The sequence below is a fragment of the Paenibacillus sp. FSL R7-0333 genome (assembly GCF_038000365.1).
Classification (GTDB): domain Bacteria; phylum Bacillota; class Bacilli; order Paenibacillales; family Paenibacillaceae; genus Paenibacillus_AQ; species Paenibacillus_AQ silagei.
Map to the genome: position 1 here is coordinate 5,881,043 of NZ_JBBOBZ010000001.1, position 922,746 is coordinate 6,803,788.

The 922,746-nt window shown below is 51.2% G+C and carries 827 protein-coding genes, 32 tRNA genes, 12 rRNA genes, 5 pseudogenes, 5 riboswitches and 2 other annotated features (2 of these 883 only partly in view); of the genes and pseudogenes, 149 read left to right on the forward strand and 727 right to left on the reverse strand.

Translation table 11 applies throughout. From position 1 onward, the window contains the following. From MKY86_RS24840 to MKY86_RS24880, 9 genes are all read right to left on the reverse strand, one after another. On the reverse strand, positions 1-385 hold the 5' portion of the coding sequence (locus MKY86_RS24840; protein WP_076082334.1) for a class I SAM-dependent methyltransferase. Its footprint begins 191 nt before the window's first position; 385 of the gene's 576 nt are visible here — the first part of the coding sequence; the start codon lies at positions 383-385; its stop codon lies beyond the left edge, outside the window. Positions 386-458: 73 nt separating this feature from the next. Beyond that, entirely contained in the window at positions 459-1,175 is a 717-nt protein-coding gene (locus tag MKY86_RS24845; protein WP_076082332.1) for a glycosyltransferase, read from the reverse strand. Beyond that, a complete protein-coding gene (locus tag MKY86_RS24850) occupies positions 1,172-2,167 on the reverse strand; it encodes an NAD-dependent epimerase/dehydratase family protein (protein ID WP_076082330.1) in 996 nt (331 codons plus the stop codon). Before MKY86_RS24850 ends, MKY86_RS24845 begins: the two co-directional genes overlap by 4 nt. Next, the gene (locus tag MKY86_RS24855) at positions 2,164-3,003 is read right to left on the reverse strand and encodes a dTDP-4-dehydrorhamnose reductase family protein (RefSeq protein WP_036727137.1); all 840 of its coding nucleotides are present in this window, start codon (positions 3,001-3,003) and stop codon (positions 2,164-2,166) included. Before MKY86_RS24855 ends, MKY86_RS24850 begins: the two co-directional genes overlap by 4 nt. Continuing rightward, entirely contained in the window at positions 3,000-3,986 is a 987-nt protein-coding gene (locus MKY86_RS24860) for a polysaccharide biosynthesis protein (RefSeq protein ID WP_076082328.1), read from the reverse strand. The genes MKY86_RS24855 and MKY86_RS24860 overlap by 4 nt, the downstream gene beginning before the upstream one ends. Next, positions 3,976-5,070: a non-hydrolyzing UDP-N-acetylglucosamine 2-epimerase gene (gene wecB / locus MKY86_RS24865; protein WP_076082326.1), complete on the reverse strand. Its 1,095-nt coding sequence runs from the start codon at positions 5,068-5,070 to the stop codon at positions 3,976-3,978. The genes MKY86_RS24860 and wecB (MKY86_RS24865) overlap by 11 nt, the downstream gene beginning before the upstream one ends. 51 nt (positions 5,071-5,121) lie before the next feature. Beyond that, a complete protein-coding gene (locus MKY86_RS24870; protein WP_083685552.1) occupies positions 5,122-6,645 on the reverse strand; it encodes a glycosyltransferase in 1,524 nt (507 codons plus the stop codon). Between the two features lie 178 nt (positions 6,646-6,823). Further along, on the reverse strand, positions 6,824-7,975 hold the full coding sequence (locus MKY86_RS24875; protein ID WP_083685550.1) for a glycosyltransferase family protein: 1,152 nt from the start codon (positions 7,973-7,975) through the stop codon (positions 6,824-6,826). Positions 7,976-8,007: 32 nt separating this feature from the next. Continuing rightward, positions 8,008-9,105, reverse strand: coding sequence for a CgeB family protein (locus MKY86_RS24880; RefSeq protein ID WP_076082324.1), 1,098 nt, complete (start codon positions 9,103-9,105; stop codon positions 8,008-8,010). 273 nt (positions 9,106-9,378) lie between these two features. Here MKY86_RS24880 and MKY86_RS24885 point away from each other — a divergent pair, with 273 nt between their 5' ends. Then, complete coding sequence (locus tag MKY86_RS24885; RefSeq protein ID WP_076082322.1) at positions 9,379-10,155, forward strand: AAA family ATPase; 777 nt, start codon at positions 9,379-9,381, stop codon at positions 10,153-10,155. A gap of 154 nt (positions 10,156-10,309) precedes the next feature. Here MKY86_RS24885 and MKY86_RS24890 read toward each other — a convergent pair whose 3' ends face one another. The 9 genes from MKY86_RS24890 to MKY86_RS24930 form a co-directional block, all read right to left on the reverse strand. Beyond that, positions 10,310-10,483, reverse strand: a complete 174-nt coding sequence (locus MKY86_RS24890) for an aspartyl-phosphate phosphatase Spo0E family protein (RefSeq protein ID WP_076082320.1) — start codon at positions 10,481-10,483, stop codon at positions 10,310-10,312. A 116-nt stretch (positions 10,484-10,599) separates the two neighbouring features. Beyond that, complete coding sequence (wsfD, locus tag MKY86_RS24895) at positions 10,600-12,012, reverse strand: glycan biosynthesis hexose transferase WsfD (RefSeq protein ID WP_076082317.1); 1,413 nt, start codon at positions 12,010-12,012, stop codon at positions 10,600-10,602. Positions 12,013-12,021: 9 nt separating this feature from the next. Next, positions 12,022-13,920 (reverse strand): LTA synthase family protein, encoded by a 1,899-nt coding sequence (locus tag MKY86_RS24900; protein ID WP_076082315.1) that lies wholly within the window; start codon positions 13,918-13,920, stop codon positions 12,022-12,024. Positions 13,921-14,273: 353 nt separating this feature from the next. Then, positions 14,274-15,611: a 5'-deoxyadenosine deaminase gene (locus tag MKY86_RS24905; RefSeq protein WP_076082313.1), complete on the reverse strand. Its 1,338-nt coding sequence runs from the start codon at positions 15,609-15,611 to the stop codon at positions 14,274-14,276. A 61-nt stretch (positions 15,612-15,672) separates the two neighbouring features. Continuing rightward, a riboswitch (purine riboswitch) is annotated at positions 15,673-15,771 on the reverse strand. Between the two features lie 157 nt (positions 15,772-15,928). Then, a complete protein-coding gene (locus MKY86_RS24910; RefSeq protein WP_076082311.1) occupies positions 15,929-16,453 on the reverse strand; it encodes a GNAT family N-acetyltransferase in 525 nt (174 codons plus the stop codon). Between the two features lie 192 nt (positions 16,454-16,645). Further along, complete coding sequence (locus MKY86_RS24915) at positions 16,646-17,038, reverse strand: hypothetical protein (RefSeq protein WP_340827556.1); 393 nt, start codon at positions 17,036-17,038, stop codon at positions 16,646-16,648. 16 nt (positions 17,039-17,054) lie between these two features. After that, complete coding sequence (locus tag MKY86_RS24920) at positions 17,055-17,342, reverse strand: hypothetical protein (RefSeq protein WP_036701531.1); 288 nt, start codon at positions 17,340-17,342, stop codon at positions 17,055-17,057. Then, the gene (locus tag MKY86_RS24925; protein WP_036727122.1) at positions 17,339-17,674 is read right to left on the reverse strand and encodes a hypothetical protein; all 336 of its coding nucleotides are present in this window, start codon (positions 17,672-17,674) and stop codon (positions 17,339-17,341) included. The genes MKY86_RS24920 and MKY86_RS24925 overlap by 4 nt, the downstream gene beginning before the upstream one ends. A 33-nt stretch (positions 17,675-17,707) precedes the next feature. Continuing rightward, on the reverse strand, positions 17,708-18,001 hold the full coding sequence (locus tag MKY86_RS24930) for a nucleoside-diphosphate sugar epimerase (protein WP_081751236.1): 294 nt from the start codon (positions 17,999-18,001) through the stop codon (positions 17,708-17,710). A gap of 275 nt (positions 18,002-18,276) precedes the next feature. On the opposite strand from MKY86_RS24930, the gene MKY86_RS24935 reads away from it, so the two are divergent. Then, positions 18,277-18,801: a GNAT family N-acetyltransferase gene (locus tag MKY86_RS24935; protein WP_076082306.1), complete on the forward strand. Its 525-nt coding sequence runs from the start codon at positions 18,277-18,279 to the stop codon at positions 18,799-18,801. 900 nt (positions 18,802-19,701) lie between these two features. On the opposite strand, the gene MKY86_RS24940 is transcribed toward MKY86_RS24935, so the two are convergent. From MKY86_RS24940 to MKY86_RS24960, 5 genes are all read right to left on the reverse strand, one after another. Continuing rightward, positions 19,702-20,433: a sugar phosphate nucleotidyltransferase gene (locus MKY86_RS24940; RefSeq protein WP_076082304.1), complete on the reverse strand. Its 732-nt coding sequence runs from the start codon at positions 20,431-20,433 to the stop codon at positions 19,702-19,704. Positions 20,434-20,480: 47 nt separating this feature from the next. Beyond that, positions 20,481-21,218: a glycosyltransferase family 2 protein gene (locus MKY86_RS24945; protein WP_076082302.1), complete on the reverse strand. Its 738-nt coding sequence runs from the start codon at positions 21,216-21,218 to the stop codon at positions 20,481-20,483. After that, on the reverse strand, positions 21,215-22,207 hold the full coding sequence (locus MKY86_RS24950) for a glycosyltransferase family 2 protein (protein WP_340827557.1): 993 nt from the start codon (positions 22,205-22,207) through the stop codon (positions 21,215-21,217). The genes MKY86_RS24945 and MKY86_RS24950 overlap by 4 nt, the downstream gene beginning before the upstream one ends. Continuing rightward, entirely contained in the window at positions 22,204-23,049 is an 846-nt protein-coding gene (locus MKY86_RS24955) for a glycosyltransferase family 2 protein (protein WP_076082300.1), read from the reverse strand. Before MKY86_RS24955 ends, MKY86_RS24950 begins: the two co-directional genes overlap by 4 nt. Positions 23,050-23,399: 350 nt before the next feature. Then, complete coding sequence (locus MKY86_RS24960) at positions 23,400-28,514, reverse strand: WIAG-tail domain (protein WP_340827558.1); 5,115 nt, start codon at positions 28,512-28,514, stop codon at positions 23,400-23,402. 220 nt (positions 28,515-28,734) lie between these two features. On the opposite strand from MKY86_RS24960, the gene MKY86_RS24965 reads away from it, so the two are divergent. Then, positions 28,735-29,832, forward strand: a complete 1,098-nt coding sequence (locus MKY86_RS24965; protein ID WP_076082296.1) for a YheC/YheD family endospore coat-associated protein — start codon at positions 28,735-28,737, stop codon at positions 29,830-29,832. 90 nt (positions 29,833-29,922) lie between these two features. Further along, on the forward strand, positions 29,923-30,714 hold the full coding sequence (gene asd / locus MKY86_RS24970) for an archaetidylserine decarboxylase (protein WP_036727108.1): 792 nt from the start codon (positions 29,923-29,925) through the stop codon (positions 30,712-30,714). A gap of 173 nt (positions 30,715-30,887) precedes the next feature. Here the strand turns inward: asd and MKY86_RS24975 are convergent, their stop codons facing one another. From MKY86_RS24975 to MKY86_RS24985, 3 genes are all read right to left on the reverse strand, one after another. Continuing rightward, positions 30,888-31,031, reverse strand: coding sequence for a DUF2569 family protein (locus MKY86_RS24975; RefSeq protein ID WP_083685548.1), 144 nt, complete (start codon positions 31,029-31,031; stop codon positions 30,888-30,890). 36 nt (positions 31,032-31,067) lie between these two features. Beyond that, the gene (gene gpmA, locus MKY86_RS24980; RefSeq protein WP_076082294.1) at positions 31,068-31,817 is read right to left on the reverse strand and encodes a 2,3-diphosphoglycerate-dependent phosphoglycerate mutase; all 750 of its coding nucleotides are present in this window, start codon (positions 31,815-31,817) and stop codon (positions 31,068-31,070) included. A gap of 387 nt (positions 31,818-32,204) precedes the next feature. Then, a complete protein-coding gene (locus MKY86_RS24985) occupies positions 32,205-32,990 on the reverse strand; it encodes a helix-turn-helix domain-containing protein (RefSeq protein WP_076082292.1) in 786 nt (261 codons plus the stop codon). A gap of 224 nt (positions 32,991-33,214) precedes the next feature. On the opposite strand from MKY86_RS24985, the gene MKY86_RS24990 reads away from it, so the two are divergent. Both MKY86_RS24990 and MKY86_RS24995 read left to right on the forward strand, forming a co-directional pair. Then, positions 33,215-34,516: an aminotransferase class I/II-fold pyridoxal phosphate-dependent enzyme gene (locus MKY86_RS24990; protein WP_076082363.1), complete on the forward strand. Its 1,302-nt coding sequence runs from the start codon at positions 33,215-33,217 to the stop codon at positions 34,514-34,516. A 153-nt stretch (positions 34,517-34,669) separates the two neighbouring features. Beyond that, positions 34,670-34,783: a YjcZ family sporulation protein gene (locus MKY86_RS24995; RefSeq protein WP_209875980.1), complete on the forward strand. Its 114-nt coding sequence runs from the start codon at positions 34,670-34,672 to the stop codon at positions 34,781-34,783. A gap of 211 nt (positions 34,784-34,994) precedes the next feature. On the opposite strand, the gene MKY86_RS25000 is transcribed toward MKY86_RS24995, so the two are convergent. The 5 genes from MKY86_RS25000 to MKY86_RS25020 all read right to left on the reverse strand — a co-directional run bounded on the left by MKY86_RS25000 (position 34,995) and on the right by MKY86_RS25020 (position 39,893). Then, positions 34,995-36,215, reverse strand: coding sequence for an ABC transporter permease (locus tag MKY86_RS25000; protein WP_076082290.1), 1,221 nt, complete (start codon positions 36,213-36,215; stop codon positions 34,995-34,997). A gap of 1 nt (position 36,216) precedes the next feature. Then, positions 36,217-36,963 (reverse strand): ABC transporter ATP-binding protein, encoded by a 747-nt coding sequence (locus MKY86_RS25005; protein WP_036701580.1) that lies wholly within the window; start codon positions 36,961-36,963, stop codon positions 36,217-36,219. Further along, positions 36,960-38,447: a DEAD/DEAH box helicase gene (locus tag MKY86_RS25010; RefSeq protein WP_076082288.1), complete on the reverse strand. Its 1,488-nt coding sequence runs from the start codon at positions 38,445-38,447 to the stop codon at positions 36,960-36,962. Before MKY86_RS25010 ends, MKY86_RS25005 begins: the two co-directional genes overlap by 4 nt. Before the next feature lie 185 nt (positions 38,448-38,632). After that, a complete protein-coding gene (locus MKY86_RS25015; protein ID WP_076082275.1) occupies positions 38,633-39,409 on the reverse strand; it encodes an SDR family NAD(P)-dependent oxidoreductase in 777 nt (258 codons plus the stop codon). A 28-nt stretch (positions 39,410-39,437) separates the two neighbouring features. Next, positions 39,438-39,893, reverse strand: a complete 456-nt coding sequence (locus tag MKY86_RS25020) for a chemotaxis protein CheX (RefSeq protein ID WP_036727095.1) — start codon at positions 39,891-39,893, stop codon at positions 39,438-39,440. Between the two features lie 386 nt (positions 39,894-40,279). On the opposite strand from MKY86_RS25020, the gene MKY86_RS25025 reads away from it, so the two are divergent. Continuing rightward, positions 40,280-41,182, forward strand: a complete 903-nt coding sequence (locus MKY86_RS25025) for a LysR family transcriptional regulator (RefSeq protein WP_036701586.1) — start codon at positions 40,280-40,282, stop codon at positions 41,180-41,182. A gap of 45 nt (positions 41,183-41,227) precedes the next feature. After that, the gene (locus MKY86_RS25030; RefSeq protein WP_076082273.1) at positions 41,228-42,037 is read left to right on the forward strand and encodes a histidinol-phosphatase; all 810 of its coding nucleotides are present in this window, start codon (positions 41,228-41,230) and stop codon (positions 42,035-42,037) included. A 190-nt stretch (positions 42,038-42,227) separates the two neighbouring features. On the opposite strand, the gene MKY86_RS25035 is transcribed toward MKY86_RS25030, so the two are convergent. The 8 genes from MKY86_RS25035 to MKY86_RS25070 all read right to left on the reverse strand — a co-directional run bounded on the left by MKY86_RS25035 (position 42,228) and on the right by MKY86_RS25070 (position 50,732). Next, on the reverse strand, positions 42,228-42,968 hold the full coding sequence (locus MKY86_RS25035; RefSeq protein WP_340827877.1) for an NADPH-dependent oxidoreductase: 741 nt from the start codon (positions 42,966-42,968) through the stop codon (positions 42,228-42,230). 953 nt (positions 42,969-43,921) lie between these two features. Continuing rightward, positions 43,922-44,464 carry a GNAT family N-acetyltransferase gene (locus MKY86_RS25040; protein ID WP_076082269.1) on the reverse strand — a complete coding sequence of 181 codons (543 nt, stop codon included), beginning with the start codon at positions 44,462-44,464 and terminating at the stop codon, positions 43,922-43,924. Positions 44,465-44,516: 52 nt separating this feature from the next. Then, positions 44,517-45,449, reverse strand: coding sequence for a metallophosphoesterase (locus MKY86_RS25045; protein WP_076082256.1), 933 nt, complete (start codon positions 45,447-45,449; stop codon positions 44,517-44,519). A 37-nt stretch (positions 45,450-45,486) separates the two neighbouring features. Beyond that, positions 45,487-46,173, reverse strand: a complete 687-nt coding sequence (locus MKY86_RS25050) for an ion channel (protein ID WP_076082254.1) — start codon at positions 46,171-46,173, stop codon at positions 45,487-45,489. 99 nt (positions 46,174-46,272) lie between these two features. Next, positions 46,273-47,106, reverse strand: coding sequence for a DUF3891 family protein (locus MKY86_RS25055; RefSeq protein ID WP_076082252.1), 834 nt, complete (start codon positions 47,104-47,106; stop codon positions 46,273-46,275). A gap of 373 nt (positions 47,107-47,479) precedes the next feature. Next, complete coding sequence (sdhB, locus tag MKY86_RS25060) at positions 47,480-48,244, reverse strand: succinate dehydrogenase iron-sulfur subunit (protein ID WP_036727090.1); 765 nt, start codon at positions 48,242-48,244, stop codon at positions 47,480-47,482. Between the two features lie 38 nt (positions 48,245-48,282). After that, positions 48,283-50,025, reverse strand: coding sequence for a succinate dehydrogenase flavoprotein subunit (sdhA, locus tag MKY86_RS25065; protein ID WP_076082250.1), 1,743 nt, complete (start codon positions 50,023-50,025; stop codon positions 48,283-48,285). Positions 50,026-50,066: 41 nt separating this feature from the next. After that, a complete protein-coding gene (locus MKY86_RS25070; protein ID WP_076082248.1) occupies positions 50,067-50,732 on the reverse strand; it encodes a succinate dehydrogenase cytochrome b558 subunit in 666 nt (221 codons plus the stop codon). Positions 50,733-51,147: 415 nt separating this feature from the next. Between MKY86_RS25070 and MKY86_RS25075 the strand changes: the two genes are divergently transcribed. Next, the gene (locus tag MKY86_RS25075; RefSeq protein ID WP_076082246.1) at positions 51,148-52,047 is read left to right on the forward strand and encodes a LysR family transcriptional regulator; all 900 of its coding nucleotides are present in this window, start codon (positions 51,148-51,150) and stop codon (positions 52,045-52,047) included. Between the two features lie 114 nt (positions 52,048-52,161). On the opposite strand, the gene MKY86_RS25080 is transcribed toward MKY86_RS25075, so the two are convergent. The 6 genes from MKY86_RS25080 to MKY86_RS25105 form a co-directional block, all read right to left on the reverse strand. Continuing rightward, entirely contained in the window at positions 52,162-53,811 is a 1,650-nt protein-coding gene (locus MKY86_RS25080; protein ID WP_076082244.1) for an ABC transporter substrate-binding protein, read from the reverse strand. A gap of 65 nt (positions 53,812-53,876) precedes the next feature. Further along, on the reverse strand, positions 53,877-54,776 hold the full coding sequence (locus tag MKY86_RS25085) for a carbohydrate ABC transporter permease (RefSeq protein WP_076082242.1): 900 nt from the start codon (positions 54,774-54,776) through the stop codon (positions 53,877-53,879). 14 nt (positions 54,777-54,790) lie between these two features. Beyond that, positions 54,791-55,750, reverse strand: coding sequence for an ABC transporter permease (locus MKY86_RS25090; RefSeq protein WP_076082240.1), 960 nt, complete (start codon positions 55,748-55,750; stop codon positions 54,791-54,793). A 1,017-nt stretch (positions 55,751-56,767) separates the two neighbouring features. Beyond that, positions 56,768-59,035, reverse strand: coding sequence for an AraC family transcriptional regulator (locus MKY86_RS25095; protein ID WP_076081659.1), 2,268 nt, complete (start codon positions 59,033-59,035; stop codon positions 56,768-56,770). A gap of 246 nt (positions 59,036-59,281) precedes the next feature. After that, positions 59,282-59,950, reverse strand: coding sequence for a potassium channel family protein (locus tag MKY86_RS25100; RefSeq protein WP_036721939.1), 669 nt, complete (start codon positions 59,948-59,950; stop codon positions 59,282-59,284). A gap of 12 nt (positions 59,951-59,962) precedes the next feature. After that, positions 59,963-61,324: a TrkH family potassium uptake protein gene (locus tag MKY86_RS25105; protein ID WP_340827561.1), complete on the reverse strand. Its 1,362-nt coding sequence runs from the start codon at positions 61,322-61,324 to the stop codon at positions 59,963-59,965. A 250-nt stretch (positions 61,325-61,574) separates the two neighbouring features. Between MKY86_RS25105 and MKY86_RS25110 the strand changes: the two genes are divergently transcribed. Continuing rightward, on the forward strand, positions 61,575-63,278 hold the full coding sequence (locus MKY86_RS25110; RefSeq protein ID WP_076081657.1) for a CPBP family intramembrane glutamic endopeptidase: 1,704 nt from the start codon (positions 61,575-61,577) through the stop codon (positions 63,276-63,278). A gap of 67 nt (positions 63,279-63,345) precedes the next feature. Here the strand turns inward: MKY86_RS25110 and MKY86_RS25115 are convergent, their stop codons facing one another. The 7 genes from MKY86_RS25115 to MKY86_RS25145 form a co-directional block, all read right to left on the reverse strand. Next, entirely contained in the window at positions 63,346-65,106 is a 1,761-nt protein-coding gene (locus MKY86_RS25115; protein ID WP_340827562.1) for a cache domain-containing sensor histidine kinase, read from the reverse strand. A gap of 6 nt (positions 65,107-65,112) precedes the next feature. Further along, the gene (locus MKY86_RS25120) at positions 65,113-66,669 is read right to left on the reverse strand and encodes a response regulator transcription factor (RefSeq protein WP_076081656.1); all 1,557 of its coding nucleotides are present in this window, start codon (positions 66,667-66,669) and stop codon (positions 65,113-65,115) included. A gap of 65 nt (positions 66,670-66,734) precedes the next feature. Continuing rightward, entirely contained in the window at positions 66,735-68,408 is a 1,674-nt protein-coding gene (locus tag MKY86_RS25125; RefSeq protein WP_076081655.1) for an extracellular solute-binding protein, read from the reverse strand. Further along, positions 68,408-72,982 carry a galactose-binding domain-containing protein gene (locus MKY86_RS25130; protein WP_083685455.1) on the reverse strand — a complete coding sequence of 1,525 codons (4,575 nt, stop codon included), beginning with the start codon at positions 72,980-72,982 and terminating at the stop codon, positions 68,408-68,410. Before MKY86_RS25130 ends, MKY86_RS25125 begins: the two co-directional genes overlap by 1 nt. 537 nt (positions 72,983-73,519) lie before the next feature. Continuing rightward, entirely contained in the window at positions 73,520-75,568 is a 2,049-nt protein-coding gene (gene uvrC, locus MKY86_RS25135; protein WP_076081653.1) for an excinuclease ABC subunit UvrC, read from the reverse strand. Positions 75,569-75,746: 178 nt separating this feature from the next. After that, complete coding sequence (gene trxA, locus MKY86_RS25140; protein WP_036701616.1) at positions 75,747-76,064, reverse strand: thioredoxin; 318 nt, start codon at positions 76,062-76,064, stop codon at positions 75,747-75,749. Positions 76,065-76,304: 240 nt separating this feature from the next. Beyond that, positions 76,305-76,751: a GNAT family N-acetyltransferase gene (locus tag MKY86_RS25145; protein ID WP_340827564.1), complete on the reverse strand. Its 447-nt coding sequence runs from the start codon at positions 76,749-76,751 to the stop codon at positions 76,305-76,307. Positions 76,752-76,935: 184 nt separating this feature from the next. On the opposite strand from MKY86_RS25145, the gene MKY86_RS25150 reads away from it, so the two are divergent. Continuing rightward, the gene (locus MKY86_RS25150; protein WP_143803803.1) at positions 76,936-77,097 is read left to right on the forward strand and encodes a YqzM family protein; all 162 of its coding nucleotides are present in this window, start codon (positions 76,936-76,938) and stop codon (positions 77,095-77,097) included. 207 nt (positions 77,098-77,304) lie between these two features. After that, complete coding sequence (locus MKY86_RS25155) at positions 77,305-78,678, forward strand: glycoside hydrolase family 43 protein (RefSeq protein WP_076081649.1); 1,374 nt, start codon at positions 77,305-77,307, stop codon at positions 78,676-78,678. 129 nt (positions 78,679-78,807) lie between these two features. Here MKY86_RS25155 and dnaI read toward each other — a convergent pair whose 3' ends face one another. The 3 genes from dnaI to MKY86_RS25170 all read right to left on the reverse strand — a co-directional run bounded on the left by dnaI (position 78,808) and on the right by MKY86_RS25170 (position 81,813). Further along, positions 78,808-79,767 carry a primosomal protein DnaI gene (gene dnaI, locus MKY86_RS25160; RefSeq protein WP_076081647.1) on the reverse strand — a complete coding sequence of 320 codons (960 nt, stop codon included), beginning with the start codon at positions 79,765-79,767 and terminating at the stop codon, positions 78,808-78,810. Positions 79,768-79,785: 18 nt separating this feature from the next. Further along, positions 79,786-81,336, reverse strand: coding sequence for a DnaD domain protein (locus MKY86_RS25165; RefSeq protein WP_076081645.1), 1,551 nt, complete (start codon positions 81,334-81,336; stop codon positions 79,786-79,788). Positions 81,337-81,516: 180 nt separating this feature from the next. Continuing rightward, on the reverse strand, positions 81,517-81,813 hold the full coding sequence (locus MKY86_RS25170) for a YuiB family protein (protein ID WP_036721959.1): 297 nt from the start codon (positions 81,811-81,813) through the stop codon (positions 81,517-81,519). 268 nt (positions 81,814-82,081) lie between these two features. Here MKY86_RS25170 and hemQ point away from each other — a divergent pair, with 268 nt between their 5' ends. Beyond that, positions 82,082-82,840: a hydrogen peroxide-dependent heme synthase gene (gene hemQ / locus MKY86_RS25175; protein WP_036721960.1), complete on the forward strand. Its 759-nt coding sequence runs from the start codon at positions 82,082-82,084 to the stop codon at positions 82,838-82,840. 157 nt (positions 82,841-82,997) lie between these two features. Here hemQ and MKY86_RS25180 read toward each other — a convergent pair whose 3' ends face one another. Both MKY86_RS25180 and MKY86_RS25185 read right to left on the reverse strand, forming a co-directional pair. Further along, positions 82,998-83,276, reverse strand: a complete 279-nt coding sequence (locus MKY86_RS25180; RefSeq protein ID WP_076081643.1) for a hypothetical protein — start codon at positions 83,274-83,276, stop codon at positions 82,998-83,000. Between the two features lies 1 nt (position 83,277). Further along, a complete protein-coding gene (locus MKY86_RS25185) occupies positions 83,278-84,471 on the reverse strand; it encodes an NAD(P)/FAD-dependent oxidoreductase (protein ID WP_036701637.1) in 1,194 nt (397 codons plus the stop codon). A 301-nt stretch (positions 84,472-84,772) separates the two neighbouring features. On the opposite strand from MKY86_RS25185, the gene MKY86_RS25190 reads away from it, so the two are divergent. Beyond that, positions 84,773-85,771, forward strand: coding sequence for an NAD(P)/FAD-dependent oxidoreductase (locus MKY86_RS25190; protein WP_076081641.1), 999 nt, complete (start codon positions 84,773-84,775; stop codon positions 85,769-85,771). A gap of 132 nt (positions 85,772-85,903) precedes the next feature. On the opposite strand, the gene MKY86_RS25195 is transcribed toward MKY86_RS25190, so the two are convergent. Both MKY86_RS25195 and MKY86_RS25200 read right to left on the reverse strand, forming a co-directional pair. After that, a complete protein-coding gene (locus MKY86_RS25195; RefSeq protein WP_036721967.1) occupies positions 85,904-86,047 on the reverse strand; it encodes a sporulation histidine kinase inhibitor Sda in 144 nt (47 codons plus the stop codon). Between the two features lie 327 nt (positions 86,048-86,374). After that, positions 86,375-87,037, reverse strand: a complete 663-nt coding sequence (locus MKY86_RS25200; protein ID WP_076081639.1) for a YheC/YheD family protein — start codon at positions 87,035-87,037, stop codon at positions 86,375-86,377. 199 nt (positions 87,038-87,236) lie between these two features. Between MKY86_RS25200 and MKY86_RS25205 the strand changes: the two genes are divergently transcribed. Further along, positions 87,237-87,446, forward strand: coding sequence for a hypothetical protein (locus tag MKY86_RS25205; protein ID WP_036701644.1), 210 nt, complete (start codon positions 87,237-87,239; stop codon positions 87,444-87,446). A gap of 341 nt (positions 87,447-87,787) precedes the next feature. Beyond that, positions 87,788-90,583 carry an O-antigen ligase family protein gene (locus tag MKY86_RS25210; RefSeq protein ID WP_076081637.1) on the forward strand — a complete coding sequence of 932 codons (2,796 nt, stop codon included), beginning with the start codon at positions 87,788-87,790 and terminating at the stop codon, positions 90,581-90,583. A 383-nt stretch (positions 90,584-90,966) separates the two neighbouring features. Here the strand turns inward: MKY86_RS25210 and MKY86_RS25215 are convergent, their stop codons facing one another. The 11 genes from MKY86_RS25215 to MKY86_RS25265 all read right to left on the reverse strand — a co-directional run bounded on the left by MKY86_RS25215 (position 90,967) and on the right by MKY86_RS25265 (position 100,207). After that, positions 90,967-91,506, reverse strand: coding sequence for a GNAT family N-acetyltransferase (locus tag MKY86_RS25215; RefSeq protein ID WP_076081635.1), 540 nt, complete (start codon positions 91,504-91,506; stop codon positions 90,967-90,969). Between the two features lie 23 nt (positions 91,507-91,529). Continuing rightward, complete coding sequence (locus tag MKY86_RS25220; protein ID WP_076081633.1) at positions 91,530-92,009, reverse strand: DinB family protein; 480 nt, start codon at positions 92,007-92,009, stop codon at positions 91,530-91,532. Between the two features lie 122 nt (positions 92,010-92,131). Further along, complete coding sequence (locus MKY86_RS25225; RefSeq protein ID WP_076081631.1) at positions 92,132-92,905, reverse strand: VOC family protein; 774 nt, start codon at positions 92,903-92,905, stop codon at positions 92,132-92,134. Continuing rightward, positions 92,905-93,714: a pyrroline-5-carboxylate reductase gene (gene proC, locus MKY86_RS25230; protein ID WP_076081629.1), complete on the reverse strand. Its 810-nt coding sequence runs from the start codon at positions 93,712-93,714 to the stop codon at positions 92,905-92,907. Before proC ends, MKY86_RS25225 begins: the two co-directional genes overlap by 1 nt. Positions 93,715-93,736: 22 nt before the next feature. Then, complete coding sequence (locus MKY86_RS25235; RefSeq protein ID WP_076081627.1) at positions 93,737-94,570, reverse strand: MetQ/NlpA family ABC transporter substrate-binding protein; 834 nt, start codon at positions 94,568-94,570, stop codon at positions 93,737-93,739. Between the two features lie 12 nt (positions 94,571-94,582). After that, on the reverse strand, positions 94,583-95,602 hold the full coding sequence (locus MKY86_RS25240) for a uroporphyrinogen decarboxylase family protein (RefSeq protein ID WP_076081624.1): 1,020 nt from the start codon (positions 95,600-95,602) through the stop codon (positions 94,583-94,585). A 27-nt stretch (positions 95,603-95,629) separates the two neighbouring features. Continuing rightward, positions 95,630-96,289 carry a methionine ABC transporter permease gene (locus MKY86_RS25245; RefSeq protein WP_076081622.1) on the reverse strand — a complete coding sequence of 220 codons (660 nt, stop codon included), beginning with the start codon at positions 96,287-96,289 and terminating at the stop codon, positions 95,630-95,632. Continuing rightward, positions 96,264-97,307 (reverse strand): methionine ABC transporter ATP-binding protein, encoded by a 1,044-nt coding sequence (locus tag MKY86_RS25250; RefSeq protein ID WP_076081620.1) that lies wholly within the window; start codon positions 97,305-97,307, stop codon positions 96,264-96,266. Before MKY86_RS25250 ends, MKY86_RS25245 begins: the two co-directional genes overlap by 26 nt. Before the next feature lie 42 nt (positions 97,308-97,349). Then, the gene (locus MKY86_RS25255) at positions 97,350-98,510 is read right to left on the reverse strand and encodes an amidohydrolase (RefSeq protein ID WP_076081617.1); all 1,161 of its coding nucleotides are present in this window, start codon (positions 98,508-98,510) and stop codon (positions 97,350-97,352) included. A gap of 23 nt (positions 98,511-98,533) precedes the next feature. Next, positions 98,534-99,196, reverse strand: coding sequence for a GntR family transcriptional regulator (locus tag MKY86_RS25260; protein WP_076081615.1), 663 nt, complete (start codon positions 99,194-99,196; stop codon positions 98,534-98,536). A gap of 273 nt (positions 99,197-99,469) precedes the next feature. Beyond that, positions 99,470-100,207 (reverse strand): hypothetical protein, encoded by a 738-nt coding sequence (locus tag MKY86_RS25265; RefSeq protein ID WP_340827569.1) that lies wholly within the window; start codon positions 100,205-100,207, stop codon positions 99,470-99,472. Between the two features lie 341 nt (positions 100,208-100,548). Between MKY86_RS25265 and MKY86_RS25270 the strand changes: the two genes are divergently transcribed. After that, positions 100,549-101,097: an RNA polymerase sigma factor gene (locus MKY86_RS25270; RefSeq protein WP_076081613.1), complete on the forward strand. Its 549-nt coding sequence runs from the start codon at positions 100,549-100,551 to the stop codon at positions 101,095-101,097. A gap of 277 nt (positions 101,098-101,374) precedes the next feature. Here the strand turns inward: MKY86_RS25270 and MKY86_RS25275 are convergent, their stop codons facing one another. Beyond that, a complete protein-coding gene (locus tag MKY86_RS25275; protein WP_076081611.1) occupies positions 101,375-101,860 on the reverse strand; it encodes a hypothetical protein in 486 nt (161 codons plus the stop codon). Between the two features lie 280 nt (positions 101,861-102,140). Between MKY86_RS25275 and MKY86_RS25280 the strand changes: the two genes are divergently transcribed. Next, complete coding sequence (locus MKY86_RS25280) at positions 102,141-103,556, forward strand: hypothetical protein (protein ID WP_076081609.1); 1,416 nt, start codon at positions 102,141-102,143, stop codon at positions 103,554-103,556. A gap of 167 nt (positions 103,557-103,723) precedes the next feature. Here MKY86_RS25280 and MKY86_RS25285 read toward each other — a convergent pair whose 3' ends face one another. Next, positions 103,724-104,083: a HesB/IscA family protein gene (locus MKY86_RS25285; RefSeq protein ID WP_076081607.1), complete on the reverse strand. Its 360-nt coding sequence runs from the start codon at positions 104,081-104,083 to the stop codon at positions 103,724-103,726. A gap of 381 nt (positions 104,084-104,464) precedes the next feature. Here MKY86_RS25285 and mqnE point away from each other — a divergent pair, with 381 nt between their 5' ends. Together mqnE and MKY86_RS25295 are read left to right on the forward strand one after the other, a co-directional pair. Continuing rightward, positions 104,465-105,571, forward strand: a complete 1,107-nt coding sequence (gene mqnE, locus MKY86_RS25290) for an aminofutalosine synthase MqnE (protein WP_036722008.1) — start codon at positions 104,465-104,467, stop codon at positions 105,569-105,571. Between the two features lie 78 nt (positions 105,572-105,649). After that, positions 105,650-106,711 carry an NAD(P)/FAD-dependent oxidoreductase gene (locus MKY86_RS25295; RefSeq protein ID WP_036722010.1) on the forward strand — a complete coding sequence of 354 codons (1,062 nt, stop codon included), beginning with the start codon at positions 105,650-105,652 and terminating at the stop codon, positions 106,709-106,711. A gap of 26 nt (positions 106,712-106,737) precedes the next feature. Here MKY86_RS25295 and MKY86_RS25300 read toward each other — a convergent pair whose 3' ends face one another. Then, complete coding sequence (locus tag MKY86_RS25300; RefSeq protein WP_063829082.1) at positions 106,738-106,992, reverse strand: YuzB family protein; 255 nt, start codon at positions 106,990-106,992, stop codon at positions 106,738-106,740. Between the two features lie 82 nt (positions 106,993-107,074). On the opposite strand from MKY86_RS25300, the gene MKY86_RS25305 reads away from it, so the two are divergent. Then, positions 107,075-107,323, forward strand: a complete 249-nt coding sequence (locus MKY86_RS25305) for a NifU family protein (protein WP_036701687.1) — start codon at positions 107,075-107,077, stop codon at positions 107,321-107,323. A gap of 183 nt (positions 107,324-107,506) precedes the next feature. Here the strand turns inward: MKY86_RS25305 and MKY86_RS25310 are convergent, their stop codons facing one another. The 14 genes from MKY86_RS25310 to MKY86_RS25375 all read right to left on the reverse strand — a co-directional run bounded on the left by MKY86_RS25310 (position 107,507) and on the right by MKY86_RS25375 (position 123,588). Then, positions 107,507-108,382 (reverse strand): MetQ/NlpA family ABC transporter substrate-binding protein, encoded by an 876-nt coding sequence (locus MKY86_RS25310; protein ID WP_036722014.1) that lies wholly within the window; start codon positions 108,380-108,382, stop codon positions 107,507-107,509. A gap of 58 nt (positions 108,383-108,440) precedes the next feature. After that, positions 108,441-109,100: a methionine ABC transporter permease gene (locus MKY86_RS25315; RefSeq protein ID WP_036722016.1), complete on the reverse strand. Its 660-nt coding sequence runs from the start codon at positions 109,098-109,100 to the stop codon at positions 108,441-108,443. Next, positions 109,100-110,116: a methionine ABC transporter ATP-binding protein gene (locus tag MKY86_RS25320; protein WP_076081603.1), complete on the reverse strand. Its 1,017-nt coding sequence runs from the start codon at positions 110,114-110,116 to the stop codon at positions 109,100-109,102. The genes MKY86_RS25315 and MKY86_RS25320 overlap by 1 nt, the downstream gene beginning before the upstream one ends. 100 nt (positions 110,117-110,216) lie before the next feature. Continuing rightward, positions 110,217-110,352, reverse strand: a riboswitch (SAM riboswitch). A 92-nt stretch (positions 110,353-110,444) separates the two neighbouring features. Further along, positions 110,445-111,191 carry a Cthe_2314 family HEPN domain-containing protein gene (locus MKY86_RS25325; protein WP_076081601.1) on the reverse strand — a complete coding sequence of 249 codons (747 nt, stop codon included), beginning with the start codon at positions 111,189-111,191 and terminating at the stop codon, positions 110,445-110,447. Positions 111,192-111,218: 27 nt separating this feature from the next. Beyond that, on the reverse strand, positions 111,219-112,991 hold the full coding sequence (locus MKY86_RS25330) for a UbiD family decarboxylase (protein ID WP_076081599.1): 1,773 nt from the start codon (positions 112,989-112,991) through the stop codon (positions 111,219-111,221). Between the two features lie 61 nt (positions 112,992-113,052). Then, positions 113,053-113,988 carry a COX15/CtaA family protein gene (locus MKY86_RS25335; RefSeq protein WP_143803801.1) on the reverse strand — a complete coding sequence of 312 codons (936 nt, stop codon included), beginning with the start codon at positions 113,986-113,988 and terminating at the stop codon, positions 113,053-113,055. A gap of 108 nt (positions 113,989-114,096) precedes the next feature. Continuing rightward, positions 114,097-114,441, reverse strand: coding sequence for a thioredoxin family protein (locus MKY86_RS25340; RefSeq protein ID WP_036722030.1), 345 nt, complete (start codon positions 114,439-114,441; stop codon positions 114,097-114,099). Between the two features lie 114 nt (positions 114,442-114,555). After that, the gene (locus tag MKY86_RS25345; RefSeq protein ID WP_076081595.1) at positions 114,556-116,184 is read right to left on the reverse strand and encodes a putative polysaccharide biosynthesis protein; all 1,629 of its coding nucleotides are present in this window, start codon (positions 116,182-116,184) and stop codon (positions 114,556-114,558) included. Between the two features lie 26 nt (positions 116,185-116,210). Next, a complete protein-coding gene (locus tag MKY86_RS25350; protein WP_076081593.1) occupies positions 116,211-116,696 on the reverse strand; it encodes a DUF456 domain-containing protein in 486 nt (161 codons plus the stop codon). 19 nt (positions 116,697-116,715) lie between these two features. After that, the gene (locus MKY86_RS25355; protein WP_076081591.1) at positions 116,716-117,495 is read right to left on the reverse strand and encodes a Cof-type HAD-IIB family hydrolase; all 780 of its coding nucleotides are present in this window, start codon (positions 117,493-117,495) and stop codon (positions 116,716-116,718) included. Between the two features lie 93 nt (positions 117,496-117,588). Further along, positions 117,589-119,703: a peptidoglycan D,D-transpeptidase FtsI family protein gene (locus MKY86_RS25360; protein ID WP_076081589.1), complete on the reverse strand. Its 2,115-nt coding sequence runs from the start codon at positions 119,701-119,703 to the stop codon at positions 117,589-117,591. 33 nt (positions 119,704-119,736) lie between these two features. Beyond that, positions 119,737-121,803 (reverse strand): peptidoglycan D,D-transpeptidase FtsI family protein, encoded by a 2,067-nt coding sequence (locus MKY86_RS25365; protein WP_076081587.1) that lies wholly within the window; start codon positions 121,801-121,803, stop codon positions 119,737-119,739. Positions 121,804-121,953: 150 nt separating this feature from the next. Then, positions 121,954-123,093 (reverse strand): transglutaminase domain-containing protein, encoded by a 1,140-nt coding sequence (locus tag MKY86_RS25370; protein ID WP_076081585.1) that lies wholly within the window; start codon positions 123,091-123,093, stop codon positions 121,954-121,956. A 51-nt stretch (positions 123,094-123,144) separates the two neighbouring features. Next, entirely contained in the window at positions 123,145-123,588 is a 444-nt protein-coding gene (locus MKY86_RS25375; protein ID WP_076081583.1) for a hypothetical protein, read from the reverse strand. 253 nt (positions 123,589-123,841) lie between these two features. Here MKY86_RS25375 and MKY86_RS25380 point away from each other — a divergent pair, with 253 nt between their 5' ends. Then, positions 123,842-125,020, forward strand: coding sequence for an MFS transporter (locus MKY86_RS25380; protein ID WP_076081581.1), 1,179 nt, complete (start codon positions 123,842-123,844; stop codon positions 125,018-125,020). Positions 125,021-125,130: 110 nt separating this feature from the next. After that, positions 125,131-125,490, forward strand: a complete 360-nt coding sequence (locus MKY86_RS25385; protein WP_076081579.1) for a DNA primase — start codon at positions 125,131-125,133, stop codon at positions 125,488-125,490. Between the two features lie 107 nt (positions 125,491-125,597). On the opposite strand, the gene MKY86_RS25390 is transcribed toward MKY86_RS25385, so the two are convergent. Next, positions 125,598-126,215 (reverse strand): SCO family protein, encoded by a 618-nt coding sequence (locus MKY86_RS25390; protein ID WP_143803800.1) that lies wholly within the window; start codon positions 126,213-126,215, stop codon positions 125,598-125,600. 31 nt (positions 126,216-126,246) lie between these two features. Then, positions 126,247-127,179: a heme o synthase gene (gene cyoE / locus MKY86_RS25395; protein ID WP_076081577.1), complete on the reverse strand. Its 933-nt coding sequence runs from the start codon at positions 127,177-127,179 to the stop codon at positions 126,247-126,249. Between the two features lie 206 nt (positions 127,180-127,385). Between cyoE and MKY86_RS25400 the strand changes: the two genes are divergently transcribed. Both MKY86_RS25400 and MKY86_RS25405 read left to right on the forward strand, forming a co-directional pair. Continuing rightward, positions 127,386-128,390 carry a metal-dependent hydrolase gene (locus tag MKY86_RS25400; protein WP_076081563.1) on the forward strand — a complete coding sequence of 335 codons (1,005 nt, stop codon included), beginning with the start codon at positions 127,386-127,388 and terminating at the stop codon, positions 128,388-128,390. A 233-nt stretch (positions 128,391-128,623) separates the two neighbouring features. Continuing rightward, the gene (locus MKY86_RS25405) at positions 128,624-128,815 is read left to right on the forward strand and encodes a hypothetical protein (protein ID WP_036701722.1); all 192 of its coding nucleotides are present in this window, start codon (positions 128,624-128,626) and stop codon (positions 128,813-128,815) included. Position 128,816: 1 nt separating this feature from the next. On the opposite strand, the gene trpS is transcribed toward MKY86_RS25405, so the two are convergent. Continuing rightward, positions 128,817-129,806, reverse strand: a complete 990-nt coding sequence (gene trpS / locus MKY86_RS25410) for a tryptophan--tRNA ligase (RefSeq protein ID WP_036722062.1) — start codon at positions 129,804-129,806, stop codon at positions 128,817-128,819. Between the two features lie 447 nt (positions 129,807-130,253). Here trpS and MKY86_RS25415 point away from each other — a divergent pair, with 447 nt between their 5' ends. Both MKY86_RS25415 and MKY86_RS25420 read left to right on the forward strand, forming a co-directional pair. Beyond that, positions 130,254-131,225 (forward strand): aldose 1-epimerase, encoded by a 972-nt coding sequence (locus MKY86_RS25415; RefSeq protein ID WP_076081561.1) that lies wholly within the window; start codon positions 130,254-130,256, stop codon positions 131,223-131,225. Positions 131,226-131,327: 102 nt separating this feature from the next. Further along, positions 131,328-131,561 carry an alpha/beta-type small acid-soluble spore protein gene (locus MKY86_RS25420; RefSeq protein ID WP_036701727.1) on the forward strand — a complete coding sequence of 78 codons (234 nt, stop codon included), beginning with the start codon at positions 131,328-131,330 and terminating at the stop codon, positions 131,559-131,561. Between the two features lie 114 nt (positions 131,562-131,675). Here MKY86_RS25420 and MKY86_RS25425 read toward each other — a convergent pair whose 3' ends face one another. Continuing rightward, complete coding sequence (locus tag MKY86_RS25425; RefSeq protein WP_340827879.1) at positions 131,676-132,050, reverse strand: O-methyltransferase; 375 nt, start codon at positions 132,048-132,050, stop codon at positions 131,676-131,678. 392 nt (positions 132,051-132,442) lie between these two features. Further along, complete coding sequence (locus MKY86_RS25430; RefSeq protein WP_076081557.1) at positions 132,443-134,242, reverse strand: M3 family oligoendopeptidase; 1,800 nt, start codon at positions 134,240-134,242, stop codon at positions 132,443-132,445. Between the two features lie 105 nt (positions 134,243-134,347). Between MKY86_RS25430 and MKY86_RS25435 the strand changes: the two genes are divergently transcribed. Both MKY86_RS25435 and MKY86_RS25440 read left to right on the forward strand, forming a co-directional pair. Continuing rightward, complete coding sequence (locus MKY86_RS25435; protein WP_036722071.1) at positions 134,348-134,539, forward strand: YycC family protein; 192 nt, start codon at positions 134,348-134,350, stop codon at positions 134,537-134,539. Continuing rightward, on the forward strand, positions 134,536-134,766 hold the full coding sequence (locus MKY86_RS25440) for a hypothetical protein (RefSeq protein WP_036722073.1): 231 nt from the start codon (positions 134,536-134,538) through the stop codon (positions 134,764-134,766). Before MKY86_RS25435 ends, MKY86_RS25440 begins: the two co-directional genes overlap by 4 nt. A gap of 119 nt (positions 134,767-134,885) precedes the next feature. On the opposite strand, the gene MKY86_RS25445 is transcribed toward MKY86_RS25440, so the two are convergent. Both MKY86_RS25445 and MKY86_RS25450 read right to left on the reverse strand, forming a co-directional pair. Then, positions 134,886-135,590: a DUF2225 domain-containing protein gene (locus MKY86_RS25445; RefSeq protein ID WP_235191738.1), complete on the reverse strand. Its 705-nt coding sequence runs from the start codon at positions 135,588-135,590 to the stop codon at positions 134,886-134,888. Positions 135,591-135,619: 29 nt separating this feature from the next. Beyond that, positions 135,620-136,003, reverse strand: a complete 384-nt coding sequence (locus MKY86_RS25450; protein WP_036722077.1) for a globin domain-containing protein — start codon at positions 136,001-136,003, stop codon at positions 135,620-135,622. Between the two features lie 439 nt (positions 136,004-136,442). On the opposite strand from MKY86_RS25450, the gene ylbJ reads away from it, so the two are divergent. From ylbJ to MKY86_RS25470, 4 genes are all read left to right on the forward strand, one after another. Further along, complete coding sequence (gene ylbJ, locus MKY86_RS25455) at positions 136,443-137,714, forward strand: sporulation integral membrane protein YlbJ (protein ID WP_076081554.1); 1,272 nt, start codon at positions 136,443-136,445, stop codon at positions 137,712-137,714. Positions 137,715-137,846: 132 nt separating this feature from the next. Continuing rightward, on the forward strand, positions 137,847-138,644 hold the full coding sequence (locus tag MKY86_RS25460; protein WP_076081552.1) for an NAD kinase: 798 nt from the start codon (positions 137,847-137,849) through the stop codon (positions 138,642-138,644). 172 nt (positions 138,645-138,816) lie between these two features. Further along, complete coding sequence (locus tag MKY86_RS25465; RefSeq protein WP_076081550.1) at positions 138,817-139,995, forward strand: stalk domain-containing protein; 1,179 nt, start codon at positions 138,817-138,819, stop codon at positions 139,993-139,995. A gap of 34 nt (positions 139,996-140,029) precedes the next feature. Beyond that, positions 140,030-141,481, forward strand: a complete 1,452-nt coding sequence (locus MKY86_RS25470; protein WP_076081547.1) for a S41 family peptidase — start codon at positions 140,030-140,032, stop codon at positions 141,479-141,481. Positions 141,482-141,627: 146 nt separating this feature from the next. On the opposite strand, the gene MKY86_RS25475 is transcribed toward MKY86_RS25470, so the two are convergent. Both MKY86_RS25475 and lipA read right to left on the reverse strand, forming a co-directional pair. Then, positions 141,628-142,305 carry a YutD-like domain-containing protein gene (locus MKY86_RS25475; RefSeq protein WP_083685449.1) on the reverse strand — a complete coding sequence of 226 codons (678 nt, stop codon included), beginning with the start codon at positions 142,303-142,305 and terminating at the stop codon, positions 141,628-141,630. A gap of 443 nt (positions 142,306-142,748) precedes the next feature. Continuing rightward, positions 142,749-143,654, reverse strand: coding sequence for a lipoyl synthase (gene lipA / locus MKY86_RS25480; RefSeq protein ID WP_076081545.1), 906 nt, complete (start codon positions 143,652-143,654; stop codon positions 142,749-142,751). Between the two features lie 233 nt (positions 143,655-143,887). Between lipA and MKY86_RS25485 the strand changes: the two genes are divergently transcribed. After that, a complete protein-coding gene (locus MKY86_RS25485; protein ID WP_076081543.1) occupies positions 143,888-145,015 on the forward strand; it encodes a M23 family metallopeptidase in 1,128 nt (375 codons plus the stop codon). 60 nt (positions 145,016-145,075) lie between these two features. Here MKY86_RS25485 and MKY86_RS25490 read toward each other — a convergent pair whose 3' ends face one another. Further along, positions 145,076-146,776, reverse strand: coding sequence for an alpha amylase N-terminal ig-like domain-containing protein (locus MKY86_RS25490; protein ID WP_076081541.1), 1,701 nt, complete (start codon positions 146,774-146,776; stop codon positions 145,076-145,078). 116 nt (positions 146,777-146,892) lie between these two features. Here MKY86_RS25490 and MKY86_RS25495 point away from each other — a divergent pair, with 116 nt between their 5' ends. After that, positions 146,893-147,921 carry a LacI family DNA-binding transcriptional regulator gene (locus tag MKY86_RS25495; RefSeq protein ID WP_076081539.1) on the forward strand — a complete coding sequence of 343 codons (1,029 nt, stop codon included), beginning with the start codon at positions 146,893-146,895 and terminating at the stop codon, positions 147,919-147,921. A gap of 179 nt (positions 147,922-148,100) precedes the next feature. Here the strand turns inward: MKY86_RS25495 and MKY86_RS25500 are convergent, their stop codons facing one another. The 3 genes from MKY86_RS25500 to MKY86_RS25510 all read right to left on the reverse strand — a co-directional run bounded on the left by MKY86_RS25500 (position 148,101) and on the right by MKY86_RS25510 (position 149,994). Next, entirely contained in the window at positions 148,101-148,772 is a 672-nt protein-coding gene (locus tag MKY86_RS25500) for an alpha/beta hydrolase (RefSeq protein ID WP_076081537.1), read from the reverse strand. Positions 148,773-148,855: 83 nt separating this feature from the next. Then, on the reverse strand, positions 148,856-149,434 hold the full coding sequence (locus tag MKY86_RS25505) for a hypothetical protein (RefSeq protein ID WP_036724879.1): 579 nt from the start codon (positions 149,432-149,434) through the stop codon (positions 148,856-148,858). A gap of 23 nt (positions 149,435-149,457) precedes the next feature. After that, positions 149,458-149,994 (reverse strand): hypothetical protein, encoded by a 537-nt coding sequence (locus tag MKY86_RS25510; RefSeq protein WP_076081535.1) that lies wholly within the window; start codon positions 149,992-149,994, stop codon positions 149,458-149,460. 189 nt (positions 149,995-150,183) lie between these two features. Here MKY86_RS25510 and MKY86_RS25515 point away from each other — a divergent pair, with 189 nt between their 5' ends. The 4 genes from MKY86_RS25515 (at position 150,184) to MKY86_RS25530 (ending at position 158,759) form a co-directional block, all read left to right on the forward strand. Beyond that, positions 150,184-152,013 (forward strand): DUF6385 domain-containing protein, encoded by a 1,830-nt coding sequence (locus MKY86_RS25515; protein WP_340827571.1) that lies wholly within the window; start codon positions 150,184-150,186, stop codon positions 152,011-152,013. Between the two features lie 162 nt (positions 152,014-152,175). Beyond that, positions 152,176-154,248, forward strand: coding sequence for a glycosyltransferase family 2 protein (locus MKY86_RS25520; protein WP_076084987.1), 2,073 nt, complete (start codon positions 152,176-152,178; stop codon positions 154,246-154,248). Then, a complete protein-coding gene (locus MKY86_RS25525; RefSeq protein WP_076084990.1) occupies positions 154,245-156,080 on the forward strand; it encodes a tetratricopeptide repeat-containing glycosyltransferase family 2 protein in 1,836 nt (611 codons plus the stop codon). Before MKY86_RS25520 ends, MKY86_RS25525 begins: the two co-directional genes overlap by 4 nt. A gap of 519 nt (positions 156,081-156,599) precedes the next feature. After that, complete coding sequence (locus MKY86_RS25530; protein WP_076084993.1) at positions 156,600-158,759, forward strand: glycosyltransferase; 2,160 nt, start codon at positions 156,600-156,602, stop codon at positions 158,757-158,759. A 116-nt stretch (positions 158,760-158,875) separates the two neighbouring features. Here MKY86_RS25530 and MKY86_RS25535 read toward each other — a convergent pair whose 3' ends face one another. The 14 genes from MKY86_RS25535 to MKY86_RS25600 form a co-directional block, all read right to left on the reverse strand. Next, positions 158,876-159,256, reverse strand: a complete 381-nt coding sequence (locus MKY86_RS25535) for a hypothetical protein (RefSeq protein ID WP_076084996.1) — start codon at positions 159,254-159,256, stop codon at positions 158,876-158,878. Positions 159,257-159,582: 326 nt separating this feature from the next. Beyond that, positions 159,583-160,473, reverse strand: coding sequence for a glycoside hydrolase family 43 protein (locus MKY86_RS25540; RefSeq protein ID WP_340827572.1), 891 nt, complete (start codon positions 160,471-160,473; stop codon positions 159,583-159,585). 33 nt (positions 160,474-160,506) lie between these two features. Further along, positions 160,507-162,348, reverse strand: a complete 1,842-nt coding sequence (locus MKY86_RS25545; protein WP_076084999.1) for a glycoside hydrolase family 127 protein — start codon at positions 162,346-162,348, stop codon at positions 160,507-160,509. 18 nt (positions 162,349-162,366) lie between these two features. Next, complete coding sequence (locus tag MKY86_RS25550; RefSeq protein WP_076085052.1) at positions 162,367-163,137, reverse strand: carbohydrate ABC transporter permease; 771 nt, start codon at positions 163,135-163,137, stop codon at positions 162,367-162,369. A gap of 56 nt (positions 163,138-163,193) precedes the next feature. Then, positions 163,194-164,081: a carbohydrate ABC transporter permease gene (locus MKY86_RS25555; protein WP_076085002.1), complete on the reverse strand. Its 888-nt coding sequence runs from the start codon at positions 164,079-164,081 to the stop codon at positions 163,194-163,196. Between the two features lie 21 nt (positions 164,082-164,102). Beyond that, positions 164,103-165,506: an ABC transporter substrate-binding protein gene (locus tag MKY86_RS25560; protein WP_076085005.1), complete on the reverse strand. Its 1,404-nt coding sequence runs from the start codon at positions 165,504-165,506 to the stop codon at positions 164,103-164,105. Between the two features lie 127 nt (positions 165,507-165,633). Beyond that, positions 165,634-167,400, reverse strand: a complete 1,767-nt coding sequence (locus MKY86_RS25565; protein ID WP_076085008.1) for a cache domain-containing sensor histidine kinase — start codon at positions 167,398-167,400, stop codon at positions 165,634-165,636. Then, the gene (locus MKY86_RS25570; RefSeq protein ID WP_076085011.1) at positions 167,397-168,992 is read right to left on the reverse strand and encodes a response regulator; all 1,596 of its coding nucleotides are present in this window, start codon (positions 168,990-168,992) and stop codon (positions 167,397-167,399) included. Before MKY86_RS25570 ends, MKY86_RS25565 begins: the two co-directional genes overlap by 4 nt. An 82-nt stretch (positions 168,993-169,074) precedes the next feature. After that, a complete protein-coding gene (locus MKY86_RS25575; protein WP_340827573.1) occupies positions 169,075-169,236 on the reverse strand; it encodes a hypothetical protein in 162 nt (53 codons plus the stop codon). 46 nt (positions 169,237-169,282) lie between these two features. Then, complete coding sequence (gene yunB, locus MKY86_RS25580; protein ID WP_076085055.1) at positions 169,283-170,119, reverse strand: sporulation protein YunB; 837 nt, start codon at positions 170,117-170,119, stop codon at positions 169,283-169,285. Between the two features lie 1,498 nt (positions 170,120-171,617). Continuing rightward, entirely contained in the window at positions 171,618-172,232 is a 615-nt protein-coding gene (locus tag MKY86_RS25585; RefSeq protein WP_076085014.1) for a TVP38/TMEM64 family protein, read from the reverse strand. Between the two features lie 208 nt (positions 172,233-172,440). After that, positions 172,441-173,325 (reverse strand): glycine betaine ABC transporter substrate-binding protein, encoded by an 885-nt coding sequence (locus MKY86_RS25590; RefSeq protein ID WP_076085017.1) that lies wholly within the window; start codon positions 173,323-173,325, stop codon positions 172,441-172,443. A 15-nt stretch (positions 173,326-173,340) separates the two neighbouring features. After that, complete coding sequence (locus MKY86_RS25595) at positions 173,341-174,177, reverse strand: ABC transporter permease (RefSeq protein ID WP_076085020.1); 837 nt, start codon at positions 174,175-174,177, stop codon at positions 173,341-173,343. Beyond that, on the reverse strand, positions 174,174-175,373 hold the full coding sequence (locus MKY86_RS25600) for a quaternary amine ABC transporter ATP-binding protein (RefSeq protein WP_076085023.1): 1,200 nt from the start codon (positions 175,371-175,373) through the stop codon (positions 174,174-174,176). Before MKY86_RS25600 ends, MKY86_RS25595 begins: the two co-directional genes overlap by 4 nt. 257 nt (positions 175,374-175,630) lie before the next feature. Between MKY86_RS25600 and MKY86_RS25605 the strand changes: the two genes are divergently transcribed. Next, positions 175,631-176,185, forward strand: coding sequence for a GbsR/MarR family transcriptional regulator (locus MKY86_RS25605; RefSeq protein WP_076085026.1), 555 nt, complete (start codon positions 175,631-175,633; stop codon positions 176,183-176,185). 680 nt (positions 176,186-176,865) lie between these two features. Here MKY86_RS25605 and MKY86_RS25610 read toward each other — a convergent pair. After that, the gene (locus MKY86_RS25610; RefSeq protein WP_143803885.1) at positions 176,866-181,977 is read right to left on the reverse strand and encodes a carbohydrate binding domain-containing protein; all 5,112 of its coding nucleotides are present in this window, start codon (positions 181,975-181,977) and stop codon (positions 176,866-176,868) included. A 315-nt stretch (positions 181,978-182,292) separates the two neighbouring features. Here MKY86_RS25610 and MKY86_RS25615 point away from each other — a divergent pair, with 315 nt between their 5' ends. After that, positions 182,293-183,318: a LacI family DNA-binding transcriptional regulator gene (locus tag MKY86_RS25615; RefSeq protein ID WP_076085058.1), complete on the forward strand. Its 1,026-nt coding sequence runs from the start codon at positions 182,293-182,295 to the stop codon at positions 183,316-183,318. A gap of 292 nt (positions 183,319-183,610) precedes the next feature. Here MKY86_RS25615 and MKY86_RS25620 read toward each other — a convergent pair whose 3' ends face one another. Continuing rightward, entirely contained in the window at positions 183,611-184,627 is a 1,017-nt protein-coding gene (locus MKY86_RS25620; protein WP_076085029.1) for a ketoacyl-ACP synthase III, read from the reverse strand. A gap of 204 nt (positions 184,628-184,831) precedes the next feature. Between MKY86_RS25620 and MKY86_RS25625 the strand changes: the two genes are divergently transcribed. From MKY86_RS25625 to MKY86_RS25635, 3 genes are read left to right on the forward strand one after another with little or no spacing between them, the layout of a single operon-like run. After that, the gene (locus MKY86_RS25625) at positions 184,832-185,401 is read left to right on the forward strand and encodes a WHG domain-containing protein (RefSeq protein ID WP_083685722.1); all 570 of its coding nucleotides are present in this window, start codon (positions 184,832-184,834) and stop codon (positions 185,399-185,401) included. 12 nt (positions 185,402-185,413) lie between these two features. Further along, a complete protein-coding gene (locus MKY86_RS25630; protein ID WP_076085035.1) occupies positions 185,414-185,923 on the forward strand; it encodes a flavoprotein in 510 nt (169 codons plus the stop codon). After that, entirely contained in the window at positions 185,920-186,558 is a 639-nt protein-coding gene (locus tag MKY86_RS25635; RefSeq protein ID WP_076085037.1) for a hypothetical protein, read from the forward strand. The genes MKY86_RS25630 and MKY86_RS25635 overlap by 4 nt, the downstream gene beginning before the upstream one ends. Positions 186,559-187,052: 494 nt before the next feature. Here MKY86_RS25635 and MKY86_RS25640 read toward each other — a convergent pair whose 3' ends face one another. The 6 genes from MKY86_RS25640 to MKY86_RS25665 all read right to left on the reverse strand — a co-directional run bounded on the left by MKY86_RS25640 (position 187,053) and on the right by MKY86_RS25665 (position 195,067). Beyond that, on the reverse strand, positions 187,053-188,396 hold the full coding sequence (locus MKY86_RS25640) for a glycoside hydrolase family 28 protein (protein WP_076085040.1): 1,344 nt from the start codon (positions 188,394-188,396) through the stop codon (positions 187,053-187,055). Between the two features lie 101 nt (positions 188,397-188,497). Next, on the reverse strand, positions 188,498-189,607 hold the full coding sequence (locus MKY86_RS25645; RefSeq protein ID WP_076085043.1) for a glycoside hydrolase family 88/105 protein: 1,110 nt from the start codon (positions 189,605-189,607) through the stop codon (positions 188,498-188,500). A gap of 67 nt (positions 189,608-189,674) precedes the next feature. Then, positions 189,675-190,550, reverse strand: coding sequence for a carbohydrate ABC transporter permease (locus tag MKY86_RS25650; RefSeq protein ID WP_036732546.1), 876 nt, complete (start codon positions 190,548-190,550; stop codon positions 189,675-189,677). A gap of 21 nt (positions 190,551-190,571) precedes the next feature. Then, the gene (locus MKY86_RS25655) at positions 190,572-191,540 is read right to left on the reverse strand and encodes an ABC transporter permease (RefSeq protein WP_083685724.1); all 969 of its coding nucleotides are present in this window, start codon (positions 191,538-191,540) and stop codon (positions 190,572-190,574) included. Between the two features lie 115 nt (positions 191,541-191,655). Then, positions 191,656-193,215, reverse strand: coding sequence for an extracellular solute-binding protein (locus MKY86_RS25660; protein ID WP_076085046.1), 1,560 nt, complete (start codon positions 193,213-193,215; stop codon positions 191,656-191,658). 658 nt (positions 193,216-193,873) lie between these two features. Then, positions 193,874-195,067, reverse strand: coding sequence for an IS256 family transposase (locus tag MKY86_RS25665; protein WP_076085316.1), 1,194 nt, complete (start codon positions 195,065-195,067; stop codon positions 193,874-193,876). Positions 195,068-195,529: 462 nt separating this feature from the next. Here MKY86_RS25665 and MKY86_RS25670 point away from each other — a divergent pair, with 462 nt between their 5' ends. Next, complete coding sequence (locus MKY86_RS25670; RefSeq protein ID WP_076085313.1) at positions 195,530-195,709, forward strand: ribbon-helix-helix protein, CopG family; 180 nt, start codon at positions 195,530-195,532, stop codon at positions 195,707-195,709. Positions 195,710-195,850: 141 nt separating this feature from the next. Then, a complete protein-coding gene (locus MKY86_RS25675; protein WP_076085310.1) occupies positions 195,851-196,135 on the forward strand; it encodes a DUF6809 family protein in 285 nt (94 codons plus the stop codon). 103 nt (positions 196,136-196,238) lie between these two features. Here MKY86_RS25675 and MKY86_RS25680 read toward each other — a convergent pair whose 3' ends face one another. Further along, positions 196,239-196,643 carry a GNAT family N-acetyltransferase gene (locus MKY86_RS25680; RefSeq protein WP_076085353.1) on the reverse strand — a complete coding sequence of 135 codons (405 nt, stop codon included), beginning with the start codon at positions 196,641-196,643 and terminating at the stop codon, positions 196,239-196,241. A 440-nt stretch (positions 196,644-197,083) separates the two neighbouring features. Here MKY86_RS25680 and MKY86_RS25685 point away from each other — a divergent pair, with 440 nt between their 5' ends. Beyond that, positions 197,084-197,245, forward strand: coding sequence for a hypothetical protein (locus MKY86_RS25685; protein ID WP_340827576.1), 162 nt, complete (start codon positions 197,084-197,086; stop codon positions 197,243-197,245). 237 nt (positions 197,246-197,482) lie between these two features. Here MKY86_RS25685 and MKY86_RS25690 read toward each other — a convergent pair whose 3' ends face one another. The 4 genes from MKY86_RS25690 to MKY86_RS25705 form a co-directional block, all read right to left on the reverse strand. Then, entirely contained in the window at positions 197,483-198,880 is a 1,398-nt protein-coding gene (locus MKY86_RS25690) for a helix-turn-helix domain-containing protein (protein ID WP_076085307.1), read from the reverse strand. 251 nt (positions 198,881-199,131) lie between these two features. Continuing rightward, positions 199,132-199,578, reverse strand: coding sequence for a GNAT family N-acetyltransferase (locus MKY86_RS25695; protein ID WP_076085350.1), 447 nt, complete (start codon positions 199,576-199,578; stop codon positions 199,132-199,134). Between the two features lie 31 nt (positions 199,579-199,609). After that, entirely contained in the window at positions 199,610-200,071 is a 462-nt protein-coding gene (locus tag MKY86_RS25700; protein ID WP_076085304.1) for a GNAT family N-acetyltransferase, read from the reverse strand. Positions 200,072-200,191: 120 nt separating this feature from the next. Further along, a complete protein-coding gene (locus MKY86_RS25705) occupies positions 200,192-201,715 on the reverse strand; it encodes an extracellular solute-binding protein (RefSeq protein ID WP_076085301.1) in 1,524 nt (507 codons plus the stop codon). 185 nt (positions 201,716-201,900) lie between these two features. On the opposite strand from MKY86_RS25705, the gene MKY86_RS25710 reads away from it, so the two are divergent. Further along, on the forward strand, positions 201,901-204,240 hold the full coding sequence (locus tag MKY86_RS25710) for an AraC family transcriptional regulator (RefSeq protein ID WP_076085298.1): 2,340 nt from the start codon (positions 201,901-201,903) through the stop codon (positions 204,238-204,240). Here the strand turns inward: MKY86_RS25710 and MKY86_RS25715 are convergent. The 3 genes from MKY86_RS25715 to MKY86_RS25725 all read right to left on the reverse strand — a co-directional run bounded on the left by MKY86_RS25715 (position 204,215) and on the right by MKY86_RS25725 (position 207,667). Then, entirely contained in the window at positions 204,215-204,979 is a 765-nt protein-coding gene (locus MKY86_RS25715) for a hypothetical protein (protein WP_143803891.1), read from the reverse strand. The genes MKY86_RS25710 and MKY86_RS25715 overlap by 26 nt on opposite strands. 161 nt (positions 204,980-205,140) lie before the next feature. After that, the gene (locus MKY86_RS25720; protein WP_076085347.1) at positions 205,141-206,970 is read right to left on the reverse strand and encodes an APC family permease; all 1,830 of its coding nucleotides are present in this window, start codon (positions 206,968-206,970) and stop codon (positions 205,141-205,143) included. Between the two features lie 280 nt (positions 206,971-207,250). Further along, the gene (locus MKY86_RS25725) at positions 207,251-207,667 is read right to left on the reverse strand and encodes a MarR family winged helix-turn-helix transcriptional regulator (RefSeq protein ID WP_076085292.1); all 417 of its coding nucleotides are present in this window, start codon (positions 207,665-207,667) and stop codon (positions 207,251-207,253) included. Between the two features lie 142 nt (positions 207,668-207,809). Between MKY86_RS25725 and MKY86_RS25730 the strand changes: the two genes are divergently transcribed. Further along, positions 207,810-208,283 (forward strand): DUF2798 domain-containing protein, encoded by a 474-nt coding sequence (locus MKY86_RS25730; RefSeq protein WP_076085289.1) that lies wholly within the window; start codon positions 207,810-207,812, stop codon positions 208,281-208,283. Positions 208,284-208,437: 154 nt separating this feature from the next. Here the strand turns inward: MKY86_RS25730 and MKY86_RS25735 are convergent, their stop codons facing one another. The 4 genes from MKY86_RS25735 to MKY86_RS25750 all read right to left on the reverse strand — a co-directional run bounded on the left by MKY86_RS25735 (position 208,438) and on the right by MKY86_RS25750 (position 213,420). Continuing rightward, positions 208,438-209,883 carry a glycoside hydrolase family 32 protein gene (locus MKY86_RS25735; protein WP_076085344.1) on the reverse strand — a complete coding sequence of 482 codons (1,446 nt, stop codon included), beginning with the start codon at positions 209,881-209,883 and terminating at the stop codon, positions 208,438-208,440. 66 nt (positions 209,884-209,949) lie between these two features. Further along, the gene (locus tag MKY86_RS25740) at positions 209,950-211,569 is read right to left on the reverse strand and encodes an extracellular solute-binding protein (protein ID WP_076085286.1); all 1,620 of its coding nucleotides are present in this window, start codon (positions 211,567-211,569) and stop codon (positions 209,950-209,952) included. Positions 211,570-211,587: 18 nt separating this feature from the next. Next, positions 211,588-212,469 carry a carbohydrate ABC transporter permease gene (locus MKY86_RS25745; protein WP_036732509.1) on the reverse strand — a complete coding sequence of 294 codons (882 nt, stop codon included), beginning with the start codon at positions 212,467-212,469 and terminating at the stop codon, positions 211,588-211,590. Positions 212,470-212,481: 12 nt separating this feature from the next. Beyond that, positions 212,482-213,420, reverse strand: a complete 939-nt coding sequence (locus MKY86_RS25750; RefSeq protein WP_076085341.1) for an ABC transporter permease — start codon at positions 213,418-213,420, stop codon at positions 212,482-212,484. A 453-nt stretch (positions 213,421-213,873) separates the two neighbouring features. Here MKY86_RS25750 and MKY86_RS25755 point away from each other — a divergent pair, with 453 nt between their 5' ends. The 3 genes from MKY86_RS25755 to MKY86_RS25765 all read left to right on the forward strand — a co-directional run bounded on the left by MKY86_RS25755 (position 213,874) and on the right by MKY86_RS25765 (position 216,728). Beyond that, entirely contained in the window at positions 213,874-214,914 is a 1,041-nt protein-coding gene (locus tag MKY86_RS25755) for a LacI family DNA-binding transcriptional regulator (RefSeq protein WP_076085283.1), read from the forward strand. A 33-nt stretch (positions 214,915-214,947) separates the two neighbouring features. Next, positions 214,948-215,916: a carbohydrate kinase family protein gene (locus MKY86_RS25760; protein ID WP_076085280.1), complete on the forward strand. Its 969-nt coding sequence runs from the start codon at positions 214,948-214,950 to the stop codon at positions 215,914-215,916. A gap of 113 nt (positions 215,917-216,029) precedes the next feature. Next, positions 216,030-216,728 (forward strand): DUF6710 family protein, encoded by a 699-nt coding sequence (locus tag MKY86_RS25765; RefSeq protein ID WP_051478692.1) that lies wholly within the window; start codon positions 216,030-216,032, stop codon positions 216,726-216,728. 74 nt (positions 216,729-216,802) lie between these two features. On the opposite strand, the gene MKY86_RS25770 is transcribed toward MKY86_RS25765, so the two are convergent. Continuing rightward, on the reverse strand, positions 216,803-217,774 hold the full coding sequence (locus MKY86_RS25770; RefSeq protein WP_076085277.1) for a LacI family DNA-binding transcriptional regulator: 972 nt from the start codon (positions 217,772-217,774) through the stop codon (positions 216,803-216,805). A 139-nt stretch (positions 217,775-217,913) separates the two neighbouring features. Here MKY86_RS25770 and MKY86_RS25775 point away from each other — a divergent pair, with 139 nt between their 5' ends. The 4 genes from MKY86_RS25775 (at position 217,914) to MKY86_RS25790 (ending at position 223,430) form a co-directional block, all read left to right on the forward strand. After that, positions 217,914-219,335: a glycoside hydrolase family 1 protein gene (locus MKY86_RS25775; protein WP_076085274.1), complete on the forward strand. Its 1,422-nt coding sequence runs from the start codon at positions 217,914-217,916 to the stop codon at positions 219,333-219,335. A gap of 493 nt (positions 219,336-219,828) precedes the next feature. After that, positions 219,829-221,301: a hypothetical protein gene (locus MKY86_RS25780; RefSeq protein ID WP_076085271.1), complete on the forward strand. Its 1,473-nt coding sequence runs from the start codon at positions 219,829-219,831 to the stop codon at positions 221,299-221,301. A gap of 15 nt (positions 221,302-221,316) precedes the next feature. Then, a complete protein-coding gene (locus tag MKY86_RS25785) occupies positions 221,317-222,003 on the forward strand; it encodes a response regulator transcription factor (RefSeq protein ID WP_076085268.1) in 687 nt (228 codons plus the stop codon). A gap of 2 nt (positions 222,004-222,005) precedes the next feature. Beyond that, entirely contained in the window at positions 222,006-223,430 is a 1,425-nt protein-coding gene (locus MKY86_RS25790; protein WP_340827577.1) for a sensor histidine kinase, read from the forward strand. 20 nt (positions 223,431-223,450) lie between these two features. Here the strand turns inward: MKY86_RS25790 and MKY86_RS25795 are convergent, their stop codons facing one another. From MKY86_RS25795 to MKY86_RS25860, 14 genes are all read right to left on the reverse strand, one after another. Further along, a complete protein-coding gene (locus MKY86_RS25795) occupies positions 223,451-223,924 on the reverse strand; it encodes an OsmC family protein (RefSeq protein WP_076085265.1) in 474 nt (157 codons plus the stop codon). A gap of 46 nt (positions 223,925-223,970) precedes the next feature. Beyond that, positions 223,971-224,171 (reverse strand): hypothetical protein, encoded by a 201-nt coding sequence (locus tag MKY86_RS25800; RefSeq protein ID WP_340827578.1) that lies wholly within the window; start codon positions 224,169-224,171, stop codon positions 223,971-223,973. Positions 224,172-224,235: 64 nt separating this feature from the next. Continuing rightward, entirely contained in the window at positions 224,236-225,033 is a 798-nt protein-coding gene (locus MKY86_RS25805) for a dihydrodipicolinate synthase family protein (protein WP_076085262.1), read from the reverse strand. 108 nt (positions 225,034-225,141) lie between these two features. Then, positions 225,142-226,233 (reverse strand): hypothetical protein, encoded by a 1,092-nt coding sequence (locus MKY86_RS25810; RefSeq protein WP_083685734.1) that lies wholly within the window; start codon positions 226,231-226,233, stop codon positions 225,142-225,144. A gap of 114 nt (positions 226,234-226,347) precedes the next feature. Beyond that, entirely contained in the window at positions 226,348-227,700 is a 1,353-nt protein-coding gene (locus MKY86_RS25815) for a sensor histidine kinase (protein WP_076085256.1), read from the reverse strand. Positions 227,701-227,702: 2 nt separating this feature from the next. Next, complete coding sequence (locus MKY86_RS25820) at positions 227,703-228,362, reverse strand: response regulator transcription factor (protein ID WP_076085253.1); 660 nt, start codon at positions 228,360-228,362, stop codon at positions 227,703-227,705. 198 nt (positions 228,363-228,560) lie between these two features. Beyond that, complete coding sequence (locus MKY86_RS25825; protein ID WP_076085250.1) at positions 228,561-228,890, reverse strand: hypothetical protein; 330 nt, start codon at positions 228,888-228,890, stop codon at positions 228,561-228,563. Continuing rightward, positions 228,887-229,345 (reverse strand): hypothetical protein, encoded by a 459-nt coding sequence (locus MKY86_RS25830; protein ID WP_076085247.1) that lies wholly within the window; start codon positions 229,343-229,345, stop codon positions 228,887-228,889. The genes MKY86_RS25825 and MKY86_RS25830 overlap by 4 nt, the downstream gene beginning before the upstream one ends. A gap of 156 nt (positions 229,346-229,501) precedes the next feature. Next, positions 229,502-229,618, reverse strand: a 5S ribosomal RNA gene (rrf, locus tag MKY86_RS25835). A gap of 76 nt (positions 229,619-229,694) precedes the next feature. Further along, positions 229,695-232,625: ribosomal RNA gene (locus MKY86_RS25840) — 23S ribosomal RNA — on the reverse strand. 251 nt (positions 232,626-232,876) lie between these two features. After that, positions 232,877-234,437, reverse strand: a 16S ribosomal RNA gene (locus MKY86_RS25845). Together the 16S, 23S and 5S rRNA genes form the textbook arrangement of a ribosomal RNA operon. Before the next feature lie 237 nt (positions 234,438-234,674). Further along, complete coding sequence (locus tag MKY86_RS25850) at positions 234,675-235,559, reverse strand: hypothetical protein (protein ID WP_076082056.1); 885 nt, start codon at positions 235,557-235,559, stop codon at positions 234,675-234,677. 156 nt (positions 235,560-235,715) lie between these two features. Then, on the reverse strand, positions 235,716-236,486 hold the full coding sequence (locus tag MKY86_RS25855) for a dioxygenase family protein (protein WP_076082054.1): 771 nt from the start codon (positions 236,484-236,486) through the stop codon (positions 235,716-235,718). Positions 236,487-236,492: 6 nt separating this feature from the next. After that, on the reverse strand, positions 236,493-237,152 hold the full coding sequence (locus MKY86_RS25860) for an alpha/beta hydrolase (RefSeq protein WP_076082052.1): 660 nt from the start codon (positions 237,150-237,152) through the stop codon (positions 236,493-236,495). A 159-nt stretch (positions 237,153-237,311) separates the two neighbouring features. Between MKY86_RS25860 and MKY86_RS25865 the strand changes: the two genes are divergently transcribed. After that, positions 237,312-237,863, forward strand: a complete 552-nt coding sequence (locus MKY86_RS25865) for a helix-turn-helix domain-containing protein (protein WP_036731166.1) — start codon at positions 237,312-237,314, stop codon at positions 237,861-237,863. Positions 237,864-237,913: 50 nt separating this feature from the next. Here the strand turns inward: MKY86_RS25865 and MKY86_RS25870 are convergent, their stop codons facing one another. The 16 genes from MKY86_RS25870 to MKY86_RS25940 form a co-directional block, all read right to left on the reverse strand. Beyond that, positions 237,914-238,111: a hypothetical protein gene (locus MKY86_RS25870; protein ID WP_340827579.1), complete on the reverse strand. Its 198-nt coding sequence runs from the start codon at positions 238,109-238,111 to the stop codon at positions 237,914-237,916. Beyond that, positions 238,075-238,335: a Type 1 glutamine amidotransferase-like domain-containing protein gene (locus MKY86_RS34220; protein WP_445669912.1), complete on the reverse strand. Its 261-nt coding sequence runs from the start codon at positions 238,333-238,335 to the stop codon at positions 238,075-238,077. Before MKY86_RS34220 ends, MKY86_RS25870 begins: the two co-directional genes overlap by 37 nt. Before the next feature lie 614 nt (positions 238,336-238,949). Beyond that, a complete protein-coding gene (locus tag MKY86_RS25875) occupies positions 238,950-239,435 on the reverse strand; it encodes a Mov34/MPN/PAD-1 family protein (RefSeq protein ID WP_076082041.1) in 486 nt (161 codons plus the stop codon). Then, the gene (locus MKY86_RS25880) at positions 239,428-241,239 is read right to left on the reverse strand and encodes a ThiF family adenylyltransferase (protein ID WP_076082039.1); all 1,812 of its coding nucleotides are present in this window, start codon (positions 241,237-241,239) and stop codon (positions 239,428-239,430) included. The genes MKY86_RS25875 and MKY86_RS25880 overlap by 8 nt, the downstream gene beginning before the upstream one ends. Next, positions 241,232-242,332: an SMODS domain-containing nucleotidyltransferase gene (locus MKY86_RS25885; protein ID WP_076082037.1), complete on the reverse strand. Its 1,101-nt coding sequence runs from the start codon at positions 242,330-242,332 to the stop codon at positions 241,232-241,234. Before MKY86_RS25885 ends, MKY86_RS25880 begins: the two co-directional genes overlap by 8 nt. A gap of 14 nt (positions 242,333-242,346) precedes the next feature. Further along, the gene (locus tag MKY86_RS25890; protein WP_076082035.1) at positions 242,347-243,885 is read right to left on the reverse strand and encodes an SAVED domain-containing protein; all 1,539 of its coding nucleotides are present in this window, start codon (positions 243,883-243,885) and stop codon (positions 242,347-242,349) included. Between the two features lie 1,197 nt (positions 243,886-245,082). After that, entirely contained in the window at positions 245,083-245,244 is a 162-nt protein-coding gene (locus MKY86_RS25895; RefSeq protein WP_340827884.1) for a metal-sensing transcriptional repressor, read from the reverse strand. A gap of 604 nt (positions 245,245-245,848) precedes the next feature. Continuing rightward, on the reverse strand, positions 245,849-246,886 hold the full coding sequence (locus MKY86_RS25900) for a hypothetical protein (RefSeq protein WP_076082033.1): 1,038 nt from the start codon (positions 246,884-246,886) through the stop codon (positions 245,849-245,851). Positions 246,887-247,850: 964 nt separating this feature from the next. Continuing rightward, the gene (locus MKY86_RS25905) at positions 247,851-248,990 is read right to left on the reverse strand and encodes a hypothetical protein (RefSeq protein ID WP_143803826.1); all 1,140 of its coding nucleotides are present in this window, start codon (positions 248,988-248,990) and stop codon (positions 247,851-247,853) included. 1,314 nt (positions 248,991-250,304) lie between these two features. Further along, complete coding sequence (locus MKY86_RS25910) at positions 250,305-250,763, reverse strand: Panacea domain-containing protein (protein ID WP_076082027.1); 459 nt, start codon at positions 250,761-250,763, stop codon at positions 250,305-250,307. Between the two features lie 6 nt (positions 250,764-250,769). Next, positions 250,770-252,653, reverse strand: coding sequence for a hypothetical protein (locus tag MKY86_RS25915; protein ID WP_076082025.1), 1,884 nt, complete (start codon positions 252,651-252,653; stop codon positions 250,770-250,772). Positions 252,654-252,864: 211 nt separating this feature from the next. Next, complete coding sequence (locus MKY86_RS25920) at positions 252,865-253,089, reverse strand: hypothetical protein (protein ID WP_143803825.1); 225 nt, start codon at positions 253,087-253,089, stop codon at positions 252,865-252,867. Between the two features lie 229 nt (positions 253,090-253,318). After that, on the reverse strand, positions 253,319-255,280 hold the full coding sequence (locus MKY86_RS25925; protein ID WP_076082018.1) for a TniQ family protein: 1,962 nt from the start codon (positions 255,278-255,280) through the stop codon (positions 253,319-253,321). Positions 255,281-255,395: 115 nt separating this feature from the next. After that, on the reverse strand, positions 255,396-256,343 hold the full coding sequence (locus tag MKY86_RS25930; protein ID WP_076082017.1) for a TniB family NTP-binding protein: 948 nt from the start codon (positions 256,341-256,343) through the stop codon (positions 255,396-255,398). Between the two features lie 4 nt (positions 256,344-256,347). Continuing rightward, a complete protein-coding gene (locus tag MKY86_RS25935) occupies positions 256,348-258,405 on the reverse strand; it encodes a DDE-type integrase/transposase/recombinase (RefSeq protein ID WP_076082016.1) in 2,058 nt (685 codons plus the stop codon). Beyond that, a complete protein-coding gene (locus MKY86_RS25940; RefSeq protein WP_076082015.1) occupies positions 258,386-259,153 on the reverse strand; it encodes a TnsA endonuclease N-terminal domain-containing protein in 768 nt (255 codons plus the stop codon). The genes MKY86_RS25935 and MKY86_RS25940 overlap by 20 nt, the downstream gene beginning before the upstream one ends. 356 nt (positions 259,154-259,509) lie before the next feature. Between MKY86_RS25940 and MKY86_RS25945 the strand changes: the two genes are divergently transcribed. Next, positions 259,510-260,031, forward strand: coding sequence for a helix-turn-helix domain-containing protein (locus MKY86_RS25945; RefSeq protein WP_076082013.1), 522 nt, complete (start codon positions 259,510-259,512; stop codon positions 260,029-260,031). A 298-nt stretch (positions 260,032-260,329) separates the two neighbouring features. On the opposite strand, the gene MKY86_RS25950 is transcribed toward MKY86_RS25945, so the two are convergent. The 11 genes and pseudogenes from MKY86_RS25950 to MKY86_RS26000 all read right to left on the reverse strand — a co-directional run bounded on the left by MKY86_RS25950 (position 260,330) and on the right by MKY86_RS26000 (position 270,916). Further along, positions 260,330-260,599, reverse strand: a complete 270-nt coding sequence (locus MKY86_RS25950; RefSeq protein ID WP_143803824.1) for a hypothetical protein — start codon at positions 260,597-260,599, stop codon at positions 260,330-260,332. A gap of 29 nt (positions 260,600-260,628) precedes the next feature. Further along, a complete protein-coding gene (locus MKY86_RS25955; protein ID WP_083685522.1) occupies positions 260,629-262,434 on the reverse strand; it encodes a TniQ family protein in 1,806 nt (601 codons plus the stop codon). A 249-nt stretch (positions 262,435-262,683) separates the two neighbouring features. Beyond that, complete coding sequence (locus MKY86_RS25960; protein WP_076082010.1) at positions 262,684-263,328, reverse strand: hypothetical protein; 645 nt, start codon at positions 263,326-263,328, stop codon at positions 262,684-262,686. 265 nt (positions 263,329-263,593) lie between these two features. Continuing rightward, the gene (locus MKY86_RS25965) at positions 263,594-265,498 is read right to left on the reverse strand and encodes an AAA family ATPase (RefSeq protein ID WP_076082009.1); all 1,905 of its coding nucleotides are present in this window, start codon (positions 265,496-265,498) and stop codon (positions 263,594-263,596) included. After that, on the reverse strand, positions 265,491-265,973 hold the full coding sequence (locus MKY86_RS25970; RefSeq protein ID WP_076082008.1) for an ABC-three component system middle component 2: 483 nt from the start codon (positions 265,971-265,973) through the stop codon (positions 265,491-265,493). Before MKY86_RS25970 ends, MKY86_RS25965 begins: the two co-directional genes overlap by 8 nt. Next, positions 265,970-267,046, reverse strand: a complete 1,077-nt coding sequence (locus tag MKY86_RS25975; RefSeq protein WP_083685520.1) for a hypothetical protein — start codon at positions 267,044-267,046, stop codon at positions 265,970-265,972. Before MKY86_RS25975 ends, MKY86_RS25970 begins: the two co-directional genes overlap by 4 nt. A 5-nt stretch (positions 267,047-267,051) precedes the next feature. After that, positions 267,052-268,287, reverse strand: a complete 1,236-nt coding sequence (gene avs1a / locus MKY86_RS25980; RefSeq protein ID WP_076082007.1) for an AVAST type 1 anti-phage system MBL fold metallo-hydrolase Avs1a — start codon at positions 268,285-268,287, stop codon at positions 267,052-267,054. A 270-nt stretch (positions 268,288-268,557) separates the two neighbouring features. Beyond that, positions 268,558-268,797: pseudogene (locus MKY86_RS25985) on the reverse strand (transposase); the annotation flags it as partial. Between the two features lie 61 nt (positions 268,798-268,858). After that, complete coding sequence (locus tag MKY86_RS25990; RefSeq protein ID WP_076082006.1) at positions 268,859-269,185, reverse strand: helix-turn-helix domain-containing protein; 327 nt, start codon at positions 269,183-269,185, stop codon at positions 268,859-268,861. Positions 269,186-269,418: 233 nt separating this feature from the next. Then, positions 269,419-270,225, reverse strand: a complete 807-nt coding sequence (locus tag MKY86_RS25995) for a TrmH family RNA methyltransferase (protein WP_076082005.1) — start codon at positions 270,223-270,225, stop codon at positions 269,419-269,421. A gap of 31 nt (positions 270,226-270,256) precedes the next feature. Beyond that, positions 270,257-270,916: a potassium channel family protein gene (locus tag MKY86_RS26000; protein WP_076082004.1), complete on the reverse strand. Its 660-nt coding sequence runs from the start codon at positions 270,914-270,916 to the stop codon at positions 270,257-270,259. A gap of 194 nt (positions 270,917-271,110) precedes the next feature. On the opposite strand from MKY86_RS26000, the gene MKY86_RS26005 reads away from it, so the two are divergent. Then, positions 271,111-271,347 carry a small acid-soluble spore protein SspI gene (locus tag MKY86_RS26005; protein WP_036700271.1) on the forward strand — a complete coding sequence of 79 codons (237 nt, stop codon included), beginning with the start codon at positions 271,111-271,113 and terminating at the stop codon, positions 271,345-271,347. A gap of 122 nt (positions 271,348-271,469) precedes the next feature. Here the strand turns inward: MKY86_RS26005 and MKY86_RS26010 are convergent, their stop codons facing one another. The 3 genes from MKY86_RS26010 to MKY86_RS26020 all read right to left on the reverse strand — a co-directional run bounded on the left by MKY86_RS26010 (position 271,470) and on the right by MKY86_RS26020 (position 276,043). Beyond that, complete coding sequence (locus MKY86_RS26010) at positions 271,470-273,056, reverse strand: peptide chain release factor 3 (protein ID WP_076082003.1); 1,587 nt, start codon at positions 273,054-273,056, stop codon at positions 271,470-271,472. A 334-nt stretch (positions 273,057-273,390) separates the two neighbouring features. After that, positions 273,391-274,941 carry a glucose-6-phosphate dehydrogenase gene (gene zwf, locus MKY86_RS26015; protein WP_076082002.1) on the reverse strand — a complete coding sequence of 517 codons (1,551 nt, stop codon included), beginning with the start codon at positions 274,939-274,941 and terminating at the stop codon, positions 273,391-273,393. Between the two features lie 274 nt (positions 274,942-275,215). Continuing rightward, entirely contained in the window at positions 275,216-276,043 is an 828-nt protein-coding gene (locus MKY86_RS26020) for a YwmB family TATA-box binding protein (protein ID WP_076082001.1), read from the reverse strand. 357 nt (positions 276,044-276,400) lie between these two features. Here MKY86_RS26020 and MKY86_RS26025 point away from each other — a divergent pair, with 357 nt between their 5' ends. Continuing rightward, positions 276,401-277,054, forward strand: a complete 654-nt coding sequence (locus tag MKY86_RS26025; RefSeq protein ID WP_076082000.1) for a DUF2812 domain-containing protein — start codon at positions 276,401-276,403, stop codon at positions 277,052-277,054. Positions 277,055-277,149: 95 nt separating this feature from the next. Here MKY86_RS26025 and MKY86_RS26030 read toward each other — a convergent pair whose 3' ends face one another. The 14 genes from MKY86_RS26030 to MKY86_RS26095 form a co-directional block, all read right to left on the reverse strand. Next, positions 277,150-277,809, reverse strand: coding sequence for a response regulator (locus tag MKY86_RS26030; RefSeq protein ID WP_036700278.1), 660 nt, complete (start codon positions 277,807-277,809; stop codon positions 277,150-277,152). Between the two features lie 15 nt (positions 277,810-277,824). Continuing rightward, on the reverse strand, positions 277,825-278,859 hold the full coding sequence (locus MKY86_RS26035; RefSeq protein ID WP_076081999.1) for a sensor histidine kinase: 1,035 nt from the start codon (positions 278,857-278,859) through the stop codon (positions 277,825-277,827). A 38-nt stretch (positions 278,860-278,897) separates the two neighbouring features. Then, the gene (gene liaF, locus MKY86_RS26040; RefSeq protein WP_076081998.1) at positions 278,898-279,545 is read right to left on the reverse strand and encodes a cell wall-active antibiotics response protein LiaF; all 648 of its coding nucleotides are present in this window, start codon (positions 279,543-279,545) and stop codon (positions 278,898-278,900) included. Between the two features lie 197 nt (positions 279,546-279,742). Continuing rightward, positions 279,743-280,450 carry a PspA/IM30 family protein gene (locus tag MKY86_RS26045; RefSeq protein ID WP_036700284.1) on the reverse strand — a complete coding sequence of 236 codons (708 nt, stop codon included), beginning with the start codon at positions 280,448-280,450 and terminating at the stop codon, positions 279,743-279,745. Between the two features lie 3 nt (positions 280,451-280,453). Next, complete coding sequence (locus MKY86_RS26050) at positions 280,454-280,933, reverse strand: PspC domain-containing protein (RefSeq protein ID WP_076082064.1); 480 nt, start codon at positions 280,931-280,933, stop codon at positions 280,454-280,456. Positions 280,934-280,937: 4 nt separating this feature from the next. Beyond that, entirely contained in the window at positions 280,938-281,615 is a 678-nt protein-coding gene (locus MKY86_RS26055) for a PspA/IM30 family protein (protein ID WP_036731140.1), read from the reverse strand. 47 nt (positions 281,616-281,662) lie between these two features. Continuing rightward, positions 281,663-281,965 (reverse strand): LiaF transmembrane domain-containing protein, encoded by a 303-nt coding sequence (locus MKY86_RS26060; RefSeq protein WP_036731138.1) that lies wholly within the window; start codon positions 281,963-281,965, stop codon positions 281,663-281,665. A 236-nt stretch (positions 281,966-282,201) separates the two neighbouring features. Next, positions 282,202-283,173: an EamA family transporter gene (locus MKY86_RS26065; RefSeq protein ID WP_076081997.1), complete on the reverse strand. Its 972-nt coding sequence runs from the start codon at positions 283,171-283,173 to the stop codon at positions 282,202-282,204. A 110-nt stretch (positions 283,174-283,283) separates the two neighbouring features. Beyond that, positions 283,284-283,739, reverse strand: a complete 456-nt coding sequence (locus MKY86_RS26070) for a hypothetical protein (protein ID WP_076081996.1) — start codon at positions 283,737-283,739, stop codon at positions 283,284-283,286. 48 nt (positions 283,740-283,787) lie between these two features. Further along, positions 283,788-286,217: an ABC transporter permease gene (locus MKY86_RS26075; RefSeq protein WP_076081995.1), complete on the reverse strand. Its 2,430-nt coding sequence runs from the start codon at positions 286,215-286,217 to the stop codon at positions 283,788-283,790. Then, positions 286,214-286,888, reverse strand: a complete 675-nt coding sequence (locus MKY86_RS26080) for an ABC transporter ATP-binding protein (protein ID WP_076081994.1) — start codon at positions 286,886-286,888, stop codon at positions 286,214-286,216. The genes MKY86_RS26075 and MKY86_RS26080 overlap by 4 nt, the downstream gene beginning before the upstream one ends. Before the next feature lie 89 nt (positions 286,889-286,977). Further along, the gene (locus MKY86_RS26085; protein ID WP_340827583.1) at positions 286,978-288,165 is read right to left on the reverse strand and encodes a HAMP domain-containing sensor histidine kinase; all 1,188 of its coding nucleotides are present in this window, start codon (positions 288,163-288,165) and stop codon (positions 286,978-286,980) included. Next, the gene (locus tag MKY86_RS26090) at positions 288,153-288,827 is read right to left on the reverse strand and encodes a response regulator transcription factor (RefSeq protein ID WP_076081992.1); all 675 of its coding nucleotides are present in this window, start codon (positions 288,825-288,827) and stop codon (positions 288,153-288,155) included. Before MKY86_RS26090 ends, MKY86_RS26085 begins: the two co-directional genes overlap by 13 nt. Positions 288,828-288,830: 3 nt before the next feature. Further along, complete coding sequence (locus MKY86_RS26095) at positions 288,831-289,409, reverse strand: GbsR/MarR family transcriptional regulator (protein ID WP_076081991.1); 579 nt, start codon at positions 289,407-289,409, stop codon at positions 288,831-288,833. A 223-nt stretch (positions 289,410-289,632) separates the two neighbouring features. On the opposite strand from MKY86_RS26095, the gene MKY86_RS26100 reads away from it, so the two are divergent. The 6 genes from MKY86_RS26100 to MKY86_RS26125 are packed head-to-tail and all read left to right on the forward strand — an operon-like array spanning position 289,633 to position 295,104. Further along, a complete protein-coding gene (locus tag MKY86_RS26100; RefSeq protein WP_076081990.1) occupies positions 289,633-290,514 on the forward strand; it encodes a carbohydrate ABC transporter permease in 882 nt (293 codons plus the stop codon). Between the two features lie 36 nt (positions 290,515-290,550). Beyond that, positions 290,551-291,393, forward strand: coding sequence for a carbohydrate ABC transporter permease (locus MKY86_RS26105; protein ID WP_076081989.1), 843 nt, complete (start codon positions 290,551-290,553; stop codon positions 291,391-291,393). 34 nt (positions 291,394-291,427) lie between these two features. Next, positions 291,428-292,843 (forward strand): extracellular solute-binding protein, encoded by a 1,416-nt coding sequence (locus MKY86_RS26110; protein WP_083685516.1) that lies wholly within the window; start codon positions 291,428-291,430, stop codon positions 292,841-292,843. A 40-nt stretch (positions 292,844-292,883) separates the two neighbouring features. Then, positions 292,884-293,843, forward strand: coding sequence for an HAD family hydrolase (locus tag MKY86_RS26115; RefSeq protein ID WP_076081988.1), 960 nt, complete (start codon positions 292,884-292,886; stop codon positions 293,841-293,843). Between the two features lie 23 nt (positions 293,844-293,866). Continuing rightward, positions 293,867-294,181 (forward strand): DMT family transporter, encoded by a 315-nt coding sequence (locus MKY86_RS26120; protein WP_445669913.1) that lies wholly within the window; start codon positions 293,867-293,869, stop codon positions 294,179-294,181. Positions 294,182-294,222: 41 nt separating this feature from the next. Further along, entirely contained in the window at positions 294,223-295,104 is an 882-nt protein-coding gene (locus tag MKY86_RS26125; protein ID WP_076081986.1) for a metallophosphoesterase family protein, read from the forward strand. 125 nt (positions 295,105-295,229) lie between these two features. On the opposite strand, the gene MKY86_RS26130 is transcribed toward MKY86_RS26125, so the two are convergent. The 16 genes from MKY86_RS26130 to MKY86_RS26205 form a co-directional block, all read right to left on the reverse strand. After that, positions 295,230-296,057 carry a MetQ/NlpA family ABC transporter substrate-binding protein gene (locus MKY86_RS26130; RefSeq protein WP_076081985.1) on the reverse strand — a complete coding sequence of 276 codons (828 nt, stop codon included), beginning with the start codon at positions 296,055-296,057 and terminating at the stop codon, positions 295,230-295,232. A gap of 55 nt (positions 296,058-296,112) precedes the next feature. Then, a complete protein-coding gene (locus tag MKY86_RS26135) occupies positions 296,113-296,775 on the reverse strand; it encodes a methionine ABC transporter permease (protein WP_036731110.1) in 663 nt (220 codons plus the stop codon). Next, the gene (locus tag MKY86_RS26140; protein WP_076081984.1) at positions 296,768-297,529 is read right to left on the reverse strand and encodes an ATP-binding cassette domain-containing protein; all 762 of its coding nucleotides are present in this window, start codon (positions 297,527-297,529) and stop codon (positions 296,768-296,770) included. The genes MKY86_RS26135 and MKY86_RS26140 overlap by 8 nt, the downstream gene beginning before the upstream one ends. A 305-nt stretch (positions 297,530-297,834) precedes the next feature. After that, positions 297,835-298,797, reverse strand: a complete 963-nt coding sequence (locus MKY86_RS26145; RefSeq protein WP_083685514.1) for an ABC transporter permease subunit — start codon at positions 298,795-298,797, stop codon at positions 297,835-297,837. After that, entirely contained in the window at positions 298,797-299,771 is a 975-nt protein-coding gene (locus tag MKY86_RS26150; protein WP_076081983.1) for an ABC transporter permease, read from the reverse strand. The genes MKY86_RS26145 and MKY86_RS26150 overlap by 1 nt, the downstream gene beginning before the upstream one ends. A gap of 90 nt (positions 299,772-299,861) precedes the next feature. Beyond that, positions 299,862-301,562: a sugar ABC transporter substrate-binding protein gene (locus MKY86_RS26155; RefSeq protein ID WP_076081982.1), complete on the reverse strand. Its 1,701-nt coding sequence runs from the start codon at positions 301,560-301,562 to the stop codon at positions 299,862-299,864. A 111-nt stretch (positions 301,563-301,673) separates the two neighbouring features. Then, a complete protein-coding gene (locus tag MKY86_RS26160) occupies positions 301,674-303,224 on the reverse strand; it encodes a response regulator (protein WP_083685512.1) in 1,551 nt (516 codons plus the stop codon). Further along, on the reverse strand, positions 303,225-305,048 hold the full coding sequence (locus tag MKY86_RS26165) for a sensor histidine kinase (protein ID WP_076081981.1): 1,824 nt from the start codon (positions 305,046-305,048) through the stop codon (positions 303,225-303,227). It lies immediately after the preceding gene. 110 nt (positions 305,049-305,158) lie between these two features. Next, positions 305,159-306,706, reverse strand: coding sequence for a response regulator transcription factor (locus MKY86_RS26170; RefSeq protein ID WP_076081980.1), 1,548 nt, complete (start codon positions 306,704-306,706; stop codon positions 305,159-305,161). Positions 306,707-306,912: 206 nt separating this feature from the next. Continuing rightward, positions 306,913-307,356, reverse strand: a complete 444-nt coding sequence (locus MKY86_RS26175; RefSeq protein ID WP_340827585.1) for a hypothetical protein — start codon at positions 307,354-307,356, stop codon at positions 306,913-306,915. Positions 307,357-307,534: 178 nt separating this feature from the next. Further along, entirely contained in the window at positions 307,535-308,938 is a 1,404-nt protein-coding gene (locus tag MKY86_RS26180) for an ADP-ribosylglycohydrolase family protein (protein ID WP_076085640.1), read from the reverse strand. A gap of 3 nt (positions 308,939-308,941) precedes the next feature. Continuing rightward, positions 308,942-309,898, reverse strand: coding sequence for a nucleoside hydrolase (locus MKY86_RS26185; RefSeq protein ID WP_076085637.1), 957 nt, complete (start codon positions 309,896-309,898; stop codon positions 308,942-308,944). Between the two features lie 255 nt (positions 309,899-310,153). Further along, a complete protein-coding gene (locus MKY86_RS26190) occupies positions 310,154-311,092 on the reverse strand; it encodes an ABC transporter permease (protein WP_076085634.1) in 939 nt (312 codons plus the stop codon). Beyond that, positions 311,089-312,135: an ABC transporter permease gene (locus MKY86_RS26195; RefSeq protein WP_036731087.1), complete on the reverse strand. Its 1,047-nt coding sequence runs from the start codon at positions 312,133-312,135 to the stop codon at positions 311,089-311,091. Before MKY86_RS26195 ends, MKY86_RS26190 begins: the two co-directional genes overlap by 4 nt. Further along, positions 312,128-313,690 (reverse strand): ABC transporter ATP-binding protein, encoded by a 1,563-nt coding sequence (locus tag MKY86_RS26200; RefSeq protein ID WP_076085631.1) that lies wholly within the window; start codon positions 313,688-313,690, stop codon positions 312,128-312,130. The genes MKY86_RS26195 and MKY86_RS26200 overlap by 8 nt, the downstream gene beginning before the upstream one ends. A gap of 41 nt (positions 313,691-313,731) precedes the next feature. Continuing rightward, positions 313,732-314,871: a BMP family ABC transporter substrate-binding protein gene (locus tag MKY86_RS26205; protein ID WP_076085628.1), complete on the reverse strand. Its 1,140-nt coding sequence runs from the start codon at positions 314,869-314,871 to the stop codon at positions 313,732-313,734. 326 nt (positions 314,872-315,197) lie between these two features. On the opposite strand from MKY86_RS26205, the gene MKY86_RS26210 reads away from it, so the two are divergent. The 3 genes from MKY86_RS26210 (at position 315,198) to MKY86_RS26220 (ending at position 318,969) form a co-directional block, all read left to right on the forward strand. Further along, positions 315,198-315,953, forward strand: coding sequence for an AraC family transcriptional regulator (locus MKY86_RS26210; RefSeq protein WP_076085625.1), 756 nt, complete (start codon positions 315,198-315,200; stop codon positions 315,951-315,953). 200 nt (positions 315,954-316,153) lie between these two features. Next, positions 316,154-318,394: a helix-turn-helix domain-containing protein gene (locus MKY86_RS26215; RefSeq protein WP_076085622.1), complete on the forward strand. Its 2,241-nt coding sequence runs from the start codon at positions 316,154-316,156 to the stop codon at positions 318,392-318,394. A gap of 185 nt (positions 318,395-318,579) precedes the next feature. Further along, positions 318,580-318,969, forward strand: a complete 390-nt coding sequence (locus MKY86_RS26220; protein ID WP_076085619.1) for a hypothetical protein — start codon at positions 318,580-318,582, stop codon at positions 318,967-318,969. Between the two features lie 266 nt (positions 318,970-319,235). Here the strand turns inward: MKY86_RS26220 and MKY86_RS26225 are convergent, their stop codons facing one another. The 4 genes from MKY86_RS26225 to MKY86_RS26240 all read right to left on the reverse strand — a co-directional run bounded on the left by MKY86_RS26225 (position 319,236) and on the right by MKY86_RS26240 (position 323,034). Further along, positions 319,236-319,424 carry a hypothetical protein gene (locus MKY86_RS26225; RefSeq protein ID WP_143803899.1) on the reverse strand — a complete coding sequence of 63 codons (189 nt, stop codon included), beginning with the start codon at positions 319,422-319,424 and terminating at the stop codon, positions 319,236-319,238. Positions 319,425-319,487: 63 nt separating this feature from the next. Further along, positions 319,488-321,089: an extracellular solute-binding protein gene (locus MKY86_RS26230; RefSeq protein ID WP_076085614.1), complete on the reverse strand. Its 1,602-nt coding sequence runs from the start codon at positions 321,087-321,089 to the stop codon at positions 319,488-319,490. Between the two features lie 148 nt (positions 321,090-321,237). Next, a complete protein-coding gene (locus MKY86_RS26235) occupies positions 321,238-322,131 on the reverse strand; it encodes a carbohydrate ABC transporter permease (RefSeq protein ID WP_036700398.1) in 894 nt (297 codons plus the stop codon). Between the two features lie 36 nt (positions 322,132-322,167). Further along, on the reverse strand, positions 322,168-323,034 hold the full coding sequence (locus MKY86_RS26240; RefSeq protein WP_339314977.1) for an ABC transporter permease: 867 nt from the start codon (positions 323,032-323,034) through the stop codon (positions 322,168-322,170). Positions 323,035-323,603: 569 nt separating this feature from the next. On the opposite strand from MKY86_RS26240, the gene MKY86_RS26245 reads away from it, so the two are divergent. Further along, positions 323,604-324,485: a helix-turn-helix transcriptional regulator gene (locus MKY86_RS26245; RefSeq protein ID WP_076085611.1), complete on the forward strand. Its 882-nt coding sequence runs from the start codon at positions 323,604-323,606 to the stop codon at positions 324,483-324,485. A gap of 50 nt (positions 324,486-324,535) precedes the next feature. Here MKY86_RS26245 and MKY86_RS26250 read toward each other — a convergent pair whose 3' ends face one another. Both MKY86_RS26250 and MKY86_RS26255 read right to left on the reverse strand, forming a co-directional pair. Continuing rightward, positions 324,536-327,601, reverse strand: coding sequence for a glycoside hydrolase family 2 TIM barrel-domain containing protein (locus tag MKY86_RS26250; RefSeq protein WP_076085608.1), 3,066 nt, complete (start codon positions 327,599-327,601; stop codon positions 324,536-324,538). A gap of 108 nt (positions 327,602-327,709) precedes the next feature. Then, positions 327,710-328,102, reverse strand: a complete 393-nt coding sequence (locus MKY86_RS26255; RefSeq protein ID WP_076085605.1) for a MerR family transcriptional regulator — start codon at positions 328,100-328,102, stop codon at positions 327,710-327,712. Between the two features lie 157 nt (positions 328,103-328,259). Here MKY86_RS26255 and MKY86_RS26260 point away from each other — a divergent pair, with 157 nt between their 5' ends. Together MKY86_RS26260 and MKY86_RS26265 are read left to right on the forward strand one after the other, a co-directional pair. Further along, positions 328,260-329,180 carry an aldo/keto reductase gene (locus tag MKY86_RS26260; RefSeq protein WP_076085602.1) on the forward strand — a complete coding sequence of 307 codons (921 nt, stop codon included), beginning with the start codon at positions 328,260-328,262 and terminating at the stop codon, positions 329,178-329,180. A 178-nt stretch (positions 329,181-329,358) separates the two neighbouring features. After that, positions 329,359-330,339: a serine hydrolase domain-containing protein gene (locus MKY86_RS26265; RefSeq protein WP_076085599.1), complete on the forward strand. Its 981-nt coding sequence runs from the start codon at positions 329,359-329,361 to the stop codon at positions 330,337-330,339. A 143-nt stretch (positions 330,340-330,482) separates the two neighbouring features. On the opposite strand, the gene MKY86_RS26270 is transcribed toward MKY86_RS26265, so the two are convergent. Then, complete coding sequence (locus MKY86_RS26270; protein ID WP_076085596.1) at positions 330,483-331,442, reverse strand: carotenoid biosynthesis protein; 960 nt, start codon at positions 331,440-331,442, stop codon at positions 330,483-330,485. Between the two features lie 164 nt (positions 331,443-331,606). Here MKY86_RS26270 and MKY86_RS26275 point away from each other — a divergent pair, with 164 nt between their 5' ends. Beyond that, positions 331,607-332,176 carry a TetR/AcrR family transcriptional regulator gene (locus MKY86_RS26275; protein WP_340827588.1) on the forward strand — a complete coding sequence of 190 codons (570 nt, stop codon included), beginning with the start codon at positions 331,607-331,609 and terminating at the stop codon, positions 332,174-332,176. A gap of 226 nt (positions 332,177-332,402) precedes the next feature. Here the strand turns inward: MKY86_RS26275 and MKY86_RS26280 are convergent. Together MKY86_RS26280 and MKY86_RS26285 are read right to left on the reverse strand one after the other, a co-directional pair. Next, a pseudogene (locus MKY86_RS26280) lies at positions 332,403-332,636 on the reverse strand (thiamine pyrophosphate-binding protein); the annotation flags it as partial. A gap of 191 nt (positions 332,637-332,827) precedes the next feature. Next, positions 332,828-333,304, reverse strand: coding sequence for a MarR family transcriptional regulator (locus MKY86_RS26285; RefSeq protein WP_076085593.1), 477 nt, complete (start codon positions 333,302-333,304; stop codon positions 332,828-332,830). A gap of 235 nt (positions 333,305-333,539) precedes the next feature. On the opposite strand from MKY86_RS26285, the gene MKY86_RS26290 reads away from it, so the two are divergent. After that, a complete protein-coding gene (locus MKY86_RS26290; protein ID WP_340827589.1) occupies positions 333,540-333,995 on the forward strand; it encodes a RidA family protein in 456 nt (151 codons plus the stop codon). Positions 333,996-334,019: 24 nt separating this feature from the next. After that, a complete protein-coding gene (locus MKY86_RS26295; protein WP_076085590.1) occupies positions 334,020-335,516 on the forward strand; it encodes a monooxygenase in 1,497 nt (498 codons plus the stop codon). 197 nt (positions 335,517-335,713) lie between these two features. Here MKY86_RS26295 and MKY86_RS26300 read toward each other — a convergent pair. From MKY86_RS26300 to MKY86_RS26390, 19 genes are all read right to left on the reverse strand, one after another. Beyond that, positions 335,714-335,792 (reverse strand) — tRNA-Leu (locus tag MKY86_RS26300). 32 nt (positions 335,793-335,824) lie between these two features. Beyond that, positions 335,825-335,898 (reverse strand) — tRNA-Cys (locus MKY86_RS26305). Between the two features lie 8 nt (positions 335,899-335,906). Further along, positions 335,907-335,981, reverse strand: a tRNA-Gly gene (locus MKY86_RS26310). Positions 335,982-335,987: 6 nt separating this feature from the next. Further along, positions 335,988-336,062: transfer RNA gene (locus tag MKY86_RS26315), tRNA-Gln, on the reverse strand. 20 nt (positions 336,063-336,082) lie between these two features. Further along, positions 336,083-336,158: transfer RNA gene (locus MKY86_RS26320), tRNA-His, on the reverse strand. 48 nt (positions 336,159-336,206) lie between these two features. Continuing rightward, positions 336,207-336,282: transfer RNA gene (locus tag MKY86_RS26325), tRNA-His, on the reverse strand. A 27-nt stretch (positions 336,283-336,309) separates the two neighbouring features. Beyond that, positions 336,310-336,383 (reverse strand) — tRNA-Trp (locus MKY86_RS26330). 6 nt (positions 336,384-336,389) lie between these two features. Continuing rightward, positions 336,390-336,475: transfer RNA gene (locus MKY86_RS26335), tRNA-Tyr, on the reverse strand. Positions 336,476-336,481: 6 nt separating this feature from the next. Next, a tRNA-Thr gene (locus MKY86_RS26340) sits at positions 336,482-336,557 on the reverse strand. Positions 336,558-336,572: 15 nt separating this feature from the next. After that, positions 336,573-336,648, reverse strand: a tRNA-Phe gene (locus MKY86_RS26345). 21 nt (positions 336,649-336,669) lie between these two features. Next, a tRNA-Asp gene (locus MKY86_RS26350) sits at positions 336,670-336,747 on the reverse strand. Positions 336,748-336,751: 4 nt separating this feature from the next. Beyond that, positions 336,752-336,828: transfer RNA gene (locus MKY86_RS26355), tRNA-Met, on the reverse strand. Between the two features lie 32 nt (positions 336,829-336,860). Next, a tRNA-Val gene (locus MKY86_RS26360) sits at positions 336,861-336,936 on the reverse strand. Between the two features lie 20 nt (positions 336,937-336,956). Further along, positions 336,957-337,031: transfer RNA gene (locus MKY86_RS26365), tRNA-Glu, on the reverse strand. A gap of 137 nt (positions 337,032-337,168) precedes the next feature. Further along, positions 337,169-337,258, reverse strand: a tRNA-Ser gene (locus MKY86_RS26370). Between the two features lie 3 nt (positions 337,259-337,261). Then, positions 337,262-337,337 (reverse strand) — tRNA-Asn (locus MKY86_RS26375). 61 nt (positions 337,338-337,398) lie between these two features. Then, positions 337,399-340,327: ribosomal RNA gene (locus MKY86_RS26380) — 23S ribosomal RNA — on the reverse strand. Positions 340,328-340,576: 249 nt separating this feature from the next. Then, positions 340,577-342,137 (reverse strand): 16S ribosomal RNA (locus tag MKY86_RS26385). 513 nt (positions 342,138-342,650) lie between these two features. Beyond that, entirely contained in the window at positions 342,651-343,526 is an 876-nt protein-coding gene (locus tag MKY86_RS26390) for a nucleotidyltransferase-like protein (protein WP_076080532.1), read from the reverse strand. Between the two features lie 128 nt (positions 343,527-343,654). Here MKY86_RS26390 and MKY86_RS26395 point away from each other — a divergent pair, with 128 nt between their 5' ends. Continuing rightward, positions 343,655-344,020, forward strand: coding sequence for a DUF2614 family zinc ribbon-containing protein (locus MKY86_RS26395; RefSeq protein ID WP_076080530.1), 366 nt, complete (start codon positions 343,655-343,657; stop codon positions 344,018-344,020). Positions 344,021-344,146: 126 nt separating this feature from the next. Here the strand turns inward: MKY86_RS26395 and MKY86_RS26400 are convergent, their stop codons facing one another. From MKY86_RS26400 to MKY86_RS26500, 21 genes are all read right to left on the reverse strand, one after another. Then, positions 344,147-345,868, reverse strand: a complete 1,722-nt coding sequence (locus MKY86_RS26400; RefSeq protein ID WP_076080528.1) for a glycosyl hydrolase family 18 protein — start codon at positions 345,866-345,868, stop codon at positions 344,147-344,149. 194 nt (positions 345,869-346,062) lie between these two features. After that, positions 346,063-346,494, reverse strand: coding sequence for a Fur family transcriptional regulator (locus MKY86_RS26405; protein ID WP_036696300.1), 432 nt, complete (start codon positions 346,492-346,494; stop codon positions 346,063-346,065). A gap of 125 nt (positions 346,495-346,619) precedes the next feature. Beyond that, positions 346,620-348,548: a DUF4097 family beta strand repeat-containing protein gene (locus MKY86_RS26410; RefSeq protein WP_340827591.1), complete on the reverse strand. Its 1,929-nt coding sequence runs from the start codon at positions 348,546-348,548 to the stop codon at positions 346,620-346,622. Positions 348,549-348,585: 37 nt separating this feature from the next. Further along, a complete protein-coding gene (locus tag MKY86_RS26415) occupies positions 348,586-349,059 on the reverse strand; it encodes a GNAT family N-acetyltransferase (RefSeq protein ID WP_076080526.1) in 474 nt (157 codons plus the stop codon). A gap of 84 nt (positions 349,060-349,143) precedes the next feature. Beyond that, positions 349,144-350,589, reverse strand: a complete 1,446-nt coding sequence (gatB, locus tag MKY86_RS26420) for an Asp-tRNA(Asn)/Glu-tRNA(Gln) amidotransferase subunit GatB (RefSeq protein WP_076080524.1) — start codon at positions 350,587-350,589, stop codon at positions 349,144-349,146. A 31-nt stretch (positions 350,590-350,620) separates the two neighbouring features. After that, positions 350,621-352,078 carry an Asp-tRNA(Asn)/Glu-tRNA(Gln) amidotransferase subunit GatA gene (gatA, locus tag MKY86_RS26425; RefSeq protein WP_076080522.1) on the reverse strand — a complete coding sequence of 486 codons (1,458 nt, stop codon included), beginning with the start codon at positions 352,076-352,078 and terminating at the stop codon, positions 350,621-350,623. A 25-nt stretch (positions 352,079-352,103) separates the two neighbouring features. Next, entirely contained in the window at positions 352,104-352,391 is a 288-nt protein-coding gene (gatC, locus tag MKY86_RS26430; RefSeq protein ID WP_076080520.1) for an Asp-tRNA(Asn)/Glu-tRNA(Gln) amidotransferase subunit GatC, read from the reverse strand. A gap of 174 nt (positions 352,392-352,565) precedes the next feature. Continuing rightward, positions 352,566-354,059 (reverse strand): L-arabinose isomerase, encoded by a 1,494-nt coding sequence (gene araA / locus MKY86_RS26435; RefSeq protein ID WP_076080518.1) that lies wholly within the window; start codon positions 354,057-354,059, stop codon positions 352,566-352,568. A gap of 19 nt (positions 354,060-354,078) precedes the next feature. Then, positions 354,079-355,128, reverse strand: coding sequence for an aldose 1-epimerase family protein (locus tag MKY86_RS26440; protein ID WP_076080516.1), 1,050 nt, complete (start codon positions 355,126-355,128; stop codon positions 354,079-354,081). Between the two features lie 34 nt (positions 355,129-355,162). Next, a complete protein-coding gene (locus MKY86_RS26445) occupies positions 355,163-356,041 on the reverse strand; it encodes a class II fructose-bisphosphate aldolase (RefSeq protein ID WP_076080514.1) in 879 nt (292 codons plus the stop codon). Positions 356,042-356,054: 13 nt separating this feature from the next. Next, positions 356,055-357,572, reverse strand: coding sequence for an FGGY-family carbohydrate kinase (locus MKY86_RS26450; RefSeq protein ID WP_076080512.1), 1,518 nt, complete (start codon positions 357,570-357,572; stop codon positions 356,055-356,057). 9 nt (positions 357,573-357,581) lie between these two features. Further along, on the reverse strand, positions 357,582-359,651 hold the full coding sequence (locus tag MKY86_RS26455; RefSeq protein ID WP_076080510.1) for a TIM-barrel domain-containing protein: 2,070 nt from the start codon (positions 359,649-359,651) through the stop codon (positions 357,582-357,584). 34 nt (positions 359,652-359,685) lie between these two features. Further along, a complete protein-coding gene (locus tag MKY86_RS26460) occupies positions 359,686-360,567 on the reverse strand; it encodes a carbohydrate ABC transporter permease (protein WP_076080508.1) in 882 nt (293 codons plus the stop codon). A gap of 14 nt (positions 360,568-360,581) precedes the next feature. Further along, positions 360,582-361,490 carry an ABC transporter permease gene (locus MKY86_RS26465; protein WP_340827593.1) on the reverse strand — a complete coding sequence of 303 codons (909 nt, stop codon included), beginning with the start codon at positions 361,488-361,490 and terminating at the stop codon, positions 360,582-360,584. Positions 361,491-361,508: 18 nt separating this feature from the next. Further along, positions 361,509-363,131: an extracellular solute-binding protein gene (locus MKY86_RS26470; RefSeq protein ID WP_076080506.1), complete on the reverse strand. Its 1,623-nt coding sequence runs from the start codon at positions 363,129-363,131 to the stop codon at positions 361,509-361,511. A gap of 41 nt (positions 363,132-363,172) precedes the next feature. Next, positions 363,173-366,415, reverse strand: coding sequence for a DUF6259 domain-containing protein (locus tag MKY86_RS26475; protein WP_076080504.1), 3,243 nt, complete (start codon positions 366,413-366,415; stop codon positions 363,173-363,175). Positions 366,416-366,451: 36 nt separating this feature from the next. Beyond that, positions 366,452-367,870 carry a family 43 glycosylhydrolase gene (locus MKY86_RS26480; protein ID WP_076080501.1) on the reverse strand — a complete coding sequence of 473 codons (1,419 nt, stop codon included), beginning with the start codon at positions 367,868-367,870 and terminating at the stop codon, positions 366,452-366,454. A gap of 9 nt (positions 367,871-367,879) precedes the next feature. After that, positions 367,880-369,523, reverse strand: a complete 1,644-nt coding sequence (locus MKY86_RS26485) for an extracellular solute-binding protein (protein ID WP_076080499.1) — start codon at positions 369,521-369,523, stop codon at positions 367,880-367,882. A 98-nt stretch (positions 369,524-369,621) separates the two neighbouring features. After that, positions 369,622-371,292 carry a response regulator gene (locus MKY86_RS26490; RefSeq protein ID WP_076080497.1) on the reverse strand — a complete coding sequence of 557 codons (1,671 nt, stop codon included), beginning with the start codon at positions 371,290-371,292 and terminating at the stop codon, positions 369,622-369,624. Further along, positions 371,289-372,950 (reverse strand): sensor histidine kinase, encoded by a 1,662-nt coding sequence (locus MKY86_RS26495; RefSeq protein WP_340827594.1) that lies wholly within the window; start codon positions 372,948-372,950, stop codon positions 371,289-371,291. The genes MKY86_RS26490 and MKY86_RS26495 overlap by 4 nt, the downstream gene beginning before the upstream one ends. Before the next feature lie 186 nt (positions 372,951-373,136). Further along, on the reverse strand, positions 373,137-374,096 hold the full coding sequence (locus MKY86_RS26500) for an acetylxylan esterase (protein ID WP_076080495.1): 960 nt from the start codon (positions 374,094-374,096) through the stop codon (positions 373,137-373,139). 100 nt (positions 374,097-374,196) lie between these two features. On the opposite strand from MKY86_RS26500, the gene MKY86_RS26505 reads away from it, so the two are divergent. Further along, positions 374,197-375,060 carry a PocR ligand-binding domain-containing protein gene (locus MKY86_RS26505; protein ID WP_076080493.1) on the forward strand — a complete coding sequence of 288 codons (864 nt, stop codon included), beginning with the start codon at positions 374,197-374,199 and terminating at the stop codon, positions 375,058-375,060. A gap of 247 nt (positions 375,061-375,307) precedes the next feature. Here the strand turns inward: MKY86_RS26505 and MKY86_RS26510 are convergent, their stop codons facing one another. The 11 genes from MKY86_RS26510 to MKY86_RS26560 form a co-directional block, all read right to left on the reverse strand. Further along, positions 375,308-375,691, reverse strand: a complete 384-nt coding sequence (locus MKY86_RS26510; RefSeq protein ID WP_036726210.1) for a hypothetical protein — start codon at positions 375,689-375,691, stop codon at positions 375,308-375,310. A gap of 158 nt (positions 375,692-375,849) precedes the next feature. Beyond that, positions 375,850-376,623, reverse strand: a complete 774-nt coding sequence (locus MKY86_RS26515; protein ID WP_076080491.1) for an ABC transporter permease subunit — start codon at positions 376,621-376,623, stop codon at positions 375,850-375,852. Further along, the gene (locus tag MKY86_RS26520; protein ID WP_076080489.1) at positions 376,620-377,534 is read right to left on the reverse strand and encodes an ABC transporter ATP-binding protein; all 915 of its coding nucleotides are present in this window, start codon (positions 377,532-377,534) and stop codon (positions 376,620-376,622) included. Before MKY86_RS26520 ends, MKY86_RS26515 begins: the two co-directional genes overlap by 4 nt. Then, entirely contained in the window at positions 377,534-377,731 is a 198-nt protein-coding gene (locus MKY86_RS26525) for a PLD nuclease N-terminal domain-containing protein (protein WP_076080487.1), read from the reverse strand. The genes MKY86_RS26520 and MKY86_RS26525 overlap by 1 nt, the downstream gene beginning before the upstream one ends. Before the next feature lie 50 nt (positions 377,732-377,781). Next, positions 377,782-378,009, reverse strand: a complete 228-nt coding sequence (locus MKY86_RS26530) for a hypothetical protein (RefSeq protein ID WP_076080485.1) — start codon at positions 378,007-378,009, stop codon at positions 377,782-377,784. Positions 378,010-378,011: 2 nt separating this feature from the next. After that, a complete protein-coding gene (locus tag MKY86_RS26535; protein WP_076080483.1) occupies positions 378,012-378,332 on the reverse strand; it encodes a DUF5345 family protein in 321 nt (106 codons plus the stop codon). Then, positions 378,322-378,864 (reverse strand): RNA polymerase sigma factor SigY, encoded by a 543-nt coding sequence (gene sigY, locus MKY86_RS26540; protein WP_076080481.1) that lies wholly within the window; start codon positions 378,862-378,864, stop codon positions 378,322-378,324. The genes MKY86_RS26535 and sigY overlap by 11 nt, the downstream gene beginning before the upstream one ends. A 58-nt stretch (positions 378,865-378,922) precedes the next feature. Continuing rightward, a complete protein-coding gene (locus tag MKY86_RS26545) occupies positions 378,923-379,129 on the reverse strand; it encodes a hypothetical protein (protein WP_076080479.1) in 207 nt (68 codons plus the stop codon). A gap of 217 nt (positions 379,130-379,346) precedes the next feature. Continuing rightward, positions 379,347-379,976, reverse strand: coding sequence for an MBL fold metallo-hydrolase (locus MKY86_RS26550; RefSeq protein ID WP_076080557.1), 630 nt, complete (start codon positions 379,974-379,976; stop codon positions 379,347-379,349). A gap of 5 nt (positions 379,977-379,981) precedes the next feature. Next, positions 379,982-380,548, reverse strand: a complete 567-nt coding sequence (locus MKY86_RS26555; protein WP_076080477.1) for a thioredoxin family protein — start codon at positions 380,546-380,548, stop codon at positions 379,982-379,984. Next, positions 380,545-381,159, reverse strand: coding sequence for a DedA family protein (locus MKY86_RS26560; RefSeq protein ID WP_076080476.1), 615 nt, complete (start codon positions 381,157-381,159; stop codon positions 380,545-380,547). Before MKY86_RS26560 ends, MKY86_RS26555 begins: the two co-directional genes overlap by 4 nt. 242 nt (positions 381,160-381,401) lie before the next feature. On the opposite strand from MKY86_RS26560, the gene MKY86_RS26565 reads away from it, so the two are divergent. After that, positions 381,402-381,737, forward strand: a complete 336-nt coding sequence (locus MKY86_RS26565) for an autorepressor SdpR family transcription factor (RefSeq protein ID WP_209879964.1) — start codon at positions 381,402-381,404, stop codon at positions 381,735-381,737. Positions 381,738-381,773: 36 nt separating this feature from the next. Further along, positions 381,774-382,427: an SdpI family protein gene (locus tag MKY86_RS26570; protein WP_076080473.1), complete on the forward strand. Its 654-nt coding sequence runs from the start codon at positions 381,774-381,776 to the stop codon at positions 382,425-382,427. A 143-nt stretch (positions 382,428-382,570) separates the two neighbouring features. On the opposite strand, the gene MKY86_RS26575 is transcribed toward MKY86_RS26570, so the two are convergent. From MKY86_RS26575 to MKY86_RS26585, 3 genes are all read right to left on the reverse strand, one after another. Continuing rightward, positions 382,571-385,078, reverse strand: a complete 2,508-nt coding sequence (locus MKY86_RS26575) for an O-antigen ligase family protein (protein WP_340827595.1) — start codon at positions 385,076-385,078, stop codon at positions 382,571-382,573. A 323-nt stretch (positions 385,079-385,401) separates the two neighbouring features. After that, positions 385,402-386,583, reverse strand: coding sequence for a class I SAM-dependent methyltransferase (locus MKY86_RS26580; protein ID WP_076080469.1), 1,182 nt, complete (start codon positions 386,581-386,583; stop codon positions 385,402-385,404). Between the two features lie 57 nt (positions 386,584-386,640). Beyond that, complete coding sequence (locus MKY86_RS26585; RefSeq protein WP_076080467.1) at positions 386,641-387,303, reverse strand: DUF6483 family protein; 663 nt, start codon at positions 387,301-387,303, stop codon at positions 386,641-386,643. 238 nt (positions 387,304-387,541) lie between these two features. Between MKY86_RS26585 and MKY86_RS26590 the strand changes: the two genes are divergently transcribed. Together MKY86_RS26590 and MKY86_RS26595 are read left to right on the forward strand one after the other, a co-directional pair. Further along, positions 387,542-388,099, forward strand: coding sequence for an ArsR/SmtB family transcription factor (locus tag MKY86_RS26590; protein ID WP_076080465.1), 558 nt, complete (start codon positions 387,542-387,544; stop codon positions 388,097-388,099). 3 nt (positions 388,100-388,102) lie between these two features. Beyond that, entirely contained in the window at positions 388,103-389,407 is a 1,305-nt protein-coding gene (locus MKY86_RS26595) for an MFS transporter (protein WP_076080463.1), read from the forward strand. 85 nt (positions 389,408-389,492) lie between these two features. Here MKY86_RS26595 and MKY86_RS26600 read toward each other — a convergent pair whose 3' ends face one another. Both MKY86_RS26600 and yyaC read right to left on the reverse strand, forming a co-directional pair. Next, entirely contained in the window at positions 389,493-390,278 is a 786-nt protein-coding gene (locus MKY86_RS26600) for an alpha/beta fold hydrolase (protein WP_076080461.1), read from the reverse strand. A gap of 68 nt (positions 390,279-390,346) precedes the next feature. Further along, entirely contained in the window at positions 390,347-390,835 is a 489-nt protein-coding gene (gene yyaC / locus MKY86_RS26605) for a spore protease YyaC (RefSeq protein WP_083685360.1), read from the reverse strand. Positions 390,836-391,035: 200 nt separating this feature from the next. Here yyaC and MKY86_RS26610 point away from each other — a divergent pair, with 200 nt between their 5' ends. Continuing rightward, positions 391,036-391,260 carry a DUF1128 domain-containing protein gene (locus MKY86_RS26610; protein ID WP_036694980.1) on the forward strand — a complete coding sequence of 75 codons (225 nt, stop codon included), beginning with the start codon at positions 391,036-391,038 and terminating at the stop codon, positions 391,258-391,260. Positions 391,261-391,377: 117 nt separating this feature from the next. Here the strand turns inward: MKY86_RS26610 and MKY86_RS26615 are convergent, their stop codons facing one another. Beyond that, entirely contained in the window at positions 391,378-392,097 is a 720-nt protein-coding gene (locus MKY86_RS26615) for a pirin family protein (RefSeq protein ID WP_076080457.1), read from the reverse strand. A 323-nt stretch (positions 392,098-392,420) separates the two neighbouring features. Here MKY86_RS26615 and MKY86_RS26620 point away from each other — a divergent pair, with 323 nt between their 5' ends. Next, on the forward strand, positions 392,421-392,945 hold the full coding sequence (locus MKY86_RS26620) for a YtxH domain-containing protein (RefSeq protein WP_083685349.1): 525 nt from the start codon (positions 392,421-392,423) through the stop codon (positions 392,943-392,945). Positions 392,946-393,074: 129 nt separating this feature from the next. Beyond that, positions 393,075-393,404 carry a DUF5665 domain-containing protein gene (locus MKY86_RS26625; RefSeq protein ID WP_036694977.1) on the forward strand — a complete coding sequence of 110 codons (330 nt, stop codon included), beginning with the start codon at positions 393,075-393,077 and terminating at the stop codon, positions 393,402-393,404. A 184-nt stretch (positions 393,405-393,588) separates the two neighbouring features. Here the strand turns inward: MKY86_RS26625 and MKY86_RS26630 are convergent, their stop codons facing one another. The 10 genes from MKY86_RS26630 to MKY86_RS26675 all read right to left on the reverse strand — a co-directional run bounded on the left by MKY86_RS26630 (position 393,589) and on the right by MKY86_RS26675 (position 404,491). Continuing rightward, the gene (locus MKY86_RS26630) at positions 393,589-394,359 is read right to left on the reverse strand and encodes a sigma-70 family RNA polymerase sigma factor (RefSeq protein WP_036730293.1); all 771 of its coding nucleotides are present in this window, start codon (positions 394,357-394,359) and stop codon (positions 393,589-393,591) included. After that, positions 394,356-394,808 carry an anti-sigma B factor RsbW gene (gene rsbW / locus MKY86_RS26635; protein ID WP_036730295.1) on the reverse strand — a complete coding sequence of 151 codons (453 nt, stop codon included), beginning with the start codon at positions 394,806-394,808 and terminating at the stop codon, positions 394,356-394,358. Before rsbW ends, MKY86_RS26630 begins: the two co-directional genes overlap by 4 nt. Positions 394,809-394,826: 18 nt before the next feature. Continuing rightward, positions 394,827-395,165 (reverse strand): STAS domain-containing protein, encoded by a 339-nt coding sequence (locus MKY86_RS26640; protein WP_076080455.1) that lies wholly within the window; start codon positions 395,163-395,165, stop codon positions 394,827-394,829. A gap of 96 nt (positions 395,166-395,261) precedes the next feature. Beyond that, positions 395,262-396,932, reverse strand: coding sequence for a response regulator (locus tag MKY86_RS26645; protein ID WP_076080453.1), 1,671 nt, complete (start codon positions 396,930-396,932; stop codon positions 395,262-395,264). Between the two features lie 17 nt (positions 396,933-396,949). Continuing rightward, the gene (locus MKY86_RS26650) at positions 396,950-397,819 is read right to left on the reverse strand and encodes a CheR family methyltransferase (protein WP_036730299.1); all 870 of its coding nucleotides are present in this window, start codon (positions 397,817-397,819) and stop codon (positions 396,950-396,952) included. A gap of 81 nt (positions 397,820-397,900) precedes the next feature. Further along, entirely contained in the window at positions 397,901-401,569 is a 3,669-nt protein-coding gene (locus tag MKY86_RS26655) for a response regulator (protein ID WP_076080451.1), read from the reverse strand. After that, a complete protein-coding gene (locus MKY86_RS26660) occupies positions 401,566-402,729 on the reverse strand; it encodes a SpoIIE family protein phosphatase (RefSeq protein ID WP_076080449.1) in 1,164 nt (387 codons plus the stop codon). The genes MKY86_RS26655 and MKY86_RS26660 overlap by 4 nt, the downstream gene beginning before the upstream one ends. A gap of 212 nt (positions 402,730-402,941) precedes the next feature. Next, on the reverse strand, positions 402,942-403,289 hold the full coding sequence (locus MKY86_RS26665) for a general stress protein (RefSeq protein WP_076080447.1): 348 nt from the start codon (positions 403,287-403,289) through the stop codon (positions 402,942-402,944). Between the two features lie 91 nt (positions 403,290-403,380). Then, positions 403,381-403,917 carry a hypothetical protein gene (locus MKY86_RS26670; RefSeq protein WP_076080445.1) on the reverse strand — a complete coding sequence of 179 codons (537 nt, stop codon included), beginning with the start codon at positions 403,915-403,917 and terminating at the stop codon, positions 403,381-403,383. A gap of 67 nt (positions 403,918-403,984) precedes the next feature. Further along, positions 403,985-404,491: a DUF948 domain-containing protein gene (locus MKY86_RS26675; RefSeq protein ID WP_076080443.1), complete on the reverse strand. Its 507-nt coding sequence runs from the start codon at positions 404,489-404,491 to the stop codon at positions 403,985-403,987. Positions 404,492-404,678: 187 nt separating this feature from the next. Between MKY86_RS26675 and MKY86_RS26680 the strand changes: the two genes are divergently transcribed. Both MKY86_RS26680 and MKY86_RS26685 read left to right on the forward strand, forming a co-directional pair. Then, positions 404,679-404,846: a DUF1328 domain-containing protein gene (locus MKY86_RS26680; RefSeq protein WP_036694965.1), complete on the forward strand. Its 168-nt coding sequence runs from the start codon at positions 404,679-404,681 to the stop codon at positions 404,844-404,846. Between the two features lie 322 nt (positions 404,847-405,168). Next, positions 405,169-405,573, forward strand: a complete 405-nt coding sequence (locus tag MKY86_RS26685; protein ID WP_076080441.1) for a hypothetical protein — start codon at positions 405,169-405,171, stop codon at positions 405,571-405,573. A 268-nt stretch (positions 405,574-405,841) separates the two neighbouring features. Here the strand turns inward: MKY86_RS26685 and MKY86_RS26690 are convergent, their stop codons facing one another. Both MKY86_RS26690 and MKY86_RS26695 read right to left on the reverse strand, forming a co-directional pair. Continuing rightward, positions 405,842-406,939 (reverse strand): C40 family peptidase, encoded by a 1,098-nt coding sequence (locus MKY86_RS26690; protein ID WP_076080439.1) that lies wholly within the window; start codon positions 406,937-406,939, stop codon positions 405,842-405,844. 212 nt (positions 406,940-407,151) lie between these two features. Further along, positions 407,152-408,021, reverse strand: a complete 870-nt coding sequence (locus tag MKY86_RS26695) for a cation diffusion facilitator family transporter (protein WP_076080437.1) — start codon at positions 408,019-408,021, stop codon at positions 407,152-407,154. Positions 408,022-408,152: 131 nt separating this feature from the next. Here MKY86_RS26695 and MKY86_RS26700 point away from each other — a divergent pair, with 131 nt between their 5' ends. After that, positions 408,153-408,338, forward strand: coding sequence for a hypothetical protein (locus tag MKY86_RS26700; protein ID WP_036694961.1), 186 nt, complete (start codon positions 408,153-408,155; stop codon positions 408,336-408,338). A gap of 111 nt (positions 408,339-408,449) precedes the next feature. Here the strand turns inward: MKY86_RS26700 and MKY86_RS26705 are convergent, their stop codons facing one another. After that, positions 408,450-410,075: an ABC-F family ATP-binding cassette domain-containing protein gene (locus tag MKY86_RS26705; RefSeq protein WP_076080434.1), complete on the reverse strand. Its 1,626-nt coding sequence runs from the start codon at positions 410,073-410,075 to the stop codon at positions 408,450-408,452. Between the two features lie 117 nt (positions 410,076-410,192). Continuing rightward, on the reverse strand, positions 410,193-411,191 hold the full coding sequence (locus tag MKY86_RS26710) for an MBL fold metallo-hydrolase (protein WP_076080431.1): 999 nt from the start codon (positions 411,189-411,191) through the stop codon (positions 410,193-410,195). Between the two features lie 250 nt (positions 411,192-411,441). Here MKY86_RS26710 and MKY86_RS26715 point away from each other — a divergent pair, with 250 nt between their 5' ends. Both MKY86_RS26715 and MKY86_RS26720 read left to right on the forward strand, forming a co-directional pair. Further along, positions 411,442-412,575, forward strand: coding sequence for a virulence factor (locus MKY86_RS26715; protein WP_076080429.1), 1,134 nt, complete (start codon positions 411,442-411,444; stop codon positions 412,573-412,575). 96 nt (positions 412,576-412,671) lie between these two features. Beyond that, positions 412,672-412,889: riboswitch (Lysine riboswitch) on the forward strand. Positions 412,890-413,041: 152 nt separating this feature from the next. Next, entirely contained in the window at positions 413,042-414,529 is a 1,488-nt protein-coding gene (locus MKY86_RS26720) for an amino acid permease (RefSeq protein WP_076080427.1), read from the forward strand. 170 nt (positions 414,530-414,699) lie between these two features. Here the strand turns inward: MKY86_RS26720 and MKY86_RS26725 are convergent, their stop codons facing one another. Continuing rightward, positions 414,700-415,350 (reverse strand): nitroreductase family protein, encoded by a 651-nt coding sequence (locus MKY86_RS26725; RefSeq protein ID WP_143803776.1) that lies wholly within the window; start codon positions 415,348-415,350, stop codon positions 414,700-414,702. A 118-nt stretch (positions 415,351-415,468) separates the two neighbouring features. Here MKY86_RS26725 and MKY86_RS26730 point away from each other — a divergent pair, with 118 nt between their 5' ends. Both MKY86_RS26730 and MKY86_RS26735 read left to right on the forward strand, forming a co-directional pair. Continuing rightward, entirely contained in the window at positions 415,469-415,834 is a 366-nt protein-coding gene (locus tag MKY86_RS26730; RefSeq protein WP_076080425.1) for a MerR family transcriptional regulator, read from the forward strand. A gap of 85 nt (positions 415,835-415,919) precedes the next feature. Beyond that, positions 415,920-416,237 carry a DUF3889 domain-containing protein gene (locus MKY86_RS26735; RefSeq protein WP_076080423.1) on the forward strand — a complete coding sequence of 106 codons (318 nt, stop codon included), beginning with the start codon at positions 415,920-415,922 and terminating at the stop codon, positions 416,235-416,237. Positions 416,238-416,277: 40 nt separating this feature from the next. Here MKY86_RS26735 and MKY86_RS26740 read toward each other — a convergent pair whose 3' ends face one another. The 11 genes from MKY86_RS26740 to xylA all read right to left on the reverse strand — a co-directional run bounded on the left by MKY86_RS26740 (position 416,278) and on the right by xylA (position 434,650). Beyond that, positions 416,278-417,417: a transglutaminase domain-containing protein gene (locus MKY86_RS26740; protein ID WP_076080421.1), complete on the reverse strand. Its 1,140-nt coding sequence runs from the start codon at positions 417,415-417,417 to the stop codon at positions 416,278-416,280. A 194-nt stretch (positions 417,418-417,611) separates the two neighbouring features. Further along, positions 417,612-418,049 carry an SMI1/KNR4 family protein gene (locus MKY86_RS26745; RefSeq protein WP_083685347.1) on the reverse strand — a complete coding sequence of 146 codons (438 nt, stop codon included), beginning with the start codon at positions 418,047-418,049 and terminating at the stop codon, positions 417,612-417,614. Between the two features lies 1 nt (position 418,050). Further along, positions 418,051-420,123, reverse strand: coding sequence for an HNH endonuclease (locus MKY86_RS26750; RefSeq protein WP_340827598.1), 2,073 nt, complete (start codon positions 420,121-420,123; stop codon positions 418,051-418,053). A 549-nt stretch (positions 420,124-420,672) separates the two neighbouring features. Continuing rightward, positions 420,673-423,054, reverse strand: coding sequence for a glycoside hydrolase family 95 protein (locus tag MKY86_RS26755; RefSeq protein ID WP_076080416.1), 2,382 nt, complete (start codon positions 423,052-423,054; stop codon positions 420,673-420,675). A 109-nt stretch (positions 423,055-423,163) separates the two neighbouring features. After that, positions 423,164-424,906 (reverse strand): ABC transporter substrate-binding protein, encoded by a 1,743-nt coding sequence (locus MKY86_RS26760; RefSeq protein WP_076080414.1) that lies wholly within the window; start codon positions 424,904-424,906, stop codon positions 423,164-423,166. Between the two features lie 190 nt (positions 424,907-425,096). Next, positions 425,097-425,996, reverse strand: coding sequence for a carbohydrate ABC transporter permease (locus MKY86_RS26765; RefSeq protein WP_076080400.1), 900 nt, complete (start codon positions 425,994-425,996; stop codon positions 425,097-425,099). Positions 425,997-426,010: 14 nt separating this feature from the next. Next, positions 426,011-426,997 carry an ABC transporter permease subunit gene (locus tag MKY86_RS26770; protein ID WP_083685345.1) on the reverse strand — a complete coding sequence of 329 codons (987 nt, stop codon included), beginning with the start codon at positions 426,995-426,997 and terminating at the stop codon, positions 426,011-426,013. Positions 426,998-427,111: 114 nt separating this feature from the next. After that, positions 427,112-428,902 (reverse strand): histidine kinase, encoded by a 1,791-nt coding sequence (locus MKY86_RS26775; protein WP_083685354.1) that lies wholly within the window; start codon positions 428,900-428,902, stop codon positions 427,112-427,114. Positions 428,903-429,252: 350 nt separating this feature from the next. After that, positions 429,253-430,806, reverse strand: a complete 1,554-nt coding sequence (locus MKY86_RS26780; protein ID WP_076080397.1) for a response regulator transcription factor — start codon at positions 430,804-430,806, stop codon at positions 429,253-429,255. A gap of 221 nt (positions 430,807-431,027) precedes the next feature. Continuing rightward, positions 431,028-432,524 carry a xylulokinase gene (xylB, locus tag MKY86_RS26785; RefSeq protein ID WP_076080394.1) on the reverse strand — a complete coding sequence of 499 codons (1,497 nt, stop codon included), beginning with the start codon at positions 432,522-432,524 and terminating at the stop codon, positions 431,028-431,030. An 806-nt stretch (positions 432,525-433,330) separates the two neighbouring features. Continuing rightward, positions 433,331-434,650 (reverse strand): xylose isomerase, encoded by a 1,320-nt coding sequence (xylA, locus tag MKY86_RS26790; protein WP_076080392.1) that lies wholly within the window; start codon positions 434,648-434,650, stop codon positions 433,331-433,333. Between the two features lie 366 nt (positions 434,651-435,016). Between xylA and MKY86_RS26795 the strand changes: the two genes are divergently transcribed. Together MKY86_RS26795 and MKY86_RS26800 are read left to right on the forward strand one after the other, a co-directional pair. Beyond that, entirely contained in the window at positions 435,017-436,177 is a 1,161-nt protein-coding gene (locus tag MKY86_RS26795) for an ROK family transcriptional regulator (protein WP_076080390.1), read from the forward strand. A 142-nt stretch (positions 436,178-436,319) separates the two neighbouring features. After that, a complete protein-coding gene (locus tag MKY86_RS26800; RefSeq protein WP_076080388.1) occupies positions 436,320-436,514 on the forward strand; it encodes a hypothetical protein in 195 nt (64 codons plus the stop codon). 173 nt (positions 436,515-436,687) lie between these two features. Here the strand turns inward: MKY86_RS26800 and MKY86_RS26805 are convergent, their stop codons facing one another. From MKY86_RS26805 to bglB, 14 genes are all read right to left on the reverse strand, one after another. Then, positions 436,688-436,924 (reverse strand): glutaredoxin family protein, encoded by a 237-nt coding sequence (locus MKY86_RS26805; RefSeq protein WP_036694922.1) that lies wholly within the window; start codon positions 436,922-436,924, stop codon positions 436,688-436,690. 83 nt (positions 436,925-437,007) lie between these two features. Then, entirely contained in the window at positions 437,008-437,949 is a 942-nt protein-coding gene (trxB, locus tag MKY86_RS26810) for a thioredoxin-disulfide reductase (protein ID WP_036730365.1), read from the reverse strand. 162 nt (positions 437,950-438,111) lie between these two features. Further along, the gene (locus MKY86_RS26815) at positions 438,112-440,079 is read right to left on the reverse strand and encodes a heavy metal translocating P-type ATPase (protein WP_076080385.1); all 1,968 of its coding nucleotides are present in this window, start codon (positions 440,077-440,079) and stop codon (positions 438,112-438,114) included. Positions 440,080-440,496: 417 nt separating this feature from the next. Next, positions 440,497-443,028 (reverse strand): GH36-type glycosyl hydrolase domain-containing protein, encoded by a 2,532-nt coding sequence (locus tag MKY86_RS26820; protein ID WP_076080383.1) that lies wholly within the window; start codon positions 443,026-443,028, stop codon positions 440,497-440,499. Beyond that, positions 443,025-447,407: a glycoside hydrolase family 2 gene (locus tag MKY86_RS26825; RefSeq protein ID WP_076080381.1), complete on the reverse strand. Its 4,383-nt coding sequence runs from the start codon at positions 447,405-447,407 to the stop codon at positions 443,025-443,027. The genes MKY86_RS26820 and MKY86_RS26825 overlap by 4 nt, the downstream gene beginning before the upstream one ends. A gap of 2 nt (positions 447,408-447,409) precedes the next feature. Continuing rightward, positions 447,410-448,075, reverse strand: coding sequence for a hypothetical protein (locus tag MKY86_RS26830; RefSeq protein ID WP_076080379.1), 666 nt, complete (start codon positions 448,073-448,075; stop codon positions 447,410-447,412). Between the two features lie 775 nt (positions 448,076-448,850). Continuing rightward, the gene (locus MKY86_RS26835; protein ID WP_076080377.1) at positions 448,851-451,139 is read right to left on the reverse strand and encodes a helix-turn-helix domain-containing protein; all 2,289 of its coding nucleotides are present in this window, start codon (positions 451,137-451,139) and stop codon (positions 448,851-448,853) included. 82 nt (positions 451,140-451,221) lie between these two features. Continuing rightward, positions 451,222-455,301 (reverse strand): Ig-like domain-containing protein, encoded by a 4,080-nt coding sequence (locus MKY86_RS26840; RefSeq protein ID WP_083685340.1) that lies wholly within the window; start codon positions 455,299-455,301, stop codon positions 451,222-451,224. Between the two features lie 342 nt (positions 455,302-455,643). Then, the gene (locus tag MKY86_RS26845) at positions 455,644-457,419 is read right to left on the reverse strand and encodes a hypothetical protein (RefSeq protein WP_076080372.1); all 1,776 of its coding nucleotides are present in this window, start codon (positions 457,417-457,419) and stop codon (positions 455,644-455,646) included. Between the two features lie 30 nt (positions 457,420-457,449). Continuing rightward, a complete protein-coding gene (locus MKY86_RS26850; RefSeq protein ID WP_076080369.1) occupies positions 457,450-459,114 on the reverse strand; it encodes an extracellular solute-binding protein in 1,665 nt (554 codons plus the stop codon). Between the two features lie 58 nt (positions 459,115-459,172). Beyond that, on the reverse strand, positions 459,173-460,048 hold the full coding sequence (locus tag MKY86_RS26855) for a carbohydrate ABC transporter permease (RefSeq protein WP_076080366.1): 876 nt from the start codon (positions 460,046-460,048) through the stop codon (positions 459,173-459,175). A gap of 16 nt (positions 460,049-460,064) precedes the next feature. Continuing rightward, complete coding sequence (locus MKY86_RS26860) at positions 460,065-461,036, reverse strand: ABC transporter permease (protein ID WP_076080364.1); 972 nt, start codon at positions 461,034-461,036, stop codon at positions 460,065-460,067. Between the two features lie 163 nt (positions 461,037-461,199). Beyond that, on the reverse strand, positions 461,200-462,255 hold the full coding sequence (locus MKY86_RS26865) for an SGNH/GDSL hydrolase family protein (RefSeq protein WP_083685338.1): 1,056 nt from the start codon (positions 462,253-462,255) through the stop codon (positions 461,200-461,202). Continuing rightward, the gene (bglB, locus tag MKY86_RS26870; RefSeq protein ID WP_340827892.1) at positions 462,248-463,408 is read right to left on the reverse strand and encodes a beta-galactosidase BglB; all 1,161 of its coding nucleotides are present in this window, start codon (positions 463,406-463,408) and stop codon (positions 462,248-462,250) included. The genes MKY86_RS26865 and bglB overlap by 8 nt, the downstream gene beginning before the upstream one ends. Before the next feature lie 124 nt (positions 463,409-463,532). Here bglB and MKY86_RS26875 point away from each other — a divergent pair, with 124 nt between their 5' ends. Together MKY86_RS26875 and MKY86_RS26880 are read left to right on the forward strand one after the other, a co-directional pair. Continuing rightward, positions 463,533-464,333 (forward strand): polysaccharide deacetylase family protein, encoded by an 801-nt coding sequence (locus MKY86_RS26875; protein WP_076080352.1) that lies wholly within the window; start codon positions 463,533-463,535, stop codon positions 464,331-464,333. 266 nt (positions 464,334-464,599) lie between these two features. Further along, on the forward strand, positions 464,600-465,730 hold the full coding sequence (locus MKY86_RS26880; protein ID WP_340827600.1) for an IS4 family transposase: 1,131 nt from the start codon (positions 464,600-464,602) through the stop codon (positions 465,728-465,730). A 378-nt stretch (positions 465,731-466,108) separates the two neighbouring features. Here the strand turns inward: MKY86_RS26880 and MKY86_RS26885 are convergent, their stop codons facing one another. The 8 genes from MKY86_RS26885 to MKY86_RS26920 all read right to left on the reverse strand — a co-directional run bounded on the left by MKY86_RS26885 (position 466,109) and on the right by MKY86_RS26920 (position 475,281). Further along, positions 466,109-467,173 (reverse strand): hypothetical protein, encoded by a 1,065-nt coding sequence (locus tag MKY86_RS26885; RefSeq protein ID WP_076084566.1) that lies wholly within the window; start codon positions 467,171-467,173, stop codon positions 466,109-466,111. Between the two features lie 711 nt (positions 467,174-467,884). Next, a complete protein-coding gene (locus MKY86_RS26890; RefSeq protein ID WP_076084569.1) occupies positions 467,885-469,180 on the reverse strand; it encodes a homocysteine synthase in 1,296 nt (431 codons plus the stop codon). Between the two features lie 145 nt (positions 469,181-469,325). Further along, a complete protein-coding gene (locus MKY86_RS26895) occupies positions 469,326-470,300 on the reverse strand; it encodes an alpha/beta hydrolase (protein WP_340827602.1) in 975 nt (324 codons plus the stop codon). A gap of 302 nt (positions 470,301-470,602) precedes the next feature. After that, positions 470,603-471,349, reverse strand: coding sequence for a GntR family transcriptional regulator (locus MKY86_RS26900; RefSeq protein WP_209876752.1), 747 nt, complete (start codon positions 471,347-471,349; stop codon positions 470,603-470,605). After that, positions 471,336-472,349 carry a sugar kinase gene (locus tag MKY86_RS26905; RefSeq protein ID WP_076084575.1) on the reverse strand — a complete coding sequence of 338 codons (1,014 nt, stop codon included), beginning with the start codon at positions 472,347-472,349 and terminating at the stop codon, positions 471,336-471,338. Before MKY86_RS26905 ends, MKY86_RS26900 begins: the two co-directional genes overlap by 14 nt. Continuing rightward, positions 472,342-473,097, reverse strand: a complete 756-nt coding sequence (dagF, locus tag MKY86_RS26910; protein ID WP_076084578.1) for a 2-dehydro-3-deoxy-phosphogluconate aldolase — start codon at positions 473,095-473,097, stop codon at positions 472,342-472,344. The genes MKY86_RS26905 and dagF overlap by 8 nt, the downstream gene beginning before the upstream one ends. Beyond that, the gene (locus MKY86_RS26915) at positions 473,097-474,203 is read right to left on the reverse strand and encodes a DgaE family pyridoxal phosphate-dependent ammonia lyase (RefSeq protein WP_076084581.1); all 1,107 of its coding nucleotides are present in this window, start codon (positions 474,201-474,203) and stop codon (positions 473,097-473,099) included. The genes dagF and MKY86_RS26915 overlap by 1 nt, the downstream gene beginning before the upstream one ends. Next, positions 474,181-475,281: an amidohydrolase/deacetylase family metallohydrolase gene (locus MKY86_RS26920; RefSeq protein ID WP_445669914.1), complete on the reverse strand. Its 1,101-nt coding sequence runs from the start codon at positions 475,279-475,281 to the stop codon at positions 474,181-474,183. The genes MKY86_RS26915 and MKY86_RS26920 overlap by 23 nt, the downstream gene beginning before the upstream one ends. A gap of 269 nt (positions 475,282-475,550) precedes the next feature. On the opposite strand from MKY86_RS26920, the gene MKY86_RS26925 reads away from it, so the two are divergent. Beyond that, complete coding sequence (locus tag MKY86_RS26925) at positions 475,551-477,887, forward strand: helix-turn-helix domain-containing protein (RefSeq protein WP_076084586.1); 2,337 nt, start codon at positions 475,551-475,553, stop codon at positions 477,885-477,887. A gap of 316 nt (positions 477,888-478,203) precedes the next feature. Here MKY86_RS26925 and MKY86_RS26930 read toward each other — a convergent pair whose 3' ends face one another. From MKY86_RS26930 to MKY86_RS26955, 6 genes are all read right to left on the reverse strand, one after another. After that, on the reverse strand, positions 478,204-479,220 hold the full coding sequence (locus tag MKY86_RS26930; RefSeq protein ID WP_076084589.1) for a glycoside hydrolase family 130 protein: 1,017 nt from the start codon (positions 479,218-479,220) through the stop codon (positions 478,204-478,206). 254 nt (positions 479,221-479,474) lie between these two features. Beyond that, positions 479,475-482,642, reverse strand: a complete 3,168-nt coding sequence (locus tag MKY86_RS26935) for an alpha-mannosidase (protein WP_076084592.1) — start codon at positions 482,640-482,642, stop codon at positions 479,475-479,477. Positions 482,643-482,645: 3 nt separating this feature from the next. Continuing rightward, the gene (locus tag MKY86_RS26940; protein ID WP_076084595.1) at positions 482,646-484,949 is read right to left on the reverse strand and encodes a glycoside hydrolase family 3 N-terminal domain-containing protein; all 2,304 of its coding nucleotides are present in this window, start codon (positions 484,947-484,949) and stop codon (positions 482,646-482,648) included. A gap of 95 nt (positions 484,950-485,044) precedes the next feature. Then, positions 485,045-486,655, reverse strand: coding sequence for an extracellular solute-binding protein (locus MKY86_RS26945; protein ID WP_076084598.1), 1,611 nt, complete (start codon positions 486,653-486,655; stop codon positions 485,045-485,047). 37 nt (positions 486,656-486,692) lie between these two features. Then, a complete protein-coding gene (locus MKY86_RS26950) occupies positions 486,693-487,604 on the reverse strand; it encodes a carbohydrate ABC transporter permease (protein ID WP_036694906.1) in 912 nt (303 codons plus the stop codon). A 17-nt stretch (positions 487,605-487,621) separates the two neighbouring features. Continuing rightward, positions 487,622-488,536, reverse strand: a complete 915-nt coding sequence (locus MKY86_RS26955) for an ABC transporter permease (RefSeq protein ID WP_235192024.1) — start codon at positions 488,534-488,536, stop codon at positions 487,622-487,624. Between the two features lie 357 nt (positions 488,537-488,893). Between MKY86_RS26955 and MKY86_RS26960 the strand changes: the two genes are divergently transcribed. Next, positions 488,894-491,650 carry an alpha-mannosidase gene (locus tag MKY86_RS26960; RefSeq protein WP_076084601.1) on the forward strand — a complete coding sequence of 919 codons (2,757 nt, stop codon included), beginning with the start codon at positions 488,894-488,896 and terminating at the stop codon, positions 491,648-491,650. Between the two features lie 27 nt (positions 491,651-491,677). Continuing rightward, positions 491,678-492,958, forward strand: coding sequence for a glycoside hydrolase family 125 protein (locus MKY86_RS26965; RefSeq protein WP_076084605.1), 1,281 nt, complete (start codon positions 491,678-491,680; stop codon positions 492,956-492,958). A gap of 266 nt (positions 492,959-493,224) precedes the next feature. Here MKY86_RS26965 and deoC read toward each other — a convergent pair whose 3' ends face one another. The 16 genes from deoC to MKY86_RS27045 all read right to left on the reverse strand — a co-directional run bounded on the left by deoC (position 493,225) and on the right by MKY86_RS27045 (position 511,640). Then, entirely contained in the window at positions 493,225-493,902 is a 678-nt protein-coding gene (gene deoC / locus MKY86_RS26970) for a deoxyribose-phosphate aldolase (RefSeq protein WP_076084608.1), read from the reverse strand. A gap of 149 nt (positions 493,903-494,051) precedes the next feature. After that, positions 494,052-495,809: a methyl-accepting chemotaxis protein gene (locus tag MKY86_RS26975; protein WP_076084611.1), complete on the reverse strand. Its 1,758-nt coding sequence runs from the start codon at positions 495,807-495,809 to the stop codon at positions 494,052-494,054. A 234-nt stretch (positions 495,810-496,043) separates the two neighbouring features. Next, positions 496,044-497,498, reverse strand: a complete 1,455-nt coding sequence (locus tag MKY86_RS26980) for a SulP family inorganic anion transporter (RefSeq protein ID WP_445669915.1) — start codon at positions 497,496-497,498, stop codon at positions 496,044-496,046. A gap of 41 nt (positions 497,499-497,539) precedes the next feature. Beyond that, a complete protein-coding gene (locus MKY86_RS26985; RefSeq protein ID WP_036730419.1) occupies positions 497,540-498,616 on the reverse strand; it encodes a bifunctional 3-deoxy-7-phosphoheptulonate synthase/chorismate mutase in 1,077 nt (358 codons plus the stop codon). A 488-nt stretch (positions 498,617-499,104) separates the two neighbouring features. Continuing rightward, positions 499,105-501,381 (reverse strand): PAS domain-containing sensor histidine kinase, encoded by a 2,277-nt coding sequence (locus tag MKY86_RS26990; RefSeq protein WP_076084637.1) that lies wholly within the window; start codon positions 501,379-501,381, stop codon positions 499,105-499,107. Positions 501,382-501,592: 211 nt separating this feature from the next. Beyond that, complete coding sequence (locus MKY86_RS26995) at positions 501,593-501,994, reverse strand: response regulator (protein WP_076084640.1); 402 nt, start codon at positions 501,992-501,994, stop codon at positions 501,593-501,595. 150 nt (positions 501,995-502,144) lie between these two features. Continuing rightward, positions 502,145-502,819, reverse strand: a complete 675-nt coding sequence (locus tag MKY86_RS27000) for a Na-translocating system protein MpsC family protein (RefSeq protein ID WP_076084642.1) — start codon at positions 502,817-502,819, stop codon at positions 502,145-502,147. Between the two features lie 329 nt (positions 502,820-503,148). Continuing rightward, positions 503,149-503,493 carry a 4Fe-4S dicluster domain-containing protein gene (locus MKY86_RS27005; protein WP_076084645.1) on the reverse strand — a complete coding sequence of 115 codons (345 nt, stop codon included), beginning with the start codon at positions 503,491-503,493 and terminating at the stop codon, positions 503,149-503,151. After that, complete coding sequence (locus tag MKY86_RS27010) at positions 503,490-505,097, reverse strand: FAD-binding protein (protein ID WP_076084648.1); 1,608 nt, start codon at positions 505,095-505,097, stop codon at positions 503,490-503,492. The genes MKY86_RS27005 and MKY86_RS27010 overlap by 4 nt, the downstream gene beginning before the upstream one ends. 44 nt (positions 505,098-505,141) lie before the next feature. Next, positions 505,142-505,942, reverse strand: a complete 801-nt coding sequence (locus MKY86_RS27015) for an alpha/beta hydrolase family protein (RefSeq protein ID WP_076084651.1) — start codon at positions 505,940-505,942, stop codon at positions 505,142-505,144. 29 nt (positions 505,943-505,971) lie between these two features. Continuing rightward, entirely contained in the window at positions 505,972-507,036 is a 1,065-nt protein-coding gene (locus MKY86_RS27020; RefSeq protein WP_076084654.1) for an ABC transporter substrate-binding protein, read from the reverse strand. A 53-nt stretch (positions 507,037-507,089) separates the two neighbouring features. Further along, positions 507,090-507,422, reverse strand: a complete 333-nt coding sequence (locus tag MKY86_RS27025; protein WP_076084657.1) for a 4Fe-4S dicluster domain-containing protein — start codon at positions 507,420-507,422, stop codon at positions 507,090-507,092. Beyond that, entirely contained in the window at positions 507,419-509,026 is a 1,608-nt protein-coding gene (locus tag MKY86_RS27030) for an FAD-dependent oxidoreductase (protein ID WP_076084660.1), read from the reverse strand. Before MKY86_RS27030 ends, MKY86_RS27025 begins: the two co-directional genes overlap by 4 nt. A gap of 49 nt (positions 509,027-509,075) precedes the next feature. Beyond that, complete coding sequence (locus MKY86_RS27035; protein ID WP_076084663.1) at positions 509,076-509,963, reverse strand: ABC transporter permease; 888 nt, start codon at positions 509,961-509,963, stop codon at positions 509,076-509,078. A 15-nt stretch (positions 509,964-509,978) separates the two neighbouring features. Beyond that, entirely contained in the window at positions 509,979-510,800 is an 822-nt protein-coding gene (locus tag MKY86_RS27040) for an ABC transporter permease (RefSeq protein ID WP_076084666.1), read from the reverse strand. Positions 510,801-510,863: 63 nt separating this feature from the next. Then, entirely contained in the window at positions 510,864-511,640 is a 777-nt protein-coding gene (locus MKY86_RS27045) for an ABC transporter ATP-binding protein (RefSeq protein WP_076084669.1), read from the reverse strand. A 393-nt stretch (positions 511,641-512,033) separates the two neighbouring features. Here MKY86_RS27045 and MKY86_RS27050 point away from each other — a divergent pair, with 393 nt between their 5' ends. After that, positions 512,034-513,182, forward strand: coding sequence for an LLM class flavin-dependent oxidoreductase (locus tag MKY86_RS27050; RefSeq protein ID WP_083685694.1), 1,149 nt, complete (start codon positions 512,034-512,036; stop codon positions 513,180-513,182). 615 nt (positions 513,183-513,797) lie between these two features. Here the strand turns inward: MKY86_RS27050 and MKY86_RS27055 are convergent. Together MKY86_RS27055 and MKY86_RS27060 are read right to left on the reverse strand one after the other, a co-directional pair. Then, on the reverse strand, positions 513,798-514,025 hold the full coding sequence (locus MKY86_RS27055; protein WP_036730425.1) for a hypothetical protein: 228 nt from the start codon (positions 514,023-514,025) through the stop codon (positions 513,798-513,800). 4 nt (positions 514,026-514,029) lie between these two features. After that, positions 514,030-515,031, reverse strand: coding sequence for a TIR domain-containing protein (locus tag MKY86_RS27060; protein WP_076081763.1), 1,002 nt, complete (start codon positions 515,029-515,031; stop codon positions 514,030-514,032). A gap of 239 nt (positions 515,032-515,270) precedes the next feature. On the opposite strand from MKY86_RS27060, the gene MKY86_RS27065 reads away from it, so the two are divergent. After that, entirely contained in the window at positions 515,271-516,446 is a 1,176-nt protein-coding gene (locus MKY86_RS27065; RefSeq protein ID WP_076081764.1) for an N-acetylmuramoyl-L-alanine amidase, read from the forward strand. Between the two features lie 7 nt (positions 516,447-516,453). Here MKY86_RS27065 and MKY86_RS27070 read toward each other — a convergent pair whose 3' ends face one another. The 3 genes from MKY86_RS27070 to MKY86_RS27080 form a co-directional block, all read right to left on the reverse strand. Next, entirely contained in the window at positions 516,454-517,458 is a 1,005-nt protein-coding gene (locus MKY86_RS27070; protein WP_076081765.1) for an HD-GYP domain-containing protein, read from the reverse strand. A gap of 107 nt (positions 517,459-517,565) precedes the next feature. Continuing rightward, on the reverse strand, positions 517,566-519,146 hold the full coding sequence (locus MKY86_RS27075; protein ID WP_076081766.1) for a response regulator: 1,581 nt from the start codon (positions 519,144-519,146) through the stop codon (positions 517,566-517,568). 49 nt (positions 519,147-519,195) lie between these two features. Then, entirely contained in the window at positions 519,196-521,022 is a 1,827-nt protein-coding gene (locus tag MKY86_RS27080; RefSeq protein ID WP_076081767.1) for a sensor histidine kinase, read from the reverse strand. Between the two features lie 154 nt (positions 521,023-521,176). Between MKY86_RS27080 and MKY86_RS27085 the strand changes: the two genes are divergently transcribed. The 4 genes from MKY86_RS27085 (at position 521,177) to MKY86_RS27100 (ending at position 525,042) form a co-directional block, all read left to right on the forward strand. Beyond that, positions 521,177-522,067 (forward strand): carbohydrate ABC transporter permease, encoded by an 891-nt coding sequence (locus MKY86_RS27085; RefSeq protein WP_076081768.1) that lies wholly within the window; start codon positions 521,177-521,179, stop codon positions 522,065-522,067. After that, entirely contained in the window at positions 522,067-522,903 is an 837-nt protein-coding gene (locus tag MKY86_RS27090; RefSeq protein ID WP_076081769.1) for a carbohydrate ABC transporter permease, read from the forward strand. Before MKY86_RS27085 ends, MKY86_RS27090 begins: the two co-directional genes overlap by 1 nt. A gap of 121 nt (positions 522,904-523,024) precedes the next feature. After that, entirely contained in the window at positions 523,025-524,341 is a 1,317-nt protein-coding gene (locus tag MKY86_RS27095; RefSeq protein ID WP_076081770.1) for an ABC transporter substrate-binding protein, read from the forward strand. A 176-nt stretch (positions 524,342-524,517) separates the two neighbouring features. Further along, positions 524,518-525,042 carry a putative immunity protein gene (locus tag MKY86_RS27100; protein ID WP_076081771.1) on the forward strand — a complete coding sequence of 175 codons (525 nt, stop codon included), beginning with the start codon at positions 524,518-524,520 and terminating at the stop codon, positions 525,040-525,042. Between the two features lie 76 nt (positions 525,043-525,118). Here the strand turns inward: MKY86_RS27100 and MKY86_RS27105 are convergent, their stop codons facing one another. From MKY86_RS27105 to MKY86_RS27115, 3 genes are all read right to left on the reverse strand, one after another. Further along, positions 525,119-526,414, reverse strand: coding sequence for an Nramp family divalent metal transporter (locus tag MKY86_RS27105; protein WP_076081829.1), 1,296 nt, complete (start codon positions 526,412-526,414; stop codon positions 525,119-525,121). 600 nt (positions 526,415-527,014) lie between these two features. Continuing rightward, positions 527,015-528,733, reverse strand: coding sequence for a glutamine--tRNA ligase/YqeY domain fusion protein (locus tag MKY86_RS27110; protein WP_076081773.1), 1,719 nt, complete (start codon positions 528,731-528,733; stop codon positions 527,015-527,017). A gap of 78 nt (positions 528,734-528,811) precedes the next feature. After that, positions 528,812-529,075: a binding site (T-box leader), on the reverse strand. 71 nt (positions 529,076-529,146) lie between these two features. Further along, on the reverse strand, positions 529,147-530,715 hold the full coding sequence (locus tag MKY86_RS27115) for a tetratricopeptide repeat protein (RefSeq protein ID WP_076081774.1): 1,569 nt from the start codon (positions 530,713-530,715) through the stop codon (positions 529,147-529,149). A gap of 116 nt (positions 530,716-530,831) precedes the next feature. Between MKY86_RS27115 and MKY86_RS27120 the strand changes: the two genes are divergently transcribed. Next, positions 530,832-532,040 carry an oxalate decarboxylase family bicupin gene (locus tag MKY86_RS27120; protein WP_076081775.1) on the forward strand — a complete coding sequence of 403 codons (1,209 nt, stop codon included), beginning with the start codon at positions 530,832-530,834 and terminating at the stop codon, positions 532,038-532,040. A 110-nt stretch (positions 532,041-532,150) separates the two neighbouring features. Here MKY86_RS27120 and MKY86_RS27125 read toward each other — a convergent pair whose 3' ends face one another. Further along, the gene (locus MKY86_RS27125) at positions 532,151-533,440 is read right to left on the reverse strand and encodes an arsenic transporter (RefSeq protein WP_076081776.1); all 1,290 of its coding nucleotides are present in this window, start codon (positions 533,438-533,440) and stop codon (positions 532,151-532,153) included. Positions 533,441-534,157: 717 nt separating this feature from the next. On the opposite strand from MKY86_RS27125, the gene MKY86_RS27130 reads away from it, so the two are divergent. Then, entirely contained in the window at positions 534,158-535,228 is a 1,071-nt protein-coding gene (locus MKY86_RS27130; RefSeq protein WP_076081777.1) for an LLM class flavin-dependent oxidoreductase, read from the forward strand. Between the two features lie 160 nt (positions 535,229-535,388). Here the strand turns inward: MKY86_RS27130 and MKY86_RS27135 are convergent, their stop codons facing one another. The 5 genes from MKY86_RS27135 to MKY86_RS27155 form a co-directional block, all read right to left on the reverse strand. Then, positions 535,389-535,877: a cysteine hydrolase family protein gene (locus MKY86_RS27135; protein ID WP_076081778.1), complete on the reverse strand. Its 489-nt coding sequence runs from the start codon at positions 535,875-535,877 to the stop codon at positions 535,389-535,391. Between the two features lie 149 nt (positions 535,878-536,026). Next, complete coding sequence (locus MKY86_RS27140; protein ID WP_076081779.1) at positions 536,027-536,881, reverse strand: carbohydrate ABC transporter permease; 855 nt, start codon at positions 536,879-536,881, stop codon at positions 536,027-536,029. Positions 536,882-536,884: 3 nt separating this feature from the next. Next, positions 536,885-537,856: a carbohydrate ABC transporter permease gene (locus MKY86_RS27145; protein ID WP_036730473.1), complete on the reverse strand. Its 972-nt coding sequence runs from the start codon at positions 537,854-537,856 to the stop codon at positions 536,885-536,887. A gap of 62 nt (positions 537,857-537,918) precedes the next feature. After that, positions 537,919-539,340: an ABC transporter substrate-binding protein gene (locus tag MKY86_RS27150; protein ID WP_083685474.1), complete on the reverse strand. Its 1,422-nt coding sequence runs from the start codon at positions 539,338-539,340 to the stop codon at positions 537,919-537,921. Between the two features lie 187 nt (positions 539,341-539,527). Then, on the reverse strand, positions 539,528-540,007 hold the full coding sequence (locus tag MKY86_RS27155; RefSeq protein ID WP_143803810.1) for a site-2 protease family protein: 480 nt from the start codon (positions 540,005-540,007) through the stop codon (positions 539,528-539,530). A gap of 269 nt (positions 540,008-540,276) precedes the next feature. Here MKY86_RS27155 and MKY86_RS27160 point away from each other — a divergent pair, with 269 nt between their 5' ends. Continuing rightward, positions 540,277-542,931 carry a cation-translocating P-type ATPase gene (locus MKY86_RS27160; RefSeq protein WP_076081781.1) on the forward strand — a complete coding sequence of 885 codons (2,655 nt, stop codon included), beginning with the start codon at positions 540,277-540,279 and terminating at the stop codon, positions 542,929-542,931. A gap of 79 nt (positions 542,932-543,010) precedes the next feature. On the opposite strand, the gene MKY86_RS27165 is transcribed toward MKY86_RS27160, so the two are convergent. The 6 genes from MKY86_RS27165 to MKY86_RS27190 all read right to left on the reverse strand — a co-directional run bounded on the left by MKY86_RS27165 (position 543,011) and on the right by MKY86_RS27190 (position 549,766). Beyond that, on the reverse strand, positions 543,011-544,837 hold the full coding sequence (locus MKY86_RS27165) for an APC family permease (RefSeq protein ID WP_076081782.1): 1,827 nt from the start codon (positions 544,835-544,837) through the stop codon (positions 543,011-543,013). 206 nt (positions 544,838-545,043) lie between these two features. Then, complete coding sequence (locus MKY86_RS27170) at positions 545,044-545,793, reverse strand: DUF5071 domain-containing protein (protein WP_076081783.1); 750 nt, start codon at positions 545,791-545,793, stop codon at positions 545,044-545,046. Between the two features lie 24 nt (positions 545,794-545,817). Then, positions 545,818-546,753, reverse strand: coding sequence for a metal-dependent hydrolase (locus MKY86_RS27175; RefSeq protein WP_076081784.1), 936 nt, complete (start codon positions 546,751-546,753; stop codon positions 545,818-545,820). Positions 546,754-546,867: 114 nt separating this feature from the next. Then, on the reverse strand, positions 546,868-547,938 hold the full coding sequence (locus MKY86_RS27180; RefSeq protein ID WP_076081785.1) for a hypothetical protein: 1,071 nt from the start codon (positions 547,936-547,938) through the stop codon (positions 546,868-546,870). A gap of 208 nt (positions 547,939-548,146) precedes the next feature. Continuing rightward, positions 548,147-548,893, reverse strand: coding sequence for an SAM-dependent methyltransferase (locus MKY86_RS27185; RefSeq protein ID WP_076081786.1), 747 nt, complete (start codon positions 548,891-548,893; stop codon positions 548,147-548,149). A gap of 207 nt (positions 548,894-549,100) precedes the next feature. After that, entirely contained in the window at positions 549,101-549,766 is a 666-nt protein-coding gene (locus tag MKY86_RS27190; protein ID WP_076081787.1) for a VOC family protein, read from the reverse strand. Between the two features lie 181 nt (positions 549,767-549,947). Between MKY86_RS27190 and MKY86_RS27195 the strand changes: the two genes are divergently transcribed. After that, positions 549,948-551,333, forward strand: coding sequence for a hypothetical protein (locus MKY86_RS27195; RefSeq protein WP_076081788.1), 1,386 nt, complete (start codon positions 549,948-549,950; stop codon positions 551,331-551,333). A 73-nt stretch (positions 551,334-551,406) separates the two neighbouring features. Here MKY86_RS27195 and MKY86_RS27200 read toward each other — a convergent pair whose 3' ends face one another. From MKY86_RS27200 to MKY86_RS27230, 7 genes are all read right to left on the reverse strand, one after another. After that, entirely contained in the window at positions 551,407-551,655 is a 249-nt protein-coding gene (locus MKY86_RS27200; protein WP_076081789.1) for a hypothetical protein, read from the reverse strand. Between the two features lie 37 nt (positions 551,656-551,692). Further along, positions 551,693-552,802: a WG repeat-containing protein gene (locus MKY86_RS27205; RefSeq protein ID WP_076081790.1), complete on the reverse strand. Its 1,110-nt coding sequence runs from the start codon at positions 552,800-552,802 to the stop codon at positions 551,693-551,695. Positions 552,803-552,981: 179 nt separating this feature from the next. Then, positions 552,982-553,305, reverse strand: a complete 324-nt coding sequence (locus MKY86_RS27210; RefSeq protein ID WP_076081791.1) for a hypothetical protein — start codon at positions 553,303-553,305, stop codon at positions 552,982-552,984. Between the two features lie 16 nt (positions 553,306-553,321). Further along, the gene (locus MKY86_RS27215) at positions 553,322-554,197 is read right to left on the reverse strand and encodes a copper amine oxidase N-terminal domain-containing protein (protein ID WP_076081792.1); all 876 of its coding nucleotides are present in this window, start codon (positions 554,195-554,197) and stop codon (positions 553,322-553,324) included. A gap of 171 nt (positions 554,198-554,368) precedes the next feature. After that, a complete protein-coding gene (locus MKY86_RS27220; protein ID WP_076081793.1) occupies positions 554,369-554,737 on the reverse strand; it encodes a VOC family protein in 369 nt (122 codons plus the stop codon). A gap of 68 nt (positions 554,738-554,805) precedes the next feature. Beyond that, positions 554,806-555,414 carry a chloramphenicol phosphotransferase CPT family protein gene (locus MKY86_RS27225; protein WP_076081794.1) on the reverse strand — a complete coding sequence of 203 codons (609 nt, stop codon included), beginning with the start codon at positions 555,412-555,414 and terminating at the stop codon, positions 554,806-554,808. Between the two features lie 63 nt (positions 555,415-555,477). After that, a complete protein-coding gene (locus MKY86_RS27230; RefSeq protein ID WP_076081795.1) occupies positions 555,478-556,215 on the reverse strand; it encodes an SDR family oxidoreductase in 738 nt (245 codons plus the stop codon). 180 nt (positions 556,216-556,395) lie between these two features. Between MKY86_RS27230 and MKY86_RS27235 the strand changes: the two genes are divergently transcribed. Beyond that, the gene (locus tag MKY86_RS27235; RefSeq protein WP_076081796.1) at positions 556,396-557,304 is read left to right on the forward strand and encodes an AraC family transcriptional regulator; all 909 of its coding nucleotides are present in this window, start codon (positions 556,396-556,398) and stop codon (positions 557,302-557,304) included. Positions 557,305-557,423: 119 nt separating this feature from the next. After that, positions 557,424-557,906, forward strand: coding sequence for a DUF4303 domain-containing protein (locus MKY86_RS27240; RefSeq protein WP_340827605.1), 483 nt, complete (start codon positions 557,424-557,426; stop codon positions 557,904-557,906). A 55-nt stretch (positions 557,907-557,961) separates the two neighbouring features. On the opposite strand, the gene MKY86_RS27245 is transcribed toward MKY86_RS27240, so the two are convergent. Both MKY86_RS27245 and MKY86_RS27250 read right to left on the reverse strand, forming a co-directional pair. Next, the gene (locus MKY86_RS27245; protein WP_076081798.1) at positions 557,962-558,342 is read right to left on the reverse strand and encodes a type II toxin-antitoxin system HicA family toxin; all 381 of its coding nucleotides are present in this window, start codon (positions 558,340-558,342) and stop codon (positions 557,962-557,964) included. A gap of 12 nt (positions 558,343-558,354) precedes the next feature. Then, on the reverse strand, positions 558,355-558,498 hold the full coding sequence (locus MKY86_RS27250; RefSeq protein WP_340827606.1) for a hypothetical protein: 144 nt from the start codon (positions 558,496-558,498) through the stop codon (positions 558,355-558,357). A gap of 1,016 nt (positions 558,499-559,514) precedes the next feature. On the opposite strand from MKY86_RS27250, the gene MKY86_RS27255 reads away from it, so the two are divergent. Beyond that, the gene (locus MKY86_RS27255; RefSeq protein WP_076081799.1) at positions 559,515-560,129 is read left to right on the forward strand and encodes a zinc dependent phospholipase C family protein; all 615 of its coding nucleotides are present in this window, start codon (positions 559,515-559,517) and stop codon (positions 560,127-560,129) included. A 589-nt stretch (positions 560,130-560,718) separates the two neighbouring features. Here MKY86_RS27255 and MKY86_RS27260 read toward each other — a convergent pair. After that, positions 560,719-561,237 (reverse strand): GNAT family N-acetyltransferase, encoded by a 519-nt coding sequence (locus MKY86_RS27260; RefSeq protein WP_083685478.1) that lies wholly within the window; start codon positions 561,235-561,237, stop codon positions 560,719-560,721. Between the two features lie 3 nt (positions 561,238-561,240). Beyond that, complete coding sequence (locus MKY86_RS27265; RefSeq protein WP_076081801.1) at positions 561,241-562,527, reverse strand: adenylosuccinate synthase; 1,287 nt, start codon at positions 562,525-562,527, stop codon at positions 561,241-561,243. A 110-nt stretch (positions 562,528-562,637) separates the two neighbouring features. Between MKY86_RS27265 and MKY86_RS27270 the strand changes: the two genes are divergently transcribed. Further along, positions 562,638-563,516, forward strand: a complete 879-nt coding sequence (locus MKY86_RS27270; protein ID WP_076081802.1) for a LysR family transcriptional regulator — start codon at positions 562,638-562,640, stop codon at positions 563,514-563,516. Positions 563,517-563,639: 123 nt separating this feature from the next. Here the strand turns inward: MKY86_RS27270 and glmS are convergent, their stop codons facing one another. The 31 genes from glmS to MKY86_RS27425 all read right to left on the reverse strand — a co-directional run bounded on the left by glmS (position 563,640) and on the right by MKY86_RS27425 (position 591,693). After that, positions 563,640-565,472 (reverse strand): glutamine--fructose-6-phosphate transaminase (isomerizing), encoded by a 1,833-nt coding sequence (gene glmS / locus MKY86_RS27275; protein WP_076081803.1) that lies wholly within the window; start codon positions 565,470-565,472, stop codon positions 563,640-563,642. A gap of 658 nt (positions 565,473-566,130) precedes the next feature. Further along, positions 566,131-567,471 carry a phosphoglucosamine mutase gene (gene glmM, locus MKY86_RS27280; RefSeq protein ID WP_036724506.1) on the reverse strand — a complete coding sequence of 447 codons (1,341 nt, stop codon included), beginning with the start codon at positions 567,469-567,471 and terminating at the stop codon, positions 566,131-566,133. Positions 567,472-567,583: 112 nt separating this feature from the next. Further along, the gene (locus MKY86_RS27285; RefSeq protein WP_076081804.1) at positions 567,584-569,038 is read right to left on the reverse strand and encodes a CdaR family protein; all 1,455 of its coding nucleotides are present in this window, start codon (positions 569,036-569,038) and stop codon (positions 567,584-567,586) included. Further along, a complete protein-coding gene (gene cdaA / locus MKY86_RS27290; protein WP_076081805.1) occupies positions 569,031-569,864 on the reverse strand; it encodes a diadenylate cyclase CdaA in 834 nt (277 codons plus the stop codon). The genes MKY86_RS27285 and cdaA overlap by 8 nt, the downstream gene beginning before the upstream one ends. Before the next feature lie 211 nt (positions 569,865-570,075). After that, on the reverse strand, positions 570,076-570,690 hold the full coding sequence (locus tag MKY86_RS27295) for an anti-sigma factor family protein (protein ID WP_036724508.1): 615 nt from the start codon (positions 570,688-570,690) through the stop codon (positions 570,076-570,078). A 99-nt stretch (positions 570,691-570,789) separates the two neighbouring features. Next, the gene (gene sigW / locus MKY86_RS27300) at positions 570,790-571,356 is read right to left on the reverse strand and encodes an RNA polymerase sigma factor SigW (protein ID WP_036696241.1); all 567 of its coding nucleotides are present in this window, start codon (positions 571,354-571,356) and stop codon (positions 570,790-570,792) included. A gap of 1,056 nt (positions 571,357-572,412) precedes the next feature. Continuing rightward, a complete protein-coding gene (gene ppc / locus MKY86_RS27305) occupies positions 572,413-575,205 on the reverse strand; it encodes a phosphoenolpyruvate carboxylase (protein ID WP_076081807.1) in 2,793 nt (930 codons plus the stop codon). Positions 575,206-575,504: 299 nt separating this feature from the next. Further along, positions 575,505-575,783, reverse strand: coding sequence for a holin (locus tag MKY86_RS27310; protein ID WP_340827894.1), 279 nt, complete (start codon positions 575,781-575,783; stop codon positions 575,505-575,507). Further along, complete coding sequence (locus MKY86_RS27315; protein WP_076081808.1) at positions 575,783-576,493, reverse strand: M15 family metallopeptidase; 711 nt, start codon at positions 576,491-576,493, stop codon at positions 575,783-575,785. Before MKY86_RS27315 ends, MKY86_RS27310 begins: the two co-directional genes overlap by 1 nt. After that, positions 576,465-576,857, reverse strand: a complete 393-nt coding sequence (locus MKY86_RS27320) for a hypothetical protein (protein WP_076081809.1) — start codon at positions 576,855-576,857, stop codon at positions 576,465-576,467. The genes MKY86_RS27315 and MKY86_RS27320 overlap by 29 nt, the downstream gene beginning before the upstream one ends. After that, positions 576,844-577,041, reverse strand: coding sequence for a hypothetical protein (locus tag MKY86_RS27325; RefSeq protein WP_076081810.1), 198 nt, complete (start codon positions 577,039-577,041; stop codon positions 576,844-576,846). The genes MKY86_RS27320 and MKY86_RS27325 overlap by 14 nt, the downstream gene beginning before the upstream one ends. 1 nt (position 577,042) lies before the next feature. Further along, on the reverse strand, positions 577,043-577,354 hold the full coding sequence (locus MKY86_RS27330) for a hypothetical protein (protein ID WP_076081811.1): 312 nt from the start codon (positions 577,352-577,354) through the stop codon (positions 577,043-577,045). A 158-nt stretch (positions 577,355-577,512) separates the two neighbouring features. After that, positions 577,513-577,644, reverse strand: a complete 132-nt coding sequence (locus tag MKY86_RS27335; protein ID WP_340827608.1) for a hypothetical protein — start codon at positions 577,642-577,644, stop codon at positions 577,513-577,515. Positions 577,645-577,700: 56 nt separating this feature from the next. Then, on the reverse strand, positions 577,701-578,174 hold the full coding sequence (locus MKY86_RS27340; protein ID WP_076081812.1) for an XkdW family protein: 474 nt from the start codon (positions 578,172-578,174) through the stop codon (positions 577,701-577,703). A gap of 14 nt (positions 578,175-578,188) precedes the next feature. Then, the gene (locus tag MKY86_RS27345) at positions 578,189-579,625 is read right to left on the reverse strand and encodes a hypothetical protein (RefSeq protein ID WP_076081813.1); all 1,437 of its coding nucleotides are present in this window, start codon (positions 579,623-579,625) and stop codon (positions 578,189-578,191) included. 11 nt (positions 579,626-579,636) lie between these two features. Then, the gene (locus MKY86_RS27350; protein WP_076081814.1) at positions 579,637-580,248 is read right to left on the reverse strand and encodes a putative phage tail protein; all 612 of its coding nucleotides are present in this window, start codon (positions 580,246-580,248) and stop codon (positions 579,637-579,639) included. 2 nt (positions 580,249-580,250) lie between these two features. Continuing rightward, positions 580,251-580,586 carry a hyaluronate lyase N-terminal domain-containing protein gene (locus MKY86_RS27355; protein WP_076081815.1) on the reverse strand — a complete coding sequence of 112 codons (336 nt, stop codon included), beginning with the start codon at positions 580,584-580,586 and terminating at the stop codon, positions 580,251-580,253. A gap of 12 nt (positions 580,587-580,598) precedes the next feature. Then, complete coding sequence (locus tag MKY86_RS27360; RefSeq protein ID WP_076081816.1) at positions 580,599-581,621, reverse strand: DUF2793 domain-containing protein; 1,023 nt, start codon at positions 581,619-581,621, stop codon at positions 580,599-580,601. Between the two features lies 1 nt (position 581,622). After that, positions 581,623-582,036 (reverse strand): phosphoglucomutase, encoded by a 414-nt coding sequence (locus MKY86_RS27365; RefSeq protein WP_076081817.1) that lies wholly within the window; start codon positions 582,034-582,036, stop codon positions 581,623-581,625. Between the two features lie 2 nt (positions 582,037-582,038). Further along, the gene (locus MKY86_RS27370) at positions 582,039-583,097 is read right to left on the reverse strand and encodes a baseplate J/gp47 family protein (protein ID WP_076081818.1); all 1,059 of its coding nucleotides are present in this window, start codon (positions 583,095-583,097) and stop codon (positions 582,039-582,041) included. Next, a complete protein-coding gene (locus MKY86_RS27375) occupies positions 583,090-583,518 on the reverse strand; it encodes a DUF2634 domain-containing protein (RefSeq protein ID WP_076081819.1) in 429 nt (142 codons plus the stop codon). The genes MKY86_RS27370 and MKY86_RS27375 overlap by 8 nt, the downstream gene beginning before the upstream one ends. Further along, a complete protein-coding gene (locus tag MKY86_RS27380; protein ID WP_076081820.1) occupies positions 583,515-583,808 on the reverse strand; it encodes a DUF2577 domain-containing protein in 294 nt (97 codons plus the stop codon). The genes MKY86_RS27375 and MKY86_RS27380 overlap by 4 nt, the downstream gene beginning before the upstream one ends. 5 nt (positions 583,809-583,813) lie before the next feature. Next, the gene (locus tag MKY86_RS27385) at positions 583,814-584,776 is read right to left on the reverse strand and encodes an XkdQ/YqbQ family protein (protein ID WP_076081821.1); all 963 of its coding nucleotides are present in this window, start codon (positions 584,774-584,776) and stop codon (positions 583,814-583,816) included. Positions 584,777-584,788: 12 nt separating this feature from the next. Beyond that, complete coding sequence (locus tag MKY86_RS27390) at positions 584,789-585,535, reverse strand: LysM peptidoglycan-binding domain-containing protein (protein WP_076081822.1); 747 nt, start codon at positions 585,533-585,535, stop codon at positions 584,789-584,791. Position 585,536: 1 nt separating this feature from the next. After that, positions 585,537-587,519 carry a hypothetical protein gene (locus MKY86_RS27395; RefSeq protein WP_076081823.1) on the reverse strand — a complete coding sequence of 661 codons (1,983 nt, stop codon included), beginning with the start codon at positions 587,517-587,519 and terminating at the stop codon, positions 585,537-585,539. 192 nt (positions 587,520-587,711) lie between these two features. Continuing rightward, complete coding sequence (locus MKY86_RS27400; RefSeq protein WP_036696211.1) at positions 587,712-588,134, reverse strand: phage tail assembly chaperone; 423 nt, start codon at positions 588,132-588,134, stop codon at positions 587,712-587,714. Between the two features lie 182 nt (positions 588,135-588,316). Beyond that, positions 588,317-588,787 (reverse strand): phage tail tube protein, encoded by a 471-nt coding sequence (locus MKY86_RS27405; protein ID WP_036724540.1) that lies wholly within the window; start codon positions 588,785-588,787, stop codon positions 588,317-588,319. Position 588,788: 1 nt separating this feature from the next. Then, positions 588,789-590,111 (reverse strand): phage tail sheath family protein, encoded by a 1,323-nt coding sequence (locus tag MKY86_RS27410; protein ID WP_076081825.1) that lies wholly within the window; start codon positions 590,109-590,111, stop codon positions 588,789-588,791. Then, positions 590,111-590,317 (reverse strand): hypothetical protein, encoded by a 207-nt coding sequence (locus MKY86_RS27415; protein WP_076081826.1) that lies wholly within the window; start codon positions 590,315-590,317, stop codon positions 590,111-590,113. The genes MKY86_RS27410 and MKY86_RS27415 overlap by 1 nt, the downstream gene beginning before the upstream one ends. Further along, positions 590,314-590,859, reverse strand: coding sequence for a phage tail terminator family protein (locus tag MKY86_RS27420; protein ID WP_143803812.1), 546 nt, complete (start codon positions 590,857-590,859; stop codon positions 590,314-590,316). The genes MKY86_RS27415 and MKY86_RS27420 overlap by 4 nt, the downstream gene beginning before the upstream one ends. Before the next feature lie 345 nt (positions 590,860-591,204). Next, on the reverse strand, positions 591,205-591,693 hold the full coding sequence (locus MKY86_RS27425) for an ArpU family phage packaging/lysis transcriptional regulator (RefSeq protein ID WP_076081832.1): 489 nt from the start codon (positions 591,691-591,693) through the stop codon (positions 591,205-591,207). Between the two features lie 299 nt (positions 591,694-591,992). Between MKY86_RS27425 and MKY86_RS27430 the strand changes: the two genes are divergently transcribed. Continuing rightward, positions 591,993-592,433, forward strand: a complete 441-nt coding sequence (locus tag MKY86_RS27430; RefSeq protein WP_076081828.1) for a helix-turn-helix domain-containing protein — start codon at positions 591,993-591,995, stop codon at positions 592,431-592,433. Between the two features lie 45 nt (positions 592,434-592,478). Next, positions 592,479-592,892, forward strand: a complete 414-nt coding sequence (locus MKY86_RS27435) for an ImmA/IrrE family metallo-endopeptidase (RefSeq protein ID WP_036696270.1) — start codon at positions 592,479-592,481, stop codon at positions 592,890-592,892. Between the two features lie 80 nt (positions 592,893-592,972). Here the strand turns inward: MKY86_RS27435 and MKY86_RS27440 are convergent. From MKY86_RS27440 to MKY86_RS27535, 20 genes are all read right to left on the reverse strand, one after another. Then, a tRNA-Pro gene (locus MKY86_RS27440) sits at positions 592,973-593,046 on the reverse strand. Between the two features lie 17 nt (positions 593,047-593,063). Beyond that, positions 593,064-593,137: transfer RNA gene (locus MKY86_RS27445), tRNA-Gly, on the reverse strand. Between the two features lie 12 nt (positions 593,138-593,149). Beyond that, positions 593,150-593,223, reverse strand: a tRNA-Pro gene (locus MKY86_RS27450). 135 nt (positions 593,224-593,358) lie between these two features. After that, positions 593,359-593,435: transfer RNA gene (locus MKY86_RS27455), tRNA-Arg, on the reverse strand. Positions 593,436-593,443: 8 nt separating this feature from the next. Further along, a tRNA-Gly gene (locus MKY86_RS27460) sits at positions 593,444-593,518 on the reverse strand. A 7-nt stretch (positions 593,519-593,525) separates the two neighbouring features. Continuing rightward, a tRNA-Leu gene (locus tag MKY86_RS27465) sits at positions 593,526-593,609 on the reverse strand. A gap of 15 nt (positions 593,610-593,624) precedes the next feature. Further along, positions 593,625-593,697, reverse strand: a tRNA-Lys gene (locus tag MKY86_RS27470). A gap of 5 nt (positions 593,698-593,702) precedes the next feature. Continuing rightward, positions 593,703-593,776, reverse strand: a tRNA-Gln gene (locus tag MKY86_RS27475). A gap of 53 nt (positions 593,777-593,829) precedes the next feature. Then, positions 593,830-593,905, reverse strand: a tRNA-Val gene (locus MKY86_RS27480). 36 nt (positions 593,906-593,941) lie between these two features. Further along, a tRNA-Glu gene (locus MKY86_RS27485) sits at positions 593,942-594,016 on the reverse strand. Positions 594,017-594,028: 12 nt separating this feature from the next. Then, positions 594,029-594,104: transfer RNA gene (locus MKY86_RS27490), tRNA-Thr, on the reverse strand. 1 nt (position 594,105) lies between these two features. Then, a tRNA-Asn gene (locus MKY86_RS27495) sits at positions 594,106-594,181 on the reverse strand. Positions 594,182-594,190: 9 nt separating this feature from the next. Further along, positions 594,191-594,307, reverse strand: a 5S ribosomal RNA gene (rrf, locus tag MKY86_RS27500). 76 nt (positions 594,308-594,383) lie between these two features. Further along, positions 594,384-597,310, reverse strand: a 23S ribosomal RNA gene (locus MKY86_RS27505). Positions 597,311-597,465: 155 nt separating this feature from the next. Then, positions 597,466-597,541 (reverse strand) — tRNA-Ala (locus MKY86_RS27510). A gap of 28 nt (positions 597,542-597,569) precedes the next feature. Further along, a tRNA-Ile gene (locus MKY86_RS27515) sits at positions 597,570-597,646 on the reverse strand. A gap of 47 nt (positions 597,647-597,693) precedes the next feature. Further along, a 5S ribosomal RNA gene (gene rrf, locus MKY86_RS27520) occupies positions 597,694-597,810 on the reverse strand. A 124-nt stretch (positions 597,811-597,934) separates the two neighbouring features. Then, positions 597,935-599,495 (reverse strand): 16S ribosomal RNA (locus MKY86_RS27525). Between the two features lie 347 nt (positions 599,496-599,842). After that, positions 599,843-600,073 carry a hypothetical protein gene (locus MKY86_RS27530; protein ID WP_036692450.1) on the reverse strand — a complete coding sequence of 77 codons (231 nt, stop codon included), beginning with the start codon at positions 600,071-600,073 and terminating at the stop codon, positions 599,843-599,845. A gap of 236 nt (positions 600,074-600,309) precedes the next feature. Next, positions 600,310-600,921 carry a stage II sporulation protein M gene (locus MKY86_RS27535; protein WP_036721766.1) on the reverse strand — a complete coding sequence of 204 codons (612 nt, stop codon included), beginning with the start codon at positions 600,919-600,921 and terminating at the stop codon, positions 600,310-600,312. 133 nt (positions 600,922-601,054) lie between these two features. Between MKY86_RS27535 and pdaB the strand changes: the two genes are divergently transcribed. Continuing rightward, on the forward strand, positions 601,055-601,858 hold the full coding sequence (gene pdaB / locus MKY86_RS27540) for a polysaccharide deacetylase family sporulation protein PdaB (protein ID WP_036721768.1): 804 nt from the start codon (positions 601,055-601,057) through the stop codon (positions 601,856-601,858). A gap of 21 nt (positions 601,859-601,879) precedes the next feature. On the opposite strand, the gene MKY86_RS27545 is transcribed toward pdaB, so the two are convergent. Both MKY86_RS27545 and MKY86_RS27550 read right to left on the reverse strand, forming a co-directional pair. Continuing rightward, positions 601,880-602,701 carry a PPK2 family polyphosphate kinase gene (locus MKY86_RS27545; protein WP_036721770.1) on the reverse strand — a complete coding sequence of 274 codons (822 nt, stop codon included), beginning with the start codon at positions 602,699-602,701 and terminating at the stop codon, positions 601,880-601,882. A gap of 134 nt (positions 602,702-602,835) precedes the next feature. Then, positions 602,836-603,426, reverse strand: a complete 591-nt coding sequence (locus MKY86_RS27550; RefSeq protein ID WP_076081762.1) for a KinB-signaling pathway activation protein — start codon at positions 603,424-603,426, stop codon at positions 602,836-602,838. 127 nt (positions 603,427-603,553) lie between these two features. Between MKY86_RS27550 and gerD the strand changes: the two genes are divergently transcribed. Beyond that, positions 603,554-604,261 (forward strand): spore germination lipoprotein GerD, encoded by a 708-nt coding sequence (gene gerD, locus MKY86_RS27555; protein WP_076081758.1) that lies wholly within the window; start codon positions 603,554-603,556, stop codon positions 604,259-604,261. 71 nt (positions 604,262-604,332) lie between these two features. Here gerD and MKY86_RS27560 read toward each other — a convergent pair whose 3' ends face one another. From MKY86_RS27560 to MKY86_RS27655, 21 genes are all read right to left on the reverse strand, one after another. Next, on the reverse strand, positions 604,333-605,442 hold the full coding sequence (locus MKY86_RS27560) for an Mrp/NBP35 family ATP-binding protein (protein WP_076081757.1): 1,110 nt from the start codon (positions 605,440-605,442) through the stop codon (positions 604,333-604,335). 95 nt (positions 605,443-605,537) lie between these two features. Next, positions 605,538-606,284, reverse strand: a complete 747-nt coding sequence (gene cwlD, locus MKY86_RS27565; RefSeq protein ID WP_076081756.1) for an N-acetylmuramoyl-L-alanine amidase CwlD — start codon at positions 606,282-606,284, stop codon at positions 605,538-605,540. Between the two features lie 85 nt (positions 606,285-606,369). Beyond that, positions 606,370-607,545, reverse strand: coding sequence for a sulfate adenylyltransferase (gene sat, locus MKY86_RS27570; protein WP_076081755.1), 1,176 nt, complete (start codon positions 607,543-607,545; stop codon positions 606,370-606,372). Positions 607,546-607,672: 127 nt separating this feature from the next. Further along, positions 607,673-608,365 carry a phosphoadenylyl-sulfate reductase gene (locus MKY86_RS27575; protein WP_076081754.1) on the reverse strand — a complete coding sequence of 231 codons (693 nt, stop codon included), beginning with the start codon at positions 608,363-608,365 and terminating at the stop codon, positions 607,673-607,675. A 335-nt stretch (positions 608,366-608,700) separates the two neighbouring features. Next, positions 608,701-608,844 carry an XkdX family protein gene (locus tag MKY86_RS34225; RefSeq protein WP_083685469.1) on the reverse strand — a complete coding sequence of 48 codons (144 nt, stop codon included), beginning with the start codon at positions 608,842-608,844 and terminating at the stop codon, positions 608,701-608,703. Further along, entirely contained in the window at positions 608,841-609,200 is a 360-nt protein-coding gene (locus MKY86_RS27580; RefSeq protein WP_076081753.1) for a hypothetical protein, read from the reverse strand. The genes MKY86_RS34225 and MKY86_RS27580 overlap by 4 nt, the downstream gene beginning before the upstream one ends. 4 nt (positions 609,201-609,204) lie before the next feature. Continuing rightward, complete coding sequence (locus MKY86_RS27585; RefSeq protein ID WP_076081752.1) at positions 609,205-611,499, reverse strand: phage tail-collar fiber domain-containing protein; 2,295 nt, start codon at positions 611,497-611,499, stop codon at positions 609,205-609,207. Positions 611,500-611,511: 12 nt separating this feature from the next. Then, a complete protein-coding gene (locus MKY86_RS27590) occupies positions 611,512-612,063 on the reverse strand; it encodes a phage tail protein I (protein ID WP_076081751.1) in 552 nt (183 codons plus the stop codon). Beyond that, positions 612,056-613,183, reverse strand: a complete 1,128-nt coding sequence (locus tag MKY86_RS27595; RefSeq protein WP_076081750.1) for a baseplate assembly protein — start codon at positions 613,181-613,183, stop codon at positions 612,056-612,058. The genes MKY86_RS27590 and MKY86_RS27595 overlap by 8 nt, the downstream gene beginning before the upstream one ends. Before the next feature lie 3 nt (positions 613,184-613,186). Then, entirely contained in the window at positions 613,187-613,516 is a 330-nt protein-coding gene (locus MKY86_RS27600; protein WP_076081749.1) for a GPW/gp25 family protein, read from the reverse strand. Further along, a complete protein-coding gene (locus MKY86_RS27605; protein WP_340827611.1) occupies positions 613,513-613,953 on the reverse strand; it encodes a phage tail protein in 441 nt (146 codons plus the stop codon). Before MKY86_RS27605 ends, MKY86_RS27600 begins: the two co-directional genes overlap by 4 nt. Then, entirely contained in the window at positions 613,950-614,363 is a 414-nt protein-coding gene (locus MKY86_RS27610; RefSeq protein WP_076081748.1) for a phage baseplate assembly protein V, read from the reverse strand. Before MKY86_RS27610 ends, MKY86_RS27605 begins: the two co-directional genes overlap by 4 nt. A gap of 3 nt (positions 614,364-614,366) precedes the next feature. Further along, positions 614,367-615,389: a phage late control D family protein gene (locus MKY86_RS27615; protein WP_076081761.1), complete on the reverse strand. Its 1,023-nt coding sequence runs from the start codon at positions 615,387-615,389 to the stop codon at positions 614,367-614,369. A gap of 14 nt (positions 615,390-615,403) precedes the next feature. Beyond that, positions 615,404-615,604, reverse strand: coding sequence for a tail protein X (locus MKY86_RS27620; RefSeq protein ID WP_076081747.1), 201 nt, complete (start codon positions 615,602-615,604; stop codon positions 615,404-615,406). Beyond that, complete coding sequence (locus MKY86_RS27625; protein WP_076081746.1) at positions 615,601-618,582, reverse strand: phage tail tape measure protein; 2,982 nt, start codon at positions 618,580-618,582, stop codon at positions 615,601-615,603. Before MKY86_RS27625 ends, MKY86_RS27620 begins: the two co-directional genes overlap by 4 nt. A 149-nt stretch (positions 618,583-618,731) precedes the next feature. Then, positions 618,732-619,052: a phage tail assembly protein gene (locus MKY86_RS27630; RefSeq protein ID WP_051477757.1), complete on the reverse strand. Its 321-nt coding sequence runs from the start codon at positions 619,050-619,052 to the stop codon at positions 618,732-618,734. A 12-nt stretch (positions 619,053-619,064) separates the two neighbouring features. Further along, positions 619,065-619,583, reverse strand: a complete 519-nt coding sequence (locus MKY86_RS27635; RefSeq protein ID WP_076081745.1) for a phage major tail tube protein — start codon at positions 619,581-619,583, stop codon at positions 619,065-619,067. 14 nt (positions 619,584-619,597) lie between these two features. After that, positions 619,598-621,043 (reverse strand): phage tail sheath family protein, encoded by a 1,446-nt coding sequence (locus MKY86_RS27640; RefSeq protein WP_076081744.1) that lies wholly within the window; start codon positions 621,041-621,043, stop codon positions 619,598-619,600. A 3-nt stretch (positions 621,044-621,046) separates the two neighbouring features. Beyond that, the gene (locus MKY86_RS27645) at positions 621,047-621,319 is read right to left on the reverse strand and encodes a hypothetical protein (RefSeq protein ID WP_076081743.1); all 273 of its coding nucleotides are present in this window, start codon (positions 621,317-621,319) and stop codon (positions 621,047-621,049) included. Beyond that, the gene (locus MKY86_RS27650; protein ID WP_076081742.1) at positions 621,316-621,738 is read right to left on the reverse strand and encodes a hypothetical protein; all 423 of its coding nucleotides are present in this window, start codon (positions 621,736-621,738) and stop codon (positions 621,316-621,318) included. The genes MKY86_RS27645 and MKY86_RS27650 overlap by 4 nt, the downstream gene beginning before the upstream one ends. A gap of 98 nt (positions 621,739-621,836) precedes the next feature. Beyond that, positions 621,837-622,358, reverse strand: coding sequence for a sigma factor-like helix-turn-helix DNA-binding protein (locus MKY86_RS27655; protein ID WP_340827612.1), 522 nt, complete (start codon positions 622,356-622,358; stop codon positions 621,837-621,839). A gap of 205 nt (positions 622,359-622,563) precedes the next feature. Here MKY86_RS27655 and MKY86_RS27660 point away from each other — a divergent pair, with 205 nt between their 5' ends. Both MKY86_RS27660 and MKY86_RS27665 read left to right on the forward strand, forming a co-directional pair. Beyond that, positions 622,564-622,962, forward strand: coding sequence for a helix-turn-helix domain-containing protein (locus MKY86_RS27660; RefSeq protein WP_076081741.1), 399 nt, complete (start codon positions 622,564-622,566; stop codon positions 622,960-622,962). A gap of 86 nt (positions 622,963-623,048) precedes the next feature. After that, on the forward strand, positions 623,049-623,942 hold the full coding sequence (locus tag MKY86_RS27665; protein ID WP_076081740.1) for an ImmA/IrrE family metallo-endopeptidase: 894 nt from the start codon (positions 623,049-623,051) through the stop codon (positions 623,940-623,942). A 408-nt stretch (positions 623,943-624,350) separates the two neighbouring features. On the opposite strand, the gene rpsI is transcribed toward MKY86_RS27665, so the two are convergent. From rpsI to MKY86_RS27840, 35 genes are all read right to left on the reverse strand, one after another. After that, positions 624,351-624,743 (reverse strand): 30S ribosomal protein S9, encoded by a 393-nt coding sequence (rpsI, locus tag MKY86_RS27670; protein WP_036692433.1) that lies wholly within the window; start codon positions 624,741-624,743, stop codon positions 624,351-624,353. Positions 624,744-624,763: 20 nt separating this feature from the next. Further along, entirely contained in the window at positions 624,764-625,201 is a 438-nt protein-coding gene (gene rplM / locus MKY86_RS27675) for a 50S ribosomal protein L13 (RefSeq protein WP_036721811.1), read from the reverse strand. 231 nt (positions 625,202-625,432) lie between these two features. Then, positions 625,433-626,212: a tRNA pseudouridine(38-40) synthase TruA gene (gene truA / locus MKY86_RS27680; protein WP_036721814.1), complete on the reverse strand. Its 780-nt coding sequence runs from the start codon at positions 626,210-626,212 to the stop codon at positions 625,433-625,435. Positions 626,213-626,391: 179 nt separating this feature from the next. Further along, the gene (rplQ, locus tag MKY86_RS27685; protein WP_019908254.1) at positions 626,392-626,757 is read right to left on the reverse strand and encodes a 50S ribosomal protein L17; all 366 of its coding nucleotides are present in this window, start codon (positions 626,755-626,757) and stop codon (positions 626,392-626,394) included. Between the two features lie 42 nt (positions 626,758-626,799). Then, positions 626,800-627,744, reverse strand: a complete 945-nt coding sequence (locus tag MKY86_RS27690) for a DNA-directed RNA polymerase subunit alpha (RefSeq protein ID WP_036692422.1) — start codon at positions 627,742-627,744, stop codon at positions 626,800-626,802. A gap of 131 nt (positions 627,745-627,875) precedes the next feature. After that, on the reverse strand, positions 627,876-628,271 hold the full coding sequence (gene rpsK, locus MKY86_RS27695; RefSeq protein ID WP_020427052.1) for a 30S ribosomal protein S11: 396 nt from the start codon (positions 628,269-628,271) through the stop codon (positions 627,876-627,878). 19 nt (positions 628,272-628,290) lie between these two features. Continuing rightward, complete coding sequence (gene rpsM / locus MKY86_RS27700; RefSeq protein ID WP_036721817.1) at positions 628,291-628,659, reverse strand: 30S ribosomal protein S13; 369 nt, start codon at positions 628,657-628,659, stop codon at positions 628,291-628,293. A 19-nt stretch (positions 628,660-628,678) separates the two neighbouring features. Continuing rightward, positions 628,679-628,792, reverse strand: a complete 114-nt coding sequence (gene rpmJ / locus MKY86_RS27705; protein WP_003322638.1) for a 50S ribosomal protein L36 — start codon at positions 628,790-628,792, stop codon at positions 628,679-628,681. Positions 628,793-628,845: 53 nt separating this feature from the next. Next, positions 628,846-629,061 (reverse strand): translation initiation factor IF-1, encoded by a 216-nt coding sequence (infA, locus tag MKY86_RS27710; RefSeq protein ID WP_018753971.1) that lies wholly within the window; start codon positions 629,059-629,061, stop codon positions 628,846-628,848. A 2-nt stretch (positions 629,062-629,063) separates the two neighbouring features. Continuing rightward, the gene (locus MKY86_RS27715) at positions 629,064-629,372 is read right to left on the reverse strand and encodes a KOW domain-containing RNA-binding protein (protein WP_036721819.1); all 309 of its coding nucleotides are present in this window, start codon (positions 629,370-629,372) and stop codon (positions 629,064-629,066) included. Between the two features lie 11 nt (positions 629,373-629,383). Beyond that, on the reverse strand, positions 629,384-630,136 hold the full coding sequence (gene map, locus MKY86_RS27720; RefSeq protein ID WP_036721822.1) for a type I methionyl aminopeptidase: 753 nt from the start codon (positions 630,134-630,136) through the stop codon (positions 629,384-629,386). Between the two features lie 4 nt (positions 630,137-630,140). Next, complete coding sequence (locus tag MKY86_RS27725; protein WP_076081739.1) at positions 630,141-630,785, reverse strand: adenylate kinase; 645 nt, start codon at positions 630,783-630,785, stop codon at positions 630,141-630,143. A 98-nt stretch (positions 630,786-630,883) separates the two neighbouring features. Next, on the reverse strand, positions 630,884-632,182 hold the full coding sequence (secY, locus tag MKY86_RS27730; RefSeq protein WP_036721825.1) for a preprotein translocase subunit SecY: 1,299 nt from the start codon (positions 632,180-632,182) through the stop codon (positions 630,884-630,886). Next, positions 632,182-632,622, reverse strand: coding sequence for a 50S ribosomal protein L15 (rplO, locus tag MKY86_RS27735; protein WP_036692409.1), 441 nt, complete (start codon positions 632,620-632,622; stop codon positions 632,182-632,184). The genes secY and rplO overlap by 1 nt, the downstream gene beginning before the upstream one ends. Positions 632,623-632,663: 41 nt before the next feature. Next, positions 632,664-632,849 carry a 50S ribosomal protein L30 gene (gene rpmD / locus MKY86_RS27740; RefSeq protein WP_019908243.1) on the reverse strand — a complete coding sequence of 62 codons (186 nt, stop codon included), beginning with the start codon at positions 632,847-632,849 and terminating at the stop codon, positions 632,664-632,666. Positions 632,850-632,863: 14 nt separating this feature from the next. Continuing rightward, positions 632,864-633,361, reverse strand: coding sequence for a 30S ribosomal protein S5 (gene rpsE, locus MKY86_RS27745; protein ID WP_036652980.1), 498 nt, complete (start codon positions 633,359-633,361; stop codon positions 632,864-632,866). Between the two features lie 26 nt (positions 633,362-633,387). Next, positions 633,388-633,756, reverse strand: coding sequence for a 50S ribosomal protein L18 (rplR, locus tag MKY86_RS27750; protein ID WP_036692407.1), 369 nt, complete (start codon positions 633,754-633,756; stop codon positions 633,388-633,390). A gap of 84 nt (positions 633,757-633,840) precedes the next feature. Further along, complete coding sequence (gene rplF / locus MKY86_RS27755) at positions 633,841-634,383, reverse strand: 50S ribosomal protein L6 (RefSeq protein WP_036721827.1); 543 nt, start codon at positions 634,381-634,383, stop codon at positions 633,841-633,843. 30 nt (positions 634,384-634,413) lie between these two features. After that, positions 634,414-634,812 carry a 30S ribosomal protein S8 gene (gene rpsH, locus MKY86_RS27760; protein ID WP_036692403.1) on the reverse strand — a complete coding sequence of 133 codons (399 nt, stop codon included), beginning with the start codon at positions 634,810-634,812 and terminating at the stop codon, positions 634,414-634,416. 32 nt (positions 634,813-634,844) lie between these two features. Further along, a complete protein-coding gene (locus MKY86_RS27765; RefSeq protein ID WP_036589425.1) occupies positions 634,845-635,030 on the reverse strand; it encodes a type Z 30S ribosomal protein S14 in 186 nt (61 codons plus the stop codon). 44 nt (positions 635,031-635,074) lie between these two features. Next, the gene (gene rplE, locus MKY86_RS27770; protein WP_036721829.1) at positions 635,075-635,617 is read right to left on the reverse strand and encodes a 50S ribosomal protein L5; all 543 of its coding nucleotides are present in this window, start codon (positions 635,615-635,617) and stop codon (positions 635,075-635,077) included. 30 nt (positions 635,618-635,647) lie between these two features. Continuing rightward, positions 635,648-636,001 carry a 50S ribosomal protein L24 gene (gene rplX / locus MKY86_RS27775; RefSeq protein ID WP_019908235.1) on the reverse strand — a complete coding sequence of 118 codons (354 nt, stop codon included), beginning with the start codon at positions 635,999-636,001 and terminating at the stop codon, positions 635,648-635,650. Positions 636,002-636,057: 56 nt separating this feature from the next. Next, the gene (gene rplN / locus MKY86_RS27780; RefSeq protein ID WP_036680556.1) at positions 636,058-636,426 is read right to left on the reverse strand and encodes a 50S ribosomal protein L14; all 369 of its coding nucleotides are present in this window, start codon (positions 636,424-636,426) and stop codon (positions 636,058-636,060) included. Between the two features lie 40 nt (positions 636,427-636,466). Continuing rightward, positions 636,467-636,733, reverse strand: coding sequence for a 30S ribosomal protein S17 (gene rpsQ / locus MKY86_RS27785; RefSeq protein WP_036692400.1), 267 nt, complete (start codon positions 636,731-636,733; stop codon positions 636,467-636,469). A 43-nt stretch (positions 636,734-636,776) separates the two neighbouring features. Further along, the gene (gene rpmC / locus MKY86_RS27790) at positions 636,777-636,974 is read right to left on the reverse strand and encodes a 50S ribosomal protein L29 (protein ID WP_019908232.1); all 198 of its coding nucleotides are present in this window, start codon (positions 636,972-636,974) and stop codon (positions 636,777-636,779) included. After that, positions 636,964-637,398 (reverse strand): 50S ribosomal protein L16, encoded by a 435-nt coding sequence (gene rplP / locus MKY86_RS27795; protein ID WP_020427064.1) that lies wholly within the window; start codon positions 637,396-637,398, stop codon positions 636,964-636,966. Before rplP ends, rpmC begins: the two co-directional genes overlap by 11 nt. A gap of 2 nt (positions 637,399-637,400) precedes the next feature. Continuing rightward, on the reverse strand, positions 637,401-638,066 hold the full coding sequence (gene rpsC, locus MKY86_RS27800; RefSeq protein ID WP_036721832.1) for a 30S ribosomal protein S3: 666 nt from the start codon (positions 638,064-638,066) through the stop codon (positions 637,401-637,403). Positions 638,067-638,079: 13 nt separating this feature from the next. Further along, entirely contained in the window at positions 638,080-638,412 is a 333-nt protein-coding gene (gene rplV / locus MKY86_RS27805; RefSeq protein ID WP_019908228.1) for a 50S ribosomal protein L22, read from the reverse strand. A gap of 31 nt (positions 638,413-638,443) precedes the next feature. Next, positions 638,444-638,722 (reverse strand): 30S ribosomal protein S19, encoded by a 279-nt coding sequence (gene rpsS / locus MKY86_RS27810; protein ID WP_036692395.1) that lies wholly within the window; start codon positions 638,720-638,722, stop codon positions 638,444-638,446. Positions 638,723-638,799: 77 nt separating this feature from the next. Next, a complete protein-coding gene (rplB, locus tag MKY86_RS27815; protein WP_036692392.1) occupies positions 638,800-639,630 on the reverse strand; it encodes a 50S ribosomal protein L2 in 831 nt (276 codons plus the stop codon). Positions 639,631-639,657: 27 nt separating this feature from the next. Continuing rightward, a complete protein-coding gene (gene rplW, locus MKY86_RS27820) occupies positions 639,658-639,951 on the reverse strand; it encodes a 50S ribosomal protein L23 (protein ID WP_019908225.1) in 294 nt (97 codons plus the stop codon). Beyond that, positions 639,951-640,574, reverse strand: a complete 624-nt coding sequence (gene rplD / locus MKY86_RS27825; RefSeq protein WP_036721837.1) for a 50S ribosomal protein L4 — start codon at positions 640,572-640,574, stop codon at positions 639,951-639,953. The genes rplW and rplD overlap by 1 nt, the downstream gene beginning before the upstream one ends. 25 nt (positions 640,575-640,599) lie before the next feature. Then, on the reverse strand, positions 640,600-641,223 hold the full coding sequence (rplC, locus tag MKY86_RS27830; RefSeq protein ID WP_036721840.1) for a 50S ribosomal protein L3: 624 nt from the start codon (positions 641,221-641,223) through the stop codon (positions 640,600-640,602). A gap of 38 nt (positions 641,224-641,261) precedes the next feature. Next, positions 641,262-641,570 carry a 30S ribosomal protein S10 gene (gene rpsJ, locus MKY86_RS27835; RefSeq protein ID WP_017692074.1) on the reverse strand — a complete coding sequence of 103 codons (309 nt, stop codon included), beginning with the start codon at positions 641,568-641,570 and terminating at the stop codon, positions 641,262-641,264. Between the two features lie 236 nt (positions 641,571-641,806). Further along, a complete protein-coding gene (locus MKY86_RS27840; protein ID WP_076081738.1) occupies positions 641,807-642,526 on the reverse strand; it encodes a Crp/Fnr family transcriptional regulator in 720 nt (239 codons plus the stop codon). A 194-nt stretch (positions 642,527-642,720) separates the two neighbouring features. On the opposite strand from MKY86_RS27840, the gene MKY86_RS27845 reads away from it, so the two are divergent. Together MKY86_RS27845 and MKY86_RS27850 are read left to right on the forward strand one after the other, a co-directional pair. Further along, on the forward strand, positions 642,721-642,930 hold the full coding sequence (locus tag MKY86_RS27845) for a hypothetical protein (protein WP_143803808.1): 210 nt from the start codon (positions 642,721-642,723) through the stop codon (positions 642,928-642,930). 29 nt (positions 642,931-642,959) lie between these two features. Next, the gene (locus MKY86_RS27850; RefSeq protein ID WP_076081736.1) at positions 642,960-643,301 is read left to right on the forward strand and encodes a cupin domain-containing protein; all 342 of its coding nucleotides are present in this window, start codon (positions 642,960-642,962) and stop codon (positions 643,299-643,301) included. A 91-nt stretch (positions 643,302-643,392) separates the two neighbouring features. On the opposite strand, the gene tuf is transcribed toward MKY86_RS27850, so the two are convergent. From tuf to MKY86_RS27975, 25 genes are all read right to left on the reverse strand, one after another. Continuing rightward, on the reverse strand, positions 643,393-644,583 hold the full coding sequence (gene tuf / locus MKY86_RS27855; protein ID WP_076081735.1) for an elongation factor Tu: 1,191 nt from the start codon (positions 644,581-644,583) through the stop codon (positions 643,393-643,395). Positions 644,584-644,691: 108 nt separating this feature from the next. Continuing rightward, the gene (gene fusA / locus MKY86_RS27860) at positions 644,692-646,770 is read right to left on the reverse strand and encodes an elongation factor G (RefSeq protein ID WP_076081734.1); all 2,079 of its coding nucleotides are present in this window, start codon (positions 646,768-646,770) and stop codon (positions 644,692-644,694) included. A 47-nt stretch (positions 646,771-646,817) separates the two neighbouring features. After that, on the reverse strand, positions 646,818-647,288 hold the full coding sequence (gene rpsG / locus MKY86_RS27865) for a 30S ribosomal protein S7 (protein WP_020427074.1): 471 nt from the start codon (positions 647,286-647,288) through the stop codon (positions 646,818-646,820). A gap of 45 nt (positions 647,289-647,333) precedes the next feature. Then, a complete protein-coding gene (gene rpsL, locus MKY86_RS27870) occupies positions 647,334-647,753 on the reverse strand; it encodes a 30S ribosomal protein S12 (RefSeq protein ID WP_036721853.1) in 420 nt (139 codons plus the stop codon). A 134-nt stretch (positions 647,754-647,887) separates the two neighbouring features. After that, positions 647,888-648,139 (reverse strand): ribosomal L7Ae/L30e/S12e/Gadd45 family protein, encoded by a 252-nt coding sequence (locus MKY86_RS27875; RefSeq protein WP_036692367.1) that lies wholly within the window; start codon positions 648,137-648,139, stop codon positions 647,888-647,890. Between the two features lie 179 nt (positions 648,140-648,318). After that, the gene (gene rpoC / locus MKY86_RS27880) at positions 648,319-651,930 is read right to left on the reverse strand and encodes a DNA-directed RNA polymerase subunit beta' (RefSeq protein ID WP_076081733.1); all 3,612 of its coding nucleotides are present in this window, start codon (positions 651,928-651,930) and stop codon (positions 648,319-648,321) included. Positions 651,931-652,043: 113 nt separating this feature from the next. Continuing rightward, positions 652,044-655,589: a DNA-directed RNA polymerase subunit beta gene (gene rpoB, locus MKY86_RS27885; protein ID WP_036721858.1), complete on the reverse strand. Its 3,546-nt coding sequence runs from the start codon at positions 655,587-655,589 to the stop codon at positions 652,044-652,046. A 425-nt stretch (positions 655,590-656,014) separates the two neighbouring features. Continuing rightward, complete coding sequence (locus MKY86_RS27890; protein ID WP_076081732.1) at positions 656,015-656,611, reverse strand: class I SAM-dependent methyltransferase; 597 nt, start codon at positions 656,609-656,611, stop codon at positions 656,015-656,017. A gap of 136 nt (positions 656,612-656,747) precedes the next feature. After that, positions 656,748-657,107 carry a 50S ribosomal protein L7/L12 gene (gene rplL / locus MKY86_RS27895; protein WP_036692360.1) on the reverse strand — a complete coding sequence of 120 codons (360 nt, stop codon included), beginning with the start codon at positions 657,105-657,107 and terminating at the stop codon, positions 656,748-656,750. Positions 657,108-657,170: 63 nt separating this feature from the next. Further along, on the reverse strand, positions 657,171-657,674 hold the full coding sequence (gene rplJ, locus MKY86_RS27900; RefSeq protein WP_036721864.1) for a 50S ribosomal protein L10: 504 nt from the start codon (positions 657,672-657,674) through the stop codon (positions 657,171-657,173). A 64-nt stretch (positions 657,675-657,738) separates the two neighbouring features. Further along, positions 657,739-657,892, reverse strand: a sequence feature (ribosomal protein L10 leader region). A gap of 68 nt (positions 657,893-657,960) precedes the next feature. Beyond that, positions 657,961-658,653: a 50S ribosomal protein L1 gene (gene rplA, locus MKY86_RS27905; RefSeq protein WP_036692357.1), complete on the reverse strand. Its 693-nt coding sequence runs from the start codon at positions 658,651-658,653 to the stop codon at positions 657,961-657,963. A gap of 80 nt (positions 658,654-658,733) precedes the next feature. Next, positions 658,734-659,159, reverse strand: a complete 426-nt coding sequence (rplK, locus tag MKY86_RS27910) for a 50S ribosomal protein L11 (RefSeq protein WP_019908208.1) — start codon at positions 659,157-659,159, stop codon at positions 658,734-658,736. A gap of 75 nt (positions 659,160-659,234) precedes the next feature. Further along, positions 659,235-659,768: a transcription termination/antitermination protein NusG gene (gene nusG, locus MKY86_RS27915; protein ID WP_020427084.1), complete on the reverse strand. Its 534-nt coding sequence runs from the start codon at positions 659,766-659,768 to the stop codon at positions 659,235-659,237. 21 nt (positions 659,769-659,789) lie between these two features. Continuing rightward, positions 659,790-659,981, reverse strand: a complete 192-nt coding sequence (secE, locus tag MKY86_RS27920) for a preprotein translocase subunit SecE (protein ID WP_036692354.1) — start codon at positions 659,979-659,981, stop codon at positions 659,790-659,792. Positions 659,982-660,002: 21 nt separating this feature from the next. Continuing rightward, on the reverse strand, positions 660,003-660,152 hold the full coding sequence (gene rpmG, locus MKY86_RS27925; protein ID WP_074086515.1) for a 50S ribosomal protein L33: 150 nt from the start codon (positions 660,150-660,152) through the stop codon (positions 660,003-660,005). 362 nt (positions 660,153-660,514) lie between these two features. Beyond that, a complete protein-coding gene (gene sigH / locus MKY86_RS27930; protein ID WP_036692348.1) occupies positions 660,515-661,159 on the reverse strand; it encodes an RNA polymerase sporulation sigma factor SigH in 645 nt (214 codons plus the stop codon). Positions 661,160-661,320: 161 nt separating this feature from the next. Then, entirely contained in the window at positions 661,321-661,842 is a 522-nt protein-coding gene (locus MKY86_RS27935) for an NYN domain-containing protein (protein ID WP_036692346.1), read from the reverse strand. A gap of 2 nt (positions 661,843-661,844) precedes the next feature. After that, on the reverse strand, positions 661,845-662,606 hold the full coding sequence (gene rlmB, locus MKY86_RS27940) for a 23S rRNA (guanosine(2251)-2'-O)-methyltransferase RlmB (RefSeq protein WP_076081731.1): 762 nt from the start codon (positions 662,604-662,606) through the stop codon (positions 661,845-661,847). A 24-nt stretch (positions 662,607-662,630) separates the two neighbouring features. Further along, the gene (locus MKY86_RS27945) at positions 662,631-663,068 is read right to left on the reverse strand and encodes a Mini-ribonuclease 3 (protein ID WP_036721873.1); all 438 of its coding nucleotides are present in this window, start codon (positions 663,066-663,068) and stop codon (positions 662,631-662,633) included. After that, positions 663,065-664,471 carry a cysteine--tRNA ligase gene (gene cysS, locus MKY86_RS27950; RefSeq protein WP_076081730.1) on the reverse strand — a complete coding sequence of 469 codons (1,407 nt, stop codon included), beginning with the start codon at positions 664,469-664,471 and terminating at the stop codon, positions 663,065-663,067. The genes MKY86_RS27945 and cysS overlap by 4 nt, the downstream gene beginning before the upstream one ends. A gap of 51 nt (positions 664,472-664,522) precedes the next feature. Further along, positions 664,523-665,215 carry a serine O-acetyltransferase gene (gene cysE / locus MKY86_RS27955; RefSeq protein ID WP_076081729.1) on the reverse strand — a complete coding sequence of 231 codons (693 nt, stop codon included), beginning with the start codon at positions 665,213-665,215 and terminating at the stop codon, positions 664,523-664,525. Between the two features lie 435 nt (positions 665,216-665,650). Then, positions 665,651-667,114, reverse strand: a complete 1,464-nt coding sequence (gene gltX, locus MKY86_RS27960) for a glutamate--tRNA ligase (RefSeq protein WP_036721880.1) — start codon at positions 667,112-667,114, stop codon at positions 665,651-665,653. A 58-nt stretch (positions 667,115-667,172) separates the two neighbouring features. Next, positions 667,173-667,661, reverse strand: a complete 489-nt coding sequence (gene ispF, locus MKY86_RS27965; RefSeq protein ID WP_076081728.1) for a 2-C-methyl-D-erythritol 2,4-cyclodiphosphate synthase — start codon at positions 667,659-667,661, stop codon at positions 667,173-667,175. Beyond that, positions 667,658-668,356, reverse strand: a complete 699-nt coding sequence (gene ispD / locus MKY86_RS27970; RefSeq protein ID WP_076081727.1) for a 2-C-methyl-D-erythritol 4-phosphate cytidylyltransferase — start codon at positions 668,354-668,356, stop codon at positions 667,658-667,660. The genes ispF and ispD overlap by 4 nt, the downstream gene beginning before the upstream one ends. Before the next feature lie 100 nt (positions 668,357-668,456). Next, complete coding sequence (locus MKY86_RS27975) at positions 668,457-669,545, reverse strand: PIN/TRAM domain-containing protein (RefSeq protein ID WP_076081726.1); 1,089 nt, start codon at positions 669,543-669,545, stop codon at positions 668,457-668,459. A gap of 209 nt (positions 669,546-669,754) precedes the next feature. Here MKY86_RS27975 and MKY86_RS27980 point away from each other — a divergent pair, with 209 nt between their 5' ends. Continuing rightward, positions 669,755-670,150 carry a hypothetical protein gene (locus tag MKY86_RS27980; RefSeq protein WP_036692322.1) on the forward strand — a complete coding sequence of 132 codons (396 nt, stop codon included), beginning with the start codon at positions 669,755-669,757 and terminating at the stop codon, positions 670,148-670,150. A 170-nt stretch (positions 670,151-670,320) separates the two neighbouring features. Here MKY86_RS27980 and pssA read toward each other — a convergent pair whose 3' ends face one another. From pssA to MKY86_RS28040, 12 genes are all read right to left on the reverse strand, one after another. Beyond that, positions 670,321-671,058, reverse strand: coding sequence for a CDP-diacylglycerol--serine O-phosphatidyltransferase (gene pssA / locus MKY86_RS27985; RefSeq protein WP_076081725.1), 738 nt, complete (start codon positions 671,056-671,058; stop codon positions 670,321-670,323). Positions 671,059-671,122: 64 nt separating this feature from the next. Then, complete coding sequence (gene disA / locus MKY86_RS27990) at positions 671,123-672,199, reverse strand: DNA integrity scanning diadenylate cyclase DisA (RefSeq protein WP_036721893.1); 1,077 nt, start codon at positions 672,197-672,199, stop codon at positions 671,123-671,125. 13 nt (positions 672,200-672,212) lie between these two features. Then, positions 672,213-673,580 (reverse strand): DNA repair protein RadA, encoded by a 1,368-nt coding sequence (gene radA / locus MKY86_RS27995; RefSeq protein ID WP_036692317.1) that lies wholly within the window; start codon positions 673,578-673,580, stop codon positions 672,213-672,215. A gap of 204 nt (positions 673,581-673,784) precedes the next feature. Further along, positions 673,785-676,253 (reverse strand): ATP-dependent protease ATP-binding subunit ClpC, encoded by a 2,469-nt coding sequence (gene clpC, locus MKY86_RS28000; protein WP_076081724.1) that lies wholly within the window; start codon positions 676,251-676,253, stop codon positions 673,785-673,787. Positions 676,254-676,290: 37 nt separating this feature from the next. Next, entirely contained in the window at positions 676,291-677,355 is a 1,065-nt protein-coding gene (locus tag MKY86_RS28005; protein WP_036721897.1) for a protein arginine kinase, read from the reverse strand. Positions 677,356-677,384: 29 nt separating this feature from the next. Next, positions 677,385-677,906: a UvrB/UvrC motif-containing protein gene (locus tag MKY86_RS28010; protein WP_076081723.1), complete on the reverse strand. Its 522-nt coding sequence runs from the start codon at positions 677,904-677,906 to the stop codon at positions 677,385-677,387. A gap of 30 nt (positions 677,907-677,936) precedes the next feature. After that, on the reverse strand, positions 677,937-678,398 hold the full coding sequence (locus tag MKY86_RS28015; RefSeq protein ID WP_036721901.1) for a CtsR family transcriptional regulator: 462 nt from the start codon (positions 678,396-678,398) through the stop codon (positions 677,937-677,939). A gap of 362 nt (positions 678,399-678,760) precedes the next feature. Then, positions 678,761-679,933, reverse strand: a complete 1,173-nt coding sequence (locus MKY86_RS28020; protein WP_076081759.1) for a GNAT family N-acetyltransferase — start codon at positions 679,931-679,933, stop codon at positions 678,761-678,763. A gap of 434 nt (positions 679,934-680,367) precedes the next feature. After that, positions 680,368-680,484 (reverse strand): 5S ribosomal RNA (gene rrf / locus MKY86_RS28025). 145 nt (positions 680,485-680,629) lie between these two features. Beyond that, positions 680,630-683,555, reverse strand: a 23S ribosomal RNA gene (locus MKY86_RS28030). Between the two features lie 167 nt (positions 683,556-683,722). After that, positions 683,723-683,798, reverse strand: a tRNA-Ala gene (locus MKY86_RS28035). A gap of 127 nt (positions 683,799-683,925) precedes the next feature. Next, positions 683,926-685,486: ribosomal RNA gene (locus MKY86_RS28040) — 16S ribosomal RNA — on the reverse strand. A gap of 480 nt (positions 685,487-685,966) precedes the next feature. On the opposite strand from MKY86_RS28040, the gene MKY86_RS28045 reads away from it, so the two are divergent. Next, entirely contained in the window at positions 685,967-687,217 is a 1,251-nt protein-coding gene (locus MKY86_RS28045) for an MFS transporter (protein ID WP_076083515.1), read from the forward strand. Between the two features lie 10 nt (positions 687,218-687,227). Here the strand turns inward: MKY86_RS28045 and MKY86_RS28050 are convergent, their stop codons facing one another. From MKY86_RS28050 to MKY86_RS28065, 4 genes are all read right to left on the reverse strand, one after another. Continuing rightward, positions 687,228-688,973 carry a transglycosylase domain-containing protein gene (locus MKY86_RS28050; protein WP_340827614.1) on the reverse strand — a complete coding sequence of 582 codons (1,746 nt, stop codon included), beginning with the start codon at positions 688,971-688,973 and terminating at the stop codon, positions 687,228-687,230. A 92-nt stretch (positions 688,974-689,065) separates the two neighbouring features. After that, positions 689,066-689,593 carry a hypothetical protein gene (locus tag MKY86_RS28055; RefSeq protein ID WP_076083520.1) on the reverse strand — a complete coding sequence of 176 codons (528 nt, stop codon included), beginning with the start codon at positions 689,591-689,593 and terminating at the stop codon, positions 689,066-689,068. A 206-nt stretch (positions 689,594-689,799) separates the two neighbouring features. Beyond that, positions 689,800-690,906 (reverse strand): sensor histidine kinase, encoded by a 1,107-nt coding sequence (locus tag MKY86_RS28060; protein ID WP_076083525.1) that lies wholly within the window; start codon positions 690,904-690,906, stop codon positions 689,800-689,802. A gap of 18 nt (positions 690,907-690,924) precedes the next feature. Beyond that, complete coding sequence (locus MKY86_RS28065) at positions 690,925-691,632, reverse strand: response regulator transcription factor (protein ID WP_036694776.1); 708 nt, start codon at positions 691,630-691,632, stop codon at positions 690,925-690,927. Positions 691,633-691,814: 182 nt separating this feature from the next. On the opposite strand from MKY86_RS28065, the gene MKY86_RS28070 reads away from it, so the two are divergent. Further along, positions 691,815-693,089, forward strand: a complete 1,275-nt coding sequence (locus MKY86_RS28070; protein ID WP_076083529.1) for a molybdopterin-dependent oxidoreductase — start codon at positions 691,815-691,817, stop codon at positions 693,087-693,089. Positions 693,090-693,170: 81 nt separating this feature from the next. On the opposite strand, the gene MKY86_RS28075 is transcribed toward MKY86_RS28070, so the two are convergent. From MKY86_RS28075 to MKY86_RS28215, 29 genes and pseudogenes are all read right to left on the reverse strand, one after another. Next, positions 693,171-694,076, reverse strand: coding sequence for a hypothetical protein (locus MKY86_RS28075; protein ID WP_340827615.1), 906 nt, complete (start codon positions 694,074-694,076; stop codon positions 693,171-693,173). 13 nt (positions 694,077-694,089) lie between these two features. After that, on the reverse strand, positions 694,090-695,364 hold the full coding sequence (locus MKY86_RS28080) for an ABC transporter permease (RefSeq protein ID WP_076083536.1): 1,275 nt from the start codon (positions 695,362-695,364) through the stop codon (positions 694,090-694,092). Then, positions 695,361-696,086 carry an ABC transporter ATP-binding protein gene (locus tag MKY86_RS28085; RefSeq protein ID WP_076083540.1) on the reverse strand — a complete coding sequence of 242 codons (726 nt, stop codon included), beginning with the start codon at positions 696,084-696,086 and terminating at the stop codon, positions 695,361-695,363. Before MKY86_RS28085 ends, MKY86_RS28080 begins: the two co-directional genes overlap by 4 nt. A gap of 12 nt (positions 696,087-696,098) precedes the next feature. Then, positions 696,099-697,820 carry an alkaline phosphatase gene (locus MKY86_RS28090; RefSeq protein ID WP_445669940.1) on the reverse strand — a complete coding sequence of 574 codons (1,722 nt, stop codon included), beginning with the start codon at positions 697,818-697,820 and terminating at the stop codon, positions 696,099-696,101. 147 nt (positions 697,821-697,967) lie between these two features. Next, positions 697,968-698,186: a hypothetical protein gene (locus tag MKY86_RS28095; protein ID WP_143803854.1), complete on the reverse strand. Its 219-nt coding sequence runs from the start codon at positions 698,184-698,186 to the stop codon at positions 697,968-697,970. Between the two features lie 90 nt (positions 698,187-698,276). Then, a complete protein-coding gene (gene ligA / locus MKY86_RS28100; RefSeq protein ID WP_076083548.1) occupies positions 698,277-700,289 on the reverse strand; it encodes an NAD-dependent DNA ligase LigA in 2,013 nt (670 codons plus the stop codon). Positions 700,290-700,366: 77 nt separating this feature from the next. Next, positions 700,367-702,736 (reverse strand): DNA helicase PcrA, encoded by a 2,370-nt coding sequence (gene pcrA / locus MKY86_RS28105; RefSeq protein ID WP_076083552.1) that lies wholly within the window; start codon positions 702,734-702,736, stop codon positions 700,367-700,369. Positions 702,737-703,037: 301 nt separating this feature from the next. Then, the gene (locus MKY86_RS28110; protein WP_076083635.1) at positions 703,038-703,745 is read right to left on the reverse strand and encodes a heptaprenylglyceryl phosphate synthase; all 708 of its coding nucleotides are present in this window, start codon (positions 703,743-703,745) and stop codon (positions 703,038-703,040) included. Between the two features lie 166 nt (positions 703,746-703,911). Further along, positions 703,912-704,778, reverse strand: coding sequence for a phosphatidylinositol-specific phospholipase C/glycerophosphodiester phosphodiesterase family protein (locus MKY86_RS28115; RefSeq protein WP_076083556.1), 867 nt, complete (start codon positions 704,776-704,778; stop codon positions 703,912-703,914). A 120-nt stretch (positions 704,779-704,898) separates the two neighbouring features. Beyond that, positions 704,899-706,299, reverse strand: coding sequence for an undecaprenyl-phosphate glucose phosphotransferase (locus MKY86_RS28120; protein ID WP_036721088.1), 1,401 nt, complete (start codon positions 706,297-706,299; stop codon positions 704,899-704,901). Beyond that, positions 706,296-707,195, reverse strand: a complete 900-nt coding sequence (locus MKY86_RS28125; RefSeq protein ID WP_445669941.1) for a glycosyltransferase family 2 protein — start codon at positions 707,193-707,195, stop codon at positions 706,296-706,298. The genes MKY86_RS28120 and MKY86_RS28125 overlap by 4 nt, the downstream gene beginning before the upstream one ends. A gap of 205 nt (positions 707,196-707,400) precedes the next feature. Beyond that, the gene (locus tag MKY86_RS28130) at positions 707,401-708,465 is read right to left on the reverse strand and encodes an RNA-guided endonuclease TnpB family protein (protein WP_076083563.1); all 1,065 of its coding nucleotides are present in this window, start codon (positions 708,463-708,465) and stop codon (positions 707,401-707,403) included. Between the two features lie 140 nt (positions 708,466-708,605). After that, a complete protein-coding gene (locus MKY86_RS28135; RefSeq protein WP_076083568.1) occupies positions 708,606-709,664 on the reverse strand; it encodes a glycosyltransferase family 2 protein in 1,059 nt (352 codons plus the stop codon). A 175-nt stretch (positions 709,665-709,839) separates the two neighbouring features. Further along, positions 709,840-710,700, reverse strand: a complete 861-nt coding sequence (gene rfbD, locus MKY86_RS28140) for a dTDP-4-dehydrorhamnose reductase (protein WP_076083638.1) — start codon at positions 710,698-710,700, stop codon at positions 709,840-709,842. 8 nt (positions 710,701-710,708) lie between these two features. Then, entirely contained in the window at positions 710,709-711,731 is a 1,023-nt protein-coding gene (gene rfbB / locus MKY86_RS28145) for a dTDP-glucose 4,6-dehydratase (protein WP_076083572.1), read from the reverse strand. Between the two features lie 45 nt (positions 711,732-711,776). Continuing rightward, positions 711,777-712,028, reverse strand: a pseudogene (locus tag MKY86_RS28150) (dTDP-4-dehydrorhamnose 3,5-epimerase family protein); the annotation flags it as partial. Positions 712,029-712,140: 112 nt separating this feature from the next. Next, a complete protein-coding gene (locus tag MKY86_RS28155) occupies positions 712,141-712,725 on the reverse strand; it encodes a hypothetical protein (RefSeq protein ID WP_076083577.1) in 585 nt (194 codons plus the stop codon). Beyond that, on the reverse strand, positions 712,703-713,419 hold the full coding sequence (locus tag MKY86_RS28160; protein ID WP_340827617.1) for a glycosyltransferase family 2 protein: 717 nt from the start codon (positions 713,417-713,419) through the stop codon (positions 712,703-712,705). The genes MKY86_RS28155 and MKY86_RS28160 overlap by 23 nt, the downstream gene beginning before the upstream one ends. Further along, positions 713,391-713,792, reverse strand: a complete 402-nt coding sequence (locus tag MKY86_RS28165; RefSeq protein WP_076083582.1) for a GtrA family protein — start codon at positions 713,790-713,792, stop codon at positions 713,391-713,393. The genes MKY86_RS28160 and MKY86_RS28165 overlap by 29 nt, the downstream gene beginning before the upstream one ends. After that, entirely contained in the window at positions 713,792-715,441 is a 1,650-nt protein-coding gene (locus MKY86_RS28170) for an NTP transferase domain-containing protein (protein WP_340827618.1), read from the reverse strand. The genes MKY86_RS28165 and MKY86_RS28170 overlap by 1 nt, the downstream gene beginning before the upstream one ends. Positions 715,442-715,456: 15 nt before the next feature. Next, a complete protein-coding gene (locus tag MKY86_RS28175; protein WP_076083584.1) occupies positions 715,457-716,536 on the reverse strand; it encodes a class II aldolase/adducin family protein in 1,080 nt (359 codons plus the stop codon). Between the two features lie 4 nt (positions 716,537-716,540). Then, positions 716,541-717,221, reverse strand: a complete 681-nt coding sequence (locus MKY86_RS28180; RefSeq protein ID WP_076083587.1) for an HAD family hydrolase — start codon at positions 717,219-717,221, stop codon at positions 716,541-716,543. Further along, positions 717,221-719,272: a hypothetical protein gene (locus MKY86_RS28185; RefSeq protein WP_083685625.1), complete on the reverse strand. Its 2,052-nt coding sequence runs from the start codon at positions 719,270-719,272 to the stop codon at positions 717,221-717,223. The genes MKY86_RS28180 and MKY86_RS28185 overlap by 1 nt, the downstream gene beginning before the upstream one ends. Positions 719,273-719,291: 19 nt before the next feature. Next, positions 719,292-721,553, reverse strand: a complete 2,262-nt coding sequence (locus tag MKY86_RS28190) for a hypothetical protein (protein ID WP_076083593.1) — start codon at positions 721,551-721,553, stop codon at positions 719,292-719,294. 1 nt (position 721,554) lies between these two features. Further along, positions 721,555-723,147 carry a glycosyltransferase family 2 protein gene (locus MKY86_RS28195; protein ID WP_076083596.1) on the reverse strand — a complete coding sequence of 531 codons (1,593 nt, stop codon included), beginning with the start codon at positions 723,145-723,147 and terminating at the stop codon, positions 721,555-721,557. A 102-nt stretch (positions 723,148-723,249) separates the two neighbouring features. Beyond that, positions 723,250-723,873: a hypothetical protein gene (locus MKY86_RS28200; RefSeq protein ID WP_076083599.1), complete on the reverse strand. Its 624-nt coding sequence runs from the start codon at positions 723,871-723,873 to the stop codon at positions 723,250-723,252. Continuing rightward, entirely contained in the window at positions 723,870-727,139 is a 3,270-nt protein-coding gene (locus tag MKY86_RS28205; protein WP_076083602.1) for a glycosyltransferase, read from the reverse strand. The genes MKY86_RS28200 and MKY86_RS28205 overlap by 4 nt, the downstream gene beginning before the upstream one ends. A gap of 42 nt (positions 727,140-727,181) precedes the next feature. Then, positions 727,182-728,378 (reverse strand): ABC transporter ATP-binding protein, encoded by a 1,197-nt coding sequence (locus MKY86_RS28210; protein WP_076083605.1) that lies wholly within the window; start codon positions 728,376-728,378, stop codon positions 727,182-727,184. 16 nt (positions 728,379-728,394) lie between these two features. After that, positions 728,395-729,192, reverse strand: a complete 798-nt coding sequence (locus tag MKY86_RS28215; RefSeq protein WP_076083608.1) for an ABC transporter permease — start codon at positions 729,190-729,192, stop codon at positions 728,395-728,397. A gap of 127 nt (positions 729,193-729,319) precedes the next feature. On the opposite strand from MKY86_RS28215, the gene MKY86_RS28220 reads away from it, so the two are divergent. Further along, positions 729,320-732,088: an O-antigen ligase family protein gene (locus MKY86_RS28220; RefSeq protein ID WP_076083611.1), complete on the forward strand. Its 2,769-nt coding sequence runs from the start codon at positions 729,320-729,322 to the stop codon at positions 732,086-732,088. Between the two features lie 75 nt (positions 732,089-732,163). Here MKY86_RS28220 and galU read toward each other — a convergent pair whose 3' ends face one another. Then, entirely contained in the window at positions 732,164-733,051 is an 888-nt protein-coding gene (galU, locus tag MKY86_RS28225) for a UTP--glucose-1-phosphate uridylyltransferase GalU (RefSeq protein ID WP_076083614.1), read from the reverse strand. Between the two features lie 1,237 nt (positions 733,052-734,288). Next, positions 734,289-735,482: a WD40/YVTN/BNR-like repeat-containing protein gene (locus MKY86_RS28230; RefSeq protein ID WP_076083617.1), complete on the reverse strand. Its 1,194-nt coding sequence runs from the start codon at positions 735,480-735,482 to the stop codon at positions 734,289-734,291. A 143-nt stretch (positions 735,483-735,625) separates the two neighbouring features. Between MKY86_RS28230 and MKY86_RS34230 the strand changes: the two are divergent. After that, positions 735,626-735,956 (forward strand): annotated as a pseudogene (locus tag MKY86_RS34230) (IS4 family transposase); the annotation flags it as partial. A 98-nt stretch (positions 735,957-736,054) separates the two neighbouring features. On the opposite strand, the gene MKY86_RS28240 reads toward MKY86_RS34230, so the two are convergent. After that, positions 736,055-738,607: a DUF3656 domain-containing U32 family peptidase gene (locus MKY86_RS28240; RefSeq protein ID WP_076083623.1), complete on the reverse strand. Its 2,553-nt coding sequence runs from the start codon at positions 738,605-738,607 to the stop codon at positions 736,055-736,057. A 267-nt stretch (positions 738,608-738,874) separates the two neighbouring features. On the opposite strand from MKY86_RS28240, the gene rfbA reads away from it, so the two are divergent. Beyond that, the gene (rfbA, locus tag MKY86_RS28245) at positions 738,875-739,753 is read left to right on the forward strand and encodes a glucose-1-phosphate thymidylyltransferase RfbA (RefSeq protein ID WP_076083626.1); all 879 of its coding nucleotides are present in this window, start codon (positions 738,875-738,877) and stop codon (positions 739,751-739,753) included. 21 nt (positions 739,754-739,774) lie between these two features. After that, positions 739,775-740,329 carry a dTDP-4-dehydrorhamnose 3,5-epimerase gene (gene rfbC, locus MKY86_RS28250; protein ID WP_076083629.1) on the forward strand — a complete coding sequence of 185 codons (555 nt, stop codon included), beginning with the start codon at positions 739,775-739,777 and terminating at the stop codon, positions 740,327-740,329. A gap of 77 nt (positions 740,330-740,406) precedes the next feature. Here the strand turns inward: rfbC and MKY86_RS28255 are convergent, their stop codons facing one another. From MKY86_RS28255 to MKY86_RS28270, 4 genes are all read right to left on the reverse strand, one after another. Beyond that, positions 740,407-742,371 carry a stalk domain-containing protein gene (locus MKY86_RS28255; RefSeq protein ID WP_340827620.1) on the reverse strand — a complete coding sequence of 655 codons (1,965 nt, stop codon included), beginning with the start codon at positions 742,369-742,371 and terminating at the stop codon, positions 740,407-740,409. Beyond that, a complete protein-coding gene (locus MKY86_RS28260; RefSeq protein WP_083685857.1) occupies positions 742,352-743,533 on the reverse strand; it encodes a trypsin-like peptidase domain-containing protein in 1,182 nt (393 codons plus the stop codon). The genes MKY86_RS28255 and MKY86_RS28260 overlap by 20 nt, the downstream gene beginning before the upstream one ends. Before the next feature lie 137 nt (positions 743,534-743,670). Further along, positions 743,671-743,880, reverse strand: a complete 210-nt coding sequence (locus tag MKY86_RS28265) for a hypothetical protein (RefSeq protein ID WP_076086902.1) — start codon at positions 743,878-743,880, stop codon at positions 743,671-743,673. A 38-nt stretch (positions 743,881-743,918) separates the two neighbouring features. Continuing rightward, a complete protein-coding gene (locus tag MKY86_RS28270) occupies positions 743,919-744,077 on the reverse strand; it encodes a hypothetical protein (protein ID WP_340827621.1) in 159 nt (52 codons plus the stop codon). A gap of 198 nt (positions 744,078-744,275) precedes the next feature. Between MKY86_RS28270 and MKY86_RS28275 the strand changes: the two genes are divergently transcribed. Then, on the forward strand, positions 744,276-744,515 hold the full coding sequence (locus MKY86_RS28275; RefSeq protein ID WP_076086905.1) for a DUF3977 family protein: 240 nt from the start codon (positions 744,276-744,278) through the stop codon (positions 744,513-744,515). Between the two features lie 204 nt (positions 744,516-744,719). Here the strand turns inward: MKY86_RS28275 and ltrA are convergent, their stop codons facing one another. The 3 genes from ltrA to uvrB all read right to left on the reverse strand — a co-directional run bounded on the left by ltrA (position 744,720) and on the right by uvrB (position 752,243). Beyond that, the gene (gene ltrA / locus MKY86_RS28280) at positions 744,720-746,018 is read right to left on the reverse strand and encodes a group II intron reverse transcriptase/maturase (protein ID WP_076086932.1); all 1,299 of its coding nucleotides are present in this window, start codon (positions 746,016-746,018) and stop codon (positions 744,720-744,722) included. Positions 746,019-746,843: 825 nt separating this feature from the next. After that, complete coding sequence (gene uvrA, locus MKY86_RS28285; protein WP_076080119.1) at positions 746,844-749,720, reverse strand: excinuclease ABC subunit UvrA; 2,877 nt, start codon at positions 749,718-749,720, stop codon at positions 746,844-746,846. Between the two features lie 531 nt (positions 749,721-750,251). Continuing rightward, positions 750,252-752,243, reverse strand: coding sequence for an excinuclease ABC subunit UvrB (gene uvrB / locus MKY86_RS28290; protein WP_076080117.1), 1,992 nt, complete (start codon positions 752,241-752,243; stop codon positions 750,252-750,254). Positions 752,244-752,424: 181 nt separating this feature from the next. Here uvrB and MKY86_RS28295 point away from each other — a divergent pair, with 181 nt between their 5' ends. Both MKY86_RS28295 and MKY86_RS28300 read left to right on the forward strand, forming a co-directional pair. Continuing rightward, complete coding sequence (locus MKY86_RS28295; RefSeq protein WP_076080115.1) at positions 752,425-753,210, forward strand: flagellar motor protein; 786 nt, start codon at positions 752,425-752,427, stop codon at positions 753,208-753,210. After that, positions 753,207-754,103 carry a flagellar motor protein MotB gene (locus MKY86_RS28300; protein ID WP_076080112.1) on the forward strand — a complete coding sequence of 299 codons (897 nt, stop codon included), beginning with the start codon at positions 753,207-753,209 and terminating at the stop codon, positions 754,101-754,103. Before MKY86_RS28295 ends, MKY86_RS28300 begins: the two co-directional genes overlap by 4 nt. Positions 754,104-754,203: 100 nt before the next feature. On the opposite strand, the gene gcvH is transcribed toward MKY86_RS28300, so the two are convergent. Beyond that, complete coding sequence (gene gcvH, locus MKY86_RS28305) at positions 754,204-754,596, reverse strand: glycine cleavage system protein GcvH (RefSeq protein WP_036721148.1); 393 nt, start codon at positions 754,594-754,596, stop codon at positions 754,204-754,206. Positions 754,597-754,780: 184 nt separating this feature from the next. Beyond that, positions 754,781-754,878, forward strand: a riboswitch (glycine riboswitch). Between the two features lie 3 nt (positions 754,879-754,881). After that, positions 754,882-754,982: riboswitch (glycine riboswitch) on the forward strand. Positions 754,983-755,063: 81 nt separating this feature from the next. Here gcvH and gcvT point away from each other — a divergent pair. From gcvT to gcvPB, 3 genes are read left to right on the forward strand one after another with little or no spacing between them, the layout of a single operon-like run. Next, positions 755,064-756,188: a glycine cleavage system aminomethyltransferase GcvT gene (gcvT, locus tag MKY86_RS28310; protein WP_036721150.1), complete on the forward strand. Its 1,125-nt coding sequence runs from the start codon at positions 755,064-755,066 to the stop codon at positions 756,186-756,188. Next, positions 756,185-757,537 carry an aminomethyl-transferring glycine dehydrogenase subunit GcvPA gene (gene gcvPA / locus MKY86_RS28315; protein ID WP_076080110.1) on the forward strand — a complete coding sequence of 451 codons (1,353 nt, stop codon included), beginning with the start codon at positions 756,185-756,187 and terminating at the stop codon, positions 757,535-757,537. Before gcvT ends, gcvPA begins: the two co-directional genes overlap by 4 nt. Beyond that, positions 757,534-758,994 (forward strand): aminomethyl-transferring glycine dehydrogenase subunit GcvPB, encoded by a 1,461-nt coding sequence (gene gcvPB, locus MKY86_RS28320; protein ID WP_076080108.1) that lies wholly within the window; start codon positions 757,534-757,536, stop codon positions 758,992-758,994. The genes gcvPA and gcvPB overlap by 4 nt, the downstream gene beginning before the upstream one ends. Before the next feature lie 142 nt (positions 758,995-759,136). On the opposite strand, the gene MKY86_RS28325 is transcribed toward gcvPB, so the two are convergent. Continuing rightward, a complete protein-coding gene (locus MKY86_RS28325) occupies positions 759,137-759,910 on the reverse strand; it encodes a helix-turn-helix domain-containing protein (protein ID WP_076080106.1) in 774 nt (257 codons plus the stop codon). A gap of 210 nt (positions 759,911-760,120) precedes the next feature. On the opposite strand from MKY86_RS28325, the gene MKY86_RS28330 reads away from it, so the two are divergent. The 4 genes from MKY86_RS28330 to MKY86_RS28345 all read left to right on the forward strand — a co-directional run bounded on the left by MKY86_RS28330 (position 760,121) and on the right by MKY86_RS28345 (position 763,301). Then, the gene (locus MKY86_RS28330) at positions 760,121-760,471 is read left to right on the forward strand and encodes a hypothetical protein (RefSeq protein ID WP_076080104.1); all 351 of its coding nucleotides are present in this window, start codon (positions 760,121-760,123) and stop codon (positions 760,469-760,471) included. Between the two features lie 176 nt (positions 760,472-760,647). Continuing rightward, entirely contained in the window at positions 760,648-761,697 is a 1,050-nt protein-coding gene (locus MKY86_RS28335) for an ABC transporter ATP-binding protein (RefSeq protein ID WP_340827899.1), read from the forward strand. Continuing rightward, positions 761,675-762,484: an ABC transporter permease gene (locus MKY86_RS28340; protein ID WP_340827623.1), complete on the forward strand. Its 810-nt coding sequence runs from the start codon at positions 761,675-761,677 to the stop codon at positions 762,482-762,484. Before MKY86_RS28335 ends, MKY86_RS28340 begins: the two co-directional genes overlap by 23 nt. A gap of 19 nt (positions 762,485-762,503) precedes the next feature. Beyond that, complete coding sequence (locus MKY86_RS28345; protein WP_076080100.1) at positions 762,504-763,301, forward strand: ABC transporter permease; 798 nt, start codon at positions 762,504-762,506, stop codon at positions 763,299-763,301. Positions 763,302-763,897: 596 nt separating this feature from the next. Here MKY86_RS28345 and MKY86_RS28350 read toward each other — a convergent pair. The 5 genes from MKY86_RS28350 to MKY86_RS28370 form a co-directional block, all read right to left on the reverse strand. Further along, entirely contained in the window at positions 763,898-764,752 is an 855-nt protein-coding gene (locus MKY86_RS28350; protein WP_143803766.1) for a hypothetical protein, read from the reverse strand. Positions 764,753-764,863: 111 nt separating this feature from the next. Then, positions 764,864-765,187, reverse strand: coding sequence for an L-rhamnose mutarotase (locus tag MKY86_RS28355; RefSeq protein ID WP_076080087.1), 324 nt, complete (start codon positions 765,185-765,187; stop codon positions 764,864-764,866). Positions 765,188-765,296: 109 nt separating this feature from the next. After that, positions 765,297-766,457 (reverse strand): ABC transporter permease, encoded by a 1,161-nt coding sequence (locus MKY86_RS28360; RefSeq protein ID WP_340827624.1) that lies wholly within the window; start codon positions 766,455-766,457, stop codon positions 765,297-765,299. Next, entirely contained in the window at positions 766,450-767,616 is a 1,167-nt protein-coding gene (locus MKY86_RS28365; RefSeq protein WP_076080086.1) for an ABC transporter permease, read from the reverse strand. The genes MKY86_RS28360 and MKY86_RS28365 overlap by 8 nt, the downstream gene beginning before the upstream one ends. A 14-nt stretch (positions 767,617-767,630) precedes the next feature. Continuing rightward, complete coding sequence (locus tag MKY86_RS28370) at positions 767,631-768,566, reverse strand: ABC transporter ATP-binding protein (protein ID WP_076080085.1); 936 nt, start codon at positions 768,564-768,566, stop codon at positions 767,631-767,633. A 193-nt stretch (positions 768,567-768,759) separates the two neighbouring features. Here MKY86_RS28370 and MKY86_RS28375 point away from each other — a divergent pair, with 193 nt between their 5' ends. Together MKY86_RS28375 and MKY86_RS28380 are read left to right on the forward strand one after the other, a co-directional pair. After that, positions 768,760-769,923, forward strand: a complete 1,164-nt coding sequence (locus MKY86_RS28375; protein ID WP_083685295.1) for a histidine kinase — start codon at positions 768,760-768,762, stop codon at positions 769,921-769,923. Between the two features lie 616 nt (positions 769,924-770,539). Further along, the gene (locus MKY86_RS28380) at positions 770,540-771,202 is read left to right on the forward strand and encodes a response regulator transcription factor (protein WP_076080083.1); all 663 of its coding nucleotides are present in this window, start codon (positions 770,540-770,542) and stop codon (positions 771,200-771,202) included. 835 nt (positions 771,203-772,037) lie between these two features. On the opposite strand, the gene MKY86_RS28385 is transcribed toward MKY86_RS28380, so the two are convergent. The 5 genes from MKY86_RS28385 to ftsE all read right to left on the reverse strand — a co-directional run bounded on the left by MKY86_RS28385 (position 772,038) and on the right by ftsE (position 778,463). Continuing rightward, positions 772,038-773,384, reverse strand: a complete 1,347-nt coding sequence (locus tag MKY86_RS28385; protein WP_076080081.1) for a PDZ domain-containing protein — start codon at positions 773,382-773,384, stop codon at positions 772,038-772,040. Between the two features lie 419 nt (positions 773,385-773,803). After that, complete coding sequence (locus MKY86_RS28390; RefSeq protein ID WP_036721180.1) at positions 773,804-775,270, reverse strand: S41 family peptidase; 1,467 nt, start codon at positions 775,268-775,270, stop codon at positions 773,804-773,806. A gap of 242 nt (positions 775,271-775,512) precedes the next feature. Continuing rightward, positions 775,513-776,829: a murein hydrolase activator EnvC family protein gene (locus tag MKY86_RS28395; RefSeq protein WP_076080080.1), complete on the reverse strand. Its 1,317-nt coding sequence runs from the start codon at positions 776,827-776,829 to the stop codon at positions 775,513-775,515. A 43-nt stretch (positions 776,830-776,872) separates the two neighbouring features. After that, positions 776,873-777,787, reverse strand: coding sequence for a permease-like cell division protein FtsX (gene ftsX, locus MKY86_RS28400; protein WP_076080079.1), 915 nt, complete (start codon positions 777,785-777,787; stop codon positions 776,873-776,875). Beyond that, complete coding sequence (gene ftsE, locus MKY86_RS28405) at positions 777,777-778,463, reverse strand: cell division ATP-binding protein FtsE (RefSeq protein ID WP_036721184.1); 687 nt, start codon at positions 778,461-778,463, stop codon at positions 777,777-777,779. The genes ftsX and ftsE overlap by 11 nt, the downstream gene beginning before the upstream one ends. A 190-nt stretch (positions 778,464-778,653) precedes the next feature. Here ftsE and MKY86_RS28410 point away from each other — a divergent pair, with 190 nt between their 5' ends. Next, positions 778,654-780,081: a VanW family protein gene (locus MKY86_RS28410; protein ID WP_076080078.1), complete on the forward strand. Its 1,428-nt coding sequence runs from the start codon at positions 778,654-778,656 to the stop codon at positions 780,079-780,081. Positions 780,082-780,205: 124 nt separating this feature from the next. Here MKY86_RS28410 and MKY86_RS28415 read toward each other — a convergent pair whose 3' ends face one another. The 8 genes from MKY86_RS28415 to MKY86_RS28450 all read right to left on the reverse strand — a co-directional run bounded on the left by MKY86_RS28415 (position 780,206) and on the right by MKY86_RS28450 (position 788,590). After that, the gene (locus tag MKY86_RS28415; RefSeq protein WP_076080077.1) at positions 780,206-780,811 is read right to left on the reverse strand and encodes a DL-endopeptidase inhibitor IseA family protein; all 606 of its coding nucleotides are present in this window, start codon (positions 780,809-780,811) and stop codon (positions 780,206-780,208) included. Between the two features lie 218 nt (positions 780,812-781,029). After that, positions 781,030-781,638, reverse strand: coding sequence for a type 4a pilus biogenesis protein PilO (locus MKY86_RS28420; protein ID WP_076080076.1), 609 nt, complete (start codon positions 781,636-781,638; stop codon positions 781,030-781,032). After that, positions 781,625-783,223, reverse strand: coding sequence for a pilus assembly protein PilM (gene pilM, locus MKY86_RS28425; protein ID WP_076080075.1), 1,599 nt, complete (start codon positions 783,221-783,223; stop codon positions 781,625-781,627). Before pilM ends, MKY86_RS28420 begins: the two co-directional genes overlap by 14 nt. A 15-nt stretch (positions 783,224-783,238) precedes the next feature. Then, complete coding sequence (locus MKY86_RS28430) at positions 783,239-783,988, reverse strand: prepilin peptidase (RefSeq protein ID WP_076080074.1); 750 nt, start codon at positions 783,986-783,988, stop codon at positions 783,239-783,241. A gap of 70 nt (positions 783,989-784,058) precedes the next feature. After that, positions 784,059-784,556 carry a type II secretion system protein gene (locus MKY86_RS28435; protein WP_076080073.1) on the reverse strand — a complete coding sequence of 166 codons (498 nt, stop codon included), beginning with the start codon at positions 784,554-784,556 and terminating at the stop codon, positions 784,059-784,061. Positions 784,557-784,655: 99 nt separating this feature from the next. After that, the gene (locus MKY86_RS28440) at positions 784,656-785,861 is read right to left on the reverse strand and encodes a type II secretion system F family protein (protein ID WP_076080072.1); all 1,206 of its coding nucleotides are present in this window, start codon (positions 785,859-785,861) and stop codon (positions 784,656-784,658) included. Beyond that, on the reverse strand, positions 785,861-786,910 hold the full coding sequence (locus MKY86_RS28445) for a type IV pilus twitching motility protein PilT (RefSeq protein ID WP_076080071.1): 1,050 nt from the start codon (positions 786,908-786,910) through the stop codon (positions 785,861-785,863). Before MKY86_RS28445 ends, MKY86_RS28440 begins: the two co-directional genes overlap by 1 nt. Positions 786,911-786,925: 15 nt before the next feature. Then, positions 786,926-788,590 carry a GspE/PulE family protein gene (locus MKY86_RS28450; protein ID WP_076080070.1) on the reverse strand — a complete coding sequence of 555 codons (1,665 nt, stop codon included), beginning with the start codon at positions 788,588-788,590 and terminating at the stop codon, positions 786,926-786,928. A 306-nt stretch (positions 788,591-788,896) separates the two neighbouring features. On the opposite strand from MKY86_RS28450, the gene MKY86_RS28455 reads away from it, so the two are divergent. Further along, a complete protein-coding gene (locus tag MKY86_RS28455) occupies positions 788,897-793,708 on the forward strand; it encodes a DUF5057 domain-containing protein (protein WP_083685293.1) in 4,812 nt (1,603 codons plus the stop codon). Between the two features lie 83 nt (positions 793,709-793,791). Here the strand turns inward: MKY86_RS28455 and MKY86_RS28460 are convergent, their stop codons facing one another. From MKY86_RS28460 to MKY86_RS28470, 3 genes are all read right to left on the reverse strand, one after another. After that, positions 793,792-795,624 carry a hypothetical protein gene (locus MKY86_RS28460; protein WP_143803765.1) on the reverse strand — a complete coding sequence of 611 codons (1,833 nt, stop codon included), beginning with the start codon at positions 795,622-795,624 and terminating at the stop codon, positions 793,792-793,794. A 66-nt stretch (positions 795,625-795,690) separates the two neighbouring features. After that, positions 795,691-796,281, reverse strand: a complete 591-nt coding sequence (locus tag MKY86_RS28465; RefSeq protein ID WP_076080068.1) for a prepilin-type N-terminal cleavage/methylation domain-containing protein — start codon at positions 796,279-796,281, stop codon at positions 795,691-795,693. Further along, positions 796,265-796,870: a type IV pilus modification PilV family protein gene (locus MKY86_RS28470; RefSeq protein WP_076080067.1), complete on the reverse strand. Its 606-nt coding sequence runs from the start codon at positions 796,868-796,870 to the stop codon at positions 796,265-796,267. The genes MKY86_RS28465 and MKY86_RS28470 overlap by 17 nt, the downstream gene beginning before the upstream one ends. Positions 796,871-797,134: 264 nt before the next feature. Here MKY86_RS28470 and MKY86_RS28475 point away from each other — a divergent pair, with 264 nt between their 5' ends. Further along, positions 797,135-797,920, forward strand: a complete 786-nt coding sequence (locus MKY86_RS28475; RefSeq protein WP_076080066.1) for an alpha/beta hydrolase — start codon at positions 797,135-797,137, stop codon at positions 797,918-797,920. 108 nt (positions 797,921-798,028) lie between these two features. Here the strand turns inward: MKY86_RS28475 and MKY86_RS28480 are convergent, their stop codons facing one another. The 29 genes from MKY86_RS28480 to MKY86_RS28620 form a co-directional block, all read right to left on the reverse strand. Further along, positions 798,029-799,924, reverse strand: coding sequence for an AraC family transcriptional regulator (locus MKY86_RS28480; protein WP_076080065.1), 1,896 nt, complete (start codon positions 799,922-799,924; stop codon positions 798,029-798,031). A 125-nt stretch (positions 799,925-800,049) separates the two neighbouring features. Then, positions 800,050-801,462 carry an argininosuccinate lyase gene (gene argH, locus MKY86_RS28485; protein ID WP_076080064.1) on the reverse strand — a complete coding sequence of 471 codons (1,413 nt, stop codon included), beginning with the start codon at positions 801,460-801,462 and terminating at the stop codon, positions 800,050-800,052. A 90-nt stretch (positions 801,463-801,552) separates the two neighbouring features. Beyond that, positions 801,553-802,788, reverse strand: coding sequence for an argininosuccinate synthase (locus MKY86_RS28490; RefSeq protein ID WP_076080063.1), 1,236 nt, complete (start codon positions 802,786-802,788; stop codon positions 801,553-801,555). 382 nt (positions 802,789-803,170) lie between these two features. Beyond that, positions 803,171-804,139 (reverse strand): ornithine carbamoyltransferase, encoded by a 969-nt coding sequence (gene argF / locus MKY86_RS28495; protein WP_076080062.1) that lies wholly within the window; start codon positions 804,137-804,139, stop codon positions 803,171-803,173. Next, the gene (locus MKY86_RS28500; RefSeq protein WP_340827626.1) at positions 804,139-805,422 is read right to left on the reverse strand and encodes an aspartate aminotransferase family protein; all 1,284 of its coding nucleotides are present in this window, start codon (positions 805,420-805,422) and stop codon (positions 804,139-804,141) included. The genes argF and MKY86_RS28500 overlap by 1 nt, the downstream gene beginning before the upstream one ends. Positions 805,423-805,544: 122 nt before the next feature. Continuing rightward, positions 805,545-806,369, reverse strand: a complete 825-nt coding sequence (gene argB, locus MKY86_RS28505; RefSeq protein WP_076080061.1) for an acetylglutamate kinase — start codon at positions 806,367-806,369, stop codon at positions 805,545-805,547. Positions 806,370-806,440: 71 nt separating this feature from the next. Continuing rightward, positions 806,441-807,673: a bifunctional ornithine acetyltransferase/N-acetylglutamate synthase gene (gene argJ / locus MKY86_RS28510; protein WP_076080060.1), complete on the reverse strand. Its 1,233-nt coding sequence runs from the start codon at positions 807,671-807,673 to the stop codon at positions 806,441-806,443. Between the two features lie 22 nt (positions 807,674-807,695). Next, the gene (gene argC, locus MKY86_RS28515) at positions 807,696-808,751 is read right to left on the reverse strand and encodes an N-acetyl-gamma-glutamyl-phosphate reductase (RefSeq protein WP_076080146.1); all 1,056 of its coding nucleotides are present in this window, start codon (positions 808,749-808,751) and stop codon (positions 807,696-807,698) included. 196 nt (positions 808,752-808,947) lie between these two features. Further along, positions 808,948-809,832, reverse strand: a complete 885-nt coding sequence (locus MKY86_RS28520) for a YitT family protein (RefSeq protein ID WP_076080059.1) — start codon at positions 809,830-809,832, stop codon at positions 808,948-808,950. Between the two features lie 72 nt (positions 809,833-809,904). Further along, positions 809,905-811,018, reverse strand: a protein-coding gene (gene prfB / locus MKY86_RS28525) for a peptide chain release factor 2 (protein WP_143803768.1) whose coding sequence is annotated in 2 segments (ribosomal slippage) — positions 809,905-810,945 and positions 810,947-811,018 — 1,113 coding nt in all. Because the reading frame shifts where the segments join, the coding sequence is not laid out codon by codon here. Between the two features lie 564 nt (positions 811,019-811,582). Beyond that, positions 811,583-814,087, reverse strand: a complete 2,505-nt coding sequence (secA, locus tag MKY86_RS28530; protein ID WP_036721232.1) for a preprotein translocase subunit SecA — start codon at positions 814,085-814,087, stop codon at positions 811,583-811,585. Between the two features lie 308 nt (positions 814,088-814,395). After that, entirely contained in the window at positions 814,396-814,953 is a 558-nt protein-coding gene (gene hpf / locus MKY86_RS28535; RefSeq protein ID WP_036721235.1) for a ribosome hibernation-promoting factor, HPF/YfiA family, read from the reverse strand. A 228-nt stretch (positions 814,954-815,181) separates the two neighbouring features. Further along, complete coding sequence (locus tag MKY86_RS28540; protein ID WP_076080056.1) at positions 815,182-816,630, reverse strand: S-layer homology domain-containing protein; 1,449 nt, start codon at positions 816,628-816,630, stop codon at positions 815,182-815,184. A gap of 489 nt (positions 816,631-817,119) precedes the next feature. Then, positions 817,120-817,317 (reverse strand): cold shock domain-containing protein, encoded by a 198-nt coding sequence (locus tag MKY86_RS28545; RefSeq protein WP_036721237.1) that lies wholly within the window; start codon positions 817,315-817,317, stop codon positions 817,120-817,122. 240 nt (positions 817,318-817,557) lie between these two features. Then, entirely contained in the window at positions 817,558-817,893 is a 336-nt protein-coding gene (locus MKY86_RS28550) for a flagellar protein FliT (protein WP_076080055.1), read from the reverse strand. After that, complete coding sequence (gene fliS, locus MKY86_RS28555; protein ID WP_076080054.1) at positions 817,886-818,278, reverse strand: flagellar export chaperone FliS; 393 nt, start codon at positions 818,276-818,278, stop codon at positions 817,886-817,888. The genes MKY86_RS28550 and fliS overlap by 8 nt, the downstream gene beginning before the upstream one ends. A 29-nt stretch (positions 818,279-818,307) precedes the next feature. Further along, positions 818,308-820,194 carry a flagellar filament capping protein FliD gene (gene fliD, locus MKY86_RS28560; RefSeq protein ID WP_076080053.1) on the reverse strand — a complete coding sequence of 629 codons (1,887 nt, stop codon included), beginning with the start codon at positions 820,192-820,194 and terminating at the stop codon, positions 818,308-818,310. Between the two features lie 17 nt (positions 820,195-820,211). Continuing rightward, positions 820,212-820,604 (reverse strand): flagellar protein FlaG, encoded by a 393-nt coding sequence (locus MKY86_RS28565; RefSeq protein ID WP_083685287.1) that lies wholly within the window; start codon positions 820,602-820,604, stop codon positions 820,212-820,214. Between the two features lie 141 nt (positions 820,605-820,745). After that, positions 820,746-822,434, reverse strand: a complete 1,689-nt coding sequence (locus MKY86_RS28570; protein WP_076080052.1) for a flagellin N-terminal helical domain-containing protein — start codon at positions 822,432-822,434, stop codon at positions 820,746-820,748. 258 nt (positions 822,435-822,692) lie between these two features. Beyond that, complete coding sequence (gene csrA / locus MKY86_RS28575) at positions 822,693-822,929, reverse strand: carbon storage regulator CsrA (protein WP_076080051.1); 237 nt, start codon at positions 822,927-822,929, stop codon at positions 822,693-822,695. Between the two features lies 1 nt (position 822,930). After that, complete coding sequence (locus tag MKY86_RS28580) at positions 822,931-823,377, reverse strand: flagellar assembly protein FliW (RefSeq protein WP_076080050.1); 447 nt, start codon at positions 823,375-823,377, stop codon at positions 822,931-822,933. Positions 823,378-823,461: 84 nt separating this feature from the next. Next, entirely contained in the window at positions 823,462-824,025 is a 564-nt protein-coding gene (locus MKY86_RS28585) for a DUF6470 family protein (protein WP_076080049.1), read from the reverse strand. An 18-nt stretch (positions 824,026-824,043) separates the two neighbouring features. Further along, a complete protein-coding gene (gene flgL, locus MKY86_RS28590) occupies positions 824,044-824,961 on the reverse strand; it encodes a flagellar hook-associated protein FlgL (RefSeq protein ID WP_340827627.1) in 918 nt (305 codons plus the stop codon). A gap of 15 nt (positions 824,962-824,976) precedes the next feature. Then, positions 824,977-826,572, reverse strand: coding sequence for a flagellar hook-associated protein FlgK (gene flgK / locus MKY86_RS28595; RefSeq protein ID WP_076080048.1), 1,596 nt, complete (start codon positions 826,570-826,572; stop codon positions 824,977-824,979). A gap of 57 nt (positions 826,573-826,629) precedes the next feature. Then, a complete protein-coding gene (locus MKY86_RS28600; protein ID WP_076080047.1) occupies positions 826,630-827,130 on the reverse strand; it encodes a flagellar protein FlgN in 501 nt (166 codons plus the stop codon). A gap of 12 nt (positions 827,131-827,142) precedes the next feature. Next, positions 827,143-827,430, reverse strand: coding sequence for a flagellar biosynthesis anti-sigma factor FlgM (gene flgM, locus MKY86_RS28605; RefSeq protein WP_036694667.1), 288 nt, complete (start codon positions 827,428-827,430; stop codon positions 827,143-827,145). A 105-nt stretch (positions 827,431-827,535) separates the two neighbouring features. After that, complete coding sequence (locus MKY86_RS28610; RefSeq protein ID WP_076080046.1) at positions 827,536-827,943, reverse strand: TIGR03826 family flagellar region protein; 408 nt, start codon at positions 827,941-827,943, stop codon at positions 827,536-827,538. A gap of 141 nt (positions 827,944-828,084) precedes the next feature. Next, positions 828,085-828,966 carry a ComF family protein gene (locus tag MKY86_RS28615; RefSeq protein ID WP_340827628.1) on the reverse strand — a complete coding sequence of 294 codons (882 nt, stop codon included), beginning with the start codon at positions 828,964-828,966 and terminating at the stop codon, positions 828,085-828,087. 114 nt (positions 828,967-829,080) lie between these two features. Beyond that, a complete protein-coding gene (locus MKY86_RS28620; RefSeq protein WP_076080045.1) occupies positions 829,081-829,521 on the reverse strand; it encodes a helicase-related protein in 441 nt (146 codons plus the stop codon). Between the two features lie 27 nt (positions 829,522-829,548). Between MKY86_RS28620 and MKY86_RS28625 the strand changes: the two genes are divergently transcribed. Then, positions 829,549-829,698 (forward strand): hypothetical protein, encoded by a 150-nt coding sequence (locus MKY86_RS28625; RefSeq protein ID WP_340827629.1) that lies wholly within the window; start codon positions 829,549-829,551, stop codon positions 829,696-829,698. 158 nt (positions 829,699-829,856) lie between these two features. Here the strand turns inward: MKY86_RS28625 and MKY86_RS28630 are convergent, their stop codons facing one another. The 55 genes from MKY86_RS28630 to MKY86_RS28900 form a co-directional block, all read right to left on the reverse strand. Then, positions 829,857-830,138 (reverse strand): holin, encoded by a 282-nt coding sequence (locus MKY86_RS28630; RefSeq protein WP_076080044.1) that lies wholly within the window; start codon positions 830,136-830,138, stop codon positions 829,857-829,859. A gap of 3 nt (positions 830,139-830,141) precedes the next feature. Next, a complete protein-coding gene (locus MKY86_RS28635; protein WP_076080043.1) occupies positions 830,142-831,347 on the reverse strand; it encodes an N-acetylmuramoyl-L-alanine amidase family protein in 1,206 nt (401 codons plus the stop codon). 129 nt (positions 831,348-831,476) lie between these two features. After that, on the reverse strand, positions 831,477-835,712 hold the full coding sequence (locus tag MKY86_RS28640) for an LPD38 domain-containing protein (RefSeq protein ID WP_076080042.1): 4,236 nt from the start codon (positions 835,710-835,712) through the stop codon (positions 831,477-831,479). Further along, a complete protein-coding gene (locus MKY86_RS28645; RefSeq protein WP_076080041.1) occupies positions 835,713-836,084 on the reverse strand; it encodes a glucosaminidase domain-containing protein in 372 nt (123 codons plus the stop codon). Between the two features lie 44 nt (positions 836,085-836,128). After that, positions 836,129-837,652: a hypothetical protein gene (locus tag MKY86_RS28650; protein ID WP_076080040.1), complete on the reverse strand. Its 1,524-nt coding sequence runs from the start codon at positions 837,650-837,652 to the stop codon at positions 836,129-836,131. Between the two features lie 101 nt (positions 837,653-837,753). Continuing rightward, on the reverse strand, positions 837,754-838,266 hold the full coding sequence (locus tag MKY86_RS28655; protein ID WP_076080039.1) for a hypothetical protein: 513 nt from the start codon (positions 838,264-838,266) through the stop codon (positions 837,754-837,756). Positions 838,267-838,322: 56 nt separating this feature from the next. Further along, positions 838,323-838,952: a hypothetical protein gene (locus MKY86_RS28660; RefSeq protein WP_076080038.1), complete on the reverse strand. Its 630-nt coding sequence runs from the start codon at positions 838,950-838,952 to the stop codon at positions 838,323-838,325. 9 nt (positions 838,953-838,961) lie between these two features. Beyond that, positions 838,962-840,365, reverse strand: a complete 1,404-nt coding sequence (locus tag MKY86_RS28665) for a hypothetical protein (protein ID WP_076080037.1) — start codon at positions 840,363-840,365, stop codon at positions 838,962-838,964. Then, positions 840,358-840,921 (reverse strand): phage adaptor protein, encoded by a 564-nt coding sequence (locus tag MKY86_RS28670; RefSeq protein ID WP_076080036.1) that lies wholly within the window; start codon positions 840,919-840,921, stop codon positions 840,358-840,360. The genes MKY86_RS28665 and MKY86_RS28670 overlap by 8 nt, the downstream gene beginning before the upstream one ends. Continuing rightward, entirely contained in the window at positions 840,922-841,089 is a 168-nt protein-coding gene (locus tag MKY86_RS28675; protein ID WP_340827631.1) for a hypothetical protein, read from the reverse strand. Positions 841,090-841,103: 14 nt separating this feature from the next. Next, positions 841,104-842,729 (reverse strand): glycosyl hydrolase family 28-related protein, encoded by a 1,626-nt coding sequence (locus MKY86_RS28680; RefSeq protein WP_076080035.1) that lies wholly within the window; start codon positions 842,727-842,729, stop codon positions 841,104-841,106. Positions 842,730-842,795: 66 nt separating this feature from the next. After that, positions 842,796-843,080, reverse strand: coding sequence for a hypothetical protein (locus tag MKY86_RS28685; protein WP_076080034.1), 285 nt, complete (start codon positions 843,078-843,080; stop codon positions 842,796-842,798). 9 nt (positions 843,081-843,089) lie between these two features. Continuing rightward, complete coding sequence (locus MKY86_RS28690; protein WP_076080033.1) at positions 843,090-844,679, reverse strand: glycosyl hydrolase family 28-related protein; 1,590 nt, start codon at positions 844,677-844,679, stop codon at positions 843,090-843,092. 4 nt (positions 844,680-844,683) lie between these two features. Beyond that, entirely contained in the window at positions 844,684-845,295 is a 612-nt protein-coding gene (locus MKY86_RS28695; RefSeq protein WP_076080032.1) for a phage adaptor protein, read from the reverse strand. Between the two features lie 11 nt (positions 845,296-845,306). After that, a complete protein-coding gene (locus MKY86_RS28700) occupies positions 845,307-845,618 on the reverse strand; it encodes a hypothetical protein (protein ID WP_076080031.1) in 312 nt (103 codons plus the stop codon). Positions 845,619-845,756: 138 nt separating this feature from the next. Continuing rightward, positions 845,757-845,939, reverse strand: a complete 183-nt coding sequence (locus MKY86_RS28705; protein WP_076080030.1) for a hypothetical protein — start codon at positions 845,937-845,939, stop codon at positions 845,757-845,759. A gap of 2 nt (positions 845,940-845,941) precedes the next feature. Next, a complete protein-coding gene (locus MKY86_RS28710) occupies positions 845,942-846,295 on the reverse strand; it encodes a hypothetical protein (RefSeq protein WP_076080029.1) in 354 nt (117 codons plus the stop codon). Positions 846,296-846,306: 11 nt separating this feature from the next. Continuing rightward, positions 846,307-847,299 (reverse strand): hypothetical protein, encoded by a 993-nt coding sequence (locus tag MKY86_RS28715; protein ID WP_076080028.1) that lies wholly within the window; start codon positions 847,297-847,299, stop codon positions 846,307-846,309. 13 nt (positions 847,300-847,312) lie between these two features. Next, on the reverse strand, positions 847,313-847,741 hold the full coding sequence (locus MKY86_RS28720) for a hypothetical protein (protein ID WP_143803764.1): 429 nt from the start codon (positions 847,739-847,741) through the stop codon (positions 847,313-847,315). A gap of 11 nt (positions 847,742-847,752) precedes the next feature. After that, positions 847,753-848,688: a hypothetical protein gene (locus tag MKY86_RS28725; RefSeq protein ID WP_076080027.1), complete on the reverse strand. Its 936-nt coding sequence runs from the start codon at positions 848,686-848,688 to the stop codon at positions 847,753-847,755. An 85-nt stretch (positions 848,689-848,773) separates the two neighbouring features. Next, positions 848,774-850,849 (reverse strand): portal protein, encoded by a 2,076-nt coding sequence (locus MKY86_RS28730; protein WP_076080026.1) that lies wholly within the window; start codon positions 850,847-850,849, stop codon positions 848,774-848,776. A 12-nt stretch (positions 850,850-850,861) separates the two neighbouring features. After that, the gene (locus tag MKY86_RS28735; RefSeq protein WP_076080025.1) at positions 850,862-851,077 is read right to left on the reverse strand and encodes a hypothetical protein; all 216 of its coding nucleotides are present in this window, start codon (positions 851,075-851,077) and stop codon (positions 850,862-850,864) included. A gap of 1 nt (position 851,078) precedes the next feature. Further along, complete coding sequence (locus MKY86_RS28740) at positions 851,079-852,533, reverse strand: phage terminase large subunit (protein WP_076080024.1); 1,455 nt, start codon at positions 852,531-852,533, stop codon at positions 851,079-851,081. After that, a complete protein-coding gene (locus MKY86_RS28745; RefSeq protein ID WP_076080023.1) occupies positions 852,530-852,928 on the reverse strand; it encodes a terminase small subunit in 399 nt (132 codons plus the stop codon). Before MKY86_RS28745 ends, MKY86_RS28740 begins: the two co-directional genes overlap by 4 nt. A 68-nt stretch (positions 852,929-852,996) precedes the next feature. Then, positions 852,997-853,176, reverse strand: a complete 180-nt coding sequence (locus MKY86_RS28750) for a hypothetical protein (protein WP_076080022.1) — start codon at positions 853,174-853,176, stop codon at positions 852,997-852,999. Positions 853,177-853,609: 433 nt separating this feature from the next. Beyond that, positions 853,610-853,680: transfer RNA gene (locus MKY86_RS28755), tRNA-Trp, on the reverse strand. Positions 853,681-853,867: 187 nt separating this feature from the next. Beyond that, positions 853,868-854,305, reverse strand: coding sequence for a sigma factor-like helix-turn-helix DNA-binding protein (locus MKY86_RS28760; protein WP_076080021.1), 438 nt, complete (start codon positions 854,303-854,305; stop codon positions 853,868-853,870). Then, the gene (locus tag MKY86_RS28765; protein WP_076080020.1) at positions 854,265-854,522 is read right to left on the reverse strand and encodes a hypothetical protein; all 258 of its coding nucleotides are present in this window, start codon (positions 854,520-854,522) and stop codon (positions 854,265-854,267) included. The genes MKY86_RS28760 and MKY86_RS28765 overlap by 41 nt, the downstream gene beginning before the upstream one ends. Before the next feature lie 27 nt (positions 854,523-854,549). Continuing rightward, the gene (locus MKY86_RS28770; RefSeq protein WP_076080019.1) at positions 854,550-855,572 is read right to left on the reverse strand and encodes a hypothetical protein; all 1,023 of its coding nucleotides are present in this window, start codon (positions 855,570-855,572) and stop codon (positions 854,550-854,552) included. A 118-nt stretch (positions 855,573-855,690) separates the two neighbouring features. Further along, positions 855,691-855,888, reverse strand: a complete 198-nt coding sequence (locus MKY86_RS28775) for a hypothetical protein (protein ID WP_076080018.1) — start codon at positions 855,886-855,888, stop codon at positions 855,691-855,693. Beyond that, positions 855,885-856,229, reverse strand: a complete 345-nt coding sequence (locus MKY86_RS28780) for a DUF1064 domain-containing protein (RefSeq protein WP_076080017.1) — start codon at positions 856,227-856,229, stop codon at positions 855,885-855,887. The genes MKY86_RS28775 and MKY86_RS28780 overlap by 4 nt, the downstream gene beginning before the upstream one ends. Positions 856,230-856,438: 209 nt before the next feature. Then, a complete protein-coding gene (locus MKY86_RS28785) occupies positions 856,439-856,759 on the reverse strand; it encodes a hypothetical protein (protein WP_076080015.1) in 321 nt (106 codons plus the stop codon). Continuing rightward, positions 856,756-857,004, reverse strand: coding sequence for a hypothetical protein (locus MKY86_RS28790; protein ID WP_076080014.1), 249 nt, complete (start codon positions 857,002-857,004; stop codon positions 856,756-856,758). The genes MKY86_RS28785 and MKY86_RS28790 overlap by 4 nt, the downstream gene beginning before the upstream one ends. A 275-nt stretch (positions 857,005-857,279) precedes the next feature. Next, positions 857,280-857,564 carry a hypothetical protein gene (locus tag MKY86_RS28795; protein WP_076080012.1) on the reverse strand — a complete coding sequence of 95 codons (285 nt, stop codon included), beginning with the start codon at positions 857,562-857,564 and terminating at the stop codon, positions 857,280-857,282. Between the two features lie 20 nt (positions 857,565-857,584). Further along, positions 857,585-858,034 (reverse strand): hypothetical protein, encoded by a 450-nt coding sequence (locus MKY86_RS28800; protein WP_076080011.1) that lies wholly within the window; start codon positions 858,032-858,034, stop codon positions 857,585-857,587. Between the two features lie 15 nt (positions 858,035-858,049). After that, positions 858,050-858,229, reverse strand: a complete 180-nt coding sequence (locus MKY86_RS28805) for a hypothetical protein (RefSeq protein WP_076080010.1) — start codon at positions 858,227-858,229, stop codon at positions 858,050-858,052. Continuing rightward, positions 858,229-858,633, reverse strand: coding sequence for a YopX family protein (locus tag MKY86_RS28810; protein WP_076080009.1), 405 nt, complete (start codon positions 858,631-858,633; stop codon positions 858,229-858,231). Before MKY86_RS28810 ends, MKY86_RS28805 begins: the two co-directional genes overlap by 1 nt. A gap of 44 nt (positions 858,634-858,677) precedes the next feature. Continuing rightward, complete coding sequence (locus MKY86_RS28815) at positions 858,678-859,061, reverse strand: spore protein H (RefSeq protein WP_143803762.1); 384 nt, start codon at positions 859,059-859,061, stop codon at positions 858,678-858,680. A gap of 14 nt (positions 859,062-859,075) precedes the next feature. Next, positions 859,076-859,429 (reverse strand): hypothetical protein, encoded by a 354-nt coding sequence (locus MKY86_RS28820; protein WP_076080008.1) that lies wholly within the window; start codon positions 859,427-859,429, stop codon positions 859,076-859,078. Further along, on the reverse strand, positions 859,426-859,632 hold the full coding sequence (locus MKY86_RS28825; protein WP_076080007.1) for a hypothetical protein: 207 nt from the start codon (positions 859,630-859,632) through the stop codon (positions 859,426-859,428). The genes MKY86_RS28820 and MKY86_RS28825 overlap by 4 nt, the downstream gene beginning before the upstream one ends. Next, the gene (locus MKY86_RS28830) at positions 859,629-859,805 is read right to left on the reverse strand and encodes a DUF3797 domain-containing protein (protein ID WP_076080006.1); all 177 of its coding nucleotides are present in this window, start codon (positions 859,803-859,805) and stop codon (positions 859,629-859,631) included. The genes MKY86_RS28825 and MKY86_RS28830 overlap by 4 nt, the downstream gene beginning before the upstream one ends. Beyond that, positions 859,805-860,437 carry a hypothetical protein gene (locus MKY86_RS28835; protein ID WP_340827632.1) on the reverse strand — a complete coding sequence of 211 codons (633 nt, stop codon included), beginning with the start codon at positions 860,435-860,437 and terminating at the stop codon, positions 859,805-859,807. The genes MKY86_RS28830 and MKY86_RS28835 overlap by 1 nt, the downstream gene beginning before the upstream one ends. Positions 860,438-860,450: 13 nt before the next feature. Further along, positions 860,451-860,759, reverse strand: coding sequence for a hypothetical protein (locus MKY86_RS28840; RefSeq protein ID WP_076080005.1), 309 nt, complete (start codon positions 860,757-860,759; stop codon positions 860,451-860,453). Positions 860,760-860,815: 56 nt separating this feature from the next. Further along, positions 860,816-860,974, reverse strand: a complete 159-nt coding sequence (locus tag MKY86_RS28845) for a hypothetical protein (RefSeq protein ID WP_340827633.1) — start codon at positions 860,972-860,974, stop codon at positions 860,816-860,818. A gap of 141 nt (positions 860,975-861,115) precedes the next feature. Beyond that, positions 861,116-861,556 (reverse strand): hypothetical protein, encoded by a 441-nt coding sequence (locus MKY86_RS28850; RefSeq protein WP_340827634.1) that lies wholly within the window; start codon positions 861,554-861,556, stop codon positions 861,116-861,118. A 38-nt stretch (positions 861,557-861,594) separates the two neighbouring features. Beyond that, positions 861,595-861,975, reverse strand: a complete 381-nt coding sequence (locus MKY86_RS28855) for a hypothetical protein (protein ID WP_076080004.1) — start codon at positions 861,973-861,975, stop codon at positions 861,595-861,597. Further along, positions 861,965-862,405, reverse strand: a complete 441-nt coding sequence (locus tag MKY86_RS28860; protein WP_076080003.1) for a hypothetical protein — start codon at positions 862,403-862,405, stop codon at positions 861,965-861,967. The genes MKY86_RS28855 and MKY86_RS28860 overlap by 11 nt, the downstream gene beginning before the upstream one ends. Then, on the reverse strand, positions 862,402-862,701 hold the full coding sequence (locus MKY86_RS28865; RefSeq protein WP_076080002.1) for a hypothetical protein: 300 nt from the start codon (positions 862,699-862,701) through the stop codon (positions 862,402-862,404). Before MKY86_RS28865 ends, MKY86_RS28860 begins: the two co-directional genes overlap by 4 nt. Beyond that, positions 862,698-862,985 carry a hypothetical protein gene (locus MKY86_RS28870; RefSeq protein ID WP_076080001.1) on the reverse strand — a complete coding sequence of 96 codons (288 nt, stop codon included), beginning with the start codon at positions 862,983-862,985 and terminating at the stop codon, positions 862,698-862,700. Before MKY86_RS28870 ends, MKY86_RS28865 begins: the two co-directional genes overlap by 4 nt. Continuing rightward, positions 862,978-863,253: a hypothetical protein gene (locus MKY86_RS28875; protein ID WP_143803760.1), complete on the reverse strand. Its 276-nt coding sequence runs from the start codon at positions 863,251-863,253 to the stop codon at positions 862,978-862,980. Before MKY86_RS28875 ends, MKY86_RS28870 begins: the two co-directional genes overlap by 8 nt. Positions 863,254-863,293: 40 nt before the next feature. After that, a complete protein-coding gene (locus MKY86_RS28880; RefSeq protein ID WP_076079999.1) occupies positions 863,294-863,566 on the reverse strand; it encodes a hypothetical protein in 273 nt (90 codons plus the stop codon). Positions 863,567-863,774: 208 nt separating this feature from the next. Beyond that, positions 863,775-863,945: a hypothetical protein gene (locus MKY86_RS28885; protein WP_340827636.1), complete on the reverse strand. Its 171-nt coding sequence runs from the start codon at positions 863,943-863,945 to the stop codon at positions 863,775-863,777. A gap of 12 nt (positions 863,946-863,957) precedes the next feature. Next, a complete protein-coding gene (locus tag MKY86_RS28890) occupies positions 863,958-865,262 on the reverse strand; it encodes a replicative DNA helicase (protein ID WP_076079998.1) in 1,305 nt (434 codons plus the stop codon). Further along, positions 865,228-866,043 carry a DUF4373 domain-containing protein gene (locus MKY86_RS28895; RefSeq protein WP_076079997.1) on the reverse strand — a complete coding sequence of 272 codons (816 nt, stop codon included), beginning with the start codon at positions 866,041-866,043 and terminating at the stop codon, positions 865,228-865,230. The genes MKY86_RS28890 and MKY86_RS28895 overlap by 35 nt, the downstream gene beginning before the upstream one ends. Before the next feature lie 2 nt (positions 866,044-866,045). After that, positions 866,046-866,216 carry a helix-turn-helix domain-containing protein gene (locus MKY86_RS28900; RefSeq protein ID WP_083685279.1) on the reverse strand — a complete coding sequence of 57 codons (171 nt, stop codon included), beginning with the start codon at positions 866,214-866,216 and terminating at the stop codon, positions 866,046-866,048. A 116-nt stretch (positions 866,217-866,332) separates the two neighbouring features. Here MKY86_RS28900 and MKY86_RS34235 point away from each other — a divergent pair, with 116 nt between their 5' ends. Then, positions 866,333-866,566 (forward strand): helix-turn-helix domain-containing protein, encoded by a 234-nt coding sequence (locus MKY86_RS34235; protein WP_083685277.1) that lies wholly within the window; start codon positions 866,333-866,335, stop codon positions 866,564-866,566. Here MKY86_RS34235 and MKY86_RS28905 read toward each other — a convergent pair. The 15 genes from MKY86_RS28905 to MKY86_RS28975 all read right to left on the reverse strand — a co-directional run bounded on the left by MKY86_RS28905 (position 866,563) and on the right by MKY86_RS28975 (position 872,089). After that, positions 866,563-866,745, reverse strand: a complete 183-nt coding sequence (locus tag MKY86_RS28905; RefSeq protein ID WP_076079996.1) for a hypothetical protein — start codon at positions 866,743-866,745, stop codon at positions 866,563-866,565. The two genes, MKY86_RS34235 and MKY86_RS28905, sit on opposite strands and share 4 nt — an antisense overlap. Next, on the reverse strand, positions 866,742-866,957 hold the full coding sequence (locus MKY86_RS28910; protein WP_076079995.1) for a hypothetical protein: 216 nt from the start codon (positions 866,955-866,957) through the stop codon (positions 866,742-866,744). Before MKY86_RS28910 ends, MKY86_RS28905 begins: the two co-directional genes overlap by 4 nt. Further along, positions 866,954-867,175, reverse strand: coding sequence for a zinc-finger domain-containing protein (locus MKY86_RS28915; RefSeq protein WP_076079994.1), 222 nt, complete (start codon positions 867,173-867,175; stop codon positions 866,954-866,956). The genes MKY86_RS28910 and MKY86_RS28915 overlap by 4 nt, the downstream gene beginning before the upstream one ends. 217 nt (positions 867,176-867,392) lie before the next feature. After that, positions 867,393-867,566, reverse strand: a complete 174-nt coding sequence (locus tag MKY86_RS28920) for a hypothetical protein (RefSeq protein WP_340827637.1) — start codon at positions 867,564-867,566, stop codon at positions 867,393-867,395. Beyond that, on the reverse strand, positions 867,567-867,983 hold the full coding sequence (locus tag MKY86_RS28925) for a hypothetical protein (RefSeq protein ID WP_076079992.1): 417 nt from the start codon (positions 867,981-867,983) through the stop codon (positions 867,567-867,569). Between the two features lie 11 nt (positions 867,984-867,994). Continuing rightward, positions 867,995-868,792 carry a PD-(D/E)XK nuclease-like domain-containing protein gene (locus MKY86_RS28930; protein WP_340827638.1) on the reverse strand — a complete coding sequence of 266 codons (798 nt, stop codon included), beginning with the start codon at positions 868,790-868,792 and terminating at the stop codon, positions 867,995-867,997. Beyond that, complete coding sequence (locus MKY86_RS28935) at positions 868,746-869,636, reverse strand: hypothetical protein (RefSeq protein WP_076079990.1); 891 nt, start codon at positions 869,634-869,636, stop codon at positions 868,746-868,748. Before MKY86_RS28935 ends, MKY86_RS28930 begins: the two co-directional genes overlap by 47 nt. Positions 869,637-869,673: 37 nt before the next feature. Continuing rightward, on the reverse strand, positions 869,674-869,838 hold the full coding sequence (locus tag MKY86_RS28940; protein ID WP_340827640.1) for a hypothetical protein: 165 nt from the start codon (positions 869,836-869,838) through the stop codon (positions 869,674-869,676). A 47-nt stretch (positions 869,839-869,885) separates the two neighbouring features. After that, on the reverse strand, positions 869,886-870,119 hold the full coding sequence (locus MKY86_RS28945; protein WP_076079989.1) for a hypothetical protein: 234 nt from the start codon (positions 870,117-870,119) through the stop codon (positions 869,886-869,888). Beyond that, positions 870,109-870,321: a hypothetical protein gene (locus tag MKY86_RS28950; RefSeq protein WP_076079988.1), complete on the reverse strand. Its 213-nt coding sequence runs from the start codon at positions 870,319-870,321 to the stop codon at positions 870,109-870,111. The genes MKY86_RS28945 and MKY86_RS28950 overlap by 11 nt, the downstream gene beginning before the upstream one ends. After that, positions 870,314-870,580, reverse strand: coding sequence for a DUF7667 family protein (locus tag MKY86_RS28955; protein WP_445669942.1), 267 nt, complete (start codon positions 870,578-870,580; stop codon positions 870,314-870,316). The genes MKY86_RS28950 and MKY86_RS28955 overlap by 8 nt, the downstream gene beginning before the upstream one ends. A gap of 1 nt (position 870,581) precedes the next feature. Further along, complete coding sequence (locus MKY86_RS28960; protein ID WP_340827641.1) at positions 870,582-870,725, reverse strand: hypothetical protein; 144 nt, start codon at positions 870,723-870,725, stop codon at positions 870,582-870,584. A gap of 68 nt (positions 870,726-870,793) precedes the next feature. Next, entirely contained in the window at positions 870,794-871,045 is a 252-nt protein-coding gene (locus tag MKY86_RS28965; RefSeq protein WP_076079987.1) for a hypothetical protein, read from the reverse strand. Then, positions 871,045-871,836, reverse strand: a complete 792-nt coding sequence (locus MKY86_RS28970) for a phage antirepressor KilAC domain-containing protein (RefSeq protein ID WP_076079986.1) — start codon at positions 871,834-871,836, stop codon at positions 871,045-871,047. Before MKY86_RS28970 ends, MKY86_RS28965 begins: the two co-directional genes overlap by 1 nt. A 13-nt stretch (positions 871,837-871,849) precedes the next feature. After that, entirely contained in the window at positions 871,850-872,089 is a 240-nt protein-coding gene (locus tag MKY86_RS28975; RefSeq protein WP_083685273.1) for a helix-turn-helix domain-containing protein, read from the reverse strand. A 158-nt stretch (positions 872,090-872,247) separates the two neighbouring features. On the opposite strand from MKY86_RS28975, the gene MKY86_RS28980 reads away from it, so the two are divergent. Next, positions 872,248-872,664: a helix-turn-helix domain-containing protein gene (locus MKY86_RS28980; RefSeq protein ID WP_076080121.1), complete on the forward strand. Its 417-nt coding sequence runs from the start codon at positions 872,248-872,250 to the stop codon at positions 872,662-872,664. A 231-nt stretch (positions 872,665-872,895) separates the two neighbouring features. Further along, positions 872,896-873,108 (forward strand): helix-turn-helix transcriptional regulator, encoded by a 213-nt coding sequence (locus MKY86_RS28985; protein ID WP_076079985.1) that lies wholly within the window; start codon positions 872,896-872,898, stop codon positions 873,106-873,108. Positions 873,109-873,320: 212 nt separating this feature from the next. On the opposite strand, the gene MKY86_RS28990 is transcribed toward MKY86_RS28985, so the two are convergent. Continuing rightward, positions 873,321-873,653, reverse strand: coding sequence for a hypothetical protein (locus MKY86_RS28990; RefSeq protein WP_076079984.1), 333 nt, complete (start codon positions 873,651-873,653; stop codon positions 873,321-873,323). A 126-nt stretch (positions 873,654-873,779) separates the two neighbouring features. Between MKY86_RS28990 and MKY86_RS28995 the strand changes: the two genes are divergently transcribed. Both MKY86_RS28995 and MKY86_RS29000 read left to right on the forward strand, forming a co-directional pair. Continuing rightward, on the forward strand, positions 873,780-874,424 hold the full coding sequence (locus MKY86_RS28995) for a hypothetical protein (protein WP_076079983.1): 645 nt from the start codon (positions 873,780-873,782) through the stop codon (positions 874,422-874,424). Positions 874,425-874,509: 85 nt separating this feature from the next. Next, entirely contained in the window at positions 874,510-876,000 is a 1,491-nt protein-coding gene (locus MKY86_RS29000; protein WP_076079982.1) for a recombinase family protein, read from the forward strand. A 21-nt stretch (positions 876,001-876,021) separates the two neighbouring features. Here the strand turns inward: MKY86_RS29000 and MKY86_RS34240 are convergent. The 25 genes and pseudogenes from MKY86_RS34240 to spoIID form a co-directional block, all read right to left on the reverse strand. Then, positions 876,022-876,570: pseudogene (locus tag MKY86_RS34240) on the reverse strand (DEAD/DEAH box helicase family protein); the annotation flags it as partial. Positions 876,571-877,566: 996 nt separating this feature from the next. Next, on the reverse strand, positions 877,567-878,010 hold the full coding sequence (locus tag MKY86_RS29010) for a hypothetical protein (protein ID WP_076084458.1): 444 nt from the start codon (positions 878,008-878,010) through the stop codon (positions 877,567-877,569). A 251-nt stretch (positions 878,011-878,261) separates the two neighbouring features. After that, the gene (locus MKY86_RS29015; RefSeq protein WP_036699238.1) at positions 878,262-878,984 is read right to left on the reverse strand and encodes a response regulator; all 723 of its coding nucleotides are present in this window, start codon (positions 878,982-878,984) and stop codon (positions 878,262-878,264) included. A 4-nt stretch (positions 878,985-878,988) separates the two neighbouring features. Continuing rightward, on the reverse strand, positions 878,989-880,146 hold the full coding sequence (locus MKY86_RS29020) for a sensor histidine kinase (RefSeq protein ID WP_036721752.1): 1,158 nt from the start codon (positions 880,144-880,146) through the stop codon (positions 878,989-878,991). A gap of 57 nt (positions 880,147-880,203) precedes the next feature. Continuing rightward, positions 880,204-882,918 carry a stalk domain-containing protein gene (locus tag MKY86_RS29025; protein ID WP_076084554.1) on the reverse strand — a complete coding sequence of 905 codons (2,715 nt, stop codon included), beginning with the start codon at positions 882,916-882,918 and terminating at the stop codon, positions 880,204-880,206. Between the two features lie 256 nt (positions 882,919-883,174). Further along, a complete protein-coding gene (locus MKY86_RS29030) occupies positions 883,175-887,212 on the reverse strand; it encodes an Ig-like domain-containing protein (protein ID WP_076084461.1) in 4,038 nt (1,345 codons plus the stop codon). A 222-nt stretch (positions 887,213-887,434) separates the two neighbouring features. After that, complete coding sequence (gene metK, locus MKY86_RS29035) at positions 887,435-888,637, reverse strand: methionine adenosyltransferase (protein WP_076084485.1); 1,203 nt, start codon at positions 888,635-888,637, stop codon at positions 887,435-887,437. A 207-nt stretch (positions 888,638-888,844) separates the two neighbouring features. Beyond that, the gene (locus MKY86_RS29040) at positions 888,845-889,117 is read right to left on the reverse strand and encodes an alpha/beta-type small acid-soluble spore protein (RefSeq protein WP_076084488.1); all 273 of its coding nucleotides are present in this window, start codon (positions 889,115-889,117) and stop codon (positions 888,845-888,847) included. A 192-nt stretch (positions 889,118-889,309) separates the two neighbouring features. Beyond that, entirely contained in the window at positions 889,310-889,879 is a 570-nt protein-coding gene (locus tag MKY86_RS29045) for a hypothetical protein (RefSeq protein WP_076084491.1), read from the reverse strand. 86 nt (positions 889,880-889,965) lie between these two features. Further along, complete coding sequence (locus tag MKY86_RS29050) at positions 889,966-892,734, reverse strand: Ig-like domain-containing protein (protein WP_076084494.1); 2,769 nt, start codon at positions 892,732-892,734, stop codon at positions 889,966-889,968. 589 nt (positions 892,735-893,323) lie between these two features. Beyond that, on the reverse strand, positions 893,324-893,665 hold the full coding sequence (locus MKY86_RS29055; RefSeq protein WP_076084497.1) for a hypothetical protein: 342 nt from the start codon (positions 893,663-893,665) through the stop codon (positions 893,324-893,326). Positions 893,666-893,835: 170 nt separating this feature from the next. Next, positions 893,836-897,471: an S-layer homology domain-containing protein gene (locus MKY86_RS29060; RefSeq protein WP_083685688.1), complete on the reverse strand. Its 3,636-nt coding sequence runs from the start codon at positions 897,469-897,471 to the stop codon at positions 893,836-893,838. Between the two features lie 187 nt (positions 897,472-897,658). Continuing rightward, positions 897,659-898,786: a glycosyltransferase family 4 protein gene (locus MKY86_RS29065; RefSeq protein WP_076084500.1), complete on the reverse strand. Its 1,128-nt coding sequence runs from the start codon at positions 898,784-898,786 to the stop codon at positions 897,659-897,661. Between the two features lie 113 nt (positions 898,787-898,899). Further along, positions 898,900-899,658: a WecB/TagA/CpsF family glycosyltransferase gene (locus tag MKY86_RS29070; RefSeq protein ID WP_076084503.1), complete on the reverse strand. Its 759-nt coding sequence runs from the start codon at positions 899,656-899,658 to the stop codon at positions 898,900-898,902. A gap of 7 nt (positions 899,659-899,665) precedes the next feature. Continuing rightward, the gene (gene csaB / locus MKY86_RS29075) at positions 899,666-900,829 is read right to left on the reverse strand and encodes a polysaccharide pyruvyl transferase CsaB (protein ID WP_076084506.1); all 1,164 of its coding nucleotides are present in this window, start codon (positions 900,827-900,829) and stop codon (positions 899,666-899,668) included. Beyond that, positions 900,802-902,841 carry a DUF5693 family protein gene (locus MKY86_RS29080; protein WP_076084509.1) on the reverse strand — a complete coding sequence of 680 codons (2,040 nt, stop codon included), beginning with the start codon at positions 902,839-902,841 and terminating at the stop codon, positions 900,802-900,804. The genes csaB and MKY86_RS29080 overlap by 28 nt, the downstream gene beginning before the upstream one ends. 147 nt (positions 902,842-902,988) lie before the next feature. Beyond that, on the reverse strand, positions 902,989-904,707 hold the full coding sequence (locus MKY86_RS29085) for a phospho-sugar mutase (RefSeq protein ID WP_076084512.1): 1,719 nt from the start codon (positions 904,705-904,707) through the stop codon (positions 902,989-902,991). Positions 904,708-904,754: 47 nt separating this feature from the next. Further along, positions 904,755-905,177 (reverse strand): 3-hydroxyacyl-ACP dehydratase FabZ, encoded by a 423-nt coding sequence (gene fabZ / locus MKY86_RS29090; protein ID WP_036721704.1) that lies wholly within the window; start codon positions 905,175-905,177, stop codon positions 904,755-904,757. Positions 905,178-905,481: 304 nt separating this feature from the next. Next, the gene (locus MKY86_RS29095) at positions 905,482-905,721 is read right to left on the reverse strand and encodes a DNA-directed RNA polymerase subunit beta (RefSeq protein ID WP_036699259.1); all 240 of its coding nucleotides are present in this window, start codon (positions 905,719-905,721) and stop codon (positions 905,482-905,484) included. A gap of 9 nt (positions 905,722-905,730) precedes the next feature. Next, positions 905,731-906,552: a flagellar hook-basal body protein gene (locus tag MKY86_RS29100; RefSeq protein WP_076084515.1), complete on the reverse strand. Its 822-nt coding sequence runs from the start codon at positions 906,550-906,552 to the stop codon at positions 905,731-905,733. Positions 906,553-906,623: 71 nt separating this feature from the next. Then, positions 906,624-907,502 carry a flagellar hook-basal body protein gene (locus tag MKY86_RS29105; protein WP_076084518.1) on the reverse strand — a complete coding sequence of 293 codons (879 nt, stop codon included), beginning with the start codon at positions 907,500-907,502 and terminating at the stop codon, positions 906,624-906,626. A gap of 49 nt (positions 907,503-907,551) precedes the next feature. Beyond that, positions 907,552-908,550, reverse strand: a complete 999-nt coding sequence (gene mreB, locus MKY86_RS29110) for a rod shape-determining protein MreB (RefSeq protein WP_076084521.1) — start codon at positions 908,548-908,550, stop codon at positions 907,552-907,554. Between the two features lie 127 nt (positions 908,551-908,677). Continuing rightward, positions 908,678-908,965 (reverse strand): sporulation transcriptional regulator SpoIIID, encoded by a 288-nt coding sequence (spoIIID, locus tag MKY86_RS29115; RefSeq protein WP_019915029.1) that lies wholly within the window; start codon positions 908,963-908,965, stop codon positions 908,678-908,680. A gap of 307 nt (positions 908,966-909,272) precedes the next feature. Then, positions 909,273-910,010, reverse strand: a complete 738-nt coding sequence (locus tag MKY86_RS29120; protein WP_076084524.1) for a M23 family metallopeptidase — start codon at positions 910,008-910,010, stop codon at positions 909,273-909,275. A gap of 61 nt (positions 910,011-910,071) precedes the next feature. Then, a complete protein-coding gene (gene spoIID / locus MKY86_RS29125; protein WP_340827643.1) occupies positions 910,072-911,043 on the reverse strand; it encodes a stage II sporulation protein D in 972 nt (323 codons plus the stop codon). A gap of 21 nt (positions 911,044-911,064) precedes the next feature. Here spoIID and MKY86_RS29130 point away from each other — a divergent pair, with 21 nt between their 5' ends. Further along, on the forward strand, positions 911,065-911,313 hold the full coding sequence (locus tag MKY86_RS29130) for a hypothetical protein (protein ID WP_339311857.1): 249 nt from the start codon (positions 911,065-911,067) through the stop codon (positions 911,311-911,313). 100 nt (positions 911,314-911,413) lie between these two features. On the opposite strand, the gene murA is transcribed toward MKY86_RS29130, so the two are convergent. The 14 genes from murA to upp form a co-directional block, all read right to left on the reverse strand. Then, positions 911,414-912,790 carry a UDP-N-acetylglucosamine 1-carboxyvinyltransferase gene (murA, locus tag MKY86_RS29135; protein WP_076084530.1) on the reverse strand — a complete coding sequence of 459 codons (1,377 nt, stop codon included), beginning with the start codon at positions 912,788-912,790 and terminating at the stop codon, positions 911,414-911,416. A gap of 197 nt (positions 912,791-912,987) precedes the next feature. Continuing rightward, positions 912,988-913,245: a DUF1146 family protein gene (locus MKY86_RS29140; protein WP_036699207.1), complete on the reverse strand. Its 258-nt coding sequence runs from the start codon at positions 913,243-913,245 to the stop codon at positions 912,988-912,990. A 271-nt stretch (positions 913,246-913,516) separates the two neighbouring features. Then, positions 913,517-913,933, reverse strand: coding sequence for a F0F1 ATP synthase subunit epsilon (locus MKY86_RS29145; RefSeq protein WP_036699230.1), 417 nt, complete (start codon positions 913,931-913,933; stop codon positions 913,517-913,519). A gap of 63 nt (positions 913,934-913,996) precedes the next feature. Continuing rightward, positions 913,997-915,394: a F0F1 ATP synthase subunit beta gene (gene atpD, locus MKY86_RS29150; protein ID WP_076084533.1), complete on the reverse strand. Its 1,398-nt coding sequence runs from the start codon at positions 915,392-915,394 to the stop codon at positions 913,997-913,999. A 52-nt stretch (positions 915,395-915,446) separates the two neighbouring features. After that, positions 915,447-916,316, reverse strand: coding sequence for an ATP synthase F1 subunit gamma (gene atpG, locus MKY86_RS29155; protein WP_076084536.1), 870 nt, complete (start codon positions 916,314-916,316; stop codon positions 915,447-915,449). Positions 916,317-916,387: 71 nt separating this feature from the next. Beyond that, positions 916,388-917,899 carry a F0F1 ATP synthase subunit alpha gene (gene atpA, locus MKY86_RS29160; RefSeq protein WP_036721723.1) on the reverse strand — a complete coding sequence of 504 codons (1,512 nt, stop codon included), beginning with the start codon at positions 917,897-917,899 and terminating at the stop codon, positions 916,388-916,390. An 11-nt stretch (positions 917,900-917,910) separates the two neighbouring features. After that, positions 917,911-918,462 (reverse strand): F0F1 ATP synthase subunit delta, encoded by a 552-nt coding sequence (locus tag MKY86_RS29165; RefSeq protein ID WP_076084539.1) that lies wholly within the window; start codon positions 918,460-918,462, stop codon positions 917,911-917,913. Beyond that, positions 918,459-918,947, reverse strand: coding sequence for a F0F1 ATP synthase subunit B (gene atpF / locus MKY86_RS29170; protein ID WP_076084542.1), 489 nt, complete (start codon positions 918,945-918,947; stop codon positions 918,459-918,461). The genes MKY86_RS29165 and atpF overlap by 4 nt, the downstream gene beginning before the upstream one ends. A gap of 97 nt (positions 918,948-919,044) precedes the next feature. After that, complete coding sequence (gene atpE, locus MKY86_RS29175; RefSeq protein ID WP_036699216.1) at positions 919,045-919,257, reverse strand: F0F1 ATP synthase subunit C; 213 nt, start codon at positions 919,255-919,257, stop codon at positions 919,045-919,047. A gap of 104 nt (positions 919,258-919,361) precedes the next feature. Continuing rightward, on the reverse strand, positions 919,362-920,129 hold the full coding sequence (gene atpB, locus MKY86_RS29180; RefSeq protein ID WP_036699217.1) for a F0F1 ATP synthase subunit A: 768 nt from the start codon (positions 920,127-920,129) through the stop codon (positions 919,362-919,364). 29 nt (positions 920,130-920,158) lie between these two features. Beyond that, positions 920,159-920,536 carry an ATP synthase subunit I gene (locus tag MKY86_RS29185; protein ID WP_036699219.1) on the reverse strand — a complete coding sequence of 126 codons (378 nt, stop codon included), beginning with the start codon at positions 920,534-920,536 and terminating at the stop codon, positions 920,159-920,161. After that, entirely contained in the window at positions 920,529-920,762 is a 234-nt protein-coding gene (locus MKY86_RS29190; protein WP_076084545.1) for an ATPase F0F1, read from the reverse strand. The genes MKY86_RS29185 and MKY86_RS29190 overlap by 8 nt, the downstream gene beginning before the upstream one ends. A gap of 164 nt (positions 920,763-920,926) precedes the next feature. After that, the gene (gene wecB, locus MKY86_RS29195; protein ID WP_036721732.1) at positions 920,927-922,102 is read right to left on the reverse strand and encodes a non-hydrolyzing UDP-N-acetylglucosamine 2-epimerase; all 1,176 of its coding nucleotides are present in this window, start codon (positions 922,100-922,102) and stop codon (positions 920,927-920,929) included. A 64-nt stretch (positions 922,103-922,166) separates the two neighbouring features. Next, on the reverse strand, positions 922,167-922,746 hold the 3' portion of the coding sequence (upp, locus tag MKY86_RS29200; protein WP_036721735.1) for a uracil phosphoribosyltransferase. It continues 50 nt past the right edge of the window; the window shows 580 of its 630 coding nt (coding positions 51-630); its start codon lies off the right edge, out of view — the gene reads right to left on this strand; it ends in the stop codon at positions 922,167-922,169.

The following is a 922,746-nucleotide window of genomic DNA, read 5'->3' on the forward strand; positions in this document are numbered from 1 at the left end:
CCTTCCCCTCCTGCGGGAAGAAGCCCCGTGGTGTAAATACGATGACACGGTTCGCAGCGATAAGCTCCGCCTTACGCAGCAGCTCTATGCCTTCACTCATCGAAAAATGCTCCAGAGAATCGATCAGAGTGACCGCAGAGAAGGTTCCCGGCAGGAACAGCTTATCGATATGGCCGGCATCGGCATGAACCGGAATGATATGAGGGGACTTGTATTTGCGGTGCAGCAGATAAGGCCTGTGGATATCCAGCCCCAGCACTACAGCGGCCTCATACCGCTCCAGCAGCGTACCGGTACCGCTGCCGATATCCAGAATACTCTCGGAGAATTTCAGCTGCTCCAGCAGGACCGGCAGGAAGTCTTTCACTTCAATTTCCCGGTACATATGCTCTCCCTCCTAAGCGTTAGTTGCTTGGTCTTGGGCTGTGCTGCCGTGCCGGCTATGCGCGCTCCGGCAGCTAGCCGCCCATGGAAGCAATCAGGGCGCTTAAGGGAGCGTGATAACGGGCACTGGTTGCTGCAGCCTCGGCCATAATGACATCGTAGTGTCTGAGCGTGCCCATTCCCTCATGCCGGCGGTAAGCCGTCAAGGACTGGTTCAGCATCACCGGTGCATAACCGTTCAGAATCGCCCGGTACCACAGATCATAATCATGGGTATACGGCAGTGCTTCATCGAACATCCCGATGGCTCCGAAGATCTCCCGCTTGAACATCACCGTACAGCCGTTGATGGGATTGCCGTACAGGAAGCAGCGCAGATATTCAAGCTGGTTCGGGAATACGGCCGCAGCATTCAGCTCCATAGCCTGCGAGTTTCCGTTAATGTAATTGAAGTTGGTGTACGAGATCAGCAAACGGTTCTGTTCCATGAACAGAACCTGATTATTGATCTTGTCACGATAGAACATATCATCCGAGCTGAGCCAGACTACATAATCTCCCGTGGCATGCGCAATACCGTGGTTAAGTGCCGAAGCGGTGCCGCCGTTGGCCTTGCCCAGATAGTGAATGTAGGGCAGATAAGGGGTAATCCGCTCTGCATGCAGAGTTGAACCGTCATCCACTACGATAATCTCATAAGGCTGCCAGGATTGGCTCATGGCGCTCTGCAGCGCCTGCTCAATATAAGGGCAATTGTAAAAAGGAATAACTACGGATACTCTGGGCTTCATAACAACCTTCCTTCCTTACCGGCCCTTGTATAGCCGATAATATCCGCCAGCGAACGGTCTAGCGCAATCTCCGGCATCCAGCCGGAAATAACAGCATAGTCCCCCGATTCTTCAGGCGGTACCTTACTATCAGCAGATTCAAATGGAGGCTTCGCCGGAACGGCAGGTGTCGGGGAAGGATTGCCCCGACTGTGCTCCTCCTGCGGGCCCCAGTCCATCGCAACCGGAGCTGCGGCATGGGCCAGCAGCTTCGCCGCAACCTCCCCCAGCTCCCGCTCTGTCCCGGAATCAATGCGGTAGATCCTTCCTGTCTCGCCCGAATCCAGAATGAAGCCATAGGCCCTGACCGCATCACGCACATCCAGAAAGTCACGCAGCGCATGGCGCGAGGAGAGCCGAAACGCAGCAGGTGCAGCCGATCCGGTTACAGCGGCTGCTTCACTGCGCACAATATGCTGTGCCAGCAGGGAACAGAAGCCGGTGGACGGACCCGGACCAATCAGGTTCGAGGGCTCCGCCATCAGCACCGGCTGTGCAAACAGCGTTGCCCAGGCCAGCGATACCAGCTCCTCCAGCGTCTTGCTAAGGCTATAGGGATGGGGCGGGTCTGCCGCACCCGGTCTATACTTAAGCCGGGAGCCGGCCACCAGAATACGGCTGGCCGGCTGGACACGCAGCGCCTCAAGCAAATATAGAGTAGCCATTACATTGGTTTCCATGTAGAGCAGCGGGTCCCTCCAGGACTCCGGGACCGAATTCTTGCCTGCCAGGTGCAGCACCTGATCCGGCTTCACCGCTCCAATCATTGCCGCCACAGCCCTGCGGTCCCCCAGGTCACAGACATACTGCTGAACGCCGTCCGGGAACAACTCCGCAGCTGGCTTGCGGCGGACTACAGCAGTCACCTCCGCTCCTCCGGCGGCAAAGTAGGCCACGGCATGCCTGCCGGTAAAGCCGGAAGCTCCGGTAATAAGGAGACGCCGCCCGCTCATGTCAGCAGCTCTGAGCTGCGCATAAAGTCGGCAAGCTCGCTAAGCATCCGGGGATAGGAAGGCAGCTCAATCGTGACATCGCTTCTCGTGCTGATCAGCGTCCGGTCCTGAACCGGTGTCTGCTGCGGGATGATCTCAACATCCTCTTTATGAAATGCGGTCTGCATCATCTGCAGCAGCTGATATTTGCTTACGGGCTGCGGGTGGGCCAGATGAATCAGCCCGGAGAGATCCGAGTCCAGCAGGGAATCGATGGCTTTGGCCAGCTCCAGGGTGGTGACTCCATTCCACATCACGCATTCATATCCGGTTACCCGGCCTTTCTGGGCCAGAAACCATTCCATGAGGCCGATTCCGCCGGAGCGGATCTCGGGCCCGATAATGGAGGTACGGATCGTGAGATGTCCGGGATCGCGCACTTCTCCAAGACTCTTGGTGAGGGCGTAGACCGAGGTTCCATCCGCGGCATCCTCCTCCGTATATCCGCCGCGTGTTCCTTCGAACACGCAGTCGGAGCTGATATGGATGAGCCGGGCATGGATCTGGTCCGCTGCCCGCCGCAGGCGGTGGGGCAGAAATCCGTTGACATGATACGCGCCGATCCGGTCCCGTTCGGCGAATTGATTGAGTACCCCCATCGCATTAATAATGCAATGGGGGGAGACGATTTCAACCAGCTTCTCTACACCGGCGATGTCGTCGGCGTCTACATACAACCCTCCAAGATCCTTCTTATCCCGGGTTGTATGGAAGATGTGGTGCTTGCCCTGGCGGCGAAAATACTCCGCCAGCATATGACCTGCCATACCATTTCCGCCGAGAATCAGGAGCTTCACTGGAGGAACCCTCCCCGGATCAGGATATCTTTGATTTCAGCCTGCTCCATCAGATGATTCTCCGAGCTGAAGCTGCTGAAGGACACATGGGGGAAATGACGGTAATGCTCCTTCAGCTCCGGCATATCGAGTGTGGGCAGAATAACCAAGTACTGCTCATCGTAGACCACCGTAGTCAGGCTCTCGAAATCGCTCATCAGGATCTCATGGATTTTCTCACCCGGGCGGATGCCGGTCTCGATCATACTGACATCCGTCCGGCCGGAAGCTTCGATCAGTACATCGGCCAAATCCACGATCCGGCAGGTCGGCATGGTCATGACAAAGATCTCGCCGCCGATACTGACATCGGAAGCCTTGAACAGCAGAGTAATGGCATCGCGCAGGGTGAAAAAGAACCGGGTCATGTTCATATCCGTAATCCTTACCTGTCCCTTGTCCTTGATCTGCTTCATGAACAGATGGACCACGCTGCCGTTCGTACCCAGCACATTGCCTCCGCGCACCGTAACAAACTTGGTGCCTGAGCCGATCAGATTGGCATAGACGAACAGCTTCTCACCGATGGCCTTGGTCATACCGTAGAAGTTCGACGGATTGGCCGCCTTGTCGGTAGAAATGTAGATCGCCTTCTCCACATTGTTGGCAATCGCGGCTTCGATGACATTTTGTGTGCCGACCACATTCGTCTTGAGCGCCTCGTACGGCTGGTCCTCGCAGACGGGTACATGCTTGAGCGCGGCCAGATGGAAGACATAATCCACACCGCGGCAGGCAGCCACCAGCGCATCCTTGTCACGGATATCGCCGATGATGAAGCTGAGATGCTTATCTTCAAATTCACGGCTCATGGCTACCTGTGCAGACTCACTGCGGGAGAATACGATGATTTCTTTGGGATGCTGCGGCAGCAGCTGCCGGATCAGCTCATGCCCCCAGGAACCGGTACCGCCTGTAACCAGAATCCGTTTATTATTGAACATGCAGGTTCCCTCCAAGCAGAAATTTAACTACCTTTACCGAGACACCTTGGGCAAGATACCCTTCCGGCGCCTCCCAATCGGGCTTAAGCGACGTCATCAGCACGGTGCAGCGCAGAATGCTGTTCTGTTCTACCCCGGACACTACATTACTTCCGCAATCGATAGTTTCCGGGCGTTCTGTCGTCCGGCGTATGGTCACCGTAGGCACTCCCATCAGGCAACATTCTTCTTGAACGGTGCCGCTGTCGGTAATGGCGCACAGGGCATAGCGTTCCAGATGAACAAAGTCAAAAAATCCGAAAGGTTCGTGAAACTCCACCAGCGGGTTCATACTCAGCGGGAACTGCTCCGTAAGCCTGGAGCGTGTACGGGGATGGATGCTGCAGATCAGGCGGAGTCCCAAATGCTCAGCCACCAGGTTCAGCCCGGACATGATCTGGAGCAGCGACTCCGGATCATCGACATTCTCGGCCCGGTGGGCTGTTACCAGCAGATACCGGCCGGCTTCAAGCTTCAGCCGGGACAGGATGTCACTGGCCGCGATCTGCTCTTCGTAATGCGTAATCACCTCATGGATAGGGTTGCCGGTTAACACAATACGCTGGCTGGGGAACCCTTCGCTGAGCAGATGTCTCTTACTCTGTTGGGTATAGGGCATATTTATGGTGGAGACGGCATCTATGACACGGCGGTTTTTCTCCTCCGGCACTTTCAGATCGTAACAGCGGTTGCCTGCTTCCATATGCACCACAGGGATGCCCATCCGCTCGGCCAGAATGGCACATAGCGCACTGTTGGTATCCCCCAGCAGCAGCACGCGGTCCGGCTGCTCTTGAAGCAGAATGCTCTCCAGACTGCCGAACATGGCGGCCAGCTGACCCCCGAGTCCGGCCTGCTTATCCTGCAGCACGTAGTCCGGTGCGCGGAGTCCCAGCTCAGCGAAGAATACCCCGCTGAGGCTGGCCGTGAAATTCTGTCCCGTATGCACCAGCACATGCCGCTCCGCATACCGGTCCAGCAGCGGAATGATGACACTAAGGCGGATGATCTCGGGCCGGGTGCCCAAAATCGTCATGATCTTCATGGGTTCACTCCCCTTTGATTATGGCCTGCCCTTAGGAACCGGGCAGGCTGCTCAGGATGCCTTACGCCGCCGCTTGCTCCGGCGGCTTCCGGCCTGACCCGCGCGGCGCTTCTTGCCGCCGCTGCTGGCCCGACGGCGCGCGGAGCCTGCCGCGCGCTTCTTGCGGCGCGGGCGCGTTCCCGCCGCGCCGCTCCGGGACTTGGCGCGGCGCAGCTTCGCGGCCCGCAGCCGTGCGGCGCGGCGCCCGGTCTTGCCCCGCGTCGGCTGTGCCGCGGGGGCGCTCTTCCCGCCCGCCGGCGCAGCTGCGGGCGGGGCTTCCGGGCCGCCGATGAGCTGCGGCGGCTGGAGGCAGTAGCGGAGATGCCACCTCTCCGCTAAGCCTTGCAGCCGGGCGCGGTAAGCCGCCGGGCCGTAGACGGCCTCGATGCGCTCCCGCGCCTGCCAGCCAATGCCGGCCGCCATCGCCTGGTCGGCCAGCAGCGCGTTCACCCGCCCGGCCAGCGCCTCCATGTCTCCCGCAGGCACTAGCAGCTCGCCGCAGCCTGCGGCGTCCAGAATCTCCCGCAGGCCGCCGGAATCATAAGCGACAACCGGCTTGCTGAAGGCATAGCCTTCCAGGGCGGTCATGCCGAAGCCTTCCCGGATCAGGCTGGGGACAACAAGCAGATCCATCGCGCAGTAAGCGGCCGGCAGACATTCTTCGTACCCGACAAACCGGAAGCGTGAGGTCAGACCCTCCAGCTTCACCTTGCGGACACAGCGCTCATAGTAGCTTTTATCCCCGGGAGTCCCCACTACGAGGTAGCGGGCAGCCGGATGCTGCTCATGCACCAGAACCGCCATCTTGACGAAATGCTCCAGCCCCTTCTCCTTATTAATGAAGGAAGAGACATAGCCGATCAGCGGGTCCCCCGGGGCGATCTTCAGCTCACTCCGCCGTTCCCCGCGCAGCTTGCTCCAGGCCTCGAACATCAAATCCGCGTCACTCCATGACGGAGGAAGCTGGGTCACCTTGCTATCGCGGATCCCCTCGGGGAAGCACGCTGCCGCTGTCTGTGAAATCGCCAGAATCTCATCGCTGTTGTTGTGGATCAGCTCTACGCTGATCGGGGTGAACTCGTTGTCTGTAATGGTCTCCGAGATCTTCCAGATCACTGGTATGCCCAGTGACTTCGCCGCGATGGGCGGCAGGGCATGCACACAGGTGCTGGTGATCACGAAGGACGGACGGAGCTCCGCAAGCCAGTGAGTCAGCTCATGATATTCCCGGCCCTCCTGCAGCTTGCGGATATCTGCCGGAAGACCGGCATAGGGAGTGTACACTCCATAGACCAGCGGAATAGACATCAGCCGGACTTGAAGGCCGTAGCTCCGGGCCAGCTGTGTCAGCTTCCCGTCCTGCGGGGCTACGAGGATACAATTGAAGTAAGGAGACAGCTCCCGGCTGAAGAATAACAGCAGCTTCTCCGCACCCGTAATACTGCGCGTGTTGGAGACATGGGAAAAGAGGACGATCGTCGCTTTGTCGGCCATGGTGTCTCGGCGCTCCCCTGCGAAGGGCTGTGGAGCAGCCATTCACCTCCTAAAATTTGAATGCACACAATCTACTATCACTCAGCAGTGCTCCTGCTTGGGACGGGTATATTAGCTGACAGGCTAACATCTCTGCCCGGTACTCCAGTATATTGAGGGGACACAGATGCCGGCACGACACCTGTCCCCTGTGATACGCACATTTTGCTGACAGCCTGTTCTACGATTGCCCTGCTGGCTTACCGTAAATAATAGTGAGCAGCTGACTAAGACGTCTGGTATACGTATGATCCCTGAGCGTCCGCTCGAAGGCACGGAGGGACATCTCCCGGCGCTCTTCCTCATGCGTCAGATAGTACTGGATTTTGTCCATCAACTCGCGTGGGCTGGAGAAGGTGTCGATCTCTTCGCCCACCTTGTAGAAGGAGCCGAGATCGTCACGGGCATCGCTGAGCTGCAGCGTGCCGCTGGCAGCAATCTCGAACGTACGCGGATTCGGCGATACGGCCGGAATATACAGTGCGTTGTTGTTGACTGCATCGTCAATGTGCGAGCGGTGAAGGTTAATCACAATCTTCGAGCCGCTGTAGGCTACAGCCGTCTCCTGGGGGGACATCCATTTGCCGATCTCAATCCGGTCGCCATAGAGCGGCGCTTCCGGCAACCGGTCCCACCAGATTCCGTTAATGACCGTGTTATAGCTCATCAGCTCCGGCATAATATCGCGGAAGAAATTAATCCGGTTCCAGTAGGCAGACCCAATGAAGCTGACCTCCCGGCTGACCGGCGAACGTCCGGTAGTCGGACGGTAATGCTCACGGTGTGCGGCAAAGGGCAGATAGTGGACCTCCGTGCAGCCAAGGCCGCGGTAGATCTCTACGCAATTACGCTCCAGTGTGAATACATAGTCATAGTGACTCACAATCTTCATTGTGAAATCGGTGTAATACGGATCATCGGTCAACCAGATCGCGGTCTTAATGCCCTGGCCCCGCAGAATAGCCACCTGCTCCAGCGGTAAATCCAGACCATCCAGCACCAGCACGAGGTCGGGACGCTGGGCAGAAGCCAGCTCCACCAGATTCTGCCGCACATCAGTAATCGTGACCTGAACCGTTAACCGCTGCAGTGCGAAGAGCACGGCATCATCCAGCGGTGAATACGGATAGCCTTTGCCTGAGGCCACGTACATCACATGGATATTCCTTACCGGCTGCGGCTCCTCCGGGCGTCCGTCCAGAACGGCCAGACGTCCCCGCAGATATCCTTCGTCATAGCCTCCCTTGAAGCCGGTCAGACGTCCCCGCAGCTTCTCTTCCTCCGCAGGGGTTCTCGGCAACGGCGGGGCAGGCATAATAAATTCGTTGTTCATGAGTATTCGCTCCTTTTGATCCATAATGAAATTCACCCTCTTGAAGTAAGAACACCCAATAAATGAGGCAGACGCGAAGTAAAGGTATGCCGGCGCAGCGTGGTCTGCAGTCCCCGCAGCGCATACTGCCGGCGCTCCTTGTCGTGCTTCAGGTAATAATCAATTTTGCGCTTCAGCTCATCGGCAGAAGCGAAGGTCTCCAGATCCCGGCCCGGCTTGTAGTGGATATCCAGATCCTGCCGGATATCGGTCAGCTGCATCGTCCCGCAGGCGCTGATCTCATAGGTCCGGGGATTAATGGAGAGGGACGGAAGCTGGAACGTATTCCGGTTGTCCATCCCTCCCTCCCAGGGCCGGTGGATATTAATGACCAGCTTCGCGCCGCTGTAATAATTGGCGGTCTCCTCCGGCGGGATGAAGCCCTCTCTGATGTACGGAGACAGCTCCTCGAAGTGGGCCAGCCGCTCCCAGAATCCGCCGGCGATGAGCACCTTCTTTCCCTGCAGGAAGGGGACCAGTTCATCGAACAGCTCCGTACGGTTGCGGAAGGCGTTGCCGATGAACACGACATCATAGTGATATTGCGGTCCGGTGTGGCGCGGGTAGAACATCTGGGGGTTGACGCACAGCGGAAGATAGTGCACAGACGCCGTCCCCAGCGAACGGTAGAATTCCACACAGCCCAGTTCATGCGTGAACACATAATCGTAATGCCGGCAGATGACGGATGTATCCTCGGTGAAATAAGGATCATCCACAAACCAGATCGCCGCCGGGATACCCAGCTGTCTTATTGCCATAATTTGTTCCAGATGATTCTCCGGAAATACATGCAGCCCGTTCATCACCAGCACCGCCTCAGGCAATTCGCGCGATGCCACCTCCAGCATAGTTTCCGGAGGACAGATGATCAGCTCGCTTACCAGCAGCCGCAGCGCTTCTGCGACTCCCGCATCGATGGCCTGAAACCCCTGGGGAACATACATCAGTTTTAACGGCTGACGTTCCCCCACTTCAGGAGTATTCAGGCGCTTCACGGCTTCGCACAGGCCGAGATGGTACCCTTGCAGATAGCCATCCCGGTAATCCTGTGGAAGTCCGCCTCTCTTTTTTGTTTTCACGGCCTTCACCCTGCCCCGTTATATTCTCAAGACAGTAGTACTATATGCGGAGTCAGCATCCGCCTCATGGACATCTGTCTGTATCACGCCGAAATTGGCATATGCCCCCCGGTCTTTCGCCCGCTTGGCCCGAACCTCTACAGAATCCGTCCACTCTTGTCCATGCAGAGGCAGGGTCTGCACTTCGAAGCCTACTCAAGTCCTTTGCGGGTAAGACGGGAATCATCTACAATTAGAGGCATCACCTTTCACAAGAAAAACTTACTGAGGAGGCACTAAGATATGAGTTCCATCTATGGCCCTATGCTGTATCTGCGCCATGTCGAGCTGCTGCGCGAGGCGGTCCCTTCCTTTGGAAGCTATCCTTTTAATCTGCCGGTGGTACGCACCCTGGACCGGCTTGCTTTTCAGAAGCAGGTTACTTTTCTGGTAGGAGAGAACGGTAGCGGGAAGTCTACCTTGTTAGAGGGCATTGCTGCTGCCTGGGGGTTCAATCCGGAAGGGGGGACGCTGAATTTCTCGTTTAATACCCGCGCCTCGCATTCCAGTCTCTACGAATATTTGCGGATTGCCAAAGGGGTGAAGCGTCCGAAGGACGGCTTTTTCCTGCGTGCGGAGAGCTACTACAATGTGGCTACTTACATCGATGAGCTGGATGAGGACCCCGAGGCGGGAAGACCCATTAAATCCTCCTATGGAGGGAGCTCGCTGCATGAGCAGTCGCATGGAGAATCCTTCTTCTCCACGTTCGTTCACCGCTTTGGCGGACAGGGCATCTATATTCTGGACGAGCCCGAAGCCGCTTTGTCTCCCCTGCGGCAGATGTCACTGCTGGCGCGGATGCATGAGCTGGCTGAGCAGAATTCCCAGTTCATCATCGCCACCCACTCCCCGATTCTGATGTCCTATCCGGGTGCAGAGATTCTTCTGCTGAAGGGAGAGAGCATCACGCCTGTTGCGCTGGAAGACACGGATCATTATACGGTCACCCGCGCCTTCATGACGAACCGGGAGAAGATGCTCCGCGAGCTGCTGGGCGATGAGCCTGATCCCTTATAAGCAGAAACGGCTCGGCCGTCCTGTTAAGAACGGCATTCGTTTCAGCGAGAACGTTAGGATTGAAACATATAAACGCTTAAATTTTAAAAAAAGACACTCCGCGGCGTTAACCGTCAAAGTGTCTCTTGTATTTGCATAGCTGCTCTGTATTTCTCTAATAAAGCTGGTCATCCTTCTCCGTATTACAATCACTGTATTCATTCAGGAGCGCATCCAGCTTCACCGATTGGCGGAGTACCCGGACATCCTGCATTCCGTACTCCAAGGCCAGTTTGTTCAGTTCCTGTCTTGCCTGTTCAATCTTGTCCTTGTATTCGTCATTCCCCATAGCGGCCCCCTTGTAGGATGAGGCTGTATCAAGCCATTTCCACTCTTTTACTAAAGTTCCAAACACATTGTATTCTATAATCCGCTAGGGGTCAATTAAGGGTTTGACATGATAAGTTATTTCAGCAGCTTCGTCAGCTTATGCAGCGTCCAGCCCAGCATCGCTACCGCCATCATATCGAAGCAGACATTGAACAGGAACAGATGCTTGCCGATATCCGCGCGGCCGTCACCGAGGATCGGAACCAGGAACGAGAACAGCCCGATCAGTCCCAGCAGCATCATCAGTTCTCCGGCAATCCGCCCTGCCGCCTCCCGCGTACGGAAGTATTGATAGAACACTCCGGCGTAATACACCAGGTAGAAAATAACCAGGAATCCGAGGGAATGGGGCAGATGCTTGTTCTTGAGCTCGCTCCACCCGCTGTACATTCCTGCTACCGCGCCCGCAGGCTTGCCTTCGCTTTTCTCATAGCTTCCGAGATAGTAGGGACGGATGGACATGCTGTTAGCAGCCGCATACTTCATATTCTCTATTAACCGGCCGGGATGCTTCATATAAAAGAAAAGCACATCCTTATGCGATACACGGTCATAGAAATCCGGACCCAGCGATGGATCATCCTGCTTGATCGCCGTATCCCCCTGGAAATAATTCGTACCCGCCAGGACTTCTAGGTGCTCCGGCAAACCCAGGTCGCGAAGATCCCCGCGCACATCCGGCGATTCATTCAGAATGCCGAAGAACACCGTCTGATACAGGTTGATATGCTTAAGCTCCTTCGGCGCTGTCACGTACATAATCACAGATACCAGCGCTGTAGCCACCCCAAGCCCAAGTGCCAGCTTGCGCCAGTTGCCTGTTCCATGCAGCGTCCGCAGGCGCAGGAAGATCAGCGCGAAGGCGAGGCCGACGGGGGCATTCTGGATTTTGGAGCAGATCAGGAACAGCACGGCCACGAAGAACAGCGTAAGTCCTTTGGAGGACGGCTGCTCCTGCCCGATAAGCCTCAGACCCAGCGCGAACGTAAGCAGCATGAAGACCATCGACACGGGTTCGCCGAACAGAGAGTTGAAATAAGCCAGATAGCCGATATCGTAGAACACAAACAGCATTCCCGCACCCAGCAGCAGGCCCGTGGCATAGGAGCTCTTCGCGCCCAGCTTGACGATCATCCACGTGGCAGCCAGCAGCAGCACTGCATATACCACTGCCAGAAGACGGATATCGAAGTAGCTGCCGTGAAATAAGCCCGCAAGCAGCCTTGGCACCAGCACCAGCAAAATTTGCGAGGACGGGTAGAAGCCCTTGAACAGATCATCATAAGCAAACTTAGAATGACTGTAGCTGAAAAAGCGGTCGGCATAGTCCTCCCCGGCATCAAAATAATTCAGTCCGACCGTATTCATCATCCGCAAAAAATCGCCGTTATCGGCAACCCCTGTGAAGGGCCGCACGAACAGCAGATAGAGGATCAGCACAGCGCCGGCCAGCGAGATGAGGTATTCGGGTTTCCATAGTCTTTTCATAACATTCTCCTAACGCTGCGGAAGCAGCTTCACATATTCATCAGATAAGCCCATCAGCTTCAGGATGTAGTCGTAATCGCTCTGATAGGCACTGAAATCCTTCACCGGCTCATGCGTATCCAGCGAGACCGCCTCACCGTCCGCGAAGCTCTTACCGGGCACAAACAACACTTCATCATTAAAAAACGAGCCTGTCGGCAAATAATAGCGCATGCCCACCACGTTGCGGTCCACATTCAGCAAATCATGCCCGAACGCCGTGAACCCTTCGTCCTTCAGCGATACCCCGAGCAGATTGGCTACCGTCGGCAGCACATCCAGCTGTCCGCCGGTCCGCTCCACAACCTGTCCCTGCTTCATACCGGGCACGTGGATCACGAGCGGAATGTTGAACCGGCTGATCCGGTCATCATACTTGATGCCCAGCGCGTCCTCCACCTGCTCCGCCGGGACGTCCTTCGGCTGCAGGCCGAAATGGTCACCGTACAGCACCAGCACGGTATCCTCCCACATCCCCTGCTGCTTCAATCTGTCAATCAGCGTGCCTATCGCATAATCCGTATAGTTCACCGCGCTCAGATAATCGCCCAGCATCGTGCCCTGAAGCTTATCCGGCACCTGAATACGACGGAAGTTGTCCGGCACCTTGAACGGATGATGGCTGGAGGCTGTCACCAGCTGGGCGTAGAAAGGCGTGCCCTTCTGATGCAGCACCGCCAGCTTCTCCACGGCAGTAGCATAGAGCTGCTCATCGGAAGCCCCGAACGAATTGAAATGGTCATTTTTGAAGGAGCCTTTGTCATAGTAGCCGTTGAAGCCAAGCGCCGGATACAGCTCATTCCGGTTCCAGAAGCCGACCTTATTCACATGGAACGTGTACGCCTCATACCCCTTATCCCGCAAAAGACGCGGCAGTCCCGGCAGCTCCCGGTCCCCGAAGCCTGTGGACATGGCCAGCGAAGCGATCGGATAAATCGAGGTGTTGCTCATAAATTCCGCATCCGAGGTATTGCCCGGACCTACCTGCTGATACACATGCGGGAAATAGAAGCCCTCTCCGGCCAGACCATTCAGCACCGGGGTCAGCTCCTGACCCTCCAGTGACTGATGCAGCGGGAAATTCTGGAACGCCTCCAGTTGGATGATGATGACGTTTTTCCCTTTTTGCGATCCGAAATGCTCTGGCAGTCCGCCTGTCACAGCCTTGTATGGATAGGTAGCCTCCAGTGACTTCACCTTGGCTATCGTCTCCTGAATATCACCGGTCCCGATAAGGCCGTTATCCTCCCGGGCCTTGATCGCTGCCACCACCTCATAATTCAGGAATCCGGCCGTCTCCGCCTGGACCAGCTCATTGGTAATTCCCCTGGCCGAATGAATCGAATACGCCGACAGCGAGCCGCCTCCAATGATTGCCACCAGCAGCACCACCAGATAGATGCTCCGGGTTCTGCTTGCAGGCTGGCTGCCCCGCTGCCAGCGCATAGGGCCTCTTTTCCATCTGCGGAAGAGCGAATAAATTATCACTATCAGCAGATCGGCAAAAAACAGATAATCGACCCACTCAATCGTAGATTCCACACTCTCTTTGACCTGAAACACCTGGTTCAGCTCATAGAGCGCCAGATAGGTAGGCACCGAGCCGAAGTGATTGAAGTACACACTGGCCGCGAAGAGCAGCAGCGACAATAGGCCATTGAAGCTCCAGAAGACCCCTCTTCTCATCCGCTGAGGCGCAATTGTAGCCAGCACACCGAGCAGCAGGAGCACCGGCGCCAGATCCGCAGCGATCCACTCCCAGGCAATCCGGTCAAAGAACAGGCCTCTCAGCAGCAGCAGCTTCAGCCACAGCAGTCCCGCCACGATATAGAAATGCGCCTGCGCAGACGCAGGTTTGCCCTCTCTCATTGCAATCCCCTCTTACTCTCTTCATTAATAGTGGTGTACAAACAATTCCTTATTTCTGTAAAAAGCTCACGTTGCTCTAGTATAGCAATACTTGTAGAGGGAATCAAAAGAGGGCCACCCTATTAAACAACTGAGCGGGAGAAAAGGTTCATTTTCAGAAAAAATAGTTACCCGCCCGCATACATCCGATCCGCGCCCCCGCGCGAGCACTCACAACAAAAAAGCAGAGGAGCAGAGTCCCCTGCAAAGCTATTGTCTGAAACTCAATGCTTCAATGAACAGGCAGCTACGATGCCTCTGATCCCCTTAATCGGGCATTTCCCAGGCAAGCTGGCGATGAAGCCTTCTCGCGCTCAGGCTAACCGGGTGTTCACCAACAATCTTTTAATGGAAAGGTTCGCTTCATGGAGCACAACTTCCTTGTCGATGGTCTTCAGCAGCCCTGTGTGCATAAGAATCTCACCGTCAACCATCGTTGTCTCCACATCGGCACGGGTGGCCGAGTAGACAATCCGCGAGATTGGGTCCACATCATAGGAGGGGAAGGTATGGAAATTATAGAGATTAAGGATAGCCAAATCTGCCTTCTTGCCGACCTCGATGCTGCCGATCTGATCCTCCATCCCGACCGCCTTCGCCCCCCCGATGGTCGCCATCCGAAAGACGCTCCGGGCATCCATCGTAGTCGGGCCATGCGCGGGCTTCTGGATGACTGCCGCCAGACGCATCTCGTTGAACATATCCAGGTTATTGTTGCAGGGCGCGCCGTCTGCACCCAGGCTGAGGTGAATATGGTCATGTAACATACCAGGCGTATCGGCGATGCCGGAGGCCAGCTTGAGGTTCGAGCCCGGGCAGTGGCTGACATGAACCCCGCGGTCCCGCAGAATCCGCTTTTCCTGCTCATCCAGCCAGACACAGTGGGCCAGAATCAGACGCTCGTTAGCCAGCCCCAGGTGATCCAGATAGACGACATTGCGCATACCGGTCATCGCCTGCACAAGCTCGATCTCGCCCAGATTCTCGGAAGCATGGGTATGCACCTTCACCCCGTAACGGGCCGAGAGGCTCTGCACCTCCCGCAGCAGCGGCTCCGTACAAGAAATGACAAACCGCGGGGAAAAAGCATACTGAATCCGGCCGTTCGCATATCCGTTCCATTTTTCCAGTAGATCCACACTCTCCTGCAGCGAAGCTGCCGTCTCTTCCTGCAAGGCCGCCGGTGCCTCGGGGTTCTTCCGGTCCATCATAACCTTCCCTGACAAGGCGCGGATACCGCTCTTCGCAATCGCCTGGAAGGCATAATCCGTATGATGTACCGTCTCCATATCCACGATGGTCGTTGTGCCGCTGGTGATTAATTCCCCAATGCCGAGCATGGCAGAATAGTACAGGGATTCCTCGTCATGCGCCGCCTCCAGCGGCCAGATCCGCTTGCGCAGCCAGTCCATCAGCTCCAGATCATCCCCTTTGCCGCGAAATAGCGTCTGGCACAGATGAATATGCGTCTGGATGAAGCCGGGGATGACCGTCCGGTTCTTGGCCTCTATGACAAGCTCTTCCCCCTTCACTTCAAGGCCGGTGCCGATCTCTACAATCAGATCGCCCTCGATGCGGATATCGCCGTATATAATGTCCTCCTGCTTGTTCATCGTAATAATCTCCGCATGCTTGATCAGGATATTCGCCATTGTCTTCTCCCCCTAGTCTTGTTGATATCCGGCTGCCTGTAACACAAAAAGGCCACAAAAATATGCCTTAGCATATTTTCGTAGCCAGAAATTTACGGTTCCCGGTAGAGACCCTTAAACCAATTATTAAGGATATACGAAAAGGACTATTCCATTGCTTATGAATAATCCCATCATAGTCTAAAGACAACTTACCTGTCAATAAGAGTTATTAAAGTTAACACAATTATCCGAATTAAGTCATATTAGAGCATAAATAAACATTTTAACACTAAAAAATCAGCCTTCAATGTAATGTTAACTCACTTAAGCAGAAATCATCTCTCCATATTATCTGGCAGCACCTTCTCAAACACCGGAAAAGCAGCGGTACGGCCGGGAAAACAAATCTCGCCTCTCTGCGAATATCCGAGCGAAGGATACAGCTTAAGCACCCTGTCATTCTTCGCATATGTATCAAGCCGGATGCTTCTATAGCCGCTGCTGCGGGCGAATTCCTCAGCAAAGGCGATCAGCCGCCGGGCAATCCCCCTGCCCTGAATCTCGGGATGTACCGCAAGCCGGTGCATGATCAGATGCGGCCCCTGCTGCTGTTCCCATTCAATGCCTGCATACTGCTCCGCCTGGTTCTCATCCAGCACAAGAATCCCGGCAATCGCCTCATTCTCCAGGCAGACAAATAAGGTTCCCTTACCGATATCTTCACTAATGACTTCCCGGTTAGGGTACCCTTCATCCCATTGATCGCTTCCGCCTGCCTGCATAACTTGTACACATTTGGCAATCAGATTCATGATCTCCTGGATTTCCTCACTCCGCGCTCTTCGTATCTCATTACCCATCAATTGTGTTCCCCGCTTTCCTGCCTGAATAGTGACCCCGGTAAAGATTCTGTTAAGAAGTCTACCATATCCGGCCGGAAATTCCGAGAGCCCGCCTTATCCCAAAGTTCCCCATGTGCTATAGGGGCGGCACAATATGCGCCAGCCCCTATATAACCGCAGCCCTGGTCCGCTGCTGTTCCTGCGGCTCTGTCAGCCAAGCTCCAGCTTATGCCCGTCCTCGAAGCCCTTGGCGAAACCGGCGTCGAACCCCACGTTGTATGCTTCGGTGTAGCCCTGCTGATAGGCGTCTCCCGGCGGCAGTTCCGGCGGGACGCCCAGATCCGGGGGGAGCGGAATCACCTGCGGCACCAATGGTGTTTCAATTGCCGGTATGACCTGCACAGCGCGCACCCTGCGCAACCGGCGGCGGAGCCTTCTTTTTTTGCGCAGCAGCAGGGATTTCTTCCCCGGCTTGCCGGGCAGACTCTTGCGCGATTTGCGTCCGGGACCTTTGCGTATCCGTGTCTTCCGCGACAGCAGCGGTCTACGTCTCTTGCCCTTGCCCTTGGAACCAAGCTTGCCCAGTCTCTTTCTCTTCATCATCTACGCCTCCTGTACTTCATCTACTCCTGGCGGTCCCCTCTGAGCAGACCTTGCTCAGCCAGGGGGCTGCAGGCACTCCTTCTTTGGGCTCATGCAGCGAAATACCGGATATCATCCGGCACATTGAACTCTGGTACCCGCTAAGAATCCTGATATTGTCGCTCAGCTTGCGGGCTGTCAGCTCCGATTGCCCCGTCACTTCAGCAATACTCTCGAGGATGGCTGCAAGCGCTGCCTGGCTGCGGGCGATCGAGCGGATCATCTCCAGCTTGACGGCGTGTTCGGAGAGCAGCCCGCCGCTCATTTGCTGTCGTCCCCGAAGCTGAAGCCCTCGCCATCCCCGCCGAAATCGCCGCCTTCGTCTTCCCCGCTGCCCAGCACCGCCTTCAGATTGCTGTACAGCCCGTTCTCCAGCTTCGTCAGCCCCTCTACCATTTCCACGATTACCTCGTGAATAGAGATGGATTCCTTCAACTGGTCTTCGTGGGAGTCGAACGCTCTAGCATGGATATGATGATGGGTCCACTGCTTCACTTTTTCCGCTTCCACCGCTTTGGCCTCGAGAATCATCGCGATGTTCCACTGGATGGCAGCGGTCGACTCCAGCATTTGCAGATATGCCTTTTCTCTGCTCATCCTCCGCCTCCTTGCTCAGGTTACACGTTACCCTTACTCTTCTTCCTGACCGTTTAATTCCTTGATGACCCTGCCTACTCCCTCAGCCATCGCCTCTTCGAGATCAGCAAGTGCATTGAGGTAAGCAATGATATTTTTGTTGACTTGGCCTGAGCTTTCCACCAGCCCACTGAATCCGCCGAAATCAGGGTCCGCATCCGGCAGATCGTGAACTATTTGCGACATACGGACGGCTACGTGGCGTTCGGCGTCGAGAATCCGTGCCATTTGTTCGTGCGTATGGGCCATGTGCTGCAGGACTTTTGTAATTTTACTCTGCACCTTCATGTCTCCTTTGCTCAAACGCCCTGCTACAGCATATGCGGCATCCGCCTTGACGGTGCCGGAGAAGCGCCGCAAGTTGGGCTGGGACATGTCGCAAGATGACCATTAATTTCAACGTTCGAATCCCCGTGTCCGCTTCCGCTTCAAGGTACGGAGAAGGCTGCAAACTGGAGCATATTATTGACAAGGAACAGGACGGCAGACTATGCTTGGCTGAAAATACTTCCTAATGGTGTATGTCCGCATCTATGTACCCACATTAGAACTGGAGGCAATCTATGAAACTTACAGGTGAACACCTGGACCTATCTCCTCTAAGCGCATCCGAGCTGGCGTTAGCCTTAGAGAATTACGCCGGGCTGGAGCAGGCGCTGGGCCTGAACGTGACGGCAACCGCAACCCTGCTGGACGATGAAGAGATGCGCTATGCGCTGCGGGTCAGGCATGCGAAGGTACTACAGGATGAAGAGAACTACTGCTGGCTGACCATGTGGGCCATCATCCACCGGGAGCAGCGGCAGCTCATCGGCTTCCTGATTCTCAAAGGCCGCCCGAACGAGCAAGGGGAGGTCATCGTTGGTTATGTCCTGGACGAGAGATACCGGGGCCAAGGCTATGCCACAGAAGCACTGCGGCAGATCACCGCCTGGATCTTCAGCCATCCCGGCGCACGCTGGGTCACTGCAGATACCGAGAAGGACAACATCGCCTCCCAGCGTGTCCTGCAGCACCTGGATGCAGAGCTATACCGCGAGACCGAGGATTTGTTCTGGTGGCGAATCGCCCGGCCAGCCAGTGACTGATGGTGATGAGCTGAAGACGTTTAGCTGAGGGCGTTGAGCTGAAGGTTGCTAGCTGGGGCGATATGCTGCGAACGATATGCTGGTGGCTGCATGCTTGGGCAATAAGTAGAGACGTTTAGCTGAGGCTGCTAGCTGGGGGCGATGAGTGAAGACGTTAAGCTGTGGCTGCATGCTGGCGGCGATGAGTTGAAGACGTTAAGCTGAGGCTGTAAGCTGGCGGCGATGAGCTGGCTGCTGCACTGCCCATCGGGGCAGCTCGAACGACTTTGGATCCCTGCGCCCGCTTGAGGCGGGTTTCAGGGGCATTTGTGCCTCATTTCCGCCCAACCCCGACTTTTGCCCGATTCAAGGGTATTAGTGCTCCTCATTTCCGGCCAGCGCCGACTTTCTCCGCATTCAGGGGCATTTGTGCTCTTCATTTCCGCCCAACCCCGACTTTTGCCGGATTCAGGGGCATTTGTGCTCTTCATTTCCGCCGAACGCCAACTTTCTCCGGATTCAAGTGTATTTGTGCTCTTCATTCCAGCTTCCAGCCCACTTCTAGCGAATTCAGAGGGATTTATCCCTTTCATTCCAGCCGCCAGCCCATTCCCGGCAAATTCAGAGGGATTTATCCCTTTTATTCCAGCCGCCAGCCCATTCTCGGCAAATTCAGAGGGATTTATCCCTTTAGTTACCTTTGACCATTCAAGTTTCCTACCATCCTCAATCTCTTCCTATGTAGACCAACTAATTACTATTCCCTTCCCCACCTCTCCGCCGCCCTACATTAATCGCCCCCACCAAGCGGAAACGGCTTTGCCGTCCTTTTAATGGACAGTACCGTTTCGGCGAGAAATAGAAGGATAAGTTATCGTGTGAAACATATAAATTCTTCTATTTCCAAAAAAACGCCGCCCCTCAGGGCAGCGTATCTCTCAGCTTATCTCCGGCTTCGCGCAGAGACTGGAAGGTTCCCGCGTCGCTCCACCAGCCCTTAAGCACATCGTAGCTCAGCTTGCGCTCGGCAGCATACAGGTTGTTCACGTCGGTAATCTCCAGCTCGCCCCTTCGGGAAGGCGAAATCCGGCGGATGATATCGAATACAGCTTCATCGTACATATATATGCCTGTAACACAGAATTTTGTTTTCGGCTGCTCCGGCTTCTCTTCAATGTAAGCTATCAGGGAGGCATCGGCGCTGTCAAACACCGGAACCCCGTATCTGCGCGCATCCTCCACAGGCTTCAGGAGCACCTTCGCGGTCCCCGCCGGCTGCTGCAGGTAGCTCTTCACGTAAGGCTCCAGACTATCCATGAACAGATTATCTCCCAGCAGCACGACAAACCGTTCTCCCGGCAGGATGAATCCTTCCGCCAGCTCCAGCGCTTCCGCGATGCCGCCTGCCGCCTCCTGGATTTTGTAAGTCAGCGATACGCCGAATTCCGCACCGCCGCCCAAAAAGTCAGTGTACTGTCCTGCGGACTGTTTGCTGATGACCAGGAGAATATCGGTGATCCCCCCCTGGCGCAGCCGCTCAATCCCGTAGCACACCATAGGGTATTTGCCGACCGGAAGCAAATGTTTGTTCATCAGCCGGGTGAGCGGGTATAGCCTTGTTCCTGTTCCGCCTGCCAGTATGACTCCTTTCACTTACGTTCCTCCTCTTTCTCTACGTCTTTTGCCTTCGGCCAGCGGCCTCAGATGAACTGCGCCGGGTCCACTTGCCATTTCTCTATAAAAAACCTGCGGTTACGCTCCACCAGCTCCTGCAATGAGGCGGAATAGACCTCCTTGAAGCTGGCGCTGCCTTCATGATGAACCAGGCAATCTCCGGCAATCAGCAGCCGGTATCCCTGCAGCCGGGCACGGTAGCAGTAATCGTCATCCTCATAATGGCCCGGCGAGAATCGTTCATCGAGCAGGCCGATCGCGTCCATAAGCTGTCTTTTGAATAAAAAGCACAGACCTATAAGCCTTCGGGTCTCCACCCACTTGTCTGCATCGGGAATATTGGCCCGGAGCGCCTCGGCATGGAAGCCTGCAATATCGGTATAGCCGGTCTGCACCTGCTGCCGTCCGCTGGCATAATTCGTCACCGGTCCGACAATTCCTATATCGGAGGCACTGTACAAGGCGCTCTTCAGATTATCCAGCCAGCCTTGCGACACAATGACGTCATTGTTCAGCAGCAGCAGCTCCTCCCCCGCAGCCAGCTGCAGCCCAATATTGCAGGCCAGCGGAAAACCGCGGTTCTCCGGGAGGGAAATGAATGTCAGCTTGCTGGCGCGGCAATAGGCTTCGGTACCATCATCCGAGGCATTGTCCACTACAATAATCTCATAGGCTGACCGGGTATGCGCTCTGATCGATTCGACGCAGGAACGCAGCAGCCCAAGCCTGTTATACGTAGGAATAATAATGCTCGTCATTGTCATAACGCGTTCCTCCAGGCGGCAATCTGCCGGCGGTGCTCCAGCAAATTATCGGCCGACAGCTGCCCGCTGCTCTGCTGGTGGGCAATCACACAGACCAGGGCTTCCGCGTGATCACCAGCAATCAGCTGCTCCATGGCATTCCCGGCTCCCGTGTTCCCCTGTCGCAGCCGATTTTGCTTGATCACATTCACCCCTCCGGCCTTCTCCACCCGCAGGCGGCCCAGAATGGAGAGCGCCAGCGCCCGAGGCGGCACCATCAGCTCGCGGTAGCCGATTCTCTCCAGCGCCCGGCGGGATAAGGCATGCGGAACCGCCGTCATGGAGCTTGCTCCAAGATCAGGGCGGCCCAGAACCTGATTCAGGTAGAGCTTGCAGCGGGTAACCGCATCACTTAGCCCGAAGGGCGGCAGCAGCGGATCAAGGTCATTGAGCGCCACATCCACCCCCCGGTCCACCGCAGCCACAAAAGAGGACAGCTGCCCGGCGGAGATCACCATATCGCCGTCCAGAAACAACAGGATATCTCCCCGGCTAAGCTTGGCGCCAAGAGAACGTCCCACATCATGTCCGGCAGATTCCGGAATGTACACTATACTCGCCTGAGCACATAGCCGGGTCCGCTGAAAGCTGCGGTCATTACATCCATTGAGCACAACAATAATTTCTTGCGGCTTCAGGCGTTCCACCTGCTCCAGCAGCTTCGGCAACGTCTGCTCCTCATTCCTGGCCGAGATAATTACCGACAGCGAACCCTGCGATGCCGGCAGGGACAGGCCCCTACGCCCGGAAGCGGGCTTCCGCTTGGACCGGGAGAGGCCAGGGCCCGCCGCCACAGGCTTGTTGCGGCGCTTCGCGGACCGCCGCTTAGCCGCGCCTCCACGCACTACTGCGCTGCGTCTGGCGGCGCGGCCTGTAGAGCCGCTGCTTCCAGGCGCAGTACGCCCCGCTGAAGACCGGCCGCTGACGGATACTTCCCGCGCTCCCATCATCTCACCATCTCCCTTCGCCGGATGCCGTCCCCGAAGCCTGCCCGGCCGCCCTTGCGTTCCAGCACCATTGCTACAGCATCCAGGTGGTCTCTGAGGATAGCCTCCTGCAGAAGATCACTGCCGCTGTGCTTCCGGCGGACCGCATTCATCCTGCCCACAGGCACGTTATGCACCGCCGTCACCACCAGGCCCTCCAGTACCGCCTGCGCATGTGCGAGCGGCGGCCTCGACAGCAGACCGCTGCCCAGAACATCCAGCGCCCTGCGGCTAATCGCATGAGGAACGGCGGTCAAGGAGCAGCCCTTCAGCTCAGACCTTCCGAGCAGAAGATTCAGCACATGCTTGGATAACACCACCGGATGCGGAAATCTGCTGCGGACCGGGCCGGAATAATCATTCAAGGCCAGATCCGCTCCGCCGCTGACCGCGGTCACGAAGGGACGCAGCTGCGAGGCGGGGATCACCAGATCCCCGTCTGTGAACAGCAGAACCGCTCCCTTCGCCGCCTCCGCGCCTACGCTTCGCCCGACATCGTGTCCGAGCGGCTGTTCATACACAATTACGTTAGCTCCGCAGGAGCGCGCAATATCTGCGGTCTGATCCGCAGAACCGTTAACAATCACAATAACCTCACAGCGGGGATGAACGCCTCTGGCTCCGGCAATCACTGCGGCAATCGTTGCCGCCTCATTCATGGCCGGAATAATAACCGACACCTCAGGCTGCGGATGATTCACCGCAGGCGGCAGTGCAGCAGGCCGTACCGGCCTTGCCACCGGCCGCCGTGCTGTCCGGGTTGCCCGCCGCCCCGTGCGGCGGGCAGATGCTCCTTTTCTTTTCATGCCATCCACCTTCCTTCACAGGGCTGCTCCCGGGCTGAGGGTTACACCATAGTCTATGTATCCCGCCACCCCCGGTAACGGCAAGTGTCTCCCTGAGCGCAGATAATTGGACAAATGCCGCTATGCGCCTCCACCCGGCAATAGGCCGCCAGGAGAGCGCTTACAGGAGGAGGAACACTTCCGATCATCAGCAACAGGAGTATATTAAAGCAGCTACAACACTTCTCCCGGCCTCCCTGCTTGTACAATTAGCAGAAATGAATAGCGTGAAGCCTATAAATGCTGGCGTAATCATGCACAAAAGGCGCAACCCGCGGCTGCGCCTCATGTACAATCTATTCTGCCCTGAATCAATCAAAAGCACGATGCTCCACAGCAGGTTTGACCAGCGGAGTACCGAGCGCAATCCACGACAGCACGCCATAGAAATGCTGGGTCTCGCGCAGCCGTACCACCTCAATCGTCGCTCCTCCGCCCGTTCTGTTCTTAAGCGAGGCATGGAAGTACGGCTGGTTAGCCATGGCAACCAGCACATAGCCGGTATGGCCGAAGCTCTCGTCAAAAGAAACCGTCACCTCCACACTCTCCGCCTCACCATTGAACATGAACGCCGTCATCCCGAACTGCTGCAAAACATCACGGTTCCCGACACTCTGCACCGGATGGAAGGACAGATGCTCCGCATTGACTGATCCGGGCGCCAGATGATCCCCGTTCACTGCACCCTGAGCAATATGATGGCTCTGGATGCTGTCTTCTTCCAGATGCCGGGACTGGACGGCAAAGGGAGCGATTTTGGCAGCCTTCACCGCCTCATCCTGCAGTTCAGAGCTTCCTACCGCACCTTCAGCCAGATGGCCGGTGCCGACGCTGTGAATCGCAAGCTTCGCTCCGTTCACACTATGGTCCGGGAGCAGCTCGGAGGTCAGCGCATCCCCGGCCAGATGCTCGAGGCCTATACTACCAGGACGGATATGGCGTCCGTCAACGATTCCGGGAGCCAGATGGCCTCCATAAATGCTGCCCGGAGCCAGATGATTAGGCCCCACCGCTCCTGGCGCCAGCTTGCTGCCGTCTATACTGCCCTCACCCAGCAGCTCGGAGGTCAGCGTGTTCTCGGCCAGATGCTCACGCCGGATGCTGCCCGTGCGGAGATGGCTGCTATCCACTGAATCAGGCGCCAGATGATCTCCGTTCACTACACCCTGAGCAATATGATGACTCTGGATGCTGTCTTCTTCCAGATGACGGGACTGGATGGCAAAGGAAGCGATTTTGGCAGCCTTCACCGCCTCGTCCTGCAGCTGAGTGCTGCCTACCGCACCTTCAGCCAGATGCCCGGTGCCGACGCTGTGAAGCGCAAGCTTCTCTCCGGTAACACTATGGTCCGGGAGCAGCTCGGAGGTCAGCGCATCCCCGGCCAGATGCTCGAGGCCTATACTACCAGGACGGATATGGCGTCCGTCAACGATTCCGGGAGCCAGATGGCCTCCGTAGATACTGCCCGGAGCCAGATGATTAGAGCCCACCGCTCCTGGCGCAAGCTTACTGCCGTCTATGCTGCCCTCACCCAGCAGCTCGGAGGTCAGCGTATTCTCGGCCAGATGCTCACGCTGGATGCTGCCCGCGCGGAGATGGCTGCTATCCACTGAATCAGGCGCCAGATGCTCCCCGCTTATCGCATTCTGAACAATGTGGTAGCTCTGCACGCTGTCTTCTTCCAGATGCCGGGACTGAATGGCAAAGGAAGAGATTTTGGAACCATCCACCGCCTCATCCTGAAGCTCTGAGCTTCCCACTGCCCCTTCCGCCAGATGCCTGGTTCCAATGCTGTGAGGAGCAACCTTCCCCCCTGTAATACTGTCATCCTGCAAAAGCTCGGAGGTCCGGGCATCCTGGGCCAGATGCTCCAGGCCGATGCTGCCGGGACGGATATGACAGCTATCCACGGCTTCAGGCGCCAGGTGACCTCCGTAGATGCTGCCGGAAGCCAAATGGATAGAGCCCACAGAACCTGCGGCCAGCTTGCTTCCACTAATACTGCCATCCGGCAGCAGCTCCGCACTTCTGGTTTCCTCCGCGAGATGCGCCAGCCGGATAATTCCCGGCCCCAAATGGCGATCCCGGATTACTCCGCCTGCAAGATGTTCTGCGTTCACGCTCTGCGGCTGGAGATGCTGCGAACCCACTGCGCCTTCAACCAGCTTGCTTCCACCTATACTGCCATCCGGCAGCAGCTCTGCACTTCTGGTTTCCTCCGCGAGATGCGCCAGCCGGATAATTCCTGAGCCCAAGTGATGCTCCTGGATGGCTCTACCGGCAAGATGCTCTGCGTCCACGCTCTGCGGCTGAAGATGCTGCGAATCCACTGCGCCTTCGGCCAGCTTGCTTCCACCTATACTGCCATCCGGCAGCAGCTCCGCACTTCTCGTTTCCTCTGACAGATGCGCTAGCCGGATAATTCCTGAGCCCAAATGACGCTCCTGAATTACTCTGTCTGCAAGATGCTCTGCGTCCACGCTCTGCGGCTGGAGATGCTGCGAATCCACTGCGCCTTCAGCCAGCTTGCTTCCACCTATACTGCCATCCGGCAGCAGCTCCGCACTCCTCGTTTCCTCAGCCAAATGCGTCAGCCGGATAATCCCAGCCCCGAGATGACGCTCCTGAATTACTCCGCCAGCAAGATGCTCTGCGTCCACACTCTGCGGCTGGAGATGCTGCGAATCCACTGCGCCTTCAGCCAGCTTGCTTCCGCCTATGCAGCCATCCGGCAGCAGGTCCGCTCCCCGCGTATCGGAAGCCAAATGACTGAGCTGAATGCTGCCGGCGCGGATATGCCGGCTGCTTACTGCATCCGCAGCCAGGTGGCCGCCATACACACTGCCTGCAGCCAAATGGAAGGCCCCTACCACTCCTGCTCCCAGCTTGCTGCCTGCGATGCTGCCATCCGGCAGAAGATCCGCGCTACGCGTCTCTTTGGCCAGATGGGCCAGCGTAATCTCTCCGGCACCGATATGCCGGGCTTCCACCGCTGCCTGCGCCAAATGAACGGCCTGCACACTCGCTTCAGCCAAGTGAACCGATTCTACAGCACCCGCTGCCAGCTTCTGCGCGCTAATGCTTCCGTCGGGCAGTAGCTCCGCACTGCGGACCTCCTCCGCCAGATGCGCCAGACTAATGCCGCCATCCGCGAGATGCCGCCCTTCCACGGAGGCCTCCGCCAGCTGGCTTCCGCCCACACTGCCGGGAGTAAGATGGCGGGATGCTACCGCTCCCTCAGCCAGCTTCGAGCCGCTGATGCTGTCATCCTGAATCTGGATGGAGGAGACAGAGCTTGGAGTAAGATGTCCGTTGCCGATCGACATCGGCCGGATATGCGCTCCGCCCACGCTGCCAGCCGCCAGATGTCTGCCTTGCACAGACGTATCCTTAAGCGAATCCGGGCCGACCGCGCCTGCCGACAGATGCTCAGTCTGCACTGCTGAGGCTGCCAGCTTCTCCGCGCTTACACTGCCGTCCGCCAGCTTAATTGAAGTGACGGCCAGATCACCGAGTTTATCCGTTGAGACACTCTCCGGCGATAGCTTCAGCGAAGTGACGGCATAGTCGGCCAAATGATGCGGCTGTACAATCGCAGCAGTGAGATGGGCCTCCTTGACGGCACCGGAGGACAGCTTATCTGCCGTTACCGAACCGGATTGCAGCGCGGATGAAGTCACACTGCTGTCTCCCAAATGCCGGCGTTCGATGGCGCCGGATGCCAGATGACTGGCGTCTACAGCCTCCTCCTGCAGCACCCGCCCGCTGATGCTGCCATCCGCCAGGTGCTTCTCCTCCACGGCACAGACCGCAATATGCTCTCCGCTGACCGCTTCTTTTGCCAGAATCGTCCCCCCAACCGCGCCCGTGGCCAGCTTGGCGGTAATGATGCTGCCGTCCGCCAGCTTGGCTGCAGTAATACTCTGGGGGCTAATATGTTCTCCTGTAACGGATTCATATCCCAGTTGTTCTTCCGTAACTGCTCCTTTGGCCAAATGGCCGGTCAGGACGGAATGCTCCTGCAACTGGACTGAGCCTACAGATTCTGCGGCCAGATGAGAATGATCCACGGCCTCGCGCTGTAAATGTGCCGAAGTGACCGCCTGCGCGGCAATCTGAGCACTGCGCACTGCGGATTTCGCAATATGACGCGTCATCACGGCTTCGTCAGCCAGCTTATGGGCCAGAATGCTCTGATCCGCGATTTTGGAAGAGGTAACCGCCTGCTCAATCAGCTGCGCAGTTCCTACCGCACCGTCCGCCAGCTTCACAAAAGAAATGCTGCGGTCTGCCAGATGACGGCTGCCAATTTCACCTTCGCCGATATGGTCCGCATGGATGCTCTCCGGGTTAATGTGCTGGCTGCGGATAGCCTTCGCCGCGATCTGCCGGGACCCGGTTGCCCCATCTGCGAGATGCCCGCTCTCAATAATACCGGGCTGCAGCTGCTCCTTGCCGATCAGGCGCGCCGCCAGCTGTTCCCGTCCAATGGCGCCCGGTGCCAGATGCTTGGCGGTAATGACGCCTTCCCCCACATGCCGGCTCTCGATCACTGCATCACCCAGCTTGACACCGCTGATCTCGCCATCGGCGATTTTGTCGGCGGATACCGCTTCGTCAGCCAGCTTAGAGCGGTCAATACTGCCGTTGCTGAGATGGCGGCTGTCAATACTGCTGCTGAGAATCTTCTCACCAGTCACTGCCCCATCATCCAGCAGCTCCGCTGTGATAATGAACTCACTGAGATGCCGGCTGCTGATGGCACCATCGGCAATATGTCCTCCGCTGATCATCCGGTCTGCCAGCTTCTCCGGACCGACGCTGCCATCCTTCAGCTTCTCGCCGCCGATGGAGTGATCCAGCAGCTTGCCCCCGCTGACACTGCTCTCCGCCAGATGCTCACCGGTAACGGACTCCGGCGCTATCTTCGAGGAGGTAACCGCCCGGTCCGCAAGGTTGATGCTCTGCACTGCATAGTCCTGCAGCCAGGGTGTGCCGATGATGCCATGCTTTAGCCTGGACCCGTCAATGGTCCGTGGAGCAATCTTGGCACCGGTGACGGCGCCATCGGACAGATCATCGGTGTATACGGGCTGCAGGCGTTCTTTTTCCGGTGGAGCTGTTACCTCCGCTTCTAGCAGGGCAGCAGGGCCTTCCTGCTGGCGTTCCTCTTCCGTCACCGTTCCCTGATTCCCCTCCGGTGCAAGCACAGTCTGCTGGAGCGGCGCGGTCACTTCCAGCATCTCCACCGCGCTCACCTGCAGGGCAAGGTCTTCTCCCTCTGCCACTTCCACCCATTCCAATTCCTGGTTTTTTTGTGTTTTGGGACTGCTGTCTAGCATGCTAAGTTCAGTCGTATCGGGATTATCCACGTAATAGAGCGGTCTTTTGGAACTGCGCTGCTGTTTTCGTTTGGGACTCTTCACAAGCAGTCTCCTCCTTCCATCTGTTGTATCTTCTAGGCATCATATGCAGCAGCATGGGCGGATGACACCCTTCCCCTTGCCGGTAATCCAATCTTCTCCTTTCAAAAAAGGGCATCTGCCGCCGCGCATCCGTCCAACCCTTACGGGCACGTACATACATACAATGACAGGAGACATAAAAACAGCCGGGAAGTACTTCAAGATAACAGGAGGAACGAACATGGGGCAAAAGCTCGTTGGGATACTGCTAAATGCCGCTATGCACGGGGGCGTTCCCCGGTTAAAAACCGGACAGGAATCTCTGGCCAACTACGAAGAGGCCGCCGCCGCATACGGATTAACCCCTTGCTTTGTGAAGCTGTCCGACATCGACGTGGCGTCCGGCTTCAGCAGTGTCTATATGAAGAAAGGTCCGCAAGGCTACCGCAGACAGATCGTCCCTACGCCGGAGGTCATCCACAACCGGGCAATCTATGATCCCCGCAGCACCGGCGTCGAGCGCCTGCTCCGGCAGGGAATTCAGGTCTATAACAGCTGCAACCGCTACGGCAAGGATCAGATTCACGGCCTGCTGGAGCGCAGCCGCGAACTGCAAGCTTATCTGCCGGTCACTGCAAGCGGACTCTCCAGCCTGAGGGAGATGATGGGCCGCTACCCGGATCTGATCCTCAAGCCTTGCCGGGGCAGCGTGGGTAACGGTGTGATGCGGCTCACCCGCAGCGGCGAAGGGCGCTGGCTCTGGAGCTACTCTCTATCTGGCTCAAGACGCAAGGTTAGCAGATCCGTTAACCCGGACGCCCTTCCCCGTGTCCTCCGCGCCCGGCTCTCTTCTGTGCCCTATCTGGTCCAGGAACGGATTCCGCTGGCCGAGATTAACGGACGCCCCTTTGACCTGCGTGTTACGGTACAGCGGGGCTGGGGCGGAGCGTGGCAGGTCACCGGCCTTTTCGCCAAGCTGGCTGCACCCGGCGGCTTTGTATCGAACATTGCCAGAGGGGGCGAAGCCCTGAAGTCCTCTTTTGCCCTGGAGCAGGCATTCCCTGGAGAAGAGGCAGCCAGAATCCGTATGTCCGTCCTCTCACTCAGTCTCGCCCTAGCTCGTGAGTTGGAGAAGAGTCTGCCGGGGCTGGCCGATATCGGTCTGGACATCGGTGTCACGAAGCACGGACATCTCTATTTCATTGAATGCAACGGGCGCGACCAGCGTTACGGCTTCCAGAAGGCCGGACTGCGCGGGGTATGGAAAGACAGCTACCGCCAGCCTATGGGCTATGCCAGATACCTGTACGAAGAAGCATTAAGAATGAACTCTTATTGATTTGTCTCCTATTCTATGTCAATATAATGCAGAGCGGGTGGAGTCCCTTGGCACAGGATAACACTGCTGCATGATGGAAGGGAGATGGGCATGGTTAAACAATTGCTGCGGCTGATGACCGAGCTATCCTCGCACAGATGGCTTTCCAGGTTGATGGGAGCTTTATCCCACAGCAGACTCAGCCGCCTTATGATTCCGGTATTTATTCGTTCCTATCAGATTCCTGCCGCCGAGGCGGAGAAGGCTGCCGGAGAATACCGTACACTGAATGAATTCTTCAGCCGCCGCCTGAAGCCGGGGATGCGCCCGGTGGCCAGCGGTGAGCATGCCGTAGCCAGTCCTGTAGACGCGATGATTACGGCAATGGGCGAAATCAACTGCGGCACGATAATGAATGTGAAGGGGCAGGATTATACGCTGGAGGATTTGCTTAATCACTCACCACACCTCGAACTGTACAAGAAAGGCTATTATTTCGTCCTCTACTTAAGCCCTACCGATTATCACCGGATTCACTCCCCGTTAACCGGACAGCTGAGGGAGAGCGATTATATCCGCGGACGGGCTTACCCCGTGAATGATTTCGGCATGCGCCATATGAAGAGTGTCCTGAGCCGTAACGAACGGCTGATTACTTATATAGCCGGCAGCTATGGCGAGACCGCCGTGGTCAAGGTAGGCGCAATGAATGTGAGCAGTATCCGCTACACCGATGAGGCAGCCAGAGAATGGCAGCGCGGCGACGACCTGGCATATTTCGAATTCGGTTCCACGGTAGTCCTGCTGATGGAGAGCGGCACCTTCACCCCGCGCCCCGGGCTGGCCCCGGATACGAAGGTGAAGATGGGCGAGCTGCTGGGAGAGATGCGGCGGCCGGTCTAGTTTTGCCGGACCTGATCCTGCACGAACGTCACAACTGATAATAGGACAGGATCACACTTTCCGCACAGCACAAAACCCGCCTAAGGACACGAATTTGTGTACCTTGGACGGGTTTTTTTGAACTCTAAATGAAGCTTCCGGGTTAGCACATAGGTTGCGTTCGCCGGGCTTTTTTACCGGATAAAGGTGTATCTTACACGCTCCGATTTCCGGAAGTAGGCTGTCCATATCACACAGGTGAATAACGCTCTAATCAGATCACGCATACTGCTTCCATCCTCCAGCTCACTGGCAGCAGGAATATTCATCACGAGCACATAATCAATGCTAAGCTGGGCGCAGCGCCGCTCCGGTTACTCTGTAACCTTACTCTGATTCGCCACCTCGCGGGCCTTCTGCTGTACCTCTTCCGGTTCGCCGAGGTAGAAGCGGCTGAGCGGCTTCACGTCGTCGTCGAGCTTGTAGACCAGCGGAACGCCGGTCGGGATATTGAGATCCAGCAGTGCGGTCTCGTCGATATCCTCCATATACTTGATCAGGGCCCGCAGCGTATTGCCATGTGCCGAGATCAGGACCCGCTCCTTCTTGCGGATCAGCGGCACAATCCGGTTGGTCCAGAAATCTCCAACCCGGTGCACGGTATCCTCCAGGCTCTCGCCGCGCGGGATGTCACCCGGACGCACTTCCTTGTAGCGGATATCATGTCTGGCATAACGCGGATCATCCGGCTCCAGCATCGGAGGGCGGACCGAGAGGCTGCGCCGCCAGATATGGAGCTGCTCCTCACCGTATTTAAGGGCCGTTTCACTTTTGCTGAGGCCCTGTAGTGCACCGTAATGGCGCTCATTCAGCTTCCACGACTTCTGCACAGGAATCCACAGCAGGTCCATCTCATCCAGCACATAGTTCAGCGTCTTGATCGAACGCTTCAGCACCGAGGCGAACGCCAGATCGAAGGTATATCCGGCATCCTTCAGCAGCTTGCCTGCCTTCTTCGCCTCTTCAACACCCTTCTCCGTCAGATCAGGATCACTCCAGCCCGTAAACAGATTCTGCCGGTTGTATTCACTCTCGCCATGCCGTATCAGGACTATTTCGTACATAAGTATTCTCCTTCTCCCGTGTATATTTTGCTGTGCTTTCCTTTATTTTGTCACAGCGCGGTGTCCGCTTCAACTTCTGGCCGGTCTTGCGGACTGGGAAGCCGCTATTTCAGCTATTCTGCCTGATTACGGAGGGCAAGCGGACTCCGATGCTCTTAAGTTTGCCTATACTCCTCTATTTCAGCTCCTATCAGTCAGATAACGGCCCCTGAGTCCGCGATGGGCGGAATAAGTAACTTTTTCGCAAAATAGGTCCACACGGTCCGCATAGCACACGTAGCACACGTAGTACATGGCACACATGGCACATCAAGCACCCTTAGCATCACAGCACATCTAGCACCCGAAGCACCTATAACACAATCAGCACGATGCTCCCCCGCCGCTTCAGCGGATCTCTGACGGGCTCTTCCCGGTATGCTGCTTGAACTGGCGGCTGAAAAAGAAGATGTCTCTGTAGCCGAGCGCATCCGCCACCTCCGTGACGTTCATGCCCGCATACAGCAGCAGATGCTGTGCCCGTTCGATCCGTGCGCGAATCACATAGGACTGGACCGAGGAGCCGGTGATCTCCTTGAACTTGATCGAGAAATAGCGAGGGGACAGCCCTGCACGGGCGGCCAGATCCTCTACCCGGTGCGCCGCCCCGGGATGCTGGCTGACATAGTTGGCGACCTCGTGGATCACCTCCGCCAGCTGGTTGCTGACATGGCGCTCGACCGGCCTCGCCTGATCCTGCCGCAGCAGATGAATCATGAGCTGCTTCAGAATCAGACGGCCCTCCTCCTCCGCCGCATAGGTCTGCACCAGGAACAGCCGGACATAACGGGCCAGCAGATGCTCGAATTCCACCGTCTCACTTAGCTCGTGGTAGAACGCCGGCACCTCGGTCACCTCTTCGGTAACATCGAAGTGAATATATGTAAGCACAAGCGGCTTTTGCGGATTATGTGTAGCGCTGGTATAATCCCCCGGGCGGAACAGGAAGCAGCTTCCCTTCCCTACCTGATAGGGCACTCCACCGCGCACAACAGTCCCCTCCCCGCTCCAGACGTAGAATAAATCGTAATTTTGCAGCGGCTTCTCTCTTTTTTGCCACTTCCAGCCCGGTTCACAGACAATCTTCGCCAGAGCCGGGAGGATTACAAAAGAGGATGGCGATGCATGCAGCATATGATTCCCTCCTATAGATATAGCGTAAGCTTACTTTTCATAATACCTTGTCCGGTTCCCATTTGTACATCTTCTGGGCTGCGCATGGGGACGGGACGCCGCTTCGTTTCCAAAACTATTTATGAAAACGCAGCATTCCTAAGTGACGGCGGCAATCCACGGTGTTATAATGTTAGGCAATGTTAGCGTATATATCCCAGAAGAATACCGGAAGGATGAAACTGATGAATCCACTGGCTGGACAATTGAATGACAGCATCAAGGCAGGCAATGAACATGTATACGATATGCTCTCGAGTCTCGGTAAAGCGATCTATTTTCCCAAAGAGGGGATTCTGAGCCAATCCGCAGAGGCAACGGCTCATGCTAAAAAGTATAACGCCACCATCGGGATTGCTACCGAGAACGGGTTGCCGATGCACCTTGGCGTAATCCAGGATAAGCTCTCCGCCTTCAGCCCCAAGGACCTGTACGGCTATGCACCTCCGGCAGGCAAGCCTGAGCTTCGCTCTGTCTGGCGGGAGAAGATGCTGCGGGAGAATCCGTCGCTTGAAGGCAAGTCCTTCAGTAATCCAATCGTCACGAATGCGCTGACCCACGGGCTTAGCATCGTTGCCGATCTGTTCGCAGAGCAAGGGGATGCCGTCATCTATCCGGACAAAAACTGGGAGAACTACGAGCTGACCTTCGGCATCCGCCGCCAGACTGAGACCGTTAATTATCCGCTCTTCACCGAGGATATGAACTTCAATAGTGAAGGTCTGCTGGATGCGCTGCTGTCCCAGAAGGACCGCGGCAAAGCCATCGTCCTGCTGAATTTCCCGAACAATCCGACCGGATATACACCGGGCATTAAGGAAGGCGAAGCCATCGTTGCCGCCATCCTGCGCGCCGCCGAAGAAGGTATTAATGTGGTAGTGGTCAGCGATGACGCCTATTTCGGACTCTTTTTCGAGGATTCGCTCAAGGAATCCCTGTTCGGCAAGCTGGCGAATCTGCATCCGCGCGTGCTGGCGGTCAAGATTGACGGAGCCACCAAGGAAGAATTCGTCTGGGGCTTCCGCGTCGGCTTCATCACCTACGCTTCGGAGAACAAGGAGCTGCTGGCAGCCCTGGAGCAAAAAACACTGGGTATTATCCGCGCCACCATCTCCAGCGGAGCACATCCATCGCAGACCTTCGTGCTCGACGCGCTGAAGGCGCCGGAATTCGCCGCACAAAAGGAAGAGAAGTTCCAGATCATGAAAGGCCGGGCCAACAAAGTGAAGGCGCTGCTGGACAGCGGTAAATACGGCAATGATGTATGGACGTATTATCCGTTCAACTCCGGGTACTTCATGTGCCTGAAGCTCTTTACCGTCTCTGCGGAAGATCTGCGGCTTCACCTGATCCACACCTACGGCCTAGGCACCATCGCCCTTGGCGAGAGCGACCTGCGCATTGCTTTCTCCTGTATCGAGGAGGATCAGCTGGAAGATCTGTTCGATCTGGTCTATGCCGGCATCCGTGATTTGGAAAAGGCCTGATCATCCGCCTTTGCATACCTGCGTCAGCCCCGGAAGGCCGGGGCTGATTTTTTTTGCCCGGTGCTACGGCATTGGCCTATACACGTTCTGCCCTCCGCACATACAATACGATGTACTCAAGTACAACAACTCACACGCGAAAGGGGAATGAACATGAGCGAAGAAGTTAGAGGCGGATACGGATACGGCGGCGGGTTCACAAGCACTGGAGCGATTCTGGTTCTCTTTATCCTGCTGGTCATCATCAGCCGTTCACTCTTTGTCTAACAGGGAGTGAGTCCCCTGGAGGGAGCTGCGTGCTCTCTCCGATCCACGTGTTATAGCATTCCCTGCTCCACCTGATATGAAGAGGGAATTCCCTTTTATACATTCTTATCTTCTGAAAATGGCCTCAGACTCCGCATCCGCGAGAGTCTGAGGCCATTTGTGATAAGCATACCCGCTTGCGGGTACGCCTTGTCGGCTGCGGCAATCTGTTCTACAGGTCATCTTCATCCACACGCGCTTCCTTGCGGGTGGAGTTGGCCTTGAACAGATACGCCAGCAGGAATCCGCAGGCGAAGGTGCCCAGCACTTCCAGCGGGCGCTGCCCTAACTGAAGCAGGAGCGGCAATCCGGTCAGCAGCGCCAGGACCAGATGGACCCGGAAGACAAACTGGATCGTTCCCTTGCCCTTGCTGCCCTCCGGCAGCGGGTAGACGGTCAGCCAGAACGATTCGCTGTGCAGCTTGCGCAGCGCCGTCAGCTGAATGCCCATCAGGAAGAGGAAGAATACATAGATGCCGCTGCCGAGATAGCTGTCCTTCATCATCCACACCAGGAACAGATCCAGCACAGCCATCCGCAGGACGATGCCGAAGACGTCACCCCGGGCGAAGCTTTTGGTCAGGAGGAACCGGTAGGCTGAATCCCGCTGCCAGCTCAGCCCGCTGCCCCAACGCGACAGATAACGGCGGGCATAGACCCGCTGCTCGCGTCCCGGAACATCGACGAACCAGCCGAGGACCATCAGCGCCCGGGTCCCCTGGTTCTTCTCCATGGTGATCAGGCGTTCCCACGGAACAGCATGCCGTCCGGGAACGGCCAGCGCGGCCGCATAGGCTGCGGCCAGAATCAGGATGAAGATCAGGGCGCGCATGGACGGCTGCCATAACCAGGCGCCAACCATCAGAGCGCCGACCGCCCAGCGTAGCAGGTTATAGCCAGCCGCAGCGGGGCGGGAGAGCATCGCCGTCTCCCACCATAACCCGTAGCTGGATAACAGCTTGACCAGAATGAGCACCAGCAGGGTAGCCAGCAGCCCCCGGGGTGACTCCTCGGTGCGTATGTACAGCGGCCATAATGTAATGAGGATAAAGGCCAGGCGCAGAATCTTCCACACATTGCCGCTGACCCAGGACGGGGCGAAATACTCTCTCATCCGGTGGCCCTGCGGCAGCAGGAAGATCGTATCCGGGGTCTGCAGATACGTCCGGAAGCTGCTGTGCACCGCCGCAGGCACCAGCAGGACGAACATAATCCAGCGGATCGGTATGCCAGGCGGAATATCGCGCAGCAGCGCTGTGTACCAGGCGGAGAAAATAATCAGCACCAGCAGGAACACCATGGCGACACCGCTCTGTATGATATATCCCATATAAGGGACAAGGCTTCCTGTGAACCGGCTGCGCCGCTGCCGGCGCAGCTCCTTCAAATCCATATCATTTCCCTCCCTGAACCAGCTCGTAGAACAGCTGCTCCAAATTCAAGCCCTGCCGCCCGGCCTTCGCTGTCATCTCGGCGAGGGTCCCCTCCGCAATCACCTTGCCGCCGTGCAGCACAATGAACCGGTCACAATAGTTCTCAATCGTAGAGAGAATATGCGAGCTGAGCAGAATCGACGCTCCCGACTTCTTCAGGTCCAGCATGAAATCCAGCAGGGAGCGGATACCCAGCGGGTCGAGGCCGAGAAACGGCTCGTCGATGACATACAGGGCCGGACGCGCTACGAATGCGCACATAATCATCACCTTCTGCTTCATGCCCTTGGACAGATGAGAGGACAAGGTATCCATCTTGTCCTCCATATTGAAGAGTGCAGCCAGCTGGCTGGTGCGTGATTCATAATCACTGCGCTCCACGCCATACGCTCTGGCAGTGAATTCTACATGCTCACGAACCGTCATTTCCTCATAGAGCAGAGGGGACTCCGGCACGAAGGACAGCGCACTGTGGTAGCTCTCAGGATCGCTGCTGCGCGTCTTCCCTTGTACCGTAATCTCACCCTTATGCGGGGACATCAGCCCTAGGATATGCTTCATGGTGGTGCTCTTGCCCGCACCGTTCAGTCCGATTAACCCAACCATCTCACCGGGCTGCACCTGCAGGCCAATGTCATGAAGCACCGGCTTGTTCAGGCTGTAGCCTCCGCTGAGGCCCGTAATTTCCAATACGGGAGCTGTATTCATTGACCGTCACCTCTCGGGGTTTTGTTCTTGAGCCATTTCGGGGCTCCCTTATTCTTGCGGTTCTGCTCCCGCTCAGCATTGCTGCGGGCCTTGCCCCCGGGCCCCGCCGCGCTGCGCGTGCCGGCGCTCACTCCCGGCCGGTGCTGCTCGCGCCGCGCCGTAACGCCACTGCCGCCAGCCGCTGCGCCCGGCTGGCCTGCCGGCGCGTCGCCGCCCGTCCCTCCGGCTGCTGTTCCAGCCGCCGAGGTCCGCACCTGCGGCTTGCCGGTGCGCGCTGCAATGCCGCCGCGCGGGGCAACGCTTTCGCGGCGGGCGTTCCCGCCCCCGCCGCCTAAATCACTGCGCTCGCCTTCCGCCAGCGCCTTCCCAAACGCCATCGCCCGCTCGTCCAGCTGGATATCCAGCTCGCGGGCGAATTTGCGCATGATGAACGTCTGCTGCTCCGTAACGATCGTTACGGATAAGCCGCGTTTGCCCATGCGCCCGGTACGTCCGGCACGGTGGACATAGTGCTCGGAGTCAAAGGCCGGATCGAAGCTGACGACAAGCGTCAGATTCTCAATATCCAGGCCCCGCGCCGCTACGTCACTGGCGACCAGCACCTTGAGCTTGCCGTCCCGGAAGCGGGTCAGCACGTTTGCGCGCGTCACCTTGTCCGCATCTCCATAGAGCGCAGCAGCCGGAAGCCCCAGATGGTTCAGCTTCGCGGTCACTTCAGCGATGTCGTCCGTAGCGTTCACGAACACAATGGCCCGGTCCGGCTTGTAGTGGCGGATGACCCGGCGCAGCATATCGATCTTGTTCCGCTCCTCGCACACCACATAGTGATGCTCCAGGCTCGCTGCGGTCATCATCTCCGGATCAATGCCCACCTCCGCCGGATTCTTCATTTCCCGGTTTGCCAGCAGACGGGTCTCCGGTCCAATGGTGGCTGACAGCATGACCAGCTGCCGCGTACGCAGCGCACTGCTGACGATCTTCGTCACTTCGCCTGCACCGCTAAGCTGGAACATCTGATCTGCCTCATCGAGAATAATCGTGCTCACCTCGTGCATCTTGAGCTTGCGCAGCCCGATCAGCTCACGTATGCGTCCCGGGGTGCCTACCACCAGATGCGGATGCTCCCGCAGCTTGTCAATCTGGCGCTTGATCGCCGCTCCGCCAATCAGCCCCATGGCCCGGATGCCCCGGTGTGCCCCGTAGCGCTCCGCTTCACGGAGAATTTGCATTGCCAGCTCCTGGGTTGGGGCCAGCACCAGCTTTTGCACCGATTTCGAGTCCGGGTTAATCCCTTGCAGCAGCGGCAGCAGATAAGCCAGTGTCTTGCCTGTTCCTGTCTGGGATGCGGCCAGAACATCTCTTCCTTCCAGCAGAAGCGGAATCGTCTGCTCCTGTACAGGGGATGGTTCGGTGATGCCGAATTCAGACAATCGGGCAGCAAGGTCTTCCTGGATGCCGATAGCCGCAAAAGAAGCTTTATTCATAATAGGGTTTCATCCTTTTCACTTAAGATAATATGTTCATTATATGCCAAAAAGGCCTCTCCACCAAATGGAAGGCCATAAAATCTAAGTTGGGGCCGTATTTAACACGGTCATACCAACCTGTATACCAAAGGGGGACAAGCCGTTCACGCCACAGACGGTAATTATGATCTATACTTCTCTGGTCATTTTCTGTTCATCAGGTTATAGGTCAGCTTGTCTGCCAGCCGCGGAAACAGGCCATAGAGCCGGATGCCGAAGCCTGCCAGACCGGGCAGATCCGCTTCCTCTTTGCCCTTGTCCATCAGCTTGACGATCTTCGCGGACACATGCTGCGGCGTCATCATGATCCGGCTTACGCTTCGTTCATAATTGCCTGAAGGGTCGGCGGTCTTGAAGAATTCGGTGGCGATAGGTCCAGGGTTCACAGCCGAGACAATAATACCGCTCTTGCGAAGCTCCTGGCGGAGCGCATTGGTGAAGCCGAGAACGGCATGCTTGGTGGCCGTGTAGGACACTGAGCGTGCGGTTCCGATTTTGCCGGCCATGGAAGCCACATTCACGATCTGACCGCTGCCGCGTGTAAGCATATGAGGAACGACAGCCTTGGTGCAGCGCACAATTCCCATATAGTTAACATCCATCATGTCGGCGAACTCTTCAGACTCCATCTCTGTAAAAGCCGCAAACTTGCCGTAACCGGCATTATTGAGCAGAATATCAATTCTGCCGTATTGCTCCAGGATCTCCGCAAAGGTATGCTTAACTGCCGTTTCATCGGTCACATCACAGACGAACAGCCCATGCTCCCCCTGAATGCCCGCCGCAACAGCCTGCAGCTTGTCCCTGGACCGGGCCAGCAGAACGGGAACCGCCCCACGCTCGCTGAGCATCTGTGCCGTAAGCGCTCCAATCCCGCTGGAAGCTCCTGTAATCACCACAATCTTGCCTTGTACTGCCATGGAATAGGTTCAACTCCCGATTATTTGCCTAAGAGATCATAACCTGAATATCAAGCTCCCCGATGCCTTCCATCAGAAGAGGAATACTCAATGCTTTGCGCGGCAGGATGGACATGCCCTCGGACTTCATCAGCTTCGGCGGGGTAATGTCTACCGACACCCCTTGATTGGAGAGAATAGTACTGGCATTGCCGCTGATCATATTGCCCAGCTCGGAAATGGCGCTCTGGCCCATCTCATCCATCTCTGTTATCACATAACCGCCCATCATGGCCGACACCATCTTAAGTGCTACCGGTTCGGCAATCCCGAAGATAATATTCCCGCTGAGCTGACCTGTCATTCCCACTTGAATCCATATATGATTATCGATCAGTTCAATATCCTTAATCCCCAGCATACCGGTGGACGGCGAGACTTGGATCACCTGTTCAATTACAATGCGCGCAGACTCTAAAAACGGATTGATTACTTCTGCTTTCATGAAAGTGCTGTCCCCCTCGACCAGTCTTTAGTCATATACCAAAAGTCCTAAGCAATAAAATTTATTATACTTCATATATCGGCATTATTCACCAAAAATTAATGGTCTTGTCGAATGATTTCTGAAGATAGTTTGGAGCGCAACATTGCCCTCCCGGGAGGAATCTCCTATAATTTAATCAATAAACGTAAGATCTGCGGCGTCACACCCTCCGAGTGCAGCACTCACAGCGACCCTTGTACCTATCTGCTTTGTCAGAATCCGCGGCTTGCAGACTCTAATTCTGGAAGCCGGCATGTGCGCATACGCCCTCCGGAAAGCTGCGGCTTTCCCTGTTTGTACAAATATACGGCGGCACCATCCGGTAGCCATAAGGGGGACAGTCCATGAATATCAGCCAGCTCGAAACATTGATCACCATCTCCAAAACCATGAGCTTCCGCAAGGCGGGCGAGCTGCTCAACCTGACGCAGCCGGCGGTCTCGGCCCAGATCAAAAGCCTGGAGGAAGAGTTCAAAACGCAGCTTGTTGACCGGAACCAGCCGGTGACGCTGACGGACAGGGGCAAGGTCTTCCTCGCCCACGCGGAACAGATTGTCGGAATCGTAGATGAGCTTAAGCAGCGCCTTGCCGATCTCGAAGAGAATCCCCAAGGGCATATTATTCTCGGTACGACCACCTCCATCGCCATCCAGATTCTCCCCCGGGTGCTCTCCTACTTCCAGGATCAGTTCCCTCATATCAAAACCTCGATCTCATCCATGTCCTCCTCCCAGATCTACCAGCAAGTCGAGAACGGGATTGTGGATGTCGGTATCGGCTATCTGATCGGCCGTAATCCGGGGATGACGACCTCGGTCCTGTATTATGATACTTTTGAACTGGTGGTTTCGCCCCGCCATCCGCTGGCCCAGGTCAAAACAGCCGGGATCGAGGCACTGGGCACCATCCCGCTCATCCTGCTCTCACCGGATACGGTCGGCCGGAAATTTGTCGATGAGGTACTGGCGAGGCACGGTATTCAGCCGCTGGTGATTATGGAACTGACCAGCAGTGAGGAAGTGAAGCGGATGGTCGAGCTTGATCTGGGAGCGGCGGTCATCTCCAAGCAGTCTGTCACTGCCGAGGTCAGAAGCGGAACCCTGCGGATCGTCCCGATCATCGAGCTTGAGGTTACCCATCCTGTAGGTGTCATTACCAAGTCGGGCAAGTATGTCAACTCTGCGATGAGACAGTTCCTGAGCGACCTTAAGGGAATGCCCGAGACCCAGTTCATCGGCTCAGAGTAACCTGCACCCTATTTCGCCATATTGGCCTAAGGAGATGTTCCGATTATGAAGTTCGACCTGCATACCCATCATTTCCGCTGCGGCCATGCTGACGGCACGATCCGGGATTATATTGAAGCCGCAATAGCGGCGGGGCTGGATGTCATCGGTATTTCCGATCATTCGCCTTACTTCGGAAGCCCGTCCGAGCAGGCTTTTCCGCGCATTGCCATGGCCAAGTCCGAGCTGGTCCACTATGTAGAGGAAGTATTGTCGCTGCAAAAAGAATACGAAGGCCGAATTGATGTTCTGCTCGGTATGGAATCCGACTTTTTCCCGGAGCATGCGGAGCTGTACCGCAAGACCTACGCCGCATACCCGTTCGATTATATAATCGGCTCCGTGCATCATGTGGAGGAGGTCAGTATCTTCAACCAGGGCCGCTGGAAGGGGCTTGACCCCGCGCAGAGGCTTGCCTCCAAAAGCGAGTACTACCGGCTGATTGCCGAATCCGCACGCAGCGGCATCTTCCAGATTCTCGGCCATATCGATGCCATGAAGGGGAACTATCCGCCGTTCTCCGAGATCGCTGCCCCCAAGGAGATTGACGAAGCCTTGCGTGTAATAGGCGAATGCGGCCCGGCCATCGAGATCAACACCTCCGGCGGCACCAAGCTGTGCGGCGGCTGGTACCCTTCCAATGAGATTCTGGAGCGGGCCCTGCACTTCGGCGTGGAGGTCAGCTTCGGCTCCGATGCCCATCTCCCTGCCCGCGTTGCCGACCAGCGCAATCAGGTGGCTGCGCGGCTGAAGGAGATTGGATTCGAATACTGGGTCTATTACAAGCGGCGCGAGAAGGTTAAGGTCGCGTTGTAGGCAGTGTAATGCAAAAACCTCGCTTTGCAAGAAATCTGGCAAGACGAGGTTTTTTATTGGCTTGAAGCGCTACCGTTAGAGCTCCTCCTCATACAACCAGCACCGCGCAAACAGGCAGCGTAACGGGACACTCCCCGTCACGCTGCCTGCTGCTGCGGTGCTTTTTTGCGCTGTACAGCTAATACTGTGCTTATTCCTTATTCAGATTCTCACAGGTGAAGCCCTGCTGCTTCAGCGTACGCTGCGAGTCCCCATACTGCGGATTCAGAGCGTAGAAGCGGGAAATTATGCTGGTCCAGCTTCGCTCCGTCAGCCCCTGGGACTTGAGCAGCTCCCGGTGCGTCTCATTATATTCTTCGATCAAGTGTTGCTGATCCGGGTTATAGACCTCTTCATGGTACACAGCTGCTATAGGCAGGCGTGAACCCTTCGGCTGTTCTCCCGCCGGATAGCCGATGCAGAGTCCGACCACCGGGAATACATACTCTGGCAGCTGCAAAAGTTCAATCACCCCTGCCGTGTTACGGCGTACGCCCCCAATCGGGATAATCCCCAGCCCCAGCGACTCGGCGGCAGCTACTGCGTTTGATAGTGCAATGCCGACATCCGTAGCCCCAACGAGCAGCGCGTCTATATCCGCAGCTGTTTCAAACGGCTGGCCTTCCAGCTCTGCCGCAAGCTTGGCCCGGTGAAAGTCCATGCAGAACACCAGGAATACCGGTGCTTCCGCTACATGCTTCTGGTTACCGCTCAGCGCCGACAGCTGCTGCCTGCGTTCCTCGCTGCGTACCGCAATTATCGATACTTGCTGGCCATTCACCCACGACGGTGCCGCCTGGGCTGCCTCAATAATCGTCTTCAGCTTCCAAGGCTCCACCGCCTGCCCGCTGTAGTTCCGGAATGAACGGTGGTTCATAAGTAATTTAATCACATCATTCAAAGGTTCATTTCCTCCCCCATCTATACTTGTCTTATCCATGTACCATTTACACTATCATAGCTCAATCCGCTTGGAGACTGCCAGTACAACAATGTTTGATACCGCAAGTATGGTCGCTACGAATTCAGGGGCACTTATGCTCCTCATTTGGCCTCTTAGCCAACTACTTACGAACTCAGGTGCACTAATGCTCCTCATTCGGCCACTTAGCCGACTATTTACGAACTCAGGTGCACTAATGCTCCTCATTCGGCCACTTAGCCGACTATTTACGAATTCAGGGGCACTTATGCTCCTCATTCGGCCACTTAGCCAACTATTTACGAATTCAAGTGCACTAATGCTCCTCATTCGGCCACTTAGCCAACTATTTACGAATTCAAGTGCACTTATGCTCCTCATTCGGCCACTTAGCCAACTATTTACGAATTCAAGGGCACTAATGCTCCTCATTCGGCCTCTTAGCTAACTATTTACGAACTCAGGGGCACTTATGCTCCTCATTCGGCCACTTAGCCAACTATTTACGAATTCAGGGGCACTAATGCTCCTCATTTGGCCTCTTAGCCAACTTCCAGCTGATTCAAAGGAATTTCTCCCTTTCATTTCCTCATCCAGCCCACTTTCCTGCCAATCCAAAGGGATTTATCCCTCTTATTTCCCCATCCAGCCGATTTCCGGCCCATCCAAAGGGATTTATCCCTCTCATTTCCCCATCCAGCCGATTTCCGGCCCATCCAAAGGGATTTATCCCTCTCATTTCCCCATTCAGCCCACTTCCAGCCAATCCAAAGGGATTTATCCCTTTCATCGGGAGCCCAGGCCCGCACATGGCCAAAAAAAATGGACCCGAATCATCGGGTCCCAACAGCAGTTATATTTTCAAAAGGGGGTCATGTACTTAGTTTAACCGCTGACTGTTAGAGTTTGATAACGGCATTATTTCAATTGTGTAACAATGTGAAGACTTTCATTACGTCGCCCGAGCCGTCCGCCATCGGCAGGGTCCGCTCCAGGGTCAGGCCGTTCCTCAGCATGACCTGAGCGGACCGGTAATTATCTCCCCGGCAGCGCCCCTCGACCTTCCTCAGGCCAAGTTCCCTGAAACCGTAGGCCAGCAGCAATCCCAGTGCCTCGGTCGCATACCCGCGACCCCACCATAACGGATTCAGCATATAGCCCAGCACCGCCTGGCCCTCCTGCCGGTTCCAGTTCTGCAGGGAGACTGAACCGATCAGCTCCGGCTGGCCTAACATATAGATTCCTGTATGCAGCGCGCCGGGATCATAGCCGTGCAGCATCCGGTTCACCAGCTTATCCAGCACACCCTGCCGGGAAGTCGATCCATGGCGCAGCTGAATATGCGGCTGCACCTCAGGGTGGGAGAGCAGCGACTTCAGCAGCGCTCCGTCGCCGGACGCCATATTCTTCAGTTCTACCTTAGAACCTTGCAGTGACATCCCCATGATCATCTCATAAGTGCTCATGAACTTCTCCCTCTTCTTCTCCCGCCTATGGCGTCCCTCTCTTCCAGTCCGGCTACCCCCGGCGCAGAGTCAGCACGGTAAGCTCCGGGCGGCACAGGAAGCGCAGCGGCATCAATGTCTCGCCGAAACCCCTGTTCACATACACTGGCATGGCCTTATTCTCTGTATAATACAAGCCGTCTATGTATTTCTGAGATCCGTAGGGCGTGAACGGCGCGCCGACCAGCGGCAGGCGAATCTGACCGCCGTGGCTATGCCCCGAGAGCTGAAGGTGAAACGGGTACGCTTCCGCCACATCGGCGTAATCCGGCTCATGCATCAGCAGCACCGTGAAGATGCCGTCTGGAATATCCCGGATGGCTGCCTCCGGGTCCGGCTTGCCGTGCAGCATGTCATCCAGTCCTGCTACGGCAATCGTCGCTCCGCCTTGCTTGATCAGATAAGACTCGTTCCGCAGGACTCGGAATCCGGCCTCCGTCAGCAGACGGGTCAGCAGCTCCGTATTCTTGTAATCATGATTCCCGAGGATGGCATACTTCCCAAGCGGAGCCTGTAGCTCTGCCAGCAGGGGGACTGAGTCGGTCAGATCCTCGGCATAGCTGTCTACGATATCCCCGGTGAAGCAGATCAGATCCGGCTGCTCTTCCTTGATATGCTTCGTCAGCCGGGCCAGATCCTTCGCATCCTTGTTGAAGCCCAGATGCACATCGCTGAAATGGACCAGCCGGGTCCCGGCGAACGCGGACGGCAGCTCCGCAAGCGGCAGCTCCCGGCGGGTCACCTCTAACCAGTTCGGCTCCCCCTGCCAGGCATAGCCGCCGGCGAGGAGACCCGCCCCTACCACCGCTCCTGCCCCCCGGGCCAGGAACTGGCGGCGGGTCATCTTGCGGCCGCTTCGGCCTTCCGGCTTCGGGGGGCCTGTTCCCGCGCCATCCGCAGCAGCAGGAACCGTACGCTCGGGAGAGCCTCCGAACGATTTTTTCATAGGGAGATTCTCCTCTCTGTCTTGAATTCTAATCGGGTTATTGTCGATCGGCTACGGCTTCATCCACCTTATCATCAATATCCACTTCAATGGCCGCCTCAATCTCTTCCTCCGTGGTATTTCCCCCAAGAATCTTGCGGAACAAGCCCAGCATGGACAGCGCATAGGCGACCGTAATGAAGCTGAAGCAGATCTGCATAACTACAACCAGCCTTGAGGTATTATCTATGGGAGCTATATCCCCGTAACCGACGGTCGTAAAAGTAGCCACGCTGAAATAGAGGAACGTAATCAACTGGCTAAGCAGATCCTGGCCCAAGCCTTCTCCCTGGAACGAGGACTGTCCAAACAGCTTATAGATCGATGTATATACGACTGTAAAAAAAAGAATGCAGGTGAACGCAGCGATGCTGATCCGGACCAGCGTCTGCTGCATTCTGACTTCCTTACTGTTGGAATCCCTGATTTCATGGAAAATAAACAGAATATAAAACAGGACTGAAGCCAGGACAAAAAACAGAATCAGTCCGCGCAGTCCCCGGTTGCCGGGCACAATCGTCCCCAGATCGATCAGGTTCAGCAGATCCTCCACCGAGATCAGCGCATAGATCAGAATAGGAGCAAGCAGCACGCCTCTGCCCATCCAGTTCAGCTTCAACCCGGCAAACCTCACTACCAGGAATACAATGACAATGATATTAAAAGCCCAGATCCACCATGCCATGGCTTTTACGCTCCTGTTCTAAGCTCCCGGCTTCCCGCCGGGAAGGTCCTCATCCGGTCCTGCCGGCACCCGCAAAGCAGCGGCTTGCCCGGACTTATACTACCCCTTAGTGTGCTGACCGGCTCCGGTCTTAGCCCGCGAGTCCTCCTCTGGTCCGCTAATGACCCTGATCCGGCATTCTTCCTCAGGAGCTTCGCGGTAGGCGCGGGCAATTCCCTTATCCTTAATGTCCGCCCGGCTGACCCGCCGCTGCTTGAAGCTTACTTCAACCTCCTGTGTGAACGGGAACGGAGTCAGGGTCAGCGTCGCACTGTCCTGCCACTCCGCCTCAATGGCACGGCCGGAGGTGAAGCTGAATTCCTCGCTGCCGGAGAAGCCGTCTACGAACCAGGGGTGCTTCTCGGATTCGGCGCTGCCCGGCCTACTAAGCGCCAGGAACAGCGACAGATCATCGCAGAATTGCAGCAGTCTGGCGTCATAATACAGCTCGCCTTCTTCAAGCGGCTTGCTCTGCTCCAGCGCCCGGTGGATACGGGCACGGCGGTCCGCTTCACCCTCCAGATATTGCGTCAGCTCCGGGCACTCCTCACCCGACACCTCAATCAGCCGTTCAAAATGCGAGCTGCACAGCAGCGCCCCATATGGCGTCTTCGCTTCCACCTCATCGATTCCCCGTCTATAAAAGGTCAGCTTCGGCACAACCGGGAAATCGAGGAAGCTGTAAGGCAGCCCCTCCGCATCATTCCAGAACGGTGTCTCATCCAGATCAATCCAGCCCCGGTCATGGTTGCTTACTGCCCACAGTACCTCAGCCCGGCGGCCTTCCGCGGGCGTATGCTCTTCCTTGAACCACTTAGCAAATTCTCCAGCCAGCAGCCCGTGCTCATGCTGCTTCGTCATTACAAGCGTTCCATCCTGTTCACGGCAAATCACAGTCATTCCTCCCCGTTATCCGCTGTCAGGCGGCAATCTCCAAAATATAAGAATTTATAGGTTTTACGCTATAAATTATCCTTCTATTTCTCGCTGAAACGATACCGTCCTTAAAAGGACGGCAAAGCCGTTTCCACTTGGCTATGTAGATTATAACATATTCACCTATATTTATTGGAACCTGCACACGTATGGCTATTCTATGCAGCTACAGGCTCTTCATTACAGGCTGTCTACACATGTACCCTTTTTCCAGCCGACCAGAAACATCCGTACCTGTTACTATGCCAGGCGCAGCCAAACAGGCCACTCAGGAATGACACCTGAATGGCCTGCTACGATTCTGCTTATAGACGAATGGTCTAAGATGCTGTCAGACACCCAGCCAGCGCTTGAACATATGCTTCGTTGTCTGCTTGTTGATCTCGGCAATGGAGGTCGTGAGGGGAATGCCCTTCGGGCAGGCCCGAACACAGTTCTGCGAGTTACCGCAGCCGTCGATCCCGCCGTCATCCATGAGCGCATCCAGGCGCTCTTCAGCGTTCATCTCTCCTGTAGGGTGAGCGTTGAACAGGCGCACCTGGGAGATGGCTGCCGGCCCGATGAAGTCAGTCTTCTCATTGACATTCGGGCAAGCCTCCAGACAGACGCCGCAAGTCATGCATTTAGACAGCTCATACGCCCACTGGCGCTTCTTCTCCGGCATACGCGGTCCCGGACCGAGATCATACGTGCCGTCAATCGGAATCCAGGCCTTGACCCGCTTCAGGGCATTGAACATCCGGCTGCGGTCAATCACCAGGTCGCGGACGACCGGGAAGGTCTTCATCGGCTCAATGCGCACCGGCTGCTCCAGATTGTCGATGAGCGCTGCGCAGGCCTGACGGGGCTTGCCGTTGATCACCATGGAGCAAGCACCGCAGACCTCCTCCAGACAGTTGGATTCCCAGCATACAGGAACTGTATTATCGCCTTTCGCGTTCACCGGATTACGCTGAATCTCCATCAGTGCGCTGATCACGTTCATCCCCGGGCGGTAGGCAAGCTCGAACTCCTCCGTATAGGGGCTGGTCTCCGGTTCATCCTGGCGGGTAATAATAAATTTCACATTTTTGGGAGCTGCTGCTGTTTCCGCCATGTCAGTTACCTCCTAGAAAATTTGGTTAGTCTAACCGGTCAGTCCTTCGAGTAATCCCGCACGCGCGGAGGAATCAGCGATACATCGACTTCCTCGTAGGAGATCTGCGGACCCTCGGCGGTCCAGGCCGCTTTGGTTGTCTTCAGGAATTCCTCATCATTACGTGTCGGGAACTCCGGCTTGTAATGTGCGCCCCGGCTCTCATTGCGCAGGAGGGCTCCAAGCGTCATCGCCTCCGACAGCTCCAGCATGTTCCACAGCTGGCGGGTGAAGGCCACGCCCTGGTTGCTCCAGCGCGAAGTGTCGCTCATATTGATATTTTTGTAGCGTTCCTTCAGCTCTTTGATTTTGCCGATCGTCGCTTCCAGCTTCTTGTTCTCACGCACCACGGTCATGTTCGCCGTCATCCATTCGCCAAGCTCCTTATGGATCACGTAAGCATTCTCTGTGCCAGTCATCCCCAGCAGCGACTCATATTTATCGGTCTGCGTCTTGTGGAAGCTGTCGAACACCGTGGAGGAGATATCCTGCACCGATTTCTTCAGGCCCTTGATGTATTCCACAGCCTTCGGACCGGAGACCATCCCGCCATAAATGGCAGAGACCAGGGAATTCGCTCCCAGACGGTTGGCCCCGTGGTATTGATATTCACATTCCCCTGCCGCGAATAAGCCGGGAATATTCGTCATTTGATTATAGTCGACCCACATGCCGCCCATCGAATAATGCACAGCCGGGAAGATTTTCATCGGAATCTTGCGGGGATCATCCCCCATGAACTTCTCGTAGATCTCAATAATGCCGCCCAGCTTGACGTCAAGCTCCTTCGGGTCCTTATGCGACAGATCCAGGTAGACCATGTTCTCGCCGTTAATGCCCAGTCCCTGATCCACACACACATTGAAAATCTCACGGGTAGCAATATCGCGCGGCACCAGGTTACCGTAAGAAGGATATTTCTCTTCGAGGAAGTACCACGGCTTACCGTCCTTATAGGTCCAGATTCGTCCGCCTTCACCGCGCGCCGATTCCGACATCAGCCGCAGCTTGTCATCGCCGGGAATCGCCGTCGGGTGAATCTGAATGAATTCCCCGTTCGCATAATGCACACCCTGTTGATACACGGCGCTTGCGGCGGTTCCTGTGTTGATGACCGAATTCGTGGTTTTGCCGAAAATAATCCCCGGACCGCCGCTGGCCAGAATGACCGCGTCCGCCGGGAAGGTCTGAATCTCCATCGTCTTGAGATTCTGGGCGCTGATGCCGCGGCAGACCCGCTCGTCATCCAGAATCACCGAGAGGAATTCCCAGTTCTCGCTCTTGGTAACCAGGCCTTCCGCTTCCCAGCGGCGCACCTGCTCATCCAGTGCATAGAGCAGCTGCTGACCGGTAGTCGCCCCGGCAAAGGCTGTGCGGTGGCGCTTCGTTCCGCCGAACCGGCGGAAGTCGAGCAGCCCCTCTGGGGTACGGTTGAACATTACGCCCATCCGGTCCATCAGGTGAATAATGCCCGGTGCCGCTTCGCACATGGCCTTCACCGGAGGCTGGTTGGCCAGGAAGTCGCCGCCGTAGACGGTATCGTCGAAATGCTCCCAGGGCGAGTCGCCCTCGCCCTTGGTATTCACGGCGCCATTGATGCCGCCTTGAGCGCAGACGGAATGTGATCTTTTGACAGGGACCAGTGAGAATAGATGTACATGCGCGCCGGATTCAGCGGCCTTAATGGTAGCCATCAGGCCGGCCAGACCGCCGCCCACGATGATGATATCGGCTGATGCCATGATTGTTCCCCTCCTAATTACAATAAAATGCGTTTATATTCTTAAATAAAACTGCGCACTGACTGCATCGCCGTAGCGGCAGTTTGGAATTCATCGTTACGGAAGGTAACCAGCGACAGGACGAACATGAAAGTAACGAGAACGAAAATACCTAGGCAAAGTACGGACGATACTCTCTGCGAACGCGGCCCCACCGTGATTCCCCAGCTGATCAGGAACGACCATAGACCGTTGGAGAAGTGGAAGCAGGCAGCCACGATTCCGACAATATAGAGAGTCATCAGCAGCGGCTGGGTCACAATGTTATGCATCACTCCGCCAAGCTGATCATGCTCCACCTTGCCGAGCGCTACCTGGACGCGGGTGTCCCACAGATGCCAGACAATGAAGATGAAGGTGACAACTCCGGTAATCCGCTGCAGCGTATAACGCCAGTTGCGCTCAAGATTGTAGCGGTTCAGGTTCGGCTTCGACTGGTACGCGATGTACAGGCCGTAGACTCCATGGTACAGCAGCGGCAGCCAAATGCCGAACAATTCCAGGAAGAAGACAAGCGGCAGGCTGTTCAGCCACAGCACACTGTCTGTGAAGCCAGAAGCGCCACCCTCTACTGCTGCGAAGTTCGTCAGCATGTGCTCAAGGAAAAATGCCCCGAGCGGGATAACGCCGAGCAAGGAATGAATCTTTCTGGAATAAAATCCTCTCATGCAAAGTGTCCCCTTTCCATATAAAACAGCGTTTTCACAAGTCTTTTTAAAGAGCATACACCGCCGGGAGTACAGTTGAAACAGGGCAGCGGCAGGCTTAATTTACCGGCTAATAGTCTGTTTGCACCACTATCCATTGTTTTCCCGGACTTTGCTGAATAATTCACAATATGTGAATATCCTGTGTCACTTTTTATGTTACTCTTTTTTCGCTTATAAGGGAATTGCAATCTAATTATTAATCGTTATACTATAATTGCATAAGAATATTTTTAATATGATAATAATTCTCATTTAGCTTCATTAATAACATACAATCCAGACTTGTCTTCCTGTGCATCAGGGGCAACCCTGCTCATCTGCTATACTTTTTATCACAGTTGGATGGGAATTTGGGAGAGAGGAGCACTTTGAAATGTATGATGATTTAGATGCTTTTGCTGCGGTGGTGGAGCACTCCAGCCTGAACCGGGCCTCGCGCCAGCTCAACCTGTCCCAACCGGCCCTCTCCCGCAAAATCTCCAAGCTGGAGGAACGGCTCGGCGTCGCCCTGTTCAACCGCTTCGGCAAGCGCCTGGAGCTTACAGAGGTTGGCCGCCTTACCTACACCTATGCGCTGGAGCAGCGGCAGCAGCGTTCCAAGTTCCTGGAAGCGTTATCGAAATTCAAGGAGGGCGAGCCGCAGCTCGTGACTCTAGGCGCCAGCCTGACCACATTGCAGACAACCCTGCCTCCTCTGGTAAAAGCGTACACAGAGAAATATCCGGCAGCCGAGCTGAAGCTCATCACCGGGAAGACCCATGAGATGGTTACCGCTGCCAGCGAAGGCAAATGCGATGTCGCCATCATCGCCTCCCAGGTCCAGGAGCCGGGGCTGCGCTGCATCCCGCTGTTCGAGGACCAGCTCCGGCTGGTCGTCTCCGAGCAGCATCCGCTGACCCTGACGCCGCGGCTCACCATGGAGCATCTCTCCCGGCTGCCGATGATCCTTTTCTCCAAGGGAACCTGGTACCGCCGGACGACAGATGATCTGTTCCAGCGCTGCGGGGTTGATCCCGATGTACGGATGGAGATCGATTCTTTCGAGGCCATCGTCCGCCTGCTGCCGACCATCAAAGCTGCGGCCCTGCTGCCGAATTCGTATCTGCGTCCGGAGCTGCTGAACGGCGGGGGGCTGGTCTCCCTGCACATCAAGGAGCTGGAGCAGACGCAGCGGACCACTTGCCTCATCTACCAGAGCAGCGGCGGACTCAGCACGGCAGCGCGCTGCCTGGTGCAGGTGACGGAGGATGTCTTCCTGAACAGCCGCGAGTAGCGGCGGGGAACACAGCAATCACCCGGCAAGCCTCCGTAATGCTACGGATCGGCCTGCCGGGTGAGGATACTGCCGGGTAATTTTTTTGCTATACTAAGCCAGGCTTACACAAGATTAACGGAACTTTCCTGCATCAATTGCCGCCTGCTTCTCATCGAGAATCTCCTGGTAGCCTGCCTCCAGATACGTCTTCTTGGCGGCTTCATACGTAGCATCGAATTCAGCCTCTGGAGCAAGCACCACCTTCACGTACAGCTCCTGGAACAGCGTATTCAGATCCGCCTTGTATTCGTTCACCTTCTCCAGCACCACATTGAACAGGGCATCCGGTGTACGGAATTCGGCAACCTCGTCATAATACTTCACCAGATCATCCGCCAGCGGCTCATAACCGGCCGGTGCCCAGTTGCGCAGGTTGGCCTTGCGGGTCTTGGCTTCATCCGGGTACTGGGCAATTTCCGTCACCAGACCCCAATAGTCCTTGTTATTGTTCTGTGCCAGCACCGCTTCGCCCTTATAATCCGGGTTCTTCAGCGCAATGCCGTCTGCGTCTAGCGTATAGTTCTCCCCTTCGATCCCGTTCTGGAACTTGAACAGGTTCTCCGGCTGGCTGAGCCATTCCAGATACATCCACACGGCTGCGCGTTCTTCCGGCGTGGATTCATAGTTAATTCCCATAATGAAGCCGAACGGCCAGTAAGCGCGTCCCTGAGGCTTGTTGCCTTCCGGAACTCCCGCATACGGAGGCACCACCGCAAATTCGGCATCCGGGTTATTCTGCAGCGTAGCCGCAAAGACATCAGTGTTGTTCGCCAGATAGAAGCCGAAGTTGCCGGTTTTGCCTGCCACGAATTCAGCCTTAATCTTCGGTTCATCGTTGCGCAGATAGAATTCCTTATCAATCAGGCCATTGTTATACTGATAATTGAGGTTACGCAGGTAAGCCTCAGTCTCCTCCGTAGTCAGATCGGCCACGCTGAGATCGGAATACAGCGCACGATATTTCGCATCCACCGGCCATTTACGGAACGGATAGTTGAAGTTGAAGAAATTCTGCTGCAGATTGCCGCCGCTTACCCCGAGTCCGGCTTCCTTCCATTTGGCCAGCATCTCGTTATACTTCTCCAGCGAGGTCAGATCCTCAACCTTCATGCCTACCTTTTCTACCCAGTCCTTGCGGATAATGTTGACGAAGTTGTCGGCTTCAGGGCGGGCAGCGAAGAAGAAGGTCTTCTGATCGTCCACGGTACCATACTGTTCAATTGTCTCACCCAAGTTCTTCCAGTAGGTCGGCGCATAATTCTGGATCTCTGCATAGTCGAGCGGCTGCATCACATCCTCACCATAATAAGTAAGCGCTTGCGGCATATCATAGTGGAAAATAATATCCGGAGCCTTGTGCGAAGCCAGCAGCTGCTCGAAATCCGTTACTTCTTTGGAGCGGGTGATCGGCACATAGTTAACCTCTATATTATATTTGTCGCCGAACTCCGCCTGCACCCAGCGGGTATAATAGTTATCGGACACGTTCCAGCCTTCATAGGCACGCTCATAGACCGGAATGTCGAGCGAGACTTTTTTCTCAAAGCCCTTGGAATAATCAGGATAGGCTCCTTCGGTCTGGTTCGTAGCAGCAGCTGTCTCGGCCGGCTTATTGCTGGATTCGGCTGTATCCTTGGTGTTATTTCCCCCGGAGCACCCGGCCAGCAGGCCGGCCGTCATGACGGATGCCATCATTAACGAATACACGCTTCTTTTACTCATCGCAATTCCCCCATTTTTTGAATTTTCGTAATTCCAAAGAATGACTATATACCAGGGACGCAGGATTACTCCTTGACGGCTCCGAGCATAACACCTTGAACGAAGTATTTCTGGACGAACGGATACACACAGAGGATAGGCAAGGTAGCGAATACAACGACTGACGCCTTCAGGACTTCGGGATTGCTGAGCTGCACCTGGCTGGCCTCCAGCTGGAAGCTTTCACTTGCCTGAATGACCAGATAATACAGCTTGAGCTGAAGCGGCCGGAGCGAGGTCTCATGCTTGATATAGAACAATGCGTCCTGATAAGCATTCCAGCGTCCCACCGCATAGAAGAGAGCGAGTGTCGCCATAATCGGCTTAGATAACGGCAGCACAATGCTGAACAGAATCCGGAAATGCCCAGCACCGTCGATCCGCGCAGATTCCTCCAGACTGACGGGAATGCCGCTGGTCAGCGAGGTTTTCATAATCAGCAGATTGAAGGCACTGAAGGAGAGCGGCAGCACCAGCGACCAGATGGTATCCATCAGCCCCAGATTATTGATGTTCATATAGTCGGGGATAATGCCCCCGCTGAAGTACATGGTGAATAGGAAGATGAAGGTGATCACCCTGCGCCCCTTGAACTGGGTTCTGGACAGCGGATAGGCGGCGCAGATGGTCAGGATCATGCCCAGAATGGTGAACAGCACAGTCACGATGACCGAGATGTACAGGGAACGGAGGATACTGGCATCCGCGAAGATTTTGTTATACGCTTCAATGGTGAAGCCCTGCGGCCACAGAAAGACCTTGTTGGCAATGACGAAGGAGTCAGAGCTCAGCGATTTCGATACAACATGAATGAACGGCAGCAGGCAGAATAGCGAGATGATAATAATGACGAGACGGATCAGCGTTTCCCAGATATCGATACGTGTTTTATGGGGTGCGGCAGTGCCTCCGGCTATTGCTTTCATGGTTCCTCTCCTTTCTACAAAATCCCATCCTCGCCAAGCTTCTTGGCTACGCGGTCCGCGGAAATGACCAGAATAATTCCGATGACGGACTGGAATAATCCGATGGCGGTCGCCCGGCTGAAATTACCGCTCTCAATCCCCCAGCGGTACACCAGGACCGGTATGGTGGTGGTGAACTCCGTGGTGGCCTTATTCTGCAGCGCATAGATACGCTCGAAGGAGCCGTCCATTACTTTGCCCAGCGCCATAATCAAGAGCGTCACAATCGTTGCCCGGATCGATGGAAGGGTGATATTCCATACCTTTCTCCAGCGGCCTGCCCCGTCCACCGTAGCCGCTTCATACATCTCAGGGTTGATCCCGCTCATCGCCGCCAGGTAGATAATCGTGCCCCAGCCCATGCTCTGCCAGACCCCGATCACGAGATAGCTAATGAGCCAATTCGTATCCTGCTGCAGGAACGGAATCCGGGTGCCTCCCATCAGCTCTATGAGGTTATTGACAACGCCGCCCCCCTCACTGAGGAGCTGATACGCGATGGCTCCGATAATGACCCAGGACAGGAAGTGGGGCAAATACAGCACCGTCTGATTGATTCTTTTGAACCGTACACTCTTGATCTCGTTCAGCAGCAGAGCCAGCACAATCGGCATCGTGAAGCTGAAGCACAGGTCAAGCACGTTCAGCAGCAGGGTGTTGCGGACGGCCCGGATGAAATCAGGCTTGGCGAACAGGTCCTGGAAGACCTGCAGTCCGGCCCATTCACTACCCCAGAAGCCTCTGGCGATCTTATAGTCCTTGAAGGCGATTACAAGTCCGGTCATGGGCAAATATTTGAATACGATGACAAAAGCCAGCGGAAGCATCACCAGCAGATAGAGCTGCCAATCCCGCTGTAAATAATAGCTAAACCCCTGTTTCCTTCTTAATAATGGACTGTGATCCGTTTGTGAAGCGCTTGCAGCTTTCAACATATTCACCTCCTGCCTTGAATTCTTCTTGCCGGCTTCCGGCTCGTGTTCTCCGGCCTGGCTCCTATGCTACCGCCTTTGCCGAGGCTTGAATATCATGAGTATTGATGATCACCTATCACAATTGATTACCAATGAATTGCCGCCCGGCCCTCCAGGCCTCAGCCGCAGGAGAATAATCAAAACTGATAGGCATTCCCAAAATTAATAAAGCGCTTTCATTTGAGGGGGAAGATACTAGTTGGATAGAAAGGCATGGGGAGGGATGGGGCCAGGGGGGATTGGAGTGATTGGAGTGATTGGGGCGATGAGGGAGCGATGAGGGAGCGATGAGGGAGCGATGAGGGAGTGATGAGGGAGTGATCAAGGAGCAATGATAGCTAACAGGGAGCAATTCGGGAGCTATGAGAGCTATCAGGAATGATTAGGGAACTACTGTTGCTCGCTCCGCCCGCTTTTGACTAATATAGATTTGAACACTCCTACTTTCCACGAACTCAGGGGCACTTATGCTCCTGAATTACTCGTTTAGCCAACTTTCCCGGGATTCAGAGGCACTTGTGCTCCTGAATTACTCGTTTAGCCAACTTTCCCGGGATTCAGGGGCACTTGTGCTCTTCATTTACTCGTTTAGCCAACTTTCCCGGAATTCAGGGGCACTTGTGCTCTTCATTTACTCGTTTAGCCAACTTTCCTGGAATTCAGGGGCACTTGTGCTCTTCATTTACTCGTTTAGCCAACTTTCCCGGGATTCAGGGGCACTTGTGCTCTTCATCCGCCCACTTTCGGCACCACCAGAGGGATTTATCCCTCTCATTTCCACCGCCTGCCCACTTTCCACCTACAAGCCGAAAAACCAAGATCCTTGAAACGAGATACCGGTCCGCCGGAGATGGGTTTATAATGGTTTCTACGGGTTTCCATGAGCTTTTATGAGCTTTTATGGGCTTTTATGGGCTTTTATGGGCTTTTATGGGCTTTTATAGGTTTCTATAGGTTTCTATGGCCACCTATGAGCCCCTAAGAACTCTTGCTCTTCGCTAACTTGTAGCCGCTTGGCGGCATGCCTTCATACTTGCGGAAAAAACGGTTGAAGCTCTGCACATTGGCGTAACCGACCTCTGCGGCAATCTGCTTGATCGTCAGCCCCGAATCCAGCAGCAGTTCCTTCGCCTGCTCGATCCTTAGCTGGTTGACGAAATCAATCATGCTGCTGCCGGTCTGCTCATAGACAAGCTTGCGCATATAAGAGTAGCTGATGCCAATCTGCTTAGCCATGTCCTCGAAGACAATCTCTTCGCGGTAGTGCTGCTTCAGGTACTCCATGATCCGCTGCGCATAATTGGTCTCATGGGTGCTGCGATCCAGGCTCTGTACAATCTCACAGTAAAAATCATACAGGTACTCCTCCAGCTCATCCAGCGTATCCATCGCGGCGAGAATCGAATACACGTTGCCCCGGCCCATAATCATCCTTCCGGTTCCGAGGTGGTTCTCCCGGAGATGCTTGATCGTCGCGCCCATCAGCTGATGATAGATGAACATAATATTATCGTAGGAGATATGTTCCTCTGCGGAGATCTGGCTGCGGATGCTCTGCAGCTCCTTGAAGATTCCCACCAGGTCGCCGGCATCCAGGAAATTCAGAATTCGCCGCTCGCTGCTCTCAGAGTCAACATACTTGCGGCTGTTATCCTCCCCGTCATGCCAGTACATGATGCTTCCGGCCCCCTTGATCATCCTGCGCTTAATCACCTCCATCGCTTCGAACAGCCGCAGCGCCACCCTCTCCGGAGCATCCGTCCGCTCACTCACCCCAATCGTGACCGAATGCTCCAGCAGCTCAAGAGACTGATCGCGGATCTCCTCCAGCGCCTGATGAATCAGAGTACTATGTGCCTCCCCCTCCTCCGGAGCAAAGTTCAGTACAATCACTGTACAGCCCTCATTATGGTAGACACAGCGGGCCACCAGCTCCTCAGGGAAAACATTCTCATACTTGGCACTCAGCAAATACCGGTGATAACTGCGCGTCTCCACATTGGTATGGCCCACGTATCTTCTATATTGGTCGATGGAGACCACCACCACTCTGTAACAGGCATGCGGAAAAACCTCCGTAATCCGCGGCGGAATCTCACCGCGCAGCAGACGGTGCACGGCCAGACTGCGGGTATCCTGTTCACGCTCCTGCAGCAGCTGGAACAGACTCTCTTCCTCCTCCTGCATCCGTTTGAAGGCCAGATCCAGGAAGGCCAGCTCATTCTTGTTCACTACGCCAAGATCCACCTTCGAGCGCATCGTCTGCACCAATTGCCTCAGGGGCCTGGATAACCAGGTGGCAAGGAAGATGGCCAGCAGCGTCCCGAGTACAATGATCGCCCCCGTCAGCAGAATAATATTTCCCTGCATCTCCCGGGACTTGGTCATTAGCTCATCCATGGAGCTCCAGCTGACATTCCACCACCCGGACAAGGAGGAGCGGCTCCAGGCATACACCGTCCGTTTGCCCTCCAGCTTGCGGAAGGTGTAGCCTTCACTGGCTTCCTGATTCAGAATCTCCTGTAAGAACGGCAGCTTACGGCTGTCGGAGAGCAGCATGGACCGGTCATTGAAGGAGATCACCGTACCCGCAGCGTCCAGCAGCAGGTAGTTGCTGTCACCCACCTCGGTAGCATGCAGATATTTGCCGATCTGGCTCTCCTTCATGTTGACGACAATCACTCCCCGGGTGGTGGTGGACAGGCGGTTGAGCGGGTACACATAAGACACCACATTCTCGCCCGACGCAAGCTTACGGGGCACCCATACCCCGCTGATCCCCCTGCGCCCCTTAAGCGCTTCTGTGATCCATCCGATAGGCTCATAGCGGGCAAGCGTCGTGATGCTGCTGTCGGTAGAGAAGACATAATCCGAATCCTCCAGGACAAAGAATGAAGAGTACACACCGTCCACCCGGCGGTTCAGGTTCAGCAGCTCCTTGGTCACGGACAGCGCCAGACTTACATTGTTATAGTTGGCGTTAATCTCATCGTAGGTCTCGAAGCTGCGGATGCGGTCAAAAATATTCGTCGCCGCCAGACGCGACGTATCCTGGGCCAGATTGGCCAGCGCGTTCTCGTTCAGCCTGCGGTTGGCATTAAGCCCGGCCAGCGTGGATTCCCCGATAGCCGCTTCAGAATTCTGTATAATCTGTGACCCGCTGTACCAGGTCAGGACTGCTGTAGGAATAGCCATTATGCAGAATAGAATCAACGCCAGCTGCAGGATCATCGGTGTTTTTTTCATCACATATCCCCCTAAGGATTTCTATGTTACCGCTTACAATATTTTTATTTTATCATTTCAGGATACATTTTACATATGTGTATAGGAAAATTTTTCGACCCCCGCGCGGCATGTTACAGGCTGATGTACGGGCGTTCTAATATGCGGCTGCAGGCTTACGCCGAAACAGCAAAAACGCCTGGATGCATTGCCATCCGGGCGTTTTTAGCTTTCTTTTATGAGGATAAGCTGGCTGGCAGAAAGTCCTTACTCCGCATTCACCGCTTCATCCTCGAACTCCTCGATGCTGTCGTTGGAGCCGATCACCACCATGATGTCTCCCTGATGCACATGATCATGCGCAGTCGGGGCAACGATGATGCCATCCTCGCGGTTCAGGGCAATGATGCTGCAGCCGTATTTGGCGCGGGTGTTCAGCTCAGAGAGGCTTTTGCCGTTCATGCAGGCGGGCACCGTCAGCTCAACGACCTTGTAATCCTTGGAGATCTCTATATAATCGAGCAGATTCGGCGTCACCAGCTGATGAGCCACGCGGATACCCATATCCCGCTCCGGGAAAATCACCCGGTCTACCCCCAGCTTCGACAGCGCGCGGCCATGCAGAATGGAGATGGCTTTGCCGACCACCTGCTTGACGCCCAGCTCCTTCAGCAGAATCGCGGCCAGAATACTCCGCTCCATATTATCGCCGATCGCCACAATGCCGCAGTCGAAGTTACGCACCCCGAGCGAGCGCATAATCCCTTCATCCGTAGCATCGGCCATGACTGCATGCGTCAGCCGTCCGGTCATCTCCTCCACCCGCTCCTCCTGGTGGTCAATGCCAAGCACCTCGTAGCCCATGGACATCAGCTCCAGCGCCAGACTTGAGCCGAAGCGGCCCAGGCCGATTACAACAAACTGCTGTGGTTTCATGACTTGATTCCCCTATCCAATTATCATTTTGCCTTCCGGATATTTATATAATGGTTTACCCTGTCTCGGACCGAGCGCATACGCCAGCGTCAGCAGTCCCAGCCGTCCGGCGAACATGGTCAGGCAGATCAGAATCTTGCCGACCTGCGTCAGCTCCGGGGTCAGTCCCAGACTCAGTCCGACATTGGCAAACGCTGAGATCGTCTCGAACAGAATCATCAGATACGGCAGCCCCTCGGTAGTCGAGAGCATCATCGAGACCGTAACGATCAGCAGCAGCGCCAGCAGCGTAATGGTCAGTGCCTTGAACACGCGTTCCTGAGCCAGCCGGTAACGGAAGAGCACGATGTCTTCGCGGCCGCGCAGCATGGAGATTACAGCTCCGATCATCAGCGTGAAGGTTGTGGTCTTAATGCCGCCGCCGGTAGAGCCCGGGGAAGCGCCGATGAACATCAGGATCACGATGAAGAACTGAGTGGCCTGACGCAGTCCCGTGATATCCAGTGTGTTGGCCCCTGCCGTACGCGGTGCCACCGATTGAAACAGGGAGGCCCATAGCTTGCTCCCGAGATTCAGCGGTCCCAGGGTCCGCGAATTGGTGAACTCGAAGATGAAGATGACCGCCATTCCGGTCACAATCAGTCCGGCTGTCATCGACAGCACCACCTTGCTGTGCAGCGACAGCCGCCGGGTGCGGCGGAAGTCGGCCAGATCGGAGATTACGATGAAGCCGATTCCCCCGGAGATGATCAGGAACATAACGACCAGGTTAATGACCGGGTCTCCGACATAGCTAATTAAGCTATGATCATGCCCGCCGAACAGATCGAATCCGGCGTTATTGAACATCGACACCGCGTGGAACACCCCGTAGTAGACCGCGCGGCCAAACGGCATATCCACCGCCCAGCGGATGGACAGGAGAAGCGCTCCCACAGCTTCAATGACCAGGGAATAGAGCAGCACCTTGCGGATCAGCCGCACAATCCCTTCCATCGAGCTCTGATTCATGGCTTCCTGAAGAATCAGCCGGTCACGCAGTGATATTCTGCGCCTGAACACCAGCGCAAACAGCGTGGCCATCGTCATGAACCCGAGTCCGCCAATCTGGATCAGCACCAGAATGACCGCTTGTCCGAAGCCCGTAAGATGGGTACCGGTATCCACTACAGCCAGTCCGGTCACACAGGCGGCAGAGGTGGCTGTGAACAGCGCGTCCATGAAGCGGAGCGGCTGACCGGGTACGCTGGATACCGGAAGCATAAGCAGCAACGTGCCGATGAGGATGACCGCAGCAAAGCTCAGCACCAGGATTTGCGGAGGAGCCAGCTTCAGGAATCGGAAGCCGGTGATCTTGGAAGACGGTGACGCCAAACTTCTCATCCTTTCAGGGTTCCATATTAGAAATTACGAATCGGTCAGTATCAGATAAGCATACAAAATTATATACGTTATTGCCTAACTTCACAAAGACTCATTTTGATAAGAAGACAAAAATAACAAGCCTTTAAGCATAAGCCGGGACTTCTTCACGTAAAAGGATAATAAGGCATTTCTTTGTACCTGCCCGGCATGTAATACTATAATGGATGGATGAGAGCATTTTATTTCAAGGAGGCGTTCCATGAATCCCGTCGGCCAGCCCCTGCATCAGCGGCCCCTTACTACCAAACTTATCCTAGCCGGAATTCTAGGACTCATTCTATTTGTCATGTTCCAGATCGCTCCACAGCTCCTCTCCAGTTCAGACGGGGATACAGCCATTCTCAGCAAAAGCGAAATCCGGGAGAAGGCCGCCGCATTCGCCGCTGGGCAGCTCGGCTATGAAGCCGCAGCCGGAGATGAATGGGTGATCCTGTACAAGACGGACTCTTCCTTCTACGGCTATATGTCCCGTGAGAAGCTGCTTCCGGACTATTCCAAGAATAAGCTGGACCAGCGTTATCCGTTCGATGTGTACCATGCGGTGCTCTATACGTCCGGAGAGGCGGCAGCCCGGCTGGCAGTCGATCTCAATATGTATACCGGCGAGCCTGTGGCTTTTGCTGTTGGCGCCGATGCCGACGCTGCGTCCGGGCTGAATTACGGGGAGCGGCCCACGGCGGCAACCAAACGTACCGATACTGCCAATCCTGTAAGCAGCATACCGGATCTGAGCCTGGAGGCAAAAGAGAAGCTCGCCCTTCCCTGGCTGAAGCTATGGGGGGCCAATCCTGCCAAGCTGAAGATTGAGGCTAACCTTGATGGATACGGGCTTGTCTATTCCGACAACTCCGTCACCATAGGTGAATTACCGCTTAAGTACCAATTCAATTATCTGAACGGCGAGGTCTCGTACTTCCGTGCCGGATTCTCGGCTCCCGCCTGGCATGATACTTATGTGGACGGGCAGACCTCGCTTGCCAAGAAGCTCACCTTGTTCGGCTACGGCCTGCCTACCCTGCTGCTCGGTATCCTGGCGATGATCTACGGCATTCTGCGCAGGAAGCATACTTCCTGGAAACGCGGAATTTTCCTGAGCTCCGTCCATTTCCTGATCATGATGGTCAGCAGCTACAATGTGGTGTCCGAATCCGGCAGCGGCAGCGCTGAGGCAAGAGTTACAGCCGTAGTCATGTTCATCATCTACGTTCTGTACAGTCTGCTGATGTCGCTCCTGCTCTACTTCTCCCTGGTCGGAGGGGACGGCTTGTGGCGCTCCGAGAAGAAGCTGAATCCTTGGCCCCGGGCCTCCGAGCCCGGCTACGGCCACTATGTACTGAAGAGTATTCAGGCTGGTTATATCTGGGCCTTCATCCTGCTTGGCGTACAGACCGTCATGTTCATTATTCTGTCCTATACGCTGGATAACTGGTCCACCACTGACGCCAGCCAGTCGCCTTACAATATGAAATATGCCTGGCTGCTGCCGATTGTAGCCTGGCTGGCCGGGCTCTCGGAAGAGGCGGTCTACCGTCTGTTCGGTATCCGAATGCTGAAGAAGCTGGTTAAGAATACGCTCATCGCTTCACTGATAACGACCTTGATCTGGGCACTCGGACATACGCTCTACCCGATCTATCCCGTCATCTCACGGCCGATTGAGCTGACGGTCATCGGCCTCCTGTTCAGTTATATTTTCCTGCGTTACGGGTTCATTGCGGTGATGTTCAGCCATGTGGTATTCGACAGCATCCTGATGGGCGCGACCCTGATCTTCATGCAGGATAAGGTGAACGTAGGGGCAGGCATCGTGACCATCATCCTGCCGTTCATCGTCGGTTATCTGGTATACCGCTTCAACCCTCCACGGGAGCCGAAGTCGGTAGAACCGATCTCTACTCCATAAGCACCAGCAGCGGCTGCGCCTCCTCTTCCGGGATAGCGCAGCCGCTGCTGCTGTATAGCTATAGCTGTCATGCCTCTTCCGGCACAGAATGATACGGACGGTAAGGAAAGCGGAGCCGGATCAGCGTTCCTTCGCCCAGAGAGCTGTGAATAGCTACGCCATACGGTCTGCCGTACTGCAGCTTGATCCGCTGGTCCACATTACGGATGCCATAGCCGATACCCTGGCCCGCAGGCTCAAGAATCTGTCCGATCAGCTCCTCCTTCATCCCCAGCCCGTTATCCTCCACTTCAAAGACCACATCCCCCTCTTCCATGTAAGCACGGATAACCAGGGAGATTTCATCGTCATACCAGGCATGCTCCAGCGCATTCTCCACAAACGGCTGCAGAATAAATTTCACGCTCTCGCTCTCCAGCACCTCCGGCGCTACAGCATAGGCGACATGAATCCGGTCCGCATTCTTGATCCGCTGAATGTCGAGATACGATTCCGCGATCTGCAGCTCCTGCTCCACGGGAATAATCATCTCCCCCCGGTGCAGCGTCAGCCGGTAGAACCGGGCCAGTGAACGGATGACCTCATGCAGCTTATCAATCTCCCCGAGCTTGGCCATCCGGCTGATGGAAGAGAAGGTGTTATACAGGAAATGCGGGTTCATCTGGGAATGCAACACCTGCAGCTCGGTCTCCTTTTTCTCCAGACTGACGACATAGACCTCATCGATTAACCGCTGAATGGTTGAAGCCATCTCGTTAAAAGCACTGCCGATCTCCGCAAACTCATCATTGCCCCGGACCGGCATCCGCTTGTGGAAGTCCCCTTCCTGAAAAGATTTCAGGGAAGACACCAGCTTCTGGAAGCTCCGCGAGAAATACTGGGACATCGCCAGACTGATCAAAAAGAGCAGCACCAGGGTAACCAGACAGATGCCGATGGTCACATTGCGGACCTGCTGTGAATTCTTCTGCAGCGAAGCATATGGAATCCAGGCCACTACACTGGCCGGCATATTGGTAACCGGCTGTTTGATCTGCATATAAGAACCGGGCTGCTTAATATAACCTGAAGCGGCTGAAGCCAGCGGCTCAGGGATAACCCCGTTCGGGGAGCTTGTGAACAGCAGGCGGTCTGCGTTATCCACGATGAACAGGATGCTGTCCTCGCCCAGCTGCCCCGAGACTGCATCAGAGAAGATGTATTTCATATTCGCCGTCATTTTGATCAGACCATTCAGCTGCAGGGTATCGTAGTTGATCAGGGGCCGCAGGTAGGAGATGCTGCCATCCGCCTTGTCATTGCCCGTCTGCCGCCATGCACTGGAGCCGTAATGCAGATCGAGCCTTCTGTACCACGCTTCATCCTCAATGCGGTCCATATGAAACAAAGAGTACTTCCGGACATCTTCTGCTGCACTATCGTTGTAATAGAATTCCCCGACGTCAGGATTGCTTACATATACGGAGAGCTCGACCTCCGGGTCCGGCAGATTCGCCGCATTCTTCAGCCTGGGGAGGATATACTGCGACATAATGTTGTATCTCTCCCAGCCGGAATGATAGCCTGCCAGATAACGCGCCAGGGTCTGGTCTGCATACAGCTCATCGGTGCTGCGGACCATATCCTTTAGCCGGAAATCCACGTTGCTGGCCATTTGCTTGACAGCCACCTCCAGATTGCTTCTGGTATGCTGCTCGGTGGAACGCACAGACGACAGGTAGGCATAGCTGCCGATCGCGATGATCGGTGTCAGCACCAGCAGCAGATAAGAAATAAGCAGCTTGTAGCTTATGGGAATGTATAAGGATTTCGCACGCTTCATCTGCATGCCGGATCAGCTCTGCTTTCTGTAATCGGCTGCGGTCATATTGAAAAACTCCCGGAATTGCCTGCTGAAATAAGCAATGTTCTTGTAGCCAACCTTATCAGCCACCTCGTAAATTTTGTATTGAGGCTGATCGAGCAGGAGAATCGCCTTCTCCATGCGGAGCCGCACAAGATACTCATTGAAGCTCTCCCCCGTGTGCTCTTTGAACAGAACCCCGAGATGATTCGGCGAATAGGCAAAATGGGCAGCTACCGCCCGCAAGGTAAGATTCTCTGTCAGCCTCTCCCGGATATAGGCTTCAATCCGCTCCATCAGCCGGCGGTTCTTGTGCTGCTTCTTCATGAACAGAAGCTCGGAAATCTCAAACAAGGTACACCGGAGCCAGCGTTTGATATCGTCAACGGTCTCCAGATGATGAATAACGTCCATCTGCTGCAGACTCTCGTAGGTCTCGTTGAGTGTCCCCAGGTAAGCCTCCAGCCGGGTAACGATATGAATAGAAAAATGATAGACCTTCACCGGATGCTCGAACAGCGCCGCCATCTCGAACAGCTCGTCGAGGCAGTCGCAAATATCAGCCAGCCTGTAGGCCGCCATGGCCCCGAACATCCCCTCCAGGACAACGCTCAGCTCCTTGATCTCCTGAACCATGCCCGGCTTGCTCATCACCGGCGGAATCACCCTGTTCTTGCCGATGAACATTTTGCCGTTCATATAAGCCTTCGCCTGGGAAAAGGAGGAGGCCAGTCCTTCCGGAGACCCCACCTCTGCTCCATAACTTACAGTGATCGTATACTCCGTGTGCTCACGGACCTTCTGCACCAGCTGCTGAAGCCGCTCTTCCAGCGTCAGGCGCTGCCCGGTATAGACGAAACCGAGCTGTGAACGGTTTAACCGGCACCATTTCCCGGCAGCGGCGGCGTCAATCTCTGTTCCGATGTATTGAAACAGCCTGTCCAGACCGGCATAGACATCCTCCGGCTGCTCCTGCACCCGCATCAGAACATCATCGGCCTCAATCAGCACCGCAGAAGCGCTGGAGAAGGCCAAATCGAGCGGATACCGGTCCAGGAAGGCGCCCAGCGTAGCCCCGTCAATGCTGCCCTCCAGCAGATGCTGCAGCACATCATTTTTGATGAAATCGAAGGAAGCGATCATCCCGCCGTCCTCCGGGCCCCTGCTCCGTTCCAGCTCCAGCTCGGCGGTAGCCGTGCGCAGTACACCGATCAGCTCCTCATCATCAACCGGCTTAAGAACGTAGGCATGGGCCTTCAAGTCGAGTGCCTGCTTCGCATAATGAAATTCCTGGTAGCCGCTGATGAACACGATTTTGAGCCCCGGGTTCAGCTCCAGCGCCAGGCGGGACAGCTCCATACCGGAAACCGCCGGCATCCGGATGTCTGTAATCAGCAGATCAATCTCATGATTCTCGATATATTGGAGAGCGGCAAGCGGGTTGCTCTCACTGCAGACCACTTCAATCCCAAGCTCACTCCAGGGAATCAGGCAGCGCAGCCCCTCCAGGTCATAATTCTCATCATCTACCAAGACAGCTCTGTACATCGCAACCAGCACTCCTTCATGCGGAAAAGAGGGTACATAACGTATCCCTCTTCTTCTCCAAACGTTTATTGTTCTGGTGTGTAATCCTTGATCTTCTTCAGATTGCTCTGCCACACTCCGGTCTTCCAGGCCAGCAGCCTGTCATAGCCCAGGTCCGATGCTTCCCTGTCTGCTGCCTTAAGCAGCTCCCGGAGCTCTTCATCACTTGCCGCAAAAATCATCCGGGGCACCACCTGCGCATATTGATCCCTCAGCCTTTGCAGAATAAGTCCCTCTTCCGAGGCAGGCGCCGGGTCAAGATTAGAGAATTCGGTGATGTTCATCGAAGTCTTGAACGTTATATTGGCTTGTCCAAGGGTCGTCCAGTCCCGGGCTCCGGCGGGCAGCAGCTTCTCACGCTGTGCTTTGGCAGCATCAATGTATGAAGTATTACCGTACCAGTTGAATTCTCCGATCTTCAGATCATCATACCATTTCAAGTCACGTCCAATATAGGAATCATTTGGGATGGGAACTCCATCCTCTACTTTATCATAAAACAATCCCTCCGGCCCGAAGAAAAGAATACGCTGCCCCTCAGGACTCGTCGCCCAGTTCATATAGGAGAAAATGGCCTCCGGGTCCCGGGCAGCGGTTGTAATGACATTGACATTCCAGCCCAGCGTATTGTACCCGGAGGGGTAGACCTTGCCTGGATCAACGCCTTCGCGGTGCAACGGCCAGATGAGCTCATAGCCGTCCAGCGGGTCCTTAGCCGAGAGCTGATTATTCGCTTCCCGGCCGATCCCTTCCACGACAGCGTCATAAGCGCCGAATACGGCGATCCGGCCGCTTTTCAGCTTCTCCAGCACCTGATCCCGTGTCTCGGTCAACAGATCCGGAGAGGTCAGTCCCTGACGGACCAGCCGGGCCGCCAGCTGCAGCGTCTCCAGGAATGCCGGGTCCCGGTACACAGAAGTCAGCCGGGTGCCGGAGGGCACACCGAAGATTTGGCCTGAACCGGGAGAGATGAAGCTTGGCGTCCGGTTATCCGCCGCACCGCTGTACAGCATGCCGATCATCTGTATTTCCAAGCCGTCCCGGGTCTCCCCGAAGTCGATCGGCACAATATCCGGGTATTTCCTCTGCACTTGCTGCAGATACGCTTCGAGATCATCCCATGTCGCAAGCTTAGGGGAGCCGAGCTCGCGGTATATTCTCTTCTCCACCAGGAAACCGGCGTTGCCGCTGCCGCCGCTGCCGTTAATATACCAGTTCGGAATCTGGTACAGCCTGCCGTCTTCACTGCGCAGCATGTTCAGCGTGTTCTCACCGACCGTCCGGGCGAATTCAGGATATTGCTCCAGATAAGAGTCCAGCGCCACCAGCTTGCCCGCCTTTTGCAGCCGTTCCACATCCTTGCCGCGATCCATAACCAGCACATCGGGAAGCTGATCCGAGACTATCATCGCATTCAGCTTCTGGGCGGCAGCACCGCTCGATGGTACCGGCAGAAGCTTCACCTTCAGATGATCGGTGATCCACCGGCTATGCGGCCCGGCCTCCCAGTCCGGCGCCGTATACCAGTCATAGTTCACAAAGACGGTGAACTGAACCGGCTTCACCTTGGAGGCCAGCTCCGAGAGGGGGACGGCTGAAGGATGGCCCGCAGGCAGCGTAATTTCGGAGCGGCCGCTGTCCGAGCAGGCACTAAGACTGCTTAGAACCAGCAAGAACAGGAGTGCCGCTGACCTGGGCATTAATAGATTGACAGTTCCCATAAAGAATAGCCGTACTGGGTGCCGCGCTTCGTCCCGTTCACTTTCACATACCGCGCACTGACCGGGGTGAAGCTGACATCGTCGAGTCCGCCGTCCCCGGTTGTTGTGGAATAGGCCGTGGTCCAGTTCGTACCGTCTGCCGACGTCTCGATCGTGTAGGCTTTGGCGTACGCCCCCTCCCAGTTCAGCAGGACACGGCTGAGCGTCTGGGCAGAGCCGAGATCCACCTGAATCCACTGCGGATCACTGATATCCGATTCCCAGCGGGTGCCCTCGTTTCCGTCCACAGCTCCGGCAGCGGGCTGCTTCGGATTCTCCGAGGCGGTAACCGCCTTGTTCAGCGCAAGGTTCACAAGCGGCGGTGTGCCGCCGGTAATCACCTGCTGCACCGAAGCATCGTTATATCCCGCTGCTGTTACTGCAATCGTATACGTCTTCCCTGTAGGGAACAGCGCGGTATTCAGTTTGATTTTACCGGCTTCCACGGTATAATTCGCTGCCGCTGCTGCCACTCCATCCACCCTCACCGCAGTGATTGCAGTTCTCCAGGCCGCATTCTCCGTGAACGTCAGCTCAATCGGCTGACCGACAGCATTCTGGGTGGTATCGGCTGTCAGAGCAGGCGGAGCCAGCGGTGTCACGGCGCTGCCGCTGCCGTACACCTCCAGTTCCCACAAGGAATACCCGTACGGCGTCCCGCGTTCAGTCCCGTTTACTTTTACATACCGCGCGTTGACCGGGGTGAAGCTGACATCGTCAATGTCCCCGTCTCCAGTGGTTGTCGAATAGACCGTTGCCCAGTTCGCGCCATCTGCCGATGTCTCGATCGTGTAGGCTTTGGCATACGCTCCCTCCCAGTTCAGCAGGACACGGCTGACCGTCTGGGCAGAGCCAAGATCCACCTGAATCCACTGCGGATCACTGAAGTCCGATTCCCAGCGGGTGCCCGCATTTCCGTCTACAGCACCGGCAGCAGGCTGCTTCGGATTCTCCGAAGCGGTAACCGCCTTATTGAGGGCAAGGTTCCCGGACGGCTGTGTTCCGCCGGTAATGACCTGCTGCACCGAAGTATCGGTATATCCGTCTGCTGTCACTGTAACCGTGTAAGTCTTCGCCGTGGGGAACAGCGCGGTGTTCAGGGTGATTTTACCGGCTTCTACAGTAAAATTCGCTGCCGTTGCTGTCACTCCATCCACCTTCACCGCAGTGATTGCATTTCTCCAGGCCGCATTGTCCGTGAACGTCAGCTCAATCGGTTGGCCGGCTGCGTTCTGGGTGGTATCGGCTCCTAGGACAGGAGGAGTAAGCAGTGTATCGGTGGTTACCTTGGTAGGGTCCACCTTCACCAGCTTCTTGGCTTCGACTACAGCCGAGCCTGTCACTCCTCCGCTGTTGCGGAACGTAACGGTAATTGCCGCATTCGTCGGATTCCAGACCAGCGCACGGTAGGCGGAACCTTTTTTATACACCGTTGCACTGTAGCCGTTCTCCGCCCAAATGTCCTTGGTGCGTGATCCAAGCGTGGCCATATTGTGCACGAACCAGTACGTGTTGAACAATTCGTTCTGCTGCGGCAGTGCCGGATTCCATTTATTCAGCACAGCCTGCGGATCGCTCAGCGCCTGAATCGGCCAGACAATATGGTACCAGTCCGGTTCCGGCCCGCCGTTATCGGCCACGAAGCCGCTGTATAATCCAGCCGCCTTAGCCGTATCGAACCCGTAGCTGGTTAAATATTCTGCTGTAGGCAGCCAGTGAATGCCATAGACATACACCGGATTCCCGTTGAAAAAGGTGCCGAAGAAATTCGAGCTTCCGTAAATCTGACCCACAGTTTTATGCGTATACCCCGGCAGCCAGTTATCCTGATCGTAGTTGAACCAGTACTGCTGTACTGCTCTAAGCTCCGTCGTGAAGCCCATAATGGACGCATCGCGGAAGGCCGTGTTGCCGGTCAGTGTGCTCCACATATACTGGCCGACCCAGCCGAACAGTGACTCTCCGGCCGCTTCTTGGTTATTTCCGCTGTCATTGTCGGCATAACCGCCGGCCCAGGAATGGCCTTCATACAGGTCGAAGTTGCGGAAGTAAGGATACTTCGGATCCGTCTTCGACGGATTAGCATAATCCCGGATCAGCTCATCGACCATTCCGCTGAATTTATTTCTGAAGTCGGTATCATAGGTGGCGAGCACGGCCGATGCAAAAACATAATAGCCATACGTGAAATGATGGTCCGTGATGCCGGAGTTCGCACCGAACTCACTGTTTTTATAGATCAATGTTCCCCAGTCAGAGTTGTAGTCGAAATAATAATCGGTTTCCCCCGAGGTGTACGTATACCAGTCTGTAAGCACCGTCTTCATCCGGGAGAGGAACAGATTCTTGTAGCTCTCATTGCCGATCTGATCAGCGATCAGCACACCCATGGCCAGCGGATGCAGCTTCTTGCCCTGCCAGTACGCATCGGCCTGCATCAGATTGGTGGCGGTGTCCGTATCCAGCAGTGCCAGGTAATTCAGCAGATCCTGACGGGAATAGGTAGAATCGCCCGGCTCGGTGAACTGCGGCACAATGCCGTGGAATTTATCCGTAGTGGCGAACGAATTGCCCTCTGTCACCTTCATCGTTCCACGGATGGACGGGAAGGAGACCGCGGTCAGCGGCGTTGTGGTCACCTTCCACTGGTGGGGAAGCTGGGCCATCAGCGTTGTATTCGGGAAGCCTGAACGCTTGAGCTCTGTTACCGCATTGAAGGTGGTCGTGACATCTGAGGTCGTCTCGTTGAAGGTATAGGCCACCTTCGTGTCCGTCACGAAGGCATAGCCATGCTGGTAGAAATAATTCAGATTGGACGGTGATGGAAGAGCAGACAGGGACAGGTAATTCCGACCTCCTCCCAGCTGAATTTTGAGCTTGGCGCCTACCCGCTTGAAGGTTGTACCGGCCGGAGCATACAGCCCATAGTGTCTGGTTACCATTTCAGGCGTTGGTGCCCCGTTGGAATTGGTAACCGCAATGCCGATATGGTCTGCAGTCACGGTGTCGCCGTCTGCAGCCAGAATCGTAGTATTGCTGTCATTAAAGAAGCGGGCCCCGGCGGGCAGATACACTTCAGGACTGGACGGATCACTGAACTGCGAGTAGAGGTAAGGCGAGCCTTTGACGAACGTTGTCTTCAGCTTCTCCGCAGCGCCATCGCTCAACACCGCAGTCGCCGACCAGTCGCCGTAACCGGTAATCCGGTTCGACATCCCCGAAGTATTAATGTTGCCGGCCATCAGGAACAGGTCCGGGCTTCCCGCCGCTTCCTGCGCCTTGCCGTCGGCGCTTAAGTAGCCTGCACCCGGGTTCAGAATACTTAGGCCCTGTTTGGTATATTTCGATTTGAGCGGAAGCGTAATAATGCCGTTGCCGAGCTGATTGATCATGATGGACTGCCACCAGTCATTGGAAGGCAGCGGTGCAGTCAGCGCATCCGATTTATACTGCGGATATTTGGGCTGGGGCACCGAGAGGTCATTCGCAGCATGACTGCCTTGACCCACGGCCACTGTAGTCAGCTCCGGCAGGGCCGGAATGTTATAGACCGGCTTGGGATCGCCTGCCACATAATCATAGGCTTGGAATTCAAAGATCGAGTACCCGAAGGAGGTGGCTCTGCTGATACCCTTCATCCGCAGATAGCGGCCGCTGGCATAGACCGGCAGATTAAGTGTGCCTCCGTCGCCGTGAAGCTCGCGGTATACCGTAGTCCATGAGCTGCCGTTATTCGAGACCTGAATATCATAGATCCGGCCGGCCGCTGCCTCCCAGTTAATGATGATCCGGCCCAGCGTGTGTACGCTGCCAAGGTCAACGCTCAGCCATTCATTATCGGTAGCGTTGGAAGACCAGCGTGTGCTCAGGTTACCGTCCACCGCTAGTTCCGGCAGGGTTGAGCCGGGAGGGAGATAGTCGGCCACCTGATAGGATGAAGCCGTTGCAGGCTTGTTCAAGGCCACATTCGGCCCCAGAACCACCGGAGGAGGATTAACGCCGCCGGTGCCATATACCTCGAACTCATAGAGGGAGATACCGTATTGCGTCAGGTTTCGCTCCGTGGCAAATACCCGGACATAACGGCCGGTGCCGCTTAGCGTAAGCTCATCCACACCGCCATCTCCTGTAGTTGTGGAATAGATATCACTCCAGTTCAATTCGTCAGCGGATACCTGGATTTTGTAGGCCTTGGCGTAAGCTCCTTCCCAGCGGAGCACCACTCGGTCTACGGCGGCAGTTGCCCCGAGGTCAACATAGATCCAGTTCGGGTCCGTCCCCCACGAGCTGCTCCACCTTGAACCCGTATTGCCGTCCACCGCCAGATCCGGGGTATTATTGCCCTCTGTGCCCGAGGCATACGCCGGCCGGTCTTTGGAGAGCAGATAAGAGTCCGCAGCATGCGCCGGTCCTGGCGGAAGCGCCAGCACGAGACTCAGCAGCATGATGATGCTCAGACAAAGAGCAGTCCCATTGATCCCCTTTTTGCGTCTTACTGTTTTTGAATATCCCATTTCTTTAATCCTCCTCTTATAAGCGTTTTCATAGATTCAAGATAAGCGTACCCTTTACCGAAACCGGTTGCAATTATACAAATCAACGATTTTATGCAGAAAGTAAAGATTAACCTAATTATGCAGCAGCTCATAGTGTTCAGTCTACTATGTACATTTGGCCCGCACAGCGCCACCCAACGCAATGTAGTCGGTTTTTCAACTACATTTGATCCACGTGCCTCCGTCACGCCCATTGTGGTCGGTTTTTCGACTACATTTACTCCACGTGCCTCCACCATGCCCACTGTGGTCGGTTTTTCGACTACATTTCGCCCACGTGCCTCTACCATGCCCACTGTGGTCGGTTTTTCGACTATATTCTACCCACGCGCCTCCACCACGCCCATTGTGTTCGGTTTTCCGACTACATTTCGCCCTCATTGACCTGCCATCCAGACGACTAGCGGGATGTCTGAAGATACCATCCATTCCTAACCAAACCCAAAGAAACCGGCCCCACAGGGCCGGCCTTCGTCTCATGCTGTTGCAGCCTATTTAGATTGACGGCTCCTCATCCTTCAGCGCCTCCAGAATCTGACCGGCCAGCTTCTCGCCGATGGACAGCACCTTGAAATCCTCGATGGAGGCTTCCTTGATCTTCTTGAGCGACCCGAAATGCTTCAGCAGCAGCTTCCGGCGTTTGTCCCCGATGCCCGGAATCGAATCCAGCTTCGAGGTGACCATCGACTTGCCGCGCTGCTCCCGGTGGAACGTAATGGCGAAGCGGTGAACCTCATCCTGGATACGCTGCAGCAGGTAGAACTCCTGGCTGTCCCTGGCGAGCGAGACCGGCTCGGCGGAGTCGCCGACCAGCAGCTGGGCGGTTCTGTGCTTGTCATCCTTGACCAGACCGCAGACGGGAATGAATAACCCCAGCTCATTCTGCAGAATATCGATCGCCGAAGAGATCTGGCCCTTCCCTCCATCGACTACGATCAGATCCGGCTGCGGCAGATTCTCCTTCAGCACCCGTTCATAACGCCTCCGGATCACCTCGCGCATCGTCTCATAATCATCCGGCCCCTGTACGGTGCGGACCTTATACTTACGGTACTCCTTGCGGGCAGGCTTGCCGTCGATGAAGACCACCATGGCCGAGACCGGATTCGCCCCCTGGATATTCGAGTTATCGAACGCCTCGATCCGGTTTAGCGAGTCCAGCCCCAGGCTCTGCCCCAGACTGCTGGCCGCCCCGGAGGTACGCTCCTCGTCCCGCTCGATCAGGCGGAACTTCTCATTCAGCGCGACCCGGCTGTTCTGGCAGGCCATGCCGATCATCTGCTTCTTCAGCCCGCGCTGCGGCACCAGCACCTTAATGCCCAGCCACTCCTGCAGAGCGGCTGCGCCTCCGGCCGCATCCACGGTTCCTTCGGCTGCCGCCTCCTGCTCCGCCTGTCCCTGCACAGCTTCGTCAGCCGCGGAGAAATCAGCCGCAAGCACCTGACCGGCGGCGTCCACCTCGCGCAACTCCTCTCCGGCCTCCGACTCATCCTCTGCGCCCAGTGCCGCCATCAGCGCCTGCCCGCTCGGCATTCCTACAGCCTCCGGTCCGCCGCTTCCCTGACCAGCGGCGCTGCCTGCTTCCGGCGGAAGCATTCCGGCGCTGGCCATATCCGGCAGCAGGATTTCCTGCGGCAGCGCGGGATTGTCGCTGTAATACTGCGTCACATAAGACATGAAGTCACTGTACGCCTCTCCGTAGAACGGAAAAGCCGACGAGTGGCGCTGAATCATTTTCCCCTGCCGCATGTACAGGATCTGCACACACATCCAGCCCTTGTCTACCGCATAGCCGAAGACGTCGCGGTCCTTGGTATCGGCTGTATTGATCTTCTGCTTCTCCATCACGGCATCGATGTGCTGAATCTGGTCGCGCAGCTCCTTGGCCCGCTCGAAATACAGCTCCTCGGCCGCCTCCTGCATCTTCTTCTGCAGATCCTTCTTCACCGCATCATGCCCTCCACCGAGGAAGGATGAGATATTCTGGATAATCTCCTCGTACGCAGACTTCGGCACTTCCTTCTCGCACGGAGCCAGGCATTGGCCCATGTGGTAGTACAGGCAGACTTCCTTCGGCATCACCCCGCACTTGCGCAGCGGATACATCCGGTCGAGCAGCTTCTTGGTCTGCTGGGCGGCGTAGCTGTTCGGATACGGACCGAAATATTTAGCTTTATCTTTCAGCACCCGGCGGGTAACCTCCAGGCGCGGATGGGCTTCGTTCGTGATTTTCAGATAAGGAAAGGTCTTGTCGTCCTTCAGCAGCACGTTGTAGCGCGGCATATGCTTCTTGATCAGATTGCACTCCAGAATGAGTGCTTCCATGTTGCTCGACGTCACGATATATTCGAAATCAACAATATTGGCGACCAGCCGCTGCGTCTTCCCGTTGTGGCTGCCTGTAAAATAAGAGCGCACGCGGTTCTTCAGTACCTTGGCCTTGCCGACATAGATGATCGTACCCTCTTGATTCTTCATCAGATAGCAGCCGGGCAGATCAGGCAGCAGCGCAAGCTTGTTGCGGATATTATCCATATAATCCATAAGTTCTCCCCCACCTGTTACTACACGGTTATAAGGTAAGTTTAGAATAGAATGTACTACACATTCAAGCCTTAATATAGAACATCCGTTTCTATAGGACAGACAAAGCGCCTTCGGTAATCCGAAGGCGCTTTGTCTGAAGGGCCACAAGGCCCAGGTCACAGCAGATTGTAACCCATTATTGATGCTTGGCTACGATATTCTTAAGGGAGTCCTTGGAGTTCAGTCCTACGACTTTGTCGACAGGCTGGCCGTCTTTGAAGAAGATCAGAGTAGGAATACTCATTACTCCAAAACGGGAAGCTGTCTCAGGATTCTCATCGACATTCAATTTAGCGATCTTCACATCGTCACCCAGCTCGGTGGACAATTCCTCGAGAATGGGGGCAAGCATTTTGCAAGGGCCGCACCAAGGTGCCCAGAAATCTACTACTACAGTACCTTGACCTTCCACTTCATTCACGAAGGATTGGTCAGACACGTTCACGATAGCCATGATATTGTTCCTCCTCAAAAAGTTTTGTTGAGCTTAAGCTGTACGAAATAACTTCCGCTTCTATAGCCTGAGCCAAGTCCGCAGAATTTACTCCGAGATCATAGCGGGATAAAATGCTTCATGTAATATGATAACCAGATTATCAATTACCGACACATCCACAGTATAACATAAATACAATGCATTTGTTATATATTTCGAGAAATTATATTGCATAAAATTAATTTGTCTTTTAACGGTTTAAACTTTGTCCCTGAGATTCAGCTTCATAGTCCACGAGGTACCGGCTGTCCCGACATACTCGAAGCCGAGCTTGTTATATAACCGGACGGCCGCCTGATTCTCCGGATCAACACTGAGCGAAAGTGACGGGTATCCATCGGACACGGCTTGCTGTATGATGCCCTCCATAAGCCTGATTCCCAATCCCTGCTGCCTGTAGTCAGACCGAATAGCAACGCCTAATTCCGGGGTTGTGGCATCCACAAATCCGTAGCCCTGGTTCGTCTCGTCAAACAGCCTGTACCAGGCAGCACCTGCGGGCTGATTGTCCACCAGTGCGATTACCGCCCTGTCGCCTTGTCTCCCCCAATGTTCGTTGTACTTCGCAATCCCCGGGGAATTCAGCAGTTCACTTCTGGGCGGCTTACCTTGTTCAATATGAATGGACTCATAATGCATATCCATAAGAAAATCATACTCCTGCGGTTCCATAGGTCTTATATGTATCATAAAATCACCCTTCTATCTTTACAACTTCCCTGCATCTTCGTATACTTGAAGAAAGCGCATTAATTGTCAATGACTTCGCTCACATGTATAACTGTAACCCACTTCATGCAGTCATGCAACAGCAAGGAGGAAGAAGCGAATGGACGTCAATGTCAACGCACAGGTCCGTGACCCGCGGGAGCATATCAATGAGGAGCCCCGCAATGATCTCGGTGATCTGATGGCCGGTTTCTTCGGAATGACCGGCTTCATGACCGTGGTCTTCTTCGGAATGGTGATTATCAAGTATCTGTCCGAATAGCTGCTTAGGTGCAGTGTCCGGTATTCTTTGCCCGCGTCAGGGCAGGATGCCGGATTTTTTTGCGTTCAGGTTGCGTTCTATCACGGATCATCAATAATAACATAAATTTACAATTTAATAAAAAGAAAACACATTTTTGTTTCACAGGAGCCGTGTTACTCTGTATGCGAAAGCGCTCTTATACCCTATTTTGAGGAGGAAGGAAGAATGAAAAAGCTTGTCAGCCTTGCTGTCGCAGGCTTGTTGGCATCGGCGCTATATTCCCCGATATCGTTCGCTGACAACCCTGTTGTACAGACCATCTACACGGCAGACCCGGCCCCGCTTGTATACAATGATACGGTCTACCTGTACACCGGACATGACGAAGACAACTCGACCTACTATACGATGAATGATTGGAGGGTCTATTCTTCCAAGGACATGGCGAACTGGACGGATCACGGGTCACCGCTATCCTACAAGGCATTCAGCTGGTCGAGCGGAGAAGCTTGGGCCAGCCAGGTCATTGAGCGCAACGGCAAATTCTACTTTTATGTCACGGCAAAAAGCACTTCGCTCGGACGGCCCGCCATCGGCGTCGCCGTCTCCAGCAGCCCGACCGGCCCGTTCGTGGACGCTATCGGCAAACCGCTCGTCTCCAGCAGCTGGGGCGACATCGATCCTACGGTATATGTAAACAGTGACGGCCAGGCCTATCTCTACTGGGGGAATCCGACACTGAAGTATGTGAAGCTGAACCCGGATATGATCTCCTACAACCAGAGCACAGGTATTGTCCAGGTACCTATGACCACAGACAGCTTCGGTGTGCGAAACGGCAATGCTGACAGACCAACCCTCTACGAAGAAGGACCCTGGTTCTACAAACGCGGCAGCTTATACTACATGGTCTACGCCGCAAGCGGTATTCCAGAAAATATCGCCTATTCCACCAGCTCTTCGCCTACCGGCCCGTGGAAGTACAGAGGGGTCATTATGCCCACTCAGGGCGGGAGTTTCACGAATCACCCGGGCATCATCGACTTCAAAGGTCGCTCCTATTTCTTTTACCATAATGGCGCCTTGCCTGGAGGGGGTGGCTTCACCCGGTCAGTGGGGGTAGAGCAATTCACCTACAACGCGGACGGAAGCTTCCCGGTCATCAACATGACAACCGCCGGGCCGCAGCCCATCGCCACCCTTAACCCCTATGTCAGAACACAAGCCGAGACCAGCGCATGGGCGGCCGGGGTAGAGACCGAGACCACCTCAGATACGGACGGGGGAATGAATGTCGGCTTCATAGATCACGGCGATTATCTCAAAATCAAAAATGTGAACTTCGGCGCCGGAGCCGCAGCCTTCGAGGCCCGGGTAGCGTCAGCAGGCAGCGGCGGTAATATTGAGCTGCGGCTGGACAGTCCGACAGGAACGCTGGTCGGCACCTGTGCAGTGCAGAATACAGGGGGCTGGCAGAGCTGGGTGACCAAGACCTGCACGGTCAGCGGAGCAAGCGGGACTCATGACCTTTACCTGAAATTCACAGGCGGCAGCGGATACTTGTTCAATATCAACTGGTGGAAATTCAGCGCCAGCTAAATCTAAGCGCAGGCAAACAGGGGACCCCGGCCAGATGCTGGCGTGGTCCCCTGTTTTAAAATATAGAATTTATATGTTTCACCCGATAACTTATCCGAAGCCGTTTCCGCTTGTATTAATTAATAAAATTCAGTCTCTGGCCCTGCCACGCTGGTTCTCCCCATGCAGCGGAATCACCTCAACGAACGGGGCAATCCGGTCCATCAGCCGCTGACCCTTGTAGAGCTCTTCCCCGTCCTTGCTGGTGATGCTCAGATGCTTCTCCAGCCCGTCCAGCGGATAATTCGAGGTATAGAAGGTCGGCTTACGGTTCATCCGGTAGTTCAGGATCGCTCCGAGCACATGGTCACGCGCCCAGGGATTGAGATTCTCGGCGCCGATGTCATCGAAGATGAGCAGATCACAATTCTTCATCGTATCGACCATTTCCTTCAGCTTCTGGTTGTCCATCATGATCAGCTTCAGTTCCTCGATGAAATCCGGCATATAGACAATCACGCCGCTGTAGCCCGAGATAGCCAGCTCATGGAGCAGATAGCACATCAGGAAGGTTTTGCCGGTCCCGAAGCTGCCCTGCAAATAGATCCCCCGCGAAGTCAGGCCCTCTGCCCGCACAGCTCCTATATAGTCAAATATCTTGTTCACGGCTGAGGCCCGCCGGGGGTCCTTGCCCATAATATCCATCTCATCATATCCGCCGTTCAGCACCCGCTCATCCACATAGAAGCTGCGAATCCGCTTGCGGACATTATCCTGATTATCCTGTGCAATCTTCAGCTTGCACGGTGTCTTGCGTTCGTACAGATCCGTTACACCATTAACCGTCTCTACAGTAAGCTTGCTGTAATGCCCCTGGAAATCATTCGGGCAATCCGCCAGGCCGGGGCAGTTCTTGCAATGCCGGTCCTCTTCGACATACTGGTATAGCCGGCTCAAGTGCAGCCGCAGCCGGGACTCGTCCAGCTCGGGATGCTCCGCCTGAAGCTCCTTGACCAGGGGATGGTTCAGCAGGGTCTGCTCCAGGTCACGGGAGCGCTGGCGCAGAGCGGGGTTGTTCATCGAACGCAGCACTTCGCCCATGGACTCCATCGCTGCACCTCACTTTCTTCAGGGCGTTCTCAGAACGCCTTTTTTCTTGCTGGCCTTGATCTCGGCCGCTTTCTTCATCATCGCCGCGAATTCCTCTTCCGATACGGTTCCGGCGCTGCCGTCATCAAGCACAATCGGAATCTCCTGCTTGCCGGACCGCCCGCCGCTCTTCGTATACGATCGCTGGCGGGCTCCCGCAGTGCCTGTGCCGGAGGAGGCGGAAGCCGCCCCCTTGCCCTTCACCTTCGACTGGTCACGGATATAGCGCACGGCCTTCTCGTAAGTATTCACCTGCTTCACCAGCATATTGGAGGCAATCGCCTCCACGAAGTTGCGGTTCATCCGCTGATCGCCGCCGGAGGCCACCATCGTCATCAGATAATGGATCAGTACATTGATCACTTCGCCGCTGAGCTTATAGTTCAGATCAATCTTCTCGAAAATATCCATCAGCTGGCCCGGAACTGCCCCCGGGAAGAACGTCTGTAGCAGCCGTGTATAAGGCTCGTTGCGCAGCATCATATTATATTGGTGAATGTCGCATTTGGACAGAAATTGCGGAGGCACTTCTACATAGAACTCCATTTCGACAGCCTGCTCCACCGGCACTGCGGAGGGATCACTCTCTTCCTCAGCGGCGGAGCGCAGCGACACTACCTTGGCGGCAGCAATCTCTCTTTTCTCCTGACGCTTCCTATCCTGACGGAAATGCTGGCTCGCCTTGTACTGCAGCGTATCCAGAATCACCTCTCCGTCCGGCGTGAAGACATCATCCTCATCCAGCAGACGGCATACATCCTGCGGGCCAAGCTCGTATTTGCGGGCCACATAATTAATGACACCCATCTGGTTATGGTCAAAACGCAGCTTCTCAACATGCGCACGGTTCACCGATTCACGCGGGAAGCGCAGGATAATATCGCTGTAGGCTATATTCGGCTCAACCGCCTGAGTGGTGCCGGGCTGACGCACGGAGGCTACCTCGGCCAGCGCCTGCTCCAGCTCATAGTCGATCACATGGGTATTCAGCTCAAAAATATCATAAAAGGGCAGTGATATATTCTCTTTCCCGAGCGACCGCCCGCTCCATTCCTCCGGTTCCCGGTGCCAGAACTGCTCACGCAGCGACAGCACAGCGAACTTGCCGATCTTATCCCGGAGCAGCAGTGTCAGATGCTGGGTTGCAAAGAAATCAGCCGGCGACAGCGGCGGCATTAACTCGTATTCGTACATATAATCATCATTCTCCGCGGCATACAGCCGGCAGGTCTGCAGCAGTCCCACCGCCTCCAGCCGGGAAGCCTGGTCTACCATATATTTACGGCCCTTCTCGTTGGGTTCAACGCCCAGGGTCATAAAGAGCCTGCGCTGCTGCTCCACACCGGAGTAACCGATAGATTCAGCCGGAATATGCTCGAACAGCAATCTGTACAGGCTGATGGCGAACGCGCCTACCATTGGCTGATAGACTGAGCCCAGCATACGTCCATCCAGCTGGCTTAGACCGAATTCGCGGGACACGCAGTACCGGTGATGTTCAGTGAAATGATGCAGGTTGCTCATACGCATCTGCGGATACCTCCCCCTCTTCTATACGAATTCATATAGATTTCTATTCTATCACAAAACACCCGGCCAAAAATGTAAAATAAAGATGAATCCTTGGCTCTTCTGGCGGAAAAGAAAAAAACGGCTCCCCCTATGACAGAAGATTAGCCGTTTCTTGTTGTACCGCCCTTCAGGCAGCGCTTAGAACATCTTGTATCCGCCCAGCCGCAGCTTCTGAATGGTCCAGCCGCTCAGCACCGCTCCGGCAAGACCGGCTACCCCGGTAAGATAATCCACAATGTGGAAGGTAGAGAGGTGCTCCCATAAGGACATCGCGCTCCGGTCCCAGATGGAGTAGACCACCACCGGAAGAATGACAATGACGAACAGATAGGCAGGGAACCAGGTAGTCTTCATCAGCATGTTAAGAATGAAGCCAATGCCGAACATCATCACAAAGAATAAAACGGCCAGAACAAACACCGGAATAAAGCCCATCGTACCGCCATCCCCTCTCTCTATAAAGAACCGCACACCCAAGCTTATATAATAGTAAGTTTACTAGAAAAAATGTAGCGAAGCAATGAACATTATCGCGCTCAATACCGGAATTCGCGTGAATGGGGGCCTTGGCGTTTGCTCTCTGCCGCCCGCTGCGCTACAATGCAAATAGCACCCGACCTATGTTCATACATATTTAAGGTATGCGGACCAAGAAGATTTTACGCGAGGATATTCCACCGATAACCTATAAGGAGTGAACAACTTGAACGAAGCCGCTTTGACACTGGAAGGCTGGTATGCGCTGCATGACTTCCGCTCACTGAACTGGACAGCCTGGACGGCAGCCGATGACGAGGAACGGGCAGTGGCCCTGGAGGAGCTGCATGCCTTCATGCAGGAGTGGGGACCTGTCGAGGAAGCCAAGGAGGGCAGCACTGCTGTCTATTCCATCGTGGGCCAGAAGGCTGATTTCGTGATGATGTTTCTGAGAGAGAGTCTGGAGGCGCTGAATGCGCTGGAGACCGCTTTTAACAAAATCGCCTTTGCCCAATATACTACGAAGGCTTATTCCTATGTAAGCATCGTTGAGCTCAGCAACTACGCCGCAGGAGGAAGTGCCGGTGACGGCAGCGATCCGATGCTGAACCCGCATGTCGCTGCCCGGCTGAAGCCTGTACTGCCGCAAATGAAGCATATCTGCTTCTACCCGATGAACAAGAAGCGTGAGCTTGCCGACAACTGGTACATGCTGGATATGGAGAAACGCCGGGAGCTGATGTATTCGCACGGCCTGATCGGACGCAGCTATGCCGGCAAGGTGAAGCAGATCATCACCGGCTCCGTCGGCTTCGATGACTGGGAGTGGGGCGTGACGCTGTTCGCCGAGGATGCCCTGCAGTTCAAGAAGCTCGTCTACGAGATGCGCTTCGATGAAGTCAGCGCCCGCTACGGAGAGTTCGGCCCCTTCTATGTCGGCAACCTGCTGAACGAAGAATCGTTCGAGGAGATGCTGAAGCTGTAACAGCATAAACGCAAATAGACCGCCACCTCAGCAGAGGTATGCGGTCTATTTCTTGACTACTTTTCCGAAAGCCGCCGCCCTTAAAAGCGGCTATTGCACCCGAGAGCCGCGCTTGCAGCACGGCTCTCTTTGCATTGTACGTCTTCTCTACTTCCACTTAGACCGAAGGTTCCTTATCGTCCTCTTCGTCTTCGTCCTCATCCCCGTCACGCAGGCTCTCCAGATATTCAGCCGTCGCCCGGTCACGCGCGCGGCCCTTATCCTTCAGGCGTTCGATAGCCGGGAGAATGAGAATGTCGATTTCCTTCTGGATATTGTAGGCCAGATCGTACCGCGTCTGATCCTCCAGATAAGAGCCTACCTCAATCAGAGCATTATAGCGGTCCAGCTCCTCACGCGTCAGCAGTCCGCGTACTTGCACGCTGCAGTGGCGCATCTTAGAGGAATCTTCCTTTTTTGAGCACGAGCGGGATGCCGCCGATGATGAGCAGGTAGCGCATATCGACAACCTTCTTCAGTTGCGCTGCCTTCCAGCCTTTGTAGGTCTTCTCGCCGACTACGGCAATTCCCTGGCCCTTACCAAGTGAAGCTACGGTCCCCTTGTTGCTGAAGGCGAATTTCTTCGGCTGCTGGCTGCGGATGGCCGCTACTAGATTATGCGCGCAGCATTCTCCCTGCTGCATGGCAATCTGTGCCGTCGGCGGGTAAGGACGCCCTTCCGGGTTAATCATGAGGGAGCCGTCACCTATGATGAAGATGTTCTCATGTCCCGGAGCCCGCAGATATTCGTCTACCTTCACCCGTCCGCGCATCGCTTCGAAGCCGGCCGCCTCGATCAGACGGTTCCCGCGGATACCGCCGGTCCATACAATGGTGGAAGCCTTGATCTCTTCACCCGTGGCCAGAATCACGCCGCCAGGCAGGCATTCCTTGATCGCTACGCCCATCTTGAAGGTTACCCCCTTCTTGGTGAGTACGGTCATGGCATGCTCAACCAGCTCAGGCGCGAACCCCGGCAGAGCCGTAGGCGCAGCTTCTATATTATAGATGTTGACCATACTTGGATCGACATCAAATTCTTTGCATAGTGCAGGAATCCGGTCAGCCAGCTCCGCAACAAATTCAATCCCGCTGAAGCCCGCGCCGCCAATGACGAAGTTGATATGCTCCTGTGCATTATTCTCATTCTTGTATTTGGCGAACTGGTACTGGATATGCTCCCGGATCAGCCGCACAGAGTTGATACTGCGGATGGTCAGCGCATATTTGTCGAGTCCCGGAATCCCGAACGTTTCAGGCTCACCGCCAAGGGCAATCACGAGGTAATCATACGAGAGCGTTCCGTCCTCCAGAATAACCTTCTTCTGCTGGGTGCGAATCTCCTGCACCGAGGATTTGACAAGATCGATCTTGAACTCATCGATTAATTTGGAGATAGACACGCGTGTATGCTCGATGCTGTCCGTGCCCGCTGCAGGCATATGCAGATGGGTCGTGAAATAGTGATATTCATGGCGGTTAACCAGGGTTACATCGGCTTCATTATAATTCAAAGCTTTCTGCAGCCGCTGGGCGGTCAAAATCCCTCCATACCCCGCGCCTAGAATAACGATTTTGGGAATACTGCTCATGTTCCGGCTCCTTCCAACAGGTGAATCTGTCTATGTGTTATTTTTTGTAAAAAAATCAGGTTTCTTTTGTGAATTTATACACTTAAATTCAGAAGAATTTCCAATAAAACTTAAAGGATTTCTAAAATAACCATATCCATTGTAAACCTTAGTATCGTTTTAATCAAATATAATCATACAACAAAATGTCACACTTTTTCTTTGAAATCAAGACCTTTGCAGGCAGGTGCGACTATGTTTATAATGAGTAGGTACGCAAGTATGGCATTTTGAAACTATCAACTCGGAGGTGTAGTTTTACATGACATTAGAGCAAACCGTTCCTATGAGCGATCTGCTGATTATAGGCGGAGGACCAGCCGGTATGTTTGCCGCTTTTTACGGCGGTATGCGCCAGGCTTCAGTAACTCTTATTGAGAGTATGCCCCAACTCGGTGGGCAGCTTGCTGCTCTGTATCCTGAGAAATATATTTACGATGTCGCCGGCTTCCCTAAGGTCACCGCACAAGAGCTGGTGGATAACCTTGCCCGTCAGATGGAGCTGTTCCAGTCTGATATCCGTCTGGAGGAGAAGGTCGTATCGGTTGTGAAGCAGGGTGAGCGCCATTTCACCGTCACCACCGACAAGGCTGAATATCACAGCAAAGCCATTATCATCACGGGAGGCGTAGGCGCATTTGAGCCGCGGCGTCTGGAGGTGCCGGATGCACAGCGCTTCGAGAAAGCCAACCTGCATTATTTCGTAAATGATCTGAATGCTTATAAGGATAAAAAGGTGCTGATCAGCGGAGGCGGCGATTCCGCTGTGGACTGGGCGCTGATGCTGGAGCCGATCGCTGAACAGGTAACCCTGATTCACCGCCGCGATAAATTCCGTGCGCATGAGCATAGTGTAGAGAATCTGATGGCCTCTAAGGTAAATGTGATTACGCCGTCCGAGATTACGGAGCTTCACGGTGAAGAATTCATTACCAAGGTCACCTTGTCCCATATCAAGACCAAGGAAACTCAAGAAATCGAAGTAGACAGCGTTATTGTCAATTTCGGCTTTGTCTCCTCTCTGGGCCCGATTGCCGAGTGGGGAATCGACATTGAGGGCAACTCTATTGTAGTTGACTCCCGCATGGAGACCAGCATTCCAGGAATCTTCGCCGCTGGCGATATCACGACTTATCCAGGCAAGCTGAAGCTGATCGCTGTAGGATTCGGAGAAGCGCCAACAGCAATCAATAACGCCAAGGTGTATATTGATCCGGATGCGAAGCTGTCTCCGGGACACAGCAGTAACCTTAAGCTCTAGGTTGTCTATAACCTTATAGCCATAATAAAAGGGTATCCTTTCAGGTTGATTCCACCTCAACTTGAAAAGATACCCTATTCCTTGATGCTTGCGGTTTAAAGAAGTCCAATGCTGCAGGATGTGCTCTGATCTTTAATGCAGAACCGCATGGTCTGGAGAGTGTAAGTTCCGTTTGCGAATTTCAGCGAGAAGCAGGGCGATGAAATCATGCTCCAAATGCAGCTCTATCGCTCTGTGATAAGAGTCAAGCAGCATCTCATCCGACAATTCAACCATAACGTTCACCTACCTTTCCTTTATTTGGATCTGAATCTATCATAGCAAACTATCATTTTTCGAACAAGCGTTCTCATTATCCACAAGCTGCTGTGGAAATCCTGTGTATAATATGTGAGTAAGGGTTATAATGTCAGCAATTGCGCAGTGGACTATGGGGATAACAGTTATACACAGGGCTGAAACCTGACATCTCCACACAAAAACTTTTTTAGAATGTTCATAATTGGCTGGGATATTTCTTGTTGTATTACCTCTGAATCTAAACAACTAAACGCAATATTATCCTATTACTGTATTTATCGTCAAATATAAAAATTTTATTAATCATTTTGGTCTTGTATTTACTTCCAGAATCCAAATCTTCCCCCGATGATCTACAGCATAGTCGAAGCCCAGTTCACCGATCCCCGGAAAATGACGCTCCAGCAGCTCGATGCAGACTAAAGTCAGCCTGCGCATCTCCGCCTTTTTGGATGAGGTCCCCACTCTTGGCAATGATCTTCGCAGTCCCTGGCGGCAGCTGAGCATCGTACCTCCTTTGCAGAGATTCGTAACGAACAATCCCGGCCGGGCTACTCTCCCTACCATAGATCGGAACTCCCAGTGCTCGCCGTTCTTCACTACTTTGACCCGGTAATCAATCGGACGCCCGGAGATCCGTGCAAGGGAAATGCCCTGCTGGATCAAATATTTCCGTTTCACCTTGAATCTGTCCAGTGCCTGGCGCATGGAAGTAAAGTCTCCATAGATACGTGTGCTCTGCATATACGTGAAGCCATACCCTCTATGATCCCGGAACACCTTGATGACACCATATCCTCCTCCGCCTACAACCGGCTTGATGACAACATTGCCGTATCTTCCAAGCATCGCGGACAATCCGGCAGCACTATATTCCCGCGTTCTCGGAATGTAACCGGCAACCCGTGAATCGCTAAGCAGCGCCGCCGTCTTCAGCAGCTTGCTTGCCAGTTCTCTCCCCGCCATTATTTGCCCTCTCCTTTCGCATTCCCAGCCTACCCTATAGATTACTCACGAAGGGCCGTGCCCTCCTGTATGATTGTCCGTGGTATAGCAGGCCACAGCAAAAAAGGGCATATGGCTGCGGGGCCTTATGTCCCTGATTCATTTGACTGGAAAATCATTAAAATTCGTTGTATTATTGCCTGAAAGGGAGGGTTTCCTAATGGCTGAGTTTTTTGAAATCCTGTATTGGTTTGCGATGATCGGCATGTCTGTTGTACTGGCAGGAACGACAATACTCGTCTGTGCGCTTGGCTTCAAATTCATCAAGGACCGGCGCAGAGTGCTCGGTGCCGGCTGCATCGCCTTTTCCCTGGGGGCCTCCGCCCTGATCGTGTTCATGATTAACCTGAAATTTATTATCCCCGCCTGAAGCTTGTTCCCGGCAGCAGTGGCCCAGGAAGCGGATTGCGCGTTCCCCTGCCGTCATTGCTGCCTTCGGGCGGAACTCTTAAGCGTCCATTCTTACATGAATCATAGATTCGCTCCGTTACCATATTCTATGAAAATTGCGTCAGGCTGGCCTGTGCGGACAGACTGCTTCATTCGCTGAGCAGGTTCCGGCCTATTCCCCACTTTTTCGCTCCTCCCTCTCCTGCAAGACACTCCAATCTTTGAAATTTCCGTTCAGACAACAACTTTTTCACTTTATATCCGTAATATGTATGTACAATAAATTGGAAGACCTACTATTTTGAAAAAGGAGATTCTATCGTGTCGAAACCTGTGTACGGAAAACAGGCGGCTTCTGTCAAAGCTACGGACAAGCTTTCAGGGGCAGCTTGGATGCTTTGCGCTGCGTTCCTGCTGTTTTTTGGCTGGGCCGCTTTTCAGATCGGATTGTTCAACGGAATGACGGCGGATTTCGAGAAGCCCATTTATGTTGCCGCCTTATTAAGCTGCCTGCTCCTGCTGGCCGCTGCCGTCCTGTATTTCAGATCCTTCCGGCTGGAGGGACAGCGTGATCTGCTTACCGTAGCGGCCCTCCTGCTTCCCTTAACCTATGCGCTGTCGCTATTCGGCGCTGCTTCCCGGTATATGGCGATGAACATGCTGTTCACCCAGTTCACCTATGCCGCAGTCTTCATCATCAGCATCCTTCTGCTCCGGCACAAGCGGCTCAATTCCGCCGTCCAGCATGGTGTGCTTACCCTCGCTTACCTGATCGTAGGCTTTGGACTGCTCAACTGGCTCGGAAGCTGGAAGCTGGCTGGCAGTCTGGTGGGCTGGTTCTCGAAGACTGTATATAGCGGCAGGTATAGCGAAGCGGTAATGACCGACTCGAACGGGCTCCGCCTGACCTCCATTTTCCAGTATGCCAATACATATGCAGCCTTCCTGATGGCGTTTCTGTTCGTGGCCGTCTTCGCGCTGATCCGCTCCCGCAAATGGGCCGGACAGCTGTTGCACGGCTTCATGCTGGTGCCAATCATCGTCTCGCTGCTGCTTACCTTATCCCGTGGCGGACTCGTGCTGCTGCCGGTAGTGTTCATCCTCCTGCTGCTCTTCTTGAAGCCGGTGCAGCAGATTTTGTGGATTGCCCATCTCGCCATTGCCGGCCTATGCTCCCTTCTGATCACAAGCCCGGTCACACGGCTCGGCCTGGAGCTGAATGCGGAGTTCAACTCGTCTGCTGCCCTTAAGGGCTGGGGATATCTGCTGGGAGCATCCGCTTGTGCGGCTGTGCTCTGCTTCTTGGTTCAGCGTTACCTGGCACCTTATCTGAGCCGCAAGCTTGACAGACTAGAATCACGCCGCATGAGCGGATTGTGGATTCCAGCCGTGTCTGTGGCTGGCGTCGCGATCATCGCCTTCCTGTTCATCGGCACCAGCGCGCGTAATATTCTCCCGGAGAATATCGGAACACGGCTGGAGAATATCAACTTCAGGCAGCACAGTGTCCTGGAGCGTTTTACCTTTTACGAGGATGCCATGAAGGTAGTCAAGGATTACCCGGTACTGGGCGCGGGCGGCGGCGGCTGGGCCACACTCTATGAGCATTATCAGAACAACCCTTACTTGAGCCGCCAGGTGCATAACTTCTTCCTGCAATATCTGATTGAGGTGGGCATTGTAGGCTTCCTGGTGTTCATGGGCTTCATCCTGTTTATCTTCTACAAATTCAGCAGACAGTACCTGAGACGGGAGACCGATGACTATAGCAACGGATTCTTCTATCTTATTATCGCCTTGTCGATTCTCGTTCACAGCCTGCTGGACTTCAACCTCAGTTTTGCCTTCATGGGTATGCTCGTATTCCTCGCTCTGGGGGGAATGGCCGTGGCCATGGAGAGCAAGCCGCTCCGTCTTCAGTGGAACAAGCTGTGGATCAGAGCGGGTTATTTCACAGTACTCGGAATCGGCACGGCCTATCTGCTCTTCCTGTCTCTGAGTTACATTCGTTCAAGCTCTGAAGCCAGTGCAGGCAAGAAGCTGATCCAAGTGAGCCAGTCCTATGAGGAGATCAAGGCCCCTTTCGTAAAAGCACTCAACATCCGCCCATACCACCCGGAATCCGCTGTGTACCTGTACCTGCTGGATCAGAAGGTGTATGAGCAGACCAAGAACGAGCAGTTCCTGGACGAGGCCTATGCGGTATTGACCCGTGCGCTGAAGGATGAGCCGTCCAACAAAGAGCTGCTGACCCAGCTCGCCAGCTACTATGATCTGAAGGGCGAGAGCGATGCGGCCTATCAGATCTATCTGGACAACGCGGACAAGTTCATGTGGGATATTAACTGGTATGCCGGTCTGATCAGCCGGTCCTCCCTCCTTGGACAGCAAGCTTACTCCAAGCAGGATGAAGCCGGGCAACAGACGTATTTCGCTTCCGCACTTGCTGCCTACAGACATGTAACGGACGGTATAGCGCATCTGAAAAGCCTCCCTCCTGAGCAGCTTCAGGGCCGTGAATTCTTCGTCACACCTACGATAGGTCTGAGCATTGCGAGAGTACAGCACCTGTCTGGAGACCAGGAGGACGCAGCCGCTGCACTGAAGCAGGGCTTTGCGGGCGGTTACGAGGATCTGACGGACAGCGGAAGCCTGTGGACGACCGCCTGGTACAGCGGAGTGATTGCCCGGTCCCAGGAGCTGGGAGCCGCAGCCCTGAAACGTTCGCAGGAAGCTGCGGCTGAGGGGAAGCTGGAGATCAGGGACCAGGAGACCCTTAACAAGCAACGGTATTTCAAAACTGGCTTGGATGCTTATACTTACGCTATTGCAGACCGGGAAGCACAGCAGCAGGATGTCACTGTCACACCGGAGCTGCTGCTGAATACTGGTAAGCTCCAGTATATGTCCCAGGATATGCAGGCCGCAGAAGCCACACTGAAGCAAGGCCTTAGTGAGGACTACAGCAGCCCTGTTAACCGCGAGCTTGCCCGGTGGTTGCTGGCAGTTCAGCAGCGGATGCAGAGCGCCCAGGATCAGGCGGTCTATCAGAAGCTGATCGCTGCTGACCCGGAAGAAGCGGCGAGAATTAATGAAGTGGCGGGAATGCAGCTGTAACCGCCAATCAAATAACAGTAAAGAGCGCCCAGCCGTTCAGGCAGGCGCTCTTTACTGTCTGCGGGGGCAGTGCTGCCATTTCATGGCTATTGCCCCCCTTTTTTGCTGGATTTTTTCTGTTTTTGGTTCTGTTGTATTTCCTACAATAGATACCTCTGAAATTCACCCAAAAAGACAATCTATTGCACTTTGTACAGTAGAATTTCAGTAATTAGGCATTCCCAAGCAAAAATCCAGAAATCAAATGTATCAAATACAGCAGATTGCATTTTAGTGTGAACTAAAGTGAAATCTATTGTATAAAATGCAATTAGAGTTGAAGATTTCCAGTCGCATTAGTCGCCATTAGCGAAAAACAATGAATGCAATATACTGCGACGCTGTCAACGGTGCAGCCCCTTATACTCCTCCTCCAGAATCGAATATTGATAGGAGTCCATCCACTTCTCTTTATGGTACATATGTCCCCGCAGATGACCCTCGTAGATCATCCCGATCTTCTGCATTACACGCGCGGAGCCGATATTCTCAGGACGGCAGGTGGCATAGATGCGGTGCAGTCTAAGTTCATCGAAGCCCAAGTCCAGCAGCACAGCAGCAGCCTCGCTCGCATAGCCCTGTCCCCAGTATAACCGGTTGAAGCAGTAGCCGATCTCCCCTTGGCCTGCTCCGGTAATGTGCAGGCCGCAGCCGCCGATCAGCCGCCCGTTCTCCTTCAGAACCACCGCGTACTCGAAGCCCTGGCGCGGCTCCTCCTGCTGCAATTCCAGCGTATGGCGGATATATTCGCGGGTATCCTCCAGTGAATTGGGACCCCATATTGAATGTGCCACTACAGCCGGATCGGACGCATACTCATGTACCTGCCCTATATCCTCTGGAGTGAACTCTCTGATGATCAGACGTCTGGTCTCAAATTCCATATCTCTGTGGCCTCCTTACGCTTCTATTTGTCGAACAACCCTCTGCCAATCAAATTAGCTGTCACCGGCGGCTTGCCGATCTCCCGCGCCCATACCGAGAGCTGGCCGATATGATGGATCTCATGGGCGATCACATGCCGCATCACTTCCCCGTAGGGGTGGGGCTCGCGTTCCCCTTCATCCGTAATATCAACCATAATCCGGTCTTCCAGCTCATCCGACCAGCGGTAGACAAACGGAGCCAGCTCCGCATGGCAGCGGGCGGAGAAATCCTGCACAAGCTCCAGGCTGGCGATTTCCCCGAATGCTGGAATTTCAATGACTCTCTCCTGAATGCCGCCGCAGATCCAGCCGTATTCAACCGCTACAATGTGATACAACGTGGGCAGGATATAGCCTAAGCCCCCGGTACGCGGCTTCATCAATTCGTCCCTGTCCACCCCGCTGCACCAGTTGAACCAATCCTGGCGCACTTGCCAGTTATACTCAAATAGCTTCTGCATCCGCTGCCTCCATTCTCCATATATTCCCTTACTCCATTCTTGTGTCACACTTTAACACAAAACAGGACAGGCCCGCTACCGCTAATTGCGGCAACAGCCTGTCCCCTAAGCTTGTCCTGCATTTATTCAAACACGTACTCGCCTTCGCCAACAGTCAGCATCTGTCCCTTCAGCTGAGGGGAGTCCGTGCGGAACACGATCCGGCTGAGCCGATTCTCCTCCCCTGGCGTGAATTCAAACGTCTGATCTCCGGCCTTAAGGCTGTAGCTGCCATCCGAACCATCCGCAGGTGCGCTCACCGGAAGACCAAACAGTTCACTCCAGTGGCTGGCGGCAGCGGCCGGATCGCTGACCCGGAAGCCTGCACTGACGACCTCCACCTGGCCTGCAGGGTGAGGACGGTTGATTCCCGCACTGTTCAGACTAGCCAGCCGCTGCTCATCCCTCTCGTTCCACTGAATAATGAACGGATAGGGCAGTCCCTGGAAGTCACCGTCAATGGTCATCATCCGCCATTCGATCAACCGGCCCTGATCATCCAGACGGCGGCCGTCAATGACCGGCGACAATAACAAACCCGCTTGCCTCAGCGTTGCCTCAACAGCTTCAATATCATCCGTGCGCAGCACCACCCGGCTAAGCACTTCATGCTCCGGCAAAAGCGTGACGGCATCTCTCACCACCACGTTATGCTTGGTCGCACGTGCCAGCTCCAGGTTCTCAATCCCGAGGAACTCCAGGTAGGTGAGCCCGAAATAGCTCAAGGCGTTATACGTTCCCCAATCCTTATGCGATCCGCCCCGAAAAGCTTTTAGTCCATGCTCCGTGAAGAGCTGAACCGGCTGGTCCAGATCATTCACATAATGTACAAGGTGATCCCATTTCAGTACGGCCATTACTTCTTCACTCCCAGCTCCGTGGTCCGCTTCACCGCGGCCAAGACACTCCGCTGTAATCCGGCAGCGAAATCACTGTTGTTCAGCTCATACAAGCCGTGCATACCGACGCCGCCAGGCGAGTTGTTGATGTCCAGCAGTTGTCTTGGGTGCAGTCCGGTCTGCTGCAGCATAGCCACCGCTCCCAGCATATTCTCCAGCGCCACCTTCCAGGCTTGCTCCCGCGGCAGTCCGGCAAGAACTCCGGCATCCGTGAACGACTCAATGAAATAATAGATATAGTTCGGTCCGGCTACCCCGAAGCCTGTGAAGATATCAATATAGGATTCCTCCAGAACCTGCACCTTGCCGAAGCCCATCAGGAATGCTTCCACCTGCTCCAGCGAAGCGGCTGCATTCAGGGCTACACCACTGTATCCGTAACCGGTATCGGTCAAGGTATTCGGAATCACCCGGACAATCGGGCGCTTCGCTCCGAAATAATCTCCGAGCTGAGCAATCGTCACCCCGGCCACAATCGATACAATGACCGCAGACGGTGCAGCATACTCGCGGACCTGTGCTCCAAGTGCAGCCAGATCATCCTGCGGGCGGACAGCGATGACGATCAGCTCTGCGCCGGAGAGGGCCTCTTGCTGCGCGCACTTCATGTCTACGTTATATTTGGTTTTTAGAAGCTCCAGCCGTCCCTCATTAATATCCGACACACTAATCTGCCCGGCTGCCAGCGTACCGCCTGCGAGGCAGGCCCGGATGATCGCTTCCGCCATCTGCCCGCCGCCAATGAAATGAATCTTGCCTTTTGACACTTCCACTCACTCCCTGATTAGGTTAGTTATTGGCCCAGGCCTCCGGCAGAATGAACCCGGCATATTTCTCCTGTCCCAGGATGTATTCTTCGAACTCCTTGGATTCATAGGCAGCCTTCAGGTCCTTGGCCCACTGGGTATCCTGGTCCTTCTTGTTCACCGATACGATGATTCTATGCTGCATAGGCGTATTCTCAATCTTCAGCGCATCTGTAATCTTGCGGTCGGGAGCGTTAGCGATATAATTCCCGTTCACCACACCATAGTCAACATCCTGCAGCGAGACCAGAATCTGCGCCGGGTCCAGCACCTTCAGGTCAATCTTGAACTTGTCCGGCTCCACGCTGTTCACATTGAAGTCCGCTACCCCGGCGCCCTCTTTGATCTTGACCCAACCCAGCTCCTCCAGAATCCGCAGCGCGCGCTCCTGATTCACCGGGTCGTTCGGAATCGCGACGGTAGTGTCGTCCTTCACATCGTCAAGCGTCGTGTGATTAACGGAATACAGCCCCTGCGGAGCGCCCGGAACATAGGCAATCCCCACCATATCGGCACCGATTTCCTTATTGATCGCATCCATATAGGCCGTACTCTGGAAGATACTCGCGTCAATCGAGCCTTCCTTCATGGCCGGGTTGACCTGCATATTCTGCGAGAAGGTTTTGATATCTACAGTATACCCTTTTCCTTCCAGGATCGGGAGAATGGATTGCCGGAACTGCTCCTCATACGTACCTACACCGAATCCGACTGTGATTTCCTTCTTGTCTCCGGAGCTTGCCGCTTCCTTATTGTTACCGCAAGCCGCCAGCACCGCCATCGAACTAATCAGTAGAACCGCCAGTAATTTTCTCATCACTCTCATCCCCTATCCTAATACTGTGTTTTTAAAATGCACTAATGCCTCGTCTGTAACCGTCAGCGGAATGGCGCAATTGGGCGACAGAATAAACGGCTGACCCTTCATCTTGGCCAAAGCTTCCTTAGCCTGCTGTTCAATCTGATCCAGATCATTTCCGGCAAACAGCCCGTGATCCACTCCGCCCACCTTCGTAGCCTTAAGATCGGCGTCCAGCCCGGGATTGCCTTCGGCTACCGTATCCCAGCTGATCCCGTCAATCCGGTAATCATTGAATTTCGCAGGCTGGGCATGAGCACCGCAGGTATGTAAAATATTCTTGCCATAGCCCGCCGCCTCCAGAACGATAGAATCATAGGGTCTGGACAGCTCATCGAACATCGCTTCATCGAATAATCCGGGGTGGGCTGTGCCTGTCACCGCATAGAACAGACCATCTGATCCCGCCTGCCGCAGCTCCTGCACATAATCGGCCAGGGTTAAGGCAATCGCATGCAGGGCATGATGCGCGGCAGCACGGTGTTCCTTGAAGAGCGAATCCAGCGTCACCGGCTGCTCGATCCCGAATACGGTCTCCGTAACATAAGCAGAACGTCCTACGATGAACAGCAATACCGTGAGCGGGGAGAAGACCGTCTGAATCAGCGGCGTATCCGGCAAGCCCTGGCGAATCTTCCTTACCGCCTCCAGATGCTCCAGCAGCGAAGGAGTTTGTGCGGCTTTTTTTACCTCAAGATCCCAGAGATTCTCGGCTGCCGGAACGGCCGTAGTCAGCTGTCTCGGAAATACCGTCCGGTAATCTGCGAAGTTATACTCATTTCCCCAGGCTTCCGCCAGATAGGTAGCTCTCGGGTTGATTTTCACCCAGTCCCAATCATATTTCTCTGTAAAAGAAATCGTAGACGACGCCAAGTCCTCCGCATTCTGCTCCTTGTCAATAAAGTGGCGCCATCCGCTGATCATCGGCCGGTCGGCAAGTTCCCCGGATAAGATAGCCTGAAAACGCTCCTGCTTGCTCCATACACTCATCTGCCTATCCCCTTTGTCTCGTAATCTCTAGTAACGGCGAATCTTGCGCGCCAATGTATTGCCCAGGGACTGAATACCCTGCACCAGAATGATCAGAATAATGACCGTCGCGAACATGACCACCTCGTCAAAACGCTGATAACCATACACGATTGCCAAGTCTCCTACCCCTCCGCCGCCTACTGCCCCGGCCATTGCCGTCGCCCCGATCAGCCCGATCGTCGCTGTGGTCAGGGAGAGAATTAACGAGCCCACCGCTTCCGGCAGCAGGAAGTACCATATGACTTGTAACGGCGTAGCTCCCATTGCTTCCGCAGCTTCGAGAATGCCCGGATTCACCTCCAGCAGCGAATTCTCCACCAGCCGTGCGATATAGGGGGCGATATAGATAATCAGCGGAACAATTGCGGCACTGGTCCCAATCGACGTGTGAACAATTGCTCTTGTTAGCGGAATAATGGCAAACAACAGAATGATAAACGGAACCGAACGAATGACATTAATTAAGGGATTCAGTAAGGTATACAGCCACTTGCTCTCCAGCACGCCGCCCGGACGGGTAATGACCAGCAGGATGCCCAGCGGAATACCCAGCAGCGAGCCGATGAACAGCGACACCCCCACCATCTGAATCGTTTCAATAATCGCCTTCAGGAATTGCTCACTTGTGATCGATGTCGAGAACATAGGACTTCACCTCCTCTATGCGGACCTCATGCTGCTTCATATAATTCAAGGCTGCTTCCATCTGTACCGGATCACCTTGCAGCTGTACGATAATCGTACCGAGCGTCGTCTCTTGAATCTCTGTCGTATTCGCAAACAGAATGTTGACCTTGACCCCGTAGGTACGGATAATCTCGTACAGCACAGGCTCAGAAGCGCTCTCCCCGGCAAAATTCAGCTTATACACCCGGCTCCCCTGCTCAGTCTTCAGAGTTCTGCGGACGCTTGTAGTCATGCTGTTCTGAATGACCGTCTTGACGAAATTCTGCGTTGTCAGATGCTTCGGTGCTCCGAACACATCCAGCACGCTGCCCTGCTCGATAATCCGTCCCTCTTCCATTACGGCTACCTTGTTGCAGATCTCCTGAATCACCGACATCTCATGCGTGATGATCATCACTGTGATGTTGTATTCCGCGTTGATCCGCTTGAGCAGCTGCAGGATGGACTGTGTCGTCTGCGGGTCCAGAGCGGAAGTGGCTTCATCGCACAATAGTATCGAAGGGTTCGAGGCAAGTGCCCGGGCAATCCCGACCCGCTGCTTCTGTCCGCCTGACAGCTCGCTCGGATAGCTTCCAGCCTTGTCGCTTAGCCCGACGAATTCGAGCAGCTCTTCCACCCGCTTGCGGATATCCGCCTTGCTCTTTTTCAGCAGGATGAGTGGAATCGCCACATTGTCGAACACCTTTTTGGACTCCAGCAGATTAAAATGCTGAAAAATCATGCCGATGTTTTTCTTGGCTGCCCGCAGCTCTTTGTCGCTGTACGCGCCCAGATCGTACCCGTCCACCAGCACCTGGCCCTCAGACGGACGTTCCAGGTAATTGACCAGTCGGATTAACGTGCTTTTTCCGGCTCCGCTGTAGCCGATGACTCCGAAGATATCGCCCTTTTCCACCTTCAGGCTGATCCCCTTGAGCGCTTCAATCTTCACCTCTTTGCGGGTGAACGTCTTGTACACATTCCGTAGTTCAATCATAGTTGTTCCCCTCAATCATCTGGTAAATTTAGGATTCAGGATTCAAGGCTGCTGCTTCAGCTTCGCCAGCGCCTCTTCTGCCAGGAGAGCGAAATACTTGGCTGCCGGCAGGATGGCCGCCTCATCGACATCGAAGCGGGGATGATGCAGCGCATGGTTCGGGCCGGTGCCGATATTCACAAAAGCACCCGGGATCTGCTGCAAATAATAGGCGAAATCCTCTCCGCCCATCTGCGGCGGAATATCGTGTACCTCATAGCCTGATTGTGCCGCGACCTCTTTGGTGAAGTCTGTCCATGCTCCGTGATTGACCGTAGCGGGCGGGCCGGGATACCAGTGCAGCTTCGCCTCTGCTCCGGCTGCGGCTGCAATCCCTTCTATGATCCGCGTCATTTGGGCCGGGATGCTGATGCGGATCTCTTCGTTATACGTACGTACTGTACCTTCCAGCTCCACCTTCTCCGGCAGCACATTCCAGGTGAAGCCCCCGTTGATCCGGGTCACACTGAGCACGACCGGCTCCTGCGTGTTATTCAGGCGGCTGACTACGGTTTGCAGCATCGTAATGATCTGAGCGGCGGTAACAATGGTGTCTACCCCTTTCTCCGGTGTAGCAGCATGAGCGCCGACCCCTTGCACCGTAATCTCAAAGCGGTCCACCCCAGCCGTTAAAGCTCCCGTTCTGGTACCGAACGCCCCGTTAGGCAGGTCCGGTGAATTATGTAATCCGAAGATGGCCTCTACCCCGCTTAGCCCGCCGGATGCCAGTACATCCTCCGCACCGTGCCCCGTCTCTTCAGCCGGCTGGAACAGGATTCTGACCTTGCCCGGCAGTTCATGCTCACGCTGCTTCAGCAGGCTGGCCGCGCCCAGGATCACAGCGGTGTGGAAGTCATGGCCGCAAGCGTGCATTTTTCCCGGAATGGTGGAGGCATAAGGCAGCCCTGTCTGCTCCTCAATCGGCAGGGCATCGATATCGCAACGGATCGCTACTATGCTGCCGTCACCCTGCCCCACCTCTGCGATCAGGCCGGTCTTCAGAGGAAGGTCCAGCACCCGTATCCCCGCTTCACTCAGCCACCCGCGTAGCTTCTCTGTCGTTCTGAACTCTTCATTGCTAAGCTCAGGTTCACGGTGCAGGTTCCTCCGCACTTCGGTCAGCCGGGCTGCCAGTGCTTCTTCCGTCTCATGCTGTGGTCTCATAGGCTTGTTCTTCCCCCTTCATTTTACGTATGTTCAATTCCTCTAATCCGCTCCAGCGCAGTCGCGAGGCTGCTTAAGATATGCTCCCGCATTGCCCGCTCCGCCCCCTCTTCATCCCTGGCTATGATCCTCTGCAGAATCACAAGATGCTCCTCATCCGCCTGCGTATTCCAGTCCCCGTGCAGAGAGACATAACGGCAATACCGGAGGGAACGGTCTCTTAGCTGGTTCAGCACCTTCTCAAAAGTCTTCAGCCCGCTGATCTCCCACAAGTAATCATGGAATTCGAAGCCATAGGATACCACATCCTGCTGATCCCCCATCTGGAAGGATTGCTTCAGCTTCTCCAGAATCAGCGTTAACCGCTGAATATCCTTGATGGTAGCGTTTCTGGCAGCGCTTCTGGCGATATGGCCTTCAAGCATGCTGCGGATCTGGAAGATCTCTTCGACCTCCTTGATCGTTAAGGGAGCTACCCGTAGCCTGCCGTTGGGCTGGCGCACCAGGAAATCCTCATTCTCCAGCCGCTGAATCGCTTCTCGTAACGGAGTCCGGCTGACCCCGAGCAGTGCCGCCAGGCTCTCTTCGTTAACCGCCTGATCCGGCTCCAGCTCGCTATCTATTATTTTTTGCTTAAGTGAATAGTAGGTATTATCCTTCGACAATCTTCGTGAACGCATTTCCATAGAATTTATGGCTCCTCGCTATCAGTTTGCGGGTCGCTTTAACGGTAATATTGTTAACTGTATAATTGTATACAATTATTAAAGATAAGAGAGATTCAAGATAAAATGAAAGTATCTGTTGAAAATCTCTCGGTGCAATCAAGCTTTTTTCATACTATAATCCTATTATACCCACTAGTCAAGTATGTTTTATAGGGGAATTAATAATCGGCACGAATTGGACAAATAAATAACCCTCCTACACCTAATAGGTGTGGAGGGCTATTCACCTTACTAAAGTTCAAATACTATCTCATCACTTGCCTCACCCATCTTGAACGGGTGACTGTATTCTTTGAACCTAAATTGAATTCCTGAAATCTCATCAGGTAAGGGTGGAGAGACTACATATTTATATGATGCATGATCTGATCTGCTTCCACCATTAATCATTCGGCAATCATATTGGTCATTAATATATAGTTCGTAATGGCTATGCTGATGAGAATTGGAGTCCATTTTCGGCTCATCGTCCCAATCTATATTTAGTGTTAATACACTTGCATTACTGTATTGTCGTAAGGACGTTAGAGTATAGAAACACTCCCCTTTCACGACTGATTTCAGAATTGCAATGTGTTGTCTAAATCCGGCTGGTTCGATCATTGGTTTAAATTGTTTTTCATTCATCATACTTCCAAATAACGACATCAAGAATCCTTCATAAAGCCCAAGTTCCTCTGACCATTTAGAAATATACTCAAACGGAGGAAATCCTGGATTATTATCCGAGACTTCCTTTCTCTTCTTGATCAAAGAGCAAATTTCTTGATCGATATCAATAATCCGTTCATCATAATGCTCTGTTGGGCGTTCAAATGGCATTCGTATCATTTTTACCCTCCTCATAGCTCCATTAATTATTCCATCACCATATTTTAACATATGATGGTTTAATTCAACACTAAACAACCTCCTGACCGAATTCCCCAATACCTTTCTTTTTGTGAAAAGAAGAGCCACAGGTGGCATTCACACCTACACCTCCTTATTTTTAGTATTACCTATACAGCATTGGAGGTGTGCGTTTTTTTATCTCCAAAAGACACTTTTTTATAAAAAAATACCAAATAAAAAAATATTAAATACCCAAAACCTACTTCAGAAGAAAATTCATTTCATCTATGCATTAAGCAAATAAAACCTCTTAAAGAAGCTCCTTTCTATATTACGATTAAAGTTTACAAATCTTTACCTTTTCTACCATATTTATTTGGTGTCAGGTATAATGGATATGTTAAAGTTGATAATATTTTCCACTAAATCCTGGCATGAAAAGAACCCTTCAACACAAAATTGGGAGGAGTGTACCAATGATGGAGAAGAATTGGTTTGATTTATTGTGCAGGCCGTATGAGGAATTGGAAAAAGACCAACAGGAGAGCATCTACAAAAGATATCGTATTTTTATTTATCCCTATCTATATGCCCTACTTCCCGATCACTCACTTACTGAAGATCTGATTCATGAAAGCTTTTTAAAAATTTCATCAAGAGCACCACAGCTACAATCCATGCGGAATATTCCTGCTTGGATCAAACGTGTTGCTTATACTACCGCAATTGATTTTATAAGGAAGGCAAATAAAGAAGCTGAAATTTTTAACGCCCTCATTCCTCTTTATGAAACTTCAAATGGCTTTTCTGTAGAAACGGTATTAGAAAAAAAATGGCTGCATGAGGAATTGTATGATGCCATCGGAGAATTACAAAATAACCACCGTACAATGGTAGAAATGTTTTATTTGGATGGGAAAAGTTGCAAGGAAATTGGCGCAATCGTGGACATAACGGAATCCGCTACCTTAAAGAGATTGCAAAGAGCTAGAAATCATCTTCGACAGCTTATATCACAGAATTAAATTCAGTTATTTTTAGAAGAAAGTACCCAATGTTACATTGGTGGATATATATTCGGCCAGGATAAACGGCAAACCCTTGGCCTAGACCTTGCGGTCTCCCTTAAGATCAACGATGAGCGCTTGAGTCTATTTTCATAAAATCAAGGTTCCCAAAAAAATCAGCTCATTTCCGTAGTTAAACGGATGTTTTGCACATAAAGAAAAGCGCCGATGCTCCCAAGGCGGGGCGGCGCTTTATTTACTGTGGAGAGGGCTATCGAGGACCATGAGCTTGCCTTTAGTCGCTTACCTGAATAGACTTTCGAGCCGTTTCTATTTTGTAGACCTCATTCTTTCCTCCGCCTTTAACCGAAAATTCTGCAATTGCGGAAATCTCGTAGGTGCCCGGTTTTTTAATCCGGTATTGAGATTTTTCTGAAATGACAGCCCCCTTCGGCATTGAAGTTGTAAGTCCAATATCTTTTCTTGCAATCGAATTAATCACCTTGCCGTTACTGTCCCGTACAACATAGTAAAATGCCGTGCTTCCCGTTGTAATCTCCAGATCCCGTCCAGTTTCATTTTTCAACTCAGCAGAAATAACAAATTCCTGATTTGCTTTCACCTGCTTCGGAATAGAGATCTGAACTGAAAAAGGTTCACTTTTCACGTTTTCTGAGGCAGATGGCGTGGGACTCGCCTTGGCAGCTATGGATTCATTCGGTTCCGAAGAATGATACAAAATTACGGCCATCAAAAGGAGAACAATCAGCTTGTTCAACATAAACACCTCCAACCTAATTGACGTCACGACAGATGGTTTTGTTTCGCTAAAATGGGTATGAATTTTAAAAAGAGATGTCAGGTTTCGCCTTAAACCATCGTTATATATTCAGTAGCCCCATATAGGAGAGTGAACTGCAACTTGATCTGCATCGGCTACAATCCGGGAGTTGTTGCAGAGCGCAAAATTAAAAGGAAGGGAGAATCGAGTCATTATCTACCGTCCGCTTTGCCACATTTCCCAATCACCCCATTTCAATACGAAGGGATGTTGATGAGGAATGTTTGTAAGAAAGTATATACTCCCTGTTTTCCTGGCAGCTTTACTCCTTTGCAGTTCAATCACTTCTGTACATGCAGAAGGAAGCTCTAATGCTGAAGCAAAGGCTTTTTTCGGAACAATCTCCGAAATCCAGGCTGCCACGCAAAAACAAAATGAATTGAACGAGATTCCGTATCCGATAGAATTGAGCACTCCTCCAGAACAATTAAAGAACAGCAAAGTTCTTGCCGATTATGTCGAGAAACAGCGGGTGAAAGCAGACTTACCGACCATTAAGAAACTAATTGAAAATGATCCCTCCCGTTTCTCGGGCCACTATTACGATGCGGATACCGGAATGGTAACCGTTCAGATCACGGAAGATTCGGAATCTTTGAAGGCATTAATAAGAAAAACCTCAAAAAACGGAGATAAAATAAAATTTGAAGTAACAAAATACTCGTGGTCGGATATTACTGAAGCGAAAGAAAAAATCAAAAAAACAGTCAAACCGGGAACAGTACTTGCGCTCATACCGGATACAATGAACAATAAGCTTATTATCGCCTTAGACGAAAAATCCAGCACTCAATCGAAGCAAGCCGTTTCATCACTGTTCCTTGAAAAATCAGAATCAGATATGCTTGTCTACTCAGCATTGCCCGCCTCCGCATTTAAAACGGAATCCGATGATACACATTGGGGCTCCACCATACCCATGGGCGCAAAAATCGGTGGCAATTACCGTCCACACCCAACGATACCAAACGCATTGGCCATGGGTAGCTGTACAAACGGATATTTTGGCGTAAATGCTGCTGATAAAGATGTAATGGTGACTTCTGGTCATTGCCAAACAGTAGGTACGGTTAGTGCATGGTATCAGCCGACATGGGACACGAATTCGATAGGGGATTTCACATTCAGGACTACATCTCCCGGTGACGGTTCGGCAGGGGCTTCCGATTCCGGATATATTACTTTAAATTCTGGATTTTCACCATGGGCACGGGTACCGTACCCTTCTTCAACCAATATGGCTATGATAACTGGTACCTACGTAACCGATACGGTTGGGGATACAATCTACATGAGGGGCGCAAATAGTGGAGCAACGACTTCTGGCACGATCAAATATTCAAATGTTGATATTTGGTGGGGCTCAGATGGTTATGGCTATAACACTAACGAAGTCCTTGCCTCTGGCTACACCTCAGTAGGAGGGGATAGCGGCGGGCCAGTATTAACTAATTATGCTTATAACAATAATCTTTCTGGCTGGACTTTCAAACTGGCAGGAACCCATACAGGATCGCTAACAATAGACCAGGACTTGGCGAGCGGTATTAAAGCAGGCACCTATAAAGTATACGAGGCGTTGTGGTCAACATTTTCTGATTTAGGTCTTACTGGACTTTATCTCATTTCTCCATAATCGACTCCCCGACAAAAAGCCGCAGAATCCTGTGTCTAGGATCTGCGGCTCTTTGTTGTGTATGGCCATGTGGGTTTCTAATAAGTACAGTTTGCACCATACACAATTAAGAGGTCTAGAAAGCCGCAATCCACGCTTACCTTATCAATAATTCAGCATTCACAAGCTTAGCAAGGCTCCGCCGCAGGATTCCCCGCTTCTTCCTTCGTACGGAACGAGGAGCCACAGCCACAGGTGGCGCTGGCGTTGGGATTATTGATGGTGAAGCCGCCGGTCATGCCGGATTCCTCGAAGTCGATCTCCAGGCCATTGAGGTAACGGATATCGTCTTTGCTGACGACCACCTTCAGACCTGCAACGTCCATGTAGATGTCCTGCTCAGTCTCGGTATCATCGAAGCCCATAGCGTAGGAGAATCCGCTGCAGCCCCCGGCGGTTACGCCCAGACGGAGAAACATATCCGGCACTTCCTGCTCTGCAAGCATAGCCTTAATTTGGCCTGCCGCTGTCTCACTTATGTTAATCATAATAACAACCTCCTTGAGTATCATTGTATTAGAATCAAGCAGCCTTCAGGCTGTACGTAATGAAATCAATGCCTTGCTTGAGAAAATAATGAGTATGATGTATATCATTTTCAACGGCTCTTTCAATCAGTATACTCCACTATTCTTCTGCCCTCAAGTCGTAAACCGGGCGAAGGTAAGCGATTTGTCCCGGAAGACCTGCCGCTTCTGGCGGTTGCTCACCCTACGGGAGAAGTTTATAATGAGAAAAGCGATAAATTTTCGAAAAATTGTCACGGGGGTTGCAGTTAACCTCTATTTATAATGCCGGCTGTTGCCGGATATTCTCAGGTACACGATTATGCGATGCAATTGCCTCGCCAACCTTCAGGAGGAACTTATATGTCTACCCTTATTACACCCCACACAGATGCCCGGATGGCGAACATCATTGAGAAGGTTCGCGGCGGAGAACGATTGAATTTGGAAGACGGCGTTTATTTATATGAGAGTAACGATCTCTTAACGATCGGACAGCTGGCTAATGAGGTCAATCTGCGAAAGAACGGGAATAAAGTCTATTTTATCGAGAACATGAGTCTATATTTCACCAATGTCTGCGAATCCCGCTGTGCCTTTTGCAATTTCCGCAAGGATGAAGGCGAAGAAGGGGCCTACACCCTCTCCGGCCAGGAGATGGTGGAGTATGTACAGCAGCATATTCATCCCGGCGTGCGCGAGTTCCATATTGTAGGCGGGCATAATGATAATGTGCCCTTCCAGTACTATGTTGATTCGCTGCAGGCTCTGAACGAGCATTTCCCCGAAGTGACTCTCAAGGCCTATACAGCGGCAGAAATCGACTTCTTCACCCGCATCAGCGGACTTAGTATCCGTGAAGTGCTGGAGCAGCTGCGCGCCGCCGGACTGAAGACCCTTACCGGAGGAGGGGCAGAGATTCTGTCTGACCAGTACCGCAAAAAAATGCGCGTCGACAAAGCCAATGTCGAGGAATATCTCGAGGTGCACCGCACCGCCCATCACCTTGGCATGAAGACCCATACCACGATGCTGTACGGGTCGATTGAGTCCCGCGAAGACCGCATCCGCCATATGCTGCAAATTCGTGACCTGCAGGACGAGACCGGCGGTTTCATGGTATTCATTCCGCTGTCCATGCAGCCTAAGAACAAGAATGCAGGCATTATGCGCCGCAACTCCGCAAATGAGGATCTGAAGACCATTGCCGTCAGCCGCCTGATGCTGGACAATTTCGATCATATCAAGGCCTACTTCATTAATATCGGGCCCCAGTTGACCCAGGTTGCCCTGAACTTCGGCGCTTCCGATGTGCACGGAACGATCCTGAAGGAACGGATCAGCCACGCTGCCGGCGCGCTGACACCGGAGGGCTTGACCCGGGATGAGCTGATCTGGCTCGTGAAGGGCGCAGGACGGATTCCTGTAGAACGGGATACCTTCTATAACGAGATCAAGGTATACGAATAAGAAAAGAACAAGCTTACCTCAGCCAGTGAACACAGAACTGCCTTGTCCATTATGTACCCGAAAGGAAGATCAGTTGGCATGAGAACCCTACTTGTCTTGGGCGGCGGCTACGGCGGTCTTGCCCTCATTCAGCAACTGCTGGATAATCATCTTCCTCCTGATGTGGAAATCATCCTGGTGGACCGGATGCCGTATCAGGGGATCAAGACCGAATATTATGCACTGGCCGCAGGCACCGCCACCGATTACCATCTGCGGATTCAATTCCCGGTACACCCCCGCCTGACCGTACGTTACGGGCAGGTGGGTTCCATTGATCTGGAGAGCAGGCTGGTCCTGCTCGATTCCGGGGAGCCGGTAGCCTATGATATCCTGGCGATTGCCCTCGGCTGTACGGATAATTACCATAACATTCCGGGTGCCGAGGAATACACCTGCAGTATTCAGAGCTTCGCCGGAACCCGGGAAACTTACCGCCGGCTGAACGATGTGAAGCCTTATGGAACCGTCAATATTGTCGGCGGGGGACTGAGCGGCGTAGAGATTGCCTCTGAGCTGCGGGAGAGCCGGCCGGATCTGAATATCTCTCTGATGGACCGGGGAGAACGTATTTTATCTTCTTTTCCGGCCAAGCTGTCCAGGTATGTCGAGGAATGGTTCAGTGAGCATCAAGTGGAGACGATTGGCGGGGTGTCGGTCTCTCATGTCGAGAAGGATGCCATCTTCAATGGCACCCAAGCTATTCCGGCGGATGTGACGGTATGGACTGCCGGTATTCAACCCGTGAAGGTCGTGCAGCAGCTGGAGCTTCCGAAGGACCGTGGAGGCAGGCTCATTGTGGGGGAATATTACAATATCGCTGAATATCCGGAGGTCTATGTGATCGGGGACTGTGCCAGCCTGCCCTTCGCGCCCAGTGCACAGGCGGCGGGTGCCCAGGGCGAGCAGGTGGGACAGATATTACAGGCGTTATGGCGGGGGGAAACCCCGAAGCTGAATAAGATTAAGCTGAAGGGAACCCTCGGTTCACTCGGTAAAAATGCCGGCTTCGGCCTGATGGGCCGCCGCTCCGTCATGGGCCGGGTTCCGCGCCTGCTGAAGAGCGGCGTCCTGTGGATGTCCAAACGCCATTTCGGCTAAAGAATCCCGGCTTGAATCCAGGCGGCTTAGTCTATCTCCAGGTTGTCCCAGGCCTCTGCCTCTCGTATAGCGGCTTCTATGGCCTCTTCCAGAGCAGCGGGGGAATCAGCCTCAATGATCTCCCCGTCAACCATGGCGAACGGCTGGAGATAACACTCTCCGCAGTTGTTCAGACAGCCGTACTCCACTACATCATATTCAGGGTTTTGCTCCAGCTTAAGCTTGAGCGGTTCAGTGCCGTGGCCGATGTTGCTGGCACAGAATTCAATAATTGGTCTCATGATGATCTCCCTATTCTGCCTTAACCATTTTATTTTTTAACTTTTTGTACTATAATAAACATACGAAAGGAGTGATTGAGAAATGAGTGAGAATGTACAAAGCGCAACCATGTACGATGAAGTACTGGAAGTCCTTGATAAACTTCGTCCGTTCCTGCAGCGCGATGGCGGTGACGTGGAACTGATTGATGTTGAAGACGGCATCGTTAAGCTGAAGCTTATGGGTGCATGCGGCAGTTGCCCAAGCTCCACGATCACGCTGAAAGCCGGGATCGAACGCGCCCTGATTGAAGAAGTAGAAGGCGTGGAAGAAGTCGTTCAGGTATTCTAATCCCGTTTCATAAACCATCCCGGCCTCCGCTAAGAGGCCGGGATTTTTTTTATTATAGAGGATTTCGTCTGCAGGATCAACCACCCGACTATTCAAAGAAGACCAGAAGCCGCTCCGCCAGCCATTTCTGACTACGGGCTTCTTCTGGTCTCATTAGATGATTCAGCTTCCATAGGTTTAAGCTTAGAATGCCGGAATAATTGCTCCGTCATATTGCTTTTCGATGAATTCCTTCGCTTCCGGGGAAGTCAGCGCTGCTGCCAGCTTCTGAATGGCATCGGAATCCTTATTGTCAGGACGGGCTACCAGCAGGTTAGCATACGGGGAATCTCCGCCTTCGATGAACAACGCATCCTTCGTAGGAGACAGCTTGGCATCCAGTGCGAAGTTGGTGTTGATCAGCGCCAGGTCCACTTCATCCAGCTGACGGGGCAGCATGGCTGCATCCAGCTCAATGATGTCAAGCTTCTTAGGGTTCTCGGTGATATCCGCTTTGGTGGAAGCAATATTGGTGTCATCCTTCAGCTTGATCAGACCGTTCTTCGCCAGCAGAATCAAGGCACGGCCTCCGTTCGTTGCATCATTCGGAATCGCAACCTTCGCACCTTCTGCCAATTCATCGATCGATTTGATCTTTTTGGAATAGGCGCCAAATGGCTCTACATGAACAGCAGTTACAGATACGAGATCTGTGCCGTTCTTGGTGTTCTGATCATCCAGGTAAGGCTTGTGCTGGAAGAAGTTCGCATCGAGCTGCTTCTCGGCAAGCTGTGTATTGGGAAGAATATAATCTGTGAATTCTTTGATCTCCAGCTTAATGCCTTGGGCTTCAAGCAGTGGGGCAATTGCTTTGAGGATCTCCGCATGCGGTACAGGAGAAGCACCAATCACCAGGGTTACCGGGTCCGCAGCAGGCTCTGTAGTCGGCTCTGCAGCAGCCGCTTCTGTAGGTGCCGTTGTCGCAGCAGAATTCGTGGTGTTATTCGCCTTGTTGTTTCCGCAAGCGGCAAGCACCAATATCAAGGTCAGGCTGAAGAATGTAAGCAGTACTTTTTTCATCTGTAAATCCCCCTCTAATCCATATGGTTTATTGAATAAGGCTATATGTGGACGTACCTTATTTCCGTGTAAAATGTCTTACCAGCCGGTCACCGGCCATTTGCAGCAGCTGCACCAGAATCACCATTAGCGCTACCGAGATAAGCATGACTTCCTTCTCATAGCGGTAATATCCGTAGCGGATCGCCAGGTCACCCAGTCCGCCGCCGCCGATCATTCCGGACATTGCGGTATACGAGACAAGGGTCACAACAGTAATGGTTACACCGGCAAGCAGACCCGGACGAGCCTCCGGCAGCAGCACGCGCATAACGATCTGCCCGGTGGACGCTCCCATGCCCTGCGCCGCTTCAATAATTCCCCGGTCAACCTCCCGCAGTGCCGTCTCCACCAGTCTGGCGAAGAATGGCGCCGCGCCGATCACCAGTGCCGGAATCGTTCCAAGCACACCAATCGAAGTGCCCATAATGGCCTTGCTGAACGGAATCAGGGCAACCATCAGAATGATAAAAGGAACCGAACGCAGGATATTCACAACGAAGGATAATACCGAGTAAACCACCCTGATAATAACGTTATTTGACTTGCCCCATAAATATAACACAATTCCTAGCGGTAAACCAAGGATTATTGTAAATATTCCTGAAATAGCGATCATTTTGAGTGTAGCAATCGTAGCTTCCAGCATTTCTTCCCAATTGATTGTGCTAAAGTCCATTACAAAATCACCTCCACATCAAGACCTTGCGCTATGAGCTCAGTGAGCGTGGCTTCAACCGCACCCTCAGGTCCTTCGAACCGGACGATCAGCTGGCCGTAAGGAACATCCTTGATTGTAGAGATGGTGCCATGGAGAATGGCGAAGTGAACCCCGGTTCCCTGAACCACCTGTGAGAGCGTCGACCCGTAAGTCTTTTGCCCCAGAAAAGTGATTTTGACCGACTTCGTGTAACCTGGCTGCACAGCATCAATCGCTTGCCGGAGCGGTCCGTCCGACTGGGTCTCACTGCGGATGAATTCTTTGGTCACCTCATGCTTCGGCTTCAGAAAGACCTCGGCCACTTCACCCTGCTCCACAATACCGCCGCCATGGATCACGGCAACACGGTCGCAGATGCTCTGAATCACATGCATTTCATGGGTAATCAGCACGATGGTCAGATGGAATCTGCTGTTGATATCCATCAGCAGACGCAGAATGGAGTCTGTGGTCTGCGGATCAAGCGCCGAGGTCGCCTCATCGCATAACAGAACATCCGGATCACTTGCCAGCGCCCGGGCGATTCCGACACGCTGCTTCTGTCCGCCGGATAGCTGAGCCGGGTACTTATTCCAATGCTCCTCCAATCCGACCAGGGCGAGCAGTTCCTTAACCTTTTGTTCAATCTCGTTCCTTCCGGCTCCGATCAGCCGCAGCGGAAACGCGATATTATCATAGACTGTAGCCGATGAGAGCAGATTGAAATGCTGAAAAATCATTCCGATCTTACGCCGCTGCTCCTGCAGCTGTCCCTGGCTGAGCGCTGTCAGCTCGACACCGTCCACCCACACCTCGCCCGCAGTCGGACGTTCCAGCAGATTAATGCAGCGGATCAGCGTGCTTTTGCCGGCCCCGGAGTGACCGATCACCCCGAAGATTTCCCCCTTCTTAATCGACAGGCTCAGCGCAGAGAGTGCAGTTGCCTGCTTATTGCCTTTGCCATACACCTTGGTTATATCCTTCAATTCTATCAACCGCTGCGTCCCCCTTCTGTTCTAGCTTCCATCATTGCAAAAAAGACCCCCTACGATCCATGCAGATCGCAAGAGGCCCTGTGTGTATAATGACAATGCCTTCTCATCTGCCAAAACCCCCGAATCCGGCGGCATTGTAGGAATTAGCACCATGACATTTGGATGCAGCGTAAGGCTGTATTCAAACCGGTTGCCGGGCTTCATCGGGCCTATCCCTCCGCCGCTCTCGATAAGATCATAGTATGAAGTTATAGATTCCGTATCCTGTCAGAAGTTAATGTATGCCTAAGTATAATTCAGTTTCGAGATTTTTGTCAAAGGTAAGTTTTTACGGACGGGCTTGTCCGGATTTCGGGCTTGGGGCCGCTTTGTTCTTGTGCCATTGTTCATTCCCGTAGCTGTATGCGGCGGCCAGTGATTGGCATACCATCTCCAGGCTCTGCTTCAAATCCTCCAGGTGGCTGTCGAGATCCTCCAGACGAATCTTGTCATGCAATCCCTGGTGACGCTGCCAGAGGTCGTCGGTCATCTCCGCGTTCATGTAATGGATCTCAGCGTTGCGCCGCTTGCGCAGATTCTCCACCGGCTCCCGGTAGGAATTCCTGATTCGCTCCAGCTTCTCCGCCAGCGGATGATGCGGGTGAAGCAGTTGAAATTGCCTCAGCACCGTGAAATAAGAGAAATGCGTCTTCACCTTGCCTGTATTGAGATTGTACAGATTATTCAGCACCGTGCCCAGCTTGTCCAGCAGCGAGAAGACACGGATGAAGCCATCCTTGTAGAAATACACATATCTGGCGTACTCCCCCTGCTCTGTGGACGACATGTCGTCCATATAACCGGCTATCACTGACTTCCGGAAAAAGGCTGCTGCGAACCAGCTCTGCTCCAGCTCATCCAGAGAGGAGATCAGGCCGCGTGTCCAAATTTCCAGCTTGCGGTATTCATGGTCATGGTCTTCATGTGCCGCCATCTCCTTGCGCAGCATGGAGGCTGCCTTCGCCATGGACTCCATAGCTTCAGCCAGCACACCGCTGTTCACACGTGGCGGCTCTCCAAGTAACGTCCGCAGCATATTTTGCCCCCCCCTTAAAATTCACTTCTACGCTAGAGGAAAATAACGGTTCCAGTTAAGGCCTACCCGCTTCGCAATGTCCTCGCTCGGAGCCAGCTCCTCCGGGTATCCCGGCTTCATCCGGGCATCTATAATGATTGGCAGCGTATAGCTGACACTGCCCCTGTGTACCCCAGCCGCTGAATAAATATCATCCGCCGGATTGAAGCGGGTAAATACGGTCCACAGGAAGGAGGTCTGCGTGCTTACCGCCTCTTCCGCCTGATCCACCAGCACAATCAGCGGCCAGGCGGTCTCCCTCTCCTTGAAGGCAGCCACCAGCCGCTCCGGCAGTTCCGGGTCCTCTTCATAGGATGCACCGGAAACGGCTAAACATCCTCCGCAATAAGGCACAGCGGCGGTGATTGATGGAAGCAGACCCTCTGTATAAGTCCTTGGCAACTGACGGACCGGGCTGCCGATGCCCGCCATCACCGCCTTACTGCCATGATTCAGCTTACGTCCGGTATAATCCAGTGTATCCATGGAGGTATTGGCAAAGATGGTCAGATCCGACTGGGGGTTGAAGCGCTCAAGCACCGTTTCCAGTAGCTTGGGGAAATCGGTAAGCTCCACCTGTACATTTGTCAGCAAGAGGAATTTGGTTAAGGAGAGCTGGCCTTCCCCCAGAATCCGAAACGCTGACACCATATACTCACGGGGATAGCTCTCCCTAACGACCGCTGAGGTCAATGAGTGCGAACCGGATTCGGAGTAGGACCAGAGCGCTTTGACCGAAGGAATCAGCATAGGATAGGCTGGAGCGAGCAGCCGCTGCAAATAATCCTTCAGATAATAATCCTCCTGGCGCGGCTTGCCGGTGATGGTCGCCGGGTAGATGGCGTCCTTGCGGTGCCACATGCGCTGAACATGCATGACCGGGAAATCATGCTGCATGGAATAGTAGCCGGACTGGCTGCCGTAAGGCCCTTCCGCTCTCCGCTCCAGCGGAGACACGCGTCCCCGGATGGAGAATTCCGCCTCAGCCGGAATCCAGTGCCCGCCCAAGGGGTCCTGCACCATGGGAAGCTTGCCGCCCAGCATCAGCGAAGCCAGCATCAGCTCCGGAATCCGTTCCGGCACCGGTGCCACTGCCGCTGCAATCAGGGCCGGCGGCCCGCCGATGAAGACAGACACCGGCAGGGTCTCGCCGAGAAGCTCTGCCTGCGAGTGATGGAAGCCGCCGCCCTTGTGAATCTGCCAGTGGATGCCTGTGGTGCTGTCGTCATACATCTGAATCCGGTACAGTCCGAGATTATGATCTTTGGGGTTGGTGATATTCTCCGTATAGACCAGAGGAAGCGTGATGAACGCCCCGCCGTCCTTAGGCCAGGCCGTAATCCGGGGCAGCTCCTTCAGCGGATCACTGCTGCTGCAGACGCCGAGTACCGGAGCCTCTCCTTGCGGTATATTCTTGGTTCCTGCCCTCAGCAGCTCCAGCAGCACCGTCTTCTCCCGCCATATGCCGGCGCCTGAAGGCGGAATCAGCTGATCGATCGCCGTTGTCAGCGACTTCAGCAGCTGCTCCGGTCTTGTCCCAAAGGCCTTGTTGACGCGCTGAACTGTACCGAACAGGTTCGTAGCGACCGGGAACGGTGTTCCTTGCACGTTCGTGAACAGCAGTGCCGGGCCTTCCTCCTCCACCACCCGGCGGTGAATTTCGGCAAGCTCCAGATAAGGATCAACAGGGGTATCTATCACTGCCAGATCCTTATCCCTGCGGAGCTGCTCAATCCATTGTCGTAAATTACCGTATCGCACTATAGTGTTCCTCCTCAAACAGGACCTTATGCTTATCCCGTCCACCGTTGCCGTTACCTTATCACTTGCTGCCCCTGCCGGCTCCGCTTAACTGCCAGACCCTTACACTCATGTAGCACAGAACCCCAAAGAGTCCGGAGATCAGCACGATATGAGACAACGCAGCAAATATGTACAATCTTTCATTATTTAATGTGTATACCACTGCGGCTCCGCTGAATACCTGCATCAGGCATAACAGAACTGCCGCTACTCCCAGAGCCCTCAGCTCCGGCAGCTCCTTATGCTTCCAGAAGGCCAGATGCCCAAGTATAGCCGTCAGCAGGAACAGAATTGCCGCCGCCATCCGGTGCATGAATACGATCCCTACTCCGCCGCTTATCTCCGGAATCCATTGCCCGTTACACAGCGGCCAGCCGGAGCACCCGCCCTGGGAGCTGGTATGGCTTACGTAGGCTCCAATGTAGACAACGATATAAGAATATACTGCAGTAACCCAGGTTAAGTTGCGGAAGGCTGGGTGGACTTTGGGACTTCCTGTGCTGAATTCCGCTCCTGGAGCGAATGTCCGTCTGGTCCCAAGCGCCAGCATCAGCGAACCGGCAAAGGCAATCAGTGAGAAGCCCATATGCAGGGCCATGACCGCAGCCGACTGCGACTTCACTACTGCAAGCGCTCCCATCCCGCCTTGAACGATGACGAAGATCAGGGTCAGCAGGGCATAGGCCAGCAGATCTCTGCGGTGCCTGGCATAACGCCAGAAGGCAACCATCGAAGCCAGGGACAGCAGGCCAGCCAGGCCGCTGAACAAGCGGTGGGTATATTCAATCAGAGAGCCGATGGTGTAAGCCGGAATCAGCTTCCCGTGGCACAGCGGCCACTGATTTCCGCATTCCAGTCCCGAGCCGGTCTTCGTCACCACAACCCCGCCAAACAGCGCCATGAACATAATGAGACAGGTCAGATAGCTGAGCCATTTTAATTGAAGTGTCGTCAATAGTATCACCCGTATTGTATAGGAATGAGTATGAAACATATAAATGCTTATATGATTAGAAAAAAAGCACCGCTTCTGCTCGGATAGGGCGAAAGCGGTGCTGCGGAATTACTTGTGAATGCTGAGATAAACGTCCAGCGCCGTATCAAGAAACTTCTCGATTTCCTCCCGGGACTTCCGGAGCTTGTTCACAAACCGGACCAGTTCCCGTCCATCGGTGTACGCGACAAAGCTTGGAATGCCCAGTATATTCTGTTCCTGGCTGACATCGCCTACGGCATCAACATCCACTTCGACCAGGGTAAGACGCTCTGCATATTTCTGTTCCACATCCGGCATGAACGGATCAATGAATTTGCAATCCACACACCAATCTGCCTTGAAGACTGCCACCGTCAGGCGCGGAGACTGAATTGCCACCTGGAACTGGGCAGGCGAGCTGATTTTGTCCATTTATTGACCATTCCCTTCTATCAGAAAATTACACAAGAAGCTTGCTCTTTAAGTGAAGCAAAATGTACGGAATAAGTCAAACAATAATGACAAATCAAGACAATAGTCATATCATTATTCACCGGAACGTACACGGGCCGGCTGCAATTTCATTAAAGGACCCAGCAGCTTGCGCAGCGGACGGGGATAACCGGCAATCTCCTGGCTGCTGAGTACACCCAGAATGATCAGGAGAACCAGATACACAATCACGACTGCCGCTCCAACCACCAGACAGGTGATCAGGAAGGCCAGACGGGCCGGCATCAGATCAGTCATCAACAGGCCTGCTTCATTCAGACCATAGCCGATGCCGGCCGAGGCCAGAACCGCAATGGAGAAGCCTCCCCAGCGTTTGCCGAGAATGGAGAAGGGTACGATTTTTTTGAGCATCCGCAGATTCAGCAGTGTAATGACAATGAAGCACAATGCCGTAGAGCCGATAATGCCGTAGATGCCGAACCACTGGCTGAACAAGAAGTTAGAACCAAACTTCACGAGGATACCAACAAGTACATAATACATCGATATGCGCGATTTGCCCATTCCAAGCAGGATCGAGTTGGTAGTCATCATCGTAATCTGGAAAATGGTACCCAGCGTCAGCATCGCCACAATGCCGCTTCCATCGAGTGTTTTGAACAAGAGGCCATTCACAGAATAAGCAGCCACGACCAGTGAGAGCACAACCGGTGTGCCGGTCAGAATGGATACCCGCATGGCGAGTGTGACCTGACGCTGCAGGTGCTGTTCATCTTTGCGGGCGAAGGCGGCAGATATAATCGGAATCAGCGATGCACTGAGAGCGATCGACAAGACCGGAGGAATCCCGGCCACACTCTGTGCCCGGCTGCCGAAGATCCCCAGCGTCCACGTAGCTTCCTTCAAGCCGATTTGTCCGCTAAGCAGCGGAACAATAAAGGTAGTATCAATGAAGTTCACTACAGGCACCGTAACGGAAGACAATACAATGGGTATGGACAGCTTAAAAATATCCTTGTAAATCTTCAGCAGCGGGATACGGGCCTCACTCGATTCATATAATGCAACCTTCTCCTCGCTGCGGCGCAGCTTCATGGCATAATACAGCATCACACCGAAGGCGCCGATACTGCCGAGCACACTCCCGAAGGAAGCGCCTGCTGCCATCCAGGTGTTGCTGTAACCCTGGCGCAGCAGAATGAATGCAAGCAGAATGGCCGTGGATACCCGGGCAATCTGCTCGACAATCTGTGAGATGCCGCCGGCCATCATATTGTTACGCCCCTGGAAATACCCGCGCATCATCGCGATCGCGGGGAATAGCAGCAGCGCCGGGGCAATCGCCCGTATGGCCAAGGTACTCTCGGGAACCTTGCTGGATTCCGCATAATAAGGAGCAGCTATGTAGAGCGCCACACTCATAAGCACACCAACCACAGCCGCAAAAATCAGCGCCGCCCGGTACACCTGCTGTGCTTCCTGCGGGCGGTTCAGCGCATAGCGCTCGGACACCATTTTACTAAGTGTACTGGGAATTCCCGCTGTCGCCAGCGGCAGCAGCAGCAGATACACGTTGTTGGCTTGTGTAAACGCAGCGTTACCGACTTCATTGAATAAATGCTCCAGCGGCACCCGCTGGGCAAGCCCGAGAACACGGGCCACCAGTGCGGCTGCCGCCAGAATTAGTGTGCCTTTGACAAAGGATTCTTTCTTGGTGGACAAACGTTTTCGCCTTCTTCACAATAAATTTAGTAACGTCCGATCCAGATAAAGAAGAGGACGATCATCACAATCTGCAGAATAATCTTGACGACTGTGCTGCTGAACAGCCCGAGCAGAGCGCCGAAGCTGACCTTAACCGCTTTACCTGCCTTCTCGCCAGCAATCAGCTCGCCGATGAAAGCACCCAGGAACGGGCCGATCAGCAGGCCGAACGCCGGAATCAGAAACGGGCCGACAATCAGACCGATGGTGCTGCCGATCACGGAGGCGCGGGAGCCGCCGAACTTCTTGACGCCCCAGGCCCCGACCACGTAGTCGGCAACGAACAGAACGACAACGATCAGGGTCTGGGCAATCCAGAACCAGGGACCGAAGGAGTCGAAGGAGAAAAACCAGCCATATACGAAGAAGGCCAGATAAATCGCAAGCGCCCCCGGCAGGATCGGATATACCGCCCCCGCCAGCCCGATTGCGAACAAAGAAATGATCAGAATCCAGCCCAGAATTGTCAATTCCCTCAACTCCTTAATCTTAAGCTCGCTTGGATATGCGTCCGGCCGGGGTTCCGGCCTCTGTCAGGATGTACTTCCGGATCACTTCCGCGATCCCGTCTTCGTTATTCGTAGCTACTACCGCATCCGCTTCCTGCTTGACAGCTTCCTGGGCGTTACCCATGGCCACTCCGAAGCCGGACTGTTGGATAGCCGCCAGATCGTTGAGGCTGTCGCCTACGGCAACAACCTGGGACATGTTAATGCCGAGCAACTTGCATACTTCAAGTATGCCTGAAGCCTTATTGACGCCAAGCGGATTAATCTCCAGGTTGAACGGCGAGGAGTTGGTGATCTCCAGCCCGCCCAGCTCCTGCAGGCGCATCAGCAGCTTATGACGGATATCGTTATCCTCGGTGGAATAGCCGAATTTCAGCCATTCCCTGCTGTCAATCTCCCCGTCCCAGCTATCCCGGTTGTACACTTCATCTACGGAGTAGGCCCAGAACCAGATATCGAATTCTTCAGCGATCTTGTGCATCTCCCGGACCAGTTCAACATCCATCAGGGACCGGCGATACAGCTCATGAGGCGTACGCCAGACTTCACTTCCGTTGACCATAATCATCGGAGTGTTCAGGCCAAGCTGTTCAGCATACGGCATCGCACTGCGCGAGGAGCGTCCGGTAGACAGGCAGACATGTACGCCGGCTTCCATCGCTTTTTTGATCCATTCCACGGTAAGCGGGGTAATCTTCTGTTCGTCGTTCAGTAGGGTTCCATCCATATCCAATGCTAACAGGCGGTATTTGGCAGTCATTTGCCACCCCTCCATTCTTGGTTGCTCTTTCGTTTGAAGGCAACCGTATATTTGGTATTACGCAGATCCATCTCCTACTCAATTATAATATCATCAGTTTGTTGCAGGAGTATTATCGGAACTGTCACCGGAAGCAGCGCCGTCATTTGAGTTCGCTGTTTTCAGGCTTTTCTTAGGCACACCGTCCAGTCCGTACTCCCAATCATAAGCATCGAAAATTTTACGCGCAACCGGAGCGGCACTGTTGGAGCCGAATCCGCCTTCCGGAATGACCACAGCCACCGCTAACTTAGGATTATTACGCGGGGCGAAGGCAATAAATACCCCGTTATCGCGTAATTGCCCTTTTCCCAGCTGCTGTGAGGTCCCTGTTTTACGGGCAAAATCATAAGGGAAATCTGCGAATGCGGAGACCTTACTGTTCATGCCCTTTTTAATCTCTCTCCAATAGGACTTGTCAAAGGTCGTCACTTCATCCAGCACCTCGCGCTCAAACTTCTTGACCACCTTGCCCGATGAATCCGTAATCTTGCTGACAAGCTGCGGCTTGATCCGCACCCCTTCATTAGCAAGCGTAGAGGCATATTGGGCTAACTGCAGCACCGTATAACGGCCCTGCTGTCCGAAGGAGGCATAGACCAGTGCGGCTTGCGCACTGCCCGCTGCCTTAGTATCTGTGTAGTTGATCTGTCCCAGGTATTCATTAGGCAGACCGCTCTGCGTAGATACGCCCAGGCCGAATTCCTTCATATACTTATCCCAGATATTAATCCCCTCACCCTTGTAATGCTCATAAAGCTTCTTACCGATCATATCCACCATGAACACGTTGGAGGAATCTTCAATCGCCTTAGCCGGACCCATCCGGCCGTATACGTGACCCGAGGAATTTCGGACAGAGGATTTATCATCCTTACCGAAATAGGCAATTCCTTTGTCAGTGTACGTAGAATTAATGCCGAAGAAGCCTTCATTCAGACCAATCAGCACCGTCAGCGGCTTAATGGTGGAACCGAGCAGTACCGTGGAACCAAATCCATGACCGGATAGGCCGGAAGAATACGGGGTGATCGTCCCGTTCTGGTAATTGCCCATGATCTTGTTCCATGTATCTGAATCCAGCTTCTCCGCTGTCCAGACATTGGTATCATAATCCGGCATACTGGCCATGGCCACAATATTGCCGGTATCGACCTCCATCGCCACGGCGTAGCCTGTCTTGGCGTCAGGATGAGTCTTACCCTGTACAGAGTTGCGGTGCAGCCAATTAATTTGTTCGGTGATGGCCTGCTCCGTCTTAAGCTGAACATTCTTGTCAATGGTCATCCAGATGTCATTACCCTTGACAGGCGGCACAACCTCTTCCACCTTCTCGGCCATGTTCTGCGGATTCACCGAGATGACCTGATAGCCGTTCTTGCCGCGCAGCTCCCGCTGATATTGCAGCTCCAGGCCGTCGAAGCCAACGAATTCATCGTCTTTATAATTCAGGCCGGGATCTGCGCCGATCTTCTTCATGGCGCTCTGAATATTCTTGTAGATGTTGAGCGTATTGGAGGATTTGAAGGGCTTGATATACCCGACCGTCTGCACGGCTACGGTATCCTTGTCGTAATGACGTACACCTTCTTCCACGATCTCAAGGCCGGGGAATTCGCTTTTGTGCTCCATGAAATAAGCGATTTCCTTGGTGGTCAGACCGGATTTGATCTTGCGGGCCATATAGCCCGAATATTTCTTGAAATATAAATCCAGAGAATTAATCACTTCATTAACGGTCAGCTTCTCGCCGTTCGGGTCGCCATATTCGTCAAATTTCGCAACCAGATTATTTGCCAGCGCATACGCATTGGCTCTTGCCTCCGGCTTCAGCGAGCTGATCCCCGTCTCCTTGTCCACCGCCTTGGCTGTATATTCCTTCGTAAGCGTAACATACAGCGTTTGAACGGAGGTAGAGTAGGCAATTTGCTCGCCTGCGGCTGCGCGGATGCCTCCACGGATGGAGGCGAGAGGGACACTTTTGGTATCCCGGCTGGTCTCCACCTCGGTAAGCGTCGGTCCCTCAACGAATTGAATAACTGCGAGACGAATAATAATCACACAAAAAATGACAAACGTGCTGAAGAAAAACACGTTAAGCCGCAGGCCAAGCGAGCTCTTGCTGTCCTTCTCTTCCGGGGGGGAGGCCTGCTTTCGGAAAACACCCACAGCTTTTCACTCCTCTACATCAAAATAAACCGTTTAATCCACCCTTGACTCTGGCACATTCTTCTTAGGGACTCCATCCAGTCCATACTCCTGATCATAGGCTTCAAAGATCTGGCGGGCTACCGGTGCTGCACTGTTCGCTCCAAAGCCTCCTTCCGGAATAATCACGGCCACCGCAAGCTTAGGATGCTCACGCGGAGCATAAGCAATGAATACCCCGTTGTCACGGATGGCCCCGAAGGCTTCCATCTCAGAGGTTCCTGTCTTGCGGGCGAAGTCATACGGGAATCCGTCAAACGCCTTAACCTTAGTATTCATCCCGCGCTTGATCTCCTTCCAGTAAGAAGGGTGAAACGTGATGCTGTCCAGGACTTCCCGTCCAAATTGCTTAACCATCTTGCCTTCGGGATCTGTAATCTTACTGACGAGCTGGGGCTTAATCCGCACGCCTTCATTCGCAAGTGTTGCCGTATACTGGGCAAGCTGCAGTGCGGTGTATTTCCCCTTCTGGCCGAAGGAGGCATAGACCAGCGCCGCTTGGGCAGAGCCTGCCTTCTTGGGATCAAGATAATCGGCAACCCCGGGACTTTCACCGGGAAGCCCGCTTTGCGTAGATACCCCAAGCCCGAATGCCTTCATATATTTATCCCATATGGCAATGCCTTCTCCCGGATACTTCTTGTACAGGGCATTACCGACCCACTCTACCATAAAAGCATTCGAGGATTCCTGAATCGCCTTCGCCGGACTAAGCGGGCCCAGGACATGGCCGGAAGAATTCCTCACGGAGGAGCTGTTATCTTTACCGAAATAACCAATCCCTTTATCCATGTAAGTATCACCGGTAGTGAATAAGCCTTCTTCCAGACCGATCAGGACGCTTAACGGCTTAATCGTGGAACCCAGGAAGATTAATGACTTCAGTCCGTTGCCGGAGATACCGGAAGAAATATCGGTAATCGCCCCATTCTGATAATAGTCCTCAATTTTGGCCCACACTTCTGTCGGCAGCCTCTCGGCATTCCAGACATTCGTATCATAGTCCGGCATATTCGCCATTGCCACTACATTGCCTGTATCGACTTCCATCGCAACGGCATAGCCGGTGAGCGCATCCTTATGAAGCTTTCCCTGTACAGGGTTACGGTGCAGCCAGTTGAGCTGATCCATAATCGCCTGTTCTGTTCTCATCTGCACCTGCTTGTTAATCGTCATCCAGATATCGTTGCCCTTGACGGGCGGGACCAACGCGATAACCTCTTCGGCCATATTCTGGGCATTGACAGAGATCGTCTGATACCCGTTCTTCCCTCTAAGCTCGCGCTGGTATTGCTGTTCAAGACCATAGATGCCGACGAACTCATCTTCCCTGTAGCTAAGCCCCGGATCTGCACCCGTTTGTTTCATGGCGCTGCGGATATTTTTGTATAAATTATATCCTGTTTCTGTAGAACGGAATTGCTTCATATAGCCCACCGTTTGGACGGCCACCGTGTCCTTGTCATAATGGCGGATACTCTCCTCCACAACAGACACCCCGGGATAACGCTGCCTGTTCTCCATCAGATGGGCGACTTCCTTCATCGTAAGACCGGTCTTGATCTTGCGCGGGACATACCCCAGTGACTTCTTATATTCAAGATCAAGCAGCAGCAGGATATCCTCCTTAAGCAGCTTCTTCGCAGAAGGGTCACCATACTGTTCAAAAACGGATGTCAGTCCCGCCACCAGCGCCTTCGTATTTGCCTTGGCTTCAGCGGTGGGTTCATATAAGCCGGTGTTCTTATTCTTGACCTTCGCGGTGTATTCCTTGGTTAACGTAACGAATAAGGACTGAATCGGTGTGGAATGGGCAATGTCTTCCCCGCCCGCCGCGTGAATAGTCCCCCGGATCGCCGCAAGCGGAACATCCTTGGTCTCCCGGCTGGCCTCCACCTCGCTAAGCTCGGGACTCTCTACAAACTGCAGTCCCGCAAGCCGGATCATAATGATCACAAAAATTAAAAAAGTGCCGAAAAAAAACAGATTTATGCGTAAGCTCTGGTAGTTGCGGGTCTCTCCATTGCCCGGGCCGGAGCCCGGCTTACCGAACCATCTCACAGCAAGTCCTCTCCTTGTATGGTTTGCAGTGCTGCTTATCCGTCAGATCAAGGGCAAGAGCTAACGGTACCGTCCTTTGAAAGGACGACACAGCCGTTACCACTTGCCCGCTGTTATTGTACCATAGATACAAGAGCGTCCGCTTCCTCCTCAGAGGATGTTCTCCTTGATATGCGTGGAGTCGAAATCCCCCGGATTGAACCAGTTGCCGCTGCTGGCCCAGGTGGAATCGAGCGGAATCCAGGCTGCGCTGCTGCTGATATAGACCTCATTCCAGGCATGCGGGCCATAACCGCCTTGACCGTCATAGCCTTTGCCGGTGACGACCCGAACCTGAAGACCTTGCGAGCGGGCCATCATGGCATAGAGCCGTGCGTAATCTATGCATACCCCAAGCCGCGTATCCATCGTATCCTGCGGGGTCTGCTCGTGCCAGATCCGACTCTCTTCATAATTCTTCGCCTTGTTATAGTCATAGGCAATACGCGAGCCTACCCAGTCATAGAGTAGCCTGGCCTTCTCTTCATCGCCGCTTGCTTGTCCGGCGATTTCTTCGGCTGCACCGGCAATATCCGCCGAAATATCATGGTCAATCACCTCATATTTACGACGGAGAATGTCACTCATCTCGGCGGCTACCGCCTTGGTCAGCACCGGGAGCTTGCCTCTGACCTGTTCACCGGCCAGCGGCTCAAATACCGCTTCCGCGCTCTGGCTGTAGACCGGTGATGATTGCACATAGCGGCTGAAGCCGCTGTCCGGGTTCAGGGCGACACTGATGAACAGGACAAAGACCAGCACCATGGCCCGGGTAAGCCCTGCGGCGGTGCCAAGCACTGCCCCGACCAGCCGGCTGGCGCCTGTGATCCGCCCCGAACCCCTCCCGGACTGGCGCGGCAGGCGGAACGGCAGCAGCAGGAACAGCAGACCCAGCAGCAGACGAATCAAGGTATAGCACAGCAAGAGCAGCAGCAGAAACCGCACTACCGGTGAATTCGCCAGTACAGAGGCACCGGTATAATATAGTTGCTGCCATTGGCTTAGCTTGTCCTCCGGCGGAGTAATGCCGGAAGCCCAGTTCCCGGCAGCAGGCGAGAGGTATACGGCTGCGGGAATCGCCATCACCAGCGAAGCTGCCGCAAGCACTCCTGATCCGAGCATACCGAACAGCCCTCCGGCTGCTCTGCGAAAACCCCGGCCCCAGCCCTGCAGTGCAGAGAAGAGGACTATCAACAGCAGAACAATGGAGATGATATTGGCTTCACGAAGACTTTCTATCCAGCTATTCAATGAATCACTCCTCCTTCTGCTGCTGCAGGTAACCCTGAGCCCGCTGCACTATTACTTGCCCGCCTGCTTCCGGGCTTCGTCGATGAAGGTCTTGGTTGTATCCGTAACGCTCCACTTCCCGAGGCTGACTCCGCGGAAGACCACTTCCACCTTGTCCTCTGCGGCGGAGCCCTTCACCTCCAGATTAGGAGTAGTGATGGTGAAGGTGCCGTCACCGCCAGAGGTATAGACCGCCTCCTGCGCTTCTTTGAGCATAACCTCCTGCGCCTCATTCTTCAGCGTACTGACCGTCCCGTCCGCCACTTTGTTAACGGCATTACCGATCTGATCCATGGTTACCCCGCTATAAATGAACAACCCTACCACAATAACGACGACGATAGCCCACTTCAGCATAGTCTTAACGATGTTAACGACTGCGAACAGCAGAACAAACGCAATAACGATAACAAGCCAATTCTCTCTGATAAACTGTGACCACACTTCCGGATTCATCAATTTCACAACACCCCAATCGCAAATTTCGCCACTCCGGGACGCTGTCCCGTCAGACATTTCATTAATATTAATTATTATACATGAATGACCCTTATAATTCATGGTTGCCGGAATGCAGAACTGCATACAGGGGCTGGCCAAGAAAATGGTATAAGCCCCCGCTGCCGCACGTAAAGTACAAGTAGGCTGTTCCCTCTGCTGGAATCCGTTCCGTCATCAGCGGCTGGCCGCTAATCTGGAGGTGTTATCCGTGAAAACTGCAATGTGGCTGTACCTCTTCATGTTCCTGGCGTTCTTCGATTTACATGCCCAGTACCCTATCCTGACACCCTTTGCCATGTCCCTGGGAGCGGGCCCGGCCTTCATCGGCTGGATGATGGGGATGTATTCCCTGACCCACCTCCCGGGCAATCTGCTGGCCGGTGTACTTGTAGACCGCAACGGCAGCCGCCGCTATATCGTATTCGCCCTTACCGTAGCGGGGCTGATCCTGCTTCTGCAGGCGCATGCCCAGCTGCCCTGGCATCTGCTCCTGCTGCGGGCAGCGAGCGGGTTCGCCCTGGCGTTCCTCTCCCCTGCCTGTATGACTCTCTTGGCGTCGCTCTCGTCTGACCCTGCGACTCAGGGTAAATACATGTCAGGCAACGGAATTATTCACACACTGGCTTCGGTCGTCTCCCCTGCCGCCGGAGCCTTCATCGTCGCCAAAGCCGGTTACTCCGGCACGTTCAGTACATTGGGTTGGCTCCTGATCTTCACCGGTGTGATGGCCTTCTTCAGCGTGCCGAAGCATAATCCGGCCCTGGCCCTGCATAAGCCTGCACTCCCGGTGAAGGAGAATCTGCCGCCTGGGGCGGCCGCTGCTGACCGACCCTCTGTCTCCAGGCGTTATTATCTGCTGCCCTTCTTCGTATCCTGCTCCCAGGGCGTGCTCTTCTTCGAGCTTCCCCTGTCACAGGGACAGGACGGAATGGTCTCCACCGGAATTCTGCTCTCCCTGCTCAGCCTTGGGGCGCTGGCGACCCTCTGCCTGTTCTTCCTGAACCGCATCTCGCCAGGCATCCGCATTGCCGCTGCTTTATTGGGAATGGCTCTCTGCTTCTTCACCCTGGCTGCCTTCCGCAGCATCCCGGCGGGAGTGGTTCTCTTCCTGCTCGGCTCTGCCAAAGGCGTGCTGTTCCCCGCTATGGCCTCCCTCTTCATCAGCCTGGGCGGCGCAGGACGGCTGGGCCGGACCTTCTCGCTGCAATCCATTGCCATGTCCCTCGGGGCCTTTGCCGGACCCGTCGCTGCCGGACAGCTAAGGGAGTACGTGTCCCCGTACTTCATCGCCTTCGTCCTTCTGATGACAGCTCTTATGCTGCTGCCTCCGGGCAGATCCGGCCGTCTCTCTTCCTACGCTCCCGGCTGGAACAGCCCTGCCGCCTGAATGCGACATTTCCCGGGGAATGAATACATATTGTTCCGCCCGGCTGTTAAAAATAGCGCAGCTTAGGTACAATATCGTCATAACAACTAAGATCCGGGGGCTGATTGCATATGTCCATCACCATTATTGTCGAAGGCAAGAATGACCGCAGCAGACTGAGGCGGCTGCTTGAACCAGAGGTCGACATTCTGTGCACCTTCGGTACGCTGAATACCCTGAAGCTGGAATCCCTGCGGAATACCATCCGGGACGGGGAAGTCTACTTGTACATGGACAATGACAGCTCAGGCAAAAAAATCCGCGCAGTGCTGCGCGACGCCTTTCCCGATGCCGTTCATATGTATACCCGCAAGGGCTATGCAGGCGTGGAAGGAACTCCGGATGAATATAACATCACCCAGCTGGAGAAGGCAGGGCTTGAAGACTACATTATCTACCCCCAGCCGTATCCTCAGGGAATAGAAGGATAATTCACCGTATGAAGCATATATATTCTTAACCATTCATCACAAAACGAGGGTGCCTTGTGCAGCAGCTCCACTGCTCCACGGACACCCTCGTTTATTTCATGCCTATGCTATTCACGGGCCAGCTTCTTCACCGTTCTCGCCAGGAACTCCGGCGTTACATTCTCCGTATCCCCGGCATCATACAATCCCCGGAGCTGGTTGTTCTTATCCACCAGACCAATGAGGTTCGCATGGGCGAAATCATCCTTGCTCGTGCCGTAGATCAACACCTTGAAGGATTCCGCTGCGAGCTTACGTACCTGCTCCTGATCCCCGCGCAGGAAGTACCACCCGCTGTAATCGGCATGGAACTTGTCGGCGAAGGCCTTGATCGCTTCCCGGGTATCATTCTTCGGATCGAAAGATATCGAGACGAATTCAACGTCCTTGCCGAAGCTGCCATCCTTAACCAGGATATCCTGCGTCTCTGACAGCATATAGGTGGTAATCGGACACACATCGGGACAGACGGTGAAGAAGAAATAGACCAGCCTTGCCTTGCCGGCCGTATCCGCCAGACTGATCTGCTTCCCGTCCACATTCTCCAGGGAGAAGTCCTGTACCTGACCGATGACCGGCAGCTTCTCACCTCCGAAATCAAATGATTTGACTGCCAGATAGACCGCCATAATCACTGCAAGCAGCAGCAACAGCCAGGTCCATTTGTAACGTTTCAAGGTCTGCACAGGACACCTTCCCCCTCTATCCTAAGAATGCTTACACATGAATGGTATTGAGCACGAGGGCAATCAGACTTAACGTCAGATAATTAATAGAGAAGAGGAAGCTTTTCTTCGCCCAGACCTCATCATCCTTTGCCTTGAATCCGATGAGGGTTAAGTAGAGCCAGCCAACCGACAAGGCCAGTGATACAATCAGATAATAAATACCTGCATAATCATAGGCATACATCAGCACCGGCACCGGCAGCAGCAGCGCCACATAAGGAATCATCTGGAATTTGGTGCGGCGCGTCCCCTTCACAACCGGAAGGAGCGGGAATCCTGCAGCCCGGTATTCCTCCTTGCGGCGGATGCCAAGCGCCCAGAAATGGGGCGGCTGCCACAGAAAGAGCATTGCAAACAGCAGCCAGGCGCCGAGATCCACTGTTCCTGTAACAGCCACATAGCCGATGACAGGAGGCATGGCTCCCGAGATCGCACCTACCGAGGTGCTCCAGGTAGAGGTTCTTTTGAGCCACAGGGTGTACACTACAACATATACGAACATGCCGACTATGCCGAACAATCCGGCCAGCACGCCGCAGAATGCGAACAGTACGGCCAGCCCGGCAATGCCGAGTCCAATGCCATAGATAAGTACTGTTGTCGGCTTCAGCCTGCCTGTAGGCAGCCCGCGTTCCCGGGTCCGTTCCATCTTCATATCCAAATCGCGGTCAAAATAATTATTGAAGACACAGGCTGAAGCCATGACCAGCATGGTGCCGAGCAAAGTCAGAATCAGACGGCCATACTGTACATCCCAGCCTGATGCCACCCAGTAGCCTGCGAAGGCCGCAATCAGATTGGAGCGGATAATGCCGGGCTTCGTAACGGTAATAAAGTCGCGCCAGCTTGCACCTTCCGGTGGAGACTTGGCAGACATTGATGCGGAATCAGAAGAAGCTTGATATCTCAATTGATTGTCCACGTATCGGGTTCCTCCTTCTAGGGAACTTCTTACACTCCGCTATTAACTTTATCATAGCAAACTGGGAAAGACTTTGACAATCATTGACCAAGATGTTCATTAATTCGACAATTACGTGACGATATTTATTTTCCCGTCCTTAAATAACTTAGCCCAATAATGGGTAGTTATTAATAGAGAACTTCCGTACAAAGGAGATCTGACTAATGGATACTGCCACACATTTTGTTATGGGACTTGGACTTGCAGGTCTGTCCTTCGTCGATCCGCTCGTCGCTTCGAATGGAACGCTTGCCGGAGCGGTGATGGTAGCTACTGTACTGGCTTCTCAGGCACCGGATGCCGATACCGCCCTGCGTCTGAAGGATAACGCGGTATACATCCGCAATCACAGGGGGATCACCCATTCCCTGCCCTTCTTACTGCTGTGGCCGGCATTGATCACCGTGGTCATCGGGCCGTTGTTCGGCTTCACGGACCTGAGGACCTTAAGCCATATCGCACTCTGGAGCTTCATCGGCGTTGCCGTCCATGTATTCTCCGATCTGTTCAACACCTACGGGACTCAGGCCGCACGCCCGTTCACCGAGAAATGGATCGCCTGGAACATCATCCATATTTTCGATCCGTTTATCTTCGGCAGCCATGCAGCGGCGATTATTCTCTGGATCAGCGGACTGGTGCCGCCCGCTCCCCTGTTCATCACCTTGTATGCCTGCATCGTCTTGTACTACATCTGGCGGACCCTCGTTCATGCCCGCATTACCCGTAACATCAAGAACAAGGATGTTCACCATAATGCCGGCGACCGTTACTATGTGATCCCAACCATTTCGCCAACGCGGTGGAATCTGGTCAAAGCCAAGCCGGACGGCAGCTACAATGTGGGGCAGCTGAACAGCGGACGGCTGGAATGGTTCAAGCATGCGGTGTGCTCCACTCACCCCGCTGTCGAGCGTTCCAAATCCCATCCGGATATACAGGCCTTCTTGTACTTCACCTCGTACGCTGTCGCGGAGGTGGAGGAGCTGCCCTCTGGTTATATTGTACGCTGGGGAGATGTCCGTTATTTACACCGTAAGCAATTCCCGTTCGTGGCTGTCCTGGTCATGGACCATGAGTATAAACCGCTGAATACTTATGTCGGCTGGCTGAGCAGCGAGAAGCTGGATGAGCGCTTCGCCATTGATCCGGGAACTGTCAAGCTGTAGCATGATTAGCAAACGATGATCACCATGGAGAGGGTTGCCCCGGAAGCCAGGAAGGAAATGGCTGCCTTGGGCAACCCTCTTGACGTCAGGGACCGCATAAGGCACAATCAACAACAAAAGCGGTTACAGTCCAAAGCCTGTTTACGCATTCTATACGTAAAATCCCGGCATGCTGCGAGGCACACCGGGATTCACTTGTACACTATTTGAAGCAGAAAGGAAGGCTGGAACATATGGGTAAAGGTCTGTCACTGTGGTTCGCCTGCTCTTCAATTCTACTCCTCACAGCAGCTTCCATCTCGATCAGCTATAACATTTGGCTGGCGCTGCTGCTCGGCGCGCTGTGCGTGCTTAACATCGGCTGGGGCTTCATCGTCAAGGCCAGGCTGAGACGCAAGGCGGAGAGCAACCAGCCTACCCCTTAACTTAACGGGTAGGCAGGAAGCCCATCCGTTCCTTCACGCCCTCCAGGGTACGGGCGGCACTTATACGTGCACTTTCAGCACCCTGAGCCAGAATATCGCTGAGCATCCCTGAGCTGCGGATGTCCTGATATCTTTGCTGGATTGGCTCCAGCAGCGCTACGACCACTTCAGCCAGCTCTTTTTTGAAGCCGCCGTACATTTGGCCTTCATATTTGTCGGCAATCTGCTGCAGGCTCATTCCCGAGCACTCTGCATAGATGCTCATTAGATTGCTGATCTCCGGCTTAGCCGCCGGGTCGAAAATAACCTCACGGCCGGAATCCGTTGTGGCCCGGCTAATCTTTTTGCGGATTACATCAGGCGGGTCCAGGAGTCCGATTCTGCTGCCGGGGTTGGGATCGCTTTTGCTCATCTTCTTGGTGCCGTCATCCAGGGACATGATCCGCGCCCCGACCTCCGGAATGTAAGGCTCAGGGACGGTGAAGAAGTCACCGAACCGGTGATTGAAGCGTCCCGCCAGGTCACGTGTCAGCTCCAGATGCTGCTTCTGGTCTTCGCCTACCGGTACCAGATCCGCATTGTAGACCAGAATGTCGGCGGCCATCAGCGACGGATAGACGAACAGACCTGCGCCTACGGATTCTTTGCCGGCCGACTTATCCTTGAACTGTGTCATCCGTTCCAGCTCACCCATGGCAGTGAGCGTAGTCAGAATCCAGCCCAGCTCGGCATGCTGCGGCACATGGGACTGCATGTAGACATGCGCGATCGATGGATCAATGCCTGCTGCCAGATACAGCGCGGCTACCGATTCCGAATTCTCGCGCAGGGCTGCGGGGTCCTGGGCTACCGTAATGGCATGCAGATCGACCACCATGAAGTAACATTCGTATTCCTTTTGAAGCTTGACGAAATTCTTGATTGCCCCGATATAATTACCGAGTGTGAGTGAACCGCTGGGCTGTATGCCCGACAATACTTTTTTAGCCATCCTCTTATCCTCCATCATCATTATAATTGTCCGCTGGTGCAAGGAACGCAAAAAGGCCCCACATCCGCAAGGGACGTGAGACCGTGGTACCACCCTTATTCGCTGCCTGGAGTCCCCGGAGGGATCTATGCAAACAGCCTTGGCTTCCGTTAACGGGGAAGAGACGGCCGGTCTACTTAGGGCTTATGCAGCCTGTTCGAGCGCGGCGCTCAAGGGTCCATTCAGTCAGAGGTGCACCACCGGTTCACATCAGCCACCGGCTTTCTGGAGGTACAGTCCATGCTTACTTGTCCCTGTCATCGCGTTACCTGTGTTAATTGATGCCTCCATCATAGATCGGCCCGGAGAAGTTGTCAAATCCCTAACCTCCGCCGGATAAATCTGGTATGATAAAGGTATTCGTGTGTATGTAATCTGATTACAGCTTATCAAAGGAGCATATCTCTTATGAAACAGGTGACCAAAGGGCAATGGAACGGTTATGATACGTATATTTTGCATAGCCGGGAACTGGAAGTCACGCTTCTGCCCAGGCTGGGTAATAACGTAATTTCATTATGGGACCGCACCATGGAGCGGCAGATCCTCCGTCAGCCTGAAGAAAGCGACTTGGCATCGTATATGCAGAAGCCTTATCACTTCGGCCTCCCGCTTCTTGTGCCGCCTGGCCGCATACGCGGCGGAAGCTTCCTGTTCGACGGCACAAGCTACCAGTTCGACCGGAATGCGGGAGAACATCATATTCACGGGCTGCACCGCGCCCAGGCTTGGTGTGTCAGTGATATTGAGGAGGACGAGTTCGGCTGTGCGGTCACCACTGAGTTCATAACCACAGATGATCCGGAGTGGATCAGACAATTCCCTGAGCCGCTGAAGCTTGAAATGACCTTCCGGCTTCAGGATGACCGGCTGCAGCAGACGCTCAAGGTCACTCATCTCGGCAGCAAGCGTGTTCCTTTTGGCGCAGGCTACCATACCTGGTTCATGCTTGACGGAACCCCGTCCCGCTGGAATGTTACCCTTCCTGCCGGAGCCGTCTGCGAGCTGAGTAAGGATCTCCTGCCTACCGGACAGCTATTGCCGCTCGGAGAGCTTACGAGCCTGCACACCCGGCTGAATCTTCAAGGTGCGGACCTGGATACCGTCCTGCGTATAGCAGAGGGCCAGCCTGCCGAGGCCGTGCTGATGCGCGATGATGGATACGGGCTGCGTTACTCAGCCGATACTGACTTCTTCCGCCACTGGATTCTCTATACCAAAGGCGAGGCCGACCAGTTCCTGTGCATTGAACCGCTCACCTGGCTCCCGGATGCGCCTAATCTCCAGCAGGACGCCTCCGCTACCGGGCTGATCACGCTTGAACCCGGACAGACGCTGGTGCTGGGGGGCACCCTGCAGATGATCTACCCGGAACAATAAATTTCATAATAATTACCATCCTATAAAACTTCAACATGCGTGCATGAATTCTCCCTCCCGCGCTCATACTATCTTCACAACGGGCGAAGGAGGTGAGCACACATGGGTCAAGCAGGTCAACAAAGTCGTGGTAGCCGTTCTAACAACCTGGTCGTTCCTCAAGCGAATGCAGCGCTGCAGCAGTTGAAATATGAAGCAGCACAAGAGCTTGGAGTAACTATCCCGGCTGACGGTTATTATGGGAACTATACTTCCCGCGAAACAGGTTCTTTGGGAGGATATATCACCAAACGTCTGGTGCAACTGGCAGAGCAACAACTGTCCGGTCGTTCGTAATCGCTACCTTATCTTTACAAACCGTCTAAGCCGTGAGGCATAGACCGAGCAGCTTCACAGCCCTCCCGCGCTTCTCGTCGAAGCGCAGGGGGGCTTTTCTATATGTATATAGAATCAGCCGAAGGATTGATCCGAGACATCGCCGTGGCTGTTGCGCGGATAGCGGATCATCAGATTCGCCATATTGTAATTGGACTCCAGCGTGGCATCCACCACCACCATCCCCTGGCGTACAGCAAATTCATAGCTGATCTCTCCATGTGTCCACCGTTTCTTATATTTCAGGCTCTCCAGCGCCATGACGCGGAATGAGGATTGCTGGCCTGAAGTCAGCCCCTCCTGCCCGGCTGCGAAGCTTCCGCTGCGTCCGGCGAGCGGATTGTGGCGGACCCCGAACTTGCCGATGATATTATTCCTGATCTGTACAAATACGGTCCCTGAATTCAGTCCTGACAATTCCTCCTGCAGCTCATGAAATACCAGATCCATCTGTCTTGCAAGCGATAATTGTTCCGTCCTCACATGCATTTCCTCCTAAAAGTCTTGTGGGTGATGCAGCCTCATGGCTCTGCCTCACACAACACTTGCTTCGTAAGCAGTTGTTTGAATTTTGTGGGTCTAGCAGCGCTTATATAAGGCTTTAGGCTCATTATAGGATACTAATTAAACACGCACAACATTATTCAACATAATTGGGTTATAATCCCTATAAATGCGCAAATTATTTAGTATTAATAGCAATATACAAACTTTTGTCGCCATTTATCGACAAATAAACAGCATAAAAAGACCCCTAAACCGGGGTCTTTGCACATTCACACCATATTCAACCGCTATCATTTTACTGTAAAAAAACAATTCGTCTCATTTTCGACAAATTCTTAGCCGCGTTGTTCCGTCATTTCCAGGAATTCATTAATATCGGCAACGATTAAATCTGCAGCCCCCTGCCAGAAATCCGGCTTGGACAGATCAACGCCCAGATGCTTCGACACCAGATCCTCCAGCGTCATCACTCCGGTATCCTGCAGCAGGCTGTCATATTTACCGGCAAAGGAAGCACCTTCCTCAAGCGCGAGCCGGTATAGACCGGTGCTGAACATATACCCTACCGTATACGGGAAGTTGTAGAACGGCACATCTGTGATATAGAAATGAAGCTTGGACGCCCAGAAATGAGGATGATATTCGGAAAGAACCCCGCAGAATGCTTCCTTCTGGGCTTCCTCCATCAGCGCGGACAATTCCTCACTGCTTACCAGACCTGCCTTGCGCTTCTCATAGAAGCGGGTCTCGAACAGGAAGCGGGCATGGATATTCATGAAGAACGCCACACTGTTCTGGATCTTCGCTTCAAGCAGCGCCAGCTTCTCCTCACTGTCCGTCGCAGATTTCACCTGCGCATCCGACACAATGACCTCCGCGAAGGTGGAAGCCGTCTCCGCCACGTTCATCGCATAGTTCTGGTTGAACAGCGGCTGGTCCTCCAGCAGGAAGGAATGATAGGCATGGCCCAGCTCATGTGCAAGTGTGGATACATTGGACGGCGTACCGCTGTAGGTCATGAAGATGCGGGATTCCTTGCTCTCCGGGAAGGAGACGCAGAAGCCCCCCGGACGCTTCGCGGCCCGGTCTTCGACCTCGATCCAATCCTTGTCGAAGGCGCGTTCGGCGAAATCCGCCAGCTTCGGACTGAATTTGCGGAACTGGGTCACGATGTCGGCGGCTGCCTGTTCATAGGGAATTTTGCCGGAGGACTTGCCGACTGGCGCATCCACATCGACCCAGGCGAGTGATTCCAGACCCAGAATTTCCGCCTTGCGCTTCAGATAAGATACCAGAGCAGGCTTGCTCTTCGTGATTACATCCCACATGACATCCAGGGTCTGACGGGACATACGGTTGATGCCCAGCGGCTCCTTCAGCACATCCTCCCAGCCGCGGCCCTTGTACAGCTTCAGGCGGAAGCCTGCCAGATGATTCAAGGTATCTGCACAATAGTCGGCCGCCCCACCCCAGGCTTCTTCCCATTTGCGGAACATCGTACTGCGGACCTCAGGATTCTCATCCGCCAGCTTGTTGAAGGCTTGCCCGGCAGAGAGCAGCTTCTGCTCCCCGTCTTCTTCACAAGGAATCTGGATCTGTCCGACAATCGTCTCATAATGCTCGCTCCAGCCATGATAGCCGTCAACGGCAAGCTCAAGTGCCAGGCTCTCCAGCTCCGGACTCATCTTCTCACGGGCCAGATTCCTGCTCTCACTGAGCACGAAATTCAGCGGGGCAATCTCCGGCCGGGCCATCCACTCGGCCCATACCGCGTCAGAGGTCTGCCGGAGCACGTTATCGAAGGCAGAGCTGATGCCCTCATAACCGGCGCGCAGCCCCGTTACCTTGGAGGACAGTCTCACCGCCCCTTTGTCGAGCTGATTCTGTGCACCCAGACAGCCGGCGAATTCCGAGGCCTGTGTAAGGCGTCCGGCACAGCTCTGCAGCAGCTCAATGACCGGGTCCAGCCCCTTCGTTGAAGCAGCGTCAGCCGGTGCGGCAGCGGCAGCCACCTGTGCGCGCAGGCGCTCAATATCGGATTCGAGCTGGCTCAGGAAGCTCTCAAACTGCGGGGAGGCAGAGCCTCCCGGAAAAATCGATTCCAGCTCCCATGTCAGTGATAACGGTTGTTTCATATATACTCACCATTCCTTCGTTATAGAGTAGTTTTCTTTGTATTTGCGGTACAGCCATGGTAAAGTGAATCATGATACTCCACTAATTGTAAGGAGGGCATCCTGATGAAGCCACTGCAAATATCGCCGGAGACGGCCATCACCTTATCGAAACAACTCGGCGTTCCGCTGGAACACCTGATGCATATGCCCCAACATATCCTGCTGCAAAAGATCGCTGAATTATCCAAGAAAGCTGCTAGCGAGACCCCCGAAGGCAGCGTGCCTGCTCCCTCTGACGAGAAGGACAAGCAATGATCCCCTTCAGCCATACCTGGCCTTATGACATTATTCTTGGCGACATGTACGTGCAATACTGCCCCTTCTGCGACCATGAGAATGTTCTTCTGCCGATGAAGCCGCGGGAGCTGCAGCACGTGCGTGACGGCAAAAAAAAGCTGCTGGTCTTTCCCTGCTGCAGTGCAAGTCCCACCGTCATTGATAATGACAATGACTACTTGTTGTTTGACCGGGCGGTCCGCTAAACGCGGTTGCCGGCAGTTCGCCCCGCTTAAGCGGGCAGAGGCGTAGAAGAGGCATCCCTTCTACGCCTTTTTGCGTTCCGGTATACCGGATAGACACTCTAACACCCTCACTCCGCCTTCTATGTACCTGCGGGAAGCCCGTCCGGATCAACGTCCAGCCCGCGCATCTGCTCACGCAGAATGGCCCATTGCTCGCGCGAAGCCCGGATCATGGCCGCGTCCGTAATCCGCTGGTCATTAATGACCCTTGAGAACCACCGCACAGCAGCGGCGAACTCCCCGATCCGGCGGTTCAGCTCACCAATCAGATACATCAGCCGCGCATCATTACCACCGGATGAATCATTCTCGAACACCTTCACATACTCATCCAGCGAATAGGCCAGGAAACGCTGCTCCTGCACCGAATCCCCTTGATAACGGTACAGCCAGGCAATATGGTGAAGCAGGCTGGCTATAATACGTTCCTTGTCCTTAATGCTCTGCGCACAGATCAGCGCCAGCTTGTACGTCTCCAGCGCCTCCTCCCAGCTACGCTTCTCTCCGAAGTCGCGGGCTTGCCACCGTCTTCCTACTTGTGCATCGAAGGACTTGCGCTGCCAGTCGGCCAGCTTGTCTGCAGAATTCTCCGTGGAGGCAAAGCCGCACTTTGGACAGACCCGAACCACATAATAATCGGGATTCTCCGCCTTGTAATAGGAGCAGAAGTCCGCATCGCGGCGGATAGCCTTCTTAAGGCTGGGACGTACTCTTGAGGTTGAAAATTCATGTTCACAGTTACAGCAGGTAACCTTAATCGAGTAAAGCGGTATTAATTCCGGCACGGGTGCCCTCATCCTTTCACAACTACACTTTATTCATGGGGCATATTGACAAAATGATGGGCGGGACCCGCCAGCCGGCTCAGGACAAACGTACGCAGGGACTCCTCCACACCAATCTCCTCCAGCGCCGCCTTCATGCAGGCGAGCCAATCCTCCGCCAGAGCAGGAGTGATGGGGACATGCATATGTCTGGCTCTCATCATGGGATGGCCGTGCTGCTCGGAGAACAGGGCAGGGCCTCCAAAGAATTGACTCAAGAACTGATATTGCTTCTCCAGCACCGGAGTAATATCTTCAGGGAATAACGGGCTGAGCTGCGGGTGAAGCTGTACCTTGGCATAGAACACAGTCACCAGACGGTGAATTCCCTCAGCGCCTCCCAGGCTGTCATACAGGCTCTCTTTCGGATTCATTTGGAGGTTTCGCCTTCTTCCATATTAATCTGATAAGCAGTTGCTTATCATTATACCAAAAAACAGGCTGCACAGTTATCCCTGCCTTAAGACATGCCTGCTAAGCCTATGAAAATAAAAATTTGAACAAAAAAAGGCGCCAAACCGGAGTTCAGCGCTCGTAAGCTAATCAGTATGTTCTAAAATCTTCATCACCAGGCGGGACAAGGGAGACCCGGATCACATATACAAAAGCACAAACGAGCACTCCGGCAACTACACTCATCACCATCACTCCATCCCTGAAAATCTATCTCAACAAGATGTGCATTAATTAAGTTTATAATACCATAATTTCAATGAAAAAGCACCGGTAAATGTAACCGTTTTCCTCGTTTTTTTGTGCTGTTTGTCCAGCTTTCGGCATACAACTAAGCATAGAACTGGAGGCGAGAAACCGATGACTCTGAACAAAATCGCAAGCCCGCTGCTCGGGATCGTGCTGGCGGGCTGTATGCTGCTGATGCTGGTCCATCCCGCCAGCTCCCTGGATGCGGCGCTGCGCGGGCTCGCCGTCTGGTGGGATGTGCTGTTTCCCTCGCTGTTCCCATTCTTCGTCATCTCTGAAATTATGCTGGGCTTCGGCATCGTCCATCTCTTCGGCGCTCTGCTTGATCCGCTGATGCGCCCGCTCTTCAATATACCCGGCAGCGGCGGCTTTGCCCTAGCAATGGGATATGTATCAGGATACCCTGTCGGCGCGAAATTAACCGCCAAGCTGCGCGAGCAGGGAATGATCAGCAGAATCGAAGGCGAGCGGCTCGTCGCCTTCACGACCTCCTCGGACCCGATTTTCCTGCTGGGTGCGGTCTCTGTCGGATTCTTTCACGATGCCTCTCTGGGGCTTGTGCTTGCCCTTGCCCATTACGGGGGAGGGCTCATCGTAGGTCTGCTGATGTCCTTCCATGGCCGGGGCAGGCCGGAAGCAGCAGCTGTGAACACCGCCCTCCCCCATTCAGGCAGCTCTTCTGCATCTTCGGAAGGACAAGGCCCCGGCAGGCTGCGGACTGCCCTGAACGCGATGGCACATGCGCGCCGGGTAGACGGCAGAAGTCTCGGCGAGCTGCTGAAGAGTGCCATTACCTCCTCACTCCAGCTTATTATTGTTGTCGGCGGCCTGGTTGTCTTCTTCAATGTGCTGATGGAGCTGCTCGCCCGTGCCGGCGTAATGTCCGCCCTGTTCAGCATGACCGGACGACTGCTGTCGCTGGCCGGCTTCCCGCCTGAGCTCTCAGCCGCCTTGGTCAGCGGCTTATTCGAAGTGACGCTCGGCGCCCGGTCGGCTGGTGAAGCTGCCGGAGGCGTACCGCTGCAATTCAAGGCTGCGGCGGCAGCGTTCATCCTCTCCTGGGGCGGCTTGTCGGTTCATGCACAGGTCGCCAGTATCCTGAACGGTACCGGACTGCGCTATCTCCCGTTCATGGCCGCCCGCCTGGTGCATGCCCTGCTCTCAGCGGTTCTGCTTCTCCTGCTCTGGAAGCCGGTAGTCAGCTCGGGACTGGCCGGTCAGTGGTCCCTACTGCCCGCCGCCTCCGGGCTGGCCGCTCCAGAAGCCGCTCTAATCAGCAGCATCAGCCTGCTCTGCCTTCTGCTCGCAGTCATGCTGGCCCTGTCGCTGGTGGTCTTTCTGCTGGGGAAGCTGTGGCGGCAATCTTATGCGCACCGCAGCTAATTCGATATGCCACGGCTCTATTGATGCAGCACTGAAGCGGATTCCGGCTTTTCACAGCGCTAATATTGTGTTCCGGGTCAAGATTGATTATGATCGGTGTATGACTGAATTACACAAAGGAGCCTGTACACCTTGAGATATTATGTTCTGGACCGCGGAGATGAATTATCCATCCAACTAGCGGAGCAATTTCACAAGCTGGCGCAAGGCCGGAATCTGGAGCTGGATGCCAAGTCACCGGAAATCGTGATCTCGATTGGCGGTGACGGCACGATGCTGCACGCTTTTCATACGTTTATCGATCAGATCCCGAACCTCGCATTTGTAGGCGTGCATACCGGCCATTTGGGCTTCTATGCGGACTGGCAGGCCGAAGAGCTGCCGTCCTTGATTGATTACATGTGCGGAGAGGTTGGGCCGCATAAACCCCGCATCGTACAGTACCCGCTGCTCGAACTGGAAATACATAAGAAATCCGGCTCCAGCAAGCACATTGCCCTGAACGAATTCACCCTTAAGGGCGTGGACGGGACGGTTGTGATCCAGGTGGATATTAATGATGTGACCTTTGAGATGTTCCGCGGGGACGGCCTGTGTGTATCCACACCTTCCGGCAGTACCGCTTATAACAAAAGTCTGGGAGGTGCTATGGTACACCCCTCGATCGAGGCGCTGCAGATTGCTGAAATTGCCTCCATTAATAACCGGGTATTCCGCACCATGGGCTCGCCGCTAATGCTGCCTAAGCATCATCACTGCGATATCTTCTCGCGCAAGGATCAGCGCCTGCTGCTGACCATTGACCATAATAATATTCCGGTGGATGATCTGATTTCGGTACGTGCTCAGGTCGCTGACCACAAAATCAGCTTCGCCCGTTACCGCCCTTTCCCGTTCTGGAACCGTGTCCGAGAGGCCTTCTTGGTCTAGTTAGTATTTGCCGATAAAGCCGGAGATGCCCCCGATCTCCGGCTTTATCATGCCGGCTGACGGCAACTCTATTGAGCCTGGAAGTAACCCTTAGAATAAATAGACAGACGGAATTTCCAAATGGTATAATGGTTCTATTTTACAAAGTTTTCTATTTGAAGGAGCGAATCTATTGAGGAAATTAGTATCCCTGCTAGGCATCAGCCTGCTGGCTCTTGTGCTGGCGGTTCCCGCTTTTGCCGCAGACAAACCCATTAAAGTGTATATTAACGGCAGTAATCTTGCCTTCACAGCAGGTACTCCATATCTGAAGAATAATACGGTGCTTGTGCCTTTCCGCGTTGTTTTTGAGAAGCTTGGCCTGCAGGTGCTGTGGGACTCCAAGACGGGCACGGTAACCGGCACCGGAACAGGGCTGGATATCAGCCTTAAGGTAGGCAGCAAGCGGGCCAGCGTCAACGGAACCGTCAAGCAGCTTACAGTCGCTCCTGTATCGAACGCCGGGACCACTTACATACCCTTGCGCTTCATTGCCGAAGCCACCGGGGGCACAGCGGTCTGGGATGCAGCCAGCCGCAGCGTGAAGATCACCGTATCGCCGTCCTCCGCCTCCAGTGAGCAGGAGATCAAGGCTATCATTCAATTAGCTAACCAATATTATAATGAAGAGAAGGCCAGCAGCTTCTATTCGCTTGTCGATGCAGGGGCAGACAAAACGGAAGCTGTAAGCAATATGAATGCCCAGTTCGAGCTATATGACATCAAGAACACGATTGAGAGTCTTAAAGTCCTCAGTGTTACAGGTAATGAAGCTACAGTCTATACTGTCGAAAAAGCAGTACGAACCGGCGGTTATTATACTCCGGATGAGCAGTACGAATATTTATATACACTGATCCGTCAAGACGGCGCGTGGAAGATCTCCGAAATGGAGCTGCAGGAATCCTCTGTGCTGCTGACGCGCGAACAAGGCATGAAGCCCGCTGTGCTTCCACAGGGCGATCAGACCGGGATTAAGGATACGCTCAGCAAATACTACCAGGGTATGAATGCCCGCAATGCAGATGCAGTCCTTGCCGTGATGACCTCGTACGATAAGGAAGAGGATGACTCTTACAAAGAGGAGCTGCGTGATTATTTCAAAACCTACGATCTGAGCTATGCGCTGTCTTCCTCCAATGTCTTCTATTACACTGACTATGAAGCCGCAGTCTATACGGAAGTAGTGATTACGGACGGTGAATCGAAGGAGACCTATACCCAGTCTCTGATCCTCCTGCTCTCGAAGCCGGAGAGCGGTGCCTGGACGATCGACACTACTTATCATATCGGCTTCGACGCGCAGTCCTAAATTCAAAAATTCATCTAAAGGATGTAATGAACTCATGAAATCAGCCAAAATCGTTACCGCACTCTTAAGCGGCTGTCTGGCACTATCCATCGCCTGGGCCCCTGCTGCTTCAGCGGCAGATGCTGCTGCCTCTACAGAAGCGGCGCAAGCCTCGAAGACGGAGATCATCAATGAAATAATGCAATATCTGGAGTATTACAATGTTGAGGGTGTGGACCAGGATACACTTATCCGCGGTGCAATTGACGGTATGGTAGGCACATTGGAAGATCCTTATAGCCAATACTTCACGAAGGAGGAGGCTGCTGACTTCGGTCATCAGGTCGATCTGGAATATGTCGGCATCGGTGTCCGGCTGATGTATACGGCCAAAGAGCTATATATTGAAGAGGTCATGAGCGGTTCACCGGCCGAGGCCGCGGGGCTAAAGCGCGGCGACTCCATTCTCAAGATCAACGGGGTGCGGGTGGCTGATACGAACGGCGATGAGCTGAGCGGCAAAGCGGGTACGAAGGTCTCTCTGCTGATTCAGAGAAACGGAGCTAACAAATCCTATACGGTAACCCGCAGTGAAATTGCTACAAGCTCCGTGACCAGCAAGATGCTTAGCTCTAAAATTGCTTATATCTCCATCAACGGCTTCACCCAGACTGCCGATGAGGAATTCTCCGCAGCGCTGGACAAAATGCGTTCAGGCGGCATGAAATCGCTGGTTCTTGATCTGCGAGATAATACGGGCGGTTATATGGACAGCGCCCAGAATATCGTCTCAAAGTTCATGGATTCTGGCATTATGATGTACACCTCCGATCAGACCGGTACACTGAAGCCGGTCGCAATTACGAACGGCAGCAAGATCGGCGTGCCTGTGGTCGTATTGACCAATGAATATACGGCCAGCGCCTCCGAAGCCTTAACCGGTGCACTTCGTGACAACAAGCTGGCTACAGTTGTAGGCACGCGCTCATACGGAAAGGCCCGGATTCAGAGCCTGATTCCCATGTCCGGCGGCGGCGAGCTGAAGCTGACCACCATGAAGTATCTGACTCCGAACAAGGAGGACTTCAACCATATCGGGCTTGCGCCTGATATCGAGGTCAAGGGCAAAACTGCCCAGTTGATTACCGCTCTGCAAATTGCCGGTATGAAAGAGATTGTCGCGTCTGGTGACCATCATATCCTGGATATCAACGGCACTGCTTTTGCCGGAAATGTAGGTCTGATCAAGCAGGGCGATAAGGTGTATGCTGCCTCCCGTGTCCTCGCCGCACTAGTGGAGAATGAGGTCTCCTGGGATGCCAAGAATAAAAAGGTAATGCTGACCACCGGCGCCGGTAACGTATTCGGGTTCACCCTGGCCTCCAAGGAGGCGCTGTTCCAGGACGGAGAGTCCTTCATCGAGCTGAATGCCTTCAAGAAAAAGTTCCCTGCGCTCGTATGGAGCTACAATGCTTCACTGAAACAGCTGAAATTAGCTGTTAAATAGAATCGTCAGAGGTTTTTCGCATACCTTTGGCCCGTGCCCTCTCGCCCGCCCATAGAATTAGAAAAAGCCCCTTCAGCTAATGTGCTGAAGAGGCTTTTTGAGTTACATTGAGATCCGGGGGTACATGCTGTCCCCTTGGCTATCGTCTAGTTGTCCTGCTTGTTCTGGTTACTATCCTGTCTGCTCTGGTTGTCCTGCTTCTCCGGTCTATCCTGCTTATTCTGATTCGCCTGCTTGTTAGACCGGTTGGAATGGTTGTCTTTGTGTTCTCTGTTCTGCCGGGCATTATTCGGTTGGCCTTGCTGGCCTCTGCCCTGGAACTCTTTATGGTTCTTCTTGCCCTGGCCTTCTTTGTTGCGGTGATTGCGGCTCTGGTGCTCACGCACCGGTCTGTCTTTGGTTACATGCTCCCGGCCTGCACCCTTCGTCTGCGGCTCCCGGTGTTCTTTTACCGTTACCACCTGTTCAGCATCCTGCTCCAGATCTTCGTCTAGCTCCGGCTCCGGGATTTCCTTGATCAGAATATCCTTGAAGCTTCCCTCCTGCGGGGACTCATTCAGCTTATGCAGCACAAAGTACGCACAACCAAAGTTACAGTATTCGTTAATATAATCCACCATGCCTGAGATGGCCGTGTCCCGGTTCACTTTAGGGTGATTATCCCGGTAAAAGCCTTTGAGGCGCAATTGGCTGTAGCCCCAGTCACCGATGATATAATCGTACCGGTCCAGCACTTCGCTGTATCTTCCGCGAAAAGCCTCAGGGTTCCAGCCATCCTTATGATCGAGCATCAGCTCGTAACCTTTTCCACCTATAACGATCAAGCGTGTGTCGCCTGCCTTTCAATAATATCTAGGGGGGGCGTTGATAAGCAGTCATTGCGCGGGATTTTGAATTTCCGGCCGCTGTTGTGTTCTGATTTCCTCCATTTAACCGCTAAGCGGTTGAAATCAGAACACAGCTTATGCTTACGATGCAAGCTTTCCAGAGGAAAGCTCTCAGGCGGACGCTGCCGCTCCTACAATTTCAAAATCCCTCTCCATGACTCCATCAACGTGAAGGGGGTGCAAACGTCACCCAAGAACCTCGCCGGCTATCGCGGCATTGGTTCTTTCGACCCTTCAACCCCTTTTAAAAACAAACCTAAACCTTAAAACCTAAAAACATTAAAACCAAAACCTATCTACTGTGACTCCGTCACGCGGCAAACTTGTTTACACAAGTTTTTATAAAATCGAACCCAACGCAAATAGACTAAAAGACCTACCTATGCCTGTGAAACAGAACGCGCCTCACGGGCCACGGCAGCAGACTTCACCTGCTCATGGGCACGATAAGAGCTGCGCACCAGCGGGCCGGCCTCCACATGGCTGAAGCCGCGCTTCAGGCCCTCTTCCTTCAGCACCGCGAACTCCTCCGGCGGATAGTATTTCTCCACATTCAGATGCTTCGGCGAAGGCTGAAGATATTGTCCTAATGTCAATATATCACAATCTACAGCTCTAAGGTCATCCATCGCCTGCAGAATCTCATCCCACTGCTCACCGACGCCAAGCATAATACTCGATTTGGTCGGAATCTCCGGCTTCATCTCCTTCGCCCGGCGCAGCAGCTCCAGGGAACGGCGGTACTTGGCTCTGGCCCGGACACGGTCTGACATCCGCTCCACGGTCTCGATATTGTGATTGAGGATATCCGGATTGCTGTTCATCACGGTCTCCAGGCTCGCGCGTTCCCCCAGGAAATCAGGAATCAGCACTTCAATGCTGCATAGAGGAAGGCGCTTACGGATCGCAGACACCGTCTCGGCAAAAATCGCCGCACCCCCATCCTTCAGATCATCGCGGGCCACGCTCGTAACCACACAATGCTTAAGCTGCATGCCTTCGGCAGCCTCTGCCACACGTTCCGGCTCCAGCAGGTCCAGCTCGGTCGGCAGGCCTGTATTCACCGCACAGAAGCGGCAAGCGCGCGTACAAATATCCCCCAGAATCATGAAGGTCGCCGTGCGGTTAGCCCAGCATTCATAAATATTCGGGCAGCGTGCTTCCTCGCATACGGTATGTAACGTCTTCGAGCGCATCATACCCTTGATTTCCTGATATTCCTCACCGGTGGTTAACTTGATTTTGATCCAGTCTGGCTTGGGCTGTTTGGCTGTTCGATTAGTCAAAGTGATGAGACCCCGCTTTCGATCTGAATGTCATGTCAATTTATTTCACAGTCAAAAGTTGCTGCCTCATATTATAGCATGTGAAGTAGTCCTTTGCCTGTTTTTGTGAACCTTGGAGCAGTCATGGATAAAAAAAGTCCTTTTGCTTCAATCTAAAGAAAAGCACCTGGCCCGAGTGCCGCTTCCGCAAACATATATGCAATTCATGCGCCCAAACGCAGGAGGATGAGATCATGCTGGCCTTAATAAAGAGCCCCTACACCCGCAGAACCTTGATGTGCATGTCTGCCGCCGCCCTGCTCTGGAGCGGCAGTCCTGCCGAAAGTGCCCAAGCTGCCCGTTCTTATAAAATTCCCGAACTGAGCTCGGGCAGTCCTGCTCCTGCTCCTGCTCCTGCTCCCGCAGACAGCAAAGAGACTGCCGCTGCTGACCGCAAGCAGCTCTTTGAGCAGATGGGCGCGGCAACCGGCATTCCTTGGTACCGCTTCGCTGCCATCGATCAGTACGAACGGTCCATCGCCAGGAAGAGCAAAAAAACAGCCGCCGCAGATAGCCCTTCTGCAGCGGCCAAGCCAAGGCTTACCGGAATTATGATTCCGGCGCCTGTATGGTCCGGCCCGCTGAACCCGGATCAGGACGATAAGCAACCGGACTCCATCCGCTTCTTCGGCGGCTTCGGGGTGGATGGATCAGGGGACGGCATCGCCGATCCCGAGAGCGATGCCGATGTGCTCTACAGCATGGCCCGCCACCTGCTCAAGTACGGGGATTCCGCTACGGATTTCAATATAGGGATCTGGGAGTATTATCATAACGGGCGGGCCGCCCAGCGCGTCTCCCAGTTCGCCAAGCTATATGAGCATTTCGGACGGCTGGACCTGTCCGGTAGTGCATTTCCGCTGCCAATCGGGACCAATTATGCCTACCGCAGCACTTGGGGAACCGGGCGGAGCTGGGGCGGCGCGCGCATTCACGAAGGCACGGATCTGTTCGCGCCGCATGGCTTGACGGTGCGCAGCACCTGCTTCGGCATTGTTGAGACCAAGGGCTGGAACCGCTACGGCGGATGGCGCATCGGTATCCGCGATATCGAGAACCGCTACCATTATTATGCCCACCTGATGGGATATGAGAAGTCCCTGCTGCGAGGGGATATTGTCACTCCGGGACAGACCATCGGCTGGGTGGGCAGCTCCGGCTATGGCAGCCCGGGCACACAGGGCAAGTTCCCGCCCCACCTGCATTATGGCATCTACCGTGACCGCGGCATTACGGAGTGGGCCTTCGATCCTTATCCGCTGCTCAAGCAATGGGAGAACAAGGAATTCCGGCTGCTGAGACTGAACAAAAAGAAGAAATAACACCTGCTTGCTGCGCCCCTCAGAGTCCATTACTCTTTAACCGTGGACAGAGGTTACAGGTTATTGCAGCATCAGACAGCCAAACGGCTCGATCTCCACAAGAAGCTTGCTTGAGCTGCGGAGGGTGAGTCCGCTTAACAGCTCAGTCAGCACTTTGGTGTCCGAACGGTAGGCGGGCAGCTCCAGATGGTAGCGGTTGGGGGAGTTATTGATAATTAGCCCCATCCGATCCTGCCCGCTGCGCCGGACATAGCCAAGGATCCCCCGCGTCTCATCTGTGAACCAGGGGCGGAAGGCCCCACGGCGCAGCACCTCATGCTCTGTTCTCAGCGAGATCAGCCGCTTGTACCAGTCCAGCAGTCCGGTATGCTGAGCCTGCTCCTCCCAGAGCATCGGCCGCCGGCAATGCGGGTCTGTAGCGCCTTCCATTCCAACCTCATCCCCGTAATAGATCATCGGCAGCCCAATATAAGTCATCTGGAAAAAGACAGCCAGCCGCATCCGGCTCATTGCCGTAGCTTCCCGGTCCCAGCCCCGGCCCCCCTCCTTGCAGGCGGTCAGGAAACGCAGCGTATCGTGGCTGCCCAGCAGCTGGAACATCGCTGAATTGGCCTGATCATTGTACAAGGCCTCCTGGTGCAGTAGCTGCTCCATGAACCGCGACGGCCCCGCAGACTGCGCTGCAAAAAACTCCAGCACCGCATCCCGCAGCAGGTAATTCATCCCGCCGTCGAACTGGTCTCCCCGCAGCCAGGGCCCGGAAGCATGCATAATCTCGCCGATCAGCAGCAGGTCCGGGAATTCCGCCTTCAGCTCCCGCCGCAGTCTTGTCCAGAAGGCCGGAGTCACCTCGTTAGCCACATCCAGTCTCCAGCCGTCGATCCCGGCTTCCCGCACCCAATACCTGGCAACGTCCATCATGTAATCCGCTACCTCGGGGTGATCCATATTCAGCTTCGGCATACTCGCCTCCGCCTTGGCGAAGGTCTCATAGCCGGGAGCCGTCTTAGTGCTGACCGGGAAGGAATGAATGAAGAACCAGTCCTTATAGCGTGAGGCCTCCCCATGCTCCAATACATCCCGGAAGGCAAAAAAGGTATCGCCGGAATGATTAAAGACCGCATCCAGCAGAACCTTCATTCCCAGCCGGTGAGCAGTCCCGACCAGCATCTTCAGATCCTCAAGCGTCCCGAATCCAGGGTCTACCTTATAGTAATCGGAAGTATTGTACTTATGCCCGGAAGGCGATTCAAAGATAGGCGTCATATAAATAGCAGTAATGCCAAGCTGCTGTAAGTAGGGAAGCTTGTCTGTAATACCTTGAAGTGTCCCTTGATGGTAGCTCTCGGGGTAAATCTGATAGACCACCGCGTCTGAACTCCAGGCAGGCAGCGCGATAGCCTGCGGGCGGTGAATATAGGCATATTGAAAGGCACCCGCCTGGTCCCTGTTCTCCGAGCTTCCCCGCTCCCCATACCATATGTATTCACCTGCGGGATTCCCGATGTGGAACAGATACCGGCATTTGCCAGTCTCGGCCGGAATAAGGGCTTCATGAATGTCATACGCTCCGGCACAGCCGATCCGCTCCATCTCTTGCGGAAGCTCATGGCCGGGTGAATCATAACGGTCAGCGTGGACAACCGTGCAGGACAAGGACTGTCCGCTCTGCACGAATAGTCTGAGTTTAAGCAGACGGGGGCCTGCCGGGAAGGCAAAAGGGTCCTCCGCTGTGTGATATACGAATAACCGGGTAAGCATACTATATAGTCTCCTTTTATGCCGCATAGAGCAGCCTCAGCAACTGTGTTATTATGACAGGTAGAACAAGGTTCGCCATTAGGGCGTACCATACCGTAAGGACGGGAGGGAAAGCTATGAAAGTTACTATTAAGGATATCGCCCAGGCAGCGGGTGTCGCCAAATCCACTGTATCCAAGGTCATGAACGACTCTCCCAAAATATCCGAGGAAACGAAGGCCAGGGTCCGGGACATCATCAAGCAGATGAACTATACCCCAAGCAGCATCGCCACCGGACTTGCCAGACAGAGCAGCAATACGATAGCTATCCTCATTGATATGTCCAAGGAAAGCGAGTTTCTCAATCAGTTCTTTTATAACATTATCGGCGGGGTGGAGAGCATCATTGGTCCTCTGAAATATGAGCTGACCATTGCCAATATCCAGCATGACCATGCGGAGGGGCATTTCCTGCAGAGGCTGGTGCTGAATAAGCGGGTGGACGGCATTATTGCCAACACCTCGGTGCTGACTCCTGAGCTGTGCGCGGAGCTGAACCGGCTTGAGTTCCCCTATATCTCCATCGGTGAGATCAACGCTCCGGGAATCTGGGTCGATTGCGACAATGAGCTGGGCGGATTCATGCTGACCCGGCATCTGCTGGACCAGGGCTACCCGTCTGTGGCCTTCATCGGCGGCGAGAAGGATGAGCCGCTCTTCCTGCGCCGTGCAGCCGGCTATCAGCGGGCACTCAGCGAGGCGGGAATGGCTGTGCAGAGCGACTGGATCATCAATGGCCGGGCGGCCCAGGAGGATGGCTATCAGGCAGCCAAGCAGCTCCTGCAAAGTGCGAATCCCCCCGGCTCCATCGTCTGCATGAGCAACTTCTCTGCTTACGGCGTGCTGCAGGCGGCTCGGAAATTGAATATCTCCATTCCTTCACAGCTGGGCATTGCCACGTTCGATGAATATCCCTTGTCCCCCTACACCACTCCTCCGCTGACTTCACTCGATATGGATACCTTCCAGCTCGGCGCATCCGCAGGACGATTATTAATGGACAAGCTGGATAACAAAGAAGCTGCCGTGAGCGGACAACTGCTGGAGCCGGAGTTGATTCCCCGGTTATCTTCCAAGCGAAGCGGCGGGGCTGCTGCGGAATAACTAACGGAATCACGCAATAACGGAATAGAAGAATAGCGGGAGGACGGTAATCATTCTTTTCAATAGGAAACCGGTTTCCTTAAGCTGAAAATACCACGCCCCCTCCTCAATGTCAACGTATAATCATAGAAGCAGCGACAGACCGAAGAACCCTTTCCAGCCCTGGAAGGGTTCTTCGTCTACCCGGAATCGCCGGCGCGGCGGATAAACCGGAGCACTTCATCCATCATGGCGGGACTCTCCGCGCTATGGCAGACCATATGTCCGCTTTGCTCCATAATCAGCACCTGTCTGCGTTCCGAGGGAATCGTCTGCCGGAGATAGTCCGCACTTTTGAATTTCACCAAATGATCCCGCCTGCCCTGTACAATCAAGGTCGGCACCTTCAGCTGCGGATAGACCTCGAAGCTCTCACGCACCAGCCGCTGGAACTCCCGCGTGGCTCTCATGGGTGTAGAACCCCATTTGCTGAGATAATTCCGGAGCATCTCCGGGCGGACCAGTGTGCGCAGAATCTCGGCCGGGTTGAGCGGATACACCGGGGTTGACAACAAGGTGAGCGACTGAATCCTGGAAGCATACTGAACGGATAGCCGAGATGCAATCAGCGCTCCGGTAGAGAAGCCGATCAGATGTACTTTGTCAGAGCTTGAGAATAGCTGCTTCAGCTCCTCCTCGGCGCTTAGCTGCCAGTCCCCCCGGCTTGAATGAAGCAGCTCCCTTCTGCCGCCTCCATGTCCATGCAGGGTAAACATTCTGGACACATAGCCGCTGCGCTCCAGAAACTGCGCAAGCGGAGAAATCTCGTATTCACCTCCGGTGAAGCCGTGTATAAACAGACAAGTCTCCATGCTTCCTCCTCCCCAATCCTCTATTTCATCCATTTATAGAAAAATAAACCTTTGTCACCCTCAAGTCAAGCGGCCACGGCCTGCTATCTCTCCCACCAGTTCAGGCTTAACGCAGATATAATCGTCCCGACTGCCGCGCTTGAGGAGCTTACGCTGATGCTGATGACATTGTTCGGAGGGACGATAATGCTGCCGGTAAAAGCCGGGTTGAACACTCCCGGCGCAATCTGAACATTCGCCAGCACAGTCCCCCCGGAAATAGCTGCGGTGGAGGACTGGACCGTCATGCTGCTTGCTGCCGCGCTGGCCAGATTATTATTTACCGGCGTCACCGTGGACGGCGAAGAAATTGTGCCTCCTTTGACAATGGTAAAGCTGCCAGAGATCGAGGTCAGCACCGAGGTGCCGCCGATACTGCCGCTGATCCGGGACAGATACAAGGTCCGGCCGCTGCCCGCAGGATTACTGATGCGGACCGAAATGACGGCCGAGAGAAGCGACAGCACGATCGTTGCCGAGTTCGAGGCATTCGCCGAGAATAATACGGCGGCCTGCGAAGCGCTGATCTCTGGCGGGGCACTGATATCCGGGGCACGGAAGGTGTTCGTCATTTCCACATAGACCGGCTGGTCATTGTCATTGATTACATAGTTGTTGGGCATGGTTCTTCTCCTCCTCTTCCGTACTAAAACTCCCACCAGCTGATGTTGCCTGTTGCCGCAGTACTCCCTGACGCAATGGTTACCGAGATCGTAAGAGAGTTGCCGGGAGGCAGGATAATCCTGCCATCCATATTAAGGATGACCGGACCTATGGCCAGCAGCATCGACATTAATGTTGCCGGAGAACCTGTAGGCGCAGCCGTTGCGGTCCGGGCAGTGCCGACGCTTGTGACCGAGCTCCCGAAATTATAGTTGACCGGAGTGACCGCCATGCCCCCCACCGTTGCATTACGCAGCAAGGTTAAGGTGACCGACGCTGTTCCCGTGCTTGCGATGATGCGGGAGATATACAAGGTACGTCCGCTGCCGCCGGGATTAGCTATCTGCAGGACAAGCGGGGTTGAAGTACCCACCGTGGAGGCAAAAGGAATCCCAAACAATAAACCTGACATCGCGGCTCCCGCTTCAGGCAGAGTATCGATCCCGGGTGCAATATAGGTGTTAATCTGCTCGGTATACAGCGGCTGGCTATTCTGATTAAATACAGTCTCATTCGGCATATTCTCACTCCTTCTGTCGGTCTAGCATATTTTCATAGTATGCGAAGCTGTCCGGCAGGTTGTTTGGCGGCTGCGTATTTTTGCAGGGCTAACCCAGTCATTCTCTTAAAAGCTCCATATCCTAATATCACACCATTCGAATGGTCCTGTCCAACTCATGCTTCTCTCTATTAACCCGGCAGCCTATACATGCTTATGGACCCAGACGACGGTTTGGGTCTTTTCATGAGCAGGCTGACGGCAGAAATCGCCCACAGAAAGGATGACTCCATTTTGCCAAATTTCAGTTCATTTCAGGCCAATCCGGATAATTTGCGCACACTTATTTTTGGCCGGGACCCCTCGACCCTGATCGACCGGCCGCTAACTACGGATACCAGCGGGAACCTGACCACCGTCATTTTGAACGGCACCATCTCTAGTATACTTGGCGCAACGATCACTGCTGGTACATTAACATCGGCTGGTACAGTAACCAACATCCTCGCTGGTACAATTACTAGCGTGCTTGGTGCGACTATTACTGCCGGTACATTAACATCTGCTGGTACAGTGACTAACCTGTTAGACGGTACGATTACTAGCGTTCTTGGTGCGACTATCACTGCTGGTACTCTATCATCCGCTGGTACGGTGACCAACCTCTTAGACGGTACGATTACTAGCGTGCTTGGTGCAACTATCACTGCTGGTACTTTAACATCTGCTGGTACGGTGACCAACCTCTTAGACGGTACGATTACTAGCGTGCTTGGTGCAACTATCACTGCTGGTACTTTAACATCCGCTGGTACAGTGACCAACCTCTTAGACGGTACGATTACTAGCGTGCTTGGTGCAACGATCACTGCTGGTACTTTAACATCCGCTGGTACGGTGACCAACCTCTTAGACGGTACGATTACTAGCGTGCTTGGCGCGACTATCACTGCTGGTACTCTATCATCCGCTGGTACAGTAACCAACATCCTTGCTGGTACGATTACTAGCGTGCTTGGTGCGACTATCACTGCTGGTACTCTATCATCTGCTGGTACAGTGACTAACCTGTTGGATGGTACCATTACTAGCGTGCTTGGTGCGACTATCACTGCTGGTACTCTATCATCCGCTGGTACAGTAACCAACATCCTTGCTGGTACGATTACTAGCGTGCTTGGTGCGACTATCACTGCTGGTACTCTATCATCTGCTGGTACAGTGACTAACCTGTTGGATGGTACCATTACTAGCGTGCTTGGTGCGACTATCACTGCTGGTACTCTATCATCCGCTGGTACAGTAACCAACATCCTTGCTGGTACGATTACTAGCGTGCTTGGTGCGACTATCACTGCTGGTACTCTATCATCTGCTGGTACAGTGACTAACCTGTTGGATGGTACCATTACTAGCGTGCTTGGTGCGACTATCACTGCTGGTACTCTATCATCCGCTGGTACAGTAACCAACATCCTTGCTGGTACGATTACTAGCGTGCTTGGTGCGACTATCACTGCTGGTACTCTATCATCTGCTGGTACAGTGACTAACCTGTTGGATGGTACCATTACTAGCGTGCTTGGTGCGACTATCACTGCTGGTACTCTATCATCCGCTGGTACAGTAACCAACATCCTTGCTGGTACGATTACTAGCGTGCTTGGTGCGACTATCACTGCTGGTACGCTGAGCAGCGTAACGTCTATTTCCCAGCGCAGCTTCATTGAGCTGCCTACAACGGCAATTGCAACCTCGGATACCTATACGCCGCTGCCGGCCAACAATACCAGTGTCCTTGGCACCTATTCCTACTTCATTGTGAATACCGGAGCCAATCCGGTGAATACACGGGTCGAGATCAGTGCAGACGGAACCAACTATTTCGTCGATACGACCGGAGACAATCCGCTGCCAGCAGGTTCTGTAGACGTTATTGTGCCTGCCCGGTTCCTGAAATACACCCGCCTCTCCTATCAATCCGCCACGCCGGGTGCGGCTTCTACGCTTAATGTTATTTTTGATGCACAAGGAACGTAAGCATAATTTCCGTCATACGATGCAGGAGCCAAGAGTGCATGGATACCCATGTACTCTTGGCTGTGCGTTATTCCGCATCTACATAAGACGGCAGCAACGCATATACATTCTTATTTTTGCAGAATACCCGGAGGAATTAAGGCCCGCGAAGGAGGAACGATCTTGAATCAATCTGCCAAACCTACACTAGGAGTACAGCTCATAGTCAACAATGAAGCCGAGCTGCTCCCACGTTGCCTAGCTAGTCTGCAGGGCGCCGATGAAATCATCGTGGTCGATACCGGCTCCACGGACCAGTCCGTGGAAATCGCCCGGAGATACGGGGCAACGGTCATTGAAGCCCAGTGGAACCACCATTTCTCAGACGCACGCAATACCGGTCTCTCCCATGCGGCCAGCAGTTGGATACTGGTCCTGGATGCAGATGAAATCCTTCAGACTTCCATAGATTCAATCAAGGAGATTCTCGGAGGCAGCACAGCCGAAGCGTACACGGTGCGCATAGAGAACCTGCTGGGTAGCAGGCCCGAGGATCGTCTGTATCACCATCCTGTGCGGCTGTTCCGGGGTGGGCAGGGCTATCTTTTCTGCGGGAGAATTCACGAAAGTGTAGAGTCCTCTATTCTCACAAAACATGGATCCGCCTCCATTGAGGCCAGTCCAATAGAGATTCTTCACTTCGGCTACCTGCCCCCGGTTATGAGCGCCAAGCATAAAATCAGCCGCAACGAGCACCTGCTGCGGCTTGCGCTTGCGGAAGAGCCTGACGATGTGTTCAGCCGTTATAATCTGGCAGTCACCTGCTGTCAGGACGGACGGCTGGAGGAAGCCGGGGAACTGCTGCGCCAGAGTCTTACCCTCGCTCCGCTGCAGGCCTCTTACCGTCCCTCAATCATTCGCGATCTGTGCAAAATCGATCTGGCCGCCGGTCATGTGAAAGCGGTCGACAGCCTGCTGACCCGCGAGCTGACACGTTATGGAGATTATCCCGACCTGCATTACATGCAGGGCCAGTCCTGGGAGAGCCAAGGATTCTATGAGCGCGCCGTCCAGTCTTACCAGCATGCCATAGGTACCTCGTCTGCCCCAGCTCCGCGCAGAGCATACGTCACCGAACAGGGCATGGACAGCTTCCGCCCGCTGCACCGGATGGGAGTCATCTTCCAGCAGCGCGGGAAGCAGAAGGAAGCCGCGCAGCTGTTCCATCGTGCGCTTCAGCAGCACTCCCTGTATCTCCCCGCTTTGGAGGGGATCGCTGCTGCTTTTCAGGAGCTGGAGGTGCCGGAGGGAGAGATCGCCGCACTCTTGATACAGCTGACCGGCACAGCACAGCGTGCTGCCAGAACCGCAATTATCGGTACTTTATATCAGCTGGGCGCTTATAAGGCAATTGCAGAGCTGCCGTCCGCGGTCTGGCCGCTGGAAGAGGACACCTTGCTGTTCCTGCTGTCTTCCTGGATCATTACCGGAAAATATCATTCGTTCAGGAAGACAGCCGCCAAGCTGCGGGCCGGCAATCTACAGCTCTCAGCCGGAGGATTGGACACAGAAACGGTGCGGCAGCTATGGCTCCTTGAAGCCATGCTGACATGGGAACTGGGCGAGAAGCTGCAAGAGGAGTTGTGGCAGCAATCACCTGCGGAGGTGCGTTCCGCATTGCTGGAGATCGACGCAAGGTTGTCGTCCGATGCTGCCGTGCAGCAAGCGGAGTTCGCCGCCTTCGGGGAATCCCCTCTGCTTGCCGAGGTCATCCGGCTTGCTGTGAAGCACCAGTTCATCGCCCTGGGCAAGCGGCTGGTTGAACGCTTCCCGGCACATACAAGCACTCTGGCAGAAGCGCTCTATGAGGAAGGCTGGCGTGCAGAGGCGGGGGAACTGTTCATTGGCCTTGCAGGCAGCAAGGAAGCTTCAGGGGCAACCCTGCGATATCTCGGAGAACTTCTCATAGATAAAGGGCATTATGCGGAAGCTGCCAGCTGGTACCGGCTTGCCTTGGGGGAATCCCCTGCAGACGATGCAGTTAGCACCGGACTAGCGCTCTGTTATCTGCATCTGGCGGAGCAGCGTCTCGCAGAAGCTGTAGAACGTCTCCAGGGGGTGGGACAGCCGGTTCAGGGTCCGCTTCAGGAGGACAGGGCAGCGGTTGCCCAATCCATCTCTGTGCTGCGCTGCACCCCCTGGCATACGAAGTGGAATTACACGCAGCGGCAGAGAGGAGCGGATCTGAGCTTATGACCACGAAACCGCAACAACCGCTGATTTCCTTGTGCATGATCGTCAAAAATGAAGCCGACAACCTGGCCCGCTGTCTGCGGAGTGTACGCGGAGCGGTGGATGAAATTATCATTGTAGACACCGGCTCTACCGACACCACCTGTTCTATTGCCCGCAGCTTCGGTGCCCGGATTATCGATTATCCGTGGAACGGGGATTTTGCCGCCGCACGCAATGCCGGTCTGGCCCTGGCACGCGGCACCTGGATTCTGGTGCTGGATGCAGACGAGGAGCTGGAGCCGGGGAGCCGGGATGAGCTGCTGGTGTGCGCGAAGCATACGGAGTATGAGGCTTTTTTTGTGCGGATTCATAATCATCAGGGGACAGAGCGTGCTTCGCAGACGCTTACGGTTAACCCGATCCTCCGAATGTTCAAGAACCGCCCGAATTATCGCTTCAGCGGCATTATTCATGAGCAGATTGCGGCTGTCATTGTGCAGGAGACTCCGGATGCCGCGATGCATATGGGCACCGTCATTGTCCATCACTACGGCTATGCCGCCGGGGTCGTGGAGCGAAAAGATAAAATCAGCCGTAATCTCGGATTGCTAAAGCAGCAGCTGGAGGAGAGTCCTGGAGATGCTTTTCAGCATTTCAATCTGGCGGTTGAGTATATGCGGCTTGGCGATTACGGGCAGGCGCTGGAGCATATCGGCACCTCGCTGAACCTGGCCGAGCCGGGGACCAGCTATATTCACCTGCTCTATAAATACAAAGCCCGCTGCCTGGCGGTAACCGGCGATTACCCGGGTGCGCTGGAGGCGTGCGGGCAGGGAAGCTCGCTCTTCCCGGACTATCCCGATCTTCACCATCTCAAAGGTGCGCTGCTGCTGCAGGTCTCAGCCTTAGCCGAAGCCAAGGCTGCGCTGCGCAGGGCACTGCAGATCGGTGCCTCACCTCCCCTCTACCATACGGAATCCGGGATAGGCACATATCTCACCCACACGCTGTTGGGGCAGGTCTGCCAGCAGATCGGCGAAGACCATGAAGCGGCAGCCTGCTTCACCAGGGCAGCCCAGCTCCAGCCGGACCCCTGGCCGCTGATCCCCCGGCTCACGCGCCTGTTCAAATGCACAGGCCGCGAACCTGAGCTTCACGGCTGGCTGGCCGGTCAGCTGCCCGGCATCCTGACGGAGCAGCGCCAGGAGCTACTGCGCCTGCTGGTAAGGGATGGCTGTTACACAGCGGCTGCTGATATGCTTGAGGGCGGTGCGGGGTCTGGTGTGGTGGATGCTGCGGTGCAAGATGCGGGGAAGGTAGATGGTATGATGCAGAGTGCCGGTGAGATCGATAGCGTGATGCAAGGTGCGGGTGAGCTGGATGCTACGGCGCAGAGTGCGGGGGAGAACGATAGCGTGATGCAAGATGCGGGAGCGGTGGATGCTACGGCGCAGAGTGCGGATGAGATCGATAGCGTGATGCAAGATGCGGGAGTGGTGGATGCTACGGCGCAGAGTGCTGGTGAGATCGATGCTGGGGTAGGTGCTGGAGCGGTAGATGATGCAGCGCTTGAGGTGCCGCCTAGCGCTGATTTGTTGAAGCTGTTGCAGCGGGCGGAAGCAGCTTCCGCAGCTGAGCTGAGCTACGATGATATCACCGGGCTGCTAAATCATCCTGCAGTTAACCCGGCGGACGGGAACACCTCACTCCCCTTATCTGCTATTGCTGCGGCTGTGCAGCCCTTGATTCTTTTAGCTGACAAGGTTCTGGCTACGCTCGTAACTTCGGCAATATATTCACCGGCGGCTGCGGCTGCGCGTCTCACTCTTCCGCTTCCCAGATCAACCGATTAGTATGTCATCAGATGATCGGAGTTGCGATAAGCCTTAATTGTATTTGGTACAACTAAAACGCCTGATTGCTCGCCAATTTCCGGTTTAGTTGTACTTCGTACATTTAAACATCCGTTGATTCTTCCCTCTCCCCTTTTTGGGCAGATTTAGTTGTACAGACTACAGTTATACAATGAAAGCTTCCCTTTTCGCTCGTTTTACATGTACATTCTGCAACTATCCCTGCATAGTCCGTTTTTATTCAGCAGAGTGTCAGTTGCCTGGGCGTTGCGGACTGAGGGGCGTTTATTTTGCAGAAAATGCATGACTGGCAAGAGTTACGGACTCCACGGCACTTACAGGCGGATATGCTGCCTTAAATCATCGGTTAGAGTGATAATAGGTTCCTCTGAGTCCGCAACTCCGTAAAAAGTGCTGTTTTTTTGAAAATAACGGCTCTCCAGTCCATAAGGGGTATACCCGCTTGCTTTGCACTCCCGCTTTTTCAATCAGATGCTGTTAGGAAGGAGCTTACAGACCATGGATACTCCCGGGATCTCGCTCTGCATGATCGTAAGGAATGAGGCGCAGCATCTGGAGCAATGCCTGCTGTCTGTTCAGGGTATGGTCTCGGAGATTATTATCGCTGATACCGGATCAGAGGATAACAGTATGGCTATCGCCGGCAGGTTCGGTGCCCGGGTAATCAGGCTGCCCTGGGAACACGATTTCTCCAAAGCCCGTAATCATACCCTACAGCTGGCCTCCTATGGGTGGATTCTGGTGCTGGATGCAGATGAAGCCCTTGCTGACTGGAAGCCAGAGGAGTTAAAGCTTCTGCTGGAATCGGAGCATGCGGACGGGTATTTCCTGCCTTTTATTCATTATGTAGGTGATGCCTCCGGGCGCGAATACGTGACAGACAATGTGTGCAGACTCTTCCGAAACGATGTACGTATCTGTTTTCGCGGCAGCATTCATGAAGAGGTAGCCTCCAGCATCTGGAGCCTCCCCGGAGGACATATTGCTTATGCCCGTCTGCCTGTCCACCATTACGGCTATCTGGATGATGAGCTTCAGCGCAAAAATAAAGCCAGCCGCAATCTGCAGCTGATCCACGCTGCTCTGCGGCTTGAACCGGATAGCGTTCCTCTGCGGTACGCACTGGGCACGGAATATTACCAGCAGGGGCAATATCAGGCTGCGGCGGGCCTGCTGCTGCCGCTGCTGGAAGAAGCTCAGCCCGACTCCGGCTATACCGCCGACCTGTATCTCAAAACAGCTTTTGCCCTCCAAGCGGGCGGGCGGCCTGCGGACGCGGAGTCTGTCTATCAGGCCGGGATTGGGCTGTACGCAGATTTCACTGATCTGCTGGAGAGCTATGCGGGTCTGCTGCTGGAGCAAGGGCAGGTATGGCGGGCGTACCCTCTGCTCCAGCAGGCGCTGGACAGCGGGGATACCGCACATAAATACCCTTCCTCTTCCGGCAGCGGAACCTACCGCACCCGCCTTTCCGCCGGGCGGGTCTGCGAGCGGCTGTTCCTCTACGAGGAAGCAATAGAGCATTACAGACAGGCGATCGGCTACGCGCCTGATGACGTAACCGCCTGGGAGCAGCTGGCCACGCTGTGCCTGCTGTCCGGGCAAGCGGAGCAGCTGACGGTGTTCACGCGTCAGCTGCTCCCTGCCCTGCCCCGGCGAGTGCTGATCCGGCTCGTGCCGGCCGCACTCAATGCCCGCGCCGCCCCATGGCTTGCGGCGCTTCTTGCAGCACCGCATCTGCCGGAGGATATCCGGCAGGTGCTTCAGGTGCTGCTGGGGACGCTGTTCCGGGACCCGGAACAGCCCGGGACCGCATCCGCCGCGCTTGTGCGGATGCGGGAGGATACGCCGGATAACCCGTGGGTATCCGGCTATCTGTGGGCCTTGTCCTGCCGCAGCGGCGGGATCGCCGCGGCAGGACAAGGCCTGGGGCGGCTGGCGGAGCTGCCGCCCGGGCTTGCAGCCATGCACCGCCGGCTGGCGGGGCAGCAGCCCGGCCCGGCGGAGCATCGGGCAGGCTCTAACAGCATGCAGGAGCACCAAGTCGCCTCCCCCCATGCTGAAACCAGCCATTCCAAGCTGCCACAATGCCAAACCGAAGAACAAGAAGACCCTTCTGTTCCGGCAGAATGTTCCTTCCCGGCCCCCGATATCGGCAGCTTAGCCGATTCGGAACACCGCGCAGACACACCGCTGAGCTTCGCGGATTTTTCTTACGCAGCACAGCTTCTCCTTCAAACAGGTGCTTGGGACACATTGCTCGTGCTTGGCAGGCCCACTATCGCTGCACGCTTTCTCTGGAGCAGACTTCCCCTGCCGCTGCTGCAAGGAATGCTGCATGCACCTGCTTCATTTAGATTACAGTGGTGTGCGGAATATACCGGGCAATCTCAGCACCATAGATTGCCCGGGGATGCTGCCGAATGGCTGCTCTATGCAGCCATAGCTCAATCCTGCGGGCAAGCTCCACAGTTTACGTCAGACGATGAACAGACGCTACTGCAATCCGGCAGCGCTGCCGCAATCACTGGCCTCAGTTATTACATGCTGCTGCTTGCAGCGGAGGTTCACCCGGAGGGGAGCATCGCCGCTACTGGCAGCATTCCGTGGCTGCTGCTTGTGAAGTCGGTGCTTCAGGGTGGGGATGACGGGAGGTAACAATGTCTGAAGCTGCGCTTGGTTTCAAAGCTTTACTCATTCTCTTAACACACTCATAGGGAAAACGAAAGACCCTGAGGGGTAGCTCCCTCAGGGTCAACTTTAGAACTTTCTGCTCAGTTATAAATATTATACTCTTTAGCAACTACCCACCCATTAAGACCATACGAAGCGGAGATCACATAGTAGTTATAATTTTCATGTAGTAAATATTCGAGTAAATCCGCTCTTTTTTCATAATAAATCGGCCAAGCGGAGTCCTTTTGGTGCTCTAACAATTCCTTATTACTTTTGACAAATCGACTTATTTCGAATTGGCTAATATCAAGAAGAATACTCCCTTGCAACTGCGTTTCAAACATATGCGCCAAGACATCAATAAACTCAATCCTGACGGGAACCTCATTGTCTTTGCCGCCCAATGTTTGGAATGTAATTTTTGACTTTTGCAAATCAACTGTATAAGAAACAATTTCATTATCATGAATATTTTGCATTTGTCCCCAACCCCCCAGTGAAAATCCTGCTCAAAATACAACATCCCCCTGCTCATCCCGGCTACATTCCGAAATTACTGCATAAAAAGCAGGATTTTTCATCCTCCAAACGCTTAGCGGGGGGCAATTCTTGCATTTTATACAACAACTCTATCATATCTCCGGATATCCCGGTCTCCGAGTTGCAATTTGTACAACATTATGGGAATAGAGTGGTGAAAAACATTAATTGAATGACGCATTCCCCTCCAGCATTACGACAAAAGAGGCCCCGTCATAGCCAAGGCCTCATTCATCCTATATTCACCTACGATAAGCCGACAAGCTTACCACCGGTCGGTCATCCTTACCGGCTTGATAACGCCTGCACCGAATTCCAGTCTGTCGATGCATAACATGCGGTTGCCCGGCTCCCGGTCTCCGATGATTCTGCGGTGATAGACGATCAGCCATTCATCACGGTCCGGCAGATGCAAATATCCATGATGGCCGGGGCCTTCCGCCACCGGCTCCTGCCTCTCCAGTATGGTCCCCAGGTTCGGGAATGGACCAAGCGGGTTGTCGCTTACGCCATAAGCGACCCGATAGGTCCCGTTGGTCCATCCGCCCATTGACCACATCAGATAATACAGGCCGTCCTTCTTGATCATACACGGCCCCTCCACATAACCAGGCGGAGTGACGGAACGGATGACCTCTCCGTCCGGGAACGGAACAAACCCCGTCATCTCCTCATTCATCCGGGCCACGTTGCAATGGCCCCAGCCCCCGTAATACAGATAGATTGCACCGTCCTCATCCTTGAACAGATGAGCGTCGATCGGCTGCGCGCCGTGAACGAACCCGCCGATCAGCGGCCGGTGGAGATACCCTCTGTAGGGGCCTTCGGGAGCATCCGCAACAGCAATCTCCAGCCCGCCGGCTTCGCCGTCCTTCTGGATATCGTTCGAGGCAAAGACCAGATAATGCCGGCCGTGATGCTCAATCTGGGTCGGAGCCCATACCGCTCTCCAGATCCAGGGGAAATCCTCCATTTCGATGATCCCCTCGTGGGTCGTCCAGTGAAGCAGATCCCCGGAACTGAAGGCATCCAGATTCATCTGCCGGGTATATTCCGTGAAGGATCTGGTGGCATACACATAATGCCTGCCCCCATATGTTCTGGCCTCCGGGTCAGCATACCAGCCCGGGATAACCGGGTTCGTAATTCCGCGCAAGCGAATCTCCTCCTTTGCTCTGCACTAGCGAATTCAAAACCTGTACAGGCCGCTTCCTTCCGGTTCCCGAATCCAGACCTGCATGAAACCGGGCGCTCTGTTATCCCACGCGTAATAGGGGATGAACCTGAGCGGCCTGCCGTCTGCATCCCGGCTCTGCAGCACTGTTACCCCGCCCAGCAGCTCCGGCAGGTGCTCCACCTGGAACTTAGCCCCGGCCGGAATGGAGAAGGTATCATAGGAACGCCCGGGATGGTCCACCTGCTCCAGACAATATACAATAGGTCCCCGCTGCACGGCAACCCGCCCTCTGTCCGCCTCCACCTCCGGTCTGGCCCGCACCCTATTCACGGGCATATCCAGCTCGAGCACAACCTTATCTCCCCGCGACCAGTTCCGGTCCAGCACCAGATACCCTTGATCGGTCAGGGAATCGGGTCCGCCGATACTGATGCCCCCAGCCTCCAGCCGGTATCCCCTGCACCACTGCGGCACACGCAGCCGGATACTGAAGTGGGCATTTGCGGCAGGATTCACTTCAAGCTCAATCCGGCCCTTCCAGGGATACCGGGTGCTTTGCTTCAGCCTGACGCCCAGCCCGCTGCCCAGCACCAGCTCCGCTTCGCTGTTCATATATTGATTCACCGCCAGGCCGTCCTCTGTCACAGCATAGGCGTATTGGCCCAGGGAAGGCAGAAAGCGGGCCAGATTGGTCGGACAGCAGGAGGTTTCAAACCAGGGCACACGATGATGCCCGCCCTGTGAAGCCAGCGGATTCTCATAGAAATACTGATCCCCAGACAGGGAGATCCCCGACAAAGCGCCGTTATACATCTCACGCTCTACCACATCGGCATATTTGCCGTCCCCGAACGTCAGGTTCATCCGGTGATTCCAGAACACCATGGCGATAGCGGCGCAGGTCTCGCAATAGGCGGTCTCATTGGGCAGGTCATAATCGGAAGTGAAGCCTTCATTATGTCTGGACGGCCCAATGCCGCCCGTTACATACATGTTGCGCTCCACCGTATGTGTCCAGACCCGGTGCAGAGCCTCCGCATAAGCGGAATCGCCGGAAGCATGGACAATATCCGCCATTGCCGTATACAGATATACCGCCCGGACGGCATGGCCGGTGACCTGCTTAATCTCGCGGACGGGAACATCGTCCTGGCAATACCGCGGTCCCCACTCCGGATTGTCCCAGATCGCGCCCTTGCCGTGACCATGGCCGCGCTCCTCCAGCAGCCACAAGGCCAGCTTCCAGTAGCGCTCCGTCCCTGTGGCGCGGTATAGCTTCACCAGCGCCAGCTCGATCTCCTCATGCCCCTCCACCCAGTGCCGCTTGCCCGGGCCGAACACCCCGTCAATATGATCGGCCAGACGGCAGGCTACCTCCAGCAGCTCACGCTTGCCGGTCGCTTCATAGTAGGCAACCGCCGCTTCGATCAGATGGCCGCCGTTATACATCTCGTGCTTCTCCATGTCCGTCCACTTGCCCTCAGGATTCTCCAGAGTGAAATAAGCGCACAAGTATCCGTCTGCTTCCTGCGCAGCCGAGATCAGCCCGATGATCCGGTCGGTCTCAGCCTCCAGCGCCGTATCCCGCTCTGACATCAGGGCATAGGCCACGCCTTCAAGCACCTTGTAGACATCCGAATCATTATAATATTTGCCTTCGTAATGCCCTTCCAGCAGTCCCCCGGCCTTGGCGAAGTTCCTGATGCGGCCAGTATCCTCACATTTGGACAGGCAGTCCGGCAGTGTGGTCTGCCGGAGCACCTTCAGGCGCGGCTTCCAGAACTCGTCATTGATAGTTACACGGGTGAAGGACACGCCCTGCCAGGCATGAATTCTCGCTTGTTGCTCTGCCATTTCCGTTTTCCGCCTCCTTTATCCTTTTAATCCTGTTAAGGTTATGCCCTCCAGAAAGTAACGCTGTCCGGCCAGAAACACAATTACACAGGGCAGAACAACGGTGGCCGAGGCCGCCATCAGCAGATCCCACTGCGCGGTGTAGGTCCCCTGGAACATTTGCAGGCCCAGGGCGAGGGTGAAGAGACTGTCGCTTTTCAGATAAATCAGCGGACCCATAAAGTCATTCCAGGAGGCCAGAAAGCTGAACAAGGCGACCACGATGATAGCAGAGCGGCTTAAAGGAAAGATGATCCGGGTATAGATCTGCCAGTAATTCGCCCCGTCCACAAAGGCTGCTTCATCGAAATCGCGCGGAATCGTCAAATAGAATTGCCGGAGCAGGAAAATATTGAAGATCCCCCCGCCGAAATAAGCGGGTACAATGAGCGGGTACAGCGTATCGTATAACCCCATCATCTGCCAGCCGAGGAAGCTCGGGATAATCGTGACTGCCGCCGGCAGCATCATGCTGGTCATCAGGATCGCGAACACTGTATCCCTGCCCTTCCACTGAATCCGTGAGAATCCGAACGCTCCGATGCTGCTGGTAATCACGGTCCCCACAAGCACCGTAACTACGATAATCAGCGTGTTCTTGAAGAACACATCGAACGGCAGCACCGTCAGCGCCTTGTGAAAGTTGCTCCATTGAAACGGCTTCGGTATCCATTCGGGAGGCATGGTGAAAATCTGCGACAAATTCATCAGCGAGCTGCGGATCAGCCAGACAAATGGAATGATGAACATGCCGGAGATCAGGATCAGCGCTCCGTAGCCTGCGGTAAGTGAAAGCTTCGATGGCCTCAAGTCCGGTCCCCCCCTTCGTAATACACCCACGACTTCGAGGTTCTGAACACGATGAAGGTGAAGAACAGAATGATGATGAACAAGATCCAGGCCAGCGCAGATGCATAGCCCATTTCGGCATCCCGGAAGCCCGTTCTCCACAGATAAAATACATAGAACAGACTCTGGTTGTTCGGTCCGCCTTGCGTCAGAATGTAAGCTTCGTTGAAGACCTGAAAGGAACCGATAATGGTCATGATGGTATTGAAAAAGATCGTCGGGGTGACCATCGGAACCGTCACATGGCTCAGCTTGCGGAACCAGCCGCCCCCGTCCACCTCAATCGCTTCGTAATACTGCCGGGGAATGCCAGAGAGTCCGGCGAGGAAAATAATCACCGTGCTGCCGATGCCCCACAGCGTGGTGAGGACCACCGACGGGATGACGCTCCCTTCCCCGTACAGCCAGTTGCTGGTCGGCAGATGCAGACGGCTCAGCAGCGAATTGATGAGGCCCAGATCGGGGTTAAGCAGCCACATCCAGATCATGGCCGAGGCCACTGCCGGCACAATACTCGGAAGGTAGATGATCGTACGGAAGATCGCCCTTCCCTTCACATTGAGATTCAGCAGCAGCGCAATCCCGAAGGAGAGGAGAATCACCGCAGGGACACGCAGCACCACGAAATAGAAGGTGATCCCCAGCGATTTGTAGAACAGCTCATCCTCCCCTGAGAACAGCCGTGTGAAATTATCCAGACCCACAAAGGCGGTCTGTTCCTTGAACACATTGTAGTCGGTCAGGCTGAGCACCAGACTGGCGATCATGGGACCCAGCGTAAAAATGGCAAACCCAAGGATGGCGGGGGCCGTGAATAACAGCCCATAGAACATTCCCTTTCGCATACCGGCCTCCAGTCTTGTTGATTATTCCTTGATATCGCGCCGCCCCTTAATCTGGGCCTGGGCCTTCGCCGCGATGGAGTCCATCGCTTCCTGGGCCGTCTGCTGGCCGAGCCATACCTTATCCAGGGCGGGATTGACCAGATCCATAATATTGTTGAAGTTCTTCACATATCCGGTCGGTGTCTGATGACCCTTGCTCAGAATCACATCCACGATGGCTTCTTTATAGCCGGACGGTCTGGCATCCAGCTTCTCTGTCCATTTGGCCAGCAGTGCAGGATCGGTGTACCAATCCTTAGGTGAAGGCATCCAGGTTCCGGCTGTCAGCATATCAATGGAAGCTTCAGGATCGAGCAGCGCCTTCAGCAGCTCCCAGGTCTCCTGGGGATGCTTCGTGGATTTGAAGATGGAGAACATGCCGCAGACCACGGTGGTAACCGGTTCCTTCATGACAGGCATCACTCCGACATTGAAGTTGAACTTCGATTGGGCGAGGCCTGCGCTTGCCCATTGCCCGTCTACAGTCATCGCCACCTTCTTGGTCTGAAGGGCCACATTCGTTGCCGGAATATTTTTGGACTGCACAGGTGAAGGGGAGACATGATGCACATTCATCAGATCAGATATTTTCTGGAGGGCTTCCACCGCTTCCGGCTGGTTCAGGCCGAAGGTTTTGCCGTCCGCCGAGATGAAATCCCCTCCGTTGGAGTAGATAAAGTTGCTGTATACGCCCCACCAGGTGGAGATATTTGCGCCGTATTGCTTGATTTTTGCCGGATTGAAGCCCTCCTGGTCTGCCGTCTTGCCGTTCGTGTCTACTGTGAGCTTCTTCGCGACTTCGACGAATTCATCCCAGGTCCAGGCATCCGCCACATTGGACGGAGGAGGTTCAATACCGGCCTCCTTGAAGATATCCTCATTGTAGAACAGGCCGAAGGATTCAGGCCCCGGACCGATCCCGATAACATTGCCCGGCTCTAGCGAGTAGGTAATATTGGGAACCAGCGTATCCGGACTGATATCGGCATCCGTATCCAGGAATTCCTGAAGATTATAGAATTTGCCCTGCTCCGCCATCGGAAAAGCAATGGTGCCCGATTCCATCATGGCAATGTCCGGAACATCATTCCCGGCGACCATAGTCGTCAGCTTGGTATCATAATCGGCGGCAATATGCTGAAGCTCGACCTTGACGCTCGGATGCTTGGCCTCGAAATTCTGAATCGCTTTTTTATAAGGAGCCACTTCCTCCGGTGAGCCCCAGACCGTCATCCGCAGCTTAATATTCTCCTTCGATCCGGAATTCCCGGAAGATGCGGAAGTGTCAGGGCTTGCAGTATTAGACTTCGAGCACGCAGACAGCACAGCGGCAAGCATCAGAACCAGAGCCAATGTGATGAAGACTGATTTCCTGGGTTGCGACATATTCCAAGCCCCTCTCGATTTCTAAGTTTAACGGGTTCATAGCTGCAGTCTATGATGCCTTTATTATAAAATATAAGATAGCGCTTACATAACCCTAATCTCTTTGGATTGGTGGACCGGGATTGGCTTATAGCGGCAAAGTAATCACTACCTTCGTGCCCGTTCCCGGAGTCGAGAAGATGGATATCCCGTACTCGCCCCCGTAGGTCATCTGAATGCGGTCAATAGTATTCTTAATGCCCACGGAGGAAGATTTCTGATACAGAATCCTGTGTACCGTCTCCGCACTCATGCCCCGCCCGTTGTCAGCTACCTCGTAATGCCGGGTTCTGCCGTTAATCCAGCCGCGGATTCCAATAAGTCCGCCAGAGCCGGTCTGATCGAAGCCGTGAAGAATCGCATTCTCCACAAAGGGCTGGAACAGCAGTCTCGGCACATCGTACGCCAATAGCCGAGGGTCCATATCATACTCCACGGTGAACTTGTCCTCAAAGCGGATCGACATAATATAGAAGTAATTACTCATCCAGCTCATCTCTTCGGACAAAGGTACGGCGTCCCATGTCTTCCGGGAGGTATAATGCAGCATGTTGGACAGACAGACAAGCATCCTGCTAAGCTCCTGCTGATCATTCTCAATCGCCGTCCAGTTCATCACATTCAACGTATTGTACAGGAAGTGCGGATGCATCTGCATATTCAGCGCCTGTATCTCGGCCTCCTTCTCCTTCAGCTTGATCTCGTAATTCTCCGTCACCAGCAGGTGAATCCGGTCATTCATCCGGTTAAAGCGCTGGGTCAAAATGCCGAACTCGTCATGGCTCACCACATCCACGCGGGTCTGGAAATCTCCTTCGCCCACCGATTTCATTGCGCTTAACAGCCGCTTGATGGGCTTAGTGATTTTACCTGCAATGAAGAAGGCGAAGACCAGAGCCACGATCCCCATCACAACGGCCAGCACGGTAATCGAGGTGCGGATCACCGGCACAAAGCTGCTCACCAGCCCTGCCTCCGGTATCCACACCACAGACATCCAGCCGGTCACCTCCGAACGGTCGAAGCAGACGATCACCGCTTCGCCGTCCAGCTTCATTCTCCGTGCCCCGCTGTTCTCCCGCTGCAGCTTGTCCAGCCCTGCCTCCTTATAGATCTGTGCAACCTGACCCGGCTCACTGCTGGCGACTACCCTGTCCTGCGGATCAAGCACCATGTAGCGCGAGTTCCCCGGAAGGCTGTCTGCATACAAGGATTTAAGCACCTCGGATTTGAAGCTTATGGCAAGTACGGGGCGTTCCACTCCGGCATCCATTTTGGCAAGCTTCGTATTGCTCAGATAGGTGAAATCCAGCAGGCGTGTGGCCGAGAAAAGAAAACGGAACTCCAGATTCCCGCTTTGCAGATAGGGCTGGTTGAACATGGACGCGAACTCATAAGTCGGTATCCACACCAGCTTCCCTCCGGCCTGCCGGGCCATACGGTAGATATCCGATTGCGTCGGCTCACCTTGAGGCAGGGGTTGTCCGAAGGTGAAATAAGAGGTCCACAGCTGGTAGGCAAAGATATCCTGGTTCTGGGAAAAGGTTTTGCCGAGCACCGCCGTCACCTGCCGGTCGGCTGCGAACAGCTCCGCTTCATTCGCGGGGTCCAGCTGGTTGAAGATGCGGAACAGATCCTTATCGAGGAACAAGGACATGCTGTTCTGGTCCACGATCCGCAGCTTGGTGTCCATAACTTCATTGTTCTTCCTGACAATCTCATACACATTCTTCTGCGCCTGCTCTGTAATAATCTTCAGGCTGGTCCGGTAGAACAAAGCCCCCAGAACGAGCAGGGGAATGGCGATCAGCAGAATATAGCTGGCCAGCAGCCGGTAACGGAAGGTGATCTTCATGCCTCACGTTTCCTTTGCGACAGCGCGTGCTTATAGGCTTTGGGCGACATGCTGTAATACTTCTTGAATACGCGGCAAAAATATTTCGTATCCTGAAATCCGCATTCCAGGGATATCTCATATATTCGGAGCGGCTCCCCGGCAAGCAGCACCTTGGCCCGCTTCATCCGGGCCGCCGTCACATGCTCAGAGAACGTTTTTCCCGTCCTATTCTTGATCAGTGTACTGAAATAGGAGGGGTTAAAATGGAAATGCTCGGCTGCCCGCTCCAGTGTGATGTTCTCTCTCGTATGTTCCTGTATCCAGCCCAGGCATTCAGCAGTCACCGCCTCGCCCTTATCCTGTCTGAAGCAGGCCAGGGCAAGATGCACTTCCCGGAGCGCATTCTCCAGATGGTCCACCAGCTCCGGGTACGAGCGGCAGGAGCGGATAAGCATCGCAGCCGTACCGGTCAGCCTCTGCTGCGCCCTCTTATCCAGAATGTCCTGATGCTCACTCCGGATCTGCAGCAGCATCAGCGATGCCTGCTCCTTCAGCAGCATAGGACTGGCATGTCCACCGTCCGCAAGCTGACAGAGGGCTTCCCCGCAAGCTTCCAGAACAAACGCAGCATCATCCATTTTCAACGCCTCATAGACCTTGCTCCAGTCAGGAACGGCCTCGCGGGAAGAAAACCTGATCTCATCAGAAAACAGCAGCCCCTGCCGGAAATCATAGAAGTTGTAACTGTTGGCCGTTCTGGCCGCCAGATAGGACCGCGGCGCTTCCTCCCGGAGGGAACGGCATTCCGGGCCAATCCCGTGGGTGAGCTCTCCGGTATGCGTCCAATCCGCCGCCAAGGAACGGGCGATGGACCGGGCTTCTTCCCGCTTGTCCCCGGTAAGGGCTTCCAGGGTAATCAAGGTAACGGCGGCAAGAGGGCCTTCCTCCATCACCCCGCTCAAGGGTATCGTGATGGCTTCCCCCCACCTGCTCCAAGCCTGCTCCAGAGCACGGATGAACACGCCGCTGTCCTGCCTCTCCCCGCTGTCCCCGCAGGAGTTCAGCTCCGAATACACTGCGACACCGCTCTCCCGCAGCCAATCATAACCGTCCAGCTCCGCCAGCTCGGCCAAGGACGCACTTCCGTTCAGCCAGGACAGCATGAGCCGGTTCAGGTAGGCGGAAGAAGCGAGCTTAAGCCGGTGCTGCATTTCTTCCTCTTCACGGCGCTGCCTCTTTTCCGCTGTCAGCAGAAGGTCGATCCGGCTTAGGACATCCGCTACCTGGTCAATCTCCACCGGCTTCAGCAGGTAATCATAAGCCCCATAATGAACTGCCTTCTGCGCATACTCGAACAGATTGTAAGCGGATACCATTACAACCCTGGTCTGGAACCCTTCGTGCTTAAGCCGTTTAAGAAATTCAAGCCCATCCATTCCGGGCATACGGATATCAGTCAATATAGCTTCCGGGTGGTGGGCTTTCACCATTTCCATAGCGGACAAGCCATCCTGCGCCGCCACCACCTTATCCTCCGGCCGAAGGCGTCCGATCAGATTCACCATCCCCCTCAGATGTCTGGGCTCATCATCTACAATCAATATTCTCATTCGTCTCAGCCCCCCAAGATTGGCTTACAGCCCCTGTCAGCCGCAGTGTTGCCCTTATTATAGAAGTCATTGCGGTTCATTCCTAGTGGATTCCTGTTGGAACGGTGGATTTGAAATAGATCATGCGTACGTTCTTCCAGCGCGCCTTCTGCACGCCCAATGTGGTCGGTTTTTCGACTACATTGGAGTCACTATAATTTCCTGTATAGTAACCCAAAGGGGCTGTCCCAAGCAGCCATTTCATGGCTTTTGGGACAGCCCCTTCATTTCACACTCTGATCTCCTGTTCTTTAATCTGTGCCGCCCGCATTCCCTCCGCCGCTCCCGGCGTTTGCGCCCGGCGCAGTGTTGCCGCTTCCCGCAGGCGGCTCAGTCTCCCCGCTGCCCGCATGTCCGCCTGATCCGCCGGAGTTGGAGCTGCTGTTAGCGCCTGCTGGTGTACTGTCCACGCCGGAGCTGCCCTTCTCAGTACTCTGCGAAGGGGCTGGGATGGCGATGCCCGGGGCGCTGCTGCCGTTCTCGCCGACAGGCTTGCCCTGATTGTCATAGTAGTACATTGGAACGTCACCGACTACCATCAGGTAGGAGACGGGGATCTCTGTGTCCACCACCTGCGGCTCCATATCAAATGGAATGACGACGGCTACCTCGGTAACAATATGAATAAAGACTTCAACGAGAATCATATTGATTCCGGCATTCTGCTGCCGTGTGTTCAGCTCGACCTTCACTGCCCCCTGCGGTTCCACCTTGATTGGAATATCCGGACCATAGGAGGCAATCAGCGGGCTGCCGAGAGCCTGCCCGAGCGGAATATATTCCGTCCGGTTATGCAGCTCCTGCAGCGTGGACTGGATGACTTCGGCGGCCTGTGAGGTAATCCGCATGTGCTCCTTGTAGTTGAGCATGAAGCCGGAGATTTTGCCGTTCTTGTCTGTCTTCCAGTCAATCAGCGCTTCGGCATTCCCGCCGTCCGCCACCTGGGACGTAATCGCCTTGTTAATGGATTCCGTGGCGATCTGCTTCACCCGGATCTGTGCCAGATGGAGAATCGGCGGCTTCAGATGCTGCTCCACATAACGCAGCCCCTGCAGCACCGCCAGAAGCAGCAGCAGGCTCAGAACGATCCAGAATCTGCCCCGTCTGCGCGGCTTCCGCCCCTTGTCCCCGGCAGCTTCCTGCCGCTGCCCGTCCCTGCTGCCGAACAGGCGGAACCCACCGCCCGCACGCCCGGCCTTGCGCCAGACCCGCTGGCCCGGAGCGCCCGCTGCTCTCCCGGACGGCTTCGCTGTCCCGTAATCCGCTCCGCTCCCGTCCAGCCGGACGCCGGACCTGGAGGGCTTCGCCACGAAGCCCCCGCTCCGCCCCCAGCTCCGGCCAGCCAGCCCGACGCCGGGTCTTGACGGCTTCGCTTCGAACCTTGCTCCCGAACCCGCGCCCGTCGGCCGGATTCCCGCTCTGGACGGTTTGGCCTTGAAGGCCTGGCGGCGCCCGCCAGACCCCCTCAGACCGCTTCCGCTGAAGTCCGGCAGACGCAGACGCCCGAAGAGCGGTACGCCTGTGCTCCGTTTCCCCCATTTTCTGATTCTGCCCATGCCCTGCCGTCCCTCCCGACATTCCTGCGGTCAAGCCGCCTCTGTACTACTAAGCTATTCAGCACCCGTACGAAATAACCCCACAATGTGGGGCTTTCGCTTTGATATATCTGGTCCATTCTGAGAGTTGTCTCCCTCACCGCCGCTTGTATGGAGCAGCATTGTTGCACTTCTTGCAGGATTTCTCTAAATTTGTTACTGTCTGGGCCACATGGTATTCGCTTTTCCTCATACATCCGGCCCACACGCCTCTGCCGCACCGAATGTAGTCGGTTTTTCGACCACATCCGCCCGCACGGCTCTGCCGCACCGAATGTAGTCGGTTTTTCGACCACATTCCGCCCGCACGCCTCTGCCGCACCGAATGTAGTCGGTTTTTCGACCACATTCCGCCCGCACGCCTCTGCCGCACCGAATGTAGTCGGTTTTTCGACCACATCCGCCCGCACGGCTCTGCCGCACCGAATGTAGTCGGTTTTTCGACCACATTCCGCCCACACGCCTCTGCCGCACCGAATGTAGTCGGTTTTTCGACCACATCCGCCCGCACGCCTCTGCCGCACCGAATGTAGTCGGTTTTTCGACTATATTCCGCCCACACGCCTCTACCGCACCGAATGTAGTCGGTTTTTCGACCACATTCCGCCCGCACGCCTCTGCCGCACCGAATGTAGTCGGTTTTTCGACCATATCCGGCCCACACGCTTCTGCCGCACCGAATGTAGTCGGTTTTTCGACCATATCCGGCCCACACGCCTCTGCCGCACCGAATGTAGTCGGTTTTTCGACCATATCCGGCCCGCACGCCTCTGCCGCACCGAATGTAGTCGGTTTTTCGACCATATTCGGCTGCTCGGTGAAATTAGCGCAGTCATTCCTATTACTGATCCAGAATATAGTCATCCTGCCGATGCTCCAAGACACTTACCCCCAACTTTATGTACAACTTATCCACATCGGACGCAAATCATAATTTCCTAATCCACAAAAAAAGAACATCCCCGCGGCAGCACACCGCAGCAACGTTCTTCTAATGCCCCGCCCGCTTGCGCTTATCCTCCTGAAGATGCCCCCAATGCAGCCGGACAAAGATAGCAAGCAGAATCAGCATAAATACGCCATACCACAACAGATAACCGTTCCAGTCCTCACGCGGGACAATGAGCGAGGAGCTGAGCGTACCGAACAGCCAGATATAAGACAGATTGCCGAGCACCGTCCCCCAGACAAAAGCCGCCGGCTTCATCGGAGACACGGCTGACATCAGATTGATGATATTGCTGGGCACAATCGGAATCGTACGCAGCAGCACCAGGGTCCAGATGCCGTAACGGTCCAGAGAGGTCTGCCATTTCTCATACTTCTTGAGCTTGTAGCCCCATTTGCGGTCGAACCAGTCGAAGAGATAGCGCCGGAAGAGAAAATAGACGACAACCGCGCCCAGGTTGCAGGCCAGCCAGCTGACAGCCATCCCGCCGATCACTTCGAATACAGAGACATGGAGCACAATCAGAATCGCCAGGGGGAAAAATCCGAACAAGCTTTGCAGCACGGCGAGCGGAAAGGTAGCAAAAACAATATACGGGCCGCTAAGTCCCAGACTTTGCAGCAGCCAGTCAATCCAGGCATTGATGATCTCGGTCATGGAGCGCTCTCCTTTCCTGACTCTTAGCAGCATGTAAAGGAACCGCTCTTTAACGTTGAAGAAAAACACCCCTTGCGGGGTGTTTATTGAACATCTAACTATAGATTCTGCGACATAAGCGTACAAGTTACAGAATTGTTGCTTATTTTCTCTCATCATAGCACACATCGGTCATCGCCGCCAGATCACTGAACCCTACAGAGTTCACTTAAGCAGAGATGCCAGCCGTCCACTCATTAACCTTAGCTTCATTGCTCTCTACCCATTCCTTGGCCGCTTCTTCAGGCGATTGTCCGCCCTGAATCTTGACCATAACCTGCTCCATATCCTCTGCGGTCCATTTGAATTGGCTCAGGAACTTGTGCACATCCGGCATATCTTCCTTCAGACCTGAGCGGACCATGGTATGAATCTGCTCGGCACCGCCGTAGACATTCTTCGGATCGTCCAGGTACTTGAGATCCATATTGGCGAACATCCAGTGCGGCGTCCAGCCTGTCACTACAATCGGTTCATTCTTGTCAAAAGCCTTCTGCAGCTCCTGCGCCATCGCCGCCGATGAGCTCTCCAGCAGCGTATAATCGCTCAAGCCGTAGGCTTCGAGCGCTTTTTCCGTGGCCGTCATAATTCCGGCCCCCGGCTCAATTCCGATAATCCGCTTATCCAGCGTTGCCGCTACTTCCGCATTATTCAGATCTTCAATGGAGTTGATCTCCATATAGGCGGGAACGGCAAGCCCGGTCTTCGTTCCATCCAGATTCACACCGGCATCCTCAATGTCCTTGCCGTATTTCTCCAGATAAGAGGCATGTGTGCTTGGCAGCCAGGCGGCTACCATGGCATCCGCGCTTCCGTCCGCAATCCCGGCCCACATCGGCCCGGCATCGACCTGCAGCATCTCCACCTTCACGCCGAGCTTCGTTTCCAGCACTTCCTTGACTACGTTAGTACTGGCGATCTCGGAATCCCAGGCCACGTAAGCCAGCTTCACCGTACTGTTAGTATTGGACGAACAACCAGCTACCAGAATTACTGCCATTAGCAGCATCAGCAAGACCAGGGGTCTGCGCTTTATCGATTGGATTCTTTTCATATTAATCATACACTCCTATTCTTGTGGTTTGGATTTGAAGAGCTTCTGGGTCAGACGATCCAGCAGGATGGCAATAATAACAATCGCAATCCCCGCCTCGAAGCCCGCACCCGTCTTCGCCTGTGATACTGCACGGTATACATAGGCACCTACACCCTGGGCACCGATCATGGACGAGATGACGACCATAGACAGCGAGAGCATAATCGTCTGGTTAATCCCGGCCATAATGGTCGGAAGCGCGATCGGCAATTGCAGCTTGAACAGCTTCTGCCCTGCGGTTGAACCGAAGGCATCCGCCGCTTCCACCAGCTCCGGTGAGACCTGGCGAATCCCCAGGTTCGTTAACCGGATCGTTGGCGGAATAGCAAATATAATAGAAGCAATGACGCCGGGAACGACCCCCAGCGAGAAGAACGACACGGCTGGAAGCAGATATACGAACGCCGGCATCGTCTGCATGAAGTCTAAGATAGGGGTGGCAATGTTCTGGAAAGTCCGGCTCTGTGCACACAGCACTCCGAGCGGAACCCCGATCACTACAGCCAGCAGAGAGGCTGTCAGTACCAGGGCCAGCGACTGCATCGACGGCCCCCATAATCCAAGATTGTCAATCAGGAGCAGTCCGACCACCGCAAACAGCGCCATCCGCCATTTGCCGATCCAGTAGGCCAGAACTGCGATCAGAAGGGTCAGCACCATGGCGGGCAGGAAATTCAGCGCCGCATCAATCCCGCTCACCATTCCGCCAATCACAGCATGAATGATATCAAATATAGGGCCGAAGTAGGTCGTGAGCCAATTTTCAATCCATTCTACGCCCTTACCGAGCGGTATTTTGGGTAAATTCATGAACCAATTCCTCCTTCAGGAACCGCGTTACCGGCCAGGGCAGACAACACGGCCCCTTTGATAACAATGCCCTTCAGCTTCTCGCCTTCCCCAACTACAGCAACGGGCAGATGCGTCTCCGACATTAGCTCGAACAGATCATTCAGCAGGGTATCCGGCTGAACCCGGGGAATGTCCCGCAGCATCACATCCAGAATACTCCGGTTCTCCTTCAAGGCCTGTGAGGCATTATCCGCTGTCAGCAGACCTTGCAGCCGCATCTCATTATCTGCGACATACAGGCTGGAGACCCCGCTGTCCCGCATGAGCTGCAGGGCTACCCGGGGACCGCGTTCCGGGCGGATCATCTCCGGCTGGCGCATCACATGGGAAGCGGTCAATACTTTGGACAGATCCACATCCTCCACGAAGCGTTCCACATATTTGTTCGCAGGCTGAATCAGAATTTCTTCCGGCGATCCGATCTGGACAATGACCCCGTCTTTCATCAGGGCAATACGGTCCCCGATCCGCAGCGCTTCATCCAGGTCATGCGTGATGAAGACAATCGTCTTCTTCACTCTGGATTGCAGCTCCAGCAATTCCTGCTGCATATCCTTACGGATCAGCGGATCAAGCGCACTGAAGGCTTCATCCATCAGCAGAATGTCAGGATCATTGGCCAGACCGCGCGCCAGACCGACACGCTGCTGCATGCCTCCGCTGAGCTGATCCGGACGGTGATTCTCCCAGCCCTTCAGCCCCACAAGCTCAAGAGCCTCCATCGCCAGGCGGGTTCGTTTGCTTCGCTCCACACCCTGGACTTCCAGTCCGTATTCTGCGTTAGCCAGCACACTGCGGTGCGGGAACAGCGCGAACTTTTGAAAGACCATACCGATATTCTTCCGCCGGAATTCCCGAAGCTGCTCCGGATTCATCTTGACAACATCCTTACCCTTGAACAGCACCTGTCCTCCGGTAGGCTCAATCAGCCGGTTCAATAGACGGACGAGCGTGGACTTACCACTGCCCGACAATCCCATAATGACAAATATTTCTCCCTCTTCAATGCTGAATTCGGCTTTATTCACACCGACCGTCAGCTTGGCTTCCCTGGCGATCTTTTCTTTAGACCAGCCTTGTTCTAATAATGGAAGCGCCCGTGCTGCATCATGACCGAATACTTTGGTTAACTGCTTCACCTCTATAATTGCCATGGTGACCTCCTTCTCTCCCTTTATACTTTCGTGTTAACGCTACTGACCTAGTGTAACGGACTTACGAAAAAATAAGCAAAGCGCATATTCGGTTAAAATTTAGTGTACAGTTTTAACTTTACAAACTTTACGTATAGTATACTCTGTTTAACGCCGTATTCCGTTAATGATGAATTCTTTACTTCTGGATAGGGATTTGATTACAATACAATAGGAGAGGCATGCAGCCTGTCAGCCTATTCCTCAGGAGGGACATCATGAACGATTTAGAGGGGCTTTTGCCCGAGCAAATAGAAAAAATCAGCAAAGCCCGTGAACGGGTCATCGACTCTATCGGCAAAAATATGGATTTATACGGCATCACCCTGTCCATCGGGCATTTATACGGTTACATGTACTTTAATGAGGGCCCGGTTACACTGGATGAGCTAAGCAGCACCATGGGCATGAGCAAGACCTCCATGAGTACTGGAGTACGTACCCTGCTGGATTTGAAGATGATCGATAAAGTCTGGGGCAAGGGCACCCGCAAGGATCTGTTCGAGGTGGTTCCCGACTGGCATCAGAACTTCAGCGATTACTTCTCTATTAAATGGAGAAAAGCAGTTGAAGGGAATATGACCGCCCTTAACAAATCACTCGCCGAAATCCGGCAGATGCAAATCGATTACGCGGACGAGCCCGACCTGTCGCGCCTGCTCCACACCGACGAGCTCAAGATTGAGGAAGCCATTAAATATTACCGCTGGCTGCTGAAGCTGATCGAAGCGCTGGAGACCGGCAAGATTTTTGAATTAATCCCTAAAGAATAATATCAGCTATTGGCGTTTAAACTATTCTGCTCATGCTGAAAAGGCTGTCACCAAAAGCCATGAAATGGCGCTTGGGACAGGTTTTTTATTTGGAGTTAAAGGAATTGAGGAGTAGGATTAACGTGAGCACTTGGGTGGACGCTGCGTGAACGGACCGTTGTTCCGTCCACTCCGCTGTTTAAGCGGGAAATGGAACTGCCTATTCTGGACACCCGCACGCTGGAAAATGTATGCTGTTTTCCACATACATTCGGGCCATCGCCTGCGTTTGAGCACAATGTATACTGTTTTCCGCATACATTCGGGCCGTCGCCTGCGTTTGAGCATAATCTATGCTGTTTTCCACATACATTTGGTCCATCACCAGCGTTTGAGCACAATGTATACTGTTTTCCACATACATTTGGCTACAAGCGTACGCTCCAGCAAATGTATGTTGTTTTCCGCATACATTCGGGCCATATGCCTGCGTGCGAGCACAATGTATGTTGTTTTCCGCATACATTTGGGCCATGCGCCTGCGTTTGAGCACAATGTATGCTGTTTTTTACTTTCATTTGATCCCATATGATGCTTTATCAGGGAAACTATAGTTTCCATACAAGTATCAAAACGGCCGCGACCCTTGAATTCAAGGATTGCGGCCGTTTTCACTTGCTATGGTTCGTTCTTTCGTTAGCTTACGGGTTCTCGATCAGACTGACATCATCGATGTAGATATGATTGCCTGCTTCGATAGCGGCATTCGTCTCTGCGCTGTTGCCGGGATTCAGCCCCAGCAGAAAGACCAGATGAACACCTGCATCGGTCCCGCCGTTCATGGTGAAGGTGTAACTGAAGCGCTGCATTTCGCCAGTTAATGAAGCCGCGGTTGTCTGCAAATATTTCGTGTAATCCCCTCCGAAATGCTCGACTGCTACTTCAATCAACCGGGTGATATCCGAACGGGCGCTGAAGGCCAAGGTATAGCTTTTACCCTGAGTGAGCTTCAGATCCCTGTAATCTACCTGGGCGGCATAGTTGGCAGATCCCGTGAAGGCCAGCGATACCTCAAGCTCGCCATTCTGGACTGCGGCATTTCCGGCGCCCTCGAAGTACTGGGTCCAGCCCTTAAGAGCCGGCTGTGCATCGAATGCGCCGTTATCCAGTGTGCCGCTGGCAGGCTCCGTGTCCGGTCCGTCCGTTACCTTCCTAAGCAAGATATCGTCAAAAGAAATCGTATGCGCCGTATGGTTAGCCGTCTTATCCTCACCCAGCGTCGCACCGATCAGATAATTTAGCTTCAGCGGATTGTCATTCGTCACACTGAACTGTGTGCTGTAAGTCGCCCATGTGGCAGTAATGTCGAACTTCGCTTGGGCTGCCTGGGCAGAGGTTCCGCTATACTCCACGACAATCTGCCGGGGAACGGTAGATTTCGCTCTGAAGCTCAGCTCATAGGTTGCACCTGCTTCAAGCGGGATTTTCTCCTGATAGAGCTGGGTGTGCCAGGCTTGTGACCCGGCCGCCGTGATCAGCACCTCCGCTGCTCCGTTCACCACTTGGAAGGACGAGGCTCCGCCTTCGCCGGACCAGGTTGACCAGCCTGAGCTGCCGCTGGTGAATGAGCCGTTAACGACCAGATTGTTATCATTCGCCAGTATAGTCTGAACCACACTGGCGTTGACATACCCTTCGGCTTCCACGGTAATGATATAGCTTCCCTCTGCGGGGAAGGCGGCAGGCTGAATTGTAATTGCTCCCGTTCCTACATGGTACAGCTCCGCCGCAAGCGTAACGCCATTCACCTTAACGGACTTAATGCTGCCTGACCATTCTGGCTTATCGATGAAGATAAGCTCAATCGGCTGTGATACCCGGTTGGCTGTGGAATCTGCGAGCAGTTCCTGCGGCTTCGCCGGGGCGTCCTTGATCTCGAATCGCACATTGTCGATGATGATATCATGACTTTGCGGAACGCTCACACCCCCTACCTTGCCAAGCAGGAATTTCAGCGAGAGCATATCATTCGCCCCCTGCCGGAATTCGAACCGGTAATGCTTCATCTCTGGTGTCAGCTCCACCGTCTTATCGATGGAAGGGGAATAGCTCGCATTCTCTGCCTTCACATTGATCTGCCGGACCACGCTGGCACTGGCATCGAATTCAACCACATAATCGAGGCCCGCCGCTGCCTTCAGGTTATTCTGGAAAAGCATCACCGAATACGCCTGATTGCCGGTGTTCGTAATACTGAATTTCGCTGCCCCATCCGCCGCTGCCGCAGTGCTCTGGCCGCCGTCTTCTGTCAGCAGCCGCTCCCAGCTCGTAAGCCCGAAGCTGAAATCGCCGTTCAAGAGCGGGTAATAGGTCAGATCAGGATCATAATAGGAGCTGGTGCGTACCAGCACGAATTGATCCAAATGGACCGTTCCGGTGCTCCCGCCAAGCCGCAGCACGAATTGTCCGAGATGATCCGTAGCTCCCGTGAGATTCTTGAACACCGCCTCAACCTGCTGAGGTCCCGCACTCAGCTGTACCGGCTCCGAAGCATAGACTACGCCGTCATTGCCTTGCAGTTCGACTACAGCTGTCCTTGCGGAGAAGCTATCGGCCTCGAAGGTCAGCTTGTAATCCTGGCCTTGCACCAGGAAGATTCCCTTCTGTTGCAGCGTAACCTCGCTGCCGCCGGTGTCTGCGTCTGTAATGTCCAGCTTCAGGCGGCCGTCAGCCTCAACCCGCGGAGTAACCTCCGCACCTCCTGAAGCATCGATATGCCAATAGCTCATCCGATCCGGTTCCCCCAGATCAAAGCTGCCGTTGTAGAGGTGGTTGCCGCTGCCGAGCGGCGCCTTGGCGCTGTCATGATCGAAGGGAATACTGCTGATCTCTTCAAGCCGTGCATTGCCAAGCCATACCGGGGAAGCATTGGTCCCCAGATTGAACTCGATTCGCGCGGCATTGTCCGAGCTCTCCTTCATCTGGAACATCGTCTCGTAATGCTGAAGCTGCGGGGTCAGCGCTGCCTTGAACGCTGGAGAATAAGACGGGAAGCCAAGCGGTGCGCCACCTGTCAGCCGGGCGGTCAGCTCGCGGGCCGTATCCGTTCTGGCATCGAAGCTTAGCTTGTAGAATCTGCCCTTTGCCAGCGACACAATCGCCTGCGGCTGGATCGAATAAGAGTTGCCGCCCGGCTTCAAGATGTTTACCTTGAGCAGATTCACGCCGCCTGCCTGCTCAAGAGATAGAGCCGCATCTGCGCCTTCATCTTTATAGAGTACCCAGTGGGCTGTATTCGGGATGCCCATCCCGGGATCTCCTTCTACCTGCTCCGTGAACCCGCTGTTATAAATGAAGTTCCCGTCTGCCAGCGGCGGCTTCGCTCCCTCCAGATAAGGCTCCTTAGCCAGCTCCACCGGTACCGGCTGCCGGTATTCGCGTCCAGTCAGCTCATAGATTCTGACATAGTCAATCTCCATGGAACTCGGAAATACGGTCTCATCCGTAGGGTTACCGTCAAAGTTGCCGCCGACTGCCAGATTCATCAGCAGGTGGAACTTCTGGTTGAACGGTGCCGGATACGCATTGATAGCCGGCTGTCCGCTGCTTTTGCTGTACCAGTCATTCTTGGTCGAGAACAGCACCCCGTCCACATACCAGCGGATCTCTCCCGGCTCCCACTCAATGGAGTAGGTGTGGAACTCTTCAATGGTGGAACTGCCAGGCAGCACATACTCCTTGCCGGAATAGACATTATCCGGCCACTGGGAACCATAATGGATCGTTCCGGCAACCACATTCGGACGGCTGCCCCAGCCTTCCATAATATCCAGCTCCCCGGAGGCCGCCCAATTGCCGTACACATAATTCTCCGGCAGCATCCAGATCGCCGGCCACAGTCCCTTGCCAGCCGGAGCTTTCGCCCGGATCTCGAATTTGCCGTACATTTTGCTGTACAAGCCATTGGTCTTAATTCTGGTGGAAGTGTAAGGCTTGCCGCCTATTGCCTCCTTGCGTGCGGTAATGATTAGCTTACCGTCCTGCTCTTTCACATTCTTCGGATCATTGGTGTAATATTCCAGCTCATTATTGCCCCAGCCCGGATTCCCGACAGCGGTGCCGTCTCCGAGATCATAGGTCCACTTCGCAGGATCAATGACATTGTCATCGAATTCATCATTCCACACCAGACTCCACGGATCACTGCTCGGCGCTGGTGTCGGCGTTGGACTTAGTGTTGGTGACGGCTCCGGTGTCGGTGTCGCTGTCGGTTCCGGCGTAGGCTTCGCCGTTGGCTCCGGCGTTGGTTCCGGCGTAGGCTTCGCCGTTGGTTCCGGCGTAGGCGTAACCACCGGAGTCGGCGTCACTTCCGGCGAAGGGGGGACAGCCGGCACAGCCGTCGCCGTCTCCCCGCCACCGGCGGCAACAGGCGGCTGGCTGGCCTGCGGCGAGGCCAGATTGAGATTGCTGCGGCTGCCCGGCTTGAGAGCGACGCCCCCGGCTGTGACAGCTTCGGCCTGATTCAGTACGATGCCGAAGCTGCCGCTGCCCAGAATCACAGTGCCCCGGGCACCGGCTGTAAGGAGCAGCTCAGCCACCTGCGCCTGATTCATCAGCACCAGCTTGCCGGGAGTGCCCCAGATCAGCTTGGATAGCTTGCCTGACAAGCTCAGCGTGAGGTTGCCGCCGGCCGCATCAGCGGTGGATACAACCCCATAATTGCCAATAAGAGTGACCGTCTGCTCCCCTGGCGGGAGGACAACACCAGTGAATCCTTCCCCGGTAAGCGCACCTTCTTCAAGGATAGCACCGGAATCAAGCTGCACTGTTCCGGCTGTTGTCGTCCCGCTGGCAACGATGCGGACACTCCCCTTCGGCTTCGCCACCTGCACAGCCCCAAGGCTGCTGTCCGCAAGGCTCACTCCCTGCCCTCCGCCGCCGCGAATATAGGTTGTGCCTGTAACCTGCACCCCCTGAAGCCGGATCACTCCTTCCCCGATCCCCTCGGTAAGATAGAGATTTCCTTCTATAATAGTGTCCCTGAGTGTAATATCCTTATGGCTCAGCACCACATTGCCCTTCACCCTGCCCAGCTTCACTTCCCCGGCGGCGGAGCGCAGCTCCGTCACCAGTGTATCCGCCAGCTTCGCCAGCTCGGCACGTGTGATCCTCCCGTCCGGCTTGAATAAGCCTCCGGGATAGCCTTGCATATAACCGGCTGCCGTAAAAGCATCCGCCGCAGCGCTAACTGCGCTGTCGGCTCCCGCCAGGTCGCTATACATCCCCTTCGCTTGAGGCTCTGTCTCCAGCCTCAGTATACGCTGAAGCGCAAGGACCGCCTCCCCGCGTTTCAGCGGAGCCGCAGGTTCGATTCGCTGATCTGTGCCAGCGCTCAGATACCCCGCTGCTACCGCTTTGGCAATATCGTCCTTATACCAGGCGGCCGCCGGGACATCTGCCGGAAGCACAGCCGCCATGTCCGTATAGCCGAAGATACGGTTAATGATTGCCGTGAATTCTGCCCGGGTTACCTGCTGCTCCGGCCGGAAGCTGCCGTCCCCGTAGCCGGAGATCACCCCGCTGCGGCTCCAGCGCTGCACCGCATGTGCCGCCCAGCTGCCCTCTTTTACATCGGTAAACGCTTTCAAATCATTAGCAGCCAAGCTCCCGCTCTGCAAGGCGGCTGTGGTCTCCGCAGACGCTGTCAGTCTGCTCTGAACAGACTTCGCCTCAGCCCCTCCGCTGCCCAGCGGCGATAGAAGTCCCGTTACGATGACAGCGGCCGCTAACAACGCTGATATATTTCTTTTCATTCCGTGTATGCCTCCTCAGGATTAGAGTCTCCTCTTACCGCATTTCCATCGCCCCGCTGCCTTCAAGCTGCTCTCAGCTCAATCTAAAGTACCCTCAGACCCCCTGACCGAAATCGGTTTCGTTTTTCTCCGTGCCATTCCTCTAAACGCAATTAACCTTTGACTTGTTTCGGCAAGTTGAATAGACTCTAGAAAGGACTGCTGTTTGACAGCAGAGAGTGTCCAAGTGAACGGTCAGTAGCCTTGAGAAACCCTGGCATACCCGTCTTTTGGCCCTGTTATAACTATGAAGCGGGGGTGAGCATAGCCATGCAAATGAATATCAAAAAAATCGCCGAAATGGCCGGGGTCTCTGTATCGACTGTCTCCAAAATCATGAATAATTACAGCGATGTTTCCGAAAAAACGAAACGAAGAGTGCTCGAAATCATCGAACAAACCGGATATACCCCCTCAAGCTCCGCCAAGACGCTGGCTACCAAGAAATCGAATCTGATCGGGGTTATTTTTGCCGGTGAGCTAAATGTGGAATTTACCCATCCTTTTTTTGTTGAGGTGCTGAATTCGTTCAAGAAGCAGATGGGGGTTCTGGGGTATGATCTGATTTTCTTCTCGAATGAGAAGTTCATTAATAGCGGCGATTACTACTCGCGTTGCCTGCATTTCCATGTGGACGGCTGTGTCATTATCTCGGGAGAACAGATGGAGCCTGCGATACAGGAACTCGACCGGAGCCATATTCCCTGCATCGGCGTTGACCTGGAGCTGACCGGCAGGAAATCCGGCTATGTCATGTCAGACAATTACCAGATTGCTTCCAAAGTGGTGGAGCATTTCTACCTGCTCGGACACCGGGAGCTTGGTTTCATAGGCAGCAGAGCGGATTCGGATATCTCCAACCGGCGCGAAGCAGGGTATGTCAGAGCCATTGCCGGCTTCGGCCTGGTCATGAATCCTAAGTGGTTCGTGCATGGTGATGATTTCTTCGAGCCCAGCGGGTATGCAGCAATGAACTCGTTAATTGCATCGGGAGATTTGCCAAAAGCGGTCTTCGCCGCCTCCGATCTCCTCGCTCTCGGCGCAGTCCGCGCCTTGAAGGAGCAGGGTCTGCGTGTTCCCGAGGATGTGGCCATCATCGGCTGTGACGATATTGAGGCCTGCCAGTATACCAGCCCTACGCTGACGACCATCCGCCAGAACAAGGAACGCCTGGGTGTGCTCGCCGCCCATATGCTGTTCGATCTCATCAATAACCAGTCTGAAGGCGGCTCATTTGTAGTTGAACCGGCGTTGATCGTCCGTGAATCCTGCGGCAGCGGGCTGAAACACTTGAACCGGTAAACGGCTAAATCCCTGAATTACTGAATTACTGAATTACTGAATTACTGAACCGCTTGAATCGCTTGAATCGCTTGAATCACTGTACTCCTGCTTCTCCCGGATCTGCCCTTCAATCCCTCCCCTCCAGCCCAGAACAATAGCTTAGCTGCATTCCGCAACTACCTGAGAACGCTTTCGATACTATAATCGCTCATTTACCGGACAGCTTCAAGGCACCGTTTTTCTGATTTTGGGGACCATTTTTCGGCTTGGCCCCCGTATTAGCCTGTCCATGCTCTCTATCCTGACCGCATTACAGCGGAGTAGGCTCAGCCACCTGAGGGTCCAGCGACAGTCTGACCAGTTGGCCCGCATGACTAAGACCCGCACCGAAGCCGTACAGCAACACCTGCTGGCCGCTGCGCACCTTCCCTTCGCGGATGCCCAGATCCAGCGCAAGCGGAATACTGGCAGCCGAGGTGTTACCGAAGGCTTCAAGACTGTACAGTGCCTGCCCGAGCGGATAGTTCAGCCGTTCACAGATGGGTTCAATCATCCGCAGATTGGCGCTGTGCGGGATGAACCAGTCTACTTCCGCAAGCTCTGCTCCGGCGTTCTTCAGCACCTGCTGTACTCCCTGCGGAACCGTACGGACCGCCCACTTGAAGACCTCACGCCCGTTCTGTACCAGCATGCCTGAACCGGCAAGCTCCACTCCGTTCACCTTCTCCGCCAGCCCTGTGCGATAGACATGCTGCGCTCCGCTTCCGTCACTGCCGAGATGGTATCCCATGAAGTCGTCTGACGCCCCGCTCCCGCTGCTCTCCACCAGCACAGCCCCTGCTCCATCCCCGAATAGAATGCAGGTACTGCGGTCCGTATAATCTGTGATCTTGGATAGCGTGTCGGCACCGATGACCAGCACCTTATGATGCAGTCCCGAAGATACCAGCGCGTGAGCCGTATGCAGAGCATATACGAATCCGGCGCAGGCGGCGCTCAGATCGATCGCTCCCGCAGTCAGCGGAATGCCAAGGGTATTCTGCACAATGGATGCCACAGATGGAAAAGAGAAGTCTGGCGTGCTGGTCGCCACAAGCACCATATCGACATCCTGCACACTTTTGCCATAACGCTTCATCAAATCCCGGACGGCAGCTGCACACAGATCACTGGTATATTCATCCGCGCGGCTGATCCTGCGCTCCCGGATACCCGTCCGCTGCACAATCCACTCATCATTGGTATCCACCATCTGCTCCAGGTCCTGATTCGTAAGTCTGCGGGCCGGCACGTAAGATCCGATCGCTGTTATTTTTGCACCTGTCATTAGATCCACCTCAGCTTTTGATTTTATTAGTATCTGATATTAGTACTTGGTACTAATTATAACCTGCTCCTGACTATTTTGCAAAATGTATACCCGGAATCGCCCAGCAGCAATCACATCTTAACATTGTAAAGATCACCAACACATGTTACAATCTTTACAATGTTAAGATGACAGGCAAGTATGAAAGGAAGAATGCATACCTTGAAAGATAAACCTTACCACCGCGGAAATTTACGCAACCAGCTGATCGAAGCCGGCATCAAGCTGATTAACTTGGACGGAATGAATAGCTTTTCCCTACGCAAAGTAGCCGCCGAATGTGCAGTCAGCCATACCGCCCCCTACAGCCATTTCAAAAATATAGATGAACTGGTAGCCGCCATGGGGGAACATGTCACGAGCCAGTTTATGGACACCCTGCATGCCTCCGTTCAAGGACAGGAGGAGAACCCTGATACGATTATCCTGCTGGGGCAGGCCTATATTGATTTTTTCATAGAGCATCCACAGTATTTCCAGTTTCTGTTCTACCATTCAGGCATCGTTATTGATCTGGACAACTACGATTCTGACAGCTATCCGCCATTCGCCCTATTCCGGACAACGGTCTATGAAGTGTTCCGCAGCAGCGGGCTGCCGGAGCCGGAATTCACCAAGCACTTAGTTACACTCTGGTCCATGGTGCATGGAATTACGGCTTTGCTTACCAATAACGGAGTGCGTTATTCGGGCAACTGGCGCGATCTGCTGGAGCTTAAATCTATCTTTTAGGGAGATGAAATCTTGAGAACGATCATACACGATCTGCAGGAGCAAGAATTCGCGGGCTGGCTGGGGGATACGGCGCAAGAGGAAGTAACGGTCATCTCGGATAGCGGTGCGATCCGTTCGTGCATGGGCTGCTTCGGCTGCTGGACCCGGACTCCCGGGACATGCGTCATTAAGAGAGATGGCTACGACAATCTGGGGGAGCTGTTCTCCCGCAGCGATGAGCTCATGATCATCAGTAAATGTATGTATGGCAGCTATAGCCCCTTTGTGCTGAATGTGCTGAACCGGAGTCTCTCCTACATGCTGCCCTATTTTGTCACCACACACGGGGAGACACATCACCGGCCCCGCTATAAGCACCAGTTCACATTATCCGTACATTTCTATGGCAGTGACCTTACGGAGGCTGAGCAGCATACGGCCCGAATGCTGGTCGCGGCAAACGGCCTGAATCTGTATTCGTCAGAGAACAACGTCTATTTCCACACCAGCACGCAGCACATTAGGGAGGCCCTCCAATGAACATCGCGCTGATTAACGGCAGCCCCAAGCCAAACGGCAGCAACTCGGGCATACTGCTGTCCATGCTGGAGCCGCTGATTGCGGACGGGAACGAACTGCACACCTATACGCCGAATAAAAGACCGCTCGCCCCCGGGCAATACAGCGAGCTATGCGGCATGGATGTGCTCGTGCTGGCCTTCCCGCTGTATTATGACGGAATTCCGTCACACTTGTTCCAGCTGCTGGTTACCCTGGAAGGATATTTGAAGACCGAGCGCGAACGGGAGATTTACGTCTATGCGCTGATTAACAACGGCTTCTACGAGGGACAGCAGAACCACATTGCGGTGGAAATCCTTAAGAATTGGTGCGCGCGCGCCGGTGTTCACTTCGGGCAATCCATAGGCCAAGGCGCCGGGGAAATGCTGGGCTCCCTGGATAAGGTTCCTCTGGGCCGGGGGCCGCTGAAGAATCTGGGCCGTGCCATGCATAGCCTGGCCGAGAGCATCCAGTCCAGAAGCGCCGGAGAATCCCTGCTCTTCAGTCCGAACTTCCCCCGCTTTGCCTGGAAATTCTATTCCACCCGTTCCTTCTGGCACCGCACAGCCAGGGAGAACGGACTGAAGCCGAAGGATCTGCGGCGGAGGATGTAGGATATACGGCAACCAATCGCATACTGGTGGGTTGCCGTACCCCATTACGATACGAGTGGAGGACTTAATATAGGACTTAGTTGCACTCCGTACACTTAAATCACCTGATATTGCACCAATGATGCGTTTAGTTGTATTTCGTACACCTAAATTCCACCAATACCAGCCTTATCCCCCATTCGGGGCAAATTTAGTTGTACAAACTACATTTAGAAGCGGCAAACCCTCCTTTTCACTGTTTTTAAATGTACAGAATGCAACTATCCCTTATCCGCCGGATTTAATGTTCCCAATCGTCCCGGCACCTACATCTACGGGGGAATAGGCACTGCTATTTATGCCTTAAAAATTCAAGTTAAATAGTACAAACTTCTATTTAACCTTAAAAGCCCAGTCCCCCAACAGGACCAGGCTCTTTCACTTACAACCTCTATTCGCATGCCCAAAGGAATGCCTCCCCCTGATCTCACCAGTTCTCACCGGCCCCCAGGCTTTTATCGTTCCGCCAGCGACACTGTAACCTGCTCCACCAGCTTCTCCGGCTTGGCCGTGTTCCTGGAGTGGCAGTTCAGGAATTCCACTTCTTCCCCATTCTCAACATAAAAGGCCGGGCCGTCATGGTTCTCAATTGTGACCTGCTGAAACTGCACCTCGTGGACATTGCCGAGGAAGAAGCCACGACGCTGCATGTCCTGAATTCCTGCCATCATATCCGGCTGGCCGGGCACCGCGTGCTCCGCCATCGAGATATCGATGTTGGTGAAGGTGATTTCCGAGACCGCCTGCTCCGCCAGCCCGTACAGGAATCCCGCCGCCGCATGGACATTGCGTGCTGTAATATTGGCATAATGAATCCGCCGGAACTGCGGGGTCTCCTCCGTCACCGGATACGGGTTCTTGTCCCAGACGTATTTCTCCTTGCCCCGGGGCCCACAGAAATAGTAGAGATTCAGCGTGAAGGGACAGATCACATCCTCCATCACAATATTGCTGATCCGGATATCCTCAATAATCCCGCCCCGTCCCCGCCGGGACTTCATGCGGATGCCGCGGTCCGTCTGCTTAAATACACAATTGCTGATCGTCACATTGCGGATATCGCCGCTCATCTCACTGCCCAGCACCACCGCTCCGTGGCCGTGAACCATCACGCAGTTCGTAATCGTGATATTCTCGCAGGGAATCCGCTCCCGGGTATCCTCGGTGCCTGCCTTAATGGCAATACAGTCATCGCCTACATCGATATGGCAGTTGCTGATACGCACATCGCGGCAGGATTCGGGATTGATTCCATCGGTATTCGGCGAATCTGCCGGATTCAGGATCGACAGATTATCGATCATCACATTGCTGCAATTTATCGGATTCACCGTCCAGCTTGGGGAATTCACCAGCGTTAGATCGCGGAGCGTCACCCGGTTGCAATCGTCGAAGCCAATCAGTCTTGGACGGGGATACTCCAGCTCTTCCGGGCGGTCCCGATGCTTTTTCCACCAAGGTTCTCCATTCCCGTCAATGGTTCCGCTCCCGGTAATCGAGACATTAGTCAGGCCCGCTCCGTAGATGCAGGCGGCATGAACCTCCCGCTTCACCCCTTCCCACCGTGATTCCACGGCAGGATAATCCGCCGGATCGGTACTGAAGGACAATACCGCACCAGGACTGAGATGCAGCTCAATATTGCTGTATAGACGGATTGCACCTGTCAGGAAGGTCCCAGCCGGAATATACACTGTACCTCCACCGTCACGGTCCGCCGCTGCAATAGCATCTGCAATCGCCTGCGTTGCTGGCAACCCGCTGTCCCGCTGCGCTCCGTAGTCTACTATGTTATACACTGTCCGCCTCCATTCTTGTCATCCGCTGCCGGGCTGATCCAGGCAGCTTCCGGCTCTATTGTGCCTATGTCAGAACCGTCAGCCCTCTAACTCCACTCCGCTTATGCCGGATACAAATCCTGCATCTCCACACAAGCCATCACCAGCGCACCCACGCCGTGCAGATCATTGCTGACCTTCGGACGGGTTACATAGTTACGGTAATCTCCCGCCGAGGTTCCGATGCAGATATCCGGCAGCAGCAGCCGGCCCTGCTCATCCCACTGGAGCACCTGAATTAAGCCTTCGTAGCCTTTACGCGCTGCTTCCGCCGCTTCATCTATAGCTTCAGCCGGAAGGATACCCAACTTCACTGCTCTGGCAATCGTGTAGACGAACAGACAGGAGCCGGAGGTCTCCAGCCAATTATCAGGTTCATGTCCCTTATCCACCACCTGATACCACAGGCCGCTCTGCGGGTCCTGATAACGGATCAACGCCTGTACGAATCCGCTTAGCTCGGCTGCAAGCTCGGCCCGTCCAGGATCAGTCTCCGGCAGTTCATCCATGAACTGTGAGACGGCAAGCCCGTACCAGCCAAGCGAGCGGCTCCAGAATTCCGGCGAGCAGCCGGTGGCGGGATTCGACCATGGCATGCGGCGGCTCTCATCCCAGGCATGGTAGAGCAGGCCGGTCGCCTCGTCCTTCATGTATTTGCGCATCAGGCGCTCCTGGTGCAGCACCTCGGCCCGCAAGGCATCGTCTCTATAAGTATTCGCGTACTTCAACGAGAACACCCCGGCCATGTACAGCCCGTCCAGCCACATCTGGTTCGGATATTTGTCCTTATGCCAGTACCCTCCTTCGGAGGTCCGGTTCAGTGTCAGCAGCAGATGGCGGAGCTTGACCGCCGCCTCCCGGTATTTCCGCTTGCCGGTCCGTTCATACAGCGTGAAGAGCAGCAGCCCGGCCTGGACGGCATCCAGCTCATCCCGGGCAAAGTCGAAATTCCCCTGCTCATCCACGAGATCATCCACATACTGCTTAATATAATCGATATAGCGGTCCTCCCGGAGCGTCTTCCACAGCAGCTCCATCCCGCACAGGAATACGCCCTGATGATAATGCCAGCGGTGCGCAGGCGGGAGTTCCCACGCCTGATACGTATCCATTAATGAATCACAGGCTTTTTGCGCCCATTCAATTGGTGTTTGCGGCAGACTGCCAATCATGATAATACCCCTTTCATCGTTTAGAAGGTCCCACCGTCCCTCGCCGTCCGTCAACATCTGTCAGTCATCAGCCCTTCATCGAGCCCAGCATCGCACCCTTGGCAAAATGCTTCTGCAGGAACGGATACACCATCAGAATCGGCAGCGTAGCGACCACGATAACCGCCATCTTGATCGTCTGATCCGGCGGCGGAACCGTGCCATCCAGTGTCGCACTGTGATCCATTCCGCTGGCCAGCACGACAATCTGCCGCAGCAGGACCTGAATCGGCCATTTGGCGCTGTTATCCAGATAGAGAATGGCACTCATATACGTGTTCCAATATGTCACGGCGTAGAACAGAGAGATCGTGGCAATCGCCGGCAGAGACAGGGGCAGTACGATTTTGAACAGAATCCCGAAGTCATTGCAGCCGTCGATCTTGGCCGATTCCTCCAGCCCCTCCGGAATGTTCTGAAAAAAGTTCTTGAGTATAATCATATTGAACGCACTGATCGCGGAAGGAAGAATCAGCGCCGCATACGAGTCGATCAGCCCCAGCTCCTTCACCACGAGGAACGTAGGAATCATTCCCCCGTGGAACAGCATCGTGAACACCACCAGGAAGTTGAACACCCGGCGGCCGTCCAGATCCTTGCGGGAGAGACCGTAGGCCATCAGCGCCGTGATGAACATACTGAACAGCGTGCCTATCAGCGTGACTCCAATCGATACCCCTAAGGCTCTGAAGATCGTATTCGTGGAGAAAATAAATTTGTACGCCTCTAAGCTCCATACCTTCGGAATCAGCACAAACTTGTTGGCAGCCAGCTCAGCACTGGTTGTGAAGGAGCCTGCTACAACGTGGATGAACGGCAGCACCGTTACCAGCGCGATAAGGGCAAGCAGTATAAAGTTGACGGCAGAGAATAGTCTGCCGCTGAACGTGCGGTCTTCTACCATTTGAATTCCTCCTGCGGCATTTTAATATACGCCTTCTTCTCCTATTTTCTTGGACACCTTATTGACGGTCATGACCATGATCAGGCCCACAATCGACTTGAAGAAGCCGATGGCTGTACTGTAGCTGAACTGCCCTTGCCGCAGACCGGCGGTGTAGACATACGTATCGATAATTTCCGCAACCTCGCGGTTCATGGAGTTGAGCAGCAGGTAGACATGCTCGAAGCCCAGGTCGAGAACGGAACCGATTTTCAGAATAAACAGGGTGATGATCACTCCCCGGATGGCCGGAAGCGTAATATGCCAGACCTGTCTGAGCCGTCCGGCTCCATCCATACGCGAAGCTTCATAGAGCCCCGGATCAATAGCAGCAATGGAAGCCAGATAGATAATCGTGCCCCAGCCTGCTTCCCGCCAAATGACCTGAATAATATACATCGGCCGGAACCAGCCCGGACTCAGCAGGAAATTGATCTTGGCGAATCCGAAGTAAGCCAGCAGCTCGTTGATAATCCCCCCGTCCATCGTCACCATAACGAAGGAGATCGAGACGACGATCACCCACGACATGAAGTGCGGCAGATACACTAAGGTCTGGAAGAATCTTTTGAAGAAGGTACCTCTGAGTTCATTAAGCATCAGGGCCAGAATAATCGGAATCGGAAAATAAATCAGAATATTCATCCCGAACAAAATCAGCGTATTGGCTAATATGTTCAAGAAATCAGGCTCGGTGAACAGCCGGCTGAAATGCTTCATGCCCACCCATTCGCTCCCGGTAATCCCTTGGTAAGGCTTGTAATCCTGGAAGGAAATAATCAGTCCGTACATCGGCAAGTATTTGAAGATAATGAAATACAGCACGCCGGGGATGAGCATGACATAGAGCAATTTGTTGCGCCACAGCCGCTTCTTCAGCTCACTGCTGCTCTTATATTTCTTCGGCATGGGTTCGGGAACTACGCGGGGCGGGGCGGATACTTCCTGCATGATTCTCTTCCTTTCTCTGTAAATTATTCGTTAGTGGAAAAAAGGCTGCCGGAGCGCTAACCCGGGGCAGCCCTCTTCCTGTGTTCAGTCCGCTGTGATCGCGGCTGCGCTCTGTTTATTTTTTGTACGCGGCATTATATTCTTCGATGATCTTCGCCCCGCCCCGGCTCTTCCAGTTCTCGACTTCCTTCTCGAAGCCGGCTTTATCCAGCTGACCATACATGTACTTGTAAGTCGCATCCGCAATAATCTGCTGCAGCTCTACGCCCTTGGACGTATAGGTTGCCGAGTCGAGCGCCGCCGTAGGATCTGCGACCCCGTACTTCACGTTCTCCAGCACCAGCTCCTCTGCATGAATCCGGCCCGGCAGCACGTTTAAGCTCTGGTACATACCGTTCGTTTCGTATTCGCCGATGACGCTGTCCTTGAAGCCTTTGACCTCACGCTCGATCAGCTCTTTATTGTCGGTCGCTTTGGCTTTGCCGTCCACCACGGTATAGTGTGTGCCTTCAATGCCCCAGTACATCAGGTTCGATACTTCAGGAGTCATCATGTAGTCGAAGAACTTCAGAATCTTCTTCAACTCCGCTTCATCCTTCACCGCCGATTTCGGGAACAGTACGACATTGTTATAGCCGGGAATCATCCACTGGGCGAACTTGCCGTCAGGCCCCGCCACCATACTATGCGTATCCAGCACGGCATCCGGCACGTTCTTGATCAGGTCCTTATTCAAGGAATCGATATCCTGCATCGAACCGCCGATATACAGCCCGGCTTTGCCGCTGGTGAACATATTAACCGCATCCGTCTTGCTGGTTGCTGCAAAGTCCTGGTTCATGTAACCGCCTTCACGCAGCTTTTTGAAGAAATCCATGGTATCGATATATTGCGGAAAAGTGAACTCTGGCGCAAGCTGACCGTCCTTCTCGGCCCAGTTATTCGGGGTGCCGAACCAGGAGGAGACGGTTTTGAACGCACCATACACCAGCTCGTTGCGGTCAACAACACCGATGGTATCCTTTTTCCCGTTACCGTCCGGGTCCTGCTCGGTAAAAGCCTTAGCCATAGCGAACAGCTCATCCGTGTTGGCCGGCGCTTTCAGTCCCAGCTTATCCGCCCAGTCCTTGCGGTAGATGATGCCCTGGCGGGCCAGCGGACGGCCGATATACAGGGTATACAGCTTGCCGTCTACCTTGGTGTTATTCAGGATCTCCGGCTTCAGCTTATTCAGGTTAGGGAATTCGCTGAGCAGCGGCCCGATCTCCCAGAATTGCCCGTCCTTGATCGCTTCCTTCATCTGCAGGAAGGTCGTCTGATTCTTCAGATACGTCACCTGCGGCAGGGAGCCGGTGGCGAACGAGGAGTTCAGCTTCTCCTCATACGTATCGGCCGGGAAGAACTGGTAGGTCAGCTTCGTATTCGTCAATTTCTCCACTTCATTCTTGATCGTATCCGGTGGAGTATCTGTCGTATTCAGCGGCAGCATAATCTTGATCTCTGTCGGCTTCTCCGGCTCTGCGGCCGGGTCCGTGGTTGCGGTTGTGTTGGTCCCGGTGCTGGCGCCCGGGTCTTTCGTGGCTGCCGCCTCTTTGTTGTTGTTACCGCCGCAAGCGGACAACATGCTGAGTGTCAGCAGCGAGCTTAGGAGCAGGGTGAAGGATTTTTTTGTCATTCCTTTTTGACCTCCGTTTAACTTGTATTGGTTACAAGCCTCACATTACGCTCTGCGCTGGATTACGAAAACAATCATTTGCTCATAAAGGTGCGCAGCGGCGGGAGGTGTGGGTTAATGATTATCGTGTGATGGGGGGGGATAGGCCGTGGGGAAAAACCCTTGGGAGCGGCGGCGGGCGGGACTGCGTGAGCTTTGGACTTCCGGCCGCTGTTGTCTCCAGATGTTGTTGATCATATGCTTGCAGCAGATAACATCCGGAGACAAAGGCGGACGCGACCGCTCCTCCAGTTCCAAACCTCCCTCCGTCCCTTTCTGCCGCTCCAGGCTGGGGGCTTTCAAGGCCTATCCTTGAAAGTGGGTAAAGGAAGGCCCCGCCGCTTCGCGCGGCGGGGCTTGGATTAAGGGCTTCCGGTAGAGCGGTGAAGATGAGTTGTAGAGAGGAAGCGGTAGGCTGCGGGTAGGACGATGAAGCTGGGATTGGTCCAGGAGAACGGGAGCGGCAACAGGCGGGATTGAAAGGAGAGGTTTACTTCTCCTGCAGGTAGCGTCAAGAAGTTTGTGTAAAAGAGTAGAAGTGCCTCCCCGGGTTACGGGTTGGGATGTAGTGTTTCTGGGGGAAGGGGGAACCCCGACCCCCAGAAACTGGATTTCTCTGTTACGCCTCTTCCGGTGTGGGCAAAGAGGGGTAGCGTGTTTCGAATAGCTCTTTTAGCTTCTTTTTAACGGCATCCATGCCAAAGCCTTGGGCGACCCGCCCTGCATGACGTTCATTGTATTCCAGCATCTCCAGGTACACGATTTTCTCTGCCGCATCCATGTTCGTCAGACTGTTCATCGGTTTCAGACGCTTGCGGATTTCCTTGTTCATCCGTTCGATGGGGTTCGACGTGTAGATCGCTTTACGGATCGACTGCGGATACTTGTAGAACGTCAGGAGTGTGGATAACTGTTCCTCCCAGGACCTCATTTCCTTCGGATACAGCTTGTCCCACTTCGCTTTGACCGTATCAAAGTTAGCCCGGGCTACCACTTCATCCGGTGCGGTATATACGGTTTTCAACGCCTCCATGACATCGGTTTTGTGCTCCACCCGAATTTTATGAAACGTGGCCCGCACTTTGTGCACTACGCAATGCTGTACATCCGCCTGAGGATAGGTCTCTTTAAACGCCGCATCCAGTCCCGGTAGCCCGTCAAACACACCCAGCAGGACTTCCTGCGCTCCGCGGTCGTACAGGTCTTTGAGTACCTCCCGCCAGCCATTCGAACTCTCTTGGCCACCCACGTAGAACCCGAGAATTTGACGCTGTCCCTCCTCGTCAATTCCCATCGCAAAGTAGACCACTTCACCACGAACCGTGCCCCGTTTCAGCTTCACGTACAGCCCATCTAAATAGATCACAGAGTACCGTTTGCTCAGTGGCCGCTTTTGCCACTGGTGGATATCGTCCAGCACTGTAGCCGTAATATTGCTGACCGTGGTGGGGGAGTAGTGGCTGCCAAACATACTTTCAATGAACCGGCCCACATCCCGCGTACCCATGCCCGATTTATACATTTGGATGACGGCCTCTTCTAACCATCCGTCCCGCCGCTGGTACGGCTCAAACAACTGCGTCTGGAAAAGGCTTTGGCGGTCCCGGGGCACCTGAAGCTCCTCGATATGGCCGTATTTCGTGTGTAAATCTCGCGTATAGTAGCCGTTGCGACTATTGCTGGCACCGGCTTCTTCACTGTCCATAAACCCCTGGATTTCGGCCCGCAACAGGCGTTCCATGTTGTCTTTCACAAAATCTTTAACAAGTTTTTCAAATAGATTATTCAGAGAACTTTCGGGTAAAATATTCATTGGTAGGGTTCCTCCTTGGTGGTTTCGCAATCCCGAGGATACCCTACTTTTTTGGTGCCTGACTAGGCTCCAAATCTTGGTACACAACTTACTTTACGCCATCCTCCTGCAACAAACAGGTGGAAAAATGTATCTTAATTTAGCCGTTTTTTGAGAAAAGGCAGAAGTAGTTGGAAAAAAGGCATCTAATTATGTTAGTTTTTCCTACTACGGCTGAATTGGACGGATTTAAGTGTTGTTTTTCCAACTATCATTTCTTGCAGCGTTTATTAGTTCATCAGCAAGTGGAAGAAATCCAACTGTTTCCGGTCTTCATAGCATCTGTGCTTGTATAAGCATATAGTTTTATCGAAGTTAGCTGCATTCTTTCGTATAAAAAGGCAGATCAATCATGAAGGAACTCATTGACTTTTTGTCCTGATAATAATATATTTTTATCAGGACAAAAAAAGGGGTGATGAAATGTCCTCTAAAAAGATGGGGCGTCCACTATCTGATAATCCCAAAAGCAAAAAGATTGAAATACGTGTCGATCAGGAAATTCTGAGCAAGCTTGATGCTTCTGCAGAAAAGCTTAATATGTCACGTTCTGCAATCGTCCGCAAGGGAATTGAAAAGGTGTTTGACGAGCTCCAAAAATAAAAAAGGAAGCAGCGTTAGTCCCGCAAAGAACACCGCTACTTCCTACCACGCAACCGCTTGGATAAGCAGACTGCATAAATATCCTACCATGTGCAGGAAGTTCATTCAAGCGGGTGCGATGAACATAATGGGAGGACAAACATGAAAACAATTTTGGAAGCCCTGTACCATGGGAAGCTTCAACCCAATATGACTATTGTGCCGTCACATCCAGAATATCGTTCCGCATGCAAACAGGTGGCAGCAGAGACACAGCAATGGCGCGAACGGTTAGGGGAGGAAGTGTTTCGAGAGCTAGAGGAATATTTGGACTTGTGCGACAACGTGAACAGCATGCATGTGGAAGCAGCCTTTCATCATGGGTTCAAGCTGGGAGCAAACTTATTAATTGAAGTTATAGGTGATCGGGAAGCACTATTATCTTAAGGGGCGTCCATCTATGCGGAGAATCCGGTCAATCACAGACCGGATTGCCCCGGATTCGATATATAATCGACTGGCGCGTATCATTCCCTGAAGATGTGCAGCATTAGACCAAATCCGAAATAAACATAGGCGTAGCTCCATGCTCACTCGAAAATCCACACTTATAATAAAATTCCACTGCACTCGGATAAGAAATCAGTACTTTATTTTTATATTCTTTATATCGTTCGAGCATAGTGGTCATCATTTCTCTACCTACCCCTTTCCCCTGATAACTGGGATCGATAAGCATATAATGGAAATACACTGTTAAAATACCATCAGACAGAGCATTTACCAGCCCAACAAGCCTATCTCCATCCCAAGCCGCCACAATGGAATGGGAGTTTTGAATGGCTTGCAAAAGCTCATTCGGATATTTCCCGGACTCCCAATTGACCGATAGAAATAACTCTTGAAGCGCCTCCTTAGTGATAAACTCAATATTTGAAGTGTAACGGATACTCATCTCAGCACCATCTTTCAATCGTATTTGTTAGATGCACATCTTTTCCTCCGATCAGATTAACATTGAACAGATATAAAGATAATGGAATGTTTGAAGAAACTTTTGTACTAATCAGCATGGCTGTCAGTTAACTTGTTGAAAAAACATTAGGGTCAAAGAGTTTATTACCTTTAATTACACTCCAATAGCGGAATTGGATGAAAACTTCGACTGGTCAGTATATTTCGGTCAGCATGGCATCGAAGTTTATAAGATGGTTGTGCAGGGGATGATGTAATACAAGGAGCTATAGCTATTGAGCGTAGAAAGGACCATGTGTGGGTAAATCTTATTGAGAGTATTCCTAGAGAGCGCAAAGATCTCGTCTACATTTATGCTTATAGATGAATCTATCGCGGAACGCCTGATTATGCTATATTTATCCTAATGAGGTGATTATCATGAAGAAGAAAATAAGTCTTGATGCTGCTGCTCGTCGGTTTGCAGGCGGTCATTACGTTGAGCAATCGATGCCCGGCGCCAATCCCGAGCGTGACAAAATGGTTAGCGATGCAATAGCTAAATTAAAGCAGGGTCAATCTGCTGTAATGGTTCGCCAATAAGGCGGATCTTTTTTTATTTAAGATGTACAATTTAGGTAAAGTGGGGAAACGGGTTGGCTGATGTCACTGAAAAATCCCACCACAAGAAGCTGTAGCAGGACTTTAGGTTGAGCTTATAGGATGATACTGTTCTAAGGGTTGGAGGGATTAATCAGCTAACCGTCACCATGGGTATATAAAGTTATGCCAGACGAAATTGGTATGCTTGGTACTGTCACAATTGGTACGAAAATAATACTAAGAACCGTAATAAGTATAACTGCCTTTTTCTTCATGAGAATTCCCTCCCAAAAGTAAAGTTTGATATTGCTCCCTTATCTCTTGACTGGCAATATTTCTAAACCTTTCAAACAGAGTTACACTTTCCAGTATATACTTCTCATTGTTTATCTGCTGGAAATTTTCTATTGTTTTTAACAACAAATCAAAACCTTTAGGATGATCGCCTTTGTGCAAATGGTAAAATGCAAGTTCATACATTAATGTAGCCCGACGATCAAGTGCCAACTTCCGGTTATATCTCCCCACTATTAGTTCATTAATATCTTCTTGTATTTCCTGATTGAAATAATTTAGTATATCATCAACATTTAATTGATACTTATTAGCTACCCTAACAACATTTAGAAGCCCCGTTACCTGCTCTTCTTTATGCTTCTCTATATAAATTTTATATCGTTCAATAATTTCCTTTTCCCCGCTCCAAAGCCTTGCTAGACAAGTATTAGCTTCAGACCACTCCATAAACAGACTCTTCCAATGCTCAGCCTCATCCCCCTGCTCTCTCACCCAGCTTAAATCAGCATAACGGCTTATGTAACCCAAAGCTCCCTCATAGTCCCCCAACTCATCACAAACATTCCCCCGCAACAAGTCACTGTATGCAATGTAAAAAAACAGCGGTCTGCCGGGGAGCTTCACTGGTTCTGATGCTCTTTGTTCGTGCTGGACCTTCAGGTCATACTGTATTCTAGCCTTATGCCCCATCTTGGCTGCATATTCATCGACCTTATCCCAGAGCTGTAAGGACCGGTATGTATTGGCGAGTTCCTTCAGTGCATCCAACTGATCAACTTCATGGAGCCGTTCGACATAAGGTTCAAACCGGTTGGCTGCCCACAGGTTCCGGTTCTGGTCATCACTGAGCGAAATGGTGAACAGCCTGAACTGGCATAGCGCGAGCCGCTCCGAATGCTGATAACGTTCAGCCTCGGCAACAACCTCATAGATTGCGGCTGCGGCTTCCTTTTTCCCGGCCATAAATAATTCTTCTGCCGTCTCAAACAGCAGGGGCGCATACATCAGGTTGTCCATAATATGGCGTGCCAGGCGCTGGATACTGTCCAACTTGTTCAGGTCAGCACAGCGGAGCAGCAGCGGTCCAATCCTTCTCCAGTCTGAGGAACCACGGATAATATAGTCATCGATATACAAGTCATAGAAGTATCCTTCCTCCTGTCCCATGGCCTCGGTAATCCGATCCAACTGCTGCATCGCAACAGGCCGGTGCCCGCGAAGGATATTGCTGAGTGTCCCGGAATGAAGCTGAGAACGCTTGGCGAATTCCGTAATCGACAATTCCTCCTGCCGCAAATACTCCTCCAGTTCCGATAATATCGTAGTCGTTGCCTGCAAGTCCTAACCACCCTTCCTCTTCAATTTGTGATTTATAGAATAAAATCCCTTTTATGTTATACAAAATATACCAGTGGTCGATTCGATTTTCAAGTACTATTTATGTATTTTTCCTAAACTTTAAATTTTTGGCATTAGGGTTGCCACTATTGGTATAATAGCCATCCCCCTCACTTTCATGAATAGAGTAATGCATAGTTTCGGACGCAAAAAAAAGACCTTGAGGATTCACTCAAGGCCTAAGAAAATGCTCACATCGAATAACCCAATATAATATCCCCGTTATCTTCAAACCCCCCAGTCTCGGTGAATCCCATATCCTTATAGAGCTTATTGGCGTTTAGATTATGCGGAATATGCGATACCCTGATCTGTTTGCAGTCCTCCCGGGCTCTGAGCATCTTAATGACTTCTTTAATGGCTAATTTCCCATAACCTTTGCCCTGAAATTTGCCGTCAATCATAAATCTCAGAATCCAATAGTAACCGTCAGTATATCTCTCATTGTCAAACAGGATAAAACCGACCATCTTTCCTTCAGCAAAAATGCCGTAGGGTACAGAGGTAGGCTCATTTACCGCATGTACAAGGGACTCTGCATTACTTGCAACCAAGTCCAACTGCTGCGTGCTCACGCTCAATTGAGTGCATTCGTGTTGCAGCTCTGGGGTAATCTTATGTAATTCAACAATAGTCATAGTGTTCACAACCTTCATTATGAATTGATCTTCAGTCAATCTGAATGGTATAGATGATCTCCCCATCCTGATTCAAGCGCTGCTCACTGGTGAATCCTAATCCTTCATACAACTTCTGTGCTACTGAATTCTCTTGTTCCACCGTTAAGGATATTAAGCTGCACTTCGGATGAACCTCTTTAATGAACTTAATGATTTCAACCATTGCTTGTTTCCCGTAGCCTTTTCGTTGGTGCCTGTAGTCAATTTGAAAACCGCCGATCCAGTAATTATCTGAGCTGCCAGGTGTATATGAAATGTAAAAGAAACCAATGATACAGCCGTCTATGGACAGAATATACGGATCTAACGCTTCATCCCACGGTTTGATATAAGCATACGCGAGCGACTCCATCACTGAAGGAACGAAGTGCCTATGCTCTTTACAGACAGATATCTCTAGAGCTTCTTCCCAATTCTGGGCGTTCACAGGTTGGATAACGATTGGTTCCATATTGTCTCCTTGTAATCAGCAAGTTAGAATAACCCTTATCTTACCACAATTTAGAAGTTATACGCGACATGGTGGGCTTATCTCTGAGTTGTTGTAACTCCGGCTCTGTACATGTCCCCCTCACTCCTCCAACCCCCGCACCTCCGCCTCCCCATACTCCTGAATAATCAGGCTGCCGCCGCTCGCGTGCCATTTCTCGACCTCCCCGGCGAAGCCGGCGGCGTCGATGTTGCCGAGAATATAATTGTAGGTGGCATCTGCGATAATGGCAGACAGCTCGGCGTTCTTCTCGTCATAGGTCGGCGAGGTGAGTGACACGGTGGGGTCATCGACGAGAAACTGCTCGTTATCCCGGCTGAGCTGGTCGGCCAGGGCGGTGAGCTGCTCCTTTTGTGCAACCTCCTTGATATGGGTATTGCCTACATCAGCGATCATCAGGGAATTGAGCGGATTGACCTCATACACCCGAAGCTGGGACGTTTCTTCCGGAAGAATCACTTTGCCTTCCCCGTCCAGCTTATAGTGGCGGCCCTCGAAGCCGTAGGCCATCAGGTTGGCTACATCCTCATCCATCGTGCGGTCGAAGAATCCCAGCACCTGCTTCAACTCCTGCTCGGTAGCAATAGCTTTACGTGAAAAGAGGTACAAGCCGTTGTACTTCGGTATGGACCATACCTTATATCCGTCCGGCCCCTTAATCCGGTTAATCAGCGTCAGCTCTGCTTTGGGGTTGATCGCCTTGGCCTCAATGGAGAGCCGCTGCACATCCGTCATGCTCCCGATGAAGATCCCGGCCGTTCCCCGGATGAATTTGTCCCGCTGCACTTCCTTGCTGGTCAGGGCGAAATCCTGGTTAATGATCCCTGCCTTGTATAATTTGCGCATGAAGTTCATCGTGTCCATATATTCAGGGGTGGCGAATTCCGGGATGAACTGTCCATCCTCGATTTTCCAGTTATTCGGCGTGCCGAAATAGGAGCTTAACGTCTTGAATACCCCGTACACCAGATCGTTACGGTCCACCAGTCCGAGGGTGTCTGCCTTGCCGTTGCCGTCCGGGTCATTCGTGGTGAACTGCTTCATCACCTCATACAGCTCCTCCAGCGTTCCGGGCGGACTGAGATGCAGCTTCTCCAGCCAGTCCTTGCGGATAATAATGCCCTGACGGGAGGCCGGCCTTTCGGTATACAGGCCATAGATTCCCCCGTCCACCGAGGTCTGCCCCAGGATCGCTGCATTCAGCTGACTAAGATTCGGAAATTCCGCCAGATAGGGACCAATCTCCCAAAAAGCGCCCGAGCGGATCATATTCTTGACCGGATTATAATCGGTGAATTTCACGAACGTTACTTTGCCGAGGGAGCCGGTGGTCAGTGCAGTATTCATTTTGTCCGTGTAGACGCCTTCCGGCACCCAGGTAATATCGAGCTGAGTCCCGGTCAGTCTCTCAATCTCGGCGATCAGCTCCGCCGAAGGCGTCTGCGGAAAATGTAGCGGTGCCAGAATCGAGATCGGTGCCGATGCCTCCGCTGAATCGGAATGCCCAGACTCATCCCCGCTGCAAGCGCTTAATATAATGAACAATAAGAACAGGATGAAGCACCCTGCAAGAGTTCTCTTCCTGCCCGTTAACCGGTTGAACATTCCATAACCCCCTGAAGCGTAATATTTATCTGCCTTAGAAGCCTATCTATTGAATAATGCAGCTTATGTATGAATGATTAGAGAAAATGATTATTGCGGCACCAGATGATTATTGTTATTATCCTTCGTGATGCATACACTTAAGACAGTGATTTTCCTATTTCATGCAAAGGTGCTGAACGCTGTTGAAACATCTTAGCTTTCTCAGTAAATTAACTATGTTCGCGTTCGCCATCAGCATCCTGCCGGTGCTGTTCATTGGTTCGTTCTCCTATTTCACATCCTCCAGCGAGATTCAAAAAAATGTTAATGAAAGCAAAAAGGAGCTCATTTTACAAATTACCTCAAATGTAGAGCATAAGCTGAATACTGTCAACCAGACCTTGAACCAGGTCGTAAACTCTTCGGTGCTGAAGAAGGCGCTGAACAACCCGCTTAGTGAAAACGATTTCATTTTATATAACGACATCCGCAATGAAATCCGCAATATGCAGTCCTTCGATACGAAGCTGGAGGATGTCATCCTGCTCAATCAGCGCCAGAACTGGATGATCAAGAATTCCGGGCTCTACCGGCTGAATGAATACCGCAATTACGAGCAGCTGACGAATCTGCTGAATGTGGAAGGCAGCTCTTCTTGGGTGCTGAACCCCTCCTCCCTGTTCTACAGTGAAGAGAGCATTAACGTGACCGGCTGCAATTACAGCATCAGCCTGATTAAGAAGCTGCCGACCACCAAGCTGCAGAAATACGGACTGGCTCTGGCCAATATTCCGGCTTGCAGTCTTCAGGACTTCATTAATCCCGATATGCAGCCACTGGATAGTATTATGGTGCTGGACAAGAGCGGACGGATTCTGCTGCATTCAGACCGCAAGCTGATCGGAGAGCCTGCCACAGCGGCCGGATTCACGGGATTCGAGCAGATCGCCGCTGCCACTGAGCCATCGGGACAATTCAAGACCAAGCTTAATGAAGCTGATTACTCGATCACCTATATGCGTTCCCAGTTGAACGGCTGGATCTATCTGTCGGCCACCTCCATCAAGAGTCTGACCCGCGAATCCGGCAAAATTGGCACTTACACGGTATTCGTCTGCACGTTCATGCTGCTCTTGTCTGTGCTGCTTGCCTGGCTCGGCTCCCGGCGTATGTACACACCCATCGAACGGCTGTTGACCCAGATTGGACTGCGCCGTCCCGGTCTGCGGGCAGGGCGTACGGATGAATTCCAGCTCATCGGTGAACAGGTCCATTCCCTGTTCCAATCCAAGTCACAGCTGGAGAAGGAGGTTAGCCAGCATCTCGGACAGGTGCGGACCTTCTTTCTGATTCAGGCGTTCGGAGGCAATCTGAGAAGACGCGAGCTGATGGAGGAGCTTGTGCAATACGGGTACGGTAAGCAAGTCGAGGAATGGAAGACGATGGCTGTGATTACGCTGAGCATCGACTTTTCCGAGGAGAATAGCTATGAGAAAAAAGATCTCAATCTGCTGTTATTCGCAGCGCATAATATGACTCAGGAGCTGGTCTCGGCGCAGCACAGGCTAACCCCTGTGATGATGGGTCATGCCCTGGCGGTCTTAATCGGCAGCCGCGATGAGGACACGGAAGCTTTTCACCGGATGCTCTATGCGCTGACGGAGAAGCTGCAGCAGGAGATTAACGAGGTCCTGAAGCTGCAGGTCAGCATTGGGCTGAGCCTGCCGTTTCATTCGTTTGACAAAATGTCCATTGCCTACCGGGAAAGCCTGGAGGCCCTTAAGCACCGGATTACCCTGGGCAAAGGTATCATTATCCAGTACGAGAATATCAATTCCGGCAAGCATTATCTCAATTTGAACTACCCGACCCACACGGAAAATGACCTGATGGATGCCATCAAGCTGGCGGACAGCGATAAAGCGAAGGAGCTGCTGCATAAGCTGTTCAAGTGTATTTTTGCGCTGGGACTGTCGCCGCAGGAATATCAGATTCCGCTGACCCGGCTGCTGAACAATACGCTCATTATGATGCAGGAATCGGGAATTACGCTGAATCAGATCTACCACGCGAGCGGTTCCCTGTTCGAGGAGCTGACCGATCTGCATATCGTGGCCGAAATTGAAGACTGGTTCTGGACCATTGTGATCCAGCCGGTCATCGTCATCTTCCACAGCAGGCAGAACGCCCAGTATCATAATATCTCCGAGAAGCTGATCGACATCGTCCAGCATGAGTATGACCAGGATCTGACGCTGGAGGAGTGTGCTTCCCGGCTGCATTATAACGCCAACTACATCAGCAGTGTGTTCCGCAAGGAAACGCAGTATTATTTCAGTGATTACCTGACTATGTACCGGTTCAAAATGGCCAAGAAATGGCTGGAGGAGACCGATATGCCCGTGAAGGATATCGCCTCCCGCCTGAGGTACAACAATTCACAGAATTTCATCCGTTCCTTCCGCAAGCAGGAGGGGATGACCCCCGGCCAGTACCGTGACAGCTTCCACACGAAGCTTAGAGCGGTCCCGGGCGATGAGTAGGGGCCTTGCCTTCAGGCGGGGCCTTGAGCCTCTTCAGCTTTCTTTTTCTGATAAACCATGTAAGAAGTACAGCCAGAATAAGCAAGATGCCGCCTGCAGTAATCGCAATATTCCTGATATCCGGTACATAGACCACCAGCTGAATCGGCTCGGAATCCGCAAGGGACACATGCCAGGTTAACGTGTTGCCGTCTTGCTCGGCCGCATTATTAGCCCCGTATAGATCATAGGGAATCGTTAATTTGAAATCGACGGAGAAGCTGCCCATCAGCAGCCGCACCAGGGACTTAGGGACATTCAAGCTGCCGATGCCGTCGATAATCTCATCGGAGTAGGCGTTCAGCTTAGGCTGGGCCACCACATCGTATTTGGTATACAGCCACCTGTCCGTCTGTCCCACCTTGGCCTCTACAATATCAAAGCCGCTGCTGCTATTCTTCAGCTCCTCCATCGAAGCATACGATTTATGAAATTGATATTCCGTTGATTTGCCGCTTGCTGTCTTCTTCAGCTCTATACCTGCGGCCGCCAGCCGGGTGGTTAGAAGCTCCTCCACTTTGCCGCTGACCAGCTTCTCTGCCCGGGCATCCAGCATAAGACTGAAGGCCAGATCCAGCGAGCCGTCCTTCTTCACGGTTACATGGGCGGTACCTTGCGCGCACCCTGTAAGCAGCAGGCCAAGCATAAGCATCATCAGTATTGCCTTAATTCGAGTCCCGTTCAACCTGTGTTTCTTCAACCTCTGTCCCTCCATCCGCTGACTGTTGCTACTAGCTTAACCGTACCTTGAAGAAGCGAATCTTCTCTTATGGAGTCAAGCTTAACACATCCCGGGGAGGTACAGAAAGCCCCCAGCCTGCGGATATCCGTAAGCTGGAGGCTTCCATGTGCATAATCCTGTTATTTTTTCAAATGATAAGGGACGGTAGTGATAATTACATTGCGCCGGTACAGCAGATGTGCGCGGATCAGCAGGCTCGACTGGTTATGCAGAATGTTATGCCAGCCCTTCTTCGGTATGAATTGAGGGACAATGACGGTCACCTGATAATTCGACTCGCTGGCCTTGCGCTGAACCGTATCAATGAACTTGGTCAATGGATGAATGATGCTGCGGTAAGGTGAATACAGCGTTACCAGCCGTACTTCAGGATGGAACTTCTTCCACTTCTCTTCGAAAATAGCGTCATCCTCCCGCTCGAACGGGATGTGGACGGCGATAATCTGCTGTGCACTCAGCGACTTGGCATACCGTAAGGAATTCTCCACCACATGGGTAATCCCTGCTACCGGCAGGATGATGATATTCCCTTCAATCGCAAGCGGCGGCTCCCCGCAGGTGGCTACCCGCAATTGATCGGCGACCGATTCATAATGCTTGTAGATGCGGTAGAAGAACAGGATAATCAGCGGCAGAAAGACCAGGACCGGCCAGACCTGCGTAAATTTGGTCAGGAAGAACATCATCGTGACAATGAAGCTGATCAGCGCCCCGATTGCATTGATGATCAGCTTAGGCAGCCAGCCCTCTGGCTTGTGCCGGAGCCATTTGACGATCATGCCTGTCTGCGACAGGGTGAACGGGATGAAGACCCCGACTGCATACAGCGGAATAAGATGCTCTGTCCGCCCCTTAAAGGCAATGATCAGGATAATCGACAAGATGCCCAGGCTGAGAATTCCGTTCGAGTACCCCAGACGGTCTCCGCGCACAGTGAACATCCGGGGAATGAATTTATCCTTCGCCAGATTCACAGCCAGCAGCGGAAATGCGGAATATCCGGTGTTCGCCGCCAGAACCAGAATTAAGGCTGTCGTTCCCTGCACGACATAATACATGAAGTTGCGGCCAAAGACATGCTCGGCAATATCGGACACGACCGTAACCTGTTCACGCGGAGCAATGCCGTAATAATACGCCAGGAACACGATGCCTGAGAATAACAGCGCGAGCAGAATTCCCATCGCCGCTAAGGTTTTGGCTGCATTATTCGGTGCCGGTGCCTTGAAATTGGGGATCGCATTCGATATGGCCTCCACCCCAGTCAGCGCCGAGCTGCCTGAGGAGAACGCCCGCAGCAGCAGGAACAGGCTGATTCCGGCCACAGGTGTTCCCAGTGAGGTGTGAAGCTCCGCCGGTACTCTTCCGGTCAGCACATTGAACAGGCCCAACCCGATCATAATGAACATCGCCAGGACGAACAGATAGACCGGATACGCCAGGAAAGAGGCCGACTCGGTGACCCCGCGCAGATTCAGCGTCGTGATCAGCAGGACGAAGAGGATGGCAATCAGCACATTATAAGGATGCAGACTCGGAAAAGCTGAAGTAATCGCATCCGTTCCCGCAGAGACACTGACGGCTACGGTTAGTATATAATCGACGAGCAAGGAACCCCCGGCAATCAGACCCGGATATTTCCCCAGATTCTCCTTGGATACGACATAAGCTCCGCCGCCTTGGGGATAGGCAAAGATGATCTGCCTATAGGAGAGTATCAGAGCCAGGAGCAGCACCAGTACCCCGCCCGCAATCGGAATGGAATACCAGAATGCGGCTGTACTAACCGTGATCAGCACCAGCAGAATCTGCTCCGGGCCATAGGCCACAGAGGACAAAGCATCTGAGGACAGTATGGCTAGGGCCTTGGTTTTGTTAAGCTTCTGTTCTCCCAGCTGATCGGACTTCAGCGGCCGTCCGATCAGGAACCTTTTTACCGAAGACATCATCATCACTCACCGACTTTTTTTGTAGTTATATTACCCCTGGTGCACGAATAAAATCTGGACCTTTAATTGGATACAGACACTATTTTTGCTGCCGTTCGATACTACATTAATTCTTTTATCACCATCTGTATATATGCAGATATCCTAGACAAACCCCAAACCATGAATAACAAATGATATTCGCCGAAAGACACAGCAAAAGGGACCAAGCAGGCTTTCCGCTCCGTCCCGTTTGCTTATTTCAGCTTTTTTTGCTATATTCAGCCATTTTCAGGATGTCTCACAGCCAGTCCTGTGTAAGCAGTGTCCGCAGCAGCTCCACCTGCTCCCTGCCGATCCGTGCCGTGATTTCGGCTTCAATATTTTGCTTGATCTCCAGCATACTCCGGCAAGCCGCTGTCCCCTTCGTAGTGAGCACGATAGGCTTGTCCCGGCTATTCCCTTCCTTAGCAGCAGTATCCACGTAACCTTCAGCCAGCAGATTGTTGATCGTCTTTTGCGTTCCCTGGCGGGAAATGCTGATCAGCCTGCTGATCTCCGAAATGGACAGAACGCCGTGCTGCTCCAGCATAGCCAGAATATGCGTCTCTGTCTTATTCAGCGGCTCGCCGCTCATCTGGTTCACCTTGTCCCGCAGCACCTTATGCTTCTCGCTGATCATGTCGACCAGATTCAACCCACTTATGTACTCATTCATCTACAAGACCTCCATGATAGAAATGCAGTTCTGTCTTACCGACACCCCTGCCGTCTCAATTGTCAACTAGGTTGACAATATTCCCTCCCACTGCTACTATAATTGAAGTTTGACAAACTTACATTTAAGGGAGTTAGGAAACATGGGCAGTAACAAAAAGGAAGCTTTAATTTTCACCAGTATGATGTGTTTTTGCATGGTCGTCTTTATGTCTTTTTACAATGTGATTATAGCGAACGGACTCAACAGCAGACTGTTCACGGATGTGGCTGTGGGCTTACTCCCGGCACTTGCCGTTGCCCTGTTCTGCGACATTGTGGTGGTTGGCAGAATTGCCAAAGGGCTGGCGTTCAAAATAGTGAAGCCATCCGCACCCCAGATCCGCAAAGTGCTGACGATCTCGTGCTTCATGGTCTGCGGCATGGTCATTCTCATGTCTCTATACGGCACACTAGCACACTTCGGATTCGGGGACAACTTCTTCCGTCATTACTTCTCCATCCTGGGGCTTAATTTCATCTGCGCCCTGCCGCTCCAGCTGCTGGTGGCCGGTCCGCTGACCCGCTTCCTGTTCAGCCGGATGTTTCCGGTCCGTACGGCAGCACCCGGCGTCTAGAGCTGGCTGAAACCAGTCCGCCGCTTTTACTCGAATACGGGCATGGCCTCCAGCCATGGCTGTGGTGTTCCCGCCATACCAAAAAGGGTGTTCAGCCAGCCATACCTCATGGCTGTGCGGAACACCCTTGTCCGGGATTCATTCTATTGATTATTTATTTCATGAAAGACAGGCGCCCGCCCTGGAGCCGTACACTGCCGCCCTTAGCATAGAAGCTTAGGCCCGAGCAGATGCCTCCAGGGAAGACCAGGCTGGTGATGGCGGCGAGGCCGTCATTGGCGAACACCTCCACCGAACAGGCATCCAGCAGGATACGCAGGCTCTTCAGGCTGCCGATTCCCCCCGTGCTCTGGAGATCGGGAAATATGTCCGAGAAGCCGGTCTCGCCGGACTGATCTCTGTGCAGGGTTAGAGTGTCTTCAGCAGCAGAGTAGATGAGTTCAGTATACTCCGTAGCTGTATGATGAATAATAAGACCGAATTCTTCCGCTTCATTGTCCGCAAGCGCAAGCCGCAGCTCCAGGGCAGAATCCTTGCACTTGATATCCTGGCGCTCGCCCGGGATCAGCAGCATCTCCGGCAATGCTGCAGACTCTGCCGCGAAGTAACGGTCCAGCTCTGCTACCGGCTGCTGGCGGATCAACATCCGGCCGTCTGCCGCATCATGCAGCGTCAGTACCCGCGGAATCGTCATCGTTCCGCGCCAGCCCTGGCTTGGAACCTGATTGGCATACCGCCAGTTGCTCATCCAGCCGATGAAGATCCGCCGCCCGTCCGCAGCCGGAATGTCGGAGAAGCTGACCCCTGCGTAATTGTCTTTGCCATAATCCAGCCAGCGGATGTCGCTGTGCTCCGGTGTGAAGACGGAGCCGTCGAACTCACCCACGAAATATTGCGTCCGCGAGCCGTATCTCGCTCCGCTGTTATCACCGATGCTGACCAGCAGCACCCACTTGCTATCTCCTGTCCCTGCCACCGGTAGCTGGAACAGGTCCGGGCATTCCCATACTGCATCATGAGAGCCTGCGCCGTCGCCGAATTCACTCTCCAGGCTCCACTCCCGCAGATTCGGGGAGGAGTAGAAGGTGATTGTCTGATCGGTTGCCAGTACCATGATCCATTTCCCGTGAGCTTCGGACCAGAACACCTTCGGATCACGGAAATCCGCCTTGGAAGGATGGGTCAGCACCGGGTTGCCTGCATACTTGATCCAGATCCGCCCGTTGTCATGGCTGTAGGCCAGGCTCTGTCTCTGCACAGCAGGAGAATTCTCCGTCGGCTCCTGATGACTGGTATAGATGGCAACGATACCCGGCTTCTCCGGGAACAGCCCGCTGGTATTATTCCAGTCAACAACTGCGCTACCGGAGAACGCATAGCCGTGATCATCCGGGTACAGCGCAATGTCCAGCTCCTCCCAGACAATCAGGTCTTTACTGACCGCATGGCCCCAGTGCATCGGCCCCCAGATGGAGGAATGCGGATGATATTGATAGAACAAATGATATTCCCCTTCATAGTAAACCAGCCCATTCGGATCATTCAGCCAATGCTGCGCCGGCGTAAAATGCAGCGCCGGCCTGTGTTTGGTTCTCCCCATAATTTCCACTCCAATTACCACCTTTATCTATTTATATGTTTATCCTATGCCCCAGCTATTGCTGGCTCAGCCTTTGTTCTTGAGATAGCTGTCATATCCTCTTTGCTTGATCTCCAGCCATTTGTCCATCCCGAGTCTGGACAGCTCTGCCTGATAATCCTTCCATTCCTCTTCCACTTTCCCGGTTTTGGTCCATTCTGCGCGCTTGCGGTTCACATAAGCGAACAGGTCCGTCTCAATGGTGGTCAATTCCTTCTGATCCTCCAGGGAGTAGAAGACACGCGGGAAGTTGTTATCGGCCTTCATATAAGGCACCAGCTTCTCCTTCATGAGGTCCAGCCGCCAAGCGGCATCATCCGGCTTGGTAGTCACCTTACCGTAGTATTCATCGAGGATCGCCAGCGGACCGCCGATGCTGGTTTTTTGGCGCAATTCAACCGGAGCCGCGCCTTCCAGCGGCAGATGCTTCAGCATTTTGGCCGATTCATCGTATTCAAAAATATTCTGCTGCGTCTCATCCCCGTACGTTCCCCAGTTGTCCTCAACCGACTGCTGCGGATCATACAGCTGGTCTACCCATTTGGCGGTAAGCTCCAGATTCTTGTTGGAACCGGTAATAACCATCCGGCCGCGGTCAAATCCGAAGTTGTTCGTACGGGCTACATTGACCTCTCCGTCCAGTCCGGCAAGCGGCTGCATCAGATCATATTTATCGTTGAACCCGGTAATATTGGCTTTATCCCACTGGAAATAGAGACCGTAGCGCTCGCTCTGCCCTTTGGCCAGATAGGTGTTGTAATCCTGTTCAAACGCCTCTTCGTCGATCAGATCCAGCTGGTACAGCTCGTTCAGATACTTAATGCCCTCTTTATATCCGTCCTGGCCTGCGGTGAAGACCACTTTGCCGTCATTGGTAACCACCGTGTGATCGCCGTTATCCCCGAGACCGAACGAACCGAACAGGAAGTTCATATCCTCATTGCCGTTATTCAGCACAAAAGACAGCGGAATCTCATCCTTCTGGCCGTTCCCGTTCGGGTCATCATTCTTGAAGGCGACCAGCACCTTCTTCAGCTCCTCCGTCGTAGTTGGCATAGTCAGCCCCAGCTTCTTCAGCCATTCCATATTGATCCACGGCATCCCGTTGACCGAATGAATGCTCTCCTTGCCGGAGCCCAGCTCCTCTATCCATGGAAAAGCATAGATATGCCCGTCCTGCGCGGTCATCATCGATTTGTACTCCGGCGCGGCGGCCAGCACCTTCTGCAGATTCGGCATGTATTTCTCGATCAGCTCCTCCAGCGGCACAATCGTTCCGTCCTTGCCCAGGGTCAGCAGATCATAATCCGAATATGCGGCATCGATGATTGCATCCGGCAGGTCGCCGCTGGCTACAGCCAGATTTCTTTTCTCAATAAAAGCGTCGTTCGTGTAGTTGGTGAAATCGATGTGGACCCCGGACTTCTCCTCCAGCCGCTTGTAGATCAGCTTCTCGTTCGGATCGGCAGGAGCCAGCGCTGAGCTCTGGGACATGAAGTGCAGCGATACCTTCTCTTTAAGAGGCAGCGTTACATTCTCCAGCTTGTAATCCTCCGAAGCCGAGGAATTGCCGCCTCCTCCGCCGCAGCCCGCAAGCACGGAAGCCGAAAGTGCCAGCACAGACAAGGTTTGCAATGTTTTTTTCATATGAGATTCCCCCTAATATTATTTAATGGAGCCGACCATGGCGCCCTTCTCGAAGTATTTCTGGAAGAACGGATACATCACGATAAGCGGCAGACTGGAGATAACAATGGCAGAATATTTGATCATTTCGGACAATTTCTTAAGCTCCGCCTGGGCCAGTGCATCGGCAATCATGCCGGGCTGCACCTGATTCTGAATCAGGATCGAACGCAGCACCAGCTGCAGCGGGAACAGCCGGGAATCGTCCAGATAAATCATGGCATCGAAGTAAGAGTTCCACTGCCCCACGAAGGCATACAAAGCCAGCACGAAGATAATCGGTTTGGACAGCGGCAATACGATCCGGAAGAAAATGCCCAGATCAGACGCCCCGTCGATACTCGCCGCCTGAAACAGCTCCTTGGGCAGGCCCTGGAAATAGGTCTTCGCCAGAATAATATTGAACACGCTGATCGCCCCCGGCAGGATCACCGCCCACACCGTATTCAGCATCCCCAGATCCTTCACGACCAGATAGGTCGGAATCAGACCGCCGCCGAAGAACATCGTAATCAGGAAGAAGATCATTACCGGCCGCTTCCCGGCCAGCCCCTCAATGGACAGCGGATACGCCGCGAAGACGGAGAAGAATACCGTAGCCAGCGCGAAGGCGGCAGAGTAGAACAAAGCGTTGAAGAAGCCGCGGATCATCGCGTCGTTGCTGAGAATTTTGACGTAGCCTGTAATGGTCCAGTCCGACGGCGCAATGGCCAGCCCCTTGGTAATGAGCACATTCGGTGTTAAGAAGGAGGCCAGCACGACATACACCAGCGGAAACAGAATGACCAGGATGAACAAACCAAGCAATATATACGTGATAACAACCAGAATCCGGTCCTTCCCGGAATATTGAATATCCATACTTACCTCCTTTTAATACAGCCCTTCCCCTTCGTTCAGCCGCTTGACGACCGTATTGACGAAGACCAGCAGGATTACGTTAATGACGGAATTGAATAATCCGATAGCGGTGGAATAGGCATAATCGCCGGCCTGCAGACCCACCTTGTAGACATAGGTCGCAATGATCTCCGAGGTCGGGGTATTGAGCGCCGTCTGCATCAGGAAGGCCTTCTCATAGCCGATGGACATGATGCCGCCTGCGGCAAGGATGAACAGCACGGCCATCACCGGCCTCAGCGCAGGCAGATCGATATGGCGGATTCGCTTCAGCAGGGAGGCACCGTCAATCGTCGCCGCATCATGAAGCTGCGGATCTACACCGGCCAGCGTGGCTACATAGATAATCGAGGACCAGCCTGCCGTCTGCCAGATGCCTGACAGAATATATACGGTACGGAAGTAAGCGGGATCACTCATGAAGGACACCGGCTTACCTGTAAAAGTAGTAATGAGCGCGTTCACCACACCTGTCGGCGACAGAAAGACAAACAGCATCCCTGCGACAACCACAACCGAGATAAAGTTAGGTGCATACACAATCAGTTGGATGTTCTTCTTCAGCTTCGCGCTGCGGATCAGATTCAGCATAAGCGCCAGCACAATCGGCACCGGAAAACCCAGAATCAGTCCGTAGGCGCTTAATTTAAGCGTATTCATTAGAATGTCGTAAAAATTCGGCGAGGAGAGGAACCGCTCGAAATGCTCGAAGCCCACCCATGCGCTGCCCAGGATGCCTCTGCGCGGGCTGAAATCCTTGAAGGCAATAATAGCGCCGTACATTGGAACGTATTTGAATATAACGGTAAGAATTACGGCCGGAGCCAAGAATAAATACAGGATATAATTCCGACGCAGATAGCTTAGAATTGATTTACGTGATTTGAGTTCAGTACCCCTTTGTTGAACCATCGGATTTGCCAATTTTCCCCCTCCTTACAGTGCGGCTGTGCTAATGCTGCTGTGCAACAGGGCCGCTGCTAGCTTGCCATTCACATGGCATAGGTCCGCCCGGATCTGTCTATCCTCCTGACGGTTAGGTTACCCACCTCCGGTCTAACTATTAATTTACATTTAACAAAATGAATAGGTTTTCAAATTTACATTTGAACATGTTTTGCCTTTACAATTTATCAGAGATCGTGTTTATAAGTCAATACATTTTGCACAAAAAATATTTAAAACCGTGCATTATACAGTGCAAATGTAACATTAACATAGATATAAGCACTTACCGGTGTCTTTAATTTTTGAATTGTAAAATTAATTTGTGCATTTGTAAAATTACGTTGTCAATTTTGAGTAAATGCTATATATTAGGTAGCAGAGGTTACTAATACGGGGAAACAAAGGTGGAACACAGTGATGAAGAAAGCAAAGGTCACCATTCAAGATATTGCAGATGCGCTAGGCATCTCCAGAAATACGGCCTCCAAAGCCCTGAACGGTGCAGAGAGCATTCCTCCCGAGACCCGGGAGAAGGTAATCAACAAGGCCGTCGAGCTCAAATATAAACAATTCTCCTATCTGGAAGCAGCAGGTAGCGCCTCCGAGAATCAGGGCAATATCGCCCTTTTGACCAGCAATCTCCCCAACAGCTCCCACTTCGGTTCCCAGCTGCTCAGCGGACTGGAGAAGCGTATCAGTACCGAAGGCTATACCTTGTCCATTTATTTTGTCCGGGAGAACGATATTAACAGCATGACTCTGCCCGGCAATTTCGAGCCTGCGAACGTGGACGGCATCATCTGTATTGAAATGTTCAGTAAAGAATACAGCGGGCTGGTTACCGAGCTCGGCATTCCAACGATCTTTATTGACTGCGCGTCCGACATTATTTATCCGGAGCTGAAGGCAGATCTGATGCTCATGGAGAATGAGCACAGTGTATGTTCCATGACCCGCAAGCTGATGGATCAGGGAGTGCAGAGCTTCGGTTTTGTAGGCGATTACAACCACTGCCGCAGCTTCAATGAACGCTGGATCGGCTTCAATCGGGCACTCTCTGAGGCCGGTATCCCGCTCAATCCCGAATTATGCATTGTGGGTCAGGACCGGGACTACATGCTGGAAGCGGACTGGATGGATCAGCAGCTGGACGCCCTTGACGAGTGGCCCTCCGCCTTCATCTGCGCCAATGACTTCATCGCAATCCGTGTCATGAAGTCACTTAAGAACAGAGGAATCAAGGTGCCGGAGCAGGTTGCGGTCTGCGGCTTCGACGATGCCTCGGAATCCCGGATCATCGAACCCCATCTGACGACGGTACATATTTACAGCGGTCATATGGGGATTGTCTCTGCCGAAATGCTGCTCTCCCGGATCAAGGACCCTGCCAAGCCTTATCAGGTGACACATGTCGCTACAGACGTTGTATTCAGAGACTCTACCCCCGCTCTTAGCTAATACCAACCCATTCTGCCTGGAGGTTATTTCACAATGAAACTACATGGTTCAGTCCTTTGTGCGGGCGAGCTGCTCATTGATTTTTTTTGCACCGATGTTGACGTCAGCCTAACCGCAGGGCGGCATTTCTCCAAGCAGGCCGGCGGAGCGCCAGCGAACGTAAGTGCAGCCATTGCCCGGCTCGGCGGCCACTCCGCCTTCCTCGGCAAAGTCGGAGCCGATCCCTTCGGCTTCTTCCTGAAGCAGACGCTGGAAGAACAGAACGTGGATACCTCAATGCTGCTGCTTGATCCCGCAAGCCCGACCACACTGGCTTTCGTCTCGCGCTCAGCGAACGGGGAACGCGATTTCGTGTTCCACCGCGGGGCAGACCGGCTGCTCAGGCTGGAAGAGATTGAACGGGCAGCGGTCCGTGAGGCAGCCATGCTTCATTTCGGCTCGGCGACAGCGCTGCTGGCGGATCCCTTCCGCGAGGTCTATATGACGCTCATGGATGAAGCGAAGGCGAACGGACAGTTCGTCTCCTTCGATCCCAACTACCGGGGCGACCTGTGGACCGGGCGTCAGGAGGAATTCATCGCGCTGTCCAGAGCCGGTATCTCCAAGGCCGATCTGGTAAAGGTCAGCGACGAGGAGCTGCAGCTGATTACAAGCGAAGCGGACCGTGATGCCGCCCTTGATATGCTGTATGAGTGGGGAGCCGGAGCAGTAGCCGTTACTCTGGGCAGAGACGGCACCCTCATCTCCTCCCCGGACTCACGGTTGCTGATTCCGAGCATCACCGTGAAGTCCATCGATTCCACGGGTGCCGGCGATGCCTTCATCGGAGCGCTGCTCTGCCGGATCAGCCAGCTGGCCCATCCGGCAGACTTCACCCGCAGCGCGGAGCTGCAGCAAGAATTCGTCACCTTCGCCAACCGGGTGGGCGCCATCGTCTGCACCAAGGTCGGAGCGATTGCCGCGCTGCCGACACTGGACGAGGTCCAGGAGTTTGCCGGGTAAGCTGCAGAGCTGCTGTTAAACCAATCTTTACCTGCTGTTTTCATCACAGACAGGGGAGCATGGCACGTAATATGATAAGCACATTATCATATGGTTGAAGGAGCAGCTTTTGCATGACGATGAAACAAGAATTCGATAATCTCATGGCGTTTGCCAAGGATTTAATCAATGAGAATCTCGGCTTTTATTATGATATCAATTATGGTTATTTCCAGCCCGAGACCCACCCGATTGTGGACTTCATCCGGCTGATCGGCAGACGTATTCAGAGCCAGCTCATGCTGATGCCCGCGCTCTACGGGGAGGTCGACCAGATGGAGCGGATGTTCTCGGACAACCTGTTCTTTGATGAATGGGCCGAGGTTACGCTGGATGGACGGAGCTTCCACTTCCTGATGCGGCAGATTGACAACAGCAGCAGAATCATCAACCTGGCACGTGACCTGGTCTTCCCCTCCCCCTGGATTCCCCGCAAGCTGCGCGACAGTCTGATCCGCATCGGTGAAGGTACCCTGAACGGAAGCTGGCGGCAGGATAAGGATCATCAGGTTACCCTCTGGCTCCCTCTTGGCATCTCCTTCGTGGAAGGCTCAGGGCATCATTCCATAACGGCGGGGATCGCCAAGGGCGAAGGGGAGCTCTACCCCACCTCGGTGTATGACATCAGCCTCATCTATGATCACGTGTATACCGACGGCAGATATTACTACAGAACGCATGACCATTCGATTATCTCCGAGGTTCATTTCGTGGAATGCGCCGCTATCTTTGAGATCGGCCGGATCATGGCGGCGCAGAAGATTATTTTCTGAGGGACGACAAACCATAATTTCCCAAACAGCAAAGAAGCCGCGAACCCGCCCAAATCGGACGGTTCACGGCTTCTTTAAGTAGTCGCTCTCGGCACGAGCTGGAACCCCAGCGGCTCCTGCTCCGCCTCTTCCCCCTTCAGCTTGCCGAGAATCAGATGCAGCGCATTCTGCGCCTGTGCGCCAATCGGATTATTAATTGAGGTGATCCCCAGCGTATGGGCCAGCTCCGTATTGTCGAATCCAACAATCGCCAGCTCCTCCGGCACCTTCACCTTAAGCCTGCGGGCCTCGCTCAGTATCCCTGCCGCTACCATATCATTGGCGCAGAGGATGGCATTCGGAGGCCCGCCAGGAATCAGCAGCAGCCTGCGGATCAGCTCCTCACCCTGCCGGATGGAAAAGATCCCTGTCTGCGACCATTCCTGGTTCACCTCCAGATGATATTTGCGGGCAGCATCCTGGTACGCCTGTATCCGCCCGGAGGTATTCATACTGGCTGGCCGGCCCCAAGCATTGGCAATCCGCGTATACCCCCGTCTGATCACATGCTCAAGTCCCAGCATGTACCCGTCATATTGATTCATGGCGACACTCTGAATCTCGGGAAGCTCCATCCGCTGCCAGGAGACAATTGGCCCGTATTTGCAGTAAGAGCCCAGGAGCGCCTGATCGTTAACGCAGGTGCTGATGACAAGCGCATCGACTCTTTTGCGCCGCATATCCTCGAAGGCTTGCAGCTCTTTGGCCGGATCACCCCCGGAGGTATAGATAATCGTCTGATATCCGTGCCGGCTCGCAGTCTCCACGAAGCTGTTCAGAAAAGGCAGCATTACCTCGTTAATCCCCTCCGTTACCATCCCGATCTGCATCGTCTCTCCTGTGGACAAGGAGATGGCATTGCCATTGGGCACATAGTCCAGCTCTTCCATGATCTTCAGGATGATCTCCCGCGTTGCCTGGCTCACATGGGGAGAACGATTCAGCACCCTCGATACTGTAGCTTTGGAGAATCCCGACAGTTTAGCGATTTGATCCAGATTCGACATGATGGCTCTCCTTACATAATTTTTCATCTTTATAATAATACTTGACATGTAACGCGTTACAACATTTAGCATTGAATTATAGGACCTATGAACAGCTTACCATATCTGAATCCATAACTAATAGAAGGCGGGATTAACTATGAACACTCCATTTCCTGAAGACTTCCTGTGGGGCGGCGCAGTCGCTGCGAACCAATTGGAAGGCGCATACAACGAAGACGGCAAAGGCCTGTCCACTCAAGACGTAGCTCCGCAAGGAATCAGGGGCCCTATCACCGAGGTGCCTACCGAGGATAATATGAAGCTGGTCGGCATCGACTTTTACCACCGGTACAAAGAAGATGTTAAGCTTTTTGCCGAAATGGGCTTCAAAGTCTTCCGTACCTCCATCGCCTGGTCGCGAATCTTCCCGAACGGTGATGAGCTGGAGCCTAACGAGCAAGGCCTGCAATTCTATGATGACCTGTTTGATGAATGTCACAAATACGGCATTGAGCCGCTGGTGACCCTCTCCCACTACGAAACTCCGCTGCACTTGTCCAAGCAGTATGACGGCTGGGTGAACCGGCAACTAGTCGGCTTCTATGAACGGTATGCCAGAACGGTATTCACCCGCTACAAGGATAAAGTGAAGTACTGGCTGACCTTCAACGAGATTAACTCCATCCTGCACGAACCGTTTATGAGCGGCGGGATCTATACACCGAAGGACAAGCTGAGCAAGCAGGATCTGTATCAGGCGATTCATCATGAGCTGGTAGCCAGTGCTACTGCGGTCAAAATTGGACATGAGATCAACCCCCAGGCCCAGATCGGCTGTATGATCCTCAGCATGCCAACCTATCCGCTGACACCTAACCCGGATGATGTGATTGCAGCGATGAAGTCGGAGCATATGAATTACTTCTTCGGAGATGTGCATGCGAGAGGCGTGTACCCTGGCTATATGAAACGTTACTTCAGAGAGCACGGCATTGAGATTCACATGGAGCCTGGCGATGCGGACATTCTCAAGCATACCGTTGACTTTATCTCGTTCAGCTATTATGTGAGCATCTGCGAGACCGGAGACAGCAGCAAACGTACCCAGGAAGGCAACCTGATCGGGGGCGCACCTAATCCATACCTGAAGGCTTCCGAATGGGGCTGGCAGATTGACCCGCAGGGTCTGCGCTATGTGCTGAATATGTTCTATGACCGTTACCAGAAGCCGCTATTTATTGTGGAAAATGGACTCGGAGCCAAGGATGAGCTGATCACCGGCGAAGACGGCGTGCCAACCGTCAATGACGACTACCGGATTGAGTACCTGAATGACCATCTGGTGCAGGTGGGCGAAGCCATCGAGGACGGCGTTGAAGTCATGGGCTACACCTCTTGGGGCTGTATTGACCTGGTCAGTGCGTCAACCGCTGAACTAAGTAAACGCTACGGCTTCATCTATGTAGACCGCCACGACGACAATACCGGAACCCTGGAGCGCTACCGCAAGAAATCCTTCCACTGGTATAAGGATGTTATTGCTACCAATGGACAAAGCCTGCGGCGCTCAGGCCAATAGAATAGCCAGACAATACAGGTTGTCCCGAAAAGCCATAAAAAGGCTGATTGGGACAGCCTTTTTTTCTTAGGGAAAGATAACATCTTGCGTTCTTCATGCGCCCAACCGGGTTGGACTGTAAGAATGGTAGCGACAGCGGCCCATTCAGCCGGTCTTGCCTGCCCCTCCCCCGATAACTGAAGATATCAATTTCAGTTGAATGTACTTAACACAAAAAGCGGGAAGGAGCGGAGGGGAAATTTGGAACTGTAGGAGCGATAGCGACCGCCTTTATGTTTGGATTTCTACCGCGCCCAGCGGGTTCAATCAGGAAATCCAAACATAACAGCGGCCGGAAGTCCAAATGTTCACCGCAGCGACGAGTTTAAGCTTTTCGTTCCTACCGTCCCCCTATTTTTAATATCTTCAGTCAGCTCCTTTACCATTTTGAAACTAATTGCCCGAAAGGTTAGGATATACTAGCCACAGATGAATCCTAAGGAGCGTAACTGCAATGAACAAATATACCTTCGGCCTCAGCAGCCTCTTATTCTTAAGCCTGATTGCCTCCGGCTGTGGTACCATGAAGACGCCAAGCGATCTGCTTCAAGCCCCGGCACAGGGGAATAGCGACGGCAATCTTACCGGAATCGTCAAATCCTTTCTACCGGCCAACGCGCATTTAACGGTTCCCATCCACTCGGAATCCGGCAGTGCGATTCAATTACAGGATCTGGACAAGGACGGGCAGGAGGAGCTTCTGGCCTTCTACAAGACAGAGAAAACCGATTACGAGATCAATACCCTCCTCCTCTCACAGCAGAACGGCAAGTGGACCAAGCTGGCTAATCTTACCGGGGTAGGCAGCGAATTGAATGAAGTGTCCTTCACAGATGTTACCGGTGACGGAGCGGAGGAGCTGCTGCTCGGATACGGCGGCGGGGAGGGCTTAAGCAAAGAGCTGGCGGTCTACAGCCTAAGCGGCGGCAAGCTGACCGAGCTGCTTAAGCAGCCTTACGACCAGTTGGTCCTTGGCGACCTGACCGGAAGCGGGCATACCGACATTGCCTTGCTTCAGAGTACCTACACCACAGATAACATCCGTGAGACCCATCTCCTGTTGCTCCGGCTCAAGGACGGTACGCTGCAGACCTTATCTGACCAGAAGCTGGATGGTAATGTCATCGAAGCCCAGTTCGGCAAGGCGTCCCCTACCCGGGACGCAATCGTCATCGATGCCGCCATTGGCGCACATGCTTCCTATACTTCACTGCTAACTTGGGAAAAAGACAGGTTTACTGATATACTGGCTACAGATGATTATCAGCGTACTGCGCTCGCTGCAAGCAAGGATCTGGTGCTATCTCCGCCAGCCGTCTCTCCTGACCTGCTTGGCAGCAGCAGTATTGCAATTAAGGACTACCCGCAGTCCAGCCTGGATGTGAATAATGACGGGATCTTGGAATTCGGCTTCCTGGTGCCGCCAGCCGGTACGGAGAGCATGGCTCCCTTGGCGACCCCATTCATCACCAAATATTATCAGTGGGACGGACAGACCGGCCTGACCTTCGTGCAGGAGCAGTTCGACCGTTGGGGCTTCAACTTCCGTATTCCCAAGTCCTGGGCGGGCCAGACCCTGCTGGAGGTTCCGGGAGAATCACCCCAGCCCTGGGAGAAGCTCCAGTTCAGCTACAAGAATGCCGGGTCTGCTGTGAAGGCTCCGCTGCTGGAGCTTCGCCTGCTGACGAAGAAGGCCTGGGCTGCCGCAGAGGTCCAGCTGAAGGCTGAGAATAGAGAGTATAAGCTGCTGTATGAGCAGGGGAACTCTAACAATGACACGGAGCCTACCCTATTCGTTGCCGTAATGCCCGCAGCGGATGCCGCCGGCAAGCTGCAGGGGGCCGATCTGCAGAATTATAATCAGCTGAAGCTGACACTGGATGAAGTCGTTCAGCTGGCCGGCACACCCCAGAAGCCCCGGCAATAAGAAGGAGAGCTGTTCATGAAAGTGCTGATACTGGAAGATGAGAAGCCTATCCGTGATCTGCTGTGTATCAACCTTAAGCGGGCAGGCTTCGAGATCGCGGAGGCTTCTACTGGTGAAGAGGCGCTGCGCATTGCAAGAGAGCAGAGGGATTTTGACATCGCGATTCTCGACCTGATGCTGCCCGGACTCAGCGGGTTCGAGGTGTGCACCCTTCTGCGGACACACTTCCCCCGGCTGGGAATCATTATGCTCACCGCCAAAAGCCAGGAAATCGACAAGGTCATGGGCCTGGAATCCGGCGCAGATGACTATGTGGTCAAGCCCTTCAGTCCGGTGGAGCTGGTCGCCCGGGTGCGCTCTCTCTACCGCAGGATGTATCCGGGAGAAGCGCTGCCGCAGGAGAATCTCATCGAGCTTCCGCCTTTTACCCTAATGCTGGATGAACGGAAATTATTGAAGGACGGGCAGGATATCCCGCTGACCCCTACCGAGTTTATGATCGTTAAGCTGCTGATGGAACAGCCGAACAAGGCCATGAACCGAGATGATATTCTGACAGCCGTATGGGGGCAGTACTTCATGGGGGATCTTAAAATTGTAGATGTGAATATCAGCCGAATCCGCCAGAAGATCGGACAGGAGTCCTCCGGGCCGCAGTTCCTCGAGACCGTGTGGGGATTCGGATATATTTGGAGGGGCTAATTGTGCTGAAGGGAATCAGGTCCAGACTTATCGTCTATATTACCCTTGTGCTGCTCCTGATCGTGCTGCTGCTGGAGGGAGTGTTCATCGCTGCTGTCCACTATTATTATCTGGGCAGTGCGATGGAGACATTGAATACAAGGGCCACGACTTCAGCGACCTTTTTCAATAAGTATCTGGAGAGTTATAGCTTGAATGAGCGGGCGCGTTATATTCTGGAGAATCTCTCCCCTGAGGAGAGCAGTAAGGTGGAAGTGCTGAGTCCAGCCGGGCATGTGGTCATTAATTCCTTCGGCTTCTCCAGTACAGAGCAGGTGAGTACCCCTGATGTGAGAGCAGCCCTGGCCAGCGGCAAAGGAAGCTTTCAGAGCATCAAGCCAGTGAACGGGGAACGAATTATGGCAGTCTCTATCGCGCTGAAGGAGTCGGGGAGCACAATCGGCTTGCTGCGGTACTCGGTCTCGGCAGAGCCTTTATATCATGTTATTATCCGGATCGCACTCAATGCAGCCGTCATCGGGCTACTCGTCATTGGATTCGGCTTCATGCTCAGCCTGATTATCGCCAAACGGATCGTAGGGCCGATCCAGCAGCTGACCGGGGTCGCCAAGGAAATGGCCACCGGTAATTTTGCCGTCCGGGCAGCGAGGCGCTATGACGATGAAGTCGGCACCCTTGCGGTAACACTGAATTATATGTCGGAGGAAATTCTCAAGAGCGAGAAGCTCAAATATGATTTCATCTCCTCCGTCACCCATGAGCTGCGGACTCCGCTTACCTCCATCAAAGGCTGGGGGGAAACGCTGCTGGTCGGTGATTTATCAGATAGGCAGGAGATCCTGCAGGGGCTTGAGGTCATGACCGGGGAGACAGACCGGCTGATCGGCCTGGTGGAGGATCTGCTCGACTTCTCCAAATTTCAGGCCGGAGAGATCCGCATTGTGCGCCAGCCATATGATCTCAGAGGCCTGCTGGAGGATCTGCTGCTGCAGTTCAGATACCGGGGGCAGACGAAGCAGATCCGCCTCTACGCCGACCTTCCCGATCAGCCGCTGCCGGTGGACGGTGATTTTAACCGGTTGAAGCAGGTGTTTGTCAATTTGCTGGATAATGCGTTCAAGTTCACCCCTGCGGAGGGTGAAATCCGCCTTACCGCAGTGCTCGAAGGCGAACGGATAATCGTCACCGTGGCTGACAACGGCGAAGGCATCGAGGCCGCGGATCTGACGCAGCTTGGCACCAAATTCTTCAAAGGCCGCTCCCGTCAGTCCGGCAGCGGCCTGGGCCTCGCCATCTGCAAAGAAATTATCGAGCTGCATGACGGGCGTCTGCGGATCGAGAGTGAGTTCACCAAAGGAACCTCGGTAATTGTTGAGCTGCCGCGCTACGAGGTGGAGCAGCATTTTGCATCACCAGTGCAGCTCTAGCTCTGTATCCCCCTGTGCTTCTATAACTCTACCCGGGCTTGTCCGCTCCCGTGCGCGATTTCCACAACTGGCTTAGTCTCTATAGAGACGTTACCGGCCACGGCTCTGGAGATCATACAGGAGGCTTCAGCCTTATGTGCCAGCCGCTCTGCCATCTTTAGCTGCGCCGGTGTCGCACCAGCCTGGAGCACAATGCTAGGCTTGTGCACGATCTTTTCGTACGTGAACACATTATTCGTGACATCTACTGTCGCTTCAGACGCCAGGGTCAGCGCCTCTGGAACAATCTCCGAACGCTCCAGCATTGCGGCCAGAGTAATCAGGTAACAGGTCGCTGCTGCACCCAGCAGCATCTCATCCGGGTTCGTGCCGGTTCCCGGACCGCCCATCTCCTGCGGTATCGATATAACCGTCCGCAGTCCGCCCGCATCAATATGCCCTTCGCTGTTCCGCCCTCCATTCCATACCGCCTTCAGGTGAAAAGGATGCTTCATCTCACTCCGTCCTTTCTTTTCTGCTTAGCTGATTTTACAGCCATCTCTACACTTCTACTGCAACTATAGTAATCAGAATACTATGATCGGCGATCGGCTGCACAATAATGGTTCCTATCGAGATCATCGCGATCGTCGTAGGAATGGTCATTTGCGAGATAGATTTCCGCCCGGCAAGCCGCAGCACCAGCATCCCGACAATGATTAGCACCAGCGCCTTCCAGATTTCGCTCCAGATTTCATGCATCGCTCCGTCTCCTTTTGATAGTAGATAGGCTAGCTTTTGTCTTACAGGAGGCGAATATGCATATCTAGAGAATCGGAGCCCGGCACACGCCCGCCGGAATCCCCAACCGGTTGTAATGCTGTTTGATGTTGACAAGCGCATGGCCGCTGAACACCTGCGCCACTATGTCCTCCAAAGGTCCAGCCTCCACCTGCTCCTTCCGCAGCAGACGCTCCACCGCGCTCTTGATCTCCAAGGGGTACAGATTTCCGGCCACACTGGAGAGACCATTGCAAGGGCCTGCGGCGAAATTCTCCACAAGCCTCATATCCCCTGCTGCAAAAAGAATGAACCCCTCCGGATACTCCACTCCCACATGCCGCTGCAAATCGCCTGTTTCCTTATACCCTACAATGTTCGGATAGCGGCGGATTAATGATTCCAGCGACTCCGGCGCCAGATCGAATCCGGTCCGGCCGGGATTATTATACAGCGCTACCGCCTTGCTCGTATGGCTAAGCAACTCCTCCACATAAGCAACCGCCTGTTGCTGCGTAGGCCGGATGTATGGCGGGAAGCCAATCATAATGGCATCGATTACCGATGTCTCCAGCGCCTGAACCAGCGTTACCGCATCCCGGGTTCTGACAGCAGAAGCCCCGAAGACCAGCTCTATCCCTTGGAAGCGCTGCTGATTGAAGTACTCAATGATCTCCATTCTCTCTCCGATACTCAGCGAATGCTGCTCGCCAGTGCTTCCCGAAATCAGCAGGGATTCGATCCCGTTCTGCTGCTGGTAAGCCACGATAGGCGCAAATCCGTCTGTATTCAGACCCTCATCCCCATGAAAAGGCGTTGGAATCGCCACATTTAATCTTTTCATCCCCTCACCCCTTCCTTTCTTCTCTCTAATGTAACAAAAAATCCCGATGAATCAAGAGAGACTTGATCATCAGGATAAATTCAGTTCTATAGCAACACGGCTTCCCGCTTACTTAGCCTTACCGGCAGGCTCATAGATCAGACAACGCAGTTGCTTACCCGGATAGCGGAATTCCGCATTATATTTGCTGCCATCTTCCAGTAATACATCCACGGCCACCATCCCGCGTTTATTGTTAACCTCAGTGTCCGTCAGATACGCCTTCACTATCTTTCTTTTCTCTCCCTGCTTGTCCTTTACAATCCGGGTAGCTTCCTTTACCCAGCTGTCATCCTTCTTCATGGCAGTCGCAGCTGCCGCGTCGATAGGGGTTCTTTTCATCACAGAGTTAAAAGCTGTCGTATCTACCACCACCCCGGTGTCAGGATCGATCTGCACACTATATTGCCAGTATTCCTGACCTTGTCCAAGCAGAGTAAGCGACTTATATGGTTCAGAGTGAACCGACCAAAATGAGGGTATGCCATAACCCGGTTCCACCAGCATAACATTTGTTTTCAGCTTGGAGATATCGGCATCGAACAGCTTGCGCACACTTTCAGCCGCCCGTGCCTGTACTTCAGCCTTGCTGAATTTCTCCGGTACGGCCACGACAGGAGCAGTTATATTACGTTTGGATGCCACAAGATTAACCCGGTAGTACCAGTCAATCATTTGCAGCAGCTCTTCATCTGTCCAGGTGCGCTCCGGTTGATAATACGTATTGGTCTTTATATCGAAATACACTTCTCCCTGCCCCGCCTGTAGCGGCAACGGTTTCTGTGGCCGCACACCATCATAGACATACTGATCTTCCAGTACCAGGCGACGATTGATCTCCGCTTCGGTCATTTCCCGGCCTGAAGTGTTCGGATCGCCCGGTAGCTCCATATAGTCGTAGATTTGCTGGATCTGCTCCTCTGTCATCTGCTTCAGCAGCAGATCATCATTCACGGTAGATACCGGCACGGGTGCCTCGACCTTCAGCACAGGAACAGCACTTCCTGCCGGACTTGCCTTAGCACTGACCGGAGTTGCTGTACTGTACTTTGCGATGACTGCTGAGTTCTCCAGACTGGGGACAAGGAGTCCGCTGAATGCGAACATACCGCCTGAGCATAGGACAACTGCCATAGTAACAGACCACTTTTTCTTGTTCAATTGTATTACCTCCATCGGGATTCAGGATATTAACTCTATCCATAGCTTAATCCCGGGATATTATAGAATAGAGGAGCAGTTGTTATGGAGTTGTAAAATAGCCTCCACAAACCATTATAAATTATCTTTTAAAAAAAGGCGGATGCACGTTCCCTCCCCGGGGACAGATTGCAGCTCAACTCTGCCCTGATGCGCTTCGGCAATCTGGCGGCATAGAGAGAGACCAAGACCTGCGTTGCCATAGGCCCGTGAACGCGATTGGTCTGCACGGTAGAACGGCTCAAATACCCGCCTGCTCTGCTCTTCTGTCATTCCGCTCCCGCTGTCCTGTACTTCAAGTACCCCTTCTCCGTCCTGCTGATAGGCCAGCAAGCGGATTGTGCTGCCTGGCGGGGACGCAGGAATGGCATTCTCAATCAGATTCACCAGAAAAGAGGCCAGAAGATCCGCATCTCCCCATACGGCAGGAATGGTGCTATACAGCTCCAGCAGTAATAAGTTATCTGTTACCCTCTGCTGCTCGATCTGGGCCACTGTGTCGAATAGCGAAGCCACGTCTACCTCATCCAACATCAGCGGCTGATGCCGCAGAACGGACAGATCCAGCAGCTTGAAGGCCAGATTCTTCAGCCGCACAGTCTCACTGAGAATATAGCGGCCCGCTTTGACCTGATCGTCCTGATCTATGTTAGCTGTGGTTAGCAGCTCCGCAAATCCCTGCATACTGGTTAGCGGTGTCCGCAGCTCATGGGCTAGATTATCGACCATCCGCTGTTTATCCTCAGCCATGCCTGCGAGATCGCTCATCCGCTGCTCTATCACAGTAGCCATCTTGTTAAAGTTGAAGGCCAGCTCCCCGAATTCATCCCTGCTGTTCAGCTCCACACGATTGGAATAGTCGCCTTCGGCAATCGTCTTCGTCGTCTCGGATAACAGCTTGAGCGGCTTGGTCAGATGCCGGATCAGAAGGTAGAGCAGTACCACAAGAAGCGGCCCTACAATCCAGTTAATCATCACAAAAAAACGGTTCAGCTCCTGCTGCTGGGCATACAGACCGCTAATATCGCGGTTATAGGCCAGCTCCAGATGCTGATAGGGAGCCGGGAGCGGCATCGCTAACGTCATGATATGCTCCTCCTGCACAGCGCGCTGTTCTTTCTCACCAGGATAGAGCAGCAGTCCATCATCCCGCAGCTCCAGCTCTATCCCCTGCTTACGGTAGTGTTCTCCATAGGACTTAGCCACACTGACCAGCAGTGCCGGGGTAAGAGAGACGCCTCTTGCCCGAATGGAATCCAGATTCTCATAGATATTATTCGTAATTAGCAGCTGTTCGCTGGCCGCACGTTTGCTCTCACTGGCCATGTTCAGCTGCCAGCTTTTTTTCATTACCATCACGACACTTACATCAAGTGCCGCTATAAACAGCACCAGGACAGCAAGGAGAATCTTATGCCAGAACCGCATGGCTAGACCTGAACTTCCAGCCGGTAGCCCAGCTTGAACACGGTTTTGATCCGTTCTTCCCAGCCCAGCTTTTTGCGCAGCTGCCGGATATGTACATCCACAGTACGGGTATCACCCGCATAATCATAACCCCATGCCAGCTCCAGCAGCTTCTCTCTGGAAAGAGCAATATTCCGGTTACGGATCAGCACTTCAAGCAGCTCGAATTCTCTGGCCGTCAGATCCACCAGCAGCTGATCCACCCACACCTGACGCTCCGTGAACCGGACTTCAACCCCATCGCATACAAAAGCAGAGGCGGCCTGTTCATTCCTCCGCAGCACGACATTAATCCGGGCCAGCAGCTCCAGAATCTCAAAGGGCTTAATAATATAATCATCCGCACCCAGCTCGAAGCCCCTGATCCGGTCAGAGAGTGCACCCCGGGCCGTAATCAGAATCACCGGAATCCGTAGTGGCGCAATCTGCTCCATCACCCCGAACCCGTCCAGACCGGGAAGCATGACATCCAGCAAGACCAGATCCGCACGCTCCTTCTCCAGCATGTCCGCTACCTCCGAGCCGCTATAGGCTTTGGCATACGTATGTCCCACCAGCTTAAGATTCATCGTTATTAAATCATTAATCGCCTGTTCATCCTCAACAACAAGTATATGAGCCATCTGTCGAATATCCTCCTAACTCTGTAGCCACAGAATACCCTTTCATAGGTAACCTAATCTTAATCATACCAGATTCCAAAGCATCCATAACCTATAAGCCGAACCTGACCTTACACAACCGCCTGCCAAAAAATCCTGACAAATCAAGAACTGCTTGATCGTCAGGACTAGTTTGTTCATTGAACATAAGCTTCCCGCTTATTTCCCCTTATCGGCAGGCTCATAAATGAGGCAACGCAACATCATACTCGGATAGCGGAATTCCGCATTATATTTGCTGCCGTCTTCTAATAACACATCTACCGCAACCATTCCGCGCTTATTGTTCACCTCGGTATCAGTCAGATATGCCTTTACGATTTTCCTATGCTCACCTTGCTTATTCTTAATTATCCGTTTAGCTTCCTCGATCCAGCGCTGATCCTTCTGGAGAGTGGCAGCCGCAGCTCCGTCAATAGGCGTTCTTATCGCGCCCGCATTAATAGCTGTCGTATCCACTAACACTCCGGTTTCTGTATCGATAATCACATGGTAATTCCATACCTCCTGTCCTTGTCCCCGCATGGTCCGCTCCTTGTAGGGAGAGAAATACACCCACCATTGGGAAGGAAAGCCAAATTCCGCTTTATGCAGACTAGTACCAATTGGCGCTTAGTCTCCGATTCTGTGAGCTCACGGCTGCTATCCCCTTGGGGCTCAAGTCCTCTGTCTAGGAAGCCATCAATTTGCTGAATTTGCTCCTGGGTCATATTCTTCCGCAGATAATCCTCCACGGTGGATACCGGCACGGGAGCCTCAACTTTCAATACAGGAACCGCACTCTCCGTCAGAGGTAGTCTGACATCCTTCTGTGGTGCTGCTGTGCTGTCCTTGGCGACAACGGCAGAGTTCACTAAGTTCGGGACGACAACAGCACTGATGGCGAATAACCCTCCAGCACATAACAGGACTGCTATAGAAGCAGACCACTTCTTCTTATTCAACGGGATAACCTCCACAGGAGTGTAGTATTTTCTCTACCATTACCCTACTCTCAACATGTTATAAAGTAGAGTGACAGTTGTTATAGAGTTGTAAAATGAGAGCCTCGTCCGGAATACAAAAAGACCACTGTTGATTTCTCAACAGTGGCCATGTGTGCTTGGCAACGTCCTACTCTCCCAGGACCCTTCGGTCCAAGTACCATCGGCGCTGGAGGGCTTAACGGTCGTGTTCGGGATGGGTACGTGTGGAACCCCTCCGCTATCGCCACCAAACGGGCATTTACAGCGTAAATGCTTCAGGAATTGATTCCTGAAAACTGAATCCGAAACGAATCTGCGCATTAGAAATTTGGATAAGCCCTCGACCGATTAGTATTGGTCAGCTCCATGCATTGCTGCACTTCCACCTCCAACCTATCTACCTCGTCGTCTTCAAGGGGTCTTACATACTGGGAAATCTCATCTTGAGGGGGGCTTCACGCTTAGATGCTTTCAGCGCTTATCCCGTCCGTACGTAGCTACTCAGCCATGCTCCTGGCGGAACAACTGATGCACCAGCGGTACGTCCATCCCGGTCCTCTCGTACTAAGGACAGCTCCTCTCAAATTTCCTGCGCCCACGACAGATAGGGACCGAACTGTCTCACGACGTTCTGAACCCAGCTCGCGTACCGCTTTAATGGGCGAACAGCCCAACCCTTGGGACCTACTTCAGCCCCAGGATGCGATGAGCCGACATCGAGGTGCCAAACCTCCCCGTCGATGTGGACTCTTGGGGGAGATAAGCCTGTTATCCCCAGGGTAGCTTTTATCCGTTGAGCGATGGCCCTTCCATGCGGTACCACCGGATCACTAAGTCCGACTTTCGTCCCTGCTCGACTTGTAGGTCTCGCAGTCAAGCTCCCTTATGCCTTTGCACTCTGCGAATGATTTCCAACCATTCTGAGGGAACCTTTGAACGCCTCCGTTACTCTTTAGGAGGCGACCGCCCCAGTCAAACTGCCCGCCTGACACGGTCCCCGTACCCGCTAAGGGCACTAGGTTAGAACCTAGATACGATCAGGGTGGTATCCCAACGGCGCCTCCGCAGAAGCTTGCGCTCCTGCCTCCACGGCTCCCACCTATCCTGTACAGATCGTACCCAAATTCAATATCAAGCTGCAGTAAAGCTCCATGGGGTCTTTCCGTCTTGTCGCGGGTAACCTGCATCTTCACAGGTATTAAAATTTCACCGGATCTCTCGTTGAGACAGCGCCCAAGTCGTTACGCCATTCGTGCGGGTCAGAATTTACCTGACAAGGAATTTCGCTACCTTAGGACCGTTATAGTTACGGCCGCCGTTTACTGGGGCTTCGGTTCACAGCTTCGGGTTTAACCCCTAACCGCTCCCCTTAACCTTCCAGCACCGGGCAGGCGTCAGCCCGTATACTTCGCCTTACGGCTTCGCACAGACCTGTGTTTTTGCTAAACAGTCGCTTGGGCCTTTTCACTGCGGCCCCCTCGGGCTATTCACCCTACCGAGGCACCCCTTCTCCCGAAGTTACGGGGTCATTTTGCCGAGTTCCTTAACGAGAGTTCTTCCGCGCGCCTTAGAATTCTCTTCTCGCCTACCTGTGTCGGTTTGCGGTACGGGCACCTTCTCCTGGCTAGAGGCTTTTCTTGGCAGTGTGAGATCATGACCTTCGCTACTATAATTTTCGCTCCCCATCACAGCCCAGCCTTAACGGTATGCGGATTTGCCTACACACCAGCCTCACTGCTTAGACGGACATATCCATCAGTCCGCGTCACTACCCTCCTGCGTCACCCCATCGCTCATAGCGGATTACGGTGGTACAGTAATTTCAAACTGTTGTCCTTCGACTACGCCTGTCGGCCTCGCCTTAGGTCCCGACTTACCCTGAGCGGACGAGCCTTCCTCAGGAAACCTTGGGCTTTCGGCGGATCAGATTCTCACTGATCTTTTCGTTACTCATACCGGCATTCTCACTTGTATGCTGTCCAGCGCTCCTTACGGTACACCTTCAACCTACATACAACGCTCCCCTACCCCAGATACAAAGTATCTAGCCATAGCTTCGGTGGTGTGTTTAGCCCCGTTACATTTTCGGCGCAGAGTCACTCGACCAGTGAGCTATTACGCACTCTTTCAATGGTGGCTGCTTCTAAGCCAACATCCTGGTTGTCTGTGCAACTCCACATCCTTTCCCACTTAACACACACTTGGGGACCTTAGCTGATGGTCTGGGCTGTTTCCCTTTTGACAATGGATCTTAGCACTCACTGTCTGACTCCCGGCAAGAAGTAAATGGCATTCGGAGTTTGACTGAGCTTGGTAACCCTTGCGGGCCCCGCACCCAATCAGTGCTCTACCTCCACCACTCCATTCACCGAGGCTAGCCCTAAAGCTATTTCGGGGAGAACCAGCTATCTCCGAGTTCGATTGGAATTTCTCCGCTACCCCCACCTCATCCCCGCATTTTTCAACATGCGTGGGTTCGGGCCTCCAGTGCGTGTTACCGCACCTTCACCCTGGACAGGGGTAGATCACACGGTTTCGGGTCTACGTCCACATACTTAGTCGCCCTATTCAGACTCGCTTTCGCTGCGGCTCCGGCTTCTCACCTTAACCTTGCATGTTAAACGTAACTCGCCGGTTCATTCTACAAAAGGCACGCCATCACCCATAAAGAGGGCTCTGACTTTTTGTAAGCACACGGTTTCAGGTTCTATTTCACTCCCCTTCCGGGGTGCTTTTCACCTTTCCCTCACGGTACTGTTTCACTATCGGTCGCCAGGTAGTATTTAGCCTTAGCAGATGGTCCTGCTGGATTCATACGGGGTTTCACGTGCCCCGCACTACTCGGGATCCGTCTCGGAGAGAACACAGTTTAGGCTACAGGGCTTTTACCTCTATCGCGGGCCTTTCCAGACCTCTTCACCTACCATATTCCTTTGTAACTCCATGTGAGACGTCCCACAACCCCAAGAGGCAAGCCCCTTGGTTTAGGCTGTTCCGCGTTCGCTCGCCGCTACTGACGGAATCACTATTGTTTTCTCTTCCTCAGGGTACTTAGATGTTTCAGTTCCCCTGGTCTGCCTCTACATTTCCTATGTATTCAGAAATGAGTAACTGCGAATTACCACAGCTGGGTTTCCCCATTCGGACACCCCCGGATCAAAGCTTGCTTACAGCTCCCCGAGGCAGTTTCGTTGTTCGCCACGTCCTTCGTCGGCTCCTGGCGCCTAGGCATCCTCCGTGTGCTCTTAGTAGCTTAACCAATGTGTTTTCCCTAAGGAAAATCACGGTAGCAACTAATAACTATTTCCACTTGCTTACACAAGTTTCAGCTAAAAGATGTTCTAAAACGCAAATTCATTTCGGTATCCAGTTTTCAAGGATCAAGTTTCTTACTTGAGAGCTTAAACTCTCAAAACTGACCAACGAGTGAGTATTCGAACCCGAAGGTTCTATTGTGGAAGCTAAGCTTCCGATTTGAATGTCTTCATTGCAGAAGACGATTCTCCATAGAAAGGAGGTGATCCAGCCGCACCTTCCGATACGGCTACCTTGTTACGACTTCACCCCAATCATCTACCCCACCTTCGGCGGCTGGCTCCCTTGCGGGTTACCCCACCGACTTCGGGTGTTGTAAACTCTCGTGGTGTGACGGGCGGTGTGTACAAGACCCGGGAACGTATTCACCGCGGCATGCTGATCCGCGATTACTAGCAATTCCGACTTCATGCAGGCGAGTTGCAGCCTGCAATCCGAACTGAGACCGGCTTTGCTGGGATTGGCTCCACCTCGCGGCTTCGCTTCCCGTTGTACCGGCCATTGTAGTACGTGTGTAGCCCAGGTCATAAGGGGCATGATGATTTGACGTCATCCCCACCTTCCTCCGGTTTGTCACCGGCAGTCACTCTAGAGTGCCCAGCTCAACCTGCTGGCAACTAAAGTCAAGGGTTGCGCTCGTTGCGGGACTTAACCCAACATCTCACGACACGAGCTGACGACAACCATGCACCACCTGTCTCAACTTTCCCCGAAGGGCACCTGATGCATCTCTGCTTCGTTAGTTGGATGTCAAGACCTGGTAAGGTTCTTCGCGTTGCTTCGAATTAAACCACATACTCCACTGCTTGTGCGGGTCCCCGTCAATTCCTTTGAGTTTCAGTCTTGCGACCGTACTCCCCAGGCGGAGTGCTTACTGTGTTAACTTCGGCACCAAGGGTATCGAAACCCCTAACACCTAGCACTCATCGTTTACGGCGTGGACTACCAGGGTATCTAATCCTGTTTGCTCCCCACGCTTTCGCGCCTCAGCGTCAGTTACAGCCCAGAAAGTCGCCTTCGCCACTGGTGTTCCTCCACATATCTACGCATTTCACCGCTACACGTGGAATTCCACTTTCCTCTTCTGTACTCAAGTCACCCAGTTTCCAGTGCGACCTCAGGTTGAGCCCAAGGTTTAAACACCAGACTTAAATAACCGCCTGCGCGCGCTTTACGCCCAATAATTCCGGACAACGCTTGCCCCCTACGTATTACCGCGGCTGCTGGCACGTAGTTAGCCGGGGCTTTCTTCTCAGGTACCGTCACTCCGGTAGCAGTTACTCTACCGGACGTTCTTCCCTGGCAACAGAGCTTTACGATCCGAAAACCTTCATCACTCACGCGGCATTGCTCCGTCAGGCTTGCGCCCATTGCGGAAGATTCCCTACTGCTGCCTCCCGTAGGAGTCTGGGCCGTGTCTCAGTCCCAGTGTGGCCGTTCACCCTCTCAGGTCGGCTACGCATCGTCGCCTTGGTGGGCCGTTACCCCACCAACTAGCTAATGCGCCGCAGGCCCATCCCCAAGCAGCAGATTGCTCCGCCTTTCATTCTTCTCTCAGGAGAAAAAAGAAATTATCCGGTATTAGCTACCGTTTCCGGTAGTTATCCCAGGCTTGAGGGCAGGTTGCCTACGTGTTACTCACCCGTCCGCCGCTAAGTTTGAAAGGAAGCAAGCTTCCTTTCAAACTCCGCTCGACTTGCATGTATTAGGCATGCCGCCAGCGTTCGTCCTGAGCCAGGATCAAACTCTCCAAATTGGTATTTAGAAAGAGCGATTGCTCATTTTGAAACATCTGACGAGAATTTACATTCTCACGATGAATTTCTAAAGCGTACAAGACGCTGTGAAACTCATCACTGTTTGGATCTCACCGAAGTGATTTCCGATACTCACTCGTTGTTCAGTTTTCAAAGATCAAGCTCGTTGTTAGCGCCGCTCACCACGTCACCAGCAACTTTTATAATATAACATGGATCAAACAACTATGCAACTATTATTTCAAAAGTTCTTGCTGAAGCAATACCATCAGCTCTTCCGCAGTATCCCAAACCAGAGGACGTATCTCCTGAAGATGGATCCTTAATGTATCTGCCTCATCGCTTCTGACCGTCCAGATTACCGGAATGTTCAGCCCAAGCGCATAGCCCGCTGCCAGATACACCTCAGATGACTGGCCTGTGAGGTCCGCAATAACCAGCTTGCTGTCCGCCACAGGCTCCAACGAATTCGCAGCTTCGTTCTTGCTGGCAAGCAAACGGGGGAAATAGCCCAACTGCTCGATTTTGGCCCACAGCTTGTCCTGCCACTCCGCCTGCAGCTTCTCATCATCCGGCAGAAGAACGGTGCATTGCTGTAAGGTCCGGCCTCCTGAGGTAGCCACGGCTTCCTCCCACCCCAGGGAGGTCAATGTGAAGTTCATACCTTCCCGGACTAACAGATTCTCACCTTGCAGCCTGTCAATAATATAGACCAGCTCCTGCAGATTGGGAGAGTATGTCAGATTGTAGCTGCGGGACAGGGGATGAATCACTACGGGCTCCCCGGGGCCACTACAATGCCTATACAGATACTGCAACAGCCGGTCCCCTTTATCCTCAGCCGTTACCGGAATACCCGGGGCATTCACAATATCCTCCAGATCGCTGAACGCAAGGATCACCTTCTCGCCACAATCCGTCTTTTCACGGATATAACCTGAGATCAGATGCAGCATGTCCCGCTTCTGCTGGAACGAGAGCGCAAGAATTGATTCATAGCTGTCTCTAAGCAGGCCGTAGCTTCCGCCAGGAGAGCAGGAGCAGTCGATATACTCATCGTACTCACTCTCTGCTGTAATGCGGACAATCTGATCGCAGAATGCACAATGTTTCTTTTGCATAATTATCACCTCTTCAGAATAGCAGTCCCCCTACCTTACCAAGAATGTATTGAAAAGTGGACCGGAAATTCCTTCCTCCCCGACAGCTTGACATGCCTGATTTCGGAATTATGCCAAGGAGATTGCCGAAGCGGAGCATGCGGAGTTCACCACATTTTAATTAAACTGCCAGCAGCTCAAGCTTAGATTGCCATACTGATAACTCCGGTGAAGCAGCTGCGCATTACGCCCCGGGTCTCCCGCTCCCATAGCGATGAACAGCGGAATAAAGTGCTCACTCGTTGGGACCGCCATCTCCGCATAAGGAGCAAGCTCCTCGTATTGGAACAGCGCTTCTGTATCCCATGCTTCCACCTTCTCCTGAATCCAGTGATCGAACTGCTCGGCCCACCCGTTGACCTCATCCGAATTCCAGTTCAACCTCCGCAAATTATGAACGGTTCCCCCGCTCGCGATGATAAGCACATCCTGTTCACGCAGCGCCGCCAGCGCCTTGCCGATCTCATACTGCTGGGCATTAGACAGATCACGATTCACAGACATCGCCACAACCGGAATATCCGCCTCCGGATAGAGCAGCTTCAGCACAGCCCATGCGCCGTGGTCGAGTCCTCTTTGTTCATCCCTGACATTCTTCACACCACCCGCAGTCAAAAGCTTCTGAATCTGCTCCGCGAGAGCCGGATCGCCATGTGCGGGATACGTCATCTGGTACAGCTCGTCCTGAAATCCGCCAAAGTCATAAATGGTATCGTACGTTGCCGCCGCGCCCACTGACTGCACGGTTTCCTCCCAATGCGCTGAGAAGAGAACGATGGCTTTCGGTTTGGGCATATGGTCCTTGAACTCTTTTAACAGCTTGGTGTAGGCATTATCTTCAAGAACGATAGATGGAGCTCCGTGTGCAAAAAAATAGGAAGGCATCATAGTCAATCACTCCTTATTAATGGTTAATCCGGCATCCTGCTTGAGCCATTGCAAGAAATCACGCTGGTTCTCTTCAGTTACGCCATGGTCGGACGGATAGAGTCTGAAGGTCAACCGTTCGGTTTGCCCCTTCAGATAGGCGGCAGTCTCATGTCCAATGCTCACCGGGAACACCGAATCGTATTCACCATGCGAAGCGAAGACAGACACGTTCTTAACGCTACGGAGCTTATACTCCATTTTCACAAATTCAGGAATATATCCATTCAGTGCGACAATCCCCTTGAACTGCTCCCCCATTGTAAGCGCAAGCGTCATGGACAGAATGGCCCCTTGGCTGAAGCCGAGCAAATAACGTTTGTCCGGATCGACCGGATACTGCTGCGTTGCATAGTGAATGAAAGCCTCAAGATCGCCGACAGCTTGGTCAAACATCCCGCGGATGGGGTTGCCCAGGCTTTTCAAATCATAATATTGATACCCCGTACCCAGCGGCAAATTCCCGCGAACTCCGATAATAATAAACTCATCAGCCAGCGGCGCCACCAGACCAAACATATTGCGCTCATTAGAGCCTTTGCCGTGAAAAGTAAAGATCACCGGGTATTTCCTGCCCTGCTCAAGCCCATCCGGTAAGTGAATATCATATGAATACTTAGGGTCCATCTTATTTTCCTCCATACTGAAGATCCTCGCTTGAATATTAGTTATAATAATATATTTTCTATATAAGTAATTTATCGCAGCACACATTGACTTGTCAATAATAAAATTGTTAATATGAAAATAAGTTTAGTATTACAAATATTACGAAGGTGTGATCCCATGGATATCGGCGCTACAATACGGGCAATCCGTAAGCGTAAAAATATCACCATCGCGCAAATATGCGACACTACCGGCCTCTCCCAGGGCTTCATGAGCCAGGTCGAAACCAATAAGACATCACCTTCCATTGCTACACTGGAGAATATCGCCCAGGCTCTGAAGGTGCCGCTTGCTTATTTGCTGCTAAAAAAAGAAGAGCGCATGCAGATTGTCCGCAAGGATGAACGGAGAATCACCACCAGCGGCGCAGCTGAGCTAAAAGTCGAACACCTCAGCTCCACCCAGAACGTACGCATGTCGATCGTCGAGTTCCCTCCCGGTGCCATGATTGGGGATGCCCCCCATGCGCATGAAGGACAGGAGGTCCATGTCGTCATTAAAGGGACCATCTATGCGCAGCAAGGGGAAGACGGAGCTGAATTTACCGAGGGTGATTCCTTTAGCTGGAATGCCTGCACCCCCCATTCCGTCAAAAATACCGGGGAAGACACCGCGATTGTGCTAATCTCCATCTACACTGAAAACGAAAACAGACAAGATGTCCTCTAAACAATCAAAAGCCCGTACTCTGGCCTGATAGGCAGAGTACGGGCTTTTATTCACATATTCACTATCTCATTATATTCAGCATGCTCCTCAATCTCCGTCACGATCATCTGCTGATTGATCTCTTGTATCTTATAGGCCTTGGCCTGTTCTCTGGAGGAGATCACTTTATACCCATCATCTTTATAAATAATGGCGCAGTGATTCTCAATAGCTATGCCTGTTGTATCCATCCCCTTAACCATTTCCAAGAAATCTGCCTCGCGGTTGTCTTCATTATAATGAGGACAGTCCGGTCACCATATACTAATTGAAAAGAGTCACAATACCCTTCCGCATCCATGCTGGCTGTAGGAATGAACAGCGCTTTGGGATTCTTTTTGTTCGTTAGATCTACAATCGTTTGATCGATGGCCAAAGTCTCCAATTCGCTAATCTCTCCTCCGCCAATCGCCACAATAATCCCCATATTCATCACTCCTAATTATAATATTGAAGCAGAAAAAGAATACAAAAAAGCCCCGGATGCATTACGTCTTATTCAGACACACCGGGACTGACTCTGTTGTGAAAGCTATTGTGAGTTGTAATTCATCTTGTCACTAAAAAGGCCTGTTTTCAGTGATTCTGTAACGTAATTTTGGCATGATTTGTAACGACCTTCGTCATAAGTCGTTATTTGCTGTAACAACGATTGACACAGTATAGTAGGCTAGAAGCTCCTGACCATTAACCAAAAATTCGGGACTTACATTTAACAAAGCATCGTTTGAATAATGTTTGTTCTATTTTCGCAAAAAAAAGATGTATATTACCCCTTTTTCATTTGAATATTTCCAAAAAATTTTTTAGAAGCTTTTTTATAGTTTGTCTGATGCATGTTTCATTGCATTATTCAATTGTTCAATCTCTTTGTTACTCATTTTTATCGCCGCCTCGAGTTTAGTTACCATGTATTAACCGATTCAGCAGCTAAAAAGGCTTGTTATTTTGTTAATTGGGGTCTAAATAGCTAAAAAGAGCAATACGACGTTTATTTTGAGTATTGCTGAAATTTCAAACGAATATTTGATCTATACATCATAAACCCTAACGATCTTCCATTAGTTCGATCCAACCATGCTTATTTGAAAAAATCGAGCATGATATATGCCATTTCTCATTAGGATCTCCTCCTAGAATTAATAAAATGGGTTCTGGGCAGTTATAGTTATTACCGTTTGATATTTTTCTCATCTGTTTACGATCAACCAAACTTGGATTTGGAGATGCCTTCGGATGGAAATGCCATTCCCCTAAATAAAACAGACCCTTTTCCCAAAAATCAGAAAGTAGAGATTCTAAATTATGGGTTCCTCTGTAAAATTCATGTGTTCGATGTTTAGAGTCCTGAGGTGGACCAGAAATATACATTATTCTTGCAGAAAGAGCATTTTCAGAGTATTCGCCGACTAAAATCCCCCCGGTTTCCAATGGCATTTTAGCACGGCAAAAATTCAGCATTTGATTAATTAATTCGTTCTCTAATAAAACAGTGTAGGCAAAATCATTGTGATAATATATTTTATCAGTCATGCCATTCCTCCTTATGCACTAGTTTGACGCCACTAAACAAGCCTTCTTCGAAAATTTGCTCATAGATTAGCAAAGTGGGATTATTAGCTGGATTAAGAATATATTTCTCAATACCTTTTATGACAACAGCAGACATTAACCATACGTCATCTATCCTAGCAGGAAAAACAGGATGCCAACATCCAATACCATCTCTGGGCAGGTCATCTTCTCTATAACCGTCTCTTTCTTTCTCAATCCAAGGGCTAAGCATCTTGAAAAAGGTATCTGGAGAAAATTGATTTGTCTTATGCGTATAGAAAAACAACCTTTTGGCAGCATAACCTAAGGAGACAGAAATGAATACTTTTGGATATGTTAAGGGTAGCATCTGCAATTTATATATGACGTCATCTTCCCCGCTACAATCTAGAATGACTCTATAGTTGGTGTAATCTAACTGTTCAGAAGGGAAATGTGCGGCATATCCCCTCACTTTACTATGGGGAACAGAAGTATTCAGTTTTTTTGATAGTGCCAACGCTTTATTTTTATTTAGGGAATTCATATCAAGAGTATGCCTCACGAGGTTCCCTGCCTCGAGTAAATCATAATCAACGATATGCAATTTTTGTAGGTCTGCTCTAACTAATTGCTCAGCAATCATCGATCCTAATGAACCAGCTCCAATTTGTAAAACAGCTGATTGTGTTATTCCAGAATCCATCCGCCCTCTATTCAATATTTCATTTCTGTTCCAGTTTTCTGAAAAGGTCCAACTAACTTTCTCATGTTTACGGAAAATAACCGTTCGATCTCTTTGCCAATAACCTAATTCATCTTTTCGGAAGCCTTTAGCGAATAACTTTCCATGTGAGAGTATAGGTAATTTTATTCCTTGCCAATTCATCACCATAGCATTTTCTCCAACATATTCGGGAATGGGAAAACCCAAGGTAATATAATGGTGTTTTCCGTCGCGCAACAGGTGCGCAGCATCTTTGATAATGTCTATTAAGTTTATACCTTGTATCAGCAAAGTTTTTTGAAGCTCTTCCCACGTATGTGGAACTTGCCAAGGCGCGATAACTGGGGCCTCATATAGCTTTATCCAGATACCGATTGTAGTTTGGTCATCCAAGTCAGAAATCAACGTTCCCCATTTGGGTTGATAATAACTTTTATTTTGTACCAAGTATTCTTTTGAAAGCCAAATGTTTGATTCGCTATTCATTTTCGAAAATTTTACAACCCCGTATGTTTTTTTTAACTCTAGCCAGTTCCATAGAGTTGTTGGACTTTCTGAAAATACAATTGTCTCATTAGATTCCTTCGGAAATGAAGGCAATTCATATGGATCTCCTATAGAGGTTAACTCTTGGGCTGAGGCAAACTTAATCCAATCGATAGCTCTGGTAAAGTGCCATAATAATCGATCTACGTTTTGGGGTTCAGTGTTAATTGCATTCCTTCCAAGCACGCTAACAGATGCATCAAGACAGAGTTTACCTTTCCTCCAAGGTCTATCGTCATTGTAATATCCATTGTGATTTTGATGAGGAAAGGTAGCCTCAATCCCACCATTAATGGCTGGATAAAAACTTATTTCACCAAGCGGATATTCAGGTGAAATGAGAACATACCACATAGTCGTCTTAGTAATATGTGCATTTTTAATTACGTCCAAATAGATAGAGCAAAAAAGGACCCATTTTGAAGTTCGTGGGTCCCAACTCAAATCTTCACACAGTTCTACTTCCTGAAAACCTTCAAGCGCTCTTCTACCTTGCAATAATAAAGCATTTGGTTCTTCTTGATTAAGCAAACCTTCCACCACCAGGAGTAGTCTTTTCAATTCGAGAAGAGAAGCCATTACTACTGCTATTTGTACTTGTATCTGCGGGGGGAGAAGGGAATTTACTCCCAAAGAGTTCGATCCACTTATTTGCACTTTCCTTCACGGTTACAGCATCAAGTGCTTGTCTTGCTATAGTAGCCGCAGTCTGTACCTTTTTATAAAAGGTGTCATACTCTTCATCTGTGATTCTTGCAAAAACATCATGCTCTGGGACACCGTGATCGGCTAAGAAAGGTTTCGTAGGGTGATTTGATACTATGGCTTCCAATGCGAAGGTTACCCCTTCAGCAACAGAAGTGATATGATCGGGGCATGTTTGTCCAATTAGATGTTCCAAAGGATAGCTTTTAGGATGATTTCCAGGATCATTTACACGTTTCCACCATTTTAATGCTTTTACCACATTTATATAATGACCGTTACATGAGGCATTCTTATTCCAGGTCCAACGAATTTGTTCGAGTGGGTGGGTTTCCTTCCATTCTTCAACGCTTCGGTCTGGAATGTGCAGTGGTGAGGTTTTCCATTCTGGTTCATTATTTGCAAACGCTAAGAATCCCCGCACTTCACTGTTATATTGGTAAGCAGAATATGATTTTACGATTGCTTCTAATTCCTCAATCGTGGAGTTTGTTTCAACACTTTCAGTCTCCAGAATCCCTTCTTCAGCCTCTGAAGGTGCCGAAGTGATTACAACATCGAGATCGACATAGCTCAGTTCAATACCGATTGATCGTCCTTGATAACGATATTTTCCTTTGTAGTATTTTTCCATAAAGGGTTCAAAAACTTTCATCGCTTCATCCGGTGTGTAGTCATCTTTGACTAATTTAGTAACCACAATCACATCTACGTCAGAACGTTGATCGCTCTTAGGTTTCACTGCTGTCGATCTTCTATAACTCCCTTGCAGGAACGTACTTACAATAATTTTTGAAAGAGTATCGTCTCCTTCTAATCGTTCCCGTAACGTTTTGTGACCTTTAATAAGATCATCAACTTGATTTTTTGTCAGACGAATGTTACTCAGAAAATCATTGAAATAGGTTGTTAGCTTCATTTTAGCACACTCCTTTAGTAAGGGAAGGTTATAGTCGGCACATATCCACCTGGTGTTTGCTTAGTAAAATCAAATTCATACATCGTACAAGGACCAAATGACTTCGATAATTGACCAACGAAAAAAATTAATCCATTAGGTCCTGAATAAAAGATATGCAGATGAGCCATACGTTCTTTGATCGAACGACTCCTAATCTTTGTACTAATACGATTGGCAAGATAAAAGGCGTGATTTGCATCGACTATTGATGCTGAGCCTAAAGCTCGTCCGTTAACAAAACAGGTAAGGATGCGACCCACTGGTAGAGCGCTCTGCTCGATATAGTAGGCCACATCGTCAGTGACATCATGTGTGGCTGAAATTGCAATAGCCACATCATCTCCATGATTCATTACATTCTCCATATACTGCCAATCATTATATTCCCTAATGAGCGCCGTATCCGTTGGACGCCATACTTGTTTACCTGCAGAGAATGCTTTTTGAACGGGTGCAATATCAATTCCACACTTCACATCTAATTCATGACCTGCAGCGAATGCAATTGTAGCATGAGTATCAAGATCTAAATCATAGACCTGTCCTCTAGAAATATTTCCTGCGATAAAATCAGTTAATGATGGAACAATATCACGTTGCCATACATAATCGTCTTTTAAAAATCTGTCATTAAAATATGTATTCAAGCAAATCATCGCACTTGTTTCATTTTCCATATTTTCAGCCCAGCGCGAAAAACTGCGAATACCTAACTTGATGTTTTGCGTGTTATCAGAATGAGGTTTATTGGTATAGAGCCCTTCAGAGCGACACCATTCAAGTAATTCTTCACGCGTAAAAGTGAATCTGCCTTTCTTTAATAAACCTTGTATTAGATCAACATATTGATGACAACTGGAGGCTTCGTCAATAGGCGTCAAACCCACTGAAATCAGATTGAGGTTAAGTTGGTCACTTAGTTTTTTTAGATTCCCTGAATTAGGATAAATTCTAAGCGACTCAAGAATGCTGCATAACTCATCATCGGTTTCTAATTTCAAATGTTCTCGCCACATTTTTCTAATGCTACCCATACGACTATTGGACGTTTTTCCCACCATTAGCTTATCTAGACGCAATTCACCACCAATATTACTAACCAATTCTGTCAAGGGGTCTTGCATATCAAGGCTCCAAGGAGTGACTAAGTAACAGCGACATTCTCTTCCTGACGCTCGTTCCAACTCCACAACAGATTTTAGGCGTTCTAAAAAAGAAACGGATGTTGCATTAATAAATTCTGGGTCGATAAGGCTGCTACTTTTAATAGCCCCATTTTGAGTCATGTGAAATTTAATCTGATAAAAATCAGAATGGACAAGCCTACCTCTTTCATCTGAAATAGGGGATTGATATTCAACAACGACATCATCAAATGATTTGGCTACATCGTATTCATAAGAAATCCTTTGTATTTTCGTGCTGGGATGGAATATGCCGCAGGCCTTGCTCCAGAAATACAATGCCTGATAATCGTCACCTAACATTCGCGCAATCACGGATTTGCTCATAGACACCCTCATCTTTTTTAGGTATACCATATCGCTATTTATAACGTTATGGGCTTTTCAAGCCTAAATTTTAATGATCAAAATGTAATAACCGCTGTGTTACTTTATGTTAATATGTTTAAAATAAAAATAGAACATTAACCTTAATGACATGACTGAATTTGGTTCCATATAAAAACCAGGATTTATCATGATTTTTCATAAGCGAAATATACTCCAATAAACACTTCTTTGTTGATCTTAAAATTCATAAATGTTAATGAAGTTGAAAATGGTACAAAATTGTACTAGAAAAATCGTCTGCTATCACTTATAATCCATATATGTTAGTTTGTCAGGATGTTTTTTCAAAAGCCTTCGCAACAAGTTCATGATACTTTGCACTACAATTGAAGAGACTGTGACCCTCGTAAGATCACAGTCTAACAAGGTGTAAATGTGTCCTTGCTCTGTTTAGTTGGCCAATCAAATACTGGTTTTACGTTAAAAGCACTTTAGCTGCCAGGCCCTAGTGCTTTTTTCGTTTTTCTCGAAGATCGACGGTTTTCCTGTACATTTTGTTTACGAGCTTACCAACCACTATCGCAAAATTGAACATATCAATAACCGCGCTAAAAATATATAATAGATTTAACAAAGCGTTTCCTCCCTCCCATAACAGAGCAAGAAAACACAGCATGTACACCTCGTTAGTTAAAAATACCCCAATATATTGTGTTTGTAAACCATTTTTTACAAACCTGCGCAGGGCTTAGGTTTAGCCGCTATATCCACAATTAATCCACATTTACTCCACAGTTTATCCACAACTTATACGGCTATTGCACGAATTCTTTTTGATTTCATTGACACACTTTAGACACAGACTCAAGTGAAATAAATATGGGAAATTTTAATTCATTGTGGAAAAACCGCGAAGTGAGAATTCTATAATTCGGGGACTAATCGATTCTGCTTTTAAACACGTATTATTTAAAAATTCCCACTGGCATGTTAGTGTTCTACATGACTGAAATATTTATATTTTGCCACCAGTAATATACGGTGTGTCTAATACAATCGCTTACTCGATTCGATTTGAGAACAGCATTTTGATAATACGTGCACAATTAGTTTGATACAAACCCTTCACGGGATTAAATCTTTGAGAGTTGCCAGGCTACTTTTGCTTGATGTAAGAAGAGACATCAACAAGTTTTAGCGAATATAGCTGTTTATAGCAACATTCAGTTCGGTAATAACTTGTTCTTCATTACCACGATGAACGGCATCAACCACACAATTCTCCAAATGATCCTTTAATAAAAGCTTTGCTGCTCCATCGAGAGCTTTTCGAACGACGGCAATTTGAAGCAGAATGTCTGGACATTGACTTCATAGTGGGTCATTTCTTTTACTGCCGGATATGCCCCTCAACCTTAGCTAAACAATTAATAATATCCTTTGAATCAAACAGCATACCAATTGATTAATAAATGGAAGCATGCACCTAATAAGAATAAAGAGAACTGCACGCAATTCAATACACTCATTCCATCTTGCAGTTTAAGATTAAGTGCCTATAAAAAAAGAATAAAGAAGCCCTTGCAAAGAGCTTCCCCTATCAAAACGTTTTTTCTCTCCCTATGAGGCGCTATTTATATCTCTACACCACACATCGTATTAGTGATAAGATCCACCAGTCAGAATCAAAGAAAACTCTGAAACATCAGTGAGAGTTTGTTAGTGATTTCACCTTGAATCTCTTCACGAATATCCATATCCGTCTGTGTTAGGTGTGTCTCGGGAAAGCTTTCGAACAACCCTTTATATGAGCTGATAGCCTGGTTCACAAGGGAGTCAAATGTACTTCTTTCAGTAAGACTGAGTTTACTGTACTCATCATAGATTTCCTGAAATTTCTCCTCTTCATCCCAGTCCAGCCCCCGATACGATGTTATATACTGATATTACATCAAACATGTTAATCACTCTCCTCATCTTGGTTCTCAAATCGGTCTTGGTATGATACATCGACGATAATCGGTTTCTCCGAATAAATTGACATGAAGATAAGGAGCTCCTCATAACTTTTTATTGATTCCATTAAAACGTCATTGCTCTGTAATTTCATCTTGCTTTGTTCTCTAGGTGGTAGTATTTCACCAAATAACCGAAGTTGAGCTTCCTCAATAATTGACGTCATGTCCTCAAAGATCTTAATATACTGAGGAGTTTTCTTTTTCAAGAAAGAAGGATCTTCATTTAGACGATCTAATTGTTCGTGTAATTCCACATATTCATTATTTTTTTCCAGTTCTATTTTTAATAAAGCTTGCTTTTTTAGCTCATCTCTAGCTGCTGGCCGCTGCTTGAGATCCGTCCTAATTGCCTCAAACGCCTCATTCTTACGTTCAAGGTCCATGTAGAGGTAGACATGTCTAAATCTTTCCTGCAAAACCCGTAATTGTTTAGAGAAATCGCTTAATAGTACTACTCGATCTTCATAGAGCAAATCATCATCCCATTCGGATAATAATTGCTGAATATCTTTATTGATGCCCTCCATGGCACTTTTCGTCGCATGCAATTCAACCGCTAACTTATATTGGGTAGCTTTCATTATCGCTTCACGTTGGTCCTGAATATCTCCTCCATCAATCTCTAGATGTTCTAACAACGTAGTGAAAGCGTCTAAATAGAATGTAAGTGTTTCTATCGGTACTTCAAGTGGGAGCCCTTTTCGAATTTTTTTTAAATCATCACTTGTATACTGATAAAGGATATCAAACAGCAAGTTTTTATCTGTTTCAGCAAACTGATAGGGTTGGTTTGCTGCAGCATTCTCCTTGAAATACTTAACGTCAACTCCTAATACATCCATTATTTCATTCAGTTTTTGTCTGTTAGATTCATAGTTACTTTCATAACTAGCTGTTGCTACAGAATTGTTTTTTGTTTCTTTACCTTTACGGTACTTTGGATAGCCCACTAGTATGGACTGCAGGGTAACCTTACTCATCACTCAATCTCCTCTCAGAAAGTACGGACTGTCCGTTCAATCTATTATGCGTTTAGGGTAGGCTTTTCACAAGAAATTCAGTCCTAAGAACTTAGATGCCTAATCTATAGGACGCTAATTCTTGCAATAATCAGATTACAATAAAGTTATACACTGATGGAAACTAATAGAGACAGCCTGGGCAAGGTGGCCATTTTTGTTCCACTCATATTTTATAAAATAAAATCTCTACATAAATCGGTAATACTTTCTTATGTAGAATTTCAGTTGTTCGTTCTGAATCTCTACCAAATATATTTTTAAAAAAGGCTTTTAACGGATCTACCCGACTAAGTATCGGATGCAACTGTTCCATTCAGTCTCTATAAAGCAACAAAGAATTAGAACTGGAATAGTCAATCAGCTATTGGCGCCCATAGTAACTCTGAATGAGAAGATGGATAAAGGATGAAATACTTAAAGTACTGGGGGGCTAAAGTACTCATAGCTATATCACTATAAACGAGCAGGTGGCCTTCAAGGGGCGGTTTTACATACGCTTACTGCTGCTAAAGAAAGAGGCCCTTGCTTAACAAGAGCCCCATTCGTGCAATTTGCAATTCGAGAATCAGATTGACTAAATCAGATAGAGCTAAAGTTATCAAACAAATAATCTAGAATACAGGTATACAAACATCTAACTGATATTTTCTAGTATGCTGTGACATCTACTTAAACCACGATACACATATAAATCCCTCTGGATTTCATGTACAATCATGGGTCTTTAAATAGTTACTTAAGCAATTCGTTATACGTCTGCGTTCATCTTCTTGCGTATCTGCAAGCACAATAGCTCCTATAAATCCTACATCCTTTATTTTTATAAAAAACCACCCCCCGCATCCGTAAAGTCAGCCGAATTTAAGGCAAAAGGTTTTTTTGAGTTATCTCTCTATTGAGAGTTCACCGATCAGGATTTACATTAACTCCGAACCTGTTGCTTAAACACATGATCCAGAAGCACTTTCAGAAAATCAGGTTCGAATCCTTTTTCCTTAGCAATAAAATCGCAAAATCTGTGTTTATCCAAAGAGTCATTCCTTTTAAAGAATGGATATGGATTATCTCTTGTATACAAATACTTGCCTTCCTCACAACCTACAATTCCGGGCATGTCCAAGTAATCCTGGACCCAGCGTATAGCTTTAATGTCATTTCCGAACAACTGAACAATCTTAGGATGCTTGTTTTCCAATAATAATTCAACATTCAGAGCTACTTTCTCGTTGTACATTGAACATACTTTAAAAATATAAATGAGTCGTATTAGCTGTATAGCCTTCGGATCCTCTATTAGCATACCTTTCCAAGAAGGAAATCTTCTCGTCGTCAGGACCTCATGATCTTTTTGATAACTTGCAAGTCGTTTAAACTTCTTAGTGTTCATTCGATTATAATAGTTGTCCAATGCGGTGCGGCCAATACTTGATATATCGAGGGTTACTCCAGGAATAGCAAATGTGATGTCATCGACATCCATTAAATGATCTTTGTAATCTAAATAGAATGATAATTCTTCATCATAAACATGTTTAGACATTTTCTCGTGTGAGGATAAATCTTTAAACGGTACCGTAAATTCAAATTCTTCAATGTGATGCCGGTCTGGTCCGGGAATCCAATCAAAGCAATGCACATCAATTGAAAGGTCCAATGTATTAAGGTTCAACTCATCAATAATTAATGGACCGTTTTTTAAGTTATATTTAAATAGCGGAGCAGCCAAGTATTTACTGTAGCTCAGGAAATCTTCACGATAAGGTCCATAGTTATTTACAGCAGATCGAACACACTCCATCATTTTTTCAATAAATTCACCTATATTTTTAGTTCTATCTTCATATGTTGTCATACCACAGTATTCTTTTATATAAGCCACTTCTTTTAATCTTGCTGAACGAAAACACCATCGTTTAGATGAGTTATCAAAATTGATATGATGCTTAACAAGAAACGCCGACCAAGCTCCTTTATCAATCATTTGTCGGCTATTCGTATTGTATACATTTTTCTCAACATATTCTTTAATCACTTTCCCCATAGTCCGAAGTTCTTTGTTCACGAATATCCGTCCTTTCATTTAGAGCTTATATCACTTATCCTAGAGAATGACCCTAACTGAAAATATTTGCAAGAGTAAGGATGCCTTTGATTTGACTCATGATGTTCTATTGTATTTGGTTTTTTTAGTACTGAATAGCAGAACTCTCAAATTTTCTAAGCGCATTAAATACTATTGCCTTAATCATCTCATCATCAGGAATCTCCAATTCCCACCAAGGGAATTCTAATATATGTAGTCTAGAGTGAGGAATTCTATATGTTTCTAAATTGCTGTCACTACTAAGGTCCCCTTGAAAAAAACCTTCATCTTCCACGTTCGAAAAGGAGTTCCACTCTCCCCAGTCCAAAGAAAAAAACTGGGAGGCGAATGAGTTATGGATGTTAGTCCACAGCAAGTCCTTCAGATCAGTAAAGAGAATCTGAAATTGCATGCTTCATCCAGATGCTCCTCGACCAAAAACGGGCGTTAACCGAACAAAATCAACATCTCCAAAAAATCGTTGACACACAGGCGAAAGAGATCCAAACGATGAAAAAATGTGTGCATGAGTTGGAACGGCAACTCCAGTAGCAAAGTCATAACAGCAGCTAACCCCATCCAGTGAGGGGCTTCACAAGTCTCCAAATCTGCAGACCCCTGGCGGCCGCCAGGCGCACAGAAAGGCCATCCCGGAAATACGCTTTATTTCATCGACAATCCCGATGAAGTCGAGCTCTGCGAATTAATCGCCTGCCCGGACTGTCTAGGCTCACTCGCAGATGCCTCCTGCCGTCGGAGAAGAACGGCGTCAAGAATTTGACCTTCATGTATCTCGCATCTGGACCACGAGTTTCGTGCCGAGCATCGCTACTGCGCTTGTTGCCAAAAAGCAAGCGTGCAGCCTTCCCCTCCCAATATGGACGCCGGATGGCGACGTGGACGGTGTATTTTCATGCCTTTCAATTTCTTCCACTTCATCGGATGGCTTAGCTATTCGATGACTTGACCGCGTATCGGCCAAGCAATATCAAAAAACCTGATACATCAAGGGTTCCTTGACCATCAGGACTGAATAATTGTACCGTGAATTGTAATTCATCTTGTCACTAAAGGGGGCTTCTTTCAGCAATCTTTCTTGTAACGATTTGTAATAACTATCGGCATAAGTCATTGTTTACCGTTCATTGGTTGGTCGTTCTTATGTTAAAAGCCTATACTCTTCTAGGAAAGCTCATTGGTTTGTAAATAACAGTCATTGCAAATCCTTTCAATAGCTTTGAACCAGACAGACCATGAAAAAACACTTTAATAATAAAGTGTTTTTTCATGGCATTATGATTTGTTAAGAACTGATTTGTAGTAATTCTTCATATTTTCCTCATCTATAGGGCTTGTCGAATATTCATAATCCTCTAACCCTTTGCGAGCATCTTTCCACGGCTTCTCTCTATGGGTAAATCCTTCAAGTACTTTAGCATCATAATGACCATAAGTTTTCCACACAGCCTCCAGAAGTTTTTTTTGACGGCTGGTAAAGGTCCCTGTTTTTAACGCATTGTCATAAAATATTTGTTCAAATCCATAATCCTTATATATATTATACAATTTCTCATTCACTGGTCCATGTACCCAAGCCTGAAATTTCTCATCAAAAATCGGGTCGTTCGCAATAGCTAAGCCCCATGACTTCGCATAGTAACATAACTTTTGGAGTTTTAAATGTGTGATTTTCTCGTTGTCTTCATCAGCTTTTCCTAAGAAAAATTGCGCTACATCAATAATATTAGCCAAAATTCATCACTCCTCTTTTCCGCTTTTGAATTTGGCATTTTGGGACAAAAGTTCTTTCTTGATGTGATCAAAAAACACTTTATCCTTTAGATAAATTAATCCGAATTTATCTTTAGCATTTTCAATCTTATTTAAAATATACTCTAAATAAGGAACTTTTGCTACATGTGACAAGTTAATTATTGGTTGGATGCTTATTCTAGAATCAATTTTCAGTTTGTTGCTCTGAGCATACTTTTGCTGAAAGTATAAAAGTATAGACATTTTTTCAGTACAATATCTTAAGGTTGTCTTATTAATGTTAAATGAAGTTTCAATTTTAGAATTATTCACAATAAATGGATTGTCATGAAGATCATTAGTTATTATTGTTTTTAGCAATTTACCAAAAATCTCTTTTATTTTCGCTCCACTAAAATTAGTAACTAAAAATTTAATCAAAAAGCCTGTGATAGCATAATGTGATAATTCAACACTTTTAATGAGTGATAAAAAAACAATATACAATATAGAATTTATATTTTTTTCACTAACATTTTGAGTTGGATTAGGTATAAATATTTCCTCACCCTTATCCTCTATTTGTTTAGGAGTTAATATCTTAATCATTGAATAACAAATACTTGATGTTGACTTGATATCATTTTTTGACACAGTTAAGATCAATAACTTTTCATAAATCAAATTTACATTTCCCGCTCCCTCTTCCTCATCTATACTAAATTCAAATTGTTGACTTATGGAAAGTTGCTCAAGAATTGTTTCTAAAAATTCTTGTTTATATACTATAAGCGCCAGTTCGTGAAGTGAAGTATAAAAATCCGGTTTTAAATTCTCCTCAGTAGGAGATAAATCAGTGAAATGTTTTATCGATTCTTGAGCATCTTCTATTTTATTGGTTTGAAATAATTTACTTATAATATTCACTTGATTTTTTAAGATAACTCTATAAAGAGATTCATATTGTTTAGTATTCTTGTTAATCTTAAGTACAATATCTTCGTATTTCTTATCCAATTTACTGTAAGTTAGAACAATAGGTTTTTCCTTAAATCCAGAAAGAATTTTCCTCCATGTAATCATATTAATATTATAACAATTATTTACATTTTTTTCTATTGACAACATAAACATTTGATATATACTTTCTACAATGTTATTGAGTTGATCGTATATTACTTGACTGTTGAAATTATCTATTATGTAGAGATCATCGTACTGATTATCAAATTTATCAATCGATTTTTTCAAAGAAAAATTTAAATTCAGACTTTTTATCTGAAATGATATAACTAAAATTCCATTCAATAAAACTATCAATAATAAAACACAAAACAAAATATAATTCCCTGTAAATTTCAAACTCGGATGAGTGTGCACTGCACTATTTAGATGGTAGCCTAGTGTAATTGCTAATGCTGAAGAACCTATATAATAAATCATTGATCGATTCCAAAAACCACTACTCATTGCTAAGGTTTTTTGCTCTTTGTATATAAAATAAAAAAACGGGAGACTTAATGGCAAAACAATTTTCAAAAAATTAACCGTTGGCATAAATATTTTTTCTAAAATTTTAATCTCTATCCAAAGATTCAAACCACTAATATTAAATAAAAAACCTTCAATTTCCTTTCCAATCAGAAAGCTAGCATACAATAAGAAGAAATATATTGTTGTTAATAAAACCATTGCAAATATTATTCCTAAATAGGAGCGAGAAAAAAAATCAATCATCTTAGCAGATGAATACCTTATTTTATACTTCAAACTCATTGAGCGAAAGAATAGCCCAGTTTTATTGTACATTATCCATGTCCTTACTTTAAAAACCAATCTTCGATAATAACTCCTCAAGAAACGCTTCTTATTTTTCTTTTTGATGAGCATTAATAAATGCCACCTCCTCTAGAAAAAAATATAACAAAATAATACAATATATATTCAAATCAAAGAAAGATGTATCTCATGGTGTAACGCGATATTTACTTTAAACTTATCAAAGCTTCAATTAGTATATATTTCATAATATACGAACATGAGATCTCATTCAAGATATTTTTTATATATTTCACCATAAACAGTAAACATTATTTTCACATTAGGTTTTTTCATTAATTCCTCTTTGTTCTTCATTAAAATACCCACTTATATGTAAGATTTCTATGAGTTCAGTAACAGATATTCCTTCAAATTTCCTGTTTGGAATTAATCTATAGTCGTGTGATTTAGGTGTATAAATGTGGAATTCACATTTCCTTACTCCACCATAACTTCTTGGATGATTAATCATTTTCCAATAATTCTGTAGTAGTGACGCAAGCATCTTACACCCTCTTAAATTTTCTTTTTTACCCTACTAATTCTAATTATCCCTTAACACATTTCATTATAACCAGAGTTTTCCTTTATCTACTATACGAATATCTATAGATTTTTTTGAAATAGCTCTTCAGACATTGATATTGAAATACAAAAAAACCAAGGTGCCATTAAATCACCTGGGTTTCCAGCTAGGAATTTTGAATTACAGGTATTAAAAGTCATTATATTATTTAAGAATGATTACCTATTAGTGACATAATATAAGAATTAGCTTTAATTGTCTTAATACATACCTTTAATTCTTTAGCCAGGGCATGTTTCGAAATACTTCTTCCCTCCTTTAAAAATTCTATAATAATTATTTTGGCTTGATCTGCTAACTGTTTTTCAATATACTCTTTATAGTTCTTTCTATGCGCTGATTCTTGTTGCTTAAACCATTCACGAAATCCCGTGTGATTATTGTACATAGTTTTAAGAGAAACGCCATTTCTCTCAAAAAATTTTTGCATATACAATCCTTTATTATATCGATTTTGTACTATATGTTCCATTACTTTTTGATACACTTCAATCCCTCCCTTTTCTCGTTGTTTGAGTTGAAACTCTTTAATCATCCCAATATAGTTATTTGTTCTCAACCAACCGTCAGAAATATTAAGTTCTGAAGCAACCTTTTTAATTGTAATTGGTATATTACTCTCTAAATACTCTTCTAACTTTTCCTTAACTTGACGAGACTTTCGTTGTGGTCTTTCCCATTTTTTAGAACTTATATTTAAAGCAAAATACTCCATAACCTTCTTATCACCATAGAAATAATAATACTCTCGCTTACTCCAGCCATAATAATCTTTAGCTAGACAAGTTTTATCTATCTTCTTTATCTTATTAATATACTTAATTTTATCCAAATATTTGTTTTCATTAAATTTTGGTGTGTATTGATCTATTATGGATTTATGAATGATTTTTCTGTTAGCAAAATAACCAAGCCATTTATAAATGGAATTAATACTTATGCCTGTTTGCTCTTTAATCGAATAAAGAGAGTGTCCCTCCTCTACAAGAGGCAATATCGTTTTATATCCCTTTAATATATAATCATTCATTTCTGTCCAGATAAACTGAATATTTCTCGCATAAATCAAGCTGCAGCTTAAACATATCGCTGCGTCATAAAAAAGAGCTCCCTTTCTTATCATTCTATTACTTGTTCTCTCAATCGCAATCATTTTTTCATTACTTTGATATGAAGTACACCATGACGCTAAACATACACCAAAGGTTTTTTCAGGAGGATTTAATCTATCAGACAAGCTTTGCACGTGTGTCAAAGGTAAGACTAAGTTTGAAAATTCTTTCATTGAAAGATTTTTTTGCTTAATAATACGTAAAGTACGATGTAATGTACATGCGTCCTTTTCTCTATTTATTCTTAAATATCGCAATAACAATCTTGTGTCAGAATTTTGATTTTCAATTTTACTGTTTTGAATATATAAAGTCTCTTGATTATTTATAACATATAGAATTCTTGAACAGTAGGTAAATGCATCATCAAGAAACGCCGGAGTCTTTTTAATTTGTTCTCCTCTTAAGTAAATCCAATTTTTGTATAATTCTAATTGTTCATATATTATTTCTTCTGATACTTCCTCCTTGGAATTTTGGATGGATAAATCCGCATCACATTTATTACAGTACCTGCGAGTATTTTTCCCCAAATTCATGTAAGGTTGAGTTTGAAAGCAACAATAACATTGATTTTGTAGGTTAATATGATGTTTATGGCAAACTTTTATTTCATTGACTTGCCATATTAGCAGATGAGTCACCCCCTCAGATAAACATTTAGGGCAAAAAAACCTCTTATCTGTATTTAACATTGTTTGGAAGGAGTATTTTGAACGTTCAGACCAGTAGGAATGAAAAAGATTATAAATAGGTTTCATCGTCATTGAGTTTAAAGTTGCTATTGTTATCCCCACAATTTTTGCTGTAAGGCTCAAGTCAATGTTTAGTTCTGAAAATAATTCATACGAACTAATATCTCTAGTTCTATATTTCTTTGATTGGCATACTATTTCAGCCAATCTAAGAAATGGCATACCATTTTTCTCCGAGACTCTTTCTAGGTATCCAGTCAATGATTCAAACTCTAATGGCTTGAGTCTAATTCCAAATTTCATTATCTCACCTCATAATCTATTCCAACACTAAATTCACAAAAAATAAAACTGCCAAAAGCCTAGGCAGCCTTACTGCAGCATCAATATTCCATCCAATCATGTTAATCTTTTGATGTTAATCTACCAGAATCATCTTTTCCAATTCCTCTTCCGCAACCTCACCGATAACATTGGTATATGCCTCCGCTAACACTACCCCCAAATCTAATTCGGCTGTCTTCTCATCGAAATTAGGTTCAAACACTCCCAATAAAAGGAAGGATTCCTGGAGAATTGGCATAAGATACCCTACCAATCCATAACTAATTTTATGAAGAACATATGGGAGGGTAACTCCATCAGGTGCATCAGGAACACCTGATAAAAATAGTGGTTTGGGAGGCATCAGTTGCTCTTCTATCGAATCCAACAACCTGAGATACTCCTCATCGCACTCTTTAAAACGCTCCAGTTTTGTAGGAGGATTTCTGCGAAAGTACTGCGAATCCAATTTACGCAACACTTCAATTTCTGGTGTCCCAACACATATAACGGATATTCCCCCGTGGTTAGAAAGATGTTTTATTGCACTCATCGCTTCTTCAGCTTTAATGTATCGTGTAGCCAATATATGATCCATTTCATCCAAAATAACCATTTCAACATTCTGCTGCTTCAGTAAAGTGAATACTTGCCTCTTAACGTCACCTATTGATGGACGACCTGGGATTTGCGGAGCATCTAAACTGTATACAATACTCTGGTAAAATTCCATTATGGTAAATGGATCAGGTAAATTAACGTATAGTACCGGCCGGATATCTCTTTCTGTCCCATCTTCATCAGTATGTGTATAGCCTTCGCATTTCTCAGCATATCTTCGTACCATTTGAGTCTTCCCTACACCAGAAAGCCCCATGATAAAACGATGTCTAGGCGAATTTTTTCCACCTTGAAATGAGTTGTGGTGGCGGATTGAATCTAATAGTAACCAGATTTCTTGAACTCTTGGATGCAGGATGTTTAAATTTGCAACGCGCTCTGCAAAGCTTGTCAGTATCTCAGTCTTGTTTTCATTTTTCATTAAATTAATCAACCTTTCGTTTATATTGTTTTAATAACTCTTTAACAGAAATTTTTCTAGGCGATTTCGCAGGAGACGGCGGTCTAGAGTTTGGAAGCTCTATATTCATACGCACTGCCTGTGCCCTCTCCTTCCTTCTAGTTTTCGCCCTCTGCATTACTCTTTCAGCTAACATCTGCTTGGCTTCTTTAATATTCTTTACTCCCTGAATTTTCCGGGCTTCAAACAGTCCTTTTTCTTTCATTATTTCTAAGATTTTTTTGAACGTGTATCGATTCATTCCTTCTGTCTCCTCAAGCATTTCCCGCTGAGGTCGTAATTCTATATATTCTCCGGTCTCAGAATTTAGTAAATGTAATATGGATACATCACTGTGGTCATATTTAATCTTATATTTGAATGATCTAGGTTTAACTATACCTTTAACTTTGCCAGTGCTTTTGTAGATGATATTTTCGAAACGCACACCATCACGGGTATACGGTCTGAGGGTTACCGGCAACAATTCCATTCGATAATAATCCTCATCCTCCTTATCAATCCATTCAGGAAAACCAACTTTTTGTAATCCATCATAGTATCTCTTTACTGGAACCGGTGAGAAAATCGGTAGCCCTTTGTGGACTTCATGATGGTAAACATCCGTGATGTAGACTGTTAAAAGTTCTCGAATATCCTCTAACGTAAATATGGCCTCCGCTTCTGAGTCATAATCTCCTTTTGCTTGAACACTGCCTTTACGAGTTCCAGCCAATCGGTGAATGAGTTTAGAATTTATGGTACCGAAGAGACGTTCGATGGTTCCACCATACCGTGGTGTCTTGACTGGTCGATATTGAGGGTCAGATTTTAATGTTTCTTTAATCATTCGTTTAACATCTGCATTCTTGAATTCCGGGCCATTATCCGTATAGATGATATTGGGAATTCCAAATACATCCCACTCATTTATTGTGTTATACTTCTCTTTTACTTTTTTAAAGAACATACCATGCATAAGAGCTTGTCTGACTTTATTCGCTGAAGGAGGCTCAAAGGAGACATCCATGCACCATACCATCCGGCTGAACACATCAATTCCAAGTGTGATCCAGGGTCTCCCGATAACATATCCAGACTTTTCATCCAACACATCAATATCTAGTTCTGTATGGTCAATCTCTACAATATGTAACGGGAACATAGCCTCCTTATTAGAATATCCTCGGTCAGTTTCGTTGTATGTTTCGTCCCCTTTTCTCCCTTCCCTCATTCGTGAGCGAACCTCTGGGCTTAGTCGCTTTAATATTTTATATATCGTGTCATAAATTGGAGGCTCGATTCCTTGTCTACCGCATTTCACTTCAATGGATTCAAATACAGCTTTAGGAGTATCCTGCTTTAGAGTTAGATACTCTTTCTCGATCACTTCTTTAATGACCGGAAGTACCACATCAGACAATCGAACCCTTATAGTATCGAGAACTAGGTCAGGTTTTTTCGGGTGACATATCTCTAAGACTTTACAATCCTTTCGATTCAAATTTTGCTTGAATACCTTAGGTATTAATCCTTCCTTACCTTGATTAGGAAGCGAAGACTCTTCTTTTCGATATTCTGTAAGCCTCCGTTTAATAGTCCGGTTAGATAAATTGTACACACTACCCACTAGATCGATTAAGCATTCTTGCGACATATTAGCGATCGTCTTCTTTTCAAAGTAATGACCGTATATGCTTTTAAGTTTGGTTGATGCTCGAACATCTCCACTCTTTGCTTTTTCCAATAACAATATTGGTTCAATTAAATCAAAACGATCCTGAACTACTTTTAGTTGTACATCTTCTAGAGTATCGAGTATTGAAACATACTTTTTTTCCGCTCTTTGTTGAAGCGCTTGATCAATCAAGGTATCCAAAGAATAAAATGTTAATTGATTAATAAGATTGAAATAGTTAAATTCTACTTCTTCAACACTTCCTGTAGCGACAGCAAACACTTTCGGCGGATCAACCTCGGTCACCCTATATCTGATTCCCTCGAGTTGAAACTCCATATTCTCTTTAAAGCTGTGTAACTTCATCCAGATATCCTCCTGGTTGAAAAGCTAGCTCAAATGGGTTCATTACATTGCCTATCGAAAATTTACTTTGTTCTGAAACTCTTTCGAGGATATTAACCCCTAACTTACCATTGGTTATAAGATGGTAGATCATCGGCAGAATAATCCGATAGTCTGTTAATCCACTAAAACTTAAGGCCAACTCGATAATGCTGGCCCCCTCTAAATAAGCCGCCTTATTCATCACTTGATCAATCCAATGTTTATAATATTTCCTGGATTTTCGGAATGGGGCTAAAAAGTTAAGGTTAACTAATACTTTATCCGGAAGAGTCTTAGGATAAATCACATCATACTTCCACCCTGTTCTGTCAGAATATAATGAGCATGCTCGATTACATCGCAAAAAAGTTTTCGATTGTTCATCAGGTGATTCTTTAATTTGAACAAGTAGTGGAATTTGGTCTTGACGAAAAACAAGGGCATCTGGTACATGTATCCAACTATGTTTTTGTCCTTTGGAATCAAGATCCTTTATTATAATTTCTAGGGGCTGAACATAGTACCGAATAACCTTTGGATCGAGCTCAAGTAAATAGTAGAATAATTGTTCATTTAATGAATGATATTCTATATCACGATCATTCATTTTAGCACTGATTATTGAACCGGTAATATGCGGTCTTTGCCAGCTAATTTTGTTATCAATACGTCGCTTAGGAGAGTAAATTTGATTTTCCAAGACCCAATCTTTATCTTCCCAATTCATATTTCAACGCCTTAGAACATTTGATAAATCTGTCTTCTAGTAATTTTCTAGTTGTCTTTTTATGAAGTTGTTTGAAAGGCAGCGTCACTTTTCTGATATAGCCCAGGTTATCGCTCTCGGTAAACGTTATCCATACCTCCCTAATCATACCTGTTTCCTTATACACACATAAATCCAACTTAATCAAATTAGTTCTATCGACCATTATTTCCATTTTATCCACACACAAACCCTTCTCGTTATTTTTTTAATTTCCATCAAATATTCCGTTATTATTAATCAAAATTATACCTCTTGTCAATTGTTTATTCGAATTTCCCGCAATTTTATGATAAAATAAATAAAATAACGGAGAAATGGGGCAGAAATCATTGAGCACCCTTGGTAATCGGATACGCAAGTTAAGAATTGTTAATAAATTGAAACAAAAGGAACTCGGTGATTTGATTGGAGTTTCAGCTCAAGTCATTTCCAACTGGGAACGAAGTTATAGCTTCCCTGATAATGAAGACACTTCCAAGTTAGCAGGAATTTTGCAAACATCAACTGATTATTTGCTGGGTAGAGTTGAGGATGTTTTTAGTAATCAATTAAAAAAGGCTGCTCGCCCTGATATTCTTGCTAATCAAAATCAACTTTCTGAAGCAGTGCAAAATCAACATCCCACTTTTGACTTAATTAAACTGATTAATTCATCCTATGGAATAGTTGTAAATGATCAGCCACTTAGTGATATAGAAAGAAAGTTGTTAATCAGCACTATAAACAGCATGGTCACTTCTATAACCTTAATTAAAAAGGATCTTTTAGATCAGGTGAAAAATGAAACTGATATTCGTTTTTCAATGGGGCCCGAAGGAACTCTCATTCGACTCTAAAGCACCCTAATTTATTTTCCCTTCACTCTTTCTAACTCAATGAACTTTTGATCTGGTTATTTGATTTACTATTAGTAATTTGGCTTTATCATCAACTTTTCTACTACTCATACAACCAGTATATCCGTATAGATATATTTATATAACTGTACCTATATTCTTTTCGAGAACTCTTTGAACGTTTGAGAATATATTACCTACTTCCAATAATAATTATAAGAATAAAGCCATGAACATGATTGTTTTACAATCTGTTCATGGCTTTATCTAATAATATCTATACTTAATCGTCTTCTCCTCATCGATCCCCCCCTTTTAAATCCATCATCTTTTTATTCCGATCATTCTCAATTGTTAAAGCAAGTATTTTGTCTAGCAATTCTTTATGCTGTTCAGATAATGCAGCATTCAAACCATCTTGATACGCAGCATGATAGGCATTATTTAATAACGAGCTGACTTTTTGAGCGAGTCCATTTCCTTCAAAAGTGCAAATATTAACTTCCTCGACTCCGTCCGTAAAATATACGGACTTATCTATAGCGATGTATGGCTTAAAACCATTCAAATTAAACCCTCCCATCAAAATCACCACCATTAGACTAAATCCTTCACTGTTCTCCTGCTACTTTTGATCTGTTGTATTAATACCGGTGTGTACCTTCTAATTAAGCTATAGTTTGTATGGGTAACTGCGTAGAGCTCTTTCATTGAGACCTTCTCTCCTCCATGTTCTTCTAGATATCTTGTGACTTTCTCTTCTATCTCCATGCTGACTTCTCTGCGCTTCATTTCTAATTGCTTCGCTCTATAAAATCCTACTATGTCTGAGCAGCATTTGTTTCTGATGGTCGTGGCAGAAGTTCCCCACGATTTCGCGACCGCCGATAAGTTTATGGTGGTATCACGCTCTAATAGCACTATACAGGTGTTTTTAATATTCGCTCTGAAAATCGGATCACTACCTTCTGCTTTTGGTTTTGTGTACGATTCAAACAACACTTGTACAACTTGAGGATGATAACGATGTAATAAAAACTGGTCGTAGTTAACCCACTCTTTCCAGAAGCGAATCTCTGCTAAATCAATCCCTTCATTAAGTTTCCTAACAAATTTTCCTAACAATTTCTCATTGATGTCCGGCTTAAAGATATCATCCAAATCAAATATATTATGGATTTTAAAGTATGCCAGTACACGTTGAATACGCCCTCTCTTAAGCCCCATCACTTTTATTCTTTCTGGCCATGTAAGTTTCCTGATATTTCGATTCGATAAGATCTCATACGCCTTTATAAAATAGGAACGCTCTACAAGATGGTTGTCCTCATCTAAGGCATACTCACATCCACAAGAAGGACAGACCGTACAATAGGATAACGACTTCCCGCCTTTCTTACTCTGAAAGATTCCTGTCGAAACTAATCCCCCTCTTATCCCATAACGTTCACACCAGGGAGCTGCGCAGGCAGTACCTGCAACAACCTCACCAATACTTTTCTCATGAAGTGAGTGTATAAACACCTCTGGTACATTTAATTCAAGAAGCCCCCGGACATGTAAGTTCGCTGCATAAAGAACAGAAAATAGCGAAGTAATATGTACTGCGCACTTTTTAAATAATGTACCTCTAGCACACTGAATTAAATACTCCAAACATCCGGAGTATCGACTTTTCCGTATCAGTTCTTTATTATATTTGTCTTGTTGGTCATTCAATATATATACCATTTTAATTGCAATTTCGGACGGAGTAAAACTTCGACCAGTATACTCAATAAGATATTTCCAGTTATCAATTAACCATGCTTGTTGAATTATATTACTATTATCTATAATCTCTCTGCTATCTTTATCTTTGGATAAATACCCACTGCAGTAGGGGCATCTGTTAACGACCCGGATGTCCTGATACAAAATAGAGCAATGACAGTGTCCACACTTATTCATCAGTTGCTTATTATGTTCGGCACAGACATCTACACCTATCAATTTCCAATGTAAATATAAAGAATTTGTATGTGCGATACATTCTGGACAATAATGTAGATCCTCACGTAACAATCCCTTTAGAATTTTACTCTTCTCACCGTTTTCCGAATCTGTAAAAGCTCTAATTAAATTCGTAAAGCTGCTCCTATTCACGTCTACTCTCGTTAAGCCTGTCATCTCATACAACTTATCAATATCCAACATACTCGCTGGAAAGAAATCGATACGTTTTAAATCTCCAGCATGAAGCAAATAGTCCTCATTTCGTTTAACCATTTCAAGCAAACCTACTATATTTCTTCCATTTGCAACTGCTGCTCTTGTTAGGTAGCTAGACAGGGATTCGCATTGAGCTAATTTACTCCGTACTGTAAAGTGTTTAATTCTATCCCCCCTAACTATAATGAGGATTACATCACTTACTCTAAGACATTAAAGTACTCTTTAGAAAACCACTTTATTTGCTCTACTCTTCTCGTGAAGATTGATTAATCACTCTGGATTCAAGAGAACTTTTAACATTATCAACGTTTGAAACTAAAAATATACAAAGAGATATATCAATCAATATAAAAAATAAAAAGACATCTATCAGAGTTAACATTTGACGGATGCCTTAAGAGTATTGGATAAGTTTTAACTATTTTTCATACCCAACTTTTATTTCATTAATCTTTGCATTCTCAAATTATTTCTATTCTTACCTTTCCGTTCATCCTCATCTTTTTCTCTTTTCTTTTCTTTTAATGCTTCCTCTAAGATATTTTTGACTAATACAATCCAACGAAATCGTCCAAAGTAAGTGTAGATTATCAAAATTAAAAAGATGGCTATAAAGTAAATATTCATTTGTAAAGCGTTGAATGCTGCTTTTGTAACTTTAAAGTATTCCGCGGCCATTTCATTGGTTTGTTTTATTAGATTTCCTGTTCTTTCGTCAGGCTTCATATTTTTATTTAAATCTTTATTCAATTCTTGATTAGCATTATAAATCCAATCCATCGGTTTCATTGTGAAATTAATTTGAGTATTTATAGAAGTGAAAATCATAGTAAAAATTAAAGCGAGGATAGTAATGATTGATGTAAGCTGCTTATAATGTTCGAATTGAGTATCAATGCTAGCCTTAATTGAGATTATTTCCGATTCTGTATGATCCTTTACTAAATCACTTCTTAATTTATTTATATCTCCTAATTTTAGAATACCTAATCCCCAGAAACCTATACTATACTTTTTTCTAATGTACTTACTCGCTGTTTCCATTTCATCAAGTTTAATAATTTTAGGATTCTTCTTATTCAAATGCCATTCCCCTTTTAATCTAATATAGCTACAAATAACTGAATAAAAAATATCTGGCCAAAGTCCAACTCACAATTTTCAAGCTATTCCCTCGCACATGACAAAAGATCAACTTTTCTGAGAAACAGGGAAGAACAAAAAGCGGGACATATGTCCCACTTTATTCCCTATTTAACACTTCATTTGGGTTATATTACCATAATTTATTATTGAATAATATCGGAATATTTGAAATTTTTCGAACTAGAGTTAACCTCCATAATTATTACAAATTTTCAATATCGTCTATCAATCCGTAGGGCAAGTCACGAGTTCCCTTTCCGTCAAATTTCACAATAATATCATTATCGTCAACAAAATCAGGATGTCCATTATTAATAACAATTAATTGAATATCTTCTACTAAAGCAGTATCTTTCAAGGATACAAAATATTTAATGATTGAATTAAATATTTCTTCATCCTTAAAATCATCTTCAAATTCAGAATCTGCCCCTAAGTTTTTTCTCGGTGAGTCAATTATCATAAGACCTAGATGATTTTTATTTTCAAACAATAGAAGAGCGATGGCTAAAAAATAGGCCATGGTAGTCATTGTGACGGCCCCACCACTTCCTAATTCATCGTATTTCACTCCCCTAACATAAGGCAAATAATTCGACTCCTTAATATAAGCATCAGTTAGTTTTGGGAAAGAAAAATCCTTTAATATATCAAAAAACAATTCGGATAGACTTTGGATCAAATCAGTTTTTGATACGTTGTTTTTTTCGATAGACTCAATAGATAATTTTAACGAATCACGTAGTGCTTCCTCATCAATAATATTTTGAGTGATTTTTGAAAATTGATTTATTACAGAAGTGCTTTTTTCTAGTTGATCCAAACTACTATTTACTTTTCCAATTTTATAATTTGATTGCTGAATTTGATCAAAGAAAGGACTTAAGTAATGATTTTTTAAGTGATCTAGTTCGCGTTGTTTTATATGTAGCTCTTCTAAAAGTGCCTTTCTTTCGTTTTTGCGTTCATTGATTCTGGTTGTTTGTTGTTCAATAAAAGCTATCAAACTATTAAATTTTTTGTTTAATCTTCGATTTTCACTTTCAAAAATTGCGATTTCTTGGTTTGACAGATCCTCAAGCTCACTTCCACATAAATTACATCCTTCTTTTGCTCGTATAGGATTTAAACATGATGGACATGAACTATAGTCATAACTATTTAAAATGATCGCTCCTTCTACAATAAAATCAATTTTTTGCATTTCTCGTGAATACTGATTTCTAAGCAAAAATAACTTATCAACATATTTTTCTTTGTCCACAATTAGCATGTCTATATTCGTTATCTTATCTTTTAAAATAATTATTTCGCTTTCTAAATTCAACGTCACAGACTCATCATAAGTACCATGTACTTTTAAGCCTTCGAGTATTTGATTTTCTTCATACAACACTGTTAAAAGGCGGTTTTTTTCATTCAGATAAGTGTCTTGACTTAACATATTCATTTCTTTCAAAAATTCATATACCCCAAGTCTTTTATTAAGTAAAAATTCTATGTAATTAATTTTTTCCTTTAGTTGTTGCTTCAATTCTCCTAACAATTCGTTATAAATATTGAATATTATTTCAAATGTAGGCTTTCTTTTCAAATTAGAGCCTGAAGTCTTTTCCATTAATAAATTTTCAGAATCAATAGTTGACTGTTTGACATATGAGTATTTGAATAAGTCCCTAAAACTAAAGGCTTGATTAGCAACAGTAATTTTAGGAAGCCCAATTTGCTTCAACAAGTATGCGGATAAAGAATTTTCATTGGCAGGAGAATCGATTTCAAGCAAGTTGAAATTCTTTTTAAATTCTCCGGTTTCTTCATTCCAATTAAATATTTTCACTGGTCTTGTGAACTCAAATAATGGTCGAATAATTCTAAACTTATCTTCCCCGATCCAAAAATCTAATTCTACTTCCTTACAGCTTTTACCTATCTCAATATAGGCTTTATGCTTTTCACTTCCAAAAGCATAGTTAATCATTTCCGCAATAGAGGACTTTCCTGTCGACATAGGGCCAGAGATATAATTTAATCCTGTTTTGAAATTCACTTCGTAATTTTTCCTGAACCCTATTAATGTCAATTTTTCCAACCTAATCTTCTTACTCATGGTCAACACCTTCTAACTTTTCTATAATCAGACCCTCGACTTTAGTATCAGCTAATTTAGACAACGACTGTTTGATATACTTAGAAAGCTTAGCCAGTTCTCTATAGTAAGAACTCTGCATTTGCCCTAAAACATCTTTACCATTTTGATTAATATAGAAACTATAATCATTACTTATTATTTTTTTTTCGATTAAATTTTTACTTAATAGATATCTTAAATAGAGATTATATTCATCTCTATCTGGCTGCCAATGAAAGTATGAATAATATTCACTAAAGTCTTTTATTTCTCTTTCAGTTATTTCATTTGATGGAATCATAGTGTGAGGATATTTCATAAAAAAATCATATAACATAATTCGATTAAGACTCATACTAAAAGACTTCTTGGATTCGAACTCAGAAATAAGTGTTAGTATTCTAATTGAATTGAGAGTCAAGTCACTATTAACCAGATCTAAATCTTTAATCAATTCTCCTCACTCCTTTCCGATATGTAACTTATTAATCTAGTTTTATAGTTTTTAACCCAACCAACCTTGCATTCATCTGATAATTGATGAAGGATGCCTTTTTTTACAAGTAATGGTATATCAATATTAGTTTTAAGGGTAGAATTGTTCAAATCTTCTACTCTTTCGTAAACCTTTGCCAAAAGCTCATTTCCATCATTCTCTTCTTTGTATGGTCGATGTTGTGTTTTCCATATACTCTTTACATTCTCTTTTAGCATAGCGAACTCTTTAACTTCAAATGAGAAGCCCCGGCTCACTATTGAACTACTTACGATTTCAGCATTGAAAAATTCTTGTTGGCAATCTTCATGATCAAATATTCCTGCTGACTCAAGCTTCATAATGAACATTGATTCAGAAAAGTCGATGCCCTCATCAATTTCATATATCTCACCCATACTGAATTCAGGAATAGGTTCTTCTACTGGAATATCAAGCTTGAGTAGAGCCTCACTAAGTCTTTGCACACTCACCGAACCAAGTGAAATAACTCTTCCATTAGTTTGTGATTCCGTTAGAACAACACCAACTAATTTTCCCTCTACAAACAGCGGAGCCCCAGAAAGACCGCTAAAATCCGCCATATTAGCATCATAGTTTAAATCAATATCCCAATCGTATGGTCTTGTCATATCATTTGACACTATTCTTGATACATTATTTTTCGTGAAATGCCCCATATCCCATCTGGCAACGGGGTATCCATACGTCTCATATATATTATCTTTTTGTATTTGAAAATTCGAGAAATTCAAGTATAAATTACAATGTATAGGCTCATTTAACTCTAAAATAGAAATCGGCATATTAGTATCTTCAGATGCTTCTAATGGTTCCCCTTTACGTTCAATCACTTGGTTTGTTATATTAAAAAACTCAAGGATTATTTCTTTTCCTTCTAAGTAATATTCATTAATAGCATGTCTGGCTGTCACTGCTCTAGTAGGAGATATTAGAAAGACTGTAGCTCGATCCTTTACTTCATCATCCCCACAGATTAATCTTCCTACTGCTTTTTCATATGTAATCATTCTAACTATCCTTTCTGGATTTCGATTACTTTTATCTGTTGGCCGTTGGAAAAATCTGTTGTAAAATGATAGTTTTCCTTTAACGTTTCATCAAGTAAGATTTCATTAGATACAGGATAATTAAATATAAGCCTCCTCTTAATACTCTTTCTAGAGATAATTCTAGCAAGTGTCTCCATATTAGGGTGTTCATTTTGTCTCCCATTTGTAGAAAATAAATAGATTGGAGAATCGATTAACGAAAGTAATTCAACACTTGTATTTCTGTAACTTCCGTGATGAGATACTTTTATCATGTCAAAAAAGGGAGTATACTCTTTTTCACTCACCAATCTTTGTATATTTTCTAGAATTATACTCGGATGAGCATCCGCTAAAAATAATAATTTGTATTGTTTATACTCCAAAACAAAGGATATAGAGGACCCATTAACAACAGAATTGTCTGTACTCAGTTTCTTTTTCAAAAGATTATCGAGACTAACTTTCACTTGTTTACCTGATATGTCTACACTCTCTTTATCATCATTTTCATCATGAAGTGACAACAAATAAAATTCGTAAGCATCATCAAATAGTTTATTTTCATTTAATTTAAAATCATACTTACTTTTTCGTAATTCTTTGATCCAGTTTTTTTCCAATTTTTTCAGTTTTTCTGTATTGGGAGATAACAATTGTATGTTAATTTCAGAAGTCAGTGAAATATATTCTTTCTCATCACAATTAATAGCAGTATTATTAAATAATCTATTCCAGTTATATTTCCCTCCATAGAGTAATCTAGCTAAAGTAGATCCATCCTTTGCACTAATATCTTTATTGGGCTCATCTTTTCGCCCACTCCTAATAATAGAGGATTTGCTAGTTATTCCATTTAAGATAATTATCTCGTTTTTATCCAGTTCTTCTTTTTTCTTTTGATTCAGAAAATTCAAGTGCCTGTAGCTATTATGCCAAACTTCTTTAATCGGAATAATCTTCGGATTATCTGCTGCCCCGTTTTCCTTAAATAGTTCAATAATCCCTTCAATGTGATCCTTGTCTACATGTGTAATAACAACAAGACTTAATTCTTCACCATCCTTAGACATTTGTAACAACCGTGGCTTCAAATAATCATGATATGTTTCGGAGAAGCCACCATCTATAAGAATATTTGTTTTTTGCTGATCGTTAATTCGTATTAGGAGACAATCTCCTTCTAAAGCTGGAAAAACCTCAATTTTAATATCCGACAAAATTACCCCTCCTTTTACTCATTTTATCATATTCTCACTTCATATCCAGAAATATTATAGTTCTAATCTCCCATACATTAATTATTTATTCTGTGATACCTGTCCATTGAATCACTTTAATTTCATTTTTTTATTTGAGCATTTTGCATAATTCATATTTTGATTCGAAGTCCGACTTAGGCCACAGCGAAATCTCAATCTTGTGAAAGCTGAGCGATAAAAGGACAGACGGTCAGAATTTTGGTGAAACTTAAAATTCAAGCGGTCGTGTAAAGGACAATTCACTTGACCTGTCGCATGCGGACAACGGAATTTCAAATGTATCTTCTCCTGTCCCCAATACGTCATGGAAAAGCCCATCGAACAACAGGGTGTGCCTTTGCTGGTGATCCTCGCTGGCGGTTCCTTTTCATTTCTAGGATTTAGCGGAATAATGGCTTGTGCCTTGACGTTCCGGGTCGCCTCGTATTTTTCCATTTGGTCGTAGCCGGTATCCAGCATAAAGTACTTTCACTTTGAATTTATTTTAAAAGCATTAGAGATAATATTTTGAGTATGAGGAATCCTCATCTCATATATGCAAATCTCTTTTAATCTTTGCAATCTGTAATAGTTCTAGTTGCTCGCTAGGATTAAGTCCCCTAACAATCTGCAGTAACTCCGCTATTGTAGCAGTTAACTCACCAATAGTTGAATGTTCCCTCCCAGTCAAAACCCATTCATAAGAACAACCAAACACAGTACAAATTGAAATAACAGTCTCAATCGCTGGTTTGCTTTTTCCAGACTCCAGATCACTAAGACTGCCTTGAGAAACACCTATTTTATTAGCAAAATTAGTTTGACTAAGATTATTTATTTTTCGTAGTTGTTTAATATTTGCCCCGATAGTATTCATTTATCCGCTCCCATTCTACGATTTGTGCCAATAATTGTTCCAAGAGCTTTTGCATCTAAAATCAGTTTTGGTCATTTAGAGCATCATAGATAATGTCCAAACAAATTTTAAAAAAAGCCCTGATAAATCAAGGGTTTCTTGACCATCAGGACTGAAATACTTGTGCCAAAAATCGTTACAAACCAGTGACAAACTACGTTACAAACGGTGACAAGATGACTTACAACTCACAGCTATAAAGGTTGGTTAAGATAATTCCCCCGCTGCCGCATCCCCTCAAACAGCAGGATTGTTGCGGCCATTGCCGCATTCAGCGATTCGGCGCGGCCGGCCATCGGGATGAGGATGCTTTTATCGACCATTGCGGCCGTCTCCGGGGAGATCCCCTGTCCTTCGCTGCCGATCAGCAGCCACTGGCTGCCGTGGAAATCATGGGTGTAGCAGGAATCCTCCGCCGTCAGCGAGGTGCTGACCAGCAGCGCACCACGCTCCCGTGCCTGTGGCAGAATCGTGCCGAGCTCGCCCTCCACTACCGGGAGATGGAACATCGAGCCCATCGTGGACCGGATGGTCTTGGGATTGAAGAGGTCGGCGCAGCCCTGGCCGAGGATCACGCCGTCCGCGCCCGCCGCATCCGCGCTGCGGATGATAGTGCCTACATTGCCGGGGTCCTGGACCCCGTCCAGCACCACAACCAGGCTGTCCGGCTTCGCCAGAATGGCCTCTATCCCCTTCTGCTCCTTCCGCACAATGGCGAACACCGGTTGCGGTGTACCTGTGCTGCTGCACTTGGCAACCACCGCTGCCGACACGCCGATGACCTCCATGCCCTGTACGGCCTGAAGTAGCGGCTTCAGCTCAGACGGCATACCTTTATCGAGGTCAAAAGCCAGGCATTCCACATCTGCTTCCGCCTGCAGCGCCTCCTGCACCAGATGAATGCCTTCCACGATATATTTACCGGACCGGTCACGGTGCTTCTTCTCCTGCAGTCCGGCCCATTCCTTCACCCGCGTGTTCTGCGGCGACATAATTTCCATAGGGTCCTACCTTTCTGTTGCTTACAGATTCCTATTGATAAGCCATTTCCAGCTTCGTCAGATTATCCTTCCGTCCGACAATGACAAGAACATCACCATCGGTCAGGCGGTCCTCCGCTCTGGGAGAGATATTCATTTCCTCTCCCTTACGGATCGCCATAACGTTGCAGCCATATTTGGCGCGTATGTCAAGCTCCTGCAGGTTCTTGCCCAGCATCGGTCCTGAGACCTTCATGTCGAGAATGCTGTACTCCGGTGACAGCTCGATGTAATCGAGGATGTTCGGAGAAGCGAGATGATGCGCCACCCGCATCCCCATGTCCCGCTCCGGGTAGATCACCTTATCTGCTCCGATTTTACCCAGCACCTTGCCGTGCAGCTCACTTTTGGCTTTGGCGATAATGGCAGGTACGCCCAGATCCTTCAAGATCAGCGTTGTCAGAATGCTGGCCTGAATATCCTCCCCGATGGCGACTACCACCACATCGAAGTTACGGATGCCAAGCGCACGCAGCGCCTCTTCATCCGTGGAGTCTGCAGATACGGCATGGGTCACAATATTGGAGATTTCCTGGGTGCGCTGTTCATCCGCATCAATGGCCAGCACCTCATAGCCCATCCCGCTGAGCGCTTTGGCCACACTTGAGCCGAAGCGGCCCATGCCGATGATCGCATACTGTTTTTTTGCCATTAAGCCTTGTCCCTCCCGCCCATATAATACATCTCACACAGTATAGCATAAGCCGTTATAAACTTGAATGTTCAGCGCTCCCGCAGGGCACCTTATAAGAAGGCTGCTTACCTGACTAAGCCCCTGCTTTCGAATTCAGTTTTGCGATGCTGATTCAGGAAGCAGATGCTCACAAAACTTTAAGGAGGCCGATTATGCCAGTCACCCTTGATTTGCGCCAGGCCATCATTCACAAGGTGCACGGCCAGTCCGAAGAAGGTCTGCGGGAGGTTATTGAGAATTCCGTGGACGGGCCGGAAGCCGCGCTTCCCGGACTCGGTGTCGTCTTTGAGATGATCTGGAAGGACCTCGACCCTGCGAAGCAGGACCGGGTTCTCTCTATGCTGCACAGACATCTGGACAAGCTTACCCCAGGGTCCATCACCTCCTAGAGGAGGCCCATCCCGTCAAAAACCTCCGCACCCCACCGTGCTGCTGCACAGGTGGAGCCGGAGGTTTTTTATAGCCTAATCGTACATATGCTTAACTACTCATCTTACTTCTATTACACCCATCAAGGTGCAGTCTCCAGGAACTTCGCGGTCGGATTCTTCTCCATCGCGGTCCGCATAGCGTATTCGTTCTCGAACAGCACTACGTAATTGCCCTTCTTGTCCGTAACCAGAGTGGAGTTGATCCGGAACTTGCTGGCATCCGGCTTGTTCTCATCCACGATCCAGCGTGCGAACTGGTAGCTCATGCGCTGAAGCTGCACATCCACGCCATACTCACCCTTCATGCGGTATTCGAACACCTCGAACTGCAGTTGTCCGACTACACCCAGCAGAATATCATCGAAGTTGACGGTACGGAACACCTGGATCATACCCTCTTCGGTCAGCTGGTCAATCCCCTTCTGGAATTGCTTCGACTTCAGTGCATTCTTGATGGTGACTTTGGAGAAAATCTCCGGCGAGAAGGTCGGCAGCTCATCGAATTCGATATCTCCGGCCTGACTTAGTGTGTCGCCAATCCGGAAGATGCCCGGGTCGAACAGACCGATAATATCCCCCGGATACGCCTCTTCAACAATGTCCCGGTCCTGGGCAAGGAACTGCTGCGGCTGGGATAGCTTGATGTCTTTGCCGGCACGTACATGCTTCACACTCATCCCGCGCTCGAACTTGCCGGACACGATACGCAGGAAAGCGATACGGTCACGGTGTGCGGGATTCATGTTCGCCTGAATTTTGAATACATAGCCGGTGAATTTCTCATTCGTCGGTTCTACAGCACCTGCTGTACTGCGGCGTGGTTCAGGCTTCGGCGCAAGCTCCAGGAAATTATCCAGGAACGTCTGCACACCGAAGTTGTTGATAGCACTGCCGAAGAATACCGGAGTAATCTCTCCGCGCAGCACCTTCTCATAGTCAAAAGGATCGCCCGCTACATCCAGCAGCTCCAGATCCGCGCATAGCTGATCATGCAGATACTCCCCCGCCATCTCACGGATAATCGGGTCGCGGTAGCTCTCCACCTTCTGTACTTTAATTACGGAATGATCATCGCCCTGGAACAGCTCGACCTGATTCTTCATCCGGTCATAGACGCCGCACAGCTCACGGCCCATCCCAATCGGCCAGTTCATCGGCACCGAGCGGATGCCCAGCACATTCTCCAGCTCCTCCATCAGATCAAACGGGCTGCGGCCTTCACGGTCTAGCTTATTAATGAAGGTGAAGATCGGAATGCCGCGCTTCGCGCAGACCTGGAACAGCTTGATGGTCTGTGTCTCCACACCCTTGGCTACGTCGATCAGCATGACCGCGCTATCAGCCGCAGTGAGCGTACGATAGGTGTCTTCACTGAAATCCTGGTGACCCGGAGTATCCAGAATGTTCACCCGGTGGTCAAGGTAATCAAACTGCATCACAGAGGACGTAACCGAGATTCCGCGCTGCTTCTCAATTTCCATCCAGTCACTGGTGGCGTGCTTGCTTGCCTTACGGGCTTTGACTGTACCTGCCAGACGGATGGCACCTCCGAAGAGCAGCAGTTTCTCTGTCAGTGTAGTTTTACCCGCATCCGGGTGGGAAATAATCGCAAAGGTTCTGCGTTTGTCTACTTCACTCTGAAGCTTATGGTCCGTTGCTTTATTCATTGCACATATCCCTTCATCTATAAATTCATGCTTACTTCTGCCTCTATTGCCGGATCGATCAAATCGGACTGCTATTCATGGATTCAGATCCTTTCCTTAGAGATTCAACGTCTATTTCTTGAACGTAACGTTTACCATGTATAGGATCATCTATAGCGCTAGGCTTAGAAATCTTTATGTTGAAAGCATCCTTCTCAGTATAGCAAAATCCGGCAGAGATTATCTACAAAAAAGCGCCTGTAGTGAAATATCTTGTAATATAAATTCACGATTCAGCAAAAAGATCCCCCCGCAGCGAGATGCAGGAGGATCTGTAACAGTTCTTCTTCAGGGACTAGCGGTTAACCTGCCAGACCACATTGTCTTCATCCTGGCCGTTGACTGGCCACCAGTGGAAGCCTTCTCCGGCAAGCAATTGGTCGGCTTCGACCGGGCCCCAGGAGCCCGCAGGATAGGAAGCCAAGTCGTTGCTATCTTCCTTCCACGCCTTGGCAATCCGGTCCACGAAGGACCAGGCCGAGGACACTTCATCCCAGCGGGTGAAGTAGGTGGAATCGCCGCGTGCAGCATCATGCAACAGACGCTCATACGCCTCCGGCGAGTTGATGCCGATCATGCAGCTCTGGCAGAAATCCATGGCCAGCGGCTGAATCTCGGATTCCGAGCCCGGCTTCTTCGCATTGATCTTCACGTAGATGCCTTCCATCGGATTGACACGGATGACGAGCAGGTTCGGCTCGAGCTTGTGCTTCTGGCCCAAGTAGACGTTGGTCGGCATTCCTTTGAACTCTACAACCACTTCGGTGGTCTTCACAGGCAGGCGTTTGCCGGTACGGATATAGAAAGGAACTCCAGCCCAGCGGAAGTTATCCACGAACACACGGGCTGCGAAATACGTCTCTGTATTCGATTCCGGGTCCACTTTGTCTTCCTGGCGGTAAGCCGGAAGCGTCTTGCCCTTGTAGAGACCTTGAGTGTATTGGCCGCGAACTACGTTCTCGCGGACTTCATCAGCGGTCGCGTAAGGACGCAGCGAACGTAGAACCTTCACCTTCTCATCACGGATATCTTCAGCCAGCAGACGGCTAGGCGGTTCCATAGCGATCATCGTCAGCAGCTGCAAAATATGGTTCTGGCCCATATCGCGCAGCGCCCCCGCATGATCGTAATACCCGCCGCGTTCTTCCACGCCCACAGTCTCGCCGAGTGTAATCTGAATGTTGGCGATATGCTTGTTGTTCCACAATGGCTCAAAGAAGGCATTGGCGAACCGGATCACTTCAATATTCTGAACCATTTCCTTACCCAGGTAGTGGTCAATCCGGTAGATCTCCTCTTCCTTGAAGACTTGGCGGATCTGTTCGTTCAGTTCCTCAGCGGATTCGAGATTGTAGCCGAACGGCTTCTCGATGACCAGACGGTTCCAGCCTCTGGCCTGCAGCATCCCGCCTGCCTTGAGGTTGAAGGATACGCTGCCGAACAGCTCAGGCGCAAGCGCCAGATAGAACATGCGGTTGCCCGGAATATGGAACTTCTCCTCCAGCCGCTCCGTCTGCTCATTCAGCTCACGGAAGCCGTCAATATTATTGATGTCGAGTGACTTGTATTCAAAATGCTGTACGAACTCGTTCCACTCTGCAGCATCACCTGCCTGATAACGGCAGAATTCGCGGATGGATTCCTTCACATCTTCCCGGAATTCATCCTGAGTGCGGGGACGCCGAGCCACGCCAATGACCGCAAAATCTTGGGTCAGCTTGCCTTCACGGTACAAACTGTAAATCGCCGGAAAAAGCTTGCGCCGGGCCAGATCTCCGGTTGCACCGAAGATAAAGAATACAGCACCGGGTGTATGCAGTGCATCAAGGGTTTGATTTTCAGCCATGGCTCCTCATCTCTCTGTATGTAATATAGTTGACATTCATTCTCAACGCCTGGTATGAAACAACATACGACTATAGGCGTGATGTCATTTTATCATAATTGCACGGAGGATGCCATCACATTCCTGACAGTTTTTCTCGGGATTTCGCACTTTTCCATTACTCTTTCTTATGCCTTCACCGGATTACGCTTATATTACTGGTGTCTTCCTCTTTCTCGCGAAAGAAGTCCACCATTATAATGCCACAACCTACACTCCACAATTGAAAGCCTACCTAATATTCTATAGTAATAACAGGGAGTCCAATCGTTACCCTATTGCTGTTATCATTGTCATTTTTGTGGACAGCCACTTGCAGGGCAATCTTATGATCACCACTGTTCACGAACCGCTTGATACCTGGAATTGCATAGGAGCGGCTGACCGTGGACACATCCTCATAGCTTTCCATCCTATGCAATCCACTTTCCTCTGCTGCAATCGATCCTTCTATTGCTGCAATTGCCTCCCCAGGTGATTCCAACGACGAAGCTGTGCCCTGTAAAGATGCATTCCATTCTGGCGTGATTCCAGCCGCCATCATCAGTTTACCCGTTTTCTCTGCCGCATCCTGAGACCATTCTGCCTTCAGCGGATTCTGGGTTTCGAAGGTTACAAACACATAACTTCCACCCTGTTCCAGATTAGTCCAGAGCATGGATAGCTTGCTGAAATCACCTTGGGAAGCAGCGGCTCTATACGTCATATACCCATCCTTATCACTTCTGGCAACCTTTCCGAGACCAAGCTGTTCTGCCAGCATGGTGGCATTCTCTTCCGATTCATCGCTATCCCCGCTGTATTGTCCCTGCCATTTAAGGACAACACGTAACGTTGTACCTGGAACTATTACCTCTTGCCCAACTGATGATAACAGAGACAACGACTCCGGCAGACCGGCAAAAACTGAAGATTCAGAATCAGTAGCTGATGATACTATGGCTGTGAGCTGTTTATCTCCACTACGGAATCCGGCCAGCATAAACAAAGTTAGACAAAGACAAAACATCAGCAGTGCCAGCTTCCCTTTATTTTGACTGCAACCCCGATCATTCTGCTTCATCTATTCATCTTCCTCTCACTGACTCTAGCAATCTACTACATAGGATAACCAGAATCAGTAGAGGGTATACATAGAAAACACATTTTTGTTAATAAAGATTGAGGACTGCTGATCAGCCATTGTTGGGTTTTGATACCTCTAGATATACCTTCCATGTTAACCTGTAAATAAACAAAGATTAGCTCGATAGTTTTTCAAGGTCTGGGAAAGGCTGGATTGAGCTTCATGAGAATAAAGTTCAAACCAAAAAAAACAATACATAATTACAGAGGCTGGAAAGGAAAGTGCATTGTTAGAATTAAAAAGACTTCATTCACTCTACCAGTTAGGACTTCAAACTATTGAGGAGGCTGAAACATGAAAAAAAGTGTCTTTAAAGTCTTTATTAATGCTCTCGAAAGTCAGGAAAAATGGCTTAATTCTATGGTAGCTGATGGCTGGCGCCTGGTTCAGGTTCGAGGGTGCTTTTACAGTTTTGAAACCTGCCATCCGAGAGAGTATGTTTACAGAATACAGTTTGTAGCCGATCAGTCCATTCAGCAGTTGGACCAATATAAAGAATATTTAGATGACTTAGGTTTAACTCATTTTTCTCAGAGCTTGAACATCGGGAAGTTTGCGATAGGCAATAAGCGTTGGCGTCCCTATGGGAAAGGAGCTACTTCATTTGCAGGTTTGCCTGGAAACATAAATTCCGAGCTATTGATTCTGGAAAAAAAGAACGACGGAACTCCCTTAAATATTTTCACTGAACGAACGGAAGCGATTCAGTATTACACCAAAATAAGGAATGCCTTTGCTATTGCCTCAATTCTTCTTGCACTCACCTTTTTCGTAAGTAATCCTTCACTTTATTCCCTTATCGCAGATTTATATGAAAACGGCACTGCGGATTGGCGGATTTTCTTTAAATTTTTAATCTTTCTCCTATTTGTGCCTTTCTGCTGGACTGTGTTTACCTTCACCCGTAAAATAATAAACATCAAGCATGAGAGTCATACATACGAATAGCTTTATCTTAAATAAAAAAACAGACCACGGTATCTTGAACATACCTGGTCTGTTAATAAATTCCTATTGTTATAGTAAGTAAACTCCTACTCAGCTTACTCCGCCAGTCCATTCTTATATGCATAAATAGCCGCCTGGGTCCGGTCTTCAACCCCCAGCTTGGCAAGAACATTCGTGACATGGAATTTCACCGTCTTGATTCCAATAATTAATTGATCGGCAATATCCTGGTTGGATTTGCCCTGGGCTAACAGCTTCAGCACTTCCATCTCGCGTTCGGTAAGCTCTTTGTAAGCCGGTGCCTCTCCTCTTGCATTGGAACGGAAACGGTTCATCATCTTGGAAGCCACCTGCGACTCCAGCACGGACTGGCCTCTTGCGGCTGCCCGGATCGCATCAGCGACTTCGCTGGCCCGTGAGGTCTTAAGCAGGTAACTGAAGGCTCCCGCTTCAATCACCGGATACATCTTCTCATCATCCAAATAACTGGTCAACACAATCACCTTGCAATCCGGGTACAGCTTCAGCAGCTGTCTTGTCGTCTCGATTCCGTCCATGCCGTCCATGACCAGATCCATCAGCACCACATCCGGTGTATACTCCTGGGCCAGACGGATGCCCTCTTCGCCGCTTCCGGCTTCACCTACGACCTCGATTCCATCCTCGGTGCCAAGCACCGCAGCAAGTCCGATCCGGACCATCTCATGATCGTCTACCAGCAGGACCTTGATTGCATCATCTTCTTCTATCTCCATCACTACACCTGCCCTCTATTCATTGACTACCGGTACGGTAATATCGATCCGCAAGCCTTTGCCGGGAGCGGTGATGAACTGGATCGAGCCTCCGATCTCTGTAATCCGCTCCTGCATATTCGACAGACCGTAGGAGGTCTGCTTGCTGTCATCCATCTCGAAGCCGATTCCGTCATCGCGCAGCGTCAGCCGGACCGTATCGCCCCGGCGGTGGAGGCGGATCTCCATCTTCTCCGCTTTGGCATGACGGAGCGTATTGGAGATAGCCTCCTGCACAATACGGAACAAATGATTCTCCACGCCCTTCAGCAGCTCTACACCCTGATCCATCTCGAACACAATATCAATCGGCACCTTGATCTTCAATTCCTTAATCAGCTCCTGAAGACCTTCCTCCAGCCCCTTGCCTTCCAGATACACCGGTCTCAGATGCAGCAGCAGTGCCCTCATCTCCGACTGGGCTACTGCCGACATCTCCTCGATCAGCGCGATTTGCCGCTGTGCCTTATCGAAGTCCTTCTCCAGCGTCCGGCCTACGGCCGTTGCCGTCATGGAGATGGCGAACAGCTGCTGCGATACCGCATCATGCAGCTCCCGTGCCAGCCGCTGCCGCTCCTCGATAATTGCCGTAACCCGCGCCTGCTCGGCAAGCTTTGCATTATTGGTGGAGAGCCGCTGCAGCGTGTTCACCTGATTCTCCCATTTGCCGCTGATCCGCCCGAGCTGTTCCCCGAGCCGCCCCAGCTCATCATTGCCGAGGTCCGGCATGGCCGGGGTGAGATTGCCTTTCTCCCAGGCGACCAGGGTGGCCCGCAGTAATTCCAGCTTGCGCTTGCTGCGGAAGCCCTGATAGAAGCCGTACCCGATTCCGAAAGCCAGCGGCAGCAGAATCAGCGTCAATCCTGTCCTTACGCCAATCCGCCAATCCTCGAACGGCCGTAGTAGCCCATATGTATACATAATATATGCAATAACGAGCAGCATGAACAGAGAGAACAGAGCTCCCTCACCCATACTGCGCGTTACCATGTTACTGCTTTTTTTGTCCATGCCGGGAGCTCTCCCTTCTCTCTTGGTCTAACATACTCTTAGGGGAAGCGTATGTCCAGATCCCCCATCAGATAAGAAATGTTAAACTTCACTTTATGCTCGCAGCTGTCATAGTTAGGTGACTTCCAGTTCAACCGGTTCAGCATCCCCGTATCGCGGTTACTGCCGGTCTCAATCGAGCCGAACAGCACGAATGCCTCAATCTCCACCCCGTAATCCTCAGACAGCAGGATATCCACATCACCAAAAATCCCCTGATACAGCATAATCGTCTCCTGCTCTTCCGCCATGGCCAGGGAAAGATCCACATCCACCTCACCCAGCACATGCCAGGCGCTCAGGCTGCGCATCACCCAAGGCGAGAGATCCCAGTCGAATCGGGAAGAAAAGCTTTGCTTCTGCACAAACCCCGCCTTGCGCTGCATTCTTTTCGATTTGACAAAGAACATCCCCAGCGAAAGCAGGCAGATGCCAAGCACCAGCAGCAAATGATCCAGCAGCAGCAGTACCGCTCCGACTCCCATTAGCTTATAGCCTTGCTTGACCCTGCCCGACGTCGTCCGGTAGATTCCCAGCAGCAGGAACAGGAGTGCGACAATGGAGAAGAAGCCGAGCCATTTGCCAAATATCATCAAGCAGCCTACACCAATCAATCCGATGGCAATCAAACGGTTCCGTTTATCCATTTCCGCACCTCCTGCGCAGCATATCAATTCTTATATTTGAAGCAAAACTGACCTCATAAGCATTAGCTGAAGTATCGCGAAGCTACATCTTCCACATACTGCATCCGCTACAAAAGCCATACCGGTATGGAGAATCCATACCGTATGGCTTTACCTTGATCAGCATATCATATCCGGCTGTTCTTTAGGAACAGGGATTATTGTTCTTTTTTATTCAAAGGAGGGGCTGCTGGAGTTGAGTTCAGCTTGTTCTTGAGTGCGGCAAGCTGCTCCTCTACTTTCAGTTCCTTCTCAGGATCTACCGGCTTAGCATATGCGGTTGCCGAAGGACTATACGGAGCGCGCATGACATCTGCTTCCGCTTCAAGCTGCATGATCTTTTCTTCCATACGGTGGAAGCCAAGGGAGGCACTTCCGCTTTCGATGGAATGTACGCTGCTGATCTGGGACATTTGCTTCTTGGCCTTAGCCATCTGAGCGCGGGATACCAGTTCATTGCGTTTGTTGCGCATTTTGTAGAACTCATCCTTCATATCATGAAGCTGCTGCACCAGTTCCTTGGCCTGTACTTCAGCCTGTGCGTGAAGCTCGCCATACTCGGTAAACTTCTGGTCGAAGTAGATCTTCTCTTCCAGCAGCTTACGGGTAACTTCCTCCTGCCCGTTCTTCAGCGCAAGCTCAGCCTGTGCCCCGCGTTGTCCGGCTACCTTGGCAGCTTCGTCCACACGCTGTTTCATACGGCGTTCATTAGCCATCTGCTTCGCTACCGTTACTTCAGCCTCATGAATCTCAGCCTCCATATCGCGCAGATACTGATTCAGCATCACAATCGGGTCCTCTACCTTATCCAACATATCATTTACCGACGCCTTAGTCATATCTTTAATCCGTTTGAATACTCCCATAATTTACACTTCTCCCTTCTCGTATTTAGCAAGTTTTTGTTTGAGCTCTTCCACTTCTTTTTGCAGTGCCTTCTTCTCGATATCCTTCATCATGGCATCCAGGCCAGAATCGGGAGCTGTGTGAGCACTTGCCTTGTCATAGCTGGGATTGTAGCCCGGCTGTCCGCCATAGGGGCCATATCCCTGAGGTCCTTGGTGAGGAGCCTGTGGTCCGCGGCCATATTCAGGTCCGCCGGAGTAGGGTCCGCCGTACGGGCCACCCGGCCCACCCGGTCCGGGACCGAAGGGATTGTACTGGTTAGGCTCCTTGGCAATCACCATTGCTGCGATAAAGTATACGAGGATTGTAGCTCCACCGCTAAATGGAATACTGATCACCAGCAGAATCCGGAACAGTGTAGAGTCAATGCCGAGAGTCTCGGACAATCCGCCTGCCAGCCCAGTCATTACTTTGTCTCTTGTTGAACGATACAATCGGGTCATACTACTACTCCTTTCTGCCATCATTGTTCAGCTTCTCCTTTAGACGGGCCATTTCTCTTTCGAGTACGGTTGCCACGGTCTCTCCGGCCTGCACCGCATATTCCTGTCCCATCCGGCGCAAGTCGCTCAGGCTTTTGGCTTCTAGCTCCCAGTCGTTCATCTTGTCTTCCAGACGGCCGAACATTTTGGGAACATCTCCGCCGCCATAAGCACCGGCTCTTTGATTCATGCGCTGCTGCAGCCGCAGCGACTCCATCCGTGCTGCATAGAACTGGCGTTTGCTATATACCGTCTGATACTCCATTTTGAGCTCGTTCAGCTGGGATTCCAGTTCGAAAAGTGATTGCTGGCTCGTCTCCAGCAGCCCGCTGTATTGCTCCAGCTTTTCCTCGTGGATGATTTTCTCCTGCAATGCCAGCTTGGCCAGATGATCTTCGCCTGCCTTGAGTGCGAGGAGCGCCTGCTCTTCACGTTTGTTCCTCATGGCGGTGGCCTGATTCACCTGCTGCTGCAATTGCTTCGTATGAGAAGCGTACTGCTGGTACAGCCGTTCGGCCTCCCCGATCTCTTCACGGGTTGAATGTAGAAATTGATCAATCAGCTTCACCGGATCTTGGCTCTGCTCCAGGCGTTCATTCAAGTTGGCTACGGTGATGTCCCTCATTCTGCGAAAAACACTCATGATTTCCTGCTCCCTCCCTGCTTCTTAATAAGTATGGACTGTGTGTATTAGTATGTTCTGCTTTGTTTGCCCCTCAGTACCGAGATGCCCCACACTACCAGAGCAATACCCAGCAGCGGACCGATAATCCAGGAAAGCTTGGAGATCAGGGACATGACACCGATGAACAGCACCACCCAGCCGATAATCTTGCGGCCGCTCTTAATTCCGTAGTATCCGAGCACAACCAGCACTGCCGGGAACAGGATACCGAAGATTCCTGAAATCAAGTGAGGCAGAATGCCAAGCAGCATTACCGCTCCGATTACAATCAGCGCAATCGCAAGTCCGTTACCTTTGTTTCTTTGCATTTGTTATCACCGCCTTTCGCTGCTCTCTTTCTTATACCCTTATTCTAGGGCAATCCCGCATCTTTCAAAACAGACTGTGGACGGTTTTATGTACTGGACCTTAGTCGGGGATGGTTGCAGGACTGGGGAGGTCTAGCCAATGCTCGTCGGTCGAAGGGCTGCATGCACATGGGGTAAAGGCATACCAAAAAGCCGGATGCTCTGTTAGAGTACCGGCTGTTGATACGTCCTTACTATTAGTGTAACGGCCGCTGCTGCGGTTGTATATCAAGCGTTGCTTGAGTAGCCGCCGGCTGTGGCTTACTACGGAAAAGAGTTACCAAAACCACAGCCCCGATAATGATCACGGCTGCGATCAGGGTGTTCAAGGTAAGCTGTTCGCCTACCAGCAGCCAGCCAAGCAGCACAGCGACTACCGGATTAACGAAGGCATACGTGGAGACGAGGGTAGCGTCAGCATTCTTAAGCAGCCAGATATAAGCTGTATAGCCGACAATGGAGCCGAAGGTGATCAGGTAGGCCAGAGCCAAGTACGATCGCATAGAAATGCCAGAGAGTTCAAGTCTGGACCAGTCGCCGGTAAAATAAGAGAAAATCACCAGCAGCGCGCCTCCTGTTAGCATCTGCGCCGCTGTCGCCATCAAAGGTGAACCCGGCATGGTCGCGCTTCGGGAGTACATGGACCCTGCTGCCCAGCTTATGGAAGCTGCCAGCACGGTAATAATTCCGATCAGATTGGTAGCGTTCCCCGTCTCCCCCTTCCCCGGCTGGAAGACCAGTACGGCGATACCGAGCAGTCCAAGAACGATTCCTGCGATAACTCCGGTATTCGGCCGTTTGCCGCCGCGCCCAAGCCAGCCCATCAGCATCATCCAGACAGGCACTGCCGCCACGATGAGCGAAGCGATGGAGGAAGAGACTCTTTGCTCTGCCCAGGCCACAACCCCGTTGCCCCCAAGCAGCAGCAAGGCGCCGACAATCGCAGAGGCACGCCATTCACGCCTTACTGGACGCTTCGCTCCGCTTAATCTGGCAATGAGGTACAGGACCACACCTGCCGCAAAAAAGCGGACCCCCGCCATCAGAAAAGGCGGTATCGTCTCGATGGCAATCTTCATGCCGACATAGGTGCCTCCCCAAAATAAATAAACAAATAAGAGCGCTATTCCCACCACGTATAACTGATTCATTTTCCCCTTATGCTTCATGCCACATCATCCCTTTTCTCTAAAAAACAGGTTTGTGAGGGACTCCCGTTCTATCATTTATAAGAACATCCCCTGGGCAAAATTATAGCATATCCCTCCCCGTACATTGACTAATCGTTAGAGTATCTCAATGTTAGCGGCTGGTTCTCATCAAGCCCAACTTTCTCAATATCTCCCTCTTCAATAGTATTATTAATAAAAAGTTTCCAGTGCTTCTCTTTATTATTTTTTATATCATCTACCTTAATTATTTGTCCTTTCTGATTTTTTTCGATTAGCATCCCCTGTTCAGCATTGTCTGAAATGGCCTGAAGTGCTTTCCAGACCGTGGGGTTATCATCAATAATCTTAACGGTCTGAAGAAACAAAATATCATCTTCATTATAAATAACTACATTAACGTTTGTTTCCACATCTCCTTGACCTGTATATTTTACGCCATGATACTCAGGAGAAATCTCATCCCCCTTTTTACTTCCACATGCTGTTAACGATAATGCAATAACCATTACCACAACTAATATACTGTAAACGGGTTTTGTAGAATTCACTTTAGATTGAAACACTATTATTGCCCCCTTAAATATTATATTCAGCTATTTGCTTTCCCTCGCTCATTCACTAAACCGGATTCGTTCCATCAAGCTCTCCTTGCTTAAGCGCCACTGCATGTAGAAGGTAATCCCTATTTGAACTGTGAAATAGGCGAATAATAGGGTTAGCATGGCTGTCATTGGCAGTTGATATTGGACATAGGCGGCGGATTGCTTGAAAATTTCAACGCCAAAATATCCTGCTGGAATGCCCAGTGAAAAAGTGAACAACAGACTGATTACGATCACCATTAAGCCTTCACTGCCTAATTGTAAAATCAGCTGACTCCGCGACAGTCCAATAGCTTCAATTAGGCTAATTTCCCGCTTTCTAGAATTCATACTCGTCAAATTTGAATTTATTAAATTAAATATGCTAATAATCATTAATGCTGAAATAAGACCATTAGCCGCCAATTGAAGCACTTTCTTCATTCCATTGAACTCTTGATATATTTCTTGAAAAGAAGTGAATGTTATTCTTCGATCGGCATTTGCAATCCCTTTGAGGGTTTGCTCTACCTTCCCTTGTTGGCCTTGATCGACTAAAACACTAATCTGCTTAATACGTTGATCTAAGTCCAATCGTTTAAACAGGTTCTGATGCGCAATAAGAGCTCCCCCCTCTGAAGTACTACCTTTATACGTAACATAATTGGGCAATACACCGACAATAGTGAATACATGTTCTTTCTTTCCTTCTCCATACTTTGCCAATCGTATTTTATCACCCACTTTGTACCTTCCATCTTCCGCGACCGCAATGAGATTATCACCATTTCTCAGTTCTGTAAGCATAGAATCATCTTTCCCGAGCATCTTGAGTGTATTTTTCATTAAGGCATCATCGTAAGCATAAATATCCGTACGAATTTCCGGGTTTTTCATACTCGCCATGTCCTTGAGATGAAGGTTTGCATCTTGTTTGTTATAGATCAAGACATCATACATTTCTGTTAATACTGTCTTGACACCAGTAATAGCATCTACTTGGTTTATAACTTTGTTATTTAACAGATCTAGGTTTCCATCAGTTCCACGGTAAGCAGCAGTACTTAATTTATAATCACCAGGCACCATACTTCCAGCCATATTATTAATATTAATACTACTAAGAATACTCCCAGTGACCACAAAAATAAGTCCTGTCAGGGTAATCGATGTTATGGTAACCCAAGTGCGTTTACGGTATCGAATCAATTGTGCCAATACCAGGGCAAAACCGCTAATTGAATTTTTGAATTTTTTTTTGGTCTTATGACTTCTCTTTCCCAAGTCTTCAGCGGGATTATAACGAATAGCTGCAATCTCCGTAATTCCTCCTACTTTTTTAGCAGGAATATAAACAGAAAATATAACGAGAATCAGACCTGTAATAAAAGCAATACAAGCAATGTAAGGAGTCAGTTGAACATATAATTCGGAGCTACCACTAGCCGTATTTCCTAAGAAGGGAATAAATGCTGCACTTCCCCCTACCCCCAGCAAAAGCCCCATAAAACTCCCAACCAGCGAAATCATAAGTCCTTCCGTAAGAATCATCTTTCGCAGTTGATTAGGAGTCATTCCTATTGCTTTCATCATCCCAAATAAACGGATCTGCTCTGATATATATATATTGAATATGTTATAAATAACCATGGCTGCACTAATTATAATTACAAACACAACAATGGTTACTTTCAGAATAGATAACGGATTCTGCTCATATGCGCCATTGTAACGTTCATTGATTTGTATTTGATCATCTTTTAGCTGAGAACCCTCACCAATTTTGTGAGCCGTAGATGAAGCATTAAAGTCTGAATTCAAAAGAGCAAATAAAACAACATCCGGGTTAGGACTATATTGCCTGGAAAGGTTTTGAGAAATAAACATCAGACCAGCTCTAACCGTTTTACGTACGGCGATATCATCAATAATGCCAACTAGCTTAATTTTTTTTGTTATATGCTCTGTTTCCCCTGCATTCATAACTTGCAAATTCAATGGAATTACTACTCCTATGTTAGGAGAAAAGCCAAGTTCCTCAATTACCCATTTATCCAATACAATTTCGTCGTCAGCGACCGGAGCCCTCCCTTGCATTAATTGAATCAGTCCTTCATTAATTCCCTCTATATAACTTATAGCCATATTAATATTCAATTTTTCAAACGTGTCCGATTTAACATTTTTACTGATATAGGAAACATAGTGCTTTTTTATCTTCGGATTATTCTCAATAGCTTGTTGCTGCTCCGGCAACAAATGCTCATACTGCACATGATAGGCACCTAGCTCATTAATCGCTTCTCGCTTGCTCCTCTGGTCGTCAGAGTAAAAATAAGTCAGCACCACAAAAATTAAGGCTACTGCTAAAGCAACTGTACCTACAGTCAATAAGGTCCGGCTTTTGTGATGACGTAGATTTTTCAGGGATACATTGTGGACAGTAATCGTATTTTTCATCCTTCTACCTCTACTGCTATGGAACCGTCCACCACTCGAACAGTCCGACCTGCAAGCTTAGCCACTTCGTCATTATGCGTTACAACAATCAAAGTCTGGTTATATTTCTCTACGGATAAACGCAGCAAATCCAAAACGTTGTTGCTAGAACGGCTATCGAGATTTCCTGTGGGTTCATCTGCGAGCACAATAGCCGGTCTAGCTGCCAATGCACGGGCAATTGCCACCCTTTGCTGCTGGCCTCCAGACAATACTGTGGGCAGACTGGCCCGCTTTTCATAGATCCCCAAAGTATTTAAAATATCTTCAATATAGCTAACATCTGCTTTCTTCCCATCCAGCCCAATGGGTAAAATGATGTTCTCCCACACATTAAGTGAGGGCACCAAATTAAATGCCTGAAACACAAATCCGATTTGGCGGCGGCGAAACACTGCTAGTTGACTCATTGGCAATGTATAAATGGAAGTCCCATTTATGATGACCTCACCGCTTGTAGGAGCATCCAACCCCCCAATGATGTGCATTAATGTACTTTTGCCTGCACCAGACTGTCCAACAATAGAGATAAACTCACCTTTCACCACTGAGAAATCAACATTGTGGATTGCCTTCACTTGACCTTCTCCACTGCCATAATATTTACATAATTTCTTTCCTTCCAGAATCATATCGGCGCCTCCCTTTATACGTGGATACAAAAATATCCTCCCCTAAGTTGTTCTCTAGGAAAGGATATCCAATAAATATCTATTATTTATCAACTTTGGTGCACTCCTATCAAAACTTTCACACAAGCACCACCTTGCTTAGTGTTTGTTAGCTGAATACCGCCCCCTAGCTTCTCAGCCAGTACCTTGCAAATATTCAACCCCATACCGTAATGGCTCTCCTCAGCTTCCAACCTGCTAGTATAAAACGGAGTGGTAGCGAGCTTCAGATCCTGGCTTGAGAACCCTTTGCCATCATCACTGACTGTAATTGAAAAGAATCCCTCATCCATTTCAAATCGTACAAAAATCGTCAGACTCGCATAACGAAGGGAATTGGCAATTAAGTTTTCGTATATCCTGGTAACCATTCCTGTATCCATATACAAAGATGGTTCAGATATATGATTTTCAAATGAAAGTTCCAGTGACTGTTCCCGTGCCAGAAATTCAGCTAAACTGCTTAGTTGTTCCAAAAAAACGGAAACCTCTACTTTGGTCCATGCTACCGAGATATCTTCGAGTTTTTGGGCCTCGCCCATAATTTGCACATAATTCTCCAGCCGTAATATATGTATACTCATGGTTGTTATCGTATCCAGTAGCTTCTCCTTACTTATTTTACCTTCTGGAAGATATTTATTTAATAAATCCGCGTAACCTCTTAATACTGTCAGCGGTGTCCGGAGATCATGTGAAAAAGCTGCATTCAACTGTTTTCTGTCCTCTATAGAACGCCACATCTGACGGTTGTTATCCTCCAAAGCAGCTCTCATGCTCTCAAAAGACGTGCACAGCTGCCCCATTTCATCTTCGCTATATTGCGGAATATGAAAATCCAAGTCATTATTGGATATTTTAGCAGAAGCTTCGCGTAAAACCCCAATGGGTTGTTTGAGCTTATTATGGTAAAACAACAAAGAAGCCGCCAGGGTAGCTAGCCCAAAAAATATCAAAATGGACCAGGAATCCAAAAAACCACAAAACTTAATGATTTGTTCGTCTGTATAAGAATAGTCTGTATTAAAGTCCTTCATGTTAAAGACAATGGCTGGATTCTCAATATCCGCTGAGGTGTAAGAAGGATTATACTTTAAAAACATATTATTACGTATCTGGCCTGCCCCAGTAATGGTGATCATACTAAGGAGTCCGGCAAGAAGGACAAATACAAGCATATAGATTATAAATGTCAACCTAATGGATAAGTTACGCCAGCCTTTAATTACCCTACCCATTTGTAGCCCACACCCCATACTGTTGAAATGTATATGTGATTACTAACCTCATTAAGTTTGGCCCGAATTCTTCTGATATGCTCTGCAACAACGATGCTATCTCCTTCATGGTCCAGTCCCCAGACTTTTTCATAAATATGGTCCTTATCAAAGACCTGACCGATGTTCATGGACAACAACTCAATAATACCAAATTCTTTCTTGGCAAAAGAAAGTGCCCGTCCTTTGTAATACACTCCTCTGGCGGAGTAGTCGATCACTAAATCATCTGAAAATCTGGTTTGTGTCTTAACAGATTGTCTTCGTTCACGGCGCAGATGTGCCTCTACCCTAGCTCCAAGCTCATCAATGCTGAATGGCTTCACAATATAATCATCCCCGCCCACACGAAAGCCATTAATTTTATCTGACTCTCCCACTTGCGCAGTCAGGAATATAATAGGGCAGGATACGAAATCCCGTATACGAGTGCACACCTCAAGACCATCAATCTCCGGCATATTAATATCCAGTAAAATAATGTCTGGATTATACACTACTTTGCGTAATGCCTCCCCGCCGCTCCGCGCGGTTAAGACCTTATAACCATTTATCTCAAAATAATCTTTAAGCAGATTAACTATATCCGTCTCATCATCAACAATAAGAATCTGATTATTCATAGCTCATACTCCGCCTTCCTCGCCGGTACTTCCCCGTTCGCCGCCAAAAACAACCCCCTCCGCAAGCCCCGACACGAACCGCTGCAGCCAGGCATAATACTCGGCCGCATGCTCCAGCTTCTCCAAATCTCTGAGGCAGGCCTGCCGCTCCTCTTCGGGTGTGTCTGGTGCATGGGCCAGTGCCTGGAGGCCCGGGACCCCGGCTCCCATGGCTTCCTGCATCACATCGATCTCCCGCTGAAGCTTCAGGGTGAAGAAGTTCCGGAAGGCCTCGAAGAAGTCCGTCTCCGCTGCGTACAGCTCCTTCCGCTCACGCTTCTCCGGAAGCTTCGTGACCATCCGGGAGGCGATCAGGGAGCGGACTCCGTAGCTCATATTGCTTTTACTCATATTCATGACCTGCTTCATTTCCTCCAGCGTCATCGGCTTGTCCTCGAAGAACATCACTCCGTACAGCTGTCCGAAAGAATAATTCGCTCCATATAAATCCATGGTCTGGGCTATGGCATCGATCACCGGGCCGAGCAGCTGCTCCCGGGGCGAACGGTGCGGATTTTCTTCGCCGAATGCGGCCTGCTTCATCAGGTGGCACCTCATTTTCACATAGAATCGTTCTCTCTACCTTACACAATACCGCAGCTATACGGCAATCATCCTACAAATTTTACACAAAATCCGACCGGGCTTTACCCCCGCTTGACCACAAGCCTGTCTCATGAGTGTACAATTTTTTTTGAACAGAGGAACTGTCCTCTGCATTATACCGCATCAACCAATGTGGAGGAAATGGAGAATATGGACGAAAATGACACGTTCAAAGTTATTCAGCGGCTTGAAGCCCGTGCTGTTCACTCTGCCGGCCATGATCCCGTTCGCCGTGTTCTGGCTCGCGCCGCTGCTGTATGTGCTGTATCTCAGCTTCACGGAATGGGATTTCATGAGCCCGGAGAAAACCTTTGTCGGCTGGCAGAATTATACCGATCTGCTCAGCAACCCCGCTTTTTACAAAGCGCTAAGGGTGACCGTTCTCTTCTGTCTCGGCAGTGTGCTGCCGGTGATCCTGCTCGGACTGGGTCTGGCCCTCCTCATGAACAGAAAGCTGAAGGGCTCAGCCCTCTATCAGATCCTGCTGTTCTCGCCTTGGGTGACGCCGACCGTCGCTGTGTCTATCGTCTGGTCCTGGATTTATCAGCCTGAAGCCGGACTTGCCAATGCGGTGCTGAACTTCTTCGGTCTGGACTCCATCGGCTGGCTGCAGGACCCCAAATGGGCATTAACCGGCGTCCTGCTGGTCACGATCTGGAAGTCGGTCGGCTGGGCAATGATCTTCTATCTGGTGGCGCTGCGCAATGTGCCTTCCGACCTGCTGGAAGCCGGGGAGCTGGACGGGGCAAGCCCGGTGCAGAAGTTCCTGCGGATTACATGGCCGCTGATCTCGCCAACTACTCTTTTCTTATTCGTGGTGCAGTTAGTCTCGGCACTTCAGGCCTATGACCAGATTAATGTCCTGACCCAGGGCGGCCCGTCCGGCTCCACCCGCACTCTGCTCTATCTGTATTATCAGTCCGCCTTCGAATCGTTCCAGATCGGAGAGGCTTCTTCTGTAGCTGTCGTTCTGGTCTTGATCTGCATGCTGCTGTCGGTCCTCTCTTTCGGGATCAGCAAGCGGACCACTCATTATCAATAGAAGCTTTACCATCAGCCCTTAAGGAGGTCTCACCGCTTGCCTATATTCACACGTATCAGTAGGCTGGTCCGCCAGATTTTTTTCGCCGTGCTTGCTCTTCTGATGGCCTTCCCGTTCTATTGGATGGTTACGAGTGCCCTCAAGACCAATGATGAGATCTGGCGCTCTCCGCCCACACTCTGGCCTGAGGTGCCGCTGTGGGGCAACTTCGCCGCTGCCTGGAACGAGGCGCCGTTCGCCAGATATATGGGTAACAGTATCTTCGTCGCTGTCTCCATTGTCCTCCTGCAGACAATCAATTCCGGGATGATGGCTTATGCGCTGACGCATATGAAATTCCGCCTGAAGGGCGTTTTTGCCGGAGTGATTCTGTTCGGTTATATGGTTCCTGCAACGGCAGTCTACCTGCCCGGATACCTGGTCCTCTCCGAGTTACACTTGCTGAACTCCTATGCGGGCCTGATTCTCTCCAACTGTGTGAGTATATTCTCGATCTTCCTGATTAGGCAGGCCTTCCTTCAAGTCTCGCATGAGCTGGTGGAGGCCGGTGAAGTGGACGGTGCCTCGCATATGCGGATTCTATGGACGATCCTTGTGCCGGTCACAAGATCCTCATTCGCCGTACTGGCGCTGATTACCTTCATTGACCAGTACAACAATTACTTCTGGCCGATGCTCATTACGAAGGACCCCAGCCTGCAGCTGGTCTCGGCCGGTCTGCGCAGCTTCTTCGTGGAAGGAGGTGCTTACGGACTGAAATGGCCGCTCATCATGGCCGCCAGCGCCTTCACGATTGCCCCGCTGCTGCTAATCTTCCTGCTGGCGCAGAAAACGATAATGCAAAGTGTCAACATGACCGCAGGCTCAAGTAAAGGCTAAACCCTAAACTTCAATACCCAAGAGGAGAATGATGATGAACGTATCAAGTGGAAACAGCTTCGCCGTCCTTTTAAAGGACGGTACCGTTCCAGCGAGAAATTCTTCTATTTTCAAAAGGTTGTCTGCAGCATCCCTGATCGCCGGACTCTCCGTGCTCACCGCTTGCGGCGGAAATGCCGCTCCCGACAATGCAGTCACAGCGGACGGAGCAGCCGCCGCAGTCCCTGCTGCCAATGCCGCTCCGGCTGGAGGCGCACCGGTCACGATTGAATTCTGGTATGGGCTCGGCGGCAAGCTGGGTGAAAATATGGAATCGCTCATTCAGAAATTCAACGCCTCCCAGCAGGAGGTCATCGTCAAGGGGATCGTGCAGGGGGATTATACAGAGACCGAACAGAAGCTTCAGGCAGCGATTGCTGCCGGGCAGGTCCCGGCGGCGGTCCTCTCCTCCAATATCGATTGGGCGCGCAAGGGTTATTACGCCCCGATGGATGAGCTGATTGCCGGGCAGCCGGACTTCAATAAAGAGGATTTCGTCCAGACCTTCCTGAACCAGGGCCAGGTGGACGGCAAGCAGTATTTCCTCCCCATGTATGGATCGACCCAGGTGATGTACTACCGTAAGGATGCTTTTGCGAAAAGCGGCATAGACGCCAGCCAGATTAAGACCTGGGAAGACCTCGCTGCGGCCGCAAAAAAGATGACCGTCTCCGAAGGCGGCAAAACCACCTTCTACGGCTGGGAACCGATGTGGGGCTCCGGCAATATGGTTGATGCCGCTCTCAGCAAAGGAGGCAGTATTCTTAGTGAGGACGGCACCAAGGTCACGATTGATTCCCCGGAGTGGATCGACGCCTGGGAGTTCTTCCGCAAAGCAATTCATGAGGACAAGACGATGCGCATTCATTCGGGCGGGCAAGGCTGGGAGTATTGGTACAAGACGATTGACGATGTGATGAAAGGCCAGGCGGCCGGATACACCGGCTCCAGCGGCGACCAGGGCGACCTCGATTTCAGCGTCGTCTCCGCGATGGAGCAACCGGGCTGGGCCGGAGCCGGCGAAGGCAAACCTGTCGCCGGGGCGAGTATGGCCGGTATTCCTGCCAAAGCCGGAGACGCCGAGAAGCAGGCAGCGATGAAATGGCTGACCTACTTCACAAGCTCCGAGAATACCGCCTTCTGGTCCATCCACACCGGATATATTAGCGTCCGCCAGTCTGCGCTGGAAGATCCGGCATTCGTCGCCTTCAGTGAGAGCAATCCGCAGATCAAAATCCCGCTGCAGCAGGCGGCTCATGCTTCCCCTCCGTTCCAGGACCCGACAGGCGGCAAAATTAATGATGCCTTGACCATCGCTGCGGATAAGGTGCAGATTGAGAATATCCCGGCAGCCGAGGCGCTGAAGGAAGCGCAGCAGACGGCTCAGGCGGCACTGGATAAACTGAAATAGAATTGCTGAACAAATTTCTATTAATGAAGGGGGACGCTGGATGATCGAGCTTAACACTCCGCAAGGATACTATCCCTTATCGGCCATCCTGTTCGACAAGGATGGAACCTTACTGCAGTTCGTATCCCTCTGGGGAAGCTGGGGCGAGTTCTTCCTGGACCAGTTCGCCCGCAAGCTTGAGCAGCACGGACTGAGCTTCCCTGAGCAGCACCGGGCCTCCCTGCTGGGAACAGTTCATGATGCCGCAGGGAAGATCACCGATTACGACCGTAACGGTCCGCTCGCCATGGGCACAATGAGCGATCTGTACGCCATTGCGTCCTGGCAGGGTTATTCTCTCGGCCTATCCTGGGCCGAAGCGGTCGAACTGGTGGACTCCTGCCGGAATGCAGCGGATGCGATGCTGGAGCAGAGCCGTCCGGTCCGCCCGCTTCCCGGGCTAGTGCCCTTTCTGGACGCGTGCGCTGCCCTGGGCATCCCTATGGCCGTAGTGACTGCTGATGAAACTGCGGCAGCCGAGAGTCATCTGCGCTGGCTGGGCATCCGCCAGTATTTCACCGCCGTGATCGGCACCGATCAGGTGGAGCGGGGCAAGCCCTTCCCCGACATGGCGCTGCTTGCCTGCGGGCGGCTGGGGGTATCTCCGGCTGAAGCCGCCGTGATCGGCGATACGAACGGAGATATGCGGATGGCGAAGGCAGCGGGCGCTGCCGTAGCCATTGGGATTGCCGGCGGAATTACCGCCGGGCTGGCGGCTTCAGCTGTGGCGGAAGGACCGGCCGCAAACTCGGGCGGGAACGGGCAGGCGGCAGCAAGCCGGGTCACTGCGGCGGCAGATGCAGATGCTGCCGCAAGCGGGTCGGGTGATGCGCACGGAGCGGCTGGTGCGGGCCGATGTGGGCTGACGGCAGACACGCAGACTGCCACGACTCTTTTGCTGGATGCAGATTGTATCGTGTCTTCTTATGCAGAGCTTGACGTACGAAAGATGGCACGATGAAGGCCGAAGGGGCCTTGGCTTGGGTGTTTCTTGCTCTAGCTATTGTCTTCGAGCTGTCCGGAACGGTCTCCATGAAGCTGTCTCATGGCCTCACCCGGCCCTGGCCCTCTGTGCTGATGTTCGTATTCTACGGAATCAGCTTCACCTCACTGAGTGTCGCCCTCACCTCCATCAAAGTTGGAGTCGCTTATGCCGTATGGTCCGGGGCAGGTATCCTTCTGATTTCTCTGGCGGGGGCATTGTTGTTCGAAGAGAGGCTGACGGGCTCCTCCCTCCTATGGGTGACTGTGATTGTAGCCGGAATTATTGGCTTGAACATTAGTACCAAGGGGCATTAGCCTAACGATTATAAAATATTTCAAGGAGGCTTCGCTTGTCTATGAATACATCTTCCATACCGGGCGTTACTGAACCGCTGCTGACGTTCCAGATTATTACCGACACACATGTCACGGCCGATCCCGAGCATGAGTACAATCAGAACTTCGGACGGGCATTGCAGGATTTGGCCTTACACTCACAGAGCAGCAGCGGCATCATGCATATTGGAGATATTACGAACAATGGCTTCCCGGAGGAGTATGAGGAGGTCCAGCGTATTCTTGAACAGCATCAGGCCTCACTGCCGCAGCTTCGTTACACCTTGGGCAACCATGATGTCGGTCTAGGGCATTGGGAATCCCGCCTTGCGATGTATACTTCCCGTATGGGGATGCCGGGTCCCTACCATGACCACTGGATCTCAGGGTATCATTTCATCTTCCTCGGCACGGAGGAAGGGCTGCCTACGTTCTGCAGTCTATCCGCTGAACAGCTGCAGTGGCTGGACTGGAAGCTTGGGGAACAGGCGGCAGCTTCCGCGCAGGATCAGCCTGTCTTCCTCTTCCTGCACCAGCCGCTGAAGGATACGGTAGCCGGTTCACTGGAATCTCAGGAATGGTACGGGGTAACACAGGATCAGGAGCTGCGTACTATTCTGTCGCGGCACCCGCAGACCTTGCTGTTCACCGGACATACCCACTGGGAACTGGAGGTCAGCAACACGATGTTTCCCGGCAACGGGCAGACGGCTACAATGTTCAATGCTGCTTCGGTGGCCTACCTCTGGACGGATGCAGATGAACACAAGAGCGGCAGCCAGGGCTATTATATAGAAGTCTATGCTGATAAAGTGCTTGTGCGGGGACGGGATTTCACTACCGGAACCTGGATTGAAACGGCGCAATATGAGGTGGCGTATCCCGTTAACGCTCTACGGTAAATTAGGGAATCATTGATGTATCAAGCAGGAGCAATGTGCTTCCTGCGCAACAAAAAAACGGCCCTCTCTCCCAAGAGAAGGCCGTTTTTCATTTACTTCGGTATAGGATGTAACCCGTTTATCTTCTATTTAAAAGCAGGCAGCGCGATGTCCGCGTAATTATCCTCCAGGAACTTCTTCACTTCCGGGCCGCTGATCGCCTTCGCCAGCTTCTGGATGGCTTCGGAATCCTTGTTGTCCTCACGGGCAACGAGGGTGATGGTGAAGGCGGAATCTTCACGCTCGGTGATCAGCGCATCCTTCTTCGGAGTCAGACCCAGCGGGCTGGCATAGGCCGGCGTCATCGCTACCAGATCGGCATCATCCAGCATCCGGGCCAGCATCAGCAGATCGACTTCCTCGAACTTATAGTTCTTCGGATTGGCAGTAATGTCAGCTTGGGTAGCCTGAATTCCTACCCCATCCTTCAGCGTGATCAACCCGGCATCTGCGAACATTTGCAGCGAGCGACCAATATTGGAAGGATCATTCGCCATCACGAGCGTTGCTCCCTCGGGCAGATCAGCAATATTCTTGAAGCGTTTGGAGTACCCGCCGTAGATGGCATCATATACAGGCTGAACCGGCACCAGCTTTGCCCCTTTGCTGGCATTGAACTGTTCCATGTACGGGACATGCTGGAAGAAGTTCGCATCCACCTCTTTGTTCGCCAGTGCTTCGTTCGGCTGCACATTATCAGACAGCACGACAACCTCCATATCTACGCCTTCCTCCTTCAGAATCGGCTTCACGATGTCGAGGATATCCGTCATTGGCGGAATCAGCGAGGCTACTTTGATCTTCACAGGCCCGGTGCTGGTTGCCGCCGGTGTCTCTTCCGCTTTTTTGCTGTTGCCGCAGCCTGCAAGTGCAAGCGTCAATACAAGCAGTACCAGTGTAAACGTGGTGGTCATTCTTCTTCCTGTTCTCTTCATGATATCTCTCAAGCCCCCATTATTGTATAGTATTCTAGCGTTTGTCCAGCAGTCTGGCTATCGTGCTTCCCGTGAATTGAATGAGCTGCACCAGTACAATCATCACAAGAATGGCGTAGATCATGACCTCAGTCTCGAAGCGCTGATACCCGTAACGGATGGCGAAATCGCCCACCCCGCCGCCGCCGACAACCCCCATTACGGTTGAAAAAGAAATGAAGCTGATCGTAGACGCCGTGAGTCCCAGCACCAGCCCTGAACGGGCCTCCACATACAGAAATTTGAAGATGATTCCCAGCTTGGATGCTCCCATCGACAATGCCGCTTCAATCGTTCCCCGCGGAACCTCCAGCAGGGATTGCTCTACCAGCCGTGAGTAATAAGCAATGGCAACGATGGACAGCGGCACCGTGGCCGCCAGTGTGCCAATCGACGTACCTACGACCAGCCGCGTGAACGGAATCAGCGCCACCACCAGCAGCAGGAACGGAAACGAACGGATGACATTGACGATGCTGTTCAGCACCAGGGACAGCCCTCTATTCTCATACAACTGGCCTTTGCGGCAAAAATACAGCAGTGTCCCCAGCGGAAGCCCCACCAGCAGCGCAGCGCCTATGGCAATGCCGACCATAACAAAGGTCTCGCCGATAGACTGCCACATCTGATCCTGGTATTTCAGCATACTCTCAAACATGGGATGCCCCCGTTCTGCCGGTGATTCTCTCCCGGAAGGAGCCTGAATGCGTTCCCGGCGGGAGGAAGCCGCCCTCGCCGCGGGAGAAGGAATCTACGATTCGTCCGCCCTCCATGACGGATACCTCGGAACAGATGCTCCGCACTACATCAAGTTCATGGGTAACGATCACAATCGTTACGCCCAGGGAAGCATTGATATGGCGCAGCACCTCTAGAATATCCGCCGTGGTGCCCGGATCAAGCGCAGATGTCGGCTCATCGCACAGCAGCAGCTTCGGACTATTCGCCAGTGCGCGGGCAATCGCTACCCGCTGGCGCTGTCCGCCGCTGAGCTGGGCCGGGTATTGCCCGGCTTTGTCCGCAAGGCCGACGAATTGCAGACATTCCTCCACCCGCTTCATCCGCCCTGCACGCGGCACTCCGGCAAGCTCCAGTGAGATCGCCACATTCCGGCTGACAGTGGCATTGCCGATCAGGTTAAAATGCTGAAAGATCATACCGATTCTCTGCCGCTGCCGGCGCAGTTCCTTGTCCGGCAGTTCCGTAAGCTGTTGCCCGTCAACCATAACCGTTCCTGCATCGGGCCGCTCCAGCAGATTCATCAGCCGCAGGAGCGTGGACTTCCCCGCCCCGCTGGCGCCAATAATACCGTGAATGGCACCCGCCTGGACTTCAAGCGATACCTGATCGACAGCCGTATAAGGGCCGTCCTTCAGAGTGAAGCTCTTGCTAACCTGACTCAGCGAAAGAATATGAAGCCCTCCCTTACAGACTGCCTGAACGTACTCTCTGAACCTCAGGACTTATTGTACTATAATTATTTAAAATCTGTTTCATTAAAAATCTCTTTAAATAATAAGGTATTTCTTCCGCTGTGTCATCATTTTTTTCAAAATGATTGCTAAGCCCTTGGAAGAGCAGAGCATTATAAGGATGCTCGCGGCTCTATGGGATTATTCAAAGGGAGCAGAATCATAGCACAAAAACGGGTGCGGTCCCTGGTAGGACTGCACCCGTTTTGCTATTTTGCATACATAAGTATATTCGCTCTGAACGCTTATTCTTTCACACTGCCGACATTAAGACCCACTACGAAATACTTCTGCATGAACGGATACACCAGCAGTATAGGTACGGAGGCGACCACTGTGATAGCTGCCCGGATCGAAATCGGCGTGACCATCGCCCGCGCTGAATCCTGGTCCATCCCCACCCCGTTCGACACGTTAGGGTTCCCGTTGGAGTTCATCGTTGAAGACAGCAGCTTCATCAGCTCATATTGCAATGTACTGAGGTGCTGCTTGGAGGAGGTGTAGATGAAAGCGTCGAACCAGGCATTCCAGGCTCCGACCGCCACGAACAGTGCAATGGTCGCCAGCACCGGCTTACAAAGCGGGAAGACGACCCGCATGAAGATTTTGAAATCACCGGCGCCGTCGATTCTGGCTGATTCCATCAGACTCTCCGGAATCGTGCCGATGTAAGTGCGGATGACGATCATGTTGAACGCGCTGATCATCGATGGAATAACATAGACCCAGAAGCTGTTCAGCAGGCCCAGGTCCTTAATCAGGAAGTAGTTCGGGATCAGACCTGCGCTGAAATACATCGTCAGCACGAAGACTACAGTAATAAACTTACGGAATACGTACTCCCTGCGGCTTAAGGTATACGCCAGCATGGTGGTCAGAAAAATATTAAGCAATGTAGAAACCACTGTACGTGCCACTGAGATCAGGAAAGCATCAAAAATGGTTCCGGTGGCAAAAATCGCCTTGTAATTCTGAAAGGTCCATTGTCGTGGCCATAAGTAAATGCCGCCGCGGATCGTATCATTTCCTTCATTAAAAGAAACAGCAATCGTATTGATGAATGGATATAAAGTCACAACCACCAGACAGACCATGAAGACCGTATTGAAGGAAGTGAACAAAAACGGTTCAAGTCTGCCGGTGCCCAGATTTCTTTTCGCCGTAAAGCCTGCTTTGTGCCCAGGGCTAATCTGCCGGTTATCCGCCATTATAACAACCTCTCTTCCCCAAGCCGCTTGGAAATCCCGTTAGCCATAAGCAGCAATGTCACGCTGACCACCGTTTTGAAAATCCCGCCAGCGGTTGCGAGTGAATAATTCCCTTGTGCAAGTCCGTATTTAAGCACGAAAATATCTATCGTTTCGGCCCAGTCTACTACCAGTCCGTTGCCGAGCAGGTATTGCACTTCAAAGCCTGCTTCCAGCACATGTCCTATGGACATAATCATCAGAATAACAATGGTTGCCTTGATGCCAGGCAGGGTGACATGCATCATTTTCTTGTAACGGTTCGCACCGTCAATCTCCGCAGCCTCATACAGGGCAGGGTCAATGGAAGCGATAGCTGCCAGATAGATAATGGTATTCCAGCCCACTTCCTTCCACACATGTGAAGCCCCTACGATTCCCCAGAAATATTTGCCTTCACTGAGCCACAGAATCGGCTCCTTAATCAGATGCAGCTTCATCAGAACGATATTTACAATCCCGTCATTGATGGACAGCGAGGTCGCCACAATGCCGGTAACGATAATCCACGATAGGAAATGGGGCAGATAAGAGATCGTCTGCACGGTTCTTTTCCAGAATACTTTCTTAATCTCGTTAAGCAGCAACGCCAGCACGATGGCTGTGACGAAGCCGAGGATCAGATTGATAACCCCCATAGCCAGCGTATTGCGCAGGACACGAATGAAATTATCATCGGTGAACAAAAACTTGAACTGCTTCAGTCCCACCCATTCCTGCTCACCGAAGGACTTGGCCGGTCTGTAGTTCTGGAACGCCATGGTCCAGCCCCACACAGGAACGTAGGCAAAAAGGATAATGTAGAGCATTAATGGCACAGACATCCAGATCAGCTGATTCTGATTCTTAATCACACGCCAGGTAATCGGCTGCTTTTTCCTCTTGTTCTTCTTCGGACGCCGGACGCCAGTATCTATTTCTAAGGTCTCATCCATATTCGTTGTCTCCTACTCCATCAAATTAATGTAAGGCGGAAGGCCGTCACCCGGCCTTCCACCTTCTAAAACCCGGTACCAGACCTTACATTATTTACTCCAGTTCTCAATTCTCCACTTAATCTGCTCATTGATCTTGTCTTCGTAAGCCTTCACATTGGCTTTCTCGATTTGTTCCGTATAATCGGTCCATACGGAATCGAATTCGGCCGGCTTGGCAAGAATGGCTTTCGGCAGGAACTTGGTCTGCAGCTCATTTAGCTTGGTACTGGCGATTTTGGCATCCGAGCCTTCAATCAGGTCGATGGACCAGGCAGGATAATAAACAGGGTTTGGCGGCGGATCGCTGAAGAAGTCAACGTAGGAATTGAAGCCATAGGCATCCAGAACTTCCTTATCGTACGGCTTCAGACCTGCTTTGTATTCTTCCGGCTGTGCAGCGGCATCCGTGGAGTTGCCGTCGCTGTAGCTTCCTTCGGTCTTAGGCAGATATTCATACAATGATTTGGCCTTGTTGGCCAGCTGCCAAGTGGCATCGGCTGCATCATCACGCTGCTTCTGGGTTCTCATGAATCTGCCGTTCTCAACAATATAATCCTCGCCTTCTACACCCCAGGAGAACAGCTTCTGCCACTTCTCATCCATCAGGGTGTCGAGCAGCTTGATAATCTTCACCGGATCTTTGGCATTAATGCTGATGCCGAAGCCATTGTTAAGATTGAGCACCGCAAGATCGCGGTAGTGGTCTTTGGTCGACTCATCGTATACCAGCGGAAGACCTACATAAGTGCGTTCAATTTTATTCTGAGTCGTCAGTGAATCCTCAGCAGCGTTGAAGTTCCAGTGCTGGTCGAACATCCCCAGAACGGTTCCGCTGGACAGCTTTGCCATATACTGGTCGTAGTTCTGCACAAAGGTTTCTTTGTCGATAATGCCCTTCTCGTTCATCTCGTTCAGCTTCTGATAGTACTTCTTGGCATAATCCTTATTGGCAAATACCTCGGCCACGCCGTCCTTCACGACTACGCCGCCATCATTCGGATGTCCGATCAGATGCTGAGGTGCGTTGAACAGACCCCAGTTTTTCCAGTCATAGTTCAGAATTTCGAACCCGATGGTCGGGCTTCCGTCAATTTTCGGATACTTTGCTTTATATTGCTCAATCAGGTCAAAGTACTGATCCAGTGTCTTAACCTTCGGATAATTGAATTCCTTAAGCACTGCTTTTTGAATCCAGAAGGCCGGTCCTGAATACCATGAGCTGTTGACCTTACCGTTATATACACCGTAGTTAGGCAAAATATAAATATGTCCGTCATTCGGGTCCTTCATCATGTTCCAATATTCTGCATAATGCGCTTTCAAATTCGGCGCATGCTCTTCGATCAGGTCTTCAAGCGGGATATAAGCCCCTGCTGCTGTAAGCTTGGTGCTCCCGGTCATAAGGTCCGGATAATCCTGGCCGGCAATCATAACGCCCAGCTTCTGGTTAATGTCGCCTGCTAAGAATTCCATATCGAAGCTGGCACCGGTCTCCTCTTTGATCTTCTTGTAGATCTTGTTGTCCGGTGTCGGCTGTTGCCCGGCTACTCCGATAAATGCGCTAACCTTGAATGGTTCAATCTTTCCTCCCGTGTTAGCTGAAGCAGAATCCGCTGCTGTTGTCGCCTTTGCTTTGTCAGTTGCAGCAGCATTCTTGTCGTTGCCCCCGCCGCAGCCTGACAGTGCGAAGCTAAGGGTTAATAGCGCAACCAGGGAATACTTAAACGTCACTTTCGACTTGCCCCCCATAAAGCACCTCCATAGTGTTTGTCTTTAATTTGTAAGCACTTACACAAGTAAATTATAGAGGTGAACTGTCCGCTAAAATACGACCGAACTAAAGGTGTACCCCCGAAAATTTTAGAACTTGGCATGCCGGTACTCATTCGGACCCATGTGCAGCTCCTTCTCGAACCGCTTCAGAAACTGTCCGTAATTGGCGTAACCGACACGTTCGGCAATCTCTGAGAGCTTCAGCCTGCTCCCGCGCAGGAGCTCAGCCGCAGCCTGAATCCGCAGATGATGCAGCTGCTCATTGAAGGTCATCCCGTTCTTCTTAATCAATAATTGCCCCAGGTATACCGGATGCAGGAAGAAGATCTCGGCCAGCTTCTGAATGCTCAGGCTCTCCTGATAATGCTCCCCGATGTATTGGTTGATCTCCCGGACAATCCCATGCGATTTATAATTCTGCTCTTGCACCAGCAGATCTATGGCCTTCCCGCCGTAGGACAATAAGCGGCTAAGCAGCCCGCTTAGCGGGGTCATCGCCTGCTGAATCTCTGATACCTCAACACCCGAGGCCACTCCGCCCTCCTCGCCTGCGGCTTCTGCCCCGGGTGCGAGTGCGAATATCCGGTACATGAGGTGGATTACGAATTTGCGTACTACCTCCGGCGCCACCTGCTGTTCCCGGAAGCTGCGGGCCGCCGCCTCCAGCGCCTCGCGGTAGCCATCCGAGTCCAGAAGATTCACGCAGTCCAGCAGGGCATCCATCAGCCCGATATGATCATAGTGATAACTGAAGGGCTTGTCCTGTACCGCGCTGTAAGCCAGCACCCCTGCCTGCTCCGGCTCGTAAAAGAAATGGAGTAACGTCTCTTTGGCCCGGCCATAACTGCCCTCTATGGACAACAAGGAGTCCTCCGGGGTTCCCAGCGCGATGTTAATCTTCCCTCTCCCGTACTCGCGCAGCAGGATATCCAGCACTTCAGCTATTCCGCCGTCTTCCCCGCTGCCTGCCGTCATGCCGTACACGATCCCGAGCAACCCCGCTTCCAGATCGATCGTCACGAGTGCCTGATATCCGGCCAGCAGGGAGACTATGCGGCTCCGTACCTCTGTGTACAGCTCCGGGACCGTCCGGATCAGGCAAATGTTCCATGAAGGACTCTCCTTGAAGCCGGGCAGAGTCTCCAGCCATTCCATAAGCTCGGGTTCTCCCTTTTTGCCATGAAGCAGCCCCTTGATTAAGGTTGCCGCCTCTTCCCCGGAAGCGGTCTCATGGATTCTTCTGCGGTTCGCCTCCTGCTCCAGCTCCAGGCGGATCTCCCGCAGCTCCTCGGCAGCTTCCTCCGGGAAGACCGGCTTCAACAGATAGTGATTGATTCCGTAGCTGATGGCCGTGCGGGCGTATTCAAACTCACTGTAGCCGCTCAAAATGACGAACTTCGTCGAATCCGTCCCCTCCTGCCGCCATTCCCCGATCATCTCCAGACCATTCATCAGCGGCATATGGATATCGGTTATGACCAGATCCGGCTGAAGCTGCTTCATCATCTGCAGCCCCTCCCGGCCGTTGCCGCAGGTTCCGCACAGCTCGAAGCCCAGCTCCTGCCAATCGATCCACATCTCCATCCCTTCCAGAGCGCTCGGCTCATCATCGATTAATAATACTTTGTATTTCATCATCTATACCTCTCTTTCCATGGAGTAATTCTTCTCAAGCAGCTTCAGGGGAATGCCAAAGGTCACTACCGTTCCCTGACCCGGCGTACTGGATATCTCGAAGCGCACCTGATCCGCGTAATTCAGCTCCAGCCTGCGGTATACATTGCGGATACCGATGTTGGTCCCGGAGTAATCCTCCTTGCGGACCGCGAACATCAGCTCCTTCAGCTTCTCCGGCTCCATGCCCTTACCATTGTCGGATACTGTAATCTGCAGCCTGTTATCCAGCACGACCGCAGCCACTTTGATTACGCCCAGCCCCTCAATCGTCTGCAGGCCATGCTTGCAGGAATTCTCGACCAGCGGCTGCATACTCAGCTTCGGTATTTTATAATCCAGGGACTGCTCATCGATCTCAAAGGTATAATCGAATTTATCCCTGAACCTGAATTTCTCAATCCGCAGATACATGTCGATAAATGCGATCTCCTCGCGCACCGGCACCAGATCCTCCTTCCAGCTCAATAGTCTGCGCAGTAGCTTCGACAAGCTTTTTATAATATCGGTGACATCGTTATATTTGTTCTTGGTGCAGACCACCAGTATCGCATTCAGCGTGTTGAACAGGAAGTGGGGGTTCATCTGGCTCTGCAGGAAATTCAGCTCCGCCCTGACGCGCTCCATCTCCAGGTTCTTGCTCTGGATCTCCAGCTTGTACACATCGTTGATCAGGGAGTGGATTCTGGAGGTCATCCGGTTAAAATTGTGGATTAGCCCGCCAATCTCATCCCGGCCCTCATCGATGGCGATCAGCTCGAACTTCTCGTTCGTCACCTTCTGCATATGCCGGGACAGGCGTTTCACCCGGTAGTTGTAGGAGCGCAGCATGATATAGATGAATCCGCTGGTCAATACGGTCAGTGTTGTTGCCAGTCCCGCCGCATACAGCCGGATATCGAGAACCGCCTGGGAGATCCGCTCCCCCTGCGTAATTCCGACAATCCGCCAACCTTTGAGATAATTCGCCGTCCCTACAGCCATTACCCGAACCCCCTCGCTCTCGTCCTGGCTGTCCCCCCACTGATCGAATACCGGATAGGGATCATCCGTAATATGCTGATAGCCGCTGTCCGCTGACATCACAATCTTGTTCTCCCCATTGATCAAATAGAGGCTCAGGTAATCCCGTTCCCGGACGATAATGTCATAGATCTCACTGAGGTCCAGATCGATCCGCAGCACCTTCTCATAGTTGTTCAGATTACGGTAATTGTCCATGGTCTCAATAATGCTGAGCGTCGGGGTGGATGAAGCCAGATTCTTGTTCTCCATGATCCGGTAAGCAGCAACATAGACCTGGGTAGTGGCCTTCTTGGCCTGCCGGTACCAGTCACTGAACCATACTTTATCGTTCATTACCTGATAATTCCCCCCGGATACAACCGTCTGGTTGTTCGTGAATATACTGATTCGTTCCAGCTGGTTATTGACAGGCATATAGCTGTTCATCCGGTCTCTCAATTGTTCGTTGAACATACTGTAGAATTCGATAGAGTCCGTATAGGTCCGGTCCAGCATCTCGTACAGATTCTTATCCGCAGCCAGCGTGTAGCCGACAGAGACTCCCCCTTCAATAAAATCATGAATGTCCTTCCGCGCCCGCTCCATGGAAATCTCCAGATTCTGCTGCTCCCTCGATTTGATGAGATCTGTAATCCGCTCCAGGAATACCAGATTCAGCACCATGATCGGCAGGAGCACACCCACAATGTAGATGAGATAGAACTTGTAGCTTAGCGGAATATCATTGACGATGGTGCCGAATTTAAACCGTTTTGTCGCCATCCCTCACACACACCCGGCTTTCCTATCAATATAGAATTTATAAGTTTTCGGGGTCCCCGCAAAGTACCTGAGTAGCCTTCGAAGACAAAGCCCCACTTTGTGGGGGTATTTTAGAGCTGTTTATTGTTGTGGGCATTCTTGTACACCGAAGGTGATGAACCCACCTTATTCTTGAACTTGTCGATGAAATAATCGGTATTGGAAAAGCCCACCTGCACCGCGATATCCGATATCTTGAGCTGGGTGCGCTTGAGCAGGCTTTTGGCCGCTTCGATCCGCTTCTCATTCAGATAATCGCTGAAGCTGCGCCCCGTCTCCTTGCGGAACAACTGGCCCAGATAGGCAGAATTCATGTGGAACTGCCTGGCGAGGTCCTGGAGCTGCAGCTTGCTGCGGAATTCCAGATCTACGTATTGAATCACGTTATAGATGGTGTTCCCCTCGTTATTAGCCCGCAGCTCGGTGAGGTACGCTGCGGTCTCCAGGCAGAGCCGGTCCACATACAGGCTAAGCTTGTAATAGTCCGTGAGTCCGCCCAAGTTGCCGTACTCCTTGTGCATCGCACACATGATCTGGTCGGGGTCTCCCTGCATCTCAGCAATACTCCGGCATAAGGTCATCTCCAGATGGGCTACCTCAGCTTGTGCAGCGTCAATACTCACCCTCTTGGCGGTCATGGCTGCGAAGGCTTCCCTGGCAGCGGCCCGGATTCTCTCAGGCACGCCTTCCTTCACCTCATCCAGCACACGCGTAAAGTGCCCGTCAGTGAATTCGGGAGACAAGCGGGCCGTACGCAGATCGTTGTAGTAGAAAATTCCGCCCCGCTCCTTCCGGTATTTAAGCCCCCAGACCTCAAGCGTCTGGGTGTACAGCTCCTGGACGGCGCGCAGTCCGTTCCCCCGGCCGCTGATCATTACAGCCACCGGTACCCCCAGCTTCGCTGACTGCACCTTCTGCACCTGAGCGGCTGCTGCCTCCAGCGCTTCCGTGGACAGTCCGGCTGAGCGAATCAGAAGCCCGGCCCTTCCGGCCGGGTCCTGGAAGACATAGCCCAGGTGATCCGGGAAGCCTTCGGTATCCCCTTCATTCAGGCTCACCGTACCTGAACCTGATATGGCAGCAGCAAGTATGCATTGCAGCTCTGTATCAGGCTGAAGCCCCAGCAGACCGCAGGCGGCGTGCTCCAGCTCCTCACTCCAATCCCCCTGGACACAACGGCTGATCAGATTATGCACCAGAATATTATGCTTCTTCCGCTCCTCTAGTCTGGAAGCGGTTTCAAAACGGATAATAGCTCGGATCTTCCCGAGCAGCTCCCCGATCTCCTCATCATCCACCGGCTTCAGCAGGTAGCCGTCCACCTTGTGGCGCAGCGCAGTCCGGGCATAGTTGAAATCGTCATACCCGCTCAGGATCACGAACCGGGGCGGCGGGTCCACCGTCTCCTTCACGGCCGCAATCAGCTCCAGGCCGCTCATCACCGGAAGGTTGATATCCGTCAGCAGCAGATCCGGCCTGTGCTCCCGGATCAGCCGCAGCGCCTCTCCGGCGCTAAGCGCTTCAGCGCATACCTCGAATCCGGCTTTCGCCCAGTCCACCATCGTCCGGAGTCCTTCCAGAACCCAGGGTTCATCGTCCACAATCATGACTTTCAGCATGAGCTCCGCTCCCCTCTCCATAATCAAAATTTGGTAAGTAATAGAATTACAAGTAATGCTAACATACAAGTTTAATCCTGTGAATGTTAAGTTAAGCGAGGCTTTCTTTAAACGAAACAGGGAAGTCCGCAGCCAGTATGATCTGGCTGTAGACTTCCCTGTTATCAACTTACCTTCTTAGCGGCATATTGTAATCGGTTTTTCACCTACATTCGGCAAACTTTCCTTCCCATACGAGAACAAAATGCCTGCGGCATCCCCATTGTGATCGGTTTTTCGACCACATTCGGCCCACACGCCTCTGCCGCACCGAATGTGGTCGGTTTTTCGACCATATCCGGCCCACACGCCTCTGCCGCACCGAATGTGATCGGTTTTTCGACCATATCCGGCCCACACGCCTCTGCCGCACCGAATGTGATCGGTTTTTCGACCATATCCGGCCCACACGCCTCTGCCGCACCGAATGTAGTCGGTTTTTCGACCATATCCGGCCCACACGCCTCTGCCGCACCGAATGTGGTCGGTTTTTCGACCACATTCGGCCCACACGCCTCTGCCGCACCGAATGTAGTCGGTTTTCCGACCATATCCGGCTGTTCGGTGAAATCAGCGAAGTCATTCCTATTACTGATCCAGAATATAGTCATCCTGCCGATGCTCCAAGACACTTACCCCCAACTTTATGCACAACTTATCCGCATCGGATGTAAATCATAATTTCCTAAACGACAAAAAAGCCGCCCAACCGCACCGGATGTTTTCCCCTGAAAACATCCGGTGCGAGGCGACTTCATAAAAAGTGCTCAAATATAATTAGTATCTGTATTATCCCTGTTTCGCTTCCCCCAGCTCCGCCCGCAGCTTCAGGAACACCTGATAGCTCCGCTCCGCGACCTCAGAGATGGCGATCGGGTGGAAGCCCGGCAGATCCGCATACAGCAGATCGTTCAGCGGTGCGGTCCACTTAACCGGCAGCTTGGCAGCCCCCAGCTTCGCTCCCATAATGGAGCCGACGGTGGCCCCGTTGCAGTCGGTATCCATTCCGGCCGATACGGAGGTGACCACCGCTTTCTCGAAGTCATCGCCGCCGTAGATCAGCGAGGCCGCCACAATAGCAGCGTTGTTGTTCGTATGCACCGGGTCGTAATGGCTGAACTCGTTCCAGAGGGTGCTGACCAGCTCACGCTCACTGCCTGCCTGCTGTGCAATTTCAACTCCCCGCAGCACATCTTTAGCCAATCTGCTCGTCTGCGGAATCTCACTCAGGCCGATCTGGACAATCTCCTGATTGCTGAGGCCTGCGAAAGCTGCTGAGATCATTGCTGCATTGAACATCTCGCCGTAGATCCCGTTCTTCACATGCGAGAAGGAGGCATCCCGCCAGCCCAGCTCTGCCGCTAATTCGGGATGTCCGGCCGCTCCATAAGCCAGGGCATCCGCGCGGATCGCCGCACCGATCCATTCCCGGTACGGATTCAGATGCATCCGTACCCGCTCCTGCCGCAGCGGCCAATCCGCCGGCTTCTCTCCGTGCAGATGGGAGGTCTCCTGAGCGAAGTTCATATAGGCCTGTGTCTCCGCCGTACAGACCTGACTGTAGGTCAGATGCCCGTGCCACAGCTTGCCGATATCCCAGGAATCCCAGTTCAACCCTTTTTGCTCCAGCAGCATCAGGCCAAGCACGGTATAACGAATATCGTCATCGCTCTCCATGTAGCTGATCTTCTCACGCGTGCTGGTGAATGACCAGTCGCTTAAACCGAGGCCGTATTCCTCGCGGGCGGTAGAGAACTCCGGGGTATAGCCGGTAATCGGCCAGGCATCGGCACCGCGGAACCACAGCTCGATATTCTCCCAGCCGGTCCGGCCATCCTTCCCGTACAGATAGTCCCAGTATTCCAGCGGCTTGCCCAGCGCGCAGCCTACACTCCGCCCGAGCCAGGCCCCGTAGAACCTGTCTCGCCACTGGTCCGGCGTCCAGTCCACCGCAAGCTTGCGCGGACCTTCCGGACGGAGCTGCCTGATCCCCGCCAGATCCGAAGGCTCCTTATAAGGAAAATCAGCGGATACAGGAAGTGCCATCAGCTCCCGGTATACCTCCATCAGCTTGTCCTCATCGCTCCCGGCCGCATCCAGCTTCTCCGCCAGACTGCCCGGCTGGCAGCCTTCCTCGATCCGCTGCTGCAGCTCGAACCTTACCGTCTCCTGCAGACGTTCCCAGCCCGCCATCCGTTAGGATTCTCCTGCCGGAGACCCCAGCTGCCGGTCTAACCGTTCCAACGAATCGAACAGCAGCTTGATGAAGGCTTCGCGGTCTACACCAAGCAGTACCTCCGTATTCGCAGGCTGGTCCGGCTTCTTGCGGCGGTCCGCCACAGTCATGCCGCGGGTAAGCTTGCCTTCGGTCTCTACGGTTACATACAGGTGCTCGGATTCGAACAGCTCCGGGTGCAGCAGCCAGGCAATGGCGCAAGGGTCATGCAGCGCATTGCCGACAAAGCCCATTTTCTTCCCGTAGATCGAATAGAAATCCAGCAGCTCACCGACCATGACGGACACGGGACCGCGCGTCTTAAGCTCCTGAATCTCCTCTTCGAAGATCGCCGCTTTATCTGTCACATCCAATCCGCTCATGACAATCGGAATGCCGGATTCGAAAACGATCCGCGCCGCCTCCGGGTCTACATAAATATTGAACTCCGCTGTCCGGGTCACATTGCCGTAAGCCAGTCCGCCGCCCATCAGGGAGATCTTCTCGATCCGCTCCTTCACTTCCGGGTAAGCGGTAATCAATAGGGCGATATTCGTCAGCGGAGCGGTAGGCACCAGGGTGATCTTCTCTTCCGAGGCGCGGATAATCTCCAGCATGAATTCTACTGCCCCCTGCTCTACGGGCTTGAATTTGCTCGCCGGCAGCGCCGGGCCATCCATGCCGGACTCCCCGTGGGCTTCCTCTCCGGTAACAAGCTTGCCCAGCAGCGGCGCCGCAGCGCCCTTGGCTACCGGAATATCTGCATTTACAAAGCTGAGAATCTTGAGGGCATTGTCGGTAATTTTATCCAGAATCTGGTTGCCGCCAACGGTTGTAATCCCCCGGATATCCAGCTCTCCCGGATGTGCCAGCGCAAGCAGAATGGCAATCGCGTCGTCATGCCCCGGATCGCAGTCAATAATGATAGGTGTTGGCATCGTTGTCGCTCCCTTTGATTAGTTGTGAATGGCTAGATAAGACGCACTTAAGAGTTGAACTTGAAGCTTGGTCGAAGCTGCGGTGAACATTTGGACTTCCGGCCGCTGTTGTCACCAGATTTCTTGATTTTGAACCGCTCTTCGCGGTAGAAATCCGGTGACAAAGGCGGACGCTATCGCTCCTACAGTTCCAAATTTCCCCTCCGCTTCTTTTTGCTTTTCGCTAATTTCTTTCGTGTGCCTTATCTACCTTGTTTATTTCGTAACAGTAGCCTTAAGCTTCTTATTCTTCTTCCGTGTCTCCGAGACCGCATAGATAATCAGACCGATCACCGTTGCCACATAAGGCAGCGTAGCGATCAGCTCCGCCGGAATCTTCAGCACCTGCAGGGCATTGGATAACGCGTCAGCTGCGCCGAAGAGCAGCGAGGTCAGCGCTGTGCCCACGGTGGTGCTCCGGCCCATGGATTCAGCGGCGATGGCAATCCAGCCCCGGCCGGCAATCATATCGCGGGTGAACAGCGACAGGTAGCCCATCGACATATAGGCTCCGCCCAAGCTGGCGAAGAAGCCGCTGAGCAGCAGCGCGCTGTACTGGATGCGGACCACACTGACGCCCACTGATTGGGCCGCATGCGGATTCTCGCCTACGGAGCGGATTCGCAGTCCAAGCGGTGTACGGTTGAGCAGATAATAGACTACGAGCACTGACAATATAGAGAAATACGTCAGAATGTGGTGCCCCGACAGAATCGGGCCCAGCACCGGAATATCCTGCAGGAGCGGAATATCTATACTCGGCAGCACTTTACTCGCCAAGGAGGTGGAAGAGCCTTTGTCACCGCTCAGCAGATACAGAATAAATACCGTACCGCCGGAAGCGAACATATTGATCGCCACCCCGCCGAGAATAATGTGGGTCTTGAACTTTAAGGTGAAAAAAGCCAAAATGCCCGCAATCAGCGTTCCCGACAGCACCGCCCCAAGCAATCCCACCCAGGCGCTCTGCGTATAGGCGCTCACGATAACCCCGGCCAGCGCCGAGACCAGCATGATCCCTTCCATCCCGATGTTGATGATTCCGGCACGGTTCGAGATCAGCGCCCCCAGTGCAGCGAACAGTATTGGCGTGGTTACACGCAGGACAGAGAAGGCAAAATCCGTCGTCAGAATGACATTCAGCAGACTGTTCATGCTTCCTTCGCCTCCTTCAGCAGCATGCGGTTCTTCCAGAACTTGAGGAACTGCTCCGCGGATATCAGCAGAATAATCACAGCCTGGATAATCGAGATCATCTCGGACGGCACATCGGAGAGGCGCGACATCATATCGGCGCCAATGCGGATATAGGCCAGGAAGAGCGCCGAGACAATGACGGAGAACGGATTATTCTTGGCCAGCATGGCCACCAGTGCACCATCCATACCGTAGCCCGGTAAGGAGGTCCACTGAAACCGGCTGTACATCCCGAGCACCTCCACCGAGCCGCCCATACCGGCAATGAAACCGGCGATCAGATGGACCAGAATGATCACCTTGGCCGTCTTCATGCCTGAATAACGGGCGAAGTCCCGGTTAACCCCGGTCATCCGCAGCTCATAGCCCCATTTGGTCCGGTAGAGGAACAGATGAGCGAGCACAATGAGCACCAGCACAATAATAAGTCCGGTATGAATCCGCGTCCCTGCAAACAGCTTGCTGAGCTGGGCCGTTTTCTCGAATTTAAAAGAAACATTGGCGAAGGCCTTGGCGTCCCGCAGATGATAGTTCAGCAGGTACAGCCCGACCCCAAACAGGATGTTATTGAACATCAGCGAGGTAACCAGCTCATTGGCGTTCCACTTCGCTTTGAGAATACCGGGGATGGCTGAGAGCAGTGCCCCTACGATTGAGCCCGCAAGAATCGCCACTACCGGATGGAACCAGCTGTTCAGGCTGAGATGAATCGCCAGCGCAGTAGTCACGACACCGGAGAAATAGAAGATCCCCTCCGCTCCCAGGTTGAACATATTGGCCCGGAACAGCAGGGAGACCGCAAGGCCGGTGAACATCAGCGGAATCGCCATTTCAATGACGTTGCCGATATGGCCCTTCGTGGACAACGGCTCCCAGAGGAAGATTCCGATCGTCTTCACCGGGTGGTCACTGACCAGCGAGATGATCAGGAACGCGATAATAAGTGCAATGACGATGACCGCCGCTGTGCGGATCGCCTCGAAATATTTGACTTTAAACATGATATGCGGCCCTCCCGGTCTGCTCTTTGTCCTGCCGGTTAATTCCCAGCATGTAGAGCCCCAGCTCTTCCTCACCGACTGCTGACGGATGTTCGAAATAGGCCACAATCTGGCCCTCATACATCACGAGAAGACTGTCGCTCAGCTCCAGAATTTCATTCAGATCCGCTGATACCAAGAGCGTGGCACAGTTTGCCGAGCGCAGCTCCAGCAGCTTCTGGTGAATGAACTGGGCAGCCCCGATATCCACGCCCCGGGTCGGCTGCTCGGCGATCAGCAGCTGCGGATTCGTGGAACACTCCCTGGCTACGACTACCTTCTGCATGTTACCGCCGGACAGCATACCGATCGGCTGCTGCGGGCCGGAGCAGCGCACCTTGAATTCCTCGACCAGCGCAGAGGCCAGCGCAGCAATTCTGGACCCGTGCAGGAAAGGCCCTTTATTCATATCCTTCTGACGGTAGCGCGTGGAGATCAGATTGTCGGCAATGCTGGCTTCTCCGGCAGAGCCCTGGCGCATCCGGTCCTCAGGGATATAGGATACCCCCAGGTTGCGGATGTCCAGAATATCCAGCTCACGGATGTCCTTCCCCTTCACCTGTACCGACCCGCTGCCTCCAACTCCGCGCAGGCCGCCGGTCAGCGCCTCGATCAGCTGTGTCTGTCCGTTCCCTTCAACGCCGGCGATGCCGACAATCTGGCCTTCACGGACCGAGAAGCTGAGCTCGGAGAGCAGCGCTTTTCCCTGGCTGTCTGAGACGCTCAGCCCTTCCACTGTAAGCACCGGCTTGCCGTAGGGAAGATCGCTTTTGTCATACTTCAGCACCACATCCCGCCCGACCATCAGCCGCGAGATCTCCTGCTCCGTTACTTCCTTGGTCTCGAAGACGCCTTCACTCCGGCCGCCGCGCATGATGGTAATCCGGTCACAGATGGCTTTGACCTCCTTCAGCTTGTGCGAGATGAACACAATCGTGTGTCCCTGCTCCTTAAGCTGCTGCAGCTCATGGAACAGCTCCTCCGTCTCCTGCGGAGTCAGCACTGCCGTTGGCTCATCGAGAATGAGAATCTTGGCACCGCGCACCAGCGCCTTCAGAATTTCCACCTTCTGCTTCATGCCGACACTCAGGTCCTCCACCTTCGCCTTGGCATTCACTGAGAGATTATATTTACGTGCAGTTGCTTCCGTCAGGCGTACGGCCTCTGCATAATTGAAGCCAACGCCCTTCTTCGGCTCCATACCGAGCACCATATTCTCCGCCACCGTAAAAGAAGGCACCAGCATGAAATGCTGATGCACCATCCCGATACCTCGGTCAATCGCGTCCTGCGGGGACTGCAGCTTCACTTGTTCTCCCCGGATGTAGAGCCCGCCTTCGCTTGGGCTCTCCATTCCGAACATAATTTTCATCAGAGTCGATTTACCGGCTCCGTTCTCACCCGCAATCGCATGGATCTCGCCTTCGCGCAGGGAGAACTCAACGTCCTTGTTGGCAACCACACCGTTCGGATACACTTTGGTGATTCCCCGCATTTCCAGCAGAGCATTTGCCATGGGTCATCAACGCCTTTCAACCAAAGATTCTGTTCATGTCCTTAAGGTTTAACAGCATTACGGATGGCTTCCACTTCAGAAGTCTCCATACCCATTGCGTTATCCACCTTAATTTCCTTATTGATCAGCTTCTGCTTCACTTCTTCAATCTTGGTCTGCAATTCCGCCGGGAATGCCGCCTTGTAGATCTCGTTCTCGGCAATGCCTACGCCGTCTTCGACGAAGCCAAGCACATCGCGTTTACCCATTTCAAGCGTGCCGTCCTGCAGTTTCTTCACTGCGCCAAGGATGGCCGAATCAATCTTTTTAATCGCAGAAGTAACGATCAGGTTGGCTTTCACACTATCCGTATCCTTCAGCAGCATCGCCTGGTCAGAATCGACGCCGATCGCATATTTGTTCTTTTCCTTCGCTGCATCGAAGATGCCAAGGCCCGTACCGCCCGCTACGTTGAAAATAATATCCACACCCGAGTTATACTGGATCAGCGACAATTCCTTGCCCTTGGCAGGGTTCACGAAATCTCCGGCATAAGAGACCGCTACCTTCACTTCCGGATCCACATACTGTGCTCCCTGAATGTATCCGACCAGGAAGGCATTGATGCCGGGAATGTCCATTCCGCCCAGGAATCCGATCACATTGTCCTTGTTGGCATTAGGCATATCAGACTGGGTAGCAAGCGCCGCAGCCGCTCCGGCCAGGAAGGAGACCTCATTGGTCGAGTAAGACATATTGTACATATTGGCAGGCGCTTCCTCGATGTCGGTGTCATAGTTAATGAATTTTTTATCGGGATTTGCTTCTGCCGTTGCATTGAACATTTCTGTAATTTCCGAGCCGCCGGAGATGACAACATCCCAATCCTCAGCAGCGATATCATTAAAAGTCGGCTCCCATTTCGTCTTGTCAGCGCCCATTTCCACGACCTTCGTTTCTGCGCCAAGCTCGCTTTTCACCTTCTGCAGACCATTGTTCGCCGCATCAAAAAACGACTTATCGCCCAGCGTCCCCGGAATCAGCAGCACCACCTTGAGCTTGTCCCCCGCAGCCGCGCCGCCTTCCTCATTCGTTCCCGGAGTTGCTGTCGCACCATTCCCGTTCCCGGACTTGTTGTTTCCGCACGCAGCGACCAGTACCATAACTGCCAGCAACATTAAAGTGAGCATTTTCTTTTTCATGTTCTAAGTTCACACCCCTATTTGTAATAGATCCACCCTGCTGAATAGCATAAAATCCCAATTACACGTTTTGTTGGTCCCATCGAATCGGGCAGCATGAATAAGCGACTGTTGAAATTCTGAAAATAAGCATTTTACTCTGAAAACCAAACATTTCATGTTACATTTCGCTAAAAAACCGTAAAATATCCGAACAAGATGGCCAGTCCAGTTGAGAATCTTCGGTTTTATTGATAAGATCATATCAAATGAAAACATAAATATTTATATATTTTCGGTCATGTTTTTGTACGATTCGGCTAAATGACGATCAAGGGAGGCTCATCATGGATCGTGTCCTATATATTGTAAATGCAGAACATGAAGCAGGTACCTATATCCCTCCGCACCAGCATGAGTGCTTCGAGCTTGTCTATTACATCCACGGTCAGGGCACCTGCAGCATCGGCCAGCGCAGCTATCACTTCCGGCCCTCTACCTTCGCCCTCATTCCGGCCGGCTTCAAGCATGATGAGAATCATCAGCCCAGCCCGGAGGTGCTGTTCGTCGGCTTCCACTGCGGCAATCCGGTGATCAATTCGCTGTCCGGTGTGTTTGACGATGATAAAGAGCACACAGTGCTACAGACCCTGCAGCGGATGAGCGCTGAGTTCAAGCGCAAGCGCGACGGGTTCAGCGAGCTGCTGAATCTGCAGATGAGTGAAATTACCGTCTATCTCCAGCGGCTGCTCAGCGCCTCCGATTTCCATTCCCCGGCAGAGGATCAGATGCAGTATGTGCTCAATTATATGAACGAGCATTACCGCCACAAGCTCTCGGTGGCCTCGCTGGCAGAGATGTCCGGTTACAGCTACGACCGCTTCCGGCATCTGTTCAAGGAGCGGTTCATGCACTCTCCCCACCGTTATCTTTTACTAAAACGCCTGGATTATGCCAAGTCCCTCCTCCTGCACAGCCAAATGCATATTTCCGAGGTCTCGGCTGCAGCCGGATTCGTCAACGACGCCCAGTTCTGCAATATGTTCAAACGGGAGATCGGCCTCTCCCCGCGCACCTTCCGCATTCAGAGCAGAGTCATATAGGGAATAGTCCCCTCCCCTGTCACAAGTAGCTTTTGTACACGAATCTTGCATTTGTTCACTGCGCAGGGGTCCAGCCTGTTCACAGTTATAAGCTTGTTCTACTGTCCTGTTCATAGGCTGGAGCTTATAATCGTACTATGAACATTTACGACAAGGACGGTACCCGCAAGAATACACAGTGAGTCAGGGGGCTACTTTGGATGAGACTGAACAAGATCGGCAATCAACGGGCATTGTACAGCAGACTGCTAGTTAGCATTACACTTTGCGTCTCCTTAACCTTTCTGGTCTCCACCATCATTTATTACAACTACTATATCGGCGTAGAAAAGAAACAGACCTTCCAGTCCGACCTCGGCAACCTCACACAGACCAGCCGTGAGGTCGTGAACATGACGGATGCTGCGCAATCGCTTTCTTTTCAAATCTACCGCAACAGCACCATCTCCAAAATCGTGTTCTACGATAAGCCGGACATCTACGATGTCACCGCCGCCATGTCCGAGCTGGGCAACTATCTAAGCTCCATGCCTTATATTGAATCCATCTATGTATATAATCCCAAGGGCGGGCAGCTGTATGTTGCCTCCTCCCATGGTCAGAACGGTGTGTATACCGAGAAGGAGCTGGTCGATACCTCCATTCTGGATATCCTGAGCCACTATCAGAACTATAAGGCGTTCACTCCCATTCCTAGAGTCTATTCCAACGGCGCACTGGAGAACGATCAGGTCCGTGCCTACACCTTCCTGTGTCTGGATGCGATCGGCTGGGATCGGGCCATTAATTCGGCGGTGATTGTGAATATTTCGGCTCCGTGGATCAACAAAGAGATCGCCAGCCCGGCGGATTCCACCAGTGCGACCTATATTCTGGATGATCAGGGCGCCTTCCGCTCCAGCAACAGCCTGAAGCAGCAGGAGCTGACCCCGGAGGAAGCAGGATTCATCGAGCAGCGGATCAAGGGCCGGGAGGCCGGGTATTTCATCGCTCCCTTCGGGGGCGTGAACTCGCTGATCTCTTATACGGCACCGGATGATTTAAGCTGGCAGTATGTACGAATTACGCCGTATGAGATCATTACGAAGCAGACCAACAACATCCGCAACACCACCTTGCTGATCGCAGGTCTGGTGCTGGTGGCCGGCATCGGCCTCTCCTGGATCATGTCCAGAAGCCTCTACCTGCCGATGAACCGGATTGTCAGCGAGATGCATATTCTGGAGACCGAGAAGCGCGACAGCATGTTCATGATCCGGCAAAATACACTGCGGGACCTGATCCTCGGCCTGAAGCCTTTGCAGTCCATGCAGCAGGTAGAGAAGCTGCGCCAGCTCGGCATTCATTTCACCTTCAATGATGATTACCGGCTGATCCTGCTGCGGATTGACCGTTACCGGGAGTTCCGGGAAGCCCGTTCCTCTTATCTGCTGGCCTCCAAATTCGCCATTATGAACATCGCCTCCGAGATCTGCGGCCAGACCTACCGCGTGGAGACTGTGGATATGAACGATGACGGGATTCTGGTGCTGCTGAACATTATCGATCCCGTGGAATATACGGATACCGGCCTAATCGAAGCCCTGCTCCGGCAGATTCAGCAGGCCTGCTCCGACTATCTGAAGATCAGCCTTACGCTGACCTACAGCCATATTGACCGTAATGCCAGCCAGCTGCATCAGCTCTATCAGCAGGTCCGCGAGGCGTCGAATCACCGCCTGTTCTATGGGCATGGCTGTATCCTGAATGCCCGGGACATCTGTGCGCTAGAGTCCAGCACTTATCATTATCCGGCGGACAAGGAGAAGAGGCTAGCGGATGCGCTGCTGAGCGGCAAGCTGACGGACGCCGCCGAGCAGTTCAGCGCGATGATCCGCGAGACCGGAGCCTTCCCTTACCAGACCGCCCAGTTAACCGTGTCCAGGCTCAGCGTCACAGTTAGAGAGATCGTGAACACTATCCAGAAACGTAACCGCTTACAAATTGATGGAATGGCCGAGCTGCCGAGCCTGGACGCTATCGAGACGATAGAGGAGCTCGAGGAGGCCTTCACCGCCCTCTTCCATACTCTGCAGGAGCAGCTGGCCGGCAAAAAGAACACCAAGCAGCACGACCTCATCTGCCAGATCAACGCCAAGATCAATGAGGATTACATGAAGCCTCATCTGAGCCTGAACCAGATCGCCGATGAACTGGACATGTCACCCATCTATATCAGCCGACTCTACAAGCAGCAGACCATGAACAGCATCGTCGATGTCATCCTGGAGGTGCGGATGCGCGAAGTGTGCGCCTTGCTGGAGAACACCGACCTGCCCGTCACCGCGATCGCCGAGCGCTGCGGCTTCACCAGCAGCTCCTACCTGCACCGGATGTTCAAGCGCAGCTTCGGTACAACGCCTACCGATTATCGCCGTTTGAAAAGTGTGCGGACTCTATAAATCGTATTTGTAAGTTTTCGAACTGGGGCCGTGGCCCCAGTTTAGATTCAACTTGTTAAAATTTTCACAATTGAAAATGTTAAAAAACACGATATACTAAAATCACATAAGATTGGTTTGCTAACTGAGGAAATTGTACAGCAAGCAAAAATCATATCTTCTTATTTATCCGGGAGGTGTCTTTTTTGGAAGACGTTATTAATTTTGTCCAAGCTTTCAAAGGTCTGGAGGAGCGGATCGATGAATTTATTAATGAGGATTCATTCCTGGAATATTTAGAGGGATCAGAAGCAGTTGTTGAAGGAGGAGCTTATGTTTGGTCCAAATTAAAACCTGCTGAAATTAGTAAACAGGATCACATTAACTCAGATTATATGAATTTAGCAGAAGAGGTCAGAAATGTTTTGACAAATGAACACAGTCCGCATATTGAAAAGTTTGAACGGAGTTGTGCCATAGTATTAAACTATATTCGGCAAGACACTCTGCTGTGGGTTCCTGGACTGAAAAACGTAATTGAAAATATAAAATCAGAACTGGACTTACAGCAATTTTTCATAGAATTGACTCGATAGCACACTTTATCATCCATGGTACAGTAACGCTTTGGTGGAACACCAAGCCTTCTTTTAATCGCTTTGGTGGAACACCAAGCTTTCTTTTGTCCGCTTTGGTGGAACACCAAGCCCTTCTCCGTGTGCACGGAGAAGCTAGGGTACGCTTCACCTCAAGCCCGTCTCCAGATTCGTGGAGACGGGCTCTTCTGCTCTCCCCACCTGCCACGGAGGCTGTAGGGCTGACGCGGCAAGAGGGCCGGGGTTGACGCAGGTGTGCCCAGCGCTTAAACAGCGGAGAAAACGGAATGAATGTGGAGAAGCGGAGCGTTCGCCTTTGTGTCCGGATTTTCACCGCTAAGGTAGAATAAATAAAAATCCGGACACAACAGCGATCGGAACATCGTTCCGTTTTCGGAGCGTCCACCCAAGCGCCATCGCCACTCCAGCACCAGCACCAGCACCCACTCCAGCACCCACTCCAGCTCCCGCGCACACAAAAAGCCCCAAAAGCCATTCGGCTCCCGGGGCTCCCCTCATTATTTTAGACCTTTTTCAGCAACATAAGCCTCCCACTGCTTCGTCCACTCCGCCTGAATCTTCTCCAGGCCCGCCTGCTTGGCCTTCTGCATGAAGGTCTCCAGGCCCTTATCCACATCATCCACCAGTCCGGCCTCCAGCGGGAACAGGTACTGCTTCTCTACCTGCTCAAGCGCAGCCTTCTCTGCCTGATAAGAGCTGTAGTCCTCGGCGAAGCCCAGGAACAGGTCCGGCTTCTGGATTTTATCCAGCTCATCAAAGATCGCCTTGACTCCGTCAAATCCCTTGTCAAACAGCATGAACTCCGGATTTCTCCACGCCCAGCCGTTCATGCCCTCACGGGTGAAGCCATTGGAGGTACTAGTGCCGACCAGCTTATAATAGCCGTCTTCTACCGTGTAGTTCTTGCCTTCAATGCCGTATTGCGTCAGCTGATTATACCGTTTGTCGAGCACCATCTTCTGATAGAAGGCAAGTGCCCGCTCCGGGTTCTTGCTGCTCTTCGGAATAGCGAACCCGTTGTGAATCGGATGTACAGGGGTCGCATAGCCGGTAGTTAAGCCGAAAGGAGAATACGCCAGCTCCCAATCCGGATGAGTCGTGCTGATCTTCATCTTCATATCATTGAACCGGTTAGGATTGTCCCCGAACATGCTGGCCGCTTTACCTGAAGTGACCGGGTCCTGCATCGTATCCTTAATATTCAGTACATTCTTTGGAATGAAGCCTTTATCGGCCCAGCGCTTCATCATCTTCAGCTCTTCTTTTTGCTCATCGGAGCCCCAGTAGGAGTAGACCGTGGACGGAGAATCATATTTCACACCCATGCCGTACGGCAGCGCGCCGACCATTTTATGCAGCTCCGTATAGATATAATGGAGATTGTTACCCACATCGCTATTGAGGGACATCGGCATCATATCCGGCTCGTTTTTGACAATGCCGTCCATGTAAGCCTCATAGCTGGCCAAGTCCTTGGGCTCCGGGAGATTGTATTTCTTGCGCAGATCCTCACGGTAGACGAACCCGTTGGTTACATACTCCTTGAAGGTCGCAGGAACCGTGTAGATTTTACCGTCAACCTTAACATCCTCCCACATTTTCTCAGGGACGAACTTCTGCAGCTCGGGTGCCGCCTTAGGCAGCAGATCATCCAGTGCCAGGAAGGCACCGCGCTTCGCATAGGATTGATATTGCGTCCAGTCTGCCGTAAAAATCAGATCTATCGCCTGCCCGGAGGACAGCAGCAGCTTATACTTCTGATCCCAATCCGTCCAACTGGTGAAGTTGAACTTCACCGTGGCGTTCAGGTCCGCTTCAGCCATTTTGTTAACCTCCGCCTGGATGGCCGGAAGATCCTTAGGAGCATCGCCGAGCATATAGAATTGCAGCTCCACCTTCTTCGAGGTGTCGATCCCGGTATCCGCTGCCGGAGCAGCTCCCTCTGATGCAGCCGGTGTGCCGGTATTTCCGTCTTTTCCGGTATTACCGGCGCTGCCAGTGTTGCCGTTGTTCCCCCCGCCGCAGCCGGCCAGGAGCGTTAGAGCGAGCAACCCCGTTGTAAGCGTAACCAAAGATCGTCTGCCTGCTTTCTTTCTCATGAATGAACCCTCCTAGAATTTGTTGTAAGCCCACGCTTCCCCGCTGCCCTCGTACAGTTCTCTACCCGGAAGCATACCATCCTTGTGTCTAACTCTATGTTAGCCGATATAGCAGATGTACGGTAAAGGTACAGTCTGCCAGCCGGTTCTAACCTTTGACCGCTCCGATCGTCAGCCCCTTCACGAAATAACGCTGGATGAACGGATACAGGAACAGAATCGGTCCTGTGACCACAATCGCCATCGCCATCTTGGTGGATTCTGTCGGCAGATCACTGCCTAAGCTGACACCGGTACCCGCGCCCATATTGGCGATGAAGGAGGCTGAGTTGATGACATTGTACAAATGGAACTGCAGCTGATACTTATGCGGATCATTAATGAACAGCGACGAGGAGAACCAGTCGTTCCAGTAAGCCAGCGCAAGGAACAGGCCTACCGTAGCAATTCCGGGCATCGAGAGCTGCAGCACAATGCGCCAGTATATTTTGAAATCCCCCGCCCCGTCAATCTTGGCCGATTCGAACAGCTCCTCCGGCACCGCCGAGCGGATGAAATTCTTCATCAGAATAATCAGGAACGGCGTCATCAAACCGGGGAAAATCAGCGCCCCATAAGAATCGGTCAGATGCAGATACTTAGTGATCATAATGTACCAGGGCACCAGTCCCCCGCCGAACAGGGTCGTGAAGTAAATATAGAACGAAAAGGTATTGCGGTATTTGAAATCCTTGCGGGCCAGCACATATCCGGCCATCGTCATGAAGAACAGTCCCAGCGTCGTCCCCGTCACCGTAGTAAACAGCGTCACCCCATACGCCCGCAGTACCTCATCAGGGAAGGTGAATACCGTCTTGTAGCCCTCCAGCGAGAACTGCGCCGGTATGAAATGATAACCATCCTTGATGATGGACTCATTAGCCGTCAAGGAAGCCGAAATAATCAGCAGGAACGGAATCAGACAGGCTAAGGAGCCCAGTATAATTACCGTATAAGCTACTCCCTGCAATAGCCTGGTGTATGAGTCGTCTTTGATTTGCATGCTCTTTCTCTCCTTCCGCAGCAGGTTCCGCACAACCTAGAACAAGGCGTAATCGTCATTTATTTTACGGATGATATAGTTGACCGTCATAATCAGGATGAAGCCGAACAGCGATTGATACAGGCCGGCCGCCGTGGCCATCCCGACATCGAAGGTTACCTTGAGCGAGCGGAACACGTACGTATCCAGAATATCCGTTGTATTGTACAGCACCCCGTTATTGCCGATCAGCTGGTAAAAGAGGTCAAACTGCCCCTTCATAATACTCCCCAGCGAGAATAGTAGCAGCATGACGAAGGTCGATTTCAGCATCGGCACCGTGATATACCAGATCCGTTGAAAAATGTGGGCACCGTCAATTTTGGCCGCTTCATAATATTCCTCGCTGATGCCCGTGATGGAGGCCAGGTAGATGACCATGCTGTAGCCGAGATTTTTCCAGAGATAAAAGAGAATGATCAGGAAAATCCAGATGACCGGATTATTATAAACATCCACAGGATTCGCCCCGAACTGAGTCAGCAGCGTATTCAAGAAACCGTTATCATAATTGAACACATTGTAGACGATAACGCTAAGAATAACGAACGATACGAAATACGGCAGGAACATGACCGACTGGGTCAGCTTCTTGAACCACTTCACCCGCAGCTCGCTGAGCAGAATCGCACAGATAATCGCCAGCACATTCCCGAGTAAAATAAAAGCCAGATTGTAGCCGATCGTATTGAGCGTCAGCTTCACCAGCGTCCCGGACTTCCAGAGGAATTCAAAGTTCTTCAGCCCCACGAAGGGAGCATCGAACAGCCCGGAATTGAAATCAAACTGCGTGAACGCATAATAGACCCCAACCATCGGAAAATACGAGTTAATTAGAAAGAACAACAGCGTAGGCAGCAGCATCAGGAACAGAATCCGGTTATGGACCAGCTCATGCACGAAGCCCTTCTTCCTTGTCTTCCGGGTGCCGGACTCAAGCTGCGGGGACAGCCCGCCCGCTCCCTTCAAGGGAAGCTGGGTGACGAGCGGTATACCGGTCTTGCGTTTGCGGTGTCTCAAAGCCTTCACTCTCCTATGCCTATAGATAAGTTGCCGCGTCACTGGGTTCGAAGCCTCTGCCCTTGGGCCTTGATGGCCCCTGCGGCTTCGTGAAATCCAATGTATGACCTGAGTATAGAAGAAGCCTCCTGCGGCTGAACAGTGAAGCTTCGGGATATTCCTGTACTTTACGGCTAACCGCACTGTGCACTTATCATACATTTGTGCAGTAATCGCAAGTTCAACGCAAATAAGCCCCCGGAGTACTCCTTAAGGAGAAGAAACCGGGGGAATTCGGGTGGTCGCGCTGGACCTATCCACAGCCTTACGATTTAAACTTGCCTGTAATAAATTATAGGTGATATACTCTGGGAAATGTACTAATTCTCCAACCTAAACTTTCAATATCCAAACTTTCTTCAGGAGGCCAGCCCATGAACCCGCTTCTGTTCCGCATCCCTCCCCTGCCGCATTATATAGCCAGCGGCCTCAATCACTGCCAGCCTGGATATCAGCACCGGAGCCGCCAGCAGATCAAGGTATTTGACTTGCTCATTGTCCAGCAGGGATGCCTGTATATCGGAGAGGAGGAGCAGCGCTTCACCGTGAAGGCAGGCGATGCCTTGATCCTTCGCCCCGACTGCCACCACTTTGGAACCGAAGGCTGCAAGGAGGATACGGCCTATCACTGGCTCCACTTTCAGACCTTCCATGACCTGCCCGCCTTATCGGTGACAGGGTCCGCTTCCGGCACTCTGACTGAGACTACAGGAGAGCATCCCGCTTCTCTATTCGATATCAGCTCCTTCAATCTGGTGTTATCGCAGTTTGTTAACTTACTTCTGCCGGATAGAGCTTACGAGGTATTGGAGCAGCTCACGCAATTGCAGGCCACCGCCCACCTCGAAGCCGTCCGCTTCCGGCAGCAGCTCCTCTTCCAGGATCTTCTGCAGCAGTTGGCCGCTTCTGTGAACCCGGAGCACCGCAGCTCCCAAACCACCCTATGTGCCGAGCAGGCCGCCTCCTATCTCCGCACCCACTACCGTGAAGAGATTACAACCGCCATGCTGGGAGACAGCCTCAACTTCCATCCGGTCTATATCGCCCGTTGCATGAACAAGGTATATGGCTGTTCACCCATGGAATATCTGCTCCGCTACCGTATCGGACAGAGCAAGCTGCTGCTAATGCAGACCAGCTTCCCGATCTCCCGGATTGCCGGAGAGGTCGGCTTCAACCAATCCTCCTACTTCAGCTCCAGCTTCATGAAGCTGGAAGGGTTGTCGCCGCGCGAATACCGGCAGCGCTTCTCATGAAACAGGCCATCAGCGAAGGATACGCTGATGGCCTGTTTACTTAATGATGATTACGCCTCCGGCAATGCCGCCGTCAGCGTGAACTCGAATTCCAGCTGCTGACCCGCTGCGATCCGGTATTCCGGATGCACCGGCGCTCCCCAGCTGTCATCCCCGCCCACACCCATCTGCTGTGCCGCGAGGGTGACAACCGTGTAGTGCACCTTAGGCAGCTCATAAGCATGTGCTGCCTGCTCCAGCTCGAACGCTGTATACGGTGACAGCGTACATTCCAGCGGCTGTCCCGCAGCCGCCTGAACCTGCAGCCCATACCCCCGGCTGTCCGTGATGCTCACCTCACGGACGCCCGTCCGGTTGCCGGATTCCTGCGGCACCAGATACGGTGACGGCAGCTCCGTCACCTTACGCCGGAAGCGGGTGAGCCGCGCTCCATATGCGCGGTCACTGTAGTTCTCTTCCGGTCCGCGGGCATACCACTCGGAGGCCTCGTAGTCTGCCGACATCCGGAAGGATACCGCCACCACCGGCACATCCGGCAAGCCGTCTGCCCCGGTGTAGACCATCCGGACACGGACGCTGCCGTCGGCATGGACCGTGTATTCAATGCTTGCCTTCAGCTCACTGCTGATGCTGAAGGCATAGTCGAAGCTGACCGTAGCCCGGTCTGCTTCGGTGTGCAGGCTGACCGCCGTACACTGGCGGGCCAGACTGGCCGCGAACCAGCCGCCGGCATGGTACCCCAGCGCGGTCCCTTTGTCATTGTCGGTGGTGGCCCGCCAGAACAATGGAGCCGGCGGAGTCGCAATCATCTCACGCCCACCGTAGCAGAGCGACACCAGGGAGCCGGCCTGCTTGGAGAACAGGGCGGAGAAGTCGCGCCCGGTGACCCCGATATTTACATCCCCTTCAATGACGCCGAACTCCCCGGACGCAGGCAGCAGTGCCTTTTTCCCGCCTGCTGTTGCCCCGGCTGCTTCTACGCGGAACACATGCTCTCCATAAGCGGTCTCGAACCCGGAATCCGCCCATAGTTCAGCTTCCTTCAGCGTAAGGCTTACCGCCAGCGTGTACTCCCCTGGAGCTGAGGATACATCCGGCAGTTCCAACGGAATCCGTGCTTCCCCCTGCGCGGCCACATGGATCTCCTGCTGCCCCTTGAAGATCTCCCGTCCTTCTCTGAGCAACCTGAACTCCAGCAGCAGCCGCTCCGTTCCCTCGAACAGATTGCCGTTGATCACTGTCACGGCATCCGCTTCAGGAACAAGCCGGATGTTCTGGTAGAGGAACTTCACCTCCTGCATCTTCGGCGTAAGGGTCCGGTCAGCGAAGACAATCCCGTTGCCGCAGAAGCTGTAGTCCGTCGGCCGGTCAGCGAAATCCCCGCCATACGCCAGATACTCTTCACCGTACCGGTCCTTGGCTACCAGCGCCTGATCGATGTAATCCCAGATGAAGCCGCCCTGATAGAGCGGATAACGGCTCTCCAGCTCGATATATTTATGGAGTCCTCCAACCGAATTCCCCATAGCATGCATATACTCACAGCTGATATACGGCTTATCCGGCTGATTCTCCAGGTATTCCACAATGTCGGCGGGCTTGGCATACATCCGGCTCTCCATATCACTGCTGTCATTATATTTGCGGTTATGGAAGACTCCTTCATAATGCACCAGCCGTCCCGGATCAGCCTTGCGGAAGTAATGGGACACCTTGAGAATGACCTCACCTGCATACGATTCATTGCCGCAGGACCAGATCAGGATCGACGGATGATTTTTATCGCGCTCCAGCATCGATACCGCCCGGTCCATGACAATCCCCTCCCACTCCGGCTTATCCCCGGGAATGTTCCAGGACGGCTCAACGGCGCCCATCTTCTGCCACGAGCCATGGGATTCCAGATTCATCTCATCAATCACATACACCCCGTATTCATCACACAGCTCATACCAGAGCGTCTGATTCGGATAATGCGAGGTCCGCACTGCGTTGATATTATTCTGCTTCAGGATGATGATATCCTTAATCATATCTTCCCTGGAGATGTTCCGTCCTGTGCGGGGGTTGAACTCATGGCGGTTGACGCCTTTGAACATGATCCGTTGGCCATTCAGCAGCATCAGCTTGTCCTTCAGCTCGAACACGCGGAAGCCCGCCCGCTGCACAATCGCCTCCACCAGTTTCCCTTCGCTATTACATACAGAGATACAGACGTTATACAGGTACGGATTCTCCGCGCTCCACAGGAACACCTTGCCTGCATCCATACTCAGAGCCGCCTTGCCCGCCACAGCCCGTCCTTCTGCTGTCGCCACCACAGCGCCGGCCGCATTCTTCAGCTCCATTCGGATTACAGCTTCGGCCTCTGACGCCATGCGAAGTTCAGCCGTTAACTTGCCTTCCTCATAGGAAGCATCCAGCCCCGCCTGAATCCGCAGATCCTGTACATGCAGCTCAGGAACCGTATACAAATACACCTCACGAAAAATCCCCGAGAACCGCCAGAAATCCTGATCCTCCAGCCAGCTCCCCGTGCAGCGCTGATAGACCTCAACCGCGAGCTTATTGGCTCCTTCCTGCAGATAGGGTGTCAAATCGAATTCCGCAGGGGTGAAGCTGTCTTCGCTGTAGCCGACGAAGTGCCCGTTCAACCATACATAACAAGCCGCCTCTACCCCCTGAAAAGAAATAAAGACCGGTCCCTTCCCCATATTCTCCGGCACCTCAAAAAACTTCACATAGCTGCCCACCGTATTACTGCTCACCGGAATCTCCGGCGGTCTTACAGCATCCAGACCGTCCCAAGGGTACATCGTATTCGCATATTGCGGCCTGCCGTACCCCTGAAGCTGAATATGACCCGGCACCTGGATATCCCCCCAGCCTCTCGTATCATATTCCGTCTTATAGAAATCCTTAACACGAGCAGCCGCATTCGCCGCATAACTGAATTTCCAGTCTCCGTTCAGCGAGTGGCGCAGCGCCATGGGGGCTTGTCTCTCCGCTTCCTCCATCGTTCTATAATAGCGGTGGTCCGAATGCGCTTCCAACCGGTTCACCTTAAATACAGATACATCGCTTAGCCAATCCAGAATTGGTTCATTGCCTGACATTATAGTGTCCTCCTTCATCTTCTTGAAGTGAATCTGTTCCTTATTCTACCCAAAGTTTGCCCCGGCTCCAAGAAGCGGATCACAACTTCGGTGCAGATAACTTACTTTTCAGGTGGTTTTATGATTTCCGGAGGCTTTCGCTTCATTCTCAAGGGAGGCGAAATAAGCGATCTTATGGTCAATCTTCCGGGCAAAGCTCTGAAAGAACTTAATTTTCTCATCGATATGCTGTTTATGCTCCTGCAGCAGCTTGCGCTGATCGGGCAGACGGTCCCTGCCTTCCTGCGAGAACGCAATGAATTGCTTAATGTCCGCTATAGCCATTCCGGTATCCTTCAGGCAGCAGATTAGCGAGATCAGCTCCAGATCCTCATCATTGAAGCAACGGTTACCGTTCACATCCCTTGCCACAACCGGCAATACACCCTCCCGTTCGTAGTAACGCAGCGTATATTGGCTCAGTCCGCTTTTTTGTGCTATGGTTTTGATGCTGTATCCCATCATGCAGCTCCTTTCTGCCAACCATGGCTGGCTTCACCTATATGTAAAGGTAACACCAATCCGTTTCTATGAACAGCCACTCTATGATTCTATTGACTTACACCTAACTCTAAGGTCTAAGCTTACACTATACCTTCATTTAAGGAGTGAATAATTAATGGTAAAAAGAATTAATGTGGCTAACGGTACACTTGAGGTGTCCGAGATTTCACTCGGCTGTATGCGGATCGCTGATTTGTCTCCCAAAGAGGCTGAAGTCCATATCCACAGCGCCCTTGAGGTGGGGATAGACTTTTTCGACCATGCAGATATTTATGCCGGCGGCAAAGCGGAGGAAGTATTCGGGGATGTACTGGCCACAAATCCCGGCATGCGCGACCGGCTGATGATCCAGGCCAAATGCGGCATCCGTAACGGCTTCTTCGACTTCTCCAAGGAGCATATTGTCAGTTCCGTAGAGAATAGCCTGAAGCGGCTGCAGACCGATTATGTAGATGTCCTGCTCCTCCACCGTCCTGACACCTTGATGGAGCCGGAAGAAGTAGCCGAAGCCTTCGATGATCTGGAGCGCAGAGGGCTGGTCAAGCATTTCGGCGTCAGCAATCAGAACCCGCTGCAGATTGAGCTGCTGAAAAAGAATGTCAAGCAGCCCCTCCTCTTCAACCAGCTTCAGCTCAGCATCATGGTTACCGGCATGATTGATGCCGGCTTCAATGTGAACATGACCAATGCGGGTTCCGTAGTCCATGATGGTGGTATCCTGGAATACAGCCGCCTGCACGATATGACCATCCAGCCCTGGTCGCCGTTCCAATACGGCTTCTTCGAAGGCGTATTCCTCGGCAACGAGAAGTTCCCTAAGGTGAATGAAGTGATTAACCGTCTCGCCGCAGAAAAAGAGGTAACCGATACCGCCATCGCGACCGCCTGGCTGCTCAGACACCCGGCCAAAATGCAGCCGATTGTCGGCACCACCAACACTACCCGCCTGCTCGATATCGCCAAAGCTTCAAGCATCACCCTCAGCCGCGAGGAATGGTACGAGATTTACCGCGCAGCCGGGAATGTGCTGCCTTAAACCAGACCATCTATATGAAAGACCCGCAAATCTCCTCTTTAGAAAGGGGTTTGCGGGTCTTTTTGTATTTGCACCCATGACTTCAAGCAAGTTTTATAATAGGCTCTTGCAAAAAATTTTATATCATAATACGCTTTTCACAGACATCGATGTACTTATATTTAGAAGGAGAACAAGTATGAATAACAGAATTCTAGATTTCGAGAATCTGATTAAAACAGAGTATGGCAATATTGCAGGTATTGTAGTACTGCTCGGCAGCGAAAAGGTATATGAAGGCTATTTTGACGGCTACACCGCTGACGATCCGATCCATATTGCATCGGTGACGAAGAGCGTTGTGTCTGCACTGATCGGCATTGCCATAGACAAAGGCTATATTAAAAGCATTGACCAGAAAGTATTGGAATTTTTTCCTGATTACACGGTCAAACGCGGTGAAAAAACGATACAGAATATCACAATAAAAAATATACTGACAATGACCGCACCGTATAAATACAAGTCGGAGCCATATACAAAGGTCTATACCAGCGAGGACTGGACCAAAGCTGCACTGGACTTGTTGGGTGGCAAGGACGATCCTGGAGGATTCAAGTATTCCACAATCGGCCTACAGGTCCTGTCGGGAATCCTCACCAATGCAACCGGCCAATCTGTACTTGATTTTGCCACAGAACATCTGTTTAAACCACTTGGAATCAAAGCGCCCCCTAATGCAAATATACATTGTAAAGAAGAGTATTTGGCGTTCCTCAAAGATAAATTTGTTAATGGTTGGATCATAGATCCCAAAGGAACGAGCACCGCCGGTTGGGGACTTACCTTAACCCCCTTGGATATGGCAAAGATCGGTCAGTTATACCTAAATGAAGGTTTGTGGAACGGCAAGCGAATGCTATCCGCAAAATGGATCAAGGACAGTACCCAAGAAAACAGCCGATGGGGAGAGTTACCTTACGGGTATTTATGGTGGATTGTTAACAATGAGGGACAAGGTTGTTATGCGGCTTTGGGCGACGGCGGAAATGCGATTTACGTAAATCCCGACAAGAAAATCGTAGTTACGATTGCTTCCCGTTTCATGCCGCGTGCGAAGGACAGAATTGAATTGATTACAAAGTATATCCTACCGTTGTTTGAGCCGACAAAGGAGTAACCGACATCACCCTCAGCCGCGAGGAATGGTATGAGATTTACCGCGCAGCCGGGAATGTGCTGCCTTAACGAAGAAGGCAAAAAATACACCACCAGCTTTAGACGAAGAGTCTAAAGCCTGGCGGTGTTTTCTGTTTTCTTTAACTACCTCCCGATTGGACTTGCTTTTTTACCCATCTTATAAATTCCAATCCACGCTAACATTAATAAGATCTGAGCCAGAACAACCAGCCACAATACTTCTGTGAAACCTCCTATGAGGCAAAATATAGTGTTAACCAGGGGGAACCCTAAGAACGTAAACATGATCGGAAAATCTTTTTTGGGAGTGATTGAATAGTTAGCCTTCCGGTCCCAGAACTTGGTGAAAGCTAATGCTAAAACTCCGATTGTAATGACAGAAAGTGCAATCAACATCACCCATTGCATATTAGATTCTCTGGCGAAGAACGGCCCCATATAATTAAAGAAGTTGGATAAAGGTGAGAACATACAAGCCAATGACGCAAGGGCCGCCAAAAACGGATAAATATAACCCACGGTTTTACTATAGCCTTTCTTTTTATGCCACCATTCACCAATTAGAATAAAGACGGTCCAATATCCCGCGATATAAATCCATCCTGTAAAATTCATCACGGGCTCCCCGTAGATTTGAGGTTCACCGGCCAGCGGATAATAAGTCCATCTTGCAATGGTTCCATCCATGGTCTCAAAAATCTGTTTAACGGCCACCGGGTCGAGTGAAAAGTCAAACACCATCGCACTAAATCCCGTAATAAACGGTTTCGTCCAGGACGGTATATTTACAGACTTTAGCACACGCAAGGTGGAATAAATAATCAGGAACTCAATAATAGGGACAGTAATTGGTATGTTAAACAACATTAAAATACTGCGCCCATAGGCGTAGAACCCTTCCCCAAGCGATGAAGCCGTAATTTCAAAAACGGCGGCGTAAAAGAACACAAAACCTATAAATTGCAGTAAAACCGTTTTGGGATGTGTTTCCTTATCAAGGATATAGAACACCATTAGGACAGCAGCAATTAAGACAAGAATGTCTTGAATAACCCATACAGGCACTACAGTTATACTACCCATTTTCTTCCTCCAATTAATTTTATTTGAATCGAATGTTTAAATAAATTATAATATCATCATGTTAGTTAAACAACAGGCTGTTCGTTTGAATTATGTTAGTTAACATACAAATCCTATTTGATTTGTTCATTAATTATTTTATTAATTAAAATTGGGGGGATAGTATGTCAGACAAAAAAACAGATCACCGGGTCAGATATACAAAAATGGTTATCAAAGAAAGCCTGTTGAAGCTGCTGACAGAGCGGTCTATCAATAAAGTTACTGTGACCGACATTTGCAGTGAAGCAAATATTAACCGCAACACCTTTTATTCACACTATGCTAATCAGTTCGAGCTTCTTTCGACGATCGAAAATGATCTTTACGAAGACATTAAGCAAGTTGGGATGAGTTCGTCCAATCCTCAAAAGCTATCTTATGAATTATGTAAGTATATAAAAGCGAATCAAACGATATGTGAGGTTCTGTTCTCCGAGCACGGCGATAAAGAATTATTAGAAAGAATCCTTTATATCAGTCACGATCTAACGATTGAGCGATGGAAACAGGAATTAAAATATTTTGATCCGCAATTATTTGAGTCCTGGTATACGTTTACCGCTCATGGCAGTATAGCCATTATTAAAAAGTGGGTGAGTAGTGGCCTGAAGGAAAGCCCGAGTAAAGTTGCAGCTTTTATTGATAAAGCCACAGAGGCAGTATCCAAGGCTTTTTATTCCGAGGAAATATAAATCATAAAAAATGAAGCGGTCCCTCTTTTTTGCGGGCCGCTTCTCTGCTCTTTTGCCAACATTCATTTTCATTCCGACTGATCCGGTTGATCTTTTGCTGCTTGTATAAGTGCGGCCTCTTTCGCTGAAAGCTCATTTATCTATTAGGCTGGAAGGGCCATTCATGGCTGTAGACATCGGATATCTTTTCCAGCACTTGCTTATCATATTATGTGAATTTCAATTCACGACTGAGGTTGTCCGCCGCATGGACTGCGCCTTGTTCGTGCCGGGTCAAGATATGCTTGAAATCCGGCTGATGTACCATCGCATCATAAATATAGAGCACATTTCCGCCAGGATAACCGAATACGCACTCTACGCCTTTCTGCAGCAAGCCGCGCAAAAGCACCTCCGAACCGGTGATATATTCCCCTGCTGGCATGGTTGTTTCATTCGTCATTCCTAATTGCTGTTCCATGGGGCAGCCTCCTTTGCAAAATAAAACCCCTTTCCTCCTGAGCAAACTGACAGCCGTCAGCTCGTACAGGGACGGAAGGGGAATGTTTCGCGGTACCACCCAGGTTTACTGCAATCTCGCTTTCTGATAGTAGCATAGACTCGATTTTTCTCAAATCGAATGAATACCTTTATGCTCAGATGAGAGGTACGTTAGCGATAGAAGTCAACCATATCTCCAAACAACTGTTTAATAAATTCAAGCTCGCTTTCGTTATATTTCCCCAAAAATTCGTACATTCTTTGCTTTTCCTTCGCATGAAGCTCATCATGAGCAGCAAATAGCTTTTTGCCGACAGACGTTAGCCGAAAATACACTTCCTTTTTGTTGTCGTTGAGCTGGGCTTTTCGAACCCAACCTGCCTTTAGTAATTTATTTGCGATCTTGGAGGTATTTCCTTTGCTTAAATTTATTCTCTCCGCGATGGAAGTGAGATTGATCGGCTCCTGCTCACCGATGCACGCAATGATGTGCAGTTCCGTCATATTCAAGCTGAATTCCGATTCAATATATTTCCGGATATCCTCCAGGTATGTGGCAGTTATTCGGGTTTCATATTGCTCTTTTTGCTCAAGAAACTGAACGAAAAATTCATGAATGGCGGTTTTGTTCTTATTGGCAGTATCCATGATTATACTGGCTCCTCAACTTGTTTTTATTATTATATCATAGATTGTTCTCTGTGAAACAAATGTTCATACACTTATTAATATTGGGGTTGACAAGACAAATAGCAACAAAGTAAACTGATATTGTTTCATATGAAACAAAAGTAAAATATAATTTTCATCACACTTGTTTTAACAGGCAGTAAAAAAGGTTCCAACGAAACAATAATTGATGAAGGAGGTTTACTGGAAATACTTGACCACTTTTCAAGAGAAGATTTATAAATATGGGAATGGAGCCTACCTGCCTATGGAAATTGTGAATCCGAAGATATTGACGGACAAGGTTACATCTGTAATTTCTCATGTCGTGGTAACTACTGCCTCAAAACTGGCTTTCATCTCAGGTCAGGTTTCTGTAGATGAATCAGGAGCATTGATCGGTTCAGGGGACTATTACGCGCAAGCGATTCAAGTGTTCACCAATCTTAAATATGCATTGGAAGCCGTGCAAGCGGATCCCTTGTGCATTGCAAAAATGAATATTTTTGTCGTTAACCACAGCCCGGATTTGATTTCGATTATTTTTGAAGCCGGATTTCATGTGTTTGGCCCTAACTGGCCGAAGACAGCGAGTACCTATATAGGCGTTCAAGCACTAGCCGATCCTGAATGGCTTATCGAAATAGACGCTATCGTGATCTTCCCATAATGTATAAGAAAAGAGGTTATTGATATGAAATATGAAGTCATCCTGATCGGTGGCGGTCCTGTCGGCATGATGTTGGCTGGAGAATTGGCCTTAGCCGGTGTAAAGGTATGCGTCATTGAGCGACTAAAGGCGACAACCCCATTTTCACGTGCGCTTACCGTACATCCACGCACGCTTGAAATATTAGATATGCGTGGAGTGAAATCACAATTAATCAAGCAAGGCCGCTTACTTTCGAGAGGACATTTCGCCGGATTAGAAACTCCTTTGGATTTCTCGGCATTGGATTCTTCTTCCAATCATACCCTCTTTTTACCGCAGAGTGAGACGGAGAAGGTGCTGGAGGACTGGACTCTTAGTCTTGGCGCGGAGGTCTTGAGAGAGGTTGAGGCTCTGTCTGTGCATCAGGATGAGAATGGGGTCAACGTTAAGATCGCGGGACCGCATGGAGAAACAACGTTAAGATCAGCTTATGTGGTAGGTACGGATGGAGCCAGAAGCTTGGTTCGCAAACACGCAAATATATCCTTTGAAGGTACAGATGCGACCTTCACGGCTATTCTGGGGGATGCCGTTCTATCTGATTTGGCTCCTATGAGTGTCATATCCCGAATTACAGAACAAGGATTGGTCAGCATCATTCCAATACATGATCATATCTATCGAGTCTTGATGATCGATATGGAGAGACGTAACGTCTCCAAGGATGAGAGCGTTACATTGGAAGAGTTTCGTTCATCGCTCATCCGTACGACCGGAAGCGACCTGGGATTGAACGATGTGAAATGGATGTCCCGATTTGGAAATGCTACACGGCAAGCGGGACGCTATCGGAATGGTAGATTGTTCTTGGCGGGAGATTCGGCGCACATTCATTTTCCCGCTGGTGGACAGGGAATGAACGTCGGCTTACAAGAAGCGATGAACCTAGGCTGGAAGCTTGCAGGAGCAATCAAAGGCTGGGCTCCAGACTGGCTATTAGACAGTTATCATGCCGAACGTTTTCCATGGAATACGGCCTTGCTCCGGAATACCGAGGTCCAAACCCTGCTTCTGGACGTGACGCCTCTCATCACGGAGCTGCGAAGCATGCTGGCTAATCTGATTCAAATACCGGAGGCTAATTATCAAATCGCTGCACAAATTTCCGCCCTGGACGTACATTATGCACCCGACGCTGAAGCGCGTTCCCATCCTTTAAACGGGAAACGTTTCAAAGATCTAAGCTTAAAGCTGAAAGACGGGCAATTAATTAACTCCTATCCACTCCTGCACAAAGGTACTTTTCTTCTGTTGCATTTCCATTCTAATGAACAGAATAGCGGTCAATGGGAAACGTATAGCAACCTTCAAGTTGTACATGCCTCTTTAGCTGAGGCTGACGCGGATTGGAACGACGTCCACACGGCGCTTATTCGGCCGGATGGACATATTGCCTGGGCGATTTCTCTATCCGATCCAAATCCAATTCAAACCATAAAAGAAGGAATCATTCGCTGGTGTGGAGACATTACCGTGTAGTAATTCGGGATAAACTAAAATCACGCAGTGTTGTCTTGCTAGGATCGAAGCCAAGGAACTCCCGGTGGCGCTCGTTATCCATGACCGGCCGGCGGAGTTGGCGACTGGAGGAACTTTTGCGGTAGGGGAAATGATCCAGAAAAATAAGAACAGCCCATTAGATTTTTCATCTAATGGGCTGTTCTTACTAAAAATAATACCGGCGAGAGGACTCGAACCTCCACGGTTTCCCACTCGATTTTGAGTCGAGCGCGTCTGCCATTCCGCCACGCCGGCGTATACATATATAATTTCCAGAAAAAAAATAATGGAGGTGCCACCCAGATTTGAACTGGGGATAAAGCTTTTGCAGAGCTTTGCCTTACCACTTGGCTATGGCACCACATGAAATGGAGCGGACGACGGGAATCGAACCCGCGACCCTCGCCTTGGCAAGGCGATGCTCTACCGCTGAGCCACGTCCGCATATAATGGCTGGGGATATAGGAATCGAACCTATGAATGACGGAGTCAAAGTCCGTTGCCTTACCGCTTGGCTAATCCCCAATATATTTTTTAAAAGAAAATGGGGCGACCGATGGGTCTCGAACCCACGAATGCCGGAACCACAATCCGGTGCGTTAACCCCTTCGCCACGGTCGCCATGTGAAGCTTTTAAGTTGTATTGCTATGTAATTCTTATAAAAGAAATGGGGCGACCGATGGGTCTCGAACCCACGAATGCCGGAACCACAATCCGGTGCGTTAACCCCTTCGCCACGGTCGCCATATGATTCTTTTATATGAAATTACTTGGCAGGGGCAGCAGGAATTGAACCCACACCAACGGTTTTGGAGACCGTTGTTCTACCTTTAAACTATGCCCCTAAAAAATGGTGGAGGCTGATGGATTCGAACCACCGAACACGTACGTGAGCAGATTTACAGTCTGATGCGTTTGGCCACTTCGCTAAGCCTCCACGGTATGGTGCCGGCGAGAGGACTTGAACCCCCAACCTACTGATTACAAGTCAGTTGCTCTACCAATTGAGCTACACCGGCATATTAAGTTGTGTATGGTGGCGCGGGAGGGAATCGAACCCCCGACACAAGGATTTTCAGTCCTTTGCTCTACCGACTGAGCTACCGAGCCATAAAAGTATTTTTGTAAAGATGGCGGAACCGACGGGATTCGAACCCGCGATCTCCTGCGTGACAGGCAGGCATGTTAGGCCAACTACACCACGGTTCCAAATTGGTTGCGGGGGCAGGATTTGAACCTGCGGCCTTCGGGTTATGAGCCCGACGAGCTACCGGGCTGCTCCACCCCGCGTCATTGAACAAAATCTATTCGATTAAGATAGATGGTGGAGGCTGAGGGGTTCGAACCCCCGACCCTCTGCTTGTAAGGCAGATGCTCTCCCAGCTGAGCTAAGCCTCCATGTATCAGTTCAAAAAAAATGGTGACTCGTATGGGATTCGAACCCATGTTACCTCCGTGAAAGGGAGGTGTCTTAACCCCTTGACCAACGAGCCATGCTGTGTAAAAAGTATTGCTACGGAGAGAGAGGGATACTCTTCACTTCGTTACGAGATTGCGAAGCAGTGCTAACGAAGCCTATGCTCCAACGAACCACTTAGGGTTCTCATCCCTATTCAAAGAAGTATTGCTACGGAGAGAGAGGGATTCGAACCCTCGAGACGCTTGTGGCGCCTACACGATTTCCAATCGTGCTCCTTCGGCCAAACTCGGACACCTCTCCATATGGCTCCCCGAACAGGACTCGAACCTGTGACAACTCGATTAACAGTCGAGTGCTCTACCAACTGAGCTATCAGGGAATATACATATCAGACTTGATCGCCTGAAAACTGAATCCGAAACGAATCTGCGAATTATTTTTTGGATAAGCCCTCGACCGATTAGTATTGGTCAGCTCCATGCATTGCTGCACTTCCACCTCCAACCTATCTACCTCGTCGTCTTCAAGGGGTCTTACATACTGGGAAATCTCATCTTGAGGGGGGCTTCACGCTTAGATGCTTTCAGCGCTTATCCCGTCCGTACGTAGCTACTCAGCCATGCTCCTGGCGGAACAACTGATGCACCAGCGGTACGTCCATCCCGGTCCTCTCGTACTAAGGACAGCTCCTCTCAAATTTCCTGCGCCCACGACAGATAGGGACCGAACTGTCTCACGACGTTCTGAACCCAGCTCGCGTACCGCTTTAATGGGCGAACAGCCCAACCCTTGGGACCTACTTCAGCCCCAGGATGCGATGAGCCGACATCGAGGTGCCAAACCTCCCCGTCGATGTGGACTCTTGGGGGAGATAAGCCTGTTATCCCCAGGGTAGCTTTTATCCGTTGAGCGATGGCCCTTCCATGCGGTACCACCGGATCACTAAGTCCGACTTTCGTCCCTGCTCGACTTGTAGGTCTCGCAGTCAAGCTCCCTTATGCCTTTGCACTCTGCGAATGATTTCCAACCATTCTGAGGGAACCTTTGAACGCCTCCGTTACTCTTTAGGAGGCGACCGCCCCAGTCAAACTGCCCGCCTGACACGGTCCCCGTACCCGCTAAGGGCACTAGGTTAGAACCTAGATACGATCAGGGTGGTATCCCAACGGCGCCTCCGCAGAAGCTTGCGCTCCTGCCTCCACGGCTCCCACCTATCCTGTACAGATCGTACCCAAATTCAATATCAAGCTGCAGTAAAGCTCCATGGGGTCTTTCCGTCTTGTCGCGGGTAACCTGCATCTTCACAGGTATTAAAATTTCACCGGATCTCTCGTTGAGACAGCGCCCAAGTCGTTACGCCATTCGTGCGGGTCAGAATTTACCTGACAAGGAATTTCGCTACCTTAGGACCGTTATAGTTACGGCCGCCGTTTACTGGGGCTTCGGTTCACAGCTTCGGATTGCTCCTAACCGCTCCCCTTAACCTTCCAGCACCGGGCAGGCGTCAGCCCGTATACTTCGCCTTACGGCTTCGCACAGACCTGTGTTTTTGCTAAACAGTCGCTTGGGCCTTTTCACTGCGGCCCCCTCGGGCTATTCACCCTACCGAGGCACCCCTTCTCCCGAAGTTACGGGGTCATTTTGCCGAGTTCCTTAACGAGAGTTCTTCCGCGCGCCTTAGAATTCTCTTCTCGCCTACCTGTGTCGGTTTGCGGTACGGGCACCTTCTCCTGGCTAGAGGCTTTTCTTGGCAGTGTGAGATCATGACCTTCGCTACTGTAATTTTCGCTCCCCATCACAGCCCAGCCTTAACGATGTGCGGATTTGCCTGCACACCAGCCTCACTGCTTAGACGGACATATCCATCAGTCCGCGTCACTACCCTCCTGCGTCACCCCATCGCTCATAGCGGATTACGGTGGTACAGTAATTTCAAACTGTTGTCCTTCGACTACGCCTGTCGGCCTCGCCTTAGGTCCCGACTTACCCTGAGCGGACGAGCCTTCCTCAGGAAACCTTGGGCTTTCGGCGGATCAGATTCTCACTGATCTTTTCGTTACTCATACCGGCATTCTCACTTGTATGCTGTCCAGCGCTCCTTACGGTACACCTTCAACCTACATACAACGCTCCCCTACCCCAGATGCAAAGCATCTAGCCATAGCTTCGGTGGTGTGTTTAGCCCCGTTACATTTTCGGCGCAGAGTCACTCGACCAGTGAGCTATTACGCACTCTTTCAATGGTGGCTGCTTCTAAGCCAACATCCTGGTTGTCTGTGCAACTCCACATCCTTTCCCACTTAACACACACTTGGGGACCTTAGCTGATGGTCTGGGCTGTTTCCCTTTTGACAATGGATCTTAGCACTCACTGTCTGACTCCCGGCAAGAAGTAAATGGCATTCGGAGTTTGACTGAGCTTGGTAACCCTTGCGGGCCCCGCACCCAATCAGTGCTCTACCTCCACCACTCCATTCACCGAGGCTAGCCCTAAAGCTATTTCGGGGAGAACCAGCTATCTCCGAGTTCGATTGGAATTTCTCCGCTACCCCCACCTCATCCCCGCATTTTTCAACATGCGTGGGTTCGGGCCTCCAGTGCGTGTTACCGCACCTTCACCCTGGACAGGGGTAGATCACACGGTTTCGGGTCTACGTCCACATACTTAGTCGCCCTATTCAGACTCGCTTTCGCTGCGGCTCCGGCTTCTCACCTTAACCTTGCATGTTAAACGTAACTCGCCGGTTCATTCTACAAAAGGCACGCCATCACCCATAAAGAGGGCTCTGACTTTTTGTAAGCACACGGTTTCAGGTTCTATTTCACTCCCCTTCCGGGGTGCTTTTCACCTTTCCCTCACGGTACTGTTTCACTATCGGTCGCCAGGTAGTATTTAGCCTTAGCAGATGGTCCTGCTGGATTCATACGGGGTTTCACGTGCCCCGCACTACTCGGGATCCGTCTCGGAGAGAACACAGTTTAGGCTACAGGGCTTTTACCTCTATCGCGGGCCTTTCCAGACCTCTTCACCTACCATATTCCTTTGTAACTCCATGTGAGACGTCCCACAACCCCAAGAGGCAAGCCCCTTGGTTTAGGCTGTTCCGCGTTCGCTCGCCGCTACTGACGGAATCACTATTGTTTTCTCTTCCTCAGGGTACTTAGATGTTTCAGTTCCCCTGGTCTGCCTCTGCGTATCCTATGTATTCAGATACGAGTAACTGCGAATTACCACAGCTGGGTTTCCCCATTCGGACACCCCCGGATCAAAGCTTGCTTACAGCTCCCCGAGGCAGTTTCGTTGTTCGCCACGTCCTTCGTCGGCTCCTGGCGCCTAGGCATCCTCCGTGTGCTCTTAGTAGCTTAACCAATGCGTTTTCCGTTAGGAAAACCGCTTAGCATCGCCATTAATTCAAAACTTGTTTACACAAGTTCAGCTTAAAGGAATGTTCTAAAACGCAAATTCGTTTCGGTATCCAGTTTTCAAGGATCAAATTAAAGATGAGAGCTTAAACTCTCAAAACTGACCAACGAGTGAGTATTCGAACCCAAGGGTTCTATTGTGGAAGCTTAGCTTCCGTTTTGAATGTCTTCGTTGCAGAAGACGATTCTCCATAGAAAGGAGGTGATCCAGCCGCACCTTCCGATACGGCTACCTTGTTACGACTTCACCCCAATCATCTACCCCACCTTCGGCGGCTGGCTCCCTTGCGGGTTACCCCACCGACTTCGGGTGTTGTAAACTCTCGTGGTGTGACGGGCGGTGTGTACAAGACCCGGGAACGTATTCACCGCGGCATGCTGATCCGCGATTACTAGCAATTCCGACTTCATGCAGGCGAGTTGCAGCCTGCAATCCGAACTGAGACCGGCTTTGCTGGGATTGGCTCCACCTCGCGGCTTCGCTTCCCGTTGTACCGGCCATTGTAGTACGTGTGTAGCCCAGGTCATAAGGGGCATGATGATTTGACGTCATCCCCACCTTCCTCCGGTTTGTCACCGGCAGTCACTCTAGAGTGCCCAGCTCAACCTGCTGGCAACTAAAGTCAAGGGTTGCGCTCGTTGCGGGACTTAACCCAACATCTCACGACACGAGCTGACGACAACCATGCACCACCTGTCTCAACTTTCCCCGAAGGGCACCTGATGCATCTCTGCTTCGTTAGTTGGATGTCAAGACCTGGTAAGGTTCTTCGCGTTGCTTCGAATTAAACCACATACTCCACTGCTTGTGCGGGTCCCCGTCAATTCCTTTGAGTTTCAGTCTTGCGACCGTACTCCCCAGGCGGAGTGCTTACTGTGTTAACTTCGGCACCAAGGGTATCGAAACCCCTAACACCTAGCACTCATCGTTTACGGCGTGGACTACCAGGGTATCTAATCCTGTTTGCTCCCCACGCTTTCGCGCCTCAGCGTCAGTTACAGCCCAGAAAGTCGCCTTCGCCACTGGTGTTCCTCCACATATCTACGCATTTCACCGCTACACGTGGAATTCCACTTTCCTCTTCTGTACTCAAGTCACCCAGTTTCCAGTGCGACCTCAGGTTGAGCCCAAGGTTTAAACACCAGACTTAAATAACCGCCTGCGCGCGCTTTACGCCCAATAATTCCGGACAACGCTTGCCCCCTACGTATTACCGCGGCTGCTGGCACGTAGTTAGCCGGGGCTTTCTTCTCAGGTACCGTCACTCCGGTAGCAGTTACTCTACCGGACGTTCTTCCCTGGCAACAGAGCTTTACGATCCGAAAACCTTCATCACTCACGCGGCATTGCTCCGTCAGGCTTGCGCCCATTGCGGAAGATTCCCTACTGCTGCCTCCCGTAGGAGTCTGGGCCGTGTCTCAGTCCCAGTGTGGCCGTTCACCCTCTCAGGTCGGCTACGCATCGTCGCCTTGGTGAGCCGTTACCCCACCAACTAGCTAATGCGCCGCAGGCCCATCCCCAAGCAGCAGATTGCTCCGCCTTTCATTCTCTCCTCAGGAGAAAAAAGAAATTATCCGGTATTAGCTACCGTTTCCGGTAGTTATCCCAGGCTTGAGGGCAGGTTGCCTACGTGTTACTCACCCGTCCGCCGCTAAGTTTGAAAGGAAGCAAGCTTCCTCTCAAACTCCGCTCGACTTGCATGTATTAGGCATGCCGCCAGCGTTCGTCCTGAGCCAGGATCAAACTCTCCAAATTGGTATTTAGAAAGAGCGATTGCTCATTTTGAAACATCTGACGAGAATTTACATTCTCATTTTTGGATCTCGCCGAAGCGATCTCCGATACTCACTCGTTGTTCAGTTTTCAAAGATCAAGTTCATCTTCCGTCGCCGTTTTTTATTTCAGCAGCGACCTTTATAATATATCACAGCACCCTCGTTTTAGTCAACCTTTTTTTTAATTTCTTTTTTCGGCTGATTTACGACTGCATTGCTGCGCATCGTTATGTCAGAGGGACGAGTTATAATTTATCATAAGAACTGCACCCTAGTCAACCCTAAATATTCAATTCCCTTTCAGCTCTTCTGCAAACTTGGACAAATAAAATAACCCCACAAAGTGAGGCTTTAGCGTAGGTGATGACTCAGGTACTTTGCGGGGGCCCCAAACATATAAATTCTATAAAAAAAGAGAGTACATTCACCCTCTCCATTCTCCCGCTAATGCTATCTATATAGAGATGTTACCGCCAGTAGACGATTTGTTAATTTAAAGGGTATAACGAATGGCATGACCATCCCCGGCATCAACTGCCCACGAGGCGATCTCCCGAATTAATGAACGGGATACCAGCTTGCGAAGCACAAGCGGCAACTCTGCCTGGAGCGGGCTGAGCCCCGAATGCTGCAGAAGCTCCTTAATGCTCCACGCCTCCTTACGGCTGCCCAGGATATGAAGCAGCATGATACAGCAATCCTCCATTTTTGACATAAGGGCAAATTCACAGGCAAGCAGGATCAGTTCGATTCTCTGGTCCAGTGTCTCTGTGCTGATAGTCAATTCTTCATATAGCTTATGGACCGGGGAGTTCAGGCTTTTCACCTGTCCCCATACTGCCGGTTCCGGGAAATACCCCGCTTCACTCACTTCAATGCGCGCCCAATGATACAAGGCAATGAGTACGCAATTATAGGCATCCATGGTACAGCCTGCTTCAATATAACGCTTGGACTTAATATACATATGTAAAAAACGGGAGAATTCCATGAACAGCACCCGTTCTTTGAGCGGGCCCTCAAACTGGGTGAGCTGCTTACGCATCTCCGCCAAGATCCCCTTCGGGTCCCAGAGTACCTCTCCGGATATCAGGCTGCTAACAAGCTCGTTGTTATCTCCGGCCATGACAGCACGTTCCAGTGCAGATAGACCTACATGCACCGATTGAGTCCGCTTATCACCGGCAATGCTATGGGTTATGATGCGTTCCGTCTCCTGTTCCTCATGCAGCAGAAGGACCACCATATCAAAATCGTGCAGCAGCGCACTTTGAAACGTGGCATCTCCTCTTTGCCGCCAAGCAACGGCTCCAAGAACATTCTCCTCAAATGTCTCCCCACTTAATAGGGTCAAATTGGACAGTTCCATGCTTCCCTCCATCAAATTTGGCGATTTTGCGTCCGTCAGTTATAATCTCTATACATAAGCTTATTCTACATATTCATGCCAGTTCCTCCTGAACAACCGAACTATATTTCAGTTAGGAGATCGTACTCATGAAATTTAAATCGGCCAAAATTAATGCTTTTCGCACCTGGGGACTGCTTCTGACCATGCTTGGCATGGGTCTCATGATCATGGGAACCGCAGGTATTGTATTCTGGGGCTCTGCCGGCAAAGTCGTTGCTGCTGTCGGTCTTGTCATTGGACTCGTCTCCATGATGGCCAGTCTGGCTATTTATTTTTGGGCGGGCATGCTCTCAACCAGTGCGGTTCAGGTGGAATGTCCGGAGTGCCATAAGCTGACCAAAATGCTGGGCAAAACCGACCGCTGCATGTTCTGCCACACCATCCTCACCATGGACCCTGCACAAGCTACCATTACTGCCGAAGAGCTTGAAACCCAGCAACTGAAACACTAATCCTCTCCATGCAGTGCTTACTGACATTATGCATTTATTTAGAGACAAGGTAATGTAAGAATAGTATTGTCTGCCAAAAAAGGTGTTGTCCACTGTAGGACAACACCTTTTTTTAATGAAATCATCTTATTTAATAATCCCCTTCAATGCTTCCCATGCCTCCGGACTGGCGAAGCTACGGTTCCAGGCTGCCACACCGCCCAGCTTCAAGGACTGGGCCAGCTCTACCCTGGCTGTGAGCGAGGTGGTGTCCTCGATCCAGATTTTGCGGAGAACATCATCTTCCTTATACTCCACGTAGTTCTGTCCGGCTTCCTTATCGAATACCGGTGTCAGCTTCTTCTCAGCGATGATCTCCTTGACCGCATTCATACTGACGGCCTTGGAGCTTACTTTGGTCTTCCCCTTCTCGGTGGCTTCCGTCCAGATCCGCGTATAGAGTGGCACTCCCAGAATTAACTTCTCTGCCGGCACCTTATCCTCCTCGATAATCCGGTTCATAGAGGTCTTAACCCACGGTAAAGAGGCTACTGATCCTGCAACCGGACTGGCTGCCCAGTGCTCGTCGTAGGCCATTACAATCAGGAAGTCGGACACGGCGGCAAGCGCCGGACGGTCAAGAAACAGGGACCACATCTCGCTCTTGGACTTCGGCGTAACATCAATAGAGACAATCAGATTCCGGCTCTGGGCCATCGGCTTCAGTTCCCGCATGAACTGCGTTACGTTCGGTCCATCCTTGGTGTACACATTCTCGAAGTCGATATTAATCCCGTCTAAATTGTACAGGTCTGCATACTTAAGCATCTGCACAATGGCATTCATCCGATTGTCATATGTGGATAAAGCTTCAGTAGTCAAATCGGGTTCAAAGCTGTTGCTAAGCAGCCCCCATACCTCCATCCCTTGATTATGCGCCCAATCCACATAAGAGCGGTCCGCCTGGCTGCGCACATTCCCCTTCACATCAATAATGCTGAACCAGGTGGGGCTAACCACATTAATTCCAGGCAAGGCTGCGAATTTGGCGGGATTCGGCTTGCGTTCATACACGGCTTCCCAGAACATGTTAACCGGCTTATCCTTCCAGCTGCGCTGCGCACGTGTAGGTGTTTCGGGCTTTTTCTCTACAGTTCGGGTACCGTCTTCGGTAATATCATCCGCCTGGACGTAACCCGAATAACCATTATCAAGCTGAGCGAATACCCAGTCCTTCGTGTCCGTGTTCCAGATCCGTACGACATCCCCGGGGTTCATATCAGCAAAAATCGGTGCATGCACCGAGGGTTCACTGCGCAGGGCTTTCGTTTTCCCGCCTTCTTTGCCCTTCACCTTGCCAAGCGGCACCGATTCACCTGCAGTCATTAGCAGCACTGCACCGGTATTCGTATCCTCTTCGATCTCGAAGCCGTACAGATTCTCCAGTGTATCTACCGGAAGATAGGTCACTTTATCTTTAACCTCGGGAGCAAGGCGAAGCTGCAGAGGTTCATTGTTGAGCGCTGCGGCCGTGGATTCCTCCTGCATATATAGTAGACTGCTGTCCGTTGAGAGAATAACTGATTTGCTTTCTTTTTCATAACGGATAGAAGAATCTACATATTCCTGCAAAAAAGGCAGCGGTAAAAGCAGCCCGTCCCCCGTACCCGATGCTGAATAGCCGGTAAGCTGTCCCTTCACAAAAATCGGCTTGTCCAGCCCCTTCCAGTCCGGGTCCACATGCTGGCGGTTCGGCAGTACATAATAAACAACCCAAAAGGCTGCGGCGGCTATGATGACAAGTCCCAATAAGCGGCGAGTAAGACTTCCACGCTTCGTGACGCGTCTTTGTCTCTGTCTTCTGTCCAAAATAGGTCCTCCAAACCATTCGTTGATTTTTAAAAGCAGGCATCACTTCTGTTAAGTATACGCCATGCAGCCGAGCTTGGTTGCGCGAATCTCTTGGAAGGTTTGTATTTTTGTAACAGTATCTTTCTCTCTCCTTACAAAAAAGCGTGCAGAATCCGCATTCGGACTCTACACGCTTATAGGTGTTATTCCATTCAGTGCTGCTTCTCGCCGCAGCCTTTGCACACACCGTACAGCTCCATACGCAATCCATGAATCTTGAAGCCCGTGGCCTGTTCGGCCTGCAGCTCTACCTCATGAAGAGTAGAATAGCTGAAATCCTCAATCTTGCCGCATTCCTGGCAGATAACATGATAATGATCAGATACATTGGCGTCGAAACGGCTGGAATTATCACCGTAGGTCAGCTCACGGACCATACCTGCTTCCATGAACATCTTAAGATTGTTATACACAGTTGCCACACTCATGCTCGGAAACTGAGGCTCAAGTGCCCGGTAAATATCGTCTGCTGTAGGATGATTCATCGCTTCCATCAGATACGTTAGAATCGCATGACGCTGAGGCGTAATACGGACACCAGTTGTCTTGAGTTGCTCCAATGCATGCTGTACGCCACTCCCCATCCATGCCACCGCCTTTGATTATACAACTTAATAATAATTCTAATGTAATTGTATGACTCTGATTTCAACGTTGTCAATGAAGTCATTACATTATATTCATTATTATATAATAAAAATTCCTTATTTCAATATTTGCTCACATTTAAATTGCTGTTTCCGTCTACACGCAGCTTGAATTCACCGGTTCCAATCTGGCCGGAAAGCACTTTTTTGTCAATCACGAGCCCTGGCAGGTCTGTTACGATATCTCCATATCCGCTGGAGCCCTCCACCGTATAATTACCTGTTAGCGGCAGGAACAGTTCAATATCCCCCACTGCACTGTAAACATCCCAGTCTCCCCCGAAATCCCCGGAGCGGATGCTGATCCGGCCGTTCAGGGATTCGGCATGCAGCTTGGATCTTGCTCCGGATACCTCCACATTGCCATTCTTCGTGGACAGATCCAGCACATCCCCGCTGTCATATGCCGTGATGTTGCCGACCGCCGTTGACAGCTTCAGGGCGCCTCTAACGTCCCAAGCCCCCATATCGCCTCCGCTTGTCCCCAGCTCCACATTGCCCAGGACATCTCTGGCGCGCACCGCGCCGTTTAAGGTTTTACCTTTTACATTGCCGTAAATGCGGTGCAGAATCAACTCCCCGTTCCCGGTCTCCAGCGAGATGTCGGCAATGGCTTCCACATTCTGCAAGGTAATTCCGCCATTCATCGTACGGACGTTCAGGTCGAACCGCCGGTCTTCCGGCAGGGAGATATCCAGGTTGATCCGCGGCTGGCGTTTGCCGGATTCTCCGTACGCCTTACTCTGGGGAGTAATCTTGATTGTCGTACCTTCCGTCACCTCCACAAAGGACTGGTCCGCTATGGCTTCCGCCTGCACCCCGTCCAGCTGGTCCACCCAGACGTTTGCCGTGATCTCAATATCCTCTACAGCAGCCCGGTGAATGAGAATGTCCCCATTAATAGCGTCAATATTGACCTTGGAGGTGTTCAGTTCGACCGGAACCATCAGCGGAGCCTTCTGATAAGAGCTTCCTTCCGCTTCCCCGTAATCGACTGCCGCCACGGTCAGGTTAAGACTCACCTTGTTCCACAGATGCAGATAGTGCTCCTGCTCGGTTACGATAAACACACAGGCAGCCAGTATTACCGCAGAGAACAATCCCCGCAGATCCATCCGCGCTCTTCCGGCAGTACCGCTCTGCTTCAGACGGCGGAAAAGAACATAGATCAGCAGATACTCTACTCCCCATAATACCGGAATGATAGGCCACCATTTGAGCAGCAGCATCATATAATCTGTTCCATCGCGCCAGTCCAGGAGAAGCAGGATTCCGACAGCAGCCAGTGTTACTGAGGCCGTATATCTGCCGATCCGCCGCTTCTTCCGCTCCTTGTCCTGACGCGCTATGGAGTCTCTGGCCATCTCTCTGATTCCCATAAGCAGGCCAAGACCTATCAGCACCACGGAGGCGGCAGCACCGGCAGAGGTCTCAATGAATACGCGAAGCCAAGGCGGCTTTTGCTGGAAAAGAAAGAGCATCGCCCCGCCGATAAGCAGCAGGAGGCCAAAGGAAATCCCCGGCTCGCTGATCCTTACCCGGCGTCTTGAGGTTGTTGTACTGGACTGGATGGTCTCGAGCTCTTCAAGATCATGCTCATCAGGAAACCGCAGAATCAGGTCTGCATTCTGAAGCGCGTCAAACACATTATAAAAGTATAACACCGGAATCAGCAGCCCCAGTAAAATCAGCAGCGGTACATTGATTTGCATCCCGATAGATGAGAAATACAGCAGTGCCACAATATCCAGCACAATAAGGAAAATGACAGAAACCCCTTTGCGGAGCAGCCCGAGATAGAGATGTCCCGTGCCGGGAAGCACTGCAGCAAGCAGGCCGGCTATAAATTTCCGTTTGCGCGGACGGCGTTTGGGACGGGGAGGGATGTAGGGATGGTTCAATTCTACGTCAGCTTCAGACAGCGGCAAGCCTGCCTCATTCTCTTCTTCCCGCACGGGAAGCTCCTCATGATTCTGATGGCTGGAACTCATTCTCGGTACTCCTCCTTTCTAAATTGGGATGTACTTGTCATTTCAGCCTGCCTGTCCGGTGGAATTCCAGCAGCTCTACTCCCGGAACCACCTCTTCGGACCCGGCAGGAATGAACCCGTGCTTGGTATAGAGCGTCACTGCCGGAAGGTTCAGCTTCCCCGTTGATACGATAAACTGCTCCATCTCCGTATAACGGGAAAAGATAAATTCTAACAGTCTTCCGGCCACGCCTTGGCGGAAATGGTCCGGGCTGACCATCATCCGGGTAACGGTTAGCTTGCCGGGAGACTCCTCTATGACTGCAACAGCGCCGAGCAGCTCCTCCGTCTCATCGAAGCAGCCGTAGAACTCCTCTGTAACCCGGCTGAGCATGTCCCTCGTCTCCAGCAGCGGCGGTATGTCACGAAACCCGATGATCTCCGCCTCCAGGCGGTATGCCTTATGCTGAAGGCTCCATAGCTCATCCAGAGTGATCTCATCCTGCAGATTCAGCTTCACTATTGTATCCATCCGTACATTCCCCTTATATACTGCACAGGGGCCTGCCGTTGCCGACAAGCCCTGTGCCCAAGATTCTATAATCTATTACCCAATCTAGCTGTTCAGCACTTCTGCAAGCAGTGTGTTCACAAGACCCGGGTTAGCTTTCCCTTTGCTTGCCTTCATGACCTGTCCTACAAGGAAGCCGATCGCTTGTTTCTTGCCGGCCTTGTAGTCTTCGACAGATTGCGGATTAGCAGCGACCACTTCCTCAACGATCCGCTTGATCGCCCCTTCATCACTGATCTGAACGAGGCCCTGCTCTTCCACAATTACCGCCGGCAGCTTTCCGCTCTCCAGCATTTCTTTAAATACCGTTTTGGCGATTTTGCTGCTGATGGTTCCGCCTGCGATCAGGCCGATCATCTCGCCCAGTCCCTGCGGTGTAATCTTCACCTGGGATAACTCCAGATTATTGCTGTTCAAATACCCCAGCAGATCGCCCATCATCCAGTTGGCGACAGCCTTGGCATCCTGTGTGTAAGCCAGACTGCCTTCAAAGAAGTCTGCAAGCGGCTTGGAGGAGGTGAGTACTCCGGCATCATAGGCAGTCAGACCAAACTCCGCACTGTACCGGGCCTGCCGGGCATCCGGCAGCTCAGGGATCGTGGAGCGGATCGCTTCCTTCCATTCCTCGCCAATATGCAGCACAATCAGATCCGGGTCCGGGAAATAACGGTAATCATGGGCTTCCTCCTTGCCGCGCATGGACAAGGTCTTGCCTCCCGCTTCATCCCAGCGGCGAGTCTCCTGTACAACGATTCCCCCGTCATCCAGAATCTCCCCCTGACGGAACTGCTCATACTCCAGCCCGCGCAGAACCCCGCGGAAGGAGTTCATATTCTTCAGCTCCGCACGGATACCGAATTCTTCCTGACCTGCCGGCCGCAGGCTGATGTTGGCATCACAACGCATGGAGCCTTCCTCCATCTTCACATCGGACACATCGCAGTACTGCATAATGGCGCGAATCTTCTCCAGGTAAGCACGTGCTTCCTCCGGTGAACGCAGATCAGGCTCGGAGACAATCTCAATAAGGGGAGTGCCTACCCGGTTGAAGTCAACCAGTGAAGCAAATCCTCCATCCACGTGAGTCAGCTTGCCCGCATCTTCCTCCAGATGAAGACGGGTGATCCCGATCCGTTTGGTCTCTCCATTCACTTCAATATCAATCCAGCCGTTCAGGCCGATAGGCTGATCAAATTGCGAAATCTGGTAGGCCTTCGGGGAATCGGGGTAAAAATAGTTTTTGCGGTCAAACTTGCTGACATCGCCGATCGTACAGTTCAGAGCCATTGCCGCTTTCATGGCATACTCCACCGCTTGGCGGTTCAGCACCGGCAGTACACCGGGGTGACCAAGACAGACCGGACAGGTGTGCGTATTAGGCGGCGCGCCGAATTCAGTCGAGCAGCCGCAGAAGATTTTGGACTTGGTATGAAGCTCCACATGAACTTCCAGCCCGATGACCGTTTCATATTTAGACATAGATAATCTCATCCCTTAAAAGTTTATGGTCAACTACTTCAAGCTACAGTTGCGGGCGGGCCTTGTGATGCTCTGTATGTTGTTCAAAGGCATGCGCAACGCGCAGTACCGTACTCTCGTCAAACTCCTTGCCGATAATCTGCAAGCCGACAGGCAGACCTTCCGCGAACCCGCAAGGGATGCTGATGGCAGGAATACCGGCCAGACTGACAGGAATGGTAAGGATATCATTCAGATACATGGTCAGCGGATCTTCGGTCTGCGAGCCCAGCTTGAAGGCTGTGGTTGGCGCAGTCGGGCCGATCACGACATCATATTTCTTGAACACTTCATCAAAATCCTGCTTAATCAAGGTGCGCACCTTCTGCGCCTTCAAATAATAAGCATCGTAATATCCGGAGCTTAGCGCATAGGTGCCGAGCATGATCCGGCGTTTGACTTCAGGGCCGAAGCCCTGGCTGCGGGAGTTATGGTACAGATCCAGCAATCCACCCCCATCATCCACACGCACTCCGTAACGGACACCGTCAAAACGGGCCAGGTTGGAGGAAGCCTCGGAAGAGGAAAGGAGATAATAAGCGGCTACGGCATATTCTGTATGCGGAAGCGAAACCTCTTCCCACACGGCGCCGAGGCCCTCCAGCACTTTAAGCGCTGACAGCACGGATTCACGGACCGAAGCATCTACGCCTTCGCCGATGTATTCCTTAGGCACAGCTATACGCAGACCGGAAATATCACCGGTGAGCGAACTCAGATAATCAGGTATGCTGACCTTGGCCGAGGTGGAATCCTGGGCATCGTAACCGGCAATCGCCTGCAGTACATATGCAGAATCCTCAACGCTGCGGGTAATCGGACCAATCTGATCCAGGGAGGAGGCAAAAGCTACAAGACCATAACGGGAGACCAGGCCATAGGTAGGCTTAAGGCCGACCACTCCGCAGTAGGAAGCCGGCTGGCGGATCGAACCGCCGGTGTCGGAACCAAGTGTAAAGAATACCTCTCCGGCCGCAACCGCTGCTGCCGAACCGCCGCTCGAACCGCCTGGAACACGCTCCAGATCCCATGGATTGCGCACAGCGCCGAAGCTGGAATTCTCATTGGACCCGCCCATGGCGAACTCGTCCATGTTCAGCTTACCTATAGTTACGGCATCGGCCTGGCGCAGCTTGGAGACTACGGTCGCATCATAAATCGGCTGGAAGTTATTAAGGAACTGGCTGGCACAGGTGGTGCGCAGACCTTGGGTCACAATATTATCCTTGATTCCGGCGGGCAATCCGAATAACAGACCACGCGCAGCTCCGGTTGCCAGCTTGTCATCAAGCGCACGTGCCTGATCGCGGGCCCCCTCTTCATTCAGTGTCAAAAAAGCATGAACTCTGCTGTCACGTTCCGCAATGACGGACAGCGATTCTTCAGTCAGTTCACGGACCGAGACCTCTTTACTGTGCAGCATGTTATGTACTTCAGGTAGTCGATATTGAAACAGGCTCAACTTGCTTCCTCCTCTCAGGGTATGGTTATTCCAGAACAGCGGGAACCTTGAAGTGTCCCTCTTCATGTTCCGGTGCGTTAAGCAGCGCTTCCTCTTGGGTCAGGCTCTCCTTTACCACATCGTCACGCATCACATTGCTGACCTGCAGCACATGGGTGGTCGGCTCTACATTCTCAGTATCCAGCTCATTCAATTTCTCGGCATATTGTAAAATAGCATTCATTTGTTCGGTGAAGGTAGCCTCTTCTTCCGGGCTTAATTGCAGCCTAGCCAGCTTGGCCACATGCTGCACATCTTTGACGGTGATGCTCATAATGGATATCCCTCCTGTTTAAAGGGCTAAAGCGCCCGGATAACGTTTTTAATTATAGGGTAGACGGCCTTACAATTCAATGCGCTTGTCGATTGAGGGAGATATATGCAGCAAAAGACCCGCACCTGCTGATGGAGGCAGGAAGCGGGTCTTGACGGATGAAGCTTACTCCGTCTAATGATTCAACCGGTAATACAGGTCATTCCAGCGCAGCTCATTTTCGAGTGAGGTAAAGGTACTGGAGGCGTCGATGACGAGACACTCGATTCCTGCCATGCGCGCCCAATCCCGGAGCTGTTCACTTGTTGTATGGAAGGAAAAGGCGAAGTGATGTGCACCCCCGGCCAGAATCCAGGCTTCCGATGCACGGGTCAGGGACGGCTCCGGCTGCCAGAGGAGACGCGCTACCGGCAGATGAGGCATTCTATGTTCATTCTGTACGGCATTCACTTCATTGACGATCAGGCGGAACCGGTTGCCCATATCCACCAGTGTGGCATTGATTCCTTTGCCGCTGGCTCCGTTAAATATTAGACGCGCAGGAGCTTCCTTGCCGCCGACAAACAAGGGATGCACTTCAATCCTTGGTCTGTCCGCAGCCAGGGACGGGCAGATCTCCAGCATATGGGAACCCAGTACCATTTCATTGCCCTTTTGCAGATGATACGTATAATCCTCCATGAAAGAGGTCCCTTGATTACCGGCCATAATCTTCATCATCCGTACCAGCGCGGCCGTCTTCCAGTCGCCTTCACCGCCGAAGCCGTAGCCTGCCGCCATCAGCCGCTGAGCCGCCAGCCCCGGCAATTGCTTCAGTCCATGCAGGTCCTGGAAGCTGGTCACGAACGCTGTATACCCGCCCTCCTCCAAAAATTCGCTCAGCGCAATCTCCATCCGCGCCTGTTCACGAATGGCTTCCCGTTCAGCGCCATCGGCGCGACCCTGATCCGTAAAGTCATATAATTCGGCGTATTCATCCATCAGCGTACGCAGCTTGGCATCACTTACACTCCGAACCCGTTCAGCCAAATCGCCGGCCGGATAACCGTTGACCGTCCACCCCAGCTTAATTTGCGCCTCCACCTTATCGCCTTCCGTCACCGCGACATCACGCATATTGTCACCGAACCTGGCGATTCTCATCGTCTGGCTCCCGGTATAGCCCGCCGCCGTCTTCATCCACCCTCCGATTCTTGCACGTACCTCTTCATCCTTCCAGTGGCCTGCAATAATCTTTCTGGGCATGCGCAGGCGGGCGCCGATGAACCCGAACTCACGGTCGCCGTGCGCCGCCTGGTTCAAGTTCATAAATTCCATATCAATACTGTCCCAGGGAATCTCGATATTGTATTGGGTATGCAGATGGAGCAGCGGCTTGCGCAGCTGGGCCAGCCCCGAGATCCACATTTTGGCCGGCGAGAAGGTGTGCATCCAGGTAATCACCCCTGCGCAGGTCCCGCTGGAATTGGCTTCAAGGCAAACCCGCAGAATCGCTTCCGGAGCTGTGACGGTTTCGCGGAACTCAATCGGATACGGAAGGCCGCCTTCGCGGTTTAGCTCCTCCACCATTTTCCTGGAATTCTCTTCTACTTGCGCAAGTACATCCTCTCCGTACAAACCTTGGCTCCCTGTTACAAACCAGAATACATATGGCTTAGCTTGCAGCATATCTAATTCCTCCGTTAGTTCAGTTCGTTTTGAATTTCATTTCAATCCCGTAATGAACGGCTTCTCCAGGCTCCAGCAGTTGCAGCGAATCTGCTTCGCGTTCTTCCGCTCTCCCCCGTGTCCAGCAATTGGACGGCTCAAGTCCCAGCACATGTTCACCTGCTCCGGGCATTCTCCACTGCACCAGTCGGGGCAGCGTCCGCTGATCCCACTTCAGCTCTACCGTCAGGCCTCCCGATGAAGAGGATAAGCCGGGTACAGGAAAAGAAGGGCTGCTGATTTGTGCGCAAATGTACGTTTGCCGTTCCAAGGGCTCATGGTAATACACTTGTTCCTTAAAACTCTGATCCGGCGCCTGCCATTCATCTATCCGCGACATCTCCATGCTGCCGTCTCGCGGAACACTGTTACTCTCCGGCAAGATGATCCTGGTATCCTCCGCAAGCAGCGGAAAACCAAAGTTGAAATGATACAGCATCAGATGCGGGGCAGGTGTGAACCCTGTATTCTCCACAATATCGCTAAGCTGCAAGCTGTTCTCTCCAAGCCTGCTTGTAATCGTGCGGGTCAACCGCAGCTTATGTCCAAAAATGGACGTCTCCTCTATGACTCCCCGCAGGCGGATCTCATATTCATTGTCTTGCCATTCCGCCTGATACGAAGCTTGGCGTGCAGGCGTATGATGAATCTGTCCATGCAATCCATAAGCTCCGTAATCATCCCGGCCGGCCGCACCTGCCTGCGACAATCCGCAAGTCATCAGCAACCCGCCGGAAGCCGTGTGCAGCCAGTGATTCCCCTCATCCCTGAAATAAGCGGCATGGGGATCGCCGTTGGCGGCAGACCAGCTAACCGGAATGCCGCAAAATTCAGCCAAAGAGATATCCATTCCCTTGCCGGGATGCACCCAATAGGAGAGGCCGGAGCCGGTCCGCACACGGAACACTTCCTGACCGGCCTCCGGCCCTTCTCTCATTACAAAGGGCTGCACTCCTGCAAGCTGCTCTATTCTCCCAACTCTGGATTCCAGCTCACGACGGGTCCATTCTCTGCCATAAAGTCTTGCCATACCACCATTCCTCCTGCACCCGGGAAGGAAAGCCTCAGGCTTGTCCGGCACTCCCGAAAATTCTCATCGTACGAACAATATCCTGCTGCACTGCTTCCATAGCCCATCTGGATAGATCATGATAATAGCTTTTGCGCTGCTGCGCGCTGTTGGCCGCCAATTTCGCCTGGAGGGTATTGGCCACTTCATGCGCCATATTGGAATAATAGTTAAGCTTGCGGATGCCGCACTGTATGGAGGCTTTATAGGCGGCTTCATCCAGTCCGGACCCGCCATGCATCACCAGCGGCAGGCCGGTAAGATCTTTGATGAGCTTCAATCGTTCAAAATCGAGAACCGGTTCTGTCAGATAAACACCGTGCGCGGTCCCGTAAGCAACGGCGAGCGCATCGACATCAGTATGTTCAATAAAGGTTTGTGCTTCTTGGGGATTGGTGTAAACATCGTCCGGATCATACTCTTCTATTTCTTCCTCGTCTCCACCGCCTTCCGGACGCAGAATCTTGCCAAGCTCAGCCTCTACGGAAACGCCGAGCGCCTTGGCGATTTTGCTGATCTCATTGGTCTGGCGGATATTCTCCTCCAGCGGCAGATGCGCACCGTCGAACATCACCGACGAGAAGCCGAGCTGCATCGCCCGGATCAGAATTTCGTGATCCTGGCCGTGGTCCAGGTGTACTGCAACGGGAACCCGCGCTTGCCTCGCAGCCGCCAGTATAATGGGAGCGATCACCTCCAGCGGAACAAGCGGAATATGTACTTCCGCAAAGGACAGAATGACCGGTGAGCGCGCCTCCTCAGCCCCGGCAATGATTCCCCGGACCATCTCCAAATTAATCACATTGTACGCGCCGACGGCATAACGCTTGGCTTCGGCATCCTTCATTAACTCTTTCAGGGTTACTAATGGCATTCTTCAGCATCTCCTATAGGTTTGACATGGCGCTATTCACCGCTTGATACAGCCGTTTATATTTGGCGTAATTCTCGTCATAGTGCTTGCGGTTCTCCGGGCAGGGATAGAAGGTAGTGCCCACTTTCACCAAACGGCGGGCAGCTTCTTCATAGGAAGGGAATACTCCCAGCGCCACCCCGGCCAGAATAACCGCTCCGAGAATACCTGCCTCTTCGATATCAAGGGCGATGACGGCCCTGTTCATGATGTCCGCCTTGATTTGCAGCCACAGGGCGGACTTGGAACCGCCGCCGCAGGCTTTTAGTTCCCTGATACTCATACCTGCTTGCTCCAGGCAATCCAGATTGAGCCTCATCTCATAGGTGACGCCCTCCATCAAGGCTCTGTACAGTTCACCCTTCGTGGTGTTGAAATTCAAGCCCGCGATGACCCCAACCGCAGCCGGATTCATGTATGGAGTGCCTGAGCCGGCAAAATGCGGCAGTACCAAGATGTCCGTGGGACCTTCTCCGGCGCTCTCGCCCATAATCTCATAGACACTCCGGCCGGACTCATCTGCCGCACATTTCTCTTCATAACCGAACTGGTCCCTGTACCACTTGAGCAGGGAGCCGCCGGTGAAATTAAACGCATAGGTGGTATAACTCCCCTGGATATAAGGAACCAGCGCCAGCTTGCTGAGCGCAAGCGCCTTATCATTGACCTGCATTTTATGGAAGACCGGTGTGATGCACTCTACGGTGCCAATGCCGTCTACGGCCGAGCCTTCTTCCGTGACTCCCGCACCGATGGCAGCGCATACCTGGTCATGTCCGCCGAGCACCAGCTGAAGGTGGGCAGGCAGCCCCAGCGCCTCAGCCGCTGCGGGTGAAATCCGGCCCAGTCGTGATCCAAGCTCCAGCGCCCGGGGAAATATGCCCGTCTGTAACCGTGCCGCCCGGATAATATTTTCATCCCACTCAAGCCGGTGGACATCAAAGGCCATCGTTCTGGACGCCAGCGAATAGTCGATTATCGGTCCTGCACCCAGCTTATAGAGAATAAATGATCCAAAAGGCAGAAAGGTATACAGCCGCTCATAAATGTCCGGCCGCTCTTCCCTGTACCACATCAATTTGGAGAGGGTGTACATCGGATGGGGATGAAGACCCGTCTTGCCAATGATATTCTCTTCTCTGATATGCTCCACCAAAACCTCCAGTTGCTCGCTTCCCCGCTTGTCAATATACAGCAGGCTGTTGCCAAGCACGCATCCTTCGCTGTCGAGTAGAACGGCAGCCTCCCCAAAGGAAGAAACGGACAGGCCGGCAAGCATGGCAGGCGGCCTGTCATACTTGTTCATTGCGGAACTTATCACAGCTACAACCGCTTCCCATACCCGCTGCGGATTCAGCTCATAACAGCCGCTTTCCGGCGATTCCATGGGATATTCTCTGTATGCCTGGGCCAGCACCTCGCCCGTTGGAGCCATGATGAGGCATTTCGTACCTGTTGACCCGATATCCAGGCCTATGAGATCGACGGCCATGTCCCCGATTCAGCCCCTCTCCCCATCCGGGACGTATTTCACACCGGCTAGATTATAGCGCTCAGAGATTTTCTTCTGATCCTCTATGCTCAGACCACCTGCTTGAGTTACCTGTATCCGGGCAAAAGGCAGGCTCTCAGTAATCACCGCATAGCTGACTGCATCATCACATAAAAGCGAGCATTCCCCTGCTTCCGCACCGTACAGAACAGGCTCTACATTAAAAACGGTGTCGTCCCGGACACACAGAACGGGCTCTGCCCAAGGAATCAGCGCGCCGCGCTTGATATATAAAGGCACTTCATCCTCTGCAACCTGGCGCGAAACCCATTGTCCGCCGCTCAGCCACTCCCCGGTCAGCCATTCGTACCAGCGTCCTTCGGGCAAGTAAATTTGACGGGTGCTGCCGTTGCCGTAGACCACAGGAGCAGCCATCAGATCGTCTCCAACCATAAACTGGTCGAAGCAATCCAGCACCTCAGGGTCAGCAGGGTAATCCATCACTAAGGGACGTATAGGCGGTACCCCCTGCTGGCGGTATCTGCCAAATGCGGCGTACAGGTACGGAATGAGACTCATCCTGATTTGCATAAGCTTTCTGCATTGCTGCGCCAGCTGCGGCCAATCCTCCAGCCATTCACCGGCATGGTTCTTGTCATAATCGAATTGTTTCCATGGCGGCGAAGGAATCATATAACAGTTAAGCACCGCCAGAGGCGAGAAAATCACAGCGCCAATCCGGCGCAGCAGCTCTTCCCTCGTAGCTGTCTGGCGGACCTCCGGCGACCAGAGGAGACCTGAGAAAGACGCTGTAGCCAGCCCCCGTACGAAGTCTTCATGGTCGTAGAGGTCGCTGTACAGTACATAGGGATAGGGCGCCGCAAGCGCGTGGGAAGCGCGCACCTGTCCATAGGTCCGGCGGTCCGCTGCCTTGAACGGGGCGAGCATCGTTTGCTGATAGAGCTGGCCGAACAAGCTGTGCATCTGCTCCCCGTCCGCGCCTCCCGGAAAACGGGCGAAATCGGGAAAACCCCAGTTGCCGATATAATCGCCGTTGTCGCATTCATCCAGCTTGAAGCCTGACAACCCTGCCTCAATGAATGGCTGATGGATGTCCGTGAAGGCTTCCCGGGCCTCAGCTTGCGTGAAATCCGGCACCAGACCGTCCCATACATAGCTGTCGGCAGAATAAGGTTTCAGCTCCGGGAAGACAGGACTATCAGGATGCACATACGCATGCTCCCACAGATTGAGCCGGTACCCCATGCCATTCAGATCCTGGATCAGCTTTTTCTCATCCGGAAATCTGTTGCTGTCCCACACATAGGTACAGGAGTAGGCGTTCGTCTGCCAGCCGGGCTCCAGGCCAAACATGTCGCAGGGCATTTCATCTTCTCTGATCTGCCGGGCCAGCTGCAGGACATCCTCCTGATCCGCATGCCAGTCGGCACGGTACATCATACCCAATCCCCACATCGGCGGTAACGCCCCGCCGCCGCTGAACAGATTATAGCGGCAGACCGCGTCCTTCATATCCCCGCCGCAAAACACATAAATATCTACTCCTTGCGCCGCGGGGATGTCCACCAGCATATTGCCGCTTCCTTTTTTCACTTCCCAGTGGCCCTTCTCGGTGCCTGCCGATTCGAAGCCTTCCAGATCCTGCTTGCTGCCAACTCTCTTGCACCCTCCGCTGAAAAAGGTGGCGTACCGGGCTGTATCCACCAGAATTCCATAACCGGCAGTGCTTACATAAAAGGGAACCGGCGCATGGGAATCGCCCAGATCCGCAGAGGGGTCGGAATTCGTGCGCAGCTTCTTCTTGCTGCCGCTCTGCCTGAACGATTTAAGCTGCAGGCCCAAGCCGTATACTTCCTCTTCCGGCTCCAAGGGAATCTCCAGCAATACCGAGCCTTGACGAGGCTGAAATTGAATGTCCTCCCTAAGAAAGGGAAGCGGATGATCTTCAAGCGCATTCAGCGCTTCGAGGCATGTGACAGGCTTCAATACTGATACCGGTGTAAATTCTTCGGGTGTTCCGAAGGTCAGCTTAAAGATTCCGCTGGCAATTTTCTGCATAATCCACTTCTCCTACTGTAAATAGTTTTTGGAACTATCCCTTCACGCTTCCCAGGACGAGACCAGACACGAAATAACGCTGTAAAAAAGGGTATACACACAAGATGGGCAACGTGGCCAGAATGATCTGCGCGCTCTTGGTCGTGCGCGGTGAGATGCTGGCCAGGAGTGCAGCATCCTCAGACCTCACATTGCTGAAATCGAAGCTGACAATAATGGAGCGCAAATAGGTGGCGAGCGGATAGTTCTCGGTCTGGTTCATGAAGATCATTCCGTCAAACCAGCTATTCCAATGCCCTACCATAGCCAGCAGCAGGATGGTCGCAAAAGCAGGTAAGGACAGCGGGAAATATAACCGCCACAGGATGGTCCAGTGTCCTGCTCCATCTATGCGGAAGGACTCATCCAGTTCCCGGGGCAGTCCTCTGAAGAAATTGATCATCAGAACGATGTTGAAGACCGCCAGCGCTGTCGGCAGAACCAGTACCATCATGGTATCCAGCATGTGGAGGGATTTCACCTGCATGTACAGGGGAACAATGCCTCCGCTGAACAGGATGGTGAACATGAAAAACCATACATAAAACGTCCGCATGCTGAAATCCCTGTTCTCCCTTGAAAGGGGATAAGCCGAAATAAAGGTAACCAGCATCTGCAGCGCGCTGCCGATAAGCACCCGGATCACAGCCACGCCCAAGGATCTTAGAAATTCCGGACGGGTAGCGATAAATTTATAAGCGTCCAGTGAAAAGTCCGACGGAAAAAACCGTACCTTCCCCATCGCCACCGCCGAGGCGGAGCTGAAGGAAATGGCTAACGTATTGACAATCGGCGCAATGCAGAGGATTCCCAAGAGAATGAGAAATACTGTGTTGAATACTGCAAACACGATGCTGCCGTTCAAACGATATTTCACCTTTGCTCCCCCTTTCAGAAAATGCGGTAATCGGCAAACTTATAAGCCATATAGTATGAAACTGAAATAAGCACTCCAGACACCAGCGATTTAAACAGTCCTACAGCAGTCGCTACACTGTACTGTGCCTGATTGAACGCCAGCCGGTAGACCAGTGTATCCAGAATATCGCCGGAATCGACAACCAGCGGATTGAGCAGCATAAATACCTGCTCAAACCCGGCGTTCAGCACATTGCCCAGACTGAGCGTAGCCAGCAGAATGATCGTGGGCCGGATGCCGGGCAGCGTAACATGCCAGATCTGCCGCCAGCGGCTGGCTCCGTCAATCATGGCCGCTTCATATAAATCGGGATTGATGGAGGTTAGCGCAGCCATATAAATAATCGTATTGAAGCCAAAGTTCTTCCACACTTCAGTAGTGACCAGTACACCGGGGAACAGCCGGTTGCTGGACAGGAAGCCCACCGGCTCTCCGCCAAAGGCCTGGATGAGGCTGTTGATCACCCCCTCCAGACTGAGGACATCCAGAATGATGCCGCCGAGCACCACCCAGGACAGGAAATAAGGCAGGTACATCGCAGTTTGCAACACCCTTTTCAACCTATGGCTGCGCATTTCGTTCAGCAACAGGGCAACCACAATGGGCACAAGCAATGAAAATACGATTTTTAAAATGGAGATATAGATCGTGTTATACATGACTTGCCCGAAGCGGGGCATGGAAATAATATATTTGAAATTGTCCATCCCGACCCACGGACCCGCAAGCCAGCCCTTGAACACGCTAAAGTTCTGGAAGGCCATAACAATCCCCATCATCGGAATATAGCAGAATAGAACGGCCAGAATAATTCCCGGTATCAAGAACAGATGGTACGGTAATTCATGTCTGAAGCGGCTCTTCAGGTGCAAAGCTCTCACAATAGGCTACCCCTTTCATCACAAGCTGGCGTTGATCTCGTCCAGAATCTGCTGGCCGCCCAGCTTGTGCCACTCGGATACGAAGGTATCGAAGGCGTCAATAGGCTCCGCACCCATGATGATCTTCGTGAAAATTTCACGTTCATAATCGCCCAGAATGCCCATTTTGTTCAGCATCGTTTCCGTGGTGCCTCCATAAGCCTGGGGAATCAGACGATCCGTGCCATAGCCCTCCACAATCGTTTTGAAGGCTTTGACCTGGTGATACTCCATATAGCCGGTCCCCTTGCCGTCCAGATAGGCTACACTCGGCTCGTATTTCCCCGTCTCGGTCAGCGCCTGATCCAGCTTGCTGGGATCGCGCTTCTCGATGGCTTCGATCAGGTATTCCAAAGATTTCACGGTGGCATTATCGGTCGTAAGGGTCCGGGCCAGAGACAAGTGCCCCTGTTCCACAATGGTCTGCCCTTTTTCGAAAGCAAAGAATTTCTTGACCTCGGGATCATTCCGGTTCGGACCGTAAGCCATCTCGTTGTAATCATTCAATAATTGGACCAGGATCTCCGGATGCTTGTAATCTTTGTTCACGGCATAGTAGCTCACCACGGTTGTACCTACATTGGCGAACACATCCTGCCCGTCGGCGCTCGGGGCCGCCACTGGAGTCCAGACCATATCCGGCTGGCCCTCCAGGCCCGTACCGTACATGTATACATTCCAGCAGCGTCCATAGCTGATGCCATATTTACCGCCGCTGACCTCCTCCGTCACCTTGGTCGTATCCTTCATGCCGAACTCCGGATCAATCAGGCCGGCCTGATACATTTCTCTGAGCTTCGCTAAGGCATTCTTCATTTCAGGCTGCACACTGCCGTAGGTGATCTTGCCGTCATCTCCTTTGAGCCAGCTCTGCGGATAGGCATGATAGCCGTTGAAGAATCCGGTGGTGGAGGTAATCCCGTCGAATAGCCAGTTGCTGAATGCCAGTCCGCCGGTATCGTCGATGCCGTTGCCGTCCGGGTCCTGCTCCTTGAAGGCCTTGGCCACCGCAATCACATCGTCGATGGTCTTCGGCACAGGCAGGTTCAGCTTATCCAGCCAGTCCTGCCGCACCCACAGCAGGCTGGGTTCATAGATGACCGAGGTCGTGTAAGGCAAGGCCATGAGCTTGCCATCGAAGGTGGCCGAATCCATCGCCAGGCCACCGTCACCGGTGAGAATCTCTTTGGTCAAATCAGAAGCATGCTCCTCGAAAACATCAGTCAGATCCGCTGTCATCCCGGCCTTTACCATGGTCTCCAGCTGGTTGGTGGACGCTTCGATGACGATATCCGGAATCGACCCCGAGGCAATGACGATATTCAGCTTCTCATTGTATTCATTCTGCAGAGCGGTCCATTCGTGTATGACGTTCAGATTGAACTTGTCAGCATAATGCCGGTACCAGATGTTGTTCGCAAAATCATCCCCTGCGGGATACCCCCACGTGGGCAGGGAATAACGGCCTACCCGCAGGTCAATCGGTTGCTTCGGATCGGCACTGGAGCTGGCAGTGTCTTTGGTATTGGTATTGGATGGTGAGCTGCAGGCTGTCAGGGCCAAAAGAACGGTGCTAATAGATAAAGCGGCAATTTTTCTCATGATTTTGCTTCCCCCTCATATTCGGTTTCTGCATGATCTCTTTATTGCACAATCAGAGCCGGCTGGCCCCAGAAGGCCCTGTCATATCCGTAGTCGCCCAAAGAATCAGTGATCAGGGTGATAATGACCGAAGTTCCGGCATATTCGGCCAGCGGGATACTGAACGGCGTCCAGGCCCCGCCCGGCATGATATCCTGCGACCACTGTACCGTTCCGTTCACCGCTATGCGGAAGCCGGCGCCCTGGGAGTCATCCGATCCGTCCTTAATGCCGGCGAATCCCTGCAGTACAGCCTGCGTGTCTGCGGGCAAATTCAAAGCATATTCAATATGCGTCTGCCCGTGCTGCGGCGGGTGGGCATCCAACCCCTGCTTCTCAACGCCGAGTACAGAGCCGCTTCCCGGGAATCCGCCGAACGGAGACTGGGCTTGCCCTTCGCTTCCATCCTCGAACACCAGGCTCGAATGATATGGAGCTCCGGGTAACAATAACGGCAGCTGCACAGGAGCAGACACGTTGTGAAGCAGATACACCGTACCCGAGGCAGGTGCTGTAATTTCGTAGTGATTGTTACCTAGACTTACAGACGAGGCTGCTCCGTAGCTGGATTGCACCACAGTTAAGGGCAGCGGGCTATTCACCTTGAAGCTTACGCTGCGGTTGCCGCCATAAGTTGCAACGGCTACCGTAGGTGCCACCCATACGGCAGAATCATTGTCCACCGTCACTCCGGGATGCGTCTCCAGCCTGAGGGTTACTTCTTTGCCTGCTAATTCCGACAAATCCAGTTCCATGGCTGTAGGTGAGGCGCTTCTGCTGAACTGCTCTTCACTCAGCACCGTACGGTCCCCAGGCGCTTCTGCCTTATCCCAAGCGGATACCTTGAAGGTTACACCGTCACTGCTCGCAACGTTCTGCTCGGAGCCCAGCTGCACACCCGCTTGAAAGCTCGCTGCCGCTGCTGCGGGCAGACTGATGTCAAATTCCAGCCAGGTATGCCCGCCTTGCCACTGTCCTGCGTAAGGCGGATGGGCCAGGATCCGGTCGCCCCAGTGCTGCACAGTTCCTCCTCCGGGGAAGGAGTAGGAGAATCCGCCCGTGGTAGGGAACGGGGCTGCGGTTGTATGGACAGTACCGTCTCCCAGGACCTCTCCTGCTCTCACCGGTCCTTCGTAATTCAGCAGATCTATATCCCCGGACTGAAGCTTGTCGTCCATAACGATGGTGGTGTGGGTGGACCGGCTGGACAGCCGTTTTAGCGCCACATCCTCCGGCCACTCATAGACATGGAATCCCTCGGGATCGCGGACCTGGTTCAAATACAGATACGTTTTGTCCGGGTCCAGCCCGAACAGCTTCTGTTCATCATAGAGCAGCCACCCCGGAATGCTTCCCGGCAACGGATAGGTCTCTGCCCCGTACAAATAACGCATGATATCGGTGCCCCCGCCGGAAGGGTTCCCGTCGTAGGCGGTCAGCTTCTCGCCATAGGAATCGCGCACATATTTGGCACTGCCGCCATTAGCTGTCCTGAAAGCAAACAAAGTGGGATCTGACATATTGCTGAAATCAGCTGTAGGCTGTGCACTCTGGTACCAGCCCGCTTCATCCAGCAATTGTTCCATCAGCGGGGTAGGATTGGCGATCTGGCCCAGATTGGGTCTTGTCAGCATCGGAATAGCCCCAAGCCGGTTCTGAACAACCTTATGCCAGGCCATGAAATAATCCTCCGTGATCGGATTCGCATGATCGGGATGACCGTAAATGGTCGTATAGGGTGCAAAAATCGCTGAGCTGGCCGGAACCACCTGATTGATTTTGCTGTCATCCCACGTTCCGCTCGCGGAGAAGATGCCATAGGCATGGCGCTGCGCAAAGGACTCATACCGTGTCGTGATTTCGTTCAGGCTCTCCCCGCCCAAGGCGATATCCGGCAGCGCTTCTCTAAGCTCGCGGTGCAGGGCGATATTGCCTTGCATCATGTTGTTGCCGTCAATCAGGCCGTTGGCATCGTTATACATGAGCAGAGACTGGTCCAGATGCAGCGCGTCCGGTCCGACCTCATTCACCAGAGCAGTCATCTTGTTAACGAAGAGTTCCCGCCACGCCTCCGCCGCCGGATTAATAACGGCGAATGAAATCTGTTCCGAGCCTGCGGTATACTCCCAGCGCTTCCGCTCCAGCGTGAACGGATCTTTCACCTGATAGGGCTGCATCTGTGTGTAATTATCGTTGTTAAATGATGTTCCAAATATGTTTACATACAGCATCACGTGGAATCCCAGCGCCTGGGCGGCATCGATCCTGGCTGCGATATCCGGCTTAGGCTCATAATTGGGAAAATTCACATCATAGGGGTCCGCCCTCCAGCCAGGAACCACCAGCAGTGTCCGCTCTGCATCTACCCGCTGTGCAAGCTCCTCCAGCATCGGCTGGTCTTCCAGATCCGTCAGCACTGTGAATCCGATATCCTTGGCCCAATCCGGTGCGTTCGCGGAGGATTCAGACAACCCGAAGGCACCATCTGCCCAAACCCGGTACATCTCCGATCCGTTTGCCCAGTCACCGGCGTAGGCTTTAAGCCGCCAATCGGTGGATGCCGCCTTAGTCGTCTGCTGAAATGGAGCGGGCGTTTGCGTCTCTATCCCTACATAGAAGCTGCCGTTCTCATGCTTCACATGCAATGTTTTGAAGTACGCCGCATTGTCATCCGCATGAACCAGCAGCCCGCCACCCTCCCCCTGCACAAGAAACATCTGTGCCTCCCAGACATCGGGGTAGGTGAACTGGGAGAAGCCATAGGCGGCGTCCGGTGATTCGGCAGTGAGCCGGATCCCGCCCAGTGCGGGAATAATCAGATCATACGTATCCGGGATAATGAATCCCCATTGCACGCCCGATATGCCGGGCTGCTGAGTCTGCGCATACTGGCTGACAGTCAATGTACCATCATATTTACGGGCAACCGTCGTCTCCAGTTCAGCCAGCGAAGAACCTGAGCCCCAGGTGTGTTCATAAGTGACATGCCCCTTCTTCGCGGACACGGCGGAAGCTGCTGCATCATTCCACAGATTGTTCTGCGCCAGATGGCGGATACCGGTCAGCTTGCCTTCGTTGCCGCGGGCCAGATTTATCGTTCCATAGGTGAAGTCGATGGCTGCCGTGCCGGAATCAATCGTCACCTTCACATTAGCTGTATCTGCAAAACTAAGACCCGGCAGACTGCCACACAAAAGGATACACGCCACACATACCATCACTGTTCTTCTGACAACATTGATCATTACCTATCCCCTCTCTTCATCCGGATTGGAATGGACCTACATTGCAAACTGCCTGGTAATGAATTCCGCACTCCCCTCACTCACGAACAGCCCCATCCCTCCTTGCTGGAAATCGTACAACCGCGCGCTTAACGCGAGTTCTTCGTTTACATAGACTACGCATACCTGATCCTCCAGATATATGCTTAACGAGCAGGCGATTCCGGGCAGCAATTGCAGCGGCCGCTCCATGCCGACGGCGTAGGGGACATCTCCCTTCCTCGGCCACTGGTCAACGACAATCCGGTTACGGCCCGGCTCCAGCCGGATCATATACCCCTGCCCGAACTCCTGATCGGTCCGCAGAACAATGCCGCAGCCCCGGGTGCCGGGAGCGAACGTTATCCTTGTCTCCAGCTTGCAGGCGCCGTCCGGTAATGGCCCCGCATAGGCACCGGCGAAGGAATCGGCTGCCGTAACCGCGGCCGTGCTGCCGCTGAACTTCCAGCGTCCGAGCACTTCGGTGAAGGATAAAGCGCTTTCCTCACTGAAAGCAGCATTCAGGGTATCCGGCGCTTTTACAAGCAGTGCACCGTCCGCGCCCTGGACTATCTCATGCACAACCAGATGCCCGCCCCATTGCCAGGTGCCCCCGTCATGCTCACCTTCCCGTGTCGGGTTCCATCCGAATGCATAACGCCGCTCACCGTCAGTCCAGGTCTTGGCGGCATAGAATGCCCGCGTATCAAGTGCATCGTTCTCGGGCGCCAGCCAAGGCCCCTGCAGTGAGCGGCTCATCCGGTAATGCGTGACCGTACGGTCCGAGAATGTCGAGTACAGAAGGTACCACCAGTCCCCCATCCGGAACAGATCCGGGCATTCGTGAGTCGTATACAAGTAGGGAGCCCAGAACGGATCGCGTACCTCCCAGCCGGTCAAGTCCTTGGAGGCGCATAGGGCTACGCAGCCGCGGCGACCCGCGGGACCTTCCTTCAACCGGGCGGCAAGCAGCATCCAATATTCCCCCGCCTCCTCGTTCCAGAACACAAACGGATCGCGCCAGTCATGCTCCTCGTAGCTCTCCGTTGGTGCGTAGAAGGCATCCTCCGGCCGTTTCTCCCAATGTACAAAATCGCTGCTGATCGCATGCATCACTGCCTGCTGCGCCTTGCCCTCCGCCGGATAATGAAAATTATTGCCGGTATAGAAAATATGATAAAGTCCGTCTTTCTTCAGCACGCATCCCGTATAGATATACAGGTCCTGCTCGGATACCCCGCCCCTCGGCAGAACCTCTCCGTATTCCTTGTAGTGAATGAAATCCTGGGTCCCCAGCAGAAACCAGGGCGTACCTTCACCGTGTCCTTCCCTGTCGCGCCAATCTTTCAGATACAGCAGCTTGAACTCGCCGTCTTCATAGAACGGGATAACGTCGGCCAGCCAGCCGTCTTCAGGCTTGTAGAATAATTTGCTCATGCTGCTCGTTCACTCTCCTCCATACGGTTCATTAATTTCTTCCAGGATCGCCTTACCGCCAAGCCGGTTCCAATCCGTTACGAATCTATCGAATTCATCAATGGAAACCGCACCCATAATAATTTTAGTGAAGGTTTCTTTCTCGAGTCTGTCCAGCATGGCCCACTTCTCTGTCATCGTAGGGGTCTGTCCGCCGAAGGCAGTCATCAGCAGCCGGTCGCCGCTATAGTGGTCCATGGTCGTCTCGAACCCGAAGTATTGATGGGCAACGGCCCAATTGTCCATATTCCCGGTTGTCAGGTAATCAAGAGTTGGCCCGTATTTGTCGGTCTCGGTGAGCGCATCCTTCAACAGGCTCTCATCTCTGTTCTTAATGGCCCCGCGCAGTAACGACAAGGACTCGGCCACATCTTTGTTCGATACGCCGGACTGGACGATGGACAGCCTGGAGGTGTTGATCCGTCCGCCGGCTTCTTCCACGGTAATGAATTCGCCTTCGCCGCGTCTTGCTCCATGAACCACCTCTTCATGCAGGTTTAGCATTTTCACCACTGCCTCCGGGTGCTGATAGCCTTTGCGTACTACGACATATCCGCTGGCCGAGAAGCCTACGCTGGCCTTGGCCGGCACGCCATCCACCGAAGGCACCGGATACGGCTTCCACTCCATTCCGGGGTTTTGCCGTACAGCATCCAGGAATACATAGGGATTCCAGTTGGCGCCGAACGTCATTCCGAGCTTGTTCGCGGAGATATCCTCCACCACCTGGTCGCTGTCCTTGACACCGAATTCCCGGTCCAGCTGCCCGCTCCTGTACATCTCCTGAAGCTTGCCCAGCGCACGCTTCATCTCCGGCTGAATGGAACCGTACATGACTTGACCATTCTCGTCCTTAATCCAGGTCTGGGGATAAGCGTGATATGCATTGAAGAATCCGGTAACCGAGGCAATGCCGCCATACAGGTAATTATTGATGGCCAAGCCAAAGGTATCCTGCTGGTTGTTGCCGTCGGGATCTTGCCCCGTAAATGCATCGGCAATCGCAAACACCTCCTCCAGCGTTTTGGGCTCAGGCAGACCTAATTTGTCCAGCCAGTCCGTACGCACCCACAGCAGATTGGCTTCGTAGATCGGAGCATTGAGGATGGGAATGGCCAGCAGTTTGCCATTGAATGTGGCGGAAGCCAAGGCCGCGCCGCCGTCTCCCATCTGCAGTTTTTTGGTGCGGCCGGAAGCGAATCGCTCATATACTGCCGTCAAATCCTCCAGTTGATCCGCATCCGCCAGCTGTTTGAGCTGGCCTGCCGAGACGGAGAACATCTCCGGCAGACTGCCCAATGCGATTAGGACATTCAGCTTGCGGCTGTACTCGCCCGGCAGGGCGGTCCAATCGTGTATAATTTCGATGCCCAGCAGCTTGCGGTACTCCCGGTTCCAGATATTATCTTGGATGCTGTCACCGCGGGGATACGTCCAGGTCTGATCGACCGGACGCGCGATGTGAAGCTGAATCGGCGGATCATATTGTCCAAACGGGTAGGCCTCATGTTCCGCAGAGTTCGGGCTTCTGTTCGTTCCGGGACTGCTCGCGCTCAGCAGAAGCGACAGAACGATTCCATAAGACGTCAAGACTGCCAATCTCTTTCCCTTCACTTCTTATCCCCCCTAATCTTGGTGGGCCGTTCGTGAAAGTTCGCCTTATTTAGCATTATTATAGGCTCGCTTCCCCTGGCCCCTCTACTCGCCGATTTTCACTTTTGATTATCCGATTTGGATAAGGTATGCCGCTCTCTGTATTCCTGGGGAGTAATACCGGTCTCCTTCTTGAAAAACCGGTAGAAGGATTGCTCCGTCATAAAGCCGACCGCTTTCGAAATGTCCTGAACAATCAGACTGCCGCCCTCCAGCAGCTTCCGGGCTTCAGCCAATCGGGAAGAAGCCACGTAATCCGGCAACGACTGGCCCGTTAAACGCTTATACAACCGGGTCAAGTAATACGGATTGTAGCCGACGACATCACCGATCCGGGTCAGTGACAGATCACCGGCCAAATGGTGCTCCACGTACAACCGGACGCGGGTAATCAAATCATGCTCGCGGTAGACCTGGTCATCCTGCTTTTGTTCAAACAGCTGCATGGCCAGCGCCGACAAATAATCTTCCGCGCTCTCCCAAGAAGGGTGGGCCTCATATCTTGTAAGCTTGTCCAAATCAATGGACTCTCCGATGACCTCATGCAGTTCCCAGCGGTTCATATAAGACAGCAACAAACACATGAGCGAATAGTAGATCTCCAGCTTCAGCCGGTTGTCGGTGCCACGCGCAGGGGAGGCCAAAGCTGCCAGCTTCCCGAATTCGAGAAAAAAATGCTCCTGCTGTCCGTTGTCCAAATAAGCCGCCATGGCTCCCAGCTTCCCCAATTGGCTGCTAATTTCATGATTGTGCAGCTCTGCCTGCTGCGCCTCCTCTCCAGCTTCCTTGCGCTGTTCGATCAGAACAAGCTCCTTGCCCATGCCAAGTCCCCTTCCCAGCAGCGCCTTCAGGGTGCTGAACTGCCGGGGCGCCTCCTCCCAGGGGCGAAATGCTGCACCGGCCGAGAACGACAGCCGCAGCTTCAGCAGCCGCTTGCAGCTCATGGCGATCGTCTCAAGCGTCCCATGAATGAACCGGAGCGCACTCTCCCTGTCCTCCGGAGCGTCTGCCATAGGCTGCAGCAGCCACAGCAGCTTGTTCTTCTCATAACGCAGACTGAGGCAGCGCACGGAGGGGAGCCAATATTCTTCGGCAATATTCCGGATAGCGTACAGCATCAGCTCCCTGTCTGCTACACTAAGCTCGTCCCGCCAATCGTCCACACGCCCGATGGTGAGCAGTACGCCACGGGCAGCATCCAGTGGACACTCCAACTCCTGGAATTTATGTGCAAGCTGGCTTACGCCCGGGCTATCCCCCTGCATCAGCTCCAGCAAATAATCGCCCAGCAGCAGCGGACGGACAAGCTGTAGCTGCCGGTGCGCGCGCTCGATCAGCTCCTCTGCTTCCACCGCCGCATCCAATTGCGCAGCGGCCTGCTCCACAGCGTGAAGAATCGCTTCCTCGCCTTCTGTCTTCAACAGGTAGTCCACCCCGCCGCCACGCATGACTTGCTGTATATAATCAAATTCGTTATATCCGCTCAAAAAAATAATTTTGCACCACGGCCAGTGACGTCTGATTTCCTGCTGCAGCTCCAGCCCGTCCATTCCCGGCATACGGATATCGGACAATACAATATCGAACTTCATCTTTCCGAGCTGCTCCAGTGCCTCCGCAGCGGAATACGCACCGTATACCTCCAGCTCCAGCTTGTCCCAATGCCCGAACAGATCAAGCAGGTTCCGTACAATCCACCTTTCATTATCGACAATCAGCAGTCTGATCATGGCTGTCTCCCTTCTTCCCGTCTTATCATCAGCAGCACCTTCAATCCGCCCAGCCCGCTGCGTGACACCTCAATTCCGAACGCCGGACCATAGTTCAACTGAAGCCGGCGGTGCACATTGAGGATTCCTGTCGTCTCCATGGCTTCTTCAGCAAGAGCCAGCGTTCTGCGCAGCGCATTCAGCTGTTCATCGTCCAGCGATTCGCCGTTGTCTTCCACCCCGATGACCAGCCGGTCCGCCTCTTCCTCCCGGAAGGTTACCCGCAGCATCCCTTCTGCCAGCTTGTTCTCCAGCCCGTGGGCATAAGCATTCTCAATTAATGGCTGGACAATGAGCCGAGGCACCATGGAAGCCTCCCACCCCTGCGGTATGGGCTCCAGTTCGGCTGTGACCGTACCGGCGAAACGTATATTCTGAATCTCCACATAAGACCATGCGTGCTTCATCTCGGCAAGCAGACTGACCTGTTCTGCTCCACTACGTGTAATAAACTGAAAATAGCCGCTGAGATGGTGAAGCATCCGCTCGGCTACTTCATGTTCCCTCATACGAACGAGACCCTGCAGAATGAAGAAGGTGTTGTAGAAAAAATGGGGGTTAATCTGCGATTGCAATTGCTTAAGCTCGGATTGCTGGGATCTGATTCTCTGCTCATACACCTCATGAATCAACTCCTGAATCCGCTCCAACATATGGTTGAAGTGGTTATATACATAATTGAATTCATCCTGATTGCCGTGATACAGCCTGACACTCAGATCACCCATCTCCACTCTCCGGAAGGAAGTAATCAGCCGCCTCATCGGCTTATGAATAAACCTGTATATCCAGTAAGAGAAAACTACGGCGAGCAGCAAAGCGACCAGCGACTCTCCCCAAATCCAGTTGCGGTGCTTGTTCAGCGGCTGGAGAACCGTTTCCGCAGGGACAAACACGGCCAAAGTCGTTCCCAGCAGCGGTGAATATTCACTGGCTCCAAAATAATCAATGCCTGCTGACTCCAGCCGGTATTGGCCAGACTCGCCGCTGTCGTCGAGCAATTCTCCCCGCAGTGCTTCCCCGAACGCAGCCAGCATCGAGTCCTCCACACCGGAGGCAATCTGCCACTGACCGCCGGTGTCCATCCATACAGCTCCTCCGCCCTCCCCCTCCGCCATGCTGGAGAGTGAGCGGAGAATCTCCGGGCGTGACAGCTCAATTTCGATGGCCAGCACAGGCGCCCGGCCGGCGTACACCGCATCGGGGTACACGCCGCTCATCAGCAGCTTCTCGCCCATGCCGAAGATCGGTGATTTCATGTGGGCCGGGTTCAGAATGTCCTCCAGTTCTTCAAGCGGCATCGCACTGTCGAAATTGTTGGCATTGATGCTTCGGTCCAGGGAAGGAATATACAGCTTAACGTTCTCCACGAACGGGCTGGAGCTTTTGAGCAAATACAATTTACTCTTGGCGGATAACAAGGCGCGGGTCCGTTCATAATCGTTCAACTGGTTCGGAACCGTCGCCAGCAAGAGCAAATCATCGTCATTGACATACTCCAGCTTCAGCCGCGTAAGACGGGTAAGCTCTGTCTCCAGCGAAGTCAGATAGAAGTGGACACGGCTGGCCATGGATTCGGATATTTGCTTCTGGACAACCTCCTGTCCGGATTGATTCATGACCAGACCCCACAGGTAGAGCGGAATAATGACAAGCAAGAAAGCCATAACAAGTTTGGGATAAATTGAAAGCGTTCTCATAAATCTGATCAACAGCATCTCTCTCCTTCCACAAGCCTCCCCTGTAGTCCCATCATACCTCTGCAGCAGGCCCTTAAACAATAATAAAGAGAGGCTGTTAGCCTCTCACATTTCAAGCAGAAATTGTATGGTCTTGTCCTCGAAGCCCGGCAGCCGTTCATGGATAAAATCGGGATAGATCTCCAGTTTTTTGTCGCAGCGGAGGCGGTTATAGGCGGCGAATTGCGTCGAAGGCGGACACACCGTATCCAGTAATCCTACCCCCATCATCACTTTCCCGCTGATCCGGTCCGCCAGGTGTTGAACATCAATATAGCCGAGCCGTTCAAAAATCTCATCCTCCCGCAGGTGCTGGGGATCGCGGTGACGGAAAAACGTCCGCAGTTCCTCGTAGGCATCTCGGGCCAGGTCCATTTCCCATACCCGTTTATAATCACACAGGAACGGAACACTGGGTGCAGCCCGGTTGATCCGCGGCTCAAGCGCCGCACAGGCCAGCGCCAGCCCCCCTCCCTGCGATCCGCCGATGGCACCGACGCGGGCGGCATCGACTTCCGGCATGTCCATTACAATTCCAGCCAGCTGCGCCGCATCAAGATAGATCTGCCGGAACAGCAGCCGTTCGGCCGCATCATCCAGTCCGCGAATCAGGTGCCCTTTAAATGTAGTTCCTTTGACCCCGCCAATATCTTCGGACAGTCCTCCCTGGCCTCTGCAATCCAATGTGGCTATAGTAAAGCCCAAGGAAGCATAGATCAGCTTGTCGGCCCAGTCATCCGAATGGTGGGCGTACCCATGGAACTGCACGACCGCGGGGTGCGGACCGGCAACATGCTTCGGCTTGATCAGCTTCGCGTGGATACGCGCTCCGCCTGTCCCTGTAAAATACAAATGGAAGCATTCGGCGAATGGAACCTGAAATTCGCTCCTCACCAGTTCAACGCAGGCATCCGTATTTCTCATCTCTTGCAGTGCCTGCTCCCAATAAGCCTCGAAGTTGGCCGGACGGGGATTCCGTCCCTCATAAGTTAATAATTGCTCTAGCGGCATATCAATTAGCGGCATTAAAAAGCACCTCCGTCACTCTTTGTTTGTGTGTCCTATATCAAATACAGTACAATGTTGCCAGCAACGCAGATCCACCGGAAGAAGAGGAGGCCGCACCATGAGCTTGTTGTTCAACCTGCCCGAAGTCAAGGAATTACTGCGCAATTTCTATACATTGACCGGTATTCGCACCGTGATTTTCGACAATTCCTTCACTGAGCTAGCTGCCTATCCCACCCGCCATTCGACATATTGCCATATCATCCGCAGTGATCCGCGTGCAGAGGCCCAGTGCATCCTCTGTGACCAGGCAGCCTGCACCCAAGTGAAAAAGGAAAAAAAACTATACACCTATCAATGTCATGCCGGACTTACCGAAACGGTGGTTCCTATTCAAACGGACAATCAGGTCATCGGATATATTATGTTCGGCCAATTGCTGCAGACCGGGTCCCGCGATGAGTTATGGGGGAAGGTCTGTGAGAATATAAGCCCCTATAATGTGGATATGAATAAACTATACAGCGCCTTCCAGCGCAAAAAATACATCTCCAAGGAAGTCATTGATGCTTACGCCAAAACCATGGAGATGAGCGCCAGCTACCTGTATCTATCCCGGATGCTGGTGCTGAAGGAGGATACGCTGGCACTAAAGATCGAGGGTTATATTACAGAGCATATCAAGGAACCGCTGTCCGTTCCCGTTCTGTGTAAAGAATTCAGCATCAGCAAATCCCATCTCTACAAGCTCTCGGAGCAGAATTTTGGCATGGGCATGGCGGAATATATCCGTAGCCTCCGTATTCAAATGGCCAAAAGGCTGCTGGGTGACACCGATAGCCCTATTTACGAAATTGCGGAGCAAGTCGGCATTCCCGATTATAATTACTTTACCAAAGCTTTTAAAAAGGTCACCGGCACATTGCCCAGAGTCTACCGCAAAGAAAACACTTTACAAGGACGCACTCTGGACCGGTTCTGATTGCACCCGTGTGGAAGCGTATGCAGCAAAGTAGGGCCATGGCAGCTTCCTGCAATAGCCACTGTTCATCACCCCCGGCCTATAGCAATATTGCCCTGCTCTTTGCTGATCTTATCATCCGGTCCATAGACCGAAATAGTAATAATCGTCTCAAATAATAGTCATTTTGTTCTCGAAGGTGTGCACTCCAGACGGCGTGCCTGGCTTATCACGAGACAAAAAAAAGCCGGCATTCGCCGGCTCTTACTTAAATCCAAGCGCGAAGATTCACCTGCTTGATGAAATCCGCCTGGGACAAACTCTCTTGGGATGTTGTCTCTATCTCTTCCACTTCAACTTCTTCGCCGTTCATCAGGTGATGGAACAGCTTCTCGTTGTACGTTGACAGTGCATAATCTATCAGCGCTTCGTGCGTGGCTCTCTCGGCTTCTGCTACCAGCAATTGCTCCTCGGCCTCAATATCCTCTGCCGTAACATAGAAATTCCGGTTAGCTTCGGGAACACGAATGACATAATCAAACGCATTATCAGGATTGCGGTCGTAAGCAATCAGGTAGCCATAGTCTCCGATAGGAAGACTCTGCTCAAAAGCGTCTGCGACAATGACAATCTTCTCTCCTAAACGCAGCATCATCCTACCTCCTGACCAAAATCTATCATGGTTCTGCTTGTTTCAACAGTCTACTAAAAAAAGATAGAGCTGTCCAGCAGCAGGATGATTGTACGATGAATTTCCGCAGAAAACACTCTGAAAATTCATGAAAGATCGCTTGTTTATTACAAAGCTTGCTAGACTGGCAATTTATTCCTTCCAGCCAGCAGTGAGGCACCGGCAATACAAATAATAATCAGGAGCACTGCGGAGACAATGGGCGCCAAGCTTACTCCGGTGCCTCCATCTGCAAGCACACCGGCAGACATTCCCGGCAGAGAAGCAGGCATCCAGTTCAGCTTAACTGGCAACAAGCCATGAACGAGGCTCATGACCGCTGCCAGCAGGAGAGATAGGCCGGCAGCAGCAGGCCCGCGCAGCCAGGCACTGAAGAGCAGCGTAAGCGACACCGCACAGAGCAGCCACAGTGCATACAGTCCGGATGCTGCAATCACATCCCGCCAGGATAAAGCCCCCATAAGCTGTACTGTATAATAAGCCGCTCCCGCTGCCCCCAGCCCAATTGCAATAACCAGCACTGTGAAGTTCGCGGTCCATTTGGCTGCAACAACGGATATAGAGGAGACCGGCTTCGCCATTAACAGTTCAGAGGTGCCGCTGCTGCGCTCTCCTGCCAGGCTGTTCATCGTTCCCAGCACCAGAATCAGCATCCCAATTGTTCCATACTGGCCCAGGGCCTGAGCCATTACAGAGGACGCGGCCGGTCTCTCCATATTCTCCATCAATCCAGCCGGGACATTGGAAGAGAACGCCAGGATATCCGCCATATAAAAGCTGACCAGCGGCTGCATAATTCCCAGAACAATAAACACCACCGGAATCCAAATCAGCTTATAGCTGCGCACACTCTCCAGCATCTCCTTCAAATATAGAACCCAAAGCTTCCTCATGTTCCCACCACCTTCATGAACAGGTCCTCCAGTGTTGATGAGCCTGCTTCAAATTGCAGCAGCGGAATATCCAGCTCCACAGCTTCCTGCAAGAGCGTCCGGCGGGCGAGTTCTACATCTGTTACGTTTAACACGGCCTTGCCATCCGAAATTAGCGCTTCTTCAATAAAATCCTTGTGTCTAAGCGCTTCAAGCCAGCGGATAGCCGAATCCTGCTTCCCTGTAGTGAGTCGGATTACGGGCAGACTATACTCTGTGCGGAGACTGGACAAGGTTCCTTGAACGGCTATAGTCCCCTTGTTCATCAATACGACATCATCGCATATCTCTTCCGCATCATGCAGCACATGTGTGGAGAAAATAACAGTTGTCTCCTCCCGGATGTCCCTAAGCAGCTCCATGACTTCCCGGCGTCCGATAGGATCAAGCGCGGAGACAGGCTCATCCAGCAAAAGCAGGCGCGGCCGGTGTACCAGGGCCTGGCCCAGCCCGAGGCGCTGCTTCATCCCCCCGGAATAACCGCCAATCCGCCGCCGTGCCGCAGAGCCTAGTCCCACACGCTCCAGCACAGCGCCCGATGCCGCCGCAGCCTCCCGTGCACTCATGCCGCTCATCCTGGCGGCAAATAAGATATATTCGTGTCCGCTCATCCAGTTGTAAAAAGCCGGGGCTTGGGGAAGATAGCCCAAATACTGACGGTAATCCGTCCCCGGAGAGCTCCCGCCAAAAGTGATCGTTCCGGCAGACTGCGTCAGAAGACCGGCAAGCATACGCAGCGTTGTAGTCTTCCCTGCTCCATTGGGTCCGAGCAGCGCGACACAGCGTCCTGCTTCAATTCCAAAGCTGATGCCGTTCACCGAGGGATGCCCCTGAAAGCTCTTGTGAAGATCCTTGACCTCAAGCAGCGGCATCAGAATTCTTTCCTTCCCAGAGTGAAGTAAGCCACGCTGCCCAGCAGGTTGCCAAAAATCAGGAACAGAACCCACATCCATTTCGGACCGCGTACTTGCTCTGTCTTGCTCAATGAAATCAGACCGATGATTGCCAGCACTACCTGCAGTGCAAGCAGCGGCCCAATCAATCCCCAATTCAAATTCAATTCATTCATAGCCATATCCTCCCTTATCTCCCGTATCTCCCGGACAATGGACTATTGTCTCAGCGGTTCCTTCCCGCCTTCCGTTTGCGCCTATCTGGAAGAACTACAAACAGCAGATAACACACTGCCGGTGAGGGTGCACCGGTAAGTCCCCAGATTCCCCACAACCAGGCCTTCATCCCCTGACCTCTGTTCCTGGCATCACGGAACAGCCAGGTTCCTTGCAGCAGCAGCACCGCTGCAAGAATCATCCAAAACCAAACAGGTATCTCCTGCAGCTCCTTCACGCTTATGATTCCTCCCGCCCGTGTCTGATCCGCGCTGCTCCCAGACTGCCAAGTGCGCTCAGGATGAACACTGCCTGCAGACTCCAATACAGCATCGGCGCCGTGCTTAGAATAGAAATCACTATGGTAACCAGTACAAGAGCCACCAAAAAGAACAGCAGCAGCTCCTTCCGGCGCCGCTTCCTCCGGCGGACAGCTTCCCCGGCAATTAGCTGCTCCAGCTCCGGCAAGGAGGGGGGAGTAACATCGGCATACAGCATATCCAGATGATCCAGCTCTGCGGACAGCTTACCCAGCAGCTCCTCGTCACTCTTAAACCTCATCCTCATTCAGCTCCTTTCGCAGTTGACCCAGTCCGGCAGCTACCCGTGATTTGACCGTTCCGGAAGGGATCTCCAGCATCTCCCCGATCTCATCGTAGCTGTATCCGTAATAATGCTTCAGCAGCACAGCCATTCTGTGCGCAGAGGATAGACGCGACAAGGCGTCGAGCACTTCACTCCACTCCATATTCCGGCTCTCAAAGCTCCAGCGTAAACTGCGGTTCCCCTGCTCTTGCATCTGCCCTTCCCGCCACTGTGCCTCCCGGCTCCAGCGCCGCTTACGGTCAATGTACAACCGGCTGCCAATGGTAATCAGCCAAGAAGAGAATGCCGAGGTCCCATTATAAGTCCCGATCTTCTCCATGCATCTGACCATTGTGTCCTGAGCAATCTCTTCCGCAAGCAAAGGGTCAAGTGTCGCTTTGATCAGATACTTGTACAGGAAGGGATAATGCTCCCGCAGCAGCACGGCCAGTGCAGCAGCGTCACCCTGCTGTGCCTGGCTGATCCTCTCCAGCGTCCTGTCGCCCATAGCCCCTCCCCTTATCTCTTCTGTCACACCTGTAATACGTCTATGTAATGGTTATCGTTCATTCGGAATCAGAATTATTCTGCAGTTCCCACAGTCTGCGTCTCCATGGCTGAACAGCTCCCTTGCCTCCAGGAAAGCTCCAGAACAGCGTATACTTAGTATCACTCTTCCCGGCCAGATCATTCACTTCATTCCGCTCCGCTATCAATGAATCTTTCGCTTCTAATTCCCCGTAATCCAACTGGCAATGCATATTATCCTTCATTCTGCTTCCCCCAATAAAATTCATCTCTATAGGCAAAAAAAAGAACGCAAACCGGGATTATTCCACAGTCTGCGTGCTTCGCGAGGTAAATGTTACATTTAATTAACCATATTGTAACAATCCGGCCCCGGCTTGTCTACCTCTAATTTCACGGTTTGTGTCAAATCCGGCCAAAAGATGTCGTTACACGGCAAGCGGAAACGGCTTGGGCGTCCTCTTACATCGGGACATAAGGGTTGTGAAGCTTCTCATAGCCGATTGAGGTTCGCGGACCATGTCCGGGGAACACTCTCACTTCCTCATCCAGCCGGTAGAGCTTGCCGCGGATCGAGTCAATCAGATCCCGTTCTCTGCCGCCCGGAAGATCGGTACGTCCCACTCCCATTTTGAACAAGACATCACCGGCGAACAAATCATTCCCACATAAAAAGCTGACGCTTCCCGGTGAATGTCCCGGCGTATGCAGCACCCGGAAAGAAAGGCCTAGCAGCTTCAAAATCTGGCCTTCCGCCAGATCGTATTCTGCCGGATCTGTGCTGATGGGAGGCGTGGTATCAGGCCACATCAAGGAGCCGTTCAGCTTCGGGCTGCCCAGCCACTCACTCTCCAGCGGATGGATATAGACTGGGCATTTCTTCGCTTTGCGGACCTCGTCCAGCCCGGCAATATGGTCGAAATGGGCGTGCGTCAGCAGAATTGCTTCAATCTCCATTTCCTCAGACGCGCGCAGAAGGGCAGCAGGATTAGCACCAGGATCGATGATGACACCGCGCTTAGGATCTGCACCCGTCAGAAGATAGGCATTGGTCTGGAGCGCTCCCAGATTATAAGAACGAATATTAAGCATCGGCATTAGAATCCGGAGATCAGAGCGCGCAGCTCTTTGGCGATAACTGCGTGTGATTCCGTTCCTTCTCCGTAGGCTTGCCCCATTGCTTTGCGCACTTCGGTAATTTTGCTGTCATAGTCCGCTGCTTCGCGGTCCGGGTTCTCCCGTTTGAATTCTCTCATCAGGGTCTGGACATGCTCCGGACGCGGTCCCCACTGCCCCAGCACATAACCTCCGGTGTCCGCAAAAATCACGATGGGAACGGAACGGCCGCCCATGGTCAGGAAGTTGTCCATCAGCTCCTGGTTCTCTTCGAGAATCAGCACTTCCGTCTTGATGCCCGCAGTCTCCAGAATCCGGAAGACCACCGGGACATTGCGGACCACATCTCCGCACCAGTCCGCAGCCAGAATCAGCACACGCAGGTCATCACGGTGATTCAGGCTCTCGAAATATTCGCGGTCACTCTCGTCTTCCCAGGCGAACTTCTCATACCAGGATTCAAAAGCCTGCTGGTTCTTCGTCATGGCTTCCACGAACTGGCGCGGAGTCAGGCCTTGGCCAAATTTGGATGCTACATTCTGCTTCATACTGCACTACCCTTCTTCTTGGATTTGTACCACTTGAACAGGAAATACAGGACAATTACCGCAATAGCGCCAAGAATTATCTCATGGGTGTACTTGGCTGCAACCTCATCAATGGTCTCCCACTTGTCTCCGAGCGTGTATCCCAGATAGACAAACAATGCGCTCCACGGAATGACTGCAAGGGTTGTCAGCAAAGTGAATTTGCCCAGCGGCATGCGGGAAATACCGGCCGGAACCGATATCGCATGGCGGACAACCGGGATAAAGCGGGCTGTAAAAATTACACCGGTCCCATACTTTTGAAACCATTCTTCGGAGTGATCAATATGTTTTTTGGAGATGAAAATGTACTTGCCGTACTTCTCCAGCACAGGTCTGCCGCCATAACGGCCAATCCAATACACAAAGATCTGGGCAATCACTCCCCCGACGGTACCGAACAGCACGGCGCCAAAAAAGTTAATATCGCCTTGTGAGACCAAATAGCCGCCAAAAGCCAGGACAATCTCACTTGGAATGACTTCAATCATGAGCCCGATCATAATTCCAAAGTAGCCCAGAGACTGAATCCATTCAAACAAATGTGAAATGACATCAGATATAAAGTGCACTGCAGGTCTCCTCCCGTATGGCGTAATAGCCTGGTATTCTGCTGGCAGAACCCATCTGCTTAGCCGCTCTATGTATCAGCTTCTCCTAGCCTATTCTAGCATATGCAGGCTTACGACTTCTACTTAAGGAATATGAACAACCCCTCCTGAAACAGATGTGAGTTTCTGTATTGACAAAGATTGGAATCGAGTCATATTATATATTTAGATAATTATTTAAATATCGAAAGGAGGACATGGAGTTGAATGAATCGTTCAAAGCGCTCGCCGACCCGACCCGGAGACAAATTCTCCGGCTATTGCGTGAAAAGGACCGGACGGCCGGGGAAATCGCTGATTTTTTCAATATGACGAAGCCCAGCATCTCTCACCACCTCAATGCGCTGAAGCATGCGGGGCTGGTGCAGGACGAACGTAACGGGCAATTTATCGTCTATTCTCTGGACTCCACGGTACTTGAAGAGGTACTTGGCTGGTTTCTCGAATTGACGGGTACAGGCAAGGGCAGTACGGACAGCCAACCCGAAGAACATGCGGATGTTGGCTCAAAGGGTTCAGGACCCAAAAGGAAAAAGTAACCCGCACGCTATTAAACATACGGAGGATGAACATTGATGAAGAATTTCACATGGAAGTGGCAGGATACGCTGATTGTCATTCTCGGGTTCCTCTCACTGGGCTATGCGCTGGTGAATTACGGCAGGCTGCCGGATCAGCTTCCCGCCCAATTCAGTCTTACCGGCAAGGTCAACACTTACTGGAGCAAGGGTTCGGTTATTGCTTTGTTCTCTTTTATGGGATTGATTTTTCCTTTGGCGATGCAGTTTATACGTAATATTGATCCCAAGGGAGAGAATTATAATAAGTTCCAGGGGGCTTACAAAATGGGCCGTCTCACCGTTGCCGTCATATGTGATGCCGCCCTTGTGCTGTCGGTCAGCTACGGGCTGGATGAGCATTTCGCCGCCGGAAAGTGGGCTACTGTAAGTGTGGGACTGCTGCTGGCTGTAATCGGGAATTTCCTGCCGCAGATCAGGGATAATTATTTCACGGGAATCCGGACACCCTGGACACTGAATGACCCTGCCGTGTGGCGGAGAACCCACCGCTTCTCCGGGAGGATGTGGGTGACCGGCGGTCTGCTGATTGCGCTTGGGGCCTTTATGTCCACTACACTGTCGGTCAGCATGATCATCGCCGCTCTGGTAATCATGATTATTCTGCCTATTGTGTACTCTTGGCTGATCTCACGGCGGGTTAAAGTCTGAGATTAGTCCGGGATGGCTATGAATTGAGGCTCGGGTGATGGGCGGCGGCGGGCAGTCCTATGGTTAGGGTGAGGCTGCGGTCATTATGCTGATATGTTCACCCCAGCGGCTACCAAGCCCCGAATTCCACTCTGAGGTGCGTCTTATCTGTCGTTGGAGCTAAGCAGCGCCTGGGACTGTAAATGTGTTAACTGGAAGTAGATCCCTTCACTCTGCGGAAGCAGGGTGAAGTTGCGGTCATTGTGCTGCGGTCCTCTGTCCTGCTCCTTGGCGGCCAGCAGATTGTACTGCCGCAGCAGCTCTAGTCCCGCAGCCGCGCTGTCCGCCGCGATACGTCTGTCTCCGACCGCCAAGCTCCGTTCTCCCATTTCAAGCATCCCTCTTAATGCGGTGAGCCGCCTCCCAGCATTAAAGAGATCCCTCTGTTGACTCCGGCGGACCCAGTACAGCGCTTCTCCCGGATCACTGCCCCGCAGAGAACGTGTTGCAAGCTCCCAGTGCAGGGCAACGTCTCCTGGAGAGAATGGCAGGCTGCGCAGCAGCAGGCTAATTCCCTGCTCCTGTGGAAGCAGCCGTGATAATGCAACCGCAGGCTGCGGCTCTCTCGGGTTCCAACTCAGTGATTGCTGCAGCAGTGTAATTCTTACGGCAGGATCACTCTCCCTGACCGCCTGCTTGAATAGGGCAGCCCCCTTCATGGCCTGGAAGGAAAGACCGCTGCATAGGAGGGTCAGCCCGCAGAGAACGGTTATGCCTGCGTATCTCCATAATCGGCGAAGCCGGTTCTTTCGCTGGTCAGCCGGCTTGCTGCGCCGCCAACGGGAGTCATGCAGAACTGTAGGGACAGCCGTCCTAGCGGTCCGGCTGTTTGCTTCGGCAATTGCCCAAGCGGGCAGCAGGAGCAGCAGCAACCAGACCAGTCCATAGCTCCAGTCGAAATCGGCTGCGCTATGCAGAATAATCACCAGCAGAGGCGGAAGCAGCCTTGGTGACGCCTTGAATACCAGCCCTCCTGCGGCCAGGAGCAGCAGGAGGACCGCAGCCAGACCCGCCATCCCGAGGTTCAGCAGGATGTCGAGGTAACCGCTGTGCACCTGGCTGCCCACGTAGGGGCGGGACTGGGCGGCAAGGTACGTATGCCGCCAGGTCTCGCCCCCGCGCCCCAGCCAGGGCGCTTCTGCCGCGAGCCTCCAGGCGTCGCGGTAGAACAGCCCGCGCGCGTCGGCCGTCGGTGACGGCCCGGTGATCCGCGCGCGTACCAGCAGCAGGACGGCGCTGGCCGCCGCCGTCCAGCCCGCCGCCGCCAGCGCCAGCAGGGCGGCGCGGTGTCCGACCGCCGCACGGCAGCTGCGGCGGTGCAGCCACAGGCCGGCTAGCCACGCGCCGGCCCAGAGCCCGGCCAGCAGCAGCAGGCCGGGCAGGGGCTCTACCGCCAGCCCGGAGCGGGCCAGCTGGCGGTAGAGCAGCGCCGCCGCGGCAACGGGGGCGGCGCCGGTGATTAGAAGCGGCACGAACAGTTGCCGCTTCAGGAGAAGGGCTGCGGCACCGGCGGCAGCCGCAGCCAGCCATGCGCCGCGCGACTCGCTGAGCAGCAGCGCGGCGGCGTACGGGAAGAGCGGCAGCAGGCGCGCCGCTCTTAGCCAGTGCGAAGCGGACCAGGTTCCGGTCCGCTCCGCACTGGTGCCTGCATCTCCTGCACCTGACTCATCCGCTCCGCCGACACTCGAACGTACCGAATTATTGCCCGCACCCGCACTTTCTGTACCTACCTCACCCGCTCCGCCGACAATCGAACGTACCGAATTATTGCCCGCACCCGCACTTTCTGCACCTACCTCACCCGCTCCACTTACATCCGAACTTACCGCACTATTGTCTCCACCCGCACCTTCTGTATCTACCTCACCCGCTCCGCCGACACTCGAACGTACCGAATTATTGCCCGTATCTCCCTGAGAATCTCCAGACCCGAAGCTATAAGCGGCTGCAAACAGCCGTTCCAGTAAATACACGGCCATCACCGCACCAAAAGCATTCGGATACTGAAGCAGCCCGGCCAGCCTCGCACCAGTGGCACTGACCCCGGGCGACTCAGTGTATGCGACCGCATAAGGAATCGGCAGACCTCCGCAGACCGCCAAAAGGGCCGACAAACTAATAGTGATTCCAAGCAGATGCCACACTGCTGCAAGAAGAGTTACTCCCCGGCGGGTTCGCGCCGCCAGCAAAGCGAAAGCAATAAAGCTAGTGTAGAAGCCCCAGCGCAGCATTTCATTCAGCGTTCCTTGCGCGGATACGGGACTGCCCAGTGCCTGGATAGCATACAAGAGACAGATTAGCACACAAGCGCTGAGTAACCCCCAGACAGCCAGCCCCCTCCCTCCACCTATACTGCCAGCCAACTCCCGAATATGCTTTCTACGTTCAGGCTGCTCCTCTACTTGCGCCCCTCTACCAGCCGCCATATAGATAAGTACCAATCCCAGCAAGACTCCGCACAAGCCAAACCACACCGTCAGGAACAAATACATCTCCCCGGTGAAAAAGAACCCTCTCAGCACACAGGCCGCCAACCCCGCTGCTATTAACGCCAATCCGCAAACCAAAGTAACCAACCAATCACTTTGCCGTCCATACCTGTTCACCCGCATCCTAAATCTCCTATTGCTCATGATGCTTAACAGTCTGCCCATATTTACCGGAAAACAGAAGAGGCGGCTAATCCACCCGAGTTAGCTCAAATGCACAAATGAAGAGCACTTGTGCACCTCATTCCACCCAAAGTGGCCCTCCGCCAATTCAGGAACACTATTGTCTCTCAAAAGCTATGTATATCCATCATCCTGCCCACTCACCTTCGCGTCAGCACAAATTGTGTTCGGTTTTTCACATACAGCCCCGAACCTGCAAAAAAACAGCCGCCCCCATCAGGAAGCGGCTGTTCTGTCATACCCTAAACTATTCAACACATGAATTAAACTTCCGTACTGCCGGTGGGCAGCAGGTCGGAGCAGACGCGTTCCAGGTAAGGTTTGGCACCGAGGAAATCGCGGAATGCGGTGTATTCGCGCCATTTGGCGGCCTGATCGCCGCTGTCGCTGCGGACGGCGCGGATCAGGATGTTCTTCGGAGTGTGCTCCATGTCGATGAATTCCAGCAGCTGGCTGCGGTAGCCCATCAGATCCAGCAGCTTCGCCCGGATCGCATCGGTGGCGAGCGCCGAGAACCGCTCCTTCAGGATGCCGTGTGACAGCAGCGGATTCAGTACCTCACTCTCGACCTGCGCGAACAACTCATGCTGGCAGCAGGGCACTGAGAGGATGACCGATGCGCCCCAGCGCACCGCCTTTTCCAGTGCAGCATCGGTGGCGGTATCACAAGCATGAAGTGTGACCACCATGTCCACCTGATCCAGCTCATTATAGTCGGCGATATCGCCCACCAGGAACTTCAGCCGGTCATAGCCCAGCTTAGCAGCCAGTGCATCACAGTGCGCAATGACATCTGCCTTAAGGTCAAGGCCGACAATATTCAGCTCCCGCTGCTCGCGGACGGCGAGATAATGGTACAGCGCGAAGGTCAAATAAGACTTGCCGCAGCCAAAATCCACAATTGTCAGCGGCCGGCCTGCCGGCAGATCGCCCAGCACATCCTGAACCATCTCCAGGAACCGGTTGATCTGGCGGAACTTATCATATTTCTTGGCCAGTACCTTGCCCTCGCTGTTCATAATGCCAAGCTCGACCAGGAACGGCACCGGCTCCCCCTCATCCAGCACATACTGCTTCCGGCGGTTATGGGCCAGATCCGGCGCTTCCTGCTTGCTGGCTGATTTCGTCAGAATAGATACCTTGTATTTCTTGCTGATCAGCACCTGATAGTCGGCACCGGCCGTACACAGCAGACCTTGGCGGAAGGTGTCCCTCAGCAAAGAGAGCATCTCTTCAGCGGCATCCTCTGCCGGAATGTTACGGTGCTCCACCTTAGGGCCGATATAATAGGCAAACTGATAATGCAGCTTCCCTTTTAACTCAACAGGCTTAACCTGTACTTTATTGTAGGCGGCATCGCCCTTGCTGCGCAGCTGGCTTAGTGTAGCCGTAATCAGAGTGCGGCCGGTTATCACTTGCTCGATCAATTCCTTCAACGCTTCCAAATGGGTACATCTCACTTTCGGGTTTATAAAATAGAGCACGTTGTCTCCTGAATATCGTTACATTATAGCATTAACCGTGAGCTTGCTCCATTCTTCCCTGCCCTGCTGCACTTCCTCCAGAGGAAGACTGCCCTGCGCTAACCGCTCCGGACTCAAGAGCAGCAGCCGTCCGTACAACTCTCTGCCTTCCTCCGCTACATTCTCCCCCTGCTCCCAGAGCCGGTAGAGACTGTTCTCCGCCTTGGCGTAGTGCCCCTGAGATTCGTGGTACGCCATCAAGAGGCGTTCAGTCTTGGCGGGAAGGCGGTACGGCTCCACTTCTTCCAGCAGCTCACTTATCTCTTCCGTCATGTTCAGCAGCTCCCGGTCCGCGCCATGAAGATCGGCATAAATGAATAAATGCAGGGAACGCATCGCCCTGAACAGGGCCGCATCCCGGTCTCCTTTGGCCGCGTAAATCCCGCCTTCCTCCTTCAGCAGCCGGGCTACTCCTTGCAGCTTGTCGGCCTCAAGCACCCCTCCAAGACGAAACATATCAATAATATCCTCTACGGACAATGAATTAAGCAGACGCGAATTCAGGCGAAAATGCCGCATCAGCAGCTCATCCACTTCCCACAGGGCTTCCGTTGTTTTTTTATCCTGCTTCAGGGTCATTACTTTGGCGACCATAGCTGTCATATCCTCAATCATCCGTACAATATAATCCCTCCGGAACATACCCGTGCTCCTTTCGTTACGCAGTTGCTTCTCTTCTGTATCCTATGCTTGCTGTTGGACTCATCTTAAACCATCTGTCTCTCCGGCGCCACTGTGCGGAGTTAAGTCTTGACCACACTATAATGATGAACTATAATTCAGTTACCAAATCTGCATTACAGATTGAACTATTTAGCAGATTGGAATTGGATACAGACTGTATACATGTTAATACGGACCCTACATAGGAGGTTTATTGATGACCAAGCCAACCGGCAACACGCAAGACTCCATCACAGCAGCCGTTTCAGGTCAACCGGATCTGCAGTCAAGCAACCGGATTTTGAACGTTACGCCGGAACAGGATAAGCTGCTGGAGAGCGCCTTACGGATTAAGATTATGCACACGCTGTCGGCAGAGCCGCTTACATCCAAGCAGGTTGCGGAGAAGCTGAACAAGACTCCGGGTAATATTCACTACCATATCGTCAAGCTCTATGAGGGCGGTCTGCTGGAGCTTGTCCGTACAGAAGCCGCAGGAGGAATCATCCAGAAATTTTACCGTTCCAAAGGTACGATGTTCCACTCGGAGGCGCTTCGCAGCCTTCACTTCCGCGAAGAAGACCAAACCCGGCATTTCAATACCAGACTTACTCTCTCTCCTCAGGAGCTTGCGGAATTCCACCAGGAGCTGCTGGAGCTGATTACCGCCTGGGAGTCCAAGGTAACGGAAGGTGACGAATACGGTGTGGAAGTGATGCTGGGCCGTCTGCAGTCTGCTGATGCTGCTGCGCAGCCGGAAGAGGAGGCACATTAATAGATGAGCACCGCTGGCCCTTCCGGACAACTGAAGCATCATCCGCTTGAGGGCTTCGCCGCCCCTTTCCGGCAATCCCGCGCCTTTCCTTACCTGTGGCTGGGACATTTAGTTTCTTTTTTGGGCAGCTCGGTAACCATGGTTATCCTGCCAGTCCTGGTCTATTCCCTGACCGGCTCCACCACCATTATGGGGATGGTCATGGCCGCCTACATGCTGCCTAATGTAATCATGCTGCCGGTATCCGGACATATTGTCGACCGCTACGACCGTGTACGGATTATGATGCTGGCCGATATTGCCCGGTTCATCGTTATGATTACGACTGCTGTGCTGTCCTTGACCGGAGTGCTGAGCATTCCGTTGCTCTATGGACTAGTTGCCTGTTACGGCCTGCTGGACGGCTTATTCCAGCCCGCCTACGCTGCCGTCCGCGCTACCGTATTCACTCCGGATATCCGCGTAGCAGCGAATTCTTTAACTCAGATCACAACCCAGTCCGTACGGCTGATCGGTCCCGCGTTAGGGGGACTGCTGATTACCCACCTGTCCGCGGGCTTCGGCTTCGGAATTGATGCCTTCACCTATCTTATCTCCCTCATCTGCCTGGTCTATCTGCGCAGAGTGATGATGACCCGGCTGCAGGCTGCCGCCACTGAGACTGACATCCCGGCTAAGCCTGCTGCCGGGACCTCTCCCGCTCCGCACTGGAGGCAGGATTTCGCCGAAGGAATACATGTTCTGCGCAGCCAGCCCTGGCTCTGGATTACAATTCTCGCCTTCTGCTTCGTCAATATATGTTATACGGGCGTAATCAGCGTCCTTCTTCCCTGGCTGTTCAAGGTCCATCACGGCTGGCCTCCTTATCTCTATGGCCTGGCCGTTACGTTCTCCGGTGTCGGGGCCATAGCGGCCGGCCTGCTGTACGGCCTGCGGCCGAAATGGAATCACCGCGGCATCCTGGCTTACGGCGGCGCACTGATCAGCGGGGCTGCTCTGCTGCTGCTCCCGTTCGGAGGCACTCCGGCAGCAGCTGTCACCTTATTTGCCGTAGAAGGCTTCGGACTAATGATCTTCGGGCTGATCTGGGAGATCAGCCTGCAGGAGCTTGTTCCGAAGGAAGCCTTCGGACGGGTAGCCAGTCTGGATATGTTCGGGTCCTTCGCCCTGCTGCCGGTCGGATATATCTTAGTCGGCTGGCTGGCCGACCAGATCGGAGGAGTGCCGACCATTATTATTTTTTCCAGCCTGGGCCTCTCCTGTGTTGCTCTGGTGCTGTGCGTTCCGGCTATCCGTAAGTTTCAATAAAATATATATACTTGCACAGCAAACAGAAGGCAGCACCCGCCGGAGAGCGGAAGTGCTGCCTTCTGTCCCTATTGCCTGATGTAATTTACTTCTGCACAGGAGCCTGAACGAAATCCTTAATAATCTTCGCCAGCTGCTCCGGTGCTTCAAACATACCCATGTGGCCTACACCCGGCAACGTCACCTTGGTGATATTTCGGTTGTCTGAGGTGAACGTCCGCTCCGGCGTCACCTTCGAATCCTCAGCTCCGGCAACGAGAAGCACCGGCAGCGCCGTTGCCGAGATCACATCTCGGCGGTCCGGGCGCTCACGCATCGCCAAGGACGCGCCAACCGCGCCTTGCGGCGGAGTCTTGTAGCCGATCTCCTTGGCCCGTTCCAGCAGCCGGGGCTCCGCTCCAGGAGCAAACAGTCCAGGCACCAGCTGATCCACAAAAGCAAAAATGCCTTCGCTCTGGATCATGGTGACGCTCTTCAGCCGGTTCTCCTTGGCTTCTTCACTGTCCGGATAGCCGGAGGAATGAATCAGCCCGAAGCCCTTCAACCGGGAGGCATGGCGCTGGGCAAACGACAGGGTAATATAGCCACCGAGCGAATGTCCCAGCAGATAACATTCCGGAATCTCCAAAGCATTCAGCAGCGACAGCACATCATCAGCCATCTGCTCGATGGTATAGGCTCCAAGCGGAGCATCGGAAGCCCCGTGCCCGCGCAGATCCGGGGCAATGACCCGGTAGTGGGCAGTCAGGCTTGGAATCACCTTTTCCCAGTACTCGGCACTCCCGCAGAATCCATGCAGCAGTACGATTACATCCCCTTTGCCTTGATCACTATAGCAGATGTTGCTTCCCTCGCATCGAACATTTTCCATGGCTGCTTACCCTCTTTCTATGTAGTGGTCTATATTAATAAGCTAGAACAGGCTGATTTGAAACGCGCTCAATCCGTAAGTCCGAATCCCTGTGCGGCTGCCTTGGCAATCTGATCAGCCATAACCATTACCCGGTAGAGCGGGGTAGTCTGGATGGTCCGGTAAGGACGCGGACTATTCACATCAACGATCGCCGCCAGACTGTAATTCCCTACAGCAGGCAAGAGTCCCCCTACCGATTCAGCCGGACGCAGCGGCTGCGCGGCCGCAAAGTAACAGCCCAGTGCGGCCGGCGGTCCCAGGCAGGCATCAACAGCGATAATAATCTGCCCTTCCGGAATCTCTGTTATCCGCTGAACCAGATTATTCGCATCACAGGGCGCCGGAAGCGTACCCGTTACATTCGGAAATCCGTACTCCAGCAGGCGGCTTCCCGTCAGCGGCCCCAGTGCATCTCCGGTGGAGCGGTCTGTTCCGATACAGAGGAAGGTCAGCTGCTCAGCGGAATACTCGTTTGCGATCCCGCGGAAGAAAACCGCCAGCTCCCCGGCATCCATTTTACGCCGTTTTCTGCTCTCTTCTTCTCTGATGGCCAAAGACTCTCCCCCCTTACTCAGTAAACTGTTATATTTACCTTTAATTTAACATGTTTGCGTGATCTGGACAAAAAAATGGTCATCTCCTGCCCAAACATGATAAGATATTTGAACTATACCAGTTCACATTCTATATTACTCAGGGAGGATGGTTATACTCAATGGATTTGTCAAACCCAAGCCAGGAGAACGTTGAATATATGATTGAAGGCATCAAAAACAAGCTGAAAATGGCCAGTGCTGCTGCAATGCAGGCGTCAGCCTTTTCGGTGGAGCAGTATGAGGATATTCAGGATATATACGAGGTTGCGATGGGCAGTGACCGGCTCAGTATCTCCCAGGTGGAGGCGATCGTCTCAGAGCTTGGCCGCCTGCGCAAGAAATAGCACCAGCAGTTGGTATACAAGATAAAGCCCTTCAGCTTCATTGTCCGTAAGACGGGACGTTGAAGCTGAAGGGCTTTTGTCTGCTGCAATAATAATTATACGGTCATGCTCCGGCGGCTACGGGAGATCAATCAGAATGAATTCTGCATCTCCTGAGCTGCTTATGCCTTTGAGCGTAAGCTCGCAGCTCTTGCGGATACGCGCCGCATCCCCCTGCTGGAGCTGGAATACACCGTCCGCGCATGAGATCTCCAGATTCCCGAAAATGACATACAGATGGGTTCGCCGCTCCTCCTGCTGGGGATAGCGCAGCTCCCGGTTCGTCTGCAGAACAGACAGGTAGATGTTAACATCATTGTCCAGCTGCAGCGAGCCCTGAGTCCCTTCCCCTGAAGCAACAGGCAGCAGGTGGTTGAGCTTAAGCTCGGCCGGAAAGAACCGGGCATCCCATTTCGGGGTCTTACCGGGCCGGTCCGGCAAAAGCCAGATCTGCAGGAACCGGACATCCACATGGTCTGACGGATTCGTCTCCGAATGGTTAATGCCTGTTCCTGCGCTCATTAGCTGCACACTGCCTGCCTGCAGATCTGCATGATTCCCCAGGTCATCCTGATGCTTCAGCACACCGGATACCACATAAGTAATAATCTCCAGATCATGATGCGGGTGCTCATGCATGCCTTGCTCAGGCTTCAATTCATTGTCGTTATGCGCCAGCAGTGCGCCGAAATGGGCGTTGCTGGGATCATCGTAATCGGCAAACGAGAAGCTGAATTCACTGTGTATCCATTCTCTATTCGAAGTATGACGCTCGGCTGCAGTAACTACTTTTATCATAATGTTGCACCTCCATAGATGTTGGAATCTTATCAATATCCTAAACAAGGGAATGAATGCTCTTCAATATGGGATGTATAGATGCGCTATGATTAACTATTTCTTACCCCCTTCCCTTCGTTATCAATCAAACTTGTAAAGCCGCATATTCACCGAATTAGGTATGAAAAAACATGTTTTCGGCTGGGATGCTCCCTTATGCTCCGGCAATCTTTGCCAAGCTATTCCGCTGTTTCAGCACATAGCCCAAAGTGTATATACGAAGTAAGAACATTCAGGCTCACCTGAATTTGAATGACAATTCTGATAAGGAGTGATTGATAATGAATAAAGCAGAGAAGGAATATCCGGTAGAAAGCGGCGGCACATTCTTAAAAGGGATCTTCATCGGCGGGCTCTTGGGAGCGGCGGCAGCATTGCTATTCGCACCGAAGCCCGGACGCGAGATGCGCAGTGACCTGTCCGATAAGCTCACAGTAGCTACGGATAAGACAAAAGAGGTTGCGGGAGCCGTAACTGACAAGACCAAGACGATTGCTACAACAGTCGGCGAAAAGGCTACTGATCTGGCTGGCACAGTATCAGCCAAGGCCTCCGATATCTTCACCACCGTCAGTGACAGCAAGCAACAAATTGCAGCTACTCTGGCGGAAACCGGCAAAAAGATTGGCGAAACGGTAAGCGATGCCTCCAAGGACATCACGGGCAGCGTTAAGGACGCCTCCCAGGACATAGCGGTTGAAGCCAAGGATACCTCCAAAGAGGTTGCCGACAAGGCGAAGGACGCTTCCAGGGAAATCGCAGGCACAGCGAAGGATGCCAAGGACGAAGTTAAATCCTCTTATTAATCCCGGATGTTCAGGCTGATTATACATTGAAGGGAGCGGCCAGATCTTCCGTAGCTGGCCGCTCCCTATTTATGCATGTCTTATATTTCAATAAAGCCTGATTCAGGCTACAGAAAGCAGGTACGCCTTATGGGAGAAGCGGACAACAGAACCAAAGCTTATGACGTTGATGAGCATCCCTTCGAGCTGCGGCATGAGGTCAAACGCTTGAATGCGAGGCTCGACAAGATCGCCGACTCACTGGAGAAATCTGAGTTCAAGGATATCCTGGAGAACTATACAGACCCCAAGAAGCGGATTATCACCAATCTGATGGCCGGGATCTCCAGAGGCCTGGGCCTCTCACTAGGTACCTTTGTCATTCTTGGTATCCTTGGCTATATCCTCAGTTTGTTTCTCAATGTACCGGTTATCGGGGAATATCTTGGAGAAATCAAAAAGTATATAGATGCTAACTAAACACATTTCCCGCGCATCCCTCCTGCAGCCTACTCTACCATGAATAGACTGCAGGAGGGATGTTGCTCTTTAACCCCACAAAGTGGGGCCCCCAAAACATATAAATTCTTATCTACCCAAAAAAGGGCAGGCTCTATCCCTTACGGGATGGAACCTGCCCTGATAAATATAATGACCTTGATCCTTAATAGGATGAATTAGCCATGATCTGCTTCAGCTTCTCGGTGGCCCGCTTCTGGATACGGGAGACACTCATCTGCGAGACGCCCAGCTTCTGGGCAATGGCCCGCTGGGATTGGCCATCCTGGAAGGCCAGCAGCAGCACCTGCTGCTCCTGCTCCTTCAGCTGTCCGAGCGCCTGCTGGAGATCCATACGCTTCTCCACTGTTTCGTAGTCATTCGCATCGGAGCTGATCAATTCACCGAGTGTAGCCCCGCTCTCTTCCTGGGAGAGCGGTGAATCCAGGGAGACATAATGATAACATTCTCTGCCGGCCAGTACTTCCACTGTTTCCTCTACGGTGAGATCCAGATAGTGGGCAATCTCTTCAACCGCCGGAGAACGTTCGAGCCGAATGGTCAACTCATCAATGGCCTGCTGAACAAGCGCGCCTTTTTCCTTAATCCGCCGTGGAACCTGTATGTACCAGGATTTATCACGCAGGTAGTTTTTCATATGTCCAATCATACTCTTCATCGCATACGGCTCGAAGGGAATCCCCAAGCTGATGTCGTATTGCGCCAGCAGCCGGATCAGCGCCATTTGCCCTACCTGATACAGATCCTCATAGAGATCCGGACGGTTACGGGCAATTTTGCCGGCTGCCATCTTCACCATAGGTTCATATTTGCGGATGAGCACTGTTGCGATTTCATTGTCTTTCGTCTGCTGGTATTCCCAGATCAGGCTTACTGCTTCATTCATGGACTCTGGGGGAGTCACTTTGTCATTCATACTTTCTCCTCGCTGAAATTGAGCCGTTTAGTCAGGGTAACGACTGTCCCTTTCCCTGATTCGCTAACAACGCTAACGTCATCCATCAGCGCCTGCATTAGATAGAAGCCCAGTCCGCCCACTTGAACATCATTTAGCTCCTTGTCATGAAGCGTCAGACGTTCCCCGGACGCATCCAAACCGTCAAAGCTCTCCCCCTCATCTTTGACAGTAATGGATAAGACACTTGATCCTACCTCAAAGATTACATCAACCATACCGTCCGCTTGCCCATAGGCATAGAGCACGGAGTTATTACATGCTTCCGAGACGGCTACCTTCATATCTTCAATGTCTTCATAAGTAAAACCCATTTTGGAGGCAATGCCATATAAATTAAGTCTGACAATATCGACATATTCTGCACTGGCGGGTAACTGAAGAACTACTCTTTGTATGTCATCACTCATTCTTAGTTCGATCCTTTCCTAGTGGGTATTCTCTTGGGAGGCAAAAAACTTGGAAATGCCGGTCATGTCAAAAAGCTTCTGAATTTGCGGGGGAACATCAGCAACGGTGAACTTGACGTCCATTCCATGTCTTGCTTTGAGGATCGACAACAGGATTCCGATACCGGTGCTGTCAATATACTTCAGATCCTTCAGATTAATCACGAGATCAAGCCCCGTGTCTCCCACTAGCGGTTCCATCACCAGACGAAAGTCAGGCGCCACAGACAGATCGAGTTCACCTACCAGATAAACAGTACATACCGAACCAACGGTTTCGGTCTTTGCGTGAAACTTTTCGCTTTTATGTGTATTCATAGACAACTCTCCTGGTTAAATGTTTTCTTTACCAATAACCCTAATAGCCTAGGGTTGAAACAACAAATAGACAATACGGCACTGGTAATTCATGGGTCATGCGTTGAAAAGCGAAGTGTTCCGCGCGGTTGCGGGGTTATCTCTGCCTGAATATCTGGAGATCATTTGTTTGATGCTGCTTAGCTTGAGCGGCTTGCTGATGTAGCCGTCCATTCCGGCAGCGGTGCAGCGGTCCTGAATCCCCTCCATCACATTCGCAGTCATCGCAATGATCACCGTCTTGTCAGGCGAACCGCTGCTCTCCTCACGAATCAGGGAAGTGGCTTCAAGACCATCCATCACAGGCATCTGCAGGTCCATGAAGATAAAATCGTACTCGGATTGCCGGGCCAGTTCTACAGCCTGGTTCCCGTCCTCAGCAACATCGGCACGATATCCGAGCTTATCCAGCATGCTAACCATAAGGCGCTGATTAATCGGATGGTCATCTACGACCAGCACTTTGCTCCGGCTTGCTTCATCTACCTCGTCCGCTGTACCGTCCTCTTCCCGGCAGCCGCCTTCCAGCTCTTCCTCCGGCACGGCAACCTGGATAGTGAATACAAAGGTAGCCCCCTTCTCTTCCATCGACTCTACACGGATATCTCCGCCCATCATGCCCACGAGGGACTTGCAGATGGCGAGGCCGAGGCCTGTGCCTCCGTATTTACGCGTCATGGAGGAATCAAGCTGGGAGAAGGGCTGGAACAGCCGGTCACATTTCTCCGGAGAAATTCCAATGCCTGTATCCTTAACGGTAAATTCTATTACCAGCTTATTATCCGCTGCAGGCAGAATGGAAGCAACTAAATAAACGCCGCCCTGGTTGGTAAATTTCACCGCATTGGATACGAGGTTGATCAGCACCTGGCGCAGCCGGGCCATATCTCCATAAATCAGCCGCGGCAGCTTCTGGTCGATGAAATAGGCCAGCTCCAGATTTTTTTTGCCGGCTTCCGCCGAGAATAGACTAAATACCTCTTGAATGGTGGTATGCAGCTCGAATAATTGCTCTTCCATTTCCATTTTGCCCGATTCCATCTTGGTGAAATCAAGGATATCGTTAATCACGGTTATTAGTGTGTCCGCACTTTTACGGATAATCTCTGTATATTCCTTCTGCTCAGGAGCAAGCTGGGTCTCCATCAAAAGATCAATCATGCCCACTACGCCATTCATCGGCGTGCGGATCTCATGACTCATCATCGCCAGAAATTCGGTCTTGGCCTTAGCCGCGATCTCCGCCTCTTCCTTGGCTTTGATCAGTTCACCGTTCATGCGCTCAAGCTCCAGCGTCTTTTGCTGCAGCTGCATCGCCTGAATCTGCTGCTTCTTGCTGGTCAGATGCATATTCACAAAGCCTTCAATCTTCGACTTCAGAATCTGCGGGATAAACGGTTTGACCATATAATCAATAGCGCCGGCAGAGTACCCTGCGAAGAGATGCTCCGACTCCCTGCTGTTGGCAGAGATGAAGATGATCGGAATATCCTTGGTTTTCTCCCTGGCCTTGATTAACTTGGCGGTTTCGATCCCGTCCATACCCGGCATCTGAACGTCCAGAACAATCACGGCGAATTCATATTTCAACAAGCACCGCAGTGCTTCTTCTCCAGAATTGGCTTTGACAAGCTTGTAATGCTGACTCTCAAGGACGGCTTCGAGTGCCAGCAAATTCTCGGGACGGTCATCAACCAGCAGTATATGAATCGGTTCCTGAACCCCCATAGGTCCCTCCTTACCCGCTATTTATTTTTGCGGTATATTTTCTCTACCCGGTCCAGAGGCTCATAGCTGTCACTGTAGCGTGTGAAATGAATGGATTCCTTGGAACCGAGGACCAGCACTCCGAACCGGCTGAGGCTCTCATGGAACAAGCCATGCACATGATCGCGGAGCTCGTCGTTGAAGTAGATCATTACGTTCCGGCACAGGATCACATTGAATTCGTTGAAGGAAGTGTCCGTTGCCAGATTATGCTCTGCAAAAATGATGTTCTTGCGTAAATACGGCTGCAGGATCACTGAGTTATATTTCGCTGTATAGTATTCCGAGAAGACACCCGTGCCTCCGGCCTCAAGGTAGTTCTTGGTGTATTGCTTCATCTTGCCGATCTCGTACACGCCTTCTTTGGCCTGCTGCAAGGAACGGGCATTCATGTCGGTGGCATAAATTCTAGCCTTGTCATATAATCCTTCCTCATGCAGCATAATTGCCATCGAGTAGACCTCTTCGCCTGTCGAGCAGCCGGCATGCCAGATCCGGATATAAGGATAGGTCCGCAGGAGCGGAATGACCTTCTGACGGAAGGTCAGGAAGAGTCCGGGATCACGGAACATCTCTGTCACAGGGATCGAGAGACTATACACGAACCGCTCGAAGCAGGCACGGTCATGCAGCACCTTTTCCTGCAGGGCAGAAATAGTAGGTAAGCTCTCCGCATGGACATGATGCCAGATGCGCCGCTTCAAGGAAGGCAGGGCATAATTCCTGAAATCATATCCATACAAACGGTGTACTCCGTTCAGAAGCAGCTCAATCTCAATCTGTTCAAGCTCCTGCTTGCTCTCCGGCGGATTCCCCTGACCCTCATAACCGTGCTCCATCGCTGCCATTGTCATCAATACTCCCTTGCCTGCGCCTTATTTCCGTACTTGGTTTGAACCTGCTGTATAGCTATTACCCCGAAATCACCCTTACGAATACAACCAGACGCGCATTAACGAAAGAAGCTGATCCGTGCTGATCGGTTTCTTCATATAATCGGAGGCTCCGGCTTCAATACACTTGGCCCGGTCCTCCTTCATAGCCTTGGCTGTGAGGGCGATAATCGGCAATTTCTGGTACTGCGGCATCTGCCGGATGCGGCGCATAGCTTCATATCCGTCCATCTCCGGCATCATCATATCCATCAGCACCAGATCATAATCACTCTGTTCGACAAGCATGTCGATGGCCTCGCGGCCGTTCTCGGCAAATTTCACTTCCATATGATAGCCTTCGAGCACGCTGGAGAGGGCAAAGACGTTGCGGATGTCATCATCGACGAGCAGAATTTTTTTACCTTCAAACAGTTCCTCTTTATTGTGCAGCTTTTGCAGGATTTTACGCTTATCTTCCGGCAGATTTGCTTCTACCCGGTGCATGAACAGCGTTGTCTCATCCAAAAGCCGTTCCGGCGAGCGGACATCCTTGATGATAATGGATTCCGCATATTTGCGCAGCTTGGTCTCTTCCTTGCTGTCCAGATCCTTGCCGGTATAAATAATAATCGGCAGATCGTTCAGCTCCTCATCGTCGCGGATCTGATCCAGCAGCTCGAAGCCAGTCATATCATCCAGCATCAGATCAAGCACCATACAGTCATATCTCTGCTTGTGCAGCTCATTCAGTGCCTCTTGGCCAGAAGACACCGCCGTAATCACTACATCGTCATGTCCGATAAGCTCCTCGATGGAACGGCGCTGGATATCGTCATCCTCGACAATCAAGAGATGCTTCATCGTGCTGGCGGTGTAATTCTCAATCTGCGAGAAGGCCCGGTCCAGCGCTTCACGGGAGGACGGCTTTCTGAGGTAGGCCATCGCTCCCATCATGAGCCCCTGCTTCATCTCATCATTCACAGAGATTACATGCACCGGAATATGGCGTGTCTGGGAGTCGCTCTTGAGCTCTCTCAGAATCGACCAGCCGTCCAAGACAGGCAGCTGGATGTCGAGAATGATCGCGTCCGGCAGCAGGGTCTTGGCCATCTGAAGGCCGATATCACCCTGCAGGGCTACCAGCCCCTTGAAGCCGCGTCCGCGGGCCATGCCCAGCAATATCTTGGCAAAGCTCTCATCATCCTCAATAATCAGCAGCACCTTGTCCCCGCTGGCAAGGGATTCCCGGTCATCTTCCACAACTACAGGCTTAGCAGGTGTAGGCGTGATATCCCCTGCCTTATCCCATGAAAGTTCCTCCCGGAACGCCTCAAGCTGCAAGGGCTCCCCGGCAGGAGCGGCTTCAACCGCTCCCGGCAGCAGGCTAAAGTTCCCCTGAATCGGCAAATACAGTGTAAATACGCTGCCTTGCCCTTCACGGGACTCCAGTCCGATGGCCCCGCCCATCAGGCGGGCTAATTCGCGGCTGATCGACAGGCCAAGCCCCGTGCCGCCATATTTGCGGCTCGTCGTACCGTCAACCTGCTGGAACGCCTCAAAGACGATATCCATCTTATCTGACGGGATGCCGATCCCGCTGTCTTTGACGGATATGGCAATATAATCATATTCATGCGGCAGATAGGCAGGCAGCCGCTTGACGTCCGCACGGCTGACAGAGAACTCTACATACCCTTCGCTCGTGAATTTGAAGGCATTGGACAGCAGGTTACGCAGAATCTGCTTCAGTCTGTGACTGTCGCTATATACACTGTCCGGAAGCGGCTCGTCAAAGGACAGGCGCAGCGACAGCCCCTTCTGCGCAGCCAGCGGAGCAAAGTTCTGCTTCACGAAGGTCTTCAGCTCGACGAGCGGAATTTCTTCATGATTCAGCTCCATTTTGCCGGCATCGACCTTGGACAGATCGAGAATCTCATCAATCATCTTAAGCAAATCTGCACCTGACATATAGATGGTATGGGCGAATTCTACCTGCTTCTCGCTCAGATTGCCTTCCTTGTTCTCCGTAAGAAGCTGGGAGAGAATGAGCAGGCTGTTCAGCGGAGTACGCAGCTCATGGGACATATTGGCCAGAAACTCGGATTTGTATTTACTGGTTACTGCAAGCTGCATAGCCTGCTTCTCCAGCTGCATACGGGCATGTTCAATTTCATCCTTCTTCTCTTCAACCTCTTGCACCTGATCCTGCAGGGCACGTGTCTTGGAGACCAGCTCTGTATTGTAATGCTCCAGCTCCTCCTGCTGGCGCTGCAGCAGCTCCTCTGAACGCTTCAGGGCATCCGTCTGCTCCTCCAGATTCTCGTTGGAACGGCGTAGCTCCTCCTGCTGGGTCTGCAGCTCTTCCGACTGGCATTGCAGCTCTTCCGTGAGCGCCTGCGATTCGCGCAGCAATTCCTCAACCACAAGCCTGCGGCTGATGTTGTTCAGAATAATCCCCAGATTATTGGAGAGCTGATGCAGCAGTTCATTCTGCAGCACCGAGAATGGTGTGAAGGAAGCGAATTCCACAACACCCAGCAGCTCATCCTCGAATAAAAGCGGGTGGATCGATATATAACTTGGATGCGACTCCCCGAATCCCGAAGACACCGAGATATAGTTGTCAGGCGCCTCCGTCAGCTTGATCGGCAGCTTATCCAACGCGCTCTGTCCGACCAGTCCCTGACCGATCTCGAAGCTCTCCCTGGGCGTAACCCCCTCCTCACCGGCATAAAAAGCGCTGCTGACCAGCAGGTTTGGATTATCCTGGCTCTTCAGATAGACGGCACCATACTGCGCTCCAAGCACAGGCGTGAACTCACTGATGAAGGTCTGGGCTACCTGATCCAGTGAGCTGACGCCGCGCAGCAGCTCCGTAATCCGGGCAATATTGGCATTCAGCCAAGCCTGATCGCTCTGTGCCTGGGCATAGGATCTCTCGAGCTGCTGCTTCTGCTCAATATCCTCGGCCATCCGCTGGAATACCCGGGCCACATCGCCGATCTCATCTTTCGACTTCACCTTGATCCGGCGGATCGCCCGCATTTTACCGTTGCCGAAGCTGGTAATCATCATGGAGACGACACTTAGGCCGCGCGTTATGCTCGGTATCACCCAGAGAATGACACCCAGTCCGAGCAGCAGCCCTAAGACCATGATCAGGGTGACCATCTGAATCGATCTGCTCGAAGCCTCCTGGGCGTTAGCAGTCTCCTCCGTCATCCGGAAGGCATTGTAATCAGACAACGTATTCAGGCTGTTCAGCACCTCGTTCTGAATATCCTGTCCTTCTGCATTGCGGTACGTGTTGGCATTCTGAAAGTATCCGGCACTCAGCATCTCCAGGACCTTGTCCTGATACTTCAGATAGCCGGAATAGGCATTCTCAATCCGGGATAAAATCTGCAATTCCTCTGCCGTCTTCAGAGAGGCCTTAATATTCTCCAGATGCTCCGCAGACTTCAGGACCTTGCTGTCAATTTCCGCCTTCTGCGCTTCCAGGGTTACAGTATCAGCATTAAGCATGGACGTGGTCAGTATCCGTGCCATGTCGTTCACTTCCCCGCGAAGTCCCGAAGAAGCACGGCCTTTGCTATATCTCTCCTGGTAGCTGTCCAGCTGATTGCTCATATAATGGAGCCTGTCATACCCGATCAGGGTAAGCGCCAGCATAATCGCCAGCATGGCACTGAATCCGATCAGCAGCTTAGCCTTAATCTTCATTCCTTATCGGTTCCTTTCTTCAGCGAGATCCACACCAGGCATTTATCGTCATCACGTTCCGAATTAACCGGCTCGCTCAGGAAGGCAGCGCGCACCAGGTCTTCCTGCCAGTCATGAGTGGCATTCAAATGCCCGACCATGAATTTCAGCTGCTCCTCCTGTTCACCCTCTACCATCTCCATAAGGCCGTCCGTGAACAGCACCAGATGACCCTCGTCCTCGTAGCTGAGGCTCTGCTGCTGAATATCGATCCGGTCAAACAGACCTACAGGGTGGCAATTGCTCTCCAGCAGTACAGGCGTTTTGGCCTCCCCTTCAAAGAACAGCGCCGGCGGATGCCCGGCATTCACATAGTTAATCCGCTTCTGACGGGTGTCAATGACAAGATAAATCGCCGTGAAATAATACTGGACCAGCTGCTTCTCAATATATAGCTGATTAAAGCGTCTGTTAAGCTCCTGAATAACCTTCTCCGGTTCCACATAGGTCGTTACGGTATCCTTCAGGACCGAGGCAAGGAACATGGTAAACAAAGAAGACGAGATGCCGTGGCCCATCATATCGAGCAGGATGACCGCATAACGCCCGTCTCCCAGCGGATACCAGGCATACAGATCCCCGGCCAGCTCGAAGGAAGGCTGGTAAATCGCATGTACCTCCAGGGTCTCCTCAGCAAGCGGCAGACTGAGTACCGCATTCTGCACCAGGGCAGCCAGCTTCAATTCATCCTGTATCCGCTGGTCGCGCTCCTTATGCCAGTCCTTCTCGCGCTTCAGCCGCAGCGCGAGGCGGATACGGGCCATCAGCTCCACCTTGTTAATCGGCTTCGTAACATAATCCACCGCTCCGGCATCCAGCGCCTCTGCGAGCTTCTTGGAGTCACCTACAGCCGTAACCATAATAATTGGAATATCCTTCAGATGCTCATATTGCTGGACCACCCGGCAGGCTTCAATTCCGTCCATTTCCGGCATCATCATATCCAGCAGAATCAGATCCACATCAGACGGCCGGGGCTCTTCCCCCACACCGACGCCCAGCAGCTTCAGCATATCTTTGGCGGACGAAGCCGTTATGAAATTCCGGTAATCTTCCTTCTTGAGGATCTCACGGATAATAATTACATTGGTAGGATTATCGTCTACGATTAATATTCTCAAGCTTCCTCACCTCACGCGAATATTGTGTTAAGGCCCTAACCCTCAGCTCTGTCATTCTATCATACGATATTTACACGGCCTGTTACCAACCAGCTAGATATTGGCATAAAGCAGGTCCCGGCTTCAACAAAGTAACCTCCAGCTCCACTAACGTCTAGTGGGACTGGAGGTTACGCTATTGTACTATTAAGGTCAGCGAAGCCGACCCGCGATTATTGTGGGTTTCTTTTGGCAATGACCAGAACCTTGCCTGTATCAAGCTCTTTCTCGTAAAATGCCGCCTCCGCTGCGCTGAAGCCCAGTGAAGTAATCTTGAAGCGTAAAGCGTCGCCTCGCGAACGGAAAAGGTTGGCAATGGCACCGAACAGCCCTTCTTCACTCAGCCCCACTTCATTAGTATCTGCGGCGTCCACGATACGCCCTTCGCGGTCTTCATCGTGACTGATCACATAAAGATCCTCTCTGGTGTAGCCGCTGCTACGGAGCCGATTCACTTCTTCGATCGCCTGAACGCCGTTCTCCAGCAGCTTGGCATAAGCCTGTGTACCTGTTGAATCCATGAGATCACTCTCCTTCATAATGAATAAAGGCCCAGCCACCGGATGGATGACTGAGCATTCATTAACCCAAATTGCCGCGCTTGAAACAGCTTCAGAAGGAATAAGCGTCGAATAAATCCAGCCCGGCCCATTCGCCGCTCTCCGTATTGCGGTAGATCTTGAGCGCAGCCTCTCCTCTAATATAAACATCCCCATCCTCAGCTTCAAAATCAGGCGCTCCCAGCATATCCTGCACGTTCATGGCCTGCGGATCAAGCACCCGTCCATTGAGGCTCAGACCGTATTGTCCGGCCTGGGAAGGCGAAGCATGAACATACAGGACAACACCGCCGCATACCCCCGCCGAGCTATCGGCATACTGATATTCCAGGCAGCCCGCCCAAGGATCTTCAGTAATCTGCTGAGGAGTTCCCTTAGCCTGCAGCAGCTCCTCTTCCGGCATATATAAGCTAATACCGGACAAGGAGTCGAAGCTGCTTATGTAGAGATCGGCAGCTGCGCTATGCTCGATGGCGAACATTACCGGCAGCTGTGCAGCGGTACCGGGAGCGGGAGAAACAGTCTCATCCTGCGGCGGTGCAGATATGAAGGGAGCAAGCAGACTAAGCAAGAGAATAACCATTTTCATAGAGTTCCCGCCTTTCATGAGCTGGTATTGCCCCGTCCTGAGCCCCGCCGTATTTCATTCCATCGTATTAATGGCGGAATTTCTGCCAGATTGCAGCGGCTGCATCCACGCCTTTGAGGGCTGAGGCTATCTTGCCCTTGGATTTGCTTGAACTCACTGCCTCATAGGATTGCACGGTTCTCTCCTCGGCCGGTGTTAACGGGGCTTCTGCGATGGATACCGATTTTGCCTTATCCTTCAGTTCACGTGATTTACGGAATCTCTCAATTACCGTTACAGATACCTGCTTCACGGTCAATGTCAGCTCGTTCATGACATCGCCCAGATTCTTCACGGAATCCACGATCGGGTCAATCTTCTGAATTTTACCCTGCACATCCGCTGTGATGTCATTGGCATGCCGGACGGTTGTTTTGACTTCATAGGTAAGCTCATCAATAGTCTTCTGAACCTCCTGCAGAGTCTGACTGACCTTGTCGAGCGATTCCTTCGCTGACTTCAAGGTTTTGATTAAGAAGAATACGAGTACTGCGAATGCGATAGCAGCCAGTGCTACGCTAAGTTCAATGATCATTGTGGATAACCCCTTCCAAGTGTCTAAATTATCGGTTTGCACTGTCTGATACTGCATAGTTACCCTTACAGAATTGGGCCGAAACAAAGGCCAAGCCCCTGGAATCCTCTTCCTTTCCTCCCTGTTTCAAATGGATAAGCCCCGTTTAAACAATGACTACATCAACGCACAGAAAGGATGACATCTCATGCTAAGATGGTCAATAATTCTGCTGGTAGTCGCCCTGATTGCCGGTATCTTCGGATTCTTCAATATTGTGGCGGCGGCTGTCGGCATCGCCAAAGTATTGTTCTACATCTTCCTGATCCTCTTCGTGGTCTCACTCTTTATGGGCCGCAGGGGACGATCTATGTAGGCAAGCCCACGTTAGCTGACTGCCGGGCAGGCAGTACTGCAGGCCCGGAGGCCTCCGCCAGGAGATCTCCGGGCCTCTTGCTGTTCACGCCAGTCTTATGTAGTGTTGAAATGGGCTTCATTCCCCTTCAAAAAGTATAGGCCTTTCCGCTCAGGTTGTCATCCGTGATTCAGTCCGTAATGAGGCGTTCCCCGCTAAGGCCGGACAAGAAAAATAAAATTTATTGATGCCGCTGGTTCATTCAATGCAATTTATGTTTACATCCTTATTAGCACAGCATGAACATAGAACATCTCACCATCATACCTAGGAGGAATCATCGATGAAAAAATTAGCCAGTTTAACAGTAGCAATGGGTCTTATGGCTTCCTTGGCAGCAACAGCTTCCGCAGCTGAGGTAGTAACAGGAACAACAGAAACTACCAAAACCACTTCTTCCGATGCAGTAACTACTGTAACCGGAGTGACTTACCTGAACCCGGCAGACCCGATAATTACACAAGCTGACATCAAGCCAGCAACACCTCAGATCATTCTGACCAAACTCACAGCATTCCATCTTTCTGCGGGAAGCACAACTGCTATTGGCTGGTTGGGTGCACAGACTGTTGATACTACTGGTGTGATCACAAAAGACGCTATGGGCAACGAATGGAGAGAAATCTACACTTGGCTGGGTAAAGCCTGGATCAAGGTTCCTGCCTCTGCATACGTAATCAATCCATAAGCGATTGGACATATAGGAGTCATAGCTGCTCCACTCATATGTTGCAGCTATGACTCAACGGATGTACCTAACAAGGCACGTGGACGCCAATCCAAACGGCCTTTTTTTGCGTCTAATGGATGCTAAATCCCCCACAAAAGCATATAAAAAGGGTTATCCCTTCAGTAGAAGATTCTACTGAAGGGATAACCCCGCCATACATCCGCTTGTAGTTCACCCGTCACAAACTTGTATTGCCTGTCGCTTCTTGCTGTCCTAGCTGTATATATTAGCGGATGACCGAGCCTCCGTACAGGAAACGGTTCATCCAAGAAGCGCTAAGATTATCCACTCTTACACCGCCGGAGCTTACTGAATAGGTATGCAGCAGCTTCCCGTCACCCAAATACATGGCGACATGCGTAATTCTTGCCGTAGATTTGTTGATTCCGGCATAAGCAGAGGGAGAAGTTCCTTTATAATCCATGAAGAACATCAAATCGCCCCGCTTCAAGCCGGATACATCCGTAACTGCACCACTGTTCTGCTTCACCCAGTCCCCTTGCTGCCGGGAATCGGCAGGCAGCTTCAAGTTCGCTGCATCCATGAAGATCTGGCGGATGAAATCAGAGCAATCGAAGGTACTTGTATTATTGCGGTCAGAGCCGTATTCATATGGTGTTCCCAGATAGCCCATGCCCGCTGATATCACTCGTTCAATCACAGCAGTCTGCCCGGCTGTAGGTACAGGTGCCGGAGCTGGTGTTGGAACAGGTGCAGGCACCGGTGTCTGAACAGGTGCCGGTGTTGGAGCTGGAGTGACTGGAGCAGGCGGCGATGAAGCACCCGCTGTAATATATTGATCGGATGAGCTTGTATAACCCACCGTCCCGTTTGCCGTTCTTATTTTGTACCAATAGCTGTTGGTCTCTTCAAGAATGGTTACCTGGTCATTCTTATAGAGATATCCAACCACTTGCCCGCTGGTTGCAGGGGTCTCTCTTACACGGACCGTGGCCTGAATCACCGCTGTCCGGGACGCAGGTGCGGAAGCTGTACCTACCCGGATATAGGAATCCCCCGAGCTCATATACCCCACAAATCCCTCTGCCGTTCTTACTTTGTACCAGTAGCTGTTCGTAGCTTCCAGAATAACTACCTGGTCGCCTTTATTCAGATATTTCAGTACCGTGCTGCTGGTAGACGGATCTGTACGCAGCCGGACCGAAGCTTCAATAATGCCTGTCTGTCCAGCGGACGCCGCAAGCGTTGTAATCGAAGAATCGGCTGCAGCGAAAGCCTGCCCGGGACTGAACACTCCCAAGGATAATGCCAATGATGCGGAAACCCATAACGATGCTGTAATTTTCTTGCGTGATACGATCATAGCGTTCCCCCGCTTAGCGTATTAAGAAAATCAACAACGGCGCGCGCTACGTTTGTTGCTTTCTGCCCTCATTATAGGCTGGCCCGGGATTTGGAACATGCTCCAAATTTCACAAAAAACCTTTCCATCTTATGGTAACATACAGGTCTATAGTCGCGATTTCTCCTTGGATTTGGTGGAAATTACAGTTAACTAGGAGAAATCATGGAATGTTAGTCCTTGGGCTCCACGTGAACTTGCACATGCATGATGTTGTGCAGCTTGGTCATCCGTTCTTCAATCGAGTCGCTGATCTCATGCCCTTCCATGACTGTCATGCGGGCATTCACCTCTACGACTACATCCACCAGCACATGATTTCCGTGTACACGGGCCTTCAGATCCTTGATGCCCTCTACGCCCGGTGTCCGGGCAATGGTGCTGCGCAGGTCCAGCAGCTTATCTTCGTCAAAGCCGTCCGTCAGCCGGTACGTGGAATCGCGGAAAATATCCCAGGCGGTCTTGATAATCAGCAAGCCGACTCCGATGGCAGCCGCGGAATCGATCCACGGCAGTCCGAACTGTGCCCCTACAATCCCTACAGCTGCACCTACGCTTACGATAGCATCCGAGAAATTATCCTTGGCAGCAGCCATCAGAGCATGGTTATTAATTCGCTCGGCCAGACGCTTGTTATATATATATACCCCCATCATCGCTACCGCACACACCAGCGCAACACCGGCAGACCAGAGCTGCGGCGTGGCCTTCTCCCCCTCGAACAGCGAGCGCACCGCCTCCACAATAACCTGAATGCCCACCAGCGCCATAATAAAAGAGGCCATCAGCGCCGCAATCGTCTCGGCCCGGAAATGCCCGTAGGTGTGATCGGAATCCGGCGGCTTCCGCGAGATGCGCAGCCCGATCAGCACCGCCAGCGAGGCCACAATATCGGTTAAATTGTTGAATCCGTCCGCCAGGAGCGCACTGGAAGCGAACAAGTAGCCGCAGATCAGCTTGAAGGCAGACAGAACCAGATAAGCAGCAATGCTGACCATCGCACCCTTTTCACCCTTGCGTATATCCTCATAAATATCGGTCATTTCTGCCGCCCCTCCCATCCTTTGCCGCATAATTACAGGAAAACTTTCTTTGAGTTATTCTTGCCCTTGTAGCAGCATTTAAAAACAATTAGAATAAGGAATAAGGACTTGCTGCCTAAGGGGGTAACATAATGAGCGAGAACAATGAGAAACCAAAAATTAATTTGGCTGATGCGATCCGCCAGAAGCTGGAGCAGAAGAAACAGCATGCTTCAGGAAAACCGGGTTCAACCTTCCAGGCCGGCTCCGCGAAGCCGCTGAAAAGCCAGAATAACAAGAAGCCTAACAATCAACGCCGCCGGACTGGCGGTTCCTAGACTTCTAGGTTGTTGTATATGGTGAACATAAACGGCTGCGTAATCCCTCCGGGGACGACGCAGCCGTTTGTATATGAACTCATAACTGTTCATTCTGCCTATATCTAGTTCTTAAGCCTCTACAGGATACATCCGGGCACGCATTTCCTTGATCTCCGGGTTCTCCAGATACTCGTCATAGCTCATCGTACGGTCAATGATTCCAGCCGGAGTAATCTCGATAATGCGGTTGGCAATCGTCTGGATGAACTGATGGTCATGGGAGGTGAACAGGATCGTGCCGTCAAAGTCGATCAGGCCGTTATTGAGCGCGGTGATCGATTCCAGGTCCAAGTGATTGGTAGGCTCATCGAATACCAGCACGTTGGCTCCGTTCAGCATCATCTTGGCCAGCATACAGCGGACCTTCTCGCCTCCGGACAATACGCTTGCCTTCTTCAGTGCTTCTTCCCCGGCGAACAGCATCCGGCCCAGGAAGCCGCGCAGGAAGGTCTCATCCTGATCTTTGGAGTATTGCCGCAGCCATTCGACCAGGTTCATGTTCACCCCGTCGAAGTAGCTGGAGTTATCCTTAGGGAAATAAGCCTGGGTTGTGGTCACTCCCCAAGTGTACTCGCCCGCATCTGCTTCCTTCTCGCCCATAATGACATCGAACAGCAGGGATTTAGGCTGGGAATACGGTCCTACAAAAGCGATCTTATCCCCCTTGTTGACTACAAAGCTGACTTCATCCAGCACCTTCTCACCGTCCACTGCCTTGGTCAGGCCGCTGATCGTAAGCAGCTGCTTGCCGGCTTCACGCTCCGGCTTGAAGTTCAGGAACGGATATTTACGGTTGGACGGACGGATGTCATCCAGGGTAATCTTCTCGAGCTGCTTCTTACGGGAAGTCGCCTGCTTCGATTTCGAGGCGTTCGCCGAGAAGCGCTGAATGAAGGCTTGCAGCTCCTTCATCTTGTCTTCCTTCTTCTTGTTGGCATCGCGCTGCAGCGCCTGGGCCAATTGGCTGGACTCATACCAGAAGTCGTAGTTGCCGACATACATCTGGATTTTGCCGAAATCGATATCCGCAATATGCGTACAGACCTTGTTCAGGAAGTGACGGTCATGGGATACCACGATAACGGTGCCTTCGTAGTCCATAAGGAAATTCTCCAGCCAGCCAATCGATTCAAGATCCAAATGGTTGGTAGGCTCATCGAGCAGCAGGTTGTTCGGACGTCCGAACAGGGCCTGGGCCAGCAGGACCCGCACCTTCTCGTTGCCGCTGAGTTCGGCCATTTTCTTGTCATGCATCTCACGCATGATGCCAAGACCGATCAGCATGGCGGCTGCGTCAGGCTCGGCGTCCCAGCCGTTCAGCTCCGCGAATTCGCCTTCCAGCTCACCGGCACGAAGTCCGTCCGCTTCGGTGAAGTCGCTCTTTGCGTACAGGGCGTCCTTTTCCTTCATAATTTCATACAGGCGGGTATGACCCATGATTACGGTCTCCAGCACCTGGAACTCGTCATACTCGAAATGGTTCTGTTTCAGTACGGCCAGACGTTCACCGGGTGTGATGTGCACATCGCCGATGTTCGCTTCGATCTCTCCGGACAGAATCTTTAGGAAGGTCGATTTGCCGGCGCCGTTCGCGCCAATCAGACCGTAGCAGTTGCCGGGTGTGAATTTTATGTTTACATCCTCAAATAGTGCGCGTTTTCCGTAGCGGAGTGTTATACCGCTTGTGCTAATCATTAAGCATTACCATCCTTTTCACATAGGTTCCGGCTCATTATAGCATAAAATCAAGCAAAATGGCCCTTATTACGGCTCTTATTTAAGTAGAAGTGTTTAAAACAAGCCTTCTACGGGCTATTGCCCTGCCGGGCGTTCCTCGGGCTGCACGACCAGCGTCTCCCCGTACCCGAGGGTACGGATACGCTCCTCGCCAAGCCCCTGCGCCACCCTCGCCTGCTCCATCCGGTCCAGCGCTTCGCGGGCGGTATCATCGGCCAGCCTGAAGGTGCCGAAGTGCATCGGAATCATCAGCTCGGCGCCTACATCAAGGAAGGCCTGCACGGCCTCCTCGGGATTCACATGTTGGGAGTTCATGAACCATTCAGGTTCATAAGCGCCAATCGGCATCAGCGCAACATGCAGCTTGAAGCGTCTGCCGATCTCCTTGAAGCCCAGGAAGAAGCCGCTGTCTCCGGCAAAATAGAGGTTCGGCGGAAGCAGCTTATGCTGCGCCTTACCCTCCTCCCCCTCCGGGTGCTTCTGCGGGTCTGCCGGCTGAAGCACATAACCGCCCCAGTGCGAGGAATTCGTATCGAACGGCGTTCTCCGCGTCCAGTGCTGAGTCGGGACAAACGTCAGCTTGACGGCGCCCAGTGAAATCTCATCCCACCACTGCATTTCCTGACAGTTCGGGAAGCCCTTGCGGAGCATTTTGCGCTTAAGTCCGGCAGGCACCACAAGGGTTGTTCCTGCCCGGTATAGCTTGCGGATGGACGCGATATGCAGGTGATCATAGTGGGAATGAGAGATCAGAATCAGATCGATGGGCGGGATATCCGCAAGCGGAATGCCCGGCTGCCCGATCCGTTTCTCGAAGCCCAGCCGCCGCGCCCAGATCGGGTCGGTGATAATATTAAGCCCTTCGTATTGCAGAAAAAAGGTAGAATGCCCGATCCACGTAATTGTCGTCTCCAGCCGGTTCCCGGCCAGATAGTCGAGCCGCGGCGGATGATTCGGCACTTTGTAGGTGTAATCCTTCTTTTTCTTGCGGCGGTCCTCACGCCATTGGCGGAATTCCTTAAGTGTTTTATCGGTGCTTACATTGTCGATGTTGTTATAACGTACTCTGGCCATAGCAAGAACCACTCCTTATAGCAGATTTGCCATTTCTGTTGCCGGCGGCAAACCACATATCTTAACTATAGGGTTCCGCAGAATCATTTGCAAAATTACAGGGCCTGCGGGACGCTCATTACAAATTGTACCCAAATGGCCGGACGGGAAACGTCCGGACTTCCGGCCCCCTTTGTATTCACTTGCTTAAATGAGGTAAAATGCGGGTAAAGCAAACGGTGCTTATGCTACTTAGAAGAGGAGCTGACATATGAAGATTACATTTATTGAACCGACACCGAGTCCAAATACCATGAAGCTTCATCTCGATGAAAGCCTTGCACCCGGTATCCGCCGGACCTATACCCCGGAGACCCGGCGCTCCGCCCCTTCCTGGGCGCAGGAGATGCTGGAGATTCCAGGCGTGACCAGTATTTATCATGCCGCTGACTTCGCCGCGCTGGAGCGCAAAGGCAGCGCGGACTGGGCTGCAATTCTGCGCGAGGTCCAGAACCGCTTCGGAGCGGACGGCCTCAGCGCGGAATACAGTCTCGGCGATGAGAATGACGGCGCCCACTTCGGGGAGTCCCAGGTGTTCGTGCAGATGTTCCGCGGCATCCCGATCCAGATCCGCGTCAAGACCGGCGCGAAGGAGGAGCGCATCGCCCTCTCCAGCCGCTTCACCCAGGCGGTGACCGATGTGGCCAGCGCCGTGATGATCAAGGAGCGCAAGCTCAGCGATTACGGCGTACGCTACGGCGAGCCGCCGGAGATTGCCCGCGAGGTCGAGCAGGAGCTGGAGGCGGCGTATCCGCAGGAACGCCTCGACTCCCTCGTGCAGCAGGCCATCGCGCACGGGGCTGCCGGCGAGTTCGTCGAGCAGCGGCACAAGAAAGAGCAGGCCGAGCTGCTGCGGGACCTGCACGCCGAGGATTGGCGCGTGCGCTACGCCGCGCTGGAGGATCTGGCGCCGGGCGAGCAGCTCCTGCCGGAGCTGCGGGCGGCGCTGCACGACCCCAAGCTGCAGATTCGCAGACTTGCGGTCGTGTACCTGGGCGACATCCGCACGCCAGGTGCGATGGAGCTGCTCTATGAGGCGATGAAGGACAGCGCCCCGGCCGTGCGGCGCACAGCCGGGGACACGCTCTCCGACATCGGCGACCCGGCAGCGACGCCGGTGATGACGGCGTCGCTGAGTGATGCCAGCAAGCTGGTGCGCTGGCGGGCGGCACGCTTCCTCTATGAAGTCGGAACCGCCGAGGCCCAGGACGCGCTGAGCGTTGCTGCCGAAGACCCAGAATTCGAGGTAGGTCTCCAGGCCAAGATGGCGCTGGAGCGGATTCTGTCCGGCGAGGAAGCGGCGGGCACTGTCTGGCAGCAGATGTCAGAGCGCCGGCGGAGCTGACGTGAACCTGCGTAATTTGTCATTGCCTGAGAAGCCGGTATGCCTTATACTGATTCCTGTTGTTCATATCGTTCAAAGATAGCCTCATCATACCTAGGATGAGGTAGAGGTCGCGGATAAGAAGAGTAAGCGCGTGGAGATGCCTAAGAGCCATCAGTGATACGCGCCCAAAGGAATATCCGCCGAAATCGCAGCTGCTGCTCTTAGTCCGCAGCTACGATTGGGGCCGTTTGCCGAAAGGCGCGGAACTGTCACTGTGTATTGCCGCCTGTCAGGAGACTGCGGGAGCTGCACTGTGTTGCGCTATCTTAACAGGGAGTATGATGCGGAGCCTATAATCAGGAAACCGCAGCGTCCGTCTGCGGTTTTTTTGCGTGCAGCATGCCGGGAAGAAGACACCGGCATATGCAGGCAGCGGCACTCCCCCTGTGAACAGAACTATCAATCTAAAGGGAGTGTCTTATTCATGCAAGCACAGCAGCCTAAACGGCCGGCAGTACAGGCGGGCAACGCCAATACGCCGGGCCTGCGCAAATCCTTCAAAGCAAGACATCTGACCATGATCGCCCTCGGCGGCTCGATCGGAACCGGATTGTTCCTCGCCAGCGGCGGGGCCATCGCGTCCTCCGGTCCGGGCGGAGCACTGCTCGCCTACACGGCCGTCGGCATTATGGTCTATTTTCTGATGACCAGCCTTGGGGAGCTGGCCACCTATCTGCCCGATTCCGGTTCCTTCAGCACCTACGGTACACGGTTCGTCAGCCCCGCCTTCGGCTTCGCTATCGGCTGGAACTTCTGGTACAACTGGGCAGTAACCATTGCAGCTGAACTCTCAGCAGCCACCGTTATCATTAAGTATTGGTTCCCGGACAGCCCTTCGTTCCTGTGGAGTCTGCTCTTCCTGGCGCTCATGTTCGGCCTGAACTTCCTGTCTGCGCGGGGGTACGGCGAGTCGGAATACTGGTTCGCCATTATCAAGATTATTACGGTGATCGTCTTCCTGACGGTCGGCGTCCTGATGATCTTCGGGATTCTAGGCGGCAAGGCGGTGGGCTTCAGCAACTTCCAGCTCGGAGGCAGCTCGTTCCATGGCGGATTCTTCGCCTTCGTCGGGGTCTTCATGGCCGCCGGGTTCTCCTTCCAGGGAACAGAGCTGGTCGGCGTAGCCGCCGGAGAGAGCGAGAATCCGCGCCGCAACGTGCCGATCGCGATCCGCCAGGTGTTCTGGCGCATCCTGATCTTCTATATTTTCGCCATTGCCGTCATCGGTATGCTGATTCCTTATACGAATCCCGATCTGCTCCGCGGCGGTATTGATGATATCGGCGTCAGCCCGTTCACCATCGTCTTCAACAAAGCAGGGCTGGCGATTGCCGCCTCGGTCATGAATGCCGTGATTCTCAGCTCCGTGCTGTCTGCCGGGAACTCCGGGATGTACGCCTCCACCCGTGTCCTGTACGCCATGGCCAAGGATGGAATGGCACCGCGCGCACTCGGCAAGCTGAACCGCAGAGGTGTTCCTGTAGGCGCATTGCTCGTGACTACCGCTGTCGGCATGCTCGCCTTCCTTGCCTCCTTCTTCGGAGACGGCGCTGTGTACAATTGGCTGCTTAACGCTTCCGGGATGTGCGGCTTCATCAACTGGCTCGGGATTGCCGTCTGCCATTACCGGTTCCGGCGGGCCTTCGTGAAGCAGGGCCATTCGCTGGAGGAGCTGCCTTACCGGGCAAGATGGTTCCCGTTCGGTCCGCTGTTTGCCTTTGCTCTGTGTATGGTCGCCGTATTCGGCCAGAACATGGGCGCTTTCACCGGTGCGAAGATCGACTGGTACGGCATTCTGGTCTCCTATGTCAGCGTGCCGCTGTTCCTGCTGATCTGGCTGGGCTATGGCTGGTTCCGCAAGAGCAGCCTTATCCCGCTGGAGAAGTGTGATCTGAGCACCCACGCAGACTGATTCATTGCAGCATACAGCATAAGTGGAAACGGCATTGCCGTCCTTCTAAAGGACGGTACCGTTTCAGCAAAAGACCGGTTTTGTTCCCGCAGCAACGGGCCAAAACCGGTCTTTTGAGTATCGGTAGCTTAAGTTTGCTTCTATTCCTGATGACCCCCTGCTACTGCTGTTTATGCCCAGGTTGTAATCGTCTCGACTGGCAGACGGTAGGATGGATACCCTTCTTTGGCGGCTTTGCCGATCGAGATCAGCATGACCGGCTGGAACCGTTCTTTGTCCAGGCCAAAAGCTTCTGCAATATGCTCCTTGTCATAGCCGGCCATCGGATTGGTATCGTATCCGTGGGCGCGGGCCACCAGCATTAACTGCATCGCTACAAGCCCCGAGTCAATCAGATTGACATCCCGCAATTCGGACGCGGAAATGTTCGCATAATAAGGCTTGACCTGCTGCAGCTGCATGTCCATTACCTCGCGGGGCATGTACCCGAGTTCTACAGCCTTGCCGAAAATTTCGTCTATATATTCAACGTTGTCCGTATCATAAAATACCGCAATCACAGCCGAGGAGGTGAGCGCCTGGGTCTGGTTGAAGGCGGCCAGCGGTGCCAGCTTCGCTTTGCCTTCAACGCTGTCAATGACCAGGAAACGCCACGGCTGCATGTTAATCGCAGAGGGGGCGCGGGAAGCTTCCGCCAGAATCTCTGTCAGTTCCTCTCTGCTGATTTTCACCTCAGGATCATAGACCTTCACGGAACGGCGTTCCAGGACAATTTCATTGAAATCATTGGTTTTATGGTATTTCCCCATCATTGTGCTCATGTACATTTCCCTCCTTTTATATAGGAATGGTACGGATGAACGTGAACGTATCATCACTAGGAGAATTGTAAACTATAAAGTATACTTCATAGCAAGAACAATAAATGGGGGGATTGCCATGAAAACCAGTGAAGTTGCCAAAAGAGCTGACCTTCCGATATCAACCCTGCGCTACTATGAGAAAATAGGCCTGATTACGGAGGAGTACATCCTCAGAGAAGAAAATAATTACCGGAATTATGCCCCTGAGATTATTCCGTATCTTGAAGTCATAAAGAATAGCTTAGCTGTTGGATTCTCAATCCACGATATTAAATCGATGATCTCCAAGCAGGGAATATCGAAAGAGGACCAAAAACGGATCATCACTGACAAAATTACGGAAATTGAAGCGGCGCAAAAAAACCTGGAGGCTTCCAAGCAGTCTCTTTACAAGCTTCTCGAAATGAATATTACCTGTGAGAACGGGTACGGAAAATACTAAAACCCGGAGCTGTGCTCTAGGGAGTCGTATAAAGACACGGGTGCCGGGGGACGCTAACCTGTAATTCCAGCTCAAGGAGGCCTTTATGAAAAAAATATGGACAGTAGCCTTGTTGACGTTAGCCCTGGTCCTGAGCAGCCCGTTAAGCCGGAGCTCCGCTGCACCTGACTATGCCCGGTGGGGCACCATTGCCGTGAAGGAGACGCAGCAGAAATACAACGCCGAGATCATCGATTACAAGCACATCGGCCGGACCCAGATCAAGCCGAAGCTTGCAGAAGAGAAGTTCAAGCTGCTGGTCCGCAGCAAGGCGGGCCGGGAATTCGGCGTAGTCGTGATGGTCCGCTTCAATCCTTCAACAAACAAGCTTCAGACCATTCAATTCCTGGAGACCAAGGCCTGAAGTGCACTCTGGCTGGTTCGCCGGGGTAGCTGACACTATTTTATTTCCAGGTCACATATACCTTAAGATCTCCTGTATTCTCAAACGGCGAACTGTTGAAGGCCAGGTTATTCAGTCCCAGCCCGTAGAGCACCTGCAGATCCTGCCTCAGCAGTTTGTCGCTTCCGCGATAGCGGAAGAGCAGCGACTGCTGTCCGGCCTCTGCCGCCTGCTTCGCAAGCTCCTTAAGCTGTTCCGCCGACGAAACCACCTGATTCTCCTCGTACAGCCAGTAGTTCAGGTCCTTCTGCAGCGTCTTGTATGCCTCCACCCCCTGCCCCCCTTGATTGACCAGCTTAGTCAAGGTCTGGGCATAACTGGTGGAGGCCGCCGGATAGGACTTCGTCCAAGTGTGGTCAAGCCGCATCTGGGCATCCGTCCTCATATAATAGAGCGTGCTGATTCCGCCCTCCGGACTCGGGTCCGGGTCATCCCAGGTGGTGTCGAGATGATACCACGCCCCGTTCAAGAGCACCAGATTCCAGGCATGCGACTGGGTCACACCATCTGCCGCCCTGGCCGTCCCTTCCACAATTCTGTTCGGAATCCCCGCCCCCAGCAGCAGCTTATAGGTTAGCAGCGTATAGCCCTGGCAGACCGCACTCCCGGTCTGAAGTCCCTCATAAGCGGTGTATTTGCGGTGCGAGTGATCGTATTCCAGATTCAGCACAACCCAGTCGTGGATCGCTTTTACCTTCTGGTGATTGTTCATCCCCGGTGTTATGATCTGCTGCAGAATAGCCTTCACCTGCTTGTTCACATAGGCCGTCTGCTGCAGCGTCTCCCGGTATTCCACCTGAACCGTCACATGAACAGCCCGCGTGCTTCCGCGGTAGGAGAAGGCATAGCTGTCAATAATATAATACAGGTACGGATCGCTCCCCATCGCCTGATTGATTGCCGTCTGGATCTCACTCTTCAGCTTGGCGGTCTTGCCCTGATAAGTGAAGGTAATCGTCTCTCTGCGGTTACTCATCGCTCCGGCCAGCTTCTGCGTCATCCCTTGCGTGGTCTGCACCACCGCCGATTCCGATGCAGCATACGCATGCTCGTATCCCCAATACGTCGCAGGCGGTAAAGCAGCAAACACAAGCATAAGTCCAACCGCCGTCTTCAACAGCGATCCCTGTCTTTTCCCCATATGATCCGCGCGCCTCCTGCAATCTATATCATCGGCCACAGCCGTATACTCTATAGTAAATGCCAATCATGCCATGTTTACAACTTCAACCTGAAGAATGGGCATAGGTAGCAAAAACAGGTCAATCATAGTGGAGATTCGACCACAATTAACCTGTTTATATCATTGATTATAATCGAAGAATAATACTCTGATTATTCCTCAGTATCATTGTATAGTTTCTCTAGAAAGTCCTCAAAATCTGTAGCAAGAAAGTACATGTTGGACATATTTTCCGGATCTTCGTCATGAATCCAAAAATAAACATTCCCAAAATGCTCTTCAGACAAGCTTATGCAGATTTGGTTCCCACCTGAATCATCTGCAATTGGAAGAAAACCTATATCTATAATTTCGTCAAAGATATCAATTTTCTTTTCTAAATTATCATACATTTCACCAATACCATAGAAAATATTCACCATACCCATTCCTTGTTCTTCAGAAATAGTAAAGTAATAGGGTCTTGGATATCCCCCATTGTATTTCAGCAAAAACTTTCGATAGGGTTGAGGAAGCTCGGCTTCAATTAACCCTTCAAAGCCTTGAAGCCTAGCTTCTGTCAAAGCTTCATTGTTACCTTTTATCTCCACTTCAATCTCCTCCGGTTCCATTTACAATAGACTGTCCGCCCATATGTTTAAATTCGTCGTGTATATCTTTTTCAACCAGTACCATTGTCTTTCCATCCTCATAATGATGCCAAGTATATCCTTCTGGTGGCTTGTTTTTCTCTGGCACTGATGGATTTGAAGATTTACTAAGCCCTGCCTCTATATTTGCCGCCTCATAATCCTTTGGATAATTTTTGGGTTGAGTATACTCAATCTTTACTGGTTTTACATTCGGATGATAGTATTTAGAAAAATCGGGGAAACCATTCGGATAACTTATTGAAATTCCCGTTTTGTTAGTGTAAGTCCAAACTCCCTCTGAATCAATAGAAACATGCCCGCCTTTAGCATACCATTTCTCTGGAATTCTAGCGTATTTGGGCTTCGTCAACATTAATTCTTCTGTAATATCTGATAATTCTAATCTTCCTGTCTTTATCCCCCCACCATCCACCGCATCCATATACCGCTGCTGCACCGGCGTCTTCGGCAAGGCTGGCGTATCTGGGATCTCTCCTATCTTAAACACAAACCCTTCCGGCGTCTGCACCACCGGACCCAGATCCGGGAGCTTCTGCCTAATCCCTTGCAGGGCATCCTTCGCCGCTTGGCTGACGACCTCTTCAACCTCGCCCAGGACTTTACCCACTTTACCGGCTTTCGTGACCTGGAGTCCAGGAACCAGGATGGAAGCGACCGCACCCAGCATCTTCGCCTTCTCTTCCGGGGTGCCCTCATCAAATTGATCATACGCCTTCTTCGCTGCTTCTACCAGCACTTCCGGATGCTCGATGAGGTATTGCGCTTGCTGCTTCATTTCTGTGGTGGTTTTGACCGGGTCTACAACTAATTTGAAAGCAAAGGTTGCCGTGCCCGCTACACCCATGACGACCTCTTTCACCAAACCTTCGGTAAAAGCCAGCACCACCGTATCCGCCTGACGAACCCGACTCTCCCATTTCGTCAGCCCGTAGGTATCCTCCAGCCACCCCAGATAACTGGTGTACATCGGGGTGAGATATTCATTCGGCACATAGACTTTCGCCTGATAAAAGTCCCACGTAGTCTCATTTTCCTTGTTGTCTGCGGTAATTGGCGTGCCATCCGGCAGCGTGAGCGGCGGGCTGTTCAACCGCCGCTCTGCTTCGATCTGCTCTTGAACCTGCTTAAGAGCCGCTGCGGTCTGAATTTCCTGCCGCTTCGCCGCAAGCTGACTCCGCGCATAGGCTCCGGCGGCGGTCTTCTCCATGGCCAGCCGCAAAAGCAGTAAATATTCTTCGTTATGTAGCAAGGGAACCTTCTCCGCCGTAATTGACGGATCATACTCACAGGCGGTAACCGCTGGTTGCTTATGATGGGCGCTTAGATCCTTGCCGGGTTCATAGTAGATCTTGGCTACGCCTAGAGAAGCCAGCTTCTGCCGGGCTTCTTCGGCCTGCGCGTGGACAGCCTCCATCTGCGCCTGATTTCCAAACGCCTGATACACCCTGAAAGCCGTCTGTGCCTTGGCGATCTCATTGCGCGCCGTGAAGATATCGTTCAGCTTACTTTGTGCAGCGATACTTTCTACGGTCAGCAGGCCGGAGGTCTGAATGACCTTCCTGAGCTGCTGTACCACCGGGTCCCTGCTCAGCTCATCTCTTCCCGATAGAGCAGCAATCGAAGTGATGAGATTCGTCGTACTTCGCTGCACAAATTCGGGGATGGAGACCCGTCCGGCGGCTGGTTGCAGCCCCAAGCTGCCGAAGGCCGCGAGCAACAGATTAAACTGCCCCGTCAGCTTGTCCGCCTGCCGCTTATTCTCTTCCTGCAGCTCCGAGACGCCTCTTAGGGCGACACGGATAATATCCTCTAATTTCTCCGCTTCTACGGTTAATTCATTGATCAGGACCTGGGCCTTGACCAAATGATCGCCCATCGGAATACCGCCCCAGCTGCTGGACTGGCCCTTCAATTGAAGGTACAGCCTGTTGGTGTCCTGGCTCACCTGACCGATCTTCGTCTGCAGGCGCCGGACTTCATCTTCGTTAAATACTAGCTTCGTTGACGCCATAGCCACCCTCCCCGCCGGACACTAGTAGAGCATCAGATTTAATTCTGTGCATAGGTTTAAATCCCGGAAGCTCCGAAAAACGGAACTACACCGGCTGGACGAGTGTGCTCCTAACGGACCTGAGGGACTCTATTCCCAGGAAAACGTCACTTTTTGCGGTTTAACGGACGGAGTGGACCTTATCGTCTCTCTACGAGAGGTTTAAGAGTAGAATTCCAAGAATAAGCGCCCTAGGGTCCGTTACGTTGCCCAAGTGGTGACTTTCATCCGGAATAAGCGCGCCTCAGTCCGTTACGCCGGGCCAAATGGCCTAATGAACAACTCCCATCTTGATCTGGGAATGGCATCTGAAGGGGGTAGCTCCACTCCTGTACTCCTTCAGGCATTATAGAGCCCCATCCACTTGTTTAAATCTGACTTTGTACTAGAACTCTGGCTTCCACTTCATCTATAAATATCCCTCAGTTATACAGGTTGCCTCCTTTTATTATCGGGTTTATTTCCCACTAGATTTATAGTTTTCCATTTTTCCTTCAATTCCCCTAATTATCACAGCCCCACCGAGTACACCCCGCCAGCCGTAACCTCAAGCGCACCGTGCAGCGCCTGGACACTCCCGTCTCCAAGCTTCAGCTTCAGCTCTTGCGAATAGCCGAGGCGCAGTGTTCCATCGAACCGGGCTGTAATCCGCGCGGATACCAGAACCCCAGCCTGCCATTCGATATCCACCTCATACCCTCCGCGCGCCTTAAGACCCCGGATGCGGCCATTCTTCCAGGCCTCCGGAAGTGCCGGAAGCAGCGTAAGCTCCCCCAGATAACTCTGCAGCAGCATCTCTGCAATGCCGGCGGCCGCACCGAAATTACCGTCAATCTGAAACGGCGGATGCGCATCGAACAGGTTGGGATAGACAGAGCGAGTTAGCAGCGTGCGCACATAGCCGTAAGCCGCATCGCCGTCTGCGAGCCGGGCATAGAGGTTGATCAGCCAGGCGCAGCTCCAGCCGGTATGTCCCCCGCCAGAAGCAACCCGCTGCTCCAGCGTTAAGCGGCTGGCCTCCAGCAGCTCCGGCGTGTCCCGCCGGTTAATCCGGCTGCCCGGATACAGGCTGTACAGGTGGGAGACATGGCGGTGCCCCGGCTCGGCTTCAGCGAAGTCATAGAGCCATTCCTGCACCCGTCCATCCTTGCTAATCCTCAGCGGAGACAGCCGGGTGAGCGTCTGTTCCAGCTCCTCCTGAAATTCAGAGTCCACGCCGAGAATGCGCGCAGCCTCCAGGCAGTGCTGTATCAACTCAGCGATCAGGCTCATATCCATGGCTGAACCCATAGATATACTGCAAGCTCTGCCATCCTCCGTGATGAACCGGTTCTCCGGCGAAGTAGACGGACTTGTGACCAGCCGGCCCTCCGGTCCTTCCACCAGCCAATCCAGGCAGAATAGAGCGGCTCCCTTCATTAGCGGATAAGCAGTCTCACTCAAAACCTTCATATCTTGGTTGAATTCGTAATGCTCCCACAGGTGGCGGCATAGCCACACCCCGCCCATTGGCCAGAAGGCCCAGCTGGCATCTCCGCCGGACGGTGTGGAAGTCCTCCACAGATCCACATTATGATGGGCTACCCAGCCGCGCGCCCCGTAATGAATAGCTGCGGTTCTGGCACCGGTCTCACTAAGCTCCTTAATCAGCTCAAAGAGCGGCTCATGGCATTCGCTGAGATTACAGACCTCCGCCAGCCAGTAGTTCATCTGTGTATTGATATTGGTCGTGTAATTGCTGTTCCATGGCGGCTGAACATGTGGATTCCAGATCCCCTGCAGATTCGCTGCCTGGGTTCCGGCCCGCGAACTGCCCATCAGCAGGTAGCGGCCATATTGGAACAGCAGCGCTTCGAGCGCCGGATCTTCCGCTCCGTCCTGATATGCGGCCAGACGTTCATCAGTGGGCCGCTCATCTGCCTCGTGACCGCCGAGATCCAGATCCATCCGGCGGAAGATCGCCTGGTGATCCTCAGTATGCCTTCTCCGCAGCTCCTCATAAGTCTTACCGGCCGTAGCACTTAATCTGCTGGCGCACAGCTCCGCCGGGCTTAGCGTAGCTGTGGAATACTGAGCTGGCGCAGCGGCTCTATGGCTTGCTCTGGACCGCACCTCCTCATAATCCGTTCCGGCAGCCAGCAGCAGCAGCACACGGTCCGCGCCATTGATTACCAGCTTGCCTGCGGAATGCCGGATACTTCCCCCGGTTACCTGTGCGTGCAGTTGCAGCTCGAACGCAACTCCAAGCCCCTCTTCATAGAGCACCGCAAGCGGATGATCCTGGTGGTAATTGTCGGCAATATGCGAGGGGCAGCGCCCCTGCATTACCAGCCGGGTTCCCTCCCCCGGGCTAACGCTGTGCTGTAATTGGCTGTCAAGTGCCAGCTCAAGCTGAATTCCTCCGGGCTGATCGCTTATCAGATGCACGACGCCAACCTGATCTGGTGTGCTGATGAATACTTCACGGGTGAAGGCTCCCTGCCCGGTCTGATAGGTCACTCTGGCAACTCCGCTATCCAGATCCAGCTCTCTTTCATAGGCCCTACCATTCTCTGCGCCCGGCTGCGTAAGAATCAGGTCCCCCAGCGGCATATAGGCCTGGGCGTTGACCCCCAGCATATGGGCATTCACCATATCCTCGGCCTCCCCATACTGGCCTGCAGCGATTAGCTCCCGGGTTCTCTTCAGGTACCTAAGTGCTTCGTAATTATTGGTATCCCGGGGGAACCCGGACCATAAGGTATCCTCATTCAGCGAGATCAGCTCTTTATCCGTACCGCCGAATACCATAGCCCCCATATGCCCGTTCCCGAGCGGCAGCGCCTCTTCCCAGACAGCTGCGGGCTGACGGTATCTGAGCTTCCATGCGGATGTATTTTGTTTTGTTTCCATGTTCTCCTCACCCTTCGTACTAAGTTCTGAATACAGCAAAAGGCCCTGACCTAAGTCGGGCCTTTCTGCCTTCTGCTGTACTCTGGATCATGCTACATCCCATTAGGATTTACAGATTTTTGCCTGTCCACAGGGATACTCTCTTCTTCACCAGATCAGTGAATTCTTTTTCCATATCCTGAGCGCCGGCTTTGTCCAGCTCGGCCAGGAAGGCATCATAGACTTTATCGAAATCAGCCGGTTTGGACAGAATCGCTTCCGGGATACGTTTACGTACGATATCCTGGGTCTTTTTGAAGATGACCTGATATTTACCGTCTGTCGGAACCGGCAGGTTGTACAGGGCACCTGTTTCTTTTACAGGGAATTCATCCTCTTTCGGGAACAGGTCCTTCCAGGTAGTCGCCTTATATCCGGCAAGGGATTCCTTCTCAGCTTCGGAGTACGAAGCAACAATCTGCTCAGGGAAGCTTGTGGTGTAGTAGTTGTCTGTTGAATCCTTCACGCCGTCGCCATACCGTGCACCGAAAATCAGGTACTGGCCGATCCCGGTTGTTTTTTGAGTGTTCGCCGTATCGTTGGCTAAGCCGTCACGGATCTCAGGCAGAACCTCGCGCTTGCCATTCGCATCCACAGTATAGTGCTTGTCTTTAATCCCCCAGTTTCTCAGGACCTGGCCTTCATCGGAAGACATCCAGTCCAGCCATTTGATGATCCGCTCAGGATCTTTGGCAGCCGTAGTGATTGCAATCCCGTAGCCGTCAATTCCCGTCTGCATGAAGGAATGATCCTTGTACTCTTCGGTCAGGGTTACAGGGAAGTGTCCATAGGTATACTCGTCTTTGCCGGCAGCCTTCAAGGCATTCTCACCGTCGGAGTATTCCCATTCCTGGGAGATCAGACCGAGTACACGGCCGCTGGCCACTTTCGCTTTGTATTGGTCATCCTTTTGTACGAAGGTATCCTTGTCGAGCAGGCCTTGATTGTACATGCCGTTCAGCCAGCGGAAATATTCCTTTTCTTCGGCGCGTTTGTAGTGAAGCTTCGCTTCGAAGGTCTCAGGGTCCACATAATATTCACCATCATCCGGTGCGCCGGTTGTAGTGAAGGCCGGGTTCGTCACGGTGATCATAATCTTCCAGTCATCAGCATTCAGCGTCAGCGGAATGGTAGGCTGTCCATCGGTTTGCGGATGCAGCTTCACATAATCCTTAAGCACCTTTTCAAAATCAGCTACAGTCCGCACCTTCGGATAGCCAAGCTCTTTAAGCACACGATGCTGAATTTCAAATCCGCCTGTGGCATCAAAGGATTTCTGGCCGACACCCACATTCGTAGGAATCTGATAGATACTCTGGTCGTCCAGGCTGTACTTCAGACGGTTCATATTCTCGCCGTAGACTTTCTTGAGGTTGGGACCATATTTGTCAATCAGGTCCGTCATATCAATGATCAGTCCCGCATCCACCAGGGTACTCAGACTTCCTTTAGCGAAAATAATATCAGGAACGTCGCCGCTCGCCGCCATCATCGCAATCTTCTGGTCGCCGCCGCCGCTGCCTACATCGAATTCAGCTTCAAGGGTAACCCCTGTCTTCTCCGTAATCGCTTTACCTACATCATCCTGCATCTTGTTCCAGTTCGGGCTGGCATCCGCACCGAAGAAGGTGAATGTAGCCGGTGAGGTATCTAGAGCCGTATCATCTGCTGCGGCAGTAGCATCAGGTGTAGTTCCTGAGTTGTTAGGCGTCGTATTGTTGGCTGCATTATTGCCGTTGCCTCCACAACCGGCGATCAGCATCGAGCTCATCAGCAGGAGTGTGAAGATCGTCTTGGTACTCTTGCGGTTCATTGTGTATCCCCCTTGTATCTTAATATGTTGCCTCTATGCATATCAGGTGAGACCTGAATATACCATTGTGAACGCTTGCAAAACTACTATAAATATAAATTTCCACTAATTAACACTTCGCCCCAAGCGGCTTGGCTGCCAGGTTCTGCACTAAACCCGGCAGCTTCTCCTGCCCCTGAGGAATTAAGGCTTATGCCTTAACAGCACCCAGTGTCATACCGCCGACAAAATACTTTTGCAGGAACGGATAGACCACGAGAATCGGCACCGTTACGACAATGGTAATCGCCATCTTGATCGACTCCGGTGAAATCTGCGCCATCTGTCTGGCCATATCATTCGCATTTGCCATGCCGCTGCCCTGATTGGTCGAAGACAGGACCTTCATCAGCTCGAACTGCAGCGTAGTCAGATGCGGCTTGTTGCCGTTGTAGAGATAGGTGGTGAACCACTCATTCCATTGCCCCACGGCCAGGAACAAGGCGATAGTCGCCAGCACCGGCTTACAGAGCGGAAGAATGATTTTGTAGAAAATCATAAAGTCATTCGCGCCGTCCAGCTTGGCGGATTCCTGCAGGGCAAACGGCAGCCCGTCCATGAAGGAGCGGATAATGAACACGTTGAACGCGGATACCATACCCGGCAGGATGTAGATCCAGAACGTTCCGATCAGATTCAGGTCCTTCATGAGAATGTACATCGGCACCATACCGCCGGAGAAATACATGGTCAGGGCCAGGAATACCGAGACGAATCTTCTGGCTCTGAACTCCGGACGGCTGAGGGTAAAGGCCAGCATGGAAGCACTGATCAGCCCCAGAAGAGTACCGGAAAGGGTACGCAGAATCGATATTTTAAAGCCTTGAATCAGTCCCGTATAGCTGAAGATCCGCTGGTAATTCTCCAGAGTCCAGACCCGCGGGAAGATATAGATGCCGCCCCGGACCGTATCCGTAGATTCATTGAAGGAAATCGCCAGCACGTTCAGAAAGGGATATAACGTCACAATCATAATCAGGAATAGAGCGATGTAGAGAAAAATATCGAAGACACGTTCACCTTTTGACATTTGGAATGCTTTGCTGCTCATGGATGATCCCCTCCTTACATAATGCTTTCTTTGGCAAATTTCTTCATCAGACCGTTGGCGGTAAACAGCAGGATGACACTGACTACCGAGGTGAACATGCTTATCGCGGTACCATAGGAGAACCGTCCAATCTGTATCCCGTATTTAAGCGCATACAAATCCAGCACTTCCGAATAATCGGTAACCATATTGTTCTGCAGCTGGAATTGCTTCTCGAAGCCGATACCGACCAGATGGCCGATATTCATAATCAGCAGCACCATAACTGTTGTACGTATACCCGGCAGAGTAATATTGAACATCTGCTTGACCCGTCCTGCACCGTCCACTTTGGCCGCTTCATACAGCTCTTTATCAATGCCTGTAATCGCTGCCAGATAGATGATCGCATTCCAGCCTGTTTCCTTCCAGATGTCGGCAGCCGTTAAGACTCCCCAGAAGTATTTCCCTTTGGCCATGAACTGAATCGGCTCATCAATCACATTCGTCCAGAGCAGCAGATCATTCACGATCCCGCCATCGATGGCAAGCGTCTTGTAGACAATCCCGCCAACAACGACCCAGGATACAAAGTGGGGCAGGTAAGATATCGTCTGAACCGATCTCTTGAAGATGTTCCCGCGCAGTTCGTTGAGCATCACGGCGAACAGGATAGGAACCACGAAGCCGAAGATCAGTCCCAGCATGCTCATCGCAAGTGTATTTCTTAATACGAGGTAGAAGCGTTCATCCTGGAACAGCTCCCTGAAGTTGTCCAGTCCGACCCATTTCTGCTCGCTGAACGACCTGACCGGCTTATAATTCTGGAAGGCCATTAGCCATCCCCATATGGGCACATAGCTGAATATAAATACCCAGATTACGAATGGAAGGGACATCAGGTATAAGTACTTTTGCTGGAGTACGCTTTTCCAAAATCCACTATTCCGTTTCGCAGGTGGGCGGGGGGTTACGCTTTCATTTTCTGTAACACCGCTTTCAGTGAGCGCTTTCACGATCATTATTCCCCCTTCGCTTTGATAGCTTTATCTTATCCCAGCGCCGGGGGCGAGAATACCCAACAGATTTCACGTAAAAACCTATAGAAATTAGACATTCTCCCCGACTGAATCCCCTTAAGCCTTCAAACCACTGTCCTTAGGGATTGAAAATGTAATCCGGGTCCCCTCTCCCTCCCGGCTTGAGATGCTCAGCCCATGCTCTGCTCCGTAATACAGAGTCAGTCTCTGCTGCACATTGCGCAGCCCGATCCGGCCCTGCTCCTCTTCCTCCGCCTTGGTGATGACCTCCATAATCGCAGCCAACCGGTCTTCCGTCATGCCGATCCCGTCATCCATTACAATGACCTGAATCTCCTGATTCTCCGTGAGAGTGACGGCGACGCTGACATGCACCGTCCCTTCCTTGTTCTCCAGACCGTGAACGACGGAATTCTCCACCAGCGGCTGGATAATCAGCGGCGGAATCATCACCTCAGCGGCGGCGGGATCGAAGGCAATCTCATACTCCAGCCTGTCCTCGTACCGGAACTTCTGAATCTCCAGATAGGAGCGGATCATCTCGACCTCTTCCTTGATCGGCGCTCTCTCCCGGCCTACTTCCAGGTTCTTGCGCATCAGCTTGCCCAGCAGTCTGACGATATTCGCAATTTCCTTCTCGCCCTTAAGATGGGCATTCATGCGGATCGATTCCAGTGCGTTGAACAGAAAATGCGGATGAATCTGGCTGGCCATCATCTTCAGCTTAATCTCCCGCTGCGCGATCTCCAGCGTACTATTCTTCTCATTACTCTCTATCACCTGGGTAATCAGCTGGTTGATGCTGGCTACCATGTAGTTGAACTGGCGCGACAGCTGACCGATCTCGTCTGTTCCGTCAATATGGGAGACGATGTTCAGGTTCCCGAGGGCCACTTGATTGAGCTGGCGGCTCAGCCGCAGCAGCCGGTTGCTCGTCAGCAGCGAGATGGTGTATACCAGTACAAGCGCAACCAGCAGCACCCCGATTACGATAAACAGGCCCAGCTGACTCACCTTATTAGCATCGCTAAGAATGCTTTTAGTCTCAAATACCGAGATAATCTTCAGCCTGCTGACACTCAGCTCAGGGATCATCTCATCGATCATGACGTAGGAATCCTTATCCTTCACCTGGGTCATGAACACACCTTTGGATTGCGACTGCACATTTATCCCTATGTCAAAAGCATCCACCGTGCTGCCTACCAGCTGCGGATTTTTGGCGGATACAATATAGCCCTGCTCATCGATAATGATGGTCTCGAACGGCTCCTGGTGCAGCATCTGGTTCAGCTCATCCTGATTCACCTGCACCATCAGAATTCCTGACTTGCTGTATTCAGGGTAGGGAACCTGGCGGATCAGACTCAGCTTGTTGATGGTCCCTTTGGGGCTGTTGATATAAGGGTCCTTGTCGTGGATATACATCCAGTAGATCTGATTGTTCCGCATAGCCTGTGTATACCAGTTTCTCGTACGGATCTCCGGCGTTACCGGCGCGATGGACATATCGTCCACCAGTGTGGGATTATCGATGAAAAAGCGGATATTGGAGATCTCCCGGTACCGCAGCACATATTCCTTGAGGTCGGTATAATTCAGGTATGCCTTGGTCAACTCCAGGATACTCGGATAATGCGTATTGACCAGCCGCTCCAGATCCTCATCGAAATAGAGCAGATTCGAAATGTCTGTAGGGACACGCAGCTTGCTGTACAACTGGCTTTTGATCTTTTCCACGTTGTTGGTGGCCTGATCAATCGCTCTGTTCAAGGCTCCCTCCCGAAAATAATTCGTCAGAATCACCCCTGCAATCAGCACGGGAATCATCACCACTATGATATAAAAGAAGATCAGCTTGTATTTCAGCTTCATATTATTGACCATCCGCACCAGCTTCTTGATATCAATCTCCCCCTCTCTATACAAACAGGCTGCTCCCGGATCTTCTGCAAGAAGGGGAACAGCCTGTATATCATAAGCCTCATACCTGATTCTCTGCAAGCTTGACGCTGGTCTAAATAAGGCCCACTAAAAGATTTGAACTCTAAGCTTGGTCGTCACTGCGGTGAACATTTGGACTTCCGGCCGCTGTTGTCTCCAGATGTGGTTAATTATATTGCTTGCAGCAGATAACATCCGGAGACAAAGGCGGTCGCTAACGCTCCTACAGTTCCAAATTTCCCCTCCGCTTCTTTTTGCTTTTCGTTAAGTGCTTTAGCGCTTCTTAGATAAGACTAGTTCTCCTTGCGGTATGCGCTTGGGGAGACGCCGACATATTTACGGAATTTGGCATTGAAATAATCGGAATTCATGTATCCCACCTGCTCCGCCACCTCATAGACCTTCATACCCTGGGTCAGCAGCTGCTTGGCCTTCTCGATCCGCACCTTATCCAGATAGGTGTTGAAGTGCTCACCCACCTGGTTCTTGAACATTTTACCCAAGTAGGCGCTATTGTAATTAAAAATCTCGGCAAGTGTGCCCAGCTTCAAATTCTCCTTATACCGGCGCTGGATCAAATCCGTAATCCGCTTAATCTCATCGCCGCGTCCGCTTCCGCTGCCCGTCAGCCTGGAGAGCTGCTCCATATAGCCCGACACCAGCCGCTCTGCATCATGCAGGTACCTGCTGCTGTAGACCTCGCCCATCGGCGAGGCTTGTCCGGCAATCAGCGGGCGCAGCTCAGGACTCGCTGCCTCCAGCCGGGCAATCGTGCTGCTGACAATCCGTAGCAGCTGGTCCTTGACATAGGTCTCGTCCCGCTGGGTATGCACGAGCTGGCGGATAATCTGCAGCGTAAGCTCTCTGGCTACCTCGCTACTGCCAGCCTCTACTGCCAACAGCAGCTGCACCTCGATATCACGCTCGGGGTCCAGCTCCTCCTCCGGTTCAACCGCGCCTTGTGCAGGCTCCTCCCAGGGGTCCGGCATTCCGCAGAGCAGTGTATTCTTCTGCCCGAAGAAGGCATCCTCCAGCCGGGCGCGCGCAGCCCCGAAGGACTCTCCGGCCTCCTCCGGCCGGCCGGCTGCTCCGCCCGCTGCGGCCACGAACTCCAGCCCCTCCTTCGAGATCAGGTGGTGCAGCTCCTGCCAGAGCGCCGCCCGGGCGCGTTCATCCCGGAGCGGCTCCTTCAGCAGAATTCCCATGTATGGGGGGAGGGTGAAGAAGAAGCCGTGCCCCTCCTGCTCCTGCCAATGGCGCTCCATCAGCCGCTTCACCGCATCCTCACGGGCATCCTCGCCCTTGTTAAGCCCTTTCAATTCCAGCAGCACCACTTCGCAGCCGCTGTCCGTGAGGCCCAGTTCAGCCGCGGCTTCCCCGCCTTCCTTCGAATTCGACTGCAGCAACTCCCGTACCAACACCTCGGTGGTTCTTGCCGGCTCCAGCGCCTGCCATTCGTTGATCCGCTCTTCCAGGCTGATCTTCTCCCGCAGCTCCTGCAGATAGCTGATCAGCTCCTCCTCATCCACCGGCTTGAGTAAATATCCGTCAATATGATAGGAGATGGCCTGCTTCGCATATTCAAAATCGGCATAGCCGCTCAGAATCAGCACATGGCAGCCCGGACTTTCCTTGCGCAGCTCAGCGATCAATTCCAGTCCGGTCATTCCCGGCATACGGATATCCGCCATCACAAGTCCAGGTTGCAGCTCACGGAATTTGTCCAGCGCTTCATAACCGTTAGCCGCTGTCGCCACCACGGTATACCCCTCTTCCTCCCAGGGAATCAAGGTGCGCATCCCTTCCCTCAGCTTGGGCTCATCATCCACAATCAGTACTTTGATCAATTGGGTGCCTCCCTTCATGCCGTACTCGAGCTTACGAGCCGGAATTTATCATACTAAATAAGGAACACTTAAAATTGTACTTGAAGCAGTGTCGTTACTGCGGTGAACATTTGGACTTCCGGCCGCTGTTGTCACCAGATAGTCTTCTTATATAGATCTTATACCCTAAAGAAAATAAGCTGCCACCCTATACAGGATGGCAGTCATTCCATGCAGATATTCTATTTGCGGTAAGAGGCCAGCTTCTCATTCAGCTCGCGGGTCTGTCCGTATACATCCTGGTACAAAGCGAAAATACCGTCATATAGCGCCGCCTGCTCTGCATTAGGAGTATAGGTCTCGGCCGGGCGGATGAAGGCTTCCGCACATTCACCCAGGGACTCGAACCAGCCTGCGCCATAGGCTGCCAGCATAGCTGCGCCCATAGCCGGACCCTGCTCGCTCTCCAGCTTGATGATCGTAGCGCCGAAGATATCAGCCTGCATCTGCAGCCAGGCTTCATTCTTCGCACCGCCGCCGATCGCCACGACCTCGGTAATCTCTTTGCCGGATTCACGCACAATCTCAATCGATTCACGCAGCGAGAACGTGATGCCTTCCAGCACAGCCCGGGTAAAGTGGGACAGGGTATGTCCGGAATCCATACCGATGAAGCTGCCGCGGATGCTCGCATCCGGGTGCGGTGTACGTTCCCCGCTGATGTAAGGGGTGAACAAGAGACCGCTGCTTCCAGCCGGGATTTCGTTCACTCCCCGCAGTAATTCGTCGAAGCTCTTGTCTGCTGCAAAGGTCTCCTTGAACCAGGTCAGGCTGTGTCCTGCTGCCAAGGTAACACCCATAATATAGAAGGCATCCTTCTCACTGTGGTTGAAGAAATGCACTTTGCCTTCGAGGTTAAGATCCTTGTTGCTCTCGTAGGACAATACCACACCGGAAGTGCCGATGCTGCACATCGTCCGGCCTTCACCCAGAATGCCGGCACCCAGTGCGCCGCAAGCATTGTCTGCCCCGCCGGCGAACACCTTGGTGGTAGGAAGCAGGCCGGAGGCTTCGGCCACCGCCGGAAGCAGGGTTCCGGTCTGCTCGAAGGATTCCACGAGTCTCGGGCAGAGAGAGACCGGCAGATCGAACGCTCCGGCAATCTCCGCACTCCACTGCTTCGCGCCTACGTCGAGCAGCAGAGTTCCGGCTGCGTCGGAGTAGTCCATGGCGTAGTCACCTGTCAGGTGGTAACGCACATAATCCTTCGGCAGCAGGAATAATTCAGCCTTCGCGAGCACCTCTGGCTCATGCTCCTGAACCCACAGAATCTTCGGAAGCGTGAAGCCTTCAAGCGCGCGGTTGCGGGCGATATCAATCAGCTTGCTGCCAAGCTTCTTCTCAATCTTACGGCATTCCGCAGTCGTACGCGTATCATTCCATAGAATGGCGGGACGCAGCGCCTTGCCTTCACTGTCAACAAGCACAAGCCCGTGCATCTGGCCGGAGAAGCTGATGCCGTCGATCTGTGCAGGCTCTGCACCCGATACTTCCATCAGACGCTTCAGGCTGGCGATGGTTCCCTTCACCCAATCCTCCGGATTCTGCTCACTCCAGTTCGGCTGAGGTCTGCTGAGCGGATACGCTTCAGAATGCTCGAAAGCCACCTTGCCCTGAGGATCTACCAGTACAGTCTTTACCGCACTGGTTCCAAGATCGACACCAATTACATATTTCATAGTTATCCTCCTAAAAGTTTTGCGGGGTTCCGCATCCTGTATTCACTTCGAGCAAAACCCGCTTCGTAAGCATCAGCCGTTCCAACGGTTTCAATCCACTGAAGATGCGGCCGCGATTGTATTTCCTGCAATAGATTCTCTTTAAGTCGGCCGAAAATCGTAGGCAATTGTACTTTGTACACTAGAATTCCTTGAAAAGGCTGTTTTGTACAGTATCCTCAAATATCTGTTGTACGGAATACAGCAGAATGCTATTTTCCAGCCAAATTAGAGCATTCTACTGCACAAAATACACTCACACAGTCCTAGTAGAGCATCAGAGCTAAACAAGTGAATTTATTCAATAAATAAGGTAATGTATGAAGATGCGTTTGAACCGAACCAATCGGTGATAGTTGTATTCTGTACATCTAAATAGAGTGAAAAGAAAGGTTCTCCTCTTCTAAATGTACTTTGTACAACTAAATCTGCCCGAATAGGCGAAAACCCGGGTACGGAGGCAGTTTAATTGTATGAATTACAACTAAACGGATATTCGGCGGTACATAAGATGATTTAGTTGTATAAAATGCATTTAAGTCTATCAATTGTACCTTAATCGGGTCATGGCAAACCCCAAGGATGCGATAGGTCGATTTTTTTTACCATTTTAAATCTATTGTCCTACTTTGCAGGAAACTCCACCATTCCGCCACTCAAGTATTCAAGTATTAAAAAGGGGCTGCCGAAGAATGCTCTCTTCAGCAACCCCCGTTGCGTGTATGCTCTAATGAATCTGCGGGCAATCCCGCAAATCCGGCAGCGTCTTACTCAGCAGTCAGGATGTACTGGTTAAGTGTAGCTCTCAGCAGTTCCTGACGTCCGGATTTGTTCGGACGCGGGCTCTCGTTGTTCAGCGCGTAGTCAGCCAGCGAAGCCAGTGTCGCTTTGCCGGATACGATGTCAGCGCCAACGCCTTCGTTGAAGCTGCTGTAACGCTCAGCGATGAAGTTCTCGAATACGCCGTCTTCCAGCAGCTTAGCAGCTACCTTCAGGCCCTTAGCGTATACGTCCATACCGGAGATGTGTGCCAGGAACAGATCCTCAGGCTCGAAGGAAGGACGGCGTACTTTGGAGTCAAAGTTGATTCCGCCTTTGCCCAGACCATCATTCTTCAGTACTTCATAGAGAGTCAGTGTAGCATCGTAGATGCTTGCAGGGAATTCATCTGTATCCCAGCCGAGCAATGGATCGCCCTGGTTCGCATCCAGTGATCCCAGCATACCGTTGATACGGGCTACGTGCAGCTCGTGCTCGAAGGTGTGGCCAGCCAGTGTAGCATGGTTCGCTTCAAGGTTCAGCTTGAAGTGCTTATCCAGGTTGTACTTCTGCAGGAATGCGATGCAAGTTGCTGCATCGAAGTCATATTGGTGCTTGGTAGGCTCTTTCGGCTTAGGCTCAATCAGGAACTGGCCGTCGAAGCCGATTTCCTTCGCATAATCTACAGCCATGCTGAACAGGCGGGCAATGTTGTCCTGCTCCAGCTGCATATTGGTGTTCAGCAGTGTCTCATAACCTTCACGGCCGCCCCAGAATACATAGTTGTCAGCGCCCAGACGTTTACCCACTTCCAGACCTTTCTTCACTTGTGCAGCAGCGTGTGCGAATACGTCAGCGTTGCAGGTGGAGCCTGCACCGTGCATGTAGCGCGGGTTGGTGAACATGTTGGCAGTGTTCCACAGCAGTTTTTTGCCGGAAGCCTTCATGCCTTGTTCAAGGATGTCTACGATCGTATCGATGTTGCTGTAGAATTCACGCAGGGACGCGCCTTCAGGAGCGATGTCCACATCATGGAAGCAGTAGTACTGCAGGTCCATCTTCTCCATGAATTCGAATGCTGCTTCTGCACGGGCCTTAGCCTTGTCCAGTGTGCTCAGTTTGTCCCAAGCGCGGACTGCAGTTTCAGCGCCGAACGGGTCGGAACCGCCAGCTGTTAATGTATGCCAGTAAGCCATTGCAAATTTCAGGTGTTCTTCCATTGTTTTGCCGGCTACGATTTCTTTCGGATTGTAGAATTTGAATGCATAAGGGTTGGTGGAACGGCTTCCCTCGTAAGAGACCTTGCTCACTGTTTCAAAATAAGCCATTTGTAAAATCCTCCTCGATATTTTGCTTCGCCCGCAAGCGTTTACAGCATCATCTTAACACATCTCTTTGACTTTGTATATTGGTTAAACAAAGTTTTTTTATTTTTATTTTTCCCGCTGTTTCGCGTGTCTACCGGAGCTTATATTCACCTTTATAAGTTCCAGTTATTTAAAAATATGTAACGTTCGGACCGTCCAGCTCCAACGGATATAGTTGCATTTTTACGCTCTTCATTCTAGACTAGGGGGCATACCCGCGCAGCGGAGAGCGTCTTCACAGCTACCCTCTTCCCGCCTGCGCAAGGGCCCCGTAATCTGTCGGTTCTATTCTGATAAATTCTTATATTGTAAAAGGAAGTGTGCTGCTTGAAAGTTACCGGTGATCAGGCGCTGGTCAAAAAAATAAACAAATCGATTATTTTACATACCATCCGTATGCATTCCCCCATCTCGCGGGCCAAGGTGTCCGAGGTGACAGGATTGAATAAAGCTACCGTCTCCAATCTGGTAGCCGAGCTATGCGGGCAGCAGCTCGTAACCGAGGCTGGACCCGGAGAATCCAGCGGCGGGCGTAAGCCGCTGATGCTGCATTTTAACGAAATGGCTGGTAGTGTGATCGGGATCGAGCTGCGCGTGAAACAGCTTAAGGCTGTACTCTGCAATCTGGGGGGCGGCATTCTTCATGAACGGGACAGTGTGCTGGAGAACCACGATTTCCCTTATGTGCTCGGGCAGATGCAGCAGATGATCTCGGAGCTGATCGCTACGGCTCCGCCTTCTCCTTACGGACTCGTCGGCATTGGTGTCGGCGTCCCAGGAATGGTCGATGAGCACGGCGTTGTCCTGTTCGCGCCCAACCTGGGCTGGGAGATGGTAGACCTGCGTTCGATTCTGGAAAGCGCCTTCGCGGTGCCAGTCACCATTGATAATGAGGCCAACGCAGGGGCTCAGGGTGAACTGAACTTCGGGGCGGCCCGCGATGTGCGCCATCTGCTGTATATCAGCGCAGGCTCGGGGATCGGGTCGGGGATTATTATCGGCGGAGAGTTGTACAAGGGCGCGCGCGGCTATGCGGGTGAGACCGGACATATGACGATTGAAGCGGAAGGCAAGCCTTGCAGCTGCGGCAGCCGGGGCTGCTGGGAGCTATACGCCTCCGAGAAAACCTATGATAACCCCGGCCTCGCCCTCCCGGCCCGCACAACGACCGGACTGGTCAAGTATGCGCTTGAGGGGCAGCCCGATACGCTAAGCCATTTCAACTCCATTGGCGAGTATCTGGGGATCGGAGTGACCAATCTGATCAACAGCTTCAACCCAGAGCTGATCGTGATCGGCGGTGCTCTATCGGAGGCGGAGCCGTGGCTCGGCGAGCCGCTGCGCCGGGTGGTAGCTGAGCGTACCCTCCCCTACCACAAACAGCAGCTCGAAATCACCTTCTCCAGGCTGGGAAGCCGGGGAACCATGATTGGAGCGGGTTTTTCAGCGGTGATGCATTTTCTGGGCAACATCCGCGTCACTCTATAGACTCTTAAACTCTTATATTTCTTAAAATCGCCGCATTTTTTTCTGCATTTCCTGCTCTAAAAGGAGTGGCTATCCTATATAATAAGGATACTTGTGTGACATTTGTCACCACACCCTTTTTTCTGAAATGGAGAGAGAATCCATGACTTATGTTGATACGTCTGATATTTCGGCGAAGATGTTCATCGCGGTGCTGCTGCTGCTGCTCATCATTGCTCCGCTCGTCAGCCTCGGTGTCCTGCGTCTGTTCCAGTCGCGGAAGAAATCGGGATTCCTCCTTATCGTCAGCGGCATTGCCGTCTATGCTGTCTTTCAGATGTTCATGTCTCTTACCTGAGGCCTGCAAGCAGACAGTAATAACGTAAGCAAGTGGAGAAGCAGCATTTAAGATTGTTCATATTCGCTGAAGCAGGCAAACGGGCAGATTTAAATGTTGTTTTTCCTCCGCAAGCACGCAAAAAGCCGCCTCCCACCGGGAAGCGGCTCTATTTATTTCAGGACTACCGGCTATTATTCTGTTGCAGCCAAAGCCTTGTCGAACTTGGTCTTGTTCATACCGACGATCTTCATATCCCCGATCACCGTAATCGGCACAGCTCTCATGCCCATATCCCACACCTGCTGGGCATACTCTTCATTCTGCTCGATGTTGCGTTCTTCGTACGCTACCCCTTTATCGCTCAGGAAGCTTTTCACCTGACGGCAATGCGGGCAATTCGTCGATGTGTACACAATGACATTCTCCATAGTATGATTTCCTCCTCGTATCTAAGTATTAGACTCTGAGATCTATTGTAGCACCCGAATCTCTGCTTTTCCAAATGCCGGGCTTACATAATTACCGCGCTATGCTCCAGGCTCTCGATATATTTCTCGGCGTCCATAGCTGCCATACAGCCGCTGCCCGCAGCCGTAATGGCCTGTCTGTAACGGGTATCCTGCACGTCGCCGCAGGCGAATACGCCGGGAATGTTCGTCTCGGAGGTGCCGGGATTCGATACGATATAACCGTTCGCATCCGTAGTGATCTGTCCGCCCAGGAATGCCGTATTCGGATGATGGCCAACCGCCACGAATACCCCGCTGGCTTCAATGAACTCTTCTTCGCCAGTCTCGTTGTTGATCACCTTCAGGCCGGTTACACCCTTGTCTTCGGCAATCACTTCAACAGGGGTACGGTTCAGTCCCCAGGTCACTTTGGCGTTATCGCGGACACGGTCCTGCATAATCTTCGAGGCCCGCAGCTCTTCGCGGCGGTGCACCAGGGTTACCTTGGATGCAAAACGTGTCAGGAAGCCCGCTTCTTCAAGCGCGGAATCGCCGCCGCCGACCACCACGATCTCTTTGCCGCGGAAGAAAAATCCGTCACAGGTAGCACAAGTGCTGACCCCGCGGCCAATATTATCCTGTTCCCCGGGAATTCCGAGATACTTGGCTGTGGCACCCGTGGAGATAATCAGCGTATCCGTAATCAGTGTACCCATGCCTTCCACGTTAAGCTTGAACGGACGGTCGCCCAGCTCCACGCTGTTCACCCAGCCGGTCACGAACTGTGCTCCGAATCGCTCAGCCTGCTTGCGCATATTATCCATCAGATCGGGACCCAGAATGCCCTCCGGGAATCCCGGGAAGTTCTCGATCTCCGTTGTAGTTGTAAGCTGTCCGCCTGGCTGCGGACCTTCGATAACGAGCGGGTTCAGGTTCGCACGGGCCAAATATATAGCAGCTGTCAATCCGGCCGGTCCAGTACCGACAATAATTGATTTGTACATGATGATATCCCCCTTGAGATGGACGGAAAAGACGCCATTCCTTATTTAAAATAATTATAATCTAGTATTTATTATGATCACCTCAAGGGGAGTTGTCAATATGCCAGACCCGTTGTAAACGCTCCTTTTTGTGAACAATTCAATTTTAAGCAATCTAAAGTGTTATCGCAAAAGACGCAGGCCGTTAAGGATGACGAGAATCGTACTTCCCTCATGCCCGACCACCCCGAACGGCAGCGCAATCCCCTGCACAAAGTTGCTGATCATCAAGGCGGCAATGACCGTTACGGCAAAAATCATATTCTGCTTCACAATCCGCTGCGTCCGGCGCGCCAGGGCAATCGTCCCGGCAATCTCCTCAATGTTGTCATTCATCAGCACCACATCAGCAATCTCTAGGGCAGCCCCGCTGCCCTTCATCCCCATGCCCATGCCAACTGTTGCGGTTGCGAGCGCAGGTGCATCATTCACCCCGTCGCCTACCATGATGACATGACCGTATTGCTCCCGCAGCGCCTTGATGTGTGATACCTTATCTTCCGGCAAAAGCCCGGCGAACACGAGATCGACGCCGCTCTCACCCGCAATGACCCGGGCTGTAGCCTCGCGGTCACCGGTCAGCATCGCTACCTTGATCCCTAGATCATGCAGCTTGCGCACGGCAGCCGCCGCCTGGGGGCGCACAGTGTCCTGCAGGGCAATCATTCCGGCGATCGTCTCTCCGGCAAGGATCAGCGATACCGTTTTGCCTTCCTGTTCCAGCCTGCTGCGCAGAGCCTTCCAATGGTCCGTATCCGCCCCGGCAGCCGCCCCTTCCGCTTCATCCAGCAGATTCGACTTGCCGATCCGCCACAGCTGGCCGTCTATGACGCCTTCAATTCCCCAGCCGGTGACCGACTGGCTCTCTTCAATATCCCGCAGTCCGATCTGTTCCGCTTCCGCCAGCGCGACAATGGCCTCTGCCAGCGGATGCCCCGACAGCTTCTCAATAGAGGCGCTCACGGCCAGCAGCTCTTCCCGCACATAGCCTTCTCCGGCGATGAAGTCCGTGACCTGCGGGATGCCTTCCGTCAGGGTACCCGTTTTGTCAAAAGCAACGACCGAGGTCCGCGCCATATTCTCCAGATGTACCCCGCCTTTGAACAGGATGCCTTTGCGGGCGCTCTTGGAGATGGCCGACAGCATGGCGGGCATGATGGAGGATACCAGCGCACACGGGGAAGCAACGACCAGGAACACCATTGCCTTGTAGAACGTATTGCTCCAGCTCCAGTCCAGCACAAATGGCGGCAAGGTGATCAGCAGGACCGTGGCAGCCACGACAACTCGGGCATATACGGATTCAAGCCGTTTGATAAAACGCTGCGAATCCGGCACTTCGTTCTCTGCCTCTTCCACCATGCGGATGATTTTGGCGAACAGCGTATTCTCGGCAGTCTTCGTCACTTCTATATAAAGAGGGCCTTCTCCATTAACAGTACCGGCGAATACTTCACTGCCGGCAGTTTTGTCTACGGGAAGCGATTCTCCCGTGATGGAGGCCTGATTCACAGACGACTCCCCCCGGCATACCTTGCCGTCAGCAGGAACCAGCTCACCCGGACGGATCAGCAGCAGATCTCCCAGCATGAGCTGATCAATAGCTACCTCACTCATCGCGCCCTGCTCAATACGGACCGCTGTGGCAGGCTTGAGGGCCAGCAAGGCGGAGATGTCCTTCTTGCTGCGCTCCATGGTGTAGCTCTCCAGCGCCCCGCTCAGGGCGAAGATGAAGATCAGCATTGCCCCTTCATTCCAGTACCCGATGGAGGCGGCACCCAGCGCAGCGGCAATCATCAGCAGGTTGACATCAAGGTCACGCTCTTTGACCAGCGTCTCCACGCCTTCCTTCGCCTTCATCCAGCCGCCAAGGGTGTAAGAGATCACATAGAGAATTACGGATAAGACCTCCGACCAGCCGCTGACGGCCCAGGCTATAAGCATAATCAGCCCGCTCCCCAGAGCGGCCTGCATTTCGGAGTTGCTGATCATCGCCAGCGGATCGAAGCGGCGCGGTCCCGGAGTGCGGGGCTGCTGCGCCCCTCCTTGACGCGCTATGGATTTGGGCATTGATTTCGAGGTTGCTTGCATGAACAATCACCTTCCTGAATGGTTTTGGTTAAGCGCACACTTGAGAATGAGAGCCATTATTAACACCCTTAAAATGACACATGCTGCCCCGGCATCGCCGGGACAGCATGTTGAATGGGTATGGTAGTTGAGGATAATGACTGAGAGATAAATGAGAATGATAATCATTGTTGCAATAGAGCAACTATATTTCCTTCGTGCAACTTATAACTATACTATACCACGCCAGGCGTAAAAGTAAACCCTGGGGCAAGCCTGATTTTTGGGAAAGAGGGGGTTGCATCAACCGGCTGTCGTTGAACACTAACAAAAAGTCCCGCCGGGGCGCTGCTAAAGCCGTTAGCGGGACACTTTTTATACACTGCTTATATACTCTGAATCTAACTTAGACACTCTGGCTATACAGAAAGCATACGGCTACAGTATGACCTCCACTTTCACTGATTGTTTGTGCGTATACGCGGGAATGACTGTTCCTTCGAGCCGCTCGCCGTCCACCCGGATTTCTTGGACGCCTGAGCAGACATGGCTGTTGTTCTTCACGGTAATCTCATACTCGCAGCCACGGAACCGCCGGGTGACCGAGAAGCCCTCCCAGGAAGACGGGATGCACGGGTTAATGGACAGTCCGGCCAGCACCGGCTTGATGCCCATAATGTACTGTGTAGCAGCTACATACATCCACGCAGCCGTCCCGGTCAGCCAGGATACATTCGCCAGACCGAAGCGGTCGGACTCCGGGCCGAACAGGTTCGAGGCATAGACATACGGTTCTGCTTTGTAGCGCCAGATTCCGGCTTGCTCCATGGCGACGTTCGGGATGAGCTGGCGGTAATATTTGTACGCCTGGTCTCCTCTGCCCAGCATGCACTCCGCAATAATGGCCCAGGTATTGGCGTGGCAGAAGACGGCCCCGTTCTCTCCGGTTCCTTTGTTATAGTTGGTTAACGGATCGGCGGGATCGGGGAAGGTGGTGATGGACGGATGCAGTTTTTTGATGCCCAGCTCTGTGTCGAGAATGTCGCGCACACTGTCCATCGCCTTCAGCCCCTTGTCAGGCTCAGCAATCCCGGACAGAGTCGCCCAGGTCTGGGCATTAAGCCAGATCTGAGCCTCCTCATGCTCAGCGGTACCCAGATACCGCCCGTCATCCATCACCGCCCGCCGGAACCATTGCCCGTCCCAGCCCAGCGTGTTCACGAGCGACTTTTGCTCCCCGTAGAGCCGGTCATAGTCCTCCGCATGCTCCAGGGAACCGTAGGCCGCCGCCAAATCCTTCATCCGCAGCAGCACCGTCCCAAACTGCATCGCTGTCCAGGTGCTCTCCCCTCTGCCCTCACGGCATACGTGGAAGAGCTGATCATTCCAGTCCGAGCGCAGCATCAGCGGGAACCCGTTCGGCCCCAGATTGGAGACGGTGAAGTCCACCGCCCGCTTCAAATGATCATAGAGCGGCGCTTCACCGCCGTCATAGAACGGAATATTTTCATGGAGGAATGCCGCGTCTCCGGTCTCGGCAAGAATGTCCCATACGGCCAGCGCCGTCCACAGGTGATCATCCGAATGGATGCTGGTCACCGGGTCCCAGCCCTCATTCGGGAAAAAGTAATGATTCACATGCCCGTCCTGATACTGCTGCCCCAGGAGCAGGCGGACTTTATCCTTGGCTGCTTCGGGATCGTACGGTACGACTGCCAGAATATCCTGAGCGGTATCCCGGTAGCCTACGCCCCGGAAGGTGCCGGTGGCATAGTACGAAATATTGCGCGAGAAAAGGAAATTCCGCTGCGACTGGTACGGATTCCAGGTGTTGAGCATACGCTGCGCATCCTGATCCGGCAGCTCACAGCTCCAGGCCCCGAGGTAATGCTCCCAGTTCTCCTGAAGCGCCGCATAGGAACGGGTGACGAAATCCGCCTCCCGCGAATGGCCGATGGCCCGTTCAATCTCGGCTTCGTTCATGGCTGTCCCGAGAAAAAAGTTCACGGTGCGGGTCTCGCCGGGGGCAAGCCTTACCCGGACCTGAAGTGCGCCGCAGGGGTCGCCTCCCAGAATCGTTGATCCAGTGCAGCCCCCCTGCTCAATAGCGGCCGGATTGGATTCACTGCGGTAGCTGCCGATGAATTCTTCACGGTCTCCGTCATACCCGGCAAGCGGTGCATCGGACATCATATAGACGAGCGGAGTTTCGTCCGGCTTGGGCTGATTTTCCACCCCGTATTTGTAGATCAGCGCTTCCTTGTCATGGTACTGCACCGACACCTGATGCTTGTTATAGCATTGCCATTGCAGCTCGCGCATGAACTCCATCATCCCAAACTCGGCGTAGGCATACACGTTCAGCTCCTTGACCTCGCTGCTATTATTCGTCAGCGTCAGATTCCAGATCAGGGAATTCTCATAGGGCCCGACAAAATAAACCGTCTTCGCCGCCAGCTCATCCGCCTGCGCTTCAAAGCGGGTATAGCCCATGCCATGGCTGCTCCGCCACTCCTGCGGCTTCCGGAAGGCCGGCTCATACGTGGGACACCAGTAGCTCCCTGTTCCGGCATCCTGCAAATAAATATACGGGCCGGAGCGGTCGGTGGGCAGATGGAAGAAACGGTAGCGGGTAATCCGCCAGATCTGCGGAGACTTATAGAATGATAGTCCGCCGCCCGCATGGGACAGCATGGTATGGAAGGTGCCGTTGGATAAATAGTTCAGCCAGGGGGTCGGCATATCATGCCGCTTGAACTCCACCTCCCTCGCCTCATCGTTGAAGGCGAAATACTGGTCCAGCTCATTTGTACGCGCAGGTAGACTGACCCCATAAGGCGTTTCTACAGCCTTGTTACTCTGTGCGCGGCCGGAAGGGCCTGCGGGTGGTGTGGATGATGCAGATGCTGCGGATGGTACCGGTTCATTGGCGTTCATATTGGTATGCTCCTCTCCTTTGATCTTGCTCATTTGGGCTCCACCTCATCCATCGTCAGGCGGAACTCCAGATCATTCATATATGTGCCGTCTGTATGCAGGAACACCATGCCGAAGGCAATATCCTCCTGCGCTCCCCGGACGATGGCGATCAGGCGGTTGACCCCGCTGGCCAGCGTAATCTCCTGTTCAGGCTCCGGCACCAGCCTGCCGTTCATATAGATGTCAAAAGCGCAGGCCGAGTTCACCCGGAGTCTGCCGGTTCTTGCGCCGTCCCTGCTCACACTGTCTGAGGCTGCTTCCGCCGTCTCCGGCAGATGCACGAAGCAGCTCAGGAACAGGGGCCGGCCCTCCGGTGCGGGGATGAGGAAGGTTCCATCCGGGCGCCGTTCTTTTTTCTTCATCCAGCCGTATAGGCCTTCCCCCAGATTGTTCAGGGAGAACTCGGGATCTGTATAGTAGTCCTTCATCGCCTCGTAGTCGGTATGCGGCGGACAGAACAGTGTCATTACGGCCTCCACCGCCCACTGCGCATCTCCCTTGTCATGAAGCAGCAGCTCATCGGCGAAAGAGGCTCCGAGATTGCCGAGCAGGCGCGTATAGAGCCTGAGACTCTTGTCGCTATCCGGGTCGGCGAGCAGCTGCGAGCAGAGGATCTCTCCCGCTCCGGCCGCCTGCCGGATCACAAAAGCTCCTGGGGCAGCCGCCTTCCTGCGGTTCAGCTCGACCAGCGCCAGCCTGCTGTATTCCGCCGTATGCTGCCCGGCGAAATAGTCCTTCCAGGCTGTGCCTTCGACGCTAGTGCACAGCACCTCCGCATCTGGTACCTCCAGCCTGTACCCGGCCAGCTCCCGGTTGACGACATCCCGGGGCGAGAGATGCACCTTGTCGAAGCCGAACAGGTCGACGGGGCTGATGCCCTGGACGGCGGCATGCGCATAGTCCGCCGCCAGATGATACGTCCCGTGCGGCACGATGCGCACGGGAGCGTCCAGCAGGCGGGCGAGTGCCTCCTGCCCGCCGGGCTCGGCCGGCAGCACCAGCACGCTGCCGCCGGCCAGGGCCGCCTGGCGCACGGCTTCCGCCGCGCCCGGCGTGCCCAGCAGTGCGGCCTCCACGACGAGGAGGCCGGGGGTTAGGCCGGACAAGCCTGCGGCGCTGTCCAGGCTCTGGCCCTTCAGGCGGAGCTTGCCGAGCAAGGCTGCCGCCGGACTGTCGCTGCGGACCCAGAACGCAGCGGATTGTGCCGCGGCTGGCGCAGGCGCGGATACGGTAGCCGGCGCGGCGTGCCGGGCTGCGGCGCTAGCCTTGACGGCGGCGGCAGCGATAGCCCCGGCGGCGGTAGCCGGTGCGGTAGCCGCCGCAGCGGCGGAGGGCCCGGATATGGCGGCAGATGCCGGTGCTGCCGCGCGGCCCGCATACTGCAGCAGGCTGCGCAGCAGCAGCTGCGCCTGGGGAACCCGCTGGAGATGATCCATGATCTCCAGCTGATTCGCCAGGAACATGCCTGCTCCGCTGCGGTATTCGAGCAGCGGCGACCACAGATCGCCGCCGTCTCCGAAGTCCCCTGCGCTGCATTCCAGCAGCAGGGTGAAGTCGCCGGTCACCGGCTTCTCGAACGCCGCCCGGATGATCGGCAGCGGCCCGTCCTCGCGCAGCTCCTCATGCCAGTACATCAGATCTTCCGGGCCTAATCCCCGGAGCACCGGATGCCCGTATTCCCCGCTATGTGCGCGGATGAATTCCCGGCGGGTGAGCGGCAGCCTGCCGCAAGAGAGATGAAGCTGCTCCAGCAGCAGCAGCCGGCCGCCCCGCTGCACCAATCCTCTCAGCCTCCGGTCAAGCGACCCATCCTTATCCTCCATTTTGCTGCCGACAATCAGCAGGCTTCCGGCCGCAAGCTTATCTACCGCTTCCGGCTCTGCCCGGACCAGAGCGGGCACCAGCGCGTGAATCGCCTGGAAGTCCCGGTCAGAGCCGATGTATGCTGCGGGCAAGGCGATCTCTACCGGCTCGGTCCGGCAACTCCCGGACAGCAGGCGGTAGCTTACATTAAACTCATGCATCAGCTCTCCGGCATGGAACAGCCGTGCGGACAGAGTGGCTTCTCCTTCACCTAGTGGTGCTCCTACTGGTGCTCCTACTCCGGCCCCCTCTCCTCCTTTTGCCCCTTTTCCTACTCCTGCCCCATCTTGTACTGATGTCCCATCTCCTGCTGCTACCCTATCTCCTACTGCTACCCCAGCTCCTTCGCCATGGACAGCCTCCGGCATCCACTCCAGCCGGATGCTCCGGCGCTGAGCAGGCTCATGACGGAAGCGGAAGGTCTCGCTGTGTACGCTGCGCCCGCCCTGCATGACTTCACATTCGACCGTTACTTCCTGGGCTGACAGCGTATCGTTATAGACATCGAAGCTGCGGGAGACCGGCGCATCGTCGAAGAAGCAGCGGTTGTATTCGGCGGCAATCAGCGTGACCGGCTTGAAGGCCGCAGCCATAATAGCAAAAGCCGGATTAGGCCTGTAGACCGGATATTCCTCCGGCAGCAGCCCGTTGTTCAGCGAAAGCGAGTAGGCCGGAATCACGGCAGGCTTGGGACCGGGTGTGGTCAGATCAGCCTGCGGCAGCTTCAGCTCATGCTCCGGCATCGCCCGCATAAAGTAATGGACAAAGTTAAAGGTAGAGATGCCTGAGACGCCCTGCCGCCGTGCATATTCCACGAACAGCCGCTCCTTCTCAGCCAAGCCGACAGCACTGGCATCTGAGTCACGGTAGGCGTCCAGCCCTGTATACATGCTGCTGTTCTGCGGACAGATATACCACCAGCCGCCATGCTCGCCGAAGGTGAGCGGAACCTGCCGGTCCCACTGCGCGATGGTGCCGTCAATATTGTAATGACGGCTCTCCACCTCGGTCTGCTGCCTGGAGACCAGGCGGTTGTCCCCTTCCACCATGACCGGGCGGGTGGCATCCAGCGCCTTCATCAGCCCGATCAGGCCGGGGATATGCTGCTTGTAGTGATCCCGTCCGTCCACCCAGCGCATCTCGTTCTGCACGCTCCACAGAATGACCGAAGGGTGATTCTTGTCCCGCTGCACCAGCCGCTGCACATGCGCACGGCAATTGTCTATGAAGTCGGGATGGGCGGCATCCATGCTTTTGCTGGAGCCGTAGATAGCCGTCTCATCGACAATCAGCATCCCCTCCTCATCGGCAATCCGCAGATAATCGGAAGGATACGGCTGCGCATGCAGCCGGATGCTGTTAATGCCCGCCTGCCGGCACATCCGGTACCAGCCCCGGATATAGTCCTCTGTCTGCTGGGCCGCCCCCTGAAAATGCCAGGAGTCCCCCCGCAGATTAACGGGGATCCCATTTAGCATAAACTGCGGCCCCTCGCACCAAAACTCCCGGAAGCCAAAGGTCTCGCTCCGGCGGTCCAGAACCACATCGCCCGATTGAAGCACAAGCTCCAGCTCATACAGGACAGGAGAATCCGGGCTCCAGAGCATAGCCTCCTGCCAGGGCAGGCTGAATACCGCTCCGCCCCACACCCGGCTGCCGGTAGTGCAGCATAATTGCCGCCCTTCCGCAGCAAGCGCAGGAAGAAGCGATACTGCGGCTTCCACTTCAAGTACGGGCAGCGGCCGGGCGGCCGCCAGCGGCTGCAACCGGTGCGGCGGCTCTGTCCGTGCGGCCGGAACGCCGGACGTTCGCTCCCTGACCTGCAAAAGCACCCGCAGTCCTTCGGATGAGGGACCGTCTTCTGTGCCGCTTATCAGGGCATCCACTTCCAGCCTTCCGTGCCGGACAGAGGTGCGGATCGTAAGATCCTCCAGCGATACCGGCGGACAGGCCTCCAGGAAGACATCCTGCCAGATGCCCCGGGCGATTCTGCCGAACCAGGAGCCGGAGAGTCCGGTGATTTTGGTCTCCCCGGAAGGAAGCACAGCCGTGTCGAAGCTGCCGCAGACCACGTGCAGCTGCTGCTCCCGGCCGGGCTTCACCAGCGCGGTGATATCCAGCCGCAAGGGCAGGAAGCCGTCCTCCCAGAGCGCAATCCGCTCGCGGTCCAGATAGATTGCCGCTTTTTGCAGAATGCCATCGAACCGAAGTACGACCCGCTGCTCCAGCATTGTCTCCGGCACCTGAAAGCTGCGGTGAAGCACCCCGGCTTCGGCTGCATTCCATTCCTCCGGGTAGCTGTACACATCGAAGGGCTGAAAATTATGGTCGGCGACTTCGCCGAATTTGCTGCCCGAAGGCGCAGTATAGCTGTAGCGCCAGCTTGAGGGAACCTGTATTTTGCGGGCCTCGTATTGCAATCTCTCCGGAAGGGCACGAGTGCGCGGCTGGTCATAGAGCGGCATGAAATCCCACTCGCCATTGAGACATATGGATGTACGTAACATAATCATTCTCCTTTTTCCGCATAGGGGCGGGGGATGGTTAGGACGAGCGTAAGCTTTTTCCAAATGGCCTGATCTGGCGGCATCTCACTCCATTTCCTGAAATGCGGGTCCATCACCTCACCCCAGTTGTCCGGCCGGAGATTCGTGGCAAGCTTCCCGGCGTACGGGGCAGGCTCCACCGTTGCAGGCAGCTCAGAATAAAAAAACAGCAGGTTCTCATGCAGCCCGATAATCCCATATTTGTCGCCGTCACCCGGATGCTCCTCCTGATACTGATAATGGTGATACACATAGCTTGCGACCTGCTCCGGCTTCAGCGCCGCCACTCTTCCGTAGGGGATTCCCGCCGCATGACTGCGCTTCCAATGTTCTGCGGAGACCGGCTGCTGATAATGGAAAATGTCCATCATAGGCACCCACAACCGGGGCTGCTCCCCTCCCGGCCACTCCTTGAAAATCTCTGCCGCACCCTGAAATAACTGCTCCGGCTCCACCTCCCGGCGGGTGCACTCATAGTACAGAAACAGCTCCTTGCCATCCTGAAAAATACTAAGCCGCGCAAGGCCCAGCCTATCCATGCGTTCATTCAGCAGTCCGGTCTGTGCCTCCCAGAACGTCGACGGATTAGCATCCTCCCTGCACTCGGCTCTATATAAACAACGCTGCATCGTGTCCCTCCAGCCTTATGTCATCTACCCTTCTAGAGTACCGTATCCGGCGGGCCGCTTCCTTGACGATCATGCCCTTCTTTAGCATAATAACGACATGCAAAAATGCAGCTATAAACTCCATGTGATGCGGCAGCGGAATCCGGTTTACTCTCAGCGCTGTGCAGACGGCCCGGCGATGGTTGAGGAATGAAGGAGAGGCTTGTTCCGGGAGAAAAATGCAAGGGGGATAGTTACACCTGAGCGACTCGTGCGGCAACAATGCAATTCCAGTAAATACGGTGTATTTATCCCTTCATCCGTGCGCCAACGGTAGATTTACGGAAATGCAGTGTATTTATACCCTTCATCATTGGGCTCGCACGCAGGCACGTGAACCTAATGTATGCGGAAAACAGCATACATTCAGCTCGCACGCAGACACGTGAACCAATGTATGCGGAAAACAGCATGCATTCAGCTCGTACGCAGGCACATGGACCAAATGTATGCGGAAAACAGCATACATTCAGCTCGCACGCAGACACATGGACCAAATGTATGAGGAAATCAGCACACATGCGCCAACGGTGAATTTGCGAAAATGTGGTGTATTTATGCACTTCATTCGTGCGCCGAAGTTGATTTCCAGAATGGCAGCGCCTCAGCAGCAAGCAGACGAACAAGACGGCCGGAAACCCCGGCCGTCTTGTTACACACCTATATCCCCGTAGCTTCAGCAACTATAACTGGCAAATCGCTGTGCGCCCCGCTCACATCACATGGCCACATGAGCCTAACTCTCCCCATCACCCTCACTATCACCACCATGCAGGGGACTACTGCCCTGGGCTTTGCGGTATTCGCCCGGCGTGATGCCTTCGAGCTTCTTGAAGACGCGGATGAAGGACATGGGGTACAGATACCCCACGCGCTCCGCGATGCTCTGCACTGGTTCGGAGGTTCCGGTCAGCAGGCGCTTGGCCTCCTCCATGCGCAGGCGGGCCAGATAATCGACGAAGTTCTCGCCAATCTCCTCCTTGAATATCCGGCTTACCGTCTTGGTGTTCATGGCGAAGCTATCGGCAACATGGGTCAGGGAGAAGTCGGGGTCCGCGTAATTGCAGCCAATGTATTCGCGCACCTTATTGGCGAGTGTGTACTGCTCACGGTTCATCCGCAGGCTGCGCAGCGCCTCCTCCATCTCCTCCAGCGAAGAGACCAGTTCCCCGTGCAGCTCCTCAATCCATTCAAAAGACTCCGGTGAATGCGGAATGCCCCGCAGCCGTCCGTTATTCCAAATCCCCTTCATCTCCGGCGGCAGCTCCTGCATCTCCCGGGACAGCCCGGTCTCCAGCAGCCTCAGCAGCCGGACGATATCCTCCTTGGAGTAGTTGCCGCCTGCCAGCAGCTCGAAAATCCGCTCGATCAGCGGCTTCCACTCTGCGTTCCCCAGCCGGTACAGCTGGGGAACGGCACCGATGGCCTGGACCAGCACATCCATTCCTTCAGCCGGAGGCAGCGGGCTTCCGGCAGGCGCCGCATAGACGCGGCCTGGGCCAGCGGTTATTTTGCGGTCCAGCGCCCCCAGGGCCTGGCGGTACGCACCCGATAAGCCGCCGAGACCGGCGGCAGGTCCGCTGATGCCGAAGGTAGCCGTGAACTTGAGATGCTGCTTCACCCAGGAGCAGGCACTCTCGGCAATCATTAGGGCCTTCTCCGCCGCACCATCAGCGTTCTCCCCGCCGGCAGAACGGCGGAACAGCAGTCCCAGACGGCCCGGTCCGATCCACTCAGTCCACAGGGACACTCCTTCCTTCTCGCAGATCTCCTGAATCACACTGCGCAGGGTGAATTTGAACAATGCCTGATCCCGTGCCGAGTAACCTGCGGCAAAAGCCTCATAGAAATCAATCTCGGCAATGCCCACCACCGCACCTGCGAATTCACCGTCCATCCCGATCCGTTCCGCTTCCCTGATCCAGTTATCCGCCGACATCTGGCCGCTGTTCTCCAGCAGCTCCTTGAATAACTGATTCCGCCTGTGCAGAATCCCCTCGGCCTGCTGCTGCTCATAGCTGTTGGTCTGCTCGATCAGGCTCTCCAGCGCATGGCCGATGAAGGCAAATTCGTCGCCTTCCTTGCTCTGCGGCTTCCAGCCGAAGGAACGGTCCTCTCCGAACCTGTAGATCCGGCTCATGACCTGCTCAATCGGACGGTAATTCCGGTGGCTGATATAGGTCATGGCCGCAATCCCGCCAACGACAGCCGCAAAGCCCAGAATGGCCCAGATATTGGAGAAGGCCGACAGCAGCGAGAAGGCCTCCGCCCGCGCCATTCCAACCTTGATCGTCCAGCCGGTATAGGGGGACATCCGGCTAACCGCCCGATCCTGAACCTGCGGGTCAGAACAGGTATCCGCACCTGCAAAAGCACGCCCTCCGGCATCCTTCAGACAGATTTCTGTATTCGCCATGTTCATATCCTGAATCAGCGCCTGCAGAGATTCCTTGCGCACATTAATGACAATCAGCCCCTGCTCGCCGGAGAAGTAAGGCACCTGCTCCACAAGTGAAATGACCGATTTCGGCCGGTCCTCCCCGGAGAAAAGCTGCAAGTCACGGATTCCGCTCCAGGTATAGCTCGGGGTATTCCCCATCGCAGTCTCAATAAAGCTGCGGTCCCCGAAGTCCGGCAGGCGGGAGGCGAAATGCTGCATCAGCACCTTGCCGTCGGCTGCGCGGTATAGATAGACCGAATCAATCATCGGCAGCGGCGACATGAAATCCAGCAGCACCTCCGCGACCCCGTAATCCTGATAAGGGTCAAGCTTCCCCGGCCGGTCGAAATAACTGCCAACCTTCTCCTCCAGCAGCAGGCTTTTGATCGTGGTGGTCTCCAGGTTGCGCAGGGTGGTGTCCACAATCTGCAGCACATTTTCCGCGTACACGCCGTTTGCCTGAGCCGTCTGTCTCTCCATCGCTTCATTTAAGGTCAGGAAGAATAGAATAATGAGGCAAAATACTACGGCAAACAGAATCGGCAGGTAGGAAAGAATCAGTCGGTACAGCCATTTCTTATGCATCGGTGTCATCCCCTGTAAGTCCAGATGTTGGCTATCTCATTAATGATATGGGCTGCGCACCCGGATTCATAAGCTTATGCTGTCAATATCCCAGCTCTGTGCTCGCATTGCGGGAGACCAGCCCGAAGTACCCCGCTTCACCAATCGCCCCTGCGGCGGTGTCCAGATAATTAAAGATCTGCACCCCGTTAACTTTCAGGATCAGCCGCACACCCCCGGATTCTTGAAAGGCACCCAGCTGAACGCGGCTCTGCACCCCGAAGGTGATCGCCGTATTCGGAATCGCCGGCCCGCCAAGGCTGGTCAGGCCGTCAATCTTGCCGTAGATCACGGTGCGTACCCCCTCGTTAAAGCGGTGCAGCTCAATGCCCGATGTCCCTATGACCACCAGATACATACTGCCGGTGCTATAGCTCAGCTCCTTGCTCTGGTTATTGAGCATCGGGGCGTACCAGTTGGAGGAGGCTGCGCTGTCATTGATCTTCATTTTGAAATCCAGCAGCTCATTCTGATACTTGCGGTTCTGGTAGATGACATGCCCTCCGGGGGCCCTCAGCGTAAGGCTGTCTTGCCCGGTCTCCTTCAGCCCGTTCGCCGTTGCCGATACGTACCAGCCATCAGTGTCCTGCAGCTCCGCCGTCAGGGGATGTTCGTATTGGCTGGCCTCATTCCATACCTTAACTTCATATTGCCCCTGGGTCACGGTGCCCAGATATTCGGCCGATAACGTGAGGGTAGCCGAGCCGGTCTGATGCCCCGTTAATAGTCCGCCCCCGCTGACGCTGACAATGGAAGGATCGCTGCTCGTATAGGTGACCTCCTCCAGCTCTTCGCGGTTGCCGAACAGCGTCTCGCCGTAAGGCTGCAATTGCAGTTCTGCGCCTTCACGGATATACGCCACATTGCCGTCATGCCCCTCCAGGCGGACCGTGGCTAAGGTATCGCCCACGTATACATCCGTTGTGATTGTCCGCAGAATGGAGCCGTTAATGATGTTCACGATAAGCTTCGTCTGTCCCTGGCTGAGTCCGGTGACCACGCCCCCGCTACTAACCGAGGCTACGGCCGGATCGAGAATGCTGTAATAGAAGCTGCTGGTTTCCTTGCCCAGCGACTGGTCTTTGCCGTTCATGGCATGGACGGAGACCTGCCCGCTGCCGCCTGCGGCCAGCTTGAGCGGATCAAGCTTCCAGCGGCTGACCTGCCCTTCTGCTGCAGAGGCATAGTCCGGCTCCAGCCCGGCCTGATCAATGATCGAGCGTGCCGCCTGAGGCCACTCTGCATCCGGCCGGACCGTATTGTTCTCAAACAGAACATTGCGCCCGTTGTTGGTATAGCCGTCTGTAGTTGTATAGTTGTTCACGAAATCCACATCATGGATGGTCGGCACATACGCCATCGCCCAGCGGAGCGATGAATGCCATAGCGGAGCATCCTTCAGGTCGATCACATTGTGCTCAAATTTCCAGTAGGCGGAGCCTTCATCCGTGTACAGGGCGGAATTGCCGTCCATCTGGTTGCGGATGTAGTTGCCGCTGACCAGATTTTTGTCCTCTGCGGTGGCTCCGGTAGGTCCGAGACTGTAGATGGCGCCTCCGTCACGCAAGCCCATTCCCATGAGATCATAGATCAGGTTATCCTGAATCTTCACGTTCCGGGTAGCGGCATCGAACAGCTTATCCCAGCCATACCCGATATGAGTTCCGCTGTAAGGCAGATTGTACATTTCATTATGACTGATATCCATGTCTACCGGATACCCGGCAGATACGGCGGAAGCCGATTTGTAGTCAATACCGATGTCGTGGATCATATTGTTCAGCACATCATTATTCTTCATCAGCAGCCTGGGGTCTGCCGGATGATAGATATTCCGGTCAGTGGAATTCGGCTGTCCCACGTTCAGCGCACTGCCAGAAATATCATAGAAGCGGTTGCCTTCCACCAGGCTGTTCTGAACGCCGTTCTGCATACGCAGGGCTGTAATGCCCAGCTTGGTGAATTGATTGTTGCGGAAATTCACCGTATTGGCCAGCTCCAGCATCACCGCCGCTTCGGTCAGCTCATCGGGGATCGACGGATAACGCAAATGGTTGTTCTGGGAATCGGAATGTCCCGCTGCCGTACTCGGGCGGTTCCAGGTGGTGTACATAAATTTCAGGCCTTCAAAATTCAGATTGCGCACCGGTTCATCCGCCGATATACCATACACTGTGGCGAGCTGCTCCAGTACCGGAACCACAACCCCGGCCGTGGACAGATCCTCCCAGGCACGCGGTTTGTAATACAGCATACCTTCATTCGGGTTATAGTACCATTCCCCGGCCTCATCCAGCAGCTCCATAGCATTCTCGTAATAGACGGGCACAGTCGCCGAGGTTAATCCCCGGTTAAAGACCGCGCTCCGGCCCGGCTCCTGCAGGACTATCTGTGCTTTGCCGCCTGAAGCGGTTACCGACTCTACCTTAATCCGGGAATTCGTCCACAGCTCATTGAAGACCAGCTCCATATCGGACGTATTGCTCCACCCGGCCAGCTCCGTATTATCCGAGGTATAGCCGGTTGCCGTCTTCAGCGGATTCACGAGTCCCGCTGTGCTCCGGGCCCGGACTGCCCGGATGCCGTCCACGAACAGCTGCCTTGTCTGAAGGCCGGTTCCGACATTCGCCCGGTAGATGCCCTTGGCGCTGTCGAACACCGTCCAGCCTGTGACGGACCGCCCGCCGCTGATGGCCGCCTGCTCCCCGGGATAGCTGCGGTAGGTGACAAAATAGCCGTTCGTCCCGGAATCCTCCGGTGTGAATTCCAGCGGTTCCGTCAGCGTATAGGTCCCTTCCCGCAGGTTGACGATGATGTCAGCGTCCATATCCTCATTCAGCTGCCGGACCTCGGCCTGCGCCCGGGCAATCGTCCGGAAGGGCGAGGCTTCCGTGCCGTCATTGTTGTTGTCGTTCCCGCCCGGAGCGACATACAGGTCCTGTCCGGTTGTCCGTCCGGTTACGGTAACGGATGTCTCGGCCCGGACGCTTCCGGTCTCATCCGTGACGAACACGGTAGTTGTTCCGACGCTTACCCCCGTCAGCTCTCCGTAGCGGTCAATCACGGCGATGCTCTCATCCTCCGTTCCCCACAGGATGCCTGTATCCGTATTGTCTTCCGGTGTTACTGTTGCCTGTAACAGCACACGGGAGCCTGCGGGAACCGCCCGCTGAAGCGGAGCCAATACAATATCCGTGATCGGATCTTCGTAGACGGCTACCGTAGCGGTTACCGCCGGAAGCGCCTCGTTCGGCTCAGCCGTAACGGTCGTCACCCCCTCACGGATGCCGGTAACCAGACCATTGGCGTCCACAGTTGCCACCTCTGCACTGCCGGTGGACCAGGCTGCAGTCTGATCCGTTGCATCTGCAGGTATGAACTGGAGCGGCAAGGACAGCTTCTCCCCTCTTCGCAGCCCGTAAGACTGCTGGGAGAAGGCTGCACTTACCGCCTGCTTGTATCCGCTTACAATAAAATCGTCAAAACCTATCTTGCCGATGCTGTCCTTATAAAAACCCATGTAGAATAAGGCTAACGCTCCTCCCTCGGCCATTGGCTCCTTCGTCAGCAGACGCTTGCCGTCAATGGACAGATCGAAGGTATGGCTGCCGCTGTCGAGGGCCACCCGTACGTCATACCACACCCCTGCCGATATTGGCAGTACGGAGGTCCAAGATCCGGCACCTTTTTTCATATAGCTGAACGCACCATTATTAATGGCGAATTTCACCAGCGTCACAGAGCTGCTCTGCGGGGTGGGCAGGTAGATCACCGCTCCGGTCTGCTCCGCTCTGAACGAATAGCTTAACAGGCTTCTGTACGTAACATCCGTAACGGATCTGCTTATAATATAGCTGCTGGCAAGCTTGCTCGTCTGCTCTAGCTCCAGCTGCTTGCCGGGATACCCCTCCCAGGCCTGCACCCCCACACTCACTCCCTGGGGAGGTGTCTTGATCGTCCATCCGGCCGGCTTCGCACCGGTGCTATACGTCTCAAAGGTCTCTTGCAGCCTGTAATCACTGTCCGCCCGGGCAACAGATCCAAGGTCTGTCGGGAGAAGGCCCAGCAGCAGAACCATAATGATAGCGTATACAAAACACGGTTTCCGACTTGATTTTCTCATAATAGCCACCTTTCCGTATGGAAGCAAGTATAGTGTTCCGGTAGAGCATGTTCGATGTGGACATTCAGAGATAGTTGTATTCTGTACATTTAAAAACCGCGAAACGGTAGAATCTCCTCAGCTAACTGTAGTCTGTACAACTAAATCTGCCCCATGGGGTGAGAATCCGGGGGCAGATGGGAATTTAATTGTACGAAATACAGCTAAACGGATATTTGGCGGTACAGCGGACGATTTAGTTGTATGGAGTGCAATTAAGCCTACTGCTTCCGTCTGCCCCTTAATCGGGACACGGCAAACCCTGCGGCTGCCCGCTTGAAATGCGTGGCTTGGTTAAGTTGGTTAAGGGGCGTACGGATCAACGTTGAGCTGAACCGGCGGCTGGTGGCCCGCAGTCAGCACAATGCTCCGCACTAAGGCCCACGGCTCGCGCGGCACCTCCCGGTCATCCCTCAGCGTATCCTCAACCGTCACCGTATCGAGCAGCTTCTGGATGTCCGCTGACTCCGCAGCTTCGTCCAGACATACCACCGCCCACCCTGCTTCCAGGCGGGGAAGCGCCAGCATCGAGCCGCTACCGGCATATAGCACCTGGCGGAGCTTGATTCTTCCCTCCTCGCGAACAACAGTGACAGGCAGCGGGGCTCGGGCATCTGCCCCGGCACCAATGCCCTTGAGCGCCGTGACCGCCACCGCACAGCCCGGATAACGCAGCACGAGCCATTCCCTGTCCCCGGCTGTATTCATCACCTGTTCCACCTCAGCGTCATAGCGATGGATGACCCATTCATCCGCGATCTCCGCTGCCCGGTTATGCAGCCGGGTCATAGAGCGGACCACCACTAGCGCATTCGCCTGCTGGGACGTTCGTGTCTCTACCTCCGGGTACAGCGGCTCTGCAAACAGCGCGGGCATCAGATAGGCGGTCCGGTAATCCTCTGCCGGATGTGTCCGCACCGATGCGGAATCATCCACGTACCAGCGCAGATAGGATACCTGCTGATCCTTCACGCTGAAGCTGACCGGGAAGCTCTGCCAGCCCAGACCCCAGGCGGGGTGCTGGTAGCTGCCCGGCATGACCGGGAAGCGGTTGATGCTGCCCAGCCGGGTATGCTGTCCGATCCAGCTGTAGGAACGGGAAGCATCGAAGATCCGCTCCTCCAGCATCCGGGGTACGGGCAGCGCGGCCAAGGGGTCACCCCCTTGAAGCAACTCCTCTTCGAACAGGAGCAGTGCCGCCACATCATTAAGCGAGAATGTCTGCTCTGCCAGACGGTCCAGCCCCGTCACACCCGCAATTACCCACAGCAAGCTAGGCCGCTCCGTCTCTCCCCGGAAGTTGTAGCTGCGGATGGTCGGAACCAATTCCTCCCCGTCATGGAACACGAGAATGCTCTTCAGGGTATCCATCCTCTCTGACAGCTGCCCGGACAGCTCCCGGTCATGCTGCTGGAGAACAAAACACGCAATCCTCAGCGCATTCATCATCACTCCCTGGTAGACGAGGCTGACATTCTCCCCCCAGCCCCAGCCCCGGCGGGCCGTATATTCCGCCCATCTGGCGAAATATCCGCTTGCGGTCTGCAGATACTCCGGCTCATCCAGGAAGTGAGCGATAGCCAGCAGCATGGCGCCGTCGCTCATCGTCTTGTTCGGGTAGAACAGCTCCGGTGTCCGGCATTCTCTGGAGAACCAGGCTGCCGCATGACGGAACATCCGCTGCATCACCTCCAGATGACTGGCCGGGAATACCTCCGGCTTGCAGAGGCGTACTGCCACAAGCGGCATAAGGATAAAGAATGCCGCATTCGAATCCTGAATGACTTTCTCCTCCCGGTACCAGAGGAACCCTCCGTAATCGGGATGCTCCGGATCGGTGAATTGCAGCCCGGCGATGGCTTCAAGCATCTCCAGTCCGGCCTGCTCCTCCAGCCGGCCCAGCAGTGTACCATAAGCATAATAGCCTGCCGAGAAGCGGGCTTCATGGCAATACGCCAGCTGTGAGACCTGCCGGGTATGTCCGGGCCAGTTATAGCGCACCAGACCTTCTTCCACCACAATATTCTCCGTGGCCGCCGCCCAGCTCTGCTCCAGAATGGCTCTAACCCCATTGTTCAACTCTGCTCGCCCCCTAAGCTGTGACTCCATTTATTCAGCCGCATCCAGTTGCTTGCCCATCTCATAAATATCCTTCAGCATGATGGCATCCGTTTTATTGTCCTGATACCAGGCTGCGTAGAACTCATCGACCTTGGGTCCGCCCGCCTTCTCCCAGATGCCCTTGGCCTCCGCAATGAACTGGTCCACCGAAGCCGGATCGGAGCTGACAATGGCCTGCATGGCCCGGTCGAGAATCGTTTTATTCGCGTTCGTGTTGATCTGGGTCAGATCCTGCGGCAGCAGCGGCAGGAAGGCCTTTTGCGTAATGCCGACAATCGGGCGGTCAGGGTCCATGTACAGCTTCTCGGCCATTTCATAGATTTTGATTAAATTCTGCTCGGCAGGTGTAGGGTTGACCTTGTTCTTCAGCCCGTAATTCTTGCCGATCAGCGGAGTCAGCATCCCCATATCGCGGTTGTATTCCAGCTCCTTCTTGTTTTTCTCCGGATCAATCACCTCGGCGCGGCCGTCGGCGGTTTTGTTGTAATGCACCCCTTCCAGCCCGTTCTGAATGGTGGTCGTGTATGGGTCCGCAACCATGAAGTCGATCATCTTCATCACGGATTCCGGATCTTTGGCTGCAGCATTCACCATCCCCGTCATCTGGATCGGCGTGGTCAGGGTCGGGCTGAACTGCCCGAATTCCGTCGTCGGCAAGGCAATCGGAATGACCTCGGCTTCAGGAGAATTCTTCTTCAGCGTCTCATAGGTGCCGATATCGGCACCGTTGCCTCCGTAAATCCCCAGCTTGCCGGAGATCCAGTCCTGCTTCTGCTTCTCGCCGTTCTTATCGGTGACGAAATCCTTATCCGCCACACCGGCCGCATACAGCTGCTTCTGGAAGGAGAGCGCCGCCTGAATCCGGTCCCAGTCATGCACAACCTTGTCGTTCTCCAGCACCCACGGATACTGGTCTTCGCCGAACAGCGTGAACCCGGTGCCGAACATGTTGTTCAGAATAATGCCGGCCACGAAGCTGAGCCCAGTCCCGTACGTATCCGCCTTGCCGTTGCCGTCGGGGTCCTGCTCGGTGAACGCTTTGGCCACATTCAGCAGTTCCTCCGGCGTAGTGGGCACCTGCAAATTCAGCTTCTTCAGCCAGTCATTGCGGATAAACAGATAATGCTGCGGACCGAACTGGACCGGACGGCCCACCGTGTACAGCTTGCCGTCCGCCATCGTGCCTGCCTTGCGCAGCGCCGGATACTTCTCCAGCATTGCCTTATATTCCGTACTGCTGCCTGCGATCAGATCATCCAGCGGAAGGAGCTGCTTCTGGTTGTAGAGCTGTCCCTGGTAAGCGGTATCAAATTCAAAGATCAGGTCCGGGGCAGATTTCGACGCGAACAGCACATTGAACTTTTGCAGGGATTCAAAACGCGGAACCGTAACGTATTTGACATTCACCGGCCCGTTCTCATTGACCCACTTCGTCCAGCGGTTGTCACTCATCGTTCCTTCTTCTGCGGGTACCGAGCCGCGGTCATATAAAGAGACGGTGATGGAGCCGCGTTTCCCGGAGGTGCCTTCCTTTCCCCCGTCTGCGCCCTGCGTGGCGGCATTATTGCCGCCGCAGCCTGTAACCGCGATGGCGAGCAGCAGGGAAGCTGCACCGGCAGCAGTTGTTTTTATTAGCCGAGGTGATGTGTGCATATGATTATGACCCTCCTATAATGGCGTTCTTGTACTTGCAGGTATGGTGCAGCAGGGGTCAGCCCTTGATAGCACCGATGGTTACGCCTTTGACAAAATACCGCTGCAGCAACGGATACACGATCAGCATCGGAATGACCATAACCATAATCCCTGCGGCCTTGATGCCCTCCGGTGTAATATTGACCACCTCCTGCGAGTTCATGGTGTTCAGCTCCTGCAGGACAGCCTGGCTCTTCACCATCTGCTGGATGAGCACGGTCAGATTGATTTTCTCCGGGCTGTTCATATAGATCATGACGTTAAAGAACGAATTCCAGTAATACACGCCGTAAAAGAGGCCGATGGTCGCCAGCACAGGCAGGGACAGCGGCAGAATAATGCCCGCCAGCAGCCGCCATTCACCGGAGCCGTCGATTCTGGCCGCCTCGATCAGCTCCTCCGGAATGTTCTCGAAAAAAGACCGCATGATCATCATATTATAAGTACTGACCAGAGCCGGGAGCCACAGGGCTGCGTAGGAATCCACCAGCCCGAGACTGCTGACCACGAGATAGGTCGGAATCAGTCCGCCGGTGAACAGCATCGTGAACACAATCGCCAGCGTCAGCGTGCGTCTTCCGTAGAAATCACGGCGGGACAAGGGATACGCGGCGAAAATGGTGAACAGCATACTGGCCGCCACACCGACCAGGGTAATCAGCAGGCTGTTGCCGAAGGCGCGCACCACCGGCGTTCCTTCAAAGAGCATCGTGTATGAGCTCAGCGTGAAATCCACCGGCCACAGGGTGACAAAACCGGACAGCACCGCATCCTTGCCGCTGAGCGACAGGGATGCCAGATGGAGCAGCGGCAGCAGACACAGAATACCTGCCAGGGTAAGCAGCAGATAATTGAAGCTGTAGAATACTTTTTCACCGTTTGTACTTTGCATAGATAGTGTCCTCCTGTTACCACAAGCCTTTGTTAAAGCGCCGGGCGATAGCGTTGGAGATCAGCACCAGGGTCAGTGCCACGAGAGAATCGAACATCCCCAGGGCAGCCGTCAGGCTGAACTGCCCGCCTTGCAGTCCAATCGCATAAATATACGTAGTTATAACCTCGGAGATCCCCGATACAATCGAGTTCTGCAGCACGTACACATGGTCGAACCCGACCTCCATCACCCGTCCCATAGCCAGAATCAGCATAATGACAATAGTCGGGCTGATCCCGGGGAGCGTAATGTTGCGGATCTGCTTCCATTTGCCTGCCCCGTCCATACTCGCCGCTTCATAGAGGCTGGGATCAATGGAAGTCAGTGCCGCCAGATAGATGATTGCGTTGAAGCCCGCATCCTTCCAGATGCCCGAGCCGAGAAAGATGGATACCCAGGACCACTCCTTGAAAAGGAACGGAAACGGCTTGCCGAGCAGCTTCTCGACCAGCACATTGGCTACCCCGGTCTGGGCGAAGATCGTCACCACCAGCCCGCCGACAATGACCCAGGAGAAGAAGTAAGGCAGGTAGACGAGGGTCTGGACTGATTTTTTGAACCACTTGTTCCTGACTTCATTCAGCATAATCGCCAGGGCAATCGGGAACGGAAAGCTGACCAGCACCGACAATATACTGAGCACCAGCGTATTGCGGATAATCTGCACCGACTGCGCCTGGGTGAACAGATTGGTGAAATTGTCCATGCCCACCCACCGACTGCCCCATACCCCCTCATAGAAGGTATAATCCTTGAAGGCGATGACCAGCCCCAGCATGGGGGTGTATTTGAAAATCATATAAAATGCGATAACCGGAACGAACATGACCCACAGGGGGACATTATTCTTGAAGCGGCGGGTCTGCCAAAAACGTCTGCGGCTGCTTCCGGTCTGCCGTGAAGTGTCCAGACGCAGCACCGCCTCACTTCTTGTATTCGCTTTCATTACGGTGCCTCCTTTCACTTGCATGTGGTGCCTAATTGTGTGATGAATAAATGCTACGGAGCTGAAATGGCCGATTTCATGTCCTCACCATAGCCGCTTCAGCGGGTTAGGGCAATATTCAGTTTTTCTGTTAATTGCCGCTGAACCCTTATGCAGCCCGGGATTACAGGATTCCGGCCAGCTCCCGGGCCAGATTCTCACCCATCCGTATATGTCCCTCATCCCCCGGGTGAATCAGGTCGCAGGACAGCCCGGCCAGGTCATCCAGCACCCGGCTTCCCTCGATCAGGCTCAGCTTGGGGCGGGACAGACGCTGCACATGACTTCGCAGAATGTCGTTGAACTGAAGATCCTTCTCCGCTATTCCACTGCCGGGGAACACCGCAAAGTTGGGATACATCGTGATCACCGCTACCGGCTTCCCGGGATGTCTGCTCACCAGCTGGTCAAGCAGGTAGCCGCTCCGCTCACTGAATTCATCCGGCGACAGGTGGTCACGCATATTCACGCCCAGCTCCAGCGTCATGAATGACCAGTCCTCCTGCGCCGCAAGATAGTTGCTCATCTCCCGTTCACAATGGCAGGAGCCGCTCATGCCGAGATTGAGCACATCGGCAGCCAGCCTTCTTGCCGCGTGGGCAATATACGGCAGGCTGCTGTTCTCTCCATACGTGATGGATGAGCCGTAAGCAATCCAGCGTGTGCGGGGAATCTCCCCTTCCACCGGCGGGCGGAGCGGATGGCCGAAGGTCTCGATGCCACAGACCACACAGGCATACCGTCCGAAGCAGATCCGCCATACCTCCGGTGCGAAGCCCGCTTCCATCAGCAGCTCACGCTCCGCCATCGCCAGACGCGGCGGTTCGCTTAGCTGGAGGGTGCGTATGCTCCCGGCCTGAAGCTCATGCCTGGAGTGGAACAGCCCGCCCTTGTATACCGTTACGCTGCCATCCGTCTCCGGCAAGGTCAGCGTGACACGGATATTCGGAGCCGGTGTGACGAACCTGAGCTCACAGCCGCCCGCTTCCCCGGCGATGAACCGGCCCCGCTCGTTCAGATGCTCCCTGACGCTGCGGGGAATGCGGCGGAGGTGCACTCCGTAGCCCGTAGCCGGCTCCAGCTCGCCAACATTATGGAAGGCAATCCGGTCCAGCCCCGGCAGCCCCTTGATGCTGGCGGAATTGATGCTGACAGAATGGGTGCTGGCGGGATTATACATGCTTCATCGCCTCCACCAGCAGCAGCAGGGCCATGGATTGCCCGTAGGGCATCGGGCAGACCGGAATCTCCCGGTAATCGTCAAGCGTAGCGCCCATCCCCGTGCCGTAGGAGACACCCTGCACCACCCCGTCCTCATCGATCTGGCCCAACACGTAATGAAGGGCTGCCATTGCAGGCTTGCGGCAGTCCTCAAGCAGCAGTCCCTGCCGCACCGCCTTCAACATGCCGTAAGCAAAGGCAGCGGTGGCCGAGGTCTCCAGATACGAGCTGCTGTCGTCCAGCAGGGTATGCCATGCACCTTCCGGGGCTTGCAGCTCCGTCAGCTTGCGTACCTGTCGCTCAAGCGAGGACAGCAGGAAGCTGCTCACCCCTGGCGGCAGCTCCACCATCTCCAGGTAATCCACCAGTCCGGCGGTATACCAGGAATTGCCCCGTGCCCACAGGGCCCGGGCAAAGTGGTGGCCTCCCTCGAAGGTCCAGCCATGGAAGAACAATCCGGTCACGGGATCGGTCAGGTACTTGAGGTGGACGAGAAACTGGCGGATGCTCTCCTGAATGCCCTCCTCTTCCTTCAGCACGATTCCCATCCGGGCTACAAACAGCACCGTCATATACAGCGTGTCGTCCCAGAGCTGCCCGGTATTCGGACTGCCGGTCACCTCATGCTGAAGGCCGCCTTCCTCCGTGCGGGGCATCTCATGCAGCGCATACTCCAGCCACTCCCGGCATAGCTGCATATAATCCTCCCGACCGGTCTCCTCTGCCAGATAACTCAGGGTAAGCATCGGACACATCGTATTAACATTTTTCGCCGGAATGCCTCCGTCAAGCTTGCTGTCGAACCAGCCGGTCAGGTAGTGTAGAATCTCCTGCTCCCCGGTTTCCCGGTAATATCTGTATAAGGCAAATAATCCAACCCCCTGGGGCCACTCCCAATTGTCCATAGAGATGATGCCGATGGGTGCGGTTTCATGAATGGAGCCTCTCATATCCTTCATCCGTTCAATGACGCGGGCGATATGGCCTTCCAATGCTGTTCGTGACACGGTCTTCATCATGTTCCCCCTTGTGAATGTCCTGACCAGGGCCTGCTGCTGCTCGAATACCCTGTTCGCCACCTCAGTGTAGTCAAGCGGCGGAATGCCGTCCATTAACAAGAATCTTGCTAATCGCCTTCACTTCTGGCATTGTTCTTGGTGGAGCAGTATTCGTCTTAGGCGGAACCGGTGCTCACTTCAAATTCTGTATATTTTATAGTCAGGGAGGATAAAAGCAATGAGAATCAAATTTGATCTTTTTCCGGGCGGAGTTTCTAAAGCGCTAACATTAAGCTGGGATGATGGAAGAATCTACGACCGGCAGCTCGTGGAGATTCTGAATCAGCATGGGCTGAAGGGGTCGTTTCATCTCAATTCGGGGTTGTTCGGCAATGAGGGCTACATCTCACGGGACGAGGTGGCTGCGCTCTATGAGGGGCATGAGATTTCGGCGCATACCAGCACCCATCCTTTCCTTACCATGACTCCGCGCGAGGGGATCACGGGTGAGATTCTGACGGACCGCAAGGCGCTGGAGGCGCTGGCCGGTTATCCAGTCCGGGGCATGTCCTATCCGTTCGGCAATTACAATGATCAGGTGATCGGCCTGCTGCCTGCCCTGGGCATTGAGTATTCCCGTACGGTGAATTCCCACCGCAGCTTCAGTCTGCCGGACAACCTGCTGGCTTGGCACCCTACCTGCCATCACAAGGAGATGCTGGCCCTGGGCAAAAAGTTCCTGGAGGAAAAGCCCCGCTTCTCGTATATGCAGCTGCTGTACGTCTGGGGACACAGCTATGAGTTCAATGACGACGATAACTGGCAGGAGCTGGAGCAGTTCGCCGCCATGATGGGCGGTCACGAGGACATCTGGTATGCTACCAATATTGAAATCGTGGACTACCTGTCCGCGCTGCAAGGACTGCGCTTCTCCGCTTCGCAGGAGATGGTGTATAATCCATCGGCTACGGAGGTGTGGGTCTCTGTGGGGGATGAAGCCTGCCGTATTCCGGGCGGGGGAACGGTGCGGCTGGGTTAGGGAATGCTGGATACGAAGGAGATTTGGTACAGGATTTCGGCAAGAAACGGTACGACTGGATTAGGAGGATTGCTGGGTTAGAAAGATTGCTGGTCACGAAGGAGAAATGTTGTACAAATTGCAGCTTTGATTCATTATTCCCGGGCGTTTGCGTGGAATGTTGCACAAAATATAAGCGTGTTGATTTCCCAATAAAAGGGACAAAAAAGGCCGCCATTTCGGGTAATGGTAAGTACGACCAAACCAAACCGAAATGAGGCGACCTCATGAATAATAATACCCCATTCTTGGCCGTGTTCAAACAAGTATTAACTTCAGAAGAAGTCCAAAGGGTGACCGGGCAAACCGAGAACTACGAGGATACAGGAACCAAAATGACTGTCGGTGTGTTGTTCGACTACTTTATCCAAGCCTGCTACCACCAATGGGATGGCTTTCGTCAAAGTGCTCGGGTGGGCTCGAACTACGATTTGCCCAAGGTTCATTACTCCACTCTTTCGGGCAAAGCCGGTGAAGTGCCTTACGATATCTTCAAGCGTTTGTTTCAACTGCTCGTCCAGAAATGTAACCGGCAAACCCGTCGGCACCTGAATCTGCCTAAAGATCTTCTGCTTATTGACTCTACGACGGTTACGGCGGCAAACTCCCGTATGTCTTGGGCTCCGTATAAAAAATTCAGAGGAGGTATCAAGCTGCATGTGGCCTTCTCGCATGGACAGCATTCACCCGTGAAGGTGGTCGAATCGATTGCCCGGCGCAATGACGCTCCATTTGGAGAAGTCTTGGCCGATAAGGACTACCTTCTAGTCCAGGATCGGGCATATGGAAAAATCGGTCGATTGGATCAATATGTGCAGCAAGGTCAGTCCTTTGTGATTCGTTTGAAAGACAATCTCCACTTGGTGTTGCCGCGAAAACGTCAGCGACCGGCAGAGGGAGACACCAAAATTGTACGTGATATTACCTGTTATATCGGTCAAGGGAAACACCAATCCGCCCAGCGCCACCGCGTCGTTGAATTTGAAAATGACCGGGGCGAAGTCGTACGGGTCGTCACTGATTTGAGAAAAGAGTCCGCTCACGTGATTGCTGAAATTTACAAAGCACGCTGGGAGATTGAAGTCTTTTTCCGCTGGGTGAAACAGCATTTGAATGTCCCTTGTCTGTTTGGAAACACCGAAAATGCAGTGTATAGCCAATTGTTTGTGGCCCTTACCGCATATGTGCTTCTAAAATACATTTTTGATGAAATTCATCCGAAGGTACCGGTCTTTGCTAAGCTGACTCTTTGGGAATTTATGCAGTACTGGCGTATATTTAATCTTCCGCTGGAGTGGCAGGTTCAGCTTAATCAGCTCAGGCGTAAAGAACATTTAGGTGTTTTTGTCATCCCATAATATGGGTAATCAACACGCCTGCATTTCATGCAACAATCCATAGTTACAGCCGACTTAACGTGGGGAATGTTGTATTTAGTGCAGGATTTTGGCTACAGCAGCCGGTTAGTTCAAAGGTACACTGTGGTGCGGTAACTCCCAGCTATATGCAGCACAATATAACCCGATTCCGCCGCAGCCTGAATGGCTGGTGGAATCGGGTTATTGTTATAGTAGAGTCACTTAGGCACTGAGAGTTGTCGGTAATAATGTATGGTCCGGCGGCCCAAAGGCCTGATTACCGGCGTGTGACGGTGATAATGCTCAGGCGGTGGCAGCAGCTTGAACAGCTTGAGTCGCAGCTCTAGATGAATTAGGAACAGCCGCTCTGTCTGCCTGCTACTGCCAGCCTCCGGCGGCAGCATCAGGATGCTCCTGCCTCGCTATCCAGGTGAGGCAGGCCGCCCGCAGCAGCGCGTCGGTCCGCTGGGCCGCGCCGCAGAAGACCCCGCTCAGGCCGATCTCATACAGATCGGCCAGCGCGTACGCCGCCGGTGCCCCCGCGGCGAGCACTGCCGCCGCCGGCCGCACCCGGCGCACGGCGGCCAGCACCCCAGCCGCCGCCTGCGCGAAGCCCTCGGCGGCGTTCTCCCCGGGCGCGGCCTCCTCCGCCGCGCCGTCCAGCACCAGGAAATCGGCGATGCGCGCGATTTCCCCGGCGGCAGCCGGCCCCACATCGGGCGCGAGCAGCGCCCCGATGCGGCAGGCTGCCGCATAAGCGTGGCCGAGAGTCTGCTCGGCCACGCCCTCAATGAATTCGCGCTGCGCCGCGAATTCCTCCAGGCTGGCGGGGTACGGCGCCAGCAGGTCAATGCGGCTGTCGCCGCCCAGCCGCTGGCTGTGCAGGACGGCGGCGAACAGCGCGCCGAGCTGCGCGTCCTGCAGCGCGGCCAGCCGGTCCGGGCGGGCGGCGAGCTCCGCCGTGTAAGGCAGAGTGACTGCGGCCCATACGCCGTCTGCCGACTCCAGGAGGTCGGCAGCAGCAGCCCGCAGCCGGTGATAGATCCGCTGCAGGATACGCTCAGCCTGCACCGGCTCCTCATCCCCGCACGACATCCAGCGCGAATAGAGCGCCGACAGTTCCGGCTCGTGCAGCCATTCCTCGCCCCGGATCAGGCAGGGCCCCGCAGGGTAGACGCCGGGCGGCTCACGGCGGACAGCCCCGTCCCCCCTGCCCTCGCGCAGCACCAGGAAGGCCTGGCGCTCCCCGGGACGGCGGATATACGTGCGGCTCGTACTCACGTTACTCTTGCGCCGGTCCCCCTCAGCAAGAAATTCCGCTGCGGCGGAGGCTACAGATGCGGACTGGCTCATCTCCACGCCAATGGTCCGGTCCCCGGCGTTATACTTGAACGGGCGCTCTTCCTTGTTTGGATCATCCTTCTGCTGGCGTTCACCCTTCATCCTCGCACCCACCCTTTACCTTTGAATTACTGCCGCTCCGCTCCCCTGAAGAGAAGCTGCCAGCATATTAAGAGGCTTCAATCTATAAATACTGGCAAAGGTACTGAAATATGCAAACGGTATCAAAGGAATGCATAAGCAGCGAATTTACTTACCTTCTGCTTGACGCATTGGTGATCTGTTGTATTTACTACAGCAGATACTCTCTTTAGCGGTTGTAAAAAGCGATCTATTGCAGTTTGTACAGCAGATTTTTGCGGGAGAGGTGTTTTGGGGCCGTATGCCGGAAATCTGTTGTATGGAATACATCAGAACGGATTTTAACGCCGGATATGGCCTAATCTATTGCAGAAAATACATTCGCCGCCCCGCTTCCTTGCGGATCAATTCCTCACGTACGCTTTTCTCACAAACCATCTCCTCATTTCCTCATTTCCTCGCAAACACTCCTGCTCCTCCTGCTCCTCCCCCTACTCTCTATCCCACCTCCTGCTCCCGCCAAAAAAACAAGACCACCGCCTAATGCAGAAACACTCTGCATCAAACAGTGGTCTGTAACTCCTATAGCCGCAAGGAACTGTGCTTAATTGAAACCAGTTGGGGGGGGGGCAGTACACCGCTTCTGCTCACCGTCTATCCAGCTACAACTCTCCGGCAGCTCAGCGGCTCAACCTCCCACTCCCCAGCACAGCCCGCTCCCGCTAATCCAGTCTAAGCCTGCTGGCTGGCAGCGATCGCCTGCTCCAGATCATAGAGGATATCGTCGATGGATTCAGTACCGATGGACAAGCGCAGCAGCTCCGGTGTAACACCGGCGGTAATCTGTTCTTCGTCCGACAGCTGCTGGTGAGTGGTGCTCGCCGGGTGGATGATCAGCGACTTGGAGTCGCCGACATTGGCCAGATGGGAGAACAGCTTCACGTTCTCGATCAGCTTCACCCCTGCGGCCGCCCCGCCCTTAATTCCGAAGGTCAGAATCGCGCCCTGGCCCTTAGGCAGATATTTCTGTGCCAGCTCATACGAAGGGTGACTCTGTAGTCCAGCATAGCTGACCCACTCTACCGAATCATGCGCCTCCAGATACTGGGCAACCTTGAGTGCATTCTGGCTGTGGCGCTCCAGACGCAGGTGCAGCGTTTCTAGACCCTGCAAAAGCATCCACGAGTTGAACGGTGAAATGGCCGCGCCTAGGTCACGAAGCAGTTGAACCCGCGCCTTGATGATATAAGCAATCGGACCGACCGCTTCAGTGTAAACTACCCCGTGGTAGCTCGGGTCCGGCTCGGTCAGGCCCGGGAACTTGCCGCTGGCCTTCCAGTCGAACTTGCCGCCATCCACGATGACTCCGCCGATAGAGGTACCGTGGCCGCCGATGAATTTGGTCGCCGAGTGCACGACGATATCCGCCCCGAATTCAATCGGACGCAGCAGATACGGACTTGGGAAGGTGTTGTCTACAATCAGCGGAATCCCGTGCTCGTGGGCGATGGCTGCAACCTTTTCGATATCCAGAACGTTCCCTTGCGGATTACCAATCGTCTCAGCGTAGAGCGCCTTGGTCTTGTCCGTAATCGCTGCCCGGAAGTTCTCCGGGTTATCGGAATCCACAAAATTCACCTTAATGCCCAGCTTGGGCAGCGTCGTGGAGAACAAATTATAAGTTCCGCCGTACAGGCTTGCGGAGGAGACAATCTCATCCCCTGCCCCGGCAATATTCAGAATAGAGAAGGAAATCGCTGCTGCTCCGGAAGCGGTCGCCAGTGCCCCTGCCCCGCCCTCCAGCGCGGCAAGACGCTGCTCAAACACATCGGTGGTCGGATTCATCAGCCGGGTATAGATGTTGCCGAACTCCTTGAGCGCGAACAGATTAGCAGCATGCTCCGCATCCCGGAAACCGTAGGATGTAGTCTGATACAGCGGCACGGCACGGGCTAAAGTAGTGGGATCAATCTCCTGGCCTGCGTGGATGGCGAGGGTTTCAAAGGACAGCTTGCGCTCTTCTGACATGGGTATTTCCTCCTCTAAAATAGGTAATGTCAAATGTTAACTCTATAAGATTGTACCTATTCTCTCACAAACCATGTCATTTGAAAAGATAAAATTCTTATTAATTCACTGTGTTTTATTAAGTTTAGTAAGCCCCGGCATAGCCTCATGGCTGCTGCGCTATCCCCTTCATGAAGCTCATGAATTTCTCCGCAATTTCTTTGGGATGGGAACGGTACAAATAATGATTGGCATCCAGCAGCTCCATGTCTGCATTTACGGAATTCTGGATCAGCTTCTCATGCTCAGGAATCCATTGATCGGTTGCCGGATGCTCTGCTTGAACAAAAAGAAGGACAGGAAGATTAGGAGGGAACGTTACCCCTCGCTGTTCAGCCCCTCTAAAGCTGGAGTACATGTTTTCTGCCTCATTTAACAGAGTGGTGTTATACATATTTCTCTGTATCAGCAGTTTCAATTGTTCTTTGGTATGTTCATCATATGCCAGTCCCTCATAAGGGTCAGCACTCAGCTTCAATTGCAGCCGGGCGAACCCCAGATTGCGGAACCATTTAACCATGCTTGTCTCTGAAGACTCTATTTTCTTCTCGCTCAGCGAGGGTACACTGTTATCCAGTCCGACAAATGCACTGACTTCATCAGTATATTTGTTCACATAATCCAGACTGTAAATTCCTGAAATGGAATGGCCCATAAGGATGTAACGGTCAATATTGAGCTGCTGCAGTGCTTCATGGATTTCACTTACGATGTTCTCTGAGGTTCGTTCTTTCTTCGTCGCATCGCTTAAGCCATAGCCGAAAGGCTCAACAACTACAACCTTATAATGTGGAGACAGCTCGTCAATGAGCAGCTTGAAATCAAGCGCCGGTGAAGCTGTTCCGAAGCCGGGAAGCAGCACAACCGTGTCCGGGCCGTCGCCTTGAATGAACACATTCATATTCTTGCCGTCTACGGATACATGCTGGCCGTAAGGCTCTATCCTTTTGGCCTCCGCATTGCTGCTGATTACATTCGTGATATACACAATCCCCACAAAAATCACAATAGCGAGCAGGATGGCTCCCAATATTTTAAGCAGAATCTTGCGCAGTTTCTTGAACCCCGTTTGATTTCCCATTATGTTATTCGCCGATGCTCTCATGTTCATCTTCCCCTATCTTAACTGGTAGTAAGCTTGCTTCATTGACGTTAATGCAAGCTTACCGAACGAAGATGTACTCTTTATGACGACAATATGAACAGAATATGAACCGAATATGTACTATCAGGCGGACGCTACCGCTCCTACAGTTCCAAAATTCCCCTCCGCCACTTTCCCTTTCCGTATATTTTCAAGTTCAATCTATATAAGCAAAAATGCTACAGTTACCTACAAGCGAGCTTGTGTGCAACCGTAGCATAGAATGAGAGTGACGAGCCTCAGGTGTCGTAGCTGACCAGATAATGATGGAGCTCCGTATTATAGCTGCCGATGCTGTGTTCGATCAGCCTGCCTTCCCCGTCATAGGAGTTGCGCAGGCGCTTCAGCACAGGCGTCCCCGGCGGAAGCTTCAGCAGCAGGCATACCTCGGGTGGTGCTGACTCGACAAAAAACCGGTCCCTGAAGTTCTCCAGCACGATGTCGTTCTCCTCCAGCGAGTCGTACAGGGACTGGATGTCCTCCCCCAGCTCTGCCGACCCTCCGCCCGGCAGGGCTGCTGCCGTCAAGAAGTGCACCAGATGGATATAAGGCTGTCCATCCAGAATATACAGACGTTCAATCCGCTGGCAATACGGCCCGTAGCGGCTGTATTCCTCTGTCCCAGTCTCATTGGTGACCAGACTTGTGCTCAGCAGCTTCTTTTCCAGCTTATGACCTGCTTCAACCAGCAGCTCTGTGAACCGTTTGCCCTTAGAGAGCTTCTGATAGGCGGTATTGCGCATGACAATGGTTCCGACACCGCTTTTCTTCTGCACATAGCCTTCCTGGGCCAGCTCCTGGACCGCGCCGCGGACCGTCATTTTGCTGACACCGAACTCTTTCTCCAGCTGCGGCTCGGAAGGGATAATGCTGCCGAGCGGGTATACCCCGTGCAGAATCCGGTCCTTGAGGATCTTCTGGATCTGCTGGTATAAGGGGCCTTGCTTGCGTTTCAGAGACACCTTACGTTCACTACCTTTCAACATCTGAGGTATGGCCATCCAGCGCGCGGAGCACCTCGCTCTCGGTGAACAACGCTGTATCGCCCGGGATGGTATGGGCCAGCATCGCTGCGGCCGCTGCCATATCCACCGTCTGCTGCTGCGGATAATCCTGCAATTCACCATGAATAATGGCACTGGCAAAAGCATCCCCGGCACCGATCCGGTCATACACCGGGAAGGTGAGCTTACGGGAGAACGCGAACGTACCTTGACGGTACAGATATCCTGTGAGGGAATGCGTATTGTCTGCGTTAATCTCACGGTGGGTGCCCGCTGCCGCTGCGATTCCGAAGCGCTCCGCCACAGCGTGCACCGCTTGCTTCAACTGTGTTATTCTATCATAATCTGCCGCTGCGGTGCCAAGAATGTACAGCGCATCCTTCTCGTTCATCAGCACCAGATCGGCAAGCGTAAGCAGCTCTTCGTAATGCGGGCGGGCCTTGGCATACCCCTCCTCGCCCCATAATGCCGGACGGTAGTTACAGTCGAATACCACCCTGCCCCCCGCACGCTTCACCTCTGCCGCAAGCTGCTTCATTTGCCCGCGCACCCTGTCATTCATAGCCAGCGTAATGCCGCATAGATGAAGCACATCCACCCGGGAAGCCAGCGCCGCCATATCATACTGACCGGCCTCAGCGGTATTGAAGCTGCTGCCCAGCCGGTCGGTATACGTGACTCTTCCGGGGCGGGCACCGAAACCGTTCTCCAGGAAGTACATCCCGAGGTGCTTGCCGCCCCGGCGGATCAGTGACGTATCTACCCCAAGCTTGCGCAGATAAGCGATTGCGGCTTCCCCTACCGGAGTCTCCGGCAAGGTCGTGATTAATGCTCCGTTATGGCCATATCTGGCCAGCGCTGCCGTTACATTTACCCCGCTGCCCGAAAAAGAGTACTCCAGCCTGCTGCTCTGGGCCAGTGTCTCCACCCCCGGAACCTGCAGCCGCATCATCACTTCGCCAAATGCAGCGATTCTAGGCATACCGGTCCACCAGCGATTTCATCGTATCAAGCAGTGTGCGGACATCCTGCACCCTCGTGCTTCCGGTCTCAGGATCAATGATGGAGGAATAGACATGCGGGATTACCTGCGGTACACCCGCCTGAAGCGCAATCTCCAGAATGGGCGCGAAGTTATCCAGATCGATGCCGCCCGTAGGCTCCAGGGCAAAACCTTCTTCTCCGCAGGCCTTGGCTACCGCACGATACTCTTCTTCCAGCTCCAGCCCCTTCATCGGATAATATTTGAGCGCATTGCCGCCCATGTCCCGGACCAGGGCGATGGCAGCGTGCACCGGAACGATGGCCTGCGAAGCATTCCCCGCGCTGACCGGGCCGGTGGATATATTGACATAACCGGGCTGTCCGCAGGGAGAGACCAGGCTGTTAATCCAGCTATCTTTTGCTCCCAGATTGGCCCGGGTCGCTCCTACAGCCGGAAACACCTGATTGATATGGCTGCCCGCATAGCTGGAAGCAATCTCTGCGACTACCGCCGCCTGGCGGTTGTCCCCGGCTCCAAGCCCGATGGATACGGCGTCCTGAATCACCTGTCCATATTCCGTCATAGCGGCGGATGCTTCCCTGGCGTTGGCGTAATTTTTGGAGAGTACGCCTACCAGAACATGCCCTTCGGCAGCCTCGTATATATCCTTGGCATTCCTGATACTGCCGGCCAGTACATTCAGTGCCGCTCTGTTCTTATAGAATCGCTCCTGAATCTTGCTCATTATGATCTGCCCCCTATAATCTCATGAATTCTGCTGACAATGACCTGCAGATCATCGCCTTGCAGCGGCCTTGGATCGATATCGAAATACCCTTGCTTCACTCCATAGTCCCGGGTGTAGACTGCAATCTCGCCTTCCCGCAGGCGGTCATTGACCTCCCTTGCATCCACGCCCGCAGCAGCAGCATCAATCTGGATGCGTCCCCGGTAAATCGCCCGGCCCGCTTCATCCTGCACGATGCGGACCGACACTCCGGGAAGACCGGCCAGCGGCTGAAGCGCCTCCAGCGCCTGCTTCTCCTGCTGGCTGTTGTCCGCCTTGTCCTGGTACTCGTCCAGAGCCTTGAGCAGTCCGAAGGTCGTCTCTTTGCCGACCTTCATGCTGCGGCCGATCCCGTGCAGCTGCACCTTCAGCCACCCGATGTATTCCTGCTTTCCGGCTACAATGCCCGAAGTTGGACCTTCCACAGCCTTCGAGCCGCTGTAGATGGCCAGATCCGAATACTGGACATATTTGCGCAGGTCCTCCTCCGCAGCCGCATCGACAATCATCGGTACTCCCCTGCGCTGTGCCACCTCCCAGGCTTCCTCCACCGAGATCATATTCTTCTGGACGGCGTGGTGGGATTTCACATAGAGGATCGCTGCGGTACGTTCACCGATGGCCTGTTCAATATGCTCTGCACGGCCTTCGTTGGCATATCCCGCTTCAACCACCCGGCCGCCGCCAAGGAAAACCATCGTCTCCACCGGCGCTCCATACTGCACATTATGGCCCTTCAGCATAATGATCTCATTCTTCAGCACCGGCTCCTGGTGCAGACGCAGACTGAGGCGGGGATCTCCGGCGGTCACAATGGCTGCCACCGACAGCGCAATGCCGCTGGAGGCCGAATTCACGACAACAGCCCCTTCCGAGCCGAGCAGACGGGCGATGTACGCTCCCGATTTGTCCACCAGATCCGCAATCTCCACGTACTGCTGCCCGCCCTGCTTCATTGCCTCCATCACCGAATCTGTTGGCGCAGATACACCAAGGATGCTCATTCTTCCACTGGCATTAATCACACGCTTCAATCCATATTTAGCTTGTAATGAGTGATCCATTGATAAAGACTCCTTTTGCTTCAATATAGTGATTCGCGGTCCGGACATCGCCCTCCGAGTCCATAAGCTGCTTCTCTCCGGCTTCCAGAGCGAACAAAGTCAGGTTGGCCTGCCCGCCTACCCGGATCTGCCCAAGCTCCGGCTTGCCGAGCCACGCTGCGGCGCTGCTTGTGACTGCACGGATCACCTCTTCCAGGCTGTAGCCGAGATAGAGGAATTTGGTCAGTACATCCGCCATACTGTACACTGGACCATTCAGCCTGTTGCCCCGGTAGATGTCTGTGCTGATCGTATTCAGGACAATCCCGGCCCGCTTGGCCTGCTCCGCCACTTGGAAGGAGAAGCTTGCCGTGCCGTGTCCTACATCCAGCAGGACGCCCCGGGCCACAGCGTCCAGCAGCTCGGGCAGCGGGGTTCCGCCCTCCTGGAACAGATTATTGGCTTTGCCGTTCAGGTAATGGGTAATTACATCGCCTGCCCGCAGCAGCTCCAGCACTTCGCAGATGGCAGGCGGAGCGGAGCCGATATGCACCATGAGCGGGAGCTTCATCTCATCCGATAAGGTACGCGCCAGCTTAAGCGGCTGTATGCCGCTGTCTTTGACGACGCTTTGGCTGATGCGGGCTTTCAGGCCGACGATGAATTCAGGATAAGCCTCTACTGCTGCAAGTGCGCAGTTTCGGTCAATCCAGTCCAGCTTGGAGAGCTCATCGGTCCGCGTAAGGCCGATCCTTGAGATATTGAGCAGCGCGAATACCCGTGTATCCGCCAGAAGACTGGCACTATAAAAAGCCCCGATCCGGTCTGCCCCGCAGCTTCCGGCATCCACCACTGTCGTCACTCCCTGCTTCACCCCGATCTCGTCGATCACATCGCCGTAGGGGTCAAGCTCCGGCACAGCATGTACATGCAGATCAATCCATCCGCTGGAGCCGTATAACCCGGAGCAGTCCAGCAGGGTCCTGCCTTCTGCCTGGCCCGGCGGGGTAATCGCGGTGATGATTCCATCCTGAATGGAGATATCCACCGTCCGGCCGTCCACCAGCCGCAAATTGCGCAGCACGTTCTCTGTGCCCACTTGTCCCATCTCCTTCTTCAATTACAGATTTACAGGGGAATTACAAAAAATGATTAATGACATGAACTCCATAGATCCTTATATTTAACAAGTAGTAACGGCCATGCCGTCCTCTTATAAAAATATAAAGCCGCTTCACTCTAAAGATTATAATGTTATAATGTTTATAGTAGCACAAGTGTAATCCAGAAGAGAACTGCAATTTCTAAGTCAAGAGGTTCCATCCTAGATTTCTAGTCCGAATATCTTAACACTGGAGGTACTGCTGTATGGCTAATTCCGCACCCAAGCCATCCTTGCTGAACCGGTTCCGGCTGACCTGGAATCATTTCAAGTCAAGGCTGCTGCTGAAATACGCTTTTTCCTATATCCTCATGTTCCTGATCCCGCTCACGGGTGTTACCATCTTCGTCTATGAAAACGCCGTCAAGGGCCTGCGTGTCGAAATTGAACAGTCCAATGTCAATCAGCTCAATCAGGTGAAAAGCACCATCGACGGCCGGATGAACGAGCTTCAGGAGATCGCTGGCAGAATTGCCTATGATAAGCATCTGACTCCTTATATGGTCCGGCATCCCTATTACAGTCTGGAGGCGATTCAGGCACTGGCGAATTACAAGGCCAGCAGCAGCATCGCGGAGGATCTGTTCCTCTACTTCCACGGTGATTCCAATATCTATTCTTATCGCGGCCTGGCTGATCTTCATGTCACCTTCGATACCCTCTATCAGTTCGAGCGCTGGACCCCGGAGGAGCTGCGGCGCGACTTGAACGAGACCCGTCAGCCGCTCGTCCGTCCTGCCGAGAATGTGACCGTCAATTCCCGGATGGAGCCGATGCTCGCCATGCTTGTCCCGGTGAAGCCGAATGACCCGTTCCCTTACGGGACGGTCGTCTATCTGATGAAGGAATCCAATCTTACCGGCGTCATGGATTCGGTTCTGAGTGATTTCTCAGGCAGCAGCTATATCTTCGGCCCCTCCGGCGAGGTGCTGACCGCGAACAGCCATGGCGTCAGCTTTCCCCAGAACGAGCTTCAGACCCTATCCGCCCTTGAGCCGGGGATACACAATCTGGAGCTGGACGGGGAACAGTACTCCGTCGTGTCCGTGCAGTCGGAGGAGAATGGCTGGACCTACGTCACCACGATGCCCAGCTTCCAGTTCTTCAGCCGGGTTGCCCATGTCCAGACACTGATTCTGATTGTCTTCTGTATTACAGTCGTTACAGGCATAGCGGCCGCGCTGCTGCTGGCCAAGCGGCAGTATCACCCGATCCGCGATCTGATGGAGTTCGCCAAGCCGAGAGGCAACAGCAATGAGGCTCCGAAGCTGCGCGATGAATGGGAGTCCATCCGGCAGACGCTTCATGACTACAGTGCCCGGATTGATCTCCAGGAGCCTTTTGTCCGCAACCAGTGCATGCTGCTGCTGCTCAAGCACGGCCAGCCGGATGATCCCGAGATTGAACAGATGATCCTGAGCGCAGGCTTCCGGCATCCGCAGGGACAGGGCCTCTACTTCTCGGCCATCCTGTCCTGGGATGATACCGCTCCGGGCGGCAAGTCCTGGCAGGAACGCCATCTGCTGCAGGAGATGCTGAGCAATATCTGCCTGCCGGGCCCGGATGCGCAGATCTTCGGAATTGAATTCTCGGTCAAGGACCAGTTCGCCCTGATCATCTCCCTTCCAGGGGAGGGGGAGCTGCCCGTTCAGAGCCGGATGGAGCAGGTGATTGAAGCGATTCAGGATGTGATCCGTGAACACTCGCAGCTTGCGCTGAGTATCGGTGTCGGTATGGCCTACCGTGATCTCGCCCGGCTGAACCAGTCTTTCATTGAAGCCGCCGCCGCGCTGGAGCACCGGATGATCCGGCGCAGCGGCCAGGTCACCTACTTCGAGCAGCTTGCGGAGCTGAACCCTGCCGCTGCCGAGAGCTTCTGGATTCCGCGCAAAACCATGCTGAAGCTGGAGCAGAGTCTGAAGCAGGGCAACGAATCGGTAGCGGCCCAGATGATTACCGACACCATTGACATGATCAAGGACGAGCCGCTGCAGGTTCATCTGCTGCGGTGTATCTGCTTCGATCTGCTGAACGCTTTTCTGCGCACCGCCTCCGAGCTGGGTATGGATGAGGTGTTCACCAATATGCCGGAGCTGACCTCCTTCGAGACATTAGAGGAGCTGGAGAGCCGGCTGCTCTCGCTGGCTTCCGCCATTTGCGCGCAGGTCGAGCGGAACACCGAGACCAGTGAGTCTTCCCTGATGGATGACATTCTGGCGTATGTGGACCAGCAATTCGCAGACTACACCCTCAGCCTGGAGCATGTAGCGCTGAAGTTCGCCATCTCGACCTCTTATTTAAGCCGGAGCTTCAAGGAGAAGACCGGCAGCAATTTCTCGCAATATATCTGGCAGCGGCGTGTGGACGAGGTCATCCGGCTGCTGGAGAACACCAGCGCTCCGCTCAAGGAGATTATCGAGCAGGTCGGTTACCTGGATGCACCCAACTTCATCCGCAAGTTCAAAAAAGAAACCGGTCTGACGCCGGGGCAATACCGCAAGGAACATGCCTTGAAGGGGGCCGCTGCGAAAAGACCGGTTTGATTGGGCGGAGCCTCCGCCTACAGTTTGAGTTGAAACCTCTAATCGCTAATGGGCGATAACTGCTAAAATTGGAGTAATTGTACTACGTACAATAGAATCCGGGCAAAACGATCAAATAATCCCTTCTACTGTACTCTGTACAATAGATTTCACTGAAATGAAGTGAAAGTACCTGAAACCTGAGAATCTAATGTATAAAATACATTAGGTTCTTTTTTCAAGTGAATTTAACCTCAGTCTGTTGCACTAAGTACAATAGCGCAATAGTCCATCACCGAAGCCCCCGCCACATTCCACCATAAGGGCTGCTTCCCGGCTACTCCGCTTCCTGCAGAATATGCTCCACCAGTTCATCCAGCGGCACCGTGGCGAGCGCGATCGCTGTGTCCGTTACGCCGTAGTAGATATAGAGCAGACCGTCCTTGACCACATTGCCGGTCGGGAAGATCACATTCGGGATCTGGAAGCCGAATTTCTCGTAATACGTCTCCGGCTCCATAATGAAGTTATGGGTCCGGGCAATGATCTTCTCCGGCTGCTCCAGATCCAGCAGCATCGCCCCCACGCGGTAGACGATCTCTTCATCGACGCCGTGATAGAGCACCAGCCAGCCCTTGTCTGTACGGATGGGAGGCGTAGAGCCTCCGATCTTCCGCGATTCCCAGGACAGGTTCCCGGCGGTGGCGAGCAGCTTGGGTTCTTCCCAATTCACGAGATCCTCGGAATAGGTAATCCACATGGCAGCTTTCTCCGTGCCGTAGGCCTCGCCCACATATTCTTCAGGGCGGCGGAGCAGCACGAATTTGCCGTTTATTTTCTCAGGGAACAAGATGTTGTCCCGGTCGTTGATGTCGAGTGGCGTGGTGTCAGCGACGAACTCCCAGTCCAACAGATTGGTTGACTTCAGAATCGAGGAGCGGGTCAGCCAGTGGCCCTCCTCTTCCCCCCAGCCGTCCGGGTAGGTCGGAATGGAGCGCTCGGGGACGCCGCGCCCGGTAGGATAATAGCTCATGGCGCAAGGGCGCAGGGCGTAGTTGAGGTAGAAGGTTCCGTCAATCTTCACAATACGAGGGTCCTGCACGCTACCGTGCGGGAAGCCCAGCATATCCGGCGTGACAATCGGCTCATCCTTCACATGGGTAAAGTTCACGCCGTCCTCGCTCTCTAGGAGGCCGAGATAGTTCTTGCACGGGGTCAGGGAACCGGCTGTACGCTCAATCATATAGAACTTACCGTTATCGATGATGACCGCCGGGTTGAACACGGTCACCTTACGCCATTCATAGCCGCCCGGGACGACAATCGGATTATTGGGATGTCTTGTAATTTGCATGTCTATTCCTCCTGCGAATGATGTTGGTGGTATATAAGAAGCACTTAGCCTTTGGACTTGAAGCTTGATCGTCACTCCGGTGAACATTTGGACTTTCGGCCGCTGTTGTCAACAGATTTCTTGATTTAATCCGCTTTTCAGCGGTTGAAACCCGTTGACAAAGGCGGACGCTGCCGCTCCTACAGTTCCAAATTTCCCCTCCGCTTCTTTGCTTTCAGTTAATTTCATTCGTGCTTATTTGCTTTCAATTAATTTCATTTGTGCTTCTTATATAGCTTAAGCGTCTGGACCTCATAAGGTCTGAAGGACAGCGGAATCACACCACCGAAGGTCTCCACGGAACCGGTCGTGCTCTCCAGCAGATTGACGCGGCAGGCGCTGATCTCCTCGTCCTTCCAGTCCAGCGTGGCCGACTCTCTGCTGCCCGCAGCTTCATACAGCCGGATAATCGTTCCGCTGCCGTCCTCTGCTTGCTTGATCGTATCAAGCATGACATGACCGCTCTGGAAGGCGAGCCAGGCATGGGTGCTTGGATAGCGGCCGGGATGTGCAGCTTCGCTAATCGCCAGCAGCGGCTCATTCAGCGCTGCCGCTTCCCGTACCACATCCGCCTGCCGCCACTCTCCGCTGTGCGGATATAGGGAATAAGTAAATTCATGCTCTCCCTGATCGGCATTGCGGTCCGGCCAGCGCGGGGAACGCAGCAGCGAGAGGCGCAGCACCCCGTTATGGATGTCATAGCCGTATTTGCAGTCGTTCAGCAGGCTGACGCCATAGCCGCCCTCGGACAGATCGGCCCAGCGGTGTCCGCAGACCTCGAATTGCGCCTGCTCCCAGCTGGTGTTGCGGTGAGTCGGGCGCTCCAGTGTGCCGAACGGAATCTCATACGTAGCCTTCGCGGCCACAATATCCACCGGAAAAGCAACCTTCAGCAGCTTATGCTGCTCCCGCCAGCTTACGCGGGTGCGGAAATCCACTCTGCGGCTGTTCCGGGGCAGTACAATCTCCTGTTCAATCTGCGATTCACCGAGCTGCCAGCGGAACTTCAGCACGGTCTGCACAGGTCCGCTGCTGACTACCCGGCGGTCCAGCAGCTTCGCCTTGCCCGCAGGCTGCTGCTCATAACGCGGGTCTATATCCCAGGCATCCCACAGCGGCGGGGTGTCATGATAGAACTGCAACTGGTTGCCGGTCTGGCCGGGCTGGAGCAGCTCGCGGTCCGCGCTTTTGTCCAACCAGCGGCTGATTTCGCCGTCTTCATTGAATGTCAGGATATAATGGTCCGTCTCCCATTGCTCCGGGAACTCGTCTCCGGCGGCGGGATCACCCTGCAGCTCAAGCCGTACTCCGGCTGGCTCCGCAGCCTCCCGCAGCCAGATTGTCCGGCAGCCGAAGGCCGGAACCTTACGGACCTGTACAGCCAGTGTGTAGCTGTCCCCGCCAGCCTCCGTGTTCCAGCATTCGCTCGGCAGCAGGCCGTCTTCATCGAATACCTGCACCTCTGCCAGCTCAGGACCGCCCTCCAGCCGGATGACCTCCGTCCGCTCCCAGCCCAGGCTGTTGAAGACCACATAAGGGCGGCCTTCGCCAGAAGTATTCACCCGGCCTGCCAGAGTGTGCAGAGCAGTGTCCAGCACCTGTCCGCCCAGACGGAAGATCTCGGCGTATTCCTCCCGCGAGGTCGTATACACCTCCGGGATGGAAGTCCCCGGAATGATGTCATGGAACTGGTTGAGCAGCAGCAGCTTCCAGCCCCCGGCCAGCTCCCCGGCGGGCAGCAGACGGTGCCCATCCGGCTGATCCGGCTGCTCCAATTCCAGGGCACCATCCTTCTCCGCCAGCACGCTCCAGATCTCCGCCTGCCGGTACAGAATCTCCGCCTTGCGGTTGCTGCGCTTATTGAAGGCATGGGTCGTGAAGGTCCCCCGGTGCAGCTCCAGATAGAGATCGCCGTGCCACGCCGGAAGCTCCGGCTGACGCGCACCGATCTCCGAGAAGAACGCTTCGGCCGTAGAGAATCCACTGACCGGCTGGCCCGGCGCGAGATCAGTACGGGCCACATATTCCAGCATCTCGTGCGTGACTCCGCCTCCGCCGTCGCCGTGGCCGTAGAGCAGCATCAGCTCATCGTGCTCTTCCTTCTGGGCGTAGGCCTCCCAGTGCTCTTGCACATCCTTCGGATGCGTATGCTCGTTCACCCCATGGTTCTGATAGGCCACAATCTTCGTCCCGTCAATGCCGACCCAATGGAATAAGGTATGCGGGAAGGGATTGGTATCATTCCAGCCCAGCTTGGTGGTCATGAAATAATCGATGCCCGCCTGCTTCAGCAGCTGCGGCAGGGAAGCGCAATAGCCGAAGGTATCCGGCAGCCATTCAATCGTGGAATGCTTGCCGAATTCCTTCATATAGAAGCCCTGGCCGTACAGCATCTGCCGCACCAGCGACTCCCCGCCGGGAATGTTCAGATCCGGCTCCACCCACATGCCGCCGACCAGCTCCCACCGGCCTTCGGCAATCCGCTCCTTGATCCGCCCGTATAGCTCGGGATAATGCTCCTTGGCGAAGGCATAGAGCTGGGGCTGGCTCTGCGAGTACCGGAAGTCCGGGTACTTATCCATCAGGGTGCAGACGGTGGAGAAGGTCCGGCTGACCTTGCGCACTGTCTCCCGGACCGGCCACAGCCAGGCCACATCAATATGGGACTGGCCGACCATATGCATCGTCCCGGGGTTCAGCCCTGCGGACCGTTCCGCCGCCGCCGCCGACCGTAGCTGCTGTTCCGCCGCAGTCACGGCCTCAGAGTCCAGCAGCAGCTCCTCTTTCATATAGAGCGCGTCCATCACCCGCTCCAGCGCCTTAAGGCTGCGGATGCGGCGCATGTCTCCCTCCGGCAGCAGGAGGGCTGCTTCGTGTACGATTCGCACCGTATACAGTAGGCTGTATACCGGACGATTGACGCGCACAAGCTTCATTTCAATGCCCGTCAGTGGCGGCTTAATCACCGCCTGCCGGTTCAGCGGATCCTCCGGCTCAGGCACCGGATCATACAGCTCGATGTCCAGCTTGAGGCATTCACCCGGAGCATAAGAGGGCAGCGGAATGAACCAGTGATTGCTGTCCAGCCCATGATAGGGCGCTCCGTCCAGCTTCAGCAATCCTTCCCCGCGTCCCAGATAGAGCAGCGCTGCTTCTTCCGGTCCCCAATCCCCCGGAACCGTAATCTCCCGCTGAAGGAAATACGTAGTACCATACCCGCCATCCAGCCGGGAAATGTTGTACTCCTGATGCAGTTCCTCCTCATGCTCATAGCAGCCCGGAGTGAGGTAACGGGAGTTGCGCATCCTCCATTCCGCAAGCTCTATCTTCTCAGCCCACTGCCGCTTAGCCAGCCATCCGGTGAACCGCTCCATTCGCTTCATCGCTTAGCCCTCCTCTCTGACCTGGAGCGGCGCGCTCAGATACTCTGCGGAGTGCGGGCCTGCCATCACCGCGAATTCTCCCGGTTCGACGATCCGCGTCAGATCCGCTGATACGTATTCCAGCTCCTCCCGGCCTACACGGAACGTTACTGTCTGCGTGTCTCCCGGCTGGAGGCTGATTTTGCGGAAGCCCTTCAGCTGCTTCTCGGGCCGGGTAATGGAGGAGGCCAAGTCGGAAATATACAGCTGGACCACCTCGCTGCCCGCCCGGTCACCCCTATTAGTTACATCCACGGAGACAAGCGCTTCTTCATCCGCAGAGATTACAGGAGGCTCCACCTTCAGGTTGCTGTAGTTGAATTCACTGAAGCTAAGACCATAGCCGAAGGGATATTCGGCGTGGAAGTCTGTCTCCAGATACCGTTTGCCTCTCGTCCGCCGCTTGTAGTAATACACGGGAAGCTGGCCGACATGCTTCGGGATGCTGATCGTCAGCCGCCCCGAAGGATTCACCTCGCCGAACAGGATATCGGCAATTGCATGTCCGCCCTCCTGGCCTGGGTACCACGCCTCCAGAATGGCGTCGGCGTGCTCTACAATCCAAGGCTCGGCAATCGGGCGTCCGTTGATATAGACCACAATCAACGGCTTGCCCAGCTTGCGAAGCTCTTGCGCCAGCTCCAGCTGCACGCCCATCAGATTCAAGGTGGACCGGTCGATGCCCTCCCCGCATTCCATGTCGCTCCAGGAATGCTCCGTCACGACAGAAGCGCCGGTGAGCAGATCAATCGTCCCCTCACCGAAATCTCTGGCGCTGGAGCCGCCGATGGCCAGCACCACCGCATCGGCTTCGGCCGCACAGGCCAGCGCAGGGGCGAAGCCTTCGCGGGAATCGCCCTTGATCCGGCAGCCGGGGGCATACAATACCCGGTCCGCTTCGCCGCCCAGCGCCTGCCGGATGCCGTCCAGCACGGTGACGATGGCACCTTTAGGCTGCGGCGAAGTATAGTCGCCAAGCTGATTGTACGGAGCATCCGCATTGGGACCGATTACGGCAAGCTTGCGAATCCCCTTGCTTAGCGGCAGCGCTGCGTTCTCATTCTTCAGCATGATGATGCTCTCACCGGCGATCCGCCGCGCCAGCTCCCGGTGCTCCGGCTTGCCGATGATGCTCTCCGCCTGCTCAGGATCGGCATAGGGGCGGTCAAACAGCCCGAGCTTGAACTTCAGCTCCAGAATCCGCGCCGCCGCGCGGTCCAGATCGGATTCCTGCAGCCGTCCATGCGTGATAGCAGCCGCGATATGCTTCTCGAACATCTCACCCGACATCTCCATATCAATGCCCGCCAGCAGGGCCTGGGCTACAGCCGTTTCTCCGCTATCTGCGGTGTTATGACCATTCGTCAGCATGCCCAGCGCTCCGCAGTCCGTGATTACGAAGCCATCGAAGCCCCACTGCTCACGCAATACATCCTGCAAAAGATAACGGTTCGTCGTACAAGGTACGCCGTCAATCTCGTTGTACGCTGTCATAATGGACAGCGCTCCGGCCTCTACCGCCTTACGGAACGGCAGCAAATCGACCTCATGCAGCTCGCGCAGTCCCATATGCACGGGCGCAGAGTTGCGCCCGCCTTCCGAGCTGCCGTAGGCAGCGAAGTGCTTCAACGTGGCCAGCACGGAATCCTCCGCGTCCAGCCGTTCTCCCTGCAAGCCCTTCACTGCTTCTACACCCATCGCCGCAATCAGGAACGGGTCTTCGCCGAAGGTCTCCTCCGTCCGGCCCCAGCGCGGATCGCGCACCACATCCAGCACCGGCGAGTAGGTCGCCGCCCCGCCCTGGCTGCGGGTCTCCAGCGCTACCACCCGGCACATCTCCCGGTATAGCTCCGGGTTCCACATGCTCCCCAGAGCCAGCGGAACCGGGAATACCGTCGCTCCGATAGCCATATGCCCGTGAGAGCACTCTTCGCCGAACAGAATCGGAATCCCGAGCCGGCTCTCCTGCATGGCGTAAGCCTGAATTGCATTAACAGCCTCCGCCCCCTCCTTCGGGGACAGGCCGGTCTCCAGCGTGACCCCGGTCCACGGGTCGGCACGCAGCGTCCCATACAGGGAGCCGACGCCTCCGGCGGCAACCTGGCGCTTGAAGGCCTCTGTCATGCCTGTGGTTCCGTCCGCGCGCTTCTCATAGCACTGCCAGCCGAAAGGCTGGACTAATTGTCCAGCCTTCTCTCCAAGCGTCATGCGCTGCAGCAGGTCCTGTACCCGATCTGCCACAGGGCGCGCTTTATCCTTATAGATCATTTTTACAGCACCTTTCTGCATTAGTCATTCATGCCGCTCTTTAGCGGCACTTCAGAGGATGAATTTTCGAAGAAGATGGATAGAGCCTGTAGGATTTAGTTGGTTTTCCAGCGGTCATAAGCAGCCTGGTTGATCTCAGCCACTCGCTCTCCGCCCATCTTCTTGACAGTTGCCACATAATTATCCCAGCCGGTCAGCGGCTCGGCGCCGGTGATGAACTTCGCTTCCATCTGCTTGACATAAGTGCTCAGATCCGAATTCAGACTGCTGATTTCCGTCTGCTCTTCCACCGTCAGGAACAGGGCCGGGAACGGAATCCGCGCGCCTTTATCCAGCAGCTTCTGCTTAGTCTCCTGCTCTACCCAGAGGTCAAAGTCCGTCTTCAGCCCCTTGTTGATGTCATCCATGGACAGGGTTGGGGCAGGAATACCGTAGTTCGGCGTCAAGGTGGCCCGGAAATCTTCCATTTCCTTGCCGTCCGGTACAGGCAGGTATTGCTTCACGCGGTTCTCTTTGTCGGTGTACTCCCAGAGCGTTCCCTCCGGTCCTTTATTGAAGAACAGAGCGCCTTCATAGGAATAGAGGTAATCCACCCAGCGGAGCGAGGCTTCCGGTGCCGGATTGCTGTTCGTGATGGCGAATGCGCCAGTCGTAATCCCTCTGTTCTTGGCAATCGCCGGAGCGGACACCGATTCACTGCGCACCGGGGCGAACATCGGATCTGCCGTGGACGGCTCCCCGCCCTTCGTCATATAAGCGTGCCAGTCGGAAAAGAGCGCCACGCGGTTATTCTGCGCCTTGGCCTTCTTTTGCTCCGCCGTCTGCGAGAAGCTCTCATGATCCAGCAGCTCCTCGGACCACAGGCGGTTCATATACGTCAGATACTCCTTATAGCCTTCTTCAAGCGGCGTATAGTGGACCTTGTCCGCATCGTCTACATAGATTTCTTCTTCATAGATGCCAAAAGCGCCCAGCAGCCAGGTGCGGATATCGCGGAGGTTCGCGGCGGTGGTGGTCACCGAAGAGATCGGAATTTCATCGGCGGTTCCGTTGCCGTTCGGATCTTCCTCCTTCACGCGCTTCAGGTAAGTGTACAGCTCCTCGGTCGTTTCCGGCAGCTTATCGATGTTCAGCGCCTTCAGGAAGTCCCCGTTATACCACATCGGGTTGCGGTACCAGTGCTGGCTCATTTCCACCACCGGCAGAGAGTAGATATGACCGTCCGGGGCTGTGATCGATTTGCGCACATCCGGGTTCTCCTCCAGCAGCGCCTTGAAGTTCGGAGCGTATTCTTCAATCAGGTCTTCCAGTGGAATCAGAATCCCCTGTTCGCCGTAATTCATCTGCTCGGCAGTCGTCAGACCGGCCGCGTAGAAGATATCCGGGTAATCGCCGCTGGCGAACACCAGATTCTTTTTGGTATCGAAGCTGTCCTTCGGCGCATTTTTATATTCCATCGTAATCCCGGTCTTCTCCTTCATCTGCTGGAGCACGGGCATATTCTCCCAGTTCTGAATGCCTACATCCGGGGCCATCATGGACAGAGTGATAGGCTCACTCACAATCGGGAAGCCCTCCTTGTTCACCGTAGCCTCGCCAGTACTCTTATTCGCGTTGCCTTCATTGGAGCTCCCGCAGCCTGCCAGCAGTCCAACAATGACAGCCGAAGACAGCAGAATCTTCCATGGTTTACGTGTGATCTGCATTAATAATTCCTCCCTTAGGTTCATTACATTTTAACCTTTAGCCTTTCACAGAGCCAATCATGACGCCTTGGACAAAATAACGCTGCAAGAACGGGTAGACCGCCACAATCGGCAGTGTCGACACAACGATAACTCCGTATTTGACCAGCGATGCCGTCTCCGCCTTATTATTCATGGCCATAGCTACCTCGCCGTTGATCGCAGCGCCTGTAGTTTCGGCCGACATTTCCTGCAGGACCAGAATCTGGCGCAGCACCATCTGCAGCGGATACTTGGCTTCATCATTCAAGTAGATCAGGGACGGGAAGTAGCTGTTCCAGTGTCCAACCCCGTAGAACAAGGCCATCACGGCGACAATCGGCGCGGACAGCGGCAGGATGATGCGGATGAACAGCTTCAGATTCGTACAGCCGTCGATGTGGGCCGCTTCCTGTAGTTCTTTTGGAATGGTGGACTGGAAAAAGGTGCGGGCAACCACGATGTTCCACACCGATGCAGCCACCGGCAGGATCAACGCCCCCATGCTGTTAATGAGGCCCAGATTCTTGACGAGCAGATACGTCGGTACCAGCCCGCCGCTGAAGAACATTGTGAACAGAATGAGGCCCATGAACAGCTGGCGTCCGACAAAATCAGACCGGCTGAGCGCATATGCAGCAGGCAGCGTAACCGCCAGATTCAGCAGAGTGCCCACCGCTGTGTAGATGATGGTATTGAGATACCCGTTCCAGATCTTCGGGTTCTCGAACACCAGCTTGTAGCCGTCCAGCGTCACATTCTTCGGGAACAGCCACATCGCGCCCGAATTGACATCCTGTGGCGAGCTGATGGACGCGCTGAGGATGTAGATCAGCGGATAGAGGACCACTACCAGCGCAAGGCACAAATAGATGTAGGTGCTGATCAGAAACAGCTTATCTCCCCTGGATTCTTTCATCGCAGTAACCAAAAGACTTCAACTCCTTTCTACCAGAGGCTGTTCTCACTGGTGCGTTTGGCAATCCGGTTCACGGTAACGAGCAGTATTACATTGACCACCGAGTTGAACAATCCGACAGCGGTCGAGAAGCTGTATTGGGCATTCACCAGACCGGCGCGGTAGACATAGGTGGATATGACATCAGAGGCTTCCATGTTGAGCGAATTCTGCAGCAGCAGGATTTTCTCGAAGCCCAGGCCCAGAATGTTACCCATGTTCAGAATCAGCATGATCGTAATCGTGGGTATAATCGTCGGCAGATTGATATGCAGCACCCGCTTGATCCGGCTGGCTCCATCCACGATGGCCGCTTCATGCAGCTGCGGATCTACGCCGGAGAGCGCTGCGAGATAGATAATCGTCCCCCACCCGGTGCTCTGCCAGACGCCTGAGAAGACGTATACCGTCTTGAACCAGGCCGGATCGGTCAGGAACTGTGCGGGCTGGAAGCCCAGGAATTCAATCGCCCGGACAATCATTCCGCTGGAGGGCGACAGGAAGGTAATAATCATCCCCGCCATAACGACCACTGAGATGAAATGCGGCGCATAGGTAACCGTCTGGACCGACTTCTTGAACGGGCCGTTGCGGACCTCATTGAAGGCCAGGGCCAGAATGATCGGCAGCGGGAACCCGATGGCCAGCTCATAGAAGCTGATGCTGAACGTATTCCACAGCAGATCCCAGAAGAAATAAGAATTGAAGAACCGCTCGAAATGATCGAAGCCTACCCAGTCGCTGCCTGTAATGCCTTTGGAAGGTACGAAGTTCTTGAAGGCAATCTGAATGCCGTACATCGGACCATAATGAAAGATGAAGAAATACAGTAACGCGGGAAGCATGAACAGATAGAGCTCCCAATTCTGCCAGATTCTTTTGCCAAGGGACTTGTTCCCCTTCATTCTCCCACTCCTCTCTATGTTAGTTTTCATTACACATAAATCTGTATCCGCTTCGCATTCTTGCAATAGCCTTGCCTGCTAACGCTTACATCCCAAATTGTAGTGAAACTAAGCTGACATCGTAAATATGTAGGTTGTGCATTGTCATGTTAACGGAGTGTAAAACCGCGCTGCTACGGGGCTTACGGGCTTAATAGCTTGTATAGGCCGCTGCTGGCTAGCTGCCGTAAATGTGTGAATTATGAACCCTCCTCCCCCCTGCAAAAGTTACATATTGTGATCACCGGGCAGGTATGCAAACATTTGCTACGAATGCCGACACTACAACATCGACTGAAGATATAGGAGGTTTCTGTCATGACCCGTACAACTGCCCACCTGATCTCACACACCCACTGGGACCGGGAATGGTATATGCCTTACGAGCGTCACCATGTGCTGCTGGCGAAGCTGATGAACGAGCTGCTGGAGACGCTGAAGCAGGACGAGCGCTACCGGTACTTCCACCTGGACGGACAGACCATAATAATTGAAGACTATCTGCAGGTGCATCCTGAGAAAAGAGCGCAGCTGGAGCGGTTCATCCGCGAAGGCCGGATTGTCATCGGCCCCTGGTATGTGCTCCAGGATGAATTCCTGACCAGCTCCGAGGCCAATGTGCGCAATCTGCTGATCGGCCATCAGGATGCGGCGAAATATGGCGTGATCTCGAAGCTCGGCTACTTCCCCGATTCCTTCGGTAATATGGGCCAAGCCCCTCAACTGCTCAAGCAGGCTGACATCGAGACTGCGGTGTTCGGCCGTGGCGTGAAGCCGACAGGCTTCGATAATATGGTCGGCGAGCTGAACAGCACCAGCTATGAGTCGCCTTACTCGGAGATGTACTGGGAATCCCCGGATGGCTCAGCCCTGCTTGGACTGCTGTTTGCGAACTGGTACAGCAACGGCAACGAGGTGCCCGTAGATGCTGAGGAAGCCAAGGCCTTCTGGGACAAAAAACTCGCGGATGCCGGCAAATACGCCTCCACCCCGGAGCTGCTGTTCATGAACGGCTGTGATCATCAGCCGGTGCAGCGCGATCTCGCGGATGCGCTGGAGACGGCCCGAAAGCTGTACCCGGACACGGACTTTGTCCACTCCAGCTTCGAGCAATACCTGAAGGCGCTGGCCCCTTCGCTGCCTGAGGATCTGGTCACCGTGCACGGCGAGCTGCGCAGCCAGCATACGGACGGTTGGGGGACGCTGGTGAATACCGCTTCCGCCCGCGTCTACCTGAAGCAGCTCAACCAGCAGGGTCAGACGCTGCTGGAGAAGGGCGCTGAGCCGCTGGCGGCATTGGCTTATCTGGTTAGCGGGCAGGCTTATCCCCATGCCCTGCTGACCTATGCCTGGAAGACCCTGATGCAGAACCACCCGCATGACAGCATCTGCGGCTGCAGTGTGGATGAGGTTCACCGCGAGATGATCAGCCGCTTCGAGAAGAGCCGCCATGTCGGCGAAGCTATTATTGAAGACAGTCTGAGAGCGGTCTCCGCGCAGATCGGAACCCGGAAGGTAGCGGCCTGGGGCGAGTCGGCCCGGCCAGTGACGGTCTTCAATACCACCGGCTGGCAGCGCAGCGGGACGGTTAGCGTGGAGGTCATGTTCGCCAAGCGTTATTTCAAGGAAGGGCCGAACCCTGCGGCGATAGCCGAAGCGCTGGATCAACTGCCGCTTGCGCTTGAGCAAGGGCGGCTGCTGGATGCTGAAGGACGGCATGTGGTTTGCCGGGCGGAGGATCTGGGCACCCGGTTCGGCTACGAGCTGCCGGACGACCAGTTCCGCAAGCCTTATATGGCCCGGATGGTCCGGCTGACCTTCCAGGCTGCACAGGTGCCGCCGTTAGGCTACAGCACCTATGCCTGGGTAGAGTCGGCGGATGAGTCCGCCGGGGCTGCTGCTGAAGGTCCGCTTAAGCTGCTGGAACGTGGGATGGAGAATGAATTCCTGGCTGTCCGTATCCATGAGGATGGCTCTTACGATGTGGCCGACAAGCGGACGGGCCGCAGCTTCACCGGACTCGGCGTCTATGAGAACTGCGGCGATATCGGGAATGAATACGTGTTCCGCCAGCCGGAGGGCGATGTGACGCTGACGACCAAGGGACTCGCTGCCCGGATCTCGCTTGCTGAGCAGGAGCCTTACCGGGTCACCTATGAAATCGTGCACGAATGGGCTATTCCCGCTTCCGCCGATGCTTCATTTGAGGATGAGAAGCGCAGAATGGTACCGTTCCGGCAGCGCAAGGCTGGACGCTCTACGGAGCAAGTGCCGCTTCGGATTGTGACCCGGATTAGCCTGGAGGCCAGCGGGACCGGCGTTCAGGTCTCTGCCGCATTCAATAACCAGGCTATGGACCACCGGCTGCGCGTCCTCTTCCCTACCGGTCTGGCCGCCTCGACCGTGCGGGCCGACTCCATCTTCGAAGCCGCAGAGCGCGGGATAGAACCGGCTCCGGACTGGATCAATCCGAGCAATGCCCAGCACCAGCAGGCTTACGCCAGTGTGTCGGACGGCAGCGCCGGACTGCTGGTTGCCAACCAAGGGCTGAACGAATATGAGGTGCTGCGGGACGGCAGCAATACCATTGCTGTCACCCTGCTGCGCAGCGTATCGGAGCTGGGCGACTGGGGCGTGTTCCCTACACCGGAAGCCCAGTGCCTTGGAGAGCAGACCGTGGAATTCGCGGTCCGTCCCTTCGCCGGGGATGCGGACTGGACGGAGGCCTGCACCTGGGCCTATCAGTACCAGGTGCCTTGGTTCACGGTCCAGACCGGCTGGCAGGAGGGCTCGCTCCCTGCGGTCTATCAGCCGCTGGAATGGCAGGGCCGCACCCTGGCGCTGTCCGCCTTCAAAATGTCCGCAGACCATGAGGACATCATTCTGCGCTGGTACAATCTGGCGGGCGCGGAGCAGGAGCTCGCGCTTACGCCGCATTTTCCCGTGGAGGCTGTCCATGCCAGTGATATTCTGGAACGGCGCAAACAGCGGGAGATCCTGGATGAAGGCACTCTCCGCCGCTCTGTCGGCAAAGCTCAAATCGTCACCTATGCCCTAAAGCCCGTACAACCCTAAATTCACTATGCCAGGAGGAGTTATACTATGAACCTGCCCGCTTCCATTACCGCTTATCTGAATGAGGCCGATGAACGGCTTGCGCATCACCCGAAACTGCAGCAGTTGTTCCGCAACTGCTTCCCGAACACACTGGAGACCACGACCAAGCTGCTGGAAGACGGCACTACCTTCGTGTTCACCGGCGATATTCCGGCCATGTGGCTGCGCGATTCGACGGAGCAGGTGCGCCACTATATTCCTTTTGCCAAGCATGACCCTGAATTGCAGCGGATTCTCCGCGGCCTGATTGCCCGCCAGATGTTCTATGTGAATATTGATCCGTACACCAATGCCTTCAACGAGACGGCAAACGACAAGCATTACCGCGATACGGACGACTGTAACTTGAATCCGTGGATGTGGGAGCGTAAATATGAGCTGGACTCGCTCTGCTTCGTCGTTCAACTAGCTTATATGTACTGGAAGGAAGCGGAGCAGACCGACATCTTCGATGCCGCCTGCTACCAGGCGCTGACCTCCATCGTGAACACGATCGAGACCGAGCAGCATCACGGGGAGAAATCCCCATACCACTTCATCCGCCAGACGCTTCAGGATACGGAGACATTGCACAATAACGGACGCGGGATGCCGGTCAACTATACGGGGATGAGCTGGTCGGGCTTCCGCCCGAGCGATGACAGCTGTGAATTCGGCTACAATATTCCCTCGAATATGTTCGCTGTGGTCATTCTGGGGTATATCGGAGAGATGGCGAGCGAGGTCTACCAAGATGAACGGCTGGCGGCGAGAGCGGCGAAGCTGCGCAAGGAGATCGACTTCGGCATCCGCACCTACGGCATCGTGACCCATCCGAAATACGGCAGAATCTACGCCTATGAGACGGACGGCTACGGCAATTACTCGCTGATGGACGATGCCGGAACTCCGGGGCTGATCTCCATTCCTTATATTGGTTATGTGGGCGTGGAGGATGAGATCTACCAGAATACCCGCCGGTTCGCGCTCAGCTTCGATAACCCGTTCTATTTCGCGGGCAAGCACGCCAAGGGCATCGGCAGTCCGCATACACCGGGCGGTTATGTCTGGCATATGGCGCTGTCGATGCAGGCGCTGACGGCGGATAACGATGAGGAGATCAAGGAGCTGATCGATATGCTGATCCGGACCGATGCCGATACCGGCTACATGCACGAGGGCTTCCACCCGGATAATCCGGCGGACTTCTCGCGCGAATGGTTCGCCTGGTCCAACAGCCTGTTCGCTACGCTGATCGGCAAGGCGATGGATAAGGGGCTGGTTTAAGGGGGTAACCCTGAACGGATAGCTCATCCTGCAACAAGCAAGTGTAATAACGTATCTTAATTCGCCGATATGGATGGAGTTACCGGCAACAGGTGGACAAACATCAACTAATATAATTAGTTTATGCTACTTTGGATGAATGGAGAGAATTTAGTTGGAGGAAATCCATCTATTATACTTCCTCTAAACACAAAACGGCTGCGGCTCCCTTGAAGATTGACATCAAGGAGGCCGCAGCCGTTTCTATGTGTTTAACTCACTTCAGCTTAGTAGCCGCTCTGGCTCTGCTCGCCCTTGGCAATCGCTACGCCGCCGCTGGTGCCGATCCGGCTGGCGCCTGCGCCGATCATCACGAGCGCGTCTTCCGCGCTGCGGACACCGCCGGAGGCCTTCACGCCGATCTCAGGGCCGACGGTCGCCCGCATCAGAGCGATATCTTCCTTCGTTGCCCCGCCGGTCGAGAAGCCGGTCGAGGTCTTCACGTAGTCTGCGCCAGCTTCTACGGCAAGCTTACAGGCACGGACCTTCTCCTCTTCTGTCAGCAGACAGGCCTCAATAATAACCTTGGTCAGCGCTTTGCCGCGCGCGGCTTCGACTACTGCAACCATATCGCGCTTCACCAGCTCGTCATTGCCGTCCTTCAGAGCGCCGATATTAATCACCATATCCACCTCACCGGCACCGTTCGCAATAGCATCCTTCGTCTCAAAAGCCTTCGACTCAGGCGTCGATGCCCCCAGCGGGAAGCCGATTACTGTACATACCTTCACTTCCGGGGTATCCTTCAGCACGGCATGCGCCGTAGCCACCCAGGCCGGATTTACGCACACAGAGGCGAATTTGTAGGCTTTGGCCTCTTCGGCAAGCTTGATAATATCGTCTTTCCGGGCATCCGCCTTCAGCAGCGTATGATCAATAATCCCGGATATTGTAGTTTCACTCATGTTCAATTCCTCCATATAATCGGTAATAGATGTTCACATCCCTTGTATCATACCAATAGTCGGACGCTTTTGAAAGCTGGAGGGCATAACCTCTGCTAATCCTGTATCCGCTCCGGGCAGTATAGATCAAGCGCACCGAACCCTTAGCCCTATACATTCACCTGCCGGATGGCCTCCCGCAGATCGCCTGTACTCGCGCTGACGCTCAGCGAAGCCTCGTAGACTTCTTTGATTCGCGCCAATTGCAGATCAGTCAGCTCACGGATCTCCCGGGTCTGCTCCGAGACCTCTCCGGCAATATCGGCCATGCTGCCCACCACTGCCGCAACCTCCTCCGAGCCAGCGGAGAGCTGCTCCGCTGTCGCCGACACATCAATGATCTGTCCGGCCACCTCCCGGAAGGCGGCGGAGGCCTCCAGCAGAGCAGCCTCCGCCTCGGCTGACATCCGCACCCCTTCCTGCACTTCAGCGGACGCTTCCGTCATCTGTACCCCGATGCTTGCAGAAGCCTGGCCGATCTGCATCAGCAGCTCGGCCACCCGCTCGACTGAGGCTGCGGAGCCTTCTGCCAGCTTGCGTACTTCACCGGCTACGACAGTGAAGCCTCTGCCGTGCTCCCCCGCACGCGCCGCCTCAATGGAAGCATTCAACGCAAGCAGCTTCGTCTGATCCGCAGACTGCCTGATCGCAGCCAGCGCGCCTTCAATCTCATCCGTGTACCCTTGCAGCCGCAGTACAATATCCAGCGTCTCCCCTGTGGATACAGAGATCGATTTCATCTGCTGATTGGTGTGGTTCATCGCCGTCTGTGACGCCTCTGCAATGTCCAGCGCCTTGACTGCGAATTCCGAGACCGCAGCCGAGGCCTCCGAGATGCGCGAGATGCCCAGCGCCATCTCATCCATGGCTACTGCGCTGCTCTGAGCGCCTTCCGTCTGCGAGTTAGCCCCGGCATGGATATTGCTGATTCTGCCGCTCACCGTCTCACTCATCTTCAGCACATCATCGGCATTCCTGGCGAAGGTCTCGGAGGAGCCGTAGAGACTGTCAGATGCGGTAGACACCCCGGATACCATCCCTTTCACTCTGGCATTCAGATCCCCTGACATCTGGAGCATCGCCTGATAAGCCCTGCCAATCTCATCCCGGGAGTTGACCGGACGGGCATGCAGGATACGGGCTGCCCCGGCGAGATCCCCTTCAGCCATCGTGCCCGCGCTCTCTGTAATCGTCACCAGCGGACGCAAGGACCGGGAGACGAACCAGGCCAGCACCGCGAGTGCGCCCAGAGACAGAGCTAGAATAATACTATAGAGCGGCAGGCTCTCCATCAGGACATCACGGGTCAGCGTACTCAGCACAGCAACATCGGTATCAATGCCCAGCGCCCCGACCAGCTTCCCGCCGGTGTCCTTCATAGGAACGAATGCCGAGATATAATCCCCGTATTCGGGATTGCTGATCAGCGGCGTGCTGGCATTCTCTCCGGCAAGCACAGCCGTAACTGCGGCCGCTGGCATATCAGTAGTCTCATTAATCCCCGAAGCCAGCGGGTCTCCCTCCGGCCTGCCGTCAATCATCAGCTGCGGCTGGCGGGCATCATCAATCCGCACAAAATATACATAACGGGCACCAATCGACTTCCGGAACTGATCCAGTTCATTGCGGAGCGACCAATACAGGTCCGACTCCTGCGGATCGGCCAGGAATTCACTGTAGCGCCCGGCATCAATCTGCGTCACATAATGGCTGGCAATACTCATGTTGTAGCTGCTGATCGTCCCTTTGACCGCTGATCCAGTGTTCACCCACTGAATGGCGGCATTGCCTGCTGTAATGCAGAGAATCACAACGGTCATAACACAGAGAATACGGGCAATCAGTCTGGTTCGGATAAAAGAAAACATGGAGGCCTTCCCTTTCGCGCATCACAATTGCGTGGTTATAGTAGGGCCATCCGAAGAAGCAATGACAAATGTCCCTCTACCGGAAAATTTCGACAAACTTTTCAAAAATCCTTTTCCAAAGACGGCGTAGACGATTAAAATTTGTAGGATGAATCCTTTACATTATTATATTTTCAAAAAAAGACTGCTTCTGAAGCCTAATCGCTCCAAAAACAGCCTTCTGTCCTTGATCCGTCAATGGCCGCCCGAAGACGACAATCCAACCCGATGCACCAGCCGGGCACTTTCTTCATTTAGACCCGTGAGAGTGACCTTAGTACCCAATGCCGCGTATTTGTCCATCGTCTTGGCAATGGCCCCCACCGCCGACTGATCCCACACATGGGAACGGCTGAAATCGATAATGACCTGCGCCGGATCACTGTCATACATGAATTCATTCACGAAATGGCTCGTGGTTCCAAAGAACAGCTGGCCCGATACTCGATAAGTCGTTACAGATGCCGTAGTATGAACATTCAGCTGAAGGGAAGCGATTTTCCAGGCAAAAGACAAAGCACTCAGCAGCACGCCGAACAGCACGCCGATCGACAGGTTATCGGTAGCTACTACTGTAACCACAGTGACCACCATGACCAGGGCATCGCTTAGCGGAACTCTCCGCAAGGAGGTCAGGGACTTCCATTCAAAGGTGCTGATGCAGACCATAATCATTACACCGACCAGTGCGCCCATAGGAATCTGCTTAACAACATCACCCAGCACAAGAATCAGGAACAATAGGAAGATCCCGGAGACAAAAGTGGACAAGCGTGTCCGTCCGCCCGATTTCATATTGACCATCGACTGGCCGATCATCGCGCAGCCAGCCATGCCTCCGAAGAAGCCGGTCACGATGTTGGCCAGCCCCTGCCCTTTCGCTTCCCGGTTCTTGTCGCTGCCGGTGCCCGTGATATCATCAATCAGCGTGGCTGTCATCAGCGATTCCAGTAATCCGACGACCGCGAGGGAGAGCGAATACGGCAGTATAATCAGCAGTGTATCCAGCGTCAAGGGAAGGCTCGGCAGATGGAATACAGGCAGCGCTGAAGTAATAGTCCCCATATCGCCTACGGTTCTTACATCCAGACCCAGCACAATGCTGAGTACCGAGACTACGACAATGGCGACCAGCGCCGATGGCACCGCCTTGGTGATCCGGGGAACCGTATAGATGATGACCAGCGTAAGAGCCACGAGTGCGTACATGATCCAGCCCTGTCCCTCAAAATGCACGAGCTGAGCCATAAAGATCAGAATCGCCAGCGCGTTGACAAAGCCGGTCATGACCGGCTGCGGCAGGAAGGTGATGAACCGGCCCAGCTTCAGCAGCCCCATCACAATCTGCAGGATGCCAGCCAGCACCGTAGCCGCGAACAGATACTCAATGCCGTACGACAGCACCAGGCTGCCGACCAGCAGGGCCATCGCTCCTGTCGCCGCCGAGATCATCCCCGGCCGCCCGCCGGCGAAGGCTGTTACAATAGCGATACAGAAGGAGGCATACAAACCAACCATAGGGCTTACGCCAGCAAGGATGGAGAAAGCAATCGCTTCAGGAATTAAGGCAATAGCCACGGTCATGCCCGATAAAATATCACTCCGTGTGTTGGAGAACCAACCGTTGTTGTATGAGACGATTTGCTTCAAAATTTCAGTTCCTCCTGTTACCTGAATTCACCCTGTTTCACTTAACGGTATAATCCGGAGGCCTTCACCTCATTGAAGAAGGTGTTGAACTCCTCAATATTAAGCTGCTGCGCCGCATCAGACAAGGCTGTAGCCGGATCAGGATGCACCTCCACCATAATACCGTCGGCTCCGGCAGCAAGCGCAGCCTTGGCACACGGGATCAGAATGTCCTTGCGTCCGGTGGAATGGGTGACATCGACCAGCACCGGCAGATGGCACTCCTGCTTAAGAATCGGTACCGCCGAGATATCCAGCGTATTGCGCGTCGACCGCTCATAGGTGCGGATACCGCGTTCAATCAGCATAATCTCCATATTGCCGCGGGACATAATATATTCTGCCGCATGAACGAATTCATCCAGCGTGGCGGATAGTCCGCGCTTCAGCAGCACCGGCTTGTTCACTTCCCCTACCGCCTTAAGCAGCTCGAAGTTGTGCATGTTCCGCGCGCCGACCTGAATGACATCCACATAATCCAGCGCTTCTTCAATATGCCGGGGATCGACAATCTCACTGATCGTCAGCAGCCCGTATTCATTCGCCGCTTCACGCAGAATCCGCAGGCCATCCATGCCCAGTCCCTGGAAATCATAAGGGGAGGTCCGGGGCTTGAAGGCGCCGCCGCGCATAACCTTTACGCCTGCCTTCTGCAGGGCCGCAGCCACCGTACGGGTCTGCAGCTCGCTCTCCACCGAACACGGGCCAGCTACCATCAGGGAGGATAATCCGCCTACTGTAACGCCGCCCGGCAGCTCAATAACTGTATCCTCCGCATGGTCTTTACGCGCTACCAGCAGGGTCTTCTTATGCTCCGTACTTTGCAGATCAAGCGAAGCTGAGAAAATCTGCTTGAACAGCGTACGGATGGTTCCATTCGTGAACGGCCCCTTATTGCCTGCGACCATTTTCTCCAGCATCGCCTTCTCCCGTTCAGGATCGAACTTCGGCACGCCTTGCTTCTCTTTGAGCACCCCAATCTCCTGAACGATTCCGGCACGCTCCGAGATCAGCTCCAGCAGCTGACCGTTAATCTCATCCAATCTTGCTCTCAGATCATCCAATTCCACATTACTCATTCCAAGACACTCCTTTGTGTAGTTAATAGTTAAGGCTATGAACGAACGCAAAAAGACCCCCCGCCGCAAGGGACGAGGAGCCGTGGTACCACCCTTATTTAGAACTGAATCCTGCTGACGCATCAGCACATGACGGCATACCTGAAGGATACCGGCCAGTCGATTCATTCTGTCTTACATCCGTTAACGCAGGAAGCGGGCCACCCTACCCATAACTGCTGCAGCAGTGTACTTCAGGGACCGACTCGGAAGTGAACTTCGGCACTAAGCGTCTAATGGGGGTGCTCTCAGTCTCCGGCACGCCTTCCCTGTTAAAATACGCTATGAAGTGCTTACTCTCTTCGTCATTGTCATTACAAGGTATATCGGTGCTGCTTATGCACCAGTTTCTGCTATCTTAATCAAAAAGACTTCCATATGCAAGACATCACAGCACTGCATTGCAGCTTTAACTCAGCATTGTGATTATTTTATGAAGAGAGGTCTGCTTATTCCTGTTCCGCAAAAAATTTCCCGATTACTTTGGCAATGCTGTCGCTTCTCAGCGGCTTGCTGATATACTCATCCATCCCTGCTTCAAGGCATAGCTCCCGGTCGCCCTTGAGCGCGTTGGCCGTCACTGCAACAATGACCGGCTGCTGGTCTGCCGGCTGCTCTGCCCTAATGGCAGCTGTGGCCTCCAGGCCGTTCATCCCGGGCATCTGCACATCCATGAAGATCAGATCATAGCCATGCCGGGCTGTCATATCGACCGCCTGCCGCCCATCCTCGGCCACATCGACGGCGAAGCCGCGCTTCTCCAGGATTTTGCGCAGGACGATCTGGTTGATCACATTGTCCTCGGCTACCAGAATATGCAGGGACCGGCCTTCGGATTGCGGCTCCGGCAGGTTCCCCTCCGGCCCGTCAGCCGGAAGCGACTGCGCTTGCGTCCGAAGGACCACGGTGAACACAAAGGTCGCCCCATGCCCGGCTGCTGTATCCAGATAGATCTCTCCGCCCATCCGCTCGACCAATTGCTTGCTGATCGCCAGCCCCAGACCGGTGCCTTCACCCTGGCGGCCCCTGAAATGCTCCATCTGATAGAACGGCTCGAACAAGCGGCTGCGGGCCTCCTCGGGAATCCCGCTCCCCGTATCCGCCACGGTGAACTGGAGCGTTACACCTGCCAGGCCATCGGCAATGCGCTTCACGCTTACCTTTACCCCGCCGGTACAGGTGAATTTGACGGCATTGCCGGCCAGATTGAGCAGCACCTGCTTCAGCCGCTCCCCGTCCCCGATCAGCCGCTGCGGCACATCCGGCTCCGTCTCCACGCTGAGGGTCAGCCCTTTGCGCTCCGCCTTGAGCTGAAGCAGCTCCAGTGCGGAATCCATACAGTGCTGGAGGATGAACGGCTCGTCTTGGAGTGAGATTTTGCCTGCCTCAATCTTGGAGAGATCGAGAATGTCGTTGATGATATTCAGCAGGGATTCACCGCTCTGGCGGATAATCTCCAGGAACTCCCGCTGCTGCGAACCCGGCTCACTGCTCTCCAGCAGCAGGTCGGTCATCCCGATCACCCCGTTCATCGGAGTACGGATTTCATGGCTCATCATAGCCAGGAACTCACTTTTGGCGCGGTTCGTATTCTCTGCGGTCTCCTTGGCAATCAGCAGCTTCTTCTGCTCGGTAATATCCTTGACGATAATATAAAAGCCTACGGTAGACTGGTTGATAATAATCGGCGCAAGGGTAGTCAGGACCTCCACAGAATGCCCGTCCTTATGCCAGATCAGGTTGATATCCTGGCCTGCGGAGCCGCTCCGCCGGCGGGGACCGAGTACATTCTGCAGCTGCCGCTCGCCGATGATCCGGCTGACACTCATGCCCACTATCTCAGAGATCGTATACCCCGTCAGCCTTACCGCCTGTTCATTCCCGTTAATAATATGGCCTTCCAGGTCCAGCGATATGATCGCGTCATGATTATATTTCTTCAGCGAGGTATAACGCTCGACCGATTCCTGAAGCTTCTGCTCCACAATCTTGCGCCGGGTCACATCGCGGCCGACAGCCAGCACCCCGCGCTCCCCGCCGTCTTCCACCGTTCTCAGAGAGAATTCAATCCAGATATATTGGCCGTTCGCATGTAATATCCGCAGCTGGACATCAGGCGAGTCAGCCATCTGCTGCGCACTGATTAAGGCCAGATCCTCAGAATGAACCAGTCTGCTGTTATCCCGGCCGATCAGCTCCTCCGGTCTATACCCGAGCACCTCCTCCACAGAAGGGGAGCAGTAGCGGCAGACTGAACCGGGCGCAGCATAGTACACAATGTCCCTGATGTTGCCGGCAATCAGCTGGTACAGCCGCTCAGACGTCCCGGGAAGTGCCTCCACCCGTGCTTCAAGCGGCCTTCCAGCCAAGTGAACGATATAATACAGCCCCTCTCCCGTCGAAGGCTCGCTCACCCTCGCCACATGCAGCAGCACCGGAACCGCAGAGCCATCCGCATGGCGCAGCTTAATTTCGGCTTCAAAAAAAGGGGCTGCTCCTGTCCTGAGGCTCCCCATCCTGTAACTATGTATGTGCAGGCTATCTTCATCCCAGAACGCTTGGAAGCTGCGTCCCAGCAACTGCTCTTCGGAATATCCGAGCAAGAGGGTTACCGCCGGATTCACTTTCATCCATTCTTCAGCCATGGAGAGAAAGGCTACTCCGGCAGTTCCTGTCTTCAATGCCTGTTCAAATGGAGAAGACGTCTCCGTATGCTGCCCTAGCATAAGATCCACCGCCCGTTTGTGAAGTATTAGATGCAATTCCTTTATATTAAATCTGCAATATAAATATCTTGCATAATCGGGCGAAAGTCAAATCATTATGTCGAATACAGACAATTCCTTATTCAGCGGATTACAGCAGCCCGTGAACCCGCCGCCAGACAGAGATCTCCCCAGCTCCCCACCTTAATGAATCCCCTGTTGCTATTTCAAGCTAAATCTTCTGCAGGTCTTCTCCGTAGAGCAGCCTCTTCACGGTTTCGGTGAACGCTTTAACCTGAAAGGGCTTGGTGATATATTCGGCAAAGCCCTTCTTCCGGGCCTTCTCAATATCCGAGCTTTGCGCAAACGCACTCGTCGCCAGCACCGGAATATGACAAGTTGCCTGATCCTGCTGCAGTATTTCCAGAGCTTCATACCCGTTAAGTCCGGGAAGCCCGATGTCCAGGATAATCAGATCCGGCAGAGCTTCCCGCGCTATTTGCAGTCCAAGCTCTGCCGTTTCAGCCTTCAGCAGCAATACGGAGGGCAGATTTCTTTTGAAGATATGGTGTACTAAGGCCATATTGAGCTGATTATCTTCTACATATAATACCGTCCACTTACACTCCTCCATCCAGCTTATCCTCCTAAAAAGTCTCAGCACCCCTAACGGCAGATGGGCAGAAAATAAAAAAACCGAAGAAAGGGACGATTCCCCCTTCTTCGGCTCATGTTCGGCTCATTTGCATGTCCGACTCATTTCCACCTCATATATGGTTAGACTTTAGTGAAAAGTATAGGCTATCACGCTGGTATCTTTGTCGAAATCCCAATCCACATAAATATCCGCCAGCTCTTTGCCGAGCATCTGGGCTATAGTGGTGGTATCATCCAAATAACGCTTCTCCATCTTGCGCTTGGTAGTCTTAAGCGTATTCTCATAGCCGAGGCCAATCAATTCCTTCTCCAAAGGAATCATGATGCCTTCACGCTTAATAATCAGAATGCGGGGTCCCAGCCACCAGGAGTCTGTATGGACCGGTTCCTTTTGGACCTTCCTGGTCACCTCGTTAATCTGGGTATGGACTTCTTCGCGCCCGGCATAATCATCAATCGGTACGTCGTCATTCTTGATTAGTGCCACGATCATCCCCGATGCGTTATGAATGCCCCAATCATAAAAAAGCTCGCCGACCTCAATAGCCAGGCTCTCCTTCAGGTATGCTGCAAGCTCGGGAAGCAGGGACTTCATCAGAAGCTCCCGTGTATAACGAAACGCCTGTTCTTCTTCCTTATTCAATAAAAACCTCTCCACAGGTCCGATGAAATTACGGATATGCAGTGCTATACATTGCTCCCCGATAGAGGCATGTATCGATTCAGGTCCCTTCCCGAAGCGTTCCCGCAGTAGCCTTCCTGTGAAACTGGAAAGTTGGCTAGTAAGTTCTGTAATGCTCATTCAATTTCCTCCAGCATAATATTGTAGTGTCTGTGTGTAGATTTGGGGAGACGCTCCGCCTGCTGAAGAAACGGTTCGTTCAACTTAGTATAATCGGTAGCCGCCCAGTTAGTATATATTAAAATAATTTATATTTTTCTGCAGCAGCTTAGCCTGCTTCTATATGTATCGGCGTGCTCCTAGTATTGCCCAAATTATGTCATATTACTTAGACACGGCCGAAACGTACAAGAACATGCACCCGTCAGTCAGAAGCGATTATATACAAAAAGGTGTTCCGCTGCCGGCATGGCTGCGGAACACCTGTGAATTTACTTGCCTATCTCTTGCTACTTGCCGCGGTAAGCTTCGGTGAAGACCTCGAAGAACGGTGTCGTGTCCCGTTCTGCCATCGTGTCCTCCGCCCCCGGATTCCAGCCGATCTCCTTCCGCCAGCTGCCCAGCCGGCCGGATTCAATCAGCTCCTGCTCATCCGGGTTCGCAGACTTATCTGCCTGCGGTGCCACATACAATGCATCGACAGGACAATAAGCTTCGCACATGAAGCAGGTCTGGCAATCCTCCTGGCGGGCAATGACGGCAAGCTTGCCCTCCATCGCGAAGACATTCGTCGGACAGACCTTCACGCACAGCCTGCAGCCGATGCAGCGGTCCTGGCTGACCAGCTCAATCATATGGCCCGCTCCTCTCCCGGAATCCGCAGCTCATGGGCATGAGGCACACTTTCCGTGCGGATACCGATCGTATTAACGCCGGAGAGAATCAGGCGGTGGGTCTGGCGCGGGTCCAGCGCCGGATACTCGGCCAGGCGCTGCAGGCCGCGGCTCTCCTTGCGGGCCAGCGCAGCAGTGTAAATCCAGCGGCCGACATTCAGCATAGCGGCCGCTTCACGTGACTGCACGATGCCCTGAACTGTCGCGGGCACCTGCCCGCCCAGCTCGGGCATCAGGCGGTTCAGGCGCTGCAGGGCGGCAGCGACTACGGGCTCGCTGCGGAAGTAATTGATCCGCAGCGGCAGGATCTCCTGCTGGACCGCCGCGATCAGCGGCTTCGCGTCCAGCGTCCGTGAGGTGCCGGCGCCAGCCGGCATCCCGTAGCGGCCCGCCGCGCGGAGCATCCGGCGCTCCGCCGGATGCGGCTGCTGCAGAGCGAGCCGCGCCGCGCTTCGTCCTGCCCAGCTGCCGCTGCAGATGGCCCAGGATGCATTGTAGGCGCCGCCGCCGGAGATGGCGCCGGTCACTTTCTCGCGGGAGGCGGCGTCGCCTGCCGCATACAGCCCCGGCACCGAGGTTTCACACCCGGGGCCGGTCAGGCGCAGGCCGCCCGTGCCGCGCATCGTGCCTTCATAGCGGAGCGTAAGCGGAAATTTATCCTTGAACGGATTAATCCCCGCCCGCTCCAGCGGCATGAAGAAGATCGGGTGGGCATTGCGGAGGAATGACTGCTTCTCCTTCGTATCAGCCAAATCCAGAGAAGCATAGACCGGGCCCTTCAGCATCAGCTCGGGAATGCTGCCGAAGGTGCGGTCGCCCCGGTGCAGCGGCCTTCCCGCAGCATCATACAGCGTGGCCCAAGCCAGCATGCGCCCGCGGGTGACCGTTCCATCCGCGAAGCTCGGAGCATATTGCCGGGTGAATTCCATGCCCGACAGCTCGGCACCGGCTTCGGCTGACATCAGCAGCCCTTCACCGGTAAGCACATTACAGCCCAGCCCCTTGCTGAGGAAGGCGCAGCCGCCCGTAGCCATAATCACCGCATTCGCCTTCACTTCCCAGCTCTCTCCGGTCAGGCGGTTGATTCCGCGGGCGCCACCCACGCCGTGCTGATCATGGAGCAGCTCCAGTGCCGGCGATTGATCCCAGATGCGCACTCCCGCCTTGCGCACCACTCTGCGCATAATCCTCATGTATTCCGGGCCATGCAGATGCGTCCGCAGCGGCCTGCCATCCTTATCCTTCGGGAAGGGATACCCCCACTCCTCTACCAGCTGCAGATTCTGCTCGACCTGATCCAGCACACGGTGTATCCAGGCATTCTCCGAGAGATAGCCGCCGGCCTTAAGTCTGTCCTGCACGGCCTGCTCCCGCAGCTCTGCCACCGGCGGAATCACCAGCAGCGTCGTCCCCCCCGGCGCGGTAGCCCCGCTGGTTCCGAGATATCCCTTATCGGCCAGGATCACTTTCGCTCCCTGAGAAGCTGCACTCCATGCCGCCCATGCTCCGGCCGGGCCTCCACCCAGCACTAGAACATCTGTTGTAGCCTGCTGTTGCTGCGGCATTCCGCTTCCTCCTCTTCATGATTCTTTGAAATGTAGAAATAAGATCAGGCCAGCTTCTCTTGCAAAAATGCTATCGTCGAGGTGACAGCTTCATTCAGCGCAGAGGTGGAGCCTTCGTACGGATCTACCGTGCCGAAGGTATGATCTGCACCCCGGATGCTCAGGTACCGGTGCTGCGGCGCTTGTTCCCTGAAGCCGGCATGCTGCAGCAGCAGGGCATCACGGTCCTGATCACCCTGAATCAGCAGCGCAGCAGCCGATACTCTGCTGAGCGCTTCCTCCAGATTGAAACGCTCCTTATTCCGCAGCTGATCCTCCCGGACCGCCTGCTCCTGCGGTGTAAGCGCCGCAGTACCTTCACCCTGCCGAGGCTGCGGTGCAGCACCGCCGTTCCAGACTACCAGCGCCTTCACCTCAGGATGCTCTGCCGCGAACAGGATGTTGCTCCCGCCTGCACGGCTATGCCCCAGAACCGCTATCCGCTCCGTGTCCGCTTGTCCGGCAAGCGGCAGCCTGCCTTCAAGCAGGCTATGAAGCAACTGCTCCAGATCCGCCAGCTCCCTGCTCAGCGTGGCCGCTTCGGCTGCTTCCTCCGGGCTGATCCCGTCAGCATCACGGGCAGCGATACGCGAGAAATTGAAGCTTACGGTGTAGAACCCGCTTCCGGCAATTCTGCCGGAGACCTCCGGCCAGAACGCCCAATCTTTATGCCCTCTGAAGCCATGGCTGATCAGGAGTACAGGCTTCGTTGCCGTCCCCGCAGGGACCCGTACCTCACCTTCCAGATACAGCCCATTCTCCAGCGGCAGCTTGAAATGTTCAATAGTTAAGGTTTCATGAGACATTGGCATTCCCTCCGTTTCCCTATGTTGAATTACTTGAGCTGCCAATCGCTGATATTGAAATCTTTCTTGGCCAGCTTCTCATCGACGAGGAAGTTCTTGGTGCCCTCCAGCAGCTTAATACCGTCATCTGTGAAGGCTGTATCCTTGATATCACTGATTGGATTGACCTGCTTCGCGAGTTCCGGGGTGGTATCTCCGATCTCAGCCAGGAATGCATAATATTCATCTTCATGCTGCTTCAGGTCGGCCAGTGCCTTCTCCCGGGCCGCATTCCAGACCTTGGGGAAATCCGGGAATTTCGCAAGGTACTCCTCTGACACTACGGTAGCGCTGCTACCGAGCAGATCCGGATGCTGCGAGGCATCATCCAAATGGGTGTACCCCTGCTCAATCTGCTTAAGCGCTGCCACACCGTTATTGGTGGTCGCGTCTACATCGCCGCGGGCCAGTGCTGCGCTTGCATCGGGAATCAGCATGTGAACCAGCTTATAATCAGTTACGCCCTCCTGCTTCAGCAAGCCGACTACATAACGGTGCATAAACGAACCTTTTTGGATGGCAATCGTCTTGCCCTTCAGGTCCTGCACTGTCTTCGGCCCGTCCTTCTTGCCGATCAGATAACCGACTGTATGCGCTGAAGTCTGGGCGATCAGCCGGGTCTTGGCTCCTGAGGCGTAGGCGATAATCGCCGGGGTATCCCCGAGGCTGCCGAAATCAAGTCTTCCGCTGATTAATGATTCCGTCTGATCTGGCCCGTTCGGGAAGCCTGTCAGCTTGACTTCGGTAATTCCGTATGGTTTCAGCTCTTCCTGAATAATGCCCTTGTAAAGGCCCCAGCCTTCCGCGCCTCCCGGCAGATTCAGCTTATTGGAGCCAATGAATCCGTAATTCAGCACGGCCGGAACATTGCTTGAAGCCTTATCGCCAGCCGCTTCAGCGGTATTGTTACCTCCACTGCCTGCTGCTGAGCTGCTGCTCCCCGTATTATTGCCGCAAGCCTGCAGTACCAGCATGATCATCACCACACCTGTAATCAGCGTGAGGCGTCCCCTTTTGCTCCATATACCTGTAATCTCTCTGTACAATCTGCTCATTGCTGTATTCTCCCCTCAGTCGTCTACTGGATGTTGTTATCGCATATCAGAAATCAGAATCCTGCCCGCGCCGCCAGCTTAACCATGAAGTCATGACTAGCCACCGGCTGTCTGCCCTTGCCCCAGCCTACCTTCTCGCGGTAGCCTCCAAGCAGGCCTTGCTCCTCCAGCTCTGCCTCTGTAATCCCGGTAATCCCCTCGGAATCCGGAGCAACATACAGCGCATCCACCGGACAATACAGCTCACACATGAAGCAGGTCTGGCAGTCGCTCTGCCGGGCGATAACAGGAATTCCATTATCTGCTCGGTCGAATACATTGGTCGGGCAGACGGATACGCATTGGTTGCATTCTATACACCGGCCAGCGCTGATGACTTCAATCACAACAATACACTCTCCTTCGCTACCTCTTCTGTCTTCACCCATACCTGATCCAGTCCGCCGCTGATCAAGCGGTGATGCTGGCTGTCATCACTTGCCTTGAAGTCCTCCCGTTTATGCATTCCCCGGGTCTCGGTGCGGGCCAGTGCGGAGCTGTACATCCAGCGTGCCGTCGCCGTCATCGCTTCGGCTTCACGCGCCTTTACACCTTCCGGCGTGCGCTGGATTTCCCGGCTGCGCTGCTCCTTCCATAGTCCGTCCAGACGTTCCAGCGAAGAGGCCAGCCCCTGCTCTGTACGGAACAGATTAATATCGTACGGTTTGACTTCTGCCTGCACAGCCTCCACATACTCTGCGGTTCTGGCCGCTGCGCCTGCCCGGACTTCCCCGTGAACCAGCGGGGAAGAGGACAAGCCGGAAGGTGTCCGATGGCTGGCATGCCGGCCAAGTCCTGCGGCATAAGCCGCAGCCCCTTCTCCGGCGAAGGAGCCGGAAGACATGGCCCAGGCGGCATTGTGGCTGCCGCCTCCGGTGAACCCGCCGCAGATCAGCTCGCGGGTGGCTGCATCCCCTGCAGCATATAACCCTGGAACACCTGTGCCGCAATTCTCGTCTGTAATCCGGATACCGCCGGTCCCCCGGACGGTCCCCTCCAGCCGCAAGGTTACCGGGAAAAGATCCTTAAAGGGATTAATTCCCCGCCGGTCGAACGGCAGGAAGAAATTCGTCTGCGCCACCCGCAGCAGCGGCTGCAAAGCCTCATCGGCTCCGTCAAGCTTCGCGAACACCTGGCGGCCCGCCAGCAGATTCCGGGCAATGACCGAGCGGCCCTTCTTGGAGCCCGCTCCTTCCACCACGCTGCCGTCCTCATAATAGAAGCTGGCATAGCTGTAATATGCGGTCTTCGTTACAGAGGAGAAGGTCGGGCAGATCGCATAGGCATTGGAGAACTCCATGCCGGACAGGCTCGCCCCTGCTTCCGCAGCGAATAAGTAACCATCACCCGTCAGGACGTTGCAGCCCAGCGCCTTGCTGAGGAAAGCGCAGCCCCCGGTAGCGATAACTACCGCCCCGGCATGCACACTCCAGGCTTCTCCGTTCTGGGTCTGCACGCCGGCCGCTCCGGCTACCCCGTGCTCATCGGCGAGCAGCTCCAGCACGGGACTGTGGTCCAGAATCTTCACACCTGCCTTCTTCACCAGCTTGCGCATCAGACGCATATATTCAGGTCCCTGCAGGCCCCGCCGGTATGGATTGCCTTCCTCATCCACCGGGAACGGATAGCCGCTGACGCCCAGTCTGTTCATATTCTCATAAGTACGGTCCAGCACCCGGTCCATCCAGCGGTGCTCTGCCAGCTTACCGCCCATAGCATAACGGCTGGCCTTCGCGGCCTCGCGCAGCTCCTCCTCCGGCTTCACGTACCATACTCCTGTGCCCGACGGGGCAGTCGCGCCGCTGGAGCCGCAGTATCCTTTATCGGCCAGAATCACCTTCACTCCCTTGGCTGCGGCTGTAAGTGCCGCCCATGTTCCTGCCGGACCTCCGCCGATTACCAGTACATCTGCCGTCAGTTTCAATGCTTCCTTCAGTGCCGGTTGGCTCATGTTGTTGCCCCCTTGGTTTCATTAGCGTTAGCGTTTCATCAGCCCGTCTTCAACCTTGATAGCTGTCACGCCAGTACAGGAATTTGCGTTCGATGACGCGGAATAGAGAATCGATTAGCTTGCCGACCACAGCGAAAATAAGTATTCCGACAAAAATAACTGCCGTATTGGAATTCTGCTTCGCTTCATTAATGAGAAATCCAACCCCGGACTGTGATCCGATCAGTTCAGCAACCACCAGACCGATCCAGGCCACAGCCATCGACAGGCGCAGTCCCAGGAGAATGCCGGGCAGCGCAGCCGGCAGGATCAGCCGCCGCACCTTCTGCAGTGGACTGAAGCCCAGTACCCGGGCCACTTCGAATAACTTGTTATCCACTCCCCGGATGCCCATGAAGGTATTAACATAGAGCGGGAAGAAGGAGCCGCTCATGATAATAACCACCTTCGAGATCTCGCCGAAGCCAAACCACAGAATAATTAGCGGGGCAATCGCCAGATGCGGAACCAGCCGCAGAATCTGAACACTTGGGTCCAGCAGATAGGCTGCGCTGCGGAACAGGCCGGTCAATGTCCCCAGCAGCAAGCCGAGAATACCTCCAATCAGGAACCCGATGCCCGCCCGTCCAATGCTGACACCCACATGATGGACGAGTTCTCCTTTAACAGTCAGATCCGCAAATGCAGAGAGGATCGTCAGCGGTGCCGGAAGAAACTCCGGTGAGATCCAGCCTGCGCTCCCGGCAAGCTGCCACACGGCCAGCACCGCTACGGGAATGGCTGCCCCGGCTACCCAGTCATACAGAAGCTTTTTCCAGAATGCTGAATCTGTCTTTCTCTTGTTGTTAGCCGTAGTAATTGAAGCAGTTCCGCTATAATCACGGGCTTCCCTTACCCCCTTGGCTGTCTTGATTATGGCTTCGATCCCTTCACTCATGCTGTTCTTCCCCTCCTATCCCTGATAACTGTCCCGCCACCGGAGCAGATGCTGTTCAATCAGGCGGACAATCGTGTCACTCAGCAGTCCGACAGCGGCAAATACAATAATTCCGACAAATACAACCGGCGTATCGGCAAACTGGCGGGCATCTGACATCATGTAGCCGATCCCCGAGGTAGAAGCAATAAGCTCCGCAACCACCAGTCCCAGCCAGGAGAGTCCCAGCGACAAACGTACGCCGAGCATAATATTCGGCACCGCCGCAGGCAGCACCAGCCTTACAATCTGCTTCCCTCTGCTGAAGCCAAGCACTCTGGCTACCTCAAACAGCTTGTTATCCGTCCCGCGTATACCGATAAAGGTATTGATATAGACCGGAAAAAACGCCCCTTTGGCAATCAGCAGCACCTTGGATTCTTCGCCGATGCCGAACCAGAGAATGAACAGCGGCACTACGGCAAGGCTCGGAATCATGCGGATCATTTGCAGCGAGGGGTCAAGCAGCTTCTCCGACCGGCGGAATAATCCGACCAGGATGCCGAAGAACAGACCGAGCCCTCCGCCAAGCAGAAATCCTGACAATGCCCGCACGACACTAATTCTCAGGTTGCTCCATAAATCCCCGGTAGACGCCAGCGCAATGAACGACTGGGCAATCGTATAAGGTGTCGGGAACAGCATCTCCGAGATCACTCCGTAATAGCCCAGAATCTGCCACAGGATCAGCACCCCTGCCGGAAGCAGCAGCCCCAGACCGGCAATGACCACTTTTCCAGGTCCATCAGGCTGTCCGGTTTTTCCGGCATTCCCTACAGCTACGGTCCGCTCTGCCATGGCTGTCCCTCCTTCTGAATTAATTAATATATTCGCATTCCACAATAAGCATCTGGATTCACTTTATATTCCGGCCCCGTCCTTCAGCTCAAGCTCCTCCACCTTCTCGAAGTAATTCAATACCTTGAGCCGCAGCTCTTGAAAGGAGGTTGTTGTTTTGGAGCGCGGATACGGCAGGTCTATGGGAACGATCTTACGGATTCGGCCGGGACGAGGCTCCAGAATCACCACCCGGTTCCCCAGGAACACGGCTTCATCTATATCATGGGTCACAAAAATCATCGTCGTCCGGTTCCGCTGCCAAATGTCGAGCAGCACCGACTGCATATGCGCCCGCGTAAAAGCATCCAGCGCGCCAAAGGGCTCATCCAGCAGCAGAACCTTGGGACTGCGCAGCAGTGCCCGGGCAATCGCTACCCGCTGGGCCATCCCGCCCGACAGCTCACGGGGATAGGACTTCTCGAAGCCGCCGAGCTTCACCAGCTCAATCAGCTCATCTACCCGCTGCCGGATATCCGGCCTGCCCAGCGGCAGATCCGAGGCAATATTCTTCTCTACCGTAAGCCAGGGAAACAAGCGGTGCTCCTGAAAAATAAACCCCTTATCGATTCCCGGCCCGCTGATCGCTGCCCCCTCCAGGGTAACACTGCCGGTATAGCCGGTATCCAGACCGGCAATGATGCGCAGCAGGGTGCTTTTGCCACAGCCGCTGGGTCCAATCACCGTGATGAACTCCCCCTCCTGCACCTCCAGCTCGACATCCTCCAGCGCCTGCACCTTGCCTCCAGCGGTATCAAAGTGCTTATTCAGTTCTGTGATAGACAACAATGCCTCTCCCATATCTGCTCCTCCTTCTGGCTGAATTCCCTTAGCAACAAAAAAACAGAGGGACCTCGCGCAACAATCACGCAGGCACCTCTGTATGTACAGTCGGTAACATATAATCCTAAGTAAGTTGATTGGAATTTGTAAATTTAAAATATCATCCATCAGGTAATCTGTCAATAAAAATACACAATATCCGGGCGGATTAATTTTATTTACTGCTGACATTCTTCTGAAACCATGAAACAGTAACGATGAAACAGACAATGTTAATAGCTATTCGCAAACTTCCACTCATATACTTACAATTAGTAAGTAATTGTGATATACTGGGCTATATCCTTGCACTAACGGACAAGCTTACAAGTAATTGCTGCTCACCATTCTGGATGATAAGGGGTCTGTACCATGAACAATCAAGGGAATACACAAGCTAATGCGCAAGCCAATACACAAGCGGATGCTCAAGAAAAAGAAGCAAGCCTGCCGGAGTTTGAATTCGGCATTTATACATTGGGCGATATTGTTACCGACTGCCATACAGGGCAGCGGATCAGCCCCGCCCAACGCCTGCAGGAAGTCATTGCAGCCGCGAAGCTGGCCGATGAAGCCGGACTGGATGTATTCGGCGTAGGCGAGCATCACCGGCTGGATTTCGTAATCTCATCGGTGCCCGTTGTCCTGGCAGCTATTGCCCAGGTTACACAGCGGATCAAGCTTACCAGCGCTACGACCGTGCTAAGTACCATTGATCCAGTCCGTGTCTTCGAGGATTTCGCCACCCTGGACCTCTTGTCTGGCGGTCGGGCCGAGATCATTGCCGGACGCGGCGCTTTTCTGGAATCCTTCCCGCTGTTCGGCTACGAGCTGGAAGATTACAAGCAGCTGTTCAGCGAGAATCTCGACCTGCTGCTCACACTGAACCAGCATGAAGTTATGAACTGGAAGGGCAAATTCCGCTCCCCGCTGCATAACGCCGAGATCGCTCCACGTCCGCTGCAGCAGAGACTGCCGCTCTCGGTCGGCATCGGCGGTTCAGCCGAAAGTGCCGAGAAGGCCGGGGCCCTTGGCATAGGCATGGCTATCGCTATCCTGAGCGGCAGCCCGGAGCCCTTCCAGAATCTGGCCGGCACCTACCGCCGCGCCGGGGCAGCCGCCGGCCACCAGCCGGAGGACCTGAAGATCGCCATCACCAGCCATGGCTACATCGCCAAGACCTCTCAGCAGGCACTGGATGAGTATTACCCTTATTACTACAGCTACCGTAATGCGATCAGCCCGCGCCCCGGTCAGGAGTACCGGATCTCCCGCAGCGAGTTCGGCCGGTTCACCTCGCCGGACAACACCCTGGCCGTAGGCAGCCCGCAACAGATTATCGAGAAGATTCTCTATCAGCATGAGCTGTTCGGCCATAACCGCTTCATGACCCAGCTAGACATCGGCGGCCTGCCTTACGCCAAAGTAGCCGCCGCCATCGAGCTGCTCTCCACCGAGGTCGCCCCGGTGGTGCGCCGCGAGGTTGCGAAGAAGCAGCGCGGAATTTCCTCCGCGCAATAGGGGCCATTGCGCTGGATGGGGCGCCGCCTAACTGATTGGCTCATTTAACTAACATCTGTTGGATTCAGGGGCACTTGTGCTCCTGATTTGCTCATTTAGCTAACTTTTGCTCGATTCAGGTGCACTTGTGCTCCTGATTTTCTCATTCAACTAACTTGCCCTCCCCCGTCCCGCCCACTTTCAGCGCCACCAAAGGGATTTATCCCTTTCATTTGCTCATCCAGCCCACTTTTCAGCACCACCAATGGGATTTATCCCTCTCATTTCTCCATCTAGCCCACTTTCAGCTCCACCAAAGGGATTTATCCCTTTCATTTTCCCTTTCATTTTCCCTATCCCTATCCCCTTCCCCCTCTAATCCACCCCGCAGCACTCGGCCCGCTTCCGGCGGAGTCCACATATCAACCTAATTCCTTACATTAGTTTAACTTCAAGACCCGGCAGACGGAGGATGCCACGGATGAGCAGGCGCATCAGGAGAGCGCATAACCTAAGTGAGCGGTGGCCGTTCGTTCCTTCATTCGTTCTTCGTTCCGCCATTCGTTCAAAGGGACAAAAAAAGCCCCCAGCGATTGCTGGAGACCCGTTCAAAAGTATACGTAAATTAGCCAATATTCAGGCAAATGATGGCTTGTTATTATCCACTTTACCGCTGACCAGCTTCTTGTACTCGTCGTCTCCACCCTCCACGGATGGTGCCAAATAGACGCTTGACGCTGAGGGCGTAAGCTTGGGGCCGGATTTGCGTCTGGAGCGGCCTTTGCCTCCCGCGCTGTTGCCGTCACCGCTTGCAGACCGGCGGACAGTACTGGATACACTAACGGCATTCTTCATATTCTTCATCCTGTTAGTCCCCTCCCACTAAATGATTGACGGTGCGGAACAAATCCCGGTTATAGGCCACGACTGCTGTAATATCCTCTCCCGATAATCTCTGAATTCCCGAGAAGTGCACGGACAGCACATGGTTCTCCCCTAAAGGATAGCATAGGATATATACCTCCGCAACTTCCGTACGCTGTAAAAAAGTCCATTCTTTTGCCAGAAAAGCATCCAGCACCCCTGGCTTCACGCTTCCGTCCTCGAAGGCGGCGAACGGATACATCTGCCCGCGTCCCACATTGCCGCCGACCTGCTTCAGGCCCGCTTCCGCTTCGGCCCGCCACATAGCGGCTCCGATGACCCGGCAATCCTCCGGGGGCAGGAATGAATTACGGACGGCTTCGCTCAGTGCCTGATATTTCTCGGCTGCCTGGGGCGGCGTTACATTATTATTATATTGCCAAAAGAAGTGAAGGATACTTTCTTTTCGCCTAAGCTCTGCCCGAAGCTGCAACAGCTCTACAGCCGGGTCGTGGTACATCCCCTGCGCCTGAATACTGTCGATGATCTTGCCACAGCTCACATCCACCGCTGCTGTAACATTCTCGTGCTGCCACTCATATTCCAGCGGGGTTAGTCCCGACAGATCCGACAGCAGATGATACTCTTCCACATTCTCGCCCGGAATCAGATCACTGCGCGCAGGTACCTGATCCGGCAGCAGGCAGAAGACCCGGCCGCGCCGCAGCCGCGCCCAGAACAGGCCCATTTCGAACTGGGTGTTGTCCCGGGTCACATAATAATATTTACCCCTAATCCGGGCTACATCATCCGGCGAGAACACAAAGACGGCAAAATCGCTGATATCCAGATTCCGCTCCAGCGCTTCCATGGTGTATTCATTCGGCCGGAAAGCAGCGGCATACCACGGATGGACCTCAGCGGTCCGCTTCAGTTGTTCGTGGATAGCCCTGGCATAGCGGATAGATTCTCTGGAAGAACCAATGAATAATCTAGGTCTGATCACGGCGGCACTCCTTTGTCTGTTTCCCCAATATGTAATAATTATACAGACATTTCCTGCCAGCGAATAGGGCTTCGGGCGATATTGGGCAGCATCGGAGGAAGATAAGAGCAATATGATAAGCAGCGTTGTTAGCGGTATTCCGAATAGGTATTTATCTTCAATTTTAAATTTTCGGTATTCTCCTGCCGATGAAACGGGTAATAGATTGTTATCTCTCCGGGAAATGAGGATTTATTTGTATGCGACAAAAATTACATACTGCAGTCCTGTCAGCCTGTCTGCTGACTTCATCCATACTGGCACCTGTCCTGCCGTCTTCTACCGCTTATGCTGCAACTGCTTACACGGCCAAAGTGTACGCCAGCTCTCTGAATGTACGCAGTGAGCCCGCTGCAAGCGCCGCCGTTACAGGCACTCTGGCTGGCGGAGCCACCGTTACCGTCACTGAGGAGCAGCATGGCTGGCTCAAGGTCCGGGCCGGCTCTGTCTCCGGCTGGGTAGCCGGTTACTACCTGAAGCGTACCAGTGGAAGCTCCTCCACCAGTACCTCTTCTGCCAGCGCCTCTTCCGGCTCCACCGCCTCCAAGGCGGCGGTTAAGACCACAGCGGCCTCCAGCGGAACGGCTGTCGTGACCGCGTCTTCCCTGCGCATCCGCAGCGGGCCGGGAACCGGCTATGAGGTGGTCGGCTCCCTGCAATCCGGCAACAAGGTGACACTCCTGCTCCGGCAGGGAGAGTGGTCGCGGATCCGCACCGCCGGAGGAACCGTCGGCTGGGTATCCTCCGGGTATCTGTCAGGCGGAACCGTCCGCAGCGCAAGCACCATCAGCTCGAATAGCCAGACTCCGAGTGTCGTACGGAAATCCGGCAGCATCCGGGGCAAGCTGATCATAGTGGACCCTGGCCACGGCGGCACCGATCCGGGCATGCTCGGGACAACCTATAACACGATGGAGAAGGATCTGACGCTCCAGACTTCCCTCTACCTGCGGGATTATCTGACCGCCAAGGGAGCCAGAGTGGAGATGACCCGGACCCGCGGAGACCAGAAGCCTGCGCTCTCCCAGCGGGTACAGCTCGGGCGGCAGCTCGGTGCAGATGCTTTTGTCAGCATTCATTATAATTCATCGCCGAAGAATGTCTCCGGCACGCTGACCTTCTTCTATTCGCAGCAGAATGATCTGCGGCTGGCCCGGGCAGTGGAGACCCGGCTGGGTGAGGGCATCGGCCTGCGCAGCAACGGTCTCTCCTTCGGCGACTATCATATTCTGCGGGAGAATCCGCTGCCGGCTACCCTTGTAGAGCTGGGCTTCCTGTCGAACCCGTACGACGAAGCGATTGTACGCAAGGCGGCTTATCAGCGGAAGGCGGCTCAGGCGGTCGCTGAGGGAGTGGCCGATTATTTCAACAAGTAGAGAGGAATCAGAGGCTGATCTCCCGGATGTTAAGCTCCGTTCTTTTGCTGAGGTCGATATATTCATCCCCGATGCGGATCAGCGGAGTCTCGATATCATGCGGGTTCAAGTAGACAATCTCGCCGACCCGGCCATCGGTTAGGACCACTTCACGCCCAACTGACCGCTTCACGATATTTTCCAGAAAAACGGTTACAATATGCGGGTCCAGCGCGCCGAAGCTGCCTCTTCTCATCTGATCGACAATCATATGAAACGGCGTCGGTTCATGATACGGGCGCTTGCTGGACATCGCATGAAAAATATCCGCCACGGCCACAATTTTGCTGTACGGATCGATCTGTTCGTCCTTCAGCCCCAGCGGATACCCCTTCCCGTCATTTCGCTCATGATGCTGAAGCGCCACCAGGGCAATGCGTGAATTGGCTCCGGTGGTTTCTTTGAGGATCTCGTAGCCGTAGACCGTGTGCTTCTTCACCTGGGTGTATTCCTCGTCCGTCAGCTTGCCGGGCTTATTCAGCAGCTCTGAGGGTATCTTCAGCTTGCCGATGTCATGCAGAGTTGCAGCCATGGAGAGCACGGACAGCTCCGCTTCACTCATCTCCAGCCATCTGCCGATCAGGGTAGAGAGCACTGCAACGCCGATGTTATGCTCATATGTATAATCATCCTTGCCCTGCACCGAATGGAACAAGGCGAAGATATCCGGGTTGCGCGAGATCTCCTGGATGACCGGAAGCACCTCCTTGCGGATATCCGCCAGCGGGATTTTGCGGGAGATTCGGTAAGATTCGAATAATTCCTTGGACAGGTCCACTGTACTGTTGACCATCTTCTGATAGAAGGGCGCCTGGTCAGCCTCATCTGCAAAAAGAATGTCGAACCTGTCGATTTTTTGTTTGCGGATAAGCTCCAGATGCTCGGCATTCAGCCGGCTCCCCGCCGGAATTACAGTCACTCCGTAGGCATTAATCAGGTCATTCTTAATCGTTCTTCCCAGATCATTGTCCATACTATCCAGCCCTCCCCAATAACCGCAGCTATGTATTTATTGCCCATATAGCTATTATCGGTTGCAGGCCGGGAAATGCTGACAGGCAGTCCGTGAACCTTACATACTCAGGCTTCTTCCTCCTGCTTGCGGTATTCTCTTGGCGTGATTCCGGCGTTTTTTTTGAAGACACGGCTGAAATACTTCTCATCCTCATAGCCTACCAGCTCCGCGATCTGCGACAGCCGCAGATTCGTATTCTGGAGCAGTGTCTTCGCCTTCTCCACCCGGAGGCCGGTCAGATAATCCGACAGATTCTCCCCGGTGATCTGCTTGAACTTGCGAGATACATTCTCCCTGCTGATGAAAAAGCGTTCCGCAATATGCTGCAGCGTCATCTCCTGCGTATAGTTCCGGTCCAGGTATTCCCTGATCTCCTGGACGAGCCGGCTATCCGGGGTCTGCGGGCTGCCCTTGGACAAGTGGTGAAGCAGCGATTTCAGCCGGCACTGCCAGTTCTCCACCGAGAACAGCCCTTCAGCGTCATAACAGCGCTCCAGGCTAATCTCTGCCTCCGGCCGCCAGCGCTTCAGAACGTCCAGAAGCTCCGTCTGCTGATGCAGCAAAGCCCGCTCTGTAAGCAGCGGCAGCCCGGCCAGATGTCCGGCCCACTCCTCCGCCACCCGCTCCATCCGCTCCAGATCGCCGGACAAGACGGCGACTCTAAGCTTGTCCAGCCGTTCTTCCAGGCCGTAGTCTTCCACAGGTCCACGCCCGTCCTCACTCTTCCTGAAGGGATGAATGCGCCCGTCCCGCTGCAACAGATTCCGCTCCGCAAGCGCCTGACCTGCCTGTTCAAAAGCAGACCGCAGCCCCTCCGGCATCGGGTTCAGCGGACTAAGCCCGATATCCAGCTGAACGCCGAACGCCTGACGGATGGCTTCATTCATGCGGATAAGTATCTCCTCCGCCTGCGCTAAAGCGCTCCACAGCAGAACTACAAGCTCGCCCCCGCCCTGCCAGTTGCGAAAGGCGTAGCCGCTCTGGCCCTCTGCCATCACTTCATTGCAGACATTGGCCAGCACGAAGGCCGTCAAGGCCACATCACCGCGAAATCTCTGGAGCAGATGGCAGTCTGCACCTTGCAGCGGGATGACGGCGATCCTGCACTCCTGCGCCCCAATCGGCATTCCCAGCTCTTCACAAAGGGCCAGCTTCAGCTCATGGAACGAGGCCTGTCCGCTCACCAGATCGGACAGCATCTTGTCCCAGTAGAGCGGACGCAGCGCGTTCAGCTGCATGTTCTGGCGCTGGCGCCGCTTCCGTTCCGCCTCCTCCTCCGTCCACAGCTTGAAGGCATGCTCCGCAGAGGCAATCAGCTGCTTGCTGTTCAGCGGCTTCAGCAGATAATCCGTACCGCCGTATACGATAGCAGGCTTCACATAATTGAAATCCTGATACCCGCTGATGACAATCGTCTTCGTATGCGGATAATGCCGGTGCAGCCATTCCAGCAGCTCCGCCCCGTCCATCAGCGGCATCCGCATATCCGTGAAGACGACAGCCGGCTGATGCTCCTGCATAATCTGTGTCGCCTCCTGCCCGTTGGTCGCCTCATAGATCCCGGAGATGTTATAGCTGTCCCACGGAACAAAATAACGGATGGCCTCCCGCACATGCTTCTCATCATCTACAATCAGCACCTTCATCTCAGCCGCTCCTTCAAGAAATAGTCTCTATTCGCAAAAGCCGCCGGAATTAACCGCCGATCTCCTCCAGCGGAATAATCAGCGTAACAGTAAGCCCCTGGCCGTCTTCATTATTCTTAAGCTGCATCTCCGCTGCGCTGCCGAACTGCAGCCGCAGGCGGGCCAGCACATTGTACAGGCCGATCTCCTCCTGGCCTTGCTGGCTGCTGCCTCTGAGGCAGGCCGTAATCTCCTCCAGCCGCTCCGGGCTCATGCCCCGGCCGTTATCCTTCACGGCAAGCACCAGCCTGGCCGCCCCGTCCAGCCTGCACTCTATCTGGATCAACCCCCCGCTTATCCCGTCAGCGAAGGCATGCTTGAAGATATTCTCTACAATCGGCTGCAGGATCATCTTCGGCAGGATCAGCTCCAGAGTCTCCGGCCCCGCCTCGACCGCAAGCTGCAGATTCTCTTCGCCGAACCGCTCCGTCTGCAGAATCATATAGTTCTGCACATGCTCAATCTCATCCCGCAGCGGCACCTGGGTCCGCTCGGTATTCATCGAATAACGCATCATACTGCCCAGGGAATAGATGAGATCATACACCTTCGGCGCATTATAGCGCAAGGACAGGCTGGCGATGGATTGCAGCGCATTGTAGAGAAAATGCGGGTTCACCTGGGCCTGGAGCGCCTTCAGCTGATTCGTCTTGTTCGCCAGCTCCAGCCGGTATTCCTTAACGATCAGCTCATTGATCGTGCGGGTCATGCCGGTGATCTTGCGGGTGAGGAGCCCGAACTCGTCCTCCCGCTCGGCATCCATATGCGCATCCAGCTGGCCGGTCTGCACCTTCTGCGTGAAGTGAATCAACTTCTTGATCGGACGGGTGAAGCCGATGGAGATCAGCACGGCACTGATGCCCCCGATCAGCAGGAACAGCAGTCCGATGCCCATATTGAACCGGGTAATCACCCTTGCGTCTGTGTAGAGATCCTCATAGGGCACCAGCTTGATAATGCTTCCGCTGAACAAAGGGGCCTTGATCTGCTTGTACATTACGATTCCCTGGAAGCCGTCCTTCTTCCAGGCGAAATGCCCGCTGTCCTGCTCTGCGGGGAGACGGCTCCAGCCCGCTGCGACCGGCTTCCCGATCCAGTCCGGATCGGAAGCGAACAGCGCCTCGCCTTGCTCATTCAGCACATACAGGCGCTCTGTGTCCGAATTGTACATCGACTCCACGATCCCCTCCAGCTCCCCCAGCGTATAATCGATCGACAAATCTGCCAGTACGCTGTCACTAGGGGTCCGGTAGATGGGAAAATGGGCCGTGAAGACCGACACGCTCCCCGGCTTCAGATTGGGGAATCCGGACTTCACTCCGTACTGATGATCCATATGCGTCACTTCGAGATACGGGCGGTAAGTCCCTCCGGCTTGCCCCTTGGCGGCATAGTCTGCATTATCCTCACGGCGGAAAAATCCCTTAAGCAGCAGATTAGACTGCCTGGCGGCCCTCACATACAGATGAATCTGATACGTATTGCTGTCAGAGAGAAACAGATTGTACAGCTGGGTGGAGATGATGGCCCGGGTGTCCGGCAGAATCGTGCCGGGCGGGGCCTGAGCAGCGCTTTTGGCGGTAAGCAGGGTGGTATAGAAGGAGCTGGGAACATTGATTCCGCTGTAGAGCGACATCGCCTGCTGGTTCATGCCGCTGAAATAGCTCCGGAGATTCGCCTCCCCCAGCGTCAGCAGCTTCGTATTCTGCTTCACGGACTGGTCCGTAACTGACTGCCTCGTATAGAGATAAGAGAAGGTCACAGAGATGCCTGACGGGATCACTGACGCCAGCAGCACTAAGGCCATCAGCCGTGTCCGGATGCTGTTCTTGAACATGGGGAACCTCCTACAAGTTGTGTGAGCCGTATGGCCTGCAATATAATCCACTTTTCCCGGCATGAAATGAAGTGTTAGCGGTGTCCCGGGCTTTCTATAATCAAGCTGTGAACCCGTAGTTATCTTACCCAAACTTACCCAAAGGAGAGTCCATATGAGAAAAACTCTAGGTATGCAGCGAGGCTGGGGACAGCAAATCGTATTTCTCGGCCCCTGTCTGCTCTTTTTCCTGACCATTGTGGTCACCCCGTTCTTCCTCGGCTTCTACTACTCCTCGACGGACTGGAACGGGCTGGATCTGGACAAAGCGGTCTGGACCGGCGCGGCCAACTGGAAACGGATTTTCATGAATGACGATAAGTTCTGGGAGTCCCTGGTGTTCACCCTGCGCTTCACCGTGATCTCGGTTGTGGCTGCCAACGTGCTTGCACTGCTGCTGGCCTTCATTCTAATGACGACGCTGAAGACGAAGAAGCTGCTCCGTACCGTCTTTTTCATGCCCAATGTGATCGGCGGCATTCTGCTCGGCTACATCTGGCAATTCATCTTCACCAAGGGCTTCGCTACGATCGGCGAGCTGACCGGGATTTCGTTCTTCCAGCTGCCCTGGCTGGGCACGCCAAGCACCGGGTTCTGGGGTCTGGTCATTGTGTTCGTCTGGCAGACAGCCGGCTATATGATGGTCATCTATATTGCCGGGCTGGCCGGGATTCCGAAGGATCTCATTGAAGCTGCCCGCATAGACGGTGCCCGCGCTCCGCAGCTGTTCAAGAGCGTCTACATCCCGCTGATTATGCCGGCGATCACCATCTGCCTGTTCCTGACGACCTCCAATGCCTTCAAAATGTTCGACCTCAACCTGTCGCTGACCAAAGGCGGACCCGGCACCTCGACCCAGTCGCTGGCCTATAACATTTATGCGGAGGCTCTGATCAACAACCGGTATGGCCTCGGTACAGCCAAAGCGCTGCTCTTCTTCGCCGCCGTCTCCCTGATCACCGTCACCCAGGTCTGGCTTACCAAACGAAAAGAGGTGTCCGCCTAATGAACAGCAGCCGCTACCGCCCGGGCAACTTCATCCTCGAAATTGCCGCCATTCTGCTGGCTATTGTCTTCCTGTCACCGTTCTATCTGGTCCTGAGTAATTCGGTTAAGGGGCTGAAGGACATCCTGATCGATGCCGCTTCCTGGCCGCAGGTGTTCCACTGGAGTAACTATTCCAATGTATGGGATGCCATCAACTTCCCGCAGGCCTTCTTCAATTCTCTGACCATTACGATTCTAAGCGTAATCTTCATCGTCCTGTTCAGCTCGATGGCCGCTTACCAGATTGTGCGCAAGCCGACACGCTTCAATGCCTTCGTGTTCCTGCTGCTGGTCTCGGCGATGATCATTCCGTTCCAGTCGCTCATGCTGCAATTGGTCCGGGTGACCAGCCTGCTGGAGCTGCGCGGCGAGCTGTACGGCATTGTGGCCTGCTATCTCGGCTTCGGGATGCCGCTGTCGGTCTTCCTGTTCCACGGGTTCATTAAGACGGTGCCGCTGGAGCTGGAGGAAGCCGCGCGAGTGGACGGCTCGAATCCGTACGGCGTGTTCTTCCGGATCGTCTTCCCGCTGCTGCTGCCGATTATTGTAACCGTCATTATCCTGAATACGCTATGGATCTGGAATGACTATCTGCTGCCTGTCCTGGTGATCGGCGGGAATAAGGATCTGACGACCCTGCCCGTAGCTGTGACCAAGTTCTTCGGTCAGTACACCAAGAAGTGGGATCTGGCCCTTCCGGGTCTCGTCATGGCGATCACGCCTATTCTCTTGTTCTTCCTGTCGCTCCAGCGTTATATTGTGGAAGGCGTGACGGCAGGCTCCATTAAGGGATGATCTTAGGGCAGGCTTCCCTCCGCAATAATATCCACTTTTTCGAGCAACATATGAAGTGTAAGTCATCTATCCATTCCTTTACGCTCTAAGAGCAGGAACCACAGACCAGGGAGGTTATTCTATGAAAAGAAAGTTCGCGTTCATCATGGCAACCGTTTGCACCCTCATTATCGCAGGTTGCGGGAACAGCGGCAATACGAATTCCGCAGGCAATGGAAGCGCTACGAATGCTCCTAACGCGTCAACCGAATCCGCAGCACCGGAAGCCGGCAAAACGCCTGCCAAGGATGTCACGATCAAGATGTTCCAGTTCAAGGTGGAGATTGCCGAGCAGCTGAATGCACTCGCTGAAGCATATGAGAAGGAGACGGGGGTGAAGGTGGAAGTCGAAACGCATGGCGGCGGTGAGGATTACGGCGCGCTGCTGAAGGCGGAGATTGCCTCCGGCTCTGAGCCTGAGATTTTCAATAACGGCGGGTATACGGCCCTCGTCCCTTATATGGACCGTGCCACCGACCTGAGTAATGAGCCTTGGGCCGCCCAACTGATCCCAACCGCCAAAACACCGGCAACTGTAGACGGCAAGCTCTATGGCATGCCTATGAATGTAGAAGGCTACGGGCTGATCTACAACAAGGATCTGTTCGCCAAAGCCGGGATAACGGAAGAGCCTAAGACACTCCCGCAGCTCAAGGATGCCGTAGCCAAGCTGAAGACCGCCGGCATCACGCCGTTTGAAGCGACCAATGAGTGGTGGTCGATGGGGATTCACCTTGTTAACGTGGGCATGGCACACCAGCCTGATCCGAAGCAGTTCATTGACGATGTGAAGGCGGGCAAACAGACCATTAAGGGCAATGCCGTCTTCAAGCAATGGCTGGATCTGGTCGATGTGATCTTCGATAATGCCCAGGACAACAAGATGACTACCGATTATGCAACCCAAGTGGCTGAATTCGCCTCCGGTAAGGCCGCTATGATGCTGCAGGGGAACTGGACGCAAGGCGATATCGACAAAATCGATCCGGCTCTGAACCTGGGCCTCCTCCCGCTCCCGATCAATAACGAAGAAGGCACCATCCTGGTAGGTGTGCCTAACAACTATATCGTGAACAGCAAATCCGCACATCCGGAGGAAGCCAAGGCCTTCCTGAACTGGATGGTCAGCTCGGAAACCGGCCAGAAGTATCTGACCAAGGAGTTCAAGTTCATCCCGGCGGAAGCAAATATCACCGCAGATGCCGCTGATATCGGCCAGGTCGCCGTTGCCGTGCAAGAGAAGTCTGCGAGCGCACTGGGCTGGAACTGGGATATGTTCCCTGACGGCGTGACCCAGGGCTTCGGCGCTGCCATGCAGGAATACCTCGGCGGACAGTTGAACCACGATCAGCTATTGGAGAAGCTGGATAAGGCTGTGCAGGATATTGTGAAGCAATAGGATGGAAGCCTTTTTTTAGACTAGGGGTGTCCTCAGCAGCCGGCAAACGGTACTGAGGCACTCCTTTTTGGGGTATGCGGCTGACATCCACGGACAGTTTGCATCCGGATAAATTTTGGATGTAAAATTTGTTATATCCCAATACCCCTCTGTTCAAAAGGATAGGAGTGTTTTCAGTGAAATTAGAAGACTATGCATGGAATACGCATGAGCAGATATTAAAAGAAGCACAAATCGAATTTAAACATAGTAGCCCTAAAATAAAAATCATAGATAATAGCAATTTGCGGAATCGAATTGAAGAAGCTCTTGAAAAATTGCCGCAAAAGTTACTTGCGGAATGGGCTTTGCGAGTTGCTACTCCGTACTTAGATTATCTTGATGACTCTTTAAAGGATGACCCGCGAATACATCTGGGGATTGAGACATTACAAAAACGAATAGACGGAAGGATTCGAGCCTTCGATTTACGAAAGGTTGGATTTGTAGTGAATGAATTGGCGAAAGAATCCAAAACAGAGATTAGCAAACATGCTGCGCGTTCCTTCGCCCAAGCCATTGCAACAGGACATATGAGGGGACATGCTTTAGTTAGCAGTGACTACGCAATAAAGACAACGAATTCTTTAACGAATAACTCTATAGAGGCTTCTACTAAAGAACGGGAACGACAATTAAAGTTAACAGAGCTTTTAGGCTGAAACCAAAACAAAAGGCCCTCCTCTCAAGCCATTTTAAGGCTACAGGACGACCTCCTGGATAATCTGTTATAGCGTGTTACACAAACATCTCCACTACCAGGAACAGGTTCAGCGCGACCACCAGGGCGGAGATCATCCAGCCGAGAATGGTGGTGATCCGGTGGTTCACCAGCCCCTGCATGATCCGGCGGTCACTGGTGAAGATGACGAGCGGAATCAGGGCGAAGGCAATCCCGAAGGAAAGGACGACTTGGCTCATCACCAGTGCGCTTGTCGCGTTAATGCCGAAGGCGATGATCGTCAGCGGTGGGATAATGGTGATCGCCCGGCGGAGGTAGAGATTGATTTTTTTATTAATGAAGCCCTGCATGACCACATCCCCGGCCATCGTACCCACCGACGAGCTGGACAGCCCTGCGATCAGCAGGCCGAGGCCGAAGGAGACTGCCGTCACGGGACCGGCCAGATTGCGGAACTGCTCGAAGGCGACATCCAGATCCTGCACCACCAGACCGTTCTTGAAGAACAGCGCGGCCGCCACAATGACCATCGCCATATTGACCGCACCGGCAATCAGCATCGCGATCAGGATGTCGATGAATTCCAGCCGGAAGATCTGCTTCTTCTCCCGCTCATCAATGCCGACGACCCGGCTCTGGGTCAGCGAGGAATGCAGATAAATCGCATGCGGCATCACCGTCGCGCCGAGAATCCCGGCCGCCAGCAGGATGCTGTCGACACCTTCGAATCTTGGGGTGAACATCCCGGTAAGGATGCTGCCTGCATCCGGCTTCGCCATAATGACCTGGAATGCAAAAGCCAGCACCACGATCATCACCATCCCGGCGATTCCGGCCTCCAGGGTACGGTAGCCGCGCCGCTGAAGCTCCAGAATGGCGAATGACCCTACAGCGGTTATCAGTGCGGCCGGCAGCATCGGGATACCGAACAGTAAATACAGTCCAAGCGCTGCGCCGATGAATTCCGCCAGGTCGGTAGCGATAATAACCAGCTCGCTCTGTATCCACAGGAAGATCGATACGCCCTTCGGGAACCGCTCCCGCGCCACCTCAGGCAGATTCTTGCCGGTCGCAATACCCAGCTTGGCGGATAAGGATTGTATCAGTACAGCCATTAGATTCGAGGCAAAGATGACCCATAATAACAGGTAACCGTATTTCGAGCCTGCCGTAATATTGGTGGCGAAATTGCCGGGGTCCAGATAAGCTACGGAAGCTATAAAAGCCGGGCCCAGAAAAGGAAGAAGTCTCTTCAGTCCTTTGACATCTCCATTAAGCACGGATTGTGCCGAATGTGTATTGATATGACCTTTTAGTATAGGGGATGATTCTACTGCGGTATTTTGCTCCATCATGTTCTGTCCTCCTCTTGCCCGGAAAAAGTTGTCTATATACACGAAAGTTTCCCTGGTACAACATTTGATCTGGTTTTATTATAATCCTCAAGATGAGAATTGTAAATGTATTTTCATTGGGTTTTCATGTAATGCCTCGACCCATATTATGTAAGGCCACTCTATTAAGTGAGGCTCTTGCCTTATGTTATTACCCGCTCCCATTATCGAGTTGACTCCTCTGCCGGGGGGTGATTGTACTTTGTGCAGTAGATTACACAATAATTTGCGATAAAACTCACTCTGTTGTATTTCATACATTTGATTTTCGGTTTTTTTGTTTTCAAAGGCCATTTTCCCAATAATCTGCTGTATAAACTACAATAGAAGCTGCTTTTTGGTCGATTATAATGAAATCTAATGTACAAAGTGCAGCCAACGCTTTACTCCCAACCCGATTTCTCTCCCACTTGTCGACCGTTAGCCTGGCAGACGCATACGCAATTCAGCGATCCTCCAGTAACAGGAGCACCGCTGCTTGTGTAACATTCTAAACTTTTTAAGAAATTAGCCTGGCATAGCCCGCACAACCCGCCAAATTCTAGATTCATCCACTACTTATTCGCTGCTGCTTACGTGTCCTGCGTTGCCCTTCCAGGTGTCCTTGAGCGGAACGATTCGGTTGAACACCAGCTTCTGAGCTGTGCTAAGCCTGCTGTCAATGCAGAAATAGCCGTGACGCAGGAACTGGTAGGTGTCCCCGGGCTGAGGGTTACCCGCAAGCGGCTCCAGCAGGCAATCCTTAAGCAGAGTTATCGAATTCGGATTGATGTATTCCTCCCAGCTCTCTCCTTCCTCCTTCGGCCCGTTGTTATCCGTCAGCAGCTGCTCATACAGGTATACGTCACTCTTCAGCGCATGAGCAGCCGAGACCCATTGCACAGTCCCCTTCACCTTCCGGCCGCTTAGAGTGCCGCCGCTGCGGGTCTCCGGGTCGTAGGTGCAGCGCAGCTCCAGAACCTCCCCCGTCTGAGCGTCCTTAATCACCTCGCTGCAGCGGATAATATAACCGCCCTTAAGCCGCACCTCGCCGCCTGGAACCAGTCTGCGGAAGCCCTTCACAGGCACCTCCATGAAATCGGCCCGCTCGATGTAGAGCGTGCCGGAGAACGGTACTTCTCTTGAACCCAGCTCGGCATTCTCAGGGTTGTTAGGGATCGGAAGCAGCTCAGAGGCCCCGGCGGCGTAATTGGTAAGCACGACCTTCAGCGGGTCCAGTACCGCCATGACCGCCGGCACCTTCGCCTTCAGGTCCTGTCTCAGGCAATGCTCCAGCAGCGAGAAATCCACCATCGTCGTATTGCGGACCATGCCGATCTCCCGTACGAAGGCCTCGATGCTCTCCGGCGTGAAACCCCGTCTGCGCAGCCCGCTGAGCGTAGGCAGGCGCGGATCATCCCAGCCGTCCACGAAGCCTCCGGCTACCAGTGCCCGGAGATGCCGCTTGCTTGTAACCACTCCGGTCAGGTTCACCCGGCCGAATTCCCTCTGTCTCGGCGGTTCCGGGGTGCCCAGCTCGTTCAGCACCCATTCGTACAGCGGCCGGTGATCCTTGAACTCGATCGAGCAGAGCGAATGCGTCACCCCTTCCAGCGCATCCTGAATCGGATGGGCGAAATCATACATCGGGTAGATGCACCAGGCAACGCCCGTGCGGTAATGCGCGGCATGAATAATCCGGTACAGCACCGGATCTCGCAAATTCATGTTCGGCGAGGCCATGTCGATCTTGGCCCGCAGCACTTTAGCGCCATTCGGATAGCTCCCCGCACGCATCTCCCGGAACAGCCGCAGATTCTCCTCCGGCGTTCGGCTGCGGTAAGGACTGTCCTTCCCCGGCTCGGTTAAGGTCCCCCGGTAAGCCGTTACCTCTGCTGCCGTCAGATCACAGACATAGGCTTTCCCCTTCAGAATGAGTGTCTCTGCCCTGTGGTAGATCTCCTCCGAATAATCCGAGCCGTAGTAGATGTGTTCCCCGGGACTGCAGCCCAGCCATTCAAGGTCACGGATGATTGCCTCCGCATATTCCTTATCCTCTTTGAGCGGGTTGGTATCATCGAAGCGCAGATGGAAGCGGCCGCCGTATTTACGGGCAATTTCCACATTTGTATGGATGGCAAAAGCACTTCCGATATGCAGATAGCCATTGGGCTCCGGCGGAAACCGGGTGCAGATCTCCCTGCTGAAGACTCCCGCCTCCACATCTTCTCTAATCAGCTTATCCATATAATTCTCCGGCATGGCCGGTGTGTTCTCATTCTCATTGGCAACTGTCATGATGATCTCCTCCTGTTATAGGTGGTACTACCTAAATTTCGGATACAAAAAAAGAACCTCACCTCCAAGACCGTAAGTCTTGGGGACGAAATTCTCGCGGTACCACCCCAGGTTCATTAATATGTCACCATATTAATCTCATCAAGTACGGCGCTGCCGTCCGGCAGGGCTTATACTCTAGCTCTGTAACAGGAGCTCCTGTCGTACCATCCCCGGCTGCTGCCTGGTTCCGGTAAGCCGCTCAGAGGCTTGTTTCCATCCAGTCTTCCCTGCTCCTTCACACCAGCCGGAGCTCTCTGTGAGGGAAGAACCTGAATGTACTCTTCTCGTCATCGCGTTTGCGTTATTGGATACAGAATAACAAAACTCACAACGGGTGTAAAGGGCTGCACCGGACTGCCGGGAGCAGCAGCCTAAGCCTCTGCCGGGTCCTGGCTTAGCGCCGCGAGCAGCTCCAGCGCTTCCTCATGCTCCGGCTCAATCAGCAGCGATCTGCGCGTATAATCCAGCGCCGCCTCATCATCCTCCTGCTCGTAGCTGCAGATTGCCAGGCAGTACAGCACGGTAATTACCGGCTCCTCCTCACTGGAGGCCAGCGAATGCTCCAGGAAGCGGCGGGATTCCCCGTACTGCTCCATCTCGAACAGCAGCAGGCCGCAGTCCAGCGCCAGATCATACTTTTGCGGCATCGGGTAGAAGCCCCGCCACATCCGGTCGATCCCCCGCTGAAGGTCCAGCAGCTCCTCGTCGCTGGCATCCGGCAGCAGCGCAGAGATCCGCTCGGCACTCTGAATGAACAGCTCCGCGTCATAGCCCCCCAGCCGCCAGAAGGCCAGGATCTGCTGCATGCCGATGGTGTCGTAATTCTTGTCGATCCACACCTTCAGGCTGAAGAAATCATCCGGCCCGAATCGCTCGACAAACCGCCGGTAGGCCAGCCGGGTATGCGGATGCAGCATCGGCTCCTCCAGCATCAGGATGCAGCCCACATTGAGATTCTTATAATGATGCTGCGTGAACTGGGATTGTGCGCCCTTCCGCTCAAAATAATGCACCAGCGCATGATAATTCGCTGTAAGCGAGATGCTTCCGTGATGAATCAGCTTCGGCGGCTCGGCGAACTCCCAGTTCTCCAGCCGGTGGTCTCCCTTATCGGCAGTGAGCAGCAGGAAGCTTCCCCGGGAGAGTGCACCCAGACGCTCCATACAGGACAGGGCTGCCTCCGGGAACAACACATGTGAATCCTCCAGCTTGTCCAGATAGAACGAGATCACTTCATGATAAGGATACGAGCTGTCCTCATAGCCCGCTGCACGCTTGTAATGGTATTCCGGCACCAGATCACGGAGCACCTCGGACGGCCCCATGGTAGCGGACTGCTCAGGATATTTCAGCGAGACCTCACATTCATAGATCTTGCCTTCATCCACATAGAGCAGCTCCTGTGGGATACTGTCGAAGAAGTAATTGGCGATTACCATCAGCGGCTGCCCCAGCTCCCCTGGCTTAATTACCAATCCGCTCTGCGTTAAGGACAGCTCCGTATCCCGGACCGCATCGAAGCGGGCAAAGTCCAGCATTCCCTGTTCTACAAAAGGCTTCAGCCCCTCATGCTGCTGCCAGCCCTCAATGTTCTTCCACGGTAAATCGCTCATCACATAGCGGAACGGCGGCAGCGGCACGCCCGCATACTGGATCAACTCACACAGCTGCTGCAGTACATGGAACGCCAGACGCCCCACTCCTGCGCCCAGCTCCAGTACCACTACCGGCTCTGTAATGAATCCCTTCTGCGCACGGTCCTGAAGAAAGCCGAAAATGATCTCTGCATATGCCGTTCCAATCATCGGATTACTTGTAATATACTGCGGAACCTGGTCATTGGCCCAAGCCTGGAGACCCAGCTGTTCATAGTAGGTGCGCTGCAATTCCCATATAGGCGCTTCGCTGAAGCGGTAGCGTTCTTGTCCACTTAATGTCATTGGTTCTAACCCTGCTCTCTGATTATCGTACGGATCTTTGTCCGGTAGTCAAATATTATCACATTTGCGCATATATTTTCTTGAAATGCTGTGCGTTCCAGAAAGGAGCCTATGTGATGAATCCTGAGCATCCCCGTTCTCTAGGCCAGCCCGTCATTCCCCAGCCCATACGCAGTGACGGTGCAGGCAATATCGACCTGGGTCCACGTGACATCATGCGCGACCGGGAGAATCCCGATATGTTCGTTCCTCCGGTCACGGACAACGGGCTGATCCCGAATCTGAAATTCTCGTTCTCCGACGCCCACATGCAGCTGAATCATGGCGGCTGGTCCCGTGAGGTGACGGTCAGGGAGCTGCCGGTGGCCACTACGCTTGCGGGCGTAAATATGAGCCTGACGCCGGGCGGCGTACGTGAGCTGCACTGGCATCAGCAGGCAGAATGGTCCTACATGCTGCTGGGCAGCGCAAGGATTACAGCCGTGGACCAGAATGGCCGCAACTTCATCGCCGATGTCGGTCCCGGCGATCTGTGGTATTTCCCTCCAGGCATCCCGCATTCCATTCAGGGTCTGGCTGAGGGATGTGAATTCCTGCTTGTGTTCGACGATGGAGGCTTCTCGGATCTGAACACCCTGTCCATCTCCGACTGGTTCGCCCATACGCCGCGCGAAGTCCTGTCCGCGAACTTCGGTGTACCTGAATCCGCCTTCGCCAATCTTCCCAAGGAGCAGGTGTACATCTATCAGGACCAGGTGCCAGGTCCAATTGCGAGCCAGCGGATCGAATCGCCTTACGGGGAGATTCCGCTGAGCTTCAAGCATCGGCTGATGGCCCAGCCGCCGCTCAAGACCCCGGGAGGCAGTGTGCGGATTGTCGATTCCAGCAATTTCCCCATCTCACGGAATATCGCCGCAGCCCTGGTAGAGATTGAGCCTGGGGCGATGAGGGAGCTGCACTGGCACCCGAACAATGACGAGTGGCAGTATTACCTCAGCGGGCAAGGACGAATGACCGTCTTCGGAGGCAACGGCGATGCGCGCACTTTCAATGTAAGGGCCGGGGATGTCGGCTATGTGCCTTTTGCCCAGGGGCATTATGTTCAGAATACCGGCACAGAGACGCTCTGGTTCCTGGAAATGTTCAAGAGCGACCGGTTCGCCGACGTCTCCCTCAACCAGTGGATGGCGCTCACGCCCCATGAGCTGGTCAGCAGCAATCTTCATGCCGGGCCGGAGCTGATGAACGCCCTGCGCAAGGTGAAATGGCCTGTGGTGAAGTACCCGGAGCAGCAGGAGCAGGGACAGGGCAAGAAGAAGGAATGATCTGCCTTAGATGTCGAAAAAAGAGCGGTCAGACTAGGTCTGCACCGCTCCTTCTAAATTATGAATTGTACACGGGATCGTGGCCCCCGGTTCGCTTAACAGGTCTCTGATTAGAGCCACTTCAGCTCCAAATATAGACCGAGCAACGTGATGAACAGTGTGGGAACCGTCAGGATCATCCCTATTTTGAAATAGGAGCCCCAGGAGATCTTCACACCCTTGCCCGACAGCACATGCAGCCACAGCAGCGTGGCCAGTGAACCAATCGGTGTAATCTTCGGGCCCAGATCCGAACCGATAACATTGGCGTAGATCAGAGCCTCCTTCACCAGACCCGCGGCATGTGCGGTATCAATGGCCAGCGCCCCGATCAGCACGGTCGGCAGATTATTCATCACCGAGGAGAGCAGCGCGGCCAGGAAGCCCATCCCCATCGTGGCTGCGAACAGCCCGTGCTTCGCAATTCCGCTGATCATCTCTGCGAGCACATCCGTCAGTCCCGCATTACGCAGGCCATACACCACTACGTACATGCCAATGGAGAAGAAAACAATCGCCCAAGGCGCCCCCTTGACCACTTCCATCGTCTTCACGTAAGGACTTCTGCGGGCCATCAGCAGGAAACAGATTGCGATCACTCCCGCTACCACGGATACCGGAATGTCCAGGAATTCACTGACGAAATATCCGGCTACCAGAAGCGCGAGTACGAACCAGGATAGCCGGAACATCCGCTGGTCCTTAATGGCATCCCCCGGAAGCTTCATTCCGGCGGTGTCATACTCCTTCGGAATGCTGCGGCGGAAGTAGAGATATAAGACCAGAATGCTTGCGCCAAGCGAGAACAGGGTAGGCAGCCACATATGTCCTGCATACTGCATGAAGGTGATGCCGAAGAAATCGGCAGAGACAATATTCACCAGATTGCTGACGGTCAGCGGCAGCGAGGTGGTATCGGCAATGAAGCCGCTGGCAATAATAAAAGGAAAGACTTTGCGCTCGTCCAGATTCAGCGCCCGGACCATCGCCAGCACAATCGGCGTCAGAATCAGCGCTGCCCCGTCATTGGCGAACAGCATCGCTACGACTGCACCCAGTACAATCACATAGATGAACATCAGCGTGCCGTTGCCGCGTGCCGCCGCCGCCATATGCAGCGCCGCCCACTCGAAGAAGCCGACACGATCGAGAATTAAGGAAATTAGAATAATCGCTACGAATGCAAGCGTTGCATTCCATACAATCAGCGTCACATCACGGACATCGCCGAAGCTGACCACCCCTGCCGCAAGCGCGAGAATCGCCCCGCCGCAGGCGGACCAGCCAATCGATAAATTCCGCGGCTGCCAGATCACAAAAACCAAAGTCACAACAAAAATCAGGCAGGCTATTACAACCATAATTCAGCCCCCCATTTGATCTGCAGCATTCCCTGATGCACTCCTTACAGTAGATATAAATATAAGCCAATTTATATATACTAAAGCAGCCTCATCCGAAGTACAAGATAAAAATTGCTGGAAGGTTCACCTGTGTAACGCAAGCCTGTTCAGCGCCATCGCCCCCCACCCGGCAGCCGTCTGCTGCAATAATATTTATATGCTTAAGTTCTAAGTGTATGTATGAATACATAGGCTGAAATAAGGGGAACGAAGCAGCTTCTTGGAGAGGAGACGCAGGTCCGATAAGAGCCATCCTTGTAACGGGATTGGAGGTTCGGACTAGTATGAGTACAGACCAGCTCATCGCACTGCTCGTTCTTGTCATTATGATTGTACAGCTTGCCGTCAAGAAGGATAAATCCTGAATCCTGAATACAGCAGGCCGCCGAAGAGGCCGGGGCAACCCGGTCTCTTTGGCGTGAGAACAAGTGTAGAACCTCGCCCCCCTCACACCTGGCAAACTGCCCAATGTATTCGGTTTTTCGCCTAAATCCGCCCCCGCCCCTCCTACCTGCCAAATGTGTTCGGTTTTTCGCTTACATTGGTTGTCCTGCTAATCACGAAGTCTTCCGTATACAATAATAAAAAAACAAAAATCGCTCATATCACTTACTAAAGTTGAGAAACATTAAAAAGTATAGTAGAATGATGACATGAAGAAAGGGGCGGATGAACATGGCCGATGAAAAGAAGATTATGGAAATAGGGATAAGCACGTTTTTGGAGACTACACCTGACCCGGTGACGGGGCAGACAATCAGCCATGCAGAACGGCTGCGGGAAGCTGTCGAGGAGATTGTGCTCGCTGACCAAGTGGGCCTGGACGTATATGGAATAGGTGAGCATCACCGTAAGGATTATGCTGGGAGTGCCCCGGCTGTAGTCCTCGCCGCAGCGGCAGCGACAACCAAGCGGATCAGACTGACCAGTGCGGTCAGCGTCTTGTCTTCGGATGACCCGGTGCGGGTCTATCAGGCGTTCGCTACGCTGGACGGCCTCTCGAACGGCCGGGCAGAGATTATGGCCGGACGCGGTTCCTTCACTGAGTCCTTCCCGCTGTTCGGTTACAGTCTGGAGGATTACGATGAATTGTTCGAGGAGAATCTGGAGCTGCTGCTGGCGATCCGCGCCTCCGAGAAAGTCACTTGGCGCGGTGGGCACCGTCCGGCTATAAATAATCTGCCGGTCTATCCCCGTGCCGTTCAGGACCCGCTTCCGGTCTGGATCGCCAGCGGCGGCAACCCTGAATCCGCTGTACGGGCTGGAACCCTTGGTCTGCCTATCGCCTTCGCGATTATCGGCGGAATGCCGGAGCGGTTCGCTCCACTAGTGAACTTGTACAAGGAGGCCGCAGCACGCGCCGGACATAATCCGGATAAACTGCAGATCGCCACACACTCCCACGGCTTCGTAGGTGAAACTAACGACCAGGCTGCGGCCTTATTCTACCCGTCCACCCAGGCACAGATGAATGTCATCGGCCGCGAACGGGGCTGGGGCGGAACCTACAACCGCGCAGCCTTCGATGATGCCCGCAGCTTACGCGGAGCACTTTATGTCGGTGACGCAGAGTATGTCGCCGAGAAGATCATTCTGCTGCGTAAGAATCTCGGCGTGACCCGGTTCTTCTTGCATGTGAATGTCGGCTACATGCCGCACCGCGAGGTCCTGCGTGCCATCGAGCTGCTAGGCACCAAGGTTGCCCCTATCGTGCATGCGGAGTTAGCCCGTACTGAGGGGAAATAAAGTCCGGCTTCACTCTAACCGGGAATATTTTACTCTATCCGGAACAAAATCACCCTGAGGGCTGCGCGCCACTTATCCACAACAGAAGAAAATCATAATTTCCTAAACAACAAGAAAGCCTCAAGCGCCAAACGGTGCTTGAGGTGTTTTTCGTTGAAAACTAAGACTCCACCAACGCTTGAATCACAGGATATGAAACCAGATTCCGGTCCCTGTACGCCGCCGTGATTACATCCTGATGAGAGCTTAGAATCCCATTTTGCAGCAGCACCGCCTTGATTCCCCTTTCGGCAGCCCCGTTATAGGTGAACAGAACGCAATGCTCGGCGGCATAGCCGGAGAGAATCAGCAGATCGATGCCTTGCTCCCGCACAAGCTTTTCCAGATCCGTCTTCCAAAAGGCATTCGAGTATTCCTTCTTCACGTTGAAATCCGTCTCCTGAACCTCAACTCCGGAGAGGATCGCGAACTTCGCTTCCTCAGAGGGCTGCATCCCTTCAATGTCCTGAATATGAATCACGGCATGGCCCTTGGCCCGCAGCAGCCCGGAGACATAATTGATATACTCGCAGGCGCGGTCAATCTCCTTCTGCTCCACCCCGCTGACATGGACCTCTTGCAGATCAATAATTAACAATCCGATTTTCACTCCTGCTTCCCCCTATCCGCTTATCCTTCAACATTACCCGATGCCGGCTGTTCATTCAACCAACCGCATACAAAAAACTGCAGTAGAATGATCCACCGGAATGGACCTTCTCTGCAGTATGGTTTGTCTTCACAGCTATCCTGATCCGGTTATTCTTTGACTCCGCCCAGTGCTACACCTGCGATAATATAACGGGACAGCAGGAAGTAGACTATGAACAGCGGCAATGCGGTCAGCGCCAGCCCCATATAGATAGAGCCGAATTCCGTCTTGTAGATGTCCCCGCGCAATAAGCTGACCATGATAGGCATCGTATATTTCTCCTTCTGAGTAAGGAGGATTAACGGCATGAACAAGTTGTTCCAGTTGGCTACAAAAGCAAAAATGGCTTGTGTCGCAATGGCCGGCATCATCAGTGGCATAATAATCCGGTTAAAGGTACGGAACTCTCCAGATCCGTCTACACGGGCTGCCTCTACGATCTCAATGGATAGTGTAGCAAGCAGGTATTGACGCATGAAGAATACCACTGCAGGCGCTGCAATGGCCGGCAAGATCAGCGGAAGGAAGTTGTTGGTCCAGTGCAGCTTATACATGAATTGATAGAAGCCGATCGCACTGGCTTGGGAAGGAATCATCATCACGCACATAATGAAGGTGAAGAACGCGCCCCGCAGCTTCCAGCTGTAGGTTACCAGTCCGTAAGCAGCCAGTGAGGAGAAGTAGACCGTACAGAGCGTTGCACCGCTGGCAATAATGAAGGAGTTCATGAAGCCTTGCAGTGGATCAAAGCTCTTGTCGAGCAGCACCTTCAGATTGCCCATCATGTGGCTCGAGGGGAGCAAAGAAAGTCCGCTCTGGATCTCCGGTGTAGAGCGTGTAGCGTTCACGAACATAATCCAGAACGGCAAAATGCTGAGTACTGCCAAAGCGATGCAAACCACGTAGATAATCGTCTTGTTGACAGTTTGGGTGACTTTACTGCTTTCCCGATTCTTCTCCATGGATTACACCTCCCTAGCCGCTGCCTGAGCAGCATTTCTGTGTGTTTGTTTTTGGATCTTCTTCAACTTGGCTGCGTCCCGGTCACGCATCACGTAGAACAGAAGGCCGGACAGTACAGCAGAAATCAGGAACATGATCATACTTGCGGCTGCAGCACGGTTATACATGTAGCTGCCCTTGAACGCCTGCCCGTAGATGAACATGGACGTAGTAAGCGTAGAGTCATCCGGTCCGCCCGCCAGGAATAATTGCGGAATATCGAACATGGTCAGACCGCCGACCATTGAGGTAATCAGGGTGAACAGCAGGATGGTACGCAGACTCGGCAGGGTGATCCGGAAGAAGGTCTGGAACCCGTTCGCGCCGTCAATCGCCGCCGACTCGAACAGCGCCGGGTTAATCCCCATTACGCCTGCAATCAGGACGATCATCGTGTTCCCGTACCACATCCAGAACTGGATGAAAGCGATAATGCCGCGGGCTGTCGTCTTATCCTGCAGGAAGAAGATCGGAGAATCACTCCAGCCCAGCATCTGAAACAGGCTGTTGACCGGACCCATAGGATATGCGAACAATGTACTGAACAGCACGGCAATCGTACTTGCAGTGATGATATTCGGCATATAAAGCAGAACCTTGAACAAGCCTTGTCCTTTGACGTTAAGCCGCTTGTTCGTGAACCAGGCGGTCAGCAAAAGCGCAAGGGCCATCTGCGGAATAAAGTTGGTAATCCACAGGAGGAAAGTATTGATCAGGGACTTGCGGAATGAAACATTATCGAACAGGAGATCCTTGAAGTTCTGGAACGGGTTATCAAGGATATGTATAGGCTTCGGAATGAGCCCCTTCATATCCGTGAACCCGATGACTGCTGTATACAGAATCGGGTACAGCGAAAAAATCAGAAAGGCAAGTACAAATGGAAAAGTAAAGATATAGCCGAATTTCGCATAGCTGACATCCTTGCGGCGCATGCTCTCACCTCTTTAGTTGATTATAGGGGCGGGGATAATCCCCCGCCCCCTTCGAATTCCTCTTATTCGCTTTCAATACCCAATTGGTCTTTGACTTGCGACTTGAAGGTTTCGATTGCTTTTTCCTTGGTCTTATTGCCTGCAGTGTACTCACGTACCTGTTCGCGCCAGGCTTTGTTAATCGTTTCGTCGAATTGGGTCAGGTTCTTACCTGAAGCATTCGCGTTGGCCGGAACGAAGACGTCGAACATGTTCTGTCCGCCGAGCAATGGAACTTCACCATTGGACTTGGACATCACCACAGAGGAAGCTACGCTATCCTTCGTGCCTTGTTCGCCCGCTTTCATCGTACCGTTAGCCCAGTAATACTGGAGGCCCGTCTCGGAACTGTCGAGCGTAACCCATTTAACGAAGTCTGCAACGGCTTGCTTCTTCGCTTCATCCTTGGTTACTTCGGCATTGGCCAAGAGCCAAGTACCGCCCCAGAAGAAGCCAGTAGTCGGTTCAGTTACAGCCCAGTCGCCGTTGGTATCCTTCACCTGACCGTTCATCACGTAGTTGATGAGCCAAGCCGGACCGAAGAATCCGAAGATAGGTTGAGCGCCTGCACCGGACATATCGGCATACCATGCTTCTGTCCAGTCTGTTGTATCGTTATGATAGCCGTTGTCTTTCAGCTTTTTGGAGAGATCCATGAATTCTTCACGCTTCGGATCGATGTGCAGCTTGCCGTCCACGATCCAGCCCTTGTCCGAGCTATTCTCGATCGGGTGCCAGATATCGCCGTCGCCGGATACGATACCATAGCCTTTAGCCTTCAGCTTCTTCGCTGCATCGAAGAATTTATCCCAGCCGGGCCCAACCTCTGTTTTGATCTTAGCCGGATCATCGGTTCCGAAGACATCCTTGGCAATGGAGCGGCGATAGATGAAGGCACCGCCTGTAGCCTGGTAACCGAGGCCTTTCAGATGACCGTCAAGGCTGCTGCCGATATCTACAGAATACTGGGCGATGCCAGCATCTTTTACCATTTGATCATCAAGTCCGAGGTCTGCATAATTTGCAGCATAGGTGGATGCATCGCCTTGCGTGTATTTAAGTACAAATGCGGATTCCGCTGCGTAAATATCCGGGGCATCCTTCCCGCCGCCTGCCAGCGCCTGGTCAAGTGCAGGCTGATAAGCACCGTCTGTAGTTGCAATTACCGTAGTTTTGAATTCCACATTCGCATCAGGATGCGCTTCCATATACTTCTTGGTCATGTTTGGAATTTCGTCGGTGAAGCTCCACAGATTGATCGTTACCTTCTCACCGCTACCCGCTTCCGGAGCTTTGGTAGCCTCTGCCGCATTTGATGCCGGAGCCGTTGTTGCAGCTGCGCCGGAAGAGCTGGAATTGGAGTTCCCGCCGCCGCATCCTGCCAGAGCAGATGACATCACGAGTACTGTTGAGAGCCCCGTTAAAACACGCTTCATACTTTTCATACTTTGCCTCCCCTTTTATATTCATCCTCGGTTTTTTGTAACCGCCTTCATATTATAGTGCTTGTCCTTCTCACGCATAAGGAACCCCTCATTGGGAAAAATACCACTATTTATGGATTTTGCTCTAAAAAGTACAAAAAAGACGCCAGGGCTATATGCCGAAGCGCCTTAACACATAGGAGAAGAATCAATCGTGATGGATCTCTCTACTCTTCATAATTCTTGCCAGAAGCAGGCCGTCGCTAAAATAGTATGCCTCATTCCTGGCAATGATAGATGGGTATAGGCTGACTGCAATGGTCCAGCCGTTCAAAACGAGGAAAATCAGCGGAAGGAAATAATTGTCTTCGTTGCCGATTCCCATTGTAGTATAAACCAGAATTATTGCAGCAAGCTGGAACAGTACCCCGCCAAGAGCAAACATCGAAGAACGCAGCCTGCTGACCTTGTCACTGCTCCCCATAAGCGTTAGCCCGCCGAAGCCATAGCCAAAAATAAATAAAGTTCCGCAAAAAGATACACGCCAGAACGGCTTTCGTTCTCCAATGGTTACTACTGGTACAGGATAGCCCACGAGTTTCCCAGCCAAATAATGCCCAAGTTCATGAATGAACGTGACCAGATATTTTAACAATGTCACCATAACCGTAAGGAGCACCGTATTCACGACTGACGGCTCCTTAATGGATAACAGGAGAATAAAGACGATAAACAGCATCACATATGCAAATGTCCGATTCAAGCAGAACCCTGCCTTTACGAAATATTTTTTATCATTAACGAATAATTATCTGAATTCATTCTATCTAACTATGGCCTATTGGGGTATAAGTAATTAGCCGCCCGAGCTGAGAATAATGAAACTTGTCATACTATTTAACGTAAATTTGGACCATACAGACAAAAGATAACAAACGGGAGAGGAGCTTGTACCTGATGGAGTATTACCGCCGCAATAGTTCAGACACCCTGGAAGAAGTCAACAGTTCCGTAAGCGGGCTTACGTCTGCTGAAGTAGACAACCGGCTGGCCAAGGAAGGCTACAATGAGTTGAAGGGCAAAGCAAAGGACCCGCTATGGAAGCTGTTTCTGGAGAATTTCAAAGATCCTATGGTCATTGTGCTGCTCATCGCGGCAACCGTTCAGATCGTAATGGGACATATTATGGAATCCGTCATCATCTTCGTGGTGCTGATTCTGAATGCTGTAATCAGTGTGGTGCAGACCCGGAAGGCAGAGAGCTCACTGGACGCCCTGCGCAAAATGTCCGCACCTGAAGCCAAGGTCATGCGGGACGGAGCCTTACTGTCGATTCCCGCAAGGGAGCTGGTCCGGGGAGACATCGTCTTCCTGGAGGCTGGCGATTATGTGCCTGCGGATGGACGGATTATTGAATCCGGGAGTCTGCGGATCGATGAGGGCATGCTGACCGGCGAATCCGAAGCCGTGGATAAGCATACCGATCCTATCCCGCAGGAGGCTCCGCTGGGCGACCGGCGCAATATGGCCTTCAGCGGCTCACTGGTCGTCTATGGCCGGGGAACACTGGTCATTACAGGAACGGCACTCGGCACCGAGCTCGGGAAGATAGCCGGGCTGATCGAGAGTGCCGAAGCCAAGCAGACGCCCTTGCAGCGCAAGCTGGAGAGCTTCGGCAAAAAGCTGGGGATCGCCGTCCTGTTGCTGTCGGTGCTGATCTTCGCCATTCAGGCCGCACGCGTCTGGCTCTCGAATGACACGGTGGACACCACCGAAGCCATCCTGAATGCCTTGATGTTCGCTGTAGCAGTAGCTGTTGCCGCTATCCCCGAGGCGTTGTCTTCTATTGTAACCATTGTACTCTCCGTGGGCACGAATAAGATGGCCCGGCAGCATGCCATTATCCGTAAGCTGCCTGCTGTAGAGGCACTCGGATCAACGAGCGTCATCTGTACGGACAAGACCGGGACGCTGACCCAGAATAAAATGACGGTTGTGGATTATTTTCTCCCCGGAGGGCCAGAGGAGCAGTTCAAGCTGAAGGCCGATGACTGGTCGGAGGAAGCCCGCAAGCTGCTGCATATTGCCGTGCTCTGTAACGATTCCAATATTAATGAAGAAGGCAAAGAGCTGGGCGACCCCACTGAGGTAGCGCTGATTGCCTTCAGCAACAGCAAGGACAGGGATTACCGCGAGATCCGCGATAACTTCCCGCGCGAGGCAGAGCTGCCGTTCGACTCTGAACGTAAGCTGATGACTACGCTGCATACGTTCGAGGGGCAGAAGGCCCTGCTGACCAAAGGCGGCCCGGATGTCCTGTTCAGCAGATGTTCCCATGTCCTGCTGGAGGGCCAGGAGGTTCCGCTGACGGCGGAGGTCCTGGAAAACTTCAATGAGGCGAATGAACAGTTCTCCGGCAGAGCGCTGCGCGTGCTTGCTTATGCCTATAAGAACGTGCCGGATACGGTGACAGAGGTGGGGCTTGACGATGAGCAGGGCCTGGTGCTGGTCGGCCTGTCGGCGATGATTGACCCGCCGCGCGAGGCTGTATATGGCTCCATTGCCGAGTCCAACAAAGCCGGTATCCGCACAATTATGATTACCGGGGACCACAAGACTACGGCCCAGGCGATCGGCCGCGACATCGGACTGATGGCGGAGCATGAGATCGCCGTCACCGGCCAGGAGCTGGATGCCATGTCCGACGAAGAGCTGGACAGCAGACTGGAGCAGATCGGCGTGTATGCGCGCGTCTCCCCGGAGAATAAGATCCGGATCGTCCGGGCCTGGCAGCGTAAGGGCAAAATTACCGCCATGACCGGGGACGGCGTCAATGACGCTCCGGCACTGAAGCAGGCTGATATAGGGGTTGCCATGGGCAGCGGAACCGATGTCGCCAAGGATTCGGCGGCTATGATCCTAACCGATGATAACTTCGTATCGATTGTCAATGCAGTGGCTGTTGGCCGGACGGTGTTCGATAACATTAAGAAGGCGATCGCCTATCTGTTCGCCGGCAATCTGGGTGCGATTATCGCCATCCTGTTCGCCCTGATCTTCGACTGGATCAATCCGTTCACGGCCATTCAGCTGTTATTCATTAACCTGGCGAACGACTCCCTCCCGGCGATTGCGCTGGGCATGGAAAAGGCGGAGCCGGATGTAATGAGCCGCAAGCCGCGGGACATCAGCGAGGGCATTTTCGCAGGCGGGATGATGCAGGCAGTGATCACCCGCGGTCTGCTGATCGGGATTGCCGTGATTATCTCCCAGTATATCGGGCTGCAGCATTCGGATGAAATGGGGATTGCGATGGCCTTCACCACGCTGATTCTGGCACGCACCCTGCAGACCTTCGCTGCCCGCTCCAACAGCCAGACCTCTGTGGAGGCCGGCTTCTTCAGCAACAAATATGTAATCGGCGCGGTCTTGATCTGCTTTGCCTTCTACGGCATTGCGGTCCTGCCAGGTGTCAGAGAGATCTTCTCAATCCCTGCCACCTTCGGGATGAACCACTGGCTGACCGCCACCGGACTCGCCCTAGGCGCAGTCATTGTGATGGAGCTGGCGAAGCTGATCCGCCGTCTGCTGCCTGCGAAGCAGGCTGCTTAAGCTAGGCTAAGTTAACGAGCCTTAATAACAGCAAGAAGCCTGCATTCCCGGTATAGGGGTGCAGGCTTTTTATAATCCATCACTTCTTCAAATGATAAGGCACTGTAGTGACAATCACATCGCTGCGGAACAGCAGACGGGCGCGTATCAGCAGACTCGATTGATTATGAAGGATATTATGCCAGCCTTTCTTCGGAATGAACTGTGGAATAATTACCGTTACCCTATGGTTCAGCTCTGCGGCCTTCCAATTCACTTTATCAATAAACTTGGTCAACGGCTGTACAATGCTTCTATAAGGAGTATATAGGGTTACTAACCTTACGTCCGGCTGCCACTTTCTCCACTTCTCCTCGAACACCGCTTCATCTTCCCGCTCGAAGGGCACGTAGACGGCTATAATCTGCTGCGGAGACAGCGACTTGGCATATTCCAGGGAGTTCATCACGACATGAGTGATTCCGGCGACCGGCACGATAATCACATTGCCTTCAATCTTGATCGTTTCCTCACAGGTCGAAATTCTAAGCTGGTCCGCAATGGCCTCATAATGCTTATGAATCCGGTGGAACACCAGGAGCAGAATCGGCAGAAAGACAAATACCGGCCATACCTGAGTAAACTTGGTCATGAAGAACATCATCGTCACAACGAAGCTGATTAGAGCGCCAACCGTGTTGATGATGAACTTTTGCACCCAGCCTGCTGGCTTTTCCCGGAGCCATTTCACCATCATTCCGCTCTGCGACAACGTAAAGGGAATGAACACACCTACAGCATATAAAGGAATCAGCTGCTCCGTTTTCCCCTCAAAGACATAAATCAGAACCATGGACAGAACACCTAATATGATAATACCGTTGGAGTAACCCAGCCGGTCTCCCCGCATGGTGAACATTCGCGGAATGAATTTATCCTTGGCAAGGTTCACAGCCAGCAATGGAAAGGCGGAATAACCGGTATTGGCAGCCAGGATCAAGATTAATGCAGTCGTTCCCTGGATAAAATAGTACATCGCATTCCGGCCAAAGGTTTGCTCGGCAATTTGCGAGACAACCGTAACGTCAGCACGGGGAGCAATCCCGTAATAATAGGCTAACACCACAATACCTGAGAACATCACGGCCAATAATACTCCCATGGCGATTAAGGTTTTGGAGGCGTTGGACGCTTCCGGGCTTTTGAAATTCGGTATGGCATTGGAGATCGCTTCTACACCCGTTAACGCTGAGCTCCCGGAAGAAAATGCGCGCAATAATAGAAATAGGCTGATCCCCGCTACCGGAGTACCCAGTGAGGTATGCAGTTCTGCCGGAACGTTACCTGACAAGATGTTGTACAGACCTGTACCAATCAGAATGAATAAGGCCAAGACGAATAAATAGACCGGATAAGCGAGGACGGAGGCAGATTCTGTGACCCCTCTTAAGTTCAAAATCGTGATCAGAAGCACAAAAGCAATGGCAATCACCACTTTATGCTCGTGCAGGCTTGGAAACGCTGAGGTGATGGCATCCGTACCCGCCGATATACTTACAGCCACCGTTAAAATATAGTCAACCAGCAGCGAACCGCCGGCTATTAACCCCGGATACTTGCCCAGGTTCTCCTTGGACACCACATAGGCGCCCCCGCCGTGGGAATAAGCAAAAATAATCTGCCGGTAGGACAGAATGAGCGCGGTCAGCAGGACCAACACACCCAGCGCAATCGGGATCGAATACCAGAAGGCGGCTGCCCCAATCGTAACCAGAACAATCAGAATCTGCTCCGGCCCGTAGGCAACGGATGACAGCGCATCTGAAGACAGTATAGCCAGCGCTTTCTTTTTATTTAACTTTTGCTCGCCCAATTCACTGGACTTTAATGGCCTGCCAATTAAAAATCGTTTTAAAAATGAAATCACTCGGTTTCACCACTCGCTTATTATTTGTAGGATCTTGTTTGTACCCCATCTGCTCCCATTCTCGGACACAACAAAAAGACCACAGAAGAATGTTCTGTGACCTTCAACATATCATGTCCGGCATTAATATAGCGTTAAGGATTACGCAAAGACATTAAGATTGCATTAAGATTATGGTTAGGCCGGAGCATTGGCTGACTGATCCTTCAGCGCGTGGTGTTGGACCCTGACACCTCACTAACCAGTTCCTCAATTTCACTTACGAAGTCATGAAGACTGGATTTCCGGTCACAGAAGCTGAATTCTTCCCGATGCTGCTCAATATAAGCTCTGTACAGTTCCGGTGTGAAGATCGCTTCACTGAATCCTCTTCCCAGCGCTTCGCAATCGATGCCGGGATACGCAATCTCGAGCTGGGCGATCTCCGTGAGGCTTCTCTGCATCTTGTCCTCTAATAGTAGTAGAACGGATTCTCCCGAATAGATCTGGTGGACCCATAGCGTCCGCAAGGCCTTCAGAGCAATTATTTTTCCTTCAGTTAGCCGGATCAAATCTTCACGGAGTGGAGTGATCTGCTCTTTGTTCCAGTGATCAAGGATCATTTCGAAGATCCAGTACATCCATTCCTCATCTTGACTATGATTCCTAAATACCTCTTGAATATATGGAATTAACGGATCACCGCTCTCTCTCAACAAAGGAGCAATCCGGCGAGATCCCGGCCAATTCATGTCCTGAATCCACTGAAGCAGTCCCGGCAAGATAGGCTTCACACGGGGAAAGCCGAGGCGAACAATGACCTCCGCTGCTCCGTCCCAATACCCTTTGCCCAGCGGCTGCAGCAATAGATGGAGCTCATCATCGCGGATGTCCTGGAGCTTGTGAATAGCCTCCGCTTGTTCGGCTTCAGGTGTGTCCCAGTCTAGCTTTTGAATAAGTGCTTGAATGCCCTCCACGCGCTCCCCCTACTTTGCAATAGTCTATTCCCTCTGTTCTTCCACCCAAGTTCCATCCTTATAGATGAAATAACGGGGATTCCCCTCCCGGTCACGTGCAACAATCTCTCCGGCAGGCCCTTCCCCGCTCTCCTCCATCACTTCAAATGAAGCCTCATCCCCGGCAGGGAGCTTCCGGTATACTTGCTCCAGCCCGTCTTTTCCCGTCTTGCTGCGGACAACGTCACTCTTAACGGCAAAGATCATATTCAAGTCTAAACGGACCTCTCCGCCCAAGACAGGCAACACCCCAAGCACCCTTCGCTGGGAGTCGATGACGTCAAACCCCATTTTCCAAAAATCGCTCAGTTTGTGCACCTGATTATCTCCCAGCGGAGACACCTGTATGGCAGCCTGTGGAGTGAGCGTGAATTTACGTGGAAGCCCTTGTTCCAGTTGCATTAGCATGGCAAGCTTAAGACTGAGATACAGGACAATAAACACAGCACAGCCCGTACTAAGCACCCGTCTCCTGCCCAACGACACCGGAAGCACAAAACTCATAACCCCCACTAACATAGGCATCCAAACCGTAGGATCACCAAGATAGATCAAGGGCAGCGTATAAGCTTCGCTGGACAGCGGATAGACCAAATGGACCCCATGTCCCAAATAATCTACCAGAATATGCCCCAGCACACTCCCCGCTAGACACAGATATAACTGGGTATACGAATATTTTTTCAGCAGCAGCCTGAACAGGAACACAATCGGAACCATAACCAGCCCCATGACTATAATGGAATGCGACCAAGGAGATACATACCTGTTCCCCAACAGATCCGGCACAATTCCCAGGAACGAGGTCAATCCGAGCAAAACCACTTTTTCCTTAAAAGAAATCGCCTTGCGCATAAGCACAATCGATACAATAAAACTGCCCGTGAGCAGATGTGTAGCAATATGCATAGCCAATATCATAGACACCTTTAATCCCCCCACTTTGGTTGTTAAGCTTCACTACTCAGAGCCTGGCAAGTTATAAACAAATGGAGCGGGGAAAAGGTTCATTTGCTATACAAAGATCACTTACACTCAGTTTAGATATGCTTTCCGGGCGTCCTCAAAAATAGTATCTAATTGTACCCTGGTGTAATCGTCTCCTTTAAACTGTATATCATCAGCAGTGCTCTTAGATTGAATGCCTTCACCCGCAGCAGGTACTTTACCATAAACAACGCCACGGATAATGTATACACCAGGATCAGTGAGGCTCTCTCTCAAAAACAGCAAGTATTCTTCATTTTCATTCATCAACTGATATCCAAATGTGCTGTAAACTCTTGATGAGTCGGCCGCTGCATTTTCTTGGACGGTGATGGTCTCCCCGCTAGACAACGTGTGACCGGTATTATTTCTAAATACATCGCTCAGTACAAATTTGGATAATGTGCGATTGTCAATAACCAATCCGTCCACATCTTCTTTTTTCAGAACTACTTCCTGAGCCCCTGCCTTCGTTCCCTTAACAACAATATCTGTTTGTGCATCCATTTCAGAAAATGTTCCGTAGCTAATGGCGCTACTGTTTGTAATGGTGTAAGGAATTGTTTTCGTACCTGCCTTATCTTGAACTGTTAATGGTTCAAGCGAAGCGGCCGCTCTCTCATAATCAGCCTGAGAAATGTCTCTAGCTGACTCCATACTGAAATGCAGTCCGCCTATTTCAAAGTATAAATAGGTTGCTCCATTCTCTTGAGTGATCCACTCCCCCGATACATTTTTAGAAAGCACAACTTTTTTAGTCGAAGCAATCTCGTTAGTTGGTTTAAGTTCTTCTCTGGATTGAGTGATTGAACCGCGAAAAAATACAATACGGACTTGATTGTCTTTAGCTTCAACACGATCCAGAAAATCATCGACACCTAATTCTACTGTAGGGATATAGACTTTATCTAATCCGGCTTTCTTAGCAGCTTCACTAATTTCATTTTTTTGTTCTGCGGTATAAGAGAACGGCTCGGCTTCTGTCATTCCTGCACCTTCATTATTGGCGGAATTTTCAGTTGCAGGAGTATTTGAAGATGAATTTACATTCTGACTGCATCCTGCTAATAAAGCACCAAGCAGCAAACCAATAAACACGACTTTCCTTTTGTAGTTCATGGAATATCCTCCACTTGTTGATTTGTCACCTCACCATAATAGACTGAACCGCTCTTCCAAAAGTTGCATAATCTTCTCAACTCAGTTTCTTTTTTGAAACTCTTTTCAGGTCCAGTAAACTAACTCAGACGGGCGCATATCAAAATACAGCGGCAGCCCTGGCCCCTTAAGAGTCCCGGCTACCGCTGCTTATTTACCACACTACTATTTACTTACGGCGGGCAACCATCATAATCTCCATACTGCCGAGCTGTAAAGGATGATTCCCGAATTGTCCTGGGCTACAACCATATGCAGCCTCTACTGCGAAGCCTTCACTATCCAGCAGCATCTGCAATTCACGGAAGGTAAAAGCGGTAGTGTAAATCAACACCTCTTTGGATTCACCCTCGGGGCTGTGAACCTCTTCTTTATCGATTACGGTGCATGAATACGGGTCAAATAACGACTCATCCTGTATACGCCGGGCTAAGTTAAGTGCATTAATTACCGTAAGAACAAATAGAGAACCCGGCTTCAGCGCCCGATGAACTCCTTTAAGGACCTTCCGGTGATTCTCTTCACTGCCAGCCAGTCCAAAGGCCCCTTCACACAGACAAATTGCGCCATCGAATTCCTGATCAAACGTTAACTCGCGGGCATCCGCCACCAGAAATGCTGCCTGTAACTCTTCCTTCGCAGCTTCGCTATTCGCGTGCCTGATAAATTCCGCAGAAATATCCACGCCCACTGTTCTAATTCCGCGCCGGGCCAATTCCAGACTATGCCGCCCCGGACCACAGCCAATATCCAGGGTGCGGGTACCCTGCCGCAGATTCATTAACTCCATTAAAAAGTCTACTTCCTGCATCGTTCCCTGGGCGAAACCGAATGTCAAATACTGCTCTCGCATGAAATCTCCGATTGCTTCATAATAATCCCCACTGTACTCAAAGCCTGCTTGCGTATTCTTCAAAAGCTATCCCTCCGTATCTGTTATGCCTACACGGAAGTGAATTCGCTTGACAGCTTAACCCCTTCCGTGTCCCGAATGACAACGTTCAGCCTGTCAGCGCTTCTATTCATAAGTTCACTCGCTTTCCTTATAATGTAACTTCAGGGTAGACATTCGTAGCCGGGAAGTCAAAAGAATGAACAGTTATACTCATTCTATACGGTTAGCCTAACGAAGCCCCCGGACCTGCACCCCCTCTGTATCATCCAGCGTGATCTCACAAACAGCCGTCTTAATAGTTAGCGGATGTGGATAGGCTTCCTCCTGATCAGACATGAACCAGACCCGGCCTTGCTTCACAGCAATAATCAGCCCATGCTCGTCACCGGCAGCAGCGAACTGGTTACTATAGTCCTGCCAAGGAACGATCCCTACCCGGGATAGCTTAAGGAGTGCTTCCTCCACATCGGGTACAGGCAGACCAATCTCACTGACACATAACAGACTGGCCGGAGAAAAGGCTTCATTGGCGGAATTGTTCAGATTGTGCCGGGCAATCAGCTCTACAATATTACCTGCCGGATCATAGAAATAGATGGAATCGGCATTCCAAGACTCGAAGTGCACAACCTCCTGGCCCTCATTAGGAATGACAGACACCTTAGGAGTAATCCACCGCAACGCTTCATTGATCTGATTCTCAGGAATATTAAAAGCAAAATGATATTTCGGCTGTCTGCTTGGATCAGACTCATTGAAGGTTAGACTGGACTCTCCCGCTCGTACACTGAAGGATGCCCGATGTTCCTGGAATACCGCCAGCCCAAGAGTATTCTCATAAAAGTCTTTCATTTCTTTCAAGGAATGAGTCTGCATCTCTACTTCTCTTATCATCTAGGATCACCTCTGTTTGTGGCATATCACCCAAAGCTTTGCTTCCATGGTAGCCATGCAGAGAATGGAAGTCAAACCGGCATCTGCAACTTCTGCGCAGCAACCGCGTCCATAACAATATGGAAAATCTATCTATTCTCTGAAAACAATAGGACAATCGAACACAACAGGAGGTTTATGTATGCGCTATATGGCAGCAATTGTGCTGGCGGCGGCTTTGCTCTCAGGGTGTCAGGGGGCAGACAAGGCCGGTGTGAACGGCTCTTCCCCGTCTCCATCCTCACCCGCAGAAGGGTCACCCACGGCTATGTCAGCCGCACCTACCACTTCAGCACCTTCAAGCGAGGAGGAGCCCCTGCTCTATATTGAGCAATTGAAAGTGATCAGCGGCGGTGGACAACTGATACAAGTGAAGTCGAACAGCGATATCGATAAAAAATCATTGGAGCAAGCGATAAAGAATAGTCTGCAATCCAGTGACCCGGAGACTGAATTCCGTTACACGCTGGAATGGGAGTCCCCGCGGTTTGTGCAAATCCGCCTGCATCTCGATGAGGGCAGTGTCTGGTCCGGGACGTTCAATCTGGACGAAGCCGTCACCACAGACGGGCGCAAGTATGCTAGTACAGAGCAGCCGTACCGTAACACGGTAGTGATCAGAGCTGGAGACGGCGAGGGCAGTCTGTTGTTCCAAGGCGTCACCTCCGGTACCCGGCGCGTAGTACCTGCCTGGAACACGGGCTGGATCAAGTCCATTCAGACCCGGGAATCGGTTGCCCCTTCCTATCTGTTCTACGGACAGGAGAAGCATCATCTGGTGCACGCCCTGACAGGCGAGGCGCTGGAGATTCCGGTTTTTGCTCAGGAGAAGGATGCCTACGGCAATGACTATGGTTACCATGAGATGTATTCTGACCGCTTCTATGGGGACTTTACTTATATGATCTCGGGCAATAAGACGCTGTATCGTGTAGACCTGAAGGGCTTCACCCGTACGAAGCTTCATGTATTCAGCAAGCCGGTCTACGGCATGTCCTCCTCGCCTGACGGCAAGCGCATAGCTGTATTAACTGCTCATGACGAATACATTGGACCTGGGGCGGACCTGACGGTGCTGGATCAGAAGGGGAAAATACTGCATTCGCAGCAGAACGCCGCCTTCATCTCCCATAGTGACGGCTTCCTGTTCGTGTATTCTCTGACTTGGGAGGACGATTCAAATCTGATCCTTCCCGCAGACAGAGGTGAGCATAACCCGCTTGGACAAGTCCGTTACAACACCGGAAGCGGAACGTCCACGGTGATGCAGGATCAGCGGATCACGGACCAGCTAAAGAAGGATCTCGCAGAGCATGAGCGGCAACCACATAATGACCTGTTGCTATCCGGGCTGATGTGGTCACCCGACAACAGATTCGCAGCCTTCCAGTCGGATACAGGAACCATACAGGTCTATGACACTCAGGAACGGACCTTTACGTTCATATCCGCAGGCACACTGCTGGGCTGGATGCCGGATGGAACGCTGGCCTGGGCGGATATTAAGGATCATGTGTATACCTTTTAACTATACTTCTCCCGATCGTTAGCACAACAGCGGCAGCCATTCACAGGAATGACTGCCGCCTTTTAGAGTTGGGCTATTTTGTTTTCTTCGGAAAACCGTATACGAATAGTATCACACCAATTAACGTAAGGATTGGCACAAAGAGATTATCGAAGAAGCCTGCGATATGAGTTTTAGGCTGGACATCGTACATTTGCGCTTGGTATAACGCAGAAATTTCATAATTTCGAGCGATCAATGTACCTACACGCTCGATAGTGTAGATTAACGCGGCCGTAATCAGAAAGGCTGCCCCTAGTTTTCTGTATAAGTCGTTGCCCATGGAATATTATTGCCTCCTCTACCCTTGATTGATTTAGTTACGGTTTCACCACTCCGCCCGGAAGCTCGGAAGCCGGCGGCCAGACGATGGTTCCGCTGCGGTTCATGTACCCTCTGATTTCCTCGCGAGTATCTGGAACGAGCAGGGTGATTTCTGCCAGTTCGCCTTTAAAATCAGCGGCCCAATAGAGTTGCGGCTTAACCACGAAGCGTCCGGAGGTATTAATATAGCCGTACCTCTGCCCCGGGCTTGCCGGTGCCAGACCACCCTTGAACAAACCTCCAGCCGTGAATCCCTGAATGACCTTGGCGCCCTTCTTATTAATATAGAAGGTGGCTCCATTGCGCTCGACGAACGCCAGACCTTCCGAGAACGGCTGGGCCATGCTGAACTGCGGCTTAATCAGGTAATTGCCTGTTTTGTCGATGTAGCCGTATTTGCCGTTCACATACACAACTGCCGCCCCGCCGGAGAACGGTGTGGCGTAATCATACCGGGGGGTGATGCGAAGCTTGCCGGTGGTGTCGATATAGCCGTATTTGCCGCCAACGGCAAGTGTAACGGCCGCCATGCCTTCCGAGAAATCAGAAGTAAAGCTATATCTGTAAGGAACGATAAGCGTGCCCTTCGTGTTAATGTAACCCGAGGCTTTACCCATATTGACCCGGGCCAGACCTTCGGAGAAATTAAATGCCCGGGCATAGATTGGCTGTATGGCCACCTTGCCTTGGCTATCGATATACCCGTACCGGGTCGCCGTGGCCCCGCCGGCGAGTTGAACCTTCGCTGTATACAGGGCGCGGTCATTATACAGAATGCCGGCATCTCTCAACTTGTATTCGAACAGCTTGGTGCCTGCTGAACTGAGATAATATTGCTTTTTAGCCGCATGGTCCTCGACATACACCGTCCCTCCGGGCATTCCTGAGTAACCATAACTATCATACACCGCTTCAATAACCACCTTGCCCTTGCCGTTGATGAAGCCGTATTTCCCGTTCACTTCAATTGGATATAATTGATCAGTAGTCTTGGACTGCACAGTACCAGCATCGGCAGCCTGAGCCTTGTCCTGCGATGGACCCGCTACACCTGCACTGAATACCATCGTCGTCATAAGTAGGGTTAAAGCCAGTTTCTTTAACACTTGCGGTTCACACTCCTTTGAGACTATTTTCCATTCTTTATGTATAGACGGCGATTGTACCGGTTTTGTTGTGCATGATTTGGAAGATTGATAAAGATCGCTTTCCAAAAAAAGCTGCCCCTTGCGAATATGGCGCAGCTCCTTCAGGTCGAACTCCTCGCGGTCTCATAGATGAAGTCCTAGCGTTTGCATGAAACGGTAGCCACGAATTGAACCAATAGGATCAGGAAAAATACGTTCCAAATACTCGGAATAGTTGCAATGGCAAAATAGAAGGAATAGGGTGCCAGCCAGACCAACGAAATGGCCATAAGTAAGCGAAGACCACGCCAGATTGAAATAGCCATGACGGCTGAAGGTACTACGAGCATGAGGACCACAACCACTTGTGTGCTGATGGATGCCACCTGATCACTGTATGGGTTAAAAAACAGAAACAGGAAACTTAGTCCAATACCCAGTAGCGATAAGAAAAAGGCCGACCATTTCACCCCTGGACTCAAATGCCTCACCTCCTGTTCACTGTGGATGATAATCAGAGAATCCCGAAATCAGAACTCTAGACCCCTTAGTGATGCTATCCACCTTCCAAGTTCCGTTAGCGAATATTAGCGAGATTGTCCGATCTTCTGCATATTGATCTTCACCTGTAAGACCATTCGCTACTATTACAGATTGTGAGAATGTGGCAGAATTCTTACTAGTATAAATAGGTGAAGTGACAGGCGTTTCATAATGAGCCGCTGTTTTCAATCCTTTGTTCTGAACAATAGACTTCATTAATCTATCCGTGAAGTACGATTTGAAGGTTGAATTCACATTTTTAATTGAAGATACATTTGTGGCTTGATTTAATTTATCTGATAGAAGTTTCAAACGTGCTTCAGAAATTTTATTCTTTTCCGGAATTTGAACAGATGGGGTCTCCATATTAACAACCAATCCTTTGTTACCCACTGTTACTGTTGCTTGTTTAGACAGTTGGTTCCACATTACCGTTGCCCCTAACGACTGACTAACAAAACGAAGAGGAACATAAGTTGTTCCATTGAGGACTTGTGTTGCAGTATCCAAATCGACATATTTCCGTGACGGTGTATCTGGAGCTTCACTCGATGGAGCAGATTCAATAATCACACGTTTGAAATTTGCCGCAAGCCATATCGTCGAATTCCCGTTTTTGATTTTAACAACTTTATCTGTTTGAAACCATTCCAAACTTGCGCCAAGATTTTCGGAGACAGCACGTAGGGGGATTAATACTCGACCATTGTTTATTTGACCATTGTTAATCGTTGTAGATGTTTGTACCTCAGCCGCATAACTAGACCCAGTTGTTAAAGATAGCATAAGAAATGCTGATGAAAGCAATGCAATTGTCCATTTTTTTATCATAATATTTCCTCCTCTTAAATAATTCACCACAAATTACTCTCACGCATCTGATTTCTCCAAGAAAATACAATTCAGTCCAACAAAAACTCCCCATTTAGCAACAGGAATTATTAGTTCACCTGTTTACCGTGTGGGGAGCAATTTACTTACAGTAATATGGTCTTAATGTAATCAGCCTTTACTATGAAGAGTTATCAGGTAACCGTCCGGATCAGCGAAGGTAAAGGTACGTCCGAAGGGGCCATCGATGGGTGCGGATGTAATTTTGACGCCTGCTGCTGCGAGTTTATCGTGAATGTCTTGCGTATCCGGGGCATAGAGCCATAGCGCAACACCAAGTCCAGGCTGAGTCCCCGTACTGAGTTCGACCCCTGGCATGAGGTCACGAAGTGCAAATGCAATAGGCTTCGTCTCAAACACCACCGCATGAGGCGGGCCCGCCTGTGAACGGACGAGTCCAAGATAGTGTTGATAAAATTCAGCAGAGCCTTCAAGATCGCTGACCTGAAGTGAGATGAAATCGGGTCCAATGACAGACATAATAGCCTCCTAATATTCGTGTTTGTAGGTTTATATAGTCTTCATTATACCCACCCTTCCTGACAACGTTATGTCAGTAGCGTTCTATTAAGATTACCATCTCTTTTGCACAATTTTTGAAATGCCGAGTATTCCTGATTGGACTTAATATAGTTAATTATCTGTTCGGCGCATTCTGCCGGAGTCAGCTCTTCCGTGTTCACTTCAAGGTCATATTCTTCAAAACGATAGACGATGTCGAACTGGGCATCCACTAGACCAATCTGCCGGTCCCCTCTGGCCTGCTCTCTTCGGATAAGCTCTTCCCGGGAGCATAGGACACCAACAAATAGTGTAGACCGGTCGTCAAAATGATCCAAAAACTCATTAAATCTCTTATCGTTGTCGAATACGGTATCCACGATGACATTGAATCCCATTTCGGATAACAGCTTAATCGTCGAGTAGTACACGGAGACTATGGAGTCATCCAGTATTTGCGAGACCACCTGATGGTCTATTTCCCTTACAGGCTCGTCTGGAAATTTATGATTAATGAAATCATTGTAATTCATGAAAAAATCATCAATCGATACATGATAAAACGGAATCTCTTTCTGTTTTATAAGCTCAGCCGAGATAGAAGTCTTCCCGGAGCTTGAAGTTCCATTTAGAACAAGCAACATGCCTTTATTCATTTCGCCCCTCCTTTTCACCCATTATAAACCATAGGCGATAGAGGAGGTAACTCATCAGTTGTATCAGTTGAATCCACCATTCACACGAATCGTCTGCCCTGTAATCCAGCGGGCCTTGTCACTGACGAGCAAGTCGATCACATTCGCAATGTCCTCCGGCTCCCCAAGCCGTCCAAAAGCATTCATCCGCCGGAACGAATCCACCAGCTCATCAGATTTTCCATTCAGGAATAGCTCCGTCGATACTTGCCCGGGTGCTACGCAATTCACGACGATATCCTTCGCTCCGAATTCCTTCGCTAACTGGCGGGTTAGCTGCTCAACGGCACCTTTGGTTGCGGCATAGACGCTATAAGTCGGCAGCATCGCACCCGATACGGAGGTCGAGAAGTTAATAATCGTTCCGCCCCGCTCCATATGCTTCATCGCTTGCTGGCAGGCGAAATAAGTCCCTTTTACATTTACAGCAAAGTGCCGGTCGAACATCTCCTCCGTTACGTCCGCAATAGGCACGCAGTCCATAATTCCGGCATTATTCACCAGAATATCGACACGCCCAAATTGCCCGATTGTCTCCGAGAAAAGTGCTTCGACCTCACTCACCTTACTTACATCGCCTTTTACAGCTATCGCTTCCCCGCCAGATTCCTTAATGGTTTGCACGACCTCATCCGCTTTTCCCCAGTTAGATGAATAGTTGACAGCCACTTTTATCCCTAAACCGGCCAACTGGATGGCGATTTGTCTTCCGATACCCCTTGATGCACCTGTGACGATGGCTACTTTTCCGTTCTGACTCATTAGGACCACTCTCCTTAAGTTTGCTTAGGCCGGATGATGATCGGTTGGCCTTATGGATTCATTGTAAATCAATCGACCAGCATCCAGTTATAACAGACCTGTTCACTTCTTGCCTATTTCTCTTCAACTCGTTATGATTAACAGCAAACCCCATGAGTATGGGAAAAGGAGGCTTCTAACTTGGACGATATATTGCGGACCGGACCGCTTTTGCAGCAATTGGCTGCACTGATCCTTCGCCATGCTCCATCGGCAGGTACCCGCCAGACGCTTATCCCTTCCCTGCAGCTGATGCACGCCACGGATGTAGCGGAACGGCTGGAGTCTGTCTATAAGCCGTCGATCTGTGTCGTTGCCCAAGGAGCCAAAGCAGCCACCCTGTCCAGCGAAACTTATCATTACGATCCTTCCACTTACCTGGTCACTTCGGTTGAGCTGCCGATCAACGGAAGAATAACCGGAGCTTCGCCTGATCATCCGTTTCTGGGCATCAAGCTAAGCTTCGATCCTGGCACCATCCTGGACATTGTAAAAGAAATGGCGGACACCACCCTCGTTTCGGGTGAGAGCTCGCTTGGCATCACGGTTGCCCGAACCTCTGAGCACTTACTCGAAGCCATTGTAAGGCTTATCCAGTTACTCGACGCGCCGAAGGATATTCCCATTCTGTCCCCGCTCTTGATCCGCGAAATTCTGTATCGCGTTCTTCAAAGCGACCAGGGCTCCCACCTGCATCAATTCGCCATCATCGGCAGCCATGCGCATCGGATTGCTCAAGCCATCCAAGTGATCACTAAGCAGTACGATCAATCCCTTGTCGTTGAACAGCTTGCAGATTCCGTAAATATGAGCACCTCCGCCTTCCACAAGCACTTCAAGCGCGTCACTGCCATGAGTCCGCTGCAATACCAGAAGGTCATCCGCTTACAGGAAGCCCGCCGCCTCATGCTGACCGAATCCCTCCAAGCCTCCGATGCCGCCTTCCGCGTAGGCTATGAGAGCCCCTCCCAATTCAGCCGCGAATACGCCCGCCAGTATGGGAGACCTCCAGCGACCGATGTTCAAACGCTTCTTGGCTCATCGAAATAGCAAAGCGGCAAGTGAAATTACTCGGTATCTCAACTTATCATAATAATGGAAGGATGAGCTAAATGAAACGCTTTTTAAAAGAATTCGAGGACCACTTTAGAACAGGTTTTCTATCCGATTTGGAACAAACGCTGGCTAAGGTGCAGCATGAAAAAGTGTATGCTTGTGCTTTTGGCACGGACAGTGATTGGGTTACCCTATTTCTGGCGGTAAATACAGAGGAATCCCTGGCCAGGCATATCTCGGATATGAAAGAGCAAGGATTGTATGACAGTGAGGAAGATATGATCTATTACAGATGGGGCTGTTCCGAATACCAGTATGGCGATGACTCGCACTTTAACCACATCAGCCGGCTATTATATGCGACAGAAGATGTTTATAAGTATAAGGATGATATCATTCGAATCATCGCCAAAGTGGTGAATGAGACTGCCGACGATGTTTTTGCCCGCTATGGACAAACCAAAGCAGACATTACGTTCTTCGTGTCGTTAACCGATGACGAACTGGCAGAGGACACCGAGAATCAATCGGTCCGTCTAATGACTCAACCCGGCTTGGCCAATGAATTCTTAAAACGATACGATGATATGATCTAGCGCGTGGAAACGTAAAACAACGCTCCTTTACAAAATAGGGGCGTTGTTTTCTTATCTAATCCTCAAGGTTCGCTACTTCAGCGTTCAAACTGTATATGATATAAAAATGATTCCATTGCTGTGTAGTGACGATTTCTTCCCTACCGTCTTTCTTAAAAAAATAACCTGATCCCTCCTGCTGACTATATACCCAGCCTTCTCGTTCCATGCGTGACTTTAACAATTCCTTTGGATTACCCTTTTCTTTCGTGATATAGCGCTCTCGGCTAGGCAGCTCGCTATCTATCCGAATAACAGATTTACCGGCTGATTCTAAACGATACATCTGTTTCACATTATTATATCCAATGCTATTGACGTATAATGCTCCTAACAAGCCTAAAAGCACATTGGCCCCAATAAAGCTAAATAAAATGATCTTCCATTTCTTCTTCATCCGTTCCCTCCCTTAAATAATACAGCCTTCCCAACTCAGCCGGCCTCTGCGTTTCCAGTCGATGGCATAGAGGACATAATAGGCATTTTGTTCTGATTGTTTGGCAGCAATAATCCTGGTGGAAGGAATAAACTTTTCCCGTTGTCTTCGATTCATTAAATTACGCCCCTCTTGCTTGAAAGTTATGTGAAAATCCTCTTGATTTGAATGCCCTCTCATAACTAGCACGCATTACTTCCTCATCACATAATACTTTGCACAATGCATCATAATCAGACTGCACCATTTCTCTAAGTATAAGGCGTTTTGTTTCTATCAAAAAATCCCCGCCTTTTTAAGTCATTTATCGTGTCCATTTGCGGATCTCAAAAGATTACTTTATTAATTGGTTAATTTTATGAATTGCTATTTTCATACCCTCGTACAATTCTGTTACTGACCGATATTCTTCTTTGAATACCGGGTTTCCCCATTCAGTGTCCTTGATAATGTATATAATAAAAAAAACCGTTAAGAGTAAAACATCTGCCGTACCATCCGACATCAATTAAATATCCCTTTGGGTATTCGACCATAAACATATCTTCACTTAACCATCTAATATCAGTCATGTCATCAGGACTTAATTTATAAGAGTTCCATTTAACAATACCTGGTCTGAAATCAAAGCCTTCAAACAAATTTAGACCTCCATAGCGCTTCCTGATAGCTTAATTATTTTTGGCTGTAAACCCTTTTAATTTCAGATAAAGATCCATTGAAAAGTCCTTAAAACTTCATAAGACTTAATCTGTACACGAAAGGAAAAAAGATCAATTTCCCTTAATGTCCATACCGTTCCACTAGCTCCTCATTCCATTCGAACTGCGCCATGAAGACAGGGTGTGGACTTACTTCTGGAACAAGTGAACTGACAAGTACGCTTTCTTTTATTTCACAATATCTTCGTACTGTGCATTAAATGTTTATATGACAAAATCCTAGATATGGTATAATTTTCTGGGTTACTGGAGTACTATATACTGGTGTTGAAGGTTAAACGCTATTAGCCCTAAGCCAGCGCAAAAATCACTATGACTAACAATTAAAATAGCTTCATTAAGCTAACGGTTGAATGGTTATTATTATCATTACTCTGGATATATTACCTTTAGGAAAATGAGGTGTCTAGATTGGGTTCTAGGATAATGCACTACTGTATTACTGTGCAACTTGCAGAGAAGTTGAAAATCAACTCAGAGTTTTTACATCTCGGTGGACTTGCTCCAGATGCTATTGGTTCTAACGATCAATCAAAAGACAAATCACATTTCATAACACCTAAGGAAAATGGAAAGAAACGCATCAACTTAGGCTTATTTTTAGAGAAATATGGCGATCGGATGCACGATCCACTCTATCTTGGATATTTCAGTCATTTGGTCGCAGATTATTTTTGGTACGACTGCATAATGGTAAAATACTTCAAACCGCTTAGCATGGAGGATCGTCGGAAAGCAGGAGAAATCGGTTATTTGGATTTTTGGATATTAAATGCAAAGCTAATTAACCACTTTAAATTAACGAAATGCAAACTGGCGATTGAACACAATGAAATGGACTTAATTGATATGCATGCTTTATCTGGTGTTATCCATCAATTTGAAGCTGATTTTATAGTTGACCCTATTGCGGAACATTTACCGTTGGGACTATATACTTTTGAAGATATTCTCTATTATCTCGATTGTTCAGTTAAGGAAACAGTTAGTAGATTAGAAGAAATCAATAGAGATACGAAGATCTAAGTAATACGTTGAGTTCAACAACATAGCGTTTAGGATGGGCTGTGTTTTTCTTCTGACTATCCCTTCATTAATTCACAGTATACGTCAAATACGACATAAAACATCCACTTATCTTGTTCAACTAAACTGCCTCCCAGACTATTCAAACCATTGTCTTGGTCCAATGATGTGGAATAATGCATTACCGTCAGTATTCAGAGCTTCCTGTATACGTGCAATAGTGAAGTTACTAATCGGTCTAGGCAAATCATCTACGTTGTAATATTTAGATTCAGTTACCTCGGCAGCATCGGGCTGTGGTTGTTGATTATTGCTACCTTACACATGAATGCAAAATGATGCATATCGTGAGTGGGTTCATAATATACGCCAGTTAAGCGGCCTACGGTAACTTCAGGACCTGTTTCTTCAAACACTTCTCGCTTTGCAGTATTCTCTCAGGACTCATTACGAATCCATACCTTACAAGAAACTCGCAAAAAACTTGGCTTTACCTAGGGTACTGTTCATCGCACTAGCTATGACGGCAAGCTTTAGGGCCAGTTAAACCTCCTGTCCATTCGTGAACAGGAGGTCATGTTGCTGGCAGTTAACCCAATTCTAACTTCATCTTAATAGCCGCAAATATCTCACCACTAGGAGTAATTCTCTTCTCAATTTCATAAGGGGTAAATCCTAATCGAGAATAGAACATAAGTCCCCTTGTATTGATGTTGTGGCAGACTAAATGGAGCTCCTTTATACTCAATTCTTTTTCAACTACTCTAATAATATCCTTAACTAAGAACTCAGCTGCTCCTTTGTTTCTAAATGATGGAGATACGATGACTGTCCCAAGCCAACACTTATTATTGTTTTCTACATTATACACGCTCGCGAACCCACATATTTCTCCGTTATATTCAATAGTAGTTTGATTCATTCTATCTTTGATGACTTCATTAAAATGGTCAACTGTTAAAGGATACTGTAACTTGGGAGACATAAAAAACACTTCTTCTTCACTAATAGGAAAATCACATATTTTAGATAGATCTTCAAAATTCGCTTTACGGCATGTATACATAGAGTATCCACCTCTTTTTGTTCCTAGCGCTATATTTAACATGTTTCACATGCTCTTCACTATTAACTGTTCACGTCTTGGCCCTACTGAAACGTATGTGATTTTTACATTAATTGCTGATTCAATAAACTCAACGTAATGCTTTGCGGCATCTGGCAGTTCATCATAAGATCTCACATTAGATGTATCACATTTCCAACCTTGAAAGTGCTGCAAAATCGGCTTTGCTTTATCTAACTTAGCACTCACTGGAAATTGGTCAGTTATTATTCCATCTTCTAATTCATAACCCGTGCAGACTGGAATGGTTTCCCAATATCCAAGTACGTCAAGATTCGTTAATGTGACTTCCGTTGCACCTTGAACCATACAGCCGTAACGAGTTGCGACAACATCAAACCAGCCAATACGGCGAGGGCGGCCAGTGGTTGCGCCATACTCCCCCGCATCCCCCCCGAGCTGTCTTAATTCATCTGCCGCCACTCCATCTAATTCGGATACAAAGGGACCCGTGCCAACACAGCTTGAATACGATTTTACTACTGCCATTACCTTCGTAATCGTAAATGGAGGCAACCCAGCACCTACTGGAGCAAAACCTGCGAGTGTTGAAGAAGAGGTAGAAAAAGGATAAATGCCGTGGTCAGGATCCCGAAGTGCGCCAAGTTGGCCTTCTAACAGTATGGAATCACCGTTTTCGTACGCTTCGTGGAGCATTGAAGTGGTGTTGCAAACAAATGGACGAAGTTTCTCTCCATGGCTTATTAATTCCGGCATCAACTCTTCGGGTTGAACTGGTTGCCGCCCGTACATATGCACAAGCAACACATTTTTAATCTCCAGCGATTGTTGTAAGCGTGAATAGAGCCGCTCCTCATTGTACAAGTCCGACACTTGAATTCCAAGCTTTGCGTATTTATCAGCGTAAAAGGGCGCGATTCCGCGTTTTGTCGACCCAAAGCTACGTGAACCTAGCCGCTCCTCTTCCAGCTCATCAAATAAACGGTGGATTGGAAGAACGATTTGGGCCCGATCTGACACACGTAAACAAGGTTCTGGGACACCCCGGGCAAGCAGTTCTTCCCTTTCTCTCATAAAAGACTCTACATCAAGCGCAACACCAGGGCCAATTACATTCGTAACGTTTGGATAGAAAACCCCCGAAGGCAGCATGTGTAACGCAAATTTTCCGTAATCGTTGATAATCGTATGCCCCGCATTGCTTCCGCCTTGATAACGGACCACATAAGATGATTTTGCGGAAAGCACATCCGTCATTTTGCCCTTTCCTTCATCTCCCCAATTCGCTCCTACAATCGCTGTAACCGTCAATTTATTCGCCCCCACAACTTGTAATCCTTTACAGCGATTATTATAATTTGAAGTGTGGGCATTAGTAAAATTGATTTTGATAATGACTGGCATAAATTGAGGTAATGACTATGCAATTGAATATGGAATGGTATCGTGTTTTTTATTGGACAGCAAAATTAGGGAGTTTGACCAAGGCTGCAGAGAAACTCCATATCACCCAGCCTGCGGTCAGCCATACACTTAAACAGCTAGAAAGGGGCCTCGGCGGGCAACTGTTTTTCCGTACGACAAAGGGGGTAACACTAACCGCTGAAGGCGAAGTGCTGTTTAATTTTGTGGAGCAAGCCATGCATTTTATCGAAATTGGTGAGAAGAAAATTGCGGAGATGCAAGAGCTGTCTTATGGGGAAATCAACATCGGAGCAAGTGATACGCTATGCAAGCATTTTCTGTTGCCGCATCTTGAACAATTCCACAAACAATATCCAGAAGTCAGGATCCGCATCACTAATCGGACAACACCCGAGACCATCACACTTTTGAAGGAAGGTAAAATTGACTTCGGAGTTGTGAACTTGCCTGTGTTTGATTCTAAGATCGATTTCCGCACCAGTTTAACGCAGCAGGATTGCCTTGTTGGTAATCAAGAGTATGCAGCTTTAGCAGAAAATCCATTACCTCTGAAGGAACTTCATCGTTATCCTTTGTTGCTGCTTGAACCAGGAGGGAGCACGAGAAATTTTCTCGATGAGTATGCTGCGACTAACGGAATTACTTTAAGTCCTGAGTTTGAATTGGGAAGCCTTGATCTTCTTATACAATTTGCACAGAGTGGGTTTGGCCTTACATTTATCATTCGGGAATACATCACCAAGGAATTACATAATGGTAAGCTAATTGAAATTCCTCTAACGCCTCCAATCCCAAAACGCCATGTCGGGATTGCGACACTTAAAAGTGTTCCACTTTCCGCTGCTTCGAGAAGATTCCTTGAATTTTTGCCATGAAATTTTAAACTAGGCTATTTATATCACAAGGTTTAAAAAGAGAGCAGCCTGAAAGAATATTCAGGCTGCTCTTAATTGAGTTTTCTTGGATATTAATTTATACAGCTTTAGTTTCCCCTAACCCTACTCCACAGTAACACTCTTAGCCAAGTTTCTCGGCTTATCGACATCATGACCCAGAGCCAGAGACGCATAGTAAGCCAGCAACTGCAGGGTAACTACAGACAGTGCAGCAGTCAGCAGCGGCAGGGTCTGAGGGATCACGAAGACCTGGTCAACGGAGCGGAGCAGGTCGTCTTTGTGCTCTTCGTGGGTGATGGCCATGACATGGGCGCCACGGGCCTTCACTTCTTTGATGTTGCTGACGGTCTTCTCCAACACGGATTCCAGGGTTGCCAGAGCGATGACAGGAACGCCTTCTTCGATCAGTGCCAAGGTACCATGCTTCAGTTCACCTGCGGCATAGGCTTCGGAGTGAATGTAGGAGATTTCCTTGAGCTTCAGCGAGCCTTCCTGAGCTACAGCGTAATCTACGCCGCGGCCGATGAAGAACAGGTGCTTGTGCTCAGCGATCTGCTCAGCGTAGGCTTTGATTGCGTCTTTTTGACTCAGAATGACTTCTACTTGCTCCGGCAGAGACTGCATAGCGGCCAGAATCTTGGTAACCTCAGACTCAGACTGTGTGCCGCGTACTTCAGCCAGATACAGACCCAGCAAAGTGAATGCGATCAGCTGGGAAGTATAAGCCTTGGTCGAGGCTACAGCGATCTCTGGACCAGCCAGCGTAACCAGTACACTGTCTGCTTCCCGAGCAATAGAGCTGCCTACTACGTTGGTGATCGCCAGCACATGGGCTCCGTTTGCTTGACCTTCACGAAGAGCAGCCAGTGTATCCGCAGTTTCACCCGATTGGCTGACTACAATAACCAGTGTCTCCGGAGTTACGATTGGCGAACGGTAACGGTATTCAGAAGCAATATCATTCTCTACAGGAATGCGTACCAGAGACTCAATCAGGTTACGTCCAACCAGACCGGCATTATATGCAGTACCGCAAGCTACCACCTGGATATTGCGGATGTTCTTGATTTGTTCTTCTGTCAGGTTAAGCTCAGGCAGAATGACTTTGTTGCCTTCCGCATTCATCCGTCCGCGCATGGTATCGCGGTATGCCTTTGGCTGCTCGTGGATTTCTTTCAGCATGAAGTGCTCATAACCGCCCTTTTCTGCGGTAACAGCATCCCAATCGACAGTAATCATTTCCCGAGAAATAAAATTGCCTTCAATCGTCATCAGTTCGACAGCATCCCGTGTCAATACAGCCATTTCGCCGTCATTCAGAATATATACGTTGCGGGTGTATTCCAGCAATGCGGGAATATCGGACCCGATGAAGTTCTCTCCATCACCCAGACCAATAATTAGCGGGCTTGCTTGACGTACTGCTACCAATTTATCCGGTTCATATTCTGTCAGAACCCCCAGTGCAAACGCTCCGCGCATGTAAGAAATCGCCTGCTGTACAGCCTTAACGATATCTCCCTTGTATTCACGGGCAATCAGGTGGGAGATGACTTCTGTATCTGTCTCCGAGGTGAAGTGGCATCCTCCGGCAATCAGCTCTTCCTTGAGATCCAGGTAATTCTCGACAATCCCGTTGTGTACTACCGAGAATTTGTGACTGTTGTCCGTGTGAGGATGAGAGTTCTCATCGGACGGCTTGCCGTGTGTTGCCCAGCGGGTGTGGCCGATGCCGGCACTTCCTGTCAGTGGAGTCGCATCCAGACGGGATTCCAGGTTCGCCATACGTCCCTGTGCTTTTACCACCTGCAGACCTTCCTTCGTGAATACGGCGATCCCTGCGGAATCGTACCCGCGATACTCCAGCTTCTTCAGCCCCTCTACCAAGATCCCCTGCGAATTCTGATTACCAATATATCCTACAATACCACACATTATATTTTCCTCCGTCCAAATTATCGTAATTAGGCGCGCATGAGGAAAGAAACGTGCCGTGCGGCATGTTTTGAAGAAAAGCAAATATGATGTTGTCCATTACACCCAACATGATAACCTGTCAATTACATCGTTAGTCACGATTATGCACAGTCTTCTCCTCTGCCGTGGCAGAACCGTCTGCGTTCCTGCAAATGCGCATACCCATGATTTGTACATCTTTAAGTTAGCACCCACAAAAGCGTTGTGTGCAAGGTCGCCCTCGCATTTTCCGCTTCCATTTACGGCTCTGGTGCATCACCGGGAGGTCCCCGCCGAACATTTCGAACACCTCCACCTCGTCAGCTTACATCTGCCGTGATCCGTTCAGACCGTCCTGTACTGCTTACGCAGCCACCGGTCCTCCCTTCTCTCCCGCGCAAGATCAAGCTCTGGCGCTTGTGTTGCAATAACCTTACAATCCCCGCTTTCCTTCTGGAATGACACTTAGTCTATTATATGCACCTCAACACGTTTTTGCAACGATGTGGCGAAGAAAACCTTTTTCATCCATTTCACAATTTTTCCAAACAGCCATGACCACATTAATCATTCAGCCGGTGAACGAATCAGATTGATCCATCCACCGGCTACCCGTTCCTGCTACTTCAGTGAGTGATTACACCAGCTCGCGCTGAACCACTTCAACAATCTGCCCTACAAAAAGATCCAGCTCCGCCTTATCCGGCCCTTCGGCCATTACACGGATCAGCGGCTCGGTTCCCGAAGGACGCACCAGGACACGCCCGTTGTCGCCCAGCTTGCTTTCCACTTCTATGATCGCGGCCTCAATGGCCGGATTATTCGGATAATTGGTTTTGTCCTGAACACGCACATTGACCAGCACCTGCGGATACTTAGTCATCATGGACTTCAGTGTGCTTAGCTTTTTGCCGGAAGACTTCATGGTATTCACCAGTTGAATCGCAGTCAGAATTCCGTCACCTGTAGTATTATAATCCAGGAAAATCACATGGCCGGATTGTTCCCCGCCCAGATTATAGCCGCCGCGGCGCATCTCTTCCATCACATAACGGTCACCGACCGCAGTCTTCGCCGTATTCAGCGACAGCTTCTCTGTTGCCTTGTAGAAACCGATGTTGCTCATTACTGTAGATACAATGGTGCCATCCTTCAGCTTCCCTGCACGGTTCATCGCATCCCCGCAAATGCAGAGAATGAAGTCGCCGTCCACCTCGTCGCCGTTCTCATCGATAGCGATCAGGCGGTCCGCATCCCCGTCAAAAGCAAGCCCAAGATCCGCACCATGGCGAAGCACCTCTGCACGCAGAGTCTCCGGGTGTGTGGAGCCGAAGCCGTCATTGATATTAAGCCCGTCCGGCTCTGCCCCAATGGCAATTACTTCTGCGCCCAGTTCCTTGAATAATCGCGGTGCCAGCTCATAGGCTGCACCGTGTGCGCAGTCGAGCACCACCTTCGTGCCCTTGAAGCTCTGGTCGATGGTGGTCTTCAGATACTCCAGGTAGAGATATTTCGCTTGATCATCGACCCGCAGCGTGCCCAGACCCGATCCTACCGGACGCGGCAGCTCATCGTGCTCGGCATCCATCAGCTCCTCGATGCGCAGCTCCGTTTCGTCTGTCAGCTTGAAGCCGTCTCCGCCAAAGAACTTGATTCCGTTATCCTCTACCGGATTATGTGAAGCAGAGATCATCACTCCGGCATCCGCCTGGAGCAATCTTGTGATATAAGCAACAGCAGGTGTAGAGACTACACCCAGACGGATCACATCTGCCCCAATGGACAACAAACCCGCAATGAGTGAAGATTCCAGCATTGGACCCGAGATCCGTGTATCCATGCCGATGACCACTTTAGGCTTTTCCACATTTCCTGCCAGCACATATCCCCCGCAGCGTCCAATACTGTAGGCCATTTCTGCTGTTAATTCACGGTTAGCCACCCCGCGTACGCCATCTGTTCCGAAATACTTACCCATCTTTTTTTCTCCTTTAGAATACGCTGCTTCAGCTTAATAAATTATAGTATGAATGATTCGATAATTCGTGTATGTCAGGTGCATATAAATAGACTTTTACATGCCCGGAAGGTTACGTTCCGCCCGTACTGTCGGCATTATTGCCGCTTGCGGGCGGCGTTGGTTCAGCAGTCTCCGGCGGAATATGTGTCGGCGTCGGGGTCTCCTCTATAATCTCGCCGGTAGGCTCCGGGGTTGGCTCTACGAGCGTCTCGTCCCCGGATGCAGGCTCAGCACTGGGCTCCGGCGTAGGCGTCGGGATAGGGCTACTGTCCGGCACGGCAGTCGCGGCCGGAGCAGCAGGCGCTACCAGTTCCACCTTCGCAACAAGCTGCGAGGCGGCATTCTCCAGGGTAATGAACCGGGGGAGCGACACCTGCAGCGTAATATCGTAAACACCAGCCGTGAGCCCCACGACATCTGCAACCACACTGATGCTATCCTGGTCGAGCTGGTCCAGCAGTGTTGGCGCACCTGATAGGGTCAGATCCATAGTGGCGCTTCCAGGGTCTATGATACGGGCTGTCAGCCCACTGCTGACGCCCTCCAGCTTAATGGGGATAGCAGAGAGGCTCCGCTGGGTAATCTCCGCCGCAGAGACCGCTACGGTCATTGCCGCAGGTTCAATCTTGCCTGTGCCCTCCGGCGGCTTAAGCTCCAGCTTCATCTGCTCTGTGCCCGCATTCTTGATAGCGCTCAAATCCAGGACAGCCTCATACGAGGATAAGGTCTTAAGGGTCTCTGCACTGCCGTACACCGTTACCATATCCTGTTCAGGCGTTACCCTGGACAGCACCAGTGAACCGGGCAGACTGCCGGTGAAGCTGATGTCCAGCGGCAAGGTTTTGGACGGGAGGGTAACAGGCACTTCTACCGCTACTGTAGAGGGTTCAATGACCGCATCCTCCAGCTCATTCCCCTTACTGTCCAGAGCAAAGAGCTTCAGCCTCTTCTCACTAAAAGTCTCATTCTGCCCCTCCAGCTCCACCTTCCCCTGCACCTTCGCTACCCGTCCAAGATCACTTGCCGGAAGAGTAACCTCCACGGATACCGGGTCAATCACAGGACTGCCTACTTCATAGCCTGCTGCCGGCTCTCCCGTAATATTCAGCGAGACGGGAAAAGACTTGGTCGTCCGCGGCTCGATATGCACATTCACCTGATTCGGGACCATAGCTTCCAGGGTTACACCACTCGGAGTCGAATACATCAGCGGAAGCGTGTTATCACCGGGCTTCACATCCTTCAGATCCAGCCATACCCGATAAGCATCGGAGAATTTATAGGTCAGATCGGACTTTTTGCCCATTACCTCCATCCTGACGCTGTCCACATCCTTGGTCAGTACATAATTCTCACTGTCAAAGCCTTCAATCTCCACTTTGACATTCTCAATCGTCTTCGATTCGTTATTAACCGTAGTCTGGTACTTTGGCGCAGTATCCACATGCACAATGGTCCACAAAATAATCCCTAGAGCCAGGGCAAGGATCTTGTTGAAGTTATTGTTCTTCATCCATTTATCCATTGTCTTTATTCCCCCTCCGTTTCCAGAAAGCGGAGCTCTTCTCCATCAGGGGCGAGCTGCTTGCACTCAGCTCTTGGTGCAGCTTCGAGATCAGGGACTCTTCCTTGATATCCCGGACAATTTGTCCATTGATGGCCAGCGAGATCAGGCCGGTCTCCTCAGAGACGACCACAGACACCGAGTCTGCCACCTCACTGATACCGATTGCGGCCCGGTGCCGGGTTCCCAGCTCCTTGCTGATGAACGGATTCTCCGAGAGCGGCAGGTAACAGGCTGCCGCCGCGATCTGGCCTCCCTGCATAATCAGTGCTCCGTCATGCAGCGGCGTATTGGGGATGAAGATATTAATCAGCAGCTCGGAGCTGACCTCAGAGCGCATGGCGATCCCGGATTCCGTATATTCATTAAGCCCCGTGGCCCGTTCGAATACGATCAATGCCCCGATTTTGCGGACAGCCAGATAATTCACGGCTTTAATCACTTCACCGATTAATTTACTGATCTCCTCATCATTCTCCGCATTCCGCCCGAAGAACTTGCCCCGGCCGAGCTGTTCCAGCCCCCGCCGCAGCTCCGGCTGAAAAATAATAAAAATCGCGAGTATCCCAAAAGTAAACACCTGGTTCATCAGCCACCTCAGGGTATACAGATCCAGTAGAGTACTGCCGCCCCAGATGACGACCAGGACCATAATCCCCTTCAGCAGTTGAACCGCCCGCGTCCCGCGCACCATGTTGAGCACTTTATAGATAATGTAGCTGACAATTAGAATATCAATTATATCTTTAATGGATTCTTTCCATGTAAGGTCGGTAAAGTAGCTCATGGCCGAAAACCCCCGTGATTTCAAATTAACTGGGTTTATGTAAATTGTCTGTTAAGCTTGAATCTTATTCTAGGTTATAACGTTACGCCTCCGGTTGCAAGTTTGGCGGCTGGTAAATTGATGAACCTGTCATTTCAGGCAACAAAAAAGCGCCATCTTTCCGGAAAAAGAGGCGCAAATGAGTTATCTGCTACAAGCGACCAACATTTAGCTATCGGTAGGCAACTTCAGAGAACATGTTCGTCACTTTATACCAGATCCAGCTTACGGCTTGGTCTATACTTTTGACTTGCCCGGAGATATGGGCGGTTGAAGCCTGATACAGCGAGCCGTCGATTACCGTTACGTTTCCGTTGACTTCCCCGTAGACTTGAGTCTTACCGTTCTCCACCGTCAGATCGCCGGAGATAATTTTGCCGGAGGGTACAATCACCGTATTCCCCTTGATCACAACCTGGTCGAGGTCTGCCCCTCTAACCACAAGCTGCCGATCCTGATTCCAAAAGGTTACAGAGCTCATCAGCATCACAAGAATGAACATAGACGCCGCCGTCAGGGCCGGATGTCGCTTGATCCAGGTGATGAAGGCTCTTTCCTTCTTGGGTTTCGGTAATGAATCCATAATCCGGCCAACCAAATCCTCCGAGGCCACAGGTGTCTGGTGCATCAGGGAAAACATCAGCATATCGGTCTGTTCCAGTTCTTTGAACCTCGCACGGCACTCCGTACAGGATAAAAGATGCTCCTTCAATTCCCTCTGCTGCAGGTCGGGCAAGTCGTCATCCAGGTAGTCGTGCATCATAGAGACGGCCAGTTTGCATTCCATAGGAGCCAATCCTTTCATACGTGCTAATTTAGTGCATAAGACTTGCTTAACTTACATACGTCCCTGCAATGCAGGAGTTTCATAAAAAATAATCTATTTTTACAATTTGGGTCCTAACTTCTTACGTAAAAACTCACGGCCACGATGCACCCGGGTCTTGATCGTCGTTACAGGCATATCCAGCACATCGCCGATCTCCTGAAGCGACAAATCCTGCAGATAGCGCAGAATCATAACCGACCTGTACTTCACGGGCAGGCTGTCGATGGCTTCATAGATGAGTCTCTGTGTCTCCGAGAGCAGCAGCTCCGTCTCCGGGGTCACATTATCGCTCGGAATCATCGAATACCCGTCTATCCCCTCCTGGTCGTTCATCTCGGCATCCAGGGAATAGGTCGGGCGACGCTTACGCAGCCGGTCAATGCAGAGGTTCGTGCCAATCCGGTAGATCCATGTCGAGAACTTCTGCTTATCATCATACCTGTCCAAATTTCTGTAGACGCGCAAAAAAGTCTCCTGAACAACATCCTCCGCCTCATGGCGGTTATTCAGCATACGGTAAGCCAAATGATAAATTTTGTCTTTATATAGTTCCACAAGCTCGGCAAATGCCCTTTGGTCACCCTTCAGGGCGAGCTTTGTCAGTCTGCCTTCCAGATTCTCCACCTGTTAACTCCCCCAGACTTGCCGCCCTTGGACTTTCAGCTCTTCGAAGACCACGGTACAAGCATTTAAATCGTAAATCATGTGCTTGCAAAAATCAAGGTTTGTATTGTTACCTTCTATATTATGTGCTGGAAAAGCTTGCTGCCGGGTTGCTGGCGGCTGATCGCTGGAGGAACCCCCTGCCCCCCCCTGGCGGCTGATTAGTCGGGGCTGCGCAGAACATTTGGACTTCCGGTCGCTGTTATTGGCAGATTTCCTGATTGGAACCGCACGCTGCGGTTGAAATCTGCCAATAAAGGCGAACGCTATCGCTCCTACAGTTCCAAATTTCCGCTTCGCCCCCTCCATCAGCCTGGTTCCCCCACTGCTTTTCTTGTTGCCTAGGTATATCTCAGGCAACAATGGGGTGGGGCATGGGCTCGGCCGGGTCCCTGCCCCCCGGCCTCCCTGGAACGGCAAAAACCTCCTAGCAGATGAAGCATGCCCGTGCCGTATGCCACTCTTAGGGCAGCACCTCACTTGTTTGCATCCACCTGTTTCATCCTCATTCTATTTCTATTCGGTTTTTTGCATACATTTTGCCGATAACCCTCAGATCACCCAATGTATTCGGTTTTTGGCATACATTGCGCCGGACGAGTGCTATGCGGTCCAAATGTAATCGAAAAACTGACTACATTACCCCGGGTGGCGGTATGCGGACCCACTGTATTTGGCCCATGCGACTTCACGACCTTCTAATGTGTTCGGTTTTCCTCATACAATTGGCCCGTGCGCCTTCCTGACCGCCAATTTCCTATAAAAAAAGCCCACCTCCGGCTAGGAGGTGGGCGGGAACTTCTAAAGCGCCTTAGGGCCGGCTTCAAAGATTCAAGACCGAGAGATCAAAACCTAAGACCGGAAAATCAAAACCTTAAAGCGGCTTCGCCGACTTTTAGTTCCAAACCCTAAAGCGGCTTCGCCGACTTTTAGACCCAAAACCCTAAAGCGGCTTCGCCGACTTTGAAGAACAAGATCGGTAGAGTAAAGTGCAGCTACGGTGATCAACGCAAACCATCAGCCGGTATTCCGAAGACCGGCGGCAATACCATTGATCGTGAGCAGCACTTCACGCAACAGCTCAGCGTCATCCCCCTCAGCCTCACGCAGGGCGCGAAGCTCGGCGAGGAGCTGAACCTGGAGGTAGCTGAGCGGATCAACGTACGGATTACGCAGGCGGATGGATTCCTGAATGACCGGAACATTATCCAGAATGTCCTGCTGGCCGGTGATCTGGAGAATCAGCTCGGAGGTCAGCTTGAACTCAGCCTCGATCTGGCCGAAGATTCGCGCACGTGCTTCCTCGTTCTTGCCCATCCCGGCGTATTCCTTGGCGATGACAAGATCCGCCTTCGCAATAGCCATCTGCAGCGTATCGATCAGGGTCGTGAAGAATGAGAAGTTCGCATACATATGCTGCATGATCTTCATATTCTCTTCCTTGCCCTCATAGAAGCTCTGCAGACCGGTTCCGGCGGCATACCATGCTGGAAGCAGATAACGGCTCTGCGTCCAAGCGAATACCCAAGGAATTGCACGCAGGTCCTCGAAGCGCTCGCTATTCTTCCGCTTCGAAGGGCGTGAGCCGATATTCAGCTCGCCTACCTCCGGCAGCGGGGTTGATTCTTTGAAGTACGTCAGGAAATCTGGATCACGGAAGATCAGATCCTGATACTTGTTCAGCGAGACTTCAGAGATACGGGCAATAATCTCATCCCACTTGGCTTCGTACAGATCCGCTTGCGGCGATCTGGCATGAATAGCGGCCGTAATCAGAGCGGATGTCGCCTGCTCCAGACTGCGGTAAGCAATGCCTTTCATCGAATACCGGGAGGAGATAACCTCGCCCTGCTCGGTAATCTTAATCCCGCCGCCGATGGTGGAAGCCGGCTGGGCCAGAATGCTCCGGTTGAGCGGCATACCGCCGCGTCCGAGGGCGCCGCCCCGTCCATGGAAGAATTTCAGCTTAATGCCGAACTCATCGGCAGTCGCTGTGATCTGCTTCAGGGCCACACGCAGCTCCCAGTTCGCGGTAACGACGCCGCCGTCTTTATTACTGTCGGAATATCCCAGCATAATCTCCTGCAGATCATTCATCGCACGGACCGCATCGCGGTAGATTGGCATGTTGAGCAGCGTACGCATAATCTGCGGCGCATCATGCAGGTCGTCAATCGTCTCGAACAGCGGCACAGCCTGCAGAGTACAGACTACCGTACCGTCGTTGTCTTTGCGGAACAAGCCGACTTCCTTGGAGAAGACCATAACCTCCAGAATATCGCTTGCCGCCTCCGCCATACTGATCAGATAGCTTGTGATACACTGCTTGCCGTATTCCTCCTGCGCCTCATAGATCGCACGGTATACCGCCAGGCATTCCTCTGTCCCTTCACTATACGACTGGTAAGGGGAAGTCAGCGGACGCGGATCATTCAGCAGCTTCTCCAGCAGCACAATCTTCTCTTGCTCTGACAGCTTGGAGTAATCCGGTGTAACATTCATCTTGGCCAGAACCTCTGTCATTGCATTCTCATGCTCCTGGCTGTGCTGGCGGACATCCAGCGTGGAGGTGTGGAAGCCGAACAGCTCCACCTGACGAATCAGCTTCTTAATGTAGGTATCTGCTACATAATCGGCGTAGTGATGCCGCAGACTGCGGTCAATCACGTTCAGGTCGTCGATGAATTGCGCCGGGGATGAGTAGCGCTCTGGTGTTCCTTTTTTCTCATCGTCCAGCACATTCTGTGTCTTGGAGATCATATAACTGAGCTTAATACGGTAAGGCTCGTTATCATTACGCCAGGCATCGACCCGGTTAAGATTGATAATATTCCGGTCTGCCTCAATGGATTCCAGCAGCTCCGGCGTCACATTCACAATGCTTGTACTAAAGCTCAGGTACTGCATCAGCTCGCGCATAATACGCTGGTATTCACGAATAGCCAGCTTGCGCTGCAGACGGAGGGTCTGCAAGGTAACGGTTGCCTTCACTGAAGGATTTCCGTCGCGGTCTCCCCCGATCCATGAACCGAAACGCAGATAGGTCGGCACATGCCAGTTCTGGCCCGGATAATACTTGCTCAGACAGCGCTCAAGCTCCTGATATACATCCGGCAGCACTTCAAAAATCGTCTCATGGAAGTAATACATCCCGTTACGCACTTCATCCAGCACCGTTGGCTTACGGTCACGCAGTTCATCGGTCTGCCACAAGGTAATAACCTCGTTCAGCAGCTTCTCCCGGAGCTGTTCGCGTTCGCGGAAGGTTAGCGTCGGATTATCCAAGCCCATGACGTCGTCGGAGATCCGTTTGTGGATATCGAGAATCGCACGGCGCATAGCTTCAGTAGGGTGAGCGGTCATAACCAGCTCGAGTGACATGCCGCTCATGATCTCAAGAACCTCTTCGTGGGAGAAATCCCGTTCGCGAAGCTCCTGAACCGCGCTCTCAATCGACCCCGGCTGTACCGTCTCCCCGGCAGAACGTTCGTAGTCGCGTTTACGGCGAATCCGGTGGTTCTGCTCGGCGATATTCACCAGCTGGAAATAAATCGCAAAGGCACGGATCACCTGATGCCGATTCTCCGGGTCCAGTGAGCTAATCAGCTCTTTAAATTCGTTGTGCAGTTCAGGCAAAAACAATGAGCGCAGCGATTTGCTGGTCTCCCGGATTTTCTCCACAATATCCAGCAGTTCGTTGCCGCCTTGGTGTACCAAGACTTCGCCCAGTATGTTCCCCAGGAACCGTACGTCCCGCCGCAGCAGATTGTTGGAGTTGCTTTTGCTAACGGTAGTCGTAAGTTCGGTCATGCTGCTCCCCCCATCCTCTTCCGGATCAATGCTCTTAACATTGTCTATTTGAAAAGCTTCCTCATATCATACAATAAAACCGCCCGGAAATCTTCAACTTTATTGCGCGGTAAAGCAGTGCAGTGATTTCGATTATACACCAAACCGGCCATTTATGCAGTCCCAAAAAATTATGTATTTCTTCCTGATATATTCTCTCTTTGATATGTGCTTTATGCAGTTTTCATGTGAAGTTATATGACGTAAAACGACAAAAACAGCCAGCTCCGCAGAGCCGGCCGTTCATCACTGGTTAACTTTTATTTCATTGTCTGCCCTGAGCGGTTGTTGAATGCCAATTCGAATAATCCGGTAGCCGATAACCCGGCCAATCCGCCTGCCCATAGACGCAAGGTCAACTCCAGCTCTGTAAAAGGATACGCCACCGCTCCAACCAGCAGCCCGATGCCCAGTCCGATAAAAGGGATGCTGTTACGCGGCAAACGGGTATTATTTTTGATCAGCTGCACCAAGGCAAGAATAAATACGGCCAGGATGGAGGCAAAAGCCAATACATGGTCCAGCAGTTCGCGGTTCATCATGAGATTGCTCCTTTCTGCGGGATGGTGGTGATTTCAACGGTGTTGGCAGCCGGATGGTAGGCAATCTGAGCGCCCAGCGCCTCCGCAATTTTACGTGCAGGAACATAGGTAACCCCATTCTCCAGCCACCCGTCTGCAATCTTCCTGCCATTCACCTGTACTGCAACTTTCATCTGAGTCTTCATCGCTTGCTCCTCCTTGGGCTTGATCCGTTCTATCGCCGCCTCCACGGCCGCAGCCGCAGGCTTTTTCCCCGTCCGCAGCTCCGCCAGACTTAATCCGAAGCTCATCTGCAGATGCGGATAATCCTTGAAGCTAGTCCAGTCGCCGCCCCATTCGAACCCGATGGCCTTAGCGTGCTGCACCACCTCCAGCCAATCCCGAGTGCCATTCTGGTTGCCGTCCCTGCTCATATCCCAGGAGACGCTGGAGCCATCCGGAAGCAGCAGCGCAAAATCCACCGCCAGCCCATAATTGTGATAACTGTACCCGCCGCGCGCATTCGTCACGATCGCTCCCGGCCGGGTTCGCCCCTGGGCATAGAGTGCATCCTGTTCGGCAATCGTCCGCAGACCTTGCGTGATCAGGATGGGAACCCCGCCAGCATAACTGCGTTCAATCAGTGCAGTCGCTGCGGCAAGGACGGCGGGATGAAGTCCTTTTAACCGGGCAGCAGATTTATTCAGGAGCTGAGTTAGCGTCAGCATGCGTTTCCTCCCCTTTCCTGATTTCAGAGAGGACCACGAACAGATCCTGGCGTCTGGTGTACATCAAGAGGGTTAGAATGACTAGCCCTAGGGTCGTTCCCGTCTGGGCAATTGCCCAGGCATCCGATTGCAGCGAGCTTCGTATCGCGTCCGGGACGGGGGCGGAGCTGAATCTAATCCAGAAGGCCACCGCCATTTTAACCGTATACGCCCCGAGGAAAAAGAACGCCGCCAGCATAAACAGACTGACCACACGCACCCGGAATCTCCGGCGGAAATACAAAAAAAGCGCAGCCATCAGCAGCAGCGCACAGATAAAGGATATAGAATAGGCCAGTAACAACACAATATCAATGCTGCTCATCTTCTGCCCCCCGATCATAGATTAGGAACTGGGCGAACCCGTTGTTCCTGATTTCATCCTGAATGTCCTGAGAGACATTCTTGTACCTGCGGATAGAGAGCGACACCTTATGTCCTGCCAGCGCCAGCCTACGCTCTCTGTCCCGGTGCAGGGGCGATAGACGCTTGATCCACGCACTCAGCACGTTATCCCCCCCTGTCTTCTTCATTAGTACTACTGGTGTGGCTGTTTGCGGAATGGTCTATTTTCAATCGCTGCAAGACTTCAAGCGTGGGTGCCATGAAGTCTGACCGCTCTTTGTCGAGGATATTCTGCAGCCTGTCCCGGTCCTCCTCAGCACGCTCCAGCAGTTCACGCGGCACCAGATTCCCCTTCACAATTGACCGCAAAAGTACAAGCATAATCATGAGCAGAATCAGAGCGATGATATAAGCCAGTCCATACTTATCCGCAAGCGGCAGCAGCTTCTCCAGATTCGCTACATCGTTGCTGTCCATTGCTTCACTCCCTTCTGTGTGGTTATTAAAGTAGTTATATAAGACGCACTTAAGATCTAAACTTGAAGCTTCATCGTCACTGCGGTGAACATTTGGACTTAGCCCCCGGACGGGTCCGAGGGCAAAATAAAAACGCCCTCAGCGGCGCCTCTGGCAATCTACTCTTCAGTTACAAGGAACGTAAGTCCGTTCTCCATCAGAATCTGCTTGACCGCAGGCTTCAGCGTAGAGGGGACCTCGCTATACTTCGTCTTCCCCAGCGTAACGCGTTGTGCGAAAAATAATGCCATTGCTCTCACCACCTTTCTATAATAGAGGTAATGCACAGGTTAGACCCGCTGAACGATTACGTGTAGACTTGCGTGGCCATCTCCGCAATGAGATCCTCAATGAAATCCGCCCGTTCGCTGAGCGCGTTATTCTGCGCCTTTAGCCACAGATTCTCTTGCTGCAACTGCTCCAGTTCTGTCAGTACCGGCGGCTTGTTGGCCTCAGCCTCCCGATACGCTTCCCAAGCGGCCTGCAACTCCGCCTCCGTCGGCTGCGGCGCATCCAGCTTCCAGACCGCAATATACGGCCCCCGCTCCACCAGATCATAATCCTCGCCTTCGGTCAGCAGGTTATAGTCGATGCCGTAGCGATAGTGGATACCTTCTACAGGCTGTTCTCCGATTTCTGGCGGCTTGATCTCGTAGCGTACCTGGCCCTTGGCTTCTGCTCCGGGTCGCAGGACGGGTTCTGGGCCGTTGTCTTGGACGATGAAGTCGTGCATGGGGTTGGCGTTGGGATGTATTTGTTTGATTGCTTGTGATAGGTTCATTTTCAGGCCTCCTTTTAGGCTAATCTTACAATAGCAAAATGTGTGGTTTTATCTGCTGTATAAATGGAGCATGAAACATCCGAATAGATAAATAGCTCTATAATTTGACCTGCATACAAATCATATAGTCCACTTCCAGAAATCTGAATATCTCCCTTGCCTCCATGAAATTGCTCTGCAATCCAACTGTTCTGAACCCCGTCAACGTGAACAGCCAGTATCTCACGGGTCAAACTATTCGCTCCGGCGACGGCTCCCACACGGGCCTCAATACTATAAAATCCCGGTTCCGGAATAACGAATCTGGAATTGGGTATGTCGGTAATGGACTTGTTATTATTAATGTTCGCTGTAAATAAAATTTTTGTCCACGTCATGGCAGGGACAACTTGAGAAGTAGAAACATTTTCGTGGTGCATTTCCCCAATTGGCCTAGATGTTTTAGTATTATCTCCCCATGGGTTAAGAACACCGCCATTTCCTCCGGTTATAGCTCCACTTGGTATAGTTCCATCAGTATTAACTATCGCCCCGGCACTTGTAAGAATAGCCGTAGCGTTTCCGGTTCCTGAGCAATTTGTAACGGTTACTTGCCCCTTCTCAACATGAATTGCGACACTGCGATTAGATATTGTACACCCCTCGACTAATCCACGTTGATTAAAAAAGCTAATTCCTGTGTTAGGGTTAGAAGCAATTACTATACAGCTAGTAAAATCGCACTTCCCACCATCATATGCATAAAATGCTGACTGAGTGGTGGAGGTTGCTGTAAAACCAGAAACTACAATACGGTTACATCTCGCGGCGGTGAATGATCGAATAGACGCCGAAGTGCCATTAATCGAAACATAACCCGCACCATTAGTCCCGGATATAATCACATCTTCTGCATAAGTCCCTGCTGCAACACTGATTGTAACCGTGTGATTGACTACCTGCGGAATCATACTAATTGCCTTGTTGATTGTCTTGAACGCCCCTGCTGCCGTGTTGGCAAGTCCCGTATTATTGTCGTTCCCATCCACACGGACGAAGTAGGTAGTAACCGCCGTAGTCTGCTGCGGTGTGGTCACTAGATTCGCCTTGCCATTCCAGGCCGTCTTCTCCGCATCGGTTACGAAGCGGTTGGACGAGTCCTGAACGATGACCGATGGCAAATGCGTGGAAGGATGCACATAATTATTCGCCCCCTGAGCCACACTATCCAGCTTCGACTTATCCGCTGCGGCCATCAAGCCGGCAGCGGTCGTGGTCGCAACCGCCGTAGACGCCTTGGCGTTCCATGCCGAGCGTTCCGTCGCCGTAATATGTTTGACTGTATCCGCAGCATGATCCTGCGCGGTCTTGACGGCGGTGTCCAGAATATCCATATTGCCGTTCAGGTCGGTGATATCTACAATGTCTGTACCATCGGGCTTTTTCAGCCCCAGATTACCCGTTGTTTTCATCGCTCACACTCCTATTCATATACTCTTAGTTCGTTCCAGGTCTTGCCGTGCGCACCGTTCCAGGTGAGGGACTTCAAGGAGTCCCACCAGGTGTAGCTGTATACGAAGCTATAGTCCAGATGGGCCGGCTTAATCTCTTCCATGATCTGAATCAGCCCCGCCATATTGGCCGGGATGCCCAGCGTACCGACGAAGCGTACCTCGAAGCTGTACGCTCCGGGCACCTCCACCACCTCCACATCCCCGCCGGAAAAAGCAGACGCCGTCCGCCGGATCATCTCCGGTGTCGTCGTGCCGCTGCCCCGCAGCTTGGCCTTGATCATCTCCCGCCGGGTGGCATAGGACTTGTTCGTATCTGAGGCCAGTCCCAGCATCCGCTCCCAGCGGGACAGCCCCCAGGTAGCGGACTCCAGCGTCTTCTGATCGTCACTGTCGGCCATGGCGTAAGCCACTTCACCGCAGGCTCTACCTGCGCTGGCCTGCACAGCCTCCATCTCAGGCACGCCCTGATAATACTCGGGCAGATACTTCATCAGATCAGGGGCCATAATCTCCGGCCCCTCCACCGTCACTCCATCTGCCGAATAAGCCACAAGGCCATATATACTGTCTCCATAAGCCACAGCTACACCCCCTTCAGCTGATTCCAGGTCAGCGGACCTTTGGACAGATAATCATGGGTATGTGCAGCCGGAGCGAATACAGTAGGCTTGCCGTCTACACCTGACCAGGGAACCATGTCTGCAGCCTGTGCATAATCGACCTTGCCGTTATTATTCGTGTCGTAGATGCTTTTCAGCATATCACCTGTGCTTTGGCCTGCCGCCAGCAGCATATTGCTGCTGCCGCTGCCGATGAACAGCTTGCCGCTATCTGTGCAGTAGCCCAGCTCGCCTGCAGCCAGCGTACCCAGCGCACTCTCCAGGCCGCGGCGGATTTGAATCAAAGTCTTCCGTGCCATGGTCACCGCCTCCTAGAATGTTCCGCCGTCGATAGTGCTTACCGTGAGCTGGTTGCCATTGGCCGAATCGTAGACGATACTTGAGCCGTCAATGTTGACCTCAATCCCCGTCGAGTTTACTAGAATTCCCTTACCCGGCTTGGCTGCAACACTGGTTGAGCCGACAATGATCCCATTGCCTGCCCCGACGGTCAGCGTGACACTATCCGCCTGCCCGCCGCCGGTAAGACCATTTCCCGCCGTGATCGTCTGTAGCGCGCCGCCCGTCCGTACCCAGGCACTCCCGTTCCAGCTGTAGATTTTCTGCTCATCGTCCACATAGGCCGTCCAGCCGACAGCCGGAACATAATAAGCCCAGCTACCTGCGGCATATTCCGCAATCTGACTGGTTTTACCCGCCCAGACGCCGGTAGCGCCGGAAGGAATAATATACCGGTCTGCTTCCACGGGACTTACGGGCGGAGCCGTCAGGTGCTGATCCTTCACCGAAGCCTGCGGCTCAATATTATGCTTGGCCAGCTCGATTTCGTTTTTGATTTTTTGCGCGGACCACAGATCCGTAATCGTCGAACCGCCATCGTTAATAATTCGGTGCTTCGCGGCATCGTTAAGATGCGTTGCAATTTCTGCGGCAGTCTTGGTATTCGTGCCGTCCGACACTTTATTGGGATGCCCTGCTGTAAGATCTGCCTTGAGCACCTTGGCATACGTGGAGCCGTCAGCGATATCGTCCACCGTTCCGCTCACATCTGTTAATTTCTGCGCGTTAACCCGGCGCCAGGCGGCCCCGTCATCGAAATACAAATACCCGCTGTTACTCCCGCTGCTCACATAGTATAGACGCCCAACCGAGGCTGCCGCAGGACGCGAAGCTTCGGGACCGGACAAGGCCCGGCCCACCATGGAGTTGGAGCTACCGTCTCCGATATAGACCTCCTTCGTATCTGTACAGAAGCCCATTTCGCCCGCCTTCAGCATCCCGTAAGTGGACAGCTCGGCCCGGGTACCGCGTTTGACCTGAATGGTCTGTGCCATATTACACCTCTCTTCTAAAAGATCCGCCGTCAATCAGACCGGCCTGTTTATACCGCTCCAGTTCACGCTGCGTAGCCGTAAGCCCGCCCTGTAACTGGTTCACATCATCCGCTTCCACAGTGTCTCCCGGTGTCTCGTAAGTCACATAGACTTCGGGCACATCCGCATAGATGTTAATGAGCCGGCGCCAAGGAGTCTCGTCCGGGAAAGAGACCGAGTAATTCCGTACCTCTGTCCCGCTGAAGCGGGAGCCTGTGTACACGGCCAGCGTCTGATTGTTAATATTGTCGTGGGCCAGCAGTCCGCTGAATACACCACCTGTGAGCCGAAGCTTTTCCTCTACAACATGACTGCCGCCATTTGCCTTTTTGTTCAGCTTATCCTGAAAAACATCGATCTGCTCCGGATATCCCATACCTACACCTCCAGAACGACATTGCCGAACAGCGGCACTTCTGTCTCCAGCAGCGGGATATTTGCCGTTCCGCCGTTCAGCTTCAGCCCGCTATAGTCCACTACGCCCTCCGTATTCAGCAGCAATGCGCCAATGACCGATTGACTGATATAGGTAGCGGCAAAAGCCTTCTCCTTACGATACTTCTCCAGGAGCGCCGTAAAAGCTTGAATAACCGGCTGCAGCGCATAGCCGGCTGCCAGCGTAACCTTAGCTGAGACATCAACCACCTTGCCTGTGGCCGATGCCACCGTCACCACCGCGCCCACCGGAGCCTGGCCCTCGCCAAGACCCGGCGCAGGATCAATGAACTGCTGCACCTGGGAGACCAGCAGCGGGGAGGCGGGCTGATGCTCCGCGTTCACAATGACCACCTTGACCGTCTTCGGTCCGGCCCACAGCGGGAAGACCCGTGCTCCCCCTACGCCCTGAATCTGCTGCGCCCACTCCATATAATGATATTTATTGCCGCTCGTTGCAGGCCGCCGGGCCGAATCGAAGTACCGCTGCCGCAGCGCTTCATCCGTCTCCGCATCCGTGCCGGGAACCAGCAGGCCCGTAACCTCCCCCCGCGCAAGTCCAGGGATATAATCGATAGGCAGCAGCGCGCCTGAATACTGATTCCCCTCAGCGCCGGCGGTCTCGCTCTCCAGGCGGTACGTCCCGGGAGCAAGCTTCTCCGCCGCACTATAATGAAGCAGTCCCAGGGCGAAGCGGCTGCCCAGCGGAATGTCCAACGGCTGTTCGCCGCTGGTATAGAACCTCGCGCCCAGCTGCGCTTTGCCTGCCGGATGACGCTTCAATCCCGTCCAGGCAATGGTTCGTTCCAGATATTCGCCGTCTGCCGTATCCGGGAAGAACAGATTATTGCTGACCTCAAGCTCCAGATACATCTGGGCCATTTCAGCCGCCGCCGGCGCAAGCGCATCATAGATAATACTTCCCTCGCGCTTGTCCAGCCCCTCTGGAACCCGATCCAGCATGCGTTCCAGCAGAGCCTCGTACGTCTGATCCTCATACACTGGCCATCCCCTCCTTTCTAAGCTCCACATCGCCATATACCGTTACAGCCGTACAGCTGAAGCTAACCGTATCCCCGTCAAAAAGAATCTCTACATCCTCAAGCGCCTGAATCCGCTCATCCTGGAGCAGCGCATCGCTGATCAGCCGGCGCAACTCCGGCCGGGCCAGCAGCCTGTCCTGACCCAGCACCAGCTTCCACTCCGTTCCGTAGTCCGTGCTATAGATCAGGTGCTCATAACGGCTGGTTTGCAGCACCTTGATTGCAGCCTGCTTCACCGCTTCAAGCCCGTCTACCCGCCCGCCGATCCGCCCCCGCTCCCAGTCCATCCGGTACGTCAGGCTCGGAGCATTCCCCGCATCGGTCACATTCCCTTCCAGCGCTCCCGTCACCGGACCGGATCTGCCTATTGCCGGAATCATAAATCCACCAGCCGATCGAGGACAATATAGCTCTGTCCGCCTTGCATCCGCACGAGCAGCACGCGGTCTCCCGCTTCAAGTCCACGCCGTAGCGGGATCTCCCGGCCTTCGATCACAGCCTTACTCTCCATCACGGATTCAACCACAACCAGTGCGGCTCCCGTCAGCAGCAGCCGCTGCTCCACCTGAATCTGCAGCGGCTCTGCCAGAACCACCGTCCCATAAGAAAAAGCCACCGGATTCGTATTCGATACGGCCCCGAGGCTTGCCTGTTTAATAATATCGAGCATGTTGTCTACACCACCTTAATGTCTAGGGACATCGTATGCTCCCCTCCGGAAATTTTATGGCTGCATTGATCCACCAGGAACAGCTGCGTCTGGAATTCATCCAGCAGCACATAGATGAAGTTCCCCGCCCTCACCCGTATATCGCCAATAGCCTGCACAGAAAGACTGACCTTTTCACGGTTATGCTGCTTAAGCAGATTGCCTGCCTTTTCCTGAATCTGCGCAGCATTCGCATTATCGTCCGCCTTCTGGTAGAGATGCAGGATACCCCAGCGCTTTACATTTTCTTTATCTGTGACCGGATAGAACTCGCGTTTGCCGGTCTTTTCGTTGTCCTGGTAGAGCAGAATCGTATTGTACGTATTATCGTCGATGCTTCTTTTCAGCGAATAATCATACAGATAATGGCCTGCCCCCAGAATCACCTTCAGCAGCATGGACTGCGGACTGCGCAGCGTCAGCTTGCCAAAATCATCATAGAACGCCATCAGCTGCCCCTTATACTGCAGCTCACTGCCGACCGCACCCATAATAATATCAAGCAGCTTCTTGCCGTCTTCGATCAGCGAGGGGATCTTGTACTCCGCCGGTTCCAGTAATCCAAGCCGCAAGCCGCGGTCCTTGGCAATGGTACTGATGACCTCAGCCGCAGTAACATCCTGAAGCACATAACTGCCATTGCCCAGCAGATAGCGGATCTGATCGTACGCCGTCAGCTTGATCTCCTGATTCGCACCCGTGTCAATACTGAAGACGAAGCCGTAGAATACATCGACTCCGTCTCTGCGGAACTGCACAATATCCCCGTTGCTGATCGCGAACTTTTTATGCTGATACATCCCGCTGTCCACCAGCGTAAGCTCAAGCGTTGCAGGCTTGCCGGTCCGGGTGGTTTTCCACGTGATATCCGTAACGATTCCGGCAATATTCCAGATGGCGCCTTCCTTATTAATTACGATTAATTCCATCGCCACGGCCTCCTAAGACAGCTTGATCACTCGGCCAATTTTGAGCTTCTTCAGTTCGCTGTCCGAGATATTGTTCAGCTTTTGCAGCGTTTTGGATTTACTGCCGTCACCGAGCAGCTTTTGGGCCACCGACCAGAGCGTATCCCCGGCTTTGAGCGTATAGGTAGCGGGCGCTGCCTTCTCGCTTGCCCGTTTCTGCTGCTTCTTCACTTCACCGGTGCTGCCTACCTTCACAGCTAACGCCTGATAGAACACATACTTTTTGAGTCCAAGTGTATAATCGATATCCCCCGAGGACCCCGCACTGAGCTTCCAGGAGAAGTTCTCAATACTGACCGCCATATTAATGCCAATATCCCCGGTAAAAGTCTGTTGCGCCTGCGCCCTGGCCTGCCTCAGCCAATCTGGGGTCTGCGTATTCTGCACGTTCGCCGATTTCAGCCCTGAAAAAACAAACCGGACCGGCCTGCGGCTGAGCATCCATTTGCGAATCAGCTCTACATACTCGTAGGGTTTCAACAGCTTACCGGCATTCTCTCCGGAGTACACCACAAACGGATAATACTGTGCCGGGAACATACTCTCAATCGTAATCTCCGTCAGCTTCGGATATGCAATCGCGTTGATTTCACCAAAATCCACAATCGTATAGCTTTTGCCATCGCTGTTCTCCTTGATCTCCAGCGTCTCAGGGTTCACCGGAAGCCGGATCACCTCTTCATAATTATTGAAGCTCAGATAGAATCCATACTCCTCCATGTTACGTGTACACCCCCTGCGCCGTAGAGACGAACTCCTCTTTCAGCTTTTGCCCAATCTTCGTGATGATGGAGTCAATATCGCCCGAATTATTAATATTCCCTGTTGTTACCTGCACCGTTGGCGTTAGCTCAACAAAATTCTGAATCGACTGAATCTCCGCCAGCTCCCGCAGCATATCCAGATCATCACTGGAGATATCGACCTTGTCTCTGATTTTGCCTACCTCGCCTACCTTGTTGACGTTGTTCAGGCTGCCAGTTTGATTGGCAAAAGCGTTAGTGGACCCTCCCGGAATATTCTTAAGAGACTTAGGGTTAGTTAACTCCTTGGCTTTATCCGCCATTTGTTGTCCCTTATCCATGAAATTGTTCATGGCATTCTTTCCTATTTCATTCCCCTTGCCATATGCCGCTTTTGTATCCTTATAATCTGTTAGCTTGGATATTTCCAAAACTACCTTGTCTGCTGGTTTATATGCTTCAAGGCCTTGACGATATTTCCCAATAATATCACTGGCACCATGAGGGGTCTCCGGTTCCTCTACATCTAGTTTGACCTTACTGATCCCTAATGTGTCGAAGAATGGAATGTTGCTCAGCATATCAACCAGTGAGTTGAACTTGTCGAGCACCCACTGAATAGCCTTAGCCATTACCTTCATGAATCCTCCGGCGAATCCTTCTGCGCCTACAGCAATACTATACATAACATCCAGCGCACCAGCGGCAAGACCATAAAAGAATCCCTGTACTTTATTGACAGCTGAATTAAATATATAAACTAACACATCGCCAGCCAAAGTGAAAAAATTCTGGATACCAATGGCTATATTCTGCACAACTGCAGCCAGGTAGTAGAACGATCCCACAATAAATCCAATCACCTCGCCCGCCGAGACGCCAAGATGCTGCAGAATCATCAATAAGACTGCTATCACCGCAATGACGATTAAGATTGGCCAGTTAGCAGCCAGCCAGGCTGCAGCGAGCATATAGACCTGAACAATCATAGCTGCCAGGAAAACAATCGCTATCGCCTCAAGAATAGGCTTGATGAAAGACCAGTTATCCTGAACCACTTGAGCCAGCCATAACAATCCATTAACCACCATTGAGATCACATTCGCTATGACAAGAAACCCGTTAGCCATCGCATCAATCAGCGGTGCAAGCTGTCCTGAAGTTAACGCGTTGTTAATCATATCCATTACCGGCCGCAGAGCGCCCATTGCCTTAGCACCAATCTGTCCGAGCGCATTGTCAATATTCTCGTTCATCACGTTCCATTTCTCAATATCCCCCGGCTGTGCTGCTTCCTTCACGGCCTTCTCCCCGAACGACTTAATCGTGTTAAAAGGCGTTACCACATCAGCCGTTTTGAGGAATTTCATGATCTTGGAATCGCCGCCCGGTGCAGGCGGGACTGGTGGAGGTGGAGGTGGCGGCAACGGCGGCGGTACCGGGTCCTTCTTCAAGTTGATTTTCGGTTTCGGAAGAACCTCAGGTTTCACCACTGGCGGTTTAACATCCTCTTTTTTCACCTCAGGTTTCTTCTCTTCCTCTTCCTTTTTTTCTTTTTCCTTGAGGCCCTCCCACCACTTCACCTCTTTGGGCTCGGGCTTTTTTTTCTCAGGCTCCTCTACAGCAGGCGCGGCGGTAAGCATCCTGACCCCCAACTGCTGGGATTGCGCAGCCCTTTGGCTTTGCTGCATCACCACTGTTCTGGACACATCCACTTTGACAGGCAGCCGTTTGAAGCCTTCCAGCAGCGTGTCATTAATCTGTTGCAAGGATTGAATGATCCGATCCTCTGAACGGATGATTTGTTCACTGGAACGTTTCACCGCCGCCTGAAAACCTTTTACCGACCGGTTAACCATGTCGAGATTATTATTCATCCGCAGGCTTTGTTTGTGGACGGCTTTCCAGATCGTAACCGACCTGCGCGAGATAATGACTGCTTTGGAGCTATCGATTTCCATTCATTCACCCCCTTCATCTCCTCTTCCCCTTGCTCCGTGCACGCTCCCGCTTCTCCTTGTCCACGCGTACGGAGATCATGGCATAGATCGCCGCGCGTTCGCGGACGGAGAGCTTCATCAGCTCATGCGGGAGAATATGCAGCTCATGGAGGGCGTAATAGGCCAGATTGGCCTCACCATCGCCCTCGTTGATTAGTTTTTTACGTCATCCACCAGCTCGTTCATATCTGTGGCGAAGCCGTTCAGGGCCTGTACCCGCTCCCCAAGCGCAGCGAATTCTCCGGGCAGCAGCATTTTGCGCAGCAGCGATTCGGCGCCCATCACCCCGTAGGAACGCTGAAGCTCGGTATTTTTCAGATCCGGATGCACAATGCTTGCCGTCATGAGCTTCGCCATATATTCGTTGGGGTCAATATCCGTAGTGTAGGTGCCGTTCTTTCCCTTGACCTTGCGGGTGGCTGCCTTACGGCATTCCTGGTTCTCTTCCTCATTCATACTGCGCAGCTTCCAGACCGCAGGGTTACCTTCCTTGTCCTTGAACCGCAGCGAGACCGCGAATTCCTCCGTTGTATCACAAGCCGCATTTTGCGCAAAAAACAAACTTAATTCACTCATGTTGTGTTGTTCCTCCCGGATTCTTATTGTGTTAGAGCAGCGGAGAGGCCCGCCGCACAGCAGCTATGGCTTCATTGACCATCCAGATACTTTGCGGGGACCTCAAAACTTGTTCAATCATTAATCAGTTACTAACTACGCCCGGCCCTCCCCGGCTCTGGTCAAAAAGGCCCGGTTAGACTCTATTGGCCGGCATTAGCCGGAGCCGCGAAGGGCTGCACCAATTCCACATCCTCGAAGGTAAAAGCAACCTCTTCCTCCAGCGCATCGGACTCCGTATCCAGCGAAGCCATAATGACACTGTCCAGGTTGACATCCTTCAGCATGATGCGCTGGGCGCCCACGGTTGAGGACGGATCTTCATTGGTCACGATAATACTGAAGTATTGGTCAATCCCGGTCTTCATGTACTCCAGCATCATCTGGCGGAAACGGCTCGTCATATAGAAAATCGTCATCGTACCGCTGCCCGACCAGCCGGTCGCCTTATGCTGCACCCCGCGGCGTCCAAGCGTCTTCACTTCCGCCTTCTGCTTCTCAACAGTGGCTTCCAGGGTTTTGACATAGAACATCTCTTCCGTCTGTCCGTTAATCGTGGCATACGCCCGGCCTTCCTGGCCGGACAGCGTATCGCTGGCTCTCAAGAATGTCATCTTAGACCACCTTCACTTTCATATATACTTTTTCTACGGAATCTACCGGCTTCACTGCTACCTCCAGCACTACGCTGTCACTGTCCGCTCCAGGAGTCACTACAATGTCGCTCTGCGCATTGAAGTTCTCAATCGCCCCGAGGTTCTGCAGATCATTCATGTAAGTGACGCACTGCGACCAGAACAATGCCCGTCCATCCTCATTATTCGGCAATTTACCAATGAAGTAGCTCTCAAAAATCCGCTTCAAATCTCCAGCGATCCCATCCAGCACGCGCAGCACGCGGTTCTTGGAGAAGGCCTTGCCTTTGTCTGTGGAGAAGGAGGTGAACGTGTTAATGTCCTGCTCCACTACTGCCCGGCCTCCGCTATAGGTGAACAGCAACTCTCCGTCTGTGAGCGCTTCTACAGTCTCGGAATGGCTGAAACGCACATCCGCATCTACAGCATCGTCATAGGCCTGATAAGTCAGAGATTCGTTCACAGCAGCAGCGGCAGTTGCCCCCGCAACCCAAGCCACGGCATGAGCTTTATCCACTACCGTTCCATCACTCAAAATGACGCCGTTCGCCACACTGATGATGCCTTCATGGTCAGCCGTAGCGTAATCGGACAAGACCGCCTGCACCTTCTTGCCTTCTGTATTACGCAGACGCTTCACATAGGCGCTATACAGCGACTTCAGCGTGTTATCCTGCGATACCAGACCTACCGTCTGGAAATCCTGAACCTCCAGCGCAGACAAGAACGCACTATGCTCCGCATTCGTGACCGTTCCATTCGCACCGCCCGAGAGCGGCAACCCGGCTGTCACCGTCAGCGCACCGGATTCACTAGGCTTAAATTCTACATAAGCATTCGCAGCCAGGCTGGAAGCAGCACTTACCGTCTGCTTGTCCACCTCGGCACCCTCAAGCAGCGTCCGGACATCGAACTGAGTAGTGTCATCGATATTTTTCTCGATTACTACCTTAAGCGCATTCCCGCGTTCCCCGCCATACAGCGCAGTCGCCTGAACTCCGTTATTGGTCACAGCAGCCTTCACACCCTGATTCAGACGGTATAGCAGCAGTGTGCCTGCCCGCTTCAGCACCTCTCTCACCGGCAACAGCTCTGCAGCCGTCAGATCGTAGCCCAGCTTGTGCTGGAAATCATCCTGAGCCGTAAGCTTCAGAATGACGCCCGCAGGCCCCCAAGGCAGTGCAAGCGCCAAAGCAGCCGTACCGCGTTCCCCCATTTTACCTGCCACAATGCCGTTCGAGGCCACATTTACGTATACCCCCGGACGCACCTTGTTTTGTGTTGTCCATGTTCCTCCAGCCATTAGATAACCTCCTTATTTAAATAAAGCTCCATTAAGTGCTTAGCCTCTTCCAAGGTGTAGCTCCCGTCCTCTTGCAGAACTACCTCCAGTACATCCTTTTCCCGCGGTGTAAACAGAGCGGACTTCCTGATCTGCTTTTTCCCAAAAACATCCGATCCCTGGCTGCCGCGTTCCCGCTCACTTACCTTCATTTCCTTAGAACTCATTTCAGCCGCGCCCCTTCTGTGAAGTGTCCCATCAGCTCTGCCTCTTCCTCCGGCTGCTTCTGCTTCTGGAGATAGAGCATATAGTCCACGGTGAACAGCGCTCCCCGTTCCTCTGCTCCGGCCACCCAGGACTGGCGCACCACCCGATAAGCGGGATTCACACTTTCTCTTGCGTCCAGCGCCTCACAGAGCCCGTCAGCTATAGCCTCTGCATCCAGCAGACTGCCTTGCTCATAGCGGATACCGAAGCGGTAGACCGCCATGTATCTTCCTTCGCGCTGCCTGTCGTAGGTTGCCGAGAGCAGCTCCAGCCTGAAGTAGGCTGACTGCGGCTTATCCCCTTCCACATAGACAGGAATATCCGGGAAAAACTGCCCCAGCGCAGCAGTGATATTCCCTCGTAGATGTTGTACCGTCATGACTTCATTCCTCTCATGATTAGATGTGGTAATCCCTCCTGCCTTTCTTGAAGTCACCTGCGGATTCGATTCAGGAAGAATAGGACCCGTCTTGTATCCGGCAATGACCGAAGGAGCTTTCACCGCGCTTGTCTGCCGGCCTGTCTTAGGCTTCGATGAGGTGGAGCATTCATGCTCCTGCGGTGTCCTTCTGCTTCATTTGCCATGTTATAATCATAGACCCCCTGAGACCTTGCGCAGGCGCTTTTACAGAGGAGTTAACGATAACTTCCGGTGGAAAAAGGGATGGTTCACGGCGGTCCCCGCTCTTAGCCCGCCTCTCCTGCACGTCCTGCTTCAATGGAAGGGTTCAATATACGGCGAGACCGCCAGAACATATAAGCTCATGCAAAAAGACCGTATCACCCCGGCGGGCAATACGGCCATCTCAATTACATATGGAGTCTGCATTTTGTGTCCAAAGCATTTCTACCCCTTCGGCAGGTTCCCTCCAGCCGGGGTCTTCGTGAGCGCAGCCAGAGACAGCAGCTGCAGATCGGCGAGCGCCAGCGCCATCTTATAGAACGCCTTCGATCTTATTTTCACATAAGTATCCTTGCTCACCGGGGGATCGAACACATGATTATAGATAGTGTAATCGTAGCTCTCCTCCCTGCGCATGTATCTCTCCCTCACCAGTTGCTGTTCCCTCTGGGTAAGCCGCTCTACAACCGAATCGATCACAGCACAGTATGCCCGTCTTGCAGCAGGCACATCTACATTATGCGTGGCAATTACTGCTGTCTGATCGGTAATGGTATTAGTAGTGCCATGGAACCGTTCCGTATAGGAGTACGTAATCCCGGCCTCTTTAGCCTCAAACGTTACAGATTTGAAAATCCGGTACTTCTCCAGCATATTCTCTATAGTGACCTGAGTCCGGCGGCGGTCAAGCTCGGGCAGCGAAGATAGAATCATCATTTTATACCACTCCTTAGATGTTTTATAGATGTATCAACTTTGTTGCGGACCTTTCCGGTCAAATGTGTTAAAATTCTACTTGTTCGTATAGTGTTCGCCTTTTTTCATAATATACCACTTATCTACCAATTCAGTAAAACCTCATTTTCGCCCGTTTTGCAGCACAAACAAGCTAAATGCATGTCCATTCTTACCTTTTGGCAATAATGGACTCTTTATTGTTTACCTATTGGCATAAATAGCTTATAGTAAGTACAACAGCTTTTTAGGTGATTAGGGATAAGGAGTGGTTATCGATGGCAGAGGAATTCGGATACTATCTGAGACAGCTTCGGGAAGGAAAGGGATTGACCATTAATCAGCTGGCAGCGCTTGCCGGTATCAGTGGAGCCCAAATCTCACGAATCGAGAATGGATTACGGGGTGTCCCCAAGCCGGCTACCCTGCGTAAGATTGCTGAAGCGACCGATGTGTCGTACGAGGAGCTGATGGGCCATGCCGGTTATTTAACCGAGACTGAGAGCAGTACAGAGGGCACTGTGCCTGCCTGGGCCACCAGCAAGGATAAGCGGGACTTCCGCCAAATGCTGGAGGATGATGGTGAGCTGATGTTTGACGGTATTCCCCTGAACAAGGAGGATAAGCAGCGGATCAAGGACGTATTAACCGGCCTGTTCTGGGAGGCGAAGCAGATGAACAAGCGGACCAAGCCCAAGCACGATCCAGGCAAGGAGTAAGTACCAGGCAATCCAACTACTATTAACATGCTGCGGGTGAAGAATATGGATGAACTAATCAAGCGTTTGGTCAAAAAATACAATACCAGCAGCCCCTTCGAGCTGGCTGAAGCACTGGGGATTCACATCCGGTTCATGCATCTGGGTGACGGCACCAAGGGCCTCTACTATCGGAAGTTAAGAAGAAGGTTCATCGTCATTCACAACCAGCTGCCGCTGGAGTGGCAACGATTCGTATGCGCCCATGAACTCGCACATGACCGTCTGCACAAAGGGGTCAACCGTTTTTTTCTGGAGGAGAATTCCTATTTCTCGCCAGGCAAGCTGGAGCGGCAGGCTAACCTGTTCGCGGTTAAGCTGCTATCGGTCGGCACTGCCATTGAGCAGGATGAGTCCCTACAGAGCTATTATGCAAGGATTGGCATCCCGGCTGAGGTTGTCTTTTTTTTAGACGATTAAAGGAACATACGTTCCTTTAATGACGCAACAAAAAACTCTTACCGCAGTAAGAGTTCATTGGCCAGCCATAAGCTGTTCGATCGGGATGACACGATTTGAACATGCGACCCCCTGGTCCCAAACCAGGTGCTCTACCAAGCTGAGCTACATCCCGAAACTATGAAATTATTATGGAGCGGGTGATGGGAATCGAACCCACGCTATCAGCTTGGAAGGCTGAAGTTCTACCATTGAACTACACCCGCAAAGGTGAAATATCGGGATGACACGATTTGAACATGCGACCCCCTGGTCCCAAACCAGGTGCTCTACCAAGCTGAGCTACATCCCGTTAATGAAGTAATAATGGCGCGCCCTGAGAGATACGGATGCTGCGCATCCGATTGCGAAGTTGTGCTATCGAAGCCTATGCTCCAACGAACTCGTTCGAATCTAGAGGACACTTTGAATATTCAAGAAGTAATAATGGCGCGCCCTGAGAGATTCGAACTCCCGACCTTTTGATTCGTAGTCAAACGCTCTATCCAGCTGAGCTAAGGGCGCAAAAAATTTGGAGCGGACGACGGGAATCGAACCCGCGACCCTCGCCTTGGCAAGGCGATGCTCTACCGCTGAGCCACGTCCGCAAATAAGTGGTGCGCGTGAAGGGACTTGAACCCCCACGTCTTACGACGCCAGATCCTAAGTCTGGTGCGTCTGCCATTCCGCCACACGCGCATGAATCAATAAAAGTGAGCCATGAAGGACTCGAACCTTCGACACCCTGATTAAAAGTCAGGTGCTCTACCAACTGAGCTAATGGCTCATATTTGGCAGGGGATATAGGATTCGAACCTATGATGACGGAGTCAGAGTCCGTTGCCTTACCACTTGGCGAATCCCCTACAATAGATACCTATATAATGCCCACAATCTCCCTCAAATATCAAGAACATTATGGTGGAGGCTGAGGGGTTCGAACCCCCGACCCTCTGCTTGTAAGGCAGATGCTCTCCCAGCTGAGCTAAGCCTCCATATGTATGGTGACTAATAAGGGTACTAGTTAAAAATGGTGACCCGTATGGGATTCGAACCCATGTTACCTCCGTGAAAGGGAGGTGTCTTAACCCCTTGACCAACGGGCCTTAAAAAATTTGTGGAGCTCTCAACCGGATTCGAACCGGTGACCTCTTCCTTACCATGGAAGCACTCTACCTGCTGAGCTATGAGAGCATGGCTCCCCGAACAGGACTCGAACCTGTGACAACTCGATTAACAGTCGAGTGCTCTACCAACTGAGCTATCAGGGAATATTGTCCGCTTGGCAACGTCCTACTCTCCCAGGACCCTTCGGTCCAAGTACCATCGGCGCTGGAGGGCTTAACGGTCGTGTTCGGGATGGGTACGTGTGGAACCCCTCCGCTATCGCCACCAAACGGGCATTTACAGCGTAAATGCTTCAGGAATTGATTCCTGAAAACTGAATCCGAAACGAATCTGCGAATTAGAAATTTGGATAAGCCCTCGACCGATTAGTATTGGTCAGCTCCATGCATTGCTGCACTTCCACCTCCAACCTATCTACCTCGTCGTCTTCAAGGGGTCTTACATGTTGGGAAATCTCATCTTGAGGGGGGCTTCACGCTTAGATGCTTTCAGCGCTTATCCCGTCCGTACGTAGCTACTCAGCCATGCTCCTGGCGGAACAACTGATGCACCAGCGGTACGTCCATCCCGGTCCTCTCGTACTAAGGACAGCTCCTCTCAAATTTCCTGCGCCCACGACAGATAGGGACCGAACTGTCTCACGACGTTCTGAACCCAGCTCGCGTACCGCTTTAATGGGCGAACAGCCCAACCCTTGGGACCTACTTCAGCCCCAGGATGCGATGAGCCGACATCGAGGTGCCAAACCTCCCCGTCGATGTGGACTCTTGGGGGAGATAAGCCTGTTATCCCCAGGGTAGCTTTTATCCGTTGAGCGATGGCCCTTCCATGCGGTACCACCGGATCACTAAGTCCGACTTTCGTCCCTGCTCGACTTGTAGGTCTCGCAGTCAAGCTCCCTTATGCCTTTGCACTCTGCGAATGATTTCCAACCATTCTGAGGGAACCTTTGAACGCCTCCGTTACTCTTTAGGAGGCGACCGCCCCAGTCAAACTGCCCGCCTGACACGGTCCCCGTACCCGCTAAGGGCACTAGGTTAGAACCTAGATACGATCAGGGTGGTATCCCAACGGCGCCTCCGCAGAAGCTTGCGCTCCTGCCTCCACGGCTCCCACCTATCCTGTACAGATCGTACCCAAATTCAATATCAAGCTGCAGTAAAGCTCCATGGGGTCTTTCCGTCTTGTCGCGGGTAACCTGCATCTTCACAGGTATTAAAATTTCACCGGATCTCTCGTTGAGACAGCGCCCAAGTCGTTACGCCATTCGTGCGGGTCAGAATTTACCTGACAAGGAATTTCGCTACCTTAGGACCGTTATAGTTACGGCCGCCGTTTACTGGGGCTTCGGTTCACAGCTTCGGATTGCTCCTAACCGCTCCCCTTAACCTTCCAGCACCGGGCAGGCGTCAGCCCGTATACTTCGCCTTACGGCTTCGCACAGACCTGTGTTTTTGCTAAACAGTCGCTTGGGCCTTTTCACTGCGGCCCCCTCGGGCTATTCACCCTACCGAGGCACCCCTTCTCCCGAAGTTACGGGGTCATTTTGCCGAGTTCCTTAACGAGAGTTCTTCCGCGCGCCTTAGAATTCTCTTCTCGCCTACCTGTGTCGGTTTGCGGTACGGGCACCTTCTCCTGGCTAGAGGCTTTTCTTGGCAGTCTGAGATCATGACCTTCGCTACTATAATTTTCGCTCCCCATCACAGCCCAGCCTTAACGATGTGCGGATTTGCCTACACACCAGCCTCACTGCTTAGACGGACATCCATCAGTCCGCGTCACTACCCTCCTGCGTCACCCCATCGCTCATAGCGGATTACGGTGGTACAGTAATTTCAAACTGTTGTCCTTCGACTACGCCTGTCGGCCTCGCCTTAGGTCCCGACTTACCCTGAGCGGACGAGCCTTCCTCAGGAAACCTTGGGCTTTCGGCGGATCAGATTCTCACTGATCTTTTCGTTACTCATACCGGCATTCTCACTTGTATGCTGTCCAGCGCTCCTTACGGTACACCTTCAACCTACATACAACGCTCCCCTACCCCAGATGCAAAGCATCTAGCCATAGCTTCGGTGGTGTGTTTAGCCCCGTTACATTTTCGGCGCAGAGTCACTCGACCAGTGAGCTATTACGCACTCTTTCAATGGTGGCTGCTTCTAAGCCAACATCCTGGTTGTCTGTGCAACTCCACATCCTTTCCCACTTAACACACACTTGGGGACCTTAGCTGATGGTCTGGGCTGTTTCCCTTTTGACAATGGATCTTAGCACTCACTGTCTGACTCCCGGCAAGAAGTAAATGGCATTCGGAGTTTGACTGAGCTTGGTAACCCTTGCGGGCCCCGCACCCAATCAGTGCTCTACCTCCACCACTCCATTCACCGAGGCTAGCCCTAAAGCTATTTCGGGGAGAACCAGCTATCTCCGAGTTCGATTGGAATTTCTCCGCTACCCCCACCTCATCCCCGCATTTTTCAACATGCGTGGGTTCGGGCCTCCAGTGCGTGTTACCGCACCTTCACCCTGGACAGGGGTAGATCACACGGTTTCGGGTCTACGTCCACATACTTAGTCGCCCTATTCAGACTCGCTTTCGCTGCGGCTCCGGCTTCTCACCTTAACCTTGCATGTTAAACGTAACTCGCCGGTTCATTCTACAAAAGGCACGCCATCACCCATAAAGAGGGCTCTGACTTTTTGTAAGCACACGGTTTCAGGTTCTATTTCACTCCCCTTCCGGGGTGCTTTTCACCTTTCCCTCACGGTACTGTTTCACTATCGGTCGCCAGGTAGTATTTAGCCTTAGCAGATGGTCCTGCTGGATTCATACGGGGTTTCACGTGCCCCGCACTACTCGGGATCCGTCTCGGAGAGAACACAGTTTAGGCTACAGGGCTTTTACCTCTATCGCGGGCCTTTCCAGACCTCTTCACCTACCATATTCCTTTGTAACTCCATGTGAGACGTCCCACAACCCCAAGAGGCAAGCCCCTTGGTTTAGGCTGTTCCGCGTTCGCTCGCCGCTACTGACGGAATCACTATTGTTTTCTCTTCCTCAGGGTACTTAGATGTTTCAGTTCCCCTGGTCTGCCTCTGCGTATCCTATGTATTCAGATACGAGTAACTGCGAATTACCACAGCTGGGTTTCCCCATTCGGACACCCCCGGATCAAAGCTTGCTTACAGCTCCCCGAGGCAGTTTCGTTGTTCGCCACGTCCTTCGTCGGCTCCTGGCGCCTAGGCATCCTCCGTGTGCTCTTAGTAGCTTAACCAATGCGTTTTCCGTTAGGAAAATCGCTTAGCATCGCCATTAATTCAAAACTTGTTTACACAAGTTCAGCTTAAAGGAATGTTCTAAAACGCAAATTCGTTTCGGTATCCAGTTTTCAAGGATCAAGTTGTTGCATATACTGTTGTAAAGAATAATTGGTGGAGCCAAGCGGGATCGAACCGCTGACCTCCTGCTTGCAAGGCAGGCGCTCTCCCAGCTGAGCTATGGCCCCAAAGTAAGTATTCAATTGAAGTGTTATATGGTGGGCCTTGGTGGACTCGAACCACCGACCTCACCCTTATCAGAGGTGCGCTCTAACCAACTGAGCTAAAAGCCCATATAACAAAACTTACAGTAGTGAAGCAATCAATGAATTGATTGTTCGCTTGGCGGCGTCCTACTCTCCCAGGACCCTTCGGTCCAAGTACCATCGGCGCTGGAGGGCTTAACGGTCGTGTTCGGGATGGGTACGTGTGGAACCCCTCCGCTATCGCCACCAAACGCATACGAAAGAGACTTGCTCTTTCAAAACTGAACACGAGTGAGTGTCCGAACCCAAGGGTTCTATTGTGGAAGCAAAGCTTCCGATTTGAATGTCTTCATTGCAGAAGACGATTCTCCATAGAAAGGAGGTGATCCAGCCGCACCTTCCGATACGGCTACCTTGTTACGACTTCACCCCAATCATCTACCCCACCTTCGGCGGCTGGCTCCCTTGCGGGTTACCCCACCGACTTCGGGTGTTGTAAACTCTCGTGGTGTGACGGGCGGTGTGTACAAGACCCGGGAACGTATTCACCGCGGCATGCTGATCCGCGATTACTAGCAATTCCGACTTCATGCAGGCGAGTTGCAGCCTGCAATCCGAACTGAGACCGGCTTTGCTGGGATTGGCTCCACCTCGCGGCTTCGCTTCCCGTTGTACCGGCCATTGTAGTACGTGTGTAGCCCAGGTCATAAGGGGCATGATGATTTGACGTCATCCCCACCTTCCTCCGGTTTGTCACCGGCAGTCACTCTAGAGTGCCCAGCTCAACCTGCTGGCAACTAAAGTCAAGGGTTGCGCTCGTTGCGGGACTTAACCCAACATCTCACGACACGAGCTGACGACAACCATGCACCACCTGTCTCAACTTTCCCCGAAGGGCACCTGATGCATCTCTGCTTCGTTAGTTGGATGTCAAGACCTGGTAAGGTTCTTCGCGTTGCTTCGAATTAAACCACATACTCCACTGCTTGTGCGGGTCCCCGTCAATTCCTTTGAGTTTCAGTCTTGCGACCGTACTCCCCAGGCGGAGTGCTTACTGTGTTAACTTCGGCACCAAGGGTATCGAAACCCCTAACACCTAGCACTCATCGTTTACGGCGTGGACTACCAGGGTATCTAATCCTGTTTGCTCCCCACGCTTTCGCGCCTCAGCGTCAGTTACAGCCCAGAAAGTCGCCTTCGCCACTGGTGTTCCTCCACATATCTACGCATTTCACCGCTACACGTGGAATTCCACTTTCCTCTTCTGTACTCAAGTCACCCAGTTTCCAGTGCGACCTCAGGTTGAGCCCAAGGTTTAAACACCAGACTTAAATAACCGCCTGCGCGCGCTTTACGCCCAATAATTCCGGACAACGCTTGCCCCCTACGTATTACCGCGGCTGCTGGCACGTAGTTAGCCGGGGCTTTCTTCTCAGGTACCGTCACTCCGGCAGCAGTTACTCTACCGGACGTTCTTCCCTGGCAACAGAGCTTTACGATCCGAAAACCTTCATCACTCACGCGGCATTGCTCCGTCAGGCTTGCGCCCATTGCGGAAGATTCCCTACTGCTGCCTCCCGTAGGAGTCTGGGCCGTGTCTCAGTCCCAGTGTGGCCGTTCACCCTCTCAGGTCGGCTACGCATCGTCGCCTTGGTGGGCCGTTACCCCACCAACTAGCTAATGCGCCGCAGGCCCATCCCCAAGCAGCAGATTTCTCCGCCTTTCATTCTCTCCTCAGGAGAAAAAAGAAATTATCCGGTATTAGCTACCGTTTCCGGTAGTTATCCCAGGCTTGAGGGCAGGTTGCCTACGTGTTACTCACCCGTCCGCCGCTAAGTTTGAAAGGAAGCAAGCTTCCTTTCAAACTCCGCTCGACTTGCATGTATTAGGCATGCCGCCAGCGTTCGTCCTGAGCCAGGATCAAACTCTCCAAATTGGTATTTAGAAAGAGCGATTGCTCATTTTGAAACATCTGACGAGAATTTACATTCTCATTTTTGGATCTCACCGAAGTGATTTCCCACTCACTCGTTGTTCAGTTTTCAAAGATCAATGTCTCATTTTAGCTCTTCACCGCATCTCAGCGGCGACCTTCATAATATATCATAGTGTTTCGTTGTTTGGCAAGCTTTTTTTTGAAAAAGTTATTTTTCATTATTTCTTGCCTGCGTCTTCTCTTTAAACATTCAAAAGGAGCGCGAGATATAATGTATCATGTCGGCTCCCTTTTCGTCAAGCTATTCCATTCATTTTATTTATTCCGGTTATCAGCCCGCTCCAATACTAGTGCTTGAACTGAGAAGAACGTCCACCCCACGCATACTTAGACAGCTCTTTCTGTGGAGCAAATCGTGCATACATACGGAAAACTGTTTTATATCGATTGGCAATCGCATGCCTAATGTTCTGATCTAAACGCTGGTCACTCATATCCAGCAGCATCTCATCCAGCTCTTTACGCAAAACATAGTCCAGCTCCTTGCATTCCTTCTCATTGAATAACATCCCTAACATATGCTTGGCCTCCTTCATGAAATTCCTAGTTATCCAAAATCATCAAACGCCATTTCATCTCAATCAAAAAGCCATTTGATGTGGGAAGCTCTATTGAAGTGCTTACACTAAATTAACCGGAGTATTGAACCTATAACCAATATCATAAGAAAATTCCATTTTAGGACTCCCTATATTCAACCTGGCAGGAGATCCAAATGTTCCGGCTTTACTGTTATGCACAATTCCCCAGAATTTTATGATAAAAGCCAAAATGTAATTGTGCTCTCGATGATTGCTGCAACAAATAACAAAATCACAATCCAGACTGAAGCGGTGAAGGTCTGCCGCATAAAGGCCTGCCAATTCATTGCCCCTTCCCCGCTCCGCTTCATCGCTCCAAAGAGTGCAGAGAGCACCTTACTGCCGAACTTCAGCCCAAAGGCGCAGGCAATGATGATGGCCGGAATCTCAATGATGCCATGCGGCAGCAGTCCTTTTACAATCAGCGTGAACAGATCCTGTCCCTGTATCGCGGACAAATGAATCAGATAGCCGATAACCGCACCGTTGATGAGCAGGAAGAATGCCGGCAAGAGGCCGAATAAGGCGCCCAGATAAATGATGACTACGCTTTTGATACTATTGTTCAGAAAAATGAATACAAAAAAGCTCCACTGCGGATTGGACGACTCTCTAAGGTTCCCGCTAATCTTACTGATCCCCTTCAATTGCTCATTCAGCAGCTGCTGAAGACTACCTGTGCCGAGCCAGCCCAAGATTCCCCCGGCTATGAACAGGATTGTGGCCATTAGGAGTGCGGTGCGAATTGTCCTTAGATCCTTGATAAATGTATTAAAAGATAACATGCGTACCTCCTGATTTGGATTCTGCCGAATTGCATTTCGTATGGATTGATTCATATCTGAGGTCATAAGCGCCCTGTACGAGCATACATTTAGAACAAACAAGCATTTCGCATGGGAGAGGAGCGCTGACATTATGAATTCTTTTTATGTATTTAGCGGCAAAAAGATCAAACGGTTCCTGTACATTTTTGCTGCTGCGCTTCTTACCGCCGGCGTTGTCTATGTGGAGAGGGGCAATATCACCGTATTCTCTGAAGCTGCCCCTTCTGCCATTTACAGTGTGCCGACGGAAAAGAAGCTGATCGCCTTGACCTTCGATATCAGCTGGGGAGAGAAACGGCCTGAGCCGATTCTGAAGGTGCTGGAAGACAAGAAGGTGGATAAAGCGACATTCTTCCTATCCTCACCTTGGAGCAAAACCCATCCTGAAATCGTAACAAGCATCAAAGACGCCGGGTTCGAGATTGGCAGCCACGGTCACAAGCATGTGAACTACAGTACGCTAAGCAATGATGAAATCCGCACGCAGATCAGTACTGCCCATACAGTATTGACGGAGCTAACCGGTTCTCAGCCCAACCTGATCAGAATGCCTAACGGTGATTTTGACAAAAGAGTCCTGCAGGTGGCCACCGATCTCGGCTATAAAGTCATTCAATGGGACACGGACTCACTGGACTGGAAGAACATCGGTGTGGATAACATCGTTAACCGTGTAACGAGCAAAGCCCATCCCGGGGATATTGTGCTGCTGCATGCCAGCGACTCCTGTAAACAAACGCATGAAGCCTTGCCTCAGATTATTGATAAGCTCCGCAGCCAGGGGTATGAGTTCGTAACCGTCTCTGAGCTAATCAGCCAAAGCAGTGCAAACGGTAAGGAAGTCCGCGATTCCGCCTTGCTGAATAATGGCCTGGAAGACGCTGCAGGAATGTAACTCCCTTACCTGTGTATGGCATCAGTGACGCGGTGAGATCAGCTGAGAGATATCAGGCGTCGGTGTATTCAGCTTCGGGTAACTCAGGTCAAGCCCCTCCAGCGTTTTGACCACAATCTTCAGCGCCAGATAATTGCGGTACCAGCGGTGATTCGCCGGAATCCAGTACCATGGAGCCTTATCTATACTGCTCTCCTGGAAAACATCCTCATACGCCTTTTGATAATCGTCCCAGTATTCGCGTTCCTGCAGATCACTGGCATCGAATTTCCAGTGCTTCGCCGGATCTTCAAGCCGCTCCTTAATCTTCTCCAGCTGCTTCTCCTTGGAGATATGCAGAAAGAGCTTAATGACTGTCGTTCCCTCTTCCGCCAGCATCTCCTCGAACTGGCGGATGTAGCGGAACCGCCGCTTGGCATCCTCCTTGCTAAGACTGCCATGCACGCGGGGCACCAGCACATCCTCATAATGCGAACGGTTGAATGCGGCAATATAGCCTTTGGGCGGGGTCTTCATATGAACTCTCCACAGGAAATCGTGTGCTTCTTCCTCCAGTGAAGGCTTCTTGAAGCTGGTGACGATGAACCCCTGCGGATTGATGCCGGAGAAGATGTGTTTGACGGTTCCGTCCTTACCGCTTGAATCCATTCCTTGCAGGATCACTAGCAGCGAATGCTTTTTCTGTGCAAAAAGGATATCCTGCAGCTTGACCAGCCGTTCCTTCAGCTTCTCCATTTTGGCTTCGGCTTCTTCTTTGGATTTGAAGTCTCCCCGTTCATCAGGATCGAGGTCCTTCAGGCGTGTTTCACTGGTGTCTTTTATCATATAGCGCTTGATGTTCATATATTCCCTCCTCCACTCTGTTCTTTAAGATTAACCTCTTCATCTTCATTCTAACCGCTCCCCACAGGCAATGCCAAAACCCCGCCTCCCTGGTTGTATACAGAGGGGCGGGGTTTGGGTCATGATTGCTATGGTCAGATTGTGGCCGGCTTCAGTACACGGTGCAGCATCAGAATCTGGAAGGCATTACAGGCGATAAGCGGTACAAGAATAAAGATTGTGGCGCTGTCCACGCCGATCCGCAGCACACCGATAATCTCCACTATAGTGATGGCTGTCATGAAAAAAAAGGTCGGGACCCAGGCTGACGCGTTCGTGCTGCGCATTTTGAGCCAAGATACAATAAGTGCAGTGAACAGAATAGCCACGCCTAGCGTCAAATCCGTCCGGGCGCTCTGGTCTCCGCTGACAAAGGTGCGCAGGAACATCAGCTCAAACAGCGCCAGCACGGCCAGCACCAGCTGTATGTAACGCCACGCCTTGCGCGGGAACACCCCGATGCCCGTATAGTTTAGGATCAGATATGCAAAAAATCCGAGCTGGGCGTATACGCTTACAAGCACTCCGTAGCCCAAAAGAATCAGGGAGTACAGGAGAAGATCGGCAGTGCCTTTAAATTGTATACCGCCATTCCCTATCTGCAGAGCAAGTCCGGCAATGACAGCCCCGCCTGCACCGATCAAAAGCGTGGTCCAGAACAAATAAAACCATTTTCTCAAGCTCAGCGCTTCCACCTCCCCGTGTCAGATTTATTTTACCAAGGTTACCGTCAAAAAACCATTCCGCTTCAACATAAATGTGCCTTGGCGCGGCATACTACAATCAGTAATTCTATAAAGGAGGGCAGCGCCAATGAAATGGAGGGCTATCTGGTCTGGAGGCTTGGCACTTGGCTTGATAATCACCTTGACGGCCTGCGGGGGCGAACAGAGCAGTTCTTCTTCGGGACAAGGCGGATATAAGGAAATGAAGACGATGGTTGTCGATATATTGAAAAGTGATGAAGGGAAAAAGGCTGTAGAGGAGGCCTTGTCTACTCCAAGCTCAGAAGAGGGCAGCGCCGCCAGCGGCTTAAGCATGAAGATGATGCCTATGCAAACCACGGAGCAGATCCGGCTGGCTGTCAAGGATACCCTCACCGCGCCGGAGTATCAGAAGGAAATTGAAAAAATCATGACTGATCCGCAGTTTGCCGGCGATTTCGCCAAAGCGATTAATAAACAGAGCAAGGAACTTCATCTTCAATTGATCAAGGACCCCACTTATCAGAAGTCGGTTGGAGAAATTATGAAGTCGCCCGAAATGACGAAAATGTTCCTCGATCTTACGAAGACTCCGGATTACCGCAAGCAGTCCATGACGATAATGCAGGAGGCTATGCAGAACCCGCTATTCCGTATGGAAGTACTAACGCTTCTCAAATCCGTGGTCCAGGATGAACTGCAGCCTAAGGTTGAGAAAAAGGATGGTGGTAAAGGCGAAGGCAGCGGCGGGGAGGACAAGCAGGGCGGTGACAGCCAGAAGCAGGAAGGCGGAGACGATTCCGGTTCGGGTTCTTAAACAAATAAGGCCTTGCCCCGTTGATGGGACATGGCCTTATTTGTTTAGGTGCGTGCAAGGTCAAAGGGTGATTATTGCTCGTACTTGGCAATCAGCTTGTCTGCAATGTCTGCGAACAATATTCCGGTAGCCGTATCCGCCTTATATACTGACGGTGAGAAGTCCGGCTCGGAAATATGGTTGTCCGGAGCACCCAGCGGCACCTGGGCCAACAGTTCTGTGTGCAGCGTTTCCGCCAGACGGGCTCCGCCGCCTCTGCCGAAGATGTAATCCTTTTTGCCGCAGGAGGAGCATTCGTAGTACGCCATATTCTCAATGACGCCAAGAATCTCATGCTCAGTCTGCAGAGCCATAGAGCCTGCTCTCGCCGCCACAAAGGCAGCTGTAGCATGAGGGGTAGTGACAATGATCTCCTTGCTGTGCGGCAGCATCTGGTGGACATCAAGGGCCACATCGCCCGTACCCGGAGGCAGATCCAGCAGCAGGTAATCGAGTTCCCCCCAGCCGACATCGGCGAAGAACTGGCGCAGCATTTTGCCAAGCATCGGTCCTCTCCAGATCACCGGACTATTCTCCCGGATAAAGAAGCCCATCGACATGACCTTGACGCCGAAGCGTTCTACCGGAATAATCGTTCCTTCTTCCACGATCGGCCCTTCTTCAATTCCCATCATGTCCGGGATACTGAAGCCGTAAATATCTGCATCGATCAGGCCGACTCTCTTGCCCTTACGGGCCAGTGCCACTGCCAGATTCACGGTTACTGTTGATTTCCCGACCCCGCCCTTGCCGCTGGCGATCGCGATGAAGTTCACACCGGAGTTCTCATTGATCAGCTCATGTCCCTCAAGACCCGCTGCGTGTCCTTTGAGCTTTCCCTCTTGATCTGTATCCGGCTCGTCCCCGCTGCCCTCTCCGCGAAGCATAGCCCGTTCATAATCGGTGGCATCACGCAGGCGGATATGAATCTGTTCTGCCCCGCCCTCCGTAAGCAGGTCGCGTACCTGCTGCTCCAGCTCCATCCGCTTCTTCTCATCCGACTCCAGACATACGATGGATAACGAAATACGGTCTTCCTTGATCATGATATCGCGGATTAACTGTAGTTCGATCAGGCTTTTTCCGGATTCCGGGTCTGTAAGCGGCTGTAAAAGTTCCTGAATTTGTTCCCTGGTCTGCATGGAAAGCACCTCTGTTCCTATCCGGCGGTAAGCCCCGGTATTTGTACCTATTATAGCATTACCCCCGGAAGGAAGAGTAGTCCCACCCTATGCCGCTATGGCTGCTCGGAGCTGTACCGCAGGATGCCCCGGTAGATGCTGGTTGCCACCTTCCGCTGATACAGATCATCCCCAAGGAGCAAGGACTCCTGAGGATGTGACAGGAAGCCTACCTCAACGAGCACGGACGGCATCTTTAACACTTTTAACAAATAAATGGTATTCGCTGTCTTCGCCACGCGGTCCGTATTCTCAAGTGTAGCTCTCAGCTCATCCTGAACCAGCCCGGCCAAGGCCTTGTTCCTCTCGCTGCTTGGATAATAGAAGGTCTGCGCCCCGCTCCAGCGGTTGGAGGGAATACTGTTCATATGTACGCTGACAAACAGATCGGCGCCCTTCTCTTCAATGCTCCGCACCCGCTGCTTCAGATCCTCCGTCTTGCGTTTTGCGTACCCCTTGGTGCTGCCCTGGGCCAGATCATAATCGCCTTCACGGGTCATCACCACAATCGCCCCAGCCTGCTGCAGATAATCGCGCAAGTACAGCGACACGGAGAGATTGATATCCTTCTCAATCAGGCCTGAGCGGCTCACCGCTCCCCCGTCCGGTCCCCCATGACCTGCATCAATGGCAATCACCTTGCCGGAGAGCGGCAGGCTCCAATAATTGACCGTCTTGGCAGTCGGCATGTCGTAGGCGATGATTCCGATCATTATAGTGAGCAGCACAGCGCCCAGGATACCTTTTTTGATGCTGCGCCAAGAGATCCAGACCGAGACTTTATGCTTCTGCCCTCCAGACATAACAAAGACCCCCTCGTCCCGATAGATTCTACTCATCTATATGGGACAAGAGGGCCAAATAGTACTGGCTATGCTCCCTATTCGATTAGGACTTCAAAGCGGCTTCCGGTGACATGCCTTCAATCAGGATCTGCGCCACTTCCGGGCGGGTGAACTCTGGAGGCGGGCACTGGCCGTCACGCAGCAATGCACGCACCTTCGTACCGGAGAGAGTCAAGTGCTGGTCAGACGGATGCGGGCAGGTTTTGCTGGAGGCCATATTGCCGCACTTCACGCAGAAGAAGCTGTGCTCGAAGAACAGAGGCGTGATGCCCAGCTCCTCGGCGGTGAAGTTCGCAAAGATCTCCTGCGCTTCATACGTGCCGTAATAATCACCAACACCCGCGTGATCACGCCCGACAATAAAGTGTGTACAGCCGTAATTCTTGCGCACCATGGCATGGAAAATGGCTTCACGGGGGCCCGCATAACGCATCGCTGCCGGGAAGACGCCAAGGAAGGTACGGTTCTCCGGATAATAATTCTCCAGTAAGGCCAGATAACTCTTCATCCGCACGTTGGCCGGAACATCATCCGACTTGGTCTCACCAACCAGGGGATTGAGGAACAGAGCGTCCACAACCTCCATAGCGCATTTCTGTATATACTCATGGGCACGATGTACCGGGTTACGCGTCTGGAAGCCTACAACCGTTCTCCAGCCCTTATCGGCGAATATCCGGCGGGTTTCGGCGGGGTCAAAATAGAATTCAGCGAACTTCTCCGGCTGCGGACGGTTGAGTACCGTTATTGGTCCGCCTACATAGGTTGTCGGGCGGGACAATAGTTTGCTGACTCCAGGATGCTGGGGATCAGTGGTTTTGAATACATTGTGCGCCTCCACCTGCTGATCTACTGCGTAGATGCTCTCGATATCCAGTAGACCGTAGACAACACCGTCGTCTTCACCGATTAGAGAAACCCTGTCGCCTGTCTTAAGAGTTGCTGCAAGCTCGTCACCGACAGCCAGCGTAACCGGTATACTCCATACGGTTCCGTTAGCTAGGCGCATATTGCTTACTACCGAGTGATAATCCTCTTCGTTCAGAAATCCGGTGAGCGGCGAGAAGGCCCCTACGCCAATTAGATCCAAGTCAGATAAGGTCCATGTATTGAGGGCAATCGATTGCTGGCCTGAAGCTTGCTTCAGCAGTTCTTCTCTCTCTTCTCCGTCTGCGATGCGCCGGATCAGCGTTCCTCCGTGAGGAAGTATTGAAGTCATCCCTGTTCTCTCCTCCTGTGCAATGCCTGTGTAGTGCTGTATAGAGTGCTGGTAATTTAGTGCGTGCGGGTAAATAAGTGCGGATAAATTAGTGATCATATCTGAGCGATATTTATTTAGGCGTATCTTATTTGTGTAGTCCGCATTCTGTCTTGTCCGAACCAGACCATCTGCCGGCACGCGGATCTTCACCAGGCATAACAGCCCGGGTGCATTGCTCACAGCCGATACTCGGGAAATTGCGGTCATGCAGCGGATTGTAGATCACATCATTCTCGCGGATATAATTCCACACATCCTCCGTAGTCCAGTTGGCAATCGGATTGAACTTGACCAGCCCGAACTTATTATCATATTCTATCTTCTTCGCATTGGCCCGGGTAGGTGCTTGGTCCCGGCGAATCCCGGTAATCCAGGCGTCGTATTGCGAGAGAATACGGGTCAACGGTTCTACCTTACGGATTGCGCAGCACTGGTTAGGGTCAGTATTCCATAGCGCCTCCCCATACTGCAAGGCCTGTTCCTCTACCGTAATCTGCGGAGACACCCGGACGAACTCCATCCCGTACTTGTCAGCCATAATATCTCTAGTCTCATAGGTTTCCTTGAAATGATAATCCGTATCTAAATAGAACACATCTGTCGAGGGACTCACCTTCTGGATCATATCCACCAGTACTACATCCTCCGCCCCGAAGCTGCAGGCAAAGGTTATATTCGGAAAGGTCTCCACCGCCCAGCGGATAATCTCCTCCGGAGCCGCATGCTCCAGCTCTTCCGCTTTCACTTTGATTAAATCCTCTTTCTCGAGCAGGTTCATCTTAGTTTCCTCCATCCGGATATTTCATAAAACATCTGGCTTCCGCTAATTCCAACTATTCTTATATGGAATAGTATAAGGCATGTGGGGCGGATGCACAACAGTTTTATCCATTTTGGGCGAAAGTTTTGGATGGAGGGATGAAAAGCGATTAAATTGATAATTTTCGGGATTGATAATTTTCGGGATAAAAACGGTCCTGACTATACTAGCCGGAACTATGATTTAAGCTCTCAAAATTAAAATAGCCTCCGGGGAACCGAAGGCATAACACGCCTAGACGGGCGCTTAAGATTTATTTATAATTGCAGAGGCTGTCAAAGAATATTTTCTTCTTACTTTGGGGTTTCTTCATATTTCTGACCAGTGATTTCTAAAAATTCTTGTTCATTAATAATCTTGCCTACAACATTTCGTAAACGCTTGATATCCCAAAGATCGTTATCATAATAATACTTGATGCGATCGAACCATATCATATACCATCAACCCCCAACATAATTACAAGATAATCGATATCAGACCGCAACTTAATATTTTCCGTCAGTATTTTCATATCAATTTGTTGCTGATACGCTTGCCGACCTGCATTTAAGGCTTTAAGTGCGGCATCTCTTGTTTCAAATTCCATACCATGAAGCCATTCATTATTAGTTTGGTCCACAGTAATTGTGATAAACGTAGTTCCTTGGTCCATCAGACTTCGCTCAATACTATTTTTTTGTTCTACAGATACACAATACTCCCGTTTCTCTATAGTTTGTTCTTGTCGTACCTCTTCCCATTGCACGCAAAACCGAAAAAGTTCGACCGTATTGCCGACCATCCTAAGCATAAATTCACCCCCCAAAAAATTTATTGTTAGTAATCATATTATCTGTACCTTCATCCACTACATCTTTACCTTCACAGATATTTGATGTAATCAGATTATCTTCACTTGTTACCCTTATAGTATATTCGTTGGCCCCATATCCCTTTTTTGGCCAAGCCCAGAACTTGCCGCAATTATTCCCGATAATAAGATTAGAGCCTCGGCTCACTAATATTCCTGTAGCATTTTCTCGACAATCGTTGCCGATAATAAGATTCCCCTCATTTATTTGTCCATTTGAATATTCAATGGCTATGCCTATATTGTTGTTTTGACAAATATTATTTGAAATTACCATACAAGAACCTGTTATAGAAATTCCATAACCATTTCCAGTACAAATATTATTTGAGATAATATTTGTACCCGCGCCGCTTTGATAGTAATTGTCTATAGTGTGTATCCCTCGGCCATTATTAACAAGAAAGTTCCCCCTTACTATCGTTCTTTTGGCATCTCCTTCCTCCGACATATTGTGATTGGATAAAAAGATTCCGGTGTAACTGCCTTGAACCATACCAGCCATACCGTTAATCTGTAAATTTTCTATAGTACATCCATTAGCAGCGACAATTAACATTCCGTCAAAATATTTCTCTACCCATACTCGTTTTAATTCCGTTCCACTTCCGTTTCCGCGAATAGAGACATTGTTTTTATTTATCTTTACCGGAGAAGTTATATTATAAGAACCCTCTAGAAGAGTAATCCCCCCCCCATTCGCAGGCAACGCCGCAATAGCTGCATTGATCGAGATTTGATCATTTTCCCCGGAACAAACGAAGTCCGCTCCGTCTTTACCTTCCTGCGTACTGTTGCTAGCAGCCACAATTAGCGTTGCTGTACGGGCACTCCCCCCTGTGTTATCGTCAACATAACCTTTTGTTGCTATATCGTTTACCATTGCTGGAACTGCAACCTGTGCCCGCCCAGCTCCATCCCGTATTAGCATACGGTTAGGCGTTGCGGTTGCTGTAGCGCCATGAGCACTCATAATACTTGAATGAGCATTCACTTTTGCTTGGGCCCCTTCGGGTGTTTCTTTGGATGTCCAAGTTGTTTTTTCTGCATCAGTAACAAATCGGTTATTCGCATCTTGCACAATGATAGACGGCGGATGTGCAGCCGGATGTGTGTAGTTATTAGCCCCGGCGGCCACTCCGTCCAGCTTCGCCTTATCTGCTGCAGCCATCAGCCCCGGCGTATTGATCGTAGCCGCTGTCGTAGATGCCTTGGCGTTCCATGTCGTCCTCTCTGCTGCGGTGATATGAACTGTTGTATTACCCGTATGGCTCGTTACATTGGCCTGCACGGTATTAGCTTTGGCAGTTGCATCGGTCGCAGCCGCTGCCTGAGCAGCATTCGCTTTCGTGGTTGCATCCGTTGCAGCTGCAACCTTCACCGCATCCACCTTCTCCTGCGCTCCCGCTGTTGTCTCTTTGGCGTTCCATGCGGTACGCTCCGCCGCCGTAAGATGCCGGGTAGCATCATCCGCATGCGCTTTAGCCGCCTCCAGTGTTGTGGCCGGTGCAGTCCGCCAGGAAGACTTACCTGTAATGGATTTGACCGTGTTCGCCAGCCAACCCAGAAGATTGGTAACGGTGCCACTGTCTCCTGTTGGTGCTGTAGTATCTGATATCGTCCGGCTCCCAATAACCGCGTCCGTGGCAGAGCCTGCCCCGCCTGCTCCCGCAGTGACCCCGGCCAGCTTATTCTTTTCGACTGTGGTGTAGTCATTAGCAGACAGCCCCTTGCCCGAAACCTTATCTACTTTGGCAGCACCCACTGCGTCCAGTTCAGATTTTTTGGCAAAAACAAGCGACTCATCAATGACTGCGGTAATATTAGCGGCTGTGCCTATCACTACGACACAATCGAACGTTTTCTCGATAATGTCTGATCCGCCGCCTGGCGGAATATAGTCTGCGGTTACTCCGGCATTAGCGTAGGCGTAGAGAATTTCCCCGGCATCCGGGTCTTGCGCAAAGACACCTACCTCCCGCCAGTAAAATCCTGTAGAGACATCCGCGTTCCGCAGCACCGAACCAATAATCGCCTTATTAGGCGGCTGTGTAGTTATTCGTGTAATCGGCAAATTGATTTTTTGCGAAATCAGTCCATTCATCGCCGGAACAGCTTGTCCTGTAAGTGAACCGTCGCCTACAGCAATGCGGGTATAATTCAACTTGCCCCCCGCTTGGGCCTTCCCCTGCAGCACAAGACCTTTATTCGTTAATGTCATGCCTCCAAATACTGCCATATGCTTCCCTCCCTAAATCGTAATGTGTTCCCCGAAATGTAAAAAGCCGCCGAAGTACAAGGGCAGTTGCTCCGCTTGTGATATGGTGACGCTGTCCAGCACAGCTGACAGCCTCTTGACCGCATCCACGGCGGCAATGAACTCCTGCGCCCGTACAGCAGTCACATCGGCATTATTGGTGACGACCCGGAAATGATAAGGTTCTCCCCCATATTGCCACCATTCTTCGACTGCTCCCTGCCCAAACAGGATGGCGATCAAATCTTCTACTGCACTGGCAGTCCCTTTGTGTCTGTGAAAAGGAATTGCATTTTGAATCAGCAGCCGCTTCTGTTCCACAGGCAGAGCCGGATCATAATACGGCGGCTTGAATTGCCAGGCCAGTTCATCCGTTTCCGCATCCGTCCATTCAGCTGATCGGCCGAATATATTCAGACCGGCGATCATAGCGCTTGTCTCTTGCAACTGTATATCTAACGCAGCCGCAGCCGCAGCCATGGCAGGGTCCTTACGAATAGGAAGCGGCAGCAGATCGATCAGGCTTAAAGTCTGGATATTAATCATCTGCCAGCCCCCCGTAAGTCAGTGCCGTTGCGCCGGCCAAAGCCACTTGGGTTGCGGATATGGTTTTATACACGGGCTCTGTTACCGTCACCCTTAGTGCCCCAGCAGCCATAACACGGGATATTAGCTCTGACGGGTTGATATCCCGGCCAAGCTTGGAGCGCTGCCATAGCTGATAAGCAGCAACAGCTCCCGATACTGCCGCCTGGATACCCGGAACCTCAGCAGCCCGGCTGCGGCTAATATAATAGGTCAGCGCAGTATTATAACTGACAGGCTGCGGCGCACTCACAGTTACCAGATCGGTCAGCGGCCGGATTCCCCGGTCTTCCAAAGTCTCAGCAATAGAATTCAGGACATCCTCGTTTGGAATCTCCCCCTCTGCCAGTAACGGAACCACGGTTACACGCCCGGGCGCCGGAGAGAAGGCATGAACATCCTTAATTGCCGAGGAAGCGGATTTGGCCCAGAATTCATATGCTCCCTGAGGCCCGGCCGTTGAGTACGATTCCGGCGCATGGCGGATACGTTCCTTGAAGGCTTCATCCGTCTCAGCAGCAGCGCCGCCAGAGCTGGTGGTCAGATTCGTTACCGACTGGACAAAAGGCAGCGGGTCCATTTGAACATTAATCTGCCCGGGCAAGAACCCGTTCCCTGTTGTCCCCGATTCGGAGCATTTTGCCTTGATCATTCCCGCAGTCTCTCCCGGAGGAATCTCTAAGTACTCCATGGTTATAAAATAAATCGTGCCCTTCCCTCCCTGTACTCCGACGCGTGTCCCTGCCGGTATCGGGGTCGCTGAAGCCAGCGGAATGGACAAAGCAAACTCAAGCGTAACGATTGCCGCCGATGCCTCTAACCGCTTCGATCCTTGAAAAGCCCCCATGTGATCCAACAACGTTCCGGAGGCATACCGCAGTAGATTTCCTTTGGCTGTCTGATTGATCAACACCTTCTGCTGGATAATCACCGCTGCGAGCGAAGACAAAAAAAGCCGCACCGGATCGGCAGGCTGTAGAGTGCGTCCGGCAAGGCCTTCATATACAGTGATTACATTTTGCTGTATGGCTGCTGCATCCTCCTCCGAAAAGCGGATATCCGGTAATTCAGCATATTCCAATTCCTACTCCTCCTCTGCCAGGCTATATTTCAATACAACGGCCAAGCTGCCTGTAAGCTGTTCTTCTATATTCTTATGAAAAGAAACATCGGCCACTATTGCGCGCGGCTCCTGCTCCGTTATGGCTGTAATGATTGCTGCCGTCAGGCGGGATTCAGCAATGTATGCCGGTTCATCAATAATGGAGTAGTCCAGGCCAATCCCCCGGGCTAATGGTGCGCTGCCAAGCGGAGTAGCAAGGATCATCCTTATATTCTGAGCAACTTCCTCTTCTACCGTTGCCGGGCTAAAATCAATCAGTGCGGGCTGAGTCATATCTACGGTATACATCATTTCACATACTCCTCAAGCGAGATCGTGACCTGTGCGTCCAGCACATTGCCGATGCTATCCAGCCTGTTCCAATCCTGCGACAGACTGCTGATCACCCATAGCCCAACCCCCACATTTTTGCGTCCTATGATTAACGGCATCGCTTTGCCGGCACGGTCCAGCTCGGTAAGCCTGTCAAGCTCTTTGCGCGGATTAAGGCCAAGCGCCGCCGAGAAATGAACCGAGAATGAAACTGAATCTGCTCCCGGTCCCAGAAATTCCTTCTTGGGCTTCTTGCCGATAATATCATGCTGGGCCCAACGGCTGGAGCTGCTGCGCTTGAATTCATCTATAGTACGGATTGCACCTTCAGCGACGACAAACACTACTGGTCCCAGACTACCAATCTTATTCATTTTGTAATCTTGCTTCTGCTCTTTGCTATCCTTATTACTCATCCGGTTCTGCCTCCTCCATCATGAACTGAGCTGGCAGACAGCTTACCGGTAACCGTCAAGTCTCCTTCGATCCACACCCCGCCGGTTGCCTTAACATTCAGCTTCTGGGCTGTTCGGTCATAATAGACATAGCTGCCATCCTCGAACCATACCCCACGCTGATCCTGGGTGCCGGAAGGCTGACTATCATCTGCATAGTAGCTTCCCAAACAGATGCCAGCGGAACGTGAATTATCCAAAAAAGCGCACAGCACACGCTCTCCCGGCAACGGTACTGCATTGCCTTTTCCCCAGCCGCCCGGTGTTAGAACCGGTAATTCACCGGAAACCATATCATCACGGTCTGCAAAAGTAACCCTGACACTTCCGGCTGCCGGATTAGCTGTGGATACTCTGCCAATAAGTATCACCTTTCACCACCCCAATACTTTACGAATGTCCAGACTGGTTGTATATCCGCTGCTTCCAATTGAGTGTCTTGCCGATTCAATAATGTATTTGCCGTCAAACCGCTTCCAGCCTTTGATATTAATCGTGAGTCCCGCAGCCATCCTTAGATCTCCCATAAGCGAGAGAGTACCTTTGCCGCCCTCTTTATTCTTTTCCCGGAGCCTTTTACGGGCCAGCCGCATCGCATCTGCCTGTGAGTCGACCTGTTCGTTAATCTTAAGAACTGGACCGCTCTTAGGCGCGCCTTGAGGGGTATACGTGGCCTTCAAGGACTCTTTGCCCTGTGGAGGAGTATACGTCACTGTACATGCCCGAAAAGCTGCATAGGCCGTATTGTAAGCGAAGCTGTAATCCGTCACATTGGTCTCCCCCCGCACGATCGTGGCCACCGCTGCCTTTTGTTCATATTCCTGTTCATCAAAAAGCACCAGGCTTCCAGAAGAGACTTTTATCGCGATACCTTCTTGTGTGGCTGTGTTCATCAAAAAGGCCAAGTCCGACACCTCCGACTGCTCCAGCCGATCATAAGAGGGGTTGTCCTGTGCCTCGTAGATTAATTTGAGCTTCGCGCGTTTGGCCACTTGGGCGGCTACTGTTTTCAGATTGGTTTTCTCCCAGCTGCGCGAGCTTCGCTGCATCCGAACCTCGGAGGTCACGGGAAGCGAGACCGCCTTAATCGAGATCGTGTCGGGAGGACCGCTAAAATCAATACTGTCTACCTCAAAGGTGCCCAGCGGCAGCTTCTTGATTTCACCCGGCTTGTCCCAGTTGACCGTCCGGATCGCAGCAACCAATTGATCGCCTTCAACCGGAGACCAAGGCCCCTGCCAATTGCGCTCCCTATCCTCAAGCGTGACTGTAAGATCATCTAATGAACCTGAAGCAGCATCATTATACTGAAAATCTGTCAGCGATTTAGTGATATCCTGCGTAACGTCCTTTCCGTTATAGCGCAGTTCCAGTACCGCTCTGCGTGCGTCCTGCATAAGTTCCACGTGCTTCACTCCCTTCGCCAGGGAGGCAGTGAACTGGATATGTCTGAGGGCAGCTCCGGTACATTCAGTACAATATTGCCTGAGAATACACTAACAGCAGCATGTGCCGGATTAGCATTCAGGAGCAGCGTCAGGTAACGGGCATCTCCATAGATTTTAAAAGCAATCCCATCCCACATATCGCCTTGTACCGTTCTATAGATCATTGGAAGCTCACCCGCCTCTGTTGCAGCAGCATCGACTTGAACCGGCGTTCGAATCCGTCCTCTGTCTGCCTTAAAGCCTCCCGTACCTGTTCAGCTACAGATTTATCGCCCCCCTGAAGGGTTACACTAGGCGCCCAGGTTACATGAATATCCCCATTGTTAACGGAATTATTATTATATCCCATTAAATCATTTGCCTTCTCAAGCAAAGACCTCGACCGGGGCTTGCGGTTCAAGGGAATGGCGATTTCGGGGCCAGCCTCACCAAAAATAGAGGGAACATATGCGATACCGCCTTCAGCGTAACCTTCAAAACCCGGATCATGTTGCGCCAAGTAATTCGCTTTTCGACCAGCTTTAGTACGCGAATTGGGCGTACCATCAGTTTTAATGGACTTGTGAACTTCGCCCCACTCTTCGTCCGTAAGTTTCCAGTTTGGAATCTGTCCGGTTTGCTGCCATAAGACCATAATATTAACCATCTTTTCGGCAGGTACTTTGTCCAGTTCACTGGTGAGATTTCCCACTTTATATATTGCTTGATCAATCTGTTCTTTTTGAACAACGGACATATCCTTGTACTTTGTTACTTGTTCTTCCAAGGTTCCGCCGAGATTAAGCTCAATTAATTTTTTTTGGGAATTGTAATAAGTTAACATGCTATTTTCTGCTTTGTTTATGTCACCCTCGGTTTCTTTGATTTTAGCGTTTTGGTCATCGAAGGATGTCCTGTACTTTTCATAATCTTCTCTGATCCACTCAATAGTTGTAGCGCCTTTTCCATAGTATTCTGTGTTTTGGGCTTTATTTATTTTTCCCAGCACTTCATCTATCTGTACTTGCTTTTGCTGCTCATTCCCCTGTCCAGCCCAAATCTCATCAAGCTGATTCACGTACTCACGATAATCTTGAAATTTAACCTTATTAGTCTCATATTCAGCGTTCTGCTTGGCGAGTTTTTCGGTCGATGCTGTATATTCATCCTCCAAGTCAGGCAATTTCGCCTGTGCTGAAAGTGCATCATGCTCTAACTCTCGTCTGCCTATCTCCTCACGGGCTTTCGCCAGATTACCGACAAGCCCAAGCTGATCGCTAAATCTTCCACTTTTCAAATCTTCAGCAGACAGAATACCCGGATTCATATCAATTAACTTTTGCTCTACATCCTTCTGTTTTCGTCTGGCTTCTGCCAATTCTGCAGCGGGGGTTTTGACATCCTTAATTTTCCTCGCCAACCGGTCATATTCGGTAATCAAGCCTTGAGTTTTGGTACTGGCTTCTTCAATCCCTGAATAATTAGCATAGGATTCTTCCAGTGTACCTCCCATATTCAAAAGCTCCTGGCGCGCATCCTCCTGATGCTTTTTGAAGGCGATGACCCCGGCTGTGACCAGCCCCACACCGGCAACAGCGAGACCTACGGGATTCGTCAGCAATCCCAGTGCACCTGCAAATCCTCCAGCCGCTCCGCTGGCCGCGCTGGCCGCCTTAATGATCGTGGAGAACTCCTGAACAATCTTCACTGTTTTTGTGGCCAGCATCGCAGCAGGAACGGCGAGACCGATGACCATCAGCACTTCTTTGTTGTCTGACGCCCAGCTAGTCAGCCCCTGAAGCGCCGGCATCACGCTCTCTCCCAGAGGAACCACAAGACCGGACATCAACTCCCGCCCTATGGCTGAAAATTGCTCGGTTAGCGTATTGTCCTTAATCGCAGACACTTCATCCATCGTTTGCCGGGTCATATCAAACTGATGCCGCGTCTGGCCCAGCGACAACACCGCTTTATTTCCGATTTCCTCAAACTGAGCCCCGAATATAGCGCTGGCAAGGGCCGCTTGATGAACCGGATCTTTAATTGCTTTTAATTTGCCAATCACCTGATTCATGGCATCCTTACCGGTCATAGACCCGTCTGCCAGCCCTTTGAAGATTTCATCCCCGCTACCCATTGTCTTGCGCAGTTGAAGCATGGCCTTGCTCGCCGAGTCTCCGCCCGCCTTCAAATCCTTGACCAGGGCAACAGCTCCATTCTTCCCGGCCACTTTCACCAATTCGCCGAATTCCTTCGACTTCGTTCCGCCGCTTACAAGTGCAGCACTGAATTGGTTCAGCTGCTCAGGTGCAAACAGCTCATAGACGGCGGCCTTTGTGGAATCTGAGCCCTCTTTCACTGTTGAGCTGAATTTCTTCACAACCCCGGCAAGACCTTCAAGGGAATCCCCCCCATTGTCCATGCCAGAGCTCAACAACTCAAACATCTCGTCAGCAGAATAGCCCATTCTTTTGAAGTCAGCGCTGTACTTCTCTACGGTACTTAGAAGCCCGCCGGACGTATTCATCCCCTTCTGCGCACCTTGAGCCATCAGATTATAGGCCTGCTCTGAAGAGATGCCGAACTTTTGCATCATCGCATCAACGGCTTGTACAGAGTCTGATATATCCCCCTTAAAAACATCGCGATACGTCATAGCCGTCTGGGTGGTCTTCTCCAGTTCATCTCCGGTTTGGCCCAGAACTTGCTGTACCGTTCCAACCGCCTCACCGATATCTTCGAAGTTTTTACCGTAATTCTGACTGTACAGGCTATCGGAGATCTCTTTCATTCCGCTCATTTCAGCAGCGGTTAATCCGGTTGATGCCTGAAGCTGCGCCATTGCCCCGGCAGAATCGTTCACAGCGGTCCATACCTCTTTTAGGGGTTCAACCGCTTTAGTCAGCATGGAGAAATCCACTTTTTCGAAAGCAGCCTTAAGTTTGTCACCGAGCTGTTCGGCTTCGTCACCAGCATCCTCAGCATCTCCGCGCAGTTGATCGAAGTAGCCTGCCCTGGCCAGCCCCTTAAGCACATCTTCCAAATCCTTAATTTGCTGTTCCACTTCCTCGACAGAGCGGGGAACATTGGGATTCACCAATACATTCAGCCGGACAATGAGCTCACTGATGCTGCTTGGACTCCCTGAACCTGAACCTGCCATAAGTTACCTCCCTCCTTTAATTCTCGCCACCCGCTCTGCCCAATCCCCCAGTTCCTCAACAGGCAAGCTGAGAAAATAGGGAATTGGAGTATGGGTAAGCATGGCCAAAGAGACGGCGATGTCTTTGATCCCATCGCCGTCTCCGCAGCCTACAGCAGCAAAAAACTTTGTGCCTGTAAGGTCAGTTTTGTGAAATCCTTAGCTGGCAGAGCTTTAATCAGCCCCACATGAACACCAGCAGCCCTGGCCACAATATAAGCCTGATAGGCTTTATTGGTCTCTTTAATCAATTCCCCGCCGGATTGACGGGCAGATTCCATCTGATACTGCCGGTCACAGGTGAGAATGTCCTCGCCGGTTAACTTGTCAAAATCAATACTCAGGCTTTCAAACGTATCGCCCTCAAAGTTGACGGGCCGGGCGAAAGTGTATACTTCCGCTCCGGTCTCCTCCAATTCTTTTGTTCCCATCGTGCTCTCTCCTTATAGACCAAGATTCTGTTTAGTAGCCGCAAGGTAATCCACTTCGTATACTTTATGAATGTAGTTATACTTATCAATTTCCAGTACCTGGACACCATCCAGGGTGACCTTCAAATAGTTAACCGAGAAGTTGTTGGTAGTATCCATTGCTGCTCCGGTCTCCAGATTACCGAGTGTCAAGCCGAGCGGTCTCGCCCGGACAGTAACCTTAAACGGCACCTCGCGGTATTCACTTGTCGCGGTATCGAACGTCTGAATGGAAGCACGCAGATCCAACGTGTGGACCTTCGGTGCCAGTAGAGAGGCTGCTGCCTTCTCGATCGTGCGCCATTTAAGCGCCAGACTCATCGCTCCCGTATACCCTGGAGAAGGCGCCGCCATTTCTCCGGCAATCCCGCCCCCTTTGATGGTATCTACCAGGTAAGTAATTTCCGGCAAGGTCGCGGTTGCTGTTCCCAAGTAATCGGCGGCATTCAAGTACACTGAATAATCAATAACCCGTTCTGATCTGTTTGGCATTATTGCTCCTCCTTCTACGCTACCAGCGCAGCCAAGTATGTTGTGTCGTATTCAAGCAGGAAGGAAATCTCCTGTGCCGGTCCAGGCGGCGTAAGATGCAGATGGAATGTAATTTTACCGGCCATCAGATCTGTCACCGGATTCTCGGATTCATTGAATTCTACCCGACCGCCCAACAGAGCCCCCGATGCTGTCAGTCCGTTCAGCCAGATATTGACTGAATCCGTAACCGCAGCTACCAGCCGTTTGTTCATTGGGTCATCCACCTTCTGCATGTAAGTCAGAATCAGACTGTTGCCAATCCAGTTGAACATCCGGCGGACCGGAATAAAGCTGTCTTTAGGATCGGTTACACCCGGATAAGCAGCGGTGTTATTTCCCCAGCTTTTCCAGCCGCTCGTTCCCAGGTTAAGTGCAGTTACAATGCCTGTACTGTTCAGGAAGCTGGCCTGATCAATTCCGAGGAATTGGCTTGTCCCATCGGATAGTGCAGTGCCATCCGCCTGTAGAGGCTTATTAGAAGGCGATACAAAAGGGATACCGCCATTATCGGCATCCGCCGCAGCAATAAGGCCGGCAAGCTGAGTGGAGAAATGATATTTTTTATCCCCAAGCGTCAGCATCGGGTAAGCAGCAACTTGCAGAGCACCCGTGTAGCTATTGTTAGCTTTCCAAGTACCGGCCTCTGTATAAGATCGGGATGGATCAATATCCGTCAGGGCAATCGCTTTGAAATTCCCGTTAATATTTCCGGCCTTCGCCTTCATCACTGCAGCAACCGCAGGTAAATGCGACCAGCCCGGGGCCAGCAGCAGATCCGGAAGGATCCCGAAACGCGGGTAAGCTTGATGAACCAGTTCAAAACCAGTGTATTCACCCGAAGCGGTTACGCCTCCAATGATATCCTCAGCTTCTACAGCACCGGCATTCAGTTTGTCATATCCGACGGATAGCTGATCTGCATTGGCTGCAATAGCCCCAGAAGACTTCGTAGTAATCAGTACATGTCCATTCTCATCAAAAGCAGCCGTGTAATCCGTACCGGACACATAAGTAGAAGCGCCATCTGAAGATTTAACAACCAGCGTTGACAGCAACACGCCTTCGGCTTGTACGGTCGCCAGCCGATTACTGACCGTCATCGCCGCAGGGGCAACCGTTGTCTTATGGACAGCCGGGTCAAGCACATTGACCAGGATCATGGGAGCTCTCTCGTACAAGGCAAAATGAGAATATACTAACTCACTCAGCGTGTATTTTGACCAGTCTTCACTATATCCTAGAGCCGCAACGGCTTCCGCGTAGTTATTCACAAGCACGGGAGTATTAACGGGTACAGCCTTCGTCGCCAGATGGAGCGGAGCCGTACCTACTGCAAAAGGAATACCGCTTGTTGCTTTTGCCGGAGCCAGAACCGAAGTTGATTGTTCAATAATGCTTACACCATGTTTAAATGCCATTGATTAGTTCCCCTTCCCTAGAAGCCTTTGATAGACTGTATATTCAGCGGTACCCGCTTGAAGGATGCGCTCCTGCACTTCCGTCATTTCATCAACAGGTACAATCAGTTCCGCCACATCCGGCTGTTCAGCCATTAACGGCGTTAAATAAGATGGAATACCTGAACGGAATACGGTGGATTGCAGCAGTTGGCCGCCACGCAGGTTAGGCCCCAGATAAATCCGGATCGGCTCCCGCTGAGTTTGTTGCTGGTCTTCATTTTCAATAGAATTCACAATACTACCTCCTGTCGAATTTGGGGCAATGCCCAGGTTGTTGTAAGTTCGCCCCTCCACACTGCTGAAGGGTGCTCTTCGTCAAGCTTCCATGTCCAACTGGCGTCCAAACTGAATTTCTGTTCAAGAACTCTCTGGCGCAATAGCAGGATACGTACCCGCTCCATCAGATTAATCAGAACAATTAAGCCGGTATCATCTTCGGAGGAAGTTCCAAATTGAAGTTTAATTTGAATTTGCCCGTGACCTGAATCTCCCTCACCCTCTGCAGGCCTAATCATGATTACTGGATAGACCGAGTTTACGCTTGTATTCGTTGGAAGATATCCCAGCTGAACTGGGGGAACGGGCTGCGTATCATCAGCCAACTCCTTTTGCAGAAACTTTTGAATGGCCAAAATTAATAATGTAATGGTCACTGTCGCCCTCCTTATTTACGTTGGTTAACCTCCCTTCTATTTATTAGGGGCTTTCACTAGACAAACCCAGTTTTTTATTTATAAAAAAGCTCACTTTGTCAGATAAGGGACCTATACTCCTCCATTACAGAGCTGATCTTTTTTTGTGCCCGCTGGATGTACTCACTTACGCTGCCTGCCGAAATCATGAGCATTCCAGCAATAGCAACATGCGAGAATCCTTCGCCGTTAGCCAGCATATAGCACTCCCGCTCCCTTCTGCTTAACAGCCCGAGAACCTGTTCCAGTTGAAAGCGCTGATCCTCCGATATGCCCTCTGAAGGGACTGCCTTGAAACGGCCAGTGAAATTTTGCATACGAATGGGCTCTAAAAGAATTTCCCGCTCGTAACCCGCACGCCGTTCAATTCCCCGCTTGTTCCCCGGCCGGCGTCCGCTGCTCAGCCACTCAATCACATATTTGCAGTCACTGACCATTCCGGCGATTACCTTCTTATCATCTGCATCCGCACCTTTGTACAATTGTTCTACACCTTTTAATGATTTTTGGTATTCCGGAAGCATTCCTAGACCGTAATCAGAATTGAGTAATATCCTAAACTCCTGCTCAATCATGCTCATGTTGATTACCCTCTCTCATAAAAATTATGCTAATCGATACTCAATTTCGTATTTTTTATTTATGTTATGCTCAATTTCGCATTATGTCAAGCTTTATGATCCTATATAATACGAAAATGCATATTTACTTTTGCCTTCAATCTCCTTAAAATAAAAGAAGATAATACGAAGTAGCGTATATCGGTTATTATGAGGAGGACTGCGTGTGCAACGGGCTGAAGTCTTAAAGCGATTAATTGAGGAAACCGGCCTGAACACCAAGGCTTTTTCAGAGAAGGCAGGAATTCCTTATACTACGCTGAGGTCCATACTAATGCGGGGTGTTGGAGGAGCTTCTGTTGATAATGTTCTTAAGGTTTGCCGTGCTTTAGGGATCACTACCGAAGAAATGGACCGTCTGGCCAATGGAGGCGCAGAAGACACTTCGTCTTCATCATTATCTGAGCTGTCTGAGTTTGAAGCTTTTTTAAACAATCCGGAGCATGGGCTATTTTTCAAGGATTATCTGGATGCACCCGAGGAGCGTAAACGCGAAATGTTAACCTTCTGGCAATTCATCAAAGACCAAGAAAAGAAAAAAGCCGATTCTTCAGACACCAATTAAAAAGTAGAACAAATCGTGGTTTCAGCCAACGGGCTGATTCCGCATATCCATATATACGAACATACATTCTTTTTCGGAGGTTTATTATGTTTATTCATTATACAAAAACACATTTGGAGCATTTCGTGGAGGACCTCTACATAACACATTCGATTCTGCAACCAGAGGACATCACGATTTCTAAGCTTTCAGAGGAGTTAGATGTGCTTGTTAATTATGCGCCGATGACAAGCCGTGCCTATGAGTCCTCATTAGGTGTACGTTATATACTTCTGGATAATCGGAATTCTCCTATGAAGCAGCGGTTTGATTTTCTGCATGAGCTATGCCACATCCTGAGACACGCTGGCAATCAGACGGTAATGCCTGTCCCCTTCATCAAAGCGCAGGAGGAGGATGCCGAGAAATTCGTTCTTTATGCCACGATGCCCTTTTTTATGCTCCAAACGTACAGTTTATCCGATGAATATTCTATTGCAGTTCAGCAGATTTCAGAGCTCTTTGGTGTACCCATAGGTATGGCCAAAATCCGGTTTGATCAAATCTTACGTCGGGAGTATGAAGGAGAAATGTGGCCTAAGAGGAGAAAAGAGCATCCGTATGCCTTTTATCAAGCTGAAGAGGAATGGTGCCAAGCTTCGGATCAACCAGCAGTCTTTGCCTATTATGATCCTCACAGCACTTTGGATGGCCCCGATCAGCTTATTGTCTGTCTTGATCAACACACGTTATCAACACGAACTGAATGGAGGATTCCTTTAGAGGAGAGGTTTCAAGAAATTGAGCTGGATGCCCTGAGGAATTTCGAACTTGCGCCAGCCGCAAGGGGAGATCTGATCTGCTTCGATGGACAGCTTACCTTACAGCTTCACCAGCTTGTACACCGGTATGGTTCATCCAAACGAAACTTTGTACTCCAAATGAGAGATGTTGAACAGATCTTTGAAGCGGATCAGAGTACGGTGCGAAGATTTTTGTGAGCAGATATAAACAGTTTCTCCCCTGCTTCTCCATCACACCCTGGGCAGATGTACAAGAACTTAACCGGGCAGGAGGTGACAGGGATCAGCAGTGAGGCTCCAGGCCCTGTTACTTCGCATACGGCGGGCCTGCAGCAAGCCTTCCAGGGGAAGTTATCGGCCGTGTAGAAATATCGGAAGATCTGGTTCGGGCTTCCCTACGGAATCTCCAAGGACACTTTGTATGGCATCATTCTGGATGAGCAAAAACATGCGGCTAAATATAATAATCTGCTACTGCAAAACCTGGCCGCTCCTCCGATGTAAATCAAAAAGCCGCAGATCACTGAGCTAACCGACCAAAAGAACATAAAAAAAGCTCCCAGCCATAAAGGCCAGGAGCTTCCATTCCTTGATAACAAGGGATTCTTAACGTTTCGAGAACTGAGGAGCGCGACGAGCAGCTTTGAGGCCGTATTTCTTACGTTCCTTCATACGTGGGTCACGTGTCAGGAAGCCGGCTTTCTTCAGCGTACCGCGATATTCAGGGTCTACTTTGAGCAATGCACGGGAGATCCCGTGACGGATTGCGCCAGCTTGACCGGAAATGCCGCCACCATGTGCAAGCACGATTACATCGTAGCTGCCCAGAGTTTCAGTCAGGTTCAAAGGTTGTCTTACGATCATCTTCAGTGTTTCAACACCGAAATATTCGTCCATCTCACGTTTGTTAATGACAATGCGTCCTTCACCCGGTACAAGGCGAACACGTGCTACCGAATGTTTACGACGACCTGTCCCATAGTATTGTACTTGTGCCATGAAACTGTCCTCCTTTATTCTTATCCGCGAAGTTCGTAAACTTCAGGTTTTTGTGCTGCATGTGGATGTTCAGCGCCTGCATATACTTTGAGTCTCAGCTTCATGTGATTACCTTGACGAGTCTTAGGAATCATACCATGAACTGCGAATTCAATCATACGTTCAGGTTTGGTCTTGAGCAGTTCTTCCGCAACGGTAACTTTCAAGCCACCTGGGTGCATCGAGTGACGGTAGTATTTCTTATTTTGCATTTTCTTACCTGTGAGGTGAATCTTCTCAGCGTTGATAACAATTACGAAATCACCAGTATCAACGTGTGGAGTGAATTGCGGTTTGTGTTTGCCGCGGATCAGGGCAGCGGCTTCGCTTGCCAAACGGCCAAGTGTTTTGCCTTCGGCATCAATGATGTGCCAATTGCGTTCAACTTCGTTCGGCTTCGCCATGTAGGTGGTACGCATGAATGTTTCCTCCTTGTTCTCGTACGAAAATCATCTGTTTCGTATATCTTGTTTCGCGATTGAATTACAATTTAGTGAGTTAAAAAACTTATTTGTTGGCATTTCCTTGATCGGGGCTGTGGGATAGCCATCAAGAAAACACAACTTTTATATTACAGTATAAACATGACAAGCGCAAGCGATTTTTAAACAATCAGTACTTATTTTCATAAAAAATATAGTATCGGCCGTTTAGTCGTCTATCTCGTCATATTCCACACTCCAGAGTGCCAGCCCCTTAGACACAGCCGTAGGTCCGGCCGCTGCACGATCACAAGCCGCAAGAATGACAGGCATTCTATCTGCGCTGATTTTACCTTGCCCCACCTGCATCAGCGTGCCCATAATAATGCGTACCATATGCTGCAAAAAGCCACTGCCTGTAATATAGGTATGGATCACTCCCTGGTCAGGAGAGCCCGGGCGGCACATGCTGCGGTCTACTTCAAGATAAGCCTCATAAATGGTCCGCACATGCGAAGTCTTGGTAGACTTCCTGGACGCAAACGAGGTGTAATCATGGGTACCCAGCAGCGCGCTTAGCCCCAGCTCCATCGCAGGAACGTTCAGCTTCATCGGATGATGATGCTGCCAGCGCCGCTGGAACGGGTCCGGGAACCGGTTGCCGTTAATCGTGTACCGGTAGGTTTTACGCTTCGCCCCTCTACGGGAGTGGAACGAGAGCGGAACCTCAGCAGCCTCAGTAACCACGATATCCTGCGGCAGCCTGGCATTCAGCGCCAGACACCAGCGCTCCAGCGGAATCTGTGAGGAGGTTATGAAGTTAAAAGGTTGGCCATAAGCATGCACCCCTGCATCAGTCCGTCCTGAGCCCGTGATTTTGAGCGTCTCACCGGTCAGATGCTGAATAGCATGCTCCAGCTTGTCCTGAATCGTATTGCCCTGAGGCTGGGTCTGAAAGCCATCATAGTGGGTACCGTCATAATTGACTTTCATCAATAGATTGCGCATTTCATTCTCCTGTTGGTCCATATACTTAATTTATTCTCAAAAAAAAGAGCCCCGGCGGGAGCTCCTTCTACTCTATACAAGGTGATTCCCGCGGTTATTTGCACGGCAGGGTACTATGCCCTGCAGTACAATAACGTTAAATACGTAAAGCGTACATCCGGAAATCATGGCTTGTGAAACTACGCGCGGTCTACCAGTTCAAGATAAACCATAGGCGCAGCATCGCCACGGCGAGGTCCCAGCTTCAGGATACGAGTGTATCCGCCTGGACGCTCTGTGTAACGTGGAGCAATGTCAGAGAACAATTTTTGGATTGCATCTTGTTCACCATCTACAGTCTCACGACGAACAAATGCAGCTACTTGACGGCGAGCATGAAGATCGCCCTTTTTCGCTTTAGTGATCAGTTTCTCAGCGATGGAACGAACTTCCTTCGCTTTGGCTTCTGTTGTCTGAATACGTTCGTATAGGAACAGATCCGTTACCATATCGCGGAACAAAGCTTTACGCGCGCTGGAATCACGGCCCAATTTTTGGTATGCCATTTGTTTTCCCTCCTTCACTCAAGTCTCAAGAACTCCGGGGTCCTATTCTTCTGTACGAAGTCCCAAACCAAGTTCCTCAAGCTTCTCTTGAACCTCTTCCAAAGATTTGCGGCCCAGGTTACGAACCTTCATCATATCTTCTTCAGTTTTCGTAGTCAGCTCTTGCACGGTATTAATACCGGCACGTTTGAGGCAGTTGTAGGAACGGACAGAAAGATCAAGCTCCTCGATCGTCATCTCAAGTACTTTTTCTTTTTTGTCTTCTTCTTTTTCAACCATAATTTCGGCGTCTTTCGCTTCATCCGTAAGACCTACGAACAGAACGAGGTGCTCGTTCAAAATTTTGGCTCCAAGGCTAACGGCTTCTTCCGGTCGGATACTGCCATCTGTCCAAATTTCCAGCGTCAACTTGTCGTAGTTAGTCACTTGACCAACACGGGTATTATCAATACCGTAATTCACACGTGAAATAGGAGTGTAGATAGAGTCAACTGGAATTACACCAATTGGCTGATCGTCGCGTTTGTTCCGGTCCGCTTGGACGTAGCCGCGACCACGGCCTGCAAAAATGCGCATGTGCAGTCTCGCGCCAGGTCCCAGCGTTGCAATATGAAGATCCGGGTTCAGGATCTCAACATCGCTGTCCGCACGGATATCACCCGCGGTAACGATGCCTTCTCCTTCAGCATCAATCTCGAACACTTTCTCTTCATCCGAATGAATCTTCAGAGACAGAGCTTTTAGGTTCAGGATGATTTCCGTCACATCTTCCATTACGCCGGGAACGGTCGAGAACTCATGCAGAACGCCGTCAATTTGGACCGAAGTCACTGCGGCTCCCGGAAGGGAGGAAAGCAGGATCCGGCGAAGCGAGTTCCCCAGAGTCGTGCCATATCCACGTTCCAGCGGTTCAACTACGAATTTCCCATAGGTCCCATCATCATTGGCTTCTACGGTCTCAATCTTCGGCTTTTCGATTTCTATCACGAGTGTACCCCTCCTTCAAACGTCGCTCCTATATGAAACAGTCACCCCATCAGGTGTATCATGTAGTATGCCTAAACACCTATTATTAGCAGATGCGTCAGAATTATACCACAATCACAATTCTGATTGTACTAAACGCGGCGACGCTTCGGCGGACGGCATCCATTGTGAGGAACTGGAGTAACGTCTTTAATGAGGTTTACTTCAAGACCAGCGGCCTGAAGGGAACGGATGGCTGCTTCGCGGCCCGCGCCCGGTCCTTTAACCATAACTTCAACGGACTTCATGCCGTGTTCCATAGCTGCCTTAGCAGCTGTTTCGGCTGCCATTTGCGCTGCAAATGGAGTCGATTTACGGGAACCTTTGAATCCTTGACCGCCGGAGCTTGCCCAGGAAATTGCATTTCCGTGGGGATCCGTGATCGTAACGATAGTGTTATTGAACGTGGAACGGATATGTGCCACGCCAGACTCGATATTTTTCCGGTCGCGACGTTTCGTACGTACGACTTTTTTCGGTTTAGCCATTGTCTCTTATCACCTCTTCTTATTTCTTTTTGTTTGCTACAGTACGACGCGGGCCTTTACGGGTACGAGCATTGGTTTTGGTACGTTGACCGCGAACAGGCAATCCACGACGGTGACGAACACCGCGGTAACAGCCGATCTCAGTAAGACGCTTAATATTCAAGGAAATTTCACGACGAAGGTCACCTTCAACCTTAACCTCTTTGTCGATCGTTTCACGCAGTTTGCTGACTTCATCTTCCGTCAAATCACGGACACGTGTGTTAACGTCAATGCCTGTTTCATTAAGAATTTTCTGGGAAGTCGTTTTACCGATTCCGAAAATATAAGTCAAGGCGATCTCAACGCGCTTATCACGTGGCAAATCCACTCCAGCTATACGAGCCATTTTACGCTACACCCCCTTCTTAACCTTGTTTTTGTTTGTGTTTCGGATTTTCGCAAATTACCATAACAGTCCCTTTGCGGCGGATGACTTTGCATTTTTCGCAAATGGGCTTTACAGAAGGTCTTACCTTCATGTTAATTACCTCCTCAAAGTTTTGCGAAGCAAAACTTTTGTTGTAGTTCCCATCTATTTACGGTAAGTTATACGGCCTTTTGATAAATCATAAGGCGATAACTGCACGACCACTTTGTCTCCGGTTAGGATACGGATAAAGTGCATCCGCAATTTCCCGGACACATGGGCAAGTATTTGATGACCGTTCTCAAGCTCAACCTTAAAAGTTGCGTTAGGCAACGGCTCAATAACCGTTCCTTCTACCTCAATGACGTCTTCCTTAGCCACAGTTAGTCTCCTTTCTCATTAGCACTTTTTCCAGCGGGCTGGCCATACTTCATCACTGCAAACCGCAGCTTTCCGTTGGTGACCCGGCCGGTTTCTTCCAAACTGTCTACAATCTCACTGCTGATGAAGGGTATGAGCTCCAAATGCTGAATATTCTTCTTCTTTGGGCTGTCAAACTTACGTTTGTCCCCATCAGCAATATATACAAATCTGCTATCCACAACTGCGATAACAACGGCAGCCTCTCCGGCATCCTTGCCTTTGAGAATTCTCACGATTTGACCAACCTGCGGGCTGCTCCCAGTATTCACGTGAAGATCACCTACGCATTCAGTTTTGTGAAAATTTCCATGCCGTCCGGTGTAACTGCTACTGTATGCTCGAAGTGAGCGCACAGTGAACCGTCTACCGTAACGACCGTCCAGTTATCATCCAGCGTTCTGACATAACGTTCTCCAGCGTTAACCATCGGCTCAATGGCGAGTACCATACCCGGCTTCAGACGTGGTCCGCGGTCCGCTATGCCATAGTTCGGAATTTGCGGTTCTTCATGCAGTTCTGCCCCAATGCCATGACCAACATACTCGCGGACAACGGAGAATCCGGCGTCTTCAATGTATGACTGAATGGCATGGGAGATTGTAAACAAGCGCACATCCGGTTTGACTAACGCCAGTCCAGCGTACAGGGAGCCTTCCGTGACGTCCAGCAGACGCTGAGCCTCTTCGGAGATGCTGCCCACCCCGTATGTCCAGGCGGAATCACCGTGATAACCACGGTACTCTGCACCGATATCCAGCGTAACGATGTCGCCTTCTACCAGTTTGCGTTTCCCTGGAAATCCGTGCACCAATTGTTCGTTGACTGAAGCGCAAATGCTGGCAGGAAAACCGTTGTAGCCTTTGAAAGACGGCACAGCACCCTGACTGCGAATGTACCCATCGGCGATTCTGTCGAGCTCACCGGTAGTAATGCCTGGCTGGATAGCTTCAGCAATAAGACGGTGACTCTCGGCAACAATTCGACCAGCTTCCCTCATAAAGACAAGTTCCTGTTCGGATTTGCAAATGATCATTACATTAACCCCGCAGCATAGATACGATTTCAGAAGAAACGACATTGATTTCGTTTTCTCCGTTGACCTGACGCACAAGACCTTTATCGTCATAAAATGCAAGCAGCGGCGCTGTCTTGTTATCGTACTCATCCAGACGCTTGCCTACACTTTCTTCGTTGTCATCCGGACGCTGATGCAATTCTCCGCCATCAATGTCGCAGACGCCTTCTTGCTTCGGCGGGTTGAAAATTAAATGGTAGGATGTTCCGCATACTGAGCAGATCCGGCGTCCGGTAAGACGCGCCATCAGCAGTCCGCGGTCCACATTCAAGTTGACAACGTGATCCAGTGAAGTTCCAAGCCGGCTGAGGATTTCTCCCAGCGCTTCCGCTTGCGAAAGGGTTCTTGGAAAGCCATCCAATAAAAAACCTTTTTCGCAATCGGACTGCTGCAGCCGTTCTTCGACGATTCCAATAGTCACATCATCAGGTACAAGCAACCCTTGATCAATATAAGATTTGGCCTTAAGTCCAACCGGTGTGCCTTGCTTAATAGCCAAGCGGAATGCATCACCAGTCGAAATATGAGGAATACCCAACTCTTTTACAACAACAGCGGCTTGTGTTCCCTTGCCTGCCCCAGGAGGGCCCATGAATAAAATGTTCACGATTCTCTTCTCCCCCCGAAAGTTCGCCACCAAGCAAGAAACAGCACAATAGGTACCGGGAAGTCTAAAGCCTTAGGTACTTCTCCGGAACCTATCGCCTATTTATTGATGAAGCCTTTGTAATGGCGTTTGATCAATTGGCTCTCGATCTGCTTCATGGTATCCAGTGCAACACCGATAACGATAAGCAGTGCCGTACCACCAATCTGCACTTGCTTCGGTAACCCGGACAACGATCCAAATAATACTGGCAGTACAGAGATTAATGACAGGAAGAGCGCACCGGACATGGTCAGACGCGACATAACTCTAGTCAGATATTTCTCAGTAGCCTTACCTGGACGTATACCTGGAATGTATCCGCCATTCTTTTTCATATTGTCAGCCATTTGCTGCGGGTTCATCTGGACAAACGTATAGAAGAACGTGAATCCGATGATCATGACTACATACAGCAGCATGCCGAGCGGCTTGGTATGATCCAGATTGGCCGAGACCCATTTAGCCCAAGCGTGGGTGGACCAGAAGCTCGATAAAACGACCGGGAATTGAAGCAGTGAAACGGCGAAGATAACAGGAATTACACCAGCCGCATTAATTTTAAGCGGAATGTGCGTATTCTGTCCACCGTACATTTTGTTACCGACTACGCGCTTGGCATATTGTACAGGGATTTTACGGATACCTTGTTGAACAAAGATCACCCCGACAATAATCGCAACAACCACGATCAGTACAATAACGACTTTAAGAATATTCAGGAACATCTGACCCGGCTGAATGAAGCTTGATTGCGCCGTAGTGGTGATATATCCCGGAAAGGCGGCGACGATTCCCGCAAAAATCAGGATCGAAATCCCGTTTCCTATACCCTTTTCAGTGATCTGCTCACCTAACCACATCAAGAACGATGTACCCGCCGTCAATATGATCGCAATAAGCAGGTAATCCGCAAAGGTTGCATTTGGAATCATCTCAGTGCCATAAATCCGGTTAAACCCGATAGATGTGGCAAACGCTTGGATCAAACCTAGCACTACTGTGCCGTAACGCGTAATTTGCGCCAGCTGCTTTTTCCCGTGTTCCCCTTGCTTAGCCCATTCGGCAAACTTAGGGACAACATCCATCGAAAGCAATTGAACAATGATGGATGCTGTGATATACGGGTAAATGCTGATCGCAAAAATCGAGAAGTTTTTGAGCGCTCCGCCCGAGAAGGTGTTCAAAAGACCCATCAAAGCGTCTCCGCCCTGATTTGTTGATTCCAGTACTTCTTTGTTCACACCGGGAACCGGTACAAACGAACCGATGCGGTAAATGATCAGAACGAACAGGGTAAACAGGATCTTTTTGCGCAAATCTTCAACATGCCATATATTCTTAAGCGTCTTGAACATTAGATCACCTCGGTTTTACCGCCGGCAGCTTCGATTTTCTCTACCGCAGATTGAGAGAACTTATTTGCTTTGACAGTCAATTTAACAGCCAGTTCACCATTGCCGAGAATCTTGATGCCGCTCTTAGTGTTGCTGACAACACCAGTTTCAAGCAAAAGCTCAGGAGTTACTTCTGTTCCTTCTGCAAAGCTATTCAGATCTTCCAGGTTCACAATCGCGTACTCTTTACGGGTAGGATTGACGAAACCACGTTTAGGCAGACGACGATAGAGTGGGTTTTGTCCACCCTCGAAGCCTGGACGTACACCACCGCCGGAACGGGAGTTTTGACCTTTGTGTCCACGGCCCGAAGTTTTACCGTTACCGCTACTTGGTCCACGACCAACGCGGTTGCGTTCTTTCCGTGATCCAGGAGCTGGAGCAAGTTCATGTAACTTCATCGTTTGCACCTCCTTATGTTTGTTAATTTATGCGAGGCTTATTAGCCTTCAATTTCAGTTACGGACAGCAAGTGGCTCACTTTGTTGATCATCCCGCGAATTGCAGGAGTGTCGTTGTGAACCACGGACGAGTTGGTTTTGCGCAGGCCGAGCGTCTTAACAGTAACACGTTGTGTTTCTGGACGTCCAATTACACTGCGTACGAGGGTAATTTGCAATTTAGCCATTGACGTTCCCCTCCTTAACCGCGTAATTCTTCGACAGATTTGCCGCGAAGCTTCGCGACCTCTTCAATGCGCTTCAGACGGGAAAGTCCCTCTAGAGTAGCATTGACCATGTTCATGGAATTCGAAGAACCCAAAGATTTTGTCAAGATATCGCCAACGCCTGCCAATTCAAGCACCGCACGAACCGGTCCACCAGCGATAACGCCGGTACCTTCGGATGCTGGTTTCAGCAGAACGCGTCCTGCGCCGAAATGTCCAGTAACCAGGTGAGGAATCGAAGTTCCTACGATTGGAATGTGGATCAGGTTTTTCTTGGCGTCTTCAATGCCTTTACGGATGGCATCCGGAACTTCGCCGGCTTTACCGATACCAGCACCAACGTAGCCGTTGCCGTCGCCTACAACAACAAGTGCACTAAAGCTGAAACGGCGTCCGCCTTTTACAACTTTTGCAACACGGTTGATGTGTACAACTCTTTCTGTCAGTTCTAAACTGTTCGGATCTACACGCAAGTCGTTAACCTCCTTTTAGAAATATTCTAGAATTCAAGACCAGCTTCGCGAGCTGCGCTAGCCAGAGCCTGAATCCGTCCATGGTACAAGTATCCACCGCGGTCAAATACAACCACTGCATAACCCTTTTCTTTGGCGCGCTCAGCGATCAATTGACCCACTTTGCTTGCAGCTTCAACGCTGCCGCCATTTCCGATTGTAGCACTCAATTCCTTATCAAGTGTGGAGGCCGATACGATAGTAACGCCAGTCACATCATCGATCAGTTGAGCGTAGATGTGTTTCGAAGAACGGAACACATTCAAACGTGGACGCTCAGTAGTACCCTGGATCTTCTTACGAACACGCAGGTGTCTTTTGAGACGAGCCTTGTTTTTATCCTCTTTTGTAATCATGACTTCCCTTTCACTCCCTTCAGTTTGCCGTAAACAGCTTCACTTTAAGATGCACGGGGTATCTTACAATTAAGGTAGAGCTGGTTATTTCTTCTTACCAGCTTTACCTTCCTTGCGGATGATACGCTCGCCTTCATATTTGATACCTTTACCTTTGTATGGTTCAGGTTCACGTACGGAACGAATTTTGGCAGCATAAGCGCCAACGCGTTCTTTGTCAATCCCTCTAACGATGATCTTCGTGTTCGCAGGAACATCGAACTCGATACCCGCTTCCGGTGTAATTTCAACCGGGTGGGAGTAACCAACGTTCAATACGATTTTATCTCCGGATTTGCTTGCACGATATCCGACCCCAACCAGTTCCAGAGATTTCGAGAAACCTTCAGTCACACCACTCACCATGTTGTTGACAACGGAGCGGGTTGTGCCGTGAAGTGAACGATGCAATTTGTTGTCCGACGGGCGAACAACAGTGATTTCGTTATTTTCAACTGTAATCTTCATGTCTTTATGAAGCTCACGAGTCAAAGTGCCTTTAGGACCTTTTACTGTAATAACGGCGTTGTCCAAAGTGACATCTACACCGCTAGGTACTGCGATTGGTTTGCGACCAATACGAGACATGTGTTGCACCTCCTTATCTTGTGACGTTTATTACCAAATGTAGCAGACAACTTCTCCGCCGGATTTAGATTGACGAGCTTCTTTGTCGGTCATAACTCCCTTAGATGTGGAGATAATCGCGATTCCAAGGCCACCGAGTACACGAGGCACTTCATTGCTCTTCGTGTATACGCGCAGACCTGGTTTACTGATTCTTTTCAGACCAGTGATAACGCGCTCCTGGCTTGGGCCGTATTTCAGGAAAATACGGATAATCCCTTGTTTGCTATCTTCAACGAATTCAGCATCACGGATGAAGCCCTCACGCTTCAAGATGTCCGCGATTTGTTTTTTCATAGTAGAAGCAGGCATTTCTACTGTCTCGTGACGCACAGTGTTGGCGTTACGAATACGAGTAAGCATATCTGCAATAGGATCAGACATAGTCATGTGTGTAAACCTCCTTCCCGTTTATAAACTTCTTACCAACTTGCTTTTTTCACGCCAGGAATCTGGCCTTTATAAGCTAATTCACGGAAACAAATTCTGCAAATTTTGAACTTTTGCAGTACCGAATGTGGACGACCGCAACGCTCGCAACGTGTGTATGCACGTACTTTGAACTTAGGCTCGCGTTGTTGTTTAACTTTCATTGAAGTCTTTGCCACTTAGACTGACACCTCCTAAACATTTTCGGAGAAATGGATGATTCTTATTTTGTGAAAGGCATTCCCAGCTGATTCAGCAACTCACGGGATTCCTCGTCCGTCTTAGCAGTCGTTACAATAACGATGTCCATACCGCGAACCTTATCCACTTTGTCATACTCGATTTCCGGGAAGATCAATTGTTCTTTAAGACCCAGTGTGTAGTTACCACGGCCATCAAAGGCTTTGCTGGAAATACCACGGAAGTCACGAACGCGTGGAAGCGTTACGTTGATCAATTTATCCAGGAAGTAATACATACGCTCGCCGCGCAGTGTTACTTTAACCCCGATCGGCATATTCTCGCGCAGTTTGAAACCGGCGATGGATTTCTTAGCTTTAGTGATAACGGGCTTTTGGCCAGAAATCAATTGCATATCGTTAACTGCAGCGTCAAGTACTTTGGAGTTTTGAACAGCGTCACCTACACCCATGTTGATGACGATCTTCTCGATCTTAGGCACTTGCATAACTGTTGTGTAGTTAAACTTCTGCATCAAAGATGGTGTGATTTCATTCAGATAACGTTCTTTCATTCTTGCTGCCATGAAGATTTACCTCCTTTCATTAGGACTGTATTAGTCGATAATCTCTCCGGATCTTTTTGCTACCCGAACCTTCTTACCGTTATCTAGTACTTTATAGCCGATACGCGTAACTTTCCCGCTCTTCGGATCAATGTGCATTACGTTGGACACATGGATCGAAGCTTCCTGCTCGATGATTCCGCCTTGCGGATTCAACTGGTTAGGCTTCTGGTGTTTCTTCACCATGTTCACGCCTTCTACCAGGACGCGGTTTTCACGAGGATAAGCAGCGATGACACGGCCTTTTTTACCTTTGTCTTTCCCGCTGATCACAAGCACCACATCATCTTTTTTCACGTGCAGTTTATTGTTATGGGATTCCAGAACTTTTTTAACTCTAGGCATTGATTACACCTCCTATAACTGACCTTTTCAAGTACAACCGAGCATCACTCGGATTTTTAGATTACTTCCGGTGCCAAGGAAACGATCTTCATGTAGTCCTTGTCGCGAAGTTCGCGAGCAACTGGTCCGAAGATACGTGTTCCGCGCGGGCTTCTGTCGTCTTTGACAACAACAGCTGCATTTTCGTCGAATGCGATGTAAGATCCATCTTTACGGCGTACCGAACGTTTTGTACGAACAACTACCGCTCTAACAACATCACCCTTTTTGACAACGCCGCCTGGTGTTGCTTGTTTAACGGAACAAACGATCAGATCGCCGATTGCTGCTGTACGGCGTCCAGTACCACCCAGTACGCGGATACACATCAGTTCCTTCGCACCAGAGTTGTCAGCCACATGCAAACGTGTAAATGGTTGAATCATTATTATTTTCCTCCTTCCGGAAAGGGATCTGCTTCATGTCTTAGATGATTACCGCTTTTTCTACCACTTCAACCAGTCTCCACCGTTTGTCCTTCGACAATGGACGAGTTTCCATGACTTTCACGACATCACCAATTTTAGCTACATTCTCTTCATCATGTGCCTTGAATTTCTTCGTGGACTTGATGCGTTTGTGATACAGATTGTGCTTTTTATAGGTTTCAACAGCAATTACGATGGTTTTATCCATTTTGTCGCTGACTACTTTACCGATCAACACTTTACGTGCATTACGCTCTTCGCTCATAATTAGCCTCCTTCCTGATTACGGATTATGCATCCGCCGTCACTTAACTAATCCCAAGTACTCTTTGATGGATAACGGTTTTAGCACGAGCTATTTCCTTACGCACATCACGAATCCGAGTCGGGTTGTCCAGTTGGCCTGTTGCCAATTGGAAACGGAGATTGAAAAGTTCTTCCTTAAATCCGGCGATTTTCTGTTCAATCTCAGCAGTGGTTAAGTTGCGAAGTTCATTAGCTTTCATTTGCTTCACCACCCAATTCTTCACGTTTCACAAACTTAGTCTTTACAGGCAGCTTGTGAGCGGCAAGACGCATCGCTTCACGAGCGATTTCTTCCGACACGCCTCCGAGTTCGAACATAATCTTACCCGGTTTAACTACAGCTACCCACTTCTCAACGTTACCTTTACCACTACCCATACGAACCTCGAGAGGCTTCTGAGTAATTGGCTTATCCGGGAAAATCTTGATCCAAACCTGACCGCCACGTTTGATATAACGTGTCATTGCGATACGAGCAGCTTCGATCTGACGGTTAGTGATCCAAGATGGCTCCAGTGCCTGCAAACCGAATTCGCCGAAGTTAAGTTCGGTTCCGCCTTTTGCCATACCCTTCATGTGACCGCGTTGTTGCTTGCGGTGTTTAACGCGCTTTGGTACCAACATGATTAGTTGCCTCCTTCCTGAGCAGCTTGTTTCTTAGCTGGGGGAAGAACTTCTCCACGATAAATCCATACTTTTACGCCAATACGGCCGTAAGTTGTATGTGCTTCAGCTGTTCCGTAATCGATATCAGCACGAAGCGTATGAAGTGGAACTGTTCCTTCGCTATAACCTTCTGAACGGGCAATCTCAGCGCCGCCAAGACGTCCGCCAACCTGAGTTTTAATTCCCTTTGCGCCGGAACGCATAGTTCTTTGAATCGCTTGTTTCAGAGCACGACGGAACGATACGCGACGTTCCAGCTGTTGTGCAATGCTTTCAGCAACAAGAATAGCATCCAGTTCAGGGTGTTTGATTTCATTGATGTTGATGTGTACTTTCTTACCGCCGGCGATAGTTGTAACTGCGCTGCGAAGTACTTCTACTTCTGCTCCGCCTTTACCAATTACCATACCTGGCTTGGCAGTGTGAATTGTAACGTTCACTCGGCTTGCCGCTCTTTCGATCTCGATGCGGGAAACAGAGGAATCTTTCAACTTGCCTTTAAGGTATTCCCGGATTTTGACGTCTTCCATTAAAAGAGTACCGAAATCTTTGCCTGCATACCATTTTGATTCCCAATCGCGAATAATACCGACTCGGAGTCCGACTGGATTTACCTTTTGACCCACGTGTTATCCCTCCTTATTTCTCAGATACCACCAAAGTAATGTGGCTGGTACGTTTATTGATCCGGCTTGCGCGGCCCATGGCGCGCGGACGGAAACGTTTCATTGTAGGACCCTGGTTAACGAAAACTTCGCTTACGAATAAGCTGTTAACGTCCATAGAGTAGTTATGCTCAGCGTTCGCAATCGCCGAGTTCAGTAGCTTCTCAACAACCGGAGAAGCGGACTTCGGAGTGTGGCGAAGAATTGCAATTGCTTCCCCCACTTGCTTGCCGCGAATCAAGTCAACAACCAGTTTCGCTTTACGAGCGGAAATCCGCACCGATCTTGCATGTGCTTTTGCTTCCATTGTTTTCCCTCCTCTCAAACGAAGACGTTAATTATCTTCTGGTTTTCTTATCGTCACCCGCGTGGCCTTTGTAAGTACGTGTTGGCGCGAACTCGCCCAACTTGTGACCTACCATATCTTCCGTTACGTATACAGGCACGTGTTTGCGGCCGTCATATACACCAAACGTATGTCCGATAAACTGAGGGAAAATGGTTGAGCGACGGGACCAGGTTTTTACTACGACTTTCTTGTCTGTCTCGTTCAAATCCTCAACTTTTTTCAGCAGGTAGCCATCGATGAACGGCCCCTTCTTTAAACTGCGACCCATGTGTGAATCCTCCCTTCATCCAGTTCTTCAAAACCGCGAATCGACGCTTCGCGCTTAACTAACTTGCCTGAAGCGTCTTATTTTGTGCGGCGGCGAACGATATATTTATCAGATGCTTTGTTTTTCTTACGCGTTTTGTAGCCGAGGGTTGGTTTGCCCCAAGGTGACATTGGCGATTTCCGTCCGATAGGAGCGCGGCCTTCACCACCACCGTGTGGGTGATCGTTAGGGTTCATGACAACACCGCGTACTTCAGGACGACGTCCGAGCCAGCGGCTGCGTCCGGCTTTACCAATCTTGATCAGTTCGTGATCTCCGTTACCTACGGCTCCGATAGTCGCACGGCAAACGCTGAGGATTCTGCGAACCTCACCCGAGTTCAAACGAACAGATACGTATTTATCTTCTTTACCCAGCAGCTGAGCTTCAGTACCAGCAGCACGAACCAATTGTCCGCCTTTACCTGGTTTCAACTCGATGTTGTGGATAACTGTACCTACCGGGATGTTGATCAACGGAAGGCTGTTACCAATTTTGATATCCGCAGCAGGGCCGGACTCAACTTTGTCCCCAACTTTAAGGCCTTTAGGAGCGATGATATAACGTTTCTCTCCATCAGCATAGTGGATCAAAGCAATATTGGAAGTACGGTTCGGGTCATACTCGATTGTAGCAACGCTACCTGGTATGCCGTCTTTAGTCCGCTTGAAGTCGATGATACGGTATTTACGTTTGTGTCCGCCGCCATGGTGACGAACCGTAATTTTACCTTGGTTGTTGCGTCCGGCATGCTTGAACAGCGGGGACAGCAACGATTTCTCTGGCTGGTTTGTTGTAATTTCTTCAAACGTAGACACAGACATGTTGCGTCTTGCCGGAGAGGTCGGTTTGTACTTTTTGATTGGCACTATAGTTTCCTCCTTACTTTAAGAGTATTATTCTACCGCTTCAAAGAACTCAAGCGGCTTGCTGTCCGGGCTAAGCTTCACGATGGCTTTTTTCCACTCCGGAGTATAACCGGAATATTTGCCGTAACGTTTCAGTTTACCAGGTACGCGCATTGTGTTCACACTAACGACTTTTACTTTAAAAATAGCCTCGACAGCTTTTTTGATTTCGGTCTTGTTAGCACGGATATCCACTTCAAAAGCGTACTTCAGTTCGCTCATGTATTCGGATGTGCGTTCCGTAATCACTGGACGCTTAATTATATCACGAGGATCTTTCATTACGCGAACACCTCCTCTACCTTCAGAACTGCTTCTTTAGTGATGATCAGTTTGTCGTACGTCAGTACGTCAAGAACATTGATGCCGTCAGCCGCTACGAATTTCACCCCAGGGATGTTACGAGCGGAAAGTGCTACATTATCATCATAGCTTGGTGCTACGATTAGGGCTTTGCTGCCCACTTTAAGGTTGTTCAGAATCGCTGCGAATTCTTTCGTCTTCGGAGCATTCAGAGTCAAGCTATCCAATACGATGATGTCATTCTCAAGCACTTTTGAGGACAACGCGGATTTGATGGCCAACCGGCGAACCTTCTTAGGCAATTTCCAGGAATAGCTGCGTGGTGTTGGTCCGAAGACTACGCCGCCGCCTTTCCATTGTGGAGAACGAATGGAGCCTTGACGAGCACGACCTGTACCTTTTTGTTTCCAAGGCTTACGTCCGCCGCCACGCACTTCAGAGCGTCCTTTTACTTTATGTGTACCGCGACGAAGGGAAGCTCTTTGCATAAGTGCAGCTTCATGCAGCACATGTACGTTCGGTTCAATACCGAAAACTGAATCACTCAGTTCAACTTCGCCAACTTCGTTACCACTAGTATTGAAAAGTGTTACTTTTGGCATTTCATGTTCCTCCTTTCTTCAGTAATTATTTCTTAACGGTTTGTTTAACTTTCACGAAGCTGTTCTTAGGACCTGGAATAGCGCCTTTAACCAGCAGTACATTACGTTCTACGTCAACCCGGATGATTTCAAGCTTTTGAACCGTTACGGTCGTGTGACCCATATGTCCTGGCAGGCGTTTGCCCTTAGGAACACGGTTAGCCTGGATGGAACCCATCGAGCCCGGTCTTCTGTGGTAACGCGATCCGTGTGCCATTGGTCCGCGGCTTTGTCCCCAGCGTTTGATGTTACCCTGGAAACCTTTACCCTTCGAAGTACCTGTTACGTCAACAAACTCGCCTTCAGCGAAGATGTCAGCCTTAAGCTCTTGTCCAACCTCGAGTGACCCGAGGTCAACACCGCGAATTTCGCGAACGTAGCGCTTAGGTGTTGCATTTGCCTTTTTGGCGTGACCCTGTTCAGGCTTGTTGGAGCGACTTTCCTTTTTATCGGAAAAGCCCAACTGCACTGCTTCATATCCGTCGATATTCAGGTCTTTCTTTTGCAGTACCACACAAGGTCCAGCTTCGATAACAGAAACCGCGATTACGTTACCTTCTGGAGTAAACACTTGAGTCATACCGAGTTTTTTTCCTAAGATACCTTTCAATGTTGACACCTCTTTTCTTTTCCTGATTACTTAATGAATTACAATTTGATTTCGATATCTACACCGGACGGTAGATCCAAGCGCATCAAGGCATCCACAGTTTGTGGTGTTGGGTTCACAATATCAATCAAACGTTTGTGAGTCCGTTGCTCAAACTGTTCACGGGAATCCTTGTACTTGTGTACCGCACGGAGAATGGTAATGATTTGCTTCTCAGTTGGCAGCGGAATCGGCCCGGATACACCAGCACCCGAACGTTTTGCTGTTTCAACGATTTTCTCTGCGGATTGATCAAGAATTCTGTGGTCGTATGCTTTCAAGCGAATACGAATTTTTTGCTTTGCCATTTTAGTCCCTCCTTCTATCGCCCAATTTATTATCGGACATACTCCGTGAAAATTTTCTGACGTCGACCTCATGGCAAAGGGGCCGGGTGTGTCAGTAACCTCTCACATCATCGCAACGTCTCAGAACAACATTTATTATTATATCTAATAGGCGGCTATATTGCAAGAGCCTTTGCAAAACAAATCACCTTTTCCAGAAAAAAAGTTTAAAAATACACGGTTTTATCTGAAAATTGTTAATGACTGATTTCAGCGAGCTGAATTAGAGTCTCCATCTCCAAAATATTCACGGTTCTTTTATGCATAGCGATGATCTTCAGCGCTTCCAGCTTGTTCAGCTTGCGGCTTAGGGTCTCGGCAGTAGTGCCGATCATCGCTGCCACCTCTTTTTGCGCCGATGGTAGATCCACGGAATGTCTTAAAGCTTGCATTGTCAGAGCTGATTCTGGTAGATTCCTCGTGTACAAGTAGACTAGCAGCCGGGCTAACCGTTTTTCCACTTCTAACATATGCAGTGCCCCTGCTGTTTCTTCCGCCAGATGCAGCTGCTCACTAACAGACATCAGAAAGCTAAACGCCAGACCCGCATTCTGCTCCAGCAGGGGAATGAAATCCTTCCGGTGCATCCGGCAGACCACTCCACTCTCAATAATCTCCGCCGTTACATCATTATTTTTATTATGAAGCAGGGCAAACTGACCGAAATAATCCCCCGGGAAAAGAAAACGGACAATATGCTGCTTCCCTTCTTTACTGTTCTTCGTTAATTTGATAAGCCCGCTCTTCACCACAAACAAGGCTTCAGACGGCTCCCCTTCTCGGCAAACTTGGCTACCCTTTTTATATGAATGGGATTCTGTGATTGATTCTATGATAACCAATTCTTCATCGGACAAACTCCTGAATACCGGAACCTGACGCACACAGGCATGAGAACTGCACGTATTGCATTCCATACATCATTCCTCCTCTACTGTCGCTTATCCCACCATATCAATGATCGAAGCGCTGCCGGGTGACTGGACGCACAAATTTTCATAAAACTTGATCTATATCAAGGATTAACGTGCCGCCTGTCTATACAATAGGTTCATAGAGAGACAAGGAGTTGATGGGCTTGCAGCAATACACTTTTGAGGACATGCGCCAGATGAATAGAACAACTCTGGGCAATATGGTACCCCTTGAACTATTCCGGACCATCCGTCTAATTGGAATGAACCAGGGATTGCCGTTAGGCGGAAAGGGAACGACTGTGACCATTGGCAGAAAGATCGGCGAGAGCCTGCCTGTCCAGTCCGTGGAAGAGCTAATGTCACCGGTCATGAGCACTGCGAGTACGAAGTTAAGCTTTAAATAATACTAATATAATGAAAGCAGGGATTTATAATGGAAAAGAAAACACTAGCTGAGGCCGTACAGTATCAAGAGGAACGCTTTACCAAAAAGATCATTTTCCAAAAAGGCGATAGCGTAGTATTTGTGCTTAATTTCATGCCTGGGCAAAAGCTGCCCGTTCACAAGCACCCCGGAGCAGATGTCTATATCCTCGCCTTACACGGTGACGGTACCATTCATGTTAATGAGGAAGAGTTCTCCTTCCTCCAAGGAGAGACCATCTACATTGCCGGTGACGAGTCATTCGCTTATACGAATAATAGTTCATCGCCGTCCAGCCTGCATGTGATTTTATCCAAGTTGCCAAGTGCGGACTATGCGAAGGAAATCTAATTCTTAATCATATCTATAAAATAAAACAGGCCCCCTTCGAATGAAGGGGGCCTGACTTATATTCAGTCTATCCTAACGGATAGAGCCTGAATTATTTCTGGATAGAAGCTACGGAACCGGCACCAACTGTACGTCCGCCTTCGCGAATGGAGAATTTAGTACCTTCTTCAATAGCGATTGGGGAGATCAGCTGAACAGTTACAGTGATGTTGTCACCAGGCATAACCATTTCAGTACCTTCTGGCAGGTTGATGATGCCAGTTACGTCAGTTGTACGGAAGTAGAACTGTGGACGGTAACCAGTGAAGAATGGTTTGTGACGTCCGCCTTCTTCTTTAGTCAGAACGTAGATCTGAGCAGTGAACTCAGTGTGTGGCTTAACGGAGTTCGGCTTAGCCAATACTTGGCCACGCTCGATGTTGTTACGGTCAACACCACGCAGCAATGCGCCGATGTTGTCGCCAGCTTGAGCGGAATCAAGCAATTTGCGGAACATTTCCACGCCAGTAACTACAGACTTCTTAGTTTCTTCGTGAATACCAACGATTTCGATTTCTTCTCCGACTTTAACTGTTCCGCGTTCTACGCGACCAGTTGCCACAGTACCGCGGCCAGTGATGGAGAATACATCTTCGACAGGCATCAAGAAAGGCTTGTCAGTCTGACGTTCTGGAAGCGGGATGTATGTGTCGATCGTTTCGAACATTTCAACGATCTTCTGTGCATACTCGCCATCAGGGTTCTGCAGAGCTTCACGAGCAGATCCACGAACGATTGGAGTGTCATCGCCTGGGAAGTCGTATTCGCTAAGCAGATCGCGAACTTCCATTTCAACCAATTCAAGCAACTCTTCGTCCTCAACCATGTCGCATTTGTTCAAGAATACAACGATGTAAGGAACGCCTACTTGACGGGACAGCAGGATGTGCTCGCGAGTCTGTGGCATAGGGCCGTCAGCTGCGGATACAACCAGGATTGCTCCGTCCATTTGCGCTGCGCCAGTGATCATGTTTTTAACATAGTCGGCGTGTCCAGGGCAGTCTACGTGAGCGTAGTGACGGTTAGGAGTTTCATATTCAACGTGGGATGTAGAAATTGTGATACCACGCTCGCGCTCTTCAGGAGCTTTGTCGATTTGGTCGAATGCAATTGCAGCACCACCGTATTTTTTGGACAATACAGTTGTGATTGCAGCAGTCAGAGTTGTTTTACCATGGTCGACGTGACCAATAGTACCGATGTTAACGTGCGGTTTGTTACGTTCAAACTTTGCCTTTGCCATTTGAACAGTTCCTCCTTATTGTGGGGTCCATATATTTGAGCCGTCCGCCTATTTGCAGTTCTAAGGTGACTTATGTGTTATACCCGGACGGCAAGTTAAAAATCAAACTTATTCTCCGCCTTTGTTCTTGGCTACGATTTCTTCAGCAATGGATTTAGGTACTTCTTCATAGTGAGAAAGCTCCATTGAGAATACGCCGCGTCCTTGAGTACCGGAACGGAGTGTTGTGGAGTATCCGAACATTTCGGACAAAGGCACCTTCGCACGGATAATTTGCGCTCCACCACGGGAATCCATACCTTCGATTCTACCGCGACGGGAGTTCAGCATACCCATTACATCGCCCATGTATTCCTCAGGAACAGTTACTTCCACTTTCATGATTGGCTCAAGCAATGCAGGTTGACATTTGTCTTTTGCAGCTTTAAGCGCCATCGAACCGGCAATTTTGAACGCCATTTCGTTGGAGTCAACATCATGGTAAGAACCATCTACGATGGTAGCTTTAACGTCAACAAGCGGGAAGCCTGCAATAACGCCGTTCTTCATTTGCTCTTCAATACCGGCAAGTGCAGGAGCGATGTATTCTCTAGGTACAGAACCACCGACAACTTTACTTTCGAATTGGCTGCCAGTACCTGGCTCGAGGGGTTCAAACTCAACCCAAACGTGACCGTACTGACCGCGACCGCCGGATTGGCGAACAAACTTGCCTTCTACGCGGGCAGATGCCTTGAACGTTTCGCGGTAGGCAACCTGCGGTTTACCCACATTGGTTTCTACTTTGAATTCACGACGCATACGGTCGATGATGATGTCCAAGTGAAGCTCACCCATACCTGCCAGGATGGTTTGGCCTGTTTCTTCATCAGTGTGAGCACGAAGAGTAGGATCCTCTTCAGTCAACTTTCCGAGAGCAACACCCAGTTTATCTTGGTCAGCTTTGGTTTTTGGCTCGACTGCGATTTCGATAACCGGATCTGGAAAGTTCATGGATTCCAGAATGATCGGATGCTTCTCGTCGCAGAGTGTATCGCCTGTGCTAGTGTCCTTCAGACCAACGGCTGCCGCGATATCACCAGCGTAAACGATGGAGATTTCTTGACGGCTGTTCGCATGCATCTGCAGGATACGCCCAATACGCTCACGTTTGCCCTTAGTAGCGTTAATTACATAAGAACCTGATTCCAGGATACCGGAGTATACACGGAAGAACGTGAGTTTACCAACATAAGGGTCTGTCATGATCTTAAATGCCAAGGCACCGAATGGCTCTTCATCCGAAGGATGACGTTCCGCTTCTGTTCCATCCTCCAGATGACCCGTAATAGCCGGTACATCCAAAGGTGAAGGCAAGTAATCAACAACAGCATCCAGCATAAGCTGAATCCCTTTGTTCCGGTAGGAAGAGCCGCAAATTACTGGGAAAATTTTAACTTCAACTACGCCTTTGCGCAGAGCAGCTTTGATTTCCGGAATAGTAATTTCTTCGCCTTCCAGGTACTTCATAGTCAGATCTTCATCAAGTTCAGCAACTTTCTCGATCAGCTCGAGACGCAGTTCCTCAACCTTTGCCAAATATTCTTCCGGAATATCCGTAACTTCAATATTTTGGCCCAAATCATCTCTGAACATATGTGCTTTTTGCTCAACGAGGTCGATGATACCTGCGAAATCATTTTCTGCACCGATTGGCAGTTGAATAGCAACTGCATTGGCTTGAAGACGATCACGCATCGTTTCGATAACGTTAAGGAAATCCGCACCGATAATGTCCATTTTGTTCACATATGCGATCCGTGGAACGTTGTAACGGTCAGCCTGTCTCCATACGGTTTCGGACTGAGGTTCTACGCCCTCTTTCGCACTAAATACACCAACTGCCCCATCCAATACACGCAGGGAACGTTCAACTTCAACGGTGAAGTCAACGTGTCCTGGGGTATCAATGATATTGATGCGGTGACCCTTCCATGCAGCAGTTGTAGCAGCGGAAGTAATCGTGATTCCGCGCTCCTGTTCTTGTTCCATCCAGTCCATTGTAGCAGCACCCTCGTGAACTTCACCGATTTTGTGCGTACGGCCTGTGTAGAATAGAATCCGCTCAGTGGTAGTAGTCTTACCAGCATCAATATGCGCCATGATCCCGATATTACGTGTATTTTTTAAGGAGAACTCTCTTGCCATGAAATGGATCTCCTTTCAAAATAGAAGTTATTTGAACGACTGCAATCCTACCAGCGGTAGTGAGCAAACGCTTTGTTCGCTTCAGCCATCTTGTGTGTATCTTCACGTTTCTTAACAGAAGCGCCTGTGTTGTTGGAAGCATCGATAATCTCAGCCGCCAAACGTTCTTCCATAGTCTTCTCACCGCGGTTGCGTGAGTAGTTTACAAGCCAACGTAATCCCAAAGCAGTACGTCTTTCAGGTTTAACCTCAATAGGTACTTGGTAGTTAGCACCGCCGACACGACGAGCTTTAACTTCCAATACAGGCATGATATTCTTGATGGCAGCTTCGAAAACTTCCATCGGCTCTTTACCTGTACGTTCTTGAATCAACTTGAACGAATTGTACAAAATGCTTTGAGCGACACCTCTTTTACCACCCAGCATAATACGGTTGATCAAACGAGTAACCAACTTGCTATTATACAATGGATCTGGCAATACATCTCTTTTAGTAACTGGACCTTTGCGTGGCATGGATATCCCCCTTTCTTATATGGTTATTATTCTGATAAGCTCATCTTATTTCTTGACTTTAGGACGTTTCGCACCATACTTGGAGCGAGCCTGCATCCGGTTAGCAACACCTGCAGTATCCAGTGCACCACGAACGATGTGGTAACGAACTCCTGCAAGGTCCTTAACTTTACCTCCGCGCAGCAATACTACACTGTGCTCTTGAAGGTTGTGTCCGATACCCGGAATGTAAGCAGTCACCTCAAGACGGTTCGTCAGACGAACACGGGCATACTTACGAAGTGCTGAGTTTGGTTTACGTGGAGTCATTGTGCCTACACGAGTGCATACACCGCGTTTCTGCGGAGCGCTCAAATTTGTAGCCTCACGCTTGAGGGCGTTGAACCCTTTTTGAAGAGCGGGAGATTTGGATTTTTCGATTTTGGCTTGACGGCCTTTACGAACCAATTGATTAATAGTTGGCATGTTGTGCCACCCCCTTCCTGAAATGATAGTCAATTTACAAACATTAAGTCCACAGACCCAGGTGGTTCATAAAAAGACAAATGAAAAGTCCTTGCTGCCGAAGTGTACCCCGGTACAAAAACGTTCTCTTGCTGCTATTGTTTTAAGACGGCTGCCATCGCAGCACCAACTTCTATACCGCAGGCCTTGCCCAAATTCAGCATCGTGTCCACATAAGTGACCTTCACACCTTGTTTGTTGCAAAGCATTACAATTCTGGAAGTAAGCCGTTGATCTCCGTCCTCTGCCACATAGACTTCTGCGGCTTGGCCCAACTCCACCGCCTTGACGGTTTGCTTGGAACCGATCTTGACCTGAGCATCCTGTAACCCTCTGTCATCAGTCATGAAAATCATTACCTCCACTGAATAAGAATGACAAGACTACTCACGCACCTTAGACATATTAGCATCCTCAGCACATGATGTCAAGAAAAACGACAATAAATTTATTAATAATCACAGCAGACAGCCGCGTCACGCCAGATTTCTGCGTCACGCGGATACTGCTTGCCATGAGTATTCAATTATTCAGCGGGTACCGGCTCTAAAGCTTCTTCATTGCTTTCAGCATTCGGATCGCTCAGCTTCACATTACGGTAACGATTCATGCCAGTTCCTGCAGGAATCAGCTTACCGATGATTACATTCTCTTTCAGACCGAGCAGCTTATCCACTTTACCCTTAATAGCTGCATCTGTTAAGACGCGCGTAGTTTCCTGGAAGGATGCCGCAGACAGGAATGAATCAGTTTCCAGGGAGGCCTTGGTAATCCCGAGCAGAACCGGTTTGGCGACTGCTGGTTCATTTCCGGCAAGAATGGCTTCCTTGTTGGCTGCTTCATATTCATGAATATCCGCAAATGCACCCGGCAGGAGACTGGTATCTCCAGCATCGATAATGCGGATTTTGCGCAGCATCTGCTTGATCATAACTTCAATGTGCTTATCATTGATTTCAACGCCCTGGTTACGGTATACACGCTGTACTTCTTGCAGAATGTAGTTCTGTACCCCGCGGATCCCTTTGATACGCAGCATTTCTTTAGGGTCAATTGAACCGTCTGTTAATTCATCGCCGGCCTCAATCTCCTGGCCTTCGCTGACACGCAGACGGGAGCCGTAAGTGATGGAATACGTTTTGGACTCTGCTTCACCCTGGACTTCGATTTCGCGGCGGTCCTTGGTTTCACGGATTTCCTTAACTACCCCGTCAATCTCACTGATTGTAGCCTGACCTTTAGGGTTACGGGCTTCAAACAGCTCCTGGATACGCGGCAAACCTTGCGTAATATCGTCTCCGGCTACACCACCGGTATGGAACGTACGCATGGTAAGCTGTGTTCCCGGTTCACCGATGGATTGTGCGGCAATAATACCGACAGCTTCCCCGATTTCCACGAATTTACCTGTTGCCAGGTTACGTCCGTAGCACTTCTTGCAGACACCGTGACGGGCACGGCAGCTGAGTACAGAGCGGATCTGCAGCTTGGTAACGCCAGCATTCACGATTTCTTCAGCCTTATCCGAGTCAATCAGATCGTTACGGTGAACGATGATTTCCTTCGTCTCAGGATGACGGACGGTCTCGAAGGAATAACGGCCTTCAATACGGTCGTAGAGATCCTCAATGACTTCCTTGCCATCCTGAATCCGGCTAACCATGAAGCCTTTATCAGTACCACAATCTTCTTCACGGACAATAACATCCTGCGCTACGTCAACCAGACGGCGTGTCAGGTACCCGGAATCCGCTGTACGCAGCGCTGTATCGGCCAGACCTTTACGCGCTCCGTGAGTGGAGATAAAGTACTCGAGGACGGTTAGGCCTTCGCGGAAGTTCGCTTTGATTGGCAATTCAAAGATTCGGCCCGAAGGTGTTGCCATCAGACCACGCATCCCACCGAGCTGGGTGATCTGCGATTTGTTACCACGCGCCTTGGAGTCGACCATGAGCATGATGGAGTTGAAGCGGTCCATTGATTTAAGCAATACGTTAGTCAGATCATCCTTGGTCTTCGACCAAATCTCGATAACGCGGTCATACCGCTCATCATTGGTAATCAGACCACGGCGGTATTGATTCGCAACCACATCAACCTTAGCTTCGGATTCCTTAAGAATGGTAGCTTTTTCCTCAGGCACGATAACATCCGATACGGCAACCGTAACACCGGAACGTGTAGAGTACGTAAAGCCGAGTTGCTTAATTTTATCCAGAATCACTGAAGTCTTGGTGGTGTGATACGTCTCAAAGCAGCGGGCGATAATGAGGCCCAGATATTCCTTACCTACAGCACTGGCTTCCGGAGCTGCCATGATCAGTTCGCGGACATCCGCACCCTTTTCATAGATGAAGTACTTCTCAGGAGTTCCCTGCAGCAGGTTAGTTTTGGTAGCTTCGTTGATATACGGGAAGCTGCTTGGATAGATTTCGTTGAAGATAATCTTACCCACAGTAGTGATCAGCAGAGCATTCTGCTGCGCTTCTGTGAAGCTGGTTTTACCCAGAGCCTTAACAGGAATAGCAACACGTGCATGCAGACCTGCAGTTCCGCGCTGATAAGCAGAGACCGCTTCATTCACGTTACGCAGGATCATCCCGGTACCCTTTTCTTCCTTGTTGTCCATGGTCAGGTAGAACGTACCAAGGACCATATCCTGGGAAGGGGTAACGACCGGCTTGCCGTCCTTAGGGTTCAGGATGTTACCGGACGCCAGCATGAGAATACGGGCTTCAGCTTGAGCCTCAGCGGACAGAGGAACGTGTACCGCCATCTGGTCACCGTCAAAGTCGGCATTGTAAGCCGTACATACGAGCGGGTGAAGACGGATCGCGTGACCTTCTACCAGAATCGGTTCGAACGCCTGGATACCCAGTCTATGCAGCGTAGGGGCACGGTTCAGCAGAACCGGATGCTCTCTGATTACCTCTTCAAGCACATCCCATACTTCAGGACTTACGCGCTCAACCTTACGCTTCGCGCTCTTTATGTTGTGGGCTAGCCCTTTGTTAACCAGTTCTTTCATTACAAACGGTTTGAACAGCTCCAGTGCCATCTTCTTAGGAAGACCGCATTGGTACATCTTCAGATAAGGTCCTACGACGATAACCGAACGGCCGGAATAGTCAACACGTTTACCGAGCAAGTTCTGGCGGAAACGTCCCTGTTTACCTTTCAGCATATGGCTGAGCGATTTGAGCGGACGGTTACCTGGTCCTGTTACAGGACGGCCGCGGCGGCCGTTGTCAATCAGCGCATCTACAGCTTCCTGAAGCATCCGTTTCTCATTCTGAACGATAATGTCAGGCGCGCCGAGGTCCAGCAGTCTTTTCAGACGGTTGTTCCGGTTAATTACACGGCGGTACAGGTCATTAAGGTCAGACGTAGCAAAACGGCCGCCATCAAGCTGAACCATTGGACGAAGCTCCGGAGGGATAACCGGGAGTACATCCATGATCATCCAGTCAGGCTTGTTGCCGGAGTTGCGGAAGGCCTCAATGACTTCAAGACGTTTGATTGCCCGGTTGCGGCGCTGGCCTTGAGCGGTACGCAGCTCTTCTTTGAGGAATTCCAGTTCTTTATCGATGTCGATATCCTGAAGCAGCTTTTTGACAGCTTCTGCACCCATGCCGGCCTGGAATCCGTAGCCATATTTCTCACGGTAGCTGCGGTATTCTTTCTCGGACAACAGCTGCTTCTTCTCCAGCGGAGTTTCCCCTGGATCAGTTACAACATAAGATGCAAAGTAGATAATCTCTTCGAGCGATCTAGGAGACATATCCAGTGCCAGACCCATACGGCTTGGAATACCTTTGAAATACCAGATATGAGATACAGGAGCTGCCAGTTCGATGTGGCCCATACGTTCGCGGCGGACTTTAGCGCGGGTAACTTCCACGCCGCAGCGGTCGCACACTACGCCCTTATAACGGACGCGTTTGTATTTACCACAGTGACATTCCCAGTCCTTTTGCGGTCCAAAAATACGTTCGCAAAAGAGACCCTCTTTTTCCGGTTTCAATGTACGATAGTTAATGGTTTCCGGTTTTTTAACTTCTCCGCGGGACCAAGAACGAATTTTTTCCGGGGAAGCGAGCCCGATTTTCATAAATTCAAAATTGTTAACGTCCAACAAGGAGCAACCCTCCTTAACCTATATCCTGATTTAGTACCACAGCCCTCTCTTGACGCTGAAGTCAACAGAGGGCATGGTCCTTTGTGTAATGAAATTATTGGCTTGCTGGTGAACTACTCTATGCCAACTTCTGCGCCTTCCAAATTGAGGCTCAGCTTATCGCCTGACGTCTCGTCCTCATCGTCCAGTTCCTTCATCTCGATCTCCTGCTCGTCACCGCTGAGGATTTTGACATCCATCCCGAGCGACTGCAGTTCCTTGATCAATACCTTGAACGATTCCGGTACACCCGGTTCTGGAACATTTTCACCTTTGACAATGGATTCGTACGTTTTCACACGGCCGACCACATCATCGGATTTCACGGTCAAAATCTCTTGCAGTGTATACGCCGCGCCGTAAGCTTCAAGCGCCCACACTTCCATCTCCCCGAAACGCTGTCCGCCGAACTGAGCTTTACCGCCCAGTGGCTGTTGTGTAACGAGTGAGTAAGGACCTGTGGAACGGGCATGAATCTTATCGTCAACCATGTGCGCGAGCTTGATCATGTGCATGACGCCGACAGTAACCTCACGCTCGAAGCGCTCGCCTGTACGTCCGTCATACAGCACAGTCTTACCATTACGCTGCATACCGGCTTCTTCCATCGTATCGAACACGTCATACTCACGGGCTCCGTCGAATACCGGAGTAGCCACGTGGATACCCAGACGCAGTGCAGCCATACCAATATGGACTTCAAGCACCTGTCCGATGTTCATACGGGAAGGAACGCCCAGCGGGTTCAGGACAACCTGTACCGGCGTACCGTCAGGAAGGAACGGCATATCTTCTTCTGGCAGGATACGGGCAACGACACCCTTGTTACCGTGACGTCCGGCCATCTTGTCACCTTCAGAAATTTTACGCTTCTGGGCGATGTAGACACGAACCAGCTGATTCACGCCAGGAGGCAGCTCATCGCCGTTCTCACGTGTGAATACTTTGACGTCAACGATAATACCATCACTACCATGCGGAACACGCAGGGAGGTATCACGAACTTCACGGGCCTTCTCACCGAAGATCGCATGCAGCAGGCGTTCCTCAGCAGTCAGCTCAGTTACACCCTTCGGAGTAACCTTACCTACCAGAATATCGCCGGCATTGATTTCCGCACCGATACGGATAATTCCGCGCTCATCCAGATTGCGGAGCGCCTCTTCACCGACGTTAGGAATATCACGTGTGATCTCTTCAGGTCCGAGCTTCGTATCACGGGCTTCGGATTCGTATTCCTCGATGTGGATCGAAGTGTATACATCTTCCTTCACCAGCTTCTCACTCAGCAGGATCGCATCCTCGTAGTTGTAGCCTTCCCAAGTCATGAACGCAACGACTACGTTGCGGCCAAGCGCAAGTTCGCCCATTTCTGTGGAAGGTCCATCTGCCAGGATGTCACCTTTTTTGACGATATCCCCACGTTTAGCCAGTGGACGCTGGTTAATACAGGTACCCTGGTTCGAACGCATGAATTTGTGTAATTTATATTTAACGATATCGCCTTTGACTTCCTTGCCTTCAACTGCCTCAACACGGCGCAGCCAGATTTCATTGGCAGAGGAGCGTTCGATAATACCGTCATATTTGGAGACAATACATACGCCGGAGTCTTTAGCAGACTTATGCTCCATCCCTGTCCCTACAAGCGGAGCCTTAGGAATAAGAAGCGGAACAGCCTGACGCTGCATGTTCGATCCCATCAGTGCGCGGTTGGAGTCATCGTTCTCAAGGAACGGAATGAGCGCCGTTGCGACCGATACGACCTGTTTTGGCGAAACGTCCATGTAGTCTACACGGTTGCTAGGCATAGTAGTGATGTTGTCTGAATCCTTGTTGTAACGAACGATAACCTGGTCTTCCTTAAAGGAGCCATCCTCATCGATCAGTACATTCGCCTGTGCAACTACATAGTTATCTTCTTCATCGGCAGTCAGATAATCGATTTGCTCAGTTACCTTGCCTGTCTTCGGATCTACCCAACGATACGGAGCTTCGATAAAGCCGTATTCATTGATGCGGGCGAAGGTGGACAAGGAGTTGATCAGACCGATATTCGGACCTTCCGGAGTCTCGATAGGACACATACGGCCATAGTGACTGTGATGGACGTCGCGGACTTCAAAACCTGCGCGTTCACGAGTCAGACCGCCGGGTCCGAGTGCAGACAGACGGCGCTTATGCGTAAGCTCGGCAAGCGGGTTCGTCTGATCCATGAACTGGGACAGCTGCGAACTGCCGAAGAACTCTTTGATGGATGCGATAACCGGACGGATGTTAATCAGCGCCTGCGGTGTAATCGCATTGGCATCCTGAATCGACATTCTCTCGCGGACTACGCGCTCCATACGGGATAGACCGATCCGGAACTGATTCTGCAGAAGCTCACCTACAGAACGCAGACGGCGGTTACCCAGATGGTCAATATCATCCGTGTTGCCGATACCATGCAGCAAATTAATAAAGTAGCTGATTGAGGATATAATATCAGCCTGAGTAATATGCTTAACCGATTTATCAATGTTGCCATTGGCGATCAGTTTGATGATACGGCCTTCTTCGATTGGCGAGAATACGTCAATGGTCTGAAGCGGAATATCTTCACTGTCCATTACACCGCCGGTTACACGGTAGTTTTTGGCAGCCATACTCTTCTCGAAATAAGGAATCAGCTCATCAAGCAGGCGGCGGTCCACCATTTGGCCGGATTCTGCCAGAATTTCTCCGGTAGACTCATCAACCAAAGGCTGTGCCAGACGCTGATTGAACAGACGATTCTTAATATGCAGCTTTTTATTGATTTTGTAACGGCCTACATTGGCCAAATCATAACGCTTCGGGTCAAAGAAACGTGCGACCAGTAAGCTCTTGGCATTATCAAGTGTAGGTGGTTCGCCCGGACGCAGACGCTCGTAGATTTCAATAAGCGCCTTCTCCGTGGAATCCGTGTTGTCTTTATCCAGCGTGTTGCGAATATATTCATCATTGCCAAGCAGTTCCAGAATTTCAGCATCACTGCCGAAGCCCAGAGCACGCAAGAGGACTGTTACCGGGATCTTACGAGTCCGGTCGATACGGACATACATGATGTCCTTAGCGTCGGTCTCAAGCTCCAGCCAGGCTCCGCGATTTGGAATTACTGTGGCGGTGTAAGTTTTTTTGCCGTTCTTATCCACTTTTGTGCTGAAATAGACGCTTGGAGAGCGAACCAACTGGCTGACAATAACCCGTTCCGCACCATTGATAATAAAAGTGCCGGTTTCCGTCATCAGAGGGAAATCTCCCATGAACACTTCCTGCTCTTTAACCTCACCGGTCTCCTTATTGATGAGACGCACCTTCACACGCAGAGGTGCTGCATATGTTACGTCCCGCTCTTTAGCGTCGTCAACCGTGTACTTCGGTTCACCCAGGCTGTAATCAATGAACTCTAGTACCAAATTCCCTGTGAAATCCTGGATCGGCGAGATGTCCTGGAACATTTCCCGCAATCCTTCCTCCAAAAACCAATCATAAGATTTTTGTTGGATCTCGATCAGGTTCGGGACCTCGAGTACCTCGTTAATTCTCGCATAGCTCCGCCGAGTGCGTCGACCATACTGAACAAGATGTCCTGCCAACTTTACTCACCCCTCATGTCTACTCACTTAAAAATTGATTGCGAACCCTTGTTTGGACCCGTATAATGGAACCATAACACAAGGATTCAGCCATAAATACAGAAAAGCCCCTTATCGAAATCTTTCGAAAAAAGAGCACATCTATCCACGGCCAAAATACTCCTTATCCAGTAGATTTGCCCAAAACGTGCGTATTATACGTCACCAGGCTACAGTTCATGCGCTATTATCTATTGCCCCGGCGACCTTCGCCGTGACAGGAACATAGAGAACGGAATTCGCAAAAACCTGCCGTGCGGCATGCGCTTACCGGGCGACAATATATCACTTGACATTTCAGCAAACTAAAGACATGGAGCCTAGCTTAATACTGACATTTTATAATAATACCACTATGGACATCGCATGTCAATGAGTATTATTATTTATTTCTGAGCTTTTAAGATTCTATAGCCCTTGTCTTTCCCTACTTCTTCTACCACCGCAAACATACTCTCCAGCTTGGCAACCGCCGACGGCGCACCCTGCTTCTTCTGAATGACAACCCACAGACAACCGCCCTCATTCAAATGATCATACGCCTGTTCAAAAATCGCATGCACTACGGCCTTGCCGGCGCGAATCGGCGGGTTGGTTAGAATCACATCAAAGGCCTGCCCCTTTACTACCGATAGCACATCACTTTCCATCACCGTAACATTGCGGATTCCATTATGCTGCGCATTCTCGCGGGCAAGCTCTACCGCACGGCTGTTGATATCAATCATCGTCACATGTCCCTTGGAAGCGAGATGCGCCGCACTAATCCCTATAGGCCCGTAACCACAACCCACATCCAGTACCTTCGCATCCTCCGGAATCTCCATCGCCTCAATCAGAACACGGCTTCCATGATCAATATCTCCTTTAGAAAAAACACCGGCGTCGCTGGTAAAGCGGAGGCGTTTGCCTCTCAGCTCCGTATCGATGCTGCGTCTGTCATGACGCGCTTCCGGCTGCTGCGAGTAATAATGCTGCGACATACCATCCTCCCTTTCACGTTGAACTACATATACCTGCAAGGCTCCCTTATAGAGCAACCCCCTTGAACAAGTTCAAGGGGGTTGCGGAAACCGGAGAGAATGACTTCTGCTCCGGGGCAGTACCTATTGAATCAACTTATTTTACTTCTACAACTGCGCCTGCTTCTTCCAATTTTGCTTTGGTAGCTTCGGCTTCTTCTTTGCTTACTTTTTCTTTGATTGCTTTTGGAGCGTTGTCTACAACTTCTTTAGCTTCTTTCAAGCCAAGACCTGTGATTTCGCGAACGATTTTGATAACGTTGATTTTGGAAGCGCCAGCGCTTGTCAAAATTACGTCGAATTCGGACTGTTCAGCTTCAACAGCTGCTACAGCGCCGCCAGCTGCTACTGGAGCTGCTGCAGTTACGCCGAATTCTTCTTCGATTGCTTTTACCAGGTCGTTCAGTTCCAGTACGCTCATGCCTTTAATTTCTTCTAAGATTGTTTCTTTGCTCATGATTGAACCTCCATTATATTTGAATTGGTTTGTGGTCTTGATTATGAAGCAGGAAGCAAAGGCTTACGCGCTTTGTTCTTCTTTCTCAGCAACAGCTTTAACTGCAAGCGCGAAGTTGCGCATTGGAGCTTGAAGCACGCTAAGCAGCATGGAGAGCAAACCATCGCGGGATGGCAGTTCAGCCAGTGCTTTCAGTTGGTCCGCATCGATAACTTTACCTTCTACAACGCCGCCTTTCAGTTTCAAAGCGTCGTTCTTCTTAGCGAAGTCATTCAGAATCTTAGCTGCTACTACCGCATCAGTCTCGCTGAATGCGATCGCTGTAGGACCCGTCAGGACAGCGTCCAGATCAGTCAGCTCAGCTGCCGCAGTTGCACGGCGAAGCAATGTGTTCTTCAGGACTTGAAACTCAACGCCAGCTTCACGAAGCTGCTTACGCAGTTCAGTCACTTGCGATACGTTCAATCCGCGGTAGTCTGCAACAACAGTGGAGACACTGTTCTGCAGTTTGCCAGTCACAACATCAACCGCATCCTGTTTAGCTTGGATTACTTTTGCATTTGCCAATTATATACACCTCCTGAAAATTTATGTCACGGCGGTTACTCCGGAGAAACCCCGCCGTTCCTACGCAGGCATTAGAAAAGCCTCCGCAGATTCACGAAGGCTTGATAAAACGGAAAGTTAATCAGGCGAGCCTGGCACTTTTTGTTTCTATCACAACACCTCGGTAGGAAATTAAGCCCTACGGCACCTACTGTCTACGGTAAGCATATTCACATTTAAGATTGATCACCTTAATGTTTACAACTGTTATAGATTATCAAAGATAACTCTAGGAGTCAACCTTTAATTATCTGAAAGCAGCCGCGTTCACACGAGCGCTAGGTCCCATTGTGGACGAAATAGCGATGCCTTTAAGGTATACACCTTTGGCAGCAGCCGGTTTCGCACGGTTCAGAGCGTCCATAAGAGCTTTAAGGTTCTCGTTCAGTTGTTCAGCGTTGAAAGACACTTTGCCGATTGGCGCGTGAATTTGGCCCGCTTTGTCAAGACGGTATTCGATCTTACCGGCTTTGATTTCTTGAACAGCCTTGGTAACGTCGAAAGTAACTGTACCTGCTTTAGGGTTAGGCATGAGACCTTTACCACCGAGCAGACGACCCAGTTTACCGACTTCACTCATCATATCAGGTGTAGCTACGCAGACGTCGAATTCGAACCAGCCCTGTTGAATCTTGTTGATCATATCAGCATCACCAACAAAATCAGCGCCAGCAGCTTCCGCTTCCTTCGCTTTTTCACCTTTTGCAAATACAAGCACACGTTGAGTTTTGCCTGTGCCGTGAGGCAGGACAACAACACCACGAACTGCCTGGTCTTGTTTACGCGGGTCTACACCCAGACGAACTGCTGCTTCAACGGTTTCGTCGAATTTGGCAGTTGCCGCCTTTTTCACAAGCTCTACAGCTTCTGAAGGCTCGTAAGTCGCTTCGCTGTTGATCAGCTTCGCGGATTCTTGGTACTTCTTACCATGTTTAGCCATGAAATGTTCCTCCTTTGTGGTGTTAGCGGAAATTCCTCCCACATATTGCGGTCATGAATGACCGGTTCATCGAATACATATTAGTCTTCGATTGTGATTCCCATACTGCGGGCAGTACCTTCAACCATACGCATTGCAGCTTCAACAGATGCAGCGTTCAGATCGGGCATTTTGGTTTCAGCGATTTCACGAACCGCTGCGCGGCCCAGCTTCGCTACTTTTTTCTTGTTTGGTTCACCGGAGCCTTTTTCTACTTTTGCAGCGATGCGAAGCAGAACAGCAGCCGGAGGAGTTTTGGTGATAAAGGTAAACGAACGGTCTTCAAATACTGTAATTTCAACCGGGATGATCAGACCAGCCTGGTCGGCAGTACGAGCGTTGAATTCCTTACAGAATGCCATGATGTTGACACCCGCTTGACCTAACGCCGGACCTACTGGAGGCGCTGGATTCGCTTTCCCTGCAGGAATCTGCAGTTTCACCATTTTAATAACTTTTTTAGCCATGAGTGACACCTCCTTGCGTAAATAGTGGTATTCGAATGCTAAACAGCATTCTCCCACAAGAAACCCTTGTGCTTGTTATATCTTCTCCACTTGAGTGAAATCCAACTCCAGCGGGGTTTCCCGTCCAAACATGTTGACATGTACCTTGATCTTGCTTTTGTCTGCCAAAATTTCTTCCACGGAGCCCACAAAATTCGCAAATGGACCGACCATAATACGTACGGATTCCTTAATTTCGAAATCAATCTTCGCTTTAGGTTCAACCATGCCCATATGCTTCAGAATCTGTTCAACCTCTTCGGGTAGCAGAGCGGTAGGCTTAGAGCCCGAACCAGTTGAACCGACAAATCCGGTAACGCCCGGCGTATTGCGGACAACATACCAGGAATCATCAGTCTGAACCATTTCGACCAAAACGTAACCAGGGTAAACTTTGCGCATGACAGTTTTTTTCTTGCCATCCTTGTTTACCAGCTCTTCTTCCATAGGAACAAGAACGCGGAATATTTTGTCTTCCATGCCCATGGACTCAACGCGTTTTTCCAAATTGGCCTTGACCTTATTCTCATACCCGGAATAGGTATGAACAACGTACCATCTTTTTTCCATATCAAGCCACCTGGGACCTCTCTAAATAATCGCTTCAATCACAGCGGAAATACCGATGTCCAGAACCCAGAAGTAAAGCGAAATAACTACAATTGTACCGAGAACGATCAATGTATAGTTCTTCAGTTCTTTACGGCTAGGCCAGCGAACCTTTTTGAGTTCACTCCAGCTCTCAGTGAAAAAGGAAAACAAAGACTTGAAACTACGTTTCACGCCGACTACACCTCCAAAAGACTATCTGGTTTCGCGATGAGGAGTTTGCTCGTTACAGAACTTGCAAAATTTCTTCATCTCCAAGCGGTCGGGGTGATTTCGCTTGTTTTTGGTTGTTGCATAGTTTCTTTGTTTGCAACTTGTACAAGCCAAAGTGATAATTACCCGCATGATGTGCACCTCCCGAAGACGTACTTCTAATCATCAAATTAGAAGACGTAGATATTGATTCAAAAAAAAGCCGCGAATTTAGGCCTACCTAAAACACTTTAGCATAATATCAATGTCTGTGTCAACGAAAGTTTCCCCCATCGCACTGGGTAATTCCGGGTGCTGTAGCCTTATGCCATAAGTCATCTTTGATCCTGCTTCTTCTTTTACCGCTAGCTGTCATCCATAATCATTATGCTGCAATTCGCTTGTGTATAAACCTGCCATCCTCCAACGCTTCACCCATCGCAAATTCGCCGTATCCAAATCTAGCGGACACTAAAAAAAGACTCGAGTCCCGAGCCTTCCTAGTCATTATATCATTAATTGTCACGCACTTCCAGATATCTTTCCAATTTACGTTTCACTCGCTGCAAGGCATTGTCAATGGACTTCACATGCCGCTTCAAATCCTCGGCAATCTCCTGATAGGACCGTCCGTCCAGATAGAGCATCAGAACCTTGCGTTCCAAATCACTCAGAATCTCAGCCATCTTATCTTCCAGTCCGATGAACTCCTCCTGGTTGATAATCAGCTCTTCCGGATCCAGCACCTGACTTCCGCATATCACATCCATCAATGTCCGGTCGGAGTCCTCATCATAGATGGGCTTGTCTAACGAGACATATGAATTAAGCGGAATATGCTTCTGGCGGGTAGCGGTCTTAATGGCGGTTATAATCTGACGGGTGATGCACAGCTCGGCAAAGGCCTTGAACGATGACAGCTTGTCACCCTTGAAGTCACGGATGGCCTTGTATAAGCCAATCATGCCTTCCTGCACAATATCTTCACGATCTGCCCCGATCAAAAAATAGGAACGGGCCTTGGCACGCACAAAATTACGGTACTTGTTAATTAAATGCTCCAATGCGCCACTGTCGCCACCACGGAAGATCTCGACAATTTCTTCATCACTTATGAAATCATACTCGGACAGCATTAATTCCTTGAGGTCGACACTCACCAAGAATCCCCCCGGCTGCAACGCAAGACACATCGTTACTTCTCGAAATATAGGAACAGTATATATTATGTTACCTTACACCGTCAACCGGATTTGTCCAAAAACAATCTTCAATAACATATTATGTCATTTCCTTGTGAGGGGCAACTGCTATTTCTGTCCTACTGTCTGCGCCAGTCCTCCAGCCGTTTACGTGTCTCCGGCGGCAGCTTGTCTTCAAGCGAATGACGGGTCCCGCTCACGCTTCCCGGCTCGATCGCCTTCTTCACCTGCTTCTGGTTCTCCTCAATCTCAAGCCTCAGTTCCCTGGCTGAAATCCGGAGTGCGCCCTGGGCAAAAACGACATGCTGCTCCACAAAATCGCTGGTGGCTACCGAGATCTGTCTGCGGCGGTGCGTGAATTCCCCAACCAACCGTTCGATGCATTCATCTGCCGTTTCCTTCTCCTTGGTGAAGAAGACCTGGATCTTCCCTTGTTCAAACGACCTGCCCAGTCCCGGCACACGGTAGGCATCGAATACGGCAATGACGCGCAGCCCGGAGAACGCCTGATAATCGGCCAGCATATCGAGCAGCCGGTCGCGTGCCCCCTGCATACCGGTCTGCGACAATGCCGCAAGCTCCGGCCAGCCGCCGATCATGTTGTATCCGTCCACGAGCAGGATATCGCGCCAGTCTGCCATAGTTATCCCTGTTCTTGGCGGCGGCGGAGTACCTCGTACATGATTACGCCCGCTGCTACTGAAGCATTCAGAGAGTTGATTCTTCCGGCCATCGGCAGCTTAAGCAGCACATCGCATTTCTCACGGATCAGGCGGCCCATCCCCTTGTTCTCATTGCCGATCACCACTGCTACCGGCCCGGTGACAATATCAGATCCGAACAGATTCTGATCGGTATCCACATCCGTGCCGACTACCCAGACTCCCAGCTCCTTCAGCCGGTCAATGGTCTGTCCAAGATTCGTTACGCGGGCCACAGGCACATATTCGACTGCACCAGCCGAGGTCTTGGATACGGTAGCAGTAATCTGCGCAGAGCGGCGCTTCGGCACAATGACTCCGTGCACCCCTGTGCAGTCAGCCGTACGCAGGATAGACCCGAGGTTATGCGGATCTTCAATTTCGTCCAGCAGGAGCAGAAACGGCGGTTCTCCCTTAGCTTCAGCTATCGCCAGAATATCAGCAACCTCTGTATAGGCAAAAGGCGCCGCTTGCGCCACCACTCCCTGGTGCTGAACGCCCGGTGCAAGCTGATCCAGCTTGCGCTTGTCTACATGCTGAATGACAATGCCCGCCTTGCGCGCTTCCGCAACGATAGGTGCGGTCAGGTGCTTCTGTGCAGTTTCAGCGATCCATATTTTGTTGAGTGTACGTCCCGCTCTAAGGGCTTCAAGCACCGAATGCTTGCCTGCCAGTATTTCCTCTTCAGTTCTCAATTCTTCCATTGTTTTATCTCCTGTTCTGTATACTCACTTGGGGCGGTGCATCATATATTCGATACTGCTGTGAACAAGCTCCTGGATTCTCGCTTGCTGTCCTGTGTAATATAAATAGCCGATCATGCATTCAAAAGCAGTGGCGTGGCGGTATTCCAGCACATCCGCATTTTTGGGAATGCTGCCGGATTTGGCATTGCGCCCCCGTCTGACCACATCCTTCTCATCCTCGGTGAGCACTGGGTCCAGATAAGCAAGAATGTTGCTCTGAGCTCTGGCGGAGACCAGTCCGGTCGCCGACCGGTGCAGATGCTGGGGGCGCAAATTAGGCAGCGAGATCAGATACTGCCGGACTGCAACTTCGTAGATAGCGTCACCTGCATAAGCAAGAACGATTGGAGGCAGCAGATGGGCCGGCTTAGAGGGTTCATACGGGAACCAGGCGCGGTTCAGATCAAACAGCCCGTTCATTTGCGCCGCCACCGCATTCCCTGTGGAGTATCTTCCAGCAGAATTCCCAGCGCATTCAGCTCATCGCGGATTTCATCCGACCGGCTCCAGTTCTTGTTCTTGCGCGCCTCCACACGCTCTGCAATCAGGCGTTCCACCTCTTCACTTGCCACTTCTTCCTCAGCCTCTACCGTGAGGCGAAGCACCGCATTCATCTCGGCAAAAGCCTTCAGCAGCGCGGCGAAGTCAGCCGGATTCGCCTCAGGATCAGCAAGCGTAAGGTTCGCCAGGCTCACCCAGTCGAACACCGCCGTGATAGCGTCCGGTGTATTGAAATCATCCTGCATCCGCGCATGGAAGCTGCTAAGGATAGCGGCCAGCCGCTCCGTAACCTGCGGACTTGCTTCACCCTTTGTCCCCTCCGCCGCCAGTTCAAGGCGATGCTTCACATTGCCTTGAGCCAGAGCGATCCGCTCTACGCTTTTCTCAGCAGACAGCAGTGCTTCCTCGGTGAAGTTCAGCGGATTGCGGTAATGGCTGGATAGCATGAAGTAACGGATAGCACCCTGCTTGAAGCGCGCGCGGATATCCTTCACGAGGAGGCCATTCCCCAGCGACTTTGACATTTTCTCGTCACCGATATTCAGAAAAGCATTATGCATCCAGTAATTCGACAGCGGTTCACCCGTCAGCGCTTCGGTCTGGGCACATTCGCATTCATGATGCGGGAATTTCAAATCCTCTCCGCCGCCGTGAATGTCGATCGTTGTACCCAAATATTCACGCACCATCGCCGAGCATTCAATATGCCAGCCTGGACGGCCCTCTCCCCATGGACTGGACCAGTGCACTTCGCCCGGCTTGGCTGCCTTCCAGAGTACGAAATCCTCCTGGTTCTCCTTGCGCGAATCCACCTCGACACGGATCCCGAAGCGCAGCTCCTCCAGATTCTGACGGGACAGCTTGCCGTAATTGGCAAATTTGCCGGTACGGTAATACACATCTCCGCCGTTCTCATACGCGTAGCCTTTGTCTTCAAGCTCCTTAATGAACTCGATAATCGTGTCCATGCTCTCCGTAACGCGCGGATTCATCGTCGCCGGCTTCACGCCCAGCCCGGCCAGATCCTCCTGGTAGGCGGCAATGAACATTTCGGCAACCTCGGCTACGGTGATGTTCAGCTCCTCCGCCTTGCGGATCATTTTATCATCCACATCGGTGAAATTTGTCAGATAGCGGACCTCATTTCCAAGCGTCTCCAGGTAGTTGCGCACCATGTCAAAAACAATGACCGGTCTTGCATTCCCGATATGCATATAGCCGTAGACCGTGGGTCCGCAGACGTACATCTTCACCTTATCCGGCTCCTGCGGTACAAATTCTTCCTTCGTGCGCGTCATTGTGTTGTAAATGTGCAAAGCCATTCTTGTCCCAACCCTTTCTATTGTCCCCGGATTTCTGAAATGCCGGTACGCTTAAATTTCATAATCGCCGATATATTGCTGGCTTTCGAGCCGCCGCTGTTCCTTCTTCTGCTTATCTTCAGCACCCATCTGTTCTCTTAGCTCCTCGATCTCCTTCTGCAGGAATTTGAGGGAATCTACCAGCGGGTCAGGCATCTTGGTATGATCCAGCCGGTCTGATACTCGTTCGCCGTTACGCTTAACCACACGCCCGGGATTGCCTACTACCGTGCTGTTGTTAGGCACTTCACGCAACACGACTGCGTTAGAGCCGATATTAGAATTATCGCCGATCCGGAAGGAACCCAGTACTTTGGCACCAGAGCCGATGACTACATTGTTGCCGACGGTAGGGTGCCGCTTGCCTTTCTCTTTGCCGGTCCCCCCGAGTGTAACTCCCTGATAGATAATAACATCATCGCCAATCTCACAGGTCTCACCAATGACAATACCCATTCCGTGGTCAATAAACAACCGGCTACCGATGACCGCGCCCGGATGGATCTCCACTCCCGTCATGAACCGGCTGATCTGAGAGACCATGCGTGCCAGGGTAAACCAACGGCGTTTGTAAAAAGAGTGGGCCATCCGGTGTGCCCAGATCGCATGAAGCCCGGCGTAGGTGAAGACGACCTCGAACCTGCTGCGGGCAGCGGGATCATTGTCGAATACTGCCCGAATGTCCGACTTGATATGCTTAAACATCGCGGTTCCCCTCTTCTTTGGATGCTATATTTCAAGTTACATTCTTATATTTCAACAAAAAACGCCCCTGCAGCATGATAGCTGCAGAGACGTTTAACCGCGGTCCCACTCTGCTTGAACATTCGTATATGCCAGAGCTGTTAAACTTCGCAGCCGCTGTATCCGGTGTTCCTCTTGGTGTCAGTAACGGCGACAGCCCGGCACAGTCTACAGCCCCGCACAAGGACATTCAACCACGCAGCTCACAGGTGCATCTTCAGCGGCAGACAAATGAATAACTCCCAGCCTGCAAGGGCGTTTGCCCTTAAGCGGTTATTCTCTCTGGTAATTGCCCTTATACGCCTACTTTTCCTGATCCCAGCTATTCTTATATTCTTCTATCTTAGCGAAAAGCCGCAGAACTGACAAGGGTCTTCTCCCCTTGCATGTCCCTGCTTAAGCGCCTTTGATTTGTGATTTCAGGCGTTCGATCACCCGGCTGCGGCCAAGCAGCGCAATCGTTGCATTCAAGTCGCGGCCATGCATCTGTCCGGTAAGAGCGACACGAATCGGCATAAACAGCGCTTTGCCTTTGTGACCAGTCTCCTTCTGCACTTCCTTGATTAGAACAGCCATATGCGGGGCGCTGAAATCTTCGGCAGCCTCCACTTTGGCCAGAAATGCGGACAGCACTTCAGGAACCTGAGCTTCGGCAAGCACCCCTGCCGCTTCGGTCTCCAGCTCCAGGTGGCTGCGGAAGAACAGCTCGGAGAGGGCGACAATATCCGACGCGGCTGTCATTTGCTCCTGGTACAGTGCAACCAGGCTCTCCGCCCAGCTCTGCTGCTCCTCACTGAGTACCTCAGGCAGACGGCCCGCCTTCTGCAAATGAGGAATGGCAAGTGCCGCGATCCGCTTAGGATCGGCATGCTTGATATAGTGATTGTTCAAATGCGCCAGCTTGTTCGTATCGAACACTGCCGGGCTCTTCGACAGGCGGTCCGCCGTAAAGATCGAGATCAGCTCTTCCTTGGTGAAGATCTCCTCTTCGCCCTCAGGCGACCAGCCCAGCAGGGTGATGAAGTTGAATAGAGCTTCCGGCAGGTAGCCCAGCTGATCGTACTGTTCAATAAACTGAATGATCGATTCATTCCGTTTGCTCAGCTTCTTATGGTCATCGCCGACAATCAGCGTCATATGTCCGAAGAGCGGAGCTTCCCAGCCCAGTGCCTCATAAATCATGAGCTGGCGCGGGGTATTGGAGATATGATCTTCTCCGCGCAGCACATGGGAGATAGCCATCAGATGGTCGTCCACCGCTACGGCGAAGTTATAGGTCGGAATACCGTCCTTCTTCACGATGACGAAGTCACCCATTTCTTTGCTGTTGAACGAAATGCTGCCTTTTACGATATCATTGAAGGTATAAGTGCGGTCTTCCGGAACAAGGAAACGGATGCTGGCTACGCGTCCCTCTGCCTCAAAGGCCAGGCGCTGCTCCTCGGTCAGATTACGGTGTTTGCCGGAATAACGAGGGGTTTCGCCGCGTGCCGTCTGCTCCTCGCGTTCAGCCTCCAGCTCTTCCTCTGTGCAATAACAACGGTAAGCCAGACCGCGGTCCAGCAGATCCTGCCAGTAGACACGGTACAGATCCAGACGTTCCGTCTGGCGGTAAGGCCCGTATTCGCCGCCTACATCCACGCTTTCATCCCAATCAATTCCCAGCCACTTCAAATACTTCAGCTGGCTCTCTTCACCTTCTGCAATGTTGCGCTTAAGATCCGTATCTTCGATCCGGATAATGAATTTGCCGCCCAGATTGCGGGCGAACAGATAGTTAAACAAGGCTGTTCTGGCATTTCCGATATGTAAATGTCCCGTAGGGCTCGGTGCGTAACGCACCCGAACTTGATCCGCCATGGGTTTCCCTCCGCTTCATATTGGTTGAAATCAGGCCTTTACTTGCGCTAAAGCCATCTCACGATGATATCACATCTTGCAGCAGACAGACAATAGATTGAGCGGCAATTCCCTCTCCGCGCCCCGCGAAGCCCAGCTGCTCAGTCGTTGTTGCTTTTACATTCACCTTCGATACGTCAGCGTTCAGCGTGCGGGCAATAATCTCCGTCATCTGCGGAATATAAGGTGCCATCTTCGGTTGTTGCGCGATGATGGTTGAATCGATATTCCCCAGCCGGTATCCGCGCTCACGTGCAAGTGCCCATACCTGCTCCAGCAGCTTCAGGCTGTCTGCATCCTTGAAGGCCGGATCGGTATCGGGAAAATGTCTGCCGATATCCCCAAGGCCCAGTGCTCCCAGTATAGCGTCGCTTACAGCATGCAGCAGCACATCCGCATCGGAATGCCCCAGCAGCCCCTTCTCATAAGGAATCGTTACTCCGCCTATAATACACGGCCTTCCCTCGACCAGCTGGTGTACGTCAAATCCTTGTCCTACAGCAATCATCTGTGTTCCTCTCCCCTGCTTCTTACTGTGAATTCAGCGAAATCCAAGTCCTCCGGCGTCGTGATCTTAATATTCATGTAGCTTCCTTCTACAACTGACACGGTAATGCCGCTGCGTTCCGCCAGACTGGAATCATCTGTCCCGAGAAAACCGTCCCGCTCTGCCTCCTCATAGGCGGACAGCAGATCGGACAAACGAAAAGTCTGCGGGGTCTGAATCGCCCACAGACTTCGCCGATCCGGCGTTGACAGCACCTTGCCTTCACTGTCGACCTGCTTGATCGTATCCTTAACCGGTACCGCAAGCACCGACGCTCCGGCTGACTGCGCCCGCTCGTAGCAAGCTTCTATCTCGCTGTCCTGTACGAACGGCCTTACCCCGTCATGGACCATGACCCAATGGGTCTTAAGTTCATCCAGTCCGCGGCGTACCGAATGCTGGCGCTCCGTTCCCCCGGGAATGACCGCAGCCACTTTATCCAGCTTGAAGGCTTGTACCCATTGCTTACAGCGCTGCACATCCTCTTCCCCGGTGACAAGCACAATCTCGGAGATCAGCTTATGCCGCTGGAATACCTCCAGGGTATGCACGATAATTGGCTTGCCCTGCAGCAGCAAATATTGCTTGCTCTCTGCCGTTCCCATCCGGGTTCCTCTGCCTGCCGCTACGATAACGACGCCAACACTGTTTGACATGCTTTCGGCTCCTGTCTTTCTTTCACGTATACTCCCATCATAACGTGTTTGGCTGGCATTTCCAAGCCCGAAAGGGTGCTGCCGGAGAGGTGGGCTGAACTTATTGTGCTTTTTCCAGAAGCTTCGGTTTGGCAAAAATCATCCGTCCTGCCGATGTCTGCAGTACGCTCGTCACCAGAACCTCCATCGTAGTGCCGATATAATCCCGGCCGCCCTCCACCACAATCATCGTGCCATCGTCCAGATAGGCTACGCCTTGTCCATGTTCTTTGCCGTCCTTAATCACCTGAACAATGATCTCTTCGCCCGGCAGAACCACTGGCTTCACCGCATTCGCCAAGTCATTAATATTCAGCACCGACACTCCCTGCAGCTCGCATACCTTGTTCAGGTTAAAATCGTTGGTGACGACCTTGCCGTGCAGTACTTTCGCCAGCTTCACCAGCTTGCTGTCCACTTCTGAGATCTCCTCGAAATCCCCTTCATAGATCAGCACCTTAACGTCCAGCTCTTTCTGAATCTTATTCAGAATATCAAGCCCTCTGCGTCCGCGGTTACGCTTCAGCAGATCCGATGAATCCGCAATATGCTGTAGCTCCTCCAGCACGAACTCAGGAATAACAATTGTGCCTTCGATGAAGCCCGTTTTACAGATATCAGCAATTCTCCCGTCAATAATCACGCTGGTATCAAGGATTTTATGCTCCTGAGTTCCACGCTCCTCCGGTTCCGCAGAGCGTGCCCAGCGTCCGGTATTCCAGAGCGAAGCCAGCTCCTCCTTCTTCTCCAGCCCGATCCGCAGGCCCATATAGCCCAGAGCAAGCGTGGCAGCTACCTGCAGCAGCTCCCCTGCTTTGCCCAGCCAGGACATAGCGGGATACAGCAGCAAAGACAGCAGCAGACCTCCCGTAAGCCCTGCTGCGCCTGCAGCAAGCTCATTCATCGGGATACGCGAGCAATACGCAACCGCCTCCCGCAGCTTTGAACTTGCCCATTCCGCGCATAAAGTCCCCGCAATCAGAAAAATAATGGCACCCAGCACCGCAAACAAAATGCTTCCTTCCATAGGCAAGCTATCCTCCAGTTTCCCAAGGCCTACCGGGAACCCTCTTTCTGCCGCGTGATATAGCGAATAACCGGACCAGGCTCCACAACACCCGGCAAGTATCATAACAGACTTTTTCCACATAACCTCGCACCTCCTTTTATTCATCCATCAATCCTCTATACCTCACCAGTATGTTCCAATTTTTAGGACAATAATCCGGGGGGCGCGTTATTTTTTCTGCAAGCCCCGAATTTCGCCGGCTCTGTTGCCGTAAACTGCTATTCCTGGTTGAAAATGTGGGAGGCCCTGGCATATAATGAATTCAATTCGAACCCAGGGGTGAATGGAAAATGAGCGCACCAAGTTTACAGGCCTTCCAGGATCAAGTCTCCGAACTGCTGCTCCGTCACCGTAGTCTTCTGGATGTAATGTCCAAGAACGGACAGAGCAGTGCTTCCGTCAACCGGGCTGTCGTCAAAGCCATTACCGAATGCGGCTGCATTCAGCTGCATGCCACCAAGCAGGTCTTCGAGCCCACTCTAGGCCTTGAGCAAGCCAAGGAGCTTGCCGGAACCCATCTGGCAGGGGAGCTGTGTGAGAACTGCCGGGAGGTCATTGGCTCCGAGCTGGGCCGCGAGCTGTTCTATATGTCTGCACTCTGCAATTTGCTTGCTATCAATATGGACGAGGTTGTCGCCAAGGAATCGCAGAAATGCGCAACACTCGGGTTGTTCAACTTGTCCTGAGCAGACCGTCCGCGCTCTCCTTCATCCATTCCGCCAGCTCAGGGGGAACCGTATTCCGTATACTTCCCTCCCCGCAGGCAGCAAAAAGGCATTGCACTCTCCTGATATTCAGGAAAGGCAATGCCTTTTGTATATAGCGGTCTATGAATGAAATAAGTTCTGAAGAAGGGCTAACCGTTCTTGGAATGATATACCTTATCCTCCGCGCGTCTTCTGCGGCGGCGTTGCCGGCGGACCTTAAACAGTCCTAAGCTCTGTCTGAAGCCGTACAATGCATACAGCGCCAGCAGTCCAAAGATCAGCTTGGCAATCTGTTCAGGGAAGACCACCGCAACAGCTACAGCGATTACAATAACTACAGGTGCGCCTATAACCGCTTTTTTGGGAAAACCAATCTTCTTGAAGTTGGGATACTTCACTGTGCTGACCATCAGATACGACAGCAGCAGGGTAGCCACAATCATGAATGGTGCGGATACATCCTTATGGAAAAGTGCAAGCGTGGCCAGAACCCCGCCCGCAGCAGGAATCGGCAATCCTACGAAATATCCCGGAATCCCCGGGCGGACATTGAACCGGGCCAGACGTAAGGCTCCGAATACAGGGAAGATCGCTGTGACGGTCCATCCCAGTGCAGGATTCAGCTCCTGCAGACTTGTTAAATACATAATCAGCGCCGGTGCGACTCCAAACGAAACTACATCGGATAGAGAATCCAGCTCCTTGCCGAATTCACTCTCACATTTCAGCGCACGGGCCATCCGGCCATCCAGCCCATCGAGCAGCATCGCGATAATCACCATGATAGCGGCCATGCTCAGCTTGCCGTCAAACGCCATCATGATACCAAACATTCCAAGCATCAGATTACCAATCGTAAAAAGACTTGGAATTGATTTTTGTATCATTTCTTCACCTCAATTTTCCTACTTGTACTGCATGGGACTGCAACATTACGTGATTGTATGGTATTTACATTTGTCTGTCAATAAGAACTTGTTTCTGGAGCCGCTTCAGCCCGTCCTGAATATTGCGTGCGCGGACCTCGCCAATACCGTCCACTTCATCAAGCTCAGCTATGCTTGCCTTCATCAGGTTAGGCAGCATTTCGAAGCGTTCCACCAAATTGTGGATGATTACATTCGGCAGCCGTGGAATCTTGTTCAGCAGGCGGTAACCACGCGGAGTTACAGCTTCTTCGGAGGAAATGGCTGTTGAGGAATAGCCCAGCAGGCGGGCAATATGGTTGTCATCCATCAGTTCATCATCGCTGCTGCGCTTCAGCCCGGCAATGATCTCACGGATCTTCTCCTCCTGCTCTTCTCTGGCATAGTCTCTGTACAGCAGCCATGCTTCTTCCTCTGTATTTCCAACCAATTCTTCCATCTGCATACTGATCAGCCGGCCTTCATTGCCAAGCTCGTTGATGTAACGCTTAATTTCCATTTTGATTCTCAGCACCATCTCCACGCGCTGGATCACACCGACGACCTCGGCCACCGTCACAATCCCCTCATATTCAGAAGCGGATAGGTTGGTCAGCCCTTGTGTCAGAACGGCTCTGTACTTCTCCAGGGTCTGGATCGCCTGGTTGGCTTTGGCCAGAATCGAACCGATTTCCTTGAGTGCGTAACGGATGGAGCCCTGATACAGCGTAATAATATTACGGCGCTGGGAAATGGAAACGACCAGCTTGCCGGTCTGCTTCGCTACCCGTTCTGCCGTCCGGTGCCGGATTCCTGTCTCGATCGAAGAGATGGAGGAATCGGGGATCAGCTGCGTATTGGCGTACAGAATCCGCTTCAGATCCTCGCTCAGAATAATCGCTCCGTCCATTTTGGCCAGCTCGTATAAATAGTTTGGTGAAAAATCGCAGTTAATGGAGAAGCCGCCATCGACAACCTCCATGACCTCCGGACTATATCCGACAACAATCAGTGCCCCGGTCTTCGCGCGAAGCACATTCTCCAGCCCTTCCCGGAAGGGTGTTCCGGGTGCAGCCATTCTAAGCAGATCATTCATATTATCTGATGGATTATATTCTTTCATGTCCCTGTGCCCCCTAATCTAACGCGACCGCTAGTGCCTGTGCTACTGTGCTGACGCCTATAATCTGGATATCCTGCGGATGCTTCCAGCCCTTCAGACTCTTCTCGGGCATAATAACCCGCCGGAAGCCAAGCTTGGCCGCCTCTTTCACCCGCATCTCTGCGCGTGATACCCCTCTCACCTCACCGGTAAGCCCTACCTCCCCGAAAAACACATCATACGGCTTGGTCGGAAAATCACGGAAGCTGGAGGCAATGCTGATAGCGACAGCCAAATCCACCGCCGGCTCATCCAGCTTCACCCCTCCCGCAACGTTGAGGTAAGCGTCCTGATTCTGCAGGAACATGCCCATCCGCTTCTCCAGCACAGCAATGATCAGCGCCATCCGTTGATGATCCATACCTGTGCACATTCTGCGGGGCGAAGGGAAATGTGTCGAAGCAACCAGCGCCTGCAATTCAACAAGAACGGGTCTTGTGCCCTCCATGCTGGCTACCACCGCTGACCCGGCCACTCCGAGCGGACGCTCAGACAGGAACAGCTCCGACGGGTTCTCCACCTCGGTCAACCCGATTTCCCCCATTTCAAAGATCCCGATCTCATTGGTGGAGCCGAAGCGGTTCTTCACTGCCCGCAGCAGACGGTACGTATGATGGCGCTCCCCTTCAAAATAAAGGACACAATCCACCATATGCTCCAGCATACGCGGGCCGGCAATAGCGCCTTCCTTCGTTACATGACCAACAAGCACTGTGGCGATCCCCCGGATCTTGGCGATCCGCATGAATCTTGTCGTACATTCCCGCACCTGTGCTACACTGCCCGGCGCACTGGTTACCTCCGGCATAAATACAGTCTGGATCGAGTCAATGACCAGAAACTGAGGCTGAATCTGCTCAATCGCTTCCTCAATGCTCTCCATGTTCGTCTCACATAGAACGTACAGCTCCGCAGACAGCGCTCCGAGGCGGTCGGCCCGCAGCTTGGTCTGCCGCACAGATTCTTCCCCCGAAATATACAGCACGCGCAGCCCTTGTGTAGTCAAGGCATGCGAGGTCTGCAGCAGCAGTGTGGATTTCCCGATTCCGGGGTCGCCTCCGACCAGCACCAGCGAGCCGGGAACGATCCCGCCGCCAAGCACGCGGTTAAGCTCACCGATGCCCGTCAGAATACGGGGCTCCTTGTCACTTTCTATATTTATGATCGATTGCGCCTTTTCTTTACTCTGAAAAATAGGTGCATTCATGCCTTGTGTTTTGACTACGCTTTCCGTTTCCTCTACCATCGAGTTCCATTCCTGGCAGCCCGGGCACTTCCCGAACCACTTCGGTGATTCGTAGCCGCACTCGGTACAGAAAAATTTTGTTTTAGGTTTAGCCATGTGCACTCCTTACCGTCCGAACTTGCTAAAATTGCGGATATTTTACTCTTATTCAAAGTTTACCATTTCTGCACACTGAACGGAAGGACACTTAAGATCTAGTTTTCATTTGCGTCTTCTTTTAGGCATGTTAGGGTATAAACAAATAAAGCTCCCGCCCCTCTATACGGAGGAACGGGAGCATTGTTTCATTTTCCGGAACAATTATTCAGTTTCGACTGTTTTCTCCAGGGAGACCTCGGCCGGTGCTTCAACGGTGGTTACGACCAGTTCGCCGTTCACCTCATCAATGTTCAGGGAATCCCCCTTCTTGATGTTGCCCTTGAGCAGCTCTTCAGAGAGGCGGTCTTCGATATGCTTCTGAATCGCCCGGCGGAGCGGACGGGCACCGAAGGCCGGATCATAGCCCTCTTTGGCCAGGAATGCTTTGGCGCCGTCAGTGAGCAGGAAATCTACATCGTACTCACGCAGACGCTTGCGCAGCTCCTCGGACATCAGAGTCACGATCTCTGCGATATGCTTCTCATCCAGCGAGTGGAAGACAATGATCTCATCGATCCGGTTCAGGAACTCAGGCCGGAAGCTCTTCTTCAGCTCTTCCATAACCTTGCCCTTCATGTTGCTGTAATCCGCGCCTGCATCCTGTACTGCGGTGAATCCAAGCGTCGAATTCTTCTTGATCGCCTGTGCCCCTACGTTCGAGGTCAGGATGATCAGGGTATTGCGGAAATCGACCACGCGGCCCTTGGAATCGGTCAGACGGCCGTCTTCCAGTACCTGCAGCAGAATGTTGAACACTTCAGGGTGGGCCTTCTCAATCTCATCCAGCAGTACAACCGAGTAAGGCTTGCGGCGCACCTTCTCTGTCAATTGTCCGCCTTCTTCATACCCTACATACCCTGGAGGCGCTCCGACCAGCCGGGAGGTGGAATGCTTCTCCATATACTCCGACATGTCGATGCGGATTACCGCATTCTCGTCACCGAACATCGCTTCGGCAAGCGCCCGCGCCAGCTCGGTCTTACCAACCCCGGTAGGTCCGAGGAAGATGAAGGAGCCCATCGGACGTTTCGGGTCCTTCAGACCCGCACGCGCCCGGCGGAGTGCCCGGCTGACCGCCTTAACGGCTTCGTCCTGGCCAATTACACGTTCATGCAGCAGGGCTTCCATATTCAGCAGGCGGTCTGTCTCTTCTTCCTTCAGCTTGCTGACCGGAATGCCGGTCCAGCTGGCCACCACCTGTGCGATATCCTCAGGTGTAACCTGGGAATCGGTGCGGCCCTGCTTTTCTTTCCACTGGTTCTTCGTAGTGTCCAGCTCTTCACGAATCTTCTGCTCGGTATCGCGAAGTGCAGCAGCCTTCTCGAACTCCTGGCTTTGTACTGCGGAATCCTTCTCCTTGCGGATATCATCCAGACGCATTTCCAGTTCCTTCAGATTCGGCGGGATGGTGTAAGAATTCAGTCTTACCTTAGAGCCTGCTTCATCAATCAGGTCAATGGCCTTGTCTGGCAGGAACCGGTCAGGAATGTAGCGGTCAGACAGCTTAACTGCTTCCACAATGGCTTCATCTGTAATCTTCACCCGGTGATGGGCTTCGTACCGGTCACGAAGACCGAACAGAATCTGTACAGCTTCCTCAGGGGAAGGCTGATCCACTGTGATCGGCTGGAAGCGGCGCTCCAGCGCGGCGTCCTTCTCAATATATTTGCGGTATTCATCAAGTGTTGTGGCACCGATGCATTGCAGCTCACCACGGGCGAGGGCAGGCTTCAGGATGTTGGAGGCATCAATCGCGCCTTCCGCACCACCCGCTCCGATCAGCGTATGAAGCTCATCAATGAACAGCACGATGTTGCCCGCCTGGCGAATCTCATCCATGATTTTTTTGAGGCGGTCTTCGAATTCACCGCGGTATTTCGTACCAGCCACTACAGAACCCATATCGAGGGTCATGACACGTTTGTCGCGCAGCGTCTCCGGAATTTCATTGTTGATGATCTTTTGGGCCAGACCTTCGGCAATCGCCGTTTTACCAACCCCAGGTTCACCGATCAGCACCGGATTATTCTTGGTCCGGCGGCTCAGCACCTGAATGACACGCTCAATTTCCTTGCTGCGGCCGATCACAGGGTCGAGGTTACCGTCCTTGGCATAGGCCGTCAGATCGCGGGCCAGGCCGTCCAGTGTTGGCGTGCTGACGTTAGCCGGAGCTCCGCTGTGGCTGGAGGTGGCTTCACTGCTGCCCAGGAGCTGCAATACCTGCTGGCGGGCCTTGTTCAGGCTAATGCCGAGATTGTTCAGCACACGGGCTGCTACGCCCTCTCCCTCGCGGATCAGACCGAGCAGGATATGCTCTGTTCCCACATACGTGTGACCCAGCTTGCGGGCCTCGTCCATGGACAGCTCGATCACCTTCTTGGCACGAGGAGTATAAGCGATGTTGGTCGGTTGTTCCTGACCTCTGCCAATCAGTGTTTCCACTTCATCCTGTATCTTCTCCAGACCCAGACCAAGTCCGATCAATGCCTTAGCGGCAATGCCGTCTCCTTCACGAATCAGTCCGAGTAAAATATGCTCTGTCCCAATGTTGTTGTGTCCCAAACGTACGGCTTCTTCCTGCGCCAGCGCCAGCACCTTTTGTGCGCGTTCCGTAAATCTTCCAAACATCATATCTCCTGCACCTCCACGGATAATAAATATCTATAATTTAATGTTGTGATCCCAGTGTCTCCCGGAGCAGCTTCGCCCGGTACATATCGCGTTCAGTAGGCGACAGCTCGTCACCGAACAGCTTTTGCAGAAAGCCCGGCTGAGTCTTGACATTCAGCTCATTGAGCACTGAAATCGAAGGCCCTTCCAGAATCCCCAGATCTACACCAAGCCGCAGATCGGAGAGCCGCTGTGCCGATTCTTTCAGTTCCATCACAGCAGCATAGGCCAGAATTCCGTAGGAGCGCTTGATACGGTCCGTAATCCGCAGAGCGGAATCGACCAGCAGGCGTTCGCGGGCGTTGCGTTCATGCTCTATAATCTGGGTGACTACGCTGTGAAGATTCTCAATAATCTCATTTTCGGTCTGTCCAAGCGTAATCTGGTTGGAGATCTGAAAGATATTCCCTACTGCTTCGCTGCCTTCACCATAAATTCCTCTAACGGTAAGCCCCACCTGATTAACTGCGGACAAAATGCGGTTGATCTGATGCGTCATCACCAAGGCCGGCAGATGCACCATAACCGAGGCTCTCAGCCCTGTTCCCACATTGGTGGGACAGCTTGTTAAGTAGCCTCTGCGGTCATCGAAGGCGTAATTGACAGCAGCCTCGAAAATATCATCGATGGCGGTTGCCCTTACCCAGGCTTCTCTGACCTGCAGCCCCGGGAACAGGCATTGAATCCTGAGATGATCCTCCTCATTGATCATAATGCTGACCGACTCGTCCTCATTAAGAATGACTGCCCCGCCCTTGGAATCATCCGCCAGGTTAGGACTGATGAGGTGCTTTTCCACCAGTACCTTTTTGTCCAGCTCACCCAGCTCATCCAGTCTCAACAGCTCGAAGCTGCCGAAGTCGGCCGAAGCTTCACCCTGAAATACGGGGGCAAGCTGCTCCAGCACCTCCTCCGACTGCTCTCTTGAAGCGAGCAGCGGGAACGGAAGATGCTCCAGATTACGGGCGATCCGCATACGGCTGCTGATGACAATCTCGGAATGGCTGCCGCCGCAGCGCATCCAGTCACTCAGTGCTTGTTCGGTAAACCGGAGACTTGACATGCCCGGATCCCTCCTATATATCAAAGACTTTACTCTTGTGGCATTTCTTTTTCAAGCTTGCGGATTCTGTCCCTCAGCTCAGCTGCGGTCTCGAACTCCTCCTGCACGATACTCTGCTGCAATTCCTGCTTCAGCTCATCAATCTGGCGCTTGCACATGATCTGTGCGCCCGCCCGCTTGGGCAGCTTGCCGACATGCGCTGTACTGCCATGCACCCGTCTGAAGAGCGGGTCGAGCGTACTGTCGAAATACTTATAGCAAGAGCTGCAGCCGAACCGTCCCAGCTTGCTGAACTGTGAATAGGTCATGCCGCAGTTTTCACAATGCAGACCCTGCACATTCTGTGCTGCTGTCTTGCTCTTGCCTGCGCCTTCCAGATCCAGAAGACCGGAAAGCAAGCTGTGGATAGAGAAGCCTCCCGCAGTTCCGGGAATCAGTTCACCCTTCTCCCGCGCACAGCTTTCGCAGATATGAAATTCCGTCTTCTCCCCGTTCACAATCTTCGTGAAGTGGAGTGTAGCCGGTTTGACGCCGCATTCCTGGCATAGCATGAGCGGTGTCCCTCCTTACCATTTGACAAATTATTTGCCCAATAAAGAGATTAGCATAGCCTTCATAAGCTTGGCACGAATCTCATCCCGGTACGGCAGATTAACCGTCAGGCATTCCCGGGAAACCGCAGACCGCATCAGACACGCTTCACGTTTGGAGAGGAAACGGGCCTCCTCCAGCTGATAAATCAGCCCTTCGGCAGAATTCTGATCAATATCATTCCCTATCGTGGAGTTCAGATGTGCGTATAAGGCCACATTCTGAGGCAGCTCATAGCGCTGAATCCGGATATATCCGCCGCCGCCGCGTTTACTCTCCACCACATATCCCTTTTCCAATGTGAACCGTGTGCTGATGACATAATTGATCTGTGACGGGACACAGGAGAACTGGTCCGCCAGATCATTGCGCTGAATTTCCACCGTACCTTCGGGACTTTCATGCAAAATATTCTTCAGATATTGTTCAATAATATCGGAGATATTACGCATCACTCATCCTCCAGTGTATAAGCATTGGTTAAATCTGTGCTGCGCCAACGCCTGCCGTCAGAGACATGCTCTTAAGAACTTAACCCGGGCAATGTAATAAGAATCGGCGGCAATAGCCTCTGCACTGCGCTTTTTCTCTAAATGTTACATTCCTGAGAACGATGATATCCGGCCTGCGTTGACTTTGACTTTCTTTGACTTTTTCATATTATAACATATTCTCGCTGAATGCCAAGAGGTTACTCTTATTTTTTACGTTTTGGCTGTATTGTATTCCGGTTGCCTGCTTCGTTCACTGAATGGAGGCGTTATGTATAGGACAGCTCCTCCCTTTCCAAGGGAAGAGGAAGAGCCGTTCTCTGTCAGAAAAAATCGAATAATGCCGTCTCGGCCTGCGGAATCAGCGCTTCAAGCCAAGCTGTCGCCTCAGCAGTCCCGGATAATTGTCCGTACTTTGCCGCCTGAAGCGGGCGCTTGTATCCCATCAGCAGCACAGTAAGCGTGCCGATACTGCATTCCAGGTCAGCCTCTGACCGCTCGCCCTGAATCCGGGTGAACGTCGCTGCCCCTTGCTCCGACACAGTCCACTGCCATAACCCGTTGTTCCATGATGCATGCTTATCTTCAATATAAAGCACCCGCTCCCGGTCACCCTCCGGCACATTGAAGATCATGTTCTCCACAAAAGCCTTAGCATTGACGATACGCGCCATGAAGTATGGATAATTCTCCTGCGCAATCCGCGGATCGGGAAGCAGGAAGGGCAGAATGTCGTCAGCCGGCACCAGCTTCAGCTGTGCAGCCGTAATCATGGAGTCGTGATTGGCCAGGAATGTCCACAAGCCCTGGCGGGCAAGCTCGTTCCCATAGATAAACTCATCTATGACCAGCTCCTGCTGCACTATTTTATACAGCACATAGCCCTCCGGTTCACCCTGCTCTGAATAAAACACACAGGAATGCGTAGCATCATCAAGCACACTTTCCTTCCACCAGGTCTCAGTGCGCTGGAGAGTCCCGTTATACCTCATGGCGAATTGGTCGTACAACTGCTGGAATACTGCAAGATCCGGGATATCGCGCTTCACGCTGCCCTTATTCTCCGTCTTGTGCGGGAACTTCCCTACCGGAAGGGTGTATTTCTTATACTCACAGTAGATCTCCCAGCCGAATTTACGGTAAAAGGGAATCAGGAACGGATGCAAAAAGGACAATGTCTGACCGGCTTCATTCATCGTCTCGAGCGCATGGGTCAGCAGATGGGCTACATAACCCTGCCGGCGGTTCTCCGGCCAAGTGGCTACACCGGCGATGCCCCCCATAGAAATGGGCTTGCCTTGTATATATACCTGTAGCGGAAGAAGCGTCAGCTTCGCACCGATGCTGTCTCCTTCAAAAATCCCCCAGGTTTGTTCCGGTTTGAAGCTCTCCTTGGCGCGTACTCTGTCTTCTGCAGAAACCTTATACTTAAAAGCATATTCGGACAAGCTTAGGCTGTCCTCAAATTCTCCGGCACGTAATTGCCTGATTTTCATGCTGTTCCCCCCGTTACATTCCATAAATTAGCTCCAGATATTTGCTTAATAGAGAGTATAACAAGCCAAGCCGCCGGATGCTAATAAAGGCTGGCCACCAGTTGCAAAAAGAATAGTTATCCACAGCTTTTGCACAGCAAAGCAAAAAACCGGAAAGAGTTTCTTTCCGGCTGAAATGAGTTATCCCCGATTACATTTTATCTATCCACAATATTCACTTTTTATCCACAAAATCGGTGTATTACTTATGTTTTCGCTTGACTCATCCACAATATTGTGCGTGATTCCCCCATGATCCGGGGATCATTCTGTTCCTGTAAAGGTATCCACATGTGCGCAACTTTTCTGTACTTACTGAAATCTATCCACAGCTTTTCCACAGCCCTGCCCGCACGCAAAAAAACCACTGTCGATTGCTCAACAATGGCTCATGTGCTTGGCAACGTCCTACTCTCCCAGGACCCTTCGGTCCAAGTACCATCGGCGCTGGAGGGCTTAACGGTCGTGTTCGGGATGGGTACGTGTGGAACCCCTCCGCTATCGCCACCAAACGGGCATTTACAGCGTAAATGCTTCAGGAATTTGATTCCTGAAAACTGAATCCGAAACGAATCTGCGTCTGCCCTTCTTACGGGGCCCCCGGAAAGTACTCGGAATCCGCTTCGTCAGCTTCATCTTCACTTTTTGGGGTAGTCTTTGGATAAGCCCTCGACCGATTAGTATTGGTCAGCTCCATGCATTGCTGCACTTCCACCTCCAACCTATCTACCTCGTCGTCTTCAAGGGGTCTTACATACTGGGAAATCTCATCTTGAGGGGGGCTTCACGCTTAGATGCTTTCAGCGCTTATCCCGTCCGTACGTAGCTACTCAGCCATGCTCCTGGCGGAACAACTGATGCACCAGCGGTACGTCCATCCCGGTCCTCTCGTACTAAGGACAGCTCCTCTCAAATTTCCTGCGCCCACGACAGATAGGGACCGAACTGTCTCACGACGTTCTGAACCCAGCTCGCGTACCGCTTTAATGGGCGAACAGCCCAACCCTTGGGACCTACTTCAGCCCCAGGATGCGATGAGCCGACATCGAGGTGCCAAACCTCCCCGTCGATGTGGACTCTTGGGGGAGATAAGCCTGTTATCCCCAGGGTAGCTTTTATCCGTTGAGCGATGGCCCTTCCATGCGGTACCACCGGATCACTAAGTCCGACTTTCGTCCCTGCTCGACTTGTAGGTCTCGCAGTCAAGCTCCCTTATGCCTTTGCACTCTGCGAATGATTTCCAACCATTCTGAGGGAACCTTTGAACGCCTCCGTTACTCTTTAGGAGGCGACCGCCCCAGTCAAACTGCCCGCCTGACACGGTCCCCGTACCCGCTAAGGGCACTAGGTTAGAACCTAGATACGATCAGGGTGGTATCCCAACGGCGCCTCCGCAGAAGCTTGCGCTCCTGCCTCCACGGCTCCCACCTATCCTGTACAGATCGTACCCAAATTCAATATCAAGCTGCAGTAAAGCTCCATGGGGTCTTTCCGTCTTGTCGCGGGTAACCTGCATCTTCACAGGTATTAAAATTTCACCGGATCTCTCGTTGAGACAGCGCCCAAGTCGTTACGCCATTCGTGCGGGTCAGAATTTACCTGACAAGGAATTTCGCTACCTTAGGACCGTTATAGTTACGGCCGCCGTTTACTGGGGCTTCGGTTCACAGCTTCGGATTGCTCCTAACCGCTCCCCTTAACCTTCCAGCACCGGGCAGGCGTCAGCCCGTATACTTCGCCTTACGGCTTCGCACAGACCTGTGTTTTTGCTAAACAGTCGCTTGGGCCTTTTCACTGCGGCCCCCTCGGGCTATTCACCCTACCGAGGCACCCCTTCTCCCGAAGTTACGGGGTCATTTTGCCGAGTTCCTTAACGAGAGTTCTTCCGCGCGCCTTAGAATTCTCTTCTCGCCTACCTGTGTCGGTTTGCGGTACGGGCACCTTCTCCTGGCTAGAGGCTTTTCTTGGCAGTGTGAGATCATGACCTTCGCTACTGTAATTTTCGCTCCCCATCACAGCCCAGCCTTACGATGTGCGGATTTGCCTACACACCAGCCTCACTGCTTAGACGGACATCCATCAGTCCGCGTCACTACCCTCCTGCGTCACCCCATCGCTCATAGCGGATTACGGTGGTACAGTAATTTCAAACTGTTGTCCTTCGACTACGCCTGTCGGCCTCGCCTTAGGTCCCGACTTACCCTGAGCGGACGAGCCTTCCTCAGGAAACCTTGGGCTTTCGGCGGATCAGATTCTCACTGATCTTTTCGTTACTCATACCGGCATTCTCACTTGTATGCTGTCCAGCGCTCCTTACGGTACACCTTCAACCTACATACAACGCTCCCCTACCCCAGATACAAAGTATCTAGCCATAGCTTCGGTGGTGTGTTTAGCCCCGTTACATTTTCGGCGCAGAGTCACTCGACCAGTGAGCTATTACGCACTCTTTCAATGGTGGCTGCTTCTAAGCCAACATCCTGGTTGTCTGTGCAACTCCACATCCTTTCCCACTTAACACACACTTGGGGACCTTAGCTGATGGTCTGGGCTGTTTCCCTTTTGACAATGGATCTTAGCACTCACTGTCTGACTCCCGGCAAGAAGTAAATGGCATTCGGAGTTTGACTGAGCTTGGTAACCCTTGCGGGCCCCGCACCCAATCAGTGCTCTACCTCCACCACTCCATTCACCGAGGCTAGCCCTAAAGCTATTTCGGGGAGAACCAGCTATCTCCGAGTTCGATTGGAATTTCTCCGCTACCCCCACCTCATCCCCGCATTTTTCAACATGCGTGGGTTCGGGCCTCCAGTGCGTGTTACCGCACCTTCACCCTGGACAGGGGTAGATCACACGGTTTCGGGTCTACGTCCACATACTTAGTCGCCCTATTCAGACTCGCTTTCGCTGCGGCTCCGGCTTCTCACCTTAACCTTGCATGTTAAACGTAACTCGCCGGTTCATTCTACAAAAGGCACGCCATCACCCATAAAGAGGGCTCTGACTTTTTGTAAGCACACGGTTTCAGGTTCTATTTCACTCCCCTTCCGGGGTGCTTTTCACCTTTCCCTCACGGTACTGTTTCACTATCGGTCGCCAGGTAGTATTTAGCCTTAGCAGATGGTCCTGCTGGATTCATACGGGGTTTCACGTGCCCCGCACTACTCGGGATCCGTCTCGGAGAGAACACAGTTTAGGCTACAGGGCTTTTACCTCTATCGCGGGCCTTTCCAGACCTCTTCACCTACCATATTCCTTTGTAACTCCATGTGAGACGTCCCACAACCCCAAGAGGCAAGCCCCTTGGTTTAGGCTGTTCCGCGTTCGCTCGCCGCTACTGACGGAATCACTATTGTTTTCTCTTCCTCAGGGTACTTAGATGTTTCAGTTCCCCTGGTCTGCCTCTACATTTCCTATGTATTCAGAAATGAGTAACTGCGAATTACCACAGCTGGGTTTCCCCATTCGGACACCCCCGGATCAAAGCTTGCTTACAGCTCCCCGAGGCAGTTTCGTTGTTCGCCACGTCCTTCGTCGGCTCCTGGCGCCTAGGCATCCTCCGTGTGCTCTTAGTAGCTTAACCAATGCGTTTTCCCTAAGGAAAATCGCTAGTATCGCCATTAATATGAAACTTGTTTACACAAGTTCAGCTTAAAGGAATGTTCTAAAACGCAAATTCGTTTCGGTATCCAGTTTTCAAGGATCAAGTTGTATATAGTATTTCAGACATAACAAATAGATGAAGTTTGTTGGTGGAGCCAAGCGGGATCGAACCGCTGACCTCCTGCTTGCAAGGCAGGCGCTCTCCCAGCTGAGCTATGGCCCCGCAAATTCCATCAAAACCGAACAAATGGAAACGCTCAAGGCTTTACGAAGTAAAGCCTGCTTCAGGAAGTAAGCTTCCTGAAGACTTTTATTTGAATGTCTTCGTTGCAGAAGACGATTCTCCATAGAAAGGAGGTGATCCAGCCGCACCTTCCGATACGGCTACCTTGTTACGACTTCACCCCAATCATCTACCCCACCTTCGGCGGCTGGCTCCCTTGCGGGTTACCCCACCGACTTCGGGTGTTGTAAACTCTCGTGGTGTGACGGGCGGTGTGTACAAGACCCGGGAACGTATTCACCGCGGCATGCTGATCCGCGATTACTAGCAATTCCGACTTCATGCAGGCGAGTTGCAGCCTGCAATCCGAACTGAGACCGGCTTTGCTGGGATTGGCTCCACCTCGCGGCTTCGCTTCCCGTTGTACCGGCCATTGTAGTACGTGTGTAGCCCAGGTCATAAGGGGCATGATGATTTGACGTCATCCCCACCTTCCTCCGGTTTGTCACCGGCAGTCACTCTAGAGTGCCCAGCTCAACCTGCTGGCAACTAAAGTCAAGGGTTGCGCTCGTTGCGGGACTTAACCCAACATCTCACGACACGAGCTGACGACAACCATGCACCACCTGTCTCAACTTTCCCCGAAGGGCACCTGATGCATCTCTGCTTCGTTAGTTGGATGTCAAGACCTGGTAAGGTTCTTCGCGTTGCTTCGAATTAAACCACATACTCCACTGCTTGTGCGGGTCCCCGTCAATTCCTTTGAGTTTCAGTCTTGCGACCGTACTCCCCAGGCGGAGTGCTTACTGTGTTAACTTCGGCACCAAGGGTATCGAAACCCCTAACACCTAGCACTCATCGTTTACGGCGTGGACTACCAGGGTATCTAATCCTGTTTGCTCCCCACGCTTTCGCGCCTCAGCGTCAGTTACAGCCCAGAAAGTCGCCTTCGCCACTGGTGTTCCTCCACATATCTACGCATTTCACCGCTACACGTGGAATTCCACTTTCCTCTTCTGTACTCAAGTCACCCAGTTTCCAGTGCGACCTCAGGTTGAGCCCAAGGTTTAAACACCAGACTTAAATAACCGCCTGCGCGCGCTTTACGCCCAATAATTCCGGACAACGCTTGCCCCCTACGTATTACCGCGGCTGCTGGCACGTAGTTAGCCGGGGCTTTCTTCTCAGGTACCGTCACTCCGGTAGCAGTTACTCTACCGGACGTTCTTCCCTGGCAACAGAGCTTTACGATCCGAAAACCTTCATCACTCACGCGGCATTGCTCCGTCAGGCTTGCGCCCATTGCGGAAGATTCCCTACTGCTGCCTCCCGTAGGAGTCTGGGCCGTGTCTCAGTCCCAGTGTGGCCGTTCACCCTCTCAGGTCGGCTACGCATCGTCGCCTTGGTAGGCCGTTACCCCACCAACTAGCTAATGCGCCGCAGGCCCATCCCCAAGCAGCAGATTGCTCCGCCTTTCATTCTCTCCTCAGGAGAAAAAAGAAATTATCCGGTATTAGCTACCGTTTCCGGTAGTTATCCCAGGCTTGAGGGCAGGTTGCCTACGTGTTACTCACCCGTCCGCCGCTAAGTCTGAAAGGAAGCAAGCTTCCTCTCAAACTCCGCTCGACTTGCATGTATTAGGCATGCCGCCAGCGTTCGTCCTGAGCCAGGATCAAACTCTCCAATTAGGTTTTTCCGAGCGGCTGCTTCACCCGAATCACTTCGAGGAAATAACCATCCGAAAACTATCGAAAAGAGCGATTGCTCATTTTGAAACTGACGATTCATTGAATGAATCTTGTAAAAATTAAAGCGTTCCATTTGTTCAGTTTTCAAAGAACTTGCTCCGTGCATTTCAACGTTATGTCTCTTGCACAGGAATTAGATCATATCATTTTATTACATTCGTTGTCAACTTATTTTTCTTTCGTCGCTCAATTCAGCGTCGATGTCTCATAAGCACAAGAGATAATATATCACGCGTTCCAAACGTTTGCAAGTCTTTTTTTACAATAGGATTAAGCATTGCTTTTTTTGAGTTAATAATGAATAGTTGACCGCTGCCCTGCACAAATTGATTCCCATAATGCTTCATTTGTCGCTACAATAGGATTTATCTTCGTATCCATAGATAACTTACTTATTAACTGTTCCTGAAAGGAGTTCAAATGTCCAACAAGACCCTGCCTCAAGCTCCACCCGGCTCTTTGGGTGAATCACGCAATCTGCAGCAGGCTACCATCTACCGTATTTTGCTTGCTGTCAGCTTTGTTCATTTATTCAACGATTCCATTCAGGCATTAATTCCGGCGATGTTCCCTGTACTAAAGGATAACCTGGTGCTCTCTTATGCCCAGATCGGCTGGATTGCGTTCGCGCTGAATATCACCTCTTCGGTGATTCAGCCTATTATCGGCTTCGCCGCTGACCGGAAGCCGCGTCCGATCCTGCTCCCGCTGGGGATGTGCTGTACCTTTGCCGGGGTCTTCCTGCTCGCTTTTGCCGGCAATTATGTATTAGTGATTGTGTCCGTAATGCTTGTGGGCTTCGGATCAGCTGCGTTCCATCCAGAAGGCATGCGCGTGGCTCATATGGCTGCCGGTCAGCGCAAGGGGCTGTCGCAATCCATATTTCAGGTGGGCGGCAACGCCGGCCAGGCCTTGGGTCCTCTATTAATGAAGTGGGTATTCATTCCCTTCGGTCAGATGGGTGCTCTCGGCTTCACCGTTATCGCCGCTGCCGGAGTCGCCATCCAGGCCTATGTGGCCCGCTGGTACCGCGAGATGCTGGATGCCGGATACACCTTCCGCAAAAAGTCAGCGTCACGCTCTATCGACCCAGCCCGCAGCAAACGTATTCTGATTACAACGGTTATTCTGGTCTTCATCGTATTCGTGCGATCCTGGTACGGCGCCTCCATCGGCGGGTATTACGCCTTCTATTTGATGGACAAATACGGGATGACGCTGGATAAGGCTCAGATCTATATCTTCATCTATCTCGCTGCCGGCGCTGTCGGCACCTTCTTCGGGGGCCCGCTGGCAGACCGCTTCGGCCGCCGTAATCTTATTCTGGTGTCGATGATCGGGACGGTGCCTTTTGCGCTAGCCCTGCCTTTTGTGAACCAGTTCTGGGCGGCCGTGCTGCTGATCATCTCCGGGTTCATTCTATTATCCAGCTTCTCCGTCACTGTGATCTACGCGCAGATGCTGTATCCAGGCAATATCGGTACGGTCTCGGGTCTTATTACCGGCCTTGCCTTCGGGCTTGGCGGAATTGGCTCTGTCGTAATTGGGCATCTGATCGACACGATCGGAATAGCCACGGTGTTCGTGGCCTGCGGCTTCCTGCCGCTGCTCGGTCTGCTGGCCCTGCTGCTGCCCGGCGACAAGAAGCTGGAGGAATGGGCAGCGGAATAAGCAAATCTATTCATAGCATGGAGAGAACCTTGGAGAACATAGCAGCTGCAAGCCCGCTGCCGGCAGTCATGTAGTTGTCCGGATCAGAGCGGTCGAAACCCATCCATACTGCCGCTGTCCATCTAGGGGTATAGCCTACAAACCATAAGTCCCGGTTGGCCTTGCCGGGGACTCCCGGCAGGTCCAGCTGCGTGGTTCCTGTCTTACCGGCCACCGTAACGTTCATTTGCGCCCGTCTGCCCGTTCCTTCATTCACCGCCTGACGGAGCATCGTTGTCATATCCGCTGCGGTACGTACCGAAATGGCCTGCTGCGGCGCAGCGACATGTGAATACACCACCTGATTCTGCGAATTCCTGATACTACGCACCAGATACGCCTTGTTAAGAATGCCTCCATTTGCAAAGACGGTGTAGGCTTGAGCCATCGTGAGCGGAGAAACCCCGCTATGCAGACCTCCAAGGGCAATAGCCAGATGGTTGTCTTCTGCAGCGAGTTCCATTCCCAGCCTGGCTGCAAACCCACGGGCATAGCTGACCCCCACCTGCTTCAGCAGCCATACCGCTGGGGCATTAATGGACTGCTGCAGGGCAACCCTCATGCTCACCTGCCCACGATATACACCGTTCAGATTAGCCGGACTGTAGCTGCCATAGGTTGTTTTAATATCAGGCAGGAGACTGTCCGGCGTATATTTCCCGCTCTCCAGCGCCGGTCCATAATCTATAATGGGCTTGAGCGCGGAGCCTGGCTGCCGGGAAGGAGTTACGGCTCTGTTCAGACCGCCTGTACGCGGGCTTCGCCCGCCCAACAGTGCGGCCACTTCACCGGTCCGCTGGTCCATGATGACCATGGCTGCTTCTGCTCTCTGGTTTTTTCCATCCGGCGGAAATGCCTCTTCCTGTGAGAAGGCCCGCTCCATAGCCCGCTGCGCCTCAATATTCATGCCCGTCACGAGTGTATAACCGCCTGTGCTTAGCTCCTTTTGCGATAATCCTGTCTGCCGCATCGCTTCCTGAATTGCCGCATCCATATAGGACGCCCCGACAATCTCAGTCTTCTCCTTAACCGGAGGTACGTAGGTGCTCTTCATTGCTGCCGTCATCTGCTCGGTTGTTATCAGCTTGTGCTGCTGCATAATCCGCAGGACCAGATCCCGTCTGCCTGTTGACAATTCAATGTTGTCTGCCGGGTTATAGATGGAAGGCCCTTTGGGAATAGCCGCCAGTGTCGCGATCTGTCCAATCTCCAACTGCTCCAGATCAGTTATACCAAAATAACGCTCCGCTGCAGATTTCACCCCATATTGCCCTTGCCCCATATAAATTTGATTAAGATACAGCTGCAAAATCTCATCCTTCGATAACTGCTTCTCCAGCGCCAACGCTATTGAGGCCTCGTTCAGCTTACGCAGCAGATTCTGCCCCCGGTTCAGATACAACCCCCTTGCCAGCTGCTGAGTGATGCTGCTTCCACCCTCCGATACCCCCATACGTAAGGTATTGTTGACTAATGCGCGGGCTATTCCCTGGTAGTCCAGACCCTTATGACTGTAAAAGCGGCGGTCCTCAACAGCAATGAAAGTATCGATGAGCAGCTGCGGCATCTCTCCAAGTCCTGCTTTGATTCGGTAGCCTGTCTCAGGTAGCGGTATTCTCCGCAACATTGTTCCGTCAGAGGCCATAATGACACTTGATTCCGGTAAAATCATTTTCTCCGGATAACGATCCAGCATCAGCTTTCCATAATGACTCATATAAATAATTCCTGCTAGCATGAGAATAGCAAGGATGACTGTCAGATCAAAAACGGCATAGCAAATACGCAGCAGCGATCTCCGTCCTGTTCTCATACCTGCCGAGTCCAATGCTCCAGAAGCTTTTCCATTCCCAATGCCTCCTGCTTAGCCATCGCCAGCTGCTGCAGAACTGCAGCAGGGATATTACAGACCTCTTCCTCTGACTCCGCCACTGTCAGTTCCAGCATGCGGATCAACGCCCGTGTCCGCAAAATAAGCGCCATGAATTCTTGTGCATCCGGCTCCGGCATTAGTATTTGCGGTGCAGGGGCCGCTGCTGGCCGCAATCCGGCCTGATGAATCCGGCGCAGACTGGCAACCAACCGTCTGAATTCCCCACCCGATTGCACCTCAAGGTCCGCAAGCTCACAGGCGCCGTGAACCGCCAGTTGTTCCGCGGCGCGCAGCAGCGCGGTAGTATCGTTGACTGCTTTTTGTGAACGGAGCAGGAACAGCCCTGCACATACAACGGTGAACATCATGACAGCCGCCGGTCTTGCGCCGATATGATTGATGATCCAATGCATGAAACGGACAAACAGCGCAGCCGATCCCGGCGTATACCAGGAGTAGAACATAGTAAAAATCCCCCGCATAAGCAGCAACAGCCCTGCACTAAGCAGAACGCTACCGCAGAATATGTAGAGGTAATAGTGTGCGGATCGTGTGTATTTTTGACATCAGCCAACTTCTCCTGCCTCCCCGGGTCTCATCCCATAGCCCAAGGATATCGGCTAAATCTTAAGAAACACCATTGCCATTTCTTAAGAAATACTGAAGATTGTCAGGAGGATACCGGAAACCGGGTAACAAAGTCAGTCCGGGATCTGGTGCTGTGAGCCGTAATCTCCCCATGGTGCCTTTCCACAATTCCCTTGGCAATCGCCAGACCCAATCCCGAGCCCCCGGTAACCTGCGATCTGGAGCGCTCCGCCCGGTAGAACCGCTCAAAAATATGTGGAAGATCCCCCTCCGCAATCATCTCGCCGAAATTGCTGATCCGCACAACTGCATCGTTACCTTCACAGCTGAGTCCAATCTCAAGCCTTCTTCCATCCTTCCCGTACCGGATCGCATTGGCAATCAGATTCTCATAAGCACGCACCAATTCGTAAGGTGCCGCTTCAATCCACAGCGATTCGGTATCATCCTGCAGTTCATAAGTCATGCCTGCACGGGTCAGTGCCGGAACCGATTCCTCCGCAAGCTGGCGCATAAATGCCTTGAGATCGAGCCGTTCCAGCACTAACGGCAGTCTGCTGCTGTTAACCCGCGTGTATTCAAACAAGTCGTCAATCAGCTTGCGCAGCACCAATGACTTCTGATAGGCAATCCCTACATAGTAACGTATCTCCGCCTCTTCCCGGCAGCGGTCCTGCTCAATATACTCCAAGAAGCCAAGCACCGAGGTCAACGGAGTGCGGAGATCATGCGATACACCGGTAATCAGCTCGTTTTTGGACTCGACAGCCTTGCGTTCTTCCAGCAGCGAATGCTGTAGCCGCTCAGACATAATGTTGATGTTCTCCGCAAGTACCCCCAGCTCGTCCGACGTTCGGACCTCAATCCGGTGCGATTCATCAAGCTTCGTGATCTGCTGGATACCGCTGGTGATCTCTTCGAGGTACGAGACGATTTTACGCGTATAGATGAAAAAGAAGATCAGGAAGCTGGCAATCCCGACAGCGGTCATCAGCGGCGCTGAACCGATATGGTTGATCATCCATTTCAGAGTACGCGAATACAGTGCGGAGGGCTGCGCCGGCTGCAGATAAATTAAAGAGTTAACCAGCCGATAGCCCGCCAAAAGCAGAGCTGCCCCCGACAAAATACTCAGCACAAAGGCCCAGATAAACTTCCAGCGGATGGTGCTTATATATTTGGTGTTCACTACAGTTCCCCTCAGCTTTCAGGATGGATGATCCAGTTTGTAGCCAATGCCCCATACGGTCTGCACATAACGGGGCTGCTTTGCGTCCAGCTCGATTTTGTCGCGGATATTGCGGACATGCACCATCACGGTGTTGCCACCATCCAGAAAAGGCTCATTCCACACTTTCAGATAAATCTGCTCCATACTGAGCACCTGTCCCTGATGCCGCGCCAGAAGTTCCAGGATAGAAAACTCGCGGGGTGTCAGCTTCACCTTGCGATTGTCCACACTTACCTCATGCCGAAGTGTATCTATCAGCAAATCTTCAAAGATCAGTTCGTGCTCATTCGTTCTGGCAGAAGTGTCCCGATTCAATTTATGGTAACGGCGCAGCTGCGATTTGGCCCGCGCCACCAGTTCCAGCGGATTAAACGGCTTGCCCACATAATCGTCTGCACCGATGCTGAGTCCAAGGATTTTGTCCATATCGGCATTCTTGGCGGAGAGCATAATAATCGGCATGTTGCGTTCTTCACGAATCTTCATGCAGGCGGCAATCCCATCCATGTGTGGCATCATCACATCGAGTATAATGAGATCCACCTCTTCCTTGCCAAGGCATTCAAGCGCCTCCCTTCCGTCAAATGCCTTAAGCAGCCGGTACCCCTCATTGCGAAAATAGATATCCAGCAGTTCCACAATCTCCACTTCATCATCCACCAGCAGTATCGTTTCTTGGTTCACGGGCATTTAATCCTTTCCTTAGCTCTTTCCATTAGTCTATAAGAAAAAGTTCAGGGAAGGCAACCATACGGTCGGGCTTGATCGGGGTAATATTATTCAGCAGTGTTTTTTTGCGGTACAATTAGTTAAAACTTAAATTAATATGATGTTGGACACTTATTCATCAACGGGAGGGACTGCAGGTGAAAAAAATATTGACCGGCATCCGCAAAGGATACGGAAAGAAGCTCGTCTCGATTCACTTGTGGAATGCCTGGCTGGTCTTAATTCTTGCCCTTAGCGGTCTGATGCTGGTTGGCGGCTTCTGGAGAGAGCTGCTGGGTGAGGGCAGAGTGTGGCTGAAATGGGGCCATATCGTGTTCGGTCTGGCGCTGTTGATCCCTGTGGTCTACTATCTGCTCCTGGCGGCGAAGCACTGGAAGCGGCTCAAGGGTAAACCTGCGCAAAAAGCCAACGTCCTCTTCGTGCTGACGCTTTTGATCGGCTGGCTGATCTCAGGGGTTGTGCTCTGGCAGTTCAGGCTTGCCGGGCCGAGAGCAGCGAATACTGCGTTATTCATTCATGATCTGCTGACCTGGGTCGGCCTGCCAGTCATCATCTATCACTCCATTACACGGGTGAAGTGGCTGAAGGAGCCCAAGAAGCGCACGATTGTGGCAGAAGCTGTCCCTGTTGAAGAGGCCTCTTCTCCCGCAGGACGGGCGCTGCCTGTGGCTCCTTCTGAAGCCCAGCCTATGTATTCACGCCGTGGGTTCATTAAGGTTGCGGTAGGCGCAGGGCTTGCTGTCACGCTCGGCCCAACTTTTGTCCGCTGGATCGGTAAATCCCTGCAGTTTCCCGGCACAGCCGACTATGCGGCAACCAATGCCAATGCATTGATTCCAGATCCTATTCCGCTGGCGGAATCTGCACCTCCTATCGGCGGGGGAGCCGAGGGCAGCTTTCGCGTATATACGGTCACGGCCATTCCCGCGTTCGATAATTCCAACTGGTCTTTTACCATTGATGGGCTGGTGGATAAGAAGCTGAGCTGGAACTGGGAAGAGTTCGTCAAGCTGCAGCGAGAGGTACAGGTCAGTGATTTTCACTGCGTGACCGGCTGGTCTGTGTACAAAAATACATGGGAGGGCCTCCCCCTCTCGAAGCTGCTCGATATGGCCGGTGTGCAGCCTGGGGCCGTCATGGTCAAGTTCTACTCGGGAGACGGTGTCTATACGGACTCACTCACTCTGGATCAGGCGAGGATGGACGATATCATGGTGGCCGTGATGCACGATGGCAAACCTATCCCCAATCAGCTCGGCGGGCCGGTTCGTCTCGTTACTCCGCAAATGTATGCCTATAAGTCCGTCAAATGGCTGAACCGGATTGAGTTAATCAATGAAGATTATACCGGGTACTGGGAACAGCGTGGATACGATAAAGATGCCTGGCTGCCGGGTGCGAAGCGGGTATAATGTTGCTTCTGTCCTCTATTTCAGAATAAAAACCTCCTTTCCCAATTAGGGATTTGGAGGTTTTTGTTCTTGCTTCATGGATCACAGGCTTTTGAAGGAAGCGTCGTACAGGCGGAACATGGTTTTGTAGCCGGACTCGTCAATCTTGATTCCGACATCCAGGCGCCCCGATATTTCCAGTGGACCTGAGGTGTAGCGGAGCTTACTGCCTTCAGGAACAAACACGATCATAATCTTGTTCCAGTAGGTCTCATCCCCATTATCAAACGGACATTCGGCACCCGGTTCGGGGATCAGCAGAAACCAGTTTTTCTCAAAAGAAAGGACCTCACCCATGAATCCCTTAATGGTCACCTGCTGTCCGCTAAGATCCCAGAAGTGCTCTGAGGGCCGGGTCTGATCGTCTCCGTCAAAAAAACCGTTCCAGTCTATGGCTGTATTCCCTGTGAAGGCAGAACCCACGGTAGCAGCTGCCGCTGGTGCCGCAGACGGAGACGGAGAAGGTGATACGCTCAATGCCGTAGCAGATCCAGCCTTGACGGGTTCTGCTTCAGCGCTGCTCCCCCCGGTATCCTTAACCGCTGCCGCTGGGCGTGGGCTTTGTACAGAAGAAGAGGCGGCCGGACTCGGGATAGTAGTTACAGTCTTTCCGGAGGGCTTCCGGGTAGCCGTTCCAACAGGTGCAGCAGTAGGCGATGGAGACGGCTTGAACGTAACCGTCACCTTGGTCCCGGTATCCGTACCTTTGGATGGAGCAGCGGATGCAGCAACTCCGTCTTTGGCTGCTGGAGCAGTGTCCTGCGGGGAAGGGGATGCGGACGACTCACCCTCCGCCGTGACTTCCTCAGTGCTCTGCGGAGCTTCCACCACCGCCGCAAAGGACTCCCCGTTCCCATTAGCAGCAGTATTCTGGCCACATGCCTGAAGCAGCAGCATACCTGTCACAGCTCCCGACAGCAGAAGCATTCTTCCTTGTAGTCGTATCAATTGAACGTACCTCCTATGATTTGAACAAGGCGAGCGGATGCATCCGGTACATCCGGAAGGCTGGCCCAAGCGACGACAGCAGACCTATCGCCAGCGCTCCAAGCACAATAAGCCAATGCTCCGGTGTCCAATGGTAGGGCTCGATTTGAATGCCCGCCTGCGAGAACAACATGTCCTTGAGCAGATAGGCACCGAGATGACCGATTACAAGACCCGCAATGAGTCCGGTTGCTGTTACCAGCAGGCCTTCTGTGGTCAAGGTCAGCCATACGTAGGCCCGTGATTTTCCGAGAAGACGTAGTATCCCCACATCCTTGGTCCGCTCCGAGGCTGCTGCAACGAGAGATAGTAGAATCGCAATACCTGCGAGAAGCACACAAATGGCCGTCAGCATCCCAAGCAGCCGGGAGCCCTGATCCACTGCATTCAACACATCGGACACGGCCTTGCTGGTATACGCCGCCTGGACACCATTGCTGCCATCGAATCCCTGCTTCAAATCATGGGCCCCCAGCAGACTGGCCGGCTTAACCAGCACCGCCGTGATCTCCCGCTCCTCAGGCGCCAGCCCGTGTACAGCCCAGGCATAGTCAACTGTCGTAAAGACCGCTCGGTCATCCGGAGTATGGAGCTCTGGAAGAATACCCGCTACCCTGTAGCGAAAATCATCATGGGCATGCCCGGCTTGCTCTCCCGTCCCCTCATCTTCGGCTGCCGCATGTCCTCCTGCTTCTTCGTCCTCATGATCCCCTTCATGCTCAGCCGCTGCGGATTCGTGGTCTTCTCCCTGTACAAGTCCATGCGCCCCCGCAAAGGTATCGCCTACCTTCAGTCCCAGCGACCGGGCCACGTATGAGCCTACAATCGTATCACCAGTATCGGCATACATCTTGCCTTCCTGTAGCCGGCTGCCACCGTAACGGGTGAAGAAATACCCGGAATCTATCCCGACAATTGGATAGCCCTTGTAGTTGTCGCCCGTAGTCATCGCAAAGGCAGCTTCCACAGACGGGTCCCGCCGTGCCTCATCCAATACAGCAAGCGGGATATTCCCGGTTGGCGCGCCGATATGATAAAAGGTATTCAGCACAAGCTGTGTCTCACTGCCCGTTGCTCCTATGACAAGATCAAAGGGGCCATAGCCTTTCTTGGCTCCCTGCTCTACACTCTGCCGGGACAGGACAAGTAACACAATAAAGGCAACTGTAATCGCCACAGCACACACGGTAAGCAGAGACAGGAACCGCCGGTGCAGCACATTGCGGAGGGTGAGCCGGAACAGGCTCATAGCGAAATCCCCTCCTTGTCCACCCCACTGAGCGAAGAGCGCTGCCGGGATAATGCCTCCCGCCGCACTTCATTGATATCCTGAATGTTCAAGCGGCGTGGAAACCGTTCAGCCATATTGAGGTCATGGGTTACCACGATTAAAGTGTGTCCATGCGCCGCGCTAAGCTCCAGGAGCAGCGAGGATATCTCATCGGCAGTCTCCCAGTCCAAGCTGCCTGTCGGTTCATCTGCCAGCAGAAGCGGCGGGTGATTGACCATGGCTCTTACAATGGCAACGCGCTGCTGCTGCCCGCGTGAGAGCTGGGAAGGCAGATGCCTTCCGCGGCCCCCCAGGCCCACCTGCTCCAACCAGCCGTCCACTATGCGCCGTCGCTCCTTTTGCGTAAGCCGGGCCGTCATGGCAATCTCGACATTCTGCCGTGCGGTCAGCGAGGGAATCAGATGGAAGTCCTGCAGCACATAGCCGATAGCAGAAGCACGGAAGGCATCGCGCTTCGCCTCGGTCAGTTCGTGAAGCGGCTGTCCGTCTACGGTAATTCTGCCGCTGTCTGCACGCATGATGCCGCTGATCAGGTGCAAAAGCGTGCTTTTACCGGACCCGCTGGGTCCGGTAATGGCTACACGCTCTCCTTTTTCAACATTCCACCGGGGGATATCGAGGATCGGCACAGCTCTGCCGTCCACTTTGAATTGTTTGGTCAAATTCTGAATCTGGAGCAATAAAAGCCACTCCTATCTGAGCACAATGCGTTCGGACAGCGCATCCCAAGTTAAGGTCGTGCCCTTCAACTGGTTGAATGCACTAAGCGGAAGGTAGAGTACGTTATTATCCACATCCACCGTGTATGCGGCCGCTTTACTGTTCAGCTTCGCTGTTTTACCGGTCAGGTCGACTTCAATCGTATTCTTTCCAATAGTAAGCTTGGCAGCAGAAGTGCTCCCTGTATAGGTTCCTCCAAGCGCCTTCACCAGAGCCTGAGCCGGATAGAGCACTTCATTGTCGCGGCTGATTTTGAATTTCGGATAGACATATTTCGACTGCAGCTCTGCTGAACGCTTGTTCAGATCCAGTCCCAGTATTCCCGCTCCCATAGTTGCGATCTGCGTATTGTCGATCTGTCCCTTCACTTTGTCAGCAATCGGGCCATACGCCCACACCCCAACATCCACCGCAGAGTGGCCGTGACCCGACCAGCCGACCAGCAGGCGTTTGGAAATCACTGCATTATATGCGCCTTCCCGTTTGTACGAAGAACCGTCGCCGTTCATAATCTGGGTAACTTCCTCGTCCGTCAGATCTGTAATCCAGGTGTTTGCCGTTACGATCTTGCGGATCTCTTCCGGTGTCTGCGCGGCTTCAAGATCGGCTGCCAGACTCTCGGAGGAATGCTTCTGCTTGTTCCACAGATCGATGTTGATCTCATAGATATTGTCACGCGAGAGTGAGAGGCCGCCTGTCTCATGATCAGCAGTAACCACCACAGAGGTGTTGCCGTTTTTCTTCGCAAAATCAACAGCTGTCTTGAAGGCTGCGTCAAAGTCGAGCGCTTCCTGCACCAGGGTCGGCAGATCGTTGGCATGACCGGCATGGTCGATACGCCCGCCTTCAATCATCATGACGAAGCCGTCTTTATCGGTGGACAGAATATTCAGTGCCTTGGAGGTCATCGCTGCCAGGCTCGGAATTTCCGGAGTGCGGTCTGGCGTATAAGCCACATGGGAGTTGCCGAACAAGCCTAACACCTTGGTATTCTTGGAAGTGAGTGTATTTAAGGCTGTGGTATTCTCAACGACCGTATAGCCTTTGGCTTTGAAGTCAGGCAGCAGGTTCTTATCCGTACGTTTGCCCTTCTCATCCTTGGTCAGGAAGAACTGCTTCCCGCCGCCCATCAGCACATCCACGCCGCTCTCCAGGTACTGTGAGGCAATCGCCGATTCATTGTCACGGTTACGGACATGGGAAGCGTACACGGCAGGTGTGGCATGGGTGATACGGGCAGTGGTCACAAGGCCGGTGGCCTTGCCTGCGCTCTCCGCAGCTTCGATTATAGAAGCAAAGGGTCTTGAGACATCCTCATTAGAGACGCTGATGCCCGCGTTATAGGTTTTATGGCCTGTAGCAAATGCAGTACCGGCAGAGGCGGAGTCTGTGACGATCCCGGATACGATTTTACCGCTGTCCTCTCCCCGGTCTGCATATGTAGTAGCTTGTCCCACGTAGTATGGATCGAGGTTCAGGTGCTTGACTCCCTTGGTATATTGCTGAAAATATCTTGCCGCAGACACTTGAGCCGGGCCCATGCCGTCGCCGATCAGAACGATAAGATTCTTAGACTGGGCTTTGGCAGCGCCCCCGGAATTAGCCGGGCTCTTGGCCGCTCCTGCAAGTGTTGCTCCTGATACTACAGCTGCCGCCAATCCTCCAAAAATCATGCCCCTCATTAACTTGTTCATCATATACCCCTTCCTCATTGTGACGGTTCTAATCCCAAGCTTACCTTGGAAAGATTAACTAACTGTCAAAATAAGTATGGAGTTGTATTAAATTATCAAATGTTCACATGAAAGCGGAAGGGTAGCCGTCTGCACAACAAAATCAGCCTACCGGGTAACAAATGCTGGTGCCTTCCCCTGTACATCCGGCCCCTTCATCCTCGCTTGGCGCAATGTGGTCGGTTTTTCGATTACATCCGACCCGTTCACTCTCGCCTGGCGCAATGTGGTCAGTTTTTCGATTACATTCCGCCCTCTCACCCTCGCCTGGCGCAATGTGGTCGGTTTTTCGATTACATCCGGCCCGTTCACCCTCGCTTGCCGCAATGTGATCGGTTTTCCGATTTCCTATACATCAAAAAAAGCCCTGCGCCCCTCCGCCCATAAGCAAAGGAAACACAGGACTTATATATTCTCTTACATCTCTAGCAGCCGGATCAGTTCGTCTTCATCCTCAATGACTTGAATGCCGAGCTGCTGGGCTTTGGCCAGCTTGCTGCCTGCCTTCTCCCCGGCGATAACCAGATCCGTCTTCTTGGAGACGCTGCCGGATACCTTTGCCCCCAGAGCCTCCAGACGTTCGGCGGCTTCCTCGCGGGTCATTTTCTGCAGGGAACCGGTCAGGACGACTGTTTTGCCGCTGAAATAGGTATTCGTATTGACTACACGCGGCGCTTCAGGAGCCTTGGCCTCTACCCCCAGCGCCCGCATACGGTCGATGCTAACCACTACGAACGGGTCGGCAAAATAATTCACGATGCTCTCCGCCACAATTCCCCCGATATCCGGCAGTCCGGCCAGCTCCTCCGCGGTAGCAGACATGACAGCTTCCAGGCTGCGGTAATGGTCGGCCAGCATTCTTGTCGTGGCTTTGCCGGTATTAGGAATACCGAGTGCATAGAGGAAGGATGCCAGATCTCTGCCTTTGCTGTCTTCGAGTGCCTTCAGCAGATTCGCCGCCTTCTTCTCTCCGAACCGCTCCAGCTTCACCAGCTGGTCGAAGGTTAGCTCATACAGATCCGCAGGCTCCCGTACACTAAGCTCCTCATGCAGCTGAGCCGCTGTCTTCTCACTGAACGTCTCGATATCCATGGCATCTCTGGACGCAAAATGGGTAATCCGGCTGACAATCTGCGGCTTGCAGTCAAGCTTGTTGTTGCAGAACAGATGAGCGCCGCGCATCTCCAGCGGGAACCCGCAGGCCGGACACTCTTCGGGGAAGATAATCTCCCCGCCGTCACTCTCTTCTGTCACCTTGCCCAGAATCTCCGGGATGACATCATTGGAGCGGCGAATGAATACCCGTGTACCCAGAGCAAACTTCAGATTCTTGCGCTCAATATCGCCTACGTTGTTAAGTGTACAGTTCTGCACCGTAACACCGGCTAATTCTACAGCTTCTACCCTAGCAAGCGGAGTGACCTTGCCTGTACGTCCGACATTCCAGCTTACAGATTCCAGAATGGTTGTGGTCTCTTCCGCCTCGAATTTATAAGCTACGGCCCAGCGCGGGAACTTGTCGGTATAGCCCAGCGCCTCACGGATGCGGAAATCGGTAACCTTAATGACCGCCCCGTCAATCAGATAATCCAGACCGGACCGGCTCTCTTCAATCTCTGCCAGCTGCTCGGTCACATCATCGAAATTACTGAAGTAGTTCAGGTAAGGGTTAACCTTAAACCGGTTGCTGCGCAGGAAATCCATCATCTCCTGATGATCGGCGAACTGTACGCCTTCTGCATACCCCACATTATAAAAGAAAGCATTCAGCCTGCGGTCGGCAGTCATCTTCGGATTCAGGTTGCGCAGCGCTCCCGCCGCACCATTGCGTGCATTCTTCAGCGGCTCTGCTGCGCGGGTATTATAATCCGCCAGTACCGACAGGTTCATAATCCCCTCGCCCTGCACTTCAATAACGCCTTCCTTGAACGGAATATTCAGCGGAACGGACTTGATCGTCTTCACCTGAGCCAGAATTCCCTCACCTGTCACCCCGTTGCCACGGGTAGCTGCTTGTACGAGCGCCCCATCACGATAGGTCAGGTTCAGCGTCAAGCCGTCGAACTTCAGCTCTACGGCATAACACGGCTCCGGCAGCGGATTCTCCGGGTTCTTGGTATTATAATCATTCACCAGCTTCAGCACACGGGTGTTCCAGGTTCGAAGCTGTTCAATGTTCTGCGCCTTATCCAGACTCCACAGCGGCGCCAGATGGCGGTGCGGTGTGAAGCCCTTCAGCAGCTCCCCGCCTACCCGCTGAGTCGGGGAATGCGGCAATACAATTCCGCTCTCCGCTTCCAGCGCTACCAGCTTGTCGTAGAGCACATCGTATTCCTTGTCACTGATCTGTGGAGCATCCAGCGTATAGTAGTGATAATTGTATTGATTCAGCTCGGCTACAAGCTCTTCCATCGTGAACATCATATCCATCCGGCATATCCCTCCGTCAAATAGGTTTCCTACGGTTAGCGTGATCCAAAAGCACTGCCGTTAATCGCAAGCTTGATTTATTCAACTTTGGTGATCGGCGCAAAGCCGGCCAGCAGCCGCTTAACGCCTACCGGCGCCGGGAAGGCAATCTGCAGCTCCGTATCGTTGCCGCTGCCCTTCACGGCCACAATGGTGCCGGTGCCCCATTTGCCGTGGGCGACCTTGTCGCCCGCCTTGAAGCCTCCGGCCTCGGCAGCCGCCCCGGCCCCGCCCGTCGTGCGCTGCGCGCCTCCGGTCGTCACCACCACACGGCCCGCGCCAGGCACCGCGCTTGCAGAGCTGCCGCTGCCGAAGCTGGCGGACCCGCCGCCTCCCGGCGCGTTCCCGGCAGCAGCGGTGCGGCTGCCGAAGTTCCCCCGGCTGCCTCCGCTTCCGCCGAAGCCCCGGCCGCCATAGGCACCGCCTGCCTCCGCGCCTCCGCGCCGGAAGCGGTCCGATTCACGGACAGTATCTTCCTTCAGTTCCTCCGGAATCTCCTCCAGGAAGCGGGACGGCGCATTCGCGTTCGTCCGCCCGAACAACGTGCGCATCCGTGCGCAGCTGAGGAACAGCTGCTTCTCCGCACGGGTAATGCCCACATACGCCAGCCGGCGTTCTTCTTCCAGTTCATCATTGTCCTGGAAGGCGCGGCTGTGCGGGAACACCCCTTCCTCCATCCCGATAATGAAGACGGTCGGGAACTCCAGACCCTTCGCGCTGTGCATCGTCATCAGCACTACCGCATCACTGCGCTCCTCATCATCATTCACACTGTCGATATCCGCAACCAGCGCCAGATCGGTCAGGAAGGAGACCAGCGACTTGTCTTCATTGTTCTTCTCGAATTCCATCGTAACAGACAGGAACTCGTCAATGTTCTCCAGGCGTGAACGGGACTCCAGCGTATTCTCATTCTGCAATTCAAGGCGGTACTGGGACAGCTCCAGAATCTTCTCCGTCAGCTCTGTCACCGAGAGGAATTCCACCATCCGGTGCAGGGCTTCGATCATATCGTAGAATTCCACCAGCGTGTTACGGGTCCTTCCGGCGAACCCGAGATCATCCACCGTCTGCAGCGCCCGGAAGATCGAGACGCCCTGGGCAGCCGCCGCTGCCGCAAGCTTACCCACAGTGGTATCCCCCAGCCCGCGCTTCGGAACATTGATAATCCGCGTCAGACTGATATCATCATCAGGATTGGACAGCAGGCGCAGATACGCCAGCAGATCCTTAATTTCTTTGCGGTCATAGAACTTGATGCCGCCGACGATCTGATACGGAATATCCGATTTGATCAAAATTTCTTCTATTACACGGGACTGGGCATTCGTACGGTACAGAATCGCGTGGTTCTGGTAAGCCTGTCCCTGCTTCACGTTCTTGCTGATCTCCCCGGTGACGAAATATCCTTCGTCATGCTCAGTGTCACCACGGAACACCTTGATCTTCGCGCCTTCATCCGAGTCGGTCCACAGCTTCTTCGGCTTGCGGCCCGTATTGAGGGCAATCACGCCGTTGGCGGCATTCAGAATGTTCGAGGTGGAGCGGTAATTCTGCTCCAGCAGAATCGTCTGGGCTTCGGGGTAATCCTCTTCGAAGTTCAGAATGTTCGAGATATCCGCCCCGCGCCAGCGGTAGATGGACTGGTCACTGTCCCCGACCACGCAGATCCGGTGGTGGCCTTCAGCCAGCATCCGGCAGAGCATGTACTGCGCACGGTTCGTATCCTGATACTCATCGACATGAATATACTTGAACTTCTTCTGATAGAAATCCAGCACATCCGGCTTCTCCTTGAACAGCTCGATCGTCTTCATAATGAGATCGTCGAAGTCCAGAGAGTTATTGCTTCTCAGCCGGTGCTGGTATTTGGTGTACACCTTGGCCACCAGACCTTCAAAATAATCGCCAACCTTCTGCTCATACTGCACCGGTGTAATCAGCTCATTCTTGTTCGTGCTGATGACGGCCTGGACAGCCTTCGGCTCGAACTTCTTGGTGTCGATGTCGAGATCCTTCATACAATTGCGGATGACGGACAGCTGGTCTGTCGAATCCAGAATGGAGAAGTTCGAGGTGAAGCCAATCTGATCAATATCCTTCCGCAGAATCCGCACACACATGGAGTGGAAAGTAGATACCCAAATATCCCGGCCCTCCGGCCCAACCAGCTTGGAGACACGCTCCTGCATCTCCCGGGCGGCCTTATTGGTAAACGTAATCGCCAGAATCGCCCACGGCGGTGCCTTGCGGTTCGCAATCAGCCAGGCAATCCGGTGGGTCAGCACGCGGGTCTTGCCGCTGCCTGCGCCAGCCATAATTAGCAGGGGTCCTTCAGTTGCTTCTACAGCCTGACGCTGCGGGGGATTCAGACGGCTTACGGCGTCCTGTATGTTAACAAGTTGCATGTGTTACATGCTCCTTTCTGAATATAAGTTATATAAGACGCACTTAAGGTTTGAACTCAGAGCTTGGTCGTCGCTGCGGTGAACATTTGGACTTCCGGCCGCTGTTGTCACCCGATTTCTTGATTTAAACCGCTGTTCGCGGATGAAATCCGGTGACAGCTGATGCTTCCGATGCGAGCTTTCCTACGGAAAGCTTTCAGGCGGACGCTACCGCTCCTACAGTTCCAAATTTCCCCTCCGCTTCTTTTTGCTTTTCGTCAAGTTCTTTGCGCTTCTTATATACGCTCATGATCTATAAAGTCTACCAGTCCATCTGCGGGGTATTCCGCACAGCCTGGACCGTCAACAGCGCTTGTTCCACATTGCTATAAATAATATTGCCGACCACTACTGTATCACATAGCGCGGCTACATGCATGGCTTCCTCTGCACCTGTAATTCCGCCTCCATAGAAAAGCTGGCTGTGCTCAACCACTTCCCTGACCTCGCGCACAATCTCCAGATCTCCATAACGTCCGCTATATTCAAGGTAGACCACCGGGAGGTTCATCAGCTTGTCTGCAATCTGCGCATAGGCTCCCGCACCAGCCGCATCGAGCGAGCAGTCCGCACCGGTCAGGCGCGCTACCGAGGAATCGCTGTTCAGCACAATATAGCCCTCTGTCAACAGCAATTCCCATGGGATCAGACTGCCGAAGCGTTCAATCGCCCGGCGGTGATGGCCGAGAATCCATGAAGTATCGTCAGTGTTGAGCACCATGGGAATCATATACAGGTCAAACCCGGGCACAGCGGCCTCCAGATCCGAGATCTCCAGCGCGCAAGGCAGGTCATACTGCCGGATTCTCGCAAGCAGACTCACCGTATTCTCATAAGTCACGCCAGTAGAGCCGCCTACGAGTATCGCATCGGTTCCCGACTGGCAGACAGCCTCCAGCTCCTTGTCACCAAGCACACGGTCCGGGTCCAGCTTGAATACATGCCGCCATGGCCTGATCATTTGCCGCATCTCGTTCATCTTTGTCCATCCTCATTGTTCATCTAAGTGAATATACACACTCCTGCGCACGCAAAATCCGTATCTCTAGTCTAAGTCAGCACGAAGGGGGGTGTCAATTTAAAAGAGAACAAAATGCGAACATTTTTTCGCATTTTCGCCTTTGCCTTCTCCTTGATCAGCGGAGACCCTTGATCCGCTTCAAGTCGTTTTCCGGGACAAAATCAGTATAGAACCCGTCAACCCCCAGCCGGGACAGCTCCAGAATTTCCTTCTCCTCGTTCACGGTATGCACGTAGACTCTGGCGCCCGCTTTTTTCAAGTTACGCACGAAGCTCTTGGTAGCCCTGGTTGTCGGCATCGTGATGTCCACGCCGGTCTGCTTGACGAATTCAATGACCACCTCGTCGCTGTCCTCTGTCTGGTATAGGGTATAGATGATTTCCGGAAAAGCGTACACCTGCTTCACAACCTCCAGCATCTCCCGGCTGTAAATCTGCGGAACAATCCGCTCCAGCAGCGCTGGGTCCTTCTTCCGTGCGGCTTCTACAATGAGCTGAAATTGCTTCGTTACCTGTTCCGGTTCCAGCTCCTTCGTGTCCGTTACAATATAGGTATCCGGGTAGATCTCCAGCAGATTGACGATTTTCTCAATATCCAGCGGAGAGTAGAGCTCCAGCACCGGGCTGTTCATCACTTCATCGTGAGTCAGCACCTCTCCCTGCTTGTCAGGAGGAAGAACCTCCTGTTGACCCAGCTTCTTACTCATACCTGTAGTCCATTCATGACGGGCCACGAGCTGTTCATCACTGGTAAGCAGCAGGTCCGCCTCAAAGATCCGGGTCCCCTGCTCATAGTTCGCAATAAAAGCGTCCTTGGTATTGGTATACGCCTTGTCATTGATTCCGCCCATGGCATGGGCAATGACCCTGTGGGCCGCGAAGCCTGTAGCTGGCTGTTTTTCTTTTCCTCCAAGCATCAATACAAGCAAAAGTGTAACAGCCCCGATCATAGTAATAGAAGCAATAAGCTTTGTTCTCTTCATGATGGCAGTCTCCTTTGCAAGTAGTAGAGAGTCGGCTGAAAAAAGCAAAAACGGCTGTGTCATCCTCAAGGGGCAGCAACCGTTTTTTAGCGGAGAATAGAATATAGATAAGACCGTGTATTAATAAGCGTTCTTAAACCCATTACGAATAGTCTTGGCAATAATCCGGATATCGAACAGCAGAGACCAATTCTCGATATAGAAAATATCATGCTTGATCCGGTCCTCAATCGAGGTATCCCCGCGCAGACCGTTACTCTGAGCCCAGCCGGTAATCCCCGGCCGCACATGATGCTTAACCATATACTTCGGAATCTCGCCGCGGAACTGCTCTACAAAATAAGGGCGCTCCGGCCGGGGACCAACCACACTCATCTGCCCGAACAGCACGTTGAAGAATTGCGGCAGCTCATCCAGACTCGTTCGGCGGATAAACGTACCAAAGCGGGTCCGGCGCGGATCTTCCTTCGTGCTCCAGCCTGTGTCCACCTCACCGTCCGTCTGCATTTTCATGGAACGGAACTTGTACATCATGAAATTACGGCGGTTCAGCCCCACCCGCTCCTGCTTGAAAATCACCGGTCCCGGTGAAGTCAGACGCACTCCGAGCGCAACAATCAGCATCACCGGAGACAGCATAAGAATGGCGAACAAGGCGAACACAATATCAAACGCACGCTTTGCCATTTTGTTCCCGGCCATATCCAGCGGAATATCGCGCACATTAATCATCGGCATCCCGGCAAAGTTATCGAAATACGGACGGGCCGGCAGGTAATCGAAGAAATCGGGAATAATCAGCGTCCGCATCCCGGCTTTCTCACAAGTTGCAATAATAGCCGGGTATTTCGAGTGGGCATCCAGCGGCAGCGCCAGAATCACCTCATCGACAGGAAGCATCTCCAGCATAGCCTCCAACTGATCCACTGTACCCAGAATCGGCTTATACCGCTGCTCCTCAATGCCATCCCACTGATGGAAGTCATCCAGGAACCCGATGGCCTCATAGCCCAGCTCCGGATACTGCTCCAGGTTGTTATAGAATCTTTTACCCAATGTGCCTGCACCAAGAATCAGAACGAACTGGCGGTTGAAGCCTTTTTCACGCAGTGACTTCAGCATCTTCTTCAGCACATAACGGTACAGCATAATGGATAGAATATTGAAGCCCATGTAGATCGCCAGGTATTGCCGGGAGATATCAATCTCCCTCAGGAAGAACATCAGGCCCAGCAGGATAAAGATCCCCATGGCATGAACCTGAAAAATCTTGATGAATTCATCAATGAACCGCTTCTTCCGCTTAGGCAAGTATAGAGACACTACAATACCGATCAGTACGGCTATGGCCCCATAGATAATACTCCAGTACCCATAGGATTCTATAGGCAGCGTCCGGTAGGATTCCAGCAAGCCGCTCTTGAACTTCAGCCACCAGGCCGCAAGGAAGGACAACTGGATCACGATAAAGTCGGCTACCATATATAGTTGGGTCAAAAACTTTTGATTCCGGCGAATCATAATCTCACCTCAGCCTTCGATTCATTGCTGATACCGGCTTCCCCGGGAACATTCAGACTCTGTGCGGGTGTAGGTACCTTACGAGGGGCAATCAATGCGTTGCGCAGCAGCGATAGAGTGAACTTAACGCCGACGCCCGCATAGACCGCTCCATTTATCATACTGTTGTAGCGGCTGCTATAATGCTTCTTATGAAATAAAATCATGGCCCGGTGAAACTCATACACAATCTTGAACGGTCTGCGGCGCGCGCTGCCACCCTTCAGATGTACGATGGACGTCTGCGGATAATAATAAATCCCCCAGCCCGCTTCCTTGATCCGGTAACACCAATCCAAATCCTCTCCGTACATGAAAAAGGTCTCATCCAGTCCGCCCACCTGCTCAATCGTCTCCCGGCGCAGCAGCATGAACGCTCCAACCAGACAATCTACCGGATATTCGTCATCCGGGTCCAGATAGCCGAGCTGGTAGCCGTTGAACTTCGGGCGGTCCGGGAACAGCTTACTGAAGCCAAAGGCATAATAAAAGGACGCAGACGGTGTCGGAAACCCTCTCCGGCAGGCCTTATCCAGGGACCCATCCGGCAGAATCACCTTACACCCGGACGCGCCAAGATCCGGACGGCTATCCATGAACTCAAGCATCGTCTCCAGCGTATCCTTACGGATCACTGTATCCGAATTGAGCAGCAGCACATAACGCCCGGAGGCGACCTCCATCCCCTGGTTATTCCCCTTGGCAAAGCCCACATTCTCCGAATTCGCGATTAACAGCACCTCAGGAAACTCCTTGCTTATCGTCTCTACCGAGTCATCCTGGGAGTTATTATCTACTAGAATAATTTCATAGGAATATCCTGTCTCGGAATCATATACCGACCTCAGACAGTCCATCGTCAGGCGGCATGTGTTGTAATTTAGAATCAATATACTAACATCTACATTCACTGCTATACTCTCCTGACAAATATATTGACATTCCCGAAGTTTAAACATTGGGATTCTTAAGTGATTAAACCGAAGTGTATTTCTACTATCGGAGTATGACCTTAAGGTGAGGCTATGTCGTTAGCCCTCCTAAGACAGTGCGTTTAGCATCTTAGGCTGATCGGCTATTACCACCAATCACAGGCGCGTGAATGATATTCATTGCACCGACTTTATCACGATGTGTGTGAAACCCGCATAGGCATGAATATTTTCTATCTGTCGCTTTATTTAGTGCAGAGCAAGAAGGACATTTTTGGGATGTATACGCAGGATCTACGTATTCCACTTTTATTCCAGCCATATTTGCTTTGTACTCAATAAATTGTGATAAGCGATAGAATGACCATGTGTGCAAGTTTTTTTCGTTTTTACGACTTGTTCTTGTCGTTTTTCTGATATTCGTTAATTTCTCTAAATGAATGACAGACACTTGATTCTTGGTGGCAAAATTGATAATTTGCCTACTTGCTTTGTGGTCTCTATCTTTCATCCATCTTTGTTCTTTATTATCAAGTCTACGAATTGCATGTAGTTTTTTCTTCTTTCCTAATACTTTTCTTTCACTACGAAACTTGCGTTTCCTATATTTATTCTCTCTAGCATTCCCAAAAAAACCTGTCTTTCCTCCGCTAGTAACTGCCACGGCAGGGAACTTTAACCCAAGATCAACACCCATTACATGTTCGCCTGTTGTTATCTCTGTGGGAACTTCAAGAGAAACCTGCGCAAACCACTTTCCGGATTTTTCAACAATTCGCATTAGACCACATTTTGCATATTGAAGGTACTTCTTATCCCTTTCTGTCAAAACAGCAGGAAAAACCGTCTTCTTCACTATATTGTTTATAATTATAGGAAAAGCAATGGAAGAATCCCTAATGGAATAGTTTTGATTGTTGATATAATAGGTTGGCTTCTTTAAAATTGGACGCTTCCTGTCTTTCTTTACTTTCTTGAATATGCTCTTAGCATCACGAATAGCTTGATTAATTACAGCAGAAGGAAGTGTAGCTGCTACATGTTTTGTCGTGAGCTTTGGGAATGCCCCTGCTTGTTCTGCTTGTTCTGCTTGTTCTGTTAATAAATTTATAACTCGAATATATTCATTACTCAAGGATTTCAATTCGATGGAGTTATTTGGAAAGAATCTAATCTTTATGGTGACAGACTGCAAGGTTCTCTCCTCCCATCATGTATTGTTAGACGTATTATTTCAAAAAAGCTTATAGTCTATCGACAATTATTATAACATGAAAGGCGCATCAATAGGCTGAGCCTGTTTAGGTTTATTTTACATACTTAGTATGATTTATATTAACCTTGTTTGCGCTTGACCCTTTCCTGAATATACCGGCGCTTACGCTTCAGGGCAGCTCTCTGTGTAAAGAAGGAGGGCCAGGCTCCTAACAGCTTAGGCTCCTTCAACAATGAATAGCCATGTGCGGCAATCTCGTAAGGCAGAGAATTTAACAGAGTGAGCAGCAGTGTGCGGGAGGACTCGTTCTTGTATATCATTTTATACCGATTGATATAGGAAATCCGCTTGATGAACATCGCTTTGCCGCTCCGGCCAGACGTCTTCCAGCCCCGCTCATGATAGCCGATCGCTTCCGCATCATAGTAGGCCTTCCAACCGAACAATTCTGCACGCCAGGCCACATCCACATCTTCCTTATACGCAAAAAAATCCGCGTCGAAAAACTCCCCCTCCACGCTGATATCCTCAATCATCCGCCGCGCGTACATCGCCGCTGCACCGGAGACACCGAATACTTCACCAGACTCATTCCACTGGTCAGCAGGCTCTCCCGCTCCACGGTCAAACGCCCGCCGCGCCTTATTCATCCTCAGTCCGGTACTGTCCACCAGCGAATGGTCCGCCTTCAGCAGCAGCTTGCCTGTGGCACTCCCGATCCGGGAGTCCGCTTCCATCCGGGTTACCAGCCTGGATATATAGTCCGGGGCCAGCGTAAGGTCCGGGTTCAACACCAGCACATAATCGGTCGTAGTACCGGCAATCGCCTGATTGTGTGCGGGGGCGAAGCCGGTGTTATGTTCATTTTCTAGGAGGACCAGGGTTGGGGGAGGGGGGCTGTCCTTAGGGTCTCCATAGTTGGTTGCAGCTGCGGCTGTTGATGAGGTTGCTGCTACATCAACGAAGTGTAACGGGTCTATGTGCATAGGCGCTGATCCCTGAGTAAGCTCATGATAGAGCGCCCTCACCTTCTCCGCCGATCCATCCGTGGAAGCATTATCCACTACCACAATCTTTTTGACCGGATAATTCTGAGCCAGCACAGCCGACAAGCAATCCGCAATATCATCTGCGCTGTTATAAGTAACAATATGCACACTGACCGTTTTAAGTTTCATGGGGTACCTCGAGTTCCATATATTCATTGTTCGAACCTGTTACTCTCCATTATAACGAAAAGAGAGGTGCCGGGCTATGGAAGGTTGTTGAACCGCTCTCATCAAGACTATCAAATTACAATAAGAAACCCCTAACCATTAAGATGGATTAGGGGTTCTTCAACATATCCTGCAGCTATTTCAGCTCCAGCAAAAAGTCTCTCAATCCTTCACGCCATGGACGGATATCCTGGAACCCGTTGGTACGGATCGCCAGATGCTCCATCACCGAGTTGCGTGGGCGAGGCGCCGGACGCGGAAATTGCTCTGTAGCACAAGGTTCAAGCTTCGCTGTAAACTTTAGCCCCAGAAGTTCCTCTGCTTCCGCAAAGATGGCCTGAGTGAATTCATACCAGGTGCAAGCTTCTGTGTTCGAGGCGTGGTACACTCCATACTTTTCAGTCTGGATCAGCTCAAGCAAGAATCTTGCCAGGTCCACCGTATAGGTAGGTGAGCCCTTCTGGTCATCGACAACCTGCAGCAACGGCTTTTCCTGCCCCAGCTTCAGCATGGTTTTGACAAAGTTGTTGCCGTATTTGCCATAGACCCATGAGGTGCGTACGATAAAGAATTTAGAAGATAAGGACTGGACCAGAATTTCTCCTGCCCGTTTAGACTTACCATAGATACTCTTGGGGTCGGTATTATCATATTCATGGTAAGGCTGCTCCCCCATGCCGTCGAATACATAATCCGTGCTGATATAGACCAGCTTAGCCCCCGACTTCTCAGCAGCGAGCGCCACATTCCGGCTTCCCGTAGCATTAATGAGGTACGCTGCATCCACATCACTCTCAGCTGCATCCACTGCCGTATGAGCCGCACAATGAATGACCACATCGGGAGCGAACGCCCCAATAGTCTGCTCACACTGGTCCAGATCGGTAATATCCATCTCCTGACGGTCACAGCCCAGCACCTCATACCCCTGCCCATGAAGCAAAAGCATAAGATCCTGCCCCAGTTGCCCGCCAGAGCCTGTGACAAACACCTTCATCTTCGCCATTACAGAGAATCCCCCAGACGGGTACCGTACTGGAGTGCAGCATATTTCTGGTATTCGCCAGACTGAATGCGGGTCCACCATTCCTTGTTATTCAGATACCACTGAATAGTTTCCTTAATGCCAGTTTCGAACGTGTGCTTAGGCTTCCAGCCCAGCTCGTTCGTAATCTTCGTTGGGTCGATGCCGTAGCGGCGGTCATGTCCCGGACGGTCCTGAACATACGAAATCAGCGAATCTGGCTTACCAAGCTCTTGAAGCACAGTATTCACGATATGCACATTCGTCCGCTCATTGTTGCCGCCGATATTGTACACTTCACCATTCACGCCTTCATGAATAACCAGATCAATTGCGCTGCAATGGTCCTCAACATACAGCCAGTCACGGATATTCATTCCGTCTCCATACACAGGCAAGGCCTGATCTGCCAGCGCACGGGAGATCATCAGCGGAATCAGCTTTTCCGGGAACTGATAAGGACCGTAGTTATTGGAGCAGCGGGTGATGTTCACCGGCAACCCAAAGGTTTCATGATAAGCACGCACCAGCAAATCTCCGCCTGCTTTACTTGCAGAATACGGGCTATTTGGCGTAAGTGGTGTTTCTTCAGTGAAGAGACCGGTTGCGCCAAGCGATCCATAGACCTCATCTGTTGACACTTGAACGAACTTAGTCACACTGTATTTCTTAGCCGCATCCAGCAGCACCTGAGTCCCTAACACATTCGTCTTCACAAACACTTCCGGCTCCAGAATACTCCGGTCTACATGAGACTCAGCAGCAAAGTTAACCACTACATCCACACCGTCACCGATCAGCTTATCCATCGCCGCTACATCAGTAATGTCTGCCTTCACAAACGTATAGTTAGGATGATTCTCAACAGATTTCAGGTTCTCCAGATTCCCTGCATACGTCAGCGCATCCACGTTGACGATCTGGTAATCCGGGTGTTGCTGCAGCATGTAGATTACGAAGTTGCTGCCGATGAAGCCGGCTCCGCCGGTGATTAGGAGTTTCATGGGTTGACCACCTTTGACTAATAATGATGATTAAGATGCTATAGCTTACACTTCAAAGTTCAGTTTTGCATCCTTTAACAGCGGATGACGCTGATCCTTGTCAGATAACACCGGATTCGTGGCCGGCCAGTCAATCCCCAGCGCCGGGTCATTCCATAGTATGCCACGGTCATGCTCAGGGGAATAATATTCGTCCACTTTATATAGAACTTGGGTATTGGGCGCGAGCATGCAGAATCCGTGGGCGAAGCCCTTAGGAACGAGTAGTTGACGTTTGTTATATTCGCTGAGAATGACCCAACCTTACGCATGACTCTTCGTTATAAACAATCCCGCCATGAACTACCCGTTCTAACTTCTCAACGCACTCTAATTTTATTATATTAATAGTATAGATTCCGTATCCTTTTTATTCCCACCGATCAATATTATATATTTTGGTGCAAATTCTATCGAATTCAATTTTTTCATTTTCAAGATATGCTTTATATTCTTCGATTTCATCATTTCTTCCTTGAAGTTCAGGAGAAACCAAACATAACTTATATCCCCATTCACGCAATTGAGTATAGATATCCTTGTTAATAGGGAGTTTGGAAAAGCAATCAACCCAGACCCATTTCACCTTTCCTTTCATCGCAATTAAAGTATCAATCCCTTCAAACTCTGAAAATCGCAAGGCAATATTTTTTTCACCAAGATTACTTAATAAGTAAATCATGGGGAAAGAAGAGTCCAACAAGAAGTAATCCGGAATTGAATATTTTCTTACTAGTTCGAGGATTCTGTGTTCAATCCTTTCACTTTTAACATTTAGGATTAAAGTGCCGTGCTGATAATTTCTCAGAAAATCTTCTAAATTCTCGCCCTCTACATAAGGATCATGTTGCAGCACAAGACGTTCACCTAAATCACGTATATCAACTTCCACCCCGTAGTGAGTCGGAATATTCTTCAGCTCTTCAATTGTATTAACGCGATGAGCGATGTACATTCTTCAACTCTCCTTTTAATTTTTTACTAAAACTTAATGTTCTTTTAATAAATTTATACTTAGCTAATAAACCAGTATTCCAGCTAGAACTACCATGCAATCTATCAGGAAATAACACATTGAAGCGAACAATATCAAGTTTTTGTTGTCGAGCTAAATATAAAGCATATAAATCCAATGAAAAATCAAATGGAGGCGAATCCCAGGAATGAAAAAATGAATTGTGAAATATGTTGGGCTGAGCATTAATATCATGTAGACGTTGCTTTAAATATAATGTTTCAAAGATACTCATACCGTTAGTAAATACTCGATCAAATAAAGGGCGATTTTTACGATCCCCTTTTATATATATATTAGAAGGACTCCCTTTACTCTCTATAATATCAAGTGCTTTAATAACATCATATGGATCAGTTTGCATGTCTGCGTGCGTCCATCCTAGATATTCACCTTGAGCCTCTTTTAATCCTGATAATATTCCAAACCCATACCCTTGGTTGACTTCCACATTAATAACTCTTGCGAATTTATAATCAGGAATTAATTTATCCATTATTTCCCGACTTGCGTCACTGGACCCATTATTGACTAAAACGACCTCAATATCGGATCTTTTAATTGCGTTTTTAAACTTATTTAAAATAAGGGGAATATTATTCCCTTCATTGTAACAAGGAATTATTATTGACAACTTTACCAACTCTAAACACCCACCATTTCTGACCAATAAAATTAAGTAACATACTTGTTCCTGTGGCCATTAAAAAAGCAACGATATACATTGATGGGAATAATATCAACACCATTTTATTCATCAATATATTAATTAATAATGTTGTAATATAGAGTACAGAAAATTTCATTACATGTGATTTCGTATTATTTGCAGCCTCAAATGTCCATAGCTTATTGAAAATAAAGGAAACTCCCGCACCACATAAAAATGAAATCCCCTTTGAAGGAGACGCAGACAATACGTGTAGTAAGAAATAATAAATTAGACTATCTGAAAGTACAGCTGAACAGCCAGTAATAAAAAATCGAATTAGTTGCTTTTTTAACATTACTTTATATATTCCTGATTAAATGTAGTATATTTTTCTTTTAACTCTAATAGTTTTTCTTTTTCAAGAGTAACATCTTGATCTAATGAATATGGATGCCATGTCCACTTATGAAAGAAACTCTGCCAGTATTCATAGCTGTGCAGATCATTTGGTGTGCCCCAGCCAACATATTGCTCTAATTCAAATACTTTAGCAACATATCCTAAACCTATGGATTCATTAATCAAGCTATCCACATAAAACTCGTTATTAATACGAATATTTTTAGAATATAGCTTTTTTAGTGATTCTTCAAATATTTTTGCTGTTTTAAAATAGAAACTGCCAACTACAGCATGATCGTTAAATGGATCTTCGCTTATTTGTTGCTTCACAGATATCCTCTTAATTGTATTATCTTCCTCAATATCAATCCACCCATACATTTGAGGATAACGTTCACTTGAAACATGATTTTTGAAACTAAACACAATAACATCGACATCTGGATCGTTTATTAAGTTTTGATACTTGACAATGTCCCATAACATTCCATTATCACATGCCCCAATTAACAACGAGTCATCAGGATTAATATATTCGAGCCCTATTTCACAAGTACAGGCTTGTCCTTCCGTAAATGAATCCAAAACAACAATAGTGGACTCTGGATATACTTTTTTGATTTCTTTCTCCAGTGGATAAGAATCCAAATGAGCTTTTTGACATAAAAAAACTTGTTTTTCCGTTTTCGGTAGACTCTCAGTCGCCTGGATAATCATTGGTTTACCAGATACCCCAATTAACGGTTTAGGGTCAGAATAGCCTTCTTTACTAAATCGGCTTCCTAAGCCTGCTAATGGCATTAAGAGAGTGGAATTCGGCTCAGGCTGGTATTCCTTTTTCATGTTAGATAGACTTCTGAAGTAACGAGACCATGTGTTATATTCTTCCACATCCTGTGGAGTACCCCATTGAAGCATATGCTGAATACTATATATCGAGACATTCAAGCCATCGCGCTTTAATAAATTGTAAACTAGGCTAATATAGTATTCACCATTCAAATTAACATCTAGGTCCATTAGTTCTCGAAAGTATTTTTTGACATATGAACCATGTTTAAAATAATATGTACCCGTTGAGGCGTACTCTTCCATTCTATTGTCTGTAAAAGGAGACTTCTCTTTAATTTCAAGCATCCATTGATTATCATCACGCATAAAGGCGTAATTTGTTGTTCCTAACATATGTGGGTGAAATCCTTTATATGCAGGAATAGCACCATCAGCATTTCTTAATCTAGTATGACTTAAAAAATTCGAATAATCCCAGTAAACACTAAAATCGCAATAATTAACAATAACCTCTTCTTCATCATCAATTAAATTAAAAATTTGAGCTACAGCGTAAACAGGTCCTTTCTTGTGGGGATTAATCTCAACTATTTTCCCATTCGGAGCGATTCGTTTAAGAATCTCTCTCATATTTGTAGTAGCGAGGTGATCGGCGTTACAAATAAAAGTAAAATCTGATTCTCCAGGGAACATATTAACTACATGCTGAATAATAGGGATACCATCCACTTCAATCAAAGGCTTGGGATTCTTGTAACCAGCATCAATAAATCTTTTTCCAATTCCAGACATAGGTATAATAATTTTCAAACCCTTCACCCGCTTTCACAATTTTTGTCTGTACTTTTCAGCTTCCCAATTACCAAGATAACGAATCTCTGCAATATCTAAACTATTTACATTTTCTTTAACTATATCTGTAACCATAAGATGAAACTTAAATACCTCTTCCATTTCTTTAGCTTTCCGTACATTATTGGCAATAAAAAACACCATCGAGTTATATATAATAACTTTAGGCAATTCGAGATTTTGTGCCAAATAGTTTTTTATATATGAAGAATTCAAAGAAGGCATAACCAATACATTAATACCACAAAAGACATAACCATCTGGACAAAAAGGATGTATTTTCAAATTAAAATCATTTTTAGTTAATAAGTTTACTTGTGTGTCTTCTGATAGATAGGCTATATATAAAGTATTTTCTACATCATTAAACTCATTAATTAATTTAGAGATTTGATTAGTATATTTATACCTGGATAAGTCTACATTTTCATTCTTCTCTAATAACAAAAGCACTTCTTCATTTATTCTATAAACTTCCTCAGTACTATCAGCACTTATAATAACTCCATGATTCTGCAAAAAAACAATCTGAGGATCCGTATCATAGTTGATTTTATATTCAGAAAGTTCCTTATTCATTGCAAGCGCAAGCTCGATACCGGGTGTCTTATAAGAGACATACAAGGCTCGATCACCAAATAATAAAGTGAGTTTCTGCTTCCAATCCTTTTGGCAAGTAATCATATTCACAATAATAGGATGAGTATGCAGAGTGAATTTGTACAAAAGTGAATGTAAGAATGTTTCAATAGATGGTCGTAAAGAACTATTAACTACAGCCTTATTCACCAAATGAGCAGCGTACTTTTCTCTTTCCCGCTTTTCCTGATGGTTATCGAAATATGAATCATTTAAAGCATCCGATACCAGTAAATGCTCCAGTGTGGTGTAACCGTTATTGTAATCAACATCAGATAATAAAAACCCCGAGGCCTTAATGAGCATCATTCCATTATCCATTTTAACTGAAGAGTTTCCTCCGCCAGCTTGTGTCAAATCAAAACGTTCACCAGCATATTTTGACATTTTAACAAAATGTAACAAATCCTCCATAATACTACCTCCAGTCTACTAATTCTGAAAACGATTTAAAAGAGTGAGCATTTTTTGGTAATTTAATTTTATTCGACGAGGGATTATACAAATAAGCCTCTATACCTAGCCTGCTTGCTCCCAAAATATCTTTTTCATAATTATCACCAATCATACACATTTCATTAACATTTAATTTCATCTTTCGAGCTGCTAATAAAAACATGTACGGATGGGGCTTTTCATGTCCAGCTTCTTCACTGGTGACTAAATAATTAATATGAGAATCTATATTTAATTTTTTAATCTTTCGATGCTGGATATGAGCCGTTAGATCTGTTAAGATACATACCTTTTTATCTTTAATTAGGTCTAAGAAATCATATACAGATTCATTCACAACAATATGATCAAGCAGTGTTGACCAATAATATTCATATAGCTCTAATGAATAACTAACTGGACTAACACCTAGTATCTCAAGCATCCGTTGAATATATAATAATCGATTATGTGAAGCTGCCGTACCACTAAGTTCTATGTTAATTTGACTTCTTGCGTTCAAAAAAGATTGTTCTGCAGTTTCAACACTAACCTGCAATTCCAAAGAAATCTTTTCAAAGGTATAGCTAAGTGCAATTTTATTAACTGATTGGTAATCATATAAAGTGTCGTCAAGATCTATTAGATACCCTTGAAAGTGCATCAATACAGATTTTCCTCCTTTAATTTTTCGCTTATCATTAATAATATTAATAATTGAACTATTCCTCTATAGTCAGAGTGCCAAATCGAATCGTCAAAAATTATTTCTTCTCGATTTTGTATAACCTTATCAGCAATAAATCTAAAATCAATTGCTCTTGCTTTTTGGTCAAATATAATATATTGAGTTTTTAAATCTTCTGAATAATCATGTTCAATATCAATATTCTGCTGAGAGAACTCTTCTAATAATTCTTCAATATTCAAATTCGAATCAACTGTTAGTTTTAACTTCAAATTTGGTACACAGTCAACATCTCCAATCTCAATCCTATCATTTGTAAAATAACAGATAACCAAATCAGCAAATCTTTTCTGCGGCCAAATATACTTCAATGCATCTGGCATCCTATCTTCTATACTTTGTATAACCTTTTCTTTTGAGTATCCTCTACTTTTTGTATCACGAAGCACCTTCCAATGTCTTCTTAAGTTTTCTTCGGTCTCCAAATATATTTTCAAATCTAAGGCTCTACGCATTTTCGGAAGATAGAATGGATGAAGGCCGCTTACAATTACGTAATCTTTAGATTTCACTTTTCGTGGGTCGGTAAATCCACCAGTATCATGGTCATATTCAACACGCTCAATAGATTCACCACGTTTTAATGCAAGAATATCTTCGGATTGACGATGTAAATAATTCGCCTTCGGGTTTAGGTGGGTGAGTTGTTTCCAATTTTCATGCCCACGTTCCCACTTATGGTCACCATCACCTTCTATCAATAGTATCTCTTTATCATGAAGCAACTTATATATGTCATCAAGTAGTGTACTTTTCCCAGAGCCACTATCTCCTCCTATTCCAATCAGTAAGGGAGCATTTTTATGTTTATAAATATCGTTACTTTTCAAACCATAACGATATGAAAAATAAATCGTTGCAAGTAAGCTACCTTCCAGCAGAGTAAAACTTAGATTTCCAAGTATCTCACTACTATTCTTTAGGTTTATAATTTGTCCTAATAAAATCAAATCACTCATAGATGACCAATGATAGAATATGAAATAAACAAGATACGTTAATGATAGTATTAAGTACAGTAAAATATTTTTATTATCATTGGATTCTTTTTGGTTAATAAAGTAAATACACACATAAGGTACTATCCAAATGTACCATGCTGGCATTGGTGGAACTAAAGATACAAAAACTGCAAAAAGCAACCCTACAAAACTAAATAATAGTTGATAATTAATTTTTTTATAAGACAAGAATCTTAAATAAATAGCAAAAACCGCTAATGGAGCTAAAAAAAGTTTTAAATCGCCAAATTGAAAATAAATATCAAAAATTAAACTCTGCTCTTTATTAGAAAACACATAAGTTTGAAAAGCATAACTTTTTATAAATGGAAAACACATTACTAAAAAAACTAGCGATACAATAAAAAAATACATAAACACATGCGTTATTTTTTTTCGATTTTGAAACAAAAAAATTAGTACTAGCGGGAGAGCAGCAATTACATGAAACTTAATCGCCAATGCAAAACCGAAGAAAAGAGCAGAACTTTTCCAACGTTCTTTTAATAATAAAAAAAATGTTAAAAAGAGAACAGCTGTTGGAAGAAGATCAAGTTGTGAGTGAATATAGAAGGCATAGAACACAATAGGTGAAGCGAAATAGTAAAATAGTATTTTAGATTTTTTATAAGGATACAGCTTTAGTAATAGAACATAGATAAGTATATCTGACAAAAGCCCTGGAACCTTTATTAAAAAGTTGTCGATAGGGAATGGCAAAGATAAATATGATGCAGGAAAAAAACTTATGGAAAGTAAATATAACATTAAGGGCGGATAAGGGAATGGGTTAGTAAAATAGTCAATACCATAGAAATATTCCCAAGGATTAGAAATTTGGCTGGTGAAATATTGAATAAACGGTTTAAAAAGCTCTTCTTGATAGCCGGAAGAAAATATAAACATCATTGTTATTTTTAAAAATAAAATAATTATAAACCACCCGTGCTGTTGTAAACGTTTCACTTTAATACCTCAATCCAGCTTAGTATAAAGATCCAAAAAAAGTTAACTTAGGGTTTAATAATGTAATTTCATTATCATTCTCATCGTAAAATCCAAGATGATTAACACTCAAGGATTGTCTGAAAGTAAAGTAACCATAGCGTTTTGTAGCTTCTGTATTTTCAATAGATTCAGCAATCTTTCGATTCTCATTGTCATATAGGACAATTTTTATTTTTTTGTTCCATGGGTTATTTTTATCTATAATCAATCCATTAACAACCCATGATTTGCTATCCGGAATTTCAGTTGCTAAATCAACTTTTTGTACTTCAGCATCTTTATTTATCTCTAAAGTTTGAAAAGTTGACGTTCCAGGTTGACAGACAATCCATGGATATGGATTTATTGTTGTACACCCTCCCTTTTCAAAGGCGCTATACGAATCCTTCCAATTAGATGAGGAATAATTCTCATACTCATAAATATCCTTAGTATTAAATCCAGTAAATCCATACATTAAAATAATAAAGACACCAGCGAGCAATTGTGCCTTAGCAGATTTCAATAAATTTATCACCCAAACAATAATCCCTAGAAACATAAAAATATTACTGAAAATGAAATGTCTGTTATATGGAACCGTGAATTGTGTGCTCCAAACAGATGAATTTTTAATATATGGGACGGATAGAGATAAGCCAATAGAAAACAAGGCAAGAATTTGTGTGCAAATAATAAATACAATAACATTTTTTTCGAGTTTCCCTTTACTCAAAGCAACTGCAATAAAAGTAGAAAGTATCAAAACGAATGTTAAAATAAACTCTATTATTATACTGTTTTGAGAAGAACCCAGCCTATAAAATAAATGATAAAAATTCTTAATATAAAGTGAAATACCTTGAAAGGCCATGTGTAGCAGACCAGATTCAGAAACGTTAGACTCTGATTGAGTAGTCCAAGTTCCCCTATTTGTAATAACAACGATAATTTGAATTAGCATTGATATTGAGGTAGACAAATAAAACGATACGGATTTAAAGTTTTTCCTCCGTATATGGCAGCCAAGAAGCAGTAGGTATAATGGCAAGAACACTATAAAATAAGCTTTTGAAGATACTATAAAGAAAAACAACATACTGAAAAATACTATTTTCACTTTTTTCATTTTTTCCAAATCAACAAACATAATAAACAGACTAGGGATTACGCCCAGATAAGAGAAATTTATAAAAGTGTAAAGTTCATAATCATGAAATAAGCCTAATCCTAAACATAAGCTAATAAAGAATCTCAATAAATCAGATGCAATTATTTTCCTGAAATAATTCAAACAAATAATGGAAGCGAATATTGAAATTAATAATAATGATATTAGTTGAGAAATCAAAGGAAAATAAAGAGTAATATGAAGCACTTTAACCAAGATAAGGGTAATCAACCGAGTCAAAAGTGGAAGATACCCGGCATCCAACTGTTTAAGATTGGTGATCCATCCATTATTCAAAGCACCCATATAAAAATTTGTAGCACCCTCTGCCCATATCTGATTTAAAACCGTTAGTGATGGCAGACGATAAATCGTAATTGTTATAATTAGAACTGCACACAATAAAAAATTATAATTCACCGTTTGATCTCTAACCTTGTAAAATTTCAAGCATATAAGACAATAAATAAATGCAAATAAAATCAGGTATAAGTAACTCCAATCTGTCTTAGTAAAAACCCCCGTATGCAGAATACCATAACCTGTTTGTTCAACTCCATCGACGATAGCCGTCCCCTGAGAAACATCTTTAGTAAGGGCTAAAGTAACAGCATTTCCATTGAAGGCACCTACTGATGATATTTCAAGAATGGCGTTACCAATTCTAAAATCCTTATCTTTAAATTTAATTTCCGCATACGCATTATCTTTTAAAGAAGCAGTCTTTAAATACACAGTTTCTTTAGTTTGATTTTGTGTTAATGATATTTTCAACTGAGATGAATTAGTCCTTTGATATGTTGCAAAAAAAATTTTAAAATCAATTAATTTCCCATTAAAACTTTCTGGAATAACTACATTTTGTTGAACTACATGATCACTTGTCAGCTCGCCAGTTAATTTCAAGTCACGCGCTTGATTTTGCATCAGAATTTTCGTATTAAAATCTGCTCTGATATAACCAGAAAAAAACAAAACAAAAATTAGAAGAAATATACCAATAAGAAACATTGTTTTTTTATTTTTCAAGTGTGCAGTTAAAATAAACAACTCATCTCCCCCATTAACGCCTTCAGAATGAAACTTCATGCTATTTACTTACAGGAAAATACGGATCTCTTGTCAAATACGGATCAAAATACTTATCAAACAACTTATTCAGTTCTTTCTCAGAATATAATTCATTTGCTTTTTTAAAACTTATACTACCTAATTCGTAAGGAATTAGCTTTACATATTTCCCATGACTGCGGGCCTTAATACAAAGATCCAGAAACGAAACCATTCCCTCATAATCTTCATCAAGACCTTGCATTGAATTTATAAAACTTTTTTTCACCATTACCATCTCTGGGCTCAAAGCAGAAACATTTTGAGTAATTCGAGCTCTACCAAAATAACCAAAGAATCTACGATTCTCCCCCCTATGAAGATTAATTAATCTTCTATTTACTATCGCGATTCCATAGCTATATATCTTATTTTTTTCAATGATTTTCGGCCCTACTATAACAGTGTCTTCTTCTTGGGAGTTTTGCATCATTAGTTTTAGCCAATTATCATTTAGGACTTCAACTCCAGAATCAATAAAAAGAAGAAACTTATTATCATTTCCCCTTACAATACGGTTTATCTCTTTAATATAATTATTGGTATTTATGACATGAGCATTAATCTCAAATCCAAACTGGCTAAGATCACAGCCATTTTCACTTTTCATATTTAATAAGAATAAATCTATATGATTTTGTTTTGTAGTATTACATAATTTGTAGTAATAATTCTCTAGTTCTTTCTGACTCTCCCATCTCCCGTTAACAATCACTGTTACAGCATCATTCCTAGAGAAATCAGCATAATCAATATTGTAGGAACCCGGAAAACTGCCACCACTAACTGAAATACTAATTCCTTTATTTTCATGGTAGCATTCCAAAGCTTTTTTACCTGCCTGAAATGCATAGCCTTTATTTAAAGAATTTCCAGCTGTAGAGTTCTCGTTAATTCTCCAGTGATACAATATTTTTGGTATATGATAAATCGATTTAGTTATGTTACTTAAGCGTAGTATTAAATCATAATCTTGGCTTCCGTCAAATCCTTCGCGAAAATAGCCTACCTTTTTAAGAGTATCACTTTTAATGACCAGAAAATGGCATACATAATTATAACTTTTCAAAGTATCTGGAGACCAGTCTGGCTTATAATGAGGCTGTAAGAATCGTTTACCGTTGCTAGTTACCTTATCTTCATCTGAATATAGTACATCAGGATTAAATTTATTAATTACTTGTACACATTCCATAAGTGCATCTTTAGTTAGTAAATCATCATGATCCAGAAGAGCAATATAATCTCCTTTGGCTAACTCAATAGCTTTGTTCGTATTTTTTGCTATACCATCGTTAGTAATTTCATTAGAGTAAGTAATACGAGTATCCTTTGAAGCATATCTACGGATAATTCTATCGACTTCATTATCCGTGCTCCCACCATTTAAAATGCATAACTGCAAATTTTTATAGGTCTGATTAAGAACGGATTCAATCATTTCCTCTAAAAAGATCTTTGGAGTATTATAAACAGGCACAACAATACTAATTTTAGGACCATTAATCTCACAAACATTATTTTGAGGCACACTTTCATCATAACCAATTGGACGCTTGTTATTATGTCTCAAATATTGTATTTTCTCAATTAACCTGAAAGAAAAGTCAGCAAATCCGTACGCTTTAATTAATCCTTTCAGTTTAGCAAATAAACTTATAATGATATCACCTTCTTATCTTTTCCTTAGAAATTTAAATAATCTTAAAGTCAAAAAATTAAGAAGCAACACTACTGCATTTATAATAACTCTAGTTTTTAAATCAATTATATTCTCATAGATCAGATTAGCTACCAGTGTACCTGGCACGTTTTTATTATTGACGATTAAACTAGTATTGTTATAAATCTTATTATCCTTCCAAAAAGTAACACCATTATTTTCCGATGCTTTCGAAGAAATATTTATAGAAAACACTCTGTTCTTAGAATCAGTAACTGGAGGAAACTTTATTTCAGTATATTGATTATCTTTTAGTTTTGAATTATCTAATACATTACTTCTAATTTTTTCTTGCCTATTGCCATGCGAAATTTCTAAGAAAGTCTCACCAATATTTTCTCTATTGAAAGTGGAAACGAATATTTCTATTCCTACCAAGTTATTATATTTTGCCACGAAGCTCTGATTAATTAAAATATCGGAGGTGATCTCACCAAAATTCTGGTTGAGATCTCCTCCTAATTTGGTTACTGAATATTGATATTTATCTGATATGGGCGAATATGAATTCGTAACATAAATAAACAGGTTGGAAATCAAGAGTGAGATTATAATTAAAAAAATGTACTTTTTCATATCAAAATTTCCTTTTCCTTAATAACTGATGGATAATATATATCTTCTAAAGAATCAATACTTCTATTCCAATCCCAAAGCTTAGCCGTTTCAATAGCATTTAATGAAAGCTCTGCCCTCAACTCAGGATTTTGGATCAGTTTATTTACTGCGTTTTTTGCACCTTCGATATCACCTAAATCTACTATCAAACCATTATATCCATCTACCACAAACTCTTCCAATCCCTTAAAGCGGTTTAATACTACTGTCCCACCACAAGCCATCATTTCTAATGCCGGTAAACAAAAGCTTTCAACAGAACTCATTTTCAGTAATATGTCACAACTAGAATATATATATTTCATTTTATCCATAGGTACCTTTTCAAAAAAACGATCACATCTCCAAGAATCCTCAGGCTTACCAGCAGTACTAATACACCAAACTTCACAATCCAAATCTTTCACAACTTCAAAAGCATCTTTCATACACTTAAAAGGAGCATCAATAGGCCCTTCAAGCAGCACCCTAACCTTATTAGATTTTTCCACGAGCGGAACATCGGGTCCTATTACTTTAAAATCAACTCCGTTAGGAACATAAATAGAGTTTTTCCCATGATCTACAAGTAACCACTCTTTTAACCACTGAGCCATCGTTATAATCGTATAGTCCATTGAATAAGTTGCATTAGCAGCCGATGATTCTTTTGAATCTAAATCAAAAAATTTACTTTCATCAGATTGTACGAAGTAATATTTACTTAAAGCAGGGATATTTTCCATAGTATAAGCAGTAGTCCAATAAGTGGCTACAACTATATCTAAATTATCAGGAACATTTTTAACCGAAACAATCGGAACCATTTGATTAGGAAACCAATCAATTACTTCACAACTATCTTCAGTTATTAGCAAAACATCATAACCTCTGCTTAACAGACCATTCAAATGATTTAATATAACTGCAAGTCCACCTGAGATTCCACATCCCGCAACCAAATAAGCTATCTTGGGTTTGAGAGGTCTTATAATAGTATGTTCACTCATTGTAAGATCTTTCCAATGGTCATCATTTTCTTTAAAGGATAATTCGAGATTATTTTCATGTAATCTTAGGTTTGTGAGCACTTTCGGAACTGCCTTGAATTTGTAATTATAATACGCTAGCCTTAACCACAGTTCATGATCTTCACGATACTTCATTATTGATTTAAGCCCGCCCACATGTCTTAACGCATCTATTCTGACCATAACAGTACTTTGGCAAGGTACACATACTTCCTTAAGCAATGCATAATCACAATCAGGACTAAAAACTTCTTGTTTATTTTCTAGTCCGACATCTCTAGTCCCATCAATAAGTGCTCTCCATCCACCATAAATAACATCAACCTCAAACTTTTCCATATAAAGAAGCGACGTTTCAATTCTATCAGACTCAGCTATATCATCACTATCTTGGAAGGCTAAATACTGACCTCGAGCCTCTTTTATCGCCTTATTTCTACCTCTAACAGCATTCCCGCTATTATTCTTAAAGTAAAAAGCTCTTACTCTAGGATTGCTTTCGTAAGATTCAACTATTGAAGTTGTTTCCTTAGGAGAACCATCACATACTAGTAGTAATTCTATATTTTTATGAGTTTGATTTAAAATCGACTCTATACTTTCAATTAATACATTTGTCCTGTCATAGATAGGAATGACTACTGTTACCAGCGGAGTTAAAGTATCATTTTTAAATTCAGGAACACTAACTTTTACCTTCGTTGAGAAATCCGTCCCTTTTTTTCTTAACTTTTTAATTACAAGTGTTGGATCTTTCATTACTTTAATAGATTTATTCCTGATTTTCCTTAAAATCTCCGCACTTTTCCAAACCCTCGTGTTCAACATATTATTTATTATTTTATTTTTTTCCTCGACAAGTTCTAATAAATAGGCACTATTATTATCCTTTTGCTGAACTTCTGCATGTTTAAATTCCCGAAAAGCATTAAACTCAGATTCCAATTGAATTAACAGTTGATTCATCTGAATTTTTTCCGTTTCGATTTTATTTATTTCCAAAATATTTTTTTGGATTTTCTCATTTAATAATTGTTGTTCTTCCAGAAGTAATCTTTGTCCATCGAGATGCTGATTGATACTTTCTTGTAATCTTTTATTTTCTCCAATGATCTTTTCTCTATCTAATTTTAAATTCTCAGAATCTTCTTCAAATTCCAAAGCAAGATTTTTATAATAATTTTTATACTCATATTCTCTAATAAAAGCTTGATTAGCTCTAATAATCGACTTGAATTTCCTTACAATAACTTCACAGTCTGTAACATTTAAAGAATCAAGCATATTCAAAAGAACATTGAGGTTAGTGATAAGATCATAATCTTTTTTTGCAGAATCTTTAATATATAATGAAAAGTCTTTTGCTTTATCGAAACCATCCAAAAGTTTACGAACTAATTCGCTTCCGCTAAATTTCATATTAAATCCTCTACCAGAGAAGTTATGAAATCTTGCGTTATCGTAATTATTATTATCTAACCAACCTGGTCCACCATGAATATCATAACAGAAGACCGGCATACCCATAACTAGTGCAAATTGAACTGTTTTACCTATAGTAATTACAGCATCGTATTTTAATAATAGCGAAGAGGTGACTACCTCTTTAATATGACCAATCCCAAATATATCAACATTAATATTTTGGTCAGAGAGTATTCTTTTTGCTTCAAGAAGTTCGTCAGGAACATGATTAGAAACAATACATATATTATTAATTTCTTTACCACCTGTATAATCATTCTCAATAAATTCAGGAGGAGCATAGTTTGGAAAAACATGAATTCTTCCACTATCAACATTTTCCCGAATTAGTTGATCTCTTGTTTCATAACTATTAGCCAAGCAAATACTTAGATCATTGATGAAAACAGGCGGTGCTTCCAAAGGCTCAAAAGGGGACAAACTACTGAAAATCACTTTATCTGCTCTAATATTCTTCTCCAATAAAACATTATATATAGTTGGTGAATGATGTGACCAAATAATATCGTACTCATTATATTCTAGATTCTGATGAATTAGATTTTTAACGTTCAAATTATTTTGTTCAAAGATTGATTTAATCGGGTCGGCAAATTTAAAAGTCCCGATCTCTACTTTATAATCCATATTAGTAAGTTCTTTCGCAATACTGAGAAGATTTAACTCAGCCCCAGCCACATCAACTAGAGATTGAGTTGTTAATAAAACTCGTTTTTTTAATATAGACAATTTTTCCACCTCTTATTAAAATGCTTACATTGCCACAATAGTTTATTTAATAATCCAATTATGTTTACAACGGAAATATCCCTCTGATATTGGTATACCAAATTGATTTTTTTTATCTCTCACTTCAAATTCTTCAATATAATCATTTCTATCGTATGGATACATAACCATTTCATCTGATATATGAACAGATATATAATACTTCCCTGCTAAAAAATCATTCTCATTAATTTCTAAAAAAAAGTCGTTAAATGGTTTATTTAATTCAATATCGTCCCGTACAGTATTAAATAAAGTGACTATGTCTCCTTTATTGTTATAAACAATCAAACCAACACCATATTGTAAATTTTCTTCTTTGAAACCTACTCTTAAATTAATTGAGATGTCCTCTCCTGTAGAAAATATTTTCTTATTCAACTGAATATTTTCTAAATATATTTTATTCTTGAATTTCTTTTCAACATCCATTTCATTTACATTAACCGATGAAACTGCCGATTCTCTCTGCTCAATGTAATTTTTATAAATATCACAAATTACATCAGCTTTCCCTTGGTCTCTTAATATACCTTTTTCTATCCAAATTGCCCTCTGACAGAAATTACGTATAGCAGGCAGGCTGTGGCTAACAAACAATATAGTTGCCCCGCTTCTAACCATATCTTTCATTTTCTCATAACATTTTTCCTGAAAAAACATATCTCCTACGGCTAAAGCCTCATCAACTATCAGTATGTCAGGTTCAATGTTTATTGCTACAGCAAAAGCAAGACGAGCGAACATACCGCTAGAATATGTTTTGACAGGTTGTCGAACAAACTCACCAATATCTGCAAATGATAAGATATCATCAAGTTTTTCATCCATCTGCTCTTTAGAAAAACCCATCATAGTCCCGTTTAAATAGACATTTTCTAACCCAGTATATTCATGATTAAACCCTGCCCCTAGTTCCAAAAGTGCAGATATCTTACCGTTAACCTCCACTGTGCCTTGTGATGGATTTAATAAACCAGTAATTATTTTCAAGATTGTCGATTTTCCAGATCCATTCGTTCCTAGTATACCCACAATCTCTCCTTTTCTTATTTTAAAAGAGATATCATTTAAAGCATTAAAATTATTATGAAATTTCTTTTTGAAAGGATGCAAAGCTTCCTTTAATCTATCAAACGGCTTCGAATATAACTTGTAATTTTTAGAGACATTAGATACTTTTATAGCCAAGTCATTCATTTTAAAATATCCTTTCTTAAAGAACATCTGAGAAATGTGGCTTTAATTTTTTGAAAATTATAGTCCCCATTGTAAACAAAATAATGCACACAGCCCAAAAGAAAATAGTTTGCTTTGGTTTTTCCCAAAACCATATATTATTAAATAGAGAATCTCTGTATCCTTCTACTATGTAATACAAGGGATTAATCTTTAATATATTATGATATTTTTCAGGAAAAATACTAGGCTGCCACATAATCGGTGTTAACCAGACTCCGAATTGCATAACAATCGATATAATTTGACTCAAATCGCGAAAAAACACAACAACTGAAGCGGTTATATATGCTAAAGAAATCAATAAAGCAATTATACAAATCAAATAGTAAATTATCTGAAAATTAAAAACAGTTGGGATAAAACCATAAAAAACAAATGTATATTCTATAAAAATTAAGAAAAAGATATGGATGAACAGTGAAGAAATTATTTTAATCATTGGTAAAATACTTATTTTAAAAACTACCTTTTTAACTAAGTAGCTATATTCAAGCAAACTATTCGTAGAGTTAATTAAAGCTTCGGAAAAGAAAAACCATGGTACTAAACCGCACAATAACCAAAGTAAATATGGGACATTTTCAATTGGCACTACCCTAAAACCTACTTGGAATACAAACCAATAAACAAGAACTGTTAATAACGGCTGTACAAAAGCCCAAAATATCCCAAGTTGTGAACTGGCATATTTAGTCCAAAAATCATTTCGTGATAATTTTAGTATCAAGTCTCTTGATGAATTAATTTCCTTTATAAGTGTGATAACTTTCATGTTAACTCCTTCTCTAACGCTTGTTTTAATTTATTAGAAATTTTTATTATATTTCCGTATAAGATTTTATTCAATTCGCTCATATGCTAAAATATCCTCGTACCTACAGATAAAGGAGATTATAAACGTGTCGAAACCAGTATACGGTAAAAATGCGGTTCAGTCGAGAAATGTTGAAAAGATATCCAGTTACATATGGGCGTTAGCGATAGGGTTCATTGTTTTTTTGGTCTGGGCCCCGTTTCAAGTGGGATTATTTAATGGGCAGCAGATTGACTTCGAGAAGCCGATCTATCTGTCTTCGCTGCTCAGCAGCCTCTTGCTGCTGGTGTGGGTAGGCCTATACTTCACCAAGTTCAGACTTGAGGGACAGCGTGATGCGCTGGCTGTAGCCTCGCTGCTGTTGCCTGCTACCTATGCGTTGTCGCTTATTGGCGCTGCTTCGCATTATATGGCGATGAACCTGCTGTTTGTTCAGAGCATGTATGTCGCAATATTCATTATAGCGTTATATTTGCTCCAGCAAAAGCAACTAAATGTTGTCATTCAAAATGCTATTCTTGCGATTGCTTATTTCATCGTCGGTTTCGGTCTATTGAACTGGCTTGGCAGCTGGAAATTCGCCGGAGGGCTGGTAGGCTGGTTCTCCAATACGGTGCGTGGTGATAAATATTTGGATGCTGTCATGACGGACTCTAACGGGCTGCGTCTGACCTCTATTTTCCAGTATGCCAATACTTATGCAGCCTTCCTCATGGCCTTCCTGTTCGTGGCGGTGTATGCCTTGGTCCGCTCCAAAAAGTGGTACGGCACGCTGACCCACAGCTTCATGCTGGTTCCGATTATTGTATCTCTGCTGCTGACCTTGTCCCGTGGGGGACTTGTTATGCTGCCAGTAGTGTTCATCCTGCTACTCCTGTTCTTGAAACCTGCGCAGCAGATTCTCTGGATTATTCACCTTGCAATTTCTGGTCTTGCGGCACTGTTGGTTACTAACCCGCTGACTACTCTTGGAACAGAGTTAAATACGACTTATACCTCATCAGCAGCACTTAAGGCCTGGGCCTATCTGATTGGGGCCTCGGCAGTCGTTGCTGCTTTGGGCTGGGTGATCCAAAGATTTTTGGCGCCATGGCTGCATGGGAAGCTGGGGGGCTCGGAAACACGCAAATTCACAGGACTATGGATTCCTCTTGGCTCAGTCGTAGCTGTGGCTGTCGTTGCATTCCTGCTGATCGGGACAGGCTTGAAAAGTATTTTACCGGATAATATTGAGACACGACTGGAGAACATTAACTTCAAGCAGCATAGTGTACTCGAACGCTTTACTTTCTATAAAGATGCTATGAAGGTAGTGAAGGATTATCCGGTTCTCGGATCGGGCGGGGGCGGCTGGTCCGCCTTATATGAAGAGTACCAGAACAACCCTTATATAAGCCGTCAGGTTCATAACTTCTTCCTGCAGTATTTGATCGAAGTCGGGATTGTCGGGTTCATTGTATTTATGGGCTTTATCGGATATATTTTCTACAAATACATTCGGGCATATCTGAAGCGGGACAAGGATGAATTCAATAACGGATTCTTCTTCTATATTATTGCGCTGTCTATCCTTGTACACAGTCTGCTGGACTTTAACATGAGTTATGCGTTCATGGGGATTCTGGTCTTCATCGGCTTAGCTGGTATGGGCGCTGTAATGGATAACAAACCGCTCCGCCAGAGCTGGAATAAAGCCGGGATTCGCATGGGGTACATGGCTGTCCTGAGCATCGGGACGATATTCCTGCTGTTCCTGTCGATCAGCTACATCGGGTCGAGCAATGCTGCTCTCAAGGGCAAAAACTTAGTTTCCGTGAGTACTTCCTATGAGGAAATTAAAACTCCTTTGGTCAAAGCATTAGATGCCCGTCCGTACCATCCGGAAGCAGCGTTATACTTGTCCACTCTTGACATGCAAGTATTCAAGCAAACTCAAGATGAGCAGTATCTGGCTGAAGCGTCCAATGTGTTGACACGTGCTTTGAAAGATGAGCCTTACAATAAAAATCTATTGGCTCAATTGGCCAGCTATTACGATCTGAAGGGTCAACCTGATATGGCGTTGGCAGTATACAGTGACAATGCTTACAAGTTCAACTGGGATATCACCTGGTATGAGTCATTGATTAACCGTGCTCAGACGCTTGCTGCGGCGGCAGCTGAGCAGAAGGATGAGGCCAAGAAACAGGAATACCTCACCGCCGGACTGGATGCGTACAAGCATGTTTTGGATGGCATAGAGCATTTGAAAACATTGCCGCCTGAGCAGTTGCAGGGCCGTCCGTTCTCGGTTACACCAACGATGGCATTGAACGCTGGCAGACTCCAGTTACTAGCCAGCGATAATGAGGCTGCTGCCGCTGCCTTGAAAATAGGCTTCAGTGATCAGTACTCTGATGTCATTAATAGCGCAAGTCTCTGGGATACAAACTGGTATAGCTTGCTAATTACACGTGCATACGACCTGGCTCAACAGGCGTACACTCAGAAGAATGATGCCGATAAGACACTGCATTTGGAGATCGGCCAGATAGCCTACAGACAAATATACACAGATCTGCAAGCGAAAAATATTCCACCTGCTATTACGCTCAATGCTGGAAAAATGCAGGTAATGTCTGCACAAGAGCAGGCTCCAGCACTACAGACGGCCATATCCACCTTAAAGTCTGGATTGAGTGAGGATTACAGTGATCCAACGAACCGCGAGATTGCACGTTGGTACTTGGCGGCACTTGCAAAATCAGGAAGCGACCAAGATCAGGTGGTCTACGGAAAACTGATTGCAGCAGATCCTGCAGAAGCTGATCGGATAAATGAGATTGTTAATACCAACTTTAAGGACCTTCAATAATTAAAAAAAGAGAAAACTAAAAAAGCGAACTACTGTCCGAGTACAGTGGTTCGCTTTTTAAATTTGAAAAGAATACTACTTGGTGAACAGCCGTTCTTCCTGCTCAATAACTTCCTTCAAGTACTCCAACAGCCCTTCCTTAAGCTCCTCATGCTGAAGTGCATAATGAATGCTCGTTTGGATGAAACCCATCTTCTCGCCGACGTCATGCCGTCTGCCTTCGAAGTCATAAGCAATAATCCGCTCCACTTCGCTTAAGCGCGAGATAGCATCAGTAAGCTGAATCTCTCCGCCTACACCAACCTGCTGCTCACCCAGCATATCGAAGATACGCGGAGTCAGGATATACCGTCCCAGGATGGCAAGGTTGGATGGAGCGTCCTCACGCTTCGGCTTTTCTACAAGCCGATTGGCTTTATAGACACGTTCAGCTAATTCAGATCCGTCTACCACCCCGTAACGGGAAACATCCTCCCAAGGTACAGGTTGAACGCCGACGATGGAGGATCTGTACTGCTCGTACACTTCGATCATCTGCTTCAGGCAAGGCTTGTTCGACTCCACGATGTCATCCCCCAACAGCACGGCGAAGGGCTCGTTACCGATGAACTTCCGTGCACACCAGATTGCGTGTCCGAGGCCACGGGGTTCTTTTTGGCGGATGTAGTGGATGTCGGCCATTTCGGAGGATTTACGCACTGACTCCAGCAGCTCCCACTTCTGCTTCTCAGCCAGATTGAATTCCAGTTCGAATGAATTATCGAAATGGTCTTCAATTGCACGCTTGCCTTTACCCGTCACAATAATGATATCTTCAATCCCGGAAGCAACTGCTTCTTCCACAATATATTGAATCGTTGGTTTGTCTACGATGGGCAGCATTTCTTTGGGCATCGCTTTGGTCGCAGGCAGGAAGCGTGTTCCCAGACCGGCAGCGGGAATGATTGCTTTACGGATCTTCATCTCATGGCTCCTTTGACAGATATACTCATAATCTCAATTATAACAGTTCTTGCTGCTTTTGGGCAGCGCCCGGGTCGGCGGTATCCTTAGTGATTGAATTCCTTGATAATCATGGGCGGTCTACCGGCTGATGACTTCGGCCCCGGGATGTTTCAGCAGAAGAGATAGCTCAGATATAAAAGTCGCTGGCTCGCAGGGTTGTTTTTCAAATGGGTGAAGCAGCATTTGCGGGCAGTGCATATGCATAGTTACAAGCAGCAGGCGATTTGGAATCAGTTGTTCCTCGTGCTGATTTACGGTGCTCCTGGTGCAGGAGACCAGCGGCTTAGTGGCCCGTAAAATGACACTGAGGCAATTCCTTCGACTGACGTGGGCGTATCTCTATCTGCCCTGGGGGAGTTAGAGAACGAGGTGGATCGACCCTGAAGATCTTCCAAAGAAAAGTCCACAGGTGTTCCATCAAAACAAAAATTTTACGAATCACCGTAGGAAAACTTCGACCGAGCAAAAAGTAATTCGAAAGTAAAAATGATTTTAATTTACACTACGCCTTACATCTATCCCGTCCTTTTATTTTAGGAAACAAAATGTAAAAAATATTTTTCAAAACATAAAAATAAGAAATTACAGATATCATGTTAAGGCCAATGCAACGCTAGTGATTAATATCAGCTATAACCTACTTTGCTACAGCCTCAAACAATTCTGTTAGGTTGCGTCCGTTTGATTACAGATTATCAACAAACCCACACATGCTGGGAGGTGCTAATCTTTCTTTGACCACGCCTCGGATCAATTCCGTTGCCTTCTTCGTTAGACACTGTTGTATGGTATAGTACACCTTCCCTCGAGAATTTTCTGCTTTCGTTTTTCGGTGATGCATTCCTTAAGAAGTCGAATCTCTCTTATGATCAGAGACAATGTTCTTTTGTACGCGGCATTCCATCCCTTCTTCTTTACCTATTTGATTTTTGAGATGAACAACAAAGTTATCCGCTTCGACTTCACATCCGTACATTTCTACAGCGTTGTTCAGCGCCTGAAGGCACTTCCTTGGCCAAAATTCTTAATATCACATAGATCAAATGTATCATCAATGGAAAATGCGAACCTTCCATAGGTCGCAGAAGAGATATGATTTATAAGTAAAAAATCCCAACTGAAATCCTCCTTCACTAAGGAAACTTTTCCTCAACAAAAAAACTCCCCAGAAGAACTAGGGAGTGAAGATTTAACTCTACTTTTTAAAGATGGTATCTTTTATTTTGATTCTGGTTAAATGCATTTCTCCCTCGCGCGGATATATCTTATCTCTAGTGAAATGATTAGTGATTATTAAATAAGGGAATCCTTCAGGAATCAAACTATTTCTTCCATGTGCAATACCCATAAACACCGGAGCTTTTGAACCAATATCCGTTTCAAGTATTCTTCTCCAACTCTCACCTTTATCTGTAGTAATCCAAATTGAAGACCTTTTAGTTAAGTCATCATCCCATTCATCATGAGCAAGAGCATAAGCAATTGTCGTACCCTTTACTGCGTGTAAATCGTAAAAAGGCGCGTTGTCAGGATCCTTATCAAGAATAAGCTTGGTTTCAAAGACATCATCATTTCGATATGATTTACGGATTTGATTAATATATCCCTTACTGTCTGGGTTCTTATTTCCATTAAAGAAAAAATCAGTCCCCCAAATTCTACTATCTCTGAAATATGTTAATCCAGTGTCACCACCAAAAGGATCAGGTCCTAAAATCACTTTAAAAGTTTCGCCTTTATCTAAACTTTTGAATGTCATTTTTGGTCCATCGCCGGCTGTAACATAAAGAGCATCTGTGTAAGGATCTACTGAAACTTGGTGGATATGTCGGTCAACAAACTGGGTAAAATAAGAATTTGTTTTCCATGTTAGACCACCGTCTACGCTTTTGTGAAGATAAGCTGCATTTTTTTCTATAATGCCATACTCACCAACATAAAGAATTCCTTGGCTGTCTTCAGTAATGCTCCAGGGCGATGCTGTTATTTTCGAATCAGTTAATTTAAGAGAGCTGATAAAATTAAGATTACTCTTCTTATTCAATTCTCTCTTATCCGTACTTCGATAAACATTACCGTCCTCTAGTCCCACAAAGACATAACCTTCACGCGAAACATATACCGCTCCGTATATTGGTGGTCTTGCTTTCCCTCCCCCGATACTCGCAAAATCAAATACTTCATTCCAAGTAGCTCCATAGTCATTTGACCATTTAAGAATGCTACCACTAATTCCCCATAGAGAAAAATCATCGTCAATAAAAGGGTGATAGACATCTGTGTTAATTTCATCAATTTTGTTATTATTATGAGTTTCAAACCCCGATAAACAGCTGATACATAAAATAATTGCGAAAATTTTGAATATCAAAATTTTTCTTTTATTCAATTTATCCCCTCCTATTCATGTCTTCATTATAACTCACACTCGAGAATTAGTTAATATAACCAAATGGTTTTATAAGATTTCATCAAGAAGGTTTTGTGTAGAGTTCCTCTAACGAAGAGGGGTGTCTTAAATTGAATACACCTTTGAAACTAGGGACGGAATTCGAGGGCCGCTCTTTTGACCAACTGTTTAGCCTTACAACGATTGTATTCAGCTGTTATTTGGTGATGGAATACGAACGGCATCAATCGAGCGATGACCAGACGCTTGGAGGACTCTTCTTCCACTTTGCTGATGAGGTCCGCGATTTGGACTACCAGTCTGCGTTCAGCAACTCATGAGTTTATTTCTCGAAATGTCCCAGTTGAAAACAAAGAAAAGCAAAACAACTTTTTTTGTGAACTACACGAATGGTTCTTTGTTTTACCCAGCTATATCAAGGGTTTGTTTGGAGAATTGAGCTGCAAAATTTGAGTAACTTATATTTCAAAAAAAGCCCAAGAGAACACCCGGAGCCATCCAATGGGATAGCCTGGCGCCTCTCGGGCTTTTTCTAATCAAGTTGTTATCTCTTATTTAGCATTAACCAACTGCCCGCGGGTTACCCCAAGCTGGTTAGTGGCCTTCAGGCTCTTCCAGACCTGGGTGCCGGAGATTTCACCACGCAGTGCGCGGCTATAAAGGCTGATGACCTCTGCTACCTGCTCTGGAGTCTCCTCCAGGAACTCAACACGGAAAGAAGCTACGCCTAGCTCACGGAAGTGATTCAGGTATTCAGCACCAGACTGCTCGACCGCGTTATAGACGGTGTTGCGGCAGCCTTCGTCTACACGGACGGGATGGGACATGCCGATGCGGTCCTGTAAGGACGCACGCTGCTCCTCACAAGGACGGCCACAGTTGGTGTAGTCCGTGCCTTCACTCATGAAGGTACAATAGACGCAGTGTTCTGTATGGAACATCGGCAGATGCTGGTGGATAACAACCTCCATGCGGGAGGTGTCGCTGTGCCCCAGCAGGTCGACCATCTGCTGAATGTTCAGGTCATACGACGGTGTCACCATGTCACAACCGGCGTCAAGGAACAGATCCACAGCCCGGTGATTGGCGATATTCAACGAGAAATCGCCAATCAGCCGGGGATGCGCAACCTCCGGGTGCTCCAGCCGGTGGCGCAGGTAATAATACAGCGCACCGGTGTTGCGTACCAGCACAGCATCCGGCTGCAGCCGCAGGATGTTAGCATGGTAGCCGTTCTCGTTCGGCATATGGATGCGCGGTGTCGCCAGCGCGATGCTGGCCCCTGCAGCCCGCACAGCGTCTACTGCCGCCGGGAACTGCTTGATGAACTCGAAATCGGCGTATATATGCGTTACGCCGGCTTCGAGCGCAGCCTGCACCTGCGGCAGGCTGCGGCACAGCGCGGTGAGCTCCGCTTCACCGCTGCCCGCCCCCGCACCATCTCCTGCGGCGATGGTGCCCGCTGCGGCGCCCCTGCGGGAGGCGCCGCCGTAGACCTCAACCTCCCGTTTCACATACACGGGAGGCTTCGGGCGCTCGCCCGCAAGCAGCTCCACCGCCTGGCGGCGGATGCTGTTCAGCTCGCGCATGGGCACAATCACGTCGCCTTGCAGATGCGACTCCAGCGCTTCAAGCTGGAACAGGGTCCCGCCCAGGCGGCCGAATTGTTCTTCCAGCAGCGCGGTATCCATCGGACGCTTCTGCGCCGTCTCCAGCGCGAGCTCCGAATCCACACGGACGGTGACGTTCTTCTGAACATCTGTCCACCAGGTCGTCAGCTTCTCGCCTACACAGCCCTGCACCCGCACATGAACCGGAAATACCCGGTACGGCTTCTCGGTCTCGTAGGACTGGCGCAGTGCCTTATCGAGCGCCGGGTCGTTCGTCTTCCAGATGCGATCCCCCACATGCAGACGGCGCAGGTCTACGTCACTGCGGCCGGGAACGATATCAATGATCCAGCCCTCACCGGCTTCGCCTTCCAGCTTGACGCCCTTGCGGCGCAGATCGTAGACGCGGCCACCTTCTTCCTTCTTAGTCGGATCTCCGGCGTCAAACACAATGCCGTCCCCGCGTTTAAGCGGAGCATGAATGCGGCAGACCACGCCATCGCGCAGGATCTGCTCCACGGTGCCCAGGTAGACCCCGCGGCTTTTCGGGAAGGTGCCATCGACTAATTTCTTATTATTGGTGCCTTCAAGGAAACCGTTCGTGAACCCACGTGAGAAGCTCTGCTGCAGCTCACGCATATCCTCCTTCGAGGTAGGCGTCCAGTTACCTTCAAAATACTTATCAATCGCCTTACGGTACTTACTGACCACATTAGCGACATACTCCGGGGTTTTGAGCCGGCCTTCGATTTTGAACGAGGTTACGCCTGCTTCAATCAGTTCTGGCATCAGGTCAATGGCGGCAAGATCCTTAGGGGACAGAAGGTAAGTCACATCTCCCATTGGCTTCACTTCCCCGTCAATCATCAGATCATACGGCAGACGGCAGGCCTGGGCGCATTCCCCACGGTTCGCTGAACGTCCGCCCCACATTTCGGAAGTCAGACACTGGCCCGAATAGGATACGCATAGCGCACCATGCACGAACACTTCCATAGGCAGGCGGGCTTGTTCGCCAATCGTGCGGATCTGTTTCAGATTATTCTCACGGCCGAGGACGACGCGTTCCAGCCCCCATGGCTTCGTGAATTCCACCGCTTCCGGCGAGGTAATCGTCATCTGTGTAGAACCGTGAATCGGGAAGTCCGGAGAGATCTCACGGATCATCTTCACCAGCCCCAAGTCTTGCACGATTACAGCATCTACACCAGCGTCCACACAGGCATCAATCAGTCCCTTGGCATCCGGCAGCTCATTCTCGAACACCAGTATATTAAAGGTCAGGAACCCCTTCACTCCATAGCTGTGCAGAAACGCCATAATCTCCGGCAGCTCGTCCATCCGGAAGTTATTCGCTCTGGCCCGTGCATTAAATTTCTCTACGCCAAAAAAGACAGCATCCGCCCCGTTCGCCACCGCTGCACGCATACAGTCCCAATCTCCCGCCGGAGCCAGCAGCTCTACGTCTTCTCTGCGTATTCCTTGCTCTTTCATTTATATCCTCCCAAACCGCCTGATGGCGGGTCATTTACAGCTTTTTAACTTATTAATTGTATCAAATATCACAGCTGTCTGCCAGTAAAATAGAAACACTTGGATTTTGCTTTCCATAAGATTCTATTTTAAAATAGTCCAGAAGCTCCTGCTTTAATAGACAAATGAAGAAGAACCTGCGTAAAATATGAATAGAAAAGAATAAATACGCAAATGATCTCACCGTTCCCAAAATTTATATGCAGCAAAAGGAGAGTTGAAACAGTTATGAAAGGCATAATTCTTGCGGGAGGAAGCGGCACCCGGCTATACCCTCTCACAATGGTTACCAGTAAACAATTACTGCCGGTCTATGATAAACCCATGATCTATTATCCGCTGTCCACATTAATGCTGGCAGGCATCAAAGAAATTCTTATCATCTCTACCGCTGAGGATACACCGCGCTTTGAAAATCTACTTGGCGACGGCTCCCAGTTTGGAATTTCACTGCAGTATATCGTCCAGCCGAGTCCGGATGGACTGGCACAAGCCTTCATCCTCGGCGAATCCTTTATCGGAGAAGACTCCGTTGCTATGGTTCTCGGAGATAATATATATTACGGGAACGGCATGACTAAGATGTTGAAGCAAGCTGCCGACAAAACAAGCGGGGCGACCGTATTTGGCTACCATGTTCCCGATCCCGAACGTTTTGGTGTAGTGGAATTTGACGGAGACGGCAAGGTCCTCAGCATCGAAGAGAAACCGGAGCATCCAAAATCCAATTATGCGGTTACCGGCCTTTATTTTTATGACAACCGGGTAATTTCTATTGCTAAGGAAGTCAAGCCTTCACACCGTGGCGAGCTGGAAATCACTTCGATTAATGAAGCCTATCTGAAGCTGGGCGAGCTGGATGTTGCTCTGCTGGGACGCGGGTTTACCTGGCTCGATACCGGAACCCACCAGAGTCTGGTGGATGCCACCAACTTCGTCAGAACCATTGAAGACCATCAAGGGATCAAAATCTCCGCACCCGAAGAAATTGCTTATATCAATGGATGGATCACCAAGGAACATCTCCTGGAATGCGGACATAAGCTGAGCAAGACCGGATACGGCCAATATTTAATTAAGGTCGCTACAGGTAAAATCCAATTTTAAACCATAGAAAGAGTGGATACGATGAAGTTTATCAAAACCAATCTGGAAGATGTTCTTGTCGTTGAACCGGCAGTCTTCGGGGACCACCGCGGCTGGTTCATGGAGACCTACAGCGAAGCCAAATTCCATGAACACAATCTCCGTTACCAGTTCGTTCAGGATAATCAATCCTATTCAGCTGTAAAAGGTACTTTGCGCGGACTTCACTTCCAGCTTAATCCGAAGGCACAGACCAAGCTTGTACGCTGTACACGCGGTTCGATCTTTGATGTAGCTGTCGATATTCGTCAAGGCAGTCCTTCTTACGGCAAGTGGTTCGGCGTTGAGCTAAATGCTGAGAACAAGAAACAGCTCCTCATCCCTAAAGGATTCGCCCACGGCTTCATGACACTAACCGAGGATGTCGAGGTGCAGTACAAATGTGATGAGCTATACGCGCCTGAATGTGACGGCGGGATTCTGTGGAGTGACCCCGATATTGCCATTGAATGGCCGATCGATGTGATTCCTGTGCTGTCTGCCAAGGATGAACAAGCACCGCTGTTAAAGGATGTCCGACATAATTTCGTATATTAAAATGCTTACTGGAAATGCAAACAACGTCCCGGCTGTTCGGCAGCCTGGGACGTTGTTTTTATATACTCTTTACTCTCCTACTCCCCCACCCACCCAAACGACCCCAGCACCCGCTCCAGCACCGCCTGCTGACTCGCCGTGGCGTTGGCATCATTCAGTGTGACAGTGAGCGTATAGACCACATCGTTGCGGTTGAAGACAATAATCTTCGTACCCACGGGGATGCTGTTCTTAGTCTGTTCTACCGTGAGCATCGTAGCTGGTACACCGGCGAAGGTGGTTTCTGTGACGCTTTTCACCTGCGGGCCCTTAGGGTCTTGCTTGGTGTTCTGGTAATAGCTCTGCAGCTGGCTGACAGCATATTCTGGCGTAACCTCGGGACTGGCATAGAGCTGGAACCGGCCGCCGGTGAAGCGGTATTCCACGCTCTGGCTCTCAAAAAGGTCCTGAACCGGGCTCCACAGCCGCGGAATCTCGAGCTTGTAGCCGTAGGCCTTGGAGGTCTTGGTGACCGATTTCTGGCTGAGCAGGGTATAATCCTCGGACGCCAGGCGTCCGAAGTTACTCTTCGTCTGGGCAAAATCAATATCGATCGAGTTCAGCACCTCAGTGAAGCGCGCCTGATCACCACTCTGCCCGGGCCCGGAAGCCGCAACATATTCAAAATAATAACGGTACCCGTTCTTCAGCAGCAAAATCTGATATTCCGTACTCCACCCGCTGCCCGGGTTAAGCCCGATCTCGTTGATCAGCACCGGCTCACCGGAGACCTTGCCCGCTACGCTGTCCTTCAAGGTGTAGGCCTCGGTCACATAAGTGTCACGTAGCTGAGACCGCAGTTCCTCGTTCCAGCTTGCCAGCGTAGAGCCTGCCGGGGCCGAGCTTACTTTTACACGCAGATAACTCCCCTGTTTGCCCGTATAATAGAGCTGCTGGTCATCCGCACTCCAGTCGGCAGGGACCTTAAGCGCAATCCCGTAGTCATCGTTGTACCCTTCGCGCAGCCCGTTGCGGATCGTGGAGAGGTCGCGGATACTTCGGTCTAAGGCGTCAAAAGAGGGCTGAAAAGAATTCAGCAACGCCGCATATTTGCCCAGGTCCTTATAATTGGCTGCATTGTCATCTGTCAGATAGATCTCATACAGCCTGCCTCCGGCATAATATTGCCTGCCTTCCCAGAGCGCGCCGCTCGAATCCTTGCTCACGGTCCGGGCGTAAGGAACCTTGGCCTTAGACACAGCCTCCCGGTCCAGCACAATCTCCCCGCCCTCCTCCGAGGAGCGGACCAGATTCTCCAGCAGCCCCTCGGGATCAAGCGGAACGGCCAGCGGCGAAGCGTGCACCTCCATATAATACCCGTTCTCTGCACTCGTAAAAGTCGCTACGCTCTCATTCCCTCCGCTGTCGCCTACCACCAGCCCTGGCGGATAGTTCATGCTCCACTCCAGATAGCTGTTGCCGATCCGGGTTTTGCCGGCGTCACTGTCAATCCCGCTCTGCGCTTCAACGTCTACTACTGCTACTGGAGGAGATAACGTAACCAGTACCCCTCCGCCCTCCGCCGGAGTCATCCGCGCACCCAGCACTCCAGCCACGAACCTCAGCGGCACCATCAGCACACCGGATACCATACGCGGGGGCGCGGCGAGCTTGATTTTGACGCCATCCTTCCAGGCAGTCGTAGTGCCTATCGTCATCGCACCGGTATGCGGCCCGTACATAATCTTCACCACATCTTCGCCTTGTAGGGAGACAGTGCTGCCGAAGGCTTTTTTGAAAATACCCAGCGGGACCAGCAGCGTTCCATTCTCAGCAAAAGGCTTCGGAATCGTGACCGGCTTCCCGTTAACTGTTGCAGCTGTGCTGCCCGCTTGAAGACTAAGCTGTAGCAGAGCCCCCTCCGCCGCCTGGGCCCTTCCCACGGGAAATAGGCTGAGCAGTAATAATAGCACTACAATAACAGACACTCCGCGCCGTAGTTGTCCCGCTCTGCTGCCTGGCCCGGCTGTACCTGCCGCCTCCTCACTCTGTCGTCTGATCATCGTTCTCCCCCTCCGTCTTAGCGGCACTCACCAGAGGGTCGCCTTGTCCAAGAACAAGGCTTCTGGCCACGATATCGCCGTCACTCTGCATCAGTAGCTTGACTACCGCCCCCGGCTTGTACTGCCTGAATAATTCATTAACGTCAACAAGTGAAGTCACCCGGCGTCCATCTATCGCATAGAGTGCATCTCCCGCCGCAATTCCTGCTTTGCGCGCTTCTGCCGTAACCACCTTCGTCACCGTTAACGGCTCCTGCCCAGGCAGTCCGACAATTACGGGCCAGCTCTCCTCAAGCTCAATGCCGAGGCTCGGACGCCGGACCTCTCCATACTGGAGCAGCTGATTCATGATGTACTTCACCGTATCTGCGGGAATCGAGAAGCCCATATTCTCCACACCCACGGCTGCGAACTTCATACTGTTGACCCCGAGGACCTCCCCCTTCATATTGACCAGCGGTCCTCCGCTGTTGCCGGGATTAATCGCGGTGTCGCTCTGAATCAGCCGGTACGCCGCATCCACCGAACGGTTAAGACCGCTGATCACCCCTACAGTAGCCGAATTTCTCAGGGAAAAGGAGATCGGCGTCCCGATTGCTATAACCTTCTCCCCAACCTGAAGATTGGCGGCACTGCCTGCGAAGGTTGCGGGCTTTAGGGCTTTGGCTTTGATTTTGACCAGTGCAAGATCACTGAATTCATCCGAGTATGTATCTGTGATGTTATAGCTCGTCCCGTCTGAGGTGACCACTACCGCCTTCTCCAACCCGGCCATCACATGGGCATTGGTAATGATCCATCCGTCTGCTCTGACGATAATCCCGGAGCCGTGGGTCAGATTGTAACGGTCATCCGGTCCGCCGGTTTCTCCGCCCGCTTTGCCGATAATGCCGACAACAGACGGCGAGACGGTGCTTATAATTTGCGGAACCGGGTCTGCTGCTGCGGGCTGGCTCCATTGTCCCTTGCTCTCTTTTTGCACCTTATCTGCTTGTCCGGCCTTCATTACATTGACAGCCGTGCCTCTCTCAGCCGCTAATGCTCCTGTCCCGCCGTAGCCCGCCCCATGAACCACACCGGCTGGACCTATGAATCCCGACAATAATAACAGCAGAATACCCGGCAGTACCACACTACCCCGGGCAATTCCGCTCCTCCCCATTCCCATGGCTCTCCCCTTCTTTCCTGCGCGCGAAGCATATAGATTCTTATCTTCAAAAAAAGACGCCTTTAGGATCGCCGCTGGCGGTAAAGGTGTCTTTAAGATGAGCTTGCCTCTGAGGTTATGTGTGCCTTACTCTAGCTGAACCAGTTCACAATCATTGCATAATCGGAGACCACAAACACCAGCAGGCTTACCACTGCAAAACCGATGGCAAATTTGTTCTTCTGCGGAGCTCTAAGCAGCCGGACCACACCGATAAGTATCAGGATCGTGAATACAATCATAAACGCATCGAAGGTATGAAATTTAGACGGTTCTTGCGCGGCAGCTTCTGCAAGCAGCATGGCAATCCCTCCCTGAGAGTGTTGTCAAGCAAGTTTCTCTAATCCATATCACCTTCTATGTTATCGTTACCATTTCCGTCACGCAATAGAAATATTTTAAAAACAGTGTATTTGTCACAAAAAATATTCCTTATGGCTAAATCACGCCTCGGATTGGCGATATTCATCATTGACCGCTGTTGTTTTTCAATTTTCAAGGAGCCAATCCACCTCAATCCAGCCTACAGCTGCTGCTATTCAATCAACGCAAAAGCTTCTCATTAAATCTTACGGTGGACATGCTATAGATATGCCTATAATGCTTGTCTGCTGTCAGTTTAATTTTCGTATAATATAGTGTTACAATCAATCCTGAATTCAGAATACAGGCTAGTAGAAAGAGCGGTGACCCCTGCTTGAAATACATTGAATTCGGAATCGGAAACACATGGTGGGTGCGAACAGAGATTGAACAGCCCGATGGCACAGAGGTCGAAGCACAGGGGATCGTCCGGCCGATTATCTTCCGTTCCTTATATCTCAGAGTCTGGATCGGAAGAACCGTCTGGATTGTAGACTCACGGGAAGGGTTCAAACGGGGATCTAAAACTACCAGCCGATTTAAGATTATCTTGGGCATCCGCAGTGAGATGTAGCGGGAGAGCAGATCATGTAAAATCCAGACTCGATAACATTACTGTTGATTACTTAAAGAATGCATTCAGTTTGTAGCAACCCCTCAGAGATAAGTGGTCGAGTAGGCGGGGCCTCTCCATCGTGGATTGTGCCCCTACCCCTCACAGATCCGTACGTGCGCAATTTACGCATACGGCTCTTCACCCCATCGTTCACAGTTGGCCTTAGTCGTAGATATTGACGTAGATCCGCGGCTTCGGTAGCTTGAATTCTTTAAGCACTTCGTAGAATCTCTCCCGGGTGAAGCTCCTGCGCTGACTTCTGCGGTTTAGCCATTTGTAAATCAAGTCCAGCGTTTGCAGGTAGTAGGATTTCATTTTCTGCGCGTTATCCGTGATTCCGTAGTATCGGTAGTGACCCGACAATTTGGCCCGGATGACGCCTAGAAACTCCTCCTGCTTCATATGCCGATTCCACCTGACCCAGTTCTTCATGGCTTTGACCTTCTGTCTGAACTTCTTCCCACTCGTTTTACGCTTCACCCGGAAGGTTCCTCTTCGGCTCTTGGCGCAGTAGTGTGTGAACCCTAGGAAATCGAATGTTTTCGGTTTCCCTTCGCCCTTCCTCCGTGACTCTGCTTCCGCAAAGCGACCGAACGCGATGATTTTTGTCTTCTCTTCCGCAATGCTTAGCCCGAATTTCTCCAGCCGGAGCACAAGCGCGGTATAGAAACGTTCTGCGTCTTCTTTGTACTGGAAGCAGCACACAAAATCATCGGCAAAGCGCACCATTTCGGCTTGCCCCGCGCACTGCTTCTTCACCGTCACGGTGAACCATAGGTCAAGGACATAGTGCAGGTAGACGTTGGCTAGCAGGGGCGACACCACCGAACCTTGGGGAGTTCCTTCCTCCGTCGGTTCAACGTGTCCCTCCTCCTGTATGCCCGCTTTCAGCATCCGTCTCACCAGCCGGTGGATGTTTGGATCTCCGATTCGTAGTTCGAGGAACTTCATCAGCCATTCGTGATCCACGTGGTTGAAGAAACCCGAGATGTCCGCATCGACGACATAGCTGGTTTTCCCATGTTCAATGACCCGGTTTAGATGTTTCAGCGCACTGTGCATGCTTCGGTTCGGGCGAAATCCATACGAGAAATCCAGGAAGTCTTGTTCATAAATGGCTTCGAGCACTCTTTTCAGCGCATGTTGCACCAGTTTGTCCTCATACGCAGGAATGCCTAGGGGCCGCATGCTTTTCTCGTCCTTTGGGATGTAGACTCTTCTCGCCGGCTGAGGTCTGTAGCTTTTTCGCTTTAGCCGGTCCACTAGATGTGCTACATTCGCTTCCACGTTGGTTTCGTACGTCTCTTTGGTCGATCCGTCGACTCCCGTTGCTTTTCCCGGTTTCATCTCTTTGTGACTTTCCGTTAATGCTTCTACGTCAATAAGATGTCCGATGGAGGTGAACCGTAACTTCGGATCTTCTTTGGCCATTTCTGCTATTCTTGCTAATTTCGTTTCCATTTTTTTTTCCCACCTCTGCGTGTGGCCAATGTGTCCTTACCAAGATTGATAGGGTGTCGCCTGCCTTTCCTCCGCCCCCATTACAGGGGTTTCACAGGTCTTATGCGGCAATCCGACTCCCTGGACGCCGTTTGGCATTCTTACGTGTTACGGCTTGTTTGCCATACTCCTGTAAAGGTTCCTAAAGAGTACTTCTCTCGCAGAAGAGCGCCAGGGTCTCCCGAGTTGCTGAGTAACCAATGGGTATACATGCCTGGCTCTTCGACCCCGGGGAAGCTCCTCCATCCTCGCCCTTTCGGCTGGAATCATGTTGTCTTCCGGGAGAATAAGCCCGTCGACCTTCCCGTTTATTGCGTTTCGAGGCTCAATCACTTTCAGGCCTGCATCCTAACTGTCTACGCTTAAACGGTAGGGTTACCCCTGCCGCTCCAAGACTCGCTATTGGTGGCGTGGCTTTCGCCTTTCCAAGCAGGGATTCCACCTGCTAAGTTACTCAACCTAGGCTCGGTCGCTCTATTCTGTACAACTAAAAACAATGAAACGGAAGGCTTTCCTCTTCTAATTGTAGTTTGTACAACTACATTTGCCCGAATGGGTGAAAATCCAGGTATTGAGGCATTTTAATTGCACGAAATACAGCTAAACAGAGATTCGGCGGCACATCCGGCGATTTAGTTGTACAGATTACAATTAAGCCTACCTTTGCACCTAATCGGCGCGCTCGTCCTGGCTCTCATGACTTATGAAACGTGTGAAACCTGCCGCCATATTAAAATACCCCATGCTCTCCTGTAAGAAGAGTCATGGGGTATTGGGGTTCTACAGTTACACCGTCTCAGAAGTCTGCAGCTCCATAGCCTGTGTGCGTTCCGTATCACGGATCAGGACAGGCTTCAGGTAGCGGCCAGTGTAGGATTCTTCAACAGTAATCAGCTTCTCTGGTGTTCCGGTGGCCAGGACCGTACCGCCGCCGCTGCCGCCTTCCGGCCCCATATCGATGATATAGTCGGCGGTCTTGATAACATCGAGATTATGCTCGATGACAAGAACCGATTCGCCGGAATCGACCAGGCGGTGCAGCACCTCCAGCAGGCGGCCGATGTCGTCGACATGCAGACCGGTTGTCGGCTCATCCAGGATATAGAGAGTCTTGCCGGTACTGCGGCGGTACAGCTCGGAAGCCAGCTTAACACGCTGGGCTTCGCCGCCGGACAGGGTGGTTCCCGGCTGGCCGATGTTGATGTAACCCAGACCTACATCCAGCAAGGTCTGCATTTTGCGGTGAATCTTGGGAATATTCTTGAAGAACTCCGTTGCATCCTCCACCGTCATCTCCAGCACATCCGAGATATTCTTGCCTTTATATTTCACTTCCAGCGTCTCGCGGTTATACCGTTTGCCTTTGCAGACTTCACAAGGTACGTAGACATCCGGCAGAAAGTGCATCTCAATCTTGATAATGCCGTCTCCACGGCACGCCTCACAGCGGCCGCCCTTCACATTGAAGCTGAAGCGCCCCTTCTGGAAGCCACGCACCTTGGCCTCGTTCGTCTTGGAGAACAGATCACGGATATCATCGAACACACCTGTATACGTAGCCGGATTGGAACGCGGAGTACGTCCAATGGGAGACTGATCAATCTCAATGACCTTGTCCAGGTTCTCCAGGCCGCGGATTTCTTTGTGCAAGCCGGGACGGACCTTGACCGCCTTGTTCAGCTGGCGGGCCAGACTCTTGTAGAGAATCTCGTTAATGAGCGAAGATTTGCCGGAGCCGGATACCCCGGTTACCGCTGTGAAGACACCGAGCGGAATCTTTACATTCACATTCTTCAGGTTATTCTCCTTCGCTCCACGGATCTCGATCCAGCGTTCATTGTCGGTTGGCCGCCGCTTAGCCGTCACCGGGATGAACTTGCGTCCGCTCAAGTATTCACCGGTCAGGGAACCGGGGTCCTTCATAATTTCCTCCGGTGTTCCTTGGGCAATAACCTGACCGCCGTGTTTGCCGGCACCCGGTCCAATGTCGATAATATAGTCAGCCGCCATCATGGTATCCTCATCATGCTCAACAACGATGAGCGTATTGCCCAGGTCACGCATATGGGCCAGCGTGGCAATCAGCCGGTCATTGTCCCGCTGATGCAGGCCGATACTTGGCTCATCCAGAATATAGAGGACACCCATTAGACTGGAGCCAATCTGGGTAGCCAGCCTGATGCGCTGGGCTTCCCCACCGGATAGAGAACCAGCTGCCCGGCTAAGGGTAAGATAGTTCAGCCCCACATTCACCAGGAAGCCGAGCCGGCTGCTGATTTCCTTGAGGATCAGATTGGCAATCGCTGTTTCTTTCTCACTAAGCTTGAGGTCTGCGAAGAAGTCCAGGCAATCCCCAATCGAAAGATCCGTCACATCCGCAACATTCTGCTCATTGATGGTCACCGCCAGAATCTCTTTCTTGAGCCGTTTGCCCTTGCAGGAATGACAAGGCTTGGCGCTCATGAAGCCTTCAATGAACTCACGGATACCTTCGGAGGCTGTATCACGGTACCGGCGCTCCAGATTCGGAATAATGCCCTCAAAAGCAACCAGGGCGTCTTTGCGCTGGCCGAAGTCGTTCTCATACCGGAAACGGATCTTCTCGCTGCCTGTTCCGTGCAGCAGCTTGTTCATATGCTCCGGCGACAGGCTGCTTACCGGTACATTCTGCGGAATCTTGAAATGCTCGCACACCGATTTCAGGAACTGCGGATAGTAGTTCGACGTACTGCCTGTCCAGGCCAGGAAAGCTCCTTCTTCAATGGACTTCTCCATATCCGGGATCAGCAGATCGGGATCGACTACCATATTCATCCCCAGCCCGTCACATTCAGGGCAGGCTCCGAATGGGCTGTTGAAGGAGAACATCCGCGGCGCCAACTCTTCAATGCTGAATCCGCAGACCGGACAAGCAAAGCTTGCACTGAACAGCAGCTCTTCCTGGCCCATCACATCAACGAGAATCTGACCACCCGACAGCTTCAGGGCAGTTTCAAGCGAATCGGTAAGCCGGGTTTCAATATCATCCTTAATCACAATCCGGTCAACGACAACCTCAATGGTATGCTTCTTATTCTTCTCCAGTACAATATCTTCCGTCACTTCCCGCAGCTCACCGTCCACACGTACACGGACGAAGCCTTGCTTCGAGATATCGGTGAACAAGCCTTTATGCTCACCCTTACGGCCGGAAATGACCGGGGCCAGAATCTGCAGACGGGTCTTCTCTGGGTATTGCATGATCCGGTCCACCATCTGTTCAACGGTCTGCGAAGTGATCTCAATGCCATGATCCGGACAATGCGGATGGCCGATCCGGGCAAAGAGCAGCCGCAGATAGTCATAGATCTCGGTAACCGTCCCTACCGTGGAACGCGGGTTACGGCTAGTAGTCTTCTGGTCAATCGATATGGCCGGGGAGAGTCCGTCAATGGAATCCACATCCGGCTTCTCCATCTGGCCCAGGAACTGGCGTGCATAAGCAGACAACGACTCGACATACCGGCGTTGACCCTCGGCGTAGATGGTGTCGAAGGCCAGGGAGGATTTGCCCGAGCCGCTCAGTCCCGTCAGCACGACGAAGCGGTCACGCGGAATCGTTACGTCGATGTTCTTGAGGTTATGGGCCCTCGCGCCCTTGATTACTATACTTTCATGTGCCAACGGTACCTCTCCTTTAAGAGAAAATTAAAATTCAAAACATTTTGGGAAAATATTTTCGATCCCTCCCAAACCCTCCCTTCCAAGGGAGGGCCCCAAGGGTTGCACCCTCTGGACACCCGCAAGCTCGGCGGAAGGAATTAGGCGGGTGAATGGACGACTACTGGGGCTATGGGCCCGCTAACCCCTACGGGGCCGCTATACTTCAAGATCAGGCTACGGCTCGCTGCCGCTTGCCGCAGACGCTGTCCCTCCGGGATTCGCGCTAAATGCTTAACTGCGGGCTATTCCTGCGGAATGCGCGAAGAGCTTCAACAGCACGCTGTCCCTCCGGGATACGCGCTAAGTGCTCAACTGCGGGCTATTCCTGCGGAATGCGCAAAGAGCTTCAACAGCACGCTGTCCCTCCGGGATACGCGCTAAGAGCTTAACTGCGGGCTGTCCCTTCGGGATATGCAAGGGCATCGCCCCCTTATCTTCAAAAGGAACGGCCTGAATAGCGCCGTTCCCTGGATCGTTAACTTCAGCGCCGGGTTACTCTGCCCGCAGCTCAAGCAAGGCATCGCGCAGCTCGGCGGCGCGCTCGAATTGCAGGTTCTTGGCGGCGTCCTTCATCTCGGCCTCCAGACGCTGCATCAGGCTCTGCTTGTCTTTCTTGTTCAGCTTGCCGCCAACACCGGTGAGATAATCGGCCTTGGACTCGGCCACCTTGGTCGCCTCGATGATATCGCGCACCTTCTTGTTGATGGTCGTCGGGGTAATCCCGTGCTTCTCATTATGGGCGATTTGAATCTCGCGCCGGCGCTGGGTCTCGCTCATGGCCTTCTCCATGGAGTCCGTAATGCGGTCGCCATACATAATGACCCGTCCCTCCGAGTTACGGGCGGCACGGCCGATCGTCTGGATCAGCGAACGCTCGGAACGGAGGAAGCCTTCCTTGTCAGCATCCAGAATCGCAACCAGCGACACCTCCGGCAGGTCAAGACCCTCTCTGAGCAGGTTAATACCGACCAATACGTGGAAGGTGCCCAGACGGAGATCACGCAGAATCGCCATCCGCTCCAGTGTCTTGATATCGGAGTGCATATAACGCACCTTGATGCCTATCTCCTTGAAGTAGTCCGTCAGATCCTCAGACATCTTCTTCGTAAGCGTTGTAACCAGTACACGCTCATCGCGTTCTACCCGGTCACGGATTTCATTGATCAGATCATCGATCTGCCCTTCGGTAGGGCGCACTTCAATGATCGGATCAAGCAGACCGGTAGGACGGATAATCTGCTGGACCATCGTATCGCAATGCTCCATCTCATAAGGTCCCGGTGTTGCGGACACGTATACAATCTGGCTCACCTTGTCTTCGAATTCCTCGAATTGCAGCGGACGGTTATCGAGCGCAGACGGCAGGCGGAACCCGTGTTCTACAAGGACTGTCTTACGCGCACGGTCACCGTTGTACATCGCCCGGATCTGCGGCAGCGTCACATGAGACTCGTCAATCACAATCAGCATGTCATCCGGGAAATAGTCCATCAGTGTATAAGGAGTAGCTCCCGGCTCACGGAAGGTAAGCGGACCGGAATAGTTCTCGATCCCCGAACAGAAGCCGACTTCCTTCATCATCTCGATATCATAACGGGTGCGCTGCTCCAGCCGCTGGGCCTCCAGCAGCTTGCCTGCTTCACGGAGCACAGCCAGCCGCTCCTCCAGCTCACGCTCAATATTAACCAGCGCTACACGCATGGTCTCTTCCTGGGTAACGAAGTGAGACGCCGGGAAAATCGCGATGTGATCACGTTCGCCGATCAGCTCGCCTGTCAGAACATCAATCTCCGTAATCCGTTCGATCTCGTCTCCGAACAGCTCTACCCGGATCGCATGCTCGCCCTGGGATGCCGGGAAGATCTCAACCACATCCCCGCGCACACGGAACGTACCGCGCACGAAATTAATATCATTGCGCTGATACTGGATATCTACAAGCCGGCTCAGAATCTGATTGCGCGGCTTCTCCATCCCTACACGCAGCGAGAGCAGCAGGCTTCCGTATTCCTGCGGCGAACCGAGACCATAAATACAGGACACACTCGCCACGATAATGACGTCACGGCGTTCGAACAGTGAACTCGTTGCCGAGTGGCGGAGCTTGTCAATTTCTTCATTTATGCTGGAGTCTTTCTCAATGTAGGTATCGGAGGAAGGGATGTACGCCTCTGGCTGGTAATAATCGTAGTAACTGACGAAGTAATCCACGGAATTGCTCGGAAAAAATTCTTTGAACTCACTCGCCAGCTGCGCAGCAAGCGTCTTGTTGTGCGCAATAACCAGCGTGGGGCGGTTCAACTTGGAAATCACTTGTGCGATGGTAAAGGTCTTGCCTGTACCTGTCGCTCCCAGCAGCGTCTGGTGCTTCTTGCCCTGCCGGATGCCGTCCAATAACTCTTCTATGGCATGAGGCTGATCGCCCTGGGGTGTATACTCGGACTCCAGTTCAAAAGTCTTCGTACTGACGACAATATCACTCATTTGCCCGTCTCCCCTCTATCGTCTAGAATATATGAATATATTATAATTGTAACCCAATAGCTTCCTCCTCCATACCATACTGAAAAATATGGAAGATAGGAATGCACGTTCCCGTTTATTATACAGCGTTGCCCAGACTGTTGCAAACCATAATATATAGAAATTTAAGGAGCCTGAATTTATGGATTTTACTACAATAATCGGCCTGCTGGCCGGGATTGTCGCCATGATCGGCGGTTTTCTGTGGGAAGGCGGCAGCCTGTCCGGCCTGCTGCAGCCCAATGCTGCCCTGATTGTATTCGGCGGCACACTTGCGGCTGTACTTATCAGCTTCCCGGCTTCCAAGCTCCGCAGCATTCCGGCGGCGCTACGCGTGGCTTTTGGCAGGCAGCAAGATACCAGCCGGGAACAAGCTGAAGAACTGATCGCCATGGCTGCACTCACGCGGCGCGGCGGTGTGCTTGCACTGGAGAAACGAGCGGAGGAACATCCAGATCCCTTCACCCGTGAAGGCCTCTTTCTGATTGTCGACGGCAATGACCCGGATCAGGTTCGGCAGATCCTGGAGCTTGGGATGGATGCCAAGGAACTGAAATATGAAGGCTATGCCAAAATATTCGAAGCCGCCGGCGGCTATGCACCGACCATGGGCATTATCGGCACCGTTATGGGGCTGATCCGGGTACTCAGCAACTTAACGGACCCTTCGAATCTGGGCGCGTCCATTGCCGTAGCTTTTACAGCAACACTCTATGGCGTAGCCAGCGCCAATCTACTCTTTTTACCCATTGCCTCCAAAATCAAATCCCGCAGCCAAAGTGAGCTGGGCACTATGGAGATGCTACTTGTTGGCATTCTGTCCCTGCAGAACGGGGATCACCCGCATCTCGTCCGGCAAAAGCTGGCCCCCTTCCTGGCAGACGCCCCTAAACGCAGCGCCAGCACCAGTCCGGGAGACCCGCTATGAGACAAAGAAACCGCCGGCAGCCCCGCGCCGCCGCAGGGAAAGAGAGCCGGGACCGCTGGATGATTACCTATGCGGATCTGATCACGCTTCTGCTTATTTTCTTCGTGATTCTGTATGCCATGAGCAGTCTCGATTCGCAGAAATATGCCATTGTCAGCGGCTCCTTATCGGATACCTTCAAGAGCGGAAGTACTGTACTGGAAGGCGGAAACGGCGTTCTGGAGGGCAATCAGGGCATTACAGAGACTGACGTTTCGAAGGGTCATAATGAAGACGGCAGCACCGCTGACACGCCTTCGGCCACAGACTCTGGGGATGCGAACGAACTCAATGGACACGGGGCAGATACACCTGCAGCCGGACAAGAAGGAGATGGGGCTGGACACCAGCCGTCTGCGCGCGAGCTTGCTTTTCGTGAACAGGAGGCGAAGCTGGCTGCGCTTATGGGCGTTATCACCCAATACGTGGAGGAGAATAACCTGGGTGAGCAGATTTTTGTTGCCGATAAGCCGCAGGGCATTGCGATCACGCTCAGTGACCGCTTCCTGTTCGATGCAGGTAAGGCTGAGCTGAAATCGCCTGCACTCCCTGCACTGCGCCAGCTCTCCGGCCTGTTCCGCGGCATCGGCGCCACCATCAGCATCGAAGGCCACACCGACAATGTTCCGGTAACCGCCGCTTCGGAATATACGGATAACTGGGAGCTGTCCGGCGCCCGCGCATTATCTGTGCTGCGCTTTTTCCTGGATAACGAGGGCCTTAGCCCTGATACCTTCCAGTACGCCGGTTACGCGGATACCAGACCTGCATATGATAATGCTACTACCGAAGGCAGACAGAAGAACCGCCGGGTCGAACTGATTGTACTGCGGCAGCTGCAGGAGACGGAATAATATACAGACGCAAAAAGACAGACCTCTCACATTAGTAACATCTAATGTAATAAAGAGAGGTCTGCCGTATTAACATCCGCTTCCGCAAATAAGCTAACTTTTATTCCCCAACCAGTTCCTTGTACGCAGCCGCATCCAGCAGGCCGGTTACTGCCTCTGCGAACTCAGCATCAAGCTCCAGCTCAAAAATCCAACCGTCTCCGTAAGGCTGATCGTTGATCAGCTCCGGGCTGGCCTCCAGCGCATCGTTGATCTTGGTCACCTTACCGGATACGGGTGAATATAGCTCCGATACCGTCTTCACGGACTCGATACTGCCTACGCTGTCACCAGCGGAGATTGCCGCGCCGACTTCCGGGAATTCTACAAACACGATATCGCCGAGCAGATGCTGCGCATGATCCGTAATCCCTACACGTACTACGCGTCCCTCGCCCTGCTGCGCCCACTCATGCTCTTCGCTGTATAGCAGGTTGTCAAGCACTTCACTCATGTCCAAGCCGCCTCTTTTCCGTAATTGGAGTTCTAAATTTAGTTATAGCCTAAGTTATCGGCTTGCCTAATGTCAATATAACTGACAGTAAAATTAAATTTGTCAACTTTTTGACGTTTTTTGATTGACAGGGCGGAGGGTTACCCGGTTTAATGGAGTCAGTAGAAAAACATATGGTTTGCGAATGATGGCATAGGGAGAGACTGTCTCACAGGAAGACAGCGCCGAAGGAGTAAGCCCGGGATGGGTGAATCTCTCAGGCAAAAGGACCTTTGCCGGACGCATCTCTGGAGAGCATCCGGATGCCTGCGCCGCAGGCTTCACGGATCACCAACGGGGAAACCTGCGCGGCAATGCAGGGTAACTCTCAGGTACCAAGGACAGAGCGAAAGTCCATTTATGCATACGTGCATAATGGCTTTCGCCTGTCCTTTTTCGTATGTAATCAAAGCCAAGGGAGTGACGAGATGGAGTCTTTGAGAAGAACGCCTTTTTATGATCTCTATGCCGCGTATGCGGAGTCCAGATGTATTGATTTTGGCGGCTGGGAGCTGCCGGTTCAGTTCACAGGGATCGTGAAGGAGCATGAAGCCGTCCGCAATCAGGCCGGACTGTTCGATGTCTCCCACATGGGAGAATTCATGGTTACCGGAGAGGGCGCAGAAGCCTTCCTCCAGAGAATGACCACGAATGATGTCAGCCGCTTGGAAGACGGCGCGGCGCAGTATACGCTGATGCTCTATCCAAGCGGCGGAGTGGTGGACGATCTGCTCGTATACCGTCTGGGCGAGGAGCGTTACATGCTTGTCGTCAATGCGTCGAATATCGACAAGGACTTCCAGTGGCTGCAGGAGCATCTCACCGCTGAGTTCAGCGGGGTCACTCTGAACAATGTCTCGGATGAGACCCTGCTGCTTGCCTTGCAGGGACCGCTGGCTGAGACCATCCTTGCCAAAGTGACGGACGCTCCTCTAACGGAACTCAAGCCTTTTCACTTCATCGAACACGCCGAGGTCTGCGGCGTCAGCGTCCTGCTCTCCCGCTCCGGATATACCGGTGAGGATGGCTTCGAGCTGTACGCTCCTGCTGATACGGCGGCTACCCTCTGGAAGGGCCTGCTGGAAGCAGGCGCTCCGCATGGCCTGACTCCTGCCGGACTCGGCGCACGCGACACGCTGCGCTTCGAGGCCAAACTGCCGCTGTACGGCCAGGAGCTGTCGGCGGATATCACTCCACTCGAAGCCGGTGTCCAGTTCTTCGTGAAGCTGGATGCAGGCGACTTCATCGGCCGTGACGCCCTGCTGAAGCAGAAGGAAGCCGGTCTGCCCCGTCGTCTTGTGGGCCTGGAGATGATCGACCGTGGCATTCCCCGCTCCCACTATCCCGTATACGCGGATGGAGTGAAGATCGGTGAAGTAACGACAGGCACCCAGTCCCCGACCCTGAAGCGGAATCTCGGACTCGCCCTGCTGGATACTGCCTATACGGAGATCGGTACAGAGGTGTACGTAGAGATCCGCGGCAAGCAGCTCAAGGCTGCCGTCATCAAAGCCCCATTCTACAAAAGAAGCCAAGGAGTGAAGCCGCAATGAAGCACCGCTATCTGCCTATGACCGGGCAAGACCGCGCAGAAATGATGGAGACCGTAGGCATACAGTCCATCGATGAGCTGTTCGCCGATATTCCGCAGTCTGTCCGTTACCAGGGAACCCTGCCGATGTCCGGCGCCCTGGATGAGTACGCACTGCTTCGCCATATGAAGGGGCTCGCCGACAAGAATGCCGATTTCGACACCCACGCCAGCTTCCTCGGTGCCGGATTATACGATCACCACGTTCCGGTCGTCATCAACCATGTGATTTCCCGTTCGGAATTCTATACCGCCTATACCCCTTATCAGCCGGAGATCAGTCAGGGTGAGCTACAGGCGATCTTCGAATTCCAGTCCTATATCTGTGAACTGACCGGGATGAAGGTCGCCAATGCCAGTATGTATGACGGTGCAACGGCCCTGTCCGAAGCGGCTGTGCTGGCCGCAGGTGCCACCAAACGCAAGAAGCTGATTGTCTCCCGTACGGTTCACCCGGAAGCGCGTCAGGTGCTGCGTACCTCCGCCAACGCCTGGGGCCTGCAAATTGTAGAGATTGATTATGCTGACGGGGTAACTGATCTCGCCAAGCTGGCTGAAGCCATCGACAGCGATACGGCTGCCGTTCTGGTTCAGTCGCCCAACTTCTTCGGTGGTATTGAAGATCTGCGCCAGATCGAGCCGCTGATCCATGCGGTCAAGGGACTTCTCGTGGTCAGCTCGAACCCCATTGCACTTGGCGTATTGGAGTCCCCCGGACGGCTTGGCGCAGACATCGTAGTCGGCGACGCGCAGCCGCTGGGTATCGCCGCATCACTGGGTGGACCCACCTGCGGATTCTTCGCAGTGGCCGAACCGCTCATGCGCCGGATGCCGGGCCGGATCGTCGGCCAGACCGTTGACCGGAATGGCAAGCGCGGCTTCGTGCTGACGCTCCAAGCCCGCGAACAGCATATCCGCCGAGAGAAGGCGACCTCAAATATCTGCTCCAACCAGGCGCTCTTGGCGCTGTGCGCTTCCGTCTACCTGTCCGTGATGGGCAAGGAGGGCATGCGCGAGGTGGGTGAGCTGAACATCCGCAAGAGTCACTATGCCGCTGGGCGGCTGGCTGAAATCACCGGCGCTGAGCGCGTCTTCACGGCCCCGTTCTTCAATGAATTTGTCTTGAAGCTCCCGGAGGGCAGCAGTGTGAGTGCAGTGAACTCCAAGCTGCTGAAGGAAGGCTATCTGGGCGGTTATGACTTAGGCCGGGATTATCCCGAGCTGTCCGGACATATGCTGGTTGCCGTAACGGAGAAACGAAGCAAGACCGAAATTGACGAATTCGCAAGCGCACTGGAGGGCTGTGTATGAAACCGGAACAAAGTCTGATTTTTGAATTAAGCCGTCCCGGCCGCTCGGCCTACTCCCTGCCTCAATGTGATGTGCCGCAGGACGAAGGCATTGACTCCCTCCTTCCCGAAGGGCTGCTGCGCAGTGAGCCGGTCGTACTGCCGGAGGTATCCGAGGTGGATGTCATCCGCCACTATACCGCCCTGTCCCGCCGCAACTTCGGAGTCGATAACGGCTTCTATCCGCTCGGCTCCTGCACTATGAAATACAACCCGAAGATCAACGAGGATGTCGCCCGCTTCCCGGGACTCTCCAAGATCCATCCGTACCAGCCGGAGGAGAGCATCCAGGGTGCGCTTGAACTGATGTACACGCTGCAAAAGGATCTCGCCGCCCTGACCGGTATGGATGCCGTATCCCTGCAGCCTGCTGCCGGAGCCCATGGCGAGTGGACCGGCCTGATGATGATCCGCGCCTACCATGAGAGCCGCGGAGAGGTCCGCTCCAAGGTCATCGTGCCCGATTCCTCGCACGGCACCAATCCGGCAAGTGCCGCCGCAGCGGGACTCGACACCGTGACCATCCCCTCCAACGACAAGGGAATGGTCGATCTCGAAGCGCTGAAGGCAGCTGTAGGCAGCGACACCGCTGCGCTAATGCTCACGAACCCGAGTACTCTTGGACTCTTCGAGACGCAGATCGTCGAGATCGCCGCAATTGTCCATGAAGCGGGCGGCCTGCTCTATTATGATGGAGCGAACTCCAACGCGATTATGGGCATTACCCGCCCGGGCGATATGGGCTTCGATGTGGTGCATCTCAACCTGCACAAGACAATGAGTACCCCGCACGGCGGCGGAGGTCCTGGAGCCGGACCGGTCGGCGTGAAGGCGAAGCTGATCCCGTTCCTGCCTCAGCCTACTGTGGCACAGAACGAGGACGGCAGCTTCACGCTGGACTGCGGCGGGCCGGAATCGATCGGCCGCGTCAAAGCCTTTTACGGCAACTTCGGGATTCTCGTCCGTGCTTATGCGTATATCCGCACCTACGGCCCCGACGGCCTGCGTGAGGTGTCCGAGAACGCTGTGCTGAACGCCAACTATATGATGCACCGGCTGGCTCCTTACTTCGAGATTCCCTTCCCGGGGGTCTGCAAGCATGAGTTCGTCATGTCGGGCAAGAACCTTAAGCAATACGGAGTACGTACCCTCGATGTAGCCAAGCGGCTGCTCGACTTCGGCTATCATCCGCCAACCGTCTACTTCCCGCTGACGGTAGAGGAATGTATGATGATTGAGCCGACCGAGACCGAGAGCAAGGAGACGCTCGATGGCTTCATTGAGACGATGATCCGAATCGTTAAGGAAGCGGAGGAAACCCCGGAGATTGTCATTAACGCACCGCACACGACTGAGATCAGCCGCCTGGATGAGACGCAGGCCGCGCGCAAGCCGGTACTGAATTGCTCCTGCGGTTAACCTTCTGCCTTTCAGCCAGAAATAGAAGGATAATGGATAGCGTAAAACATATAAATTCTATATTTTCAAATAGCCGGGTCAGGGATACGTTGGTATCGCTGCCCGGCTATTTGATGTATGTATCTGATGCAGCTTCCTCCGGCTACGGCGTAAGCCGCCTCACGAACTGGAAGCGGTCATTCACCCGCATTTTACTATAGATGCTCTTCAGCATATTGCGCACGGTGCCTTCACTGATCCCCAGGTCGCTTCCGATATGTAGCGCACTCTTCTCCAGCAGCCACAGCCTCGCTACCTCCTGCTCCCGCGCAGTCAGCTTATACTCCAGCAATGTGGATTCAAGCCGGTACTGCTGCATCTCCGGGTTCTTCTCCATCCACTTCTCCATGATATTCTCTGCAATCTGCTGCACGAAGGGAATGGCGAATTCGATCGGCTCTCCTCTATTAAAAGAAATATCAACATAGCCGTAAACGCTATCATTATCCTGCAGCGGAGCGCATACACAGTTCCAGTCCCGGAAGGTCTGATCCGTATGCTCCGTTCCCCGCACCACTCCGATGCAGTTCATCTCCATCGCCAGCGATACGGCATTCATTCCTGCCTGCTGCCTGCTTAAGCTGACCCCCGGACGCAGCTCCGCCTGCTCCATCTCGGCCTGCGTCTCCGAAGAAGAATAGACCAGCTCCAGAATGGTCCCCGCCTTGTCCGTCAGGAATACCACATATGGAATGGAGAGCAGCTGGCTTAATTTGTTCATTTCACTGCGGATCGAAGAAATCATAGCTCTATGGTAGATATGCTCCCTGGATTCTTCGGAAGTACCCGCTACGGACATTCCGCTCTGGACATCAACTTGGGGTGCATCCAGCGGCCGGAAGGCTTCAAGTTCGCTTGCTTCTAAATCCCCAGGCATACTCCATGCTCTTGATTGATTAAAGACTCTCACAAACGATCCCTCCATTTTTACCAATTCCTATATAATCAATTTTAAAAGAAAGCATTATAACATACAATTACGGAATAATGAACATTCAGTATTGGATCTGTAAATCCCCGCGTTAGCGCTGTAAAATGTAGAAATCTGTTCACTCTTATATTTCTACATCATTCCAGGAGGTTCGACATGCTTCGCATCGGCTATCTATCGGCTGCCCTTAATCTGGCTACCGCCATGGTGTCATTCCTGCGCTTCGGAAGTAATTATGCCCTGCTCATCATGGCCAGCTATACCCTCTTAACCCTTGCGGGATATCGGCTGCTGCAGAACAAAAGAACATTATATCTGATCCCTCTGCTTACCTTCAGCTGTTCATTCCTCTTATACAACGTGACCTATGTATTGTTGAAGCAGATTAACCTCGTAGACCTGTATGCTGTAGACTGGAGACTTGAGGTTCAGCTGGCGCTTCCCCTGCTGGTAGGGTTCGCCGTCCAGACTCTCCTTAAGCGTAGCGGCAACTCCCGGCTGGTGTAGGCTATACGGGGCTGCCGCTTTTTTTTTGCAAAATCGACCTAATCTGATAGTTTTCGACATCGGCTCAGTGATATATTTACTCTTACGTCATTCAGAGCGCTGAGGATTCAGAATTTTTCTCGCAGCCATCTGCGGTAACGCTTTCAACGTAATGAACAGGAGGGTTAAGCTTGAGTATGATTGAAGCCAAAGGACTGAGTAAGTCCTTTATGCAGGCGGTAAAGGAGCCGGGCCTTAAGGGAGCGGTGAAGCATCTGTTCCTGCCCCGGCATATCGAGAAGGTGGCCGTCAAGCCACTGGATCTGAGGATTGAAGCGGGGGAGACGGTGGCCTACGTGGGACCGAATGGTGCCGGTAAATCGACCACCATCAAGATGCTGACCGGCATTCTGATGCCTTCCTCCGGGAGTATCTCGGTGAACGGTATCAATCCGTACCGCAAAAGAATGGAAAACGCCGCCCAGATCGGCGCAGTCTTCGGGCAGCGCACCCAGCTGTGGTGGGATATTCCGATTGCCGAGTCCTTCTCGCTGCTGAAGGATATCTATCAGATTCCGGATGTCCTTTACAGGAAGAACATGGACTTGTTCACCGAAATGCTCGGGATGAGCGAATTCATCCACCTGTCCGCGCGGAAGCTCTCGCTGGGTCAGCGTATGCGTGCTGATCTGGCCGCAGCCCTGCTGCATAATCCGCCAATTCTGTATCTCGATGAGCCGACGATTGGCCTTGACGTATCCGTGAAGGAGAAGATCCGCGGGTTCATTAAGCAGATCAACCAGGAGTACCAGACTACTGTGATGCTGACGACCCATGACCTGGGGGACATCGAGGACCTGTGCAAGCGGCTGGTCATTATCGATCACGGCGCGATTATTTATGACGGTACGCTGAGCGAGGTCAAGGCCCGTTTTGCCAAAAACCGGGTCATCTTCTTCCAGGTACGCTCCCCCATGCCGGAATTGTACGAGCTGCTGGAGCAGAGCCCCGGACTGAAGCTGGAACAGCAGAGCAGCCAGGAGTTTTCGGTCACCTTTGACCGGTATGAATATACCGCCAGTGAAGTGGTCAGCCGGGTGATGAAGCATGGGGAGGTACTCGATTTCCGCATGGAGGATACCCACATTGAGCAGGTCATTAAAGCTGTCTATGACGGCCATCTGGACCTGAACGAGCACCGGGAAGCAAGGGGGCAGGAACATCATGATGACACCAGCCCGACTTAACATATACAGAAGCATTGCTAACCGCTCCTTGCAGAATGTGATGGCCTACCGGAACTCCTACATCATTAATTTACTGGCCAACTCGATTAATCTTGTAGCGATCTTCTTCCTCTGGCAGGGAATCTATGGCGGGCGCGAGGCGGTGGGCGGCTACTCCTGGGATCAGATGAAGACTTATCTGCTGGTCACCTTCCTGGCCAATTCCGTCTTGTCCTGGTATTCCGAGACCGCCATCTCCGGCAAAATCCTGGACGGCAGCGTCGCCATGGACCTGCTGAAGCCGATTGATTTCCAGACGGCCCGATTCGCCGAGACCTTGGGTGCGAGTCTGCTGGAGGGGGCGATGAGTACGGTTCTGCTGATCGTGTTCGCCACCTTCCTTACCGGAGTGACCTTCCCCCACTCGCCGATCGTCTATCTGCTGTTTGCGGTTAGTCTGCTCTGCGCGGTTGTGGTCAAATTCGGCGTGGTCTATCTGGCGGCTCTCTTATGCTTCTGGTCGACGGGTTCACTGGGGATTGTCTGGACGCGGATTGCGCTCACTAACCTGCTGTCGGGCGCGCTGGTGCCGCTGGCCTTCTTCCCGGACTGGCTGGAAAAGCTGGCGCTGCTGCTGCCCTTCCAGGCCATTATTCATACGCCGACGATGATCTTCCTGCAACAGGCAGATACGTGGGAGAGCCTGCGGCTGATCGGGATTCAGCTCTTTTGGGGGGCAGGGCTCTGGATGGCGGGCAAAGCCATGTGGAACTGGGCTGTCCGCCAGGTGACCATTCATGGAGGCTAAGGCGGAAGGAGGACGCAGAATGAAAATATCGCAAATGCTCTATCTCTATAGAAGGCTGTATGTGCAGCAGCTTAAGGCGATTCTGGAGTATAACAAAGACTTTTATATCCTGATGTGCTCGGCGGCCTTGACGCAGGTTCTGGGATTTGTGTTCCTGTGGGTGATCTATGACCGGATTCCTGATATTCAGGGCTGGCAGTTCTGGGAGGTTACTTTCATGTACGCCATGATCTTTCTGACCGAAGGTGCGGGTTCGCTGTTCTTCGAGGGCAGCTGGCGGCTGGGCAGGCTGGTCAACACAGGAGAGCTGGACCGTTATCTGCTGCGGCCGGTGCCGGTGGTTCTTCAGGTGTTCTGCACGGGGATTGGGATTAACGGTCTCGGCAATCTGCTTATCGGCGGGGTGATTATCTGGCAGTCGCTTGTGCACAGCCCTATCCACTGGACAGCGGGCAAGGCCGCTATTCTTATCCTGCTGTTTGTCACTGCGGTCATTATCCGGGTATCCATTAATCTCATGGGTAACTCGGCGGCCTTCTGGATTCGCAATGCCGGGAATGCGTTCCCGCTAATGGTGCATAATCTGTCCGATCTGGCCAAATATCCGATTACCCTGTTTCCGCAGGCGGTCCGCATCTTCATTTCGACGGTGCTGCCCTACGCGTTCATCAGCTTCTACCCGGCAACCTATATTTTCGGCAAAAGCGGCTGGTCCGGCTGGTGGCTCCTCGCCCCTGTCGCGGCTATCGGAAGCGCGGCAGCGGCTTACGGAGTCTTCCGGTACGGGCTGTCCCGGTATGAGAGTACGGGGAACTGAGGGATGTGGCGAGTGAGGCGGTATGGCAGTCCGCCGCTCACTTGCGGCGGGTTCCGGCGGGAGTTGGGGGGAGCTGACGGTAGCCGGGGATAGGTTGAATGAGGTGCAGAAGTGCACCTTATTTGCTGGATTGGCATGCATTTGGGGATTTCAGGGGCACTAGTGCACCACATTTACTCAATTGGCCGATATCCCGTGAATTCGGGGGCACTAATGCACTTCACTTGCCCGTTTTGGCGTATGTTCGCTGAAATCAGGTGCACTAGTGCACTTCAATACTCTTCTTCAACCAAACTTGGCAACATTCCACTCACCCGCCCACTTCCGCCCGCATCTGAGGGATTTATCCCTCTCATTCCACTCATCCGCCCACTTCCGGCCACATCTGAGGGGTTTATCCCTTTCATTCCGCTCATCCGTCCACTTCCGGCCATATCTGAGGGATTTATCCCTCTCATCCGCCCCATCCGGCATACCTCCGCCAGCCTCCCGGATTACTCCCATATGGATTTCAGTATCTTGCTATATTAAAAACCTCCCTTTGGTTACCTGGAAGAAAAACTCCGGCTAAAAGGAAGGTTTTACTCTACTTCGTTCTACTGTGCAACAAATTGCCGCTTATCGAGGTCCAGCTCATAACTCTGTGGTCCTGGTCCCGGTTCGCCCCCAGCACCCTCAGGCGAGTGCACCACTAACTGTTCGTTCTGGTTGGCCGGGAACGGCGGCAGCTCGGAGTAGACCAGCGTATCGTGTATGATCTCCCCCTGCTTGAAGGATAACGGAAATACTTCTCCCCTCTCCTTCTCCCTGGCAAAGGCGTAAGCAACCAGCCCATGTCCCGATTTATATTGAGGAGCAAGCAGATAGACTTCTTCCTTCGCAAAGGAGACCACGGCAAATTCCAGCACACGGTCGGTTGGCTGTACGAACAAGAAGGCAGGCAGCTTAAGCAATACCTGATCCTGCTTCCCCGCCCGGTACACGATGGAGTAATCAGCCTGATATGTCTGCTCCCCTTCGAGACCGTAATTGCTGGATGCCTCCAGGTGTCCCCGCTCCTCGGAGCTGCTTGCAATCATCAGCAGTTCACCTTGCCCGGCTGCGCTTCTCGCGCGGATAGTTCCACTGGCATTAATAGAATCCACAACCACAGAGCCGGCGATACCCTCCAAGAAGAACTGGCTGGTGAGGCCAGCTGTAGTTATCGGAGTCGCTGAGGATGCAGTTTCTGCGTCTGCTGGTGAAGCACTTGGTGCAGATGAAACAGTCTGTGCAGGGGCAGTAGGAGTTGCCGATGGAGACGCAGAAGCAGATGCTAAGGCAGACGGAGCCGATTCTGCCCCCGGCGTACCGGTGACGGATGTATTTTGGCTGCTGCACCCCAGCAGCAGGCTAAGCGACAGGACCGTGCCTGCTGCCAGTGTTGTAGCTGTAGACCGGATTGGACTCATTCCCCTCTAATCGTTTTTTGAGTACAACCCATTATATAAGATTATCACGGTCCACAAATTTAGAGATTGTCTTATTTTCTTTAAAAAATAGTCACATTCCTATATACCGGACTACTTCAGATAAAAGACCTCCCGCAGCGGCACCATCGGAACCGCATCGTTGAAATCGAAGGAGCCCTCGACCATCTTCGAGGTGATCGCATTCCAGCGGTTGCAGGCCTCGCTCCCGGCGATGTAGGCGAATGCGGCTTCTGTATTATCACATTCAAAGCAATAGAAGAACTGGTTGCCGTTCTGAAAAATAGAGTAGTTGCGGATGCCCGCCTTGCTGTGCTCCTCCAGAATCTCCGGCCACGGCTCCAGATGCATTTGTACGTATTTCACTAAGTATTCCTCTTTCACCTTCCAGGTCCAAGCCAGCTTGTTGCTGCCCATCCTCGCATCCTCCTGTCATATCTTCCTTTGATCCGATCATATCACATATGAACCAGGTTTGAATATGACCGTTTCGGACATTTCAAGGCAGCCAGGATACCCTTCGATATCAGGCACTGATTCCGGCTTCATTCGGACGAAGAATGGCAGAGCCAATCGCCAGCAGAACGGCAGCCATCAGTCCCAGGATCGCAAACGGCATCCACAGCTCGTTCCAGCCGCCACCGGTCGCGGCAATGTCCACCGCTTGTATCGCCCATTTCTGCGGTGTAAAGTTGGCCAGCTTCTGCATATATTCCGGCATGATGGAGACGGGCCAGAAGCAGCCGCCCAGCATGCAGGTCGGGGTAAGAATCAGCGAATTCAGCATCCCCGCATTGCGCGGATTGCGGATCAGCCCGGCAACGGTGCTGGCAATCCCCATGGAGACCAGCATGAAGGCCGCCAGAACCAGGAAGTAGAGAAAGAGAGGCATCTCATAATCGTAGCGGAGCACCCATTTGCCCAGCACCAGCACGACAAGGATCTGAATCATCCCTACAAGAAAGCTGCCCAGGAAGTTGCCAAGCGCAATTTCATAGGAACGGACTGGAGCACTGAACATGCGCATCATGGTACGCCCTCTGCGGTCATCCGTGATCTGGGAGACAGAGCTGGTCACCAGCGCCATCAGGAACATAAGCGTCATCCCTGTAACTACGCCCAGCGTCTGCCGCGGATAGAGATCATAATCGGTACGGGTGCTGCCCACGTTGTGCTGCCCGGACTGCTTCAGCACAGCAGCGAGCTGCGCCTGCATATCCCCTGTTCCTCCGCTGGCGGCAGCAACGGTATGTGCTGCTTCGGCAATTTGCGCGGCAGTGGCGGTGATCTTCATCTTCATCATGATTGAGCTTTCGCTTGCCCGAAGCTCATAGATGCTGATCTGCAGCGGGTCCCCCGCCATTAAGGCGGCAGTGTACCCGGCAGGAATGAACACCCCCACCGTTCCCTCCTGCTTAATTGTCGCTTCCTTCAAAGCGGCCTCATCCTTGCGCGGCTCGAACTTATATTCTCCGGCCTGCTCCAGCTCCGTAATCAAATGTCTGCCGGCTGCCCCCGTATCCGAGTTGGCATATAGAACGGTTGTCGGTCCCTCCGCCATCCCTCCGGTAAGGGAGATAATCGCTGCCACCACTATGCCGGGAAGCAGAATGAATACCATAAGCCCTCTGAAGGTGCCAATGCTTCGTCTAATCATATTCCAGGCAATAATTAATATTTTATCCACGGTAACCCACCTTCCGGTATGAGACAATCACTGCCGCGAACAATGCCGCGCTGATGAAGCACATCACCCACAGATTCGGCAAAAGCTGCTCCAGACCGGAATGCAGCATCATCCGGATGACCGCCTGCTGCACCCAATGGTTAAGCGTGAATGCCCCTGCGCTGTTCACCCAGGAATCAGGAAGCGGCGCCATCCCGCCGCTGACGAAGGTCATTACTACAGTCAGGACACTAATGATGTTCGTAGCCGTCGCCGAGGTCCGGCTGAAGAGGCAGATCAGTACGGCTAGCGTCATTGAGGCGGCAATCATCAGCAGGCAGAACAGCAGCAGCAGTCCCGGGCGGTTGCCCCAGTAGACACCGAACAGCCAGTCAGACAGCAGAATAATCGTGAGGCACTGCAGGATGCTGACCAGGCCTACGCCGAGCATTTTGCCGATGAACAGATGACTGTCTTTTACCGGCATAGAATGGATTCTGAACAGCGTATGGTTCTCTTTATCGTTAAAAAGTGAGGCTGTCACGGTCAACCCGCTGTACATCAGGAACATCAGCAGCATGGACGCTGCATAGAACTGGGCCGCCGAATAGGTCTTCCCGCCATTGTTCAGATCCCCCAGCACCACCCCCGGCTTACCGGCAGGTGCCGTAGTCGCTGTAAGAGCATGTGGTCCAAGGGTTACGGCTGCGGCCTGCTTATAATTCAGCTCCATCAGCAGATTGTCGAAGGCTGTTCCGGCTACCCGGTTATCGGCATGGCTCCTGCCCAGAATGAACTCCAGGCTCGCCTTCTTACCGCTCTGCACCTCCTGGTCGAAGCCCGGGGGAACAATAACGCCATAGGCATATTTACTGGTACGGAGCCCGCTCTCTGCGGCTTCACGGCTCTCTGTCTTGACAGGAATAATGAGCCCCTTCACCTCAGGCGTCTCCAGAAAGGCCGTAAGGATCGCAGATGCCTCTGCCCCTCCGCCTCCTTTATTCACAATAGCTACACGTACAGGCTTGATCTCATCTGCCCCCTGCACCCCGACCACCCCGGAGAGCGAAGCGCCCAAGAGGAAGATCAGCACCAGCGGCAGCAGGAACATATTAAGCAGCAACGAGCGTGAACGGAGCTGTCTGCGCAGCTCAAATTTCATAATAATCCAGGTATTCACGTTTCTCCCCCTCTCTAATCCCGCAAGGTGCGGCCGGTCAGACTAAGGAACAAGGTCTCCAGATCCGGCTCTTCAATATTCAGGGAGGCAATGACCCCTTCGTGCTTGGAGAAAATAAACAAAATATCCTGGAGCGCACTTTGCGAGGAGGGAAGATACAGCTCTATCGCATCCTGCACCGCTTCTACCCGGTTGATCCGGGGATGCTGCCCCAGCTCGTTCACTAAGGCAGGGGTGATGCCCGCTGCCTTCACAACGATTTTCTCCTCGTGGGCCACCCGTTCGCGCAGCTCATTCTCCGTACCGCAGGCAATAATATGCCCCTGGTCCATAATGGCCACCCGGTCACAGATCGCAGCGACCTCCTCCATATAATGGCTGGTGTAGATCACCGACGACCCCATCTTATTCAAAGCCTTCACGGATTCCAGAATATGATTGCGTGACTGCGGATCAATGCCTACTGTGGGTTCATCCATAATAATCAGGCGCGGACGGTGCATGATGGCACAGGCGATATTCAGCCGTCTTTTCATCCCTCCCGAGAAGGTTGACGGTTTATCCCTCGCCCGGTCGCTTAGGCCGGTGAACTCCAGCGCCTCTTGGGTCCGCTCCTTCAGCAGTTGTCCGCGCAGCCCATAGAGTCTGCCGAAAAAGCTTACATTATCACTTGCCGTCATATTCTCATATAACGCCAGCTCCTGGGGCACAAGCCCGATGCGCTTCTTCACCTCAAGCGGCCGCTCCCTTACAGACAGCCCGTCGATAATAATATCGCCGCTGTCGGCCTGAAGCAGCCCGCAGATCATGCTGATGGTCGTGCTTTTCCCGGCACCGTTCGGGCCCAGCAGGCCGAAGATTTCACCCTCCTGTATATTGAAATTCACGTGATCCACAATCAGCTTACCGTCATATCTCTTCACAACATCGCTCAGTACTGCTAGTGCCATTGCCGATGCCCCCTGTTCCTTCATTCTCGTATTCTTATTGTACAGTAGGGCGGACACAGCCGGAGGTACTAAAGGTCATGATCCAGAGGTGACGAAAGTCATCTCCTGAAGGGCAGCACTCTTATGCTAAGATGGTTATACCTGAGAGATTGTTGGCCGATTAGGGATATTTTATCTAAAAGGATGAGCTTACTTGACCAGAGAACTGATACTGCTGCGCTACAGCCTGCTTATAATCCCGGCGATCCTCTCCATTCAAGTCTATGAATTCGCGGACTATGACTGGTTCACTCTGCATTTCATGCTGCTGATGCTGCTGGTCACACTGGGTGCAAGGCAATCCTGGCCTCTCTCCACACTGACCGGAGGCATGGAGCTGATCCTCACCGCCTGGCTTTGTTACGAATACGGGCCTCTGATGGTTTTTCCGGCCTTGTCTGCGGTGATCTCCTATACCCGGCGGCAACCCAAGAATACGGCCCTCACCTTCTTCTGTATTCATCTGGCCTTGCTGAATGCCGCCCTGCTTCATGCGGCTCCGGCAGTGCTTGTGTTCACGAACCTCACCTTTCTGCTGTGCGCCGGCTTGAATCTGCTGCTGCTCCGGGCAGGACGCGGGCGGGCCGATACCTTATTTCTTTATGATGAGCTGCGCAAAAAGCATTTTGAGCTGGAAGAGGCCCGCGCAAGGCTGCTCCAATTCACCTCGCACATAGAGGTGGCTGCGCAGGCAGAAGAACGGGTGCGGATCGCCCGCCAGCTGCATGATGACATCGGCCACCGGCTGATCCGGGTCAAGATGATGACCGAAGCGGCCATTCACACCCTCCCTGCCGCACCGGAAACGGGACTCCAGATGATGAACCAGATCCGGGATCAGCTCTCGGGCAGTATGGATGATATGCGTGCGGCGCTGAAGCGGATTAACCCTGCTCCGCAGCTTGAAGGAGCCTATGCGCTGGACCGGCTGCTGGAAGAAGTGGGCCGCGATACAGGTATTGCCACCTCCTATACGGTGCAAGGGATTCCTTATCCGCTCTATCCGAGCCTTCAGGTTGTGCTGTACACCAATGCCCGGGAGGCCATCACCAATGCGCTGCGGCACGGGCAGGCCAGCTCCGTATGGGTGGAGGTCACCTACACAGAGCATGAGGTGCGGATGGAGACCGGCAATAACGGGAAGCTGCCCGAGGAGGAGGCTCTGCACAAGCTGCACCATACTGGCGGAATGGGCCTAAAAGGCATGCACGAACGCTGCGCCCTGATTGGTGGAACGCTGGAGCTGCGGCTGCAGCCGCAGTTCTCGGTCATCACCCGGCTGCCCGTGTATCGGCAGCCGGAGGGAGTACCGCGCTGAATAGGGGAGTGGGGGCAAGGGTGAGAGTGAGGCTGTGGGAAGCTGGCTATCGCCATGGCGTACATATAACTGACGGGGAACTGATGGGAAGGCGGATTGAGATACAGGTGTTATATGCTAACAACTTGTGGATCTGGGGGGAACTGCTCCCTCTCTGGCAGAAGCAAGTGGAAAAACGTATCTTAATTTCACTGTTTCTGATGTTTCCAGGGTATTAGTTGGAAAAACAGCATCTACTGTCGATGATTTTTCTGCTGCGGGGCAGATTGGGAACAATTAAGTGTTGTTTGTCCAACTGTTGTCCCCAGAGAGGCCACTCGTTGAACAGCAAATGCTCAAAATCCAACTATTTTCCCCACGCCAGAACATCGGCAGACTGATCCGCTGTCCAACTGTTCGCTCACACCAAAGCATTGGCAAACTAGTCAGTTCTTCAACTACCCCACGCCATAACATCAGCAGACTGATCCGCTGTCCAACTGTAACGCATGCCGCATCCCCCAACTTCCTATTTTAGTCTTATAAGAGATGGAGGCAACCGGGGAGTTTGCATACACACATCAACTTAGCCGGGGACGGGCAGCGGAAGAACATTTATAGATAGAGGTGCTGATTAATGATTAGCGTATTGATTGTTGACGACGATTCATTCATCCGTGAGAGCCTGAAGGTACTGATCGGGCTGGATGCCGGTATCGAAGTGGCCGGAACCGCAGGGGATGGCCGGGAGGCCCTCTCCTTGCTGGGGGAGCTGCCCGGCGGAGCGGATGTTGTACTCATGGATATCCGGATGCCGGGATGTGACGGGGTGGAAGGCACAGGGCTGATCAAAAAAACTTATCCGGCCGTAGCCGTCCTGATGCTGACCACCTTCGATGATGACGAGTATATCATTGAGGCTCTGCGCGCCGGAGCCAGCGGATATCTGCTCAAGAACATCCCGCCGGACCGGATCATTCAAGGCATCAAGACCGTACATGAGGGCAATATGCTCATTCATCCCGAGATTGCCCGCAAGCTGGCGGGCTTCCTCCAGCCATCCGCGCGTCAGGAAGCCCCCGAGGCTCAGCCGCTTGCTTCCTATGGCCTGACCAAATCCGAGCAGGCCGTCGTCACCTCCATTGCAGAGGGGCTCACCAACAAGGAAATCGCCGCCAAGCTGTTCCTGAGCGAAGGCACCGTCAAAAACTATATCACCGACATCCTCAGCAAGCTCGGCGTACGCGACCGTACACAGATTGCGATTCTGTATCTGAAACGTACGCAGGGGAACCCTTGAGCCACTGACAAGCATATCCAGGATAAGGCACTGAATTCCTAACAGGTGATAGACAGCTGGTGCCTTATCGCTTTCTGTTAACAAATATCCAGCCCATATGCCTTTTTGGCCACACCCTGTAGCCGGTTTTCGTATACGTTCTGAAGTGCCTCTTCCTTTCATGGTGGCGCTCCGCCTGTCTCTCGCCAATTCTGAGCGTTTCCTCTCACGGAACGCTTGTATGAATCGCATTGTTGCACATTTTGCAGGATTCTTCTAAAAATGTTACGGGCTACGGGTACATTGTTGCATCATTTGCAGGAATTCTGGTGCTTAGTGCGACTAAGCGTTGGATTTGTTGCATTTCATGCAGGATTTCAGCCTCGGCCGCTTCTATTGAGCAGTATTCCTGCACTTCTTGCAGGATTTCTCTACAATGTTGCGGGCTGCGGCGCATGGGGCGCATCCCTCTTCGCAGCGGCACCGATTGCGTTCGGTTTTTCGCATATATGAGGTCCACAAGCCCCCATGGTTGCGCATTGTATTCGGTTTTCCGCATACATTTGGCCCAGGTGCCTTCTCGTCAGCGATTGTGTTCGGTTTTTCGAGTTCATTGCCACATTTAGAGCAGCGGCTGCCGATTGTGTTCGGTTTTTCGCATATATCAGGTCCACAAGCCCCCATGGTTGCGCATTGTATTTAGTTTTCCGCATACATTTGGCTCAGGTGCCTCACATCATTTCCTTAACAAATATACAAGGCCCGTTCCCCCTGAACATAGTTCAGAAAGAACGGGCCTCTTTATGCTTCCGTACCAGCAGCCGCTGGGGGAACCAATTACGTTGATAATTATCCGTCAGACGCCGGCAGATTCCTGCTTGGCCTCTGCCGGCGGCGTCTGTTTGGCCTCCGCAGGCGGTGTCTTCTTCGCCCGGCCCAGCCGGTCGCCCTGCACTCCCCGCTGCCGGATGCCTGTCCGCATCCCGATGATGCTGAAGATGCTGGACGGCTTGGTCTCTGCGGTGATGCCCCCGTCCGGGTCCGGCACCAGAATGATGCCGAGCTGATGATGGTCCCCCGCATAGATCGCGCGCTGCAGATACTTGCTCTCGCCTTCGCGGTTCTGCACCTCCAGCTTGCAGAACGCGGGGTTCATGCGCAGCGCCTCATGCAGCTGCGCCGCGCTGGTCAACAGGACCCCGTTGACCTTCAGCAAGATCTCGCCGGGCAGGATGCCCAGCTCCTGCGCGGGGCTGCCCTGCAGCACGGCCAGCACCTTGCGGCCGGCCGGGGGATGCACGAAGACGGGGCTAAGGCTGCGCTCCTCCAGAGCGCTGTACCAGCTTAACCCTTCGTGCAGCAGAATGGCCGCGAGCGCCGCGACGACCGTCAGCGGGCTCCATAGGTCCGCAAGCAGGCTGAGGCCGAGCAGGACGGCGCTGTAAATCAGCAGCCGTCCGAACGTACGGGCCGCCTTGCGTCCGGGCAGCATGCCCTGGGTCATCTCGCTGAAGCCGATGATGACCGGCAGCGAGACCAGGCCGAGGCCCCCGCCCAGCAGCGGATGCCACGGCAGCTCACCGATTCCCGTGCCTGCGGGAATCAGCACGAACAGCGGCAGCGGCCAGAAGGCCTGCAGCTGGTAGCCGCCCACCACCTTGCCGCGCTTGCCGGCAAGGAACAACGGCGTCGCCAGCCGGGGCCCCTGCCAGCGCGCCAGCAGCGCCTCGGCCACGTGGAGCAGCGCGGCGAGCGCCAGCAGCGCCGGGATGTCCATCTCCCGCACGGCATCCGCAACCGTTCGGGCGGCTCCGCTCTGCAGCGTCCCCGGGAAGAACGACAGTACAAACTGCACGATTCCAAGCGCGCCTATGGCATACGCAAAGCATAAATAACGCACCCGAAACAGCATTAAGACAAGGCTGACCACCCAGATACAGGCAACAGCCGTATAGGTCACTGATACTCCCAGTGCAACGGCCGCAAGGGAGACCACCAGTCCCATGAGTCCGCCAGTCCACACGGTCCGCCAGGTTTCCGGTCCCCAGCTATGCAGCTTCACATGAATAAGCTTCCGCTCCAGGGCTACCTGTCTGCGGTAATATAGGGCAATAAATAGAATAGCGATATAGTAATAGGGCTGAATCAGCAGATGAAGGACTGCTGTGCCCCAGCTGGTCAGCAGCTCCGGGAGTACATTCAACGGTTCGCACACTCCTTTTCATAGCCTATAGCAAATAGGGATTATCTGCACGCCAGCACAATGTATGCTGTTTTTCACATACATTTGGCCCATTCGCCTGCACGACAGCACAATGTATGCTGTTTTCCACATACATTTGGCCCATACGCCTGCACGCCAGCACAATGTATGCTGTTTTTCACATACATTTGGCCCGTACACCTGCACGCCAGCACAATGTATGCTGTTTTTCAAATGCATTTGGCCCGTACACCTGCACGCCAGCACAATGTATGCTGTTTTCCACATACATTTGGCCCGTACACCTGCACGCCAGCACAAAGTATGCTGTTTTTCACATACATTCGGGCCACAATTAAAACCAGAATTAAATGATAATATCCCATTCAAAGAAAAAAAGAAGGCTGAAATCAGCCCTCTTACTTGTTCGACGCCGCAGCCTTGATTTCCTTCTGAATTTCTTCGATCCCCTTATTCCGCTGATTGTCATTCACCGGATCCTGGATGACCTTGATCAGCGCCAGCTCCAGCGCTTCAGCGGTCTTGGCATCAATCGAGCCTGTCGATTTCAGCTTGGCTGCGCTCTGGAATTTCTTGACTGCTTCTTTGGTCCCGGCATCGAAATAGCCGTCCTTGCGGCCCGGCTTGTAGCCTAGCCCATCCAGCATCGTCTGTGCACTTTTGACATCTGCATTGTTCATATTATATTGCAGCGTAACGCTCTTGTTAATCGGCGCCACCGAGAAGTAATCCGGCTGGGCTACGGCGATATCCGGCTTAATGCCCTTGCCGTGAATCCAGGTGCCGTCAGGCGTCAGCCACTTGGCAATCGTAATCTTCAGCAGGCTTCCGTCACCGAGCTGCTCCTCGAAGCTGGTCTGCACGGTTCCTTTGCCGAACGAATTCTCTCCGATCAGCTTGGCTCCGGCAGATTGCTGCAGGGCTCCGGCCATAATCTCTGATGCGCTCGCGCTGCCCTTGTTCATCAGCACGACTACCGGATACTTCTTGCTTGATCCCTTGGAGGTGCTGATCTCGCGCCGCTTGTTCTTATCCTCCACCTGCACAATGGCTTTGCCGGAAGGTACGAACTGCTCAACCATCTCAATGACGACCGGCAGCACACCGCCCGGGTCATTGCGGACATCAATAACGAGTCCCTTCATGCCCTGCTTCTCCAGCTTCGTCAGCTCTTCCTTGAAGCGCTCCGAGGTGTTCTGTGAGAACTGCGTAACCTCGATCACACCGACATGCTCCTTCTCCATCTTCGCATAGACCGTCTCCAGTCTGACATCATCACGGGTGATGACGAATTGCAGCGGCTCCGCTGTTCCGGTCCGCTGGACCTTCAGGGTCGCCTTGCTTCCCTTGGGACCGCGGATTTTGGCTACAGCCGCATTCAGCTCCAGCCCTTCCAGCGATTCACCGTTCACGGAGAGGATCACATCCTTGGCTTGAATACCGGCCTTCTCTGCCGGTGAGCCCTTGATGGGCGAGACCACAACGACCTTACCGTTGTCGGAGGAGACTTCAGCGCCAATCCCCGAGAAGGAGCCTTCAATGCTCTCCTCGAACCGCTGTGCCGTCTCCTTGCCCATGTAATTCGAATACGGGTCGCCCAGTGCTTCCATCATTCCGTTGACCGCACCGTCAATCAGCTTCTCCCGGTCGACCTTCTCATAATAATTGCTCTCGATCAGGCTAAGAGCGGTCCCCAGCTTCTTCGATTCCTTCTCCTGTAGTCCGGCAGTCTGCAGGACCGTTGCCAGCCCTTCACCTGCGGCTTGTCCGAATACCTGCACATAACCGGTCACGCCCAGGGTCAGCAGACTGCCGCACAGCAGTGCCGCGACAATCATAAAGGCCGCAGTGCTTTTCTTTAACATGATGTTCCCACCGTCCCTTCTTGTCCATCTTAACACCAGCATGGGCCCGTTCCATGAGAAACGGCATCTCTTCCAGTATATGCCGCAGCACGAAAATATATTTATTTAATAATTTGAACTGAAGATTTTTATGTTTTAGGATTGGCCGTGACTCCAGAGAAGTTTTGGACTTCCCCTTAACTTAATTTTTTAGTTCAATCTATATAGTTCAGCCAAACTTATAATTTATCCGCTCAGTCTACTTACAGATAAGGCATAGGATTCACCGGTGTCCCGTTGATCCGCACTTCAAAATGCAGATGCGGGCCGGTTGAACGTCCCGTTGAGCCGGATTCTGCAATCGTCTGTCCGCGCTCGACACGATCTCCCCGCTTCACACGGAGGCCGCCTTCGCGAATGTGGCCGTACAGCGTCCATACCCCGCCGCCATGATCAATAATGACACAATATCCGTAACCGCTATACCACTCCGCTATCACAACTGTACCGGAGTCCGCCGCATGGATACTCGTACCCTGCGGCACGGCAAAGTCTATACCGGTATGCAGCTTGCCGACCTCATGCGTCACCGGATGGGTCCGGTAGCCAAAAGGAGAAGAGATCCGCGCGTAGCCCACCGGCCGCAGGTAAGGACCATCTCCACCGGAATAATCTTCTGCGCTCGCAACGGAGGAGCTGTCGCCGCCGGAAGACTTGGAGGCCTTCGCCTTCTCCGCCGCCTTGGCTGCGGCTACTGCCGCACGGCGTTGCGCTTCAGCCTTCGCTGCAGCCGCTCTGCGCGCCGCTTCCTCCGCCTTAATCTTGTCCTTCTGCGCTTCCAGCGCAGAGCGGCTGCTTGCCAGCTCTACCAGCTTAGCATCCTGTTCAGCAGAGATAACCTCCGAATTCTGAATCTCCTCATCATAATAAGCGATGAGCTCCTGCTTCTCCGCTTCCTTCTCCTTCAGCATACTGCGCTGGGCTTCCAGGTCGGTATAAAGCTGCTTCGCCGTGGCATATTGCCCTTCCAGCTCCTGCTTCTTGGCAATCACCGTCTGCTTGTCCAGCTTATGCTGCACCAGCAGATCCTGATCCTGATCCACGATCATCTTCAGGGAATCGGCCCGGTCCAGGAAGTCAGAGAAGCTGGTCGAGGACAGCAGCACATCCAGATAGGAGACTGCGCCATCCGTGTACATGAGACGGACACGGGATTCCAGCAACTTTTCACGGGAGGCCACGCGCGCCTCCGCATCATCCAGCTCCGTTGCCGTCACGGTAAGCGACTTCTCCGTGCTGGCAATTTTGCCGGATATCGTGGTCATCTCACCCTTCACCTGGGCAATCTGCCCCAGGACATAGTCCAGATTCAGCGTGGTCTTATTCTTATAGTGCTTAGCCTCCTGATTACGGGAGTCCGCCTTCTCCTGCGCCGCCTTGGCCGCCTGGACCTCCTGCTGCAGCTGCTTCAGCTGCTTATCAATTTCGGCAACGCTTGTTTTCTTCGCATACCCGTCAGAGGGCCCGAACATTGTGACAGCCAGCAATATTACGGCCATTCCGGCAGCAATTCTTTTCAACTTGCACTCTCCGTCCTTTGTTCAATAATGTGAATAATACAGGCTATACCTTCAAGAACTTGCGGATCGATACCGTGCTGCCCCATACGCCAATCAGCACCCCGAGGCCCACCAGCAGCCCGCACAGCAGCAACCAGATATTCTCAAACGGAATCAGCTGCAGCCCCAGCATCGGATCTCCCTTCACGGAAGCCACCAGACTGCTGTAACCGGCGTAGAGCGCACCCGAGGTTACCACTGAACCGATCAATCCGATCAGAGCACCTTCGATGAAGAAGGGCCAGCGGATGAAATAATTCGTCGCTCCCACAAGCTTCATAATGCCGATTTCCTTGCGGCGGGCGAGAATCGTTACCCGGATGGTATTCGAGATCAGGAACATCGACATCAGCGCCAGTCCCGCTACAAAAATAAACCCGATATTCCGCACCGCCTTGGTCACCTTGAATAAAGTCTCCACAGAGCCTTTCCCGTAGTTCACCTTGTAGATCGGCTGCTCTTCATGCGTCTTGTTCAGTGCTTCTATCTTCTCCGCTACAAACGGAACCGTGGTCGGCTCAATGACTTCAACGAGCAGCTTGTCCGGCAGCGGATTATTGTCTTCATCAAAGCCTTCCAGGAGTTCGGCGGCATCCGGCCCCATATCTTCACGGAATTCCTTCAAGCCCTGTTCTTTGGAGACGAACTCCACCTTGCTGACTTCCGGCATATTGCCGATTTCGTTTTCCAGCTTCTCCCGCATCTTCTGGTCCGTATTCAGCGTCAGATGCACATTGATCTGCACCTGGCTGTCTGCTTTGTCCGCAATTTGATTGACGTTGAGCACCAGCAGGATGAACACTCCGAGTACGAAGAGAGAGACAACGATGGAAGTGATGGACGCCACCGACATCCAGCCGTTGCGGAATACGTTTTTGAAGCCTTCCCGCAAATGCCGCAAGAAGGTTTTAAAACTCATAACCGTATTCCCCTCTCAATTGGTCTCTGACGATCGTTCCATTCTCAATCGCTAGCACCCGTTTGCGCATTTTGTTCACAATATCCCGGTTGTGGGTCGCCATAACGATCGTGGTACCGCGAAAATTAATCTCATCCAGCAGCTGCATAATGCCCCACGAGGTCTCCGGGTCCAGATTGCCGGTAGGCTCGTCCGCAATAATAACGGAAGGATTGTTGACGATGGCTCTGGCAATCGCGATCCGCTGCTGCTCCCCCCCTGAGAGCTGTGAGGGCTCACGCCCCGCCTTGCTGCGCAGTCCCACCAGATCGAGCACTTCATTCACACGCTTCTTGATAATCTTCTTCGGCGCCTCAATAACATCCATCGCAAAAGCTACATTCTCATACGCCGTCATCTTCGGCAGCAGCCGGAAATCCTGAAAGACCACACCGATATTGCGGCGCACATAAGGGATCTTACGGGGCTTCAGCTTGCCGATATTGAACCCGCCTACGGAGATCTGTCCTTTGGTCGGCGTTTCTTCTCTATAAATTAATTTCATGAACGTTGATTTCCCTGCGCCGGACGGTCCGACAATGTAGACGAACTCATTGCGGTCGATTTTGACCGATATTCCCTGCAATGCATGGGTCCCGTTAGCATAGGTCTTCCATACATCCTGCATCTCAATCATTTTCTCACTTCCCGATTCTGACATCTTCCGCCGGGCCACCGGGCCGGGGGAGCTTCCATAAACTGCATGATTATCGCAGGCGTATCTATTGTAACAAATCCATAACCCCTTGAGTACCCGAAAGTTTTACCGAATCCTTACATATACATAAAAACATCAGGTTTCGCCCCCATAGAAGGAGAGATTATTTATGAAAAAAATACACGCCGCTCTCATCGCGGGTTTCGGTCTGATGCTGGCCGGTTCGCTGGCTGCCGGAGGACTCCATCTATATGGCACCCAGCCTACCCTGCCCGCAAATACCGTTATCGCTGGCTGGGAGGTTGGCGGAATGAACATCGCTGACGTAACGGCCGGAATGAGTTCAAGACTTCAGACGCTCGAAGCTACTCCACTCATGCTGAAGGCAAAAAATAATGCCGGACTACAGGTCACCCTTAAGCAGGCAGGTGTGACCTATGAAGCCGGGGACTTCCTCCAGGCGCTGAAGACGCTGACGGACGGCACGCTGATGGAGCGGGTACAAGCCCGGCGCAGCTGGTCCGGCAGCTGGAATATGGAGATTCAGCTGCAGACTGCGCAGCTCAGAAGTCTTTTGAATCCCGAATGGGAAAAAGCCTCCTTCGGCGTTCCGGTCGATGCGGTCCGACGGATCACCGGAGATGACCGGGTCGTCTATACGCCGGGCACCTCCTCCTACGAGGTGGACTGGCAGGCGCTGGAGCTTGCGATGCAGGCGGCGGTGCCCACCCGGTTGGCCGCTGACGGCACACTTCAGGATCAGCAGATTCAGCTGGAGGTTCCCCTTGCCGTCAAGCAGCCGAAGATCACGCTACAGGCGCTCAAGGAACAGGGTATCGATCGCAAAATCGTCCAATTCAGCACCTCCCTCGGGGCCAGCGGCCCCGGGCGCAGCTTCAATGTGGAGGCGGCCGCCAAAGCTGTAAACGGCACGGTGCTGCCGCCGAATGCGGTTTTTGATTACGGAAAAGCAATCCAGAAGGCCCAGACCGAGTACGGCTTCCGCGAAGCCCCGGTCATCGTGAACGGCAAGCTCCAGCCCGGCACGGGCGGGGGGATCTGCCAGGTCTCCAGCACCCTGTATAATGCCGCGCTGCGCTCCGGGCTTGAGATCGTAGAGCGGCGCAACCACTCGCTTCCGGTCAGCTATCTGCCCAAGGGGCAGGACGCCACTTTTGCCGAGGGGTATATTAATTTCCGCTTCCGCAACAACACCGGCAAATATCTGATCATCAAATCCGAAGTCCAGGGGCGCACGCTGACCATCAAGCTGTTCGGCACGTTCCCGAAGAACGTCACCTATTCCGTTGAATCCAAAACCGTCGAGGTGCTGCCCCCTACGGATAAATATGTGAGCGATGCCTCGCTCCCCAAGGGCGGAACCCGGGTACTGCTTGCCGGCAAAACCGGCTATGTAGTTGAAACTTACATTACCCGCCATGTGGATGGCACAGCGGTAGAGAGAAATCTGCTCTCCCGCGATACCTATTACGCCCAGAAACGTGTCATTGCCATCAACCGCGGCGGGATGAGCAAATCCGATCAGCCCGAATCCCCGCGCAGACAACTGGTCGAGGACGGTGTGAAGGGGCGGTAACGTCCGGTTCGCCGAATCATCTGAAGTATGTACGGCAAGCAGAAACGGCTGTGCCCACCTTGTGACAAGGTCGGCACAGCCGTTATTTTATGAAGCGCTGGATGGAGCCTGAAGCCTCTGCTGCTTAGAAAAGGGTATCCGGCGACATATCAATTCTCCAGTAACCGTTAACCTTCTTCAGCTTCACTGTTACTACTTCGGAAGACCCGTTCGCCCCTTCCGCAGGTACAGTCAATTCGAACACTGCCGCCTGTGCAGTCTTGGAGACCATCCGTGCAGTCGCTCTGGTGAAATCCAACGAGTTGCCCAGATCGGAATTGACCTGCGCCATTCTGCCCTCATGCTCCAGGAACTGTGTCTGTGCGTAGAAGGCGGCCGCATTATGCGTGAACCCCTTCTTGATATAGCTCATCAGCTGCTGCTTCGAGCCCAGATCACTGGACAGATAGCGGTACTCCTGTGCTTTATAAGTGAACAGCTCGGGGCTGAATACATTGCCTCCCCGGCTGGCATACGTATATAGCTTCTTGGCATGAACCACCAGCGGAACAACGCTCCGCTCAGTAAGATTGTTAATGGTCGCCGGCCCTTCCTTGCCCGGTGCAGACGCCGCAACCGTTCTTACGCCCTCAATACTTGCCACCGGTGAAGCCGCAAGCGCTCCGCCCCCTGCAGAGACAAGACCCAGTGATAATGCCAGTGAACCGATCATCCATTTTTTGTTCTTCATCTTGAACGCCTCCTCGTAATCCTGTGTGGTAGCCTGAAGCTTACTTCAGACTAAGCTGCTGCGATAAGTACTGTATAACATTACAATAGCCCGTAAGCTGTAATACCCAAACCACCCGGGGGTATAAACGGGTAATGGGGGAAAAGCGTAAAAAAACTCTGCCCTCCGTGTAAATGGGGGGCAGAGTTGGGGAGAGCGGAATGGGAAAAGGGTACAGCCTAATTACCAGACTTAGGTGCTGTAGCTTCAAAGTACGCGGTAAAAGACACATTAGCCGTCAGGATACTGCCCGGTTTACCCGGGGCAGAGAATTCATAGGGCTTCTGGAAGGAGAAGGAGTCTACAGCAAGGATTCGCGGCAGGTCATGAAGCTGCTTCAACCAATCCTTAATCTCTGCATAACTCCCTTGCACAATAGCAGCCATTTTGATCTCTCTCAAGCTGCCCGCTGTCTCGGGGCTGATCCCGGTCCAGGGGCTAATTTCGTTAGATTCTGTCAGCGAGAATCCGATATCCTTCAGTCTGGCATGTGAGCTGGTTCCAATCCGTTGTAAGGCCAGGATTAGTGCTTCGCTGTCATCTCCTTGCGGAATTCCTGCCAGTAGAGTATCCTCACTTGAATCTGTTCCCTGCTCCTCACTCTTAAGCTCGTTAATCTTATTTGTAAGAATTCCCTTCTCCTGCTCCAGCAATGAGAACTCATTATCTTGCATAGCAATATCGTTATTCACCGGGCGTATGGCGAACATATAGAAGCCAAACAAAATCAGGAACAGGACCAACAATGTCAGCACAATGGCTGAACGGAATTTATTAATTTGTTCCACTGCTGTCCTCCCCTCCTTCTGCCGGACTTTGGGCCTGTACACTTTGCTCCACTACAGGTGCCATGTTCACTCTGAAGACTGCGGTATATTTAGCAACAGAATTACCGGAATTCTCAGTGCCTTCTGTCAGCTTCTGAATGGAAGCCCCCTTGGAGAAAGACATCTGACGTAATGCAGTTAAGTAGACTGTACTATGCTCCATTGCCGTGAAATTCACTGACAGGATAATCTCGCTATGGTACGAATATTTAATATCTCTGATGACTCCGCCATAAGGAAGACTTGCCTCTAATTCATCCAGAACAGCAGCGGCATCTGCACGGCTTGCAGACATGGCTTCAATGATAACCGCACGGTCAAGCCCGCCGCCTGATGAGTTACGGCCGTTAAGTCCGGCTAACTCCGTCTGGAGCATGGCATTCTGATCCTGATAAGCTAATATCTGTTCGCCCCGCTCTGCATATTGTCCTTGAATAGATGCGTACAATATGCCCGAACCGACCACACCCAGAATCCATATTGCGGCTAAAGAGATAGCGATATACGGAAATACAATCGTCTCACGGTCTTCGCGGGGCAACAGGTTAATGTTCCGTATCTTGCTGTCACGAAGAGCAGCTCCGGCAGCGGTCCTGTAATCATTAAGACTGCTGTCCGGCTTCGCGCCTTGTGAGAATTGATTAACCGCAATCGGGGCAATAGCCATCTCAGGAAGCGCGGCTTGAAGTTCCTCCTGTAACTGTACACGCATCTCTGGAGATCCAGTAATTAAGATCTCTGAGATTCGCGTCGAGCCGTCATGCAGACTGTATTGATAGAAGCTGAGCATTCGGGAGATTTCCGCTGTAATTTCAACGACTTGCTCCGTAGTGAGGTGTTCTTGTGCCGCTACTGCAATCTCCGCTTCAGCAAGAAATGGTATGTTCTCTTGTAGATTTACATGCTTCTCTTGCGACAGATCGATCAGATCTATAGTTCTCATGAATACAGGATGACCACTACGGAACATATAAATATCCAGTAAAGATTGCTCCAGGTGAATCAGCATCGTTTCACTGAATTCATGTCCATACCCCGCTACAATACTTCGGGCAAGTGCAGTGGCCGTTACTTCTACCGTCCTCACCCGCAATCCGGCATCCTCCAGAACATCCACATAATCCTGAACTACCTTACGCGGTGCGGCAAAAAGGATTAACTGGCTTTGGTTCTCATCCTGTTCGGTAATTACATAATCATACACCGGATTCTCGAACGGAAGATGTAGTCCAGTTTCAACCTCCAGCTTCACAAGCTGTTCGATCTGCTTCTCGCCCGTACTCGGAATCATCATCTTGCGTACAATCATTTGCGATGGAGGGATCGAAACATCAACAGCGCTGCCACGCATCCCCTTTTGTTTGACCCATTGCTTCAACCGGTCGAGCAGAGCCTCCCTATCCGCTATCTGGTTCTCTACAATCATTCCTGAAAGCAGGGGAATGAACCGCTTTTTATGAATCTGCTTGTTGGCTTTGAAACTTATATAACGGATTCCTATCTGCTCAATAGAGATCCCCGCTGCTCTGTGCCTTAATCCAATCATGCTATATAGTTCCTCCTAACGAATGAGCGCAAGATACCCGCTGATAAGATGTGAGCCGTATGCGAAGGCAAGCAGCGCCCCTGCTGCCAGCCACGGGCCAAAGGGAATATGCTGTTTACGCTGAATTTTGCCTGTAAATAGCAAAGTGCCTCCAACCACAGTTCCTAACACACAGGCAAGCAGAAAGGCCAGGATCGTATTAGGGAACCCCAGCACCAGACCGAGCAATGCCATCAGCTTCGCATCCCCCATCCCCATGCCGCCGAACAAGACTAACAGCAACAAAATACCTCCGCCTGCGGCTGCTCCCAGCAGATGAGAGACTAGCGGACCCTCTGGAAAGAGCAGCACTACGACAGCGAGTACCGGGAGAAAGAACAGCAATACCTTGTCGGGAATTAACATAAACTTAAGATCAGACACCGTTACAATAACAGCCAGACTGACCAATAAGTATCCAATGATCCCCTTACCCGTCAGACCGAATTGGAGGTAAATCCATAGAAACAGCAAGCCTGTGGTTGCCTCACCAAGCATATATAGCGGTGAGATTCTGATCCCGCAGTAACGACATCTTCCTCTATTCAACGAATAACTTAGTACAGGTATTAGATCCCATGATCTTAGCCGCGTATTGCAGCTTGGACAGTGTGAGGGCGGCCGCAGGAGCGATTCACCTGCCGGTATACGCAAGGCTACTACATTATAAAAAGAGCCCAGAATCAGGCCGGTAAGCGTGATGTAACTGGCTACAATAATCGTCATGGTTTAACGGTCCTGTCTGGTGAATTTTAAAAAAGGAATCGGGAGTTCCGATTCCTTGAAACAAAGTAAGTTATTTTAATTTTGATTCTAGGATTTGCTGCGCAGTAAACTTTTTCTCCACTGGCGGAGAAGAGTTATCTTTTAACAAAACTGCATATCCAGAAGAATTATCAGCCAATTTTCCTTCTTTATAGTAAATTAATGAACCCGTTACAATATTCTTCTTAGTACTAGGCAATACCAATGGGTTCTCTAAAAACTTTAATCCTTGGAGCCCTGTACCTGCAGCACTTGCGGTTGGAGCAGTACCTATAACTGGAATAGTATCAGTACCAATTTCCCCATCCAACTCAGTAGTAATATACATACGAGAGGCCTCATAAACTTGCCGAGCAGTTGCCAGGTCTGCCTTATCTCCTGTGTTATTAATTAGACCGCTAATCATTGGAATAGCTATAACTGCTATGATCCCCATAATTACAATAACAGCCAGCAACTCAATCAGCGTGAACCCTTTTTCCTCTTTTACCGCCTTACCTAACCTCTTTCTCAGTGCCTGTACGAACATTATAATTCCTCCTCAGATAGTGGTGTAATCCCTTGAACAGACCCGATCCTCTGCTATTTGACCGGCGTCACCCCTCTCAAATCATTCAAGACATTTCAATTAAATGTTGCTATAGATACTGAACATAGGCAGCATAATAGAAGCTACTATAATTCCTACCACACCTGCCAAAAAGGCAATAAGCAGCGGCTCCAGCAGCGATTTCAGCCGGTCCACTGTATTCTCTACATCCATCTCGTAGAAGTCAGCTACCTTAGCAAGCATCTGATCCAGTGCCCCCGTCTCTTCACCAATCGCAATCATCTGTGTAACGAGCGGTGGAAAAACCCAAGCCTTCTTCAGCGGGTCCGATAACGGCTTCCCTTGAAGAAGAGAATCACTGGCCTTGCGGATGTATGCGCCAATCACTTTATTCCCAGCAACTTCTTCAACAATCGACAAGGATTGAAGAATAGGCACCGAACTGGCATATAGGGATGAGAAGGTGCGTGTGAATTGCGCAATGGAGCCTTTTTGATTCAGTTTGCCGAATACCGGAATCTTAAGCTTGGCATAATCAAGCGCATAGGCTCCGCGTTCCGTCCGTTTGACTACCTGATAGACGGTAATGAGCAGCACTATTGCCAGCAGCCAAATATACCACTGGCCTTGAATACTTGTACTAAGTGCCAATACCATCTTGGTAATCGCAGGCAGCTCGGCATTCATTGATTCAAACATGCTGACGAATTGAGGTACGATCGCCCAGAGGAGGTACACCACTGCCGCAATAGCCATAATTCCAACGGTAATGGGATAAGTAAGTGCTGATTTGATCTTCTCGGTGGTTGTGTGCTGTTTCTCGAAATAGACCGCCAACCGTTCAAGCGTCCCTTCCAGATCACCGGTCTCCTCACCTGCACGAATCATGCTGACAAAGAGCGGCGGAAAGATCTTCTTGTGGTCCTGAATCGCCTGTGAGAATGCAGTTCCTCTCAACAGACCGGAATTCACATCTGTCAAAGCTTTACGCAGAGGCTTACTCTCTGTCTGTTCAGCCAATATTCGTGTGGCATCCACAATAGAAACACCTGCACGCATTAGTGTCGCGAACTGGCGGCAATAGATAATGAAATGAATGGTCTTGACCGGATTTCCTATGTATATTTCCATAGACAGAATAGTGGTTTTGCGTTCTACGAGCGAAAATACAGTCAGACCGCGCTTTCGAAGCTCCTCCATCGCTATGGACTTGTCCGTTGCGGTGAGCTTCCCCTTCAGCTGCTTGCCCGCATGCGTTTTCACCTGATATTCAAACTGCGGCATCAGTTGCCCACCTCCGTTAGATAGGCTTTAGCAGCTTCTGGATGAATAAGTCCATACTGCAATTGTTCACGAATATTCATCTCAAGCGTATGCATCCCGAGTGACCGCCCAGTTTGCATTACATTTTTGAGCTGGTGGGTCTTATCAGTACGAATCAGGTTCGCTACAGCTGGCGTATTAATCAACAGCTCCGTTGCGCTCAGCCTACCCCGGCCAGCCGCCCTCGGGAAAAGGCGCTGTGAGAGAACCGCCAGCAGCACTGCAGCTAATTGGGAACGAATCTGACCTTGCTGGTGGCCTGGAAAAGTATCGATAATCCGGTCAACCGTCTGCGGGGCATCCGTAGTATGCAGCGTAGCCATCACCAGATGGCCGGTCTCCGCAGCCGTAACTGCTGCCGACATCGTCTCCAGATCACGCATCTCGCCTACCAGAATCACATCCGGGTCCTGCCGCAGCGCAGCCCGTAATCCACTGGCGAAGCTGCCGGTATCATTTCCCACCTCACGCTGGTCAATTAAGCATGTGCCATGAGAATGTATAAATTCTATTGGGTCCTCAAGCGTCACGATATGCTTACGCTCTGTCCTGTTGATATAATTCAGCATGGCTGCAAGTGTAGAGGACTTCCCGCTGCCGGTTGGCCCCGTTACTAATATCAGCCCCTGAGGCTTCATAGCAAGACTGGAAAGTACAGACGGCAATGATAATTGTTCAAGCGTCGGGATCTCTACTGGAATTGCACGCGCAGCTATGCTGACTTCTCCTCTTTGCTTATACACGTTAACCCGATACCGAACCCCATTGTCCAACGGGTACGAGAAATCCATTTCTCCAACGCTATGGAAAATTTCACTTTTGCCGCTTCCGAGCAAGGTTTCCGCCATACTTACAGATTCTTCAGGCGCGACATTCTCCCCCTCCAGTGAATGCAGCGCTCCGTCTATCCGGATTACTGGCGGAGAACCTACGGATATATGCAAATCTGAGGCTTTGGAGGTATAGGCCATATGCAGAAGTTGAACTATATCACGTTTGAATAATGGCATTCATACTCCCCCTATCTAATGCGATACGGTCTCACGCATGACTTCTTGTAAGGTTGTAATTCCTTTAGATACTTTGACGAATCCGTCCTCTACTAACTGGATCATGCCCTGCTCTCTACCGGCTGCCCGCAGCTCCTCTATGGATGCAGAATCTGTGATAAGCTGCCGCAGATGATCATTAATGGTCAGTACCTCATGAATGGCAATCCGTCCACGGTATCCTGTATTGTTGCAGTTACCGCAGCCTCTCCCACGATAGATGACCTCAGCAGGCAGGCCATAGCGCCTAAGCATTATCGACTCCTGCTCTGTCGGTTTATGCTCCTCTTTGCAATCCGGGCAGATTTTGCGTACCAGCCGCTGAGCGACTACCCCTAGCAGCGAGGATGCAATCAAGTAAGGCTCAACACCCATGTCACGCAATCTGGAAATGGTGCTAATGGCATCATTGGTATGTAATGTAGACAACACAAGATGTCCTGTAAGTGAAGCACGTACAGCAATCTCAGCAGTTTCAGTGTCCCGAATCTCTCCTACCATTACAATATTCGGGTCCTGACGAAGAATCGAGCGTAAGCCTGCGGCAAAGGTTAAGCCAATCGCCGGATTCACATGCACCTGATTCACACCTTCCAGCTGATATTCCACCGGATCTTCAATCGTAATAATATTCGCATTCTCGGTATTCAATTGGCTCAGGGCAGAATATAAGGTGGTTGATTTCCCGCTGCCGGTTGGACCGGTAATCAGGAGTATACCGTAAGGCTTGCTGATCATATCCCTGAAGGCATCGGCATTAACGTCACTGAAGCCCAAGGTATCTACAGACTTAACCCCAGTACTTAGGTCCAGGAGACGCAGTACAATCTTCTCACCATGCATGGTCGGCAGCGATGATACACGTATATCGACCATCTTGTAGTCAAATTGCATTTTAATCCGGCCATCCTGGGGCAGACGCCGTTCTGCTATATTTAATCGGGCCATAATCTTCAGTCTGGCGGTGATGAAGCCCTGCATTTGCTTGGGAATGATCCGCTCTGTCCGTAAAGTCCCGTCAATCCGGTAACGGATGGAGAGATTATTCTCACCGGGATCCACATGAATATCTGAAGCCCGCAATGACACTGCCTGCTGAATCATCTGGTTGACCAGCCGCACAATCGGTGAATCCTCATCCGTAATCTCTGTTTCTTCTATCTCTTCCTGGGTTGGAAGCTCGACCATCATCTGACTCATAGAGTCCCGCATTCCGTAATGACGGGCAATCGCTCTTGTCAGCTCATCACGGCTGGAGATTGCCGGCTCAATCCTGAATCCTGTACTCATGCGCAAATCTTCAATAGCGAAGTAGTCCAAAGGATCTGCCATTGCCACCATCAGCTTGCTGCCTTCCTTCATGAATGGGAGCACTTGGTAGCGTTTGGCCATACTCTCGGGGATGATCTGCGTGATTGCCGGATCAATCTGATATTTGAACAGGCTTACGTGGGGGATGCCTAACTGGAACTCAAGTACCTCTATGAGCTGTTGCTCTGTAATATAGCCTTGGGTTATTAGCAGATCCCCCAGCTTTCGTTTGGTTTTGCGTTGCTCCACCAGCGCTTCTTCAAGCTGTTCTTGAGAGATAATCCCGTTTTCTACGAGTAGATCTCCCAGCCTCTTCTTCATGATAGCCATATCTGTTTCACTCCAGAGCACTATATTTTCCAAGCAGGTATAAGCTAATCATTTGGAAATCAAGAGTACATTGAAATCATAATTTTTCATAAAATATCTTAAATTTTATAGTTAATTAGACTCAATTTTATAGGTTTTTATGCATATCTTTTAATTGCCTATCTACTAAATATGTCCTAGAATGTATATAGCATAGAATGGATAATTTTACAATGGAAACCCGCCTAAACTACAACCCTTATACGGAAAAATAGAAGTTTATATGACAAATTTTGTGATATTAATAATTATTGGGGAGAGATCACGATGGAGGTCTTGAAAAGAAAAAGACTGCTGATTATGCTTAGCCTTCCGTTGGCCTTAATCTTGTTTGCTGTCATCTGGAGTACGGTATCAAGGATTGATGCTGATCAGAGCAGTTATCCGGTTCGCCTGCTTGAAGTCACGGAAGATGGCATAAGCCAGTTAACCTCCCTCAAAACCGATTTTCCAGATTTCACAGTCGTTACCATGAGTATGAAACGTTTTGTCGCTTTACGCGATGATCTGGATGGGCAGTATGACGGCATATTTATAGGTAAAGGTACCTATAGTCCAGTAACCCTGGGAAACCTTAAGGATAAAGATGTCTCTGTGCGCTCTGCGGCTATGAACACCTCGTTAATTCAGAATGATATTACGCGTCTTCGTGTAGATGATATCAATAAGCTCTTTATTATGAAGGGCTTGTATGTGATTTTTCATGAACAGACTTTCTTAGATCAAGAGAAGGCTGAGGCCAGAAAAGGAATCCTCTACGAAGCATTTAATCCTTTGCGCAGAACCTCGGCTTCGAAGAGTAACGTTCTCTTTCTGAATGATTCCGGACTTAATGATTTCTTCAAGGGACTGAAGACTGACAGCTCCAAGCTGAAACAACGCCCCCAACTGCAAATCACCAACAGTGATGAGATCAGCAATTATGTTCCGGATTCCACTAGGGGGAAGATTTACACTCCCGGTGACAAATTGAAGTTCAACTTCAATGTAAGCAATACCTCTGATCTTGCGAATCATCCTTTGACCGCCAAACTATATATTAATCTTGATAAGTCTATTGCTATGGGTGAGCAGCAGGTTGTCGCATCTGTCAAAGTAAATAAAGCCAATGGTACGGTGGAATACATTCTTCCCCGGACATTCTCAGGACTGTTATATTGGAAACTCGAGATTAGTGACCCTACCAGCACTTCGCAGTTAAAAGACTATGAACGCGGAAGCATCCGTTACCGTAATGAGCAGACTGTTATAAGAGTCCTGCAGATTACACCTCCAGGTTCCAGTACATCTCCAATTCATGAGAGCAGTCTAAAAAAATCAATAAACATGAATCAGAATTTTTTAGGCAATGAGGATTACAAGCTGGATATTACCGTCATGAATATAGATGAATTCAATTATTATATTGAGAGTACCTTAGCAAATACACATGAATATGGCCTTAATGGTGTCTATGACATGCTACTGTTCGGATTCCGGGATGAATACTACTCGAAGACAATAATGAAGCCATTGTCTATCACAGCAGTAAAGGAGTTCATTAACGAATCCAAGCAGAGTGCAATGTTCACACATGATACAGTTATCAACCTCTACGGAGGTAACACTTGGGTCAATAATTTCAAAGAGATTACAGGCCAGAAAGATCCTGTTGTTAACCTTGGTCATAATGCACTTAATCCATCAAAAAAAGTAACGCCGGTTAATGACGGATTGCTTATGCAGTACCCTTTTTACTTGAGTCAACAGACTAGCAGCGGTACCCAGAACAGTATAGGTGAACCCAAAGTAGCCAAGACCCACAATCAGTACTTCACGCTGGATCTGGAAGACCGGACAGTTGTACCCTGGTACAACATCATCAGCGAATCAGGCGACGCAAACAAACGGACTCCTGATGACAGTTGGAACCATTATTACACCTACTCCAAAGGAAACGTAACCTATTCAGGAACAGGCCATCTATTTGGATCTAATCTTTCGAGCAGCGAGTCATTGTTCCCGGAGTGGGAACAAAAGCTTTTTGTTAACACGATGTACAGAGCATTTATGGGTGCTAACCACGCTCCCAGCATCACTGCATATTCACCTATTGAAGGAGCCGTCATTCCATCCTATCAAGATAAGCTGACTGTAAGCTATTCAGTAGCCGATCTGGATTTGAAGGACCGTACTCTGACCACTAATCTGAAGTTCATCGTGAACGGAACAGAATTGACCAGCCCGGACTACATGCTCCACAACCGGCGTGTAGGATCTGAAGAGACTATTACACAGACCTTCAAGAACCCGCTTAGCGAAAGTGGCAATATTGAAATCATGATCACAGCACAAGATGACCAGGGCGCTTCCGCTTCACCGGTCATCATCCCATTGACCGTCTCAAAGGTGGAGTCCTCTTTATCCATAGGCCGAAGCCAGTCCGCTACAAAAATAGGCCGAGACAAGCTGGTAACGATAGCTTACAGCATTGCTCCAAAAACCTTAAGGCTAGAGGATGTTCAACCTCAATATCAGGGGAAAAACAACCTGTTAATTTCCGGCTTGCGGTATGATGAAAAATTCGCTCCAAATCTTGAATTTGAGGGGGAAGCCTTGCCGCAGGGATTCACCAAGACCGGAAGTCTCAGTGAAGGTTACACTATAAAAGGAACTTTTGAGAATATCAATTTTCAGTTAACTACAATTGATGGTAAGCAGTACTATACGCCGGTTAATCCTAACAGTACGTCAGACCCGCTTATATATAAATTCACTCTGAGCTTCAAACCTAAGACAGCAGTGAAATATATACTGGATAACTCCAGCATTACGTACGATGATATCCATGCTCCCGCAGAATCTGTACCTACGGAAGCCCCAACAGCGGTTCCTACTGTTGCTGCAACACCGACTCCAACACCTGCGCCAACTCCGGTTCCGACTGTAGCTCCCCCAGTGTTCCCGGGTTCTACAGCACCTATTTCGGCTCTGGGGGTTGCTAAGGATTATACTGTCTTTATGTTGAAAGACATCCGCTATGATAATAATAGTTTTCAGAATAAAGGCCGAACTGCTGCAGGAAGAAACGTAAAAGCACAATCTTTTACATTGGGTGATACACTTACTGATGCTGTTTTAGTTGTAGGCAATGACTTGTACTGGGGCTCATGGGGAGGGAAAATCTCCGGCAAAGGATATTATGGAAATAATATTGAAATGCATGCCTATTTATCGCAAGAAGAGCGAGCAAACATTACGAAGGGTTCTCCACTAGATTTTACAACGATTGGATCTCAACTCATTAGCCGATCTGCATACATGGGAAGTCTAACAGGCAAAGAGATCAAAGTTTCTGAGAATAGCGATCTTGTAGTTTCGGGAGAAGATAAAAAATTAAACATTTTCAATGTAAAACCAAGCAATCTAAATAATATTAATTTACGCAGCCTCAAAATTAATGCACCAGCAGATTCAACAGTCTTGATTAATATTGCAGGAGAATCAATCAAGTTTATAAATGGGAGCGTATCTGTTAATGGAGTAAGCAACAACCATATTATCCTCAATTTCTATCAAGCCAAATCCTTGACAGTCGAGAGTTATGGTGAAATTAATCAGTCTATTCTTGCCCCATTAGCTAATATCAATCTCACAGGGAGCTTTAATGGAAATATTATCGGTGAGTCTCTATTAACTATAGGATCTAGCGGAATCGCGATAGGTTATCAACCCTTTGAGGGCTCGTTGCCTGAAATGCCTGCCGCAACCACTGCACCAACCGCAGTCCCTACAGCGACTCCTACCCCAGTAACTACAGCAACAGCTACACCAGTGCCTACTGCTAGTGCCTCACCAACTGTGATGCCGACAGCTACGCCAGTACCAACAACTGTGACTATGAAGTTTTTAGCTGTTAATCTGGAAGTAATTATTGAGATTACTTCAATTGCTGTTCACGATGAGAACATACTGGTTGATCAAGAGCTATCGCTCCCGTCCATAACTACAATTCTGCCAGATGATGTAGATGCGAAGGACCGCACGCTTCTATGGACCATCGTCAGCGGCAAAGACTTCATTAAATTCACAAGCGATGGTATCATCCAAGCAATTGCGCCCGGTGAAGCAGCGATTCAAGCCTCAGCTCAAGATGGAAGCAAGGTTGTCAGCAATATAGCCAGGATTACTGTGACAGCACCTATTCCGCCTGAGCCGATACGCACCATTCAGCTTACCGGAGATATTTCAGGAACTGCCAATACCCCAATTGATTTGACTGCTGTATACACCAGCAACCCAGTTGAGACGGATATATTCTATAAGTGGTCAGCCACAGATGGGAATGACATTAACGTTAATCAATACCTGACAACGAGTGGTCCAACTTCTCCTACGGGAACCTTCAATGCCCCCCAGAGTGGGATTTATACTATCACTGTAACTGCATACAGCAACAGCAATAAGGCTGGCTCCCCAGCCACCAAGATCATTACCATCACCAACCCATTAAGGGACTTTACTATTGATAGTGCTGACAGTCTTTATGTTGGTAAATTCATAGAGATGAGTGTAAAGGACTTCGCTCCTGATAACGCAGATGATGCTTTTGATATCCATTGGAGCTTAGTTGGAGATGGTACTCAGTATGCAAGCTTAACCAAAGCCCCAGACGATACGGATGACACTAAGTATATTTTAACTGGCATCAAGGCAAAGGATACTGTCACTGTTTCAGTCACGGCAGGAGGCATTACTAGGATTAAGAAAATTAAGATCGAACCTCTGGTTCTTACGGATATCCAGTTTACCGGGACTATAGTGGAGATGAACGTTGGCGAATCCAGACCTCTGGACCAGCTTCTCTGGTTCTCGCCAAGAGAGATTACTCTGAATGATGTTCGGGATCAATTGGATTGGACAAGTACTTTCTCTGGAATTGCCTCCTTCCAAACTCCTGTTACCGCAGACAATCGGGGGATAATCCATGCACATAAAAGCGGAAGTACGCTGGTAACTGTACAATATGTTAACAACCCCCTGATTAAGACAACCATACTCGTCAAAGTATATCCTCTCGATACGGATGACCGTTACTAGGGGAAACTAAATAACAATATTAAAAGGAGCCTTTGGGCGCAGTGAATACTGACGCGAAAGGCTCCTTTGATTGATGTATACCGTCAATTTAACAGTTGCATAGGTCCGACATTTACATTGACGGTTTGCACTCTGGGTAAGCTGGATTGCTGATTCTCATAGATGTCCGGTTTATAATCTATCACAAAACGCTCTGGAGCAGCCGCTTGGTTAATGATTAGTCTGCCAGCATTGCCTGTAAGAGGCTCCATAACATTACCTTTTACTGCATGGACAGTCAGGTTGTCTCTGGCAAAAAAACCGCCGATCAAGTGGAACATAGAGCCTACGCCATACAACTCACCACTGGAGTCTGTATAAAAGAAAGCTTCCATCGTTTCCTCTGCACTTGGTTCGTTTACAGCAAAGGCGTGCAGGCGGTTGATAAGCACTTTTGCTTTGGAGATCAGGACCAATTCTTTGGTCTCCAGGTCATTTCCCTGAAGTCCCCGAATATTTGCATCCTCAACCGTTGTATCACCTAACACCAGCAAAGTCGAATCAAACTTAACGTTGCCTTTGATCTTAACATTACCAGTAACTAATATATTGGCCCGGACTGGTAAAAAACCAGGATTAAAGTTGTTGATTTCTAAATTCCCGGTAACGATGAACCAGCGGGGCATACTCCCGCTTTTGGGATCAATCTCATTGGACGGTCCCTCCCGGTAAAATAATTTCTTGTAGGCTAACCCATCGATAACTAAATTCCCGTTAAAAACAACTGTGGAATCCAAGTTCTCCAACTGCTGTAGTTTCTCATTGTATATTTCAAGATCCTTCTGATACTGTTCAAGGACAGCTTCTTCGGCATCCGGTAGCACTTTATCTGGAGCTACCGGCATCCCTTGAATATGTGTGACCTCCGAACGCCCGATAATCCAAGAATTTAAGTCTACAATGCCTTTGTTGTATTCTCCACGTATACTGTTTCTTAACGATTTTTGGGTAACATCATCCTTTGAAGAGGATAACCCTTGTGCCAGCTTATCAAAAAACGACTCCTCAACGTTGATTTGGACAAATTTATTTTTCTCTTTAATTTTGATGTTAGCCGGATTCACGTGCAGAATCTTAGCCAATAAATCATTCCTTGCGCTCTCCGTTTCAGGCAGGGAGGTCATTGTATCTTCTTGATCTTCTGACAGGATACTCTCTTTCGGCTGGAAATTCTCTTTATACTTGATATTGCTCATTGCTTGAACATGTACCTCACCCGGGGCTGACCCATCCGCATTACTCATGACGGTAGGGAAATCCAAGGTGACTTCAGGATATCTATGTCCCAAGTAAGTGTACCAAGGTGTATTCGTTACCAGCAGCTTCTCTCCGGCATACACATTGCCCTTAAGTACAGGAGCTCCATTCAGCCTGAGAGTCTTCTCTGAGCCGAATACATACTTCAAGAAGTCTGGATAACTGTCTATAATAACCTGTTGCCTCAATGTCCGTTCTACTCCGTTAACCACCGCCTTGGAGCTGATATTGATCGTATACTGGATAGATTGGTTTTGTTTTCTGATTTTTTTGTCCTTAGTATCATCATATTTGATGCCATCGACTGAGCCCCTGCTGGAAGATTGTAATTCTGTAGCTACCTTCAGACTGGACTTGTTGTCATCCAGCTTCGCCAGAATGACTCCCAGGCTTTCCGGGTCAATATCCTCCAGCTGTAATCCCTTCAGCTCGGATTGAATATAGGCCGCAGCTTCATTAAGTCCTTTTTGAGCAAGATGCAGGGACTGTACGTCACTCTCCCTTGTTTCACTTCTTTGGGCTCCTCCAATGGTTGCACCTAGAACTGCTAATCCGAGAATTGTAAGCAGGAGGACAATCAACATTACCAGTACAAGTGCAGAGCCTTGTTCAGACTTCATGCGGGAGAACCGCTCCGCCTGTCTGCTCCTATTCATAAACCACAATCCCATTTCTGCCCACCGCTCCTAGAATCCGAATTTGCTCTCAACCGCAAGCTGTCGTCTGGTATCTCCACGTTCTAAAGTCAGAGAAAGCTTGATATTTAGCAGGCCACTCTCACAAGGCTGTATCGAATTTGCACTGCATTCCAAGCTCATTGAAGAATCCGGGCCCAACGTGGAATCTGTCGAAGTCCTTGTATTATATGTATCTCCTGGTGTTGGAGTAGTTACGTCACCCACGGGATCGGAAGCTGTTGATGCGGGGTCTGTTGTTGGAAGCTCATTTATCACTAACTGCCCGCCGGATATACCTATTGCTACTTCATCGATCCCACCGCTAATATTATCTCTGCGCAGAAGTATAGTCTTATTCACTTCATCAGAAGAGATAGTGTTGGGAGCAAAAGTATAGATTTCAGTAATAATGGCAGACATCAGTAAGTCACTTTCATCCCTCAAAGTATTCTCCATAGTCACTCTCTGATAACTCTGCACACCAAACGTCATTACTCCATAGACCAGTGCGGATACCAGAGAAAACAAAGACAACGCTGCAATAAGCTCAATTAGCGTAAAGCCCTGTTCTTTGCGGAGAAGATCAACGAATTTTCTCATCTGTAATATATCCCTCCACAACAGTCTCCTTACCATTCGTTCTAACCTGGCTGGAATCCCGCACTCTGACCCGAACCGGCAAAAGGTACTCGGCAGTAGCCTTCTCAATGGCATCCGATGAATGTATCATTCCTGTATGGAGAGTAGACTGATATTCAATATCTATCTGATAGCTGATGTTATTAATCGTAGGATTCAGCACCTTCGCCAAAGTGTTTACATCGCTCACCGCATTACTGTAGACGCTGCAGCTCACTGTTGTCTCTGTCAAGGGAACACAGCCGGAAGCCTGAATCGCAGGGTGGCCTATAATCTCAGGTTCTGCTCCTGAAGCAGGTTTGCCTTTAAGGTACAGCTCCAGTTTGTCAAAATCCTGCTTCTCCATATAAAACAAAGCGTTCCGCGCCAGATTGACCATGATCGTCTTGTTCTGGTTGGACTTGGAATAGGTCATGGCATTGGTGAAATAGGAGGTCAGCACCAGGGACACTATCGACAAAATGACGATGGCGGCCAGCACCTCGATCAGGGTAAAGCCCGCTTCCTTGCCCCGCTCGCGGCTGCGGTTCCATGGGTCTTTCCAGGACATTGTGTTCGCTCCCTATACTCTATTGGATTCCATTATAGATAGTTCCCGCGCAGCAGAATAATGGCTTCTCTCACCCGCTGGTCGAAGTGTATCCATGTCTTCAGTCCTGTGTTCTTGTGCATTACTATGAATCTTTCTACCTACTTCCATTATATTCTTTCTCCTCCGGCAGCAGCAATGCTTGCGGACAATAAATCTGGAGAAATCTACAGTTTATATCAGGTAGGGGCTGTGCTATCATGTGGGCAGAAAGGGGATACGCAAATGGCTTTGATTGAATGTAAATTTTATTCGGAGGTGCTGGGGCTCAGTACTTCGATGACTGTCATTCTACCGCAGCAGACCACTACGCAGATCGGAATGAGTAATGTCTCCAAAGGGACCTTACACCCCACCCTGTACCTGCTGCACGGCCTGTCTGACGATGATTCGATCTGGCTGCGCCGGACCTCAATTGAGCGTTATGTAGCAGAGCTGGGCATCGCTGTTGTTATGCCGCAGGTCCACCGCAGCTTCTACACGGATATGGAGGCGGGCGGTAAGTACTGGACATTCATTAGTGAGGAGTTACCGGCACTGGCCCGTTCCTTCTTCCCTTTGTCGACCAAGCGCGAGGATAACTTCGTGGCGGGATTGTCGATGGGCGGTTATGGGGCAATGAAGCTGGGACTGCGCAAGCCGCAGGACTGGGCCGCAGCAGCGAGTCTGTCCGGGGCACTCGATATGGCACACAATTTCTTGAACTTTGAAGATCCATCGCAGAGAACCAAGGATTATTTGCAGATTTTTGGGGACAAAGACATTGCTGGTTCTCCGGAAGATCTGCTATGGCTGCTAGAGGAAGTGAACCGCTCCAAAGGGCCGAAGCCGCTGCTCTATCAGTGCTGTGGAACCGAGGATTTCCTGTATGAGGATAATCAGGTCTTCCGTAAGGCCTGCTCCAAGACCAAGCTGTCTCTGACCTACGAGGAAGGGCCGGGCGAGCATGAGTGGGGATACTGGGATACCAAGATCCGCGATGTGCTGAAGTGGCTGCCGCTGGGGAAGTAGTGCTTGTGATATTGTAAGCGGTATCGAATGAACCCTGGGCATTATATTTTCAAAAAAAGGGATCTGGACAATTCATCCAGCGCCCTTTTTTTATGGTTACCCGCGTAATTACGTACTGCTCCCTGCCAGCAGGTTAACGATGATGTCCATTTGTTGTTCTACCGAAATCGGATCACTGAACAGGAATTGATTGAAGTCAATATTGTAGATTTTGCCCGCTTTCCCTGCCGGTGAATTCTGAATGAGCTTATCCACGTTCTTCAGCTCTGCCTCCGCCCCTTCATTCACTGCGAGAATTAGCCGGTCACCGATGAAATCAGGAATGACCTCGCTGGAGATCTCCCAGGTCTCTCCGTGAATGACCTCTTTCTCCACCTTTTCAGTCGGCTTCAGGCCCAGATATTTATACACGATGTTGCCGCCCAGATTGGTATCCCCGTAAATGAAGACGGCACCGGAACGCACATTTAGAATGGAGAAGGTTTCGTCCGGTTCGATGTAGGGAGCGATTTTTTCTTTGGACTCTTTTATTTTTGCTGCAAAATCCTTGTTCCACTGCTTCGCTTCCGTCTGCTTGCCCAGAATATCCCCGAACATTTCGACATCCTTGACCGGATCATTATACTGCTCCACTACAAGGGTTGGTGCAATCTGGCTCAGGGCCTCGTATCCTCCTTCGACTACCTCCGCGAACGGGGCTGTTGTAATAATCAGATCAGGCGCAAGCGATAGGATCTTCTCCGCATCAGGCGTAGAACCTACATCTTCAATATCCGACACATCGCTTAACAGCGGATTGTTCAGAATGAAGGTTGTTGCTCCCACCGGCTTCACTCCAAGCGCCATCAATTCCCCCAGATGAAAAAGACTGACGACCCGCTGAGGCTTCACGGGAATCTCGGTCTCCCCCTTCAAATGCTTGTAAATACGTGTATCTGCGGCCTCGCTGTCTGCAGCCGTACTGGTGGGAATAGGCTCAGAGGCTGCCTTTCCAGTGTTGTTACCTGTCTGGCATGCACTTAGAAATATGGCTGAACATAACAGCAGCGCAGCCCCTAAGGCCGGTCTTGAAAATCTGAACATCGATGTGTCCCCTTCCTCATTTAACTGATAATAATTCTCATTATCATTATGAGAAACAGGCTTACCAGATACAATAGACGATTTCAGCAGATGTAATGGATTATTCTGAACGGTATGCTTGTTGTTCTCCCGGAATCGCTGCGGCGAACAGCCGGTATGCTTTTTGAACAAACGGCTGAAATAATAGACATCGGCATAACCCACACTGCCTGCGATTTCCTGAATTCGGGCATTGGATTGCAGCAGCAGCTGCTTGGATCTGCGGATTCGTACATGGATCAGATAATCGATAGGACCGAACCCAAGCTGACTCTTGAACATGCGGAACAAGTAGCTCGTACTGCAGCTGCACATTCCGGCCAATACCTCTGCGGTAATCGGCTCACTGTAATGCTCATGGATATAGTGAATGGCTTCAGTGACTACACCCGGTCTGCTGGTCCCCTGAGCCGAGGAGTGAATCTGCCGCATAACCTCATATACAAATTGATGAAAAATCGTCTGTGCCTCCAGCTTCTCCAGCGGGGCGGTATGCTGCCACAGACGATCCATTGCCTGGCACTTCTCCTGCAAGGGCAGCAGTGTATAGGGAGTGAAGGCATACGGCATATTGAAGCTCTCCTGGTCCTCTGGAAATAGACTGTCGGCTTGGTAGCGAATGAAATAACAGACAAACTCGTTGTCCAGCGGCATCAGCCCGAGCTCCGTTTCCTTGCCGCCATGCAGAAGAGGCGCAGACCGGGTTGAGTAGACCGTCCCCGATAGACTAACAGTCGCCTCGCCCTGCACAGTCAGCAGGAAAAAACCCGTAGCCGCCACATCATACTCAGGCACCGTTCCTGCTTGCGCAGCGAATAATTGAACCTCCAGCAGCCTGACCGCAGTACGGCTCCAGCATTCAATATGGGCTTCCCAATCCATACCTTCCCCCCTATTGTCTATTGAAAAAAGACTGCCCTTCTGCAGCTTCCGCTGCAAATGACAGTCTCTAATGCCTTCAGTAATCCTCTGCCTCTAGCGGGCAGTGCAGACGACCTGCATATAGGTTACACGGCTCCACCATGCTGCTTCACCCATTCACCCGCAGCCGTCAGGTCCGCTTCGGCCCGCCCGATGGCGGCCTGCACCTGAACCGTGGCGGTACCGCCGTAGACATTACGGGCGTTCACCACGGCTTCGGGCTGGAGCACCGCATAGATCTGGTCGTCGAACAGCGGCGAGAACTGCTTGAATTCGTCCAGCGTCAGATCGAGCAGGAACTTGCCCTCGTTGATGCAATACAGGACGGTCTTGCCGATCACCTCATGTGCCTGACGGAACGGCAGGCCTTTGCCCACCAGGAAGTCGGCGATATCGGTCGCGTTGGAGAAGTCCGTATTCACCGCTTCACGCATCCGTGCCTTGTTCACCTTCATGGTGGAGATCATCGGCGCGAACAGCTGCAAGGCCCCTGTAAGGGTAGCTACTGTATCGAACATGCCTTCTTTATCTTCCTGCATGTCCTTGTTATAGGCCAGCGGCAGCGACTTCAGCACGGTCAGCAGTCCGATCAGGTTGCCGTAGACACGGCCTGTCTTACCGCGTACCAGCTCCGGCACATCCGGGTTCTTCTTCTGCGGCATGATGCTGCTGCCGGTGCAGAAGGCATCATCCAGCTCCACGAAGCTGAATTCGGTGCTGCTCCACAGCACCAGCTCTTCGCTGAGCCGGGACAGATGAGTCATTACGAGCGATGCATTCGCCAGGAACTCCACGATGAAGTCACGGTCGCTGACCGCATCCAGACTGTTCTCATAGACTCCGTCGAAGCCAAGCTGCTCGGCCACGTAGTGGCGGTCAATCGGGAACGTCGTTCCCGCCAGCGCCCCGGCACCCAGCGGCAGTACGTTAATCCGCTTGTAGCTGTCGGTCAGGCGCTCCGCATCGCGGCGGAACATTGACACGTAAGCCAGCAGATGATGCGCGAACAGAATCGGCTGTGCCCGCTGCAGGTGGGTATATCCAGGAACGATAGTCTCCAGGTTATCCTTGGCCTGCCCGATCAGCGCACCCTGCAGCTCGTGCAGCAGTGCCACCAGCTCCACCACGCGGTTACGCAGGTAGAGGTGCATATCTGTAGCCACCTGGTCGTTGCGGCTGCGTCCGGTGTGCAGCTTGCCGCCGACCGGGCCGATCTGTTCGATCAGGTTCTTTTCAATATTCATGTGGATATCTTCATCGGCAACCGAGAATACGATCTCCCCCGCGCGTACCATCTCCAGTACCTTCGCCAGTCCGTTCTTGATCGTCTCGACATCCTCCTGCGGCAGAATTCCGCATTTACCCAGCATCGTGACATGGGCCAGACTGCCCTGCACATCCTCTTCCGCCAGCACTTTATCGAACTCGATAGAAGCCGTATATTCCTCTACCAGCTTGTTCGTTCCTTTGGTAAAACGTCCGCCCCACAGCTTGCTCACCTGTTGTTCCTCCTCGATAGACGTTAGAAGGGCCGCCCCTGTCCAGTTGGGAGGAACGGCCTTCTTGTATCCGCTTTTATATGCTGCTACTTATTTATTGGATTCTGCTACGCCTGCCGATACCTTCAGACGCAAGGCATTCAGACGGATGAATCCGGTCGCATCGCCCTGGTCGTAGGCCTGGGTAGGATCTGCCTCCATGGTGGCGATATCCGGGTTGTACAGGCTGACCGGACTCTTCACTCCGGCGCCGATGATGTTCCCCTTGTAGAGCTTCACGCGTACCGTACCGGTCACATTCTTCTGGCTCTCCTTCACCAGGGCCTGCATTGCAATCCGCTCCGGTGCGAACCAGAAGCCGTTATACACCAGCGTGCTGTAACGGGTGATCAAGCTGTCACGCAGGTTCATCACTTCACGGTCCATGGTGATCGATTCCATTTTGCGGTGAGCGGTGAACAGAATCGTTCCGCCCGGAGTCTCATACACGCCGCGGCTCTTCATGCCGACAAAACGGTTCTCGACCATATCCACGCGTCCAATCCCATGCTTGCCGCCCAGCTCATTGAGTTTCTCCATGACTTGCAGCGGGGACAACGCCTCACCGTTCAGCGCTACGCAGTCGCCCTTGAGGAAGTCCAGTTCCAGGTACTCGGCTTCATCCGGAGCATCCTCTGGCGCATTCGAGAGCAGGAACATTTCCTTGTTCTCCGGTGCGCTTGGATCGAACCAAGGATCTTCCAGCACGCCGCTCTCATAGCTGATATGCAGCAGATTGCGGTCCATCGAGTACGGCTTAGCCGCTGAGGCTTGTACCGGAATACCGTTGGCTTCGGCGTAAGCGATCATCTCCGCACGGCCCGGGAACTGGTTGCGGAACTCTTCCAGACGCCAAGGCGCAATTACCTTAATGCTCGGTGACAATGCAGCGGCATTAAGTTCAAAACGCACCTGGTCATTCCCTTTACCTGTAGCTCCATGGGCAATGGCTGTAGCGCCTTCGGCGATAGCGATATCCACCATGCGCTTGGCGATCAGCGGACGGGCAATGCTGGTGCCCAGCAGATATTGTCCCTCATAGAGTGCGCCCGCCTGGAACATCGGGTAGATGAAGTCATTCGCGAACTCGTCGCGCAGATCATCGATGTAGACTTTGGACGCGCCGGTAGCGAGTGCTTTTTCCTCCAGGCCGTCCAGTTCTTCCTTCTGACCAATATCCGCTGTAAAAGCAATAATCTCCGCATCATACGTTTCTTTCAGCCATTTCAGAATGACTGAGGTATCCAGCCCGCCGGAATAGGCGAGTACAATTTTTTCTTTTGCCATGGGGGTTTAGCTTCCTTTCGTTGTGGAGGGTGATTAGGATGATCTTCAAAAATATGCTTGTACAATCCGGTGCCTTAGGCGCAAGCTGCATGAATGTTTGGACTTTCGGCCGCTGTTGTCTCCAGATATTCTTGAATATACCGCTAGAGCGGATAATATCCGGAGACAAAGGCGGACGCTTACGCTCCTACAGTTCCAAACTTCACTCCGTTGCTTAGCACCGACTTATACCGCACCTATTCTAAGTTCATCCTATTATAGTGTTTATATAGTATAAGACCAAGCAAAACCACTGCAAGATCGATCCTGACTTCACTCAATATTCACTCTAATTACTTAATACTTAACAGTGGAGCCTAACAGACCCGTAGCTAGACTCAATCTAGCCCATCAAAGCCGCCATCAGCGCCTTCTGCGCATGCAGGCGGTTCTCCGCCTGATCGAAAATCACGGAGTTCGGGCCGTCGATGACGCCGGTGCTGACCTCTTCCTCCCGGTGGGCGGGCAGGCAGTGCAGGAACAGATAATCGCTCTTCGCGCCTTTCACCAGCTCCTCGTTGACCTGATAGTCCTTGAACGCCGCTTCACGTGCCAGCTGCTCGGCCTCGAAGCCCATGCTTGCCCAGACATCCGTATAGATCACATCAGCGTCCTGTACCGCCTCCTGCGGGCTGCGGGTCACGGTGATAACTGAACCTGTCTCCTTGGCGATCTCGCGTGCCTCGGCCACTACAGCCTCATCCGGCTCGTAGCCCACAGGTCCCGCGATAGAGACATGTACGCCCAGCTTCGCCCCGCCGATCAGCAGGGAATGCGCCATATTATTGCCGTCACCGATATACGCCAGCTTCAGTCCCTTCAGCTTGCCCTTGTGCTCGTATACAGTCTGGTAGTCCGCCAGCACCTGACAGGGATGCGCCAGATCGCTGAGGCCGTTGATTACAGGCACTGAGGCATACCGCGCCAACTCTTCCACTTTATCATGGCCGAACGTACGGATCATGATACCGTCCAGATAACGCGACATGACCTGGGCCGTATCACCAACCGTCTCGCCGCGGCCGAGCTGAATATCATTTTTGCTGAGGAACAGTGCATGTCCACCCAGCTGATACATCCCCACTTCGAACGACACCCTTGTACGGGTAGAGGATTTCTCGAATATAAGGCCGATCGTCTTCCCCAGCAACGGCTGGTAGACCTCACCGTTCTTCTGCTTGCGCTTCAGCTCAATCGCAAGGTCAATCAAATAGGTGATCTCCTCCGGGCTGTAATCATTCAGCTCCAGCAAATCACGGCCTTTGAGCTGTGCGGCAATCGTCTCTGTTACGCCTGGTGTACCGTGACTCATCAATTTGCCTCCCCGCTTACTTTGTTAGCATAAGTATGAATTAGTTCCGATAGGATGTCCACCGCCTGATCAATTTCATCGGTGCTGACATACAGATTAGGCAGCAGCCGGATCACATCCGGGCCAGCCTGAACGAACAGCAGTCCGCGCTTCTGTCCAGCGAGAACGATCTCGGCTACCGGCTTCCGGCATTCAATGCCGATCAGCAGGCCTTTGCCGCGAATCTCCTTCACAAAAGAAGTGTCCGCCAGCTTCGCTCTAAGCTGTCCACTTAAGTATTTGCCCATCTCCGCAGCCCGCTCGGGCAGCTTATCTTCAAGCATGGTCTCAATGGTTGCTTCCATCACCGCTGCCGCCAGCGGGGTGCCGCCGAAGGTACTGGCGTGGCTGCCCGGGCTGAATGCCTCGCGCAGATAGCCTTTACCGAGCATCACACCAGCCGGGAAGCCGCTGGCTACGCCTTTGGCCAAGGTGAAGATGTCCGGCTCAATGCCGTAATGCTGATGAGCGAACAGCTTGCCCGTACGGCCCATCCCGGTCTGCACTTCATCCACGATCAGCAGTAATCCGTGCTCCTTGCACAGTGCTACAACAGCATCCAAGAACTCCTGCTGTACCTCAAGCACACCGCCCTCGGCAAGCACCATTTCCAGCATAATCGCTGCCGTATGCTCGGTAATGGCACCCTTCAGCGCCTCCAGATCATGCAGCGGCACCGTCTTGAAGCCTGCCGGAAGCGGCAGGAAGCCTTCCTTTACCTTCGCCTGACCTGTTGCTGTCAGTGTAGCCAGCGTACGCCCATGGAAGGATTGCTCGAAAGTAATGACCTCGTAGCGGTCTGTACCCTGCACCTTCTGGTGATACCGGCGCGCCAGCTTGATGGCCGCTTCATTCGCTTCCGCACCGCTGTTGCAGAAGAAGACCTGATCCGCACAGCTATTCTCTGTCAGCAGCGCAGCTACCCGGTCCTGGCCCGGAATGTGGAACAGGTTCGAGACATGCCACAGCGTATCAATCTGCTCCTTGAGCTTCGCACCGACCTTCTCCGGCGCATGGCCCAGACTCGTTACCGCAAGTCCGCACATGAAGTCCAGATACTTGTTACCCTGCTCATCCCATACCCAGCTGCCTTTGCCTTTGACCAGACTGATATCATATCTGCTATATGACGGGAATACCGCACTCAGCTTGGCAGGAGCGGCCCCCTGTCCGTTCGTTCCTGCTGAACGCTCCTGCGGCGCCCCTGTCAAAGAATTCTTGTCCGTTTGCGTAAGCTCACTCATTCTTAGTCACTCTCCCACCATGCTGCTGCCGGCTCCCCGTCAGCGCGTCTAATTTACTTGTCAGTTTGCTACAAAACTACGAATCCCTGTCATAACGTCTTTCCACTCAATCTGCTATCTCCTTATCGAACAATCCGCGTTCCCAGCGCTTCGCCCTTCAGCACCCGGCTGAGTACACGCGGCTCTTTGCCGTCTACAATAATAACCTCAGACACCTGGCCCTGGATGCAGTCCATAGCGGCACGCACCTTGGGAATCATTCCGCCGTAGATTTCACCATTCTCAATCAGTGCTTCGATCTGTGCCACCGTTACGGACGGAAGCACCACCTTCTCCCCATCCACCGTCCGCATAATACCCGGCACATCCGTAACCACGATCATACTCGGTGACCCTATATAAGAAGCCACCGCTCCGGCAGCGGTATCCGCATTGATGTTATACCGCTGTCCTTCGCCGTCTACACCGACAGGTGCAATCACCGGAATATAGCCCATCGCGAGGATACCCGTCACAATCTCCGCTCGAACACCAGTCACTTCACCCACCAGACCCACTTCATCGTGATTGGCCACCGGGTGCGCCATGATCAGGTTGCCGTCAACGCCCGACAACCCGAGTGCCTGCCCCCCGCTGGCCTGAATTCGGCGGACAATCGCCTTGTTGATGCTGCCGGACAGGGTCATCTCGACCACATCCAGCACCTCTTCCGTCGTTACCCGCAGGCCGTTTACGAAGCGACTCTCAATCCCAAGCTTCTCCAGATTGCCGGAGATCGCCGGGCCGCCGCCATGCACGATTACAGGCTGAATCCCGCTGACCTGAAGCTCCCGCAGATCCTCGAAGAACGAATCCGGCAGCGCCGCCAGCGTACTCCCCCCGCATTTCATTACGAACAGCCCGGCGGCCCCCGCCTGCGCCTGAGGCTCTATCGGTTCTAACGTCATCTCCCTGCCCCCTGTACGTAAAAGCTTAGTCGGCTTTCGGCCGCTGTTGTAATCCGGTGAACCTATCTGCACTACGTACGGTAAGCCGCATTAATCCGCACATAGTCATAAGTTAGGTCACAGCCCCAGGCTGTAGCCTGACCGCTGCCGTCTGACAAGGTTACCGTGATCAGCACGGTATCGCTTTTTTGCAGATAATGCAGTGCCTGCTCCTCATCAAAAGCCACCGGACGCGATCCGCGCAGCACCTCAATCTCACCCAGCTTAATATCTACCCGCTCCGGCGATACCGGAACGCCCGCGCGCCCTACAGCCGCGATAATCCGCCCCCAGTTGGCATCCGCGCCGAAGATCGCCGACTTCACCAGGCTGGAGCCGACCACGGTCTTGGCAATCGCCGCCGCACCTTCGTCATGCACCGCCCCGCTCACCTGCACCTCAATCAGCTTCGTTGCACCTTCGCCGTCACGGGCAATCGCCATGGCCAGACTCTGGCACACATGGGTGAACGCCGCTGCAAAAGCTTCCCAGTCCGCATGCAGCCGCGTCAGCTTCTCATTGCCCGCCAGGCCGCTGGCCATCGTGACCAGCATATCGTTCGTACTGGTGTCACCATCAACGGTAATCATATTAAAAGTAGAATTAGTAGCTGTGCGCAGCAGACTGAGCAGATCCTCTCCGTCAATGAGCACATCGGTGGTCATGAAGCCCAGCATCGTCGCCATGTTCGGGTGAATCATCCCGGAACCCTTCGCCGCTCCGGCAATCGTAACCTCTGTACCGCCTACCGTTACTTTTACGCAGCTTTCTTTTTTGACCAGATCGGTGGTCAGGATCGCCTGGCTGAATTCCTCCGCACCGGCAGCGCCCGCGTCCAGCTTCTCCGGCAGTCCGGCAATCCCGCTGCGCACACAGTCCATCTTCAGCAGTTCACCGATTACACCTGTAGAGGCCACAGCGACATCCAGTTCATTCACACCCAATTGGCGGGCAGCGGCGGCACGCATCTCGTACGCATCCGCCTCGCCCTGGTCCCCTGTACAGGCATTGGCATTGCCGCTGTTCACGATCACCGCCTGCAGCGTTCCGTCCGCCAGACTCTCCCGCGTAACCTTCAGCGGAGCCGCCTGAAATACATTGGTCGTATACACCGCAGCCGCCGTAGCAGGCACCTCACATAGAATTGCGCCGAGGTCATTACGCTCAGTTTTTTTGAGACCGCAGTGCAGGCCACCGGAGGTGAAGCCCTTAGGTGCAGTAATACTTCCGCCTTCTACGACGGTATATAGTGGTTGCTCACTCATGATATTGTTTGACCGCTTGCGCTTATGGATACACTGGTGTGTAACCCAGCCCGCGGGTTTCCTCCCATCCCATCATCAAATTGAGGTTCTGAATAGCTTGCCCTGCGGCGCCCTTAACGATATTGTCGATGACTGACACAATGGTAACCCGTCCCGTGCGTGCATCTGTGGCGAAGCCGATATCACAGTAATTCGATCCGCTGACTTCCTTCGTCGCCGGAACCACGCCGGGCTCACGCACCCGCACATAAGGTCTGCCTGCATAATAGTTACGATATAAATCTACGAGTTCCTGTTCACTATGTTCACCAATCAGTCCGGCATACATCGTAGTCATAATCCCCCGGGTCATCGGCACCAGATGGGTAGTGAAGGTTACGGTGACTTTCTCCCCGGCAATATCGGTCAGCACCTGTTCAATTTCCGGGATATGCTGATGCTTGTTGATTTTGTAGGCTTTGAAGTTCTCATTGATCTCGGCAAAATGCACCATCAGGCTTGTTCCCCGCCCTGCCCCGGACACCCCGGATTTCGCATCAATGATGATGCTGTCCGGCTTGATCCAACCTGCCTCCAGCGCCGGAACCAGCCCCAGCAGCGTAGCTGTCGGGTAACAACCGGGATTGGAGATGAAGTCCACTCCGGCCGCACGCTCTCCGTACACCTCGCATAACCCGTATACCGCCTGCTCCAGGTAAGCTTCCGGAGGAGCCGGGTGCTTATACCACTGCTCATACTGCGCGCCATCCTTGAGCCGGAAGTCCCCCGACAGATCGACAACCTTGAGTCCTGCCTCAAGCAGCCCGGGCACCAGCTTTGCACTCACTCCCGAAGGGGTAGCAGTGAATACAACATCCGCTCTGCTTGCAATCTCTGCTGCATCTACACCATCCAGCTTACGCTGAACCACTCCCGTTAAATGCGGAAAACCCTCCTCAATCGGCGCACCCGCACTCGAAGAGGAAATCACTGAAGTAATCTCTATATCAGGGTGGCCCTGCAGCAGCCTGATCAGCTCCACGCCCCCATAACCCGTTGATCCGACAATCGCCGCTCTCAGCTTGTCTGTCACTGTCATCCCCGCTTCCCGATTCTCATTTCTATCATTATCGCTCATGCATAACCGTCCTGCAAATATGTATTATTATACGACTGAATTAATATAAATACAACACGTTGCGTTAACTTTATTCAGCTGGCGCACAAGAAGAAACGCAGGGTTATCCTATTCGCTACAGTATATCAAAAGAAGCGCAGAGCCCCCTTTAGGGAGTCTACGCTTCTCTTTTAAACCCTTCGCCCAGCACCTCATGAGCCTCGGTTATAATCACAAATGCACCCGGGTCCACCGAGCGGACGATCGCCTTGAGCCTGGTAATTTCATTCTGGCCTACCACGACCATCAGCACCGTGCGGTTGTCACCGGTATAGCCGCCTTGCGCATTCAGCTTGGTCAGCCCGCGGTCCAGATCATTCAGAATCGCCTGCGAGATGTCCTCTGTGTGATCCGAGATGATATACGCCACCTTCGTGGTGCTGAAGCCCACCTCCAGCGCGTTGATCACCCGGCCGGTGACGAACAGCCCGATCAGTGCATACATCGCCTGCTCCATCCCCAGCACAAAAGCCGCCAAGGTAATCACCGTACCATCCAGCAGCACGACGGACAGCGAGAAGCTGAAGCCGGTAAGCTTTTGAATAATCTGTGCAGCAATGGTCAATCCGCCCGTAGAGCCGCGCCCCCGGAAGACGAGGCCCAGGCCGAGACCCACACCAATTCCTCCATAGATAGAGGCCAGGAGCGGATTCGTGGTCGGCACAGGCCCGTCCTTCGTCAGGAAGATAAACAGCGGTAGCACAAAGCTCCCCAGCAGAGAGCGGATACCATACTGTTTGCCGAGGAAGATTACGCCGAGAATGAAGAGCGGAATATTAAGCGCCCACTGGGTAAAAGCAGGCTCTGCCCCAAACCAGGCCTCAGCCAGTACCGACAGCCCCGACACTCCGCCGGATGCAATCCGGTTCGGGAGGAAAAACAGATTGAACGCCAGGCCGGTGATCAGCGAGCCAATCAGAATTAGCACAATATCCACGGTATGGCGCAGCGGCCCGTTCAGCGGGATAAGCGGAGGTTTGTTGCGTGAATTGATTTTTTGCATAGTTGGCCGGGCTCCTTTATGTTCAGACAAAAATTCCTACACCTCCGAAGACGCGTAGGAATTGAATTACTTTTATTCAGCTTCCGTCTTGATCTGGCTCCGCAGATACCCGTCAATGAAGCCGTCCAGATCCCCGTCCATTACAGCTCCAACGTTGCCTGTCTCCACAGAGGTGCGGTGATCCTTCACCATGCTGTAAGGATGGAATACGTAGGAACGAATCTGGCTGCCCCAGGCAATCTCGGATTGTTCCCCGCGGATCTCGTCCAGATGTGCCTGCTGTTCCTGGATTTTGCGCTCATAGAGCTTGGAACGCAGCATCTTCATCGCCTGCTCCCGGTTCTTGATCTGGGAACGCTCATTCTGACAGGTGACCACCACGCCGGTTGGTATATGCGTAATCCGCACCGCGGAGTCGGTAGTATTGATGTGCTGACCGCCCGCGCCGCTGGCCCGGTACGTATCAATCTTCAGATCCTCTGTGCGGATATCCACCTCGACGTCGTCTGCAATCTCCGGTACCACATCGCAGGATACGAAGGAGGTATGCCGTCTGCCTGAGGAGTCAAAAGGCGAAATGCGCACCAGCCGGTGCACGCCCTTCTCTGCCTTGAGGTACCCATATACATTGTGGCCCTTAATTAACAAAGTTACACTCTTGATTCCCGCTTCATCGCCCGGCAGATAATCCAGCACATCTACCTTGAAGCCCCGCTTCTCCGCCCAGCGTGTGTACATGCGCAGCAGCATTTGGCCCCAGTCCTGGGACTCCGTGCCGCCTGCACCGGGATGCAGCTCCAGAATCGCGTTCAGCTTATCGTACGGCTGATTGAGCAGCAGCTGCAGCTCGAACTCATCCACTCTGGCACTTATACTGCGGATCGTTCCGGCTATCTCCTCGGCCAGTGCGTCGTCGCCTTCTTCATCGGCCAGCTCCGCCATCATGGCAGCATCGTCATAATCCTGCTGGAGCTTCTCAAATTGGTCAACCACCGACTTCACGGCATTCATCTCGCCAATCACGCTCTGCGCCTGATCGGGATCATCCCAGAACCCGGGAGCCGCCATCTTCTCTTCGAAGTTCGCTATCATCTCCAGCTTCAGGTCTAAGTCAAAGTGACCCCCTAAGGTTGGTTAATTTCTTGCCCATTTCACGCAGGTCCTGCTTCACATTAGGATCGATCATTTGGATCACTTCACCTTTCATAATTGAATATTGCGCCGGGCTGCCGGTTTGGGCTTGCCGGTATGGACGACATATTTGCTGCTGATGCTTCGCTGCATCCGCCCCATGGCCCGGTGTACGCCGTAACTGCGGGGAATGTTTGGACTTTCGGCCGCTGTTGTGCCCAGATTTATTGATTATACCGCATAGCGGATAAAATCCGGGCACAAAGGCGGACGCTACCGCTCCTACAGTTCCAAACTTCCCCTCCGTTACTTCCACCTCAGCCATAAAACATCTGAACGCTTCCGTCTGCCGCACAGCTGTGCGTCCCAAACCACTCCAAGCCCAAAAAAGCAGCCGGGCCGCAAACGGGGTGTCCCCCGGGCCCAGCCGCTTTTTATTGTCATTATAACCTAAGTGCAAGTGCACAAAACAGGAAGTGCGTTATGGTGAAAGGTATTCGCAGCTTCATGCCTGCTCATTATTTCACCGTGCACTACCAGAACCGGCCTTGACTCCTGGATTACGCCGTTCCAGTGAGAGTGAATTGACATCTCAGATCCGGCCGTAATTCTGTTTATCTTACGCCTGGCCGTGGCAGTTCTTATACTTCTTGCCGCTGCCGCATGGGCATGGATCGTTACGGCCAACCGTAGATTCCACATGCACCGGACGCTTCTCAGCAGGCTCTGCGTTGGTGGAGATCTTATCTTCCTCCACTACCGATTGCCGCTCCTGATTCGTCTCGATGTGCGCCTTCATAATGTAGGTCGCTACTTCTTCCTGAATGTTCGCTGTCATAGCGTTGAACATCTCGAAGCCCTCGAATTGGTATTCGCGCAGCGGATCGGTACCGCCGTAAGCACGGAGGTGAATCCCCTGACGAAGCTGATCCATGGCGTCGATATGATCCATCCATTTGCTATCTACGGAGCGAAGCACAATAACCTTCTCGAATTCACGTACCAGCTCAGAGCCAAGACGCTCTTCACGTGCAGAATACTTCTCAAGTACACGGGCGAAGATGAATTCGATCATTTCATCTACTTCTTTGCCCCACAAATCATCGCGGGTCAGCTCATTTTCTTCCAAAAGCTTGCTGTTCACATAATCCGCAACCTCTTGCAGCTCCCAGTTCTCCGGGATATCATCACTGCAGTGTGCATTCACAATACGGTCGATAACCGGCTTGATCATTTCCACTACGATGTCTTTGATATTGTCCGACTCCAGAATTTCGCGGCGCTGCTTGTAGATAATCTCACGCTGCTGGTTCATGACGTCATCGTATTGCAATACGACTTTGCGGATGTCGAAGTTGTTGCCTTCTACCCGCTTCTGCGCAGATTCAACGGCCTTGGTAATCATGCGGCTCTCAATCGGCTGATCTTCCTCGAAGCCCAGACGGTCCATCATGTTCAGCACGTTATCCGCACCGAAACGCTTCATCAGCTCATCCCCAAGGGACAGGTAGAACTGTGTCGAACCCGGGTCGCCCTGGCGTCCGGCACGGCCGCGAAGCTGGTTATCAATCCGGCGTGATTCATGGCGTTCCGTACCAATAATATGCAGGCCGCCCACATCGGTTACCCCTTCGCCCAGTACGATATCCGTACCGCGTCCAGCCATGTTCGTGGCAATCGTTACCGTTCCCGGCTGACCGGCATAAGAGATAATTTCGGCTTCTGCCGCATGATGCTTCGCATTCAGCACCTGGTGTCTTACACCCTTGCGCTTCAGCATTTCCGATACGCGTTCAGAGTTCTCAATCGATACCGTACCTACCAGCACCGGCTGATTCTTCTTATGGCGTTCCACAATTTCAGCGACAACAGCGTTGAACTTGCCGTTCTCGCTTTTGTAGACCACATCCGGCATGTCAATCCGTTGGTTCGGCTTATTCGTAGGAACCTGAAGAACCTCAAGACCATAGATCTTCTTGAACTCCTCTTCCTCTGTCTTCGCTGTACCCGTCATGCCGCCCAGCTTGCGGTACATCCGGAAGTAGTTCTGGAAGGTGATGGTAGCCAGCGTCATGCTCTCATTCTGAACTTCAATCTCTTCCTTGGCTTCAATCGCCTGGTGCAGCCCGTCGCTGTAACGGCGGCCCTGCATCAGACGGCCTGTGAACTCATCAACGATCATAACCTCGTCTTCGTTAACCACATAATCGACATCCCGGCGCATAATAGCGTTCGCCTTCAAGGCCTGTACAATATGATGATTCAAGGTAACGTGGCTATGGTCATACAGATTCTCTATCCCAAAAGCACGCTCAGCCGTAGCCACCCCCTTCTCAGTAAGCGCTACAGACTTCACCTTAATATCCACGGTGTAATCCTCTTCGGCAGTGAGCTTCTTCACGAAACGGTCTGCTGCATAATACAGCTCTGTCGATTTCTCAGCCTGGCCGGAGATGATCAGAGGGGTCCGCGCTTCATCAATCAGGATGGAATCGACTTCGTCAATAATACAGAAGTAGAGCGGGCGCTGTACCATCTGTTCCTTATAGAGCACCATGTTGTCGCGCAGATAGTCGAACCCGAATTCATTATTCGTGCCGTACGTAATATCGCAGGCATATGCCGCTTGCTTATCATTATGGTCCATGCCGTTCAGGTTGACCCCGACGCTCATGCCCAGAAAGTTATAGATTTGTCCCATTTGCGCACTGTCGCGCTGAGCCAGATAATCATTTACGGTGACGACATGCACGCCTTTACCCAGCAGCGCATTCAAATACACCGGCAGCGTTCCAACCAGTGTCTTGCCTTCCCCGGTCTTCATCTCGGAGATCCGGCCTTCATGCAGCGCCATACCCCCAACCAGCTGAACGTCAAAATGCCGCATGCCCAGCGTCCGTTTGGAAGCTTCGCGTACGGTAGCAAAGGCCTCAGGAAGAATCTCTTCCAGGGTCTCACCTTTCTCAATACGGGCGCGGAATTCCGCTGTCTTCGCCTGCAGCTCTTCATCCGTAAGCGATACGAAATCCGGCTCCAGCCCATTAATTACTTCGACCGTCTTCATGAGACGTTTGACATCCCGTTCATTAGTGTCGCCAAATATTTTCTTAACAAGTCCTAGCATGGTTAACCCCTTTCATGCAACACAGATGGTGGAACCGAGCCCATCCTCATAGATTGAAAGGGCCATATATGATTTCGATTCCGCTGCTTCATAAATTGTAACAGTTTGTAAGAGAAGCCGCAATACAAGCCGCCCTAACCTTATTCTGTATAATCCTCTTAGATGAGGACAGATGATGGCATTTTAATGAGACTTCTATATATACGCACAAGAGCCCTATTCGCTTCAGGCGAATAGGGACTCGTCTAATTGTCCACGTTAGGCTGAACCGAAGCCCTTGCTTATTCCAACAATTCCCGGTCCAGAGGTTAGTTCTGCTCGATCAGACCGTACTTCCCGTCATCGCGTTTGTATACTACGCTAACTTCGGAAGTGTCAATGTTGGAGAACACGAAGAACGTATGTCCAATCATGTTCATTTGCAGAATCGCTTCTTCCACATCCATAGGCTTCAAGGTGAACCGTTTGTTCCGCACAACCTCAAGATCATCATAATCCTGTTCCTGCTCTTCAACAGCTACAGCGCTGCCAGAACCTTCAACGAACAAGGTCTTCAGGCTGCCTTCCTGACGGAACTTGCGATTAAGCTTAGTCTTGTGCTTGCGGATCTGACGTTCCAGCTTGTCCACTACGGCATCGATGGATGCATACATATCATCGCTGCGGTCTTCCGCACGAAGCGTCACACCAGCTAGAGGAATTGTCACTTCCACCGTATGAAGGCCGCGAACGACGCCAAGCGTCACATATCCTTCAGAGGTAGGGGGTGCTTCGAAATACTTCTCAAGTCTGCTGAGCTTCTTATCAACATAGTCTCTCAAAGCGTCGGTCACTTCAATTTGTTGACCTCGAATGCTGAATTTCATAAGGCACTCCTCCTTTGTTTACTTTTCCATTATAGCAAATTGTCAGGGCTAAGTAAAAAACAAATCATGACAGACTTTACATTCACCTAACAATAGATGTAACAGACCTGCCGTAACAACAAACGGCCCGGCTCGAGCATAAAGCCGCCCTCGCCGGACCGAATACTGATTGCTGTATTATTTCACGCTGAAGCCTGGATTATGAATGATTGCATTCATCAAGATTACTTATTTCGTGTGAATCCGCAGAATCTCTACAGGTGACAAGGTGCCATTAGAATCAGTGATAAAGAAGACTTTATACGCTGTATTGGCAGTGAGTCCAGTCAGGTTAATGCTGTGTTTCACAACTGGATTACCTGTAAGAGTACCAGCCCAAGGCGCTATTAATGTAGCACCCGTACTGTTCTGTGCGTTAGCAATCTGCATTGCCGTTGGATCAGCATCCGTTGCCTTAACCACCACATATTTCAGAGGGGTTACCGGTGTACCCGCCTGCCCGTAAGCAGCATATACATCCGCAGACACTGTTGTTACATTGGTGATCCCCACCTGAGCGACCGACCATGCGCTGCCTGGTGCTGTTTTCAATTGAAGCGGTGTTACGCCGGACCAGTTACCAGAAGCGTCAGTCAGGGCAACGTAAACGGTATAATCCGTATTTGCATTCAGACCATACACAGAGAAAGCAACAGGAGCATTGCCGGTTGCAGCGATTTTACCGGAATGAACGCCTGCTGTTGTAGCATTAATCATTCCGTCTTTCACTTGTGCTGCACTTGGTGCGGTTACGTTCACGCTGTAAGGAGCAACTACATAATACACAGCACCTGTAACAGAAGGCGTAACATATACATCAGCGGTAACAGAACCTACATGACCGTAAGTCACGTTGCTTACAGATGGTAAGGTCACGGTATCGCCTCCGCCACCACCGCCGCCTCCGCCAGTGCCGCCACCACTACCACCGGGTACCGGAGTAGCTGTTGGGCTGGTGCTTGGCACAGGTGTTGCAGATGGAGCCGGTGTTGCTGTCGGTGCTGGTGTAGGCGTTACTCCGCCCGTACCCGGCTTATGCACAACTGAGTTGCTTATAATTCCGACCGCTTCGGCACGGGTAAGGGATTTCTTCGGACCGAAGGTTCCGTCAGGATAACCGTTAATGATCTTCTTCTCAGCCGCTGAGGCTACGGCCACCTTGGCCCAAGCTGCGATCTGAGCATTATCCTTGAACTTAAGCGGAGTAGAGCTTGTACTCAGCTTAAGCAGCTTGGCAGCAATAACTGCTGCTTCCTGCCGGGTGAGCGGGTTGTTGGCCCGGAAGGTATTATTCTCATAACCGCCAATATAACCGGCCTTCACAGCTTTAGCCACTTCACTGTAGACCCAATTGGATTTCTTCACATCCGTGAAGTTAAGAGTAGCTGCTTCGGTGAACCCGAACAGACGATTAATCAGTGCCACATATTCACCACGGGTAATTGCCTTATTCGGCTTCACCGTTCCGTCAGGATAACCGCCCAGGTATCCTTTATCCAACCAGCTCTGCAGTTGTTTTTGCGCCCAGTGTCCTTGAATATCCTTCGGTGCAGGCGCTGCGGATACACTTCCCAGTGATCCAAGCAGCATTGAAATTCCCAGTACTCCGGCCGTAAGGCCACGCCACAATTTCTTCATTCTTTTGTTCATCCTCCTGTGATTTTGATGGGCATAGGCTTCACTGCATGACTTCTTACCAAAAGATCTTTCGGAAGCATACGCCTAAGCAATAATGAGAGTGCAGACTAGGCAACAAAAAAGCCCAACGTTCTCTATTACCCATAATTTGGAGGATGCTAACATTTTTCTGTAACTAATTTTTACAAAGTGTCCAATTTCGGACTCTTTTCATCTCGAAATGTAGGCCATTTACTCGAAATCGAGGATATTTATAAGAAGAATGTAAGAACAGCTTCATACAGCCCATCCTTACAATGAACACCTCTCGAACTCTTATCCCCAGCTTTATGCACAGTTTATCCACAACAGACAAAGTCACATCATTAGACAAAAGCAACTTCATTCACTACATAAAAAAGACCCAAGGGAGATCCCCCTGGGTCTAACGCTAGCGTTGTCTCAATTGCTAACCATCTACCATATATGTAGGTCGGCTTCGCCGGATGATTATAATTTGATGACGTTAGCTGCTTGTGGTCCGCGTGCGCCTTCAACGATATCGAACTCTACGGATTGGCCTTCATCCAAAGTCTTGAAACCGTCAGTTTGAATCGCGGAAAAGTGTACGAATACGTCGCCACCATCGGAAGTTTCGATAAAACCATAACCTTTTTCTGCGTTAAACCATTTAACTTTACCTTCCATTGACTAAACATTCCCTTCGTCATCAGATGAACGTGAGTCTTGCTCACAATTCGACTATACCACCGCAGCTTCTCTATTGTCAATTGGAATAGTAAATGATTACTTTCAATAATTTACCAGAGTACAATTGACATCAGAAATGGATAGAATTCGGTAATATAAGTTACAAAAAAAGGAGCAGACGCTTGTAAATACCCGCCTGCTCCCCGACTGAAACAGGGGAAATCTATTATTTTCTGTTTATTTTTTTCGGTCCATCAAGAAGCTGTCCGGGGTGTAAGCCGTCTCGTAGGCATTGCGCTGGATTTTGGCTTGGCCGCGCTTCTGAAGGAAGTCTTGGGCTTCCTGGCGTAGGGCGTTCATCCGGTCCAGCAATTCATTATCATGTGACAAAATGCGATTTATTTCCTGTTTTTGTGCAAGGGTTGCTGGACAAACTTCGACTTCATTGGTTATGGAATCGACAAGCTTCTGCCGCTCCCCTACGAATTCTTCAAGCTCTTCATAGGTTGCATCCTGAAGCCGGTCCATCATCTCCCCAGTCAGCCGATCCAAGTTACGGATAAACTCATCCATTCGCAATCTCAGTCTGGCTGGCCGCCAGCTTGGAAGCCTGTAGCCAGGTCTCACGGAGATCTGTAAGGTAGCCGATGGCTTCTTCAGCCTTCTCGGGGTTCTTCTGGATGTTGGCCTGAATTAACAGGTAGTTCGTATATTCGTAAAGGGAGTAGAGTCCCTTCGAGACTTCAATAGAGTGATCCAACGTACTCATCAACTCACTGATGATGGTCTGAGCCTTGCCAAAGTTCAAATTGGACTTCTCCAAATCCTGCTTGTTCAACCCGTCCACCGCAGTCTTCACAAAGCGAATGGCCCCATCATACAGCATAATCACGAGTTGTGCAGGTGTTGAAGTCTGGACAGAAGACTGGCGGTATTTATCATAAGGAGATTTAATCAAATTGGTCACCCTCTATTTGTGAAATATTCTTATTTGCCGGTGGAGAAAAGGCTGGAAGATTGTGATTGCAGCTTAGCCATAGCCGTTTCCATTGCTGTGAATTGTTTATAATAGCGCGTCTCCCAATTACTCAAATTAGTAGTCATCAAGGCAATTCGGCTGTTGTACTCTTTCATCTTTTTACCCATGATGCTTTCTTCTTTGAAACTGCTTGAGAGATCAGTAGAATATCTATTAGTACCAGCTCTATCAGAAATTTGCTGAATAGCGCTGGTAATTTTGTCTGTGAGCTTATCGAAGATTCCCTCTTTGGGAAGGTTAGCGGGCCCATGGAAAATATCTAGCGCAAGCTGAGGGTTAGTACTAAGGGCGGTCTTGAGCTTGAATTCATCTTTGATAATCAACTTGCCATTCTCAGAGTAACTTCCTGTAGTTATCCCCAGCTCACTTAACGGGCCCAACTTGTTAGAAATCACCAAGCGCATTTCAGACAATACGTTGCTAATAATATCATTATTTTTAAATAATCCACTTCTAGCTTTTTCAGTCCAGGCTTTAACCTCTTCGTCTTTCATGTCCTTCTTCTGTTCATCTGTCAAAGGTTTGAAGTCACGATATAACACCTCATCCACTTTGGCATTCAGTGTTTTAATCAGATTATTATAATCATCTACAAAGCCTTTAATAGATTCAAGCGCTTTATCAGGATCACTCTGTGTCTTTATCACAGTAGGAGTACCATTGGTTAACCCCTGCAACGTAAGCTCAACCCCATTGATGGTGTAAGTATTGCTGGTTACGTTAGTCATAACAACGTTATTAATCTTAACCTGGGCGTTATCACCACTAGTGACTTTGTAAGTATTAGGATCTGCGCTAAGTGGAGTTGTACCATTAAACAGCTTCAGCAAATCAAAAGCATCTCCACCCAATTTAACCTCCGCCCCCGAATTACCAGTTAACGTCAACTTACCTCCCGTAAAATCAGCAGTCACGTTCGCTGCCGTTCTTGAGTTAATCTCATCTACCATACTTTGGATGGTCGCCGAGCCATTGAATACAAAACTCTCATTATTTACAGTGAATTTATATTTAAGACCACTGGCTATATCTTCTGTAGTTCCATCTAGTTGTGTCTGTAGGTTAGATAGCGTCTTCGTGGGATCGGTTAGTGCCGTCCCCACGGTAGTTACCGAAGTTACTGCGCTACGGGGAGCAAATAACGACAGCAAAGAATCTTTTCCTGCTGGAGTATCTATTGTTAGTGGTACATCCGTCCCATCCAACTGTTTGCCGCTAGTCTTGGAAGCAATGGACAGCTTACCAGTAATCTGATCAAAGCTGGCAATAGCATTAGCCTTTGCATTATTGTTAATAGTAGCAATTACAGTCGAAATTGAAGTAAGTCCATTAAACAGAGAATTACCATCCTTATCCGTAAAAGTCTCTCCATTAATTGTGATGAATAATCCTTTCTTCATATAATCGTCTTGACTCTTAGGGGAAAGCTTCGAAAATTCAACCCCTTCCAACTGTGATAATGAAGTTGAACCTGTCAAGCCCTGTCCCAAACCATCCTTCATCTCCAGCGTTGTCCGGGTAGCCAATTGGGTCACTTCAACGCTCATATCAATATTATTTGCCGTAGCAGTAGCCACTGCCTTAACAGCATCCGTGTTTCCTGAGGTAACAGCCTTATTTGCATTGAGGGCGGAACTTGTCCCATACTTAATCGCCAGTTTGTTTGCACTAAAATCATATAAGCTGGCACTGAATTCACGATAGCCTTCCCGTCTCCATTGCAATAACTGTTTGTCCTGATTAAGCTTGTCGAGCGGCACCCGCTTGGCAGCCATCATACTCTTCACCATACTATCGATATCCATACCTGAGAATCCATTGACCCGAGTAACCAAAACAGCACCTCCCTCTATTAAATCTTCTCGTCTATAAGAATACCTGCAAGCTCCATCATATTCGCCACAAGATCGAGCGTCTTCTCCCGGGGAACTTCACGTATTAACTCACCAGTATCTTTGTTAAGGACCTTCACCATAATGTCATGTGTCTTCTCGTGGATGCTGATCTCCAGCGTGGTCTGGGGGCCTTGCAATGATTTCACTGCCCGTTCTATGGTGCGAATTAACTGTTCCTCACCTACTGACACACTCGCTCCCTGTTTCTCCTTCAGGCTCATATCCTTAACATCCCGGATGCCCGATGCTTGATCTACAGGAACTGCTGAAATACTGCTGGATGGTACTGCCTCTGGCTTACCCTGTCCACTTGCTGTCGTACTAGCAGTTAGCGAAAACTGTACATTCATTAACCCCGACCTCCACCAACACTCATTTTATACTTTATATATCGGTTAGTTTGAGGGATAATTTAGGATTTTGTTGCAGTCAAGCAAAAATAAAAAGGCCCCGGGGATTTCCCCCGGAGCCTAAGATGAAGCGAATATAAATTAACGAAGCAATTGCAGAACGCCTTGTGGCTGTTGGTTAGCCTGAGCCAACATAGCCTGTGCAGCCTGTGCAAGGATGTTGTTCTTAGTTTGTTCCATCATTTCTTTAGCCATGTCAACGTCACGGATACGGGATTCAGCAGCTGTCAGGTTCTCAGAAGCTGTTCCCAAGTTGTTGATCGTGTGCTCCAGACGGTTTTGAACAGCACCCAGCTTAGCGCGTTCGCTGGAAACTGTGGAAGTAGCTTTATCCAGAACAGCAATTGCTTTGGAAGCATCTTCTCTAGTAGAGATGTTCAGGGCCGCTTCCGATTTCACATCGTTAGTACCGTTAGTAACACTGTTTGCTTTAGTGAAGCCAGCTTGTCCGGCATTTCCGGTGATACCCAGAGCACTAGCACGCATGTCATTAACAGTCAGGGACATGGATTGGCCTGTATTAGCACCGATTTGGAATTTAGTAGAGAAGCCCACGCCTTGAGCGCCTGCGCCTACTACTTGTTCAACATTTTTAACGGCTGACAAGTCACCAGCTGTTGTGAATGCCAGTCCAGTAGCCGAGGCAAGAGTACCAGCTGCACCATCAGTCAGTTTGATATCTTTTCCAGTCTCTGAGATGAACTGGATTTTATTATCTTTAGACAATGATGCAGTTACTTTACTGTCAAGTCCGGCTTTTTGCAGCGCAGCATTTACATCCTTGATGAGATCCTGTCTGGCCGCATTTGCAATGTTTACATCACTGTTGTTGGTATCATAAGTCTTAGCAGTTGCACCATCATTCAGGTTGACTGTTACAGCGCTTTCTGATCCTACAGTAATATCAAATGTGCTACCAGCAGCAATGGAGGTATCTGCAGTTGCACCAAGTGCAGCTGTTCCTTGCAATCCAGCACGTTCAACAGTACTTGGAGAACCTGTAGCTTTACTAGCAGCTAAAGTTACACCTAAAACCGTGTCATTTGCACTGAAGCTTATGGAACTGTTAGTTCCAGTAGATTTTGCAGTAAATACAAGTGATCCTGCACCATCAGTAGTGATATCCACCAGATCGGAGAGTTTTGTTCCTCCGGATGTCTTAGCTCCAAGTTTATCTGCTAGTGTTTTAACATCAGCATCTGTAGGAGTTGCTCCCAAAACTTCACCACTAAGATCGAAGGTCTGGTTGTCAATTGTAATACTTGCAGCAGTAGTACCAGCAGCGGCTGCAGTTGCAGCAGTAACCTTAGCACTTGTAGCCTGAGTCAGCTTACCACTTTCACCAGATCCAATACCACCATTCAGCAATTTCTGAGTATTGAACTCAGTAGTGTTACCGATACGGTTGATTTCGGAAGTCAGCTGGTTCATTTCGTCTTGCAGAGCGCCACGGTCAGTATCTGTGTTCGTACCATTCGCGGATTGGTTGGAGATTTCGCGCATACGTTGCAGAATGCTGTGGGTTTCGTTCAACGCGCCTTCAGCTGTCTGAATCAAGGAGATACCGTCTTGAGCATTACGGGAAGCCTGATCCAAACCGCGGATTTGGCCGCGCATTTTTTCGGAGATTGCCAGACCAGCCGCGTCATCACCTGCACGGTTGATGCGAAGACCGGAAGACAGCTTTTCAATATTTTTGTTTGTTGCAGCAGTATTAGCAGACAGTTGGCGGTGAGTATTCAGCGCCGCGATATTGTGGTTAATAATCATTTGATATTTCCTCCCTGAAATTAAGTTAGTTCCACATCCATGTGGTAAGCACTGAACCATTAAGGTCGGCCGCCCTGCCGGCTCAATGCCTAATACATATATCGACGGCTTGGCCCTAACTGTTTAGAGCATTTTTTCATTTTTACGATATTTTTTTTGAAACTCTACTATGATCACAAAAACGATCACAAAGAAACCCGAGCCACTTAAGCTGACTCAGGTTCATAAATAGATCTTTTATTTTCCTAAGAGACTATCTTAAGAATTCGATCCGCGAAGACGGTGTATTAATGCATTTAAGTCGGAAGGTTGCGGCGCTACGGACTCGCGGTTTGATTCCTGTATCGATAAGTAGACCTCTTTACGGAAGATATCCACATGCTTAGGTGCAGAAATCCCTACTTTTACGGTGTCGCCGTCTACACTCAGAATCGTAAGTTCAATCTGATCCTGGATGACGATGGTTTCCCCTTTTTTGCGTGACAGCACGAGCATATTAACCCCCATCCTTTCCATCAGCCACTAACTGCTCTTGCAGCAGACTGTGCTTCGTATGATATAAGGTGCGGTGTATTACAATCTGCTTCCCGGTCAATCCACTGGGATTGAAGATAATAGGCGCTAACAAATTAATGGTCGAGGCTTCTACTTGTTCCTTCAAAGTAACAATACAGCGGACAAGCACATCGGATTCGATCCCCAGTTCTTCTGCTTCATCATCTGGAAGTTCAAATTCATAAGAAGGATAGAATGTAAAAGGGTCAGCAAGCAAAAACGAATGGCCTCGCTCCTTAACGGACTGCAAAACCCAAAACGGAGACTCCTCTAGGGCCACAAGCGCAAAGTCCGCTTCTTCGTCAAACCCTGGAATCCCTTTGGCGAAGTGGAATATCTGATCCTCCCTAACTTCAAGTGTACCCATGGATAGCGTTTCTATAATCAAGTTATTCACTCCTTATCTATCTGACTGTTGTTAGATAACAGAAAAGCTATAGAAGTGCCCAGAGCACATCCATAGCTTATTACATTACATTTGCACATTCAATTCCGGCGGAATAAACTGCACGGAAGCATATTGCTGCATATAAATATCAAGCTTGCCGCGTGTATATTCCGTCTCCGGGCGGTGTCTTTCCACCTGAATATCAACTGTCGCGGGTCTGAAATTAATCTCCGGGGCTCTTGCTTCGTAACGCAAGTCCACATTATCATAAGATGCTGGTCCACACGGCTCGGGGAAGGAGTTTGGCTCGGTATCCGTGCCAACAATCTCGGCAATGCTGTTGCCTGGCTTGAAAAACTCCGCCATCCGCGTTCCCTGCTCGACTCTGCGGGCAATAGCCTGAAGGTATAGCTGCTGAATTCCCGAGTAGATTCTACGGTTCATATCCAGAACACTGCCCCCATTATACGCGGCGCGTGCCCTGGTCTGGTCAATGATAAGCTCTGGAGGTGTAGACTGAACGCTCAGCTCACCGGGTGTTGTCGTGATGCTGACCTCTGCCTTCGGTTGAGTGATAGAGAATGACCCAAGATCCGCATCAATACCGATCCGCGCAGGTGTCTGTCGAATTTGCAAAACAGGCTGCATCAACAAAAACCACCTCCGTTATCGGATAAAGTCTACAAGGGTTGTAGAGATAATCTTCGCTCCTACAGACAGCGAGGCATTATAAATATTCTCCTGGATCTTCGACTGCATGATCAGCCCTTCATAATCGGCATCCTCTGTCTTAGCCTGGAGATCTGTGAGGTTAATGTTCAAATCGCTTAAACGGTCCTGCATTAATTCTACACGGTTGGTCTTGGCACCTATCTCTGCGCGAGCCGACAGAATCGTCTCCGTACGGGTATCAAACTTATCGATTTGGCTTGAAATCCCTGTGAGATCCCCTGACTTAAGTGCAGATGAAAGATTATTAATTATTGAGAACAAGTTATCTGAATCTCCCGTATGACCAAACACATCATTACCCGTCATATTGATAGGCATTTGCACACCTTCGCCTACGATATACTGAATTTGCCCGGTATCTGTCGTAATTGCTTTGGTAGTGTCGTAAGTACCATCAGCACCCTTGGCAAACTCATAAGGTTTGGTAGTATACTGTTCCCCATTAAAAATATACTTCCCGTTAAGCTTACTGTTTGAAATATCAACCAATTGTTCTTTAAGTTGTGCTACTTCTTCATTAATACTATCTAAGGCAGATTGCGGATTACTTCCCGTAGAAGCCTTCACGGTAAGCTCTCTCAGACGTTGAACAACATCTCCTGCTTGTCCTAGTATGGTATCGTTATAATCCAGCCAAGACAGCGCGCTATCCACGTTCTTCGTGTACTGCTCGTTAGAGGACAGCTCCGCGCGGTAGCGGAGGGAATAGGTGATGCCTACCGGGTCGTCGGAGGGCTTGTTGATTTTTCGGCCGCTAGCCAGCTGGAGCTGGGTGTCGTTCATGGTACGTGCATTACGGTTCAAGTTAAGCAGCAGCTGTGAGCTCATCATATTGGAGGTAACTCTGATCATTGTATGTGCCTCCTATTATCTTCCGACTGTGCCGGTAGAATTAATCAATTTATCAAGCAGTTCATCATAGGTGGTCATGAAACGCGCAGCAGCACTGTAGGCATGCTGGAACACGAGCATATTGGACATTTCTTCATCCAGCGACACACCGCTTACGGATTGGCGGCGGGAATTGACTTGCTCTACCAGATAATCGGCGTTGCTCGCCTGGCGTGTGGCTTCTTGGGATTGGATACCCAATTGCCCGATCATGGAGCTAAGATACGATCCGACTGTACCGGTCTTGGTGCCATCTGCTGTAGCAAAAGTATTGTTATCCTTCATATTGCTGAACAGCAGTGCCAGAGTGTTATTCCCTTTTACTACGGATACATTACCTGAGGTGTCTGTAGTAGTACGCAAGGAAGTAGCAAACAGCGTGGGATCAGCAGCGATTTCCGGATTCAGCTTGAGATTGGCAGCAGTGATCGCTTCCCCGGCTACTGAAGAGGTGAAGAACGGCCGGCCCGATGTCCCGTTCAAGGCATAACCCAGCTGATGGAGCCCATTCAAACCCTTGACTGTTGTTTTTAGATCACCCGGCAACGGGATAGGTACCGCGCTTCCTGCTGTTAGAGTCGTTTTGGTCCCATCTGCATTAATAATCTCTGAATCCTTGAGCACAGTCGTTCCTGCGGGCAGGTTAGAACCTGACGGTATGGTCACCTGCACTTCACCATTTGCTATGGTATTAGCCATCGTATCGAGCTGCTTCCTGTAATCTGCTACATAAGTATTTCTGGAAAAGAGCATCCCGTAGGCTTCACCGGCCTTCAAATCACCGGAGGCGAAGGCGGTATTAAGAAACGTACTGTCCACAGCCGCAGTTACGGTTGCTCCTTGAACTAAAGGCTGCGTGCCCAGAGAGATGTTATATCCGGCATCTGTATCCAGAATGGTGATGTTCGCTATCTTGGACAGCTTGTCCGTCAACAGGTCGCGCTGGTCGCGCAGATCATTGGCTTTGTCGCCCATGCCTTCGATCTTGGAGATGGATTGATTGAGGTCAGCGATCGAGCTGAGGTAGCTCTGGATCTCTTTGCCCTTGACGTCAATGTTGGTGCTTAGATCACGGTCCAGATTGCTGAGCTGTGTACTCATATAGTTCATGGCATCTGTGAGGGCCTGCGCTGTCTGCACGACGATCTTGCGGGCTGTGGGATCTTCCGGATTCTTACTGAGATCCGACCAGGATTTCCAGAAGTTATCCAGCACGATACGGACACCGGTATCTGAAGGCTCATTCACAATCGCTTCCAGCTTATCTAAGGTATCCGACTGAATGCTCCAGTTCCCGCTTGCCGAGTTCTCCCCGCGGAATTGATCGTCCAGGAACATCTCACGAATCCGCTCAATGGAACTGAATTCAACCCCTGTTCCCAGTTGCCCTGGCATCGTCGAGTTATTCATACCATAGGCTTCAATCGGGATGGCCGCCTTCATATTCACACGCTGGCGGGTATACCCCTCCGTGTTGGCATTGGCAATGTTGTGGCCGGTGGTATTGAGCGCCGCTGTCTGGGTAAACAGGCTTCGTCTTGCGGTCTCGATGGAGTGGAATGTGGATGTCATGCTACTTGTTCCTCCCTTGTGATTGCTGCGGTGAGCGCAGCTCAGCGGATAACCTGATTATCCACGGGCATCAAAAAGCCCCGGCCGAGTTACACTGCTGCCCTTGTCGGACGGATGATGGTATGTCATTTCCTGATTTGGTCTTCCGACCAGCAAATCCAGGGAATAATCTATAAAGGTAAGCGACTGCTCAATCAGCTTCTGGTTCAGCTCATTGGCCTTTTTTAATTGCTGCAATGTGCCGGAAAGCTTCTGCTGAATCTGCAGCAGGCGTGATTTGTCATCGGGATCAAAGACAAGGCGGGACAGCTCGGTAAGATTCAGATTCAGATTGGAACGGATTCCAACCCCCTGCAAAAACTCGAAGGCCGCTTCTGCACGCCGTTCTTCCAGCTGTCCGATCACCTTCATCAGCTTGGACTCGCGGTTCAGGATATCAATAAGACCCTCTACCTTGTTGTCCATAATGGTCTGTTTCTTGACTGCGGCCAGATCCAGCATCTGCACATGCGCCTCGTCCAGCCGCTCAAGCAATTCTAATAATGTTGTAAGTGCCATGGGTGTGTTCACCTAATTCTCGGAGGATTGCTTAAAGTAGGGGGCGAGTGTCTCAGCGAGCTTGGCTGCGTCAACCTGGTAGGTACCTGCGGATACTTGCTGTTTCAGGCTCTCGATCTTGTTCGCACGTTCAGTGTCAATCTTCCCGCTCTTCTGTGCCTGAAGCAGCTTGATAGCTTCATCCGAAATCGATACCTCATCCTTGCGTGTACTTTTCTTCATCTGTTCCTGCCTTTGCGATTCCGCACTTCGTTGGTATGGATTAATCGCATTGATTCGTCCGGCATCGTTAATTTTCATAACTTCACCTTCCTTCTGTAATAAAAAAGCCGATAATCTTTACTAAGTTTATCGGCCCCTGTTGAAACATTCTTTATAGCTGCAAGCGTTTTTTTGCAGAATTGTTTAGTTGCGGAACTTGTCCACCGCGCGGTAAGCGCCATCTGGAGCCTTCTTGGGAGCACTTGAGTCCGCACTATCCTTGGCCGCATTGGCCAGGTCCTTGGTCAGACGGCTGCGGCAGCTGTCACACATATGCCCTTCCCGGATCAGGGTTCCGCATACCTCGCAAGGGTACATCATATTGGGCGCATTGGCTATGGAAATCCGTCCCTCCCGGATAAAACGTGTGATTTCCTTGATGGAAATATCGGTGGCATCGGACAGTTCCTGTATGTTGGTGCCTCTATTTTTGCGTAAGTATTCTACACAGATTTCATACTCATGCTCTAGCTCTTTGATGCAGGGCTGGCAAAGGTTCATCAGGTTCTTGACATATAACCGGCCGCATCTCGGACAATTGTCTACATTCATATCTACCGCGGCTCCCTTCTATCATTCTGCACAACTCATGAATCGCTTATGCTACTAAGATTACATGATCGCCGAAGATCCGTCTATGTTTAGTATCGGTCAGGGAAGCGGTTTTATTGAATTCCAGAGCAGCGGCAGCTGCTAGGAACGCGCCCAGGTCAGAGAGTAGATCTCAGCAGGGCAATTCTGGCTGCGGCAGAGCTGCTGAAGAGCTTCCGCACAGGCACGAATCGTACTCCCAGTAGTGTAGATATCATCAACAATAATGATTCGCAGAGGGTGCTGTTCAAGCTTGTGCGACGCTCGGGAATGCAGGTGTTCATTCAGACTTTGCAGAACCGCCGAATCTGTAGTCCCGGCAAAAGCATGCTTCATATCGGCCAGCCGTTCCCTTCTGCTTTTGAAGCTCTGCTTGGCAGTGTGATGGGTGCGGACCAGCAGCGGGAGCTGAGGGATTCCTCTGCGCAGGGATACTACTTCCGCCAGCCGCTCCGCCTGATTGAAGCCCCGCTCGGACAGGCGGACAGTGCTCACCGGTACAGGGACCAGCAGGTCGGCTTGCCATAGGTTAGAACGCATACGAAGCTTTGAATGCCATATCGGGAATGGTTTACTAAAAAAGTTACTTTGTAACGCTTCTCTCAGTTGTTGTCCACTCTGTTCTTGTTGCAGCAGCGCGTATGCCCTGTCCAGCATCCAGCCGAGCAGGGGCGCGAGCCGCTCATTCCCTCTGTATTTATACTGGCCTAGTATTTCTCGCATTTCACTGGTGTAGGCTACTGCACTCCGGTTGCACACAATTGGTATGGATGCATGGCTGCGGCTGCAATCGGGACAGCCCACGTGACGCCCGCAGGTCTGGCACCGGGGAACGCGAATCCATGGAATGCCGCTCTGGCAGTGTACGCAGATTCCGGGCCAGTCGGGGGAAGGACGGCCTCTGCGGCCGCAAAACAGGCATTCCGGCTGTGAAGGCGAGATTAGGGAGCGGGCTTGCTTCATCCATGAGGTTAGGGAGCGCATGGTAATCCTCCTTGTAAAATATGGTGTGTGGAGATCAAAGTTCAGCATGTATAGCATTCAAAATGAGGGGAGCCGGGCATTCACAGCTATTTCCAAGGAATCCTCACAAAATCATTAAGACTTCAGATATCCCTGTCTGCGGGCGGTGGCGTTCATACTGCGGATCTGCGATATGGCGGCGCGCTGTGAGCGGCTCCACTCTGCTGAAGCAAAGATGACGTTGCCTGCCGGATCATCCTTGGAGCGGCCCGCCCGGCCCGCCATCTGTACTAAGGCCGCCTCATCAAATAGTCCGCTGTCCGCATCCAGAATAAATACATCACTATGCGGTACCGTGACCCCACGCTCCAGAATCGTTGTCGTCACCAGCAATGAGATGGTACGATCGCGGAATTTCAGTACCTTCTCTGCTCTGCCCGGATCTTGAGAGGAAGTACCCTCAATCGAAATCCCGGGAAACATCCGCCGCAGCAGCTGTAGCAGCCCCTCGATATGGGCAATTCGTGAGACAAAGAGGAAGATCTGCGCCTTACGGTCAAGGGACCGCTGCAGCACTGAACGCAGTCCTGCCGGAATTCTGCCATGCTTCAGGCAGCGATGAAGCGGCGGTATCCGTATATGGCGCGGAACCGGCAAGGGATGGCCGTGAAAGCGGACCGGGACCCTTGCATGCGGCAATCTGCCGGAGCGGGCAAGACGCTGCAGCTCCGCAGGCGGCGTGGCGGAGAGTAGGATGAATCGTCCACCGGGCTTGCAGACCTGCCTTGCAGCATAGTCCAGCATAGGGTCGTTGTGATAGGGAAATCCATAGATATCAATACACACACGATAATGTGGTTTTCTTCTATATATAAAGTGAAAAAGGCCACCCGGTTAAGGATGGCCTCTTTCTACTGATCAGAATTTCCGGTAGTTCCCGGGTTGTTCTTGAATAGCTCAAACAGCCCGGTGGCAGACAGTCCTGCAAATGCCCCAGCCCACAACCGTGGAGCCAGGGATAGGTCGGTGAAGATATATGCCGCAGCTCCGGCCAGCAGGCCAACCACAAGACCCATGATAGGGATAAGGTTCTTGGGCAGGGTGACAGTGGACTTGATCAAATTCAGCAGCGCAACGACAATCGCAGACAACGCAGAAGCCAAGACCATCACTTGTGCAAGCAGTTCATTCATGGTTTAACCCTCCTTGGGATAAATGAGTACGCGTTTGGTGTTAACAGCATCTGGGTCCAGAAATACATTACGAACTACGCCGAGGTCCCGCAGGTCCGTCCCTTTGATGTAGCTGGTACCATCGTAGTTCTTCGTATCGACTTTGGTGTCGCCCACATAGATGCTCCGCAGTGCATAGGACCAGCGAGCACCCAGGGCGTTCAGGATTAGTTTGGCTGGAATCCAGCTCTTGCCCTCAATCAGCAGGCCCTCGTACGGCACATCATTCAGCAACACATCTACCGGGTATGTTCCGGCCGGGGTAACTCTCACTCCGTACTGTACGCCCAGGTACTCACAGATACCTTGAGCCATTGCTACAGCCAGTTTGTTTTGAAACTCTTCATTAAAGAGCAATTCCTCTTCTGCGGGATTGGTCAAAAATCCCGGCTCGATCAGTGCAGCCGGCATCTGTGTGTTACGGCATACCGATAGGTTTTTGTACCGACATTTGCGGTCTGTAAGGCCTGTGACGGACATCAGATACTTATGGATGATGGTCGCAAATGGTTTGTCCATATCCTTCGTGTACAGCGTCTCAGAGCCTTTAGCGCTGGGTTCTCCCGCGTTAGCGTGAATGGACAAGAATACGTCCGCCTTTGCTTTATTAGCGATCTTGGCGCGGTCTACAAGCTCCACAAATACGTCCGTTGAGCGCGTGAGGATTACATTAATGCTCGAGTTCTTTTTCAGCAGCTCGTTGATCTTCAGCGCCACTGCAAGATTAAAGTCCTTTTCAAGCTTTCCGGTGTATCCGTTACCACCAGGATCTTTTTTGCCATGTCCACCATCAATTACAGCCGTCACATCCGTCTTCATCGGGTACCGCCTTTCCGGGGCGTCTGCCCCCTGTGATAATGTCGATGATGTAATTAAGTTCTTCGCTGCCCGTTTCTTTAATCGCTTCCCATTGCCAACATACTGTTTCTTTGGGATGAACGGTGGTGCGCCTAGCTTTACGAGTTGCTTGTTTACGTAATATCGCCACTGGGAATCCTCATCCTCCAGGTATTTGAAATGAGTGACCAGGAACTTGCGGAACATCTTCATGCCCGATCGTTTGCCCAATAAATAAAGGGAGTACCCTATAAGGGCCTCCCATCGAAAATCTTTTAAGTTACGAAGTACGAAGTAAATCAGGTCGTAGAGTGTGTCCACGGCTCCCCACATCTATCGGCACCACCTCCGGGTCTAGTAACTCCGCCATCTCTGCCCCGTATAGGTGCGTGATCCAGTCCAGCGCCCAGACGTTTAGGCCGTCTTGAAATTCGGTTTCGTCATACTGGATGAGGTTCTTCATTATTTGTTGTCCTTCAGGCTTTGTGTGATACGCTGCACCAAGTCGTTCCGGCGTTTAATCAGTGGCTCAATCTTCAACTGCTTTTGTTTGCCAGAGAGGGGCCCGCGCTCGATGGCCTTAATTGATTTGTTAATGTTGCTCACTGCCTCCGAAACGTTATTAATGCGCTCCAGATCTCCTTGCTTTTTGAATGGAATCTTGTTCAGTTTGGCAGATGCCTTTTCCTTGGTGAGCTCGTCTTTCTTCATATAAAACTTATCCATCGCCTTGCCGCCCTGATTAGGATCAACTAGGAAGGAACGGGTAAACGGCGCCTGCTCAATAGACTTTGCTGGCTTCGTGGTGCGTTCGTATGCTCCAGTTTCATTAAGCAGAATATCAATGGCATCAGTAGCATATTTACCGAGTCCGGCCGTCAACCCCTGAATCGTATTGTCGATTACTCGCGGTGAGCTGAAGTTCTTGAAAGATCCCTTACCGCCGGTCAGCTTTTCCACGCCTCCCGCGATAATCCGGGCCGTAGATGTCGTACGAACCGGGTCGTACTGGTCTTTAAACTGTAATCCCTGCTCTGCCCGGGGGATGATAGTTCCTTCTTTGAAAAATGAATAGTTAGCCATTCCCTCAATGATTGGCAGGATACCAGATATTTGTGTGGGTAAAGCATTACTTTTGATCGACCGCCGGACATATCCATCAAATGCTTCAGGGTCCTTTTCTAGGGTGTAGGATAGGGCCTTCTCAGGCAGGTTAGCAAATATGGTCGCCAGATCGAACGGCTTTGGTATCCGGGCCACCGTATCGGTTCCAGGAATAGCCATCAACCAGAAGGAATCTTTCATCCAGTCCGGGGCGTTGCTGATCGTTGCTTTTTGGGCATCATTCCCCAACATATGATTAAGTGCAAAGATACCAATGGTCGGAACGGTAACTGAAGCAAATCCACGGGTAGTAACGCCCACCCAATCGTTTTTGATGGCTCTAACAAGTTTGGATTTACCCTGAATATTGGCATTCAGGAAAGCCACAATTTTATTTGTTGGCCGGATGCTTGATCCTGCCCGGGCGAAGTCCATCAGATCCCGAGATCGGTACGCTGCCTCTTGCTTGCTGGCGCCGGAACGAAGTGCTGCCCGGTACTCTCCGACCTTCGTTGCAGATTCTGTGGTGTCTGAAATGGCCCTCAGCAGCCCAATCAACGATTTACCATTCACGATATTGACAAACTTTTTTGAATTAGGCTGCTTCAGAACGGTTTCCAAAGCTTTTTTGTGTACGTTTCTGTCCAATGACAGCGTGTTGCCGTAGGCTCCCAGGTTGTCAATCCAGTCTTTGTACAAAGGTCCCTTCTTGATTGTCTGGATCAGACCGGCACCAAAATCAGTGATGGGGTTGAATCCACTCTCTGAGACAACAAAGGCATTGTTAATGTCGCGGATCGGGTTCCGCAGCGCGAACTCAGGTGTTAAGGTAGCACCGGCACGCAGCAGGCTGGCAGGCTTGGAAAGAACGTTCATCAGCGTGTTGCTGGACTCTTGGTCCAGGTTCATCAGCGCTTTGTATACCTCTGGTTGCACCTCATAACTCACTTTCTCACCGTTTATTTTTGCGTAAACCACATTTTTTCTGTCTACATTCTCAGGAATAGAAGATGTTCTTGTGAAAGTAGCCTGCTCATCACCAGAAATTCTAGCAGCTAGTTCGTGTTTTGCTGCCTTATCCATTTCAGGTATTTTCTCAAAGACGCTAGGTTCCACTTCATAAGTTGAGTATTCACCATTTTTCCTTACAGTTACATAGTGCTTGTCTTCAATTTTACGGATAAATTTCTTAGTAACATCTTTCTCAGCAAGCTTTACTAACTGGGTAGAAACTTTGTTCCTTTCAGCTGCATTCACGCTTTGGAATATGTTCTTCACCATGTTTTCCAGTGGAGCGATAACCTTACGCTCTGATCCCTGTAGTGCTTTGATAGGGCTGGTGACATTAGCAAGGGCGCTTGATAAACCGCCGCCGAATCCTACCTTTTCATTATCCATTTCACGGAACAGTGGAATATAGTTCTTCCACCGATCCCCCAGGACTTCATAGAGTTCCTTTGAAACCACGCCGCTGTCCACCAATTCCTTCAGCATGTCGCGGTTCACCTTCACCAGTTCCTGTTGTGCAGCTGCCATTTCCTCCGATCCGAATTCATCCAGGATGGACTTAATTTCCTGGTTGGTGAACCCGGATTTATACCCTGCTGCATTGACATCCTTCGCGTGTTTGGCAAGTGCGTACAGTTCCAGGTCATCCACGGAGTTACCGGCCTTTTCCACTTTATTGATTACCGATCCCAGCCTGTCCTGCACAATCTGACTGGCTCGTTCCGGTGCGCCTTTGAACATCCTAGCTGCCTTATACAGGCTATCTTCAGCGCTGGCTACCTTTCCTCCGCGAACGTTCTTTTCAACAGTCTCCAGGGCTGCTAGGTCGTCCGTGGTCTGAGTACGCCACTTCTGCCAGCGTTCCGCGAACGGAGTTGACTTCTTTGGTGCGTTTCGGCTGATCTTCTCAGCAAATGATGCTGCGTCCCCTTCAGGCTTGGCGTTAAATTCGGATGCTGCTAACCCTTCCTTGCTCGCTAAACGTTCCTGCTTACGTATCACTTCACGGCTCATTCGCAGGATTTTTTCTGCATGAGGGCGCATATCCTCGCCAAACTCTTTGACTAGTTCATCCGCGAAATTGACAGCTTTGATCGTTTTCTTTCCGAGTTTAGAAGCCATGATTATCGCATAGTCTCCCCATTCCGGTAGAGGGCTTGAATTCAAGTTACCTTTGCGCTTGGAGATTCGTTCTCTAGCTGCCTTCTCTGCCTCATCAAGGTACGAATACACCTTATCCCTAATATTGGGCTGGTTAGCAGCTTGGATGGCTTCATCGACTTCCTGGATCTCCGTTTTAACCGCAGGTACAAGTTCTGGCACAGTATCAGGTGTCGCTGGATTTGGTTCAGCTAGTTGAGCAATAGTATTATTTTTAGAATTCAGATTTTCAGGGTTCCATTCGTCACTAACCATGAAGTCTATTTCTTCCGGGGTTAACTTTTCATCGTTCATGTATTTACGACTGATGATTTGTTCACGGTTGAGAGGCATTTCAGCATCATTTATTGGATTGTTAACTGGTGTTGTATCCATCGGTGCAACTGGTTCAACTGTGGCCGCTGCTGGAGTCTCAGCCGGGGTAACTTTCCTGGCCGCACGAACAGCAGCAAACCGATCAAGCGCAGGACGCACCGCGCCGCCAGCTAGTCCTAACCCCAGACCAGCCACACCACCAATCAATGCATTGGTCGCAATATCCTTGTTACTATCCTGTTGATTCATCAGGCCGGCAGCAACGTTCTGTGCTGTTCCTGCCAAGCCTTCAGTAAGTCCGACACGGGCGATATTATTCGCTGTTCCCGGGCTAGCCTTTGGTATTAGTTTAGATAGTGCGTTTGTAACCTTCATTCCCTTACCAGTGTTCAGCAGCTTACCCGCAGCTTCATAGGGAGCAGCGTTAAAGCCTGAGCCTACCGGAGCGCCAGATGGAGTAATAAACGGAGTCACCAGCTGATTGATTACATCCGACACCTTGTCAGCCGCAGCGCTGCCGGTAGAGTCCCGCTGAGTCACACCGGAGTTACCAGATAAGGAGTTAGAAATAAAACGGCCTACGGGGTTACCGAAGGCCAGTGTGTTCAGCGCTCTTGAAGGATATTTCAAGGCTTCAGGAATATTTGTTTCGTCTATTGCCTTATCGCGAATGTCATATTCTGTCCTTAACTGATTGTGTGATGCATCCGCCGGACCGCCACCAGTTTGATTTAAAGCACTCGCCACCGGCAGACGGCCCTGCAATTGAGTCTGTAGAGCCGTAACCGGAATATTAAGCGCAGATGGCGCCGGGAGTTTCCCTTGGAATGCTTCGATTTTCTTCTTTTTGGCTTGGTCTGCCATGAAGTCTATCGGTTCGGCTTTGGGAAAAGGTGCCGGTGATCCTACTCCCACACTTTCCAAGGTTGATTTGAGCAGATCTCTTGCTCTCGTATCTTCTGGAACTGGAGGATCTACGATGCTTCGATTTCTGACGGCAGAAAATGCGCTTTCTTGCTGTTCCTCTTTGGGTGCATAGGTGCGTGACAGCACTCGCTGTTTAGCTTCCTCTCCCCTTTGGCGATTACGAACCGCATCAAAAGTAGCCATCTATTTACCCCCAAACTGCTTGTAGTACTTGCTTACACCACTGACCCAGTAACTATTTAAGTTTGTCGGGTCATTTGCTGCACCATTTGGAGCATACTTCCTCTGAATCTGCTCAATGGTAGTCAATCCTTTATCGAAGTAGTTTCGTTTAAGGTTAGATGCCATCTTATCAATTCCCTGCTCGATGCTGTCAAACGTCATTAATCCGTTCTTTCCCATCATCCCGCCAACATTATTTTTATTCCTCACGGCATTACTGGTTCCGTTACCAGTTTCATGTACTGCTATAGCTGCCAATAGTGCAGGATCTATGCCATATTTTGCACCGACTGAAGCGAAAATATCACCAGTATTCTTAAGACTTCCACCCAAATTACTGTTCAGTTTAGCCCCACTAGCGCTGGCCGTGGGGCTACTCAGTTTCCCGAGTAGCTTTTCACCAGTGAATCAATTTCTTTTTTATTCATCCCAAGTGATAAAAGAATTTGATTGGTCTCTGCGTCACTTAGGCCGTAATCAACGACAGATTCAAACATCTGCTTACGTTTGGCCGGATCTGTCGTTATTTTATCGCCGGTTTTCTTTTGCTCTCCTGTGTCAGGATCAGTAGAATACGTAGGTTCCGTATAGAGACTCTGCATGCTGCTTAAGATTTGGTTTGGTGATAGTCCTGAAGCTTTGCTTCCGGAGCCTTGTGACTGCTCATAATCCAATGCCACCCATTGCCGAGCATTATCATCCTGCGACAGCGCCAGATTTGCTTGCTGATACGCCGTTTGATTCTCTTCAGATAGCTTACGAAGCGCATAATCCAGCCCGCCCTGATTTTTGTCATAATCAAACTTAGCCTGCCATTGCTTGTCAGAGATGGCGTCACGTGCCTTGGAGTAAGCGAATTGTTCCAGTTGGTAATTCTGACCGAACTCTGTGTTTCTCTGATTTGCATTCAGAGGTGTGTTCGGATCGTTCGCCTGTCTCACAAGCCCCTGCCAGTCCGTCTGTGGTGTGATCACTTTGCCCGTCATGTTGGACACGACTGTGGCTGCGTCCAGGTTAGCGCTCTTAGCAGATTGATCCTGTGCCTGACCTGCGAGTGTGCGGATACCAGGATTAACTGTACCTGCCTGCGCTGCTGTCTTATCCGCGCCCAGTCCGCTGATATCAATGCCCAGACGCTTCAGCGTGTCACGTAGCGCGTTCGTCTCGCTGCTGAGGGCCGCGCGCTGCTCACGTGTGATCGTTGGTGCCTCCGCTTCCTGCTTATTGGCTAACAGTTGCTTATAGGCTGTCATTGCTTCAGCAGGCATATAGTTACCGGTAACATTCGCTTCTGAAATCGGGTTCTGGAAGTCCTGCTGGTTGTAGTCGTTGTACAGGTTACGCTGGTTGCCTATACTGTCCTGGTACTGCTGGTAGGCCTTCTGTGCATATATCGGAAGAACGTTGTTAGCTAAGTTCTCCTCACTCTGGTGGGCCAGTTGATTAGCAACTGTCTCAGAGTAAGATGATTTGCCCTGTCCAGTAGCACGTAATTGAGCGTTTGTATTTTTCTGATTTACACCAAGTGTTTGTTGCGCTGCCTTGACTGCTGATTGATATAAAGGGTCTGTTGTCGGGTCATAGTTGAACGGCGTGTTGACAAGGTTGGCCTGTGCTGACAGCGCCTGTTCTGTGCGCGGCTGTGCTGATGTTGCGGTTACCATCCTCTGTGCGGCTGCGGTCGCTGCTGCTGGCACGGTAGGGGCCGCAGGGACGCCTGCCCGCACGTTGTTGGCAGCTTTAACGGCTGCTGGCGGTAAACCCATCGGCTGAGGAGTCGTAGGCCTGCTGGCTAGTGCGCCGATCGCTCCGGTTGGCATTACCGTCTTAGTCGCGGTCTGATTGTTTTTGTAGGTGTTTACCGCTTTCTTCCATCCTTCTGAGTTGAATATACTGGACATGCTAACCCTCCTTTGGCATGCAAAAAGGACCCCGAATGGAGTCCTCTTGTCCGATCTATTGTGTTACCTCAATTGTACCACCCGTAGGCAATACTTTTTGATTATTTTTGTATCATCTCTGCTAGTTGGGCTTGGAGTTCTGCCAACCTAGCCTTATCACTCACTAAATCTTTCTCGGATCTTTCCAATCTATTTTGTACATCTGATAACTCAGCATCTGAATATTTACCGGATGCAACTAATTCTTTTACTCGATCAATAGCTTCTTGATTTCCTTGTATCATGTTTTCGTAATATTTTATTTCTTTTTCAAGTTCATCCTTGGTGTATTTAAAGGTTGGTAATGGCTTAATTGAATCCACTGCTTTCACCTCGCTCAACTTAACATTTTTGCCTTCAGCAGTGATATCGTAACCAGCAGCTTCACTAAATGCGCGAACAGGGGCATAGTTGCTACCATCTACTACTACTGTGTTTAAAATCTTCCCGTTTACCTCGACCGTGTATTGTGCCTGCACCTTTTTTCCGATCAAACTTGGAATTGTGTCAGCGAACGCCGTAGCAGATATGGCAAATACAGTCCCGGCCAGGAATCCAACAATATATTTTTTCATAATCTTCTCCCTTTTCGTACCATTTTCCACCAATATACCACAGTGTTCGCTTTACGTTAAGGGCCTTCCAGTGCAGTAACTCTGGCATTCAAGCTGTCATATAAAGAAGAAAGAGCAACAATGTTGCTGTCAATATCATCAAGGTCTTGCTGAAGCGTTCTGCCTGTTGCAGAATTTCGGACTTTTGTCCAATCTTGAAAACGGTTTGTCCCGTCTAAATTAGTACCCAAAGGAGAGTCGATTTGCAGGCCGCCCAATAATGTACTGAACCTAGCACGTAGTGTTCCAGCAGTATAAAATTCAATAGCTGGTGCACCAGTGTAGTCAGCTACATATTTGATGTAATTGTCAGCATCATAATAAGTAGCGAACAAGTCATTGGTATTGCTCATCTCAGCCCGTGGGTAAGCAGCCTCCCGGGTAGCAATATAGGCTCCGTAAATCTCCCCGGATGTGAGTTTACCCATATTGGCGGTAATGGCGGACAGTTCATCGACATTCAGCCGGTCTGCCTTTATGGACTTGGCCCGAACATTGCGGAAATCCACATCGCCGTTGAGCGTGAAATCCAGGTCCTTCAGCATGGACGCAATTTGATTGGACAGGTACAGCAGATACTTCCGCAGCTCTGCCGCATCTTCGGTGAGTGGCGGTGCTTTCAGTTGTGTCATTTTCCAGATTCCCATGTGAACCTCCTAAAATAGTGAGAGCTGCCGCACTTGGCGTACAAGCTCATGTATTTTTGCCGGGCCTGTGCCGGTGATCTTGACGCGGACCGTATTTTCCAAGACCACGCTGCGCACCGGGATGATGATACGCTCCACACCTGAGCCTGTGCCGGACGCGGTATGAACCAAGTTGAAGTCGTTGCCGTCTTTGGTGGTGGACAGATAGACGTTGATCGTGGTGCCTACCGGAATCTCAGCGTACAGCCACATCTTAATCCATCTCTGCCGCCGCGACATGGTAGGGTTGGTAAATGGCTTGGTGATGAAAGACCAGCTTATAGGCGTTCCTGCATCGCTTGTGGAGGTGTCTAACTTTAGCACACGGCCTGACGAATCTCCGATATACATCACATCGTCCAGGACATAGAAGAACGTAGGGTCGATGTTTCCCCACCGGCTCCAGCAATTTACGCCAGTCCGGGAGTCATACACCATAATTTCATTCGTGTGTGTCCGGAAATACAATGTGTCCGGTTCTGCTCCTGCCGCAACGCTGGTATCCATTGCAGCAAGGTATTTGCCTACGATCTGCGAGAACTCCGCATTCGGCAGGTTCCCCCCGGCGTAGTCGTATATGGTCCGTTCGTCCATAATGCGCATGATTCCTTCTTGTGTGGCTGACGCCTTGTTGTTAATGATGCCCACACCGTCCACAATAAGCTTGACCTGGAAGTTAGACGGCAGATCCCCGTATAGCTCGTGGATGCTGTTCTTCATACCGATGGTCATCCGGGACAATGATCCAGAGAGGAAATTGATATCCTCGCCGCGAGTCGATTCCATGTCCTTCACATAGCTGTCCTCGTCCGTACCGCTGAAGTCTGCCCATGATTCCGGTTGATCCAGCGCGCAGGCGTGTAACTCCTTGCCCACGGCTCCCCATAGACGATTGGAGTACGTGGTGATGTACTTCAGTCCGGCAGGTGCGCCAGCCAAGTCAACCACCGTAGAGCCATCGTAGCGCTTCGTTACAGAGCCGTTTGCACCGATCAGGTTGATATCATCAAGGTTTCCTTGAAATACAGTGAATGACCATTCCAGGGTTGTACTGAGTCCAGTTAGCAGCGTTGTCCATGTGCTGCCGTTCCATTTGCGCCAGGTCCCATCATTTGCGATAATGTGCAGCTCACTCTTCCAGGCGCTCATACCCAATATGCGAGTGCCGAACGTACCGAGAACCGAAAAACCCGGTCTCACAGAGAGAGCCGGGTAATCGATGGTACTCATATTGGACATATCGGTGAGTTGCGAGTCTGAGACGCTATACGGGTCAAAGGTGTTCAGCCCCTGCCACTGCCTGATGCTGATCGGCTCCTGTATGCCCTCCAGCGGCTGATACTCGGTAGGCTTGCGCGGTACATAGTTAGACATTGGCGGTCACCCCTGCGTATTGTGTAGCCGCCTGCGCCCATGCATTGCGGTATTGGCTCTCGTAGGTTGCGGCTTTGCCTGTATCGTCCATGGCGGCAGCGAGATAAGCAGCTAGGCCCACATAGAAGGACCAGTGGTACTCTTCTGGAGCGTCTGGGACCGCCGTCAGCACGCCTGATGTAAACGTGGTAGTTGCGATCCTGGAGTAACGTAAAACGCCCTGTAAGCCGGTTGCATACGGCGCAGGACGTAAGGTAAGGATATGTGTGCTGTCGTCAAAGGTGTAGGTGTTCTGGATGGGGTTAGCTGCTGACGGAAGTAACTCGTGGTATTTGACTACGCCAACCGTCACAATATCAATATTTTTCAATCGTATATAACTACTCAATGTGTAGGCTGACTGATCCTTAACCGGCGTAAAGACAGCATATTTGGGGATCTTAACTACATTAAAAAAGTCTTGATTTAATGAGTTAAGCCCCACTATTTTATCTGCTAATGGTACTTCGTTTGGGACAAGTAGATCAGCCTCTACAATAATATCTCCAATGATCATTCAATCACCTGCTTTCTTCACTTCAACCACTTGCCATACATGAGCCCATTGAATTTCACCTTTATAATCCTTATATTGAAATTCAATACTTTCTGAGCTTGAATGAACGACCTCAAAAAAATCAATACCATTAAATGAAATGAAATCACCATCGAAGAAAACTTTCATGCGCCCTCCTCCTGTTATTCAAAGACCCAATTCCACTGTATGGTGTTGGTAATTGAAAAATACGCTTTTTGATAGGGGAGCAAACGAAACATGGTTTGATCTCCTCCAGAAACTGCGATATCTACTCCAGAAGGACTGATGATATGCAATCCAACACCACCAGCCTGATAAATTGTAACGGGGAATGGGTTAGCATTCATGACTGCATCTGCTGAGGTGATGCCTGATGGTACTGCTGGAAGCGTTGGCGGAATAGGGTTAAACCCTTCATTGTTAACGAAATTACTTTTGTTTGTAAGTTGGCTGAACCCTGCCGTTTTTGTGGTTTGATTTTCATTGAATCGGTTGTAAAATCGGTTGTTAGACCCACGCAAGGTCACGTTACTGGAACCTATATTCAACCCAATGTGTGAGTTATCAAAAAAGTTATTGTACGATAATTCGACAATGACCCCCAACGCTGTACCGGCGCCTATCGTTATGCCGCCACCGCTAACTTCAGATCCATTTTGGTAGATCGAGTTATTGTAAATAAGAATTCCCTCCATGGTGAAATCGGAACGTGTATTTCCGATCACGATGCCCCATGACTGAGAGTCTGTAGCAATGTAGTTGTTAAAAATGTTGTTGTTAATTACTTTTGTGTCTACCAGATCCGATAAATTAATTCCCGTGCCAAATCCAGTAATCTTATTATTATCAATAGTTACATTATTAGTTATACCACCAACCAAAAGAACGCCGGTTTCGTTTCGATCTTGATTGGGGATATCATATATAATTTGTATCCCGTTCGTACCCAACTCATTTGAACCAAGTCCACTACCGATTAAGTAATTGTTGCGGAATGTAACATTTTGCAAAAAAGCTACATCTACCGCAGAACCACCGCTTACTGTGAATTCACAACGTTCAATCGTTGAATCGAAAAGCCAACTACACCCCAAGTAACTACCTTGAAACCCATAAAACTGACAATCGTGCAAGTTTAGATTGACAGTGCTGACAGCACCAAACCCACAGTTATTGTTTTCAGGAAGGAGCCCCGTGTTATTTCCTTTGAACTGAATCCCGGATACTTCGATGTTTGTACTTTTGTAAACAAAAACAATCTCCGTCCGATTGGCTGGGTACGCTGTTGTTAATATGGCATTTCCGTCACCGATCAGTTTTATATTGGACGCGTTACTAATAAACAAGTTTGGATCTTGAATCGCCCAAGGCGTCATTCCAATACTTTGAACGGATGCAAGTAAATAGGTTCCAGCCGGAAAATAGATTGTTCCTCCTCCCGCAGAGATAGCAGTATCAATACAGTTTTGAATCGCGGCAGTATCGTCAGTAACCCCATCCCCTTTCGCCCCAAAATCTCTAACATTATATTGTTTAAGGTTCAGGATTCTCATGTCTGTGGCATCTAAACGATCTTTTAAAATTGGATAGATTACTCCATAAGGTGTTGAATATCTCGCCGTTGCCGCCTCAGGACCGCTGTCTCCCGTGATAATTGCAAGGTTCAGTTTTGTGTTAATTTCTTCTGCTGATTCATCCACCTTATTCTGTGCGCCTCCCGGCGTCTCATACCTACTGTCAGCCTCGCTTGATATCTCCGGCGTTGTGCCTCGCCATGGTAGTGTCATGGTTAGCCTCCTTTCAAAAGCAAATAGCCCTCAGGCGAGGGCTGGTTAGTGCGCAGTAGGGTCCTACTATTCAAGTATGTCAGTAGCTCCAGCAAACTCCGGCAATGTTTTAAGATACTCATAGCCCTGCTTGATAAAATTCGGGGCATTATCTTCTACGGATGGTACAAAATCATATCCAGACTGTTGTACCGTGCCCTTTCCAGATAAAACAGCATCATGATCCATATAAGTATTCACTGTAATATTCAATAAATTTTTATCGCCCGAAAGAGATCCAATCCGGCAATATGCATGATCTAAGATGATTCCGCTGCTTAGCTCAATATTCAATGTTAACGCCAATGTCATGCACCTCTCTTATCTACCGATTTCTTTCCAACTGGTATTATCATAAATGAAGTCAATCACTCTATACTGCGCCCCTGTATAGTTCGCGTTATCCTTAAGGTGAATACTCGCACTATTTTGGATTGTGGTATTGCCATTATTGAATCCCACATGGATAACCTGCCCATTAACGCCGTCCAGAAAATTAGTTATCGTATTAGTTGAGGTATCATTACATAAAAAGTAATTCCCTCCTACCACGGAAGGCGTAGCGCTGCCCACCGTTAGGATTTGTCTAGCTGATGCTACCCGGCCAATATAATCTCCCGATGCCGTCATATCACATACCTGCCCACCTACAGCATTAGAAGCCCTGACTAGAGCCCTACCCGTAGAGTTATAGGATTGAAGTTCCAGCGTCCGATTAGCTAACATGGTTATATTGAATAATCCGAGGATTCCGCTGCCGTTCAGCGGATGAATTCTTATTTTTTGAGCAATGAAATTCATGAACTTTGAGAGGTATCCCCCCGGCTGGCTTGACTGAATAACGGTGTTATCCCCGCTACTTTGATCGGTAACGATACCGAAGTTTGCTAAGATGTAATTTCCAATGGTATTCGAGGAGTTGGTCAATAGTATGTCTGTACCGTTTGCTTCAGCGTAAACCTTGAAGTCATTATTGCGGTAGTTAATACGCAGACCGCCTGTTGTGTTCCCCTGAACAACTACCCCTACGCCCACATTACTCGCGCCGCGCTCCATGTTTACGCCCCAGCCCGCGTTGCTTCTAGCATCTATGTTAAGCAATAGACAGGCATTATTGTTTGGGACTGCCGGGGATTCCCCGTTAAACTTGATTCCGTCACCACCGTTAGAAACGAGGATTAGATCCCTAAACAGAGCGATATTTCCCGATATATGTTCAATGCCATGGCTTCCTTGGTTCTGTATAACCAATGAATCATACTGCGCTCGACCCGTGTCATTGCCAAGAATACCTACACTCGTATCCCCGTTTTTTGTGCTGTCTATAGTGAAATTACTGAGCAATGGACCCATACCATTTCCCTCAGAATTATGATTAATAACGAACAACGGAAAGTTTCCGTCTTTCATAACAATGGATTCAAACCGCGATTGACCGACAATTTCAATCCGTTTATTGATTACGATGGAACTGGTTACTCGCAAAATACCTTTAGGGATAAGTACCCTCGAACTAGCTGCGACGGCCGCGATAAAAGCCGCAGTATCATCGGCTACCCCATCTAAAACAGCACCGTAATTTCTAAGGTTCGTCGCTATATCCGCCAACTGCGCATCAACCTGATTAAACTTATTCGCCACCGCAACGTCTGTCGTATAATCCAGCAGCGAGGGATCAAGCTCTGTCGCACCCACCGCGCCCGGCGCAATCTTAGGCCGTGTCACGGAGTCATCGGCGAGGTTTACCGTCTGCGCTACGTATGACACCAGTTCGGCGTCTGTGTACTCTTTGGCGTCCTCTAGCGCTTGCTCGATCTTGTTTGCTGCTCCGCCAGGGGTTTCATAGCGTGGGTCGTCTTCTGTAGCTGTGCCATTTGTGGTGTTGTATCGGTATGGATATTGGTTTGGCATAGTCTCACCATCTCTCCTGTACTACGTATCGTTCGTAACCGCTGGTAGCTGAAGTATATTCCCGGTACAACTGCTGATATCGAGCATCAAAATTCCCGTTGTCCGGCTGAATATCCTTTAGCACTCCGTACACGATCAGCATGTCAAAGTCCGGGTCAAACCCACTGCCATTGTTGAGGTCATCCAGCGTCAATTCGCCAAGTACTGCTGTGTAAAATATCTTGATGCCATAAAAAGTGTCATATACCGGAGGTGGGTAAACGCCGATCTGTCCGGCGACGAAGTAGTAATAGGGCCCGAGTGTGCGTTCGTCAAATTGTCGTAGTGGGATGCGCCGCCAGTCACGTTCATCATCGCCAAACGTCTGGTTGGTGTATATGGCGTTGCGTATGGCTACCTCTGTGACGTTCCCAGGAGGGCATATGAGGTCTGTTAACCCGTTGCCTGCTGTTAGATCAAACGATTGGTTGAGCGTGTCTGACTGAGCCTGTGCGGGGCTTAGATTACGTAATAGGCGGTCACGCACCTGTGTGATCTTTCGTAGCAATGAAATCACTGGTGTGTGGTTCTCCGGAAGTTTCTCAATGATTTCTTCGACTATTTCTTGTACTAGCATGTCATCACCCCTTAGAATGAGTTTCCGTAATAGCTCAGACTAAAAGATGTTGTATTTACAGCGGATGTATAGCTCACTCTGAAGAATGCACAATACAATATTTCATCGAATTTAGCTGGGGTATTGGCCGTAATTGATGCTGTTGTCAGTGTATGCCAGATAACTCCATCATCAGAGTGTTGCAGGTTCAGCGTTCCGGCCTGATCGCTTATCACCTTTCCCGTTACGCGATTGAATGTTTCTGTTCTTAGTGCTGGTGTTAGCAGTGGAGTTGCGGCGAGGACGTTGGCCGTCGATAGGTATTTCTGTGCGCGAAACTTCATTATTTTCCCTTCCTTCTACTAATTTTTCGAGTAAGGCTATGATTCTATCGTTTTGTTCAGTGTGTTTTTTCAATTCTGCTAAATGTAAAGGCATTTTTTCACCCCCATAAAAGAAAAGAGGGAGCTAAATAGCCCCCTCTACTTCTCTTCCATTAGTCCATTTTCTTTTAACGTGTCATGCCAGGCGTTCCAGATGCGCACTCCACCCTTCTCAGACTCACTCATACCTTCCCGGAGCTTTTGCTTAGGCGCATACGGTGCTTTTTTGCTGGGTGCAGAAATATTTCTGCCTCCTACAGACCACTTCATTTCTTCAGGCATGATTACACCCTCCGTTTCACCACTACGCCCCATGTACCGGACGCAAGATCAACCGTACCCGTGTTGCAACTTGTGAGCGCAATTGTGATATTATTCGCTGCTTGAGGAGAAGCTTGGTACATGATCCCTTGAGTATCATACGGGGGATACAACTCAATGCTATCGCCCAAAGCTACACCAGTAACCGCAATATCAGCTTCTGCAAACGCTCCAGTCGCCAGAGATGGCGGATTAAATGTGATCGTCGTGTTAACAACCGTCTTTGGTTCTGACACGCCTGACGACGTCTGGAAGCCGTCAGCAATGACGACTCCCTTACCTTTATTCGATCTGAAATCTGCTCCATATCTACTCATTGTGGCCCTCCTTAAGATGTGGCGTTAGATCCGATGATCCAAGACCAGTCGATGAAGCCCTTACCCCACAGGCCTACAACCGCATACTTGAAGATTTCGGTGTCGAAGTCCGTTTCGTTTTTGAAATCAGGCTTACGGAATTCGTTCCATTTGTTATAACGGCGCATCCGGCTCTTATTGATGGCGAACCAGTTGTATGCGTTTGGCAAGTAAGGATTCACGATAACATCAAATGTGCCGCGATAGATGTTAAGGGAGAAGTTCGCTTGCTCCGGCACGTATTTGGCTTCTGCTTGATTGGCTTTGCGTGCATCCATACCAGCCAATTGATAGGCAATCGACATTAGACGCGGACCTACCATCAAGGTATCAAATGTTACCGGCATCAAGTTGCCCTTAGAATCCACCCAGTTTTGTCCTTGCACCTGCACATCATGCCATGCATCATAATCCAGCGAAGCAGATGTGATATTGCTGTTTGTTGTGCTGGAGTTAGTTGGGCTCAATGGGTGATCTGATGCACAGAGAGCCTTTCCATCCGGTCCAGCAGATCCGCCGAGGATAGTAATTCCACGATAGTCCGTACCGGAGGTGGTGAATGCATTCTTAAATGGCTCGATACCTTGATATTGGCGTGTTTGGTAAACGGAATCAGACAACTTGATGACTTCATCCTTGATATCCTGGTGTTTGTTGAAGTCGAACCATTCGCGGTCAATCTGAGTACCCAGAGAGTACTTCACTTGCGGAATGGACGAAGGATACAGTTTCTCGCGGTCTTCATAGTACACCGCTTTGCCTGTAGATCCCCACGGCTGCATGAGTCCCTGAGCGCCTACACCTTCATAGTGCTCACGTTCTTTGGTCGTTTTGCCGATGTTGTACATCATTGGCAAGTAGTCAACCTGTTCGGAAACGGATTGAGTGTAGACTTCTCTCAACACGTCTTCATAGATCATGTTGAGTTCGCGCATGGATTTAAAAGTTCCTGTACTGATAGTCATTTATGAGTCCCCCTTAGCTGAATTGGCGGTTTTTGATACGAACAACCGCTTTTGTTTTGGATGTGATTACAGAAAGAATGGCGCAAGGTCCACCAGTTACGTCAGCAGCGTTAAGGGTAAGACCTCCAGAGGAAATATCAGCAGCTGCCTGACCTGGAAGGAACGTTGCATCTGGTGTGCCTACGTAATCAACCTTGAATTCATCTCCAGGCTGAACCTCAATGACTTCAGGGTATTGCAACGGGGATGCCGGCGTTGTTACAGTCGGTCCGGTGTAAATTCCACCAATCGGTCCACCCGCAACAGCCGTAACCCATGCACCGGTTGAGCTAGATACAATCAGTGCTTGTCCGTGTGTAAATGTTGTGGAGGCTGTGAAAGGAATGTCATTGATAAACTTTGGTTGTCTAGATCCACTAGACTGTGTCCATTCGAATGCCATGTGTGATTACCTCACTTCTTAATGTATTTTTTTGCTGCATTTGGATTAAGGCCAAATTCAATAAAGGCCGCCGCTTTTTCTGGCGGAACTTCCGGTTCAGTATCCACTCTGCTTTCACCTTCAACCCGTGACCGTTTGTTGAGCCGTTGCTGCTTAATCACATCTTGTTCTGTGCGTTTCCGCTCATCAGCGATGATCTTGTCGCTGTAAACCAGACGGTACGCGTCAATGGGGTCATAATTCCTGTCATTTACCAGTCGCTGCATCTCTGGAGTAAACCAAGGAGCAGCAGAACCATCATCTGGAAGGTCGTCTGTTAAATGCGGGTATTTTGCAAATAGATCCTGCCAACTCTGAAGTTTTGCCTGTTCTGCTTGCTGCTGCTGTTGTACAGATTGCGACGTTTTTTCGCGTTCCAATACTTCATTTGCATGCGCAATTACCGGGTTATTGTCCAGCCACTCATCAAGTAGAGCAGGGTCAATTCCGGCGTTTTCCGCTTCTTCTCGAAGTTGTTGGCGCATTGAGGTGAATGCATCCTCTTTTTGTTTAGCTGCTTGCTGTTCAAGCGTGTCTAAGTTAGTGAGGTAATCATCCACCTTGTCATACCCTGCGAGTTTGGCAGCTCGTGTCAGAGCTGACTCATATTTCGTCTTACGCTCACGCTCCTTATCCAGGGCCAAACCACGCTCTAATAGATCGTCGATCTGGTCTTCTGGTATTTCTACTTCCTTTTTATTGAACTTCACTTTGCGGACGTTTTTTTGTTCCTCTGTGGCAGGAGGACTTTGCTCCGCATCTTCTTCAACTTCTTCAATGGTTTCTGGCGCTGTTGGAGTGGTATTTTTTATTCCAAACGACTCGCGCACGGCTGCTATTTCTGGGCTGATTTCCTGTTCCGGTTGAACTTCCTCGCTCTGGCTGGCTGGTTGTTCAAAGTCTGACATGGTATTTCCTCCTTATCGAATATGCCCTATGGCTGGGGCCGGTAATGGCAATAGAAAAGGCCGGGGGATTCTCACCCACGGCCTGCTATGCTGGTTGTTTTTGAAGCGCTGCGGCTGCTTTCGCGGCATCGATATCCATCTTTTGTTGTTGCATATTGCGGTCAAACATCTTGTCGTCTTGTTGCTGCTGGTTTTGCTGTTCGCTTGCCTGACCTAATTGATCTTGCAGCGCCTGATTTTCTGCTTGCAACTGTGCGAACTGCTCTTTCATCTGCTGCTGTTGCTGCTGAATGCCTGCGGATTCTTTGATACGCGCTTCTATGACGCTCATTGGCTCCATACGTCCGTACTGGACAGTGTACCGTACCGCCTCAGCGTCGATCATAGGTAACTGGGTGATAGGATCAATCATCTGTAACATATTGAATGCCATTTGCACCCAGTACTCGCGGTCAATTGGCTTGTCGGCGCTGATGTTTACCTTGATGTCAAATTCAGGTACATATTCCTCTTCCACATCCAGCATGGTATCAACACCAGATTCATCTGGAACTTTAACCTGTGCTGAAACTTTGTTGACTAAACTATCCCTACTCATGGATACCTGTCTGCCTGTTACCCGAGCGATTCGCTCCGATGTGTAAAACTGTGCGATCAGTTCAATGTACTGCTTGAATACCTCTTCTAGAGCCGATTGGATAGCATCCGTTACCGTATTCAGGCGAGTACTGGCGGCAGATATTAAAGCCTTTGCTTGCTCTCCGCTGGTGATATTACTGGACGATTGACCATTAGCGCTATCAAATTGTCCAGGTATCTTTTGGAGCATTGTTAAATAGTGTTGGATCATATTGAATACCGTGGTCGGCACATCAACACCCTGTAGTTCTTTTATCGTGTTGCCTGAGATTGCCCCGGAAGCCGTAGGAAGCATTGCACCAGGAATAGCTCTTATTGCTTTCCATGTGCTAACCTGGTTTGGATTGATAGCGCCTTCTTCGTACATGATTCCGGCGTTCCCTTGCTTGGACATGGTTTCTACCGCAAGTTCAGCAAATTTATTGAGCATTATTTGCGGTTTGACCATATCCCTCATGAAGCCCTTACCCCAAATACTACCTTCGATTGGGAACAATGTCCGGGCTGAGAATGGGTATTGTCCGTGGTCATACACATACGCTTTATGCTCCAAAAACACGCCACTGGATGATTTATAGATGCAATGCACTCCTGACATCGTACCTCCAGCTTTAGCGAGTGCCTCCGATGGATCTTTACCAGCACCCATTAAGGTTGTCGCTTGTTCCTCAAATAGCTCCTTATCCTCTTCCGTCACCATCTTAGGCAGCCCACGGTACCAGTATTCGATAAGCCCTGCTGTCCGCGATTGTGTTGATTCATTGCGCGTGTGTGTAGTGTTAAACCTGTCTGAGCTGCCGGTATTGTTGAATATTTGAGTATCATTGGCATCCATATCAGGCATCACCTTTTTACCCTGTTTAGGCCATCTTTCCTTGAAGTACTCCATGGTCTGACGAGTATTAATGATGATTGCGCCCATCTTCTGAAGGTTGATAAAGTCCAGTATCCGAGGGTCTGGGAAGAAAGATCCTAGTTCAACCGGTATAATGTCGTTTTGTCCATCGTATCTGTTTTTACCCCGTCCACCCTCAACCGTAGGATCATAGATGGTTTTAAACACTAAAGGACCGTGAATAATGCTTGTTCTCACGGCCCTTACATATTTATCTCTAAAGTTAATTTTTCGTAGATCAAACGGGATGAAGTCGTTAAGGTCCTGAGCCTTTTGTTCATCTCCTGGCTCCTGTGCTTCAAAGTCAGGCGCTGGGTCCCATCCAGTAACTTTACCAACTATAGAATCAATCTGAGCTCCCGCGATATTGTCCGTGTTGCTAGGCCTTTCCTTGATTTCAAAGTCAGGTCGCAGCCCATGCCAGTGATCGCCAGCGTATATTAGCTGCTCCAGTCTCCATTGAGCCTCTATTCCTTGGCGGTTCTCTTTGTACACTTGATAGTCGCCATCTACCATTGTCACGAGTTCCTGCTGTTCAGGAGTATTTAAGGGTTCAACGGTTGGAAGATTCTCGCCTGATCCAAATATACCAGTAAGCGCGTCCTTAGCCTTCTCCAAGAGTGTCATCTATTCACCTCCTCACTGACTGAATTCATTTAAATCTACATCGCTGGCCCAGCTTTGGCGTTTAGGCTTTGGCGGCTCCGGTTCAGGAGGTCTGTCGATCATTTTGTACTCACGGTAATCCTTCGCCATGAGTTTGTTTGTCAGGTCATTGATTGTATCTTGCTGCTTTTTGCAGATATAAATGATTCCGATGTACGCTATTCCAGCAAATACCGAAAATGTAAGCATGTCACCACCTACCCCATCCACTTTGAGTTGGTTCCTTAAAATCATCTTCTTCAAAATCAAATGGAACTTCTTTTCTTCTGTCCGGTATAGCTGACCACGCTTTAGTGGTTACAGCCTGCGGACGGCTCATACACCAGTACCGCAACGCATCAGGCACATGGTCCAGAGGGTGAGCCGCAACATCCTCAACCATCTTGTCATCGTGTACCATGGATGGAATGGACTCGATAGCCTTTAAACATGTACTGAATATCTTAAGATTCACATGTTTATATCTCTGTCCGGTCACATGATCCAAGGTATCCACCGGATGAAGCCACTCTCTCAGGCGCTTCCATCCGTTCACACGTTCTTTCTTCGCTTGTACTAAAGGAACATTCTGGCTTGCAAATATCTCAGCAGGTGTTACATTTTCTGTTTTAGCTCTATTCCAGAAGCTAGTATCCGCCACGCTGTATTCGTATTCTTCTGCGCCACTATTCAAGCGAACCATTTCCACTTGCTCGCTGGTTAGAAGCTTGCTCTTAACAAACTCACGGTACACATATGCCGTCCCATTAGGATCAAGAGCCACCCAGAGGCACACAAACGGGTCATTGTAGCCCTCATCCATTGCCCTGTACCGTTTCCAGTCACTCGGGATATCAAACGGCTCTACAACGTGCAGAGCGCGGCTAAACTCAGCAAAGTATTGACCGGCGAATGTGTCCCAGTCTCCATCAAGCAGTTGCTTACGCTCGTTGTCCGGTAGCGACATCAACCGTGCGATGTATCCCGGGTCATTTTGCATCAGCGCAATGTTGTCCGTCACCTTTGAAGGAATGAATATCCGGTTGCGCAAAATAGGCTCTCCTGCGTTAGGAGTGCCTGGGGGATATATCAAATGATTTCCATCGTCATCAACCTCATTGACCGTGTGAACCAGTTCCCACTCACCTATGTCTATGAATCTGCGTTTCACCCATGCATGGCCTACACCGCCCGGGTTGGTCGTGCTCTTCACCGATCGCGGATAAGGCTTAGCGCCACGTAGACGAGACAGCATGTAGGTGTACCATTTCTCTTCAAACTGCGTCAACTCTTCCCACCGGATCACATCATACTCAGCGCCCTGGTAGTTCATGTAGTTGCTGTCGTTGTCCCAGTAAGCTAACTCAATGACTGATCCATTGATGAGCGTCCATTCGTGTTTTGATTGGTTGTACTTGGCTACTGCCTTCGGATATACCTGGAGCGTTCGGTTGATAATGGATCGCTGTAAGTCCGGGAATGTCCGTCTGAAGATGATCTGCCGGCTGCCCTCGTACTCTAACCCGTAGCTGAGTGCATCCCATATCGTGGACTCCGACTTCCCACCACCAGCTGCACCACCAAATAGTAGTTCGTCTATGTCCACGGCTTGGTGGTAAAGCTGCTGCCTTGGCTGTGGTTCGTAAGGTATCACGATGGTGTTCATGTGGAATCACTCTTCTTCATCTTGCTGCTGAACACAACCTGTATCGCGCCACCAGCTTCGCCAGTAACCTCAACCTTTTCCTTGAACATCCCGTAATGTTTCGCCACACTATCAAGCGCGCCCTTAGCAACTGCTGGGTCAGTGTATTCGTTACTCTCGATGATCTTTTTGTACTTTTCTAGCACCCAGCGGACACTCATGCCTGATTCTTGCTGCATTTTGTCCGTTCTTTGTCCGATTTCGTCCTGAATGTCTACATTTGACAACAACCGACTACCTGCCCGCCTTGCTGCTTCTTCGGTGCATTGATACCCGGCACGCAGATAGGCTGCTGATGCGTTCATGTCTTTCATGTACTCGTTCACGAAGTTTCTCTGCTTCTCTGTCAATGCCATTGTGTTCACCTCCCTCTAATCAATAATTTTGCACTTATTTACACATCAATTTGGTATAACACCGCATTTCAGAGCATTTTACTTGCACTAAGTGTGCTATTTTTTGTTTCTTCTCGCGCTTCAGCTGCGCAGCAATACACTTCATGCGGCTGCTTTGCTGCTTCGATGAGCATCTCGCCAATCTTCCGCATGCTTTCTGCTCTGAAGGTTACCCCACCATTACCAATATGCAGATATACCTCTTTCATCTATCTCACCACCTCGATCACTATCATCACCATCAATATAAAAGCAATGGTTAAATACCTCTCTGAATGCCTCATTGCGGCCCCCGTTTCACTGGGTAATTCGGTCGAATCGATGGCGGCTATGCCGCAAAACAAAAAGAGCAACGGCGATATACCGTCACTCTCTTGTGTGTCAAAGGTAGGTTGGACCCCACTGCCGCATTCTGGACGAATCCTCCTGCTCGACATTCCCCGTCGGAACTTCGACATATTGTGATGTGGCTGGACTTATTACGCAGGCTGGGCATGTGTGATCTGCTGCCAGTACGCGACACAATAGATTGAGTGCCCACAATCACTGAGTGCGCGTTTGCTTCCACATCATATATGTGCAACCCATCCCCAACATCGAAGTGTGCGCATTAGCGCGTTATGGATGGGTGTTGCTGATGTACACCGAAGGATGGAATCGAACCACCAGTCACGGTTTTGGAGACCGTTGGTTTGCCATTAACCGACTTCGATAAAATGTAGCGCCAGCCGAAGCCTGCGCCAAGGAGTGAACCATCCAAGTGAGATGAAAGTTACAAGAAACAGAGTGGGCGACGACTGCGCAAGTAGCTATCTGCCGCCCATGCTCACGTTCCTTATAGTACTATTTTATCATTTCGTATGGGGAATTTGTGGGCAATAATGGGGAAGGAATGGGTAATTACGCCGAAGGCTTGAGGTCTTCAAACATGTGGTCCAGGTTGTTGATCTCCATGTAATCCTGACTGATCGGCAGTAGAGCTTTACATAGGCTGTTGATGGCCTTTTTGTGCTGCGTGGATACTGTCTTACGGTCCTTGTGCAGCTTATCGGCAATCTCACCAAGGTTTAGCCGGTTACGTTCCATGTACTTGTCACGGATGATTGAACGCTGTTCGTCACTCAGTACAAAGTCCACAGCCGATTCCAGCAGTCCTACAACACGTGTGTATCTTTCCCGGTCATACCATGTATTGTAGTTGCTGATGTGCAGTGGCTTTCGTTCTGCGTACACGTTGCGGTTGGTGTATCTTGCTTCTTGCTCTCCTCCAAGGTTCATTAACGCAAACTTGTAGGATCTATAATCTGCCAGCAGTTTGATTACTGTGTTGTTGTCCATGTTCTCCCTCCTTCAGTGGTTCGGTTGTGATAAAAGCTACCTCTCTGAATCCTTCAATACGCCTGTATACTTCACTCGTCCGGCCAAGCGCCTTTTTGGTTGCCCTATTGATCGACCATCCTTGGCGTTCTTCGTCATAGTAGATAAGCACATGCTCATTCTTGCATATAACTAGCATGGATTCTTCCGGCTTCATGCTGCTGTGCTTGATGATCATGTGCTCATCTCCTACTCATTTATTTTCTTAAGCAGCCGCTCTAATGGATTCAATTTCGGCGACTCTGGCTTTGAGTTCTTCAAATTCTTCGCGCGTAACTGTCGATCCAGCCACTGTTGGTGCCTCAGTAGCCAATCCAGACTCTGCGGCGTTTTCTTCTTCGTCACGAAAGGCAGGTACAGTGATAGTTACGTCGCTACCCACGGGAACATCGCTCGTATGATCTTCTTCAACAACGGCTGCGGTTCGAAACGATGGCGCTTCTTCGCTGGTCACCACCCGGTATCTCCCTTTCATGGCTGATGGATTATTAAGATCACCAGTCATGGTGAAGTACGGTATTTCAATGGTTTCATCTGTTGCAGCCAGTTCTGCCAAGTAGGTGTCCCGGCGAATATCATCTTTCCAGCGGATGTTGTAGATAACCGGCTTGGCTTCTTCTTCCTTCTGCCGTTGCTCCAGCCATTTCTCATGTGCTGATCTCACATCTACTTCCTCCACCTTCACCGCAGCAGCTGCGCCGATGGCAATTTCCTTACGAAGATCATCCACTTGGCTGTTCAATCGTGCTGTCTCAGCCTTTTCTTCATCCAACAGACGGCTTGCATTTGCCAAACGAGTATTCAAATCGCTAATTTCCAGATTCTGAACACTCAGGTCATGAGAGAGCTCTTCTTTTTCCTGTTGCAGCTTATCGTTCTTCTCTTGCAGCGCGGTAATTGTAGCTTCCAATGTTTTAATATTGGATATTTCAGCCTGCTTCATCTTTGATACTGCGCTTTGAATCACAGCATTAACGTATTCATAAGACGCACTGGCCTTTTCTTCTGTGTAGTTCACAAATAAATCCTTAGGATCCACGCCTTCGAAGTCCAGGCTGTCCATAAACTTGGCGACCTCGCTGGTGACTGTCTCTTGCTCAGCAGCCTTCGAACGTTCCTCCAGTTCTAATTCAGCGATGCGGTTCGATATCCGGTTAAACTCATCCCCCGGTGGGAGTTCTGCTATTCTCGCCTTCAATTCTTGCAGTGTCGCCGTTGTCAAATCCATTTATTTCACCCTTTCGACTCATATACGTTCATATTATTGATTATTACCTATATTATACACTATTTCCCGCGACTATTGTACTAATTTCTTTCGTTTTCTTACGTTTACTCCACTTTAATCATGCCGATTTTAGATCAATCCCTCCTTTTTGCAGCAGCTTGCACCCTTCGGTGTATATGACCACTGGAGGCTCATACAGCGCTCTTAAGCTCCGCTGGTGTGTTTGCTTGTCCAAGGTGATGATCGTGCCTCTATGGGCTCCACAGTCGTCTATTAGCTCGTATGTGTTGCCTAGGTTGATCCATGCTGCTCTCATGCGCTGACCTCCTTGATATACAAATCAGGGTACAAGTTCATGAACAGTTTTTTCTTGATCCGGTAAACCTCCGTCTTAACTCCTTTCACGTCCTCGATCTCCTGGTGACCGTCTGCATAGGTTACTAGAAAATCCGCCTTGTACCTGATAGCTTGTACGCGCTCGCCTGTGGCCTCATGTTTGAATCCGGGCATTAATACATATGATGGCTGCAAAACGATGTCTGTGACCTCTCCAGCGCGTTTCAGCAGCATTAACTCGCGATACCTCTGTGCCTCCGCTTTCGAATCGAACCGAATACCGTCAACTTGCGTCTTTTTTGCTCCGTACTTGCTTCGCATCCTTCCCCTCCCCTTTCTTCTTGAAGCCCCGAAAATGATTCCCCGTCTTGCGTAGTGGCATCTTAGGTGGGCCGTACTTCGCGATTACCTCAGCTAACTGTTCCTCACTTAACACATACGTAGTGTCTCTGGTGTCCCATCTGCTGGTGTCTACTAGGTTGGGATAGGTGGGGTTGATAGGTGTTATCGAACGGTGTCTCTTTACTCCACTACTCATCTTTGATGACCTCCAGTTTGTCTAAACGGTAATAGCCACGTGGTTCCCAGTGAGAGACTCGTTTATCGTAGTCAGGAAAGCTACAATGTGCTCTGAGCCCACTTTTAGCGATTTCATGCACCACACCTATTCCGTAATGTGGATTTCCCTTATGTCGTATCTTATCCCCCGGCTTGATGTCTGGCTGTACTGGTGGTGTGGGGTCAAAGGTGCCGGCATTAATTTGATAAGTAAGTCTTTGTACTTCTTCTTCAAAATCTTCAAATTCTCCACTGATCCATTCCAGTAGTTCATCTGCGTCTATCAGTTTCATGGTCTGTCTTCCTCCCCTACCCGCCCTTTGGCCCATTGAGAAAATGAATCCATGCTGATCACGTTTTCTTCTCCTGCATATGCACCCTTAACTTGCTTGAATCTCACACCATAAGGATAAATCCATTCGAATCTAGGGTGCCGAAGACGCTCTCCGATTTCAAGCACCTCTCTGGATGAATATGATCGGTTCCCCGTTTTCCCGTTATGGTAGGTTACGCCTACTTGGATATCTGCTTTTTTCACTTGTCTTCCTCCCCTGGTAGGTTGATATGGGCGTAGTGAGTGACATTATTCAGACCTACATTTCCCACCATCCACCCTTTTCTGCTGTCTAAATACGCACACCATGGGTGTGTTCCACTTGAGATAACAAAGTAGTCTTTAAATGATTGCGGTGGATTCGCTGGGTCGTATTCTATCCATTTGATCATAGGTTTGTTGTTCCTTTCTTTATGGGGAGCCAGACCTGTTCCGGCCCCCGTAAACTGGGTGATTCGGTCGAATCGGAGCCCTTCGGCCTATGACTTCAGATGGTCCTGTACCCGTGTTTTCGGCAGCCGCATTACTGCGAACGCTCCGAAGTCTGTAAGCGCACCTTCACCTTGGATGGCATCCTCAGGTATCCAAATCTCGCATTTGATCCGATGATACCCCTTGTGCTTACCTGACTTACTGGGTGCGTGCATTGACATCTTCCCACTAAACGGCGCCATAACCATGAGCGAATCATCGTACTCGTCTTTTATCTGCTCTACTGCCGTTTTTACACTATCAGGCGAAATATCGAAAAATGCTGTCTTCATATCCTCTTCTCCCCCTCAATTCATGATATCGCTGCGAGCATTTCTTCCAGTTCGTCCTTCAAATTTCTAACGCAGTCTTTCATCGTATGGCTGAGGTAACATCCCGTCTCTTTATACCGGGAATATTCTGCAACCACCTCATGCACTGCATATGTGTACCCGCACCGGATGATATAATTCATGATTCGCAAGGAAGGCTCTGTTTCAGCATCAAACTTGCGCTGCTGCTCACGCCGTTCATATTCTGTAATGCAGGCTGACGCTATTACTTCTTCCGCTTCAAAGTCGATCACAGCATAATGTGGAACAACTAAGAACTCTTTTCCACATTCTGTACATCTGGGATTAGCGAAGGAGTATACCCCTCTTTTTTCATCCGTTCGCATGTCCTTGAAATCAAAGTCGGCGTTTTCGAACACTACGAACCCTTTGCAGCCCGGAACATTACAATGATGCGCTTCTATGCTCATATCCTCTTCTCCCCCTTATACCTCTGCTATTAAATCATCAATTTTTTGAATGGATTCTTTCACTTCAAATGATCCGTTAGTAGTGTGAATCATGGTATGTGTTTTGCGAGAAATTTCTGTATAAGCAACCAATTGATCTATATTTACGCTTAATGTATGTCCGTTTGGTTCGCTCAGTTTTATGAACTTTGCCATCAATTGTCATCTCCTCTTGCCTCTAGCAGCTCGGGATTTTCATATATTGAACCTATGACTTCGGACTGAACCAACTTTCCGTCTGATTCCAGCCTGTGGTAGATGCTCGGGTTTCGAGTGAACACCATGTATGCGCAATGTTCCTGCACCCATTCCACTTCACCGGCGCCGTAATCATCCTGTAGGATATCCCCTTCGTAGATCTCCCGGCCGTTCTTGTCCTGGAGTCCGGTGTATTGCATGAGTTCAAAGTCATACATCCGCAGCACATGATAACCCATACCCTCCATTTCCATGTACACGCCCAGTACCTTTGTATCAAAGTTGATCATCTCCAACTTATCCGGCTGGATCATGACACCTAATGGCTTATACCACGCCCGGAACTTAATCTCTCTGCCCATCGTGTATCCTCTCCCTTTGGGGTCTATGCCCCCTAAATTAGCCCTTACGCACCTTTTGGCAATATACCTTTCAGCAGTAGCCTTTGATCCGTTTGGCCGTTCCTTGCGTCTTGTAGAATGCGCTGGGCTATCTTGGCGATCTGTGGATCAAATGTGAATTTCATCTCTGCATACTGCCGGGCATTTGGATTGTCGTGATCAGCATCCTGGCATCCCTCGCGGTTTAATTGGTGCTGGAAGACTTCCGCCGTGCACCACTTTAATCCGCCCCACCCTATCCATTTATCTGAGCAGCAGGAGACTTCCTCAATCTCCCCTAGCTCTTTCTTGTTATCCCAGCAGTATTCGTCAAACTGTATACGCCACGGCTTGTAGGAGTCACCGAACATCATAGTAATGTCGCCTTCGAATTTGATTTGAACAATCAAGTGTCTATGCCCCCTTATAAGTTAAGTACCGCAATCAATGCAGCCTTACAGCGCTGTTCAGGCTTGGCGTGCAGCATTCTCCAATCATCCATAGCCAGTATCCTAGTACCGTCTCTCGGCGTTCCTACAACGTCACAGAGAGCTTTTACGTAATATCCTTCTTTTTCTAAAACCGCTATCTGTTCTTCCATTTCCCAAGTGTCTCCAATATGGTTTGAAGGATAGTAATCTTCTGCCACTCTCCATCCCTTTGGACCGCAATGGAGCATATCTCCCTCTAATCTCCAGCCCATAACGATTTGAGCGACAAACATATCCAGTTCAGGTCCTGGTTTGCGGCTGATTATCTCTTCCCTTGTGAGTGTCATTGGACACCTTCCTTTGATTCATACCAATCTTCCAAATTCTTCTCAGTCCCGTTTTCCTTTACTGCAAACCACATATAGAAATTCTGGAAGAACCATTCTTTCATGTCCTTCAGCACCTGCTCTTTGGTCGGCTCTGCTTTATATTCCTTTGAAGTAGAAACCCGAATACCGTCAACTTCGAAAATCAGAACCTTCTTGATCATTGGTTATCTCCTTCCTCAACCGTGATTTCAACTTTCCAGCCACATCTGCAGGTGCGCCGGAACGTATTTCCCTCGATATTTACCGTACCTTCTCCATTGCCAACGTATTCATTTCCGCATTCCGGGCAAGCGTTATACTTTTTAGCCAGTTCCAGCGATTTCATAATCTTCATTACTCGCTGCCCTCCTTGGGTGCTGGGGTATCTGAAATTACATCGAACCACTTTTTGTGCAGCGCAAACCCTGTGTCTAATCTTTCTTTGACCCTGTAACGATAGATACCATAACCGAACTGATTATTTGTTTCCGTTGCATCATGAATTGTATAAATCATCCCATCTTCGCGACTTTTCACTTTAGTCCATTCAGGCAATTTCTCTTCTACTGGTTGTGCTGGGGTATCTGGGTATAGGGTGGATAACATGCGCTGCAATTGTCCTAACACTACTTTCGCCGCCAGTATTTTGTCGTTCCATAGTTCAAGGTCGTTGACCGCTAGCTGCGCCGCCTCTTTTAGTTGTTGTTCCCGGGCCTCTGCTGCGTCTGCACGGGCTTTCTCAGCTGTATACTGAGTCAAGGTAGCCTCGTAGGATTGTTTGTACACCTTGGCTTCTTGGAGCCAGTAGGGAAGGGCTGCCTTGTGCTGCTGTAAGGCTTCTGCGTCAACACCTTCCCATATGGTGCTCATTAATCCGCCTCGTTGCCAATATGCTGCTGAAGTGTGATCGAGTATTAGCCATTCGGCATCCTTTACCCTCTCACACATCTCCATATCCTTTTGCCAGTCCCTCGGTGTTTGTGTCATTGGGCTTCCTCCCCTAAATTTCTTTTGCCAAGACGCACGGGAAATCCGTTTTCTGCGTCAGTAACTCTTGATATGTGTCGTACAAGTGGTCGTTTAAATCTTCGCAGCGATCGCATCCATCCTCGCAGCAAGGCACGGTTTGTACTGCAATCTCATGTGCAGTCAGCCGATAAATGTGAACAGTGATTTCCGTTTCTTCACCTTCTGCGATATCATCTACTTCCATATTTTCCATGCCGTCCGTTTCCTCAAGATATTGACCATATGCAGTATCAGCATCTTTAGCAGCAATCCAGTAATCGTTCACTTTGTATACGTTCATCGTTTGTTCCTCCCTTAGTGGGAGAGGAGGGCTGAAACCTCCTCTATTCCCTCTCGTTATTTCAGTTCAGCCATTGCGGTATCGACATCGCGAATTGCTTCTTTGCATGCTTGGATGTCCTCGTACAAATGTGTGATGCCGTCATGATAGCGAGTATTGAGCATTTGGAGACGGTTAAGCAATTGAGCTTTTTGGTTCTGCAGCCGTTCAAACATTATCTTCAACTCCTTTCATAGGATGTGGGAGAGTAGGGTTACTCCTACTCCCTAAATCTGTTTCGGCCCCCGCCTGCCGGCTGAGTTATTCAGTCGAATTGGTGGCCTCCGGCCGTATTGCATCATTCTCTCTTTCTGCGTTTATCCTTGGTATTCGACACACCGCTGGACTTCCGCAAATTCTTCAACGGGGAGTACATCTTTCGCCACCTGACACCAGTAGCCTAAATCATTGACGGCTTCAGCAAGCTCCTGTATGGCCCGTTCCTGCTCAATCTCCTCGCCATCTAATGTCCAAGTTCCGTTTTCAGCTCGTTCCAAGGTATGAGCGCCTTTCTTTTTGAGACCTACTTTAATCGGCTCTACTCTGCCTACTATTTTGGCTGTTGAGAGCATATTCTTAAGGCTTGGAACGCGATTGCAGTAGAATTCCCATTGTTCATCCAATTCCTGTGTATCCGCACCCTCAATTCGTGCTTTTTTTATGTCCTCCTTCAACTCAGGCAGCTTGATGGTTTCAATATGCAGAATCTCTTCCTTGATTTTCTCCGCTCCATCTACAGTCAAAATAACATTGCTCATTTCTATCATCCCTTCATAATTTAGTGAACTGTATGCGTCTATTGCTTAACTTCCAGCCTTTGAACAGGTATTGTTCCCCGCACAGAAAGCTCAATCTCGCCCGATTCAAATGCATGGAGGTATCTATTGATTTGATCCTGGTCATCAAATTTGTAATCGAACCCGATCCACCCAAAAATCATGTTATCTGTGCCGCAGTGAAACATGCCGCCAACCATTCGATTGTGCCGTATGCCGCCCCACGGTTTCTTTTCGCATACGGAATACCGCAGCTGCCCGAAATTATTGCGAACCATTACGAAATAGTTCTCAGAGACACCCTTTACCCGCATTAGCTTCTTCCAGTCGTTCACTCGCACGAGATTTCCGATGCTGACGGTATCCAGGATTTCTTTGGTTATGTCACCCTCATAAATCAAGTTGATCAGCTCCTTGTGATTTAAGCACCTGGGATAGTGTGATATATGCCGCCTCTGCCCTCTCTCTGGGGCTGGCGAGGTGTAAGTCAGCCGCACCTACAAGAGATAGCTCCTTCATTTCCGCAGCGTCTTGTCTATCCCATCTGACTGCAACTAAGTTACGCATGAAGTTTTCGGGATCTTTTACTATTGCTGCTGTCTGTACCTCTAGAGAGGCAGCAGCATTGCCGGAGTAGTTTGGCACTTCGTCCCATGCTTCTTCTTCGCTATCTCTGTCTTCGCCAAACTGCTCTCCTGCTTCATTGACAACTTTGAAATAGTCGTAGTTGTCAGGATCGTCTGCATAACTGAAGTCGATAACTGTGTATCCCATTAACTCCGCCAGCCGGCGGTTTAGCTCCTGGTTGCTCCATTCCTTTACTTGTGTCATGGCTGTGTCTCCCCTTCCTCATCTTCAAGTTCTTCTTGCCCCTCCCAATCCGTTGAGTTGCTTCGCCATAAATTCCGATCAACAGTCATATCTTCAAGTTCCGACTCCAGCCGGGCTATGGTCTGTTGTGCCTCTGCCAGTGCCGATCCGCTGAACATAAAATTTTTACGGAGTCTTTCGTTCTGTTGTTGTGTCTCTTCTAGAGCAGCCAGCAGCAACCCGAAATTATGTTGCATTGTGAAGTAATCCATATTTTTATATTTCTTTTTGAGTTCTTCTTTCCGTTCTGGTGTCATATCGTCTCTCCTTCGTTGTTAGAGGATGTATTAAGGGCTTTACGGGCGATATTTCCGCAATCATCGAGTATTTTGCACTCGTAATCTAAGGAATTTGGATACGGAGTCCAATTTTCTATATTCTCGTAGAACGCTAGGGCTTTGTTCTTTTCTTCTAGGAGCTCCAAAAGTAGATTCATCTCCCATACTGTCATCACTACGCCGTAGAGGTTTGGATCATCGTTGAATGACTTTACTCTCTCTTTGATGGTGTTTAGGCTTATTTGCTTATTTAGTTTATTCATGGGAACCCCCAGACCCTTTACGGCTGCCGCTGTCGCTGGGTGATTCGGTCGGGTCGAAGCCTTCAAGTTCATTTCTTCGAGTCCAGTCTGTGACTCTCCATCCGTCTCCAACAGGAATTGTCGTTTGAACAATTAAATTCACTGTCTTCATTCTCTTTTTGTGAGTACCCCAATCAATGTCAGCCCATGAACCATCTTTTGCCACTCTGCGAACAATTCCCTTGCCGCCAAACTTTGTTGTCACCCAATCAGACTTCACTATGTCCATTCCCTTCACCCTCTCACCTTCTGTGTGCCCCATAGAGCGCTTAAAATGTTACTGCTGTCCGAATCTCTTCCCTGATGCGTTCAACGTCTGCTACAAGCTCTTGGAGCGTCTGCGCCGTTGATTGCTTCACCTTCATAGTTAACACTTTCGCCATTGCACTCTCTACCGTTGGAAAGTAGCCTTTCGTGTTGTAAACTGGTCGGCCTTCCTCGCCTTCTTTCAGTGGCTTGCTAATTGCTCCTGTGTATTCTTTGAGAATAAATTGATACTCGTCTGATTCGATGTACAGATTACCTTCTACTTGTACCTTCATGGTATATTCCTCCCTATTGGTTATAACGTCTGTGTGGGGCTGTTATACGTCTCTCTGCATGTAACCACGATGGTTTTGTCATCTCCGACTGTTGACACCACTTCTACATCTGGATTTTCGTCAATCCATTTAGAATATAGTAGTGCCGTCTCATAAAAGCTGGATGCATTGTAGAACACTTTTACCTTCATCCCTGTTTCCTCCCTTGTTATGACACTTTACGCAGCCATTTTGCAGCCTTATATTCTTCGATTCCTTCCTGGATTTCTTCTCGTTCAAGTTCTGGGAATATCGGTTCCAACTGCTGTGCTCGCGGCAACAGGTGGTTAGGTAGTGCATGCTTTTTCAAATATTCGTATACATCCCATCTGCTTTTCATGTTTATCCCTCCCTAGCGGTTATAGTCTTCATATTTCTGCACCCATCCTTTAAACAGGTACTTAAAAGCCTTCGTTCCCGTGTGCCGGCCCTTTGCAATGGTTGACTGAACGATTACTCCGTCCCGGCTGGTTTCATCTGGATCTTGCCAAAGAAACTCTACGGTGTCGGCTTCCTGCTCAATCTCTCCTGAATCCCTGAGGTGATGAAGTTGTGGCGCTCCCTCAGCCCCTTCACGGCTTAATTGAGCCAACAGGATTACCGGGCAATCCAACTCTTGTCCAAGCCACTTGAAGCGTTTGGCGACTTCTCCCACAGCACGGCTCCACGTTTCCCCTTTCTGCTGTTTGATGTTCATCCGAGTAAGGTAGTCAACGAATATTGCTCCGATTCTGCCTTTTTGGCGGTGAATCTGACGAGCGGTTGCGCGGACTTGGTCGAAGGTAACACCGGAACTGTCGTCAATCATCATCGGGTACTGGTTGAACATGGCGTGAGCTCTCTTAATCAGTCCTAACTCGTAGTCGTTCAAATCCTTCTGCCGTATCTTGGCGTAGTTGATTCCTGTAATGTTGGACATGATCCGTTCCTTAAGTTGATTACTAGTCATTTCGAGTGAATACACCAGCACATCCCCAGCATCCTGTCGCGCCATGTTGGTCGCCATCTGCATGGCCCTTGCTGTCTTCCCTATACTCGGCCGTCCGGCTAATATGTATAGCCACCCTCTGCCGATCCCACCTGACCATGTGTCGAAGTTTTCGAATCCGGTTTTAATAAGCGATTCATGGGTTAGAAGTGATTGCATGAATTCTTCTTCAGTTTCTGCAAATGACTTCATTGCCCCCTTTAACTCCGGCCGCATGTGACTGACCATGGTGTCGATCATCTGCACGTATTCTTCTGGCGTCTCAAAGTCATCTTCTTCTGTGATTGCTCGTATGTCGCTGGCAAGCATCAGTCCTTTAGACCGGATTGCCTGCCGTTTGATAATTTTTAGGTAGTGGTTTGTGTACCCACCAGTGAACTCCGACTTGGCTATCCGTGAAAGGTTTGAAACACCGCCTATCTCTTCCAGCACCTTTTTCTGCTGTAACTGTGCGCTGACGGTGATTATGTCAACTGGTTCGTTTTTGGTATAAAGGGTAAGGGCTGCTTCGTATATGTGCCGGAATGCGATCTCCTGAAAATCCTCAGGCAGCAATTGTCCAGCAAGTTCATCCAATACTTTACCGCCCTGGAGTACCACCGATATGATTCCTCGCTCAGCCTGTATGCTCTGTTCAGAGGTTAACAATGTCTCCATCGGTATATTCATTGCGGCTCCTCATTTCTTCTTGCAGTTTCATCACATGATCTTGGTATGAAGATGATTGCTTTTCTCTTTCTAACTTCACGACTTGCGCAGGCTTGATAGATTCTTTGGTGGTCTTTCCTTCCTCCACAAGTTCTTCAAGAACTCGCTTGGCATATGGCGCATTCTTCTTTTCTGCCTTCTTAATGGCATACTCGATTACTTCGATATCAACTATGCCAATGAATGATGTAATATCCTCTAGTTGTAAAACTCCCTTGCATTTCAGTTCGTATTTATTGATCCATTCCAGTACCTGTTGACGATAATTTGTGTCAGGAATTTCAGGTTCTAGTTTTGTTTTGTTTTGTTTAGTTTCGTTTGCATTTTTTTGCATTGCATTTGCATCATTTTTAGATGCATTTGCATCCGATTGCTTTTTTTCCCATCGTTTATTAGCTGCTTCGGACCGTTTTTCCGATACTGCGTCCCGATATTGCATCCTTTTTCGAAGGGAATTGGACCAAAACGTGATTCCGTCCGTTGCATATAGTTCAAATTCTTCGATACAATCCGATACAAATTTCTGCAAAGTATCTGATTTGCATTGCAATTGCATTGCATAAGCATTGAATGCGTACTTACTCTTACAATCCAATTGGTATCCATCTGATTCGGCCATGAGTTCATTTAGCATCCAGAACCACCCATACCCTTCGGCACCATATACGCCGCGCATTGCTGATATTTTCGGGTCATGTCTGGCGTTCATATCGTGCGAAAAGAATGGAGCCTTTTTTGCCATGATTACACCGCCTTGGTTTGACGTTCCTCAAACCACCGCATAACTTCGTCTGGATCAAACCGCAGTATCCGTTCAGAGATTCGAATGTGCGGCATTCCTTCTTTTATCAGCTCGTAGACGGTGGGTCTGCTGATCTTGTATCTTTTTTGAATGTCTTTTGCGTCTACTAACATTGTTATCACCTCTCTGTACTTATCTTACTATAAGTTACGCAATTTGTACATCTAGTTGTACATAATGTTCTGAATCATTTACTTTATGGGCATGATGGATATGATAGAAATAGGTTATGACTATAAAATGGCTGGTGAATATTGTGATTAAAAGCAAACTTCATGAACAAATGTTGAAGCATAAAGTCAGAAATATATCGGAGTTGGCAAGGGTTACGGAACTCGACCGCCGCACCCTCACCAACATCTGGGATGAAAAGAATAAGAGAATTGACTATGAAACTCTGAACAAACTGTGTGAGCATTTCAATTGCAATGTCGGGGATCTTCTGGAATATATCCCGGACTAAGCAGTCTTAAATTGTTGTAAGGCTTCCTCTGTCTCCTGAATCTGACGCTTAGAAAACTCAACCATATGTTTATAATGTTCTATATTCGCAACTGTGGTGGAGTTTCTAAGCGATTCCTCATAGATTGGAAGCATATATTCCCAGTCATGTAGGATGCCTCTAAGTGTTTCCTCTTTCATCTCTCCACCACCCCGAATAAATCAACTTGCCCCTCATAATCCTCTGCATCCACGATGTAATCACGCTCCAGCCATCCTGCCGGGGCGTTTTTGCCATATGGTGCAAATTGCTGATCCACCGGAGCTCCCGGGATCCGGTCTGGATTTGCTGCGGCGGCTGTCTCGGTCCATACCCAGAAGGTTTTTGCAGTCACTCGTGGGCCACTGGTCATGCGCTCACCCCTTTCTTCTGCTTCCGCCGCGCCCGGACTTCCTTGTCCAGCGCAGCCGCAACCTTGAGCAGCTTCTTGCCTGTCGCACACTTGGTGTTACAGTGCTGCTGAAGCCGGTTGTACGAGGGGTTGGCCCACTTCTTATCATTGCGGAGCGTGCATACCTTGCACACCGCTAGCAGCCGATCCATGTCCTGTATTGCCTCTTTGCGGCTCATCCCTTATTCGCCTCACTTATCATTTTATGGAGTACTTCCGTCTGCTCATCGTCTAGACTGTACAGCATGCGAAGCTCAGCGCCTGTCATAGGGCGTTTCGCCAATCGTTCGCAGTCTAATGTCAGTTCGATGAAAAACGCGTCCTTGGCCTCTTGTAGCTCGTCTGAGAGGATGCCGGATAGTCGGCGTTTGAAGATGAGAAACTTTTGGAATAGGCTCATGCTTCCTCCTCGTCATACCAAGTAACATAATCCCCAATTCTTTCCCACACCCAATCTTGAAATGCTTCCTGAACTTCTTCGTCTGTCGTACCATCTTCAAATTCCATAGTTTCTCTGTAACTGTTGTGTTCTCCCCATCCTGTGCTATATTTAAAAATAACTTTTCTCATCTATGCTTCCTCCTTATATGACCAATAGTTTTTACCGTTACCCTCGCTGTAGTATAGCCGCAGCATCGCGCCGTATTGCTTCTTCCATTCCCGGCCTTCCCGGGTGTTATCACACCAGTCATGACACGTTCCAGACCATCCGTGGGTGCCGCACAGGTTCATGATGTTGGCCGGATCGTAACCCGGCCCCATGTGTGCTGCTTCGACAATGTGTCCCTTGCTGAGATCCTTCGATGTCCCGCAGCGCTCACAGACAGGTATGTCAGTTCCCTTGACCTCCATAGAGCGACGATTTACTTCCAGCCTGACTTCACCCGTAACTTTGGTGATTGCGCCTCTCAGACGGTTGTGGCGCTTGTGGTGGTCAAGTATTCCGGACCTCCAGGGGGCCGGCTGTTTCTTTGGCTTCTTTCGCATGGTCACACCTCCTAGACTGCTAAATCGCTGTAATGGGTAATAGACCGCAGTTTCTTGATTCGTTTGCAATAGGCACACTGTCCGCAATGCCGCGGCTCCACCAGCCCACGTTTAACCTCAATAATGTGACCGATCTTCTCAGCGACTTCATCAAGCTCAACTTTCAGCCGATCAGCATCGAATCCAATCACTGCTTTATCAGGAACCGATTCCTTAGAAACAGCGACAATTAAGGGCTCTAACCAATTCTCCCGGCCATTCACCACACGTTCTACCTCAGCATAGATAGCCATCTGCCGGATATATTTGTAATGCTCGATAAATGATTCATAAGCCCCGTATTCCTTGTTCCAGTAGCGTTCCCGCAACCCCTTGACCGTCTTAAGGTCAGCAATCCGGCCGCGCTGCTGATTCAGCACATCAAGCTTTACCTTCCAATGAACACCGAATAGTTCAGCAGTCATAATCAATTCTTTCTCGCCCTGTAGCACAAACTGGATGAATTCGTCATTTTTGATAGTCTGAATCATGGCATCGCCAACCTCATATTTCGCATATAGTTGACCTTTATTGTTGAAAAGCTCCGGTGTAGACTCCTTGAATTGATCCAATGTTCCCTCCACATAGGCGTGAACATATGAGCCCAGAAGAAAATTATCATTGGAAGGGGCGATAAACGCCCCGGATAACTCAGCCATGGTTTTGGCCTCACACTCTTCGAAACTTTTAAACTGGCTGTTGCTCATATAGTGCCGGTTCGCTTCAATCGAGTGGTAATTCTGACTGGTTAGGATCACTTTCCGCACCATCCTTTTGCGTTGATTTAAGATATTCCTCGAAATCGTCAACCGTCTTAGACACCGTTTCCTTAGCTTCTGTCTTCTTGATGTCAAAATAATCCTCACGTTTGGACATGCCATCCCGGATAGAGAGACCGATTTTCTTAAGCTGCACCAGATCATGTTCAGTAAAGGCGGACAATTTATATCCGAAATATTTCTCAATCATTTCCTTAGACACGCTGAATTCCTTGTCATACTGAGCCAGAACTGCCGTCAGTCGGTCAATCAATGGTTCCTTATTATTGCCGATTAACGTCTGCTGGCACTTCTGAAGCGCCTTATCAACGATGTCTCCAGGGATAACACCCAGGATGCAAGCTCTCAGCCGCCGTGCTCCTTGGTTAGCTACCATTTCGTAGATATCACGTGGGTCAGTAAGCTTGTTGACCCCTTTTTTCGTGTGGCGCTCATGTTTAACCGTGAATATTTTCGTCTGCCGGACATTGGTTTCAAGGTCCCAGCAGTAAGACATGGCTGTAGATTCACCGGTTTTCTGCTCCAATTCAACTACACCAAAGTCGATGTTTCCCCAGTTCTGGGCGATAACCTCAGCCAGCCGGATAGAAGGTCCTGACACTTTCTCGGATCCCCGCGGGTACTGATAGGCTGCATTCTCAGCCAGAAGTCGGCGCTCACACGCTGTCATAATGCGCTGATATGAACTGGCGATATCCCGGGGGAACTGCTTCGCCATGAATACCATAGCCTTGACCTCCTGCATCTGCCGTCCAACCATTGAATCCGCCGTAACACTCCTGTTAGCCGAAGCCACCACTGGCATATAATCGCTTGCATTGTCTTGATCCAACATTGATAAATCACTCCTTTTGAGTTATAATTTTCGTAACTTAATTTTCAAACCGTCTTTCCCGGGCAGCCATTGCAGTGGCTGCTCTTTCCTTGTGTACTTCACGTACATAATTCAGCAAGTACACACGCTTCAGCGTCTCCGTCAGTGTCCCCCGGGCATTCGCTATCTTCGCCAGTTCCAGGAACTTCAGTCTTGCATCCATCCTCCTTTCCTCCCTTCGCGTAATGTTCGATTATGTCCGATACCGTCTTAAGCAGGTTCCTTCAGCTCTCTTTCGATGTAGGCTCTACCCATTGCTATGGATGCTTCCAGTTCTTCTTGCTCTTCTAAGGTGCGAATCTCTTTGGCCCGGTATCCTTTCTCATGGATGCGTAGAATCAGGCTCTCGTAATCAACTGCTGCCCATTGGAAAATCCGGCCGCACTCTGTTGTAAAGTAGAATTGAACGGGAGCCGGGTAACGTGGATCATGGTTAGCTTGCATCGTCAAACCCTCCATCCATCCGCCGCACCATGACTGAGATTTTGCAGTCTACCGCGTCCAGCATACACATCCGGCAGTGTGGTTGATGATCATCGTACACCTCATACTCTGCGTCCCGTCCGCATCCGCACTTTGGCGTTCCTGGGTATTTGAAGGTGTACACCGATGTGAGCCGTCTAATCTCCGATTGTTTCTTAGCCACTGTATATTCCCCCTCGAATGAATTTCTTGCTCACTGCCTCGATCCGGGCGCAAATGTCGTGCTGCCACTCGGTATCGTCTGACTTATACGCCAGCGCTGACATTTCCTTGATTTTGTTCAGTTCGTGGATCACATCTGAGTTGACTTGCATGCATTCTTCGAACGCTTCTTCCTCTTCTTCTGTCCATGGACGTTTTAGAATGATGAGATGCAGTTCTGCTAGGCGCTCATGTACCGGTAGTACAGCCAGTTCAATCATGTTAGCCAACTTTCTTCTCCCCTTTCACGTATGCTTCCATCAGCTGCTTGCGATACTTCTGATTCATCCGTGCCAGTCTCACGTGCAATTTGTACCACGCTTGCGGCGACATTCCAGGGTTTTTACCTTGTGGCATTAGTTTCATTGTGTGTACCTCCTTGGAATTATTATCCTTTATAGTTAAGTTTGGGCGGTGTATAATTGATAGAAGTTTCAAACAATCTCTATCATTCCTTCTAGCACCATCAAATCAATAAAGTACTTGTGAATCTCTTCCATATCGATGTCTAAGCGTTTTGCCGCCAGTTCAATAATCTTGTTAACGTCAATGTGTTGTGGGTCAAAGGCTATATCTTCAATTTTCATTTGCTCACCTGCACAAGTAGTGACAATATCAATGTATTCCATCGTGTCTTTATGGATGGATTCTCTCAACTTTTTCAATCTAGCAACGTTTATATTCATTAGGCACCCATGCTTTCTCTATCCATGAATGGGATGATTCCTCTTTTGGTGAGGATCTCATGAATGAACAGCCGTCCTTTTTGTGTCCATCTCGTATTCATGGTTACATCTGGATCACCGTTACTTCTTGTAATGTCTATTGTTTCTGATTGGGTTAATCCTTTATTTGTGTATTTGGTGTACAGAACCCATTGCTTATTGACCTTGTATTGAATCTTTTCTTCATGGAGTATTTTGTTAAGCGCCGTTCCAGATAGTCCGTAGTCTTTTGCAATTTGAGTAATAGTGATAGTTCCTTTAGAAGTAAGAATCTTATCCAGGTATGTTATCTTTGGCTCATACTCTGAAATTTTTTCTTCTAGGAGGATCTTTTCTTCTTCAAGTTTTTCATTGACTTCGACCTGACCAACAAGCGCTATTAATGCTTCTTTGTAGTTTTGGGGTAAAATGAATCCGAGTTTACTTTTCTTTTCCATTTCTTCAAATCTGCTTACATAGGTAGCTGTGAACAATATTCCTTTTTCTCCAGACATTTTGTTAGCGACCATATCACAACCTATTTTTGTAAGAAGATAACAATCATAAGTTTTATTGTTTCCTCTAACTTTGTAGGTGCTTGGAACAAAGAAATCTAGAGAATCCAATTCTGGATTTTCAGAATTACTCATGATTTCCACATATCCTTTGATATCCCTTAGAAGATGCGCATGAGATTTCTCAATCATCTCTGCAACTTCCCGACTATCGATAAGCAACTTTCCATCTTTACTTACAATCCTGAGTTGGTTCATACATAATCACTCCTTAGGCTGATTTGTTCAATTTTTGAACATTGTCATTAAAAAAAAGATGCTCAATCGGTTTCTTCAGTACTTTTGCAATCCGGTAAGCTACAGGCAGAGAAGGTAGTGCATAACCACGTTCGATATTACACAATAACGGACGAGACACCTTTGATTTCTTGGCTAGCTGTTCTTGGGTGTACCCTATTTCATTTCTAGCTTTTATCAAGTTTGGCAAGGGTTTAAGGTCTTTTCCAGTCAACTTTGTTCACCTCATTTCTGTTCAATTACTGAACTTCATGCCCTTAGTATAAGTTCAATTACTGAACATGTCAACACCTTTTCGATCAGTTTTTGAACGTTTATTTTATGAACAATTTAAACTACAATATAAGGAGGAATAAAAGGATGGTGTCAAACATGGAAAATGAGTTCAAGGATAGGTTAAAAGAACTCAGGAAAACAAAGAACTTGTCTCAAGATCAATTGGCTGAAGCTTTGGATATTCCTTCTTCATCATTACGGAGGTACGAATCAAAGGGGGAGTTACCTAAACGCGAGCGCTTAGAGTTAATTGCGGATTATTTCAAAGTATCAATTGACTTTTTATTAGGAAGAACGGATAACCCAGAACAGGTCTTGTCGGAACCATCCCGGGTTTTAATTGATTCTTTGGATCTTACAGACGAGGAAATCATGGACAAAATGGACTTTATCGTTGATGGAATAAAGTTGGAAGATGACGATGTAAGAAGGTTTATTGCATTGGTCCGGGCCGAACGATCTATGAAGAAACAAGTTCCTGCGGTTCAAGGCGCAAAAGAAGATAAGCTTTGATGTACTCAGGTTTCATGTCCAAGGGGCTCATAGATTCAATACCTTGCAATATGCAGCTCGTCCGTACTCCTAGCTCTTCTAACGTCGTTCTTGTTATCTCAATCTTTACCTTGTCCATTGAAACAACCCCTTAGAGTTTTTACAGCGATGTACGTATAATATTACCACATCACTGGGTCAAACAAAACGTATGTTCTTATTTTAAATAAAAAAATATAGTGAGGCTTCGACATGGGTTATGTACCTGGTCGTTGCCTACTGAAAAAAAGACTTAGAGAGATCAGAAAAAATCAACAATGGTTAGCTGAGGAGTTGAACATGCCCAAGACCCAAGTATCTGATTACGTGAATAATCGGAAGGTGATGTCTCTCGCAACTGCGAAAACCATCGCCATGAAACTGGGCTGCTACATTGATGATCTCTATGACTTTAAAGAACAGTAGGCTTGAGTGGCTTTCGGCCGCTCCGACCCGGTGGTCAGTACTCCGTACGGAGTACTACAATCAATCATAATACATATTTTATCAACAATCACCAGCCCATAAGTACTATTTATTTCATGTCGTTAATATAGCATTATGATTGTGAAAACGCTGTCGAATAATGACGAACGATTACGTATGTATAACACCATTATAGGGGTTGACTTTGGCAATCAAATTTGCTTTTTAACGTGTATTTGCGTCCCATCGGCGAATTTGACGATAGAACCGTTATTATCAATAGACTTGACATGATCTATACGACTGCTATTGACAACGGCATCCCCCATCATCTCGAACCCGTATTTGTGACAAATCTTTGAAATGTCCGAGAGCGTTGTCACTGATATATAGGAACCATGGCCCGTATGGTAGGCTAGTACCTTTGCAGAGTTACTCGTCCGTTGCCAAAGGTCGATAAAATTTATCTCATTTAGCAAATCTAGTTCTACGAAGTCATTGTCTGTGTCGTCTCTACCGTGCATCTTAACTGCGATCATTTTCATGGTGTATGCCTCCAAAGATGTGATACTTAATTCTACGGCGCACACAGCAAATAATCATTGCTCAAAATATGACAAGGGATTTATAGTAAGTGTTGGGAAATAACAATATTTCAAAGGGGAAATAATATGTGGAGAAAACATTTTAAAGAAATACTCAAATATTTTATTGTTATTTTATGTATCTGCGCATTTGGTGTATTTATATACCCCGGACTATACCGGTATGACAAACTTGATCAGAAATATCCAGTTATGATCAATCGAATTACTGGTGAAACAAAAGTTCTTTATGGAGATATATGGTCGAGTGTCGGAAATGTTGATAACCAGATGAGCAAATTTATTGAGTATAAAGAAGGTATTGAAGCAACTTTAGACATCCAAAGCGACAAAATTAAGCGAGATGTACTAACCGAAATCACAAAACAACTAGAAGAAGCAAAAAACAGTGTTATCTCTGAAGCAAAAAAAACTACTGAGAAACAATCTGCAGATTCTTTTTTTGCCGATGTGAGAAATAGAGATTCTGACGAAGTAACTGAGACAGGAGAAGAGTTTATTGAACGAAGAAGAAAAGAGTTGTCCGAATCCTCTGGCACCACATTGTTTGGCCTTGGAGACACTAAGGAAACTGTTAAATTATCAATGGGTACACCAAGTACCATAATGAATAACGGGAACACATGGTTCTTTGACTCAGCTACTGTAAATTTTGAAAACAACCTTGTTGTTGGATGGAATGACCCATTAAATGTTTTAAAACTTGAATAGTTAACAGACCATACTCAATCCGGGTATGGTCTTTTTGTTACCCCTCCCCTACAATGGCATCATAGAGATATGAGGAGTGATCCAAGTGAAAGCAGGAATATACATCCGGGTGTCCACAGATGAACAGGCAGCCGAAGGGTTTTCAATTGACGCGCAAAAGCGCCGGTTGCTGGCCTACGCTGATTCTCAGGATTGGGAAGTCACAGAGGTATACATTGACGATGGATGGTCCGCAAAGGATCTGAAGCGCCCTGAGATGCAGCGTATGATCAAGGATGTAGAGATACATGCCTTTGATGTGGTGTTGGTGTACAAGCTTGACCGCATGACCCGGTCCGCGAGTGACTGTGACAACCTCATCAAGATGTTTGAAGCTCACAACGTCAAGTTTCAGAGCTGTACGGAGTCGTTTGAGACGCGCACGGCGACAGGTAGACTATTTATCCGTCTGGTCGCTGACATCGCTCAGTGGGAACGTGAGAACACAGCAGAGCGTGTACGCATGGGGATGGAGCAAATGATACACGCAGGAAAGCGTCCGGGTGGTCCGGTTAACTACGGATATGATAAATATGAGAAGATTGTCCAAGAGGAATATACACAGATTAGGCTTTTGAGAAAGTTTTATATGGAAGGATTGGGGCTACGGGGAGTCGCAAACAAACTGAACGATATGGGCCTGCTACGGCGCGGGTACCGGTGGACATCATTCAGTGTCTGGTACATCTTGGACAACCCTTACTATGCCGGTAAACGAAGATATGGGACCAAGAAGGCAAACGGGAAGTACGCCAGCAGAAAAAAAGAAGAGCATGTCGAATTACTGATCGTGGACGGACCACAGGACTTGATATTTACATGGGAAGAATATGAGGAACACAAAGAAGAAATGAAGCGCCGGTCATTCACTGGATATTCAAAGGTGCGAGAATACTGGTTCAGTGGAGTGCTGAAGTGCAGCAAGTGCGGCGGCAAGATGTCGGGCCGGTATCACCAGAACAAGCGACAGGATGGAAGTTACAATAAGATCCTCTCATATATCTGTGTCAGCCGCCAGACAGGCAAGGGATGCACCATGCCGATGTTTAGACAGGAGTTAGTAGAGTCGCTGCTGCTGGAATGGATCGGGGAAAGGTTATCCACAGATTATTCAGCTATGCGGGAATTGGCAGCAACGGTTGAAGAAGATCCGGTGGTTGATCTGCGCAAGGACTTGGCGAGGGAACTTGATAAGGTCCGGGACCGGCGCAAGAAGTGGCAGCGTATGTACGCTGATGATCTTATCTCTCAAGATGAGCTCCGGGAACACAACGCCGATGAGAAGCAAAATGAGGAATTACTGATAGCCGAGCTTGCTAAAATGCCGGATGTCCACATAGAGGATTATACAGAGCAGAATGAAATCTTGTTCGGCCTGCCGGAAGTATGGGACCAGATGGATGATGTGGATAAGCACGACATGATTCTAGATATCTTTAAAGAGATCGTTTTGCACACTCCATTGGACACATCTAAGAAAAATGGAAAGAAGGGACAGTTCATTCCGGCATCCATTCAGAGCGTTATTTTCAACTAATCGTGTGTAGTTTGTTATCCTCGGTAACGCATCGATCTCATCGATGATGACCAGATCGAAGGCCTGGTGAAACCGCAGCAGCTGGTGTGTGGTCGCCAGGGTAATCCGGCTGCGGCGCAAGCGGTCCTCGCTGCCCCCGTACAGCACGGCGGGGACATCCGCCGGGAAGGCCTTGGCCAGGCGCGGCGCAAGCTCCAGCACGACGTCGCGCCGCGGCGTGGCGATCAGCGCCCGGCCTCCGGCCGCGAGCGCCGCCTCCAGGAGCGGGAAGACCATCTCCGTCTTCCCCGCTCCCGTCACTGCCCAGAGCAGGAACCGCTCTGGGCCTCTTGCGGCGGAGCGCCTGCGCGGCTCCGCCAGGAACCCCAGCGCAGCGGCGGCGGCAGCCGCCTGCGCTGCGCTAAGCCCCCACCGGCGTGCCACTACGGTGGGGGACACGCCGGCCGTGCAGCGCACGGCCGGCAGCGGTGCGCTGCGCAGCAGCAGCGCGCAAGCCCGGCTGCGCCCCAGTGCGAGGCAGGCCTCGCAATAGGCGCAGCCGGCAAGGCCGCACGCGGCGCAGGCCGTGCGGCCCGTGGGCACGCTGCCACAGCGCAAGCAGCGCGGCACTTCGCGGCGGCGCAGGCCCAGCCGCGCGGCGCCCGCAGGGCCCAGGACGGCGGCCGTAAGGCGCAGCCGTCCCTGGAGATAGGCGAGCTGCGCCGCAGCCCGCCAATTCTCCGCCAGCTCCGGGAGCTGCTCGGCCACCAGCGCCTCTGCTTCACCCTGAAGGAGCGAACGCCCATCCAACGCCGTAACCAGCCCGTCAGCTCCCGCTGCAAGTGCCTCCAGCTCTTTTCTCCGTAAGCTCACCTGTTCGTTCCCTCGCCAGCTCTCCCTCCTACTTCCCCGCTCGATAACCCGTTCATTCTCTCGCCAACTCTCCCTCGTACTCCCCCATTCATTCTCCCACTCCTTCTCCCCGCCGCTTTTCCTCCCACTCGCCCACTCGCTCCCCGGTTCATCTCCCCATTCACATCCCTCTCCAACTCTCTGCTCAGCTCCCCCCGCCTTACGCTCCCCGTTCCAGCCAACCCTCTGCCCATTCCCCCAGATACCCTCCAATTCCCCATGCCCACTCCATCCCCTGTCCTCCGGCAGCCTGAACACCTTAGCCTCCTCAAAAGGCCACCCTGCGCCCCGTGCCCCTCCAGCAGCCCGCTCCGCCCGGATCTCCGCCTTCAAGAGCGCTGCTGCATACTTCCTCCAGGCTGCCTCATCCCAGCGCTGCATCTGGTTCGTGAACTTCCAGGCTGCTGCCAGCTTCACCGCCCAGCCCAACGGCAGCGACCTTGATAGCAGTACAACCCTGTTTTCCCAAGCCCCCAGCCCCTCCCCCTCACCCGCCCACCATAATTCATCCACCGCCAGATTCAGCGAAATCCGGGCCTGCCACTCTCCGCCCTGCGCCACCGCATACACAGCCACCTTCAATCTCATTGCCCCCTTATCTTTTAGAGCACGCCAAAAAGCACACCGCCCCATTCCTGGAGAGTGTGCTTCACCCGTAACTTACATATTTAGCTGTCATTCGCCGGGCTTGGATGGGAATCTCCCTCTTCCCGGCAACCGCATCATCCGCAGCGGCAGCAGCGGCTCCTGAACCCGCAGGTCTACCGTAACCCCCTGCCGGAGTTCTTCCCTGCCCGCAAGACCGAAGAACGGCACCGCAGGTGCAAATTCAATCGAAGAGTTATGATAAGCCATCCGTGAGGCTACCGCCATGGTCCTGTCTTCTGAACCGTCATCCACCAAGGTGACCAGCAGGGGCCTGCCGATCCAGCAAGCATACACTGCAAAAACCCTGAGATACCACTCCACCACGGCCTCATGATTACGAGTAATCAGAATATAGTGAAGCCGCTTACCAGTCCGTGCTGCTGCCCGGGTCTCTTCCCGATGATGCAGGAGTTGAACAAGGGCTGCTGCGGATGCATAAATAGAGATAATCCAGATTAACTGGGCGATCATGAAGATGCACCTCCCTCTTATACCCACACTATATGCCGGTGATAAAAGGACGGTGACAGCCCATTAGCGCGGGAGCCCTCCCGCCAGTTTAACTTAGGGTACATATTTAAGTTAGCATTTTGCAAAATTCGAATAGAGTGCGGACTGAAACAATACTATGGCTGCAGCTCTCAGCTGCATACAAGTTATGTACCGTTTATAAGGATCATTAGGATTCTCCAAAACGCTCAGTTAAAAGTTTATGAGGGAAGCTATAAAGTTACCCAGCCGTATTTGATAGAATTAATTACAGCCTGCGTACGGTCGTCCACTTCCATCTTTTGCAGAATACTGCTGACATGGTTTTTGACCGTCTTCTCACTGATAAACAGATATTCCCCAATCATCTTGTTACTCTTGCCCTCCGCCATCAACCGCAACACCTCTGCCTCGCGGCGGGTCAGCGGATTGTTATCGCCTGCAACGAATTTGACACCGGCTTCCTTCACGGCCGTCTCGGCCATTGCGCCAGTCTCGTTAAGGTACGTCATGCGCCGCAGCTGATTAATCAGCTTGCCGGTCACCTTCGGATGGATAAAAGCATGTCCCTCGCATACAGAGCGGATCGCATTAATCAGCGACTCGGCCTCCATATCCTTCAGCAGGTACCCATTCGCCCCCTTGCGCAGTGTCTCAAACACATAGCTTTCATCATCATGAATCGAGAGGATAATCACTTTGACATCCGGGAACATTTCACGGAGCTTTTGCGTAGCCTCCACGCCGTTCTCAATCGGCATATTGATATCCATTAGCACGATATCCGGCTTGTTGCCGTTGCAGAATTCAAGCACCTGGATGCCGTCCCCGCATTCGCCAATGACCTCGATGTCATCCTCCATATTCAAAATACGCTTAAGCCCTTCACGAAACAATTGATGATCATCGGCCAAAAGAACTTTAATGGGCGCTTTGCCAGAGTTTTGGTTCTCCATCACATTACTCCTTTCCCTTTTCCACATTCGTCGGAATGTGAATTACGATTGTTGTGCCCTGGTTCTCGGCTGATTGTATTTCCATTCTTCCCTCCAGCAATTCCACGCGTTCGCGCATACCCACCAGACCGAAGCTTTCCCGGTTGGCTTGTTCACTGATTTTTTTCACATTGAAGCCTAAGCCATTGTCTTTCACGACAATCTTGATCAATTGAGCCTGATAAGTAATCTCTACCAGTACGTAGCTCGGATAAGCATGCTTCGCCGCATTGGACAGAGCCTCCTGCACCAGCCGGTATACCGCCGCTTCCATTGCCGAGGACAAACGGTGCTCCTTCCCCCTGGTTTCAAAAGAGGTGCGGATCTTCGTCTTCTCCTCATAATCATGCACATACTTCCGCAGAGTCGGAATCAGCCCCAAATCATCAAGCGCCATCGGACGCAGGTTAAAAATCACCTTGCGCATTTCTTCCAGGCTGTATCTTACCTGCCCCTTTAAGTCTATTACTTCGGCTTGTACCAGCCCAAATTCCTGCTTTACCAGCATTCTTTCTACAATTTCCGTCCTTAGGACTAGATTCGCCAGCATTTGAGCAGGACCGTCATGAATTTCCCGGGCAATTCTTTTCCGTTCCTCTTCCTGAGCCAGGATTATTTTGAGTCCAATCATCTGGCGGTTCTTCGCAGATTCGACAATTCGCGTCACTTGACCTAGTTCTCCGGACAGATATTCCAGGACAACGCTCATTTGCGAACCAATGGATTCGGCACGTTCTACAGAATTTTCGACACTGCGAACCCGCATTTGCAATTCATCGCGTCTGCTCCGCAGATAAGCCTCCCTCTCCCTGGTCATCATCAGCTCCAGCTGCAGCTCCGTCGCCTTCTCATAGGCAATCCGGATATCCTTCTCCGTGTAGCGGACAAAATCCCGGCTGACCTCTGTCAGCCGGATCCGGGAGCGGTGGTACTGCTGCTCCAGCTTGTCTACCTTTTGCAATGTTTCATCCGTTTCTTCCATGACCCGCTGCAGTTCTTTGTTGAGTGCAGCAAGCTCATCGCGTGCCACCTGCAATATTTCGAATATCTGATACTTGCTGCTCTCCATCACGTCGATGGTGTTTTTAATCACCCGATCTATCGCATCGGCTTGAAATTCCACGGATGCTTGCCCCATTTCTATCGAATCGTATTAAAGGCTTTCCTTTATATTAACATATCACGATTCGATAGTTACGGTCTTAGTGTTCTGTTCCCATTTTACAGTGAGTCCAAGCTGTTCTGTCACGAGTCGAAGCGGTACTAAAGTCCTGGCATTCAGAATCATCGGTGCTACTTCAGCACTCTGCCGCTTCCCGTTCAGTACGAACTCCTTCTTATTCACGGTCAGATCCAGCGCCTTAGAGCCCCGAAGGACCATAATCTTCTTAGTCTTCGCATCCCAGACCGCATTGCCGCCGAACGCGTCCAGAACATATTTTATCGGCACATACGTACTGCCGTCCTTCACGATCGGCGCAACATCAATCGGCCGCTTGGTGCCGTTAACCGTCATCGCCTTGCCTCCAATGCTCATCGCCGCCGTCCCTTTGGGCAGTCCCGCCTCACTGGAGAGCGATGGCATCACGAAGGAAATATTATCAAATGCCACTGTCCCTGTCTTGGCCCGTTCATCCTGGCCTTCTTCTACATTTACCACGTAAAGTCTCTTAAGGGAAGCTGGGAATTTAATCCCTGAGCCGGACAGATCGATATTAAGCGTCTTCCAGCCGTTCCAGTCGATAACTTTCGCCAAATCAATATAGGCCGTCTTTCCGCTGGCATCTGTCAGCTCGGCACGCATCCAGTTCAGGCTCATGTCCCCCATCACATCGACTGACATGGAGGTTGCCGCCGCCGGAATATCCTTGCCCTTTGTACCGTTGAACTGGGCGTATGCGTACATTTTACCGGTGCCTGCACTCATATCGTAGCTAAGCGATAAGACCTTCGAGCCTGCACGCTCTGCGCTGCCCGCAACTACTGCTGCTGTTCCAGTAACCCCTGCCGCATTGGTTGTGAACGCGAACGGATAATTGGCATTCTCGAAATCCTCCCACGCCGTAGCAGCTGCAGTAGACAAGACAACCGCCGTGCTGAAGCCGTCATAGCGGGCAATCGCATATCCGGTAGTTACGCCGGGATCGACTGCCTCCACTTTAAGCTTGCCGTCCCCCACACTTCCTTTGAAGCCGATAAACTCCCACTTCAGTGCGGTTGCCGGAACAGCTATCGTTGCCCCGCTCTTCGACACCGCGTTAACCGGAACCGATACAGTGGCTCCTGCTTGCAGCGGTGCAGTTGCTGTACCTGCAATCAGGCTGGACAGGTCTTCTCCGCCCAGAACGGTGACCTCGGTCTCCGCACTCGCTGTTCCGCTGGTCGCCTTCAGCTTGACGGTTCCCGGCTTGACGGCCGTGGCTTCGCCCGCATTCACAGTCACACTGCCGCCGCTTGCGGTCCAGGCCGGATTAGCCGCCGCTACATCCACCGGATTGTAGTACGTATCATAGCCCTTCAGGGAGTATGTGGCCTTTTGCCCGATTAACAGTACCGAACTGCCGCTGATCTTGATTCCTTTCACTTCACCTTGCGGAGCAGAAGTATATACTCCCACGCCGTTAACGATTGTGCGCTGCTCCTTGCCGTATTCGGTATTGAAGGTAAGCGTAGTCGAGGTTTCAGCCAGCGGGCGGTCTACCATCGTTGTAGAGCCCCCTCCGTCCAGATTAATTCCTTTCCACACCCCGATATTCGTCATGAAGGATTGCAGCTCTGTCAGCGACAGACCCGCACTATTGCTATTCTTCTCGGCTGCAATGACATATACGTACCTGCCATCCTGGGAATAGCCCAGCGCTGTACGCGCCCGGTACCCGCCAATGCTGCTTGTTGAACGGGAGAACGACGACGCCTTGCCGTTATTCACCAGAATCGTATGCCCCCCGATCATCATCTGCAGCGTAGAAGGATCGAGCTCCTGCTGGGTGGTTTTGGAACGGAGCAGATAGGTACTGTTTATCTTTTGTCCTACAACCAGATGTGCCTTGACGAACTCGGCAGCCAGCCCGTGCGTCCGCAGAATATAAGCTCCTTTGGGTACGGTCACCGGCAGAGCCGAATCCAGCGAGATCTGAGTAATGATATCATTCTCTACCAGCACCTCTGTCGGTGTAGTTGAGCTGCCCTTAGGCCGCTCCAACGCTGTCCACGCATCCGTATAGATATAAGCGGCATTAGCATGACTGTAAGTCGAACTGCCGCCTTCGGGATTGTAGGCCCCTTTGTTGATGCCGGACAGCGGGAACTGGGAACCATCCTCTGCGGTCAGCATCCCCTCAAACGTATATTCATCAATCATAGGTTTACGGTCCTTGGTTACTGCAAAAGCATACATTCCGTTCAGCTGTGAAGGAGTAGACACCAGCACTCCGCCGGATACCTGGCCGCCAATCGGTGCTCCTTCTCCCCCGGTATTGAAATAATCCCCGTTCACCGCCGCGACCGCACCTGTCTCAGCCGCCATGCCCCCGGTGCTCTGCCGTGTCGTCAGATTCCCGCCTTTGCCGGTCATTACATCCAGAGAGACATAAGGATTATTCAGATCGACACGAATGACGCTGGCCAGTCCTGTGGCACTCTTACCTGAACGCACCGTGGTAAACTTATATTTCATCATCATCGCACCCGAAGTGATAACCTCTTCACTCAGTTTTGTCGCCGAGAAGGACGCTGCTGCTTGTGCTACCGGCGCAGTGCTTGCGCCCAGCCATCCTGCACCTTCACTCCCGACAACCGGCATGATCCAGATTACACCTGCCAGGGATGCAGCAATCCATTTTTTAGCAGGCGACCATTGATTTCCCCGTGTTGACTCAGTACTCTTTTTCCCCATGAAAAGCTCATTCATTTCAGTGTAACTCTCCCATCTATTTGTACTCTTCTACCTCGCTATCAAGACCTGGATATCAGTTCATAGTAATAGACTATACCTTTAATAGACTGAATTCAGCTCGAAAAGTTGCGAAAATTGGAGAGAACTAGCAGGTTTTACCGGATAAGCGGAGTCACGCTGGAGCTGTCCTGGTATGCTAAAAAAGCACCCGGCCCATAGACCGGATGCTCTGCTTACCTATACAATTCCCTTGCTCTTACAAATAGCCTGCTGTCTTCAGCATCCGCTGCAGCATGACCGCAGCCTGCCCTCGGGTAGCATTACCCTGCGGCTGGAATTGCGTGGTGCTGACTCCCTGAATAATCCCCGCCTTGACTGCCTTGGCTACAAATTCGATACTCTGGCTCAGAATTCTCGCCCGGTCCTTGAACGGGCTAAGCGTATCCATTACCGATGCACTCAACGTTACAGGCTGCCCCGTATACTCCAGCGCCCTCACCATCATAATCGCCATCTGCTCACGGGTAATCTTATCCTCCGCGCGGAAGGTCCCGTCCGTATTGCCGTTGATGATGCCGGCTTTGGCTGCGGCGCCGATATAAGTGCCCGTTTGACTGGATGACTGCACATCTGAGAAGCGCTGCGCTGTCACGCTATCCCCTAGCAGACCTAGCCCTCTGCTTAGCATTACTGCAAACTCACCCCGGGTGATGGCTTGATCCGGCTTGTATTGGCTGCCATAGCTGTTGTCGATGATATTCTTGGCTGCCAGTTCAGCAACAGCCGTGTTACTCCAGTGAGTAGCCATGTCTGCAAAAGAGCGCGTGGAGGAAAATGCTCCAACGATCTGATTTCCGCTGGTCAATGCACGCATTACTTTGTAAGTCCCTTTAGTAATACTAGTTGTAGGCAGATAAGCTGCATCGTAATAGGATTGATCTAGCCGTGCTACAGAAGTCTGCTCACTGCTATTTGAACTTGTTGTCCGGATCATGTACTTCCCTGGTAAGCTAAGCGCAGTCTCATTAGCGTAATTACCTGTCACAGATGCAGCCAACCGAAGATCAGCCAAAGGAGTTACACTGGTTAGCCCCTGTGTCTGAAGTCTTTGGACGAATGGAGCAAACGCCTCAGAAGGCATTTTCTCTATGCGATAGATAAGAGAAATATTACTACCGGTTGTATTTAGACTGGCTACGATTCCGTTGAGGTCTATTTTACCGAGATCAACACTATAGATCTGATCCCCATAACGAATACCAAATGACGAAGCCTTGTTGCGGTTGAACGCATCCACGAGTGGCTGTAGAGGTACAGTAACATAGGCTGCCAATTCGGTGGAAGGCACCTCAAACACTAGTGCAGCCGTGCCGTGTGCGTTTAAATACATATAACTGGCTGCCAGCTTATCTGCATTAAGACTGTATCTTTTCACATCCTGACTGTAAATTGAGCGGTCTGCTGCGATTACGGCGGAATCACTCTTCAGTAGCGGGAGCGCGTCTCCAAACTCGCTTGCCTCCAAGGTCCCCAGATAAGCTGGACGGTTCGCATCTGTTGGTACAGCAGCCGCCACACCTCCAGTAAGGTTCTTCACCGGAAGCTGTGAGAACGAAGCGAGTGCATTTCCGTTAAGATCCTTAATGAAGGATGTCCCCGTAGTATAGGATAAGTCAACTGTCTGCCCGCTACCCGCATAATCAGCCAGCATTAGTTTGAGGACGTTGCCTGTTAGGGTATAACTCTGCACCAGGGTAGTGTTACTATTCAATCTGACTGCAAACTGCGAAGTGCTCAGTGCAGAAGAAGTCAGCATACTTTGGACAAAAGTTACCGTCAGCTCATTACCGTTCACTGTTGCGCTGCTTATCTCCGATACTGTGATATCGCTCAGATCAACCGGCTTCAAGTCCACATAAACAGCCCGGTTGCCGTTAAGATCAGTTAAGCCTTTTACGCCGGGTACATAGGAGACTGTTACAGTCTGTCCTGCTACCAGGTTATTTTGAAGTGTTAATGTCACACTGCTTCCACGTACTGCAACATTAGTGACGTAATTTGGGCTACCTCCCACCAGAACCGAGAACTGGCTGTTCATCGGAAGGTTACTGTCAGATAATCCCTCATTGTAATTCATTGTAATTTTCTTTCCTCCACCCGTCGCATTCTGGAACACCGGCGGCACATTATCCTTACTGTTACGGATGTTAAACTCAGCGAAGTTGGCGATATTCTGCCCCAGAGAGCTAACCAGCGGATACGAACCGGCGTAGTAGGATACCCGGACCGACTCCGAATTGCCCACCTCCGAACCTACTGTTAAATACAAGGTGTTGCCGCTGGAGCTGACAGAGTTCACCCCAAGCGAATACCCGTCAGTTGTTACCACAAACTGATCATACGCATAAGGAGAGACCGTTTTGAGCGTATCATTGAAGGTCAGTGTCACTGTTCTGCCAGTAATTCTGCCTTCTTTGGGCGTAGGGAGCGCCGATTCTATAGTATTAGTGATCTGCTGTCCAGAAAAGGTAGGCGCAGCATTCCCGCTCGTATCCTGAATCGTCCGCACGCCGCCGGTATAGCTGATTTTTACATTCTGGCCTACAGCGATGCCTGTGCTAATCACTACAAATACACTGTCTCCTTGAATATAGGCACTCTCAATATTCCGGGTTTCCTCATTAACGGTTACCCCGAAGCTGGAAGCCAGCAGCGCCACTGAAGCGTTAAGAGACTCATTATACCTCAGGCGGATCGTCCGGTTGTTCTCCAGCACTGCACTCGTCAGCGAGGGTGGAGTCTTATCTATGGCCACAGTGCGGAAGCTCCAGGACTTGGTACCGCTTAATCCCTCATACTGCACACTGGGGTCTGCGGCATCTGTGAAAGCTCCTTTGGCAATATCAATATAATAGATCGTATCTGATTCCAGTGTTGCGGACGGCTTAATAATGAATTCTTTAGCAGAGGAGCCTTGCTGAACTGCCGCATTCACTTTAGATCCATTGCTTTTGTATAGAACAACCCCGTTCGTAATGGAGCTATTATAGACAACATCCCGGTTGAAATTAACCGCAATCGTTTTGGAGATATCTACCGACTCACTGCGGTCCGCTGGTGTTAACGCGGCTACAGACAGACTTGTCAGTGATGCCGTCGTGAACGTCCAGGAGTACGGACCTGAGGCCGGAAAGAGATGACCATCCTGATCATAAAAAGCCCCCTGCGGTATAGTCACTGTATATAGTGTACCGCTCAATAGCGGTGAAGCTGCGGAGGCTGGCAACAGAGTTATTGTCGAGCTTCCCCCACCGGTAACATTCGTTGAATTGACATTCAGCCATCTTGTTCTAGGGTCCCCTGCACCTGGAGAGACCGAGATTACTCCAGAGGCCGGACTCATCGGGCGGTCGAAGTATAGCTTAAGGGCTCCACTAACCGATGCGCCAAAAGATGCATTGGCCGGAGCCGTAGATGCAGAGATAGTACCCGTGCCGACCGTGGAGAAGCTCCAGCCGCTGCCGCTTGCTATCCCCTGATAGGTTGTATTATTAGCATCCTTGAATGCATACGCATCGATAAGGACATAATAATTCCCGCCGGACGGAAGCTTATTAGCCAGTGTCAACGTCACCGTTGTCGAGGAATCTGCACTCTGGAATGCTACCCCAGGTTCTCCATCTCTGACCGCAAACTCTTGTATAACCGCGTTATCCGCTGACGAGAGCAGCCTGACGCTGCCTCCTCCGGCTGTAAGGACTCCAGATAAGCGAATACTCAGCTCCGTTAAGCTACCTGCCTCTACCCTGGAATTGAGGGCAGGAGACATGCTGCTTGCTATAATCGCCGGATTCACCTCCGGGGCTGTCGTGAACTTCCAGCTTGTTGCCGCAGATTCATTGCCTGCACTATCCTTAAACAGCCCCTTAGGCACACTTACGCTATATGTTTTGTAGGGAGCAAATTTAAGGCTGGCGCCTAGCTTGATCTCGTAGCTTGACGAGTTTCCGATTAGTCCTGCACTCCCGACTGCAATTTCCGTAAATACCGTTTCAGTATTTACATCTGTAATGGTGATTTTCCCGGCTTGCGGGATCACCTGACGGTCAAAGCTAAGCCCCAGCGAAGCCCCGACATTTACAAAAGCAGACCCGTTCGCAGGAGAAATGCTGATTCCGAATTCCGAAGCGGCGTATACCGCTGATGTATGTATACCGATAGCCGGACTGCCCAGACCAAGCAGCAGATTGCCTGCAATGATGATCGCTGTCCCTATTCTTACCTTCTTTTTCATTCTTAAAAAACCCCTTTCAGCCCTTCCAGCACTTCTTGTATTTGTATACTGTTATATTTCGGCTAAAGGGCTTCCAAAGTTTAGAAGATGACGGCTGAGGGCACATCGGCTTACTTTTTCACAAAAAAAAGCCCATATAATCCCCCCGATCAGGAGTACTATATAGGCATGATTATAATTTGATGACATTATGCAAACTTGCTCAATTCATTTGCTGCAAATTTAGATCCCGGACTGGGCTTTTAACAAATCCGCCTTATCCACGCGTTCCCACGGAAGGTCCACATCTGTGCGGCCAAAATGTCCATAAGCAGCTGTCTGTCTATAGATAGGCTTACGCAGATCCAGCATCGAAATGATTCCCGCCGGACGAAGATCAAAGTTATCGCTGATCAGTTGAACCAGCTTCTCCTCACTGATCTTGCCCGTTCCATATGTATCCACATTGATCGATACAGGGGTTGCAACACCGATAGCATACGCCAATTGAATCTCGCACTTGTCGGCAAGGCCGGCAGCGACCAGATTCTTCGCTACATAACGAGCCGCATAGGCTGCAGAACGGTCCACTTTGGTCGGATCTTTACCGGAGAAGGCTCCGCCGCCGTGACGGGCATAACCGCCATATGTATCCACAATGATCTTACGACCAGTCAGACCGGCATCTCCTTGAGGACCACCAATAACGAAACGGCCAGTAGGATTAATGAAGTATTTAGTGGCTTCATCCAATAGTTCAGCCGGAACAACCGGAAGAATGACATGCTCTTTGATGTCTGCCTGAATTTGCTCAAGGGTAATTTCTTCTGCATGCTGGGTAGATACCACGATCGTATCCACACGCACCGGCTTGTCGCCTTGGTACTCAATCGTAACCTGGGTTTTGCCATCCGGACGCAGATATTTCAAAGTTCCATCTTTACGGACTTCCGCCAGACGCCGGGCAATCCGGTGAGACAGGGCAATCGGAAGCGGCATAAGCTCAGGTGTCTCATTCGTAGCGAACCCGAACATCAGACCTTGGTCACCGGCACCGATGTTAGCAGTCTCTTCAGCTAATGACGCAGGGTCACGGTGCTCAAGAGCAGCATTTACACCCTGGGCAATATCTGCCGATTGCTCATTCAACGAGCTAAGAACGGCACAAGTATTATAGTCAAAGCCAAACTTCGCGCGGGTATAGCCAATTTCCTTAATAGTATTACGTACGATTGCCGGAATATCCACATATTCAGACTTAGTGCTAATTTCCCCGATGACAAGTACGAGACCTGTTGCTACAGCTACCTCACAAGCTACACGGGCATTAGGATCGTTAGCAAGAAATGCATCTAGTACCGCGTCGGATATCTGATCACAGATTTTATCGGGGTGTCCTTCCGTTACGGACTCAGAAGTAAACAGATGACGCCCTTTGATCGACATACACAACAACCTCCCATATTGTTGATCTGACACTGTATTCAAGGGGGCTCCCTAGTAGATAACAGGCCAAATATAAGTAGTAGAATAATTTATGATGGCCAATGCCTGTTTTATTCAAAAAATGAACCTTTTCCGGATGGAAAAGGTCTAAGGCCTTCCTCAAAGGTCATATTATCTTATTTACCGGTGGCTGTCAATTGAAGCCAGTTATGCGAAAAGAGACTGCTCTGCCTGTTTGATCAACCTCTTTGTGATTTCCCCGCCTACAGATCCATTATCTCTGGAGCTTAGATGCCCCAGATATGGAGTTCCTCCAGAAACGCTTGCTCCGCCAATCGTACCCAGCTCAGTAGCAAACTCTGTGTCCATCCCGCCGCCGTACGAAGCTCCATATAATCCGAATTCAGAAGCAATTTCATATTGCATTTGTTTCAGCATTGCCCGGCTCTCTGGTACTACAGTGCGATTTGTACGTGCCATGTTACAGCACCTCCTGCGAATTTTTTTTAAGATTACAGGTGGTATTGTGTACGAATCCCAAAGGCCTGAGTCGGCTTAATGTTTGTCAACTGTGGGAATGAGTTCCGGGGTATATGAAGACCCAATATAGGGCATTCTTTATATAGAAAAGAAAAATGTCGATTGAAGTGTTCTTAAAAAAATGGATTGCAGCTATTTCAGAGTATATGCACCACGGACCATAACAACGATTTTCATCGTTTGACCGTCCTGTACAGCAATTCCACGGCCATCCCGGGGAAAAGATAACAGATGATTCGTAGGCGCAGCTACACCATTCGCCAAATCGACACCATCCGTCAAGTCAGCTACCCCATTAGCATCTTGGGAGTAAATAACCGCTTTGCCGGCGCGAACAATAAATTCTGCACCCGCCCCGGCAATCAGGGTTTGTCCAGGTTTCACATCAACGATTTCGCTGGCATTACCCGTATTGCCTGTATCACCCGAACCGGAAGCCGGCGCTTTGGTAGGAGCTGTGGTTGCAGCCGGTGCATTAGTTGCAGTAGCAGCCGGAGTCTGAGTAGGTGGACTAATTGTTCCACCCTGCAAAGCCTTCTGAATCTGTTGGTCCACATAGCTCTTAGTAACCACCGGGTCCTCAGCCGTTCCTGGCTGTGATCCAACACCGGCGCCTTCAGCCGTTAAGTTGAGCATGGAGCCTGCCCACAGGCCACCCGCCAGCAGCACTGCTGACATCGTAACTTTCCAAGCGGTCTTCAAATGTGTTTCCTCCTCATAGTGGGATAAATGGCTATAAAAAAAGAATAGCCTCCGAAGAGGCTATTCTTAATTGCAGTAATCGGAGATTACTTAACGTTGATGCTAGTACCAGTGTTGACCTTGTTTCCTTCTTCATCAGTGATGGAGTTTTGGAATCCGTTAGCAACATTGTCTTTAACCTTAACACTCAAAGTATAGACAGTGTTACCATTCAGGTCAATTACCTTGTTGGAAGCATCTTTGAATTGTACGTAGTACTTATCAGCCAAAGGTGCATTACCAATAGTAGCGAACGAGGATGGAGTTACGATAACATCATTAAGCTTGAATTCCAGGTCATCCAGGTTAGCATTTTTAACAGCTTCAGAGAATGTAAGAACCAATGTAGTAGCATCGGAAGGTGATACTACAGCAGTAGACAGGGTAGGTTTCACTCTGTCACCCAGCTTGATGTCCTTAATATAAGCTACATCCAAACCATTTCCGGCAGTATCTACAATACCAGCAACTGTGAACTTATAATCCTTAGTTGCACTAATGCTGGACTTAGGAATGTGAACTACTGCAACTCTTGTTGCGCTACCAGTTGTTGCTGGCAACAATGTTACATAAGAGCCCACTGGAAGTGCAGCGTCAGCCAATGTATAGCTGTTATTATCTTGTAGAGACTTAGTGTTAAGCTCTGAGTTGTCAGTAGCTGTTACATGGATTACATAATCAGCACTGTTCAAATCTTCTGGTTGGTATACTGCGCTGATAACAGTTGGTCTTTCAGTATCGGACGAAGCAGTGCTTCCGGATACAGGAAGAACAGTTGCAACTGATTTATTTTTAGCGAAGCTTACGTCAGATACAAGACCTGCTGGCAGTCTCAATGTTTGTGCTCCTGTTACTGTTCCAGCAACGCTGAATGTCAGGGACTTACCATCATTAGAACGGCTAGCATAAGTCAGAGTAGTGTTAGCTACACCAGTAGAATCATTAATCAATGTCAGTCCAGAAACATTGTTATAAGTAACTTCTTCAGAGAACTTAACAGTAACACCAGTTCCTGATTTGTAAGTTACACCAACAACTGTTGGAGCTACTGTATCTTTAGTGAATGTGATTGGTTGCGAAAGTGCAGTACCCAAGGAGTTACCCAAAGTATCACGAACACTTGCTCCGAATAGGATTGTTCCAGTGAAAGTTCCGTTTTCAGGAAGAGCAGTCAGTGGGGAACCCAGAATGAATGTTTTGCCGTCGATACCAGCATTGATTTGGAATACACCTTTGCTTTCGCCGTTAGGGTCAAGCAGGCGCACACTACCAACCAGGGAGTTGAAATCAACGTTCTTGTTGAATACAACTTGAACCTTCTTGTCGCCGATTGCAGTTGCACTTACGATTGTAGGAGCAGCAGAATCAGCAGTTACAGTAACAGAAGTCTTAGTTGGGTTAGGTGTAGCAACATTTCCTGCATAGTCAGTCAGATTAGTCAGGGAAACATCATAAGTTGCTCCACTGTTCAATGCAGCACCTGTGTTCAAAGTTACTTCATCAAGCGGTGCATAAGTATCACGACTCACGCTTGCAGCAGCGCCGTTAACATATGCAATCAGTCCAGCAGTTTTAACTGGCTCGCTCAGCTTAATATAGACTTTGTTTGTTGTTGTTTTGGCAACAGAAGTAGCAGAAACAACCGTTGGAGCAACAACATCATTAACAGAAATCAGGTTTGTGTAAGCCGGAATAGCTTCTCCTGCAGTAGTTTTTACACTATCTTTAACTACAACAGTGTATGAACCCTTGAGGTATTCAGTACCGCCAAATGTAATCCAAGCTTCTGTACCATCGGCAGCCAGAACAACATTAGCGTTATTAGCATTCACCAATTGATCGCTGTTGTTAACACGAGCTACTTTAACAACATCTTCGATCAGTTTCGCGCCGTTAGCAGTGTTTTCAACAAGAGTTTCTCCATCAATAGCACGGTTGAATTTAACAACCAGTTGCTTAGCGTTTGGAGCTGTTACAGAAACAACCTTAGGAGCCTGCAGAGTTACTTTTGCAGTGTAGTCCTTTTCAAGGTGTTTGAAGTTGATTGTTGTTTCAACGCCTGCTACCAGAGCAGTTGTCAATTCAACGTTTGCAGTAGTTTTATCAGAGAAAGTTACAACTACTTTGGTTGGGCTTACTGCTTCAGCAGAAGCTACAGTCAATGTAGGAACTTTACCGATTTGGTCAGCATAGTAAGCTGTTTCAACTACCAAAGAACGAAGAGCGTTAGCTTTGAAGTTGGCAGTTTTCTCTACCAGACCAGCGTTGATAACTGCTTGCGCATAGCCCTTAGCCCATACAGATGCACTGTTATCAGTTGTAGTTGGTTGTTCCAGCTTAAGAGCGATAGCCAATACTTTAGCTACTTCTTCAACTGTTACTTTACCGTTGTAGTTGAAGATACCTTTAACAGTATCTTGACCCTGCATCAATCCTGCTGCAGTAACTGCTTCGATGTAAGGAACAGCCCAGTTTTTAGCGTTGTAACCTTTATCGTTGTAAGACAACTTGCCAGTTACTTCAGTAAGACCGAACAATTTAGTAACGATCTTAGCGAATTCTCCGCGAGTCAGATCTTTATCAAGATGAGCCTTACCATCAGGGAACCCATTAACAATACCCTTTGCTGCTAAAGCATCAAATGCTTGTTGTGAAGTTACCTTTGCTGTTTCACCAAATGCTACAGAGGCAAACATCGAGAATGCCATTGCTGTAGATAATGCTACGGATAAAATTTTCTTCATAACCTTTTTTTCTCCTCCTTGGACATTCATAAACTGGGATTTTTCTTTAGTTGTGTAGCTCATATCACTCATTTGTCGAGCACCCCCTTTCCCGAGTTGAGCAGATTAAGTATAAATAATGTCTGTGACGGGTATCACAGAAACTTGTAAACAGCTTCAAGGCATAGTAATACTAGATTCCTAATTCTACCTAAGTATTATACAATGTGCCTCTAGTCACGTAAAGCTAATTTTTCCATTTAGCAATGAACAGTGCCTTGAGGGCATTCCGCAATTGCCTTGTGCAAGTGACTCTACACCTTAAACGCAATAGTTTCAAAAAAGTTGCGCTTTGGTTAAAAAAAACTTTTTCTGCCCTGCTGTATCCCTGCCCCGATACTCTAGAAGATACAATATGTATGTTCTACTAACTATTGTTAATGTTGGGTGGCTACGGGAATCAGTATAGCATAGAGGCATTCCAAACGTCATTAAACAATATTTGCTAAGTTTACAAAAAATATTGCATACTAAACGTGGTGTTTTTGTTGACCAGCATTCGAGCTAATAACTATATACCCACATTGCAACAGGGTTAACACGTTCCCGGATAATGATTGACATAAAGAAAGGCTACTGAGATCAACTCAGCAGCCTTACCTTCAACTTAGTATATCCAGGGCTATCGAATCTTCATTGATAGCTGTATTAACTCCTGGCGCTTCTCAGGACTTGCATTTACATTCTCATACATAGCATCAATCGCTGCACGGTTCTCGCGGTAGGTCTTCTCATGTTTGATTGTGCTATGGGACCATTCGATCAAAGCATTCTCAGCAATAACAAGTTCATTATAAGCATCATGGAAGCCAGTTGCTTGAACAAGCTCTTCCATTACTTCCTGAGTGATCTCCTGCAGTGCCCGCTTCGCTGCAATTTCCTTTTCCATAACCTTTGCTCTATTCTCAAACATATTCTTTGCTTTCGTGTAATCCAATTGTGCTTTTGATAAAATCGGTTTCATCGATAGCTTTCTCCTTCTTGCATTAAATGTTTGTGCTTACAGCTTCTTAGGTCATTGTAACGCAAAGTAACACACAATTCAAAGATTTGTATATGGAAATTGTAAAAGATAAGCCTCTTTCCCGTAAACAGGGAGTCAGAGGCTTATTTTTACTTCATATATATTTTTTTCTACAACCTCTTCATCTTAGCCATAATACGCTGTGCCATTACTGCTGCATCCGCCCTCGTAAAGTTGGCTTGCGGATCGAAACGGAATGTTGCCTTCTTTTGCCCAGCCACCAGCTTGTTCTCAATTCCAGAAATTACACCTGCTTTGTAGGCTGCAAGGATAGAAGGAGCTGAGTATACCGACACAATTGATCCCGTATCCGTAAACAGCTTCTGCAGGGCCGCCAGATCGGTGGCATTGTTTCCAAGCTTCAAGCTCATTGCACGAGCGATCATCACCGCTGCATCCTCTCTGGATAAGGTGCGGTTAGGAGAGAAAATTCTCGGTGCTGTTCCGCGGATAATCCCTTTGCGGACCGCTGTTTCTATATAACGATAATCCCAGTGATAATCACTGTATTTAACCACATCTGAGAAAGTCAGATTGTTTGGCTCGTAATCAAGCTGAATACCCATAATCTTAACCAGCATGGTAGCAAATTCCCCACGCGTAACATTCTCATACACGCCAAACTCATTAGCATCCTTCGCATTCATAATCCCTCTGGATAAAATAGTCTCCAGCTCGCTGCGCGCATAGGTGTGGGAGACAATATCATCATAACTGTAGCGTAAGCTCATTACAGTGTAATAACCAAAGCCGTCGAAGGTGGCCGTAATCGTCTTGCTCCCTGTGTTGACCACACCGCCCATGTTATACCAGGTGCCGTCAACATTCTTCCAAACAGAGATATTAGAGGTTGCGGCATTAACGATTGTCGGATCATATTTCAGTGTAATCTTCCCTTGCTGTGTAGGCTCCATCCATCTGCCCATATGTCCGAGGAAGGATTCGTTCCCCTTCTTATATGGATGAGAAGCAACTACAGTTGAATAATCATTAATGGACGTCGCGGAAACAAAGTATCCCGGGTCAATCCAATACAAGTTCGAAGCATATCCGTAATGAAGTTTTGGGGTCATATAAGCAGTAGCCAAGCCGCTGGCAGGAACCTCAACCAGCTTGCCGTCCTGATAACTCGTTCCATCATATTCACCTACCGGATTATACTGCTTCACGGTACGTCCATCTTGCTTATCAGCAATACCAAGCAGGATATATTGTTCATTGAACAGATTGATCTGCCGGGTATTACTTGACCCTGGTGTCGGCGTTGCATCCCGCAGCATTGTTCCTTTTGGGAAAACGAGACTAACTGCATTCTGGAAGGCTGTCAGCTTGCCAGATGAGTTAAGAGTCGTTTTTAGCTGTGCTCCTTGCAGGATCTCATCTGAGTAGGTTACATCAAACGTTCCGTTCGATTTCGTCGTGCCTGTCGTGACGGTGAACTTAACCGTGTTTTTTCCTTTTTTCAGACCTTTCAATTCGAGACGGAAGATGTCCTTCGCCCCTTTAATCATCGGTTCTTTACCAATTACAATGCTTGTAGCCCCTTCAGCCTGAATACTCACATCAAGGAAGTTCTGTTTGATGATGCTCTCATTCGGAAGCTTTGGTGACAAAATGCTGTAAGGAGGAACCTCGCGGGTGATAAGTAGTGTCTGTGTAACTCCAACTGTACCCAGTCTCGCCGAAATCACAAAAGTCTGCAGACCAGTTGTAGGAAGCTCCTGGTTCTTAATTACAAACTCACCGTTTTTAGTAGTAGGTACAGTAAGGTATGCGGAATCCGTTGTCCATATTTCACTAGTATTAACTGTCTTATAGTCAGCTACAGCGTACTGTTTACCGTCTTTCATAATTACAACCTGGGTAGCGTTGCTTGCGACAAAGCGGATATCGGCAGTAGATTGGTTAGTTGTATAATTAAGATTTGAATTTTTAATAAATAACTTGTCCGGATCGGTTGTTTGACCTACCGGATACGGGGCAACACCATCAACGTTGGGTGCATTATCCGGGAATAGATAGACAGTAAGATTCGTTGAGACAGGAACCCCATTCGCCACACCAGCTATAGCGATTTTATTCGGACCAGAAACCAGGGAAATACCAGAAGTACTGGTAACTGCATAACTGAACTCGTCACCAACAATCGTAGGAGCAACCGTTGTTCCATTAATCGTGATTTTAATTGATGATTTATCGGCAGTTGGGAAGTTTATCAATCGTCCATTAACTGAAGTGAATTCACCATTGTATTTGAACACCTGGTTGTTATAAATATTTGTGACATCTATAAATGGAGCAGAAACATAATTGACAGCAAGTACTTTTGTATCAATAACTGCCCCATTCTTTTTCAGATCAATATGAATAGTCTGCTCGCCTGAAGGCATACCAGTGATCTTAAATACTCGATAACCATCCGTAGTAACTTTTGAAGAATCCACGACAAAACGGTCAGAAGCTACTTTGATTCCATTCTGGTAGGAGCTAATCTCCAGATTATTAGGCGCCGTTGTAGTCTCACTGGTCTTGACCATCAGCCATAAAGGAAGCTCAAACAAGTTGGAATTGCCGGTGAACACACCAGATGAGGAATACGTGACCGGACTACCCGCAGATGGACTGTATAACTGTTCGACCCCCGTAATGGATGGGTCATTGGCATTCCGGTAGGTGAACTGTAATGGATTAATGCCCATTCCGTTATACGTTCCATTGGTAGTCGTAAAGGTGATAGTGTACAAGCCGTTGGAGGAGAGTGTTACATCAGCTGCACTAGTATAATGGAACGTTATATATTCCCCGTTTTTAACCGTAGAATCAATTGTGGTAGCACCGCCAGCTAGTACATCGCTGCCCGTAGTCGTATTACGAACAGTGACTGTCATATTTGACAGCGGCGGTTTGCTGGTATCATCGGATACACGATAGGTAATCGAACCGGAAAGCTTACCCTTGATTTCGGTATCTGAGCCTGTATTTGTTACAATATTCCCCTCATCTATCTTGTAAGATCCGATCTTGGTCTGGTTCGGAGTCCCCTTATCGATAGGCGCATATACCACTTCACGCGTAACCGCATAAGTACGCGTACCTGAATCTGTGGTTGCAACGAAGGTCAGCTTATTAAGACCCGCAGTTAACGGTATGTCAGCAATGACGAAAGTACTGCTACCGCCGTTAAACATCTTGGAATTATTAACCATAACCTCTGTGGCATTCGGAGCTTCCAGAGTCAAAGTTAATCCCGCTGTATTAACCATTGTGGGTGTATTCTCACTTAGCAATGTACCATCCGGTAAAGCAATATTATAAATGGCAGGAACGTTGGAGAAATTAACATAGGCTTCCCCACTGGCTAAGCTTCCTGTAGCCGTGGTACCGTAAACTGTGATCCGGTTGAGGCCTTGGCTCAGCTTCACACTAGGAAAACGGAAAAATTTCTCGTTCTCAATAATCGGCTTAACATCAGCACCACTTGCTCCAGGAACTACATTCCCGTTGACAATTCCGTCTACTTGATAGTAGATGCTGTCAGCAGACACTCCATTGAACGTACCTTCTACATCAACGGTACTGGTATTCACTGAAGTTGGAGCACCCTTATCTGTACTGAACTTGGTAAACTGAAAGTATTGTCCTGTTGCAGGGTCCGCTGCATACACAGCACCCGCTGAGGAAAGTGTGGATATCATCATCACTATCGCTAAAAACATACCGCCTATCGCCTTCAAACTTTTCTTCACGTAAGAAACCTCCTACTGCTTTTTGGTTTATTGTCGGCCTGTGCAGCATTCCGCGTCTTAACCAACTCTATATTTTTATCGGACAGATATTGACTAATAATTAGCAAAAAAATAAAAAACCTTACTCCACTGGAGTAAGGTTAGGTGCTCACTGCGATTTGTATTTTATGAATTGCTAATCATGAATCTAGGATTTGGAGCTGCGTTCAGGATCAACCTTCATCCGCATTCTCAAAAACAAATCAATCACCGGGCGCTTGGTCTTGCTGATGACGCCGGTGATCTCTGCGCCGATCTGCAGGAAGAAGAGCATGACGCAGATGACTACGAAGGTAACCCAGTTGGCTTCGTAGAGCGAAGCAGAGGTCTGGATGACTGCCAGGATACCGAAGAATGCGGCAATGCCGTAGATAATCAGTACCGTCTGGCGGTGGCTGAAGCCGAGCTCGCGCAGACAGTGATGGAGATGGCCTTTGTCCGGAGCGAAGATCGGCTTCTTCTGCAGCTTGCGCCGGACGATGGCGAAGAACGTATCCGATAACGGAACTCCGATAATCAGGAGTGGTGTGATGAATGAAACCACAGCAATCTGTTTGAAGCCGAGGAGTGCAAGCAGTGCCAGGCAGAAGCCCAGGAACAGCGAGCCCGTATCTCCCATGAAGATTTTGGCGGGATGGAAGTTGAAGAACAGGAATCCCAGAATGCTGCCCAGCAGCAGCAGACAGAGCAGGGCAACCATGGTGTTCCCCATCAGGAAGGCCATGACGGCAATCGTAGCAATGGCAATACCGGATACGCCTGCTGCAAGCCCGTCCAGCCCGTCGATCAGGTTCACGGCATTCGTGACGCCGACAATCCAGAAGATCGTCAGAGGGATGGCAATCCAGCTCTCTAAGGAAGAATAGCTATTATGAAAAGGAATATTTACGAAATCAACCGTGATGCCAAACCCGAAAACTACGATACAGGCAGCGGCAATCTGGCCCAGCAGCTTCACTTTGGCTGATAGCTCAAAACGGTCATCCAGACCGCCGATCAGCACAATCAGACCTCCGCCGCATAGCAGCGCTTTAATGAAATTAGCCTCCCGGGGAGTGAAGTCATACGGAATAATTGGTAATACGGCAAGCAGGCCTAACACAAACGCCAGAAATATGCCGAGTCCGCCAAGGCGGGGCATGATCTTTGTATGCACTTTCCGGGCATTTGGCACATCTGTCGCACCGATCTTAATGGCGAATTTCTTCACGAACGGCGTCAAAAGCAGTGCAAGCCCCATGCACACAACGAATCCGGCGATGTATATGATTAACATGTGAAAAGTCGACCTCCATTTCTCTACCGCATTGAATTATACGCTGAACCAAAAACAAATTCCAATACTGTTTTTAGGCGGTAACACGGATTTTTTCAGTAAATTTCCTCATTTTACTGGTCTTTTGTCACTTTATCTTTCTCTCGTACCACTTTTACTGCGAATTTCGGCAGCGCAAGCATTCTTTTGTAACGTGTAGGTTCCTTGAGCAGCCGGTATAACCATTCTGCCCTTAATTTCTGGAAGGCCACAGGGGCACGGCGGCTCTTGCCGGAGATCACATCAAAGCTCCCGCCGACACCCATCATCACCGGGATCTGCAGCCGGGCTTTGTATTTGGCGATCCATGGCTCCTGGCTGTCCGCCCCTCTGGCAACAAAGAGCAAGTCAGGCTTCGCTTCAAGGATTCCGCCCACAATTTGTTCATCCTCTGCCGGACCAAAATACCCGTCATGATATCCTGCGATGACAATACCGGGATATCTTGTTTGTAACCGGGAAGCCGTCTCGCGAATCACCTCAGGGGTTGAACCGAGCAAATATACTCTCCAGTTATAGCTTTCGCCTTGGTGCAATAATTCATGTAAAAGATCAAAGCCCGCTACACGCTCAGCTACAGGCTCCTTACAATACCCCGCGGCCCACACTACTCCAGTTCCGTCAGGGACAACAAGCTCTGCTGATTTCATAATCTCCATATAAGACGGATTCTCCAGCGCCGCCATGACCATAATCGGATTGGCAGTAATTACCTGATGAGGCTCACGCTTATGAACCGCCTCTGTCAGATAGGAAACGGTGGTCTTCATATCCGCCTTGGATACTCGTATGCCAAAAATGGGTACTGTCGGTAATGCGCTATCTGCTTTCACTTGTCACTCATCCTTTACGGCCGAAATATTGGACAATTCGCCGGGCCGGTGCCTCTGCCTCTTGGGTGAGCGCGGCAATCAGCGGCTCCCGCTCCTGCTTCCAGCGCTCCCCTGAGCTCAGCAGCTCCAGAAGCCCGGCAGCCACCTTGTCTGCCTCCAGTGTATCTGTCTTGCCTACCGGCCGACAATCCACCCGCTCAAGAAAATGATCAATCTTCGGATCATAAGAGACGCCCATCAGCGGAACACGCTGTCCCGCAGCATAGATAAGGCTGTGCAGCCGCATGCCTATAAGCGCCTGGCACTGGCTTACCTCCCGCAGCATCTGCAGCGGATGAAGCGCATCCTCACGGATCGTTACCGATCCTCCATTATCTTCTATAGCCCGGCCCAACTTCTGCATCACATTGCGGGAAGCCTCATTGTCTGCAGAATGATGGAAGGGGAGAAAGTGTACATGGAGCGGCTGGACCGCAGAAGCCTTCACCAGGCCTTCAGCCAACGTGTCCAGCTCCTTACGGGACTGCTCCCAGAAGCGGACAGAGACACCTACAGTAGCGGGCACAACTGGCAGGCCAGGATCTGGCGTATCGCCAATCAACGTCCCTTTTTCTACTCCTGGCTGCATATCCTTAGGCAACTCCAGACCCATAACCGGGTCAGGTACTACCTCTACCTCATCAATACTAAGCCCCATTGACTGAAGCAACAGGCGGGACTGTTCATCCCGCACTGAGATATAAGCACATTTCCGGAAAATCGATTTGATCAGCGGATGAAACAGCTTGCGGTTCACCGGACCGATTCCCTGGGAATAAATAAATGTCGGTTTTCCCATCCACTGGGCCAGCTTGATGATGCCCAGGTAATAAGGGATGGTCTTGCTGCTTGTCACATCCTGAAGCAGGCTGCCGCCGCCGCTGATCAGCCCCGCACTGTCTGATATGGCTCTCCGCACCTCTCCCAGCTTCATCCGGTGTACTGACTCCACCCCGTATGTGGCAGACGTCCACTCTGGATCAATGGATAAGACCACGGGCGTAAGCGTTATTCCGGCGGCCTGAGACTGCTTGTGTACAGCATTCAGAATCGACTGCAGAACGGCTTCGTCTCCACTGTTGTGGAAGCCGTAAAAACCTGAGATTACAATTTTTTGAGCAGAGGTGACCATCGTTTCCAACATCCTTCCGCAATCTGCCATATCCCTACAGCGATAATACCAATGATCAGGCCGAGTCCAAGACCCAGGAGTCCGCGGACCAGCGAGATTAGTACCGGCGAATGAATATGGGCAAAGGTATCCACCATAGACAACTGCCCAATGACTGCAATAATCATGATGAAGGCTGCACTCCGGTATTTATACGCCAAGAATGCACCGAGGATAAAGAGCGGATGCGCCAGCAGGAATTCCTTGTTACGCGGCCTTACCCCGACGGTATTCTCCAGGAAGACACGCAGGATTTTCTCCGGTGCACTTACACTTCCGGCATTCCCGGTCCGGCTCAAATAATACATCCCCACGATACCGATTACACCGGCCGCAATAACCATAGCGAGTGTAATCGGCGTCCGCAGCAGTTTACCAGTCTTGTTAAAGGCAAATTCGCCACGGTACAAAAGGACATACAGTGCAGTAAGCCCGATCGGGGCCAAATGCAGCAGACTTACACCGCGGAACTGATTAAGCACCAGGGCGTAGGTAATATTATTCAGCAGCGCAATGACGAAAGGCACCGCACTGAATGTGATTAATGCAGTTTTGACATACAGAACGAGACTATGCGTCAGACGGCGGCGCGGGCTCATTACGGCAAAAGTTAACGGATTAGCGCGTAAAGGCGGGCCCATCTCATTAATTTTGCGGATAGCCAGCACGATAGCCAGGGTAGGCGCACTTATAGCTACGGCAAGCGCAAGCGCCTGTTCAAATAATGTCGGCTTCAGAATCAGCAGTCCTGCACTTCCAACCAGTCCAAGCACCCATACAGGCAGAGTAAGCCAAGGAATGAAGTAGGAGAACAGCAGCGCAACCATAGCCACCGCTCCGATTACCGCAATCAGCTTGAAGTAACGCTGGAAGGAGGAATCGCTCACATCAAATGCTGTAGCCTGTCCAATGTGGAAACCGTTCGCCTCGATCTTGGCCACCGCACCCTCAGGTCCGCTGAGACTCTCAATCAGGTTATCCATCGTATCTGTGATGGCAGCCTTCTTGGTATCTCTGGAGGGAATCGTATTCAAATAGATCATGCGGATATTGCGGTCCTTTGTGCCCAGCGCGAACCGGTCTGCAATCACTTCAGTCTTCAGGCTGGAATCCGCCTCGCTGAGGGAATACAGGCGTGTCACGTTGTAATCCAGCATATAAGCCAGCTTGGAGAAGCCCTTCTGTTGAACCTTAATATTCTCGATTGCCGCAATTCCCATCCCGTGTTGCTTCAGGAGATCGGCGAAAGCGGTTAGACTACCCGTATCCGCATCATCGGAGTACCCCTTAACCGACTCTCCTTCAAAAAGAATCCGCTTGACGCCAAGCTCGGCGTAACGTTCCAGCAGCTTCTTCACGGCATCCTGATTGTATGCCAGTGAGTCTACAAGCCGGGGCACAATGTTGAAGCCCTTCTGATGCAGCATTTCCAGTGTAATCGGGTCCGGCTGCAGCGGCTTAAGCGTTGCATCCTCCAGCGGCGTCTGGATAATCAGCCCCTGCTGGCCGCGGTAGTTCCACTCTTCCGTCCGGATGTCCAGTCTGCTGAAGGCATCGCGGATAACCGGTGAGAGCATTTCACTGTTCTTCGCACTGGTAAAGAGGACATATGTATAGTTCTCATTCTCCGGAATCACAGTATCGGTAAGATTGGCGATATCAGACGCTCCCCAGATCATCAGGCGGCGCGCCTTGCGGAAATCCTCCAATGTATTTTCATAGATAGCCATACTCTGAACACCGGCCGCCTTCAGCCGGTCTAACTGCTCGTTAATATAGTCCTGCGGATTCTGCCTGTAGCTCGCAACCTCAACCAGATCCCGGTAATCAAAGACGAACTCAACCGACTTGGAAGACTTCTCCGTCTGTAGACGGTCGTATACGACCGGAAGCGCACCTATAAGCCCTATCACCATAATGATCCATAACCACTTGCGTGATGCTATATTCCAGCGTTGCCATTTCTGCTGCACCAAAGTACCTCCTCTTTCACTTTAAAGCTGATTGCCGTACGTCACAGCTGCCGACCCGACCCTCTTGCCAGCGGCAAATTTAAGCGGAAACGGAGGTCTGTCCATCTGGAGCAGCTCCGTTTCCGCAGGGAAGTTATATATTGCTTATTATTTCCCGTCTACCCGTGCCATAACCTGACTGGTCAATTCCGCAACCTTGTGCTTAGCATTGTCCAGGGATTCACCCACCACGGCAAAATACACTTTGATCTTCGGTTCTGTGCCGGAAGGACGCAGGCAGAACCAGGAGCCGTCCGACAGCAGATATTTCAGCACATTCTCTTTAGGCAGACCGTCAAGACCCAGGGAATAGTCCAGCACCTGCGTCACGGAAGCACCGGCGATTTCATGCGGCGGGCTGGTCCGCCAGTCATTCATGATCCCCTGAATCTGAGCCACTCCATCCTTGCCCTTCAGCGTGCGGGACTCCAGGCTCTCCAGGAAGTATCCGAACTGTGCATACAGCTCTTGCAGCACATCGTACAGGGTTTTGCCCTGGGCCTTGTAATAGGCACCCGCTTCAGCGATCAGCATCGCAGCAAGGACTGCATCCTTGTCACGGGCATAGTTGCCGGCCAGATAACCATAGCTCTCTTCATATCCGAACAGATACGTATACTCTCCGGACTGCTCGAACTGGTTCATCTTCTCCCCGATATATTTGAATCCGGTCAGGGTGTTGAACACCGTAGCGCCATAATGGCTGGCTACAGCAGCGCCCATCTCACTGGTTACAATGGTCTTGACTACAGCGCCGTTAGCCGGCAGCTTCCCTTGTTCCTGTAAACGGCTCAGGTAATAATGAATCATGAGCGCGCCGGACTGATTCCCGGACAGCACTACAAATTTGCCTTCGTTGTCACGAACCACAGCGCCCATACGGTCAGCATCCGGATCTGTGCCGATCAGCAGATCCGCATTCAGCTCTTCGCCCAGCTTCATCGCCAGGGTGAAGGCTTCACGTTCCTCCGGATTCGGAGATTTCACGGTAGAGAATTCGGAATCCGGCTGTTCCTGTTCAGGAACTACATGCACTTGAGTGAAGCCGATCTTCTCCAGTACACGGCGGACCGGAAGATTGCCTGTCCCGTGCAGCGGCGTATAGACAATGGAGAAGTCACGGCCCAGCGAAGACGCAATCTCTTCACGGCTGACACTTACCGCAGCAACCGTATCCGTAAATGCCTCGTCCGCTTCGGCCCCCAGCCAGTGCAGCAGACCTGCGCTCTCTGCTGCCTCCTGAGACATGCGCTTCACTCCGTTGAAGGAGTCCACATTCAAAATATTAGCAATAACCTTCTCCGCTTCATGAGGTACCAGCTGTCCGCCCTGGGCATTGTAGACCTTGTATCCGTTATATTCAGGGGGATTGTGGCTGGCAGTGATTACAATGCCTCCAGACGCCTTCAAATGACGGACGGCAAAAGACAGCTGCGGCGTGGAGCGCAGGGAAGAGAACAGGTGGGTCTCAATTCCGTTGCCGGCGAGTACAAGCGCAGCCTCCAGCGTGAATTCCGGCGAGAAGCGCCGGGAATCGTGGGCGATAACCACCGAGGGTCTGCCTTCTCCCGTATGCTGTCCCAGAATGTAATCAGCGAAGCCCTGAGTAGCCCGGCCGACAGTATAACGGTTCATCCGGTTACTGCCTGCTCCGATGACTCCGCGCAAACCGCCTGTACCGAATTCAAGATCTCTATAGAATCGCTCTTCCAGTTCCTTAGGTTCACCGGCAAGAGCCTTCAGCTCTTCTTTGGTGTTCTCGTCGACAGAAGGGTCCTGCAGCCAGCGTGTCAGGGTCTCCTGCGCCTTCGGGCTTAATCCAGTCATGTCAATCTCTCCTTCTCCATCTATAATATATAAGTTTAAAACAGGAACTAGCTGAGTGCGAACATAATCTCCCCGGACGCTACCGTCTTGCCGTCCACCTTGGCAGTGGCTTGTCCTTTACCGATACTGCCTTTAAGCCGGGTAATCTCTACCTCAAGCACAAGGGTATCGCCAGGGACAACCTGTCCGCGGAAGCGGAAGCCGTCAAGCCCGGCCAGAAAACCGATTTTGCCCCGGTTAGCTTCTACGCCAAGAATAGCCACAGCGCCCACCTGAGCCAAGGCTTCCGTAATCAGCACACCCGGCATCACCGGGAAGCCAGGGAAGTGTCCGGCAAAAAAAGGCTCATTTACCGTTACATTTTTGATGCCGACTGCCCGTTTGCCCATTTCTATTTCTGTAATTTTGTCCACCAGCAGAAATGGGGGCCGGTGGGGGATGATTTCTTGAATTTGATTGGTATTCATCATGATTATTAAAACTCCCTTCGGTTGTAACCGCGTCTATGAACCTCCGCCTACAGCAGCACTTTTGTTTTATTCTCCGCTGTCTCTGCATAAATATGGACAGCTTCGGCAAAAACTATAATTATCCTTCACCACCTGCAGCAGTGGAGGTTAAGATAAGGGGCTTTCTCCACCGCACGCGGCAGCATGGCGGAGAGGGCCCTTTTTGGCGCTCTTAGGGCACGCCATCATTATACATTTTTCAGTATAAAAAAGAAAACTCCCCTGCACAACAAGGGAGCCTCCGATATCGGTATGCCATAACACTTTAAGGTGCGAACACCAGATCATATACATGCTTCCACGTACTCCACAGGAGCACATCACTTAGTTCCTTTTTGCCGAGGATCACATACCCTACGACCAGCCCGCCGCCAAGTGCGGCAACCAGCAGCAATGGAATCAGGAACCACTGAATAATGGTCCAGGCCCTAATCCTGCGCCGCTTCACCGGCTGCTGCTGCTCCTCTTCTGCTTTCTGTGCAGTCTTAACCTTCTCACGACTCATTCCTTCACCTCACGCGCGCATGTTATTAGCCAGGCCCAGCATCTGGTCACTGGAGGACAGCGCCCGGGCAGCAAGCTGATACGTACGCTGAATCTGCATCATCTCCGTCATTTCCCGGCTCAGATCCACATTAGAGGATTCCAGATAGCCTGAGCGAACGCCTACATCCTTCGCTTCGCCCGCTGCTCTTTGCATGAATGCCTGCTGCGCTGTTACGCCATCAGCCAATACATAGAAATTACCGTCCACAGCTTGCAAAGCACTCTTGCTGAGCGGCTCAACAATCATTAAGCTGCCTGCCAGGACAGGCGGCTGTTTCTCATCCGTCTTGGTCCACACCTGCCCGCGCTCATCAATAGCAGCACTTACATTAGCCCCTACGCTGAGCGGAGTACCGTTAGCACCCAGCACAGGATTGCCGGTATTGTCCACAAGAATCATCTTATCCTTATTGGCCGTATCCGGGGTGAAGTGGAAATTCCCCTGGCGGGTATATGCCGTTTCACCGTTCACCTGAACGCCGAACAATCCATTGCCTTGAAGCGCCAAGTCCGTAGGCTTCCCTGTCTCCTGGAGCGTGCCTTCCTCCCAATTACTTGACACTGTAGGCACACGCACACCAAAGCCGATATTGAAGCCCAGCGGCATGCTGCGCCCAGGCTGGTTATAATCCTTGGATTGCTGCTGTACACGGGTAAGCACATCCTCGAACGAGCCTTGCTTGCTCTTATAACCATTGGTATTCATATTGGCAATGTTATCCGCTATAATATCCAGCCGCTGCTGCAGACTGGCCATTGAGACAGAAGCACCGATTGTCGAGTTGTTCACAGGTCTAACCTCCTACTAGCTTGATTAGAAGAAACTGGCTTACACCATGAGTAATGGTCCATGCAGCCCGGCTATACCCGGCCGACTTCATTCACGGCCTTCTGCAGGCTGCTGTCGTAGAACTGGATCACTTTCTGATTCGCTTCATACGCGCGGTAAGCGGCGTTCATATCCACAGTGACCTGAGTGGCATCCACATTAGAGTTCTCAAGGTAGCCCTGGCGTACCTGCAGAATATCCGTTCCATTAGAAAAGCGGATGTCTGCGGCCTCGGCATCATCAGCATGAAAAACCCCGTTGCCGTCACGCACCAGCTCCTGCGGTCTTGTGACGACGCTGATTCCGATCCGGGTGCCTGAAGGCAGCCCGGTCTTATTATCAATCAAATTACCTTGCCCGTCCACTTTCAGGTTATCCTGCGGTCCATTCAATTGCAGCGGATTGCCGTTACTATCGAGGACCTTGAATCCTCCTAAGCTGTGTACCTCCCCTGTGGGAGACACGGTAAAGCTTCCGTTACGTGTATATAAATTATTGCCTTCATTATCTTGAACCGTAAAGAATGCCTGAGGCCGGTAAGTAACCTCGCCATCCGGACTGATATATTTCCCCGAGCCGTCAAAAGCAAGATTGGTACCCGGATTCTCCGGGTCTGGGACCTGCAGATCGGTAGATAGCGCAAAGTCTACGCTTTTGCCGCTCTCAATGAGGTCGCCCTGCAGGTATTGGGAGACGGACTGCTCGGCAAAAACCCCGGTATTGATCCTTCCGACAGGCTGTGTTACGCCCTTGTTCATCGCGGTGATCAGCACCTCGGGAAATGCGTGGCTGACACTGTCAACCTGCTTGTACCCCGTAGTATTTAAATTGACCAAGTTCTGCGTCGCCGTATCATGTCTGCGCTGCTGCGTCACCATTCCTGCTGCGGCTGTATATAATCCTCTGAGCATGGGGTCAGTCCCTTCCTGGAATCTGCTGTTCTCCCTTATTATCGGCAGGCTAGAACTTTTTCTTAACCACCTTGTCCAAATGATCCAGCATAATTCCCGTGCCCTTGACGACGCAATGCATCGGGTCTTCAGCCACCCAGACCGGAACATGCAGCTGTTCGGAGAGCAGCTCGTCCAGTCCGTTAAGCAGGGCGCCTCCGCCGGTCAATACAACTCCGCGGTCAATAATGTCGGCCGACAGCTCAGGAGGCGTACGCTCCAGCACCGACTTGGCCGCAGCCACAATGGAAGAGACCGGGTCCCACAGCGCTTCCTTCACCTCGCCGGAAGTAATGGTAAGGGTCTGGGGAAGTCCGCTCACCATATCACGCCCGCGGATATCCATTTCTGACTTCATGCCGCCCGGACGTACCGAGCCGATGGTCACTTTGATATCCTCGGCTGTACGTTCACCGATCAGGAGCTTATATTTCTGTTTGATATATTTTAAAATGGCATCGTCGAACTTGTCCCCCGCAATCTTAATGGAGGAGGCGGTAACGACGTCGCCCATGGACAATACGGCTACATCCGTCGTTCCGCCGCCAATATCGACGACCATATTTCCGCTAGGCTGATAAATGTCCATTCCTGCGCCTATGGCTGCAGCTTTGGGCTCTTCCTCCATGAAAACCTCTTTGGCCCCGCTGCGCTCTGCCGCCTCACGGATGGACTTCGTTTCCACAGATGTAATATTGGTGGGAGCACAAATCAAAATACGGGGCCGCGAATACCAGGTCCGGCCGCCAACGCTGTCAATAAAGTATTTGAGCATCATTTCCGTAATGGCAAAATCGGCGATTACACCGTCACGGAGCGGACGAATCGTCGTTATATTCCCAGGTGTCCGCCCGACCATCCGGCGCGCCTGTTCACCAACCGCAAGGACCCGCTTCGTATCACTTTCAAGTGTGACCACGGAAGGTTCATCCAGAACGACTCCCCTTCCCTTGACATGAATGAGCACGTTAGCTGTGCCAAGATCGATTCCGATATCCTTGCTAAGCATAATGAAAGAGCCCCCAAAGTGTTATTTTAAATGAGAAAAGAAGATTGTACCAAATTTAAAAATACCATACTTTAGGGGGTGAGTACAATGGACTAAACCTGAATTATGGCGTGAAAATCCGAAAATCTTATGGCTTTGAGGCTACGGCTACCTCACGCTTCTTACCTGTGGTTTTCTTATATTTAATTTTTGTGGCTTCTCCCCCCCGAAGATGACGGATGGACTTGTGATATTCGAGAATGTGCTTCACCTGATCAGCCAGATCCGGATTGATTTCCGGCAGCCGTTCGGTTAAATCTTTGTGCACCGTGCTTTTTGAAACGCCAAATTCCTTGGCTATGGTCCGGACCGTGTGCCTGGTTTCCACGATGCAGCGTCCGATTTTAATGGTACGTTCCTTGATGTAATCGTGCACGCTCCCGCCTCCCAACTGTGAATAGTTTGGTACATTATATGAGGGGCGGGCCTATATATTCGCGCTTTCAGGACATGACAAGCTTAGGAAGGCTCTTTTTATTTGTCGGACAACCCAATTCACTGCATTTCACTGCCCCATTTCCAGAATAGAACCTGCCGGACTGTCCATTTCGTGCAGAAGTAAAATAACCCCACAAAGTGGGGCTTTAGCGTAGATGGTAACTCAGGTGCTTTGCGGGGACCCCAAAACATATAAATTCTCTTAAAAAAAACAGGAGGCTTCCGCCCCCTGTTATTCATTCGGCTTAGCGCTGCGGAAGCAGATCCGAAGGATTCACAATCTTGCCGTCCTCATGCACTTCAAAGTGCACATGGTTGCCAAGACCCTTTTCCATCTCATTGCGTCCCGCTGCCCCCAGCAACTCGCCTTGTTTCACTTGGTCGCCCTGCTTCACTTTGGTTTCACCCAGACTCTGATAGACCGTCTTCAGATCGCCGGGGGAGGTAATCTCAATTACCTTACCCAGTACAGCAACATCTTCCACTCTGGTAACTTCACCGCTGAGCGCCGCCTTCACATCAAACGTCTTGTTGTCCTCACGGGCAATATCAATTCCGGTATTGGTGACAAAGGTATTATTGTACTGCACCATCGCCGCAATATGATTCTCTTCCGTGCCGTTCTCATCGTAGTACGGTTTGACCACTTCCACTTCACTCGGGCTGGCTACCGGCCAGGCCAGGCTTTCGGCTGATGCAACAACTTCCAGGGCTTCGGGATCACCGTTTGCGGCTCCGGTTTTGCTGCCGGCTTCCCCTTGAGATACTACCGCGGCGTTGTCAGGATTCAGCGGCTTCTGGCCGGCATCCTGATAGACCCACACCAAGGTTAGTATAAGTGCCGCTGCCGCCGTGTAGACTGCCGGGAATACCCACCGTTTGGATAACAGTCTGCTCCATGAAGAAGGCTTAGCGCCTGAATCTCCCTGCTTGTTTTTGAGAGATTCATCATGGGTTGATTTGATTTTGTCTTGTTCATTCATATGGTTATCACCTCAGTAACCAGTGTTACCGGGCGCTTCGCTTTTATACGTATCTTGCAGATTATTTTTTCAGGAGAGTTGAGATTCCGGTAAAAGAGACCCCGCTGTAGTAGTGTTTGAGAATCTGTGTGGCCGTCTTCCCCTGCTTCGCCATTCCATTCGCCCCCCACTGGCTCATGCCGACACCGTGGCCGTTACCATACGTGGTGATCTGCACCTTCCCCGCTTGGCGCTTCCAGGTGAACTGGCTCGAGCGCAGCCCCAGCTTCTCTCTCACTTCCCGCCCGGTAAACACTTTCCCTCCGATAGAGATCTGTTTAATCCGGTGGCCGGCTGTAAGCGACAGTACCTCCGCCGGCAAGCTGGCAGAGGATTGAGCGGAGACTGGCATTGCCTTGCCCGAAGCTCCCAGACTGGCTGACACCGGAAGGTCCTTGGTTCCAAGGCCCAGCTTGCTGCGCAGTTCCGAATTGCTGAAGGTGTAGGTTACCGCCAGGTTCGGAGTGATCTGCAGCTCCCACGGGCTGGCTACACTGCGCAGGTAGGGGACCGCAGCGTTCCAGTACTCCTCGGAATTCTCGGTATACCCTCCGCTGGAGGCGAAGAAGGACGCTGTGATCGGCTGCCCCTGATAGGTCATGATCGTTCCGCGCGTCTCCAGGACCGCGCGGCGGATCTTCGCCAGTCCGGCGCGTTTGCTGCCGGACGCCCAGTCCCGTTTCAGCACGGCCTTCGATACGTAAGCCTGATGGCTTACCGTATCGCTCACATCCGCTTCGGGAACGGGTACCCCGCTGTGGTCGCCGGCGACCAGACGGCGGGCAATGAACGTGCGGGCCGCTACGGCCTGCGCCTTGAGCGCTTCGAGCTCAAATTCGGCCGGCATCTCGGCCGCCAGTACGCCGCTGACGTATTCCTCCAGCGGCAGGGTCTCTATTTGTCCGCTGCGCGACAAATAGACGGAGACCTCCGGCTGCGGCGCCTCTGCGGCAGCCGGTGCCGGCGCCGCCGGAGCGGCCGTGGCCTGCGGCACGGCCGGGGGCGCCGGCGGCTGTTGTCCCCGCGCTGCGGGACAACAGCCAGCGGCAGCAGCAGCGCCGCCAGCAGGGGCGCTGCCAGCCAGGCGGCGGGGGCCAGCCGCCGCAGCGGGTGTGCGCCGCGCCGCCGCACGCGCGCTACGCTGCGCGGACGCTTCAGGATGCGGCGCAGGTTGATTAACTCTTTCATCTCTATGGCTCCTTCCGTAAGCACCGGTGATTCTTATAGATATGAATTTGCGGCACCTGCTAGAACGGGATTTTGAGAGAAAGAGAGTTGCGGAATCCCCCGGAACATATAGGTTATATTTTCAAAAAAAGGACCAGCCGCTTAGCGGCTGGTCCTCATATTTTTAAAAATAACTATTATACCCAAGACGGCTGAATCTGGAAACGGGGTCTGATCTCTTCGGCTTTGGAGGATTCGCTTCTGGCCGGTTCAGGCTTAAGCGCTTCTTCCTTCGCAGCAGGAACAGCCGACTCTTCCATGGAAATCCGCCATATGTCCGCACCAAGTCCTGATAGCTTCTCAGCCAGGTGCACATACCCGCGGTCAATGTGATGCGTTCCGCTAACTTCTGTAGTACCTTCCGCCACAAGTCCTGCCAAAATAAGCGCAGCTCCTGCACGCAGGTCCGTAGCACATACCTTAGCGCCGACTAGACTGGCATTGCCGGTCACGATTGCAGAACGGCCCTCAATCTTGATCTCCGCGTTCATGTTGTGGAATTCATCCACATGCATGAACCGGTTCTCGAAGACAGTCTCTGTCACTACGCTGGTTCCTTCCGAGCGGAGCAGCAGCGCCATCATCTGTGACTGCATATCTGTCGGGAATCCCGGGTAAGGTAATGTCTTGAGATCGACAGCCTTCAGCGGCTTGTCGCTGATGACACGGACTCCGTTCTCATCCGGGATAATCGTAACGCCCATTTCCTCCATCTTGGCAATCACCGGACCCAGGTGGTCGGCAATAGCTCCCTCAACATACACATCACCGCCTGTAATCGCCGCTGCCGCCATGTAGGTTCCAGCTTCGATCCGGTCAGGAATGACATGATGTCTTACGCCGTGCATACGCTCAACGCCTTCAATCCGGATGACTCCGGTACCGGCTCCGCGTACAATGCCGCCCATCCCGTTCAGGTAATTGGCCAGGTCAACAATCTCCGGCTCTTTTGCGGCGTTCTCAATCACTGTGATGCCTTCGGCAAGCGCGGCAGCCATCATTATATTTTCGGTCGCACCTACGCTGGCCACATCCAGGTAAATCTTGGCGCCGCGCAGTCTCCCGTTACTTTTCGCATCAATATAGCCCTGGCCCAGACTAATCTCGGCCCCAAGCGCTTCAAAACCCTTCAAATGCTGGTCAATCGGCCTAGTTCCAATGGCACAACCGCCAGGCAGAGAAATACGAGTATGCCCCATTCGGGACAGGAGTGGGCCCATAACCAGGAAAGAAGCCCTCATTTTGCGTACCCATTCATATGGTGCTTCACAGGAAGTAATATTAGTGGCATCTACTTCAATCACATCGTTCTGGTATGTAATACCTGCACCCAGAGATTCCAATACCTTGTTAATCGTCATTACATCGTCTAACGGAGGTGCGTCCACAATGACGCTGACTCCTTCTTCTGCCAATAGAGAGGCGGCTATGATCGGTAGTACGGAATTTTTTGCGCCGCTGACTTTCACGCTCCCGGTCAATCTGTTGCCACCGCGGACGATAAATTTGCTCATTTCGGTTTCCCTCCGCGTCCATTATTTCTGAAATTAATTTTGAGGTTAAAATTCGTCTGTTAAGATATTGAATATTCCGCCATTGCGTCTTAGGTGCAGATTCCTTGCTTAACTTCAGTGTTGACATAATAAAACCTTATTATTCGACACTTTTTTCACTGCATCAGCCTATACAGATATAACCAAAGCTGCTGCCGTTAAAACATCCGTCCGATGAGTCCGCTCCAGCCCAAGTAATCAAGCAGGAACCCGGCCACAAAGTGACCAAGGACAATCGCCAGCAGCAGGTGCAGCAGTCTGCCCTGAGGGCTCTTGGGATATCTTATGACCAAATCCAGCTTAAGGTTCTGAAGTGACCACCAGGATAATGCAACGCAGATCAAAGAGATAACCATAGAAATCATATTGCTGGTGCCGATCGCACCCGACAACTCAGCGGATAAGCGTGTGTTCATATTAGCCCCCTGTGTTAGGTACTCGGAAATCGACTCTTATATCATACTTGTGCAGGGGAAAAGAATCCAGTACTTTTACGAAATTTTAAACAATTGGGTCTTTATATGCAGATCTGATGACGATATGTTCATAATCTGCTAGATTTGCGCTAGCTAAATTACCCCACAAAGTGGGCTTTAGCTTCGATGATGACTCAGGTACTTTGCGGGGGCCCCAAAACATATAAATTCTAAAAAAAGCAGTCAAGCCCAGGGCTTGACCGCTTATCTGCTACTGTTGTCCTTTGCCGGTCGAAACTTTGATCCGCGTTACAGCACGCTGCAATGCCAGCTCCGCACGGCGGTGATCGATCTCATCCTGCTTGCTTTGCAGCTTAAGGCGGCGCTCAGCCCGCTCCTTAGCCGCTTCAGCGCGCTCCACATCAATATCCCGGGGCAGCTCAGCACTTTCAGCCAGCACCGTTACCTTATCTTTGTGCACTTCAACGAAACCGCCATGCACAGCGATGGAGACTGTAACGCCGTCCGCCTTAACGCTAAGCGGAGCAACCTGAAGCGGGGTGACGAGCGGAATATGTCCCGGTAGAATCCCCAGTTCACCATTCACGCCGCGTACCGTCAGACTGTTCACTTGCTTGGAGTAGACCAGATGCTCCGGAGTAACTATTTCGAGCAAAAAGGTATTCACTTCCATTCCTCCTCAAAGCTTTACAGAATAAAGCCCGATCCCCCAGCATAAGCATGCTTAGGGTTACAACGTTTTCGCTTTTTCCACGGCTTCTTCAATCGTGCCTACGAACAGGAACGCTACTTCCGGAAGATCATCGTGCTTACCTTCCAGGATTTCCTTGAAGCTGCGTACGGTTTCTTTGATCGGCACGTATTTTCCCTTGAAGCCGGTGAACTGCTCTGCTACGTGGAACGGCTGGGACAGGAAGCGCTCAACCTTACGGGCGCGGGCTACAATGACCTTATCCTCTTCACTCAGCTCATCCATACCGAGGATGGCAATGATATCCTGAAGCTCGGTATAACGCTGCAGCAGCTGCTTAACGCCTTGTGCCACGTTATAGTGCTCTTCGCCGACGATTTCCGGTGCCAGCATACGCGAGCTGGAAGCCAGCGGGTCAACCGCAGGGAAGATCCCTTTTTCGGAGATTTTACGCTCCAGGTTGGTCGTTGCATCCAAGTGGGCAAACGCCGTAGCCGGTGCAGGGTCAGTATAGTCATCCGCAGGCACGTAGATCGCCTGGATGGATGTAACAGAGCCTTTCTTCGTGGACGTAATCCGTTCCTGCAGCTGACCCATTTCTGTTGCCAGTGTAGGCTGGTAACCTACCGCAGAAGGCATCCGGCCGAGCAGGGCCGATACTTCGGAACCCGCCTGGGTGAAGCGGAAGATGTTATCGATAAAGAGCAGCGTATCGCGGCCTTCCACATCACGGAAATATTCCGCCATGGTCAGACCGGTCAGTGCTACGCGCAGACGCGCGCCCGGAGGCTCATTCATTTGTCCGAAGACCATCGCCGTTTTCTTGATAACGCCGGAATCGGTCATTTCGTGATAGAGGTCATTCCCCTCACGTGTCCGCTCGCCAACGCCGGCGAATACGGATATCCCGCCGTGCTCCTGTGCGATGTTGTTGATCAATTCCTGAATAGTTACCGTTTTACCTACGCCGGCACCGCCGAACAGGCCGATTTTACCGCCCTTGGCATAAGGGGCCAGCAAGTCGATAACCTTAATTCCGGTCTCCAGAACCTCTGCCTGAGTAGACAATTCATCAAAGGTAGGAGCCAGACGGTGAATCGGGTTTCTAGCCGCCACCACTTCAGCACCGTTATCGATTGGATTGCCAAGTACGTTAAATACGCGGCCAAGTGTTGCTTCACCAACAGGAACCGAGATTGGCACTCCCTGGTCAATAGCGTCAATCCCGCGAACCAGTCCATCTGTAGAGGACATGGCGATACAGCGCACCAGGTTATCTCCAAGATGATTGGAAACTTCAAGAGTCAGATCCATGCTGCGGCCATCGCTGAGGCTCGCAACAATTTTGATGGCGTTGAATATCTGGGGCAACTGGCCGCGTTCAAATTCAATATCGACAACCGGACCCATAATGCTCACAACGCGTCCTTTGTTCATCTTCATTTCCCTCCTCGAAAGCTGTTACATATGGACCTTAAGCCCACTCATATTAAGACTGCGCGTTCGCACCAGCCACGATCTCGGTAATTTCTTGCGTAATGGCCGCCTGACGGGCACGGTTGTACGTAAGTCTAAGTTCTCCGATCATTTTTGACGCGTTCTTCGTTGCACTGCCCATCGCTGTCATCTTGGCTCCCAGCTCACTGGCCTTGCCGTTCAGAAGAGCACCATAGATTAAAGTTTCGGCATATTTCGGAAGCAGAACTTCCAGCACGCCTGCAGGTGAAGGCTCGTATTCATAAGCAGCAGATGCTCCATGATGCCCGCCTTCCCCAACGCCTTCCATAGGCAGAAGTCTGTCTACAGTCGGAACCTGGCTGATCGCATTAACGAACCGGTTGTAGCAAATATAGATCTCATCATAGACGCCTGTCTCGAACTGGTTAACCGCCGAATAGGCAATCGACTTGATGTCGGCAAATTTCGGGGTATCGGACAGTTCGGTGATTTCTTCTACAATGGGATATTCACGGCGCCGCAAAAAGTCACGGCCTTTGCGCCCGATCACAAACAGCGCATACTCATCCTTGGACTTATGGCGTTCTGCGATCAGCATCGTTACTTTACGCAGAATATTCGCATTGTAGCCGCCGGCAAGACCTCTGTCCGAGGTGATGATCAGATAACCTGTTTTTTTGACAGGCCGGCTGACCAGCATCGGGTGCTGGAGATCCTGCGTACCGGCAGCAATACTCGAGACGACCTCTTTCAGCTTCTCTGAATACGGACGGGCTGCTTCCGCCTTCTCCTGCGCCTTGCGCAGCTTGGATGCAGCGACCATCTCCATCGCTTTGGTGATCTGTCTGGTGTTCTGAACGCTCTTAATTTGACGTTTAATATCGCGCATGCTTCTTGCCATGATTTCACCACCTCTGAGCTTTGACGTAGATCAAAGCTAACTTCGTAAGCATAAACGGTAAACTCTATATATTAGCTTGTAGCAAAGCCTCTTTTGAATTTCTCGATGGCATCCTTGAGCGCTGCTTCGTTGTCTGCTGTCAGATCCTTGGTATCCGCGATGGATTTCAGGATTTCAGTTGCACTGCTGTCGATAAAGGCCAGGAATTCCTTCTCGAAACGCTTAACGTCCTTGACAGGAATATCATCCAGATGTCCTTTGACAGCGGTGTACAGACTAAGCACTTGATGTTCAACGCTAAGCGGCTGGTTCACACCCTGCTTCAGAATCTCCATCATACGCGCACCGCGGTTCAGACGGGCCTGCGTTGATTTGTCCAGATCGGAGCCGAACTGGGAGAAGGCTTGAAGCTCACGGTATTGAGCCAGATCCAGACGAAGGGAACCGGCGACCTTCTTCATGGCTTTGATCTGTGCGGAACCCCCTACACGGGATACGGAGATACCTACGTTGATTGCCGGACGCTGACCGGAGTTGAACAAGTCGGATTCAAGGAAGATTTGGCCGTCTGTGATCGAAATTACGTTCGTTGGAATGTAAGCCGATACGTCAGAAGCCTGTGTTTCGATGAATGGCAGCGCGGTTAATGAACCACCACCAAGCGCATCGCTAAGCTTGGCCGCACGTTCCAGCAGACGGGAGTGCAGATAGAATACGTCACCAGGGAAGGCTTCACGGCCCGGTGGACGGCGGAGCAGCAGGGACAATTCGCGGTAAGCCGAAGCCTGCTTGGACAGGTCATCATAGATTACAAGCACATGCTCGCCCTTGTACATGAAGTATTCGCCCATAGCGCAGCCTGCGTACGGAGCAATATAGAGCAGCGGAGAAGGCTCGGAAGCCGACGCGGTTACAACGATAGTGTAATCCAGCGCGCCATGACGGCGGAGGGTTTCTACTACCTGTGCAACAGTAGATTGTTTTTGTCCGATAGCAACATAGATACACTTCATCCCGTTGCCCTTCTGGTTGATGATCGCATCAATTGCGATTGCTGTCTTACCTGTCTGACGGTCACCAATGATCAGCTCGCGTTGTCCGCGGCCAATTGGCACCATGGCATCGATTGCTTTTAGCCCCGTCTGCATCGGTTCGTGTACCGACTTACGGTCGATAACCCCCGGCGCGTTATGTTCAACCGGACGGAATTCTGTAGTAGCTATTGGTCCTTTGCCGTCAAGCGGCTGGCCCAGTGCATTTACAACGCGGCCCAGCATGGCTTCGCCAACCGGAACCTGCATGATCTGGCCGGTACGTTTAACCTGATCGCCTTCGCGGATCTCTTTGTATTCACCCAGAATAACAACACCGACGTTGCTTTCTTCCAGGTTAAGCGCCATGCCCACTACCCCGTTGGAGAACTCCAGCAGTTCCCCTGCCATTGCGTTTTCCAGACCGTAGACACGGGCGATACCGTCGCCGACTTGAATGACGGTGCCAATTTCGGCCACTTCGATATCGGCTTTATATTGCTCAATTTGACTTTTGATCAAAGTGCTGATCTCTTCAGGTCTGATGCCCAATATCCTCACCCCTATCTTCTTTGCTTATCATTAAAGGATTTCTCAAGACGCGTAAGCTTACCGGACAGACTTCCGTCATACAGCGTATCGCCGATGACGACCTTCAGTCCGCCGAGCAGGCTTGTATCGACCACATTGGTTACACGAATCTTACGGCCAGTAAGCTGGCTGAATTCAGCCGCAACACTATCCTGTTCAGCTTGATTCAGGGAATAAGCGGAATAGACAGTAGCGTAGCCAATGCCAAGAGCATCCCCTTCAATCTTGATATACTTGGCAAGCAACTCTTCGAAAATATCGGTTCTGCCCCGCTTTACCAATAACTCTACCGTGTTCAGTACGGCTTCCGAGACTTTACCTTGAAGTGTTCCGCGCAGCACATTCAGCTTGTCGGATTGCGAGATGCGGGGTGCCAGGATAAACCGTTTCACCTCTGCATCGTTATCAAGCACTTCAACGACTAACTTCAGCTGTTCCTCCACTTGAAGCGTATTGCCTTCATCCACCGCTACACTGTACAAGGCTTTGGCATAGCGCCCGGCAACTACCGTGTCGCGGCTCATGATCGGCCTCCTACCTCTTTGAGGTATTGATCAACAAGCTGTTCCTGCTCGCCGTCAGCTGCAACTTCCTTCTCAAGCAGCTTCGAGGCAATGCGGACCGAGGCTGTGCCCAGCTCGCTGCGCAGCGCTTCAACCGCTTTGTTCTTCTCGTTCTCAATGTCGCGTACCGCTTCGTCTTTCAGACGGCTCGCTTCCACATGGGCCTGCTCAAGAATCTTGTCAACCTGGTTGTTGCTGGTAGCCTGGGACTGCTGAATGATAGCCTGTGCCTCTTGGCGCGCCTGCTGCAGGGCCTGCTTCTGCTCTTCTACATAAGCGACCGCCTGCTCTCTGGTCTTGGCTGCTTCATCCATTTGCTGCAGCACCATTTCGCGGCGCTTCTCCATAATTCCAAACAGCTTGCTGAAGGCAAATTTGCTGAGCAGGAAATACAGGAGTACAAAAGCAATAATGGAAAACAATATATTGGTCCAAACGATATCCACTGAGGTCACTCCCTTCCGTTACCGCGGCTTGCGGACATATACAAAAGTAAGGCGCGGATGGCACTTGCCCTCCCCGCCAAACCGTAAAAACGGTTTATTAAGTAAACATGATCAGGAACGCGATAACTGTAGCGGCCAAAGGAATAACTTCCACGATACCTACACCGATAAACATTGTTGTCTGCAGTGCGTTACGTGCTTCCGGCTGACGGGCGATAGATTCCACCGTCTTGCTGACGATCATACCGTTACCCAGACCTGCGCCGAGTGCGCCCAAACCAACCGCGATTGCTGCTGCCAAAAATTCCATTTGTAAATATCCTCCTTTAATTTCGGTTCTTTTTGTAATGTCTTAATAATATAAAATCTCCCGCGAAGGTTTCCGGCAGCTGCCGCTATCCTCACGGCAGCTTATTAATGCGCTTCTTCCTCGTGGATCGTCATCTGTGCGATGTAGACCATCGTCAGAATCGTAAAGATAAAGGCCTGAAGCGCCCCGACAAAGATACTGAAGCCCTGCCAGATGGCCAGGAACGGAATACTGAATAGTCCCAGCTTCAGAATGACGGTAATCAGAACCTCGCCGGCAAAAATGTTAGCGAATAGACGAATGGCAAGCGCCACTGGCTTCGCCAGGTTCTCAATGATGTTCAGCGGCAAGAAAATTGGAAACGGCTCAATATAATGTTTGAAATAATGCTTGCCGTTCAGCTTGATGCCTAAGTAGTTCATGAGTACAAACACAACGATCGCAAGTCCTGCGGTTACGTTGATGTCTGCAGTCGGCGATTTGTACCACAGAATCTCAGCATGCGCGCCATCGGCCAGGTTCTTAGTTGCTTCGATAACATGTCCGAAGACTGTAACCGGACCATCGGCCTCTGTAATAACGGAAAACGGCAGACCAAGGAGATTGGAGACGAAGATAAACAGTATCAGCGTCAATCCCAGTGATATGTAAGGCTTTCCCTTCTTCAGATCCATGGCGCTGCTGATCAGTCCCTGTACAAATTCAACCACCCATTCCATGAAATTCTGGAGCTTGGACGGATTCTCAACCGACAGGTTACGGACGGAGAGCATGACCAGTACGAACACTATCACCGAGCTGATTACCAGCATTAGCACAGCAGACAGGTCAATCGGTATTCCGCCAACATAGATTAAAGGCATTTCGTGCATAGTATCATCCCCCTTTCTCTTTAATATGGCTACAGCTTATTCTTGATTCCTAGATATATCCCCACGGGAATAGCCAGAAGCTGGGGGATGAACAGGCCGATAATCGTTGCCTCCAGCGAGAAATGTTCGTATTTGACTGAGAACATGGTCACCAGAATTCCAAAACTGATTCTTGTAGCAAAACCAAGGCTGAAGGAGCTTTTCCCTTGCTTCGCCACCGCTGCTGTCACTCTTCTGACCTTAAGGGCTAGATAACGAAAATTAACCAGTCCTGCCAGCAAGCCGAGTGTCATTCCCAGAGTAACTGCACGGGTCTCATGATGGAGAGCCCACCCCATTACCAATCCTGCCATAATGATTACTGTCACCCTGGTGACGATATTGATTACGGGAGTCATATTATCCATTTTGCTCCCCCAAAAAATTTTTGATTAGCAAAGCAACATTCACAACTCCGAGAATCAACCCGGTAATTGTTCCGATAGCCAGCCAAAAGGCAGGTCCGTCCATCAGATTGCGCAGCCACTTTGCCACAAAAAAGCCTATTACAATGTAAGCGGTGAGCAAGCTGCCCGCACCCCCGAGTACTAGAGCCGTACGCCCCAGTCCAGGCTCATTCTTTGGTTCCTTCATAGGCTACAATCCCAACTAATTTTACTGAATATCCAGACTCTTTGTCAATTCACAGAAAATTGCCCAAAATCGCATGAAAATATGAAAATAATCACAGCAAAATACACCAAAACCATATAAACCGTACAGTTTAACTGTATGCTGCTTTTATTAACCTTAGTATATTAGTTGTCTTGCCCTGTTTTATCATTTGTGAACATTGTGTGAAATTCTTCTGGACGTTCTTCAGCAGCTCCGAAATGGTGCAAAATCGCATTGACAATTCTCTCGGAGGCTTTGCCGTCTCCATACGGGTTGGCGGCCCGGCTCATCGACTGATACAGGTTCTGATCGGTCAAAAGAGCATGTGTCCGTTGATACACCTTCTCCTCGTCCGTTCCCACAAGCTCCAGTGTTCCGGCCTCGATCCCTTCCGGGCGCTCGGTTGTATCACGCAGCACAAGCACAGGAACTCCAAAGGAGGGAGCTTCCTCCTGCAGGCCGCCGGAATCGGTCAATATCAGGTGGGTATGCGGATAAAAGTTATGCAGGTCAACGACATCCAGCGGATCAATCAGCTTGATTCTAGGGTGTCCGCCGAGGATCTCATGCGCCGGTTCCTTGACTGCCGGACTCGGGTGCACGGGATACACAATGGCTACATCTTCAAATTCATCAGCGATTCTTTTGACTGCACGGAAAATATGACGGTGCGGTTCGCCTTGGGATTCTCTGCGGTGCGCCGTCATCAAAATAAGTCTTTTTCCTGAAGCAAAATCAAGGACCGGATGCCGGTAGTCCGGCTGTACGGTATATTGAAACACATCAGTTACGGTATTGCCTGTGATATAAATACTTGATTCTTTTTTGTTCTCGTGTCTCAGGTTGCCCGCTGACCAATGGGTCGGAGCAAAATGCAGATCAGCAAGCACGCCTGTCAGCTGACGGTTCATTTCTTCCGGATAAGGCGAAAGCTTGTTCCATGTCCGAAGACCTGCTTCCACATGCCCAACCTGAATCTGCTGCAGGAAAGACGCATAGCTGGCCAGGAAGGTGGTCAGGGTATCGCCATGTACAAGCACGAGGTCCGGCTTCACTTCGCGGAGCACCGGCTCCAGGCCTTCGAGCACCCGGATCGTGATCTCATTGAGCGTCTGGCGGTCCTTCATTACGTCCAGATCATAATCCGGGGTAATCTTGAACACCTCAAGCACCTGATCCAGCAGCTCCCGGTGCTGCGCAGTTACACAAACAATCGATTCAATCTGCTCAGGATGTCTGTTCAGCTCCAGAACCAGAGGCGCCATCTTGATTGCCTCGGGGCGCACTCCGAAAATCGTCATTACTTTAATTTTGGACATAAGCCCTTCCCTCTCTTCTGAAAACCGCGGTATATTGGGTTCGTACTATTATTATCTGTGCTTCTTACTTGGTTCCGTACAGTCTGTCCCCGGCATCTCCGAGGCCCGGAACGATATATCCGTGATCATTCAAATGATCGTCAAGCGCTGCAACATAGATATCCACATCCGGATGAGCAGCTTGTACAGCAGCAACACCTTCCGGGGCAGCAATCAGGTTCATCATCTTGATCTGAGTGCAGCCGCGGTTCTTAAGCGAGGTAATCGCCGCAATGGCAGAGCCGCCTGTAGCCAGCATAGGATCGATTACGATCAGCTCACGTTCCTGGACATCCGTAGGAAGCTTAATGTAGTACTCCACCGGCTGCAGGGTGTCCGGATCACGGAACAGGCCTACATGACCTACCTTCGCCGCAGGAAGCAGCTTAAGAACACCTTCCAGCATACCAAGACCGGCGCGCAGAATCGGAATCAGCCCGAGCATTCTTCCCGAAATCACCTTGCTCTGCGTTTCCTGCACTGGCGTCTGCACCGTAATGGTCTCCAGCGGGATATCACGTGTAATCTCATAAGCCATAAGTGTTGCTACTTCATCGACATGCTCCCTGAAGTCTTTTGTGTTGGTCCGCACATCGCGAATGAAT

What these genes read in the sequence shown, in the direction of transcription:
- MKY86_RS27335 (WP_340827608.1), bottom strand. Translation starts at nt 577,644, where the DNA reads ATGGCATTATTTTTCGCACAACGCGTTACGCTGGGGAAGACGAAGTAT.
- MKY86_RS25280 (WP_076081609.1), top strand. Translation starts at nt 102,141, where the DNA reads ATGTTTGTAAGAAAGTATATACTCCCTGTTTTCCTGGCAGCTTTACTC.
- MKY86_RS26495 (WP_340827594.1), bottom strand. Translation starts at nt 372,950, where the DNA reads ATGAATCAATCCGGACAGGAGGTTGTCCAGAAGCAAATATCCGAATCC.
- MKY86_RS28940 (WP_340827640.1), bottom strand. Translation starts at nt 869,838, where the DNA reads ATGGATGCAAGACTGAAGTTCCTGGAACTGGCGAAGATAGCGAATGCC.
- MKY86_RS26095 (WP_076081991.1), bottom strand. Translation starts at nt 289,409, where the DNA reads ATGAAGCAGGCCGCATTCGGCGAAGAAAATCCGCACCGTTCGCCCCGG.
- MKY86_RS26975 (WP_076084611.1), bottom strand. Translation starts at nt 495,809, where the DNA reads ATGTTTTCTTTTATCCGAACCAGACTGATTGCCCGTATTCTCTGTGTT.
- gcvH (WP_036721148.1), bottom strand. Translation starts at nt 754,596, where the DNA reads ATGAGTGAAGTGCTTGACAACCTGCTATACAGCGAAGAGCATGAGTGG.
- MKY86_RS26640 (WP_076080455.1), bottom strand. Translation starts at nt 395,165, where the DNA reads ATGAATACACATAAAAGCGAAAAGTTTCACGCAAAGACCGAAACCGTT.
- cwlD (WP_076081756.1), bottom strand. Translation starts at nt 606,284, where the DNA reads ATGTCTGGAGGGCAGAAGCATAAAGTCTCGGTCTGGATCTCTTGGCGC.
- MKY86_RS25900 (WP_076082033.1), bottom strand. Translation starts at nt 246,886, where the DNA reads ATGAGTAAGGTTACCCTGCAGTCCATACTAGTGGGCTATCCAAAGTAC.
- MKY86_RS26510 (WP_036726210.1), bottom strand. Translation starts at nt 375,691, where the DNA reads ATGCTGCGTTTAGGAGAGAAGATTGTCATTGTCGCAGACGCTTTTGAG.
- MKY86_RS25820 (WP_076085253.1), bottom strand. Translation starts at nt 228,362, where the DNA reads ATGGCTCATATACTTGTTGTTGAGGATGAACAGGCGATTAATGATTTA.
- MKY86_RS26930 (WP_076084589.1), bottom strand. Translation starts at nt 479,220, where the DNA reads ATGCAAATTACAAGACATCCCAATAATCCGATTGTCGTCCCGGGCGGC.
- MKY86_RS27530 (WP_036692450.1), bottom strand. Translation starts at nt 600,073, where the DNA reads ATGTTAGGGATGTTATTCAATGAGAAGGAATGCAAGGAGCTGGACTAT.
- MKY86_RS24920 (WP_036701531.1), bottom strand. Translation starts at nt 17,342, where the DNA reads ATGAGCGGCGGGCTGCTCTCCGAACACGCCGTCAAGCTGGAGATGATC.
- MKY86_RS27840 (WP_076081738.1), bottom strand. Translation starts at nt 642,526, where the DNA reads ATGGAATGCAATACGTGCAGTTCTCATGCCTGTGTGCGTCAGGTTCCG.
- MKY86_RS25305 (WP_036701687.1), top strand. Translation starts at nt 107,075, where the DNA reads ATGAGTGAGAATGTACAAAGCGCAACCATGTACGATGAAGTACTGGAA.
- MKY86_RS25095 (WP_076081659.1), bottom strand. Translation starts at nt 59,035, where the DNA reads ATGAAAAAAACACCGATGATCCTGCAGCTGGCGTTGATTCTATTCTGC.
- MKY86_RS25505 (WP_036724879.1), bottom strand. Translation starts at nt 149,434, where the DNA reads ATGCCCAACAACTATGTAATCAATGACAATGACCAGCCGGTCTATGTG.
- MKY86_RS27145 (WP_036730473.1), bottom strand. Translation starts at nt 537,856, where the DNA reads ATGCGCCGCAAGGATGTCAGCTATGCGAAATTCGGCTATATCTTTACT.
- MKY86_RS27375 (WP_076081819.1), bottom strand. Translation starts at nt 583,518, where the DNA reads ATGATTCCGGCAATAGGCAGATCCGGTCCGGTGACGGGAGCGCTGGAA.
- MKY86_RS28410 (WP_076080078.1), top strand. Translation starts at nt 778,654, where the DNA reads ATGAAAAAAATACACGCCGCTCTCATCGCGGGTTTCGGTCTGATGCTG.
- MKY86_RS27315 (WP_076081808.1), bottom strand. Translation starts at nt 576,493, where the DNA reads ATGCTGACGCTAACTCAGCTCCTGAATAAATCTGCTGCCCGGTTAAAA.
- MKY86_RS26525 (WP_076080487.1), bottom strand. Translation starts at nt 377,731, where the DNA reads ATGAATGAATTGAATTTGAATTGGGGATTGATTGGGCCGCTGCTTGCA.
- rpmG (WP_074086515.1), bottom strand. Translation starts at nt 660,152, where the DNA reads ATGCGGGTAATTATCACTTTGGCTTGTACAAGTTGCAAACAAAGAAAC.
- MKY86_RS25545 (WP_076084999.1), bottom strand. Translation starts at nt 162,348, where the DNA reads ATGGCAGAGCAACAAGCGAGAATTCATGCCTGGCAGGGCGTGTCCTTC.
- MKY86_RS26480 (WP_076080501.1), bottom strand. Translation starts at nt 367,870, where the DNA reads ATGAGCAAATTATTCTACAAGCCTGAAGACGGCTGGCTGGCCGACGTT.
- MKY86_RS28165 (WP_076083582.1), bottom strand. Translation starts at nt 713,792, where the DNA reads ATGTTAAAAAAGCAACTAATTCGATTTTTTATTACTGGCTGTTCAGCT.
- MKY86_RS25285 (WP_076081607.1), bottom strand. Translation starts at nt 104,083, where the DNA reads ATGATTAACATAAGTGAGACAGCGGCAGGCCAAATTAAGGCTATGCTT.
- MKY86_RS26145 (WP_083685514.1), bottom strand. Translation starts at nt 298,797, where the DNA reads ATGGCGGATAACCGGCAGATTAGCCCTGGGCACAAAGCAGGCTTTACG.
- rpmD (WP_019908243.1), bottom strand. Translation starts at nt 632,849, where the DNA reads ATGGCTAAATTGCAAATTACCCTCGTACGCAGTGTAATTGGACGTCCA.
- MKY86_RS27110 (WP_076081773.1), bottom strand. Translation starts at nt 528,733, where the DNA reads ATGACAGTTGCCAATGAGAATGAGAACACACCGGCCATGCCGGAGAAT.
- liaF (WP_076081998.1), bottom strand. Translation starts at nt 279,545, where the DNA reads ATGGATAAACGGAACCGTTTGATTGCCATCGGATTGATTGGTGTAGGC.
- MKY86_RS26850 (WP_076080369.1), bottom strand. Translation starts at nt 459,114, where the DNA reads ATGCACACATCACCTCGGCTAATAAAAACAACTGCTGCCGGTGCAGCT.
- MKY86_RS27195 (WP_076081788.1), top strand. Translation starts at nt 549,948, where the DNA reads ATGCGCTATATGGCAGCAATTGTGCTGGCGGCGGCTTTGCTCTCAGGG.
- MKY86_RS27310 (WP_340827894.1), bottom strand. Translation starts at nt 575,783, where the DNA reads ATGAACCGCGAACTGCTGGACCATGTATTGGCTTTTGCCTCCATCCTG.
- MKY86_RS26250 (WP_076085608.1), bottom strand. Translation starts at nt 327,601, where the DNA reads ATGTCAGGCAATGAACCAATTCTGGATTGGCTAAGCGATGTATCTGTA.
- MKY86_RS26625 (WP_036694977.1), top strand. Translation starts at nt 393,075, where the DNA reads ATGGGAGAAGCGGACAACAGAACCAAAGCTTATGACGTTGATGAGCAT.
- MKY86_RS28345 (WP_076080100.1), top strand. Translation starts at nt 762,504, where the DNA reads ATGAAAATATCGCAAATGCTCTATCTCTATAGAAGGCTGTATGTGCAG.
- MKY86_RS28710 (WP_076080029.1), bottom strand. Translation starts at nt 846,295, where the DNA reads ATGAGTAGATATGGAGCAGATTTCAGATCGAATAAAGGTAAGGGAGTC.
- rplA (WP_036692357.1), bottom strand. Translation starts at nt 658,653, where the DNA reads ATGGCTAAACATGGTAAGAAGTACCAAGAATCCGCGAAGCTGATCAAC.
- rplX (WP_019908235.1), bottom strand. Translation starts at nt 636,001, where the DNA reads ATGCCTAGAGTTAAAAAAGTTCTGGAATCCCATAACAATAAACTGCAC.
- gltX (WP_036721880.1), bottom strand. Translation starts at nt 667,114, where the DNA reads ATGGCGGATCAAGTTCGGGTGCGTTACGCACCGAGCCCTACGGGACAT.
- MKY86_RS26205 (WP_076085628.1), bottom strand. Translation starts at nt 314,871, where the DNA reads ATGAAAAAGAAAATGCTCACTTTAATGTTGCTGGCAGTTATGGTACTG.
- MKY86_RS28210 (WP_076083605.1), bottom strand. Translation starts at nt 728,378, where the DNA reads ATGAATGACTTGGCTATAAAAGTATCTAATGTCTCTAAAAATTACAAG.
- MKY86_RS25010 (WP_076082288.1), bottom strand. Translation starts at nt 38,447, where the DNA reads ATGAATAAAGCTTCTTTTGCGGCTATCGGCATCCAGGAAGACCTTGCT.
- ftsX (WP_076080079.1), bottom strand. Translation starts at nt 777,787, where the DNA reads ATGAGTTTTAAAACCTTCTTGCGGCATTTGCGGGAAGGCTTCAAAAAC.
- MKY86_RS26165 (WP_076081981.1), bottom strand. Translation starts at nt 305,048, where the DNA reads ATGGCGACAAAACGGTTTAAATTCGGCACCATCGTCAATGATATTCCG.
- MKY86_RS25740 (WP_076085286.1), bottom strand. Translation starts at nt 211,569, where the DNA reads ATGAAAAAAACATTGCAAACCTTGTCTGTGCTGGCACTTTCGGCTTCC.
- MKY86_RS25195 (WP_036721967.1), bottom strand. Translation starts at nt 86,047, where the DNA reads ATGGTTGAATTGTCGGATGAGATGCTGCTTGACTCTTATCACAGAGCG.
- MKY86_RS24965 (WP_076082296.1), top strand. Translation starts at nt 28,735, where the DNA reads ATGGGGCAAAAGCTCGTTGGGATACTGCTAAATGCCGCTATGCACGGG.
- MKY86_RS25635 (WP_076085037.1), top strand. Translation starts at nt 185,920, where the DNA reads ATGAACATCGCGCTGATTAACGGCAGCCCCAAGCCAAACGGCAGCAAC.
- MKY86_RS25990 (WP_076082006.1), bottom strand. Translation starts at nt 269,185, where the DNA reads ATGAATACTATCGGGGCAAATATTAAACAACTACGAAAAATAAATAAT.
- MKY86_RS26825 (WP_076080381.1), bottom strand. Translation starts at nt 447,407, where the DNA reads ATGTTACGTACATCCATATGTCTCAATGGCGAGTGGGATTTCATGCCG.
- MKY86_RS26505 (WP_076080493.1), top strand. Translation starts at nt 374,197, where the DNA reads ATGAGCTTGTTGTTCAACCTGCCCGAAGTCAAGGAATTACTGCGCAAT.
- MKY86_RS25885 (WP_076082037.1), bottom strand. Translation starts at nt 242,332, where the DNA reads ATGAAGCTAACAACCTATTTCAATGATTTTCTGAGTAACATTCGTCTG.
- MKY86_RS24945 (WP_076082302.1), bottom strand. Translation starts at nt 21,218, where the DNA reads ATGACAATGACGAGCATTATTATTCCTACGTATAACAGGCTTGGGCTG.
- MKY86_RS28630 (WP_076080044.1), bottom strand. Translation starts at nt 830,138, where the DNA reads ATGAATGAACTGCTTGCACAAGTGATGGTCTTGGCTTCTGCGTTGTCT.
- MKY86_RS25815 (WP_076085256.1), bottom strand. Translation starts at nt 227,700, where the DNA reads ATGCGGTTCTGGCATAAGATTCTCCTTGCTGTCCTGGTGCTGTTTATA.
- rpsG (WP_020427074.1), bottom strand. Translation starts at nt 647,288, where the DNA reads ATGCCACGCAAAGGTCCAGTTACTAAAAGAGATGTATTGCCAGATCCA.
- MKY86_RS25920 (WP_143803825.1), bottom strand. Translation starts at nt 253,089, where the DNA reads ATGCTTGCGTCACTACTACAGAATTATTGGAAAATGATTAATCATCCA.
- argC (WP_076080146.1), bottom strand. Translation starts at nt 808,751, where the DNA reads ATGACAGTGACAGACAAGCTGAGAGCGGCGATTGTCGGATCAACGGGT.
- MKY86_RS25860 (WP_076082052.1), bottom strand. Translation starts at nt 237,152, where the DNA reads ATGGACCCTAAGTATTCATATGATATTCACTTACCGGATGGGCTTGAG.
- MKY86_RS25090 (WP_076082240.1), bottom strand. Translation starts at nt 55,750, where the DNA reads ATGTTGAAAGCTGCAAGCGCTTCACAAACGGATCACAGTCCATTATTA.
- MKY86_RS26715 (WP_076080429.1), top strand. Translation starts at nt 411,442, where the DNA reads ATGAAGATTACATTTATTGAACCGACACCGAGTCCAAATACCATGAAG.
- MKY86_RS29025 (WP_076084554.1), bottom strand. Translation starts at nt 882,918, where the DNA reads ATGGGGAAAAAGAGTACTGAGTCAACACGGGGAAATCAATGGTCGCCT.
- wecB (WP_076082326.1), bottom strand. Translation starts at nt 5,070, where the DNA reads ATGAAGATCATGACGATTTTGGGCACCCGGCCCGAGATCATCCGCCTT.
- galU (WP_076083614.1), bottom strand. Translation starts at nt 733,051, where the DNA reads ATGAAGATCCGTAAAGCAATCATTCCCGCTGCCGGTCTGGGAACACGC.
- MKY86_RS25995 (WP_076082005.1), bottom strand. Translation starts at nt 270,225, where the DNA reads ATGGAAATTATGTCGCCGCAGAACACGCGGGTGAAGGAATGGGCCGGA.
- MKY86_RS28635 (WP_076080043.1), bottom strand. Translation starts at nt 831,347, where the DNA reads ATGTGGGGAGCCGTGGACACACTCTACGACCTGATTTACTTCGTACTT.
- MKY86_RS25050 (WP_076082254.1), bottom strand. Translation starts at nt 46,173, where the DNA reads ATGGCATGGTGGATCTGGGCTTTTAATATCATTGTCATTGTATTCCTG.
- rplE (WP_036721829.1), bottom strand. Translation starts at nt 635,617, where the DNA reads ATGGCAGCAAGAATGAAAGAACGTTATCTGAATGAAATCACACCATCT.
- MKY86_RS26880 (WP_340827600.1), top strand. Translation starts at nt 464,600, where the DNA reads ATGAATAATAATACCCCATTCTTGGCCGTGTTCAAACAAGTATTAACT.
- csrA (WP_076080051.1), bottom strand. Translation starts at nt 822,929, where the DNA reads ATGCTCGTGCTGTCACGCAAAAAAGGGGAAACCATCGTCATCCAGGAT.
- MKY86_RS26960 (WP_076084601.1), top strand. Translation starts at nt 488,894, where the DNA reads ATGACCCGTACAACTGCCCACCTGATCTCACACACCCACTGGGACCGG.
- MKY86_RS25220 (WP_076081633.1), bottom strand. Translation starts at nt 92,009, where the DNA reads ATGCAGAAGCTATTTGAGTATAACTGGCAAGTGCGCCAGGATTGGTTC.
- MKY86_RS25000 (WP_076082290.1), bottom strand. Translation starts at nt 36,215, where the DNA reads ATGGATTTGAAGGAGCTGCGCCGGCAGCGGCGCAGCCGGTTCACAGGA.
- rplN (WP_036680556.1), bottom strand. Translation starts at nt 636,426, where the DNA reads ATGATTCAACCATTTACACGTTTGCATGTGGCTGACAACTCTGGTGCG.
- MKY86_RS24875 (WP_083685550.1), bottom strand. Translation starts at nt 7,975, where the DNA reads ATGAACAACGAATTTATTATGCCTGCCCCGCCGTTGCCGAGAACCCCT.
- MKY86_RS26865 (WP_083685338.1), bottom strand. Translation starts at nt 462,255, where the DNA reads ATGTATAATCCCGCCAGCACCCATTCTGTCAGCATCAATTCCGCCAGC.
- MKY86_RS26855 (WP_076080366.1), bottom strand. Translation starts at nt 460,048, where the DNA reads ATGCAAAGTACAAACGGTGAAAAAGTATTCTACAGCTTCAATTATCTG.
- MKY86_RS26155 (WP_076081982.1), bottom strand. Translation starts at nt 301,562, where the DNA reads ATGGGGGGCAAGTCGAAAGTGACGTTTAAGTATTCCCTGGTTGCGCTA.
- MKY86_RS25205 (WP_036701644.1), top strand. Translation starts at nt 87,237, where the DNA reads ATGGCTGAGTTTTTTGAAATCCTGTATTGGTTTGCGATGATCGGCATG.
- MKY86_RS25420 (WP_036701727.1), top strand. Translation starts at nt 131,328, where the DNA reads ATGGGTCAAGCAGGTCAACAAAGTCGTGGTAGCCGTTCTAACAACCTG.
- MKY86_RS26500 (WP_076080495.1), bottom strand. Translation starts at nt 374,096, where the DNA reads ATGCCGCTAATTGATATGCCGCTAGAGCAATTATTAACTTATGAGGGA.
- MKY86_RS25560 (WP_076085005.1), bottom strand. Translation starts at nt 165,506, where the DNA reads ATGTCGCAACCCAGGAAATCAGTCTTCATCACATTGGCTCTGGTTCTG.
- MKY86_RS26945 (WP_076084598.1), bottom strand. Translation starts at nt 486,655, where the DNA reads ATGCAGATCACACGTAAACCATGGAAGATTCTGCTGTCTTCGGCTGTC.
- MKY86_RS26415 (WP_076080526.1), bottom strand. Translation starts at nt 349,059, where the DNA reads ATGGATACAATAGTGAAGCTGAATCTGCAGGATGAGATCACTCTGGAT.
- glmS (WP_076081803.1), bottom strand. Translation starts at nt 565,472, where the DNA reads ATGTGTGGTATTGTAGGATATATTGGTAATCAGAATTCGCAGGGGATC.
- MKY86_RS25615 (WP_076085058.1), top strand. Translation starts at nt 182,293, where the DNA reads ATGAATATCAAAAAAATCGCCGAAATGGCCGGGGTCTCTGTATCGACT.
- MKY86_RS28685 (WP_076080034.1), bottom strand. Translation starts at nt 843,080, where the DNA reads ATGACATTGGCGTTAACATTGAATATTGAGCTAAGCAGCGGAATCATC.
- MKY86_RS27845 (WP_143803808.1), top strand. Translation starts at nt 642,721, where the DNA reads ATGAATAGAACAACTCTGGGCAATATGGTACCCCTTGAACTATTCCGG.
- cdaA (WP_076081805.1), bottom strand. Translation starts at nt 569,864, where the DNA reads ATGAGCTACTTTACCGACCTTACATGGAAAGAATCCATTAAAGATATA.
- MKY86_RS25675 (WP_076085310.1), top strand. Translation starts at nt 195,851, where the DNA reads ATGAAAACAATTTTGGAAGCCCTGTACCATGGGAAGCTTCAACCCAAT.
- MKY86_RS26925 (WP_076084586.1), top strand. Translation starts at nt 475,551, where the DNA reads ATGGCTAATTCCGCACCCAAGCCATCCTTGCTGAACCGGTTCCGGCTG.
- MKY86_RS28570 (WP_076080052.1), bottom strand. Translation starts at nt 822,434, where the DNA reads ATGATTATTAACCACAATATCGCGGCGCTGAATACTCACCGCCAACTG.
- rfbB (WP_076083572.1), bottom strand. Translation starts at nt 711,731, where the DNA reads ATGAAACTCCTAATCACCGGCGGAGCCGGCTTCATCGGCAGCAACTTC.
- MKY86_RS28745 (WP_076080023.1), bottom strand. Translation starts at nt 852,928, where the DNA reads ATGGCATTGACAGAGAAGCAGAGAAACTTCGTGAACGAGTACATGAAA.
- MKY86_RS25485 (WP_076081543.1), top strand. Translation starts at nt 143,888, where the DNA reads ATGCTGGCCTTAATAAAGAGCCCCTACACCCGCAGAACCTTGATGTGC.
- MKY86_RS28445 (WP_076080071.1), bottom strand. Translation starts at nt 786,910, where the DNA reads ATGCCATTATTCAAACGTGATATAGTTCAACTTCTGCATATGGCCTAT.
- MKY86_RS28875 (WP_143803760.1), bottom strand. Translation starts at nt 863,253, where the DNA reads ATGGACATAGTGAAGTCTGATTGGGTGACAACAAAGTTTGGCGGCAAG.
- MKY86_RS25225 (WP_076081631.1), bottom strand. Translation starts at nt 92,905, where the DNA reads ATGGCCGTACTGAAATGGGATCACCTTGTACATTATGTGAATGATCTG.
- MKY86_RS27320 (WP_076081809.1), bottom strand. Translation starts at nt 576,857, where the DNA reads ATGAGCAGCATTGATATTGTGTTGTTACTGGCCTATTCTATATCCTTT.
- MKY86_RS28295 (WP_076080115.1), top strand. Translation starts at nt 752,425, where the DNA reads ATGGATTTTACTACAATAATCGGCCTGCTGGCCGGGATTGTCGCCATG.
- MKY86_RS26045 (WP_036700284.1), bottom strand. Translation starts at nt 280,450, where the DNA reads ATGGGAGTATTCAAACGGATTAAAGATATGACTAAGGCGTCGGTAAAT.
- MKY86_RS25270 (WP_076081613.1), top strand. Translation starts at nt 100,549, where the DNA reads ATGATGGAGAAGAATTGGTTTGATTTATTGTGCAGGCCGTATGAGGAA.
- rpsI (WP_036692433.1), bottom strand. Translation starts at nt 624,743, where the DNA reads ATGGCACAAGTACAATACTATGGGACAGGTCGTCGTAAACATTCGGTA.
- radA (WP_036692317.1), bottom strand. Translation starts at nt 673,580, where the DNA reads ATGGCTAAACCTAAAACAAAATTTTTCTGTACCGAGTGCGGCTACGAA.
- dnaI (WP_076081647.1), bottom strand. Translation starts at nt 79,767, where the DNA reads ATGGAGTCCATGGGCGAAGTGCTGCGTTCGATGAACAACCCCGCTCTG.
- MKY86_RS25045 (WP_076082256.1), bottom strand. Translation starts at nt 45,449, where the DNA reads ATGAAAAAATCGTTCGGAGGCTCTCCCGAGCGTACGGTTCCTGCTGCT.
- trpS (WP_036722062.1), bottom strand. Translation starts at nt 129,806, where the DNA reads ATGGCTAAAAAAGTATTGTCGGGCATACAGCCCAGCGGTTCACTCACA.
- MKY86_RS28155 (WP_076083577.1), bottom strand. Translation starts at nt 712,725, where the DNA reads ATGTACATCGCTCATCGCGTTAATACAATTGAAGAGCTGAAGAATATT.
- MKY86_RS26390 (WP_076080532.1), bottom strand. Translation starts at nt 343,526, where the DNA reads ATGGAACTGTCCAATTTGACCCTATTAAGTGGGGAGACATTTGAGGAG.
- MKY86_RS28430 (WP_076080074.1), bottom strand. Translation starts at nt 783,988, where the DNA reads ATGACGATTATTGTAGCCAGTTACATCACGCTTACCGGCCTGATTCTG.
- MKY86_RS28715 (WP_076080028.1), bottom strand. Translation starts at nt 847,299, where the DNA reads ATGACTATCAGTACAGGAACTTTTAAATCCATGCGCGAACTCAACATG.
- MKY86_RS27590 (WP_076081751.1), bottom strand. Translation starts at nt 612,063, where the DNA reads ATGATTAATATCCAGACTTTAAGCCTGATCGATCTGCTGCCGCTTCCT.
- MKY86_RS28330 (WP_076080104.1), top strand. Translation starts at nt 760,121, where the DNA reads ATGCTTCGCATCGGCTATCTATCGGCTGCCCTTAATCTGGCTACCGCC.
- MKY86_RS27395 (WP_076081823.1), bottom strand. Translation starts at nt 587,519, where the DNA reads ATGGAAATCGATAGCTCCAAAGCAGTCATTATCTCGCGCAGGTCGGTT.
- asd (WP_036727108.1), top strand. Translation starts at nt 29,923, where the DNA reads ATGGTTAAACAATTGCTGCGGCTGATGACCGAGCTATCCTCGCACAGA.
- MKY86_RS25875 (WP_076082041.1), bottom strand. Translation starts at nt 239,435, where the DNA reads ATGACTGATAAAATATATTATCACAATGATTTTGCCTACACTGTTTTA.
- MKY86_RS28750 (WP_076080022.1), bottom strand. Translation starts at nt 853,176, where the DNA reads ATGAAAGAGGTATATCTGCATATTGGTAATGGTGGGGTAACCTTCAGA.
- MKY86_RS24950 (WP_340827557.1), bottom strand. Translation starts at nt 22,207, where the DNA reads ATGATGGGAGCGCGGGAAGTATCCGTCAGCGGCCGGTCTTCAGCGGGG.
- MKY86_RS28490 (WP_076080063.1), bottom strand. Translation starts at nt 802,788, where the DNA reads ATGGCAAAAGAAAAAATTGTACTCGCCTATTCCGGCGGGCTGGATACC.
- MKY86_RS25685 (WP_340827576.1), top strand. Translation starts at nt 197,084, where the DNA reads ATGAAGAAGAAAATAAGTCTTGATGCTGCTGCTCGTCGGTTTGCAGGC.
- MKY86_RS28380 (WP_076080083.1), top strand. Translation starts at nt 770,540, where the DNA reads ATGATTAGCGTATTGATTGTTGACGACGATTCATTCATCCGTGAGAGC.
- MKY86_RS28585 (WP_076080049.1), bottom strand. Translation starts at nt 824,025, where the DNA reads ATGCAGCCTGTTTTGCAAATTCGACAGACACCTGCGCGGATCGGTATT.
- MKY86_RS25240 (WP_076081624.1), bottom strand. Translation starts at nt 95,602, where the DNA reads ATGAGTGTATGGAGCAAGCAGGAGCGTTTTCAGGCTATCTTATCCGGG.
- MKY86_RS28925 (WP_076079992.1), bottom strand. Translation starts at nt 867,983, where the DNA reads ATGCGAAAGAAGCCAAAGAAACAGCCGGCCCCCTGGAGGTCCGGAATA.
- MKY86_RS25590 (WP_076085017.1), bottom strand. Translation starts at nt 173,325, where the DNA reads ATGAAAAGAATCCAATCGATAAAGCGCAGACCCCTGGTCTTGCTGATG.
- MKY86_RS28935 (WP_076079990.1), bottom strand. Translation starts at nt 869,636, where the DNA reads ATGTTGGATCAAGACAATGCAAGCGATTATATGCCAGTGGTGGCTTCG.
- MKY86_RS25805 (WP_076085262.1), bottom strand. Translation starts at nt 225,033, where the DNA reads ATGAAAAGATTAAATGTGGCGATTCCAACGCCTTTTCATGGGGATGAG.
- MKY86_RS28180 (WP_076083587.1), bottom strand. Translation starts at nt 717,221, where the DNA reads ATGCACTTTCAAGGGTATCTAATAGATCTTGACGACACTTTATATGAT.
- MKY86_RS25155 (WP_076081649.1), top strand. Translation starts at nt 77,305, where the DNA reads ATGAAAAAGCTTGTCAGCCTTGCTGTCGCAGGCTTGTTGGCATCGGCG.
- MKY86_RS28830 (WP_076080006.1), bottom strand. Translation starts at nt 859,805, where the DNA reads ATGAAGATTATGAAATCGCTGGAACTGGCTAAAAAGTATAACGCTTGC.
- MKY86_RS28690 (WP_076080033.1), bottom strand. Translation starts at nt 844,679, where the DNA reads ATGCCAAACCAATATCCATACCGATACAACACCACAAATGGCACAGCT.
- MKY86_RS28775 (WP_076080018.1), bottom strand. Translation starts at nt 855,888, where the DNA reads ATGAGAGCAGCATGGATCAACCTAGGCAACACATACGAGCTAATAGAC.
- MKY86_RS25795 (WP_076085265.1), bottom strand. Translation starts at nt 223,924, where the DNA reads ATGAAGCATCCTTTTCACCTGAAGGCGGTATGGAATGGAGGGCGGAAC.
- MKY86_RS29065 (WP_076084500.1), bottom strand. Translation starts at nt 898,786, where the DNA reads ATGTTAATCATATACATCGCCGGATTCGTTGTGTGCATGGGGCTTGCA.
- MKY86_RS26260 (WP_076085602.1), top strand. Translation starts at nt 328,260, where the DNA reads ATGGTAAAAAGAATTAATGTGGCTAACGGTACACTTGAGGTGTCCGAG.
- MKY86_RS25255 (WP_076081617.1), bottom strand. Translation starts at nt 98,510, where the DNA reads ATGAGACCACAGCATGAGACGGAAGAAGCACTGGCAGCCCGGCTGACC.
- MKY86_RS26100 (WP_076081990.1), top strand. Translation starts at nt 289,633, where the DNA reads ATGACACGTTCAAAGTTATTCAGCGGCTTGAAGCCCGTGCTGTTCACT.
- MKY86_RS26190 (WP_076085634.1), bottom strand. Translation starts at nt 311,092, where the DNA reads ATGAACAGTCTGCTGAATGTCATTCTGACGACGGATTTTGCCTTCTCT.
- MKY86_RS26405 (WP_036696300.1), bottom strand. Translation starts at nt 346,494, where the DNA reads ATGGGGAGTGGCGTACAGCATGCATTGGAGCAACTCAAGACAACTGGT.
- MKY86_RS25760 (WP_076085280.1), top strand. Translation starts at nt 214,948, where the DNA reads ATGAAACTACATGGTTCAGTCCTTTGTGCGGGCGAGCTGCTCATTGAT.
- MKY86_RS28520 (WP_076080059.1), bottom strand. Translation starts at nt 809,832, where the DNA reads ATGCAAAAAATCAATTCACGCAACAAACCTCCGCTTATCCCGCTGAAC.
- rfbD (WP_076083638.1), bottom strand. Translation starts at nt 710,700, where the DNA reads ATGAAGGTGTTTGTCACAGGCTCTGGCGGGCAACTGGGGCAGGATCTT.
- murA (WP_076084530.1), bottom strand. Translation starts at nt 912,790, where the DNA reads ATGAGCAAATTTATCGTCCGCGGTGGCAACAGATTGACCGGGAGCGTG.
- MKY86_RS26595 (WP_076080463.1), top strand. Translation starts at nt 388,103, where the DNA reads ATGAGCACCGCTGGCCCTTCCGGACAACTGAAGCATCATCCGCTTGAG.
- MKY86_RS25115 (WP_340827562.1), bottom strand. Translation starts at nt 65,106, where the DNA reads ATGCAGATGAAGCGTGCGAAATCCTTATACATTCCCATAAGCTACAAG.
- MKY86_RS28765 (WP_076080020.1), bottom strand. Translation starts at nt 854,522, where the DNA reads ATGATCATCAAGCACAGCAGCATGAAGCCGGAAGAATCCATGCTAGTT.
- MKY86_RS25200 (WP_076081639.1), bottom strand. Translation starts at nt 87,037, where the DNA reads ATGGCGGGGAGAGAACTGGCAAGCAAGCTGCTGAAGACGGCGGCGCTG.
- MKY86_RS26455 (WP_076080510.1), bottom strand. Translation starts at nt 359,651, where the DNA reads ATGCAGAAAATTGCCAGCGGAATCTTTAAGCTGACCTTCGGAACACCC.
- MKY86_RS25775 (WP_076085274.1), top strand. Translation starts at nt 217,914, where the DNA reads ATGAACACTCCATTTCCTGAAGACTTCCTGTGGGGCGGCGCAGTCGCT.
- MKY86_RS26570 (WP_076080473.1), top strand. Translation starts at nt 381,774, where the DNA reads ATGAAGAATTTCACATGGAAGTGGCAGGATACGCTGATTGTCATTCTC.
- MKY86_RS27620 (WP_076081747.1), bottom strand. Translation starts at nt 615,604, where the DNA reads ATGATCTATAGAACGGTACAAGGCGATATGTGGGATGGGATTGCTTTT.
- MKY86_RS25075 (WP_076082246.1), top strand. Translation starts at nt 51,148, where the DNA reads ATGTATGATGATTTAGATGCTTTTGCTGCGGTGGTGGAGCACTCCAGC.
- MKY86_RS27935 (WP_036692346.1), bottom strand. Translation starts at nt 661,842, where the DNA reads ATGGCAGACTGGCGCGATATCCTGCTCGTGGACGGATACAACATGATC.
- MKY86_RS27260 (WP_083685478.1), bottom strand. Translation starts at nt 561,237, where the DNA reads ATGTTAAATATAGCGCTAGGAACAAAAAGAGGTGGATACTCTATGTAT.
- MKY86_RS27390 (WP_076081822.1), bottom strand. Translation starts at nt 585,535, where the DNA reads ATGGAGGAGTATGGATTCTATCTGAGCTTCAATAATTATGAAGAGGTG.
- MKY86_RS28955 (WP_445669942.1), bottom strand. Translation starts at nt 870,580, where the DNA reads ATGATTGAACTGGCTGTACTACCGGTACATGAGCGCCTAGCAGAACTG.
- MKY86_RS25440 (WP_036722073.1), top strand. Translation starts at nt 134,536, where the DNA reads ATGATCCCCTTCAGCCATACCTGGCCTTATGACATTATTCTTGGCGAC.
- MKY86_RS26025 (WP_076082000.1), top strand. Translation starts at nt 276,401, where the DNA reads ATGAAAAAAAGTGTCTTTAAAGTCTTTATTAATGCTCTCGAAAGTCAG.
- MKY86_RS27075 (WP_076081766.1), bottom strand. Translation starts at nt 519,146, where the DNA reads ATGAAGGTGCTGATTGTAGATGATGAGAAGCATGTGCGGGAGGCCATC.
- MKY86_RS25430 (WP_076081557.1), bottom strand. Translation starts at nt 134,242, where the DNA reads ATGAAACAACCGTTATCACTGACATGGGAGCTGGAATCGATTTTTCCG.
- MKY86_RS28175 (WP_076083584.1), bottom strand. Translation starts at nt 716,536, where the DNA reads ATGGAGGATTTGTTACATTTTGTTAAAATGTCAAAATATGCTGGTGAA.
- rplD (WP_036721837.1), bottom strand. Translation starts at nt 640,574, where the DNA reads ATGCCAAAAGTAACACTTTTCAATACTAGTGGTAACGAAGTTGGCGAA.
- truA (WP_036721814.1), bottom strand. Translation starts at nt 626,212, where the DNA reads ATGCGCAATCTATTGATGAAAGTCAATTATGACGGTACCCACTATGAT.
- MKY86_RS27030 (WP_076084660.1), bottom strand. Translation starts at nt 509,026, where the DNA reads ATGAGCCAACCGGCACTGAAGGAAGCATTGAAACTGACGGCAGATGTA.
- flgK (WP_076080048.1), bottom strand. Translation starts at nt 826,572, where the DNA reads ATGACATCCACATTCCACTCCATCGAGACCGCAAGACGAAGCCTGTTT.
- MKY86_RS25425 (WP_340827879.1), bottom strand. Translation starts at nt 132,050, where the DNA reads ATGGATCTGGTATTTCATGAGCTGCAGGAGGAATTGTCAGGACTGAAT.
- MKY86_RS27095 (WP_076081770.1), top strand. Translation starts at nt 523,025, where the DNA reads ATGAAAAGAAAGTTCGCGTTCATCATGGCAACCGTTTGCACCCTCATT.
- MKY86_RS26125 (WP_076081986.1), top strand. Translation starts at nt 294,223, where the DNA reads ATGAATACATCTTCCATACCGGGCGTTACTGAACCGCTGCTGACGTTC.
- MKY86_RS26840 (WP_083685340.1), bottom strand. Translation starts at nt 455,301, where the DNA reads ATGAGAAAATCAAGTCGGAAACCGTGTTTTGTATACGCTATCATTATG.
- MKY86_RS25765 (WP_051478692.1), top strand. Translation starts at nt 216,030, where the DNA reads ATGACGATGAAACAAGAATTCGATAATCTCATGGCGTTTGCCAAGGAT.
- map (WP_036721822.1), bottom strand. Translation starts at nt 630,136, where the DNA reads ATGATCATTTGCAAATCCGAACAGGAACTTGTCTTTATGAGGGAAGCT.
- rfbC (WP_076083629.1), top strand. Translation starts at nt 739,775, where the DNA reads ATGAAGTTTATCAAAACCAATCTGGAAGATGTTCTTGTCGTTGAACCG.
- rpsM (WP_036721817.1), bottom strand. Translation starts at nt 628,659, where the DNA reads ATGGCTCGTATAGCTGGAGTGGATTTGCCACGTGATAAGCGCGTTGAG.
- MKY86_RS25660 (WP_076085046.1), bottom strand. Translation starts at nt 193,215, where the DNA reads ATGACAAAAAAATCCTTCACCCTGCTCCTAAGCTCGCTGCTGACACTC.
- MKY86_RS26295 (WP_076085590.1), top strand. Translation starts at nt 334,020, where the DNA reads ATGAAATATGAAGTCATCCTGATCGGTGGCGGTCCTGTCGGCATGATG.
- MKY86_RS26775 (WP_083685354.1), bottom strand. Translation starts at nt 428,902, where the DNA reads ATGGTCAATAATATGAAGCTGAAATACAAGCTGATCTTCTTTTATATC.
- MKY86_RS25655 (WP_083685724.1), bottom strand. Translation starts at nt 191,540, where the DNA reads ATGCAGGAAGTATCCGCCCCGCCCCGCGTAGTTCCCGAACCCATGCCG.
- MKY86_RS25890 (WP_076082035.1), bottom strand. Translation starts at nt 243,885, where the DNA reads ATGAGCAAATCCGTGATTGCGCGAATGTTAGGTGACGATTATCAGGCA.
- MKY86_RS27215 (WP_076081792.1), bottom strand. Translation starts at nt 554,197, where the DNA reads ATGATAAAAAAATGGACAATTGCATTGCTTTCATCAGCATTTCTTATG.
- MKY86_RS28675 (WP_340827631.1), bottom strand. Translation starts at nt 841,089, where the DNA reads ATGAAAGTTTTCTTCGATGGTGATTTCATTTCATTTAATGGTATTGAT.
- MKY86_RS27355 (WP_076081815.1), bottom strand. Translation starts at nt 580,586, where the DNA reads ATGGCACGGAAGACTTTGATTCAAATCCGCCGCGGCCTGGAGAGTGCG.
- MKY86_RS28260 (WP_083685857.1), bottom strand. Translation starts at nt 743,533, where the DNA reads ATGGGGAGGAGCGGAATTGCCCGGGGTAGTGTGGTACTGCCGGGTATT.
- MKY86_RS27410 (WP_076081825.1), bottom strand. Translation starts at nt 590,111, where the DNA reads ATGGCTGGAGGAACATGGACAACACAAAACAAGGTGCGTCCGGGGGTA.
- MKY86_RS29185 (WP_036699219.1), bottom strand. Translation starts at nt 920,536, where the DNA reads ATGGATAATATGACTCCCGTAATCAATATCGTCACCAGGGTGACAGTA.
- MKY86_RS26805 (WP_036694922.1), bottom strand. Translation starts at nt 436,924, where the DNA reads ATGGAGAATGTCATTGTGTACACATCGACGAATTGCCCGCATTGCCGT.
- pdaB (WP_036721768.1), top strand. Translation starts at nt 601,055, where the DNA reads ATGAATTCTTTTTATGTATTTAGCGGCAAAAAGATCAAACGGTTCCTG.
- MKY86_RS26740 (WP_076080421.1), bottom strand. Translation starts at nt 417,417, where the DNA reads ATGGGGAAAAGACAGGGATCGCTGTTGAAGACGGCGGTTGGACTTATG.
- MKY86_RS25180 (WP_076081643.1), bottom strand. Translation starts at nt 83,276, where the DNA reads ATGCGCCACTGCAGCGTGCAAGTACGCGGACTGCTGACGCGTGAGGAG.
- MKY86_RS25680 (WP_076085353.1), bottom strand. Translation starts at nt 196,643, where the DNA reads ATGAGTATCCGTTACACTTCAAATATTGAGTTTATCACTAAGGAGGCG.
- MKY86_RS25650 (WP_036732546.1), bottom strand. Translation starts at nt 190,550, where the DNA reads ATGGTAGAAGACCGCACGTTCAGCGGCAGACTATTCTCTGCCGTCAAC.
- MKY86_RS28770 (WP_076080019.1), bottom strand. Translation starts at nt 855,572, where the DNA reads ATGGATTTGACAACGGCGACACTGCAAGAATTGAAGGCGAGAATAGCA.
- MKY86_RS28655 (WP_076080039.1), bottom strand. Translation starts at nt 838,266, where the DNA reads ATGAAAAAATATATTGTTGGATTCCTGGCCGGGACTGTATTTGCCATA.
- atpE (WP_036699216.1), bottom strand. Translation starts at nt 919,257, where the DNA reads ATGGAATTTTTGGCAGCAGCAATCGCGGTTGGTTTGGGCGCACTCGGC.
- MKY86_RS27535 (WP_036721766.1), bottom strand. Translation starts at nt 600,921, where the DNA reads ATGTTATCTTTTAATACATTTATCAAGGATCTAAGGACAATTCGCACC.
- MKY86_RS24870 (WP_083685552.1), bottom strand. Translation starts at nt 6,645, where the DNA reads ATGGCTGCTCCACAGCCCTTCGCAGGGGAGCGCCGAGACACCATGGCC.
- MKY86_RS26135 (WP_036731110.1), bottom strand. Translation starts at nt 296,775, where the DNA reads ATGTTTGAGAGTATGCTGAAATACCAGGATCAGATGTGGCAGTCTATC.
- MKY86_RS28055 (WP_076083520.1), bottom strand. Translation starts at nt 689,593, where the DNA reads ATGTTCTACTCCTGGTATACGCCGGGATCGGCTGCGCTGTTTGTCCGT.
- argF (WP_076080062.1), bottom strand. Translation starts at nt 804,139, where the DNA reads ATGAGTCACGGTACACCAGGCGTAACAGAGACGATTGCCGCACAGCTC.
- MKY86_RS26645 (WP_076080453.1), bottom strand. Translation starts at nt 396,932, where the DNA reads ATGGGGGTTCAGGAACCGATTCATATACTGCTGGTTGATGACCGTCCC.
- MKY86_RS27890 (WP_076081732.1), bottom strand. Translation starts at nt 656,611, where the DNA reads ATGTCGCAGCATTATTACTCGCAGCAGCCGGAAGCGCGTCATGACAGA.
- MKY86_RS26245 (WP_076085611.1), top strand. Translation starts at nt 323,604, where the DNA reads ATGAACCCGCTTCTGTTCCGCATCCCTCCCCTGCCGCATTATATAGCC.
- MKY86_RS26735 (WP_076080423.1), top strand. Translation starts at nt 415,920, where the DNA reads ATGAAAAAAATATGGACAGTAGCCTTGTTGACGTTAGCCCTGGTCCTG.
- MKY86_RS25500 (WP_076081537.1), bottom strand. Translation starts at nt 148,772, where the DNA reads ATGGAGACTTGTCTGTTTATACACGGCTTCACCGGAGGTGAATACGAG.
- MKY86_RS25780 (WP_076085271.1), top strand. Translation starts at nt 219,829, where the DNA reads ATGAACAAATATACCTTCGGCCTCAGCAGCCTCTTATTCTTAAGCCTG.
- MKY86_RS27045 (WP_076084669.1), bottom strand. Translation starts at nt 511,640, where the DNA reads ATGGGAGAGGCATTGTTGTCTATCACAGAACTGAATAAGCACTTTGAT.
- MKY86_RS27560 (WP_076081757.1), bottom strand. Translation starts at nt 605,442, where the DNA reads ATGCAGACCAGGGAACAAATTCAGGAACTTTTACAGCCGCTTACAGAC.
- gerD (WP_076081758.1), top strand. Translation starts at nt 603,554, where the DNA reads ATGAAATGGAGGGCTATCTGGTCTGGAGGCTTGGCACTTGGCTTGATA.
- MKY86_RS24890 (WP_076082320.1), bottom strand. Translation starts at nt 10,483, where the DNA reads ATGGGGAATGACGAATACAAGGACAAGATTGAACAGGCAAGACAGGAA.
- MKY86_RS26005 (WP_036700271.1), top strand. Translation starts at nt 271,111, where the DNA reads ATGCCAGTCACCCTTGATTTGCGCCAGGCCATCATTCACAAGGTGCAC.
- MKY86_RS26265 (WP_076085599.1), top strand. Translation starts at nt 329,359, where the DNA reads ATGAATAACAGAATTCTAGATTTCGAGAATCTGATTAAAACAGAGTAT.
- MKY86_RS26955 (WP_235192024.1), bottom strand. Translation starts at nt 488,536, where the DNA reads ATGAAGGGGAACAAGTCCCTTGGCAAAAGAATCTGGCAGAATTGGGAG.
- MKY86_RS25550 (WP_076085052.1), bottom strand. Translation starts at nt 163,137, where the DNA reads ATGTTCATCATTCCATTTGTCTGGCTGATCCGCAGCTCGCTGATGAAT.
- MKY86_RS27010 (WP_076084648.1), bottom strand. Translation starts at nt 505,097, where the DNA reads ATGCCGCAGCAACAGCAGGCTACAACAGATGTTCTAGTGCTGGGTGGA.
- MKY86_RS27050 (WP_083685694.1), top strand. Translation starts at nt 512,034, where the DNA reads ATGAACAATCAAGGGAATACACAAGCTAATGCGCAAGCCAATACACAA.
- MKY86_RS25930 (WP_076082017.1), bottom strand. Translation starts at nt 256,343, where the DNA reads ATGAAAAATGAAAACAAGACTGAGATACTGACAAGCTTTGCAGAGCGC.
- MKY86_RS28760 (WP_076080021.1), bottom strand. Translation starts at nt 854,305, where the DNA reads ATGGACAACAACACAGTAATCAAACTGCTGGCAGATTATAGATCCTAC.
- MKY86_RS25265 (WP_340827569.1), bottom strand. Translation starts at nt 100,207, where the DNA reads ATGCCACCTGTGGCTCTTCTTTTCACAAAAAGAAAGGTATTGGGGAAT.
- fabZ (WP_036721704.1), bottom strand. Translation starts at nt 905,177, where the DNA reads ATGATGAATACCAATCAAATTCAAGAAATCATCCCCCACCGGCCCCCA.
- rpsQ (WP_036692400.1), bottom strand. Translation starts at nt 636,733, where the DNA reads ATGAGCGAAGAGCGTAATGCACGTAAAGTGTTGATCGGTAAAGTAGTC.
- rpsJ (WP_017692074.1), bottom strand. Translation starts at nt 641,570, where the DNA reads ATGGCAAAGCAAAAAATTCGTATTCGCTTGAAAGCATACGACCACAGA.
- MKY86_RS26110 (WP_083685516.1), top strand. Translation starts at nt 291,428, where the DNA reads ATGAACGTATCAAGTGGAAACAGCTTCGCCGTCCTTTTAAAGGACGGT.
- MKY86_RS25310 (WP_036722014.1), bottom strand. Translation starts at nt 108,382, where the DNA reads ATGAAAAAAGTACTGCTTACATTCTTCAGCCTGACCTTGATATTGGTG.
- atpB (WP_036699217.1), bottom strand. Translation starts at nt 920,129, where the DNA reads ATGCACGAAATGCCTTTAATCTATGTTGGCGGAATACCGATTGACCTG.
- MKY86_RS27285 (WP_076081804.1), bottom strand. Translation starts at nt 569,038, where the DNA reads ATGGATAAATGGATGAAGAACAATAACTTCAACAAGATCCTTGCCCTG.
- MKY86_RS28900 (WP_083685279.1), bottom strand. Translation starts at nt 866,216, where the DNA reads ATGTTAGTAGACGCAAAAGACATTCAAAAAAGATACAAGATCAGCAGA.
- MKY86_RS28115 (WP_076083556.1), bottom strand. Translation starts at nt 704,778, where the DNA reads ATGAAGAGAACAAAGCTTATTGCTTCTATTACTATGATCGGGGCTGTT.
- MKY86_RS27225 (WP_076081794.1), bottom strand. Translation starts at nt 555,414, where the DNA reads ATGAATAAAGGCATGTTGCTTGTTCTAAATGGAACTTCAAGCTCCGGG.
- MKY86_RS26835 (WP_076080377.1), bottom strand. Translation starts at nt 451,139, where the DNA reads ATGCATAAGAAATGGCTGTACCGACTGATTCTTTCCTACCTGCCGATT.
- MKY86_RS24985 (WP_076082292.1), bottom strand. Translation starts at nt 32,990, where the DNA reads ATGCTGCATGCATCGCCATCCTCTTTTGTAATCCTCCCGGCTCTGGCG.
- atpD (WP_076084533.1), bottom strand. Translation starts at nt 915,394, where the DNA reads ATGAACAAAGGACGCGTTGTGAGCATTATGGGTCCGGTTGTCGATATT.
- MKY86_RS28795 (WP_076080012.1), bottom strand. Translation starts at nt 857,564, where the DNA reads ATGAAGACAGCATTTTTCGATATTTCGCCTGATAGTGTAAAAACGGCA.
- csaB (WP_076084506.1), bottom strand. Translation starts at nt 900,829, where the DNA reads ATGGTCACCTCTGCTCAAAAAATTGTAATCTCAGGTTTTTACGGCTTC.
- MKY86_RS29050 (WP_076084494.1), bottom strand. Translation starts at nt 892,734, where the DNA reads ATGAGTGATATGAGCTACACAACTAAAGAAAAATCCCAGTTTATGAAT.
- uvrC (WP_076081653.1), bottom strand. Translation starts at nt 75,568, where the DNA reads ATGGATTATATGGATAATATCCGCAACAAGCTTGCGCTGCTGCCTGAT.
- MKY86_RS25585 (WP_076085014.1), bottom strand. Translation starts at nt 172,232, where the DNA reads ATGACCGAGATCATCAATGCCTGGATTGACTGGCTGCTGCAAAGTCTG.
- metK (WP_076084485.1), bottom strand. Translation starts at nt 888,637, where the DNA reads ATGTCGATCAAAGGGCGTCATCTGTTTACTTCTGAGTCCGTAACGGAA.
- MKY86_RS28460 (WP_143803765.1), bottom strand. Translation starts at nt 795,624, where the DNA reads ATGAAGTCTGAACAAGGCTCTGCACTTGTACTGGTAATGTTGATTGTC.
- MKY86_RS28215 (WP_076083608.1), bottom strand. Translation starts at nt 729,192, where the DNA reads ATGAAAGTTATCACACTTATAAAGGAAATTAATTCATCAAGAGACTTG.
- flgL (WP_340827627.1), bottom strand. Translation starts at nt 824,961, where the DNA reads ATGATCAGAGTTACCTCCAATATGATGAGCTCACAGCTGCTGCTTAAC.
- MKY86_RS28920 (WP_340827637.1), bottom strand. Translation starts at nt 867,566, where the DNA reads ATGAGAAAAGTTATTTTTAAATATAGCACAGGATGGGGAGAACACAAC.
- MKY86_RS25975 (WP_083685520.1), bottom strand. Translation starts at nt 267,046, where the DNA reads ATGATTACATATGAAAAAGCAGTAGGAAGATTAATCTGTGGGGATGAT.
- MKY86_RS26270 (WP_076085596.1), bottom strand. Translation starts at nt 331,442, where the DNA reads ATGGGTAGTATAACTGTAGTGCCTGTATGGGTTATTCAAGACATTCTT.
- ppc (WP_076081807.1), bottom strand. Translation starts at nt 575,205, where the DNA reads ATGACCGAACTTACGACTACCGTTAGCAAAAGCAACTCCAACAATCTG.
- MKY86_RS25245 (WP_076081622.1), bottom strand. Translation starts at nt 96,289, where the DNA reads ATGTTCTCGACATCGATCACAAGTGAGCAATTCCTGAAGGCGATTATT.
- MKY86_RS27020 (WP_076084654.1), bottom strand. Translation starts at nt 507,036, where the DNA reads ATGAGCAGATTGTACAGAGAGATTACAGGTATATGGAGCAAAAGGGGA.
- MKY86_RS27270 (WP_076081802.1), top strand. Translation starts at nt 562,638, where the DNA reads ATGCAATTGAATATGGAATGGTATCGTGTTTTTTATTGGACAGCAAAA.
- MKY86_RS25750 (WP_076085341.1), bottom strand. Translation starts at nt 213,420, where the DNA reads ATGGTTCAACAAAGGGGTACTGAACTCAAATCACGTAAATCAATTCTA.
- MKY86_RS24925 (WP_036727122.1), bottom strand. Translation starts at nt 17,674, where the DNA reads ATGAGCAGAGAAAAGGCATATCTGCAAATGCTGGAGTCGACCGCTGCC.
- MKY86_RS28300 (WP_076080112.1), top strand. Translation starts at nt 753,207, where the DNA reads ATGAGACAAAGAAACCGCCGGCAGCCCCGCGCCGCCGCAGGGAAAGAG.
- MKY86_RS26750 (WP_340827598.1), bottom strand. Translation starts at nt 420,123, where the DNA reads ATGGCGTCAACGAAGCTAGTATTTAACGAAGATGAAGTCCGGCGCCTG.
- MKY86_RS25725 (WP_076085292.1), bottom strand. Translation starts at nt 207,667, where the DNA reads ATGAATGAGTACATAAGTGGGTTGAATCTGGTCGACATGATCAGCGAG.
- MKY86_RS28090 (WP_445669940.1), bottom strand. Translation starts at nt 697,820, where the DNA reads ATGAACAAGTTAATGAGGGGCATGATTTTTGGAGGATTGGCGGCAGCT.
- MKY86_RS27190 (WP_076081787.1), bottom strand. Translation starts at nt 549,766, where the DNA reads ATGATAAGAGAAGTAGAGATGCAGACTCATTCCTTGAAAGAAATGAAA.
- ispF (WP_076081728.1), bottom strand. Translation starts at nt 667,661, where the DNA reads ATGATTGCTGTAGGACAAGGATTTGACGTACACCAGCTGGTCGAGGGA.
- rpsL (WP_036721853.1), bottom strand. Translation starts at nt 647,753, where the DNA reads ATGCCAACTATTAATCAATTGGTTCGTAAAGGCCGTCAAGCCAAAATC.
- MKY86_RS26445 (WP_076080514.1), bottom strand. Translation starts at nt 356,041, where the DNA reads ATGCCATTAGTAACCCTGAAAGAGTTAATGAAGGATGCCGAAGCCAAG.
- MKY86_RS28390 (WP_036721180.1), bottom strand. Translation starts at nt 775,270, where the DNA reads ATGTTAAAGAAAAGCACTGCGGCCTTTATGATTGTCGCGGCACTGCTG.
- mreB (WP_076084521.1), bottom strand. Translation starts at nt 908,550, where the DNA reads ATGCTTAGCAAGGATATCGGAATCGATCTTGGCACAGCTAACGTGCTC.
- rplQ (WP_019908254.1), bottom strand. Translation starts at nt 626,757, where the DNA reads ATGGCATACCAAAAATTGGGCCGTGATTCCAGCGCGCGTAAAGCTTTG.
- MKY86_RS26065 (WP_076081997.1), bottom strand. Translation starts at nt 283,173, where the DNA reads ATGAAGCATAAGGGGAAAATGAATCAGTTATACGTGGTGGGAATAGCG.
- MKY86_RS25865 (WP_036731166.1), top strand. Translation starts at nt 237,312, where the DNA reads ATGGATATCGGCGCTACAATACGGGCAATCCGTAAGCGTAAAAATATC.
- MKY86_RS25400 (WP_076081563.1), top strand. Translation starts at nt 127,386, where the DNA reads ATGGATACTGCCACACATTTTGTTATGGGACTTGGACTTGCAGGTCTG.
- MKY86_RS27250 (WP_340827606.1), bottom strand. Translation starts at nt 558,498, where the DNA reads ATGAATCGAAGACAACGGGAAAAGTTTATTCCTTCCACCAGGATTATT.
- MKY86_RS26820 (WP_076080383.1), bottom strand. Translation starts at nt 443,028, where the DNA reads ATGAGCAAGATCAAAGGAGAGGAGCATACCAATATGAACGCCAATGAA.
- MKY86_RS26470 (WP_076080506.1), bottom strand. Translation starts at nt 363,131, where the DNA reads ATGAGAAAAATTGCCGCTTTATCTATTAGCACCGTTCTTTTGGCCCTG.
- MKY86_RS26550 (WP_076080557.1), bottom strand. Translation starts at nt 379,976, where the DNA reads ATGCTTAATATTCGTTCTTATAATCTGGGAGCGCTCCAGACCAATGCC.
- MKY86_RS25025 (WP_036701586.1), top strand. Translation starts at nt 40,280, where the DNA reads ATGAATATCAGCCAGCTCGAAACATTGATCACCATCTCCAAAACCATG.
- MKY86_RS25405 (WP_036701722.1), top strand. Translation starts at nt 128,624, where the DNA reads ATGGGTAAAGGTCTGTCACTGTGGTTCGCCTGCTCTTCAATTCTACTC.
- MKY86_RS25525 (WP_076084990.1), top strand. Translation starts at nt 154,245, where the DNA reads ATGACCACGAAACCGCAACAACCGCTGATTTCCTTGTGCATGATCGTC.
- MKY86_RS25720 (WP_076085347.1), bottom strand. Translation starts at nt 206,970, where the DNA reads ATGATGTCTTCGGTAAAAAGGTTCCTGATCGGACGGCCGCTGAAGTCC.
- pssA (WP_076081725.1), bottom strand. Translation starts at nt 671,058, where the DNA reads ATGATACAAAAATCAATTCCAAGTCTTTTTACGATTGGTAATCTGATG.
- MKY86_RS28725 (WP_076080027.1), bottom strand. Translation starts at nt 848,688, where the DNA reads ATGTCAGACTTTGAACAACCAGCCAGCCAGAGCGAGGAAGTTCAACCG.
- bglB (WP_340827892.1), bottom strand. Translation starts at nt 463,408, where the DNA reads ATGGACGGCATTCCGCCGCTTGACTACACTGAGGTGGCGAACAGGGTA.
- MKY86_RS25300 (WP_063829082.1), bottom strand. Translation starts at nt 106,992, where the DNA reads ATGAGACCAATTATTGAATTCTGTGCCAGCAACATCGGCCACGGCACT.
- MKY86_RS26055 (WP_036731140.1), bottom strand. Translation starts at nt 281,615, where the DNA reads ATGAGTGTTTTTCGCAGAATGAGGGACATCACCGTAGCCAACTTGAAT.
- MKY86_RS28135 (WP_076083568.1), bottom strand. Translation starts at nt 709,664, where the DNA reads ATGAAACTTAAAACGGTCAGTGTGCATATTGTTACTTATAACAGCGCA.
- MKY86_RS25855 (WP_076082054.1), bottom strand. Translation starts at nt 236,486, where the DNA reads ATGATGCCTTCCTATTTTTTTGCACACGGAGCTCCATCTATCGTTCTT.
- MKY86_RS25235 (WP_076081627.1), bottom strand. Translation starts at nt 94,570, where the DNA reads ATGAGAAAATTACTGGCGGTTCTACTGATTAGTTCGATGGCGGTGCTG.
- MKY86_RS28125 (WP_445669941.1), bottom strand. Translation starts at nt 707,195, where the DNA reads ATGGACTGTCTGAGGTCGGTATATGATTCCGAGACAGGATATTCCTAT.
- MKY86_RS29120 (WP_076084524.1), bottom strand. Translation starts at nt 910,010, where the DNA reads ATGAATGAACAAGACAAAATCAAATCAACCCATGATGAATCTCTCAAA.
- argJ (WP_076080060.1), bottom strand. Translation starts at nt 807,673, where the DNA reads ATGAGTGAGCAACCACTATATACCGTCGTAGAAGGCGGAAGTATTACT.
- MKY86_RS24860 (WP_076082328.1), bottom strand. Translation starts at nt 3,986, where the DNA reads ATGTTCAATAATAAACGGATTCTGGTTACAGGCGGTACCGGTTCCTGG.
- MKY86_RS29140 (WP_036699207.1), bottom strand. Translation starts at nt 913,245, where the DNA reads ATGAACACACGCTTATCCGCTGAGTTGTCGGGTGCGATCGGCACCAGC.
- clpC (WP_076081724.1), bottom strand. Translation starts at nt 676,253, where the DNA reads ATGATGTTTGGAAGATTTACGGAACGCGCACAAAAGGTGCTGGCGCTG.
- MKY86_RS26985 (WP_036730419.1), bottom strand. Translation starts at nt 498,616, where the DNA reads ATGAGTAATGTGGAATTGGATGATCTGAGAGCAAGATTGGATGAGATT.
- rplV (WP_019908228.1), bottom strand. Translation starts at nt 638,412, where the DNA reads ATGGAAGCAAAAGCACATGCAAGATCGGTGCGGATTTCCGCTCGTAAA.
- rplL (WP_036692360.1), bottom strand. Translation starts at nt 657,107, where the DNA reads ATGAGCAAAGAAACAATCTTAGAAGAAATTAAAGGCATGAGCGTACTG.
- MKY86_RS29010 (WP_076084458.1), bottom strand. Translation starts at nt 878,010, where the DNA reads ATGATCGCCCAGTTAATCTGGATTATCTCTATTTATGCATCCGCAGCA.
- sdhB (WP_036727090.1), bottom strand. Translation starts at nt 48,244, where the DNA reads ATGGCGGAAACAGCAGCAGCTCCCAAAAATGTGAAATTTATTATTACC.
- MKY86_RS27605 (WP_340827611.1), bottom strand. Translation starts at nt 613,953, where the DNA reads ATGAGTAATAAGGATAGCAAAGAGCAGAAGCAAGATTACAAAATGAAT.
- MKY86_RS26935 (WP_076084592.1), bottom strand. Translation starts at nt 482,642, where the DNA reads ATGAAGCGAATGGAGCGGTTCACCGGATGGCTGGCTAAGCGGCAGTGG.
- MKY86_RS27090 (WP_076081769.1), top strand. Translation starts at nt 522,067, where the DNA reads ATGAACAGCAGCCGCTACCGCCCGGGCAACTTCATCCTCGAAATTGCC.
- MKY86_RS28990 (WP_076079984.1), bottom strand. Translation starts at nt 873,653, where the DNA reads ATGAAAATGATCGCAGTTAAGATGCACGGTAGAGACGACACAGACAAT.
- MKY86_RS29165 (WP_076084539.1), bottom strand. Translation starts at nt 918,462, where the DNA reads ATGAGCCGCGACACGGTAGTTGCCGGGCGCTATGCCAAAGCCTTGTAC.
- MKY86_RS24990 (WP_076082363.1), top strand. Translation starts at nt 33,215, where the DNA reads ATGAATCCACTGGCTGGACAATTGAATGACAGCATCAAGGCAGGCAAT.
- MKY86_RS28845 (WP_340827633.1), bottom strand. Translation starts at nt 860,974, where the DNA reads ATGTTTGAACGGCTGCAGAACCAAAAAGCTCAATTGCTTAACCGTCTC.
- dagF (WP_076084578.1), bottom strand. Translation starts at nt 473,097, where the DNA reads ATGAGCAAGATTCAGGAGCGATTCTATAAGAACAGAGCGGCACTGAAT.
- MKY86_RS25595 (WP_076085020.1), bottom strand. Translation starts at nt 174,177, where the DNA reads ATGAATTTACCCAAAATACCGCTCGGTAAGGGCGTAGAATGGATTGAA.
- MKY86_RS24900 (WP_076082315.1), bottom strand. Translation starts at nt 13,920, where the DNA reads ATGAGAGAGGGCAAACCTGCGTCTGCGCAGGCGCATTTCTATATCGTG.
- MKY86_RS26060 (WP_036731138.1), bottom strand. Translation starts at nt 281,965, where the DNA reads ATGCAAAGAAACAAAGGTAACGGACTTGCGATTGCGCTGATTGTAATC.
- MKY86_RS26195 (WP_036731087.1), bottom strand. Translation starts at nt 312,135, where the DNA reads ATGTTTAAAGTCAAATATTTCGAGGCGATCCGCACAGCGGCGGTCATC.
- MKY86_RS26200 (WP_076085631.1), bottom strand. Translation starts at nt 313,690, where the DNA reads ATGGCAAATGCTCTGCTGGAAATGCGGGGAATCACCAAAGTGTATCCG.
- MKY86_RS26210 (WP_076085625.1), top strand. Translation starts at nt 315,198, where the DNA reads ATGGATCGTGTCCTATATATTGTAAATGCAGAACATGAAGCAGGTACC.
- MKY86_RS27220 (WP_076081793.1), bottom strand. Translation starts at nt 554,737, where the DNA reads ATGTCTGTCATTGGACCCGATTTCATCTCACTTCAGGTCAGCGATCTT.
- MKY86_RS28550 (WP_076080055.1), bottom strand. Translation starts at nt 817,893, where the DNA reads ATGGATGAGTTTATCCGTAACTTGGATCGGCTGACTGGGGAGATGATG.
- MKY86_RS26650 (WP_036730299.1), bottom strand. Translation starts at nt 397,819, where the DNA reads ATGGCAGCGATGGAGCACGGTTATGAGGGTCAGGGGAATCCGCCGGAG.
- MKY86_RS28995 (WP_076079983.1), top strand. Translation starts at nt 873,780, where the DNA reads ATGTGGAGAAAACATTTTAAAGAAATACTCAAATATTTTATTGTTATT.
- MKY86_RS28985 (WP_076079985.1), top strand. Translation starts at nt 872,896, where the DNA reads ATGGGTTATGTACCTGGTCGTTGCCTACTGAAAAAAAGACTTAGAGAG.
- MKY86_RS26035 (WP_076081999.1), bottom strand. Translation starts at nt 278,859, where the DNA reads ATGGACAAAAAAAGCAGTAACATGGTAACGCGCAGTATGGGTGAGGGA.
- MKY86_RS27400 (WP_036696211.1), bottom strand. Translation starts at nt 588,134, where the DNA reads ATGAGTGAATTAAGTTTGTTTTTTGCGCAAAATGCGGCTTGTGATACA.
- MKY86_RS26670 (WP_076080445.1), bottom strand. Translation starts at nt 403,917, where the DNA reads ATGAAAATGGTTATTCTCTTGCTTAGTCTGCTTGCTCCCTTCATATCT.
- secY (WP_036721825.1), bottom strand. Translation starts at nt 632,182, where the DNA reads ATGTTCAAGACGCTTAAGAATATATGGCATGTTGAAGATTTGCGCAAA.
- MKY86_RS25125 (WP_076081655.1), bottom strand. Translation starts at nt 68,408, where the DNA reads ATGCCCAGGTCAGCGGCACTCCTGTTCTTGCTGGTTCTAAGCAGTCTT.
- MKY86_RS26130 (WP_076081985.1), bottom strand. Translation starts at nt 296,057, where the DNA reads ATGACCACCACGTTTACACTGGTACTGCTTGTATTGACGCTTGCACTT.
- MKY86_RS25665 (WP_076085316.1), bottom strand. Translation starts at nt 195,067, where the DNA reads ATGAATATTTTACCCGAAAGTTCTCTGAATAATCTATTTGAAAAACTT.
- MKY86_RS28335 (WP_340827899.1), top strand. Translation starts at nt 760,648, where the DNA reads ATGATTGAAGCCAAAGGACTGAGTAAGTCCTTTATGCAGGCGGTAAAG.
- MKY86_RS26730 (WP_076080425.1), top strand. Translation starts at nt 415,469, where the DNA reads ATGAAAACCAGTGAAGTTGCCAAAAGAGCTGACCTTCCGATATCAACC.
- MKY86_RS26555 (WP_076080477.1), bottom strand. Translation starts at nt 380,548, where the DNA reads ATGAAGCAGAATGTAGCATCCAAATTTGGCCAAGGCCTGACTCCGCGC.
- MKY86_RS28915 (WP_076079994.1), bottom strand. Translation starts at nt 867,175, where the DNA reads ATGAGCCGCAAAGAGGCAATACAGGACATGGATCGGCTGCTAGCGGTG.
- MKY86_RS24930 (WP_081751236.1), bottom strand. Translation starts at nt 18,001, where the DNA reads ATGAAGGTGCAGAGTAAAATTACAAAAGTCCTGCAGCACATGGCCCAT.
- MKY86_RS27545 (WP_036721770.1), bottom strand. Translation starts at nt 602,701, where the DNA reads ATGAACATCAAGCGCTATATGATAAAAGACACCAGTGAAACACGCCTG.
- MKY86_RS28820 (WP_076080008.1), bottom strand. Translation starts at nt 859,429, where the DNA reads ATGACACTCACAAGGGAAGAGATAATCAGCCGCAAACCAGGACCTGAA.
- trxA (WP_036701616.1), bottom strand. Translation starts at nt 76,064, where the DNA reads ATGGCTATCGTGAACGTGTCTGACCAATCCTTCGTGAATGAAGTGGAA.
- MKY86_RS27200 (WP_076081789.1), bottom strand. Translation starts at nt 551,655, where the DNA reads ATGGGCAACGACTTATACAGAAAACTAGGGGCAGCCTTTCTGATTACG.
- MKY86_RS25700 (WP_076085304.1), bottom strand. Translation starts at nt 200,071, where the DNA reads ATGGAACCAATCGTTATCCAACCTGTGAACGCCCAGAATTGGGAAGAA.
- MKY86_RS26475 (WP_076080504.1), bottom strand. Translation starts at nt 366,415, where the DNA reads ATGATCAATGTTGTCAGAAGAACAGTGATGGTATGTGTGGCGTGTATC.
- MKY86_RS25470 (WP_076081547.1), top strand. Translation starts at nt 140,030, where the DNA reads ATGAAATCAGCCAAAATCGTTACCGCACTCTTAAGCGGCTGTCTGGCA.
- rpsS (WP_036692395.1), bottom strand. Translation starts at nt 638,722, where the DNA reads ATGGGTCGCAGTTTAAAGAAGGGGCCGTTCATCGATGGCTACCTGCTG.
- rpsK (WP_020427052.1), bottom strand. Translation starts at nt 628,271, where the DNA reads ATGGCTAAACCGAAAAAAGTCGTACGTACGAAACGTCGCGACCGGAAA.
- MKY86_RS29095 (WP_036699259.1), bottom strand. Translation starts at nt 905,721, where the DNA reads ATGAGTCGTGAGAAGGTTAAGACTGCACAGAAAGCAGAAGAGGAGCAG.
- MKY86_RS29030 (WP_076084461.1), bottom strand. Translation starts at nt 887,212, where the DNA reads ATGAAAAAGAAGGTAAGAATAGGGACAGCGATCATCATTGCAGGCAAT.
- MKY86_RS27415 (WP_076081826.1), bottom strand. Translation starts at nt 590,317, where the DNA reads ATGAGTTCTAAGGAAATGAAGGTAAGTGAGCGGGAACGCGGCAGCCAG.
- MKY86_RS28885 (WP_340827636.1), bottom strand. Translation starts at nt 863,945, where the DNA reads ATGAAAAGCAGATGGGATGTATACGAATATTTGAAAAAGCATGCACTA.
- MKY86_RS27665 (WP_076081740.1), top strand. Translation starts at nt 623,049, where the DNA reads ATGTTTATTCATTATACAAAAACACATTTGGAGCATTTCGTGGAGGAC.
- MKY86_RS25250 (WP_076081620.1), bottom strand. Translation starts at nt 97,307, where the DNA reads ATGATTGAACTACGGAATGTGTACAAGACGTTCACCCGCAAAGAGGTG.
- rplM (WP_036721811.1), bottom strand. Translation starts at nt 625,201, where the DNA reads ATGCGTACCACCTACATGGCGAAGCCGAACGAAGTTGAACGCAATTGG.
- MKY86_RS26770 (WP_083685345.1), bottom strand. Translation starts at nt 426,997, where the DNA reads ATGATCGTGAAAGCGCTCACTGAAAGCGGTGTTACAGAAAATGAAAGC.
- rplF (WP_036721827.1), bottom strand. Translation starts at nt 634,383, where the DNA reads ATGTCTCGTATTGGTCGCAAACCAATCGCAGTACCTAGCGGTGTAGAT.
- MKY86_RS25185 (WP_036701637.1), bottom strand. Translation starts at nt 84,471, where the DNA reads ATGAGCAGTATTCCCAAAATCGTTATTCTAGGCGCGGGGTATGGAGGG.
- MKY86_RS25040 (WP_076082269.1), bottom strand. Translation starts at nt 44,464, where the DNA reads ATGAGCACTTATGAGATGATCATGGGGATGTCACTGCAAGGTTCTAAG.
- MKY86_RS28615 (WP_340827628.1), bottom strand. Translation starts at nt 828,966, where the DNA reads ATGCGCTCCCTAACCTCATGGATGAAGCAAGCCCGCTCCCTAATCTCG.
- MKY86_RS28945 (WP_076079989.1), bottom strand. Translation starts at nt 870,119, where the DNA reads ATGCAAGCTAACCATGATCCACGTTACCCGGCTCCCGTTCAATTCTAC.
- MKY86_RS26515 (WP_076080491.1), bottom strand. Translation starts at nt 376,623, where the DNA reads ATGAGGAAGCTTTGGGTTCTATATTTGAAGGAGATGCTGGAGAGTGTG.
- MKY86_RS34220 (WP_445669912.1), bottom strand. Translation starts at nt 238,335, where the DNA reads ATGAATATGGGGATTATTGTGGCGATTGGCGGAGGAGAGATTAGCGAA.
- rplW (WP_019908225.1), bottom strand. Translation starts at nt 639,951, where the DNA reads ATGAAAGATCCTCGTGATATAATTAAGCGTCCAGTGATTACGGAACGC.
- MKY86_RS27000 (WP_076084642.1), bottom strand. Translation starts at nt 502,819, where the DNA reads ATGAGCATTACAGAACTTACTAGCCAACTTTCCAGTTTCACAGGAAGG.
- uvrB (WP_076080117.1), bottom strand. Translation starts at nt 752,243, where the DNA reads ATGAGTGATATTGTCGTCAGTACGAAGACTTTTGAACTGGAGTCCGAG.
- MKY86_RS26815 (WP_076080385.1), bottom strand. Translation starts at nt 440,079, where the DNA reads ATGCAAGCAACCTCGAAATCAATGCCCAAATCCATAGCGCGTCAAGGA.
- MKY86_RS27330 (WP_076081811.1), bottom strand. Translation starts at nt 577,354, where the DNA reads ATGGACAGCAACGATGTAGCGAATCTGGAGAAGCTGCTGCCGCTTGCG.
- MKY86_RS28005 (WP_036721897.1), bottom strand. Translation starts at nt 677,355, where the DNA reads ATGTCAAGTCTCCGGTTTACCGAACAAGCACTGAGTGACTGGATGCGC.
- MKY86_RS26615 (WP_076080457.1), bottom strand. Translation starts at nt 392,097, where the DNA reads ATGATAAAAGTAGTTACTGCAGCCGAGCGTCATACTTCGAATAGAGAA.
- gatB (WP_076080524.1), bottom strand. Translation starts at nt 350,589, where the DNA reads ATGAGATTATCTATGTCTAAATATGAAACGGTCATCGGGCTGGAAGTT.
- MKY86_RS28740 (WP_076080024.1), bottom strand. Translation starts at nt 852,533, where the DNA reads ATGAACACCATCGTGATACCTTACGAACCACAGCCAAGGCAGCAGCTT.
- MKY86_RS27160 (WP_076081781.1), top strand. Translation starts at nt 540,277, where the DNA reads ATGGAGTATTACCGCCGCAATAGTTCAGACACCCTGGAAGAAGTCAAC.
- MKY86_RS28930 (WP_340827638.1), bottom strand. Translation starts at nt 868,792, where the DNA reads ATGGTGCGGAAAGTGATCCTAACCAGTCAGAATTACCACTCGATTGAA.
- ltrA (WP_076086932.1), bottom strand. Translation starts at nt 746,018, where the DNA reads ATGGAAACGAAATTAGCAAGAATAGCAGAAATGGCCAAAGAAGATCCG.
- ispD (WP_076081727.1), bottom strand. Translation starts at nt 668,356, where the DNA reads ATGTCAAACAGTGTTGGCGTCGTTATCGTAGCGGCAGGCAGAGGAACC.
- MKY86_RS25770 (WP_076085277.1), bottom strand. Translation starts at nt 217,774, where the DNA reads ATGTCGAATCTGGATCAAATCGCTAAACTGTCGGGATTCTCCAAAGCT.
- MKY86_RS26760 (WP_076080414.1), bottom strand. Translation starts at nt 424,906, where the DNA reads ATGAACCGCAAGAGTACCAAGACGATCTTCACACTCCTGCTGATGAGC.
- MKY86_RS29105 (WP_076084518.1), bottom strand. Translation starts at nt 907,502, where the DNA reads ATGCTCAGAGGATTATATACAGCCGCAGCAGGAATGGTGACGCAGCAG.
- MKY86_RS27635 (WP_076081745.1), bottom strand. Translation starts at nt 619,583, where the DNA reads ATGCCAAACAGATCAGAACGGGTTATTGATTATTCAGTGTACTTGAAT.
- secA (WP_036721232.1), bottom strand. Translation starts at nt 814,087, where the DNA reads ATGCTAGGACTTGTTAAGAAAATATTTGGCGACACTAATGAACGGGAT.
- MKY86_RS27580 (WP_076081753.1), bottom strand. Translation starts at nt 609,200, where the DNA reads ATGCTTAGGATGGTCGGCAATACGGTCGAACTTTTTCGGTTTTGCGTG.
- MKY86_RS28625 (WP_340827629.1), top strand. Translation starts at nt 829,549, where the DNA reads ATGCTTCAGGCAGCGATGAAGCGGCGGTATCCGTATATGGCGCGGAAC.
- MKY86_RS28870 (WP_076080001.1), bottom strand. Translation starts at nt 862,985, where the DNA reads ATGAATAAACTAAATAAGCAAATAAGCCTAAACACCATCAAAGAGAGA.
- MKY86_RS25030 (WP_076082273.1), top strand. Translation starts at nt 41,228, where the DNA reads ATGAAGTTCGACCTGCATACCCATCATTTCCGCTGCGGCCATGCTGAC.
- MKY86_RS28045 (WP_076083515.1), top strand. Translation starts at nt 685,967, where the DNA reads ATGTCCAACAAGACCCTGCCTCAAGCTCCACCCGGCTCTTTGGGTGAA.
- xylB (WP_076080394.1), bottom strand. Translation starts at nt 432,524, where the DNA reads ATGAAATATGTAATTGGTGTCGATCTTGGAACCAGTGCGGTAAAGACT.
- MKY86_RS25510 (WP_076081535.1), bottom strand. Translation starts at nt 149,994, where the DNA reads ATGCCGAATGAGACTGTATTTAATCAGAATAGCCAGCCGCTGTATACC.
- MKY86_RS25705 (WP_076085301.1), bottom strand. Translation starts at nt 201,715, where the DNA reads ATGTTCAACCGGTTAACGGGCAGGAAGAGAACTCTTGCAGGGTGCTTC.
- MKY86_RS26520 (WP_076080489.1), bottom strand. Translation starts at nt 377,534, where the DNA reads ATGCCGCTGCTTGAGGTCAAGGATCTTCACAAGAGCTTTCAGGGGCAT.
- MKY86_RS27360 (WP_076081816.1), bottom strand. Translation starts at nt 581,621, where the DNA reads ATGGCACAGACCATTCAGGTCAAACGCGGTACCCGGGCCGAGCTGTCC.
- MKY86_RS28325 (WP_076080106.1), bottom strand. Translation starts at nt 759,910, where the DNA reads ATGCCTGGGGATTTAGAAGCAAGCGAACTTGAAGCCTTCCGGCCGCTG.
- MKY86_RS26965 (WP_076084605.1), top strand. Translation starts at nt 491,678, where the DNA reads ATGAACCTGCCCGCTTCCATTACCGCTTATCTGAATGAGGCCGATGAA.
- MKY86_RS26020 (WP_076082001.1), bottom strand. Translation starts at nt 276,043, where the DNA reads ATGAAGCAGAATGATCGGGGTTGCAGTCAAAATAAAGGGAAGCTGGCA.
- MKY86_RS24995 (WP_209875980.1), top strand. Translation starts at nt 34,670, where the DNA reads ATGAGCGAAGAAGTTAGAGGCGGATACGGATACGGCGGCGGGTTCACA.
- MKY86_RS26890 (WP_076084569.1), bottom strand. Translation starts at nt 469,180, where the DNA reads ATGTCAGAAGAGCGCAAGCTGTCCTTTGAAACCCTCGCCATCCACGCA.
- MKY86_RS24915 (WP_340827556.1), bottom strand. Translation starts at nt 17,038, where the DNA reads ATGATGAAGAGAAAGAGACTGGGCAAGCTTGGTTCCAAGGGCAAGGGC.
- MKY86_RS26915 (WP_076084581.1), bottom strand. Translation starts at nt 474,203, where the DNA reads ATGGATCACTCATTACAAGCTAAATATGGATTGAAGCGTGTGATTAAT.
- MKY86_RS28450 (WP_076080070.1), bottom strand. Translation starts at nt 788,590, where the DNA reads ATGGCTATCATGAAGAAGAGGCTGGGAGATCTACTCGTAGAAAACGGG.
- pilM (WP_076080075.1), bottom strand. Translation starts at nt 783,223, where the DNA reads ATGATTGGATTAAGGCACAGAGCAGCGGGGATCTCTATTGAGCAGATA.
- MKY86_RS26000 (WP_076082004.1), bottom strand. Translation starts at nt 270,916, where the DNA reads ATGGCAAAAAAACAGTATGCGATCATCGGCATGGGCCGCTTCGGCTCA.
- MKY86_RS27085 (WP_076081768.1), top strand. Translation starts at nt 521,177, where the DNA reads ATGAGAAAAACTCTAGGTATGCAGCGAGGCTGGGGACAGCAAATCGTA.
- MKY86_RS26175 (WP_340827585.1), bottom strand. Translation starts at nt 307,356, where the DNA reads ATGACTATATTCTGGATCAGTAATAGGAATGACTTCGCTGATTTCACC.
- MKY86_RS28660 (WP_076080038.1), bottom strand. Translation starts at nt 838,952, where the DNA reads ATGGGAATCTGGAAAATGACACAACTGAAAGCACCGCCACTCACCGAA.
- MKY86_RS25495 (WP_076081539.1), top strand. Translation starts at nt 146,893, where the DNA reads ATGAAAGTTACTATTAAGGATATCGCCCAGGCAGCGGGTGTCGCCAAA.
- gpmA (WP_076082294.1), bottom strand. Translation starts at nt 31,817, where the DNA reads ATGTACGAAATAGTCCTGATACGGCATGGCGAGAGTGAATACAACCGG.
- MKY86_RS25755 (WP_076085283.1), top strand. Translation starts at nt 213,874, where the DNA reads ATGAAGAAAGCAAAGGTCACCATTCAAGATATTGCAGATGCGCTAGGC.
- MKY86_RS27380 (WP_076081820.1), bottom strand. Translation starts at nt 583,808, where the DNA reads ATGCTCGATATTATTAAACAGGCAAGCCTCGGGGCCGTATCGAATACG.
- MKY86_RS28890 (WP_076079998.1), bottom strand. Translation starts at nt 865,262, where the DNA reads ATGAATATACCGATGGAGACATTGTTAACCTCTGAACAGAGCATACAG.
- MKY86_RS27615 (WP_076081761.1), bottom strand. Translation starts at nt 615,389, where the DNA reads ATGCAGGACGCACGCAGAGCGGTACTGGAACTGCGCTATAACGGAAAG.
- MKY86_RS28465 (WP_076080068.1), bottom strand. Translation starts at nt 796,281, where the DNA reads ATGAGAAAATTCGTTGATCTTCTCCGCAAAGAACAGGGCTTTACGCTA.
- MKY86_RS27115 (WP_076081774.1), bottom strand. Translation starts at nt 530,715, where the DNA reads ATGACATTAAGTGGACAAGAACGCTACCGCTTCAGCGAAGCGCCTATA.
- sdhA (WP_076082250.1), bottom strand. Translation starts at nt 50,025, where the DNA reads ATGGCATCAGCCGATATCATCATCGTGGGCGGCGGTCTGGCCGGCCTG.
- MKY86_RS26830 (WP_076080379.1), bottom strand. Translation starts at nt 448,075, where the DNA reads ATGCAGCGTTGTTTATATAGAGCCGAGTGCAGGGAGGATGCTAATCCG.
- MKY86_RS28720 (WP_143803764.1), bottom strand. Translation starts at nt 847,741, where the DNA reads ATGGCATTCGAATGGACACAGTCTAGTGGATCTAGACAACCAAAGTTT.
- MKY86_RS26900 (WP_209876752.1), bottom strand. Translation starts at nt 471,349, where the DNA reads ATGTTGAAAGGTAGTGAACGTAAGGTGTCTCTGAAACGCAAGCAAGGC.
- MKY86_RS28980 (WP_076080121.1), top strand. Translation starts at nt 872,248, where the DNA reads ATGGAAAATGAGTTCAAGGATAGGTTAAAAGAACTCAGGAAAACAAAG.
- MKY86_RS25275 (WP_076081611.1), bottom strand. Translation starts at nt 101,860, where the DNA reads ATGTTGAACAAGCTGATTGTTCTCCTTTTGATGGCCGTAATTTTGTAT.
- MKY86_RS28350 (WP_143803766.1), bottom strand. Translation starts at nt 764,752, where the DNA reads ATGAGTCCAATCCGGTCTACAGCTACAACACTGGCAGCAGGCACGGTC.
- MKY86_RS25965 (WP_076082009.1), bottom strand. Translation starts at nt 265,498, where the DNA reads ATGAGTAAGAAGATTAGGTTGGAAAAATTGACATTAATAGGGTTCAGG.
- rlmB (WP_076081731.1), bottom strand. Translation starts at nt 662,606, where the DNA reads ATGGAAGAATTGAGAACTGAAGAGGAAATACTGGCAGGCAAGCATTCG.
- MKY86_RS27005 (WP_076084645.1), bottom strand. Translation starts at nt 503,493, where the DNA reads ATGATTGAGCTGGTCAGCCAGGACCGCTGCATCGGCTGCAGGCTGTGC.
- MKY86_RS28800 (WP_076080011.1), bottom strand. Translation starts at nt 858,034, where the DNA reads ATGAGCATAGAAGCGCATCATTGTAATGTTCCGGGCTGCAAAGGGTTC.
- MKY86_RS26240 (WP_339314977.1), bottom strand. Translation starts at nt 323,034, where the DNA reads ATGCTGCTGCCTACGCTGTTGTTCTTTCTAATTAACTCGTATTTTCCG.
- rplR (WP_036692407.1), bottom strand. Translation starts at nt 633,756, where the DNA reads ATGATTACAAAAGAGGATAAAAACAAGGCTCGTCTCAAAAGACACCTG.
- MKY86_RS26230 (WP_076085614.1), bottom strand. Translation starts at nt 321,089, where the DNA reads ATGAGAAAGAAAGCAGGCAGACGATCTTTGGTTACGCTTACAACGGGG.
- MKY86_RS26755 (WP_076080416.1), bottom strand. Translation starts at nt 423,054, where the DNA reads ATGGAAACAAAACAAAATACATCCGCATGGAAGCTCAGATACCGTCAG.
- MKY86_RS28370 (WP_076080085.1), bottom strand. Translation starts at nt 768,566, where the DNA reads ATGGCACTAGCAGTACTGAGCGATGTTGTGAAGAGATATGACGGTAAG.
- sat (WP_076081755.1), bottom strand. Translation starts at nt 607,545, where the DNA reads ATGACTTCAATACTTCCTCACGGAGGAACGCTGATCCGGCGCATCGCA.
- MKY86_RS27180 (WP_076081785.1), bottom strand. Translation starts at nt 547,938, where the DNA reads ATGAACTACAAAAGGAAAGTCGTGTTTATTGGTTTGCTGCTTGGTGCT.
- MKY86_RS26705 (WP_076080434.1), bottom strand. Translation starts at nt 410,075, where the DNA reads ATGATTAGCACAAGCGGTATAACACTCCGCTACGGAAAACGCGCACTA.
- MKY86_RS25415 (WP_076081561.1), top strand. Translation starts at nt 130,254, where the DNA reads ATGAAACAGGTGACCAAAGGGCAATGGAACGGTTATGATACGTATATT.
- MKY86_RS28340 (WP_340827623.1), top strand. Translation starts at nt 761,675, where the DNA reads ATGATGACACCAGCCCGACTTAACATATACAGAAGCATTGCTAACCGC.
- MKY86_RS26690 (WP_076080439.1), bottom strand. Translation starts at nt 406,939, where the DNA reads ATGATCGTATCACGCAAGAAAATTACAGCATCGTTATGGGTTTCCGCA.
- MKY86_RS28500 (WP_340827626.1), bottom strand. Translation starts at nt 805,422, where the DNA reads ATGAGTGAGCTTACGCAAACGGACAAGAATTCTTTGACAGGGGCGCCG.
- flgM (WP_036694667.1), bottom strand. Translation starts at nt 827,430, where the DNA reads ATGAAAATTAACGATGCCGGACGAATCAATGCGATTAATCCATACCAA.
- MKY86_RS26885 (WP_076084566.1), bottom strand. Translation starts at nt 467,173, where the DNA reads ATGAAGGGTGAACGCCAGCAGAAGGATGATCCAAACAAGGAAGAGCGC.
- MKY86_RS26160 (WP_083685512.1), bottom strand. Translation starts at nt 303,224, where the DNA reads ATGATGAAATACAAAGTATTATTAATCGATGATGAGCCGAGCGCTCTG.
- disA (WP_036721893.1), bottom strand. Translation starts at nt 672,199, where the DNA reads ATGAAAGAATATAATCCATCAGATAATATGAATGATCTGCTTAGAATG.
- gatC (WP_076080520.1), bottom strand. Translation starts at nt 352,391, where the DNA reads ATGAGCATCACCGTCAAAGATGTGCAGCATGTGGCCAAGCTGGCTAGG.
- MKY86_RS25670 (WP_076085313.1), top strand. Translation starts at nt 195,530, where the DNA reads ATGTCCTCTAAAAAGATGGGGCGTCCACTATCTGATAATCCCAAAAGC.
- MKY86_RS29190 (WP_076084545.1), bottom strand. Translation starts at nt 920,762, where the DNA reads ATGAAGGAACCAAAGAATGAGCCTGGACTGGGGCGTACGGCTCTAGTA.
- MKY86_RS26490 (WP_076080497.1), bottom strand. Translation starts at nt 371,292, where the DNA reads ATGATCAGACTGCTGATTGTCGATAATGAAAGGTGGATTGTACGGAAC.
- MKY86_RS25355 (WP_076081591.1), bottom strand. Translation starts at nt 117,495, where the DNA reads ATGACTGCCAAATACCGCCTGTTAGCATTGGATATGGATGGAACCCTA.
- MKY86_RS28020 (WP_076081759.1), bottom strand. Translation starts at nt 679,933, where the DNA reads ATGAAAATCAGGCAATTACGTGCCGGAGAATTTGAGGACAGCCTAAGC.
- MKY86_RS24845 (WP_076082332.1), bottom strand. Translation starts at nt 1,175, where the DNA reads ATGAAGCCCAGAGTATCCGTAGTTATTCCTTTTTACAATTGCCCTTAT.
- MKY86_RS27640 (WP_076081744.1), bottom strand. Translation starts at nt 621,043, where the DNA reads ATGGCATTTAAACATGGTGTAAGCATTATTGAACAATCAACTTCGGTT.
- MKY86_RS27055 (WP_036730425.1), bottom strand. Translation starts at nt 514,025, where the DNA reads ATGAAGAATATGAAGAATGCCGTTAGTGTATCCAGTACTGTCCGCCGG.
- MKY86_RS26090 (WP_076081992.1), bottom strand. Translation starts at nt 288,827, where the DNA reads ATGAATAATCAGATTCTTATTGTTGATGATGAGACGGATATAGTTAAT.
- MKY86_RS26585 (WP_076080467.1), bottom strand. Translation starts at nt 387,303, where the DNA reads ATGTTCCGGAGGGATTATATTGTACGGATGATTGAGGATATGACAGCT.
- MKY86_RS27035 (WP_076084663.1), bottom strand. Translation starts at nt 509,963, where the DNA reads ATGAGTGAAGGGATCGAAGCCATAATCAAGACAGCCAAGGGGGTAAGG.
- MKY86_RS25645 (WP_076085043.1), bottom strand. Translation starts at nt 189,607, where the DNA reads ATGATTGGCAGTCTGCCGCAAACACCAATTGAATGGGCGCAAAAAGCC.
- MKY86_RS28895 (WP_076079997.1), bottom strand. Translation starts at nt 866,043, where the DNA reads ATGGCAAAAAAGGCTCCATTCTTTTCGCACGATATGAACGCCAGACAT.
- MKY86_RS26700 (WP_036694961.1), top strand. Translation starts at nt 408,153, where the DNA reads ATGAGCGAGAACAATGAGAAACCAAAAATTAATTTGGCTGATGCGATC.
- MKY86_RS25340 (WP_036722030.1), bottom strand. Translation starts at nt 114,441, where the DNA reads ATGGACAAAATCAGCTCGCCTGCCCAGTTCCAGGTGGCAATTCAGTCT.
- MKY86_RS26765 (WP_076080400.1), bottom strand. Translation starts at nt 425,996, where the DNA reads ATGAGCAGCAAAGCATTCCAAATGTCAAAAGGTGAACGTGTCTTCGAT.
- MKY86_RS28735 (WP_076080025.1), bottom strand. Translation starts at nt 851,077, where the DNA reads ATGCTTACATTTTCGGTATTTGCTGGAATAGCGTACATCGGAATCATT.
- MKY86_RS28780 (WP_076080017.1), bottom strand. Translation starts at nt 856,229, where the DNA reads ATGCGAAGCAAGTACGGAGCAAAAAAGACGCAAGTTGACGGTATTCGG.
- MKY86_RS27125 (WP_076081776.1), bottom strand. Translation starts at nt 533,440, where the DNA reads ATGGTTGTAATAGCCTGCCTGATTTTTGTTGTGACTTTGGTTTTTGTG.
- MKY86_RS26860 (WP_076080364.1), bottom strand. Translation starts at nt 461,036, where the DNA reads ATGAAAGCGAATACAAGAAGTGAGGCGGTGCTGCGTCTGGACACTTCA.
- MKY86_RS28240 (WP_076083623.1), bottom strand. Translation starts at nt 738,607, where the DNA reads ATGAAAGAGCAAGGAATACGCAGAGAAGACGTAGAGCTGCTGGCTCCG.
- MKY86_RS25490 (WP_076081541.1), bottom strand. Translation starts at nt 146,776, where the DNA reads ATGCTTACCCGGTTATTCGTATATCACACAGCGGAGGACCCTTTTGCC.
- MKY86_RS26675 (WP_076080443.1), bottom strand. Translation starts at nt 404,491, where the DNA reads ATGATCATTGAACTTAGCGTAGCACTGGCTGCTATCGCATTCGCAGTA.
- MKY86_RS26215 (WP_076085622.1), top strand. Translation starts at nt 316,154, where the DNA reads ATGAGACTGAACAAGATCGGCAATCAACGGGCATTGTACAGCAGACTG.
- MKY86_RS25925 (WP_076082018.1), bottom strand. Translation starts at nt 255,280, where the DNA reads ATGAAATTTGGAATTAGACTCAAGCCATTAGAGTTTGAATCATTGACT.
- MKY86_RS28970 (WP_076079986.1), bottom strand. Translation starts at nt 871,836, where the DNA reads ATGAACCAACTCAGGATTGTAAGTAAAGATGGAAAGTTGCTTATCGAT.
- wecB (WP_036721732.1), bottom strand. Translation starts at nt 922,102, where the DNA reads ATGTCCAAAATTAAAGTAATGACGATTTTCGGAGTGCGCCCCGAGGCA.
- MKY86_RS26610 (WP_036694980.1), top strand. Translation starts at nt 391,036, where the DNA reads ATGGATTTGTCAAACCCAAGCCAGGAGAACGTTGAATATATGATTGAA.
- MKY86_RS26620 (WP_083685349.1), top strand. Translation starts at nt 392,421, where the DNA reads ATGAATAAAGCAGAGAAGGAATATCCGGTAGAAAGCGGCGGCACATTC.
- glmM (WP_036724506.1), bottom strand. Translation starts at nt 567,471, where the DNA reads ATGGGTAAGTATTTCGGAACAGATGGCGTACGCGGGGTGGCTAACCGT.
- MKY86_RS27245 (WP_076081798.1), bottom strand. Translation starts at nt 558,342, where the DNA reads ATGAAGAAGAAATGGAAGATCATTTTATTTAGCTTTATTGGGGCCAAT.
- MKY86_RS28835 (WP_340827632.1), bottom strand. Translation starts at nt 860,437, where the DNA reads ATGACACAAACACCGAGGGACTGGCAAAAGGATATGGAGATGTGTGAG.
- MKY86_RS25535 (WP_076084996.1), bottom strand. Translation starts at nt 159,256, where the DNA reads ATGCAAAATATTCATGATAATGAAATTGTTTCTTATACAGTTGATTTG.
- MKY86_RS25935 (WP_076082016.1), bottom strand. Translation starts at nt 258,405, where the DNA reads ATGAAGTTACACAGCTTTAAAGAGAATATGGAGTTTCAACTCGAGGGA.
- MKY86_RS27435 (WP_036696270.1), top strand. Translation starts at nt 592,479, where the DNA reads ATGGATGAACTAATCAAGCGTTTGGTCAAAAAATACAATACCAGCAGC.
- MKY86_RS27655 (WP_340827612.1), bottom strand. Translation starts at nt 622,358, where the DNA reads ATGAGCATGATTGAGCAGGAGTTTAGGATATTACTCAATTCTGATTAC.
- MKY86_RS25020 (WP_036727095.1), bottom strand. Translation starts at nt 39,893, where the DNA reads ATGAAAGCAGAAGTAATCAATCCGTTTTTAGAGTCTGCGCGCATTGTA.
- MKY86_RS27430 (WP_076081828.1), top strand. Translation starts at nt 591,993, where the DNA reads ATGGCAGAGGAATTCGGATACTATCTGAGACAGCTTCGGGAAGGAAAG.
- MKY86_RS25945 (WP_076082013.1), top strand. Translation starts at nt 259,510, where the DNA reads ATGGGGCAGAAATCATTGAGCACCCTTGGTAATCGGATACGCAAGTTA.
- MKY86_RS24955 (WP_076082300.1), bottom strand. Translation starts at nt 23,049, where the DNA reads ATGAAAAGAAAAGGAGCATCTGCCCGCCGCACGGGGCGGCGGGCAACC.
- MKY86_RS28910 (WP_076079995.1), bottom strand. Translation starts at nt 866,957, where the DNA reads ATGACCAGTGGCCCACGAGTGACTGCAAAAACCTTCTGGGTATGGACC.
- MKY86_RS27365 (WP_076081817.1), bottom strand. Translation starts at nt 582,036, where the DNA reads ATGGGATATCCGGAGCAGATCGATGTTTTTCAGGATAAGCTGAACAAA.
- MKY86_RS25315 (WP_036722016.1), bottom strand. Translation starts at nt 109,100, where the DNA reads ATGGACTTTAGCACAATCAATTGGGAAGAAATGCTGGAAGCTACGATT.
- ylbJ (WP_076081554.1), top strand. Translation starts at nt 136,443, where the DNA reads ATGACTCTGAACAAAATCGCAAGCCCGCTGCTCGGGATCGTGCTGGCG.
- MKY86_RS26440 (WP_076080516.1), bottom strand. Translation starts at nt 355,128, where the DNA reads ATGGCAAGACTTTATGGCAGAGAATGGACCCGTCGTGAGCTGGAATCC.
- MKY86_RS26030 (WP_036700278.1), bottom strand. Translation starts at nt 277,809, where the DNA reads ATGGAGATAGAAGAAGATGATGCAATCAAGGTCCTGCTGGTAGACGAT.
- MKY86_RS28860 (WP_076080003.1), bottom strand. Translation starts at nt 862,405, where the DNA reads ATGACACAAGTAAAGGAATGGAGCAACCAGGAGCTAAACCGCCGGCTG.
- MKY86_RS26170 (WP_076081980.1), bottom strand. Translation starts at nt 306,706, where the DNA reads ATGCTGAAAGTCATGATTGTGGACGATGAACCCTGGGTTCTGGAAGGA.
- MKY86_RS27140 (WP_076081779.1), bottom strand. Translation starts at nt 536,881, where the DNA reads ATGGAGAAGAATCGGGAAAGCAGTAAAGTCACCCAAACTGTCAACAAG.
- MKY86_RS25745 (WP_036732509.1), bottom strand. Translation starts at nt 212,469, where the DNA reads ATGGATATTCAATATTCCGGGAAGGACCGGATTCTGGTTGTTATCACG.
- MKY86_RS27040 (WP_076084666.1), bottom strand. Translation starts at nt 510,800, where the DNA reads ATGGCAGAGCGGACCGTAGCTGTAGGGAATGCCGGAAAAACCGGACAG.
- MKY86_RS26050 (WP_076082064.1), bottom strand. Translation starts at nt 280,933, where the DNA reads ATGACCCGATTGTATCGTTCAACAAGAGACAAAGTAATGACTGGGCTG.
- wsfD (WP_076082317.1), bottom strand. Translation starts at nt 12,012, where the DNA reads ATGAAAAGACTATGGAAACCCGAATACCTCATCTCGCTGGCCGGCGCT.
- MKY86_RS28730 (WP_076080026.1), bottom strand. Translation starts at nt 850,849, where the DNA reads ATGACACTCTTGGAGAAGGCTAAGGACGCGCTTACTGGTATATTTGGA.
- MKY86_RS27340 (WP_076081812.1), bottom strand. Translation starts at nt 578,174, where the DNA reads ATGAACCTATCACAAGCAATCAAACAAATACATCCCAACGCCAACCCC.
- MKY86_RS25145 (WP_340827564.1), bottom strand. Translation starts at nt 76,751, where the DNA reads ATGGATATGCATTATGAGTCCATTCATATTGAACAAGGTAAGCCGCCC.
- MKY86_RS28470 (WP_076080067.1), bottom strand. Translation starts at nt 796,870, where the DNA reads ATGTCCTGGAAAGACCCATGGAACCGCAGCCGCGAGCGGGGCAAGGAA.
- MKY86_RS26410 (WP_340827591.1), bottom strand. Translation starts at nt 348,548, where the DNA reads ATGAGTTCCAGCCATCAGAATCATGAGGAGCTTCCCGTGCGGGAAGAA.
- xylA (WP_076080392.1), bottom strand. Translation starts at nt 434,650, where the DNA reads ATGGCTTATTTTGAAACAGTGAGCAAGGTCTCTTACGAGGGAAGCCGT.
- MKY86_RS25940 (WP_076082015.1), bottom strand. Translation starts at nt 259,153, where the DNA reads ATGAATTGGGAAGATAAAGATTGGGTCTTGGAAAATCAAATTTACTCT.
- yyaC (WP_083685360.1), bottom strand. Translation starts at nt 390,835, where the DNA reads ATGGATGCCGGGGAGCTGGCGGTTTTCTTCCGCGGGATCGCAAACGAG.
- MKY86_RS27295 (WP_036724508.1), bottom strand. Translation starts at nt 570,690, where the DNA reads ATGGAATGCAAACTGGCCGTCTCTATGATGCACGACTACCTGGATGAC.
- rsbW (WP_036730295.1), bottom strand. Translation starts at nt 394,808, where the DNA reads ATGAGTGATGACATACAAAGAGTAGTTCTTCAGTTACCCGCCAGTGCA.
- MKY86_RS28805 (WP_076080010.1), bottom strand. Translation starts at nt 858,229, where the DNA reads ATGGCAAAGTTCATAAAACTGAGCGAACCAAACGGACATACATTAAGC.
- MKY86_RS26895 (WP_340827602.1), bottom strand. Translation starts at nt 470,300, where the DNA reads ATGGGAAATCAAACGGGGTTCAAGAAACTGCGCAAGATTCTGCTTAAA.
- MKY86_RS28850 (WP_340827634.1), bottom strand. Translation starts at nt 861,556, where the DNA reads ATGAGCAATGTTATTTTGACTGTAGATGGAGCGGAGAAAATCAAGGAA.
- MKY86_RS27850 (WP_076081736.1), top strand. Translation starts at nt 642,960, where the DNA reads ATGGAAAAGAAAACACTAGCTGAGGCCGTACAGTATCAAGAGGAACGC.
- fusA (WP_076081734.1), bottom strand. Translation starts at nt 646,770, where the DNA reads ATGGCAAGAGAGTTCTCCTTAAAAAATACACGTAATATCGGGATCATG.
- MKY86_RS27345 (WP_076081813.1), bottom strand. Translation starts at nt 579,625, where the DNA reads ATGAAAACAACGGGTAATCTGGGGCTGAAAAAGCCCGATGGTACAGAC.
- MKY86_RS26695 (WP_076080437.1), bottom strand. Translation starts at nt 408,021, where the DNA reads ATGACCGATATTTATGAGGATATACGCAAGGGTGAAAAGGGTGCGATG.
- MKY86_RS27630 (WP_051477757.1), bottom strand. Translation starts at nt 619,052, where the DNA reads ATGGGAACAAAAGAATTGGAGGAGACCGGAGCGGAAGTATACACTTTC.
- MKY86_RS28480 (WP_076080065.1), bottom strand. Translation starts at nt 799,924, where the DNA reads ATGGATTGGGAAGCCCATATTGAATGCTGGAGCCGTACTGCGGTCAGG.
- MKY86_RS25085 (WP_076082242.1), bottom strand. Translation starts at nt 54,776, where the DNA reads ATGAAAGCAATAGCCGGAGGCACTGCCGCACCCCATAAAACACGTATC.
- MKY86_RS25100 (WP_036721939.1), bottom strand. Translation starts at nt 59,950, where the DNA reads ATGAAACCACAGCAGTTTGTTGTAATCGGCCTGGGCCGCTTCGGCTCA.
- MKY86_RS28455 (WP_083685293.1), top strand. Translation starts at nt 788,897, where the DNA reads ATGGAGGTCTTGAAAAGAAAAAGACTGCTGATTATGCTTAGCCTTCCG.
- MKY86_RS28640 (WP_076080042.1), bottom strand. Translation starts at nt 835,712, where the DNA reads ATGGCTACTTTTGATGCGGTTCGTAATCGCCAAAGGGGAGAGGAAGCT.
- MKY86_RS24905 (WP_076082313.1), bottom strand. Translation starts at nt 15,611, where the DNA reads ATGGCGAATATCCTGATCAAGCATGCGGAGATTATTACGATGAACAAG.
- MKY86_RS27980 (WP_036692322.1), top strand. Translation starts at nt 669,755, where the DNA reads ATGAGCGCACCAAGTTTACAGGCCTTCCAGGATCAAGTCTCCGAACTG.
- MKY86_RS28905 (WP_076079996.1), bottom strand. Translation starts at nt 866,745, where the DNA reads ATGAAAGAGGAAACACTTAGAGGCATCCTACATGACTGGGAATATATG.
- MKY86_RS28865 (WP_076080002.1), bottom strand. Translation starts at nt 862,701, where the DNA reads ATGACACCAGAACGGAAAGAAGAACTCAAAAAGAAATATAAAAATATG.
- MKY86_RS26665 (WP_076080447.1), bottom strand. Translation starts at nt 403,289, where the DNA reads ATGGATTCAACAGGTACACAGGCTTATGCCAAGCTGCTGGAGAACGGC.
- MKY86_RS26710 (WP_076080431.1), bottom strand. Translation starts at nt 411,191, where the DNA reads ATGGCCAGAGTACGTTATAACAACATCGACAATGTAAGCACCGATAAA.
- MKY86_RS25165 (WP_076081645.1), bottom strand. Translation starts at nt 81,336, where the DNA reads ATGCGTATGAGCAACCTGCATCATTTCACTGAACATCACCGGTACTGC.
- MKY86_RS28810 (WP_076080009.1), bottom strand. Translation starts at nt 858,633, where the DNA reads ATGGGCAGAGAGATTAAGTTCCGGGCGTGGTATAAGCCATTAGGTGTC.
- MKY86_RS25190 (WP_076081641.1), top strand. Translation starts at nt 84,773, where the DNA reads ATGACATTAGAGCAAACCGTTCCTATGAGCGATCTGCTGATTATAGGC.
- tuf (WP_076081735.1), bottom strand. Translation starts at nt 644,583, where the DNA reads ATGGCAAAGGCAAAGTTTGAACGTAACAAACCGCACGTTAACATCGGT.
- MKY86_RS28600 (WP_076080047.1), bottom strand. Translation starts at nt 827,130, where the DNA reads ATGGCACTTACAACATTATTAGAATTGCTTGAGCGGCTGGACGAGGCG.
- MKY86_RS25515 (WP_340827571.1), top strand. Translation starts at nt 150,184, where the DNA reads ATGCTTATGGACCCAGACGACGGTTTGGGTCTTTTCATGAGCAGGCTG.
- MKY86_RS29085 (WP_076084512.1), bottom strand. Translation starts at nt 904,707, where the DNA reads ATGACTGGATTAAGCCCGAAGGCGCAGGAGACCCTGACACGCTGGCTG.
- MKY86_RS27120 (WP_076081775.1), top strand. Translation starts at nt 530,832, where the DNA reads ATGAATCCTGAGCATCCCCGTTCTCTAGGCCAGCCCGTCATTCCCCAG.
- MKY86_RS25150 (WP_143803803.1), top strand. Translation starts at nt 76,936, where the DNA reads ATGGACGTCAATGTCAACGCACAGGTCCGTGACCCGCGGGAGCATATC.
- MKY86_RS29055 (WP_076084497.1), bottom strand. Translation starts at nt 893,665, where the DNA reads ATGAAACCGATTTTATCAAAAGCACAATTGGATTACACGAAAGCAAAG.
- MKY86_RS26590 (WP_076080465.1), top strand. Translation starts at nt 387,542, where the DNA reads ATGACCAAGCCAACCGGCAACACGCAAGACTCCATCACAGCAGCCGTT.
- MKY86_RS28190 (WP_076083593.1), bottom strand. Translation starts at nt 721,553, where the DNA reads ATGAAGTTTCATTCTGAAGGCGTTAATGGGGGAGATGAGTTGTTTATT.
- ligA (WP_076083548.1), bottom strand. Translation starts at nt 700,289, where the DNA reads ATGGATATGATGTTCACGATGGAAGAGCTTGTAGCCGAGCTGAATCAA.
- MKY86_RS28255 (WP_340827620.1), bottom strand. Translation starts at nt 742,371, where the DNA reads ATGATCAGACGACAGAGTGAGGAGGCGGCAGGTACAGCCGGGCCAGGC.
- MKY86_RS28540 (WP_076080056.1), bottom strand. Translation starts at nt 816,630, where the DNA reads ATGAAGAAATTGTGGCGTGGCCTTACGGCCGGAGTACTGGGAATTTCA.
- MKY86_RS28440 (WP_076080072.1), bottom strand. Translation starts at nt 785,861, where the DNA reads ATGCCGCAGTTTGAATATCAGGTGAAAACGCATGCGGGCAAGCAGCTG.
- MKY86_RS24885 (WP_076082322.1), top strand. Translation starts at nt 9,379, where the DNA reads ATGAGTTCCATCTATGGCCCTATGCTGTATCTGCGCCATGTCGAGCTG.
- MKY86_RS28670 (WP_076080036.1), bottom strand. Translation starts at nt 840,921, where the DNA reads ATGATCATTGGAGATATTATTGTAGAGGCTGATCTACTTGTCCCAAAC.
- MKY86_RS26010 (WP_076082003.1), bottom strand. Translation starts at nt 273,056, where the DNA reads ATGAATAAAGCAACGGACCATAAGCTTCAGAGTGAAGTAGACAAACGC.
- MKY86_RS28120 (WP_036721088.1), bottom strand. Translation starts at nt 706,299, where the DNA reads ATGATTCGCCGGAATCAAAAGTTTTTGACCCAACTATATATGGTAGCC.
- MKY86_RS25575 (WP_340827573.1), bottom strand. Translation starts at nt 169,236, where the DNA reads ATGAAATGGCTGCTTGGGACAGCCCCTTTGGGTTACTATACAGGAAAT.
- MKY86_RS26275 (WP_340827588.1), top strand. Translation starts at nt 331,607, where the DNA reads ATGTCAGACAAAAAAACAGATCACCGGGTCAGATATACAAAAATGGTT.
- rplP (WP_020427064.1), bottom strand. Translation starts at nt 637,398, where the DNA reads ATGTTGGTACCAAAGCGCGTTAAACACCGCAAGCAACAACGCGGTCAC.
- MKY86_RS28650 (WP_076080040.1), bottom strand. Translation starts at nt 837,652, where the DNA reads ATGTCCAGTATATTCAACTCAGAAGGATGGAAGAAAGCGGTAAACACC.
- MKY86_RS25375 (WP_076081583.1), bottom strand. Translation starts at nt 123,588, where the DNA reads ATGAATCCGGAAGTGTGGTCACAGTTTATCAGAGAGAATTGGCTTGTT.
- MKY86_RS27230 (WP_076081795.1), bottom strand. Translation starts at nt 556,215, where the DNA reads ATGAGTCAGAACGGAAAAGTAGCCATCGTCACAGGTGCATCAAGGGGT.
- MKY86_RS27875 (WP_036692367.1), bottom strand. Translation starts at nt 648,139, where the DNA reads ATGACTGATGACAGAGGGTTACAGGATGCTCAGGTCAAGATCGGTTCC.
- MKY86_RS28080 (WP_076083536.1), bottom strand. Translation starts at nt 695,364, where the DNA reads ATGAGCCTGTTCCGGCTCACCCTCCGCAATGTGCTGCACCGGCGGTTC.
- MKY86_RS26235 (WP_036700398.1), bottom strand. Translation starts at nt 322,131, where the DNA reads ATGCAAATCAAAGACGACTCATACACCAGGCTATTGCAGGGAGTAGCT.
- MKY86_RS26080 (WP_076081994.1), bottom strand. Translation starts at nt 286,888, where the DNA reads ATGATTCTGGAAGGAAAGAAATTATGTAAATATTATGGCAGTGGAGAA.
- MKY86_RS27015 (WP_076084651.1), bottom strand. Translation starts at nt 505,942, where the DNA reads ATGTCTCATGAAACCTTAACTATTGAACATTTCAAGCTGCCGCTGGAG.
- MKY86_RS26150 (WP_076081983.1), bottom strand. Translation starts at nt 299,771, where the DNA reads ATGGATGAGACCTTAGAAATAGATACTGGCGTCCGGCGTCCGAAGAAG.
- MKY86_RS27585 (WP_076081752.1), bottom strand. Translation starts at nt 611,499, where the DNA reads ATGGCAGTATTTGGAGGCATGACATTAACGAATAAAGGTCTTGTGCTG.
- zwf (WP_076082002.1), bottom strand. Translation starts at nt 274,941, where the DNA reads ATGGCTGAAAATCAAACCCTTGATGCACTGCATACACCCGGTGCTGTA.
- MKY86_RS25080 (WP_076082244.1), bottom strand. Translation starts at nt 53,811, where the DNA reads ATGAGTAAAAGAAGCGTGTATTCGTTAATGATGGCATCCGTCATGACG.
- MKY86_RS28050 (WP_340827614.1), bottom strand. Translation starts at nt 688,973, where the DNA reads ATGAGTCATTATGGAAAGCTGATGCTGGATCGTTATCCGGAGAAAATG.
- MKY86_RS26285 (WP_076085593.1), bottom strand. Translation starts at nt 333,304, where the DNA reads ATGGATACTGCCAATAAGAACAAAACCGCCATTCATGAATTTTTCGTT.
- MKY86_RS26255 (WP_076085605.1), bottom strand. Translation starts at nt 328,102, where the DNA reads ATGGGATACAGCATCAAAACCATAGCACAAAAAAGCGGACTGAGCCAA.
- argB (WP_076080061.1), bottom strand. Translation starts at nt 806,369, where the DNA reads ATGACGTTAGAACCGATAGAGCCTCAGGCGCAGGCGGGGGCCGCCGGG.
- MKY86_RS34235 (WP_083685277.1), top strand. Translation starts at nt 866,333, where the DNA reads ATGACTATAAAATGGCTGGTGAATATTGTGATTAAAAGCAAACTTCAT.
- MKY86_RS25620 (WP_076085029.1), bottom strand. Translation starts at nt 184,627, where the DNA reads ATGACAGGTGCAAAAATAACAGCGATCGGATCTTACGTGCCGGCCCGC.
- trxB (WP_036730365.1), bottom strand. Translation starts at nt 437,949, where the DNA reads ATGTACAAATCAATTATTGTCGGTACTGGACCGGCCGGATTGACAGCT.
- MKY86_RS28110 (WP_076083635.1), bottom strand. Translation starts at nt 703,745, where the DNA reads ATGCGGCAAATGATCAGGCCATGGCGGCATGTATTCAAGCTGGACCCG.
- MKY86_RS25450 (WP_036722077.1), bottom strand. Translation starts at nt 136,003, where the DNA reads ATGAATCCGAAAGAGAGCCTGTATGACAGCCTGGGAGGCGCTGAGGGA.
- MKY86_RS27130 (WP_076081777.1), top strand. Translation starts at nt 534,158, where the DNA reads ATGGCCGATGAAAAGAAGATTATGGAAATAGGGATAAGCACGTTTTTG.
- MKY86_RS24935 (WP_076082306.1), top strand. Translation starts at nt 18,277, where the DNA reads ATGAAACTTACAGGTGAACACCTGGACCTATCTCCTCTAAGCGCATCC.
- MKY86_RS28840 (WP_076080005.1), bottom strand. Translation starts at nt 860,759, where the DNA reads ATGAACGTATACAAAGTGAACGATTACTGGATTGCTGCTAAAGATGCT.
- MKY86_RS25565 (WP_076085008.1), bottom strand. Translation starts at nt 167,400, where the DNA reads ATGAAGATCACCTTCCGTTACCGGCTGCTGGCCAGCTATATTCTGCTG.
- MKY86_RS25695 (WP_076085350.1), bottom strand. Translation starts at nt 199,578, where the DNA reads ATGACTATTGTTGAATTACATAAGATTACCCCAGAGCTGCAACACGAA.
- MKY86_RS28415 (WP_076080077.1), bottom strand. Translation starts at nt 780,811, where the DNA reads ATGAAGAACAAAAAATGGATGATCGGTTCACTGGCATTATCACTGGGT.
- MKY86_RS27150 (WP_083685474.1), bottom strand. Translation starts at nt 539,340, where the DNA reads ATGAAAAGTATGAAGCGTGTTTTAACGGGGCTCTCAACAGTACTCGTG.
- MKY86_RS28475 (WP_076080066.1), top strand. Translation starts at nt 797,135, where the DNA reads ATGGCTTTGATTGAATGTAAATTTTATTCGGAGGTGCTGGGGCTCAGT.
- MKY86_RS25120 (WP_076081656.1), bottom strand. Translation starts at nt 66,669, where the DNA reads ATGTACAGAGCTGTCTTGGTAGATGATGAGAATTATGACCTGGAGGGG.
- rplO (WP_036692409.1), bottom strand. Translation starts at nt 632,622, where the DNA reads ATGAAGTTACATGAACTTGCTCCAGCTCCTGGATCACGGAAAGAACGC.
- MKY86_RS25385 (WP_076081579.1), top strand. Translation starts at nt 125,131, where the DNA reads ATGTCCATCACCATTATTGTCGAAGGCAAGAATGACCGCAGCAGACTG.
- MKY86_RS26075 (WP_076081995.1), bottom strand. Translation starts at nt 286,217, where the DNA reads ATGAAAAATACGATTACTGTCCACAATGTATCCCTGAAAAATCTACGT.
- MKY86_RS28015 (WP_036721901.1), bottom strand. Translation starts at nt 678,398, where the DNA reads ATGCGTAATATCTCCGATATTATTGAACAATATCTGAAGAATATTTTG.
- rpmJ (WP_003322638.1), bottom strand. Translation starts at nt 628,792, where the DNA reads ATGAAGGTAAGACCTTCTGTAAAGCCCATTTGCGAAAAATGCAAAGTC.
- MKY86_RS26875 (WP_076080352.1), top strand. Translation starts at nt 463,533, where the DNA reads ATGAGAATCAAATTTGATCTTTTTCCGGGCGGAGTTTCTAAAGCGCTA.
- MKY86_RS34225 (WP_083685469.1), bottom strand. Translation starts at nt 608,844, where the DNA reads ATGATATGGTTCGATCGCATCAAGTATTATTATGATAACGATCTTTGG.
- araA (WP_076080518.1), bottom strand. Translation starts at nt 354,059, where the DNA reads ATGCTGCAAGCTAAGCCATATGTATTCTGGTTTGTAACAGGGAGCCAA.
- MKY86_RS26995 (WP_076084640.1), bottom strand. Translation starts at nt 501,994, where the DNA reads ATGGAGGAGTGTAAGTGGACGGTATTATATGTAGAAGATAATCAGCTC.
- MKY86_RS28785 (WP_076080015.1), bottom strand. Translation starts at nt 856,759, where the DNA reads ATGAAACTGATAGACGCAGATGAACTACTGGAATGGATCAGTGGAGAA.
- MKY86_RS26535 (WP_076080483.1), bottom strand. Translation starts at nt 378,332, where the DNA reads ATGAGGTTTAAGAGTGACGAGGAGCTGCTGGGTAAGCTGTCCGCAGAG.
- MKY86_RS26115 (WP_076081988.1), top strand. Translation starts at nt 292,884, where the DNA reads ATGATCGAGCTTAACACTCCGCAAGGATACTATCCCTTATCGGCCATC.
- rpmC (WP_019908232.1), bottom strand. Translation starts at nt 636,974, where the DNA reads ATGAAAGCTAATGAACTTCGCAACTTAACCACTGCTGAGATTGAACAG.
- MKY86_RS27175 (WP_076081784.1), bottom strand. Translation starts at nt 546,753, where the DNA reads ATGATATTGGCTATGCATATTGCTACACATCTGCTCACGGGCAGTTTT.
- MKY86_RS28960 (WP_340827641.1), bottom strand. Translation starts at nt 870,725, where the DNA reads ATGAAACTAATGCCACAAGGTAAAAACCCTGGAATGTCGCCGCAAGCG.
- rpsH (WP_036692403.1), bottom strand. Translation starts at nt 634,812, where the DNA reads ATGACTATGTCTGATCCTATTGCAGATATGCTTACTCGTATTCGTAAC.
- hpf (WP_036721235.1), bottom strand. Translation starts at nt 814,953, where the DNA reads ATGAAATTCAGCATTCGAGGTCAACAAATTGAAGTGACCGACGCTTTG.
- MKY86_RS25130 (WP_083685455.1), bottom strand. Translation starts at nt 72,982, where the DNA reads ATGGGATATTCAAAAACAGTAAGACGCAAAAAGGGGATCAATGGGACT.
- MKY86_RS25800 (WP_340827578.1), bottom strand. Translation starts at nt 224,171, where the DNA reads ATGCATGAAATCTGGAGCGAAATCTGGAAGGCGCTGGTGCTAATCATT.
- cysS (WP_076081730.1), bottom strand. Translation starts at nt 664,471, where the DNA reads ATGGCTTTGCACATTTACAACACAATGACGCGCACGAAGGAAGAATTT.
- MKY86_RS25295 (WP_036722010.1), top strand. Translation starts at nt 105,650, where the DNA reads ATGAGAACCCTACTTGTCTTGGGCGGCGGCTACGGCGGTCTTGCCCTC.
- MKY86_RS25005 (WP_036701580.1), bottom strand. Translation starts at nt 36,963, where the DNA reads ATGAATACAGCTCCCGTATTGGAAATTACGGGCCTCAGCGGAGGCTAC.
- MKY86_RS25530 (WP_076084993.1), top strand. Translation starts at nt 156,600, where the DNA reads ATGGATACTCCCGGGATCTCGCTCTGCATGATCGTAAGGAATGAGGCG.
- MKY86_RS28355 (WP_076080087.1), bottom strand. Translation starts at nt 765,187, where the DNA reads ATGGGCAGCAACAAGCTGGCTTGGACCTGGAAGGTGAAAGAGGAATAC.
- MKY86_RS28680 (WP_076080035.1), bottom strand. Translation starts at nt 842,729, where the DNA reads ATGACACTACCATGGCGAGGCACAACGCCGGAGATATCAAGCGAGGCT.
- MKY86_RS28695 (WP_076080032.1), bottom strand. Translation starts at nt 845,295, where the DNA reads ATGCTAGTACAAGAAATAGTCGAAGAAATCATTGAGAAACTTCCGGAG.
- MKY86_RS28705 (WP_076080030.1), bottom strand. Translation starts at nt 845,939, where the DNA reads ATGCCTGAAGAAATGAAGTGGTCTGTAGGAGGCAGAAATATTTCTGCA.
- MKY86_RS27405 (WP_036724540.1), bottom strand. Translation starts at nt 588,787, where the DNA reads ATGACATTCTTGAGAGCCAGCGATACGCTGTCCGGCCAGGAAGGCCGG.
- MKY86_RS25070 (WP_076082248.1), bottom strand. Translation starts at nt 50,732, where the DNA reads ATGAGAGGATTTTATTCCAGAAAGATTCATTCCTTGCTCGGCGTTATC.
- MKY86_RS26450 (WP_076080512.1), bottom strand. Translation starts at nt 357,572, where the DNA reads ATGGCCGTCGATCTCATAGGCCTGGATATCGGGTCAACAGGTACGAAA.
- MKY86_RS28610 (WP_076080046.1), bottom strand. Translation starts at nt 827,943, where the DNA reads ATGAATGTAGACAATTGTCCGAGATGCGGCCGGTTATATGTCAAGAAC.
- cysE (WP_076081729.1), bottom strand. Translation starts at nt 665,215, where the DNA reads ATGTTTAAGCATATCAAGTCGGACATTCGGGCAGTATTCGACAATGAT.
- rplK (WP_019908208.1), bottom strand. Translation starts at nt 659,159, where the DNA reads ATGGCTAAAAAAGTTATTAAAATGGTGAAACTGCAGATTCCTGCAGGG.
- mqnE (WP_036722008.1), top strand. Translation starts at nt 104,465, where the DNA reads ATGTCTACCCTTATTACACCCCACACAGATGCCCGGATGGCGAACATC.
- MKY86_RS25915 (WP_076082025.1), bottom strand. Translation starts at nt 252,653, where the DNA reads ATGCTCATCAAAAAGAAAAATAAGAAGCGTTTCTTGAGGAGTTATTAT.
- MKY86_RS25735 (WP_076085344.1), bottom strand. Translation starts at nt 209,883, where the DNA reads ATGGGGAGAACCAAACACAGGCCGGCGCTGCATTTTACGCCGGCGCAG.
- MKY86_RS28825 (WP_076080007.1), bottom strand. Translation starts at nt 859,632, where the DNA reads ATGATCAAGAAGGTTCTGATTTTCGAAGTTGACGGTATTCGGGTTTCT.
- rfbA (WP_076083626.1), top strand. Translation starts at nt 738,875, where the DNA reads ATGAAAGGCATAATTCTTGCGGGAGGAAGCGGCACCCGGCTATACCCT.
- MKY86_RS25610 (WP_143803885.1), bottom strand. Translation starts at nt 181,977, where the DNA reads ATGAAAAGAAATATATCAGCGTTGTTAGCGGCCGCTGTCATCGTAACG.
- MKY86_RS28435 (WP_076080073.1), bottom strand. Translation starts at nt 784,556, where the DNA reads ATGTTCGTACAGGCACTGAGAAAGAGGTTAGGTAAGGCGGTAAAAGAG.
- MKY86_RS25435 (WP_036722071.1), top strand. Translation starts at nt 134,348, where the DNA reads ATGAAGCCACTGCAAATATCGCCGGAGACGGCCATCACCTTATCGAAA.
- MKY86_RS26630 (WP_036730293.1), bottom strand. Translation starts at nt 394,359, where the DNA reads ATGAATGACAAAGTGACTCCCCCAGAGTCCATGAATGAAGCAGTAAGC.
- MKY86_RS26800 (WP_076080388.1), top strand. Translation starts at nt 436,320, where the DNA reads ATGACTTATGTTGATACGTCTGATATTTCGGCGAAGATGTTCATCGCG.
- MKY86_RS26720 (WP_076080427.1), top strand. Translation starts at nt 413,042, where the DNA reads ATGCAAGCACAGCAGCCTAAACGGCCGGCAGTACAGGCGGGCAACGCC.
- MKY86_RS27425 (WP_076081832.1), bottom strand. Translation starts at nt 591,693, where the DNA reads ATGATTCTATCTTCGCTGCCCGAGCTTGACCGCCGCCGGACTCAGGTC.
- MKY86_RS25570 (WP_076085011.1), bottom strand. Translation starts at nt 168,992, where the DNA reads ATGAGAATATTGATTGTAGATGATGAGCCCAGACATCTGAGGGGGATG.
- MKY86_RS26990 (WP_076084637.1), bottom strand. Translation starts at nt 501,381, where the DNA reads ATGCTAGGGCAGCATACGGAGACGTCTTCTCCATTTGAACAGGCATTG.
- MKY86_RS26905 (WP_076084575.1), bottom strand. Translation starts at nt 472,349, where the DNA reads ATGCCTAGAATCGCTGCATTTGGCGAAGTGATGATGCGGCTGCAGGTT.
- MKY86_RS27080 (WP_076081767.1), bottom strand. Translation starts at nt 521,022, where the DNA reads ATGTTCAAGAACAGCATCCGGACACGGCTGATGGCCTTAGTGCTGCTG.
- MKY86_RS27575 (WP_076081754.1), bottom strand. Translation starts at nt 608,365, where the DNA reads ATGAACCTGCTCGAGAAAGAGGATTTAATCAAAGTGAAAGCGGAAGAG.
- gcvPA (WP_076080110.1), top strand. Translation starts at nt 756,185, where the DNA reads ATGAAGCACCGCTATCTGCCTATGACCGGGCAAGACCGCGCAGAAATG.
- MKY86_RS25170 (WP_036721959.1), bottom strand. Translation starts at nt 81,813, where the DNA reads ATGGGCTTTATTCCGGTGTTTGTTCTGGCCGTTTTATTCTTTGTGATG.
- MKY86_RS29040 (WP_076084488.1), bottom strand. Translation starts at nt 889,117, where the DNA reads ATGGCACGTACAAATCGCACTGTAGTACCAGAGAGCCGGGCAATGCTG.
- gcvT (WP_036721150.1), top strand. Translation starts at nt 755,064, where the DNA reads ATGGAGTCTTTGAGAAGAACGCCTTTTTATGATCTCTATGCCGCGTAT.
- MKY86_RS26940 (WP_076084595.1), bottom strand. Translation starts at nt 484,949, where the DNA reads ATGATCTATAAGGATAAAGCGCGCCCTGTGGCAGATCGGGTACAGGAC.
- MKY86_RS26085 (WP_340827583.1), bottom strand. Translation starts at nt 288,165, where the DNA reads ATGGGTAGGGTAATTAAAGGCTGGCGTAACTTATCCATTAGGTTGACA.
- nusG (WP_020427084.1), bottom strand. Translation starts at nt 659,768, where the DNA reads ATGGAAAAAAGATGGTACGTTGTTCATACCTATTCCGGGTATGAGAAT.
- ftsE (WP_036721184.1), bottom strand. Translation starts at nt 778,463, where the DNA reads ATGATTGAGATGCAGGATGTATGGAAGACCTATGCTAACGGGACCCAT.
- MKY86_RS24850 (WP_076082330.1), bottom strand. Translation starts at nt 2,167, where the DNA reads ATGAGCGGGCGGCGTCTCCTTATTACCGGAGCTTCCGGCTTTACCGGC.
- MKY86_RS26725 (WP_143803776.1), bottom strand. Translation starts at nt 415,350, where the DNA reads ATGAGCACAATGATGGGGAAATACCATAAAACCAATGATTTCAATGAA.
- MKY86_RS27385 (WP_076081821.1), bottom strand. Translation starts at nt 584,776, where the DNA reads ATGGAATTAATCGTAATTAATAAGGAAGGCGCCATCTGGAATATTGCC.
- MKY86_RS25730 (WP_076085289.1), top strand. Translation starts at nt 207,810, where the DNA reads ATGGGCAGTAACAAAAAGGAAGCTTTAATTTTCACCAGTATGATGTGT.
- MKY86_RS25260 (WP_076081615.1), bottom strand. Translation starts at nt 99,196, where the DNA reads ATGGAAATGCGTTCACGAAGATTGTCGAAGGATAATACCTACTATTCA.
- MKY86_RS28565 (WP_083685287.1), bottom strand. Translation starts at nt 820,604, where the DNA reads ATGAATGTACAGTTTTCGCTAACTGCTAGTACGACAGCAAGTGGACAG.
- sigY (WP_076080481.1), bottom strand. Translation starts at nt 378,864, where the DNA reads ATGGGCGACAGGACGCTGGAGAGGATCAGCCAGGCACAGCAGGGTGAC.
- MKY86_RS28665 (WP_076080037.1), bottom strand. Translation starts at nt 840,365, where the DNA reads ATGTCTAACTATGTACCGCGCAAGCCTACCGAGTATCAGCCGCTGGAG.
- MKY86_RS28965 (WP_076079987.1), bottom strand. Translation starts at nt 871,045, where the DNA reads ATGAATATAAACGTTGCTAGATTGAAAAAGTTGAGAGAATCCATCCAT.
- gcvPB (WP_076080108.1), top strand. Translation starts at nt 757,534, where the DNA reads ATGAAACCGGAACAAAGTCTGATTTTTGAATTAAGCCGTCCCGGCCGC.
- MKY86_RS26655 (WP_076080451.1), bottom strand. Translation starts at nt 401,569, where the DNA reads ATGAAGATTAAGGCTAAGCTGCTGATCGGATTCAGTGCCATGCTGGCG.
- MKY86_RS28200 (WP_076083599.1), bottom strand. Translation starts at nt 723,873, where the DNA reads ATGAAAAAGTACATTTTTTTAATTATAATCTCACTCTTGATTTCCAAC.
- MKY86_RS26685 (WP_076080441.1), top strand. Translation starts at nt 405,169, where the DNA reads ATGAAAAAATTAGCCAGTTTAACAGTAGCAATGGGTCTTATGGCTTCC.
- MKY86_RS27975 (WP_076081726.1), bottom strand. Translation starts at nt 669,545, where the DNA reads ATGTGGAAAAAGTCTGTTATGATACTTGCCGGGTGTTGTGGAGCCTGG.
- MKY86_RS25325 (WP_076081601.1), bottom strand. Translation starts at nt 111,191, where the DNA reads ATGCTGCGGACGTTACTTGGAGAGCCGCCACGTGTGAACAGCGGTGTG.
- MKY86_RS27070 (WP_076081765.1), bottom strand. Translation starts at nt 517,458, where the DNA reads ATGGACAATGATCTGGGAAGAACGATTAAGAATGACCTGATTAATGCC.
- MKY86_RS26680 (WP_036694965.1), top strand. Translation starts at nt 404,679, where the DNA reads ATGCTAAGATGGTCAATAATTCTGCTGGTAGTCGCCCTGATTGCCGGT.
- MKY86_RS28545 (WP_036721237.1), bottom strand. Translation starts at nt 817,317, where the DNA reads ATGGAAGGTAAAGTTAAATGGTTTAACGCAGAAAAAGGTTATGGTTTT.
- MKY86_RS25555 (WP_076085002.1), bottom strand. Translation starts at nt 164,081, where the DNA reads ATGCGAAAGGGAATGTTCTATGGGCTGTTATTCACGGCCCCCGCCATC.
- MKY86_RS25850 (WP_076082056.1), bottom strand. Translation starts at nt 235,559, where the DNA reads ATGCAAAAGAAACATTGTGCATTCTGCGATCAGATTGTCCGCATTACA.
- MKY86_RS26395 (WP_076080530.1), top strand. Translation starts at nt 343,655, where the DNA reads ATGAAATTTAAATCGGCCAAAATTAATGCTTTTCGCACCTGGGGACTG.
- MKY86_RS27065 (WP_076081764.1), top strand. Translation starts at nt 515,271, where the DNA reads ATGCGACAAAAATTACATACTGCAGTCCTGTCAGCCTGTCTGCTGACT.
- MKY86_RS25600 (WP_076085023.1), bottom strand. Translation starts at nt 175,373, where the DNA reads ATGGCAATTATAGAGGTGAAGCAGTTAACCAAAGTATTCGGTCATGAT.
- MKY86_RS28265 (WP_076086902.1), bottom strand. Translation starts at nt 743,880, where the DNA reads ATGCTGCTTGCAGAAGCTGCCGCGCAAGAACCGTCTAAATTTCATACC.
- MKY86_RS25215 (WP_076081635.1), bottom strand. Translation starts at nt 91,506, where the DNA reads ATGGAATTTGAGACCAGACGTCTGATCATCAGAGAGTTCACTCCAGAG.
- MKY86_RS26185 (WP_076085637.1), bottom strand. Translation starts at nt 309,898, where the DNA reads ATGCCAACACCTATCATTATTGACTGCGATCCGGGGCATGACGACGCG.
- MKY86_RS27105 (WP_076081829.1), bottom strand. Translation starts at nt 526,414, where the DNA reads ATGGAGCAAAATACCGCAGTAGAATCATCCCCTATACTAAAAGGTCAT.
- MKY86_RS26575 (WP_340827595.1), bottom strand. Translation starts at nt 385,078, where the DNA reads ATGCGGGTGAACAGGTATGGACGGCAAAGTGATTGGTTGGTTACTTTG.
- MKY86_RS24910 (WP_076082311.1), bottom strand. Translation starts at nt 16,453, where the DNA reads ATGGGTAATGAGATACGAAGAGCGCGGAGTGAGGAAATCCAGGAGATC.
- MKY86_RS26545 (WP_076080479.1), bottom strand. Translation starts at nt 379,129, where the DNA reads ATGAAGGATAATATGCATTGCCAGTTGGATTACGGGGAATTAGAAGCG.
- MKY86_RS28880 (WP_076079999.1), bottom strand. Translation starts at nt 863,566, where the DNA reads ATGAAGGTACAAGTAGAAGGTAATCTGTACATCGAATCAGACGAGTAT.
- MKY86_RS26600 (WP_076080461.1), bottom strand. Translation starts at nt 390,278, where the DNA reads ATGGAAAATGTTCGATGCGAGGGAAGCAACATCTGCTATAGTGATCAA.
- pcrA (WP_076083552.1), bottom strand. Translation starts at nt 702,736, where the DNA reads ATGCAACTTGTTAACATACAGGACGCCGTAAGCCGTCTGAATCCCCCG.
- MKY86_RS25785 (WP_076085268.1), top strand. Translation starts at nt 221,317, where the DNA reads ATGAAAGTGCTGATACTGGAAGATGAGAAGCCTATCCGTGATCTGCTG.
- MKY86_RS25015 (WP_076082275.1), bottom strand. Translation starts at nt 39,409, where the DNA reads ATGGCAGTACAAGGCAAGATTGTGGTGATTACAGGAGCTTCCAGCGGG.
- atpG (WP_076084536.1), bottom strand. Translation starts at nt 916,316, where the DNA reads ATGGCAAGAAGCATGCGCGATATTAAACGTCAAATTAAGAGCGTTCAG.
- MKY86_RS25110 (WP_076081657.1), top strand. Translation starts at nt 61,575, where the DNA reads ATGAATCCCGTCGGCCAGCCCCTGCATCAGCGGCCCCTTACTACCAAA.
- MKY86_RS26180 (WP_076085640.1), bottom strand. Translation starts at nt 308,938, where the DNA reads ATGGCGGGCTGGGAACGTCTGCAGGAGACGGTAAGGTTCGAGCTGCAG.
- MKY86_RS28700 (WP_076080031.1), bottom strand. Translation starts at nt 845,618, where the DNA reads ATGAAGTTTCGCGCACAGAAATACCTATCGACGGCCAACGTCCTCGCC.
- MKY86_RS28010 (WP_076081723.1), bottom strand. Translation starts at nt 677,906, where the DNA reads ATGCTATGCCAGGAATGCGGCGTCAAACCGGCTACACTCCACTTCACG.
- MKY86_RS27945 (WP_036721873.1), bottom strand. Translation starts at nt 663,068, where the DNA reads ATGAACGGGCTGTTTGATCTGAACCGCGCCTGGTTCCCGTATGAACCC.
- MKY86_RS25605 (WP_076085026.1), top strand. Translation starts at nt 175,631, where the DNA reads ATGAACGATTTAGAGGGGCTTTTGCCCGAGCAAATAGAAAAAATCAGC.
- MKY86_RS29015 (WP_036699238.1), bottom strand. Translation starts at nt 878,984, where the DNA reads ATGGAGAACCAAAACTCTGGCAAAGCGCCCATTAAAGTTCTTTTGGCC.
- MKY86_RS27600 (WP_076081749.1), bottom strand. Translation starts at nt 613,516, where the DNA reads ATGATGTATACCGTAGATATGACTCAGCCCGCACTGATTGATTTTAGC.
- deoC (WP_076084608.1), bottom strand. Translation starts at nt 493,902, where the DNA reads ATGAGTGAAACTACAATATCCGGGATTATTGATCATACGCTGCTGAAG.
- MKY86_RS27625 (WP_076081746.1), bottom strand. Translation starts at nt 618,582, where the DNA reads ATGGCAGGTTCAGGTTCAGGGAGTCCAAGCAGCATCAGTGAGCTCATT.